Here is a 903,493-nt window from a genome sequence, read left to right as displayed (position 1 = left end):
AGGGTGGGCAGCACTGCTGCTGGCCGGCGCGCTGGCGGCCTGTTCGACCCTGGCGCCGGTGCCGGACGTATACCCGCACGAGACCTTCGACTCGACCGGTACCTATTCGCACGATTACCAGGCTTCCGGCGCCGCCACCTGCGAGGCGGCGCGGCGCGCGCTGCTGTCCCAGGGCTATGTGCTGAGCCAGGCCGACGCCAACCTGGTCAAGGGCCGCAAAAGCTTCCAGCCGAAAAGCGATTCCCACGTCGAAATCGAGTTTCACGTGGTGTGCGCGCCCGGTATCCGCGAAAGCAAGCTGGATCAGGCCGGCACCACGGTGTTCGTCAACGCCTTGCAGGATCGCTATGCGCTGAAGAAAGTCAACAACTCGGCCAGCCTTGGCGTCGGCGCGCTCGGCTCGCTGTCGCTGCCGCTCACCGCCAGCGACGATTCGATGGTCAAGGTGGCCAGCGAAACCATTCCGGCGGGGCAATTCTACGACCGCTTCTTCGCGCTGATCGAGCGCTACCTGGTGCTGGATACGCCCGAGCCGGAGCCCGCCTCCAACACGCAATCCGATCTGCCATCCACCAAAGACAAACCATGAGCCCCGATCTGCAACCCGGCATTCGCTTTGAATGGCGCTATACCGTGCCCGAGCGCGCCACCGTGCCGCAACTGTTCCACGACACCGCGTTCTGTCGCGACATGCCGCCGGTGCTGGCGACCGGCTACATGGTCGGCCTGATGGAGCTGGCCTGCACCCACGGCATCATGCAATACGTCGACTGGCCGCGCGAGCAGAGCGTCGGCACGCTGGTGCAGTTTTCGCATCTGGCGGCGACGCCGCCCGGCATGACGCTGACCATCAAGGGCGAAGTGACCGCCGTCGAAGGCCGGCGCGTCGCGTTCCGGGTCGAAGCATGGGACGGCATCGACAAGATCAGCGAAGGCACGCATGAGCGCGTGATCATTGCGCCGGACAAATTCAATGCGCGCCTGATGGAAAAAAAAGCGCGGGCGGCGCAGTGAGCGATGGCGCGCGCGACCTGGCTGGCGCCGGGCCGGTGCCGTCGCCCTGCATCAGCGTCTGCCGCATGGACCCGCGCACCGGATGGTGTACCGGCTGCTGGCGCACGCTGGATGAAATCGCGCACTGGGCCGGCGCCGCGGACGGCTACAAGCGCGCGGTCCGGGTCGAAATCGAACGGCGGCGCAATGGGCGCGGCACTCAGCCCGGAGTCTCTCCAAGTGTCGATCAGGAAAATCCTTGGCCGTGAATCGCCACTGACCCTGCTTTCACGAACAACGGAGTGAAAACCCGACAACATGGCCAGGCGCCGGCGCGTCAGATACCATTGAGCCGAACCGCGGCGGTCGCGCTGCCGCCCATCTCGCTACCCAGCCAACACCACTAGCCATCCTCATGAAACCCGACTTCTACAAACCGCAACGGCCGATCGTCGGCCCCGCCTACAGCAACTGGTTCAAGCTGCTGGCCACCGCCGTCACCGCCGCCCTGGCCGTGTACTGCATCCAGATCGCGCTGACCTTCCCGCTGATGCAGTACAGCGTCTGGGTCAAGCTGCTACTGCTGTTTGGCTTCATCATGCTCGGCGTCAGCTACTACTGGTTCCTGCGCTCGACCGTCACCATCGACGAGCGCGGCATCACCCAGACCTGGCTGTACGACAAGCAGGTCGAGTGGCGCGACGTGCGCAGCGCCAAGATGATCGGCGTGCCCTATCTGGCGGCGGTCTTTCCGCCGCGCCTGATCGTGCGTACCGGGATTGCATTCACCACTTTCAACGGCGGCTCGCGCGAACTGCTGATCGAGTTCGCCAAGATTTCCCTTGCCTACCAGATGAAGAAATGACTTCTCCGCCGCCGTCGCCAGGCCTGCCGTCCAGCATGCGCGTGCTGGAGCGCGGCTGGTTGTCGTCCAACAACATCCTGTTTGTCGGCCGCGACGAAACCGCGCTGGTCGACAGCGGCTACGTCAGCCACGCGCCGCAAACGCTGGCGCTGGTCGCGCACGGCCTGCAGGGGCGGCGCCTGGACCGGCTGATCAACACCCACCTGCATTCCGATCACTGCGGCGGCAACGCCGCGCTGCAACAGGAATACGGCTGCCGCACCACGATCCCCGAGTCGGAAGCGGCCAAGGTGCGCGCCTGGGACGAAGATGCGCTGACCTATGCCGCCACCGGCCAGCAATGCGCGCGCTTTTCCTTCGACGACACGCTGCGTCCGGACGACCGCCTGACGCTGGGCGACCTCGAATGGCAGGCGCTGGCCGCGCCCGGCCACGATCCGCATTCGCTGATCCTGTATTGCGCGGCCGAACGGATCCTGATTTCCGCCGATGCCTTGTGGCAAAACGGCTTTGGCGTGATCTTCCCCGAACTGGACGGCGGCTCCGGCTTCGCCGAAGTGCGCGCCACGCTGGAGTTGATCGCCAGCCTCGATATCCGCCTGGTGATCCCCGGCCACGGCGCGCCGTTTGCCGGCGTACAGCAGGCGCTTGCCACCGCCTTTGCCCGCATCGACTATCTGGCCGCCGATCCGGCACGCAATGCGCAGAATGCGATCAAGGTCTTGCTCAAATTCCTGCTGCTGGAGCGCCAGCGCATGCCGCTGGCCGAGGTGCCGCGGCTGCTGACGCAAATCCGTTTGTTCGGCGAAGCCAACCGCCGTTATCTGCGGCAAACCGAGACCGAACTGGCGCAATGGACGGTGGCGCAACTGGTGCGTGCCGGCGCGGCGGCGGTGGACGGCGAGCTGCTGGTCAATCGCGACTGAGCCTGGCTGCCAAGACCCTTCTGGCGCCGACAACGCATATACTGCCAATGGTTATGCCAATTCCCGCATATAAATAAAGCGAAATTCTCACATACTCACGTTTGTTAGCCGGCGGTTTCAAACACGAAGTGCAACATAGGCTAAATCCAGAGGAAGTGTAGCAAGGTTGTAAAAGACCTCATGCGGGGTTCTGTAACCAAGGCATTTGCGGGGGCGGTGGTTGAGTTTGTCGACGGCGGCCTGGAGCGCTTGCTGGCTGACGGTTTTCAGATTGGTGTTCTTCGGGAAATACTGCCGGAGCAAGCCATTGGTGTTTTCATTCAGGCCGCGCTCCCAGGAATGATAGGGGCGGGCAAAGTAGACATCGGCCCGCAGGCGGGCACTGATCAAGGCGTGGTCGGCGAATTCCGATCCGTTGTCGAAGGTGATGGTGTGGCACACCCGCCGATGCGGGCTGAGCAAATCGACCACCACCGCACCCACGCCCTCGGCCTGCTTGCTGTTGGCTGGGGCGGCCAGGGTGAAGCGCGACCGCCGTTCCACCAGCGTCACCAGCACCCCTTGCTGGCCTTTGCCAATCACGGTGTCGCCTTCCCAATCGCCCAGCCGCAGGCGTTGCTCGACCATCAGGGGACGATGCTCGATGCCGATCCGGCCCGGCAGGATTCCCCGACGCCGCCGGCCGCTGCCGTGGCGCTGGCGCCGGGGTTTCTGGCTGCGCAAGTGCCGGATCAAATCGCCGCCGCCACGCCGATCGGCGTAGATCCGTTGATAGACGCTCTCATGACTGATGCCGATCGGGCTGCCCCGTTCCAGCGTCAGGCGGTGGATCGCTTGTTCGGGCGACAGGTCCAGGCGGATATAGGCCTGAACCGCCAACCAGGCGGCGTCGGCAACCCGGCTCGCATTACGACTGTTCTGTTGCCGTGCCAAGGCTTTATCGTGTGCCTGGCCAGGCCGCCATTGATGCACGCCCCGGTTGCGCCGCAGTTCGCGACTGATCGTCGAGCGATGCCGCCCCAGCCGGCGCGCAATCTCGCTGACTGAATGATCGTCTGCCTGCAGTTCGTGAATTTGGTATCGTTCGTCTCGGGTGAGGTGTGTATAGCGCATATTCGGCAACTTTCGACTGGCTGGTCAAAGGGTTCGAATGCTAGCGCATCTCGCCCTCCTTCCGTTGATCGGTGTTGCACTTCGTGTTTGAAACCGCCGCCCGAGTGTGCGAATCCCCGGCCCTGGCAATGCCCTGCCGCAGGCAGGCGGTGCGCAGTTCCGTGAAGGAACAAAAAATCCGTTTCCCGCAAAAATTTTCCGTGCCGGCGCGCCCATTTTTTGAGAGACTAGGTGCCGGGGCCGATTGATCGCGCCCCTTCCCCGCCTGCCCCGCATACCATGACCAAAGCCGAATCCAGTGCCGCCAATCCGTGCCTGCATTGTGGCGCCTGCTGTACCTTTTACCGGGTTTCCTTCTACTGGGCGGAAGCCGAGGCGCGCGGGCTGCCGGACCGCCTGACGGAACAGGTCAGCCCCTTCCTCAGTTGCATGGCCGGTACCAATCAAGCGGCGCCGCGCTGCCAGGCGCTGCAGGGCGTGGTGGGCGAACGGGTCGCCTGCGGCGTCTATGAGCAACGTACCTCGACCTGTCGCGAGCTGCAGCCGGGCGATGACAAGTGCAACAAGGCGCGGGCACGCTACGGGCTGGCGCCCATCCAGGCGGATCGGGCCGCCGATTCGTAAGACCTGTAACCAGTTGATTCAGTCGGCGCGGCGGAATCAGCAGCGGCTTATATTCAATCGTGGCGTGCCGTCAGCGCTTCCACGCGAACTGTTTTTAGGGGCGCCCGACCGGCTTCCCCGGAAAGGACAGAAAATGAATCTTCGCTATCCAATCATCGCGTTATCGATCCTGCTCGGTTCCGCAAGCTGGGCCCAGGCCCAGGTGAGCGTCGGCATTGGCTTGCCGGGCGTCAGTATCGGCATCAACATGCCAACCTACCCGCGGCTGGTCTTGATACCCGGCTATCCCGTCTATTACGACCCGTACGTGAACTCGAATTACTTTTTTTATGATGGCCTGTACTGGGTGTTCGAGGGCGACAACTGGTATGCCAGCAGCTGGTACAACGGGCCGTGGCGCCTGACGGCGCCCGAGTATGTGCCGCTGTTCGTGCTGCGCATCCCGGTGCGCTACTACCGCCAGCCTCCGGCCTATTTTCGCGGCTGGCGCGCCGATGCGCCGCCGCGCTGGGGCGAACACTGGGGCCGCGGCTGGGAACAGCAGCGCCGCGGCTGGGACCGCTGGGATCATCGCGCCATGCCGCGCGCGGCACCGTTGCCGTCCTATCAGCGCCAGTTTTCGGGGAACCGCTATCCGGGTGCCATAGAGCAACAAAATTCAATCCGCTCCGAACGATACCGCTACCAGCCGCGCGAGGCCGTGACGCGGCAGCACTGGCAGCAGCGCGACAATCCGCGCAGCGCCAATCCCGAGCCGCGGCAGCAGGCGCCGGCCCGCCAGCGGCCCGCTCCGCAGCAGGATTTCCATCCGAACCAGCCGCGGCAACCGATGCCTGTTCAACCGCAACCGATTCGACCGCAGCCGCTGCAGGCGCAACCGATGCAGCCACAGTCCATGCAGCGACCGCCGCAAATCCAGCAGCGCCCAACCGAAGCGCAGGACCGGGGCAGGGAGAACCGGGCGGCACGCCAGGGCGGCGAACGGGGGAATCAGGCCGAGCGGCAGGAGCAGCATCGCGGCGGCCGGGAGCCGCAGGACCGGGGCCGGTAGCCCCAGGCGGACCACGGCTGGTCGGCCGTGATCTGCCCCGATTTGCTCACCTGGCCTTGGGACAGGTCATGGATGCGCGCGTATCGCCATTGAAAACCAGATCGATCTGTGGTTTGCCCCCGCTCTTGATCGAAAACTTGCCGCTTGCATTCGCCATGCTGCCGGTAAAACTCAGCGCACCGGCCGGCGACAACGTGTAATTCCCTCCCTTGTTGCCGACCGCATAGCGGCCGCCGGCCTCGATGACGACGTTGGTGTAGGTGTAATTCAACTGGCCGTTGTCGAAGGTGTAGCAACTGTATTTGCCGACCGGGAGCGACTGCGCCCCCGTGGATGCCGCCGGCGGGCTATCCGGCGCTGCGGATTGCCTGGGCGGCGCCTGCCTCGGTGCCGACTCCGCCGCGGCCGGCCGCATCCGGTTGGCGCTGACCCACTCATCCCAGTTGGAGCCGTAGCCGTCATAAGCCACCAGGCAGGTGCCCATCCGGTCGGGTCCTTGCAGCACCCTGGCTGGATACCATTGGCCGCCGTACAGCACGCTCACCGGCTTGCCCGCCGCGCATAGCGAGCCAGACGGGCCGGCCGCAGCCGCCGTCTGGACCACGGTTGGCGCCGCCTGCCGCCGCAGATCGACGCCGACTTCGTTTTGCACCACGCGATACCATGCGTTTTCCATTTCCCGCGTCGCCTCGCGCACCTTGTCGGCCAGTTCCGGCGGGCACTGGCCGGGACCCGCGCCCTGGTTGGCCAGGGCTGCGCCGGTATCGGCGTAGCTTTGTTGCCGGCGGGCCTGCATGGCTGCCACCAGCGTGTCGATGTCGCCGCCGCCCAGGCGGAAATGTGGCAAGCCGGCCACATAGACGTCGAACAGCGCCTGGCCGCCGTTGCCGCAGTAATCGGCGGTGCCGACCAGGGTTGCCAGGTCCATCCCCATAGCGGTCAGTCTGGGCTGGTAATCGGCGCGCGCTTCGGCGGCGAATGCCGTCGCAATACCGGCCGCGATCAGTATCCTGCGTTTCCACATCGTTCCAACCCTCCTTTTCCGTTGTTGTTCGTACGACTTCCGCATTGCGCGCCGCCTCCTGCGCAGGACGCGGCGGCCTGGCGCTCAGGGCGCCGCTTCCGCGGCAGCGGCCGGTGCCGCCTCATTGGCGGACTCGCTGCTGCCGGCGCTCTTCACCACCGTCACCGTGCAGCCGGCCTCGGCCACCACCTGCGACGACACGCTGCCGAGGTAGCGGCGGAAGGCGGAACTGCCGCGCGAGCCGATCACGATATGGTCGACGTCGTTCACTGTCGCATAGTCGACGATCGCCGCCGCCGGGTCCGGCGCTGCCAGTACGTGGTAGGTGATCTGCTCCGGGGCAAGGCCGAGCGGCCGCGCCCAGTGCTTGAGCCCGACCAGATGCTTGACGTGGAGGTTGCGCCCCTCTTTGTCGACGAATTCGTCCATCGCGATGCGGTTGGTTTTCTGCACCGTGACGCAGGCCAGGCGTGCACCGGGGCCGGTCTGCAGGATGCGGCGCACCGCGATGCGCAAGGCTTCGGCCAGCGTATCGGAGCCGTGGTTCAAGTCGATTGCGACCACGACGATCGGCGAGCGCGTCAGTTGCCGGGAAGCCGATTGCTGCGGCACCGGCTCCCTGCCGACGGCGTGCAACCAGCGCCGCAATTGCGGGAAGAAGCCGTCGCGCCCGCGCTTTTCGGCGCGCGCGGTCAATTGCACCTGATCCGGATTCTGCAGTTCGAACGCCAGTTGGGCTGCGGTTTCGTGCCGCTGGTCGGGGTCGACTTCCAGGCAGCGCAGGATGATTTCCTGCAGCCAGGGCGGGACCGCGGTGTTCAGCGCGCGCGGCGGCAGCACGTCGCGATATAGCCGGCGGCGCAGGCCGCGCACCGTGGTCGGAAAGCCGTGCGGCCGGACCCCGGTGGCTAGGTGGTATAGCAGCACGCCGAGCGCGAACAGGTCGCTGCGCGGGTCGTTGCGGATATGCAGCACCTGCTCCGGCGAAATGTAGGGGCCGGTGCCCATCGGCAGCCGGAATTCCTCGGCCAGCAGGTCCGGCAACTGGTCGTGCCGCGCCAGGCCGTAGTCGATCAGGACCGCTTCGCCGCTGGCGCGGAACATGATGTTGCTCGGCTTCAGGTCGAGGTGGATCACGTGCTGCCGATGCAGGTCGTGCAGCGCACTGGCGACCTTGATCCCGATCTGCACCACTTCCGCGATCGGCAGCGGCGCGGCGTCGAACCGTGCGCGCAGCGACTGGCCGGCGATCAGTTCCATCACGATGTACGGCTGGCCGGTGAAGTCGCCGGCGGCCACGAAATGCGGCACGTGGACGCCGTGCAGCTTCGGCATGATCATCTGCTCGACCTCGAAGCCGACGATTGCGGCCGGGTCGTGCTGGTCGCCCAGGATCGGGATTTTCATCAGTAGCGGCGCCTGATCCGGCGCATCGACGCGAGTTACGCGCCACAGCGTCGCCATGCCACCCTTGTGCAGCTTTTCTTCCAGCCGGTAGCCGTCGAAGACCATCCCCGGCTGCGGGCGGTGCATGTTCATCGTCCGTGCTCGAGGCGGTTGGCGAGGCTGGGCGGCAGCCCCGCCGCGCGGATTTTGGCCGCCGCGCTGCCGTGATCGTAGGGCACGCGGAAATAGGTCAGGTCGTGCGTCAGGTCGTCGTACAGCGCGTAGCAGGCGGCCGGGTTGCCGTCGCGCGGCTGGCCGACCGCGCCCGGGATCACCAGCCAGCGGCGCGTGGTGCCGAGCGGGATGCTGCTGTCGCCGGCCGGCATGAACGCCGAGATCTTGCCGGTCATCGACAGGTTGTACAGCGCCGGCTCGTGCACATGGCCACAGAAGGTGACGCGGCAATGCGTCGCCTGCATGCTCTTGATCGCTTCCAGCGTGCCGTTGATGTATTCCCAGTGTTGCGGCGCGGCGGCGCTGGCATGCACGAACAGGGTGTCGCCGGCTTCCTGCGTCAGCGGCAGCTGCTCGAGGAATTGCAACTGGCTGGCGTCGAGCCGGGCGCGGGTCCATTCGACCACCTTGCGCGCATCCTGGTGCATGTGCTTGGACGGCGCCCGGGCCACCGCCAGGTCGTGGTTGCCCTGTACCGCGAGCGCGCCCTGCCGGAGGTAATCCATCACGATGTCGACCACCCACGCCGGATCGGCGCCATAGCCCACCAGGTCGCCGAGAAACGCATAGCGCTGCGCGTTGCGCTCCCGGGCGTGGGCGAGGCAGGCGGACAGTGCTTCGCGGTTGGCGTGGATGTCGGTCAGAATGGCGAGCAGCATGCGGTTCGGTCGTTGAGTCGGAAAGCGGTTCGGATTCCGGCCTCATTCTCCAATGCTTTGCGCCTGCTTACAAGTTTGCCGGGGGGCGGGAACGCACACAAAATCCGGCACGATTGGTTCTCAACGATTAAAATTCAGCTTCCAATAACAAGGAGTTCGTCATGACGAATCTGCATACTGCCAAGTTGGCCATCGAAGCCGAGATTGCTCACGCAAAACAGGGGCTCGACTATTACGCAGAAAGGGTGAATTCCCTGGAGCAGGCGCTGGCGCGGATCGTGCAGGCCGAAGGGAGCGCCGCAGCGGTTGCGCCGACTCCGGTCAAGGCCGGGAAATCGCATGCGAAAACCGGCAAGCGGAAGGCCAGGGCGACCAAATCCGGCGTGGCCGTAAGCGGCGCCGAAGCCCAGGTGGCCGAACTGCCATCGACTGGCGGCGACTACTGGAAAAACCTGGTTGGCGCGGAACCGAAATCGGGGCAAGCGATCCTGGCCGAAGCGGTAAGCGGCCTCGGATTCACGCCCACCAAGGCGCAGGTCAGCAAGCTGTTGAACCGCATGACGTTCGCGCTGAATTCGATGGTGAAGGCGGGGGCGATTCAGGATTCAGGCTCCGGCAGAGAACGGCGGTTCTTCAAGAGTTGAGCGGTTGCAAATCGATAGAGCGATTTTGCGCCGCCAATCTGCTTCAGTCGCCAAACTGCCACGCGCGATCCGGTTTCGCTCCATTCCTCTGAGGCGCTGACGTCCAGTCATGGACGTGATGCTCACTCCGGCTTCACCACGCGCCGCCACAAGGCGCGCCCCACCATCCTCATCTTGTTGCCGGGTGTCATGCGATCCAGGTTGGTTTTGACGATGCCCTTGGTGAAGCGCGTCTTTTTCGAGTAGTCGATATGGACGTCGACGATCACCGGCCGGCCCTGTGCCGCCTCGGCTTGCGCGCGCTGGATGGTGGACTCGATGTCGGCGTCGCTGGCGAGCCGCAGGTAGACCGCGCCGACCGCGTCGGCGATGCCGCGAAAGCGCACTTCCGGCAGCACGGTGCAGGCCTTGCGGTTGTACGGCAGATCCTGCGCCTGTGAAATCTGCGACAGCTCGCCGTCGTTAAAGATGTATTGCACGACGCCCAGCCGGTGTTCGGCCGCGGTCAGCAGTTCCAGCGCCGTCATCAGGAAGGCGCCGTCGCCGACGATGCCGACCACCTGCTGCTCGGGGTGGCTCAGCTTGACGCCGATCGTGGCCGGCACGCAGTAGCCCATGCAGTTGAAGTCGGTCGGGGAAAACACATGCCGGCTGCGGCTGGCGGCGAACAGCTCCGCCATCAGGAAGGTGTGGTTGCCGTCGTCGGCGATGACATAGGCGTCGTCCGGCAACTGGCGGCGCAGCGCCTGGAAGAAGCGCGCCGGATTGACCCGGCCCTGGCCGTCGTGGCGCAGCCATTCGTCCAGATACGCTTCTTTGTCGCGCCGGATTTGCTGGCGCAATGCGCTGGCGTCGCGCGCGCCCAGCAGCAGCGGCGTCAGGCGCTCCAGCAAGGCTTGCAACACGGCGCGCGCATCGCCTTCGAGCGTGACTTCGGCCGGGTAGTTGGCGTTGAAGACGGCCGGGTTGATGTCGGTATGGATCAGTTTCCAATCCGGCCGCAGGCCGAAGCTGCCGGTGGCGATTTCGCCGAAGCGGGTGCCGACCGCGAGCAGCACGTCGCACTCGGCAAACGCGTTTTCCGCCGCCGGCACCGCCGCCGGGCCGATGCCCATGCCGGTATGCAGCGGATGGCTGGCCGGAAATACCGAGAGGCCCTGCAGCGTGGTCGCCACCGGCGCGCCCAGCCGCTCGGCCAGTTGCATTGCCAGCTCGGTGGCGTCGGCCGCACCCCAACCGAGGAACAGTCCGGGACGCCTGGCACCGGCCAGCAGTTGCGCGGCCCGCTCCAGCGCGGCCGCATCGAGCGGCTGGCTGCAGTTGGGGCTGGGCTGGTAAGTCGGCAATCCATCCACCTCGCCCGGGAACAGTTGCAGATTGACCGGGATTTCGACGAACACCGGCCCCGGCTCGCCGCCGCTCGCCAGCCGTGCCGCCTCGAAGATGGTGGGGATGATGTCCTGGTGCGTGGCGACGCGCCAGGCACCCTTGGTGATCGGCTTGACCAGTGCGAGCTGATCGAGCTCGTGCAACTGATAGCGAAAATCGCTGTCGTTGCGCGTGCCGCCGGAAATCACGATCAGCGGTATACCGTCGAGAAAGGCTTCGCCGATGCCGGCGGCAGCCAGCGCGGTGCCGGCTGCCGGCACGATCAGCAAGGCGCCCAGGTAATCGTTGGTGCGGCTGACCGCATCGGCCATGAAGCCGGCCGAACCTTCATGCGTGATGCGGATCGGCGTGATGCTGGGCGAGGACGCCAGTTGATCGTAAATTTCCGTGTTGTGCACGCCGGGAATACCGAAGGTGTAGCGCACGCCGATCTGCTCCAGCGCATAGCGCACCAGTTCTGCTCCGGTTTTCTTCATGTTGTGTCCCTCCAGGAATCTGGTTTTTAAAAATGGATGGCGGTAAACGACGCTGGATTCCCGCCTGCGCGGCAACGACACCCCCTGGCTAACCGGCGATATGCCGCGCCGCCGCGCGCGCGGTCAGGATGCAGCCGGACAGGAAGGTGCCTTCCAGCGAACCGCGGCCGCTGCAGCCGCCGCCGCCGAAGCCGGCCGCTTCACCCACCGCGTACAGGCCTGCGATCGGCTCGCCATCCGCGCCCAGCACGCGGCTGGCGAGATCGGTCTGGATGCCGCCGGTCGATTTGCGGGTCAGGATGTGGCAGCGGATCGCCAACAGCGGACCGGCTGCCGGGTCGAGGATCGGCTGGAAATTGCAGGTGCGCATACGGTCGCCGCTCCACTGCCGCAGTTGCGCGATGCGGCGCAACTGGTCATCGTTGTGAAAGCGCTTGCCGCGCCGCATCTGCGCGTCATACGGCGTGATTTCCTGTTCCAGCACGGCGGCCGACAGCCGCTGGTCGCCGGCCAGCGCGTTCATCTTCTGCACCAGTTGCGGCAGCGTCGGCGCCTGCACGAAATCCGGGCAGCGCGCCAGCAGTTCATCCACCAGCGGCGGATTGCCGCGCAGCATTTGCCGGATGAAAGCCAGCAGGCGGCGGTCGCGGATCGCCGGGTTGTGCTCGGCGCCGGACGCCGCCAGTTCGCGGATGGCGATCTTGCGGTTCAGCACCTGCCAGGTATACGGCCACTGGTTTTGCGCAATCTGCGCCACCATCTCGCGTGTGTCGAAACCGCTGACCAGCGGCACCGGGCCGATGCGGCGGCCGTCCGGGTCCAGCCACAGCGCGCTCTTGACCGGGATCAGGCTCAAGCCGTGGCCGTCGAATTGCGGGTTCGGGTGATGCACGCCGGCGGCGTAGTTCCACATCTGCTCCAGGTGGGTCAGATTGCCGCCGATACGCGCCACTGCGTCGTGCAGCCGGCCGTCGGCGTGTGGATGCGAGCCGTTCAGCAAGAGCGCCGGCGCGGCCCCCCATTCGCGCGGCCAGTGCTGCCGCACCCGCGCCAGATCGCCGGTAATGCCGCCGGCGGCGACCACCGTTTGTTCGGCGGCGACGCTGAATTCGGCGCCGCTGGCTTCGTCAATGCCGGTGCAGCCGCTGACCGCGCTGCCGCCGCGCAGCAGTGCGCCGACCCGATGCCGCAGCAGAATCTGCAGCTTGGCGCGCTGCGGATGCCGCTCCAGCGCGCCCAGCAGCAGGCGCGCCATGCGCTGCGAGGCGCCCCAGATCACGTGATAGCGCGGCAGCGAATTTCCCGGGCGCATCAGGCCGCGCTCGACCCATTGCACCGCCGGAATGAAGCGCACGCCGTGGCCGCGCAGCCATTCGTAGACGTCCGGCGTGCAACGTTCGACGTAGTGTTCGGCCCAGCGCCGAGGCCAGAGATCGCGGCTGTCGAATTGCGCCAGGCTGCACCAGTCGGCTAGCGCCAGCGCCGCGCTGTCGCGGATGCCGAGCCGGCGCTGCAGCGGCGTGTCGACCAGCGCCATGCCGCCGAACGCCTGCAGCGCCTGGCCGCCGAGCGCGTGCTGATCGCCGCGCTCGATCAGGCAGACATGGCGCCCGCGATCCAGCAGTTGCAGCGCGCTGACCAGCCCGGCCAGGCCGCCGCCGACGATGGCGGTATCGGTTTGGATGTGCCGCATCGCGTTCTCCCTCGCTTGCAACGATGTTCGTGGCGGCGGCTCCGCCTGGCCGGCGTGAACCGCGTTATTAGATTGAAGGCTCTTACTATTCCGCCACGATTGGCCGTAGTATCTGGCGTATTCGGCAACCTGTCCAATGAGTAATTTTTCGGCTACCGATATCCGGGAGTTATCAGATGAACCTGAAGCAGTTGCAGCATTTCGTCGCCTTGGCGGCGGCCGGCAACATGCATCGCGGCAGCGCTCGGCTGAATATCTCGCAGCCGGCGCTGTCGAAAAGCATCCGCGCGCTGGAGGACGAGTTGGACGTGGTGCTGTTCGAGCGCCTGTCGCGCGGCGTGCGGCTGACCGCGGTCGGGCACTGGCTGTGGTCGCGCTCGTCGTCGCTATTGGCCGACCTGCAGGAAGTGCGCACCGAAATCGATCTGATCAAGCGCCAGACCAGTAGCGCAGTGCGGATGGCGGCCGGCACCGTGCTCTGTTCGTCGCTGATTCCGGCGTGCCTGGCGCGGCTGCACGAGGTCGCCGCCAGCATCCAGATGACGGTCGAATCCGGCTACTGGGATAACCAGAAGCAGATGTTGCTGAATGGAGAAATCGACTTCCTGGTGGCGGACGCGCGCGAGTTGGAGGATATTATTGAATTCGAAATCGTGCAGTTGCCGCCGGAGCCGATTTGCGTTTACGCTCGCGCCGGCCATCCGCTGGCGAAACGGAAAAGACTGGCGCTGGGGGATTTGCAGGATGCCGCCTTCACCGGCTTGACCAGATTGCCAAAGGAGCTGGAAAGGATCGTGCAAATGTATCCCGAATTGCCGCCCAGCCGACCGGCCGCCGCCACCGTCTGCAGCAACGATTTCGGCCTGTTGCGCGCCAGCGCGATGCTGAGCGACCTGCTGTTTTTTGCGCCGCCGAGCGCGGTGCGCGAGCAGGTCGCCAGACGCGATCTGGTCAAGCTGAACCTGAGCTTGCCGGCGCGTCTGCAAACCCATTTCGCCATCGTCTGGCTGAAGAGCCGCAAGTTGTCGACTTCGGCGGAATTGATGAAACATACGATCATCGAGTGCGCCGCGCAACTGTTTTGCCCGAGCCAGGCCGAGGCGCGCACCGCATAGCATCAGCGGTTTTCTGATCCAGCAAGGAGAAAACATGAGCATCAGCATGAGTGTGGAAAGTCGGCCGGAGCCGGCCCCGGTCGCGCTGGCGGCGGTCGCCGAAAGCGATCCGCAACGCATCCGGGCGGTATTCGCCAGCCAGCAGGAAACCGCGCTGCGCTGGCGCGCATCGACCGCGGCCGAGCGCATCGCCCGCATCAAGAAGCTGCGCGCAGCGGTACTGGCGCAGCGCGCAGCTTTCCACGCGGCCTTCATGCAGGATTACCGCAAGTCGCCGTCGGAAGTGGAAGCCACCGAATTGCTGCCGGTGCTGGACGAGATGCGGCATGCGATCGGCCGCGTCAAGCGCTGGATGAAACCGCGCCGGGTGTGGCCGACCGCGACCATGCTCGGCACTTCGGGCCGGGTGCAGTACCAGCCGCGCGGCCGGGTGTTGATCATCGCGCCGTGGAACTATCCGCTCAGCCTGTGCTTCGGCCCGCTGGTGTCGGCGCTGGCGGCCGGCAACACCGCGATCATCAAGCCGTCCGAGATGACGCCGGCGGTCTCGGCCCTGATGGGCCGCATCATCCGCGAGGTATTTCCCGAATCGGAAGTCGCGCTATTCGAAGGCGCCGTGGCCACCTCGCAGACACTGCTCGATCTGCCCTTTGATCACATCTTCTTCACCGGCTCGCCGGCGGTCGGCAAGATCGTGATGGCGGCCGCCGCCAGGCACCTGACCAGCGTCACGCTGGAGCTGGGCGGCAAGTCGCCGACCATCGTTACGCCGTCGGCCGACCTGAAGCTGGCCGCCGAAACGCTGATGTGGGGCAAATTCCTGAATGCCGGCCAGACCTGTATCGCCCCCGATTACGTGTATGTGCACGAATCGGTGAAGAGCGATTTCATCATCGAGTGCCGCGCGGTGCTGCAGGCGCGCTATGGCGCCGGCTCCGCCGACCAGAAGCAGAGCGCCGACCTGACGCGCATCGTCAACCGGCGCCATGCGCAGCGGGTGGCGGCGCTGCTGGACGACGCTACCGCCCGTGGGGCGGTGGTGCAGACTGGCGGCGTGGTGGATCTCGAACAATGCTATGTCGCGCCGACCGTGCTGGACGAGGTTCCGCATGACGCCGCGATCATGCAGGAAGAAATCTTCGGCCCGCTTCTGCCGATCCTCGGCTATGCGCAACTGGAGCAGGTGATTGCCGATATCAACGCGCGGCCGAAGCCGCTGGCGCTGTATGTCTGGAGCCGCGACCGCGAGGAAATCGAGACCGTCCTGGCGCGCACCAGTTCCGGCGGCGCCTGCGTCAACCACTGCGTGATGCAGTTTGCGCACGGCGGGCTGCCGTTCGGCGGCGTCAACAATTCCGGCATCGGCAGCGCCCACGGCCATTACGGCTTCCTGGCGTTTTCGCATGAGCGGGGGGTGCTGCGCTCGTCGCCGCTGATGCTGGTCAAGCTGTTCTTTCCGCCCTTCACTCGCGCACGGCAGCGCCTGATCCGCGGCGTGGTCGATCTGCTGCGGCTGCCGATGCTGTGAGCGGCGCTGCCGCCACTTAGCGCGCCTTGTTTTGCGGCGCGCTGCGCAGCAGGAACTGCACCGCCTGCTCGGACAGTTCCTCGATGCTGACACCGGCGCCGGCGCGATACCATTGCGCAGTCCAGTTCAGGGCGCCGAACAACAACAGCTTGTCGAGTTTGGTCGGCATTGCCCAGTCGCCGGAGCGCTGCAGCGCCTCGATCACCTCATCCCAGATCGCTTCGTAGCGATCGGTCAGGGCGACGATTTTGGCGCGCTCGGCCGCGTCCAGCGCGCGCCCTTCATACAGCAGCACCGGGATGAAGTCATGGTTCGGCGCCAATAGCGTCTTCAGGTGCACCAGCACCAGTTGCCGGAACGCCTCGCGCGGCGGCAGCGCCTGCGCGGCAATCGCCTCGATCTCGGCCAGCGAGCGCGCCATGCCCTGTTCCATGATCGCCACCAGGATGTCCTGCTTAGTCTTGAAATGGTAGAACCAGCTCCCCGCCTGCATGCCGGCGGCGGCGGCGATGTCGCGCACGGTGGTCTTGTCGTAGCCCTTTTCGCGGAACAGCTTGGCGGACTTGGCGATCAGTTCGTTGCGCCGGCCTTCGTCTTCCGGCCTGGTGCGCTCCGGCTGGCGCGCGGCGGCCGGTTTTTTGCGGGCAGCCTTGGCGCCGGCGGCCGGTGCGGGCTTGGTGTTGTTGAGTTTCTGCATCTGTGGGTCGTTATCGGGCTGCGATTCGCCGCTGCCGGAGGGCGCGGCGAGTGCCCGCCATTATAGGGAATGCGCCGTGCCATCCGGTACGGCCGCTTGCGGCGGCAAATTCATCATCGCGCGCGCCTCGTGCACGTTGGCGACTTCGCGCCCAGCCTCGCGCGCAACCCGCGCCATCGCCTCGATCAACTGCCCGTTCGAGTCGGCCTTGCTGCCGTCGGGCAGATAGAAGGTGTCTTCCAGGCCGGTGCGCAATTGCCCGCCCAGTTCGGCGGCGCGCCGATGCAGCGGCCAGACGTTGCCGCGGCCGATCGCGGTCACTTGCCAGTCGCTGCCGGCCGGGATCAGGCCGAGCAGGATCGGCAGCAGGGCCGGATCGGCCGGCATGGCGGATTCCACCCCCATCACGAAGTTGTAGTGCGGCGCACCCGGATAAAGGCCGGTTTTGACGAACATCTCGACGCAGCGCACGATGCCGACGTCGAAGCATTCGAATTCCGGAATTGTGCCGGTTTCCCGCATCGCCGCCAGGAAGGCTTCGATCTTGCCGACCGGGTTGTCGAACAACATCGGCGGCCAGGCCCATTTGCCGGCTGCGGTGACTTTCAGGTAGTTCAGCGAACCGGCGTTGCAGGCCGCCACTTCCGGCCGGATTGCGCGCATGCAGGCGAGCGGGCCGCTGATGTCGGCGCCGACCACGCCGGTCGACTGATTGAAGATCACGCCCGGACAGGCGGCGCGGATCGCCTCGGCAATCGCGCTGGCGACCTGCGGCTCCCACGACGGCAGGCGGCCCATGCCCGGCTGCTGGCTGCGGAAATGCACATGCATCACGCTCGCTCCGGCGTCAAAGGCGGCCTTGGCTTCGCGCGCCATTTCCTCCGGCGTCACCGGCACCGGATGCTGGTTGGGGTCGGTTAGGACGCCGGTCAGGGCACAGGTGATGATGGCTTTCTGGCTCATGTTCGATCCTTGAGAAGGCATGGTGGGCGCTGGCGCGGAAGGCGCGCGGCGCGCTTGATCGCCGTTGCGAAAATCTTATGCCGGGCACGAAATTAAAGCAAGCGATTGATTTCCTGTGCTACATTATATCCGTCCGCTGCCGCCCTGCCAGGCGAGCGGGTGACGGCCGAGATTACCGGATGGAGGTTTCATGAGTAATGACTTGCTGGTGGAAAGACGCGATCGGGTGCTGTGGCTGACCATCAACCGCGCCGAGCGCCGCAACGCGATCAACGGCAACGTCCTGCTGGGAATCAAGCAGGCGCTGGAAGACGCCAATCGTGACAACAGCCTGCGCGCGCTGGTGCTGACTGGCGCCGGCGAGCGCGCCTTCTGCTCCGGCGCCGATTTGCAGGAGCCGTCGTTCAAATTCGATTATTCGCAACCCTACCAATGGTTCGCCGATCTGCTGCGCGCCGCGCGCCGCTCGACCGTGCCGCTGATCGCGCGCGTGAACGGCGCCTGCATGGCCGGCGGCATGGGCCTGTTGGCGATGTGCGACCTGGCGGTGGCGGCGCGCGGCGCCAGCTTCGGCCTGCCGGAAGTGAAGATCGGCGTGTTTCCGGCGCAGGTGCTGGCGATGCTGCAGCACCAGGTGCCGCGCCGGGTGCTGACCGAGATGTGCATCACCGGCGAGCCGCTGGACGCGCAGCAGGCGCTGGCCTATGGCCTAGTCAACCACCTGGCCGACGACGACCTGGACGCCAAGCTGGACTGGCTGCTGGCGCGGCTGCAAGACAAATCGCCCAGCGCGATCCGGCGTGGCTTGTATACGTTGAAGCAGATCGAGGCGATGCCGTTCGAGGCGTCGATGGCGTTCACCGAAAGCCAGATCGGCCTGTTTGCGCTGACCGAGGATTTCCAGGAGGGCATCGCAGCCTTCATCGCCAAGCGCAAGCCGAACTGGAGCGGGCGCTGAGCCGGCCGCAGCGGCCGTCAAAATTGAGGACAAGCATGTACCACGCACTGCCACCATCGAAACGGGATTGCACCGAAGAGCATGAGGCCTTCCGCGCCACCGTGCGCCGCTTCGTCGACCGGGAGATCCTGCCGCACGTCGACGCCTGGGACGAAGCCGAGACCTTTCCGCGCGAACTGTACCGGCGCGCCGCCGACCTGGGCTTGCTCGGCCTCGGCTTCCCGGAGCAATACGGCGGCACGCCGGGCGACCTGTTTTACGGCATGGTGATGGTGGAAGAGCTGACGCGCTGCGCCAGCGGCGGCCTGCTGGCCTCGTTATTCAGCCACACGATCGGCGCACCGCCGATCGCCGCCGGCGGCTCGGAGGAATTGAAGGCGCGCGTGCTGCCGCAAATCCTGTCCGGCGCAAAGATTTCGGCGCTGGCGGTGACCGAGCCGGACGGCGGCTCCGACGTCGCCAACCTGAAGCTGCGCGCCGAGCGCGACGGCGACCATTACGTGCTGAACGGCAGCAAGATCTTCATCACTTCCGGCATGCGCGCCGACTACATCACGGTGGCGGCGCGCACCGGCGGCCCGGGCGCGGCCGGCGTTTCGGCACTGCTGGTCGAAGGCGACACGCCGGGGCTGGCGCGCACGCCGTTGAAGAAGATGGGCTGGTGGTGCTCGGATACCACGCAACTGCATTTCGAGGATTGCCGGGTGCCGGCGGCCAACCTGCTGGGCCAGGAAAACGGCGGCTTCCAGATCTTCATGCTGAACTTCAACCAGGAACGGCTGGCGCTGGCCTTGCAAGCCTACGGCTTTGCGCGGGTGTGCCTGGACGAGGCGTCCGACTGGGCCAACACGCGCACCACCTTCGGCAAGCCGCTGGTCGGGCATCAGGTGGTGCGCCACAAGCTGGTCGAGATGGCGACCCGGATCGAGGGCACGCGCACCCTGATCGAAGACTTGACGCGCCGGCTGCAAGAGGGCGAGTCGCCGATCCCGCAGATCTGCATGCTGAAGAACTTCGCCGGCCAAACCCTGCAATTCTGTGCCGATCATGCGGTGCAGATCCTGGGCGGCATGGGCTACATGCGCGGCACCAAATCCGAACGCATCTACCGCGAAGTCAAGGTCAACATGATCGGCGGCGGAGCCGAGGCGGTGCTGAACGAACTGGCGGCACGACAACTGGGCTGGGCGTAACGACGCCGGCCGGTAAAAACGAGGAGGTGGACAGTGTATCGCTCGATTTTCAAACCGGGCCTGTTTCAGGACCAGGTGGTGATCGTCACCGGCGGCGGCAGCGGCATCGGCCGCTGCACCGCGCACGAGCTGGCGGCGCTCGGCGCGAGCGTGATGCTGGTCGGCCGCACGCCGGAAAAACTGGAGACGGTGGCGCGGGAAATTGCCGACAGCGGCGGCCGCGCTCATTCTTACCCATGCAACATCCGCGAGGAAGACGCGGTGGCCGCGCTGATCGCGCAGATCGTCGCCGGGCACGGCCGCGTCGACGCGCTGGTGAACAACGCCGGCGGCCAGTTCCCGGCGCCACTGAAGGACATTTCGCGCAAGGGCTGGGAAGCGGTGCTGCAGACCAACCTGACCGGCGGCTTCCTGATGGCGCGCGAATGCCTGAAGCAATCGATGCAAAAGCGCGGCGGCGCGATCGTCAACATCGTCGCCGACATGTGGGGCGGCATGCCCGGCATGGGGCATTCGGGCGCGGCGCGCGCCGGCATGGTCAACTTCACCGAAACCGCGGCCTTCGAATGGGCCACATACGGCGTGCGGGTCAACGCGGTGGCGCCCGGCTATGTCGCCTCGTCCGGGCTGGATGCCTATCCGCCCGAAGTGCGCGACATCATCCTGCAGGCCGGCAAGCAGGTGCCGCTGCAGCGCATGGCGAGCGAGGCGGAAATCTCGGCGGCGATCGTGTTCCTGCTGTCGGAAGCGGCCTCCTTCATCACCGGCGCGGTGCTGCGGGTGGACGGCGGCCGGCCCAACGTGCGGCTCGGCTTTCCGCTCGCCGCCCAGCGCCGTACGACAACCTTCAGCGGCTTCCACCTGGCGCGCCTGCCGAAGGTGCTGCAAGGGAATACCGAAGACGGGGAGCCAGCATAATGCCGCAGATCGAATCGGGCATCGTGCCGCAGAGCGCGCTGTTCCAGCAAAACCGCGCCGCGCTGCTGGAGCAGGTGCGCGAGCTGCGCGCGCTGGAGCAGCGCGCGCGCGACAAGTCGGAAGCATCGCGCCCGCGCTTTGAAAAGCGCGGCCAGTTGCTGCCGCGCGAGCGCCTGGGTCGTTTACTCGACCCCGGTGCGCCGTTCCTGGAATTGTCGACCCTGGCCGGTTTCTGCCTCGACAAGCCGGACCCGGCGAAGTCGATTCCGGGCGGCGGCTTGGTGGCCGGCATCGGTTTTGTGGCCGGCGTGCGGGCGATGATCGTGGTCGACGATTCCGGCATCGACGCCGGCGCGGTACAGGCGATGAGCATCGAGAAATTCCAGCGTGCGCAACAGATCGCGCTGGCGCAGAAGCTGCCGTTCATCCACCTGGTGGAAAGTGCCGGCGCCAACCTGCTGAACTACAAGGTCGAGACCTTCATCCTGGGAGGCAGCGGCTTCTACTGGCTGGCGCGGCTGTCGGCCGCCGGCTTGCCGGTGATTACCGTGGTACATGGTTCCAGCACCGCCGGCGGCGCCTACATGCCGGGGCTGTCCGACTACGTGGTGATGGTGCGCGAGCGCGCCAAGGCCTTCCTGGCCGGCCCGCCATTGCTGATGGCGGCCACCGGCGAAGTGGCGAGCGAGGAAGAACTGGGCGGCGCCGAAATGCACGCCGCCACCTCCGGCCTGGCCGAATACCTGGCCGAGGATGATGCCGACGCCTTGCGCATCGCGCGCGACATCGTTGCCGCGCTCGACTGGAACCGGCTGCTGCCGCCGCTTGCCAGCCCATATGTGCCGCCGCGCTACGGCGCCGAGGAATTGCTCGGCATCGCCTCCACCGACCACAAGAAGCCGCTCGACATGCGCGAAATCATCGCCCGCATCGTCGACGCTTCCGATTTCCTCGAATTCAAGCCGGACTACGGCCCGGCCACGCTGACCGGCCATGCGGCGATCTGCGGCATGCAGGTCGGCATCCTCAGCAACAACGGCCCGCTTGATCCGGCCGGCGCCACCAAGGCTACCCACTTCATCCAGCTCTGCTGCCAGTCGAATACGCCGCTGTTGTACCTGCAAAACACCACCGGCTTCATCGTCGGCAAGGCTTCCGAGCAGGCCGGCATGATCAAGCACGGCTCGAAGATGATCCAGGCGATGTCGAACGCGACGGTACCGCGCATCACGCTGCATTGCGGCGCCTCGTTCGGCGCCGGCAACTACGGCATGTCGGGGCGCGGCTTCTTCCCGGATTTCTGCTTCAGTTGGCCGAACGCGAAGACCGCGGTGATGGGGCCGGAGCAGGCCGCCAACACGATGGCGATCGTGATGGAAGGCAGCATGCGGCGCAAGGGACTGGACATCGATAAGACCAGCATCGATGCGATGCGCATGATGGTGATCGACACCTTCGAGAAGCAGACCAGCGCCGCGCACATTTCCGCGCGCCTGTTGGACGATGGCGTGATCGATCCGCGCGACACGCGCAAGCTGCTGGCCTTCGTGCTCTCGGTGTGCGACGAAGGCCGGCGCCGCCAGCTGCATCCGGTGCAGTTCGCGGTCGCCCGCCCTTAGCCGTCGCCTACCCTTTCCGACACTTCCGATAATTCGAATACCAGGAGACCGTCATGCAGACTACCCATGAACACAATGAGCTGAAACGCAACCTCAAGCGCTTCATCGACAGCGAAATCAATCCCTTCGTCGATGAATGGGAAGCGGCCGAGATTTTCCCGGCGCACGAATTGTTCAAGAAGATGGGCGACCAGGGCTTGCTCGGGATTTCCAAACCGGTCGAATATGGCGGCCTGGGGCTGGATTATTCCTATTCGGTGGCGATGGCGGAGGCGCTCGGCGACATCGCCTGCGGCGGCGTGCCGATGGCGATTGGGGTGCAGACCGACATGGCGACACCGGCGCTGGCGCGCTTCGGCTCGGATGCATTGCGCCGCGAATTCCTGGCGCCGGCGATCGCTGGCGACATGGTGGCCTGCATCGGCGTCTCCGAGCCGGGCGCCGGCTCCGACGTCGCCGCGATCCAGACCACCGCGCGCAAGGATGGCGACGATTACGTGATCAACGGCAGCAAGATGTGGATCACCAACAGTTTGCAGGCCGACTGGATCTGCCTGCTGGCCAACACCTCCGAAGGCGGCCGCTATTCGAACAAGTCGCTGATCATCGTGCCGATGAAAACCAAGGGCGTCTCGGTCGGTAAGAAAATCAGGAAGATCGGCATGAATTCGTCCGACACCGGCCTGTTGTACTTCGACGAGGTGCGGGTGCCGCAGCGCAACCGCATCGGTGACGAGGGCCAGGGTTTCATCTACCAGATGCTGCAATTCCAGGAAGAGCGCATGTGGGGCGCGGCCAACTCGGTGCAGGGCATGATGAACTGCATCGACCTGACGATCGAATACGCCCGCGAGCGCAAGGTGTTCGACATGCGGCTGATCGACAACCAGTGGGTGCATTTCAAGCTGGCCGAACTGAAGACCGAGGTCGAGTGCCTGCGCGCGCTGGTGCACCGCGCCTGCGACCTGTATGTCGGCGGCCAGGATGTGACCGAGCTGGCCTCGATGGCCAAGCTCAAGGCCGGGCGGCTGGCGCGCACCGTACCCGATACCTGCATGCAGTTCTGGGGCGGCATGGGCTATACGTGGGAAAACCAGGTGTCGCGCTTTTTCCGCGACGGCCGCCTGACCTCGATCGGCGGCGGCGCCGACGAGGTGATGCTGGGCATCATCTGCAAATACATGGGCATCCTGCCTGGCAAGAAAAAATCCTGAGCGCTCACTTGCCGCGTCCCGCACCCACACTGCTCTCACCATGACAAGCACTCGCTCCCCGTCCGACTTCCGCTCGATCCTGATCGCCAACCGCGGCGAGATCGCGCTGCGCATCATGCGCAGCGCGCAGCGGCTCGGCTTTCGCACGGTGGCGGTGTATTCGGATGCCGATAAAAATGCGCCGCACGCGCTGGCCGCCGACCTGGCGCTGCCGATTGGCGCCGCGCAACCGGCCGCGTCCTACCTGAACATCCCGGCCTTGCTGCAAGCGGCGCGCCAGGCCGGCGCCGACGCGGTGCATCCGGGCTACGGCTTCCTGGCCGAAAACGCCGACTTCGCCCAGGCCTGCGCCGACGCCGCCCTGACCTTCATCGGCCCGTCCGCCGCCGCAATCCTGGCGATGGGCAACAAGGCCGGTGCCAAGCGCCTGATGGCGGCGGCCGGTGTGCCGTGCGTGCCCGGCTATCAGGGCGCAGACCAGTCCGATCAGCGGCTGGCGGAGGAGGCGGCGCGGATCGGCTATCCGGTGATGATCAAGGCCGCGTGCGGCGGTGGTGGACGCGGCATGCGGCGGGTGGATAGTCCGGAAGGATTCCTGGCGGCACTGAAATCGGCGCGCTCGGAGGCGGAAAACGCCTTCGGCAGCGGCGAGCTGATCCTGGAAAAGGCGATTCTGGAGCCGCGCCACATCGAAATCCAGGTGTTCGCCGACAGCCACGGCAACGTAGTGCATCTGGGCGAGCGCGATTGCTCGGTGCAGCGCCGCCACCAAAAGCTGATCGAGGAATCGCCGTCGCCGGCGGTGACGCCGGAATTGCGTGCGCGCATGGGCCAGGTGTCGGTCGCGGCGGCCAAGGCGATCGATTATGTGGGCGCCGGCACGCTGGAATTCCTGCTGGACGCCGATGGCAATTTCTATTTCATGGAAATGAACACGCGGCTGCAGGTGGAGCATGCGGTGACCGAGGCGGTCGCCGGTGTCGATCTGGTCGAGTGGCAGTTGCTGGTGGCGCAGGGCGGCGCCTTGCCGCTCTCGCAAGCCGAGATCGATGCGCGGCTGGCGGCCGGCGGGCACGCGATCGAAGTGCGGCTGTGCGCCGAAGACCCGCAGCAGCATTTCCTGCCGCAAAGCGGGACGGTCGCCTATTGGCAAGCGCCATCCGCCGTGCGCTGCGATCATGCGCTGGCCAGCGGCTTGGCGATCCCGCCGTATTACGACTCGATGCTGGCCAAGATCGTCGCCCACGGCCGCGACCGCGCCGACGCGCTGCGCCGGCTGGCGCATGGGCTGGACCAATGCGTGCTGCTCGGCGTCAAGAGCAACCGGCGCTTCCTGGCGCAGTGCGTGGCGCACCCGGAATTCGGCGCCGGCCGCGCGAGCACCGCGTTTATCGATACCTTTCTGCCGGCCGGCGCGCGGCTTGGGCCCGCGCCCGACACGACTGCGCGCAATCTGGCGGCGGCCTGGCTGGCCTGGCATCGGGCCGACCGGCAGCCGCTGCGCTATCCGGCCGAATTGCGCGGCTGGTCGAGCAGCACCGCCTATCCCCAACTGTGCCGCTTCATACTGGATGGCGAGGCGGCGGAGCTGCGGGTGACGACGCTGGCCGACGGCACCTGGCGCATCGGCCAGGGCGAGCACAGCGTCGTCGCCAGCGCCTCTGCATTCGGCGCCCATCAAGTCACGTTCAATCTGGACGGGCGTATCTATCGGCTGTTTTTCGCGCTCGCCGGCGACCATGCCTATCTCAGGCTAGACGGGGTCGAGCATGTGCTGACCGATACCACCGATGCCGCCGCGGTGCGCGACCAGGGCGGCGCCGCCAGCGGCCGCATCAGCGCGCCGATGAACGGCCAGGTGGTGGCGCTGCAGGTACAGCAGGGCGACGCGGTCGCCGCCGGCCAGGTGCTGTTGGTGATCGAAGCGATGAAGATGGAGCACAGCATCGTCGCCCCGCTGGCCGGGCAGGTCGCCAGCCTGCTGGCGCGCCAGGGCGAGCAGGTCGCGCCGGGCCAGGTGCTGGCCGAGATCGTGCCGGCCGCGTGATCCGCTCAGGAATCCGCCGGAACCAGATACTCCTGGTTATTGCCGTTGATTCGGCCGATAAAAAGGCAAATTGACAAACATACTCCACACAAATTTGAAGGTGGAGGCTGGAGCGCATGGCACCCCAGCCGCAAGGGAACTCGTTACGCCAGCTTGCTGGCGTCGAACAGGTTCGGCAGGCGCTGGGCCAGCATCATGTCTCCTTCAACCTTCAGCTTGCCGCTCATGAAGGCGCTGATGCCGTTCAGCTCGCCGGTCAGCAAGGCCTTCAGGTCGTCGTCGGCCATGATCAGCGCCAGGTCGGCCGAGGGGGCCATGCCGTCATGCACCGTGCATTCGCCGTTGTTGATCACCAGGTACATCGGCTCGGTGATCTTGTACTGGATCGTGGTCTGCAGATTGGCGGCAGCCTCGGCGTTGAGGGCTGCCGGCATTTTCCGGATGATGTCGTTGACGCTCATACTTGCTCCTTGAAGAGGTAAAAAGGGCCTTCTGGAAGTGCCGTGGTCATGCGTGGGAAGGCCCGTCCCGCAATGGCAATACCGGATGTTAAGCGCGACGGCGCTACTGGCTTTCTCCATCGCGCAAGGCGCGCCGCAAAATCTTGCCGACCGGTGTCTTCGGCAGCTCGGCGCGAAATTCTATCTGGCGCGGAATCTTGTAGCGAGCCAAATTGCGTTCGCAATGGCCGAGCAGATCGTCCGCCCGCAGTTGCGGGTCCTTGCGCACCACGAACAGCTTGACCGCCTCGCCCGAATGGGGGTCGGCAATCCCAATCGCCGCCGCTTCCAGCACGCCGGCATGGGTTGCCACCACCGCCTCGATCTCGGCCGGATAGACGTTGAAGCCGGAGACGATGATCATGTCCTTCTTGCGGTCGGTGATCGCGATCCAGCCGTTGGCATCCATGGTGCCGATGTCGCCGGTCTTCAGCCAGCCATCGGCCGACAAGACCTCGGCGGTCTCGGCCGGCCGGCGCCAATAGCCTTGCATCACCTGCGGCCCGCGCACCTCGATTTCGCCCGCCTCGCCGGGCGCGCAGGGTTGGCCGGCGTCGTCGCGTATCCGCACCTCGGTCGACGGCAGTGGAATGCCGACCGAGCCCAGCCGCGGCGGCCGGTGCGGCGGGTTGATGCAGACGCCGGCGGTGGCTTCGCTCAAGCCATAGCCTTCGATCAGCGGCGAGTTGGTCAGCGCCGTCCAGTGCTCCATCACCGGGCGCAGCATGGCGGAGCCGGCGCCGATCGATAGCTTGGCGGCGCGCGCGCAGTCGGGGCCGAAATCCGGATGGTTGGCCAGCGCGTTGTACAGGGTGTTGACCCCGGTCATGACGGTCCATGGGTGGCGGCGCATGGTCTTGACGAAGGCCGGCAAGTCCTTCGGATTGGTGATCAGCACGTTCTGCCCGCCCAGCGCCATGAAGGTCAGGCAATTGGCTACCAGCGCAAACGCGTGATACAGCGGCAGCGGCGCCAACGCGATCTCCTCCCCTTCGCGCAAGGCGCCGTCGATCCACGAGCCGCACTGCAGGACGTTGGCGATGATGTTGGCATGCGTCAGGCAGACGCCTTTCGAAGCGCCGGTGGTGCCGCCGGTGTATTGCAGGAAGGCGATGTCGTTGCGGCTGACCGTGAGCGCCGGCCGCGCCATTCCGGCTCCTGCCGCCAGCGCTTGCCGGAACGGCACGGCGTCCCGGATTTTCCATGGCGGCACCATGTGCTTGACATGCTTGAGCACGAAATTGGCCAAGACCCGTTTGGGTGCGCCCAGCATGTCGCCGACCTGGGTCACGATCACGTGCCTGAGCGTGGTCGCAGCCAGCACCGCTTGCACTTTCGACGCGAAATTTTCCAGCACCAGGATCGCGTGCGCGCCGGAGTCCTTCAGTTGGTGTTCCAGCTCGCGTTCGGTGTATAGCGGATTGACGTTGACGACGATCAAGCCGGCGCGCAGCGCGCCGAAGATCGCCACCGGATATTGCAGCAGGTTCGGCAGCATGATCGCGATGCGTTCGCCCGGCGCCAGCCCCGGCAGCGAGTGCAGATAGGCGGCGAAGGCCCAGGCCAGGCGGTCCAGTTCGCCGTAAGTCAAGGTCCGGCCCATGTTGGTAAACGCCGGCAGTTCGCGATACTTGCCGCAGGCTTCGTCAAACAACTGGTTTATCGACGCATGACGTTCGAGGTCGATGCATTCGGGCACACCTGGCGGGTAGTCTTGCACCCAGGGCCGCACGGTCTCCATTGCGCTTCCTTTCTACATGCAGGAATTTGCAAGCCATGCTACACATATTTTTGGCCAAATCAAGCGATTGCTTGAATAAGTTTTCGATTCCGCCAGACGCCGCCGCCCGCTAGGCCCGCGCCGGCCGCAAGTGCAGGAAGGCCGCGATCGCCGCCAGCGAGAGCAGCGCCGCCAGAAGGAAAACCGCTCTCGGCTGCGCCAGCCACAATGCGCCGGCGATCAGCGAGGCTGGCAGGTAGAGGGTGCCGGTAACCGTGTTGTAGACGCCGATCGCGGTCGCGCGTCGCGCCGGTTCGAGATCGGCGATGAAGGCCTTGCTTTGCGCTTCGTCGATCGCGTAGAAAATGCCATACAGTGCGAACAGGCAGACGATTTGCCAGCGCGCGGTGGCAAAGGCGAAGCCGAGGCTCATGGCAAGATAGATCAGGTAGCCGAGCAGCACGATGCGGGCGCGCCCGACCATGTCGCCCAGCTTGCCTGCCAGCGGCGCCGCCAGCACGCAGACGACGTTGAACCAGGCATACAGCAACACGACATCCTTCACCGCGAAGCCGGCGCCATACGCGCGCAACAGCAGGAAGCCGAAACTGAAATAGGCCAGCGAAAAGATCCCTGCTGCGATCAGGTAACGCTTGAAGCCGGGACTCAATGCCTGCCAGGCGGCAAAGATGTTTTCGCGCCGGCGCTGCGGCGCCGGCTGGTCCCGGATCAGGCCGAGAAACAGGATGCTGAGCACGGCCGGAATCAGCGCCACCAGAAACACGGTCTGGAAGGTGGCCGCGCTTTCGCCCAGCGACGCCAGCAGGCCGTAGGCGATCAGCGGCCCGAGCACGGCGCCGGCCTTGTCGAGCGCCTTGTGCACCCCGAACGAATAGCCGCGCACGCCTTGCGCGGCGATGGCCGCCAGCCAGGCGTCGCGCGGCGGGCCGCGAAAACCCTTGCCGAGCCGCTCGATGACCCGGAACAGGGCCAGGCCGGTGACCGTATTGGCGAGCAGCAGAATCGCCTTGGCCAGGGTCGAAAACCCATATCCGGCGAGTGCGAACACCTTGCGCCTGCCGCTGCGATCCGACAGCCAGCCGGCGACATAATTCAGCGCGGATGCGGAGAAATCGGCCGCGCCCTCGATCAGGCCCAGCAGCGCGCTGGAGGCGCCGGCGACGGTGGTGAAGAAGATCGCGAAGACGGAAAAAATCATCTCCGAACTGACGTCGGTGAGAAAGCTCACCAGCCCGAGCTTGAGCACGTCCGGATGCACGCCGAACCTGCCCTTGGCCGGGTCTTGCTGCATGCGTTCCTCGCTGTCGGCGCCCAGGCGCTGCCCGGCTCAGCCGCCGCGCTGCGCGCGGTCCTTGCGGTTCTGCGCGTCGATCCGGTCGCGCGCCTCCTGCCATTGCTGCTGCGACCAGTGGCGCAATTCGTAGAAGTTGCCGCCGGTGGCCAGGTGGCCGCCGCCGTCCATCATGATTGCCTGGCCGTTCAGCCAGTCGCAGCCGTCGCTCATCAGGAAGGTGGCGAGGTTTTGCAGCTCTTCCATCTTGCCAGCGCGGCCCATCGGGTTGATCGCGGCGCTGCGCGCGCCGGGTTCCTCGCCGGGATTGAGGCGCTTGCTCATGCCCTCGGTCGGGATTTCGCCGGGGCCGATCGCGTTCAGGCGCACGCCGTACTGCGCCCATTCGGTGGCGAGCGACATCGTCATCGCGTGCACCGCCGCCTTGCTCATGGTGGAAGGCACCACGAACGGGCCGCCGTTCAGGACCCAGGTGACAATGATCGAGATCACGCTGCGGTAGCCGTGCTCCGGCTGCCACTGGCCCTTCATTGCCATCTCGACCCAGCGCCGGCCGACCGCATGCGTGACGTAGAAGGTGCCATGCATGACGATGTTGGCCACCGCGTCGAAGCCCTTCGGCGACAGCGCGGCGGTGGGAGAAATGAAGTTGCCGGCGGCATTGTTGACCAGCCCGGTCAGCGGCCCGTCGGCGAAGATCTGCTCCACCATGTCGTCCACCGCGGCCGCGTCGCGGATGTCGAGGCCAAAGGTCTTGACCGAGCCGCCGTGCGCCGCCATCAGTTCGGCGGCGGTGGTGTCGCACACCGCCTTGCGCCGGCCGCAGATGTAAATGTCGGCGCCCAGCGACAGGTATTTTTCCGCCATCGCGCGGCCGAGGCCGGTGCCGCCGCCGGTGACGAGGATGCGTTTGCCCTGCATGAGTTTGGCTTGGAACATGATGCTCTCCTGTGCGTGGTGGCTGGGTCGCGTGGGTTATTTCAGTTCGTACGGGGCGTCGGCGAAGGATTGCAGCGGCGCCAGGTCGTCGAATTGCGGCGGCCGGCCCTGCTGCTTGGCGAAGAAGGCTTCCAGCAGGTTGGCGCTTTGCCAGATGCCGGATTGCAGCCAGCCCATCTGCTGCAGCGCGTCGTGGGTCGAGTGGTCGCGCGCGTAGTGGATCGCCTGCTTACTGCCCCAGATCGCCACCGGCGGCTTGGCTGCGATTTCGCGCGCCATCTGCAGCGCGGCCTCGACCATCGCCTGCTGCGTCTCGAACACTTCGTTGACCAGGCCCAGCGCCAGCGCCCGTTGCGCCGGCAGGCGGCGGCCGGTGTAGGCCAGCTCATGCACGATCCCTTCCGGGATCAGCTTCGGCAGCCGCTGCAGGGTGCCGAGGTCGGCGGTCATGCCGATGTTGATTTCCTGGATGCAGAAGAAGGCCTCGGCCGTGGCCAGCCGGATGTCGCAGGCGCACACCAGGTCGACCCCGCCGCCGATGCAGCCGCCCTGGATCGCGGCGATCACCGGCAGCCGCAACTGCTCCAACTGGTCGAATGTGCGTTGCATGTCGGCCAGTTGCGCCGCGATGTTGGCGCGGCCGACCGCGCGGCCGTCATCCAGCGCGATGCCGTTGTTGGGGCTGAAGACATCCAGCGCCATGCCGGCGCTGAAATGCTTGCCGGTCGAGGAAATCACCAGCGCGCGCGCCGGCGCCTCGTTGTGAAGGGTCTGCAGGATGGCGGCCAGTTCGCGCCACCAGACCGGTTGCAGCGTGTTGAGCGCGGCCGGCCGGTTCAGTACCAGGTGCGCAACCTTGTCGGTGATCTCGAGCGTGAAGCATTGGTATGACATGGGTTCTCCTTGCGATGGGTCGTGAGCCGGGTAGTGATCCTGCCAGCATAGCCGCTAGTGCGGCCGCTGCCTGCAGCAATGTCTAGAGCCTGAAATCTAGCACGCTCGTACTTTTTTCGCCCTATAATCGATCCTCCCTATACCCTTCGCAAGAGGTCGTCATGGCATTACCCGTTGCGCTGCAAAATTTGAGTTTGCCGGTTATCGGTTCGCCGATGTTCATCGCCAGCGGCCCGGCGCTGGTGGCGGCGCAATGCAAGGCCGGAATCGTCGGCTCGTTTCCGGCGCTGAACGCGCGGCCGGCCGAGCAACTGGATGTCTGGCTGACCAACTTGCAACAGGAGCTGGCGGCATTCCAGGCGGAAAACCCGGGCCGCAAGGTCGGGCCGATCGCGGTCAACCAGATCGTGCACCAATCCAACGACCGCTTGGCGCATGACGTCGAAGTGTGCGTCAAGCACAAAATCCCGATCATCATTTCCAGCCTGCGCGCGCCGCCGGTGGAAATGCTGGACGCGATCCACAGCTATGGCGGCATCGTGCTGCACGACGTGATCTCGATCCGGCATGCGCAGAAGGCACTGGAAGCCGGCGTCGACGGCCTGATCCTGGTGGCGGCCGGCGCCGGCGGCCATGCCGGCCCGCTGTCGCCGTTCGCGCTGGTGGGGGAAGTGCGCAAGTTCTTCGACGGCCCGCTGGCCTTGTCGGGCGCGATCGCCACCGGCGGCGCGATCCTGGCGGCGCAGGCGATGGGCGCCGATTTCGCCTACATCGGCTCGCGCTGGTTGGCCACGCGCGAATCGAACGTGGATGAAGCCTATCGCCAGGCGATCGTCGAATCGAGCGCCGCCGACATCGTCTACACCAACCTGTTTACCGGCATCCACGGCAACTATCTGAAGAAATCGATCATGGCCGCCGGCCTCGACCCGGATAATCTGCCGGAAGCGGACAAGTCGAAGATGAATTTCGGTTCCGGCGGCAGCAGCAGCGCCAAGGCCTGGCGCGACATCTGGGGCGCGGGCCAGGGCGTCGGCCTGATGGACGACGTGCCGTCGGTCGCCACCATGGTCGAGCGCCTCGCCGTCGAGTACCAGGCCGCGCGCCAGCGGCTGGCCCTGGGTTAAGGGCGCATTGCCGGCGATTGCGCTCGATCGCGCCACGCTTCGCGCGCGCTCCAGTCGTGTGAGCGCACGAAGTCGAACAAAAACTCGATGAAGCTGGCAGCCGCCGGCGAGAGCGAGGCATTGCTGCGGGTATACACCAGGAATTTGCGCGTGACTTCCGGCTCGTGCAGCAGGCGCATCTGCAAGCGGTGCAATTTAACCAGCGAGGCCGCGTACGGCAGGCATGCGGTGACGCCCAGGTTGGCGCTGACCATGCTCAAGGCGGTGGTCATGAACGCCACTTCATTGCTGGGGTTCAGGCTCAGTTCGCGCACCGAATCGTGCAGGTCGAGCGACAGGCGCTCGGTGAACTGGCCTTGCAGCGCGATCAGCGGATAGCGCACCGCATCGCTCCAGTTGACGCGCTTCAGTTTTTCCAGGGGGTGCTTCTTCGGAAACACCACCATGAACGGCATCTCGAACAGCGTTTGCGCGCTGATTTCCGCCACCGTGGCCCGCTCCGGGCCGATGCCGAAATCCACCTCCCCACTGGCGGTGCGCGCCAGCACACTTTCCACCGCGCAATCGGCCAGCCGCACCTGCACCTCCGGGTATCGCGCCCGGTAGGCCGCGATCACTTCCGGCAACAGCGTGCAGGCCATCAATTGCGGCGCGGCAATGCGCACCATGCCTTTCTTCAGCGCCTTCAGGTTGTCGATGCCGTCCAGCACGCCATCCAGATCGTGCAGGATTTTCTCGATCAGCGGGTAGAACCCCTGCCCGATCTCGGACAACTGCATCTTGCGCGTGCTGCGATCAACCAAGCGGACGCCCAATCCCTGTTCCAGTTCCTTGATCAGGCCGCTCAAGGCCGACTGCGTGACATGCAGGATGTCAGCCGCGCGGGTGAAACTGCCGGTGCGCGCCAGGGCGGTGAATGCGCGCAATTGCCGCAAAGTGACATTCATTAGGTAATCTCATATATACATTTGAAAATCCCGTTTGAATGATAAGTCAAATGGGGTTGTAATGCCCTTGCCCGCTGTGTTTTCTGTCTTGTCTGCAGCACGGATGAATGAAGACGGAAAAAGCTGCCGTCATCGCAGCGACTGCAAAAATCAGGCCGCGTGGGCCAGTCCGCCAGCCAATTGAAGTGCAACCATTCACCGGATCGGAGAGACAACATGCAACTCAAAGGATTTCATCACGTGGCCTATCGCTGCGTCGATGCCAAGCAGACAGTCGAGTGGTACGGCAAGTATCTGAATATGGGTTTTCTGGTGGCGATTGCCGAAGATCAGGTGCCGTCGACCAAGGACCCCGACCCCTACATGCACATTTTCCTGGATGCCGGCGGCGGCAATATCCTGGCGTTTTTCGAACTGCCGACCAAGCCGCCGATGGACCGGGATCGCAACACGCCAACCTGGACCCAGCATCTGTCGATGAAAATCGACTCGATGGAAGAAATGATGGAGGTCAAAAAACGCCTGGAAGCGGACGGCATCGAAGTGCTGGGACCGACCGACCACACGATCTTCAAGTCGATCTATTTCCGTGACCCGAGCGGCCACCGGCTGGAACTGGTAGTCAACACCCACACGCCGGAAATGATGAAGCGCCTCGACGACGTCAAGTGGGAAATGCTGGAGGAATGGGCGCGCACCAAGAAGGCGCCCAAGCATGCGGCCTGGATGCACGACGGCAGCTATCAGGCGAGCCAGCAGTAGGCGACGAGAGGCGAAGCCGGTGCGCGCTGCGACGGCAGCGCGCCGGCTTTTACAAGAATAATGACGGGGGAGCAGCCCAGCATGTTTACTCACGCCGCGCGCATGGTCGCGCGTATCCTGGAAGCGGTGATCGTGGTCAGCCTGGCGATCATGGCGCTGCTGGTATTCGGCAACGTGGTGTTGCGCTATGCCTTCAATTCCGGTATCGCGATTTCCGAAGAACTGTCGCGCCTGCTGTTCGTCTGGCTGATTTTTCTGGGCGCCATCCTGGCTTCCGCCCAGCATGCGCATATCGGCTTCGATACCCTGGTCAAGAGCCTGCCGGCCGCTGGCCGCAAAATCCTGATCGTCGCCACCGGCGGCCTGATGCTGGCGGCCAGCGTGATCTTCATCGTCGGCGGCTGGCAGCAGACGGTGATCAATCTGGACAATACCTACCCGGTGCTGGGCATCTCCTACGCATGGTTGTATGCGGTGGCGATCGTGTTCGGCATCGGTACCCTGGTCACCATCAGCTATAACATCTGGACGGCGCTGACCGGCAACGATGGTGGGCAGGATCTGGCGCTGACCCAGGACTTGAGCGACCGCATCGAAGAAAAGCTGTCGCAGGTTGCCACCGACCGCCATCGGGAGCCGCCGCGATGAGCGCCGCCCTCTTCCTCGGCATCCTGCTGGCGCTGATCGCGCTCGGCATGCCGATCGCGTTCGCGCTGCTGTTTGCCGGCGTCGGTCTGATGCTGCAGATGGGTCAGTTCGATTCGCAGATCGTGGTGCAAAACGCGATCGGCGGCGCCGACAATTTCGTGCTGATGGCGGTGCCTTTTTTCATCCTGGCTGGCGAATTCATGAATGCCGGCGGCCTGTCGAAACGCATCGTCGAACTGGCCAGCGCCTTCGTCGGCCACTTGCGCGGCGGCCTGGGTTACGTCGCGATCTTCGCTGCCTTGCTCTTGGCCAGCCTGTCCGGCTCGGCGGTGGCCGATACCGCGGCGCTGGCGGCGATTCTGGTGCCGATGATGCGCCAGGCCGGCTATGACCCGGCGCGCTCCTGCGGCTTGATGGCGGCCGGCGGCATCATCGCGCCGGTGATCCCGCCGTCGATCGGCTTCCTGCTGTTCGGCGTGGTCGCCAACGTCTCGATCACCCGCCTGTTCCTGGCCGGCATCATGCCGGGCATCATGATGGGCGGCGCGCTGGTGTTTGCCTGGTGGCTGGTGTCGCGCAAGAGTCACGCCCAGGTCGCACCCAAGAAGAGCGTGGCCGAGCGCGCAGCCTTGATCGGCAAGGGTTTCTGGGCACTGATGCTGCCGGTGATCATCATCGGCGGCTTGAAGTTCGGGATCTTCACGCCGACCGAGGCGGCGGTGGTGGCGGCGATGTATGCGCTGTTCGTCGGCGCCGTGATCTATCGCGAACTGACCCTGCACGCGATCTACCACTGCCTGCTGATCACCGCGCGCACCAGCGCCGTGGTGCTGCTGCTGGCGGCGCTGGCGATGGTGGCGTCCTACATGATCACCATCGCCGCCATCCCGGACCAGGTCGGCGGCTGGCTGCAGGCCTTCGCCGGCAGTCCGTTGGCGTTGACGATCGCGATGATGCTGGTGGTGTTTTTCGCCGGCATGGTGCTCGATTTCATCCCGATCGTGCTGATCTTTACGCCGGTGTTTTTGCCGATCGCGCAGCAGGCCGGCATCGACCCGGTGTACTTCGGCGTGATCTTCATCATGAATTGCTCGATCGGCATGATCACGCCGCCAGTCGGCGTGGTGCTGAACGTGGTCAGCTCGATCGGCAAGGTGACGATGGCGCAGGCGGTGCGTGGCGTGCTGCCGTTCCTGGTGGCGGAAACCATCATTCTGGTGGCTTTGGTGCTGTTCCCGGCGCTGGTGACGGTGCCGGCCGGCTGGTGGAAATAATCAACTTATCCTTTGAGGAGAATGCTTCATGAAACCGATGCACACCTTATTGGCTGCGATCGTCGCGGCCACGCTGTCCGGATCGGCGCTGGCGCAAGTCACCGCCAAATTCGCCGTTACGCTGCCGGAAAAATCGCACCAGGGCCAGGGCGTCGCCAAGTTCGTCGAACTGGTCGATGTCAAGAGCCATGGCCAGATCAAGATCAAGCCGTTCTACAATGGCGCGCTCGGCAACGACGTCCAGGTGACCTCGGCGCTGCAGGGCGGCACCATCGAATTCACGGTGCCGCAAACCACCACCTTGACCGGCATGGTCAAGGAATATGAAATCCTCGATTTCCCGTTCCTGTTTGCCAACGAACAGGAAGCGGAAAAAGTGCTGGACGGCCCGGTCGGCCAGAAACTGCTGGACAAGTTGCCGGCCAAGGGGCTGGTTGGCTTGGCCTACTGGGAAAACGGCTTTTTCAATGCCACCAACAGCAAGCACCCGATCAACAAGGTCGAGGATTTCCAGGGCCTGAAATTCCGCGCGGTGCAAGCCAAGATTTCCCAGGAAACGCTGAAGGCGCTGGGCGCCAATCCGGTGCCGCTGGCGGTGCCCGAGCTGTATACCGCGCTGGAAACCCGCACCGTCGATGGCCAGGGCACGCCGACCGCGGTGATCGCCGCGCTGAAGCTGAATGAGGTGCAGAAGTACCTGTCGCTGACCAAGCACAGCTATGGCGCCTTCCTGCCGCTGGTGTCGAAGAAGTTCTGGGACAAGCTGTCCCCGGCCGATCGCAAGATCTTGCAGGATGCCGCGCTCGAAGCGCGCTCGTATCAGCGCGGCGTGGCGCGCGAGCAGGCCAAGTCGGCGCAGGCGCAGATGGCCGCCAAGGGCTTGATCGTCAACGAGGTCTCGGCCGCCGAGCACGCGCGCATGCGGGCCAAGGTGCAGCCGGTCTGGAAGATGTTTACCGATAGCGTCGGCCCGGAACTGGTCGCCGAAGTGATGAGTCAGGTCGGTTCGAAGTAAACCGCGCCAACCCGGGGAGGGTGGGCGCAGGATGTGCCCGCCTTGCCGTCAACCAGCAAGAGATTGGATCAATGAAACTCGCCACCCTGAAAGCCGGCGGCCGCGATGGCACGCTGGTGGTCGTCAGCCGCGACCTCTCCGTATGCCAGCCGGTCCCCGGCATCCCCACGCTGCAAGCCGCGCTCGACGATTGGAAGCGCGCCGAACCACAACTGCTGCGAGTCTATGCGGCGCTGAATGCCGGCAGCACAGGCGCCAGCCGGTTCGACCAGGCGGCCTGCCATTCGCCGCTGCCGCGCGCCTACCAGTGGGCCGACGGCTCGGCTTACCTGAACCACGTCGAGCTGGTGCGGCGCGCGCGCAACAGTGAAGTGCCGGCCTCGTTCTGGACCGATCCGCTGATGTACCAGGGTGGTTCCGATTCCTTCGTCGGCCCGCGCGATCCAATCGTCGTGCCGAACGAAGACTGGGGCATCGACCTGGAAGCGGAAGTGGCGGTGATCACCGGCGACGTGCCGCTTGGCGCCAGCGTCAAGCAGTGCGAACAGGCGATCCGGCTGGTAATGCTGGTCAACGACGTTTCGCTGCGCAATCTGATCCCGGCCGAACTGGCCAAGGGCTTCGGTTTTTTCCAGTCGAAGCCGGCTTCCGCCTTCTCGCCGGTGGCGGTCACGCCCGACGAATTGGGAACAGCCTGGCGCGATGCCAAGCTGCATCTGCCGCTGGAAGTCGAGCTGAACGGCAAGCCGTTCGGCAGGCCGAATGCCGGCGTCGACATGACGTTCAATTTCGCCCAGCTGGTGGCGCATGTGGCCAAGACGCGCGAACTGGAAGCCGGCTCGATCATCGGCTCCGGCACCGTCTCCAACAAGCAGGGCGGCCTGCACGGCTCTTCCATTGAAAACGGCGGCGTCGGCTACTGCTGCCTGGCCGAGATCCGGATGTACGAGACGATTGAAGGCGGCGCGCCGAAGACCGGCTTTTTGCGCTTCGGCGACCGGGTCGGAATCGAGATGCACGATGCCGGCGGCAGCAGCATTTTTGGGCGCATCGAACAAACCGTGCAAGCCCCGGCGACCCGGGCGTAAGGAGGTCGCCAACGTGTTGCAGCTCTACACTTACTTCCGCAGTTCCGCCGCCTACCGGGTACGGATCGCGCTCAATCTGAAGGGGCTGGCCTACCAGGCGCTGCCGGTGCATCTGTTGAAAGGCGGCGGCGAACAGTTGCGCGACGAATACCGGGCCCTGAATCCGGCAGCGCTGGTGCCGACGCTGACCGACGATGAACTGGTGCTGACGCAGTCGCTGGCGATCCTGGAATACCTGGAGGAGCGCTGGCCGCAGGTGCCGCTGCTGCCCTCCGATGCGGCGGGGCGCGCCCGGGTGCGGGCGCTGGCGCTGACGATCGCCTGCGAGATCCATCCGCTGAACAACCTGCGGGTAATGAAATATCTGGGGGAAAAGCTACAGGCCGCCGAGGAGGCGCGCCGCGAATGGTACCGCCACTGGACCGCGCACGGTCTGGCGGTACTGGAACGGCACCTGGCATCCGAACCGCAGACCGGGCTGTTCTGCCACGGTGACGCGCCGACGCTGGCCGACTGCTGCCTGATTCCTCAGGTCTTCAATGCCCAACGCTTCCACATCGACCTGGCCCCCTATCCGACCGTGCAACGGATTGCCGAGCACTGCGCGGAACTGGATGCCTTCATCGCCGCGCACCCGGCACAACAGCCGGATGCTGAATGACAGGACGGCTGGACTGGCTGCGTCGCGGCATCGCCGAGCCTCTACATAGCCATATACTCATAATGGCTAATCAGTTTTCCGCTATTAAATGCTTTTAATTTTGAACATACTCCACCGTTTCAGGTAAATCGAAACGGTGGAGCAGGGGTCGTCGAGCGCGCCCTGGCTCAACTCGCCGGGGCCCGGAAGATGCTGGAAAAATCCAGCGCGCCGGCGCCCGCTTCACTGTGCTTACGGTACAACTCGCGCGCCAATTCGCCCAGGGCGACGCTGGTGCCGGTCGCCTGCGCATTTTCCACCGCCAGCCCGAGGTCCTTCAGCATCAGATCGACGCCAAAGCCTCCCTGGTACTCGCGGCTGGCCGGCACGTTTTCCATCACGCCGGGACAGGGGTTGTAGACGTCCAGCACCCAGTTGCGGCCGGAGCTCTTGTTCATCACTTCCGACAGTATCTTCGGGTCCATGCCGTTGGCGATGCCGAGCCGGATCGCCTCGCAGGTGCCGACCATCTGGATACCGAGCAGCATGTTGTTGCAGACCTTCACGGTCTGGCCGCTGCCGGAGGCGCCGGCGTGGAAGATCGCCTTGCCCATTTTTTCCAGGTAGGGGCGGGCGCGCTCGAAGCTGGCGGCGCTGCCGCCGACCATGAAGGTCAGCGTGCCGGCGGCGGCGCCGGCGGTGCCGCCGGAGACCGGCGCATCCAGCATCTCGAAGCCGCGTTCGGCGGCCGCTGCCGCCACCTTGCGCGCGCTTTCCGGGGCGATGGTCGAGCTGTCGATCAGCAGCGTGCCGGGCGCCGCGTGCGCCAGGATGCCGCCATCGCCCAGATACAGCCCTTCGACGTGGCGGCTGGCCGGCAGCATCGTGATCACGACCTTGGCCTTTGCCACCGCCGCCATCGGGTCGGCGCAGGTGCTGCCGCCGGCCGCCACCAGTTTTTCCACCGCCGCCGGCACCAGGTCATGGCCGCTGACGGCAAAGCCGGCCTTGACCAGGTTCTGCGCCATCGGCAAGCCCATGTGGCCGAGGCCGATGAAGGCGATGTCGGCGTTGCTTGGGGTACCCATCATCTTTCTCCGTAAGTGAGGTGGCGCAGCGTCATTTCAACGAGATGGTGGTGTTGATCGCGCCATCCTCGGACTCCGGCGCGAACCAGCGCGCGGTGACGGTCTTGGTCTGGGTCCAGAACTGCACCGCCTGCTTGCCGTTGGGACCGAGGTCGCCCAGCTTCGAGGCGCGCGAGCCAGTGAAGCTGAAGTAGGCGACCGGCACCGGCACCGGAACGTTGATGCCGACCTGGCCGACGTCGATCTCGTTTTGGAACTTGCGCGCGGCCCAGCCGGACGAGGTGAAGATCGAGGTGCCGTTGCCATTCGGATTGGAATTAATCAGCGCGATCGCCTCCTCCAGCGTCTCGACTTCAACCACGCCCAGCACCGGACCGAACACTTCGTGTGCGTAGATGTCCATTTCGGTGGTGACGCCGGTGAAGATCGTCGGGCCGACGAAATTGCCGTGCGGCGCATCCTTGACCGCATAATTGCGGCCGTCCAGCAGCAGCTTGGCGCCTTGCTGCACGCCGGAATCGATCAGGCGTTCGACCCGCGTCTTGGCGTTTTTCGACACCAGCGGCCCGAGGTCGGCTTCGCGGTCGCAGCCGGCGTTGACCTTCAGTGCGCGTGCCCGCTCGACGATTTCCGGCAGCCAGTCGCGCGCCTTGCCGACCAGGATCACCATCGAGTTGGCCATGCAGCGCTGGCCGGCGGCGCCGAAGGCGGAGCCGAGCAGGTTGTTGATCGCATGGCTCTTGCTGGCGTCCGGCAGGATCACGCAATGGTTCTTGGCGCCCATCATGCACTGCGCGCGCTTGCCGGCTTCCGAGGCGCGCCGGTAGACGTGGGTGCCGACCTGGGTCGAGCCGATGAAGGAGACCGCCTTGATGTCCGGGTGATCGCACAACTGGTCGACCACGTCGGCGGCGCCATGCACCACGTTCAGTACGCCGTCCGGCAGGCCGGCCTGGTGCGCCAGCTCGACCAGCAGCATGGTCGAGGATGGGTCTTGTTCGGATGGCTTCAGCACGAAGGTGTTGCCGCACGACACCGCGATCGGGAACATGAAGCACGGCAGCATGATCGGGAAGTTGAAGGCGGTGATGCCGGCGCCGACTCCGAGCGGCTGATACAGCGTGTAGACATCGACGCCGTGGGCGGCGTTTTCCGCCAGTTCGCCCAGTTGCAGCGAGGTGATGGCGCAGGCATGTTCGACCACTTCCAGTCCGCGCATGACTTCGCCTTCGGCGTCCGGCAGCGTCTTGCCGTGTTCCAGCGTCACCAGTTCGGCGATTTTCGTGACGTTTTCGCGCAGCAATTGCTGGAATTTGAGCATGATGCGCATGCGCGCACTGAGCGGCGTGTTGCGCCAGCTGGCATACGCCGCCTTGGCGTTGGCGACCGCCTGATCGACTTCGGCGCGCGTCGCCAGCGGCACCCGTGCCACCACTTCCTGCGTGGCCGGGTTGACGACATCGCGCCATTCGGTGCTGGTCGACTGGACGGTCTTGCCGCCGATGTAAAGGGGTACTGCGGGTGCTGTCGAGACTGCCTTGTCCATGATGTTCTCCGGAGCGAAAGAGGGTGAATGGGCGGTGCGGCGCCCGCAGGGATGCGGCGCCGCACCGAAATGGATTGAAGTTGATGAAAAAGTTTTACTTAACCAACGAGCAGGATTTATCCATCGGCTTGAAAGCGGTTTGAGCCGGAATCGTCGCCAACAGTTTCAGGTAGTCCCACGGCGCCTTCGATTCGGCCGGGGTCTTGACCTGGTACAGATACATGTCGTGGATCACGCGGCCGTCGGCGCGGATCGAAGCGTTGTGCATGATCGGGTCCTTGATCGGCAGCTCGCGCATTTTCTGCGCCACTACCTTGCCGTCGTCGCTCTTGGCCGCGGCCACCGATTTCAGGTAGTGGTAGACGCTGGAATACACGCCGCCCTGCACCATGGTCGGCTTGTTGCCCTTGTGCAGCGCTTCAAAGCGCTTGGCGAAGGCGCGCGCGCCGTCATCGAAGTCCCAGTAAAAGCCGTCGGCGTAGATCAGGCCCTGCGCCGTTTCCAGCCCGAGCGCATGGACATCGGTCAGGAACACCAGCAAGGCGGCGATCTTCATATCCTTGCTGCCGCTGCCGCCAATCCCGAATTCGCGCGCCTGCTTGATCGAATTGACCGTATCCTGGCCGCCGTTAGCCAGCCCGAGGACCTGCGCCTTCGAACTCTTGGCCTGGATCAGGAACGACGACAGGTCGGAGGCGTTCAGCGGGTGCCGCACCGCGCCGGCTATGTTGCCGCCCAGTTCCTTGACGACATCACCGGCATCCTTTTCCAGCGAATGGCCGAAGGCATAATCGACGGTCAGGAAATACCAGGATTTATTGCCCAGCTTGGTCAATGCCGCAGCGGTGCCGACCGCCTGCGAATAGGTATCGAACATCCAGTGGAAGCCGACCGGCGAGCAGTCCTCGTTGGTCAGGCGGGTGGTGGCCGGGCCGCTGAACATCGCCACCACGCCCTTTTCCTTGGCCAGCTTCTGCACCGCCAGCGCCACCGACGAATTGGTCAGGTCGGCGATCGCATCGACGCCGTCGCGGTCGATCCACTCGCGCGCCTTGGACGCGCCGACGTCGGCCTTGTTCTGGTGATCGGCCGACAGCAGCTCGATTTTCATGCCCTTGCATTCGGCCTTCAGGCAATCCTCGACCGCCATCTTGGCGGCGACCACCGAGCCCACGCCGCCCATGCCGGAATACGGGCCGGACATGTCGGTCAGGATGCCGATCTTGACGCCGTCATTCGACATCTGCGCGGCGGCGCCGGCGCCCCACACGGACAAGGCGGCCAGCAAAGCGGTGCGCAACAATACTTTGGTGCCCATGGTGTCTCCTTCATCGTTGTAAAAATTTTATAGGACCCAGTATAGTTGGGCATTATTGCCGCCTCAATAGATAATAATGCCAATGCCATTTGCATTAATGCACAGAAAGGGCATCCATGCTGGATTGGGATAATTTGCGGATTTTTCTGGAACTGACGCGCAGCGAACGGCTGGTGGATGCCGCCAAGAAGCTCGGCATCGACCATTCGACGGTGTCGCGCCGCATGCGCCGCTTCGAGCAGCAGGTCGGCACCGACCTGTTCGAGCGTAACAACCAGGGTTATGTGCTGACGCCGGAGGGTCATCGGCTGCTGGCCTACGCGGAAAAGGTGGAAAGCACCGTGTATGCCGCCACCGAGGAGTTGAGCGGCCAGAACCGGCTGCTGTCGGGGCAGGTGCGGCTGGGCGCGACCGAAGCCTTCGGCACCTTCGTGCTGGCGCCGCATATTGCACACTTTTGCCAGCGCCACCCGCACATCACCGTCGATCTGCTGCCGATGCCGCGCTTCGTCAATCTGTCCAAGCGCGAAGCCGACCTGGTGGTGACGCTGGAGCGGCCGACCACCGGCAACTACGTGGTGACCAAGCTATCGGACTATGTGCTGAAACTGTATGCGACCCCGGCCTACCTGGCCGCGCACCCGCCGATCCGCGACAAGCAGGATCTGACCCGGCATCCGCTGATCGGCTACGTCGACGATCTGATCTTCAGCCCGAAATTGCGCTATGAAGAAAATATCGCCCCGGGCGCCTTCCGCTGCTTTCGCAGCACCAGCGTGATCGCGCAGTACACGGCGGCGCGCAACGGTCAGGCGCTGGCGATCCTGCCGTGCTTCCTGGCGCAGCAAAGCAATGACCTGGTGCCGGTGCTGGATGACCAGGTGCATATCCTGCGCTCGTTCTGGCTGGTGGCGGCCAGCGAACACCGGCACGTGGCGCGGGTATCGGCGTTGTGGAGTTATCTGCGCGAGGCGATCGAGCCGAACCGGGCGTTCCTGATGGGAAATTCGCCCGACATGCGATGGCTGCCATGACCGGCGCTGCCGGGTACGGGATTGGCGGATATGCTGTACCACTTTCAACTGAAGGAGATCCGATGAAAAAAGCCTACGTAGTAGCCGAGATCCAGGTCAACGACCCCAGCGGCTATGCCGATTACATACCGCTGTCGACCGCCAGCCTGGCGCAATACGGTGGCAGCTTCCTGGCGCGCGGCGGCCGCCGGGTGCAACTGGAGGGCGGCGACGCTGCCCACGGCGAGCAATGGCGCACGGTGATCACTGAATTCCCGTCGCTGGCGCAAGCGCAGACCTGGTACGACTCGATCGAATACACGAAGGCAAAAGGTGTGCGCCAGGCCAATTCGATCGGGCGCCTGTTCATCGTCGAAGGGGCCTAGGGATACGCTGACTAAAAAGTGGTTCGCCATTCCCGTGGATTGAGCAAGCGAAAAAAAGCCAACCGTTGGTACGGTTGGCGTTCCGCATATTGGCTCACGGCTTTTGCTGTCCGACGCCGATTTGCATCAAATCCCGGCCGGCGATGAGTCGCCCCGAAAAATTCTGTCGTGTCTGCACATGGCGGCGCGAGCGTGGAGCTTAGGTTTTGCTCGGCTCCGGCAGCATCGCGATCGCAATCAGCGCAATCACTGCCGCCGACATCACATACAGCGCCGGGGCGTGCGCAACGCCAGTGGTGTAGGTGATCCAGGTCAGGATGGCGGGTGCGAAACCGCCGAAAATCGTGACTGCGGTGTTATACGACAGCGACATCCCCGAGGCGCGCACGCCGGTCGGGAAAATTTCCGACAAGGCGGACGGCGCCACGCCGACGAAGACCGAAACCATGGCGCAAAACATCGATTGCACGACGATCAGTGTCTGCGTGTTGTGTGACGCTTGCAACCACATCAACAGCGGATAGACGCCGATCAACAGCAGCGTCGCGCCGCAGGCCAGCAAGCGGCGCCGGCCGAATTTGTCGGAAAGGGTGCCGGCGAACACGCAGCCGGCGACCAGGAACAGGTTGCCGATCAGCGCCGCGAGGAAGGCTTGCGAGCCGGTAAAACCCATGGATTTTTGCACGTATACCGGCATGAAGATGATCAGCGAATACGGGCCGACCGCCCACAGGATGGACAAGCCGGTGCCCGTTAACAGCTCCCGCGGACAATCGCGGAACACCTGCAGCAATGGCGTTTTGTTTTTTACGCCTTCGCGTTCCTGGCGCTCCTGCTCCAGCTTGAAATGCGGCGTTTCGTCCAGCGCCTTGCGCATCCACAGCCCTACCGGTGCAATCGCCAGGCCAAGGATGAACGGAACGCGCCAGCCCCATTCGCCGATCTGATCGACCGTGAGGAAGGTCGTCACCAAAGTCGCAACCAGCGCACCGAGCAGATTGGAAATGCCCATGCTGGCCTGCAGCCAGGATGCGTATTGGCCCTTCTTTTCCTCTGGCGCGTGTTCTATCAGGAACGCGGTGGCGCCGCCGACCTCACCACCGGCCGAAAAGCCTTGCAGCACGCGGCCGCAGACGATCAAGAGCGGCGCGCCGATGCCGATTGCGGCATACGGCGGAGCAACCGCTATCAACAGCGTGCCCAGCGCCATCAACATGATGGTCATGGTCAGCGCCGCCTTGCGCCCTGCGCGGTCACCGTAGGAACCGAGGATCAAGGCGCCCAGTGGGCGCGCCACAAACCCCAGGCCGAAGGCCAGGAACGAGCCCATCAATTGCACGGTGGGGTTGTCGTTCTTGAAAAAATTCTGTCCGATATAAATTGCAAACAGGGCATAGACCGTGAAGTCATACCATTCCAGCGCATTGCCGGCGGAAGCGGCGATCACGGCCCGGCGACCGACCTTGGGATCGATTTTTACGTCCGATCGCCGGATGGCCTGGGCGTGGTCGATGCCGCCCATTGCGGGATTGAGGGTGATGTCTTTCATACTGCTTTCTCCTAGTGATCTCACCGTCGACGCTGGTTACCAGCCCGACTGCGGTTCTCTCCCAATGTTGCATTGCGCCGTGCTGTGATGCCGGCCACTTCACCCGGGAAGGTTGCGGTGACCACCTGACTCAATTACAACGTTGCACGTATCCCCAGACGCCGGTGGCTGCCGTCAGTTTGCCTAGATCCCCTTGCGTCGAAGACTGTTTGGCAACCTGTCCGAAACAGCGGTCAAGCGCGGCGCATGACCGATTGAGCCGATGATAAAAACTATTTTTAATAATGTCGTATTCCTTTTTATCGGCGGCATATAACATTCAGTTATGTCTGATATACGCTGGAATACGACGCCAGATTAACTATCTGGTGGCCGGCGAAGCGAGCGGCGAGCATACGGGCGAGCAGGGATGCGACCCAATCGGCATTGGGCGACGGGATTGGCGTCAGACGTTCTTGGCGGGATCCATCTGTTCCAGAACCGTGATGAATTCGAGCGCCAGGCGCGACAACGGTTCCAGCGTGATGTGGCAAACGTTTACCGGGGCGCTGACGAACGGTTTAACCGGCACGACAACCACGTTGGACCAGAGCAGGCCCTTTACCGTCATTTCATCCACCAGGGCAAGACCGGCGCCGGCCGCCACCATGGCGCACGCGACATGCGCTTGCTGCACTTCGATTCTGGGGACTGGCTGTTCTTCTTCAGCACCGAAAAGCTGCCGTATCAGCTGGGCGAGAGGAATGTCGTTGCTATAGCCAATCAGCGGTTCGTTGACCAGGTCGTGGGTTGAGATTTCGCGGCGCGCGGCCAGCGCATGTCCTGCCGGCATCACGGCGACGATACGGTTTTCATGGAGCGGCCGGGTTTGCAGGTTCGGATGCAACACCGGCATGTAGGCGACACCGAGCTCAACTTGCTGCGTCAGCAATGCCTGCAACATCACGCTCGGAATCAGCGTATTCAGGACGATTCGGACTTCCGGAAAACGCTCGCAAAACGTGGCAATCGCGCGCGGCATCAACGATTGGCCAAGGCTCGGGCTGCATGCGATGCGCAACTGGCCGATGCGGTTTTCGGCCAGGTTTTCGGCGACCTCATTGACCCGCTGCACGCTCTGGTAGAGCGCGCTGACTTCGACGAACAACTTGCGCGCTTCCGGTGTCGGGTACAGGCGCCCCTTGATGCGGTCAAACAATAAAAGCCCGAGCCGTTGTTCGGTGTACGAAATCAGCCGGCTCACGGCGGGTTGCGAAACATACAGTAATTTTGACGCACCACTGATCGAGCCGCTCAGCATGATGGCGCGAAAAACCTCGATCTGGCGCAGATTCAGCTTCATATCATTAACCTGATGTTAATTGCGGTGCATATATAAGCATAAGACATTTTGCCTGAGCGCTGACTACACTGTGCATCGTCATTGTTAACACGGATGGAATGAGTCATGGGCGACTTCGATTTGATCGTACGCGGGAATATTGTCGAAACCGACCGCATTGTGGAAGCTGGCTGGCTCGCGGTCCGCGCCGGCAAGGTGGCGGCGCGTGGCAGCGGGACGCCACCGGCGGCACGGGAAACCGTCGATGCGCGCGGTCAATGGATCATCCCCGGCGTAGTCGACGGCCAGGTCCATTCCGGTAGCCAGAACGGCCAGGAAGGGCTGGGCTGGGCCTCGCGCGCAGCGGCGGCGGGTGGTGTCACCGTCATGGTCGACATGCCATATGACGATCCGGAGCCGGTTGCCTCGCGTTCGCAACTCGACGCCAAGATCGCCGAAGTCGAACGCGATTGCCATGTCGATGTCGCCCTGTTCGGCACGCTGAACGACAAGCACGGCATGCAAGCGGCGGCGGGGCTGATCGAGGGCGGCGTCTGCGCCTTCAAGTTCTCCACTTTCGAAGCGATGCCGGGCCGCTTCCCGCGGGTCGAGGAAGATGCTCTGTACGAAGCGTTCCGTCTGATCGCGCCATCCGGCTTGGCGTGCGGCGTGCATAACCAGATGCAGGAACTGACGCGCAAGAACATCCAGCGCCTGATCGAGGCCGGCGATACCGGCTGGGATGCCTTCATGCGCGCGCATACGCCACTGATCGAAAACCTGGCGACCACGCTGATTTACGAGATCGGCGCCGAAACCGGTGCGCGCGCGCACGCGGTGCATGTGTCCACTGCACGCGGCTTTGAAATATGCAATATGTACCGGCGCGCCGGCCACCAGGCCAGCATCGAAACCTGCGTTCAATACCTGATGCTGAATCACGAAGAGCACACCAGGAAATTCGGCGCCAAGACCAAGCACTACCCGCCGATCCGACCCAAGGCCGAGGTCGATCTGCTGTGGACCCACATCGGCAACGATGACTGCACTTTCGTCTCGTCGGACCACGTGAGTTGGGGCCTGGAGCGCAAGGAAAATCCGAACGTGTTCAAGAATTCCTCCGGCGGCCCCGGCCTGGAAACCCTGCTGCCGGCGTTCTGGACCGGCTGCGAAGAGCACGGCATTGCCCCGACCATGGTGGTGAAGCAGTTGTGTCGCAATCCGGCGCGGCATTTCCTGCTGGACGACCGCAAGGGTTCGCTGGCAGTCGGCATGGATGCCGATATCGTCATCCTCAAGCCCGAGCGTTATGCCTTCGATCCCTCGACCAGCCTGTCGGCCGTGCACTGGAGCTCGTTCGAAGGGCGCGAATTCAGCGTGCGCGTCGCCGCCACCTATTGCCGCGGCCAGCAGGTGTATGACGGCCGGCGTATCGTCAACAACAAGGGCGATGGCCGCTTCCTGCGCCCGCACCGCGCCTGAGCACACCTCCCCCTGCCATCCCATTTGCCGGAGTCCAGATCATGTCCACCGCTTTTCCTCCCCTTAACGCAGAGCGCCTTTGGCAGCGCGTCGAAACCCTGTCGAAACTGACGCTGCCCGACGTGCCGTGGACCCGGCGCGCCTTCTCGCCGCTGTTCGTCGAGGCACGCGCCTGGCTGCGCGCCGAATTCGCCGCTGCCGGCTTGCAGGTGCGGCAGGATGCCGGCGGCAACCTGATCGGCTTGCGTCCAGGGCGCGATGCGGCGCGCAAGCCGATCATCACCGGCTCGCACTGCGATACCGTGATGATGGGCGGCCGCTTCGACGGCATCATCGGCGTGCTGGCCGGGATCGAAGTCGCGCATACCTTGCAGGAGCAGGGGATCGAACTGGAACATCCGTTCGAAGTGATCGATTTCCTGTCGGAAGAGCCGAGCGACTATGGCATTTCCTGCATCGGTAGCCGCGCCTTTTCCGGTGCGCTGGGAGCGGACATGCTGGCGGCGCGCAACCCGGAAGGTGAAACCCTGGCCGACGGTATGCGCCGCATCGGCTGCGATCCAGAGGCGCTGCGCCAGCCGCTGCGCCCGGCCGGCAGTACCGCTGCCTTCGTCGAGCTGCATATCGAACAAGGCCCCGTATTGGAACGGCGCGGCTTGCCGATCGGCGTGGTCACCAATATCGTCGGCATCCGCCGCGTCGCCATTGTGGTCTCCGGCCAGCCCGATCACGCCGGCACCACGCCGATGGACATCCGCAAGGATGCCCTGGTCGGCGCCGCGCGCATTATCGACGCCGCCAACCGCCAGGCGAGCGCCATGTCGGGCAAACCGCACTACGTGGTGGCGACCATCGGACGCCTGTCGCTGACGCCGAATGCCTCCAATGCGGTGCCTGGCTGCGTGGAAATGATGATGGAAGTGCGCAGCGAAAACAGCGCGATCCTGGAGAGCTTCCCGGAGCAATTGATGGCGGCGCTCGCCGCCGACATCGCCGCCCTGCGGCTGACGGCGAACATGACTACCGTCAGCCGCTCCAAGCCAACCGACTGCGCCGAACTGGTGATGACGGCCATCGAGAAAGCGGCGGCCGGGCTGGACTGCGCCAACATGCGCATGCCCAGCGGCGCCGGCCACGACGCGGTGTACGTCGCGCCGACCGGCCCGGTCGGCATGATCTTCATTCCCTGCCTGAACGGCCGCAGCCATTGCCCTGAAGAATGGATCGATCCGGCACAATTGCTGGATGGCACGCGCGTGCTTTATCAGACGATACGGGAACTGGATCACGAACTGGCGCGCTCGTGATTGGAGGCCATCAGATGGATGTTGCATCAGTTATCGCGCCCGCTTGACTTGGCCGGTGCCGGCGGCGGAATTTATTCCGCTCGCACCACTCTGATTGATATGGTGTGGCCGCCGGCAATGATGGCCGGCGTGAGTATCGATATGGGGAGTGCGTGCGATGCCAGAAACCTGGAAACAGTTCCTGGATAAATCCGGACCTCTGCCTAACGATGGTGCACCGCCGCGTTTGCCGTACGAACATGACGAAGCGCGCGACAGTGACGAGAGCGCTCCGCGTGAAAATATGCTGCAGGCATATCGTGATCTGATGAACGGCCTGGTCGATACCGACCTGCACGGCTGGCGCGGGGTGGAGGAAGTGTTCAGGCAAAACCGGCTGGCCGGCCCTGGTGCGGCGCCGGCAGCGGACAATGATGCGCCAGCGCCGCCGGCCACCGGCTATTCGTAGCTGCGCGCGTCCTCGATTACCTTGCCGTCGTTCGGCAGGCTGGCGCGCGCCAGCAATTGCACCTCGCCGCGGAGCTTGGTGACGTCGCGGATGCTGTCGACGATCGAAGCCGCCAGCATGGCGCTTGCGGTCGGATCGGCCACCTCGCAGCGCAGCGTCATCACGTCATTGCCCATCGCACCGCTGACCACCAGCCGCGCCTTCAGGATTTCCGGATGGCGGCGCGCGATTTCGGCCACCTGCGACGGGTGCACGAACATCGCGCGCACCTTGGTGGTCTGGTCAGCGCGCCCCATCCAGCCCTGGATGCGGGTATTCGTGCGGCCGCAGGGCGATGTGCCAGCCAGCAGCGCCGACAGGTCGCCGGTGGCAAAGCGGATCAATGGATAGTCGGGGTTGAACGAAGTGATCACGACTTCGCCGACCTCGCCGGCGGCGACCGGATCGCCGGTGCCGGGCCGCACGATTTCCAGGATCAGCTCCTCGTCCAGGATCATGCCCGGATTGACTGCACCCTCGGTCTCGGTTTCATACGCGATGTTGCCGATGTCGGCCGAGCCGTAGGTCTGTACCACGTGCGGCACGCCATGTTCGCGCAGCCAGGCGCGCAGCGACGGCGGCAGCGCCTCGGCGCCGACGATTGCATGCCGCAGGCTGCCGATGTCGGCGCCCATCTCATGCGCCTTTTCGATGATGATCTTCAGGAATGACGGCGTGCCGACGTAGGCGTCCGGGCGCAGGGCCGCCATCGCCTGCACCTGCATCTCGGTCTGGCCGCTGCCGGCCGGAATCACCGCGCAGCCAAGTTTGGCGGCCCCACCTTCGACCATGAACGCGGCCGGCGTGAAGTGATACGAAAAGCAGTTCTGGATCACGTAGCCGGCGCGCAGGCCGACCGCGTGAAATGGCCGCGCATAGCGCCACCAGTCGGCGCCGCGCCCTTCCGGATCGAAGATCGGTCCGGGCGACATGAACCAGCGCCCCAGTTGGCGCGGCGGCGTGCAAGTCAGGCCGCCGAACGGCATGGCACGGTGCTGCAAGTCCTTCAGGTCGGATTTGCGTGTCACCGGCAATTGCGTCAGCGCCGCGCGAGAGTTGATATCTGCAGCCTCGATGCCAGACAGTATTTGTGCCCAGCCGGGCGCGCCTTGCGCGCGCGCCACGAGCCGCGGCAATTGCGCCATCAGGTCGCGTTCGCGCACATGCGGATCGCGGGTTTCGAGTGCGTCGAGGAAATCGGCCATGATGGTGAGGAGTGGGTCGAGGGTTGTTGAAAATGCGGCTAGGGAAATTGTGTTTTGCGCGCTGGCTTTCAAACTTCGTTTGTCGTCCCCGCGTAGGCGGGGATCCAGTGGCTTGGCGCTGAACGACACTGGGGGGAATGCATGCATTCCCGCCTGCGCGGGAACCACCTATGCCGCCTCAGGCCAGCCAGCGCTTGCGGCGGCGGTAGAACTTCATGTCGCGGAAGCTCTTGCGGTCGCCGCCGGAGACGCCCAGGTAAAACTCCTTGACGTCTTCGTTGTTGGATAGTTCGGCGGCCGCGCCTTCCATCACCACCCGGCCGTTTTCCAGGATGTAGCCGAAGTCGGCGTAGCGCAGCGCCACCATCGTGTTCTGCTCGGCCAACAGGAACGACACCTGTTCCTTCTGGTTCAGGCTCTTGACGATCTCGAAGATTTCTTCCACCAGTTGCGGCGCCAGCCCCATCGACGGTTCGTCCAGCAGCACCATCGACGGTTTCGCCATCAGTGCGCGGCCGATTGCGCACATCTGCTGCTCGCCGCCCGAGGTGTAGCCGGCCTGCGACTTGCGCCGGGTCTTCAGGCGCGGGAAGTAGGCGTAGATCTTTTCCAGTTCGTGGCGCGCGTCGGCGCCGCTGATCTTGCGCGTGTAGGCGCCGGTCAGCAGGTTGTCCTCGATCGACAGATGGGCGAAGCAATGGCGCCCCTCCATTACTTGGATCACGCCGCGCTTGACTAGGTCGTTCGGCGTCAACTGGTCGACTCGTTCACCCTGGAATTCGATGTTGCCCTTGCTGACGTCGCCGCGCTCGGCGCGCAGCAGGTTCGACACCGCCTTCAGCGTGGTGCTCTTGCCGGCGCCGTTGGCGCCCAGCAGCGCGACGATCTTGCCGGCCGGGACCTCCAGCGACACGCCTTTCAGGACCAGGATCACGTGGTCGTAGATGACTTCGATGTTGTTGATGCTGAGCGCGGCGCGTTGGGCGGCGCTGCTCGAAGATACCGGCGCGGGCTGCGGCAGTGCTGCTTCCATGCATATACTCCTGATAACAACGTCTAGTACCGCTCATTAAACAGCCGGAATATTCATATACTCCGTAGATATAACAATCGATGGCGGTTTTTCGGTGGCGGCTGGGGGGCCAGTTGCCACTGAAAAACCGTCCGTGGCGCGCACCACGGACGGAAAGGCTGCGCGCTGACTACCTCAGGCAGCCCGGGGTAATGCCTTTTTCCTTCGCATACTTGGCGGCGTTGGCCTGGAACAGCGGGTGGATCAGCGCCTTGTTGCCTTCCATCCAGTCGGAAATGATGACCCACTTGCTACCGTCCCATTGCTGGATCTTGACCTTGCCCGAGCCCTCGTGGTTCATGCAGGAAGTCTTGATTTCCGGCAGCAGATCGCTGGCGCCGATCTGTTTCAGGCGCGCATTGTTCAGGTTCAGGTTTTCCAGCGCCCAGCGCATCTGCTCGCCGGTGATGGTCTTGCCCTTGCCGAATTTCTCCTGCGCGCTGCGGACCGCTTCCACCGTCACGATCGCGATCGAGACGCCGCGGTTGTAGAGCGCCGAGCCGACCTTGCTCTTGTCCTGCAGGTTGCCCTTGCCGGCGCCGTACACCACTTTCTCGATGCCCGCGATCGCCGGCGGCGTGGTGCCGGCGACGTTCCAGGTGGCGCTCATGTAGCCTTTGGCAGCGGGGCCGGCCGGCACCGTGTCTTCCTCGGAGCCAGCCCACCAGGAGCCGACGATCTGGTCACGCGGATAGCCGACCTTTTGCGCCGCCTTCAGCGCGGTCGGGTTCATCACACCCCAGCCCCAGAAGATCACGTAGTCGGGTTTTTCCTGGCGAATCTTCAGCCATTGCGCACCCTGCTCGTTGCCCGGGTGGGCCACCGGGATTTGCACCACCTCGAATTTGCCCAGCTTGGATTCGGCTTCCAGCGCAATGATCGGTTCCTTGCCATAGGCCGAGTCGTGATACAGGTAGACGATCTTCTTGCCGGCCAGCGAACCCTTGTTCTTCGATGCCAGGAACTTGACGATCGCCGAAATCTGCATCTGATAGGTGGTCACCAGCGGGAAGGCCCACGGGAATACCGAGCCGTCGACGGCGTCGGTGCGGCCGTAGCCGGCCATCATCAGCGGTACCTTGTCCTGCACCGACTTGTCGATCAGCGCGTAGGCAATCCCGGTCGACATGACGTTGAAGGCGGTGCCGTGCGCCACCGGGTCCTTGGCTTTCAGGCGCTCATAGCACTCGACGCCCTTGGCGTTGTTGTACTCGGTTTCGCATTCTTCCCAGGTCAGCTTGACGCCGTTGACGCCGCCGTCCTTCAGGTTGACGTAGTTCAGGTAATCGACGAAGCCGCCATACCACGCGGTGCCGTTGGCGGCATAAGGGCCGACCCGGTAGCTGGGCAGCGCGATGAACTGCTCGTCCGCCATCGCCTGGCTGGCCGGCCCCAGCAGCGCGCAAGCCGCTGTTGCTGCCAGGATGAGTTGCTTGATCGGTTTCAAGATAGGTCTCCTTTATATTCGTTGAACGGATACAGCACGCTACGTACTACGGGGAAAATCCTCAATGCGGGAATGGCCACAGGCGCAGTTTTTCCTTGGTGATCTGCCACAGGCGCGCCAACCCGTGCGGTTCGACAATCAGGAAGAAAATGATCAGGGCGCCGAACACCATCATCTGGATGTGCGAGACGTCGGCGTTGGTGAACGGCAGGTTCAGCAGCGCCGCCAGCGGCGGCAGGAAATTGTCGAGCAGGATCGGTACCAAGAGGATGAAGGCCGAGCCGAGGAAGGCGCCCAGCACGCTGCCGACGCCGCCGACGATGATCATGAACAGGATGCGGAACGACAGCTCGAGCGAAAAGCCGTCCGGCTCGACCGAACCGAGATAGCAGAATGCATACAGCGCGCCGGCCACGCCGCAATAGAACGAGCTGACCGCGAACGCCATCAGCTTGGTCTTCATCAGCGGGATGCCGATCACTTCGGCCGCCACGTCCATATCGCGCACTGCCATCCAGGCGCGTCCGGTGGAGGATCGCACCAGGTTTTTCGCCAGCAGCGCCATCACGCAGACGATCGCCAGCACGAACAGATATTTGGTCATCGGGGTGTCGATCGCATAGCCGAACATCTCCAGCTTCTGCGCGCTGATCACGCCGGACGAACTGTCGTTGGAAAACCAGGAAAACTTGGTCAGCACCCAGACCACGAAAAACTGCGCCGCCAGCGTCGCCACCGCCAGGTAGAAACCCTTGATGCGCAGCGACGGCAGGCCGAACAAGACGCCGACCCCGGCCGCGCACAGGCCGGCCAGGATGAAGGAAACCAGGATCGGAATGCCCTCGATGCGCAGCTGGAAGTTGTAGGCGGCATAGGCGCCGACCGCCATGAAGGCGGCAGTGCCAAGCGACAGCTGGCCGGCATAACCGGTCAGGATGTTCAGGCCGAGCGCGGCCAGTGCCAGCACCAGGAACGGGATCAGGATCGCCGAGAACCAGTATTCGCTGCCGAGCGCGGGGATCAGCAGGAAGGCGATGGCGAGCACGATCAGCATGCCGATGCGGTCCTGGCGGATCGGGAAGATCTGGCTGTCGGCCACGTAGGAAGTCTTGAATTGGCCGGCTTCGCGGTAAAGCATTGAGTCGTCTCCTGGGCGGTGCTTTTATGTATCGGCTAACTGTTACTCTGTCGTTCCCGCGCAGGCGGAAACCTGGTGGCGTTCAGGGCCGGGCAATTCGGTTGCCACTGCGTGGTCACTAGCCGGGGGTGGCCCGGCGGCCACTTACTTTTCTTGTCTCGCCAAGAAAAGTAAGCAAAAGAAGGCGACCGCGAGGACGCTGCCCTTCGGGTTCCCGTTTGTGCGGCACCAAAAATGGGAAACGAAACCAACTCGCTGCGCTCGGACATGTTTCGTTTCTGATCCATTTTTCGTGCCGCACAAACGGCAGCGTCCCAAGCGGAATTCACGTCAAAAGCCACTTCAAAATCAACGGCGCGCTATACCCGGTCGATATGCTTCTCGCCGAACAAACCTTCCGGCCGCACCAGCAAAAACAGCAGCGCGAACACATACGGGAACCAGCCTTCGATACCGCCGAAATTGCCGCCAAACATTTCCTGCATCACCGGCGGGATATAGATTTCCGCCAGCTTTTCAGAGACACCGATGATCAGCCCGCCGGCGATGGCGCCGGGGATCGAGGTGAAGCCGCCCAGGATCAGCACCGGCAGCGCCTTCAACGCAGTCATGGTCAGCGCGAACTGGACGCCGTTGCGCGAGCCCCACAAGAGGCCGGCGACCAGCGCGACGAAGCCGGCCAGGCCCCAGACGATGGCCCAGATGTGCTGCAGCGGGATGCCGAGCGAGAGCGCCGCCTGGTGGTCGTCGGCCACCGCGCGCAGCGCGCGCCCGACCTTGGTTTTCTGGAAGAACAGCGCCAGCAGCACCACCAGCAGCACCACCATGCCGGAGGCGAACAGGTCGAACTTGGAAATGCCGATGCCGATGCTGTCCATGATGGCCATGATCGGTTCGTCGACGATGCCGAGTTCGATCGCGCGCACTTCATTGCCGAACAGCATCGGCCCCAAGCCTTCGAGGAAGAAGGTCAGGCCGATGGTGGCCATGAACAAGGTGATTTCCGGCTGGTTGACCAGCTTGCGCAGGACGAAGCGTTCAGTCGCCAGACCCAGCACCACCATCACCGCGAACGAGCCGATGATCGCGGCCCACATCGGCAGACCTTTATCCATCAGTCCCACCACCGCCAGCGCGGCGAAATACACCATCGCGCCCTGGGCGAAGTTGAACACGCCGGAAGCCTTGTAGATCAGCACGAAGCCGAGCGCAACCAGCGAATACATCAGGCCCGAGAGCAAGCCGCTGATCGCCACTTCAAAAAAGAATTGCATCGTTCGGATTCCTCTTGCTAATGCGTGGTGCCGAGGTAGGCCTTGATCACCTCGGGATTGTTCATCACTTCATCCGGCGTGCCGTCGCCGATCTTCTTGCCGTAGTCGAGCACCACCACGCGATCGGAAATGTCCATCACCACCCCCATGTCGTGCTCGATCAGCACGATGGTGGTGCCGAACTGGTCGTTCACATCCAGGATGAAGCGGCACATGTCCTGCTTTTCCTCGACGTTCATGCCGGCCATCGGTTCGTCCAGCAGCAGCATGCTCGGTTCGGCCGCCAGCGCGCGCGCCAGCTCGACCCGCTTCTGCAGGCCGTAGGCGAGGCGCCCGACCGGCACCTTGCGGATATGCTGGATTTCCAGGAAATCGATCACTTCCTCCACCACCTTGCGGTGCGCGATCTCCTCGTTGCGCGCCGGCCCCCACCACAGCGCGTTGGCCAGCATGCCGGAGCGCATCTTGGTGTTGCGCCCGGTCATGATGTTGTCCAGCACCGTCATGCCCTTGAACAGCGCGATGTTCTGGAAAGTGCGGGCAATGCCCTGGCGCGCCACCTTGGTCGGATTCATCTGGCGCCGGGTTTCGCCATGAAACACGATGCCGCCCTGCTGCGGGTGATACACGCCGTTGATCACGTTCAGCATCGAGCTCTTGCCGGCCCCATTCGGACCGATGATGGCGCGAATCTCGTGCTGGCGGACATCGAAGGAAATGTTGGTCAGCGCCTTGACGCCGCCGAACGACAACGAGATGTTTTGCAGGTCGAGGATGACGTCGCCGATTTGTCGAGTGTTTGCCATAAGTGAAATCAGGTTGCGCTCAGGCGGCCTTGCGTACCGCGGCAAAAGTCTTGGTGTCGCGAATCTTCAGGTCGGCGGCTACCATGCCTTGCCGGCCGTCCTCGAATTTCACCTGGGTTTCGATGTACTGCGACTGCTTGTCGCTGTACAGCGCGTCGATCAGCACCGCGTATTTCTGTTCGATGAAGCCGCGCCGCACCTTGCGCGTACGGGTCAGTTCGTCGTCGTCCGGGTCGAGTTCCTTATGCAGGATCAGGAAGCGGTGGATCTGCGAATCGGCCAGCAGCGGATCGTGCGCCAGATCGAGGTTGACCTTTTCCACGCATTCGGCGATCAGGTCGTATACCGGCTTTTGCTGCGCCAGGTCGGTATAGCCGGAATACGCTATGCCGCGCCGCTCGGCCCAGTTGCCGACCGCCTCGATGTCGATGTTGATGAAGGCGGTGCACTGGTCGCGGCCGTTGCCGAAGGACACCGCTTCCTTGATGAACGGAAAGAACTTGAGCTTGTTTTCGATGTATTTGGGCGCGAACATGGCGCCGCTGTTCAGCTTGCCGACATCCTTGGCGCGGTCGATGATCTTCAGGTGGCCGTCGGCGTCGAAGAAGCCGGCGTCGCCGGTCAGGTACCATCCTTCGGCGTTGAAGGCGTCGGCGGTCGCTTCCGGCCGCTTGTAGTAGCCGGCGAACATGCCGGGGGTCTTGATCAGCACTTCGCCGGCGTCGCTGATCTTGATTTCGACGCCATCCGCCGGCGGTCCGACGGTGTCCGGCTTGACCTGGCCGTTAGGCTGGATGCAGGCGAACACGCAGACTTCGGTCGAACCGTACAACTGCTTCAGGTTGATGCCGATCGAGCGGTAGAACGCGAACAGGTCGGGGCCGATCGCCTCGCCGGCGGTGTAGCCGACGCGGATGCGGCTCATGCCCAGCACATTGCGCAGCGGGCCATAGACGAACAGGTTGCCGAGCGCGTACTTGAGCCGGTCGACGAGGCCAACCGGCTTGCCGTCCAGGATGTCCGGCCCGACCCGGTGCGCGACCGCCATGAAGGCATGAAACATCTTGCGCTTGATGGCGCTGGCGTCTTCCATGCGGATCATGACCGTGGTCAGCATGTTCTCGAACACGCGCGGCGGCGCGAAATAATACGTCGGGCCGATCTCGCGCAAGTCGTTCATCACCGTGTCGCCCGATTCCGGACAGTTGACGGTAAACCCGGTGACCAGCGCCTGCGCGTAGGAAAACAGGTTGTCGCCGACCCACGCCATCGGCAGGTAGCTCAAGATGGTGTCGGCATCGCTCAAGCCTTCCAGTTCGGCGCCGGCGCGCGCGCGGTCGATCACCGCGCGGTGCGTCAGGCACACGCCCTTCGGCTTGCCGGTAGTGCCGGAGGTGTACAGCATGATGGCGACGTCGTCCGGGGCGCCGGCGTTGACCTCGTTGATGAAGAAGTCGGGATGGGCGCGGTCATACTCGCGTCCCAGTTGCTGGACTTTTTCGTAGGAAGTCAGTTCCTGCTGCGCGTAGTGGCGCATGCCGCGGTCATCTTCGAAGATGATGTGCGCCAGACGCGTGCTCAGGTGCGGCATGGTGTCCTTGATCTCGAACAGCTTGTCCACCTGTTCCTGATCCTCGACCACCGCGAAATCGATTTCGGCGTCTTCCAGCACATAGCCCATGTCGGCCGCCGGCGCATCCTGGTACAGCGGGATCGGTACCCCGCCCAGGCATTGTGCGGCCGCCATCGCCCAATACAGGCGCGGCCGGTTGTCGCCGATCACCGCCAGGTTCATGCCGCGCTTGAAGCCGAGCGCGGCCAAGCCGCAGGCCAGCGCCCGCACTTCGGCCGCGACCTGCGCCCAGTCGGCGGTTTGCCAGATGCCCAGATCCTTTTCGCGAAAGGCGGGCTTGTGCGGGCGCACTTGCGCGTGTTGCAATAACAGCCGCGGGAACGTCTGCGCTCCCGGACTTTGCGTGGTCTCCACCATCGTGCCCTCGTGTCGCTTGGAAACTGATAACGATGTTTTGTCGTTGCTGCCGCCGGTCGTGCCGGCTTGCCGAAGCGGCCGATCATTGCCGGCCGCCTGGGGCGTTTATGCGATGATAGTAATCGCTGGGTTCGGGCAAAGATGTCATTTCAAGGACAATTCACCGATTTTCGATATTGCATCGCACCATGAACGACCCGAAAACTTCCATCCAAAAAATGCTCGACAAGACCGTTTGGGCACGCGCGCTGAGTCCCGATCAACTGGCGCGGGTCGAGGCCGAACTGGTGCAGCGGACGGTGCCGGCCGGCGCCTATGTGGTGCGCAAGGGCGACCCGGTCGAGCATTGGATCGGCGTCGATGAAGGCTTGCTGAAAATGAGCAGCGTCTCGCCGGCCGGCAAGACCGTGACGTTTACCGGCTTGCTGGCCGGCGGCTGGTTCGGCGAAGGCTCGCTCCTGAAAACCGAGGCGTTCAAATACGACGTGGTGGCCTTGCGCGAAAGCCGGGTCGGCTTCATGCCTCGTGCCACCTTCCAATGGCTGCTCGACAACAGCATCAGCTTCAACCATTTTTTGCTGCGCCAATTGAACGAGCGGCTGGCGTTTTTCATTTCGGTGGTCGAATACGATCGCATGCTGGAGCCGGATGCGCGCGTTGCCTGCTGCCTGGCGGCGCTCTTCAATCCGTATCTGAATCCGGCTTCCGGCCGCGAGCTGCAGATTTCGCAGGAAGAACTCGGCTACCTGTGCGGCACCTCGCGCCAGCGCGCCAACCAGGCGCTGCAACTGCTGGAAAAAGCCGGTTTGCTGAAAGTCGATTACGGCGCCATCACGATTCTCGACCTGGATGGCTTACGCCAATTCCGCGCCTGAGCCTGCGGCATTTGCCGCGCCTTTGATTGAAAGGAGTGTTCATGTCTGCACCACGGCTGTCCTATACCACGCTGGCTCCCAAACAGTACCAGGCGATGCGCGAGTTGAGCGCCTCGCTGGCGTCGTCCAGCCTCGGCAAGAAATTGCTGGAGATGGTTTTCCTGCGTGCCTCGCAAATCAATGGCTGCGCCTTTTGCATCGACATGCACACCCGCGCGCTGCTGGCCGAGGGCGAAGATTGGCAACGCATCAACAGCGTGCTGGTCTGGCGTGAAACCGCGTTCTTCAGCGCGCGCGAACAGGCGGCGCTGGCCTGGACCGAAGCCATCACCGAGATCGCGCGCAGCCATCCATCGGAACAGGTATTCGAAGCCTTGCGGCCGCATTTTTCCGACACCGAAATCGCCGAACTGGGGTTTGCGATCGTCGCCATCAATGGCTGGAACCGGCTGGCGATCGGCTTTCGGGTGCCGGTGCAAAAGGCCGCACTGAAGGCTTGAACACGGTTGGCGCGGACGCCACCGTCCGTGCTTGACGGCTCGGCAAGATGGCAAGCGGCCGCCCGATTTGCAGGCCAAACTCTTGATGGCGCTCGACAATCATCCCCACCAACCCGCATAATACAAAACAAGGAGTATGTTGGTTAAATGACCATTTGATAGCGGGAATTGGTATTTTAATATGGGAGTATATGGTTTGATCCGGCGCCCGGGGAGTCGCATTGCGATGGCGCTGCTGTTCGTATGGAGCGCCGCGGCAATTGGACAGACCACCGGCGGCATGCAATCGGCGGGCGGCGTGATGCGCAACCCCGCATTGGCCGTACCGGCGGGCCGCGATGGCGGCGCGGCCAGAACGCTCTCCGATGCTGCCGAGCATCCGGGCGCAGCACGGCTGGATGCGGGTACGGCGGCCTTGCCCGGCGTGCCGCGCGACCTCAACGAACAGGTGATCGAGATTCCGCTCGCCGCCAGTGGCGCCGGCCGCGCGATGCTGGAAACGACGATCTTCAAGCCGGGCGGCAGCGGTCCTTTCCCGCTCGTGGTGTTCAATCACGGCAAGGAGCGCGGCGATCCGCGGGCGCAAGAGCGCAGCCGGCCGCTGGCGTTCGCGCGTGAATTCGTGCGCCGCGGTTATGTGGTCGTGGCGCCGAATCGCCGTGGCTTTGCCCAGTCGGGCGGCCGTTACAGCGAGCGTGGCTGCGAAGTCGAAGAAAACGGCCTGCAGCAGGCGCAAGACGTGGCGGCGACGATTGCATTCATGGAAAAGCAGCCGTACGTCGATGCGGCCCATGTCGTCGTGGCGGGGGTATCGTATGGCGGCTTGACGACGATTGCCTATGGCGCTCGGCCGCAGGCTGGCGTGCGCGGCTTGCTGAACTTCGCCGGTGGCCTGCGCCAGCATGCATGCGCAAGCTGGCAGGCGGACCTGGCGCGTGCGTTCGGCGCTTACGGCGGCAAGGTGCGGCTGCCATCGCTGTGGTTCTATGGCGATAACGATTCGTTCTGGCCGCCGCAACTGGTCAGCCAGATGTATGGCGCATTCGTGCGCCGCGGCGCGCAAGCGCAATTGATCAATATCGGGCGCTACAAGGACGACGCGCATCGGCTGGTCACCGATCGCGATGGTGTCGCCACCTGGTGGCCGTCGACCGCGGGATTCCTGGCACAAATCGGCATGCCGACCGCGGTGCGTTACCGGATTGCCGATCCGTTGCTGCCGGCGGGCAGCGGCTACGCGGCCATTGACGAAATCGATTCGGTGCCGTTCATCGACGAGGCTGGACGCGAGGCTTATCAAACGTTCCTGCAGCAACACCCGACGCGCGCATTTGCACTGTCGGACAGCGGTGCATGGTCGTGGGCCGAAGGCGGCGACGATCCGGTGGCAGTGGCGCTCGCCAACTGCCGGAAGCAAGGCGGCGATCCGTGCCGCCTGTATGCGGTCAACAATACCGTGGTGTGGGCCGCTCGATAAGGCCTTTCAAGCATGGCGCAGTACAAGCGGGCGGGCCAGATCGAATGCCCCGTGCGCACCGGCGTCGCGCTCAGTCGAAACAGACCTCGCCGGCCGCCGCCGATCGGCTGCCGGCAAGCGGCGGATTGCCGGCGCCGCGATACGCGAACACCAGCGACAGCTTGACGGCGTCGCTGTCGTTCCTGCCGGCGGCGTGGAACAGGCCACTGTGAAAAAACACGACGTCGCCCGCCTGCAGTTCCGGCGCTACGTGGTGCGCAAACATAGCCTGGTTGGTTGCCAGTTCGGGGCGCAGGAAATCCAGCTCGTCCAACTGTTCGCGGCGGATCTGCAGCCGGTGCGAGCCGGGAATGAACTTCAGGCCGCCGTTGGCCGCCTGTTCCGGCCCCAGCGCCAGCCACACCGAGATCAGTTCCGAGCGTGCGAACGACCAGTAGCGGATGTCCCGGTGCCAGCCGGTGGCGGTACCGAAAGCCGGATGCTTGGTCATCACGCAGTTGTGATGCGCCAGCGTCAGGCAAGGCGTCTCGCCCAATAATTGACGCACCGCGCCGACCAGCGCCGGGTCGCCGCCCCAGGCCCTGAAACACTCATGTCGTTGCCAGGCCTGGCCAAGGCGGCGCACGGTGCGCCCGCCCGGAGCGTCGAGCGAGGCCGGGGCGCCGGCATAACCGAGCTCCGCCTCATATTCCAGCGGTGGTTCGGCTGCGTGCAACTGTTCGGTCGCGACCGAGTGTAGCGCGGCGCAGCGTTCAGCCGTCGCCATGCCGCGCAGGATCAAAAACCCGTCGCGGATAAATTGCTCGATTTGCGATGCTGTCAGCGCGCCGGCCATGGCGAAACTTTCCCGTTGTTCAGACAGCCGCTAGGATAAACCCGAACCGGGCCGGCGCGCCGCCGGCATCGCCATCAATTGCGATGGCCGTGCGGTCCGCGATCGTGGTCGTGGTGCCGGTCGTGGCGCCAGTCATCGCGTTCCTTGTGCTTGCGGTGCTTCTCGCGCCAGGGGCGGCCATAAGTCCGTTCCACGTACACATGCTCGGCATATGGCCGGCTGGAATGCAGCATCACCGGCACGCCGCCGGACACCGCATAGCCGCGGTACTGCGCCGGCAGGTTGACGCCGAACTGCCAGTTGCCGCCATTCATCCAGAACCACATGTTGTTGGCGGGAGCGAAATATACCTGCTGCGCCGGGTAATACACGTAACGGTATTCCCGCACTTGCTTGGCGCGGTGACCATGGGCCGGCGCCCACGGCGGCGGCTCGGCATGGGTCGGGACAACTGCCGCCGCACCTACCAGGGCGAGCGCGGCGAGCAGCAAACGGCGCGGATGGGAAGGATTGCTCTGGGCCATATGGATTCTCCTGAAATTCTGCGCCGGGCAGTTTCGTCCGGCGACAATCGGTACTTCCATCATGCACCGGATGCGCCGCCGATGCTGTAAGGCATCGTTCCCCGATGTAACAGCACTAGGATAAATTCGAATCGATTCAAATGCTTGGGCAAAACGCGGTTACATTTACTTGCATCAATCCAGCCCGGCCGGGATCGGTCATGCCAGCAAGCGGCTGCGGCTGGCCGCCGCCGCCACCACCAGGCTGAGCAAGCCGACGAAGGCCAGCGCCGCCTGCAAGCCGAAGCTGTGCGCCAGAAAGCCGATCCAGGGCGGGCCGATCAGGCCGCCGCTGTAGCTCATGGTGGCGACTCCGGCCAGCGCCAGCGCCCCATGGCGGCCGGCGGCGCTGAATACGAATGGAAATACTGCGGCGACGCCGGCGCCGGCCAGCGCAAAGCCCAGCAGGTTCAGGCCGAGCACCGGTGACAGCAGCGCCAGGAAGACGCCGACGGCTGCCAGCAGCGAACCGTGCACCACCACGCGGCGCGCGCTGAAGCGGTCTTTCAGCCGGTCGGCGCGCAGCCGCGCCAGCAGCATGGTGCCGGTGAAGGCGGCGAAAGCCAGTGGCGCGACGCCGTCGCCAACGCCCAGATGGTCTTTCAGGAACAGGCCGCTCCACTCGGCAATCGCGCCCTCCGTGATGGAGCCGCAAAAACCGATGATGCCGAGCGCCAGCAGCGGCCCGTGCGGCAGGTGCAGCCAGTGGCCGGCGGTAGCGGCGGCAATCACCGGCGCCCGGTCATCGGGCAGCACGCGCCAGGCCAGCCACAGCGGCGGCGCCAGCAGCAGCGCGACCAGGCTGAAATGCATCAGCGGCGCCACCCCAAATGCCGCCAGCAGGCTCGCCAGCAATGCGCCGGACAACGTACCGACGCAGAACCAGGCGTGCAGCAAGGACATGATCGAACGCCCGGCGGCTTTTTCGGCAGCGGCGCCCAGGCCGTTGATGGCGACATCGAAACAACTGGACGCCGCGCCCAGCGCGAACATCAGTGCCGCCAGTTCCGCCATGCGCGGCGCCAGTGCCAGGCACGGTAGCACCAGCAGCAACGCCAGGCCGGCGCGCCAGGCGGCGCCGCGCGCGCCGTAATGCGCCACCAGCCATGCGGCCAGCGGAAACGAGGCGACCGCGCCGATGCCGCCGCCCAGCAGCACCAGCCCGAGTTGCGCCGGCCCCAGGGCGAGCGCATCGCGCAGAGCCGGGATGCGCGCGGCCCAGCTGGCGTAGGCCAGGCCCAGCAGCAGGAACAGCGTCGGCAACGCGGCGCTTTGCAAACGCTGGCGCGAAATCATAGGCGATTGGTGGGAGGGGTGAGCGGGAACGGACGAAGTGCGGCGAACGCCGGGATGGCTGCGGCCTGAAACAGTAACGGCGGTGGCGCTGGCCGACGCCGCATCGCTTGCGGGCCGCGTCGGCACGGCCGCCGGACTACGCTGCCGGCTCCAGCGAAGGCGCGGCGCCGAAGCGATTCGGCTCCTTTGGTTCCTGTACCAGGAAAACCAGCAGCACCAGCCAGCCGAGCAGAGGGATCAGCCAGATCAACTGCAGCCAGCCGCTGCGGTTGGTGTCGTGCAGCCGGCGCGTCGCCACTGCGATCGATGGCAGCAGCGTCGCCAATGCAAACAATCCCGACAACTTGTCGTCGAGCATCGACAAGCCCAGGCTGGCCAGCACGATAAACAGCGTATACCACCAATATTCCGAGCGCGAGGCGCGGCCGTTGAAGTCGGCGTACTTGGTAAAGCAGGTTTTCACCGCATCTGCAAATGTCATGTCCTATCCCCCTGTTATTGTTGATGGAACGAACCCCATGCCAAGCCGTCCGGGCCGGATGGTTGCTGAACGTTACCCGAGATGAGAGGGAACACGCAACCAGTGCCACCCTGGTCGCTATGTCTTGCCGACGACCAGTTCAGCCGCCAGTTGCGACAGGACGCGGTAGGTATCGGAGACGTTGGCGCCAGCTTGCCGGGTCGCCTCGATTTCCTGCCGTACCGTGGCCATGTCGCCGCGTGCGACCGGGCCGGTCAGTGCGCTACTGGTGCTGCCGGCATCGAGGTTGGCCAGCGTGCCGTCGATCAGCGGCCGTAACGCCTGCCATGCGGTCGCGCGCGGCATCCCGGCTTGTTCCATGCAGCGTAGCGCTGCTTCCATCAGCGCCACCAGATGGTTGCAAGCCAGCACCGCGCCGGCGTGGTACAGCAGCTTGCGCTCCGGATCGATCTTGAAACAGCGGCCGCCGATCGCCTCGAACAAGGGCGTAATGAGCGCCAGCGCCACGGCGTCACCCTCGCAGGCGCAATGGGTGCCGGCGAAATCGCGGATCGCCCGCTCGGGCGCGGCAAACGATTTCAGGGGATGTATGCTGGCGATCGCCGCGCCACGCGAGCTCAAGGGCGCCAGCAGCGCGCTGGACAGGGCGCCGCTGCAATGAAACACGACATCGCCGGCGGCGATCGCGCCGCTGGCCGCCAGCGTTTCCGCAAGCGCGGCGAGCGCGTCGTCTGGCACGGCCAGCAGAGTTAAGCGGGCCGGCGTGAGGGCCTGCCAGTCGCAGGCCTGGCCGCTGCCGATGAAATCCCGCGCGGCTGCGGCGGATGACGGCGCGCGGCCCAGTATGCTCTTTAGCGTGACCAGCCCGGCATCGTGCCAGAGCCGGGCCAGGGTCTGGCCGAGGCGGCCGGGGCCGATCAGGTTGAAGGTGGGCGGCGGGATGGTTGGCAAGCAGGGCGCTCCGTTCGGGACCCCGCACCGTGCGACTCCAGTGCGACACAAACTGTTTGCGGGGCTGCGCTATTGTAGGGCAGGCGCGACGTGGCCGGAGAATGCAATTGCGGCGCTACTCGCCAACAAAACGGGTTGCGCCGCAATGCACCGGTCAGGCGCCCCAACCCCACAGCGCTGCATGGCAAACGTCAAATACGCGGCCGGCTTCAATCGCCGTAATAAGTATCCCCGGGTTGGAGCGGCCGCGGATATTGACCTGTGCTGCTGGCGGAGCTTCCGCTCATGCTGCTGCCGCCGCTGCTATCGCCCATCGAATCCATGCCGGCGCAGGCGGATACCAGTATTGCGGCAAGAACGATTGAAATATATCTCATGGTGCACCTTCGGTAAAAGATAGTCACGGGAAACATCTCCCCTGCCCCCTTTAGCTCAGTGTAGCGCCTGCTTTGGCAAAAAATAGGGGCAATTGATGCGCCGCACCCAGAGTTGAGCCGAGTCAAAAAGCCGGCGGGAAAGGAGGGTTCGATGGAATCAAACGCATCGCCCGTGGTCACCTTGGCGGCCGCTTGCAGACAAGCCGGCCGCGCCGCATGCTGCCGCAAGCGCGCCGTCAGCGCGTGATCGGCTTGTAGCGGATACGCTTGGGTTTGGCGCCTTCCTCGCCCAGGCGCTTCTTCTTGTCGGCTTCGTATTCCTGATAGTTGCCGTCAAAGAAGGTCCATTTCGAATCGCCTTCGCACGCCAGGATGTGGGTGGCAATGCGGTCCAGGAACCAGCGATCGTGGGAAATCACCAGCACGCTGCCGGCGAATTCCAGCAAGGCGTCTTCCAGCGCGCGCAGGGTTTCGACGTCGAGGTCGTTCGACGGCTCGTCCAAGAGCAGCACGTTGCCGCCCTGCAGCAGGGTCTTGGCCAGATGCAGCCGGCCGCGTTCGCCGCCGGACAGGTTGCCGACGATCTTTTGCTGGTCGCCGCCCTTGAAGTTGAAGCGGCCCAGATAGGCGCGCGACGGCATTTCGAAGCGGCCGACGCTCAGGATGTCGGCGCCGTTGGCGACGTCCTCGAACACGGTTTTCTTGTTTTCCAGTTGCTCGCGCGACTGGTCGACCAGCGACAGGCGCACGGTCGGCCCCTTCGCCACTTCGCCGCTGTCCGGCTGTTCGCTGCCGGCGATCATCTTGAACAGCGTCGACTTGCCGGCGCCGTTGGGGCCGATGATGCCGACGATGGCGCCGGCCGGGATCTTGAACGAGAGGTTGTCGATCAGCAGGCGCTCGCCGAAGGCCTTGCTGACGTTCTTGAATTCGATCACTTCATTGCCGAGGCGCTCGGCCACCGGGATGAAGATTTCCTGGGTTTCGTTGCGCTTCTGGTATTCGTGTTCCGACAGTTCGTTGAAGCGGGCCAGCCGTGCCTTGCTCTTGGCCTGGCGGCCTTTCGGATTCTGCCGCACCCATTCGAGCTCTTTCGCAATCGTCTTCTGGCGCGCCGATTCGCTCGATTCTTCCTGCTTCAGGCGTGCTTCCTTCTGTTCCAGCCAGGAGCTGTAATTGCCTTTCCAGGGGATGCCATGGCCGCGGTCGAGTTCCAGGATCCATTCGGCGGCGTTGTCGAGGAAGTAGCGGTCGTGGGTGATGCCGACCACGGTGCCGGGGAAGCGCAGCAGGAATTGCTCCAGCCATTCGACCGATTCGGCGTCGAGGTGGTTGGTCGGCTCGTCCAGGAGCAGCATGTCGGGCTTCGAGAGTAAGAGACGGCAGAGCGCGACGCGGCGCTTCTCGCCGCCGGACAAGACGCCGATCTTGGCGTCCCAGGACGGCAGGCGCAGCGCGTCGGCCGCCATCTCCAGCTGCAGGTTGACGTTGTTGCCGTCGCTTGCTGCGATGATCGCTTCCAGCCGCGCCTGCTCGGCGGCCAGGGCGTCGAAGTCGGCGTCTTCGTCAGCATAGGCCGCGTACACCGCATCCAGCTTGGCTTGCGCCTCGAACACTTCGCCCAGGCCGGATTCGACCACCTGGCGCACGGTCTGCTCGGGATCGAGCTGCGGCTCCTGCGGCAGGTAGCCGATGTTCAAGCCCGGCATCGGCCGCGCTTCGCCCAGGATGTCGGTATCGATGCCGGCCATGATCTTCAAGAGCGTCGATTTGCCGGAGCCGTTCAGGCCCAGCACACCGATCTTGGCGCCGGGGAAAAACGAGAGCGAAATGTCCTTCAGGATCTGCCGCTTCGGCGGCACGATCTTGCCGACGCGGTTCATGGTGTAGACGTAATTGGCCATAGGAATGTAAGGAATGAGGCTGATGACAAAGGAGGCCAAGGATAACCGATGGCGCGCGTTCGGGGGCGGCCATCGCGCCGGCCGGCGCTTGATGCCGGTCTTGGCATGGTGCAAATGCTCTTGCGTTTCCCGGTCGGCTGCCTTAGCTTGCAATAACGTTAACAAATTCACCCAATCGTGCCTACCGAACATAAAAAAAGCGGACTGGCCGCCTTGACGCTGGCCGCGATCGGCATCGTCTATGGCGATATCGGCACCAGCCCGCTGTACACGATGAAGGAAGTGTTCTCGCCGGAACACGGGCTGGCCTTCACCCCGGCCAATCTGCTGGGCGTGGTGTCGCTGATCGTATGGGGTCTGACCATCATCGTCTCGCTCAAGTACGTGACGCTGATCCTGCGCGCCGACAACCGCGGCGAGGGCGGCATCATGGCCTTGACCGCGCTGGCGCTGACGTCGGTCGGCAGGCGCTCGCGCGCCTACTTGCCGCTGATGCTGATGGGGCTGGCTGGCGCCACTCTGTTTTACGGCGACAGCGTGATCACGCCGGCGATTTCGGTGCTGTCGGCGATCGAGGGCCTGGAGATCGCGACCCCGGCCTTCACGCCGTACGTGGTGCCGCTGACGGTGGCGGTGCTGATCGCGCTATACAGCCTGCAGGCGCGCGGCACGGCCGGCATCGGCACATGGTTCGGGCCGGTGATGACGCTGTGGTTCGCCAGCCTGGCCGCGATGGGCCTGGTCAATATCTGGCAGGCGCCGCAGGTGCTGGCGGCCCTGAATCCGTGGCACGCGCTGCAGTTCCTGTATCAGAACCGGCTGCTGGCCTTCATCGCCTTGGGCGCGGTGGTGCTGGCCTTCACCGGCGCCGAGGCGCTGTATGCCGACGTCGGCCACTTCGGGCCGAAGCCGATCCGCATGGCCTGGTTCCTGATCGCGTTTCCGGCGCTGGCCTTGAATTATCTCGGTCAGGGCGCGCTCTTGCTCAGCAATCCGGCCGCCATCGGCAATCCGTTTTACCAGCAGTTGGGCGCATGGAGCATCTATCCGTTGGTGCTGCTGTCGACCGTGGCCACCGTGATCGCGTCGCAGGCGACGATTACCGGCACCTATTCGATGACCCGGCAGGCGATCGCGCTGGGATTTTTGCCGCGCATGCGCGTCGAGCACACCTCGGCTTCCGAGATTGGCCAGATCTACATGCCGCTGGTGAACTGGTTGCAGTTGGCGGCAGTGCTGCTGGCGGTGGTCGGCTTCGGCTCCTCGTCGCATCTGGCGGCCGCGTATGGCATCGCGGTCACTGCCACCATGCTGGTGACCACGCTCTTGACCTTCTTCGTGGTGCGTTATGGCTGGCGCTACAACTTGTTGCTGTGCGTGGCCGCGACCGGCTTTTTCCTGGTGATCGACCTCGCCTTTTTCTCCGCCAACCTGCTGAAGATCTTGCGCGGCGGCTGGTTCCCACTGTTGCTGGGGGCGGTGTTGTTCATCGTGATGCTGACCTGGAAGCGCGGCCGCCAGCTGGTGTCCGAAAATCTGCGCAAGGACGCCGTGCCGCTCGAGGCCTTCCTGCAATCGCTGTTCATCGCGCCGCCGGTGCGGGTGCCCGGCACCGCGATTTTCCTGCGCGGCGAGACCGACGGCGTGCCGCACGCGATGCTGCACAACCTGCTGCACAACAAGGTGCTGCATCAGCGGGTGGTGTTCCTGACCGTGCATATCCAGGAAGTCCCCTGGGTGCCGGACAGCGAACGCCTGCGCATTCGGCCGCTGGGCCACGAGTGCTACCAGTTCGACCTCGATTACGGCTTCAAGGACGAGCCAAACATCCCGCGGGCACTGGAACTGGCGCCGCCCAACTTGCAATTCGACACGATGGAGACTTCCTGGTTCATTGCCCGGCAGACGGTGTTGTCCAGTCCCGGCGAAGGCATGGCGCCCTGGCGCGAGCGGCTGTTCATTGCGATGTCGCGCAATGCGCGCGGCGCCGCCGATTACTATCGGGTGCCGCCGAATCGGGTGATCGAGCTGGGCACCCAGTTGACCATTTGAGCGCGGCGCCTCAGCTCTTGCTGGCGGCCATCGGTTCGCGCCGCCGGTAGCCGCGCCACAAGCCTTCGGCCGAGTACAGCACCAGTGCCGTCCAGATTGCCGCGAAACCGGCCATGCGCGCGGCGTCGAATGGTTCGTGATACAGCCAGACGCCGAGCAGGAATTGCAGCGTCGGGCTCAGGTATTGCAGCAGACCGAGCAACGATAATGGAATGCGGCGCGCGCCGGCGGCAAACAGCAGCAGCGGCACCGCGGTGATCGGTCCGGCCGCGATCAGCAGCCACTGCAGGTGGGCCGGTGCAGCGCTGAAGGAGTTGTGGCCGCTGGCAGACAGGTAGGTCAAGTAGCCGAGGGCGAACGGAAACAGCAGCAGCGCTTCCAGCGTCAACCCCTCCAGCGGCCCCAGCGCCGCCGTCTTGCGCAACAGGCCGTAGCCGCCGAAGCTGATCGCCAGCCCCAATCCGATCCAGGGCGGATGGCCGGCTTGCCAGGTCAGCCAGGCGACACCGGCCGCGGCCAGCGCCACCGCTGCCCATTGCGCCGGGCGCAGCCGTTCGTTCAACAGCATCATGCCAAGCAGGATATTCACCAGCGGATTGATGAAATAGCCGAGGCTGGCATCGACCACATGGCCGTTGTTGACGGCCCAGATGTACAGCAGCCAGTTGATGGCCAGCAGAATCGAGCTGAGCGCGAATCCGGCCAGCACCTTGGGCTGGCGCAGCAGCGGGCGCAGCCATGCCCATTGGCGGCGCACGGCCAGCACCGCCAGCACGAACGCCAGCGACCACAGCATGCGATGCATCAGGATTTCAAGTGGCGGGATCGCCTGCAGCGCCTTGAAGTACACCGGAAACAGGCCCCACATGATGTAGGCGAGGGCGGCGTAAAGCATGCCTGTGTGCATGACGAGTTGGTTTCAAAAGGAGCGCGTCCGGCTGCGGCAGGATGGCGTGACCTGGTTATGGGAATGGATTGCGGGCGGCCGGGATTCTCTCCGGTTTCGCTTGTCTCAGATTATACGAGGGTATGTTGCAAAGTGGAGCATTTTTTGGGCGTGACTGAGCCATCCTGAAGGGAGTATATAGGCTGGTGGAATTGGCTTCAAAAAAACTCGACGCTGTCGTTGGAGATCTGGGATTCCAGTTCGCCGCTCGCAACCAGTTCGTCGTAATGGCAAACCTGGTTGCGGCCGTGCGTCTTGGCGTAGTACAGCGCCTGGTCGGCGTGTCCCAGGATCACCACCGGGGTCTGCTGGGAAATGTTGGCAAAACCGATGCTGACCGTGACCTGGCCGACTTGCGGAAACGGGTAGTTTTCAACGTTTGAGCGGAAACGATCGAAGATGTTGCGGGCGTCGGCCAGCGTGGTGGAGCGCAACAGCACCACGAATTCCTCGCCGCCGAAGCGGAAGATGCGGTCTTGCGTGCGAAACGAGGTGCGCAGCAGGTTGGCAATCAGCAACAGCACCTCGTCGCCGTACAGGTGGCCGAAACGGTCGTTGACGCGCTTGAAGTGATCGATGTCGATCACCGCCAGCCACTGCTCCTTGTGTTCGGCATGCAGCCGTCGGTCCGGGCCATGGGTGGGCGGTACCTCCTTTTGGGCCGAGCACGACACCATGCGCGAAAAATTTTCATCGAAGGTCTTGCGGTTCAGGAGGCCGGTCAGGGAATCGCGCTCGCTGTAATCCAGCAGGCTCTGAAAATTGCGATAGACGCGCAGGATGCCTTCCATCATGTGGCGCGCCTCGCCCGACAGCGGCTCGGCGCTGCGAATTTCTAGGCAGCCGCTGATCTTGTCGTTGAGCCAGAGCGGCAGCCATACCAGGTGCGAGCCGTCGTCCGCGGTTTTTTCAACGCTGTGCTGATGCTGCTCGATGGCCGATAGCAACCAGGGGTAACTGGATAGCGGCTCGCCCGGCTGTTCAGCCTCCAGGTTCTCCTCGCTGCTGGCGATCCTGCCGTCCTGCAGCCAGACGCGTGGCCGGATATACAACTGGTCGCGGAACTTGAAAATCTCGAGGGTGCGCGCCTGCCTCGCACCAACCAGCTCGTGCAAGGCCGAAAGGACCGAGATGTCGAGCAGGTTATGGTCGCGATGACCGGTGATTTCGACCAGATGTTTGAGCAACGACTGCATCGCGCCCTTGTGCTCCTTGTTCAAGCTTGTGCCAAATCCACCGGGACCGGCTTGCAAAAGGCAAGCCTGCACGGCATCAGGTTGAAATATCGAGAGTTTCTCGCGCGGGAAGCTGGTCGGACGGAGATCGTTGGCGTTTCTGGAAAAGATCGCATGCCCAATCCACGAATCTTCGGCCGATAGGAAATTTATTCTTCTTTAATTTATTTTATATGAGCCGGCGCCGGCAAAAAGCGCAATACCTGTACTTGCCACTCATTTAACATTGTTTAACAACAACCGCTTAGTGTAATGCCGAAATCGATTTTTGTGTTGGTTTTATGGCAATGACGGAGGAGAATTGCTCAGCTGCCCTGCACCACGTCCTGTTCCAGCCGCAGACGCTGGCGGCCGGCATCCAGCCGCACCCGGGCGCCGATCGGCAGCGTCAGATTGGGGTCGCAATGGCCGCTGGGCCAGCCGGCCAGGATCGGGACCGCCAGCGGTTGCAGCAAGTCGCGCCAGACCTGACGCAGGCGTTCGTGGTTGGCGGCGTCGTGGTTGGCAGCGGCGCGCGGATCGTTGATCTCGGAAAAATCACCAATCAACACGCCCTTGAGTTGTGCCAGTTTGCCGGCCAGGCGCAGTTGCGTCAGCAGGCGGTCGATCTTTTGCGGAGTTTCGCCGACATCCTCGATAAACAGGATGGCGCCGTCCAGATCGATTTCATAGGGCGTGCCCAGGGTCGACCCGATCGTCGCCAGATTGCCGCCGAGCAGCCGGCCCTCGGCGGTGCCGTCGGCGATCGTTTCCAGCGCCGCTGCCGGCGCCGGCGCCAACCATTGGCCGGCGCGCCGCTGGCCCTGCAGCAGTTGCCACAGCGCCGCTTCGGTCGGCGCCTGCCTGCCGACCAGCAGATCGGATGCCAGCATCGGCCCGTGAAAGGTGACGAAGCCGGCGAAGCGCGTAATCGCCAGCAGCAACGCGGTAATGTCGCTGTAGCCGACAAACGGCTTCGGGCTGTCGCCGATCAGCTTGAAGTCGAGGCGGTCCAGCAAACGTGCGCTGCCATAGCCGCCGCGCAGACAAAAAATGGCGTCAACCGCGGGATCGGCGAACGCCGCGTGCAGATCGTCCAGGCGCGCGTTGTCGCTGCCGGCCAGGTAATCCGCGCTGCGCAGGCCGGCGCCCGGCAGCAGGCGAGGCACGAAACCGCGTGCGCGCAGCCAGGCGGCAGCGGCCTCCTGCTTGTCCACCGCCGGCGACGCCGGCGCCAATACGGCAATGGTGCCGCCGGCTTTCAACGGTGGTACCGCGGCGGCTTCCGGATAGGCGTTTGGTAGACCGGGCGCGGCCGCCGGCAATGCCCGGGCGGGAGTGACCGTCGGCAGCAGCGCCGCCGCCCCCAGTTGGCCGGAGCGGCGCAGGAAGTGGCGCCGGCTTCCTGGCGCGCGGTCCGTGCTTTTCTCCATCCTCGCCGCGCGAAGCGCCATCGGACTTGGATCTGCGTTACTTGCGCAGGCTGTCGCGAATTTCGCGTAGCAGCAGCACGTCTTCCGGCGTCGGCGCCGCTGCCGCAGCCGGTTCTTCTTTCTTCAGCCGGTTCATTTGCTTGACCATGATGAAGATGATGAATGCCAGGATCAGGAAATTGAGCGCGATCGTGACGAAATTGCCATAGGCCAGTACGGCGCCGGCTTTCTTGGCTTCCGCCAGCGTCGCCGCAGTCTGGCCGGAAAGCGGAATGAAGTAGTTGCTGAAATCGAGGCCGCCGAAGATCTTGCTGACGACCGGCATGATGACGTCGCCCACCAGCGAATCGACGATCTTGCCGAAGGCGCCGCCAATGATGACGCCGACCGCCAGATCCATCACATTGCCCTTCATCGCAAATTGCTTGAACTCGCTCATCATGCTCATGGTGTCTCCCGCGCAAGAGAAAGGAAAATTTCCAGATGTAGGCGGCTACTGCCGCCGCCACGTCGTAGCATTATGCTACGAGTGTCCATCTGGGCAACATCAATTTGGAAGCGTGACGTCGCTTGTTTCCCTGAGCAAACAAGATATTTTGGATCCAAGGGGCGCTGCTGACGGATTCTTTTTCCGTGGCGGACGCCGGATCAAGCGCCATCCGCCAGCCGCAGGCGCGCCTGCGGGGTCGCCCGCAGGCCGCCGCCCAGCGCCTGATACAGCCTAGCGCTGTCGGTCAGGCGCTGCGCCTGGCCCGCGATCAATTCGAACTGGGTTTGCTGCGTCTGTTGTTGCGCCAGCAGCAGTTGTACGTAGCTGCTGGCGCCGGCCTGGTATTGACGCTGCATCGATTGCAGCGCCTCCTGCGCCGAACGGTGGGCGGCGGCCAGCGCCGCCAGGCGCTCGGCGTTGTTTTCAACGGCGCGCAGGATGTCGGCCACACTGCGCAGTGATTCCAGCACCACCTCCTGATAATTCGCGGCGGCCGCCTCGAACCCCGCCAGCGCCGCGCGTTTTTCCGCCGGCAAGCCGGGATTGAACACGGGTTGCGTCAATTGCCCGGCCAGGCTCCAGATTGCGGAGCCGCCACCGAACAAGCCGCCGGTGGTGAGCGCCTGCGCGCCAAGGCTGGCGCTGAGGTTGATTTGCGGATAGAGCCGCGCGACAGCCACGCCGTATTCCGCATTGGCCGCCTGCAGCAGCGCTTCGGCGGCCTGGATGTCCGGACGGCTGCGCACCAGTTCAGACGGCACGATCAGCGGCAAATCGGTTGGCAGCGTGAAGTCGCTCAGAGTAAAGGACGGCTGCCCGGCCGTGCCCGGCGCCCGTCCGGCCAAGACCGCCAGCAGGTGCCCGCTCTGTTGCCACTGGGTGCGCAACAGCGGAATCGCGGCGCGCGTCTGCTCGGCTGCCGCGCGCAGCAGCCGCACCTCGTCGTCGGATGCGTGGCCCAAGCGCACGCGCTCGCCGGCGATCTGCAATTGTTCCAGTTGCAGTCCGAGCAGCTTTTCGGTGGCCTGGATTTGCGCCGCCAGCCTGGCCTGGGTAATGGCGCCGCCGGCGATGTTGGCTGCCAGCGTCAGTTGCGCGCCTTGCAGCCGGAAGCTCTGATAATCGGCGCGGGCGGCCAGCGCTTCCAGTGCGCGCCGGTTGCCGCCGGCCAGGTCCAGCCGGTGATGCACGCCGAGCGCGGCGTTGTACACATCGAATATGCGCACATCGCCTGCCTGCCCCAATGCGGCCGGATCAAGGCGCTGGCGTTGTCCACTGAGGCTGGCCTCGATTCCCGGATAGCGGGTGGCGCCGGCCTGCGCCGCGTACGTTTCCTGCGCCTGCACCAGTGTCGCTTGCGCCGCCGCCAGAGTCGGGCTGGTGCGCAGGGCCTGCCCGATCAGGCTGTCGAGCTGCGGCGAGCCGAGTTGGCGCCACCACTGGGAATCGACGGTGGCGCCTGGATGCAGTCGCTGTGCCTGGCCCAGCATGGTTGCTGCCGATGCGGTTTGCGGCGCCAGTGCGCCGCTGACATAGACGTTGGCGGCCGGCGCCGCCGGGCGCTGGAAATCGGGTCCGGCCGCGCAGCCCGCCAGCACGGCGGCGAGGGAAAACCCGGCCGCCCGCTTGCCGGCCAGGCGCAGGTGTCGCGCTGCCGAGTGCTTTGGCGGACGCATCACTCTTTCTGTTTCAACGGGCAAGTATCAAATCCGAACAGCCCGTATGCCGGACAACGCCCTGCCAGGCCGGTCAGCAGCGGCACGATCCCGATCAAGCCGAACCAGCGGGCGTTACCGTCGAGCAGAAACAGCAGGCTCAGCAGTCCGAGGCCAAGAATGACGCGGATGGTTCTATCGGTGCTTCCCACATTGATTTTCATGATTTCCCTCCTGGTTGACCAACGGTTGGTACGACGGGATAAGCTGCCGGCAATCATTCGAAGTCGCGTCCTTCGCCCGCTTCTTCATGCGTCTTGCCGTCGCGAATATGGTAAATCCGTTTGAAGGTCGGAATGATTTTTTCGTCATGGGTGACGACGATGATCGCGGTCTGATACTGCCGCGCCATCTGATTCAGAATCCGCATCACCGCCAGCGCGCGGGCACCATCCAGCGGGGCAGTCGGTTCGTCGGCCAGGATCACCGGCGGCCGGTTGACCAGCGCGCGCGCAATCGAGACCCGCTGTTGTTCGCCGCCCGAAAGTTGCGCCGGCATGCCTTGCGCGCGATGGGCCACATCCAGCGCTGCCAGTAACTCCAGCGCCCGCTGCCGCGCCGCGCCGTTGGCAACGCCGGCCAGCATCGGCAGCAGCGCGATGTTGTCGGTGACGTCGAGAAACGGAATCAGGTAGGGCGCCTGGAACACGAAGCCGATCTTGTCGCGCCGCAGCGCGCGCAAATCGGCAATCCGCCAGCCATCGTCGTAGATCACCTGCTGGCCCAGCCGCATGCGGCCGGCGCTCGGCTCGATCACGGCGCCCAGGCATTTGAGCAGCGTGCTCTTGCCGGAGCCGGACGGCCCGACCAGGCCGATCACCTCCCCCGGCGCCACCTGCAGGTTGACGTCCTTTAACGCATCGACCGCGGTATCGCCGCTGCCATAGCGCTTGCGCAGGCCTTCGATATGGATGCCGCCGCTCTGCATATCAGCCACCGATCGCCTCCGCCGGGTCCACCTTCAGTGCGGCGTAGATCGCGACACCGCTGGCCAGCACGCAGATCAGCATCACCGCCGCCAGTCCGCGCGCCGCGTCGCCCGGCTCCAGCAACACATATTTGGGAAAGATCGGGGCCCAGAAGGTGGCGGTGATCTTGCCCACCGCGAAACCGATCAAGCCGAGCGCGAGCGCTTGCTGCAGGATCAAGCCGGCGATCGTGCGGTTTCGGGTGCCGATCAGCTTCAGTACCGCGATCTCGCGAATCTTGCCCAGCGTCAGGGTGTAGATGATGAAGGCGACGATGGCGGCGCTGACGATCGCCAGGATCACCAGGAACATGCCGATCTGCCGCGCCGAGGTGGCAATCAGCTTGCCCATCAAAATCTGCTCCATCTGCGCCCGGTCATACACTTGCAGGCGCTTCCAGCGTCGGATCGGTTCGGCCACGTCCTGCGGCCGGTAGCCCGGCTCGATCTGCACCAGCACCGCGTTGACGAACGGGTTGCTGCTTTGCGACGCCACTACCGCGTCCAGCAAGCCCGGCACGCCGGCGCGGTTGAAGGCCGGATTGGCGGCGCTGCGGCGGCGCTGGGCCAGCACTGCATCGTTGTCTTTCAGGAACTGCGCTTCCTGCGCGTCTTTCAGCGGAATGAAGACCATCGGGTCGCCGCTGGAGGACACCATGCGCCGGGTCAGCCCCACCACCGTGTAGTGGTTGCGCCGGATCTGGATCCGGTCGCCGAGCCTGAAGCCGCTGGCGATATCGGCCACCGCTTCGTAATGGCTGCGCGTGATCTGCCGGCCGGCCACCAGGTAAGGCGGCCAGCCGGGCGTGCCCGGAGCGCCGGCGACGATGCCGCTGACCATGGCGCGCACGTCGCGCTCCCCCTGGCGCACCTGCATCGTCAGGTAGGTGACGTTGGCCGCGCGCGCCACTCCCGGCATGCCGCGAATACCGCGCCAGGCGTCGTCGTACAGGCTGGAGGGTTCGGCATACGGCCCCAAGGTGTCCTTTTGCACCACCCACAAGTCGGCGCCGCTGTTGTCGAGCAGCACCTTGGCGTCGTCCACCATGCCGCGATAGACGCCGGCCATGGTCAGGGTGACGCCGATCAGCAAGCCCAGGCCGACCCCGGTAAACACGAACTTGCCCCAGGCATGCAGGATGTCGCGCCCGGCCAGGCTGATCACGGCGTCGCCTTCACTAGCTGGTCCCGCACGTCGATCCGGCTGCGCGCAGTCAGCGCCCGTTCGCTGTAGGTCACCACGCGGTCGCCGGCGGCAATCCCATGCAGCACCTGCACCTGGCCTTCCAGGTTGGCGGCGCCCAGTTTGACCGGCGCCAGTTGCAGCGCGCCATCCGCCACCCGCCAGACGCCGAGCGTGCCGTTCACGCGCTGGATGCTGGCGTTTGGCACCAGCGGTGCGGCGGCCAGTTCGGGCAGCGAAACCGTGACTTCCGCCAGTTCGCCGATGGGCGGCAGCGGTTGCGGCAGGCTCTCGAATACCAGCTTGGCCAGGGTTTCCTCGGTCACCGCATCGGCCAGCGGCTCGATCCGCAACACGCGCGCCGCCAGGCGCTGGCCGTGGCGGGTGCGCAGCACGACCTGGGCCGGCAGGCCGGCCTGCAGTCCATGCGCGCCGATCTGGTCGAAGCGCGCGCTGATCCATAGGTGGTTCGGATCGATCAGCTCCACCACGGCCTGGCCGGCCACCACCGTGGTGCCTGGCTCGGCATTGCGTACCGTGACCAGCCCGTCGACCGGCGCGATCAGCCGCAAGTTGGCCCGTTGCGCCAACAGCCCCGCGTGTTCGGCGCGCACCCGTGCCAGCTCTTCGCGCGCGGCACCGAGTCCGGCTTCGGCGATCTGCAATTCCTGCTGTTTGGCGGCGGCGATTTCCTCGCTGGTCGAGCGCGCCGCCAGCAATTGCTGGTAACGCCGGGCCTGGGTTTGCGCATAGGCCTGGCGCACCTCGGCTTCGCGCAACTGCGCTTCCGAGCGCTGCAGCGCGGCGCCCTGGCCGCGCACGCGCTGATCCAGATCGACCGGGTCGATTTCTCCCAGCACTTGCCCGGCCTTGACCCGCTCGCCGACCTGCACATCAAGGCGGTTGACGCGGCCGGCGAAGGTCGGGCCGATCTTGTACGCATAGCGCGCCTCCACCGTGCCGATGCCAAACAGCGCGGGCGCCAGCGCCCGATTTTCGACCGTGGCCAGCGTGACCGCGACCGGCGCCATCGGCCCCGAGCGCAGCGCCACATAGACCAGCAACGCCAGCATCGGCAGCAGCACCGCTGCCAGCGCCAAGGTACGGCCTCGCAAACGCAGGCGCTTCATGCCGCACTCCCGATGCCGCGCCGGTAGATCGCGAAGGTGCCGGGTGCATCGCGGCGGATGCGGGCAACGTCGCCGGCCAGCAGCGACTGCATCACCAGCCCCTGGATCGAGCCGATGAACAGGGTGGCGGCGGCATTGCAGTCAAGCCCGGGGTTCAACTCGCCCTGGTCGATCCCGGCCGCCAGCCAGCGCTGCAAGCGTTCGCCATAGCGGCGAATCATCGTTTGCACCAACTGCTTGGCGACCGAATCCTCGGCGCGCTGCAGTTCGCCGAACAACAGGCGCGGCACACCCGGGTGTTGCACGACGAAATCGACGTGCGCCAGGAACATCGCTTCCAGCGCCGCCAGCGGCGTGGCGGCCTCCTTGGTGGCGGCGTCCAGGCGCCCCAGCAGATGCTCGGCCAGCCACTCCATCACCGCTTGCAGGATCGAGTCCTTGCTGAGGAAATGCCGGAACAGCGCGCCCTGGGTCAGGCCCATGCGGCTGGCAATCGCCGCCGTGGTGATGTCGCCAGGATTCTGTTCCGCCGCCAGTTCGACCACGGTGTCGACGATCACGGCGCGCCGTTCCTCGGCCGGCAAGTGTTTGCGTTGAGGCTGCATAAAAATATCGAAAGAAAGTAATCAATTACTATCTTAAGAAGAAAATTATGAGATGTCAAACAAGCCAATCAGGTCGAACCCAGGGTAAACAGCGTAACGGCTTGGACCGGGGCCGTGATCGGATCGATCGCCTGCTATTGGTGGACTCTCTTGTGAGCGAAGGCGCGGATATTGCGAATGACGCTGGCTGACCGTTCGCTGTGCGCGGCAATTTAAGCCTCCCGGCCAAGGGATTCGGGCTGTCTTGGCCGACTAATTTTCAGGATGGGCCGGGTTTCATCGGCCAGACAACGGCTCATCCCCGGTTGCCAATTGCATATGGCGAATCCGGCCGGCGCGATGTGTCCAAGCCGGCCCGGCATGGTTCCCGGACTTTGCTCGGGTTATTCCCGGAATCGTGGCTTCACTTTGTGGCGGCCATTGCGCTTGGGTTCTTCGCCGCGATTGCCTGGCGCACCCGCTCGGCCGTCATCGGCAACCGGAACAGGCGCGCGCCGCTGGCATCGAACACCGCGTTGGCAAGCGCCGCTCCGGTGGTCGTGATCGACGGTTCGCCGCCCCCCTGCGGCGCCAGGCTGTTGTTCCTGACCAGCACCGCCTCGATTCGAGGTACCCAGGAAAAACGCGGGATATCGTAGCTGTCGAAATTGCGGTCGAGAATCTCGCCGCCGCGAAAACGCAGTTCCTCGGCCAGGGCATAGCCGAGGCCCATCGTGACTCCGCCTTCGATCTGCATCCTCGCGCCGTCCGGATTGACGACGATCCCCATGTCCTGCGCACAGACCATCCGCAACACCTTCACCTTGCCGCTGTCGGCATCCACCTGCACCTCGGCCATGGTGGCGACGCAGGTGCCGGCGTCGATGCTGCACGCCAGCCCGACACCTCTTCCGCTCGGTGCGGCCGCCGCCGTCCAGCCAAACACCTCGGCTGCCGCCTGCAGGGTCTGGCGCATCCTGGCATCGCTCAGATGGCGCAGGCGGAAGGCGAGCGGATCGGCCGCCGCCGCCGACGCCATGAGGTCGATTTGCGATTCGCTGGCAAACACGTTCATGTTGGCGCCCGGCGCCCGCCACGGCCCAACCGCGAATGGATGAACGCTGGCCGCCGCGGCCGCGGGATCGTACGAAGTGCGGCCGGCCGAGCGAACCCGGACCGCCGGAATATCGTAAAGGGCGCCGGCGCCGCGCTCGCCGGCGGCGTAGACCGCATAGTCCCAAAGCGCGATGCTTCCGTCCCGGCCGAGGCCAGAGACGATCTGCACGACCGCAGCCGGATCGAAGGTGTCGTTGAAAAATTCCTCAGCGCGGCTCCAGGCCACCTGTACCGGCTTGCCGGTGATCTGCGCCAGCCGCGCCGCTTCGATCGCCTGGCCGTCGGCGCTCTTGCCGCCGAAGCCGCCACCGACAAACGGCGTGATGACCCGGACGTTCTTGGAGTCCAGCCGGAGCACCCGTGCGACCCGGTCCCGCGTCGGGAACGGGGTCTGGGTCGAGGCCCAGATAGTTGCCTTTCCATCCCTGATTTCCGCCAGCGCTGCGTGCGGCTCAAGCGCCGCGTGTGCCACGTAGCCTTTGTAATAGCTGGTTTCGAACAGCCGTGCTGCGCCCGCGCGCGCCGCTCCCAGATCGCCGCGATTCGTAACGTCCTTCGGCTCCCCCGCCTGCCTGACGATGTGCTCGAAGATGCTTTCGTGGTCGACCTTGGCTTCGGGCCGGCGCCAATCGGCCCGGATGCGCACGAGCGCCGCATCCGCCGCTTCCGGGTCGGTGTGCAGCACCGCGACCAAGTCGGCACGCTTGACCAGCATGACGCCCGCCAGCTTCTCGGCGCCGGAGGTGTCCAGCCGCGACAGGGCCGCGCCGTGGGTCGGCGGGCGCAGGATGCGCGCGTATAGCATGCCGGGGAGCTGGATGTCGGCCGCGTATTTCGCCGCCCCGGTCACTTTTTCCAGCGCATCGAGCCGCTTCGGCGAGCTGCCGATCACCCGGAATTCGGCGGCGGTCCGCAACACGGCATTTTGACCGACCCCGCGCGCGATGCGCGCTCCCTTCGAAAGTTCGCCGTAGCCGGCCTTCCGGCCCGGTTCGCCGTCGACCGACACGACACCGTCTTGAACCACCAGTTTTTCAACCGGAACGCCCAGCTTCTCGGCGGCCAGCGTCATCAGCACCGCGCGCGCTTCGGCGGCGGCCGCGCGCAGGGCCGGGCCGAACATGCGGGTGGTCAACGATCCGAACGTCCCCATGTCCCACGGACAGCGCTCGGTGTCGCCCAGCACCATGTCGAGCGAGGCCAACGCCACACCCAGTTCCTCGGCCACCATTTGCGCCTGCGACGTCAGGACGCCTTGGCCCATCTCGATCTTGCCGGAAAAAACGGTGACACGGCCGTTCTCGCCGATCACCAGATAGGCATTGAAATCTTCCGGATACAGCCGCCTGGCATCCTGCGCCAGGAGTGCCATCGGGCCCAGGCCGACGAACACTGCGATGCCGCCGCCGACCACCTTGAAGAAGCTGCGGCGGCTGATCCCCGCAGGGGCGCTCATGATTGACCTCCGGTTTGCCTGGAGGCCGATTCGATTGCCGCAACGATTCTTTGGTGCGCACCGCAGCGGCACAGATTGCGCTCCATGCGGGCGATGAGGGCATCGCGCGACGGTTTCGGATTTTCGCCCAGGAAGGCATGCGCATCCAGCAGCATGCCGGCCGTGCAGTAGCCGCATTGCAGCGCGCCGTGATCGATGAAGGCTTGCTGTAGCGGGTGCAGTTTTCCGCCGCGGGCAAGGCCCTCGATCGTGACGATTTCCCTGCCCGCAACGTTCTTCAGCGGAGTCTTGCACGAGCGTACCGCCTTGCCGCCGACGATCACGGTGCAGGCGCCGCAGATGCCTTCGCCGCAGCCGTATTTTGTGCCGGTCAGACCAAGATCGGTGCGCAGCGCCCACAGGAGCATGCGCTCGTCTTCGGTGTCCAATGTGACCGGCCGGCCGTTCAGGATAAATCGGATCGAGCTATTCATATACCCTCCCGGCGAAGGTAGAAGTCGGCGCCGAAGCGGCCTGCACACCGCATTAGGCGCTGCTGGCGCGCATGCCCAATACACTTGTTCCGACTGCCGGATCGGGTAGAAATTCCAATCCAATGCCCTGGGTCAAGACCAGGTGTGCGACCCGTGCGGAGGGGTAGCCCCCGATATCCATCATCTGCGCGGCAGCCTATCCAGCGGGGTTCCCCAAACGCCGATTCCCTTCGATTGCGCGATGCGCTCCATCGCGGAATATTCGAACGGCGCATCCGGCAGCGCGACCGCCCATCCTTGCTGCAGCATCCAGATGCTCAAGTCTTCGTTTCCCGTCCGGCAATCTGCCGTGATGCTGCCATCGGGATTCGTCGCCCTCGGCACGCAATGTACGAAATCGCCGCTGATCTTGAAATCCAGGGCCAGGACAGCCCTTGGCCCGCACGGCGCGGGACGGATGAACGTGTAACAGGCCTGCTCAGTTGGCGGAATGTAAATGCCATAGAGGCGAACCAGATAACCGGCAACCTTTAGCGAACCATCCGGCTGCACGAAAGCGTAGCTGGAAATTTCCGACCCCGCGATCGCCGATGGCACGGCTGCCATAGTGAGCGATGCCGCCAACCAGAAACCCAGGCAATGTTTGCCGCGCGTCATGTTGCACCTTGCGCCGCCGGTATAGGCAAAGGAAGACGAAGTCGATGTTACATCCGTATTCGCGCTTCATGCGGCGCGCGGTGCCCAGCCGGGCCAAACGAATTGCAACCGGCTGGCGCAGTGCGCAGCGACCGATGCCATACTGGCGCGATGGTCACGGCAATATTTCGTTTCTACGAAGAGTTGAACGATTTCCTGGCGCCGATGCGGCGTGGGCACGAGTTCGACTGTCGTTGCGCGCAGGCGGCGACGGTCAAGCACATGATCGAAGCGCTTGGCGTGCCGCACACTGAAGTCGAACTGGTGCTGGTCAACGGCGAATCGTCCGGCTTCGGGCGGTTGCTAAGGGATGGCGACCGCGTCGCGGTCTACCCCAGGTTCGAGGTGTTCGATGTCAGCCCGCTGTTGCGCCTGCGCGAGCGGCCGCTGCGCATCATGCGCTTCATCGCCGATGCCCATCTCGGCGGCTTGGCGCGCCTGTTGCGCATGGCGGGTTTCGACACGCTGTACGACAACAACTTTGGTGACGACGAAATCGAAGCTATCGCGCAGCAGGGCCGCATCGTGCTCACCCGCGACCGTGAATTGCTGAAGCGCCGCTCGATCACGCACGGGTGCTACCTGCACACGCAAAAGCCAGCGCAGCAACTGCGCGAGATTTTCGAACGTCTCGACCTGGCGCGCAGCGTGCGGCCATTCACTCTGTGCCTGTATTGCAACGCGCCGTTGCGGGCGATCGACAGGGCGCTCGTGCTGCAGCGCATTCCGCCCAGGGCAGGTGCGATCTATGAACGTTTCAGCACCTGCGACGTGTGCCAGCGCGTGTTCTGGGAAGGTTCGCACTGGCAGCGGATGCGGGAGTTGCTCGAGAAAAGCATGCCGGGCGCGTAGCCCCGACCCGATAAAGATCCAAAAAAGGTGCGCATGCCTTCCGGCGGCACGATCCAGCGGCTGCGAAGCGCGCTAACCATCGCGGAACGGAACGGCCGTGGTAACCGCATGGTGTCGGTACTACTTCCCGGATTTGATCGGCTCGGGCACCATCGGCGATGGCCCCCAGAGTTCCAGCCTGATGTTGGTGGCAAAGCTGCGTATTTCCATTTGCATCGATTGCCAGGCATTGTCCTCGGCGAAGCGGGACCAGTCGCTGAGCGACTGCCAAGTGGTACAGGTGCGAATCATTGGCGTGCCGGCAAGGACATTCCGATTTGCACGAAACTCTACCATTCCAGGTTGCTTGGTCATGGTTCCGATGGCTTTCTTGACCCATTCGCCATACGCTTTCATGTCAACGTTCGGCAATAGGTCATAGTAGAGATTGGCTTCGATCATATTTCCCTCCAAAGGTGGGTAGGCGGTGTGTTGCAGCGTTCGGCTGCTTCCACCTTAGACGGAGTGGCCTGGCAGGATTTGCGCGCGCTCAAGGGCGCGTAGGGCGCCACGCAAGCCAGAGCGTAGTTGACGGCTGCCGGTTCGTTGTGATCACGCTTGCCAGCAAGTTAATCATATATCTACCGGCGCTAGCCATCCGTCTTGATCCAGCCGAACACGGTGGTCAAGATGGAGACCTGCCAGGGCTCCAAACAAGTTGATCTCTCGAGCTGCGTTCGCTTGGCGTGTGGCTGGCGGTGGATCAATGCGCATAGGTTGTCGGCGGGATGGAAATTGCGGCCCAACTTGCCTGGCAGCTTCGGATTGAAACGGTAAGGAACATAATTGGCAATTGTCATCTATGCGTTATGCCCTTTTTGCTTCCGCCGCGGCTCGCACGGCACCGTAACTCATCGGGAGTACCCGCCAGCGCGGGATTGGTCTGTAGCAGGCGCAACGCTTCTATCGCATACCGCTCTTATTGTCCACCGAGTTTGTATGCTTGTCCGGCTGAATACCGACGATGCAACCAGCTTCGGCAAGCCCGAGGAGGGGCGCCTTCTGGCATGCTTTATTCTGGTTTTCCAAGCTGTCCGGAAAGACACTGATCGCAGCAGAACGCCAGGCGTCTGGCGGCTCCACGCCATGCAAAGACAGCGCTGTCGCCTTCAATGCGGTGTGCCGTATTTGTTGTGCTGGTACGAGATCTGGCCGCGCGCCGCATTCATGCGTATACTTCCCGGCATGCTACGCATCGACAATCTCAGCAAGCGCTATGGCGACCATCGTATATTCCAGGAGCTGACTTATACGTTCCCGCCTGGGTGTGTGGCGCTGTGCGAAGAAGACAGCACCGGCAAATCCAGCTTGCTGGGCATCATCGCGGGCGTGATCGCGCCGGATGGGGGAGACGTCTGGATCGACGGGTATTCGCTCATCCAAACGCCGCTGAAAGCCAAGGCCCGCATGGCGTATGTGCCCGACAATTGCCTAGCGTTTCCCATGCATACGGGACGTGAATTGCTCGAGCAAGTCGCCTCCGAAAAGAACACAACGCTCGACGTTGGCGTGCTCGATCTGGCATACAAACTGGGGCTGGAACCGCATCTGGATAAGCGCTTCGAACAGATGTCGACGGGTGCGCGCCGCAAGGTCTTCCTGACGGCCGCCGCCTTGGGTGAACCGGCCGTCATCATCGCGGACGGCCCCAGCAACGGGCTAGACGCGCGGGCTCGCGCCGTGCTGGCCGAACAATTCAAGATCTGGTCCCGAGATCGCGTCGTGCTGTTCGCCAGTCACGACCCCGAACTGGTGCAGGCCTGCGGAGCAAGTGCAATCAATGTTGCCGCACTGCGCTAAGCGTGGCGCTGCTTTAGTGTGAGTGCGACACCAAGTCCGGGCTTTTACAGCGGAGATACCGAGAGTTCAATTTAGGGTAGCTGGTAAGTGTCCATTACAGCGCAACAGGGTGCTTACCGGCCAAGAGCGGCCTGTCAGCGCCTTATCGCTCCGGCTGCTTCTGATCTTGGATTCATGGCTCGGTTCTTTTAGCCTTGCAGGGCAATCAACATCCGTGCGTGCGGCTATTACATTCAGATTTTCGTTTGGCAATTGATACGGCGACGACGGGTCCGTATGTTGCCAAGTAAGGCAAACCCACTATGTCAATTTCAACAGTTGCTGCACTAGTGGATGCAGCACTTTGCGCTCCGTGCTGATGGCATAGTAGTGCTCTTGCACGCCTTCGCATGCGCCAATCAGCCTGACCTGGCTGCGTTTGAACAAGTCGTCCTTAGCCGCGACCGCAGCCGTAAAGACGCCCAGCCCCGTCGCCCCGAAAGTCTCCAGCAGTGCGCTGTCTTCAAATTCGCCCGCGACCCGCGGGTGCAGTCCTTGCTGGGCCAGCCATCTGTCGATGTGGCTGCGCACCATCGAGTGCGAGGTCGGCAGCAACACTGGCACGTCCTGCAGTGACGCCGGAAACCCTTTGTGCGCCAACGCCCACCAATGCGGCGATCCATACCAGCCCATTTCCGAGGTGCCCAAGGGGTGGCTGTGCACCTTCAAGCGTGGATTGAATGGCGCGGGATGGTCGGTCAACACCACATCGAGCTTGTGCACGATCAGGTCAGCCAGCAGATCGGCCATCTCGCCCTCATCGCATACCAGGCGCAGGTCGGTTACCTTGAGCACCGGCTGCAAAAGCCGCTGGACCTCTAGCTTGGGCAGTCCGTCGGCAATACCCACGGCCAGCCGTACCGAGGGCTTTTGGGTCGCAGCACGCACCTGTGCGGGCAGAGCTTCGCCCAGTTGGAAGATCTGCTCTGCCTGCTGCAGCGCAGCGACCCCCGCTTCAGTGAGCGCCAAGCCGCGCCCGGCGGGCTTGAGCAGCTGACAGCCCAGGTCCCGCTCCAGTTCGTGTACCTGGGTACTCACGGTTTGCACCGCGATATCCAGTCGCGCCGCGGCACGCACCATGCCGCCTTCCTTGGCCACGACCCAGAAGTAATAGAGGTGCCGGTAGTTGAAGGCCATGCTCATATTCAGTATTTACGGAAATTAAACTCATCTATTGTCTTCTTTTTTAGATGGATAGAAAACCTTATCGTATCGAGGTCGGGGTGCACACCCTTAACCTTAACGAAAGAAAAGCATGAACCAACCCCTTGCTCATTCGACCAGTGCCGTTCGCCTTGGCTGGGGCGCCACCCTTGCCACGCACAAGGTGCTGCGCAACACTTACGCGCTGTTGTCCCTGACGCTGCTGTTTAGTGCCGGCGTGGCGGCAGCGGCTGTGGCGTTGCGCCTGCCCGCTCCCGGGCTCATTTTTACCTTGGCCGGCTACTTCGGGCTGCTGTTTCTCATTCACAAGGTGCAAAACCGCGCGGCGGCAATACCGGCGGTGTTCGCGCTGACCGGCTTCATGGGCTACACCTTGGGGCCGCTGCTGTCGGCCCACCTGGCGATGCCCGGCGGCGCGCAGACCATCACGCTGGCGCTTGGGGCGACGGGCGCCACCTTCCTGGCCCTGTCTGGCTGGGTGCTGGCGACCCGGCGCGACTTCAGTTTCATGGGCGGATTCCTGTTTGCCGGCATGGTGATTGCGGTGCTGGCGGGTCTGGCGGCCATGTTCTTCGAGATGCCCGCGCTGGCACTGGCGGTTTCGGCCATGGTGGCGCTGTTGTCGGCCGGCCTGATCCTGTTCGAGACGAGCCGTATCGTCAACGGCGGCGAAACCAATTACGTCATGGCCACCGTCAGCCTGTTCGTCTCGCTGTTCAACCTCTTCACCAGCCTGCTGAGCCTGTTCGGATTCGGCAGTAGCAACGATTAATTAAAAGGGAAAATACATGAAATGTCCTCATTGCAATGACATCACCCTGGTCATGAGCGAACGCCAAGGCGTCGAAATCGACTACTGCCCACAGTGCCGTGGGGTGTGGCTGGACCGTGGCGAGCTGGACAAGCTCGTTGAGAAAAGCGTTGCGGTAGCAGCGGCGTCTCTACCCACGTATCAAGAGCAGCGGGGGCGGGCCGACTTCGCGGATTCCGCTCACTATCACCACCAATCCGGCTATGGCAAGCGCAAGCAGAAATCATGGCTTAGCGAAATTTTCGACTGACAGTGGCGACTTTGCCACCGTAGCACCACGCCGCGGCACACGGCTGACCCGCTTTGATAAATTATTTTTACTTTAGGAAACTCTGTGAACATTTCTTTTCGCACCACCGCTACCGTGATCGCTTTGACCATCGCTTCCCTGGCAGTCCCCTCGTTGGCTCACGCCAAACGCTTGGGCGGCAAACCCCGATCCGCCCCAGCCACCACCATGGGCAAAGCGCCGGCCGCTCCCGCAGCCTCCACCACTCCCGCCACCCCGGCAGCGGCCACTGCTGCTCCGGCGGCTGCCGCGGCACCCGCCGCCCGCGGGCCCGGCTTGATGGGCACCATGGGCGCCGCCGCGGTGGGCGCCGTCGCCGGCTCCATGGCGGGCAATGCCCTGGCCGGCGGCCTCTCTTCCGACAAGGACGCCAAGGCCAAGGAAGCCGAGGCTTTGGCCGCAGAGGCTGAAGCCAAAGAACTGCAACGCAAGGCCGATGAAGCCAAGGCAAGGGCTAATGCCGCCCGCGCAGCGGCAAAGTGAGCATATGGCCGCGCCATCCGTCTGGTCATTTGATTTCCAGGGGCCATGCACCACGCCAAACTTCCGCCGCCGGAGGTGACGGCTGAGAAGCAGAGGCTTGCGGGGGACTATCGAGTGAATTAAGCAGGTAGCTTGGAGAAAGACGACGGCCGTGGTGGTCTTCTTCTCTTCGGCATGCATTTGCATGAAGCCGGCACCCGAATGATCGTCGATGGCCACGTGCACCACCTTCCAGTCGGCCCCGCGACCGAGTCGCGGCCTAGCCGCTCGTTTTGTGAAGAATTACCCTGATGTCGTGTCGTTACTGCTTTGTGCTTTGGTGTCCCCCTTGACGGTGCTGGCACCACGCGAATTGCTAGGCAACCGAACATCGGAATCCGGTAGGCTGCTCGGAATGGTCTTTACTGCTTCATAGGCCAGCGGAGAGTGTATGTGCATGCGCTCGGACATGGCCTGCATCAGTTTCGCCTCGACCACGGCGGGAATGATGGGCTTAACGAGGAATCCGTTGACATCGAGTGCCAATGCGGAGGCCGGCACCTCCGTTTGAGAGAACGATGTCAGCACCACGATGCGTGTGTCGGTTCTTGCCGCGGTCTTGCCGGTACGAATTTGCTGCACCAGTTGCAATCCGGTCATTCCCGGCATATTGAGGTCGGTAATGATCAAGTCGAATGGCCTTGTTCCGAGGAGGCCGATGGCAGATGGCGCGCTGTCGGCATCTGCGATATTCGTGTAACCCAGGCCCCGGAGAACCTGAAGGACGATGCTGCGCGCGAGAGCATCATCCGCGACGACGAGAACCTTGATGTCATTCGACTTCCTGATCGCCTCCCGTTCCGCCGGTGGAAGAATCGACGCACTCTTGCGCTTGTAGTTCGAGACAAACTCGTGGAATGCCGGCACGTCCATCGGCTGAGCGATGAAATACCCCTGCGCCGTATCGCAGCCGACTGCTGCCAGACCATCCCAGTCTTCCTGGGTTTCCACTCCTTCGGCGACACTCTTCACCATCAACTTGTGCGCCATATCGATGCTCGACTCGACCACGATGCGTAACGCCTTGTTATCGGCGAAACCCTTGACGAATGACTGGTCAATCTTCAATTCGCCGAACGCAATGCGCGTCAACTGTTGCAGATTGGAGGAACCCGTTCCGTAGTCGTCGATGGAAAGCACGAATCCATTCATGCAGAGGCGAGCCAGATTTTCCAGTGCGGGGGCAACATTGGTCATGGCCGCGGATTCGGTAATCTCCAGTATCACGTATTGCGGCTCTATTCCCGCCGCGCGCACCATCTGGGTGATCTTGTCCGCCAGTGCGGTATCGTCCAGGGAAACCAGGGACAGGTTAACTGAGATCGTCACCAAATGGCCCTTGTCATGAACGGAACGGAGCGCAGCAGCCGATTTGCCTAAAATGCAATATGTCAGGTCGTCCATATTCGCCGTCTTTTCGAGCAGCGGGATGAATGCGGAAGGCCCGATCACTCCATGCGCCGGATGCCGCCACCGCGCCAATGCTTCCGCCCCGACGATCCGCCCTGTCCTCATGTCGACCTTGGGTTGCAAGAATGGCACAAATTGATCGGCGCGGATCCCCTGCAAAATTTCATCGAGCGAAAACTCCAGCAGTGCGTGTTGCTGCGCCGCGCCGGTTAGCGCTTTCTCTTTCAGTTTCAGCAAATGCGCCTTTAAATTCGACGACAAAATAGGCTTTTCGATGACGCCCAAGAGTCGAATTCCATACAGCTCGGTCATCCTTCCGACCGACGAAAGCAACTTTCCGTCCAGGGCGCTGACGAGAATGACTGCAATGCCGCGATGCTCCTCGCCGAGATGCCTAAGAAACTCCATGCCATCCATTTCGGGCATGTTCAAATCGCAGAGCGCGATATCCACCCACTGCGAGTCCATGTCGCGAAGAATGTCGAGCGCCTGCCGGCCGTTGCTGGCGCTGAAGACCGCCTGAACGCCCAGCGAATTGAGGATATCCAGGATGATATTGCGCTGGAAATCATCGTCTTCGATCACCAGCACGCTCAAATTCGTCATATTCACCGTGCGATCTCCTTGTCTCTCGGTCCCGCGAGTTGCCTCTTCAGGCGCTTAAGCGCTTCGTCCAATGCCGTGCGGCTGTCATCCGCCTTTGCCATGTCGCCGTTTCGTGCCGCCTGTTCGATGATCTCGCAAGCCTTGGCGAGAGAATTCGCCCCGACCATGCGGCAGGAACCCTTCATCCGATGCGCCGTATCCTCCGTCCCCGTACGATCTCCCTGTGCCAAGGCCTCTGCCAACTTCAGGCAGTCCGCCTGGATATGCGCGAGAAAATCCTCCAAGACCTTGTTCTGGGTAATGGCATCGGCAACAATCATGTCGAGCACCGAATAATCGAGCTCGCCTTGCCCGCGCGATGCGGCAACCGGCAGCAGCCACTTGGCCAGCACGATTTTGAGTTGCGCTAGGTTGGCGGGCTTGACCAGCAGTTCGTCCATACCCGCCGCCTTGCAGCGGACCGATTCCTCCGCCAGCGCATTGGCCGTCCAGGCAATGATCGGCGTGCGCGGGAGCCGCCCCTCCGCTTCAAGCCTGCGCACGCCCCTGGACAACTCGTAGCCGTCCATCTCCGGCATGTGGCAGTCGGTAATGACGAGCGCAAATCCGCCTTCCCGCCACTTCGAGAGCGCATCACGTCCGTTCTCCGCGGTTTCGGCGCGCAAACCCAGCAGCCGGATCTGCTTGGCCAGCAGGTCACGATTGATCGGGTGGTCGTCTACCGCAAGCAGCAGCGGGGCAGTCGTATTGTCGTTGAACAAGGGTTCGACCTCGCGCTGCCGCACTTCCAGGTGCAGGTGCTGGTCCTGCATCTCCTCGCCTGGCGCGCCGGAAACTGGCAGCGTCAGCGTGATGCTGAAAATGGCGCCTTGCCCGGGCTCGCTTTGCAGGCCGATCTCCCCACCCAGAAAATATGCCAGGCGCCGGCAGATCGCCAGACCCAATCCGGTCCCGCCGTACATTCTCGCCGTCTCAGCGCTCTCCTGCCGATAACGTTGAAACAAGTGTTCTTGGACGTCAGTGGGGATGCCCGGCCCCGAGTCCTTCACGGAAAACCGTATTTGGTCGCCACTGTCGAGTCGCTTGAGCAGCTCGGCTCGCAGTTCCACTTCCCCGGATTGCGTGAATTTGATCGCATTGCTGACGAAATTGTTCAGTACCTGGGAGAGGCGCAACGGGTCGACGATGTAGGCTTGATTGAGGCGCACATCGCTATGCTGCCAAAGCGTCAGCGACTTTGCGCTGGCCACCCGCGAATAGGTGTTGACGACTTCTTGCAGCAGGTTCGGGATCGACGTGGACCGGGGTGCCAGCTCCAGCTTGCCCTCTTCGATCTTCGACCAGTCGAGAATGTCGCCGACAATACGCAACAGCCCCCTGCCAGAGTCCCAGGCAGCATCCAGCGTCCCCCGCTGCTCGGCATCAAGCCGCGACATCGACAGCAGTTCGAGCATACCCAGCATGCCCGCCAACGGCGTTCGTATCTCGTGGCTCATGGTGGCTAGGAACGCGGACTTCGCGCGATTCGCCTGCTCGGCATTGGCGCGCGCCTGATCCAACTTGCCGATGAGGGAATTGCGGTCGCGGAGATCACGCAGCGTCCCAATGAACTGCCTTTCCCCCCCATCGAGCGGAACCTCGCTGATCGACAGTTCCAGTGGAATGAGTTCTCCGTTCTTGTGCTGCCCAACCATCTCGCGAGCCGTGCCAATGATGCGAGCTTCGCGGGTGTGCAAATAACGCTGCAGATATCCGTCATGCTCGCTTCGCTGTGGTTCGGGCATGAGCATCGATACGTTGCACCCCTGCACATCGTAGATCGAATAACCGAGCACACGCTCGAGCGCCGGGTTGGCGGAACAGATCATCCCGTTGGCGTCGATCGTGACGATCGCATCACTGAGATGGTTCAGATAGGCCCGTTCCCGCGCGCTGATCGACGCAAGCTGGGTATGGAGCCTGCCGTTCTCTAGCAGCAATGCGATCAGCACGAAGTTCGCGGCTAGTAGGCCATAGACGCGCCCCATGTACCAGCCGACGTCGTAGCGGCCATGATTGAATACTGCAGCCAGTGCGACATCGAATATCCAGATACACATGATGACCATCAGCCACATGTCGAGCAGCGAATGTGGTTTGCGCCACCACAGTAGCGCCAGTGCCGCCAGGCTAAACGACCAGCTGGCGACGGCGACGACAATCTTGGTGTCTGCGTCCATGTTGCCGTTCATGACCTGCGGCAGTAACCAGGCGCCGCTCGTGGCCAGCCACAAGAAAGCGAAGGCTAGGGCCAACATCATGACTAGCGCTACACATGCCATCCGCACCAGCGGGATGCGTTGCTCGACCGGTGTCGCCGTTGAGCCTTTCAAAAACGCATAGGCGATGACGAATAGCGGGAAGGTTCCATGCCAGAAAAAATATAGCCAGGCGGTGGTTTGCGGCCCGGCGTTCAGCAAGCCTGAAGGCGTGAACAAGCCGGGAAAGCTCAAGGCATGAAAGATCGCCATCACGGCATTGAAAAAATAGCCGCAAGCGATGACGAACAGGCCGCGCGAGCGCAGGATGTCATACTGCCCCAGGAGGAGGATGAACGTAATGATGTCGCCGATGATGACGGCGGTCTGATAGGCAGGAAGGAAAGCCGCGATTGGCGCAAGCGGCTCTTGGGCAAACGGGGCGGCGCTCAGGAATACCATTGCTGACATCAGCACGATGGCGAGGGCCATGCGTTGTTCATGCCTCTCAGGCCGCACCGTTGATAGGAAGGGAGAAACAGCCTGCGTCGGGTCTCTATGCGAGTTCGATGAGGAAGTAAAGCCGGGTGCCATCGCAACCTCCATACCAGGATACTGCTCCCCGGCACGAGGCTAGGGGAATGGGGGCGGAGGCTGGGCCCGGACTATGAACAAGTGATGCAATGGCCGCAATCGCAAATGCGCATGGCGGAACAATTGCCGGAATGACACAAGTATGTGATACCCATGAGGATTGTCAAGTATGATGGTCGACTATCGATATGAGATTTCCGTCACGTCAAACCATGAGGGGTAAACACTATAGGGCGAACATATGACAGCCCTGCGGTTGCTGTTGGTGGACGACGAACCGTTGATACGCACCACGTTCAAGCGTGGCCTGTGCGCCCGTGGCTATGACGTCACCACCGCCGACAGCGGGGAGGCGGCGCTGGCCAGCGCATCCACCACCCTGTTTGACTTGGCCATACTGGACATACGCATGCCCGACATGTCCGGCCTGGAACTCGGCCGCGTGCTGCGCGAACGGCATGGTTTGACCAGCATTTACGTCACAGCCATCGATGACGAAGCTTTCGTCGCCCAAGCGGTGCGGGAAGGGGCTCTCACCTATATCGTCAAGCCCATCGACATCACCCAATTGGTTCCGGCAGTCGAGACCGCTTGCGTACGTGGCCGGGAGATTCGCGCATTGATCGAGCAGAACACGCATCTCGATCGGGCGCTGGCTGACGGACGCCGCACCAGCGTGGCGGTCGGCATTCTGATGGAGCGGCACCGGCTGACAGAACAGCAGGCTTTCGAAAATCTGCGGGCGCAGGCGCGCAGGCAACGCCGCAAGCTCGAGGACCACTGCGGGGAGCTGATTGCATCCCTGGAGCTTGACATTGTGCCGATGCCTGCACACGACCCGGACAAACAGTTGTGAGGGTTTGATTGCACTCGTGGATATCGCCCAAGCTGGTCGAGATGCTCGGCGAGATCATCGAAGCAGCGATTGCCTTGGCAGGCACCGATTTCGGCAGCATCCAACTGCTTGATGACGGGGCCAAGCTCGGAATCGTCGCCCAACGCAACTTCCCGGCATGGTGGATCCCAGCCCCAAGCGTTATACGATGCCGCCAGTCGCAATGGCGTTTAACACCCGTCGCACTTCTGTCTTCTGATGTTTTCGTATGACAGATTTAATTCTTACGGATCAACCCGCCGCAAGAGCATACCCATCATTCGACGGTCACGCTCTTGGCCAGATTCCTCGGCTTATCGACATCGGTGCCGCGCGCCAGCGCGGTGTGATAGGCCAGCAACTGCAGCGGTACCACGTGCAGGATCGGCGACAGCATGCCGTAGTGTTCCGGCAGCCGGATCACGTGGATGCCGTCGCCGGAGGAAATGTGCGAATCGACGTCGGCGAACACATACAACTGGCCGCCGCGCGCGCGCACTTCCTGCATGTTGGATTTCAGCTTCTCGATCAGCGCGTCGTTCGGCGCGATGGTCACGACCGGCATTTCCTCGGTCACCAGCGCCAGCGGGCCGTGCTTCAACTCGCCGGCCGGGTAGGCTTCGGCGTGGATGTAGGAAATCTCCTTCAGTTTCAGCGCGCCTTCCAGCGCGATCGGGTAATGCATGCCGCGCCCGAGGAATAATGCATTTTCCTTGCGCGCGAATTCTTCGGCCCAGGCGATGATCTGCGGCTCCAGCGCCAGCACCGCGCCGACCGCGACCGGCAGATGGCGCAGCGCTTTCAGTTGCTCGGCTTCCTGTTCGTCGTTCAGGTGCCCGCGCACTTGCGCCAGCGCCAGCGTCACCAGGAACAGCGCGGTCAGTTGCGTGGTGAAGGCCTTGGTCGAGGCGACGCCGACTTCGATGCCGGCGCGCGTGATCAGCGCCAGCACGCATTCGCGCACCATGGCGCTGGTGGCGACATTGCAGATGGTGAGAGTATTGGCCATGCCTTGTGCGCGCGCGTGCTTCAGCGCCGCCAGCGTATCGGCGGTTTCGCCGCTCTGCGAAATCGTCACTACCAGCGCGTTCGGATTCGGTACGCTGTCGCGGTAGCGGTATTCACTGGCGATTTCGACGCTGACCGGAATCTTCGCCAGCGACTCGATCCAATACTTGGCGGTCAGGCCGGCGTAATAGCTGGTGCCGCAGGCCAGGATCAGCACCGAGTCGGTCTGCTGGAAGATCTTGTAGGCGGCGTCGCCGAACAGTTCCGGCATGATCGCGGTCACGCCTTCCAGCGTGTCGCCGATCGCGCGCGGCTGCTCGAAAATTTCCTTTTGCATGTAGTGGCGGTAGGGACCGAGTTCGGCGGCGCCGCTGTGGGCGTGCACGGTGCGCACAGCGCGTTCGGCTGGGCGACCGTCGGCATCGACGATCCAGGTGCGCCGCAATTGCAGGTCGACCACGTCGCCTTCTTCCAGGAAGATGATCTGGTCGGTGGTGCCGGCCAGCGCCATCGCGTCGGAGGCGAGGAAGTTCTCGCCGTCGCCAACGCCGACGATCAAGGGCGAGCCTTGCCGCGCGCCGATCACGCGGTGCGGCTCGTCGCGGCAAAACACCGCGATCGCGTAAGCGCCGCGCAGCCGCTTGACCGCCTGCTGCACGGTCTCGAACAAATCGCCGCCGTACAGGTGGTCGATCAGATGCGCGATCACCTCAGTATCGGTCTGGCTTTCAAAGACATAGCCGGCGGCAGTCAGTTCGGCGCGCAGCTCGTCATGGTTTTCGATGATGCCGTTATGCACCAGCGCGATGCGGTCGCGCGAGAAATGCGGGTGCGCATTGTGCGAGACCGGTGCGCCATGCGTGGCCCAGCGAGTGTGGGCGATGCCGGTAAAGCCGGACAGGCCGGTTTGCTCGACCTGCGCTGCGAGGTCGGCCACGCGCGCGGTGCTGCGCGCCCGCTGCAGCCTGCCGTCGACGTGCAGCGCGATACCGCACGAATCGTAGCCGCGGTATTCAAGCCGCTGCAAGCCTTGCAGCAGGATGGGAGTGATGTTGCGTTGCGCTACCGCGCCGACGATGCCGCACATGAGGAGCCCTTGCTTTGCGTAGGAAAGATGGGCTTATGCTAGGCGATCCGACATGAAATTTTGTATCAATATTTTGATAAATTCGAAGAATGATTAAGATGTATCAGGCAAGTGATTTAAAATTTCAAAATTAAATCAAATTTGGATAATTAAATCATGGAAGTCGAGTTGCAACTGGACGACCTGGACAAACGCATCTTGCGCCAATTGCAAGCCGATGCGGCGCTGACCAATCAGGAACTGGCGCGCTGCGTGCATGCGTCGGCGCCGACTTGCCTGCGCCGGGTCAAGCGGCTGGTCGAGAGCGGCGTCATCGCGCGCCAGGTGGCGCTGTTGGCGCCGGACAAGGTCGGCGCCGGCCTGACCGCGATCGTCGAAATCACGCTCGATCATCAGGCGGAAGAAAAGCAGCAGCAGTTCGAGGCGCTGGCGACGCAGGAGGAGGCGGTGCAGCAATGCTACCGGGTCTCGCCCGGGCCGGACTTCGTGCTGGTGCTGCAGGTGGCGGACATGGCGGCCTACCACGCGCTGGCGCACCGGCTGTTCGCCACGCATGCCAACGTGCGCAATGTCCGCGCGTATTTTTCGACCTTCCGTTGCAAGTTCGAGACCCGCCTGCCGCTGCCGTGAGGGGCGAGGGCAGCCCTTCATGGTTTCCTACCCGGCTATATACTCCATGCTATATATATCAATTTCCGCCGTTAAATGGCCTGTTATGCAATATACTCCGCGTTTCAGGCCCTGCCGCGGTTGGCAGTTGAAACCGCACGCTTGTCCCAAGACCTCCTTTGTTGCCCCCCCGCGCAGGCCGGGGCCCCGTGGCGTGAAGGGGCCACGACGCTGGGTTCCCGCCTGCGCGGGAACGACACAAGCAAGGTTCAACAGATCACTGCGACATAGCCTTATTTTTGGCGGGGAGCTTTGCCTGCGCACGAAGATGCTACTCGGGAGGCAGCGGTTTTTCCGCTGGCGCTGCGATACCGCATCCCGAAAGGTCTCGGCGCGCGCTGCCGGCGAGTGTGGCAAGCTGTCACCATCATCCATTCCCTGACGGAGACAGAAGATGCAGATTCCCTCGCAGAAGGATCAGGTCAGTGTCGAAGAATGGCAGTTGCGGGTCGATCTCGCCGCCTGCTACCGGCTGGTGGCGCGCTACGGCTGGAGCGACCTGGTGTTCACCCACATCAGCGCCCGTATCCCGGGGCCGGAACATCATTTCCTGATCAATCCGTACGGCCTGATGTTCGACGAAATCACCGCCTCGTCGCTGGTGAAGGTCGACCGGCAATGCAACAAGCTGACCGAGTCGCCGTTTCCGGTCAATCCGGCCGGCTTCACGATCCATAGCGCGGTGCACGAGGCGCGCGACGACGTGCAGTGCGTGATTCACACCCACACCCGCGCCGGGGTGGCTGTCAGCGCGCAGCGCGACGGCATCCTGCCGATTTCGCAGCAATCGACCTTCGTGCTTGGTTCGCTCGCGTATCACGATTACGAAGGGGTGGCGTTTCGCGAAGAGGAAAAGCCGCGCCTGCAAGCCGATCTTGGCCGCGCCAATTTCCTGGTGCTGCGTAACCACGGCTTGCTGGTGGCCGGCAAGACCATCGCCGATGCCTTTCTTTCGATGTACGTGTTCGAATCGGCCTGCCAGATCCAGATCGCCGCGCAGGCCGGCGGAGAACTGGTGGCGGTCGACCCGCGCATCCTTAACGGCGTGGCGGAATCGATGCGGGTGCAGACCGGTGGACTGGGCGGCGCCTTCGTCTGGCCGGCGCTGATCAGGAAGCTGGATCGGGAAGACCAAAGCTACAAATCCTGAGCGCCGGCGCTGGTTGCCGCCGCGCGCCTATTTTTTTTGCTTCTGTGGCCGCCGCCAGTTCTCGAGCGTGATTTGCTTGCTGCGCGAAATGGTCAGCTTGCCGTCCGGCGCATCGGCGGTCAGCGTGGTGCCGGCGCCCAGAGTCGCGCCCTTGCCGACCCGCACCGGCGCCACCAGTTGGGTGTCGCTGCCGATGAAGGCGTCGTCCTCGATCACGGTGCGGAATTTGTTGGCGCCGTCGTAGTTGCAGGTGATGGTGCCGGCGCCGATGTTGACGCGCGCGCCGACCGTGGCGTCGCCGACATAGGCCAGGTGGTTGGCCTTGCTGCCGGCGGCGATCTGGCTGTTCTTGATTTCGACGAAATTGCCGACGTGGACCTCCTCGGCCAGCACGGTGCCGGGCCGCAGCCGCGCATACGGGCCGATCTGGGCGGCGGCGCCAACGGCGGCGCCTTCGATGTGGCAGAACGGCTTGACCATCGCGCCGGCGCCGATTTGCGCATCCTTGATCACGCAGTGCGCGCCGATAGTCGCGCCATCGGCCAGCGTCACCTCGCCTTCGAAGACGCAGCCGACGTCGATCGTCACGTCGCGCCCGCAGGTCAGTTTGCCGCGCACGTCGATCCTGGCCGGGTCGAGCAGCGTCACGCCCCGCTCCAGCAGCGCGTCGGCGATGTTGCGCTGGTGGATGCGCTCCAGCTCGGCCAGTTGCACCTTGCTGTTGACGCCCAGCGTTTCCCAGGCGGCGTCCGGCTGCGCCGACACCACCGGCACACCATCGGCCACCGCGCGGGCGACGATGTCGGTCAGGTAGTACTCGCGCTGGGCATTGTCGTTCGAGAGCGTCGCCAGCCAATGCTTCAGCTTCGCGGTTGGCGCTACCAGGATGCCGGTATTGATTTCGCGGATCGCACACTCGGCCTCGCTGGCATCCTTTTGTTCGACGATGCGCCGAATCGAACCGCCTGCGCCGTCCGCGCGCACGATGCGGCCGTAGCCGTGCGGATCATCCAGCTCGACCGTCAAGATCGCCAGCTTGTCGCCGCCGGCGGCAGCCAGCAGCCGCTGCAGCGTGGCGGGCTGGGTGAGCGGCACGTCGCCGTACAGCACCAGGGTCGGTACACCATCCTCCAGGTGCGGCAGCGCCTGCAGCACCGCATGGCCGGTGCCAAGTTGCGGTTCCTGTTTGGCAAAGCGCAGATCGGGCGCGGCCAGCGTGGTCGGCACCGCTTCGCCGCCATGGCCGTAGATCACGCACAGGGTGGTTGGCGCCAGCGTCCGCGCACTGTCGATCACGTGGCCAAGCAGGGGTTTGCCGGCCAGTGGATGAAGAACCTTGGGCAGCGCCGACTGCATGCGCTTGCCTATGCCGGCGGCCAGGATGACGACGTTCATGGGAGAGGATAAGGATGGGAAACGGACAAAAATTCTATCATGCACCGCCGCGGCAGCCGGCGTTGGCGCAGGCGCTCAGCGATTGCCTGACGTGTCGCCGCGTGCCGGCCGCTCGCCTTCGCGGCTCCGATTCTCGAACTGCCGTGGCCGCCCCGTATCGGCCGGCGTCGCGCGCTCGAAGCGCTGGCCCTGTCCCACTGGGGGCGGCAGCGCCAGTCCGGCGCGGCCCGGTGCAGAGCGCTGTTCGGGCTGCGGCGAGGACGGCGCCGGCGGCTGTTCCGGGTGCGGGCGCGGCGCGATCCGCATCGGCGCACGTTGCTCGGGCGCGGCCGGCGCCAGCGGTGCGTTCTGCGGTGCGCGCAGCGGTTGCGTCCGCGGCGCGGCTTCGCGGCGCTGCTCGAACGGTTGGGGCGCCGACCCGAAGCGTTGCACGGGCGGTACGGTCGGCTCCGGCGAGCGCATCGGCGCTGGTGCGGCCAGCGGGGCGGGCACCGGTGGCTCCCGCCGCTGCTCGGGGATGGCGCGCGGCGTGACAGCCAGCGGCGGACGGGCCAGCGTGGCCGGCATCGTCGCCGACAGCGGCGCGCTGCCCAGTTGCTGCGGCGCGCCGACCAGCGCCGGTGCCCGGCCAACGGCGATGCTGCGCCGCTGCTCGAAGCGCTCGTGCGGGATCACGGTGACTGCGTTGTGTTCCAGCCGCTCGCGATAAATCGCCTGGAAATCCGGCCGGCTGCCGCGGCCGGTGTAGGGCTCATTCAGGCGCCGCGTATAGGCTGGCGAGGCCGCATAGCCGGGGCGGAAATCTTGATGCGGCGCGAGCGGGAACCAGCCGACCGCGGGCGCGCTGCCAACCGAAAACCGGGCATTCCAGTTGTCGCTGCCGACCCAGCCGACCAACGCCGGCGCCCACACCGGCCGCGCCACCACGCGCCCCGGCACCCAGCACCAGCGCTGCCGGAACCAGGCCCAGCGGCCGTAGTGAAACGGTGCATAGCCCCAGGGCGCGGTATCAATCCAGGTCCAGCCCCACGGCTCGATCCAGGTCCAGCGGCCATCGCGGTAGGGGGCCCAATCGGCCGGCAGGTTTTGCGGAATCCAGACGGCGCCATAGTCGTCGCTGATGCTCCAGGCGCCGTACTGGTCGAGGACTTCATAGCCGGTCAGTTCCGGCGACACGTAGCGCGCCGAAACCGACTGGTCGTCGCGCTGGTCGCGTGCCAGGCTCCATTGGTCGAAATCGTCATGCGTGGCGGCGCCGACCTGCACCTGGCCGTCCGCCAGGAGCGCGCGCTGGCCGGCTGCCAGCATCAGTGTGGAGGAGAAGACGCCGCTGTCAACGCGCGCTGCGCCAGAAAACAGGTTGACGATGGTGGTGCCGGGTGGGCGTCCGGCGTCGGCGCGCAGTTGCGATGGCGCGCTCAGCATCAATCGTCCCTGGGCCGTGCTCAGCTCGAAACCCGCAGCCAAGTCCGGATTTTTAACGCGCGCGTTCAGGCCGCCTTGCAACAGCCGCAGGCGCAGGATCTGATCGTCCAGTTCGGCGATTTCGAGTTCGGAACCGGCATCCAGCCGCAGGGCGGTCGAGCCGACGCGCAATTCGGCGCGCGCGCCGGGGCCGGTGCGAATGACGTTGCCGGAAGTCAGCGGCCAGTTCGGCAACGCCGGCGCCGACTCGGCGTCGTAAGTGGTGCGAAATTCAACCTCGCCTTGCAGGTAGGCGATGCTGCCGACGCGCGCCGGCGGGTCGGCCAGCGCGACACTCCCGGTCAGAACCAGGCCGAACAGCAGCAACAGCTTGAGGCAGGCGGTTTTCAACAGCGCGATGCCGGTGCGCTCCGGACTCAGGAGCGACAGCGTGCGGTGCCCGGATTCCTTGAATGCTTTCATCGCGTCTTCTCAAGAAGCCAGCAATGGATTCACTATACATTTTTTAGTGCCACGGCATTATCAGCAAAATGCCTTCGTCAGGCAGCGCGGCAACCGTGCCAGGCGTCAAATTCCGGTTAGGCAAGAAAGTGTTGCCGAGCCCGGATTGACGTTGCCGAGACGGACTCGCGCATCCCGGCGACAAATAAAACGGTGTTTACTTGCGTAGTCGATGACTGGGCCACTGCTGTCTGCGTGGCAATGAGCAAATCTTTCCCAATTTGACAACTTCCGCTAGAATCCGCGCCATCCATTCACTCCCCTCAGGCGCTCCCGACATGAACCGTCCTCCCCCTCATGGCGCGATCTGGATGTTCGGTGTTGCCCTGTGTGCGACTCTATCCGGCACGGTAGAGGCACAGATCCAGCCCTTGAGTGTGCTGGCGACGCGTGGAGGCCCACTGGAAACCGGTACGTACGCTTGCCGCCAGCAATACAACCAGGCCGGCTATACCTACAAGGTGATCGAGTTCAACAGCCCCACCCGCTACCATTGGGTGCATGGCGGCAAGTCGCCGGGCGCGATGCAGGCCGATAGCCGCAGCGGCAAGATCGCGTTTAGCTCCGGCAAGCTGGCCAACGGCTTCGAGGCTTACTACGGCAAACGTTCTGATGGCGCGCCGCTGGTGATCCTGGTCGACACTGACCTGGCGCCCAAGGCCGACGCCTACGATTACTGCACCCGCCGCACCGACCAGCAGTAGCCAACGGCCAGCCGACATGACGATGATCAGCACGACCGTCGTTCTGGTGGAAGACAACCAGTTGCATGCGCGCCGCTTTCGCGACAACATCGCTGCCGACGATTCGCTGCGGCTGCTGCGCGAGTTCAGCAGCGGCGCGCAGGCAATCGCCGAGATGGCGGCGCTGCGCCCGGATGTGGCACTGGTCGATATCCACCTGCCTGATGTCAGCGGCTTCGAAGTGATCCGCCATATCCGTGTGGTGTCGCCGCATACCGCGATCATGGTGGTGTCGGTGTTCGGTGGCGAGCGCAATCTGGTGGAGGCGATCGAAGCCGGCGCCACCGGCTATCTGCTCAAAGACAGCAGCGCGCATGACTTCAACCGCAGCATTCATGCGTTGTGTGCCGGCGAATCGCCGATCAGCCCCTCGCTGGCACGCCATCTGCTGGCGCGCCTGCAGCCGTCACGCTCCGCCCAACCGGCGGCGTCTTCGCCGCCGTCGCCGCTCTCCCCGCGCGAAACCGAAGTGCTGGAGATGATCGTCGGCGGGCAAAGCCTGGCCGAGATCGGCGCCGCGATGTATATCTCGCCGCTGACGGTCAAGTCGCATGTGCAGAACATCTACCGCAAGCTGGAGGCGCGCTCGCGCCAGCAGGCGATCCAGCGCGCGCGCCAGCGCGGGCTGCTGACGCCATGAGCGGCTGGCGGCGCTGGAGCCTGGTGCTGCCGGTCGCCGCCTTGGCCCTGGCGTTGGCATTGTGGGGCGGGTGGCCCGGGCCGCTGCCGCCGGGCGTGCTGGTGCTGGACGCTGCCAGCTTTGCCAAGTCCGATGCGCCGGCGCCACCCGACGCCGGGCCGCTGTGGGCGCCGCGCAAGCTGCCGGACGACTGGCGCCGCAGCCTGCCCGGCCAGCATGGCTATGGCTGGTATCGCCTCACGTTCGACCTCGAGGTGGCGCCGGCCGACAGCTGGGGCGTGTACCTTAGCCAGGTGTCGACCACCTACCAGCTCTTCGTCAACGGCATCGAGGTCGGCAGCGGCGGCGGCATGAGCGGCGAAATCCGCCGCCTCGCCGGCCGCCCGCAGTTCGATCCGGTGGCGGCGCACATCCTGCACTCCGGGCGCAACGAACTGCTGCTGCGGCTGCGTGTGGCCTCCAATCTGCGCGGCGGCCTCGGCCCGCTAACGCTCGGTCCGCGGCAGGCGGTGGAGGGCATCTATGAGCGCGCCGAATTGCTGCGCGTGGCGCTGCCGCGCGCCGTCAATCTGGCGCTGCTGTTCACCGGCCTGCTGGTGGGCTTGCTGTGGCTGCGGCGGCGACGGGAAGCGCTATATGGCTATTTCGCCGGGCTGGCGGTGCTCTGGTCCCTGCGCAATTTTCACTATACCTTCGCGCCGGCCGGCCTGCCGTCGCTGCTTTGGGAGTCGTTCGTGCTCGGCAGCCTGGGTGTTGTGCTGCTGCTGTTGTGGCGCTTCATGCTGCGCTTCACCGACCAGCGGATGCCGCGTTCGGAGCGCGCGCTGAGTTGGTGTTTCGGCCTGGCGCCGCTGCTGTTCCCGCTGCTGGGTGAGCAGCGCCTGAGCCAGATCCGCATCGGCTGGTATCTGGCCTGCGCCGGCCTCGGCGTGTTGGCGATTGCGGCCCTAGTCCGATATTTGCGCACACCCGCCGGCCGCGCCCGCCGCGGCGCCTGGCTGATTCTCGGCGCCATGTGCATGACCCTGTTGCTGGGACTGACCGACCTTGCCGTCAGTGCCGGCCTGCTGCCGTTCGGACCGGCGGCACGCATGGCCTTCGGCGCGCCGCTGCTGCTGACGGCGCTGGTGGTGGCGGTGGCCGAAAACTATTTCGATACCTTCGCCCAGGTGCGCCGGCTGAATGCCGAACTCGAGCAGCGCGTGCTGGAGCGTACGCAGGCGCTGCAACAGGCGCAGGGCGAGATGGAAGCGCTGGCGCGCGCACACGCGGTGAGCCAGGAGCGCGAGCGGCTGATGCGCGACATGCACGACGGCGTCGGCTCGCAATTGATGACCACCTTGGCCGCGGTCGAGCGCGACGAACTCGCCAGTCCGGCGGTGGCGGCGCTGCTGCGCGACTGCATCGCCGACCTGCGGCTGGTGATCGACTCGCTGGAACCCGACCAGCGCTCGCTGCAGTTGGCGCTGGCCAATCTGCGCTACCGCCTGGAGCCGCAATTGCAGGCTGCCGGCATCGGCATGCAATGGGCCGTGCCGGTCGCCGCGGCGCCGGCGTGGCCGCCGGGCACCGTGCTGCAGGTGCTGCGCATCGTCCAGGAAGCCCTGGTCAACGCGATCCGGCATGCGGGCGCGCGCCAGTTGCGGGTGGCCATGTTCGAGCGCGGCGGCGCCTTGCAGGTCGAGGTCGGCGATGACGGGCGCGGCCTGCCGCCAGCCGCGCTGAATGCCGCGCCCGGCGGTGCCCGGCGCGGCCTGGAGAATATGCGGCTGCGCGCCGCCGAGATCGGCGGCCGGCTGGCCGTGCGCTCCACGGATGCCGGGACCACGGTGGCGCTTAGCTTGCCGCTGCCGCCCGCCGCCTGAAAAAGGCGCCCAAATACTCCGAAAGGAGCATTTCGGGATGCGCCGCCCTGCCTATACTCGCTCCACCTGACCACCATCTCGGAGCCCACATGTCCACTTCTCTGTTCTTGCGCAGCCTCGCCGCCGCCGCCCTGGCGCTGACCAGCCTGGCGGCCGCGGCCAATAATGTCGCCTACATCTCGTCCGCCAGCGGCTATCTGCTGCACAACAGCGGCGGCAATGCGGTGACCGCCAATTGGCAGGGCCAGTCGCCACTGCAGGGTTTCTCCGGCTACGGCCCGATTCACTTGAACGGCCAATGCCTGAGCGGCAAGAGTGGCAACCAGCCGCTGCGCTGGGAAGGCTGCCGTAGCGGCGACAAGGCGCAGGTCTGGAAGCTCAGCGGCGGTCGGCTCAACAACGAACTCGGCTGGTGCGCCGACGTCGAAGGCGGTCGTGGCGGCGCCGGCGCCCGCGTGCTGGCCTGGAGCTGCCACGGCGGCGCCAATCAGCAATGGCGCTCGCACGCCAGCGTGTCGGCGCAGTCGCTGGCAAACAACATACGTGACAGCGCCGCGCGCAACGCCTTCCTCGAGTCGGTGCGCTCGGCGCCGGCGGGATCGGTGATCAGCCTGCAAACCGGACAGGTCGTGGCGGCCGGCGGCGCGAATGCCGTTGCCGGTGGCGGCGCTACCGTCGTCTCGGCCGGCGGCGGCAATGTGGTCGCGGCCGGCGGCCTGAACTAAGTGATGGGCGAGCGTCCATTGCGCCGGGCGGCGCTGGCGGCCCCGCTGCTGTTGCTGGCGTCGAGCGCGCTGGCAGTGCCGCTGACGCCAGCCAGCGGTGCGCTGACGGTCAGCGGCAGCATGGAAGGAATCGGCAGCTTCGAAATCCAGGCCACGCTGCAAGGCGGCAATTTCAAGGGTAACGCCAAGTTTGACATCGAAGGCGAAACGCTCAGTGCGGCCTTGCTGCCGAATCGCAGCTATCTTGAAAACGGCAAGTGCTACTTTCGCATCGATAGCGGCCGCGCCCGCGCCGAGCTGGGCGGGCCTTGCGACAGCAACAGCTTCAGCGGCCGCTTCGAGAGTTTCGTTCCCGGCCAGGGGGTGCGCGGCGGTGATTTCAAGGGCCAGGTGGTGCTGGCGGCGAAACCGGCCGTCGGCGCCAAGGCCGGCGGTACGCTGCCGGGCGGCAAGCTGACTTGCGCCTACAACGAGGCCATTCGCAGCTTCAAGCTGGGTGAAACCACGCAATACCAACTGCGCTTCAGCAACATGGTCAGCCTGACGCTGGCAGCCGACGGCACTTATCGCGCCGGCACCAAATCGAGCGGTCGTTTTGCGCATGAAGGAAATCAGATCCGCCTGACCTCAGGCACCTGGAGCGGCGCGGTCGGCACGCTGGAGCCGGATCGTTCCGGCCAGCCGGCAGTGGTGTTTTACATCGACCAGAACCGCCGGCCGGATGGCGTGCATATCGTCGATCCATTTACCACGCGCTGCACCAGTCCACGCTGACCCGCACCGGAGCCACCTATCATGGAATTGCTGCTCGGACTGATCGTCGTCGTCGCCGCCGCCATGCTGCTGCGGCGCACCCTCTACAACCGCCCGATCAAGTTCAAGTTCGACGGCCAGCGTTACATCCGCATGCCGGACAAGCGCTTTTGCCATGCCGACGGTGCGCCGATTACCGATGCCGAACTGGCGGCCAGGGTGCAAGCCTATTGGCAGGCGATGGAACGCAGTGCCGAGGCGATGGACGCGCGCGACTGATTGCAAGCCGGGCGTCGCAGTCCTCAAGTCTTGCAGAGCGATGCCAGCGCGCCGCCGTCGATGCCGGCCAGGTCGTCCGCCTCCAGCCAGCGCCACTGGCCGGCAGCCAATTCCGGCTCCAGTTGCAGGCCGCCGATGGCACTGCGGTGCAGCCGTTCGACACGGTTGCCGACCGCCGCCAGCATGCGCTTGACCTGATGATATTTGCCTTCGCCGATGGTCAGTTCGAGTTCATGCTCGGCCAACTGGCGGCAGGCGCGCGCGGCTACCGGTCGCGGATCGTCGTGCAGCACCACCCCGGCCAATAGCGCCTCGATTTGCGGCGCCGCCAGCGGGTGGCGGGTGGTGACCCGATATACTTTCGGTATGCCGTGTTTCGGCGCGCTGCAGCGATGGATGAAGGGGCCATCGTCGGACAGCAGCAACAGCCCGGTGGTATCGAAGTCGAGCCGGCCGACGCACTGGATGCCGCGCGCGATCAATTCCGGCGGCAGCAGACTGAACACGCTCGGGTGCATGTGGGTCTTGTGCGAGCACTCGTAGCCGGCCGGCTTGTGCAGCGCCAGGTAGACCCGCTCCCGATAGCGCCACACGCTGCCGTCGATACTGAAACTGAGGTTTTCCGGCGCGAACTCGGCGCCCGGCTGCAGGCACGGTATGCCATCGACGGCGACCCGGCTATCGAGGATCAGGTTGCGGCACTGGCGGCGGCTGCCGAAGCCCTGGCTTTGCAGCAGTTTTTCCAGCGTCATGTGGCGCGGTTCCGGCCGTCAGCCGCTGCGACGCAGCGAAATGATGTGGCTCTGGCCATCGTCGCTGCCGCCGATCGTGCACGGCTCCTCGTCGAAGGCGATATCGCCATTCGGATCGGCGACGCCGCTGGCGACTAGGCCGGTGAAATCGAACAGAGTGCGGTCCAGCAGGTGCGACGGCGCCACGGTGGAGAGGGCGGCAAAGATGTTGTCGACCCGGCCCGGGAATTTTTTGTCCCATTCGCGTAGCAGCGCCTTGATCTGCTTGCGCTGCAGGTTTTCCTGGCTGCCGCACAGGTCGCACGGGATGATCGGGAATTGCTTGACCGCGGCGTAGCGCTCGGTATCGGCTTCCTTCACGTAGGCCAGCGGCCGGATCACGATGTGGCGGCCGTCGTCGGATTGCAGCTTGGCCGGCATGCTCTTCAGTTTGCCGCCGAAAAACATGTTCAGAAAGAAGGTTTCCAGGATGTCGTCGCGGTGGTGGCCGAGCGCGATCTTGGTCGCGCCCAGTTCATCGGCCACGCGGTACAGGATGCCGCGCCGCAGCCGCGAGCACAGCGAGCAGGTGGTCTTGCCTTCCGGGATCACGCGCTTGACGATGCTGTAGGTGTCCTGGTTTTCGATGTGGAACGGCACCCCCAGCGCGCTCAGGTAATCGGGCAGCACGTGCGCAGGGAAGTTCGGCTGTTTCTGGTCGAGGTTGACGGCGACGATATCGAAGCGGATCGGCGCCCGTTCGCGCAGCGTCAGCAGGATGTCCAGCAGCGCGTAGCTGTCCTTGCCGCCGGACAGGCAGACCATGACCTTGTCGCCGTCCTCGATCATGTTGAAGTCGCCGATCGCCTGCCCGACCTGGCGGCACAGCCGCTTATGCAGCTTGTTGTTTTCGTAGGCGATCTTTTCGGCCTGGCGCAGGCCGGGCACGGCCGCGCTCGGGGTGGCGGCTTGGTCGAGATCATCCATGTCCGGCTCCGGCAACGCTGGCGTCCTTGACGCGAAACACTTCGACCCCGACCGAGTCGCAATCTGGATAGACATCCGGCTTTTCGGTGGAGACCCGCACCGCGCGCACTTTCGGATGCGCCAGCATGGCGCTCGCGACGTCGTCGCACAGGGTTTCCTGCAAATGGATATGACCTTGCGCCATGCGGCGCGCGATGGTGCTGCGGATGAAGTCGTAGTCGACCACTTCCTGCAGGCGGTCGTCCTTCGGGGTCGAGGCGGCGAGCGGAATGAACAGGTCGACGTTGATCAGCACCCGCTGTTCGCCGCGCTTTTCGAAATCGTGCACGCCGATATTGATCAGCACTTCATAGTTGCGCAGGAACAGGCGGCGGCAATCGGTCAGGCCGGGATAGGACAGGAGTGAGAGCATGGTGTCGGGAATTTATTGAGCGAGGAACATGACGTCGCGCGGTAACGGCAGCAGGTGCTGGCCGCCGTCGACGATCAGCGTCGTGCCGGTGACCGCCGGCGCTGCGGCCAGGTAGCAGACGGCGGCGGCGATGTCGTCCGGCGTGCTGGATCGGCCGAGCGGCGTGGTGCGATGGGCGGCGGCAAAACCCTGCGCGCTTTGCGCGCCCGATACCAGCGTGATGCCGGGCGCGATGCCGACCACGCGCAGCTTCGGCGCCAGCGCCTGCGCCAGCAGGGTGGTGGCGCTGTGCAGCGCCGCTTTCGACAGCGTGTACGATAGGAAATCCGGATTCGGGTTGAACAGTTTCTGGTCCAGCAGGTTGATCACCACCCCTTGCGCGCCGTCCGGGGTGGCGGCGTGCAGCGCCTGCGCCAACAGGATCGGCGCCGCCAGGTTGGCATGCATGTGCGCGTCCAGCCGCGCCTGTGAAAATTCGGCGGCGCTGTCGTAGTCGAACAGCGCGGCATTGTTGACCACGCAGGACACCGGGCCGAGCCGGGCGGAAATCGCCGGCAGCAGTTGCCGGACCGCGTTTTCGTCGGCCAGGTCGCACGGGAACGGGAGCGCGCGCCGGCCCAGCGCTTCGATGGCGCCTACCGTGTCCAGCGCGTCGGCGCCGGAATCGCGATAATGCACGGCCACGTCCCAGCCGCTGCGCGCCATGGCCAGTGCGATGCAGCGGCCGATGCGGCGGGCGGCGCCGGTGACCAGCGCAATTTTCGGTCGATCTGTGCTCATGAAATGATCCTGCGGCCGACGATTTGAAAACAACTGCATACAATAGCGCCATGCCCCTGCAACTACCCGAACCCACCGCCGATGCGCTGGCCGCCTCAGAGGCGCTGCAACAACGGATTGTCGCCGAGATCGAGCACGCCGGCGGCTGGATTTCGTTTGCGCGCTACATGGAGCTGGCGCTGTATGCGCCCGGCCTCGGTTATTACAGCGGCGGCGCGGTCAAGCTCGGCAAAGACGGTGATTTTACAACCGCCCCCGAAATCACGCCGCTGTTTGGCGCCGCGCTGGCGCATGCGGCGGCGCCGCTGCTGGCGCAGAGCGCGCCGCAATTGATGGAGTTCGGCGCCGGCAGCGGCCGGCTGGCGCGCGACATGCTGACCGAACTGGCGCAGATGGGCGCTGCGCCGCAGACTTATTTCATCGTCGAGCTGTCGGGCGAGCTGCGTGCGCGCCAGCAGCAGACCTTGCGCGACTTTCCCCAGGTTCAGTGGCTGGAGCAGTTGCCGGCGGCCTTTGCCGGGGTCGCGATCGGCAATGAAGTGCTGGATGCAATGCCGGTGCATCTGGTGATCAAAACCGAAGACGGCTGGCGCGAACGCGGCGTCGGCCTCGGTCCGCAGGGATTTGTCGAGGCCGAGCGCGACTGCGCGCCGCCACTGTTGGCGCAAGTACGCGCCCAAATTCCCGAGGCCGACCTGTTGCCGGTCGGCTATCTGACCGAAGTGCACATGGTGGCCGCCGGCTTCATGGCCTCGCTGGCGGCGATGCTGGCGGCCGACGAAAAAGGGGGCGCCGCGATCCTGATCGATTACGGTTTTCCGGCGCATGAATATTATTTGCCGGAGCGCAGCGCAGGCACGCTGATGTGCCACTATCGGCATCATGCGCATGGTGAGCCGTTCTACCTGCCCGGCTTGCAGGACATTACCGCGCACGTCGATTTCACGGCGATGGCACGCGCCGCGCAAGAGTACGGGCTGGAGGTGCTGGGCTACGGCAGCCAGGCCGGTTTCCTGCTGGCGGCCGGGATTGGCGATCTGCTGCTGCGAACTTCGCCGGAGGATGCGCGGCGTTACCTGCCGCAGGCCAACGCGTTGCAGCGGCTGCTGTCGCCGGCCGAAATGGGCGAGCTGTTCAAGGTATTGGTGGTCGGCAAAGGAGTGCGGTTGGCGCCGGAATTCGAGCGCAACGATCGCAGCCATCGGCTCTGAAGCGGGTCGTCCGGCAGGCATTCATATACTGAGCCCAGTAAAATTTCATGTCGCAGGGATGACGGGCGGTATCGGCTGCAATTTTGTGTCTTGATTGGGAGTATTTATGGATAACGCGTCATGATCCGCTGGGTGCTGGTCATCTTCATCGCCCTGATCGTGTTTTCCGCGCTCTTGCCTTGGCTGGAAAAACTCGGCGTCGGGCGCTTGCCGGGTGATCTCCGCTTCAAGCTGTTCGGTCGTGTCTGGTCGCTGCCGTTCGCCTCCACCGTGCTGCTGTCGGCGCTGGCGTTCATGGTGGCGAAATTACTGCCATAGCAGTCCGTGCGGCTGCGGCCGGGGTTTTCTTCTTGACGACATGAGCGAAATACAACCGACCCTGGAACAATTGCGCGCGCGCCACGGCACGCGCTACAAGTGGCTGGTGCTGCTGACGGTGCTGATCGGCACCATGGCCTCGATCCTTTCATCGACCATCGTCAACGTCGCGATTCCGGATCTGAGCCATTATTTCCGCATCGGCCAGGCCAGCGCCCAATGGGTCGCGGCGGGCTTCATGCTGGCCATGACGCTGTCGATGCTGACCACGCCCTGGTTGCTGCTGCGCTTCGGCCTGCGCCGCACCTATACCGGCGCCATCCTGTTGTTACTGGCCGGCGGCGTTATCGGCGGCTTCAGTTCCAATTTTGCGCTACTGCTGGCGATGCGGGTGGCGCAGGGCTTGGCAGCCGGCGTGCTGCAGCCGATTCCCAACATCATCATCCTGCGTTCCTTCGCGCCCAACGAGCAGGGGCGGGCGATGGGCCTGTTCGGTTTCGGCGTGGTGCTGGCGCCGGCGATCGGGCCTTCGGTCGGCGGCTTCCTGGTCGAGCTGTTCGGCTGGCGCTCGATCTTTTTCGTGGTGGTGCCGTTCTGCGTCGGCGTGCTGTTCCTGATCCGCCGTTTCCTGCCGGTGAATTCGTCGCTGATGGGCGAGACCAAGGCGCTCGACTGGAAAGGCTTGCTGCTGATTGGCGTCAGCACCATGGGCGTGCTGAACGGGCTGACGCATCTGCGGACCGAGCCGCTGTTCGGCGGCGCGCTGCTGGTGCTCGGCGCCGCCGCCCTGGCCGGCTTCATCGGCTACCAGCGGCGGGCAGTGCAGCCGCTGATGAACATGCGGCTATACCGCTACCGCCAGTTCACGATGGGGGCGCTGGTGGCTTTCATTTACGGCATGGGCCTGTTCGGCTCGACCTATTTGCTGCCGGTCTACATGCAGATGGCGCTGCAGTATTCGCCGACCCACGCCGGGCTGGTGCTGCTGCCGGCCGGTATCGTGCTGGCGATCGTGATCCCGCTCGCCGGGCGCCTGGCCGACCGCTTTTCGCCGCATCTGCTGGTGACCCTCGGGCTCGGGCTGCTGACGCTGTCGTTCGGCCTGATGACCAGCGGTTCGGCCGGCACCACTTTCCTGACCCTGACGGTATGGGCTGTGATCGGCCGCGCTGGCCTCGGCTTCGTGTTGCCGGCCTTGAGCCTGGGGTCGATGCGCGGGCTGGATGCCGGCCTGATCGCGCAAGGCGCCAGCGCCATCAGCTTCCTGCGCCAGATGGGCGGCGCGATCGGCGTTTCCCTGGCCGGGATTGTGCTCGAATGGCGGCTGGCCGCGCATCACACCAGCCTGACCGATGCCGCCGGCGATGCGGCGGCGCGCATCCATGCCTTTGACGAAACCTTCTGGTTCGTGACGCTGGTGTGCGCCTTGGCGATGTTCGCCGCCTGGCGCATGCGGCCGGCCACCGACGAAACCAACGACGCCGACGGCAGCGCTACCCGCTGAACCCGGCGCTGGCGCCGGGTTGCCTTGCTCCCCCTTATTGCGCATAATCGCGCCACGCTGGCGCCGATGCTCGCATGCAACTTTGTCGTTGCCGCCCACTCCAACGATTTCTGTTCAACGCCGACGCCACCGGGGGCGATCGCAACAATGGAAAGCACTCCTGATATCGGCGCCGTGCCCGGCGCGGCCAAACGTACCAGCCGCGCGGAGGGCCAACTGCGGTCGCCGGCAATCGCCGGCACGCCGGAACGCCGCCGCGGCAGGCGCCACAGCCGCTCGATGCGTAACTCGATGCGGCAACTGCTGGTCGTGACCGGCTTTACCGCCCTCTATCTGTTCGGCTTGCTGGTGTTCAACCTGCAAGAGCTGCTGGCGCAATCGACGCTGGCGGCGGCCGCGCTGGCCAGCGCCGCCATGCTGGGCACCTTCTACCTGCTGTTTGCCAGCGGCCTGAACCGGCGCGCCGCCAACCGCAGCCTGGCGACGGAGCAGACCCTGTGCGGCCTGGCGATCCTGCTCTGGGTTACCTATGCGGCGCCGGCCACCCACATCATGTTCGGCCCCTACTTGCTGCTGACGCTGGCCTTTGGCAGCTACCACCTGGGTGCGCGCGCGATCTTCCTGCTGCTGGCGGCGGCGCTGGCGGGGTTTTGCGCAGTGCTGTGGGCGCATTTCCTGGAGCACCAGGACGCCGGCCTGCTGCGCTCCGAATTGCAGCATTTGCTGGTGCTGCTGTTGGTGCTGCCGGGGTTTCTGCTGCTGGCGGCGCGCGTGCGGAGCCTGAACCAGGCGCTGTATCAGGCCGGGGTCGAGATCGTCACGATCAAGGAAAACGCGCGCCGCGACCCTTTGCTCGGTTGCTACAACCGGCGTTACACCACCGCCGCGCTGGAACAACACAAGCGCGGCGCCGACGAAACCGGTTCCGAACTGTGCCTGGCGCTGATCGACCTCGATCACTTCAAGCGCGTCAATGATGAAATCGGCCACCTGGGCGGCGACGATGTCTTGCGCAAGTTTGCCCGCGTGGCGCAGGCCAACCTGCGCCGCCACGACGTCTTCGGCCGCTATGGCGGCGAGGAATTCCTGCTGATCCTGCCCGATACCGAGCTCCTGACCGCGCTCAACATCGTCGAGCGCATCCGGCTCCAGGTCGAGCGCCATCGCTGGGGCGAGAAGCTGCCGGGCGGCGTCACCGTCTCGATCGGACTGACGCAATACCTGCCGGGCGAATCGGTGCTCGACCTGTTTTCGCGCGCCGATACCGCGGCCTACATGGCCAAGCGCGGCGGCCGCAATCAGGTGGTGGTGGAGGAGCCGGCGGCGCAGTAGGCCTCCGGCAGCCAGGCCGACAGCAGCGTCGGCGGCCGCCCGATCAGCGCGCGGCCGCGATAGCTGACGATCGGCCGCTGCAACAATCCCGGGCACTCGGCCAGCGCCTGCAGCAAGGTCGCGTCATCGGCGTGCTCCAGTTGCAGCCGTTCATAATCCGGCTGGTTGCGGCGGACCATCTCGTGCGCCGGCACGCCGAGCTGGCGCTGCAGCGCGCGCAATTGTTCCAGCGTCAGCGGCGTCTTCAGGTACTCGACCACTTGCAGCGGCACCTCGTGGTCAGCGCCGAATTGCTGCGCCAGCGCCAGCCCTTCGCGCGATTTGGAACAATGGGGGTTGTGGTAGATCGTCAGCATGCATGCTCCATCGGTCAATAATCCATTCGGTGTCCGGCCGCGCACCATCAATCGTTGGCGCCGGGCGGGGTATTCTTCAGTTCTTCGGCATCGCGCGCGAACATTTCCTCCAGCTCCTGCCTCCCTTGCTGCAACATCGACACCATCTGCGCCTGGTCCTTGTAATGCGGGTACACCGCCATCAGTGTCTTCAGATTATGCGCGCGAAACTTGCGCACCACCTGCCGCGCGCGGACCGCGCTGAAACCGAGTTGCTGCAGCAGGCTGCCGCCCAATAGCAGCGACGATTCGAAGGTTTCGCGCTCGATGATGGTGACGCCGCGATCCAGCAGGTCGTAATAATGCGACACGTTGCGCGCGCGCGCCAGCAGTTGCAGATGCGGGAATTCACGCCGGGCGGCGTCGACCAGTGCCAGGCTGTCGTCGACATCGTCGATCGCCACCACCAGGAATCTGGCATGGCGGGCGCCGGCCGCTTCCAGCAGATCGGTGCGCGTGGCGTCGCCGTAGAACACCTTGAAGCCGAATTTGCGCAGCAGCTCGATCTGGTCCGGGTCGTGGTCCAGCACCGTGGCACCGATGCGATTGGCGAACAGCAGGCGGCCGATGATCTGGCCGAAGCGGCCGAAGCCGGCGATGATCACCGGATGTTCCTGCGGCGGAATCGCGTCGTCCGGCCGCTGCTGGCGAAAGCGCGGCTCCAGCAGCCGGTCGTGCAGCACCAGCAGCAGCGGCGTCGCCACCATCGACAGCGCGACCACCAGCGCCAGCAGCGACGCCACCGCCGGCGCGAGGACGCCAGCGGTGGCGACCGCTGCGAACACGACGAACGCGAATTCGCCGCCTTGCGACAAGAGGAAGGCGAACAGCGCCTGCTGGCCGCGCGGAATGTCGAATCCTTTGCCAAGCAGGTACAGCGTGCCGATCTTCAGCGCCAGGAACAGCAGCACCAGCCCCAGCACCAGCGCCGGCTGCGCCAGCAATACGCTGAAATCCACCGCCATGCCGACCGCGATGAAAAACAGGCCGAGCAACAGGCCCTTGAACGGCTCCAGGTCGGACTCCAGCGCATGCCGGTATTCCGAATCGGCCAGAAGCACCCCGGCCAGGAAGGTGCCGAGCGCCATCGACATGCCGACCGCCTGCATCAGCCAGCCGATCGCAATCACCAGCAACAGCGCGAAGGCAGTGAAAATTTCGCGCATCCCGGTCTTGGCGATGATGCGCAACACCGGTCGCAGCAGGTGGCGGCCGGTGAACACCAGCGCCAGGATCACGCCCACCGCCTTGAGCGCGCCGAGCCAGTCGATGCTGCCATGGGCAAGCGTCGTGCCGCCCAGGAAAGGGAGCAGCGCGATCATCGGAATCGCGGCGATGTCCTGGAACAGCAGGATCGTAAAGCCGGCGTTGCCACCGGCGGTCGCCATCAGATTGCGCTCCTGCAGCGTGGTCAGCGCGATCGCGGTGGACGACAGCGACAATCCGAGCGCGGCGATCAGCGCGCTGCGCCAGTCGGCACCCAGCAGCAGGCCGGCGCCGAACAGCAGCGCGCTGCAAGCGCCCACCTGCGCGCCGCCCCAGCCGAAGATCGGGCGGCGCAGCGACCACAGCCGCTTCGGATCGAGTTCCAGCCCGATCACGAACAGCAGCAGCACCACACCGAACTCGGAGAAATGCAGAATGTCCTGCACCTGGGTGATCAGGCGCAAACCCCACGGCCCGATCGCCATGCCGGCCAGCAGATAGCCGAGTACCGCGCCCAGCCCCAGCCGGCGTGCGATTGGCACCGCGACTACCGCAGCGCCCAGGTATATCAGCGCATTCGACAACAGGTTTTGTTCCATCGGACGAACCGGTGCGTTGAGGAGCACTGCGGGATGGCGAACGCGCCGGGTCGGGCGGGCTGCGATCGGGCTTGTCTCGTCGTCGTGCTGCAAGGGGATTGCACAACAAAGGATACGCGAAGTGCGCCGCGGTCGCCCGGCAGCGGCCCGGGGCAGTGGCAGGCGCAGGTTTATACTGCGGCCATGCCGTAGGGATACTTTGCCGCTTTCCGCTGTCTATCGACATTCATCCAACCCTAGTGACCCAGCCTCATGCCTGATTCCCACGATCCCGATTCCGACCCGCGCCGCGCCGATTCGCCGGCGCCATCCTCTGCGGCCGCCGTTCCGGCATCCGCGCCGCCAGCGGTTGAGGCGCCGCCGCGCGCACCCGAAGCGGCCGCCAAATCGCCGGCGCCGGCTGCAGCCGAACGCGCTGCTCAAACGCCGCCGTCATCCGCGGGCGGCGTGCCGTTCGATTTCCACGGGCAGGCGGGCGACAGCTCCTGGGCCGCGACCGGGAAGATCCTGCTGGCGCGCCTGCGCGCGCTATCCGACAAGACCGGTCGCCGCATCATGCGGCGCACGCTGAAGATCGGGATTTCGGCGCGCATCTTCCACCCCGAGAGCGGCGCCAAGGGGCTGCGCGGCAAGACCCTGCAATACTTGGAAGAGTCGATCGCGCAATGGGTGATGTCGCGCAATGTGCTGGTGTTCATGATCCCGACCGTCAACAACCGAGGCCTGCTGCATCACAGCGATATCCGGTTGCGCGACTACGCACGCCACCTGGACGGCCTGGTATTGCAGGGCGGCGCCGATGTCTCGCCGCAAACCTACGCCGCCACCGCGACCCGCCCGGAATGGAATGGCGACCGCGCGCGCGACATGTATGAGCTGGAACTGCTGCATGAATTCGTCGAAGCCGGCAAGCCGGTGCTGGGCGTCTGCCGCGGCTGCCAGTTGATCAATGTCGCGTTCGGCGGTTCGCTGTACCAGGACATCGCCTCCGACGTCCCGGACGCCGTCGAGCATGTGAACGAGCTGTACGACAGCAATTACCATCCAATCAGCTTCCCCCCGGGCTCGTCGCTGGCGGCCTTGTTCAAGCCGCAGGAGCAGTATCTGGTGAATTCGATCCATCACCAGGCGGTGCGCGAACTCGGGCGCGACCTGACGGTGGAGGCGGTGTCCGGCAGCGACAACATCGTCGAGGCGATCCGCTATCGCAAGGCGCCGTTCGTGATGGGCGTGCAGTGGCACCCGGAATTCCACCGTGCCGGCAGCGCCGACTTGATGGATTGCACGCCGATCCTGGATAGCTTTCTGCGCGCCGCGCGCGAAACCCGATTCTGATCAGGGCGGGCGGCACGGTTGGCTCGACTGCCACCCGCGCGAAAAGCGATTGTATATATTCAATTCCGGCTGCCTTCTCATATACTCTGGAGATGGAATCCTGTTTTCGCTGGTAAAATCTCCATATTTTATCGATACTCCTATATTTGATAAAATCAAGCGACGGTGGCGTCAGCCTGCGCTCCGGGTTGCTGGTTGACTGGCGGTTGCAGGTCGATCGTTCGGCCGACTGCAGCGCGGGCTCTGAGCGGTTAAAATTTGCATTCCGACGCTTTCTTGTTGTTGACAATCCACATGGACTAACCTATAGTTTGGGGTTCCCTGCGGAGGGGTGGCCGAGTGGTTAATGGCAGCAGACTGTAAATCTGCCCTCTTACGAGTACGCTGGTTCGAATCCAGCCCCCTCCACCAAGGCATCGGTGGGATCGCTGCGCGGGAGAAGTTGACTGGCGCGGCGGGAAGTGAATTGTTTGCGGCTGAAGTGGTGGCCCTCGCGGGTGTAGCTCAATGGTAGAGCTGAAGCCTTCCAAGCTTATGACGAGGGTTCGATTCCCTTCACCCGCTCCAGTTTTGGCGGCCGTTGCGCATCGCGTGCGGCCGCGGGAAATGCAGCAAGTATGCCCTTTTAGCTCAGTGGTAGAGCACTCCCTTGGTAAGGGAGAGGCCACGTGTTCAATCCACGTAAAGGGCACCAGAAATTCCGGTTGTGCCAAGAGTTTGAGGCAAGCGTTTCAGACCATGGATCGTCTTCTGCAGGTCGGTAATCGTCGGGCGCGTGCCTGAGCGTTCTCATCAAATCGTTAGGAGTCTAAAATGGCAAAGAGCAAGTTTGAGCGGACGAAGCCGCACGTGAATGTGGGCACGATTGGTCACGTGGATCACGGCAAGACGACCCTGACGGCGGCGATTGCAACGGTGTTGTCGAAGAAATTTGGTGGCGAAGCCAAGGGCTACGACCAGATCGACAACGCGCCGGAAGAAAAGGCGCGCGGCATCACCATCAACACCTCGCACGTCGAATACGAAACCACCGCACGCCACTACGCCCACGTCGACTGCCCGGGCCACGCCGACTACGTCAAGAACATGATCACCGGCGCTGCGCAAATGGACGGCGCGATCCTGGTCTGCTCGGCCGCCGACGGCCCGATGCCGCAAACGCGCGAACACATCCTGTTGGCGCGCCAGGTCGGCGTACCCTACATCATCGTGTTCTTGAACAAATGCGACATGGTCGACGACGCCGAATTGCTCGAACTGGTCGAAATGGAAGTGCGCGAACTGCTCTCCAAATACGAATTTCCGGGCGACGACCTGCCGATCATCAAAGGCTCGGCCAAGCTTGCGCTCGAAGGCGACACCGGCCCGCTCGGCGAGCAAGCCATCCTGGCGCTGGCCGATGCGCTCGACACCTACATCCCGACCCCGGAACGCGCCATCGACGGCGCCTTCCTGATGCCGGTCGAAGACGTCTTCTCGATCTCCGGTCGCGGCACCGTGGTCACCGGCCGGGTTGAGCGCGGCATCATCAAGGTTGGTGAAGAAATCGAAATCGTCGGCATCCGCGACACCCAAAAGACCACCTGCACTGGTGTTGAAATGTTCCGCAAGCTGCTGGATCAGGGCCAGGCGGGCGACAACGTCGGCGTGCTGCTGCGCGGCACCAAGCGCGAAGACGTCGAGCGCGGCCAAGTGCTGGCCAAGCCGGGCACCATCAAGCCGCACAAGCACTTCACCGGCGAAATCTACGTGTTGTCCAAGGATGAGGGCGGTCGTCACACCCCGTTCTTCAACAACTATCGTCCGCAGTTCTACTTCCGCACCACCGATGTCACCGGCTCGATCGAACTGCCGAAGGACAAGGAAATGGTCATGCCGGGCGACAACGTCTCGATCACGGTGCAACTGATCAACCCGATCGCGATGGAAGAAGGCCTGCGCTTCGCGATCCGCGAAGGCGGCCGTACCGTTGGTGCTGGCGTGGTGGCGAAGATTATCGAGTAACAAGGCTGGCGCGCCGCTCGTCCGGCGAGCGGCGCGAGTATCATTGCGCGACTCCGGCAGGTTCATGTAGGGACGTAGCTCAATTGGCAGAGCGTCGGTCTCCAAAACCGAAGGTTGGGGGTTCGATGCCCTCCGTCCCTGCCACCGATTCAGGTGCAGGGCACCGAAAGTAAAAAAGTATGTCGAATCACTCCGTGCAGACTGTCCGTACCGCCGGCGACAAGATCAAGGTCGGCCTGGCGGTTCTGGCCGTCATCGCGGGCGTCGTCGGTTTCTATTTCCTGTCCGACAAGGCCGGCGTCATTCGTGTTGCCGCACTGGTTGTCGGCTTGCTGGTGGCGATTGCGCTGGCATGGACGTCGAACGCAGGCCGTAGCTTCATCGATTTCGCCCGCGAATCAATCCGCGAAACCAAAAAAGTGGTGTGGCCGCCGCGCAAAAATGCGCTGCAGGTGACGGCGGTGGTGTTCGCTTTTGTCGTCATCATGGCGCTGTTCCTGTGGGGGTCCGACAAGCTGCTGGAGTTCGTGTTTTACGACCTGATTTTAGGCTGGAAAAAATAATGACTGAAACCCCGCAAGGCGATTTGCCGGGCGCGAGCGCCGCGGGCAAAAAACGCTGGTATGTCGTGCACGCTTATTCCGGCATGGAAAAAAGCGTGATGCGTGCTTTGAAGGAACGTATCGAGCGCGCCGGCATGCAGGATCAATTTGGGCAGATCCTGGTGCCGACCGAAGAGGTTGTTGAAATAAAGAACGGCCAGAAGGCCGTTACCGAGCGGCGTTTCTTTCCTGGATACGTCCTGGTCGAGATGGAAATGACCGATGAAACCTGGCATCTGGTCAAGAACACCAACAAGGTGACCGGTTTTATCGGTGGCAAATCCAACAAGCCGACCGCGATTCCGCCACATGAAGTGGCGAAGATCATGCAGCAGATGCAAGAGGGCGTGGAGAAACCGCGGCCCAAGGTGCTATACGACGTCGGCGAGCTGGTGCGGATCAAGGATGGTCCATTCACCGATTTCAACGGCAACGTTGAAGAGGTCAACTACGAAAAATCGCGCGTGCGTGTTTCGGTCACCATTTTTGGCAGGGCAACGCCGGTCGAGCTGGAGTTCGGACAAGTCGAAAAGGTGTGATCGCGGCGTTGCCGGTCGTCACATCAGCCAATTGCAGCAAGCGCCAACTGGGGCGCCACTTTCAAGTGAAATCCAGCCGGAGGAGCCCTGGTAGCCAACGCGAACGGGCGCTAACACTCAATCAACGTAGGAGCCATCATGGCAAAGAAAATCATTGGCTTTATCAAGCTGCAAGTGCCAGCTGGTAAGGCAAACCCGTCTCCCCCGATCGGCCCGGCATTGGGTCAGCGCGGCCTGAATATCATGGAATTCTGCAAGGCATTCAATGCCCAGACCCAAGGTATCGAGGCTGGCATGCCGATCCCGGTCGTGATCACCGCGTTTGCGGACAAGTCGTTTACGTTTGTCATGAAAACCCCGCCGGCCACCTATCTGATCAAGAAGGCGGCGGGAATTCAGAAGGGCTCGGCCAAGCCGCACACCGACAAGGTCGGCAAGCTGACGCGCGCCCAGGCAGAAGAAATCGCCACGTTGAAAAAGCCGGATCTGACCGCGGCTGACATGGATGCGGCCGTGCGCACCATCGCCGGTTCCGCGCGCTCCATTGGTATCACGGTGGAGGGACTGTAATGGCCAAGCTATCCAAACGCGTCAAGGCAATCAAAACCAAGATCGACCGCACCAAGGCTTATCCATTCGATAACGCGGTGGCGCTGATCAAGGAATGCGCGACTGCCAAATTCAACGAATCGATCGACGTCGCGGTCCAGTTGGGCGTCGATGCCAAGAAATCCGATCAGGTGGTGCGCGGCTCCGTCGTGTTGCCGGCTGGTACCGGCAAGACCGTGCGGGTTGCGGTTTTTGCCTCGGGTGACAAGGCGGCCCAGGCCAAGGCGGCCGGCGCCGATATCGTCGGCATGGAAGACTTGGCTGAGCAAATCAAGGCTGGCGACATGCCTTTCGATATCGTGATCGCCTCGCCCGACACCATGCGTATCGTCGGCACGCTGGGCCAGATTCTCGGACCGCGCGGCTTGATGCCGAACCCGAAAGTCGGGACCGTCACGCCGGACGTGGCGACCGCGGTCAAGAATGCCAAGGCGGGTCAGGTGCAATACCGCACCGACAAGGCTGGCATCATTCACGCCACCATCGGCCGCAAATCGTTTAGCGATGCCGAGCTGAAAAGCAATCTGGTGGCGTTGATCGAGGCGTTGAACAAGGCCAAGCCGGCCAGCAGCAAGGGTGTGTATCTGCGCAAAGTGTCGTTGTCGTCCACCATGGGCGGCGGTGTGCGCGTGGACCAGGCGAGCCTGGTTGCCTGATGTAATTTCAAGTCCTCTCGTCGAGTCTTGACGGGAGGCAGTTCTTTGGGCTGGATCGAGTTTTGATGTTTTGTGGGGCAGAGTGTAGTGCAACGATACTCTATCCCCAATTGATCGAAGGACGATCCAGACAATCAAAGACCGCTGGGCTTCAGGCCGAATTGGGCATGAAGTTAAAACGCCGGTGGAGGAATTCACCGGCACCCAGCGCAGATGGTGTGCCCGAACAAGTTTTGTGGTCTCGACGCTGTCCGCTTTACATCGCGCCAGCACCTGAACTCCTAACTTCGGACGCCGTGTTCGAACCGATGCAAGGTAAGCAGCCGTTCATGGTTGCGTTGTAACTGAGCATCATTTTTGGAGGTTGATCTTGAGTCTCAATCTGAATGACAAAAAGGCCGTCGTCGCCGAAGTCTCCGCAAAGGTAGCATCTGCGCAGACCATCGTCGTGGCCGAATATCGTGGCATCCAGGTTGGTCACTTGACGCAACTGCGCGCGAAAGCGCGTGCCGAAGGCGTGTATCTGCGCGTGTTGAAAAACACACTCGCACGACGCGCGGTGGAAGGCACTGCGTTTGCCAATCTCGCTTCTGAAATGACCGGCCCGTTGATCTATTCGATCTCCGAGGACGCCGTTGCCGCCGCAAAAGTCATTAACGATTTTGCCAAAAGCAATGACAAGCTGGTCGTCAAGGCGGGTAATTATGCGGGCAAATCGCTGGACAAGGCGGCTGTCGCCGCACTGGCCAGTATCCCGAGCCGTGAAGTTCTGCTGGCCCAGTTGCTGGGCATGATGCAGGCTCCGGTTTCCGGATTTGCCCGCGCGCTGGCGGCGCTTGCAGCACAGAAAGAAGCAGGCGGCGCGGCTCCGGCCGAGTCGGCAGCCGCAACGGCATAACGCAGCGATTTTTCGCAGCGTAGTTGCGGCGCTTTTTGCGTCAGTACCGATCAGATGTGATCATCAAATCAATTTTTGTACAAAGGAAAGAGCAGTGCCTGGCGCTGCCGTTCCTCACAAATCAGGAGTTATAAATGGCAATGAGCAAAGACGACATTCTGGAAGCCGTAGGCGCCATGTCGGTCATGGACCTGAACGATCTGGTCAAGGCATTCGAAGAGAAATTCGGCGTATCGGCTGCAGCGATGGCGGTTGCCGGTCCGGCAGGCGGCGGCGCTGCCGCGGCAGCAGTCGAAGAGCAAACCGAATTTACCGTTACCCTGACCGATTTCGGCGCCAACAAGGTCGGCGTGATCAAGGCGGTTCGTGAAATCACCGGCCTGGGCTTGAAAGAAGCCAAGGATCTGGTCGACGGTGCGCCGAAGGCAGTGAAGGAAGGCGTGTCGAAAGCCGACGCCGAAGCAGCCAAGAAAAAGCTGGAAGAAGCTGGCGCCAAGGCGGAAATCAAGTAATTCGGATTCGCCCCGGCGAATCCTGAACTACCGGAGTCAAAGTCCAGGGCCTTTAAGACAAGGTTCGGCTTTGACTCCTTTGTCGTTTTCGTATTTTGTTGTTGTTGTGCTGCATTTCTTGCCGAAGTCGTTTTTTTCAATATCGGCAGGACGAGTTCTTAGTCCGCCTTGAAGGGCGCAGACTTGAGGTTTCGACCATTTGGGATCGCCCATCAGGCGTCACGATCCTTGCCGAATCCTGAATTCTCCTTCCTTCCAGTCACTCATGGAGTGTCCATGCATTACTCATTCACTGAGAAAAAACGCATTCGCAAGTCATTCGCAAAGCGTGCCAACGTCCATCAAGTTCCATTCCTTCTGGCAACCCAGCTTGATTCCTACCTGAGCTTCCTGCAGCAGGATCAGGCGCCGTCGCAACGCAAGAACGAAGGCTTGCAGTCCGCTTTCACGTCGATTTTTCCGATCGTATCGCACAACGGCTTTGCCCGGCTGGAATTCCTTTCCTATGTGCTTGGCGCGCCACCGTTCGATGTCAAGGAATGCCAGCAGCGCGGCCTGACTTACGCCTCGCCCTTGCGCGCCAAGGTGCGGCTGGTGATCCTGGACAAGGAATCGCCGACCAAGCCGGTGGTCAAGGAAATGAAGGAGCAGGAAGTCTACATGGGCGAATTGCCGCTGATGACGACCACCGGTTCGTTCGTGATCAACGGTACCGAGCGCGTGATCGTGTCGCAGTTGCACCGCTCGCCGGGCGTGTTCTTCGAACATGACCGCGGCAAGACGCACTCGTCCGGCAAGCTGCTGTTCTCGGCGCGCATCATTCCGTACCGCGGCTCCTGGCTCGACTTCGAGTTCGACCCGAAAGACATTCTGTACTTCCGCGTCGACCGCCGCCGCAAGATGCCGGTGACGATCCTGCTGAAGGCGATCGGGATGACGGTCGAGCAGATCCTGGCGAATTTCTTCGTGTTCGACAACTTCACGCTGCACGCGGACGGCGCCGAAATGGAATTCGTCGCCGAGCGCCTGCGCGGCGAGGTGGCACGCTTCGACATCACCGACAAGAGCGGCAAGGTGCTGGTCGCCAAGGACAAGCGCATCAACGCCAAGCATGTGCGCGACATCGACGCCGCCGGCATCAAGAAGATCTCGGTGCCGGAAGATTATCTGCTGGGCCGCGTGCTGGCCAGAAACATCATCAACCCGGATACTGGCGAGGTGGTGGCCAATGCCAATGACGAGCTGACCGAGGAACTGCTGGCGCGTCTGCGCGAGGCCGAAGTGGCCGACATCCAGACCTTGTATACCAATGACCTGGATCAGGGCGCGTATATCTCACAAACTCTGCGTACCGACGACACGGTTGACCAGATGGCGGCGCGGGTGGCGATCTACCGCATGATGCGTCCCGGCGAGCCGCCAACCGAGGAATCGGTCGAGGCGCTGTTCAACGGCTTGTTCTACAACGCCGAACGTTACGACCTGTCGGCGGTGGGCCGCATGAAATTCAACCGCCGCATCGGCCGCGACGAATTGACCGGCGCCATGACGCTGTCGGACGAAGACGTGCTGGCGGTAATCAAAATCCTGGTCGAATTGCGCAACGGCCGCGGCGAAGTCGATGACATCGACCACCTCGGAAACCGGCGTGTGCGCTGCGTCGGCGAACTGGCGGAAAACCAGTTCCGCGCCGGCCTGGTGCGCGTCGAGCGCGCGGTCAAGGAACGCCTCGGCCAGGCCGAAGCCGATAACCTGATGCCGCACGACCTGATCAATTCCAAGCCGATCTCGGCCGCGATCCGTGAATTCTTCGGTTCCTCGCAACTGTCGCAGTTCATGGACCAGACCAACCCGCTGTCGGAAATTACCCACAAGCGCCGCGTCTCGGCGCTGGGCCCGGGCGGCCTGACGCGCGAGCGCGCCGGCTTCGAGGTGCGCGACGTGCACCCGACCCACTATGGCCGCGTGTGTCCGATCGAAACGCCGGAAGGCCCGAACATCGGCCTGATCAACTCGCTGGCGCTGTATGCGCGCCTGAACGAGTACGGCTTCCTGGAAACGCCATACCGCAAGGTCGAAAACAGCAAGATCACGAACCAGATCGATTACCTGTCGGCGATCGAAGAAGGCCGCTACATCATCGCCCAGGCGAACGCGACCATCGACAAAAACGGCATCCTGTCGGACGAACTGGTGTCGGCGCGCGAAGCCGGCGAAACCATCCTGGTGTCGCCGGAACGGGTGCAGTACATGGACGTGGCTCCGGGCCAGGTGGTGTCGGTGGCGGCGTCATTGATCCCGTTCCTGGAGCACGATGACGCCAACCGCGCGTTGATGGGCGCCAACATGCAACGCCAGGCTGTGCCGTGCTTGCGCCCGGAAAAAGCCTTCGTTGGCACCGGCATCGAACGCACGGTGGCGGTCGACTCCGGCACCACAGTGCAGGCGCTGCGTGGCGGTGTGGTTGACTATATCGATGCTGGCCGGGTCGTGATCCGCGTCAATGACGACGAGGCGAGCGCCGGCGAGGTCGGGGTCGATATCTACAACCTGATCAAGTACACCCGTTCCAATCAGAACACCAACATCAACCAGCGGCCGATCGTCAAGGTCGGTGACCGCGTCGCCAAGCATGACGTGATCGCCGATGGCGCCTCGACCGATCTGGGCGAGCTGGCGCTGGGCCAGAACATGCTGGTCGCGTTCATGCCGTGGAATGGCTACAACTTCGAAGATTCGGTGCTGATCTCCGAAAAGGTGGTGGCCGACGACCGCTATACCTCGATCCACATTGAGGAATTGTCGGTGGTGGCGCGCGACACCAAGCTGGGCGCGGAAGAAATCACGCGCGACATCTCCAACCTGGCGGAAAACCAGTTGGCGCGGCTGGATGAATCCGGCATCGTCTACATCGGCGCCGAGGTCGAGGCCGGCGACACGCTGGTCGGCAAGGTGACGCCTAAGGGCGAAACCCAGTTGACCCCGGAGGAAAAGCTGCTGCGCGCGATCTTCGGCGAAAAAGCTTCGGACGTGAAGGATACCTCGCTGCGCGTGCCGTCCGGCATGGTCGGCACCGTGATCGATGTCCAGGTATTCACCCGCGAAGGCATCCAGCGCGACAAGCGCGCCCAGCAAATCATCGATGATGAGCTGAAGCGCTACCGGCTTGACTTGAACGACCAGTTGCGCATCGTCGAAGGCGACGCCTTCCAGCGCCTGGAAAAAATGCTGATCGGAAAAGTCGTCAATGGCGGTCCGAAGAAGCTGGCCAAAGGCAGCAAGATCACCAAGGATTACCTGGCCGATCTCGACAAATACCACTGGTTCGACATTCGCCCGGCGGATGACGACATGGCGAGCGCGCTGGAAGCGATCAAGGAATCGATTGCCGAAAAACGTCATCAGTTCGACCTGGCGTTCGAGGAAAAGCGCAAGAAACTGACGCAGGGCGACGAATTGCCGCCGGGCGTGCAGAAAATGGTGAAGGTGTACCTGGCGGTCAAGCGCCGCCTGCAGCCCGGCGACAAGATGGCCGGCCGGCACGGCAACAAGGGTGTGGTATCGCGCATCCTGCCGATCGAGGACATGCCGCACATGGCCGACGGTACCCCGGCCGACGTGGTGCTGAACCCGCTCGGCGTGCCGTCACGGATGAACGTCGGCCAGGTGCTGGAAGTCCACCTCGGCTGGGCGGCCAAGGGTCTCGGCCTGCGCATCGGCGAAATGCTCGAGGCGCACGTCAAGGCGACCGAGTTGCGCAAGTTCCTGACCACGATCTACAACGAGTCGGGCAAGCAAGAAGAGCTGGATAGCTTCAGTGACGAGGAAATTTTCGAACTGGCCAGCAACCTGAAGCAGGGCGTGCCATTTGCGACGCCGGTCTTTGACGGTGCGGACGAAGAAGAGATTCGTCGCGTGCTGGATCTGGCGTACCCGGACGCCATCGCCAAGCAGCTTGGCATGACGCCTTCCAAGAATCAGGTCACGATGTATGACGGCCGTACCGGCGAAGCGTTCGAGCGCTCAGTGACGGTCGGCTACATGCACTTCCTGAAACTGCACCACCTGGTAGACGACAAGATGCATGCGCGTTCGACCGGTCCGTACTCGCTGGTGACCCAGCAGCCGCTGGGCGGCAAGGCACAATTCGGCGGTCAGCGTTTCGGCGAGATGGAAGTCTGGGCGCTGGAAGCCTATGGCGCGTCGTATGTGTTGCAGGAAATGTTGACCGTGAAATCGGACGACGTGAACGGCCGCACCAAGGTGTACGAAAACCTGGTCAAGGGCGACCACGTGATCGACGCCGGCATGCCGGAATCCTTCAATGTGCTGGTGAAGGAGATCCGTTCGCTTGGGATCGATATCGATCTCGAACGAGACTAATCGCCGCGGGTGGGACAGGCTTTGCGAGGCGCCGCGGCGGTGCCCGGCCTGTCCTCCATTGAGTGGATGGAAGTGATTCCGCAGCAAGTGAACTGATTAGTACGGCAAAAGAAATTTTTCTCACGCCAACTGGAGTGAAACATGAAAGCATTGCTAGATTTATTCAAGCAAGTACAGCAAAACGAACAATTCGACGCGATCAAGATCGGTCTGGCGTCGCCTGAAAAAATCCGTTCCTGGTCCTACGGCGAAGTCAAGAAGCCGGAAACCATCAACTACCGTACCTTCAAGCCGGAACGCGACGGCCTGTTTTGCGCCAAGATCTTCGGCCCGATCAAGGACTACGAGTGCTTGTGCGGCAAGTACAAGCGCCTGAAGCATCGCGGCGTGATCTGCGAAAAGTGCGGCGTCGAAGTCACGCTGGCCAAGGTGCGCCGCGAACGCATGGGCCACATCGAACTGGCGTCGCCGACCGCGCACATCTGGTTTCTGAAGTCGCTGCCGTCGCGCCTGGGTATGGTGCTCGACATGACTTTGCGCGACATCGAACGCGTGCTGTACTTCGAAGCCTATGTCGTGACCGACCCCGGCATGACGCCGCTGAAGAAGTGCCAGATCATGTCGGAAGACGACTACGCCGCCAAGTATGAAGAACATGGTGACGAGTTCACCGCATTCATGGGTGCCGAAGGCATCCGCGAGCTGCTGCGTTCGATCGACATCGATCGCGAAGCCGAGACCTTGCGCACCGAGTTGAAGGAATCCAAGTCCGAAGCCAAGATCAAGAAATACGCGAAACGGCTGAAAGTGCTGGAAGCATTCCAGCGCTCCGGCATCAAGCCGGACTGGATGATCATGGAAGTGCTGCCGGTGCTGCCGCCGGAACTGCGCCCATTGGTGCCGCTGGACGGCGGCCGCTTTGCGACTTCCGACCTGAACGATTTGTATCGCCGCGTGATCAACCGCAACAACCGCCTGAAGCGGCTGATGGAATTGCGCGCGCCGGAAATCATCACGCGCAATGAAAAGCGCATGCTGCAGGAAGCAGTCGATTCGCTGCTGGACAATGGCCGCCGCGGTAAGGCGATGACTGGCGCCAACAAGCGTCCGCTGAAGTCGCTGGCCGAAATGATCAAGGGCAAGGGCGGTCGTTTCCGCCAGAACTTGCTGGGCAAGCGCGTCGACTACTCCGGCCGCTCGGTGATCGTGGTCGGCCCGCAATTGAAATTGCATCAGTGCGGCCTGCCGAAACTGATGGCGCTGGAACTGTTCAAGCCTTTCATCTTCAACAAGCTGGAACTGATGGGTCTGGCGACCACGATCAAGGCCGCCAAGAAGCTGGTCGAGATCCAGGAACCGGTAGTGTGGGACATCCTGGAAGAAGTGATCCGCGAGCATCCGGTGATGCTGAACCGCGCGCCGACGCTGCACCGTCTCGGTATCCAGGCGTTCGAGCCGGTCCTGATCGAAGGCAAGGCGATCCAGCTGCATCCGCTGGTATGCGCGGCGTTCAACGCCGACTTCGACGGCGACCAGATGGCGGTCCACGTGCCCTTGTCGATCGAGGCGCAGATGGAAGCGCGCACGCTGATGCTGGCTTCCAACAACATCCTGTTCCCGTCCAACGGCGAGCCGTCGATCGTGCCGTCGCAGGATATCGTGCTCGGCCTGTACTACGCCACCCGCGAGAAAATCAACGGCAAGGGCGAGGGCATGATGTTCCCGGACGTGTCGGAAGTGATTCGCGCCTACGACAACAAGGAAGTCGAACTGGCGACCCGCATCACGGTGCGCATCACCGAATATCCGAAGGACGCGGAAACGGGCGAATTCGTGCAGACCGTCAATCGCTACGAAACCACCGTCGGTCGTGCGATCCTGTCGGAAATCCTGCCCAAGGGCCTGCCGTTCTCGGTCTTGAACCGGGCACTGAAGAAAAAGGAAATTTCGAAACTGATCAACATCTCGTTCCGCAAGTGCGGCCTGCGTGCGACCGTGGTGTTTGCCGACAAGTTGATGCAATCGGGGTTCCGCCTGGCGACCCGCGCCGGTATCTCGATCTGCGTTGACGACATGCTGGTGCCGCCGCAAAAGGTCAAACTGATCGCTGCTGCCGAGCACGAAGTCAAGCAGATCGAGCAGCAGTACGCGTCGGGCCTGGTGACCGCCGGCGAGCGCTACAACAAGGTGGTCGACATCTGGGGCAAGACCGGCGACGAAGTCGGCAAGGCGATGATGGAGCAGCTGAAGGTCGAGGACGTGGTCAGGCGCGACGGCAGCAAGGGCACGCAGGAATCGTTCAACGCGATTTATATGATGGCCGACTCCGGCGCGCGCGGTTCCGCCGCGCAGATTCGCCAGTTGGCCGGCATGCGCGGCCTGATGGCGAAGCCGGACGGTTCGATCATCGAAACGCCGATCACCGCGAACTTCCGCGAAGGTTTGAACGTGCTGCAGTACTTCATCTCGACCCACGGCGCCCGTAAAGGCTTGGCCGATACCGCGCTGAAGACCGCCAACTCGGGTTACCTGACCCGTCGTCTGGTCGACGTCACCCAGGATCTGGTGGTGATCGAGGACGATTGCGGCACCGGCAACGGCGTCTCGATGAAGGCACTGGTGGAAGGCGGCGAAGTGATCGAAGCGCTGCGCGACCGCGTGCTGGGCCGGGTTGCGGCGAACGACATCGTCAATCCGGAAACCCAGGCCACGTTGTACGAAGCCGGCACCTTGCTGGATGAGGATGCGGTGGAAGAGATCGAGCGCCTCGGCATTGACGAAGTCAAGGTACGCACGCCGCTGACCTGCGATACGCGCTATGGCCTGTGCGCCAAATGCTACGGCCGCGATCTCGGCCGCGGCTCGCTGGTCAATGCCGGCGAGGCGGTCGGCGTGGTCGCCGCGCAGTCGATCGGCGAACCGGGTACGCAGTTGACGATGCGGACCTTCCACATCGGCGGTGCGGCGTCGCGCGCGGCGGTGGCCTCCGGCGTGGAAGCCAAGTCGAACGGCACCGCGCGCTTCTCGGCCACCATGCGCTACCTGACCAACGGCAAGGGCGAACAGATCGTCATTTCGCGTTCCGGCGAAGTGCTGATCACCGACGACCATGGCCGCGAGCGCGAGCGCCATAAGGTGCCGTACGGCGCCACGCTGATCGTCAAGGACGGCATGGCACTCAAGGCTGGCACCGTGCTGGCCACCTGGGATCCGCTGACGCGCCCGGTGATCACCGAGTATGCCGGTACCGTGCGTTTCGAGAACGTCGAGGAAGGCGTGACCGTGGCGCGCCAGGTGGACGACGTCACCGGCCTGTCGACGCTGGTCGTGATCGACGCCAAACGGCGCAGCACGGCCACCAAGACGGTGCGCCCGCAGGTCAAGCTGTTGAACGAGCAGGGCGAGGAAGTCAAGATCGCCGGCACCGAACACTCGGTGACGATCGGCTTCCAGGTCGGCGCGCTGATCACCGTCAAGGACGGCCAGCAAGTTACCGCCGGCGAAGTGCTGGCGCGGATTCCAACCGAATCGCAGAAAACCCGCGACATCACCGGCGGTCTGCCGCGCGTCGCTGAGCTGTTCGAGGCGCGTTCGCCGAAGGACGCCGGCATGCTGGCGGAAGTCACCGGCACGGTCGCGTTCGGCAAGGAAACCAAGGGCAAGCAGCGCCTGGAAATCACCGACATGGATGGCCAGAAGCACGAGTTCCTGATCACCAAGGACAAGCAGGTGCTGGTGCACGACGGCCAGGTGGTGAACAAGGGTGAGATGATCGTTGACGGCCCGGCCGATCCGCAGGACATCCTGCGCCTGTTGGGAATCGAAGCCTTGGCGCGCTACATCGTCGACGAAGTGCAGGACGTCTACCGCCTGCAGGGTGTGAAGATCAACGACAAGCACATCGAAGTGATCGTGCGCCAGATGCTGCGCCGGGTGCAAGTGGTCGATCCGGGCGACACCAACTACATCACCGGCGAGCAGGTCGAGCGTTCCGAACTGCTGGACGAGAACGACCGCGTGATCGCCGAAGACAAGCTCCCGGCGACCTACGAAAACGTGCTGCTCGGCATCACCAAGGCCTCGCTGTCGACCGATTCGTTCATCTCGGCGGCCTCGTTCCAGGAAACCACGCGCGTGCTGACCGAAGCGGCGATCATGGGCAAGAAGGATGGCCTGCGCGGCTTGAAGGAAAACGTCATCGTCGGCCGCCTGATTCCGGCCGGTACCGGCCTGGCGTTCCACCGCGCCCGCAAGGAGAAGGACACTTGGGAAGCGGAAGAGCGTGCGGCCTTGCTGGAAGCTGAAAAGCTGGCGCATGCGGCGGAAGCCGAGGTGCATTCGGAAACCGCCGGCCCGGTTGACGGCGAAGCGTAATCCAGCCACTTGGCAGACAGAAACGGCGCCGGAGCAATTCCGGCGCCGTTTTTTTATCTGGGGCTGCCCGGCTGGTTACCCTGAAACCCCGCTTGGGATAGGTCGTTTTCCGATACTCTATGGGTTATAGGAAAATTACGGGCTTGTGATCTTCAAAATTTGAACATACTCCACGCTTTTCACCGCTACTTTCGCGCCAGCGGGGTACCCTTGTCGATCACCTCGCGGCAATCGCCCTTGAAGCTGGCATTGTCATAATTGCTCCAGCCGTAGCTGTCGACATAGCGCGCATGCGGCCGCCAGTGCTCGCTGAAGATGCTCCACTCCAGCCGCTGATCCGGATAGCGGATATCCGCCAGATCGAGCAGGGAGTGAAAAATGTTTTCGGTCGAGAGCGGCGCATCCTTGTGCCGCCGCAACTGGCCCAGCTTGGCCGGCCAGGTTGCGCTCCAGGCGTCGGAATACCAGACCAGCGCCGGCACATGAAACTCGTATTGCGTGTTATGTCCATGCAGCGCCAGCTTGCATGCGCCGTCATACAGCGTCTGGCCATGATCGGACACATACAGCATTGCCGCCAATTGCTGCGTGGCGCGCAGCCGCTCGATCACTTGCGCCAGAATCCAGTCGGTGTACAGGATCGAATTGTCATAACTGTTGTTGATCGCCGCCCTGAGGTCCGGATCGGTCAGCGCCGGGCGCTCCAATCCGCGCAGCGACGGCTGCCAGCGCTCATACTGCGGCGGGTAGCGGTGGGCGTAGTTCCAGTGGCTGCCGAGGGTGTGCAGCACGATCAGTTTCTTGCCCGCCGGATCGGTCAGCGCTCGTTGTAGTGCCGGCAGCAGGTCCTGGTCGAGCCGGGTATCGTCCCTGAAATTGCCCGGATTCAGAAAGCGCGTGACGTCGGCTTCGCTGGCGTAGACCGATACCGGCGTATCGAACTTCCCGAACGACATCTGGTTCGACAGCCACCAAGTCTTGAAGCCTGCTTCGCGAAAGGCGCTGATGAAGGATTTTTCGGCAAACTCAGGGCGCAGGCTTTGCCTTGCCGGCTTGCGCGACATGATGAGCGGCACCGACAGCCGGGTGGCCGACACCGGCGTCACCAAGTCGCCCAGACTCACCAGATTGGGTTCCGTCTGCAGCCGCGGTGTGGTGGCGCGCGCATAGCCGTTCAGGCCCCAGCGGTCGTAGCGTGCCGATTCGCCGACCACCACGACCACCACTTGCGGTCGCGTCGCCGTGGCGCCTTGCCGTGCGCCGAAGGAAAAACGCTCGCTGTGCCCGATCAGGCTGCCCAGGTATTGCCGCTCCTTCCAGAATTCATACAGGAGAGCCCCCAGCCCGAATGGCCGGCTGGCCGAGAACACGTTGGCGCTGACGGGCTGCGCGGCCCAGGCAGCCAGGCTGTCGATGCCATTGCCAGCGGTTGGCGCCGGATTCGTGGGGCCGTCTTGCGCGTTGGCCGGCGCCGTTGGCGGGCGCGCGTAAAGCCCGAGGCCAAGGCCCAAGGCCAGCAGCGCCAGCGCACTGGCGCGCGAGCGGCCGCGCCAGTCGAGTTCGGGCGTGCCACGGGCCGCTTGCCATGACAGCCACCACCAACCGGCGGCACCGGCCAGCGCCGCCGGCAGCAGCCAGGCGTGGCCGCCGAGGAATTCGAGCGCTTCGCCCGGGCTGCTCTCCACCAGGATGCCAAGATGGTGGGCAGAAAGCGACTGGCCGTAGAAGCGCTGCAGATAGATATCTGCCGGCAACGCCAGAAAGGCCGGCAGCAATAGCCAGTGAAAGCGGACAGGTCGCTGGCACACAGCCCATAACAGTAACCAGCCGACGACTTCGGCCAGCAGGATTGCGGCCGGCTGCTGGACACTGCCGCCCCAGGCCAGCGGCAGAAACGGTGGCGCTGACAGCGCCAGATAAGTCGCCAATACCAGCAAATTGGCAGGGCGAGGCAATAGAGCGCGCATCAGAATGAGTTTGAGTGAGGCTTCATCAGCATCAGGCGCGATCGCCGTCGCCCACTTCCGGCTGGAATAATGGGGGTATTAGCATTTTGAGTTTATTATGTGCGCCCAAGCCATTTTCACCACATGGAGTATAAGATTCTGGCGGAACTAGCCGCGGGCATTGTGCGGCATTTGCACCGATACGTGGCGCAGCGGTTTTTTCAGGATTCGACATTGACGGCGCCGGTATACCGGCATATACTCGCGAGTTCTCGATTTTAAGCTCTGCTGGGCTTAAGCGTTCTTTGGTCTGCTATTTCGCTTCCTGCGACGCTTCTCCTCCAACTCAAATCGAACCTGCACCGAATCAATCCGATTCAGGCGCAATGATTTTCCAGTCTCCCGGACAACCGCTTTCGGGAATGTGTTTAATGCCGTAATTTTGTTGGATTAAAACGATGCCAACCATCAATCAACTGATTCGCCAGCCGCGCGTTTCGGCCACCGTCAAGAGCAAGTCTCCTGCGTTGGAAAACAGCCCGCAAAAGCGCGGCGTCTGCACCCGCGTCTATACGACCACCCCGAAAAAACCGAACTCGGCCTTGCGTAAAGTCGCCAAGGTGCGCCTGACCAACGGTTTCGAGGTCATTTCGTACATCGGCGGCGAAGGCCACAACCTGCAAGAGCACAGCGTCGTTCTGCTGCGCGGCGGTCGCGTCAAGGATTTGCCGGGTGTGCGCTACCACATGGTGCGCGGTGCGCTGGATACCCAAGGCGTCAAGGACCGCAAGCAGGCGCGTTCCAAGTACGGTGCCAAGCGCGCCAAGGCCGCCAAGAAGTAATCGTCTTTGCCGGCGCAAGCTGGCAGCTGAGTCGGTCCCGGATGGGCCGAGTAAGTGGGCAGTCATGAGGGCTGTCCGCGAGCGCGCGGTGAATTGCACTCCGCGCTCAACTGAAGATCGAAAGGAATTGATATGCCACGTCGTCGCGAAGTCCCGAAACGGGAAATTCTGCCGGATCCGAAATTCGGCAATGTGGATGTTGCCAAGTTCGTCAACATCCTGATGCTGTCCGGCAAGAAGTCGGTCGCTGAAAACATCATCTATGGTGCGTTCGACCATATTCAGGCCAAAACTGGGAAGGATCCGCTGGAGGTGTTTCTGGCCGCCATCAACAACTGCAAGCCGATGGTCGAAGTCAAGTCGCGTCGCGTTGGCGGCGCCAACTACCAGGTCCCGGTCGAAGTGCGTCCGGTGCGCCGCATGGCGCTGTCGATGCGCTGGCTGCGCGAGGCTGCCAACAAGCGCAGCGAAAAATCCATGCCGCAGCGGCTGGGCGGTGAGTTGATGGAGGCGGCAGAAAGCCGCGGTGGCGCCATGAAGAAGCGCGATGAAGTGCACCGCATGGCAGAGGCTAACAAGGCATTTTCCCACTTCCGCTTCTGATGGATTGAAGGATCGCGCCGGACTGCGTTGCTGGCGTGCCTATTTATGTAATTTGTTCGAAGCCGGGCACATTTTTCTCGCTAAAAATGACGCCCGGTTTTGTTCGTTAAAGAGATATTGGATCAAATCATGGCCCGCAAGACACCCATTGAGCGTTATCGCAACATTGGTATTTCGGCTCACATTGACGCCGGCAAAACCACGACCACCGAGCGCGTCCTGTTTTATACCGGCGTAAACCACAAGCTGGGTGAGGTGCATGATGGTGCGGCAACCACCGACTGGATGGCGCAGGAGCAAGAGCGCGGCATCACGATTACCTCGTCGGCGGTTACCTGCTATTGGAAGGGGATGGCAAACAATTTCCCTTCGCATCACATCAACATCATCGATACCCCCGGTCACGTCGACTTCACGATTGAGGTTGAGCGCTCGATGCGCGTGCTGGATGGTGCTTGCATGGTTTACTGTGCGGTCGGTGGCGTACAGCCGCAATCGGAAACTGTGTGGCGTCAAGCGAACAAGCACAATGTCCCGCGCTTGGCGTTCGTCAACAAGATGGATCGTACTGGCGCCAACTTCTTCAAGGTTTACGACCAAATGCGTTCCCGTTTGAGGGCCAACCCGGTTCCCATTCAGGTTCCAATTGGCGCTGAAGACCACTTTGCAGGCGTGATCGACCTGGTCAAGATGAAGTCGGTCATTTGGGACGATGCCTCGCAAGGCATGAAGTTCGAATACGGTGAAATCCCGGAAAATCTGGTTGCCGAAGCCAATAAGTGGCGCGAAAACATGGTCGAGGCTGCTGCGGAAGCGTCCGAAGAGCTGATGAACAAATACCTGGAAGAGGGGAGTTTGTCCGAGGCAGAAATCAAGGCGGCGATCCGTCAGCGGACGATTGCGGGTGAAATCGTGCCAATGATGTGTGGTACGGCCTTTAAGAACAAGGGCGTGCAGGCGATGCTGGACGCGGTGGTCGATTATTTGCCTTCGCCGGTAGATATTCCGCCGGTGCCGGGCGTGAACGAAGATGAAGAGCCGGTGGTGCGCAGGTCGGAAGATGACGAAAAATTCTCGGCCCTGGCGTTCAAGATTGCGACCGATCCGTTCGTTGGCCAACTGTGCTTCATCCGCTGCTATTCGGGTACCTTGAATTCGGGCGATACCGTTTTTAACTCGGTAAAGCAGAAAAAGGAACGTATTGGCCGGATTGTGCAAATGCAGGCCAATGAGCGCGAAGAAATCAAGGAAATGCGTGCTGGCGATATCGCTGCCGTGGTTGGTTTGAAAGAAACCACGACTGGCGACACGCTGTGCGACGACAAGGCGATCGTGGTTCTGGAGCGCATGGTCTTCCCCGAGCCGGTGATTTCGCAGGCGGTGGAACCAAAAACCAAGGCCGACCAGGAAAAGATGGGCCTGGCGCTGAACCGGTTGGCGGCTGAAGATCCCTCGTTCCGTGTGCGTACCGACGAAGAGTCGGGTCAGACCATCATCGCCGGCATGGGTGAGTTGCACCTGGATATTATCGTTGACCGCATGAAGCGCGAGTTCAACGTCGAGGCGACGGTCGGCAAGCCGCAGGTGGCCTACCGCGAAACGATTCGCAAGACTTGCGAAGAAATCGAAGGTAAATTCGTCAAGCAATCCGGTGGTCGCGGTCAATACGGTCACGTGGTTTTGAAGATTGAGCCGCAAGAACCGGGCAAGGGCTTCGAGTTCGTTGACGCCATCAAGGGCGGTACCGTTCCGCGCGAATACATTCCGGCAGTCGAGAAGGGTGTGCGCGAAACGCTGAATGCAGGTGTGCTCGCTGGTTACCCGGTGGTGGACGTCAAGGTCACGCTGTTTTTCGGTTCCTACCATGACGTCGATTCGAACGAAAATGCCTTCCGCATGGCTGCGTCGATGGCGTTCAAGGATGGTTGCCGCAAGGCCAGCCCGGTGATACTGGAGCCGATGATGGCGGTCGAGGTCGAAACCCCGGAGGACTACGCTGGTAACGTGATGGGTGACTTGTCCTCGCGGCGCGGTATGGTGCAGGGCATGGACGAAATCGCTGGCGGCGGCGGCAAAATTATCAAAGCCGAAGTGCCTTTGTCCGAGATGTTCGGTTACGCGACGACATTGCGGTCCGCAACGCAAGGCCGCGCGACCTATACGATGGAATTCAAGCACTACTCGGAAGCGCCGAAAAACGTCATCGACGCGATCGTCAGTGCCAAGGCTAAGTAACATAAATCCAGTTCGGGGCAGGGTGTCGGCACGCAAGCGGTCGATCAACTCTGTCCCGCAATGCATAAAATCATTCTTTTTGAAGGAATTTTAAAATGGCAAAGAGCAAGTTTGAGCGGACGAAACCGCACGTGAATGTGGGCACGATTGGACACGTGGATCACGGCAAGACGACCCTGACGGCGGCGATTGCGACGGTGTTGTCGAAGAAATTTGGTGGCGAAGCCAAGGGCTACGACCAGATCGACAACGCGCCGGAAGAAAAGGCGCGCGGCATCACCATCAACACCTCGCACGTCGAATACGAAACCACGGCGCGCCACTACGCCCACGTCGACTGCCCGGGCCACGCCGACTACGTCAAGAACATGATCACCGGCGCTGCGCAAATGGACGGCGCGATCCTGGTCTGCTCGGCCGCCGACGGCCCGATGCCGCAAACGCGCGAACACATCCTGTTGGCGCGCCAGGTCGGCGTACCCTACATCATCGTGTTCTTGAACAAATGCGACATGGTCGACGACGCCGAATTGCTCGAACTGGTCGAAATGGAAGTGCGCGAACTGCTCTCCAAATACGAATTTCCGGGCGACGACCTGCCGATCATCAAAGGCTCGGCCAAGCTCGCGCTCGAAGGCGACACCGGCCCGCTCGGCGAGCAAGCGATCCTGGCGCTGGCCGATGCGCTCGACACCTACATCCCGACCCCGGAACGCGCCATCGACGGCGCCTTCCTGATGCCGGTCGAAGACGTCTTCTCGATCTCCGGCCGCGGCACCGTGGTCACCGGCCGGGTTGAGCGCGGCATCATCAAGGTTGGTGAAGAAATCGAAATCGTCGGCATCCGCGACACCCAAAAGACCACCTGCACCGGCGTTGAAATGTTCCGCAAGCTGCTGGATCAAGGGCAAGCGGGCGACAACGTCGGCGTGCTGCTGCGCGGCACCAAGCGCGAAGACGTCGAGCGCGGCCAAGTGCTGGCCAAGCCGGGCACCATCAAGCCGCACAAGCACTTCACCGGCGAAATCTACGTGCTGTCCAAGGATGAAGGCGGTCGTCACACCCCGTTCTTCAACAACTACCGTCCGCAATTCTACTTCCGCACCACCGACGTCACCGGCTCGATCGAACTGCCGAAGGACAAGGAAATGGTCATGCCGGGCGACAACGTCTCGATCACGGTGCAACTGATCAACCCGATCGCGATGGAAGAAGGCTTGCGCTTCGCGATCCGCGAAGGCGGTCGTACCGTTGGTGCCGGTGTGGTGGCGAAGATTATCGAATGATTTCCCGGCTCCCGAGCCGGCATGCAGATTGATGCAGTCTGATTGATATGCTGCAAGCGGATTCCCGCTTGCAGCTCGTTCTTTAAAGGAAAAAAAGATGGCTACCCCGAACCAGAAAATCCGTATCCGCCTAAAGGCATTTGATTACCGGCTGATCGATCAGTCGGCGCTGGAGATCGTCGATACCGCAAAGCGTACCGGCGCCGTGGTCAAAGGGCCGGTGCCCCTGCCGACGCGGATTCAGCGCTTCGACGTGTTGCGTTCGCCGCACGTCAACAAGACTTCGCGCGATCAGTTCGAAATTCGCACTCACGTGCGCTTGATGGATATCGTCGACCCGACTGACAAGACGGTCGATGCCCTGATGAAGCTGGATCTGCCGGCGGGTGTTGACGTCGAAATCAAGCTGCAATAACCGGATTGCATGGGGCGTTGGCATGCGGTTGCATGCCAACGCCCCGGAGTCGCCTGAGTTCGGCGGTTGGGGCGGTCAGTGTGCCGACCAATTCCGGCTGGGCTGATTTGAATGATCCGCGTATTTAAGTATTGTGGAAAAAAAAGCGCCGCGCTATAATGCTCGGCTTCGGTAAGAATACCTATCGTGTTCTTGCGTTATCAAGCAGTATCAATATCAGCCCCGCCCAATCGTAGGTGGGAATGGAGAAAACGATGAGCCTGGGCCTTGTTGGTCGCAAGGTTGGAATGATGCGCATCTTTACGGATGACGGGGATTCGATCCCTGTAACCGTGCTGGATGTCTCCAACAACCGTGTCACTCAAATCAAAACGCCGGACGTGGATGGTTATTCCGCTGTTCAGGTCGCATTCGGTCAGCGTCGCGCCTCGCGCGTCAATAAAGCTGCCGCCGGTCACTACGCCAAAGCAGGTGTTGAGGCGGGGACTGTTCTCAAAGAATTTCGTATCGATGCCGGTCAAGCTGCTGCAATGAAGGCGGGCGACGTGGTCGCCGTCAGTCTGTTTGCGGCTGGTCAGATGGTGGATGTGCAAGGCACTTCTATCGGCAAAGGCTACGCGGGTACGATCAAGCGTTACAACTTCGCTTCCGGGCGTGCCAGTCACGGTAACTCGCGTTCGCACAACGTGCCGGGTTCGATCGGTATGGCGCAGGATCCGGGTCGCGTGTTTCCGGGTAAGCGCATGACCGGTCACATGGGTGATGTGACTTGTACCGTGCAAAACCTGGAAATTGCCCGGGTCGATGCCGAGCGTCAGTTGTTGCTGGTGAAGGGGGCGGTGCCGGGTGCCAAAAATGGCCAGGTAATCGTCTCGCCGGCGGTCAAAGTCAAGAAAGGGGCTTAACAGATGGAACTCAAGCTCCTTAACGAACAGGGTCAGGCGGCTTCCAATGTGGTGGCGCCGGATACCATTTTTGGTCGCGATTACAACGAAGCCCTGATCCATCAGGTCGTCGTCGCGTATCAGGCGAACGCCCGCAGCGGTAACCGCAAGCAGAAAGATCGTGAAGAGGTGCATCACACGACCAAGAAGCCGTGGCGCCAAAAGGGTACCGGTCGTGCGCGTGCCGGTATGTCGTCGTCGCCGCTGTGGCGGGGTGGTGGTCGCATCTTCCCGAATTCGCCGGAAGAGAATTTTTCGCACAAGGTCAACAAGAAAATGTATCGCGCAGGTGTCTGCTCGATCCTTTCCCAGTTGGCGCGCGAGGGGCGTCTGTCGGTCATCGAGGGTTTGACGATCGAGGCGCCCAAAACCAAATTGTTGTCGCAAAAACTGAAGGGCATGGGATTGGATTCCGTGCTGGTGATTACCGATAGTCTTGAAGAGAACCTGTTCCTGGCCTCGCGCAATCTGCCAAGCGTGCTGATTGTCGAGCCGCATCAGGCGGATCCGGTGTCGCTGGTGTTCTACAAGAAAATCCTGATCACCAAGCTGGCCCTGGCAAAGATCGAGGAGATGCTGGCATGAGCGCAATGGCAAAACATAGCGAAGAGCGCTTGATGAAAGTGTTGCTGGCGCCGGTGATTTCCGAGAAGGCGACGATGCTGGCCGAGAAGCGCGAGCAGGTCGTGTTCCTGGTGATACCCGATGCTACCAAGCTGGAAGTCAAGGCGGCGGTCGAGCTGCTGTTCAAGGTCGAGGTCGAGTCGGTGCAGGTTGCCAATCGCATGGGCAAGCAAAAGCGGTCCGGAAGATTCAATGGTCGCCGCAATCACACTCGGCGTGCATTCGTGTGCCTGAAGCCCGGCCAGGAAATCAACTTTACCGAGGAGGCTAAATAATGGCACTGGTTAAAGTAAAGCCAACCTCGCCTGGCCGTCGCGGCATGGTCAAGGTGGTCAATGCTGATCTGTACAAGGGGCGGCCCTTTGCTGCTCTGACCGAGAAAAAATCAAAGAGCGCCGGCCGCAACAATAACGGGCATATCACCACCCGTCATATTGGTGGGGGGCACAAGCAGCATTACCGTGTCATCGATTTCCGTCGTAACAAGGACGGTATTCCTGCCAAGGTTGAGCGGATCGAATACGACCCGAACCGGAGCGCCAACATTGCGCTGTTGTGCTATGCCGATGGCGAGCGTCAATACATCATCGCGACCAAGGGTATGGCGGTCGGCGATCAGTTGATGAACGGTTCGGAAGCGCCGATCAAATCCGGCAATTGCCTGCCGATCCGCAATATTCCGGTCGGCACCACGATGCATTGCATCGAGATGTTGCCTGGCAAGGGTGCGCAAATTGCACGCAGCGCCGGCGCCGGTGTGGTATTGATGGCGCGTGAAGGCACTTATGCCCAGGTGCGCCTGCGTTCGGGTGAGGTGCGCCGGGTGCACATCGAGTGCCGCGCAACGATTGGCGAGGTAGGCAATGGTGAGCACAACCTGCGCAAGATCGGCAAAGCCGGCGCCATGCGTTGGCGTGGTATCCGTCCGACTGTGCGCGGTGTGGTGATGAACCCGGTTGATCACCCGCACGGTGGCGGTGAAGGCAAAACGGCGGCTGGTCGTCATCCGGTCTCTCCGTGGGGTCAGCAAACGAAGGGCAAGCGGACGCGCCGCAACAAGCGCACCACTTCGATGATCGTTTCGCGCCGCGGCAAGAAATAAGGAATAGCACATGACACGTTCATTGAAAAAAGGGCCGTTCTGCGACGCCCATCTGGTGAAGAAGGTCGAAACCGCTCAGGCGGTGAAAGACAAGAAACCGATTAAAACCTGGTCGCGTCGTTCGACCATCATGCCGGACTTCATCGGGTTGACGATTGCGGTGCATAACGGCAAGCAGCATGTGCCGGTGTACATATCCGAAAACATGGTCGGGCATAAGCTCGGCGAGTTCGCGCTGACTCGGACCTTCAAGGGTCATGCCGCCGACAAAAAGGCTAAGAGATAAGGTGCATGATGGAAACTAAAGCTACCCTGCGCGGCGTGCGACTGTCGGCTCAAAAGGGCCGTCTGGTCGCCGACTTGGTCCGCGGAAAAAAAGTGGATCAGGCGCTCAATATTTTGACTTTCAGCCCGAAAAAAGGCGCGGTGATCATCAAGAAAGTGCTCGAATCCGCGATCGCGAACGCCGAGCACAATGATGGTGCCGATATTGACGAATTGAAAGTCAAGACGATTTATGTCGAAAAAGGTTCGGTCTTGAAGCGTTTTACCGCGCGTGCGAAAGGCCGGGGTGATCGTATCTCGAAACAATCCTGTCACATTTACGTGACTGTTGGCAATTAAGGAGTCACGATGGGACAGAAGATACATCCAACCGGTTTTCGTCTTTCGGTAACTCGCAACTGGGGTTCGCGCTGGTATGCTGGTAGCGCCAACTTTGCCAGCATGCTGAATGAAGACCTGAAGGTTCGTGCGTACCTGAAGACCAAGCTGAAGAATGCATCGGTGGCGCGGGTCGTCATCGAGCGGCCGGCCAAGAATGCCCGGATCACGATTTATAGTTCGCGCCCGGGCGTGGTTATCGGCAAAAAGGGCGAGGACATTGAAGTCCTGAAGCAGGCGCTGACCAAGATGATGGGCGTGCCGGTGCATGTCAATATCGAGGAAATCCGCAAACCGGAAACCGATGCGCAGCTGATCGCCGACTCGATTGCCCAGCAATTGGAAAAGCGGATCATGTTCCGCCGCGCGATGAAGCGGGCGATGCAAAACGCCATGCGCCTTGGCGCCCAAGGTATCAAGATCATGTCTTCCGGTCGCCTGAATGGCATCGAGATCGCGCGCAAGGAGTGGTATCGCGAAGGCCGGGTGCCGTTGCATACGCTGCGGGCAGAGATTGACTACGGTTTTGGCGAAGCGCAAACCACTTACGGCATCATTGGCATCAAGGTGTGGGTATACAAGGGTGATCGCTTGGCAAATGGCGAAGCTCCGACCCTGGAAAGCACGGCCGATGATGATCGCAAACGTCGCGGTCCGCGTCGTGATGACGGTAAGCCGGCGGGGCGGCCTCGTGCCAAGCGCCCTGAGGGTGCCGCTCCGACAGCTGCAGCGCCGGTGGCTGCCAAGCAGCGGGTGCGCACCAAGAAAGCGGATGACGCGGCCAGCGGCGCCGACGGCGCAACAGCCGAGAAAGCAGGAGAATAACCATGCTGCAACCAGCACGCAGAAAATATCGTAAAGAACAGAAGGGCCGCAATACCGGCATTTCGCACTCGCGTGGAACCGCGGTGTCATTTGGCGAATTCGGCCTGAAGGCAATCGGCCGCGGTCGTATCACCGCACGCCAGATCGAGGCTGCACGGCGCGCCATGACGCGTCACATCAAGCGCGGCGGTCGGATCTGGATCCGGATTTTCCCGGATAAGCCAATTTCGCAAAAGCCGGCCGAGGTTCGGATGGGTAACGGTAAGGGTAACCCCGAGTTCTACGTTGCCGAAATTCAGCCAGGCAAAATGTTGTATGAAATGGATGGCGTCGATGAAGCGTTGGCGCGTGAAGCGTTCCGCCTGGCCGCCGCAAAATTGCCGCTGCAAACGACTTTTGTCGTGCGCCAGATCGGCCAATAAGAGGAGTGGATCATGAAAGCAACTGAACTCCGCGCTAAGGACCAAGCTGCGTTGGCCAAGGAATTGCGTGACTTGCTCAAGGCGCAGTTCGGCCTCCGCATGCAGGTGGCAACGCAACAACTTGGCAATACTGCCCAACTCAAGAAGGTGCGCCGGGATATCGCGCGCGTGAAAACGGTCATGAATCAGAAGGATGCGCAGCAATGAACGATACGGTGAAGCAGTCGTCGAAGCGTACGCTGATCGGCAAGGTTGTCTCCGACAAGATGGACAAGACGATTACGGTGCTGATCGAGCGCCACGTCAAGCACCCGCTATACGGCAAGATCATCACGCGCAGCAACAAATACCACGCGCATGACGAATCGAACCAGGCCAAGGCTGGCGATGTCGTGGAAATCCAGGAGGGCCGTCCGATTTCAAAGACCAAAGCCTGGACTGTGACGCGTATCGTTCAGGTAGCACAGGTAATTTAAGTTTTTGTTGCGCATCAGCGATTGCACTGTCATAATTGTCGGCTTGGCTGTTATCCAGATCAGCCAAGAGCGCAGCAGCAGCAGTAAACTTTGGAAATTGTCCACCTAAACAGCCCGCTTGCAGTACGGCCGGCTGACAGGACCAAGACTGGCCGCCACCTCACATCGTGTGAATCAGGCGGGTTAAGTTGGGAAAGAGAATATTATGATTCAAACTGAAAGCCGGCTCGAAGTGGCCGACAACACCGGTGCGCGCGAAGTAATGTGCATCAAGGTGCTAGGTGGTTCCAAAAGGCGGTATGCCGGGATTGGCGACATCATCAAGGTGACGGTGAAGGCGGCGGCGCCGCGTGGCCGCGTCAAGAAGGGCGAGATCTATAACGCCGTGGTGGTTCGTACCGCCAAGGGCGTGCGCCGTCAGGATGGCTCGCTGGTCAAGTTCGACGGCAATGCGGCGGTGTTGCTGAATGCCAAGCTGGAGCCGATTGGTACGCGTATTTTTGGGCCGGTTACCCGTGAATTGCGCACCGAGCGCTTCATGAAAATCGTGTCGCTTGCGCCGGAAGTTCTGTAAGGGGTCGTCATGAGTAAAATTCGAAAAAACGACGAGGTGATCGTGCTGGCCGGCAAGGACAAGGGTAAGCGCGGTGTCGTCAAGCAACGGGTAGACGCGGAATACGTCATCGTCGAGGGGGTGAATGTCGCGAAAAAAGCGACCAAGCCGAATCCGATGGCTGGCACGACCGGCGGCATCGTCGATAAGTTGATGCCGATTCATGTATCGAATATTGCATTGTTCAATGCGGCAACTGGCAAGGCGGATCGTGTGGGCTACAAGACGGTGGACGGCAATAAGGTTCGCGTTTTCAAGTCCAGTGGTGAAGTCGTTAAGGTGTAACAGATCATGGTCCGTCTTCAAGAATTCTATAAAGAAAAGGTCGTTACCGATCTAGTTGCCAAATTTGGCTACAAATCGGTAATGGAAGTGCCGCGTATTCAGAAAATTACCCTGAACATGGGGTTGTCGGAGGCGGTAGCCGACAAGAAAATTATCGAGCATGCGGTGGGTGATCTGACTAAGATCGCAGGCCAAAAGCCGGTCGTGACCAAGGCGCGCAAGGCAATCGCCGGTTTCAAGATTCGCGAGGGTTATCCGATCGGTTGCATGGTGACCTTGCGTGGCGCCCGCATGTATGAGTTTCTCGATCGCTTCATCACGGTGGCGTTGCCCCGCGTGCGCGATTTCCGCGGCATTTCGGGGCGCGCCTTCGATGGTCGGGGTAATTACAATATCGGCGTCAAGGAACAGATCATTTTCCCTGAAATCGAGTACGACAAGATCGATTTGCTGCGTGGCTTGAATATCAGCATCACGACGACAGCAAAAACCGACGATGAAGCGAAGGCGCTTCTCGCCGCATTTAAATTTCCGTTCAGAAACTGAGGTCGCCATGGCAAAACTGGCACTGATTAACCGTGAACAAAAGCGCGCGGATCTGGTGAAAAAATTCACCGGCAAGCGGGCCGAGTTGAAGGCAATCATCAACGATCAATCGAAATCGGACGAAGAGCGTTATGAGGCGCGCCTGAAGTTGCAGGCTCTGCCGCGTAATTCCGCGCCGACCCGTCAGCGTAATCGTTGTGCAATTACGGGTCGCCCACGTGGCACATACCGCATGTTCGGTCTGGGTCGCACCAAACTCCGCGAAGCCGCCATGCGTGGTGAAATCCCGGGTATGACTAAAGCCAGCTGGTAATAGGAGGATATTCAATGAGTATGAGCGATCCTATCGCCGATATGCTGACCCGTATCCGCAATGCGCAGGGAGTGCAGAAGACCGCGGTGGCAATGCCGTCGTCGAAGTTGAAAGTGGCGATTGCCGGCGTTCTGAAGGACGAAGGTTATATCGAAGATTTTGCCGTGTCCGAAAATGCGGGTAAGGCGGAGTTGAAAATCGGCTTGAAGTATTACGCCGGTCGCCCCGTCATCGAGCGCCTGGAGCGGGTGTCCCGGCCAGGTTTGCGGGTCTATAAGGGCAAGGGCGAAATTCCAAACGTCATGAATGGATTGGGTGTGGCAATCGTATCGACGCCACGCGGTGTCATGACTGATCGCAAGGCGCGCGCGACCGGTGTCGGTGGCGAAGTCATTTGCTACGTGGCCTAAGGAGCGCAACATGTCTCGTGTGGGAAAAATGCCGGTTGAGTTGCCAAAAGGCGCGGAAGCGACCATTGTGGCAGATCAGATCACGGTGAAGGGTCCGTTGGGCTCGTTGACGCAAGCCTTGAATGGTTTGGTCAAGATTGAAAATAGTAACGGTACATTGACGTTTGCCGCGGCCAACGACAGCCGCGAAGCGAATGCGATGTCGGGCACTCTGCGTGCGTTGGTCAACAACATGGTCAACGGCGTGACCAAGGGCTTTGAGAAAAAGTTGACCCTGGTTGGCGTCGGCTTCCGGGCGCAGGCGCAGGGCGATACCCTGAATCTGTCGCTTGGATTTTCGCATCCGGTGGTACATCAAATGCCGGCCGGCGTCAAATGCGAAACCCCGACTCAGACCGAAATCCTGATCAAGGGTATCGATCGCCAGCGTGTCGGCCAGGTGGCCGCTGAAGTTCGCGCCTATCGCGAGCCTGAGCCCTACAAGGGCAAGGGTGTTCGGTACGCGGACGAAGTGGTTATCCTCAAAGAAACCAAGAAGAAGTAATAGGGGTTGATGATGGACAAGAAAGAATCGCGCCTGCGCCGGTCACGCCAAACCCGTGCCAAGATTGCAGAGCTGAAGGTAAACCGTCTGGCCGTGCATCGTACCAATTTGCATATTTACGCCAGCGTCATCGGTCCGGACGCGCGCGTCTTGGCGAGCGCTTCGACCGCCGAAGCAGACTTGCGCAAGGAATTGGCCGGCGCTTCGGGCAAGGGTGGCAACGTTGCCGCGGCCTCGCTGGTGGGCAAGCGCGTCGCGGAAAAGGCATTGCAGGCGGGCGTGACCGAAGTGGCGTTCGACCGCTCCGGTTTCCGTTACCACGGTCGGGTCAAGGCGCTGGCGGAAGCCGCGCGTGAAGCCGGTCTGAAGTTTTAAGGAATAGTCATCATGGCAAAAATGCAGTCGAAGATGCAAAGCGAAAAGCCGGATGACGGCATGCGCGAAAAAATGATTGCCGTCAACCGCGTCACGAAAGTGGTGAAGGGTGGCCGCATCATGGGTTTCGCCGCGCTGGCAGTGGTGGGTGACGGCGACGGCCGCATCGGCATGGGTAAGGGCAAGTCGAAGGAAGTGCCGGTCGCCGTGCAGAAGGCGATGGAAGAAGCGCGCCGCAAGATGATCAAGGTTTCGCTGAAAAATGGCACGCTGCAGCATACCGTGACCGGTAAGCATGGCGCGTCGTCGGTGCTGATGGCGCCGGCAAAAGAAGGTACCGGCGTGATCGCCGGCGGTCCGATGCGGGCGATTTTCGAAGTCATGGGCGTGACCAACGTGGTGGCCAAGTCGAACGGATCGACCAATCCATACAACATGGTGCGCGCGACCCTGAATGGCCTGGCCAAGATGAACACGCCGTCGGAAATTGCCGCCAAACGCGGTAAGTCCGTTGAAGAAATTTTGGGTTAAGGTGAGTCTCATGGCGAATACAGTCAAGGTTAAACTGGTCAAGGGCCTGATCGGCACGCGCGAAACGCATCGTGCCACGGTGCGCGGACTCGGCTTGCGTCGCGTCAATTCCGTGGCCGAATTGGAAGACACGCCCGCTGTACGCGGCATGATCAACAAGGTGTCGTACCTGGTGAAAGTGGTGTCGTGAGCTCAGACTCGCGAACGGAGCAAATCATGGAATTGAACAGCATTCAACCGGCCGATGGCGCCAAACACGCCAAGCGTCGCGTCGGTCGCGGTATTGGTTCGGGCCTGGGTAAAACCGCTGGCCGTGGACATAAAGGACAGAAATCGCGCTCCGGCGGATTTCACAAGGTCGGTTTCGAAGGCGGCCAGATGCCGCTGCAGCGCCGACTGCCAAAGCGCGGCTTCAAATCGCTGGCTGCGCCATACAAGGCCGAGATTCGTCTGTCGGACTTGGAAAAGTTGCCGGTTGCCGAAGTCGATATGCTGGCCTTGAAGCAGGCCCGTCTGGTACCGGAACTGGCGCGGGTGGTACGTGTCATCCTGTCCGGCGAACTGACCAAAAAAGTGGCGTTGAAGGGCTTGCTGGCGACCAAGGGCGCGAAGGCGGCAATTGAAGCCGCAGGTGGCTCGATTGCCTGAAGGTCTGCTGTAACCACGGAGCGATAATTGGCAACTAATTCGAAACTCGCCAAGAGCGCGGCCAGCGGTTTTCCGTGGAGCCGCTTGTGGTTTCTGCTGGGCGCGCTGGTGGTATTTCGCTTGGGATCGCACATTCCGGTTCCGGGTATCGATCCGGAGCAACTGTCTCAGCTGTTCCGCCAGAACCAGGGCGGCATACTGGGCATGTTCAACATGTTTTCCGGTGGCGCCTTGTCGCGCTTTGCGGTGTTTGCACTCGGGATCATGCCGTACATTTCGGCCTCGATCATCATGCAGCTGATGACGGCGGTGTCGCCGCAGATGGAGGCGCTAAAGAAAGAGGGTGAGTCCGGACGGCGCAAGATCACGCAATACACGCGCTATGGCACGTTGGTGCTGGCGACTTTCCAGGCGCTTGGCATCGCGGTGGCGCTCGAGTCGCAGCCCGGGCTGGTGATTGATCCGGGCATGGCGTTTCGCTTCACCACGGTAGTGACATTGCTGACCGGTACCATGTTCCTGATGTGGCTCGGCGAGCAAATTACCGAACGCGGGTTGGGCAACGGGATCTCGATCATCATCTTTGCCGGTATCGTAGCGGGATTGCCCGGTGCGTTGGGTGGTCTGTTCGAATTGGTACGCACCGGCTCGATGAGCGCGCTGGCGGCGATCCTGATTTGCATCATTGCGGTTGCCGTGACGTATGCGGTGGTGTTTATTGAAAGCGGTCAGCGCAAGATTCTGGTGAACTACGCCAAGCGCCAGGTGGGCAACAAGATTTACGGCGGGCAAAGCAGCCATTTGCCGCTGAAGTTGAATATGTCGGGTGTGATTCCACCGATTTTCGCCTCGTCTATCATCTTGTTTCCGGCCACGATTACCAGCTGGTTTACCAGTGGCGATAGCAACAATGCGATGTTCCGTTTTCTGAAGGATCTGGCGGCGTCGCTGGCTCCCGGCGAGGCGATCCATGCGTTGTTGTACGCGCTGGCGATCGTGTTTTTCTGCTTTTTCTATACCGCGTTGGTATTCAACAGTAAGGAAACGGCGGACAACTTGAAAAAGAGCGGTGCCTTTGTTCCGGGCATTCGTCCTGGCGACCAGACTGCGCGCTACATCGACAAAATACTGATGCGCTTGACGCTGGTGGGTGCGGTGTATATCACGCTGGTCTGCTTGCTGCCGGAATTCTTGATTGCGCGCTGGAAGGTACCGTTTTATTTCGGTGGAACGTCGTTGTTGATTATCGTCGTGGTGACGATGGATTTCATGGCGCAAGTGCAGAACTACGTGATGTCGCAGCAATATGAGTCTCTATTGCGCAAGGCAAATTTCAAGGGCGGAATCCCTACGCGTTGAACGCCCGGGGAATCGATAGACCGAATGGCAAAAGACGACGTTATCCAGATGCAGGGTGAGGTTCTCGAGAATCTGCCCAACGCAACATTTCGGGTGAAGTTGGAAAACGGGCACGTGGTACTGGGTCACATTTCCGGCAAGATGCGGATGAATTACATCCGGATTTTGCCGGGCGATAAGGTAACGGTAGAGCTCACGCCGTATGACTTGAGCAGAGCCCGGATCGTGTTTCGTACGAAGTAGGATTTTATGGTTGTGGAGAGCTGCCGTGGCGACATGCCGGACTCCTCAAATGGTTTAAGCAATTGAAAGAAAGAGGGCAAAAATGAAAGTGCTCGCATCAGTCAAGCGGATCTGCCGCAACTGCAAGATCATCAAGCGCAAGGGCGTGGTTCGTGTCATCTGCACCGAACCGCGCCACAAGCAGCGTCAAGGTTAATTAACGTTATTGATCGAGGAATAACGAATGGCACGTATCGCAGGGGTGAATATCCCCAATCATCAGCACACCGTCATTGGCCTGACCGCCATCTACGGTATTGGTCGTCCGCGGGCGCAGGAAATCTGCGCCAAGACTGGAATCCCGACCTCGAAGAAGGTCAAGGACCTGGACGACAACGAGCTGGAAAAGCTGCGTGACGAAATCGGCCACTTCGTCGTCGAAGGCGATCTGCGGCGCGAAGTGTCGATGAGCATCAAGCGTCTGATGGATCTTGGCTGCTATCGCGGCCTGCGTCACCGCAAAGGCTTGCCGGTACGTGGCCAGCGTACCCGTACCAATGCCCGGACCCGCAAGGGACCGCGCAAAGCTGCACAGTCGCTGAAGAAATAACCGGCGCTGAGGTGTTCAGCGCTTGGATTGCTTGTCGGATTCTAGGAAATTAACATGGCAAAAGCCCCGAATAACGCCGCAGCAGCACGTGTGCGTAAGAAAGTGAAAAAGAACGTTGCCGAAGGTATCGCGCACATCCACGCGTCTTTCAACAACACCATCATCACCATTACCGACCGCCAGGGTAACGCGCTATCGTGGGCGACTTCCGGTGGTGCAGGTTTCAAGGGTTCGCGCAAATCGACGCCGTTCGCGGCCCAGGTCGCGGCCGAAGCTGCCGGCAAGGTGGCGGTCGAGTATGGTGTGAAAAATCTGGAAGTGCGCATCAAGGGCCCGGGCCCGGGTCGTGAATCGGCGGTGCGTGCGCTGAACAACCTGGGTATCAAGATCACCCAGATCCAGGACGTGACGCCGGTGCCGCACAACGGTTGCCGCCCGCCGAAGCGCCGCCGGATTTGATGCAGGCGACTGCTTCAGTTTGAATCGCAGTTTGTACCAGTGAAAACTGCCCGCCGGAGACCCCGGCGGGTTTTGTTCTTAAGCCCACCGTCCGGTAGCAGGCAGGCTGGACTAGCGTTTGACGAATCGGATTCGATTCGGTCGGAACGTCAACTAAAGTGTTGGGGGCAGAGTGATTTGCCGTTTCCGGGCGGCTCATAGACTCGGCCGCAATACATAAAGAAAGGAAACAACGTGGCACGTTATATCGGACCAAAAGCAAAGCTATCCCGTCGCGAAGGCACGGACCTGTTCCTGAAGAGCGCCCGCCGCTCGCTGGATTCGAAATGCAAGCTGGACTCCAAGCCGGGTCAACATGGCCGCACTTCCGGCATGCGCACCTCGGACTACGGCAACCAGTTGCGTGAAAAGCAGAAGGTCAAGCGCATTTACGGCATCATGGAACGCCAGTTCCGCCGCTATTTCGCCGAAGCCGATCGCCGCAAGGGCAACACCGGCGAAACCCTGTTGAAGCTGCTGGAAGGCCGCTTGGATAACGTCGTATACCGGATGGGCTTCGGCTCGACCCGCGCCGAAGGCCGGCAACTGGTGTCGCACAAGGCATTTACCGTCAACGGCAACGTCGTCAATATCGCCTCCTACCAGGTGAAACCGGGCGACGTCGTCGCAGTGCGCGAAAAAGCGAAGAAACAGGTGCGCATCGTTGAAGCGCTGTCGCTGGCGGAGCAGATCGGGCTGCCATCCTGGGTCGCGGTCGACGCCAAGAAGATGGAAGGCACCTTCAAGGCGCTGCCGGATCGCAGCGAGATCGCCAACGACGTCAACGAATCGCTGATCGTCGAATTGTATTCGCGTTAATCCGGTTTTCCGTCGGATCGAATCGTACCGGTTGGGGACAGAGCAGCGTTTCGCTCGACTCTGTCCCGCAATGAAGAAGCACTCTTTCCCCGCAACGTAGTTGATTTCCATCAGCCTTATCGGTGTAACGAGCCGAGGGTATTGAAGAGGACATTCCATGCAAAACAGCTTATTGAAACCGCGCATCATTGAAGTCGAGGCGATCACGCCCGGTCACGCCAAAGTCGTGATGGAGCCGTTCGAGCGCGGCTACGGCCACACGTTGGGCAACGCGCTGCGGCGCGTGCTGCTGTCGTCGATGGTCGGCTATGCGCCGACCGAAGTCACGATCGCCGGCGTGGTGCACGAATATTCGTCGCTGGACGGGGTGCAGGAAGACGTGGTCGATCTGCTGCTGAACCTGAAGGGCGTGGTATTCAAGCTGCACAATCGCGATGAAGTCACGCTGACGCTGAAGAAGGAAACCGACGGCCCGGTGCTGGCCTCCGATATAGATCTGCCGCACGACGTCGAACTGGTGAACCCGGATCACGTGATCGCGCACCTGACAGGCGGCGGTAAGCTGGACATGCAGATCAAGGTCGAGAAGGGCCGCGGCTACGTGCCGGGCAACGTGCGCCGGTTGCAGGAAGACGTCAACAAGACGATTGGCCGCATCATCCTGGATGCCTCGTTCTCTCCGGTGCGGCGCGTGTCGTACGCTGTGGAATCCGCGCGTGTTGAACAGCGTACCGACCTCGACAAGCTGATCATCAACATCGAAACCAATGGCGTGATCTCGCCGGAAGAAGCGATCCGCCAGTCGGCGCGCGTGCTGGTCGACCAGTTGAACGTGTTCGCCGCCCTGGAAGGCACCGAGGCTGCCGCCGAAGCGCCGTCGCGCGCACCGCAGATCGACCCGATCCTGCTGCGCCCGGTCGACGACCTGGAGCTGACGGTGCGTTCGGCCAACTGCCTGAAGGCCGAGAACATCTACTACATTGGCGATCTGATCCAGCGCAGCGAAAACGAATTGCTGAAGACGCCGAACCTGGGCCGCAAGTCCTTGAACGAAATCAAGGAAGTGCTGGCTTCGCGCGGCTTGACGCTTGGCATGAAGCTGGAAAACTGGCCGCCGGCAGGCCTCGAGAAGTAATCCACGGCAGCGGCCGGCTGGTGCCGGCTGCGCCAAGTCCTTACCAATATTTACCGGCCCGCGCGGCGCCTTGTGCGGCACGATAGAAGAGCTGGATCCAAACTGAAATCTGAAAGGAAGCATCATGCGTCACCGTCACGGTCTTCGTAAACTGAACCGCACCTCTTCGCATCGCCTGGCGATGCTGCGCAACATGACAGTCTCGCTGTTGCGCCATGAAGCGATCAAAACCACCTTGCCGAAAGCCAAGGAACTGCGTCGCGTGGTCGAGCCGATCCTGACCCTGGGCAAGGTCGACTCCCTGTCCAACAAGCGCCTCGCCTTCAACCGTCTGCGCGACCGCGAAATGGTGTTGAAGCTGTTTGCCGAACTCGGCCCGCGCTACGCCAACCGCAACGGCGGCTATCTGCGCATCCTGAAGATGGGCTTCCGCCAAGGCGACAATGCGCCGATGGCGTATGTCGAGCTGCTGGATCGGCCGGAACCGACCGAGGCGGGCGAGGCTGAAAGCGTCGAATAAGCCGCGGTCATCGGTATCTCCTCATAAAGCCAGGTTTTTGCCTGGCTTTTGTATTTTGTGCTTTGGTAACGCGGGATACTGGCCAACATAGTGTTAAATTCCGGGCATGCTGCAAGCGAAGAATTTACATACCCTTTATGTCTGCCAAAGCGCGCGGCTGACCCGGCTTGCGGCCGCAGGCATGCGTACATCTCGCTGAGCGGCGCGGGTTCCTGCGCACGGCGGCGAGCGGCGTTTTCGCTTACCATTGGCGGTTGGCGCGGCCGACGCGCTAACCGGATACAGGGAGCGCGAGATGCCGCAGCCGTTACTGGTAATGACCAATCTGCCGCACCTGGACGCGGCGCGGGCCTTGGCGCGTGCTCTGGTGCAGCAGCAACTGGCTGCCTGCGTGAATATCCTGCCTGCGTTACAGTCGATCTATCGCTGGCAGGGCGCGCTGGAAGAGGCCGAGGAGGTCGCCCTCTTGATCAAGAGTACCGACGCGCGCTATGCGGAGTTGGAGGCAGCGATCAAGCTGGCTCACCCTTACGCGCTGCCGGAACTTATCGCGCTGCCGATCGTGGCCGGGCTGCCGGCCTATCTGGCGTGGCTGGCGGCGGAAACCAGGAAGGATGTCGAAATTTAAGATGAGCAGAAGGCATACATCGCCGCTGGCCGCCATGGTCATCCTGCTGCTGGTTGCTGCGGCGTTGCTGCTGGCGTCGGCGGCGCGCGCGGCCGACGATTACCTGGAGCCGGAAGCGGCGTTTCGTTTCTCGGCCAAAATGGTGGATGCGCAGACCGTTGCGATCAGCTACCGGATTGCCGACGGTTATTACATGTACCGCGAGCGCTTCCAGTTTCGCGCCGAGGGCGCCACGCTGGGCCAGCCCCAGATGCCGGCCGGCCACGTCAAATTCGACCAAACCTTTCAAAAAGAAATGGAGACCTACCGCGGCAGCGTCACCATCTCGATTCCGGTCGCGGCCGCCGGTCCTTTCACGCTGATCGCCACCTCGCAAGGCTGTGCCGACCAGGGCCTGTGCTATACGCCGATGGAGTCGCAGGCGAAGCTGGCGGCGAGCGCCAGCGGCGCTGCGCTGGGGACAGCGGGCCGGGCGCCGGAATCGGATCTGGGACGCATCGAATCCTCGCTGCAAAGCGGGCGCCTGCTGGCGATCCTGCCGCTGTTTTTCCTGCTCGGACTGGGGTTGGCATTCACCCCCTGCGTGCTGCCGATGCTGCCGATCCTGTCGTCGATCATCGTCGGCGCCGGCGCTGCGCACGGCAAGATTCGGCGCGCGCGCGGTTTTGCGCTATCGGTCAGCTATTCGTTGGGAATGGCGATCGTCTACACCGCGCTCGGCGTGGCCGCCGGCCTGATCGGCGAAGGGCTGGCCGCCGGCCTGCAAAACCCGTGGCTGCTATCGGCGTTCGCGCTGCTGATGGTCGGATTGTCGCTGTCGATGTTCGGCTTCTATGCGCTGCAACTGCCGGTGGCGCTGCAGACGCGGCTGGCGCGGGTTTCGGGCGAACAGCGCGGCGGCCATCTGGGCGGGGTGTTCGCGATGGGGGCGATTTCGGCGCTGATCGTCGGCCCCTGCGTGGCGGCGCCGCTGGCCGGGGCGCTGGTGTATATCAGCCAGACGCGCGACGTCGTCATCGGCGGCAGCGCGCTGTTCGCGATGGCGGCTGGCATGAGCGTGCCGCTGCTGTTGCTGGGCGCCTCGGCCAACGCGCTGCTGCCGAGCGCCGGCGCCTGGATGGAGCAGGTCAAGCGCTTCTTCGGCGTCATGCTGCTGGCGCTGGCCTGGTGGATGGTGGCGCCGCTCTTGCCAGTGGCGCTGCAGATGGCGGGCTGGGCCGTGCTCGGCGTCGGCTACGGCGCCTGGCTATTGTGGGACGGCCGCAACGGCTGGGCGGCCAAGGCCTGCGGTTTGCTGTTTGCCGCCCTGGGCTTGCTGCAACTGGTTGGCGCCGCCAGCGGCGCGCGCGAGGTCAGCGCGCCGCTGGCGCAGTTGGGCAGCACACCGGCGCCGGCCGCCGTGCCCTTCACGCGCATCAAGTCGGGCGCGGAACTGGATGCGGCGCTGGCGCAAGCCAATGGCCGTATCACGATGCTGGATTTCTACGCCGACTGGTGCGTCTCCTGCAAGGAAATGGAGCTATGGACCTTTTCCGATCCGCGCGTGCGGCAGCAGTTGGCCGGCATGCAATTGCTGCAGGTCGACGTCACCGCCAACAATGCCGACGACCGGGCGCTGCTGAAGCGTTTCGGGCTGTTCGGGCCGCCTGGCATCATTTTCTTTGCCAAGGATGCCGCCGAGATCGCCGCCGGCCGCGTGATCGGGTATCAGGACAGTCAAAAATTCCTGCAATCGCTGGCGCGGGTGTCCAACCCGGGATAATCAGCCGGAACAATACTGCCCAATGTATTTTTAAACATCGATATTTTCCATGCGGAAAATCCGGCATTTTTCCATATACTCCCATTGATATGCGGTTTCGAGATAAAATTCACAACACATAGCGCCGCGTTATTTGCATAGTCGTTAAGTGTTGTTGGAACGGCGGCGTCTTGTGTCTATAGTCGGGTTTTCATCGGATTACTGAAAAGGAGAACAACATGGCCGTACGTCTGGGCGATACCGCACCTGATTTCGAGCAGGATTCCTCAATCGGCAAGATCAAGTTCCACGAGTGGGCAGGCAATTCATGGGTCGTGCTGTTTTCCCATCCGGCCGATTTCACGCCGATCTGCACTACCGAACTGGGCCTGACGGCGAAACTGAAACCGGAATTCGACAAGCGCAATGTGAAGGCGATCGCATTATCGGTCGACTCCGCGCAGAGCCACCTGGACTGGATCAAGGACATCGAGGACACGCAGAAAACCGTGGTCGGTTTCCCGATCATTGCCGATCACGACCGCAAGGTATCGCTGCTGTACGACATGATCCATCCGAACCAGTCGGATACGGTGACGGTGCGCTCGGTGTTCATCATCGACCCGAAGAAAAAAGTGCGCCTGATCCTGACCTATCCGCTGAACGTCGGCCGCAACTTCGATGAAATCCTGCGCGCGATCGATGGTCTGCAACTGGTCGACAATTACAGTGTCGCCACCCCCGGCAACTGGCGCGACGGCGACGACGTGATCATCCCGACCTCGATCCAGGACGAGGCGGTGATCAAGCAGAAGTTTCCGAAAGGGTACACCGCGGCCCGGCCCTATCTGCGCCTGACACCGCAGCCGAACAAGTAAGCCGCGCTTGCCGCAGTCGAAAGCGCCCGCTTGTCGCGGGCGTTTTTCTTGGGCACTGCGCTATTTTTCGCGCAGCCGCCGGCCCGGCGCCGATTCGTCCAGATAGCGCCGGCGGCGAAAGAAAAACAGCATGGCGACCACCACCAGCGCCATCGCCGCCATCGTCAGCCAGAACCCGGCCTTGTCCTTCAGCAAGGGCATGTCGACGAAGTTCATGCCGAAGATGCCGGTAATCAACGTCAGCGGCATGAACAGCGCGGTGATCACGGTCAGGGTGCGCATGATTTCGCTGGTGCGATGCGACATCGCCGAAAAGTGGATCTGCACCGCCGATTCGATCGACGATTCCAGCCGCCGCGCATGATTCAGCACGCGCGTCACGTGCTCCATCACGTCGTTGATGCGCACCAGCAGCAGGTCCTTGCTGCGGCTGATTTCCACATCGTTGCCGGTATCGATCAGGTGGTCGCGCAATTCCTGCAGCGCGTCGTGCTGCTCCTCGCACAGATGGTCGAGCTTGCGCAATTCGATGCGGGCATCGAGCAGCGCCATCCAGTCGCGAAACGGCCGGCGCGGATCGAGCAGCGCGCGCTGCCAGCGATCGAGTTGGGTGGTCAGGGGCTGCCGCAGTTCCAGGTACTGGTCGACCATCGCGTTCAGCAGGCGCAGCATCAGGTCTTCCGGCGAATTCGGGCGGCGTCCGCCGTGCGCGCCGCCGTCGGCGCGTTCACGCGATTCCAGCAGGCGCGCGCGGGCGCTCTCGATGGTGCGGCTGTTGCGTGCGTGCACCGTCACCAGCGCGTGCTCCATCAACAGGAAGGTAACCGGTACCGTCGCCAGTTGCATCAGCGCCGGCGGGATCTTGCGCCGCAAGCCCGCTTCCGGCGCCGTGCCGGCGGCACTTTCAGCCGCGGCTTCGGCCGGCACGGCCTGGCTCAGCGCCAGCTTGCGAAACACCAGCATCGCATAATCGTTGGTGGAATCGAAATAGCTCGGGTGCGCCAGGTTGACGACGTCGGTCAGGTGCGGATCGTAGAGCTGCGTGCCGGTGGCGCGCGCGATCTGCTCGCGCCACAGCTCGGGATCGGCCGCCACTTCGTCGTGGGTGGCGTCGAGCCAGAGGAAGCCGCGCGCCGGCGCCGCCTCCGGCACGGCCGTGCTTTGCGTGACCCGGTTGTCAGCGATCAGGAAGATATCCATGCAGCGTGCTTGAGGGTTTGAAGGCAAGCCACAGCGCCGCCAGCGAGGCCGCGGCCAGCGCCAGCGCCGCGCCCTGGGCGGCGGCCGGCAGCACCAGCGCGCCGAACCAGGCTCCGCCCAGCAGCACGCCGCCGGCCGTGCCCGCCAGCCGCAGCGCTTCCAGCGGCACGTAATGCGGGCGCCGCTCCAGCAAGCCGCCGATGGTCCACAGGGAAGCGCCCAGCCACAGCGCGTACGGCAGGCTGTACGCCAGCGGCAGCGTGCGGACCGCGGCCAGGAAGTGGGTGGTGATCAACAGCACCAGCGCAAACTGGGCCAGGCAATACCATCTGGCAGCATCCGGCAGCGGCGGATCGTAGCGCGGACGATCGAGCTCGAACGCCGCTTTTGGCCAGGCGGCAGCGACGTCGGCCGGGCGCCAGCCGGGCCGCGCCAACCAGACCCGCAGCTTGTCGCGCCAGCGCCGTGCACGCCAGGCGTCCTGCCACATCGCATGGTAGACCTCGAGGTTGGCCCACAGCGGATTCCAGCTGCGCAGCGGCCCGCGTGTGCCGTATACCACCGGTTCGTCGTCCTGCTCTTCGGTGAAGGTGCCGAACAGGCGGTCCCACAGGATCAGGATACCGCCGTAGTTCTTGTCCAGGTAGATGTCGTTGACGCCGTGATGCGCGCGGTGGTTCGACGGCGAGACGAACACGCGGTCGAACCAGCCGAGCTTGCCGATCTGTTGCGTATGCACCCAGAACTGGTACAGCAGGTCGATCAGCGCGACGCCGACGAACACTTCGAGCGGAATCCCGAGCAGCGCCATCGGCAGGTAAAAGATCCAACCGAGCAGCGCGCCGCTGCTGGTCTGGCGTAGCGCGGTGCTGAGGTTGTAGTCCTCGCTCTGGTGATGCACCACGTGCGCCGCCCACAGCAGGTTCACTTCATGTCCCATGCGGTGCAGCCAGTAGTAGCAGAAGTCGTACAGCAACAGGCCGGCGGCCCAAACCCACAGGCTGTCGGCCGACAGCGCAAATAGCGCTATGTGCTGGACCAGCCAGCCGTAGATGCCGACTCGCAACAGCAGCATGAAGGCGCCCGTGACCTGGCTGAGAATGCCGAGGCTGATGCTGTTGATGGCGTCGTTGATGCGGTAGGTGTTGCGCCGGCGCAGATGGCCGGCGACCAGCTCGATGAAAATCAGCAGGAAAAACACTGGCGTCGCCAGCGTAATCACCTTTTCTTGCATCGAAGCCTCCTGTTCAGGTCGGGGATTCGTCGTTCGCGACCGAGCGCGCGATCAGGACCAATGCAGTGTAGTACGTGCCCAGAATCCACAGCGCCGAAAGCGGAAGCGGCGCGTAAAACTTGTTGTAGGCGAGCAGGGTGTCGGACAGCATGAACAACAGGCCGCCCGCCGCCGCCAACCGGCTGCCGCGCCGGCGCCATTGCAGGTGGCGCGAGATGGCCTGCGCCGCCATTGCCACCAGGCACAGCATGTAAGCCAGCACCGGGCCTTGCAGTGCCGGCGCCAATCCCGGCCACAATACCGCCAGATTGAGCGCGCCCACCAGCAGCAAGGCCAGCAATACCAGCGGCTGGCCGAACAGGCGCGCGTCGGAAGTGAGGGCGCGCAAGAAAAACAGGTGGGCGATCAGGAAGCTGGACAGGCCGAGCAGGAAGCCGGCCGGCAGCACTGCCTTGGGCAGCATCAGGAACACATCGCCGCACAGCGACAAGGCGATGCCGGCCAGCACCGCGCGCCGGTAGCGCGGATTGACCGGATTTGCGGTGCGCCAGACCGACAGGAAAATCAGCGCGGTGGCGAGCGGCTTGAACGCGTAGTGCAGGAAGATCGTGGCGTCGCGCGCGCCGGCGCCGATGATCGCCAGCAATCCGGAGAGCGCGATGCCGAGCGTGCTCCAGCGGCCAGCCGGATCGGACCGCACGGGCCGCATTCAGCCGCCGTGCCGCAACAGGCGCGCCACGTCGCGTGCGAAATAGGTCAGCACGCCGTCGGCGCCGGCGCGCTTGAAGGCCAGCATCGCTTCCATCATGCTCTTGTCGTGATCGAGCCAGCCGTTTTGCGCGGCCGCCTTCAGCATCGCGTATTCGCCGCTGACCTGGTAGGCGAAAGTCGGCACCTGGAACTCGTCCTTGACGCGGCGCACGATGTCCAGATACGGCATGCCGGGTTTCACCATTACCATGTCGGCGCCTTCGGCCAGATCGAGCGCGACTTCGCGCAGCGCTTCGTCGCTGTTGGCCGGGTCCATCTGGTAGGTGGCCTTGTTGCCCTTGCCGAGATTGGCGGCCGAGCCGACCGCGTCGCGGAACGGTCCGTAGAACGCCGACGCATACTTGGCCGAATACGCCATGATGCGGGTGTAGATATGGTGGTGCGCTTCCAGCGCGCTGCGGATGGCGCCGATGCGGCCGTCCATCATGTCGGACGGCGCCACGATGTCGACCCCGGCCTCGGCCTGCGCCAGCGCCTGCCGCACCAGCAGCGCGCTGGTCTCGTCGTTCAGCACGTAGCCGTTGGCGTCCAGCACGCCATCCTGGCCGTGGCTGGTGTAGGGATCGAGCGCGACGTCGGTCAGGATGCCGAGTTCCGGAAAGCGCGCCTTCAATTCGCGCACCGCGCGCGGCACCAAACCCTTCGGATTGGCCGCCTCGATGCCGTCCGGTGTCTTCAGCTGCGGGTGGATCACCGGAAACAGCGCCAGCACCGGAATCCCAAGCGCCACGCACTCCTCGGCCACCGGCAGCAGCAGATCGACCGAGAGCCGCTCCACGCCCGGCATCGAACTCACTTGTTCACGCTGATTGTGGCCGTCCAGGATGAAGACCGGATAGATCAGGTCGGCAGCGGTCAGCGTGTGCTCGCGCATCAGCGCGCGGGAAAAGGCGTCGCGCCGCATGCGGCGCATCCGGATGGCGGGAAACGCAGCGGCGGGGGCGGGGCGGGGCATGGCACTCTCCAAAAATTCGGTTGATCCGAGTCGAAAACATCGGCGGCATGAAACTTTATTGAATGCGCGCCCTCCTAGCAATAGGCGATTTGCTCGTCTCCCGCTTCTCCTCCCTGAGCGGGGCCTGGCGTTCAACGATCAGGCATTGTTACCCTGGAGATAATCCCCTTTCTCCAGGGTTTTTTTTGCCTGCTTGCACCCGACGAAAATCTCTTGTGTTTGCTGTATGGCATATACTCCATGAGGAATGTGTCATTTTCGCTTAAAGAATGCGAGTCTTCGTTGCATACTCCATCATTGTTCGGGCGAGGTCGGTGCCAGTCCGACCAGTTGCAGGATGCGCCGGTCGGCCTCTTCCAGCCCGATGCGCTTCAGGGATGAGAATAGTTGCACGGTAAATGGAAATGGCCGGCCCGCTTCGTCAACGTAGCTGGCCAGGACCGTCTGCGCCTGGCGCAGCGCGTTGGCAGCTTCACTGCGGTTCAGCTTGTCGGCCTTGGTCAGCAGGCAGTGGACCGGCTTGCCGGTCGGCGCAAACCATTCCAGCATCTGGATATCGAGCTCCGTGAACGGTCGGCGCGCATCCATGATCAAGACCAGCGCCGCCAATTGGCGGCGCTGCTTGACGTAGTTGCCCAGCAATTCCTGCCAGTGAAGCTTGGCGCCGCCCGACACCTCGGCATAGCCGTAGCCCGGCAGATCGACTAGCAGCGCGCGGATTTCCTCGACCACGGTGGCATCCTTGCGATGCTGCCCGACGTGGGCGCCGCCAATCGAAAAATAGTTGATGTGCTGAGTGCGGCCCGGCGTGCGCGAGGCGAACGCCAGCTTTTTCTGATTGCACAGGACGTTGATCGCGCTCGATTTGCCGGCGTTGGAGCGGCCGCAAAAGGCGATTTCAGGGACTTCCGTATGCGGCAGATCGCGCAGATGATTGGCCGTGGTGAAGAAGCGGGCTTGCCAAAGTAGGGACATGGATTCCGGCGAAAATGCAGCGAGGCGGCAAAAATGCCGAGAAGCTATTGTACAATAAGGGGTTGCGAATTGATGCGCTGCAACGGTGGCCGGTGCCCATTCGACCGGCAGCACGGACAGAATTTTAAAATCAAGTCTCCAGGGTGTTTGAATGAATCAAGCGTTTTTACCATCTGCCAAAAGCCTGTTTGCCAGCCTTGTCGTTACTGTCTCGGTCGCGCTGCTGGCGGCGACTGCTGCCTATGCCGCAGACCAGGCCAAACCCGCCTCCAAGCCCGATGCCGCCAAGGGCGAAGCGCTGTACAGCGCCGGTGACGCTGCCCGCAACATCACCGCCTGCGTCGCCTGCCACGGCGCGGCCGGCAATTCCACCATCGCCGAAAATCCGAAGCTGGACGGTCAGATCGCCGCCTACATCCACAAGCAATTGCTCGATTTCAAGAGCCCGGCGCGCAACAACGCGGTGATGACCGCAATGGCGCAACCGTTGACCGATGCCGACATGCAAAACATCGGCGCCTACCTGGAGGCGCAAACTGCAAAACCGGGCGCCGCCAAGAACAAGGATACGGTATTGCTCGGCAAGAGCATCTATCGCGGCGGGATTGCCGCCAAACAGGTGCCGGCCTGCGCCAGTTGCCACGGCGCTTCCGGCGCCGGCATTCCGGCCCAGTACCCGCGTCTGGCCGGCCAGCATCAGACCTACACGCTGGCGCAACTGGTGAATTTCCGCAATGGCACGCGCAAGAACAGTGTGCCGATGGAACAGATCGCCTTGCGCATGTCCGACGACGAAATGAAAGCTGTGGCAGACTACGTCGCCGGACTGAAGTAAGCACCACGCATAACAATAACATCATGCATTGAAGCGGGAGGGGCGGCGAGGGCTGCCCCTTTTGCTTTTTGACGAACGGATTGTCGGAACCATATGGAAATCTCTACCGGCGGACTGCAACTGAAGACCCGGCGGCGCTGGCTGGCCGAGGCGGTCGAGTTGCTGTCTTCGATGCGCTTTGCGATCAGCCTGCTGTCGATCATTTCGATCGCCTCGGTGATCGGCACCGTGATGAAGCAGAACGAGCCGATGCCGAACTACGTCAACCAATTCGGGCCGTTCTGGTTCGAGGTGTTCGGCAAGTTCAGCCTGTATGGGGTGTATTCGGCCTGGTGGTTCCTGCTGATCATGGCGTTCCTGGTGGTGTCGACTTCGCTGTGTGTAGTGCGCAATGCGCCGAAGATGCTGGCCGACATGCGCAGCTGGCGCGAAAACGTGCGCGAGCAATCGCTGCGCAACTTCCATCATCATGCCGAGTGGAACGCGGCCGCCTCCAGTGCGGCGCTGGCGGCCGATCTGGCGGCGCGCATCCGCGCCAGCGGCTACCGGGTCAAGCTGGTGGAAAAAGAGAATGCGACGCTGATCGCCGCCAAGCAGGGCGCCGCCAATAAATGGGGCTATATCTTCGCCCACACCGCGATCGTCATCATCGGCATCGGCGGCATGCTCGATTCCAACCTGCCGATCGGTTTGCAGGAGTGGATGTTCAACAAGACGCCCTTCACCGGCAACGGCATCATCGCCGACATCCCGGCCAAGCACCGGCTCGGGCTGGGCAATCCCACCTTCCGCGGCAACACGCTGATCCCGGAGGGCGCCAGCAGCAACACCGTCATCCTGTCGCAGCAGGAGGGCGTGCTGATCCAGGATTTGCCGTTCACGATCCACCTGAAACGCTTCGTCATCGACTATTACTCGACCGGCATGCCGAAGCTGTTCGCCAGCGACGTGGTGCTGACCGATCATCAGACCGGCAAGACGCTGGCGGCCACCATCAAGGTCAACGAGCCGCTGATCTACAACGGCATCGCGATCTACCAGTCCAGTTTCGAGGATGGCGGCAGCAAGCTGAAGCTGACCGGTTATCCAATGCGCGGCAGCCGTAACGCCAGCTTTGCGATGGCGGGCGAGGTGAGCGGTTCGACGCCGTTGAAAACCGCGGATGGCGCCGAATACACGGTCGAGTGGTCGGGCTTCCGGCCCTTCAACGTCGAAAACATGGCGCGCTCCGGCCAGGATGTGCGGGCCGTGAATGCCGACAAGAATTTCAACCGCTCGTTGATCGAAGGGCTGGGCCAGCATCTCGGTTCCGGCGCCAACAGCGTCCAGAAGAAAGACCTGAGAAACGTCGGCCCCAGCGTGCAGTACAAGCTGCGCGACCAGACCGGCCAGGCGCGCGAATTCCTGAATTACATGCAGCCGGTGGCGGTGGACGGCAACTATGTATTCCTGGCCGGCATCCGCAATACGCCGGCCGAAGAGTTCCGCTATCTGCGCATTCCGGCTGATGACGCTGACACGGTGGACGAATGGATGCGTCTGCGCGGCGCCCTCAATAATCCCGATTTGCGTGCCGCGGCGGCGCAGCGCTACGCCCGGCGGGCGTTGCCGCAGCAGGCCGCGGACGGCGCGCAGATGCGGCAGCAGCTGCAGCAGTCGGCCGCCAAGAGCCTGTCGATCTTTGCCGGCAACGGCAAGGAAGCCGGTTTTCTGGCGATTTCGCGTTTCCTGGAGCAGGTCCCGGCCGCCGAGCAGGAGCGGGCGGCGGACGTCTTCATGAAGATCCTGAACGGCAGCCTGTGGGATTTGTGGCAGGTGGCGCGCGCCCAGGACGGTTTGCCGGAGCTGGAGCCGAACGACAAGCATGCCCGTTTCATGCAACAGGCCACCAATGCGCTGTCGGATGCGATGTTCTACGACGCGCCGGTGTATCTGCAGCTTGCCGGCTTCGAAGAAATCAAGGCCTCGGTGTTCCAGTTGACCCGTTCGCCGGGGAAAACAGTGGTTTACTTCGGCTGCATCCTGCTGGTGCTGGGAGTGTTTTCGATGCTCTACATCCGCGAACGGCGGCTGTGGGTATGGGTCAAGCAGGTGCCGGGCGAAACCGGCGCACGGGCCTTGATGGCGATGAGTTCGCAACGCAAGACCCTGGATTTCGACAAGGATTTCGAGACGCTCAAAGCACGTTTGCAGCAATCGGCGTAGTCTTGCGCAATTGACGGCTGCAATTGACCGAGCGTGTGAGCATCGCCCGGGGCGCCTCTGGTGCACGGCGCGGATTGATATTGGAGGAAGCAATGGAATTGACACAGATGCAAACGGCAAATGGGGCTTATGTCGCGCCGGCCGGGTTTTTCCGCCGCCGTAGCGCTCTGGACTGGCTGTATGCGCTGGCGCTGGCGGCCGGAGTGCTGTTCGCGCTGAATCGCTACGGCCCCTACATGGACTACTATGAAAAGGGGATTCTGCTGGCATCGGCGCCGACCTTCGCCTGGCTTGGCTGGTACTGGAAGCCGGTGCGGCCGCTGATGGCCTTGCTGGCCCTGACCGCGCTGTCGGCGATCGCGCTGTATGGCGGCGATCTGGAAATGGCCAACCGCAGCTTCTTCCTGAAGTATTTGTTGTCCAGCCAGTCGGCGATCCTGTGGATGAGTACGCTGTTTTTCCTGGCCACGCTGTTTTACTGGGGCGGCACCATCGCCCGCTCCGATTTCGGTGCCGCGCTCGGTTCCAAGCTGTGCTGGGCGGCGGTCGCGTTCGGCTTCACCGGCATGCTGGTGCGCTGGTACGAGTCCTACCTGATCGGTGCCGATGTCGGCCATATCCCGGTGTCGAACCTGTACGAAGTGTTCGTGCTGTTTTCGCTGATTACCGCGCTCTTCTATCTGTACTACGAACAGCGCTACGCCACGCGCCAGATGGGCGCCTTCGTGCTGCTGGTGATCTCGGCCGCGGTCGGCTTCCTGCTGTGGTACATGGTGTCGCGCGACGCGGCGCAGATCCAGCCGCTGATCCCGGCGCTGCAAAGCTGGTGGATGAAGATCCACGTGCCGGCCAATTTCATCGGCTATGGCACCTTCGCCCTGTCGGCGATGGTGGCAGTGGCCTATCTGGCCAAGTCGCACGGCTACATGGTGGATCGGCTGCCTTCGCTGCAACTGCTGGACGACGTCATGTACAAGTCGATCACGGTCGGCTTCACCTTCTTCACCATCGCCACCATCCTGGGCGGCCTGTGGGCGGCTGAAGCCTGGGGCGGCTACTGGTCGTGGGATCCGAAGGAAACCTGGGCACTGATCGTCTGGCTCAACTATGCCGCCTGGCTGCACATGCGGCTGATGAAGGGCTTGCGCGGCCAAGTGGCGGCGTGGTGGGCGCTGATCGGCTTGCTGATCACGACCTTTGCCTTCCTTGGCGTCAACATGTTCCTGTCCGGTCTGCATTCCTACGGCGAGCTCTAGGATTATTTTTCCTCGCATGGAATAAACCTCGCCCGCCGGTTGTTTAACCGGGTGTGTTGCACCTGCAGCACAACCAATTAACCTGACTGGCGAGGATTCCATGAAAAAACACATTACCGTATTACCCTTCCTGTTGGCGGCCGCGCTGGCCGGCTGCGCTTCGATGTCGGCGCCGCCGATGCCGGCCATGGCGTCCGGCGACGTGCTGGCCGACGCCGCCGGCATGACGCTGTACACCTTTGACCGCGACACCGCCGGCAGCGGCAAGAGCGCCTGCATGGGCCAGTGCGCGCTCAACTGGCCGGTGCTGCGTGCGCAGGCCGATGACCAGCCGCGCGGCGACTACGGCATCATCGCGCGCGAGGATGGCGCCCGGCAGTGGACCTTCAAGGGCAAGCCGCTGTATCGCTGGGTCAAGGACCAAAAGCCCGGCGACAAGACCGGTGACGGCGTCAACAACGTCTGGCGCGTTGCCCGACCGTAAGGTCTTGCGCGCGTTCCGCCGATGTCCGACTTTACCCACGATCTGGCTTTGCATATCCCGCGTTTGCGTCGCTACGCGCGGGCGTTGACGCACAATGCGGCGTGGGCCGACGACCTGGTGCAGGACACCATGGAGCGCGCGCTGAGCCGGCGCTGGCTATTCCGCTGGAACAGCAACCTGACCGCCTGGCTGTACACGATGTTGTACCGGCTGTACTTGAACGACGCGGCGCGCGCGCAGCGGCTGCGGCTGGTGGCCGAGGAGCAGGCGCCGGAAGCGGTGGCGCCGGGCGACCCGGAACTGCAGTTCGATCTGCAGCGGGGGCTGGCGCGACTCAGCGCCGAGCATCGGGCAGTGCTGGTGCTGGTGGCGCTGGAGCAACTCAGTTACAAGGAGGCGGCCGCCGTGCTGGGGATTCCGGTCGGCACCGTGATGTCGCGCCTGGCGCGCGCGCGCGAACATCTGCGCCAGTTGTATGGCGAGGCTGCTACGGCACCGTCCGCTGCGGCGGCGCCCCTGACCCGGATCAAATGAGATGAGTACCGATACCGTGAGCGAAATGGAATTGCACGCGTATGCCGACGGCCAGTTGGATCCGGCGCGGCGCGCGGCGGTCGAAGCGTATCTGGCCGCGCATCCCGACGCCGCCGCGCAGGTGCGGCAATGGCGCGCCCAAGCCCAGGCGTTGCACCGCGACTTCGACCATGTGCTGAACGAGCCGATTCCGCAGCGCCTGGTGCAGACGCTGTATCGGCGCGTATGGCCGCAGGGGCTGGCGGCGGCAATCGCCTGGCTGGCCTGTGGTTTGACCGCTGGCTGGTTCGCGCACGGCATGTTGCCGGCGCCAGGGGGCGGCAGCGCGGCCAGCGCTTCGGCGCGCTTCGCGCACCAGGCACTGCTCGCACATGTCACCTATACCGCCGAGCAAGGCCACCCGGTCGAAGTGCCGGCGCAGCAGGAAGCGCATCTGGTGGCCTGGCTCTCGAAACGGCTGCAGATGCCGATCCGGGCGCCGGACTTGAATGCGCAGGGCTTTGCGCTGTTGGGCGGCCGCCTGCTGCCGGCCGACGGCATGCCGCTGGCGCAACTGATGTACCAGGCGGCCGACGGCCAGCGTCTGACCTTGACGATCCGGAATGCCACCCATCAGCCGCGCACGGCGGGCTTCAAAATCATGGAGCAGAATGGCAATAGCGCGTTCTATTGGATCGACCGCGATTACGGCTACGCCTTGTCTGGCAGCATCGACAAGGCGCGCCTGCTGGATATCGCCAGCGCGGTGGAGCGCCAGCTCAATCCTTGAGGAACATCCCCGCGGGAGCGGGGACATCACTTGTCACACGGAGCAATCATGTTGATCAAACGCAATCCCAACGGCATCGATCTGCCGTTCGCCTCGGAAATCACGCCGCGTGCGCTGTTCGAGTCGCGCCGCACTTTCATCAAGCAAGTCGCGCTCGGCTCGATCGCCGGCGGCGCCCTGCTGGACCTGTCGCTGCGCCAGGCTTTCGCCCAGGCGCCGGGCGCGCAGAAGCTGGCGGCCGCGGCCAATCCGGCCTATGTGGTGATGGACAAGCCAACCGCTTACAAGGACGCCACCACTTACAACAACTTTTACGAATTCGGTACCGACAAGGCCGATCCCGCGCAAAACGCCGGCAACCTGAAAACCCGGCCCTGGACCGTCGCCATCGAAGGCGAGGTGAAGAAGCCGGTCACGCTCGACATCGACGGCTTGTTGAAGCTGGCGCCGTTGGAAGAGCGCCTCTATCGGCTGCGCTGCGTCGAGGGCTGGTCGATGGTGATTCCGTGGATCGGCTATTCGCTGGCGCAGTTGATCCGCAAAGTCGAGCCGACCGGCAACGCCAAGTACGTCGAATTCGTCACGCTGGCCGACAAGAAGCAGATGCCCGGCTTGCGCAGCCCGGTGCTGGAGTGGCCGTATGTCGAGGGTTTGCGGCTGGACGAGGCGAACCATCCGCTGACGCTGCTGGCGCTCGGGATGTACGGCGAAGTGCTGCCGAACCAGAACGGCGCCCCGGTGCGAATCGTGGTGCCGTGGAAATACGGCTTCAAGTCGGCCAAGTCGATCGTCAAGATCCGCTTCGTGCGCGAGCAGCCGCGCACCGCCTGGAACATCGCGGCGCCGCAGGAATACGGCTTCTATTCCAACGTCAACCCGGAGGTCGACCACCCGCGCTGGTCGCAGGCGAGCGAACGCCGCATCGGTGAAGACAGTTTCTTTTCCAGGAAGCGCAAGACGCTGATGTTCAACGGCTATGGCGACGTCGCTTCGCTCTACAGCGGGATGGACTTGAAGAGGTTTTTTTGAAGCCCGCCGAGTTGGCCGCGCGCGACGCGCTGCCGGCGTTTTACCCGACTCCGCGTCAGCTTGCCGGGATCAAGGCGGCGCTGTTCCTGCTGGCGCTGCTGCCGTTCGCGCGGCTGGTGGTATTTGCGCTGGGCGACCGGCTGGGCGCCAATCCGATCGAATTCATCACCCGCAACACCGGCGACTGGACGCTGTACCTGCTGTGCCTGACGTTGGCGGTGACGCCGCTGCGGCGGCTGTCGAAATGGAACTGGCTGATCAGGCTGCGCCGCATGCTGGGCCTGTTCGCGTTCTTTTACGCCGCGCTGCATTTCACGACGTTCCTCTGGTTCGATCACTTTTTCGACTTGCAGGAAATGTGGAAGGATGTCTTGAAGCGCCCCTTCATCACGGTCGGCTTCTCCGCCTTCGTGCTGCTGATTCCGCTTGCGGTCACCAGTACCAATCGCATGGTGCGCCGGCTGGGCGGCCGGCGCTGGCAATGGCTGCACCGGCTGATCTACCTGATCGCGCCGCTGGCGATCCTGCATTTCTGGTGGATGAAGGCCGGCAAGCACGATTTCGCGCAGCCGATCCTGCTCGGCACAATCGTCGCGCTGCTGCTGCTGGCGCGGGTCTACTGGTGGTGGGCGCGGGTGCGGACGAACCAGCGGGCGGCCACTCCCGCCGCGCTGCACGGAGCGCGGCGCAATCCCGGGACTTGATGCGGCGGGCCCAGCCAGTGGCTGGGAGGGGCGCGCGTGATATCCTATACTCCCGGCGCAATGCCTAAATTCCGGCCGTATAGTGGTCGTCTTTGCATCATACTACCGAAACAATCGGGTTGCTTGAAGTGGCTCAGTCTGCTGGCAGCAGCGATTCCAGCGCAAACAGCTCGCTCGGCGCTTCGCGCCGCCGCACCAGGTGCGCCTGCGCGCCATCGACCAGCACTTCCGCCGCCCGCCCGCGCGTGTTGTAGTTGGAGGCCATCGTCATGCCGTAGGCGCCGGCCGACATGATCGCCAGCAGGTCGCCGGCCTCCAGCGCCAGCGTGCGCTGGCGCGCCAGCCAGTCGCCCGACTCGCACACCGGACCGACCACGTCGTACACCTGCGGCTCGGCGCTGCGCTGCCGCACCGGCTGCACGCCGTGCCAGGCCTGGTACATGGCGGGGCGCATCAGGTCGTTCATGGCGGCATCGACGATCGCGAAATTCTTTTCGGCGCCGTGCTTCAGGTATTGCACCTCGGTCAGCAGGATGCCGGCGTTGCCGACGATCGAGCGCCCCGGCTCGAACAGCACCTTGATCGGCGCACCGCCGTATTTTTCGCTGCGCCAGGCGTCGACCCGGGCGAACAGCCGCGCCAGGTAATCGCCGACCGCCACCGGCCGCTCGTCGTCGTAGGTGATGCCTATGCCGCCGCCGATGTCCAGGTGGTGCAGCGCGATGCCCTCGGCCGCCAGCCGGTCGATCAGTTCGATCACCTTGTCCAGCGCTTCCAGCAGCGGCGCGTCGTCCAGCAGCTGCGAGCCGATGTGGCAATCGATGCCGACCACCTCGATGTGCGGCAGCGCCGCCGCGGTGCGGTAGCAGGCCAGCGCGTCTTCGTAGGCGACGCCGAATTTGTTTTCCTTGAGGCCGGTCGAGATGTACGGATGGGTCTTGGCATCGACGTTGGGATTGACGCGCAGCGACACCGGCGCGCGCCGGCCCATGGCGCCGGCCACTTCGTTCAGCCGGTGCAGCTCGGGAATCGATTCGACGTTGAAGCAGGCGATCTGGTGCGACAAGGCCAGCCGCATTTCCTCGCGGCCCTTGCCGACGCCGGAAAAGATCACCTTGCGCGGATCGCCGCCGGCCGCGATCACGCGCAGCAGCTCGCCGCCGGAGACGATGTCGAAACCGGAGCCGGCGCGCGCCAGCAGGTTCAGCACCGCCAGGTTCGAGTTCGATTTGACCGAATAGCACACCAGCGCCGTATCCTCGCCGCGGCCATGGGCGCGGCAGGCGTTGGCATAGGCGCCGTAATTTTCCAGCAGCGCGGCTTTCGAATAAATGTAGGTCGGCGTGCCGAATTGCGCGGCCAGCGCCGGCAACGGCATCTCTTCGGCGTGCAGGACGCCGTTCTTGTAAGCAAAATGCGACATGGTCAGAGCGGTTTATTGGTTGGCGGGAGCGGGGGAACGGGCAGCGGCGCTGGCGTCGGTGCGACTTCTGTTGCGGGCGGCTTGCCGGCCGCCGGAGTGGTCGCCAGCGGCGCCGGCCGCACCGGCATGTAGAGCGGCCCCTTCTGGCCACAGGCGGCCAGCAGACTGGTCAGCGCCACCGCGCACAGTATGCTGCGCAGCGCGGCGGAAGCGCGCCGCGCCGGATCAAGGGAAGGCTTCACGTTTACAATCGCTGTTTTTGGAAAACTGACCGGAGTGTAGCATGACGGAATCTGAATTCCTGGCCTGCGCCGAAGCCACGCTCGACGCTCTGGAAGCCGCCCTGGAGCGCGCAGCCGACGCCAGCGGACTCGACCTCGAATGCAGCCGCAGCGGCAATTTGCTGGAGATCGAATTGATTGAACACGGCAGCAAGATCATCGTCAACAGCCAGGCGCCAATGCAGGAAATCTGGGTGGCGTCGAAAGCCGGCGGCTTTCATTACCGGCGCGCCGGCGCGCGCTGGATCGATACCCGCAACGGCACCGAACTGTGGGCGGCGTTGGGGCGGATGATCAGCGCCCAAGCGGGCGTGCCGCTGACGCTGGAGGTACTTGGCTGAAGCGGCGGCCGCGCTCAAAACAATTCGTTCTTCACCGCCTCGCGCGCTTTTTGCTCTTCCGGCGTGCCGGTGCCCAGGTCCGCCAAGCCGATGGTGCGTACGCCACTGCCTGGCGGATACTCGGCGTAATAGTATTCGCCATTGGCCTGCAGCAAGCCGTCCGGTATCGGGCGCTCCGCGCTCGGCACGTTCTTCAATGCTGTTTGCATGTAGGTGATCCAGATCGGCAATGCCAGGCCACCGCCGGTCTCGCGGTTGCCCAGATTTTTCGGCTGATCGAATCCGATCCAAGCAATCCCGACCAGGTGCTGCTGATAGCCGGCAAACCAGGCGTCGAAGGAATCGTTGGTGGTGCCGGTCTTGCCGGCCAGATCGGTGCGCTTCAAGGACATTGCCTTGACGCCGGTGCCACGTCGCACGACGTCCTTCAGCATGCTGTCCATCAGGAAGGCATTGCGCGCGTCGATCACCCGGTTGGCTTCGTCGCCGGCCTTGTCGGGCGTGACTTCGGATAGCGCGTTGCCGCTGGCGTCGGTGATCCTGGAAATCAGGTAGGGATTGATCTTGTAGCCGCCGTTGGCGAACACCGAATAGGCGCCGGCCATCTGCAGCGGCGTGACCGCGCCCGCGCCCAGCGCCAGCGTCAGGTAGGCTGGATTCTTGTCGGCCTCGAAACCGAAGCGGGTGATGTACTCCTGGCCGTACTTGGCGCCGATCTTTTCCAGGATGCGGATCGAAATCATGTTCTTCGACTTCATCAGGCCGGTGCGCATCGTCATCGGGCCGTCGTATTTGGCGTCGTAGTTTTTCGGCTCCCAAGCCTGACCTCCGGTCTGCCCGGCGGAGAAGCTGATCGGCGCGTCGTTGATGATGGTGGCCGGCGACAAGCCCTTTTCCAGCGAGGCCGAATAGATGAACGGCTTGAACGACGAGCCCGGCTGGCGCCAGGCCTGGCTGACGTGGTTGAACTTGTTGCGGCTGAAGTCGAAGCCGCCGACCAGCGCGCGGATCGCGCCGTCGTCCGGGCTGAGCGCGACGAAAGCCGACTGCACTTCCGGCATCTGCGTCACGCTCCAGTGCGCGCCTTCCTGCATCACGCGGATGATGGCGCCGCGCCTGACCTGGCGGTTGGGCGGCGCTTTTGCGCTCAGCAAGTTGGTGGCGAACGCCAGGCCGTTGCCGCTGATCTGGATTTCCTCGCCGGATGAGAGCACCGCGCGGATCAGCTTGGGCGTGGCTTCCAACACCACCGCGGCGACGATGTCGTCGCTGTCGGGATGGTCGGCCAGCTCGACTTCAATCGCACTGTCGGCATCGTTCTTGTTGGCCGGGATTTCCATGTAGCCTTCCGGTCCGCGATAGCCGTGGCGTTTTTCGTAATCCATCACGCCGCGTCGCACCGCCAGGTAGGCCGCATCCTGGTCGGCCTTGGTGATGGTGGTAAACACATTCAATCCGCGCGTGTAGGTTTCATCCTTGAACTGGTCGTACACCAGCTTGCGCGCCATTTCGGCGACATATTCGGCGTGTACACCGAACTCGGAGCTGTCGGTCTTGACGTGCAACTCTTCTTTCTTGGCCTGCTCGTATTGCGCATCGGTGATGTAGCCAAGGTCGTGCATGCGTTGCAGGATGTATTGCTGGCGCGCCTTGGCACGCTTCGGATTGGCGACCGGATTGTAGGCCGAGGGGGCCTTCGGCAGCCCGGCCAGCATGGCGGCTTCGGCGATGCTCAAGTCCTGCAGCTTCTTGCCATAGTAGATTTGCGCCGCCGAGGCGAAGCCGTAGGCGCGCTGCCCGAGGTAAATCTGGTTCATGTAGACCTCCAGGATCTGATCCTTGGAGAGCGTCTGCTCGATCTTCCAGGCCAACAACGCTTCATAAATCTTGCGTTTCAGGGTCTGTTCGCTGGACAGGAAGAAATTGCGCGCCACCTGCTGCGTGATGGTCGACGCGCCCTGGCGTGCGCCGCCGGAAAGATTGTGCAGTGCAGCGCGCACGACGCCGATATAGTCGACGCCGCCGTGTTCGTAAAAGCGGTCGTCCTCGATCGCCAGCACCGCTTTTTTCATGATTTCCGGCACGTCCTTGATGCGTACCATGTCGCGCCGCTCCTCGCCAAATTCGCCGATCAGGACGTTGTCCGCGGAAAAGATGCGAAGCGGAATCTTCGGCCGGTAATCGGTCAGCGTATCGATTGCCGGCAGATTCGGATAGGCCATCGCCAGCATGAAGCCGATCAGCAGCGCGCCGCACAGTCCCAGTCCGAGCAGGGTGCCAACCAGGCCGAAGCCAAGTCGTAGTACCAGGGAACGGCGTGGTGCGGGCGCGCCACGAGACGAATTTTTAGCCGGGTCTTGAGAAGCCATGCAGGAGAGGAGAGTCAGCGATAGTGGTGGAACGCATTATAGCGGCTCAAAACCGCGTCAAAGGTCGGTGCGGACGGCGCCACCCGACATGACCAATCATGCCCGCAGTGGGGTTTTGGCAACGGATTTATAAATTACCGGGTGGAAATTCCTTTACACTTTCCAACGCTTGTTGCTACGATTTAATGTAACGTTTGACGAGTGCGGTCTAAATACTGGTTTTTAAACGTGTTTTATGACGGCAAGCGGTGATTTGACCAGTATTTTCGGTATGCGTTCCCAGTAAGAAATACGTTCCTCGGAGAATCTCCCCTTGACTCTAGATGTTCGATCGTTGATTGGCAAAAAAAATCCGCCACTGATCGGGCTGGATATCAGCACGTCCAGCGTCAAGCTGGTCGAACTGGCGGAAGCCGGTAAAAACGAGTTGCGTCTGGAACGCTTCGCCTCCGAGCCATTGCCGCGCGGTGCGGTGGTGGATGGCAATATCGAAAACATCGAACAAGTGTCTGAAGCCGTGCGCCGGGTCTGGAAAAAAAGCGGGTCGACCGCCAGATTGGCGGCGCTCGGCATGCCGCCGGCAGCGGTGATCACCAAAAAAATCATCTTGCCGGGTGGCCTGTCGGAAGACGAGCTCGAAGTCCAGGTGGAGAGCGAGGCCAGCCAGTACATCCCATTCGCGCTGGACGAAGTCAGCCTCGATTTCGACGTCATCGGGCCGGCGCAGAATGCGCCGGAGGATGTCGAGGTGTTGCTGGCGGCAACCCGCAAGGAAAAAGTCGAAGACCGGGTGGCCGTGGCACAGGCGGCCGGTCTGAAGCCGGTCATCATGGATATTGAATCGTATGCCGCGCGCGCGGCGGTTGACCGCCTGGTGGCGCAGTTGCCAAAAGGCGGCCAGGATCAAATCATCGCGCTGTTCCAAATCGGCACACAACTGACGCACATCTCCGTACTGCTGGATGGAAATGCGATCTACGAGCGTGAGCAGCCTTTCGGCGGCCATCAACTGACCCAGGACATCGTGCGCGCGTATGGCTTGTCCTACGAGGAAGCGGACGCCAAGAAGCGTTCCGGCGATTTGCCGGATGGCTATCAACAGGAATTGCTGAAGCCGTTTCTGGAGAATGCCGCGCTGGAAGTCACGCGCGCCATCCAGTTTTTCTTCACCTCGACCCCTTATACCAAGATCGACCAGATTTTCCTGGCCGGCGGTTGCGCAATCATCCCCGGCCTGGTGGACGTCGTCGCCGAGCGCAGCAGGATTTCTACCTCGGTGGTCAGCCCCTTCAAGGGCATGCAACTGGCTACCAGCGTGCGCGAAAAGCAGCTGCGCAGCGAGGCGCCGGCCTATCTGGTGGCATGCGGGCTGGCGCTGCGGAGGTTCGAGCGATGATCAGGATCAATCTGCTGCCGCATCGGGAAGAGAGGCGTAAGCAACGTCGCAGCGCTTTTTTTTCGATGCTGTTATTGGCCGCCATCCTTGGCAGCCTGGTGGTGCTGGTGGTCGGTGGCGTGATCGGCAACCGGATTTCGGCCCAGGATCAGCGCAATAACTTCATCAAGGCGGAAAACGCCAAGCTGGACCAGCAAATCAAGGAAATTGCCACGCTCAAGCAGGAAATCGAGGCGCTGAAGGCGCGCCAGCAGGCCGTGGAAGATTTGCAGGCCGACCGCAACCAGCCGGTGTATCTGATGGACGAACTGGTCAAGCAGGTGCCGGAAGGAATCTACCTGAGCGCGTTCAAGCAGAACGGCCAACGGATTCAGGTTACCGGCGTGGCGCAATCCAACGAGCGGGTTTCCGAACTGCTGCGCAATTTCGGCAACCATTCACCTTGGCTGGAACGTCCCGACCTGATTGAGATCCGCTCGGCCGCTCTGGGCCAAGGCAAGGACGCCAAAAAGATCTTCAACTTCACCATGACGGTTGACATCAAGCGCCCACGCGACCAGGACAGGGCCGACTCCGGCGCGGCCCAGGCTGCCACGAAGAAACCCTGATATGAAAGACGTGTCATGGCAGATATGAAAAATGTGGGCAGCGCGCTGGCTGCCCAGTTCCGCGATCTGGATGGCCGCCATCCCGGCCAATGGCCGCTGGTGCCGCGCCTCCTGTGCGGGGTCGGCGTGTTCGGGGTCGTGCTGGCACTCGGCTGGTATGCATACTGGAGCGACCAGCTTGACACGCTCGATTTTGGCGCCCAGCAAGAACAGAAACTGAAAGAAGACTATAGATCCAAGGTGCAGCAGGCCATCAATCTGGACGGTTTGCGCAAACAGAAGGAATTGGTCGGACAATACGTCGCCACGCTGGAAAAACAATTGCCGAACAAGGCAGAAATGGATGCCTTGCTGTCCGACATCAACCAGGCCGGCCTGGGGCGCGGTCTGCAGTTCGAGCTGTTCAAGCCAGGTCAGGTGGTGGTGAAGGATTACTACGCCGAACTGCCGATTGACATCAAGATCAGCGGCAATTATCACGACATCGGCGCCTTCACCAGCGATATCGCCAACCTGCCCCGCATCGTGACGCTCAACAGCATGAACCTGGTGGCCGGCAAAGACGGCAACCTGGCGCTGGAGGCGGTCGCCAAGACCTTCCGCTACCTGGATCTGGACGAAGTCGCGGCGCAGCGCAAGGCCGCGGCGCAAAAAACGGGAGCCAAGAAATGAACCGTTCCCGCCTGCTCCAGGCCTGTTCCATCGGCTTACTGGCCTTGTTGCTGGCCGGTTGCGGTGACGATGGCGTACCCGAAGTCAGGCAATGGATGGCTGAAGTCCGGCAGCAGACCCGGATCGTCGTTCCGAAATTGTCGGCGCCCAAGACATTTACGCCATTCGCCTATGCCGGCGCGGAGGGGATCGATCCCTATAACGCGAAGAAAATGGCAGCAGCATTTGCCAAGCTGCAGGCGGTCGGCGGCAATGGCATCAAGCCGGATCTGCAGCGCCGCCGCGAACCGCTCGAGAGCTATCCGCTGGATACCCTGCACATGGTTGGCACTTTGGAAAGAGGCGGACTGCGCTACGCGCTTTTGCAAGCCGACAAAATGGTGCTGCGGGTAAAGATTGGAAATTATGTCGGACAGAATTTCGGCATGATCACCAACGTCTCCGAATCCGCAGTCGAACTAAAGGAAATCGTCCAGGACGCGTCCGGAGACTGGATAGAGCGTCCCGCCAGACTAGAGTTGCAGGAGACCAACAAATGATGGCAATTGAACCCAAGGCCAACCAGATCGGAGCGTCGATGCGTACATGGGCAAGACATGCCGTCCTGACTGCATCGCTGGTGATTTGCGGTAGTGCACTGGCCCAGGAAAACGCGATCGAATCGGTGGTTGCCAACCAGCAGGGCGCCAATACCATCGTCCGGATTGGCCTCAAGAATCCGGTCAGCAAGCCGCCGCTCGGTTTCGCCATTACCAGCCCGGCCCGCATTGCGCTGGATTTTGCCGATACTGGTAACGCCACTGGCAAATCGGCGCAAGAGATCGGCCTGGGCGACGTGCGCAACGTGAACCTGGTACAAGCCGGCAACCGTTCGCGGCTGGTATTCAACCTGAATCGGCCGCTGAATTACGCCACCGCGATCGACGGCAACACGGTGGTGGTCACAATCGACGGCTCGGGCGGCCTCGCCACCGCCGTCAATGCCAGCGGAATACCGGTCGTTGCTGCCGCCGGGACGCAGCCGGCAGCGGCCGCGCGGGCATTGCGCGACATCGACTTCCGGCGCGGCGCGGCGGGCGAAGGGCGGGTCGTGGTCGATTTGCCGAACAGCCAGGTCAACGTCGATGTGCGGCAGCAGGGACCGTCGATCGTGGTGGATTTTTTCAAGGCCAGCTTGCCGGACGTGTTGCGGCGCCGGCTCGATGTCGGTGACTTCGGCACACCGGTACGTTCCATTACCACGACCCCGCAGGGCGACAATGTGCGGATGGTGATCGAGCCGAAGGGCTTGTGGGAACACAGCGCCTATCAAAGTGATTCGCAACTGGTGGTTGAAGTCAAGCCGATTACCGAAGACCCCAACAAGCTGACCCAGGGTACGCAGGGTTATCGCGGCGAAAAACTGTCGCTGAATTTCCAGAACGTCGAAGTGCGTGCGGTATTGCAGGTGATTGCCGACTTTACCGGTTTGAATATCATCACCAGCGACACCGTGAACGGCAACCTGACGTTGCGCCTGAAAGACGTGCCGTGGGATCAGGCACTGGATATCGTGCTGCAGGCCAAGGGTCTGGACATGCGCAAGAATGGCACGGTGCTCTGGATCGCGCCGAAAGACGAATTGCTGACCAAGGAAAAGCTGGAACTGGAGCAAAAGGCGCAGATTGCCGATCTGGAGCCGCTGAAAACCGAAACCTTCCAGTTGAATTACCAGAAGGCGGAGTCGTTCAAGCTGGTATTCGGCCTCGATGGCACCAGCGATACCAAGAATCGCATCCTGTCCAAGCGCGGCAGCGCGGTCATCGATCCACGGACCAACCAGCTCTTCGTCACCGATATTCCATCCAAGCTGGAAGACATACGCACGCTGGTGCAAAAGACCGATATTGCCTCTCGCCAGGTATTGATCGAGGCGCGCATCGTCGAGGCCGACGACAAATTCAGCAAGAATCTGGGGGCCAAACTGGGGTTCACCGATTTGCGCACGTTGAGCGGGAGCACCACTGGCTATGGAATTGGCGGCGAAAACCGGGTCGCGTTGACAGGCAACTATCTTGGCGTCGGCGAACAAACCGGCCAGGCCAAGGTGACGGAGGGGAGCTTCATTCCCAACTCGCAGTTCGTCAATCTGCCGGCCGCCAACATCAACGGCCTCAACCCCGGCAGCTTGGCGGTTAGCCTGTTCTCGGCTGCCGCCAATCGTTTCCTGAATCTGGAAATCTCCGCTCTGGAAGCCGATGGCAAGGGCAAGGTGATCTCCAGTCCGCGCGTGGTGACCGCCGATCAATTGAAGGCGCTGATCGAGCAAGGTACGGAATTGCCGTATCAGCAGGCGACCAGCAGCGGCGCCACCTCGATCGCTTTCCGCAAGGCCAACCTGAAACTGGAAGTGACGCCGCAAATTACCCCGGATGGCAACGTCATCCTCGATGTCGACGTCAACAAAGACAGCGTCGGCGACGAAACGCGGGCCGGTTTTGCAATCAATACCAAGCATGTGAAAACCCAGGTATTGGTTGAGAACGGCGGTACCGTGGTTCTGGGTGGCATTTTCCAGCAAGAAGAGCGCGATTCGGTGGCGAAAGTACCGTTCTTTGGCGATATTCCGGTGTTCGGGCATCTCTTCAAAACCACCGGCCGCACCAATAACAAGACGGAATTACTCATTTTTATTACGCCCAAAATCGTTGCCAGCAAGATGGCGGGGCGTGGCTAAAAAAGCTGAAAGGAGTTGAGCGGACACGGCCGAATAATCGGCTCCAGGATTCTTTCGAAGGACCTCGTCTGCCGCCAAAAACAATATCCGTGACAATGTAAAGCCGGGCTGGGCCCGGCTTTTTTGATGCACAATAGATGGATGTCATCAAACAACATATTTCTGATCGGCCTGATGGGGGCCGGCAAAACCACTGTCGGCCGCGCGCTGGCGAAAAGACTCAACAAGCGATTCGTTGACTCCGACCATGAAATCGAGGCGCGCACCGGCGCTTCGATTCCGTGGATTTTCGAGATCGAGGGCGAGGAGAGTTTTCGCCAGCGCGAGACGGAGGTCATCCGCGACCTCACCGCGGAAGACGGAATTGTGCTGGCCACCGGCGGCGGCGCGATACTGCGCGCACAAAACCGCGCATACCTGAAAAGCCGCGGCACGGTGATTTACCTGCGCGCCAGCGTCAACAGCATCCTGCAGCGAACCAGCCGCGACCGCAATCGGCCGCTGTTGCAAACCGCCGATCCGCGCGCCCGGATCGAGGAACTGGCACGGGAACGTGAGCCGTATTACCTTGAAATCGCCGACCTCATCATCGAAACCGGCCGCCCCAACGTGCAACTTCTGGTGCAGTCGATTCTCGGCCAACTCGATATCATTACGCAGCAAGGCGCCGCACCGGCGGCTCAGGCGCAACCTTTGACAGAACCACGCATGGCACAATCGTCCTCACCGCTCTCGCTGCAGGTTGCACTCGGCGAGCGCAGTTACCCGATCACGATCGGACGATCGCTATTGTCCGACGTCGCCCAGCTCGGTCCCCATATTTGCGGCAAGCGGGTGGCGGTCGTGACCAACACCACGGTGGCGCCGCTGTACCTGGAGCAGGTGCGGCACACGCTGGCGGCCGCCGGCAAAGAGATCGTGCAGATCGTGCTGCCGGACGGCGAGGAAGAAAAGAACTGGTCCAACCTGATGCGCATCTTCGATACCCTGCTGGCGGAAAAATGCGATCGCAAGACCACTCTGATCGCGTTGGGCGGCGGCGTGATCGGCGACCTGACCGGGTTTGCCGCGGCGTCCTATATGCGCGGCGTGCCCTTCATCCAGATCCCGACCACGCTGCTGGCGCAGGTCGATTCCTCGGTCGGCGGCAAGACCGGGATCAACCATCCGCTCGGCAAGAACATGATCGGCGCCTTTTACCAGCCGCGCGCAGTGCTGGCCGACACCGCGACCCTGGATACGTTGCCGGCGCGCGAGTTGGCTGCCGGTCTGGCCGAAGTGATCAAGTACGGCGTCATCATTGACGCCGTGTTTTTCGACTGGATCGAGGCCAATATCGGCAAGCTGGTGGCGCGCGATGCGGCGGCGCTGGCCTATGCAATCCAGCGCTCGTGCGAGATCAAGGCCGACGTCGTGCGCCAGGACGAGCGCGAAGGCGGCTTGCGCGCGATCCTGAATTTCGGCCATACCTTCGGCCATGCGATCGAGAACGGGCTGGGTTACGGTCAATGGCTGCATGGCGAGGCGGTCGGCTGCGGCATGGTGATGGCGGCCGGTCTGGCGCAGCGGCTCGGGTTTGTCGACGTCGGCGCCAAGGATCGGATCGCCGCCCTGGTGCGCGCCGCCGGCCTGCCGGTGACGGCGCCGGACCTGGGTGCCGGACGCTGGCTGGAGCTGATGCAGGTCGACAAGAAAAACGAGGGCGGAGAAATCCGTTTCATTTTGCCCAAGCCGCTCGGCATGCCGCTGATCACCACGGTGCCGCGCGCAGCCTTGCTGGCGACGCTGCAGGCCAGTGTCGGCTGAGATGGGCTCGCCGGCGCCGCTCGCTCCGTATGCTGCCAGCCCGGCGACTTCGCGCGGGCGCCGCCTGCATGAGCCGGCGCCGGCCACGCGCAGCGAATTCCAGCGCGACCGCGACCGCATCATCCATTCGACCGCGTTTCGCCGGCTCGAGTACAAAACCCAGGTATTCGTCAATCATGAAGGCGACCTGTTCCGCACGCGCCTGACGCACAGCATCGAAGTGGCGCAAATCGCCCGCTCGATCGCGCGCAACCTGCGCCTGAACGAAGATCTGGTGGAGGCGATTTCACTGGCGCACGATCTCGGTCACACGCCATTCGGCCACGCCGGGCAAGATGCGCTGAACGCCTGCATGAAGGACTTCGGCGGCTTCGAGCACAACCTGCAAAGCCTGCGCGTGGTGGATACGCTGGAACAGCGCTATGGCGCCTTTGATGGCTTGAACCTGACCTTCGAGACGCGCGAAGGCATCCTGAAGCACTGCTCGCTGGCGAATGCGGTAAACCTGGCGGAAATCGGCCAGCGCTTCATCGACCGGAAGCAGCCGTCGCTGGAAGCGCAGCTGGCCAACCTGGCCGACGAGATCGCCTACAACAACCACGATATCGACGACGGCTTGCGCTCCCGCCTGCTGTCGGTGGGGCAAATGGGAGAGATCGATTTCTACGCGCGCCATCAGCGCGAGGTCGAGAGCCAATTCCCCGGCATCAACGGCCGCCGCGCGATCCATGAAACCGTGCGGCGCATGATCAACGCGCTGATCATCGATCTGATCCGGACTTCGCAGGAGCGGATCGATGCGGCCCGGCCGCAGAGCGTGGACGATGTGCGCAACGGCGCGCCGCTGATCGCATTTTCGGAGCGGATGAGCAACGAGGCAGTGCAGTTGAAGCGCTTCTTGCGGGAAAACCTGTACCAGCATTACCAGGTCAATCGCATGACCAGCAAGGCGCGCCGCATCGTCACCCAGCTGTTCGACGCCTTCATCCGTGAGCCGACCCTGCTGCCGCCCGACTACCAACTGCCGACCCAGGCCGCCGAGCGGCTGCCGCAGCAAGCGCGCCAGGTGGCCGATTACATTGCCGGCATGACCGACCGCTATGCGATGCGCGAGCATCGCCGGCTGTTCGTGGTGGACCAGATCTGAGCCGGCATTCCGGGCGCCAAGGCGTGTGGCATGCTTTTCGTTGCGGCCGGAGTTCACCATCGCGCCTGGTAACGGATGCGCCTTTGCCGACGCATATACTCCTATGCCAGATCTCTACTTCCGCTCTATATTAGAGTGCTATTTGTGCATACTCCAGGTGTTTGGGCGCGAAGGCAGGGATTTGTCCCGGCGGCGCAACGACCGGCAAGAAGGTCGGGATGCAAAAAGGGCGCCGACTGCGCCCTTGACTGATGGAGTCCTGCCGGCAGGCCGACAGAGCTTGTGCCGGAGATCACTCGGGCAGCGGCTGCGCTTCCGGCAGGTTCTTGATGGTGCCGTGCTGATGGTCCTGCAGCTTGGTTTTGTACTTGATCACCTGGCGGTCCAGTTTGTCGATCAGCAGGTCAATCGCGGCGTACAGGTTCTCGGCGATGCTCTCCACATGCAGGTCCTTGCCTCGCAGTCGGAGGTTGACTTCGGCTTTCTGGCTTTTTTCTTTTTCGGCAATTCGGTCGACGGTCAGGATGACAGCGATGTCGATCACATGGTCAAAGTGGCGTTTGATGCGTTCCAGCTTGTTTTTCACGTAGGCTTCAATGGCGGGGGTAAGTTCGAGGTGACGTCCACTGATGGTGAGATTCATACAGCACTCCTATGGGTGGTGTCGCTGGCGGTTCGCGGTGTATCTGCGCAATGATCCATTTCTACGCCGGAACACAGCAACGAACAGACTGCTAAACAACAAAACTACCAAGCCTTGCGCAGATTGACTGGGGGAATTTTCAGGGCTTCACGGTATTTGGCGACGGTGCGGCGCGCCACTACCATTCCCTGTTCTCCCAGCATTTCCGCTACCTTGCTGTCAGAAAATGGATTCTTGGGGTCTTCTGCTCCTATCAGTTGCTTGATGAGTGCCCGAATCGCGGTAGAGGACGCTTCGCCCCCGGCTTCGGTAGCGACATGGCTGCCGAAAAAATATTTCAATTCGAACATCCCATGCGGGGTTAGCATGAACTTCTGAGTGGTGACACGAGAAATGGTGCTCTCGTGTAAACCCAGTGTATCAGCAATTTCGCGCAAGACAAGGGGGCGCATCGCCACCGCGCCATGCGAAAAAAAATTCCTTTGCCGATCAACGATTGCCTGCGAAACGCGCAGGATCGTATCGAAGCGCTGGCGCATATTCTTGATCAGCCATTTGGCTTCCTGCAATTGGCCTGCCAGCGCGGCTTCGCCCTTGTGCTGTTTCAGGATGCCGGCATACAGCGCGTGCACCCGCAGGCGCGGAATGGCTTCCTGATTCAGCATCGCCTGCCAACCCGCGCCCGTGCGCCGGACAATCACATCCGGCGCCACGTAGTCGGAGCGGTCGGCGGCAAACGGCGCACCCGGATGCGGATTGCATTGCCGAATCACGGCTTGCGCCTCGCGCAAGTCCTCGTCGTCGCAGTCGAGCGCTTTCTTCAGCTTGTTGAAATCGCGCTGGGCGAACAGCGCCAGGTGCTGCTCGACAATTTGCCGCGCCAGCCGGCGCGTCACCAGCGCCACGCGCGGCAGGCGCCGGATCTGCAAGGACAGGCATTCCGCGGCGTTGCGCGCGCCGACTCCCGGCGGCTCGAAACTTTGCAGCAGCGTCAGCGCGATGGTCAGTTCTTCAAGTTCGATTTCCAGTTCGGGCGGCAGCCGCTCCTGGATTTCCTGCAACGACTCTTCCAGATAGCCGTCTTCGTTCAAAGCCTCGATCACCACTTCCAGCAGCGCGCGGTCGCGCCGCGCCAGGCGCAGTTGCCGCATTTGCAGCAGCAGGTGCTCGCGCAGGCTGGTGTGTTGCGCTTCCAGTTGTGGCCGCGCGTCCTCATCCTCCGGCGCCTTGGCGCGCGGCGCGGCGTCATCGAAACTCCATTCGGCGTCGGTGGCAGTACGTTCGGTATCGGTGGTGCCATCGAATTCGGCGTCGCCGGCGGCGGACTCGGGGCTCTCGCCGCGCTCATGGTGATCGGCAGCGGCCGGTGCCAGCGCGCCGTCGGCCAGCAGCCGGATCGAGTTGTCCAGCGGATCGTCGACGCGTTCCAGCAGGGGATTCTCGGCCAGGATCTGTTCCAGCTCCTGCTGCAATTCCAGCGTCGACAGTTGCAGCAGCCGGATCGATTGCTGCAGTTGCGGCGTCAGGGCCAGATGCTGCGAGGTGCGGAGTTGAAGAGTCTGTTTCATGCGCCGCGCGTACTGCCGCTACATCCGGAAGTGCTCGCCCAGGTATACCCGCCGCACCGATTCGTTGGCGATGATTTCGTCCGGACTGCCGCTGGCCAGCACCGCGCCCTGGTTGATGATGTAGGCGCGATCGCAAATGCCAAGCGTTTCGCGCACGTTGTGGTCGGTGATCAGGACGCCAATGCCGCGTTCCTTCAGAAAGCGCACGATGCGCTGGATTTCGATCACCGCAATCGGGTCGATGCCGGCGAACGGCTCGTCCAGCAGCACGAAACGCGGATTGGTGGCCAGCGCACGCGCGATTTCAACTCGCCGCCGTTCGCCGCCGGAAAGCGACAGCGCCTGGTTTTCGCGCAGCTTCTCGATTTGCAATTCCGCCAGCAGATTGTTCAGCCGCTCGTCGATTGCCTTGCCGGTCAGCGGCTTGCCGCCCTCCTTTTGCAATTCCAGCACCGCGCGGATATTGTCCTCGACGCTCAACTTGCGGAATACCGAGGCTTCCTGCGGCAGGTACGACAAGCCGAGGGTGGCGCGGCGGTGGATCGGCAACTGCGCGATGTCGATCCCGTTCAGGCTGATCTGACCCGCATCCGCCGGTACCAGACCGACGATCATGTAGAACGAGGTGGTCTTGCCGGCCCCATTCGGGCCCAGCAGGCCGACGATCTCGCCGCAACCCACCTGCAGCGAGACGTCGCTCACTACCTGGCGCGGGCCGTAGCTTTTTTGCAGGCCGCGCACGATCAGGGTACTGAGGCTCATCTCATTGCGCCTTGTTTTCATTGCGCGGCTGGATCACGGCCTTGATGCGCCCGGCGCCCGGCTTGCTTTCACCGCTGACGGTGTTGTTGACCGAGTAGAACTCGGCACGGCTATCGTAGGAAATGAATTCGCCATTCACTTCGTCGGTCGGCCGGTTGCCTTCGAGGCGCCGGACATGGGCTTTGGCAAACAGCTTCACGACTTCGGTTTTGCCGTTGTACTCCATTCTTTCGGCTTCTCCTTCGACCCAGAGGTCGGGGCCGCCGTCGCGTTTTTGCCGAAAGCTGGCCAGTTTGCCGGGCGCGGCGTATGCGGTCGCGAACTGGTAGCCGGCCGGGTCGGTCACCACCACCATCTTGCCGGCTTTCATGATCAGGGTGCCGCGCGTCAGCACGACTTGACCGATGAAGGTATTGATCTGCTTGACGTCGTCGTATTCCATCTGGTCCGCTTCGATGTTGGTCGGCTTCTCGAAGTCGGCTTTTTCGGCATGGGCCAAGCCCGCCGCGGCCAGGTCCAGGGTCAGGAAGATCAAGAGTAGAAATCGTTTCATGGGTATCTCGGATTTGCCATCTAACTAAGGGTGCGGCCGTGCCGCCGGAGTTCAACGCGGCGGCGCCCGGTAGGTGCCGCGCACGCTGCTCGACAGGCGGAATTCACGGGTGGCATTGTTGGCATACATGCCGGTGCCATCCAGTACCGATTGCCCGAACAGGATATGCACCGGGCGATCGGTTTCGACGATGTCCTCGTCCGGCAATACCAGCAGATACTCCGACTCCAGGTGGAAATATTGCGCCATCGGCGTTGCCGGGCGATCGACGACGACGTTACCGCGCATGTGCGTTTTCGAATCCTCGTCTTCGATCCGCGCCTGATCGGCGCGGATCATCATCGGCGGTTTGTCTTTCTCCAGTCGGTTCATCACCGGCTGCTCGATTTCGGAGGAATTGTCGAGTGGGTAGTGAACCAGCTTGGTGCCAGAAATCCGGTAGCGCGGCAGGCCATCCTCGGCCATGCGGATGAAATCGAAATGCTGCACATAGTAATCGGGCGCGCTGCGTGCTGCTGCCGGCCCCTGCACGAGATTCCCTTGGCGCAGGGTTTCGAGCAGCCAGAAGCTGCCCAGAGCCAGGCCGGCGGCCAGCATGATCAGCAATGGCAGCCGAAACCGCTGACCCGGCGCCGCGTTCATGACAGGTAGGGCGCAAGCGCCGCTTCGTAATTGCCTTGTGCGCGCAGGATGAAGTCGCAGATTTCGCGCGCGGCGCCCTGGCCACCGGCAGTTTTCGTCACGTAATGCGCGCGCGCGCGCACTTCGGCATGGGCGTTGAGCACGCTGGCGGCAAAGCCGGCGCGTGTCAGAATTGGCAGATCGATGATGTCGTCGCCGATAAAGCCGCACTGTTCGGTGGCCAGACCGGTGCGCGCCAGCAATTGTTCGAATGCCGCGCGCTTGTCGTGCACACCTTGCTCCAGATGCGTGATGCCAAGATCGGATGCGCGCTGCGCCAGCATCGCCGATTGGCGCGCGCTGATGATCGCGGTCGCCACTCCGGATTGCTGCAACAGCTTGATACCCTGGCCATCGAGCACGTTGAAGACCTTGACGACTTCGCCGCTCGGGCCGTAATGCAGGCTACCGTCGGTCAGCACGCCGTCGACATCGAAAATCATCAGTCGAATCAGGGCGGCGCGTGCGCTTGCCGCCAGCAAATCGTCCGGGTTCGCCATCAAATCACCTTGGCGCGGGTCAAGTCGTGGATGTGGAGCGCGCCTACCAGCGTGCCGTCGGCATTCGCCACCAGCAACTGGTTGATGCGGAATTCCTCCATGATATGCACGGCATCCACCGCCAGCTGGTCCGGCCCGATGGTGCGCGGGTTCGGATGCATGACGTCGGCAATGGTGAGCCGGGTGAAATCCTGCACGTGCTCGATCAGGCGGCGCAAATCGCCGTCGGTAAATACGCCGATCACCCGGTTGCTGCCATCCACCACCGCCGTCATCGCCATCCCCTTGCGGGTAATCTCGAGCAGCGCGGCGGACAAGGAGGTGGCCGGTGTCACGGCCGGAATCGCGGCGCCGCTACGCATTACGTCGCGCACATAGGTCAACAGCCGCCGTCCCAAGGCGCCGCCCGGATGCGAGCGGGCGAAATCCTCCTCGCCGAAGCCGCGTGCATCGAGTAATGCCACCGCCAGTGCATCGCCCAGCGCCAGCGTGGCGGTGGTGCTGGCGGTTGGCGCCAGGTTGAGCGGGCAAGCTTCCTTGTCGACCGCGACATTCAAATGCACATCGGCCAATTGCGCCAGGCTGGAACTGTCCTTGCCGGTCATCGCAATCAGTTTCGCTCCCATGCGCTTGATGAACGGCACGATTGCCAACAATTCTGCCGCCTCGCCCGAGTAGGAAATCGCGATCAGGATGTCGCTCCTGGTGATCATGCCGAGGTCGCCGTGCGAGGCCTCGGCCGCGTGCACAAATAGCGCCGGGGTGCCGGTGGAGGCCAGCGTTGCCGCAATCTTGCGTGCCACATGGCCCGATTTGCCGATGCCGGAGACCACCACGCGTCCGCTGCCGGCCAGCAATAGTTCAATCGCGCGGGCAAAGGGGGCCTCCGGGCTGTCGTCAATTCTGCTTTTCAGCGCCAGCAGCGCGTCTGACTCGATTTGTAGCGTTGCCCGTGCCATGTCCAGTGCCCGCGCGGCGCTGAATTTGGCAGGAGACGGATTGGTCAAGCGTTGATCGTCGGTTACACTCATGTGGAAAGTATAAACGAATTAGATAAGCAAAAAACCTGCCAGAGGCACAATAGTCGAACCGGATACTCTTTCGAACGCCACTGAATTCCCCTCCTGACCATGTTTTCCGGACTCGAACTGGCTCTCTTCCTGCTGGCCGCTGCGGTGTTCGGGGTGGTTGCATTCCGCCTGCTGCACTTGCCGCCCATGCTGGGCTATCTGGTGGCCGGCATCGTGATCGGCCCGCATGCCCTGGGGTTCGCCGAGGATAGTGCGGTAACCCATACGCTGGCCGAATTCGGCGTCGTCTTCCTGATGTTTTCGGTGGGTCTCGAGTTCTCGCTGGCCAAGCTGTTGTCGATGCGTCGTATCGTATTCGGTCTCGGTATGGCGCAGGTATTGCTGACGATCATGGCGACCATCCTGCTGGCCGCGCTGATCGGCTATCTGCTGCCGCAACGCTTGGGCATCACTTGGCAAGCCGCGTTTGCGCTGGGCGGCGCACTGGCCATGTCCTCCACCGCCATCGTTTCCAAGCTGCTGGCCGAGCGCCTGGAACTGGATAGCGAGCATGGCCGCCGCATCATCGCCGTTTTGCTGTTTCAGGACCTGACCCTGGTGCCGCTGCTGATCATCGTGCCGGCATTGGCCAGGAATCCGGATGGCCTGCTGGGTGCCCTGGGCTGGGCCACGATCAAGGCGATCCTGGTACTGGCCCTGCTGCTGGCGCTCGGCCAAAAGCCGATGCGCAAATGGTTCCAGATCGTCGTCAAGCGGCGCTCGCAGGAACTGTTCATGCTCAATCTGCTGCTGATCACGCTGGGTGCTGCGTGGATTACCGAGCGCGCTGGCCTTTCGCTGGCACTGGGCGCGTTCGTCGCCGGCATGCTGATCTCCGAGACCGAATATAAGTACCAGGTGGAAGAGGATATCAAGCCGTTTCGGGATGTCCTGCTCGGCTTGTTTTTCATCACGATCGGCATGCTGCTGAATATCCGGCTGGTATGGGAAAACTGGTGGGCAGTGCTGCTGTTGCTGGGCGTGTTGCTGCTGCTGAAATTTTCCCTGACCGCGGCCCTGGTCAGGTTGTTTGGCGCCTCGGCCGGAGTGGCATTGCGCAGCGGCCTGGCGCTGGCGCAGGCCGGCGAATTCGGTTTCGTCCTGTTAAGCCAGGTCGGCGACTTGCATTTGATCGATCCGCTGGTGATTCAGATCATTCTGGCTGCCATGGTGTTGTCGATGTTGATTGCGCCGCTCATCGTCGCCAATTCCGACGCCATCGTGCTGAAGCTGGCGAGCAGCGAATGGATGATGCGGTCGTTGACACTGACCCAAATCGCCAGCCGCACGATGGACACCCAAAAGCACGTGATCATCGCCGGTTTCGGCCGTAGCGGCCAGAATCTTGCGCGCCTGCTGGAAGAGGAAAATATCGCTTACCATGCACTCGATCTCGACCCGGAGCGAGTGCGTGCCGCGCAGGCCGCTGGTGCCAATGTCTCGTATGGTGATGCCTCGCGGCGCGAAAGCCTGGTTGCGGCCGGCATCTACCGCGCCGCAGCACTCGTGGTTACCTACGTCAACACCCCGTCGGCGCTCAAGATATTACGACACTCCCATGCACTGGCGCCGACGGTGCCTGTCATCATACGCAGTTACGACGATACTGACCTTGATAAGCTGCGGTCGGCTGGCGCCTCGGAAGTGGTACCGGAGACCATCGAAGGCAGTTTGATGCTGGCCTCGCACGCTTTGGTCATTCTGGGTGTGCCCTTGCGGCGGGTCGTGCACCGGGTACAGGCTGCTCGCGAGGAGCGCTATGCGACCTTACGCGGGTATTTTCATGGCGTCGACGATGCTGGTCCTGGCATCGAGCACCAGCAGGTGCGATTGCACTCGCTTGTGTTGAGTGAGGGCGCGAAAGCAATCGGTAAATCGCTCGCCGAACTGGATCTGGCCTCTGCCGGTGCTGCAGTGGCCGGGATCCGGCGCGGCTCGAGCCGATTCGAGGCTGGCCCGGAAACGGTGTTGCAGGCGGCAGATGTCGTCGTCCTGCGCGGCACTGCCGAAGGAGTGGCCCGGGCGCAGGATATCCTGCTCAAATGAGAATATTCAAGAATTGTCTCGAAAAGCGCTTGCCATTGTTTCGCAACGTTTGATATAGTTCGCCTCCCGTTGAACGGGGCCTGGTTGGAAGTGCTGGAGACGGTGCGGAAGGTAGGTCGAACCGGGAAGATGGGGGGAGTGGGAAGCGGGGTAGGTTGAAGGGGTGGAGTAAAAAAGAAGTTGACGCCCTTTAAAATATGCTGCATAATTTCGCTTCTTTGCTGCTGACAAACACAACGCTTTGACAGCACTGCAAACCGCCGGAAGGTGGGCTGCAACAGCAACGCAGGTTCTTTAAAAATTAACAGCCGATAAGTGTGGGCGTTTAATGGCAGCGCACTGGTGCTTCGCAAGGAGTGCCGGATGACTAAAAGCATTAAATGCTCGCAAAGAAATATAGGAAGGTTCGCAAGAACATTCCTGTCAGTATTTTGAGTGAGCGACGGTTCTACGGAACTGGCCAGAAATGGCGAAACAGAGATTGAACTGAAGAGTTTGATCCTGGCTCAGATTGAACGCTGGCGGCATGCCTTACACATGCAAGTCGAACGGCAGCGCGGGGGGTAACTCCTGGCGGCGAGTGGCGAACGGGTGAGTAATATATCGGAACGTGCCCAAGAGTGGGGGATAACTAGTCGAAAGATTGGCTAATACCGCATACGATCTACGGATGAAAGTGGGGGATCGCAAGACCTCATGCTCCTGGAGCGGCCGATATCTGATTAGCTAGTTGGTGGGGTAAAAGCCTACCAAGGCGACGATCAGTAGCTGGTCTGAGAGGACGACCAGCCACACTGGGACTGAGACACGGCCCAGACTCCTACGGGAGGCAGCAGTGGGGAATTTTGGACAATGGGGGCAACCCTGATCCAGCAATGCCGCGTGTGTGAAGAAGGCCTTCGGGTTGTAAAGCACTTTTGTCAGGGAAGAAACGGCGAGGGCTAATATCCCTTGCTAATGACGGTACCTGAAGAATAAGCACCGGCTAACTACGTGCCAGCAGCCGCGGTAATACGTAGGGTGCAAGCGTTAATCGGAATTACTGGGCGTAAAGCGTGCGCAGGCGGTTGTGTAAGTCAGATGTGAAATCCCCGGGCTCAACCTGGGAATTGCATTTGAGACTGCACGGCTAGAGTGTGTCAGAGGGGGGTAGAATTCCACGTGTAGCAGTGAAATGCGTAGAGATGTGGAGGAATACCGATGGCGAAGGCAGCCCCCTGGGATAACACTGACGCTCATGCACGAAAGCGTGGGGAGCAAACAGGATTAGATACCCTGGTAGTCCACGCCCTAAACGATGTCTACTAGTTGTCGGGTCTTAATTGACTTGGTAACGCAGCTAACGCGTGAAGTAGACCGCCTGGGGAGTACGGTCGCAAGATTAAAACTCAAAGGAATTGACGGGGACCCGCACAAGCGGTGGATGATGTGGATTAATTCGATGCAACGCGAAAAACCTTACCTACCCTTGACATGGTCGGAATCCTGCTGAGAGGCGGGAGTGCTCGAAAGAGAACCGGCGCACAGGTGCTGCATGGCTGTCGTCAGCTCGTGTCGTGAGATGTTGGGTTAAGTCCCGCAACGAGCGCAACCCTTGTCATTAGTTGCTACATTCAGTTGAGCACTCTAATGAGACTGCCGGTGACAAACCGGAGGAAGGTGGGGATGACGTCAAGTCCTCATGGCCCTTATGGGTAGGGCTTCACACGTCATACAATGGTACATACAGAGGGCCGCCAACCCGCGAGGGGGAGCTAATCCCAGAAAGTGTATCGTAGTCCGGATTGGAGTCTGCAACTCGACTCCATGAAGTTGGAATCGCTAGTAATCGCGGATCAGCATGTCGCGGTGAATACGTTCCCGGGTCTTGTACACACCGCCCGTCACACCATGGGAGCGGGTTTCACCAGAAGTAGGTAGCCTAACCGCAAGGAGGGCGCTTACCACGGTGGGATTCGTGACTGGGGTGAAGTCGTAACAAGGTAGCCGTATCGGAAGGTGCGGCTGGATCACCTCCTTTCTAGAGTTAGCGCGAAAGTTAAGCGCCCACACTTATCGGTGTGTTAATACAAGAAAAGAACAGTGTAGGTCGGCATGGGCGGACACGAACAGGGTCTGCCGAAAGTTGGGCCGGGTACTGATCCAAGCGGGTCTGTAGCTCAGTTGGTTAGAGCACCGTGTTGATAACGCGGGGGTCGTTGGTTCGAGCCCAACCAGACCCACCATCAACGGAAATCGGGGGTTTAGCTCAGCTGGGAGAGCACCTGCTTTGCAAGCAGGGGGTCGTCGGTTCGATCCCGTCAACCTCCACCACTCTTTGAGAGTTCAAATCTCAGTCGGCTGTGCCAAACAAGCGCAGTCGATTCAGGTTTGATCTTTTGGATCAATGGCTGTTTTTGTTCTTTAACAATCTGGAAGAAGTAGTAAAGATTTATCAGTTGAAGCGGATGCGTTGTGATGACGTATCGGTGACAACTGGTGGGTAGTGATTGTATCAATCATAGTATGAAAGAGTTCTTGTCGATGGCGACATCGGCGAGCAGTCTGGAATACGGCACGCAAACTCAAACTCTATAACCATTTCTGGGGCAGCAATGCAGCAGAAGCCAAGGTTATAGGGACAAGCGAATAAGTGCACATGGTGGATGCCTAGGCGATGTCAGGCGACGAAGGACGTAGTAGCTTGCGATAAGCTGCGGGGAGCGAGCAAACACGCTTTGATCCGCAGATTTCCGAATGGGGAAACCCACCCTTTTAGGGTATTGCATGCTGAATACATAGGCATGCAAGGCGAACGCGGCGAACTGAAACATCTAAGTAGCTGCAGGAACAGAAATCAACCGAGATTCCCAAAGTAGTGGCGAGCGAAATGGGAACAGCCGCAAGTTTTAGCATCAGACATAGTGGAATGCTCTGGAAAGTGCAGCCATAGCGGGTGATAGCCCCGTACACGAAATGACTGGTGTGGAACTAAGCTTGCAACAAGTAGGGCGGGACACGAGAAATCCTGTCTGAAGATGGGGGGACCATCCTCCAAGGCTAAATACTCGACATCGACCGATAGTGAACCAGTACCGTGAGGGAAAGGCGAAAAGAACCCCGGAAGGGGAGTGAAATAGATCCTGAAACCGTGTGCATACAAACAGTAGGAGCCTCGCAAGGGGTGACTGCGTACCTTTTGTATAATGGGTCAGCGACTTACATTCAGTGGCAAGGTTAACCGGATAGGGAAGCCGTAGAGAAATCGAGTCCGAACAGGGCGACAGTCGCTGGGTGTAGACCCGAAACCAAGTGATCTACTCATGGCCAGGTTGAAGGTGCGGTAACACGCACTGGAGGACCGAACCCACTAACGTTGAAAAGTTAGGGGATGAGCTGTGGGTAGGGGTGAAAGGCTAAACAAACTTGGAAATAGCTGGTTCTCTCCGAAAACTATTTAGGTAGTGCCTCAAGTATCACCACCGGGGGTAGAGCACTGTTATGGCTAGGGGGTCATCGCGACTTACCAAACCATTGCAAACTCCGAATACCGGTGAGTGCGAGCTTGGGAGACAGACGTCGGGTGCTAACGTCCGGCGTCAAGAGGGAAACAACCCAGACCGCCAGCTAAGGTCCCAAAGATTGGCTAAGTGGAAAACGAAGTGGGAAGGCTAAAACAGTCAGGAGGTTGGCTTAGAAGCAGCCATCCTTTAAAGAAAGCGTAATAGCTCACTGATCGAGTCGTCCTGCGCGGAAGATGTAACGGGGCTAAGCCAGTCACCGAAGCTGCGGATATGCGCAAGCATATGGTAGGAGAGCGTTCTGTAAGCCTGCGAAGGTGTCTTGTAAAGGATGCTGGAGGTATCAGAAGTGCGAATGCTGACATGAGTAGCGATAATGCGGGTGAAAAGCCCGCACGCCGTAAGCCCAAGGTTTCCTGTTCAACGTTCATCGGAGCAGGGTGAGTCGGCCCCTAAGGCGAGGCAGAGATGCGTAGCTGATGGGAAGCAGGTTAATATTCCTGCACCGTCGTATGATGCGATGGGGGGACGGATCGCGGAAGGTTGTCCGGGTGTTGGATGTCCCGGTTCTTGACTCATAGAAGGCTGTCAGGCAAATCCGGCAGCGTAATTCAAGGGGTTGAGACCAACGACTTCGGTCGTGAAGCAATCGGAAGTGGTTCCAAGAAAAGCCTCTAAGCTTCAGTCATACGAGACCGTACCGCAAACCGACACAGGTGGGCGAGATGAGTATTCTAAGGCGCTTGAGAGAACTCGGGAGAAGGAACTCGGCAAATTGGTACCGTAACTTCGGGATAAGGTACGCCCCGGTAGCTTGACTGGCTCGCGCCAGAAGGGTGAAAGGGTTGCAATAAATTGGTGGCTGCGACTGTTTAATAAAAACACAGCACTCTGCAAACACGAAAGTGGACGTATAGGGTGTGACGCCTGCCCGGTGCTGGAAGATTAAATGATGGGGTGCAAGCTCTTGATTGAAGTCCCAGTAAACGGCGGCCGTAACTATAACGGTCCTAAGGTAGCGAAATTCCTTGTCGGGTAAGTTCCGACCTGCACGAATGGCGTAACGATGGCCACACTGTCTCCTCCCGAGACTCAGCGAAGTTGAAATGTTTGTGATGATGCAATCTACCCGCGGCTAGACGGAAAGACCCCATGAACCTTTACTGTAGCTTTGCATTGGACTTTGAACCAATCTGTGTAGGATAGGTGGGAGGCTTTGAAGCGGGGACGCCAGTTCTCGTGGAGCCACCCTTGAAATACCACCCTGGTTTGTTTGAGGTTCTAACCTAGGCCCGTTATCCGGGTCGGGGACCGTGCATGGTAGGCAGTTTGACTGGGGCGGTCTCCTCCTAAAGTGTAACGGAGGAGTTCGAAGGTACGCTAGGTACGGTCGGACATCGTGCTAATAGTGCAATGGCATAAGCGTGCTTAACTGCGAGACTGACAAGTCGAGCAGGTACGAAAGTAGGACATAGTGATCCGGTGGTTCTGTATGGAAGGGCCATCGCTCAACGGATAAAAGGTACTCTGGGGATAACAGGCTGATTCCTCCCAAGAGTTCATATCGACGGGGGAGTTTGGCACCTCGATGTCGGCTCATCACATCCTGGGGCTGTAGCCGGTCCCAAGGGTATGGCTGTTCGCCATTTAAAGTGGTACGTGAGCTGGGTTTAAAACGTCGTGAGACAGTTTGGTCCCTATCTGCCGTGGGCGTTGGAAATTTGAAGGGGGCTGCTCCTAGTACGAGAGGACCGGAGTGGACGAACCTCTGGTGTACCGGTTGTCACGCCAGTGGCATTGCCGGGTAGCTAAGTTCGGAAGAGATAACCGCTGAAAGCATCTAAGCGGGAAACTCGCCTTGAGATGAGATTTCCCTGGAGCCTTGAGCTCCTTGAAGGGTCGTTCGAGACCAGGACGTTGATAGGCTGGGTGTGGAAGTGCAGTAATGCATTAAGCTAACCAGTACTAATTGCCCGTAAGGCTTGTCCCTATAACCTTGGTCGCCTGAATCCAAGCGATTCAACAGGCCAATATAGGATGAGTAACATGCGTATGCCAACGATTGTGCATCACGCCCAATAATCCATTACTGCTTCTTCCCGATTGCGTTGTGTGCTCCGGTCAGCTCCAATAGCCAAGCACCCAACACTACAAGTTATGCCTGATGACCATAGCAAGTTGGCCCCACCCCTTCCCATCCCGAACAGGACCGTGAAACGACTTCGCGCCGATGATAGTGCTGCAACCAGTGCGAAAGTAGGTCATCGTCAGGCTCTTATCCCCAAAAAACCCCTGACCTCAAATCAGGGGTTTTTTGCTTTGTGCTTTCTGATTCACGCGCAGAACTCGGATGCAGATACCGCTGGCCGGTAAGACCGTTGAATGCGGCGGACAAGCGGTGGCATTCAAATCGATCGTGCGCACCGCGGAACCCGCTGCCTATTTCTAGAAAACTTCAAATGGATATATTTCAGCGGATTCTCGGCATCATTCTGCCGGTATTTGTCATTATCGCGCTCGGCTTTGTCTACGCCCGGCTGCGCGGCGGCGCCGTCCGCTCGGACATGAGCGCGGTAAACCGGGTCAGCATGGATATCCTGTGTCCGTTGCTGGTCTTTACCGCGTTGGCCGGCAAGGAATTCGATGTAGCGCAAAACGGTGTTCTGATGCTGGCGGGTGTACTGATCTGCCTCGGATCGGGCTTGCTGGCGTGGCCGATTGCCCGCCTTTTTGGCTACGACGTGCGCAGCTTCGTGCCGCCGATGATGTACAACAATTGCGGCAACATGGGCTTGCCGTTGGCCGTGCTGGCGTTCGGAACCGGTGGCCTGCCGCCGGCCGTGGCTCTTTTCCTGGCGGCAAATCTTGTGTATTTTACGGTTGGAATCAAGATGATCGAAAGCGGGCGCGGCCGGGCTGGCGGTTCGGTGCTGCGTTTTCTGGTCAGTCCGATGATGCTGGCGATGCTGGCCGGCATGCTGTTCGCGATTTTTCGGGTCGGCGTCCCGGGGCCGCTCTTTGTCGCACTGAAAATGCTGGGCGAGGCCTGCATCCCGATCATGCTGTTCGCGCTTGGCGTGCGCATGCTGGACGTCAGCTTCAAGAGTTGGCATATCGGCTTGGTCGGGGCGCTGGCTTGCCCGCTGACCGGAATGGCGGTTGCGCTGGTTCTGGATCCGATATTGCCGTTGGGACCCGAGCAGCGCGCGCAGATGTTTCTATTCGCTTCGCTGCCGCCGGCAGTTTTCTGTTTCATGGTTGCGGAGCAATACCAGCAGGAGCCGGACAAGGTGGCCTCGATCGTATTGTTGGGTAACCTTGCGGCCTTGGCCTTCGTGCCGGCCGGCTTGTGGTTGGGCCTGCGCTGAGTCATTGATGTCTTTCTCCCGAAGGGAGGAAAGCCATGTTCAAGTCGTCATTGCGGCGGCAACTGATTCTCCCATTTATATCGATGGTGGGATTTGTCGCCTTGGCGATCGGCTGGGTCTCGTTTCAGGCAACCGGGAAGGCGGTCGGGGTCCTGACCCAGCGGGTTTTGCTGGATATGGCGTACCGGGTCGGTGCCGCCAGCGGCGATTACCTGGACGAGGCACGCACTGCACTCGAGTTGGCTGCGCCGGAGGCCCACCTGCCGCCGCGAGAGGCGGCTCCTGTCGACAATCTGCGCACCCTGGAGGAGCATTTCTGGCGCGTCAGCGGCCCCTCCTCAGCCCTGGGGAAATATGTCTATTATGGCGGCGCCGATGGACGTTTCGTCGGGATCCATCACGCCGGCCAGGACTTTGTCGAGTTGTATCTGCGTCAGCCCGGCGAGTCGCAGCGTAATGTTTATGAGGTGACGGCGCCGGGCGACCGCAGCCGCAAGCTGCGCAGCGATCCGTACGATCCGCGCCAGCGGCCCTGGTATGGTGTCGCAGCCGGGCAGGCAAGGCCGGTCTGGTCGCCGATCTATAGCGATTACACATCCGGCCAGCCGACTATCACCTTTGCCAAGCCGGTATACCGGCCCGATCACCAACTGGCGGGCGTGATCGCCAGCGACATCCCGCTGGCGATGCTGACCGATCTGCTGCGCACCCTGACGATCAGCGAACGGGGCGTCGCATTTCTGATGGATGGCGATGGCATGCTGGTCGCCACCTCCAATTCCGAGGCGCCCTTCAAATCGGTCAATCACCTGCCGCAGCGCAGCCGGGTCCAGGGCATGCAGACCGAACTGATCCGGGAAGCGGGCACGCGCGCACTCGAGTGGCTCGCCCGCAGCGGCGGCTTGCAGCAACCGCGCCAGCAGGAATTCACCCTGGCGTCAGGCGTGATGGAAATGGCGGCAGCCCGGGTCGATGGCAAATACGGACTGGACTGGACCGTCGTGGTGGCTGCGCCGCGCGCCGATTTCATGCAGGGCGTCACGCGCAGCCTGTATAACGGCGTGCTGATTGCGGGGCTCTGCATCGGGCTGGCGGTGCTGCTTGGTCTGTCGATCCTGAACCGGGCCCTGTCCGATATCGGCAAGTTGACCAATGCCGCCAGACGAATCGGCGACGGCGAACCGCTGCCGCAGTTGGGAATTCACCGCAGCGATGAACTGGGCGAATTGGCCAAGACGTTTTCGGAGATGGAGCGCAATTTGCGCACCGACCGCTTGACCGGGATCGCCACGCGCGAATGGCTGCTGCAGCAGGTTTCGCTGCTGCAGCAGCGCGGCGGAGACAAGCTGCGCTTCGCCTTGCTGTTCGTCGACCTGGATAATTTCAAGTTTATCAATGACCACTACGGGCACGAAGCCGGTGACCGGGTGCTGGTTAGCGTCGCCGAGCGCATGCAGCAGGCGGTCCGTGCCAGCGACATCGTGGCGCGCTATGGCGGCGACGAATTCGTGGTGTTGCTGCGCGATATGGGATCGATGCAGGAAATATTCGCCGCCGAGAAAAAAATCGCGGGCCTGGTGGCGCAGCCGCTGAAGCTACGGCAAGGGACGGAAACCATCGGCGTCTCGATCGGCTGGGCGCTGTATCCGCATGACGGCGAAAATTTCGATAGCCTGCTGAAGGTCGCCGACGAGCGCATGTTTGCGGCCAAGCGGGAGCGCAAGGCCGGACGTTGAGCGAGCGCCGCTGACTTGGCGATGCCGCGCCGAATGCTGGAGCAGCTATATACTCCATTTATAATATGTTATTTTCGCCAGAAAAATGGTGCTTTGGACCGCATACCCCATATTTATCCGAATTTTTACTATTTTCCCTTCAACAACGGCGCCAGATATTTACCGGTAAAGCTGGCCGCATTCTTCGCCACCTGTTCCGGCGTGCCGCTGGCGATGATCTGGCCGCCGCCGGCGCCGCCTTCCGGGCCAAGGTCGATGACCCAGTCTGCGGTCTTGATCACGTCCAGGTTGTGCTCGATGATCACCACCGTGTTGCCTTGGTCACGCAGGCGGTGGATCACCTTCAGCAGCAGGTCGATGTCGTGGAAGTGCAGGCCGGTGGTCGGTTCGTCCAGGATGTATAGCGTACGCCCGGTGTCGCGCTTGGACAGCTCGAGCGACAGCTTGACGCGCTGCGCCTCGCCGCCCGACAGCGTGGTCGCGCTCTGGCCTAAGCGGATGTAGCCGAGGCCGACGTCCAGGAGCGTCTGCAGCTTGCGCGCCACCACCGGCACTGGCTGGAAGAATTCGGCCGCTTCCTCGACCGTCATCTCAAGCACCTCGGTAATGTTCTTGCCCTTGTATTGCACTTCCAGCGTTTCGCGGTTGTAGCGCTTGCCGTGGCAGACGTCGCATGGCACGTAGACGTCCGGCAGGAAATGCATCTCGACCTTCAGCACGCCGTCGCCCTGGCACGCTTCGCAGCGCCCGCCCTTGACGTTGAACGAGAAGCGGCCGGCTGAATAGCCGCGTTCCTTGGCTACCGGCACGGTGGAAAACAGGTCGCGGATCGGCGTGAACACGCCGGTGTAGGTGGCCGGATTCGAGCGCGGGGTGCGCCCGATCGGCGCCTGATCGACCGCGATCACCTTGTCGAAATGCTCAAAGCCGCTGATCGCCTCGTGCGCCGCCGGCTCCGCGTTCGAGCCGTACAAGTGGCGCGCCGCCGCCAGGTACAGCGTGTCGTTGACCAGCGTCGATTTGCCGGAGCCGGAGACGCCGGTGACGCAAGTCAGCAAACCGACCGGCAGCTCCAGCGTGACGTCTTTCAGATTGTTGCCGGATGCGCCTTCGATTACGAACTGGCGCTCCGGGTCGGGTGCGCTGCGCTTTTTCGGCAGCGCGATCTTGCGCGTGCCGTTCAGGTATTGCGCGGTCAGCGATTGCTTGCTGCGCAGGATGTCCTTCAGGCTGCCTTGCGCGATCACTTCGCCGCCATGCACGCCGGCGCCCAGCCCCATGTCGACCACGTAGTCGGCGCTGCGGATCGCGTCTTCGTCATGCTCGACCACCAAGACGCTGTTGCCGATGTCGCGCAAGTGCTTCAAGGTGTGGATCAGGCGGTCGTTGTCGCGCTGGTGCAGGCCGATCGACGGTTCATCCAGCACGTACATGACGCCGGTCAGGCCGGAGCCGATCTGCGACGCCAGCCGGATGCGCTGCGCCTCGCCGCCGGACAGCGTATCGGCGCTGCGATCCAGCGACAGGTAATCGAGGCCGACGTTGTTCAGGAACTTCAGGCGGGCGACGATTTCCTTGATGATGCGGTCGGCGATTTCGCGTTTGGCGCCCGCCAGTTGCAGCGCCTCGAAAAACGCCAGCGTGTCGCGCAGCGGCGTCGCCGCCACTTCGTAGATTGCCCGCTCCTGGATGCCGCTGCCGACCTTCACGAAGCGCGCCTCGACCCGCAGCCGGTGGCCGTGGCAGGACGGACATTCCTTCTTGTTGATGAACTTCGCCAGTTCTTCCTTGACCGCCATCGAATCGGTTTCGCGGTAGCGTCGCTGCAAATTGGTGACCACGCCTTCGAAGGTGTGCTCGCGCACCACCGCGCGCCCGCGCTCGTTGATGTAAGTAAACGGGATCGCCTGGCGCCCCGAGCCGAACAGGATCACTTGCTGTGCCGATGCCGGCAATTGCTCGAACGGCGTGTCGATGTCGAATTCGTAAAACGCCGCCAAGTTCGACAGCATCTGGAAATAGAACTGATTGCGCCGGTCCCAACCCTTGACCGCGCCGGAAGCGAGGGAGAGATTGGGGAAGGCGACGATGCGCTTCGGGTCGAAGAATTCGATGTGCCCCAGGCCGTCGCATTCGGGGCAGGCGCCCATCGGGTTGTTGAATGAAAACAGGCGCGGCTCCAGCTCGTGCAACGAATAGCCGCAGGTCGGGCAGGCGAACTTGTTGGAAAACAGATGTTCGGTGCCGCTGTCCATTTCCATTGCCAGCGCGCGGCCCTCGGCCAGCCGCAGCGCGGTCTCGAAGCTTTCCGCCAGCCGCTGCTTGATGTCCGGCTTGACCTTGACGCGGTCGACGACGACGTCGATCGTATGCTTTTCGGTCTTCTTCAGTTTCGGCAAGTCGTCGACTTCAACGATGCGCGCGGCCGCCGTGCCGCTTTGCACGCGGAAGCGCACGAAGCCCTGCGCCTGCATCTGCTCGAACAGGTCGGCGTGTTCGCCCTTGCGGTTGGCCACCACCGGTGCCAGGATCATCAGCCTGGTGTCTTCCGGCAGCGCCAGCACCGCGTCCACCATCTGCGACACCGATTGCGCCGCCAGCGGGTTTTCCGGGTGATCCGGGCAGTACGGCGTGCCGACCCGCGCGTACAACAGGCGCAGGTAATCGTGGATTTCGGTGACGGTGCCGACCGTCGAGCGCGGGTTGTGCGAAGTCGCTTTCTGTTCGATCGAGATCGCCGGCGACAGGCCCTCAATCAGATCCACATCCGGCTTTTCCATCAACTGCAAAAACTGGCGCGCGTAGGCCGACAGCGATTCGACATAGCGCCGCTGCCCTTCCGCGTACAGCGTGTCGAACGCCAGCGACGACTTGCCGGAACCGGACAGGCCGGTGATGACAATCAGCTTGTTGCGAGGCAAATCCAGGCTGATGTTCTTGAGGTTGTGCGTACGTGCGCCGCGAATGCGAATTTCTTCCATGAACCACTTTCCGGGTGATTTTTTACGGTCCGAAAATACCGTAACCTTGCCATTTGGCAAGCCTGGAAAATCGGACCAACCTGCTACTATAGCGATTTTCAGAACCTGCCGTAGCCAGCGTTTCACCCCCATGACCACTCTCTCCGCCGAACTCCCCGCTTCCCCAGGTGAGGCGATGACGCGCACCGAAATTCGCGCCAGCGCTTCATTGGCGTCGATCTTCGCCTTGCGCATGCTGGGCCTGTTTTTGATCCTGCCGGTTTTTGCGGTGCATGCGAAAGGCATGGCGGGCGGCGACAACGCCACCCTGATCGGACTAGCGATGGGGATTTACGGCTTGACGCAGGCGTTCGGCCAGCTTCCGTTCGGCATTGCCTCCGATAAATACGGGCGCAAGCGGGTTATCGTCATCGGCCTGATCCTGTTTGCGCTAGGCTCGTTCATTGCTGCCGCCGCGGATAGCCTGCTGTGGGTCATAGTCGGCCGCGCGGTGCAGGGCGCCGGCGCGATTTCTGCGGCGGTGACGGCGATGATCGCCGACTCGACGCGCGAACAGCATCGCACCAAGGCGATGGCGATGGTCGGCGGCTCGATCGGCATCACCTTCGCGCTATCGTTGGTGGGGGCGCCGCTCTTGTATCAGGTGATCGGCATGGGCGGCATTTTCGCGCTCACCGGCATCTTGTCGCTGCTGGCGATCCTGGTGGTGTTGTATGTGGTGCCGCCGGCGCCGACGCGACCGGCAGCCGCACCCGCGGTGCCATTCGGCAGCGTGCTGCGCGATCGCGATTTGCTGCGCCTGGATTTCGGCGTGTTCGCGCTGCACATGATCCAGATGTCGATGTTCGTGGTGGTGCCGGCGGCGCTGGTACAGGCGCTCGGTTTGCCGCTGGCCGAACACTGGAAAGTCTATCTGCCGGTGATGGTGGGCTCGTTCCTGCTGATGCTGCCGCCGCTGTTCGCCAGCGAACGGCGCGGCTACATGAAGCAAGTCTTCATCGGCGCGATCGCCTTGCTGCTGCTGGCGCAGATCGGATTCAGCCTGTTCCTGGCACAACCCGGCCACTGGTGGTGGCTGGTGCTGCTGCTGCTGGCGTTCTTCCTCGCGTTCAACATCCTTGAAGCCAGCCAGCCATCCCTGGTGTCGCGCCTCGCGCCGCCTGCAGCCAAGGGTGCGGCGCTCGGCGTCTACAACACCTTGCAGTCGCTCGGCCTGTTTGCCGGTGGCGCGCTGGGCGGCTGGCTACGTCAGCATGTGGGCGCGTCATCGGTCTTTACGTTGGGCATCGTCGCCAGTTTGCTGTGGCTTATAATCGCCGCTAACATGAGAAACCTGCCGCGCCGCAGCCAGCCTGCCGCAGTAATTTAACTGGAGAAACACATGGCCTCGGTCAACAAAGTCATCATCGTCGGCAACCTCGGGCGCGACCCGGAAACCCGCTACATGCCCAGCGGCGACGCCATTACCAACATCGCGGTGGCCACCACCGACAGCTGGAAAGACAAGGCCACCGGCGAAAAGAAAGAGCAGACCGAGTGGCACCGGATTTCCGCCTTCGGCAAGCTGGCTGAAATCATGGCGCAATACCTGAAAAAAGGTTCGCAGGTCTACATCGAGGGCAGCCTGCGCACGCGCAAATACACCGACAAGGATGGCATCGAACGCTACGCCACTGAAATCCGCGCCGACACCATGCAGATGCTGGGCAGCCGCCAGGGCATGGGTGCTCCGGCCGACGATGGTTATAGTGCTCCGCCGGCGCGCCAGAGCGCGGCTCCCGCCGCCGCGCCGCGCCAGGCACCCAAGCCGGCGCCGAATTTTTCCGATATGGACGACGACATTCCGTTCTAGCAAATCGGTGTGTGCGCTGGATCCGACCCGGGCCGATCGTCGATCTGCCCGGGTTTGTTTTTGTGCGGTGACCAAGAATCTCACGGCTTCCCGAGCGCCTGCAATTCAATATACTCCGGTAGGCAATGATTATTGTCACTGATATATAAAAGAGGAAATGGATATACTCCTCACGTTTCCCATGCGTTGTGGGCTGCCGTCGCCTGAACTGCGAGGTCGCGCTGCGCGGGCAATCGGTCGGTCGATCACCGGGCGGCGATGGGCGTTGCGGAAATCAGGGTTGAATACAGGAAATCAATGAGCATTTTTGCCACGGATGTCGATGAGCACGACCCGCAGGACGGGTCGAATCGCGTTGCCGCCGGCCGCCGCAGCACATGGGTCAGCGTCGTGGTCAATATCCTGCTGACCGCCTGCCAGGCCACTGCCGGCGTGTTCGCCGGCTCGCAGGCGCTGATTGCCGACGCGATTCATTCATTGTCGGACCTGGTGTCGGATTTTGTCGTGCTGGTGGCCGGCCACTACAGCCACAAGGAGGTCGACGCCGACCACACCTACGGCCACCAGCGCTATGAAAATGCGGCTTCGCTGGCGCTGGGCGGGCTGCTGCTGGCGGTTGGCCTGGGCATGCTGTGGGCCGCTTTCCAGAAAATCCAGGCGCCGCACAATGTGCCATCGGTACACATGATCGCGCTATGGGTGGCGCTGGCGGCGCTGGCCGCCAAGGAGTTGCTGTTTCGCTACATGCTGGCGGTGGCCACCAAATTGCGTTCCAGCCTGCTGGTGGCCAACGCCTGGCATGCGCGCTCGGACGCCGCCTCATCGCTGGTGGTGGCGCTCGGGATCGGCGGCAATCTGCTCGGATTTCCGCTGCTCGATCCGATCGCGGCGTTGATCGTCGGCCTGATGGTGGGCAAGATGGGCTGGGGCTTTTTCTGGTCGGCACTGCACGATCTAATGGATCGCGCCGTTTCAGAAGAGGAATCGGCGGCAATTGCGGCAACGCTGCGCGCCACCCCTGGCGTGCTCGGCATCCACGACCTGCGCACGCGCAAGATGGGAGATCTGGCAATCGTCGATGTGCACCTGGAAATCAACGCCCATCAAAGCGTGGCCGAAGGGCATGACATCGCGGTCCTGGCTCGGCGCCGGGTGCTGGATGCGCACCATGTGCTGAATGTGATGACGCATGTCGACCCGGTCGAGCCGGCTGCCAGCCAGTAAAAGAATAAAAAGGGTCGGAGTCGCTTTGTCTTGGTGCACAATTGGGGTCAGAGTAAAATTTCCCCACTCCTCGACTTTCAATCTTTGTTATGGCGCGTCTTCCCCGTCTCGTCGTTCCCGGTCAACCGCATCACATCATTCAGCGCGGTAACGACCGCCGGGTCGTGTTTCGCGACGATAGCGACTATCAAGCTTTTTTAGACTGGTTGCGCGAGGCCGCGAAGCGGTTCCACGTCGCGATCCACGCCTATGTCCTGATGCCGAATCATTTTCATTTGCTGGCGACGCCGGTCGATGATCTGGGGCTGGGCCGCATGATGCAATGGGTGGGGCGGCATTACGTCCCCTACTTCAATCATAAGAACGAGCGGGTCGGCACCTTGTGGCAAGGCAGGTACAAGACCACGGTGATCGACTCGGAGCAGTATTTCCTGATCTGCAGCCGTTATATCGAGCTCAATCCAGTGCGTGCCGGCATGTTGAGCGATCCGCAACAATATCGCTGGTCGAGCTATGCGCATCACGTGGGTGCACGTTCCGATCCGTTGATTACCGATCATGCGCTTTATTGGGCGCTGGGCAATACTCCGTTCGCGCGCGAGGCAGCGTATCGGGATTTGGCGCAGCAGGCGCTGACTTCCGAGCAGATCGCGGCATTGGGCGAGGCAACCTTGAAAGGCTGGGCGCTGGGGTCCGAGCAGTTCCGGGCACATCTTGAGCGGCAGACCGAGCGGCGAGTGCGGCCGGCTAAAAGAGGGCGGCCGCCCAAGTTGCCGGCAGTTGGTGAGCGGGCGGAGTGAACGACCGCGAATCAAAAATTTCTCGCGTTTCACTCTGTCCCCAATTAAAATAGCAAGAAAATTTAATGCTTCTAATTCGACTCTGACCCCATTTTATTTGGTTGAAATATCTGTTGCGCTGCACTATTCTTTCTGTCCGTCCTATCAGCAGGGAGCAGTGCCATGCATACCCAGGGTTTGTATGATCCGTCCAATGAACACGATGCCTGCGGCATCGGTTTTATTGCGCACATCAAGGGGCAAAAGAGCCATTCGATCATCGAGCAGGGTCTGCTGATCCTGAAGAATCTCGATCATCGCGGTGCGGTCGGCGCCGACAAGCTGATGGGTGACGGTGCCGGGATCCTGATCCAGATTCCGGACCAGTACTATCGCGAGGAAATGGCGAAGCAGGGCGTCGAGCTGCCGCCGCCGGGCGAGTATGGGGTCGGCATGGTATTCCTGCCGAAGGAGCAGGCGTCGCGCATCGCCTGCGAGCAGGAGCTGGAGCGGGCCACGCTGGCCGAGGGCCAAGTGGTGCTGGGCTGGCGCGACGTGCCGGTCGATGCCGAGATGCCGATGTCGCCCACGGTGCGCGAGAAGGAGCCGGTGATCCGCCAACTGTTCATCGGCCGCGGCCCGGACATCATGGTCACCGACGCGCTGGAGCGCAAGCTGTACGTGATCCGCAAATCCTGCAGCCACGCGATCCAGGCGCTGAATCTGCTGCACGGCAAGGAATATTTCGTGCCGTCGATGTCGGCCCGCACCATCGTCTACAAAGGCTTGCTGCTGGCCGACCAGGTAGGCCAGTACTACAAGGACCTGCAGGACCCGCGTTGCATTTCGGCGCTGGCGCTGGTGCATCAGCGCTTTTCCACCAACACATTCCCCGAATGGCCGTTGGCGCACCCGTACCGGATGATTGCGCATAACGGCGAGATCAATACCGTCAAGGGCAACTTCAACTGGATGCGCGCGCGCGAAGGCGTGATGAAGTCGCCGGTGCTGGGCGACGATCTGAAAAAACTGTTCCCGCTGATCTACGAAGGGCAGTCCGATACCGCCTGCTTTGACAACGTGCTGGAACTGCTGGTGATGGCGGATTACCCGCTGGCGCAGGCGATGATGATGATGATCCCGGAAGCCTGGGAAAACCACGCGACCATGGATCCGAACCGCAAGGCCTTCTACGAATACCACGCGGCGATGATGGAGCCGTGGGACGGCCCGGCGGCGATGGCCTTCACCGACGGCCGCCACATCGGCGGCACGCTCGACCGTAACGGCCTGCGCCCGGCGCGCTACATCGTCACCGACGACGACCTGGTGGTGATGGCCTCCGAATCGGGCGTGTTGCCGATCCCGGAATCGAAGATCGTGCAGAAGTGGCGGCTGCAGCCGGGCAAGATGTTCCTGATCGATCTGGATGCCGGCCGCATCATCGGCGACAAGGAATTGAAGGACACCTACGCCAACGCCAAGCCGTACAAGCAATGGATCGATTCGGTGCGGATCAAGCTGTCGGCCTTGCCGCAGGAGGCGGAAGAGGCCAAGCCGGCCACCGCGCTGCTGGATCGGCAACAGGCTTTCGGCTACACCCAGGAAGCGCTGAAGCACATCCTGATCCCGATGGCGATCGCCGGCGAGGAAGCGATCGGCTCGATGGGCAACGATTCGCCGCTGGCGGTGATGTCGGGCAAGGACAAGACGCTGTACCACTACTTCAAGCAAATGTTCGCCCAGGTCACCAATCCGCCGATCGATTCGATCCGGGAGGCGATGGTGATGTCGCTGGTATCGTTCGTCGGCCCCAAGCCGAATCTGCTGGATACCAACCATATCAACCCGCCGATGCGGCTGGAAGTCTCGCAGCCAGTGCTGGATTACGCCGACATGGCCAAGCTGCGCAATATCGCCGCGCATACCGGCGGCAAGTTCCGTTCGCATGAGCTGAACATCTGCTATCCGGTCGCCTGGGGCAAGGAAGGGATCGAGGCACGCCTGGCTTCGCTGTGCGCCCAAGCGGTGGATGCGGTCAAGTCCGGCCACAACATCCTGATCGTTTCCGATCGTCTGATGGATGCCCAGCAACTGGCTATTCCCGCACTGCTGGCGACCTCGGCGATTCACCAGCACCTGGTCAGCAAGGGCTTGCGCACCTCGACCGGGCTCGTCGTGGAAACCGGCTCGGCGCGCGAGACCCATCATTTCGCCCTGCTGGCCGGCTATGGCGCGGAAGCCATCCATCCGAACCTGGCGATGGATACGCTGACCGCTATCGCCCCTCAACTGCCCGGCAACATCACGCCGGAAGAGGCGATCCATCATTTCCAGAAAGCCATCGGCAAGGGCTTGATGAAGGTGATGTCGAAGATGGGCATCTCGACCTACATGTCGTACTGCGGCGCGCAGATCTTCGAAGCGATCGGCTTGAACAAATCGCTGGTCGACAAATACTTCAAGGGCACCGCGTCGAACGTGGAAGGGATCGGCGTGTTCGAGGTGGCGGAAGAGGCGCTGCGCCTGCACGGCGCCGCCTTCAGCGACGATCCGGTGCTGCGTCATGCGCTGGACGCCGGCGGCGAATACGCATTCCGCGTGCGCGGCGAAGAGCACATGTGGACGCCGGATGCGATCGCCAAGCTGCAGCATTCGGCGCGCTCGAACAATTTCAGCACTTATAAGGAATACGCGCAGATCATCAATGACCAGTCGCAGCGCCACATGACCTTGCGCGGGCTGTTCGAATTCAAGCTCGACCCGAGCAAGGCGATCCGGCTGGATCAGGTCGAGCCGGCCAAGGAGATCGTCAAGCGCTTTGCCACCGGCGCCATGTCGCTCGGCTCGATCTCGACCGAGGCGCATACCACGCTGGCGGTGGCGATGAACCGCATCGGTGGCAAGTCGAATACCGGCGAGGGCGGCGAGGATCCGAAGCGCTATCAACAGGAACTGAAGGGCATCCCGATCCACGAGGGCGAAACGCTGGCCTCGGTGCTGGGCGAGGGCCGGGTCGTGATCGACACGCCGTTGCAGGAAGGCGATTCGCTGCGCTCGAAAATCAAGCAGGTGGCGTCCGGCCGCTTCGGCGTCACCGCCGAATACCTGATGTCGGCCGACCAGATCCAGATCAAGATGGCGCAGGGCGCCAAGCCGGGCGAAGGCGGCCAACTTCCGGGGCACAAGGTATCCGAATACATCGCCCAGCTGCGCTTCTCGGTGCCCGGCGTCGGCCTGATTTCGCCGCCGCCGCACCACGACATTTATTCGATCGAGGATCTGGCGCAACTGATCCACGATCTGAAAAACGTCAATTCGAAAGCCTCGATCTCGGTCAAGCTGGTGGCCGAAGTCGGGGTCGGCACGATTGCCGCTGGCGTCGCCAAAGCCAAGTCGGACCACGTGGTGATCGCCGGCCACGACGGCGGCACCGGCGCCTCGCCGCTGTCGTCGATCCGCCATACCGGCTCGCCCTGGGAGTTGGGCTTGGCCGAAACCCAGCAGACGCTGGTGCTGAACGGCTTGCGCAGCCGCATCCGGGTGCAGGCCGATGGCCAGATGAAGACCGGGCGCGATGTCGTCATCGCCGCGCTTTTAGGCGCCGACGAAGTCGGCTTCGCCACCGCGCCGCTGGTGGTAGAGGGCTGCATCATGATGCGCAAATGCCATCTGAACACCTGCCCGACCGGGGTCGCCACGCAGGACCCGGTATTGCGCGCCAAGTTTTCCGGCAAGCCGGAGCATGTCGTCAATTACTTCTTCTTCGTCGCCGAAGAAGCGCGCCAGATCATGGCGCAACTGGGCATCGCCACCTTCGATGAACTGATCGGCCGCAGCGACCTGCTCGACAAGTCGAAAGCGATCACGCACTGGAAGGCGCAGGGGCTCGATTTCGGCAAGATCTTCCACCAGGTCGACAGCCCGGCCGCGCGCTACCATTGCGAAGAACAGGATCATGGCCTGGAGCGCGCGCTCGATCACAAGCTGATCGCGCAAGCCGCACCGGCGCTGGAACACGGCGAAAAAGTCTCGTTCATTTCCCCGATCAGGAATCGCAACCGCACGGTCGGCGCGATGCTGTCCGGCCGGGTGGCGCAAAAATACGGCCATGCCGGCTTGCCGGACGACACCATCCACATCCAGTTGCACGGCACCGCAGGGCAGTCGGCCGGCGCTTTCCTGGCGCATGGCATCACGCTCGACCTGGTGGGTGAGGGCAACGACTATGTCGGCAAGAGCCTCTCGGGCGGGCGCATCATCGTGCGCCCCAACACCGAATTCCGTGGCTGGGCGGTGGACAACATCATCGTCGGCAATACCGTGCTGTATGGCGCGATCGCCGGCGAGGCATTCATCAATGGCGTCGCCGGCGAGCGCTTCGCCGTGCGCAACTCGGGGGCCGTTGCGGTGGTCGAAGGCACCGGCGACCATGGCTGCGAATACATGACCGGCGGCACCGTGGTGGTATTGGGCCGCACCGGGCGCAATTTCGCCGCCGGCATGTCGGGCGGGATTGCCTACGTGTATGACCCGGATGGCGATTTCGCCAGCCGCTGCAACCAGGCGATGGTCGACCTGCACCCGGTGCCGGCCGCCACCGAGCAGGAAGCGGCGGGCGAACGCTCGATCTGGCACGCGGTCAAGCGCGGCGCCGAGGCGCAGACGCATGAACTGATCCTGAAGCACCTGATCGAGCGCCACTTCAAGCACACCGGCAGCACTCGCGCGCGCAATCTGCTGGATGACTGGTCGCGGGCGCTGCCGAAGTTCGTGATGGTATTCCCGACCGAATATAAGCGCGCGTTGGCTGAGCTGAATGCCGGCGTCGACGAACAGGAACTGGAAGAAGCCGCCTGAGGCCTTGCGACCAAGCCTCACTGCACAAGAATTCATTGAAAGAAAGCCATGGGAAAAATCACCGGATTCCTCGAATACGAGCGGCAGGCCGAGACTTACTTGCCGGTTGCCGAACGGATCACCAATTTCAAGGAATTCGTGCCGCGCCTGGCCGACGACAAGGCCAAGATCCAGGCCGCGCGCTGCATGGATTGCGGCACGCCGTTTTGCACCACCGGCTGCCCGGTCAATAACATCATTCCCGACTGGAACGACCTGGTGTATCACGGCAACTATCGGGAGGCGCTGGAGACCCTGCTGTCGACCAACAATTTTCCGGAATTCACCGGCCGCATCTGCCCGGCTCCGTGCGAAGCGGCCTGCACGCTGAACATCAACAATAATCCGGTCGGCATCAAGTCGATCGAGCACTACATCATCGACAAGGGTTGGGAAAACGGCTGGGTTGTGCCGCAGCCGGCCGAGCGTCAGACCGGCAAGAAGGTGGCGATCGTCGGCTCCGGTCCGGCCGGGCTGGCGGCGGCGCAGCAACTGGCGCGCGCCGGCCATGCGGTCACCGTGTTCGAGAAGAACGATCGGGTCGGTGGCCTGTTGCGCTACGGGATTCCGGATTTCAAGCTGGAAAAATCGCACATCGATCGCCGCGTGGCGCAGATGCAGGCGGAAGGCGTGACGTTCCGCACCGGGATACTGGTCGGCAAGGAGTTTCCGGCGCACGTGCCAAATGGCGCCAAGCAGAGCATCGCGCCGGAGCAACTGCAGCAGGAATTCGACGCCGTGATCATCGCCGGCGGCGCCGAAAATCCGCGCGACCTGCCGATCCCGGGGCGCGAATTGAAAGGTGTGCATTTCGCCATGGATTTGCTGCCGCAACAAAACAAAACCAATGCCGGCGACAAGGTGAAGAATGCCCTGAGCGCCCATGGCAAGCACGTGGTTGTGATCGGCGGCGGCGATACCGGATCGGACTGCGTGGGCACCGCGAACCGGCACGGCGCGTTGTCGGTCACCCAATTCGAGTTGCTGCCGCAGCCGCCGCTGCATGAAAACAAGGAACTGGTCTGGCCTTATTGGCCGCTCAAGTTGCGTACCTCGTCATCGCACGAAGAAGGTTGCCAGCGCGACTGGGCGGTGATGACCAAGCGGCTGGAAGGCAGGAACGGCAAGGTGGAAAAACTGATCGCGGTGCGCGTCGAATGGCAGGATGGCAAGCTGACCGAGATTGCGGACAGCGAATTCGAGATGAAGGCCGACCTGGTATTGCTGGCGATGGGCTTCGTTTCGCCGGTGCCGCAGGTGCTGCAAGCCTTCGGCGTCGAGCAGGATAAGCGCGGCAATGCCAAGGCCACGACCGATGGCCCCGGCTGCTACCAGACTTCGGCGGCCAAGGTGTTCGCCGCCGGCGACATGCGGCGCGGCCAGTCGCTGGTGGTGTGGGCGATCCGTGAAGGCCGGCAATGCGCGCGGGCGGTGGATGAATTCCTGATGGGCAGTTCGTTGCTGCCGAGATAGAGCGGATTGCACGGCGACGGCTGGCAAACCATCGCCGCTGCCGGGGTGAGCCGAAGGGCGTTTGCTGCATCGCACGATGCAGCCGTTTCTTTCTGTCGCGGTGGAAAAATCCACCGCGCATCTGGCCGGCGTCAATGGTCGGCTGCATTCCGGTGCGGACCGTGTGCCGGCGCCGTGCGCGGGTAGCCATTCCATCTATAATGGCGGTTTTCCAAATTTTCTGACCGTCAAGCACCGTGACTGCAGACCCGGCCTTCTTCGTCGAGATCGACGACCTCAGTTTTGGATACGGCGAACGCCTGATCCTGAACGGGTTGAACATGCGCTTTGCGCGCGGCCAGGTGGTGGCCGTGATGGGCGGTTCCGGCTCCGGCAAGACCACAGTGCTGCGGCTGATCGGCGGCCAGTTGCGGCCGCAAAAAGGGACGTTGAAGGTGGCCGGGCAGGAAGTGGCGGCGCTGAATACGCGCGAGCTGTATTTGTTGCGGCGCAAGATGGGAGTCTTGTTCCAGCAAGGCGCCTTGTTTACCGACCTGACGGCATTTGACAATGTTGCCTTTCCATTGCGCGAACACACCGATTTGCCGGAAGAACTGGTGCGCGACCTGGTGCTGATGAAATTGCAGGCAGTCGGCCTGCGTAACGCCGCGCACCTGAAGCCGGCCGAAGTCTCGGGCGGCATGGCGCGCCGGGTGGCGGTGGCGCGCGCGATTGCGCTCGATCCGCAACTGATCATGTATGACGAGCCATTCGCCGGCCTCGACCCGATTTCGATGGGTGTGACGGCCAATCTGGTGCGCACCCTGAACCAGGCGCTGGGCTCGACCTCGATCCTGGTTTCGCACGACGTCGACATGACGTTTTCGATCGCTGATTACGTCTACCTGCTGTCGCACGGCAAAATCGTCGCGCATGGCACGCCCGCGCAGATGCGGGCGTCCGACGATCCGTTCGTGACCCAATTCGTGCACGGCGGCGCCGACGGCCCGGTACCGTTCCATTACCCCGGCAAGTCGCTGGCGGCCGATCTCGGCTTGGAGGCGCGGCCATGATCGTCGACCTGCTGGCGGCGCTGGGCAGCCGGGTGCGCGCTACGCTGCGCAATCTCGGCTATGCGGTGCGCCTGTTGTTCCAGGTATTGCGCGCCTCGGCCGGACTGTGGCGGCGGCCGCGCCTGATTACCGACCAGATCCATTTCATCGGCAACCATTCGTTGCTGATCATCGCGGTATCCGGCCTGTTCGTGGGTTTCGTGCTCGGCCTGCAGGGCTATTACACGCTGAACCGCTACGGTTCGGAACAGGCGCTCGGTTTGCTGGTCGCATTGTCATTGACGCGCGAACTGGGGCCGGTGGTGACCGCGCTCCTGTTCGCCGGCCGCGCCGGCACTTCGCTGACCGCCGAAATCGGCTTGATGAAGGCCGGCGAGCAATTGGCGGCAATGGAGATGATGGCGGTCGATCCGCTGCAGCGGGTGCTGGCGCCGCGCTTCTGGGCCGGGGTGGTGGCAATGCCGGTGCTGGCGGCGATTTTTTCGGCGGTCGGCGTTCTGGGCGGTTACCTGGTCGGGGTGCAACTGATCGGCGTCGACGAGGGCGCGTTCTGGTCGCAAATGCAGAACGGGGTCGATGTCTGGCAGGATATCGGCAATGGCGTCATCAAAAGCGCGGTGTTCGGCGTGGCCGTGACCTTCATCGCGTTATGGCAGGGCTATGAAGCAAAGGCGACGCCGGAAGGCGTGGCGGGCGCTACCACGCGCACCGTGGTGATCGCCTCGCTAATGGTGCTGTGGCTGGATTTCCTGTTGACGGCGCTGATGTTCAGCTAGGACCGATTTGATGTATGTCGGGAGTATTTTTTAAATCGCCCTAGGTACCTGCGGAAAATTGGCGTTTTTGGCTATACTCCTGCAAAGTGGGTGTTGATAGAAGGATTGGACAATTCTGTTCCGAGGAACAATATGCAACGCAAATCGCTGGATACATGGGTCGGGCTGTTCGTGCTGCTGGGGGCGCTGGCGCTGGTTTTCCTGGCGCTGAAGGCGGGCAATCTGGCCTCGATGTCGTTCGCCCGCACCTACACCGTGCAATCCACCTTCGACAACGTCGGCGGCCTGAAGCCGCGCGCACCGATCAAGAGCGCCGGGGTGGTGGTGGGCCGGGTCGATACGATCGATTTTGATGACAAGACCTACCGCGCGCAGGTCAGCCTGAAGCTGGATGAGCGTTATAAATTTCCGAAAGACACCTCGGCCAAGATCCTGACCTCAGGTTTGCTGGGCGAGCAATATATCGGCCTGGAAGCGGGCGGCGACACCGTCAATCTGGCGCAAGGGGATCGCATTACCATGACACAATCGGCGATCGTGCTGGAGAACCTGATCGGCCAGTTCCTGTTCAGCAAGGCCAGCGAAGGAAAGGGTGGTTCGCAATGACGCGCGCAAGGACAGCCGGGGCGCTGGCCATCGCGCTTGCGCTGGGCGGCTGCGCCAGTAGCGGCGCCGGCAACCCGCAAGACACGTTTGAAAGCTTCAACCGCAGCATGTTCAGCTTCAACGAAACGCTCGACCGGGTGGCGCTGAAGCCGGCCGCCACTGCGTATAGTGACGTGCTGCCGTCGTTCGTGCAGACCGGCATCAATAATTTTTTCGGCAACATCGGCGACATCTGGAGTACCGTCAACAACCTGTTGCAGGGTCAGGGCGAGAACGCAGCGAATGGCGTGATGCGGGTCGCGGTGAATACCGTGCTCGGTTTTGGCGGCGTGCTGGATATCAGCTCGGAAGCCGGCCTGACGCGCCACAAGGCGGATTTCGGCCAGACGCTGGGCCGCTGGGGGGTGCAATCCGGCCCGTATGTCGTCCTGCCGTTTTTTGGGCCGTCGACGGTACGCGACACGGTCGGCCTGCCGGCGGATATCTACGGCAACCTCTGGAATTATAAATACCCGGTGCGCTGGCGCAATGCCGGCACCGCGCTGCGGGTGGTCGACCAGCGGGCGACCCTGCTGGGCGCCGGCAGCCTGATCGAAGATGCGGCGCTGGATAAATACCAGTTCGTGCGCGACGCCTTCCTGCAGCGGCGCGCCGGCCAAATCAGCCCCGACGATACCTGGTGGCAAGACGACAGGCCGGATGCGACGGAACCGACGCCGGCGCCCGCCGTCCAACCGATACCGGACGGCAAGTAATTTTTATCTGAATAATGCACAACGGAGAGTCATGAAACTATTGAGAACACTCGTCACCTTCTTGCTGGTAGGCGGCGCGGCAGCATTTGCCGGCAGTGCGCCGGCCATGGCGGAAGAAGCGCCGGATGCGCTGATCAAGCGGGTCAGCCTGGAAGTGCTGGATACGGCCAAGAGCGACAAGCAGATCCAGGGCGGCGACCAGCAGCGCATCCTGCAACTGGTGGAAGAAAAGGTGCTGCCTTACGTCGATTTCCAGCGCATGACCGCGCTCGCCGCCGGCCGCTTCTGGCGCGAGGCGACGCCCGAGCAGCAAAAGCAGTTGACCGCCGAATTCCGCGATCTGCTGAAGTACACCTATTCCGGCGCGCTGGCGCAGGTACGCGATCAGCAAATGCAGTTCCGGCCCTTGCGCGCCGGGCCGACCGACACCGAGGTGGAAGTGCAGACGCAAGTGGTGCAGCCGCGCGGCGAGCCGATCCAGCTCAACTACCGGCTGGAAAAACAAGCGTCAGGCTGGAAAATATACGACGTCAACGTGCTCGGCGCCTGGCTGGTGCAGACCTACAAGGGTAACTTTGCCACCGAAATCGGCAAGGGCGGCATTGACGGCCTGATCAAGACCTTGTCCGAGCGCAACAAGCGGCTGGCAGCCGGTGCCGCCAAGAGCGCCAAGGCATCCTGATCTTGAGCCCTGCCTTCTGATTTTGCCCGTCATGTTCAAGCCGCCTTCGTCGCTTACCGTGCATAACGCCAAAACCGTGCTGCAAGCCGGCTTGCGTGCGATTGCCGACGGCCAGCGCGCGATCGACCTGACCCACGTGGTCGCGGTCGATTCGGTCGCGGTGGCGACCTTGCTGGCTTGGCAGCGCGCTGCCCGCGCCCGCGGCAGCCAGCTCGATTTCGGCGCGCTGCCGCCGAATTTGCAGAGCCTGGCGCAGTTGTACGGCGTGGCGGCGCTGCTGCAGGCGCCAAGCGCCGCGGCTCCGGTTCCGGGCGCGCCAGCCTGATTCCCGGCGCCGGCTTGCGGGCCGGAAATCCCCTATAATCAAAGGCTTTCCTTCGCTGCCGCAGGCGTGTGCGCGGCGCGTTTTCCAATCACTTTGCATCAGGGCCGATGGCTGCCATCCAGATTACCAATGTCGAAAAACGATACCGCTCGCTGCGCGCGCTGGATCGGGTGTCGCTGGCGATCGAAGAAGGCGAGTTTTTCGGCTTGCTGGGCCCGAACGGCGCCGGCAAGACCACGCTGATTTCGATCGTCGCCGGCCTGAACCGGGCCGACGCCGGCAGCGTTTCGGTGCATGGACACGACGTCGTCGCCGACTACCGCGCCGCCCGCCGGCTGCTGGGCGTGGTGCCGCAGGAACTGGTGTTCGACCCGTTCTTTACCGTGCGCGAGACGCTGCGCCTGCAGTCCGGTTATTTCGGCCTGAAGCACAACGACGACTGGATCGACGAGGTGATGCACCACCTGAACCTGACCAACAAGGCGAATGCCAACATGCGCGCGCTGTCGGGCGGCATGAAGCGGCGCGTGCTGGTGGCGCAGGCGCTGGTGCACAAGCCGCCGGTGATCGTGCTGGACGAGCCGACCGCCGGCGTCGACGTCGAACTGCGTCAGACCCTGTGGAAGTTCGTCGCCCGCCTGAACCGCGAAGGCCACACGGTGGTGCTGACCACGCACTACCTGGAGGAAGCGCAGGCGCTGTGCAACCGCGTCGCGATGCTGAAGGCCGGCAAGCTGGTGGCGCTCGATTCCACCGCGAACCTGATCCACCGCATCTCCGGCTCGCAACTGACGCTGCGGCTGTCGGCTGGCAACCGTCTGCCGGATGTGCTGAAGCCGCTGGTGACGCACCCGGATCAACTGCTGGGCGGCGACCAATACATCCTGCGCATCACCGATGTCGCCGAAGTCGAGCCGATCCTGGCCAGGCTGCGCGAGGCACGGATCGTGATCGAGGATATGCAGTTGCAGCAGGCCGACCTGGAAGACGTGTTCATCCAGATCATGGAGCGCGAGAAATGAGCAAACCGATGGTCGACCCGATGACCGGCTTTTCGACCCTGTTCTACAAGGAAGTGCTGCGCTTCTGGAAAGTGGCGGCGCAGACGGTGGCGGCGCCGGTGCTGACCGCGATGCTGTACCTGCTGATTTTCGGCCACGTGCTGGAAGAACATGTCCAGGTCTATCCGGGCGTGCGCTACACCGCGTTCCTGGTGCCCGGTCTGATCATGATGAGCGTGCTGCAAAACGCCTTTGCCAACACCTCGTCGTCCCTGATCCAGTCGAAGATCACCGGCAACCTGGTGTTCGTGCTGCTGCCGCCGCTGTCGCACTGGGAATTGTTCGGCGCCTATGTCGGCGCCGCGGTGCTGCGCGGCGCGATGGTAGGCAGCGGCGTGTTTTTGATCACCGCCTGGTTTGCCAAGCTGTCGTTCGTGGCGCCGTGGTGGATTTTGCTGTTCGGCCTGCTGGGCGCGGCGATCCTCGGCACGCTGGGGCTGGTGGCCGGAATCTGGGCCGACAAGTTCGACCAGTTGGCGGCGTTCCAGAATTTCCTGATCATGCCGCTGACCTTTTTGTCCGGCGTGTTCTACTCGATCCATTCGCTGCCCGCCTTCTGGCAGGAGATTTCCCGCTTCAATCCGTTCTTTTACATGATCGATGGCTTCCGTTATGGCTTTTTCGGCCAGTCGGACGTCGCACCCTTGCACAGTTTCGCGGTGGTCTGCGGCTTCTTCGTGCTGGTGGCGGGGTTCGCCGTGTACCTGTTGAAGAGCGGCTACAAGCTGCGCCACTAGAAGCGGGCGCAGCCCCGAACGCATCACCCGTTTTTGAGAGAGTAAAACCATGTCCACCACACCTGAGCTGATTCACAGCTACATCGCCGCCGGGCTGGATTGCAGCCACCTTGAAGTCGAGGGCGACGGCCATCATTTCCAGGCCATCATCGTTTCCGAGGCATTCGCCGGCAAGCGCCCGGTGCAGCGCCATCAACTGGTGTATGCGGCGCTGGGCGAGCGCATGCGCGAGGAAATCCACGCGCTGTCGATGAAAACGCTGACGCCGCAGGAATTCGCCGCCGCTCAGGCCGGCTGAGCCCGGTCAGACACTTTTCGCACCCTAGAAGCAAAGCATGGACAAACTACTCATTCGCGGCGGCCGCCGGCTGGCCGGCGAGATCGCGATCTCCGGCGCCAAGAACGCGGCGCTGCCGATCCTGTGCGCCGGCCTGTTGAGCGCCGACCAACTGCGGCTGACCAACGTGCCGCGCCTGCACGACGTCGCCACCATGCAAAAGCTGCTGCGCCAGATGGGCATGCGGATCGAGCAGGACGGCGAAGCCGTGACGCTGGACGGCGGCGCGGTCGACAAGCTGGAAGCGCCGTATGAAATGGTGAAGACCATGCGCGCCTCGATCCTGGTGCTGGGCCCTCTTCTGGCGCGCTTCGGCGAGGCGCGGGTCTCCTTGCCGGGCGGCTGCGCGATCGGCTCGCGCCCGGTCGACCAGCACATCCGCGGCCTGCAGGCGATGGGTGCCGAGATCACGATCGAGGCCGGCTATATCCACGCCAAGGCCAAGCGCCTGAAGGGTGCGCGCATCGTGACCGACATGATCACCGTCACCGGCACCGAAAACCTGCTGATGGCGGCGACGCTGGCCGAAGGCGAGACCATCCTGGCGAACGCCGCGCGCGAGCCGGAGGTAACCGACCTGGCCAACCTGCTGGTGGCGATGGGCGCCAAAATCGACGGCATCAACACCGACGTGCTGGTGATCCAGGGGGTCGACAAGCTGCACGGCGCGGCGCACGCGGTGATTCCGGACCGCATCGAAACCGGCACCTTCCTGTGCGCGGTGGCGGCCGCCGGCGGCGATGTCACCTTGACCCGGACCCGCAGCGACACGCTGGACGCCGCGCTCGACAAGCTGCGCGACGCCGGCGCGGTGCTGACCGCCGGAGCCGACTGGATCCGGGTGCAGATGGCGGCGCGGCCCAAGGCGGTGAGTTTTCGCACCACTGAATACCCGGGCTTTCCGACCGACATGCAGGCGCAGTTCATGGCGATGAATACGATCGCCGACGGCTCCAGCCATGTGACCGAAACGATTTTCGAAAACCGCTTCATGCATGTGCAGGAAATGAACCGGCTCGGCGCCCGCATCGCGATTGAGGGCAACACCGCGATCGTCAGCGGCGTGCCGCAATTGGTCGGCGCGCCGGTGATGGCGACCGACCTGCGCGCCTCGGCCTCGCTGGTGATCGCCGGCCTGGTGGCGCAGGGCGAGACGCTGATCGAACGGATTTATCATCTGGATCGCGGCTACGACCGGATGGAAGCCAAACTGGCGGCGGTCGGCGCCGACATCGAAAGAATCAAATGAATGCAAACGATTCAAACGACCAGCGGCAACTGACGCTGGCGCTGTCCAAGGGCCGGATTTTCGAGGAAACCCTGCCGCTGCTGGAAGCGGCCGGCATCCGCGTGCTGGAAGACCCGGAAACCTCGCGCAAGCTGATCCTGGCCACCGACGACGCGTACTTGCGCGTGATCATCGTGCGCGCCTCGGACGTCCCGACCTACGTGCAGTACGGCGCCGCCGACTTCGGCGTGGCCGGCAAGGATGTGCTGTACGAGCACGGCGGTGATGGCCTGTACCAGCCGGTCGATCTCGGCATCGCCAAGTGCCGGATGTCGGTCGCGGTGCCGGCCGGCTTCAACTATGCCGACGCCGTGCAACAGGGCTCGCGCCTGCGGGTGGCGACCAAGTACCTGCGCGCCGCGCGCGAACATTTCGCTGACAAGGGCGTGCACGTCGACCTGATCAAGCTGTACGGCTCGATGGAGCTGGCACCGCTGGTCGGGCTGGCCGATGCTATCGTCGACATGGTTTCCACCGGCAACACGCTGCGCGCCAACAATTTGCTGGAAGTCGAGCACATCATGGACATCTCGGCGCGCCTGATCGTGAATCAGGCGGCGCTGAAGATGAAGCGCGAGCGCTTGAAGCCGATCCTCGACACCTTTGAAGCGGCGACGCAGCAGCGCGCCGCCACGGAGTAAGGACATGACCGACACCGCCAAGATCGCGCTGCGCCGGCTGGATGCGGCGCACGCCGATTTCGACGCGCAACTGCGCGCGCTGCTGGCCTTCGAGGCGAGCGAGGATGCGGCGATCGACGCCGCCGCCGCGACCATCCTGGCCGAGGTCAAGGCGCGCGGCGACGCCGCCGTGCTGGAATACACGCAGCGCTTCGACCGCCTGACTGCCGCCAGCCTCGGCGCGCTGGAAATCGGCCGCGCCGAGATGCAGGGGGCGCTGGACGGCCTGGCACCGGCGCGGCGCGCGGCGCTGCAAACCGCGGCCGACCGCGTGCGCGCCTATCACGAACGGCAAAAGGCCGAGTGCGGCTCGGCCGGTTTTTTGTACACCGAAGCAGATGGCACCGTGCTCGGGCAAAAGGTGACGCCGCTGGACCGGGTCGGCATTTACGTGCCGGGCGGCAAGGCCGCCTATCCATCCTCGGTGCTGATGAATGCGATCCCGGCCAAGGTTGCCGGCGTGGCCGAAGTGATCATGGTGGTGCCGACCCCGGACGGCGTGAGGAACCCGCTGGTGCTAGCCGCCGCCGCGCTGGCCGGCGTCGACCGCGCCTACACCATCGGCGGCGCGCAGGCGGTCGGTGCGCTGGCCTATGGCACCGCCACCATCGCCCAGGTCGACAAGATCGTCGGCCCCGGCAATGCGTATGTCGCGGCGGCCAAGCGCCGCGTGTTCGGCACGGTCGGCATCGACATGATCGCCGGGCCGTCGGAAATCCTGATCATCTGCGACGGCACGACCGACCCCGACTGGATCGCGATGGACCTGTTTTCGCAAGCCGAGCATGACCAGCTGGCGCAATCGATCCTGCTCTGTCCGGATGCCGGCTATATCGCCCAGGTCGAAGCCAGCATCCGCAAGCTGATCGGCGGCATGCCGCGCCAGGACGTGATCTGCACCTCGCTGACCAATCGCGGCGCGCTGATCCAGGTGCGCGACATGGAGCAAGCCTGCGCGATCGCCAACCGGATCGCGCCCGAGCACCTGGAGATTTCCGCGCGCGAGCCGCGGCAGTGGGCCGAGCAGATTCGCCACGCCGGCGCGCTGTTCCTCGGCCGTTATTCGTCGGAAGCGCTGGGCGATTATTGCGCCGGTCCGAACCACGTGCTGCCGACTTCGCGCACCGCGCGCTTTTCGTCGCCGTTGGGCGTCTATGATTTCCAGAAGCGCAGCAGCGTGATCGAGGTCAGCGAAGCCGGCGCCCAGACGCTGGGCCGGGTCGCGGCCGAACTGGCTTATGGTGAAGGCTTGCAAGCGCATGCGCGTTCGGCCGAGCTGCGCCTGAAGGGCGACGGCTGACATGAGCGAGTGGCGCAACCGGGTCTTTTGCGAAGATGCGCTGGACGGTCTGGCGCGCATCCCAGATGGTGCGATCGACCTCTTGATCGCCGATCCGCCGTATGGCCTGGGCAAGGATTACGGCAACGATTCCGACAAGCTCGAAAGCGCGCGCTACCTGCAGTGGATGGAGCAGTGGATCGATTGCGCGCTGCCGAAGCTGAAGGCCAACGGCAGCCTGTACATCTTCCTGACCTGGCGCTACGCGCCGGAAGTGTTCGTATTGCTGAAGCAGCGGCTGACGATGATGAATGAAATCATCTGGGACCGGCGGGTGCCGTCGATGGGGGGCGGCACGCGGCGTTTTTCCTCGGTGCACGATACGATCGGTTTTTTCGTCAAGGCGCGCGACTACCATTTCGACCTCGACGCGATCCGCATTCCCTACGATGCCGAAACCAAGAAGGCCCGTTCGCGTTCGATCTTCGTCGGCGCCAAGTGGCTGGAACTGGGCTACAACCCGAAGGACGTGTGGAGCGTCTCGCGCCTGCACCGCGAACACCGCGAACGGGCCGACCATCCGACCCAGAAGCCGCTGGAAATCATCGAGCGCATGGTCCGTGCTTCCTGCCCGCCGGGTGGCGCGGTACTCGATCCGTTCATGGGCAGCGGCACCACGGCGGTGGCGGCGCAGAAAAATGGGCGCGACTTCGTCGGCTTCGAGCTGAATCCGGATTACTGCGCGCTGATCGAGCAAAGGCTGGCGGCGCAAGAGCAGCCGGACGCACAGCCGGCGCTATTCTGAAACAATGGCAAGGCCACTGCGCGCCGGCACCGGATGTGGAAACATACTCCCTTGTTTCGCGTGCTTTTCCGGTCGTGAAATGGCAGTTTGAGCGACATACCCGGATGCGCGTTGGGTGGCCAGCGCGTAATACAAACCAATGAACCCATGTCCCTGATTGAAACCATCATCCGTCCCGATATCCGCGCGCTGGCCGCCTACCACGTGCCGGATGCGGCCGGCTGCGTCAAGCTGGATGCGATGGAAAACCCCTACCCGCTGCCGGAGGCGCTGCGCGCCGAACTCGGCCGGCGCCTGGGCGAAGTCGCGCTGAACCGCTACCCGGTGCCGTCCTACACCGAACTGAAGGCGAAAATCCGCAGCCGGCTCGGGGTGCCGGCCGGCTTCGACGTGCCGGCCGGCTTCGACGTGCTGCTCGGCAACGGCTCGGACGAATTGATCACGCTGCTGTCGCTCGCCTGCGCGCGGCACGACCTGCCGCAGCGGCCCAAGGTGCTGGCGCCGGTACCGGGCTTCGTCATGTACCAGATGGCGGCGCAGTTTGCCGGGCTGGAGTTCGTCGGCGTGCCGCTCAAGGCCGATTTCACGCTGGACCGCGCCGCGCTGCTGGCGGCGATCGCCGCCCACCGGCCGGCGATTACCTGGCTGGCCTACCCGAACAATCCGACCGGCACCCTGTTCGCCGCCGACGACGTGCTGGCGATCCTGCGCGCGGTGGGCGAGAGTGGCATCGTGGTGGTGGACGAGGCTTATCAGCCATTTGCGCAGGCCAGTTTCATGCCGCGCCTGCCGGAATTCGACAACCTGGCGGTGCTGCGCACCGTCTCCAAGCTTGGCCTGGCCGGCATCCGGCTCGGTTACCTGGTAGCCGGCGGCGCGTTGCTGGCCGAGCTGGAAAAGCTGCGCCCGCCCTACAACATCAACGTGCTGACCCAGGCCGCGGCTGAATTCGTGCTGGAGCACGTCGCCGTGCTGGACGACCAGGCGGCCATGTTGCGCGCTGAACGCGCGCGGCTGGCGGCGGCGCTGGGGGCGCTGCCGGGAGTTCAAGTGTTCCCGTCGGCGGCGAATTTCCTGCTGCTGCGCGTGTCGCAAGCGGACGCCGTGTTCGCGCGTTTGCTGGCACACAAGGTACTCGTCAAAAATGTCGGTAAAATGCATCCGTTGCTGGAAAACTGCTTGCGCGTGACCGTCGGCACGGCGCAGGAAAACGCGCTGATGCTGGATGCCCTCACCGCTTCTCTTCCATCCTGAACCCTGTATCGGTCCACTATGTCCAACACACCCGCAGCCGTGACTTCCGCCCCATTCGCACCGCGCCGCGCCGAAGTCGCGCGCAACACCAACGAAACCCAGATCCGCGTCGCCATCAACCTGGACGGCAGCGGCCAGCAAAAGCTGAACACCGGCGTGCCGTTTCTCGATCATATGCTGGACCAGATCGTACGCCACGGCCTGATCGATCTCGACATCGAAGCCAAGGGCGACTTGCACATCGATGCCCACCACACGGTGGAAGACGTCGGCATCACGCTCGGCCAGGCGTTCGCTCGCGCGGTCGGCGACAAGAAGGGTATCCGCCGCTACGGCCATGCCTATGTGCCGCTGGACGAAGCGTTGTCGCGCGTGGTGGTCGATTTCTCCGGCCGCCCCGGGCTCGAATTCCACGTGCCGTTCACGCGCGCGATGATCGGCGCCTTCGACGTCGACCTGACGCGCGAATTTTTCCAGGGCTTCGTCAACCATGCGCTGGTGACCCTGCATATCGACAACCTGCGCGGCAGCAACGCGCACCACCAGTGCGAAACCGTGTTCAAGGCCTTCGGCCGCGCGCTGCGCATGGCGCTCGAGCACGATTCGCGCATGGCCGGCACGATTCCCTCGACCAAGGGTAGCCTATAGTGGACAGCGCCAAGCTGTTCATCGCGCTCCTGGCCCTGGTCAATCCACTGGGCGCGGTGCCGATCTTCATTTCGCTGACGCAGCAATACACGCGCGCCGAACGGAAGAAAACCATCATCACCGCCGCCACCAGCGTGGCGGTGGTGATCGTGGTGTCGGGCGTGCTGGGCGAACAGATCATCGATTTCTTCGGCATCTCGATCGGCTCCCTACAGGTCGGCGGCGGCCTGATCATCCTCTTGACCGCGTTGAACATGCTGAACGCGAAAAGCGGCGGTGCGCGCAGCACACCGGAAGAAGAGACGGAAGCTGAAACCAAGCCGAACATCGGCGTGGTGCCGCTGGCGATCCCGTTTCTTACCGGGCCGGGCGCGATCAGCACCGTGATCGTTTACGCGCACAATATGAAGGGCTGGTTGCAATATCTCGGCCTGCTGCTGGCGGCGCTGGCGATGGCGGCGCTGGTGGTGCTGGCTTTGGCGATGGCGGGGCGCATCGCGCGCTTGCTGGGCCAGACCGGGATCAACGTCGCCACCCGGCTGATGGGCCTGATTCTGTCGGCGCTAGCGGTCGAGATCATTGCCAACGGCTTGATCCGGCTCTTGCCGGCGCTCGCGGGAAGTGCCTGAAAAATACAGATACTCCAGATGTATCGGGCTTGTGTCGGATAAAAACAGGTTTAAATTTTAATATACTCCTCTAGAAATACGGTTGACACCAGAATGAAGATGATCGCGATAGTGGATTACGGCATGGGCAACCTGCGCTCGGTGGCGCAAGCCTTGCGCCACGTGGCGCCGGAGGCGGACGTGCGGATTTCCAGCGATGCCGCCGAGATCCGCGCCGCCGAACGCATCGTGCTGCCGGGCCAGGGCGCGATGCCGGATTGCATGAAGAGCCTGGCCGCATCCGGGCTGCAGGACGCGCTGCTGGAAGCGGCGCGCGAGAAGCCGCTGTTCGGCGTCTGCGTTGGCGAGCAGATGCTGTTCGACTGGAGCGAGGAGGGCGAGCCGGGCGCCGGCACCGCGGGTCTTGGCTTGCTGCCCGGAAAAGTGATGCGCTTCCGGCTCGACGGCCGCCTGCAGCCGGACGGCTCGCGCTACAAGGTGCCGCAGATGGGCTGGAACCGGGTGCGGCAGACAATGTCCCATCCGCTGTGGAGCGGCATTGCCGACGACAGCTATTTTTATTTCGTGCATAGTTACTACGCGGTACCGGATAATCCGGCCCATGTGGCGGGCCGCACCGAGTACGGCGACTGGTTCAGTTGTGCGGTGGCGCGTGATAATATTTTTGCGACCCAGTTCCATCCCGAAAAGAGCGCCGCCGCCGGCCTGCAGTTGTACAAGAATTTTGTCGCCTGGAAACCATAAACCGAAACCCGACGGCGCCTTGCCGCTTTCCGTTCACGCTGACACCCCAATTTCTCGAGTCATTCCAATTGCCATGCTGCTGATACCTGCCATCGACCTCAAAGACGGTCATTGCGTGCGCCTGAAACAGGGCGACATGAACCAAGCCACCGTGTTTTCCGAAGACCCGGCCGAGATGGCGCGCCACTGGCTGGCGCAGGGAGCGCGCCGGCTGCACCTAGTCGACCTGAATGGCGCTTTCGCCGGCAAGCCGAAGAACGAAGCGGCGGTCAAGGGAATCCTGCGCGCGGTGCGCGAGTTCGCGGCCGAGCACGAGGTCGACGAAATCCCGGTGCAACTGGGCGGCGGCATTCGCGATCTCGACACCATCGAACACTATCTGGACGGCGGCCTGTCCTACATCATCATCGGCACTGCGGCGGTCAAGAACCCCGGTTTCCTGCACGACGCCTGCAGCGCCTTCCCGGGCCAGATCATCGTCGGCCTCGATGCGAAGGACGGCAAGGTGGCGACCGACGGCTGGAGCAAGCTGTCCGGCCATGAAGTGATCGACCTGGCGAAAAAATTCGAGGATTACGGCTGCGAAGCGATCGTCTATACCGACATCGGCCGCGACGGCATGATGGGCGGCGTCAATATCGATGCCACCGTGCGGCTGGCGCGCAGCATGACGATTCCGGTCATCGCCTCGGGCGGCGTGCACACCGTCAAGGATGTCGAGGCGCTGTGCGCGGTGCAGGACGAAGGAATCGAAGGCGTGATCTGCGGCCGCGCGATCTATGAAGGCACGCTCGATCTGCGCTCGGCGCAGGAACGAGCCGACTTCTTGTGCCCGCCGGAATCGATTGAGGCCGATCCGACATGACGCTTGCCAAACGCATCATCCCCTGCCTCGACGTCACCGCCGGGCGCGTCGTCAAGGGTGTCAATTTCGTCGAACTGCGCGACGCCGGCGACCCGGTCGAGATCGCGCGCCGCTACGACGAACAGGGCGCCGACGAGCTGACCTTTCTCGACATCACAGCATCTTCGGACGGGCGCGACCTGATCCTGCCAATCATCGAAGCGGTCGCCTCGCAGGTATTCATCCCGTTGACGGTCGGCGGCGGCGTGCGCGTGCTGGAAGACGTGCGGCGCCTGTTGAACGCCGGCGCCGACAAGGTCAGCATCAACACCACTGCCGTGACCAATCCGCAACTGGTGTTCGAAGCGGCGCAAAAGCATGGCTCGCAGTGCATCGTGGTCGCGATCGACGCCAAGCAAACCGCCCCCGGCACATGGGAAGTATTCACCCATGGCGGCCGCAACCGCACCGGCCTCGATGTCGTCGACTGGGCGCGCAAGATGGCCGATCTGGGCGCCGGCGAAATCCTGCTGACCAGCATGGACCGCGACGGCACCAAGAGCGGCTTCGACCTGGAACTGACGCGCGCGGTGTCGGACGCGGTGTCGATTCCGGTGATCGCCTCCGGCGGCGTCGGCGGCCTGCAGGACCTGGCCGACGGCATCAAGCTCGGGCGCGCCGATGCCGTGCTGGCCGCCAGCATCTTCCACTACGGCCAGCACACGGTGCAGGAAGCCAAGCGTTTCATGGCCGAGCAACAGATTCCGGTGAGGCTGACATGACCCTGAGCGGCAAATGGCTGAGCAAGGTGAAGTGGGACGAGCACGGCCTGGTGCCGGTGATCGCGCAGGAAGCCGTTTCCGGTGACGTGCTGATGTTCGCCTGGATGAACCGCGAGGCGCTGGCGCAGACCGTGACCTCCGGCGAAGCCGTGTATTGGAGCCGCTCGCGCAAGAAGCTGTGGCACAAGGGCGAGGAATCCGGCCATGTGCAGAAGGTGCTGGAAATCCGCCTCGATTGCGATGAAGACGTGGTGCTGCTGAAAGTCGAGCAGAGCGGCGGCATCGCTTGCCACACCGGCCGTCACGCCTGCTTTTTCCAGAAACTGGAAGGCGAGGGCGGCGAGCGCGAATGGCATACCGTGGAGCCGGTGCTGAAAGAACCGGCCCGAATTTACAAGGCAAACGAAAATCATGAGTGACACCCTGCAGCGGCTGGCCGCAGTGATCGAATCGCGCAAGCCGGCCAACGGCGGCGACCCGGAGAAATCCTATGTGGCTCGGCTGTTTGCCAAGGGCGATGACGCGATCCTGAAAAAAATCGGCGAGGAAGCCACCGAAACCGTGATGGCGGCAAAAGATGCCCGCGCCGGCGGCGACTCCTCGAAAGTGCTGTATGAATGCGCCGACCTGTGGTTTCATTCGCTGATCATGCTGGCGCAGTTCGAGTTGACGCCGCAGCAGGTGCTGGATGAGCTGGCGCGGCGCGAAGGGATCTCCGGCATCGAGGAAAAGGCCAATCGCAAACTACTGCAGCGCGAACATGCGGAGGGCAAGGACTAGCTTGCAACACCACACCGACATGCGGGATGGCGCCGGGATTTCAATCAGGGACAGGCGAGGAAAACTTGGATAACTGCATTTTTTGCAAGATCGGGAAGAAACAGATCCCATCGGAAATCATTTACGAGAACGACGAACTGATGGCGTTTCACGACATCAATCCGGCGGCGCCGATTCATTTCCTGATCATCCCGAAACAGCATATCGCGATGCTGCCGGATTGCGGCGAACAGCACGCCGGCCTGCTCGGCCGCATGACTCTGCTCGGCCGGCAACTGGCCGATGAACAGGGCTGCGGGGTCAAGGTGGACGCCGACGGCAACCACAGCGGCGGCTACAAGACGCTGTTCAACGTCGGCCCCGACGGCGGACAGGAGGTGTACCATCTGCATCTGCACATCATCGGCGGCCCGCGACCGTGGCGCGGGCAACGCTAGCGACGACGATGAGCGGCGCCGTCAATCGCGCGACCTGAAAGCGCCTTAAAATAGCAATTTCCCCGTCGTTGTCGACGGCCATATTCATCCGGGACCGGGTCCCGCAAGGAGAGAAACATGGGCTCAATTAGTATCTGGCACTGGCTGATCGTGCTGGTGATCGTGATGTTGGTATTCGGCACCAAGAAGCTGGGCAACATGGGCAGCGATCTGGGCAAGGCGGTCAAGGGCTTCAAGGATGGCGTGAAGGGCGCCGAAGAAGAAACCCAGGCGCAAAAGAACGCTCCGCCGTCGCAGGTCGCCGACCAGACCACGATCGACGTGCAAGCCAAGGAAAAAGAAAAGGCATAAAGCCTGCGGCCCGTCTTGAAGGAAACCCGGCGCCGGCTGTTGCCGGGCGGCGCCGGACGCGGGTCACGGCTATTGCATAATCGCCATGATTGATATCGGCCTTACAAAAATCGCGCTGGTCGGACTGGTTGCCCTGGTGGTGATCGGCCCGGAAAAATTGCCGACCGTGGCGCGCATGGCGGGCTCGTTGTTTGGCCGCGCGCAGCGCTACATCAACGAAGTCAAGTCGGAAGTCAGCCGCGAAATCGAGCTGGAAGAACTGCGCAAGATGCAAAAGGACGTGCAGGAGGCGGCCAGCGATGTCGAGCAGAGCATCGCCAAGGGCATGTCCGATACCGAAAGCTCGTTGAATGCGGCCTGGAGCGAGGCCTCGGACCGGAGCGATGATGACACCCCGGTTGCGCCATTCAAGCTGGATGCGCCGATGCTCAAGGCCAGGAATTTCCGCAAAAAGAAGCTGGCCCACAGCTCGGCGATTCCCTCCTGGTACAAGCGCCAGACTGGCCACAAGGCACGCGTGATTTCCGGCGCCGCGCGGGTGGCGCGCTATCGACCGGCCAGCGGCAAATCCTCTGGCAGCTTCTATTGATGCAACCGCCATCCGTGGTTGGCGGCAGGCCTGCCTACCGTGCGCATTCGTCCGCCAGCATCCGACATCCCTCCACCGAACCTCCTTTTTTTGTCGTGCCTGATGACTGAAGAACAGAAAACCACCGGCGCGGAAGATACGTTCATCTCGCATCTGGTCGAGTTGCGCAATCGCATCATGAAAGCCTCGGCGGCGATCATCGTGATTTTCCTATGCCTGATGCCGTGGGCGGCCGACATCTATGACTTGCTGGCGCATCCGATGATGGCGGCCTTGCCGGCCGGCAGCAAGATGATCGCCACTGGCGTCATCACGCCGTTCCTGATCCCGGTCAAGGTGACCTTGCTGGTGGCCTTCATCGTGGCGCTGCCGTGGGTGCTGTACCAGATGTGGGCATTCGTCGCGCCCGGCCTCTACGCGCACGAAAAGCGCCTGGTGGCGCCGCTGGTGATCTCATCCTCGCTGCTGTTCGTCGGCGGCGTCGCCTTCTGCTATTTCCTGGTGTTCGGCGTGGTGTTCAAGTTCATCAACAACTTTGCCCCGCATTCGATTTCGGTGGCGCCCGACATCGACAGTTACTTTGGTTTCGTGATGACGATGTTCATTGCCTTTGGCATCACCTTCGAAGTGCCGGTAGTGGTGGTGGTGCTGGTGCGCATGGGGCTTGTCACGGTCGAGAAGCTGAAGCAGATCCGCCCCTACGTGATCGTCGGCGCCTTCGTCGTCGCCGCAGTCGTGACGCCGCCCGATATCATGAGCCAGATGCTGCTGGCGGTGCCCTTGTGCCTGCTGTATGAAATCGGCTTGCTGCTGGCGCCACTGTTCGTCAAGGTGACGCAGGCCCCGGAAGAAACCGTTTAGGGTGACATTGCGGCACTACTGCGCCGCGCGTAGCCAGGCAACCAGTGGCCAGACCTGACGGAACCCGGTCAGGATTTCCGGCTCCAGCTTCTCCGGCGCCGTCTGCAGCAAGGGCAGTTCGCGCGCCACGGTAAAGCTCTTCAGCCGCAGATAATCGGCGTGCGGCGCGTCCGCCGCAAACCCCTTCGGCAGGCGCGCCAGCTGGTCGTGCCGACGCAGATCGCCGTACGCGCCGCGCAGCGTGCGACTCTTCAGCATCCGTTCAAACCCCGCCGCATCCTCGATCAGGTGCCGCCGAATCGCACGCAGCCGATCAGGCGGCGGGCGGAATTCGCCGCCGGCTATCGTCAGCATGCCTTCGGCATTGATCTGGAAGTAATACATCGGACCGCCGGCCTGGCTCGGTCGCCGCAAGCCGCTGGCGGTAATGGCGGCTGAAAACGAGGTTTTGTAAGGCTGCTTGTCGTGCGCGAAACGCAAGTCGCGATGGAAGCGGAATATGGCCTTTTTCGGATTGCAGCCGGCCACCGCCGGGTCGAACCTGGCGGCGCCGGCAATCACGCGGGTTACCGACTGCAGGAATTCGGCGCGCAAAATATCGTAGCGCGGCTGGTTCATCACGAACCAGGCGCGGTTATTGTTTTCCTTCAATTCCGACAGAAAGCCGGTCAGGTCGCGGATATGCATCGATTTTGATTTTGCTGGATGGACAGCGCCAGGTTATCTGTCTTGGCGCACCGGACTCGGCCGTTTGCCGACCACCACGCTCAAGGTCGCTTCGCGCCCCTTGCGCAGCACTTTCATTTCGGCGCGCTCACCCGGCGGCAGTTGCGCGATCAGGTTCAACATGGCCGTGGTGTCGTTGACTGGCGCGCCATTGATTGCGACCAGGATGTCCCCCGGCTTCATGCCGGCCTTGTCGGCCGGGCCGTTTTTCAGGATGCCGGCAATGATGGTGCCGGTCTTGGTGGTCAGGCCGAAGCTTTCCGCCAACTCCGGCGTGATGTCTTGCGGTTCAACCCCGATCCAGCCGCGCACCACCTGACCGGTCTTGATGATCGAATCCATCACCGACTTGACGGTCGATACCGGAATTGCGAAGCCGATGCCGAGCGAGCCGCCACTGCGCGAATAAATCGCGGTATTGATGCCGAGCAGATTGCCATCGATGTCGGTCAGCGCACCACCCGAGTTGCCGGGATTGATGGCGGCATCGGTCTGGATGAAATTCTCGAAGGTGTTGATGCCGAGATGGCTGCGCCCCAGCGCCGAGATGATGCCCATCGTCACCGTCTGGCCGACGCCGAACGGATTGCCAATCGCCAGCACGACGTCGCCGACCCGGGCTTGCTCGATATGCCCGAGCGTGATCGCCGGCAGGTTGGGTAGGTCGATCTTGACCACCGCCAAATCGGTTTCGGGATCGGCGCCGACCACTCTGGCGGATGCCTTGCGACCATCGGCCAGCGCCACCTCGATTTCGTCGGCGGCTTCGACCACGTGGTTGTTGGTCAGGATGTAGCCTTGCGAACTGACGATCACGCCCGAGCCGAGGCTGGACTGTTTTTCTTCCTGCTCGCCAAAACGATCGCCAAAAAACTTGCGGAAGAAAGGGTCATCCAGAAACGGGTTTTGCGGTTGCCGCGCTTCCTTGGTGGTGAAAATATTCACCACCGACGGCATTGCCCGCTTGGCGGCATCGCGGTAGGACCCTGGCCCAGGCGGCGCCATCGGGGCTTCCTGCAGCGGGATTGTTGCCGGTGCCACCGCCGTGCCCGGCATGCGGCCCGGCAAGCCAAGCCGCCAGTCGGGTTTCAAGGTCGCTACAATGAACCAGAGCGCCAGCACGATGGTGATGGTTTGGGCAAACAGCAGCCAGAGACGTCGCATAGAGATCAGGGGAAACGGAGTGGAAATGAATCTGAAAACAGTCAAAAGGGAAGAGATTACGCAATATCTGGCGCAAGCCTTAGATATTACACAACTTCCGGATTATTGCCCCAACGGTTTGCAGGTGGAAGGCCGCGCGACGATCGGCATGCTGGTGACCGGCGTGACTGCCAGCCAGGCGTTGATCGAGGCCGCCATCGCCTGCAAAGCGGATGCGGTGCTGGTACATCACGGCTATTTCTGGCGTGGCGAAGATGCGCGCGTGATCGGCCAGAAGCATAAGCGGCTGAAACTGTTGCTGGAGCATGACATCAATCTGCTGGCCTATCACCTGCCGCTCGACTTGCATCCGCAGTGGGGCAATAACGCGCAATTGGGAGAGCGGCTCGGCCTGAAACCGCAGGCGCGCTTTGGCGACGATAATCTGGGCTGGCTGGGCGTGGCGGAGCACGCGGACGGGCCGGCCTTGCGCAGCGTCGGCGACTTGGCGCAACGGGTCGAGCAGCGCCTGGGACGGACCCCCTTGCTGATCGGCGATCCGGCGCAGCCGCTGGGTCCGATCGGCTGGTGCACTGGCGCCGCCCAGAATTTGCTGGGCGCGGCAATCGAGGCCGGAGCCAGCGTCTTTCTGAGTGGGGAAATCTCGGAGCCGACCGTGCATCTGGCGCGCGAATCGGGCGTTGCCTACCTGGCTTGCGGCCACCATGCGACCGAGCGTTACGGCGTGCAGGCGCTGGGCGAACATCTGGCGCAGCGCTTCGGCTTGCAGCATTGCTTCATCGATATCGACAATCCGGTTTGAAGGTGTCAGTCAGTAGGCAGTCGGCCGTGTGACCGAAAAAAACCCGCCGGGTGGCGGGGTCGGGGACGTTGCTGGCGTTGCTGCGCTTCAGAAAACGTAGGCGGCGTAGGCGCTGAAGAAATTACGCCGGTAGGCATCGGGCGATTCGACCGACAGCGCGCGCGAGACGATACTGTCGCCATCATTCGGGGCACTGAAGGAAAACGAGGTACGAAGGCTGCCGTCGACGGCCGGCAAGACGGTGTTTTCCTCATCGCGCAGCGAACCGGAAGGACTCAGGAACTGCCGCATTCGCACCCAGGCTGATTTCGACGGTGTGACGTTGCTGGCGGTTACCGTCAGCGCACCGCTGGTATAACTGGAAAAATCGGCGAGGCTGGGTGAGGTGATGGTCGGAAACGCCGCGCTGGCGGCCAACTCCGCGGCGGTCAGCGGACGGCGTTCGACCACGATGAAATAGGTGCCGTTGGCATTGCCGGTACCGGATGGGAAGTTGATCTTTTGATCGTCGCTGCCGTAGGCGGTCAGCGTATAGTATGCATTGTCGGGAATGGCCGCGATCGCGGTGTCTGGAAGTTCCTGGGCGACCGGGTCGGTGCCACAGTATGACGCCATGATGTAGTTGGTGTGGCCGGTATCGCCGATGTTCCAGCGCCCACCCAGTTCGGGTGCATCGTAGCGCACGCCGCCGTTGGGCAAGCCGGGGCCGGTGGCCAGGATATAGGCGATGCTGCCGCCGTCGTTGTCGGGGTTGAGGTTTTCGATATTGAAGTTCAGCCCGGTGCTGCGGCATTCATAGTCTCCGTAGCTGATCTTGGTCATGCTGGCGAAACCTTCAATCGATAGTACCCGCTGGTTGCCGTGCAGCCTCCAGACGCCATCGTCGCCGCGACGCACGCGCCAGTTCGGCAGGCGGCCGAGTTCGATACCCTCCTTGGTCTGGATCGTGAAGGAGATGCGTGCGGTCGGGGCTGGAGCCCCCAGATTGTTGACCGCGCTGTAGTCGATGCCGTGGATCGTGATGTCGGTAAACGCACCGCCGACCAGCAGCGAGAAGCTGCTCATGTCGGCAACGAAGGCATCGCGGCCGACATCATCGTTCAGGAAGCCGGAAGTCAGCAGCGGCTTCAGGTCTGCCGGGTTCGGCAGGCTGGTGGCGAATTTGGTGGAAAAGTCGGTTACTGCTTTTTTCACCAGCTCCATGTCGGTCGCGCCGGTCTTGATGTTCTCGTCGCTGAGCGGCGCCTCTGCGGCCGGTCCGGTAGCCAGCGCGTAGCTGATACGGCTGGTGTTGACCAGGGTGGAAATGGTGGCCGTGTTGGCCTTCTCGTCGATTGACACACGAATCGCATCCAGCGCCTTGTCCAGCGCATCCTTATACGGCGTGAATGGCGTGCGCAACAGGTCGACCGCGGCTTCCACGCCCAGGGCCTGCAGCACAGCTGCCAGCTTGTCGGTCAACGTCTTCACCTGGGCGTCGATGGCTGCCTTGTCCGCGCTCGCACTGTTGTCCTTGAATTGTTCGAAATAGCTGCTTGCGGTCTGGCGTGCGACGTTGGCGACCACCAGATCGGTCAGTTGCGTGATGTTGATATTGCCATTGGTATCGGCCGCGGTGGCGATCGAATGGACGATGTATTTTTCGCCGTTGGCTTCACCCTGGGCGCGGAATACGAATGGAGGTGTCATCCCGGTCACGTCGACGGTGTAGGCGCCATTGGCGCCAATCGGCGTCGGGCCGCGCGTGACGCCGAGGGCGTCCTTAATGGTGACCGTGCCGACCAATGGCGCGCCGACCGCAGCCGTGCCGGAAATGCTCGGCGATTTGGGGTCGGGGTCCGGGCTGCCGGAGCTTGAGCCGCCACCGCAAGCCGCGGCCAGGAGTAGCAGCATCGAGCCGGCAAAGGCCGCGCCGAGCCGTTTGAAAGTAAGGTTCATTGGTATAGCCTCCGTTGGCAAAAATGTGTGGCGTTACGATTCATTGATGTTGTCAATCGAACTGAGGGGCCGCAGCGCCGGAGGTGATGCTCCGTACCGAACGGGGCAGCCAATGGCTCATGTGATTGGCGCAAACGATGATGGTGAGGAAAGGGGCTAATGCCGGTTTTATGCTCCGCGCGATGGATTGATTGCGAGGTGGCAAGAGGTGCCAATTCTGGCGGCCCTTGCGTCAATGCGCCTCCCACCAATATGGGAGGCGGCTGGAGCCGGGATATGCTGTCCGGTGGCAGGGAAGGCGGCGAGCTTTCGCGTGTGTCGATAGCTCGGTATGAAGTGTGGTTTCGGGTGTTGGAACAAAAAGACACACCCTTGAAACCGGGTGTGTCTGGACGGACTTGGGTTTTACGGCCGCGGCCGGGCTTTCGCCCCGCCGCGGCAGCGGTCGTCAATAGATCAGGCCGTAGAACGGATAGAAGCGGGCGAACTCGCGGCCGGCCGGGTCGCGTACCCACAGGTGCAGGCCGGTGGCTTCCAGGCCGGTGGCGAAATTGCCGTTGCCGTCGCAATGCGTGTCCTGCTGCGAAGCCGGGGTGCAGCCGATGATGCCGCTACGGGCGCTTGACGTCACCGTGGCCGCGTCATCGAAGTTGACTGCTTTGTTGGCGACCAAACGCCCCCACAGCTTAATCTGGGTCGGCGCCAGCGCGCCGTCCGGCACTACCCATGCAATGTCTGCCTTGGTACCGGCATCCAGTGGCAGGCCGGTATTGGTCAGGCCCGATCGCACCTCCTCCAGGATGGTGTTGGTCAGGCTGGCCAGCCCCTGGGTGCGCAACTCAGCAATGGTCAGCGGCCGCGCGCGCGTCTTGTGGTATTGCGTCGCCACCAGCGTGAGGTTGTCGGGGTCGGCGCCGGCGTAGTACTCGAATTTCCAGGTGCTTTGCGCTGGATAGGCGGCGATCTCGGCATCGCTGGCCATGTCGGCGGCAAAGAACTGGCTGGTGTCGACGCTGGACGGCTCGCCACTGGTGGCGGGATTGGCATACACGCTACGCAGGCGGATGAAGCTGGCGCCGGACGCGCCACTTTGGTCGTGCTTCAGGAAAGTCAGGATATTGGAGCCGGGGCTGGCGATCAGGATCAGCGTCTTGTTCTTCGGGCTGGTGACGACCACTTTCTTCAGGTCGCCAACCCTCGGAATGTTAAACGCATAGCCGGTGCTGTCGTAGCTATGGGCCGGATGCTTCAAAAATTCGCGCACCTGCTGATAGGCGACGACGCTGCCGTCGTAATCATTCTGGTTGCCGATCAGGGCGAGCCTGGTCGGCTTGGCCGGATCGTCGGCGCGCACGGCGAAGGTGTCGTACTGGACGTTGCCATCCTTGTCGGTGCTGCGGTAGCCGATCACCAGATCCTTCTTGTCATTGTCGCGGGTGAATTCATAGCTGCCGCGATCAAACACCATACCGGTGGCGCCTTCCCTGAAGATCCCGTTGAAGGAAGTTTGCGGGCCGACCCCAACTAGCTTGCCGCCGCTCTTGTAAGTGGCCGGATCGTTGTTGTGGAAAATCGTCTTGCAGGCATCCGCCTTGATGTCGGCGGCGGTGGCGGTGGCTGGATTCGGAGTCGTGACGCGCTCGGCTGCCGGCAGCGCGAAGCAGGCGGTCATGCGCCGCAGCAAGTCGTCAATCAGCGGCGCGGTGCCGCTCGGGACCAGCTTGGCGGTGTCGACTGGCGGTAGGGCTGCCGGCGGCGCGCTGTCGCTGGTGAAATTGACCGCTGGCGGCAGCTCGCCATTCGGGGTCTGCTGCTTGACCGCGACCGAAATGTTGGAGGTGGTCGCGCTGGAGGGGGTGATCGTGATCAGCAGCGAGTCCAGTGCGCGGTCGCTGCCGGTGCCGTCGGCGGCGAATTTTCCGGTCAGCGGATTGGCGCTGGCGCCGACCGCGTCCAGCAACGGCTTCAGCAGGGTGACGATTTCCTCGACCTTGGCGTTGACATTGACCGGATCGAGCAAGGCCGGGTTGGCCTGTAATTCCGCGGCCAGCTTGGCCGGGTCGCCCGAGGTCGACAGGCGTGCTGCGATCAAATTGGTGATCGGCGTGATGTTGATGGTCGAGCTGCTGTTGTCGGCGGCGACACTGACCAGCGTCAGGTCGTCGCGCGCCGCCTTCAGCACGAACGGCGGGGTGGCGCCGGCTTTCAGCGTGATGGAGTAGCTGCCGTCCGCGCTCGAGGTGCCGCTGCCGACTTCGGTATTGGTCTTGTCGAAAATACGGATGTCGGCGCCGGCGAATGGTGCGCCGGTCGCGGCCGTGCCGCTGAGCGTGATGGTGGTTGGGGCGGGAGGCGTATCGCCTCCGCTCGTGGTCGATGAGCCGCCGCAGGCGGTTAACATCGTCGCCAGGATCAGGCTGGCCATGGCGCTGTACTTGAATTGGCGCTTCATTTGCGACTCCTCTCATTGGTGCAACTAAATGGATTCGAAACACGGTTAGGAATGCCGCATTGCTGTCGGGCAGAGCGCCGGTTTCGAATACGATTGCGGCTGGCGAGGCAGGGATGGTAGACGCAGCTACAAGGATGCCCGCCCTAACCGCCGGAACGTGCTGCAGTTTGGCGTGCTTGCCGGCAACCCGCCTCTCATGAATATGAGAGGCGCCGGTTCCTGTGGCGGGCAGAATCGGCTGCTTTACCATCCCGTGCTACCGTATCGCCATGCCGCCATCCCCTACCGCGCCGCCTTCGCCCGCCGCGGTCGTCATCGTTGAGGACGACCCACGCACCCGCGCCCATCTGTGCGCCGCGCTCGACGGCCAGGCGGAATTCAGAGTGGCCGCCTGCTTCGGGCGGGCTCAGCCGGCGATCACCTGGCTGGGTGCCAACCAGGTCGACATCTTGCTGACTGACCTGGGTTTGCCGGACGGCTCCGGAATCGAGGTAATCCATGCCTGTGCCGCCCACCATCCGCGCTGCGACATCATGGTCATCACCATGTTCGGCGATGAAAAAAACGTCTTGTCGTCGATCGAGGCCGGCGCTTCCGGCTATCTGCTGAAAGACGCCGACCGGCTGGATGTAGTGCGTGCCATCACCGAGTTGCGGGCTGGCGGCTCGCCAATGAGCCCGCTGATTGCGCGCAAGGTGCTGTTGCGGGCGCGCGTCAAGGCGCCGGCGGCCGAGGCGGGCGCGCCGTCCGACCCGGCCAGCCTGATGGGGCTGACCAGGCGCGAGGCGGAAACGCTGGATCTGATCGCGCGCGGCTATACCTACGGCGAAGTGGCGCAGCTACTGTCGGTCACCGTGGGCACCGTACAGACGCATATCAAGAGCATCTACGGCAAGCTGGCGGTGCATTCGCGCAGCGAAGCCGTGTTCGAGGCGCACAAGCTGGGCCTGTTGCGGGATGGGTTGTTCGGTCAACAGAAACCCTGATGCCGCTCGACGTTTGCCGTCCGGAAATGATAATCTGGTCACTGTAGGGTAGATGGTTGCTGAAACGGCATGCCTCCCGGCAGATACTCCTGGTTGATACGTCGCATGTCGCTCAAAAATAAAGCAAAATTTCAATATACCCAACATTTTTATGGCTGACACCGTTTGATGTTGAACGGTCTGGGCGACAGCGCGGTAATAAACCGGGTTCGCCTCCATGTCAGGGCGGCGGATGAAAAATAAGATGGATGCTTGACGTGCTGAGGCGATTCTTCCAATTCCTTTCGCTCTGCCTGGCGGGCTGTTCGCTGGTGGCCTGGGGTGCCTCCAGCGAGCCGTTGACCCGTATGTTGGATCGGGCATCGGTTGTGGTCGATTTGGCCGGGCCGGCGCCTGCCGGCCCGGCGACCGAGGTGACCTTGCCTTATAACTGGGATACCGAGGTGGGGGCCATCGATGGTCAGGCCCGGTTCACCCTGCATTTCGATTCCGCCGATATCGCGGCGGCCCAGTCCTTGTACATACTGCGCGTCGGAAATACTTTTTCCATGCGCTTGAACGGCGTCGAGATCGCTCGGGTAGGCGCGAAAGGGGCGCATGAAGACTATTCCAAGGAGCCGCGGCTGTATCCGATTCCGGCGGGTCTGCTGCAGCCGCGCAACACACTGGAAATCACCGTTGATGCGCAAGGCGGCCGGCACGGCGGCCTGACGCCGGTGATGGTGGGCGACGCCGAGGTCTTGCAAGCCAGATATCAGCGCGATTACCGTTGGCGCATCACCGGGGCGCTGGTGATTGCGGTGGTCAGTGCGGTGTTCGGCGCGCTGGCGTTGATTTTGTGGCTGCGCCAGCGTAATCCGCTGTACGTGCTGTACGGATCGGGCGAATTGTTGTGGGCATTGCAGGTCAGCGATACCTGGCTGACGCGTTCGCCGCTGCCTTGGCCCTGGTGGGGCGTGGTGATTTTTTCGGGTTATGCGCTGGCTCCGGTATTGATCTGCAAGTTTGCGCTGGAAGTGATGGGCCTGCATCGGGGTTGGCTCAAGCGCCTCAGTGACTGGCAATTGCTGCTTTCGGTGCCGCTGGTCTGCCTGTTCGTGCTGGGCGGCATGCCGTGGTTGTGGACCGTCGTCCAGGGTTTGATCGTACTGTTGTCGGTGGCGGTCGCGCTGGCGGTGGTAGTCAACGGGATTCGCAGCGATGCGCTGGAGCGGCGGGTGTTGGCGATTGCCGTGATCCTGACCGTGGCGGCGGCGGTGCGCGATTTCATCGTGATCAAAGTTCTCGGCGCCAGCTATGGCTACGTGTCGTGGGCGCGCTATGCCTGGGTGGTCTTCGCCGTCACCCTGGCCTGGATCATTGCCGAGCACATGCGCAAGGATCGGCGCGCGCTGGCGCAGATGAACCAGACGCTGGCGCAGCAACTGGCGGCGCGCGAAGCCGAGCTGCAGATCGTATTCGAGCGCGAGCGCCACAACGAGAAAAAACGCGGAATGCTGGAAGAGCGCACGCGCCTGATGCGCGATATGCATGACGGGCTGGGTAGTCAGTTGGTGAGTGCGTTGCAACTGGCGAAAAATCCCGCATCTTCGCGCACCGCGGTCACGCTGGAGTTGCAGGACGCGCTGGACCACTTGAAGCTGACGGTCGATGCGATGCAGGAAACCGATGGCGATATGGCTTCGCTGCTCGGTGCGTTGCGCTATCGTCTGGCGCCGCGGCTGGAGGCGGCCGGGATCGCGTTGACCTGGGATGTTGGCCATCTGCCGCTGATTCCCGACTGGACCATCCAGCGCTCGCGCGATTTGCAAATGATCCTGTTCGAGGCGTTTTCCAATCTGATTGCGCATTCCGGCGCCACTCGCGCCCATCTGGCGGCGATCTGCGCAGGGGGCGAAGTCGCCGGCAAAGAAGTGCAAGTGACGCTAAGCGACAATGGAAACGGTTTGGATCTGGATGATTTGCCCGGCCAGCACGGGCAAGGTTTGGCGAACATGCGGGCACGCGCAGCCAATATGGGAGCCACGCTGCATTTGCACTCATCCCCTGCGGGCTGCCAGTTGCAGGTAGTCCTGCCGTTGCATCCCGGAGCTGGCGGCGACCGCCAACCGGAGCAAGAACTCGCGCAAATCAATGCCAAATAGTCTATCCGTATTAAAAACGCGCTTTAAAACGATGTTCGGCTCCGTTATAATTAAAGGTTGTGGTGGTTTCGTACAGATTTCGCACTTTGACTGATTGGGGTTGGTATGAGTAACGAAAAGCAGGTCGATCCAGCTCGCCGCGGCTTGCTGGTTGCAACATGCGCGGTGGGCGGGGTGGCCGGATTGGCAACGGCCGGGGCTTTTGTATCCAGCTTTCAGCCATCCGAGCGGGCCAAGGCCGCCGGCGCTCCGGTTGAAGTCGATGTCGCCGGCATGGTCGATGGCGAGATGAAAACCGTCGAATGGCGTGGCAAGCCGGTCTGGGTCTTGAAGCGCTCACCCGAGATGCTGGCTACGCTGAAGAAGACCGATGGCGAAGTTGCCGATCCCAATTCCGACCGTACCCAGTTCGCCGCGACGCCGGAGTACGCCCACAACGAATATCGCTCGATCAAGCCGGAACTGCTGGTGGTGGTCGGGATTTGCAGCCATCTGGGTTGCTCGCCGACCGCCAAATTCCAGCCGGGTGCGCAACCTTCGCTGCCGGACGACTGGCAAGGCGGGTTTTTCTGTCCGTGCCACGGCTCGACTTTCGACCTGGCCGGTCGCGTGTTCAAAAACAAGCCGGCGCCGGACAACCTCGAAGTGCCGCGCTACATGTTCGAAGGCGATACCAAGCTGGTGATCGGCAAAGACGAAAAAGGTGAGGCGTAATCATGGCATTCCACGAAAAGCAATTGCCGGCTGACGCGCCGCTGGCCGACAAGGCGCTGAACTGGGTGGATGCCCGCTTCCCGCTGACCTCGCTCTGGAAGGCGCACCTCTCCGAATATTACGCCCCCAAGAATTTCAATTTCTGGTACGCCTTCGGCTCGCTCGCCCTGCTGGTGCTGGTGATCCAGATCGTCACCGGCATCTTCCTCGTCATGCATTACAAGCCGGATGCCAACCTCGCGTTTGCCTCGGTCGAATACATCATGCGCGACGTCTCCTGGGGCTGGCTGATCCGCTACATGCACTCGACCGGCGCCTCGGCCTTCTTCATCGTCGTCTATCTGCACATGGTGCGCGGCCTGTTGTACGGCTCCTATCGCAAGCCGCGCGAACTGGTCTGGCTGTTCGGCGTCGGCATCTTCCTGTGCCTGATGGGCGAAGCCTTCTTCGGCTACCTGCTGCCGTGGGGGCAGATGTCGTACTGGGGTGCGCAGGTGATCGTCAACCTGTTCGGCGCGATCCCGTTCATCGGCCCCGATCTGTCGCTGTGGATTCGCGGCGACTACGTGGTGTCCGATGCTACGCTGAACCGTTTCTTCTCGTTCCACGTGATTGCGATTCCGCTGGTGCTGATCGGCTTGGTGGTGGCGCACATCATCGCGCTGCATGAAGTCGGTTCCAACAATCCGGACGGTATCGAGATCAAGGAAAAAACCGACGCCAACGGCATTCCGCTGGATGGCGTGCCATTCCACCCGTACTACTCGGTGCATGACGTGATGGCGGTCGCCGTGTTCCTGATCGTGTTTTCGGCGGTGGTGTTCTTCGCCCCGGAAATGGGCGGCTACTTCCTCGAATACAACAACTTCCTGCCGGCCGATCCGCTGGTCACGCCGCCGCATATCGCGCCGGTGTGGTACTTCACGCCGTACTACTCGGTATTGCGGGCGATTACCTCCGACTTCGTGTACTGGCTGATCGGCGGCGTCGTTGCCTATGTGGCGCTGATTTTCATTGGCTCGAAATTGCGCAGCACGCTGAAGCTCGCCGCTGCCGTCATCGGTTTGGCGCTGATCGTCGGCATGCTGGTGTTCGATGCGAAATTCTGGGGCGTGGTGCTGATGGGCGTTTCGGTGCTGATCCTGGCTGGCTTGCCGTGGCTGGATCACTCGCCGGTGAAATCGATTCGCTATCGCCCCGACTGGCACAAGTATGTCTACATCGCGTTTGCCATTGCCTTCCTGGTGCTCGGCTATCTTGGAACCCAGCCGGTTTCGGCTGGCCGCACGATAGTGACGCAGGTGTGCACTTTTGTGTACCTTGGCTTCTTCCTGCTGATGCCGTGGTGGAGCCGGATGGGTACCTTCAAGCCGGTGCCGGACCGTGTCACCTATCACCCGCACTAAGCCGCTAAGGGACGAGAGAATCATGAAATCGCTGAAAAAACTGTTGGTCGCCCTGGCTTTGTTGCCGGTAGTGGCGCTGGCCGCCGAAGCCGGCTTTCCGCTGGACCGTGCGCCGAACCACACCCGTGACATCGCAGCGCTGCAGCATGGGGCCAAGCTGTTCGTCAACAACTGCCTGAACTGTCACTCGGCGGCGTCGATGCGCTACAACCGCATGCGCGACATCGGTCTCTCCGAAGAGCAGATCAAAAACAATTTGCTGTTTACCTCGGACAAGGTCGGCGCGCTGATGACCGTGGCCATGACGCCGGCGGACGCCAAGAAATGGTTTGGCACCGCGCCGCCGGATCTGTCGGTGATTGCCCGCGCCAAGGCCTCGCCGGCGGGCTCCGGTCCCGACTACCTGTACACCTATTTGCGCACGTTCTACAAGGACGATACGCGCCCGACCGGCTGGAACAATATGGTCTTCCCGACGGTCGCCATGCCGCATGCGTTGTGGGAATTGCAAGGTGTGCGCACGGCCAAGTTCGTGGAACAAAAGGACCCGCACGACGAAGGCAAGATGGTGCAGACCTTTGCCGGCTTCGAGCAGGTCAAGCCTGGCTCGATGACCGCCATCGAGTATGACGCGGCGGTGGCCGACCTGGTTTCCTACATGACATGGATGGCCGAGCCGGCGCAGGAAACCCGCCAGCGCCTGGGCGTCTGGGTGCTGCTGTTCCTCGGACTTTTCCTGTTCCTGGCATGGCGCCTGAACGCCTCCTACTGGAAAGAAGTCAAATAGTGCGGGGCGACGCCGCTTTGGCAACGCGTTGATCCGCTTCGATTCGTCCGTAATCAACGGACGTGTGTTTCAGGGTGAGCCGCCAAAGCGCTCACCCTTTTGTTTCTAAGGAACTATAAAAATGATGGTTCTCTATTCGGGCACGACCTGCCCCTTTTCCCAACGCTGCCGCCTGGTCCTGTTTGAAAAGGGCATGGATTTCGAAGTGCGCGACGTTGACCTGTTCAACAAGCCGGAAGACATTTCGGTCATGAATCCATACGGCCAGGTGCCGATCCTGGTCGAACGCGATCTGATCCTGTACGAATCGAACATCATCAACGAATACATCGACGAACGTTTCCCGCATCCGCAACTGATGCCGGCCGACCCGCTGATGCGCGCACGCGCACGCCTGATGCTGTTCAATTTCGAGAAGGAATTGTTTGTCCACGTGCATACGCTGGAAAACGACAAGAGCCGCAACGAAAAAGCACAGGAAAAGGCGCGCGCCGAAATCCGCGACCGGCTGACCACACTGGCGCCGTTGTTCCTGAAAAACAAGTACATGCTGGGCGACGAGTTCTCGATGCTGGACGTGGCAATCGCGCCCTTGTTGTGGCGCCTCGATCACTACGGCATCGACCTGTCGAAGACCGCGGCTCCGCTGATGAAATACGCCGAGCGGATCTTCTCGCGGCCAGCTTATATCGAAGCGTTGACGCCGTCGGAAAAGGTGATGCGCCGCTAAGCTTTACCGCGGTACGTCATAACCTGGCGCGGCGCTCCCGCAGCGCCAGGTGCGCCGGAAAATCGGTTCCCCGCACTTTCGTTACGCAATCGTCATCGAGACATGCCTGAAATTTCTACCAAGCCCTATTTGCTGCGTGCTATTTACGAATGGTGCACGGACAACGGCTACACGCCGTATATCGCCGCGATGGTTGATGCCCAGACCAGCGTGCCGATGCAGTTCGTCAAGAATGGCGAAATCGTGCTCAACATCAGCTTTGAAGCGACCAGCGGCCTGAAACTCGACAATGATTCGGTGCATTTCAGTGCCCGTTTCGGCGGCGTCGCGCGCAATGTCATGGTTCCGGTCGCCAACGTGCTCGCCATTTACGCGCGCGAAAATGGCCAGGGCATGGCGTTCGAGGTGTCGCGGCCGACACCGGCGCCGGCACCGCAGTCCGGCGAGTCTGCGGGACCGGCCCCGGTGCTGGCGTCGGTGCCAAGCGCCCCGTCCGATGCGCTGGATAAACCTGCCGCCGAATCCGGCGACGATCCCGAGCCGCCAAAAAAGGGCAGCAGGCCGACACTGACCAGGATCAAATAAAGTACAATACGCGGCTCCCGCTCGTGCCGGCTTAGCTCATCTGGTAGAGCACATGATTTGTAATCATGGGGTGGCGGGTTCAAGTCCTGCAGCCGGCACCATTCAATTCATACTTGGCCCAACCGCGAGGTTGGGCTTTTTGTTTTGTGCGCTTTTTAGCCACATATGCGGGGAACTGAAAGTCGCTGGCCCCGCTGCCGGGGTCAAAAATCCTCTTTAAGAGTCCCTTAAGCTGGACGGCAAACAATCGAGGCAGTCGATATCCATTGTCTGTTTTGGGAGTCCATATGCTGATTGCGACTTGCTGGCCGCAGCCCGGCTCGAGGTGGCAACCATGAAGCTCGCGCTGGCCGCATGCATTGCCTTGATCTCGCTTGCCTGGAGTGCGAGCTTGCTCACCGATCCGGCGCTGGCGAGGGCTTCGGCACCCTGGGTGGTGCGCCAGGAAGCCTTGTACCTGACCGGCCTGCTGTCGTTTGGCCTGATGTCAATCGCCATGGTGCTGGCGACCAGGCCGGCATGGCTGGAAACGCCGTTCGGCGGTCTCGACCGCGTCTATCGGCTGCACAAGTGGGTCGGAATTTCCGCCGTCGCGTTTGGCGCGGCGCACTGGCTGGTGGAACTATCGGACGATCTGTTGAAAGCGATGATCGGCCGCGGCGGGCGCGTACCGAAGTTGCATGACGGCGGATTGCTGGAGGCGATGCGGCACTTCGGCAAGGACCTCGGAGAGTGGGCGATCTATGGCGCGCTGCTGATGCTCGCGATCAGCCTGTGGAAGCGCTTCCCTTATCAAATCTGGCGCTATCTGCATCGCCTGATGCCGGCCCTGTATCTGACGCTGGCGATCCATGCCGTGTTTTTGGCGCCGGCCGCGTACTGGATCCAGCCGGTTGGCGCACTGTTGGCGGTGCTGACGCTGGCAGGGAGCATTGCCAGCATCGTTGCGCTGACCAGGTCGATAGGCCGCGGCCGGCGCCGAAGCGGCGTGCTCGAAGAGGTGCGCGAACTGGCGCCGGGAATAACCGAAGTCGTCTGCCGTTTGCCGCAAGGGTGGGAAAATTATCGTCCGGGCCAGTTCGCGTTCGTTACCTTTGACCGATTCGAAGGCGCGCATCCATTCACCATCGCCGGTGTCGACGACGACGGCCGCAAGCTGGTGTTCCAGATCAAGGCGCTGGGCGACTATACCGACGGCCTCGCCGCGCGCCTGACGCCAGGCCAGCCGGTGACGCTGGAAGGGCCTTACGGCCGTTTCGATCTGCGCCGCGCTTCCCCGCGCAAACGCCAGATATGGATTGCCGCCGGCATCGGCGTCACGCCGTTCCTGGCATGGCTGGAAGCGCTCCAGCGCCGGCCGCACGCAACACCGGATACCGATCTGTACTATTCGGTGCGGGCAAGCGAGCACGATCCGTTCGTGGCCAGGCTGCAAAAGCTGTGCGCCGGCTTGCCGCGGATCCGGCTGCACATCCGCAGTACCGGGCGCGAGGGCGCGCTGACGCTGCGCGAACTCGAGCGCGGCCAGGGGCCGCTGCGGAAGGCTGAAATATGGTTCTGCGGACCGCAGGCGTTTGGGCGCAGTCTGCGCCAGAACTTGCGCCGCAGCGGCTCGCGCTGGGTGCGCTTCCATCAGGAAGCGTTTGAAATGCGTTAGGTCAGGACGGAACCGGACTGCGGGCGGGTCGACTGCAAGCGAATCGCACCCGGCCATGCCGGGCGGCCCTACTCAGCTTCCTTGATGCCGTTCCAGCGCGGCGCCAGTTCGTGCTCCATGGCGAACAAATCCAGCACGCGGCCCACGGTGTGATCGACCATCTCGGCGATGCTTTGCGGGCGATGATAAAAGCCGGGCAGCGGCGGATAAATGATGCCGCCCATTTCGGTGACCGCGGTCATGTTGCGCAGATGCGCCAGGTTGAGCGGCGTTTCGCGCACCATCAGCAGCAGCCGGCGCCGTTCCTTCAGCGTCACGTCGGCGGCGCGCGCGATTAGGTTGTCGGACAGGCCGTGCGCGATCGAGGCCAGGGTTTTCATCGAACAGGGAGCGACGATCATGCCCGCGGTCGGCAGGGAGCCGCTGGCGATCGAGGCGCCGATGTCGCGCACGCTGTGCACCACGTCGGCCAGGATTTCGATCTGCTTGCGCTTGAGGTCCAGCTCCTGGTGCAGCGTCAGGACGCCGGCGTCGGACAGCACCAGGTGGGTTTCGACGTGCGGCATCGGCTGCAGAACCTGCAGCAGCCGCACCCCGTACGCAACGCCAGTGGCGCCGGTGATGGCGATGATCAGCCGGGTACTGGGCGCTGCGTTGCCGGCTGCCATTTCTGGTAAAACGGCCGCTCAGGCGGCCAGCAGGGTTTGCAGTTCACCGGATTGGTACATCTCGTCTATGATATCGGTGCCGCCGATGAATTCGCCCTTGACGTAAAGTTGCGGAATGGTCGGCCACTTGGAGTAATCCTTGATGCCTTGACGCACTTCAGGGTCGTCCAGCACATTCACCGTGACCAGCCCTTCGACGCCGCTGGCTTTCAGTATCTCCACCGCCCGGCTGGAGAAGCCGCATTGCGGGAATTGGGCGGTTCCTTTCATGAACAGCACGATCGGATGCTGACTGACGGTTTCCTTGATCCAGGCTTGGACATCGCTCATAGTTACCTCGCTGTGATTAACTTTTCTATTATAGGAAAAACGGCCGCCCCGCGCTGTAATTGGATACGCGTTTTTCCTTTTGCTCGTGCCGTCCGTCGCATATCAAAATCAGATACTCCTATTAGATCTCGATATCTTCGCCGGAAAAGCGGTTGAATTTCGAGCATACTCCTACTGCCTTCGAATGATGGCGGGTGCTGTGCAAGAAACAGCGTGGTTTATGACTTGAGCTTGGCGAATGCCGCCGCCATCGCGCCATTGGCAACCGGCTGCGTCCGCTGCTGATGCTGCGCCAGGCGCTTGGCATCGTTGCGGTCGCCGCGCTGCGGCGCCGGCGCACCGGCGGCTGGCGGCGTGTCCGACAGGCGCATGGTGAGCGCGATGCGCTTGCGTTTTTCGTCGACTTCCAGCACCTTCACTTTCACCACCTGGCCGGCTTTCACCACCGTGTGCGGGTCCTTGACGAAGGTATTCGACAGCGCCGAAATATGCACCAGCCCATCCTGATGGACGCCGATATCGACGAAGGCACCGAACGCGGCGACGTTGGTGACCACGCCTTCCAGGATCATGTCGGGGCGCAGGTCGCGCAGCTGTTCGACGCCTTCCTTGAAGGTGGCGGTGACGAATTCGGGGCGCGGATCGCGGCCCGGCTTTTCCAGCTCCTTCAGGATGTCGGAAATCGTCGGTACGCCGAATTTCTCATCCGCGTACTTGGCCGGATTCAGTGACTTCAGCAGCTTGCCGTCGCCGATCACGCCTTTCACGTCCTTCTGGATGTCGGCCAGGATTTTTTCCACCAGCGGATAGGATTCCGGGTGCACCGCCGAGGCGTCGAGCGGATTGTCGCCACCCATCACGCGCAAAAATCCCGCGGCCTGCTCGAAGGTCTTGTCGCCCAGGCGCGGCACCGCGCGCAGCTCGGCGCGCGAGCTGAACATGCCTTTCATGTCGCGGTAGCTGACGATGCTTTGCGCCACGCTCGAATTCAAGCCGGAGACGCGCGCCAAGAGCGGCGCCGAAGCGGTGTTGACGTCGACCCCGACCGCGTTCACGCAATCCTCGACCACGGCATCGAGCGAGCGCGCCAGCTGGGTCTGGCCGACGTCGTGCTGGTACTGGCCGACGCCGATCGACTTCGGATCGATCTTCACCAGTTCCGCCAGCGGGTCTTGCAAGCGGCGCGCGATCGAGACCGCGCCGCGCAGCGAGACGTCCAGCTCCGGCAATTCCTTCGAGGCGAATTCGGACGCTGAATACACCGAGGCGCCGGCTTCCGAGACCACGATCTTGGTCAGCTTCAGCTCCGGCCGCAGCTTGATCAAGTCTTGCGCCAGCTTGTCGGTTTCGCGCGAGGCGGTGCCGTTGCCGATCGAGATCAGCGCCACCTGGTGCTTTTCCGCCAGCTGCGCCAGCGTATGCAGCGAACCGTCCCAGTCGTTGCGCGGCTGATGCGGGTAGATCGTTGCAGTATCGACCACCTTGCCGGTGGCGTCGACCACCGCGACTTTCACCCCGGTGCGCAGGCCCGGATCGAGCCCCATGGTCGCGCGCGGGCCGGCCGGCGCGGCCAGCAGCAAGTCCTTCAGGTTGCGCGCGAAGACGTGGATCGCCTCGACCTCGGCCTGTTCGCGCAGGGCGGTCATCAGCTCGGTTTCCAGGTGCATGAAGACCTTGACGCGCCAGGCCCAGCGCACGGTGTCGGCCAGCCACTTGTCGGCGGGACGGCCTTCGTTCTTGATGCCGAAACGAGCGGCGATGCGGCCTTCGCAGGGGTTGTGCGGCGCGTCCCATTTCGGCTTTTCCTCTTCGGAATCGAGGCGCAGCGCGACGTTCAGGATTTCCTCGCGCCGGCCACGGAACAAGGCCAGCGCGCGGTGCGAGGGAATGGTGCCGATGGTTTCGGAATAGTCGAAATAATCGGCGAACTTTTCGCCGGCGTCCTGCTTGCCGTCGATCACTTTCGACTCCACCACGCCGTGTTCGCTCAGGTATTCGCGCAGGGCTTGCAACAGGCTGGCATCTTCGGCAAAGCGCTCCATCAGGATCTGGCGCGCGCCGTCCAGAGCCGCCTTGGCATCGGCCACGCCGGGATTGTCGCCGTTGGCGGTGGAGAACGCCGGCTTCAGGTACTTGATCGCCTCTTCCTCGGGGTTCAGCCCCGGATTGGCCAGCAAGGCATCGGCCAGTTCGGTCAGGCCGGCTTCGGCGGCGATCTGCGCCTTGGTGCGGCGCTTCGGCTTGTACGGCAGGTACAAGTCTTCCAGCCGCGTCTTGTCTTCGGCGTGGCTGATGGCGTCGCGCAGTTCTGGCGTCAGCTTGCCCTGTTCCTCGATCGAGGCCAGGATCGTCGCGCGCCGCTCCTCCAGTTCGCGCAGGTAGCGCAGGCGTTCTTCCAGCAGGCGCAGCTGGATGTCGTCCAGGCCGCCGGTCGCTTCCTTGCGGTAGCGGGCTATGAAGGGCACGGTGGCGCCCTCGTCCAGCAAGGCGACGGCGGCGGCCACCTGGGCCGGTTTGGCGGCAAGTTCAAGCGCGAGACGTTGTTCGATCGAGGGCAGCATGGGCAATGGAATGTGAGGCGGGAATGAAAGCAAGCCCGGGATGATACCGAATTGACGCCCTGCCGTCAGGCGTGGCTGCCACGCACGGTGCTGGCGATTTCCGGCATGCGGTCAGCGGGCCGGCGTATCGGCGGGCGGGCAGCCGTTCTGGCCCCACTTGCCGTTACATACTTCCCGAGTGCACTCGGCGCGCAGCGCGTCATCGGTCATGCTTGCGCATTGGGCCAGCATCCGCGGCGTCAGCGACCGCTCGGCGGAATTCGCCTTGCGCGGAATTTGCCTGCTTGAGGGGCCGGTGTCGACGACGCTTGCGGCGCCGCGCGGCGGTGCCTCGTCCTGGCTGGTGGTTTGCTGCGGCACCTGGGCCGGCTCGATGAGCTGGAGGGCGGTTGTGGGCGCCTCACTGGCCGCTACCGGCGGTGATGTTGGTGGTGCTGCCGGCGGCGGTGTTTCCGGCTCGGCCGCACCGTCATACGGCAGTTCGCCGGCCGAGGTCTTCGGCGTGGCGGCGCGGACGGCAGCGGCAATGGGCGGCTCGCCTTGCTGGCTGGCGGGCATGCGTGGCGCTGGGGGTTGCGACCGCCAGAGCGCCACCGCTCCGCCGCCGGCGACGAGCGCCAGGATGGCGGCCAGCCAGAGCGCGCGTGCGTAGCGATTCACGGCACGTGGCGCCGCTTGGTACCAGGATGGCGGCGCGGCGCCGGCGCCGAAAGCCGTCGGGTTGAAATAGGGGGTTGGCGATGCGCCGGTTCCGCTGTCTGCTGCGTGCTTGGAGTTGGCCACGGTTGCCGCCGGTGCCGGCGCTGGCGGCGGCCCGGCGCGCAGGCCGGCCAGCGGTGGCGGCAAGCCGCTTTCCAGGCTGAATTCGCGCTTGCCGACCATGCGCATGTCTTGCGGCCTGACTTGCTGCGGGAACGCATAGTTGACGCCGCTGGCGCGTGCCGCGCCGGCGGCCGGCAACACATGTCCGCAGGCAATGCAGCGGGTCGCCTGGTCGCTGTTTTCCGTATTGCAAGCAGGGCAGCGCGGGAGAATTCCGGGAGGCGTTCGAGTCATCATCGTCTTCAGTGGTGCGCAAGTGCCGGAAAAGTTCTGAGGCTGGCCGGCGCCGGCGAAGACCGTTTCAATGTAATGACACGACGGCTGCTGCGTTTGATGTTTCTCAAACCGGAGTGCCGTCAGTTCGATGCCTGAATGGCAAATTGAGCGCGAGCTAGCCGTGGATTTAACAAAATTTTTAAAATATCATTGCCGTACGGAAATATTGTGTCAAAATGGACGTATCTATCTCCGCTCGCGCCCGCTGGCGGTTTTGCCTGTGGTGCTGTACGGAAGCACGATCAGCCTCAGCCCTGGAGCAACCGACCATGGTGACCAATCTCAACCCAGCCGCCAGCCCGACCGCCGCCATGCCGGCCGCGCGGCGCGCCGAATTGCTGCGCTCCCTGGTGTCGCTGGCGTCGGCTAGCGCCAACCCGCAACTGGAGGCGTATCCGCCGCGCTTGGCCGCGGCCCTGCTGGAGCAATCCGAACAGAGTGGCGACGGCAAGGAAGCCAACCTCAGTTTCAATGCCGCCAATCTGCTGAAGAAAAACATCTATCCGTTTTATTACCTGGTGTCCGGGCATTTGCTGGAGGCGTTGCGACACGCCATGCGGGAACTGGAAAACCCCGCCACCGGCCCGCGGGAGCGGGGTGACGCGCTGTCGCTGGTTCCGTACGAGGAAATCGAACGCAGGGTGTTGCTGGGCAATCTGTGCCGTCCGCTGGCCGAGCAGCACGCCGATCAGTTGAACGCGCTCGGTATGCGGCTGGCGCTGCTGACGGGGCGCGCGGAAATGGCGCCGGCCGAGCACCCGTTCCGGCCCGAGCTGTTCGCGCAGGCAATCGATGAAGCGTGGCGCGAATTCAATCCCGATCCGGAAGCGCATCACCTGTTGCTGGCGCTGCTGCGGCCCGGGCTGCTGCCCGACCTGGCGCCGGTCTGGAAGGGCTTGAACGACGCGCTGGTGGCGCAGGGGGTGTTGCCGCAACTGTCGACTTCGTACCAGATCCGCAAGACCACAACCAGTCGGGATGCGCGGCGTGCCGTCGACGATCCGCTGCTGTTGCAGCAGCTGCGCAACTTGCTGACGGCGCCGCAGGCCTCGTCCGGTGTCGCGCCGCTGGCGCCCCAGGCACCCGCGGATGCTGCGGCCGACGCTGCGCGCATGCGCCCGGCGGCCGGCGCGCAGTTGTTCGATTATCTGGCCAGCCTGCAAAAAGCCATGCTCGAGGGGCAGGCCGGCGCCGCCGCGCCCGGTCCGGCATTGCTCGGCAAGATCAAGCAGCAGACGCCGCCAGGAGCGCTGTCCGCGGTCGACGAAAATACCATCGACCTGCTGAGCACAGTGTTCGACGTGATTTTCAGCGACCGGCACATCGCGCCCGAGATCAAGTCGCTGATCGGATTCCTGCAGGTGCCGGTGCTGAAGGCGGCGCTGCTCGACCAGGAATTCTTCTTCGACGATACTCATCCAGCGCGTCGCATGATCGACGTGCTGGCCAAATCCAGCGCCGGCTGGGATCAGCAGGATGGCGCGCGCGATCCGCTGTTCCAGGCGTTGAAGCGCAATGTCGACCGGGTGCAGCGCGAATTCGACCAGCAGATGTCGGTGTTTTCCGATGTCGTGTCCGAACTCGAGGCGTTCATCCGCGACGATGAAGCGGCTGCGATTGGCGGCCTGGCGGCGCCGATCGACAGCGCCTTGCGCCAGGAAAAGCTGGGGCAGGCCCGGCGCGCGGCGCAAACCGAAGTGGCTTTACGTATCGGCACCGGCGAAGTGGTGGCGTTTGTCGAAACTTTTCTCGAAAATCGCTGGGTGCCGGTGCTGACCATCGCCTATGCGCGCGCCGAGGCCCAGCCGCAGGCGGTCAGCAGCGCGCTGCAGACGATGGACGACCTGATCTGGAGCGTGAAGCCGAAGATCACACCCGAGCAGCGCAAGGAATTGATCGCCAAGCTGCCGTCGATGCTGGCGCGGCTGAACAAGTGGCTGAACCTGATCGAGTGGGAAGATTCGGACCGCTTGCAGTTCTTCGCCGAACTGGCCGAGTGCCACGCCTCGATCGTGCGTGCGCCGGTCAATCTGTCGCCCGAGCAGCAGCTTGAACTGGCGCTGGAAGTCGCGCAAAAGGCGGCTGAGCGGCGCCTGGAGAAACAGGCCAATGCCAAGCCCGAGCCGCCGCCCGATGAATTCGTGGAACGGTTGGCCCAGTTGCAAAGCGGGATGTGGCTGGAGTTTGCACAACCGGACGGTAGCCAGAAGAAGGTCAAGCTGGCCTGGGTCAGTCCGATGCGCAGCCTGTACATCTTCACCACGCGCGACCGCCAGGAATCGTTTTCGATTTCCGATGAAGATCTGGCGCAAGCCTTGCGCGAACAGCGCGCCAGCGTGGTGCCGCTGGCCGGGGTGGTGGATCGCGCCTTGACCCAGGCGCTGGAAGGAATGGTGGCCAACGATCCGCAGCATGCGGCGGTTGCGGTCGGCTAGGTCATCTTCGCCACATGCTGGTCGAGTCAGGCGCCGCTGACCCCGCCGCTCACGCGTTCAATGCCGGCCAGGTCGCGCCAGCTTTGCACCTCCTCGAATCCCGCCGTCGCCAACAGCGAGCGCACCGGCGCCGCTTGGTCGTAGCCGTGCTCGAGCAACAATATTCCGTGTGGTGCCAGATGGCCGGGGGCGCCGTCGATGATGCTGCGCAGGGCGGCAAGGCCATCGGCATGGTCGGTCAGGGCGTCCTGCGGTTCGAAGCGCAGGTCGCCCTGCGCCAGGTGGGCGTCGCCGGCGACGATATACGGCGGGTTGGCGACGATCAGGTCGAAGCGTTCCTCCTGCAGCGCGCCGAACCAGTCGCTGCGCAGAAAGCGGACATCCACCCGATAACGTTCGGCATTGCGCCGCGCCACCGCCAGCGCGGCGGTGCTGAGGTCGAGTGCCGTCAGTTTCAGGTCGGGCCGCGTGTGCGCCAGCGCCACCGCGATCGCGCCCGAGCCGGTACCCATGTCCAGGATATGGCTGCCCGGCGCGGCGCGCTGCAGCGCCAGTTCCACCAGCAATTCGGTTTCCGGGCGCGGGATCAGTACATCCGGTGTCACCTCGAACGCGAGGCCGTAAAACTCGCGCGCGCCGACCAGGTAGGCGATCGGCTCGCCCTGGCGGCGGCGCTGCACCAGCGCCGACAGGCGGCGCGCCTCGTCCGCGTTCAAGGCCCGCTCCGACTGGGTGATCAGTTGCACCCGCGTCAGTTGCAGAGCGTGGCCGAGCAGGATGCGGGTTTCCAGCGCATCGAGCGGCGGATTTTTGAGCAGCGCGTCGACCCGGCTGCCGGCGGTTATCAGCATGGCGCGCGCCTGGCCGGTTTGGATACTCTGGTTTGTGGTGCCAAATTCCGGCGACGAATACGACGCTTGATCAACATACTGCCACGTTTTTAGGTCGGTTAGCGGCGGCGCCGGAAAAACAGCGTACCCAGCACGATCGCAAAAATCGCGAACCAGACCAGCGACCACTGTGGGATCGACAGCCCGAGGAGCGGCGGATAGCCGGCGCTGCACAGGCCGTCGGCCTTGAACAGGAAGGGCAGCAGATTGGCGGTGGGGTAGGTGTTGAGCGCGGTTTCCAGCGGATCGATGCCGCAGGAAATCGCCGGGTGCGCCTGCACCCAGATGTGCCAGCCGGCGACGCCGGCGCCCCCCAGCGTGGCCAGCAAGCCCAGTCCAGCTCCGCTCCGGGCGGCGCCGCGCGGCAGCAGCGCAAACAGCAGGCAGATCAGGGCGACGGCGGCAAACAGGTAGCGCTGGATGATGCACAGCGGGCAGGGCAGCATGCGTTCGACGTGCTGCAGATAGAGCGCCACGCCCAGCAGCGCGAGTGAAATCAGGGCCACGACGAGCAATACGGGTCTGGAAGTTTTCATGGTTTTAGCGGCTGGCAAGAATTCGGTTGATCGATTGAAGGTGGCTTGGGCCGCCCTCACAGGCTGTCGCCCAGCGCCGCCAGCAAGTCGGCCTGGTGCTCGGCGGCCAGCGCATTGGTCAGTTCGTCCAGGTCGCCGTCCATGATGAAATCGAGCTTGTACAAAGTCAGGTTGATGCGGTGGTCGGTCATCCGCCCTTGCGGGAAATTATAGGTGCGAATCCGTTCGCTGCGGTCGCCGGAGCCGATCAGCGACTTGCGGGTGGCCGCTTCTTTGCTTTGCTGCTCGCGCAATTGCACGTCCTGGATGCGCGCCGCCAGCACCTTCATCGCTTGCGCCTTGTTCTTGTGCTGGCTGCGGTCGTCCTGGCATTCGACCACGATGCCGCTCGGCAGGTGCGTGATGCGCACCGCGGAATCGGTCTTGTTGATGTGCTGGCCGCCGGCGCCCGAGGCGCGGTAGGTGTCGATGCGCAAGTCGGCCGGATTGATCTCGACATCGCCGACTTCATCGGCTTCCGGCATCACCGCCACGGTGCAGGCCGAGGTGTGGATGCGGCCCTGGGTCTCGGTGGCCGGCACCCGCTGCACCCGGTGTCCGCCCGATTCGAACTTCAGCTTCGAATAGGCGCCGTGGCCGACGATACGCACGATGACTTCCTTGTAGCCGCCGATCTCGGACGGTGACTCCGACACCATCTCGACCTGCCAGCGCTGACGCTCGGCAAAGCGGGTATACATGCGCAGCAGGTCGCCGGCGAACAGCGCTGCCTCGTCGCCGCCGGTGCCGGCGCGGATTTCCAGAAAAATATTGCGCTCGTCGTTGGGGTCTTTCGGCAGCAGCATTTTCTGCAGGTCCAGTTCGAGCTGCTGCATACGCTGCTGCGTTGCCGCGATCTCGTCCTGCGCGAAATCCTTCATCTCGGGATCGGCCAGCATTTCCTGCGCCGCTCGCAGGTCGGCATCGGCTCGCGTGTAGTTGCCGTACAGCGCCACCAGCGGCTCCAGCTCGGCGTGTTCGCGCGTCAGCTTGCGATACTGATCCATGTTCGAGGTCGCGTCTTCCTGCATCAGCAGGCGGTTTAATTCCTCCAGTCGATGCGTCAATTGATCGAGCTTGGCAAGCAGGGAAGGTTTCATCGGCGAAGTGGAATTCAGTGGAGGATCATGCGCGGGCTGCGCGCGGCGGCCAAAACCGGGCCGCTTTGCTGCGGCAGGGGACGCCGGCCGCTAACGGCGGGTGCGGAACAGTTGCGGCAGCAGGGCCGCGAGCCGGGCGCGCTCGTCGCCGTGGGCTTGATGCAGCGCTTGTTGCGGGCCGTGCAGGAACTTGGCGGTCAGCCCTTTCGAGAGCGCTTCCAGCACTGCCTCGGCATCGTCGCCGCGCGCCAGCATGCGGCGTGCGCGCTCTAGCTCCAGCGTGCGGATCTGCTCGGAGCTGTCATGCAGATCCTGGATCACCGGCACCACCGCGCGGCTATCGAGCCAGTGCATGAACGACTGTACGCGGTTTTCGATGATAACTTCGGCTTGCGCCACCGCGCTCTGGCGCTGTTCGAGTCCAGTTTGGACCGTCATCCCGAGATCGTCGACGGTGTACAAAAAGACGTCGTTCAGGCGGCCGACCTCGGTCTCGATGTCGCGCGGCACCGCCAGGTCGACCATGAACATCGGCTTGTGGCGGCGCTGCTTGATCGCGCGCTCGACCATGCCGAGGCCGATGATCGGCAGGGTCGAAGCGGTGCACGAGACGACGATGTCGAACGTGGCCAGCTGCTCCGGCAGGCCGGCCAGCCGGATTGCCTGGCCGTTGAAGCGGTGCGCCAGCGCCTCGCCGCGTTCCAGCGTGCGGTTGGCGATGGTCAGGGTTTTCGGCGTTTGGGCGGCGAAGTGGGTGGCGCACAATTCGATCATTTCGCCAGCGCCGATGAACAGCACGTTCTGTTCGGAAATGGTGTCGAAGATCCGCTGTGCCAGCTTGACCGCGGCCGCCGCCATCGACACGCTGTGGGCGCCGATTTCAGTGGTGCTGCGGATTTCCTTGGCGACCGAGAAACTGCGCTGGAACAACTGGTGCAGATAGGTGCCGAGGCCGCCGGCGGCTTCCGCCTGGCGCACCGCGTCCTTCATCTGGCCGAGGATCTGCGGCTCGCCCAGCACCATCGAATCGAGACCGGAGGCGACGCGGAACGCGTGCCGCACCGCGTTGTCCTGCGGCAGCGTGTACAGATACGGACGCAGTTCGGAATAGGGCAGGCGGTGATAGTCGGCCAGGAAATGCGCGGTCGAATCGATCGCGGAATCGACCCCGCTCGGCAGGCTGCTGGCGGCGTACAGCTCGGTACGATTGCAGGTGGAGAGGATTGCCGCCTCGTCGGACGAGGTCGCATTCCCGCTCTGGCCGAACCAGGCGCGCGCCGCCGCCACCGCCTGACCGATCTGGTCAGCCGGGAACGCCACCCGCTCGCGCAAGGCGACTGGCGCGGTGGTGTGGTTGAGCCCGACGGCGAGCAAATGCATGAGGGTCGTAGGCAGGGAATGGCAACACCTCATTATAGCCGCTTGCCGTGGCGCACAAGTGCGTGAAATCAGCTAGCGGAGAGGGGCGGCCGCTGCTGTTGTCCGAGCAGCAACGGCAGCGCGATACGGAAGGTGGTGCCATGTCCGGGCCGGCTGTCAAACGTGATGTGGCCGCCGTGACGCTCGACCACCGTCTTGACGAATACCAGCCCGAGCCCGATGCCGTCATGTCGCGGCTGACCGGGGGCCGCGATACGGGAGAAGCGCTGGAACAGCCGCGCCTGGTCGGCCGCCGCGATGCCGTAGCCCTGATCGCTGATGCTGCACACGACCTGCGGCGCTTGCGTCGCCTGCTGTCGGTGCAGCGCGCAGTGGATGCGGGTGGCGGCCGGGCTGTAGTTGATCGCATTCGAGAGCAGGTTGATCAGCGCGCGCGTCAGCAGTGCCCGGTCCGCCCGCACCGGCATCTCTTCTCCGCCGAGATCGGTGTCCAGGCGCACCTCGCGGCTCTTGGCCAGGGACCACATTTCATCGGTCGCATCCAGCAGCAGGTCCTGGAAGTCGACCTCTTCCAGGCGGTACTCCTGCGATTCGGCGCGTGCCAGTTGGACGAAATTGTCGGCCAGTCCGAGCGTCTTGCGCGCGGCCTTTTCGATGCGGTTGAAAAACTCGGGCTGCGGCAAGGCCGAGCCGGTATCTTCCTGCAATTCCAGCAAGGCCAAAATCGAGGCTTGCGGCGCGCGCATGTCATGCGACAGGAAGCGCAGGGTTTCGTCGCGGCTGCGTTCAGCCGCCCGGATATTGGAAATGTCGATCAGATTGACGATCCAGCCGGTCAGCAGGTGGGCCGCCGAGTAACAGGGAGCGCTTTTCAGCAGCAGGTCGCGGCCGTTGCGGTCTTGTGCAGCGACGCCGTTGGACAGTGCCGCCACCTGTTGCAGGTCGAGCAGATCGCCCCACTCGACCACCACGTTGGCGCGCTGGTCGATCGCCTGCGGCGCCGAGAGCGCGGCGAACAGGCGGGGCAGCAGCGCCTCCTGGTTGGCTGCCAGGCCGAGGGTGGCCAGATAGGCATCTGCATGCGGGTTGGCCAGCAGCACGCGGCCGTCGGGGGAGGTGATCAGCACCGCATCCGGAAAGCTGTTCAGGCTGTCGGAAATGAACTGGCGCAGATCGCGTACGCGCCGCGCGGCGCTGGTCATGGCGCGGATGCGCTGCTCCAGCAGGTCGGCCAGCGGCTCGGCGAGGTCCGCTGGCGGAATTTCCGGCAGCAGGTGAGGCTCGCGGTCCAGGCGCATGAATTCCTGGCCGAGGTAGGAAATCGCCGTTTCCAGTCGGCGCCAGCTCCAGAGCGGGTAGGACAGCAGCAGCGCCAGCAACGCGGCGGCAGGAGCCAGCCAGATACCGGCGCGCAAAGCCAGGAAGCTGGCTGCCAGCGTCAGCAGCAGCAGGCCGGCGGTGGTCAGCAAGGACAGGCGCGGCGAAAGAAACAGGTAGCCGAGCAGTGTCAGCAGCACCGGCAAGGCGCAAAACAGCGCGGTTTGCCAGGGCGCGGCGAGGGCGATCGACTTGCCGTCCAGCAGGCCGGCGAGGATGTTGGCGTTGATTTCGATACCGGCCATGGCGCCGTTCAAGCCGGATACCGGGGTCGGATAGGAATCGGCCATGCCGACTGCGGTGGCGCCGATCAGCACGTATTTGCCGGCAAAGAACTGTGGCGGCACTTCGCCGCGCAACGCCGCCACGTACGGCACCGACTGGAAATGGCCGCTGCCGCCGGCAAACGGGATGCGCAGCAGCGCATCGGAGTGAATGGTCGTGGCCACGGCCGCCTGCGCCCCTCCTTCGCAGGCGCTGGCGGTCGGCCCCTGCCGGTTGGCCGCCAGCGCCGACGCAAAATGCGGCCACCAGACGCCGTTCTGCACGACATACGGCGCAAAGCTACGCAATACGCCGTCGCTGTCGAGCTGCAGGTTGATATGGCCGAGGGCGTGCGCCGCGCATGCCAGTTCGGCGATCGGTGGCGCCATCACGAGGCCGATGCCACGATTGGCGACAATCGCCGGCAGCACGGTGCGGCGGTTGGCGGCGAGCGCCGCGGCCAGGGCTTGGTCGCCGGTACGGATGCCGTCGGCCGCCGCCGGTTCCGGTTCCGGTTCCGGCAGCAGGACATCCAGCCCGATCGCGCGCGGGGCGGCGTCGGCGATGTTCTGCAGCAGTTGCGCATGCCGCGCCCGCGGCCACGGCCAGCGCCCCAGTTCGGCCAGGCTGTAGTCGTCGATGGCGACGATGATGATGTCGTCGCGCGCCGGGCGGCCGTTGGCCGACAGCAACAGGTCGTACAGCGACTGGTCGATACGGCCCAGGCCGTTTTGCCAGCCGAGGCCGCCCGCCAGCAAGGTCAGCAGGCAGGTCAGCAGCAGCCATTCGCGAAAGGCCAGGCGTTGGGCGAAGCGCGACAGCCTGGGTTTGTTCATAGGGGTTGGCGGCGGCGCGGCGTCAGCGGGAATTCGGCTCGCGGGTGGCGCCGACGGTAAACGGCGCACCGTCATGAATGATCCAGTGGTCGGTCACTACGAATGCCTGCGCCGGCGAGAACGCATCGGCGGTCCCGTCGGCCTGCATGGCTTGCACTCGCGCATAGTAGGTGCCGAAGGCGGGGCGGGTCAGTCGAACTTCCGGACGCTCGGTCGTGGCTGACAGCAATAGCCAACTAAAGGCGGCGTCGCGCGCCACCTGCACCAGGTACTTCTGGCCGGGCGCGCCTGCCCAGCGCAGCCACAGCTTGTCGCGGTCGCTGTCATCGACGAATGGCGCGCCTTGTGCCGGCGGCACCTTGAGCCTGCCGGTCGCGCCGAACGGTTGCTGCGTGCGCACTCCGTCGCGCAATGTCACTGGCGCCACTTGCCAGTAATATCGGCCTGGCTCCAGCGTGCTGCTGGCGTAACGTGGCTGGCTGACTTCGACTTCGGCGACGATGTTGCGAAAGCCTGGGTCGCGCGCGATGCGCAGGCGGTAGGCGTCGGCATGGTTGCCGCTGTTCCAGGTGAGCGTGGCCGCCGTGCCGGCGGCTGGCGGCGGCAGCGCGCCGGCCGGCAGCGCGAAACGGCTGCTGCGCGGCAGACCTTCCAGGCCGAGCTTGTCGATTGCCGAAAGCCGGGCGAAGTAGTGGCCTCTCGCCAACCCCTGGATTTTCAGTTCGGGCGTGGTGCTGGTGCTTTCGGCGACGATCTCCTGGCCCTCGCTGTCGGTGGCGATTTGCACCTGGTAGGCGCTGGCGCCGGCCACCGGCAGCACTTCGAAGCGCAGCGCCGCACCGTCCGCCGCCGGCGCGCTTGCCAACTGCGGCGGCGGCAGCAAATCGACTGCTGTTGGCGTTCCCGCCGCGCTGACGATGGCGCCCTGGCCCTGATGCAGGATCAGGCTGGCGCTGACGCCGGGCCGGGTCAGTGCGACGCTGCCGTCCAGCACCCCGTGGCCGACCCGCTCCTCCGTCACCGCCACCCGAAAATGCGTGCCGCGCACGCCGGTGACGCTTTGCGGCGAACGCACTTCAAAACGCCCCTGATTCACATTCAGCGGTGCTACGCGCGCTTCGACGCGGCCTTGCAGGATGCTGACTTCGGTGCGCGGGCTGTTGGTATAGCGCGCCATGCGCAGCCGGGAGAGCCCGATGTGGCTGTTGGACGGAATCGAAATGCGCGACTGGTCGGCCAGCGCCAGGGTGAGGAAACTGTTGGCGCCGGTGGTCAGGCTGGCACCTTCGCGCAGCACGCTGCCGGGCGTGATGCGCACTGCAGCGCCGTTGGCGGCGTTGGCGGAAATGCTGCCGGAAAAGGCAACGATCCTGGCTTCGTTCGGTTCGTCCGGCAGCAAGTCGGCCGGGATCACGATTGCGGTGCCGATCGGGATGCTGATGTCCTTGCTGATGCGGTTCAGCTTGCCGAGCGCGACCCAGTTGCCGGAGCGGGTGGTGAGTTGCTGCGCGATCGACGACAGGGTGTCGCCGCCTTGCGCGTAATAAGTGACTTGGCCGTCGCCGACGCGAATCGTGCCGGGAGCGCCGCTGGTGGCGATTGGCGGCTGGCTTGCGGGCTGCGCCGCGCCTGCCCGGTATGCCAGCAGGCAGCAGAAGCCGATCAGTATGAAGATGATGCGCATGCGTTTCTCCTGCGCACCCCGGTAACGCCCTACGCGGATATTTGTTCCAGTCGATACCCGTAACTGTACACCGGGGCCAGCCGAAAGCCGTTGTCTGGACGCAATTGTAACTTGGTCCGTACCCGCGAGACATGGGTATCCATCGTGCGCGACGGAATTTCAATGTCGCGCGCCCAAACAGCTTCCAGAATGTAGGCGCGCGACAACGGCCGCCCCAGATTGCGGAAGAACAGCAGCGCCAGGTCGAATTCCTTTTGCGTCAGTTCAACCGGGACACCGTTTACCGTCAGGCGCGCGGTGCGCACTTCAAACACATAATTGCCGAACTGCAATTGTTCGACCGCGTTCTGGTTTGGATAGGCGCGCCGCAACAGCGCCTGTACCCGCGCCACCAGTTCGCCGCGCCGGATCGGCTTGATCATGTAATCGTCGGCGCCGGCCGCGAGGCCGGCCACGATGTCGTCCTCGCCGGAACGGCTGGTCATGAACAATACCGGCAGATTGGGGGCGAGCTTTTCGCGCGCCCAGCGTAATACCGCGGCGCCATCCAGGTCCGGCACCTGCCAGTCGATCACCAGCATGTCGTAGCTTTCGCGCCGCAACTGGTTCAGCATTTCCTTTCCGCTTTGAAAAGGATAACAAAGATGACCCACGGCGGTGAGGACCTGGCATACCAGGTCGGTCTGGCTGCGGTCATCATCAAGTACTGCAATTCTCATTGTGTTTGTGCGCGTCGAACGAGCGAGCGGTTGATTGACTCTGCTAATCTACCAAGTATTGTTGGCGGATACACTGAATGAATTGCAATTTGACAATATTTCACAAATTTGAGCATGAGTATCGCGTCCGGTGAGGGAGAAAGTAGCATGAACTGGCGTCGAAGCTTCGGTATTTGTGGCGCTTGTGCCGGCCTACTGGTTTGCGGCGCGGCGCTGGCGACGGACGGCGCCAACGCTGGCCACGACAGCACGCCGGCTGCGGCCCGCCAGCCGCTGGCGGCCAGCCTGAATCTGTCGTTGCCGGCCGCCGACGGGCTGGATCGCAGCGAGCGCGTGGCGCCGGCCGCACCGCCGGCACGTTCCGCGTTTGACGCCCGGATACCGGATGGCCACCAGGCCAGCCCGATTTGCAAAAACGGCGTGCGCAGTACTTCGTACCAAATTGTGGGCGGCAACATGGTTTACAAGTGCGATTGACGCCGCGCCTATCCAGCGCTGCCTCAGACCTGCTTCCGAATCCGGGGTTTGTTCGCATACTCCATGTGGTTGATCCGGTTTCCGTACAAAAAATGGATTGTTTGAATGCATACTCCCGTATTCTGTGGCAATGATGGCAAGTGTGCCTGAGTCGTGGGTGAGTGCCGGCGTTTGCGGCACAGGGTGCGGCAAGTCAATCGTGGCGTCGGGAGTGCGCGTCTGACGCCCGCGGACAAGGAGAGTCACCGTGGTCAAGCTTCATTTTCTGGGTGCGGCCGGCACCGTCACCGGGTCGCGCTATCTGCTCGACAGCGGCAAGCAGCGCGTGCTGGTTGATTGCGGATTGTTCCAGGGTTATAAGAACCTGCGCCTGCGCAACTGGGAAGAGCCGCCGTTCGAGCCGCGCACGATCGATGCGGTGCTGCTGACGCACGCGCACCTGGATCATTCGGGCCAGTTGCCGCTGCTGGTCAAGCGCGGCTTTCGCGGCAAGATCCACTGCAGCGAAGCGACCTATGAGTTGTGCAAGCTGCTGCTGGCCGATTCCGCCCACCTGCAGGAAGAGGAGGCCGAGTATGCCAACCGCCATCGTCTGAGCAAGCACCAGCCGGCGCTGCCGCTGTACGACGGCCGCGACGTCGCGCGCGCCCTGCAGCAGTTCGCCCCGGTGCGTGAAAACCGCACGCTGCAGGTCGGCCCCGACATCGGCGCGCAATGGATTCCGAACGGCCATATCCTTGGCTCCTGCGCGCTCGCCTGCGAGCTCGATGGCATCCGGCTGCTGTTTTCCGGTGACCTCGGACGGCCGCAGGACATCATCATGAAAGCGCCGCAACCGATTGCCGGGGAAGTCGATTACCTGGTGGTCGAATCGACCTACGGCAACCGCACGCACCCGCCGGCCGACCCGGCGCAGCAACTGCAGGACATCATCAGCGCCACTACCCAGCGCGGCGGCTCGGTCCTGCTGCCGGCGTTCGCGGTGGGCCGGGCTCAGACCGTGCTGTACCTGATCTGGCAATTGATGCGGCAGGGGAAAATCCCGCACCTGCCGGTCTACCTGGACAGTCCGATGGCCACCAGCGCCACCAACATCTATCGCCGCTTTGCGCCGCAAATGCAGATTGATGACGGCGACTGCGAAGCGATGATCGCGATGACCCGCTTCGTCGATACGCCCGACGAGTCGCGCCGCATCAACGCCGAGCATGGCTCGAAGATCGTGATTTCTGCCAGCGGCATGGCGACCGGCGGGCGCGTGCTGCACCATCTGAAAAACATGGCGCCGGACGCGCGCAACGCCATCGTGTTCTGCGGCTTCCAGGCCGGCGGCACGCGCGGCGCCAGCCTGGTCGGCGGCGCCGCCACGGTGCGCATACATGGCCAGGACGTGCCGGTCCGGGCGCCGGTGTTCAATCTGGACACGCTGTCGGCGCATGCCGACGGCGGGGAAATTCTCGACTGGCTGCGGCAGTTCAAACGCGCGCCGCAGAAGACCTTCATCACCCATGGCGAGCCGGACGCGGCCGACGCCATGCGGCTGCAGATCGAGCGCGGCTTGCAGTGGAGTTGCAGCGTGCCGCAATACCGCGACAGCTTCGTGCTGGAAAAAGGCGGCTGCCGCCCGTTGCGCCAGCACTTGCCCGACTGAACCATTCCTCTCCACGCCGGCAGGAGCCGCATGAGCATTCGCAACCTCGATTATCTGTTCCGCCCGCAATCGGTGGCCGTGATCGGCGCTTCGGTCAAGCCGCACGGCGTCGGCGCCACGGTGCTGGCCAACCTCAAGGCCGGCGGCTTCGGCGGGCCGCTGTGGGCGGTCAATCCAAAATACGACGCGTTGGCCGGGCTGCGCTGCTACCGGGATGTGGCGGCGCTGCCGCAGGCGCCGCAACTGGCGGTGATCTGCACGCCGCCGGCCACCGTGCCGGACTTGATCGCCGAACTGGGGGCGCGCGGCACCCGCGCCGCGATCGTGCTGACGGCCGGCATGGCGCAGGCCAGCGACCGCCATGGCGTCAGCCTGCAGCAGGCGATGCTGGATGCGGCCCGGCCCTATTTGCTGCGCATCCTGGGGCCGAACTGCATCGGCCTCTTGGTGCCGGAGATTGGCCTGAACGCCAGTTTCGCGCCGTCTTCGGCGCAGCCCGGGCGGCTCGCCTTCGTCTCGCAATCGGGGGCGCTGACCACCGCCGTGCTGGACTGGGCCAACAGCCGCAACATCGGCTTTTCGCATTTCATTTCGCTGGGCGACGGCGCCGATGTCGATTTCGGCGACATCCTCGATTATCTGGTCAGCGACCCGGCCACCGACGCCATCCTGCTCTACATCGAATCGATCCGCCATGCGCGCAAGTTCATGTCGGCCGCGCGTGCGGCGGCGCGCAACAAGCTGGTGCTGGTGGTGAAAGCCGGGCGGGTGGCGGAAGGCGCGCAGGCGGCGGCGTCGCACACCGGCGCACTGGCTGGCGCCGACGAGGTATATGACGCCGCGATCCGGCGCGCCGGCATGTTGCGGGTCGATACCACCGATGATCTGTTCGACGCGGTCGAAACCCTGGCGCGCGCCCGGCCGCAGGCGGATAGCGGCGAGCGGCTGGCGATCATGACCAATGGCGGCGGCGCCGGCGTGATGGCGACCGATGCCCTGATCCTGGGCGGCGGCCGCCTAGCCGAGTTGTCCGACGCCAGCCGTGCCCAACTGGATCGGGTGCTGCCGCCGACCTGGTCGCGCGCCAATCCGGTCGACATCATCGGCGACGCCCCGGCGCAGCGCTATGTCGATACGCTGCAGATATTGTTGAGCGCGAAGGAGGCCGACGCCGTGCTGCTGATCCATGCGCCGACCGCGATCGTGCCCAGCATCGAGATCGCGCACGCGCTCACGGCCATGATCGACGCCTCACGGCGCAATGTCTTCACCTGCTGGATGGGTGGGGCGGCGGTGGCGCCGGCGCGCGAGCTGTGCCGCGCCGCCGGGATTCCGACCTACAGCACGCCGGAGCAGGCGGTGCGGGCGTTTTCGCAGGTGGTGCGCTACCGGCGCAACCAGCAGATGCTGATGCAGACGCCGGCTTCGATCGCCGCCGGTTTCAGCCCCGATACCGGCGCTGCGCAGCGCGTGCTGCAGCAGGCGCTGACAGCCGGTCGTGGCATGCTGACCGAGCCGGAAGCCAAGCAGGTGCTGGCCGCCTATGGCATCCCGGTGGTGCAGACAAGGGTGGCGTCCAGCGTGGCCGAGGCCGAACGGATTGCGATTGAACTCGGCTTTCCGGTGGCCCTGAAAATCCTCTCGCCCGACATCACCCACAAGTCGGACGTGGGCGGCGTCGTGCTCGACCTGGAAACGCCGCAGCAGGTGACCAGCGCGGCTGAGGCGATGCTGCGCCGCCTGGGGCAAGCGCAGCCGCAGGCGCGCCTGGATGGCTTTTCGGTGCAGCAAATGGCGCGCCGGCCGCAAGCCTTCGAGCTGATCGTCGGCGCCGCCAGCGATCCGGTGTTCGGGCCGGTGATCCTGTTCGGCCAGGGCGGCACCGCGGTCGAAGTGATTGCCGACCGCGCGCTGGCGCTGCCGCCGCTGAACCGCAACCTGGCGCAGGAACTGGTGGCGCGCACCCGCATCGCGCGCCTGCTGGCCGGCTACCGCAGCCGGCCGGCGATCGACCACGAAGCGCTGTACGCGGTGCTGGTGCGCATTTCGCAATTGCTGTGCGACTTGCCGCAGGTGGTCGAACTCGACATCAACCCACTGTTCGCCGACGAGCACGGCGTGCTGGCGCTGGACGCGCGCATCGGCGTCGCCACCACCAGCGGTCAGGGCAGCGAACGGCTGGCGATCCGGCCCTATCCGCAAGAGCTGGAAGAGACGGTCGAGTGGAATGGCAAGCCGCTGCTGCTGCGCCCGATCCGGCCCGAGGACGAGCCGCAGCACAGCCGTTTCTTCGATGCGCTGTCCGCCGAAGACGTGCATTTCCGCTTCTTTTCGATGCTGCGCCAGCCGGCGCACAGCCAGTTGGCGCGCATGACGCAAATCGATTACGACCGCGAGATGGCGTTCATCGCGGTCGAGCCCGACGGCGCGAATGGCGAAGCGACGCTGGGCGTGGTGCGGGCGATTACCGACCCCGACAACGAGGCGGCCGAATTCGCGATCATCGTGCGTTCCGACTTGAAGCGGCGCGGACTGGGCTTGCTGCTGATGCACAAGATCATCCGCTACTGCCGCAGCCGCGGCACCCGACGCCTGGTCGGCCAGGTCTTGCCGGACAATGCCAACATGCTGCGCCTGGCTCACGAGTGCGGTTTTGAGATGGGCGCCGTCGATGCCGACGGTATCGAACTGACGCTGCCGCTGCGAACCGAATGAAGCGGTGACCGCGGATTTCCTGAAAGGACGAGACATGTACCAACATATCCTGCTGGCGGTGGATGGCAGCGCCAGTTCCGAGCTGGCGCTGCGCGAGGCGGCCCGCGTGGCGTCACCCGGCGCCACCCTGCGCGCGGTGACCGTGGTGGAAAATCCGCTGCTGACTTTTCCCGCGGTGTACGGCGTGGTCGAGAACATGGAAATGGTGGCGTCCGCCATGCTGGATGGCGGGCGCCAGGTCCTGGCGGCGGCGGAAGAGCAGTTGCGCCGCCAGGTGCAGCCGGGGGTCATGATCGAGACGCTGCTGCTGGATCTGACGCAACTGGGCGGCACGATTCCGGGCGCGATCCAGCAGCAGGCGGACAACTGGCCGGCCGACCTGATCGTGATCGGCTCGCATGGCCGCAGCGGTGTCAAGCGCCTGCTGCTGGGCAGCGTGGCCGAGCATTTGCTGCGCCTCTCAACCAGGCCGATCCTGCTGGTGCGCGGGCCACAGGCGGCATGAGGCGGGCACGATTGCAGAGCGGCGGCATAGGTGGCAGCCGATGAACGGGCAACTGGCGTTCCAGTTCGCGGTCGCACTCGGGATCGGTCTATTGGTCGGGGTCGAGCGCGAACGGCGCAAGGGGCAGGGGCCGTTGCGCGCGGCGGCCGGAATCCGCACCTTTGCCATCGTCTCGCTGCTGGGCGCGCTTGGCATGAACCTGGGCGGCGGCTTGCTGCTGGCGCTGCTGGTGGCGACGCTGGGGGTGCTGCTGGCGGTCGGCTACCAGCGCAGCCGCGAGCATGATCCCGGCCTGACCACCGAAGCGGCGCTGCTGCTGACCCTGTTGCTGGGCGCTCTGTGCCTGCGCGATCCGGCACTGGCCTCGGGTCTGGCGGTGACGCTGGCGATCCTGCTGGCGGCGCGCGTGCGCATTCATCGCTTCGTGCGCACGGTATTGAGCCAGCAGGAGCTGAACGACGCGCTGATCCTGGCGGCCGGGGCGCTGGTGGTGCTGCCCTTGCTGCCGGATACCTATCTCGGGCCGTTCGAGGCGATCAACCTGCGTACCGTCTGGAAATTTGCGCTGTTGGTGATGGCGGTCGGCGCCGCCGGCCATATCGCGCTGCGCGTGATCGGCCCGCGTTTCGGCCTGCCGCTGGCCGGCTTCGCATCCGGCTTCATTTCCAGCGCAGCTACCATCGGCGCCATGGGCGAGCGCGCCGCGCGCGAACCGGCGCTGATGGGGCCTGCGGTTACCGGCGCCGTGCTGTCGTCGGTCTCGACGCTGATTCTGATGGCGGCGGTGTTGAGCGCCATCAGCCCGGAGGCGCTGCGCTCGCTGGCGCTGCCGCTGTTCTGCAGCGGCGCCGCGGCGCTGGCGTATGGAGCGTTGTTCCTGGTCAAAAGCATGCGCCGCACGGACCTGCCGGCAACCGTGCGAGGCGCGCCGTTCCAGCTCAAGACCGCCTTGCTGCTGGCGCTGATGGTGGCTGCGATCCTGGTCCTGGCGGCGGCACTGAACGCCTGGCTCGGCGCGGGCGGGGTGTTGGCGGCGGCGCTGATCGGCGGCTTGGCCGATACCCATGCGGCGGCAGCTTCGGTGGCCTCGCTGGCGGCGGCCGGAAAAATCAGCGCTGCGCAGGCGGTGATTCCGGTGCTGGCCGCGCTATCGGCCAACACGCTGAGCAAGGCGGTGTTTGCCTGGGTCAACGGCGGCCGCCAGTTCGCGCTGCAGGTCATTCCCGGCTTGCTGCTACTGGTAGGAGCGGCCTGGGCCGGACTGTTGCTGGCGGCCGGCCTCGGCCTGCGCGGCTGAGATCGACGCCGTTTCGTCGGCGCCAAGCACGCGCATTTGAGCTTGCGCAAGGCGCACGCACGGCCAATTCATATCATCCATGAGAGTACGGGCGCGCCGAGGCTGGATTCCGGTCGCGTCCGCGAGCCCGGCGCCGCTCCTGCCGGGTTTTTCTATTTCAACCGAGAGGTGGATGATGAGCAACAAGCTGACCCGTTTCAATCCGTTTGGTGAACTCGCGCGTTTTGAACCGATGCGCGACATCGAAGAATTTTTCAACGATTTTCGCTGGCGCCCGGCCCTGCGCGAAATGGAGATCGAGCCGCGCATCAAGATGGACGTGGCGGAAACCGACACCGACTATACGGTGAAGGCGGAAATTCCGGGCGTCAAGAAAGAAGACATCAAGATCGAAATCGAAGGCAATCAGATTTCAATCAGCGCCGAGACGCAAAAGGAAACGGAAGAGAAAAAGGGCGAGACCGTGGTGCGCAGCGAGCGCTATTACGGCAAGCAGTATCGTCGCTTCACGCTGCCGCATGAAGTCGATGAAGACAAGGCGCAGGCGAAATATCAGGACGGCGTGCTGGAACTCAACCTGCCGAAAAAATCCGGCCCGGTCGGTGCCCGGCAGTTGTCCGTGCAGTAACCGGCAGCTTGCATGCCCCGGTCGCCTTGCGGCGCCGGGTGCGGTCTTGCCCGCTTTCGTGCCATGCACGCAAAGTTTAGACGAATCAATCACTTGGCCTTGATTTCCGCTGCTTATCCACAGGTTTGATCACAGTTTCTGTGGGTAAGCGGCAGGCCGGCGCCACCCTCATTGCGCACTTCTGCGTGCGCGCCATCCCGTCCGCGCCATTCGGCGCCAGTTGCCGTACACCAAGGATTGCTGTAAAAAGTTGAATGCACCGCGATGTTGGTCGGGCGCGGTCCGCAGTGCGGACGGCCCGCTTTGCCGATTCCGGCGGTTCCATCTTCCGAAGGAGAAATTTCTTGGTCAAGTCACTTTTTGCGGCCGCTGCATCAGCCGCCGTTGCCGCCACGCTGGCGTTCTCGCTGCCGGCTGCGGCCCAGCAAAAATACCAGCCCGAATACCGGCTCTCCACCGTGCTCGGCACGGCCTTCCCCTGGGGCAAGGGCGGCGAGCGCTGGGCCGAACTGGTCAAGGAAAAAACCCAGGGCCGGATCAACATCAAGATGTATCCCGGCACCTCGCTGGTGGCTGGCGACCAGACGCGCGAATTCACCGCGATCCGCCAGGGCGTGATCGATCTCGCGATCGGGTCGTCGATCAACTGGTCGCCGCAGGTCAAGGAATTGAACCTGTTTTCGCTGCCGTTCCTGATGCCCGACTACCGGGCGATCGATGCGCTGACTCAGGGCGAGGTCGGCAAGGAATTGTTCAAGGTGATCGAAAAGAATGGCGTGGTGCCGCTGGCCTGGGGCGAGAACGGTTTCCGTGAACTGTCCAATTCCAAGCATGAGATCAAGACGCCGGCCGACATGAAGGGCTTGAAGTTCCGCGTGGTCGGCTCGCCGCTGTTCAACGACACCTTCACTGCGCTGGGCGCCAACCCGACCCAGATGAGCTGGGCCGACGCCCAGCCGGCGCTGGCCTCGGGCGCGGTCGACGGCCAGGAAAATCCGATCTCGGTATTCACCGGCGCCAAGATCGCCGCGGTTGGCCAGAAATACCTGACGATCTGGGGCTACGTCGCCGATCCGCTGATCTTCGTCGTCAACCGCAAGGTCTGGGACAGCTGGAGCAAGGCCGACCAGGACGCGGTGCGCGCGGCGGCGATCCAGGCCGGACAGGAAGAGATTGCGCTGGCGCGCAAGGGCCTGACCGAAGCCGGCAGCGGCATCTACAAGGAAGTCGAGGCTTCCGGCGTCAAGGTTACGCATTTGACGCCAGCCGAGGTCGACGCCTTCCGCCAACCGACCCGGTCGGTCTACGACAAGTGGTCGAAGACGATCGGCAGCGGCTTGGTGAAGAAAGCGGAGGCGGCGATCGCCGCGCGCAAATAGGGCTGGCCGCTGTTCATGCCGGCAAAGCGCCCCGTTGCCAACGGGGCGTTTTTGTTTCGCCTCGGGCTGGTTTTTTGTAGATACTCCATACGCTAATAGCCCATCCCGCTCTGTTTGTAATTGATATTTCAATATACTCCTGTCAACCGTGAAATTGTGCAAGCGCTTGCAGCACAGTCCGCTGTCGACCTCGCGAACCCCGCGCCGGTTTGACCCTGTGTGAGTCCCGAACGGAAAGAACCATGTCATGAGCGATTTACCCGAATCTTCCACTCCTGCCGCCGAACCGGCGCCGCGCGTGCCGGTGAAAATCGAGGAATTCTGCGCCGCGCTGGCGATGGCGCTGATCTGCTGCATCACCTTCGCCAACGTGCTGGTACGCTATTTCACCGACGTCTCGTTCGCCTTCACCGAGGAATTCTCGATCTTCCTGATGGTGGTGCTGACGCTGTTCGGTGCTGCCGCCGCGTTCGCGCGCAACAGCCACATCCGCATGAGCTTCCTGGTCGATCGCCTGCCGCGCAAATTGGCGCGCTCGCTCGAATACGTGGTGCTGGTCCTGAGCGCGCTGATGTTTGCGCTGATGGCGTACTACGGCAGCTTCCTGTTCTGGGACGACTGGCAGTACGAGACCACCTCGCCCGGGATCGGCATCCCGCAATGGATCTACACGATCTGGCTGCCGTTATTGTCGGCCGTGATCTTCCTGCGCATCGTCGGCCGCCTGGTCCGTTTTGCCCGGAGCGCGGCATGATCGCCGAAGGCAGCCTGATCCTGTTTCTCGGCCTGGCGCTGCTGTTGGCGATCGGCGCGCCGCTGGCGATCGCGCTCGGCATCACCGGCACCATCGTGATCCTGACCGAGAACCTCGGCATCATGTCGGTGCCGACCAATGCCTACAACGGCATCGCCAAGTATCCGCTGCTGGCGCTGCCGGTGTTCGTGCTGGCCGGTATGATGTTCGAGCGCGCCGGCGTGGCCCTGCGTATCGTGCGCTTCGCCGCCGCCATCGTCGGCAAGCGGCGCGGCGGCCAGGGTGTGGTGGCGATCCTGGTCTGCATGTTCTTGGGCGGCATCTCCGGCTCCGGCCCGGCCGATGCGGCGGCGGTGGCGATGGTGATGATCCCGAGCATGTTCAAGCAAGGTTATCCGAAGGAGTTTTCTGCCACCGTGATCGCTGCCGCCGGTTCCACCGCGATCCTGATTCCGCCGTCGATCGCCTTGATCGTCTACAGCGTGCTGGTGCCAGCCGCCTCGGTGCCGGCGCTGTTCGCCGGCGGCATGCTGCCCGGCATCCTGGCCGGGCTGGCGCTGGTGGTTCCGACCCTCTACCTGTCGCGCAAGCACGGCTGGGGCACCCAGGACGATGCGCCGACGCCGCGCTTCTGGGACAGCTTCAAGGAAGCGATCTGGGGCTTGCTGGCGCCGATCATCATCCTGGGCGGCATGCGTACCGGCATGTTTACGCCAACCGAGGCGGCGGTGGTGGCGGCCTTCTACGGCCTGTTCGTCGGCGTCTTCGTCTACCGCACCCTGAATTTCCGCAAGATCTACGCAGTGCTGGTCGAATCGGCGGAAATCTCGGCGGTGGTGCTGATCATCATCTCGCTGGCCGGCGTGTTCGCCCATGCCGGATCGACGCTCGGCGCCTTCGACGCCTTCGCCAAGCTGTTGCTCGGCTTCACCGGCAACGAAGCGCTGATGCTGGTGATGATTTCCGTCATGCTGCTGATCGCCGGCATGCTGCTGGATGCGATCTCGATCTTCCTGGTGTTTTTGCCGATCCTGGTGCCGATCATGCTGACCTACGGCTGGGACCCGGTCTGGTTCGGGGTTGTCATCACGATGAACATGGCGATCGGCCAGTTCACGCCGCCGATGGCGGTCAACCTGATGGTCACCACCCGCATCGCCGGCGTCTCGATGGAATCTACGATCCGCTGGGCGCTGTGGATGGTGGGGGCGATGCTGGCGGCGATGACGCTGGTGATGGTGTTTCCGCAACTGGCGCTGTGGCTGCCGCGCGCCCTGGGTTATTAGATGATGGGGGGTTTCCGTGAGTAGCGATATCTGTTTCATGACGGCCACCGGACTGGCGGCCGAAATCCGCGCCGGCCGCCTGTCGGCGCGCGAAGTGATGGCCGCGCACCTGGCGCAGATCGAGCGCGTCAACCCGCAAGTCAACGCGATTGTCACACTGCACGCCGAACAGGCGCTGGCGGCGGCTGCCGCCGCCGACGAGGCGCAGGCAAACGGCGCGCCGCTCGGCCCGCTGCACGGCTTGCCGGTGGCGCACAAGGACGTGTTCGTCACGCGCGGCATACGCACCACCTATGGCTCCAAGGTGCATGAGCATTTCATCCCGACCAAGAGCGCCTTGCTTGTCGAGCGTCAGCAGGCGGCCGGCGCGATCTCGATCGGCAAGACCAATACGCCGGAATTCGGTGCCGGCGCCCAGACCTTCAACGCCGTGTTCGGCGCCACCCGCAATCCGTACGACCTGTCGAAGACTTGCGGCGGTTCTTCCGGCGGCGCGGCGGTGGCGCTGGCGACCGGCATGGTGCCGCTGGCCGACGGTTCCGACACTGGCGGCTCGCTGCGCTGCCCGGCCAGCTTCAACAATGTGGTCGGCCTGCGCCCGGCGGTCGGCCGGGTGCCGCAATTTCCGGTGCTGGGCGGCTGGGACGCGCTCTCGGTCTCGGGGCCGATGGCGCGCACCGTGCAGGATCTGGCGCTGTACCTGTCGGTGCTGGCCGGACCGGATGCGCGCGACCCGCTGGCGATCGCCGAGGATGGAGCGCGTTTTGCGCGGCCGCTGGGACGCGACTTCAAGGGCGTGCGGATCGCCCTGAGCGCCGACATGGGCGGCCTGCCGCTGGAAGTGCCGGTCAAGCGGCTGGTGGCGGCGCAACGGCCGGTATTCGAGGCGCTCGGCTGCGTGGTGGAGGAGGCCTGCCCGGATTTCCGCGATGCGCAGGAAATTTTCCTGACGCTGCGCGCCTATTTCTTCGAGCTGCAACTGGGCGCGGTGCTGGATTCCCATCCGGGCGTGCTGAAGGATGCCGTGGTGTGGAACATCGAAGCCGGGCGCAAGCTGACCGGGCCGCAACTGGCGCGCACGGAAAAGCTGCGCACCGCATTGTTCCAGCGCATGCATCGTTTCCTGGAACAATATGAATTCCTGGTGCTGCCGGTCAACCAGGTCGTGCCGTTCCCGGTCGAACAGGAATACGTGACCGAGATCGAGGGCGTGCCGATGGCCAGCTATATCGACTGGATGCGCTCCTGCTTCGACATCACGGCCACCGGCCATCCGGCGATTTCGGTGCCGTGCGGCTTCACCGACGACGGCTTGCCGGTCGGCCTGCAGATCGTCGGCCGTCATCAAAGCGAATTCGCGCTCCTGCAAATCGCGCATGCGTTCGAACAGGCGACGCGGATCGGGCAACGGCGGCCGCCGCTCGCGGCCTAGCGCGTCGCCACTGGCTCCGGGCGGAATTTGTCCGGAGCGTATCCGGAGCGTAAACAGGCCAGCGTACAGGTGGGAACAAAGTTACCATTGGGCATCTATCCAAGCCGAACTTCTTTATGCAAACCCTGCCGGCCGGAATTGCCATCTTCATCGCGGAACTGTGTTTCGGGCTGGTCATGGTCGGCATCCATCGCTTCGCGCCGGACGACAAATGCACCCGCTACTGGGCGGTGGCGATGCTGCTGATTGGCGGCGGCATGCTGATCGCCACCGAAAACGCCGGAGCGCCGAATGCGGCCAAGCTGGTGCTCGGCAATTGCAGCATCGTATTGGGCTGTATTTACAATTGGTGGGGTACCCAGCTTTTTTACCGGCAACCGGCCAGCCGCTTCGGCTTGGCGCTGGCCGGTGGCTTCGCGCTGTCGTTCGGTGTGGCGCTGGCGGCTAGTGCCAGCATGTCGCAACGCGCTGTGTTGGTATCGGGTTTCGTGGTGGTGGCCATGGCGCTGGTTCTGCGCGAAGTCGGACGCGGACATCGGGGCCGGCATACCTTCTCCAGCCGCTTGACCGTCCTCGCGATCCTGCTGTTGATCTCGATGTGCTCGGTACGGCTGTTATTGCTGTATTTCGGCATGGGGGCAAACCTGTCGCACATGCCCGGCGTGGCTGATGTTGTGCTGCTGCATTTCATCCCGTTGGCCGGCTTGCTGCTGCTGGGTGCCGGCCTGATGCTGATGTATTTCGAACGAATCATCGCCGAAAACCGCCGCTTGGCGAGCGAAGACGCACTGACCGGGCTGCTGAACCGGGGCGCCATCGCAGCCGCCGGCGAGCGTGCCGTGGCGCATGCGCTGCAACACCGGTTGCCGCTCACCGTGGCGATCCTCGATATCGATTTTTTCAAGAGCATCAACGACAGCCTGGGCCATGACGCCGGCGACCAGGTGCTGGTCGATTTTGCCGGTTTGCTGAGGGCGCACTGTCGCCAGCAGGATCTGGTCGGCCGCTATGGCGGCGAGGAATTCTGCATCCTGTTTCCCGACATGGACGAGGCTGCCAGTATCGGCGCGGCAGAGCGGATTCTGGATGCGGTGCGCGGGTATCGCTACCGGCAGATCCATCCTTTGACGGTCAGCGTCGGGATGGCGGTGCTGACCCGGCAGGAGGCTGCTGCGGCAAGCTGGGCGGCGCTGGTCAAGGCCGCCGACCAGCAACTCTATCTGGCCAAGCAGAATGGCCGCGACCAATGCCGCCGGCAGGTGTTTACCGCCGACCGCAATTCCGTCGGCAGCGGGTTGGCGGGCTGCGGGCCTGCCGCCATATGAGCAATCATCCGTTCGTCCCGCTCGCCGCGAGCTGGGACCAGCGCTATAGCCAGCCCGGTTTCCTGTACGGCACCGAGCCCAACGCCTATTTGGCGAGCCAGCGACATCTGCTAGTGGGCGGCGAGCGAGCGCTGGTGGTGGCTGATGGCGAGGGCAGGAACGGCGTCTGGCTGGCGCAGCAGGGGCTGAAGGTAGAGGCCTTCGACCTGTCGCCGGTGGCGGTGGACAAGGCCAGGCAACTGGCGCAACGCGCGGCGGTGACGGTCGACTTCCAGGTTGGCGATGCCGATGCCTGGGCGTGGCAGCGAGGGGCGTACGACTGCGTGGCCGCCATCTTCATCCAGTTTTTCGGACCGCGGCAGCGCCAGCGGCTCTTCGCCAACTTGATCGCCAGCCTGAAGCCAGGCGGCTACCTGATCCTGCAGGGCTATGCCCCGACGCCGGCCGAACTCGAGGCGATGGGGCCGGAGCTGCTGGATCACCTATACACCGAAGCGCAATTGCGCGCGGAGCTTGCCGACCTGCACATCGTCGATTTGCAGGTTTATCAGTCTCATTTGGTGGAGCAGCCGCAGCAGGAGCAAGCGGCGGCGCTGATCGGCCTGGCGGCGCAAAAGCCCGTGGTTTAGGTTTTCTCTTCCCCGTTGTGTACTCCATTGACTGGAGCAAAGCGCGACCAAGCAGACGAAAGCAACGCCTGATCGGGCAGATCTATTCGAGGTCAGCTTGGTCCGAACCATTAATCCGATCGATACTTGGCTTCGCGCCACGAGGACGCTCCGCGAGCAGGAAGCGCCGGATTCGGTCTACCACGAGCGGCCTTAATGCAAGCCGCGTAGATTGCTCATGTTGAAGAGGCTCGCTTCCTCCAGGGTGTCTACCCCAAGCGTCTGCGCTAGAAGAATTAATTTCTCGTCCTGGATGAAACTTGCCGACGAAACCGCCGCCAGTAGTTTCTCCGGCGCTTGCGAGGCCGCAACCGCATATCCCTGCACGTAGTCGACGCCGATCTCTGCAAGCGTGCGCACGGTGGCGGTGTCCTCAGCCCATTCCGCGATGGTTTTCATGCCAAGATTGGTCGCAAGGCTGACGATCGCCTCCACGATAGCCACATTGGCAGGATGAGCGTTGATATTTACCACGAAGCTTCCGTCGATCTTAAGTACATCGGCAGGCAATTTTTTGAGATAGGAAAACGACGTATAGCCGGCGCCAAAATCGTCCAGGGCTATTTTTGCGCCGTGGCGCCGGACTTGATCAATGAAGCGCAGCGTATTGTCCAGATCATGGAGCGCCACGCTTTCCGTTATTTCAATGCATAATCGACTCGCGGCATCGGCATGGGCGGCCAACATTTCGATCCCGTCCTTCACGAACTGCTCGTCGTTAAGCGAGGCGCCACTCAGGTTCATGCAAACGAACTGGGTATTCGGCAGGCGTGCTGCGTGAGTATCAAGCCAGGCGAGCGTTGTTGCCAGTACCCAGCGGTCAATCACCCCTGCATATCCGTTTTTTTCCGCAATGGGGATAATGCTGCCGGCGCTGAGAACGCTCCCATCGCGATCACGCATTCTTAACAGGACTTCAAAATTCAGGGAATCATGCGGTGACTTGAGCGACATGATCGGCTGCATTTCCAGAAAAAGGCCTGCGGTCGGATCGCTGGTCGACAGGCGTTCAACCAGATTTAACTCCGCCTCCCGCTCCTGGAACGCCGCCGCATTCTTCTCATATACGACCAGCCTGGCACTGGGCCCGCTCTTGGCTTCGCGACAGGCGCGGTCCGCCGCCGATACGGCATCTTTCATTTTCATACCGCCGTTAACTTCGATCAACCCGATCGATCCGCGCACATGAAACGCCTTGTCGCCCACCTGGTAGGGGGTGTCGCCGATGCGTTCGACGATTGCCCGGCAGATCAATGAGGCAAGCGGAATTGCGGTCTTGGGCATGACGATGATGAACTCATCACCGCCGATACGGCCAATCTGGTGCCCGGCAGCCAGCACCGTTTTGATACGTTCGCACACTTGCTGCAGGACCTCGTCCCCCGCGGTATGTCCGAATAGATCGTTGATCAATTTGAAGCGGTCCAGATCGAGGTAGGCGAGCGTCAATGGCAGGTCGGCCGCCGACGGCTCGCTGGCTTGTTCAAATATCCTCTCTATTCCGCGGCGATTAAAGACTTTGGTAAGCGGGTCGTTGTCGGCCATGAAGCGCAAATGTTTGGTCGCCTTTGCCTTTTCGGTAATGTCTTGCAAGGACCCTTCGATTTTTCCACGGGCTAACGTCGCCTTGACAATGAAATGTTTCGTGCCCTCCCGATTCTGAATCTCCATTTCCACTTCCGCATGCGTATGTACCAACTCGTGTAACTGGCTCCATACACCGACGGTAAAGTACTGCTTCCACCAGGTGCGGCCGGCCAATATCTCGGTCGCCCCAAGCATTTTCCTGAGAGCCGGATTCGTGCTCAGGAAATGTCCATACAGATCGAGGGTAAACAGGCCAACCGGCATGGCTTCGTACGCATATTTGAATTGTTCTTGAGCTTCGATTCGCTGCAGGTGTTCCAGACGCATTTGTTCGGCGATTGCCAGTGCCGCCAACAGGCTTGAGGCGAGCGCAGCCGTCACGCTGTTGATCATGCCGATGGGTTCTCGCATTCCGAGCGCCGCAGCCAAAACTTCAGACAGGCTGGACAGAAATGTGACACCGAACGACGCGGCATACCAAAAGGCGACTCGGGTATGGGACCGGAATATGATGCTGCCGAGGCTGAGCGTCATTAGAAACAAGCCGTAACCAGTGAACAGCCACATGACGGGCAAAAACAGGCCGAACGGCAAAACGATTGCGCCAACCATGAGTGGCAGGCATAGCCATTGAGCGAATCTGAGCGGGATCACATACCGAGTCTTTTCGAGTTGTTCGCGAAACAAGGTCTGGTAAAGAGTAAGCGTCGAGACGGCATAGAGTGCGATGGTGCCGGAGCGGCTTAGCAATAACCAGCGTTCGGGAATGTTTTGCCCCAGCCATTGGATGTCCCATCCGGCAGATATCGCGCCAACCCGCAGGTTGAGGAATAGCCATGCGGCGAAGAGTACGTATAGCCCTTGGCGATTGACTAGCGCCATCGTAAAAACGAACAAGGCGAGCATGATCATGCCGCCATCCAGCAAGCCGGACTTACGGTGATATTGCTGAACGGATAGATTGAATTGTTTGGTAGGCCATTGTGTCGCTGTCAAATGCGCCGGACCCACGAAGGTGGCACGGCAAACGACTTGCGCCGGCGTGCGCTCCAGTTGAAGCGCAAAGCCCGCCCGGGCGGGCGTGAGGGCACCCTCGGATCCGGAACGCGAGGATTTGCCAAGCAATTGCAAGGACGCAGCATCCCAGCAAGCGATGCCGGTTGCATGACGAGAGGGAAGTTCGATTGTTTCCGCCCCCCTTGGCGCGTCATTCGCGCTAAAGGCAAACCAGACTGGCGCTTCCGATAAATTCGTATCGTAGTGACGGGTTGGACCCTTGCGCTCCAATTGTGGCAAAACATCCTGGGGCAGCAAGGTGCCGTCGGTCTCTGTCAGGACCTTCAGATCGAGCGGCCTGCTGCCGCTTGTCGCATAGGGATTGCTCCAGGTGACAAGCGCCAATAGGGAAATAAAGGCAATACCTGCCGGAACGGCATAAAACGAGATTGCGCGCAGCGCCGATTCTAAAGCGCGATGAAGGGTCGCCAAAATCGAATTGCGAAAGAAAGGGGACGACCGTGGCATACGTACTTATCTGAGTCCAAGGGAATATGGCCGCTGTCGGATGCCTCATGCGGCTGCATTTTCTGCAAGGATACAGATTAGTGGCGTTGTCGTCTTTCAATCGGTCGCTATGCCCTGCTTATGCCAGGAAACGATGTGGCGGTGCGACCGACAGGGGCGGTGAAATTGGCATGCTGATCGGGCGGGCGTCGTTCCCGCCTTTGATATCGATGTCGGGATGATGGGTATGACAGAAGAAATTCAGCAGCGGGTGCTTGGCCGCGGCCCAGCGCACGTGGCCGCTCTTGATTTCGAAAGCCATCACCCGGTGGGGAAGGTTGCCGGCATGGCGGAGCGGCACATATCCTGTTTCGGGGAAAACATCCGAGAATAGCAATTGTTGGTATTGACGGTCGATTGGCGCTCTGCCGGCAGCCAGCGCCCATGCGATACTGTTTTGCTCGCAATATTGGAAACACGCCTTGATCAGCGCGATCTTGACGATGCGGCCAATACGCCCTTCATCAATGCCAAGCCGCGTCACTTCTGCGAGCTGATGATCTTGCAGCCAGGCCGGAAGTTCGACCGATTGCTCGACAGTCAATCGCTGATGGAGGTTGGTTTGGATGCGTACCGTACCCAGTGGAGAGCCATCCAGCTTGGACTCGGCCAGTAAAACAACAACGTCACTGTCGAAATCAAGCGTTTCCGGCGTGCTGAGGCTCTGTGCAAGCGTGGGTACATGTCGTGCATATGCCGCATGTCGAATCCGCACCGCCTTCCATAGATCAGCGTCGCTGCGGACCCGTTTGACGGTGAACGGGAGCCGCTCCGTACTCATGGCCTGCTCCCGCTCTTTGGTCGTGCTCGGTACCTGGGCCCTGGGCTGGGGAACGGGAACGATTGCGTTGCATGGCTCCATTGAGATACTCCTTGAGGTGAGGGTATGGATTAACCGCTTACAGTACGGTACCCCAACTTGCCCCCACACAAACTTGCGAATTGACTAACTTTCCCCCTCGTTACTTGCGATTGACAATATTGCAATAGTGTGAATTCCCCTTGATTTCCTGGCCGCCGCTTGCGAAATCCCGGTAATCGCACCTTCGATATTCCCGATTTCAGACTAAATAATGTACTGAGTGGGATCCGTCGTGACGAACTGGGGAAGCTGAAATGCGGGATGTGGATTTTCCGTGGCGCAATCTGGCGCTTGGCGAGAAGGTAGAAGCTTTTCGTATGGTGTTGCTTACCCCGTACGTTGCGTACCTGCTGGCCAGACTGCCGTGCCGGAGTGAACGGGTAAGGATTATCTAACTCACCGAAATTCCTGGTTGAGCGCATCCCGGCCGCTGGTGGCGTGGCATTCGTAGCGAGAAATTGCCGGGACGTGCTGCCCCACCTTGGTCCATAAGGGGCAAATCCCTAGTGCGTCGGCCTTGCCGTAACGCCCGAGTGCCCCACGTACAGATTATTTTTCCCCTTTTGGTTCTCATTAAAATCAGCAAATGCTCGGCAACCCTCGCTGCTGGCACCGGAATAGGCCCAAGTATTTCCCAAATCGGGTTACGCAGTGGTTACACAAACGCCAGAAAGCAAAAAGCCCAGCTTGTGGCTGGGCTTTTTGCTTGACTTCTTTGGTGGCCCGGGGCGGAATCGAACCACCGACACAAGGATTTTCAATCCTCTGCTCTACCGACTGAGCTACCAGGCCAAGACGCGAGAGTATATCAAAACAATTTCATTCCGCAAAGTGCGATCTGACCAGGGCCCGGTTGCAATCGCTATAATGCTCGCATGAACGATTTTTCGACCATTCCAGGCACTCCACACGGCGTTTTGTCTGGCGCCGAGCGCTGCGATGTTTGCATCGTCGGCAACGGTGCCATTGGCAAGACGGCGGCGCTGGCACTGGCGCAGGCGGGCTTGCAGGTCACGCTGCTGGGGCAGCCGGCGGCGAGGGCGAGCGCACCGGCCGCGCCGGCGAATGACACGGCCTGGGACTTGCGGGTATATGCATTGAATCAGGTGGCGCAGTCCCTATTGTCTTCGCTCAAGGTATGGGAGGCGCTGGACGCCGCGCGGGTGACTGCGGTCGACGGCATGGTGGTGCATGGCGATGGCGCGGAGCATGCCGGGCGGATCGAATTCGATGCCTATAGCGCGCGGGTCGGCGCGCTGGCCTGGATCGTCGAGGATCGCAATCTGAACCAGGCCCTGGATAGTGCCCTGAAGTTCGCCTCGAATGTGCGCTTTGCAAGCGGTCGCGCCATGCAATTGCAAATCGAGCCGGATGTCGCCCTGCTGCGACTGGAAAACGGCGCGACGCTGCGCGCATCCTTGCTGCTGGGCGCCGACGGCGGCCAGTCCTGGGTACGCCACCAAATGGATATCGGCATCGATTACCGGTCTTACGGGCAGCGCGCGGTGGTTGCCAATTTTGCCTGCGAGCATGCCCATCACGGCATTGCCAGCCAGTGGTTTACCTCGGCCGACGGCATCATTGCCCTGTTGCCGCTGGCCGGGAACAACGTCTCGCTGGTGTGGTCGGCGCCGGACGCGCTGGCCGAAGTATTGCTGCGCGAACCCTTGTCGTGTCTGGCCGAGCGGCTAACGCAATTGCCACAGCAGCCGTTCGGTCGCTTGCAGCCGCTGCAGCCGGAAGCCACCAAGGCGTTTCCGCTGGCGCTACTGCGCGCCCACGCGATCACTGCGCCGCGTGTGGCGCTGGCGGGAGATGCCGCGCACGTGGTGCATCCGTTGGCCGGACATGGCATGAACTTGGGCTTTGCCGATATCGCGGCGCTAGTGGCGGCGATCGGTGCGCGCGGAGCGCAGCGCGACTGTGGCGATGCGCGCGTGCTGGCAAGCTACGCGCGTGCGCGCAAGGAGGACATTTTGCTGATGCAAATTGCCACCGATGGGCTGGAACGGCTGTTTGCGGCCGATTTCGAACCGCTGCGCGTGGTGCGCAATCTGGGATTGAACTTGGTCAATAAGTTGCCTGTCATAAAGCGTAGCCTGATGGCGCACGCTTTGGGTAAACAACAAAAACTGAATTGAAGGGCATCATGAAAAAAATCAAATGGGCAACGGCGGCGGTGCTGGCATGTGTGGCTTTCACGGCAGGAGCTGAAAGCGCGCAGGAAGCGGCCGTCAGAAAGCTGGTCGAGCCGCGACTGGGAGATGGCGCCAAGGTGCAGTCGGTGACCAAGACGCCGTACTCCGGGTTGTTTGAAGTGCGGGTCGGCAACGATATCGTCTATACCGATGCCAAGGCGCAATACTTGTTCGTCGGACGCGTACTTGATACCAAGACCTATCAGGACTACACCAAGGACCGGATCGACGAAATCAGCCGCATCAAGTTTTCCGAGTTGCCGCTCGAATCGGCGCTGAAAACCGTGAAGGGCAATGGCGCACGCAAGATCGCCGTGTTCGAGGACCCGAACTGCGGCTACTGCAAGCGTTTTCGCAATACGCTGCAGGACGTCGACAATGTGACGGTCTATACCTTCATGTACAACATCCTGTCGCCCGATTCGGCCGTCAAGTCGAAAAATGTCTGGTGCTCGGCTGACCGCGCCAAGGCCTGGGATGACTGGATGTTGAACGGCAAGCAGCCGACCACGGCGGCGGAAAGCTGCACCACGACCCCGAACGATAAGATCCTGGCGCTCGGCCAGCAAATGAAGATCACCGGCACGCCGACCATCTTCTTTACCGACGGTTCGCGCATTCCCGGCGCGATCGATGCCAAGGCACTGGAAGCCAAGCTGGCGTCGCTTAAGTAGTGTGGTTTTTGGTGTGGCGGCAGCGAATGCCGCCGCACCGCGCTCACCATGAAATAGGAAGCAACTTCCGCGCCGCACTATAATCGGCTCTCCTTTCACGGAGGCCCGACCATGTTCAATGCGATTCTGCTCAACCGCAACGGCGACGGCAGTACCGACGCCCAACTAACCCAGCTCGATGATGCGCAATTGCCGGCCGACGGCGATGTCACGGTGCGCGTTGATTATTCCACCATCAACTACAAGGACGCGCTGGCGCTGACCGGGCAATCGCCGGTGGTGCGCAAATGGCCGATGGTGCCCGGCATCGACGGTGCCGGCGAAGTGATCGCTTCCTCCGATCCGAACTGGAAAGTCGGCGACGCCTTCATCCTGAACGGCTGGGGCGTCGGCGAAACGCACTGGGGCTGCCTGGCGCAGCGCGCACGCTTGAAGGGCGACTGGCTGATCCCGCGGCCGGCGGCGATTTCAGCCCGGGATGCGATGGCGATCGGCACTGCCGGCTACACCGCAATGCTGTGCGCGCTGGCGCTGGAGCGTGAAGGCATCAACAAGGACAGCGGCGAGGTGCTGGTGACTGGCGCCTCGGGCGGGGTTGGCAGCATCGCGATTGCGATTCTGGCCGGCTGGGGCTGGCGCGTGGTGGCCTCGACCGGCAAGCTGGCGGAGGCGGATTATTTGCGCGCGCTGGGGGCGGCCGAGGTGATCGACCGGGCGGCGCTGTCGGTGCCGGGCAAACCGCTGCAAAAGGAGCGGTGGGCGGCGGTAGTCGATTCGGTCGGCTCGCACACGTTGGCCAATGCGCTGGCACAAACCCGCTATGGCGGGGTGGTGGCCGCCTGCGGCTTGGCGCAAGGGATGGATTTGCCTGCCTCGGTGGCGCCGTTCATCCTGCGCGCGGTACACCTGATCGGGATCGATAGCGTGATGGCGCCGCGCGCGCGCCGCATCGAGGCCTGGCGGCGCCTGGCCACCGATCTCGATCCGGCGAAGCTGGCATTGATCACGCGCGAGGTCGCGCTGCCACAGGTGCTGCAGCAGGCACCCGACATCCTGGCTGGCAAGCTGCGCGGGCGCATAGTGGTCAACCTGAATGCTTGATTTGCCGCCGGCAATGGCTTCCGAGAGGCGTTTTACAGCGATCTTGGAGGGTGGCTCCAGCCATGCCTGCGCCGGACGCGGTAGTCGATTCTGCACGAGCCGGGGCGGGATGATTTGTTGCGCTACCGCAAACTTGTAAAAGCTCCCTATCCAGCCGACGCATTGCTGTAATATCGTTGCTTTTCGCATCATTTCGCAGTGCCTGTAGAGACAGCATTCTGCATTCGGCGCAGGCGCCGCCAACGACGTTTTTTCGAAGGGTTTTATTTGAATCCGTTCACGGCATACAACGGGCGCGACTGGTCAAAGCTGATCGGCTTGGCCTTGCTCTATGCCGTGATGGCACAAATCAGCCTAAGCTTTGCCACTGTTCTCGGCACCCTTAGCCTGATCTGGATTCCGAGCGGGCTGGCGCTGGCGGCAATGCTGATCGGCGGGAAAAAATACGCATGGGCAATTTTTGTTGGCTCATGCGTGATTTTTTACGTCAGCATAGGGCAGCAATCGCTCCTCTTCTCGCTGCTGATGGGATTCGGCAATCTGCTGGAGGCATGGTTCGGCTTTTGGCTGTTGAGCCGCAAAGGGCGCTTCGACCGCGACATGTCGCGCGCCAGCGATTTTTTCCTGTTGCTGCGGGCCGCTCTGCTCAGCCCCGCGCCGTCGGCGCTGATCGGCGGCACCGTTCTGGCGGGCCTCGGCTCGCTGCCGTCGGAGTCGGTGCAATTGAGCGTGCTGTACTGGTGGATGGCCGACACCTTCAGCATCCTGCTGGTGACGCCGCTGATTCTGATCTGGCGCCACCGGCCGGACTATCCACTGCGCGGCCTCACCCTATTGGAACCGATGCTGCTGCTGGGACTGACGCTGCTGTTCGGACTGGTGATTTTTTTCGAATGGCTGCCCGGAGTGCGCGGGCCGCTGCTGAGCGCTTCCCTGATGTTTGTCTTCGTGCTGTGGAGCGCCATGCGCTTCGGGCGCCATATGACGCTGATCGTACTGTGCGTGACGCTGGCGCAAGCGATATTGAGCGTGGTGGCCGGCACCGGGTATTTTGCGAACGACCTGGAGCAAACCGGCCTGGCCAGCCTGTGGCTCTACTTCGTGACGCTGGTGGCAGCCGGCATGGCGCTGGCCAGCGCCGCCGACGAACGTAACGCCAGCAAGCGCGAGCTGGAATCAAGCAATGCGCGCTTCATTGCCTTCATGGACAATCTGCCGGGTATGGCCTACATCAAGGACGCGCGGCGGCGCTACATCTTCGCCAACAAGGCGTTCGAAAGCGAAGGCGCGCTGAAGCTCCCACCTGGCGCCTACCTCGGCCTGACCATGGAGGAGATCGATCCGTATCAGGTATCGCCAGAGGCGCTGGCGCAGGTGCAGGCCGACGACGAAGCAGTCCTGTCTCAACGGCAGGTGTTGTCGCGGGAACTGGCGGTCGGTCCCTTGTCGGGTCGAAATACCTTGCTGGCGCTGAAATTCCCGATCATCGAGAGCGATGGCAACGTGCTGGTGGGTGGCATTACGCTGGATATCTCGGAGCGCAAGCGTGCCGAGGCGCGCATCGCCCGGCTGACCCGGTTCTACAAAGCCTTGAGCGAAGTCAACCAAGGGATCGTGCGCCTGACCGAGGCGGCCGAGCTGTTTCCGCTGGTATGCCGCACCGCGGTCGTGTATGGCGGCGTCAAGATGGCCTGGATCGGCCAGGCCGATCAAGCAACTGGGCGTGTGGTGCCGGTTGCCAGCTACGGCAGCGAGCTCGATTACCTGGATGGCCTGGTGATTTCGGTGCGCGAAGACCTGCCGGAAGGCCGCGACCAGGTCAGCATCGCCTACCGGGAGAATCGCAGCTTCGTCGCCAACGATTTGCGCACCCGTGCCGACATCGAGCCGTGGCGCGAGCGGCTGGCGCGGCATGGCTTCCAGGCCTGTGCCTCGTTTCCGGTGCAGCGTGGCGGCCGGCCGTTTGCCGTCTTTACCGTCTATCACGAAGAGGCCGACACCTTCGACGCCGAAGCGGTAGCGTTACTGGAAGAAATGGCGAGCGACATCAGTTTCGCACTCGACAACTTCGACCGCGAGCAGCATTTCCGCGCCTTCTTCGAGCGTTCGATGGTCGGCATGGCGACCACCGGCGTCGACATGCGCTGGCTGGAAGTGAATGCGGCGCTGTGCGACATGCTCGGTTACACGCATGACGAACTGCTGCGGCTGACCTGGTCCGAGCTCACCCATCCCGACGACCTGGACCTTGATCTCTCGTATTTCGATCGGGTCCTGCGCGGCGAGATCGACGATTACGAACTCGACAAGCGATTCCTTCACAAGAGCGGCAAGGTGGTCCATACGCACGTCACGCCGCGCGCGCTGCGCCGGGAAGACGGCAGCGTGAATTATTTCGTGGTGGTGGTGCAGGACGTCACCGAGAAAAGGCAATCCGCGGAAACGATCTGGCGGCAGGCGAATTTCGACCCGCTCACCGGCCTGCCGAACCGTCGCATGTTCGCCGATCGACTCGAGCAGGAGATCAAGAAGCGGCATCAGAACCGGCAGCCGCTGGCGCTGATGCTGATCGACCTGGATCGCTTCAAGGAAGTCAACGACACCCTGGGCCATGCCAAGGGCGACGCGCTGCTGGTGCAAGCGGCGCGCCGCATCGGCGGCTGCTTGCGCGAATCGGATACGGTGGCACGTCTGGGCGGCGACGAGTTCATGATCATCCTGTCCGAATTGCCCGACGTGCAGCAGATCGAAACCCTGGCCAATGCCTTGCTGGAGCGACTGACCGAGGCGTTCCAGCTGGGGGCGGACGCCGTATACCTGTCGGCCAGCATCGGCATCACCCTGTATCCCGAGGATGCCAGAGACGCCGAGCAGCTGATCCGCAATGCCGACCAAGCCATGTACGCGGCCAAGGGTCTGGGACGCAACCGCTTCAGCTACTTCACCAGCGCCCTGCAGGATCTGGCGCAGACGCGGCAAAGGCTGAGCCATGATTTGCGTTCCGCGCTGGCCGAGCACAAGTTCGAACTGTATTTCCAGCCGATCGTCGATCTGGGCACCAATCGGATCGTCAAGGCCGAAGCGCTGTTGCGCTGGCATCATCCCCAGCGCGGCATGATCAATCCAGTCGAATTCGTGCCGCTGGCCGAGGAAACCGGGCTGATACTGAGCATCGGCAAGTGGGTGTTTCACGAGGCGGCCAACTGGGCGCAGCGCTGGGCCGAACGCTACGCGCCCGGCATCCAGATCAGCGTCAACACCTCGCCGATCGAATTCCTGGCCGACAGTTACAATCCGGACGCGTTGCTGGAGTATCTGCGTCTGCTCGGACTGCCTGGCAACAGCATTGCCATCGAGATTACCGAGGGGGTTCTGCTCAACGCCGAGCAGCGGGTGACCGATCACCTGCTGAAATTCCGCCGTGCCGGCCTGGACATTGCCATCGACGATTTCGGTACCGGCTATTCCTCGCTGGCCAGCCTGAAAAAGTTCGATATCGATTACCTGAAAATTGATCAGGCATTCGTCCGCAATCTGGCCACCGATCCCAACGACATGGCCTTGTCGGAGGCGATCATCGTGATGGCCCACAAGCTGGACCTGCGGGTAGTAGCCGAGGGGGTCGAAACCGAACAGCAGCGCGCGCTGCTGCTGGCGGCAGGTTGCGATTATGGCCAGGGCCACCTGTTTTCGCCGGCGGTGACGGCGCAGGAGTTTGACGCGCTCCTGGCCGCGCAGGCGGGCGGCACCAGCGCTGCTTGATGCCGGGCCTATCTTCCATTTTTTCTGGATGATGAATGAAGAACGCGATTCACTACGACTTGTTTTTGCACGACCCCGCAGCGCATCTATTCACGGTAAAAATGACGCTGGCAGCGCCGGCGCCGGAAGGCCAGCGGTTCCTGCTGCCGGCCTGGATTCCTGGCAGCTACATGGTGCGCGAATTCGCGCGCAACATCGTGCGCATCCGCGCCGAAGCCGGCGGCAAGGACGTCGCGCTGACCAAGCTCGACAAGCATAGCTGGCAAGCCGCACCGTGCGCCGGCACGCTGACCGTCCACTACGAAGTGTATGCCTGGGATCTGTCGGTGCGCACCGCGCACTTCGATCAAAATCATGCCTTCTTCAATGGCAGCAGCCTGTTCCTGCGCGCCGCCGGCCACGAGAATGTGCCGCACGTGGTGGAACTAAGGCGGCCGGCCGGCGCCCGCTACAAGAATTGGCGCGTGGCCACCGCGCTGCCGGAACTGGGCGCACGGCGCTATGGCTTCGGCAGCTATGCCGCCGCCGGCTACGACGAACTGATCGACCATCCGGTTGAAATCGGCGAGTTCGCGCTCGCCAGCTTCGAGGCGCACGGTGTGCCGCACGACCTCGTGATCAGCGGCCAGGTGCCGAACCTGGATATGGAACGCCTGTGCGCGGATCTGCAAAAGATTTGCGAGGTACAGATCGCGCTGTTCGAGCCGCACACACGGGCCGCGCCGATGGCGCGCTACGTGTTCCTGACGCTGGCGGTGGGCGACGGTTATGGTGGCCTCGAGCATCGCGCCTCGACCGCGCTGATCTGCGCGCGCGCCGATCTGCCGGTGCGCGGACAGTCGGAAATGAGCGATGGCTATCGCGGCTTTCTCGGCTTGTGCAGCCATGAATATTTCCATACCTGGAACGTCAAGCGCATCAAGCCGGCGGCGTTCGCGCCTTACGACCTGCAAGCCGAAAACTACACGCCCCTGCTGTGGCTGTTCGAAGGCTTCACCAGCTATTACGACGACCTGATGCTGGTGCGCAGCGGCGTGATCGACGAGGCGGCGTACCTGAAGCTGGTGGCGAAAACCGTCAACAGCGTGCTGCGCGGCAGCGGTCGCCACAAGCAGAGCGTGGCCGAATCCAGCTTCGACGCCTGGACCAAGTACTACCGGCAGGACGAAAACGCGCCGAACGCGATCGTCAGTTACTACACCAAGGGCTCGCTGGTGGCGCTGGCGCTGGACTTGACGATCCGTACCGGCAGCGGCGGCAAGAAATCGCTCGACGACGTGATGCGCATGCTGTGGCAGCGTTACGGCCGCGATTTTTACGCGCCGGACGGCAGCGGCGGGCGCGGCGTCACCGAAGCCGAATTGGCGGCGGTGTTCGACGCCGCCAGCGGCCTGAAGCTGGGGCGCACCATCAAGCGCTACGCCGAGGGCACCGAGGATCTGCCGCTGGCGCGCCTCTTGGCGCCGTTCGGCGTCAAGTGGGGCAATGCGCACGTCAACCACAAGCCGAGCCTGGGCGTGCGCACGGTGGTCGCCGGCGCCGACTGCAAGCTGGCCAACGTGTATGAAGACGGCGCCGCCCATCGCGCCGGGTTGTCGGCCGGCGATGTGCTGGTGGCAATCGACGGCTTGCGCGTCACCGCCAGCAACCTGGATTTGCTGTTGGGCCGCTACCGAATCGATGACAGCGTGACGCTGCACGCATTCCGGCGCGATGAATTGATGGCGTTTACCGCGCTGCTGACGGCGGACGCGGCGCCGCAAGTGACGCTGACGGCGCAGGCCAAGCCGGCGGCGCTGGTGAAGAAGCGCGCGGCGTGGCTGAAGCAAAGCCCGAGATAGCTGCCGGTGGCCGCGCAGCCGGCTGTGAAATCTCAGGTTTTATTGGAGTATATTTGCAAAATAACCATTTCATGGGCGAGATTGATTGCTTGCCCAGGGAGTATATGGTTTGTCGCCGCTAGCCAGATGTACGCAAATTCGGCAGCTGCGGTTCAGGCGTGCGGCGTGAACAGCCGCGCCAGCTCCGCCCCCGGCTGCGGCGCCCGCATGAAGGCTTCGCCCACCAAAAACGCATGGACGTCGGCATCGCGCATGCGCTGCACATCCTGGGGCGTCAGAATCCCGGATTCGGTCACCACCAGCTTGTCCGCCGGAATTCGCGGCAGCAGGTCGAGCGTGTTGGAGAGCGAGGTTTCGAAGGTGCGCAGGTTGCGGTTGTTGATGCCGAGCAGGGCGCTGTTCAAGCGCAGCGCCGCCTCCAGCTCGGCGCCGTCGTGCACCTCGACCAGCACGCTCATGCCCAGTTCATGCGCGCAGGCTTCCAGCTCCGCCATCAGGCCGGGATCGAGCGCGGCGACGATCAAGAGGATGCAATCGGCGCCCCAGGAACGGGCTTCGTACACCTGGTACAGGTCGACCATGAAGTCCTTGCGCAAGACCGGCAAAGCGCAGGCGGAGCGCGCCTTTTGCAGGTATTCCGGCGCGCCCTGGAAAAATTGGACGTCGGTCAGCACCGACAGGCAGGCGGCGCCATGCGCGGCGTAATCGGCGGCGATTGCGGCCGGATCGAAATCAGCGCGCAGCACGCCTTTCGACGGCGAGGCTTTCTTGATTTCGGCAATGACGCCGGCGTGCCCTTCGGCAATCCGCTTGCGTAACGCCACTTCGAAGCCGCGCAGCGCTTGCCGCGACTCGCGATCGGTTTCAACCTCGCGCCGCAGGCTGGGCAAGTCGCGATGTTTTTTAGCGGCGGCGACTTCTTCGGCCTTGACTGCCAGAATCTGTTGCAGGATGTCGGACATGGCGGCCCCCTTACGCGGCTGCGCCGAGTTGCTGCGACACGCGCACGAATTGATCAACCTTGGCGCGCGCGGCGCCGGAGGTGACGGTTTCGCGCGCACGGGTCAAACCGTCGGCAATCGAGGCGGCGGCGCCGGCCGCATACAGCGCGGTGGCCGCATTCAGCAGCACGATGTCGCGCACCGGACCGGGCGTGTCGTTCAGCGCTTCCAGCACTTTCTGCTTCGACTCGGCGGCGCCGGCAACCTTCAGGTTACGGGTTGCCATCATCTGCAGGCCGAAATCCTCTGGATGGATTTCATATTCGCGGATCTGGCCGTCGATCAGCTCACCAACCAGGGTGGCGGCGCCGAGCGAGACTTCATCCAGGTTGTCGCGGCCCCATACCACCAGCGCGCGCTGTGCGCCGAGGCGCTGCAGCACCCGCACCTGGATGCCGACCAGGTCGGGGTGGAACACGCCCATCAGGATGTGCGGCGCACCGGCCGGATTGGTCAAGGGCCCCAGGATGTTGAAGATCGTGCGCACGCCCAGTTCCTTGCGCACCGGAGCCGCATGTTTCATCGCCGCATGATGATTCGGCGCATACATGAAGCCGATGCCGCTTTGCGCGATCGATTGCGCCACCTGTTCCGGCGTCAGATTGATGTTGGCACCCAGCGCTTCCAGCACGTCGGCACTGCCCGAGGATGACGACACGCTGCGCCCGCCATGCTTGGCGACGCGCACGCCGGCGGCGGCGGCCACGAACATGCTGGCGGTCGAGATGTTGAAGGTGTGGGCGCCGTCGCCGCCGGTGCCGACGATGTCGAGCAAATTGCTGGTGTCGGCCATCGGCACCTTGGTTGCGAATTCGCGCATCACCTGGGCGGCGGCGGCGATTTCGCCGATGGTTTCCTTCTTCACGCGCAAGCCCATGGTCAAGGCCGCGATCATCACCGGCGACATTTCGCCGCTCATGATGCGGCGAAACAGCGACAGCATTTCGTCGTGGAAAATTTCGCGGTGTTCAATGCAGCGCAGTAGCGCTTCCTGCGGGGTAATCGACATGATGTTTCCTGGCTGGACGGGGATGAGGGAGTCGGGCGCTGGTTTATGGTGGGCAATCACGCTTGGCCCTGCATGAAATTTTTCAAGAGCGCATGGCCGTGTTCGGACAGGATCGCTTCCGGATGAAACTGCACCCCCTGCACATCGAACTGGCGATGGCGCACGCCCATGATTTCGCCGTCGTCGGTCCACGCGGTCACTTCCAGGCAGGCCGGCAGCGAGGCGCGTTCGATCGCCAGCGAGTGGTAGCGCGTAACCTTGAACGGACTCGGCAGCCCGTGAAACACGCCAACCCCGGTATGTGCGATCGCCGACACCTTGCCGTGCATGACCTCTTTCGCGCGCACGATATTGCCGCCGAAAGCCGCGCCGATGCTCTGGTGGCCGAGGCAGACGCCGAGGATCGGGATTTGGCCGGCGAAGCGCTGCAACAGCGGCACCGAGATCCCGGCTTCGTGCGGCGTGCAGGGGCCGGGCGAGATGCAGATGCGCGCCGGCTGCAGTTGCGCCACTTGTTCCAGCGTGATCTCGTCGTTGCGGAAGGTGCGCACCTCCTCGCCCAGTTCGCCGAAATACTGCACCAGGTTGTAGGTGAACGAATCGTAGTTGTCGATCATCAGCAGCATGATTTTTCCTTAGGCATAGCGGGCCGCGCCGGCCGCACTTTGCTGCGCGGCGGCAGGGTCGGCAAAAAAGGCCTGGCAGGTCGCGACCACCGTGGCGATATCGGCGGCGCTGACGTCCAGATGGGTGACGAAGCGGCTGACCGGCCCGATCTGGGTCAGGATGCCGTGGTCCTTCAGGTGCGCCTCCAGCGCCGCGCAGGTGGCGGCCGGCACCTTGACGAACAGCATGTTGGTGGCGATGCTGACGATCTCCAGCGGCGCGATTTTGGACAGGCCGGCCGCCAGCGCGGCGGCATGGGCGTGGTCTTCGGCCAGTCGCGCGAAGTTGTGCTCCAGCGCATACAGTCCGGCCGCCGCCAGCATGCCCGATTGGCGCATGCCACCGCCCAGCAGCTTGCGCCAGCGGCGCGCGCGGCCGACCAGTTCGGCACTGCCACACAAGACGGCGCCGGCCGGCGCCCCCAGTCCTTTCGACAGGCAGATCGACACCGTATCGAAACCGGCGCACGCCTGTTCCAGGCTGATGCCTTGCGCCACCGCGGCGTTGGCGACGCGCGCACCGTCCAGGTGTAGCGCCAAGCCCTTGCTGCGCGCCAGCGCTTGCGCTGCCTGCACATAAGCGGCCGGCAACACCTTGCCGCCGATGGTGTTTTCCAGCGCCAGCAGGCGGGTGCGCGCGAAGTGGTCGTCGAGCGGCTTGATCGCGGCTTCGATCTTGTCCAGCGGGATGCTGCCGTCGGCGGCGTTTTCCAGCGGCTGCGGCTGGATCGATCCCAGCACCGCGGCGCCACCGCCCTCGTACTTGTACGTGTGCGCCAGTTGGCCGACGATGTATTCATCGCCGCGCGCGCAGTGCGCCATCAGCGCCGCCAGGTTGCTTTGCGTGCCGCTCGGGAAGAACAGCGCGGCTTGCATGCCGGTGCGGGTCGCCATCACCGCCTGCAAATGGTTGACGGTCGGATCGTCGCCCCAGACGTCGTCGCCCAGTTCGGCGGCGACCATCGCCGCCTTCATCGCCGCGCTCGGGCGCGTGACGGTATCGCTGCGCAGATCAATCATGGCATGTCCTTGGAAAGTCGTACTAGGGCCGGGTAGTTACCGAACGGGTCGAGCGGAAAGCGGGTGCGGGCCGATGGCGGGAGATCAACGCTCTCCGTCCAAGCCATCCTGCACCTGCTCCGCCGCTCTCAATACCGCGCGGGCTTTGTTTTCAGTTTCCTGCCATTCCATTTCCGGTACCGAGTCGGCGACGATGCCGGCCGCCGCCTGCACGTACAGCGTGCCGTCCTGGATCACGCCGGTGCGGATCGCGATCGCGACGTCCATTTCGCCGCCGAACGACAGGTAGCCGCAGGCGCCGCCATAGATGCCGCGCTTGACCGGCTCCAGTTCGTCGATGATTTCCATCGCCCGCACTTTCGGCGCACCGGACAGGGTGCCGGCCGGGAAGGTGGCCTTCAGTACGTCCAGGTTCGACAGGCCCGGTTTGAGGATGCCCTCGACGTTGGAAACGATGTGCTGTACATGCGAATACTTTTCGATGACGAACTGCTCGGTGACTTTCACGCTGCCGATCTCGGCGATGCGGCCGATGTCGTTGCGCGCGAGGTCGATCAGCATCACATGTTCGGCGATTTCCTTGGGGTCGGCCAGCAGTTCGGTGGCCAGCTGTGCATCTTTTTCCGGGGTGGCGCCGCGCGGACGGGTGCCGGCCAGCGGACGGATCGTGACCTTGCGGGCGCCGTCGGCCAGCGCTTCGTTGCGCACCAGGATTTCCGGCGAGGAGCCGACGATCTGCAGGTCGCCGAAATTGTAGTAATACATGTAGGGCGACGGATTCAGCGAGCGCAGCGCCCGGTACAGCGAGAGCGGCGAATCGACGTAGGGCTTCCTGATGCGCTGGCCGATCTGTACCTGCATCAGGTCGCCGGCCATCACGTATTCCTTGGCGCGCGCCACCGCCCGCAGATAGTCTTCCTTGGCGAATTCGCGCACGCTGTCGGTGCGTACCGAAGCCGAGGTGACCGGCGCAGCGACCGCGCGGCGCAGCATCGCGCGCAAGTCCTGCAGCCGCTGGCGCGCCTTGCTGAAGGCTTCCGGCAGGCCCGGATCGGCATACACGATCAGGTACAGCTTGCCGGACAGGTTGTCGATCACCGCCAGTTCTTCGGTCAGCAGCAGCTGGATCTCGGGCAGGCCGAGGTCATCCGGCGGCGCCGAATGTGCCAGCCGCGGCTCGATGTGGCGCACCGCGTCGTAGCCGAAATAGCCGGCCAGGCCGCCGCAGAAGCGCGGCATGCCTGGGCGAAAGGCCACCTTGTAGCGGGCCTGGAAGGCGGCGATGAATTCGAGCGGATTGCCGTCGGCGGCTTCCACCACTTCATCGTGCTTGAGCACTTCAATCCGGTTGCCGTAGCTGCGCAGCAAGGTCGAGGCCGGCAGGCCGATGAAGGAATAGCGGCCGAAGCGCTCGCCGCCGACCACCGATTCCAGCAGGAAGGTATTCTTGCCGGCGCGTTGCGACTGCGCCAGTTTCAGGTACAGCGTCAGCGGCGTTTCCAGATCGGCGAAGGCTTCGGCGATCAGCGGAATGCGATTGTAGCCTTGCGTGGCCAGCGACTTGAATTCGAGTTCGGTCATGGTTCTCTCCGGGGCGCGCACAAGGAACGAAGAAGGGCGCGGCGGGTGCTGCAAAAAACGATGTCGGCCGCGTGCGTGCGGTCGACGGCGATCGGGGGTGTTTACTTAGCCCAGGATTGCCAGCGTCGCCACAGCCAGGCCCCGGTGGCGGCTGGCACGGCGAACGTGCGTTTTTTGTCGAGAAACATGGTGGTCGCGATTTGCGTATGGGCTATGCGGAAATCAGTTGCGCTGCATGCTGCAGCGTCGAAACTATACCATCCGAATCGACCTCGTGTATAGGCTGCCCGTGGTTGTAGCCATAGGGGACGTTCAGCACGCGGCAGCCGGCGGCGCGCGCCGCCCGCGCATCGTTGGAGGAGTCGCCGATCGCCACCACCTGCGCCGGCGCCAGCCCGAAGTCGGCGCACACCTGCAGCAGCGGGCCGGGATCGGGCTTCTTGGTGGGCAAGGAATCGCCGCCGTAGACCACTTCGAAATAGCCGCGCAAGCCGGTCTGTTCCAGCAGCGGCAGCGCGAATGCGATCGGCTTGTTGGTCACGCAGGCCAGCCGTAGGCCGTGCGCCCGCAAAGCCTGGAGCCCGGCCAGGACGCCGGGGTAGATGCTGACGTGGTCGCCATTGATCGCATCGTAGTGGCCCTGGTAGGAGGCCAGCGCGGCCGCGAAGTGGAACTCCACCTGCGCGGCATCGAAATCGACGCCGAGCACGCGCCGGATCAGGTTTTCCGAACCCTTGCCGACAAACTCGATAATGGTTTGCAGCGATAGGGGGGACAAATCGAATTCGGCGCGCATGCGGTTGACCGCAACATGGAAGTCCGGCGCGGTATCGACCATGGTGCCGTCAAGATCGAGAATGGCGGCGCGCACGCCGCTCCACTGGATGCGTTCGGGGGCATTCATGCGCGGGCCAGTTGCGCCCGCATGGCGTCGATTACGGTCTTGTAGTCGGGCTGGCCGAAGATCGCCGAGCCGGCGACGAAGGTGTCGGCCCCGGCTTTTGCCGCTGCTGCGATGTTGTCGATTTTGATGCCGCCGTCCACTTCAAGCAGGATCTCGCGCCCCGACTGGTCGATACGCTGGCGTACAGCGGCGATTTTTTGCAACGCTTGCGGAATGAACGACTGGCCGCCAAAGCCGGGATTGACCGACATGATCAGGATCAGGTCGAGCTTGTCCATCACATAGTCCAGGTAATCCAGCGGCGTCGCCGGGTTGAACACCAGCCCGGCCTTGCAGCCGTGGTCGCGGATCAGTTGCAGGGTGCGATCGATGTGTTCAGAACCCTCGGGATGAAAGCTGATGATGTTGGCGCCGGCCTTGGCGAAATCCGGGACAATGCGGTCGACCGGCTTCACCATCAGATGGACGTCGATCGGCACTTGCACGTGCGGCCGGATCGCTGCGCAGACCAGCGGTCCGATCGTCAAATTCGGCACATAATGATTGTCCATCACATCGAAATGGATGAAGTCGGCGCCGGCGGCTACGACGTTCTTCACTTCTTCGCCCAGTTTGGCGAAATCGGCGGACAGGATGCTGGGAGCGATGCGATAGTTGGGCATGGCGGTGATTGAATAAGGGAATGCGAGATTTTACCTTGCCGCCAAATTCGGCAGCGCATGACCGATACTTGCGTCACAATCCCGTTTCCGGCACCGCCGCGAGCATGCCGCCGCAAACGCGGCAATCCAGGGAATGAATACGAGGAAGGCACCATGGCAGCTTATGAATTCACCGTCACCGTCCGCACCCAGTATCTGGAAGAGCAGTCGGACCCGGAGCGCTCCACCTTCGTGTTTGCCTATGCGATCACGATCAAGAACACCGGCCAGGTCGCGGCGCAACTGATTTCGCGCCACTGGGTGATCACCGATGCCAACAACCGGGTCGAGGAAGTGCGCGGTCTCGGGGTGGTCGGCCAGCAGCCGCTGTTGCAGCCGGGTGAACAATTCGAGTACACCAGCGGCGCCTCGCTGTTTACGCCGCAGGGTTCAATGGTGGGCGAGTACTTCTGCGTGGCGGAAGACGGCGAGCAGTTCGAGGCGAAAATTCCCGAATTCGTGCTGTCGCTGCCGCGGACCTTGCATTGAACCGGATCAGCCGTGCGGCGCCGGGTCGTCGTCCGGCGGCAGGGCCTTGTCCTTGCGTGCCGGCGGTTCCGGTTTTCGCCCGGAGAACATGGTCCACCATACGATGAAAGCCAGCAACAGAAAGGCCACGCCGGCCTCCAGAAACAATAGCCACATAATTCTTTGCTCACGATGTCGTTCAAACGCTCAAGTCTACTCGTTTCCACCCTATTGATTGCACTCGCGGCCTGCACCACGCCGCAGCCAGAACAGCGGCCGGCGGTACCGGTACCGCCGGTGGCGAAGCCGGTCGAAATCCTGCAGCCCGCCACATATGCCAAGCTTCCCGGCTGGGACAAGGACGATCTGCGCCAGGCTTGGCCGGCGTTCCTGGCATCCTGCCAGGTGCTGGTAAAACAGTCCGACTGGCAGGAGCCGTGCACGATCGGACGCGACGTCAATGCCGCCGACGAGCGCGCGGTGCGCCGTTTTTTCGAGGCTTTTTTCCTGCCGTACCAGGTATTCAACCAGGACGGCAGCGACAGCGGCCTGGTGACCGGCTATTACGAACCGCTGCTGCGGGGCGCGCGCAAGCGCGGCGGCCCGTTCCAGACCCCGCTGTATCGGGCGCCGGAGGATCTGCTGACGGTTGATTTGGCCGGGATCTATCCGCAATTGCAGGGTTTGCGCCTGCGCGGGCGGGTGGTCGGCAACAAGGTGGTGCCGTATTTTTCGCGCGCCGAACTGGAGAAATCGGGCGCACTCGCCGGCAAGGAACTGCTGTGGGTGGACGATCCGATCGAGGCGTTCTTCCTGCAGGTACAGGGCTCGGGCCGGGTGCGCCTGGCCGATGGCAATGAAATGGTGCGCGTGGCCTATGCCGATCAGAACGGCTATCCGTATCAGTCGATCGGCCGCTACCTGATCGATCAGGGCGAACTGAAACTGGAGCAAGCCTCGGCCCAAGGCATCAAGGCGTGGGCGGCGGCCAACCCGGCGCGCCGCCAGGAATTGCTGAACGTCAACCCGAGCTATGTGTTCTTCAAGGAAGAAAAAATCGCCGATCCGAACAAGGGACCGAAGGGCGCGCTCGGCGTGCCCTTGACGCCGCAACGCTCGGTCGCGGTCGATACCCGCTTCGTACCGCCCGGTGCGCCGGTGTTTCTGGCTACTACTCAGCCCAATAGCAATGTCAGCCTGCAGCGCCTGATGCTGGCACAGGATACCGGCGGCGCCATCAAGGGCGCGGTGCGAGCCGACTTTTTCTGGGGTTTCGGCGCCGCCGCCGGCGAACAAGCGGGGCGCATGAAGCAGCGCGGGCAGATGTGGATACTGTGGCCGAAGGCCGGCACGGTGCCGCGCCCGCGGCTCAACTGATATCGGCGCCGAACCCCTTATCCACGCAATACCAGCACCGGGACGGCGCTGTGCGCGAGTACCTTTTGCGTTTCGCTGGCGACGAACAGCTTGCTCAGTCCCTTGCGTCCATGCGAAGACATGAAGATCACGTCGCAGCCGTATTTCTTCGCGGTATTGATGATTTCCTCGCTCGGACTGAAGGACTGCGTGGTAACCACTTGGCACGGTACGCCGACCGCGCCGGCGGCATCCGCGATTTTTTGCACGTTCTGCTGCGCCATCGCCAGCATGCTTTCTTCGTAAATCCCGGGGTCGGCCGCCATCGCGCCTTCCGCCAGTGGCGTAAACGGATACGGTTCGGCGACCGACAGGCCGACGATCTTGCCGCCGCTGAATTTGGCAAATTCGACCGCAGTATCAATCGCCTTCACGGACAAATCGGAACCGTCAGTCGGCACCAGAATGGTCTTGAACATGATGTACTCCTCTCGTTGAATGTGCCGCGGCAGGGACCCTCGAGTAAGCGCTTGTTGACGTACTGGTCGAGCGCCATCGAAGCACCTCCCCGACCTCTTGCAGGGTACCCTATTGCGTTCCCTGCTGCACCTGTTTTTGCCACTCAACCAGAGGGCTGGATGATGCCGCTTGATTGCGCGCTGCATCAAAACGCTACAATACAAATCAAGCAAATTTTCTCAAAGGGAGACAGTGTGGAATATCAAAATATCTTGGTGGAAACGCAGGGCCGCGTTGGCGTGATTCGCTTGAACCGGCCGAAAGCATTGAATGCGCTCAACGACCAACTGATGGATGAACTCGGTGCCGCGCTGCTGAAATTCGACGCTGACGAAAACATCGGCTGCATTGTGCTGACTGGTAGTGAAAAGGCTTTCGCTGCTGGCGCCGATATTGCCGCGATGGCCAATTACAGCTACATGGACGCCTATAAGGGGGATTACATCACGCGTAACTGGGAGCACATCCGCCAGGTGCGCAAACCGGTGATTGCCGCGGTCGCCGGCTACGCGCTTGGCGGCGGCTGTGAACTGGCGATGATGTGCGATTTCATTATTGCCTCCGAAGACGCCCGTTTCGGCCAGCCGGAAATCAAGATCGGCACCACGCCTGGAGCCGGCGGCACGCAGCGCCTGCCGCGCGCGGTGTCGAAATCCAAGGCAATGGATATGTGCCTGACCGCGCGCATGATGGACGCGGCCGAGGCCGAGCGAGCTGGCCTGGTGTCGCGTGTCGTTGCGCCCGGTAAGTTGATGGAAGAGGCGCTGGCCGCGGCAACCACGATTGCCTCGATGTCGTTGCCAATCGCCATGATGGTCAAGGAAGCGGTGAATTATGCGTATGAAAGCCAGTTGACGGATGGCATTCGTTTTGAGCGCCGGGTATTCCACAGCACCTTCGGCACCGAAGATCAAAAAGAAGGAATGAAGGCATTTCTCGAAAAGCGCTTGCCATTGTTTCGCAACGTTTGATATAGTTCGCCTCCCGTTGAACGGGGCCTGGTTGGAAGTGCTGGAGACGGTGCGGAAGGTAGGTCGAACCGGGAAGATGGGGGGAGTGGGAAGCGGGGTAGGTTGAAGGGGTGGAGTAAAAAAGAAGTTGACGCCCTTTAAAATATGCTGCATAATTTCGCTTCTTTGCTGCTGACAAACACAACGCTTTGACAGCACTGCAAACCGCCGGAAGGTGGGCTGCAACAGCAACGCAGGTTCTTTAAAAATTAACAGCCGATAAGTGTGGGCGTTTAATGGCAGCGCACTGGTGCTTCGCAAGGAGTGCCGGATGACTAAAAGCATTAAATGCTCGCAAAGAAATATAGGAAGGTTCGCAAGAACATTCCTGTCAGTATTTTGAGTGAGCGACGGTTCTACGGAACTGGCCAGAAATGGCGAAACAGAGATTGAACTGAAGAGTTTGATCCTGGCTCAGATTGAACGCTGGCGGCATGCCTTACACATGCAAGTCGAACGGCAGCGCGGGGGGTAACTCCTGGCGGCGAGTGGCGAACGGGTGAGTAATATATCGGAACGTGCCCAAGAGTGGGGGATAACTAGTCGAAAGATTGGCTAATACCGCATACGATCTACGGATGAAAGTGGGGGATCGCAAGACCTCATGCTCCTGGAGCGGCCGATATCTGATTAGCTAGTTGGTGGGGTAAAAGCCTACCAAGGCGACGATCAGTAGCTGGTCTGAGAGGACGACCAGCCACACTGGGACTGAGACACGGCCCAGACTCCTACGGGAGGCAGCAGTGGGGAATTTTGGACAATGGGGGCAACCCTGATCCAGCAATGCCGCGTGTGTGAAGAAGGCCTTCGGGTTGTAAAGCACTTTTGTCAGGGAAGAAACGGCGAGGGCTAATATCCCTTGCTAATGACGGTACCTGAAGAATAAGCACCGGCTAACTACGTGCCAGCAGCCGCGGTAATACGTAGGGTGCAAGCGTTAATCGGAATTACTGGGCGTAAAGCGTGCGCAGGCGGTTGTGTAAGTCAGATGTGAAATCCCCGGGCTCAACCTGGGAATTGCATTTGAGACTGCACGGCTAGAGTGTGTCAGAGGGGGGTAGAATTCCACGTGTAGCAGTGAAATGCGTAGAGATGTGGAGGAATACCGATGGCGAAGGCAGCCCCCTGGGATAACACTGACGCTCATGCACGAAAGCGTGGGGAGCAAACAGGATTAGATACCCTGGTAGTCCACGCCCTAAACGATGTCTACTAGTTGTCGGGTCTTAATTGACTTGGTAACGCAGCTAACGCGTGAAGTAGACCGCCTGGGGAGTACGGTCGCAAGATTAAAACTCAAAGGAATTGACGGGGACCCGCACAAGCGGTGGATGATGTGGATTAATTCGATGCAACGCGAAAAACCTTACCTACCCTTGACATGGTCGGAATCCTGCTGAGAGGCGGGAGTGCTCGAAAGAGAACCGGCGCACAGGTGCTGCATGGCTGTCGTCAGCTCGTGTCGTGAGATGTTGGGTTAAGTCCCGCAACGAGCGCAACCCTTGTCATTAGTTGCTACATTCAGTTGAGCACTCTAATGAGACTGCCGGTGACAAACCGGAGGAAGGTGGGGATGACGTCAAGTCCTCATGGCCCTTATGGGTAGGGCTTCACACGTCATACAATGGTACATACAGAGGGCCGCCAACCCGCGAGGGGGAGCTAATCCCAGAAAGTGTATCGTAGTCCGGATTGGAGTCTGCAACTCGACTCCATGAAGTTGGAATCGCTAGTAATCGCGGATCAGCATGTCGCGGTGAATACGTTCCCGGGTCTTGTACACACCGCCCGTCACACCATGGGAGCGGGTTTCACCAGAAGTAGGTAGCCTAACCGCAAGGAGGGCGCTTACCACGGTGGGATTCGTGACTGGGGTGAAGTCGTAACAAGGTAGCCGTATCGGAAGGTGCGGCTGGATCACCTCCTTTCTAGAGTTAGCGCGAAAGTTAAGCGCCCACACTTATCGGTGTGTTAATACAAGAAAAGAACAGTGTAGGTCGGCATGGGCGGACACGAACAGGGTCTGCCGAAAGTTGGGCCGGGTACTGATCCAAGCGGGTCTGTAGCTCAGTTGGTTAGAGCACCGTGTTGATAACGCGGGGGTCGTTGGTTCGAGCCCAACCAGACCCACCATCAACGGAAATCGGGGGTTTAGCTCAGCTGGGAGAGCACCTGCTTTGCAAGCAGGGGGTCGTCGGTTCGATCCCGTCAACCTCCACCACTCTTTGAGAGTTCAAATCTCAGTCGGCTGTGCCAAACAAGCGCAGTCGATTCAGGTTTGATCTTTTGGATCAATGGCTGTTTTTGTTCTTTAACAATCTGGAAGAAGTAGTAAAGATTTATCAGTTGAAGCGGATGCGTTGTGATGACGTATCGGTGACAACTGGTGGGTAGTGATTGTATCAATCATAGTATGAAAGAGTTCTTGTCGATGGCGACATCGGCGAGCAGTCTGGAATACGGCACGCAAACTCAAACTCTATAACCATTTCTGGGGCAGCAATGCAGCAGAAGCCAAGGTTATAGGGACAAGCGAATAAGTGCACATGGTGGATGCCTAGGCGATGTCAGGCGACGAAGGACGTAGTAGCTTGCGATAAGCTGCGGGGAGCGAGCAAACACGCTTTGATCCGCAGATTTCCGAATGGGGAAACCCACCCTTTTAGGGTATTGCATGCTGAATACATAGGCATGCAAGGCGAACGCGGCGAACTGAAACATCTAAGTAGCTGCAGGAACAGAAATCAACCGAGATTCCCAAAGTAGTGGCGAGCGAAATGGGAACAGCCGCAAGTTTTAGCATCAGACATAGTGGAATGCTCTGGAAAGTGCAGCCATAGCGGGTGATAGCCCCGTACACGAAATGACTGGTGTGGAACTAAGCTTGCAACAAGTAGGGCGGGACACGAGAAATCCTGTCTGAAGATGGGGGGACCATCCTCCAAGGCTAAATACTCGACATCGACCGATAGTGAACCAGTACCGTGAGGGAAAGGCGAAAAGAACCCCGGAAGGGGAGTGAAATAGATCCTGAAACCGTGTGCATACAAACAGTAGGAGCCTCGCAAGGGGTGACTGCGTACCTTTTGTATAATGGGTCAGCGACTTACATTCAGTGGCAAGGTTAACCGGATAGGGAAGCCGTAGAGAAATCGAGTCCGAACAGGGCGACAGTCGCTGGGTGTAGACCCGAAACCAAGTGATCTACTCATGGCCAGGTTGAAGGTGCGGTAACACGCACTGGAGGACCGAACCCACTAACGTTGAAAAGTTAGGGGATGAGCTGTGGGTAGGGGTGAAAGGCTAAACAAACTTGGAAATAGCTGGTTCTCTCCGAAAACTATTTAGGTAGTGCCTCAAGTATCACCACCGGGGGTAGAGCACTGTTATGGCTAGGGGGTCATCGCGACTTACCAAACCATTGCAAACTCCGAATACCGGTGAGTGCGAGCTTGGGAGACAGACGTCGGGTGCTAACGTCCGGCGTCAAGAGGGAAACAACCCAGACCGCCAGCTAAGGTCCCAAAGATTGGCTAAGTGGAAAACGAAGTGGGAAGGCTAAAACAGTCAGGAGGTTGGCTTAGAAGCAGCCATCCTTTAAAGAAAGCGTAATAGCTCACTGATCGAGTCGTCCTGCGCGGAAGATGTAACGGGGCTAAGCCAGTCACCGAAGCTGCGGATATGCGCAAGCATATGGTAGGAGAGCGTTCTGTAAGCCTGCGAAGGTGTCTTGTAAAGGATGCTGGAGGTATCAGAAGTGCGAATGCTGACATGAGTAGCGATAATGCGGGTGAAAAGCCCGCACGCCGTAAGCCCAAGGTTTCCTGTTCAACGTTCATCGGAGCAGGGTGAGTCGGCCCCTAAGGCGAGGCAGAGATGCGTAGCTGATGGGAAGCAGGTTAATATTCCTGCACCGTCGTATGATGCGATGGGGGGACGGATCGCGGAAGGTTGTCCGGGTGTTGGATGTCCCGGTTCTTGACTCATAGAAGGCTGTCAGGCAAATCCGGCAGCGTAATTCAAGGGGTTGAGACCAACGACTTCGGTCGTGAAGCAATCGGAAGTGGTTCCAAGAAAAGCCTCTAAGCTTCAGTCATACGAGACCGTACCGCAAACCGACACAGGTGGGCGAGATGAGTATTCTAAGGCGCTTGAGAGAACTCGGGAGAAGGAACTCGGCAAATTGGTACCGTAACTTCGGGATAAGGTACGCCCCGGTAGCTTGACTGGCTCGCGCCAGAAGGGTGAAAGGGTTGCAATAAATTGGTGGCTGCGACTGTTTAATAAAAACACAGCACTCTGCAAACACGAAAGTGGACGTATAGGGTGTGACGCCTGCCCGGTGCTGGAAGATTAAATGATGGGGTGCAAGCTCTTGATTGAAGTCCCAGTAAACGGCGGCCGTAACTATAACGGTCCTAAGGTAGCGAAATTCCTTGTCGGGTAAGTTCCGACCTGCACGAATGGCGTAACGATGGCCACACTGTCTCCTCCCGAGACTCAGCGAAGTTGAAATGTTTGTGATGATGCAATCTACCCGCGGCTAGACGGAAAGACCCCATGAACCTTTACTGTAGCTTTGCATTGGACTTTGAACCAATCTGTGTAGGATAGGTGGGAGGCTTTGAAGCGGGGACGCCAGTTCTCGTGGAGCCACCCTTGAAATACCACCCTGGTTTGTTTGAGGTTCTAACCTAGGCCCGTTATCCGGGTCGGGGACCGTGCATGGTAGGCAGTTTGACTGGGGCGGTCTCCTCCTAAAGTGTAACGGAGGAGTTCGAAGGTACGCTAGGTACGGTCGGACATCGTGCTAATAGTGCAATGGCATAAGCGTGCTTAACTGCGAGACTGACAAGTCGAGCAGGTACGAAAGTAGGACATAGTGATCCGGTGGTTCTGTATGGAAGGGCCATCGCTCAACGGATAAAAGGTACTCTGGGGATAACAGGCTGATTCCTCCCAAGAGTTCATATCGACGGGGGAGTTTGGCACCTCGATGTCGGCTCATCACATCCTGGGGCTGTAGCCGGTCCCAAGGGTATGGCTGTTCGCCATTTAAAGTGGTACGTGAGCTGGGTTTAAAACGTCGTGAGACAGTTTGGTCCCTATCTGCCGTGGGCGTTGGAAATTTGAAGGGGGCTGCTCCTAGTACGAGAGGACCGGAGTGGACGAACCTCTGGTGTACCGGTTGTCACGCCAGTGGCATTGCCGGGTAGCTAAGTTCGGAAGAGATAACCGCTGAAAGCATCTAAGCGGGAAACTCGCCTTGAGATGAGATTTCCCTGGAGCCTTGAGCTCCTTGAAGGGTCGTTCGAGACCAGGACGTTGATAGGCTGGGTGTGGAAGTGCAGTAATGCATTAAGCTAACCAGTACTAATTGCCCGTAAGGCTTGTCCCTATAACCTTGGTCGCCTGAATCCAAGCGATTCAACAGGCCAATATAGGATGAGTAACATGCGTATGCCAACGATTGTGCATCACGCCCAATAATCCATTACTGCTTCTTCCCGATTGCGTTGTGTGCTCCGGTCAGCTCCAATAGCCAAGCACCCAACACTACAAGTTATGCCTGATGACCATAGCAAGTTGGCCCCACCCCTTCCCATCCCGAACAGGACCGTGAAACGACTTCGCGCCGATGATAGTGCTGCAACCAGTGCGAAAGTAGGTCATCGTCAGGCTCTTATCCCCAAAAAACCCCTGACCTCAAATCAGGGGTTTTTTGCTTTGCGGGCTCGAATCCCACAGCATTCTGGAGCAGCCGGCGCGGATATTCAGAACGGATACCTGACGCGTAATGCAAGGAAATTGATGCCGTCATTCGGTTCCTGATAGCCCCCATTGGAAAAATGCTGAAAGCGTAACCCCAGGTCGAGTGCATTGCTGAACACATAGCCAACGCCAACGTGGTCGCCAAACTGAAAATGGGTTGATAGCCGCTTGCCGTTATTGTTGTAGATGCCTGATAGGTAATGCGCGCCGATTCCTAATTCGCCGTACAGGCCCAGATGGTCGTCCCGCGTGAAGCGGAATACCGGCGTGAAGCCGAACTCGGTGATGTTTTGGGTTGAGTCCGATGCGTCTTCGAAGCGGGTGCCGCGCCACTGCGCCAGATCGAGATCCCAGTAACCGCCGACGTGGGTGCCGTTCGACTGCCACCATTTGCTCGACCAAGTCCATTGCGCGCCGATGCGGACTACCTGGGTCTGATTGCCCTGCGCCCATTCAGCCGAGATTGAATCGACCGCACCGCATGTCGCGTGGGCTGCTGCCAGCACGAATCCAAGTGTCAGCGCCATTCCATCAGCACGCTTGATCATCATCGTTCCTCCTTCGCCAGGCCGGTCGGACGGAACTGGCGTTAACCCGAACTCAAGATTCCAGCCATGCCAGCGAACGCTGTACTGCGCGGCGCCATAGCGCCAGCCGCGCGCTGCGCTCGTCATGGCTCATCGCCGGCTCAAACCGACGCTGCATTTGCCACTGTGCCGCGATTTCTTCCTGCGATGACCAAAAGTCGATTGCTAGCCCGGCCAGATAGGCGGCTCCCAGCGCGGTGGTCTCCGTGACCACCGGCCGCACCACCGGTACGCCGAGCATGTCGGCCTGGAATTGCATCAGCAAATCGTTGCGCGCCGCGCCGCCATCGACGCGCAACTCGCGCAGGGCGATGGTGGAATCCTTTTGCATCGCTTCCAGCACATCGACCGTTTGATAGGCAATGCTCTCCAGCGCGGCGCGCGCGACATGCGCCCTGGTGGTGCCGCGCGTCATGCCCAGCACGGTGCCGCGTGCGTAGGAATCCCAGTACGGCGCACCAAGACCGGTAAAGGCGGGAACGAACACCACGCCGCCGTTATCCGGCACACTGGTGGCCAAGGCCTCGACGTCGCTCGATTCCCTGATGATGCCGAGGCCGTCGCGCAGCCATTGCACGATCGCCCCCGCCATGAAGATGCTGCCTTCCAGCATGTAATCGGTGTCGCGCGCGTTGCCATGGGCGAGCGTCCAGCCGATCGTCGCCAGCAAGTGGTTGTGCGAGGTGATCGCCTTGCGCCCGGTATGCATCAGCACGAAGCAGCCGGTGCCATAGGTATTTTTCGCCATGCCCGGCTGGTGGCAGGCCTGGCCGAAGGCTGCCGCCTGCTGGTCACCGGCGATGCCGCTCACCGTGACTGGTTCGCCGAAAAATGCCGCATCGGTAGCGCCGATGATGGCGCTACTGGGGACCACTTCCGGCATTATCGAGCGCGGGATATCGAGTATCGCCAGCAGTTCGTCATCCCATTGCCGGGTATGGATGTTGAACAACAGCGTACGCGAAGCGTTGCTGGTGTCGGTGGCATGCTGGCCGCACAGCTTGAATATCAGCCAGCTATCGATGGTGCCGAAGGCAAGCTGCCCGCGCTCTGCCTTGTGCCGCGCGCCCGGAACATGGTCCAGAAGCCATTTGATCTTGGTGCCGGAAAAATAGGCGTCCAACATCAGGCCCGTCTTTTCCTGAAACAGTGCAGCCTTGCCATCTGCGCGCAAGCTATCGCACAGGCTAGCGGTACGGCGGTCTTGCCAGACGATTGCGTTGGCGATCGGCCGGCCGCTTGCGCGGTCCCAGAGCACGGTAGTCTCGCGCTGGTTGGTGATGCCGATCGCGGCCACGTCGCAGGCGCCGACCAGATTTTCGCGCAATACCTGCCGCGCCACTGCGAGTTGGGATTGCCAGATTTCGTCTGGGTCGTGTTCCACCCAGCCTGCTTGCGGAAATATCTGGCGAAATTCCTGCTGCGCCGAACCGTGCATGCTACCGGCGTGGTCAAACAGGATGGCGCGCGAACTGGTGGTTCCCTGATCCAGCGCGAGTATGAATTTGCTCATGAAAAATATGCCGTCTTCTGGGTTTAACGAACATAGGCGCTCTCAAGGCGGCCGGCAACGCCGACCCGCAGCGACAACAGGTAACCCGACAGCGGATGGCGCAGCAACTCGGTGGCGGGCCGATTGTGGCGAGCGGTGGTGACATACAGCGTGCGCAAGTCATCTCCGCCGAACGCCATCATCGTCGGGCAGCGCACCGGCAGCCGGATTTCCTGCAGCAACTCGCCGTCGGGCGCCAGGCGCAGCAGGCGCCCGCCATCATACATGGCGCACCAGTAGGCCCCTTCGCTGTCCACCGCGGCGCCATCCGGCCGGCCACCATAGTCGGCTGCCTGCCGGTCGTCCGGGAATTGCCGAAACATGCGCCCGGCGCCGATGACCCCGTGCACCGGATCGAAGTCATAGGCACGGATCGCGTGGGCCTTGGTGTCGGCCTGGTACAACGTGCGACCATCCGGGCTGAAGGCGATGCCGTTGGAGACCGTCACGCGCTGGCCGCTGTCGCGGATGGTGCCGCGCTCGACCCGGAACAGCGGCGCCAGCGGCTGGTCGCGCGGTTCGTACAGCGTGCCGACCCAGAGCCGGCCGGCGCTGTCGCAGCGGCCATCGTTGAAGCGCAACCGGGTGGTATCGTAGGGAGCGGCGGCGATCGGCGTCAGCGCGCCGTCGCGCGGGTCAAACCACGCCAGGCCCGAGCGCAGCGCGACCAGCAGGCCGCCGTCGCAGCCCAAGGCGATGCAGCCCGGCTGCGCCGGCAGCGGCCAGCCCTGATGCACGCCGCTGGCCGGGTGCCAGCGGTGCAGCTCGCAGGCGGCAATGTCGATCCAGTACAGTGCGGACTCGGCGGCGGCCCAGAGCGGGGATTCCCCCAGTTGCATCGGGATGTCGAATGCCGGTCGGATCGAGTCGGGGACATTATTGGTCAGCATGGCGGTTGCTTTTTATTCGGCGGATCGGTCATTATCCCGGAGTCGCACGGCTTGCCGGCGCACGCCGTTGTCGAAACTGACAGGCTTGAAGGTGCTTCGATTGTTGCATCGAACTTGTCCTGTTGTTCAGGAAAAAGGAGTTTTGCTTGAATTCGCTCAAGTCTTCCGCTGCACCTACGGTCGCCTTCCTTGGTATTGGCTTGATGGGAAAACCGATGGCCGCGCGTTTGCTGCAGGCCGGTTATCGGGTGGTTGCCTGGAACCGTACCGCGAGCCGGGTACAGCCATTGCTGGCGCTCGGCGCGCAAGCCGAGGCGACGCCGGCAGCCGCCGTGCGGCAGGCGGATCTGGTGCTGACGATGCTGGAAGACGGTATGGCGGTGGCGCAAGTGATCGATCAGGCCATGGCCGGATTGCAGCCGGGCGCGCTGGTGATCGACATGAGTTCGACCCGTCAATCGGAAGCGCAGGAACTGGCGGAGCGGCTGCTGGCGCATGGCGTGGCCTTTCTGGACGCGCCGGTGTCGGGCGGCGTCGGCGGCGCCGAAGCCGGCACGCTGGCGATCATGGCGGGCGGTAGCCAGGGTGATTTCGCGCGTGCCGAACCGCTGTTCAACTGCCTGGGACACGCCACGCTGGTGGGGCCGGTCGGCTGTGGCCAGTTGGCCAAGCTGTGCAATCAGTTGATCGTCGGCGGCACGCTGAATATCGTGGCTGAGGCCTTGCTGCTGGCGCAGGCCGGCGGCGCCGATCCTGCGGCGGTGCGGACCGCGATTCGCGGCGGCTTTGCCGAAAGCCGGATCCTCGACGTGCATGGCCAGCGCATGCTGGAGCGCAATTTCATGCCGGGCGGCAAGGTCAGGCTGCAAACCAAGGACTTGGACAATGTGCTGCACGCAGCGGCGGCGGCCGCCGTCAAGCTGCCGGTGACGGAGCTGGTGGCGCAGCGTTATCACAGCATCCTCGAGGCGCTGCCGAACGCCGACCACGCGGCGGCATTGCTGGCGCTGGAGGCGCTGAATCCCGGCGTGCGCGTCGGTGCTCTGCCGGACCGATTGCCGTGACTGCCAGTCATATTTCATTTTGGCGACCTATCATTTCAATATACTGGATATTGTATTTTTGAGACCGCCCTATTTTTGGGCGGAAACGGCAATATTTTCCACATACTCCGCTGATCCCCGTTTTGTATGGATGGCGCCGACGGTCACGGGGCGGCGGCGCAAATTTTTAAGGACGAACGTTTTATGGCAGCACCCCAGAAAGCCGGCACCGACTGGCGCGCGATCTGGCGATTGATCAAGCCCTTCTGGGTTTCCGAAGAAAAGTGGCGCGGCGCGCTCTTGCTGGTGTCGGTGATCGCGCTGGCGCTCGGCATGGTGTATCTGAACGTGCTGTTCAATGATTGGAATCGGGATTTCTACAATGCGCTGGAAAGCCGTGATTTCCCGGCGTTTTCCTCGCAACTCTGGCGTTTTTCGTATCTGGCGTTCTTTTACATCGCGGCGGCGATCTACCGGGTGTACCTGACGCAGGCGCTGGAAATCCGCTGGCGTGCCTGGATGACGCGGCGCTACATGGCCGCATGGCTGGCGCAACAGGCGTATTACCGGATTGAGCAAAACCGCAGCGCCGACAACCCCGATCAGCGGATCGCAGAAGACTTGAGCCTGTTGACTTCCGGCACGCTGTCGCTGTCGCTCGGTTTGCTGTCGAGCGTGGTGACGCTAGCCTCGTTTGTCGGCATCCTGTGGTCGCTGTCGGGGCCGCTGTCGTTTGCCCTGAGCGGTTATGAATGGACTATTCCGGGCTACATGGTGTGGTTCGCGCTCGGCTATGCGCTGGTCGGTTCCAGCCTGGTGTGGTGGGTCGGCAAGCCCCTGGTGCCGCAGAATTTCACGCGCCAGCGCTTCGAGGCGGATTTCCGTTTCGGCTTGATCCGCACCCGCGAAAACGCCGAGGCGGTGGCCTTGTATCGCGGCGAAGCGGAGGAAAAGGCGCAGCTGAACAGCCGCTTCGAGCGCATTCGCGCCAACTGGTGGGACATCATGATCACCACCAAGCGGCTGAACCTGGCTTCCACGTTTTATGCCCAGTTCGCCGTCATTTTCCCGTTCCTGGTCGGCGCTCCACGCTATTTTGCCGGCACCATCAAACTGGGCGGTCTGATGCAGATCAGTTCCGCTTTCGGCCAGGTACAGGATGCGCTGTCCTGGTTCATCAACGCCTTCGACTCGCTGGCGAACTGGAAAGCCAGCGCCAACCGACTGGCGCTGTTTCAATTGGCGCTGGAGCAGGTGCAGGCACAGGAGGCGGGCATCGCCGCCCAGCGCAACAATGTCGGCGCGATCCTGTTGCAGGACGTCGAACTGCATTTGCCGGACGGCCGGGCGCTGACCGCGCCACTGTGCGGCGCGATCCATGCCGGCCAGCGAATTCTGGTGGGTGGACCGTCCGGCTGCGGCAAATCGACGCTGTTCCGGGCGATTGCCGGCATCTGGCCGTATGGCGCCGGTACCATCGAGATCCCGAACCGGGCGCGGTTGCTGTTCGTGCCGCAGAAGAGCTATTTGCCGATCGGTGCGTTGCGCGCGGCGCTGGCCTACCCGGCGCCGGCCAGCGCCTATGCCGATCGCGCCATCCGCCACTATCTGGGACTGTGCCGTTTGCCGCACCTGCAAGACAAGCTGGACGAATCGGACAACTGGAGCACCCGGCTCTCGCCAGGCGAACAGCAACGCCTGGCCTTCGTCCGGGTCTTGCTGACCCGGCCCGAAGTGATCTTCCTGGACGAGGCCAGCAGTGCGCTGGATGGCGAGACCGAACGGGCTCTGTACAATCTGCTGCTGCAGGAATTGCCGCAGGCGGCGATCATCAGCATTGCGCATCGCGAGGTGGTGGCTCAATACCATCAGCTTCGGTGGCAATTCGTGATGCAAGAGGCGGCGGCGCCGGCCGAATCGGGTGTCCGGCCCGCACCCCTCTATGACATCCATCAATCTGCGCTGTCCGGCTCGGCGGCGTAGCGATTATTTCCGGCCGCGGCAAGGCGGGGCCGGCTATTTTGCAGGGCGAGATGCAACGACTGTCTTTGGTTTTTCTGCTGCTGACGCTTGCCGTTGGCGGTTGCGCAATACACCCCGAGTCCGCGCGGCATGAGGCGGCCGCGCCGCCAGCCGAAGCGGATCAGGCACTCGGGCCGTTTTCCGCTCACCGGCCGGGCCCCTTGCCGCACGCCTGGCAGCCGCTGATCATTACCCGCAGCAAGAAGCCGACCCAATATCAGTTGGTGGCCGATACCGGGAAAACCATCCTGCATGCGCATGCGGCGGCTTCGGCTTCGCTTCTGATGCACGCGCTCGATCTCGACCCGAATCGGCGCCCCTGGCTCGAATGGAAATGGAAAGTCGATCGCCACATCAAGGGCGCGGACAACCGCTATCGCGATACGGAAGATTCGCCGGTGCGCATTGTCCTGGCGTTTGACGGCGACAAGGGGAACCTGCCGTTCGCCGAGCAGGTCCTGTTTGAAACCGGCCGGCTGGTAACGGGCCGCGAACTGCCATATGCAACGCTGATGTACATCTGGGAAAAGAAGGCGCCGGTCGGCAGCGTGATTGCGCATGCCCGTACCAGCCAGCTGAAAATGGTGGTGGCGGCCAGCGGATCGGACGGCCTTGGTCAGTGGCGCCAGTTGTCGCGCAATTTCGTCGACGATTACCAGCGCGCCTTCGGCGAAAAACCGGGGCGGCTGATCGGGGTCGGCGTCATGAGCGATACCGACAATACCGGGGACACGGTGGATGCGTGGTATGGCGATATCCGGCTGCTGCAGCAACAGCGGTAGGCGACGTACTTGGCTGTGGAATCGGGACGGCGTTCGTGGCGCGAAACAGGAGAATCGCAGCGCCGTTTGAATTGAATTGCTTGTGGACCCTTGATTTCCGTCGGAAATCTGGTCGGGGTGAGAGGATTCGAACCTCCGGCCTCTACGTCCCGAACGTAGCGCTCTACCAGGCTAAGCTACACCCCGCCGGCAGCGGTGTCGCCATGCGATGAGTGATGTTCGCTCAATGATTGCGGCCTACTGCGAAAGCGCATAATTTTATCAAAGAATCCTTGAATTGGCTATTTGGGAGTGCGGAAATTGTATCAGCCGCCTGTTGCGCCGATTTTTCGGTGGCGCGTCGGGTGTAATCGAGCGCGCCAGAGGAGGTGATGGCGGCCAGGACTTGATCGAAGTGCTGCTCGTCGCCGTTCTCGATGCAGGCGCGCACCAGTTCGCGCTGGGCCTGGCTGCCATGTTGCATCAGGTAGATCAACGGCAGGGTCGGCTTGCCCTCGCGCAGATCGTCGCCGACATTCTTGCCAATATCGGTGGCATTGCCGGAATAATCCAGAACGTCGTCGATCAACTGAAACGCGGTGCCGAGCGAACGGCCATATCCGGCGGCGGCCTCGATCTGGGGTTCGGCGGCTCCAGCCAGCAGCGCGCCAAGTTGGGCCGCCGCTTCGAACAGCTTCGCGGTTTTGGATCGGATCACCTGCAGATACTGCTCTTCGGTGACGTCGGCGTTATGCATGTTCAGCAACTGCTGTACTTCACCTTCGGCGATGACATTGGTGGCGTCGGCCACGATTTCCATCACGCGCGGATTGCGCAGCGCGACCATCATCTGAAACGCGCGCGAATACAGAAAATCGCCCACCAGCACCGATGCCGCGTTGCCGAACAAGGCATTGGCGGTCTTACGGCCACGCCGCATCGACGATTCGTCCACCACGTCGTCGTGCAGCAGGGTCGCGGTATGGATAAATTCGATCACGGCGGCCAACTCGTGATGCGCGCTGCCGCGATAGCCGTGCGCATTGGCGATCAAGATGACCAGCGCCGGGCGCATGCGCTTGCCGCCGGCGCTGATGATGTATTCGGCGATCTGCTTGACCAGCGGCACCTCGGAATGCAGGCGGGCGCGGATGACGCGGTTGACGGCATCCATGTCGGCGGCGATCGATTCCGCGATGGGGTTCTGGTCGGTGTGGGGTAGGGCGGCAGACAAGGCGAACCTGCAAAAGATCATGAGTGCAAGATTATACGATGACAAGCGCAGAGCCTAGCGGGCCAATTTGATAGCTTGCCGGCGTTGGGCGGTGCCCGGCCCACGCCGGGCGAATCGACTCCCGGGTACTGTGGGTTGGTGAGGATTTTGACCGCGATATCCGATTTATGTATAATTTGGGGTTCTCTTGATTTCGCTCGTAGATTTGGTGTTTCTCGAGAAACAACGTTTTTCAATCATTTGATGAGGTTTCACATGTACGCGGTCATAAAAACCGGTGGCAAACAATACAAGGTTGCTGCTGGCGAAAAACTCAAAATAGAACAGATACCGGCAGACATTGGCTCCCAAATCACCATTGACCAAGTGCTCGCAGTGGGCGCGGGCGACACCATCAAGTTTGGTGCGCCGCTGGTTGAAGGTGCCACGGTGCTGGCTACGGTATTGGCGCATGGGCGCCACGATAAGGTCAAAATTTTCAAGATGCGCCGTCGCAAGCACTACCAGAAGCACCAGGGCCATCGCCAGAATTACACCGAATTGCAAATCGTCTCGATCAACGGCTAAGCGCCGGTCGGGCTAACCAGATACCAAGGAGTCAGAAATGGCACACAAAAAAGGCGGCGGCACAACGCGCAATGGTCGCGATTCCGAGTCGAAGCGACTGGGCGTCAAGGTCTACGGCGGCCAAAGCATCAACGCCGGCGGCATCATCATCCGCCAGCGCGGCACCAAGACGCATCCCGGCGAAAACGTCGGCATGGGCAAGGATCACACCCTGTTTGCGCTGATCACCGGCAAGGTGCAGTTCGTGGTCAAGGGCCCGGCCCAGCGCCAGTACGTGACCGTGGTACCCGCCTAAGCGACCGCTGCGGCAATCAATGTAAGGCGCAAGCCTTCAATCGAAAGGCTCTGCCGAAAAATGGTGGAGCCTTTTTAGTTTATGGCGGCTACATGAAGTTTATCGACGAAGCAAAAATCGAGGTCATTGCCGGCAATGGCGGCAATGGCGTCGCCTCCTTCTGTCGCGAAAAATTCAGGCCGTTTGGTGGGCCGGATGGCGGCGACGGCGGCAGTGGCGGCAGCATCTGGGCGCAGGCCGACCGCAACATCAACACGCTGGTGGATTACCGTTTTTCCAAGCTGCACAAGGCAAAGAACGGCGAAAACGGGCGCGGCGCCGATTGCTACGGCAAGGGCGCGGACGACATCGTGCTGCGCATGCCGGTCGGCACCCAGATTATCGACATCAACAGCGGCGAGCTGCTGGCCGACCTCACCGAGCACGGCCAGAAGGTGCTACTGGCCAAGGGCGGCGAGGGCGGCTGGGGCAACATCCATTTCAAGTCGTCGACCAACCGCGCGCCGCGCCAGAAAAGCGACGGCAAGGAAGGCGAACGGCGCGAACTGAAGCTGGAGTTGAAAGTGCTGGCCGACGTCGGCCTCCTCGGCCAGCCGAATGCCGGCAAGTCGACTTTCATCACGGCAGTCTCCAACGCCCGGCCGAAGATCGCCGACTACCCGTTTACCACGCTGCACCCGAATCTCGGGGTGGTGCGCGTCGGCCACGAAAAGAGCTTCGTGATCGCCGATATTCCGGGCCTGATCGAAGGCGCGGCCGATGGCGCCGGGCTCGGCGTGCAGTTTTTGCGGCACCTGCAGCGTACCGGCCTGTTGCTGCACATCGTCGATCTGGCGCCATTCGAGGAGAGCGCCGATCCGGTGGCGCAGGCCAAGGCGATCGTCAAGGAACTCAAGAAATACGACCAGGCGCTGTACGAAAAGCCGCGCTGGCTGGTCTTGAACAAGCTGGACATGGTGCCCGAGGCCGAGCGCAAGGCGCGCGTCAAGGATTTCATCAAGCGTTTTGGCTGGAAGGGGCGCACCTTCGAAATCTCGGCCTTGACGCGCGAAGGCTGCGCCGAACTGATCACCGAAATCGACGCCTATCTGGCCGAAAAGCGCCAGCAGGAGCATCGTGCCGAAGAAACGCAGATGACCGAAGAGGCGCGCGGGATCGGTTCGATCGATCCGGACGATCCGCGCTTCAAGATCATCGAATAACCATCCTGAAACTGCCGGATGGCCCCGCTGCGGCGCCGGCGCTGCCAATAAAAACATGAGCTCGGTCATACAAAACGCCAAACGCCTGATCGTCAAGGTCGGTTCGTCGCTGGTTACCAACGAGGGCCGCGGCCTGGATCATGCGGCGATCGCCAAATGGGCCGGGCAAATCGCGCAGCTGCGCGCGCTTGGCAAGGAAGTGGTGCTGGTCAGTTCCGGCGCGATCGCCGAGGGCATGCTGCGGCTCGGTTTCGACAAGCGTCCGACCGGCGTGCATGAACTGCAGGCCTGCGCCGCAGTCGGCCAGATGGGGCTGGCGCAAATCTACGAAAGCAGCTTCGGTGCCCACCAGTTGCGCACCGCGCAAGTGCTATTGACGCACGCCGACCTGACCCACCGCGAACGCTACCTGAACGCGCGTTCGACGCTATTTACGCTGCTGGAATTCGGCGTGGTGCCGATCATCAACGAGAACGATACGGTGGTCACCGACGAAATCAAGTTCGGCGACAACGACACGCTGGGGGCGCTGGTCACCAACCTGATCGAGGGCGATGCACTGATCATCCTGACCGACCAGAAAGGCTTGTATACCGCCGATCCGCGCACCCATGCGGATGCACGATTCGTCGACCACGCGACCGCCGGCGACCCAACCCTGGAGGCGATGGCCGGCGGCGCCGGCAGCGGCATCGCGCGCGGCGGCATGCTGACCAAGATCCTGGCGGCGCGCCGCGCCGCGGCCTCCGGCGCCCATACCGTGATCGCCTGGGGGCGGGAAGAAGACGTGCTGACCAGGCTGGCAGCGGGCGAGAACATCGGCACTGAACTGCGCGCCAACATGGCGCAACTGACGGCGCGCAAGCAGTGGATGGCGGATCACCTGCATACCGCCGGCCGCCTGACGCTGGATGCCGGCGCGGTGCAAAAGCTGGTCGCCGAAGGCAAATCGCTGCTGGCGATCGGGGTGCTGGCAGTGCACGGCGAATTCGGCCGCGGCGACGTCGTGACTTGCGTCGACCAGGCCGGGCGCACCATCGCGCGCGGCATCAGCAACTATGCCAGCCCGGATGCGCGCCGCATCATGCGCCGGCCTTCCAGTGAAATCCTGAACATCCTGGGATTCGTCGAGGAGCCGGAACTGATTCACCGCGACAACCTGGTGTTGCTCTAGCGGGGCGCCGAAAACCCTGGATCAGCAATATACTCCTGGATGAAAACGCCAATTCCGGGCCTGCATCTGTCATTTTTGACGCATACCCCGTTATTTTGTTGGAGGGGCGCCGGCCTCATTGCCCGGGGCTGTCGCTCAACGGACGCTGGTGGCGGATGCGCTCCAGCATCTGTTCGGCGCTGCCGGCCACCGTCAGTCCGTCGCAGAAATAATCCTTGAACAGTACCGCGTGTTGGCGATTGGCGGCGTTGCGCATGATGCGCTGCCACTGATCGTTGCGCGAGCGTGACCAGCTGCCGTCCGCATGGCCGAAGGCATACAGCTTTCTTTCAAACGAGGCGCAGCGGATGCCTTCGTAGCTGACGTTGCGGGCGCCGGCCGGGCTGGTGGCGACCAGCGTGTAGCGGATCACGCCATCGCTGCCCACGGTCAGGGACTTGGCGTCGATCGCGAAGCGCTGGGTGGCGTTGCCGCTGACCTCGAACGGCAGCAGGTTGGTCGCCGCCGGCGGCGCCGGCAACTGGATGGCGATTTCCTGCCACGGCTTGTTTTCGTCGTCGAACTCCTCGTCGAAGGTCGATTGCGCGTGACAAAGGCCGGTGCTTGCCGCCAGCAGTGCCAGCACGGCGCGCGCATATCGAATCATGCTTACGGGGCGCCGGGAGCGGGTTGATGACTGGGGGGCGGACGGGTTGGCAATCATTCGTCATTCTCGGTTTTGATGGCGGCGGCTTGGCTTTCGCCGCGCGCACCGTGCGCCTGGCGCAGATAACGCGCGGCGTGGTGTTGTTTGTATTGCGGCGGCCGGGTCAGGAAGCGCGACAGTTCCTGCAGCGCGCGCTGATAGACGTCGCGCTTGAATTCGATGACGACGTCTAGCGGCACCCAGTAGTCGTGCCAGCGCCAGGCGTCGAATTCGGGATGATCGGTACCGCGCAGGTTGACGTCGCAGTCGCGCCCGGTCATGCGCAGCAGGAACCAGATCTGCTTCTGGCCGCGGTACTGGCCGCGCACCTCGCGCTTGATGAAGTGATCGGGAACCTCATAGCGCAGCCAGTCGCGGGTGCGACCGATGATCCTGACGTGGTGTGCCCGCAGGCCAATTTCCTCTTCCAGTTCGCGGAACATGGCCTGCTCCGGCGTTTCGCCGTACTTGATCCCGCCTTGCGGGAATTGCCACGAATGTTCGCGCACTCGCTTGCCCCACCACACTTCATTTTGCGCGTTGAGCAAGATGATGCCGACGTTAGGGCGGAAGCCTTCACGGTCCAGCATGTTTGCACCTCAAAACTTTCTGCGGCTGAGGTCACCTAGCGATACAAATTCGGCAAGTGCACCGTGGCGGCGCACCTGCTGTTCCAGGTCATGGGAGGCCCGATTTGAGTTGGAACATCAACCAATTGTATGAAGAGTGGTCGCATCAGCCAGCTAATCCTTTAAAATTGGATTGATTATAACCCCCACCATTTTTAAAAAAGAATTCCTCGTCATGCGTGCCTCCCGATTTTTTATTGCCACCCTCAAAGAAGCGCCGTCCGATGCGGAAATCGTCAGCCACAAGCTGATGATGCGCGCCGGCATGATCAAGCGCCTGGGTTCCGGCATCTATACCTACATGCCGATGGGCCTGCGCGTGATCCGCAAGGTGGAAGCGATCGTGCGCGAGGAGATGAACCGCTCCGGCGCGATCGAGTTGCTGATGCCGGTGGTGCAGCCAGCCGAGCTGTGGCAGGAAACCGGGCGCTGGCAGAAATATGGCCCGGAACTGATGCGGGTGAAAGACCGGCACAACCGCGATTACGTGATTCAGCCGACTTCGGAAGAAGTAATCACCGACATCGCGCGCACCGAAATCAAGTCCTACCGCCAGTTGCCGCTGAATTTTTACCATATCCAGACCAAGTTCCGCGACGAGCGTCGGCCGCGCTTCGGGCTGATGCGCGGGCGCGAATTCACGATGAAGGATGCCTATTCGTTCGACCGCGACGCCGAAGGCCTGAAGCTGTCGTACCAGGTCATGTATGACGCCTATGTGCGCATTTTCAGCCGTTTCGGCCTGCAGTTTCGCGCGGTCGCGGCCGACAACGGCGCCATCGGCGGCTCCGGGTCGCACGAGTTCCACGTGATCGCCGATACCGGCGAGGACGCGCTGGTGTATTGCCCCGATTCCGAATACGCCGCCAACATGGAGGCGGCCGAGGCGCTGCCGTTGCTGGCCGAGCGCGCGGCGCCGACGCAGGCGCTGGAAAAAACCCCGACCCCGGGCAAGGCGAGGTGCCAGGATGTCGCCGCTCTGCTGAATTTGCCGCTGCAACAAACCTTGAAATCGATCGTGCTGACGGTGGAAGACGAGACGGCCGGGCCGCAGAACAAGGAAATCTGGCTGCTGCTGTTGCGCGGCGACCATGAACTGAACGAAATCAAGGCCGCCAAGATACCGGGGCTGGCCAATTACCGCTTCGCCAACGAAGCCGAAATCGTCGAGTGGTTCGGCACGCCGCCGGGCTATCTGGGGCCGCTCAATCCGAAAAAGCCGATCAAGGTGGTAGCCGACTGCACGGTCGCCAACATGAGCGATTTCGTGTGCGGCGCCAACCAGGTGGATTACCACTACACCGGCGTCAACTGGGGGCGCGACCTGCCGCTGCCGCAGGTGTTCGACATCCGCAACGTGGTGGCCGGCGATCCGTCGCCGGACGGCCAGGGCGTGCTGGCGATCCAGCGCGGGATCGAAGTCGGGCACGTGTTCCAGCTCGGTACCCGCTATTCGGAAGACATGGGCGCCACCTATCTGGACGAGAACGGCAAGCCGCAATTGATGCAGATGGGTTGCTACGGCATCGGTATCACGCGCATCCTGGGGGCGGCGATCGAGCAGAACTTCGATGCACGCGGCATCATCTGGCCGGCCGCGATTGCGCCATTTGCCGTAGTGCTGTGCCCGATCGGCTACGAACGCAGCGCCGCCGTCAAGGATGAAGCCGAGCGCCTGTATGCTGCGCTGCAGGCGGCTGGCATCGACGTCATCCTCGACGACCGCGGCGAACGGCCGGGCGCGATGCTGGCCGACTGGGAGCTGATTGGCGTGCCACATCGGGTGGTGATCGGCGAGCGGGGCTTGAAAGATGGCCAGCTCGAATATCAGGGGCGGCGCGACGCCGCGGCAAGTGCGGTGCCAATCGCCCAAATCGTCGAAGTCCTGCAGGCCAAGCTGGCGGCTTGACGCCGCATACCTGCATGGGTATTCTTTGAGTCGGTCCTGATGTTGGCCGACTTGAGGGGATTTATGGCCATACTCCCTGTTTCCTATATTCTCTTGCGGCCTGCGCGCGGCGCGTGCGTGCAAGGTGCACCGGCATGATGCGGGCCTTGCTGCCGATGCTGTGCGGCGCACTGCTGGCAGCCGGCGCCGTGCATGCCGGCAACCAAAAGGAGGAGGCGCTGGCCGATTCGGTCCGAATCGCGCTGTCGCAGGCAATCAGCGATGCCGCTCCACCCAAGCCGCATTTTGCCGATATCGGCGAGCGGATCGGGTACTTGTACTGGCGCGGCGAGATGTCGGAGCGCCTGAAAAAGAAACTGCCGGATGCGCAGATGAGGCACGATTTCCTGGGCGCGGTCTGGTATGAGGCGACCCGCGCCGGGCTCGATCCGGCGCTGGTGCTGGGGCTGATCCAGGTCGAGTCGGCGTTCCGCAAGTACGCGATTTCGCAAGTCGGCGCCCATGGCTACATGCAGGTAATGCCGTTCTGGACGCGCGTGATCGGCGACGCCGACCGCAGCAAGCTGTTCCACATGCAAACCAATTTGCGCTACGGCTGCTCGATCCTGCGCATGTACATCGACATGGAAGGCGGCAACCTGTTCCTGGCGCTGGGACGCTACAACGGTAGCCGCGGCCGGCCCGAATACCCGAACGCGGTATTGCGGGCCTGGAAAAACTGGGAATACAAGCCTTTGTAACCAGCCCCCAGGCAAACAAAAACGCCCGCATGCGCGGGCGTTTTTGTTTGGCACAAGTGGTTTGGCAACCACCAGCGATCAGGACAAGTGGGCGGACACCAGTTTGGTCATCTCGAACATCGACACTTGCTTTTTGCCGCCAAAGACAGCTTTCAATTTGTCGTCTGCATCAATATTGCGCTTGTTGGCTTCGTTCTGCAGCTTGTGCTTCTTGATGTATTCCCAGATTTTCTTGGTTACTTCGGTCCGCGGCAGCGGCGTGGAGCCGACGACGGCGGCCAGCACGGGCGACGGCGTCATCGCTTTCATGAAGGCTGCGTTTGGTTTGCGCGCGGTCGCCGGTTTGGCGGCTGCGGTCTTTTTGACTGCAGGTTTTGCCGCGGCCTTTGCTGGCGCCGCCTTCTTGGCGGGCGCGGCTTTCTTGGCGGGGGCGGCCTTCACCGCCGCCGGTTTTTTCGCGGCCGCTGCTGGTTTCTTCGCAGCGGGTTTTTTTGCTGTTGCCATCGTTCACCCTCCTTCGCACATGTGTTGGGAATATGCGTCATTCACGCATCGCTAATAGTGGTGCGCTTTCCCCGGCGATGCAAGTATTTTTTGAGCAATTTTGCGCTGTTTTCAGTAGGGCGCGGCAGGGCCCGGATTGCGCGGAAAAGGTGGATATTGGGGATTTGCGGCACATCGTGCCCGAAGCGCTTGCCGTAAATTCGGCTCAGGCGCCGCTTCGGCGTCCCTGACCGCTTCACAAGCCTGAGTCGAAAATGTGGCCGGTGGTGCTCAATGCATGCCGGGCAGTGCGCCTTTCATGCCCCGCATCATCTTCATCAAGCCGCCGCCCTTGAGCTTTTTCATCATCGCCTGCATCTGCTCGAACTGTGACAGCATGCGGTTGACTTCCTGTACCTGAACTCCGGCGCCGGCGGCGATCCGGCGTTTGCGCGAAGCCTTGATCAGTTCCGGTTTGGCCCGTTCGGCCGGCGTCATCGAGTTGATGATGCCTTCCATGCGGCGCACCTGCTTTTCGGCCTGATCCATATTGGCGTTGCTGGCGGCTTGCTGGAATTGCGCCGGCAACTTGTCCATCAGCGACGCCATGCCCCCCATTTTCTTCATCTGGCCAAGTTGCGCCTTGAAATCGTTCAGGTCGAATTTCCCGCCGACCTTGAGTTTCTTCGCCAGCTCGGCTGCGGCCGCAGTATCGACGCCCTTTTTGGCTTCCTCGACCAGCGCCAGGATGTCGCCCATGCCGAGAATCCGGTTCGCCATGCGCTGCGGATCAAACGCTTCCAGTCCGTCCAGTTTCTCGGCGACGCCGGCAAACTTGATCGGCTTGCCGGTGATGTGCCGCACCGACAGCGCGGCGCCGCCGCGGGCATCGCCGTCCAGCTTAGTCAGCACGATCCCGGTCAGCGGCAGTGCATCGTTAAAGGCCTTGGCGGTGTTGATCGCATCCTGGCCCAGCATGGCATCGATCACGAACAGGGTTTCAATCGGTTTCACCGCTTTGTGCAGCGCGCTGATTTCCTGCATCATCGCTTCATCGATGCCGAGCCGGCCGGCGGTGTCGACGATCAGAACGTCGTGGTAATGCTTCTTGGCATAGTCCAGCGCCGCCAGCGCGATGGCGACCGGCTGGTCGCTCGGCGTCGACGGGAAAAAATCGGCGCCGACCTGGGCGGTGACGGTCTGCAACTGGCCGATGGCCGCCGGCCGGTAGACGTCGGCCGAGACCGTCAACACCTTTTTCTTTTTCTGTTCACGCAGGTATTTGGCCAGCTTGCCGGCGGTGGTGGTCTTGCCTGCGCCCTGCAGGCCGGCCAGCAGGATCACGGCCGGCGGCTGGGTGGCGAAATTCAGTTGTGCGGCTTCCGGGCCCAGATCGGCGCCCATGATGGCCGCCAGTTCGCGCTGCACCACGCCCACCAGCGCCTGGCCGGGGGAGAGCGAACCGATCACTTCCTCGCCCAGCGCCTTTTCTTTGACCTTGGCGATGAATTCGCGCACCGCCGGCAGCGCAACGTCGGCTTCCAGCAGCGCCAGCCGCACTTCGCGCAGCATCTCGGCGGTATTGGATTCGGTCAGGCGCGCTTCGCCGCGCATGGTCTTGACGGCTTTGGCGAGGCGTTGAGTCAGGTTATCGAGCATGGAGGCAGGGTCGGGAAATAAAGGGGAGGCAGGCCGGAACAAGCGGCGCCAGCGCGGCGTAAACCAAGTTCATTTTAACCGATGCAACCGGCGTCGCGGCATTGCCGAGCCCGCAGCGCACAGGCTGCTGGGGACCGGTTTTTGTCGCTGCTGCTGCCGTCTGACATAGTGTAAACTCGGAAACTGCCCATTCTCTGCCGACTTCTGTAATGCTCACTCCTTTTTTTGTCCTGGCGGCCGTCCTGTATGCGGTTTGTGCGTTCTTGCCGCCGCGCCATCGTGGCATGATTTCAGTTGGCACCGTGGCCGCCTGGCTGCTGCATGGCGGGGCCTTGTGGGCGGACATGCTGACCGCGGATACGCTGCGCATCGGCTTTGCCGTGATGCTGTCCGCCACCCTGTGGGTGTCGGTGGCCACCTATTGGCTGGAAAACCGCAACCTCACTCTGGATAGCCTGCGCGTGCTGGTGCTGCCTTGCGCGGCACTGGCGGTGCTGCTGCCGGCGCTGTTCCCCGGCACTGTGGTGTCGCTGCAGGGGCGCTCGCCGCTGTTTTCCTGGCACATTGCAATTTCCATCCTGGCCTACAGCACGCTGACGATCGCGGCGTTTCACGCGGTCCTGATGGCCTTGCAGGAATCCCGGCTGCATACCCGCACCGGGCTGACTGCCGGCGGCTGGCTCGGCGCTGCGATCGATCGGCTGCCAGCCTTGTTGAGGATGGAAAAACTGCTGTTTCGCCTGATCGGATTCGGATTCGCGCTACTGACCCTGACCCTGCTGTCGGGCGTGGTGTTTTCCGAACAACTGTTCGGCATCCCGTTCAAGTGGGATCACAAGAACATTTTCAGCATCCTGTCGTGGGCCTTGTTCGGCCTGCTGCTGGCAGGCCGTAAATGGCGCGGCTGGCGCGGCCGCACTGCGCTCAGTTTTACCCTGACCGGGTTCGCCACCTTGCTGCTGGCTTACGTCGGCAGCCGTTTCGTGCTGGAAGTGATATTGCACCGGAGCGTGATATGAAATTCCTGCTGTGGGTGGCGATCATCGCCATCCTGGTCATGTGGTTGATGCGGGGCAAGAAATCGTCTGCCAACCATGCATCTACGGACCATCCGCGCCGGCCAAGCGCCAGCGCGCCGAAAAATGCAGAGTCGATGTTGCAATGCGCGCATTGCGGGATTCATATCCCGGCTTCGGAAGCCGTGCACGATTCCGCCGGCACCGTGTTTTGCAGTGACGCCCATCGCCTGCAGCATGTCCCAGACTAGCGTATGACGGGCACCGCGCACACCTCTGCGCTTCGGCATCGCGAAACCTTCTGGCGTACATTGCAGACGTTTAGTGCCACACGCATCGTCATCGCCGTGGTTCTGCTGGCTTACCTGAGCGCCAATAGCAAGAAGGATTTCTGGGCCAGCGAGGCCTTCTTCTATCGCGAGATCTGTTTCGTCTATCTGGTGCTGGCGTTTGGGTTTGCCATCCTGGCGCTGTACTGGCGCCGGCGGTTGGTGCTGCACCTGGTATCGCAAGTGGCGCTCGACATCGTCGTGATTTCGGTGCTGTACGTGGCGGCCGGGGGCGCCAAGAGCGGGCTCGCCATCCTCTACCTGTTTCCGCTGGCGGGCGCGGCAATCCTGGCGGCGCTGCCGCTGGCCTTGTTTTTTGTATCGGTGGTGACCTTGACGCTGCTGGCGGAAAGCGGCTACCAACTGCTACAGGCGGCGTCCGATGCTTCGACCACGCAAGCCGGCCTGTACGGCGCCGCCTTTTTTGCCGCGGTAACAATGATCAACCAGCTGGCGGCGCGCCTGATCAAGCAGGAAACGCTGGCCACCGAGCGCGGTCAGGACTTGCGTGTGCAGCAGGCGATCAACCGCCTGGTGATTGCCGATATGGGCGACGGCATCCTGGTGCTGGGTGCCGATGGCGCGATCTTTACCGCCAATCCGGCAGCCGAGCGCATGCTGGGCGTTGGTCTGGCGGTCGGCCCCCAGCTCCAGCGGCTGAAGAATATCCCGAATCTGATGCCGATCGCCCGGGCGTTTGCCGATTGGCAAGCGCGGGACGCCGAGCCCGGCCTGCAGAGCGATGCGCCGGTATTCGTAGTGATCAAGCCCTGTAGCGAGCCAACGCTGCAGGGCGCAACCACGGTCTGGCGGCGGCACCGCGAATTGAGTATCCACCTGAAGCTGCGTTTTGCGCGGGTCGAAACGGACCGGCTCGCACAGCGGCGCACGGTGATATTCCTGCAGGACGTAACCGAGATCGAGAATCAGGCACAGCAGTTGAAGCTGGCTTCGATGGGACGCCTGACCGCCAGCATTGCGCATGAAGTGCGCAACCCGTTGTCCGCCATCGCGCATGCCGCGACCCTGCTGGAGGAAGACCTCACCGGCTCGGCAGAGCGCCGGTTGTTGCGTATCGTGGGCGACAATGTGGCGCGTCTGAACCGGATGATCGAAGACATCCTGAAACTGTCGCGCAAGGCACAGCACCATGGCGAGCCGATCCCGCTGGCGCCGGTCCTGGAACAGATGCTGGAGGAATTCGATGGGACGTATGCGCCGGCGACGGGTATCATCCGCCTGGATGGCATACAGAGCAGCGAGGTCTGGTTCGATCCCTTGCATTTGCGTGAAGTCCTGGTGAATTTGCTGAGCAACGCGCTGCGCTATGCCAGCCGGCGGCCCGGCAGCATCCGCGTGTTCTCGGTTTCGCATCCCGCCGGTCACCTCGAACTGCACGTGCAAGACGATGGCCCGTCGATCACGCCGGACATTCGCGCGCACCTGTTCGAGCCGTTTTACACGACCTCCAGCAAGGGCACCGGCCTGGGGCTCTACCTGGCGCGGGAACTGTGCTTGAATAACGGTGCGGTACTGGATTATGAATATCGCCTGGGCGACGGCAGCGACAGGCCGGACCAGGCAAGCGGCCGTTTTGTAATTACCTTTGCGGCGTCGGCGCCAGCCTGACGGTTCGCGTTTCCTGAAAAATATTCGATGACAGCACCCCGCGTTCTGGTGATTGACGATGAAGCCGACCTGTGCGAGCTGCTCGAGATCACGCTGGTCAAGATGGGACTGGATGTCGACACGGCCGGTTCGCTCGAGGCCGCACGGCGCTGCCTGCAGCAAACCGATTACGCCTTGGTTTTGACCGATATGCGCCTGCCGGACGGGCTGGGCATCGAGCTGATTGGCGAAGTGAGTAGCGGCGGCAAGCATACGCCGATCGCGGTCATCACCGCTTTTGGCAGCGCAGACAACGCGGTCGCGGCCTTGAAGGCGGGCGCCTTCGATTACCTGGCCAAGCCGGTGGCACTCGACCAGTTGCGGCGCATGGTGCAGTCTGCACTGCGCGTGCACCGAACGGCACCAAGCCGGGAGCAGGCGGTGGATTGGCAGGAGGCAACGCTCCGTTCGCGCCTGATCGGCGATTCGGAGGCGATGCGCGCGGTGCGCGGCCAGATTGTCCGCCTGGCGCGCAGCATGGCGCCAGTGGCGATTCGTGGCGAATCGGGCAGCGGCAAGGAACTGGCGGCGCGCGATATCCATGCCCACAGTCCGCGTGCCGACAAACCTTTTGTCGCCGTCAACTGTGGCGCCATCCCCGAGGCGTTGATGGAGGCCGAATTTTTCGGTTACCGCAAAGGGGCATTCACCGGCGCGGTGGAAGACCGGGATGGGTTTTTCCAAGCCGCCAACGGCGGCACCCTGCTGCTGGATGAGGTGGCTGATCTGCCGCTGGCGATGCAAGTCAAGCTGTTGCGCGCCATTCAGGAACGGCGCGTGCGCAAGGTCGGCGCCACCATGGAGGAACCGGTCGACGTGCGCCTGATCAGCGCCACGCACCAGAATCTCGAGTCTTGCGTCGAACGCGGGAAATTCCGACAGGACCTGTACTACCGCCTGAACGTGATCGAACTGCGGCTGCCGCCGCTGCGCGAGCGGCGCGACGATATCGACCGACTGGCGGCGGCGATCCTGGGCCGCCTGGCGGCGCCCGGTTGCGAGGCCGTTCTGGCGCCGGCGGCCATCGAGGCTTTGCGCGCCTATGCGTTTCCGGGCAACGTGCGCGAACTTGAAAACATCCTGGAACGCGCGCTGGCATTCGCCAACCATGGCGTGATCGAAGTGGTCGATCTGGCGCTCAAGGCGCCGGCGCAGCCGGTAGCCGATGCCATAGCGGCCGCCGAGAGCAGGTTGATGTCGGTCGTGCCGCCACCGCAGCCTTCACCGGCGTTCGATTCCGAGGCGTCGGACGCGCTGGCGCCCGCACTGCCGTGTTCGCTGCCGGCGCATCTGGACGAAGTGGAGCGCGAGATCATCCGGCGTGCACTGGCCAGAACCCGATTCAACCGAACCCAGGCGGCGGAATTGCTTGGTATCAGTTTTCGCCAATTGCGCTATCGCATGCAGCGGCTGTCGATTCGCGAGCGTGATTGACGATGAATGACAGTGGCGCGGCCAGCCGTGATCTCGAGATCGGTGCCGATGGCTGGTGCCGCCCCGCGCTGCATCTGCGTTCGCCGAATTGCGATCGCCGTCCCGATGCGGCCGCGGTCGATCTGCTGGTGATCCATAACATCAGCCTGCCGCCGGGCCAATTTGGCGGTCCCTATATTGCCGATCTATTCTGCAACCGGCTTGATCGTGCGGCCGATCCATATTTCGAGCAGATCCATACCCTGCGCGTATCCGCGCATTTCCTGATCCGCCGCGATGGTGCGTTGTGGCAGTTCGTCTCGACTGATGAGCGCGCCTGGCATGCCGGCGTTTCGACGTTTGGCGGGCGCAACGCGTGCAACGATTTTTCAATCGGTGTGGAGATGGAAGGCACCGATTTCGAGCCATTTACTGCGCAGCAATACGCGACGCTGGCGATGCTGACGCAGGCTCTGTGCCAGCGCTATCCGCTTGCCGCCGTGGCCGGGCATGAACATGTCGCGCCCGGACGCAAGACGGACCCCGGCCCTTTCTTTGACTGGCGCCACTATCGCATCCTGCTGGCCAATTCCGCCTGCGCGGCAGCGCAGGGTTCGCTGCCGCGTTTTCCGCAGGAAACCTGAGGCCGCGCTGCCGGCCTCCTGTCATTGAAAAAAATCATCACGCTTTCGGCTTGCGTCCACCCGCATTGGGCACTAGAATTAGTGCCGTTCTCAATCGGATCACTAGATGTAGTATTTGATTGGAATCTTTCCTGAAATCGCCTGCCTTTCTTATCGTATCGGCTGCCTGGCGTGACTGGCGAAATGGACGGACGTTCCACTCGAGTTTGGTCAGCCCTTGTTTTTTACGTTTGTGATGCGCCCGGCATTCCGGGCCACAGCAGTGACTGCAATGTCACTGCAATATTCGCGCGGACGCCGCAGCATCGGGCGCTCCGCTAATAACGACCGGCGGCAGTCAGGCTGCCGCCAACGATAGTCCGAGGAGATTCAATGCACCCTATCGCTCAAGACATTTCCGTGAACTCCGGCAACGAATCAGGCGCGATGCCCGCTTTTCCGGCATTCGCCGCCACCGCTGCCAATCCGTCGCCGAACCTGGTCGATTACCGGATCATTCGCCGTAACGGCGCTGTGGTCGGTTTCGAACCGTCCAAGATTTCGATTGCGATGACCAAGGCATTCCTGGCCGTGAGTGGCGGTCAGGGCGCCGCCTCGGCGCGGGTGCGTGAACTGGTTGAGCGTCTGACCGCCAGCGTGGTGGCGGCGCTGGTGCGCCGTCAGCCGGCCGGTGGCACGTTCCACATCGAGGATGTCCAGGATCAGGTCGAGTTGTCGCTGATGCGTTCGGGCGAGCACGACGTGGCGCGCGCCTATGTCCTGTATCGCGCCAAGCGCATGGAACAGCGGGCGCAGCACCAGGCCGCCGCGCCTGCGGCTGGCAAGCCGCAATTGCACGTGATCGAGGATGGTCAACGCCGTCCGTTGGAAATGTCGCGCGTACGCGACCTGATCGGTGCCGCCTGCACCGGACTGGAACAGCACGTGGACGCCGAGGCGATCCAGACCGAGACCGTCAAGAACCTGTATGACGGCATCCCGGTTGAGGAGCTGCACAAGTCGGCGATCCTGGCCGCGCGCGCGCTGATGGAAAAGGACCCAGCTTACAGCCAGGTGACGGCGCGCCTGCTGCTGCACACCATCCGCAAGGAAGTATTCGGGCAGGAAGTGGCGCAGCAGGATGCGGCGACCCACTACGTTGAATATTTTCCGAAATTCATTAAACGCGGCACCGAGGCCGAGCGCCTGGATCTGCGCCTGGCCGAGTTCGACTTGCCGCGGCTGGCCAAGGCCCTGGTCCCGGAACGCGACCTGCAGTTCAGCTACCTGGGGTTGCAGACGCTGTACGACCGCTATTTTTTGCACGTTGATGGGGTCCGCATCGAGATGCCGCAGGCGTTCTATATGCGGGTGGCAATGGGCCTGGCGCTGAACGAGATCGACCGCGAAGCGCGCGCGATTGAATTCTATAACCTGCTGTCCTCGTTCGATTTCATGAGCTCGACGCCGACCCTGTTCAATTCCGGCACCCAGCGCTCGCAATTGTCGTCCTGTTACCTGACCACGGTGTCGGACGACCTGGACGGGATTTACGAGGCGGTCAAGGAGAATGCGCTGCTGGCCAAATATGCCGGTGGGTTGGGCAATGACTGGACGCCGGTACGGGCGCTCGGAGCCCACATCAAGGGCACCAATGGCAAATCGCAGGGCGTGGTGCCGTTCCTGAAAGTGGTCAACGACACCGCCGTCGCGGTCAACCAGGGCGGCAAGCGCAAAGGCGCGGTGTGTGCCTACCTGGAAACCTGGCACCTGGACATCGAGGAATTCCTCGACCTGCGCAAGAATACCGGCGACGATCGCCGCCGCACGCATGACATGAACACGGCCAATTGGATCCCCGACCTGTTCATGAAGCGCGTGATGGAGAAGGGGGACTGGACACTATTCTCGCCGTCCGACGTGCCGGACCTGCACGATAAGGTGGGGCGCGCGTTCGAGGCGGCGTACACCGGCTATGAAGCGAAAGCGGCCAGCGGTGAGCTGAAGCTGTTCAAGAAAATCCCGGCGCTCGACCTGTGGCGCAAGATGCTGTCGATGCTGTTCGAGACCGGCCATCCGTGGATCACCTTCAAGGACCCGTGCAACATCCGTTCTCCGCAGCAGCACGTCGGCGTCGTGCACAGCTCCAACCTATGCACCGAGATCACGCTCAATACCAACGATTCCGAAATCGCGGTCTGCAACCTCGGATCGGTCAATCTTCCGGCGCACATCAAGGACGGCCAGATCGATCAGGCCAAGCTGCAGAAAACCATCCGCACCGCGATGCGCATGCTGGATAACGTGATCGACATCAATTACTACGCAGTGAAAAAGGCGCGCGATTCGAACCTGCGCCATCGTCCGGTCGGCCTCGGCATCATGGGCTTCCAGGATTGCCTGCATATGCTGCGCCTGCCATACGCCTCGATGGCCGCGGTCGAATTTGCCGACCGCTCGATGGAAGCGGTGTGCTATTACGCCTACTGGGCTTCGACCGAACTGGCCGAAGAGCGCGGCCGTTACAGCTCGTACCGCGGTTCGCTGTGGGATCGCGGTATCCTGCCGCAGGATACGCTGAAGCTGCTGGCTGAGGAACGCGGCGGCTATCTGGAAGTCGACACCTCGGAAACAATGGACTGGCCGGCACTGCGCGCGCGCATCCGCGAGTTCGGCATGCGCAACTCGAATTGCGTGGCAATCGCGCCGACTGCGACCATCTCCAACATCATCGGCGTCTCGGCCTGCATCGAGCCGACCTATCAAAACCTGTATGTGAAGTCGAATCTGTCGGGCGAGTTTACCGAAATCAACGAATACCTGGTACGCGACCTGAAGGCGCGCAGCTTGTGGGATGAGGTGATGATTTCGGACCTGAAGTTCTTCGATGGCAGCCTGGCTCGCATCGACCGCATTCCGCCAGATTTGCGCGACATATACGCCACCGCCTTCGAAGTGGAGCCGACCTGGCTGGTGGAAGCCGGCGCACGCCGTCAGAAGTGGATTGACCAGGCGCAATCACTGAACATCTATATGGCCGGTGCCTCCGGCAAGAAGCTGGACGAAACCTACAAGCTGGCTTGGCTGCGCGGTCTGAAGACGACCTACTACCTGCGCAGCACTAGTGCCACGCATACGGAAAAATCTACCTCCAGGACCGGTGCTCTGAACGCGGTCAAGGTGACTGGCGGCGCTGGCAACGACCAGGAGTTGGCGGGGCCTGCATGCACGATGCGCCCGGGCGATCCCGGCTTCGAGGAATGCGAGGCGTGCCAGTAAAAAAACCAATGTACTGCATATCGGTCGGTCTGGAAGCGTTGCCGGGCTGATCGCGGGCCAACCGGACGGCTGCCGCCGTTCATGCGGCGATCGGGTAAATAGGAAAAGAGGAAACCATGCTGAACTGGGAAGAGCAATCAACCGTCACCACGAATGCGCGCACGCCGCAGCCGCCAATGCAACCGCAGCCCGGTTTGCAACCAGCGGTGGCGGTCCGCCTCCAGACAGGCGCCGATGTGGCGCTGAATCCGGCGCTGGTCGCGAAGGCGGCGGAGCCGGCCGCGGGGGGCGCGGCGCGCCGTATCAATGCGGCCGACAAACGGATCATCAACGGTCAGACCGACGTCAACCAGTTGGTGCCGTTCAAATACAAATGGGCCTGGGACAAGTACCTGGCCGGTTGCGCCAATCACTGGATGCCGCAGGAAATCAACATGCAGCGCGACATCGAGCTGTGGAAGAATCCGAACGGTCTGACCGACGACGAGCGCCGCATCGTCAAGCGCAATCTGGGGTTTTTCGTGACCGCCGATTCGCTTGCGGCCAACAATATCGTGCTCGGCACCTATCGCCACATTACGGCACCCGAGTGCCGCCAGTACCTGCTGCGGCAGGCATTCGAGGAGGCGATCCACACCCACGCCTACCAGTACATTGCGGAATCGATCGGCCTCGACGAAGGCGAAATCTTCAACGCCTACAACGAAATCGCATCCATCCGCGACAAGGACGAGTTCCTGATCCCGTTCATCGATACGCTGACCGATCCCGATTTCAAGACTGGTACCGTGGAGAATGATCAGAAGCTGCTGAAATCGCTGATCGTGTTTTGCTGCCTGATGGAGGGCCTGTTTTTTTATGTCGGCTTCGTGCAGATCCTGGCGCTCGGACGGCAGAACAAGATGGTCGGGGCATCGGAACAATATCAGTACATCCTGCGCGACGAATCGATGCACTGCAATTTCGGGATCGATCTGGTCAACACGATCAAGATGGAAAATCCGCATTTGTGGACCGCGGAATTTCGCGCTGAACTCAAAGCGTTGTTTTTGCGCGCGGTAGAGTTGGAATATCGTTACGCAGAGGATACAATGCCGCGAGGTGTGCTGGGTTTGAATGCGCCGATGTTCAAAGGATATTTGCGCTTTATCGCGAATCGGCGCGCGCAGCAAATCGGACTCGATCCGATGTTCGACCAGGAAGAAAATCCGTTCCCATGGATGAGCGAAATGGTCGATCTGAAAAAAGAGCGCAACTTTTTCGAAACCCGCGTAATCGAATATCAAACGGGTGGTGCGCTGAACTGGGAATGAGCAGTCGAAGTCGCAAAGCCGGCACCCAGGATTCTGAACCTGCGTGGCCGGCGAAAGCAGTAAATCAAAAATCAGATTGCAGTCGACCTTGTCCGGAACCCGACGACTGCTGAAACGAAAGGCGTTCACCAAATTAATGGACAGCAGAAGACCGAATCGATCTTGTCTGTGCCCGCCGCTGAGTCCGCGCTTGTCGGATGAGGTGGCTTTTTCTTTGGGAAATTTGCCGGTTTTCCTGAAATCGAATTCCGACGCTGGCATGGTTGCCGGCGTTTTTTTTGACTGTGGCGGCATGGCCGCGTATTGAGCCGGATGGCGGCCGTTTCGAGGTCGGCTGTTCCGGCGCAGTCAAACAAGGCTGAAGTGCTGCATCGGTGAGGGGATGCAGCAGTTCGGCTGGTGCCGTATTCATTAGCGCAAGCAGCGACTTGCTTGTGCCGATGAATAATCCGCTGGGCCCATCGCGATGAGTCGGGCGGGTTTCAACCTTGTAGCTTGATTTTCCATCACGTGAAGGAGAAACAAATGGCAACAGCAGCAAAAAAAACCGCAGCGAAGAAACCCGCTGCGGCAAAAACGTCGGTAGCCGCGAAGGCGGCTGCCGCTGTCAAGAAACTGGTGGCGAAAACCACGGCCAAGGCTGCTGCGGCTAAAAAGCCGGCAGCCAAGCCTGCGGCAAAAGCCGCAGCCAAGCCGGTAGCCAAGAAAGCGGTTGCAGCCAAAATGCCGGTGGCAGCGAAAAAGCCGGCAGTGAAGGCCGCAGCCAAGCCGGCAGCGAAAAAAGCGGCAGCCCCTAAAGCCGCCGCAGCGAAAAAACCGGCAGTAAAAGCCGCAGCCAAGCCGGTAGCCAAGAAAGCGGTTGCCGCCAAAAAGCCGGTGGCAACGAAAAAGCCGGCAGTGAAGGTGAAGGCCGCAGCCAAGCCGGCAGCGAAAAAAGCAGCGGCACCGAAAGCCGCCGCAGCGAAAAAACCGGCAGTAAAGGCAGCTGCCAAGCCGGCAGCGAAAAAAGCGGCGGCGCCGAAAGCCGCCGCAGCGAAAAAGCCGGCAGCCAAGGCAGCCGCCAAGCCAGCAGCCAAGAAGCCGGCGGCCAAACCGGCCGTAAAAGCGGCAGCCAAGCCGGCCGCGAAAAAACCGGCAGCCAAGGCAGCGGCGCCGGCAGTCAAAACGGTGCTGGCTCCGGCAGCAGCATGGCCGTTCCCAACCGGCACCCGTCCGTAAGCGGGAGTCGTTTGGAAGCTTGATTCAATTCAGGCACAATACCCACTGCATGGCGCGAGGCCACGCAGTGGGTTTTTTTATGGGATTTTGATGCTGCAGAATATTCTTTCGCTGATCGTGAATGCTATCGCCAGTGTGCTGGGCGGCGTGCTGCTGCTGCGCTTCTGGATGCAGATCATTCGGGTGCGCCCGCCGCTGTCGATCGGGCAATTCCTGTTCCAGGTTTCCGACTGGCTGGTGCGGCCATTGCGACGATTGTTGCCGGGAATCGGCGGCATCGATTGGGCCACCCTGATTGGTGCTTTCCTGATGGCGCTGGCCGCGATCGTGGTCGATATCTGGGCGCTTTCCGCCTTTTCATTCGGCACGGTTTTCTTGCTGGCCTTGCTGCGCCTGTTTCAATGGATCTTTTACGGCTTCATGGCCTCGCTGATCATCGATGCGGTGTTTAGTTGGGTCAATCCGCAGGCGCCGCTGGCGCCTTTTGTGCGTGCCTTGAACGATCCGCTGCTGCGGCCGCTGCGCCGCATTATTCCACTGATCGGCAACATTGACCTGTCGCCCCTGGCTGCATTGCTGCTGCTGCAGATCGCCCTGCGCATCGTCAGCGCCGTGCTGATCTCCGGCTTATGAGCCAGGGGTGGTGCGTCGCTGCTGCCGGCGGCGTGCGCCTGGCGCTGCAGGTGACACCTGGCGCCAGGAAAAATGAAGTGATTGGGGTGCTGGGCAGCGAGTTGAAGATTCGGCTGCAAGCGCCGCCGATTGAGGGTCGGGCCAATGCCGCCCTGATTCGCTATCTGGCCGAGTGCCTCGGCGTGCCGAAAAGCCGGGTACGGGTGGCGCATGGCCAGACCAGTCGGCACAAGGTGGTCGAGATCGATAGCGCCCAGCTGACGCCGGCCGGCGTGCGGCAGGCGCTGTGGCCGGCTGCCGCGCCCGCTGTCGAGGCGGGCCCAAGCGCCTGCTAGAAACGGTAGCCGAATGCGCGCTGGAAGCGCAGTTCGATCTCGTCGCGGCTGGGCGCATGATTCTGGCCGCCCTGGCAGGCAATCTTGATCGCGCCCATCAGGTTGGCGAGACGGCCGGTGGTTTCCCAGTCCATCTCGTGCGTCAAGCCATAGAGCAGGCCGGCACGGAAGGCATCGCCGCAGCCGGTAGGATCGACCACCGCCGTGGCCGGCGCGCAGGGAATCGGGACGATTTGCCCGCCGGTAAATATCTCGGCGCCGAGTTCGCCGTGGGTGACCACCAGCGCCGACACCCGCTGCGCGATCTGCTGTAGGCCGAGGCCGGTGCGCTCGATCAGCAATTCTGCTTCGTAGGCATTCACCGCCACATAGGTCGCCAGCTCGATGAACTGTTTCAGTTCGTCGCCGTTGAACATCGGCAGACCCTGGCCGGGGTCGAAAATGAACGGGACGCCGAGCTCGGCGCAGTCGCGCGCGTGCTGCAGCATGCCGTCGCGGCCATCGGGCGCGACGATCGCCAGCTTGACCGGGCCGGCGTCGGCCACCCGGTTCCGGTGCGACAGGGTCATCGCGCCCGGATGGAAGGCGGTGATCTGGTTGTTGTCGGCATCAGTGGTGATGAAGGCCTGGGCGGTGTAGGCGTCGTCGATAGTGCGGATGTGCGCGGTCGCAATGCCGAACCCGCCCAGCCGCTCCAGGTAGGCGGCGCCGTCCTGGCCGATGGTGGCCATGATGTGCGGGTCACCGCCCAGCAGCTTCAGGTTGTAGGCGATATTGCCGGCGCAACCGCCGAACTCGCGGCGCAGGCTGGGCACCAGGAAGGCGACGTTCACCTTGTGTAACTGTTCGGGCAGGATCGCTTCGGAAAAACGTCCGCCGAAGAGCATGATCGAGTCGTAGGCCAGGGAACCGCAGATCAGGGATGTCATGAGGGTATCGTGGAAAAACAGCGGTTTGAACGTTTCATCATTATACTGTGATAGGTAATTTTGATATCGCCCTAAAATAGGGCAGGATAGTCGTATTTTCAGGCATACCCCACCTTTCGTGATTCAGGGGTAGAACAGGTAAATGCGATAGCCGGTCACCTTGGGCGTTGCCAGTTGAAAATAAATGCGTACCGACTGTTCGCTGTCGGCGGCGAAGCCCAGGTCTTCGCTGCGACCTGCAGGCAAGTATTCGCGCGGCAGAAAAACCCGGCGCACCAGCGGCTGTTCGCTGGCATCGTTCAAGGTAAGTTCAATGTGCGGCCAGGCTTCCACTGTGGCGCTGCGATTGCGCAGCAGCACGCTGAGTGCGAAGGTGCCCCGATCCGGCGCCAGTGCTTGCAGCTCGCTCGATTCGATGGTCACGCTGTCGATCTGCATCGGCAACTCGATGCGGCAGCCAAGCGCGGCGCAGGCCGCGGCCAGCAGCGGCTGGGTGGGTGGGAAACGGGCCGCGACCTGGCTGCGAAACGCGTACGCACCTTGCCCCAGTGCGCCCAGCAATAACAGGAAACAGGCAGCCGCCAGCCAGGCGCGCCGCATCCGTCCGTGATTCTGCCGTTGGCGTGCGCGCGCCATAAAATCCGGTTCGTCCAACTCGTCTGGCTGGTCCGGCTCCATGGCGGCGGCTGGCGATATGCTGCGGCGCAAGGGTTTGCGCTGCAAGTCATCAATCGCGCGTCCGGTTTCGTCGGCCCCATCAAGCACGCTGTCGTCGGCATCATCCGTCAGCGATTGCCGGTCGCGCGCGAAATCCATCAGGGTCATGCGCTGCAGCGGATCAGCCGCGCTCTGCCCGGCTGCAGCTTCGCCAGCCGTCTCGTCCGCGTCCGCTTGTGATGGCCACCCATCATCGGCGGCTGCGGCAATTGCGGCAGATGGCGCCGGCTCTGGCGCTTCGCTATCGACCGCAACTTGTGCCGTGCCAGGGTCAACCGCCGCCTGCTCGGTTTCCGGTTCGGGCTGTGCCGTCGCTCGAATCAGCGTGCTGCCAGCGTCCTCCGGGCGCTCAGCGGTGTTGGGCTCGGCCGCGTGCAGCAGATGCTCGATGCCGTTGAAGATTTCCTTGCAGGCGCCGCAGCGGACCAGGCCGGAGCGCAGTTTCAATTGGTCATGCGCAACCCGGAACGTGGTCCCGCAGTGCGGGCATTGGGTCGCCAGCGCCATGTCAGTCCGACGCGCAGGGTGGTCGTTCCCCTGCCAGCGCTACCCAGCCGTCCGCTTCCTGGGCAACGGCCAGCGGCAGGAAAGGAGCATAGGCGCCGATCACCTGCTCGGCTTGCGACGCCAGCACGCCGGACAGCAGCAGGCGGCCGCCTGCTGCCAGGTGCCGACACAGGACTGGTGCCAGCAGTTGCAGCGGGCCGGACAGGATGTTGGCGATGACGACCTCGAATAGTTGTTCCTGGCCGGACGCGTTCAGTTCGTTTGGCAGGTAGCACTCGATGCGGCAGCCGTTGCGCTGGCTGTTGTGGCGCGCCGAGTCGACCGCCTGCGGGTCGATGTCGACGCCCACTACGCGTGTCGCGCCGAGTTTTTGCGCGACGATCGCCAGGATGCCGGAGCCGCAGCCATAATCCAGCACCGATTGTCCGCGGGGAGCATGTGCTTCCAGCCATTCCATGCATAGCCGGGTGGTCGGGTGGCTGCCGGTGCCAAATGCGAGGCCGGGGTCGAGTTCCAGTATCAGCGCGTTCGGGTCCGGCGCCTGGTGCCAGCTTGGCACGACCCAGATGTTCTTGCCGATATGGATCGGCTCGAACTGCGACTGCGTCAGCCGCACCCAGTCCTGCTCCGCCACCTGGCGCAGGCTGTACGAGGGCGTGTCGCGAATGCCGCACGCGGCAGCGGCGGCAGCGAGCAGCGCCTGATGATCGTCGCCGGTGTTCACCAGGGCGATGACGCGGCTGCGTTGCCAGGCGTTCTGCTCCGGCTCCAGCCCCGGCTCGCCGAACAGCGGCCGTTCGGCCGCGGTGCCGACATCGGCGTCTTCCACCGACACTGACAGGGCGCCGGCGTCGAGCAAGGCATCCGACAGGGCTTCCGCCTCGTTGCGCGGAATTTCGATGACGATTTCGGTCCAGCTCATGGCTCTCGCCCTACTTTTTTGCCGGCTTGCTCATCACTTTCGCCAGTTCCGGCATTTCCGCCAGCTTCTGTTCCAGGTAATGGATATTGGTGCCGCCTTCGATGAAGCGCGCGTCCACCATCAGGTCGCGGTGCAGCGGAATGTTGGTCAGGATGCCCTCGACCACCATTTCCGACAGCGCGATCTGCATGCGCCGGATTGCCTGCTCGCGGGTGGGGCCGTGCGCGATCACCTTGCCCACCATCGAATCGTAGTTGGGCGGCACATAGTAGCCGCTATAGGCGTGTGAATCGACCCGGATGCCGGGGCCGCCCGGCGCATGCCAGGACGTGATGCGGCCCGGAGACGGCGTGAACTTGTACGGATCTTCGGCGTTGATGCGGCATTCGATCGCATGCCCCTTCAACTCGACATCGCGCTGCCGGAAGCGCAGCTTTTCACCGGCGGCGATGCGGATCTGCTCCTGCACGATATCGATGCCGGTGATCATCTCGGTCACCGGGTGTTCGACCTGCACCCGGGTATTCATCTCGATGAAGTAGAACTCGCCGTTTTCATACAGGAATTCGAAGGTGCCGGCGCCGCGATAGCCCATCTTGGAGCAGGCTACCGCACAGCGATCGCCGATTTTTTCGATCAGCTTGCGCGGAATGCCGATCGCCGGCGCTTCTTCGATCACCTTTTGGTGGCGGCGCTGCATCGAGCAGTCGCGTTCGCCAAGCCAGACCGCGTTCTTGAATTCGTCGGCCAGGATCTGGATTTCGATGTGGCGCGGATTCTCCAGGAACTTCTCCATATAGACTTCGGGGTTGCCGAAGGCGGCGCCGGCCTCGCTCTTGGTCATCGTCACCGCATTCAGCAGCGCGGCTTCGGTATGCACCACGCGCATGCCGCGGCCGCCGCCGCCGCCAGCCGCCTTGATGATCACCGGATAGCCGATCTTGCGCGCAATCTGGACGACTTCCTTCGGATTGTCCGGCAGCGCGCCGTCGGAGCCGGGCACGCATGGCACGCCGGCCTTGATCATCGCCTGCTTGGCCAACACCTTGTCGCCCATCTGGCGGATCGACTCCGGGCGCGGGCCGATGAAGACGAAGCCCGACTGCTCGACGCGTTCGGCAAAGTCGGCATTCTCCGACAGGAAGCCGTAGCCTGGGTGAATTGCTTCGGCATCAGTGACTTCGGCGGCGCTGATGATGGCCGGCATGTTCAGATAGCTCAGCGCGGAAGCGGCCGGCCCGATGCACACCGATTCATCCGCCAGCTTGACGTATTTGGCTTCGCGGTCGGCTTCGGAATGTACGACGACCGTCTTGATAGCCATTTCGCGGCACGCGCGCTGGATGCGAAGAGCAATCTCGCCACGGTTGGCAATCAGTATTTTTTCAAACATGAGAAAAGAAAAGTTGGACGTTACGGATCGGACGGCCGGGAGTGGCTGTCGGATGCATGCCGGATGGCGTCAGGCGGGCGGCAAGTGACACGCGGCGCCCGACCTAGCCGATCACAAACAGCGGCTGGCCGAATTCGACCGGCTGGCCGTTCTCGACCAGAATTTGCTTGATCACGCCGGAGGCATCGGCTTCTATTTCATTCAATAATTTCATGGCCTCGATGATACACAGCGTGTCGCCTTCCTTGACCGTGGCGCCGATCTCGACATAGGCCGCGGCTCCGGGGGCCGACGAGCGATAGAAGGTCCCGACCATCGGCGACTTGACGATGTGACCCTCCGGCACCGCAGCCGGTGCCGCCACCGCGCTGACGACTGCTGTAGCGGGAGTCGGGGCCGGCGCGGGCGCATTCTGAAGCGCAGCTTGCGGCTGCATCATGACCATTTGCGTTTGCGGCGCCGATGACGACTTCAGGATGCGTACCTTGCTTTCGCCTTCCGTGACTTCCAGTTCGGCAATGTCCGATTCGGCCACCAAGTCGATCAGCGTCTTCAGTTTACGTAAGTCCATTTAAGTTCCTTGGAACGGGTAGGTTCTTTATTGAATTGAAATCGTTGCGAATCCGGTTGGTCGAACGATAATGAAAATTAAAGCTTTTTGAGCGCAAAATCGAGCGCGGCTTGATAACCGGTCGGTCCCAAACCGCATACTACGCCGGTCGCAATGTCCGACAAGTAGGAAAAGCGGCGAAACTCTTCGCGCCGGTACACGTTTGAGATATGGACTTCAACAAACGGAATCGCGACCGCCGCCAGTGCGTCGCGCAGGGCAACGCTGGTATGGGTCAGGCCGCCCGGGTTGATGACAATCGCATCCACTTGCTCGGTTTTGGCCACATGAATGCGGTCAATCAGTGCACCTTCGTGGTTGCTTTGAAAGCAGGCCAGACTTGCCCCAGCAGCCCTGGCTTGCGCCTGTGCTGCCTGTTCGATGTCGGCCAGCGTCGTGCTGCCATATACTTCCGGCTCGCGCGTCCCCAACAGGTTGAGATTGGGGCCGTTGAGTAGAAGCAGATTTTTTGCCATGGAGATATAACTCCGTTTGCCGACGATGGGCGCATTTTGCCGCCAAATACCGCCGGTTGGCAAGGCAAAAAATTCTCTGCGGCTACAGTGTGGCCAGATCCCGGCGCAATTCATCCATTTTCAAGCGTCCAAGATAAGTCTTTTTGATTTGCCCCCGGGCATCCAGCAAGACCGTAAATGGCAGCCCTCCGGCCTGATTTCCGAGCAGCCGGGATAAGTCTGCACCGTGCATGCCTGCCACATATAGCGGGTAGCTGATTTTCAATTTAGATGAAAATTCGGTAATGTTGGCGGCAGTATCGACGCCGATGCCAATGATCTGAATATTCTTTCCGCTTAATTCATCTTGCAGATGGGTCAGTTCCGGCATTTCCTCGACGCAGGGTGCGCACCAGGTGGCCCAGAAATTGACCACCAACGGCTTGCCGCGCCATTGCGACAAGGCTTGCGGTACGCCGCTGACGTCCGGTAACGTCTGGCCGAACAGGTTGGAGACGGCTGCCGGCTGTGGCGCCGCCGGGGCAAATTTCCGGGCGCCGAAATACATGCCGGCTGTCGCCGCCAGTGCTGCGAGCACTACAAGCAGCACGATATTTTTTTTCATTCGATCGCTCCTTCGGCAACCAGAATACGCACGTTGGCGATGTCGGCCCGCGCCATTTTCTTGCCGGCCGCCGTTTTGGGGCCTGCGCGCAAATCATCCGCCTCATATAAGGCCAGATGGACGCCTTCTCCGCGCCAGACGAAACTGAGGGTCTCGATCGGGCCGGAATGGCCGTTGAAATGCGGGGTTTCCGAGACTTCGCAATTAATTTGTTGATTCAGAAGAAACATCGCAACCTCTTTTGCATTGTCCGGGAACAGCTGCAAATGAATATCGGAGTGCACGCCGGCGGTGCCGTTTTGTACCGCGCCAGTCAGGTAAGGCCGGAAGCGCTCCAGTTGTTCCATTATTTGCAGCGCCAGTTGGCGCAGGTGCAATAGTCGCGCGGGCTGGCTTTCGGCCAGAAATAATTTGTTATATGTGCGCACTTCTTCTTCGATTTGCATGTTATCTGGCATGAAATTGCCGCGTATTTTGGTGTTTCCCAAAATCTGGTGCGCGCTCTTGCGCTTCGCAGTACCATAGTCGACACCGTCTTCCGCGATCAGACGCGCCGCGCCGGCGGCGATTTCGGCGCGCAACGCTTCAATACTGGCTTGCTGGTTCATTGGCATTTACTCCAGTCTGCCGGCTGGCAAGCAGCCGGTCAGGTAAAATCGTGACTGCGCCGGCCCAGCCGGCGGCATCGATCCGCATCCATCATCCCCGGAATTTTACAATGCATATCCACGTACTCGGCATCTGCGGCACTTTCATGGGCGGCTTGGCGGTGCTGGCGAAGGAGGCCGGGCACAAGGTCACCGGCTGCGACAGCAATGTCTATCCGCCGATGAGTACGCAATTACGGGCGCAGGGGATCGAGTTGATCGAGGGTTTCGGGCCGGAACAAGTGGATTTGCGGCCGGACATGTTCGTGATCGGCAACGTGGTATCGCGCGGCAACCCGCTGATGGAAGAAATCCTGAACCGTGGATTGCCGTATATTTCCGGACCGCAATGGGTTGGCCAGCATATCCTGCGCGATAAGTGGGTGCTCGCTGTGGCTGGAACCCACGGCAAAACGACGACGGCATCGATGTTGGCCTGGATACTGGAAGACGCGGGCTATGCGCCGGGCTTTTTGATCGGCGGCGTGCCGGTGAATTTCGGCATGTCGGCGCGGCTGGCGCCGAACGACTCGGCGTTTTTCGTGATCGAGGCCGACGAATACGACACTGCGTTTTTCGACAAGCGCAGCAAATTCGTCCATTACGGCGCCCGCACCGCGATTCTGAACAATCTCGAGTACGACCATGCCGACATCTTTCCCGACCTCGCGGCGATCGAGACCCAGTTCCATCACCTGGTGCGCACCGTGCCGGGTGTTGGCCGCTTGCTGGTGAACGGCGATCAGGCCGCGCTGCGGCGCGTGCTGGCGCGCGGCTGCTGGAGCGGACTCGAATGGCTGGGAGCGGCCGCCGATTGCGACTGGAACGTGCTCGCGCATGAAAACGGCGATTTTGACGTGGTATTGCGCGGCGAGCCGCAAGGCACGGTGTCCTGGGCGTTGCTGGGCGAGCATAACCGGAGTAATGCCTTGGCGGCGATCGCCGCTGCGCGCCATGTCGGCGTGCCGCCGGCGCAGGCGATCGCGGCACTGGCCCGCTTTGAAAACGTCAAGCGTCGCATGGAACTGCGCGGCACGGTCAACGGCATCCGCGTGTACGACGATTTCGCCCATCATCCGACCGCGATCGCGACCACGGTCGCCGGCTTGCGCCAGAAGGTCGCTGCCGAGCCGAATGCGCGCATCCTGGCCGTGCTGGAGCCGCGCTCCAACACGATGAAGCTGGGGGCGATGAAGGCCGCGCTGGCGCCCAGCCTGGACGGCGCCGACCTGGTGTTCGGCTACGGCGCGCAGGGTGGCGGCAAGGACGCGCTCGGCTGGGATCTGGCGGCGGCGCTGGCGCCGCTCGGCGCGCGGGCGGCAACCCACCATGACTTGGCGGCGCTGGTGGCCGCGGTGGCGCAGGCGGCCCGACACGGCGACCATATATTAGTCATGAGCAACGGCGGTTTCGGCGGCGTGCATCAGAAAATCCTGGACGCACTGGCCCGATGATCCTGTATCTGCACGGTTTTCGCTCGTCGCCGCAATCCTTCAAGGCGCAATTGATCGGCCGGCGGCTGCAGGCGCTTGGGCGCGCCGCCGAATACTGCTGCCCGCAATTGCCGGCTTCGCCCACGCAGGCGATTCGGCTGGCGCAGCAACTGGTGCGCGATTGCCCGCCAGCGCAATTGACGCTGATCGGTTCTTCGCTGGGCGGCTATTACGCCACCTGGCTGGCCGAGCAACTTAGTTGCCGGGCGGTGTTGCTGAACCCGGCGGTGACGCCGCCGCGCGACTTGGAGCAGTACGTCGGCGCAGGCAGCGCGTGGCATTCCGACGAACCGTTCGAATTCAAGGTCGAATATCTGGATCAACTGCGGGCGCTGGCGGTGAACCGGATTACCGAGCCAGAGCGTTATTTCCTGATCGCGGCGACCGGCGACGAGGTGCTTGACTGGCGCCAGATGGTCGCCCATTACGCCGGTGCGCGGCAATTGGTGATCGATGGCAGCGACCACGGCATCAGCGACTTCGAGCGTTATCTGGACCAGGTGTTGCAGTTCTGCGGCAGCACGGCACAGGTGCGCAGTTGATGGCACGGGCGGGATCTCAGGCGCGCTGGCTGCCGCACGTCAACGGCGTCAACCCGCCGCCGCCAATGCGTCGCTGGCTGGCTGATACGGCGTCGCTGACACTGAAGCTGGCCGCGCGCTGCGGCCGATTCCGGGTGCGCCGGCTGCGGCAGGGCCGGGCCGTTTGCCTGGCAGACGAAGTTGATGCCGCACAATTGCCGCGTCGGCGCTGCGTGCAGGAGCGCGAAGTGCTGCTGCAGTGCGACGGTCAGGCGATAGTGTATGCGCACACCGTCGTGCCGCTGCAGGCGAGCGCGACGGATTGGCCGTTTTTCGGTACCCTGGGGGAGCGCTCATTGGGCACGACGCTGTTCAGCGATCCGCGCGTGGTGCGCGGCGCGCTGCAGTTTGCGCGCCTGCCGCTGCGCCATCCGCTGCTGCAGCGGGCTCGCGCCGCGCTCGGACCGGATTCGGTGCAACATCCGCTGTGGGCGCGCCGCTGCCTGTACCGGCGCCGCAACGGCGTCTTGCTGGTGACCGAAGTATTTCTGCCAACCATTGCCGAGCTCGATTTGCCATTAGTAGCCGAACCATCGCGGCGCATACCCGACTAACCAGTCAACCGGCGGTTAGCCGCCACCAAGCAACCAACCAGCAAGCATTCATGAATCTATTTTTCGAGGAATCTGGCGACTTCAAGGCCGGCGCAGTCCTATCGCAGCAGGGCGAGGCGTACCAGGTCGAGATGCCATCCGGCAAGCGCTGCAAGGTCAAGGCGCGCGACGTGCTGCTGCAATTCGCGGCACCCGAGCCGATTCAATTGCTGGCTGAGGCGAAGGGGATTGCCGGCGAGATCGATCTGGAATTCCTATGGGAAGTCGCCGGTCAGGACGAATTTGGCTTCGCCGATCTGGGTACCGAATATTTCGGCCATGCGCCGCGGCCGGAAGAGGCTGCGGGCCTACTGCTGGGCCTGCATGCGGCACCGATCTATTTCTACAAGAAGGGCAAGGGGCGCTACAAGGCGGCGCCGGAAGCGGCGCTGAAGGCGGCTCTGGCCGGTATCGAAAAAAAGAAACGCCAGGCGCAGGTCCAGGCCGAATACGTGCAGCAGTTGAAGCAGCATTGCCTGCCGCAGGAGTTGCAGCCGCTGGTACGCCAGCTGTTGTTCAAGCCCGACAAGAACAGCATCGAATACAAGGCGCTGGAAGCCGCCTGCAACGAGCTGCAGACCTCGCCGCAGGCCCTGATGCTGGCTACCGGCGGCATCGCTTCGCCGCAGGAACTGCATATGGCGCGCTTTCTGTTCGAATATTTCCCGAAAGGAACCGGCTTTCCCGCGCTGCCGGTGCCGCCATCGCCGGCGTTGCCGCTGGCGGCGGTGCAGGCTTTTTCGATCGACGATGCCAGCACGACCGAAATCGACGATGCTTTTTCCATCACCCAGCAGGCCGACGGCAAGCTGCGCATCGGCATCCATATCGCCGCGCCGGGACTCGCGATCCGGCGCGATGATGCGCTGGATGCAGTCGCGCGCCAGCGTATGTCGACCGTGTATGCGCCCGGCACCAAGATCACCATGCTGCCGGAGGAGGTAATCGATGCCTACACGCTGGCTGCCGGCCAGACCTGCCCGGCGCTGTCGCTGTATGCGCTGCTCGACCCGGCCGACTGGTCGGTGCAGGCCACCGAAACCAGGTCCGAAATGGTGCCGATTGCCAGTAATCTGCGCCACAACGACCTCGATGCGCTGGTGACCGAGGAGGCGCTGGCAAGCGGCGCCGGCGACTATCCGCACAAGGATGATCTGACCGTGCTGTGGCACTGGGCACAGGCGCTGGAGAAGGCGCGCATGGCCAAGCGCGAGGGTTTTGGTTTGCGGCCGGAGCAGACCAATCGGGTCGATTTCAATTTTTCGGTGACCGACGGCATCGTCACCATCGAGCGCCGCAAGCGCGGCGCGCCGCTCGACAAGATCGTCGCCGAACTGATGATTTTCGCCAACAGCACCTGGGGCAAGCTGCTGCACGAGCATGGCGTGCCCGGCATCTACCGCGCCCAGGGCGGCGGCAGCGGCGGCTGGGCTGCGCGTATGCAGGTGCGCATGGTGACGCATGCGGCGCCACACCAGGGGCTGGGCGTGGACCAGTATATCTGGAGCACCTCGCCGCTGCGGCGCTATCCCGACCTGCTCAACCAGTGGCAGATCCTGGCCTGTGTCGAGCACGGCGTGACGGCACCGCTGGCGGCGCCCTTCAAGCCGAAGGATGCCGACCTGTATGCGATCGTCTCCGCCTTCGACGGCATTTACAGCGGCTACGCAGATTTCCAGGCGATCATGGAACGCTACTGGTGCCTGCGCTGGCTGGAACAGGAACAGGCGCAGCGTGTCGACGCCGTGGTGCTGAAGGAGGAAATCTTGCGCCTGGTCGAGATTCCGCTGGTGATCAAGCTGCCCGGCATGCCGGAATTGGCGCGTGGCACTCAGGTCAAGCTGGACCTGATTCGCTGGGACGAGGTTAGCCTGAACGTCGAAGCGCGCCTGCACGAGGTGGCGGCCGCGGTCTCCGATGCCGACATGGAGACGCTGGACGCCGCCCTCGAGGTAGAGACCGGCATGGAGACGAATCCGGACGGCGCGGCCGAGGTACCGGAGGCCGCGCCTGCGGTGGCGGCGGATAACGAACCCGCGGCTTGACGTAGAATCGCCTTTCCCCGCCAACACCACTTAATGCCGCACGTGAAGCTGCTTCCGGAAAATCGACTGCTGGCATTCGCCATTGCGTTTTCGCTGCTGGCACACGGTGCCTTGCTGGCGGTCCATTTTACGGCGCCGGAACTGCTGCGCCAGAAGCCGTTCGACCCCGGGCTGGAAGTGATTCTGGTGAATGCCAGGCATGACAAAAAGCCGTTGAAGGCGGAGGCGCTGGCCCAGGCCAATCTGGATGGCGGCGGCAATGCCGAGCTGGGGCGCGCCAAATCGCCATTGCCCGATATGCGCAGGGCGGAAGACGGCGACAGCGCCAAAAAGACCCGGCGCCGGGTCGCCGAGCTGGAACAGGAACAGAAAAAGCTGCTGCAAAGCCTGGCCGCCAAAACGGCGCTGGCAACGCCGCCCACCGCACGCGACAAGCCGCAGGAAGCGCAGCCGCAAACGAATGGCGCCGATGAAATCGACAGCGCGCAGGCGATCGCACGGATGGAGGCGGAGATCGCCAGGAATATCGAGGATTACAACAAGCGGCCGAAGAAAACCCAGATCACCACCAGCACGCGCGAGGTCGGCTACGCGATGTATTACAAGTCGCTGCAGGACCGGATCGAAAAAATCGGCACCCTGAATTTTCCGCAGCAAAACGGCAGGAAGCTGTACGGCGAACTGGTGCTGTACATCCCGCTCTTCCACGACGGCAGCTTGTACCTGAAAGAAGGCGGGCCGCGGGTCGAGCGCTCGTCCGGCAATCCGGCGCTGGACCAGGCCGCCTTGCGCATCGTTACCCGCGCCGCGCCGTTCGGGCGATTCCCGCCCAATATGCGTTCGGCCGGCAAGGATGACGTCTGGGAAATCATCACGCGCTTCAATTTCACGCGCGAGGAAGCACTGAAAGCCGAATTAAGGGGGGGCAATTGATGCAGGCGCCGGATCGTTATGTGGTGATCGGGCAGCCGGTGGCGCACAGCAAATCGCCGGAGATACACGCGCGCTTCGCCGCCCAGACCGGCCAGTGCCTGACTTATGGGCGTTTGCCGGCGCCGCTGAACGGCTTTGCGCAAACCGTGCGCGATTTCATGCGCGCCGGTGGCAAAGGCGCCAATGTCACCGTGCCGTTCAAGCTGGAGGCGTTGCGGCTGGCAACCAGCGTGAGTCCGCGCGCGCTGGCGGCGGGCGCGGTGAATACGCTAATGTTCGATGGCGAGGCCATCTTTGGCGACAATACCGACGGCGTCGGCCTGGTCACCGACATCGTACGCAATGCCGGCGTCGCGCTGGCCGGCAAAAGCGTCCTGCTGCTGGGTGCCGGCGGCGCCGCGCGCGGCGTCATCCTACCCTTGCTGGAGCAGCAGCCGGCGCAGCTCGTCGTCGCCAACCGCACCGCCGCCCGCGCGCTGGAACTGGCGCAGCGCTTTGCCGCCCATGGGCCGATTGCTGCCTGCGAGTTCGCCGATTTGAGTACCGCGTTCGACATCATCATCAATGCCACCTCGGCCAGCCTGGAGGCGCAGATGCCGCCGCTGCCGGCGGCCGTGTTCGGTGCCGATACCTTCTGCTATGACATGATGTACGGCGCCCAGCCGACCGTCTTCATGCAGTTTGCCAAGCGGCATGGCGCGCGCACGCGCGATGGCCTGGGGATGCTGGTGGAACAGGCGGCGGAATCGTTTTTCCTGTGGCGCGGCGTGCGTCCCGCTACCGCGCCGGTGCTGACCGAGTTGCGGGCTCAACTCGACGCTGCCGCATGAGGCGGATGCTGCGCTGGGCGCTGTGGCTGAGCGGGACCGCGATTGCGCTCGTGTTGGTGATGCAGTTGTATTTTTTTCTGCAGATCGGCTGGTGGGTACGCCATAACCCGGAATCCACCAGTTTCATGCAGCGGCAACTATCGGTGTTGCAGGAAAAGAACCCGCGCGCCACGCTGCAACACCAGTGGGTCCCCTACCAGCGGATTTCCCGGCATTTGAAACGTGCAATCATCGCCGCCGAGGATTCCAGCTTTGCCGAACATCAGGGCGTTGATTGGGAAGCGCTGGAAAAGGCGTATCAGAAAAACCAGAGAAAGGGACGGGTGGTGGCGGGCGGCTCGACCATCACACAGCAGTTGGCAAAAAACCTGTTTCTTTCCGGCCAACGCAGCTACCTGCGCAAGGGGCAGGAATTCATCATTGCCTACATGCTGGAATTCTGGATGGACAAGGAGCGCATTTTCGAGATTTACCTGAACGTGGTGGAATGGGGCAATGGCGTGTTCGGCGCCGAAGCGGCGGCCCGCCATTACTACGGGGTGGCAGCTGCCGATCTCAGTCCGGGCCAGGCCGCGCGGCTGGCGGTCATGCTGCCAAACCCGCGCTATTACGACAAGAACCGCGGCTCGGCCTATCTGGAGCGCCGTGCCGCATTGATCCTGCGGCGCATGGGTGCGGCCGAACTGCCCTGGCGATCACTGCCGAATCGGCGCTTGCCTGCGGCCAGCGATAAAAGTACACTTGCGCTGTTCTCGTTCGTGGAACAGCGCAGCGGCCGGCCCGATTCCGGCTGTCATCGCGCGGTCATCCGTCCCGGTCAAGATAGAAAGTGCGTTGCTGCAGCGCCTGGCGCCACCTGACAGGCGGCGCGCCGCCGGTCGTGTGCACCGGATCCCGCCCCTGAATATCCGCGCATGCTGTGGCATACCCTCGCCGCATGCCTTGTGTTGCTACGGCACAGCAGGAACCTCACATGATTAATGTATTCGTATTGCAAAACGGGCGGCTCAACCAGACCAAGGTGGAGACGCGCGCCGACCTGGAAAGCAGCCACCCGGTCTGGGTCGATCTGACCGACCCGAACGACGACGAGCGCACCTGGGTCAAGAGCATCTACGGCGTGACTTTGCCGGGCGAGGACGAGGTCAAGGACATCGAAGCATCGGCGCGCTACTACGAAGCGGAAAACGGCGACCTGCATTTGCGCACCGATTTCCTGATCGACGAAGACGACGGCCCGACGCCGACCGTCACGGTGGCCTTCATCCTCGCGCGCAACATGCTGTTTTCGGTGCACAGCGAAGACCTGCCGGTGTTTCGCCTGGTGCGCATGCGCGCCCGCTCACGTCCGGGTTCGATCACCGATTACAAGGATGTGCTGATTGACCTCTACTCGACCGATGCCGAGTATTCGGCCGATGCGCTGGAAGGGATCTACCAAAACCTGGAGAGCGTCAGCAGCAGCGTGCTGCAGAAGGAACTGACCGACGCCGCGGCGGCAGAAATCCTGAACGCGATCGCGCAGGAGGAAGATCTGAACGGCCGCATCCGCCGCAACATGATGGACACCCGGCGCGCGGTCAGTTTCCTGATGCGCGGCCGGCTGTTGAACCCGGACCAGTTCGAAGAGGCGCGCCAGATCCTGCGCGACATCGAATCGCTGGACGGCCATACCGCGTTCCTGTTCGACAAGATCAACTTCTTGATGGATGCCACGGTCGGCTTCATCAACATCAACCAGAACAAGATCATCAAGATTTTCTCGGTGGCCTCGGTTGCCTTCCTGCCGCCGACGCTGATCGCCAGCATCTACGGCATGAACTTCAAGCTGATGCCGGAGTTCGACTGGAGCTTCGGCTATCCGCTGGCGCTGTTGATGATGGTTGCTTCGGCGGCCGCGCCATTCTGGTATTTCCGGCGCCGCGGCTGGCTGAAAAACTAGCAACGATGATTTTGGGCGCGCCGGAATGAATTTTTTTCATCGCCGGTGCCAAAAGCATTCAGCCGCGAAGGGCGCGTATTTCCCCCCGCCGCGCATAGTTTCGTTACACTTTAGCCGGGCGTCGGCGCTCCGCTGACGCTGCCTTTCCCGCCATGGGCGGCAGTCGAGCGGAATCACGATGAACATGCCTTCAGAACAGCCCTTTCCCGCCGGCCGCAAGCAGCAGGTCGTGGCCGCGCTGCGCGCGATCGTGCCGGCGCACTGCATCCTGTCCGACGAAGAAGACACGCGGCCGTACGAGTGCGACGGCCTGGCCGCCTATCGGCAATTGCCGATGGTGGTTGTGTTGCCCGAGAACGAGGCGCAGGTAGTCGCGATCCTGGATGCCTGCCGCGGCATGCGGGTGCCGATCGTGCCGCGCGGCGCCGGCACCGGCCTGTCCGGCGGCGCCTTGCCGATCGCGGATGGCGTGGTGCTGTCCACCGCCAAGCTGAACCGCATCGTCAGGGTCGACCCGCATGCGCGCATCGCGGTGGTGCAGCCGGGCGTACGCAACCTGGCGATATCCGAAGCGGCCGCGCCGCACGGCCTGTATTACGCGCCCGACCCGTCGTCGCAGATCGCCTGCAGCATCGGCGGCAACGTCGCCGAGAACTCGGGCGGCGTGCACTGCCTGAAATACGGCCTGACCGTGCACAACGTGCTGCGGGTGCGCATGGTGACCATCGACGGCACAGTGGTGGAACTGGGCAGTACGGCGCTGGACGCGCCCGGCCTTGATTTGCTGGCGGTGTTCATCGGTTCCGAAGGCATGCTTGGCATCGTTACCGAAGTCACGGTCAACCTGGTGCCGAAGCCGCAGGCGGCGCGCGTCATCATGGCCTCGTTCGACGACGTCGTGAAGGGCGGCGATGCGGTGGCTGCCGTGATCGCCGCCGGCATCATTCCGGCCGGGCTGGAAATGATGGACCGCACCAGTTCGCGCATGGTCGAGCCGTTCGTGCAGGCCGGCTATGACACCGAGGCGGAGGCAATCCTCTTGTGCGAATCGGACGGCACTGCGGACGAGGTCGAGGAAGAGATCGCCCGCATGAGCGAGGTGCTGGCCGCGGCCGGCGCCACCCGGATCGAGGTGTCGCAGTCGGAGGCCGAGCGCCTGCGCTTCTGGTCCGGACGCAAGAATGCATTCCCCGCCGCCGGCCGCATCTCGCCGGACTATTACTGCATGGACGGCACCATTCCGCGCAAGAGGCTGGCGCAGGTGTTGCTCGGCATCGAGGCGATGGTGGACAAATATGGCTTGCGCTGCGCCAATGTGTTTCACGCCGGCGACGGCAATCTGCACCCGCTGATCCTGTTCGACGCGAATGTACCGGGCGAATTCCACCGGGCCGAATTGTTCGGCGCCGAGATCCTTGAATTGTGCGTCGAGGTCGGCGGCACCATCACCGGCGAGCACGGCGTCGGCATCGAGAAAATCAATTCGATGTGCGTGCAGTTTTCGCCCGAGGAGCGGGAAGCGTTTTTCGCTGTCAAGCGCGCCTTCGACCCCGCTTTCCTGCTGAATCCGGACAAGGCGATTCCAACCCTGGTGCGCTGCGCCGAAAACGGCAAGATGCATGTGCGGCGCGGCCAATTGAAGTTTGCCAATTTGCCGCGCTTTTGAGAGCGATCCCATGGAACAGGCACTACAGGAATTTCGCCAGCGCGTTCTGCGCGCCAGCGCCGAACATCAGCCGTTGCGGATTCGCGGCGGCGGCAGCAAGGACTGGTACGGCTGCGCGGCCGAGGGCGAACTGCTGTCGACCACCGACTACCGCGGCATCGTCGATTACGAGCCGACCGAACTGGTGATTACCGCGCGTTGCGGCACGCCGCTGGCCGAGATCGAGGCGACGCTCGCGCAGCAGCGGCAGATGCTGGCGTTCGAACCGCCGCACTTTGGTCCGGGCGCCACGGTGGGCGGCATGCTGGCTGCCGGCCTGGCGGGGCCGCGCCGGGCGGCGGTGGGCGCGGTGCGCGATTTCGTGCTCGGTGCGGTGCTGATGGACGGGCGCGGCGAAATATTGCATTTCGGCGGCCAGGTGATGAAAAACGTCGCCGGCTACGACGTCTCGCGCCTGTTGGCTGGCTCGCTGGGCACGCTCGGCCTGATCCTGGAGGTTTCGCTGAAGGTGTTGCCGCAGCCGGCGCTGCGCGCCACGCATCGCTTCGAGATGAGCCAGGCGGACGCCTTGCGGCAACTGAATCAATGGGGCGGCCAGCCCTTGCCGATTTCCGCCAGCACCTGGCAGGATGGCTTGCTGACGATCCGTTTCGAAGGGGCGGCTGCAGCCGTGACCAGCGCCCAGAAAAAACTGGGCGGCGCCGCGCTGCCGGCGGCGCAGGCTGATGCTTTCTGGAACGGCATGCGCGAACAGACGGCGGCGTTTTTTAATGGAGGGAACGAGCTCTGGCGGCTTTCGCTGCCATCCACCACGCCGCCGTTGGTCTTGCCGGGTGCGCTGCTGATCGAATGGGGTGGCGCCCAGCGCTGGCTGGCTGCCGCGCCGGGGAACCCGGCGGCGATCCGCGCCGCCGCGGCGGATGCCGGCGGCCACGCCAGCCTGTGGCGCGCGGGCGACCAGGGCGAGCGCAACGGCGCCGGAGTATTCGCGCCGCTGGCGCCGGCCGTGGCGGCGATCCATCGGCGACTGAAGGCCGGTTTCGATCCGTCCGGAATTTTCAATCCGGGCCGCATGTACCCGGACCTCTAAGCGGACGACGCGATGCAAACCAATCTAGCCGACTTGATCAAACAGACGCGCGAAGGCCAGGAAGCCGACGCCATTTTGCGCAAATGCGTGCATTGCGGTTTCTGCCTGGCCACCTGCCCGACCTACCAGTTGTTTGGCGACGAACTGGACAGTCCGCGCGGCCGCATCTACCTGATGAAGCAGGTGTTGGAAGGCAAGCCGGCCTCCGCCAGCACCCAGTTGCATCTGGATCGTTGCCTGACCTGCCGCAATTGCGAAACCACCTGTCCGTCCGGCGTGCAATACGGCCGCTTGCTGGACATTGGCCGCAAGGTGGTCGAGCAGCAGGTGGCGCGCCCCCAGCCGCAGCGTTTCGTGCGGCTCCTGCTGAAAGAGTTTTTGCCGCGCAAGTGGTTGTTTACGCCGGCCATGAAGGCCGGGCAGTTGCTGCGGCCCTGGCTGCCGGCCGCGTTGAAGAACAAGGTGCCGGTGGCGCAGCCGGCTGGCGCCTGGCCGACGCGCACGCATGCGCGCAAGATGCTGCTGCTGGACGGCTGCGTGCAGCCGGCGATGGCGCCCAACATCAACGCTGCCGCCGCGCGCGTGTTCGACGCGCTCGGGGTGCAACTGGTGATCGCGCCGCGCGCCGGCTGCTGCGGCGCCATCCGCTATCACCTGAACGACCAGGCCGGCGGCTTGAACGACATGCGGCGCAACATCGACGCCTGGTGGCCGCAGATCGAAGCCGGCGCGGAGGCAATCGTGATGACGGCTTCCGGCTGCGGCGTGACGGTCAAGGAATACGGCCATCATCTGGCGCACGATCCGGCCTACGCGGCCAAAGCGCGGCGCGTCTCGGAATTGACCAAGGATCTGAGCGAGTTGCTGCCGGCCTTCGAGAGCGAGCTGGAGCAACGCCTGGGCGGCAAGACTCGTCAGAGAATCGCCTGGCACCCGCCATGCACGCTGCAGCATGGGCAGCAGATTCGCGGCAAGGTCGAGGCGCTGCTGCGCATTGCCGGCGTCGAGGTTCAACTGTGCACGGATAGCCATCTATGTTGTGGTTCGGCCGGCACCTATTCAGTATTGCAGCCGAAAATCTCATACGAGTTGCGCGATAACAAGCTGGCCAATCTGCAGGCGACGCAACCGGATATGATCGTGTCGGCCAACATCGGCTGCATCACGCATTTGCAGTCCGGCACCGCGACTCCGGTGCGGCACTGGATCGAATTCATCGACAGCGCCCTGCGCATGTCGGAATCCAGGTAAGGACCAGGAGTCGCCGCGCCGGCTGGCGGTTTCGGAAAGGCCGGAAACGATGATTCATACTTTCGCCACGCTGCTGATTTTTCAAACACTGGGCGAGGGGTTGGCCTACGCGTTTTCACTGCCGGTTCCCGGGCCGGTGATCGGCATGCTGCTGCTGTTCTGCTTCTTGCTGGTGCAACCGGCGGCGGCCGCGAAACTGGCGCCGGTCAGTCTGGAATTTCTGCGCCATCTGTCGCTGCTGTTCGTGCCAGCCGGGGTTGGCATCATGGTGTATGGCCAGCGGGTGGCGGACGAATGGCTGCCGATCGCGGCGGCGCTGCTGATCAGCGCCGTGATTTCCCTGATCGTCTCGGCGCTGGTGCTGCGCCGGCTGCAGAAATGACGCCCGGACTTGGCCGCGTCTGGGTCTATTTGTCGGCCTCGCCGCTGCTGTGGCTGACAGCCACGCTGCTCGCCTATCAGCTTGCCTATGCGGTCTATGCGCGCAGCAAATTCAATCCGTTGGCGAATCCGGTCGCGATCGCGGTCGCGCTGCTGCTGTTGATCCTGCTGCCGACCCGTACCGCCTACCAGACCTATTTTGAAGGCGCCCAATTCGTCCATTTCCTGCTCGGGCCGGCCACCGTCGCGCTGGCGATCCCGCTCTATCTGCAACTGGAAAAGCTCAAGCGCAACTGGTTGGCGCTGCTGGCGAGCGCCTTGGCCGGCAGCGCCGCAGCGGCCGCCAGCGGCATGGGGGTGGCCTGGGCGCTGGGCGCTTCGCGCGCCACGATCTTGTCGCTGGCGCCGAAATCGGTGACGACCCCGATCGCCATGGGCATTTCGGAAAAAATCGGCGGCTTGCCGTCGCTGACCGCGGTGCTGGTGATCCTGACCGGCATCCTGGGCGCTGCCGGCGCGCGCTACCTGTTCAATTTGCTGCAAATCCGGGAACACAGCGTGCGCGGCTTCGCGCTGGGCGTGACTTCACATGGCATCGGCACCGCGCGCGGCTTCCAGGTCAGCGAGGAAATGGGTGCGTTTTCCGGCCTGGCGATGGGCTTGTCGGGCGTGTTGACCGCGCTGCTGCTGCCGCTGGCGCTGAAGCTGTTTGGCGTGATTTGAACTCGGCGACATGCGGCGCGCCGCCCGTTGTGGGCGGCTTTGACGTTGACCGGCAGCAAAGCCCCGGCCTGAACCTTGCCGCCGGTAGTTGCTCCAACAGCAGTCAGGCAAACGAACGATGGAAAGGCCAGCATGATGACGAGCGCAGCGATTGCGGTTGATCCCCTGGTTTGCACCATTGGCCATTCGACGCTGGCGCTGCCGGAATTCATCCATCTGCTGCAAATCAATGGCGTGACCCATGTGCTGGATGTGCGCAGCGTGCCGCGCTCGCGCCACAATCCGCAATTCAACCGGGACAGCTTGCCGGCAGCGCTGCATGCGGTCGGCATCGGCTACACGCATCTGGCCGGGTTGGGCGGCTTGCGCCATGCCCGCGCCGACTCCATCAATACCGGCTGGCGCAACGCTTCGTTCCGCGGCTATGCCGACTACATGCAGACCGCCGATTTTGAACAATACCTGCAGCAGGCCATTCTGCTGGCGCAGCAACAGCGCTGCGCGCTGATGTGCGCGGAGGCGCTGCCGTGGCGCTGCCATCGTTCGCTGATCGCCGACGCGCTGCTTGCGCGCGGCATCGCGGTGGAAGACATCATCGGCCCGCACGGCCGCACGCCGCACCGCCTGACCCCATTTGCCAAGCTGCGGGACGGGCGGATTCGCTATCCCGCCCCGCCGGCAGGCGCGGACGGTTAGCCAATTTCCATTGGAAACAGGAGTATATCGAAAAATCGACCTATTTATAGGCTGGAAACGGCGCCTGTTCCTGGAGTATGCGAACTGCCCTCGGACTGTCTATTGGGCCAGCAGCTTTTCAATATCGGCGATCAGCTCTTCCGGCTTGGTGGCCGGCGCGTAGCGCTTGTAGACATTGCCGTCTTTCTGCACCAGGAATTTGGTGAAGTTCCATTTGATCGCCTGGCTGCCGAGGACGCCGGGCGCCGCGCTTTTCAGGTAGCGGAACAGCGGATCGGCCTGGTCGCCGTTGACATCGACCTTGGCAAATAGCGGGAAACTGACGCCATAGTTCTTTTCGCAGAAGGCGCCGATTTCAGCGGCGCTGCCGGGTTCCTGGGCGCCGAACTGGTTGCACGGAAAACCCAGCACTTCCACTCCCTTGTCGCGGAATTGCTGGTACACCGCTTCCAGCCCCTGATACTGCGGCGTGAAGCCGCAATTGCTGGCGGTGTTGACGATCAGCAGCACGCGGCCGCGATAGCGGGCCAGATCGACTGGCGCGCCAGCCAGGCTGTTCGGCTTGAAATCATAGATATTGACGGTACTCATACTATCCCCAGGTGGTGCGTGCCGGCAGTCAGGTCGCGCTCTTGCGCATCCTTGCTGCGCAGCTTGATCGCCAGCCGCAGGTCGTTGACCGAATCGGCATTGCGCAAGGCGTCTTCGTACGAAATCTGGTCCGCCTCGTACAGATCGAATAATGCCTGATCGAAGGTCTGCATGCCGAGCTCGCGCGATTTTTTCATGATTTCCTTGATCTCGTGCACCTGGCCCTTGAAGATCAGGTCGGAAATCAGCGGCGAGTTCAGCATGATCTCGATCGCCACGCAGCGGCCCTTGGTGTCGCGCAACGGAATCAGCCGCTGCGAAATCATACCCTTCAGGTTGAGCGACAAATCCATCAGCAACTGCTGGCGCCGTTCTTCCGGGAAAAAGTTGATGATGCGATCCAGCGCCTGGTTGGCGCTGTTGGCATGCAAGGTGGCCAGGCACAGATGGCCGGTCTCGGCGAAGGCGATCGCGTAATCCATGGTTTCGCGGTCGCGGATTTCGCCGATCTGGATCACGTCCGGCGCCTGCCGCAGCGAATTCTTCAGCGCCGTGCCCCAGTCCTCGGTGTCGACGCCAACCTCGCGCTGGGTGACGATGCAGTTGCGGTGCGGGTGGATGTATTCGACCGGATCTTCGATCGTGATGATGTGGCCGTGGCTGTTTTCGTTGCGGTAGCCGACCATCGCCGCCAGCGTGGTCGACTTGCCGGAGCCGGTGGCGCCGACCATGATCACCAGCCCGCGCTTGGTCATCGCCACTTCCTTCAGGGTGTCGGGCAGGCCGAGTTCCTCGAATTTCGGAATCCTGGTAGTGATGGTGCGCAATACCATGCCGACATGGCCCTGCTGCACGAAGGCGGAGACGCGGAAGCGTCCGAGGCCGCTCGGACTGATGGCAAAGTTACATTCCTTCTTCGCTTCGAACTCGGCGGCCTGGCGATCGTTCATGATCGCACGCGCCAGTTCCATCGTGTGGGCAGCCGATAGCGGCTGGTTGGATACCGGCGTGACCTTGCCGTCAATCTTGAAGGCCGGCGGAAAATCGGTCGTGACGAACAGGTCCGAGCCGTTTTTGCTGACCATCAAGCGCAGCAGGTCGTGCATGAATTTGGTTGCTTGGTCCCGTTCCATGTTGGTTTTCCTTTTGCGTTATTCCTTCTTGTCAAAGGAAGGAATTTTTCAGTGCGCCACCACCACCTCGCGGCTTGCAGGCCGCTTGGGTTCACGCGCCGCAAAGCGTGCTTTGGTTCGCCGGCAGACGGCATGCCGTCTGCAATCACGGCTCACTCCCGCGCTCATCCGGGAAAATTTTCCGGCGTCTTGGCAGCGGCGCGCGCCGCGCCGACTGAAATCAGGTTGCGCCGCACCAGGTCGGTCAGGTTGCTGTCCAGCGTCTGCATGCCGAGGTTGCTGCCGGTCTGGATCGCCGAATACATCTGCGCGATCTTGGCCTCGCGAATCAGGTTGCGGATCGCCGGCGTGCCGAGCATGATCTCGTGCGCGGCGACGCGGCCCGAGCCGTCCTTGGTTTTCAGCAGCGTTTGCGAGATCACCGCCTGCAGCGATTCCGACAGCATCGCGCGCACCATTTCCTTTTCGTCGCCGGGAAAGACGTCGATGATGCGATCCACCGTTTTCGCCGCCGACGAGGTGTGCAGGGTGCCGAACACCAGGTGGCCGGTTTCCGCCGCCGACAACGCCAGGCGGATGGTTTCCAGGTCGCGCAATTCGCCCACCAGCACCACGTCCGGGTCTTCCCGCAGCGCCGAGCGCAGCGCGTTGTTGAACGAGTGGGTATGCGCGCCGACCTCGCGCTGGTTGATCAGGCATTTCTTCGATTCGTGCACGAATTCGATTGGGTCTTCGATGGTCAGGATATGCGCGTATTCGTTTTCATTGACGTGGTTCACCATTGCCGCCAGCGTAGTCGACTTGCCGGAACCGGTCGGCCCGGTCACCAGCACCAGCCCGCGTGGCTTCAGGGCCAGGTCAGCGAAAATTTTTGGTGCGTTCAACTGCTCCAGGCTCAGGATCTTGGACGGAATCGTGCGCAGCACCGCGGCGGCGCCGCGATCCTGGTTGAAGGCGTTGACGCGAAAGCGCGCCAGGCCCGGAATCGCAAACGAAAAATCGCATTCCAGGTGTTCTTCGTAGGCCTTGCGCTGGCCGTCGTTCATGATGTCGTAGATCATGCCGTGCACATCCTTGTGCTCCAGCGGCGGCAGGTTGATGCGGCGCACGTCGCCATGCACGCGGATCATCGGTGGCAGGCCGGACGACAGGTGCAAATCGGAGGCATTGTTCTTGACCGAGAAGGCCAGCAGTTCTGAAATGTCCATTTATAATCCGTGGGCCTGCAAGGAAAAGGGGAGGCGAAATCCGGCGGCCGGCGCCGCCCTGATATCTTTTGTTTCTGATCAGCAGCGCCAAAAGTGAATTGATTATGTCCTTAGTTGTACGAAACTTGCAAGCCGTGCGTGCCGCCATCGCCTCGGCCGCCGCCGCGGCCGGGCGCGATCCGGCCGAGGTTGCGTTGCTGGCGGTTTCCAAGACCTTCGGCGCCGAAGTGGTGCTGCAGGCGGTGGATGCCGGGCAATTCGCATTTGGCGAAAATTACCTGCAGGAAGCGCTGGAGAAGATGGCTACGGTACGTGCCGCCCGGCCCGATGCCGCGCTGGAATGGCATTTCATCGGCCCGATCCAGAGCAACAAGACGCAGGCGATCGCGACCCATTTCGATTGGGTGCATTCGGTTGAGCGCGAGAAAATCGCGCGCCGCCTGTCGGCCCAGCGGCCCGCGCACTTGCCGCCGCTGAACGTCTGCCTGCAGGTGAATCTGGATGCCGAAGCCAGCAAGAGCGGCGTCGCGCCGCAGCAGGCGTCCCCGTTGGCGCATCTGATCGCGCAACTGCCGAACCTGCGGCTGCGCGGACTGATGGCGATCCCGGAGCCGGCTGCCGAATTGGAACGGCAACGCGCCGCCTTTCGGCGCTTGCGGCAGTTATTCGAACAATTGCGGATCGAGGGTCTGGCGCTGGATACCTTGTCGATGGGCATGTCGGCCGATCTGACGGCGGCGGTCATGGAAGGTTCGACCATGGTGCGCGTCGGCAGCGCGATTTTTGGAGCGAGAAACTATGCAAGCTAATATGAAAATCGGATTTATCGGCGGCGGCAACATGGCAAGCGCCTTGATTGGCGGCCTGGCCGGCCGTCTGGTTGGCGCCGACCGGATTCGCGTGGTCGACCCCAATACCGAGGCGCTGCGCAAGCTGGAGCAGCAGTTCGGCATTGGCACGGCGCCGCAGATCGACCCTGGCCTCGCCGCCTGCGAGGTGATCGTGCTGGCGGTCAAGCCGCAGCAGATGAAGACGGTCGCCGAGCAATTGCGGCCACATCTCGACACGCAACTGCTGCTGTCGATCGCGGCCGGCATTCGCGCCGCCGACCTCTCGCGTTGGCTCGGCGGCTACCGCGCGATCGTGCGCAGCATGCCAAACACGCCGGCGCTGATCGGCCAGGGCATCACCGGCATGGTGGCCATGAGCGGCGTGGCGGACCCGCAGCGGGCGGCGGCCGATGCGATCATGCGCGCGGTCGGCGCCACGGTATGGCTGGATGACGAAAACCTGATCGATGCGGTCACCGCGGTGTCCGGCAGCGGCCCGGCCTACGTGTTTTATTTTCTGGAAGCGATGCAGCAGGCGGCGCTGGAGCTGGGCTTGAGCCAGGAGCAGGGTACGGCGCTGGCGATCGCCACTTTTGGCGGCGCCGCGCAACTGGCGGCGCAGTCGTCCGAGCCGCTGTCGGTGCTGCGCGAGCGGGTGACGTCAAAGGGCGGTACCACCTATGCGGCATTGAGCAGCATGGATGCCGGCAATGTGAAAGGGGCGATCGTGACAGCGATCAAGGCGGCGGCGGCCCGCAGCAGGGAATTGGGAGAGGAATTCGGCCGCGCCTAGCGACTGCATCATGCGCGGTTTGCCGATTCAGCGGCGCGGCACCCCGAGCCATTTGCCGACAAGTGGCGCCACCAGGCGCCAGCCGCGCGACACCGCCAGGCCGGTTTGCACCAGCGTCAGCAGGCGCCGCGGCTTGACCAGGAACAGTCCGCCGGCCAGCGCCAGGATCAGGGCGGGATTGGTGCGCAAGCGGTCCAGGATGCGCATGCCGGTATCGACCGTTTCGAACGAGCGGCCAAGGCGGATCTTCTGGATCGCCAGCGCTTCGCGCTGCAGCGCGCAGCGCGCCTGCAGGCGTTGCCGGCGTTGCGCGAGGAGTTTCAGGTGGGAAGTCATCGAGAAGCCATGCGTGCCGGGGTCATGGCGAATTCAGGGCATCGACATCTTTCGCCATCTCCGCCAGCGTATGCGCCAGCAGGCGCGACTTGCGGCGGTAATTGCTGCGCACGGCGAGCACGATGGCGATCGCCGCCAGCGTGAAAAAACCGATCAGGCTCAGCAGCACCGGTATGCGCTGGGTATCCCAATACAGCACCACGATCAGCAGAATGGCGAGCAGTACGGCAATGCCGAAACAGGCCATGGCGGCCAGCGACAGCAGCAGATAGAAAAAATAGCGCAGCGCCTCTTCTTCCAGCTCCACCGTCAGCAATTCCACCCGGGTCTGCAGGGTGGCGATAAAAGTCGACAGCAGTCGCGTCGCCGAATCGATAATCGCCATGCTTATTTGTATCCCATTATTTGCGCCCGATGATCAGGCCGACCAGCAGGCCGGCGCACAAACCGATGCCGGCCGCCTGCCATGGATGATCCTCGACGAAGCGGTCGGTGGCCTGCACGGCCTGCTTGCCGGATGAGGTCAGGCGCTGTTCCAGCCGGGCCAGCTCGCGCTTGGTGTTTCTCAGTTTGCGCTCGAACTGGGCGATGGCGGTCTTGTAGCCGCGTTCGGTGTTTTGCTCGGTGTCGCTCAACAACTGCTCCGCCTCCTGGATGACGGCGCGCAGATCGTCCAACAATTTGTCTCTGGCGTCACCCGCTTGCTGCGTGATGTTCATAAGCGCTCCCGGAAAATGGATGTGCGTTTATTGGGTTTATTGGTTCAGATAGTGAATCTTGCCGCCGAATTCCTGATTCGAATAAACATTGTCAGTGTGAACGTGATTCTTGTCAAAAGGCGAAGCCTTATGTTGCCTGCCGCAAACCGTAATCGAGCACGATGCCGGCAAATAGCGCCGCGCCCAGCCAGTTGTTGTGGCGAAAGGCGGCGAAACAGCGCATGCGTTCGCGCCCGCGGATCAATTGATAGTGATACAGGGCGCAGCCGACCGCGATCGCCAGGCCCGCGCCGAACCAGCCGCGCAAGCCGTGCTGCCAGCCGACCACGAACACGATGGCGAAGGTGATGCCGTAGCACAGCATGACGATCGCCACGTCGTAGCGGCCGAAGGTGATCGCCGAGGAACGCACGCCGATTTTCAGGTCGTCGTCGCGGTCGACCATTGCATACTCGGTGTCGTAGGCGATGGCCCAAAAAATATTCGCGGCCAGCAGCAGCCAGGCCGTAAGCGGCACCGAATCGGTGACGGCGGCGAATGCCATCGGAATGCCGAAACCGAAGGCAATTCCGAGATAGGCTTGCGGGATTGCGAAGAAGCGCTTGAAATACGGATAGCTGGCCGCAATCAGCACCGCGCACACCGACAACTGCTTGGTCAGCGTATTGAGCGGCAGGATCAGTGCCAGCGACAGCAAGGCCAGCACGGCGGCCACCATCAACGCTTCCCAGGCGGCGATGCGACCGCTGGTCAAGGGCCGATCGGCGGTGCGCTTGACATGAAGATCGACGGCGCGGTCGGCGTAATCATTGATGGCGCAGCCGGCCGAGCGCATCAGGATGGTGCCGAGAGTGAATATCGCGACCAGCTTCCAGTCCGGTCGGCCGTTCGAGGCGAACCACAGCGCGGCCAGCGTCGGCCACAGCAGGAGCAGAATGCCGATCGGCTTGTCCAGCCGCACCAGGCGAATATAGAGTTGCAGGCGCTTCATCCGATTGAATATATTGCATTGCAAAAATGAATTATAAGGGCCGGCGGTTCGGTTTAAGTTGTCGTAACGGGGACTGAAATATCTGTTGACTACCATCGGTTTTTCTGGGGGCCGACAAGTCAATTGGAAATCCCGGCTGCGGCTGGCCTGCTGGCGAGTGCGACGGCATCCGCGTTAAGCGGCGGTAGCCGCGCCTAAGCCGTTTCGAGTGCCGGTTCCTGCAGCATCGTCACGCCGCGCAGGCCGCAGTCCCGTACTGCACGGTGCACCGCCTCGATCGCGGCGGCGCGGGTGAAGCTCTTGCGGTAGGCGATCACGACCCGGCGCGATGGTAGCGGCGGCGCAAACGGGACGTAGCGCAGCATGCCGTCCTTGGCCTCCATATCGGGCACCGAAGCCAGCGGCAGCACCGTGATGCCGATGCCGGACGCCACCATGTGGCGGATGGTTTCCAGCGACGAGCCTTCGAAGGTGCGCGCGATGCCATCGCCGGTGGTCGAAAAGCGTGACATTTCCGGACACACTTCCAGCACCTGGTCGCGGAAGCAATGGCCGGTGCCCAGCAGTAGCATGGTTTCGGATTTCAGCTCGTGCGCGCTGATTTCGCTGCGGTTAGCCCACGGATGGTGCTTCGGCAAGGCCACCACGAACGGTTCATCGTACAGCGGCTGCAGGACCAGCCCTTGATCGGGGAAGGGTAGCGCCATGATGGCGGCATCCAGCTCGCCCTGGCGCAGCAGTTCCAGCAGCCGCACGGTGAAGTTTTCCTGCAGCACCAGCGGCATCTGCGGCACTTGTTCAATCATGGTCTTGACCAGTGGCGGCAGCAGGTAGGGCCCGATCGTATAGATGATCCCGAGACGCAACGGTCCGACCAGCGGGTCCTTGTTCTGGCTGGCGATTTCCTTGATGGCGGCGGTTTCTTCCAGCACGCGCTCGGCCTGGTCGATGATCCTGGCGCCGAGCGGGGTGACCGATACCTCGGCGCCACCCCGTTCGAAAATGACGACACCCAGCTCGTCTTCCAGCTTCTTGATGGCCACCGACAGGGTCGGCTGCGCCACATGGCAGGCTTCCGCTGCGCGGCCAAAATGCTTTTCGCGGGCGACGGCGACGATGTATTTGAGTTCGGTCAGAGTCATGTCGGCATCTTCGCATACAGCGCTTGAGGCGTCAGCAGCCACCGATGAATTGGCGGCGGCGGTTCTGAACTATCATGGTGCCTTGCAATGACCAAGGAGCCAGCGCTTTTATCCGTGCCTTCCAGCATGCAACACCACGCCGGCGTCAGCCATCTGGAAAACGCCATTGTTATCCGATGGGAAACATGAATGTTGTCATGCACTCGATTGGTTTGAATCGGCTGGGGCAAGCCGTTACCAGATGCCTCCGGTTTTCGGGAATGACGGCCTGATGGATGCGGTTCGCCTTGACAAATGGCTGTGGGCGGCCCGCTTCTTCAAGACCCGGGCCCAGGCCGCGCTAGCGGTGGACGGCGGCCAGGTACGATGGAATGGCTGCCGGGTCAAGCCGGCGCGCAATCTGGCGCCGGGGGCGGTGCTGCTGATCGACAATGGCGCCAGCCAGTGGGAAGTGACGGTGCTGGCATTGGCCGGCCAGCGCGGACCGGCCGCCGCTGCGCGCGCCCTGTACGCGGAGACCGGCGCCAGCCTGGCGCGCCGCCAATTGGCTGCCGAGCGCGGAAAGCTCCTGCAGGAACCGGCGGCCGCGCTCAAGGGGCGCCCGACCAAGCGCGCCCGGCGGCAACTGGATCAGACCCGGGGTTGATATGATGGCAGTTTTTGTTGCACAAGCCGGCGCCCGTCTTCGCTGCGATTGTCTCCCGCAAATAGAATCGCCCCTCTAAGTTCGGGTTTGACATTTATAGTGGGGTGCATAATAGTACGAGCGTTCGCATCCGCTTCCGATGCAGCGCCCCGGCCCCGTGTTTTGTAAATTTTTACAGGAAACAACGTGGTGTATAACCTGCCCGATTCGACCCAGAAATGTATGCGCAAAGGTGAAATGACGCGCGCCATGATTCTCGACGTGGCACTCAATCTGGCCAGCCGCGATGGCCTGGAAGGGCTGACCATTGGCTTGCTGGCGGAACGAATGCACATGAGCAAGTCTGGCGTGTTTGCGCATTTCGGGTCGCGCGAGGATTTGCAGATCGAGGTGGTCAAGCTGTATCACCAGCACTTCGAGCAGGAAGTGTTTTATCCGAGTATGAAAGAGCCGCGCGGGCTGCCGCGCCTGCAAGCGATGTTCGCGCGCTGGATCAAGCGGGTTACGGTCGAAATCGCCTCCGGCTGCATCTATATCAGCGGCGCGGTCGAATACGATGACCGGCCCGGCGCGATCCGCGAGGAACTGGCGGCGATGGTGCGTACCTGGCAAGGTGCCCTGCGCCGCTGCGTGTTGCAGGCGGTGGAGATGGGGCACTTGCGCGCCGATACCGACGCCGGCCAGATGGTCTATGAAATGTATGGCCTGGTGCTGGCGCTGCACCACGATGCGCGTTTCCTGAAAATGCCCGGCAGCACCGAACGCGCGCAGATCGGCTTTGAACGTCTGCTCGAAAGCTATCGCAATCCTTTGCCGGCCGCCGGCCGGGCAAGCGGCCGGCCGTCCAGAGCCGCCAAAAAATAAACCAATCCCATTCTTTGTCAGGAGAAAACCATGGGTCAATATGTCGCCCCCTTGCGTGACATGCAGTTCGTGCTGCACGAATTGTTGCAGGTCGAACAGGAATTGAAGCAGTTGCCGAAACACGCGGAGATCGACGCCGGCGTCATCAATCAGGTGCTGGAGGAAGGCGCCAAGTTCACCGCCAACGTGCTGTTCCCGCTGAATCACTCGGGCGACCGCGAAGGCTGCCACCTGAACCGGGAAACGCATGAAGTGACGCCGCCCAAGGGCTTCAAGGAAGCCTACCGGCAGTATGTGGAAGCCGGCTGGCCTTCGCTGTCCTGCGACCCTGAATACGGCGGCCAGGGCTTGCCGCTGGTGATCAACAATTCGTTCTACGAAATGCTGAATTCGTCGAACCAGGCCTGGACCATGTACCCGGGCCTGTCGCACGGCGCCTACGAATGCCTGCACGAACACGGCACGCCGGAACAGAAGGCGCTGTACCTGCCGAAGCTGGTATCCGGCGAATGGACCGGCACCATGTGCCTGACCGAGCCGCATTGCGGCACCGACCTCGGCCTGCTGCGCTCGAAGGCGGAGCCGCAGGCGGACGGTTCGTACAAGCTTTCCGGCAACAAGATCTTCATTTCGGCCGGCGAGCACGACATGGCGGCCAACATCCTGCACCTGGTGCTGGCGCGGCTGCCGGAGGCGCCGGCCGGTACCAAGGGTATTTCGCTGTTCCTGGTGCCGAAGTTCCTGCCGAATGCGGACGGCACGCTGGGCGCGCGCAACCCGATCTTTTGCGGCGCGCTCGAGGAAAAGATGGGTATCCACGGCAACGCCACCTGCCAGATGAACCTGGACGGCGCCACCGGCTGGCTGATCGGGCAGCCGAACAAGGGCTTGAATGCAATGTTCGTGATGATGAATGCGGCGCGCCTCGGGGTCGGCATGCAGTCGCTCGGCCTGACCGAAGTGGCCTACCAAAACGCGGTGGTATATGCCAAGGACCGCCTGCAGATGCGCAGCCTGTCGGGCGTCAAGGCGCCGGACAAGCCGGCCGACCCGATCATCGTCCATCCGGACGTGCGGCGCATGCTGCTGACCGCCCGCGCCTATGCCGAAGGCGGTCGCGCGTTCTGCTCGTATATCGCCTTGCAGATCGATCGCGAACTGAATCATCCGGACGAGGAAGTGCGCAAGGAGTGCGCCGACGAAGTCGCGCTGCTGACGCCGATCGTCAAGGCCTTCCTGACCGACAACGGTTGGATTTCGACTTCGGAAGCAATGCAGGTGTATGGCGGCCACGGCTTCATTGCCGAATGGGGCATGGAGCAGTACGTGCGTGATTCCCGCATCAACATGATTTACGAAGGCACCAACACGATCCAGTCTCTGGATCTGCTGGGGCGCAAGATCCTGATGGACAACGGCGCCAAGCTGCGCAAGTTCGGCGCCAAGGTGCAAGCCTTCGTCGAGGAAAACGGCACCGACGAAGCGATGTCCGAATTCGTCACGCCGCTGGGCGACCTGGGCGACAAGCTGACCAAGCTGACGATGGAAATCGGCATGAAGGCGTTCCAGAACCAGGATGAAGTCGGCGCCGCCGCGGTGCCGTATCTGCGCGTGGCCGGGCATCTGGTGTTTTCCTATTTCTTTGCGCAGATGGCGAAGATCGCTCTGGCCAAGCAGGATTCCGGCGACAGCTTCTACAAGGCCAAGCTGGCGACCGCGCGTTTTTACTTTGCGCGCCTGCAGCCGGAGACTGCGATGCTGATTCGTCAGGCGCGCTCGGGCAGTGCCAGCCTGATGGCGCTGGAGGCCGATCTGTTTTAATCGTTCTCCAACATACTCCTGTTGGTGCGTGCCAGTTTCGGCCGTCAACATGATGAAAATTGAAGATACCCAATGGTGCGCGGCGCGCGCCTCATGTCTAAAGGATTAACCCCATGTCCAATTTCATCGTTAAAAAAGTCGCCGTGCTGGGCGCTGGCGTGATGGGCGCGCAAATCGCCGCCCATTGCGTGAATGCCAGGGTGCCGGTGGTGCTGTTCGATTTGCCGGCCAAGGAAGGTCCGAAGAATGGCATCGTGCTGCGCGCGATCGAGAACCTGAAAAAACTCAGCCCGGCACCGCTCGGCAACAAGGAGCATGCGGCATTGATCCAGGTTGCGAATTACGAAGACAACCTCGACATCCTGGCCGGCTGTGACCTGATCATCGAGGCGATCGCCGAGCGCATGGACTGGAAGCATGACCTGTACAAGAAAGTCGCGCCGCACATCGCGCCGAACGCGATCTTCGCCTCCAACACTTCGGGCCTGTCGATCACTGCTCTGTCCGAAGGCTTCGGTGCCGAGCTGAAGGCGCGCTTTTGCGGCGTGCACTTCTTCAACCCGCCGCGCTACATGCATCTGGTCGAACTGATCCCGACCGCCGCCACCCGTCCGGAAATCCTCGACCAGCTGGAAGGTTTCCTGACCACCACGCTTGGCAAGGGCGTAGTGCGCGCCAAGGACACGCCGAACTTCATCGCCAACCGGGTCGGCATCTTCGGCATGATGGCGACCATGTACGAGGCGCAGAAATTCGGCCTGTCGGTCGACGTCGTCGACGACCTGACTGGCGCCAAGCTGGGGCGCGCCAAGTCGGCCACCTTCCGCACCGCCGACGTCGTTGGCCTGGACACGATGGGCCACGTGATGAAGACCATGCAGGACAACCTGCAAGCGGACCCGTTCTATCCGATCTACCAGACGCCCGAGATCCTGGGCAAGCTGATCGCCGCCGGCGCGCTGGGCCAGAAAACCGGCGCCGGCTTCTACAAGAAAATCGGCAAGGACATCCTGCGTTTCGATGCCGAGAAGGGCGATTACGTGCCGGGTGGCGGCAAGGCCGACGACCTGGTCAACCGCATCCTGAAGGAAAAGGACCCGGTCAAGAAAATGAAGGCGCTGCGCGAATCGACCAATCCGCAGGCGCAGTTCCTGTGGGCGATCTTCCGCGACACCTTCCACTACATCGCGGTGCATCTGGAGTCGATCGCCGACAATGCGCGCGACATCGACTTTGCGATGCGCTGGGGTTTCGGCCAGAAACTGGGCCCGTTCGAAAGCTGGCAGGCGGCCGGCTGGAAGCAGGTGGCTGAATGGATCAAGGAAGACATCGACGCCGGCAAGGCGATCTGCAGTGCGCCGCTGCCGGCCTGGGTATTGGATGGCCCGGTTGCTGAAAATGCGGGCGTGCATGCGGCTAATGGCTCCTGGTCGCCGGCGCAACAGGCGTTTATAGGCCGGTCGCAGTTGCCGGTGTATCGGCGCCAGGCATTCCGCGCGACGATCCTGGGCGAAGCCAGCCCGAGCGGCGCGACCGCCGGCACGACCGTGTTCGAAGACGAGTCGGTGCGCATCTGGCATCAGGACGACGAGGTCCTGATCCTGTCGCTGAAGACCAAGATGCACGTGATCGGCCAGGGCGTGATCAACGGCATGGCCAGGGCAATCGCCGAAGCTGAACAGAACTACAAGGGGCTGGTGATCTGGGGCGCCGATGCGGCCGAAGGCGGCGCCTTCTCGGCCGGCGCCGACCTGCAATCGATGCTGCCGGTGTTCATGTCGGGCGGCATCAAGGCGATCGAGCCGGAAGTGGCGAAACTGCAGCAGGCGCATCAGGCGCTGAAATACGCGAACGTGCCTGTGGTCGCCGCGGTGGCCGGCCTGGCGCTGGGCGGCGGCTGCGAGCTGATGATGCATGCGGCCAGGCGTGTGGCCTCGATCGAGTCCTACATCGGCCTGGTCGAAGTCGGGGTCGGCCTGATCCCGGCCGGCGGCGGCTTGAAGGAGGCGGCGCTGCGGGCGGCCCGCGAAGCGCGCGGCAACGACATCCTGCAATTCCTGAAGAACTATTTCATGAACGCGGCCACCGCCAACGTTTCGAAGTCGGCGCTGGAAGCGCAGAAGATGGGTTACCTGGCGGCCGACGACGTGATCGTGTTCAACCCGTACGAGCTGCTGCATGTGGCCAAGGTCGAGGCGCGCGCGATGTTCGACGCCGGCTACCGGCCGCCGCTGCCGGAGCAGGTGCCGGTGGTCGGCCGCTACGGCATGGCGACCATCATGGCGCAACTGGTCAACATGCGCGATGGCGGCTTCATCTCGGCGCACGACTACAAGCTGGGTGCGATGATCGCCGAGATCGTGTGCGGCGGCGAGGTCGAGGAGGGCAGCCTGGTCGACGAACAGTGGCTGCTGGATCTCGAGCGCCGCGCCTTCATGGAATTGCTGAATCATCCGAAGACGCAGGAGCGGATCATGGGCATGATGCAGACCGGCAAGCCGGTTCGCAACTGAGGCCGCCGTCATGGACATGCTCGGCATGGGCCGACAGGTGCTGGCGACGCAACCGTTCAGCCAACTGCTGGGTACGGTACTGAGCCGCTTCGACAGCGAGGGCACCGAACTGCGGATTCCGCTGGGGGATGCGCTGAAGCAGCAGCACGGCTTCGCGCATGGCGGCGTGCTGAGCTATGCGGCCGACAATGCGCTGACCTTCGCCGGCGGCGCCGCGCTCGGCACCGGCGTCGTCACCTCGGAATACAAGATCAACTACGTGCGTCCGGCGGTCGGGCAGGAATTGATTGCACGTGCCGCCGCAGTGCATGCCGGCAAATCGCAGGCGGTGTGCCGTTGCGACGTGTTCGTCGTGAATGACGGTAAAGAAGCGTTATGCGCGATCGCGCAAGGCACGATAGCTCGGCTTCCCGCCGCGCCGTCGGTCGAATGAATCAGGAGAATTTCAAAATGACACAACAACTTCAAGACGCATACATCGTTGCCGCCACCCGCACCCCGATCGGCAAGGCGCCGCGCGGAATGTTCAAAAATACCCGGCCGGACGACCTGCTGGTGCGGGCGCTGCAAGCAGCGCTGGCACAGGTGCCCGGTCTCGACCCGAACACGATCGAGGACGCGATCGTCGGCTGCTCGTTCCCGGAAGGCGCGCAGGGCTTGAACCTGGGTCGTATGGGCGTGCTGCTGGCGGGCTTGCCGAAAACGGTCGGCGGCGTCACCGTCAACCGCTACTGCGCCTCCGGCATCACGGCGGTGGCGATGGCGGCCGATCGCATTCGCGTCGGCCAGGCCGATGTGATGATCGCGGCCGGCGTCGAATCGATGTCGATGGTGCCGATGATGGGTTTCCACCCGTCGATGAACATGGGCATCTTCAAGGATGAGAACATCGGCATGGCCTATGGCATGGGCCTGACCGCCGAGAAGGTGGCGCAGCAATGGAAAGTCTCGCGCGAGGCGCAGGACCAGTTTTCGCTGGAGTCGCACCAGAAGGCAATCGCTGGCCAGCAGGCCGGCGAGTTCCAGGACGAAACCACCCCATTCGAAATCATCGAGCGCACGCCGAACCTGGCCACCGGCCAAGTCGAGATCAGCCGTCGCACGGTCGATCGCGATGAAGGCGCGCGCGCCGATTCCAGCCTGGAAGCGCTGGCCAGGCTGAAGCCGGTGTTCGCCGCCAAGGGCAGCGTCACCGCCGGCAACAGCTCGCAAACCTCGGACGGCGCCGGTGCGCTGATCCTGGTCAGCGAAAAGATTCTGAAGCTGTTCAACCTGACGCCGCTGGCGCGCTTCGTCTCGTTCGCGGTGCGCGGCGTGCCGCCGGAAATCATGGGCATCGGCCCCAAGGAAGCGATTCCGGCAGCGCTGAAGGCCGGCGGCCTGACGCAGGATCAGATCGACTGGATCGAGCTGAACGAGGCGTTTGCGGCGCAATCGCTGGCGGTGATGCAGGACCTGAACCTCGATCCGGCCAAGGTCAATCCGATCGGCGGCGCGATAGCGCTCGGCCATCCGCTGGGCGCCACCGGCGCGATCCGCTCGGCCACCGTGGTGCACGGCTTGCGCCGCCGCAACCTGAAATACGGCATGGTGACGATGTGCGTCGGCACCGGCATGGGCGCCGCCGGCATTTTCGAACGCATGTAACGACTGCAATCGAACCAGATGAAGCCGTATGGCCGCAGGCTGTACGGCTTTTGATTTTTTGGAGAAGACATGGATATCCTGATCAGCAAAAACGACGGCATTCTGGCGATCGAGTTCAATCGCCCGGACAAGAAAAATGCGATCACCGCGGCGATGTACCAGGCCATGGCCGAGGCACTGAAGGAGGCCGAAGGCGACAGCGCGATTCGCGCCATCCTGATTTCCGGCAAGCCGCAGATTTTCACCGCCGGCAACGATTTGCAGGACTTCATGCGCAATCCGCCAGCCAGCAGCGACAGCCCGGTGTTCCAGTTCTTGTGGCAGATCAGCCATTCGGGCAAGCCGATCGTGGCGGCGGTGGCCGGCGCCGCGGTCGGCATCGGCACCACGCTGCTGCTGCATTGCGACCTGGTGTACGCGGCTGACAACGCGCAGTTTTCGCTGCCGTTCGCGCAGCTCGGCCTGTGTCCGGAAGCCGCCTCCAGCCTGCTGCTGCCGCAGATCGCCGGCTACCAGCAAGCGGCGGAAAAACTGCTGCTGGGCGAAGCGTTCGGAGCCGAGGAGGCGCAGCAGATGGGCCTGGTGAACCGGATTTTGCCGGCCGACCAATTGTTGCCGTTTGCACAGCAACAGGCGGCCAAGCTGGTGGCGCTGCCGGCGGCCTCGATCCGCCTGACCAAGGGCCTGATGAAGAGCGGCCAGAGCGCGGCCGTGGAGGCGCAGATGGCGACCGAAGGAAAACATTTTGGCGCGATGCTGGGTGCACCGGAAGCACGCGAGGCGTTTACCGCTTTCTTTGAAAAACGCAAGCCGGATTTCAGTCGCTTCGCCTAAGGGTGGCTCTGGGGCCACACCGGAAGTGATGGGGTATGTGGGCTAAACCAAGCCTGTCTGCCAGCAATTTATATTACTTGCAGGCAGTATATGGGCTTGACATCGGCCTGCGTCAAACCGGCTGTGGATCTTAGCGCCGCCGCTCCGATTGGCGAGTCCGCGCCGGCGGCGGTGCGGTGTCGCTGTTGGCGAGCGCCAACTGGATCCGGAAGCAGGCGCCGCTGGCCCCGCCCGGCATCAAGTCCAGGCTGCCGCCCAGGCGCCGCATGATTTGCCAACTGATGGCCAGGCCGAGCCCGGCGCCCTGCGTGGCGGAGCGGGTGTGGGCCCAGCCGCGCGCGAATTTCAGGAAGATTTTTTCGCGTTCTTCGGGCTGGATGCCGGGGCCGTTGTCTTCCACCAGCACCTGGTATTGGCCACCCTCGACCCGGCTGCTGACGCGCACGAATGGCTGTTCGCTGGTGTTGTACTTGATCGCATTCGAGATCAGGTTGATGAACACCTGGTTCAGGCGGTCGCGGTCGCCCTGCACGGTGACGCCGCGCGCGCGCGGGCCTTGCAGCAGCGGCAGGCGGGAACTGGAGGCCAGTCCCTGGCAGACGTCAATCGCCTTGTCCAGCGCCTGTTCGGGATCGATCGGCGCCAGCGGCCAACTGCTCTGCTCGCCCTCCAGCAGCGACAGGTCGAGGATGCCGTCCAGCAGGCGCGTCATGCGGATGCTTTCCTCGTGGATGATGTGCAGGAAACGCTCGGTCTGCTGGCGCGGGATATCTTCCGTCTCTAGCAGGATTTCGGACAACGAGCGGATCGAGGTCATCGGCGTGCGCACTTCGTGGCTGACCTGGCTCAGGAAATCGTCCTTCTGACTGTCCAGCAAGGTCAGGCGGTCGTTGGCGTCCTTCAGTTGGCCGGCGGTGGCTTCCAGCAGGCGCGACTTCTGCTCCAGCAGCTGGCTGTAGTCGCGCATGCGCTGGGTTTCGTCGGCAATCTTCATCAGCTCGTAGAGGCTGATGGTTTCGCCGATCACCACCTGCGAAATCAGCGCGCGCGCCGAGGCGGCGCCGATGCTGCCGGCCAGCTTGCGCTCCAGCTCGGAGATGAACGTGTCGTCCGCCAGCGATTGGTCGGGCATTGGCCCGTACCGTCGCTCCGCTTCCTGGAACAACTGGTAGGCCTCGTCCGGCCCCAGGATGCGCTGCGCCAGGATGCTCAGGTCGGAGCGGGTGGCGGAGCGGTTGACAAAGCGCGAGACGTCGGTGACCGGCGTACGGAAGACGTCGACGAACAGCGTGCTCTGCAGCCGTTCCAGCGGCTTCTGGCCGCGCACCAGCGATACCAATACCAGCAGCGAGATGTTGATCGACATGCTCCAGAAGGTGGCGTGCACCAGGGGCGGCAAGCCCTCCAGCCCGAACAGCGCCTGTGGCCGCAGCAGCGATACTCCCCACGGGCCGAAGCCGATATCGCTTCCGGTCAGGATGAAGCTGCCACGAAAGCTCGGCAGGAATAGCGTGTAAGTCCAGACCAGGAAGCCGCCCAGTACCCCGGCCATCGCGCCGCTCGCGGTCGCCTGGCGCCAGTACAGGCCGGCGATCAAGGCCGGCAGGAACTGGGCGACGCCGACGAAGGAAATCAGGCCGATTGAAGCCAGGGCTTCGGATTGCGCCGAGAGCCGAAAATCGAGGAAGCCGAGCAACAGGATCAGGACGATGGAAATGCGCCGGCTGTTGAGCATAAAACGCCGGATATCACCGCTGGCGTCCAGCGCCACCAACGGCAGGCGCAGCGCGATCGGCATGATGATGTGGTTGGAGATCATGGTCGACAGCGCAATCGAGCAGACGATCACCATCGAGGTGGCGGACGAGAACCCGCCCAGGAAGGCCAGCAGCGCGATTGCGCCCTGGCCGGCCCACATCGGCAGTGTCAGCACGAACATGTCCGGATTCGAGCCTTCCGGCAGATGGTCCAGGCCGGCAATCGCGATCGGCAGCACGAACAGGCAGATCAGCAGCATGTACAGCGGGAACATCCAGGAGGCGGTGCGCAGGTGTTGCTCGTTCGGGCACTCGACGATCGTCATCTGGAACTGGCGCGGCAGGCAGATCACTGCGGCGGCGGCCAGGAAGGTTTGCGTGATCCAGGAGGAGCCGAACACGTCGGCATAGTGCAGATTGGCCGGCGGCGCGTGGCCGAAGGGTTCGGTCAGGCCGTTGTCGATGCCGAATACCACCAGCAGGCCGACCGCCATCAGCGCCACCAGCTTGACCACCGCCTCCACCGCGATCGCCGCCACCACGCCGTGATGGCGCTCGTTGGCGTCGATGTTGCGGGTGCCGAACAGGATCGTGAAGAAGGCCATGCCGGCGGCGATCCAGAAGGCGATGCGAAAATCCGGGTTGCTGTGCGGAAATCCGGACAGTACGTCGCTGCCGCTGTTGCTGATGACCTGGAAGCTGGCGGTGACCGCCTTCAGCTGCAGCGCGATGTAGGGCGTCACCACGATCACCGCGATCACCGTGATCAGGGCCGCCAGGCTGCCGCTCTTGCCGTAGCGCGAGGAGATCATGTCGGCGATCGAGGTGATGTGGTGGATGCGGCCGATGCGCACCATCTTGCGCAGCAGCAGCCACCAGCCGACGAACACCAGCGTCGGGCCGGTGTAGATGGCGATGAACTCGATGCCGTTGCGCGCCGCCGAGCCGACCGCGCCGTAGAAGGTCCATGACGTGCAGTACAGCGAGATCGACAGCGTATAGACTACCGGCGATTGCAGCCAGCCGACATTGCCACGGCGGGCGTAGATGTCGCCGACGAAGGCGACCGCGAACAACAGCGCCACATACACGAGAGAAATGAAGAGGACGACGTTGGCGCTCAGCACGGCGTCGAGTCCGCTTAACTGTGATGCGGGTCGAGCTCGGGCCGCGGCTGCGGTTCGGCGTTGCCCGCCTCCTCGCTGCGGCTGGGGTCGAGGCGTCGCGCCAGCAGCGCGGCGCAGACGATCAGCGTGATCCAGACCCCGAACACATAGATCACGATCAGCGGCACGCCGGCCAGATCGAGGCCGCGCGCGAATAGCGTGATCACCGGCGGCATCAGCAGGAACAGGCCGAACAGCGGCAGCGCCGTCGCGGCGTCGGACGCGGTGCGGGAGTCGTGCGGCCGGGGTTTCATGCGACTAGCGGCCTGGCACGGCCGGGCCCCCGACGGGTCTATCTTGGGCGGCGGCCGTCGACGCGGCGGGACAGAGACGGCCGATCTGGTCGATGATGTCGCGATTCGAGAACGGCTTGGTGATGAAGGCGTCGGCGCCGATTTCCTCCGCCAATTGCCGGTCGTGCGCCTGGCCCTTGGCCGACAGCACCAGCACCGGCAGTGAGCTCAGCACGCTATCGGCCTTGACCAGCTTCAGGACATCGAAGCCGTTCAGCTTCGGCAGCATCAGGTCGAGAATCATGATGTCCGGCGGATCGCCGCGCAGGCGGCGCAACGCCGCCTCGCCGTCCGCCACCGACGACACGTCGTAGCCGGCCCGTTTCAGGATGAAGGTCAGCGATTCGACAATATTCGGTTCATCTTCAGTAATCAGGACCCTTGCAGTCATGCTGTCTCCGATGTGGTTGCGGGCTCGGCGGCCTTCGCTTCTTGTGGCGGGAAGTTTAACACCACCGGCGGGGGCGGCCAAAACGCGCCGCTGGCCGGCGTCAGGCGTTGATGATCGGATCTTCCTCGCGCGACGCGCAGTTGCGCCGCACGCACAGGCGGCAGGTCGGGCCGACCGGGGTGGTCGGCGCCGCCGACGACAGGTCGAGGCCGTCGCCGTAGACGATCTGGTCGGCATGGATCGATTCGCACACCAGCATGATCGAAATCAGGTGTTTGGCCGCGGCGAAAGACGGCAGTTGCTTTTCCACCGCGCAGGCGATGAAGAAGTAACGGTCGCCGGTCGGGAACTCGGCCAGCTGGCGCACCATCGTTCCCGGCGTCTGGAATGCACGATAGACCGCCCACAGCGGGCAGGCGTTGCCGTAGCGCGGCAGCGACATGTAGGGTAGGGGAAAACGCTTGGTGACGTAGCCGGCCGGGTCGGAACGCATGAAGCCGAAGCGGATCCCCTCGCGCCCGGGTTTTTTCAGCGTCACCAGCCGATGGCAGACCTGCTCGAAGCTGGCGCCGAATTTGTGGCACAGGTAGTCGATGTCGTAGCGCGCCGACACCGCCGCATCAAGGAAATCGTCGTAGGGCAGCAGCACGGCGCCGGCGACATAGGCGTACAGCGCCCGCTCTGCGCGGCGGCGCGCGGCCGGGGTCGAGAGCAGCGGTGAGGCGGCGATCTCGGCGCCAATCAGTTCGCCGCATTCCAGTTGCGCCGCCAGGCGCGCCAGCTCGAAGCGGCGGGTCGCAGCCGGCGCGATATCCAGCAGCACCAGATGCCGCCGTTCGAAGTCATAGTGTGCATGGGCGCGCGGGTCGGCCGCGCTCTGGCCCAGGATCGGCTCGATGGTTGCCGCCACCGCGTGGCGCCGCCGCAGGTAGTCGATCAGTGCGCTCTCGACATGGCCGGGAGCGATGCCGGTGGCGGTGCGGATGCCGGTTGCGGCCTGCTCCAGGTACGGGAAGTGGTTTTCCTTTTCCTGGATGAAATCATCCACCTCCTCCACCGGCGTCACCGAGCGGGTCGACGAGCGCGCGCGGTCGAAAAAACCGGCCAGCGCCTGCGCCACGTCCGCCAGCCGCGCGCTTTCGGCCGCGATGATCGAGAGGAAACGCTTTTGCTCGGCCGCATCCAGCTCGTCGATGTTTTCCAGGATCTCGGACGAGGACCGGATTGCCGCGACGTTGGTCAGCATGCTGTGGATGGCATCGCCCAGAAACGGATCCTGGTTCAGGCGGTCGGACAGCGCCGTCACCGCCTCGTTGCGGTCGTGATAGGCGCGGTGCAGCATGACCAGTGCCTGCGCCCACTGCGGATGCTGGCTGGCGAAGTCGCCGGCGGCTGCCGGCGCCAGTTGCAGCGGGCTGAAGATCGATTCGCCGCTCAGTTCGGCCAGGTCGTTGACCAGCCGCCGTTCGGCCGCGCCATCGAACAGATCGACCGCCACGCCCAGTTCATCGGCGATTTTCTTCAGCAATCCGCCGCCGATATTGCGTTTGTTGTTTTCGATCAGGTTCAGATAGGAAGCGGAAATGCCGATCCGTGCCGACAGGGCCGCCTGGGTAATGCCGAGCGCGCGGCGCCTGTCGCGAATCTTGAATCCAATCACGGTGTGAGGCATGCATGTCCCTGTGGGTAGTCGTTTCTATTGCACTGCAATGTCAAATATTTACAAATTAATGCCGTTTGTAAATCGAATATTTACAAAAATAGCGCTTTGTGTCAATGACTTACGTTTTTATCGACAAAAATTGCGCAACGGCCATTTTTTTCTGCTACCTTAGTAACCAGTTGGAGGGGCTCGATGAGCCGCGGCTTGGCAGGGGAAAAATCCACCGTCAATCGCAGGAAGAGGAAGAAATATTTTCAACCAACCGAAGTGAGGAGACGCATGTCGGACTTCAAATTAAAAAACGGGACGACGCCCGCTGTTTCGCGCCGTGATGTGCTGCATATGGGCGCAGGCGTGGCTGGTGCGGCGCTGCTTGCGGGTTTTGGCAACGTCCGCTGGGCCTACGCCGCGGACAAGCCGGCGATCGGGACCTGGCCGGCCGGTTCGCAAGGTGACACGGTCTACGTCGGCGCTGCCGTACCTCTAACCGGCACCTATGCGGTGCAAGGGGCGGACGAGCGCAAGGGCATGGAACTCGCCATCGAGCACATGAATACCAACCACGAGTTGATGAAGAAGCTGGCGCCGAAGGTGAATCATGGCCTGCTCGGCAAGAAGGTGGGATTCCTCTCGGCCGACTCCGCTGCCAAGCCGAACCAGGCGTTGCAGGTTCAGCAGACTTTCATCAACCAGAACAAGATCATCATGATGACCGGCTCGACTTCGTCGGCCGTGGCGGTCGCGCTGAACAAGTTCGCGCAGCGCGAAAAAATCATTTATCTGCCAGGGATTTCCGGTTCCAACGACACCACCGGCAAGGACTGCGTACGCTACGGCTTCCGCCAGGGTTTCTTCGGCGAAATGGCGGCCAACGCGATTGGCCCGGTGCTGGTGAAGCAATTCGGCAAGAACCGCAAGGCGGCGTTCATGACGCCGGACTATACCTACGGTCACACCACCACGAAGTCGGTCAACGACTATCTGACCAAGGAAGCCGGCTGGACGATGGTGACCAACCAGGTGTCGCCGCTCGGAACCCAGGATTTCAGCCAATACCTGACCAATATCGCCAACTCCGGCGCCGAATTCCTGATCAACGTCAACTGGGGCCGTGACGCCGTGTTGTCGAGCCAGCAAGCCAAGCAGTTCGGGCTGCTGCCGAAGATGACGCTGGTGATTCCTTATCAGATTCCGTTCCTGGCCAAGGAAGCTGGAGTGGACATCACGGCTGGCGTTTTTGCCGCGACCGATTTCTGGTGGACGCTGGAGGACAAGTATCCGCTGGCCAAGCTGTTCGTCGATGCATTCCATAAGAAATACGGCTATCGGCCGGAATGGGGCGCTGAGAACGGTTATGTCAGCTTCGCCCACTGGGCGCGTATGGTCACGGAAGCAGGCAGCTTCTATCCGCCGGATGTCATCAAGCAGTACGAGAAGGGTGAAACCATCCCGTCACTGCTTGGCGACGTTCACTACCGGCCGCAAGACCACCAGTGCATACGTCCGGTCGTCCTGGTTCGCGGCAAGGCGAAGAAGGACATGAAGAACGACGAGGACTTCTGGGAGGTGCTCGACGTCGTGCCGGGTGACAAGGTGATCCAGCCGGCGGATGCGTTCGGCTGCAAGCTCGGCGACTATACCTGACAGTCTGACTCCCCGGCTGCAGGTCTGGCCGGAGAGTGACTGTCCATGCCCTCCATCCTCTCCGGTGGCGGGCATCCACATCCCCGGCGGGCCGTTTGCCGCCGGTACGAACAACGGTCGAATCGATCCACCATCAGGGTAGGACAGCGTGATCAACTGGGCTAATTTCATATCGCAATGTTTCAACGGGCTGGTGCTGGGCGCGCTCTTGGCGCTCATTTCCTCCGGCCTGACGATCATTTACGGCACCTTGGGCGTGCTCAACCTGGCGCATGGCGCGATGTTCATGCTGGGAGGGTATGCCGGCTGGGTGGCTTTCACCTATTCCGGCTCCTTCGTTGTCGCCGTCGTCGTTGGCGCACTGTTTGTCATGCTGGTGGGGGTGGTGACGGAACGGCTGATCATCCGCCATTTCTATGCGCGGCCGGCTGAAGACCAGCTTCTCGTCACCTTCGGCCTCGCCATCGTCTTCGTCGAGGCGGTGCGCTTCGGCTTCGGCAGTCTGTCGAAGACGGTGCCACCGCCGGGGCCGCTGGTGGGGATCACTCAGCTCGGCTTCATGGTCTATCCGACGTATCGGCTGGCGCTGCTCGGCATCGTCACGGTGGCGCTGCTGGCGCTGTACTTCGTGCTTTACCGAACGCGGATCGGCATGATCGTGCGCGCCGGGATCGAGGATTCGGTGATGGTCGATTCGCTCGGCATCAACGTCTACCGGATCTTCATGCTGGTGTTCGGCATCGGCGCCATGGCGGCCGGTTTTGCCGGCATCGTCAACGCGCCGGTGGTGTCGATCGCGCCCGACGTCGGCGAGGCCATCCTGGTACAAACCTTCGTGGTGGTCGTCATCGGCGGGGTCGGCTCCTTCCCGGGCGCGGTGCTGGGGGGGCTCATTGCCGGCGAAATCATCAGCATCACCTCGATGTTCGATCCGGCCTATTCCTATGTCATGCTTTTCATCGCGATGACGCTCGTGCTGGTGCTTCGTCCCCGAGGACTGCTCGGCACTGCGGGTCGTGAATAAACGCCATCTACCAATGCTCAAACAACGCCCTTTCCTCGTCGAAATCATCACGATCCTGGCCCTGATCGCGGTGCCTTTCGTGCTGCCTCATCTCGGCTTTACGCCGACTACGATCAACCGCATCCTGATATGGGGGTTGGTCGGCATCGGCTTTGACCTCTTGTTCGGCTACACCGGACTGCTTTCGTTCGGCCAGTCGGCCTTCTTCGGCAGTGGCGGCATGTTCGCCGCCTATCTGCTGACGCAGACTCCTTTCACCAATACGATCGGCGCCCTCATTCTGGGCACGATCGTGGCGGGCATCATCGGCTACCTGGTCGGTCTGGTTGCGCTGCGGCGCACCGGTATCTATTTCGCCATGATCACGGTGGCGATCGCCGAGGTGTTTTTCTTCGTCGAGTTCAACCCGTTGTCGGCCTATACCGGTGGCGAGAACGGCCTGCCCGGCGTGCCGACCCCGAACCTGAGCCTGGGCTTCACGACCCTCCAGTTCGAGAGCAACTGGTCGATGTATGTGTTCTTCGCGTTCTGGTACTTCGTCGGGCTGGTGATCGCGCTGCGCATCGTGCGTTCGCCGTTCGGTCTGATCCTGCGCGCGATTCGCGACAATCCGCGGCGGGCGCAGGCACTGGGGCACAACATTCACGGCTACAAGCTGGCCGTTTTCGTAATCGCTGCCATGTATTCGGGCTTCGCCGGCGGCCTGCTTGGCATGATGCAAGGCTTCATGCCGCCAGACGCCTTCATGTTCGCAACCTCGGGCGAGATCGTCATGCAGACCGCGATCGGCGGCGCCGGGACGCTGTTCGGGCCGTTGCTGGGGGCGGCGGTATGGCTCTACCTGAGCGACTTTTTCCAGACCACGCTGAATCTCGGTTCCTCATGGAAACTCGTCCTCGGCATTGTGTTCGTGCTTCTGATCTGCTTCTTGCGCCGTGGCCTGGCCGGTGCCATCGCCGATCTCTATCATTTGGTATGGGGCGACAAGAAGGCGGCCGGACAGGAAGCCAGCCCGGCGCCGGTAGCAGCCGCCGTGCCGGCATCCGCCGCGGCGGCGGCGGCGACGATCCGCCATAATCCGGGCGGCAACAAGAGCGGCCCCATCCTCCAGGCTTCGGGCCTGTCCAAGCGTTACGGTGGCCTGGTCGCCAACAGCAATATCGATTTCACCGTCGATTATGGGGAAATACGCGGGGTCATCGGACCGAACGGTGCTGGCAAGAGTACCTTTTTCAACATGCTGACCTGTGAGATCGTGCCGACCTCAGGCAAGATCGTGTTCGAGAATCGGGACATTACCGTCATGGGTGTGGCCGATGCCTGCCAGCTCGGACTCACCAAGAGCTACCAGATCAACCAGTTGTTCGAGCGGCTCACCGTGCGGCAGAATCTGACGATTGCAGCGCTCGGCGTGCTGCGGGGGAAATTCAAGCTCGATCTGTTCAAGAGCCTGCCCAAGGTCGCGGGGCTGAATACACGAGTCGAGAGCACGGCGGCGCTGGTCAATTTGACGGCGCGGATAGATACACCTGTTTCCGAACTTGCCTACGGCGAGAAGCGGCGGCTGGAGATCGGGATGGCGCTCGCCACGTCGCCGAGCCTGCTTCTGCTCGACGAACCGCTGGCCGGCATGAGCCCACAGGAGCGCGTCGAAACGGTGGCACTGTTGAAGTCGATTGCCGTGGGCCGTACCATGATCGTCATCGATCACGACATGGACTCGTTGTTCGAATTGGTCGAGAAAATTACCGTATTGCAGGAAGGCAGTGTGCTGGTCGAGGGATCGCCCGAGGAAATCAAGAGCAATCCCAAAGTTCAGGAAGCCTATCTCGGCGGCATACATGGAGAGGTGGTATGAGCCTGCTCGAAGTCAGCGGTCTGAATAGTTACTACGGGGATAGCCACATCCTGTTCGATGTGTCGCTACGCGTCGAGAAAAACGAGGTGGTGGCGCTACTCGGCCGGAACGGCGCCGGCAAGTCGACCACACTCAAGAGCTTGATGGGCGTCGTGAGGCCCAAGGCCGGCAATATCAGGCTCGATGGAGAGGAACTCGTCGGTCAAAAACCGCATGCCATTGCCAGGATCGGGATGCAACTCGTTCACGAGGAACGACGCATCTTCGGCAGCCTCAACGTGGAAGAGAACATCATCCTCGCCGGACTGACGGCCGACAACAAATGGCCACTGGAACGCATCTACGGCATGTTCCCGCGCCTGAAGGAGCGGCGTACCAGCCGCGGCACCGACCTTTCCGGCGGCGAGCAGCAGATGCTGGCGATTGCGCGCGCGCTGGTGCGCGATCCCAAGATCGTCCTGCTCGACGAGCCCTTCGAAGGGCTGGCTCCGGTCATCGTGCAGGACCTCGTGCGCATCTGTCGTGATCTGGCGAAAGCCGGCCAAACCATCGTCCTGGTCGAACAGAATCTTGCGGCGACGTTGACGCTGGCAAGCCGCGTCTACATCCTCAACAACGGCCACATCGTCCATGAAGGCCCGGCCGCCGAGCTCAAGAACCAGCCAGACGTTCTGCAGCGCTATCTTGGGGTGTAGGCGTGACGGGAAGGGGCTTCGAATCGGGTAAGGGCGCCCGGCCGCGGCGCTTTGCCTGCATCGCTTCATAACGGGTAATCGCGACGGCTCGGTGCGATCGCACTCCTGCTGCCGGCGCACTGCCAGCCATGGCGGTGCGCCGGCATTTTTTTTCGGCCGGCGCGGTGCCGGCTGGCGGCCCGGTTACAACTGGAATGGTGCGGCATCGACTGCGGTTGGCGCGCCGGCTACTTGTTGCGCCAGCAGCGCGGCACTGCCGCAGGCCAGGGTCCAGCCGAGCGCGCCATGGCCAACGTTCAGATACAGGTTTTTAATCGGCGAACGGCCGATGATCGGCACCCCGGTCGGCGTCGCCGGGCGAAAACCGGCCCACGGCTGCAGCGCCGCCGTATCAGGCCAGTTGGCATGCGCCGGAAACAGCTCGCGCATGCCTTGTACCAACTCCCCGATTGCGCGCGGCGGTATGCCGGGGTCGCGCCCCACCAGTTCGACCCGGCCGGCGACCCGCAGCCGTTGGCCCAGGCGCGCGTATACGATCTTGCGCGACAAGTCGGTGATCGACACCTGTGGTGCCGTTTGCAGTGTCGCCTGTTGCAACGGCACCGTGATGCTGTAGCCCTTGAGCGGGTAGATCGGCAACGAAAAGCCAGTCTGCCGGGCGAAGGCCGGGCTGTCGGCGCCAAGCGCTAGCACGAAGGCGTCGGCATGTAACTCGTCGGCGCCGGCCAGCACCGATTGCAGCCCGCCGTTGCCGACCGTCGGCCGGCTCACCGCGCTGGAAGGCGCAAAGCAGAAATCAGGATGGGCCAGCATCCGCTCCAGCAATCCGCGGCAAAACAGTGCGCAATCGCCGACCTCCTCGCTCGGCGTATAGACGCCGCCGGCCCAGCGCCGGCTGCCGGCAGCCAGCGCCGGTTCGATTTCCAGGCAGCGCGCGGCGTCCAGCACGCTTTGCCGGCAGCCCAGTTCGGCCTGGAATGCAACCTGCCTGCGCGCGCCGTCCAGCATGGCCGGATCATCGAACATCACCAGCTTGCCGGCGGTGTGGTGATGGAAATCGAACGGCAGGTCGGGGAGCAGAGCCGCCAACTGGTCGCGGCTGAAAAACGCCAGGCGCAGCAACTCCTCGGTGGTGCGGCGCGCCCGCTGCCGGGTGCAAGCCGCCAGGAACTGCAACAGCCAGCGCCATTGCGCCGGGTCCATCTGCGGCTGCAGTGTCAGCGGTGAAGTGGCGCTGAACAGATATTGCGGCCAATGGCTCCAGACCGAAGGGTCGGCCAGCGGCGCCACATAGGAATAGCTGAGTTGGGCACCATTGCCGAGGCTGGCGCCGCTGCCGGCCTGCGGCAGTGCATCCACCAGCGTGATTTGATGGCCGGCGTCCAGCAGCCAATAGGCCGAAGTGACGCCGATTACGCCGGCTCCCAGAATGCAGATATGCATGAAGTAGTCTCGTGAACGGTTGACGGCGGACAGGTTTGCGCCGGTCGCCGCTGTGGCGGCCTGTGCGCTTGCCTGGGAGCGCTATTGTGACATCATCAAATGCCGCCCACCGTGCTCGAGAAAAGGCGGCGATCCCGGCGGACTGGGCTAAAATGGTGGTTGAAGCAAGCCAGACAGCCGCTGGCCGCCGATAGCAACATGGGCGGCGGGAGGAAGGTCCGGACTCCATAGAGCAGGGTGACGGTTAACGGCCGTCCGCCGAAAGCCGCGCTGCGGTATAAGGCGAGGAATAGGGCCACAGAGACGAGTCTTTGGGACCGGGGAGGGCGCAAGCCGCTCCCCGCGTCACAAAGGGTGAAACGCGGTAACCTCCACCCGGAGCAATTCCAAATAGGCACGCGATGATGTGGCTCGCGGAGCGTGCGGGTAGGAAGCTTGAGCCGTGGAGTAATTCACGGCCTAGAGGAATGGCTGTCATAGCGGGGCGACTCGCCGTAACAGAATCCGGCCTATCGGCTTGCTTCATTTTCTATTTTGTCCCGCGGCGTCAGAAATTCCCTGGGTATGTAGCAAAAATCCCCATTTTTAGGCCGGTATGCGGTGTATATGTTGGGAGTATTGTGCACCTTCCGGTGCTAGCAGGGCTCTGTGCGCCGGTCGACCCCGAAATACAGGGCCAGTAAATGGCGGTGCTTGATACCGCTCAACGCGGTTCGCGCGGATCCGGCTAAGGTCGGGACTGGAGCCGGCCGGCCGTGGGATGGAACGCGCCGAATCGGAGCGGGACGGCGGATTTGCGCCGTGCCGGTCCGGCATGTCGGGTATCGCGCCAGGCAGGGTTCGCGTTTTCATCCCACGACCAGCCGGCTTCAAATATTCCGACGCCGCCGCAGTTGTGCTATCTGCCCTATACTGGCGTATTTGACGCCGCGCCACTCCTCCAGCCACTTCCCAGCCGCTTGGCCTTGCCTCAGGTAGCGCCAGCCATGTCGAGCCTTGCTGCCGCTTCGCGACAACGCACGGACCCAAGCAAAAATTTTTTCAAGCCGTTTCAGACCATTTTCCGTGTATTGCGCGGAAAACCCATGTGTTTATCTGATGCAAGACATTCAGTGTAATCGGTAAGTGTTTAATTCTTCAGGGAATTCAATTTCGACATTTCCTCGCTTTCTTGCGCTAAGTCGTTGACTTTATTCGACTATTTCCCAATTGCACCGGTTTATATCGCTTGACCGCGAATAGTCCATCCTCTAAAGTGGGTAATAGTGTGAAAAAGTGCACTTTTGTGGATTTTCAAGTGATTTTTCCAATTGTTTTTTCACTCATGAAATCCGGTTTTTGCCGGCGGTAACAGGAGTTTTACAGTGTTCCAGGGCGCGTCAGCGTTAAATCTCGATGCCAAGGGCCGGATGTCCATTCCAGCCAGGCATCGTGACGCCTTGCTGGCGCAGGACGAGGGGCGCATCACGCTGACCCGGCATCCGCATGGCTGCTTGCTGCTGTTTCCGCGCTCCGTCTGGGAAAGCCACCGCCAGCAGATCGCCGCATGGCCGATGTCGGCGCGGCCTTGGCAGCGCATTTTTCTCGGGAATGCATCGGACGTCGACCTGGATTCCGCCGGCCGCATCCTGATTGCGCCGGAGTTGCGTGCCGCCATCGGGTTGGAGCGCGAGGTGATGTTGCTGGGCATGGGCAGCCATTTCGAAGTGTGGGATGCAGCGCGGCTCGCCGAGAACGAGGCGCAGGCAGTTGCGGCGGGCATGCCCGACGTGTTGAGCAACTTTTCATTCTGAACCCGGCTGTGACGACCTTGCCAGCGGTGCCTGAGGAGCAGCACCGGACAGTATTGTTGAATGAAGCGGTCGCGGCCCTAGGAATCGAGGGCGCGCGCACAGGCGGCACTTATGTCGACGGTACGTTCGGGCGCGGCGGGCATAGCCGGGAAATTCTGAGGCGGCTGGGGGCGACGGGCCGTCTGCTGGCCTTCGACAAGGATCCGCAGGCGATTGCCAGTGCGCAGGCCATTGCAGATCCGCGTTTTTCCATCGTGCATGGCAGCTTTGCGACGCTGGAGGCGGCGCTGGCGGCGGCCGGGATAGCGGCGGTGGACGGAGTGCTGCTGGATCTCGGGATTTCCTCGCCGCAAGTGGACGAGGCAGAACGGGGTTTCAGTTTCCGGCTGGACGGTCCGCTCGACATGCGGATGGATACCACGCGCGGGATGACCGCGGCGGCTTGGCTGGCCGGCGCCAGCGCGCAGCAAATCGGGGAGGTGATACGGGATTATGGGGAAGAACGGTTTGCTTTTCAGATTGCAAAGGCGATTGTTGCTAGCCGGGCAATCGAACCAATTTCGACCACACGGCAGCTTGCCCAGCTCGTGGCGCGTGCTGTCAAGACCCGCGAAAAAGGCAAGGACCCGGCCACCCGCACCTTTCAGGCTATCCGGGTTTTCATCAATCAGGAGCTTGAGGACCTGGAAGTAGCGCTGGATCAGGCATTTCGGCAATTGACCACGCACGGGAGGCTGGTTGTGATCAGTTTTCATTCGCTGGAAGATCGCATCGTCAAGCGTTTCATGGCGTCCAGGTCGCGCCTGCCGCAACCGGATCGGCGCCTGCCGATTCGCGCCGCCGACCTGCCGCAGCCGAAACTGAAGCTGCTGGAGCGGATCAAGCCTTCGGCCAGTGAAATCGCCGCCAATCCGCGCGCCCGCTCGGCCATCATGCGGGTCGCCGAGCGCTTGCCCGACAGTCCGGCGCGGGGCGGCCTGCCATGAGCGCGCGCCTGAATCTGGTTCTGGCAGTGGCGCTGATACTGTGCGCACTGTCGCTGGTGAATGCCCAGTACCAGGCGCGCCAGCTATTCATCGAGCTGGAGCGCGCCCAGGCCAGCGCGCGTCAGCTCGAGATTGAATGGGCGCAACTGCAACTGGATCAGTCCACCCTCGGCAAGCATGCCCGCATCGAAGCGAGCGCGATGCGCGACCTGAACATGGTCGCGCTGACCGCCGCGCGCACCCAGTTTTTGACGGCGGGGGCCAAGTGACGCGCGCTTCCCCCAGAGTCGCCGGCGCCCGCGGGGTTCCCTTTTCCGCCAGCCCGGTGCTGCAGGTGAGACTGCCGATCTGGCGTTCGCGCATCGTGCTGTTCTTGCTGTTTGCCGCCTTTGCCACCCTGATCGGGCGCGCCCTGTTCCTGCAGGGAATCTCCACCGATTTCCTGCAGCAGCAGGGGGCGTCGCGCTATGCGCGCACACTCGAGCTGCCGGCTACGCGCGGCAAGATCGTCGACCGCAATGGACATGTGCTGGCGTCCTCGGTCCCGGTCAAGGCGATCTGGGCGATCCCGGACGACGTGCTGCAGGCGCCGCCGGAAAAGCTGCGCGCGCTGGCAGGCCTGCTGGAGATGAGCGAGCGCGATCTGCGCAAGAAGCTCGACTCCGATCGCAGTTTTGTCTACCTGAAACGCCAGGTCGAGCACGAGACGGCCGAGCAGATCGTCAAGCTCGGGATCGAGGGCATCCAGACCCGCAAGGAATACAAGCGGTTCTACCCGGAAGGCGAAGTCATGGCGCACGTGGTCGGCTTCACCAACGTCGAGGATGCCGGGCAGGATGGGATGGAGCTGGCGGCGCAGAAAACCCTGGCCGGCGTCACCGGCAGCCGGCGCGTGATCAAGGACCGCCTTGGTCACATCGTCGAGGATATCGAGGCGATCCGCGAGCCGCATGATGGCCGCGATCTGGCGCTGTCGATCGACAGCAAGATCCAGTACATTGCCTTTTCGCATCTGAAGGAAGCGGTCGAGCGATACAAGGCGAAGGCGGGCGGCATCGTGGTGCTGGACGCCAAGACCGGCGAAGTGCTGGCCCTGGCCAACCTGCCGACCTACAACCCGAACAACCGCGCCGTGCTGACCGGCGCCCAATTGCGCAATCGCGTGCTAACCGACACTTTCGAGCCGGGCTCGACCATGAAACCGTTTACCGTTGCGCTGGCGCTCGAAACGCACCGCGTCACGCCCAACACGACGTTCCAGACGGCGCCGGGCAAGATGACGATCGGTACCGCGACGATCGGCGACTCGCACGCGCACGGCTTGCTGACGGTTAGCCAGATCATCCAGAAATCGTCGAACATCGGCACCGCCAAGATCGCACTCGAAATGCCGGCGCGCGAGATGTGGGAAATGTTTACCAACATTGGCTTCGGCCAGCAGCCGAAGGTCGGCTTTCCCGGCGCCGTCGCCGGCCGCGTGCGTCCCTACAAGTCGTGGCGGCAGATCGAACAGGCGACCATGAGCTACGGCCACGGCATTTCGGTATCGCTGCTGCAACTGGCGCGCGCCTACATGATTTTCGCGCGCGATGGCGACATGATTCCGGCGACCTTTCATAAATCGAGCGACGCCCCGATCAGCCAGCGCATCATTTCGGCCGAAACCGCGCGCACCGTGCGCGGCATGCTGGAAACCGTGGTCGGGCCGGAAGGCACGGCGCCCAAGGCGCAGGTGCCGGGCTATCGGGTCGGCGGCAAGACCGGCACCGCCACCAAGATTGTCGGCGGCAAGTACGTCAACAGGTATGTCGGCTCCTTTGTCGGTTTCGCGCCGGCGTCGAATCCGCGCATCATCATCGCGGTGATGATCGATGAGCCGGCCGCCGGTCAGCAATACTACGGCGGCGCGGTGGCGGCGCCGGTATTTTCCGCGGTTGCCGCCAACGCGCTGCGGGCGCTGAACGTGCCGCCCGATTCGTCAGTCACAAATATCATCATGCCGGCCAATCCGGTCCAGGAAAGCATGTGATGGCGCCATCCAGCTTTCAATTGCCTGCTGTCATCGACTGGTTGCGCGCGATCGCGCCAACTGCGCAGTTATCCGCCGATTCGCGCCGGATTGCGGCTGGGGACATATTTTTTGCCTTTCCCGGTGATACCGCCGACGGCCGCGATTTCATTGAGCATGCCGTGCAAAACCATGCCGCGGCCATCGTCTACGAGGCGCAGGATTTTAACTGGGACGAGCGCTGGAACTTGCCGCACCTGCCGGTTTCCGGCTTGAAACAAGCCGCCGGCCAGATCGCCAACCAGTTCTATTGCCAGCCGGATGGTGCGATGTATGTGGCGGCGGTGACCGGTACTAACGGCAAGACCTCCTGCAGTCAATGGCTGGCGACGGCATTCTCCAGCCAGGGCCAGACCGCTGCTGTGGTTGGCACGCTGGGAACCGGCATATTCCGGCACGGGAAGTGCGAGCAATTCGATGTCACCGGCTACACCACGCCGGATGCGCTGCAACTGCAGCGCGCCCTGGCCGGCATGCGCGATGCCGGCGTCAGCGCGCTGGCAATCGAGGCCTCATCCATCGGTCTTGACCAGGGGCGCATGAATGGCATGCATGTCGATGTCGCGTTGTTTACCAACCTGAGCCGGGATCATCTCGATTATCACGGCGATATGGCCGCCTACGAAAGCGCCAAAAACATCCTGTTCGACTGGCCCGGGCTACGGCATGCGATCGTCAACCTGGACGACCCGATGGGGCCGCGCCTGCTGCAGCGCCTGGCGGCGCGCTCGCCGGCGCCGGCGGTGATCGGCTATACCGTCGATGGCGACGCACCCAACGGCATCCCGGTCCTGCGCGCCAGCGCGCTGCGCAGCCAGTCAGGCGGGACCGCGTTCCAACTGGATTCGCCGTTCGGGTCGGCCTTGGTAAAGACCCGGCTGCTGGGCCGCTTCAACGTCAGCAATGTGCTGGGCGTGCTCGGGGTGCTGCTGGCGCAGGGAGTGCCCTTGGATGCCGCAGTGCCGATGCTGGAGTCGCTGGCGCCGGTGGCGGGACGCATGCAGCAGATGGGCGGCGACGATGCTCCCTTGGTCGTGATCGACTATGCCCATACGCCAGATGCGTTGGCGAAAACGCTGGCCGCCTTGCGCCCGGTGGCGCAGCAGCGCGGCGGCCAGTTGTGGTGCGTGTTCGGCTGCGGCGGCGATCGCGATCCGGGCAAGCGCCCACAGATGGGAGCGGCGGCGCAGGCGGCCGACCAGGTGGTGCTGACCAGCGACAATCCGCGCTCCGAAAGCGCGCCGGACATCATGGCCCAGATCCTGGTCGGCATGCAAACTGGAATCGGCGGAGGCACCCAGCCGCAGATGATCGAAGATCGCGCGGCGGCGATTCTGTGGGCGCTCAAGCACGCGGCCAGGCGCGACGTGATCTTGCTGGCCGGAAAAGGACATGAGGCATACCAGGAAATCGGCGGCAAGAAGCTGCCGTTTCTGGATGCCGATCATGCGGCGCTGGCACTGGCGGCGCGTGCAACGATGAAGGGAACGATTTGATGCAATCCACACTGGCCAAACTGCAGCCGCATATTGCGGGCGCCGTCCTCGGCGCCGACGCGCAATTCGACGGCGTCTGCATCGATAGCCGGAACGTTCAGCCGGGCAACCTGTTCGTCGCCTTGCGCGGCGAGCATTTCGACGCCCATGATTTTCTTCCCGAGGTGTTGGCCAAGGGCGCGGCTGCGCTGGTGGTCGAGGCGCTGCCGGCCGGCGTCCAGGCGCCGGCGCTGATCGTGCCTAATGGCAGAGTGGCGCTGGGCCAGATCGGGCGCTACTGGCGCAGTAAGTTTACCTTGCCGGTGATTGGCGTCACCGGCAGTAACGGCAAGACCACCGTCAAGGAAATGATCGCGGCGATTCTGGCAGCTGCCTTTGGCGCCGGCAATTACCTGGCGACGCGCGGCAATCTGAATAACGAGATCGGCGTGCCGCTGACCCTGTTCGGCCTGCAGCCGGCGCAGCGCGCCGCGGTGGTCGAACTCGGCATGAACCATCCGGGCGAGATCGGTGTTCTGGCCGCGATTGCCCAGCCGATCGTCGGCCTGGTGAACAACGCCCAGCGCGAGCACCAGGAATTCATGGCGAGCGTGGCCGCCGTGGCCGAGGAAAACGGCGCGGTCATCCGCGCGCTGCCAGTGGACGGCGTGGCGGTGTTTCCGGCCGACGATCCGTTTACGGCGCTATGGCGCGACTACGCGCAGCAGCAGCCGGGGCGGCGCTGCCTCACTTTTGGTCTGAACGACGCAGCCGACGTGCGTTGCACGTACCGCGCCAATGACTTTGGGAGCGACTTGTCGATCACGGCTGGTGGCCGGCAATTCCCGGTGCGGCTGGCCGCGGCCGGCGTCCATAACGTGCGCAATGCGCTGGCGGCAACTGCCTGTGCGCTTGCCATCGGCATCGATCCGGCAGCGATCCAGCGCGGCCTCGAATCGTTCGTGCCGGTGAATGGCCGCCTGCAGCGCAAGCGTGCAGCGAACGGCGCCACCATCATCGACGACACCTATAACGCCAACCCCGATTCGGTGCGGGCCGCGATCGACGTGCTGGCGCAGGCGGCGGCGCCGCGCATTCTGGTGCTGGGCGACATGGGCGAAGTCGGCAGCGAAGGACAAAAATTTCATCAGGAGATCGGTGCTTATGCGCATGAGAGCGGCATCGATCATTTGCTTGTCATCGGCGAGCTGACGCGCGCCGCAGTAGCCGCATTCGGCACCGGCGCGCGTCACTGCGCCGACCTTGCGGCGCTGAACGAGGCGGTGGCAGCGCTGCTGACGCCGGCGGCGACGGTGCTGGTCAAGGGCTCGCGCTTCATGCGGATGGAGCGGTTGGTGCAGGGCCTTGTCGGCGAACAATCTACGGAGGCCCACTGACATGCTGCTCTGGCTGGCACAATATTTTCAAGAGAGTATCGGGCCGTTGCGCGTGTTCGGTTTCATTACCTTTCGCGCGGTGTTCGCCACCCTGACGGCGCTGGCCATTGGTTTGATTGCCGGGCCGGCGGTGATACGCATGCTGGCGCGCTTGAAGGTCGGGCAATCGGTGCGCGCCAATGGCCCGCAGACGCATTTGGTGAAGTCCGGAACGCCGACCATGGGCGGGGTGCTGATCCTGATCGCGATCGGCATCGCAACGCTGCTATGGAGCGACTTGAGCAACCGTTTTGTCTGGGTCGTGCTGGTGGTCACGCTCGGCTTCGGCGCCATCGGCTGGGTCGATGATTACCGCAAGGTGGTTTACAAAGATCCGGAAGGCATGCGCTCCGGGGAAAAATATTTCTGGCAATCGGCAATTGGCATCATCGCCGCGCTGTATCTGGCGTTTTCGGTGTCGGCGCCGACCAACATCCAGGTATGGGATTTGTTCGTGGCCTGGCTGCAATCCGGCTTCAGCCTGGATTTGCCGCAGAAAGCGGATCTGATCGTGCCATTCTTCAAGACCGTCAGCTATCCGCTCGGTGTCTGGGGCTTCATCGCGCTGACTTATTTCGTCATCGTCGGCACCAGCAACGCGGTCAACCTGACCGATGGCCTGGATGGCCTGGCGATCATGCCGACCGTGATGGTCGGTACCGCGCTCGGCCTGTTCGCCTACTTGACCGGCAATGCCAGTTACTCGAAATACCTGTTCATCCCGCATATCCCGGGCGCCGGCGAGCTGCTGATTTTTTGCGGCGCGATGGCTGGCGCCGGACTCGCTTTCCTCTGGTATAACGCCCATCCGGCGCAAGTGTTCATGGGCGACGTCGGCGCGCTGGCGCTGGGCGGCGCGCTGGGCACGATCGCAGTCATCGTACGCCAGGAGATCGTGCTGTTCATCATGGGCGGCATCTTCGTGGTCGAAACGATGTCGGTCATGCTACAGGTGCTGTATTTCAAGTTCACCAAAAAGCGCTATGGCGTCGGCCGCCGCATCCTGCTGATGGCGCCGCTGCATCATCACTATGAACAGAAAGGCTGGAAGGAAACCCAGGTGGTGGTCCGGTTCTGGATCATCACCATGATGCTGGTGCTGTTCGGCCTGTCCACCTTGAAGCTGCGCTAATGGATTACACCGGCAAACACGTTCTGGTTCTCGGTCTGGGCGAAAGCGGCTTGGCGATGGCCCTGTGGCTGTTGCGCTGCGACGCCCGGTTGCGGGTGGCTGACACCCGGCCGGCACCGGCGCGCCTGCCGCAACTGTTGCAAGCGGCGCCGGAAGTCGAGTTCGTCGCCGGTGAGTTCACTCCCGAGCTGCTGGACGGAATTGATTTCGTCGCGGTCAGCCCGGGCCTGGCGCCCGGACGCGAACTGGCGGCCATCGCGCCGGCGGCCGAAGCGAGGGCAATACCGTTATGGAGCGAAATCGAGCTGTTTGCCCTGGCCCTGGCGGCCTTGCGCACGCAACAGGGCTACGCCCCGCGCGTCATCGCCATCACCGGCACCAACGGCAAGACCACGGTGACGCGGCTGACCGGCCTGCTGTGTGCCCGCGCCGGATGCAAGGTCCAGGTGGCCGGCAACATCAGCCCCCCTGCGCTCGACATGCTGCGCGACGCGCTGGAACGCGACGCGTTACCCCAGGTGTGGGTGCTGGAACTGTCGAGCTTCCAGCTTCATTTCACCTACACGCTGGCGGCGGATGCGGCGACCATACTGAACGTCACCCAGGACCACCTGGACTGGCACGGCGACATGGCGTCCTATATCGCCGACAAGCAGCGCATTTTCGCGCCCGGCACGATCGCCGTCCTGAATCGCCAGGACCAGGCAAGCGCGCGGCAGTTGCCGCCGATCGCCGCCTGCGGCACGTTCGGGGTGGACGTGCCGCAGCAGGACGGCTGCTTCGGTCTGCAAAACGACAATGGCATGCAGTGGCTGGTAATGGCGCCGATGCCTGAAGAATCGACCAGCAAGCGCGCCAAGAAAGATCTGTTTCCGGCGCCGGTGGCCATCAAACATCTGATGCCGTCGGCGGCATTGAAAATTCGCGGCCAGCATAACGCGGCCAACGCACTGGCGGCGCTGGCATTGTGCTGCGCGATCGATCTGCCGCTGGCGCCGCTGTTGCATGGCTTGCGCGAATATGCGGGCGAGCCGCATCGTGTGGAATTGGTGGCATCCATCGCCGGCGTCGACTACTACGATGACAGCAAGGGAACCAATGTCGGCGCCACGGTCGCGGCGCTGAACGGCTTGGGCGCCGAGCTGGGCGAGATGCCCAGGCGGTTGCTGCTTATTGCCGGTGGCGACGGCAAGGGGCAGGACTTCGGCCCGCTGGCAGAAGCGCTGCAAAAATACGCGCACACGGTGTTTTTGATCGGCAAGGACGGCCCGGCGATTCGTGCCGCACTGGCTGGGGTCGACTTGACGCTGGTCGATTGCGCCACGCTGGAGCAGGCGGTGCGGGAAGCCGCGGCTCGGGCGGCGAGCGGGGATGCGGTATTGCTGTCGCCGGCCTGCGCCAGCCTCGACATGTTCCGCGACTACAAGCATCGGGCCGAGGTATTCGTCGATACGGTGCGCGAACTTGGCCTGGCGCGCGGCGAGGTGTCGGCATGAAGTTGACGATGCCCTTCCTGTCGGCAGCGCCGAAGGCACCCAATGGCCTGGGTCAGCGTTCGAAAATGATGGAGTACGACCAGTTGCTGGTGTGGGTGGTGCTGGCGCTGATGCTGTTCGGCATGGTGATGGTGTATTCGGCATCGATCGCGCTGCCGGATTCGCCGAAGTACGCGAGCTACCGCAATTCCCATTTCCTGACGCGGCAGGCGATCTTTATCGCGGTTGCGCTGGTGGCCGGTTTTTTTGTCTTCCGGGTTCCGCTTCAGACCTGGCAACGGCTGGCGCCGTATCTGTTTGTCGGCACCATCGTGCTGCTGGTGCTGGTGCTGATTCCGGAGATCGGCAAGGGCGTCAATGGCGCCAAGCGTTGGCTCTCGTTCAAGGTATTCAATTTGCAGCCATCCGAGTTGATGAAGCTGTTCGTGGTGCTGTACGCGGCCGACTACACGGTGCGCAAGCAGCACGTGATGCACCGCTTCACCAAGGGATTTCTGCCGATGGCGCTGGCGATCGGCTTCATCGGCGCACTGCTGCTGCTGGAGCCGGATCTGGGTGCATTCGGCGTCATCGTATGCATTGCCATGGGCATTCTTTTCCTCGGCGGCGTCAACGGCATCTGGTTTAGCGGCATTGGCGCCACGCTGGTCGGCGTGTTCGGCATGGTGATCATGCTGTCGCCGTGGCGGCGCGACCGGATCTTCGCCTATCTGAATCCGTGGGACGAGGCCACTACCCTGGGCAAGGCATATCAGCTGTCGCATTCGCTGATTGCCTTCGGGCGCGGCGAATTGTTCGGCGTTGGCTTGGGCGGCAGCGTCGAAAAGCTGCATTACTTGCCGGAAGCGCACACCGATTTCCTGCTGGCGGTGATCGGCGAAGAGCTGGGCTTCGTCGGCGTGCTGGTGGTGATCAGCCTGTTTTACTGGCTGATCAAGCGTTCCTTCGATATCGGCCGGCAGGCGATTGCACTGGAAATGACCTTTTCCGGCCTGGTGGCAAAAGGCATTGGCATCTGGATCGGGGTGCAGGCATTCATCAACATGGGCGTCAATCTCGGCTTACTGCCGACCAAGGGACTGACACTGCCGCTGATGAGCTACGGCGGCTCGGGTGTACTGATCAACTGCATCGGGCTCGCGATCCTGCTCAGGATTGATTACGAGAACAGGGTATTGATGCGCGGAGGCCGCGTATGAGTGCCCTGTTTTGGCGCAGGCTAACTTTGCGTAGCAAAGTTAAAGGAGCGGCAGCGACTGGCCGCAGCCAAAACGCCATCATGAGCGGAGGCCGCGTATGAAGCGGCTTTTGATCATGGCGGCCGGTACCGGTGGCCACATTTTTCCCGGCCTGGCGGTGGCGCAAACCATGCGCGCGCGCGGCTGGCAAGTGTCATGGCTGGGCACGACCCGGGGCATGGAGCGCGATATCGTGCCGGCGCACGGCATCGAGATGGACACGATTGAATTCGCCGGGCTGCGCGGCAAGGGTTTCGGCCATGCGCTGCGTGGCGCCTTTCATCTGGCGGCCGGTTTTATCGGTTGCTTGCGAATTCTCGGGCGGCGCCGCCCGGACCTGGTGCTGGGCATGGGCGGCTACGTGACGGTGCCGGGCGGATTGATGGCGAAATTGCGCGGCATCCCGCTGGTGCTGGTCAATGCCGATGCCGCCCTGCTGCTGTCGAACAAGGCGCTGGCGCCGTTTGCGCGGCGCGTGCTGTTCGGTTTCCCCGCCGACTTTGGTGTGGCGGCCGGCAAGGCGCTGGTGACCGGCAATCCGGTACGCGAGGAAATTCTGGCGCTGCCGCTGCCGGCCGAGCGCTATGCCAATCGGCGCGGACCGCTGCAATTGTTGATTGTCGGTGGCAGTCTCGGCGCTAGGGCCCTGAACGAATGCCTGCCGGCGGCGTTGGCCGAATTGGCGCCGGAGCAGCGTCCGCTGGTCACGCATCAGTCGGGCCGGCAGCATATCGACAGTTTGCGCCAGGCCTATGCCGCAGCCGGAGTGCAGGCCGAAGTGGTGGATTTTATCCATGACATGCCGCGTCGCTACGCCCAGGCCGACCTGGTGATTTGCCGCGCCGGCGCCATCACGATTTCGGAGCTGACCGCAGCCGGCATTGCCAGCGTGCTGGTGCCGCTGGTCGTGTCGACCACCAGCCACCAGCGCGACAACGCGCGTTGGATGGAGCAGCAGAAGGCGGCGATTCATCTGCCGCAGAGCGAATTGAGCGCGTCCCGCATGGCGGCGCTATTGCGGGATATAACCCGTGCGCGCTGCCAGACGATGGCGCAGGCGGCCTGGGACAGCGGCCGGCGAGACGCCAATCTGGCAATTGCGAACGAACTGGAAAATTTGATTAAAGCGACATGAAACATAAAGTAAAAAACATCCATTTTGTCGGCATCGGCGGCTCCGGAATGAGCGGCATCGCCGAGGTGCTGCAAAACCTCGGTTATGCGGTGTCCGGCTCGGACCTGGCCAGCAACCCCGCCACCCAGCGGCTGGCTGCGCTCGGGGTGCGCGTGACGCAGGGGCATGCGGCCGCCAATATCGAAGGCGCGGACGCGATCGTCACCTCGACCGCGGTGCGCGCGGATAATCCGGAAGTGGTGGCGGCGCGCGACAAGCGTATTCCGATCGTGCCGCGGGCGATGATGCTGGCCGAGTTGATGCGCCTGAAAAGCGGCATTGCGATTGCCGGTACGCATGGCAAGACCACTACCACCAGCCTGGTCGCGAGCGTGCTGGCGCAGGGCGGACTGGACCCGACCTTCGTGATTGGCGGTCGCCTGACGTCCGCCGGTGCCAATGCCAAACTGGGCGCCGGCGATTTCATCGTGGCTGAAGCGGATGAATCGGACGCCTCGTTTCTGAACCTGTCGCCGGTGATCGAGGTGATTACCAACATCGACGCCGATCACATGGAAACCTACAACCATGATTTCGGCAAACTGAAGCAGGCATTCGTTGAATTCACCCAGCGCCTGCCGTTCTATGGCGTGGCGGTGCTGTGCATCGACGATCCCCAGGTACGCGAGATCCTGCCGCAGATTTCGAAGCCGATCACTACCTACGGCTTCCATGAGGAGGCCCAGGTGCGGGCGGTCGATGCCCGCGCGGCCGGCGGCCTGATGCAATTCACGGTATTGCAGGACGGTTATCCGCCGCTGGCCGTCAGCCTGAATCAGCCCGGCATGCACAACGTGCAAAACGCCTGTGCGGCGATTGCGATTGCGCGCGAACTGGGGGTGGCGGACGCCGCGACGCAAAAGGCGCTGGCCGAATTCCATGGCGTCGGCCGCCGCTTTACCCGCTATGGCGAGATTGCGCTGCCGAACGGCGCTGGCACGTTCGCGCTGGTCGATGACTATGGCCATCATCCCGCGGAAACCGCCGCTACGCTCGCGGCCGCGCGCGGCGCCTATCCCGGCCGTCGCCTGGTGCTGGCATTCCAGCCGCATCGCTATACGCGCACGCGCGACCTGTTCGAGGATTTCATCCGGGTCCTGTCCAGCGTCGATGTCCTGGTACTGGCGGAAGTCTATGCGGCCGGCGAGCCGCCGATCGTGGCCGCCGATGGTCGGGCGCTGGCGCGCGGGCTGCGCGTGGCCGGCAAGGTGGAGCCGGTGTTTGTCGAACGGATCGAGGAAATGCCGGCGGCCATCATGAACCTGGCGCGCGATGGCGACGTCGTAATTACGATGGGCGCCGGCTCCATCAGCGGCGTGCCGGCACGCTTGGTGCAATTGACGCAACAGGGGCAGCCATGAATACGCCGCAGACGGGCGCCGCGGGTGAATTCGGCAAGGTCGGCGTGCTGTTCGGCGGCCGCTCCGCCGAACGCGAAGTCTCGATCATGTCCGGCACCGGTGTGTTGCAGGCATTGCAGGGGCGCGGCATCGACGCCCATCCATTCGATCCGGCCCAGCGCAGCCTGGCGGAACTGGCGGCGGAGAAATTCGATCGCGTATTCATCGCGCTGCATGGCCGCTATGGCGAAGACGGTACCTTGCAAGGGGCGCTGGAGCAACTCGGCATTCCCTACACCGGCCCGGGGGTGCTGGCATCGGCGATTGCGATGGACAAGGCGATGACCAAGCGCATCTGGCAGGCCGACGGGCTGGCGACGCCGAAATTCGAGATGCTGCGCCCCGGTTTTGACAGCGCGCGGGTGGCGGCGGAACTCGGCTTGCCGCTGATCGTCAAGCCGGCGCACGAAGGTTCGACCCTGGGCCTGACCAAGGTCACCAGTGCCGACCAGTTGCCGGCCGCATATGCGCTGGCGGCGCGCTTCGATCGCGCGGTGATGGCGGAAGAATTCATCGCCGGCACGGAATTGACCTGTCCGATCCTGGGGCAAGGCGACGACGCGCGGGCACTGCCAGTGATCCGGATCGTGGCCCCGGATGCCAACTACGACTACCAGAACAAGTACTTCAGCAATGACACCCAGTATTTCTGCCCGAGCGGGCTGGAGCCGGCACGCGAGCTCGAAATCCGGCAACTGGCGCTGGCCAGCCATCGCTCGCTCGGCTGCCGCGGCTGGAGCCGGGTGGACGTGATGCTGCGGGCGACCGACCAGCGCGCTTTCCTGCTGGAGCTGAACACTTCGCCCGGCATGACCGGCCATTCTCTGGTGCCGATGTCGGCCAAGGTGGCCGGCATGAGCTACGAAGATCTGTGTATTGAAATCCTGCGCATGGCGGCGCTCGACCTGACGCCAGCGCAAGACTGGAATCAGAAGCAGGCGTAAGGGCGACCACATGTGGCACGACATCCGCATCCTGAATGCCGTCTCCAGCACCCTGTTGGGGCTGGCGGCGCTGGTGCTGTTGTCGGCCGGATTGTGGTGGATGGCGCAGCGCCCGATGTTTACGCTGAAGGCAATCCGGATTGATGGCGGTGAGGTGCAATTGCGCCGGGTGAATGCATTGACGGTCAGGAGCACCGCGCTGCCGCGCATCAAGGGTAATTTTTTTACCGCGAATCTGGATGCAGTACGGGCCGCCTTCGAATCAGTGCCGTGGGTGCGCAAGGCGACTGTACGGCGCGAATGGCCGAACACGCTCTTGGTGACGATCGAGGAACACCAGCCGCTTGGCACCTGGGGCGAGGACGGGCGCCTGGTTTCGGTCAAGGGCGATGTATTCACCGCCAACCTGGATGAGGCGGAAGAGGATGGCGAGCTGCCGGAATTTTCCGGTCCGCAGGGAAGTGCGCCGGAAGTGGTCGCGCGCTACGCCGAATTGCAAAAATGGCTCGCGCCGCTTGATCTGGCGCCCGAGGCGGTGCAGTTGTCGGAGCGTTATGCGTGGCGGGTGCGACTCGACAGCGGTGTCATGGTGGAGTTGGGGCGGGAACAGACTCCGGCCACGTTGCAGGGGCGGATGAGCCGACTGGTGAGCGTGTATCCGCAGCTGGTGGAGCGCCTGCAGGATCGGATTGAAAGTGTGGACCTGCGTTACCAGAATGGTCTGGCGCTAAAGGCCAGCGGGCTGATCTCTGGTATCGACGGTAAGAAGAAAGTAAACGGGAAATAAGCGGAGCGACATGGCAAAGGACGCGAAAAACTTGATCGTTGGCCTGGATATCGGCACCTCGAAAGTGGTGGCGGTAGTGGCCGAGGTGATGCCCGACGGCCGGCATGAAGTCATCGGCCTTGGCCAGCACGAATCCAAGGGGCTGAAAAAAGGGGTGGTGGTCAACATCGAGGCAACGGTGGAGTCGATTCAGCGCGCGCTGGAAGAAGCCGAGCTGATGGCCGACTGCAAGATCGAAAACGTCTACACCGGGATCGCCGGCAGCCATATCCGCAGCTTCAATTCGAGCGGCATGGTGGCGATCAAGGACAAGGAAGTCACGGCCACCGACGTTGCGCGCGTGATCGAGACGGCCAAGGCGGTCAACATTCCGACCGATCAGCAATTGTTGCACACGATTCCGCAGGAATTCATCGTCGATAACCAGGAAGACGTGCGCGAGCCTATCGGCATGAGCGGCATCCGCCTCGAAGTCAAGGTGCATATCGTTACCGGCGCCGTCTCGGCGGTGCAGAACATCGTCAAATGCGTGCGTCGCTGCGGGCTGGAGGTGTCCGACCTGATCCTGCAGCCGATGGCGTCCGCCTTCGCGGTGCTGACGCCGGATGAAAAGGAACTGGGCGTGGTGCTGATCGACATCGGCGGCGGCACCACCGACGTCGCGATTTTTACCGAAGGGGCGATCCGCCATACCGCGGTGATTCCGATCGCCGGCGACCAGATCACCAACGACATCGCGATGGCCTTGCGCACGCCGACGCTGGAAGCGGAAGAAATCAAGCTGCGCTACGGCGTCGCCAAGCAGGTGCTGGCCGATCCGGGCGAAACGATGGAAGTGCCGGGCCTGGGGGACCGCAGCCCACGCACCCTGTCGCGCCAGGCGCTGGCGGCGGTGATCGAGCCGCGCGTCGAAGAGCTGTTCGCGCTGGTGCACCAGGTGGTGCGCGAATCGGGTTACGAGGAGGTGCTGTCGTCCGGCATCGTGCTGACCGGCGGTTCGACCATGATGCCCGGCATGGCCGAGCTGGCGGAAGACATCTTCCTCAAGCCGGCCCGGCTCGGCATCCCCGAATACCACGGCCAGTTGGCCGACGTCGTGCGCAGCCCGCGCTATTCGACCGTGCTCGGCTTGCTGCTGGAAGCGAAAAAACAATACCTGCGCGGCCAGAACGTCAGCCGCCAGGGCGGCGCCGCGAAAGCGGTCTGGCAACGGATGAAGGATTGGTTCCTGGGGAATTTTTAACCATTGCCGGACAGAGTTGAGCGCAGCGAGTTTCCGGAGTTGTGGGGCAGGGTTAAGCGTAGCGAGTTTCCTGAATTGCGGGACAGAGTTAAGCCCAGCGGTACTCTGTCCCCAACACTATAGGAAGGAAAAAATACGATTCACCAGTAGTTCAACCAGCAGCATTTTTTTAAAGTAGCCGAAGCACCAGTTTTTGCGCGACCCGCAGCTACCAGTTGCTAGTCGTCACACCGCGTGATGCCTATCGACTGAGAACTGCATATTCATTTATCTAAAAAGAGGAGTCATCATGGAAATCGATATGCTCGACAATGCAACACTCGGCACTGTGATCAAGGTCGTTGGCGTCGGCGGCGCAGGCGGCAATGCGGTGCAGCACATGATCAACAAGGGCGTCGCGGGGGTCGAATTTATCGTTGCCAATACCGATGCCCAGGCGCTGGCGCAATCCAAGGCCGACAATATCATTCAGATCGGCGCAACCGGGCTGGGTGCCGGCATGAAGCCGGAAGTCGGCCGCCAGTTGGCGGAAGAGTCGCGCACCCGCATCGAGGATGCATTGCGCGGCGCGCACATGGTGTTCATTGCCGCCGGCATGGGTGGCGGCACCGGCACCGGCGCCGCGCCGATCGTGGCCCAGGTCGCCAAGGAGCAGGGTGCACTGACGGTGGCGGTGGTGTCCAAGCCGTTTTCCTATGAAGGCCAGAAATGCATGGATATCGCCGAGGAAGGACTGGAGGCGCTGTCGGCGCACGTCGATTCGCTGATCATCATCCTGAATGAAAAGCTGGAAGACATCTACGAAGACGACAGCATGCTGGAGTGGTTGCAGCATGCCGACGACGTGCTGAACAACGCGGTGGCAGGCATCGCCGAAATCATCAACGTCCCGGGCCACATCAACGTCGACTTCAACGACGTCAAGACCATCATGGGCGAGCAGGGCAAGGCGATGATGGGCACTGCCACCGCGTCCGGCGTCGATCGCGCGCGCATCGCGGCCGAGCAGGCAGTGACTTCGCCGCTGCTGGACGGCATCGACCTGTCCGGCGCGCGCGGGGTGCTGGTCAACGTCACCGCCAGCCACGGCCTGAAGGGCAAGGAAATCAAGGAAGTGATGGCGACCGTGCGCGCCTTCGCGGCACCGGATGCGTCGATCGCGCAGGGCATGGCGTATGACGATTCGATGGGCGACGAGTTGCGTGTGACGGTGGTGGCGACCGGCCTCGGCCGACCGCGCAAGACGGTGCAGCTGGTGCAGGCGCCGATGCTGCGCACCGGCACCCACAACGAACCGATCATGGCCACCGCCGGCATGCTGAAAACGTCGGGCGCCGGCGGCCAGGCGCAACCGGCGCCATCGTTCGAAGGCTTGAAGCAGCCGGCGGTCTGGCGTCGTGAATCGGCTTCCGAAACCGTGCGCGCGCTGGAGAAAAACGGCATGGAAACCTACGACATCCCGGCCTTCCTGCGCAAGCAGGCGGACTGAGGCCGGCGCCGCCGTTGCGCGTCTGCGCGCAGCGGCGGAAGCGGGCATACTGCGGATTGCACGCCGCGCCTGCGGGCGCGGCGTTTTTATTGGGCAATCCACTTCCATTACATGACATCAGGAGATTTGCATGACCATCAAGATAGGCGATCGCTTGCCGGAAGGCACATTGGCTGAGTTCATCGAAACCGCGACCGAGGGTTGCGCCTTGGGGCCGAATACCTTCAATGTCGCCGATCTGGCCAAGGGCAAGAAAATCGCGGTATTTGGCCTGCCCGGCGCCTACACCCCGACCTGCTCGGCACAGCACGTGCCGGGCTACGTCAAGCACGCGGCCGAGCTGAAAGCCAAAGGCGTCGATGAAATCTGGTGCATTGCCGTCAACGACGCCTTCGTGATGGGCGCCTGGGGACGCGATCAAAAGGCGACCGGAATCGTGCGCATGCTGGCGGACGGCAATGCCACCTTCAGCAAGGCGCTCGGGCTGGATGCCGATTTCTCCAAGTTCGGCATGGGAACGCGCTCGCAACGGTATTCGATGCTGGTGGAGGATGGCGTGGTGCGGCAGTTGAATGTCGAGCAGCCCGGCAAGTTCGAGGTGTCGAATGCGGAAACCATGCTGGCTCAGCTCGGATAAGAAGCTGCGGGGTGCGGCATGGTGATGGCCAGAAAGCTATAATGCCGCATGCTGAAACAACGCACCATCAAACAACTGGTCAAAACCGTCGGTGTCGGCCTGCATTCCGGCACCAAGGTCGAGCTGACCCTGCGCCCGGCCGCGGTCGATACCGGCATCATCTTTCGCCGCGTCGACCTCGATCCGGCGGTCGACCTGCCGGCCACCGCGCTTGGCGTCGGCGACACGCGCATGGCGTCGACGCTGACCAAGGACGGCGTGCGCGTATCGACCGTCGAGCACCTGCTGTCGGCCTGCGCCGGCCTCGGGATCGACAATCTGTACGTCGATCTGACCGCCGAGGAAATCCCGATCATGGACGGCTCGGCGTCTTCCTTCGTATTCCTGCTGCAGCAGGCAGGCTTGCAGGAACAGGGCGCGGCCAAGAAATTCATCCGCGTCAAGATCCCGGTCGAGGTGTCCGAGGGCGAAGGCGAGCAAAGGAAATGGGCACGGCTGGAGCCGTACAACGGCTTTCGGCTGAAATTCTTCATCGAGTTCAATCACCCGGCGGTGGACGGCACGGGCCAAAGCGCCGAAGTCGATTTCGCGCTCGAATCGTATGTCAAGGAAGTGGCGCGCGCGCGCACCTTCGGCTTCATGCAAGACGTCGAGACGCTGCGCGGCCTCGGTCTGGCGCGCGGCGGTTCGCTGGAAAACGCGATCGTGATGGACGAATACCGCATCCTGAATCCGGATGGGCTGCGCTATGACAATGAATTCGTTCGGCACAAGATACTGGACGCGATCGGCGATCTGTACCTGATCGGGCACCCGCTGCTAGCCGGCTATGTCGCGCACAAGTCAGGGCACACGTTGAACAACCAGTTGCTGCGCGCCTTGCTGGCACAGCCGGAGGCCTACGAGATCGTCAGTTTCGAGACGCTGGCGAATGCGCCCGCCACTTATGTGCGGCAGGCGGCGCAGGAGTGGGCGCTGAATTGAGCGGTGCCCCGGATGCCTGCTCCTATTCGTCCATCGAGAAAGGGAGTGTGGCTAAAAATCAACCGTTCCCGCCCTGATTTACTGCGGTAGTAAAAAATACTCCACTAGCTCTGGTATCCGGAAGTGGGACCGACCATGCTGGCCGTCCGGCCGGATCATGGTCCAGGATGTCGATGGCGTCGCACCATCGTCTCGATCGCCGCCTTCAATGCCGCATTGCGCGGCGTATCGTCCAGTTGACTGCCGAGTGCCGCCAACGCCGGCAGCGCCCGCGGTGACAATTCCAATTGCTTCGGCGGGACCGGTTTTTCGGTTGGCCGGCCGGCTTGCACTTTGAGGCGCACTGCGTTAACCTGCCAGCCCAGCCGGCACAGGTTCTCTTGTAGCTTCGGCAATTGTTGTTTCAGTTTGGCCGCCAGGGCCGCGTTCGGCGCCGCCAGCACCAGTTGGCCGGTCGCGAACTGCAACACTTCACAGGCATCAAACATCGGTGGTAGGTTACGCGCGCAATCCTTCTGCAGTTGCGCCATGCGCTCTACCGCCGGCAACAGTGCTCCCAGCTTGTCGTGGGTGCCCAGAAATTCAGTGACGTCGCGCGCGGTGCGCGCCGGGGACGGCGACCGAAACGTGGAAAAAGAAGAGGTGGACGACATGGTGCCACCTTATCACCCGCTTCCGCGTGCAACAAGTCAAAGGAATCGAGATGCAAGTCATACTGTTGCACCCGCGCCTGCCCCATGCCCGCTCGCTGACCCTCACTTCCCGCCATCTGGCGCTGGCTGGCGGCGCCTTGCTGCTGGTGCTGCTGCTGACGGCGTCGCTGCTGTCGCTGCTGCTGGTGCGCTACGCGGCGGAGTACCAAGTGCCATTTCTGACGCCATCGGCGGCGTCCGACGAGGCAGTGCGCAAGGATCGCTACGTCAAGGAAAACCTGGCGGCGATGGCGGTCAAGCTGGGGGCAATGCAGGCGCAACTGATGCGGCTGGATGCGCTCGGCGAGCGCGTCCAGGGGTTGGCCGGCATTCAGCCGGAAGAATTCAATTTCCATGAATTGCCAGGGCGTGGCGGCGCCGAACCGTCCGCCGCCGGCGCCCATGTGGCGCCGCATGCGCTGGACCTGGCCGAATTCCGGCTGCTGCTGGAGGCGCTGGGGAAAGGCGTCGATCAGCGCGCCGATTACCTGAACGTGGTGGAAACGGCGCTGATGACCAACCAGATCAAGTCGCGCATGCTGCCCACCATCCAGCCGGTCAACGTCGGCTACAACGCCTCCGGTTTCGGCTTGAGGATCGATCCGTTTACCGGCCGCAGCACCTTTCATGACGGCATCGATTTCCCGGCGCCGGTCGGCACCCCGATCATCGCCGCCGCCGGCGGCGTCGTGATCGCCGCCGAATATCATCACGAATATGGCAACATGCTCGAAATCGACCACGGCAATGGCATCGTGACGCGCTACGCGCATGCCTCGCGCTTGCTGGCAAAGGTGGGCGACATCGTGCGCCGCGGCCAGCAAGTGGCGGCGATCGGCACCAGCGGCCGCTCTACCGGTGCTCACCTGCATTTCGAGGTGCTGGTCAAGGGCGTGCCGCAGGACCCGCAGAAATTCCTGACGGCCGGTGCCGACCAGGCGCCCGCGGTGGCGCTCAGCAAGCGTTAACCTGTGTCCGTTCGGCTATTGTTTCCTGGTTCCCAGCCCCAATCTGATCCGGGCTGCATGATAAAATCCGCAATTTGGCCCAAGCCCGAGCCGATGCCCGTCCGTTGTGCGCATCGGCAATTTTCCGGCGTTTTCTAGAATCCAAGCATGTCATTACTGACCCAGATTTTCGGCAGCCGCAACCAGCGGCTGCTCAAGCAATACAGGAAAAAGGCGCGCGACATCAATGCCTTGGAGGCGACGATCGAGAAATTGTCGGACGCCGAACTGCAAGCCAAGACGGCGGAATTCAAGCAGCGCGTGGCCGCCGGCACGACCCTGGACGATATCCTGCCGGAAGCATTCGCGGTCTGTCGCGAAGCCAGCAAGCGGGTGCTGAAGATGCGCCACTTCGACGTGCAATTGATCGGTGCCATGGTGTTGCATGACGGCAAGATCGCGGAAATGGGCACCGGCGAAGGCAAGACCCTGATGGCGACGCTGGCGGTGTATCTGAATGCCTTGGCCGGCAAGGGCGTGCACGTGGTCACGGTCAATGATTACCTGGCCCAGCGCGACGCCGAATGGATGGGCACGCTATATGGCTGGCTTGGGCTTTCCACCGGGGTCAACCTGTCGCAGATGGCGCACGATGCCAAGCAGGCGGCCTACGCCGCCGACATCACCTATGGCACCAACAACGAATTCGGTTTCGATTACCTGCGCGACAACATGGTGTACGAAGCCGGCGACCGCGTGCAGCGCGAGCTGAGTTTCGCGATCGTCGATGAAGTCGATTCGATCCTGATCGACGAAGCGCGTACACCGCTGATCATTTCCGGCCAGGCCGAGGATCATACCGAGCTGTACCTGAAGATGAATGCCGTGCCGCCGCTGCTGACCATGCAGATTGGCGAGGAAACACCGGACGGCAAGGGCCACGTCGAAGTGCCGGGCGACTACACCAAGGATGAGAAGGCGCACCAGGTGCTGCTGACCGAGGCAGGCCACGAAAAGGCGGAGCAAATCCTGGCGCGCATGGGGCTGCTGCCGGAGGGCGCCTCTCTGTACGACGCCGCCAACATCACGCTGATTCACCACCTGTACGCGGCCTTGCGCGCGCATGCGCTGTACCACCGCGACCAGCATTACGTGGTGCAGGATGGCGAAGTGGTGATCGTCGATGAATTCACCGGCCGCATGATGACCGGACGACGCTGGTCGGATGGCTTGCACCAGGCGGTCGAAGCCAAGGAAGGCGTGAAGATCCAGAACGAGAACCAGACGCTGGCCTCGATCACCTTCCAGAACTATTTCCGCATGTACGGCAAGCTGGCCGGCATGACCGGCACCGCCGACACCGAAGCCTACGAATTCCAGGAAATCTACGGCCTGGAAACCGTCGTGATCCCGCCCAACAAGCCCAGCCAGCGCAAGGACTTGCAAGACCAGGTCTACAAGACCAGCGAGGAAAAATACAAGGCGATGCTGAACGACATCAGCGACTGCTATGGGCGCGGCCAGCCGGTGCTGGTAGGCACCACCTCGATCGAGAATTCGGAGCTGCTGTCCGGCATTCTCGCCAAGGCCAAGCTGCCGCACAATGTGCTGAACGCCAAGCAGCATGCGCGCGAAGCGGAAATCATCGCCCAGGCCGGCAGTTCCAAGCAAATCACGATCGCCACCAATATGGCTGGCCGCGGCACCGACATCGTGCTGGGCGGCAGCATCGAAAAGCAGTTGAAGGAAATCGAAGCCGACCCCAACCTGGGCCAGGCCGACAAAGAGCTGGCGGCGCAAAAGCTGAAGAGTGAATGGCAGGTGCGGCACGAGCAAGTGGTGGCGGCCGGCGGCCTGCACATCGTCGGCACCGAGCGGCACGAGTCGCGCCGGGTCGACAATCAGTTGCGCGGACGCGCCGGGCGCCAGGGCGATCCCGGTTCGTCGCGCTTCTATTTATCGCTGGACGACCAGTTGCTGCGCATTTTCGCCGGCGACCGCGTGCGCGCCATCATGGACCGCCTGAAGATGCCGGAAGGCGAGCCGATCGAGGCCGGCATCGTCTCGCGCTCGATCGAATCGGCGCAGCGCAAGGTGGAAGCGCGCAACTTCGACATCCGCAAGCAACTGCTCGAATACGACGACGTCGCCAACGACCAGCGCAAGGTGATCTACCAGCAACGCAACGAACTGCTGGCCACGCAGGACGTGTCGGAACTGATCGCGGCGCTGCGCCAGGGCGTATTTACCGACCTGTTCCGCGCCCACGTCCCGGAGCAGTCGGTCGAGGAGCAATGGGACATCCCGGCGCTGCAAACCACGCTCGCCAATGAATGGCAACTGGAGGTGCCGCTGGCCGAGGTGCTGAAGACGGAGCCGGATCTGACCGACGAGGAATTGCTGGATCGCATCCTGAAGGCGGCCGACGACGTCTACAACGGCAAGATCGCGATCGTCGGCAAGGACGCGTTTGCCGGCTTCGAGCGCAGCGTGATGCTACAAAACATCGACAGCCACTGGCGCGAGCATCTGGCGGCGCTGGATCACCTGCGCCAAGGCATCCATCTGCGCGGCTACGCGCAGAAGAACCCGAAACAGGAATACAAACGCGAGGCGTTCGAGCTGTTCGGCCAGATGCTCGACCTGATCCGCCACAACGTGGTCAAGATCGTCATGACCGTGCGCATCCAGAGCCGCGAGGAAATCGAAGCGGCGGAAGAGCAACTGGCGCCGCCGCGGGTGGCAAACGTGCACTATCAGCACGCCGATTTCGACGGCGAGGAAAGTGAAAGCGGCGAAATGCTGGCGCCCACCGCGAATGGCGAGCCAACCCGGCAGCAGCCGCTGGTGCATGCGGTGCCGAAAGTCGGGCGCAACGACCCCTGCCCGTGCGGCAGCGGCAAGAAATACAAGCAGTGCCACGGCCGCCTGGCTTAGGCCGCCTTCTTTCTCGAGCGCGGGGGCGACCACGCGCCTTCATGATCGAGGGGGACGGCCCCACCAACCAAGGGATGGCGTTATGGCATGGGTAATTTTGCTGGTCGCGGGCCTGTTTGAAGTCGCATGGGCGATCGGCCTCAAATATACGGAAGGCTTTACCCGCTTCTGGCCCAGTGCGGCCACGGTCGGCGCCATGGTCGTCAGCGTCGTGCTGCTCGGCTTGGCCGTCAAGAGCCTGCCGCTGGGCACCGCATACGCCGTCTGGACCGGGGTTGGCGCGGTCGGCGCTGTCCTGCTCGGTATCGTGCTGTTTGGCGAATCGGCCTCCGCCGCGCGCCTGCTGTGCGTGGGCCTGATCGTGGCCGGTATCGTCGGCCTGAAACTGGTGACGCCGGAGCATTGATTTTTACATCCCGTCCGGCACTGGCTACAATCAACGCTGGATTCAACCCTGGATAATTCTGATGGCTGTCAATCTTCCCCTTCCCGTTGCCGCCGAACTGCTACCGGTGGCCGGCCTGGAACTGGGCCACGCCGAAGCCGGCGTGCGCAAGGCCAACCGCAAGGATTTGCTGGTGATGACTCTGGGGCCGGCCGCCACGGTAGCCGGCGTGTTTACCGCCAACCGTTTTTGCGCGGCGCCGGTGCAGGTGTGCCAGGCGCATCTGGGCGCCGGGCATGCTCCGATCCGGGCGCTGGTGGTCAACACCGGCAACGCCAATGCCGGCACCGGTGAGGCCGGTCTGGCCGCCGCCAACGCCACCTGTGCGGCGCTGGCGCAGTTGCTCGGCTGCGCGCCGCAGCAGGTGTTGCCGTTTTCGACCGGCGTGATCCTGGAGCCGCTGCCGGTCGAGCGCATCGCCGCCGGCTTGCCGCAGGCGCTGGCCAACCGCGGCCGTGACAACTGGTACAACGCGGCCGAGGCGATCATGACCACCGACACGCAGCCGAAGGCCGCTTCGCGTACGGTCGTCATCAATGGTCAGACCGTTACGCTGACCGGCATCAGCAAGGGTTCCGGCATGATCCGGCCCAACATGGCGACCATGCTCGGCTTCGTCGCCACTGACGCCAAGGTGGCGCAGCCGGTGCTGGAACATCTGGTCAAGCAGGCCGCAGATGCCTCCTTCAACTGCATTACGGTCGATGGCGATACCTCGACCAACGATTCCTTCATGCTGATCGCCACCGGCGCCGCCGGCGTCGAGATCGGCGCCATCGACACGCCCGAATACGCGCTGCTGGCGCAGGCGGTGACCAGCTTGTCGCAGCAACTGGCGCAGATGATCGTGCGCGACGGCGAAGGCGCGACCAAGTTCATCACGATTCAGGTGGAAGGCGGGCGCGAGCGCGACGAATGCCGGAAAATCGCCTATTCGATCGGCCATTCACCGCTGGTCAAGACGGCGTTTTTCGCCTCCGATCCGAACCTCGGCCGCATCCTGGCGGCGATCGGCTATGCCGGCGTTGACGACCTCGACGTCAGCACGCTGAACTTGTATCTGGACGATGTCTGGGTCGCCAAAAACGGCGGCCGCAATCCGGATTACCGGGAAGCCGACGGCCAGCGCGTGATGCGGCAGAGCGAAATCACGGTGCGCGTGACACTCGGGCGCGGCGCCGCCAGCGCCACCGTCTGGACCTGCGACTTGTCGCACGAATACGTAACGATCAATGCCGATTACCGCTCTTGAGAGCGGCCTTTCCCTTCACAATTTGCCGTGACCGCCGGCTGAACCCCGCGGCCACTATCGATCTGGTTTGCCGATGACCCAACTCGACCATTTTTTGACCCGCGCCGAAGCGCTGCTGGCACGCCTGGAAACCATCCTGCCGCCGAGCGTGCCGGCGCCCGACTGGAACGCCGCCACCGCCTTTCGCTGGCGCAAGCGCGGCGCTGCCGGCCATCTGCAGCCAGTCGGCCATATCTCCGACATCGCGCTGACCGATTTGCACAACATCGAGCCGCAAAAGCAGCAGATCGAGCAAAACACGCGCCAGTTCGTCGCCGGCAAGCCGGCCAACAACGTGCTGCTGACCGGCGCGCGCGGCACCGGCAAATCGTCGCTGATCAAGGCTTGCCTGAACCAGTACGCGGCGCAAGGGCTGCGTCTGATTGAAGTCGACAAGAGCGATCTGGGTGATCTGGCCGACATCGTCGAACTGGTCGCCGGGCGGCCGGAGCGCTTCATCATTTTTTGCGACGACCTCTCATTCGAAGAAGGCGAGGGCGGCTACAAGGCGCTCAAGGTGGCGCTGGACGGCAGCATTTCGGCGCAGTCCGACAACGTGCTGATCTACGCCACCTCGAACCGCCGTCACCTGATGCCGGAGCGCATGTCGGACAATGCCGGTTATGTCCATACCGAGGACGGCGATCTGCATCCGGGCGAAACGGTCGAGGAAAAGATTTCGCTATCCGAGCGCTTCGGCCTGTGGGTCACCTTCTATCCATTCCGCCAAGACGATTACCTGGAGATCGTCGGCCATTGGCTGCGCCATTTCGGCTGCGACGACGCCCAGATCGCCGCCGCCCATGACGACGCGCTGCGCTGGGCGTTACAGCGCGGCTCGCGCTCTGGGCGCGTCGCCTGGCAGTTCGCCAAGGATCATGCCGGGCGGCTGGGCCATCACGATTAAATCTCCCCGGTACCGCAAAGACACTGGGTGTTTCCATATACTGGTCGATATGACCATTAATTTCGGGCGTTATATGGATGTTTTGACTCGATACTACCGTAGTAAGCGTCGGCCAGCGCTAGCCGATGTCTGACGCCATCGCACCAGTCGATGTCGCCGTCGGCATCCTGATGCGCGCCAACGGCGACGTTTTGCTCGGCCAGCGGCCGGCCGGCAAGCCGTATGCCGGTTATTGGGAATTCCCGGGCGGCAAAGTCGAGGCCGGCGAAACAGTGCTGCAGGCGTTGCAGCGCGAATTCATGGAAGAACTCGGCATCCGGGTGCTGTCGGCCGAACCCTGGTGCGGCGTTGAACACGTGTATCCGCACGCCCATGTGCGGCTGCATTTCTACATCAGCCGCGAATGGCAGGGCGAGCCGCAAAGCCTGGAAGGGCAAGCCTTCGCCTGGCAGGGCAGCGTCGAGGTGGCGCCACTGTTGCCGGCGACGATCCCGCTGCTCGCATGGCTGGATCAATTGCGGCGCCAGGATCAGGTTGGCGCCGCCACTCCCTAGAAAATGAACGGCAGCAGCGCCCGCGTGCGTCGCGCATAGGCGGAGTAGGCGGGAAAATGCTGCCGCAGCAGGCGTTCCTCGCGCCGTATCTTGAGCATCAGCACGATCGCCAACAACGCCAGCAGCCCCCATTTGGCGACGCTCTGGTACGCCAGGCAGGCGGCGACTGCGCACACCAGGACCGCCAGGTACATCGGATGGCGCACCAGCCGGTAAATCCCGCGCGTCACCAATTCGCCGCCGGCGCGCGGCTCCGGCAGTACGCTGATCGTCTGCGCGCCCATCGTGACGATGGCGGCCAGCGCAATCGCCGCTCCGGCGCCAAACAGCGCGAGATTGAACCAGCTCAGGGCAGGCGCCGTAAACGGCCAGGCCAGCAGCGCGATGAGGACGAATTGGGCGGCGACCAGCAGGTAGGACATGGGCTCGAGCGGCAATGCCATGGGATGCGGGTCGCCGCGGGCTCAACTTTGCGGATCGGCGTCCGGCGGCAATGGTGGATTGGTGGCGGGGATCGTATATTTTTCTTCGGCCCAGGCGCCGAGGTCGATCTGCTTGCAACGCTCGCTGCAGAATGGTCGGAACTTGTTTTCCTTGCTCCATTCGACCTGCTTGCCGCAGGTCGGACATTCGACGATCGTGCCCATCACGCGGCCATCCTCAGAAGTTGCACAGGGTCAGCTCGAACGGCACTTCGCCGTCGAACGCCTTTGGCTTCATGTCGCCGTCCTGTGAGGTGAAGCGCACCCACAGCATGTACTTGTTGGCCGAGATTTCCGGAATCGCGCCCAAATTCGGGTCCAGCGTCAGGCGCAGCATCTGGTAGGTCTTGCCCTGCAGCATCTGCTGGTAGCTGCCGCCCTGAGCGTTGATCTTGACCGTCTGTCCAGATTCGCGCAGCAGCCGCAACACCACGCTTATCGCATCGAACAGCGGCGCCAGCGGCGCGAACCACTTGGAAATATCGGCCAGGCGCTCGGCGGCCGGATGATGTTGCCAGGCGTAGTAAGACGGCAGGTCGAATTCGCAGGCGCCGCCGGGGATGATGGTGCGCCCGCGGATGCTCATCAGCCACTCGTTGTCGCGCACGTTCTGGCCGGTGCGGCCCTGCGCTGCCATCAGCGCGGTGCTGGCGCGGTCGACTTCGGATAGGATGCGCTCCAGCATCTCGGGTTGCACGTTGGGGTTGCTCTTGAAACCGAGCAGCGTTTGTTTTTGCCGCTCCAGTTCCTGCAGCAGGTCGGATTTCAGATCGGCGCGTCCGGCCACTTCCAGCATTTCAAAAATCGTGGAAAGCGCGACGTGGTGCTGCAGAGCGTTTTCCTGCTGGACAAAAAATGCGAATTTCTCGTAAAGGTCTTCCAACCGCAACAACGTGCGAATGCGCTCGTTGAATGGGTATTCGTAGACAATCAAAGTGCATTCCTTAAAAGTTTACCAGTGCCGGATTTACATGATTCTGAACGAACCACCGCAAAATTACAAACGCGGGCGGATCCGCTCAGCCCGTTTTTGCGCGTGTCAGGTAGAAAGCGTGCAAGCGCTCGACTTGTGGAATCAGGGCCGCCGGCTCGCCGTCGTTGGCAATCACATCGTCGGCCGCCGCCAGCCGCGCGGCCCGGGTCGCCTGGGTGGCCATGATCGCCTGCACCTGCGCGGCGCTCATGCCGTTGCGGCGCATCACGCGCTGGATCTGGGTCGCTTCCGGGCAATCGACCACCAATACCCGCGCCACCCGCTGCCGCCAGCGGCCGGATTCGACCAGCAAGGGCACCACGAACATCAGGTAGTTGCCGCGTGCCAATTTTGCCGCGCGCTCGCATTCGCTCTGGATCAGCGGATGCAGGATCGCTTCCAGCTTTTTCTTGGCGCTGACGTCTGAAAACACGTGCTGCCGCATCTTCACCCGATCCATGGCGCCGTCCGCGCTGACGAACCCGGCACCGAAGGCGGCGCGAATTGCTGCCATCGCCGCGCCGTCCGGCTGGGTCAACTGATGCGCGATCTGGTCGGTATCGATGATGGCGGCGCCACGTGCGGCAAACAGGTCGGCCACCAGGCTCTTGCCGCTGCCGATGCCGCCGGTCAGCCCGACGACGAAGAGCGAAGATGCGGCGTTCGTCATCGTCTTACAGCGAGCCGAGATACAGCGCCACCAGCGGCTTGCCGTAGAACAGCGTCAACAGGCCGGCGGCTGCCAGGTAGGGGCCGAACGGGATCGGAATGTTGCGGCCGTGGCGCGCAAAGATGATCAGCGCGATGCCGACCACGGCGCCGACTGCCGACGACAGCAGCACGATCACGGTCAGCATCTTCCAGCCGAGCCAGGCGCCGAGCGCGGCCAGCAGCTTGAAGTCGCCGTAGCCCATGCCTTCCTTGCCGGTGGCCAGCTTGAACAGCCAGTACACGGTCCACAGCGCCAGGTAGCCGGCCACCGCGCCGATCACCGCTTCGTCGATCGGCACAAAGATGCCGTTCAGGTTGACCAGCAGGCCGCACCACAGGAGCGGCAGGGTCAGGTCGTCCGGCAGCAACTGGGTGTCGGTATCGATGAAGGTCATCGCAATCAGAAAGTAGGTGAACACCAGCGCCGCCAGTCCGGCCACGGCACCGCCGAAACGCCAGATCAGCAGGAACGACAGCACCCCGGTCAGCAGTTCGATCAGCGGGTAGCGGATCGAAATCGGCGCCTTGCATTGTGCGCATTTGCCGCGCAGCAGCAGGTAGCTGATGAGCGGGATGTTCTCCAGCGCGCCGATCTGGTGGCCACAATGCGGGCAGGCCGAGCGCGGCAGCATCAGGTTGTAGCGGTCGGTGTGCGGCAGCGGCTGGCCGCTTTCGGCAGCGACGTAATTGTCCGATTCGCGCTGCATCATCTTCGGTAGGCGGTGGATCACCACATTCAGGAAACTGCCGATCAGCAGTCCGAAGACGCCGGCGACGGTGGCCGCCAGCCAATTGGCGGGTGGCGCCAGCCATAGGAATTCCGGCATCAGACCACGGCCCCCAGCTTGAAGATCGGCAGGTACATCGCAATCACCAGACCGCCGATCAAGACGCCCAGGATCACCATGATCAGCGGTTCCATCAGGCTGGACAGCGAAGCCACCGCCTCGTCCACCTCGTTTTCATAGAAGTCCGCGACCTTGCCCAGCATCTGGTCCAGGGCGCCGGATTCCTCACCGATCGACACCATCTGCGTCACCATGTTCGGAAAGACGTCGGAGTTCTGCATCGCCACCGTCAGGCTGGTGCCGGTGCTGACCTCGGTCTGGATTTTCCTGGTGGCGTCCAGATAGACCGCGTTGCCGGCGGCGCCGCCGACCGAGTCGAGCGATTCCACCAGCGGCACGCCGGCGGCGAACATGGTGGCCAGGGTGCGAGTCCAGCGCGCGATGGTGGCCTTGCGGATCACCGGCCCGAAGATCGGCGCCTTCAGCAGCAGCCGGTCCATGAAGCGCTGCACCTTCAGCGAGCGCCGCCAGGACTGGAAGAACAGGTACAGGCCGCCGAACAGGGCGCCGAAGATGATGTACCAGTTGGCGACGAAGAAATCCGAAATCGCCATTACCATCAGGGTCGGTGCCGGCAAGTCGGCACCGAAGCTGGTGAACACTTCCTTGAACGCCGGCACCACCCAGATCATGATCACCGAAGTGACGACAAACGCCACCACCAGGATCGAGATCGGGTAGAACAGCGCCGATTTGATCTTGCCCTTGATGGCGATGGTTTTTTCCTTATAGACCGCAAGCCGCGTCAGCAGATCTTCCAGGATGCCGGCCTGCTCGCCAGCGCCGACCAGGTTGCAGAACAGCGGGTCGAAATACAGCGGGTATTTGCGGAACGCCTGGTTCAGGCTGGTGCCGGTCTCGACGTCGCTGCGGATGTCGTGCACCAGTTTCGACACCGAGGGGTTGGAGTGGCCCTTGGCGACGATATCGAACGATTGCAGCAGCGGCACGCCAGCCTTCATCATGGTTGCCAGCTGGCGCGTAAACAGCGTGATGTCTTTGTCCGAAATGCGTTTGCCGCTGCGGAACGATTTTTTCTTCAGCTTGGTAACCAGGATCCCTTGCCGGCGCAGCGTGACATTGACCACGGCCTCGCCGCTGGCGCGCATTTCGCCGGACACGCGCTTGCCCTGCTTGTCCTTGCCCTCCCAGGCGAAGATCGATTCCTTGACCTGGCCGGCGGTGCCGCGGGCTGCAGTTGCCATCTGTCTTCCCCTTGTTATACGTTGGTGCAGGCGAGCACTTCTTCCAGGCTGGTGAGGCCTTGCCTGACCTTGGCCAGGCCCGACTGGCGCAAGGTCTTGACGCCTTCGATCTTGGCCTGCGCCTCGATTTCCAGTGCCGTTCCATGCGCCAGGATGATACGTTCGATTTCTTCCGAAATCGGCATCATTTGGTAAATCCCGACCCGCCCCTTGTAGCCGCTGTTGCTGCAGCGTTCGCAGCCGACCGGCCTGTACGGCACCCAGGTACCGTCCAGATCGTCCTCGGTAAAACCGGCTTCCAGCAGCGCTTCGTCCGGGATGCTGGCAATTGCCTTGCAAGTGCACAGGCGGCGCGCCAGCCGCTGGGCGGTGATCAGGATCACCGATGAGGCGATGTTGAACGGTGCTACGCCCATGTTCATCAGCCGCGTCAGCGTCGACGGCGCGTCGTTGGTATGCAGGGTCGAGAACACCATGTGTCCAGTCTGCGCCGCCTTGATTGCGATGTCGGCGGTTTCCAGATCGCGGATTTCACCGACCATGATGACGTCGGGATCCTGCCGCAGAAAGGCCTTCAGCGCCACCGGAAAGGTCAGGCCGGCACGATCGTTGACGTTGACCTGGTTGACTCCCGGCAGGTTGATTTCGGCGGGGTCCTCGGCAGTGGAGATATTGATGCCCGGCTTGTTCAGCAGGTTCAGGCAGGTATACAGCGACACCGTCTTGCCGGAGCCAGTGGGGCCGGTGACCAGCACCATGCCGTACGGACGCTCGATCGCATCCAGCAGGATCTGCTTCTGATCGGCGTCGTAGCCCAGAGCGTCGATCCCCATCTGCGCCTGCGCCGGATCCAGAATCCGCATCACGATCTTCTCGCCGAACAGCGTGGGCAAGGTGCTGACGCGGAAATCGATCGAGCGCGTTTTCGAAATGGCCAGCTTCAGGCGGCCGTCCTGGGGCACCCGTTTTTCCGAAATATCGAGCTTGGAGATCACCTTGATGCGCGACGCCAGCTTTTCCTTGATCGCCAGCGGTGGCTGGGCGACGTCGCGCAGCACGCCATCGACCCGCATCCGGATCCGGTAGAATTTTTCAAATGGCTCGAAATGCAGGTCGGAAGCGCCAAGGTTGATGGCGTCGGTCAGCATCTTTTGCAGGAAACGAACCACCGGCGCATCGTCGACGTCGGCGCTGCCGGCGTCGGCCGCCGGGTTGGCCTCGTCCTCGACGAAATCAACGTTCAGCTCGTCACCGATCAGTTCGTTGATCTCCTGCTGGGCGCTGTGGCCGCGCTTTTCCATCAGTTTCAGCAGGCCGGAATGATCGACGATCACTGCCTCGACTGCCAGTTCGGTCTGGAACTTGATCTGGTCCAGCGCGTGCAGATTGGTCGGGTCGGACAGCGCCACGAACACCTTGTTGCCGCGCTTGCCGAGCGCCAGTACGCGCTGACTCTGCATCAGCTTGGCATCGATCAGCTTTTCCGGCAGCAGGGCGGGATTGATCGCGGCCAGATCCAGTAAGGGATAGCCGAAGGTTTCAGCGCTGAAAGCGGCCAGGGCCCGGGCATTGACCAAGCCGCTGTGCAGCAGGATGTCGATGAACGGGATTTTTTCCTGCGCGGCTTGCTTGCTGAGTTGTTCCGCCTGCGCGGCCGACAGCCGACCGGCTTGCAGCAACGAGCGCGCGAGGCCTGAGATCGGAGTGCCGGATGCCGAACCGGGGAGGACTGCTGCCATAGGTGTTTATGCCGAAAAACGCGCGTGGAACATCGGAATTCCGTTAGATAATGCCTCTAGGCACCTGATTTGTAAAGTTATTGCACCTCGGATTGTTTCGTCACGGAACGTTGCAAGGTGCCTAATCGCGTTCGTCATGCTCGCTCGGGTCCGACGGCGCCACCAGCTTGACCATCTTGATCGCCTGGTTTTGCACCTGCACGATCTCGAGGATGCAATTTCCGATCTTCATGCTGACGTTGGCCTCCGGGATGTCTTGCAGCCACTCCAGCAGCAAGCCGTTCAAGGTTTTCGGTCCGTCCAGCGGGAAATTCAGACCCAGTTGCTTGTTGATATCGCGCAGCGTGGTGCTGCCTTCCAGCAGGCATTCTCCATTCGCATCCCAACCGAACTTGTCGGCGCGCGCCGCGCCCGGCACCGAGGTGGTGAATTCGCCGATCATTTCCTCGATGATGTCTTCCAGCGTCACCAGTCCTTGCACTTCGCCGTACTCGTCGACGATGATGCCGAGCCGCTCATGGTTTTCCTGAAAATATTGCAGTTGCGTAAAAACATCAGTCCCTTCCGGAATGAAGTACGGTGCGCCCAGCAATTCACGGAAATGTTCGGCCGTCAGTTCTTCTTCCAGATTCAGCAGGCCGACCGCCTTGCGCACGTGCAGGACGCCGACGATCTGGTTGATTTCTCCCTCATACACCGGCAGCTTGTTGTGATAGCAGGTGGTCAGTTGGCGCTTGATTTCGGCCATTGGTACCGACAGATTCAGCGCCTCGATCTGGGAGCGCGGCGTCATGATGTCCTCGACCGAAATTTTCCCGAGGTCGAACAGGTTGAGCAGGATGCTGCGATGCTTTTGCGGAATGAAGGTGCTGCTTTCCAGCACGATCGAGCGCAATTCCTCCGCCGACAGGCGCTGATCGCGCGCCTCGTTGCCGGCCTTGATGCGCAACAGTTTCAGCAATCCAGAAACGAACAGGTTGACGAACCAGATCACCGGCTTGCCGATCGTCATCAGCGGTTTCAGCACGAAGCTGGCTGGCAGCGCGATGCGTTCCGGATAGGTGGCGCCAATCACCTTGGGCGTGATTTCGGAAAAGACGATCAACAGGAATGCCACTGCGGCGGTCGCCAGCGTGATCACGCGCTCATGATTGCCAAAGGCGGAAATCGCGATCGCCGTCACCAGGCCGGTGGCCAGCGCATTGATCAACGTGTTGGCGATCAGGATCAGTGATAGCACGCGCTCGACGCGCTCCAGCAACCACAACGTGATGAGGGCCAGCTTGTTGCCGCGCTTCGCCAGATGCTTGACCCGGTGCCGGTTCAACGCCATCAGCGCGGTTTCGGAGATCGAAAAAAATGCCGACAGGCTGATCAGTACGGCGAGTGCAATGAGTTGCACCCATAAGGGCACGGTATCCAATGGGTCACCGTAAAGTGGTTGTACAGAAAGGCGGCGCCGCGGCGAGTTCGAATCCCGGGCGCCGGGTTTTACCGGCCCGAAGGGCCGTGAATGACTTGATTACGGGCGCGAGTCTAATCTATAGATGTTTCCGGTTCAAGTTTTTGCCGCCCGGGCGGTGGCCGGACTTGCTGCCGCGCCGCACCACGCCTGCGCCAGCCGCACCCAGTAGGTGGCGCCGATCGGCAGCAGGTCGTCATTGAAGTCGTAACTCGGATTGTGCAGGTTGCAGGGGCCGAGGCCGTGGCCGCTGGCGCGATGCTCGCCTTCGCCGTTGCCGATGAAGACGTAACAGCCCGGCTTTTCCTGCAGCATGAAGGCAAAGTCCTCGGCGCCCATGGTCGGTTCGACATTCGCCTCGACGTGTTCGGCGCCAACCAGTTCCTGCATCACGCCGAGCGCGAAGGCGGTTTCCGCCGCATGGTTGATCAGCGGCGGGTAATTGCGCTTGAAGCGGAATTCGATGGTGGCGCCGAAGGCGGCTGCGCTGTGTTCGGCAATTTCGCGCATGCGGCGCTCGATCAGGTCGAGCACCGGCACGTTGAAGGTGCGCACGGTGCCGATCAGGCTGGCGTCGTCCGGGATCACGTTGGTGGCGCTGCCGGCGTGGATCTGGGTGATCGACAGCACGGCAGCGTCGAGCGGGTTCTTGTTGCGTGACACGATGGTTTGCCAGGCTTGTGCGATCTGCACCGCGATCATCACCGGATCGACGCCCATGTGCGGCTGCGCCGCATGCGCGCCGCGGCCCTGGACGATCACCTCGAATTCGTTGGAGGACGCCATCATCGGCCCCGGCGTGACGCCGAAGCTGCCGACCGCCAGCCCGGGCCAGTTGTGCATGCCGAACACCGCTTGCATCGGGTATTTCTCGAACAGGCCGTCGTCCATCATCCGTTTGGCACCGCCGCCGCCTTCCTCGGCTGGCTGAAAAATCAGGTAGATGGTGCCGGCAAAGTCGCATTGCCGCGCCAGGTAATGCGCTGCGCCCAGCAGCATCGCGGTGTGGCCGTCGTGGCCGCAGGCGTGCATCTTGCCGGGGTGGGTCGAGGCGTGGGCAAAGGTGTTGAGTTCCTGCATCGGCAGCGCGTCCATGTCGGCGCGCAGGCCGAGCGCGCGGCCATTGTCGCCGTGCGCGCCGCGGATGATGCCGAGCACGCCGGTCTGGCCCAGGCCGCGCACCACTTCGATGCCCCATTCGGCGAGTTTTTGCGCCACCACGCCGGCGCTGCGGTGTTCTTCGAAACAGAGTTCGGGGTGCGCGTGCAGGTCGCGTCGAATCTGCTGCAATTCGGACTGGAAGAGGACGATGGAATCGATTGGTTTCAAGATAATCTCCTGGGAAGCGGCGCCGGTATGGCGGCGGCCGGCCGGTGCGCGGCAAGCGTCAGTCCCGATCTTACCGCCAGCCGGCCCGGCGCGCCGGCTTTGCAGTACGATGAGAATCAAGAGTGGATTCTGCCGGTGTTGCGCCGGTATTGCAGGAGCAGGAAGATGGGAATCAAGTCTGCCGTCAGGAAAGGTGCGCCGCTGGCCTTGCTGGCATTGCTGCTGGCCGGTTGCGCCCAGCTCAACTATTACGCGCAAGCCGCCCAGGGCCAGTTTGCATTGTTGGCCGAGGCGCGTCCGATCGACGACTGGCTGCTCGATCCGCACGCCGCCCAACCCTTGAAGCGCAAGCTGGAAACGGTGCGCGCGATCCGCCGCTTTGCCGCGCGCGAGCTGGGACTGCCGGACAACCGCAGCTATACCGCCTACGCCGATCTGAAGCGCCCGTTCGCGCTGTGGAACGTGGTGGCGGCGCCGGCGCTGTCGTTGCAGCCGCGGCAATGGTGCTTTCCGGTGGCCGGCTGCGTCAGCTATCGCGGCTATTACAGCAAGCAGCAGGCGCAGGAGTATGGCGCCGAATTGCGTGCTGAGGGTTACGACGTCCAGGTGGCGGGCGTGCCGGCCTATTCGACGCTGGGCTGGTTCGACGATCCGGTGCTGTCCACTTTTGTCCACTACCCCGATGGCGAACTGGCGCGCCTGATTTTTCACGAATTGGCGCACCAGGTCGCTTACGCCAGCGGCGATACCCCGTTCAATGAAGCATTTGCGACGGCGGTCGAGGAAGCCGGAGTCGAGCGCTGGCTGGACGTCGAGGCCGACGCCGCGACGCGCGCCGCCTATCAGCGCTTCGAGGGCCGCAGGCAGGATTTTCTGCGCCTGCTGCTGAAGTACCGGCTGCGCTTGCAAGAGATTTATGCGCAACCCATCGACGACGCCGAAAAACTGCGGCGCAAGGCGGCTACCTTTGTCGCGTTGAAACAGGAGTATCAGACGCTGAAAACCGGCTGGGGCGGCTACGCCGGCTATGACCGCTGGTTCGCCGAGCCGTTGTCGAACGCGCACCTGGCGGCGGTGGCGACCTACCATCAGCTGGTGCCGGCGTTTCGCACGCTGTTGGCGCGTGCCGGCAGTTTCCCCGAGTTTTACGCGAGCGTCAGGCAGCTGGCGCAAGAGGATCACGAGCAGCGCCAGCGGCAACTGGCGCTGCTGGCCGAGCCGCAGGCGCCTCTGGCCGAGCGGCATCGGGGCAGGTTTGATGCTGCCGCGCAGCAATCGTCGACCGCTAGGTAATAGCCTCCAATAAATCGTAAAGAACTTGCGCCATTGCACTCTGCCCGATACGATCACTGTGAAATAAAAAAACAGTCGTGCGATTTTTCCGTGAATGCAAAGTTTGCGGCGCTGGCGTACGAGCTTGCGAACCGTTATCGATAATCAGAGACAAGGGGGTGGAACATGGATAAATTCTGGCTCAAATCGTATCCCGCAGGCGTGCCGGCGGAGATCGATTACACGCAGTATCGGTCGTTGGTGCAGTTGCTGGAAGAATCATTCAAGAAGTTCGCCGCGCGCGATGCCTTTGCCTGCATGGACAAGCGCATGACTTATGCCGATCTGGATCGGATGTCGATGCAGGTCGGCGCCTGGCTGCAATCGCGCGGACTGAAAAAGGGCGCGCGCGTGGCGCTGATGATGCCCAATGTGCTGCAATATCCGGTGGCGCTTGCCGCCGTGTTGCGCGCCGGCTACATCGTGGTCAACGTCAATCCGCTATACACCCCGCGCGAACTGGAACACCAGATGAAGGATTCGGGCGCCGAAGCCATCATCATCCTGGAAAATTTCGCCACCACGCTGCAACAGGTGCTGGCCAAAACTCCGATCAAGCACATCGTGGTGGCGACGATGGGTGACCTGCTGGGTACGGTGAAGGGCGGCATCGTCAACTTCGTGGTGCGCAACGTCAAGAAAATGGTGCCGGCCTATACGCTGCCGAACGCCGTCTCGTTCAAGCAGGTGCTGTCGCAAGGCGCAGGCATGAGCCTGAAGCCGGTCGAACTGACCCAGGACGATGTCGCCTTCCTGCAATACACTGGCGGCACCACCGGCCTGTCGAAGGGCGCCACGCTGTCGCATCGCAACGTCCTGGCCAACGTACTGCAAGTGGAAGCCTGGATGCAGCCGGTGCTGAGGAAGGAGCCGGTGGTCGAGCAACTCACTTTCGTCTGCGCGCTACCGCTGTATCACATCTTCGCGCTGACCGTCTGCTACATGGTCGGGACCCGGGTCGGCGCAATGAATCTGCTGATTCCGAATCCGCGCGACATTCCCGGCTTCATCAAGGAGCTGGCGAAGTACAAGGTCAACATGTTCCCGGCGGTCAACACCCTGTACAACGGTCTGGTCAATCACCCGGAGTTCGCCAAGCTTGATTTCTCGCTGCTGAAGGTGTCGAACGGCGGCGGCATGGCGGTGCAAAAGGCGGTGGCCGACAAGTGGATCAAGGTCACCGGCTGCCCGATCGCCGAAGGCTACGGGTTGTCCGAGACGTCCCCGGTGGCTACCAGCAATCCGGCCGACATGAGCGAGTACAGCGGCACCATCGGCTTGCCGATTCCGTCGACCGAGATCGCCATCCTGGATGACGACGGCAATCCGGTGCCGCTTGGCCAGCCGGGCGAAATCGCGATTCGCGGCCCGCAGGTGATGGTCGGCTACTGGAACCAGCCGGCAGAAACCGCCAAGGTCATGACCGCCGACGGTTTCTTCAAGTCGGGCGACGTCGGCATCATGGACGAGCGCGGCTATACCAGGATCGTCGACCGCAAGAAGGACATGATCCTGGTGTCCGGTTTCAACGTCTACCCGAACGAAGTCGAAGCGGTGGTGGCGATGCACCCGGGCGTGCTGGAATGCGCCTGCATCGGCGTGCCGGACGAGAAGACCGGCGAAGCGGTCAAGGTGTTCGTGGTGCGCAAGGACCCGTCGCTGACCGCCGAGCAGGTGCTGGCCTACTGCAAGGAAAACCTGACCGGCTACAAGAAGCCGAAATACGTCGAGTTCCGCGACGAACTGCCGAAAACCAACGTCGGCAAGATCCTGCGGCGCGAATTGCGCGACGAGAAGAAGGCGGCGTAAGTCATCGCATCAGGGCGGGCGCCAAGCCCGCCAGGAAAAACCGCCCGCCGGGCGGTTTTTTTTATGCTCTTGCGACTCCCGTTACGTGCTTCCAGAACCCAATACTCCCAATGTAAACCGTTGATACCGCTTATGAAATGGCTGTCTTGTCAATATACTATAGCCATCATTGGAATATCGAGGGTGGCTAGCCTGGCTAGATGGTGAGCGAAGCCAGCGCCGGCAGCGGTCGCGGTTTGCGGTCTTCGCCGGTGGCGACATAGGTCAGCGTGGCTTCGGTCACCTTCACGGTTTGCGCTTGCAGCCGGTTGCGTTCGGCGTAGACCTCGACGTTGACCGTGATCGAGGTGGTGCCGACCTTGACGATTTCGGCATAGAACGACAGCAGGTCGCCGACGAACACCGGGTGCTTGAAGAGGAAGGAATTGACGGCGACGGTGGCGACGCGGCCATTGGCGCGCCGCACCGCCGGCAGCGAGCCGGCGATGTCGACCTGGGCCATGATCCAGCCGCCGAACACGTCGCCGTGGATGTTGGCATCGGCCGGCATCGGCATCACGCGCAGTTGTGGCATCTTGCCGTCGGGAAGGGTGGTGTTGTGTTGACTGAACATGGGCGGGCCTTGAATTTGGGTTAAACGCTACAATCGTCCACTATGCTGCGCAAGGCGTAGCATAAACCAAGCTTGCCCGATTCCGCCCGACTCCAGCCCCCATGCGCCACCGTTCCTCTTCCTATCCCGCCGCTGCCAGCGTCGGCCCGCGCAACGACTGGGCCACGCTGAAAACCTTGCTGCCTTACCTGTGGGCCTACAAGGGCCGGGTCGTGCTGGCGCTGGCCTTCCTGATCGGCGCCAAGCTGGCCAACGTCGGCGTGCCGCTGATCCTGAAACGGCTGATCGATCACCTGACGATCGGCCCCGGCAACCCGCAGGCCCTGCTGGTGTTGCCGCTCGGCCTGCTGCTGGCGTATGGCGCGCTGCGCCTGTCCACCACGCTGTTTACCGAGTTGCGCGAATTCGTCTTTGCGCGCGTCACGCAGCGCGCGGTGCGCACCATCGCACTGCAGGTGTTCCGCCATCTGCATGCGCTGTCGCTGCGCTTCCATTTGAATCGCCAGACCGGCGGCCTGTCGCGCGACATCGAGCGCGGCACGCGCGGCGTGTCGTCGCTGGTGTCGTTCACGCTGTTTTCGATCCTGCCGACCTTGGTCGAAATCACGCTGGTGCTGGGCTATCTCGGCTGGCATTACGACATCTGGTTTTCGATCATCACCGCCGGCGCGCTGGTCACCTACATCATCTACACGGTGGTGATGACCGAATGGCGCACGCATTTCCGCCGCACCATGAACCAGCTCGATTCCAGCGCCAATACGCGCGCCATCGATTCGCTGATCAACTATGAAACGGTCAAATACTTCGGCAACGAGGAGTTCGAGGCGCGCCGCTACGACGAAGGTTTGCGCGGCTTTGAGGCGGCGGCGATCAAGTCGCAATCCTCGCTGTCGCTGCTAAATAGCGGCCAGTCGCTGATCATCGCCATCGCGGTGACGCTGATCATGTGGCGCGCCACGCAAGGCGTGATCGCCGGTACGATGACGCTGGGCGACCTGGTGCTGGTGAATGCCTTCATGATCCAGCTCTATATTCCGCTTGGTTTCCTGGGCGTGATCTACCGTGAAATCAAGCAAAGCCTAGCCGACATGGAGCGCCTGTTCGGACTGTTGGAGCAGCACCGCGAAATCGCCGATGCGCCGGGGGCGCAGCCGCTGCTCGTGCGCGGTGCCGAACTGCAGTTCTCGCACGTCGATTTCAGCTACGAGCGCAAGCGGCAAATCCTGTTCGACGTCGATTTCACGGTCCCGGCCGGCACCACCACCGCGGTGGTCGGTCACAGCGGTTCCGGCAAATCGACCCTGTCGCGGCTGCTGTTCCGTTTCTATGAAGTCGATGCCGGCCGCATCACCATCGACGGCCAGGATCTGCGCGAGGTCACGCAAGCCTCGCTGCGCGCCGCGATCGGCATCGTGCCGCAGGACACCGTGCTGTTCAACGACACGATCGGTTACAACATCGGCTACGGCAAGCCGGGCGCCAGCCAGGCGGAGATCGAGGCGGCCGCGCGCGCCGCCTACATCCACGACTTCATCGTCTCGCTGCCGGACGGCTACCAGAGCATGGTCGGCGAGCGCGGCCTGAAACTCTCCGGCGGCGAAAAGCAGCGCGTCGCGATCGCCCGCACCTTGCTGAAGAATCCCGCAATCCTGATTTTCGACGAAGCCACCTCGGCGCTCGATTCAAAGGCGGAGCAGGCGATCCAGGAACAACTGAAGGAAATCGCCAAACATCGCACCACGCTGGTGATCGCGCACCGGCTGTCGACCGTTGCCGACGCCGCGCAAATCCTGGTGCTGGAGCACGGCCGCATCATCGAGCGCGGCTCCCATGGCGAACTGCTGCAAGCGGGCGGTACCTATGCGCAGATGTGGGCGCGCCAGCAAGCCGGACAGGACGAGCCGGCCTCGCCGCCGATAGCGGAAATGGTGGGCGATCTCGCCTGAGCGCGGGTTGCGGCGGGCGCGCCCATTTTTTCTGTCGTTCCCGCGGGGGGCGGAAATGCATGCATTTCTCCCAGCGTCGTTCGTCGTTACCCGCCAATGCGCAATCCGCTTTGCAGCGCGCGCGCAAGCCACTACCATAGTCAAATGGAAACCAAATGGCTGGAAGACTTCATCTCGCTGGCGGAGACGCACAGCTTCTCGCGCTCGGCCGAACTGCGCCACATCACGCAGCCGGCGTTTTCGCGCCGCATCCAGTCGCTGGAAGCCTGGCTCGGCGCCGACCTGATCGACCGCACCTCCTACCCGACCCGGCTAACGCCGGCCGGCGAGGTGTTCTACGAGCAGGCGATCGAAATGCTGGGCCAGATCAACGGCGCGCGCGCGATGCTGCACGGCAAGCGTCCGACCGCGCACAGCACGGTTGAATTCGCGGTGCCGCACACGCTGTCGCTGACCTACATGCCAAAATGGATCACCCGGCTGGAACAGGGCTTCGGCCAGATCCACGCGCGCCTGATTGCGCTCAACGTGCACGACGCGGTGATGACGATGGTGGATGGCGGCTGCGACCTGCTGCTGTGCTACCACCATTCGCGCCAGCCGGTGCAACTGGATGCCGGCCGCTACGACATGATGGTGCTGGGCCACGAATCCTTGCGGCCGTATGCGCGTTGCGACAAGAACGGCGTGCCGGATTTCGTATTGCCCGGCTCACCGGCCAAACCGCTGCCATTCCTGTCCTATACCGGCAACGCCTATTTTGGCCGCATGGTGGAGTTGATCCTGGCCGACGCCAAGACCCCGCCGCATCTGGAAAAATGCTACGAAACCGACATGGCCGAAGGGTTGAAGATGATGGCGCTGGAAGGACACGGTATGGCTTTCCTGCCGGAATCGGCGGTGTTGCGCGAAGTCCGGAACAAGCACCTGGCGCGCGCCGACGGCGGCCGGCCGGAATGGGAGGTCGAACTCGAAATCCGCCTCTACCGCGAACGGCCGTCGCCGCAGCGGCCGGGAAAACCAATCATCGGCCGCCTGTGGGAGTATCTGCTGCAGCAGGGCGCGAGCGGCAGCGCCGCCCTTCGCCGCAAACCGAAGGATGCCGCTCCCGCGCTGAAGCATTGACGCCGGCCGTTGAAGCCCGGCGCAATACCGGTTATGGTGGCGCCCGCAACAAGACTTTTCGCCCATTCGCGCTGCCGTTGCGGTCGCGTAACTATGCGTCATATGCATTAAAAGATGCTGACAAAGCATTGGCTTTGCAGCATCGGCTTGCAATAGGATTTGGCCCAATTCGACGCCGACCCATCACGCATCTGATTTGAAGGAGCATTCCCAGCATGTCCAGCCATCACGCAGTCCCGTCCTACCTCACGCCCACCGGCATCGGCCCGTGGGGAGTCTATCTGGAGCAGATTGACCGCGTCACGCCCTATCTGGGCTCGCTGTCGCGCTGGGTCGAAACCCTGAAGCGGCCCAAGCGCATCCTGATCGTCGACGTGCCGATCGAGCGCGACGACGGCAGCATCGCCCACTTCGAGGGTTATCGCGTGCAGCACAACACTTCGCGCGGCCCGGGCAAGGGTGGGGTGCGCTTCCACCAGGATGTGACGCTGTCGGAAGTAATGGCGCTGGCGGCCTGGATGACGATCAAGAACGGCGCGGTGAACGTGCCGTATGGCGGCGCCAAGGGCGGCATCCGGGTCGATCCGCGCACGCTGTCGCAGGCCGAACTGCAACGAGTGACGCGCCGCTACACCAGCGAAATCAACATCATCATCGGCCCCACCAAAGACATCCCGGCGCCCGACGTCAACACCAACGAGCAGATCATGGCGTGGATGATGGACACCTACTCGATGAACCAGGGCAGCACTTCCTCCGGGGTCGTCACCGGCAAACCGATTTCCCTCGGCGGCAGCCTCGGCCGGCGCGAAGCCACCGGGCGCGGCGTGTACGTGATCGGCTGCGAAGCGGCCGCGCGCCGCGGCCTCGAAATCAAGGGCGCGAAGATCGCGGTGCAAGGCTACGGCAACGTCGGCGGCACCGCGGCCAAGCTGTTTGCCGAAGCCGGCGCCAAGGTAGTGGCGGTGCAGGATCACGTGACCACCGTGGTCAACGAAGGCGGACTGGATGCGGCCGCACTGTTCGAGCACGTGGGCCGTCATGGCAGCGTGCAAGGCTTTGCCGGCGCCGAGGAAGTGGCCGACCGCAATGCGTTCTGGGGTATCGACTGCGACATCCTGATCCCGGCCGCGCTGGAACAGCAGATCAACGAATCGAACGCCAACGATATCCGCGCCAAGATCATCCTGGAAGGCGCCAACGGCCCGACCACGCCGGAAGCCGACGACATCCTGACCGAGAAGGGGGTGCTGGTGGTGCCGGACGTGATCGCCAACGCCGGCGGCGTCACGGTCAGCTATTTCGAGTGGGTGCAGGATTTCTCCAGTTTTTTCTGGACCGAGGATGAAATCAATCTGCGCCTGACCCGCATCATGCGCGAAGCCTTCGCCGCGGTCGCCCATCTGGCCGAGGAGAAAAAGGTGTCGCTGCGCACCGCCGCCTTTATCGTGGCCTGCACCCGCGTCCTGCAGGCGCGCGAAATGCGCGGTTTGTACCCCTGAGTGTCAGGGCGCCCGCCGACCGCGGCGCCTTGTCTCGCAACAAGATTGGAGATTGCGCCTGCATGCATTATATTGACTCACCACTGGCGACCAACTGCAGTGCAGGCGGCAAGCAGTTGGCGCCGCTGCGAGTCGAAAAGCGTTGTTGAACACGAGTTTTGATACACTGGCAAAATATTTTTCCCTGGGAGACTTTATGAAACTATCAAAAAGCATCGCCATTCTGGTTAGCGCAGGTGTGATGGTCACCGCTGCGTACGCGCAGGATCTGACGGGCACACTGAAAAAAGTGAAAGACAGCGGCACCCTGACCCTGGGTGTGCGCGACTCCTCCATTCCGTTCTCCTATCTGGACGACAAGCAATCGTATCAAGGCTACTCGATCGACCTGTGCATGAAAGCCGCCAGCGCGATCCAGAAGAAGCTTGGCATGTCGGCGCTGAACATCAAGATGGTTCCGGTCACGTCGGCCACCCGGATTCCGCTGATCGCCAACGGCACGATCGACATGTCGTGCGGCTCGGCCACCAACAACCTCGAACGCCAGAAGCAGGTATCGTTTGCGCCGACCATGTTCGTCACCGCCAATCGCTTGCTGGCCAAGAAGTCGTCCAACATCAAGACCCTGGATGACATGAAGGGCAAGACCATCGTCTCGACTTCCGGCACCTCCAACCTGAAGCAGATCACCGAGCTGAACGGCGAGCGCCATCTGGGCATGAACATCCTGACCGCCAAGGATCATGCCGAAGCCTTCCTGATGGTGGAAACCGGCCGTGCGGTGGCGTTCGCGATGGACGACATCCTGCTGGCCTCGCTGGCCGCCAGCTCCAAGGCGCCGGCGGACTATGCGATCACCGCTGACGCGCTGTCGGTCGAGCCCTACGGCATCATCCTGCGCCGCGACGATCCGCAGTTCAAGAAAGTGGTCGACGATGCGCTGGCTGCGGTCTACCAATCGGACGAGATCAACCGCATCTACTCGAAATGGTTCCTGTCGCCGATTCCGCCCAAGGGCGTCAACCTGAACGTGCCGATGAGCGCCGAGCTGAAAAAAGCTTTCGCCCATCCGACCGATTCCGGCGATCCGTCAGTGTATGCGGTGGTCCCGGCGGCACAAAAAGAAGCAGCCAAGAAGTAACAATAGCAGTTTGGTCGGCAGCGAAACGGGGGGCGAGAGCCTCCCGTTTTGTTTAAATAAAGCAAAATTGATGCGCTGCACAATATGCCGTCCGGGCAGCGGGAATGCCGGAGCACTGAGTAACGGAAGAGGGCACGATGAACTACAACTGGAATTGGCGCATTTTTTGGGAGCTTTCGCCGGATGGCAGCGGCACCTACATGGATGCGCTGCTGATGGGCCTGAAGTGGACGATCGCCACGTCGCTCATTGCCTGGGTCATGGCGTTGCTGTTGGGGGCCATTATCGGCACGCTGCGCACCGTGCCGAACCGCTGGGTTGTGCGGCTTGGGAATGGCTACGTCGAGTTGTTCCGCAACATTCCCTTGCTGGTGCAAATGTTCCTGTGGTACTTCGTCCTGCCCGAACTGGTACCGACCGATTTCGGCAATTGGCTCAAATCGATGCCCAATTCGTCGTTCATCACCGCCGTGATCGCGCTCGGCTTTTTCACTTCGGCGCGGGTGGCGGTGCAGGTATCGGCCGGCATCCAGGCGCTCTCCGGCGGCCAGAAAAACGCCGGCATCGCGCTCGGCCTGACCTTGCCGCAAACCTATCGCTTCGTGCTGCTGCCAATGGCGTTTCGCATCATCATCCCGGCGTTGACCAATGAATTCGCAGCCATCATCAAGAACAGCTCGGTCGCGTTGACCATCGGTCTGCTGGAACTGACCGCCGCCGCCCGTTCCATGCAGGAGTTTTCATTCCAGATCTTCGAGGCATTCACGGCGGCCACCATTCTCTACATCCTGTTTTCGATCCTGGCGATCGCGGTGTCCAATTGGGTGGAGCGCAGAACCACCGTGCCGGGCATGATCACCGCCAAAGCCAGCGCCGGAGGGCACTAAACATGTTTGCCAATTTCGATTTCGACGTCATTTCGCGCTCATGGCAATACCTGTTCATGACCGGCATGTCGTTCACGCTGAAGCTCACCTTTTTCGCGATGATCGGCGGTATCGTGCTGGGCACCTTGCTGGCCATGATGCGCCTGGCCAGCTTCAAGCCTTTGGCGCTGGCGGCCACCGGCTATGTCAATCTGATCCGCTCGGTGCCGCTGATCATGGTGATCTTCTGGTTCTATTTTCTGGTGCCCTACATCGGCGCCTGGATCGTCAACTCGCCGGTGCCGCTGCAGGTCGGCGCCTTCACCTCGTCGCTGATCACCTTCACCTTGTTCGAGGCGGCCTATTACTGCGAGATCATGCGTTCCGGCATCCAGTCGATCCCGCGCGGGCAGGTCGCGGCCGGCCAGGCGCTCGGCATGACCTACTGGCAGGTGATGGGCAACATCGTGCTGCCGCAGGCGTTTCGCAACATGATCCCGGTCTTGCTGACCCAGACCATCGTGCTGTTCCAGGACGTCTCGCTGGTCTACGTGTTATCGATTACCGATTTCGTCGGCGCCGCCTCCAAGATCGCGCAGCGCGACGGCCGCCTGGTCGAGATGTACCTGTTCGTCGCCGTGGTGTATTTCCTGCTGTGCTATGGCCTGTCCTACCTGGTCAAACGGCTGCAGCAGCGGGTCGCCATCATTCGCTAGACCACCGGCAATAGAAAATCCTATTCAGAATTCAGGAGTGCAAACATGATCGAACTCAAGAACGTCAGCAAGTGGTATGGCAGCTTCCAGGTACTGACCGATTGCAGCACCCAGGTGTCGAAAGGCGACGTGGTGGTGGTCTGCGGCCCGTCGGGTTCCGGCAAGTCGACGCTGATCAAGACCGTCAACGGTTTGGAGCCGTTTCAGAAAGGCGAAATCATCGTCGACGGCGTCTCGGTTGGTGACCCAAAGACCAACCTGTCGAAACTGCGCGCCCGGATCGGCATGGTGTTTCAGAACTTCGAATTGTTCCCGCACCTGTCGATCCGCGAAAACCTGACGATCGGCCAGATCAAGGTGCTCGGCCGCAGCAAGGAAGAGGCCACTGAAAAGGGCTTGAAATACCTGGACCGGGTCGGCCTGATCGCGCAACAGGACAAGTTTCCTGGCCAGTTGTCGGGCGGCCAGCAGCAGCGGGTGGCGATCGCGCGCGCGCTGTCGATGGACCCGATCGCGATGCTGTTCGACGAACCGACTTCGGCGCTCGACCCGGAAATGATCAATGAAGTGTTGGACGTCATGGTCGGGCTGGCGCAGGACGGCATGACAATGATGGTGGTCACGCACGAAATGGGGTTTGCCAAAAAGGTCGCCAGCCACGTGGTCTTCATGGACCAGGGCCGAATCGTCGAAGACTGCACCAAGGACGAGTTCTTCAACACCCAGCGCTCTGAACGCGCGCGCGACTTCCTGGCCAAGATCATTCATTGATCGGCCAGGCTGGCGCCATCGTCAGGCACAAGCAGAAAATCGACTCTGACCCCATTTTTGGCTTTTCCATCAAATGGCAGGAAGCCGGGTGAAACTGGGGTCCGTGTTTTTTTCACAGTGTTTTATTGCGAAAATTACACTGACCCCAACTTTCACCGACTGGGGGCAATAGCGCCCGTCTGAACGCGCGCCGCACCCATACCCGAAACTACCTGCGATAACATCGCCCGTTCCCTCACCGTCTATCCGCCATGTCCAGCGCTCCCCAAGCTCTCACCATCACCCGCCCCGACGATTGGCATTTGCACCTGCGCGACGGCGCCATGCTGGCCGCGGTCTTGCCGCACAGCGCGCGCCAGTTCGCGCGCGCGATTGTGATGCCGAACCTGAAGCCACCGGTTACCACCACCGCGCAAGCGGCGGCCTATCGCCAGCGGATTCTGGCCGCGTTGCCGGCTGGCATGCGGTTCGAACCGTTGATGACGCTCTACCTGACCGACAACACGCCGCCCGACGAGATCCGCCGCGCCCATGCCAGCGGCTTGGTGCATGCGGTCAAGCTGTACCCGGCCGGCGCCACCACCAATTCGGATGCCGGCGTCACCGATCTCGCCAAGTGCACTCCGGCGCTGGAAGTCATGCAGCAGCTCGGCATGCCGCTGCTGGTGCATGGCGAAGTGACCGACCCGGAGATCGACATTTTCGACCGCGAAGCGGTGTTCATCGAGCGCGTGCTACTGCCGCTGCGGCGCGCGCTGCCGGCGCTGAAGATCGTGTTCGAGCACATCACCACCAGCGACGCGGCGCAGTACGTGGGCGCCGCCGACGATTACGTCGCCGCCACCATCACCGCGCACCACCTGCTATACAACCGCAACGCCATCTTTCAGAGCGGGATCCGCCCGCATTACTACTGCCTGCCGGTCCTGAAGCGCGAGCAGCACCGGCTGGCGCTAGTGGCCGCAGCCACCTCCGGCAATCGTAAATTCTTCCTCGGGACCGATTCTGCGCCGCATGCCAAAGCCGCCAAGGAACAGGCCTGCGGCTGCGCCGGCTGCTACACCGCACTGCACGCGTTGGAGTTGTACGCGCAGGCCTTCGACCAAGCCGGCGCGCTCGAACGCCTGGAAGCCTTTGCCAGCTTCAACGGCCCCGCGTTTTACGGCCTGCCGCGCAACAACGGTAGTGTCACCTTGCAGCGCCAGCCGTGGGTGCTGCCGGCGGAGCTGGCGCTGGATGGCGAGGTGATCGTGCCGCTCAATGGCGGCGAAACCGTGAATTGGAAATTGCTGTAAGACGGCGGACGCAGCGTGTTGTCGTAACTATTTGTCCAACTATCGATAGGCCCTCGTCGCGTTACTTGTCATTCCCGCGCAGGCGGGAATCCAGCGCCGTGCGATTAAATCACCGAGGGGAATGCATGCATTCCCGCCTGCGCGGGGCCGACAAGTGGGTGCTGGTATTTCAGGAATTGTCTGGTGGGCTGCATGGTTACGTGTTGGCACGGATTTGAAGAGTATGCATGAATATCCGTTTATTTATCGGCGGAGATTGATGTTTCTATCTGGAGTATATTGTTACCGCAGTGCCGAGAGACTCCCGCGCCAATGCCATGATTAGCTTTGATGGACTCGACTGGAACCGTCCCTGGTATGCCGCCATCCGCGCGCAAGGCGAGTTGATCGCGCAGGCAGCCGATTGGCGTGAGGCTCTGAACGCTGCGGCCGTGATGCGGCAATTACGCAACCATCGCGGCCTGCCAATCTCGTTCGTGCCGCAGCAATCGCTGCCGGCCGGCACTGCCTACGAAGCCTTCATCAGCGCCAGCGGCCAAGTACCGACCCGCGACAACCTGCACGATTTCTTCAATGCGCTGGTGTGGTTGACCTTTCCGCGTATCAAGATGCAGTTGAACGCCTTGCAAGCCGCCGAACTTGCGCGCGCCGCGGCCGGCGCAGCGCCAGGCCAGTCACGCGGCCCCACGCGCGACGCCGCTACGTTGTTCGATGAAAACGCAGCGCTGGTATTGCTGCGCAACAGCGCCGATGGCCACGCCATGGCTCAGGCACTGCGGCAGCATCAATGGTGTGAAGTCTTTCTCGAGCGGGCGGCGATGTTCGGGGTCGATTGCCGCATCGTACTGTTCGGCCACGCGCTGATGGAAAAACTGGCAAATCCCTACAAGGCAATTACCGCCCATGGCTGGCTGTTGATGGTGGGTGAAGAATACTTTGCTCTGCCACCTGTCGCACAATACACTTGGCTCGACGCCAGCGTAGCACGGCAATTGGCCGATGGCCTGCATCCTTCCGCCTTCACGCCGCTGCCGGTATTAGGCGTGCCCGGTTGGTCGGAGGCACAGGATGCGGCGTTTTATGCCGACACGGCGGTATTCCGGCCAGCGCGAAGGCGGATTTCCGCGGCCCTGCGCAGTTAGGCGCGAACTCTTGCTACGACGTTGAGTGCAGGAGCAGGCACTCAGCGAAAATCGCCAGCAAACAAAAAAGGCACCCGAAGGTGCCTTTTTCAATCCAGCGTTCAATTCACAGCAGGGCTAGCCCCGCCAGTTATTAGAACTTGTGCTGAACGCCAACCGTGAAGGCGCGGGAAGTGTCGCCAACTTTTTGGTTGGGAACACCTGCGGTAGAACCGGCTCCGCCGCTCGACGCATCGCCAACGGTCCATGCAGCGGCCGAATCGTTGTTGATTTGACCGTACGATGTGTACAGGCTGGTGCGCTTCGACAGGTTATAGACATAACCAACCGCGAACTGCTTGCCGCCGTCATTGCCGGCTGCGGATTGGTCTTTCTTCTGGATGTACGAAGCCATCACAGTACCGGCGCCGAGCGGAGCGGAAACGCCGAGCATCCAGTCGCGGTAATCGCCGCCGGAGGCATCGAGCTTCTCGGTTTCATAGGCCGCGTGCAGCTTGGCCACGCCGAAATTATAGCTACCGCCCAGCAAGGTCACCTTGTCCTTGTTGGTGTTGGTGGCGTCGGCGGTGTTTTCATGGGCGAGCACAACGGCAACCGGGCCATTCGCATAGCCGACGGACAGACCAAGTTTGCGGTTGGCGGAATTGTTTCCAGCCACTTCACCCAAGCCGTACAGCACGTTGGCCGAGAAACCACCCATCGCCGGGGTGCTATAGGTGATCGCATTGTTCCCGCGCACCGAACCCGGATTCATCAGGTTGGTGGTGGCGCCAGTCAGGCCGGTACCGAACGGGTCAACCGAATCCAATGCGATAAAGAACGGGGTGTACTGACGGCCAAGGCCAACCGCGCCGAAATTTCCCGATAGACCAACCCATGCTTGGCGACCAAACAGCGCGCCTTGACGCTGCGCACCAGTGTCAAGGTCAAAGCCGTTTTCGATCTGGAAATTTGCCTTCAGGCCGCCACCGAGGTCTTCGGTGCCTTTGAAGCCCAAGCGGTTACCATTTTTTACGCCGGTCGCCAGTTTGGTGACGGAGCCATCTTTGTGGCCGTTTTCAAATGTAACACCGGCGTCAACCAAGCCATACACGGTGACATTGGTTTGAGCGGATGCAACACCTGCACATGCACCCAGGACGGCCAGCGCGAGTAGCGATTTTTTCATTGTGATAATCCTCGTGAGTTATCGGAATTGTGTGATTTTGCTTATGACAAGACCCGTAATACTACCGTCCCTGCCCGAAACAAACTTCTTATCTGATGATGAAGAAGATGTTGAGTATTACATCAGAGCTACAACGCAAAAACAAAAGGAATCTACGATTTAGGATCGAAATTCTGGCTTCCGTCGCATATTTACAACAGGTAAAACCAGGCTAAATCGTTTCGCCGCCAAAGCTGTATCAAACTGCAACGTATCGTTCCGGCAATAAAAAACGGACCCGGAAGGGGTCCGTTAAGCTGATTAAAGCGGACTGAGGGCGGCGCAAGGCCGCCCTCCAAACTGCTTAGAACAGGTGGTTGATACCAACCGAGAAGCCGGTCTGGCTTGGTTGATCCAGCACGTTGTTGTAGCGGGCATTGTCGATGTCGGCATAGAAGTTGGTGCGCTTCGACAGGGCATAGGTTGCGCCCACGATGAACAGTTTGCGCTTGCCATCGTTGCCTGCGGCCAACGCGTTCAAAGCGGTCGTACCCTTGGTTTCGTAGTAAGCAACGGAGATTGCGGCTGCCGGAGATACGTAGAAGTGGCCGCCAACCCACCAGTCTTTAGCGCGCGATTCGAGACCGGCGCCCAGGCCGTTTTCGATCTTGTTATCGGCATAGCCAGCCGCGACACGGAACGGACCCGTCATGTAGGCACCGCCAACGGTCCAGTTTTTCATGTCTTGCTGGGCAGCGCCAACAGCACGCTTGCCTTGGGTGTAGGCGCCGCCAACGGTGAAGCCGGCAGCGGAGTAGTTGGCACCGACCGCCATGGTGGAGTTGTCGCTGGTGCTGCCCGCGACTTCGCCCAAGCCGTATTCGGCCATCACGCCAACGCCGCCAAATTTACCGGAATACTGGATGTCGTTGGTCAGGCGAGTCAAGCCACCTTGAGTGGCCAGCGGAACGATGCCGGTGTATTTGTAGGCGAACGGATCGTACAGGCCGATGGTCTTGAAGTTGACCGAGTACATGTTGCCCAGATCGACCGAACCCCAGGCGCCGCCCAAGCCGACCGAAGCGGTACGCTTGAACAGGTTGCCGTCTTGAGCGCCGGTGCCGGTGTTGAAGCCGGTTTCCAGGGCGAAGTGGGCATTCAATCCGCCACCCAGGTCTTCCACGCCTTTGAAGCCGATACGGTTGGAGTTGTAGGTGCCGTTCGAGCTCATCGTCGTCCGGCTAGCGGTGGTCAGGGGGGCCAGGCCGGTAACCACGTTCGATTGATTGCGAACGCCGGCATCGAACGAGCCGTAAATGGTGATGCTGGTCTGGGCAGATGCGACACCTGCGAAGGTGCCCAGGACTGCCAGTGCGAGAAGCGATTTTTTCATTGAAGGTTCTCCAAGAGTTGTGCTGCTAGAATTTATATGCTGCATTCAGCAAGGTCACTAGTGATAACGTCCCTGCCGACACTTCCGAACCGGTGGATCAAGAAGCTAGGTTTCATTTCATCAAAGAACGATGCCAAGAGCAAAGATAATTGGACTTTGGTGCTGATATCGGCTGCAGTATGTGGCTTATGTGCAACAATCAGGTTGAGTTGATATCTAAATAGCAATAGTTATGGGAATGTTAAATAATTTCATTGCTGGACTGGATCGCGCGTTGCGCGCGGTATCTGGAGTGGGCGGCGCGGCGCGTGCCAATCCTGGCCTGCATGCAGCAGATGGGGTGCTGGATGCGGTCGAACAACGGCATAGCGCCGGGCTGATGCGGGTCAATCATGTGGGTGAGGTGTGCGCGCAGGCTTTATACGAAGCGCAGGGACGCTTTACGCGCAACCCGGTGTTGCGGCGGCAGTTCGCGGCGGCCGGGCGCGAAGAAGAGGATCATCTGGCCTGGACCGCCGAGCGCTTGCGCGAACTGCAGTCGCGGCCGAGCCTATTGAATCCGCTGTGGTATGCCGGTGCCTATGCGCTGGGCGCGCTGGCGGCCAAGGTGGGCGATGCCACCAGCCTTGGTTTTGTGGTCGAAACCGAGAGGCAGGTGGAGGCTCACCTGATGGGGCATCTACAACAACTCCCCGCGCAGGATGCGAAATCGCGCGCGATCGTGACGCAGATGGCGGCCGATGAGGTGGCGCATGGCGCGGCGGCACAAGCGCTGGGTGCGGCGCAGACGCCATTGCCGGTGCAGTACGCGATGCGGGCGATGGCGAAGGTGATGACATCAGTTGCCTATTATTTGTAAATGGCGCGGCAAACCAGGCTGCAAGTGTTGATCGAAGCGCTCGATGCAACTGCCGGTTGCTCGTTGATGTTGATGTAACAGTCCGTGGCCTTGTTGCCGATTGCTAATAAAAAAACGGACCCGCAAGTGGTCCGTTTCATCGCTTGAAGCCGAGGCCACGGCTCAGAACAAGTGGTTGATGCCAACTGAAACGCCGGTTTGGTTGGGTTGGCCGATGGCGTTTTCGAAGCGCGCGTTGTCAATGTCGGCATAAAAATTGGTCCGCTTGGAGAGTGCGTAGGTCCCGCCGACGATGAACAGCTTGCGCTTGCCGTCGGCACCGCCATTTTGATTGAGTGACGATATGCCCCTGGTTTCATAGTAGGCAGCGGTGAGTGCCGCTACCGGGGTGAGGTTGTAGCTGCCGCCGAGCCACCAGTCTTTAGTGTGTTGTTCGCCGCCGAGCGGCTGATCCTGCTTGGCATCGGCATAGCCCAGTGCGACACGGAACGGGCCGGCCGCGTATGCGCCGCCGACGGTCCAATTTTTCAGGTCTTGGTAATCCGGCGCCGCCAGAGTGCCGAGGTTCGGCTTGCCCCGCGTATAGGCGCCGCCGACGCTGAATGGGCCGCCGGAGTAGCTGACGCCGATTGCCTGCGTGGAGGCGTTGCTGGTGCTGCCGGCCACTTCGCCCAACGCGTATTCGGCGCGAGCCGTCACGCCCCCGAACGTGCCGGTGTACTGGATGTCGTTGTCCAGGCGGATCAGGCCACCCTGGTTGGCTAGCGGGATGATGCCTGTGTATTTGTAATCGAACGGATCGTAGGCGCGGATCGTCTGGTAGTTGACGGAGTACTGGCGGCCCAGATCCAGCGATCCCCAGGTGCCGCCCAGACCGACCGAGGCGGTGCGATTGAAGAGTCTGTTGGCGGTGTTGTCCAGGGTACCGGTGCCGGTATTGAAGCCGGTTTCGAGGTTGAAGTGCGCATTCAGTCCGCCGCCCAGATCTTCCATTCCCTTGAAGCCGATCCGGTTGGAGTTGTAGGTACCGTTCGAGCCCATGCTCAGTTTGCTGCCGCCTGCCTGGGTGCCATCGGAATTCGTGGCGTTCGTTTGATTGCGGATGCCGGCATCAAACGAACCGTAAATGGTGAGGCTGGTTTGCGCCGACGCGGCGCCGGCAAAGGCGCCCAGTACGGCCAGCGCGAGTAGTGATTTTTTCATGAAAAATTCTCCAAAGATTGGCGTGCCAGGAGTTTTCAGCAGAGTCACTAGGGGAAGTGTCGGTGCCAACACCGCTGAACCGGCAAGCACGGCGGCGAGCGGGCGGCTGAAATACTTTCAATACATCGTCGGATCAAGGCGAGTTGTCGGCAGTGGGTGCAGAACCGATTATTTTTGCTGATGAGCGGCAAAAATCATCATTCTGAAGGCGCGGTCGGCTAAGTATTTGAGCAGCCTGTTAGCCTCATTTCAGCAAAGAGCGATGGCTGGCGCAAAGAAAATCAGGATTTTGTGGCGATATTTTTGTATAAATGTCGTAAATGCGCAACAAAATCACAGATTTATTGGTGACAAGAAACCTTATTTAGTATATGCGCGGAAATTTTATTCCGGATTCTTGCGGTCGTGCTGGGGAGGGCTGCGGTGACGCTCATTCCCGCAGCCTTCAATGGGAGTCCGGCGACTTTTTTTGCGCTGATCCGGCGCAACAGGATGTTTGCCGGCGATCGGCAACGCTAGGTTCCCGCCTGCGTGGGAACGACCGACAAACAATTAACAGCCTTGCTGAAATCCTGCTCCGTATGGAGTATAAGTTTGAAATGGCCGATTTTCGTTCGAAATTGACGCGCAATTCCTGGAGTATTTGGGTGAGCCGCTTGTGTGGCGTGCCGCTGGCAGGATTACGGTGTTGCGGGAGTGGCCAGGTCGTCGACGATTTCGAACGAGTGCGTGATCTCGGCGGTTTTCCCCAGCATGATCGAGGCTGAGCAGTATTTGTCGTGCGACAGCTTGATTGCGCGTTCCACCAGGTTTTCCTTCAGGTCGCGGCCGCGCACGGTGAAGTGAAAGTGGATCTTGGTGAAGACTTTCGGATCCTGTGCGGCGCGTTCCGATTCCAGCCTGACGTCGCAGCCGCGCACGTCCTGCCGGCTCTTGCGCAGGATGATGACGACGTCATACGCGGTGCAGCCGCCGGCGCCGGCCAGCATGACTTCCATCGGCCGCGGCGCCAGGTTATGGCCGCCGCCCTCGATCGCGCCATCCATGGCCAGCACATGGCCGGAGCCGGTTTCGGCCAAAAACGTCATGCCGGAAGGCCCGGCCCAGCGTACGGTGCATTCCATCGCTTTGCTCATATAAAAACAAGGAGGTGAATATTGTAACTGCTGGCATCGGTGCGGGTGAGCAGCCACCCATTTGGGAGGCGAAATGGCGGGGGTGTTGCTGCCATGCAGTAATCAGCATATTGTGACGCGACATTCGAAATATGGAATACCCAAATAATTGATTTTTATGAAGATAATTGATTTTATTTTCTGGGGAAAATCTATTGTTGAGCGTCAATACCGAGAAATCTGATTACCTACCTTGCGATGCACAATGATTTGGCTATAATAAAAATCCATGAATTCCACGCAGACCATCGCGTAGTATTTGTCCCCTGTCTCCTCCACCCTCCTCCTCAGGTGTGGATTTAAGCCCGAAGCCCTTGTGCCTCGGGCTTTTTTTAAGCGAATTCAAAGAGGCATGCCCCGTGCTGCCGAATTTGACGGCAGATGCCGGCAAAGGCTATAATTGCCGGCTTTCCATACGCTCAGGAAAGACAATAAGGCAGAGTCCGCGAGGCGCCGTTCGTTGATGAAACGTAATGGCGGGCGAGCGGAACCACCATTTGAGCGATTCATTTATCAGGAAGTCATCATGAAAACCTTTTCCGCTAAAGGCCACGAGGTCAAGCGCGAGTGGTTCGTGATTGACGCGACGGACAAAGTCCTCGGACGTGTTGCCAGCGAAGTGGCACTCCGGTTGCGCGGCAAGCACAAACCCGAATTTACTCCGCACGTCGATACCGGCGATTTCATCGTCGTGGTCAATGCCGGCAAGCTGCGTGTGACCGGCGCCAAGTCGACCGACAAGGTCTATTATCGTCACTCGACCTATCCGGGCGGCATCTATGCCACCACGTTCGAGAAGATGCAGCAGCGTTTTCCGGGTCGCGCGCTGGAAAAGGCGGTCAAGGGCATGCTGCCCAAAGGGCCGCTTGGCTACGCGATGATCAAGAAGCTGAAGGTGTATGCCGATGGTTCGCATCCGCACGCCGCGCAGCAACCCAAAGCACTCGAACTCTAAGGAACGGACATGATCGGTAACTACAACTACGGAACCGGCCGTCGCAAGAGTGCAGTGGCGCGCGTGTTCATCAAATCCGGCTCGGGCCAGATCGTCGTCAACGGCAAACCCGCGGCCGAATATTTTTCGCGCGAAACCGGCTTGATGGTAATTCGCCAGCCGCTGGAGCTGACCAACAATGTCGAAACCTTCGACATCATGGTCAACGTCAACGGCGGTGGCGAGTCCGGCCAGGCCGGTGCGGTGCGCCACGGCATCACGCGCGCGCTGATCGATTACGACGCGACGCTGAAGCCGGAACTGTCGAAGGCCGGCTTCGTGACCCGCGATGCGCGCGAAGTCGAGCGTAAGAAAGTCGGTTTGCGCAAGGCGCGTCGCGCCAAGCAGTTCTCCAAGCGCTAATCCGGATTTTCGGACCATCGAAGAACCGCCGGGCTTGCGCTCGGCGGTTTTTTGCTTTGTTTTTCGCTTTTTCTGCGGCTGTTAAAATCCAGATTTGCACGTGGTGCAGAGGAAAATCATGATCAAGGTCGGAATCGTAGGCGGCACGGGTTATACCGGGGTCGAGTTGTTGCGCCTGTTGGCGACCCACCCGCAAGCGGAACTGGTGGCGGTAACGTCGCGCAAGGAAGACGGTATGCCGATTGCCGACATGTTTCCGTCCCTGCGCGGCCGCGTGACGCTGGCGTTTTCCAGTCCCGATAAGGCGCGCCTGACCGATTGCGACGTGGTGTTCTTTGCCACCCCGCACGGGGTGGCAATGGCGCAGGCGCCGGAATTGCTGGCGGCCGGAGTCAAGGTGATCGACCTGGCGGCCGACTTCCGCCTGCAGGACGCGGCGGTCTTTGAAAAATGGTATGGCATGCCGCATTCCTGTCCCGATCTGCTGCGGGAGGCGGTGTACGGCTTGCCGGAAGTGAATCGGCGCGCGATCGCCGAAGCGCGCTTGATCGGCTTGCCGGGTTGCTATCCGACCTCGATGCAGCTCGGTTTTGCGCCGCTGCTGGCGCAGGGCAAGGCGCTGGTGCGGGAAGCCAGCCTGATCGCCGACTGCAAATCGGGCGTGTCCGGGGCCGGGCGCAAGGCGGAAATTTCGACCCTGATGGCGGAGGCGTCGGATAACTTCAAGGCTTATGCGGTCAAGGGGCATCGCCACCAGCCGGAAACGGTGCAAGGCCTGCAGGCGATCGCCGGCAACGATCCGGCGCGCAGCATCGGGCTGACCTTCGTGCCGCACCTGGTGCCGATGATCCGCGGCATTCATTCAACCCTGTACGCGACGATATTGCCCGAGGCGCGCGATACCGATTTTCAGGCACTCTATGAGAATTACTATCGGGAGCAGGCGTTTGTCGACGTGATGCCGGCCGGCAGTCATCCGGAAACCCGTTCGGTGCGGGCCTCGAACATGTTGCGCATCGCCCTGCATCGGCCAGGCAACGGTGATTTGCTGGTGATTCTGGTGGTGGAGGACAACCTGGTGAAAGGCGCCGCGGGGCAGGGCGTGCAATGCATGAACATCATGTTTGGCCTGGATGAAGCCACCGGCCTTGCGCATGTGCCGGTGCTGCCGTGAGTGGCGCACATCACCACCCGGCGCGCACGCCAGCGGGCTGACGCATGAAATATACCTTGCGCCGGCGGCCGTCATCGGCGCCGCGGATGGCCATCAAGAGCCGGCTGTCGTGGCCGCTGAAGGCCGTGCTGGCGGTACTGTTGCTGGGAGTAGCCGTGGTCATCGCGCTCTGGGCTTACCGGATGGGACGCGACTTTTCCGGCTTTGATCCGGCGGCGACCAGAGAGCAGGTTGCGGAATTGGCGCAACAAGTGAAAGGGCTGGAATTGGAGCGCGACCGTTTACACAGTAGCGTCGATGCCAGCGAGAGCAAGATCGCCATCGAGCGCGCGGCCCAGCAGGAACTGGCGGCTCAGATCAAGACGCTGGAAGCGGAAAACGTCAAACTGAAGGAAGATCTGGCGTTTTTCGAGAGCATGTTGCCAACCGGAACCGGTACCCAGGATGTGGCGATTTCCCGGCTGGAGGGCGAACTGGTGGCGCCCAACCGCCTGCACTATCGGCTGCTGGTGCGGCAAAAGGTGCGGCAACAGGGGTTTCGCGGCAACCTGCAACTGTCGTTGACCGTGTTGCAGCATGGCGCGACGACGGTATTGCAGTTTCCGCAGGCGGATGCCGCAGATACCGATAAATACCGGCTCGAATTCAAGTATTATCAGCGGGTCGAGGGTGTGTTAAGCGTGCCGGAAGGCGCCGTGATCAAGGCGATATCGGCGCGCGTATTCGAGCAAGGCAAACAGCGCGCCCAGCAATCGGCCAACCTCTAGAGGGGGAACAGCATGTTCGGACGCAAATCCAGGGATACCATCGATAGCCTGATCGGCAGTTCGACCAGCATCGAAGGCAATCTGCGCTTTCGCGGCGGCTTGCGGCTCGATGGCCAGGTCAAGGGCGATGTCATCGCCGAGCCGGGCGAGCCCAGCATGCTGGTGATTTCGGAGCAGGGCCGGGTCGAGGGCGAAGTGCGGGCCGCGCACCTGATCGTCAATGGCCAGATCGTCGGCGCGGTATACGCGGCGGAAGTGCTTGAATTGCAGCCGAAAGCCCGCATAACCGGAGATGTCCACTACAAGGCGCTGGAAATGCACGGCGGCGCCCAGGTATCCGGCAAGCTGACGCATGATCAGAACGAGGAGCCGCTATTGAAGCTGGCTGCGGCCAGCACCCCTTCCAGGCCCGCTTGAGGGCTATACTGGAATCATTGAATCACTTGGCAGGAGAGCGAAATGAACGCTGTTGTACAAACCCAGGATGAAATGCCGGCGCCGATCGTCTTTAGCGACAGCGCGGCCAACAAGGTGGCGCAACTGATCGCGGAAGAGGGCAATCCCGATCTGAAATTGCGGGTGTTCGTGCAGGGCGGCGGCTGCTCGGGTTTTCAGTATGGCTTCACCTTCGACGAAGAGGTCAACGAAGACGACACCACGATGGTCAAGAATGGCGTGCAGTTGCTGATCGATTCGATGAGTTACCAGTACCTGGTCGGGGCCGAGATCGACTACAAGGATGACCTGGAAGGCGCGCAGTTCGTCATCCGGAATCCGGGGGCTGTTTCGACTTGCGGCTGCGGTTCATCGTTTTCGGTGTAGCCTGGTCTGCCGCGCCGGCCTGCCTGGCCGGCGCGCTTCACGGGAGGACGCTCCGGCGTCCTTTTTTTTGCCTGATCGATTCTCATAGCAGCGGGAGTATGGCAAAAAATCGCAAAATCCCGCAATATTTCTGGCGGTATCCAAGAATACTCCCAGGTGTTGCGGGCTGCTGTCTTGGTGGTGTCGCGTGTTTCAGCGCGCCGGATACAGCGCACCCAGAATCCGCGGGCCGCGGGCTCCGGTCACGGCGGGCAGGTTGCCCGGGTGGCGGCAGTCGAAACGGTAGGCCAGCCAGGCGAAGGCCAGCGCTTCGACCTGTTCCGGCGCGATCCCCAGCGCATCCGTAGTCTCGACCGCCGCCGCCTGGCCGCGGGCCGCCAGCGCTGCGGCCAGTTGCCGCAGCAGGTGGCGGTTGCGCGCGCCGCCGCCGCAGACGTACACGGTTTGCGCCCCGGCCGCATGGGTGGCGATGGCATCGGCGATGGTGCCGGCGGTGAAGGCCGCCAGAGTCGCCTGGACGTCGGCCGCGGCGGCCGGCGGCAACGTCGCCAGCTTGGCGTCCAGCCAGGCCATGTGAAACAGGTCGCGGCCGGTGCTCTTGGGCGGCGGCAGCGCGAAAAAGGTTTCCTCGCGCAGTCGCTGCAGTAGCAGCGGCAACGGTTGGCCGCTGGCGGCCCAGGCGCCAGCGTCGTCGTAAGGCTGCTGTCGGTGGCGCATGATCCAGCCGTCCAGCAGCACGTTGCCGGGGCCGGTGTCGAAGCCGGTTACCGCAGCCGCGCCGCCGGTAGCGGGCAGGATGCTGAGGTTGCCAATGCCGCCGATGTTCAGCACCACGCGCGTCTCGTGAGTGCTGCCGAACAGCGCCTGATGGAAGGCCGGCACCAGCGGCGCGCCCTGGCCGCCGGCGGCGACGTCGCGGCTGCGAAAGTCGGCGATGACGTCGATCCCGGTCAGCTCGGCCAGCAGCGCCGGCTGATTGGACTGGCGGGTATAGCCGAGCTCGGGCCGGTGGCGGATGGTTTGGCCGTGCACGCCGATGGCGCGGATCTGATCCGGGCCCAGCCGCGCCTGCCGCAACAGAGCATCGACGGCGGCGGCATACAGCCGGGCCAATTCGATCGACGCCATTGCTTCGCGGTGGATTTCATCGCTGCCGGCAGCCTGCAGTGCCAACCAGGCGTCGCGCAGGGTGCCCGGGAAGGGGACATGCGCGGCGGCGAGGCTGCGGATGGATTGGGCGCCGGCTGCGGGGAATTCGGCCAGCACGCCGTCCACGCCATCCAGGCTGGTGCCCGACATCAAGCCGATATAGAGGGAATGACTGGGCACCCGGGTGGGCGTGGCGGCGCTCAAGGCGGCCGGCCTTAGCGCGCGGCGACCTGGGTCGCGGCGTTCATGCCTTGCAGCAGCGCAAAGCGGTGCGTCATGTCACCCGCCACTTGGCGGAAGCGCTGCAGTTGTGCGCCGGCCAGGGCAGGGGTATTCGGCACGTCGATCGAGAGCGGGTTGCGGGCTTCATTGTTGACGCGGAATTCATAGTGCAGGTGGGGTCCGGTGGCCCAGCCGGTGGCGCCGACGTAGCCGATGACCTCGCCCTGGCTGACCTTGGTGCCGCGCGCCATGCCGCTGGCGAAGCGGCTCAGGTGCGCATACGCGGTTGAATACTGGTTCCAGTGCTTGATGACGATCGTGTTGCCGTAGCCGTTCTGGCCGCCGATGAAATCGATCGTGCCGTCGCCGGCGGCGCGTACCGGGGTACCGGTGGGCGCGGCGAAATCGACGCCCTTGTGCGCCTTCCACTGCCCGGAAATCGGGTGCACGCGCATCGAAAAGCCGGACGAGATGCGGGAAAATTCCAGCGGCGATTTCAGGAACGCCTTTTTCAGCGATTTGCCGTCGAAGCTGTAATAGCCGCCACCCTGGCCGTTTGCCGGGTCGCTGAACCAGACCGATTGGTAGGTCTTGCCGGCGTTGATGAATTCCGCGGCCAGCACGCGGCCCGAGCGCACCAGCTCGCCGCCCTGCCAGAAGGTTTCGTAGACCACGTTGAAGCGGTCGCCGCGCCGCAGGTCGGAGCCGAAGTCGATGTCGGTGGAAAACATGTCGACCAGTTGGATCGCGATCGGGTCGGGAATCTGGGCGGCGTCGGTGGCGGCAAACAGCGAGGAGGTGATGTCGCCGGACCGCATTTCCACCCGTTTTTCCAGCGCGGCCGCGACTTCCGTGACCTGGAAGCCGTTGTCGGCACGCTGGATCACCAGATTCCTGACCGGAGCGTCACGGCCGCCGGCGAGCGTGGTGCTGAGCTGCAGCAGGCTGCCGTCGTCGGCGGTTTGCACCTGTACCCGTTTGCCGGCCTTCAAGTCCAGCACGCGGCGCGCGCTGCTGTTGCCCTTGATGAAGGTGGCCGCCGCAGGGTCCTGCACGCCCAGGCGATCGAGCAAGACCGCCAGCGTGTCGCCGGCGCGGACCTTTTCTTCCCGTACGTATTGCTGCTGGCGCTGCTCGAGCGCAGCGACCTGTTCCGCCAGGCTGGGCAAATCCAGTTCTTGCGTGATCGACTTGACCGGCAGGTCGGAGGCGTCCGGCGCCATCGGCGCGACGCCGGCGGCGCCAAAGGCGCACGCCGCCAGGAACAGAGCGGACAGGGAGACGATCCGGCTCTTGCGCGACGAGCCGATCAACAGCCTGCCGCGTGAGCCTTCGCCCAGCAATTTATCTATCGAGAACATGCAATCAGTTAAAATCTGCGGTTCCGCTTCAATGCGCTTTTTTGTCGTTCTTATGGATTGATGGGCGGCAAAACGAAAAGAGCATGCATTATATCAACAGGAATTTCGGTTCTTTCCAAAAATTGACATTTGCTATACATCTATGAACGCCGATCCGCAACTCGCCTCCGCCGCCGCCAGTCCACTAACCGCCGCCGCTCCGCTGTCCGACCAGGTGCGTGCCGCGCTGGCGGTGACGCTGCGCGGCGCCGACGAGTTGCTGATCGAGAGCGAATTCGTGCAAAAGCTGGTGCGCGCCGAGCGCAGCGGGCAGCCGCTGCGGGTCAAGCTCGGGCTCGACCCGACTGCGCCCGACCTGCATCTGGGCCATACCGTGGTGTTGAACAAGTTGCGTCAACTGCAGGATCTGGGACACACGGTGATTTTCCTGATCGGCGATTTCACGTCGATGATCGGCGACCCGTCCGGCCGCAACGCCACCCGCCCGCCGTTGACGCGCGAACAGATCGAGGAAAACGCCAAGACCTATTTCGCCCAGGCAAGCCTGGTGCTGGATCCGCAGAAGACCGAGATTCGCTACAACTCCGAATGGTCGGACCAGCTGGGCGCGCGCGGCATGATCGAGCTGGCCGCCAAATACACGGTGGCGCGCATCCTGGAGCGCGAAGACTTTACCAGGCGCTTCAAGGCCGGTACGCCGATTTCGGTGCATGAATTGCTGTATCCGCTGATGCAGGGCTACGACTCGGTGGCCTTGCGCTCGGACCTGGAACTGGGCGGCACCGACCAGAAGTTCAACCTGCTGGTCGGGCGCGAACTGCAGAAGGACTGGGGCCAGGAGCCGCAGTGCATTCTGACCATGCCGCTGCTGGAAGGGCTGGACGGCGTCGAAAAGATGTCGAAGTCGAAGGGCAACTATATCGGCATCACCGAGCCGGCCAACACCATGTTCGCCAAGGTGATGAGCATTTCGGACACGATGATGTGGCGCTACTTCGAGCTGCTGTCGTTCCGCACGCTGGCCGAGATCGAGGCGTTTCGCCAGCAGGTGGCGGGCGGCGGCAATCCGCGCGACGTCAAGGTCGCGCTGGCGCAGGAAATCGTGGCCCGTTTCCATAGCCGGCAGGCGGCCGAGGCGGCGCTGGAGGATTTCAACAACCGGGCGCGCGGCGGCATTCCGGACGAAATTCCCGAAGTGCGACTGGCCGGCGCGCCGCTCGGCATCGGCCAGTTGTTGAAGCAAGCCAATCTGTGCGCCTCGACCTCGGAAGGCTTGCGCATGATCGAGCAGGGTGGGGTGCGCATCGACGGCGCGGTGATCGGCGACAAGGCGCTGAAAGTGGCGGCTGGCAGCTTCGTGTTGCAGGTCGGAAAGCGCAAGTTTGCGCGGGTGACGCTGGCGGCCTGACGACATTAACGTGAGTATGTTGTGAAAACATATATTTCTCGATCGAAAATGACATTGCATACAGGGAGTATGCAAAAAACCGCAGAGATGCGGCGGGCATGATCGCTCTGCTGCAGCGGGTTTCCGGCGCCAACGTGACGGTCGATGGCGAGGTCGTCGGCGCCATCGGGGCCGGCCTGCTGTGCCTGCTGTGCGCCGAGCGCGGCGATGGCGAGCGCGAAGCCGATCTGCTGCTGGCGAAATTGCTCGGCTACCGCGTGTTTGCCGATGCCGCCGGCAAGATGAATCGCAGCGTTGCCGAAGTCGGCGGCGGTCTTTTGCTGGTGCCGCAATTCACGCTGGCGGCCGATACCCGCTCGGGCGCGAGGCCGTCGTTTACGCCGGCGGCGGCGCCGGAACTCGGGCATCGCCTGTTCGAGTATGTCGTCCGGCGGGCGCGCCAGCGGCACCCAGTCGTCGCCAGCGGCCGCTTCGGTGCCTACATGCAGGTGACGCTGACCAACGACGGTCCGGTCACCTTCTGGTTGCAAATCAAGCCGGCCGCCGCCCCGACGCTGAACGAGGCCGCGGCTTTTCAGTCACAATGACAATCCGGGCGTGCGTCGCCGCCCACCCTTCATCTTGCCAGCCAGGAGAACAACATGAAGCTATGGAGCGATTCCTTCAAGGACGGTGATCCGATCCCGGCCGAGTTTGCGTTTGGTGCGATCGACCCGGCTCAGCACGTCAGCCTGTCCGCCAACAAGAATCCGCATCTGGCCTGGAGCGAGTGGCCGGCCGGCACCAAATCGCTGGCGCTGATTTGCCACGACCCGGACGTGCCTTCGCGCGGCGACGACGTCAACCAGGAGGGCAAGACCGTGCCGGCCGACCTGCCGCGGGTGGATTTTTTCCATTGGATGATGGTCGACATCGAGCCGCTGCGCAGCGCGATCGAGGTCGGCGAATTTTCCAGCGAGGTCACCGCGCGCGGCAAGTCCGGCCCGGAAATCCTGGGCAGCCCGCTGCCCGGCGCGCGGCATGGTCTCAACGATTACACCGGCTGGTTTGCCGGCGACGCCGAGATGGCCGGCAACTACTTCGGCTATGACGGTCCGTGTCCGCCCTGGAACGATACGATTCTGCATCACTATGTGTTTACGATCTATGCGCTGGACGTTGAACGCCTGCCGCTGACCGGCAACTTCGGCGGCGCCGAGGTGCGCGCGGCGCTGGCCGGCCACGTGCTGGACCAGGCACAGATCACCGGCACCTACACCCTGAACCCCGCCTTGGCGCCGGCGGCATGAGCGAGGTGGGCGGCGCGCGGGAAATCCTGCTGATCCGACACGGCGAAACCGCCTGGAATGCCGAGCGCCGGCTGCAGGGCCAACTGGATGTGCCGCTGAACCCGCACGGCCGGCGCCAGGCGGCGGCCCTGGCGGCGGCGCTGCGGAACGAGCCGCTGGATGCGCTATACGCCAGCGACCTGCAGCGGGCGCGGCAGACGGCCGCCGCGATTGCCGCGGTGCATAAAATGCCGCTGCAACTCGACGCCGGCTTGCGTGAACGCTGCTACGGCGCTTTCGAAGGCTTGCTGTACGACGAGATCGCCGCCCGCTTTCCGGCCGCGCATGCGGCGTGGCAAGCGCGCGCGATCGACGCCGCATTTCCGCCGGCGCCTGGAGGCGATGCACGGGCGGGCGAAACCCTGCGCGAATTTGCGCGGCGCGCGCTGGCGGCGGTAGAGCGCCTGGCCGCTGCCGCCAGCGGCCGGCGGATCGCGATCGTCACCCACGGCGGCGTGCTGGAAATGGTATACCGCTCGGTGCGCGCGATCGGCCATTTGCCGGCGCGCGACTTCGAGATTCCGAATGCCGGCGTGAACCGGCTGGTGCGCGACGGCGGTGGCTGGCGTATCGACTCCTGGGCCGATGTCGCGCACCTGCGGCAACTGGCGGTGCTGGATGAAATCGACGCCTGAGCGGCTTTGCAATCAAAGCGAACACTGTGTTGCTTCGCCTTGCCGTGCACCAGCACTGTCTGCGGCTTCGCGCCTTGTTCTCACTTTGATTGCGAAGCCGTATGAGCCGTCCGTGTTTTGCTTGCTGTCCTGAGATTTTTCCCGCGTGAACATCGGTCCCTATACTCTTCGCAACAACGTCTTCGTGGCGCCGATGGCCGGCGTCACCGATCGCCCGTTCCGCCAGTTGTGCAAGCAGCTCGGCGCCGGCTACGCGGTGTCGGAAATGGCGGCCTCCAACCCGCGCCTGTGGGCCTCGGAAAAGACCGCGCGCCGCATCGACCACGCCGGCGAGATGGAGCCAAAGGCGGTGCAGATCGCTGGCGCCGATCCGGCCATGCTGGCCGAGTGCGCACAATTCAACGTCGAGCGCGGCGCCCAGATCATCGACATCAACATGGGCTGCCCGGTGAAGAAAGTCTGCAACAGTTGGTGTGGCTCGGCCTTGCTGCAGGACGAGGCGCTGGTGGGGCGGATCCTGGCGGCGGTGGTCGGCGCCGTGCCGGTGCCGGTCACGCTCAAGTTCCGCACCGGCTGGGACCGCCAGCACAAGAACGCGCTGACGATCGCCAGAATCGCCGAGGACAGCGGTATCGCCATGCTGACGCTGCACGGCCGCACTCGTGCCGACGGCTACGGCGGCGCGGCGGAGTATGAAACCATCGCGGCGGTGAAGGCGGCGGCCTCGATCCCGGTGGTGGCCAATGGCGACATCGCCACGCCGCAGCAGGCGCGCGCGGTGCTGGCAGCGACCGGCGCCGACGCGGTGATGATCGGCCGTGCGGCGCAGGGGCGGCCCTGGATCTTTCGCGAGATCGCGCATTTCCTGCGCACCGGCAGTCTGTTGCCGCCGCCGCCAGTGGCCGAAGTACGGCAATTGATGGCCGAGCATTTGCGCGCGCACTACGCGTTTTACGGCGAATATCTCGGGGTGCGCACCGCGCGCAAGCACATCGGCTGGTATGTGCGCGACCTGCCCGGCGGCGAGGCTTTTCGCCAGCAAATGAACCGGCTGGAAGACTGCGAACTGCAACTGCGCGCGACCGATGACTTTTTTGAGTCGCAATTGGCGCACGGCGAACGGTTACAATACTGCTTGGCACAACCGCCGCTAGCGGCCTGACCCGGGCCGCGCCAAACCGTCGGACAATACGAGCATGAGCAAAGACACCATCCAGGACGTTGTCAAAAAAAGCCTTGAAAAATATTTCAAGGACCTGGGCGAACAAGTACCAACCAACGTCTATGAAATGGTGATTGCAACCGTCGAAAAGCCGACGCTGGAAGCGGTCATGCTGCGCGCCGACGGCAACCAGTCGCATGCTGCCGACATGCTCGGCATCAACCGCAATACGCTGCGCAAGAAACTGCAGCAGCACGGCTTGCTGTGAGCCCGGCCAGGCTGGCGCCTGCCTGCGCACCCCTTGTCCGGTCCGTTCCGCCCGATTCTTCCATCCTGCCTTTTTCATCATGATCAAACAAGCACTCCTTTCGGTCTCGGACAAAACCGGTGTCCTGGAATTCGCGCGCGCGCTGCGCACCCTGAACGTCACGCTGCTGTCCACCGGCGGCACCGCCAAGCTGCTGGCCGATAACGGCGTGGAAGTGACCGAAGTGGCGGATTACACCGGTTTTCCGGAAATGCTGGACGGCCGCGTCAAGACCCTGCATCCGAAGGTGCACGGCGGCATCCTGGCGCGGCGCGACCTGCCGGAGCACGTGGCGGCGCTGGCCCAGCACGGCATCCCGGCGATCGACATGGTGGTGGTCAACCTGTATCCGTTCCAGCAGACCGTCGCCAAGGACCAATGCACGCTGGAAGACGCGATCGAAAACATCGACATCGGCGGCCCGACCATGCTGCGTTCGGCGGCCAAGAACCACAAGGACGTGGTGGTGCTGTGCGATCCAGCCGACTATGGCCGCGTGCTGGCGGAAATGCAGGCCAACAACAATGAGATCGGCTACGACACCAAGTTCGAACTGGCGAAAAAGGTGTTCGCGCATACCGCGCAATACGACGGCGCGATCACTAATTATCTGACCGCGCTCGGTCCCGAGCGCCAGCACGCCACGCGCAGCGCCTATCCGCAAACGCTGAACCTGCATTTCGAAAAAGTGCAGGACATGCGCTACGGCGAGAATCCGCACCAGTCGGCCGCCTTTTACCGCGAGTTGGCGCCGGCCGCCGGCCTGCTGGCCAATTACACGCAGTTGCAGGGCAAGGAACTGTCCTACAACAACATCGGCGACGCCGACGCCGCCTGGGAATGCGTTAAGACCTTCGCCGACACCGGCAGCGCGGCCTGCGTGATCGTCAAGCACGCCAATCCGTGCGGCGTCGCGGTCGGCGCCGATCCGCTGGAAGCCTACAGTAAGGCCTGGCAGACCGACCCGACCTCGGCCTTCGGCGGCATCATCGCCTTCAACCGCGAACTGGACGGCAAGGCGGCCGAAGCGGTGGCCAAGCAGTTCGTCGAAGTGCTGCTCGCGCCATCGTTTACCGCCGAGGCCAGGCAAGTGTTCGCAGCCAAGCAGAACGTGCGCCTGCTGCAAATCCCGCTCGCCGATGGTGTGAATGCCTTCGATTGCAAGCGCGTCGGCGGCGGCCTGCTGCTGCAGTCGCCGGATGCGAAGAACGTCGCCGCCGCCGAACTGAAGGTGGTCAGCAAGAAGCAGCCGACGCAGCAGCAGTTGCAGGACCTGATGTTCGCCTGGCGCGTCGCTAAGTTCGTCAAGTCGAACGCGATCGTGTTTTGCGGCAACGGCATGACGCTGGGCGTCGGCGCCGGCCAGATGAGCCGCGTCGATTCGGCTCGCATCGCGTCGATCAAGGCGCAGAATGCCGGCCTGTCGCTGGCCGGCTCGGCGGTGGCCTCGGACGCCTTCTTCCCGTTCCGCGACGGCCTGGACGTGGTGGTGCAGGCGGGCGCCACCTGCGTGATCCAGCCGGGCGGCTCGATGCGTGACCAGGAAGTGATCGACGCCGCCGACGAGCAGGGCGTGGTGATGCTGTTTACCGGCGTGCGGCATTTCCGGCATTAGACATACTCCAATAGCTATCGGCTTATTCCGGGCGTATAGGGGCGGAAAACACCCTATACCCCAGCTAAACTGCGGAGGCGCATGAAAATCCTCGGCATCGACCCCGGCTTGCGCACCACCGGCTTCGGCGTCATCCGCACACACGGCAACCAACTCGCCTACGTCGCGTCCGGCACCATCAAGACGCCGGACGCCGATTTGCCGCTGCGCCTGAAAACCATCCTCGATGGCGTCGCCGAAGTGATCCGCAGCTATGCGCCGGATTGCGCGGCGATCGAGAAAGTGTTCGTCAACGTCAATCCGCAATCCACGCTGCTGCTGGGGCAGGCGCGCGGCGCTGCGATCTGCGCGCTGGTTGGCGCCGACTTGGCCGTGGCCGAATACACCGCGCTGCAGATCAAGCAGGCGGTGGCCGGCCACGGCAAGGCGCAGAAGCGGCAGGTGCAGGAGATGGTGCAGCGCCTGCTGGCGCTGCCCGGCCTGCCCGGCACCGACGCCGCTGATGCGCTCGGCGTGGCGATTTGCCATGCCCATAGCGGCCCGGCGCTGGCCACGCTCGGCGCCTTGGCGCCGGCACTGGCGAAGAAGGGCTTGCGGGTGCGCGGCGGGCGCCTGATCGGCTGATTGGATGGCCAAATCAAGCGCACTTGGTTGGTTCGCGTTCCCGGCTGATTTGGAAATCGAATAAGCTGGCGCCTGCGCTTTCACCCACTCATTTTTCAAGGTCCCTGCCATGATCGGCCGCCTGTCCGGAATCCTGCTGGAAAAAAATCCGCCGCAACTGATCGTCGATTGCAACGGCGTCGGCTACGAGGTCGATGTGCCGATGAGCACTTTCTACAACCTGCCGGCGCTGGGCGAACGGGTTGCGCTGCTGACGCACATGGTGGTGCGCGAGGATGCGCAACTGCTGTATGGCTTCGGCAGCGCCAGCGAGCGCGACGTGTTCCGGCAGTTGATCAAGATTTCGGGCGTCGGCGCCCGCACCGCGCTGTCGATCCTGTCGGGGATGTCGGTGGCCGATCTGGCGCAGGCCATCACGCTGCAGGAAGCGGGGCGCCTGACGCGGGTGCCGGGCATCGGCAAGAAGACCGCGGAACGCCTGCTGCTGGAGCTGAAGGGCAAGCTTGGTGCTGATCTGGGCGTGGCCGGCGGCGCCCAGGCGCCGGATGCTGGTGTCGATATCCTGAATGCGCTGCTGGCGCTGGGATATTCCGATAAGGAGGCGCTGTTGGCGCTGAAGCAGGTGCCGAAGGAGGCTGGCGTTTCGGATGGCATCAAGCTGGCGTTGAAGGCGTTGTCGAAGGGGTGAGGCGTTGGCTTTCGATGCTATTGCGATGAGTGATTCATCTTCAACCTGTCGTTCCCGCGCAGGCGGGAACCTAGCGGCGTTCGTTGCTAATTGAATCCGTTACTACTTCGTGGTGACTGGCCGGGGGTAGCCCGGCAGCTACTTACTTTTCTTGTCTCGCCAAGAAAAGTAAGCAAAAGAAGGCGACCGCGAGGACGCTGCCCTGCGGGTTCCCGCTGCTGCGGCGCCAAAATCGGGAAATGAAACCAACTCGCTGCGCTCAAACATGTTTCATTTCTGATCCGATTTCGGCGTCGCAGCAGCGGCAGCGTCCAAGCGGGGGCACGTCAACAGCAACAGCAACGGCAACTTCAAAAGCAGAAGTGGAGCCGCTAACTCGTTCGATGTCGGCCACGCACTTCTGGGCTGCGCCAGCGGCGCGCGCCTTCTGCATTACAATCCCCGCATGAGCATCCAAACCGACGATTTCAGCGAACAGCGCATCATCGCCGCCACCCCGGCCTCGGCTAACGAAGAGGCGGTCGAGCACGCGCTGCGGCCCAAGCAACTGGACGAATACATCGGCCAGGAAAAAATCCGCGACCAGTTGCAGATCTTCATCACCGCCGCCCGCCAGCGGCGCGAAGCGCTCGACCACACGCTGCTGTTCGGCCCGCCCGGGCTCGGCAAGACCACGCTGGCGCACATCATCGCGCGCGAAATGGGGGTCAACCTGCGTCAGACTTCGGGCCCGGTGCTGGAGCGCGCCGGCGACCTGGCGGCGTTGCTGACCAACCTGGAAGCCAACGATGTGCTGTTCATCGACGAAATCCACCGCCTGTCGCCGGTGGTGGAGGAAATTCTGTACCCGGCGCTGGAGGATTATCAGATCGACATCATGATCGGCGAGGGGCCGGCGGCGCGTTCGGTGCGGCTCGACCTGCAGCCGTTCACGCTGGTCGGCGCCACCACGCGCGCCGGCATGCTGACCAATCCGCTGCGCGACCGCTTCGGCATCGTCGCCCGGCTGGAGTTTTACACGCCGGCCGAACTGGCCAGGATCGTCAGCCGCAGCGCGCAATTGCTGAATGCGCCGATCCATGCCGACGGCGCGCTGGAAATCGCCAAGCGTAGCCGCGGCACGCCGCGCATCGCCAACCGCCTGCTGCGCCGCGTGCGCGATTACGCCGAGGTGAAAAGCAACGGCGACATCACGCGCGCCACCGCCGACGCCGCGCTGGTGATGCTGGACGTCGATCCGGTCGGCTTCGACGTCATGGACCGCAAGCTGCTGGAAGCGGTGCTGTTCAAGTTCAACGGCGGCCCGGTCGGGCTCGACAACCTGGCGGCGGCGATCGGCGAGGAGCGCGACACCATCGAAGACGTGCTGGAACCCTACCTGATCCAGCAAGGCTATCTGCAGCGCACCCCGCGCGGCCGGGTGGCGACGCCGGCCGCATATGCCCATTTCGGTGTGGCGGCGCCGCGCAGCGGGCCGAACGGGGAGTTGTGGCAGGCTTAGCCAATGCAGATTTGGATGTGGCGCGGAATCTGCGCCGCCACCGGACTTCAGTCGCGCACCGCCCCGGCTCGCATACTCCTCGATAGATAATTGATTACCGCTCGCAAAATATACGGAATTTCAATATACTCCGTAATATTTTGCCATTTGACAATTTCCTGTGAGGCGAGCCTGGGACGCCGCGGCTGGCCCGCCGAACCGATTTCTGCATCGCCATGAAAAGAGCCGGATCAATCACCCGCTGGCGCCTGCTGCTGCTCGCACTGACCTCGCTGCTCGGCGCTTGCAGTTCGATGCACTACCAGGTCAACGCGCCGCTGGCCGTCCATGTGCCGGAGCAGGGCTACCGCCTGGATACCCTGCAAACCGTGCCTGGCACGGACGAAGGGCTCTTCATGGCGGTGCTGTTTTCCGGCGGTGGCGCACGCGCGGCGGCACTGGGTTACGGCGTGCTGGAGGAACTGGCGCGCTATCGATTCGGCGCGCCGGACAAGGCCAGGCGGCTGTTCGATGCAGTCAGCGTGGTCTACAGCGTCTCCGGCGGCTCGATGCTGGCGGCCTATTACGGCTTGAAGGGGGAGGGTGTGCTGCACGACTTCGAGCACCGCTTCCTCGATCACAACCTGCAGGACAAGATCATCGGCAGCGTGATCTCGACCGCCAACCTGTGGCGCCTGAGTTCGCCCCGCTTCGGCCGTTCCGACCTGGTCGAGGAGCAACTGGATGATGCCTTGTTCGACGGCGCCACCTTCGACGACTTGCTGCGCAAACGCAAGGGGCCGTTTGTGGTCATCAGCGCCACCGACATGTCCTCGGGCGCGCGCTTCGACTTTACCCAGTATTTCTTCGACCTGCTGTGTTCGGATCTGGGCAAGTTTCCGATCGCGCGTGCGGTCGCGGCCTCGAGCGCGGTGCCGCTGGTGTTTTCGCCGGTAACGCTGTGGAACTACGCAGGCGATTGCGGTTACCGGGTGTCCGAGCCGCTGCTATCGGCGTCGACCCAGTCGGAGCACAGCGTGCGGGGGCGAGCGGCGCGCATCCTCAGCAATCGGCTGCTGGGCTACCTGGAGCGCGACAAGCGGCCGTACGTGCATTTGCTGGATGGCGGTTTGTCGGACAATTTAAGCATTCGCGGCATCATCGACACCGCGACACTGATCGATACCGACGCATTCAAACAGCGCCTGCGGCTGGAAAATACCACCAAGTTCGTCGTACTGCTGGTCAATGCGCAGAACGACGTCAACCACACGATCGACCAGAGCGCCGACGTGCCGGGTTTTGGCGCGGTGGTGCGGGCGATCGGCGATATCCCGATCAATCGCTACACCGAGGAATCGGAACTCATGATGCAAACCACGGTCGAGCGCTGGCGCGCCAACGCCCGCAGAGTGGCGCAGGAAGGCGGCACGACGCCGCCAGCCCTCTATTACATCCAGGTCGGCCTGAGGGACCTGCAGGATGCGGCCGAGCGCGAGGCGCTGCTGAATGTCCCGACCACCCTGTACTTGCCGCAAGATTCGGTGCAGCGCCTGAAACGGGCGGCGGCGGCGCTGCTCAACAATTCAACCGATTTTCGTCGGCTGGTGGATGACTTGTCTGCTACCCGCGATGCCGCTGCGCCGGGCCGCCGGCAAGCGGCGCCGATCATGCCGCTGGCGGCGGACGTCGCCACCGTTCCTGCGGATCGCTGACCCCGCTCCCGGCACGAAGAACATCGAACACCACCCGCGGGTGGCGTTTTGCGTGCCGACAATATGCCGGCGGCCGGCAATTGGCCAAGCTGCGATCAGGAACCCGATTTGCCGGATTGGCCCTGATTGGCCAGCAGTGCTTCGCGTTTTACTGCGTCGCGGCTGCGGGTACCCGCAAACTGGATCGGCTCGGCGCCGTCGCGGGCCATGGTTCCGGTGCTGCGGTCGGCATAGGCCTGGTTCAGCTCGGCAATCACTTCGGCGCGGGTTTTGCCGGGGACGGCCTTGCCGGCAAGCTGCACGTTCTCGGCGCCGTCGCGCTGCATGGTCGCGATGCTGCCGTCGGCATACGCCTGGTTCAGTTCGGCCATCACTTCGGCGCGGGTCTTGGTCGAGACGAAATTGGCGTCGGCGGCAATCCATTCGGTTTGCTGGGCGAGGGCAGCACCGGTGGCGGCCAGCAGGGCGGCGGCTGTGATCAATTGTTTGGTATTCATCTTATTTCTCCACAAAATTAGGATTGACTCTGGAACCGGCGCGTCACGCATCGCGCAGGACGCCGGAAGCCTCAGTCGGTGAGTCGGGCTTGTGCGCTCATCGATGAAACACAGTCTAGTTGTTGTGTTTGTCGGGATAAATAGGAATAATCACAAGATACTATTTCTTAAATCGAAATAATAAGGGGTTGCAAAAATGGATCGGCTGCAGTCCATGCGGGTGCTGGCCAAGGTGGTCGAGCAAGGCAGTTTCGCCGGAGCGGCCCAGATCATGGGCATGTCGAACGCGGTGGCGACACGCCACATTGCCGATCTGGAAAGTCATCTCGGCGTGCGCCTGTTGAATCGCACCACCCGCAAGTTGTCGCTGACCGAGCCCGGTCAGGCGTATCTGGAACGGGTGCGCGGCATCCTGCTGGACATCGACGACGCCGAAGCGGTCGTGTCGTCAAATGCCCAGAAGACCACCGGCACCTTGCGCATCTACGCGCAGCTCGGTTTCGGCGAGGTGCAACTGGCGCGCTTGTTGCCTTTGTATGCGCAAGCCTATCCAGACGTGGTACTGGACGTGACGCTGTCGGACCGGGCCGTGGATCTGGTGGAGGAAGGCTTCGATGTCGGCATTTTCGCCGGCTTGCAAAAGTTCGATGCCAGCATGATCGCCCGTAAGCTCGGTTCCTCCGAAATCAGCCTGTGCGCGGCGCCGTCGTATATTGAACGGCGCGGCGCGCCGCAAAAGCCGGAGGACGTGAGCCGGCATGAATGCCTGAATTTTGCCTATGAGCAATTACGCAACCATTGGTGGGTGGACAGCCCGGACGGCACCATCAATATCCCGATCAACAGCAAGATGATTTCCAACAACGGCGAATTGCTCCGCCAGTGCGCGCTGGCCGGCATGGGGATCGTGATCCGTGCCTCGTTCGCGCTGGGCGACGATCTCAGCGCGGGCCGCCTGGTGCGGCTGCTGCCCGCTTACCGGCTGGGTAAGGTGGCGGTGGTGATGGTCTATCCGAGCCGCCACTTGCTGGCAGCCAAGGTTCGCAGTTTTACCAATTTCATGAATGCGCGCTTTCCCCATCCGGAATCCGACCCCTGGCTGCTGGGCGGCGCCGAAGTGCCGGCGGTGGCGCCTGCCTAATCCATGCCTGCGGCGCCCCTTGTGCAAAAATTCATCGTCACGGACAATGCCATAACCCTAATTTACCGATTGCCCAGGCTCTTATGCTGATGTCCACCCAGGCCACTCGCTACGCGCATCAACTGCTGGAGGCGCGCGCCGCCAGTCATTTGATGGCGCCGCTGACCGGCGCCGCGGCGCTGACGCTGGCCGATGCCTATGAGGTGAGCAAGCACATACTCGATATCCGTATTGCCCAGGGGGAAGTGCCGGTCGGCCGCAAGATCGGCTTCACCAATCGCAACCTGTGGCCGAAATATGGCGTGGCCGAGCCGATCGGAGCACCGATCTGGGGCACCATGTTCGATACCACGGTGCGCTATGCCAGGGATAACCACGGCATCCAGAGCCTGACCGGCGCGCTGCAGCCGCGCATCGCGCCGGAAATCGTGTTCCGGCTGGGCAAGACGCCAACGCCCGGGATGTCGCCGGAAGCGCTGGCTGGCTGCATCGACTGGATGGCGCATGGGCTGGAGATCGTGATCTGCCCGTTTCCGGACTGGAAGTTCGAAGCGGCCGACGCGGTGGCCGCGTTCGGCCTGCATGGCGCGCTGATCGTCGGCCAGCCGCAGCCGCTGACCGCCGCCAGCCGCCGCACGTTATCGGACGTGCTGGCCGATGCCAGCGTCTCCCTGTCGTGCGGCGATACGTTGCAGGCGGCAGGCTTTGGCAGCGACGTGCTGGACAGCCCGGTGCAGGCCTTCTGGCATCTGCATCAGGTATTGCAGACGCAGTCGCCGAAGTTGGGATTCGCGCCGCTGGCGGCTGGCGAAATCATCGCCACCGGCACCTGGACCGACGCCTACCCGGTAGCGCCAGGGGAGACCTGGATGACGGCGTTTTCCGGGGTCAGCTTGCCAGGGCTGACGCTGTCGTTCGTCTAGTTCGGGCAAAAAAGAGGGTGGCGCGCCAGCCCACCCTCCTGCTGCGCCTGCAGTTCTTCTCATACGGATTCGTCATCAAAGTGAGAACAAGGCGCGCATCTGCAGGCAGTGCTGGTGCACGGCAAGGCGAAGCAACACAGTGTTCGCTTTGGTCGCGAATCCGTCTTACTCCGCGCGCAGCCAGGTCTGGGTGCGCCCCAGCAGCGGCATCCCGATGTAGCCGCGCACGTTCAGCTTCCTGCCATCGTCGTCCAGCGTCATCTTGCTCTTGTAGACCTTGCCGTTTTCCGGATCGAGGATCTGGCCGCCGCTATATTCGCCGCTCTCCTGCTTTTCCGGTTTCATGCCGGACAAGATCGTCATGCCGACCAGTGGCTGGTCCTTGCGCGCATCGGTGCATTTGTCGCATTTCGGATTCTGCTCTTCGTTCGGCGCGCGGAACAGTTTTTCGATTTTCCCCTTGTACTCGCCGCCGGCTTCGCTGATGCGGATCAGCGCCTTCGGCTGGCCGCTGTGGTCGTCGATGGTTTTCCACAGGCCGGCTGCCGAGGTTTGCTGGGCGGCGGCGGCCAACGGCAGCAGCGCGACAGCTGCGGCGGCCAGCAAGAGGGCTTTCAGCATGGTGTCTCCTTGTGCGATGGTGGGATGTTGGCTCGGGATTATTGATTATTTTCCAATTTTGTCAATTGCTCGCGCAATTTCTCCAGCGTCGCCGAAAAATTCGCCAGCCGTTCCTTCTCCTGCGCCACCACCGGCGCCGGCGCGCGCGCGACGAAGCTTTGGTTTCCGAGCTTGGCTTCGGCCTTGGCGATCTCGCCTTCCAGGCGCGCAATTTCCTTGCCGATCCGTTCGCGCTCGGCGGCCAGGTCGATCTCGACCTGCAGCATCAGCCGCACCTCGTCGACCACCGACACCGGCGCCGGTGACGTCGGCAGCGTGGCCAGCACTTGGACTTCGGACAGCTTGGCCAGAGCCTGCAGATAGGGCGCGAACGACTGTAGCCGCGCCTGCTGTTCGGCGCTGGCGGCCTGCATGATCAGCGGCACGCGCAGCGCTGGCGATAACTGCATCTCGCCGCGCAGGTTGCGGCAGGCATCGGTCAGCGCTTTCAACTGCGCCATCCAGGCTTCGGCCTGCTCGTCGATCTTTTGCGGCTGCGCCAGCGGATAGGCTTGCAGCATGATGCTGTCGCCTCCCGCTTGCAGCGTGCGGCCGGCCAGCGGAGCCACCGTTTGCCACAGCGTTTCGGTGATGTAGGGAATCACCGGATGCGCCAGCCGCAGTACGGTTTCCAGCACCCGCAAGAGCGTCCTGCGGGTGGCGCGCTGCTGGGCTTCGTTGCCGTGCTGGATCTGCACCTTGGCCATTTCCAGGTACCAATCGCAGTATTCGTCCCAGACGAACTTGTAGATCGCGGCGGCGATGTTGTCGAAGCGGTAGTCGGAAAAGCCCTTTTCGACTTCCGCCTCGGTGCGCTGCAGCAGCGACACGATCCAGCGGTCGGCCTGCGAGAAATCGAGATAGCCATCCTTGCAGACGCCGTCGACGTGGCTGTCGAGGCCGCAATCCTTGCCTTCCGTATTCATCAGCACGAAGCGTGTCGCATTCCACAGCTTGTTGCAGAAGTTGCGGTAGCCTTCGCAGCGGTTGAGGTCAAAATTGATGTTGCGCCCGAGCGAGGCGTAGCTGGCCATCGTGAAGCGCAGCGCGTCGGTGCCGAAGGCCGGGATGCCGGCGCCGAATTCCTTGCGGGTGGCTTTGGCGATCGTCTCCGCTTGCCTCGGATTCATCAGGCCGGCGGTGCGCTTGGCCACCAGCGATTCGACGTCGATGCCGTCGATCAGGTCGATCGGGTCGAGCGTATTGCCTTTCGACTTCGACATCTTCTGCCCGGCAGCGTCGCGCACCAGGCCGTGCACATAGACGGTCTTGAACGGCACGCGGCCGGTGAAATGGGTGGTCATCATCACCATCCGCGCTACCCAGAAGAAGATGATGTCGAAGCCGGTCACCAGCACCGAGGACGGCAGGAACATGTCGTATTCGGGCGTTTTTTCTGGCCAGCCGAGGGTCGAGAACGGCACCAGCGCCGATGAAAACCAGGTGTCGAGCACGTCGTGGTCGCGCTTGATGGGCTTGCCCTTGGCTTGCGCGCGCGCTTCTTCCTCCGAGCGCGCAACGTAGATATTGCCGTCGTCGTCATACCAGGCCGGGATCTGGTGGCCCCACCACAACTGGCGCGAGATGCACCAGTCCTGGATATTGTTCAGCCACTGGTTGTAGGTGGTGGTCCAGTTTTCCGGGATGAACTTGATTTCGCCGTTCGCCACTTTTTCCAGCGCGACTTCGGCAATCGACTGGCCGGGGAAATAGGTTCCCTCTGGCGCCGGCTTGCTCATCGCCACGAACCACTGGTCGGTCAGCATCGGCTCGATCACCGCGCCGGTGCGGTCGCCACGCGGCACCATCAGCTTGTGCGGCTTGGTCGCTTCCAGCAAACCCTGCGCCTCGAGGTCGGCGACGATCTGCTTGCGCGCATCGTAGCGATCCAAACCGCGGTATTTTTCCGGCGCGTGGTCGTTGATCTTCGCGTCGAGCGTCAGGATGGAAATCTGCTGCAGTTGGTGGCGTTGTCCGACGGCATAGTCGTTGAAGTCATGCGCCGGCGTGATCTTGACGCAGCCGGTGCCGAATTCCTTGTCGACATAGTCGTCGGCAATGACCGGGATTTCGCGCCCGGTCAGCGGCAGTTTCAGCATCTTGCCCACCAGGTGCGCATAACGCTCGTCGCTCGGGTCGACCGCCACTGCAACGTCCCCCAGCATGGTTTCCGGGCGCGTGGTGGCCACCGTCAGGTGGCCCGAATTTGATCCATCCGCGTCAGCCAGGGGGTAGCGGATGTACCACATGAAGCCGTCTTCTTCCTCGGACACTACTTCGAGGTCGGACACCGCGGTGCCCAGCACCGGGTCCCAGTTGACCAGCCGCTTGCCGCGATAGATCAGGCCCTGTTCGTACAGCCGCACAAACACCTCGGTCACGGTATCCGACAGCTTGTCGTCCATCGTGAAGTATTCGCGGCTCCAGTCGGTCGAGGCGCCCAGGCGGCGCATCTGGCCGGTAATGGTGGAGCCGGATTGCTCTTTCCACTCCCACACTTTTTCGACGAATTTTTCACGCCCCAGGTCATGACGGGAAATCTTTTGCGCATCGAGTTGCCGTTCGACCACGATTTGCGTGGCGATGCCGGCATGGTCGGTGCCGGGAATCCACGCGGTGTTGAAGCCGCGCATGCGGTGGTAGCGCGTCAGGCCGTCCATGATGGTCTGGTTGAACGCATGCCCCATATGCAGGGTGCCGGTGACGTTGGGCGGCGGCAGCTGGATGCTGAACGCGGGTTTGCCGGGATCGAGAGTGGCGGTGTAGTACCCGCGCTGCTCCCATTCGCTGCGCCAGAATTTTTCTATGTCGGCGGGGTCGAAAGATTTGGCTAATTCCATGGCTTGATGTTTGTCTTGGCGAAACCGAACATTATAAGGGAGGCTTTTTGGCAAAACCGTGGATGCGGCTATAATCCGTGCATGCCGTTTCAATGCGGCATAACGCTAGGGGTCCTGGCTGTGCGAGCTCGATAAAGGAGCGCGTGTCGCCGGGTGAGAAACACCCTCCGAACCTGATCTGGGTAATGCCAGCGAAGGGAAGCTTGAGAGAAGCAGGGCCGGACAACGTACATTCGTACGCGCCGGTTTTTCGCTCACATCCTCCTTTGCTGGCTCTTTAGCCTACGCAGTACACGCAAAGGAGCCACCATGAATGCCAATCCGAAATTTCTGTCCGCCACCGCGGCGGTCGACGCCGCCGCGGTGCAGCCGCTGCCAAATTCGCGCAAGGTCTACGTCGCGGGTTCGCGCCCGGACCTCAGGGTGCCGATGCGCGAGGTCAGCCAGGCCGATACGCCGGCCTCGCTTGGCGCGGAAAAGAATCCGCCGATTTACGTCTATGACACTTCCGGGCCGTACACCGATCCGGCGGCGCGGATCGATATCCGCTCCGGTCTGCCGGCGTTGCGCGCTGCCTGGATCGCCGAACGCAATGACACCGAGGAGTTGCCGGGGCTAACTTCGCGCTATGGGATCGAACGCCTGAACGATCCGGCTCTGGCCGAACTGCGCTTTAACCTGCGACGCCAGCCGCGCCGCGCGCTGGCCGGCAGGAACGTCACGCAAATGCACTATGCGCGCCAGGGGATCGTCACGCCGGAGATGGAATACATCGCGATCCGCGAAAATCTGCGCCGCCGCGAATATCTGGAAAGCTTGAAGGCCTCCGGCCCGAAGGGGCAGAAACTGGCCGACCTGATGGGACGCCAGCATCCGGGCCAGTCGTTCGGTGCCAGCATTCCAGCCGAGATCACGCCGGAATTCGTGCGTGCCGAAGTGGCACGCGGGCGTGCCATCATCCCCGCTAACATCAATCACCCGGAATCCGAGCCGATGATCATCGGCCGCAACTTCCTGGTGAAGGTCAACGCCAATATCGGCAATTCCGCCGTGACCTCGTCAATCGGCGACGAAGTCGAGAAAATGACCTGGGCGATCCGCTGGGGCGGCGACACCGTAATGGATTTGTCCACCGGCAAGCACATCCATGAAACCCGCGAATGGATCATTCGTAATTCGCCGGTGCCAATCGGCACGGTGCCAATTTACCAGGCGTTGGAAAAGGTCGACCGGATTGAAGACCTGAACTGGGAGCTGTTCCGCGACACACTGATCGAGCAAGCCGAGCAGGGCGTCGATTACTTCACGATCCACGCCGGTGTGCGCCTGAAATACGTGCCGCTGACGGCAAACCGCCTGACCGGCATCGTGTCGCGCGGCGGCTCGATCATGGCAAGGTGGTGTCTTGCGCATCACAAGGAATCGTTTCTGTACGAGCACTTCGAAGACATTTGCGCAATCATGAAGGCCTACGACGTCAGCTTCAGCCTCGGCGATGGCCTGCGGCCCGGCTCGATCTACGATGCCAACGACGAAGCGCAATTGAGCGAGCTGAAGACGCTGGGGGAACTGACGCAGATCGCCTGGAAGCATGACGTCCAGGTGATGATCGAGGGCCCGGGCCATGTACCGATGCAGTTGATCAAGGAAAACATGGAGCTGGAACTGGAGCAGTGCCACGAGGCTCCGTTCTACACGCTGGGGCCCCTGACCACCGATATCGCGCCCGGCTACGACCACATCACTTCCGGTATCGGCGCCGCCCAGATCGGCTGGTACGGTACCGCGATGCTCTGCTACGTCACGCCGAAGGAACACCTGGGCCTGCCGAACAAGGCTGATGTGAAGGACGGCATCATCACCTACAAGATCGCCGCGCATGCTGCCGACCTGGCGAAAGGCCATCCGGGCGCGCAGATCCGCGACAACGCCTTGTCCAAGGCACGCTTCGAATTCCGCTGGGACGACCAGTTCAATCTTGGCCTGGACCCGGACAAGGCGCGCGAATTCCATGACGAAACCTTGCCTAAGGATGCAGCCAAGACCGCGCATTTCTGCTCGATGTGCGGGCCGAAATTCTGCTCGATGAACATCACCCAGGATGTGCGCGACTTTGCCGCCGAAAAAGGCGTGACCGAAATCGGCGCCCTCGAGCTCGGCCTGCAGGAGAAGGCTACCGAGTTCGTGGAGAGCGGTGCCGAAATCTATCGCAAGCAGTGAGGCGGGCAGGTGAAGACATCGATGATCGAGATCCAACTGAACGGTGCGCCGCAAGCGCTGGCGCCGCCGCACAGCGTGCAGCAACTGGTGGAGTCGCTGCAACTGGCCGGCAAGGGTATCGCGGTGGCCGTCAACCGCGAAGTCGTGCCGCGCCGGCAGTGGCAAGAGCGGCAACTGCGGCCAGCGGATCGGGTCGACATCGTGCGTGCGATTGGTGGCGGGTAATTACCGGAGAGACAAATGAATTCCATTGAAAGTGCAGAAGCCGGCCTGAACATTGCCGGCAAGACCTACCGCTCGCGCCTGCTGGTCGGTAGCGGCAAATACAAGGACCTCGATCAGACGCGCGCCGCGACCGAGGCGGCCGGCGCCGAGATCATCACGGTGGCGATCCGGCGCGTCAACATCGGCCAGGACCCGAACGCGCCGAATCTGCTCGATGCGGTGCCGCCGTCCAAGTACACGATCCTGCCGAATACCGCCGGCTGCTACAACGCCCAGGACGCGGTGTACACGCTGCAACTGGCGCGCGAACTGTTGAACGGCCACAAGCTGGTCAAGCTGGAAGTGCTGGGCGACGAGAAAACGCTGTTCCCGAACATGCCGGAAACGCTGAAGGCGGCGGAGACCCTGGTCAAGGATGGCTTCGACGTCATGGTGTATTGCAGCGACGATCCGATCCAGGCGCGCATGCTGGAAGACCTCGGCTGCGTCGCCGTGATGCCGCTGGCTTCGCTGATCGGTTCCGGCATGGGCATCGTCAATCCGTGGAATCTGTCGCTGATCGTCGAACAGGCGAAGGTGCCGGTGCTGGTCGACGCCGGCGTCGGCACCGCCTCGGATGCGGCGATCGCGATGGAGCTCGGCTGCGACGGCGTGCTGATGAACACCGCGATTGCCGGCGCGCGCGATCCGGTGCGCATGGCGCGCGCGATGCGGCTGGCGGTCGAGGCCGGGCGCGAGGCGTATTTGGCGGGGCGCATTCCCAGGAAATTCGCCGCCTCGCCGTCGTCGCCGATGGCGGGGAGGGTGCAATGAGTTTCGCCCGCACCACTCCGCCGACCGTGCTGGTATTTTCCGGCTCCGACCCGAGCGGCGGCGCCGGCATGCAGGCCGACATCACGGCGATCGCCGCGCTTGGCGCGCATCCGTTTTCGGTGCCGACCGTGCTGACGGTGCAGGACAACGAGCGGGTATTCGGCGTGCATCCGCTGCCGCCGGAACTGGTGCGGCAGCAGGCGCAAGTGCTGATCGAGCGTTTCCGCATCGACGCCGTCAAGCTCGGCGTGGTCGGCAATCTGGCCAATGCCGAAGTGGTCGCCGAGCTGATCTCCGACCTGCGTTTGCGCCAGCCCGATCTGCCGGTGGTGTTCGATCCGGTGCTGGCCAACAACGGCGGCGATGCCCTGTCGTTGGAGGAGCCGATCGCCGCGATTGCGCCGCTGTTCGCGCTGGCCTCCCTGATCACGCCCAACCGGATCGAGGCCGAGCGCCTGTGCGGCGGCGCGGCCGATGCCCAGACGCAGGCCCGGGTATTACTGGGGCGCGGCTGCGCGCAGGTGCTGCTGAAAGGCGGCCACGGGCCAGAACGAGACGTGGTGCTGAATCAGTTGTTTGGTGCTGACGGCAGTTGGCAATCCTGGAGCTGGCCTCGCCTGCCAGGCGAATTTCATGGTAGCGGCTGTACGCTGGCAGCCGCCAGCGCGGCCCTGCTGGCGCATGGCTGCGACATGCAGGGAGCCGTGGCGCGCGCGCAGGAGTACTGCCAGCGCGCACTGGCCGGGTCCTATGCATTGGCAGCGGGGCAGCGCTTTCCGAGTCGAACCATCCCATTTTTGAAGGAGTTGGCGTGAGAGGTTTGTATCTGGTCACCCCCGATTGGAACGACACTGACACAATGCTGGCTATTACCGAGCGCGCGCTGCAAGGCGGCGCGGTGCTGGTGCAATACCGCCACAAGAGCGCCGACGCCGGCTTGCGGCAAGAGCAGGCGGGGGCCTTGCTGGTGCTATGCCGGCGCCATGGGCGGCCGCTGATCATCAACGATTTCGTCGAACTATGCGAAGCGCTGGATGCGGACGGAGTACACGTGGGCGGCACCGATGCGCCGGTGGCCGCAGTGCGGGTGCGACTGGGTCCGGACAAGATCGTCGGCGCCTCCTGTTATGGTGATTTGCAACTGGCGCGCGACGCGCATCGGGCCGGCGCCAGCTACGTTGCGTTCGGCGGCTTTTATCCGTCGCGCGTCAAGAAGTATGCAGTGACCACGCCGTTCGCCATCGTCAGCGCAGCGAAGGCGGAGATTCCGCTGCCGGCGGTGGTGATCGGGGGCATGACGGCCGGCAATGCGGCACCGCTGGTGACGGCCGGCGCCGACATGGTGGCGGCAATCAGCAGCGTGTACCTGGCCGCCGACGCACGGGCTGCCGCGCGCGAATTCGGCGCGCTGTTCGGCGCCTGAAGTATCGTACGTCGGGCTTCGGTCCGGCACGCTGAGTCAGCGTTGCGCTGGCAGCGCTGCGGCTACGTGGCTGGAGGCGGCCGGCGCCGCATCTGGACCGTCGTCTCTGCCGCGTTCGCCTGGTGTTCGCCTTCGAACACGGAAAATACCGTGCTGTTCTTGCCCTGGTTCTTGGCCCGATACATCAGCATGTCCGCGGCCTTGATCGCTTCACGGGTATTCAGCGTTGACGCCGGAAAGGTGATGGCGCCGATGCTGCAGGTGACCGTGAGGTGTTCGGACAGAAATGCCGCAGCCAGCGCCTGGCGCGCCTTGTTGATGATGCTGGCGGCGCCATGCTGGTCGGTGTTCGGGAACAGGATGCAGAATTCGTCGCCGCCCAGGCGGGCTATCAGGTCGGTGCGGCGGCAGGATTCTATCCAGATCCGGGACACCAGTTTCAGCACACGATCCCCCTCATCATGACCGCAGGTGTCATTGACCGATTTGAAGTCGTCCAGGTCGACGTAGGCCAGTGTGATCGGCTGGTTGTCGCGCGCCGCCAGGTCGAAGTGGTATTGCAGCATCGGCATGAAGGCGCGCGCGTTCATGCAGCCGGTCAGGTGGTCGGTACGCGCCAGCCGCTGCTCGAGCTGCAACCTCGTTTTCAGCTTGTGCAGCAGGGCGACGATGACCAGGTATAGCGCCAGTGGCGTCAGGCCGTTCCACAGCACGACCAATTCGTTGTCAGGCTGGCCCCAGACATTGGCCAGGCCGGCCGTGACCGACAGGAAGAACGATAGAAAGGCGGTCGCCGCGCCGGCGCGCTTGCCGGCGTACCAGGTGGTCAGCGTAATCGGGACGAAATAAAAGATGGCGAAGGAAAGCCGGAAGCCGGTCAGGAAATCGGCTATGCCGAGCAGGCAGACCGCAACCAGAATTAGCGCGTAGAACTGCGGGCGCGGGAGCGTCGTAAGGAAATCGTCAAGCTTGTTTAACACGAAACCCCCAGTGGCAGCGGATTCGACTGGCGTTGGATGTGTTGTGAAGGGACGCTCCTGGGCGGTACTGCTGCGTTTTGCCGGCGGGAAAACGAACTCTTGCCGTGATTTATTGTAGCGATTCGGCGGCGCCTTGTGCAACGCGGAATGCAAGAAATTGTTACGTTGCATCAAGCGCCGTGCGCAGCCGGGAAAGATCTACTCCGGGCTTATAATCGGGCATGCCCAATCTCCTGCACCAGCTCAATCCTGAACAACTTGCGGCGGTTACCCTGCCGGCCCAGTCGGCACTGATCCTGGCCGGTGCCGGTTCGGGCAAGACCCGCGTTCTCACCACCCGCATCGCCTGGCTGATTCAGACCGGCCAGGTTTCCCCGGCCGGGGTGCTGGCCGTGACGTTTACCAACAAGGCAGCCAAGGAAATGCTGACCAGGCTGTCCGCCATGCTGCCAATCAACACGCGCGGGATGTGGATCGGCACCTTCCACGGCTTGTGCAACCGCCTGCTGCGCGCACACCATCGCGACGCCGGTTTGCCGACCACCTTCCAGATTCTGGATTCGCAGGACCAGTTGTCCTTCATCAAGCGCCTGCTGAAAGCGAACAACGTCGACGATGAAAAATTCCCGCCGCGTAATCTGATGTATTTCATCAATGGCGCCAAGGACCAGGGCTTGCGCGCCGGTGCGATCGCGGCGAACGACGATTACGAGCGCCGCTGCGTCGAGCTGTACGAGTTGTACGACAGCCAATGCCAGCGCGAGGGTGTGGTCGATTTTGCCGAGCTGTTGCTGCGCGCCTATGAACTGCTGTCCCGCAATCAGCCGCTGCGCGAGCATTATCAGGCGCGCTTCCGGCATATTCTGGTGGATGAATTCCAGGATACCAACGATTTGCAATACAAGTGGTTGAAGTTGCTCTCGGGCCAGGGTGGCAGCAACCCCGGCGCGGTGTTTGCGGTGGGCGACGATGACCAGAGCATTTATGCGTTTCGCGGCGCCAACGTCGGCAACATGACGGCTTTCGAGCGCGAATTCAAGGTCCAGAACCTGATCAAGCTGGAGCAGAACTACCGCTCCTATGGCCATATCCTGGATAGCGCCAACACGCTGATCGCGCACAACAGCAAGCGTCTCGGCAAGAACCTGCGTACCGATGCCGGCCATGGCGAGCCGGTGCGGATTTTCGAGGCGGCCAGCGACTTGCAGGAAGCGCAATGGCTGATCGAGGAAGTCAAGAACCTGATCCGGGAGGGCGCTGCCAGGAGCGAAATCGCGCTGCTGTACCGCTCGAATGCACAATCGCGGGTGCTGGAGCACGCGCTGTTTTCGGCCGGCATCCCGTACCGCGTGTATGGCGGCCAGCGCTATTTCGAGCGCGCCGAGGTCAAGCATGCAATCGCCTACCTGCAGTTGATGGACAACCCGCACAACGATTCGGCATTCCTGCGGGTGGTGAATTTTCCGACGCGTGGCATTGGCGCCCGCTCGCTCGAGCAGTTGCAAGACGTCGCCCGCCAGTACGGCATTTCTCTGTACGCGGCAGTGCCGTATGTGGCCGGCAAGGCTGGCAGCACGCTGGGCGGCTTCATCAAGCTGATCGAAGGCTTGCGCTTCGAGACGCAACAGCTGCCGCTGCCGGAAATGGTGCAGATCGTGCTCGACGGCAGTACGCTGATCGAGCATTACCGCAACGAGCGCGAAGGCGCCGACCGCATCGAAAACCTGGAGCAACTGGTGAATGCGGCCACCTTGTTCGTGTCGGAAGAAGGTTTCGGCCTGGAGGCGCCGGCGCAACTGGGGCCGAAAAGCCAGGCGGCGGTCGGCCCGGGAGTGGCCAGCGCCGACGGCGGCATCGAGGTGTTGGATGCCGATGCCCCGCTGCCGGCGGTGATGTCGCCGCTGTCGGCCTTCCTGTCGCACGCCTCGCTGGAAGCCGGCGACAATCAGGCGCAAGCCGGGCAGGATGCGCTGCAACTGATGACGGTGCATTCGGCCAAGGGGCTGGAATTCGATGCCGTGTTCATCACCGGGCTGGAAGAGGGCCTGTTCCCGCACGACAATTCACAGCAGGAAGAGGGCGGCATCGAGGAGGAGCGGCGCCTGATGTATGTGGCGATCACGCGCGCCAAGCGGCGGCTGTACATCAGCTTTGCGCAAACCCGCATGCTGCACGGCCAGACCCGCTACAACATGAAGTCGCGCTTCTTCGACGAGTTGCCGGAAGAGGCGCTGAAATGGCTGACGCCGCGCGTCCAGCACAACTGGTTCGGCCATGCGCCGAAAGCGGCCTGGGATCAGAAGGCGGCGGCCGGCGTCGATGCAGCGCACAATGCCATTGCCCACAACTTCGGCAAGGCCACGATCGGCTGGCGTGCCGGCGAAGCGGTGCGCCATCCGAAGTTCGGCGAAGGCGTGATCGTCAACCTCGAAGGCAGTGGCGGCAGCGCGCGCGCCCACATCAATTTCGGCCGGCATGGCATGAAGCTGCTCGACCTGAGCGTGGCCAAGCTGGAAAAGATCGCGCCGCAGTTGAACCGGCAAGTCTGAAACGCCGGCAATCCCTGCGCCCCGTTGCGGGGCCGCGCAGTGCTCGATTCGCAGTGGATGGAACTTTTTTCGCCGCCGTTCGTTGAAGCGGATATCGACGATGCGAAATTTTGCCCACCTTGACGACAATCAATGCGCAGCGCTGGCACAAGGTGGCGAGGGCAAGGCGTTTGCGGCGCTGGTGGCGCGCTATCAGGACCGGATCTACCGCTTCCTGCTGCGCCTGACGCGACAGCCGGACGACGCGCTGGAACTCACGCAAGAGACTTTCTTGCGCGCGCACCAGGCACTGGATCGCTGGCGCGCCGATGCCCTGTTCAAGACCTGGCTGTTCCGGATTGCGCGCAACAGCGCGTTCGACCGCTTGCGACGCGACAAGCTGGTCGAGTTCGTGGCGCTGGGGGACGACGTCGAACTGCCCGATTGCGCCGCCGGGCCGGAGGCGATCCTGGAAACCGCGCAGCGCGTGCGCCAGCTGGAAGCGGCGCTCTTAGCGCTGCCGGCGGCGCATCGGGAAATCCTGCTGCTGCGGGAAATCGAAGAAATGTCCTACGATGAAATCGCACTGGTGCTCGGCTTGAACGCCGGTACGGTGAAGTCGCGCATCGCCCGCGCCCGCGGCGCGCTGCTCGAGCAAGTCAAACGCCAACCGGAGCTGTCGTCATGAATTGCCCCCTGGATGATGAAATTTCCGCTTACGCGGACGACATGCTGCCGCCTGTGGTGCGCCGGCAGTTGGCAGCGCACCTGTCCTCTTGTCCGCTGTGCCGGCAGCGGCTGGAAGAGTTCAGCGCGCTGCGCCACGCCTTGCAGCAGTTGCCGTCGCCGCAGTTGGGTTTTGATCTGGCGGCGCGGCTGCAGCCGCAATGGGACGTACGGCCGGCGCGGCAGGCGCCGCCGCGCCGGCCTTGGCTGAACTGGGTGGGTTGGGGTGGGCCGGGGCTGGCGGCGGCGCTGTCGATTGCCTCCGGTGTCTGGCTCGGCAGCCTGATGCTCGGCGGTGGTAGCGCGGCAGTGTCCTCGAGCAGCATCGTGCGGGTATTCGATCCGGTGCCGCCGGGCGGGTTGTGCGCGGCGGCCGAGCTGTGCTGCGGGTCAACCAGAATGCCATGAAAGGAATGCCATGAATCGACCCTTTGTCAAATGGCTGCTGGCCATTTCCCTGTCGCTGAATGTCGGCATCATCGTCGCCGTGGTGGTGGCTCAGATGAAAACGGTGGCACCGCCCGTCGGTCCGGCGAGCACGGTCAACTTGCCCGACTACCTGCAGTTGAACGCGCAACAGCGCACGCGCTGGCAGCAAATCGAAAGGGAATTCCTGCAGGACCTGTCCGTCAACTGGCAGCAGATCCGATCCCGGCGTGAGGCGCTGGTGCGGCAGATCTTTTCGGAAGCGGCCGAGCGCGCCGCGATCGACGCCGAACAGGCGCAGATCGCCGCCTTGCAGGACAGCCAGCAACGGCGGGTGATCCAGCAGCTGCTGGCGGAACGCGATTTGCTCGATGCCCAGCAGCGGCAAAAACTGATGGCGCTGCTGCTTGGCCGTTACACGCAGGAGGCGAGCGAAGAAGAGCAACTGCATCGGCACTGACGCCGGCGCCGAACAAAAAAATCGGAAACGGGGGAACATTCCGGCGTGCGCTTCGTTAGTACAGGTAAGGCCAGTGAGTGACTGGCCCGAAACCACTTCAACCTGTTACGGAGCAACCGATGAAATCACCTGTATTTTTAATGGCAGCCCTGGCGTTGTCCCTGCCGCTATCCACGCTCGCCGCTGAATCGGCCCACCACGATCACGGCGACGCCCCGACCAAGATCGAACTGAACGCCGGCAAGAAATGGGTCGGCGATGAATCGCTGCGGACGGCGATGAGCGCGATGCAGCAGCAGATCAAGAAAGCCTTGCCGGCCGCTCACCACGGCAAGCTGAGCACGGCCGATTACCAGGCGCTGGGCGCCGACTTGACCAAGCAGGTCGCCTACATCGTCCAGAACTGCAAGCTGGAACCGAAGGCGGATGCGCAACTGCACGTGCTGATCGCGCAGATCGGACAGGGGATCGAGGCGATCGAAGGCAAGGAAGGGGACGCTCACCGCGCCGACGGCGTGGTGAAGGTGGCGCAGACCCTGAACAGCTACGGCAAGCATTTCGAGCATGCCGGCTGGAAGGCGGTCAAGCTGCCGGCCTGAAGCCGGTAGCGGCGGCCGGCAACGCAGGCGGGTCGCCGACCGCCGCAGGCTCGCCGGATTCCCGTGGCTTAAGCGCAGCGGCCGGCCTATGCACGCCTGGCTAGCGCCGGCCGGTTGCGCGCCGGGCGGTACTGGGCGTGATTGATCATGGCCGACTTCGGGCGCGGGGCATTCGTGTTCACCGCCGCCAGTTTGAAGACGCCGACTGCCTGCGACAGTTTCACCGCCTGCTGCTCGAGGATGGTGGCGGCATTCGCCGCCTGCTCCACCAGCGCCGCGTTCTGCTGCGTGACGTCATCCATGTGTGCGACGGCCGTATTGACCTGGCCGATGCCCAGGCTCTGCTCGTTGCTGGCAACGGTGATCTCGCCCATGATGCTGGTTACCTGTTGCACCGAACTGACGATGTCGTTCATGGTGTGGGTGGCCTCGCTCACCAGTTGATTGCCGATTTCAACCTTGTCCACCGAGTCGTCGATCAGCGCCTTGATTTCCCTGGCGGCGCTGGCCGAACGCTGCGCCAGGTGGCGCACTTCGCCGGCCACCACGGCGAAGCCGCGGCCCTGTTCGCCGGCGCGTGCGGCTTCCACCGCGGCATTCAGCGCCAGGATGTTGGTCTGGAAGGCGATGCCGTCGATCAGACCGATGATGTCGACGATCTTTTTGGCCGAGCTGCTGATCTCGCTCATGGTGGCGCCAACCTTGGTCACCACCTCGCCGCCAGCGAGCGCGACGGCGGAGGCCGAGCTGACCAACTGGTTGGCTTCGCCGGCGCTCGCCGCGTTCTGCTTCACGGTGGCGGAAAACTGTTCCATGCTGGCCGCAGCCTGTTCCAGACTCGACGCCTGCGCTTCAGTGCGGCCCGATAAATCCATGTTGCCGACCGCGATTTCATGGGTGCCATGGCGGATGGTGTCGACATTCGCGCGCACGTCGCCGACGATTGCCGCCAGATTGACGTTCATCTGCTGCAGCGCGCTCATCAACTGCCCGGTTTCGTCGCGGCCACTGCGGCCGAAGCGGGTGGTCAGATCCCCGGCGGCAATCGCGCGCGCGACGTCGGTGGCCTGCTTCAGGGGGGCGATCACCGCCGCATGCAGCGCAACCCAGAGCACGCCGGCCAGCGCCACGCCGAGCGCGGTCAGGGTCGCGACCAGCACGCCCGGCGTCGAGTCGATTCCATCCAGTGCGGACAAGGCAACTCCGCCCAGCGCCAGCAGCAGCAGACTCATGGCGCCCATGCCGATTCCCAGCCGTCGCGCCAGCGAGATTTCGCGCAGTCGCGCCAGCCGACAGACCAAGCCGGTCCGGATCACGCTGCCTTGGCGCAGCGCGATGCCGGCGGCGCGGCCTTCGCGCAACAGGCGATACGCCTGGCTGGCGGCTTCGATCTGCTGCGCGCTGGGCTTGGTGCGTACCGACATGTAGCCGACCGTGCGCCCGCCCTCCTTGACCGGCGTGACGTTCGCCAAGACCCAGTAAAAGCCGCCGCCCTTGCGCCGGTTCTTGATCACGCCGGTCCAGGGAATGCCGGTTTTCAGCGTGTCCCACAGATCGGCGAATGCTTCGACCGGCATGTCCGGATGGCGCACGATGTTTTGTGGCTGGCCCAGCAATTCTTCTTCGCTGAATTCGCTGGCTTCGACGAAGGCGGGGTTGACGTAGGTGATGTTGCCGTCCAGGTCAGTGGTGGAAACGATGTGCTGGTCGGCCGTCAACTGGTATTCGGCATTGGTGACCGGGGTGTTCAGGCGCATGCAGGGAGTCCTGTAATGATTGGATTTTGAATTCGGATGCGGGCCGGTAGCGAGCGGCAGCGCTGCTTGCCGTTACACGATGCACGCGTGGTTTGCGCAAATCCACATTAACGGCATGGTTTTAGAAAAATTGAGAGGAATGGCGCTTGCCGGGAAAAACGCCAGCTTCGGCAGTCATGTGGTTTTTCAAGCCGGAAGGATGGGTGCCGCCGCTTCACCCGTCCCGGAAGCAGCGGGCTGGTATTGCTGGCGGCGCCCGATGCAGTCAACCCGGCGCGACCGGATTGATCGCAGTCGTGCGGCGCGTCCTGGCCGATTTCGATGAATTGCGGAGTATATTGGAATTTCGGCCTTTTTATACCCGATACCAACCATATATGGTGGGAGTATATTGTAAATCCAGTTATGCCGATGGGCCAAGAGCAGGCTTGCCGAAGACGTGGGTATAGGTCGGATAGAACGAGCAGTACATGACCACGGTGAGCACGATCGATAACGGCAGCAGCACCATGATGGTAATGATCGCCTTTTCAAACAGCAGTGCGGTCACCAGGCTGGCGAGCACCGGCAGCAGCACGCCGATCGCGGCCCAGGCCAGGCCATAGACCAGAAACGCCCGGCCCTGGCGCCAGACCGCGAAAAAGCTGTAGAAGATCGCTTTCGCCACGCCCATTTCCTGCCACGCGATCAGCGCTGCGGCGTACCAGAAGGCCATCGCCGCCGGCGTATACAGGGTGGCGGCAAACAGCATCGCCAGCACCATGTTGGAGTCGCGCACAGTCTCCGCTTCCAGCGCGCGCTGGCCGGAGATGGCCTGCCAGAACACGCCGCCGTCGGTCACGCTGGAAGCGGCGACCGCCAGGACCGCCGCCAGCAGATACAGCGCGCCCAGTTGCAGCAGGCGGTTTCTGGCCGGCGAGCGAAAGCCGGTCAGCAGCAGATTCGGAAATACCCGCTGGCCGCGCTCGATGTTGGCGCAGGCCTGCAAAAAGCCGATCGAAAAAATCGGCACCAGGAACAGCGGCAGCACCTGTCCCAGCAGCGGCACCAGGCCGACCACCAGCATCAGGAACATGTAGGCCATGAACAGCGTGGACATTTCGGCCGGCTGCTTGCGAAACAGCGCGAAACCTTCCTTGACCCAGAGCCAGCCGGATTTTGCGGGTAATTTTTCCATGCCTGATGATCAGTAAAGTGACGGCGCCGGGTGCGCCACGCGCTGCCGCAGAATGCGCTCGAAGTGGCCGGGGTCGTGCGGCGTCAGCATTTCGGCGTCGCGCGGCAGGTAAAAATCATACAGCCGCGACAGCCAGAAGCGCAGCGCGCCGGCACGCAGCATCGGCTGCCAGGCCTCCTGCTCGCCGGCGGTGAATGGCCGCACCGCGTGGTAGGCGGCCAGCATGGCCTGCAGCCGCGGGATATCGAGCGTGCCGCTGTCCAGGTCGATGCACCAGTCGTTGACGGTGACCGCAAGGTCGAACAGCCAGGTGTCGCAGCCGGCGAAATAAAAATCGAAGAATCCGGTCAGGCGCGCGCCATCGAACATCACGTTGTTGCGAAACAGGTCGGCGTGCACCGGCCCGTTGGGCAGCGCCTGATAAATACTGGTGGCGGCGAAGGCTTCCTGGAATTGCACTTCCGAGCGCAACAGCGCCTGCCGTTCCGCATCCAGGTAAGGCAATACCGCCGGTAGCGTTTCGTGCCACCAGGCGAGGCCGCGCAGGTTCGGTTGATGGAGCGGAAAATCCTGCGCCGCCAGGTGCATCCTGGCCAGCATCGTGCCGACTTCGGCGCAATGCTGCGGCGCCGGGTCGGTCAGGCAGTGGCCTTCCAGCTTGCTGACGATCGAGGCCGGCTTGCCATGCAACGTATTCAAAATCTTGCCGTGGTGGCTGGCTACCGGCGCCGGCACCAGCACACCGCGCGCGGCCAGGTGGCGCATCAGTTCCAGGTAGAACGGCAATTGCTCGAAACTGAGTTTCTCGAAGATGGTCAGGACGTATTCGCCGCGCTCGGTGGTGATGAAGAAATTGCTGTTTTCGATGCCGGAGGCGATGCCGCGGATGTCAAGCGCTTTTCCGAGAGGGAACTGGGTAATCCAGTCACTGAGGTCAGCCAGGCTGACCGGAGTAAATACTGCCATGAGGAAAAAGAAAAAAAGTGGGCATCAGCAAAGGGTCGGGCAGTTCACGCCGGATTCACCCGTGAATTTTCGGCGTGAACCTCATGCGAGAATCATTTGGCGGCCGGCTGCGGCGCATCCGGCACCTGGTCCACCTGTTTCTGCTCTTTCTGCGGCTTCATGTCGAATTCCAGCACCTGCCATTGCGAGCCGCGCATCGACTTGCTTTCGACGTCGCCGGGCAGCGAACTCCCCGGTTGTTCATTCGGTTTCAGGTAATAGGTGCTGCCGCCGCTGTGCACCTTGACCTCGGTCACCTTGCCCTCTTTTTTCTTTTGCGTGATCGGCTGCTCACCCTCGCCCGGCTTGCGGATCGTGATGGTAGGCGCTTCGCCTTCGTTCAAGGGCTGGGTTTGCGGCGGCGGCGCCGGGTTGGCGGGCTGCTGCGCGCCGGCCAGTTGCGGCATGGCATAAGCGGCCATGCACACGGTGATGATCGGCCAGATGCGGAGGGTGTGCGAGGTGTACGTCATGGTCGCGGGTCGCCTGAAAAACCTGAGATGGAAGAATGGTCATTGTAACAAACTGGCTGCCATCCGCCGCCGTCCAGATCAAAGAAAGGCACCGGTGTGGCGGGCGTCCTCGGGCGTCAGCAGCGACGGTTCCTGGTAGAAATCGACGATCGCATTCAGGATGTTGACCGGCTCGTCAATCACCTTGAACAGTTCCATGTCCTTCTGGTCGATCATGCCGTTGCCGACCATCTGCTGTTGCAGCCATTGCACCAGCCCAGCCCAGTATGCGGTGCCGACCAGGATCACCGGGATGCGGCGCGATTTGCCGGTCTGCATCAGCGTCAGCGCCTCGGTCAATTCATCCAGCGTGCCGAGGCCGCCCGGCAGCACGATATAGGCATCCGCATGCTTGACGAAGGCGACCTTGCGCGCGAAAAAATGGCGGAACGAAATCGAGATGTCCTGCCACGGGTTGCTGGTCTGTTCGCGCGGCAGTTCGATATTCAAGCCCACCGACGGCGAGCTGCCTTCAAACGCCCCCTTGTTGGCCGCGCCCATGATGCCGGGACCGCCGCCGGACATCACCGCAAAGCCGGCGTCCGACATGCGGCGTGCGATATCGATGGCGAGCGCGTAATACGGATCATCCGGCTTGGTGCGGGCGGAACCGAAGATCGAGACCGCCGGACGCAGCTCCGACAGGCGTTCAGTCGAGTCGATAAACTCTGCCATAATCGTGAACATATTCCACGATTCATGGGCCTTCTTCGCGGTGGCGCGTTCGAGGTCGGTCACCTGCCGCAGCCGCGGCACATTCTTTCCGTTGATTTCCATATGCAAAAAACCCTGTTGCTCGTTGATGGTTCCAGTTACCTGTACCGGGCATTTCACGCGCTGCCCGACCTGCGCGGCCCGGATGGCGCACCGACCGGCGCGCTGTACGGCATGATCGCCATGCTGCGCCGCCTGCGCCAGGACTACGCCGCAGCATACATGGCCTGCATCTTCGACGCAAAAGGCAAGACCTTCCGCGACGACCTGTATGCCGACTACAAGGCGCAGCGCAAGGCGATGCCGGACGATCTGGTGCGCCAGGTCGAGCCGATCCACGAAGCGGTGCGGGCGATGGGCTGGCCGATCCTGATGGTCGATGGCATCGAGGCCGACGACGTGATCGGCACGCTGGCGGTGCAGGCCGCCGCCGCCGGCCTGCAGACGGTGATCTCGACCGGCGACAAGGACCTGGCGCAACTGGTCAACCAGCAGGTCACGCTGGTCAACACGATGAACAACGAAAAGCTTGACCGCGCAGGCGTGCTCGCCAAGTTCGGCGTGCCGCCCGAGCGCATCGTCGATTACCTGTCCCTGATCGGCGACAGCGTCGACAACGTCCCGGGCGTGGCCAAGGTCGGCCCGAAGACGGCCGTCAAGTGGCTGACGCAATACGAGTCGCTGGATGGTGTGATCGCCAACGCTGGCGCCATCGGCGGCGCAGTCGGCGCCAATTTGCAGGCGGCGCTCGACTGGCTGCCGCAGGCCAGGGTGCTGGTCACCGTCAAGACCGATTGCGATCTTTCCCAGCAGATGGCGTCGATCGAGCAGTCGCTGGTGCCGCAGCCGGAAGACCGCGAAGCGATGATCGCGTTCTACCAGCGCCACGGCTTCAAGACCTGGCTGCGTGAACTGACCGGCAGCGCCGTCGCCCGGCGCGAGCCGGCGCCGCTGGCCGCCGGCGCCGACCCGCAAGGGGGGCTGTTCGCGGCTGACGAGCCCGCGCTGGAGTCGATGCCGGCGCATTACGAGACCGTGCTGACGGTGGCGCAACTCGAGCAATGGCTGGCGCGCATCGACCATGCGCCGCTGACCGCGATCGATACCGAAACTACCTCGCTCGATCCGATGGCGGCGCAACTGGTTGGCATTTCGCTGTCCTGCGAGCCGGGAGTCGCGGCCTATATTCCGCTCGCGCATCGCTACCCGGACGCGCCCGAGCAGTTGTCGCGCGAGCTGGTGCTGGAGCGCATGCAGCCCTGGCTGGAAGATCCGGCCAAACCGAAGCTGGGCCAGAACCTGAAATACGACAGCCACGTATTCGCCAATCACGGCGTGCAACTGCGCGGCATCGTGCACGACACGCTGCTGCAGTCCTACGTGTTCGAGTCGCACAAGCGGCACGACATGGACAACCTGGCGCTGCGCCACCTGAACCGCCAGACCGTCACCTTCGAGGAAGTGTGCGGCAAGGGAGCCGGCCAGATCTGCTTCGATGCCGTCGAAATCGGGCGCGCCACCGAATACGCGGCGGAAGATGCCGACATCACGCTGCAACTGCATCAGGCGATGTGGCCGCACGTGGCCGCCAGCGACAAGCTGCGCTATATCTACCAGAGCATCGAACTGCCGACCGCGGTGGTGCTGCAGAAAATGGAGCGCACCGGCGTCCTGATCGACGCCGCGCTGCTCGGCGCGCAATCGGCCGAGCTGGGGCGGCGCATGCTGGAGATCGAGCAGCAGGCGTACGAGCTGGCGGGGCAGCCGTTCAACCTGAACTCGCCGAAGCAGATCGGCGAGATATTCTTCGACAAGCTGCAACTGCCGGTGGTCAAAAAAACGCCGTCCGGCACGCCCTCGACCGACGAAGAGGTGCTGCAGAAGCTGGCCGAGGACTATCCGCTGCCGAAGGTCCTGCTCGACTACCGCAGTCTGTCCAAGCTGAAATCGACCTACACCGACAAGCTGCCGAAGATGGTCGATCCCCGCACCGGGCGCGTGCATACCAATTACGCGCAGGCAGTGGCGGTCACCGGCCGCCTGGCGTCGAACGATCCCAACCTGCAGAACATCCCGATCCGTACCGCCGAAGGGCGCCGCATCCGCGAAGCCTTCATCGCGCCGGCCGGAAGCAGCATCATGTCGGCCGACTATTCGCAGATCGAGCTGCGCATCATGGCGCACATCTCGGGCGACCCCAATATGCTGCGCGCGTTCGCCGACGGCATCGACATCCACCGCGCCACCGCGGCCGAGATCTTCGGCGTGGCGCCGGCCGAGGTCACGAGCGAACAGCGGCGCTACGCCAAGGTCATCAACTTCGGCCTGATGTACGGCATGAGCGCGTTCGGCCTGGCCGCCAACCTCGGCATCGAGCGCGCCGCCGCGCAGATGTATATCGAAAAATATTTCGCACGCTTTGCCGGCGTCGCCCAGTACATGGCCGACACCCGGGCCAAGGCGAAGGCGCAGGGCTACGTCGAAACCGTGTTCGGGCGCCGCCTGTGGCTGCCCGAGATCAATTCGCCGAACGGCCCGCGCCGCCAGGCTGCCGAGCGTGCCGCGATCAACGCACCAATGCAGGGCACCGCGGCCGACCTGATCAAGCTGGCGATGATCGCGGTGCAGGACTGGATCGAAGCCGAGCGGCTGGCCTCGCGCATGGTGATGCAGGTGCACGATGAATTGGTGCTGGAAGTGCCGCAGGCCGAGCTGGAGTTGGTGCGCACCGAGCTGCCGCGCTTGATGGCGGGCGTGGCCGACCTGAAAGTGCCGCTGATCGCCGAGGTCGGAGTCGGCGCCAACTGGGATCAGGCGCACTAGACTCCCGGGCGCTGGCCGTCATCCGTGTCGAGCGCGGAGCGGCAATGATGGGTATGCTACATGGACGGTTTTCGCGGTACGCCATACTTTCAAAAGGGGGCATTGCCATGACACGATTCGCCGAAGAATTCGATAGTCTCACCAAAACCGCGCTATCCGGCGAGCTCGGCCGCCGCGAGTTCATCAAGGTGGCGCTTGGCAGCGGCTTTGCCGCCGCAGTGTTGCCGGTGCAGGCGCAGAACGTGATCACGACCGATACGGCAGGCCTGATCGCCGGCACGGTGACGCTGAATGTCGGCGGCCAGAGCGTGCCGGTGTACCGGGCGCAGCCGGCCGGTGGCAAGGATTTTCCGGTGGTGCTGGTGGTGTCCGAGATCTTCGGTGTGCATGAACATATCGCCGATGTCGCACGCCGTTTCGCCAAGCAGGGCTATATGGCGCTGGCGCCGGAATTGTTCGTGCGCCAGGGCGACGCCCACAATGCGCCGTCGATCACCGACTTGATGAAGAACATCATTGCCAAGGTGCCGGACGCACAAGTGATGGGCGATCTCGACGCCTGCGTCGCCTGGGCCGCAGCGAACGGGGGCAATACCGGCAAACTCGGCATCACCGGCTTTTGCTGGGGTGGGCGCATCGTCTGGCTGTATGCGGCGCACAACCCGCAGGTCAAGGCCGGGGTTGCCTGGTACGGTCGGCTGGTGGGCGAGAAAACGGCGCTGACGCCGCAGCAGCCGATCGACATTGCGCCGACCCTGAAAACCCCGGTGCTGGGGCTGTATGGCGGCAAGGACACTGGTATTCCGCAAGACACCATCGAGCAAATGAAGGCGGCGCTGGCCAAGGCTGGCAACCGTTCGGAATTCGTGGTCTATCCGGACGCCGGCCATGCCTTCCATGCCGATTACCGGCCGAGCTATGTCGAAGCCGACGCCAAGGACGGCTGGCGCCGGGCGCTGGCCTGGTTCAAGGCGCACGGCGTGGCCTGAACCTTGCCGCCGGGCGCCGGCATGGCACGGATGGAACCAGGATGACGTCCTTGAGCCACTATTGGAAGCAGCTGCCGCTCAGCGCCCAGTTCCCAGTTCCTACCGATCGACTGCATCCAAGCCGCTATCATCAGAGCTGACTTGCCGGCTTCGGGCATGCCCGCCATCCGTGATTCCCGGGCAACAATGCCGAAGCTTACTGCGTGCGCCAATAGCCGGTGGGCCTGCGATCGGCCGTCCACCCGTCGTTCACCAGCGTGCCATCATTTGCCGAAAAGCTCTGGCTGTGCTTTAATTTGCAACCTTGTTGCATATGCTTGCGCTTTTCCGGGACCCAAAATTAACTCCACGCTTGTTTCCATTCTGCTTGCCACCATCATTTCCGGGGTTTTCAGCATCAGCGCCGCCGCGATTTTTTCCTTTTCGCTGTTATCGAAAATGGTCGACCGGATGGTCAGCTTATCGGTCGGCATTTTGCTGGCGACCTCGCTGCTGCACGCGCTGCCGGAAGCCTTTGAATCGGATGCCGACGCCCATGCCCTGTTCGCCACTTTGCTGGCCGGGCTGCTGGGTTTTTTCCTGCTGGAAAAATTTGCCATCCTGCGCCACTCGCATCATTACGAAGGCGACGGCCACCATCATCACCACGGCCACGACCGGCACGAAGCCGGCAAGGCTGGCTGGATGATCCTGGTCGGCGACGGCCTGCACAATTTCACCGACGGCATCCTCATCGCCGCCGCCTTCCTGGCCGATCCCAAGCTTGGCATCGTCACCGGGCTGGCCATCATCGCGCACGAGATCCCGCAGGAAATCGGCGACTTCATCGTGCTCCTGAACGCCGGTTTTTCGCGCGCCCGCGCTTACGTCTACAACCTGCTGTGCAGCCTGATGGCGGTGGCCGGCGGCGTGCTCGGCTACTTCACGCTGGAGCGCGGCATGCAGTGGATTCCGTATGTACTGGTGCTGGCCTCGTCCGGTTTCATCTACATCGCGGTGTCGGACCTGATGCCGCAGATGCAGCGCCGCGCGACGCTGCGTGAAACGGTGCCGCAAGTGCTTTTGATCGGGCTCGGCGTGGTGGTGGTATTCTTCCTGACCCATCACGCGCATCAAGGCTGATCGCGGCGCCGCATTGCCGGAACGGCAAGTGCCCCGGCGCGGCAACCGAGCCAGGTGCGCCACACGTACTACCCACATGAATCCGCAAGCATCCGGGCACGCTGCCCGTCGCAGTTTCAAGGCGCGCCTGATCGCGCGTTTCGACCGTTTCCTGAGCCAGCCCGCCACCGAGCGCCGGCTGACGCGACTGGGTCGCATCGGCGGCATGGCCGCCGCGACGCTCTTGGCGTATATCGGGTTCCTGATCGTCACCATGCCGACCATCGGCGACCTGCGCCTGGCGCGGGTGGCGCAGCCGACCCAAATCCTGGCCGCCGACGGCAAGCTGCTCGACAGCTTCGCCGTCCAGCAGCGCGAACGGGTCACGCTGGAGCAGATTTCGCCTCATGTGATCGAGGCGCTGATCGCCACCGAAGACCACCGCTTCTACCAGCATCATGGCGTCGACTTTCGCGGCACCGCGGCCGCCATCGTGCATACCGCACGCGGCGATACCCAGGGCGGATCGACCATCACGCAGCAGTTGGCGCGCAACCTGTTCCCGGATGAAATCGGCCGTTCGCGTAACCTGAATCGCAAGGTCAAGGAAATCATCACGGCCTTCAACATCGAGCGCACCTACAGCAAGCGCGAAATCCTGGAAACCTACCTGAACACCGTGCCCTTCCTGTACAACGTGTACGGCATCGAACTGGCCGCGCGCACCTACTTCGACAAGTCGGCCGCCGAGCTGAACCTGCTGGAAAGCGCGACCCTGGTTGGCATGCTGAAGGGTACCTCTTACTACAACCCGGTGACCAACCCGGAACGCTCGGTCAAGCGGCGCAACGTGGTACTGGCGCAGATGGTCAAGCGCGGCAAGCTGTCCGAGGCCGAGTTCAAGAAACTGCAGCGCAAGCCGCTGCGGGTGCACTTCAGCCGCCAGGTTGGTCCGGGCGGGGCCGCCGGCCATTTCGTCGCCTGGACCCGCAAATGGCTGATTGACTGGGCCGACCGCAACGACTACGACTTGTACGCCGACGGCCTGACGGTGCAGACCACGCTCGACCCCGGCTTGCAGGAAGCGGCGATGCAGGCGGTGGCGCGGCAGATGGCGGCGCTGCAGAACATCGCCGACGTCGAATGGGGCATGAATTCGGCGGGACTGATTTCCGGCTCGCCGGCGACCTACGCACAAATGCGGCAGCGCACCGAGCCGTTCAAGGTCTTCTGGACGGCGCATCCGGAACTGGTCGACGCCTTCATCCGCGAAACACCGGAATACCGCAAGGCGCTGGATGATGGGCAGGGGGCGGCGCAGGCGCTGGCCGCGCTCAAGGCCGACCGCGATTTCATCGGCCGCTTGCGCGCCGCCAAGACCCGGCTCGAAACCGGCTTCGTTGCGATCGATCCGGCCAGCGGCGAAATCCGCGCCTGGGTCGGCAGCCGCGATTTCCAGCGCGACCAGTTCGACCACGTGGCGCAGGCCGCGCGCCAGCCCGGCTCGACCTTCAAGCCGATCGTCTACGGTGCCGCGCTGGAAAAGGGCTTCAGCCCGGAGCGTACCTATCAGGATGCGCCGCTGAAGATCGTTGCCGCCGACGGTAGCGTCTGGCAGCCGACCGACATGTCAGGTTCGACCGGCGGCCCGATGAGCCTGCGCCAGGGCTTGATCCATTCCAAGAACACGATCACCGCGCAGGTCGGGCAGGAGGTTGGCCTGCCCGCCATCATCAGCTTGGCGCGCGCGCTTGGCGTCAACCAGAGCAAGCTGGAGGCGGTGCCGTCGCTGGTGCTCGGCACCAGCCCGGTGACTCTGCTGGAAATGGTGTCGGCCTACGCCAGCATCGCCGATTCCGGCCAGTACCGGCAGCCGGTTTTCATCCGCAGCATCACGGACCGCAAGGGGCGCGTGCTGGCGCAGTTTTCGAGCGAGCCGAAGCGCGCGATGAGCGCGCCGGCGGCGGTCGAACTGACCGACATCATGCGCGGCGTGGTCAGCCAGGGCACCGGCAGCGCGGCGCGCGCGCGCTTTGGCCTCGCGGCCGATCTGGCCGGCAAGACCGGCACCACGCAAAACAATACCGACGGCTGGTTCATCCTGATGCATCCGAACCTGGTGGCCGGCTCCTGGGTTGGCTTCAACGATGCGCGCGTCACCATGCGCAGCAGCTACTGGGGCCAGGGCGGGCACAACGCCGGGCTGGTGGTCGGCGATTTTTTCCGCAGCGCCTTGAGGAACAAGCTGGTCGATCCCCGCGCCCGCTTCGCCGCGCCGCCGAAAGCAGCGCCGGCGCCGCAGGAAGCCGAGCCGGAAGAATGGATCGATCCGCCCGAACAGGTGACGGCCGATCCGGCCACCACCGGCCTGGACAATCCCGCGCCGCCCGAGCAGCGCCTGCCGGACGGCGCGCCGCCGCCAGGCGACGAGCTGGCGCGCGGCTTGAGTGCGCTCGGGCGCGACCCGGTCACCGGCGCCCAGGTCAGCGGCGACGCCGAGCCAAAAACGGCGGATCCGCAGCAGTGATGCGCTGACGGCAGCGTCGTTTTCGCAGCGGGACCAACGAATAGTCGTCCGGAAGCGTCTTTGGCTTCGCTCCCGCGCATTCGAGTGCTGCACTTCGTCCCATATACTCCAAGATATCCGCATCAATTCCGCTCATAAAACGAAAATTTTTGCGGCATACCCCTGATATTTGAGTCCAGGAGAGGCGATCCGTGTTCCGAAGCGATGGTCGTTGCCGCCACCCGGCACCGATTGCGCCGAGCCTGGTCCACGGGTACCGCTGAGGCATTTCTTTCGGCAGCTGTGCAAATATTCGATAATTCGATTATTATGGAATCGTTGAACTGAATCTTGAAACGGAGCCGGTCGTCATGGAAACCAAGAATGTCTTGTCGGCGCTGGCCGCGCTGGCTCAGGAATCGCGCCTGGCGGTGTTCCGCTTCCTGGTGCAGGCCGGGCCGGAAGGGGTGCCGGCCTCGCGCATCGGCGAACAACTGAATATCCCGCCATCGTCGCTGTCGTTCCACCTGAAGGAGTTGCTGAACGCGGATCTGGTCAGCGCCCGTCCCGAAGGCCGCTTCATCTTTTACGCGGCGCGGTTCGCGACGATGAATGCGCTGCTGGCCTATCTGACCGAAAACTGCTGTGGCGGCAATCCGTGCTCGCCGCTCTGCGTCCCTGATTGTTCTTCCGAAGGAGCTTCATCATGAAACGTCTGCATGTGCATGTCTCGGTCGAAAACCTCGCCGACAGCATCCGCTTTTACGCCGGCATGTTCGGCACCGCGCCGACAGTGGAAAAGCCGGATTACGCGAAATGGCAGTTGGACGATCCGCGCATGAATTTCGCGATTTCGCAGCGCGGCGCTCAGGCCGGCCTGGATCACCTAGGCATCCAGGTCGACTCCGAGGCCGAGCTGGGGCAGATGCAGGCGCGGCTGGAGGCGTTGCAGCCGGGAGTCGAGAAAGAAGCCGACACCGCCTGCTGCTACGCGCGCTCCGACAAGTACTGGCTGACCGATCCGTCCGGCATCGCTTGGGAGACGTTTCATACGCTGGACGCGATTCCGACCTTCGGCGCCTCGAAAGACACCCGCGCCGAACCGGCGACGGCTAAGACCGGCGCGCCGCACGCCGCCTGCTGCTCGCCGTCCGCCGCCGAACAGAAAAATACACGCTGCTGCTGAAAGGAAAACACCGCGATGAGCGAAAAAATCTATAACGTGCTGTTCCTGTGCACCGGCAATTCGGCGCGCAGCATCATGGCCGAAGCGTTGCTGACGACGATGGGGCAGGGGCGCTTTCGTGGCTACAGCGCCGGCAGCCACCCGGCCGGCCGGGTCCATCCGCTGGCGCTGGAAAAGCTGCGGGAAACCGGCTATCCGCTGGATCAGCTCCGCAGCAAGAACTGGGATGAATTTGCCGCCGCCGACGCGCCGACTATGGATTTCATCATCACCGTGTGCGACAACGCTGCCGGCGAAGTCTGCCCGGTCTGGCCCGGGCAGCCGGTCTCGGCGCACTGGTCGTTCGCCGATCCGGCGGCCGTGCTCGGAACCGAAGAAGAGCAGCGCGCCGCCTTCAATCGGGTCTTCCGGCAGATCATGGCCCGCGTGACGAGCTTCGTGAATCTGCCGCTGGCAATGCTGGACCGGAACGCGGTCCAGCATGCGATGCGGCAGGCCGGCATGACCGACAGCGTCGCCGAATAAATCCCTCCAGTCCTCCAATAAGCCCAAGAACAGGTTTTGCCATGAACACTTCATCGGCCGTTGCCGACGCCAGGCCGGCCATCGGATTTTTCGAACGTTACCTGACACTGTGGGTCGCGCTGTGCATCGTTGCCGGCATCGTGCTCGGCCGCAGCTTTCCTGCCGCGTTCGGCGCCATCGCCCGGCTGGAAGTGGCGCAGGTCAACCTGCCGGTCGGCCTCCTGGTCTGGGTGATGATCATCCCGATGCTGCTGAAGATCGATTTCGGCGCGCTGGCGCAAGTCAAGAGCCAGTGGCGCGGGATCGGCGTGACGCTGGCCGTCAACTGGCTGGTCAAGCCGTTTTCGATGGCGCTCCTGGGCTGGCTGTTCATTCGCCAGTTGTTCGCCGGCTGGCTGCCGGCCGACCAGCTCGACAGTTATGTCGCCGGCCTGATCCTGCTGGCGGCGGCGCCATGCACCGCGATGGTGTTCGTCTGGAGCCAGTTGTGCCGTGGCGATCCGTATTTCACGCTGTCGCAGGTGGCGCTGAACGACGCCATCATGATTGTCGCCTTCGCGCCGCTGGTGGCGCTGCTGCTGGGGCTGGCCTCGATCACCGTGCCGTGGGCCACGCTCTTGACCTCGGTCGGCCTGTACATCATCGTCCCGGTGCTGCTGGCGCAATGGCTGCGCAAGCTCTTGTTGAGGGGAGGCGCGGCGCGGCTGGCGCGCGCGCTGGCACATCTGGGACCGTATTCAATCGCGGCGCTGCTGGCGACGCTGGTGCTGCTGTTCGCGTTCCAGGGCGAGGCGATCGTGCGCCAGCCGCTGGTGATCGCGCTGCTGGCGGTGCCGATCCTGCTGCAGGTGCTGTTCAACTCGGGGCTGGCGTATTGGCTGAACCGGCGCCTGGGCGTGCCGCATTGCGTCGCCGGCCCGTCCAGCCTGATCGGCGCCTCGAATTTTTTCGAGCTGGCGGTGGCCACCGCGATCAGCCTGTTCGGACTGCAGTCGGGCGCCGCGCTGGCGACCGTGGTCGGGGTGCTGATCGAAGTGCCGCTGATGCTGCTGGTGGTCGGCATCGTCAACCGTTCGCAGGGCTGGTATGAAGCGCGCGCATGATCGTATGATGGCAATCGCCTGCAGCCATTCCGATGCGACCCGACCGCTACCGTTCGCCCATGACCGACCCCCGCCAGCGCGCAAAGATCATCGGCCTGCTCGGCTGCACCCAGATCATTTCGTGGGGCACGCTGTATTACGCGTTCGCGATCCTGGCGCCGGAAATCCGGCGCGAAACCGGCTGGCGCACGGAGCTGGTGTTCGGCGCCTTTTCCTGGTGCATCCTGGCCGCCGGCCTGGTGGCGGCGCCCGCCGGCATGCTGCTGGACCGCTGCGGCGGCCGCTCGGTGATGGGGCTCGGCTCGCTGCTGTGCGGCGCCGGCTTCCTGCTGCTGGCCGCCGCCGATACGATTGCGCTGTACTTCATCGCCTGGAGCGTGCTCGGCGTGGCGATGGCGCTGGTGTTGTACGAGGCGGCGTTTGCCACCATCAACCGCGAATTCACGCAGGGCGCGCGCAGCGGCATTTCGACGCTGGCGCTGTTCGGCGGCCTGGCCAGCACCGTGTTCTGGCCGCTGACTCTCAAGCTCAACGGCTGGCTCGGCTGGCGCGACACCTATTGGCTGTATGGCGCGCTGCAACTGGCGCTGTGCGCGCCGCTGCACCTGCTGCTGACGCCCGGCCACCGGCTGCCGCCGGCGCCGGAGCACAGCGGGGTGCGCGCGGCGACCAGCTTTACCCTGAAGCAGGCGCTGCGCGACCCGGCGTTCTGGAAGCTGGCCTTCGCCTTTGCCGCCAACACCTTCATTTTCTCTGCGCTGTCGGTGCACCTGATCCCGTTGTTGCAGCAGTTCGGCCATCCGATTGCCAGCGTGGTGCTGCTGGCGACCTTGATCGGACCGATGCAGGTGGTCGGGCGCATCGGCGAGATGGCGTTCGCGCGCCGCGTGTCGCCGCAAACGATGGGCAAGCTGACGTTCGCGGCCTTGCCGGCGGCGCTGCTGGCACTGGTGCTGTGCGGCGAGCGGCAATGGGCGGCGGCGGCCTTCTGCGCGCTGTACGGGCTCAGCAATGGCGTGCTGACGATCGTGCGCGGCACGATTCCGCAGACGCTGTACGGCCGCGAAAACTATGGCGCGATCGCCGGCGCGCTGGCCGGGCCGGCGCTGCTGGCGAAGGCAGCCGGGCCGCTGGCGATCGCGGCGGTGATGCAGGGTGAGCAGTCGCCGTATCCGATCCTGGCGCTGCTGCTGGTTTCGCTGGCCTCGCTCGGCTTCTATCTGGCGGCGATCCGGGCGCGGGCCGGCGCGACGGCCAAGGTCACGCCGGTCTAATATCGTTTCTTAAGCTTCTCCGCGCGCCACCGGCCGCGCCGGATCGGCGCACCATTCGCTCCACGAGCCGGGATACAGCGCCGCGCCCGGCAGGCCGGCGATTTCCAGCGCCAGCAGGTTGTGGCAGGCGGTGACGCCGGAACCGCATTGCATGATGGCGCGGGTCGGGTCGGGCAGCAGCGGCGCGAATTCCGCGCGCAATTGCGCGGCCGGCTTGAAGCGGCCGTCGGCTTGCAGGTTGTCCTTGAAGCAGCGGTTCCTGGCTCCTGGAATGTGGCCGCCGACCGCGTCCAGCGTTTCGTTTTCGCCGCGGAAGCGATCCGGCGCGCGGGCATCGAGCACGGTGCGCGCGCCACTGGCCAAATCGTCCAGGTGGGCCAGCACCTCGTTCGCATCGACCGTGCTGGTCAAGGATGGCAGCGCCGTCAGCATGCCGCGCGGCCGGGCGGCCGGGGTTTCGGCCGATAACTCGCCGTGCGCGTCTTGCCATGCCGCCAGGCCGCCGTCCAGCACCGCCACCCGGGCGTGCCCAAGCCAGCGCAGCAGCCACCACAGGCGTGCCGCGAACATGCCGCCGTGGGCGTCGTAGGCCACGACCTGCGAGTCATCGCTGATGCCCCAGCCGCGCAGCGTTTCCAGCAAGGCGTCGCGCTGCGGCAGCGGATGGCGGCCGCGGAACTTGCCGTCGGCGGCCGGCGCCAGATCGGACAGGTCGCGATCCAGGTGCGCGAATTGCGCGCCCGGAATGTGGCCGGCGGCCCAGGCGGCGCGCCCGGCGTCCCGATTGGCGAGGTCGTGGCGGCAATCGAGCACGACCCAGCTCGGGTCGGACAGGTGCGGCGCCAGTTCGGCGGCGGAGATCAGCGTGGTGTAGGCGGTCATCGGCGGTTCCTTCAGGTTTTGCGGACGGTGGTCAGCGTGGCGGGGATATTGCGCGCATTGTAGAACGTGGCAGCGACCCCGCTGATCAGGATTGCGGCGATGCCCAGCCAGCCGCTCCAGCCCGGCGTGTCGCGCCAGATCAGGATGCCCCAGATGCTGGCAAACACGATGCCGGTGTATTGCAGGTTGGCCGTCAGCAGCGTATTGCCGAGGCGGTAGGCGCGCGTCATCGCCATTTGCGCGGTGGTGGCGGTGAGGCCGATCGCCAGCAACAGCGCGATGCCGGTCGCGCTCGGCGCCTGCCAGCCGGAGCGCGCTTCGATGAACAGCGTCCCAAACAGACCGGCCACGGCGCTGGTCATGGAAAAATAAAACACCACGCGATATTCCGGCTCGCCCATCCGGCCCAGGCGCCGCACTTCCAGATAGGCCAGCGCCGCCAGCATGCCGGATGCCAGCGCCAGCAGGCCGCCGAACCATTGATCGGATGCGATCGCCGGCCGCAGCAGCAGCGTGACGCCGGCGAAGCTCAGGCCGATCGCCAGCGCCAGCCGCCAGTCGGCGTGCTGCTGGCGGCGCCACCAGCCGAGCGCGAACAGGATCACGGCGATCCAGATCGGCGACATGTAGTTGAGCGTGACCGCGGTCGCCAGCGGCAGCAGCGCAATCGAATAAAACCACAGCCACAGCGCCGTGACGCCGACCATGCCGCGCCACAGGTGATGCCAGGCCAGCGCCGTCCTCAGTGTGCCGCCGCGCAGCCGTATCAGGCTGTAAATAAATAGCATGCCGATGACGCCGCGCGTCATGACGATTTCCGAGGTGGAAAAATGATCCGCCGCCAGCTTGACGCACACGCCCATGGCGGCGAACACGAAACTGGCGACCAGCATCCAGAGCGATTGCATGAAAAGTGGGAAGTGACAGGGAAGGGTTGCGCTCCAGAGCCAAACTTACATGATACTGGCCGTGGTATTTTTGAAGTTCGTTACATGTCCTGCGGAATTGTCGAAATTATGGCCATACTCCCGTGCAAGGTGCTACAGCGCAATCCGCTCCCGATACCATTCGTGGAAATGCTGCATGCCGTCTTCCATCGGCGATTGGTAGGGGCCGACCTCGTTTTCGCCGCGCGCCATCAGGATGCGGCGGCCGGCATCCATGCGCAGCGCGATCTCATCGTCCTCTATGCAGGTTTCCATATAGGCGGCGCGCTCGGCGGCGATCAGGTCGCGTTCGAACAGCGCCACTTCTTCCGGGTAGTAGAACTCGACCACATTGGTGGTTTTCTGCGGGCCCTGCGGCCACAAGGTCGATACCACCAGTACGTGCGGATACCACTCGACCATGATGTTGGGAAATAGCGTCAGCCAGATCGCGCCATGCTTGGGCGCTTCGCCGCCGCGAAACTTCAGCAATTGCTCCTGCCAGGCGCGGTACTTGGCCGAACCGGCCTTCGCCAGGCCGTGATTGACGCCGACCGTCTGCACGCTGTAGTCGGCGCCGAATTCCCAGCGCAATTCATCGCAATTGACGAAGCCGCCCAGGCCGGGATGGAACGGCTCGACGTGGTAATCCTCCAGATAGACTTCGATGAAGGTTTTCCAGTTGTAGTCACATTGGTGGATTTCGGTGTGGTCGTATAAATAGCCGCCGAAATCGAGGTCCTGGGATACCGAGAGCTGCGCCAGCTTGTGCCGGACGTCGGCGCCGTTCTGTTCGAACAGCAGGCCGTTCCAGCTTTGCAGCGGCGTCGACGACAGCTTGACGCATGGCGTGTCGCTGAAATGCGGGGCGCCAATCAACTCGCCGTCCAGGCCGTAAGTCCAGCGGTGCAGCGGGCACACGATGTTGCGGCGGTTGCCGCGTCCGTTCAGCATCTTGGCTTGCCGGTGGCGGCAGACGTTGGACAGCAGTTCGATGCCGTGTTGATTGCGCACCAGCATGCGGCCTTCGTCTTCCCACGCCAGCGTACTGTAGTCGCCGACGTTCGGCACCATCAACTCGTGCCCGACATAGCGCGGGCCTTGCCGGAAGAGTTGCTGGATTTCGCGCTGGAGCAGCGCTTCGTCAAAGTAGACGTGGACCGGAAGTTGCGCGTCGGAACGCGCCAGTTTGTCGATGCCAGCCAGATCGGACATCCCCACCCCCCAAGATTCATGTATGGCAACAAAAGAGAGCCAGAATCCGCAAAAACCAGGTTCAAATGCGTTGAAAAGGAAATTTTGGACAGAACCGTAAATTATACCTTAGCACCCTTGGCCAAGCCTGGTGCGGGCCGCCGCTGCACGTGCCGTTCGTGGCCCGCCCGGTTTCGCTGCAGTTGGCCGGTCAAGGGTCATTCGGACTGCTGCCAAGTGAACCAGATCAGTTGGTTTGCTCTAAAATGTCGAGCTAAACTTCGATTTTGATTCATTATGGCCAAGAAACCCGCCCCGGTCGCTGCTCCCGCCGATTTGCCCGCCACGTTTGAACTGGCGATGGCGGAGCTGGAACAACTGGTCGCGCGCATGGAAGCGGGCGAGCTGGCGCTGGAAGCCTCGGTCGCGGCCTACCAGCGCGGCGCCCAACTGGTGCGCTATTGCGCGCAGCAACTGGAAAAGGTCGAGGGGCAGGTCAAGATACTGGAAGGCGAGATGCTCAAGCCCTTTGCCGTTGCCGACACCACTGACGAGAACGGCGAATGACGGCAGGCATGGCGGTCGAGCCGGGCTTCGGCGACTGGATGGGGCAAGTCCAGACGAATATGGAAGCGTCGTTGGCGGAATTGCTGCCCAGTGCGGGCGGCGCGCCATTGCGCCTGCGGCAGGCAATGCGCTATGCAGTGCTGGATGGTGGCAAACGGGTGCGGCCATTGCTGGTGTTCGCGGCCGGCGAGCTGTTTGGCGCCGCGCCCGGCGCGTTGGCGCGCTGCGCGGCGGCGGTGGAAATGATCCATGCCTATTCGCTGGTGCATGACGACCTGCCGTGCATGGATGACGATGCGCTGCGGCGCGGCAAGCCGACCGTGCACCGACAGTACGACGAGGCGACCGCGCTGCTGGTTGGCGATGCGCTGCAGGCGCAGGCGTTCGTGGTGCTGGCAGCGGCCGAAGTCGGCGATCCGGCGCGGCAATTGGCGATGCTGCGGCTGCTGGGTGAAGCGGCCGGCGCGGACGGCATGTGCGGCGGTCAGGCGATCGACCTGGAGAGCGTCGGCCTGAATTTGTCGCTGGCGCAACTGGAACAGATGCATCGCTTGAAAACCGGTGCCTTGCTGCGCGCCTCGGTGCTGCTCGGCGCCTTGTGTGGCGGTCGCTTGTCGGCGGCCGATACGGCGGCGCTGGATGCCTATGCGAATGCGATCGGGCTGGCGTTCCAGGTGGTGGACGACGTATTGGACGCGACCGCCGATTCGGCGACGCTGGGCAAGACGGCGGGCAAGGATGCGGCGCACAACAAGCCGACCTATGTCTCGATTCTCGGCCTGGAGCAATCTCGGGCCCTGGCGGAAAACCTGCGTAAGGATGCCCAGCGGGCGCTCGCACACTTCGATGCGCATGTCGACGGCAAGGCACGTCGTCTGCGCGAACTGGCGGATTTGATCGTGCAGCGCAAGGCCTGACCTGCCCTTCGTCTTTCCGAAACGACAAGCTTACTGGCTCTGATATGGAACTGCTGAACCACATAAACGACCCGGCCGATTTGCGCCGCCTGCCGCGCGCGCAATTGAAGCCGCTGGCCGACGAGCTGCGCGCGTTCGTGCTGGATTCGGTATCGAAAACCGGTGGCCACCTGTCGTCGAATCTAGGTACGGTGGAGCTGACGATCGCGCTGCATTATGTCTTCAATACGCCTTACGATCGACTGGTGTGGGACGTCGGCCACCAGACCTACCCGCACAAGATCCTGACCGGCCGCCGTGAGCAGATGCACACGCTGCGCCAGTTGAACGGCATTTCGGGCTTTCCGCGCAGAAGCGAGAGCGAATACGACACCTTCGGCACTGCGCATTCGTCGACCTCGATTTCGGCTGCGCTCGGGATGGCGCTGGCGGCCAAAACCAAGGGCGAGAACCGGCACGCGGTGGCGGTGATCGGCGACGGCGCGATGACCGCCGGCATGGCATTCGAGGCGATGAACAACGCCGGGGTGCACAACGACATCAATCTGCTGGTGATCCTGAACGACAACGACATGTCGATCTCGCCGCCGGTCGGTGCGCTGAACCGTTACCTGGCGCGCCTGATGTCGGGTCAGTTCTACGCCACTGCCAAGAACGTCGGCAAATCGGTGCTGCCGGCGCCGATGCTGGAATTGGCCAAGCGCTTCGAGGAACACGCCAAAGGCATGGTGGTGCCTGGCACCATGTTCGAGCAGTTTGGCTTCAACTACATCGGCCCGATCGACGGCCACGACCTGGAATCGCTGATCCCGACGCTGCAGAACATCAAGAACCTGAAGGGTCCACAGTTTCTGCACGTGGTCACCAAAAAAGGCCAGGGCTACAAGCTGGCCGAAGCCGATCCGGTGCTGTATCACGGCCCCGGCAAGTTCAACCCGGCCGAAGGTATCCAGCCCGCCAAGGCCGGGAAAATCACCTACACCCAGGTGTTCGGCAACTGGCTGTGTGATATGGCCGCTGCCGATCCGCGCCTGATCGGCATCACGCCGGCGATGCGCGAAGGCTCCGGCATGGTCGAATTCGAAAAGCGTTTCCCGCAGCGCTATTACGATGTCGGCATCGCCGAGCAGCATGCGGTGACCTTTGCCGCCGGTCTGGCCTGTGAAGGGCTGAAGCCGGTGGTCGCGATCTACTCGACCTTTTTGCAGCGCGGCTACGATCAACTGATCCACGACGTGGCGCTGCAAAACCTGGACGTGACGTTCGCGCTGGACCGCGCCGGACTGGTGGGCGCCGATGGCGCCACCCACGCCGGCAACTACGACCTGGCATATCTGCGCTGCATCCCGAACATGGTGGTGATGGCGGCCTCCGACGAAAACGAATGCCGCCAGATGCTGACCACCGCTTTCCAGCATCCCGGTCCGGCGGCGGTGCGCTATCCGCGCGGCGCCGGCTGCGGCGCCGCGATCGAGCCGCAATTGACGGCGCTGCCGCTCGGCAAGGGCGAACTGCGGCGCTCCGGCAAAGAGGTCGCGATCCTGGCTTTCGGCACCATGCTGGTGCCGGCGCTGGCGGCGGGCGAGCGGCTCGACGCGACGGTTGCCAACATGCGCTTCGTCAAGCCTCTCGACGTCGAGCTAGTCGCGCAACTGGCGCGCGAGCATGAAGCGCTGGTCACGGTCGAGGAGGGCGCGCTCATGGGCGGCGCCGGCGCGGCGGTGGCGGAAGCGCTGGCGCAAGCCGGCATCACGCGCCCGCTCCTGATGCTGGGCTTGCCGGATAAATTCATCGACCACGGCGACGTCGCGCAACTGTTGGCGCTGCATGGCCTGGATGCCGACGGCATCACCGCTGCCATCAAGAAACGCTTCGCGAAGGGCGAACCGCGGCTCGTCGTGAATAACTGAGCGGGCCTGATCTCCTCATATACTCCCGCGATAGGCGGACGATATCGGGTGCAAGACGGCTGATATTTCTACATACTCTCCGTATTTTCGGAATGCATCACGCCTCGCGGGCGCGGTCTTTCTGCCACAGCACGTCGCCGCTGCCGGCGGCGCGGTTCAGCACGCGCGACCAGACGAACAGCAGGTCCGACAAGCGGTTGATGTAGCGGCGCGGCTCCGGGTTGATCTTTTCCACGCGGCCAAGGGCGACGATGCTGCGTTCGGCGCGCCGGCACACGGTGCGGCAGACGTGCGCCAGCGCCGCGCTACGGTGGCCGCCGGGCAGCACGAATTCCTTTAATGGCGGCAGGTCGGCATTGTATTTTTCCAGCAGGGCATCCAGGTGCGCCACCTGCGCGGCCCTCACCAGAGTGTAGCCTGGGATGCACAATTCGCCGCCCAGATCGAACAGGTCGTGCTGGACCGTCAGCAGTTCCGCGCGCAGCGCCTGCGGCAGCGGTTCGCACAGCAGTACGCCGAGGTGCGCATTCAGCTCGTCGACTTCGCCGATCGCCTGCACCCGGGCACTGTCCTTCGCGGTGCGGCTGCCGTCGCCCAATCCGGTGCTGCCGTCGTCGCCGGTGCGGGTGGCGATTTTTGAGAGTCGATTGCCCATGCTGGTGGTCCGTGAGTGGAGGATGACCGAGCATACGACAAAATCCGGCAAGCGTGCTGGCGGCAAGGATGCGGCTGCGTTTCCCACCGGCGGCCAGAGTAAAATCCAGCCATTGGAGGCCTGACATGAATCAGATTTTGCAGCAGGATGCGTTGAAGAGGCCGTTGCCGGCAGCGCTGCTGGCGGCGCTGGGCGAAATATTCGGCGAGCGGCTGGCGCTTGGCCAGGCGGTGCGCGAGCATCACGGCCGGGATGAGTCGTCGTACGAGCCAATGCCGCCGGATGCGGTGGTGTTTGCGCATTCGACCGAAGAAGTGGCCGCCTTGCTGGCGCTGTGCAACCGCCATCGGGTGCCGGTGATTCCGTTCGGCGCCGGCACTTCGCTCGAAGGCCATGTGCTGGCGCTGCACGGCGGCATCACGCTCGACCTGTCGCAAATGAACCGGGTGCTGGCGGTGGATGCGCAAGACTTGACGGTGACGGTGCAGGCCGGCGTCACGCGCAAGCAATTGAACCAGGAAATCCGCGACAGTGGCCTGTTTTTCCCGATTGACCCCGGCGCCGACGCCTCGCTGGGCGGCATGACGGCCACGCGGGCCTCCGGCACCAACGCCGTGCGCTACGGCACCATGCGCGAAAACGTGTTGGCGCTGACGGTGGCGGCGGCTGACGGCCGCATCCTGAAAACCGGCACCCGCGCCAGGAAGTCCTCGGCCGGCTACGACCTGACCCGGCTGTATGTCGGCAGCGAAGGCACGCTGGGCGTGGTGACCGAAGTCACGGTCCGGCTGTATCCGCAGCCGGAGGCAATCTCCGCCGCCATCTGTTCGTTTCCCACTGCCGGCGATGCAGTCAATGCGGTGATCCAGACCATCCAGCTTGGCGTGCCGGTGGCGCGCGTCGAATTCCTCGATGAAAACGGCGTGCGCGCGATCAATGCCTACGACAAGCTCACCCTGCCCGAGCAGCCGCTGCTGCTGTTCGAGTTTCACGGCAGCGAACAGGGCGTCGCCGAGCAGGCGCAAACGGTGCAGGAAGTAGTGGCCGAACATCACGCCACCGGGTTTGAATGGGCGACCCGGCCCGAAGACCGTTCACGGCTGTGGGCGGCGCGCCACAACGCGTATTTCGCGCTGCTGCAAATGCGCCCCGGCGCGCGCTCGATTTCCACCGATTGCTGTGTGCCGATCTCGCGCCTGGCCGAATGCATCCTCGAAACCAAGGCCGATTGCGAGGCGCAGCAGATGGTCTACTCGATCATCGGCCACGTCGGCGACGGCAACTTCCACGTGCTGATGCTGGTCGATCCGCATGACGCCGCCGATGTCGCCAAAGCCGAAGCCATTAATGCGCGCATGGTGGCGCGCGCGCTGGCGATGGACGGTACCTGCACCGGCGAGCACGGGGTCGGGCTGCACAAGATGGATTTCCTGATCCAGGAGCATGGCGAGCATGCGATCGCCACCATGCGGGCGCTGAAACATGCGCTGGATCCGAACAACATCCTGAATCCCGGGAAAATCATTCGCTGGTAGCGGTCAGGGCACGCGTCATCAACACGTACAAGAAACCTCCGATCTCCACCCGCCTGCCGCCGGTGCATGCGCTGTCCGCCTTCGAGGCGGTGGCGCGCCACGGGTCTTTCGTGCTGGCGGCGGATGAACTCTGCATCACGCCTTCCGCGCTGTCGCACCGGATTCGCCTGCTGGAGGAGTTTGTCGGCGAGCGTCTGTTCAGTCGCGACGGTCGCAACATCGCCGTCTCCGAATTCGGCCGCCGCTACCTGGATGTGGTGCGCGCGGCACTGCAAACCCTGACCGATTTCCCGCTGCCGCGCCGGGCCGCGCCCAGCCAGCCGCGCGTCAAGGTGACGCTGACGCCGACCTTTGCGCGCTGCCTGTTCGTGCCGCGCCTAGCCGAATTTACCCGCCGCCATCCGGAGATCCTGATCGAGATCTTTCTCTCGGTGCCGCTATACGATCTCTCCCTGTCGGAGAGCGATGTCGAGGTCCGTTTCGGTGGCGGCAACTATCCCGGCATCGTTACCGAACGGCTGTTCGTCGAGCCCGCGTTTGCGGTGGCCAGTCCGGCCTATCTGCAACAGGTTGGCGGCCTGCAGACGCCGGCCGACTTGCGGCGCGCCACGCTGCTGCGTTCGGCGCTGGAATTGTGGCAGCCGTGGTTCGAGGCGGCCGGGCTCGACTGGCCGGAGCCGGTGACGGGCCTGCGCTTCGACGACCTCGGCTTGCTGCTGGAGTCGGTGCGCCACGGGCACGGCGTCGGCCTGACGCGCCAGCACTTTGCGCAGGAACTGATCGCCAGCGGGGAAGTGGTGCCGCTATTCGATGTGCGGCTGGTGAACCCGCCGCATGCGTATTACGTGGTGTACGAGCGGCAGGTGCGCGAGCGGCCGGAAGTCGCCTTGTTCATCGACTGGTTGCAGGCGGTATTCAAGAACGCCTGAGCAAGGACCGCGGAGCGCAGCATGCCCGCGTCCGGTTCGATGCTGCTTAGGCGATCTGTGCAAAGGCCTGGCGCGCCGCTGCCAGCGTGGCGTCGACCACCGCGTCGTCATGCTGCGCCGAAACGAAGCCGGCCTCGAACGCGGATGGCGCCAGATACACGCCGGCATCCAGCATGGCATGGAAAAAGCGGTTGAAGCGCTCCTTGTCGCCGGCCATGACCTCGGCATAGCTGGTTGGAATCGTGGCGGAGAAATACAGGCCGAACATGCCGCCCACCGAATCCGCGCAAAAATCGACCCCGGCCTCGCGCGCGATGTCGGTCAGGCCGCGCACCAGCTTCGCGGTCTGCAACTGCAGCGCGCCGTGGAAGCCGGGCGCCTGAATCAGTTCCAGCGTGCTCAAGCCGGCTGCCACCGTGACCGGATTGCCGGATAGCGTGCCGGCCTGGTACACCGGACCCAGCGGCGCCAGATGTTTCATCAGGTCGGCGCGGCCGCCGAAGGCTGCCACTGGCAGGCCGCCGCCGATTACCTTGCCCAGCGCCGTCAGGTCCGGCGTGATGCCGTACAGCGACTGCGCGCCGCCCAGCGCGACGCGGAAGCCCGACATCACTTCGTCCAGGATCAGCACCGCGCCATGTTGCGTGCATAGCCGGCGCATGGTCTGCAGGAATTCCGGTGTCGCGCGCACCAGGTTCATGTTGCCGGCGATGGGCTCGACGATGATGCAGGCGATCTGGTCGCCGACCGCCTTGAAGGTGTCTTCCAGTTGCTGCGTGTCGTTATAGTCGAGCACCAGCGTGTGCTTGACGAAATCTTCCGGTACGCCGGCCGAGGTCGGGTTGCCGAAGGTCAGCAGGCCGCTGCCGGCTTTCACCAGCAGCGAATCGGCATGGCCGTGGTAGCAGCCTTCGAACTTGACGATCTTGTCGCGGCCGGTGGCGCCGCGCGCCAGGCGCAGTGCGCTCATCGTCGCTTCGGTGCCGGACGAGACCAGCCGTACCTGCTCGATCGAGGGCACCAGGCGACAGATGGTTTCCGCCATCTCGATTTCGCCCGCGGTCGGGGCGCCGAACGAGAGGCCGCGCGCAGCCGCCTGCTGCACTGCCTGCACCACCGCCGGGTGGGCGTGGCCGACGATGGCCGGACCCCAGGAGCCGATATAGTCGATGTAGCGCCGGTCGTCGGCGTCCCAGAAGTACGGCCCCTCGGCGCGGGTGATGAAGCGGGGCGTGCCGCCGACCGAGCGGAAGGCGCGCACCGGCGAATTGACGCCGCCCGGCGTGCTGGCCTGGGCGCGTTGAAACAAGGTGTCGTTACGGGAAATGGTGCTGGAATTCATGTCACTCGGGAAAAGGTTAATGATCGGGTTCATGATCGCGCCCGGATTCCAAATCAGGTTCGCGCGCCCAGAAATAACGGTCCAGCACGAGTTTTCCCATGCCGAGCCGTTGTGCGTGGTTGATGGCGGCCAGCGTGAATTCCTGCGCCTCGGCGACCGCTTCCGGCACCTCCAGGCCGCTGGCCAGCATACCGGCAATGGTGGCCGACAAGGTGGTACCGGCGCCACCATACGAACCGGACAGCCGTTGCCAACGATCCTGCCTTACCACGCCGCCGTCGTTGAACAGCGTATTGACGATCTCATGCGGATCGCCGCGCACGCCGGTAACGAACACATATTCGCAGCCGGATTCGATCAGCCGCATGGCGTCCAGCGCCATCGTGTCCTCGCTAGACGGTTCGCGCCAGGTTTCAGCCAGGTGCGCCAACTCGACCGCCGACAGCAGCAGCAGCGTGGCCTGCGGCACCAATAGTTCATGGATGGCGGCCAGCAAATCGTCCTGCTCGGGATCGTGTTCCGGCAAGGCCGAGCAGAAGGGATCGAGCACCAGCGGGATCTCGGGATAATCCGACACCACTTCGGCGATCGCGGAGACGCTTTCAACGCTGCCGACGACGCCGACCTTGAACGCCGCCACCGGCATGTCTTCCAGTACCACACGCGCCTGATCGGCAACCCAGTCGGCGTCGATCACCTGTATGTCCTCGACGCGCGCGGTATCGCCGATCAGGATCGAGGTGATGACCGACAAGCCATGCCCCCCCATGGCGGCGAATGACGCCAGATCGGCCTGGATGCCGATGGCGCCGACCGGATCGGCGATATTGAAGGTCAGGATCAGCGGCGAGGTTTGGTTTTGCACAATCGGTAGATTAAGATATTCAGCTTTGCATTTTACTTGATCGAAGGGCGGGCAGCCGTGGGTATGAGCGAAGCGGGACGCGGGACGTCGCACGGGGAATGGCGCACCTGGATGTGCCTGATCTGCGGCTGGGTTTATGACGAAGCGGCCGGCTATCCGGAGGACGGGATTGCGCCGGGCACGCGCTGGGCCGATGTGCCGATGAACTGGACCTGCCCGGAATGCGGCGCGCGCAAGGAAGATTTTGAAATGATCCGTATCTGAGGATCGCTCGGTTTGATATTGCATAAAAAAACAAAAAAGTTTCCAAAAAACCACGTTTGGCGTCTGTCCGATAGGCAAGCTTGTACAAATGCATCTTGCTTTTTGTTACAGTTGGGACATATATTGAGCCAGATTAAGCCGGGACGACGCGATGACAGCAACGGTAGAGAATTCCAGCCTGAAGATCATGGTGATCGACGACAGCAGCACCATTCGGCGCTCGGCGGAGATATTCCTGAGCCAGGCCGGCTACCAGGTCGTGTTGGCGGACGATGGGTTCGATGCGCTGGCGAAGGTCTCTGATCACAAGCCGGCACTGATATTCTGCGACATCCTGATGCCCAGGCTGGACGGTTACCAGACCTGCGCACTGATCAAGAAAAGCGCGAAATTTCACGCTACTCCGGTCATCATGCTGTCATCCAAGGATGGGCTGTTCGATCGGGCGCGCGGCGCGATGGTCGGCTCCGACGAGTACCTGACCAAGCCATTCACCAAGGACAGCCTGCTGCGAACCGTGCGCGAGCATACCGCCAATGCGGCGCCCAAGTAGCGTCTGCAACTAAACAAGCCTCACTGAACAAGGGAAAAAGATGGCCATACAAAAAATTCTCGTGGTGGATGATTCGCCGACCGAACGCTATTTCTTGACCGATGTGCTGGTCAAGAACGGGTTTTCCGTATCGACCGCCGAAAATGGCGAGGATGCATTGCTGAAAATCAAGGCCGACAAGCCGCAACTGATCCTGATGGATATCGTGATGCCCGGCCAGAATGGCTTCCAGGTCACGCGCTCAATTACGCGCGATCCCGAAACCCAGAATATTCCAGTCATCATCTGCACCAGCAAGGGGCAGGAAACCGATCGCATCTGGGGCCTGCGCCAAGGCGCGCGCGACTACATCGTCAAACCGATCGACCCGCAGGAATTGTTGTCGAAAATCGCCGCACTTGGATAGCCAATCGCCCATGCCAGAGACTATTGCCGACAACCTGCCGGAGCCCGCCTTCAGGAAGCCGGATGCGGGTGCACGCCGCACCCGCTTGCGCGAGTTCCAATCGCAATTGCTGGAGCGCATGCAGGCGGCGAAAAGCGGTTCCGATTCCAGCGCCAGCCAGCTTGGAGTCTTGATCGGCCAGACGCATTGCTTGCTTGACCTGCAACAGGCGGGCGAGATCGTTTCTGTGGCTACCATCACCAAAGTGCCGTTGACCCAGGATTGGTACCTGGGCTTGGCGAATATCCGCGGCAATCTGACCAGCGTAATTGATCTGGCCCGGTTTCAGGGTTTCGATCTGACGGCCATCGACAAGGAGAGCCGGATTGTCGCGTTCGCTGCCGGGCTGTCCTTCAACAGCGCATTGCTGGTGTCGCGCGTGATGGGTTTGCGCAACGTTGGCGAGATGGAGTCGCGTTCCGATCTGGAAGTCGATGCCGCGCCCTGGTCGACGCGGCAATTTGTCGACCGCGAATCCCGAATCTGGACGCAGCTCGATTTGTCCTTGATAGTGCAGGATCCCAGGTTTTTGCATGTTGGCCTGTAGCTTTCTCGCGATCCTAACGAAAAAACCCTAAATCCGGAATCAGGAGACTCAGTAATGGCGTTCAAACTACCGTTCTTTTCCAGAGAGAATAAGGAAGCACCTGCGGAGATGGATGATGCGGTGACGGCGCCGAAGCCCGAGTTTGCTGCCGAACCGCCTGCTGCTGCCCAGCGGGCGGATGCGCACTCGTCATACTCTGCCGAAACCAACCCCGACGCTACCTTCATCGGTGACGTGCTGGAGCGCAGCGGGGACTTGCGCCTGCCGCTGATTGGGTATCTGCCGCTACAGCAGCAGGTTCGCTTCCTGCTGGTCCTGCTCGGTGGTTCGTTGCTGCTGGGCGGGTTTTTCGTCTGGTTGAATGCCAATAACTCGATCCTGACTTCGATCCAGACCCAGATTGCCGGCGATGCGTTGATGCACTCGCAGCGGCTTGGCAAGGCGACGCCGAACGCGATTCAGGGCAACCTGGAGGCGTTCAAGCAATTGGGCGAAAGCCGCAAGGAGTTCAACCAGGATCTGTTGATCCTGACCCGCGGCGGCAATTACCAGGGGCGCGAAATTGCGCCGGCCGACGACGCAATGGTAGCCATGCTGAGCGATACCCAGAAAGTTTGGGCCGGCTCCGACAAGGCGGCCGAAACCATCCTGAAGCTGCGCAAGGAGCTGACCGGGTTCGGCACCACCTTGCAAAAATTGAACGAGTTGTCTCCGATTCTGCTGGAATTGACCGAACAGATTGCCACTCTCAAGGCGCAGGGCGGCGCCACGCCGCGTGAAATTTCGGCCGCCGGCCAGTTGGTCATGCTGACCCAGCGCCTGGGACGCAGCGCCAACGAATTTCTGACTTCGGAAGGCGTGAATCCGGAAACCGCATTCCTGCTGGGCAAGGACACCAATACGTTTCGCGACATCACGGAAGGCTTCCTGAATGGTAGCGATATCCTGCGCTTGTCAGCTACCGCCGATAAGGATGCGCGCGACAAACTGACCGAGTTGCAGAAAACCTTTGCCGAATACCAGGAATCGGTGGCGACCATTCTCGGCAACCTGCAAAACTTCATTGCAGCGAAACAGGCTGAGCAGTTGATCTTTACCGAAAACGAAGCGCTGAAGCAGCGCTTGACCGCATTGCAGAAAGCTTACCGGGCGGAACAGGATTCGCTGACCTGGTCATTCTGGGCGATGGTGGGTGCGGCGCTGCTGGCGTTGCTGGCGGCCGCGGGAATTGCATTGGTGCTGTTGCAGGACAGCCGGAATCGTACCCGCGACGCCGACGCTCGCCGCCAGGAAGCGGATGCGCAGCGGCTGCAAGCCCAGAAACAGGAAGAAGAGGCGATGCGTGCCAATGAGCAAAACCAGGCCGCGATTTTGCGTCTGATGAACGAATTGCAGGAAGTGGCGGATGGCGATTTGACGATTCAGGCCACAGTGTCGGAAGACATTACCGGCGCCATCGCCGACTCGGTCAACTACACGGTTGAGGAGTTGCGTGGCCTGGTGGGCCGCGTTACCGTGACGGCGGAACAGGTAACGTCGGCGTCCAACCAGGCGCAGGATATTTCGACCGAGTTGCTGGCGGCTTCGCAAAAACAGTCGCGCGACATTCAGGAAACCGGCCGTGCGGTGCTCGACATGGCGCTGCAGATTACCGACGTCTCCAAATCCGCCAACGAGTCCGCCGAAGTGGCGCGGCAATCGGTGACGGCCGCCGAGCAAGGGGCGACGGCGGTGGAAAACGCGATCAAGGGCATGAACGAAATTCGCGAGCAGATCCAGGAAACCTCGAAGCGAATCAAGCGCCTGGGCGAATCTTCACAGGAAATCGGCGAGATCACCGAACTGATTTCCGACATTACCGAGCAGACCAACGTGCTGGCGCTGAATGCCGCCATCCAGGCCGCCTCGGCGGGCGAAGCCGGACGCGGCTTTTCGGTGGTGGCGGAAGAGGTGCAGCGCCTGGCGGAACGTTCGGGCGAGGCCACCAAGCAGATCGGCGCGCTGGTGCGCACGATTCAGACCGACACCCACGACGCCGTCGCCGCCATGGAAAAATCGACCCAGGGCGTGGTCGAGGGAGCAAAATTGTCGGACGCGGCCGGTGCCGCTCTGGCCGATATCCGGCGCGTGTCGAACCGGTTGGCCGAACTGATTCAAGGCATCTCCGCAGCCACCGAGCAGCAGGCGACCTCGGCCAATGGTGTGGCGCAGAATATCCAGGGCATCCTGATGGTGACCGAAAAAACCCAGGAAGGGACGCAGCAGACCGCGCGCTCGATTCGGGAATTGTCGAAACTGGCGGAAGAGCTCAAGAACTCGGTTTCCCGTTTCCGTGTTGCCGCTTGATACCCGCGTTTCGCCGCCGGCCCGTTTCGCTTGCCTTGCCGTATCGCGTGCGAGCGTAATGGCTGATGCCAGGCGGCGGCGCATTAGCCAAGAAACCGCGAGGTAGCCATGACCACCGATTCTTCCGCATTGCCGCAGGTTGCCCGCAATAGTTTCGATACCGGGCCCTTGTCCTGGGTGATAGGCGAAATTCGCGAAGCGCTGACGCATTCCAAAGCCGCATTGAGCGAGGCCCTGGCCCAGGATGCCGAAGCCCGGGGAACTTCACTGCGTCATGCCAGGACCTGGCTGCATCAGGCGCACGGCGCGTTGCAGATCGTCGATGTCGATGGCGTGCCGATGGTCACGGAAACCATCGAGGATTTGCTCGACCGCCTGATTGCGGGACAGCTGGAGTTGACTCCCGATAACGCACGATCGATCCAGAGCGCGTGTCAGGCGCTGGTCGAATATCTGGAAGAGTTATTGTCTGGCGCGCCGCACCAGCCGGTGCGCCTGTTCCCGTATTACAAGATATTGCTGGAGGCGCGCGGTGCCGAACGGGTGCACCCGGCCGATCTGTTTTTCCCCGATCTGACGATTCGCCCGCAACTCCCGGCCCGGCCCGCGGCCGGCACTGCGGTCGATTATGGGGCGTTGCGCGCGCGCTTCGAAAAAATACTCTTGCCATTTCTAAAAGAGTCGAGCGAGGACGGCGATCCGTGCAATGCGATCGCGTTGGCGCAAATCATCGCTCAGGTGGAAAAGGCGCAAACCGGCCAGCAGGCGCGCGGGTTCTGGTGGGTAATGCACGCCTTTGCGGAGGCGGTCGCCAGTGGCCAGGTGGCCGCCGAACTGTATGTCAAGCAGTTGTTCGCACGCATCAACCTGCAATTACGGCGCCTGAGCCAGGGGGCGACCGGGATCACGGAACGCGTGTTGCGCGACGCGCTGTTCTTTCTTGCCGGCGCGCAGCATCCGTCGCCGCGTACCTTGCAGGTATGCAACGCCTGGGGGCTGGATGGTTTGGTGCCGCACGATTACGGCAAGCTGCGCTATGGGCAGGTTGATCTGGAATCCCTGGTATTGGCCAAGGAAAAGCTGAACCAGGCCAAAAACATCTGGAACCGGATCGTCGGCGGCGACGCCGGCTCGGCTACCGCCTTCGAACTGGAAATGAACGGGTTGAGCGAGGCAGGCAGCCGGTTGAGTTCGCCGTCCCTATCCCGGTTACTGCGGGAGTTGAACGGCATCGCGCGTCATGCCGCGCATGCCAGTCCGGGAGATGGTCTGGGGCTGGAAATGGCGACCAGTCTGCTGTTCGTCGAAAACGCGCTGAACAATCTGAGCCGCCTGCCGGAGGATTTTTCGGTGCGCGCCGAAGCACTGAGCGCGCGTCTGCTGTCGGTGGTTGCGGGCGAGGCACCGGCCGATTCGGCGCAATGGCTGAACGACATGTCACGCGAGGCGCAGCAGCGCCAGACCATGACGGCGCTGGCCGGTGAAATGCTGGCCAGCCTGCGCCAGGTCGAGAAAACGCTGGATGGCTATTTCAACGATCCGGCCGATCACAGCGTGCTGGCGCCGATTGACCAGGTGCTGCACCAGATCGAGGGCGCGCTGACCGTTCTGGATCAGGACGATGCACGGCGCGCGGTGCAGCATACGCGGGCGGCGGTGCGGGCATTTGCGCCAGCCGAGGTGGAGGTCGAGGCGGAGGCCGGGGCCGGAGCTGCCACCGAGGCGCCGGAGGTGCGGGTGCGGGCGTTTCAGCATGTCGCCCAGAATGTCGGCGCCCTCAGTTTTTTCATCGAAACGCTGCAGCTCCACTCCGAGGATGCCGGCAAGCGTTTTTCGTTCGATGCGGACGAAGGCATGTTCCGCGCCAATCTGCTGGAAAAACATAAAGCCCCGATGGCCTCGGTCCAAAATGAATTGCTGGCACCGGAGTTGGGCGACGTCGCAGATGTGGCCACCGCCGAGCAGGAGCTTTCCTGGCACCAGCAGCATTCGGCCAGCCTTGCGCTATCGCTGTCGGCGCAGCCGCACGATCCCGAGTTGCAGGAAGAGCTGAAAAAATCCCTGGAGCAGATCCGCGATGTTGCCATCCTGGTGGACAACCCGGACGCTAACGAGCGGGCGCAAACCGCGATCGATCTGCTGCAGCAACCGAAGTTCGCCGAATCGGGGGCTGGCGTCTCCGAAGTCGTGAATGCCACCGCCACGGCGCAGCCCGCGCCTGAGGTGGAGCCTGCCAGCCCCACGCCAACCAGCAGCGAAGCGGTGGACGCCGAACTGCTCGAGATTTTCCTGCTCGAGGCGGACGAGGTGTTGGCCTGTATCAGGGACACCATCCCGGCCTTGCGCGCGGAACCGCATAACCAGGATCACCTGACGACGTTGCGCCGTTCCTTTCATACGCTCAAGGGCAGCGGCCGGATGGTCGGCCTGAACGTATTCGGCGAAGCTGCGTGGAGCATCGAGCAGGTACTGAACTTGTGGCTGGCCGAAGGCCGTCACGGTACGCCGGCACTCGGGTCCTTGCTGGAACATGCGGCCGAGGTGCTGGCGGCGTGGGTATTCGAGATACAGACCGAAGGCGTATCGCCGCGCTCGCCCGAGAGCTTGGCGGATGCCGCCGGCCGGGTGCGGGCGGGAGGTGAATTCGCGCTCGACGCGGCGCCTGCGCTCGCGCCAGATGAACAGGATTTGCCAACGCCGGCAGCGATCCTGCCGACTGAAACATCGCCAGCTGGCGCCACACCCTCGGAACTGCCGCTGTCCGAATCGGTGGTGACCGAGGCGCCAGCCGAACTGCAGCAGGCGGAAGAAATCCTGTTGTCGGATGTCGAGTTGGCCGCCTTTGGCCGGACACTTGCCGGGGATTCGCCAACTACCGAGCCGGCGCCTATAGAGCAAGTTGTGGAACCGGAATCGGAGGCCTGCACCGTACTGCCGTTTACCGGCGGTCCGGCCGCGGCAACCGGCTACGATGACGGCGTCAAACGCATCGGCGATCTCGAAATCAGCGTGCCGCTGCATAACATCTATCTGGCCGAAACCGACCAACTGGTGCGGCAACTGTCGAATGACTTCGCCGAATGGCGTCATGAACCGCTGCGCCCGGTCGGCATTGAATCGGTGCACGCTGCGCATTCCCTGGCGGGCAGCTCGGCCACGGTCGGCTTTACGCCCTTGCAGGAAGTCGCCCACGCGCTGGAACTGCTATTGCTGCGCCTGTCGCGCCAGCCGGTAGTGCTGGCGCCGTCGCAATTCGATAGCCTGGAGGATTGCGTCGCGGGCCTGAAGCGCATGCTGCAGCAATTTGCCCTGGGCGAAATGCCGGCGCACGAGCCGACTCAAGTGGCGTTGCTGGGTCAGACGTTGCAGGATGTTGCCGCGCAATGGGAGCTTCTGCAGGCACAGGGCGACGTGACCGACGCAACTCCGGAGCACGCTGAATCCGTCGAGGCGCCGCAAGAAAGTGCGCTCGCGGTACACGTGCGCGCGCCGGCGGTTGATGAAAACCGGGAAGCGCTGGATCCGCTCCTGGCGCTGAAGGATGAGCTGGATGCGGATCTGCTGCCGGTATTCATAGAAGAAGGGCGCGACCTGCTGCCGCAAATGGGGCGCGCGCTGCGCCTGTGGCAACAGAACCCGGCGGATACTTCGGCGGCAGCACCGATCCTGCGTTTCCTGCACACCTTGAAGGGTAGTGCGCGCATGGCCGGCGCCATGGGGCTGGGCCAGCATCTGCACGAAATCGAAACCCGCATCGAGCAGATCACCTATGCCGATGCCGCAACACCGGCCGCGCTGGAGGACTTGCTGGCGCGCCACGATTACGGATTGCAGCTGTTTGAGGTGCTGCAAAATCCGCAGCAGGCGCCGCTTGCGGCAAACGCGGAAGATTCGGAGCAGCCGCAACCGGTGGTGTTGCCGCAGTTGATGCCGGTGGCAACCGCCGCGCTGGGTACCATCGTGACGGCATCGGCATCGGCATCGGCATCGGCATCGGCATCGCGTACGGCGGTAGCCGCGGCGGCAACGCCGCTGGTACGGGTGCGCGCCGACATTCTGGACCGACTGGTGAACCAGGCGGGTGAAGTCTCGATTTCCCGCTCGCGCCTGGAAACCGAAGTCGATGCTTTGCAGCAATCCCTGTCGGAACTGAACGAAAACGTCGATCGTCTGCGTTCGCAATTGCGCGAAATCGAAATGCAGGCGGAAACCCAGATTGCTTCGCGCATGACGCACAGCGGCGACCGCGAATTCGATCCGCTGGAGTTCGACCGCTTCACCCGCTTGCAGGAATTGACGCGGATGATGGCCGAGAGCGTCAACGACGTCGCCTCGGTGCAGCAAAACCTGGCGCGCACGGTGGAAGGTGCAAACAGCGGCCTTGACCTGCAGGCACGCCTGACGCGCGACCTGCAACAGGATTTGATGCGGGTGCGCATGGTGCAATTCGCCAGCATTTCGGAACGCCTGTACCGGGTCACGCGGCAAGCCTCGAAAGAGGTCGACAAGCGGGTCAACTTGGACATCCGCGGCAGCGCGGTCGAGGTCGATCGCAGCGTGCTGGAGAAAATGGCCGGCCCGTTCGAACACCTGCTGCGCAACGCGATCGTGCATGGCATCGAATCGCGCGAAGCGCGGCGCGCCGCCGGCAAGAGTGATACCGGCGAGCTGCGAATCGAGATCCGCCAGGAAGGCAACGAGGTCGTGATCCAGTTCTCCGACGATGGTCGCGGCCTGGACCTGTCACGCATTCGCGACAAGGCGCAGGCGGTTGGCTTGCTCCCCCATGAGCGCGAGGTATCGGACGCCGAAGTAACCGACCTGATTTTCAGTCCCGGCTTTTCCACCGCCAGCGAAGTCACCGAACTGGCAGGGCGCGGCATCGGCATGGACGTGGTGCGCTCCGAGGCAGCCAGCCTGGGCGGGCGCATCGAAGTCAGTTCGGAATCCGGTCGTGGTGCCCAATTCACGATTCACCTGCCGCTGACCCTGGCCGTGACCCAGGTGGTCCTGTTGTCCACCGGTGGCAAGAGCTATGCGGTACCGTCGGTGCTGGTGGAGCAGGTGCAACAGTTGAAGGCCCATGCGCTGGCGAGTGCCTACAACGATGGTGCGGTGATCTGGCAGGGTGCGCGGGTACCCTTGCATTTCCTGTCGACACTGCTGGGCGACCATGATGCAACTCCGGTTTCGCAGCAGTATTCGCCGCTCCTGATCCTGAAGAGCGGCAATGAGCGGGTGGCGATTCACGTCGACGAAATCCTCGGCAACCGCGAGGTCGTGGTCAAGAACATCGGCCCGCAACTGGCGCGCCTGATCGGCATTGCCGGTGCCACCGTACTGGGTTCCGGCGAGATCGTCATGATCCTGAACCCGGTGCCGCTGGCGCAGCGCGTGGCGCATGAAAGCGCGCGCGCGCCGCGTATCCTGCCGGCGGCGGACGACAACCATTCACTGGGGGCGGTGGCCGAGATGGGCCCGACGGCGTCGGCTACCCCGGTGTCGCAGCCGGTGGCCGGCTTGCGCACCCAGAACATCGTGATGGTGGTGGACGATTCGCTGACGGTGCGGCGCGTCACCCAGCGTTTGCTGTCGCGCGAAGGCTTCCAGGTGGTGCTGGCCAAGGACGGCGTCGACGCGCTGCAGCAATTGCAGGCGATCACGCCGGACGTGATGCTGGTCGACATCGAAATGCCGCGCATGGACGGCTTTGACCTGACCCGCAATGTACGCAGCGACGAGCGCACCCGGCACATCCCGATCATCATGATCACCTCGCGCACCGCCGCCAAGCACCGCAACTACGCGCTGGAACTGGGGGTCAACGAATATTTCGGCAAGCCGTACCGGGAGGAGGACTTGCTGGTTGCCATCAACGCCTTCATCCAGGCGCGGACGCCGCTGGTTTGATCCGGTGCGGGGGTGCCGCCGGGTATTCCGGTTGCCCTCGTCCCGCATCCCGCGCCTGCCAGCGGCAAGACCGTACCCGCGCCGATGAGGCTTGGAGTATGTTGAAATTCCATACATTTCACAAGCGGTAAATTGAGACTGTATGTGGGAGTATATGGCTTGCACGAGCCCTTTCTCGTCGCCCTTGCGGCCGGGCCCAGCAGCGATTCCAGTGCCAGGTAAGGCTTGGCAAAACTGCTAAAATACCGGCATGCCCAAGCAATCCCATTCCCGCAAACGCACTGCCGCCTGCGATGCAACCAAGGCCATGCCGGAAGCTGGCGCCGACTCCGATGCCGCCGCCGGCGCGGTGCTGAACCTGACCGATCATTTCCTGATTGCGATGCCTGCCATGCTCGACCCGATCTTTGGCGGCAGCGTGGTTTACCTGTGCGAACACAACGCTAATGGCGCGCTCGGCGTGGTCATCAACAAGCCGACCGACATGACGATGGAAGTGCTGTTCGAGCGTATCGACCTGAAGCTGGAAATCGCGCCGAATGACCGCTTGCCGCCATCCGAGCCCGTGATGTTCGGCGGTCCGGTGCAAGTCGAGCGCGGCTTCGTGCTGCATTCGCCAGTGCGGCAGTTTTCCTCGACCCTGGAAGTCAGTCCGGAAGTCGCCCTGACCACCTCGAAGGACGTGCTGGAGGCGGTGGCACACGGCGACGGCCCGGCGCGCATGCTGGTCAGCCTCGGCTGCTCCGGCTGGAGCGCCGGCCAGCTGGAAGAAGAACTGGGCCGCAACGGCTGGCTGACGGTGCCGGCCGATCCGGCAATCATCTTCGAACTGCCGGTGGGCGAGCGCTTCAATGCCGCGCTGCGGCTGTTGGGCATCGATCCGGTGATGCTGACCGCCGAGTCGGGGCGTGCCTGAATCCGGCCCCCGAACTGGCGTGGAAACGGTGCTCGGCTTTGATTTCGGCTTGAAGCGGATTGGCGTCGCAGTCGGCAACACACTCCTGAAACAGGCGCAGCCGCTGACCATCATCGAGACTGCCGCCAACGCCGACAAATTCGCCGCGATCGCGGCCTTGCTGGCCGAATGGCAGCCGGTGCGCTGCATCGTCGGCCTGCCGCTGCATCCGGACGGCGCGCCGCACGCGCTGACCGAACGTTGCCGCCGTTTCGCCCACCAACTGCACGGGCGCTTCGATCTGCCGGTGCAACTGGTGGATGAACGTTACTCGTCGGCGGTGATCCCCCGGCGGCACGGCGAGCGGATCGATGCCGAAGCCGCTGCCATCATCCTGCAACAATACTTTGCCACACTACCAGAATGAGCATGCCGAATCCTGAACTCGATGCCGAACTTCTCTACACGCAATTGCTGGAGCAGGTGCGCGCCGGCCTGGCGCAAGCCGACAACCTGGCCATCGTCGGCATCCGCTCCGGCGGCGCCTGGCTGGCGGAGCGCTTGGCGGCGGCGCTGCAACTGAGCCAGCGGCTCGGCTTCATCGACGTCTCGTTCTACCGCGACGACTACGCCGAGAAGGGTTTGCCGGCCGAAGTCAAGCCGACCCAGATCCCGTTCGACGTCGAGGGCGCCACCATCCTGCTGGTGGACGACGTGCTGTACACCGGCCGTACCACGCGCGCCGCCATCAATGAACTGTTCGACTACGGCCGGCCGGCCAGAATCCTGCTGGCGGCGCTGGTCGATCGCGGCGAGCGCGAATTGCCGATTGCCGCCGATTTCGTCGCCACTCGGGTCGCCCTGGCCGGCCGGCAACAACAACTGGTTTTGCAACGCGCCGCCGACGGCCGCTTCTCCTTCACGGTGACCCATGCATAACCCGCAACTGAACAAGGATGGCGAACTGCAGCATCTGCTGACCATCGAAGGCTTGCCGCGGCCGATCGTCACCCGCATCCTGGATACCGCGGCTTCCTTCGTCGGCCTCGGCGACCGCGAAGTGAAGAAGGTGCCGCTGATGCGCGGCAAGAGTGTATTCAACCTGTTTTTCGAGAATTCGACGCGTACCCGCACCACCTTCGAGATCGCCTCCAAGCGGCTGTCGGCCGACGTCATCAACCTGAACATCTCGGTGTCGAGTACCAGCAAGGGCGAATCGCTGCTGGATACGATCGACAACCTGGCGGCGATGCATGCCGACATGTTCGTGGTGCGCCACGCCGAATCCGGCGCACCCTACCTGATCGCCAAGCACCTGATCGACACCGGGCAAAACCACGTGCACGTGATCAACGCCGGCGACGGCCGCCATGCGCACCCGACCCAGGGCTTGCTCGACATGTACACGATCCGCCACTACAAGAAGGATTTTTCCAACCTGACGGTGGCGATCGTCGGCGACATCCTGCACAGCCGCGTGGCGCGCTCCGACATTCACGGCCTGACCACGCTGGGAGTGCCGGAAATTCGCGCGATCGGCCCGCGCACGCTGCTGCCGGGCGGGTTGGAGCAGATGGGGGTGCGCGTCTTCACCGACATCGAGCAAGGCCTGAAAGGCGTCGACGTGATCATCATGCTGCGGCTGCAGAACGAGCGCATGAGCGGTGCGCTGTTGCCGTCGGCGCAGGAATATTTCAAGAGCTACGGCCTGACGCCGGAGCGCCTGGCGCTGGCCAAGCCGGATGCGATCGTGATGCACCCGGGCCCGATGAACCGCGGCGTCGAGATCGACTCGGCGGTGGCCGATGGCAAGCAGGCGGTGATCCTGCCGCAGGTCACGTTCGGTATCGCGGTGCGGATGGCGGTGATGAGCATCGTGGCGGGCAATTAATTTGATTGCGGGACAGAGTTTGTGAGGCGCCGCAGCGCGCCGAGCTACTCTGTCCCCAACTGATCAAGAAAGACCGCCCGATGCGGCATAAAACACGACACTGGGTCCCCGCCTGCGCGGGGACGACATGGAAAATGAGTACGGAATGAAAATCCACATCAAAAACGGCCGCCTGATCGACCCCGCCAACGGCATCGACGCTGTCACCGACCTGTACCTCGCCGCCGGCAAGGTGGCCGCCATCGGCGCCGCCCCGGCCGGCTTCGTCGCCGCCCGCAGCATCGACGCTGCCGGCCTGGTTGTCGCGCCCGGTTTGGTGGATTTGAGCGCGCGTCTGCGCGAGCCGGGTTACGAGTACAAGGCGACGCTGGAGTCGGAAATGCAGGCGGCGATGCAGGGCGGCGTCACCAGCCTGGTGTGCCCGCCGGACACCGATCCGGTGCTGGACGAGCCGGGGCTGGTGGAAATGCTGAGGCACCGCGCCAAGGGCTTGAATCAGGCCCATGTGTATCCGTTGGGGGCGCTGACGGTCGGCCTCAAAGGCCAGGCGCTGACCGAAATGGCGGAACTGGCGGAATCCGGTTGCGTCGGTTTTGCCCAGGCCGACGAACCGATCACGGATACCACGGTACTGCTGTCGGCGCTGCAGTATGCACAAACCTTCGGCTACACCGTGTGGCTGCGGCCGCAGGACCCGCATCTGGGGCGGCGCGGCATCGCCCACAGCGGGCCGGTGGCGTCGCGCCTCGGCTTGTCGGGGGTGCCGGTGATGGCGGAAACGATTGCGCTGCACACCCTGTTCGAACTGGTGCGGACCACCGGCGCGCGCGTGCACGTGTGCCGTATCTCGTCGGCGGCCGGGGTCGAACTGGTGCGCGCGGCCAAGAAAGAGGGCTTGCCGGTCACCTGCGACGTTGGCGCGCATCACATTCACCTGTGTGACGTCGACATCAATTATTTCGATTCGAATGCGCGCCTGACGCCGCCCTTGCGCAGCCAGCGCGATCGCGCCGCGCTTTGCCAGGGGCTGGCGGACGGCACCATCGACGCCATCTGCTCGGATCACACGCCGGTCGACGACGATGAAAAACTGCGGCCGTTCGGCGAAGCGTCGCCCGGCGCCACCGGCCTCGAACTGCTGCTGTCGCTGGCGCTGAAGTGGGCCGCGGATTCGGCTCAGGCGCCGGGCGTCGCCGGCGCGCTGGCCAAGATCACCTCCGACGCCGCGCGCGTCGCGGGGCTGGCGTGCGGCCAATTGGCGGTCGGGAGTGCCGCCGATCTGTGCCTGTTCGATCCAGCCGTACGCTGGGTCGTGACGGCTGGCGCGCTCGCCAGCCAGGGCAAGCATACGCCGCTGCTGGGCTATGAGTTGAGCGGCCAGGTGCAGGCTACCATCGTCGGCGGCCATATCGCCTTCGAGCGCGACCGCGCTCCGGCCACTGTTTGATTGTATCCAGAGTATGCCGAAAAAATGCCTATATCCGCAGATATTTCAGGCAGTTTTAAGAATACACCAACCTGTATGAGGTCCGTGCAAGGTCCGCGCGCATGATCTTGCTGCGTTTGCTGCGGGTTTCGGTGCACCTGGCCTCCGGTTTGTGGACTTGCGCCACGGTTTTCCCGCGCACCGACAGCGCCGGGCGCAACGTCCGGATTCAGCGCTGGTCGATCAAGTTGCTGACGATTTGCGGCGTGCAACTGCAACTCCGGCAACACGGCCTGGCGCTGGCGCCGCAAGCCGCGCCGGCGCCACACGGACTGATCGTTGCCAACCATGTGTCGTGGCTGGATATCTTCGTCATCAATGCGGTCGAGCCGTGCCGTTTTGTCGCCAAATCCGACATCCGTGCCTGGCCGCTGATCGGCTGGCTGTGCCACCAGGCCGGTACCGTATTCATCGCCCGCGGCCGGCGAAGCGAGCTGCGCGCAATCCAGCAAGGGCTGGCGGCCAGCATCCGCGCCGGCGAGCGTATCGCATTTTTTCCCGAGGGCACCACCATCGGCCAGGGCACGCTGCTGCCGTTTCATGCCAACCTGTTCGAGGCGGCGCTCGATACCGCGCCGGTGCGGCCGTATGCATTGCGCTATCTGGACGAGCATGGCGAGCTGCACGGCGCGGTCGATTTCATCGGCGACATGAGTTTCGCGCAAAGCATGATCGCGATCCTGAAGGCCGGGCGCATCACGGCCGAACTGGTGCGCCTGCCGCCGATCGATTCCAGCAATACCGACCGCCGGCAACTGGCGCAAGCCGCGCGCAGCGCGATTGCGGCCGCGCTCGGCCACACGGAAAACTAGGGCGTCCCGATCTGCTGGTACTGCGGGCACTTGACCTGCAGCAGCGCGCGGTCGTGCAGCCGCACCGCGGACAGGTGGCCGCCCCAGACGCAGCCACTATCCAGCGCCATCAGGTTCGGACGCAGCAGCAAGCCGAGCGCCGACCAGTGGCCGAATACCACGGTGACATCGGCGCTCGCGCGGCGCGGCACCTCGAACCACGGCAAATAACCGGGCGGCGCCGAGTCCAGGCCTTCCTTTGCACCAAAATCCATGGCGCCGTCGGCGCTGCAAAAGCGCAAACGGGTCAAGCCGTTGACCACGCAGCGCAGGCGCTCGTTGCCGGACAGCGCATCATCCCAGCGCAGCGGCGTATTGCCGTACATGGCGCGCAGGAAATCGACCCAGCCGGGTCCGCGCAGCACCCGCTCGACTTCCTGCGCCAACTCCAGGGTTTGCGGTGCGCTCCATTGCGGCAGCACGCCGGCGTGCACCAGCAAATGGCCGTCGGCAAAGTGCGCCAGCGGCTGTTGCCGCAGCCAGTCCAGCAATTCATCGCGATCCGGCGCCGCCAAGATGTCGGCGATCGTATCCGAACGATGCAGGGGCCGGATGCCATGCGCGACCGCCAGCAGGTGCAGGTCGTGATTGCCCAGCACCACGCGCGCCCGCGCGCCCAGCGCCCGCACCAGGCGCAAGCTGGCCAGCGACTGCGGGCCGCGATTCACCAGGTCGCCGGTGAACCAGAGGGTGGCGGCGGGATCGGCGGCGTCGATCCGCCGCAACAGGGCTTGCAGGCTGGCGTGGCAACCCTGCAGGTCGCCGATCGCATAGGTGGGCATCGCGGGCTATCTCGTCGGAAATGAAGGATGGCGCAATTGTAGTCGGCGTGTGCGGTTGGCGGATTGCGCAAGCTGCCATCGGGCGGCGCAAGCGATGGTTTCCTTTAAAATGGCAGTTTTGCCATCTGCTTCTGCAAAACAGGGACGCACCATGATATTCGTCACCGGCGGCGCCGGTTTCATCGGCTCCAACTTCGTGCTCGACTGGCTGGCGGATCGCGACGAGCCGGTCATCAACTACGACAAGCTGACCTATGCCGGCAACCTGAACAACCTGGCCAGCCTGCGCAACGACCGCCGCCACATCTTTGTCCAGGCCGATATTTGCGATGGCGCGCAGGTGGCGGAATTGCTGGCGACGCACCGGCCGCGCGCGATTCTGCACTTTGCCGCCGAAAGCCATGTCGACCGTTCGATTCTCGGCCCCGGCGAATTCATCCGTACCAATATCAACGGCACCTTCAGCCTGCTGGAGGCGGCGCGCGGCTACTGGAGCGGGCTGGCAGGCGAGGAGTGCGACGCCTTCCGTTTCCTGCACGTTTCCACCGACGAGGTGTACGGCACGCTCGGCCCCGACGATGCGCCGTTCACCGAAACCACCGCGTACGCGCCGAACAGCCCGTATTCGGCGTCGAAGGCGGCGGCCGATCACTTGGTGCGCGCCTACCATCACACCTACGGCCTGCCGACCCTGACCACCAATTGCTCCAACAATTACGGCCCCTACCATTTCCCGGAAAAGCTGATCCCGCTGGTGATCGCCAACGCGCTGGCCGGCAAGCCGTTGCCGATCTATGGCGACGGCCAGCAGGTGCGCGACTGGCTGTATGTCGGCGATCACTGCGCCGCGATCCGGCGCGTGCTGGCCGCCGGCCGGCCCGGCGAGACTTACAATATCGGCGGCTGGAATGAAATGACCAACCTCGAGGTCGTGCATACGCTGTGCGACATGCTGGACCGACTGGCGCCGAAAGACGGCGGCAATTCCTACAGCGAGCAGATCACGTACGTCACCGACCGCCCCGGCCACGACCGCCGCTACGCGATCGACGCCCGCAAGATCGAGCGCGAACTGGGCTGGAAGCCGGTGGAAACCTTCGCTTCCGGCATCGCCAAGACCGTCGAGTGGTACCTGGCGCATCAGGACTGGGTGCGCGACGTGCAGTCCGGCGATTACCTGAACTGGGTTAAGAAGCAATACGGCTAGTGTGGCCAACCCGTCGCGACTGAGCGATTGGAAGCTTTCCCTGCCGTCCCCGCGCAGGCGGGGACCCGGTGTCGTTGACCCGCCAAGCCACTGGATTCCCGCCTGCGCGACAATGACAGCGCGTGCTGTTTTTGTCTTGCTTAAATGACTTGTAAGGCGCTTTGAATGAAACTGCTTGAAACCCGCCTTCCGGGCGTGCTGATTCTTGAACCCCGGGTGTTCGGAGACGCCCGTGGTTTTTTCTATGAAAGCTTCAACCAGCGCCGCTTCCAGGAACTGACTGGGGTTGCGGCAAACTTCGTGCAGGATAATCATTCAAGGTCCGCGCAGCATGTATTGCGCGGCCTGCATTACCAGATCCGCCAGCCGCAGGGCAAGCTGGTGCGGGTGATTGCCGGCGAAGTGTTCGATGTCGCGGTCGATCTGCGTCAAGGCTCGGCCACTTTCGGCCATTGGGTCGGCATCACGCTTTCCGCCGACAACAAGCGCCAGCTCTGGATACCGGAAGGCTTCGCGCATGGCTTCGTGGTCACCAGCGAATCAGCGGAATTCCTGTACAAGACCACCGATTACTGGGCGCCCGCACACGAGCGCGCCATTCGCTGGGACGATCCTGCCATCGGCATCGAGTGGCCGCTGGCGACGGCACCGCAGGTATCCGCCAAGGATGCCGCGGCCAGCCTGCTGGCCGATGCCGAAGTGTTTGCCTGAGCGGCCGATCGATTTTTTTACCAGGGCAACCGATGACTCCTACCGCCAGCGAAATCCAGTATGCCGCGCAATTGCTGGAAGCCGGCGGCCTGGTCGCCTTCCCGACCGAAACCGTGTACGGGCTTGGTGCCGACGCCGAAAACCCGGCGGCGGTGGCCAGCATCTATGCCGCCAAGGGCCGGCCGGCGAATCATCCGGTGATCGTCCATCTGGCGCCCGGCGCGGATCCCGGTTACTGGGTTGAATCGGTGCCGGCAGCCGCCCGCGATCTGATTGATGCTTTCTGGCCGGGGCCGCTGTCGCTGATCCTGAAACGCGCCGCCCGCATTCCGGATGCTGTTTCCGGCGGCCAGGATTCGATCGCGCTGCGCTGTCCGTCGCACCCGGTGGCGCAAGCCTTACTGCGCACCTTCCGCGCTGGCCGCGGCGGCGTCGCCGGGCCATCGGCCAACAAGTTCGGCCGTGTCAGCCCGACCACTGCACAGCATGTGCGCGATGAATTCGGCGCGCCGCAACCGGCGATTGTGCACGGTGTACTGAACTGCGTGCTGGACGGCGGTGCCAGCGTGGTCGGCATCGAATCGACGATTCTCGACCTCTCGCGGCTCGCATCGCATGGGCCGGTGCTGTTGCGTCCCGGCCATATCGACGCCCAGCAGTTGGCCGCCGTGCTGGGGCAGTGGCCGCGCCTGCCGGATGCCGCCGCGCCGCGCGCTTCCGGCACGCTGGAGGCGCACTATGCGCCGCGCACGCCGGTGGCAAAAGTCGCCAGCGCGCAACTGGCCGGCGTCATCCAGCAACTGGCGCAAGCCGGCCGCCGGGTGGCGCTGATCGACCACGGCGCCGGGAATCGGGGCCTGGTCGTGGCACGGGCGACGCTGCCGGACACGCCGGGCGGCTACGCGCAGGGCTTGTATGCGGCGCTGCGCCGGATGGACGCGGCCGGCGCCGACCTGATCCTGATCGAGGCGCCGCCAGAGGCCGATGCCTGGCGCGCCGTCAACGACCGTTTGCGCCGCGCCGCGCATGATTCCAGCGGAATATTGGAAAAACTCTTGTAGATGTTGCGCGGGATCATGCTTTCGCCATTTTGGTAAATGACCTGATCCGTCGCATCGCATACTCCTTACCAACAAATGGAACCTCAGTTCCTTTGCTGGAAAACACCGAGGGAGGTAGCGATGCGTTCATGCACATTCGCATTGACCGTGCTGGTCGCCGTGCTCGTGGCCGGTTGCGGCGGCGGCAGCGAAGGCCCGGCGATCGACAACAGCCTGGCACGCGGCTCGCTGGTGGGCAATCCGCCCAATCTGGTGCCGATTCCGCAGCCGGATGGCAGCTTTCAGCCGTCGCTGGCCCCGGCCCTGTTCGCGCAAGAACTGGAGGCGGGCCAACCCGGCATCACCCAAGTCACCGGCGTGCCGAAATGCGCGATCTCGATTTACTACATGAAATACGGCACGGTCGGTGGCGCCGGCGAGACGACCGATGCCACTGGCGCCATCATGGTGCCGTCCGGCTCCGATCCGGCGTGCAGCGGCCCGCGCCCGGTGGTGTTGTATGCGCATGGCACCGCCACCGACAAGAATTACAACATGGCCCAGATTGGCCAGAACAGCGAAGCGACACTGCTGGCTGCACTATATGCGGCGCAAGGCTTCATCGTGGTGGCGCCGAACTATGCCGGCTATGCGACTTCGCAACTGGGCTATACCCCGTACCTGAACGCCGAGCAATCGGCGAACGACATGGTGGATGCGCTGCGCGCGGCGCGCAAGGCGTTCCCGGGCATCGGCGCCAAGGATTCCGGCAAGCTGGTGGTCACCGGCTACTCGCAGGGCGGCCACGTCGCGATGGCGACCCAGCGCGCGATGCAAACCACCTATGCCTCCGAGTTCACAGTCACCGCGCTGGCCGGCCAATCCGGTCCCTACGCCATGGCCTTGCTGGGAGATATCGTGGTGGGTGGCACGCCGAACCTCGGCAGCACGATCTTCTTGCCGCTGATTACCACCAGTTGGCAAAAGGCTTACGGCAACTTGTACCAGAGTCCGAGCGACATCTACGAGGCCCAATACGCCGCCGGCATCGAATCGCTGTTGCCAAGCGATACCCCGGGCACCATCTTCTCGTCCGGCAAGCTGCCGCAGTTGGCCCTGTTCGCGGCGGATTCGCAGCCGCAAGCGCCGATCATTCCGGGCAGTTTCGGCCCCAACAATCTGATCAAGACCAGCTTCCGCAATCTCTACCTGGTGGATCTGCAGCAGCACCCGTGCGATAATCTGCAGAATCCGGCAGCCAGCGTCCAGGCGCCGCTGAACTGCGCACCGGCCAATGGCCTGCGCAAGGGGGGCGTGAAGAACGATCTGCGCAATTACCTGCCGAACGTGCCGGTGTTCTTGTGCGGCGGCCACAACGACCCCACCGTGTTCTGGCAAAGCACGCTGGCCACGGCCAGTTTTTTCGCGGCCAACGGCCTGCCCGCCGCAGCGCTGCAGGTACTCGACGTCGATTCCGCGGTGACCGCGGCCGACCCCTACGCGGCGGCCAAGGCGGGCTTCGCCCAAGCCGTCGCCGCTACAAGGCAGGCGGCGATCGCGGCCGGCGCCGATCCGGCCACCGCGGTTGCGACGGCGTATCACGGTTCGCTGGTGCCGCCATTCTGTGGCGCCGCCGCGCGCGGCTTCTTCCAGTCCGCGCTGGCCGCCGGCTAAAGGAGGGTCTGATGAAATTCATGCAAATCGCTTTTTGTGCGGTGCTCGGGCTCGTATCCGTGGCCGCCCAGGCGCAGCAAAACACGCTCAAGGTCGGCATCGCCCACCTGACCATTCATTCCGAGTCCGACAACCTGTCTTCCAACGGCCCGGCGTTTTTGACGCCGCAGCCGGCCGGGATCACGATCGGCGACGCCACCACCCTACTGATTTCCTATATCCGCAAGCTGGACGATCACTGGGATTTGGATTTCGAATCCGGCGTCCCGCCGACCCACAACACCTACGGTGTCGGTACGCTGGCGCCGTTCGGTGTGCTGACCAAGGTCAAGCAGGCCGGCCCGACCTTGTTCATCAACTACAACTTTGGGCCGCCGGAAAACAAGTTCCGGCCGTTCGTCGGCCTCGGCATCAACTACACGCACTTTTTCGATGCCGAATCGACCGCTTCCGGCAACCTGGCGTCCGGCGGCCCGACCAAGGTCGAACTCTCCGATTCGTGGGGGCCGGCGGCGCAGGTCGGCGCCAGCTACAAGATCGACGAGCGCTGGTCGGTGGTGGGAGCGATCGTCGCGGTCAAGGTCAAATCCGACCTGACGGCCACCACCGGCAGCATCCAGCGCAAGACCACCATCGACTTCCGCCCGGTGGTGTACACGCTGGGAATTGCGTATAGCTTCTGACCGAGTCGCCGATGGCAAACCCGCCCGGCAGTTCGCCCGATCTGTGAGGCGGTTTCAAACACGAAGTGCAACATAGGCTAAATCCAGAGGAAGTGTAGCAAGGTTGTAAAAGACCTCATGCGGGGTTCTGTAACCAAGGCATTTGCGGGGGCGGTGGTTGAGTTTGTCGACGGCGGCCTGGAGCGCTTGCTGGCTGACGGTTTTCAGATTGGTGTTCTTCGGGAAATACTGCCGGAGCAAGCCATTGGTGTTTTCATTCAGGCCGCGCTCCCAGGAATGATAGGGGCGGGCAAAGTAGACATCGGCCCGCAGGCGGGCACTGATCAAGGCGTGGTCGGCGAATTCCGATCCGTTGTCGAAGGTGATGGTGTGGCACACCCGCCGATGCGGGCTGAGCAAATCGACCACCACCGCACCCACGCCCTCGGCCTGCTTGCTGTTGGCTGGGGCGGCCAGGGTGAAGCGCGACCGCCGTTCCACCAGCGTCACCAGCACCCCTTGCTGGCCTTTGCCAATCACGGTGTCGCCTTCCCAATCGCCCAGCCGCAGGCGTTGCTCGACCATCAGGGGACGATGCTCGATGCCGATCCGGCCCGGCAGGATTCCCCGACGCCGCCGGCCGCTGCCGTGGCGCTGGCGCCGGGGTTTCTGGCTGCGCAAGTGCCGGATCAAATCGCCGCCGCCACGCCGATCGGCGTAGATCCGTTGATAGACGCTCTCATGACTGATGCCGATCGGGCTGCCCCGTTCCAGCGTCAGGCGGTGGATCGCTTGTTCGGGCGACAGGTCCAGGCGGATATAGGCCTGAACCGCCAACCAGGCGGCGTCGGCAACCCGGCTCGCATTACGACTGTTCTGTTGCCGTGCCAAGGCTTTATCGTGTGCCTGGCCAGGCCGCCATTGATGCACGCCCCGGTTGCGCCGCAGTTCGCGACTGATCGTCGAGCGATGCCGCCCCAGCCGGCGCGCAATCTCGCTGACTGAATGATCGTCTGCCTGCAGTTCGTGAATTTGGTATCGTTCGTCTCGGGTGAGGTGCGTATAGCGCATATTCGGCAACTTTCGACTGGCTGGTCAAAGGGTTCGAATGCTAGCGCATCTCGCCCTCCTTCCGTTGATCGGTGTTGCACTTCGTGTTTGAAACCGCCTGATCGACTTATGGAGTATGTCGAAAATTGAACCTATATGCGACCGATATTTGCTCTCGATGTATGGAGTATATCGGTAGGGCGCATCAGCGATCGCTGCGGTTGACGGGCTCGGTTCGCCCATCTCGCGGAAGATCGCCGTACGGTCTGGTCGTGACGGCAAGCGGTGCCGCGGGAGTCTGCGCCTATCCCGGGCGGGGAACGGTCTGTCAGCGCGTTACGGTGGCGACGAAGCGGCCGCCATGAAACACCAGTGCCGACTGCGGATTGGATTCGCAGTGTTCGACTTCGCCGACGAAGATCACGTGGTCGCCTTCCGGGTAGCGGCTGCGGTTGTGGCATTCCAGCCAGGCGGCGACGCCGGTCAGGATCGGCAAGCCGGTCGGTGACAATTCAAACTCGACCCCCTCGAAACGGTTGTCGACGCGGCGCGCAAAGCGTTCGGCCAGCGCGCGCTGGTCGCCTGCCAGGATATTGATGACGTAATGCGAGTTGCTGGTAAACACCGGCAGGCTACCGGACCGGCGATCCAGGCTCCACAGCACCAGCGGCGGGTCGAGCGAGACTGAATTGAAGGAGCTGGCCGTCAGGCCGAGGAAGCTGCCATCGCCCAGGCGCGTGGTAATGATCGTTACCCCAGTGGCGAACTGGGATAGCGCATCGCGGAACTGGCGCCGGTCGAAAGGCTGCAATGGCGCGCGTGGCGAACGGATATACATCAATGGACCCGGGAAATTAATCATTATGCCGAAAAACTCTTTTACTGGCGAATGGCGCCCCGCTCGGCTGCGCAAGCGGCAGCGGTTTGCGTTACAGTAATCGGGAATCATCACGACGGAGGCGGATCATGGCGAGTGCAACGGCGACCTTGGGCGGCGGCTGCTTCTGGTGCCTGGAAGCGGTGTACCAGGAACTGAAGGGAATCCAGGCGATCGAGTCAGGCTATAGCGGCGGCCAGGTCGCCAATCCGAGCTACGAGCAGGTATGCGACGGCAACACCGGGCACGCGGAAGTGGTGCGCCTGACCTTCGATCCGGAACAGGTCAGCTATCGTGAATTGCTGGAAATCTTCTTCACGATCCATGACCCGACCACACCGAATCGCCAGGGCAATGATATCGGCAGCCAGTACCGTTCGGTCATTTTTTACCATGATGAGGGCCAACTGGAAACCGCGCGCCACGTGATTGCGGAAATGGCGAACGTGTGGGATGCGCCGATCGTGACCGAACCAGCGCCGCTGGGGCCGTACTATCCGGCCGAAAGCTATCACCAGAATTACTATCGGCAGCACCCGCTGCAGGGTTATTGCGCCTTCGTGGTGGCGCCTAAGGTAGCCAAATTCCGCAAGATGTTCGCGGACCGGCTGCACGCCTGAATTTTTATTGTCAAACCAGCGGTTTTTTTGCGAGAGACACGATGCCTACCGTATTTGCCAAGATCATTCGCGGCGAAATCCCGTGCGCCAAGGTATATGAAGACCAGCACGTATTCGCCTTCATGGATGCCGGCCAGGTCAATCCCGGCCACGTGCTGGTCGCCACCAAGATCGCCTACGAAACCCTGATGGACGCCGACGAGGAGTCGGTAGCCGCGATGATGCGCGCCGCCCATCGGATCGCGCGCGCGGTGCAGGCTACCTTCGCGCCGGACGGCATGACCATCCTGCAGGCCAACAAGCCGGCCGGCTGGCAAACCGTGCCGCACCTGCATCTGCACGTATTGCCGCGCTATCACGGCGACGGCGTGGAGCTGACCTGGCCGCGCAAGGAGCCCGGCATCGAGCGCTTGCGCGAATACGCGGCGCAGATCAGGCTGGAGTGAGCGGCTGCGGCGGGCGCTGGTACATGTAGCGGCGCGACCACGGCAAGGTCGAGGCGCGGCGCCCGGCCTTGGTGCAGACCACCTGGTGCAGCGCCACCCAATCCTGTTCGAAGGCGTAGGCGCAACCGGCCAGGTAGACGCGCCAGATGCGGAAGCGCCGGTCATCGACGGTCTGCCGGATGGCGTCGGCCGCGCGCTCGAAATTCTCGGCCCAGATGCCGCAGGTGCGGGCGTAATGGCGGCGCAGGTTTTCGACGTCGAAGGCTTCCAGTCCGCTTTCCTGCATGGTTTTCAGCACCAGGCTGATATGCGGCAGTTCGCCGTGCGGGAATACGTATTTTTCAATGAATTCGCCGCCGCCGAAGGGTGATTCGCCGTTCCCGGAATCGGTGGTGGTGATGCCGTGGTTCATCGCCAGCCCATCTTCGGCCAGCATCTCGCGCATACGCGAAAAATACAGCGGCAGGTTGCCCAGGCCGACGTGCTCGAACATGCCGACGCTGGTGATGCGATCGAAGGTGCCGGCCACTTCGCGGTAATCCTGCAGACGAATCTCGATGCGGTCGGCCAGGCCGGCGCGCGCGACGCGCTCGGTCGCCAATTCATACTGGTTCCTGGAGAGGGTGATGCCGACGCAGCGGGCGCCGTATTGCTGCGCTGCGCGCAGCACCAGCGCGCCCCAGCCGCAGCCGATGTCGAGCAGGGTCTGGTTCGGCTGTACCTGGATCTTGGTCAGGATGTGGTCGATCTTCTGTCGCTGCGCCGTGGCCAGGTCTTCGTCGCCGTTCTCGAAGTAGGCGCAGGAATACACCATCGCCGGGTCCAGCCACAACCGGTAGAAGTCATTGGAGACGTCGTAGTGGTACCGGATCGCTTCTGCATCCTTTTCCTTGCTGTGCCGGGTGCGGCGCGCCAGGCGCGCGAAGCGGCCTTCGGTCTTCAGCGAATGCGCCGCCAGCGCGTTTCCGACCGCGATGATTTCATTGATCCCGCCATCGACCTCGATCTTGCCTTCGACATAGGCGCTACCCAGATTGGCGAGCGACGGCGTCAGCAGATAGGAGAGGGCCGAGGCGCGCGGCACGTGCACCGTGACGCTGGGCGCATGCTCGCCGAAGTCGAACTGGCGGCCGTTCCAGAGTTGCAGCCGGAGCGGCAGCGCGGCGGTACGTCGAACATGAGCAATCCACTGTTCCAGCTTCTTTTCCCAAAACACGATGCCCTCCTCCGTGAATGCGAATCAACGCCGCCGCCCGTGGCATGCCCCGGCTCAGGGCTGCAAGCGCGTACGCTGCCACCCCCCCTGCGCCGCTTGCGTGTACAAGATGCGATCGTGCAGGCGCGACTGCCGCCCCTGCCAAAATTCGACCCGCTCCGGCCGTAGCCGGTAGCCGCCCCAGTGCGCCGGGCGCGACGGCTGCTCGCCATATTGCTGTTGGACCTGCGCGAAGCGCTGTTCCAGCAGTTCGCGGCTGGCCACCGGCGCGCTCTGTTGGGAAGCGATCGCCCCCAGCCGGCTCGGCAGCGGCCGGCTCTCGAAATAGGCGTCGCTCTCGGCAGCGGTAATCCTTTCCACCCGGCCTTCGATCCGTACCTGGCGTTCCAGTTCGATCCAGTGGAACAGCAGCGCGGCGTAGGGGTTGTGCTCCAATTCGTGGCCCTTGCGGCTGGCGTAATTGGTAAACCAGACGAAGCCGTCGGCATCGAACTGCTTGATCAGCACGATGCGCGAGGAGGGCCGACCGTCAGCCGCAACGGTGGCCACGCTCATTGCGTTCGGCTCTGGAATATCGGCCTGGCGGGCCTGCTCGAACCATAGGGCGAACTGGGCAATCGGGTCCGGCGCCGCGTCTTGTTCCGACAGTTCGGCGCGGCTGTAGTCCAGCCGCAGAGCGGCCAGTGATGCCTGGGAAGGGCTCATGCCGCAATCCCGCGCCGGATGCGCATCGCCGCGCCGATACCGGCGATTTGCGCCGCGTCCAGAATCCGCTTGGCCATCGGCGCGATCACGGTTTCCTCCTTTTCCATGTGCGCCAGATACATGTCGGCGAACTGGGCCAGCACGCTTTCCGGTAGCGGGCTTGCATGGCCGGCGGCGATCTCGGCCAACGCCGGCGTTAGTTGATTCCACAATGCGTCCATCTGTTGATGCTCCTGCAAAATTTCCGGTAACAACTGCTGCAAGGCGGCGGCGTCCTCGCCACTGGCGGTCGCTTGCAAGGCCGGCAGCAAATCGATTTCCTCGTCGGCGTGGTGGTTGGGTGCGGCCTCGCTAAAATAGCGCAATACCGCCTGCGCGGCTTGTTGTGCCTCAGCATTCGCGCCGTTTTTTTGCAGATGCGGGACCAGCCGTTGCATCGTGCCGATCTGCCGCCGAATGCGGTCGTGGCAATGCTTCAGCACCGCAATCGGCTGGTCGAATCCGGGCGCCGGTTCAAAGAATGCGCTGCTCATGAATTCCTCGCATGTGGTGGGCGCGCAGCGGTCGCCGGCAGGGGCGAACCGCGTGCCGCAATATCAGTGTATCGATTTTAACAAGAATCGATTGGGCTGCGAGGCCATCGGTTGCCGTCCGGTAAAATGACGCCATGCAAGCAATTACCGACATGGCTGCCCAAGCGGCCGATCTGGAGCGGCGCTTCGCCGGCGTCGCCAGGTTGTATGGCCGAGCGGCCGTGGCGCGCTTTGCGCGCGCGCATGTATGCGTGGTCGGCGTCGGCGGCGTCGGTTCCTGGGTAGTGGAAGCGCTGGCGCGCTCGGCGATCGGCCGCCTCACGCTGATCGACCTCGACAACCTGGCCGAATCCAACATCAACCGCCAGATCCACGCGCTCACCGATACGCTCGGCATGGCCAAGGTCAGTGCACTGGCGCAGCGCATCGCGCAGATCAATCCGGCCTGCGCGGTGGCCGAGATCGAGGATTTCGTCACACCCGCAAACGTCGGCCTAATGCTTGGCGCCCAAAAATACGATTACGTGATCGACGCGATCGATGACGTCGCCGCCAAGACCGCCATCATCGCCCACTGCCGCGCGCAGCGTATCCCGCTGCTGACCATCGGCGGTGCCGGTGGCCAGATCGACCCGACCCGGATTGCGATTCGCGACCTGTCGAAGACCGAGCAGGAGCCGCTGCTGGCCAAGGTGCGCAAGCGCCTGCGCGCGCAGCACGGCTTTCCGCGCGGCGAGCGCAACAGCTTCGGCATCGAGGCGGTATTTTCGACCGAACCCTTGCGCTGGCCGGCAAGCGAGGGTGAGTGCGAGGTCGGCGGCGTCAGCGGCCTGAATTGCGCCGGCTTCGGCTCCAGCGTCGCGGTCACCGCCAGCTTTGGCCTGGTGGCCGCCGCGCATGTGCTGCGCAAGCTGGCGGAACAGGCGGCCGACGATGCCCAGGCAGCGCCGTTGCAGGCCGCGCAGGCAGTCGTATCCTGAACAAGTCCGCTCTGGCCGATGAACGCCATTGGCCGTTAATCAGTTAATCACGGTAATTAGGGTCAGAGTCGAATTTCGCTAACCTCCGGCTCGCTCTGATCCAAGTTTCACTGCGCCGGCGTGGCGGCCAGCCGGCCAGCCGGCCCGTCAAGCCGGGTCATGCTCCCACCCCTCAAGCGGGCGCGCTGCCAGCACTTCGTAGCGCGCCCCCCGCGCGGCCGTAACCGAGCGCACCAGCGCGATCAGGCTGCTGCGCCAGGCGATCGGGGTCGCCGGCGTGGGCGGCGCGGCGGCGGCCTTGCGCGCCAGCGTGACGTGCGGCAGGAAGCGTTCGGCCATCTGGTAGCCCGGCAGTTGCCGTAGCAGCGCCTGGGTCAGGTGCTGCTGCAACTCCAGCAGCGCCGCCGGTGCCGGCTCGGGGCCGATCCAGGCCAGGTGCTGGCGCGGAAAATAGCCGCTGTGATTCAGGCTTAGCGGCAAGGGCGCGGCCGGCAGCGCGGCCAGCAGCGTTTGCAATAAGGGCAGGGCGGCCTGCGGCTGCTGGCCGAGGAAGGCCAGCGTCAGATGCAGGTTGTCGGGCGCCGTCGGCCGGCCGCCGATGCCGGCTTGCAAGGCGGCCAGCGCGGCGCGCGTGGTGGCATCCGGCCACAGTGCGTAAAACAGCCGCAACTGCTCCGGTGGTTCCTGGTTCGCGCTCATCGGCTGGCGTAGCGTTCAGGACTTGCCGAACACTTCGTTCAACTGCTGCGTCACGCGCACGAAGGTGGTGCGCTTGGTCAGCTCCTTCAGCTTGTGGGCGCCGACGTAGGTGCAGGCCGAGCGCACGCCGCCCAGGATGTCCTGCAGCGTATCGGCCACCGCACCGCGGTATTCGACCAGCACTTCCTTGCCTTCCGAGGCGCGGTAGTGGGCCACGCCGCCGGCATAGCGTTCCATCGCGGCACGGCTGCTCATGCCGTAGAACGCCTTGTAGCGCTTGCCGTCGCGCTCGACCACTTCGCCCGCGCATTCTGCATGGCCGGCCAGCATGCCGCCCAGCATGATGAAGTCGGCGCCGCCGCCGAACGCCTTGGCCAGGTCGCCCGGGACCGCACAGCCGCCGTCGGCGCAGATCTGGCCGCCCAGGCCGTGCGCGGCGTCCGCGCATTCGATCACCGCCGACAATTGCGGGTAGCCGACCCCGGTCATCTTGCGCGTGGTGCAGACCGAGCCCGGGCCGATCCCGACCTTGACGATGTCGGCGCCGGCCAGGATCAGCTCCTCGGTGATGTCGCCGGTGACCACGTTGCCGGCCATGATGGTCAGCTCCGGATAGGCGGCGCGCACCTTCTTGACGAAGTTGATGAACCCTTCGGTGTAGCCGTTGGCAACGTCGATGCAGACATACTCGATCGCGCCTTGCGCGCGCGCCATCACCGCGCTGAATTTATCGTAATCGGCCTTGCTGATGCCCATCGAATAGAAGGCGGCCGATGCGGCGTGCCCGCTTTTTTGCAGCGCCTGAAAAAAGGCCACCAGTTCGTCTTCCGTGTAGTGCTTGTGCAAGGCGGTGGACAAGCCATGCTCGGCCAGCGCCAGCGCCATTTCGGTGGTGCCGGTGGTATCCATGTTGGCGCCGATGATCGGAATCCCGTGGTACTTGCGGCGCGAGTTGTGGAACAGGAATTCGCGCCGGATATCGACTTGCGAACGCGAGGTCAAGGTCGAGCGCTTGGGCCGGATCAGCACGTCCTTGAAGTCGAGCTTGACGGATTCTTCGATATGCATGGCGGTGTTTCCTGCGAAAGAGAGGTTGACGCGGGGACAGTATTTTTGCTGCCTCCTGCAAAAGCAGTATTTTATGGAGTATGCGTATAAAACCGTAAGTTCTGCCCATGAATCAAGCACGGTGAAAATATGCTGGGCTGAGTATATTGCTGGGGCCGGAACCGCCGGCGGAGTCTGAACAAGGGATGTTACCGCAGCTCAGGGCGCGCCGCCGGTCGCCGGGCTTTGCCTCGCGCCGCTCCCTTAGGGAGTGGCCGGCATGTCCGGGCGTACCCGCAGATAGCTGGCAAAGCGCGGCATCCCGCTCGGGTTCAGGCCGCGAAAGCGGTAGGTGACCCAGGTCCCGATCGGCGGCGGCGCGCGCCGCTCGGCCTCCGACAAGCCGCTGCCGAGCCGAAAGCGGCGGCCGTCGGCGCTTTCCACCAGCAAGGCGCCGACCAGGCCGCGGTATTTTCCCTGCCCGGGCAGATGCGCCACCACTCGCGCTTCGGCATCGTCATGCGTTTTCACCTTCAGCAAATCGTCGCTGCGCAGCCCGCGGTACAGGGAGTCGCCACGATGCAGCATCAGTCCCTCGCCGTCCTCGCGCACGGTCTTGCGCAACAGCGCCTGTAGCGCCGCATGGTCGCGCACGCGCGCCTGCGGGACCGCTTGCAGTTGCGGCAGCGCCGCTGCCGTCACCAACTGCTGCAGCGCCGGCCAGCGCTGGTCGAAGCTGCCGCCGTGCGCCGGCAGGTCGAACACCATGAAGCGCATGCGGCGCCAGGCGGCGTCATCCGGCCGCTGCTGGCGCACGGTCGATACCGCGTGCGCGAACTGGCCGCGCCCGGCCCATAGTTCGCCGTCCAGCGCTATTGGTGGCCAGCCGCCAGTAAACCAGGCCGGCGCGAAAATCGGCTCGCCGCCGCGGGTCCACAGCCTTGATCCATCCCAATAGCCGCGCACGCCATCCAGTTTTTCGCTGACCCAATACTCGGCCAGCGGCACCCCCGGGCGGTAGACATTGGCCAGCATCACCGGCGCCGGCTGGGCGTTGGCGGCTGCTATCGGTAGCAGCAGGGTGAAGGCCAGCGCCAGCCGCAGCGCGACCAAGCACACAGTACGGGCTGCGCGGCGAGTGGTGGGCGAGTGGCTGTCAGGTGTCATGTGCGCTCCCGTGTGGTAGGTGATGCGTTGCGTCAACTCTAGCATTCTTCGTGCGGCTGCCGACAGCTACCACGGCCAGAAGCCCGAGGCGAGGTGAAAAGGTAAATTGCTGCGACGCAAAAAACCTAACATACATCAATTAAAACAATTCTCATTGCCGATATGATGTTTCCAAGCGGCAAAAACTTACTGAAAGCCTTTGCCGGCACGGAATTTTTTAAGGAGAAGGTAATGAAACGGAAATTGATTGTTCAGGCCATCGCGTGCGTCGTCCTCGGCATGGCTAGCTTGAGCCCTATTTATGCTGCAAGCGCACATGGCGCAACCAGTAGCGATGTCAAACCGGTGGCCGATGTCACGTTTACGCTGCGTACCGATATTGCCGACGGTAAACTGGTGTTCATCGGCGAGGCGGGCGCCATTAAGGGCAAGATCAATCCCGAACTGCGGGTGGCGGAAGGCGCCGTGGTACAAATCAACCTGGTGAATGGCGACGGCGCCCAGCACGACATTTCGATCCCGGATTTCAATACTGCGTCCAACAAGCTGAATGAAAAAGGTTCCAGCACCACGGTCGTGTTCCGCGCCAACAAGAGCGGCGAATTCCAGTACATCTGTTCACTGCCGGGCCACGTCGCGGCCGGCATGGTCGGCAAGCTGATCGTCGGCAACGTGGCGCCCAAGGCAGCGTCGAATGTCGCCGAGGTGTCAGGCAGCCCGATGGAAGTCGGGACGCCGGTTGGCAAGCGCGGGCCGCAAAAAGTCACGGTCGATCTCGAGACCACCGAAGTGATTGGTCAGTTGGCGGACGGCACCACCTACAAATACTGGACCTTCAACAACAAGGTGCCGGGCCCGTTCATCCGCGTGCGGGTCGGCGATACCGTCACGGTCAACATGGCCAACGCCAAGGACAGCCAGATGATCCACTCGGTGGACTTCCACGCGGTGACCGGCCCCGGCGGCGGCGCGGCAGTGACGCAGGCGGCGCCCGGCACCAGCAAGAGCTTTACCTTCAAGGCCATCAATCCGGGCCTGTTCGTCTACCACTGCGCGACGCCGATGGTGGCGCAGCACATCGCCAATGGCATGTACGGCATGATCCTGGTCGAGCCGGAAGGCGGCCTGCCCAAGGTCGATCACGAGTTTTACGTGATGCAGGGCGAGTTCTACACGGTGCAGAAGCACGGCGCGCAAGGCGAGCAGGAGTTTTCGCTGGAGAAGCTGTTGCGCGAAACGCCGGAACACCTGGCCTTCAACGGCACCATGAATGGCTTGACCAAGACCCACAAGATGGAAGCCAAGGTGGGTGAAACGGTGCGCATGTTCTTCGGCGTCGGCGGTCCCAACCTGACCTCCAGTTTCCACGTGATCGGCGAAGTGTTCGATCGCGTCTACAACCAGGCCGACCTGACCTCGCCGCCGCTGCAAAACGTGCAAACCACCAGCGTGCCGCCGGGCGGGGCAACGATGGTCGAGTTCAAGGTCGAAGTGCCGGGCAAGTACATCCTGGTAGATCATGCGCTGTCGCGGCTGGAAAAAGGCCTGGCTGGTTTCCTGCATGTGAGCGGCCCTGAAAATCCGGAAGTGTTCCATGCGGCAGGTGGGATCGACGCCAATTCCGGCCATTAAGACTAGCTGGCGCTAACGACCGAAGGCCCGCGCTGCGCGGGCCTTCTTGCTTTCGGTGTCCGAATGAAGCGGCGGTGCAGGGTGGCCGCTCCGTAGCAGATGCCGCCGGAGTCAAGATCACGCCGATGGCTGGCCGGGGAATGCTACGTTTCTTGGACGATCGCTCGTGCCAGCAGCCGTGCTCAAGCGGCCAGCGGCGGGTAGTCGGTGTAGCCTTCGGCGCCTGGGTGGTAGAAGGTTTCCGGCTGCGGCGTATTGAGAGCGGTGTCGAGCCGGAAGCGCTGCGGCAGATCCGGGTTGGCGATGAACAGTTTGCCGAACGCGACCGCGTCGGCTTCGCCCGCCGCCAGCAGTTGTTCGGCGCTGGCCTTGGTCATTTTTTCGTTGGCAATGTACACGCCGCCAAAGGCTTGCTTGAGCTGGGGCCCGAGCCGGTCGGGCCCCAGCGCTTCGCGCGCGCAGAGGAAGGTGATGCCGCGCCGGCCCAGTTCGCGTGCGACATGGCCGAAGGTCGCGGCCGGATTCGAGTCGCCCATCGAGTGGCTGTCTCCGCGTGGCGCCAGGTGCATGCCGACCCGCTGCGCGCCCCATACCGCAATGCAGGCATCGGTCACTTCCAGCATCAGCCGCGCCCGGGTTTCGATCGAGCCGCCATAGGCGTCGTTGCGATGGTTACTGGAGTCTTGCAGGAACTGATCCAGCAGATAGCCGTTGGCGCCATGGATTTCGACGCCGTCGAAGCCGGCTGCCTGGGCATTTTCCGCGCCCTTGCGGTAGGCGGCGACGATGCCCGGGATTTCGTCGATGGCGAGCGCGCGCGGAGTCACGTATGCGCGCAGCGGCCGCAACAGGCTGACGTGGCCGGCCGGTGCGATCGCGCTGGGCGCTACTGGCAACTGTCCGTCCAGGAAAATCGGGTCGGAAATGCGGCCGACATGCCATAACTGCAAGAAGATGTGGCCGCCGGCCTCATGCACCGCGGCCGTTACCTGCTTCCAGCCGGCCACCTGCTCGCGCGACCAGATGCCCGGCGTATCGGCATAGCCAACGCCTTGCGGGCTGATCGCGGTGGCTTCGCTCAGGATCAGGCCGGCACTGGCGCGCTGCCGATAGTATTCGGTCATCAGCGCGTTCGGCACGCGATTGCCGCCGATCGCGCGCGAACGCGTAAGCGGGGCCATGAAGATGCGATTGGGCAGAACCAGGTCGCCAATTTTGATTGGATCAAACAGGGTGGTCATTGGCTTTCCGGAAAAAATGCGAAGGTGGGGATTGGGCGCGGATGCATGCCGGTATTGTGCCCGATACTGAACTGCCCAGCCTGGCAGGTGTTCCGATCCAATCGCATGTCAGCCTGGGTGCGTGGTCAATACCGCTTCCAGTGGGCGCACCATTGCCAGCCCGAGTGTCGGCGGTACCGACAGGACCGCATCGTGCCGGGAAACTCGTCAACGACGCCGCGGGTTTCGCAATTGGTGGCGCGATTTGCCGCGGTGCACGGCGCTACTGCGTGCGTTCCAGCCATAGCGGCAGTACCGCAAAGCCGCCGGCCGGATACACGGCATTCGCTGGCGGCTTGCCGGGCACCAGCGCCATGCGGATGATGTGGGTCAGCAACTGTTCGATGATGATGCGCAATTCCAGCCGCGCCAGCGGCGCGCCGGGGCAGACATGGATGCCGGCGCCGTACAGCAGGTTTTGCGCCGGATCGCGGTCCAGCCGGAATTCGTCGGGGTCGCCAAATACCGCCTCGTCGCGGTTGGCTGAAGCCCACATCAGGTGTACGCGCTCGCCGGCCGGCAGCGTGCGGCCACCTATTTCCACCGGCCGTGTGGTTACCCGGCGGGCCGTGATCAGTGGCGAGTGGATGCGCAGTATCTCATCAATCGCGGCCGGCAACAACGACATGTCTTGCCGCAGTCGCTGTTGCAGTTCGGGTCGTGCCGCCAGATAGTGCGCCAGGATGCCAACCGAGGCGGAAATGGTATTCAGTTCGCCTACCGTCCAGTTGCGCATGATGCTGACGATTTCCGCGTCGTCCAGGAAGCGGTCGCCGATCCGTTCGCGCAGCAGGCTGGCGGTCAGGTCGTCGGCGCCATCCGCGCCGGCGGCGCGCCGCGCGGCCAGCAACTCCTTGATGTAGCCGTCAAACTCAAGCGCGACGGCAGCCATCGCTTCCCGATCCCGCGCCAGCGTTGCTGCCCGGTTGTTGCGAGTCCATTCGCGCAGCGGCTCATGCATTGCGGTCGGCCAGCCGAGGTAGGCAGACTGGATTTGCAGCGCAAAATCTTCGGCAAAAGTGGACATCAATTCGACTTCGCCGGCAATCGGCAAATTTTTTACCAGATCAAGCGCGATCTGCCGGCACACCGGTTCAAATATCGCCATCCGCTCGGGGCTGAAATAGGGTTCGATCAAGCGCCGGTAGCCGGTGTGCTGGGGTGGGTCCATCCCGTTCGGCACGGAAAGGTGGGCGGAAACCGCATTGCTGAATGTCTGGTGATCGTCCAGTGCCTGCATGACGTCGGCATGCCGAAATAGCGACCACTGCATATACTCGCTGTGCGCCACCGGACAGCGTTGGCGCATCGAGTCATAAGCGGCAATCTGGTCATCCAGTACGGCTTGAGATTTGGGATCCCAGTCGAATGCGGTTCGGTCTTTCATGTTGTTTTTCGGAATGTGAACGGATTTCTCGATTATCCGCCGATCGCGATCCCGGCAGTTGAACTTCGGGTTGCCTGGGCAAGCTTCAAGTGCGCCTCCGGGAACGAGGCCGGGGAAAAAATGGCCGGGAGCGGTTGGAATGTGGTCCTGAATGGTCCGTGTGGCCGACTGGCAACGTCCACCGACGTTCGTGCGGAGCACCGAACACGCGGTATCAGCGCGATCAGGCAAAAAAAATCCCAACCGAAAAGGTTAGGATTTTAGATATGGTGGAGGCGGCGGGAATCGAACCCGCGTCCAAGAGTACTCTACAGACAGTTCTACATACTTAGCACTGCCATTTGATTTAATCCGGACGACGCGGACGTGCACGCTTCGTCAAGACGAGTCACCTTTTGTTTAACGTTCTGCCAAGTGACCCGGCATAACGCGATTCCCTGTGAATGACTCCACCGCTGTTGCCAGCACGCCCCAGGGACGAGACGCTGTGGAGCTAACCGGTTATTAAGCGGCTAGTGCGTACGAGTTATCGTTTGCAGTTATTACTTTTCCGGTTGTATTTACGAGGTGACCAGCCCTCGGTATGCCCTGCGCTGCTTTGCAACCCCTGTCGAAGCCAGGTCGCCCCCAAAGATGACCTGTATTACAGTCTACCAGATTGGTACGAGCTGGCTGGATTCAAGAGGCGATTTGATCTCTTTGTTCAATCGGATCCAGTGGTGGCGGTGTCGTGGTCAGGCTCAGGCTCTAGCGCGACGTATTTTGTGCGGATGAAATTTCGCGCGTATTGTTCGCAACAGATCCAGCGGGGTCAACGCAATGGCGTCGGCGCCCCAAGATGTCGGTTCGACGGCACCACAATACCCCCAAGCGGCGGCGACAGTTGGCATGCCGGCAGCCTGACCCGCCTGGATGTCGCGCAAGTCGTCGCCGACATACCAGCAGTCGCCGGGCGGAAGTTGCAGGCGATGTGCGGCTTCCAGCAAGGGGGCCGGGTGCGGCTTGGGATGCGCGGTGGTGTCGCCGGAAATGACGCAGGCGGCTTGCTGCAGACCGATTTTCGGGATCAGTGGTTCGGTAAATCGGGCCGCCTTGTTGGTGACGATCCCCCACGAAACCGTCATTTCTGTGAGTTCTGCCAGCAAGCTGTGAATACCGTCGAACAGCCGGCTTTCCCTGACCAACTCGGCTTCGTAAATATCGAGAAAGGCAACGCGCAATTCTTCGTAGCCTGCGTCGGTTGGCTGCAATTTGAAGGCGGCGCCGATCAGACCGCGCGCGCCCGCCGAGGCAAATGGACGTAGCAGTGCGTAGGGAGTTGGCGCCAGTCCGCGGTCCGTGCGCAGCCGGTTGACGGCCGCTGCGAGGTCTGGAGCGGTATCGGCAAGCGTGCCGTCGAGGTCAAACAGGACGGCGCGCGGTACGGTCAGTGCCATAGAGCACCCTCAGGCAATCGCGGCGCGCAAACGCCGTCCGGTAGACGCATGAAATTCATGCCGGACGGGTGCAGGCAACCAGGTAATTAACGGTGGTGTCCTGGTTAAGCGAATAGGTACGTATCAATGGGTTATAGCTCATGCCTTTCAGGCCGTCGATCAACAGGCCCGCCTTGCGCGCAAATTGCGCCAGTTCGGCCGGGGTAATGAATTTGGCGTAGTCGTGAGTCCCTTTTGGTAGCAGGTGCAGCAGGTACTCGGCGCCGATCACGGCGAACAGGTAGGACTTCGGGTTGCGGTTGAGGGTGGAAAAAAAAACATGTCCGCCGGGCTTAACCAGCGTGGCGCACGCTTGCACGATGGATGCAGGATCTGGCACATGCTCCAGCATCTCCATGCAGGTAACGATGTCGTAGCGGGCCGGTTCGCGCGCGGCAAGTTCTTCAGCAGCACTGCTTTCATAATCGACCTCGATGCCGGACTCAAGGGCATGCAATTCAGCAACCTTCAAGGCTTTCTCTGAAAGATCGATTCCTTTGACCCTGGCCCCTTGCCGGGCCATCGATTCGGCCAGAATCCCACCGCCACACCCGACGTCAAGCACGGTTTTTCCACTTATGGGGCTACGCGCGTTGATCCAACCCAGCCGCAATGGATTGATTTCATGCAGCGGTCGGAATTCGGAAGCAGGATCCCACCAGCGATGTGCGAGGGCACTGAATTTTTGCAGTTCTACGGGGTCGGCATTCATGATGACAATGATAGCGGAAAGCAGGCCGCCAGTACTTGAGGGCATAAAAAAACCCCGCCGCAGCGGGGTTTGTGCTGAACCAGCGTATTACTTATTGCGCGTACCGACGACTTCGATTTCAACGCGACGGTTTTTGGCGCGGCCTTCTGCGGTCTTGTTGCTGGCGACCGGTTGCTTCTTGCCTTTGCCTTCGGTGTAAACGCGGTTTGCTTCGATACCTTTCGATACCAGATAGGCCTTAACAGCTTCAGCGCGGCGAACCGACAGCTTCTGGTTGTAGGCATCGGTGCCGACCGAGTCGGTATGGCCAACCGCAATAATCACTTCCAGGTTCATGCCTTTCAACTTGGAGGTCAGATCATCAAGCTTGGCTTTGCCGTCAGCTTTCAATACGGATTTGTCGAAATCAAAGAAAGCATCGGCAGCAAAAGTGACTTTTTCCGAGGTCGGTGCCGGTGCCGGAGCAGGTGCCGGAGCAGGTGCCGGAGCAGGTGCCGGAGCGGCGGCCGGAGCAGCAGCTTTCACAATTTCGCCATCGCAGCCAGGAACCGAGTCAGCCGGCGTCCAGGTGCCGGTACGCCAGCACAGACCGAACGGATCGCGAGCGATCACACCGCGCGCGTCTTGAACGTAGGCGCTGTTTGGTGTTTTCGCCTGAATGTTTTCTTGCGCAGATGCAGACAACGTAACGACTGCGGCCGCAGCGAAGACGAGTTTTGCTAATTTATTCATGTTTCTCCTCTCGGGTGAGATATCCGCAGATTAACTGCGCAACAAATCAAAATATATGACATCGAAAATGGATGTTACCACTGGTTCAGACCGTTACATGCGAAGAATTGTTCGCATGCAATGAACTTAGCCGTCATTTTGCCACAGGCATGATCACGGGGCGAAGGTTGTCAAATAGGCTAAGCAACGTTTTTTCTGCTTTGTTGTATTTCAACAACGAAGTATAAGGGCGCTGCTCCCCTTTAAAGTATGCATTTTTCATAAATGTTTGACAAAAGATAATAATCTTGCTTATTTGGCGATCCCGCGAACGTGAATCACTACGCGCCGATTCGGAGCGAGGCAATCGACCAATTTCTTGCGACCAAGCTTGTCGTTGCATGCCTTGAGCGGTTGGGTTGCTCCCAAGCCGCGGGTTTCGATCAGTGTGGAGACGCCTTGGCTTTTCAGGTAGGAGGCAATGGTCATTGCGCGTCGTGCCGATAATTTTTCGTTATATACGGCACTGCCCAAGCGGTCAGTATGGCCGGCGACCAGGATGGAGTCGATGCTGGCGCATGTGTCCAGCCTGGTCAATACATCGTTGTCGATCCTGCTCTTGGCCGTCGTGGACAGCGCCGCCTGGTTGAATCCAAAAAGCAGATTGCCTTGCAGCGTAACCGTAAAATCGCAACGTGTTGCCACGACCGGAATCGGTGCCGGTTGCGCTGCCACTGCCGGTGTCGATGCGATTTCCGGCGCAATCGGCTTGGCGATGGGTGGTACCAGCGCGCCGTCGCAGCCGGTGATGGAGGCGTCAGGTGTCCAGGAGCCGGAGCGCCAGCACAGCCCATCGCTGCTGCGCAGTACCGTCCCATTCCCATCTTGAGCGTAGCCGCCTGAGGCGGGAGGAGCCTGGATGCCAGTGGTTTGGGCCAGCAAGGTGGAGCTGGCGCCGAGCGCCAGTCCAAGGATGAGCTTGTTTAACATGTGGGGTCTTTATCAAGTTTGCGGCGCATCTACATACGCCAAATTCCAGCCCGCATTTAAGCATATTTTTTAAAAGAAAACGCCCGGTTCCGCGCTTCCGGCGATGCTTGCCGCGGGTCCGCTGGCCCCGGGAAGTATCGGGTCGCATGTTAGAATCAGCAGCTTTGAGGTCGTGCTTGTGCCGCGTTGGCGGCGGACCTGTTTGCTTCTCTATAAATTGATGGACCGACTTCCCTATGGATCAATTCGCTAAAGAAACAATTCCCATTTCTCTGGAAGAGGAGATGCGCAAGAGTTACCTCGACTATGCGATGAGCGTGATCGTAGGGCGGGCGCTGCCGGACGTGCGGGATGGGTTGAAGCCGGTCCATCGGCGTGTGTTGTTCGCGATGCATGAAATGAACAATGTCTGGAATCGGCCGTACGTCAAGTGTGCGCGGGTGGTGGGTGAAACCATGGGTAAATACCACCCGCACGGCGACGCCTCGATTTACGACACATTGGTGCGGATGGCGCAGGATTTTTCGCTGCGCTACACCTTGGTGGACGGCCAGGGTAACTTCGGTTCGGTGGATGGCGACAGCGCCGCGGCGATGCGTTATACCGAGTGTCGCCTGGACAAGATCGCGGCTGAACTGCTGGCCGATATCGAGAAAGAGACCGTTGATTTCGTTCCAAACTATGACGGCAAGGAAAAAGAACCGTCGGTGTTACCGACCAGAATTCCGAACCTGCTGATCAATGGTTCTTCGGGTATTGCCGTCGGTATGGCGACCAATATCCCGCCACACAACATTACCGAAGTGATCGACGGCGCCTTGCACGTGTTGCGCAACAGCGAGTGCACGATTGATGAGCTGATCGAGATTATTCCGGCGCCGGATTTTCCGACCGCAGGCATCATCTACGGCGTCTCGGGCGTGCGTGACGGCTATCGCACCGGCCGCGGCCGTATCGTGATGCGGGCGAAAACCCATTTCGAGGAATTCGGCAAGGAGCACCGGCAGGCGATCATCGTTGACGAACTGCCGTATCAGGTTAACAAGAAATCGCTGCTGGAGCGCATCGCCGAATTGGTGCGCGATAAGAAGCTGGACGGCATTTCGGACATCCGTGACGAATCCGACAAGTCCGGCATGCGCGTGGTGATCGAACTGAAGCGCGGCGAAGTGGCCGAGGTCGTGCTGAACAATCTGTACAAGCAGACCCAGTTGCAGGATACCTTCGGCATGAACATGGTGGCGCTGGTCGATGGCCAGCCGCGCCTGCTCAACCTGAAGCAGATGCTCGAATGCTTTCTGTCGCACCGGCGCGAGGTGGTTACCCGCCGTACCGTGTTCGAGCTGCGCAAGGCGCGCGAGCGCGGCCATGTGCTGGAAGGACTGGCGGTGGCGCTGGCGAATATCGACGATTTCATCGCCATCATCAAAGCCGCGCCGACGCCGCCGGTGGCCAAGACGGAATTGATGGCACGCGCCTGGGATTCATCATTGGTGCGCGAAATGCTGGCCCGTACCGGTGCCGACAACGCCGGCGGCATCGGCGCCTTCCGGCCCGAAAACCTGCCGCCGCACTATGGTATGCAGAACGATGGGCTGTACAAGCTGTCCGACGATCAGGCGCAGGAAATCCTGCAAATGCGGCTGCAGCGCCTGACGGGCCTGGAGCAGGACAAGATTGTTAACGAGTACAAGGATGTGATGGCGCAGATCGCCGATCTGCTCGACATCCTGGCTAAGCCGGCACGCGTGACCGGGATCATTGTCGACGAACTGACGGCGGCGAAGAATGAATACGGCGAAGGCAGCAAGGATGTGCGCCGCTCGCAGATCGAACTGAACCCGACCGATCTCGGCACCGAAGATCTGATTACGCCGCAGGACATGGTGGTCACGTTATCGCACACCGGCTATATGAAGTCGCAGCCGATCTCGGAGTATCGCGCGCAAAAGCGCGGCGGCCGTGGCAAGCAGGCCACCGCCACCAAGGAAGACGACTGGATCGACCAGTTGTTCATCGCCAATACCCACGACTACATCCTGTGTTTCAGTGATCGGGGCCGGCTGTACTGGCTGAAGGTGTGGGAAGTGCCGCAGGGTTCTCGCAATTCGCGTGGGCGGCCGATCGTCAACATGTTCCCGCTGCAGGATGGTGAAAAAATCACGGTAATCCTGCCGCTCTCCGGAGATAACCGCAGTTTCCCGGAAGATCATTACGTGTTCATGGCGACCAGCCTGGGTACCGTCAAAAAAACGTCGTTGAAGGATTTCAGCAATCCGCGCAAGGCCGGAATCATCGCGGTCGATCTGGACGAGGGTGATTTCCTGATCGGCGCCGCGCTGACCGACGGCGCCCAGGATGTGATGCTGTTTTCTGATGCCGGCAAGGCGGTGCGCTTCGATGAGAACGACGTGCGGCCGATGGGGCGGACCGCGCGCGGCGTGCGCGGCATGAACCTGGAAGAAGGCCAGTGCGTGATCGCGATGCTGGTGGCGAAGAACGATGACGACCGGCAGTCGGTGCTGACGGCGACTCAAAACGGCTTTGGCAAGCGCACGCCGATTGCCGAATACACGCGTCACGGCCGCGGTACCAAGGGCATGATCGCGATCCAGACTTCCGAGCGCAACGGCAAGGTGGTGGCGGCGACGCTGGTGGAGGGGAACGATGAAATCATGCTGATCACGACCGGCGGTGTGCTGATTCGCACCCGCGTCGCTGAAATCCGCGAAATGGGCCGTGCCACCCAGGGTGTGACCCTGATTGCGGTGGAGGATGGCACGACGTTGTCCGGGCTGCAGCGGGTGGTGGAGTCGGATGTCGAGGAGGAGCGCGACAGCACCGATAACGCGGAGGAATGATGACGCAAGTTTACAATTTTTCCGCTGGTCCGGCGGTACTGCCGAAAGAGGTGTTGCGCCAGGCCGCGGACGAGATGCTGGACTGGCACGGCAGCGACATGTCGGTAATGGAAATGAGCCATCGCGGCAAGGAATTCGGATCGATTATCGAAGCCGCCGAAGCGGATTTGCGCGAACTGTTGGCGGTGCCGGACAACTACCGGATTCTGTTCCTGCAGGGCGGCGGCATCGGTGAAAACGCGATCGTGCCGCTGAACCTGCTGGGGCGCGTGGCGCAGCCGGCGGTGATCGATTTCGTGGTCACCGGTTCGTGGTCGAGCAAGTCGCTGAAGGAAGCCGGAAAGTACTGCGCGGTGAATGTCGCGGCGACGTCGGAAAGCACCGGGTATACGACGATCCCGCCGCGTGCCGACTGGAAGTTGTCGGCCAATCCCGCCTATGTGCATCTGTGCACCAATGAAACGATCGGCGGCGTCGAGTATCACTTCACGCCTGAGGTGGCGGCGGATACCAACGGCGCGCCGCTGGTGGCCGACATGTCGTCGCACATCCTGTCGCGGACGATCGAGGTGGCGAAATACGGCGTGATCTACGGTGGCGCGCAAAAAAATATCGGTCCGGCTGGCTTGACGCTGGCGATCGTGCGCGAGGATCTGATCGGCCACGCGTTGCCGATCTGCCCGTCGGTGTTCGACTGGAAGCTGGTGGCCGATAATCACTCGATGTACAACACGCCGCCGACCTATGCGATCTATATCGCCGGCCTGGTATTCCAGTGGCTCAAGCGCCAGGGCGGAGTGGCGGCAATTGAGCAGCGCAACGTCGAAAAATCCAGGCTGCTGTATGACTACCTGGATTCCAGCGATTTTTACCGCACGCGTGTAGCCAAGGAATGCCGCTCGCGCATGAATATCCCGTTCTTCCTGGCAGATGACGCATTGAACGATGCTTTCCTTGCGGGTGCGAGGGAACGCGGCTTGCTGCAACTGAAGGGGCACAAATCCGTGGGCGGCATGCGCGCCTCGATTTATAACGCGATGCCGATCGAAGGCGTGCAGGCGCTGATCGGCTACCTGCGGGAATTCGAAAAAGCACGAGCCTGACTTGTGTGTACCTTGATCATTTTCGCTGCCGCAATCGACGACTTCCATGAGTGACGACAAAATCAAACCCCTGCGTGTGCAGATCGACGCGGTGGATGCGCAGATTCTCGACCTGCTGAATCACCGGGCGCGCCTGGCGCAGGAGGTCGGTCACGTCAAGGCCGAAACCGACGCCCCGATCTATCGGCCGGAGCGCGAGGCGCAGGTATTGCGCAGCGTGGCGCAACGCAATCCGGGACCGCTGGCTGGCACCGACGTGCAAATCATTTTTCGTGAAATCATGTCCGCTTGCCGGGCGCTGGAACGGCGCGTGACCGTGGCATTCCTGGGCCCGGCAGGCACCTTCAGCGAGCAAGCCGTATATCGGCAGTTTGGGCGCAGCGTCCATGCCTTGCCGTGCGGGTCGATCGACGAGGTGTTTCGGGCGACCGAGGCCGGAACGGCTGAATTCGGCGTGGTGCCGGTTGAAAATTCGGCCGAGGGCGCGGTCAACCGCACGCTCGACCTGCTGTTGCAGTCGACGCTGACGATCAGCGGCGAAGTATCGATTCCGGTACACCATAGCCTGATGACACAAAGCGGCTCAATGCAGGGTGTGGACCGCGTCTGCGCCCATTCTCAGGCGCTGGCGCAATGCCAGGTCTGGCTGAACCAGCACTACCCGAATCTGCGGCGGCAGGCAGTCGCATCCAACGGCGAGGCGGCACGCCTGGCGAGCGAAAATCCGGCCATAGCCGCGATTGCCGGCGAGCTCGCCGGCCAGCAATACAATTTGCAAGTGGTCAACGCCCACGTGCAGGACGATCCGCATAACCGTACCCGCTTCGCCGTGATCGGCCGCCTGCAGACCGCGCCCAGCGGACAGGATCAGACCTCGCTGGTGCTGTCGGTGCCGAACAAGGCTGGTGCGGTATACAGCCTGCTGGCGCCGCTGGCGCGGCATGGGGTGTCGATGACCCGCTTTGAATCGCGCCCGGCCCGCATGGGGGCATGGGAATATTATTTTTACGTCGACATCGAAGGTCACGCGCAAAACGATAAGGTTGCGCGCGCGCTGGCGGAGTTGAAGGAGAACGCAGCGTTCTTCAAATTGCTGGGGTCGTATCCGGTCAGCCTGTAATGCCGGTGGGCGCAGCGCGAACCGGTTTTTGAACGGTATTTCTAAACTTTTCCTGGAATTTCATCATGTCGATTCAATTCGGACCCGAATATGTGCGTGCCATCGCTCCCTACCAAGGCGGCAAACCGATTGCCGAAGTCGCGCGCGAATTTGGGCTGGATGAAGCGGGAATCGTCAAGCTCGCCTCCAATGAAAACCCGCTTGGCATGCCGGAATCGGCCAGGCAGGCGATGCTGGCCGCGGTAGCCGATGTCGGCCGCTATCCGGACGCCAACGGTTTTGAATTGAAAGCGGTCTTGTCGGCGAAGTACGGCGTGCCGCAGGACTGGGTGACGCTGGGCAACGGCAGCAACGACATTCTCGAACTGGCGGCGCATGCGCTGGTGCAGCCCGGGCAATCGACGGTGTTTGCCGAATATTCGTTTGCCGTGTATCCGTTGGCGACGCAGGCCGTCGGTGCGCGTGCGATTGTCGTCCCCGCCAAAAATCATGGCCACGATCTGGCAGCGATGGCACGGGCGATCGCGGCCGACACCAAGCTGATTTTCATCGCCAACCCCAACAATCCGACCGGCACCTTCCTGCCGGCGGCGGAGCTCGAGGCATTCCTGAAAATCGTGCCGCCGCACGTCGTGGTGGTGCTGGACGAAGCCTATAACGAATACCTGGCGCCGGAACTGCAATACGAATCGACCGCGTGGGTCAGGCGGTATCCGAATCTGCTGGTGTCGCGCACCCTGTCCAAGATTTACGGCCTGGCCGGCTTGCGCATCGGCTTCGGCATCGCCCAGCCGGCGCTGACCGACTTGCTGAACCGCATCCGGCAACCGTTCAATGTCAATTCGCTGGCGCAAGCGGCGGCGATTGCCGCTCTGAACGACCAGGCGTTCCTGCAAAAAAGCGCGGCCGTCAATCGCGAGGGTTATCAGCAACTGACGCAGGCGTTTGACGCGCTCGGGCTGCAGTACGTGCCGTCCTATGGCAATTTCGTGCTGGTGAAGGTGGGCGAGGACGATGCCGCTGGCGCCCGCGTCAATCTGGCCTTGCTGAAGCAGGGGGTGATCGTGCGTCCGGTCGGCAATTACGGCTTGCCGCAGTGGCTGCGCATCTCGATCGGCCTGCCGCAGGAAAATGCAGCCTGCGTCGCGGCGCTGAAAAAGGCGCTGTCCTGACGGCCCGGACGGGCGAAGCCTGCCGGCATACTTATTCTTGAGCGCTCACCCGTGTTGAAAAAAATTGCAATCTTCGGCGTCGGCTTGATCGGCGGCTCGTTCGCCATGGCATTGCGCCAGGCCGGCGCGGTCGGGCAGATCGTCGGCGTCGGCCGCAGCGCGGCGCCCCTGGCGCGGGCGCTGGAACTGGGCATCATCGACGTCGCCAGTACCTCCGTGGCCGAAGCCGTGGCCGATGCCGATCTGGTCCTGGTCGCGGCGCCGGTGGCCCAGACCGAAGCCATCTTGCGCCGGATCGAGCCGCATCTGGGGCCGCATACGGTCGTCACCGATGCCGGCAGCACCAAGAGCGATGTGGTGGCGGCGGCGCGGCGCGCGCTCGGCGCGCGGATCGCGCAATTCGTGCCCGGCCATCCGATCGCCGGGCGGGAATTGAACGGCCCGGATGCGGCAATCGTCGACCTGTATGTCGGCAAGAAAGCGGTGCTGACGCCGCTGTCGGAAAATTCCGCCGCCGCTGTTGCGCTGGTTGCGGCGGCGTGGCGCCAGTGCGGCGCAATCATCCACCAGTTGTCGCCCGAGCAGCACGATCAGGTGTTCGCTGCGGTCAGCCATTTGCCGCACCTGCTGGCGTATGCGCTGGTCGACGAGCTGGCGCGCAGGCCGCAGGCGGATACGCTGTTCCAATACGCGGCCAGCGGCTTTCGCGATTTCACCCGGATTGCCGGCTCGTCGCCGGAAATGTGGCGCGACATCACGCTCGCCAACCAGCCGGCGCTGCTCTCCGAACTGGATGCCTATCTGGAACAGTTGGGGCGCTTGCGCGGATTGCTGGCGGCGGCCGACGGCGCCGCCATCGAGGCGGTGTACGGCAATGCGCAGCGCGCGCGGCACGACTGGGCGCGCACGATCGAAGCCGCAGAAAAACAATCTATCGAAGGCGGCGACTGATGAAAAGCGGTTTTCCCGATTATCTGGATTTGCTGCCGGCCGCGCGCGCACGCGGCACGGTGACGCTGCCCGGCTCCAAGAGCATCTCCAACCGAACCCTGCTGCTGGCGGCGCTGGCGCAGGGCACCACGCAGATCATGGATTTGCTGGCATCCGACGATACGCTGGTGATGCTGCTGGCCCTGCAAAAACTCGGCGTCCAATGGCAGCAGGTCGATGCCACGCGGCAATACACGGTACAGGGCGTGGATGGCGTGTTTCCGGTGCATCAGGCCGATCTCTTCATGGGCAATGCCGGCACCGCGATTCGCCCCTTGACGGCGGCGCTGGCGGTGCTGGGCGGCGACTATACGCTGCATGGCGTGGCGCGCATGCACGAGCGCCCGATCGGCGATCTGGTGGATGCGCTGAATGCGGCTGGCGCGCGCATCGACTATACCGGCGTCGCCGGCTATCCGCCGCTGCATATCCGGCGCGGCCAGGTCGATGGGCAGCGGCTGCGGGTGCGCGGCAACGTGTCGAGCCAGTTTCTGACCGCGCTGCTGATGGCGGCGCCGCTGCTGGCAAAGACCCGGGCGGCGACGGTGGAAGTGGTCGGCGAGCTGATTTCCAAGCCGTATATCGAAATCACGCTGAACCTGATGCAGCGCTTCGGGGTTGCAGTCGAGCGCGACGGCTGGCAAGCGTTTACGGTGGCCGCCGGCCAGCGCTACCGCAGTCCGGGCGTGATCCACGTCGAGGGCGACGCCTCTTCCGCCTCCTATTTCCTGGCGGCCGGGGCGATTGCCGGCGGCCCGGTGCGGGTCGAGGGCGTTGGCGCCAACAGCATCCAGGGCGACGTGCGCTTTGTCGACGCATTGCGGCAGATGGGCGCCAGCGTGCGCTTGGGCGAGAACTGGATTGAAGCCGAATCGAACGGCGTTTTGCGCGCGATCGACGCCGATTTCAACCATATTCCGGATGCCGCCATGACGATTGCCGTGGCGGCGCTGTATGCCGACGGTCCCAGCGTGTTGCGCAACATCGGCAGTTGGCGCGTCAAGGAAACCGACCGCATCGCGGCGATGGCGACCGAGTTGCGCAAGCTTGGCGCCGAGGTCGAGGAGGGGGCGGATTACTTGCGGATCACGCCGCCGCCGACGATCCTCGCCGCCAGCATCGACACCTATGACGATCATCGGATGGCGATGTGCTTTTCGCTGGCGACCCTGGACGGCGCGGCGCGCAAGGGTGCTGCCCTGCGCATCAACGATCCGGGCTGCGTGGCCAAGACCTTCCCCGAATACTTCAACGCTTTTGCACAAATCTGCCGGCAGGAATCATCGTAGGAAATCTCCGCTGCTGCCGAGCACAGCGCAACCCTGCCTGTACTGGAGATAGTATTTTTACAGCCGCCATATTTTACGGCGGGAATTGGCATATTTTTCAATATACTCCCATCGACATTCAATCATAAACTTCCGATGCAATCCACCTCCATTCCAGTGATCACGATTGACGGCCCCACCGCGTCCGGTAAGGGCACGGTGGCGCAAAAAGTGGCGGCCCATCTTGGTTTTCATTACCTCGATTCCGGCGCGCTGTACCGACTGGTGGCTTGGTCGGCCTTGCGCGACCGGCTACCGCTGGACGATCAGCCGGCGCTGGCTGCGCTGGCGGCCGACTTGCCGTGCCGCTTCGTGGCCGACCGCATCTGGCTGGCGGACGACGACGTTACGGACGCGATCCGGGCCGAGGCGGTCGGCAATGCCGCCTCACGCATCGCCGCCTTGCCGGCGGTGCGGCAGGCGCTGGTGGGCTTGCAACTGGGTTTTCGGGTGGCGCCCGGCTTGGTGGCGGATGGGCGCGACATGGGTAGCGTGATTTTCCCGGACGCAAGGCTCAAGGTGTTCCTGACGGCAAGTGTCGCCGCGCGCGCCGGCCGGCGTTATAAGCAATTGATTGACAAGGGTTTTTCTGCTAATATGCAAGACCTTTCAAAGGATTTGGCAGAGCGGGACGCGCGCGATTCAAGCCGTGCCGCCGCGCCGCTGAAGCCGGCGCAGGGGGCATATCAGCTCGATACTTCCGACATCACCGCGGATCAGGCGGTGGAACGGATACTCGGGTGGTACGCCGAAACACACGGATAGCGCCGCTGGAAGTTGCCTGCTTGCGGCGTCACCCGTTCCCGTAGTGCCTTTGTTGTTCGGCCGGATGCAAGGTCTGGCCGGACGTTGATGAACCTAACCCAATCATCGCTGCGATCTTCGTTTGTTGTGTTTTTGATCGACGTCCGATATTGGCCAACCCCACATTTTTAATCTTATGTCTACTGTTGCCACCACCCAGGAACCTGCCGCTGGCATGGAAAGTTTTGCCGCCCTGTTTGAAGAATCGCTGACGCGTCAGGACATGCGTTCCGGCGAAGTGATTTCGGCGGAAGTCGTTCGCTTCGACCACAACTTCGTGATCGTCAACGCCGGCCTGAAGTCCGAAGCCTTCATCCCCATCGAGGAATTCAAGAACGACAACGGCGAACTCGAGGTCAACGTCGGCGACTTCATTTCGGTCGCGATCGAATCGCTGGAAAACGGTTTCGGCGACACCATCCTGTCGCGCGACAAGGCCAAACGTCTGGCTTCCTGGCTGTCGCTGGAAAAAGCGATGGAATCGGGCGAAATCGTCACCGGTACCGTCAACGGCAAGGTCAAGGGCGGTCTGACGGTGCTGACCAACGGCATCCGCGCGTTCCTGCCGGGTTCGCTGGTCGATACCCGTCCGGTCAAGGACACCACGCCGTACGAAGGCAAGACCCTCGAATTCAAGGTCATCAAGCTCGATCGCAAGCGCAACAACGTGGTGCTGTCGCGCCGCGCGGTGGTGGAAGCCTCGATGGGCGAAGAGCGCGCCAAGCTGATGGAAACGCTGAAGGAAGGCACGATCGTCAACGGCGTCGTCAAGAACATCACCGACTACGGCGCATTCGTCGATCTGGGCGGCATCGACGGCCTGTTGCACATCACCGACCTGGCATGGCGTCGCGTGCGCCACCCGTCGGAAGTGCTGACGGTCGGCCAGGAAATCACGGCCAAGGTGCTGAAGTACGATCAAGAGAAAAATCGCGTTTCGCTGGGCGTCAAGCAACTGGGCGACGATCCGTGGACCGGCCTGTCGCGGCGCTACCCGCAAGGCACGCGCCTGTTCGGCAAGGTCACCAACCTGACCGACTACGGCGCATTCGTCGAAGTCGAGCAAGGCATCGAGGGCCTGGTGCACGTCTCCGAAATGGACTGGACCAACAAGAACGTGGCGCCGAACAAGGTTGTCCAGCTGGGTGACGAAGTCGAAGTCATGGTGCTGGAAATCGACGAAGAGCGTCGCCGCATTTCCCTCGGCATGAAGCAGTGCAAGGCCAATCCATGGGACGACTTTGCCGCCACCCACAAGAAGGGCGACAAGGTTCGTGGCGCGATCAAGTCGATCACCGACTTCGGCGTGTTCATCGGCCTGGCCGGCAACATCGACGGCCTGGTGCACCTGTCCGACCTGTCCTGGACCGAAGCCGGCGAAGAAGCCGTGCGCAAGTTCAAGAAGGGCGACGAGCTGGAAGCCATCGTGCTGGCGATCGACGTCGAACGCGAGCGCGTTTCGCTGGGTGTCAAGCAGCTGGAAGGCGATCCGTTCAACAACTTTGCCGCGATGAACGACAAGGGTGCGATCGTCACCGGTACCGTCAAGTCGGTCGAGCCGAAGGGCGCCGTGATCCAGTTGTCGGATGAAGTCGAAGGCTACCTGCGCGCTTCCGAAATCTCGCGCGACCGCGTGGAAGATGCCGGCACGCACCTGAAGGTTGGCGATACCGTCGAAGCGATGGTGTTGAACATCGACCGCAAGGCACGCGGCATCCAGCTCTCGATCAAGGCGAAAGACAATGTCGAAACGCAGGAAGCGATGAACAAGATGGCGGCCGATTCCAGCGCGGCATCCGGCACCACCAGTCTTGGCGCCTTGTTGAAGGCCAAGCTCGACAACAAGAACTAAGGGTCGAGCCCGCCCATGACAAAGTCGGAACTGATCGCTCGTCTGGCCGAACGTTACCCGCAACTGGTGACCAAGGACGCAGACTATGCGGTCAAGACCATCCTCGACGCGATGACGGATGCGTTGGCCACCGGCCAACGCATCGAGATTCGCGGTTTCGGCAGCTTTGCGCTGAACAGCCGGCCGCCGCGTATCGGCCGCAATCCGAAGTCGGGCGACAAGGTGATGGTGCCGGAAAAACGGGTGCCGCATTTCAAGCCGGGCAAGGAGCTGCGCGAGCGGGTCGATGCGATGGTCGGGCAGCCGATCAAGGAAGACTAGTTGTCATGGCGGACAGGGAAGGCTTCGCTAATCCTATGGCGCAATCTGCTTGAAGCGTTGGGGATTGGTTGCGCTGGGCTGGACTAAGCCTGGTCCTGGCCCCGCAAACGTATACGAACGGCATCTGCGGATGCCGTTTTTTTTAATTTCGGCCACGGCTTGGGCTGCCTGGCTGTAAGCGCAAGTCAGCCCCCGCTGAGTTGGTTTCACGTACAATTTCGTTTGTTTGACCAACAATCAACAAGGAACCGCACCATGAAAATTATTGCCAGGATTGTCGCGGTGCTGATCTTTATCGTGTTCTTTGGATTCGCGCTGATCAACAAAGAAGAAGTCACGCTGAAGTTCTTTTTTGGTTATGAGAGCAAAGGTCCACTGGTTTTGGTCCTGCTGGTGTTTTTCGTATCCGGCGCCGTGTTGGGAGTGATCGCCATGATGCCGACCCTGTTTCGGAACCGGCGTCAACTGTCGCGCCAGAAAAAGGAAATCGCCGCCTTGCAGAAAGAGGCCGCCGCGCAGCACTTGGCGCGCGCCTATCCGCCGCAACCCGATACCGTGATGAATCAATAACGATGCCATTCTCGGCCTCATCCTGCTACGCCGCTGCTGTATCGATCCCGTATGGAATTTGAAATCTGGTGGTTACTCGGTATTCCGGTATTTTTCGCACTGGGCTGGATTGCGGCGCGCGTTGACATCGATCAATTGCTGTCGGAATCGCGGAGTTTGCCGCGCGGTTACTTCAAGGGTTTGAATTTCTTGCTGAACGAACAGCCCGACAAGGCGATCGACGCCTTCATCGAGGTGGTTCAATTGGACCCGGAGACGGTCGAACTCCACTTCGCGCTCGGCAATCTGTTCCGCCGCCGCGGCGAAACCGAACGGGCGATCCGGGTGCACCAGAACCTACTGGCGCGCCCCGACCTGCCGCAGGAGCACCAGGTTCACGCGCAGTACGAATTGGGGCAGGATTATCTGAAGGCCGGTTTGCTCGATCGCGCCGAAGAGTCGTTCAACCTGCTGCTGGACACCTCATACAGCGCCCAGGCGCGGCGCGCGCTGCTGGAAATCTACCAGCGCGAAAAAGAGTGGCCGCGCGCGATCGAGGCGGCGCGCGCGCTGCAGGAATCTGGCGCCGGCAGTCGGCAGCGCGAAATTGCCCAGTTCTACTGCGAACTGGCGCAGGACGAACTGGTGCATACGCATGCGGAGGCGGCGATCGTCTGGCTGGAAAAAGCGCTGGCGGCGGATCGCAACAACGTGCGTGCCACGCTGCTGCTGGGCGACGCCCACTTGGCGCGGGGCGATATCGAGGGCGCCTTGCTGGTCTGGCGCCGGGTCGAGCAGCAAAGCGTGCCGCACGTGGCCCTGGTGGCGCAACGCCTGATGGATGGCTATCGGGCCGTCGGCCGGGCCCAGGAAGGCTTGAATCTGCTGGAGGCCTATCTGGCCGAGGCGCCTTCCATTGATTTGCTGGAGGTGGTGTTCAAGGCCGTTCTGGAACTGGAAGGAGTGGACGCCGCCAACCGCTTGGTTAGCGACGAGTTGCGCCGCACGCCGACCTTGCTCGGGCTGGACAAGCTGCTGGAAGCGCGCCTGATGGAGGCGCGCCCCGAGGTGCGGCCGGAACTGTCTCTGGTCAAGAACCTGGTGCATGGTTACGCCCAGAAACTGGCGCGCTACCAGTGCAATCATTGCGGCTTCAAGGCGCGCCAGTTCTACTGGCAATGCCCGGGCTGCAGCCAGTGGGAGAGCTACCCGCCGCGGCGCACCGAAGAACTGAATGTCATGAACTGAATTTCAATCCGCGACGCAGCATTTGGACGCGACGGGTCCACTGCATCGCACAAGCAAGCATAACCATGAAAATAACCATCATTGGCACCGGCTATGTCGGTCTGGTCACCGGCGCCTGCCTGGCGGAACTCGGTAACGACGTTTTTTGCCTCGACCTCGACCAGGCAAAAATCGACCTGTTGAATAGCGGCGGCATTCCGATCCACGAGCCGGGCCTGGCCGAAATCGTCCAGCGCAACCGCAGCGCCGGCCGCCTCGAGTTTTCCACCGATGTCGCGGCCAGCGTGGCGCACGGCGAAATCCAGTTCATCGCGGTCGGCACGCCGCCGGATGAGGACGGCTCGGCCGACCTGCAGTACGTGCTGGCGGCGGCGCGCAACATCGGTCGCCACATGACGCAATTCACGGTGATCGTCGACAAGTCGACGGTACCGGTCGGCACTGCCGACAAGGTGCGGGCGGCGATCCAGTCGGAGCTGGGCGCGCGCGGCGTGCAGCAAGCGGCGACGCCGTTTTCCGTGGTTTCCAACCCGGAATTCCTGAAGGAAGGCGCGGCGGTGGAGGATTTCATGCGGCCCGACCGCATCGTGATCGGCTGCGATTCGACGCCGGAAGGGCATCAGGCGCGGGCGCTGATGACGCAACTGTACACGCCGTTCAACCGCAACTACGAACGCACCTTCTGGATGGATGTGCGCTCGGCGGAATTCACCAAGTACGCCGCCAACGCGATGCTGGCGACCCGCATTTCCTTCATGAATGAACTCGCCAATCTGGCCGACCAGGTGGGCGTCGACATCGAGGCGGTACGGCACGGCATCGGTTCCGATCCGCGCATTGGCCGCAGCTTCCTGTACGCCGGGTGCGGTTATGGCGGATCGTGCTTCCCCAAGGATGTGCAGGCGCTGGAGCGCACCGCATCCGCTCATGGCCAGGATTTGCTGATCCTGCGTGCGGTGGAGGAAGTCAATCACAAGCAGAAACACGTTCTTGGGAGAAAAATCGTGGCACGCTTCGGAGAGAACCTGGAGGGACGGCATTTTGCGCTGTGGGGGCTGGCGTTCAAGCCGAATACGGACGACATGCGCGAGGCGCCTTCGAGGGTGTTGCTGGGCGAATTGATCGAGCGCGGCGCCACTGTGGCGGTGTACGATCCGGTGGCGATGATGGAAGCCAAGCGCGTTCTGGCGCTCGATTTTGCCGGCTCTGCCGCGGCGCTGGCGCGCATCCGTTTTGCCGAGAACCCGATGGATGCCTTGCGGGATGCCGATGCAGTGGCGATCGTGACCGAATGGAAGACCTTCCGCAGCCCCGACTTCGACCAGATCAGGAGGCTGCTGAAAGCGCCGGTGATCTTCGATGGGCGCAATCTGTTTGCGCCGGAAGCAATGGCGCATGCCGGCTTCGAGTATCACGGCATTGGGCGTTCGGTGCTCACACGCACATGACCGATGTCACGCCACGCGTGAGGCTGCCGGCAGTATCCTGACCGGGAAGCCGGGGGCCGCGGCCGTGAGCAGGGCAGAGTTGTCGATTTGATTCAGATCGGATCGCGCAGGATTGGGTCAACCACAGGCTAGTCAGAACGTTAATATCAGGTGCGCATGCAGGGCGCGCACCCTTGTTAATGCTGTGAACTTACCGGAGATCTTCCATGTTCAAGAAACTATTTCTGGCGCTTGCGACTTTGGTGGCGACGATGGGATTTGCGTTCGCCCAGGTGGATGTCAACAAGGCCAATCAGGCCGCCCTGGATGGCGTCAAGGGGATTGGTCCCGCGATATCGAAATCGATTATCGACGAACGTAAAAAGGGTGGCGATTTCAAGGATTGGGCCGATTTCGAAAACCGGGTCAAGGGTATTGGCGAGAAGAATTCGAGCAAATTGTCGCAAGCCGGCCTGACCGTGAATGGCCAATCCAAGCCGAATGCCCCTGCTGCGGCCAAAGAGCCGAAAAAAACCGCGAAGGAGGCGCCGAAAGATGTGAAGCCAGGCGCCAAGATGGCTGGTCCGGAAGCGGACAAGGCGAAGAAGGATGCCGCCGCCAAGGCCGAACCGAAGAAATAATTCGGCTGCCCTTGCAATCAACCCCGCGCCCGTACCGCGCGGGGTTTTTTATTGGCGCGATGGCCGGTGCTCCGCAGGTGCACCGCGCGCCGGCCAACGTCTGGGATTAGAATAGACATTTTGCAATCGGACACAGTCCCATCATGCCCTACATGACAATCGAAGACACCATCGGCAACACGCCGCTGGTACAGCTTAAACACATCGTTGGCGAGGCTGGCGCAGCACGCAACAACACCATCCTGGCTAAGCTGGAAGGAAACAACCCGGCCGGCTCGGTCAAGGACAGGCCGGCGCTGGCGATGATCAAGGGGGCCGAAGCGCGCGGCGAGATCAAGCCCGGCGACACGCTGATCGAGGCCACCAGCGGCAATACCGGTATTGCGCTGGCGATGGCGGCGGCGGTGCGCGGCTACAAGATGGTGTTGCTGATGCCGGAAAATCTGAGCGCGGAACGGCGCCAGAGCATGGTCGCGTATGGCGCCCAGATCATCCTGACGCCCAAGACCGGCGGCATGGAATATGCGCGCGACCTGGCGGAAAAAATGCAGAAGGATGGGCGCGGCAGAATCTTGGATCAATTCGCCAATCCCGACAATTCGCGCGCCCACTACGAAACCACCGGCCCCGAAATCTGGCGCGACACCGATGGCCGGATCACCCATTTCGTCAGTGCGATGGGCACCACCGGCACCATCATGGGTGTTTCGCGCTACCTGAAGGAGCGCAATCCGAAGGTTTGGATCGTCGGCGCCGAACCATCGGAAGGCTCGCAGATTCCCGGCATTCGCAAATGGCCGGAAGCGTATCTGCCGAAAATTTACGACAGACAGCGCGTGGATCAACTGGAAACCGTGACTCAGGCGGACGCCGAGCAGATGGCGCGCCGGCTGGCGGCGGAAGAAGGAATTTTCGGCGGGATTTCAGCGGCGGGCGCGTGCTGCGTTGCGCTGCGGGTGGCGCAAACGGTGGAAAACGCAACGATCGTGTTCATTGTCTGTGACCGTGGCGATCGTTACCTGTCCACCGGGGTGTTTCCCGCCTGAACGAGATCCGAGGCCGCGCTTATGGCTGCGGCTTGGTGTCGCTTTGCTTCGGCTTGAACTGCTTGTCGCTGATGCGGAATTTTTCCCGGCGGTCGCCCATCAGGATGCGCAACTCGCGGATGCTCAAGTCGCTAACTTCATGCATTCTGATCAGCAGCGAGGCGCCGACCGGCAGGCGGCGATGGCGGATCTTGCTGATGACCGGCGGTGCGACTTCGAGCGCACGCGACAACGCAGCATCGTTCTTCAGGCTGAGTTTTTCGATCAGGGAATCGAGCAAATGATTCGGATCGTAGGCCAATTGGTCCTCGAGCTTGTTGCTGGCGTTCGGGGTGTCGTTTTGTGTCGTAGTCATGATAATTGTAGATTTCTCATGGAAATTTTGATTGGGCAAAATGGCGTGAGTTCAGTCCCATGTTGTCGATGTTAGAAGGCATTTCCTCGGGAAAAGTTGCAATCTGTAATTAGATTATATAAAAAAACCGGATTTGCCGTTGATTTTATGCAATAAGTGAATCAAATTTCCGGAGAGCTTTTCACTATCTTGCGTAGTCCACTCGACGCTTTATTTTGATAGGAATTGCGGCAATAAGTTGCAAAAATTCAAGTTGATTGTAGTTAGCGGCGGGGATGCCAGTTTAACCCTGCGCAAAGTATGGGCATTATTTGCTCTGCGAGTCGATCAACTGCCAAAATCCTCCTATTTTCCGTAAAAATCACCTTGTTGCCAGGAAACTCCTTCGTCTCTGAAGACGGGGCGAGCTGCTTTTCGGTACTTCATTCAGCGGCGATTCCAGGGTCTTTGTCAGGGGCGCCGACCGGTTCCGCCGCGCCTGCATCCTGCGGCGGCGCGAAGCCATGGCGGCCCAGCGCATCGCGCCCGAGCGCGCGCAGCGTGGCGATATTTTTCTCGAAAATTTCGGCGGCATCGGGGAACGATTCGACCGCGCGCGCCACGCTTGCTTCGCGCAGCAAATGCAGCATTGGATACGGCGAGCGGTTGGTGTAGTTGTCGATATCGTCCTGGCGGGTGCCGGCGAATTGGTAGTGCGGATGGAAGCTGGCAATCTGGATTTCGCCGGCCAGGCCGAGGTGAGCCAGCGCAGCCTCGGCCACATCCAGGAAGTCGTTGTAATCGAGAAAATCGGTCAGGACTTGCGGATGGATCAACAGCGTGGTGTCGATTACGCCCGGGTCGGCCGCGGCCAGCGTCTGCAATTCTTCCGCCAGCGCTTCCAGCAAGGCGTCGCTACTATCGGCGTGGCTGACCCGGTAGCGGATTTGGCCCTTGACATGCACCGCCTTGGCGAACGGGCAGAGGTTGAGGCCGATCACCGCCCGCTCCAGCCAGTGGCGGGTGGCGGCGATGGCTTGTTCGCTGGTCGGCGCAAGAGCGGGAATGGGCACGGGCGGCTCGCTGAAGTCGGAGTGGATAGTGCTATATGCGACGGCTTGGCGCGAATGCAAGGGTCGCGACCCGTATCAGCCGGCGGCGGCCGGATATTTGCTATCCTTCGGCCCCGCGCATCCAACCTACCCACTCATTGCTCATGGCTCTCAAGGCAACCATTTTCAAGGCCGACCTGCAAATCGCCGACATGGATCGGCATTATTACCAGGACCATGCGCTGACCATCGCGCGCCATCCGTCGGAAACCGACGAACGCATGATGGTGCGGCTGCTGGCTTTCGCGCGCCATGCCGACCCGGCGCTGGCGTTCGGCAAGGGCTTGTCGGACGTGGCGGAACCCGACTTGTGGCAGCGAGATCTGACCGGCGCCATCGAACTCTGGATCGAGGTCGGCCAGCCGGATGAAAAGCGCATCCTGAAAGCCTGCGGCCGTGCCGCGCAAGTGGTGGTGCTGTGCTATGGCAGCACCAGCGCGCTGTGGTGGGGCCAGGTGGGGCCGAAAGTGGCGCGCGCCAGGAATTTGACGGTGCTGGCGCTGCCGGCGGCGACGGCGCAACAACTGGCGCGGCTGGCAGAGCGCACGATGCAACTGCAATGCACGATTGAGGACGGACAGATCTGGATGCGCGGCGAACAGGCGGCGGTGCAGGTCGATCTGACCCTGCTGCAAGGGCAGGAAAGCGGTACCGGCTAAGTCAGTACCCGGCGGTTTCAAAGACGAAGTGCAACACCGATCAACGGAAGGAGGGCGAGATGCGCTAGCATTCGAACCCTTTGACCAGCCAGTCGAAAGTTGCCGAATATGCGCTATACGCACCTCACCCGAGACGAACGATACCAAATTCACGAACTGCAGGCAGACGATCATTCAGTCAGCGAGATTGCGCGCCGGCTGGGGCGGCATCGCTCGACGATCAGTCGCGAACTGCGGCGCAACCGGGGCGTGCATCAATGGCGGCCTGGCCAGGCACACGATAAAGCCTTGGCACGGCAACAGAACAGTCGTAATGCGAGCCGGGTTGCCGACGCCGCCTGGTTGGCGGTTCAGGCCTATATCCGCCTGGACCTGTCGCCCGAACAAGCGATCCACCGCCTGACGCTGGAACGGGGCAGCCCGATCGGCATCAGTCATGAGAGCGTCTATCAACGGATCTACGCCGATCGGCGTGGCGGCGGCGATTTGATCCGGCACTTGCGCAGCCAGAAACCCCGGCGCCAGCGCCACGGCAGCGGCCGGCGGCGTCGGGGAATCCTGCCGGGCCGGATCGGCATCGAGCATCGTCCCCTGATGGTCGAGCAACGCCTGCGGCTGGGCGATTGGGAAGGCGACACCGTGATTGGCAAAGGCCAGCAAGGGGTGCTGGTGACGCTGGTGGAACGGCGGTCGCGCTTCACCCTGGCCGCCCCAGCCAACAGCAAGCAGGCCGAGGGCGTGGGTGCGGTGGTGGTCGATTTGCTCAGCCCGCATCGGCGGGTGTGCCACACCATCACCTTCGACAACGGATCGGAATTCGCCGACCACGCCTTGATCAGTGCCCGCCTGCGGGCCGATGTCTACTTTGCCCGCCCCTATCATTCCTGGGAGCGCGGCCTGAATGAAAACACCAATGGCTTGCTCCGGCAGTATTTCCCGAAGAACACCAATCTGAAAACCGTCAGCCAGCAAGCGCTCCAGGCCGCCGTCGACAAACTCAACCACCGCCCCCGCAAATGCCTTGGTTACAGAACCCCGCATGAGGTCTTTTACAACCTTGCTACACTTCCTCTGGATTTAGCCTATGTTGCACTTCGTGTTTGAAACCGCGCCCGGTGTTATCGGAGTATGTTCTCGATTCTCCCATTTTACGCCCGTATTTTTGTGTTTCTCGTGCGAGTATGTGTTTTCTAGGAAAGCGTCCTGACGCCTCAATGATTGCGGATGGCGCGGATCGCGCGGCTCAGGTCGAGCACTGACATCGCATAGAAGTAGCTGCGGTTGTATTGCGTGATGACGAAAAAATTGTCGGTGCCGAGCCAGTATTCGGTCGGCTGGTCGCCGTTTTGCAAGTCGACCAGGCCGTAGCGCATCTCCGGCAGCGGCTCGATCGCCGGCGTCACGCCTGCAGCACGCAGTTGTTCCGGGCTGTAACTTGCTTTCAGCCCCTGGCCGATCAGCGATTCCCAGTCGCGCGCGCCGTCGGTGGCGACGCTGGCCGGAAAGGCGATCGGGGCTCCCGTCTGCCAGCCGTGCCGGGCCAGGAAATTGGCGATGCTGCCGATCGCGTCGGCTGGCGAATTGCGCAGATCGATGAGGTTGTCGCCATCGAAATCGACCGCGTAGCGCAGGATGCTGCCCGGCATGAACTGCGGCCAGCCGACGGCGCCGGCGTACGAGCCGCGCAGCGCAAACGGGTCGATGCCGGATTGTCGCGCGAACAGCAGCGTATTTTCCAGCTCGCCCTCGAAGTAGGCCATGCGGGCCGCGCGGTTCGGTGTGTCGGGGTAATCGAAGGCTAGCGTGGCCAGCGCATCCATGACGCGGAAATTCCCGGTATGGCGGCCGTAGATGGTTTCCACGCCGAGGATCGCGACGATGATTTCGGCCGGCACGCCGAATTGCTGTTCGGCGCGCGTCAGCACGTCGGAATACTGGTTCCAGAAGCGCACGCCGGCGTTGATCCGCACCGGTTCGACGAAACGCGCGCGGTAGGCGCGCCAGTCTTTCGGCTTGCCGGGCGGCGCCGGCTTGATCAACTGGATCACGGCATCCAGGCGCTGCGCCTGGCCCAGCATGCGCTGCAGTTCAGCCGGTTCGAAGCCGTCGCGCTGCGCCATGCGCGCGATGAACTGCGCCACTTGCGGCCAGCGCGCGGTATCGGCGAAGTCGCCGGCGGCGGGCGCGCTCTTGGCTGCGGTGACCGGCGTCTTGTGCGCGACATTGTGCGCGTTCAAGCCGCTGCAGGCAGCGAGCGCGGCACATAGCGCCGCCAGTCCCAGCGGGCGCGTGCAGGAATCAATCATTTTCATCGGCATTCGGCAAGCAGGGTTTTGAGTCGGGACAGGATGGCGGCGCGCCGGGCGTTGCGGTGGCGGCCGCCGCTATTTTCGGCAGTGGCGGCCGTGCCATAGCGCAGGCTTTCATACAACTGCAGAAAGCGGGTCGCGGCCAGCTTGCTGGCGGCCGGCAACGGCGACCGATTCGACGCCAGGCGCCGGCCGTAGGCACGCGGACCTTCATGCATTTCGCGCGCCAGGCCGTGCCGCGCCATGCGCCGGGACAGCGCGGAGTATAGCGCATCGGCGGCATCGATCCGGCGTCGGCGCAGCAGCGGCAGCAGCATCAGGGCCAGCAGCGCGGCCGCCGAAAGCCCCAGCAGTTGCGCCAGCGTGCGCCAGTCGGGATCGGCGAAGCCAAGCGACTGCAGCAGGTTTTTCTGGGTGGCGGCGCTGTAGCTCAGCACCCACTGGTTCCAGGCATTGTTGACCGCATCCCAGTTGGCGCGCAGCGTGTGCCAATGCCTGAGCCAGGAACCGGCGGCGCCGTCGAACTGGATCAGGCCGCCGATCAATTCCCCCAGCAGCGGCCGCTGCAGCGCGCCAGCCAGGTTGGTTTCGATCCGGTTCGGCGCCACCGCGGCGGTTGGATCGATCCGGGTCCAGCCGCGCTCGTCGAGCCAGACCTCGGCCCAGGCGTGGGCGTCCGACTGGCGCACCGTCAGGTAGCCGTCGACCGGATTGATCTCGCCGCCCTGGTAGCCGGTCACCACGCGCGCCGGAATGCCTGCCGCGCGCATCAGCACCACGAAGGCGCCGGCGTAGTGCTCGCAAAAGCCAGCGCGCGTGGCAAACAGGAATTCGTCGACGCCATCGGCGCCCAGCAGTGGCGGGTTGAGCGTGTAGCGGAACGGCTGGTTGCGGAAATAATCCAGCACCGTCTGCACCAGGCGCGCATCGTTCCCCGACTGGCCGCGCAGATGCCGCGCGAATTCCAGGGTGCGCGGGTTGCGCCCGGGCGGCAGTTGCAGCCAGGCTTGCAGCAGCAGCGGCGATTCGGTCGGTTCCAACTGGAAATCGGCATACGAGACGGCGTCGTAGCGCACGCGCTGCTCGACCGGATGCTGCGCCAGCAACTCGCGCAGGTTGCTGATGCGGGCCGGATTATCGGCGATGCTGGGCGCCGCCAGCGGCATCTCCAGCGCAAACAGCCAGCGCTGGCCGTGTGGTTCCAGCGTGACCTGATAGCGCAGCGGCGCGCCGTGCGCGCGAAACAGCAGCGGGGAATCGACCTGCAGCAGCGGCCGCAGCTCGCTCCAGACGCGGCCGTCGTACTGGCCCAGCACCGGGCCGCGCCAGTAGCGCTGCGGCATTGGCGGTGGCGGGTCGGCAAAGCGGGCGCGAAAGGCGATGTCGTCGGACAGTGCCAGGTGCGCGATGGCGCCCGGCTCCATCCGGTTCGACAGGCCGCTGCGCCCGGCCTGGGCGTCGCCCGGCAAGCCCCATAGCGGCCCCGGGATGCGCGGGAACAGCACGAACAGCAGCAGCGCCAGCGGCGCCGCCAGCGCCAGGACGCCGGCACCCAGGCGCAGCCGGCGCGCGAGGGACGGTACGCCGCCGGTATATTGAAATGTGATCTGGGTGGTCAGGATCGCCACCAGCGCAGCCAGCATCCAGAGCGCGGTGGCGATCGTCTGCGAATAGAAGAAGTTGGTCAGCAACAGGAAGAAGCAGAGAAACAGCACCACGAACAGGTCGCGCCGGGCGCGCATTTCCAGTAGTTTGAAGGCCAACAGCAGGACCAGCATGGCGACCCCGGCGTCGCGCCCGAGCAGCGTCTTGTAATGCGCATATACGCCCAGCATCGTCAGCGCCGCCAGCGGCAGCAACAGCCAGTGCGACGGCATGCGGCGGCCGCCGGCGGTGAGCCAGCCACGCCACAGCAACAGCAGCGCGCACAGCAGGTTGATCCACCCCGGCAGGTGGCCGCCGTGCGGCGCCAGCACCAGCAAGCAGGCACACAGCAGCAGCAGGGTATCGGCCTTGTCGCGCGAAAGCGGGCTGGAGCCCAGGCGCGCTTGCCACGCGGCGCGCAGGCGGCTTGGCAGCTTCACGGCGCTGCCTGGTACAGGGCCAGCGCGCGCAGGCAAGCCTCGCGCTGGGCGGCGCCGCTGGCCGCCGGCAATTCCAGCGCGCCGAGACGAAAGGCGTAGGCCAGTTGGCGCGCATCGGCTTCCAGCACCCAGCGCGTCAGGCGCGACAGCTTCCGTTCCAGCTCCAGTGTCGGCGGCAGCGCGCTGAAATCGAGGCAGAGTTCGCTGGCGGCGCCGCCGTCGAACTGCTTGGTGGCCAGCGCCCCGCCCAGCGCCGGATCGAGCCGGGCGATCTGGCGCCAGGCCAGATGCTTGATGGAGTCGCCCGGGCGATAGCCGCGCACGCCGGCGAAATCCTCATGGCCGGCGCTACCGCGGCCGTCGTGCTGCAACTGGCCGGCCAGCGGCAGCGGTGGCGCGTTCGCTTCCGGCTGCGGATAGACCAGCGCCGCCAGATCCGGCCGCCAGTAGCTCCAGGCGCGCACCAGTCCGAGCGGAAAGCGGGTGTGCAGGCGCACGCGCGGCGCCGGCCGCCAGCCCCGCTCATGGGTCGGGGCGGACAGCATGAGCGACTGGCTGGTCTGGGCGGCGATGTCGGCCGCATGCTCCAGCGGCGGCAAGCTGCCGCCGGCCTCGCTGCCGTCGCCGACGAAGCCGAGCCAGAGCGCGAAGCGGTCGTGCCGGCTGCGGTTGATCAGGAGCAGTTCGAACTGCGCCTTTTCGCCGGCGAATACCGACGCCGCGCGGCCCGGCGCCAGATGCAGATGCGCCAGGTTGCGATAAGTCAGGGCGATATCGACCACGCCGCAGGCGGCCAGCACGAAGGTCAGCGCGAAGCCGAGGCTGAGTGAATAGTTGATGGCGCCGATCAGCAGGATCGCCAGCAGCAGCAGAAAAGCCAGGCCGGCGCGCGAGGGCAACACGAACACGCGCCGCTGATGCAGGAACACCTCGCCCGGCTCGGCCTCCCGCAGTTGGAACAGCCAGCCGTCCAGCCAGCGGCGCATTCCGGTCAGCATCGCCGGCGCCTCAGACAGCCACCGATTTCATCAATTGCAGCACCAGGTCGCGGCTGCCGAGCGCGCTGCCGCCGGCAGTCTTCAGCGGCCGCAGCCGGTGCGCGGCGACCGGCACCAGCACCGCCTGCACGTCTTCCGGAATCACGTGGTTGCGCCCTTCCAGCGCGGCCCAGGCGCGCGCCGCCTGCAGCAGCGCGATCGCCGCGCGCGGGCTCAAGCCTTCGGCAAACAACGGGCTGCTGCGCGAGGCTTGCGTCAGCGCCTGCACGTAGTCGATCAGCGCCGGCGAGGCATGGATCTGCGCCAGCGCCGCGCGCGCCGCCAGCAGCTCGGCCGGCTGCATCAGCGCCGGCAGGGTTTTCAGCAGCGTGCGCCGGTCCGCGCCTTGCAGCAGCGCGCGTTCGGCGGCGGCGTCCGGGTAGCCCAGCGCCAGGCACATCAGGAAGCGGTCCAGTTGCGACTCGGGCAACTGGAAGGTGCCGACCTGGTGCGTCGGATTCTGGGTGGCGATCACGAAGAACGGCTCCGGCAGATCGCGCGTCACGCCGTCGGCCGTGACCTGCCGCTCCTCCATCGCTTCCAATAGCGCCGACTGCGTCTTTGGCGTGGCGCGGTTGATTTCGTCGGCCAGCAGCACTTGCGTGAAGACCGGGCCGGGATGGAACACGAAAGCGTTTTTCTCGCGCTCGAAGATCGAGATACCGACCACGTCCGCCGGCAGCAGGTCGCTGGTGAACTGCACGCGATTGAAGCGCAGCCCGAGCGCGATCGCCAGCGCATGCGCCAGCGTGGTCTTGCCGACGCCGGGCACGTCCTCGATCAGCAGATGGCCGCCGGCCAGCAGGCAGACCAGCGCCTGGCGAATCTGCAACTCCTTGCCGACCACGATCTGGCCGACTTGGCGGGCAACTGCGTGAACTTTGCTGAACATGACATTTTCCGTGAGGCGGGCGAGTGGCGGCGCCGCGCAAGGTGATCCGGCGCAAAACGGCAGCGGCCGGCGGCTGGCCGGATTACCATTTGGCGGTACGTTCTTGGTTACACTAGCGGAATTCTATTCGAGAAACCATTGCCGGGCGCCACCAGCGGCGCCGGTCTGAAATGCGCGATGACTACAGCCGTCTATACCCATCCGGAATGCAGCCGCCATGAAATGGGTTCCTGGCACCCGGAGTCGCCGCAGCGGCTGGAAGCGATCGAAGACCAGTTGATCGCCAGCCGCATCGATGCCTTCCTCGAGCGGCGTCAGGCGCCGGCGGCGGAGCTGGCCGACATCCGGCGCGTGCATAGCGAGGGCGCCATCAGCCTGGTGCGCGACAACCTGCCGCATACAGGCTATTTCCCGCTGGATGGCGACACCTCGCTCAATCCGCATAGCTGGGCCGCAGCGCTGCACGCGGCCGGCGCTGCGGTGGCGGCCACCGACGCGGTGCTGGCCGGCGAGATCGACAACGCCTTTTGCGCGATCCGCCCGCCCGGGCATCATGCGCGGCCGTCGATGCCGATGGGTTTCTGCATGTTCAACAACGTCGCCATCGCCGCGCGCCATGCACTCGACGTGCACGGGCTGGAGCGGGTGGCGATCGTCGATTTCGACGTGCATCACGGCAACGGCACCGACGAGGCGTTTGCCGACGAGCCGCGCGTGCTGATGGTGAGCTTTTTCCAGCATCCGTTTTATCCATTCAGCGGCGCCGGCGAACAGCGGGCGAATGCGGTCAATGTGCCGCTGCCGGCGTACAGCGGCGGCGCCGCGGTGCGCCAACTGGTGCGGGAGCAATGGCTGCCGGCACTGCACGCGCAGCGGCCGCAAATGATTTTCATCTCGGCCGGCTTCGATGCCCATTGCGAAGATGACATGGCGCAGATGAAGCTGGTCGAGGCCGATTACGCCTGGATCACCGAGCAGGTGATGGCGGTCGCACAAGAACACGCGCAGGGGCGCATCGTCAGTTGCCTGGAGGGCGGCTATAACCTGTCGGCGCTGGGGCGCAGCGTGGTGGCGCACCTGAAGGTGCTGGCGCGGCTCGACTGAGACGCGGTAGGCGCCCAGGCAGTAAAAATACTGGCTACCGCAAAAATCGTGCGCCGGCGCCGTGCCTTGCCGCAGAATCCGGATTACAGTTTGTTTTGCCTTGTTCACGCCATCGACATTGCCATGAACCCATACAACCTCGGGCTGGATCAAAACCAGGCCAACTACGCACCATTGACCCCGCTAACCTTCATCGAACGCGCTGCCGCGGTGTCGCCGCAGCGCCTGGCCGTGATCCACGGCGCGCTACGCCTGAGCTGGCTGCAGGCTTACCAGCGTGCGCGGCGGCTGGCTTCGGCATTGGTGCAGCACGGCATCGGCGAGGGCGACACGGTGGCGGTGATGCTGCCCAACACGCCACCGATGATCGACGCTCATTTCGGCGTGCCGATGACCGGTGCCGTGCTGAATACGCTGAACACGCGGCTCGACCCGGAGTCGATCCGCTTCATGCTGCAGCATGGCGGCGCTCGGGTGCTGATAGTCGACCGCGAATTTTCGGCCGCGGCGCAGACGGCGCTGGCGGGGTTTGCCAACAGCATCCTGGTGATCGACGTCGACGACCCGGAATACAGCGGCCCGGGCGAACGCATCGGCAGCATCGAATACGAAGCCTTCCTGGCGCAGGGCGACCCGGAGTTTGCCTGGAGCAATTCGGTCGACGAATGGAACGCGATCGGCCTGAACTACACTTCCGGCACCACCGGCAACCCAAAGGGGGTGGTGGTGCACCATCGCGGCGCCTACCTGAACGCGGTATCCAACATCATGGTGTGGTCGCTGCCGCGCCATCCGGTGTACCTGTGGACGCTGCCGATGTTCCATTGCAACGGCTGGTGTTTTCCGTGGACGGTGGCGGCGCAGGCTGGCGTCAATGTCTGCTTGCGCCGGGTCGAGGCGGGGGCGATCTGGAATGCGATCCGCGAGCACAAGGTCACGCACTACTGCGGCGCGCCGATCGTGCAAAGCCTGATCCTGAACGCGCCGGCCGAGCTGCGTAAAGGCGTCGATCATAAGGTGGCGGCGATGGTGGCCGGCGCGGCGCCGCCGGCGGCGATGATCGAGGGCATGGAGCAACTCGGCTTCGACCTGACCCACGTATACGGTCTGACCGAAGTGTACGGGCCGGCGGTGGTGTGCGAAAAGCAGGAGGAATGGGCAGACGCCGAGATCGGCGAGCGCGCGCGCCTGAACGCGCGTCAGGGCGTGCGCTACCCGCTGGAAGAGGCGGTGACGGTGATGGATCCCGAGACCATGCAGCCGGTGCCGGCGGACGGCGAGACCATCGGCGAGATCATGTTCCGCGGCAACATCGTGATGAAGGGCTACCTGAAGAACGAGGCGGCGACGCGGGAAGCCTTCGCCGGCGGCTGGTTCCATTCCGGCGACCTGGCCGTGATCCATCCGGACGGCTACATCAAGATCAAGGACCGCAGCAAGGACATCATCATCTCCGGCGGCGAAAACATTTCCAGCATCGAGGTCGAAGACGTGCTGTACCGCCATCCGGCGGTGATGGCGGCGGCCGTGGTGGCCAAGCCGAGCGAGAAATGGGGCGAGACGCCGTGCGCCTTCATCGAACTGCGGCCCGGCGCCGTGGTCACCGAGCAGGAGCTGATCCTGCACTGCAAGCAGCACCTGGCCGGCTTCAAGGTGCCGCGGGTGGTGGTGTTTGGCGAATTGCCGAAGACCGCCACCGGCAAGATCCAGAAGTTCGAGCTGCGCCAGCGTGCCGGCTCGGTTGGCGCGATCGACGTCTGACGTGCCGACGCGGCGATGCTGTATTACGCGCTCAAGGTACTGGTTTCCGCGATCCTGATCGTGGCGATCGCGGAACTGGCCAAGCGCAGCAGCCTGCTGGGCGCCTTGCTGGCTTCGCTGCCGATCACCTCGCTTTTGGCCTTCATCTGGCTGTACCGTGAAACGCATTCGATTGAAAAAGTGGCGGCACTGTCGACCGGCATTTTCTGGCTGGTGCTGCCATCGCTGATCCTGTTCTTGCTGTTGCCCTGGTTTCTCCGGCAAGGCTGGGGTTTTTGGCTCAGCCTGGCGCTCGCGATCGGTTCGACCGCGCTCGCGTATTGGCTGATGAGCCTGCTGTTGCGCCGTCTGGCGATCCAGATCTGAAGGCGCGCAACGGGTGAATTCATCGCCGCCGGCGCAAGTCCGTAAAATAGCGGTTTGAATCCGTCCCAGCAGAACTCGCATGTCCATACAATGGTTCCCCGGTCACATGAACGCCGCCCGCAAGAAAGCGGCGGAGTCGATGGAAAAGACCGATCTGGTGATCGAAGTGCTGGATGCGCGCCTGCCGCAAGCCAGTTGCAATCCGATGATCGAAGAGCTGCGCCAGTTCCGCCAGCGCCCGTGCCTGAAGATCCTGAACAAGAGCGACCTGGCCGACCCGGCCGCGACCCAGGCTTGGCTGGCCCATTACAACGCGCAAAAGAATGTGCAGGCGGTGGCGCTGTCCTGCAAGAAACCATCCGACGTCGCCAAGATCCCGAAGCTGTGCCTGGCGGCCGCACCGCACCGCGGCACTGCCCTGAAGCCGCTGCGGATGATGATCATGGGCATTCCCAACGTCGGCAAATCGACGCTGATGAATGCGCTCTTGAACAAGCGCGTAGCCAAGGTCGGTGACGAGCCGGCGGTGACCAAGGCGCAGCAGCGGCTCTACCTGGGCAACAACATCGCGCTGATCGACACGCCCGGCATGCTGTGGCCGAAAATCGAACACCCGAGCGACGGCCTGATGCTGGCCGCCAGCCACGCGGTCGGCAGCAATGCGCTGATCGAGGAAGAGGTGGCGACGTTTCTGGCCGACCTGCTGTTGCGCCGTTATCCGCAACTGCTGGCGGCGCGTTACGGGCTCCAGACCGAGGGCATGGATGGCGTGGCCGTGATCGAGGGCGTCGCGCAGCGGCGTGGCTACCGGCTGAAGGGCGGCGGCGCCGACCTGGAAAAGGCTGCGCATGCATTCTTGCTGGATTACCGCAGCGGCGCGCTGGGGCGGATCAGCCTGGAAACGCCACAATCGCGCGCGCAACTGCTGGCCGAGGCCCTGCCAGCAGCCCCGGTTGTTGCCGATGAATAGGGAGTATGTTGTAAAAGAATAAATTTTACGACCGGAATTGATCGATTAATCAGGGAGTATATGATTCGCGCCGGGAGCAGTCGGAATCCGATCCGGTGCGCCATCGAATTTTTAACGACGAATTGACCAGGACACGCCATGCCCACCGACCCCATGCCCGCCGCCGACGCGCCCTACGTGCTGAAATCCCAGGTCGGCGGCATCGTCACGCTGACCCTGAATCGCGGCGATAAATTCAACGCATTGTCGGAAGAAATGCTGGCCGCGCTGCAAACCGAACTGAACGCGCTAGCCAGGGACGACAGCGCGCGCGTGGTGGTGCTGGCGGCCGCCGGGCGCGCCTTTTGCGCCGGCCACGACTTGAAGCAGATGCGTGGCGGCAACGGCCAGGGGCCGTCGGCCGAGTATTACAACGCGCTGTTCAACCAGTGCAGCAAGCTGATGCTGACCATCCAGCAATTGCCGCAGCCGGTGATCGCGCGCGTGCAGGGCGTCGCCACCGCTGCCGGCTGCCAGCTGGTGGCGATGTGCGACCTGGCGGTGGCGGCGGCCGAGGCGAAATTCGCGGTGTCCGGCATCAACGTCGGCCTGTTCTGCTCGACCCCTGCGGTGGCCTTGTCGCGCAACATCGGCCGCAAGGAGGCGATGGAAATGCTGCTGACTGGCGACTTCATCGACGCCGAAACCGCGCGCGCCCGCGGCCTGGTCAACCGCGTGGTGGCGGCCGGGGAGCTGGACGCCGAAGTCGCCAGGCTGGCGGCCAGCATTCTGGCCAAGCCGGCGGTCGCGGTGGCGCTCGGCAAGCAGTTGTTCTACAAGCAGGTGGAAATGGGCATCGGCGCCGCCTACCAACTGGCCGGGCAGACCATGGCCTGCAACATGATGGACGAGTCGGCGCAAGAAGGCGTGCAAGCCTTCATCGACAAGCGCCAGCCGGACTGGCGCTGAGCGCGTAATCAGCCGGGGCGCGGCGCGAACAGGATGATCGCCATCCCCGCCAGCGTGACGCCCACGCCAAGCACGTCCCACAGCGTCGGCCGCACCCCATCGACCGCCCACAGCCACAGCATGGTAACGGCCACGTAGACCCCGCCATACGCCGCATACACCCGGCCGGCCGCCGCCGGATGCAGCGTGAGCAGCCACGCGAACAGCGCCAGCGCCAGCGCCGCTGGCAGCAGCAGCCAGGCCGACGCCCCTTGCCGCAGCCACAGCCAGGGCAGGTAGCAGGCGACGATTTCAGCCAGCGCCGTGAGGATAAACAGCGCCAGGGTCTTGCCGGTGAATAGGATCATGGCGCGTCGGCGGAGCGCCGACGCCGGCCGGCCCTACACATGCGGAAAATCCGGGTTGTGCGCCACTTCCCACAGGAAGCCGTCGGGGTCGGTGAAATAGCCCGAGTAGCCGCCCCAATCGGTCGAGTGTCCGGCCTTGACGACCGTGGCGCCATGTTGGCCGGCATGCGCCAGCAGCGCGTCGACCTCGGCCGGCGAGCGCACGTTGTGCGCCAGTGAAAAACCGGCGAAGCCGGAGCCGGCGGCCGGCAGGCCGGCGTCGGCCGCCAGGCTTTCGCGCGGCCATAGCGCGAGCCAGGTCTGGCCCATCTCGAAGAAGGTGACCGAAGGCGGCGTCTGCAGTTGCGGCAGGCCGAGGCAATCGCGGTAGAAGCGGGTGGCACGCTCCAGATCGGCGACTCCGAGCGTGATCAGGCTGATGCGGGGTTCCATGCGTTCATGCCTCCAGCCATAAAAGAACAATTTTACCCGCGTGCCCGATCCACCCTGGGGCGAGCGCAAGCGCTGGTTCGGAACGATCGCCGCTACGGCACGCAGCGCACGTCCGGATTGGGCGCCGCCATCGCCAGGCAGCGCTGGTTTTGCCGTGCCACATCCTGCGCCCTCTGGCTGGCGTAGGGGTCGCCGGCCGGGTTGGCGCGCTGCTTGCCGGCCGTGCCGCTGCCGCCGGTATCGTGCCGCAGCACGTCGAAGGTCATCGCTGCCAGCACCTGGTCCTTTTCCTTCCAGTGGTAGAACACGGCATAGCTGCCGGCCGGCAGGCGTCCGCTGTCGAGCTGATCCCAGAAGCTGCCGTCGGCGAATATGCCGCGATTGCGGCTGTTGCCTTCCTGCGCCTGACTCTGGGTGTTCATCACCAGCACCTCGAGCGTCCGCCCGTTCGCTTGCGGGAAACCTCCTTCGGCGCGCACCGTCCAGGCGCCGGCGCTGTCCTGATAGACACGGCAGCTGACGCCGGCGCAGCGCAGGTTTTTCAGTTGCGAGCCGCGCGCCACGCCGTCGCCGGCGATGCCGGTATCGCCGGCCTGCATCCATTGCCAGGCCTTCGGGCTGGTGCCGGCGACCGCGGTGTCCCGTACCATCGGTGCAGAGCGCGGCTGCACCGCCGGCGCCTGATAAGGCTGCGCGGTTTCGGCCGTGCGCGGTTGGAGTGGTGCCTGGTAGGGCTGAACGGGTTCCACCGGGCGCGACTGGACAGGTTCCGCAAAGCGCGGCTGGACCGGCTCGGCGAAGCGCGGCTGCACCTGGCGCGGCTGGATCGTTTCAGCCTGGCGTGGCTGGACCGCATCCGCGTTGCGCGGGGCGATTCCCTGGGCGCCGACGCTGGCAGCAATACTGGCGAGCAAAATACAGCGGAGGATGAAATCGACAGGCATGAAGAAATCCCTTGACGGAAGCGGCGCGGTCTTGCGCTCGTGCATGTTACGGATGGAAACGGTTTTTTTGAAGTGGCTGCGGCCGCCCGGGACGAGAATTAACGAATGTGACATCAGCGCGCGCGCTATCCGTTATACAGTGGCGCCCAACAATACGAGGAGGAGGAACGCCCGATGCCCATCCGCTATTCGAAGATCGTCATGGTGCTGAGCCTGGCCGCTTTTGCTTTCCTGGTGGCCTTCAACAACGTGGTCGACTACCAATCCAACTTCGCCTTCGTGCAGCACGTGCTCTCGATGGACACCACCTTTCCCGGCAATCGGCTGATGACGCGGGCGGTGGTGACGCCCGGCCTTTGGCATGGCGCGTACTGGGCCATCATCGCCGGCGAGGGCGCCACCGGCCTGTGCCTGCTGCTGGGAGCGGTGCGCATGCTGCAGCAGTGCCATGCTTCCGGCGCGCAGTTCGACCATGCGAAAAAGTGGGCCGTGATCGGCGCCACGCTCGGCTTCCTGGTCTGGTTCTTCGGCTTCATGGCAATCGGCGGCGAGTGGTTCCTGATGTGGCAATCGGAAGCCTGGAACGGTCAGGACGCGGCGTTCAAGTTCACCATGACGATCCTCGGGGTGCTGATTTACGTCAGCCTGCCGGAGCGCGAACTGACCGGCCCGGTGCCGCGCCGATAAAAAAGCCCGCATCGCTGCGGGCTGCCGGCATCGAAAATGTGTCGCTTACCAGGCAACAATCACCGAATTCTTGAATTCGGAGACCACGAACTGCTTGACCTCCGGGCTGTGGTAGGCCTTGACCAGCTTGGCCACCCACGGCTTGCGCTTGTCCTCTTCGCGTACCGCGATCAGGTTGGCATACGGGCCTTTCGGGCTCTCGATTGCAATCGCGTCCTTGAGCGGGTTCAGACCGGCGGACTCGGCGTAGTTGCCGTTGATCGCAGCCGCATCGAGGTCGGCCAGCGAACGCGGCAGTTGGGCGGCGTCGAGTTCGACAATCTTCAGTTTCTTCGGGTTGTCGGCGATGTCCAGCGGCGTGGCCTTCAGGCCGGCGCCCGCCTTCAGCTTCAGGATGCCTTGCGCCTGCAGCAGCAACAAGCCGCGGCCGCCATTGGTCGGGTCGTTCGGGACGCCGATGCGCGCACCCGGCTTCAGCTCCGACAGCACTTTCACTTTCTTCGAATAGACGCCCATCGGGAAGGTGATGGTGTAGCCGACGCTGGCGAACTTGTAGCCGCGATCCTTGATCTGCGCTTCCAGGTAGGGCAAATGCTGGTAACTGTTGGCATCCAGGTCGCCGGAAGCCAGTGCCGCGTTCGGCTGCACGTAGTCGCTGAATTCGACGATCTGGATTTTCAGACCGTCCTTCTCGGCGATCTTTTTCACGACTTCCATGATCTGCGCGTGCGGACCACCGGTGACGCCGATCTTGATCGGCTTGTCCTGCGCCAGGACCGGAGCGGCGAGGCTGGTGGCCACGCCAATGGCGGCGAATAACTGGATGAGTTGACGACGTTTCATACGGTTCCTTTCAAAAAGCGGGGATCACCCAAAAAAGCGGAGCGCGGTGCAGCGTTCAGCGATGCGACAGGCGCCGCACCAAGGCGTCGCCCAGCGTCTGCACCAGTTGCACGAACAGGATCAGGATCAGGACCACCAGCAGCATCACGTCCGGCAGGAAGCGCTGATAGCCGTAGCGGATGCCGACGTCGCCCAGACCGCCGCCGCCGATCGCGCCGGCCATCGCCGAATAGCCGACCAGGCTGACGAAGGTGATCGTCAGGCCGGCGACGATGCCGGGAAACGCCTCCGGCACCAGCACCTTGAATACGATCTGTGCGGTGGATGCGCCCATCGCCTGCGCCGCCTCGACCAGGCCGCGATCGACTTCGCGCAGCGCGGTTTCAACCAGCCGCGCGACGAACGGCGCGGCGGCGATGGTCAGCGGCACGATGGCGGCGGCGGTGCCGATCGACGAGCCGACAAAGAGGCGGGTCAGAGGGATGATCGCCACCAGCAGGATGATGAAAGGCGTCGAGCGCACCGCGTTGACGATGACGCCGACCACGCGGTTGAGCACCAGGTTCGGCAGGATGCCGCCGCGCTCGGTCAGGTACAGCAGGATGCCGAGCGGCACACCGAACAGCGCTCCCAGCACGCCCGAGACGCCAACCATCAGCAGCGTTTCGCCGAATGACAGGACAAACAGATCAAGCATTTCAGATGACATGATTCAACTCCTCGACCACCACGCCGCGTTCGCGCATGAATGCCATCGCCTGTCCGATGTCGGCGGCGGCGCCGCTGGCCAGGATCGCCAGCGAACCGAACGCCTGGCCCTGGATTTCATCGATCTGGCCGTGCAGGATATTGAAATCCAGCCGGTAGCGGCGAATCGCTTCCGACAGCAGAGGCTGGTCGACGCCGGAGCCGGTGAAGGCCAGGCGGAACAGATGCGCCTCGGTACCGTCCGTGCCGGCTGCCGCCAGCCGCGCGCGCACCCGCTGCAGCACGCCTGGCGGCAGCTCCTGCGAGATGACGTCGCCAATCAGGGCGCGCGTGACCGGATGTTTCGGTTCCCGAAAGACCTCGATCACCTCGCCCTGTTCGATAACGCGGCCGGCTTCCATCACCGCCATGCGGTCGCAGATCGCCTTGATCACTTCCATCTGGTGCGTGATCAGCACGATGGTCAGGCCCAGTTCGCGATTGATCCGCTGCAGCAGCTCCAGGATCGAGCGTGTGGTTTCCGGATCGAGCGCCGAGGTTGCTTCGTCCGACAGCAATACCTTCGGTTCGTTGGCCAGCGCGCGCGCGATGCCGACCCGCTGCTTCTGGCCGCCGCTGATCTGCGCCGGATAACGGTCACGCAGCGCGGTCAGGCCGACCAGTTCCAGCAGCGGCAGTACCTTGCGGCTGATCTGGTCCCGGGCGACGCCGGCCAGTTCCAGCGGCAAGGCAATGTTGTCGTACACCGTGCGCGACGACAACAGGTTGAAATGCTGGAAGATCATGCCGATTTCGCGCCGCGCGCCGCGCAGCTCCGGCGGCGAGAGCGCGGTCATTTCCCTGCCGTCGATCGTGATGCTGCCGGCGGTCGGCCGGTTCAGCAGGTTGAGCGTGCGTACCAGCGTGCTTTTGCCGGCGCCGCTGCGGCCGATGATGCCGAAGATTTCGCCCTTGCGGATCGACAGCGTGACGTCGCGCACCGCATCGACCGCTCCGGAAACGCCCTGGAAGCGTTGGGAGACTCCCTGTATTTCAATCATTTTGACAAATAAAAAAGGCAGCAGGCCGGCTTCAAGCGGCGAACTGCTGCCATGCGAGATTCTTGACGGAAGACTGGATTATACGGATATTGCATTGCAACAAAAACGACTTTATAAGGATGTCGTCATTACTTTCAGCTATATCGTGATTGCGGAATTTATCTGGAGAATTCGCCAGCGGGCGACAATTGTCAGCCAACTGAGTGATTTTGGTGCAACGCAAAAAGCCCGCATGAACCACATGCGGGCTTTTATCCTGGCAAGAGCCGATAAGCAGCGGGACAGGCGTGCCGCCTGCGGTAAAAAAACCCGATGGCGGCACGCAGGACCGGCAAGTTACATCATGCCGTCCATACCGCCCATGCCGCCCATACCGCCCATGCCACCCATACCGCCCATGCCACCGCCGGCAGCCTTGTCCTCAGGGACATCGGCCACCATGCAATCGGTGGTCAGCATCAAGCCGGCGATCGAAGCGGCGTTTTGCAGCGCCGAGCGGGTCACCTTGGTCGGATCCAGCACGCCCATTTCAACCATGTCGCCGTAGGTGTCGTTGGAGGCGTTGTAGCCAAAGTTGCCTTTGCCTTCCAGCACCTTGTTGACTACCACCGAGGCTTCTTCGCCGGCGTTGGTGACGATCATGCGCAGCGGCTCTTCCATTGCGCGCAGGACGATCTTGATGCCAGCTTCCTGGTCCGGGTTGTCACCCTTGACTTTGAGGTTGGCGCGGGCGCGCAGCAGTGCCACGCCGCCGCCCGGAACGATGCCTTCTTCAACGGCGGCACGGGTGGCGTGCAGCGCATCCTCGACGCGTGCTTTCTTCTCCTTCATTTCGACTTCGGTGGCAGCGCCAACCTTGATCACCGCCACGCCACCGGCCAGCTTGGCCACGCGTTCCTGCAGTTTTTCCCGGTCATAGTCGGAAGTCGATTCCTCGATCTGGACGCGGATTTGCTTGACGCGCGCTTCGATCGCCGCAGCCTGGCCGGCGCCGTCGATCAGGATCGTGTTTTCCTTGCCGACTTCGATGCGCTTGGCTTGTCCGAGATCGTTCAGCGTGACTTTTTCCAGCGTCAGGCCGACTTCTTCGGCAATCACCTGGCCGCCGGTCAGGATCGCGATGTCTTCCAGCATCGCCTTGCGCCGGTCGCCGAAGCCCGGAGCCTTGACGGCGCAGGTCTTCAGGATGCCGCGGATGTTGTTGACCACCAGGGTGGCCAGCGCTTCGCCTTCGATGTCTTCGGCGATGATCAACAGCGGACGGCCGGCTTTTGCGACTTGTTCCAGCGTCGGCAGCAGGTCGCGGATGTTGGAGATTTTCTTGTCGTACAGCAGCACGAACGGGTTGTCCAGGATCGCGACTTGCTTGTCCGGGTTGTTGATGAAGTACGGCGACAGGTAGCCGCGGTCGAACTGCATGCCTTCGACGATGTCGAGTTCGTCATTCAGCGACTTGCCGTCTTCGACGGTAATCACGCCTTCCTTGCCGACTTTTTCCATCGCTTCGGCGATACGGTCGCCGATCGACGGATCGCTGTTGGCGGAAATGGCGCCGACCTGGGCGATTTCCTTGGACGTGGTGCAGGGCTTGGAGATTTTCTTCAGCTCTTCCACGGTGGCGTGCACGGCCTTGTCGATACCGCGCTTCAGGTCCATCGGGTTCATGCCGGCGGCCACGAATTTCATGCCTTCACGGACGATCGCTTGCGCGAGCACGGTGGCGGTGGTGGTGCCGTCGCCGGCGTTGTCGGAGGTCTTGGAAGCGACTTCCTTGACCATTTGCGCGCCCATGTTCTGGAGCTTGTCTTTCAGTTCGATTTCCTTGGCGACCGAAACACCGTCCTTGGTGACGGTGGGCGCGCCGAACGAGCGGTCCAGCACGACGTTGCGGCCTTTAGGGCCGAGGGTGACCTTGACCGCGTTGGCCAGGATGTTGACGCCTTCGACCATGCGGGCACGGGCGGAATCGCCAAAAATGACTTCTTTAGCTGCCATGTTGTTGCTCCTTAAATTCGTTTAATGTTCTTAAGTCACCAGATGACGTCGTAACGTCATTGGATCCCCGCTTGTGCGGAGATGACGCGGCTGTTTCCAGACGCTGCGCGCCTGGACATCCGCATCACTTTTGAACGATCGCCATGATGTCTTCTTCGCGCATCACCAGCAGTTCATCGCCTTCAACCTTGACGGCTTGTCCGGAATATTTTCCGAACAGCACGCGGTCGCCGACTTTGACGTCCAGCGGACGTACTTTGCCGTCTTCCAGGATTTTGCCGTTGCCGACAGCCAGGACTTCGCCCTGATCCGGCTTTTCAGCAGCGGCTTCAGGAATGATGAGGCCGGACGCAGTTTTGGTTTCCTGGTCGAGGCGCTTGACGATGACGCGATCGTGCAAAGGACGAAGGTTCATACAAACTCCTTATATTTCAGTTGGTTATAAGTTTGCGGCAAAGAGCTGCAAGAGAAATTCCACACTGCAGCAAGCTCGCAAGATTTGCCGCATCGCAAAAAATCGAAAAGCCAGGGAAGGTGTTAGCACTCTCCCCCAACGAGTGCTAAGTATAGGGACGGCAGAGTCCCTTTTCAAGGGCGCAACGATGAATAATTCTGGCTCGGACCATCCATCGCGGTTTTTCGCCACCCGCAATACTTGCGCTGGCGCGGCGACGCTGACGCGGCACGCCAGCGTGCATGCGCAACCGGCGCCACTGCCGGTTGCAGTGCAATAAAAATTTATCGACGGCACCGCAGCGAAGGGTTAGCCTTGCAGGCGGATGCTGCCGCGGCGCCTCGAAGCGGCTCTCGAATTTTACATACTCCTTCTACATACAGGTATATTCATCCTGAAATTAAAGGCCTATATCGCATACTCCGCTCAATTTTGGAATATGACGAAAGGCGGCGGCAGGCGTCGGAGCGCCTTTTGATTGACAGAAACAGGGATCGCCATGAACCTGAACCTCCTGACCGCGCATTTCGTCGGCTTTATCCGCGCGCACCGCATGCGGCGCCATTTCCGCCGTTTCATTGGCATGGATGCGGTACGCCGCTCGCCGGTTTCGAAAGACGTGCCGCCCTCGGTGGCGCAAGCCTTGCGGCAGGCGTCGCAGGCGGACGAGGCGCAACTGCTGGGCGCGCTCGGCACCCGCGCCGCCGGCCTATCCGAGGCCGAGGCGGCGGCGATCCGCGAAGTGGCCGGCTTGAACGAGGTCGAGCATGAAAAACCGCTGCCGTGGTGGGTGCATTTATGGCTATGCTATAAAAACCCGTTCAATCTGCTGCTGACGGTGCTGGCGCTGGTGTCGTATTTCACTGGCGACACGAAAGCCACGGCGGTGATCGGCAGCATGGTGGTGTTGTCGACCCTGATGCGTTTCGTCCAGGAAGCGCGCTCCAACAACGCCGCCGACAAGCTGAAGGCGATGGTCAGCAATACCGCCACCGTGTGGCGTTCGCCGCCGGCCGAGGAGCTGGAAGCGGGGGCGGCGCCAGCCGCCCAAGTGGCGCGCCAGCAGGAACTGCCGATGCGCGAACTGGTCCCGGGCGATATCGTGCAACTGTCGGCGGGCGACATGATCCCGGGCGACGTCCGCATCCTGGCCGCCAAGGACTTGTTCGTCAGCCAGGCGGCGATGACCGGCGAGTCGCTGCCGGTCGAAAAATTCGCGCAGCAGCGCGGCGCCCCCAGCAGCAGTCCGCTGGAACTGGACAATCTGTGCTTCATGGGCACCAACGTGATTTCCGGCGCCGCCACCGCGGTGGTGGTGACGACCGGCAACCAGACCTATTTCGGCGCGCTGGCCGAGCGTGTGATCGCCATCGACAGTACGCCGAATGCGTTCCAGGCCGGCGTCAACCGGGTCAGTTGGCTGCTGATCCGCTTCATGCTGGTGATGGCGCCGGTCGTGCTGTTGATCAACGGTTTCACCAAGGGTGATTGGCTGGAAGCGTTCCTGTTCGCGCTCTCGGTCGCAGTCGGCCTGACGCCGGAAATGCTACCGATGATCGTTACCTCGACGCTGGCCAAGGGCGCGGTGGCGCTGTCGCGCAAGAAGGTGATCGTGAAACGGCTGGACGCGATCCAGAATTTCGGCGCAATGAACGTGCTGTGCGCCGACAAGACCGGCACCCTGACGCAGGACCGGATTTTCCTCGAGCGCCACACCGACATCTTCGGCCGCAGCGACGACGAGGTGCTGGATTACGCTTACCTGAACAGCTACTACCAAACCGGCCTGAAGAACCTGCTGGATGTGGCGGTGCTGAATTACGGCGACCCCGAGCGCGAGCGGCGGGTGGCCGCAGCCTATCGCAAGGTGGACGAGATTCCGTTCGATTTCGTGCGGCGCCGCATGTCGGTGGTGGTCAGCGAACGGGAAGATCACCACGAACTGATCTGCAAGGGAGCGGTGGAGGAAGTGCTGGCGGCCTGCACCCGGGCCCGCAGCGGCGGCCAGGTGGTGGCGCTGACGCCCGAGCTGCTGGCGCAAATCCTGGACACCACCGGCCGCCTGAATGCCGAAGGCTTGCGCGTGATCGCGGTGGCGGCGCGCGACCTGCCGCCGACGCGCGAAGTGTATAGCGTGGCCGATGAAGCGGAACTGGTGCTGATCGGCTACATCGCCTTTCTCGATCCGCCCAAGGAAAGCACCGCGCCGGCGCTGGCGGCCTTGAAGGAGCATGGCGTGACGGTCAAGATCCTGACCGGCGACAACGAACTGGTGACCGCCAAGATCTGCCGCGAAGTCGGGCTGCCGGTGGCCGGCATGGTGCTGGGCGCGGCGGTCGAGCAGATGAGCGATGCCGAACTGGCGGCGGCGGTGGAAGCGTCCACGGTATTTGCCCGGCTGAGTCCGGCGCACAAGGAGCGCATCGTGCGCATGCTGCACGACAACGGCCACGTGGTCGGCTTCATGGGAGACGGCATCAACGACGCCTCGGCGCTGCGCGCCGCCGACATCGGCATTTCGGTCGACAGCGCAGTCGACATCGCCAAGGAGGCGGCCGACATCATCCTGCTGGAAAAAAGCCTGATGGTGCTGGAAGAGGGCGTGCTGGAAGGGCGCACGACCTTTGCCAACATGCTGAAGTACATCAAGATGACGGCCAGCTCGAATTTCGGCAACGTGTTCTCGGTGCTGGTGGCCTCCGCCTTCCTGCCGTTTCTGCCGATGCTGCCGCTGCAGCTGCTGGTGCAGAACCTGCTGTATGACATTTCGCAGATCGCGATTCCGTTCGATAACGTCGATGCCGAATTCCTGAAGCAGCCGCAACGCTGGAAGCCTGGTGAAATCGGCCGCTTCATGCTGTATTTCGGTCCGATCAGCTCAGTGTTCGATATCACCACCTATCTGCTGATGTGGTTCGTGTTCGCCGCCAACACGCTGGGGCAGCAGGCGCTGTTCCAGTCCGGCTGGTTCATCGAAGGCTTGCTGTCGCAGACGCTGATCGTGCACATGATCCGCACCCGGAAGATCCCGTTCCTGCAAAGCCGGGCGTCGTGGCCGTTGATCGGCATGACGACGCTCATCATGATGAGCGGGATTGCACTGCCGATGTCGCCGCTGGCGCCGTATTTCAAGATGCAGGCGCTGCCGCTGTCCTACTTCCCGTGGTTGCTGGCGATCGTGCTGGGCTACATGCTGCTGACGCAGGCCATGAAAGGCTGGTATGCGCGGCGCTACGGCTGGCAGTGACGCCGTCTCATGAACCGATCAGGCCGGCGGCGATGTTGATCGACAGCCCGAGGATCGCGGCGTTGAACAGGAAAGTCAGCAGGGCTTGCAGCGTCACGATCTTGCGCATGCCGCGCGTCATCACGGCGACATCGGCGGTCTGCACCGCGACCGCGATGGTGAAGGAAAAGTACAGGAAATCCCAATAGTCGGGGTTGGCCTCGTCGTCCGGAAAGCGCAGCGGCGGCGTGCCGTGCCCGGCGTAGAACAGGCGCGCGTAGTGCAGGGTGAAGATCACCGCCACCAGCAGCCAGGAGCCGGCGATGGTCACCACCGTGAATCCATAGCGCAGCAGCGGCGGCTCGTGCTGCCGGCCGTGCGCGTTGGCCAGTTCGAGGATGATCGCGGCCAGGCTGGCGACTGCCGCGATGCACACCAGCAGCAGCACCACGCGCGCGGTCTCGTCCTCGTTGGCGGCGCTCTGCCTGACTTGCGCCGGCGTGGCGCGCGCCATCAGGAGCCCGATCAATAGTAGATAAGTCCAGACGCCTCCGTTCCAGCCCAGCAGCACCCGCGTGACCCCATTCAGATCGGCCGGCGCCAGCAGCGCGGTGGCGATCCCGGTAGCAATCCCGGCCAGCAGGCGCGGGTGTGTGTGGACGGCTGTGCGGAGTAGTCGCATGGCGAATTCGATGATGAGCCCGGCCCTACGTTAGCAGCTTTGCCGGCGTTTTTTTCGGGTCTTAAGTGCGGTTTAAGTTTGACTGCCTAGGATGCGAGCGTGACGAGCGAATTCGATTCACGCGAAAGGAGTCCAACATGCATCGCAAGACATTGTCCCACAGCATTATGGCCGCATCGATCATTGCCGTGCTGGCAGGCGGCTATGCGCATTTCGAGCTGCCCGGTCTGGCCCAGGCGCAGGCGGCGGTGCCGCTGCTGACCGTGCCGCCGGCGGCCGCCACGGCCAATCCGGTCGCCCCGGCCGGTATTGCGCCGGTGGCGGATTTTTCGGCGATCGTCGCCCGTTACGGCCCGGCGGTGGTGAATATCAGTGTCACCGGGGAGGCCGAGCAGACCCCGGCGGCCGATGATTCGGCCGGCATGCCGGGGCTCGATCCGAACGATCCGTTCTATGAATTCTTCCGCCGCTTCGGTATTCCGCAGCGGCCGCGCGGCCAGGGCCACTTGCTGATGCGCAGTGAGGGTTCAGGCTTCATCGTGCGTGGCGACGGTCTGATCCTGACCAATGCGCACGTGGTCGACGGCGCGCGGGAGGTGGTGGTCAAGCTGACCGACCGCCGCGAGTTCAAGGCGAAGGTGCTGGGCGCCGACAAACAGTCCGACGTGGCGGTGATCAAGATCAATGCCGTCAATCTGCCGGTGGTGCAGCTCGGCAATCCGGATTCGATCCGCGTCGGCGAACCGGTGCTGGCGATCGGCTCGCCCTATGGCTTTGAAAACAGCGCCACCGCCGGTATCGTCAGCGCCACCTCGCGCTCGCTGCCGGACGACACCTATGTGCCGTTCATCCAGACCGATGCCGCGGTCAACCCCGGCAATTCGGGCGGCCCGCTGTTCAACCTGAAGGGGCAGGTGATCGGCATCAATTCGCAGATCTACAGCCGCACCGGCGGTTACCAGGGCTTGTCGTTCGCGATTCCGATCAACGTCGCGATGCAGGTATCGGACCAGTTGGTGCGTTCCGGCAAGGTCACGCGCGGCCGGCTCGGGGTCGGCATCCAGGAAGTCGACCAGGCGCTGGCGGATTCCTTCGGCTTGAAGAAACTGCAGGGTGCGCTGGTGTCCAGCGTCGATCCGGACGGACCGGCCGCGCGCGCCGGCCTGAAGGAGGGTGACGTCATCGTGCGCCTGCAGGGTCAGGACATCAACCGCTCGGCCGATCTGCCGGCGCAGGTGGCGGCCATGAAGCCGGGCACGGTGACGACGCTGGACGTGATCCGCAACGGTGCGCCGAAGACACTGGCGATCACCATCGGCGAAATGAAGGAAACCACGCCGGCGAAAAACACCACGCCGGACCGCCAGCAAGGGCGGCTCGGCGTCGCGGTGCGGCCGTTGGCCAGGGATGAGCAGCGCCAGGCCGGGGTTGCCGGCGGCTTGCTGGTGGAAGCCGCCAGCGGCGCGGCGGCCAAGGCCGGGATCCAGCCGGGCGATGTCATCGTGTCGCTGAACGGCACGCCGGTGTCGAAGCCGGAGCAGTTGCAGCAACTGGTGCAGAAGGCCGGCAAGCACGTGGCGCTGCTGGTGCAACGCGATGCGGCCCGTATCTTCGTGCCGGTGGAACTGGGTTAACGCATCCTTATACCGGCGCCGCCGACCCGGCCGCCTGCGCTTGCGACCAGGCGAGGTTGGCGGCACTCAAGTCTTCGATCGCGGTGCCGACCGATTTGAACACGGTGATTTGTGCGGCGTCGCTGCGGCCCGGGTGGCGCTCGCTTACCAGGTCGGCCAGCTCGGCCAGGATCGCGGCGCGTTGCAGATGGCCGGCGGCGAGCGGCTGCAGCAGGTCGCCGGCTTCGGCCAGCGTGCCGGCGAAGGTGTCGACGAAAATCGCGGCGCGCTGCATCGCGCGGTCGTCGGCTTCGCGCATGTCGGGCTTGAAGCCGCCGACCAGGTCGAGGTGGGTGCCGGGCCGCAGCCAGTCGCCCAGGATCAGCGGCACGCGGCTGGTGGTGGCGCAACTGATGATGTCGGCGCTCGTCGCCGCCGCTTGCAGTGCCGCTTGCGTGCCCTCCAGCGCTTCGAGCGCGACGGCCGGCGGCAAGCCCTGCTGCCGCAGTTGCTGCACCGCCGCCGCGCTTTTGTCCGGATTGCGGCCCCAGACCCGGATCTGCCGGATCGGGCGCCCGGCGCAGTGGGCGGCGGCCAGGTAGGGCGCCAGCTGGCCGTTGCCAACCAACAGCAGCGTCGCGCTGTCGGCGCGCGACAGGTAACCGGAAGCCAATGCCGAAGCGGCGGCGGTGCGGCGCAAGGTCAGTTCCTCGCCATCCAGCAGGGCGATCGGCGCGCCGCTGGCGGCGTCGAACAGGATGAACACCGAATGCACGGTGGGCAGGCCGCGCGCGGCATTGGTGGGCGCAACCGTGACCAGCTTCACTCCCATTTTTTGCGCCGCTTGCCAGCTTGGCATCAGCAGCAGCACGGTGCTGTCCGGATCGGGGCCGAAAGCGGGGTCGGACAATGTATGCACGTGGCGCGTCGGCGCCTGCATGTTGCTGCGGAAGGCGTCGCGCAGCGCCGCCATCAGCGCCGGATAGGGAAGGGCGGCGCGCAACTGGGCGGCGGCCAGGAATGGAATCATCGGGGAGCAATTTGATGCGGGATCGGAAGGCAAGGGTAACGAGCCCGCTGTCGGCTGTCAAATTAATGTAAACAAGGGAGTATGTTGCGAAACAATCTATTTTCGGGCGAATATATTGCGAGAAAAATAATACGACACCCAGTATGTGAAGATAGCCGGATTGGAGAAGGGCTGGCATGCTGTCGGCAAGCCAGCCGCCGCAGCGTCAGGCCAGCGACAACGTGACGTCGATGTTGCCGCGGGTCGCGTTCGAATACGGGCAGACTTCATGTGCCCTGGCGATCAGCGCTTCGGCGCGGTCCCGTTCCATGCCGGGCGCCGCCACCCGCAGGCTGACCGCCAGCCCGAAGCCGCCGCGATCATTGGGGCCGATGCCGACTTCGCCGCTGACCGTGGTGGCAGCCGGCAGCGCGGCGCCGCTCTTGGCGGCGACCAGTTTCAGCGCCGACAGGAAGCAGGCCGAATAACCGGCGGCAAATAGTTGTTCGGGGTTGGTGCCGGCGCCGCCGGCACCGCCCAATTCCTTCGGCGTGGCCAGCTTGACGTCGAGTTCTCCGTTGGTGGATTGTGCGCGACCGTCGCGGCCGCCACTGGCGGTGGCGCTGGTGGTGTACAGGATTTGCATGAGATCTCCAGTGAGTGAAGTAAGCGGCAAGCGCGCAGTCCCGATTGCCTGGATTAAATATAGCACGTAATTAAATTGTGTACAATTTAAATGACGAGGTAGCCGCTGCGTGATTGCGGCTTGCCCTTGGATCGTGCGTTTGTTTTCAGCCGGCTTCCGGCTCCGCCGGGGGCTGGCCGACACCCTGCTTGCGGGCACGACGCCAGCGGACCGGCGCTGCCGCCCCGACCTTGGTGGATAGCGGCCCGGTCTGGGACAGCAAGCCGGCCAGCGTGTTGCGGTCCAGTACGTCGAGGAAGGCATCGGTCGCGCTGTGCAGCACGCCTTGCAGCGCGCAAGCCGGCGACAGCACGCAGCGGCTCTGCTCCGGATTGAAGCACTCGGCAATGAAGAAATCCGGTTCGCTGCCGCGAATCACGGCGCCCAGGTTGATTTCCTCGGGCGGGATCTTGAGCTTCAGACCACCCTTGCGCCCGCGCACGGTCTCCACCAGCCCGGCCATGCCGAGGTGGTGCACCACCTTCATCAGGTGATTTTTGGAAATGCCATACGCTTCGGCGATTTCCCGAATCGTGGCGGAACGTCCTTGATGCAGCCCAAGGTACATCAATACGCGCAAAGTGTAGTCTGTGTAAGTTGTCAGTCGCATGGGTGATCGCTTTTTCGGTTTCGTCCCGGTATTTCAGCCGCCGTGTTCCGGCCGAGGTGTTTCCGTTTTGCTCTTGCTTTCTCGGTTGGTCAATTGTAGCATTCCGCGTATATCTTTAAATCGGAACTTTCCATGGCGTCCACAAGCATTCCGGCGACTCCAGCCGGCAGTCCGCCGCCCCCTTCGGGATACCCGCTGCTGCGTCTCGGATTCCGGCCGTTCTATCTGCTCGGGGTCCTTGCCGCGGCGCTCGGCATCCCACTCTGGATCGCACGCTACTACGGCTGGCTGCCGGGCCTGCCGAACGTCGGCTTGACCTGGCATATGCACGAAATGGTGTTTGGCTTCGTGCTGGCCATCGTGATCGGCTTCCTGTATACGGCGGTGCGCGCCTGGACCGGCCTGCCCACCGCCCGTGGCACACCGCTGGCGGCGCTGGCGCTGCTGTGGATCGCCGGCCGTGTTGCGATGCTGGTGGCCGATCCGCTGACGGCGGCAGTGCTCGACAGCCTGTTCATTCCGGTGGCGGCAGTCCCGTTGTATCTGGTTTTGCGGCGCGCCAACAACAAGCGCAACCTGTTTCTGATCCTGCTGCTGGCCTTGCTGACGGTGGCCAACCTGCTGTTCCACGCTGCCGTGCTGGGCATGATCGGCCTGGCGCCGACGCTGCCGGTGGAAGGCGCGATCCTGGTCGTGGTGCTGCTGGAATCCATCATCGGCGCGCGCGTGATTCCGAGTTTCACTAAAAACACCTTGCCCGACGTGGTGCCGGTCATCCATGCCGCGCGCGACCGCATCAGCGTCGGCCTGGTCGTGGTGAGCGCGATTGCCTGGCTGCTGGGATTGCCGGCGGCGTTGGTGGCGGCGCTGGCGACCGCCACTGGCGTGTCGCTCCTGATCCGGTTGCTGTTCTGGAAACCGTGGCGCACCTGGCGCGTGCCGCTGCTGTGGATTCTGCATCTGTCGTACGCCTGGATCGTCGCCGGTTTCTTCCTGCTGGCGCTGGCTGCGCTGGGGATGGTTGGCGTGAGCACCGCGTTTCATGCGTTTACCGTCGGTTCCATCGGGGGCCTGATCGTTGGCATGATCACGCGCACCGCCCTTGGGCATACCGGCCGGGTGCTGAAAGCGGGGCGCGCCGAAACCACGATGTATGTGCTGATCCAGCTTGGCGCCGTGGCCCGTCTATGCGCCGGGCTGGCGTCTCCCGAGTTGCGTGAACATGCGCTTCTGGCGTCCGCCGTCTTCTGGAGTGCGGCCTTCCTGCTGTATCTCGCGATTTACTCACCTTACCTGTTGAATACCCGGATCGACGGCCGCGACGGCTAGCGTGCGCAAGCGCAGCACCGTTCGACCTTGCCGTTTTGCGCCGGCGATTATAACTGCACCCTCGCCGCGGGCGGACTGACTTTTTTTGAAACTGATTGCCGAGATTCCATGGATACCATCACCATCCTGCTGTTTTCGTTTGTATTGTCGGTTACCGGCCTGTTCGTCTTCATCTGGTCGTTGCGCAAAAGGCTCTTTGATGAAAATCCGGAAGCCGCCAAGGTGATTTTTTCGGACGGCGAGATCGGCACGGTGGAGGAGCCGGCTGCCACCGCTGCCCAGCGTGTTGGCTTGCAGCGCATGGTGGATGCGGCGCCGCGGCCGGCGGAAGCGCCGGTGGATGCCGCCGTGCTGGCGCAGCAGTTGAAGGATCGGGTCGAGGCCGACCGCTCGACCGCGTTCGTCGCCTTCGTCTTTCTGTCCTGTGCGGTGGTGTGGCTGGTGCTGGCTTCGGCGGCCGGGCTGATCAGTTCGATCAAGCTGCATGAGCCGGACTGGCTGACGCAGTACGCCTGGCTGACCTTCGGCCGCATCCGCACGCTGCACCTGAACATCGTCGCCTACGGCTGGGCGCCGATGGCGACCTTCGGCGTCGCCATCTGGGTCTTGCCGCGCCTGCTGAAGACGGCGCTGGTCGGCGCCCGCTTCGCGATTCTCGGCGTGATGCTGTGGAATGCGGGCCTGATTGCCGGCCTGGGATGCATCGCGGTCGGGCTGAACGATGGCATGGAGTGGCTGGAAATCCCCTGGCAGGTCAGCATCCTGCTGGTGTCCGGCGGCGCCCTGGTGGCGTTCCCGCTGGTGTTCACGCTTGCCAACCGACGCGTCAAGCATCTGTACGTATCGGTCTGGTACATGGGCGCGGCGCTGTTCTGGTTCCCGACGCTGTACCTGATCGCAAAGCTTCCCGGCGTTCATTTCGGCGTCGAGCAGGCCGCCATGAATTGGTGGTTCGGCCATAACGTGCTGGGGCTGTTCTATACGCCGATGTCGCTGGCCTCGGTGTATTACTTCCTGCCGAAAATCATCGGCCGCCCGATCCAGTCATATAACCTGTCGCTGCTCGGTTTCTGGGCGCTGGCCTTCTTCTATGGCCAGGTTGGCGGCCACCACCTGGTCGGCGGCCCGGTGCCGGGCTGGCTGATCACGCTGTCGATCGTGCAAAGCATGATGATGATCGTGCCGGTGTTGGCATTCTCAGTCAACCAGCACCTGACCATGCGCGGCCATTTCAAGACGCTGATCTATTCGCCGACGCTGCGCTTCATCGTGCTGGGCGGGATGATGTACACGCTCAGTTCCTTCGAGGGCTCGTTTGAAGCACTGCGCAGCGTCAGCACGGTCGCCCACTTCACGCACTTTACCGTGGCCCATGCCCACCTCGGCCTGTACGGCTTTGTCTCGATGGTGATGTTCGGCGCGGTGTACTTCATCATGCCGCGCGTGATGGCCTGGGAATGGCCGTATCCGAAACTGATCGCCGCGCACTTCTGGCTGGTGGTAACCGGTTTTTCCATCTATTTCGTCGGCCTGTCGATCGGCGGCTGGCTGCAGGGGCTGGCGATGCTGGATGCCAGCAAGCCGTTCATGGATTCGGTGACGGTGACCTTGCCCTATCTGCAGGCGCGCTCGGTCGGCGGCGCCATCATGACGCTCGGTCATCTGGTGTTCGCCTTCCACTTTATCGCGATGGCATTCCGGCATGGACCGCAGCGCATCGGCGCCGCGCTGTTCCATAACAAACCGACGACCTCGCCCTCGCTGGCTGGAGCCTGATCATGGAAAATGAAATCAAACTATTGAGCGGCGCCATGGTGACCCTGGCGCTGGCGACCAGCGCGCTGGTCGTGATTCCCTACCTGCAGTTGTCCGACCTGAAGCCGGCCGCCGGCCTCAAACCCTACACCGCCGCCCAGTTGCGCGGACGCGACCAGTACATCAAGAACGGCTGCCTGTACTGCCATTCGCAGCAGCCGCGCGATGCCGCGCAGGCGCCGGACGCGCAGCGCGGCTGGGGCCGGGTTTCGGTGGCGGCCGACTACTACTATGACAAGCCGCATCTCCTGGGCACGATGCGTACCGGGCCGGACCTGTTCAACATCGGTGCCCGCCAGCCCAGCGCCGACTGGCAGCTCGGCCACCTGTACCAGCCGCGCGCCTATACGCCGGGCAGCATCATGCCATCCTATCCCTACCTGTTTGACCTCAAGGACAAGGCCGAGCAGGGCGACCGCGTGGTGAATCTGCCGCCCGGCTACGCGCCGCCCGGCAAGGTGGTAGTGGCGACGCCGGAGGTGCAGGACATGGTGGCATACCTGCTGGGACTGGACCACACCTACCCGATCATCGCGGCGCCGACCGCCGTCAAGTAGCCGTTACCGCTGGCGGCGCCGACCAGCGGCGCCCCGCACCCTCACGTTCGGAGAGACAAGCATGCCGGAAGACCTGAAGAAACTCGAGGCGCAAAAGCGCGAAATGCCTGAACCGTATGAATCCTACCGGCCGGTGCCGAAGCTGGTGATCGCCATCGTCGCCGGCATGTTTTTGTGGGCCATCGGTTACATCTTCCTATCCCATCCGGGCGACGATCCGGCGCTGGGCGACAGCCGCACCAAGGCCGATCTGATGGCGCGCACCCCGGTGGCCGGCGCCGCAGTCGACGGCGCGCAGATTTATGCGGCGCAATGCGTAGCCTGCCACCAGGCTACCGGCCTCGGCCTGCCCGGCGTGTTCCCACCGCTGGCGAAATCGGAATGGGTGAACGGCAAGGATGAGTTGGCGGCAAAAATCCTGCTGCATGGCATCAGCGGTAGCCTGACGGTGGCTGGCAAAACCTACAATGGCGCCATGCCGGCCTTCAAGGACAAGCTGTCGGATGCGGAAATTGCGGCGGTACTGAGCTATGTGCGCAGCAACTTCGGCAACAGCGCCGGCAAGGTGGAAGAGGCAAGCGTGAAAACCGCGCGCGCCGCCAGCGCCGCCCAGGCTGCGCCGTGGAATGGCGACGCCGATCTGAACAAGCTGAGGTAGAGCGGCAGGGCGGCGCATGAAGACCATCGTTGCGCTGCTGCTGGTGCTGGCCGCCGGCTTGGGCGCCATCTACCAGGGTACGGACGGTTTTCAGGCGCTGACCACCGAAGCCGCGCGCCGGCTGGCCATCGCGCGCCAGCCGCGGCCGCTGCCGTCGGCCACCCTCCAGTTCGCCTCTGGCCGGCAGCAGCCGTTGAGCCAGGCGCTGCGCGGCGATGGCCGGATTACCATCGTCAATTTCATCTACACCCGCTGCAATGCGATCTGCTCGGTGATGGGCAGCGAATTCCAGCAGTTGCAGCGCGAACTGCAAGCCAGTGGCAGGGCGCACGAGGTGCGCCTGCTCAGCATCAGCTTCGATCCGCACGACCAACCGGCGCAACTGGCGGCGTATGCGCGCCAGATGCGGGCGCAGCCGGAGATCTGGCAGTTTGCTGCCGTGCCCGACGCGCGTCAGCGCCAGGCGCTGTTGGCCGCATTCGGAATCGTCGTGGTGCCGGCGCCGGCAGGTGAATTCGAGCATAACGCTGCCTTTCATATCGTCGATGCCAATGGGCTGCTGGCGCAAATCGTCGATTATGATGCGCCGCACGCGGCGCTGCAGTACGCACTGGCGGCTTCCCGGCGCACGCTGGCCGGGTCGGCGGCTATGAAGGAGCACTCATGAGGGCGGCCGATCAGGCAGCCTGGAGCGTGCGCCGCGCGCTGTTGCTGGGCGCCAGCATGCTGCTGCTGGCGGGCGCCGTGCTCTACCGCCATGCGCTGGAGGCTTCGATGGCGTCGCACATGCTGCTGCAGATGCCGGCGATCTTTCTGTCCGGGGTGCTGGCGGCGGCCGCCATCGCGGGTCATGGCCATGCCGCGGCGCCGGGCCGGCTGGCGGCGGCATGGCGCTGCCTGCGGCAATATGATGAACACGGCGTGCCGGGATTGCTGCTGATCAGCTTCCTGCTGGCGTACTGGATGATCCCGAAGGTGATCGATCACGTGCTGGTGTCGCCGGCGGCCGATGGGGCAAAATTCGCCTCGCTGTTTGCCGGCGGCCTGGTACTGGCGGATTGCCTGGTGCGCGCGAACCGGGTGATTCAGTTGTTCTTTCTCGGCAATGTTGCCTGGATGATGGCGATCGCCGGCCTGCTGTACCAGGATAATTCGGCCCGCTTGTGCAATTTCTATCTGCTGGACGACCAGGTGCTGGCGGGGCAGGGGCTGGTGGTGCTGTCGGTGGCGCTGCCGGTATGGTGGGTGTGGCGGCAGTTGCGGCGGGATGCCGGCCGGCAGTTGCCGGCTTGAGGTCATCGACGCCGCGGATTTATTTCAATTTTCAGGTGGAACCATCATGAAGCATCAAGAAATTACCCGTGCCGGAGTGCGCGATCTGGTCGATCAGTTCTACGGCAAGGTGCGCGATGACGATGTGCTGGGGCCGGTTTTTTACCTGGCGCTGGGCAGCGACTGGGACGAGCATCTGGACAAGCTGACCGAATTCTGGTCAACCGTGGTGCTGGGCACGCGCGGCTTTCGCGGCAATGTCTACGGCACGCACATGGCGCTGCAAGACATCGAACCGGAACATTTCGAGCGCTGGCTGCAACTGTTCGAACAGACCGTCAACGAGCTGTTCCTGGCGGACGATGCCGAGCAGTTCCTGCGCATGGCGCGCCGTGTCGCCTCCAGCCTGCAGATCGGCTTTTTCGGTGAGGTGCTGGTGGAGCAGCAAGCCTGAGATAGCGGCAGCCGCGCCTATTCCTGGGCGCGCACCAGCTGGTCGCGCATCTGCGACAGTTGCCGCCGCAAATCCTGCACCCTGGCCGACGACTGGCCGCTGGCACATAGGATCTGCAACGGAATTTCGCGCGCCTTTTGCCGCAGGGCTTTGCCCTTGGCGCTGAGCGTGACGCGCACCTGGCGCTCGTCCGCCTGGTCGCGGGTGCGCACGATCAGCGCCGACGCTTCCAGCCGCTTCAGGAGCGGCGTCAGGGTGCCGGAATCAAGGTAAAGGCGCGCGCCGATTTCCTTCACCAGCACGTCATCCTGTTCCCACAGCACCAGCATTACCAGGTATTGCGGATAGGTCAGCTGCAGCTTGTCCAGCAGCGGCTTGTAGCTTTTGGTCATCGCCAGCGACGCCGAATACAGCGCAAAGCAAAGCTGGTTGTCGAGCGCCAGCAGATCGCCGGAAGCGGGCGTCTCGGCGGGCGTGGTGGGCTGCGGTTTCATGAGGGGCGGCTCCTGTCGCATGGGATAATGCAACGCAGATTCTATTCCTGGATGCCATGCAGATTCCGAAGATATTCCACAGCATCGCACTATCGTTGTTCCTGTTTGGCGCCAGTGTAGCAACGCCGGTGCGGGCCGCCAATCAATTGCCGCCGGCGGTCGCGCGCGCGTTGCAGGCCGCCGGCATCGGCGCGGACGCGATCGGCGTCTATGTCCAGGAAACCGGCGCGCGCGGCACGGTGCTGGCCGCGGCCAATGCGGCGCAGGCCTTCGTGCCGGCCTCGACCATGAAGCTGGTGACGACCGACGCCGCGCTGGAGCTGCTCGGCCCGACCTTCACCTGGAAAACCGAAGCGTATGCCGACGGCAGCCAGAGCGGCGAGGTGCTGCACGGCGATTTGATCATCAAGGGCAGCGGCGACCCCAAACTGGTGAGCGAGAAATTCTGGCTGTTCCTGCGCCAGATCCGCGCCGCCGGCATCCGCGAAATCCGCGGCAACCTAGTGCTGGACCGCAGCGTATTCGAAGATGGTTTTCACGACGCTGCCGCCTTTGACGACGAGCCGTCCAAGCCCTACAACGTCGGCCCCGATGCCTTGCTGCTGAACTACAAGACCTTTGGTTTTCGCTTCATGCCGGATGCCGCCAGCGGCTCGGTGCGGGTTGCACTTGAGCCGCCGCTGGCCGGCTACCCGGTGATTGCACCGAAGCTGGCGAACGGTAGTTGCGACGACTGGCGCGCCAAGCTGGCTCCGGCGATCGAGGCCGACGGCGCCAGCTTCGGCGGCGCCTATCCGGCTTCCTGCGGCGACCAGACCTGGTACGTGAATCCGTACCGGATGGGCGGCTCGCAGTATTTCGGCGCGGTGTTCCGCCAGCTCTGGAGCGAGCTCGGCGGCAGCTTCAAGGGCGAAGTCAAAAACGGGCTGGTGCCGGCCGGCGCGCGCCTGGTCGCGACCTGGGAATCGGTCGCCTTGCCGGAAGTGATCCGCGACATCAACAAGTACAGCAACAACGTGATGGCGCGCCAGTTGCTGCTGAGCCTGGCGGCCGACATCCTGAAGCTGCCGGCCAATCCGGAGCGTGGCGCGCGCGCGGTCAAGACCTGGCTCGCCAACAAGGGCATCGAGGCGCCCGAGCTGGTGATTGAAAACGGCTCCGGGCTGTCGCGCAGCGAACGCATCGCGCCCCTGACCATGGGCCGCATGCTGGCGGCGGCCTACCAGTCGCCGCTGATGCCGGAATTCATTTCCTCGATGCCGCTGGTTGGCTATGACGGCACCATGCGTCGCCGCCTGACCGCGCAAAGCGTGGCCGGCAATGCCCACATCAAGACCGGCGCGCTGAAGGACGTGCGGGCGGTGGCCGGCTACGTGCTGGCGGCGTCCGGCAAGCGCTATGCGGTGGTCTGCTTCATCAACCACCCGAACGCGGCGCAGGGCCAGAAGGCGCAGGATGCGCTGTTGCAGTGGGTCTTCGAGAAGGGCTAGATTCGCCCGCAATCTTCAGTTGTTTGATGGAGTATGGGATCACTCTGCCTATTTATAGGGCGAGATAAGTCATCATGTCCAGGAGTATGTGGTGCCGGCGTCAGCCACCCAGATACGCGCGCCGCACGTCGGCGTTGACCAGCAGGTTGGCGCCGCTGTCGGCCAGCACCACCCGGCCGTTTTCCAGCACGTAGCCGCGATCGGCGATCTGCAGCGCCTTGTTGGCGTTCTGCTCGACCAAAAACACCGTCACGCCCTGGCTGCGGATGGTCTGGATGATCTCGAAGATCTGCGCGATGATCAGCGGCGCCAGGCCCAGCGTCGGCTCGTCCAGGAGCAGCAGGCGCGGCCGGCTCATCAGCGCGCGGCCGATCGCCAGCATCTGCTGCTCGCCGCCCGACATGGTGCCGGCGCGCTGGGAAGAACGCTCCTTCAGGCGCGGGAACAGGCCGTAGGCGTACTCGACGTTGGCTTCGATTTCCTCGCGGCTGGAAAAGAAGCCGCCCATCTTCAGGTTTTCCAGCACCGTCAGGTCGGAAAACACGCGCCGGCCCTCGGGCGATACCGCCATGCCTTTCTGCATGATTTCGTGGGTCGGCAGGCGCGTGATGTCCTGGCCCTCGAACAGCACCTGGCCGGAAGACGCCTGCGGCGTGCCGCACACCGTCATCAGCAGCGTGGTCTTGCCGGCGCCGTTGGCGCCGATCAGGGTCACGATCTCGCCCTGCTTGACCTCGACCGAGACGCCTTTCAAGGCTTCGATCGCGCCGTAATGGGTATGGATATTCTTCAGCTCCAGCATCATTCTTCCCCGAGGTAGGCCTTGATCACGCGCGGATCGTTGCGCACCTGTTCCGGCTTGCCGGTCATGATCGGCCGCCCGTGCTCCATCACCAGGATGCGGTCGGACACGCTCATCACCAGGCTCATGTCGTGCTCGATCAAGAGCACCGCGACGCCGTGCTGGCGGCGCAGGGTGTCGATCAGTTGTTCCAGCTCCTTGGTCTCCTGCGGATTCAAGCCGGCGGCCGGCTCGTCCAGCAGCAGCAGGCGCGGCTTGGTGATCATGCAGCGCGCGATTTCCAGGCGCCGCTGCTGGCCGTAGGACAGGCCGCTGGCTTCACGGTTGGCCAGCGAGCGCAGGCCGACGTAATCCAGCCATTGCGCGGCGCGCTCCAGCGCCTCCTGCTCGGCGCGGCGGTAGGCGGCGGTCGCCAACAGCCCCGGCAACAGGCCGGTCTCGACCTGCTGGTGCTGCGCCACCAGCAGGTTTTCCAGCACGGTGAGCGACTTGAACAAACGGATGTTCTGGAAGGTGCGCACCAGTCCGCGCCGCGCCACCAGGTGGCTGGGCTGGCCGGCGATCGGCTCGCCGGCCAGCGCGATGGCGCCGCCGCTCGGGCGGTAAAAGCCGCTGACGCAGTTGAACACGGTGGTCTTGCCGGCGCCATTTGGGCCGATGATGGCGAACACCTCGTCCGGCTGCACCGCAAACGCGATCTGGTCGACCGCCAGCAGGCCGCCAAAGCGCATCGACAGCCCGGAAACGGTAAGCAGGGGCGCGCTCATTTGGACAACTCCGGCGGCAGCTCGACGTGCGGCCGGCTGGCCGGCAGCAAGCCCTGCGGGCGCCAGATCATCATCAGGATCATCACCAGCCCGAACGACAGCATGCGGTATTCGGCGAAGCCGCGCGCCAGTTCCGGCAGCACGGTCAGCAGGATCGCGGCTAGCACCACGCCCAGGCGCGAGCCCATGCCGCCCAGCACCACGATCGCCAGGATCAGCGCCGATTCGATGAAGGTGAACGATTCCGGGTTGACCAGGCCCTGGCGCGCGGCGAAGAAGCAGCCGGCCAGGCCCGAGAACGAGGCGCCCAAGGTGAACGCCGAAAGCTTGATGCGGGTCGGGTTCAGGCCCAGCGAGCGGCACGCGATCTCGTCGTCGCGCAGCGCTTCCCAGGCGCGCCCCATCGGCATCCGGATCAGGCGGCTGCTGACGAACAGCGCGAACAGCGCCAGCCCGAAGGCAACCAGGTACAGCATCTGCACCACGTGCTCGCTCTGATAGGTGAAGCCGAGCAGTTCATGGAAGGTGGTGGCGCCCTCGACGCTGGCGCTGCGCGCCATCTCGAAGCCGAACACGGTCGGCTTCGGGATGCCGTTGATGCCGTCCGGGCCGCCGGTGATGCTGTCCATGTTGTTCAGCAGCAGGCGGATGATTTCGCCGAAGCCGAGCGTGACGATCGCCAGGTAGTCGCCGCGCAGGCGCAGCACCGGAAAGCCGAGCAAAAAGCCGAACAGCGCCGCCATCGCGGTGGCGATCGGCAGGCAGACCCAGAAGGTGAGGCCGAAATACTGGTACAGAAGCGCATAGGTGTAGGCGCCGACCGCGTAAAAGCCGACGTAGCCGAGGTCGAGCAGGCCGGCATAGCCGACCACGGTGTTCAGGCCGAGGCCGAGGATCACGTAGATCAGCGCCAGCGTGGCGACGTCGACCATGCTGCGCGAACCGAGGAAGGGCCAGGCCAGGCCGAGCACCAGCAGCACCAGCAGTGCATTGCGCTGCTGCGCCGGCGACAGGCGCGGCAGCGCCGGCCAACGGATGCCGGCGCTCGATCTGGCGAGTACCGGTTTCGCCAGTTGCGCCAGGAACACCGCCAGCGCGGCCAGCAGCACCGGCTGCCAGTGCGGGTCGATGACCACCTTGTAGCCTTCCAGCTTGAGCTGCAGGCCGAGGATGGGCGCGGTCAGCAGCGCGGTGATGAGGCCCGCGATGGTCGCGTTCTTGAGGGTGTGGGTCATGGTGGTGCGCCTCGGATCAGACTTTTTCGATGTCGGGCTTGCCGAGCAGGCCGGTCGGGCGGAACAGCAGGATCAGCACCAGCAGGCCGAACGCGACCACGTCCTTGTACTCGGTCGGCATGTAGGCCGAGGCGAAGGTTTCGGCCAGCCCGAGCAGGGCGCCGCCCAGCATCGCGCCCGGAATGCTGCCGATGCCGCCCAGCACCGCGGCGGTGAAAGCCTTGATGCCGACCACGAAGCCGATGTAGGGATTCAGCTTGCCGATCGACAGTCCGATCAGCACGCCGCCAACCGCCGCCAGCATCGCGCCCAGTACGAAGGTGAAGGAAATCACGCGGTTGGTGTCGATCCCGAGCAGGTTCGCCATCCGCATGTCTTGCGCGCAGGCGCGGCAGGCGCGCCCCATGCGCGAATGGGAAATGAACAGCGTCAGCGCGATCATCAGGACCACGGTGACGCCGATAATCAACAGCCGCGCATACGGGACGGTGAGCGTGAAGCTGGGTGTCAGCGGTACTTCCAGCGCGCCCGAGATCAGCATCGGCACCGACAGGTCGCGCGAACCCTGGCCGATCTGCACGTAGTTCTGCAAAAAGATCGACATCCCGATCGCCGAGATCAGCGGCACCAGGCGCGGGCTGCCGCGCAAGGGGCGGTAGGCGACGCGCTCGACCGTCCAGCCGTACAGGCCGGTGATCAGGATCGAGACCAGGAGCGCCGCGCCCAGCACCAGCGGCAAGGGCAGGCCGCTCTGCATGCCGAGCGCGGTCAGCACTACCAGCCCGACGTAGGCGCCGATCATGTAGATCTCGCCGTGGGCGAAGTTGATCATGCCGATGATGCCGTACACCATCGTGTAGCCGATGGCGATCAGCGCATAGATCGCGCCCAGGCTGAGGCCATTGACCAGTTGCTGGGAAAACTGTGCGAACAGTTCATTCATGGAAATCATCCGGACCAATAACAAAACGCCCCGCCTGTGAACAAGCGGGGCGCGCGGGCGTCAACGCAGCTCAGGGTGCAATCGTCTTCGATGCGTCCTTGTGCCATTCATAGACCACGAACTTGAACGACTTCAGGTCGCCCTTGGCGTCGAATTCGAGCTTGCCGATCGGGGTCTGGAATGCATGCTTGTGCATGTAGTCGGCGACCTTGACCGGATCGGTGCTTTTGCTGCCGGCGATCGAATCGGCAATTACCTGTACCGCGGCGTAGGCCGACATCTGGAACGGGCCGTTGGGATCGCGCTTCTTGTCGGTGAAGGCCTTGGCCAGCGTGGCGTTGGCCGGATCGGCGCCGAAGTCGGCCGGCAGCGTCACCAGCATGCCCTCCGAGGCGGGGCCGGCGATCGCGGTGATGTCCTTGTTGCCGGCGCCTTCCGGCCCCATGAAGCGCACCTTCAGGTTTTGTTCGGCGGCCTGGCGCATGATCAGGCCGAGCTCCGGATGGTAGCCGCCGAAATACACGAAGTCGACGCCTTGCGATTTCAGCTTGGTGACCACGGCCGAATAATCGCTGTCGCCCTTGTTGATGCCCTCGAAGATCACGACCGGGATCTTGGCCGCATCCAGGCCCTTCTTGACCGCGCTGGCGATGCCCTGGCCGTACGACTGCTTGTCGTGTAGCACCGCGACCTTCTTCGGCTTGACCTTGTCGATGATGTATTGCGCCGCCACCGGGCCTTGCTGGTCGTCGCGTCCGATGGTGCGGAAGATCATGTGCTTCTTCTTGGCGTCGGTCAGTTGCGGCGAGGTGGCCGACGGCGTCACCATCACGATGCCCTCGTTTTCATAGATGTCGGCGGCGGCGATCGTCGCACCCGAGCAGACGTGGCCGACCACGAACTTGATCTTCTGGCTGACGATCTTGTTGGCGACCGCGACCGCTTGTTTCGGCTCGCACGCGTCGTCCATCGGCACCAGTTCCAGCGTGTGGCCGCCGGCGCCGCCGGCGGCATTGATGCGTTCGATCGCGGTCAGCGTGCCTTCCTTGACCATGTCTCCGTACTGCGCCACGGCGCCGGTCGACGGCCCCGCGAAGGCGATCTTGACGGTCTCGGCGGCAGCGGCGCCGGACAGGCCGAACAGAGCGCTGATGGCAATCACGGCCGGGCTCAAGCGATGCAAAGTCTTCATACCTAATCTCTTTCTGTTATTGATAGCGAATCCACCATCCAGGATCTCGCCGCCGACCGGCGGTTTACTGGCATGGGCAAAGCGGATTAGCGTAAGCGATCGAGGAGGGATTGTCAAATCGGAAAATTGGTTATCTTGTGGAAATTATGTTTTATATTCAGTATTTTTTATAAATTTAGAATTAAATTCTGATAAACATGATTTTTATCAATTATTCAATTATCGCCATCCATGGCCGTGCTGGCGGCGGCAGCAGCGCCGGGTTGCCGCTTGCCTCCACCGCGCCCCGGCGGGATCGGTGCCCAATCCGAACCCTTCGCCGCTCGCGGCGATTTTGATCTACTCGGAGTATGCTGAAATTTCTGTTTTTTGATGGCCGGAATTGATCCCATGTATAGGGAGTATGCTGAGGCCGCCAAACTCTTGGCGACTCTGGCCTATAGGACGATCGGCCGGTCCGGTAACTGGTTCGGGCGCGGGCCGTGGGCGGGGAGGCGCGTTTCCAGCAAGCCGTTCAGTTGGCGCAGCGCGGCTACCGCGCTGGCGTGAAATTCCCCGCGCGCAAAGCCGCTGGTCATGGTAGCGCACACGGCTTGCCACTCGCCGGCGTCGAGCAGCCGCGCCGCCGTGCGGTCGGCGACGATTTCCACCTTGTGGTCGGCGAGGTTGACGTACAGCAGGATGCCGCAGTTTTCCTCCGTATCCCACACCTCGTATTGCGAAAACAGCTCGCGCGCGCGGTCGCGCGCTGGCATCCCGCGCAGCACGGCGCCGGCGGCGAGCGCGGTTTCGATGACGACGCGAATTTCGGCCCGGTGCTGCGCTTCGCCTTCGGCGATGACGTCCTGGATCGCCTGCAGCGTGGCTGCCGGGAAGGCGCGGCGGCCGGCGGCCTTGGTGGTAAACAAATGCTTGCGCATGCGCGGCAGGGTTTTCATCACCAGTCTCCCGAGGCGCCGCCGCCGTCGAAGCCGCCGCCACCACCCGAAAATCCGCCGCCGCCGCCAAATCCGCCGCCGCGGCCGCTGCGTCCGAGCGCGCTGCCGAGAATCACGCCGGCGGCGGTACCCCAGCCGTCGTGGTTCAGCGCGCGCCCGCCGCGCGAACGCGACACGATGCTGACCACGATCAGGAAGGCGAAGAACAGCAGCGGCAGCAGCGCATCCAGGGTGTCGCCGGCATCGCCCTGCGCGGCGCGCTGGCCGGCCGGTGCCGGCAGATGTTCCTGGTCGAGCAGCGTGGTCAGCGCCGTGACGCCGGCGGTCAGGCCACCATAAAAATCGTTCTGGCGGAAATACGGCGCGATCACGTCCTGCAGGATGCGCTTCGATTGGGCGTCGGTGACCGTGCCCTGCACGCCGCGCCCGGCCTCGATGCGCAGCCGGCGCAGGGACGACGGATTGTCCTTGGCGACGATCAGGATCACGCCGTCGTCGATGCCCTTGCGGCCCAGGCGCCAGGCGTCGGCGACGCGAATGCTGTATTGCTCGATCGCTTCCGGCGCGGTGGAGGACATCAGCAAGAGCGCGATCTGGCTGCCGCTGCGCTGTTCGTAATCGGCCAGCACGGCTTCCAGCGTGGCGCGCTGCTGGGGGTTCAGCAGGCCGACCTGGTCGATCACGTGCGCCGACAGCGGCGGCACCGCGACGAAGCCTTGCGCGCCGGCCAGCGCCAGCCAGAGGGCCAGCGCCAGTCCGAATACGATGCGCAGCGCTTTCATCGGCTTGTCCCGGGCGCGGTTAGTGCTTACTTGCCGAAATCGACTTTGGGCGCGGTCGAGATCGCTTTTTCATTCTCGACCGTAAACGACGGCTTGACCGTATAGCCGAACATCTTGGCCGTCAGGTTGGTCGGGAAGCTGCGCGCCAGCACGTTGTACTGCTGGACCGCGACGATGTAGCGCTGGCGCGCCACCGTGATGCGGTTCTCGGTGCCTTCCAGCTGCGATTGCAGGTCGCGGAACAGCGTGTCGGCCTTCAGTTGCGGGTAGTTTTCCGAGACCGCCATCAGGCGCGACAGCGCCGATGACAGTTCGCCCTGCACCTGCTGGAATTTGGCGAACGCCTGTGGATCGTTCAGCACTTCCGGCGTGATCTGGAAACTGGTGGCGGCGGCGCGCGCGCGCGTCACCGCTTCCAGCGTCGCCTCTTCATGCGTGGCGTAGCCCTTGACGGTATTCACCAGGTTGGGCACCAGGTCGGCGCGCCGCTGGTACTGGTTGACCACTTCGCTCCAAGCCGCCTTGACCGCCTCGTCCTGGGTCTGGAACTGGTTGTAGCCGCAGCCGCCGAGCAGCGGCAACAGCAGCACGGCAAACAGGAAAGCAGGCCATTTTTTCATCATCGTTTCCTCAAAGGATTATTTTTGGAGGCTGCAGGCGGCACCAACCGCTCACCCTATGTAGGGGCGACCACCCGCGGTTTCAACAGCACCGTACTCATGGCCGCCAGGATCAGCAGCATCGCCGCGTAATCCTGCCAGTGCGGATTTTCGCTCAGCAGCCAGGCGCCGATGAACACGCCCAGCACCGGGATCATCATCACCGACAGGCTGGAAACCACCGGCGGCAGCGTGCGCGCCAGCCGGAACCAGACCACCTGGGAAAAGCCGAGGATGATCAGCGCGTTATAGCCGATCGCGCCCCATTCCAGCGCGTTCGGCAGGCGCCACGCCGCATGCTCGAACAATGCGGCGCAGATGCTGATCATGATGGTGCCGATCAGCATCAGCCAGAAGGTCAGCGACAGGGTCGGTATCTCGATCGGGGTGCGCTTCAGCAGCACGGTGCCGTAACCCCAGCCGGCGGCGGCGATCAAGGCCAGCAGGCTGCCCAGCGGCTGCCCGGCCAACTGGGAGAATTCGCTGGAGAGCAGCAGCAGCGCGCCGGTCAGCGCGCAGCCGACGCCGATCCAGGCCAGCCGCGTCACCCGTTCCCGGAAGAAAAACAGGCCGCACAATACCGCCCACACCGGCATCGTATAGCCGAGAATCGCGGCTCGCCCGGAGGACAGCATCTTGAGGCCGAGGATGATGCACAGATGCCAGACCACCATGTTCGGAATCGCCAGCTTGACCAGCGTGCCGGCCTTGCCGCGCGGTACCGCCAGCGATACGCCCTGCATGCGTGCCGCCAGCCACAGCGCCACCACGCCGCCGAGCATGCTCAGCATGCGGAAGCTGATCGGTGGGAAATCGCGTACGCCGATTTTCATGACGGACCAGTTGCTACCCCAGAACAGCGTCAACAGAATCAGTAAAGCCCAGTCTTTGCGAGAGAGAGAAGTCATGCCGGGACGATAGCATGGCGCGTTACAATTCGCATCCGAACCTACCGGATAGCGAGAGCACGCCTTGACCTTCATCGAAAAACTGTCCGCCGCCTGGCAGGCGCGCAATTCCTTGCTGTGCGTCGGGCTGGACCCGGACCTGACCCGCCTGCCACCCGAGTTGCGCGGCAAGCCGGATGCGATCTTCACCTTCTGCCAGGCAATCATCGACGCCACAGCCGAGCATGCCTGCGCGTTCAAGCCGCAGATTGCGTATTTCGCCGCAGCCCGCGCCGAAGACCAGCTGGAGGCGCTGTGCGACTACCTGCGCCGGCACTATCCGCAGCTGCCGCTGGTGCTGGACGCCAAGCGCGGCGACATCGGCGCCACCGCCGAGCAATATGCGCGCGAAGCCTACGAGCGCTATGGCGCCGATGCAGTGACCTTGAGCCCCTATATGGGTTTCGATTCGGTGGCGCCGTACCTCGAATGGAAGGAACGCGGCACCATCATCCTGTGCCGCACTTCCAATCCGGGCGGGTCTGACTTGCAGTTCCTGAACGTGGACGGCAAGCCGCTGTATCAGCACGTGGCGCGGATGGTGGCCGAAAAATGGAACATCAACGGCCAGTGCGGCCTGGTGGTCGGCGCCACCTTCCCCGGCGAGCTGGCGCAAGTACGCGCCATCGTCGGCGACATGCCGCTGCTGGTGCCGGGCATTGGCGCCCAGGGCGGCGATATCGCGGCCACCGTGGCTGCCGGCAAGACCGCGCAGGGCGCCGGCATGATGATCAATTCCTCGCGCGCGATCCTGTACGCCAAGCCGGAAGCGGCCGAAGATTTCGCGCAGGCGGCGCGCCGCGTGGCGCGGCAGACGCGGGATGCGATCAATCAGTTCCGCGAATAGCGCGCATTGCGTTGGCCCGTTTCCAGCATCAGTCGCGTAGGCCATCGCATTTTCTGCAACTGGCTAGATAAGAAAAGCTATGGCTTACCGGTCTTGGCGCCATAGGTGCAATTAGTGCAACCGACCAATCGAGGTGCCCAAGTTGGCGTATCCAGTCCAGCGTTACTTGAACCTCTCGCCCCTCCCATGGTGCTTCGGGGGGAGGGGCGTTCTACGTCAGGAATGGGTTTGTATGCGGTCGCTCGAAGGAAAGACTGAGAGGCCGGAGCCGACCCGTTGCTGCCGGTGAAGAGTGTCTGCTTCGGCGAAGTCTATTTTTCAAGATTTCGAAAATTCGCTTAAAAATTGTGCAGAGCGGTTACGCCTGCGACAGGACGTAGAGTGGACCGCCAGTGTTTGTCAGCCTAGCCTGGCCATTGCGCGCTATCGACCGCCTCCTTCAGGCTTGTAGGCACCGCTTTGCCCTGCCCATGCGTGCCACCGCATGCGATCAGGATTGGCCCGGCAGCTACTCTTGGCGGAGTGAGCTAACGTCGACGAGCAATGAGACCGAAACTGATTTTCGAGTCCTCGAGCGGCTAGCACGATTAGTATCAAATGTTCGCATTCGGCCCAGGACTGCACGGGTCTAGCAGCGTTGCCTCATTCGTGATCAGAGGCGACACCGCCTTGCACTACCGAGGAATGTATCGACATCTCGCACCATGGCCTCAATACGCAGTTCAATAGTTCGAGATCATTGAGTACCGCGAGCGGATCACAACTCCGCGTTGCCTTCAGCGTGGTTTTCAACCAGGCACTCATGTTCGGGTGGTGCAGTACCCACTCGATCTGTTGCTTGGCTTTTGTCAGGCTGATGTCGCGGTCGTGCATATTGAATTCCGTTTGAATTTGTTGATGAGTTTGCTTCTGCATGGGTTCCAGGTGGCTTGCCGTGCTGCGCTCAAGTATTGCAGCGCGAACAATGGCCGCGATCGGCGTACTCGCAGCCGTCGGTGCGGGGACGATGCTCGCGGTGGCCGCAGGCGACGCAGCCGAAGACTTCGTGCCGAACCATTTCGCGGGACCCGCCACACCAGGCACATAGCACACCAGTTTCAATGTCTGTGGATGTGCCCGGGCAGCGCAATTCTGGCAAAATTTGGATGGCCTTGGCTTTCAGTGTCGCCAGATGTGCAGGCAGTTCACTCATGCAAGCGCCAACTTCGGTGACGCGATTCGGGCTGCCGGCATTGCCTGCCAACCCCGATCGCCTTCGTGGCGCCATGCCATTCGGCCACGCTCATCCAGCGCGAAAAGATGCATCCAGTGGTGCTGGAACAAGGCATACAGATCGGGATGACGTTCAAGGATGGCACTGATCGCCTCGCGTGGGGCGTCCACCAGCACTGCCATCCGCTGTGGCTGATGCACCAGCCGCTGGCCATCGTGTACCGATTGCCAGGGAAGGCCCGCGCGCAGCAGGCCGCCGTTTCCTTCGACAACGCCGATACCGCCGGTGACATTGTGCAGCAGCTTGCTGCCCGCGCCGAAAATTTCCGGCGCCACGCTGGAGCCATAGTACTGCAGGCTTATCCAGCTGGCGACCACCACCGGGGCGGTGAGAATCAACTCAAGCACGGCGAAACCTTCATCCTGGCACCAGTCGTAATCATGCAGGAAGGCGCGGCCACCGAGGTCGCGCATCACTGTACGGCGACGTGGTGCGACGATGAATGACTGGCACCCCGCAAGCGCCCATTCGGGACGCACCTCCGCCCAGTTGCGGGCCCGCTGGAAAACATCGGCCGCGCCCGTGACACCGGGTAGCCGCAGCGCGCGTTCGCTGCGCGCCAACGCACCGGCAGTCGCGAACCAGCGTCTTGCTTGGGCAACGTCGTCGCCATGCGTGCCTGGCAGGTCATCCAGGTCAAACAGTGTCAACGCGTCGGTTGTCGTGTGGTGCAGGCCGGCCGCAAACACGGTATCGGCAGGAATGGCGATGCCGTGCTGTGCGAGTCCGCTGCGCACTTCGGCGTCGTTGAGCAGGCCTACCATAAGACGCGCATTGACCTCGCCCGAGTTGCCACCGCAAGCGCCGCAGTCGAGCCCACTGGCGTGAGGATTGTTGACGACATCCGCGCCATGGCCTGCGAGTACGACGAATCGCGCGAAGTCGCCAGTGAGTGACATCGCTCGTAGTGCGCCTTCGGCAATCGCTACTCGTGTGTTGAGTGCGGGTTGCGGATCGATCCGCGGGGCAGGATCGCTGGCCTTCGATTGATGGCGCAGCGCCAGTGCGTCGCGGACCAGCTTGCCGATGTAGATCGGCCCGGTGGCCTCGACGAAGGCAAACGAGGAGATGGCCGCGAGCTTGAAACGACCCCATGCCCGCGTGGCGCGGCGCTGGATGCGAACGCCGCGATCATGTTGCACGCTGGCGGCATCGTCGCTGCCTGCATGCGCATGCCATTGCGGGTGCAGGAGAACCGGCAGGCGCGGCTCCATCACATCCGAGGCGTGGGGGCGGTAGGCCACGCCGATACCGAAGAAGCCGGCAAGGCCGATTGTCTGGATCGACGGATCCACGCTTTCCAGCGCACGGCGGAACACTTCCGAGCGCACGTCGATGCAGAACGCCACCTGCAGCGTGGCGCGCCCGGAGCGTTGCGGTGCCACCTCGACGGCCATCAGGTCAGCGAGTTTACGTTGTTCGCCACGCTCATAGGCTTCCTGAAAAAGGGCGTCGAGCATCTCGTCCCGGGTCGGCTCAAGAGGTTGGGCATAAGACGCCAATGCAAGGTCCCATGGCACTCCGATCGACACGGCGTACTGTTTATGCAAAGCCGCTTCCCAGACCAGGGCGATCACCAGCAACTCGATCAGCGTGTTGTCGTGGCCCCCGGCCAATTCAGCCTGCCACTGACGATAGCGTGCCATTTGCGACCAGCCGCCCATGCCGACCAGCAAACGGTGGAAATACGCTGGCATGGCCTGCGCCGTGAGACCAAGCTGGCGTGAACATGCGACCAGCGCGTCGGCGGCGGCATCAGGCAGGCGCGCCACCTCTGAAGCAAAGCTCTTGAGCCCGGCAATTTCGGGAGTCAAGTCCAAACTGGCGACGCTGCGCCATGCCGCATAGGCCGCGCGTTCCTTCGTGCCAGCCCACAGCGCCTGGCCCTGGTCAAAGTAATCGGCGGCCCAATGGCTGATGCGGTCGGTCACGATACCGGACCAGTCGATCCCGCTGCAATCGGTGGCGAGATCCGCCACGCTGGACAGCGCGCGAGGCGTAGAAGAGTTGGTCGACATGAGTGCCTTAAGCTGAGGCACGGTCGGCATGTTCGCTGCCGTCGGCACGGTGGCGAGTGCGGCGGCCAGATCGTCATCGCTGATGTCGCCCGTACGCAGGTGCTGCGCGTACCAACTCCTTGGCATAGTGCTGCGTACTCCTGCCGCGCGACGAAGGCGGGCCGCAGCGAATGACAGCGGTTCATCGGTATGGCCCAGGTAGGGGTTGACCGCAACACTGGAGGCCAGCGGCCACAGCGGGGGAATCAGCGCGGCGGCCTGTCGGGCTGCCCTCAGTGCCGATTCAGCGGTGGATACGGCGACATCTTCGGTGTGCGTGGGCATGCAGGTATTCCTGTCTGAAGTGATCATGGGGTTTTGCGTACGGACCAGCCACCGAGCAGTCGCTCCAGCATGGCGTTGACGTAGAGGCCGTTAGAAAGATGCACGCGCAATCCGCGGGCAGCGGGGTGATCGGCCCACAGTGGCAACAGCGCCTGGGCTACGGCGACCAAGCCGAAGCTCAGCACGGCCAGCGCCATCAGCGTCCAAGTGAGCCGGTCCGGTGCTGGTGTGGCGGGCAATGTGCCTGAGGTCGCCCAACTGACTGCGATCTGCAGTGAGAAGTAGCCAATTGCCGCGGCGGTGGAGTACAGCGCTGTCTTGCGGGTCAAGGCGCGCGGTGCGGCATCGGCCAGTCCTTGCGCCAGCAGATAAGCCACGCCGAAGATCAGGATTGCACCAAGTGCCAGCGCCTGGGCAGATTCATGCTGCAGACCGAACAGCAGCCCAAAGCCGGTGCCGATGACCGCATAGATGACGAGCGCAAGCGCGAACGCACGGCCGACGGCAGCACCATCGGGTACTGCCACCACACCAGGGCGGCGGGTAGCCGTGACCTGTTCGACCGCACCGCCTGAAGCCAGGAACGAGTGCGCCTTGTATAGCGAGTGCGCAATGATGTGCAGCAAGGCTAGCGGGAACAATGCCAACCCGCATTGCAGTGTCATGAAGCCCATCTGCGCCACGGTCGAGAAGGCCAGCGAAGTCTTCACTGCTGGCTGCGTCAACATGACCAAAGCACCGAAGATCGCGGTGAATCCGCCAAGCATCGCCAGCGTCGCCAGGACACCGGGTGCCAGCAGCATCACATCGGCGAAACGAATCAGCAGGAAGCCGCCGGCATTGATCACACCGGCATGCAGCAGGGCGGAGACTGGGGTCGGCGCTTCCATCACCTCGGTCAGCCAGCCATGCGTGGGGAATTGTGCGGACTTCAGCAATGCCGCGATGGCCAGCGCGGCGGCGGCCGGGATGACCAGATTCGGTGCGCTTCCGGCCCGCGCCGCCGCATTGAGGGCGGCGATGTCCGTGGTGTCGTAGCCCCAGGCGAGCAGACCGGCAGCCAAGACCAGGGCTATCGCGCCCAGCGTCGCAAAGACCAGCTTTTTGCGTGCGGCCCGCTGCGCCGTGGCCCGCTCGGGATAAAACAGCAGCAAGCGGCGCAGGGTGAAACTGATGGCGATCCAGGCCACCACCAACTGCACCAGGTTGCCCGCCGATACCAACAACAACACCGCCGCCAGCAGCGCGCACAGCCACCCGCCAAACGCGCCCTGGCAAGCTTCGCCATCCATGTATGTGCGGCTGTAGCGCACCACGATCCAGCCGACAAAACTGACAAGCAGCAACATGCTACCGCTCACCGCGTCTAGTCGTGTCGATAGTCCGATGCCGGCGATGCCCAGCAGTGCGCTGTCACCCGATCCCCACTTGATCAAGACGGCCAGAGCACCCAGCGCGATCAGCAATGTCAGCACGGCGCAGGCTTCGGCGAACCGGGCCATTCGACGGGGGCGCTGTCCAGGACCCAACGCGCACGCGACGGCAGCGAGCAGCATCGGCAAGGGGGCGACAAGAGGAACCAGATAGGCTGACAAGGCAGATATCCTTCGAAGAGATGATTAGATGAATGAGTATGGTAGCGATCCGTAAAGCAATATAAAAATTCATTGTTTTATTAATTTCGTTCTATAAAAACGAATTAATGTGTTCCTGTAGTGCATGCATCGGGCGCCGATACGCGAAGACCGTCACGCCCGCTCATGGCCGGGCAAGCCAATACACGCGAGGCTGCGCCCCGTTGGGCCGCGCAGCAGGGTTACTGCGGAATGATGCGCAGCGTACGAACTTCAAGCGACCATCAGCCGCCGTCGCAGCAGCAATGCGCGTGGACCAAGAATCGTTTGGCAAGCGCATGGACGCAACCCGCCCTCCCAAGTGTCGGTGCGGGCGCATGTGTGCAGTCCCGATGGATCGTGGTGACGCAACCGGCAGTGGTGGACAGCCAGTCCTGAAGGTGCTGATGGCCCCAGCCGGAAACAAACACACGCCCGTCCCCGCGGCCCGATGCGCGCATACAGTTGCCGTGTCTGCTGCTCCGTCGCCACGCCCAGCGACAACCAAGGTACGCGGTCGCCGAATCGTCAGGGCTGTGCGCGCAGAGCAGGCCGAATGAACAGCCAAGTAACAATGGCCTGGCCCGAAAAAAATTCATTGTCCGCTTGATAAAGTTCGCTAAAATCGAACTTTATGGGCGCGCTCAATTACAACCATCTGCGTTATTTTTGGGCCGTCGCGCACGACGGCAACCTGACCCGTACCGCTGCTCGCCTGAACCTGACCCAGTCGGCGCTGTCCGTGCAGATCCGCAAACTGGAGGATCGACTGGGCCACGCTCTGTTCGAGCGCCGGGGGCGGAAATTGCATCTGACCGAGGTTGGCCGTATTACCCTCGACCACGCAGACGCCATATTCGCCACCGGCGACGAGTTGCTCGGGACGCTGCAGAATGCACAGACTAGTCGGCAGACGTTGCGCGTGGGCGTCCAGGCCACCCTTTCTCGGAACTTCCAGCTGGAATTCCTGCAGCCGGTGCTCGGACGCGAAGACATTCAGATTGTCGTGCGCTCCAGTAATCTGACCGAGCTGCTGGCTTCACTGCAGTCGTTGAGCTTGGACATCGTGTTGATGAACCAGTCGCCGGGTCATGATGTGCTGAACCCGTATGTTTTTCATCGACTGTCCGAACAGGCAGTCAGCCTGATCGGCACGCCTAAACGCCTGCGCAAGCATTCGACGCTTGCCGACCGGCTACAGAAACAACCAGTAATCGTGCCCAGCAAGGACACCAGCATCCGCGCCGGATTCGACGCCCTGATGGATCGACTGGGGATACGTCCGCATATCGCTGCCGAAGTGGATGATATGGCCATGTTGCGCCTACTCGCACGCGCCGATATCGGGCTGGCCGTGTTGCCTGCGATCGTCGTGAAGGACGAGATCACCGCCGGTGTGCTGATCGAAGGCCATCCGCTGGACGGCATTATTGAACTGTTCTACGCGGTGACGCTCGATCGGCGTTTCCCCAATCCACTGGTCCGCGAACTGATCAAGCACGAGCGTGGGCTTTCGAACGTGGAAGCCAAGCCGGAGGGGCAACCATAGCAAGGCTATACGGTGTCGGCAGAACTGTTTGGTGCAGGGCACGCGCGACCAGTTCGCGGTCAAGGTGCGCCGTGATGATGTTGGTGAAGCACCACACTTGATACCGCTGTCAGTTCCGCAGTGCTGCGTGGCCGACCAAGTTGTGAAAGGCGCTGGTCAGTCTGATGTTGCTATGCCCGGTCTTGCGCACATCTTCAAAACGCTACCCGCCCGTTGTTGAAGCCGTTGACCATCTCACAGAACGCCAGGACAGCGCACTCGGAGTATCCGGCTGCACGAAAGTTGACAGCCCAACTTCCGCGCGGTACCGCTACCGATCAATTGACCGACCGGTAAGCGCCGACAAGCGGATATCGGCCGCACCATCGACGCTAGCCATGGGCCAGATAACAGCCACGAAGTGGTCAGCCTTCTAATTACGAAATTCCTCGAATTCCCTTATAGGCGATTTGCACTGACTTGTGCTTTCCAGTTACAAACTCATGGCGCGAGTTGGACTAATTTTGGCTTCCTACGAGCCGGCGCCAAAAAATTCCAGCATCTCTGCCAACAGCAATTCCGGCACCTGCTCCGGAATGAAATGGCCGGCGGGCAGGGCCTTGCCGCTGACCGGCCGGACGCATTTCGCCTGCCAGTCAGCGAGCGGCTCGAACAAACGTCCGACCACGCCCTGATCGCCCCACACCACGTGGGTCGGGCAGGCGATCTTGCGCGTGTCGTGATCGCGGTCATGCTCGAGGTCGATCGCAGCGGCGGCGCGGTAGTCCTCGCAGGCGGCGTGAATCGCTTCCGGTGTGCAAAAGCAGCGCCGGTACTCGGCCAAGGCAGCGGCATCGATATGGCCGGCGCCGTGCGAACCCCAGCCGCCCAGTACGCTGTCCAGGAAAAAGGTTGCGCTGTTGCCGATCAGCGTTTCCGGCAGCGGCGCCGGCTGGACCAGGAAGAACCAGTGGTAATACGCGGTGGCAAACGCCTGGTCGGTACGTTCGTACATGGTGCGGGTCGGCGCGATGTCGATCAGCATCAGCTTTTGCACCGCCGCCGGATGATCCAGCGCCAGCCGGTGGGCGACGCGGCCGCCGCGGTCATGGCCGCATAGCAGGAAGGACTTGTGGCCGAGCGCGGCCATCACCTGCAGCATGTCCTGCGCCATCGCGCGCTTGGAATAATTGGCGTGATCCGGCAGACCAGGCGGTTTGGAGGAGTCGCCGTAGCCGCGCAAATCCGGCATCACCAGGGTGTAGTGGCGCGCCAGTTGGTCGGCAACCTTGTGCCAGATCACATGGGTCTGCGGAAAGCCATGCAGCAGCAGCAAGGGCGCCCCGCTGCCGCCGTGCCGCAGATGGATCGTGACGCCATTGACCTCGATCCGCTCCTGTTTGAAATTGTCCAGCATCAGGCTTGTTCCAGAAAGCGCAGCAGGCCGCGCAGCGCGTGTGCCACGGTCTGGCCGCGCACCGCGTGGCGGTCGCCGGCAAACACCAGGCGCTCGGTCTGGGTCGCGCCGGCGCTGGCCCAGCCAAAGCAGACGGTGCCGACCGGCTTGCCGGGAACCGCGCCGCCCGGCCCGGCGATGCCGGTGACCGCCAGCGCGACGCTGGCGTTGCTGTTGGATAGGGCGCCTTCGGCCATGGCAGCGGCGATTTCCTCGCTGACCGCGCCGTGCTGGGCAAGCAGGGCGGCCGGCACGTCGAGCAATTCGGTCTTGGAGGCGGTGGAATAGGTGATCCAGCCGCAATCGAACCAATCGGACGAACCGGCGATCTCGGTAATCGCCTGCGCCACGCCGCCCCCGGTGCAGGATTCCGCGGTCGCCAGCAGCCAGCCTTTTTGTTGCAGGGCGCGACCGCAGCGCGCCGCCAGGTCAATCATGTCATCCATGCAAAGTCTCCCGCTCCGATCTTGATGGAAAAGCAGCCGCTGGCTGCGACACCGGGCCATTGTGCATGCCGCAGCCAAACCGCGCTAGCCATTGCGCGCACCTCATGATTCGCGTCAGATGCTGCGCCACACGGCAAACAGCAGCAGCGTGTAGAACGCGGCCACGATGTCATCCCACATGACGCCGAAACCGCCCTTGAACTGACGGTCGAAGTAGCCGATCGGCGGTGGCTTCACCATGTCGAAAAAACGGAACCACAGGAAAGCCCAGAGCTGGGTGGCAAAGTTGGCCGGCATGATCAGCGCCAGCACCAGCCAGAAGGCGATGATTTCATCCCACACCATGCTGCCGTGATCGGCGACGCCCAGGTCGCGCCCGGTCTTGCCGCAAGCCCAGATGCCGACGACGAAGCCGACGGCAATGATGATCAGCCAGTTCAGCGGCGTAAACAGCGCCGGCCAGCGCACCGTCAAGACATTGTAGGAGAGCCAGGCGAACAGCGTGCCCATGGTGCCCGGCACGGCCGGCGACAGGCCGCTGCCGAAACCCTGCGCCAGGATGTGCGCCGGATGCGCCAGCATGAAACGGCCGCTGGGCTTGGTGACGTAGGCGCTCTGGCCGGGTTCCAGTGTGGTCATGGCGTGGTGAAGTGATCGAAGGAATCGGGTTGCAGGGCGAGCGCGGCGCCGGTGCCGTCCACCAGGCGCAGGCCGGCGGTGGCTTCGATACGGCCGACGCGCGACACCGCGGTGCCGGCATCTTGCGCCGCCGCCAGTACTGCGTCGCGCCGCGCTGCCGGCGCGGTAAAACAGAGTTCGTAATCGTCGCCGCCGGCCAGCGTGAACTGGCGGCGCAGCGCCAGCGGCTGCGCCGCCAGCACCGGCCCGGCGGGCAGGGCATCGACGTCGAGCACGGCGCCGCAGCGCGAGCGTTGCAGGATATGGCCGAGATCGCCGGCCAGGCCGTCGGATACATCGATCGCCGCGTGCGCAATCCCGCGCAAAGCCAGCCCGAGCGCGATGCGCGGCGTCGGGCAATGCATGCGTTGTTCGGCCAGTTGTTGCGCGCCGGCCTCCAGCGCCAGTTCACCGCGCAGGCCGGCCAGCGCCAGCCGCGCATCGCCCAGCGTGCCGGAGACCCAGATGTCGTCGCCGGCCTGCGCGGCGTCGCGCCGCAAGGCTTGGCCCGCCGGCAATTCGCCGAACACGGTGATGCAGATGTTGAGCGGCCCCTTGGTGGTATCGCCGCCGATCAGCTCGCACTGGTGGCGGTCGGCCAGCGCGAACAGGCCATCGGCGAATGGCGCCAGCCATTCCGCACGCGCCTGCGGCAAGGCCAGCGCCAGCGTGAAGGCCAGCGGCCGCGCACCCATCGCCGCCAGGTCCGACAGGTTGACCGCGAGCGCTTTGTGGCCCAGCTTGGCGGGATCTGCCTCCGGCAGGAAATGCCGGCCTTCGACCAGCATGTCGGTGGAAATCGCCAGCGCCATGCCGGGCGCCGGCGCCAGCAGCGCGCAATCGTCGCCGATGCCGAGCACCGTCCCGCTCGCGGGCGGGCGCGGGCGGGTGAAGTAGCGCGCAATCAAATCGAATTCGGACAGCATGGCGCGATTGTACCGAATCCGCCATGCGCGTCCGTGCACCGGGTTACTTCCCTAAAATGGAATCGCGGTAAAGTCAAGCCTGTCATGTGCATTTCGATATGCGCAGAAAGCATAAGTTGTCCCATGGATCAGGTGTAAGTTGGAACAGGCGCTCTGATAAAATTGTCCGTTTTCGCCGGTTACAGACTGGAAGGCAGCAAGCATGGATTCTCACATCGATCAAAAAGAAGAACTTCGTTTGAAACTGCGTCAAGACGCGCTCGAATACCACGAATTTCCGACCCCCGGAAAAATCAGCGTGACGCCGACCAAGCAGTTGATCAACCAGCACGACCTGGCGCTGGCCTATACCCCGGGCGTGGCGGTGGCGTGCGAGGAAATCGCCGCCGATCCGGCCAATAGCTACCGCTATACCGCGCGCGGCAATCTGGTCGGCGTGGTGACCAACGGCACCGCGGTCCTGGGCCTGGGTCACATCGGCCCGCTGGCGGCCAAGCCGGTGATGGAAGGCAAGGGTGTGCTGTTCAAGAAGTTCGCCGCGATCGACGTCTTCGACATCGAAGTCAACGAGCTGGACCCGGACAAGCTGGTCGACATCATCGCCGCGCTGGAACCGACCTTCGGCGGCATCAACCTGGAAGACATCAAGGCGCCCGAGTGCTTCTACATCGAGCGCAAGCTGCGCGAGCGGATGAAGATCCCGGTGTTCCACGACGACCAGCATGGCACCGCGATCATCGTCGGCGCCGCGATCCTGAACGGCCTGAAGGTGGTCGGCAAGGACATCAAGCACTGCAAGCTGGTGGTCTCGGGCGCCGGCGCGGCGGCGCTGGCCTGCCTCGGCTTGATCGTCGACCTCGGCTTTCCGATTGAAAACATTTTCGTTACCGACCTGGCCGGCGTGGTCTACAAGGGCCGCGCCGAGCTGATGGACGCCGAGAAGGAGCGCTTCGCGCAGGACACCAGCGCGCGCACGCTGGCCGAGGTCATTCCCGGCGCCGACATCTTCCTCGGCCTGTCGGCCGGCGGCGTGCTGAAGCCGGAGATGGTGAAAGCCATGGCCGCCAAGCCGCTGATCATGGCGCTGGCCAATCCGACCCCGGAAATCCTGCCGGAAGAAGTCAAGGCGGTGCGCGACGATGCGGTGATGGCGACCGGCCGTTCGGATTTTCCGAACCAGGTCAACAACGTGCTGTGCTTTCCATACATCTTCCGCGGCGCGCTCGACTGCGGCGCCACCACCATCACGCGCGAAATGGAAATCGCGGTGGTGCATGCGATCGCCGAGCTGGCGCAAGCCGAGCAATCCGACATCGTCGCCACCACCTACGGCATCAAGAACCTGTCGTTCGGCCCCGAATACCTGATTCCGAAGCCGTTCGATCCGCGCCTGATGATCAAGATCGCGCCGGCGGTGGCCAAGGCGGCGGCCGAGTCCGGCGTGGCGGCACGGCCGATTGCCGACATGCAAGCCTACGCCGAGCGGCTGCAGCAGTTCGTCTACCACAGCGGCACCTTCATGCGGCCGATGTTCCAGATCGCGAAGAAGGCGCCGGCGGCGAAAAAACGCATCGTCTTTGCCGAGGGCGAGGAAGAGCGGATCCTGCGCGCGGTGCAGGTGGTGGTCGACGAAAAGCTGGCCAAGCCGATCCTGGTCGGTCGGCCGCTGGTGCTGGAGCAGCGCATCGCCAAGTTCGGCCTGCGCCTGAAGATGGATGTCGATTTCGAAGTCATCAACCCCGAATACGACGAGCGCTACCGCGATTACTGGCAAACCTACTTCCAGATGACCAAGCGCAAGGGTGTCACCGAGCAGTACGCCAAGATCGAAATGCGGCGCCGCCACACCCTGATCGGTTCGATGGTGATCCACAAGGGGGAAGCCGACGGCATGATCTGCGGCACCTTCGGCACCACCGCGCTGCATCTGCACTATATCGACCAGGTGCTGGGCAAACGCGAAGGCGTCAACGTCTACGCCGCGATGAACGGCCTGATCCTGCCCAACCAGCAGGTGGTGCTGGTGGATACCCACGTCAATGAAAATCCGACCGCCGAGCAGCTGGCGGAGATCACCATCATGGCGGCCGAGGAAATGCGCCGCTTCGGCCTCTTGCCGCGCGTGGCGCTCCTGTCGCATTCGAACTTCGGTTCCAGCAACAGCGAATCGGCGAGGAAGATGCGCGCCGCGCTGGAGCTGATCCACCAGATGGCGCCGGAACTGGAAGTCGATGGCGAAATGCACGGCGATACCGCGCTCGATGCCAAGCTGCTGAAAAGCTTCATGCCGGATTCGCCGCTGACCGGGACGCCGAATCTGCTGGTATTGCCCAACATCGACGCCGCCAACATTTCCTACAACCTGCTGAAGGTGTCGTCCGGCCACGGCATCGCGATCGGTCCGGTGCTGCTCGGCTGCGCCAAGCCGGTGCACATCCTGACGCCGTCGGCGACGGTGCGCCGGATCGTCAACCTGACGGCGCTGTGCGTGGTGGATGCGGTGTCGGAGCGCTGACCCTGCGCGGGTGACGGCGTGGTTTTTTAACCGTTCGTCCCTGTAGTGGGGGCGGACGGTTTTTGTTTGTCGGCCGAATCTTCTCGCGTTGGTTGCTATGGCGACGTTGGCAATTTCATTCCCAACCTGTCGTTCCCGCGCAGGCGGGAACCCATAGTCGTTTGTAGCTAAGCGATGCGGTTGCTACTCCGTGGTGCCTTGCCGGGGGTGGCCCGGCGGCCACTTACTTTTCTTGTCTCGCCAAGAAAAGTAAGCAAAAGAAGGCGACCGCAAGGACGCTGGCCTTCGGCTTCCCGTTTGGGCGCGGCAAAAAATGGGAAACGAAACCAACTCGCTGCGCTCAGACATGTTTCGTTTCTAATCCATTTTCTGCCGCACACAAACGGCAGCGTCCAAGCGGGGGTACGTCAAAGTCAAAAGCAACGTCACAGGCAACGGCAGCTTCAACGACCGAGGATGGTGCTGATGGATGCGATGGACAATCCTACGCGATTAAAACCAGGAGTATGTCGATATTTCCGCCATTTTATATGCGAAAATTGGTCTTGATATCTGGAGTATATGTCTACTTCCCGATGCCGATCATGTTCGCCCTAGGGTTTGCCAACGCTGGCCGAGGCCGCCGGCAGGTATTGCGCTGGCACCCGGCCGGTCTGCACCAGCGGCGCGGCGCCGGCGCAGTGGCCCGGCTGGTCGTCGAAGAACATGTGCGGCTTGAACGCCGCCAGCACTTCGGATTTGGCCACGCCGCCCATGAAGAAGGTTTCGTCGATGATCACGTCCCAGGCGCGCAGGGTGCGGATCACGCGCTCGTGCGCCGGCGACGAGCGGGCGGTGACCAGCGCGGTGCGAATCGGCGCCGCCCGCCCGTCGGCCGATTTGAAATTTTTCTGGATGAAGGATAGCGCCTTCAGCAGCCGGGCGAAGGGGCCGGCCGGCAGCGGCTGCAGCGCATTTTCCCGCTCGTGCCGCTCAAACGCCTCCATCCCCTGGGTCTGGAAGATGCGTTCCGATTCGTCCGAAAAAATCACGGCGTCGCCGTCGAAGGCGATGCGGATCTGGTCCAGCTCTTCCAGCAGGTTGGCCGGCTTCTGATACAGCAGCGCCGCCGCCACGCCGGACCCGACCGCGGCCTGGACGTCGTCTTCGTGCAGCGACAGGAACAGGCTGACGTTGAAGGCTTGCAGATACGGCGCCAGCAGGGCGCCGCCGGACAAGGCCGCGCGCGTGATGTCGAGTCCGTAGTGTTCGATCGAATGGAAAATCCGCAGCGAGGTTTCGGACGAGTTGCGCGACATGATGACCACTTCCACCAGCCGCTGATCGGCGGTCAGCAGGTTCAGTTTCAGCAGCGCGCGCACCAGCGCGAAGCCGGCGCCCGGCTTCAGGATCGCGTTTTCATTCTCGAGCTGATGGCGCCGGTACGCTTCCAGCCCTTGCGTGCGGAAAATCGCCTCTTCCGCCTCGAGGTCGAACAGCGCGCGTGAGGAAATGCCGATCACCAGCAGTTTGTCGAGAGAGAAGGGCATGCGTCACCAGTTGTCGGGCGGGTTGGCATTCCGGTACCGATACCGGCCTATGCAACGCTTCATTATATGTGCGCCGGCGCCGCTCAGCGCCGGCCCGCCGCCGGCGCCAGCAGCAGGTCGAGGTCTTGCGCGCCAGGGCGCCCGGCCATCAGTTTCGGCACCCCCTCGGGCGGGAACAGCGCGACATAGGGCGTGACGCCGCGCCATTTCGGGTTGATCCCGTATTGCAGCGCCGCGCTGTCGCCGGCAAAGGCGAACAGGCGGTTTGCCTGCCGGTACTCGGGGTCGTGCCTCAGCTCCGGTTTGCCCGCGCCATCCATCACCACCACGATCAGGGCGATCCCGGCCTTTCTTTTTTCATTATCGCGCGCCACGCTGTCGATCACCGAGGGGCAGTAGACACAATCGGTGGTCGAAAAAATCACGATCGCCGGGCGCGGCAGCTCCTGCTGGAAATGGTTCCAGGTGTGTGCGGTAAAAGCTTCGACCCGCGCTGGCGCCGCCTGCGCGGCGCACGCCAGCGTGAACAAGGACAGGACCAGCGCCACGGTCCGCGCGAGGTGGCCATCAAAGAGCTTCGACATAGGTTTTTCCTTTGGTGTTCCAGAGTACGAAAAGCTGTTCGCCCTTGCGCAGCAGGAGCGGGTTATCGACTGGCGCTTCGGTGCGCGCCAGTTGCCTGAGCGCGAAGTGCGCGCCGTCGTCGTCCGACACCCAGGCCTTCAGGCTGGTCGCGCTGCCGTCAAAGCTGCGCCAGGCGATTGCGACCCGCTGGCCGGCGCTCGCCACATCGGCATGTTCGGCCCGTTCGTCCGGCAGCGCCAGCGGTTCCGCGGCCGGCGCGCCGCTCCGATCCAGGCGGCCGTAGCGCACCTGGGCGTCGCCGCCTTTTTCGCCGAACCAGACCGCGTGATAGCCGCCGCTGGCGGCCGGCGCCAGGCCCGGGCCGTGATGCGGGCAGGCGTCGATCGCCCAGTTGTCGAAGGTGGCACGCACCGGCGCGACCGCCGCGCTACTCTCGCCCAGCAGCGCGAACGCATGGTCGCGGATGTTGGGCGCGAACACGTGGCGCCACAGCGCCGCGATGCCGCCCTCGGGCGTGCGCGCCAGCGCGATGCGGCAGCATTCGCAACTGAAATCGGCCAGCTTGATATCATCGCCGAAGCTCTTGCCGCCGTCGGTCGAGACCGCGCGATAGATCGCGGCGCCACGGTACGGTTCGCGGGTGCCGCCCTTGGCGGCGCTCGATTTGCGCAATTCCTGATCGCGCTTGTCGACCCAGACCACGTGCAGCCGGCCGCTGGCATCGAACGCGATCGATTCGAAGCGGTGGGTGATGATCTGGCGGTCGCGGTGCACGGTGAACGGCGGCGTGAAGCTCTGGCCGCCGTCACCGGAGCGCAGCATGCGGATTTCGCCGGTATACGGTTTGGCCAGCGGGCTGGTGTAGGTGATCACTACCGCACCGTTTGGCCCGAAGGCCAGCTTCGGCCGCGCTTCGCCGTCGGCGGCGATGCGGTCGCCGCCGGTGTCCAGCACGCGCGGCGGGCTCCAGCTGCGGCCGTCGTCGGCACTGACTTTCAGCGTCAGCCTGGCCTCGGCGTCGAGCCCGGCCAGCCACAGCTTGCCGTCCGGCGCGAACCCGGCGCCGATTGCCAGCCCGGCCTTTTTCGGCGCCGCGTGATGCGGCATGTGCTGGGCGCCGGCCGTGGCGCCAAACGCGGCCAGTGCCAGCAGGAAAAATGGGCGAATCAAGGGGTTTTTCATCAGGTCTCCCGGGCTTAGAAGCCGTACTTCAGTTCAGCCGACAGCGTGCGCTGCGGATACGGGTGTACAACGAAGTATTGCGCGTTGTTCAGATTGTCGATGCCGAGCGCGGCGCTCCATTGCTTGCTCATCTGGTAGCGCAGCCGCACATCGACCACGAAGAATTTGCTGATGCCGCCGTAGGTGTCACCGTTGACGTCGCTGTTGTCCAGCGTGCCGAACTGGCGGCCGCTGTAGCGCGCCGCCAACGCGTAGGACAACTGATCGTTCTGGCGGTAAGTGGCCGACAGCGTCGCCCGCCAGTTCGGCACGCGCGGCTGCTGCTTGCCGACCGAGGCCGGATTCTTGTCGTTTGCGACGATCACCGAATCGGCATAGGTGAGGCTGCCGGCCAGATCCAGCCCGCGCACGCCGACATCCACCGCCTGGTACGCGAGTTCGACGCCGCGGGTGCGGATGCGGTCGAGGTTCTGGATGTTGGTGATGTTGGTATTGACGTCGGTTTGCGAATACAGCGCGTCGCGCACCGTTTCCTGGAACAGGGTGGCGCGCAGCACGCCGTTGCCGAGGTCGCGCTCGGCCGAGAACTCGGCCGACAGCGCCTGTTCCGGTTTCAGGCTGGGGTCGTTCTTGACGATGCTGTTGTTGCTGATGCTGCCCTGGTATAGCTCGGACACGCTCGGCATCCGGTAGGCCTTGCCCAGCGAGGCGCGCAGGTACCACACCGGGCTGGCCTGGAAGCTGGCGGCCAGCTTGGGAGAAAAGAAGCTCTCGCTGCGTTCGGCGAACGGCAGCACGCTGGCGGCATTCGCGACCGAGCCGTCGAATGCGCGCCAGTTCTCCCAGCGGCCACCGATGATCGCCTTCCAGGCCGGCGCCAGGCGCCAGGCATCCTGCAGATACACGGCCTGGGTTTCGGTGCTGCCGGCAAACGCCGAAGTGCGGGCGCCGGCGCCGCCGTCGATCCAGTCGGCGGTATTCGACACCAGCGCGTTCAGCCGGTATTTGTCGTAGTGGTAGCCGAAGCTGACCTGGTGTGCGTGGCCAGCCAGCGCCGGGCGCCAGCCGCGCAGATCGAGCGTGCTCCAGCCGGTGCCACCGAGGTCGCCGATGCTGCCAGGTCCGCTGCCTGCGCCGCCGCCGGCCGCGGCCGGCAACGCCGTCGTCGGCGCGCGCGACAGGTCTTTTCGATAGCTGTAGCGGCTGGCGGCCACTTCCCAGTCCCATTCGCCGTTGGTCTTGCTGGCCAGCGACAGGCCCTGCAGCCAGTGTTCCTGATCCGATTTGCCCGGATTCAGGTCGGTCGCACCCAGCACATAGCGCTTGCCGTCGATATTCACCGGCCCGCTGTAGACCGGATTACCGGCGGCGTCCTTCAGATAGGAAGCGACGCCCGAGTCGTTCCTGCTTTGCCACACGCCGAAGGTATAGGTGGCGCGCAGGGTCGGGTTGAGGTCATAGGCGAGCTTCAGCTTGGCGTGGTCCTGCACGGTATCGGTAACGCTGGTGGCACCCAGCACCTGGCGCGGATTGCCGTTCTGGTCGAGGTCGCTGCGGGCGCCGCTGACCACCTTGTCGGCGGCAGTGGCCGAGGTAGTCGAGGCCGGCTTGGTCAGGAAGGCCATCGGCTGGCCGCTGCTGGTCAGATGATTTACGTTCAGCCACCAGGACAGGTCGCCGTTCTTGTTGGCCAGCGCGGCGCTGGCCTGCTTGCCGCTAAAGCTCTGGTCGGTGCCGTACAGGCTGAAATTTTGCTGGAATGCCTGCAGCGCCGCGTGCGCTTCGAATTGCCGCGGCATGCGGGTCGTCATGTTGATCGCCGCGCCGATCGCGTTGCCCGGATACAGCGCTGAAAACGGGCCGTAGATCACATCGATCCGCTCGATCTCCTCCGGCGTCACCAGGCCCCAGCGCGGCGGATAGGCGTAGCCATTGCCGAGCAGGTTCGACAGCAGCAGGTTGTCGGCATACAGCAGCGAGCGGGCGCTCATCAGCGTGCCCGAGGTGCGGGTGGCGACGATGCCGTTGGCGTCGCCGATGAAACGCTTGCGCACCTGGATCGACGGCAGGTACTTCAGCGCATCCTCGGTGTTGATGACGTTGATCGATTCTTCCATCTGTTGCCGGCTGACGCCTTCGATCGCGGCGGGCAGGTCGGGCGGCAGGTTGGGCATGGCGGACTGGCTGCCGGCGACGATGATTTCTTCCAGATGGTTGTCGGCGCCGGTTGTGGCGGCATGAGCAGCGGCCAGCGGCAGGGCGAACGCGCACAGCGTGGCGGCAATCGATGCCGGCGGCGCGAAATGCATGAGGCAAGGGGACACGAGAAGCTCCTGAGTGCAAGATGAAGGCACCAAGGTTGCGCCCGGGCGCAACCTTGGCAATCAAGGGCAATCAGAGAGCCGCGGGAGGGGCGCGTGGATTGGCCGTCGCCCAGGCAAACAACGGCTGCGGCGCGCGGTAAAAGAGAAAGGGAGCGATGGTCGTGCCCGGATCGGCGAGCGGCGCCGCCGGGCCGGGCGCCGGCAGCGCGAAGTTGCCGGGGTGGGAGGCGCAAAACGGACAGTGTTGCGCGGCCTTGGCCTGCGTCTGATCACTGGTGTCGTCCGACAAGGACGCCTGACCCGCCGCCACGGTCACGAAGCGGGTACCATCCAGCGAGCAAATTTCGACCCAGGCCGCGCTGCGGCCGTTGAACGAATCGAGCGCATGCGAGATCGACGGCGCCAGCGCGTTGAGCAGGATCGCCAAACACGCAAGCCATGTGTGCAGCCGTCTGATTTTGCGGGGAGCTCGCATGGTGCGCATTATATCCGCGCGGCAAAACGGATTGGCAAGTCTTGTCTCGGCGGGGCGATGTCGTCATCCCCACCGGGCCGCAGGCGCCATGGTGGCCGCGATGGTCTGCGTGCGGATGCCGGATCGCTCAATCCGGCGCGCGCGCCAGCAGCAGATCGCGCATGACGACCGCATTGTTGTGCGCCTCGTCGTGCGCGGCGTATACCAACGTGATCACGCCCTGCCGTGCCAGTTCTGCTACGGATGCAAAGAGCTCGGGATGCTGCCGCACCTCGTCGGCGTAGCGCCGGCGGAATTCGCTCCAGCGCCCGGCATCGTGGCCGAACCACTGCCGCAATTCGGTGCTCGGCGCCAGTTCCTTGGCCCATAGTGCGATCGCCGCATCGGTTTTGCTGACGCCGCGCGGCCACAGGCGATCGATCAGGATGCGCGTGCCATCTTCGACGCCGGCGGCTTGATAGGCGCGTTTCAACTTGATGTTGCCGGCTGTGATTTTCCTCGTCATGCTGGTGACTCCTGTTTTTTCTTTCATAATAGGACTGTTTCGGCCGGCTTACAAAAGATGCCGTCGGCTCCGGAAAATATGTCGAGCCCGCACGCTTGGCACCGGCGGTTTTTATTCGGTGTCGGACCGACCAACCTGTACAGTCACGCATGATCAAAAAATTCTTCACTCGATTCCTGCGCGCCGCCTGCGGCGCCTTGCTGCTCCACTTGGCGGCGTTTGCCCATGCCGCCGATGCGCCATTGACGCCGGTGCGCGTCGCGCCGGGCGTGTATGTAGTGTATGGCGACACCAATCCACCCAGCTACGACAACGACGGGCTGACCGTGAATATCGGCTTCGTGGTCACCTCGGCCGGCGTGGCGGTGATCGACAGCGGCCCGTCCTATCGGGTGGCGCAGCGGCTGGATCAGGCGATCCAGAGAATCACCGGCAACAGCATCAAGTACGTCATCAATACCGGCCCGGAGCCGGCGCGCTGGCTGGGCAATGGTTACTTCAGGAAGCTCGGCGTCCCGATCATTGCGCACGAGGAGGCGCGCAAATTGATGGAGGCGCGCGGCGCCGGGCAACTGCAGGCAATGAAGGCCTTGCTGAAGGAAAAAGCGGCCGGCACCGAACTGGCGTTGCCGCGCGGCTTTACCGACGATACGCAGGAGATCCGCTTTTCCGACACCACCTTGCAGCTGTCGTACTTCGGCCCGACCCAGAGCCCAGGCACGATCGGCGTCTGGCTGCCTCGCCATCAGATCGCCTTTGCCGGCGCCATCATGCAGTCCGACGCGCTGCCGGCGCTGACTCCCGACAGCCGGCTCGGCAACTGGATTGCCGCTTTCGACAACCTGGCCGGGCTGGGGCCGACCCAAGTCGTCCCCGGCCGTGGCGAGGTCGGCGATGTCGCCCGTATGCGTGCCGATACCCGTGATTACCTGACCGCGCTGCGCGAGGCGGCAGCGCGGATGAAACATTCAGCCGCGCCGGCCGCCGAGCAGGCCGCGCAACTGGCCGGGTTCAAGCGCCTGGCGGGGTATGCGACGCTCGGCCCGGCAAATCTGCAACAAGCCTTGCAGCAAGCCGACGAGCGGAATTGAGCCTGCGGCCCTGACGGCGCTGCGGTGCCGGCTGTTGATGTAATTGCATTTGGGCATTATTCTTCCGGACGGTAATCTCCAGACAAGATTCTTCAACCGTCAGGGAACCCAGTGAAAAAATACCTTGTCCCGCTATTTTTCCTTCTTGCGCCGTTGGCTGCCAGCGCCCAGCCGCTGTGCGTCGTTTGGACCGGCGAGCCCGCCGACAAGTGCGACCGGCAACAGCAAGCAAAACCGCCGCCGTCGCGTTCTGCTCAACCGGCCAGCAATCCGTTGGGAGTCGAGTGGGGCGGGAAATCGACTGAACAGAGGAGCGCTCGGCCGGCGACCACCTCACCACAACCGGGAAGTGGGTGGGTTGGCGGCGGCAGAACGCCGGACACACCGAAACCGGCCGCTGGCAACGGGCTGGGCGTGGAATGGGCTGGAGGGAACCAGGCACCCGCTGCGCCGCGGCCGGCCGCTGGCAACGGGCTGGGCGTGGAATGGGCTGGAGGGAACCAGGCACCCGCCGCGCCGCGGCCGACCGGCGGCAACGGGCTGGGGGTGGAATGGGCTGGAGGGAACCAGGCACCCGCTGCGCCGCGGCCGACCGGCGGCAACGGGCTGGGTGTGGAATGGGCTGGAGGGAGCCAGGTTCCCGTGACGCCGCGGCCGACCGGCGGCAACGGGCTGGGTGTGGAATGGGCTGGAGGGAACCAGGCACCTGCTGCGCCGCGGCCGACCGGCGGCAACGGGCTGGGGGTGGAATGGGCTGGAGGGAACCAGGCACCCGCTGCGCCGCGGCCGACCGGCGGCAACGGGCTGGGGGTGGAATGGGCTGGAGGGAACCAGGCACCCGCTGCGCCGCGGCCGACCGGCGGCAACGGGCTGGGTGTGGAATGGGCTGGAGGGAACCAGGCACCCGCTGCGCCGCGGCCGACCGGCGGCAACGGGCTGGGTGTGGAATGGGCTGGAGGGAACCAGGCACCCGCTGCGCCGCGGCCGACCGGCGGCAACGGGCTGGGTGTGGAATGGGTTGGAGGGAACCAGGCACCCGCTGCGCCGCGGCCGACTGGTGGCAACGGGCTGGGTGTGGAATGGGCTGGAGGCAACCAGACTCCCGCCGCGCCGGGTCCGGCCACGGGCACCGGGTTGGGTCTGGAATGGGCGGGCGGCAGCAAGCCGCCGGTGCCGCAATCGGGCAGTAGCACGCTGGACATGGATTGGGCCGGCGGCAACAGGAATGTTGGCGCGCCATCGACCGGCACCCAGCCTGCCGCCTGCAATGTGGCTGAATTCGATCAGAAGTTGACGAAGAACAGCAATGACTTCGAGTATGTCAAGCAGCAGGTCAAGTACTACACGGACACGATGATAAACGCCACGCGCAACGGCTTTACCTGTACCGACTGCAATGCGCGGCTCAGCGCATTGGCGTCCGAGTCCGGCCGCATCCAGCGCGAACGCGAACAATTGCTGCAATTGAAAAACCAATGCATTGCCGCCAACAACCGGGCCGGGCAGGGAAGCCAGTCGAGTCCCGCACCGTCGGCAATCGCAGCCGCTTGTCTGCCGATCCAGGAAAAACTGGAAAAATACCAGCGCTGGTATCAGGATGTGGCGGCCAGTTGGGCCAAGGATTGCCGCAACGCCGCCTACTACCCGCCGTCATGCGGCGCCCAGTACAAGGTAATGCAAACCTACGCGGAAGAGGTTAAAAAATCCGAAGCGGAACTGAAGGCATGCCGCCAGAACTCCTGATGGCGCACTTGCGCTGGTCTGAAACCGTTTGGCGGTTCGTATCGAGACGCCCGAAGCGATGCGGACGCAACGGGCGGCCATCAAAAAACCCGCGCTGTTGGCGAACAGGCGGGTTTCATGGATCTGGTGTGGGAATCGCTGCGCAGTAACGTTATGCCATGCGCATTGGTGCCGGGAGCCGGAATCGAACCGGCACGCTGTCTCCAGCGCGGGATTTTGAGTCCCGTGCGTCTACCTGTTCCGCCATCCCGGCAACGCGCGGCAATTATCGCTGATTTGCCTTGCGCTCGCAAGGACTGGCGCGATGCCAATGCGATATCTTGTACCAGGGGAAAGGCGTATCATCGCCGGTCTGATTGACCACTACCGCCTGGATGCGGTGCGCTCTGATGAAACTTGGAAAAATCCGCGAAATCCTGTTCGGCAAGGCGCTTGACCCCCTGAAATCCGAGACGCGCCATTCGCTGGCGCTGGTCGCGTTTCTGGCCTGGGTCGGGCTCGGCGCGGATGGCTTGTCGTCGTCGTCCTACGGCCCCGAGGAGAGCTTCCGGGCGCTGGGCGACAATACCCACCTCGGCCTGTATCTGGCGGTGGCGACGGCGCTGACGGTGTTCATCATCGCGCTGGCCTACAACCAGGTGATCGAACTGTTTCCGACCGGCGGCGGCGGCTACCGGGTGGCGACCAAGCTGGTCGGGCCCTACATGGGCCTGATATCCGGCGTCGCGCTGATCCTCGACTATGTGCTGACGGTGGCGATCTCGGTGGCGTCCGGAGTCGACGCAATCGCCTCGCTGCTGCCACTCTGGTTCCAGGATTACAAGCTGTGGGCCGAGGCGCTGTTCATCGCGGTTCTGATCGTGCTCAATCTGCGCGGACTGAAGGAGGCGATCAAGGTCTTGCTGCCGATTTTTCTCGGTTTCGTCATCACGCATCTGGTGTTGATCGTGTACGGCATCGTGGCGCACGCCGAAAACCTGCCGGGGCTGATCCCGGGCACGCTGGCCGAGACCAGCTACCTGGCCAGCAATATCGGCTGGGCCGGCGTGGCCGGTATGCTGCTGCTGGCGTATTCGCAGGGCGGCGGTACCTACACCGGGCTGGAGGCGGTGTCGAACAACGTCAACATCCTGAAAGAGCCGCGCGTGCATACCGGCAAGATCACGATGCTGTACATGGCGCTGTCGCTGGCCTTCACCGCCGGCGGCATCTTCATGCTGTACATGCTGTGGGATGCCAAACACGTGGCTGGCCAAACCCTGAACGCGTCCACCTTCAAGGCCATCATCGACCATATGGGGTTTGGCGAAGTCTCGAGCCAGATCACGCTCAGCGTCGTGCTGGCCTTTGAAGCCGGTCTCCTGTTCGTCGCCGCCAATACCGGATTTTTGGGCGGGCCGGCGGTGCTGTCGAACATGGCGGCCGATTCCTGGGTGCCGCACAAGTTCCGCTACCTGTCGACCCGGCTGGTGACGCAAAACGGCATTCTGCTGATGGGCGTCGCGGCACTGGCGATCCTGTTCTGGACCGGCGGCAGCGTCACGCTCCTGATCGTGCTGTATTCGGTGTCGGTGTTCCTCACCTTCGCCATTTCGCTGTTCGGCCTGTGCCTGTACTGGTGGCGCCAGCGCAAGGAATCCGAGCCGTGGAAGCGCCGGCTGGCGCTATCGCTGCTGGGGTTTTTGATTTGCGTATCGATCCTGCTGGTGCTGTTGGTGGAAAAGCTGGCCGAAGGCGGCTGGGCCACGGCGCTCATCATCGGCGCCGTGTCGGCACTGTGCATCTACATCCGCAATCACTACCGGGAAACCAAGGAGGCGATCCGCTCGGTCGACCAGGTGTTTGCCAACCAGCCGTTCGGCACGCATGTCGGGCCGGTCATGCCTGACCCGGAAGCGCAGACCGCGGTATTCATCGTCGGCAATTCGCGCGGCGGCGGCTTGCATGCTTTGTTGTGGGTGCAGCGCATGTTCCCGCATCACTTCAAGAATTTCCTGTTCGTCAATGCGCGTACCGTCGATTCGCATGCCTACGGCGGCGAAGGCGCGGTCGAGCAGATGCGGGTGGAGGCCGAGGCCACACTCAAGTTCTTCGTCGATTTCTGCCACAGCCACGGCATGGCGTCGGCTTCGTATCTGGGCTTCGGCACCGACGTGGTGAACGAAGTGACCAAGTTGTGCGAGACGATCAGCAAGGAATACCCGAATTCGATTTTCTTCACCAGCAAGCTGATTTTCGAGCAGGACAACTGGTTCATCCGCCTGCTGCACAACCAGGCGGCGCTGGCGATCCAGCGCCGCCTGCATTTCGATGGCTTGCAGATGGTGATTCTGCCGATGAAGGTTTGAGCAGACGCGAAATAATCTCTAAGTTTGTTACTCGACTGACTATAATCAATGGCGCAACGCCAATTGTGTCATTGACCAGAGCGTTGATCGTCATGCGCTGAGCCGGAGCGCAATCATGATGGTTTTGGCCCCCTTCCTTGCGCTGGTGTAATACACGTCCATCGGAAGCGAGTTTCACTCTGTCATCAGCCGGGGCCCGCGCTTGTCATTGGGCAACCTGACGAATTGCTGGCTTTCCCAATTGCCGTCGTGTTTCATGCTCACAAATAATTCATGACAATCAACGATACGCCCCGGCATCAAATGATCAGACGGCTCGTGTCCCAGCGACCCGGAACGGCGCCGGATGTGGTCGTTGATCTTTGGGAACGGCTTGCTGTCAAATTGATCTCGATTATTGGCAACGGCGGGTTTCAGTCGCTTTATGCGCGCAGCATTCACCTGGCCAGCATGCATTTTCCTTGGCTGGCACGGAGCGAACCACCGTCAGACTCCGATTCCCGTTTTGCCAGCTTGAAAACCAGCCTGGAAGGGCGCAAATCTGCGGAAGCCAGCGAAGCCAGCATCGCGTTACTGATCACTTTCATCGACATACTCACCCTGTTAATTGGCGACCCCTTGACGGCCAGTATTTTGCGTTCGGCATGGGGCGATGATGCGCTGGATATAGCTGAAAAGGAAGTTCGATAATGAGTAGTAAAGTCACCATACGGCGCCTGGAAACCGGGGTGCCTGGTTTGGACGCTCTGCTCGGCGGCGGGCTTCCGGAATTTTCATTCAACCTGCTGGCGGGTACCCCAGGCAGCGGCAAGACAACGCTGGCGCATCAAATGATGTTTTCGCTGGCCAGTCCGGACCGGCGCGCGCTGTTCTTCACCGTGCTGGGTGAGCCGCCGCTGAAGATGTTGCGTTATCAGCAGCAGTTTCCCTTTTTTGACTTCAGTAAAATCGACCGGTCGATCAGGTTCGTTAATCTTGCCGCCGACCTGTTGGATGGTAATTTTGATCGCGTGCTGGCGCACATTACGAGCGAAGTACAAGCCTTCTCACCCAGCCTGGTGTTCGTCGATTCGTTCCGCTCGGTAGTCCAGTCTGCCAAAGGCGGCGAGCGAGAAATATTTGGCCTGCAGCATTTCGTGCAGCAACTGGGGATGCAAATGACCAGTTGGCAGGCGACCACTTTTTTGATTGGAGAATACGCGGCGCCAGACGCCGAAGCGAGTCCGATTTTCACGGTTGCTGACGGCATCATCTGGATGTCGCAGTCGCTGCATCGCGATGCGATGGTACGCAAAATCCAGGTGGTGAAAATGCGTGGCCAGGCGCAGCGGGTGGGCCTGCACACGTTTCGCATTACCGATGAGGGCATCGAGATTTTCCCGCGCACGATCGTCCCCACTGGGCCCGGCACTGATCTCCAGATATCCGGCGACAAGCGGATCTCGACCGGCATTCCGATTCTTGACGACATGCTGGGAGGCGGCTTGCCGGTTGCCTATTCTTTACTGGCCGTTGGTCCGTCGGGTTCGGGAAAAACCGTGCTGGCGACCGAGTTTTTAGCCGAAGGCGCGCGTATCGGCGAGCGTGGCGTGATCGCCGCCTTTGAAAAGAGCCCGAACCAATTGCTGAGCCATAAACTCCATGAACTGGTCAACAGCGGCAGCGTCGGTTTGATCGATACCCGTAGCCTGGATTTGTCGATCGACGAAACTTTGCATAATTTGGTCGGCATGATTACCCGCATGCAGGCCAAGCGGGTCGTGATCGATTCCCTGTCCGGTTTCGAGTTGGCGCTGGCGCCGGTGTTTCGCGACAATTTTCGCGAAACCCTGTATCGCATGGTGGCCGTGTTGACCGGGATGGGAGTGACGGTGTGGATGACAGCGGAGCTGGAAGACCGCTACACCGACTTGCGCTTCAGCTCCTACGGCAATGCGTTTTTAGCCGATGCGATTCTGATGCAGCGCTATGTTGAACTCGGCGGACAGTTAAAACGGGTGGTTTCGGTCGTGAAAGTGCGCGCCAGCGCCCATAGCAAGGAGATCCGTTTCTTTGACATTGTGCAGGACCGCATCATGATCGGTGAGCCGCTGACGCGCTATCAGGGAATCCTGACGGGGCAGCCAACCTGCAGCTTGCCGCCAGGCGCGCCCGATCAGGAAAAGCCGGAGTAAGCGCAATCGTCGTGTAGTGCCGGGCGCGATTTTTTTGCGGGAAATGTGTTACAAGTGAACGCATCTGTTTGCGGGCATGGTGCAAGCTGAGTCAGGAGATTCCAATGGTGATGAACCGAGACCTCAGGGACAGCGATGCTCCTGCGCCCCACAAGAAATCGAAGCAGAAAAGCGTCGCGGATGCAAATGCCGCGCGCACGGATCTCGTTACGACTGCCGCTGCCGAAAAGATGGTTGAGAGCACTAAGGATGGCGGCACGTCGCGCCGCGAAAGCGCGGTTTCGGCGCGCGAACGCGCTGCCTATTTACGAGAAGGAACCATCGACCAGCGGGACGTCCTGGCGCAGGCGCGGCAGCAAACCGCCGATCACCGCGACGACGTCGCGCAAGGGCGAGAACAGAGCGTGCACTTGCGTGAAACTGCCGCCGCATCGCGGGAAGAGATTCTTCAAGAATCGGAAAGGCTGCAGGCAGCGCTTGAAAATCACATAGCCACCTTGCGGCAGGCAAATGAAAACCTGGTGATCGCGACACTCCAGACCCAGTCCATGGCTGACGAAATCCAGAAGGCAAAAGACCAGATGGGCCATATGGCGCATCACGATTTCTTGACCGGCTTGCCGAATCGGATTCTGTTGGAGGAACGGCTGGTTCAGGCAATTTCCCTGGCGAGGCGGCACGGCACGAAACTGGCTGTACTGTTTATCGACCTCGATCGCTTCAAGACCATCAATGATTCACTCGGACATGCGATCGGGGATGCGCTCCTGCGGTCAGTGGCTCAACGCTTGCTGGGCTCTGTTCGCAGCACCGATACGGTCAGTCGCCAGGGAGGAGACGAATTCGTGGCGCTGCTATCGGAAGTCGCCGACGAGAGCGCCGTTGCCGTCTTTGCCGACAAGATGTGCAGGGCGGTTAGCGCCCCGTACCAGCTGGCGGAACAGGATCTCCACATTGGCGCCACGCTCGGGATCAGCATGTATCCGGATGACGGCCAGGATGCCGAAACATTGATCCGGCATGCCGATATGGCGATGTACCATGGCAAGAAGAGCGGCGGCAACGGTTACTCCTTTTTTAAGCCGGAAATGAATGCCCGTGCGGTGGAACGGCAGAGAACCGAGGCGGATCTATACCGCGCGCTGGAGCAGCAGCAGTTTCATCTGCATTACCAAGCACAGGTGGAGTTGCAAACCGGGCGCATTCTGGGTGCCGAAGCGCTGATCCGTTGGCAGCATCCGGTACGCGGCTTGTTGCCGCCTGCAACCTTTGTGCCGATCGCCGAAGGTTGTGGAGCAATTATCGGGATCGGGCGCTGGGTGCTGCGCGAAGCCTGCCGCCAGACGCAATCGTGGCTGGAGGCAGGCCTACCGTTGCCGGTGGTCGCAGTCAATATTTCCGCGCACGAGTTCGGAGCTGACGATTTCCTGGAGAACATGCGCGCGATCTTGCGCGAAACGTGCCTGGCGCCACACCGTCTTGAACTGGAACTGACGGAATCGGCCTTGATGAAGAATGCCGAATCCACCATGGTTGTGCTGCAGGACCTGAAGTCGATGGGTGTCAAGATCGCGATTGACGACTTTGGCACCGGCTATTCCAGCCTCAGTTATTTGAAGCAATTTCCGGTGGATACGTTGAAGATCGATCAGTCCTTCGTGGCCGACATCGCGACCGGTGGCGACGGGATTCTGATCGACTCGGTAATCAGCCTGGGAAAAAGCCTCGGACACCAGGTGATTGCAGAGGGCATCGAAACCGCAGAACAATTGGCCTTTTTGAGCAAGCATGACTGTGTCGTCGGACAAGGTTGTTATCTGAACCGGCCGGCGACTGCGGCCGAATTCGAGGTCATTCTGAAAGACGGAATGAGTGGCAAGACGTTGAGGGGATTCCCGCCGCTACCTTTGTTGCCCAACTGATACAGCCGGCGTAGTCGAATCAGCGGGAAAACTTATTTTTTCATATACTCCTATGGCGCATGTTATTTTCCGACCGGTAAACAATATGAATTTACTGATACTCCGGTATATGTTTCGGTGGGTGGTTTTTCAAAACTGGTGCACGAGTTAACCGCAGGCCGGCAGCGTGTAGCCGGACGACCAATCCGGCCTTGAATTCCGGCGTGTTTGAGGCGCTTCGTTGGGGCGCCGCATACCGGGTTTCCGTCTGCAAGGGAGTGACAATACCCGAGGGATCATCCCGCGCCCAGGTCTTCCATCCGCATTCTTCACGCGCTGCCGGCCCGGCTACGATTGGTCCGGTTCAGTTTTCAACCGGAGCTAGGGATTTTCCCGCTTGCCATACATCCGACATTCGGCGGCCAGTGCCAGCAAGTTCGGATCGCGCTCGCGATTCTTTTTCAGCAACAGTGTGATGTGCTGGCGCGACGTGTATTTGGGGTCGAGTGACATCAACTGAATGCGCGGACTGAATTCGGCCACCCGGCCGGGCACCAGGGTGTAGCCCATGCCGCCGCTGACCAAATTGATCAGCGAGAAAATATCGCCGACCCGCATTGCGATATTCGGGCAGAACCCGGCTTGTTCGAACGCCTGGGTGAAGCTTTCGAAGGTGACGAAGCCGTCATTCAGAGTCACGAATTTTTCGTTGCGCAGTTCATGCAGATCGATCTGGCTGCGGCCGGCATAAGGGGAGTCCAACGGGCCGGCCAGGTGGGTGTCGTCATGGAACATCGGCACCGAAAGAAGATCGTTGCTGCAACTGGTCTCCTTCATGCCGATCACGATCGCATCCAGTTGGCCGTCCGCCAGGCGCTGCAGCAATTCCCGGTTGGAGCCCAGCGTCAGGTCGATGTCGAGTTCGGGTTTGCGCAATTTCAGACCGATCAACAATTGCGGGATGCAGCGCAGCGTCAGCGAGTACAGCGATCCGATTTTCAGCCGGACGGCGTTGAATCCGGCGACCTCGCGCGCCTTGCGAATTCCTTCTTCGCATTCATTGATGGTGCGCTGCGCATATTCGGCAAACGCATAAGCCGCCGGCAGCGCAATCAGATTGCGTCCCTCGCGCTTGAATAGCGGACAGCGAATTCCTTCTTCCAGCGAGTGCAGCGCCCGATGCACGCTGACCGTGCTTTGTCCGAGCACTTCCGATACGCGCGCCAGATTATTGAGCCGCATGAAGGTCAGGAATACTTCGAGCTTCTTTAGTGTGATTTCCTCGTCGATTGCCATTGTGGTCCCGTGATTTGGTGCAGGCTGGGTCGGACGGTTTCGTTTCGGTGGAACCCGCTCGCGCAGCGTAAGCGAGTTTTTATCACAGTTCATTAGCCTGAGAGTAATGAACGTGCATCCAGTGTGATTGATGGCGCCTGGCGATCACCTTACTCTAGGCTCACGATAATCAGATCAGCGAAGCGAGCATGACAGCCACAGTTCAATCCTTCCCGGAGACGAGGAAATGGGACACGCGGCGGACTGAAAAGCAGCGGCGCCTGCAGAAGGTCCGCCAGCTGGCCGATGGCCCGGTCTTGCGCAGCGCGCACATCGTGCCGGCGCTGGAAGCGCTGATCGTGCCCGGCGACCGCGTGGTCCTGGAAGGGAACAACCAGAAGCAGGCGGATTTTCTCTCCCGTTCGCTGGCCGCCGTCGACCCGGCCAAGCTCAACAATCTGCACCTGATCATGCCCAGCGTCAGCCGCGCCGAGCATCTCGACCTGTTCGAGCGCGGCATTGCGCGCAAACTCGATTTCGCCTATGCCGGCACGCAAAGCCTGCGCATTTCGCAATTGCTGCAGGATGGCCTGCTCGAAATCGGCGCGATCCATACCTACATCGAGCTGTATGCGCGCCTGTATGTCGACCTGACGCCGAACGTGGTGCTGGTGGCCGGCTATAAGGCCGATCGCCAGGGCAACCTGTACACCGGCCCCAGCACCGAGGATACGCCGGCGTTGGTCGAGGCCGCTGCCTTCCGCGATGGCATCGTCATCGCGCAGGTTAACGAAATCGTCGACGACCCGTCCGACTTGCCGCGGGTCGACATTCCCGGCTCCTGGGTCGACTTCGTGGTCCAGGCCGACAAGCCGTTTTTCATCGAACCCCTGTTCACCCGCGATCCGCGTCTGATCAAGCCGGTCCATGTGCTGATGGCGATGCTGGCGATCCGCGGCGTGTACGAGCGGCACCAGGTGCAGTCGCTGAACCACGGCATCGGCTTCAACACCGCCGCGATCGAACTGATCCTGCCGACCTATGGCGAAAAGCTCGGATTGAAGGGCAAGATTTGCCGCAACTGGGCGCTGAATCCGCACCCGACGCTGATTCCGGCGATCGAAAGCGGCTGGGTCGAGAGCGTGCACTGCTTCGGCGCCGAACTCGGCATGGAGAACTACACCGCGGCGCGGCCCGATGTGTTCTTCACCGGCCGCGACGGCTCCCTGCGCTCGAATCGCGCGCTGTGCCAGTTGGCAGGACAGTATGCAGTCGATCTCTTCATCGGCGCTACGCTGCAGATGGACGGGCTGGGCAATTCGTCGACCGTGACGCGCGGCCGGCTGACCGGCTTTGGCGGCGCCCCCAACATGGGGCACGATCCGCACGGGCGACGCCACGCCAGCCCGGCCTGGCTCGACCTGATCGAGACCGACGATCCGCTGGCGCGCGGGAAAAAGCTGGTGGTGCAGATGGTCGAGACCTTCCAGGATGGCGGTCAGCCGACCATCGTCGAGACCCTGGATGCGGTTGCGGTTGGCCGCGACTCCGGCATGCCGATCGCGCCGGTGATGATCTACGGCGACGACGTCACGCATGTGCTGACCGAAGAAGGCATCGCCTACCTGTACAAGGCGCGTTCGCTGGAAGAGCGCAAGGCGATGCTGGCGGCGGTGGCCGGTGTCACACCGATCGGCCTGCGCCATGATCCGAAAGATGGTGCGCGGCTGCGGCGCGAAGGGCTGATCGCCTTGCCGGAAGACCTCGGTGTGCAGCGCGGCGAAGCGAACCGTTCCTTGCTGGCGGCCAAGAGCATTGCCGACCTGGTCGAATGGTCGGGCGGCCTGTATCAGCCGCCTGCCAAATTCCGGAGCTGGTGATGAGCGCATCGTCCGTCTTGAAGCGCATTGTCGGCACCCAGCACGAGGCCGGCATACCGTTCGCAGCCCGTCTGGCCGACATGGTGGTGGCGGCGCTGATCGACGAGGCGACGCTGACGCCAAAACCCGGGCTGGTCGACCTGCGTAGCCGCGGCGCGCATCAAGACCTGAACTGGCTGCTGATGTGCCATTCGGCCTGGATCTTGCATCCGACCTTCCTGGCGATGGCGGCTGCCGGGCAGGAAATTGATGACATGCAGATCTTGCGCGATCGGATCGGCCAGGTGGGGCGCGATGGAGAGCAGGCCATGCTGCACGCCACCGGCGGCGTGAATACCCACCGGGGCGCGATCTGGGCGCTCGGCCTGCTGGTGACCGCCGCCGCCCAGGACGTTGGCTCCTTGAGCGCGCCGGCCATCGCGGCCCGCGGCGGCGCGCTGGCCCGCTGGCGCGATCGCGGCGCCCCAGCGCTCACCGGAAACAAGGGCGAGCAAGCCTGCCTGACCTATGGCGTGGGCGGCGCCCGCGGGGAGGCGCAGGCCGATTTCCCGCATGTAACCGCCCTCGGTTTGCCGACACTGAGGCGTTCGCGCCTGCGCGGCGACGGCGAGAACGCGGCGCGCATCAACGCGTTGCTGGCAATCGTGTCCGATCTTGACGACACTTGCGTGCTGTCGCGCGGCGGCACGGAGGCGCTGGCGGCGACGCAAGCCGGCGCCCGGCGCGTGCTGGAGGCGGGTGGCGCCGGCAATCCCGAAGGCAAGGATGCGCTGCGCCGGTTCGAGGGCGAATTGCTGGCGCGCCAGGTGTCGCCGGGCGGCGCTGCCGATCTGCTGGCGGCGACGCTGCTGCTGGACCGGATCGAGCGGACTTCATCGATCGACGTGGAAGTGGATGAGTATGGAAAAGCTGGTTTATGAATATCCGGCAGGGCAGCCTGCCAGCGGACGGGCGCTGATTGGCGTGGTCAGCTCGGGCGACCTGGAAGTGCTGCTGGAGCCGCATGCGGCCGGCACCACGACGGTCCTGGTGAATACCTCGGTCGACGGTTTCGGTGGCGTCTGGCAGGCGGTGCTGAACCGCATCTTCGCGGATGCGGCACTGCCGTCGGCGCGGGTCGAAATCAATGACAGCGGGGCAACCCCGGGCGTGGTGCGCATGCGTATCGAGCAGGCCTTTGAAGAAGTGAGGGCGCGGTGAGTATTCAGCAGCTTCTGGCGCGCGACAGCTTCATTGAGTTGAATGCACGTGCGCGCGTGCGCGCCTTGCTGGATGACGGCTCGATGCGCGAGTTGGTTGATCCGTTCGAGCGCGTGACGTCGCCGTGGCTGGCGCTGCAGGGCATCGTCACGCAGGCGGATGACGGCGTCGTGGTCGCCAAGGGCACGCTCGACGGCCGGCCCACCGTGGTGCTGGCGATCGAGGGCGGCTTCCAGGGCGGCAGCATGGGAGAAGTCGGCGGTGCCAAGATGGCCGGCGCGCTGGAACTGGCGGCCGAGGACAACCGCCGCGGTATCCCGACGCAGGCGCTGATCCTGCTGGAGACCGGCGGCGTGCGCCTGCAGGAAGCCAATCTCGGACTGGCGGTGATTGCCGAGATCCAATCGGCGATTGTCGATCTGCGCCGTTACCAGCCGGTGATCGGCATCATCGCCGGCACCGTCGGCTGCTACGGCGGGATGTCGATTGCCGCCGGCCTGTGCTCTTACCTGGTGGTGACGCGCGAAGCGCGGCTCGGCCTGAACGGGCCGCAAGTGATCGAGCAGGAAGCCGGCATTGGCGAGCTCGACTCGCGCGACAAGCCTTTCATCTGGAGCATCACCGGCGGCGAGCAGCGCTACCAGTCGCATCTGGCGGACGCCTATGTGGAAGACGACGCGCAGCAGATCCGCGACGTGGTGATCGGTCTGTTCCGGCAAGGCAGGCCTCAGCGGCACCGCAGCGAGCGTCATCAGGATTTCATCGCGTGCCTCAGCGAGGCGGACGCCGCGGTGGCGGCGACGCCGGACCAGGTGCGCGACATTTATCGGAAAGGCTTGAGCTCATGAGCGACACCATCGAGGTCAGTCGCGGCGCCACCTGGCTGGCGCGGCTTACGGCGGATGCGCCGGCGCTGGCCGGCTATCCGGCTTCCGTGCGTGCAGTCGATTCCGAATTGTCGGGCCGGCGCGCGCGCTACATTGCGGTCGTGCCGGATCGCGCTAACCGCTTTGCGCGCGCGCGCAACGGCGAGGTTGGCTTGATCGAAGGATGGGAACTGGCGCGGGCAGTGCATGAAGCCATCGATGCCGATCGCGATTCCGACTGCCGGCGTCCCATCGTGGCAGTGATCGACGTCGCCAGCCAGGCGTATGGACGCAGCGAGGAAGCCTATGGCATCCATCAGGCGCTCGCGGGTGCCGCCGATGCCTACGCCAGCGCGCGCCTGGCCGGGCATCCGGTGATCGGCTTGATTGTCGGCCAGGCGATGTCCGGCGCATTTCTCGCGCACGGCTACCAGGCCAATCGCCTGATCGCCTTGAGCGACCCGAAAGTGATGGTGCATGCGATGGGCAAGGCATCGGCGGCGCGCATAACCATGCGGTCGGTGGAAGCGCTGGAGGCGTTCGCCGCCAAAGTTCCGCCGATGGCCTATGACATCGACAGTTACGCCTCGCTCGGATTGCTGTGGCGGTTGCTGCGGGTGGACGACCCCGACCGGCCGAGCATCGGCGACGTTGCCGAGGTCATGCAGTGTCTGCAGGCAGCGCTGGCGGATATCTTGGGCGAGCCTCAGGTCGACCTCCAGGGCAGGCTGGCGGGGCCCCATCGCCAGGCGTCGAGAAAGGTGAGGGAAATGCTGCGGGCGCAGTGGCACGCATCGCCGCCCTGACATGGCGGCAAGGCAGTCACCATAAAAACAAGAGTTGACGACTCAATTCCATTTCAGAGCAGTGAGGAGACATCATGGCCATCTGTGAAATTACCGTGCTCGACGCGCACCATCCGCAGCGACATGCGGTACCGTCATTGCCGATCTGCGCCGTCAACGTCGTCGCGAAATAGCCGGCATGGACAAGCAGCACTGGCTGGGCCCGGGAACCGAGGTCGTGCGCGCGCCAACCCCAGACGAACGTGGCGGCGCGATCTGTCCGCACGACCTACTGTGGATCGACAACGCCGATGCCCTGAGTGCGGATCTACCGTTGCCGGCCTGGGCCACTTCGGACTGGCTGCTGAGTGCGCCGGTGGTGGTGCGGCGCGAGCGCATCGCGGACGGCCAGCGTCTTCCGGTCGGCCTGCGTGGCACGGCGCGCAACCAGCGCTGCAAGGCCTATCTGGATGCGCGCGCCGTGGCGCGCTGCATCAAGCCGGAGACGCTGGCTGCCAGCGCCGCCTGGCGCCAGCAGCGGCTCGGACAGTTTCCGGCGCTGGCCGCACTGGATGCGCTGGCGCCGGCGCTCAATGCGATCGGCTTGGCCTGGGGGCCGACCGGTAGCGTCGGCTTTGCCCTGGCCAGCGGCCTGCCGGTGCTGCGGCCGGGCAGCGACCTCGACCTCGTCCTGCGCGCGCCGCGTCCGCTGACGCAGGAACAAGTCATGGCACTGCTTGCCGTCATCTCTTCCGATATATGCCAAATCGATCTCCAGGTCGAAACCTCTCGCGGCGGATTCGCGCTGGCGGAGTGGGCCGGCGGCCAGCGGCAGGTGCTGCTGAAGACCGATGACGGCGCGGTTCTGACCGCCGATCCGTGGCGGGCATAGGGGCGACGACATGCAGATCTTGTTCACTTTTCCCGGGCAGGGTGCGCAGAAGGCCGGGATGCTGCACCGGCTACCGCCGCATCCCGAGGCCGCGCGCACCCTTGACGAGACGTGCGCCGCGCTCGGCATGGATCCCTTGCAACTGGATACGGAACAAGCCTTGGCATCCACGGTGGGGGTGCAGCTTTGCCTGCTGATTGCCGGCGTGGCGATGGCGCGTGTGTTCGTCGCGCACGATGCCCGACCCGACATGGTCGCCGGCCTCTCGATTGGCGCCTATCCGGCAGCCGTCACCGCCGGCGCGCTCGAGTATGCGGATGCGGTACGACTGGTGGCACGCCGTGGGCACCTGATGGAAAACGCCTATCCAGAAGGTTACGGCATGGCCGCCGTCATCGGGCTCGACCGTTGCCGGCTCGAGCCCCTAATCGCCGCTGTCCATGCTGCTTCGCGGCCGGTATATCTGGCCAACGTGAATGCCGCGACCCAGTTGGTGATCGCCGGCGCGAACGAGGCGCTGCAGGCGGTCATGCATCTTGCCCTGCAGGCCGGTGCTCTGCACGCGGAAAAATTGGCGGTCAGCGTGCCGTCGCATTGCCCACTGTTCGATGCGGCCGTAGCCGACATGCGAACCGCCTTTGACGGCGTTGCGGTCCAGCGCCCGCACTTGAGCTACCTCAGCAGCAACGCCGCCCGTGTTCTGACCGATCCCGGGCTGATTGCCGATGACCTCGCCGGCAACATGGCGCGGCAGGTGCATTGGGGCGACACGGTCCGGCTGGCCTGGGAGCGCGGTGCCCGGCTGGCGCTGGAAATGCCGAGCGGTTCGGTGCTGACCGGCCTGACGGGGCCGGTGTTCGAGAACGGACTGGCTCTTTGCTGCGACAACAATCGGCTTGACACCCTGCTCTCATTGATTGCGCGCGAGCGGGCGACCGACTAACCCGGGCTTTCCAACCACTTAAGGAGTTTGTGAACAAGACCAACATTTCAAAATGAATGAGGATGACTTTGCTGTCCTCCTGCATACCCTGGTTCGAATAACTTGAATAACGACCGTCGATTCATATTTCAAAGGAGATAAATATGAGCAAGACCATACTGAAAACAGCCGTGCTGTGCGCGTCGATCGGCCTGACCGCTTTCGCGGCCCCGGCATTCGCCAAAGACGTCGTGAAGATTGCCTACGTCGGGCCGCTCACCGGCGGACTCTCGGCCAACGGCCTGGGCGGCCGCAATTCCACCGATCTCGCCGTGCGGCTGCGCAACGCCGATCCGAAAGCGAAATACACCTATGAACTGGTGGCCCAGGATGACGAATGCCGCCCGAACATCGGCGTCCAGGTGGCCACCAAAATCGCCGCCGACAAGAGCATCATCGCCGGCGTCACGCACTACTGCTCGGCGGTGGCGATCGGTACCGTCGGTGTCTACAACCGGTTCGGCATGCCGGCCATCGTCTGGGGTGCGGTGCTGCCGGAAATCACCTATGGCAACAACTTCAAGGAAATTCACCGTGTCAACGGCACGATGATCAATCAGAGCGAGATCGCTGCCAAGTTCGTGACCGGGTTGGGCTACAAGACCTGGGCCATCATTCATGACACCACCGACTACGGCAAGGGCCACAACAAGTATTTCTCCGAGTATCTGAAGAAGAACGGCGGCAACATCGTCGGCACCTTCGGCGTCACCGCCGACCAGCAGGACTTCACCACCGAGCTGACCAAGATCCGCGAATTGAAGCCGGACGTCATCTTCTTCGGCGGCCTGACCCCGCTCGGCGTGCGCATCCGTACGCAGATGGAAAAGCTGGGCATCAAGGCGCAGTTCGAGGGCACTTCCGGGATTATGTCCGACGCCTATATCCAGGGCGTGGGCAAGGAAATGGCGGAAGGCTCACTGTGCTTCCTGGAAGGCGCGCCGTGGGAAAAACTGCCGGGCGGCCTGTTCTTCGCCGGCAAGTACACCCAGCAGAAATACGGCGAGCCGTGGGAAGCTTACGGCCCATTCGCCTTCGCTGCGGCCAACCTGATCATGGATGCGGTGGAAAAAGTCGGACCGGACCGCAAGAAAGTGCGTGACGTGCTGAACCAGACCAAGGACGTGGATACGATCATCGGCAAGGTGACCTTCGACGACCATGGCCAGAACATCGTGCCGCTCGTGACCAAGTACGTGGTGCAGGACGGCAAGTGGGTGGTCTGGGAAGACAGCGAATACGCCAAGGGCAAGCGCAAGCTGGTCGGCCGGTAATCAGATGCCGCGGATCGTGCGCGAACCGCGCGGTCCGCGGCCCGATAGTGGAAGGGGGAAGCAATGAGTGTACTTGGGCAATATGTTTTCAACGGGCTGATGCTGGGCTTGATTTACGCCATGGTCGCCGTGGGTTTCACGCTGTTTTTCGGCGTACTGGACGTGATTAAATTTTCGCATGGCGACGTCCTGATGGTCGGCGCCTTCGCCGGCCTCACGGCCTCGATCGGCGTGCTGAAGCTCGGCATCGGTTCGCCGGCAATACAACTGCTGGCGGTAGTGCTGTGCGCACTCTGCGTCACCGGCCTGTTGGGAGCGGCAATCGCCAAGTTCCTGATTCTCCCGCTGCACCGGGCGCCGCCGCTGAACACGCTGCTGGCGACGCTGATGCTGGGCACCGTGCTGCGCGAGGCGGTGCGGCTGTTTTATCCGGACGGTTCCAACCCCAAGCCCTTCCCGGCGCTGCTGCCGACCGCATCGATCGAGCTGGGGAGCTTTTCGCTGCGCGCCGACAACATGATCCTGCTCGTAATCGGCCTCGCCGCGATTGCCGGCGTGCATTTCCTGATCACGCGCACCCGTCTTGGGATGGCGATTCGGGCGGTGGCGCAGGACGGCGAAACCGCGCGCCTGATGGGCATCAATTTCGAGGCCGTGGTGCTGCTGACCTTCGCGCTGGGATCGGCCATGGCGGCGCTGGCCGGCGTGATGAACGGCCTGTATTACAACGAAATCAACTTCAACGTCGGCCTGCTGCTGGGTGTGATCGGGTTTGCCGCGGCGATTCTCGGCGGCCTGGGGAACATCTATGGCGCGATCATCGGCGGCTTCCTGTTCGCCGGCTTGCAGGTGCTGGGTAGCGCGACGCTGCCGGCGCTGATTCCGAACATCCCCAGCGCCTACAAGGATGTCTTTGCCTTTGCGGTCGTGATCATCCTGATGGCGTGGAAGCCGACCGGGCTGATTTCCGAAAAATCCAGTGAGCGGGTATAACACGATGACCAGTCAAAACTCAACCAAGCTCAGTTCCGCCATCGTGCTGGCGCTCGCCGCCTTGGCCCTGACCGGCTACATGTGGCTGTTCCTGCATGCGGAAACCCAGATCGGGGTGGCCGTGCTGCTGGCCGTGGCCATTGCGGCGGTCGTGATCAGCAGCAAATTCGGCACTACGCAGCGGGTCGAGCAGGCCGCCGCAGCCCAACCCGGCCTGGCGCGCATCTGGGCGCTGGGCGGCGTCCTGGCGCTGATTGCCGCCTTCTACGACTCGCATTTCGTCCTGTTGATGATCTGCGCGGTGCTGTTATTCACGACCGCCTGCCTCGGGCTGACGCTGCAGTTCGGCTTCTCCGGCGTGGCCAACTTTGCCGGTGCCGCCTTCTTCGGCATCGGCAGCTACGCCACCGCCGTGCTGGCCACCCACACCGGCATTCCGCACCTGCTGATCATCGTCATTTCGGGCCTGGTCGCGGCCATCATCGGTTCGGTGCTGATCCTGCCGGTACTGCGTACGCGAGGCCACTACGCGGCGCTGGTGACGATCGCATTCGGCATCCTGTTCAAGACCTTCATCGAGGTCAATGACGTGCTGGGCGGCCCGCAAGGACTGCAGGTGCCGGGCATGCAGATACTTGGCTACGATTTCAACCAGGGCTTCGGCTTGTTCGGTGCCGACGTCTCTTTCTACGTCGGCTATGCGCTGCTCAGCCTGGTGGTGTGCGCCGGCGTGTTCGTGATCGTCAAGGCATTGGAGCGTTCCTGGGTCGGCCTCAGCATGGACGTGGTGCGCACCGATGAAACCGCGGCGGCCACCTTCGGCCTGCACATCGCGCGCTGGAAGGTGGTGGCCTTCATGATGGGCAATTTCTTCGCGGGAGTTGCCGGCAGCGTCTACGGCATGCTGACCGGCTTCGTTGCGCCCAACAACTTTACTTTCGCGGATTCGCTGCTGATGGTCTCGATCGTGATTCTCGGCGGCCTGGGCAATGCTGTCGGCCTGATTCCGGCTGCCATCATCGTGCTGGTGCTGCCGGAAAAACTGCAGTTCATCCAGGAATACCGTTTCCTGTTCTACGCAGTACTGGTGATCGCCATCCTGCTGTTCCGTCCCGACGGCATGCTGCCCCGCAGGACACGCCTGTTCTTCAGCCGAAAGACAACGCAATGACTCAATCCAAAATCATGAGCGAGGTCAGCGACCTGACCATGCGCTTCGGCGGCCTGACCGCCCTCGACAAGCTGAACATGCAGATCCGCGAAGGCGAGATTCTCGGTCTGCTCGGCCCGAACGGCTCCGGCAAGACGACCTTCTTCAACGTCATGACCGGCCTGTACAAGGCCAGCAGCGGCTCCATCACTTTCCGCGGCGAACAGGTGATCGGCAAGGCGCCGCAGGAGGTCTACCGTGCCGGCGTTGCGCGCACCTTCCAGCGTTCGCGCCTGTCGCTGCCGTTGACCGTGTTCGACAACATCGTCATCGGCGATTACCAGCACATGCGGCACGGCCTGGTGTTCAACCTGTTTCAGCGCAAGGCCTTCCGCGCCGAATACGACGCCTACGTGGAAAAGGTGACGGCGCTGCTGAACATATTCAGCCCGCCGCTGGTGGAGCGCCTGTTCGAGCCGGTCGGGACCTTCACGATGATCGACCGCCGTCGCATCGAAGTGTGCCGCGCGCTGATGAGCCAACCGGCGCTGCTGCTGCTGGACGAGCCGTCCGCCGGCATGACGCACGACGAAACGGAAGCGCTGATGAACGATATCCTGCAGGTGCGCGGCAAGTTGCAGAACCTGACCGTGGTGCTGATCGAGCATGAAATGAACGTGATCGAGCGCATTACCGACCGCTGCGTGGTGCTGAACTACGGCAAGAAGATCGCCGAAGGCACCTATGCCGAAATTACCGCGGACCCCAATGTACAGACCGCCTATCTTGGAGAGGAGGCCGCATGAGCGCCTTAACTGTCAACGGACTCACCACCGGCTATGACAAGGTGAATGTCCTGCACGATGTGTCGATCGAGGTCGCGCCCGGCAAGATTACCTGCATTTTGGGCGCCAACGGCGCCGGCAAGAGCACGCTGATCCGCTCGATTCTCGGGCTGACGCCGCCGCGGCAAGGCGAGATCCGCTGGGGTGGCCGCAACCTGGCCGGCGAGAAAACCCACAACATCATCGCCAGCGGCATCTCCTGCATTCCGGAGGGGCGCAAGGTCTTCCCGCGCATGACGGTGGCCGAAAACCTGGCGCTGGGTGCCTTTCTGGAAACCAATGCGGGGCGCGTGCGCGAACGACTGGCGAAGGTGTATGCCATTTTTCCGCGCTTGAAGGAGCGTTCGGCGCAATTGGCCGGCACCATGTCCGGCGGCGAGCAGGCGATGGTGTCGATCGGGCGCGGCCTGATGGCCGAACCGAAACTGTTGGTGATCGACGAGCCGTCGCTCGGTCTGTCGCCGCTGTTCGTCAAGGAAAACTTCAACGTCATCCGGCAGATCAATGCGCTCGGCATCACGGTGCTGCTGGTGGAGCAGAACGCGCGCCAGACGCTGGCGATTTCGCACTACGGCTATGTGCTGTCGCAAGGCCGCGTGGCCGCGCAGGGAACGGCGGAGGCGCTGGCCGGCAACGACGAAGTGCGTTCGGCCTATTTCGGGTAAGGAGCGCAGATGAGCGATATCACGCAGCTATCCGCGCGCGAGCTGGCGGCGCGCATCGGCCGGCGCGAACTCTCGGCCGAGGCGGTGACGCAGGCATTCGTCGCCCGTATCGAGGCGCGCGAGCCGCAATTGCACGCGTGGGAATTCTTCGACCCGGCACTGGCGCTGGAGCAGGCGCGGCAGCGCGATGCCCAGCCGTTGCAAGGCCCTCTGCACGGGGTGCCAATCGGGGTCAAGGACCTGATGGACACCGCCGACATGCCGACCGCCTACGGCTCGCCGATCTATGCCGGCCATCGTCCGCTGACCGACGCCGCCTGCGTCGCGGCCAGCCGGAGCGCGGGCGCGGTGGTGCTGGGCAAGACGGTCACCACCGAGTTCGCGACCTTCCGCCCCGGGCCGACACGCAACCCGCGCGCCGCCGAGGATGCGCCGCGCACGCCGGGCGGCTCCTCGAGCGGCTCGGCGGCGGCGGTGGCGGCCGGCATGGTGCCGCTTGCCTTCGGCACCCAGACCGCCGGCTCCATCGTCCGCCCGGCCTCCTACTGCGGCGTGGTCGGCTACAAGCCGACGTTTGGCACGCTGCCGGCGGCCGGCATCAAATCGCTGGCGCCCAGCCTCGACACGGTCGGCGTGCTGGCCCGCAGCGTCGACGATGCCGCCTTCTTCATCGGCGAGCTGGCCCGCCTGCAACTGGCGCCGCAGGCGCCCAACCGGCTGCGCGTGGGCATCTGCCGCACACCGCACTGGGACCTTGCCGGCGCCGATTCGCGCCAGGCACTGGCCCAGGCCGCGCGGCTGCTGGAGCAGGGCGGCGCCACCCTGAGCGACCTGGCATTGCCGGCCGCCTGCGCGGGACTGACCGAGGCGCAGATCGACATCATGGGCTACGAAGCCGCCGCTGCCTTTGCGCCCGAGGCCCGGACCCGGCCCGATGGCTTCAGCAGCGCCTTCGCCGCGCTGCTGGCCGCCGGCCGCTCGCTCGACGGCGAGCGCTATTTCGCCGCGCAAGCCCTGGCGGCAGCTGCGCGCCAGGCGTTCGACGCGATGTTCGGCGCCGTCGACATCGTGCTGGCGCCCAGCACCCAGGGCGAGGCGCCGGCCGGGCTGGAGGCGACCGGCGACCCCATCTTCAACCGCATGTGGACGCTGCTGGGCAACCCCTGCGTCCATGTCCCGCTCGGGCTGGGCGCATGCGGCATGCCGGTCGGCGTGACGCTGATCGGCCCGCATTGGGCCGACGCCCGCACGCTGGCGGCCGCCCACCTGCTGGAACAGCGCGCGGCATGACAACACTGAACAACAGGAGTATCCGATGATGCAACAGGACAGGCTGGCGAATGCGGCCGCCGAACGGGCGCAAGATCATGTCAACAGCGAACGCCTGCACAGCGCCATCGCCGCGCTCGCACGCTTCGGCGGCCGGGACGATGGCGGCGTCTCGCGCGAGACGCTGACCGCGGTCGACCTCGCCGCGCGCCGGCACCTGATCGATCAGGCGCGCGCGCTGGGCTGCGAAGTGGAGATGGACGACTGCGCCAATCTGTTCTTTCGCCGCCCCGGCACCAGCGACCTGCCGCCGGTGCTGACCGGCAGCCACGCCGATACGCAGCCGGTGGGCGGCAAGCTGGACGGCGCCTACGGCGTGGTGGGCGGACTGGAAGTGATAGCGGCGTTGAATGACGCCGGCATCCAGACGCTGCGCGCCATCGAGGTCGTGGCCTGGACCAACGAGGAAGGTAGCCGCTTTGGTCCCGGCGCCATGGGTTCCAGCGCCTTTGTCGACCCATCCTGCCTGCCGGCCTATCGCGAATCGGTCGACGGCAACCGGGTCACCTTCGGCGCCGCGCTCGACGTCGCGCTGGCGGACGCCGCCGACGTCCGCCGCCGGCCGTTGCGGCAGCCGATGTCGGCCTACGTCGAACTGCATATCGAGCAGGGCCCGGTGCTGGAGCGCGCGGCCGTGCCGCTGGGAGTGGTGGGCGGCATTCAAAGCGTGCGCTGGTATCGCGTCGAATGCAGCGGGATGGCGGCCCATGCCGGCACCACGCCGATGGACGAACGCGCCGATGCGATGGCCGCCGCCATCGGCATCGCGCACCAGTTGTATGCCCACGCCGCCGGCGAAGCCGCCAGCCAGTTGCGGCTGACCCTGGGCCGCTGGCAGGTGAACCCGAACTCGATCAACACGATTCCAGGCAAGGTCGAGTTCACCATCGACGTGCGTTGCGTCGATGAAGCCGTCCTGGTGCGTTTCGAGCACGTGCTGCGCGACATTAGCCGCACCTGGCCTTGGCGCGGCAGCATCCAGGTCGAGTGCTTCTTTCAGCGGCCGCCCACCATCTTTCCCGACGGCATGCTGGCGCTGATCGAACAGGCCTGCGCGCGGGCTTGCCGGCAGGCGGCACTGGCGGCGCCGCTGCGACTGACTTCCGGCGCCTTCCACGACGCCATGTACCTGGCCGAGCACTGCCCGACGGCGATGATCTTTGTGCCGAGCAAGGGCGGGGTCAGCCACAATGCCGCGGAGGAAACCGCGCCGCAAGAGCTGTTTCTTGGCGCGCAGGCGCTTGCGTATGCGGTGGCGGCGCTGGCGAACGAGGTGCCGGGATGAGCTTGTAATACCGCGATGAGGGGTGCAAAGTAACCGTACCCTTGATCTGGCGCAACTTGGTCAGCGAAAATAGTGATACCGTGCAATGCATTCCTGCCTCCCCTGACCGCCATGACCTACAGCCGACACACTGATGCAATGATCGAAGATCTAGTCAACGTGACCTGCGGCGAGCAGGCCAGCGAGCGGGAAAAGCATTTGTACCGCGAGGCCTTGCGCAGCCTGGTGCGGCTGGCGAAAGTCGAGCAGCGGTTCGAGATGAGGTCGGATTTGCGGACGCTGACGGATCTCCCGGCCGATATGTTTCTGCAGTAAAACGCTGCGCCAAGCAACGCGTCGGATCGATGGCGGGGATTGCTCTCCGTCAATATACTCCCATAATCGATCGCGTTTTTCGCAGGAATCGTGCGTGGAGTCGCCGTATACTCCCGATTTTTTGAATCAAGTAACGCAGTCAGCGCAACTCGCGCTGGACCAGCCGCAAATACCACAATAGGCCGCCAGCCACCAGCGCGATGCTGATGCTATTGCCGAACCAGAAACCGGCGGCGCCGCGCAAGGCCGGCGGCGTTGCGCCCAGCAGGTCGAAGCCCAGCGTGTAGCCGCCGCCCAGCCCGATGCCCCACAGCGCGACCGCGTAAATGATGGTTGGCACGATCGCCACCTTGTAGGCGCGCAGCACGAAGGCGGTGGTGACCTGGATCGCGTCGAACAACTGGTAGAACGAAATGAAGGCAAACAGCGGCAGCGCGGCGGCGATGATCGCCGGATTCGGCGAATAGGCGCGGATGATCGATTCGCGCGTCAGCCAGACCAGCACGCCGATCGCCGCCGACACGATCGCCGCCAGCCGGATGCCGTCGTTGCCGATGCGGCGCGCCTCGTCCAGCCGGCGCGCGCCGATCGCCTGCGCCACCAGGGTGCCGGTGGCGGACGCGATCGACAGCGGCAGCATGTACAGGACGGTGGCGAAGTTGGCGGTGATCTGGTGGCCGCCGAGCGCCAGTTCGCCCAGGCGCGCGATGAACAGCGCCATGAAGGTGAAGGCGGTCACTTCGATCAGATAGGACAGGCCCATCGGCACACCCAGTTGCAGCAGCGGTTTTTGCGCGCTCCAGCGCGGCGCCACCCAGCCGGTGCCGAACAGGCCGAACTGGCGGTAGGCCGGCGCCAGCCGCAGGATCGCCCAGCACACCGTCAGCATCAGCCAGGCGATCAGGCTGGTGGCGATGGCCGCGCCGGGACCGCCAAAGGCCGGCAAGCCGAGGCCGCCGAAAATGAACAGCGCGTTCAGCGGCAGCTTCAGCGCCAGGCCGGCCAACTGGATCAGCATCACCATGGCCGGGCGCGCAATCGCCGTGTTCAGAGCGCTGTAGATCCGAAAGCCGAGCGTGGCCGGCAGCGCCAGCGCCAGGATCTGCAGGTAGAGCGTGGCTTTTTCGGTGAGTTCGGGCGAAGCCCGCGCCAGCCTCAGGAAGGGTTGCGGAAACAGCAGCACCAGGGCGCCGGCGCAGCACAGGAAAAAAGCCAGCCAGCAGCCCTGCTTGATTTCCTCGCCGACTTCGCGCCCGCGCCCGGCGCCAAACAACTGCCCGACCGACGGCGCCAGTGCCTGCAGCACGCCGCCCAGGCCGACGAAGATGCTGACATAGACCGAGGCGCCGAGCGCCAGCGCTGCCAGGTCGGTGGCGGAGAAGCGCGCGGTCATCGCGGTATCGATCACGCCATTGGCGATCACCGCCAGTTGCCCGACCAGGATCGGCCATGCCAGCGCGCCGATCCGGACCGTGTGTTGCCAGCGCGCGCTCAAGGTGGGGCAGCCGATCGGGAAGCGCCGGGCACTACGAGCCGCTCCGTCGATACAGGCGGAAGCGTTCGTCGCGGTCGGACGGGCGGCGCCCTTCCCACAGCAGGTCCCACTGGCCGCTGAATTGTTTCAGCAGCGCCCGATCGTCGCTGCGGTCGCTGCGGTTTTGCAGCAGCAGGTAATCGCAGCGGCTGTTTTCAGTTCTGGCGAAATGCACGCCGCCGAAGTAGGCGAACGACGCCCGTTGCGCGGCGCCGACGTTGGAATCGACGCATTGCGCGCCGGCCGGCAGCTTTTGCCGGATCTGCTCGGCCACGCCGGCGTAGCTCTTGCCGTAATTGATCCACGGCAGCCACAGCGTCATCAGCAGCAGCCAGCACAGGATGACGCCGCCGGACGACAGCACCACCGCGCGCCACAGTACCGCCGGCCGGCGCGCGATGCGCCAGTGCACCAGCAGGATCCAGCCGGCGCTGGCGGCGGCGGCCACGACGAACGCGACCAGGTTGAATTCCGGCTTGAAGCCGGGCGCCAGCTTGAAGGCGTTTTTGGCGATTTGCGCCGGCCAGCCGGTTTCCTTGGCGATCCAGCCGATCCAGATGAAGCCGGCGCAGGCGGTCAGGGTCATCACCGAGAACCAGTCGACCGCGTTGATCGCGCCGCGTTTCATGGTCGGCAGGCCGAAGGCCGCCAGCACCGCCAGCGGCGGCAGTAGCGGCAGCAGAATCCCTTCTTCCGAATGCACGTTGAGCCAGCCGAGGATCATCAGCGCGGCGAAAAAGCTGAGCGGCAGCGAGATGTGCAGCGCCGCATGCTGGCGCCGCCAGGCATACACCGCCCAGCCGGCAAACGGCCAGGCCGGCCAGGCGAACCAGACCTCGTACTTGAGCAGATAACTCAGCGCCTCCCACGTCGGCCAGTGCAGTTGGCGCGCATTCCACGCCATCCATTGCGGGAATGGCGAGCTGCCGAATGGCTGCAGCAGATGGGTGGCCAGCGGCCAGATGGCGCCGATCAGCAATGCCAGCGGCGCCGCCGCCAGGAGCAGCCGGGGCAGCAAATTGCGCTGCCGTCCCGCCGCCAGCACCAACAGGCTCAACCACAGCCCGAGCGGCACCACCCAGCCGCGCGTCAAAATCAGGGCGCCGAAGCCGGCGCCGAGCAAGGCAGCGGTGCGCCAGGTACCCGCTTCGAACAGACGTACCGCGGCAAACAGGGAGAATGCCACCAGCGACACCTGCAAGCCCATCGCGTTGGCCTCGTGGCTATGCAGCAAAAGCCCGAGACAGCCGAGGTAGATCAGGAACGCGCCATCGGCCAGCGTGCGGCCAAAATCGCGCGCTTCCGGCTGGCCGCCGAAGGCCAGGATCAGCGGCTGCGCTTCGCTGCGCCGGCCCAGCAGATAGGTCGCGTACCAGAGCGAGAGCGCGCCCAGCAGGAAGAAGGCGACCACTGCCACGCGCGCCGCCAGCACATCGCCCACCAGCCAGCCGAACAGCTTGATGCAGAGGGCGCCGATCCAGTAGGCGAGCGGCCCTTCGCTCGACGTCCTGAGGCCGACGACATTCGGCCACAGCCAGTCGTCCAGGCCGCCGTGCGCCATGCTCCACATGATGCCGAAGCCGGCGGCATCGTTGCTTTTCCACGGATCGCGCCCGAGCAGGCCGGGCAGGATATACAGCAGGCCAAGCGCGAACAGCCCCCAGCGCGGTAGCGCGCGCGTCGCGGAGGCAGGCAGGCGGACAGGCTTCATGGGCATCGAGAGGGTGGTGGCCGGTTGGTCATCGACAGGGCGATATTGTGCCGCAAATCGTCGGGCATGCCATTTGACGAAAATGAAAAAGGCAGCCGTAGCTGCCTTTTTCGAACACCAAACACAGGAATTATTCTTCGACCTGGGTCTTGGAACCGACCTTGCCGAACTTCTGGCGGAATTTCTCCACGCGGCCGGCGGTATCGACGATCTTGTGCTTGCCGGTGTAGAACGGGTGCGATGCGGACGATACCTCGATCTTCACCAGCGGATATTCCTTGCCTTCGAACTCGGTTTTCTCGCGCGTCTGGATGGTCGAGCGGGTCAGGAATTTGAAATCGCAGGAGAGGTCGTGGAACACGACTTCGCGGTAATCCGGGTGTATGCCTTCTTTCATGCTTGCCTCAAATGGTGGGGTAGCCAATCGCCACTTCGTCGGTCGCAACGCTTCTTGACCCGATTGCCGATCACTTGCCTGGGGTTAAATTCGGATTCCAAAAATCGGAACCGGCAATTATACAATGCAATGGACCATTTTCGCCAGCGGCAGCTATGGCCCGATTTGGCGCGGTGATAACATGGCAGCCTCGGAAAAGGAGCGCGCAACGTGGCAATCGGCATTAATGCGGGAGTGAATACGGTATTGCAGCTGATCGAGGCGGGCGGCATCGTGGCCTTTGCCAGTTCCGGCTTCATCGAGGCGCGGCGCAAGGAAATGGATTTGATCGGGGTGTTTACGGTCGCTTTCATCACCGCCTTCGGCGGCAGCACGCTGCGCGACATCCTGCTCGACCGGCGGCCATTCTTCTGGGTGCAGCACCAGGAATACATCTGGCTGATCTTCGCGCTGGCGCTGGTCGTGATTCCGCTTTCGCATCATCTGCGCTCCGCGAGCGCCGAACGGGCCATCATCTTTGCCGATGCGCTGGGCCTGGGCATGTTCAGCGCGCTCGGCGCCTCGGTGGCGCAGGAAGCGCAGATGTCGATGCTGATCAGCGTGATGATGGGCGTGATTACCGGGATTTTCGGCGGCGTCCTGCGCGACATGGTCTGTAATGAAATCCCGCGGGTATTTCGCCGTAGCCAGTTGTACGCGACTTGCGCCTTCACCGGTTGCTGGGTCTATCTGCTGCTCGGCCTGGTCGGTGTGCCACAGACCGTCGCACTGGTGGTCTGCATCCTGGTCACGTCGATCATGCGTTTGCTGGCCGTGCGCTTCGACCTGAGCTTGCCGGCCTGAACCAAGCTCCCGGCAGCGGGCACAAAAAAGCGCAGCCGATCGGCTGCGCCCCTGGTCGATTGCGGTCGCCGGCCTTAACCCCCGCGTCGCATCATGTCGAAAAACTCGGCGTTGTTCTTGGTTTCCTTCATCTTGCCAAGGATGAATTCCATCGCTTCAATTTCGTCCATGCCGTACAACAGTTTGCGCAGGATCCAGATCTTCTGCAGTTGGTCCGGCTTGATCAGTAACTCTTCGCGGCGGGTGCCGGATTTGTTGAGGTTGATCGCCGGGTAGACGCGCTTCTCGGCCAAGCGCCGCTCCAGGTGCACTTCCATGTTGCCGGTGCCCTTGAATTCCTCGTAGATCACGTCGTCCATGCGGCTGCCGGTTTCGATCAGCGCGGTGGCGATGATGGTCAGCGAGCCGCCCTCCTCGATGTTGCGGGCGGCGCCGAAGAAGCGCTTCGGCCGCTGCAGCGCATTGGCGTCGACGCCGCCGGTCAGCACCTTGCCGGAGGCCGGGATCACGGTGTTGTAGGCGCGCGCCAGGCGCGTGATCGAGTCCAGCAGGATCACCACGTCCTTCTTCATCTCGACCAGGCGCTTGGCCTTTTCCAGCACCATTTCGGCGACCTGCACGTGGCGCGTGGCCGGCTCGTCGAAGGTGGAGGCGACCACTTCGCCGCGCACCGAGCGCTGCATTTCGGTCACTTCCTCGGGCCGTTCGTCGATCAACAGCACGATCAGGGTCAGGTCCGGATGGTTGGCGGTGATCGCATGCGCGATGTGCTGCAGGATCACCGACTTGCCGGATTTCGGCGACGCCACCAGCAGGCCGCGCTGGCCTTTGCCGATCGGCGCGATCATGTCGATGATACGGCCGGTGATGTTCTCCTGGCCGTTCATCTCGCGTTCCAGGCGCAGCGGCTGGTTCGGATGCAGCGGCGTCAGGTTCTCGAACATGATCCGGTGCTTCGAGGCTTCCGGCGATTCGCCGTTGACCTTGTCCACCTTGACCAGCGCAAAGTAGCGTTCGCCGTCCTTCGGCGTGCGGACTTCGCCTTCAATCGAGTCGCCGGTGTGCAGGTTGAAGCGGCGGATTTGCGACGGCGAAATATAGATGTCGTCGGTCGAGGCCATGTAGCTGGCGTCGGGCGAGCGCAGAAAGCCGAAGCCATCGGGCAGCACTTCCAGGGCGCCGTCGCCAAAAATCTGTTCGCCCTGCTTGGCGCGTTTCTTCAGGATCGCGAACATCAACTCCTGCTTGCGCAGGCGCGCCGCGTTGTCGATGTCGAGGCCAATGGCCATTTCCAGTAGTGCAGAGACGTGTAACGCCTTTAATTCGGATAAATGCATATGGGTGTCCCGGGACGGGATCGAAATGGGTGGGGGAGGGAACTGCGGTGGGGAAAGCGAATAAAACGCGGCGGTGCGGGCGCACCGCCGCGACGGAAATTAAATATTGCTGTCGATGAACGAGGTCAACTGGCCCTTGGCCATGGCGCCCACTTTTTGCGCCGCCGGAACGCCGTTCTTGAACAGGATCAGAGTCGGAATGCCGCGAATGCCGAACTTGGCCGGCACTGCCTGATTGGCGTCCACGTCCATTTTGGCGATTTGCAGCTTGCCGTCGTATTCCTTGGCGACTTCTTCCAGGATCGGCGCAATCATTTTGCACGGACCGCACCACTCCGCCCAGAAATCAACCAGCACCGGCTTGTCCGACTTGAGGACATCTGCTTCAAAGGATGCATCTGAAATGTATTTGATGTTTTCGCTCATGGTTTTCTCTGATTGACGAAAAAGGATTAGTCAGCGCCGGGATGAATCGCCATTCCTGCCTGGTATTTGCGACCGATGCCGCTCCGGCAAAAACGGGCGGCCGGAGATGTCGAACCAGAATTCCAGTTTTGAGAGGTGCGACAAGAGGTCATGCGGCGGGGAGTCGGATAAATCATAACCGATTTCGTTGCCCCTGTCGTGCGTGCCGAGTTTCCTGTCGCACCGCACCCGCAACAACAACCGGCAGCGCCGCCTGTACAAAACCTGAAGCCGCCGGTCGCGACTGCGTCGGCAGGGCGACAAAAACCCGCGCGGCACTCTGTGCGAGGTGCGCGGGCGGCACGCTGATCCGCTTCTTACTTGATCTTGGTTTCTTTGTAGGCTACATGCTTGCGCGCCTTGGGATCGAACTTCATGATCTCCATCTTTTCAGGCGTGGTGCGCTTGTTCTTGGTGGTGGTGTAGAAATGACCGGTGCCTGCGGTCGATTCCAGCTTGATTTTGTCGCGGCCGGTTTTAGCCATGATGATTCCTTTACGTTGTGCCGGTCAGGCGCGAAGTAGCGCTGCGCTCAACCCTGAAAATATGTTTTAGATCTTTTCGCCACGGGCGCGCATGTCGGCCAGAACGGCGTCGATGCCGATCTTGTCGATTACCCGCAGGCCGGCGTTGGACAGGCGCAGCGACACCCAGCGGTTTTCCGACTCGACGAAAATGCGACGATTTTGCAGGTTCGGCAAAAAGCGGCGCTTGGTTTTGTTGTTTGCGTGGGAAACGTTGTTGCCGACCATCGGCCCTTTCCCGGTGACTTGGCAGACACGTGCCATGGTTTACTCCTTGAAGATTTCCGACATTGGAAAAGGCGAGAGTATAGACAGAAATATCCGATTATTCAATGACTTGTGGAAAATAATTGTGTCTTTTATCGATATTGAATTTAACAATTTAAAGATGAGCGTCGGCACCCTCACAATTGACCATGCTCGGCGAATGAGTGGACTTGATGTCCGGCCACGATGAAGTGGTCCAGCACGCGGATATCGACCAATGCCAGCGCCTGTTTCAGCGTGCCAGTCAGCGTGTGGTCGGCGGCGCTTGGCTGCGGCGAGCCGGATGGATGATTGTGTGCCAGCAGAATCGCGGCGGCATTGTGCGCCAGCGCCGCCTTGACCACTTCGCGCGGATACACACTGGCATGCGTGAGCGTGCCGCGAAACAGTTCCTCGCAGGCAATCAGGCGGTTTTTGACATCCAGAAACAGGACTGCAAACGATTCATGCGTCTTGCCCGCCAGAAGCAGTTGCAGATATTGCTTGACCGCCTGCGGCGAATCCAGCAATGCACCGGCCCGGAACTCCTCCGCCAGGGCGCGCCGTGCCAGTTCCAACACCGCCTGCAATTGGGAGAATTTGGCCGGCCCCAGGCCGTTGAGCGCGGAAAAATCCGCCAGTGGCGCCGCAAACAGGCGGTTCAGGGAGCCGAAGTGGGTCAGCATGTCGCGCGCCAGATCGACCGCGCTCTTGCCGGTGACGCCGATGCGCAAGAAAACCGCCAGCAATTCGGCATCCGAGAGCGCCGCGCCGCCGTGCCGGATCAGTCGCTCGCGGGGACGTTGTTCTGCCGGCCAGTCGTTGATTGCCATGGTGGTTATCGGGTGCTTGCCGAATCGGCCCGGGGTTGGTCGGGATCGGAATGATGGGCGACGGCGCCCATCCAGCTCCGGTTTCCGGGATAATACGCTATCTCGTCATCGTTCCTTTCCCATGTCAAACGCACCTGTCGTCGTTACCGAAGATTCCTACCTGACCCTGCATTACCGCCTGGCAAGCGCCGAGGGCCAGGATCTGGTTTCCACCTTCGGCAGCAATCCGGCCACGCTGCAATTCGGCCAGGGCCAATTGGCGCCGTTCCTCGAGGCCCGCCTGATCGGCCTGCCGGAAGGCGCCCATCAAATCTTTGAATTGTCGGCCGCGGAGGCGTTCGGTCCGCGCAATCCGGACCTGGTGCAGCGCGTGGCGCGCACCACGCTGGAGCGGCATTCCGAGCGCGAGGAGGATTACCAGATCGGCGATCTGGTCGAATTCGAGGCGCCCAATGGCGATCAGTTCGCCGGCGTCCTGCGCGAGCTCGACGCCGATAGCGCGCTATTTGATTTCAACCATCCGCTGGCCGGACAGACCGTGACATTCGAAGTCCGCATCATCGGCATTCTTTAGAGAACAATTCGAACGCCGGTATTGGCCGGTGTGGTTCGATGCAAGGGAACCTCAAAATGGAAAAACAGACCGGGAAGGAAATCCTGCTGGCCCAGCCGCGCGGTTTTTGTGCCGGCGTCGATCGCGCCATCGAAATCGTCGAACGGGCGCTGGTCGAGTTCGGCGCGCCGATTTATGTGCGGCACGAAATCGTGCACAACGCCTATGTGGTCGATGACCTGCGCAGCCGGGGTGCGATTTTCATCGAGCAGCTGGCGGATGTCCCCACCGGTAGCATTGTGATTTTTTCCGCGCATGGCGTGTCGCGCGCGGTGCAGGAGGAAGCGGCGGAGCGCGGCTTGAAGATTTTCGATGCCACCTGTCCGCTGGTAACCAAGGTGCATATGGAAGTGGCCAAGATGCGGCGCGAAGGACGCGAAATCATCATGATCGGCCATCAGGGTCATCCGGAAGTCGAGGGCACCATGGGCCAGGCTGATGGTGGCATGCATCTGGTAGAAACCCCCGCCGATGTCGAGCAGCTCCAGGTGAGCGACCCGGCTCGGCTGGCATATGTGACCCAGACCACGCTGTCGATCGACGATGCGGCCGACGTCATCGCCGCGCTGAAGCGGCGTTTCCCGCTGATTGCCGAGCCGAAGAAGGGAGATATCTGCTACGCCACCACCAACCGCCAACAGGCGGTGAAAGAGATGGCGCCGCAAGTTGACGTCGTGATCGTGGTCGGCAGTCCCAACAGTTCGAACTCGAACCGGCTGCGCGAAGTGGCGGAAAAAAGGGGGGCGCTGGCCTACATGGTGGACAACGCCGCGCAGATCGATCCCGAATGGCTGCGCGGCAAGGCCCGGATCGGCGTCACTGCGGGCGCATCGGCGCCGGAAATCCTGGTGCAGGCGGTGGTCGACCGCCTGCGCGAGTGCGGAGTGGATAACGTGCGCACCTTGGAAGGCGCCGAGGAACATGTGGTTTTCCCGATGCCGAAAGGGCTGTCCGGGGTGCGCAGGCTACGGAATTAAATTCTGGACATGGTGTGAAATTCCAGCGATAGTTTTTACTCCGAATCGCTATCATGTCGGCTTGCCGTGGTTGCGCGGATACTACTGAAACACGCATGAACAGTGGCTTTCTGCAGGGTGGCCAGATCTGGCGGCGGTGGCGGCGCGAGGCGGTTGCGCCACAAGCCGAGTTGGGTATAATGCCGCCCAACTTTGGCGATTGTCCACAAGGCAAAGCCAGAATATTATAAAAAGCGTTTTTACCGAAAGACGAACAGGAGAACATCATCATGGGCAGCAATTTCATCTTCCCCGGCCCCGCGGCTATTCCAGCCAGCTTTTTCGGATAACCATCGCACAGACAATAGCGGCACCCTCGAGTTGTATCCGGGTGCCGTTTTTATTATCAGGAATAATTTTTGCTGCAGTCGCACATCCGGTGACGCCGCGAAATTGTTCGGCGATTTGCATTTACCCAGATAGAGAGCTAGCAAACTATGGATACCTTTATCCAACAAATCATCAATGGCTTGGTGTTGGGCAGCATGTATGCGCTGATCGCCCTTGGTTACACGATGGTGTATGGCGTGCTGAACCTGATCAACTTCGCGCATGGCGAAGTGTTGATGATCGGCGCCATGATCGCTTTGACGCTGCTGAAATACATCCAGATCTATCTGCCTGATCTGCCGGGCATCGTCAAGCTGCTGATCGCCATTCTCGGGGCCATCCCGGTCTGCGCGATCGTCAACGTCATCATCGAGCGCATCGCCTACCGACCGCTACGCAACGCGCCGCGGCTGGCGCCGCTGATTACCGCGATCGGGGTCTCGATCCTACTGCAAACATTCGCCATGATGATCTGGGGCCGCAGTCCGATTCCGTTTCCGCAAGTCATGCCCTCGGACCCGATCCATATCGGCGGCGCGCTGATTTCGCCGACCCAGGTGATGCTGCTGGTGCTGGCCGCGATCTCGATGGTTGGCCTGGTGCTGCTGGTGGAACGGACCCGGATGGGACGTGCCATGCGCGCGACCGCTGAAAACCCGCGAATTGCCGGCCTGATGGGAGTCGATTCGAACCGCGTCATCGTGATGACCTTCGTGATTGGCGCCTCGCTGGCGGCGGTGGCAGGTGTCATGTGGGGGGCCAATTATTCCTCGGCGCAGTTCGCGATGGGCTTTGTGCCCGGGCTGAAGGCATTCTCGGCGGCGGTGCTGGGCGGCATCGGGAATATCTACGGCGCCATGCTGGGTGGCATCTTGCTGGGCCTGATTGAAAGTCTCGGCGCCGGCTATATCGGCGACTTGACCGGCGGCTTTTTCGGCAGCAACTACCAGGATATTTTTGCATTCGTCGTGCTGATCATCGTTCTGACCCTGCGGCCATCCGGCATCATGGGTGAACGCGTGGCCGATCGCGCTTGAGGAGAAATTGATGGCTCATTTTTTTGACGTCACGCACCATCCGCGCCGCACCTATGCCAGCCTGGCGGCGCTGCTGGCGCTGTTCATGCTGTTCCCGATCTTTGCCTCGCAATACGGCAATTCGTGGGTGCGCATCATGGATTTCGCGCTGCTCTACATCATGCTGGCGCTTGGCTTGAACATCGTGGTCGGCTTTGCCGGCCTGCTCGACCTCGGCTATATCGCGTTCTACGCGCTCGGCGCCTACATGACCGGGTTGTTGGCTTCGCCGCAGTTCGCGGCGGTGCTGGAATCCTTCGTCAATCAATACCCGGCGATCGGCAACGCGCTGCTGTGGATTTTCGGCCCTGAGGTGGCGCAGAACGGCATCCATCTGTCGGTCTGGCTGATCGTGCCGCTGGGCGCGGGGCTGGCGGCCCTGTTCGGCATGCTGCTCGGGTTGCCGGTGCTGAAACTGCGCGGCGACTACCTGGCGATCGTCACGCTCGGCTTCGGCGAGATCATCCGCATCTTCATGAACAACCTGAATGCGCCGGTGAATATCACCAACGGCCCGCAGGGGATCAACCTGATCGACCCGATCCGCATCTTCGGCGTCTCGCTGGCAGGCAAGCCCGGCTCCAACGCCACGCTCGACCTCGGCTGGTTCACGATGCCGTCGGTGAACGCCTATTACTACCTGTTCCTGTTATTGTGCATCGCGATTATCTTCATCACGATCCGGCTCCAGCATTCGCGCCTGGGCCGCGCCTGGGTGGCGATCCGTGAAGATGAAATCGCGGCCAAGGCGATGGGCATCAATACCCGCAACATCAAACTACTGGCGTTTGCGATGGGCGCTTCGTTCGGCGGTGTGTCGGGCGCGATGTTCGCGTCGTTCCAGGGCTTCGTGTCGCCGGAATCGTTCTCGCTGATGGAATCGATCGCGGTACTGGCGATGGTGGTGCTGGGCGGCATGGGCCATGTGCCGGGCGTGATCCTGGGCGCCATCATCCTGGCGGCGCTGCCGGAAGTCTTGCGGCATACGGTGGAGCCGGTGCAGATGGCGGTGTTCGGCAAGGTGCTGATCGATGCCGAAGTGCTGCGCCAGTTGCTGTACGGTCTGGCGATGGTGGTGATCGTGCTGTATCGCCCGGCTGGCCTGTGGCCGGCGCCGCTGCACGAAGATCGGCCGGATCCCGATGTCGACAAACCGGCCAAGGCCACTGGCGTGGTTGCCGCTTGAGAGGACCCCATGAGCGAACAAATCATTCTCAATATCGCCGGCGTCAATAAGCGTTTCGGCGGTCTGCAGGCACTCTCCGACGTCAGCCTGAAAATCCCGCAAGGGCAGATTTACGGCCTGATCGGCCCCAACGGCGCCGGCAAGACGACTTTCTTCAACGTCATCACCGGTTTGTACCAGGCCGACAGCGGCACCTTCGAGCTGGCCGGCGCGCCGTATTCGCCATCGGCACCGCATGAAGTGGCGAAGGCCGGAATTGCCCGTACCTTCCAGAACATTCGCCTGTTCAACGAGATGTCGGCGCTGGAAAACGTGATGGTCGGGCGCCACGTGCGGACCCACCAGGGCGCGCTGGGCGCGATCTTGCGCAACAAGGCGGCACGCCAGGAAGAAGCGGAAATTCGCGAGCGCGCGATGGAATTGCTGGAGTTCGTCGGCATCCGGCAATTCGCCAACCGCACCTCGCGCCATCTTTCCTATGGCGATCAGCGTCGGCTCGAAATCGCCCGCGCGCTGGCCACCGATCCCAAGCTGCTGGCGCTGGACGAGCCGGCGGCCGGCATGAACGCCACCGAAAAATTGGGCTTGCGCGAGTTGCTGGTAAAGATCAAGGCCGAAGGCAAAACCATCCTGCTGATCGAACATGACGTCAAGCTGGTGATGGGCTTGTGCGACCAGATGACTGTGCTGGATTATGGCAAGCCGATTGCGCAAGGTGTTCCGTCCGTGGTCCAAAAAGATCCCGCGGTAATCAAGGCATATCTGGGAGGAGGCCACTGATGGCTGAGCAAATGACGGCAGCACGCACGACCCCGTCCCGGGCCGAATGCGTTTTGAAGGTCGCCGGGTTGAAGGTGGCCTATGGCGGCATCCAGGCAGTCAAGGGGATTGACCTGGAAGTGCGTACCGGCGAACTGGTGACGTTGATTGGCGCCAATGGCGCCGGCAAGACCACCACGCTGAAGGCGATTACCGGCACCCTTCCCGAATGCAAGATCGAAGGCACGCTGGAGTATGACGGCCATTCGATCAGGGGCACGACTTCCTTCGATCTGGTCAAGCAGCAGTTGGCGATGGTGCCGGAAGGGCGCGGTGTATTTACCCGCATGAGCATCTACGAAAACCTGCTGATGGGGGCCTACACGCGCAACGACAAGGCCGGCATCGCGGCCGATATTGAAAAATGGTTCGAGGTGTTCCCGCGCCTGAAGGAGCGGGCGACGCAAATGGCAGGTACCCTGTCCGGTGGCGAACAGCAGATGCTGGCCATGGCACGGGCCTTGATGAGCCATCCCAAGCTGCTGCTGCTGGACGAACCCTCGATGGGCCTGTCACCGATCATGGTGGAAAAGATCTTCGAGGTGGTGCGCAACGTCTCGGCCCAGGGCGTCACCATGCTGCTGGTGGAGCAGAATGCCAAGCTGGCGCTGGAAGCAGCGCATCGCGGCTATGTGATGGATTCCGGTCTGGTGACGATGAACGGCAACGCGGAAGACATGCTGCACGATCCGCGCGTCAAGGAAGCCTATCTGGGCGAGGGTTGATCCTCCACATTGGGGGTATGCCGAAAAATTGGATTGTTTCCGGTGTATTTCCTGCGGTTTGAAAAATACTCCGCATATAGGCGGGGTCGGCGCCGGCTCGCGAGAAATGGCGCATTGTTGGTTGCGCCTGTCATGAGCGTGGTGCCGAGCGGCGCCAGCGCCATTTCTCCAGTAACTGACTCGCCGCGGCCTGGGCCTCGGTACCTACCGCGCGCGGCGCCAGGCGCAACAGCAACGGCAGCATCAGTGCCAGCAGCGTGGCGTCATCGATCCAGCCGAGCAGCGGTAGCCAGTCGGGAACCAGATCGAAGGGGTTGACCAGGTACAGCGCCAGCATTAACGCTGCCAGCCGGGCGAGTGGCGGCGTCGCCGGATGGCGGCAGGCGAACCACAATACCAACGCATCGTGTCCCAGTATTCTGGCCAGGCGTCGCAAGCGTATCCACATAACTCCGACTCCCGAAATAGGCGCGATCACCGGCGCGTTGAGTGCCGGCGTTAGCAATGGACAGCCGGTTGCGGTCAAGGTTCATCAGCGCAGCTGGCCGGTTTTTGCGCCGGCCGGGAAAGCCGGGGTAATGGCTGGTCTGGTGCTGGCGAGAGAGCTAGCGATGGTGGCATAATCGACAAAACCTTTTTGGAGCACACGATGCAATTTGTTGTTACCCCATCACCCGTCGCGCTGGCCGCGGTAGCCGACAGCAGCGCCCAGTTTCCGGTGCACCGTATTTATTGCGTCGGCCGTAACTACGCCGAACACGCGAAGGAAATGGGCGGCACCGGCCGCGAGGCGCCTTTCTTCTTCATGAAACCGGCCGATGCGGTGTTGAGCGTGGCCGCCGGCAGCGTCGGCGCCATGCCGTATCCCGCCATGACCGGCGATTTGCACCATGAGATCGAACTGGTCGTTGCAATCGGTACCGGCGGGGCAAATATCGCCGCCGCCAATGCTTTATCCCATGTCTGGGGCTATGCGGTTGGGCTCGACATGACCCGGCGCGACCTGCAAGCCGAGGCCAAGAAAGCTGGGCGTCCTTGGTGCACCGCCAAGGGCTTTGACCATTCGGCCCCGATCGGCCCGATTTATCCGGCCGCCAGCGCTGGTCTGGCGGCCGATGCCGCCATTTCGCTCAAGGTGAATGGCGAATTGCGCCAGCATGGCAGGCTCGACCAGATGATCTGGAGCGTGGCCGAAACCATTGAGCATCTGTCGAAATATTATGCCTTGCTACCGGGTGATCTGATTTTTACCGGGACCCCGGCCGGGGTTGGCGCGGTAGGGCGTGGCGATTTGCTGGAAGGTGCGATTGATGGCCTGGGCGAATTGCGGATCAGGCTGACCTGAGGCGGCGGTCGCGGCAGGCCGGCTGGGGACGTCAATCGGATGGATGGCCCATGATGAAACTGTATAGCTACTACCTCAGTTCGGCTGCCTACCGGGTTCGCATCGCGCTGAATCTGAAAGGGTTAGCACATGACGTGATTCCGGTTGATCTATTGAAAAGCGGTGGCCAGCAGCATAGCGCTCCCTATCGTCAGTTGAATCCGGCAGGCTTGGTGCCGCTCCTGATCGACGATGCGGGCGGCGCACCGCTGGTGCAGTCGCTGGCAATCATCGAATATCTGGAAGAAACGCATCCGCACCCGCCGCTACTACCGGCGAGTGCCCCCGACCGCGCTTACGTCCGCGCGATTGCGCTGGCGGTGGCGTGCGACATCCATCCGCTCAACAACCTGCGTGTGCTGCGCTATCTGAAACGCGAGATGGGGGTTGGCGAGGAAGCCAAGGATGCCTGGTACCGGCATTGGTGCGAACAGGGGCTGGCAGCGCTGGAGGAGATGCTGGCGGCGGATCCCCGGGTCGGCATCTATAGCTTCGGCGACGCGCCAACCTTGGCCGACTGCTGCCTGATTCCGCAAATCGCCAACGCCCAGCGGTTTCACTGCGATCTGTCGGCCATGCCCACTTTGCTACGTATCCAGCAAGCCTGCCTGGCACTCGACAGCTTTGCGCGAGCGGCGCCGGCCAACCAGCCGGATGCGCCGCCTGCCTAAGCTGCAGGCGGGCGGTGGCGCTAATCGACCTTAGTAGCGGCTTAGTAACGGAATACGCGCCCGTTTTCCAAGCGCACTCGATCACCCACACGCAGGTCGCCGACGCTGTTCTGGGTAATGGTTTGGTAGCTGCCGTCCTGCATGCGGATGCGTACGTTGTAGGCGGCCTGCTGGTTGCTGCGTTTTTCGATCTGATTGCCGGCCACTGCACCGCCGACCGCGCCAGCCACCGTGGCGACCGTATTGCCGGTTCCGCCGCCCACCTGATTGCCCAGAATGCCGCCGACGATGCCGCCGATCACGGTGCCGGCGCCAATACCGGACTGCGCAGTGGTCATTTCAATTGCATCCACTACGCCATAACCGCTGGCATAGACCGGCTGCGATGAGCTCGGATAGGTTGAGGCCGCTGGCGAGCCGAAGCCGTAGCCGGGGCTGGCGCATCCGGTCAGCGCCAGCGCGGCGGCAAGAGTGGTGGCGGTGGCAGTGGCTTGCAGCAGGGTGCGGGTATTCATGGCGCTTCCTTATCGGTGTAATCAAAAAACGGCTGGGTAGAAGTAGAGCCGGGAAAATTCCAAAAGTTGCCAAACTACAGTCATGCGCCCGGCACTGCCAGTCGCCTATCATATTCAAATGATACGTGGAGAGCGGCCGAATTGCTGTCCAGAGACTGTAAGAATTGTTTCCGCGGTTACAAACGCCACTGCGTGCGCCGGCGGCAGGTGGCGCCGCCCAAATGGGGTATGTTGCGAATCCGCACCGTGCATGTCGCCGGTGGTCTCGCCAGCAGGAATCGAACCTGCATCTGAGTCTTAGGAGGACCCCGTTCTATCCATTGAACTATGGCGAGGGACTTGAAGCGGGCGCGCCCGGCCCGATCTGGAGAGCGTGATTATAGCCGACCACCGGCCGGGTTTCGTGCGCTGGCGGTGGCGATCGGTACAATGCTGGCTTCGCCCAGTTCCCGGCCCGCGTCATGCCGGCGCCGCCCGGATTTCGGCCATCCCCTTTTTCTCTCTCGCATTTTCTCTCTATGGCAGTCATTTCCCTTACCAACGGCCAACTCGCGTTTGGCCACGTCGCCTTGCTGGATCACGCCGAATTTTCGCTGGAAGCCGGCGAGCGTATCGGCCTGATCGGCCGCAACGGCAGCGGCAAGTCGTCGCTGCTGAAAATCCTGGCCGGACAGGCCAAGCTGGACGACGGCCTCCTGGTCATGCAGCAGGGACTGAAGATCGCCTATGTGGCGCAGGAGCCGGTATTTGCGCCCGAGATGTCGGTGTTCGATGCGGTCGCTTCCGGCCTTGGCGACCTGCCGGCGCTGCTGGCCGAGTACGAGCAATTGACCGGGCAGTTTGGTCATGGTAACGACGAGGCCGTGATGGAGCGCATGCACGCGATCCAGACCCGGCTCGATGCGGCCAACGCCTGGAGCCTGAACAACCGGGTGCAGACCACGCTGGACCGCTTGAACCTGCGTCGCGACGGCGTGATGGGGACGCTCTCGGGCGGCATGCAAAAGCGGGTGGCGCTGGCCTGCGCCCTGGTCAGCGAACCGGATGTACTGCTGCTGGATGAGCCGACCAACCATCTGGATTTCAGCTCGATCCTGTGGCTGGAAGGATTGCTGCGCGACTACCAGGGCAGCGTCCTGTTCATCACCCACGACCGCAGTTTTCTGGATAACGTGGCAACCCGCATCCTGGAACTGGATCGTGGCCGGCTGCTGTCGTTTCCCGGCAATTTCAGCGCCTACCGGACGCGCAAGGCCGAGCAACTGGAAATCGAGGAAACCGAGAACGCCAAGTTCGACAAATTCCTGGCGCAGGAAGAAGTCTGGATTCGCAAAGGGGTGCAGGCGCGCCGCACGCGCGACGAAGGCCGGGTGCGGCGGCTGGAAGAGCTGCGCCGTGTGCGCAGTGCGCGGCGCGAGCTGCAGGGGCAGATCAGGCTGGAGGTCGGGGCGGGCGAGCGCTCCGGCAAGATCGTCGCGGAGCTGACGGATGTTGGCAAATCCTACGGCGACAAAACCATCGTCAAGGATTTCAGCGCGACCATTTTGCGCGGTGACAAGGTCGGCCTGATCGGCGCCAATGGCGCCGGCAAGACCACCTTGCTGAAGCTGATCCTCGGTGTCGAGGAGCCGGATCACGGCACAGTACGGCAGGGAACCAAGCTGCAGGTGGCATATTTCGATCAGATGCGCGCGCAGTTGAACGAAGATGCCAGCCTGGCAGACACTATCGCGCCGGGCAGCGACTGGGTGGAGATCAATGGTCAGCGCAAACATGTGATGAGCTATCTGGGCGACTTCCTGTTCGCGCCGGAGCGCGCCCGTTCGCCGGTCAAGTCGCTCTCCGGCGGCGAGCGCAACCGGCTGCTGCTGGCGCGCCTGTTCGCCAAGCCAGCCAATGTCCTGGTGCTGGACGAGCCGACCAACGACCTCGACATCGAGGCGCTGGAACTCCTGGAGGAATTGCTGGAAGACTATACCGGTACCGTATTTCTGGTCAGCCATGACCGCACCTTCCTTGATAATGTCGTCACACAAGTGATCGCTGCGGAAGGCGATGGGTTTTGGCGCGAATATGTCGGCGGCTACACCGATTGGGAGCGCACCAAGGCGGAAGCCGTTGCCCGGGAAGCGCAAAAACCGACGCCAAAATCGTCGGTCAAGCCCCAACCAGCGGCGACAACCGGAGTTCCCGCCAAGCCGAAAAAACTCAGCTACAAGGAACAACGCGAACTGGAGCAATTGCCGGACTTGATCGCGCGGCTGGAGGAAGAACAGAAAGGCATTGCCGCGCGCTTGGCCGATCCCGACCTGTATCGTCAGCAGCCGGACGAAGCGCCGCGCCTGAATGCCCGCTTCGCCGAGATCGACCAGTTGCTGATGCAGGCGCTGGAAAAATGGGAGCAGATCGAGACCGGCGACGGCCGTTGACCGCCTAGCGCCTAATTCAGGCGCTGGCTGGCGGCGCGCAATTGCGGCAGGCGGGCGCGGATGTCAGTAGCATCGGCCGCGTTGGGGCGCTCCCGCAGGTAGGCTTCCAGGTCCTGCAGCGCCGCCTGCGGGCATTCCAGCATCGCGTAGGCCGAGCCGCGGTCGCGCCGCTCGATGATTTCATCAGGCAGCAGGATCATCAGGCGCTGCTGTACTTCCAGCAGCGCCTGCCATTGCTGGCTCTCCAGGAAAATTGCTTTCAGGTTGTGCAGCATCCGCACCAGGATTTCGCGTGCGCTTGCCGCCTGCAGGAATTCGCTGACCGGCGCCTGCGCCAGGTCCGGCTGTTGCCGCAGGTAAGGGGTCAGCCGCTCTTCCAGTTCGGCCTGCGACAGGCTGGCGCCGCTCAAAGGATCCAGCACCACGGCACCGGCGGGCAGCGGTAGTTTCAGCAGGAAATGGCCGGGGAAGGAGACCCCGCGAAATTCCAGGCCCACTTGCTGCGCCAGTTCCATGTAGACCACAGCCAGCGAAATCGGAATGCCGCGCCGGGTGGCGACCACGCGATCCAGATAGCTGTTGTCGGGGTCGTAGAAATGATTCAGGTTGGGGCCGAAGCCTAGCTCGCGATAAAACAAATGGTTCAGCAAGCGCACTTTTTGCAGGTCGGAAGCGTCGGCCGGTAGGCGCCGCTGCAGGCGCCCGGCAAAGCCGTCGACTTCCAGTTGCACCGCCATCAAATCAAGCTGTGGGGACACGCCTTGGGCGATCGACGCGGCCGCCTCGAACAGCGGTATCGAATCGTCTTGCTGCACCAGCGACGTGAAATAATCCAGCGGATGAATCATGGTTGCGCTCGCGTATTGCTCGCCTGTCTGCCCGTCTGTCGCTCAATAAAAAAGACCCGTTGCGCGGCAACTGGTTCCGTCGTCCTTACTGCGCGATGCGGCGGAAATCCCGGAACCGGAAGCCCATCGCCAAGAGCGCGCCGAAATAGGTCGCGGCACACAGCGCCAGCACCAGCACCAGTGCGCCGACGCGCAACAACGGTTGTTGCTGCAAGCTTAGCCAGTCGAAGTAACTGGCGCTCCACAAGGCGACGCCGGCCAGCAGGAACAGGGCGCCGGCAAGCTTGGCCATGAACTGACGCCAGCCTGGCAGTGGTACGTAAATCGCACGCCGGCGCAGGCTCCAGAACAGGAAGCCGGCGTTCAGGCAGGCGCCCAGGCCGATCGACAGCGCCAGCCCGGCATGTGCGATCCACGGCACGAAAACCAGGTTCATCGCCTGCGTCGCAATCAGTACGCCAACCGCGATCTTGACCGGCGTCCTGATGTCCTGCTTGGCGTAAAAGCCGGGCGCCAGGATCTTGACCAGAATTAAACCGATCAGGCCGGCGCCGTAGGCGATCAGCGCGCGGCCGGTCATGCTTACCGCCAGCGGATCGAATTTGCCGTAATGAAACAGCGTCGCCGTCAACGGCTGCGATAGAGTCGCCAGGCCGACCGCCGCCGGCAGCGCCAGCAGGAAGGTCAGGCGCAGGCCCCAATCCAGCAGTGACGAGTATTCGACATGGTCGCCGTCCATGTTGGCCTTGGACAGGCTTGGCAGCAGGATGGTCCCCAGCGCCACGCCCAGCAGGGCGGTCGGGAATTCCATCAGCCGGTCGGCATAGGATAGCCACGAGACGCTGCCGTGCTGCAGGCGCGAGGCGATATTGGTATTGATCATCAGGCTGATCTGCGCGGCCGACACGGCAAACACCGCCGGCCCCATCTTCTTCAATATCTTCTGCACGCCGGCGTCGCGCAAGCCAGTCAGCGGGTTGCGCGCGATGCGCGGCAGCATGCCGATCTTTATCAAGGCCGGAATCTGGATTGCCACCTGCAGCAGGCCGCCGACGAAGACCGCGATCGCCATCGCGTAAATCGGCTGCGCCATGTGCGGTGCGAGGAACAGCACGCCGACGATGAAGGCCAGGTTCAGCAACACCGGCGTCACCGCCGGAATCCGGAATTCGCGCCAGGTGTTGAGAATGCCGCCGGCCAGCGCCACGAACGACATGAAGCCGATGTATGGAAACATCACGCGCGTCATCACCACCGAGGCGTGAAAGGCATCCGGGTTGTCGCTGAAGCCGGTGGCGATCAGATATACCACCACTGGCGCGGCGGCGATGCCGAGCAGGGTGATGATCAGCATCGCCCAGATCATCGTGGTGGCCACGTGGTCGGCCAGTTCCTTGGTGGCGGCGCTGCCCTGTCGGCTCTTGTATTCGGCCAGGATCGGCACGAACGCTTGCGCAAACGCGCCTTCGGCAAACAGCCGGCGCAACAGGTTGGGGATGCGGAAGGCGACGTTGAAGGCGTCGGTGTAGGCGGAGGCGCCAAAGGCCCGGGCAAACAGGATCTCGCGGATCAGGCCGGTGATGCGCGACAGCATCGTCATGCCGGAGATGGTTGCCAAGGTTTTATGCAAGTTCATGGAGCGGCATTATATCTGCTGTGCTGTGGCCCCAAGCCGCCGCCAGCGCCTTGTACAGCGCATGGGTCGTTTGTTACGAAAATCGCAATGCTCCTCAGTTATTTTTGAAAAAATGGGAGTATGATCAAAAATGCCTGTATTTCCGCAATAAAATATCGTGTATTTTAAAACACTGTGCCCAGTATATGCGGCGGCGCAAGTTGGGACGGTTCTAACGGCCGCCTGTTTGCCGGCGTCGTAAGCTGGATGGGCAGCCGATATCAGAGGATTTGCCCGTTTCCTGAAAAGCCGTTATAATCCCCTGCTTTACAGAATTCTGTCTTCGCGTTCCTGTTTTCGCGAAGAGAAACTGACATCGAATCCTAGGAAATATTCATGGCAAATACCGCACAAGCGCGCAAACGCGCTCGTCAAGCAGTCAAGCAAAATCTGCATAATTCGAGCCAGCGCTCGACGCTGCGTACCGCCGTCAAGGCCGTGCGCAAAGCCATCGGCGCCGGCGACAAGGCAGTTGCGGCGCAAGTGTTCCAGGCTTCGATTTCCACCATCGATCGTATCGCCGACAAAAAAATCATTCATAAAAACAAGGCTGCACGCCACAAGAGCCGCTTGGCTGCTGCCCTGAAAGCGCTGGCTTAAGCTCAAGCGCATTGACGTCGGCCGCCCGGCGCGGCAGGCGAAAAAATCATGAAACCCGGATGACGTCAGTCATCCGGGTTTTTTTGTCTCTGGTTGTCGATGCTGTTAAGTGGAGCGCTCGGCTTGCCGCTGGCGAGCGACAAGCGCAACGAATGCTTATTTTCTACCCGGCAAGCCGTCGATCACCGCGCCCGGCTTGATGTTTCTCTGCTTGAACCAGCCCCGATTCATTTCCAGCGCATACCTGACCGGCCCAGCGGCGCAATGCGATTCCAACGACTGCGCCTGCATTTCCTCGATGTTGACGATCTTGCCGCCTTGATCGATGAACGCCACCGCCAGCGGAATCAGGGTGTTTTTCATCCACATGCAGGTCCGGACCGGCGCTTCGAACACAAACACCATGCCCTCGTTCGGCCCCATTTTCTGGCGAAACATCAAGCCCTGCTGGCGCTCGGCGTCATTGGCGGCGAGTTCTGCGCTGATCAGGTGGATGCCTACGTTCAGTGGAATCGTCGGCAATTTCTGCGGCTCCTGGGCTAGGGCGCCGGCCCCGAGCAAGGCGGCTGCGAGCAGGAATATGGTGCGGCGGGCGGAAGAGCGGATCATGGATTGGCTGCCAATGCAGAAAATGTGCAGAAAATGCGGAAGAGCCGCATTGTCGCATTCCGGAAAAGAAAAAGGCAGGACGCGCCTGCCTTTTCCGCTATCACCAAGGCGGAATTACTTGGCAGGTGCTTCAGCCGGAGCAGCAGCTTTGGCTTTTTTGGCTTTGCTGGTTTTTTTCGCTTTTTTGACTTTCTTTGCTTTCGGTGCGGCTTCGGCAGCGGCGGGAGCAGGCGCAGCAGCGGCGGCAGGCGCAGCAGGTGCGGCGGGCGCAGCAGGTGCGTCGGCGGCGAAGGCGGAAGCAGCGAACAGACCAGCGATCAGGGCGGCGAGCAGGGATTTCATTTTAGTCTTTCGGATAGGTTGATAACGGTGATTCACATGAATCACTAGCAATAACGGCGGGCTTGGCAGCGCGGTTGACAAGTTTGGATAATATTCAGTCGCCTCCCAAATGCCAGGTTGGTGTTTCATATGGACCGATTCAGTATCTCGCGATAATCGCGCAGGTGGGTTGCGGCCGCACGTAAATTCGACCTTCGTGCGCTGCCTGAAAACAATAGAGATTGCCGCGCAATGCCTAAAAAATGCGCTGTGCGTAGAGTCGACGCTTGAGGGCCGAGGCTGGCGAGAGAAAGGCCGGGGAGATGAACCCGTCCGGGCCAACGAGTTCGAGTGGACAAGAAAAAGGCCAGCACAATGTCTGGCCTTTTTGGTTGTCAGTGGTGGAGCGGAGGAGGATCGAACTCCCGACCTCTGCATTGCGAACGCAGCGCTCTCCCAGCTGAGCTACCACCCCACATAGATGAATATTGTAGTGCAACTTCGGGCGTAAGAATAGTCCCGGTGTGACTTGATTTTCGCCCGCTCCGCGGCGGCTGGCGTTCGCGGTACGACATGACTATTGTCATGGTTTTGATCGGTATCTGGGAATACCGTACCGAACTAGTGCGATATGGCCAGAAGCGGCACGCTATCGGTCGCATCGCATCCGTTGTGCAATTGAAAATCTGTATCAGCCAGAGGACGTAGCAATGCAACGATCAACTTCAGTCTTGCCCGCCGGCGCGACACGCAAGGAGTGCCGGTAATGGCGGCTAGCGCGATCAGCAATCGCGTCTCGCACTGGACGCCAGCATACTTCGGCGTGGCGCTGCTCAACTTCCTGGTGGCGCAGGGGCTGATGGTGGGCGGCTGGGTGTACCCGGCACAGCCGTTGATGGTGCCGGCGACGTTCGCGGCGGTCCATCTGCTGGTATTGGGTTGGCTGACCTTGCTGATGTTCGGGGCGCTGTTCCAGTTCGTTCCGGTCATTACCTCGCGCCAGTTGCCGAGCCAGAAGCTGGCCTTGGTGGCGCTGATCTTGATGGAGGCTGGCGTACTTGGGATGGTCGCCGGTTTCTCGGCCATGGCGCTCGGTTCGGAGCGGTTTGTGCATTGCTTGCCGGTTGGCGGTTCGCTGGTTGCGCTCGGCGCTTGTGTCGCCATTGGCGATATCGTAGTACCGCTGGCGGGTGCGCGGCCGCTGGAGTTGCCAGGCCGCTTCGTGCTGGCCGGCTTCGCCTTCCTGATCACGACCATGACGCTCGGCTTGCTGCTGGCGCTGGGCTTGACCGTGCCCGCGTTGGCGCCCGCGCTGGCGCCGCTGCTCGGCGGCGGCGTCGGCTATCACGCGCTGGCCGGCATCGGCGGCTGGTTCACGTTGACCGCGATCGGCGTCAGCTACAAGTTGCTGCCGATGTTCATGCTGGCACCGGAAGAGCGCGGCTGGGTGGGGGATGCGGTGCTAGGCTTGAGCGCTGCCGGCTTCGTCTTGGTGGTCGGGGCCGAGCTCCTCAATTTGTTCGTACCCTTGGGCGCCGTGGCGCTTGTCGCCTGGATCGGATTCGGCGCGGTGGCGGCCGGGATCGTGCTGTACCTAGTGGATGTGGTGCGGATGTATCGGACGCGCCGGCGCGCGCTGATCGAATTACAGAACCGGGTGTCGGTAGGCGCATTCGTCGCGCTGGCGGCCTGCCTGCTGCTGTTCGCGCTGCTGCTGGCGACCGGCAGCGTCGCCCGCTATGTCGGCGTCCTCGGTTTCCTGGTGCTGTTCGGCTGGCTTTCCGGCCTCGGCTTGAGCCAGTTGTTCAAGGTGGTTGCCTTTCTCGCCTGGCTGGAACTCTTCGGCAGCAAGCTGGGGCGCGGGCCGGTGCCGCGCGTGCAGGATCTGGTCAACGAAAAGCGGGCGGCACCCTGGTTCACGGTTTACTTTGCCGCCGTGGCGGTGGCAACCGTGGCCGGCCTTCTGGGTTACCAGTTGGCGTGGCGTGCCGCCGTTGCGGTTTGCATGCTGACCACCATCTTTTTGGGGGTTGAATACTGGCGCGCCTATCGCGGCAAATACGCGGCCTCCATGCCTGCCCGTCCCGCTTCATTTCCACGTCCATTGCCTGAAGGTAAACGCCCATCATGAACAACCCTGAACCGTACACACTCGACGTCCGCGAACAACTGCGCAACGGGGGCGAGCCGTTTCCGCAGATCATGCAGGCGGTAGGCCAGTTGGCGCCGGACCAGCCGCTGCGGCTGCTGGCCACCTTCGAGCCACTACCGCTGTATGCGGTATTGGGCAAAAAGGGCTATGGCCACAGCGCGCTGCATCGCGATGATGGCGATTGGGAAGTGCTGTTTACCCCGGGCCAGGCGGCTACTCAACCGGCACCGCAGAAAGCGGCTCCGGCTGCTGCCGCTACGAATGCCGACTGGCCCGCACCCGCCGCCCATCTGGACAACCGTGGACTGCAGCCGCCGGAGCCGATGATCCTGATTCTGGAGGCGCTCGAGCATCTGGCGCCGGGCGAGGTGCTGGCGGCAATCAACGAGCGCGATCCGGTATTCCTTTACCCCGAACTCGAAGCGCGCGGCGCGACCATTCGCACCGAACAGAAAGGCGACGGCGTCCATCTGCTGATTCGCAAAGGAGCGCCGGCATGAGCGCGCCGACCGTCGAGGAAGCCTACCTGGCGCTGCACGACGTCATCGATCCAGAGCTGGGCTACAACATCGTCGACATCGGCCTGGTGTACAAGCTGGAGATCGTCGACGGCTTGTTGAAAGTCACCATGACCATGACCACGCGCGGTTGCCCGGCACAGGATTACATCATGGGCGGCGTGGACGAACGCGGCGCGGCGATTCCCGGTATCGATGACGTCGACATCGAGCTAGTGTGGGAGCCGCCGTGGTCGCCCCAGATGATGTCGCCGATCGCCAAGGAATACTTCGGCATCACCGAGGATGGCGCATGAGCGCAGCCGGACGCGCGGACGAGGATGCCGTTATCGCGCTGAATCGCGTATTCGTGCGCGCGCTGCTTGCGCTCGGTGCCGCCGGCGAATCCGAACAGGCGTGCCGGCTGGCCGCCGGCGCCTGGTCGATGTTGCGCCAAACCTACCCACGGGAAGCCGAGCGCCTGAACGGTGCGCTGCACGCTCTGACCCGCAATTCCCCTGTAACCCCTGCTGTAACCCTACCAACTGATGGAGAAAAACATGGCTGAACCAAAGATTCTCGACGTCCGCACCTTCATTCCCGCCGAACGCCACCGGCTGATTTTCACAACCTACAACGAGCTGAGCCCGGGGCAAAGTTTTGTGCTGGTCAACGACCACGATCCAAAGCCGCTTTATTATCAATTTGATGCCGAGCACAGCGGCAAATTCTCCTGGGAATACAAGGAGCAAGGGCCGCAAACCTGGCGAGTCGAAATCGGCCGCGTCGGCGCTGCCTGATCGCGACCGCAACTCCACGACGCCCGCGCACGCCGATAGGCGGCGCGGGCGTTTTTGCATTCCACATTGCTCCACTGTAGGTGTTGGCAATAAAAATTTGATCTTCCCCGTTTCCTGCTAATCCATATGCAGGATAGAGGCCAAATAGGAATTTACAGAAGATTCCTTTGACCTCCAGATATCACCATCTGCCCTTTGCCTGGGCGCATTTTTCCCCACTCACACCAAGCCACCGTGTTCGCCATGGCAATGTGGTCGGATGCTTGTCAGCCTACTGACGCCAGAGGCCGATATATGCCGCCCTGACGGGTGGGCTCCCCCCTTCCATTTGACGCAAAGCCACAGTTTTGTGCAGTCGGCCATATCGTTGCAGAAAACCGGTTGCTTAGTATTCATAAATGTATATAATTATGTATACATTGAATCCAGTGAATCCTTTTGGCGCTGGGTCATAGGCAAAAACCAGAAATGCGCGTCACGCGTTCCAGATCATCCACATACAGTACAAGGAAAATCCATGACTCGACTTAGCGGCGCAGAAGCGATGGTGCGCATGCTTCAACTGAACGGCGTCAAGCACATCTTCGGCTTGTGCGGCGACACCAGCCTGCCTTTCTACGATGCGCTGGCGCGCCTCGATCATGGCATCGACCACATCCTGACCCGCGACGAGCGTAGCGCCGGCTATATGGCGGACGCCTATGCGCGCGTGACCGGCAAGGTCGGCGTGTGCGAAGGTCCGAGCGGCGGCGGCGCCACCTATCTGCTGCCGGGGCTGGTCGAAGCCAACGAGTCGTCGATCGCGGTGCTGGGAATTACCTCGGACGTCTCGGTCGGTTCGCGCGGCAAATATCCGCTGACCGAACTCGATCAGGAAGCGCTGTACCGGCCGCTGACGAAATGGAATACGACCATCGACCGCGCCGACCAGCTTCCCGGCGCGGTACGTGCCGCTTTCCGCGCCATGACCACCGGCCGCCCCGGTTCTGCCCATCTATGCTTGCCGTATGACGTGCAGCAGCATGAAGTCGATGCCAAGGACGTCTGGGCGCAGCCAGGACACGACAAGTTCCCGGCGATGCGCCACGCTCCCGATCCGGCGGAAATCGTGCGCGCTGCCGAAAAGCTGGTGGCCGCCCGTGCACCAGTCATCCTGTGCGGCGGCGGCGTGGTGATCGCCGGCGCCTGCGAGGCGCTTGCCGATCTCGCGGAAAGCCTGAATGCGCCGGTTTGCACCACGGTCAGCGGACAAGGCAGCCTGGCCGACACGCATCCGCTGAACGTCGGCGTAGTCGGCTCCAATGGCGGCATCATGGCGACCCGCGAAGTGATCGCCGGCGCCGATCTGGTACTGCTGATCGGCTGTCGCGCCGGCTCGACCTCGACCGAGCACTGGCGCTTCCCGAGCCGCAATGTGCCGATCCTGCATATCGATTCGGACCCGATGGCGATCGCTGCCAACTATCAGACCGAGGTGGCGATGGTCGGCGATGCCCTGCTGGCGCTGCGGGCGCTGAACGGCGAAGTCAAGGCGCGCATCAAGGAACGGCCGTCGGACGCGGCGGATGGCAAGGCGATCACCGCTAGGGCGAAGAGCGCCAAACTGCAGGCGTTCCGGCCGCTGGCAGCTTCGCTCGACATGCCGATCAAGCCGGAACGCGTGGTTGATGCACTGAATCGCCTGCTGCCGGCGGATGCGGTGGTGGTAGCGGACCCCGGTACGCCGTGCCCGTATTTCTCGGCCTACTTCGAAGCCTCCAAGCCGGGGCGCCATTTCATCACCAACCGAGCGCACGGCGCCCTCGGTTTTTCGATGGCGGCCGGCATCGGCGCCGCTTTTGGCCGCCCGAACTCGAAGGTGGTGTCGGTGATGGGCGATGGCAGCTTCGGCTTCACCGTCGGTGAAATGGAAACCATCGTGCGCCGCAAGGTACCGCTCTTGATGATCGTGCTGTCGAACTCCGTCTACGGCTGGATCAAGGCCAGCCAAAAGGCTGGGTACGACGAGCGCTACTTCTCGGTCGATTTCGACCGTACCGACCACGCGCGCGTCGCCGAAGCTTATGGCGTCACGGCCTGGCGCGTCGAGGATCCGGCCAAGCTGGACGCGGTGCTGAAGGCGGCGATCGAGCACGGCGGCCCGGCGCTGGTCGATATCATCGCTCAGCCGTTGCAAGACACCGCGGCGCCGGTCAGCCAGTGGATGGGGTGAGTTGAGATGAGCCAATTTGTCAATCCGCCGCAACCGGTGAACGAACCGATCCTGCAATACGCGCCGGGTTCCGGCGAACGTGCCGCGCTTGAGGCCGCGCTGCAGGAGATCAAAGGCGCCAAGGCTGAAATTGTTCCGATCGTCAACGGCAAGCGTTGCGCGGTTTCCGACAAGATCGCCTTTCGCGCGCCGCACGACCATGGACTGGTGCTGGGCGAGGTGGGGAAGGCAGATGCCGCTACGGTCGGCGCGGCCATCGATGCTGCGATTGTCGCCCAGCCTTCCTGGGCCGCCCTACCGTTTGCCGAGCGTGCCGCGGTTTTTCTGAAAGCGGCCGATCTGCTCAGCGGCCCGTGGCGCGCGCGCCTGAACGCCGCGACCATGCTGGGTCAAAGCAAGACCGCCTACCAGGCGGAAATCGACAGTGCTTGCGAGCTCGCCGATTTCCTGCGTTTCAACGTGCACTTCGCCAGCCAGCTCTACCAGGAACAGCCGATTTCCGGCGCCGGCTGCTGGAACTCGACCGACTACCGGCCGCTGGAAGGCTTCGTGTATGCAGTGACGCCCTTCAACTTCACGGCGATTGCCGGCAACCTGGCGAGTGCGCCGGTACTGATGGGCGGTACCGTCGTCTGGAAGCCGAGCGACAAGTCGCCGCTCAGCAACGCCTTGCTGATGGAGTTGTTCCAGCAGGCAGGTCTGCCTTCGGGCGTCATCAATTTCGTCCCGGGCCATGCGGCGGCGGTTTCCGAGCAGGTGCTGGCGCACCCGGCGCTGGCCGGCGTGCATTACACCGGATCGACTCCGGTCTTCAAGGCACTCTGGCAGACGGTGGCGATGCATTTTGACAATTACCGGAATTTCCCGCGCTTGGTGGGCGAGACCGGGGGCAAGGATTTCGTGCTGGCGCACCCCTCGGCCGATACCGGGGAAGTCGCGGTTGCCTTGCTGCGCGGCGCGTTCGAGTACCAAGGGCAGAAGTGCAGCGCCGCATCGCGCGCCTACATTCCGCAAAGCATGTGGCCGGCCCTGAAAGCGCGCCTGCAGGACGAGATCGCGACGATCCGCATGGGCGATGTCTGCGACTTGTGCAACTTCATGGGCGCGGTAATCGATCAGTCCGCCTATCGCCGACTGGAAGCTGCGATCGGCGAGGGCAAGGAGGCGGCAGGCGTGCGCCTGGTCGCGGGCGGCGATTGCTCGTCCGAGCAAGGCTGGTTCGTGGCGCCGACCGTGTTCGAAGTCGAGGATCCGCGCCATATGCTGATGACCAGGGAGCTGTTTGGACCGGTGCTGGCGATCCACGTCTATCCGGACCAGGACTGGAGCGAGATGCTGGAAGTGATCGACTCCACCTCGTCCTATGCGCTGACGGGCGCGGTATTCGCCCGCGAGCGGCAAGCAATCGTCGAGGCCAAGCAAGTGCTGCGCAACGCTGCCGGAAATTTCTACGTGAACGACAAGCCCACCGGGGCAGTCGTCGGCCAGCAGCCGTTCGGCGGCGCGCGCGGCAGCGGCACTAACGACAAGGCTGGCTCGATCTGGAACCTGACGCGCTGGGTATCGCCGCGCACCATCAAGGAGACTTTCGTTCCGCCGACGGCGTATACCTATCCCCATATGCGGACTTGAAGAGAAGGCGGCGCCCCAGCTCGCCGCGCCGCACGGCAGATTGAGGAAGGTATTTTGAGATACTTTAATGTATATTTCTATGGATACATTTTGGATGGATGCAACACACACAAGGAATTGTGGAGAACCCATGGCAGCCCAATCCAAGGATCCCGTTATGCGGAGCGTACCCGGCCTTGATCACCTCGGCCTATATGCACAGGCCATGGAGACCATCGCTGCGCAATATCAGCGGCTCGGGTTTCAGCTGACGCCCCTGTCGCAGCACTCGGGACTGGACGCGGCGACCCAGCAGGTCGTCAAGAGCGGCATTGCCAACCGCTGCGCCATGCTGCGCCGCGGATATATCGAGTTGTTGGCGGTCGTCGATCCGGCCTTGGACCAGCGCGGCTTGCCGGCCGGATTGGCACGCTATGCCGGCATGCATATCCTGGCATTTCGCACCGAGCACGTCGAGCAGACCATTGCCGCCCTGCATGCGGCCGGCTTTGCCGCCACCCATGGCGGCCTGCAGCGTCACATAGAGACGCCGGAGGGGCTGCGGCCCGCACGCTTCAGTCAGGTGCGTACGCCTTTGGAGGAAATGCCGGAAGGGCTGGTATTGACGCTGCGCCATGAGACGCCCGAATTACTCTGGCAGGAACCTTACCTGGAGCATCCCAACGGCGCGATCGGACTGGACGAAGTCGTGGTGGCGGTAGACCGGCTGGATGAGGCGGAGGCGCGTTATGCCCGCTATTTCGGCTGCCGCGGCAGCCGTACCGGCGGCGAGATCCGCTTCACCCTGAATCCCGGAGCGTTTGTGCTGGCCGATCGGGCGGCGCTGGAGGTCCGTTTCCCCGGACTCCAGGTTCCGGTTCTGCCATTCCCGGCGGCGATGGTGGTCGGTGTTGCTGACCTGGCGCGTACCGAATTCGTCTTGCGCGCCAACCAGGTTCCCTTCGAGCGGCGCGCCAAGACCCTGTCTGTCAACAGCGACCAGGCGGGCGGTGCGGCAGTGGTTTTTCGGGAGGAGGAGTAAAGCGGGCCGCTGTATAGCAAGCAGCGCCGGACGGAATGTGGAATACCTAAAAAAGTGCATTTTAAATCACGGGTAACTATGCCAATCGACAGACTTCGGATTGCATGAAAAGGAGACAGCAACATGTATGAGATTTTCAGGAACAAGCACGGCTTCAAGAAACTCGTCACGTCGGTCGCGACGGCGTTCATGATGAGCGCCGGCATCGGCGTGCCCAGCGCCGCAGCTGCGGAAAAGGTGACGTTTGCCTACCCGACCAACATTTCCCTATCGAACGCACCGACCCTGATGGCGGTCGGCATGGGGTATTTCAAGGAAGCGGGCCTGGACGTGCAGATCACCTTCTTCCAGGGAGCGGCGGTGATGCTGCCGCAAGTCACGCAGAAGCACGTCACCTTCGGCTGGTTCCCGCCCGATTCGCTGATCGTTTCGCGCCAGCCCGGGCGCGATCCGCTGCCGGTCAAGATGTTCTACAACGGCATCTACCTGTCGCCCTATGAAATCGTGGTGACCAAGAACAGCCCGGTCAAAGCGCTGGAGGATTTGAAGGGCAAGAAGATCGGCGTTGGCGCGATGTCCTGGGGCAACCTGGCCGTGACCAAGGCGATGCTCAAAGGCCTCGGCTACGAATTGCAGAAAGATTATGAATTCGTGCCGGTCGGCGTCGGCGCCACTGCCTTGCGCGCCCTGACCGACGGCAAGATCGACGCGCTGAACCTGTTCGACACCTTCCACGTGCAGATGGAGGCGATGGGCACCCAACTGCGCCGCCTGCCGGAAAAGCAGCGCTATCGCGAACTGTTCTCGAGCGGCTGGATCGCCCATGAAGACACCCTGCGTACGCGGCCGGATTTGGTGGTGACCTTCGCCCGAGCGGCCACCAAGGGCGTGGTCGCCTGCAATGCCAATCCGGAAGCCTGCGTCAAGAATTTCTGGAGCCTGTACCCGAACACCAAGCCGGTCGAGGGTACGGAAGAGCAGAAACTGGCGGATGCCGTCAATGTGCTCAAGGTGCGTTTGAAGACCATGTTGCCTGAATCCGGGCACAGTCGGATGGGCTACTACACCGAGCAGTCGTGGAAGGATTATGTCGAAACCCTGCACATGGGCGGACAGCTTGCCTCCAAGGAGGTCGCGGTCGACAGCCTGTACACCAATCAGTTCGTCAAGGAAATCAACAACTTTGATGCAGCGGCGGTGGCCGCAGGCGCGAAGGCAAAGTAGATTGGAGCAAATGTGAGTTCTGTAACTTCCTTGAATGTTGCGTCTCCGGCAGCCGCGCCCGCCGGATGCGGCCGGCCCCTGCTGGTGGCCGAGGATCTGAGCGTCGTCTATCGGACCAGCAAAGGTCCGATCGCGGCGGTGGAAAATCTTTCGCTCCAGATTTGCGCTGGCGATTTCGTGTCGGTGGTCGGACCTTCCGGCTGCGGCAAATCGACGCTGGTGAAGATCTTCAGCGGCCTGCTGAAACCGTCGAAAGGGAAGGTCCAACTCAACGGAACTTCGATCGACCGTCCGCGCGGCGACGTCGGCATCGTCTTTCAGCAGCCGACGCTGCTGCCATGGAAGACTGTGCTGGAAAACGTACTGGTGCCGGTGCGCGCACTGAATCAGGACTCACCGGAGTCCCGTGCCAAGGCGCTTGAGCTGCTGCGTTTGGTCGGGCTGGAGAAATTCGCTGCCAACTATCCAAACGAACTCTCCGGCGGCATGCAGCAGCGAGTCGGCATCGCACGCGGACTGATTCACAATCCTTCATTGCTCTTGATGGACGAGCCGTTTTCCGCGCTCGATACGATGACGCGCGATCACATGAGCATCGAACTGCAGCGCATCTGGATGGCGACCCGCAAGTCCGCGCTGTTCATCACGCACAGCATCCCGGAAGCCGTGTTCCTGTCCGATCGCATCGTCGTGATGTCGGCCCGTCCGGGCCGGATCATCCGCGAGATCAAGGTAGACCTGCCGCGGCCGCGCACCCTGGAGACGCTTGCCGATCCGGCTTTCAACCGCCTGTGTGGTGAACTGCGCACGCTGTTCGAAGACCTGGTGCATTTTGACTGAACGAGAACCGTATGCGAGAAACCATCAAAGCAATTGTTTATCCCATGATCACCGCCGTTGTGCTGATCGTCGCGTGGATCGTTAGCATCCGGGTGTTCGGGGTTCCCAATTACCTGATCCCGGCGCCGGAATCGGTGTTGGCGGCACTCAAGAGCGGATATATCGATGGCCAGTACTGGCCGCACTTCTTTTTCACCCTGCAGAGCACGACGCTCGGCTACCTGATCGGCTGCAGCCTGGCGATCGTGGTCGGCACCGTTCTGGCCGAATCGAAAACCTTCGAGCGTTTTCTCTATCCATACATCATCGCCCTGCAGTCGACACCCAAGGTGGCGATCGCGCCGCTGATCCTGGTCTGGTTTGGCTTCGGCATGGCATCGAAGGTGGTGATGGTGGCTATGATGAGCTTCTTCCCGATGTTCATCAATACCGTGGTCGGCATCCGCCAGACCAACCCGGCCATGCTGGACTTGATGAAGGTCTTTTCGGCATCGCGTACCCACGTCTTTTTGAACGTCAAGCTGCCGGCTGCAGCCGGCCATATTTTCGCTGGTTTGCAGATCTCGGTGGTGTTGAGCCTGATTGGCGCGGTGGTTTCCGAATTCATTTCCTCCACCAAGGGCCTGGGCTACCTGATCCAGTCGGCGTCGGTGAACATGGACGTGGCCACGATGTTCGCCTGCCTGTTCAGCCTGATCCTGATCGGTCTCGGCGGCACCCAGTTGATGCGCTATTTGCATCGCAAGCTGGTGTTCTGGGACAGCGCCCATGGCTCCACTACCCAGACCGAATAACGCAGGTACCGTCTACACGAAGGCGAGGCAATGGATTTTCACGAATGCTATGCGCTGAGCTACGGTTCGGCGCGGGACAAATTTTGCTCGGCCGCCCTTGCGGCGGGAGGGCGGCTGCACCATTACCTGCATCCGGATTGCACAGGGCCAGACGGCGCAGGGCTGCAGGTCGACGTCGCCTGCTTCGGCTGGGCGGACGCGCCGCGCCGGTTGCTGGTAGTGAGCGGCACGCACGGCCTGGAGGGCTTCTGCGGCTCTGCCGCACAACTGGCCTGGATCAAGAGCGGTGGCCCGGCGCTGCTCGATCCCGAGGTGGGCGTGGTAATGGTGCACGCAATAAACCCCTGGGGCTTTGCGCACCTCAGCCGGACCACCGAGAACAACGTCGATCTCAACCGCAATTTCGTCGACCACGGCGCGCCGGTTCCGGATAATCCCGGCTACGATCAGTTGCATCCGCTCCTGCTGCAAGACGAATGGAGTGCTGAAACGCAGGCCGCTGCACAGCAGGCGATGGACGACTATGCGGCTCGCAATGGTGCCGACCAGCTTTATGACAGCCTGGCGCGCGGACAATACCGGCATCCGGATGGATTGAATTTCGGGGGCAGCGGCCGCGAGTGGTCGAATCGGATTCTGGAGGAAATCGTCCGAACCCATCTTGCCGGCGCCGAGAAAGTTGCCTTGATCGACTGGCATACCGGAATAGGCGACTATGGCGAGCCGTTCTTCCTTTGTTTCAACCAGGAGGGGAGCGCCTTGTATGCCGAGGCGGCCAAATGGTGGGGCGAGGAACGAATCAAGGACCAGCAGCCGCATGGCCGGGCTCGTCCCAATTATCGCGGACTACTGTTTTATGGCGTGCAGAATTTCCTCGGGGATGTGCCGCTATGCGGTGCCGTAATCGAATTCGGCACCCGCGGCTGGCATATGCGGCGGATGCTGCGCCTCGACCTGTGGCTGAAGTTTAAGGCCGATCGCGCCAGCGAACGCTACGTGATGCACCAGGCCGATTTGCTCGACGCATTCTGCCCGGCCGACCAGATCTGGCGCGACAGCACGGTCCGGCATGCGCTGGAAATTACCGGGCAGGCGCTGACCGGTCTGGTGGCTTGGAAGGGAGAGGTCTGATGGCAGCCCCCAACAACCTCGGTGCACCCGGAGCGGCAGGGCGCGATTCCGCGAAGGTCGCGCTGATCGACCTTGGCGGCGAGAACGATCCCCGTCAATTCACGTTCGCGCAATTCGATGCTATCGCCGATGGCGTTGCCCGTGGGCTGCTGGGGCGCGGCCTGAAACAGGGCGAACGCGTGGCAATCCTGTCGGCCAACCGCATGGAATTTCTGGCCGCATATTTCGGTACCATGCGTGCCGGGCTGGTCGCGGTCCCGGTGAACCATCGGCTGCCGGCGACAACGGTCGATTTCATTCTGCAGGATAGCGGCGCGCGCCTGGTTTTTGGCGATGCCGCACGCCGTCCGCTGTGCCCCGCGAATCTGCCGGTGATCGAGTTTGGCACAGACCATGCGGATGGTTTCGACCGATTTCTCGATCCCGGCGAATTCACGCCACGACAACCGGATCCTGGGCAAGCCGCGGTTTTTCTATATACGTCGGGCTCTACCGGACGCCCCAAGGGCGTGGTGCTGTCCCACTCCGGCTATCTGTGGACGGTCCAGACCCGCATCGCGGCGACGAATTTCGAACCGCATCGGTTTCTGGTGGCGGCACCGCTGTATCACATGAACGCGTTGAACACCGTCAAGCTCGCGCTGGCCGGCCACGGCACGATTGTTCTCATGCCGCAGTTCTCGGCGCCAGCCTACGTCGAGGCGATCGACCACTATCGTTGTACCTGGCTGACCGCGATCCCGACCATGATCGCGCTGATCGCCAGTCGAGGAGAAGCAATGGCCGACGCCGACCTGTCCTGCGTGCAGATGGTACGCATGGGATCGGAGCCGGTCACGCAACGAATCATCGACAGCGCACGCGCGCTGTTCCCGGCGGCGGCGATCGGCAACGGTTACGGCACCACGGAGACCGGCGCGGTCGTGTTTGGTCCGCATCCGCAAGGCGTGGCGGCGCCTCCGCTGGCGCTGGGTTATCCACATGCGGCAGTGCAGTTGCGCCTGGTCAGTGGCGACGATCTGGATGCCGACGAAGGCGTTCTCCAGATCAAATCGCCGGCGCTCATGCTCGGCTATCACGGGCTGCCGGAACTGTCGGCATCGGCTATGAGCAGCGATGGTTTCTACATCACCGGCGACGTGGTGCGGCGCGATGAAAACGGTTTCCACTATTTCGTCGGGCGCGCCGACGACATGTTCGTCTGCGGCGGCGAGAACGTGTATCCGGGCGAAGTGGAGGCGATGCTGGAGCGCCATCCGGATATCCAGCGCGCCTGCATCGTGCCGATCGCCGATGCGCTCAAGGGCAGCAAGCCGGTGGCCTTCGTCGTCCTACGGCCCGGCGCCCGCCTCGGCGTGCAGGAAGTCAAGGATTACGCATTGAGCAACGGCCCCGCCTACCAGCATCCGCGCGCGGTTCACTTCGTTGCCAGCCTGCCGGTCAGCGGGACTGACAAGATCGACCGCAAGGCGGTGCTGGAACTGGCCACCCGCCTGAGTAGCTAAGCGGCATCCAGGATGCATGGCGGGGCGATGGCCGGCAGAGCCATCCCCGGCTTCGATTCAACCTATTTGTCAACTGGAGTAAAGGAAGCTTATGAAAGCCGTAGTTATTCACGGGCATGGCGGCCCCGAGGTATTGAATTACGACACCGCATTTCCTGACCCGAAAGCCGGTGAAGGCGATGTCATCCTGCGCGTCAAGGCCACTTCCCTGAACTATCACGACGTGTTTACCCGTCGCGGCATGCCCGGCATCAAGCTGAATTTTCCGCTGATCATGGGTCTGGACGTCGCCGGCGAGATCGTTGAAGTCGGCGCCGGCGTCGAGGGCTGGGCGGTGGGCGACCGCGTGCTGGTGGACCCGATCAACCGCATCGAAGGCGGCCTGATGGGCGAAACCGTGCACGGCGGCCTGGCCGAATATTGCTGCGCCCGCGCGCACCAGTTGATCAAGATACCGGCTGGCGTCAGCTACCAGCAGGCGGCGGCGCTGCCGGTTGCCTTCGGCACCGCTTACCGCATGATGAACACCATCGGCCAGGTGGCGGCCGGCGAGAAGGTACTGGTGCTAGGCGCCAGCGGCGGGGTCGGTGTCGGCTGCGTCATGCTGGCCAAGATCGCCGGAGCCGAAGTGGTGGCCTGCGCCAGCAGCGAGGCGAAAATGAAGCGCCTGACCGAGTTGGGGGCGGATCACGTCATCAATTATGCCAGCGAGGACTTTGCCAAGGCCATTTACCAGATGTACGGCAAGCCGCACCGTCGCCAGTTCGAGGGCGGCGTCGACGTCGCAGTCAACTTCACCGGCGGCGATACCTGGGTCAAGTCGATGCGCTGCCTGCGGCGTGGCGGCCGCCTGCTGACCTGCGGCGCCACCGCCGGCTACGACCCGCAGACCGACCTGCGCTTCATCTGGACTTTCGAGCTCAGCATTCGCGGCTCGAACGGCTGGATGCGCGAGGATCTGCACGCCTTGCTCGACCTGGTCGACGCCGGCAAGATGCAGGTGCCGGTCGACCGGGTATTGAGCCTGGAAGATGCCGGCGAAGCCTTGCGCCTGATCGAAGATCGGGAAGTCATGGGGAAAGTGGTGGTGACGCCATGAGCACGACGATGACGATCGAGGAGATGCAGCAGCGCCTGGAAAAAGCTCCGTTCAACAGTTTTCTCGGCTTGAAGGTACTATCGGCGGATTACGAGAAGCAGGAAATCGTGATGCAGATGGGCCTGCGGCCGGAGTTCGAACGGATTGCGGGCAGCGGCCAGTTCCATGGCGGGATCATCTCGGCGGTGATCGATGCGGTCGGCCATTATTCGGTCATGATGATGATCGGCAAACCGCTGGCGACCATCAATTTCCGTACCGACTATCTGCGCCCGGCCAGCAATACCAGCCTGCGCGCGGTTGGCCGGGTCTGGCGCATCGGCAAAAGCATCTGCGTCGCCGACGTCGAGATTCTCGATGACGCCGGCAAGGTGGTGGCGATCGGACGCGCCAACTACGCCACGCCGGCTTGACGGCGCGACCCATCCTGCGGTGCGGATTCCTTCCGCACCGTTCAATTTGCGCGGGAACCGGCGTATGCTGGCTTCCGCCAATCCATCATGAAAACCAGCATCATGCATAAAGAAGCGATTCAAACCAGTGCGGCGCCGGCGGCGATCGGGCCTTATTCGCAGGGGATCAAGGCGGGCGGGACAGTCTACCTCTCGGGCCAGTTGGGCCTCGATCCGGTCAGCGGCCAGCTTGCCGATACCATCGAAGCCCAGGCACGGCAAGTGTTCGCCAACCTGCGCGCGGTTGCCGAAGCCGCCGGCGGCGGCCTGGACGACCTCGCCAAGCTCAACGTCTACCTGACCGACCTCGCGCATTTCCCGCTCGTGAACGAGATCATGGCCTCCTGCTTTTCCGAGCCCTATCCGGCGCGGGCGGCACTGGGCGTTGCCGCGCTGCCGCGCGGCGCGCAGATCGAAGTCGACGGCGTGCTCGTCCTTGCAGCCGATTGACCGGCCAGTCGCCGGTACTCCTCCTATGACGACCTCCATGAACGATCGAACCTGGGTGCAACAAGCGGTCTCGAAGATCGAGGCCGATTTTCACCGCTCCGCCGATACGCATCTGATTCCGGTGCCGCTGCCCGCTTATCCCGGTGTGTCGCTGTACCTGAAAGACGAGTCGAGCCATCCTACCGGCAGCCTGAAGCACCGGCTGGCGCGCTCGCTGTTCCTCTATGCCTTGTGCAACGGCTGGCTGAACCCGAACAGCACCGTGATCGAAGCCTCCTCCGGCTCGACCGCGGTTTCGGAAGCCTATTTCGCCCGCCTGCTCGGCTTGCCGTTCATTGCCGTCATGCCGGAAACCACCTCGCCGGAAAAGATCGCGGCGATCCAGTTCTATGGCGGGCGCTGCCATCTGGTGAGTTCGCCGCATGCGGTGTATAGCGAATCCGAACGCCTCGCCCGTGAACTGGGCGGTCATTACATGGACCAGTTCACGTACGCCGAGCGCGCGACCGACTGGCGCAGCAACAACAACATCGCCGAATCGATCTTCCATCAGATGGAACGTGAACCCCATCCGGTGCCGGCCTGGATCGTCTGCAGTTGCGGCACCGGCGGCACCACGGCCACCATTGGCCGCTACATCCGCTATCTCGGCTTCGATACGCGCGTCTGCGCCACCGATCCGGAAAACTCGGTGTTCTTCGACGCCTACGCCAGCGGCAATGCCGAGCTGCGGCTGGAATCCAGTTCGCTGATCGAAGGCATCGGCCGCCCGCGAGTCGAGCGCTCGTTCATCCCCGGCGTGATCGACGGCATGCTGAAGGTTCCCGATATTGCATCGCTGGCCGCAATCCGCTATCTCGAGCAGAGCCTGGGCCGGCGCTGCGGCGGCTCTACCGGTACCAATTTCATCGGCGCCCTGCATCTGGCGCGCCGGATGCATCGAGCAGGCGAGGCCGGTTCGATCGTCACCGTCTTGTGCGACAGCGGCGAGCGCTACCGGCATACCTATTACAATGACAACTGGCTCGCTTCCCAAGGGCTGAACATCGAGCCTGCAGTGGCAGCGGTAAAGGCTTGCGCCGAAACCGCCGCGCCCTTGCCTTGGAAGATATTGACCGGCGGAGGCATTTGAAATTCATGATCAGGCCAGCGAAAGACCCCTCTTCGGAAACGCCGGGCAAAGGGCGGCGCACCTCTTCCCAGGTATTCGAGACCTTGCGGGACATGGCGATCTCGTACGAGATCAAGCCTGGCGAACGCCTGAACGAAGTGGCGCTGGCCGAACGGTTGGGCGTCAGCCGTACACCGGTGCGTGAAGCTCTCCACCTGTTGGCGCGTGACGGTTTTTTAGTGGAGTCGGGTCGCGGTTACATCCGCCGGCCCTTGAACGTGAAGGAGATGCTCGATCTTTACGAGACGCGCGAGGCGATCGAGGTGGAATGCCTGCGGCTTGCTGCAGAGCGGGCCACGCCGGCGCAGATTGCCGGCATCGAGGCCTTTCTGGCGGACAGCCTGAACATATCGCCCGAGGTGCCGGTGGTCGAGCTGGTTCAACTGGACGAAACTTTTCACCAGTTGCTGGCGGAGATGTCCGGCAACAGCGAATTGCAGCGCATCTTGCGCAGCCTTAACGAACGTATCCGCTTCATCCGCTGGATCAACATGGAACATACCGGCCGAAGCAAGACCCAGGCCGAGCATGCCGCGATCGTCGATGCGCTGCGGCGCCACGACCTGCAAGCCGCGCAGGGGCACATGCGCGGTCATATCTCGAAACGCACCGCCCAGATCAAGGAATCGATTACTCAAGGCCTGGCCAGGATCTTCCTGGATGGGGGAATTGACAGCGGACACTGATCCCAGAGCCATTCGGCGCAAACTGCGCGACCTGGTCGCCAACGCTTGTACGAGCTGGGTTGCGGATACGAAGACATGAGCAGCCACGACCAGTTCCGGGTACTGTCCGGGTACGATGACAAGCAATGGGAGTGGAGGGATTGCCGAACCACTTGGCCAGCCGCCGAGCGCAGCGGTTGACGCCAATTCGCTCTCGACACTATAGTGTGAAGATGATTTCCGACTTCGACCACCTTTCCGAAAAAATCCGCCAACTGGCGGAGTTGGCGCAATCGCTGCGCCGGGAGAATGCCGAGCTACGCCTGCAGGCCTCGGCGCTGGCTTCCGAAAATGCCGAACTGGCGCACCGCATGCAACTGGCACATCAGCGTGTGGCGGCCTTATTGGAAGCGGTTCCTGCCATGACTGCGGATCAGGAGCTGGCATGACCCAATTGGACGTGTCGATCATGGGCCAGCCCTACCGGCTGGCGTGCCGCGAGGGCGAGGAAGATGCCTTGCGACAGGCGGTTGCCTATCTGGACGACAAGATGTGCGCGATCCGCGATGCCGGCAAGCTAAAGGGTAACGACCGCATTGCGGTGATGGCGGCGCTTGGCATCGCCGCCGAACTGCTGGCGCTGAAGTCGCCCAGCGGGCCGTTGTCCGAGTTGACGATGGCAGAAGTGAAACAGAAAATTTCTGCCATGCATACGGTACTCGATCAGGCGCTGGCGCCGCAGGAAAATTTATTCTGACTCCGTGCGGAATAGAGGTTGTGAGGCGCCGCAGCGCGCCGAGCCACTCTGTCTCCAACTCAGCAAAAATCCTTGCGGGGCAGAGTTTGTAAGGCGCCGCAGCGCGCCGAGCTACTCGGTCCCAACTGATTAAAATTACCTACCTTCAACACATCACCAAACGGTTTGACATGCGACCCGAATAGGGTAGACTGAATGTCCCTGCCGTGTTCGCCATTGCCATATATTCCTTGAACCATTTATGCGCATCGGTTGCGGACCTTGTTTGATGGGAGTGCGCGTCGCTAGTCCGACGAACCCGAAGTTGAACTGCCTGTGACCACCTTGAACCGTCTTGGTTCGGGATGCCGGCAAAGCGGCACAGGCGGGGGTATGAATCGTGAGCGGCTGCATTGATGCAGCCGCTTTTTTTGGCGCCTCGATGTCGAAAGCCATGCGCTATTGGTTAATGAAATCCGAGCCGGACGAGGTCGGTATCGACGACGTATTGGCGGCGCCGAATCAGACGGTCGGATGGTTTGGCGTCCGCAATTATCAGGCGCGCAATTTCATGCGCGACGCGATGCGGGTCGGAGACGGAGTCCTCTTCTACCATTCCAGTTGCGCCGAACCGGGGATTGCCGGTCTGGCCGAAGTGGCGAGCGCCGCCTATCCGGACCCGAGCCAGTTCGACCGCAACAGCAAATATTTCGACCCCAAGGCGACACCGGACAACCCGCGCTGGCTGCAGGTTGACGTGCGCGCCATCACAAAAATTCGGCTGATCGATTTGCCGCAATTGCGCGCGCATGCCGAACTGGCCGACATGCAGGTGCTGAAGCGCGGCAATCGGCTGTCGATTACGCCGGTGGCGGCGCACGAATGGCGTTTCATTATGCAGCAGTTGCGGGCAGACGCCTGAGTACAGGAAGGGCTAAATGGATTTCGGTTTGATTTTTGCATTGCTGGCGCTAGGGGCGATGGTCGGCTTTGCCGCCGGCCTGCTCGGCATCGGCGGCGGCATGCTGCTGGTGCCGTTCATCACGCTGCTGCTGAGCTTGAAGCAGTTTCCCGAGCATCTGGTGGTGCATGTGGCGATCGCGACTTCGCTGGCGACCATCATGTTCACCTCGGTGGCGTCGGTGCGCGCGCATCACAAGCACGGCGCGGTGCAATGGCGGATCGTAGGCTTGCTGGCGCCGGGGATCCTGATCGGCTCCTGGATCGGGCCGTGGATCGGCACGCAGATGAACTCCTCCGTGCTGGCGGCGTTTTTCGGTGTGTTCGTGCTGCTGTCGGCGACGCAGATGCTGCTGAATAAAAAACCGGCGGCGACGCGCAGTTTGCCGCAGCGCTCCGGCATGTTCGCCGCCGGCGGCGCGATTGGCGTGCTGTCGGGGCTGGTCGGGGCTGGCGGCGGTTTCATCTCGGTGCCGTTCATGACCTGGTGCAATGTCAAGATCCACCAGGCGGTGGCGACTTCCGCCGCACTCGGCTTTCCGATTGCGCTGGCCGGCACGCTGTCGAACGTTTATTACGGCAGCAGCGTGCCCGATCTGCCGACGGGTTCGCTCGGCTTCATCTATCTGCCGGCGCTGCTGGTGATCTCGCTTGCCAGCGTCGTGATCGCTCCGCTGGGAGCGCGCACCGCGCACCGGCTGCCCGTCAAGTCCTTGCGCAAGATATTTTCGCTGATGCTGTATGTGCTGGCCGGCTACATGCTGTGGAAGGCGTTCGGTCGCTGAACCTGCTGCTTCTCAGTGGAGTATATTAAATAGATGGCCATTTTTTGCCCGATATCAGCCATCAATGTTGGGAGTATGTGGGTTCGGCAAGATCGCCTGAAAACCGTAGGCTAATGCTGCTCAGGCATTCCGGTACTGTTCGCGCAGCAGGTTTTTTTGCACCTTGCCCATCGTGTTGCGCGGCAGTTGCTCTTGAAAGAACACCTGTTTCGGCACCTTGAAGCCGGCGATTTTTCCTTTCAGCGCGCCGATGATCTGCGCCGCCGTCAGGTTTGCCTGCGGTCGCGCGATCACCACCGCTGTCACCGCTTCGCCGTAATCGGGGTGCGGCACGCCGATCACGGCCGATTCCAGCACGCCGTCGATTTCATCGATCACCAGTTCGATCTCTTTCGGATACACGTTGTAGCCGCCGGAGATGATCAGGTCCTTGCTGCGGCCGACGATTGTCAGGTAGCCGTCGGCAGTCCACTGGCCGACGTCGCCAGTCCGGAAATAGCCGTCGGCGGTGAATTCCTCGGCGGTCTTTTCCGGCATGCGCCAGTAACCGCTGAACACGTTCGGCCCCTTGACCTGCACCGCGCCCGCTTGCTGCGGCGCGCACGGCGTCCCGTTCTCATCCACTACGCGCACCGAGACGCCGGGCAGCGGCAGGCCGACCGTGCCGCCGATGCGTGCGCCATGGTAGGGATTGGAGGTCAGCATGTTGGTTTCGCTCATGCCGTAGCGCTCCAGGATGGTGTGGCCGGTGCGTTCGATGAAGGCGTGGAAGGTGTCGGTCAACAGCGGTGCCGAGCCGGAAATGAACAGGCGGATGTTGGCGCAGGTGTCGCGCGTGAAGCTGGCCTCGGACAGCAGCCGCACGTAGTAGGTCGGCACGCCCATGAAGATCGTGGCGCGCGGCAGGTGTTGGATCACCTGGGCGGCATCGAATTTCGGCAAGAAGATCATCTTGCTGCCGTTCAGTAAAGCGCCATGCGCGGCGACGAACAGGCCGTGCACATGGAACAGCGGCAGCGTGTGTAGCAGCACGTCGCCGTCCTGCCAGTGCCAGTACTCGCGCAGCACCTGGGCGTTGGCCGCCAGGTTGGCGTGGGAGAGCATCGCACCCTTGCTGCGGCCGGTGGTGCCGGAGGTGTACAGGATCGCCGCCAGATCGTCCGCTTGGCGCGTGACCGTCTCGAAGCGATCGGGCTGCAAGGTGGCGCGAGCCAGCAGCGAACCCGGGTTTTTGCCATGCTGCGGTTCGTCCAGGGTGAACACGTGCCGGGTGCCGGCCTTGAACGCGGTCTGCGCCACCCAGCCGAAATTTTTTGGCGCGCAGACCACTACCGCCGGCTTGGCGTCGCCAATGAAGTATTCGAGTTCCGCGGCCTGGTAGGCGGTATTCAACGGCAGATAGATGTAGCCGGCACGCAGCGTCGCGAGATAGAGGAATAGCGCTTCCGGCGATTTTTCAACCTGCACCGCAATGCGCGCATCCTTTGGCAGATTCAGGCTGGCCAGCAGGTTGGCGATCTTCGCGGTGGCGCGTTCCAGGTCGCGCCAACTGTAAAAGCGGCCGTCGTGGGTTTCGATGCAGCAGGCATCCTTATCTTGCGGAAAACCTGCTTCCAGCAAAGCGTACAGATTGGCGTTCATCGATGGCAACGAAAAGGAATGGAAAGGGGATTAGCGGGTGGCCCCAGGCTGCTCCGGATGCCGGTATGCCAGCCAAAGCAAGACGAGTCCGAGCACGATCATCGGCAGCGACAGCATTTGCCCGGCCGAGATCGTGATGCCGGCAAACGCTACCTCGTAGTCCGGCATGCGGAAATATTCGGTAAAGAAACGGGCGCAGCCATAGCCCAGCGCAAAGACACCACTGACAGCCATGTAAGGACGCGGCTTGCGCGCATACAGCCAGAGGACGATGAACAGCAGCACGCCGTCGACCAGCGCCTGGTAGATCGGTGATGGGTGGCGCGGCAGGCTGTCGACGTTGGGCCAGATCATGGCCCACGGCAGCGCGGCGTCGGCGACGCGCCCCGGCAGTTCGGCATTGATGAAGTTGCCGATGCGGCCGAACGCGTAGCCGAGCGGCACCATCGGCGCGATGAAATCCATGATGCCCATCAGCTTGCGGCCGCGCTTCCTGCCCCAGATCGCCATCGCGATCATCACCCCCAGGAAGCCGCCGTGGAACGACATGCCGCCCTTCCACACCGCGAAGATTTCCAGCGGGTGGCTGAAATAGTAGGCCGGGTGATAGAACAGCACCTCGCCCAGGCGACCGCCGAGCACCACCCCCAGCACGCCATAAAACAGCATGTCGTCCAGGTCTTCCTTCTTCCAGCCGGCGGCGGCGATGTGCGGCTGCGACAGGCGCAGGCGGCCAAGCGCGATGAACTGGGCGAACGCCAGCAAGTACATCAGGCCATACCAGCGCACCGCCAGCGGGCCGAGCGAAAAGGCAATCGGGTCGGGCATCGGATGGATCAGCATTTATCGTTTCTTTCGCAGTAATTCCAAAAAGGCGGCCAATACCGGCGAGCGGTTGTCGCGGCGCCAGGCCAGGCCGGTTTCCACCAGCGGCACCGGATCGGCCAGCGCCCTGTAATCGACGCCGGCGCGTTTCAGATTCGACACCGATTGTGGCACAAGTGCAATCCCCATACCGGCCGAGACCAGGCCGACGATGGTTTGCATCTGGATCGCTTCCTGGCCAATGCGCGGCGTCAAACCGGCGCCGTGGAAGCAGGCCAGGATCGTATCGTGCAGCGCGGGCGCGATGCGGCGCGGGAAAATGATCAGGGGCAAATCGGCCAAGGCCGGCAACTCGACGCGATTTTTGCCGCGCAAGGCCTTCATTCCGGCCGGCGCCGCCAGCACCAGCGGTTCCTTCAATACCGGCAGGTAATCGAGTTCGATCCTGGCGCGCTCCGGCAGCGGCGGGATCAGGAGGCCGGCATCGATGCGCTGCTGCGCCAGATCCTCCAACTGCAGGTCGGAAGTGGCTTCGCGCAAGTCGATCTGCACCTGCGGCCAGGCTTCGCGGAATTCGCGCAGCAGCGCCGGCAGCACGCTGTAGTCGGCGGTGGAGACGAAGGCCAGCGACAGCGTCCCCGAGCTGCCGGCGGCGGCGCGCTGCACCAGTTCGGGCAAGGCGCCGGCCTGTTGCAGGATGCGGCGCGCTTCCGGCAACAGCGCGGCGCCAGCCGGCGTCAGCGCCACGCTGCGCTGGCTGCGCGCAAACAAGGGCGTGCCAAGCGTCGCTTCCAGCGCCTGGATGGTTTGCGACAAGGGTGGCTGGGTCATGTGCAGGCGCGCGGCGGCGCGGCCGAAATGCAGTTCTTCCGCCACCGCGACGAAATAGCGCAACTGGCGCAAATCCAGATTCCGCATTTCGGCATTCATATGCAATCCATATCAATCATCATGGAATCATATATTTGACAGCGTAGGGTGCGCAAGGCAAGCTAGCAAAAATCCCGCTTGAAATTCCCGTTTTATATTTCCACTCCCGGAGGGCAGCATGGCATTCAATCGTCGTTCCAAAAACATCACGCAAGGCGTCGCCCGCAGCCCGAACCGCGCGATGTACTACGGCATGGGTTACGAAAAGGAAGATTTCGACAAGCCGATGGTCGGCATCGCCAACGGCCATTCGACCATCACACCGTGCAACTCCGGCCTGCAAAAGCTGGCCGACATCGCGATTGCCGCGGTCAAGGAAGCCGGCGCCAACCCGCAGGTATTCGGCACACCGACCATCTCCGACGGCATGTCGATGGGCACCGAGGGCATGAAGTATTCGCTGATCTCGCGCGAAGTGATCGCCGACTGCATCGAAACCGCGGTCAACGGCCAGTGGATGGACGGCTGCGTGGTGATCGGCGGCTGCGACAAGAACATGCCGGGCGGCATGATCGCGATGGCGCGCACCAATGTGCCCAGCATCTACGTCTATGGCGGCACCATCAAGCCGGGCCACTGGAAGGGCAAGGACCTGACGATCGTCTCCGCCTTCGAAGCGGTCGGCGAGTTTAGCGCCGGGCGCATGTCGCAGGAGGATTTCGACGGCATCGAGCGCAACGCCTGCCCGTCCTCCGGCTCCTGCGGCGGCATGTATACCGCCAACACCATGTCGTCCTCGTTCGAGGCGCTCGGCATGTCGCTTCTGTATTCGTCGACCATGGCCAACCCGGACGATGAAAAAGTCGGCTCGGCGGCGCAGTCGGCGCGCGTGCTGGTGGAAGCGGTCAAGGCGGATCTGAAGCCGCGCGACATCATCACCCGCAAGTCGATCGAAAACGCGGTGGCGGTGATCATGGCCACCGGCGGCTCGACCAACGCGGTGCTGCATTATCTGGCGATCGCGCATGCGGCCGAGGTCGAATGGACACTGGATGACTTCGAGCGCATGCGGCACCGGGTGCCGGTGATCTGCGATCTCAAACCCTCGGGTCAGTATGTGGCGACCGATCTGCATGCCGCCGGCGGCATCCCGCAAGTCATGAAGGTGTTGCTGAATGCCGGCCTGATGCATGGCGACTGCATCACGATTACCGGCCGCACGCTGGCTGAGGAACTGGCCAACGTCCCCGACGTGCCGCGCGCCGACCAGAAGGTGATCCGCACCATCGACAATGCGCTGTACAAGGAAGGCCACCTGGCGATCCTGAAAGGGAATTTGTCGCCGGAAGGCTGTGTGGCCAAGATTTCGGGCCTGAAAAATCCGGTAATCACCGGCCCGGCACGGGTCTTCGACGACGAATACACGGCGATGGAAGCGATCCTGGGCGACCGCATCCAGGCCGGCGACGTGCTGGTGCTGCGCTATCTCGGGCCGAAGGGCGCGCCCGGCATGCCGGAAATGTTAGCGCCGACTTCCGCCATCATCGGCAAGGGCTTGGGCGAATCGGTCGGCTTCATTACCGACGGCCGCTTCTCGGGTGGCACCTGGGGCATGGTGGTCGGCCACGTGGCGCCGGAAGCCTATGCGGGCGGCACGATTGCGCTGGTGCAGGAAGGCGATTCGATCACGATCGACGCCCGGCAACAGTTGATTCAACTGAACGTGCCGGACGAGGAAATCGCGCGCCGCCGCGCCAACTGGACGGCGCCCGCGCCTAGATACACGCGCGGCGTACTGGCGAAATTTGCGGCGCTGGCATCGTCGGCCAGCAAGGGCGCTGTCACCGATTAATCGGAGTATGCTGGATTTGTCGCGATTTCACGGGCGAAACTGGGGAATATCCAGTAGAGTATTGGTGGAGACGGAGTTATCTGGACTGGCTATCGGGACATGAGCAAAAGCGGTCGCCGCTTTTGCCGCGCCGAACCTAGCCTGCGCCTAGCGCTTGCGCGGCGGATGTTCGAACGTCTTCTTGACGCGCTCCGCGCGGATTTTATCCAGTTGTTCGTGGGCGCGGCGTTTGTCGCGGCCGGTCAGACGCTCGCCAAATTCGAACCAGAGAAAGGCGAGCGCCAGCAAACCTGCGACCCACCACCAGGAAAGTTGGGCGAACGGCCCGATTTCAAAATAACGCAGCGCAGATAACAGGACAATCACGATAATCAGCGGCATGGCGGGCTCCTTTCGCCGCAGAATAGGGGGAAACCGAAGCTCGGTCAACTATCCACCGATGCTGGCCGTTATAGTGAAAAGAAGTATTTTCCGGGTTTAATTCAGGGTAAAATGGCCGGGAATTTTATGGCTGAGTATTTTTTGGGAGAAAACGATGAAACGTGCTTTGTTGCTTGGGTTGGTCTTGACGGCATTTGCTTCCGGCTCGGCCATGGCAAATGCGGATTTGGCGAAATCGAAAAACTGTCTGGCGTGCCATTCGGTCGACAAGAAGGTGGTCGGCCCGGCGTTCAAGGACGTCGCGGCAAAGTTTGCCGGCAAGAAGGGCGCGGAGGATGAACTGGTGCAGCGCGTGCTGAAAGGCAGCAGCGGCGTCTGGGGCCCGGTACCGATGCCGGCCAACACGCAAGTGAGCGACGCCGAAGCGCGTACCCTGGTCAAGTGGATTCTGTCCTTGAAATAAACCTGAACCAGGACGTTTGCCTTTTCAAAAAGCGCTCGCATGAGCGCTTTTTTTCGTCCGTAGGAATCGGGCAGACGTGCTGCGGCGGCTCGAAGCGGCCGCTTTGCCTCTGCCCAGTATCCCCGTAGGCAAAAAAAAGCCCGGATCCGAAGATCCGGGCGCTGCATGCGCTACGGCTGCTTACTTGGTAACCGCCAACTGCACCCGCTTGCCGTCACGGTAGGTGTACAGCGTCAGCGTACCTTCCTTCATGTCACCCTTTTTATCGAACTCGATCGGGCCGGTCACGCCTTTGTAGTGGATCTTGGCCAGTTCCGGCAGATATTTTTTCGGTTCCACCGAATCGGCCTTCTGCATTGCCGCCACCATGACCATCGTGGCGTCATAGGTGTACGGCGCATACAGTTTCACGTTGGTGCCGAACTTCTTCTCGTAGCGGGCACGGAAATCCTCCATGCCTTTCTTGTCGGCGTCCACCACGCCGCCGGCTTCGGCGCAGACAACCTGGTCATTACCCATGCCGTCGCCGGCCAGGGTCGGCAGTTGCTCGGTGCAGATGCCGTCGCCGCCCATGAACTTGGCATTGATGCCGAGCTGTTTCATCTGACGCAGCATCGGACCGCCCACCGCATCCATGCCGCCGAAGAAGATGACGTCCGGGTTCTTGGCCTTGATCGCGGTCAGGATCGCGTTGAAATCGGTCGCTTTGTCGTTGGTGAATTGCTGCGAGACGACTTGTGCGCCTTTGCCTTTCGCGCCCTTGACGAACTCTTCCGCCACGCCTTGGCCATACGCAGTGCGGTCGTCGATCACGGCAACATTTTTTGCCTTCAGGATCTGTACCGCATAGCGTCCCAGCGTGCCGCCCAGCTGGCCGTCATTGGCGACGACGCGGAAGGCGGTGTTGAAGCCTTGCTGCGTATATTTGGGGTTGGTTGCCGAGGCGGAGATTTGCGGGATGCCGGCATCGAAATATATCTTCGAGGCCGGGATCGTGGTGCCCGAGTTCAGGTGGCCGATCACGCCCTTGACGCCGGCGTCCACCAGTTTTTGCGCGGCGGCGGTACCTTGCTTCGGATCGGCGGCGTCATCTTCGCCAAGCAGTTCGAATTTGATTTTCTTGCCGCCGATCGTGACGCCTTTCGCATTCAGTTCATCAATTGCCATGCGCGAGCCGTTTTCATTGTCCTTGCCAAGGTGCGCAATGGCACCGGACAACGGGCCGACGTGGCCGATCTTGACGACCTGTTCCTGCGCGGCGGCGGTACCTGCCAGCGCAAATGCAATAGCACCAGCCAGCGGGATCAATTTGGTCTTGAACTGCATATAATTTCCTCCTAAGGATTGATATACGATGAGCTTGCCGCAACACTAACTTATTCAGATGTCTGAATAACCAGACGGTACAACATAAAAAACGGTTCGGAAAGAGTTTTTCTGCGGTTTTTTTCACAACGGACAACTTTTATATGCCCACCCTCCATACCCTTGACAAGGTCGACCGCAAGTTACTGAATTTGCTGCAGCAGGATAACCAGACGCCGACCCGGACGCTGGCCGAACGGGCACATATTTCGCAGCCAACCTGTTTGCGCCGGCTGCGGGACTTGCGGCAAGCGGGGATCATCAGCGCCGATGTGGCCCTGGTCAACCCATTCGCGCTGGGGTATGGCATGCTGGCGTTCCTGGAAATTTCGCTCAACAATCAATCCGACGAGCAGATGCAGGAATTCGAACGGCGCATGAACCGGGAGGCGGAGGTGATGCAGTGCTACTTCGTGTCCGGCGATTACGATTATTTTGTGGTCGCCCATGTGCTCGATATGGACGCCTACTACCAATTCGTGCGCCGCGTCATTTCAGGAGCAGGGGACGTGCGCCATTTCCAGTCGCGCTTTCCGATGAAACGGGTCAAGTTCGCCACGCGTATCGCATTTGATGAGAAGGCCGCCGAGGTAAGCGTGCGGGCGTCCCGCTAGACGTTTTGAGCCGGCCGGTCGACATCGCCGCCGGCTGGCTCTTTCAGCAAAGGGCCGATTTGAGCCGGCCGCAAACTGCGGGCAGGGGGACTCTCCGACTTGGCTGATCAAGCCTCGACGGCGTGCGCAATACCCACCTGCGGCGCGCGGCGCGGCATTCCGGTGAAGGCAAAATCGACGTCCGGCTGACGGCCGGAAACGATGTCCGCAATTGCACGCCCCGAGCCGCAACCCATGGTCCAGCCGAGCGTGCCATGACCGGTATTGAGGAACAGGTTGTTGAACCTGGTTTTGCCGACATACGGAACGTTGGATGGCGTCAAGGGCCGCAGGCCGGTCCAGTACGCCGGATTCGAGTAATCGCAGGCATCCGGGAACAGTTCGCGCGTGCGCCGGGTCAGGGCTTCGCAGCGCGTAGTGTTCAGTTCGCGCGTGTAGCCGTTCAACTCGCAGGTGCCGGCCACGCGCAGGCGATCGCCCAGGCGCGAGAACACCAGTTTGTAACCATCGTCGGTCAGCGACACGGTGGGCGCTGCATCCGGGTTGGTGATCGGATAGGTCGCCGAATAGCCCTTGCCCGGATAGACCATCAGATCAATGCCTAGCGGTTTCAGGATCGGCGCCGAAAAACTGCCCATTGCCATGACGAAGGCGTCGGCGCGCAGCACCTGGTGACGGCCCTCGGCATCGATGATCTCAACCCCGCTGATCTTGGCGAAGGCGCCGGAGCCTTCGGTCAACAGGCGCGTGATCGTGGTGTTGAATTTGAACTGGACGCCGGCCCCCTCCGCTTTTTGTGCCAGGCCGGCCGTAAATTTATAGATGTCGCCGGATTCGTCGGTCGCGGTGAAATCGCCGCCGACAATCTTGTCGCGGATGCGAGCCAGCGCCGGCTCGATTTTCACCACTTCGTCGGCGCCGATCGACTCACGCGGGCAACCGAGGTCGCGCATCAGTTTCGCCATTGGCAGCGAATCGTCAAATTCTTTCTTGTCGGTATAAAAGTGCAGGATGCCGGCGCTCAGGCAGTCATAGTCGATGCCGGTTTCCGCGCGCACCGATTGCAGTGTCTGACGGCTGTATTCGGAGATCGCGACAATCTGGCGAATGTTGTCGGCGGTGCGCGCCGGGGTGCATTCGCGCAGGAAATTCAATGCCCATTTCCATTGCAGCCACTCGGGACGGAAACGGTACAGCAGCGGAGCGTCTTCCTGGCCCAGCCATTTCAGCACCTTCATCGGCGCCGATGGATTGGCCCAGGGTTCGGCGTGCGAGACGGAAATTTGGCAGCCGTTGGCGAAACTGGTTTCCAGCGCCGCCCCAGGCTGGCGTTCAATGACGGTCACTTCGTGGCCGGATTTGCTCAAAAACCAGGCGGAAGCCGTGCCGACGATGCCGGAACCCAAAACGATGACTTTCATGCCGATCCCCTTGTTATATTGGAACAAATTGTAAGAAATTCGGCATCACTTATGTATTCAATACGAAGGCAGAAAATTTTATATTTAAATAAAAATATTATGAATTTGTCGATTTTAAATCGTAGTCGAGATAGTTTTATTCCTCTGTGAAATTTTGTTCATTGCGGTTCGCGGGTTTGGTGGCGGCGATCATTGACTCCAGTTCCTGCCGCACGTCGCGCCGGATTTCGCCGGCGAGCTCGGCGGCGAAATCTTGCAATTTTTCGGCTAGCCGCGCCTCCAGTTGCGGGCCAAGCAGGACATCGAAGCGATTGCGGAGCTGCGCCAGGACTCTTTCCAGCACGATGTCTGCGATGTGGTCGAACTCGTTCCGGCTCAGAACCGCAGCCGGGGCGCCGCCGGATTCGCTGCCGCCAGCGGGCGCGTCGGCTGGCGGCCGATCGACCCGCAGGTCCGCTGGCGCAGGTGGCGTGATTACTTCCGTCAATACCGGAATGCCGGCATCCTGTGAAAAAGGTCTCATGCGCCCTCGATTGGGTGGTGTTCCAGCAGATAGCCGCGTTTTTTGTAGAACAGCCAGCGCTCGCGGCCGCTGGCGACCTCGCCTTGATCCTGGCCGACGATCTCGATGACGCGTTCGAAGCGGGCAAAATGCGCCGGGGTGCTGCCGGACAGATTGATCAGCAGTTGATGATGGGGCAAATCGGCGGCGCCATGATCCGCCAGCACGATCGGCGTGCGCGCCGCCAGCGGGTCGTCGGCCGTCACGTGCGGCAGGAAGTCCGGCGCCGAAAAAATCCACAATGCCTGGTCGATTGCGTTGCGCTCCGCGCCGTCCCGGATCAGCAGAACGATGCGGTGCCCGGCCGTGTGGGCCTTGCGCACCAGCCGGCAGGCATAGGCGATGCGGTCGCCGATATTGCTGTGAAAATCGATACGGGTCATGACGATATAACAGCCAACATCTGTGATTCTCCTGGCAATGGTCGGTCACGCCGGCCTGGGGCGGGCCGTCCTCAGAAGCGGAAGCCCGGCGGCGCATTGCCGGCCGGTGCGGCGGGCGTCGCCGGCCGGCGCGGCGCGTTATCGGCCATGGCCGGCGTGGCCACCGCGCCCTGTTCGGGTTGCGGCTTTTTGCCGGCCGCTGCCGTGGCTTCCGGGTGGCGGTAGGTTTTCGGCAGCTTGCTGGTGGTCGGATAGCCGGCGCCGCTCAGTGCCGCATGCCAGGCGTCGGTTTCGAACCCTTGCTGCTTCTGGCTGCCGACGCTCAGCACCGGCAGTTGCTGATCGCCACTCGCCTGGCGCAGTACCGCCAGATCCTCATTGGTGTTGACGGTCTTTTCGGTGAACGGAATCCCGCGCTGCAAGAGCAAATCGCGGCCTTCGTCGCAAGGCTTGCAATTGACGGTGGTGTACAGCGTGACAGGATTTTTCGCCAGCGTCGCCGCCAGGTCGCGCGGCAGCTCGTTGCCCTGATTGCTGCTCAGGGACTTCCTCTCGACTTGCGCCGCGCTGGCCGGCGGCGTATCGCTATAGGTCACCCTGCCATCCGCGCCGACCGACTTGTAGAGCTGGGCGCTGGCCGCATACGGCAGGCTGAGCAGACAGAGCAGCGCGGCTGTTGTGATTTTCATGCCCCCTCCTTGTCCCGCATTTACGCTGAGTGGCTGCCGGCCGTCATGCCGCTGTGGCGCAACAAGGCGTCGATTTCTGGCCCCCGCCCACGAAATGCCTGGAACGACTCCAGCGCCGGCCGGGCTCCGCCCACCCCCAGGATTTCCTGTTGAAACCGGTTGCCGGTTTCGACCGAGATGATATTGCCACCGGCGGCCGCGACTTCCTCGAAAGCGGCATAGGCGTCGGCCGACAGGACCTCCGCCCATTTGTAGCTATAGTAACCGGCAGCATAGCCGCCGGCGAAAATATGGCTGAACGAATGTTGAAAGCGGTTGAACGGCGGTGGCGTCACGACCGCGACCTGCTGCCGCACCTGGTCCAGCACCTGCTGCACCGGGCGGGTTCCGGCCGGATCGTAATCGCAGTGCAGGTGCATATCGAACAGTGAAAACTCGACCTGGCGCAGCGCCTGCAGGCCGGCGTGAAAATTGCGCGCGGCGAGCATCTTGTCGAACAGCGCGCGCGGCAGCGGGGCGCCGTTGTCGGCATGGGCGCTCAGGTGCTGCAGCACATCCCACTCCCAGCAGAAATTTTCCATGAACTGCGAGGGCAGCTCCACCGCATCCCATTCGACGCCAGAAATCCCCGAGACGCCGAGTTCCTCGACCTGAGTCAGCATGTGATGCAGGCCGTGGCCGAATTCGTGGAACAGCGTGATGACTTCGTCGTGCGTGAAAAAGGCCGGCAGGCTCTTGCCGCCGCTGGCGACTGGTTCCGAGAAATTGCAGGTCAGGTAGGCGATCGGGGTCTGGATGCCGTGTTCGGTGCGTCGTCGCGCGCGCGCATCGTCCATCCAGGCGCCGCCGCGCTTGCCCTTGCGCGCGTACAGGTCGAGATAGAACTGTCCCACCAGTTCCATGCCGTCGGCACCCTTGCGCTCGATGCGGAAAAATTTGACGTCGGGGTGCCAGACTGGCGCCGTGTCGGGCCTGATCTCCACTGAAAACAATTGCTGAACCAGGCGGAACAAGCCGTCGATTACCTGCGGCTCTGGGAAGTATTGCTTGACTTCCTGCTCTGAAAACGCATAGCGCTGCTGGCGCAGTTTTTCGGCGGCGTAGGTCATGTCCCACGCTTCCAGCGGATCGAGGCCCAGCTCGCTCCTGGCGAACGCCTGCAATTCAGCCAGGTCGCGTTCGGCGAACGGCCGTGCCCGGCGGCCCAGATCTTCCAGGAAATCGATCACCTGCTGCGGCGATTGCGCCATCTTGGGTTCCAGCGACAATTCGGCGAAATTGGCAAAACCCAGCAGTTGCGCCTCGTCGCGCCGCAGCTTCAGGATCTCGATGATATTTTGCGTGTTGTCCCATTGCCCACACTGGCTGAACACGGTACCGAGTTCGGACGCTTTGGTGGCATTGGCGCGATAGATTTGCTCGCGCAGCGCCCGATTCTCGGCATATTGCAGGACCGGGAAATACGACGGGAAATGCAGCGTGAACTTGAAGCCGGCGCGCCCGTCCTTTTCCGCCGTGGCACGCGCCGCCTGCTTGACGTCGTCCGGCAGGCCCGCCAGCTCAGATTCCTGTTCGACGAACAGCGCGTAGTCGTTGGTGGCGTCCAGGATGTTTTCGGAGAAGCGCGTGGTCACAGCCGCGTGCGCTTCCTGGATCGCCGCAAAGCGCTGTTTTTGCGGCGGCGGCAGTTCGGCGCCGCCCAGGCGGAAATCGCGCAAGGCGTTATCCAGCACTTTCTTGCGTGCGGCAGACAGTGACGAATATTGCGGACTGGCCTTGAGCGCCTGGTATTTTTCAAACAGCGCCTGGTTTTGTGCCAGGGCAGTCCAGAATTCGACGATTCTGGGCTGGTTTTCGTTGTAGGCGGCGCGCAGCTCCGGCGTATCGGCAACGGCATTCAGATGGCCGACGATGCCCCAGGCCCGGTCCAATTGCTCGGTGGCGTCCTCCAGCGGCTCGACAAAATTTTCCCAGGTCACCTGCGCCAGTGGCGCTTCCAACTGCGCGACGACGGCGCTGGAGCGTTCCAGCAGAGCGGTGACGGCCGGCGTGACGTGCTCCGGCAAGATTTGGTCGAAACGGGCCAGCCCCGAAAAATCCAGAAGCGGATTGGAAGAAATCGGTTTATTGTCTGCAACAGCGCTCATTGGCTCTCATTTCTCTTGAATTTCTGCTCTTTCCGCGGCTTCGATCGTGTTAACCAGCAACATTGTGATGGTCATCGGTCCGACGCCGCCGGGTACCGGCGTGATGTAACCGGCAACTTCCTTGATGTTGGAAAAATCGACATCGCCGCATAATTTTCCCTGATCGTCGCGGTTCATGCCGACATCGATCACCACGGCGCCTGGTTTGACCATGTCGGCGGTAATCAGATTGCGTTTGCCGGTGGCCGCTACCAGGATGTCTGCCTGGCGCGTGTGATGTCCGAGGTCGCGGGTCTTGGAATTGCAGATGGTGACGGTGGCGCCGGCCTGCAAGAGCAGCATCGCCTGCGGCTTGCCGACAATGTTCGAGGCGCCGACCACTACCGCATGCGCACCGCGCACCGTATAGTGGATCGATTCCAGCATCTTCATGATGCCGTACGGGGTGCAGGGGCGAAATAGCGGCTGCCCGGTCATCAATAGGCCGGCGTTGCTGACATGAAAACCGTCCACGTCCTTTTCCGGGGACATCGCCTCGATCACCTTGTGGGCGTTGATTTGCGACGGCAGCGGCAGTTGCACCAGGATGCCGTGGATGCTCGGATCGGAATTCAGGGCATCGATCCGTGCCAGCAGCGCCGTTTCGCTCAAATCGGCATCGTATTTCTCCAGCACGGAATGGATGCCGCTATCCTCGCAGGCCTTGATCTTGTTGCGCACATAGACGTGGGATGCGGGGCTGTCGCCTACCAGGATCACCGCCAGTCCGGGCTGACGACCGCGTTTTGTCAGTGCAGCCGCGCGTTCGGCTACTTCTGTGCGAAGTTGGCGGGAGAGCAGGTTTCCATCAATGATTTGAGCTGTCATGGTAGCGAAGGGTTGAAAAGCGGCTAAAAGCGGGATTATAAGGCGCGCCGGCGCGCCTTCGAGGCAAACCGAGTCCGCACTGTGCGGTGCCGGATTGCATAATATTCCACATTATAAAAATGATTCTCGTAATTTGAAAATTAAAAAAAGTACTGCTAGAATGCATTGACGGCTGCCCAACAGGGTTCAAACTAACAGGGAATGGATCGACGACAGCCAGTCGACCAGGTTTCCCGGAATCACAGGAGACGCGATATGTCAGCTCAGATTAATCAACTGGCCGAGCAGGCTGCCAATGACCCCGACGTCATGGAAACCCGGGAGTGGCTGGATGCTCTTGAATCGGTCATCGAAAACGAAGGTCCGGAGCGCGCGCACTACCTGATGGAGCGCATGCTCGACCTGGCCCGGCGCCGCGGCGCGCATATTCCATTTTCCAGCAATACCGCGTACGTGAATACGATTCCGGCGCACATGGGCGAGCCTTGCCCGGGCAACCTGGAATACGAAGAGCGGCTGCGCTCCTGGATGCGGTGGAACGCGATGGTGATGGTCAACAAGGCCAATCGGATTGATCCCGACCTGGGCGGCCATCTGGCCAGCTTCGCCTCGCTGGCAACCATGCTGGGCATTGGTTTCAACCATTTCTGGCATGCTCCATCCGAAGGGCACGGCGGCGACCTGCTGTATCTGCAAGGCCATTCCTCGCCTGGTATCTACGCGCGCGCCTTCCTCGAAGGGCGCTTGACGGAAGAGCAACTGCTGAATTTCCGCCGTGAAGTCGACGGCCACGGCCTGTCGTCGTATCCGCATCCGAAACTGATGCCGAGCTTCTGGCAATTCCCGACCGTTTCGATGGGTCTCGGCCCGTTGATGTCAATTTATCAGGCGCGCTTCCTGAAATACCTGCATGCGCGCGACTTGGCCGATACCGCCAACCGCAAGGTATGGACCTTCTGCGGCGACGGTGAGATGGACGAGCCAGAGTCGATGGGCGCGATCGGCATGGCCGGCCGCGAAAAGCTCGACAATCTGGTCTTCGTGGTCAACTGCAACCTGCAGCGGCTGGACGGCCCGGTGCGCGGCAACGGCAAGATCATCCAGGAACTGGAAGCGGAATTCCGTGGCGCCGGCTGGAACGTGATCAAGGTGATCTGGGGCAGCTACTGGGACGAACTGTTCGCGCGCGACAAGGAAGGCATCCTGCAGCGCGTGATGATGGAAACCGTGGACGGCGAGTACCAGAATTACAAGTCGCGCGATGGCGCCTACGTGCGCAAGCATTTCTTCGGCAAGCATCCGAAATTGCTGGAACTGGTCAGCAAGATGTCGGATGACGACGTCTGGCGCCTGCAGCGCGGCGGCCACGATCCGCACAAGATTTACGCCGCCTACAAGCAGGCAGTGGAGCACAAGGGGCAGCCGACCGTTCTGCTGATCAAGACCGTCAAGGGCTTCGGCATGGGCCGTTCGGGCGAAGCGAAGAACACCGCGCACCAGACCAAGAAACTGGACGAGGAAGCGATCCGCGAGATGCGCGACCGCTACGGCATTCCGATTCCCGACGACCAGTTGCCGCAACTGCCGTTCTTCAAGCCGGCCGACGACAGCCCGGAAATCAAATACCTGCACGAGCGCCGGCAGGCGCTGGGCGGCTATCTGCCGCAACGCCGCATGAAGGCCGATGAAGCGCTGCCGGTGCCGCAACTGTCTGCCTTCCAGGCGGTCCTGGACGCCACCGCCGAAGGGCGCGAAGTGTCGACCACCCAGGCCTTCGTGCGGGTGCTGGCGGTGCTGCTGCGCGACGCTCATCTGAGCAAGCGGATCGTGCCGATCCTGGTCGATGAATCGCGTACCTTCGGGCTGGAAGGGCTGTTCCGCCAGATCGGCATCTTCAGCCAGCAGGGACAACTGTATGAGCCGGTCGATCGCGACCAGGTGATGTACTACCGCGAGGACAAGGCTGGCCAGCTGCTGCAGGAAGGGATCAACGAAGCGGGCGGCATGTGCTCGTGGATCGCGGCGGCCACTTCTTACTCGTCAAACAACCGCGTGATGATCCCGTTCTACGCCTATTACTCGATGTTCGGCTTCCAGCGCTTTGGCGACCTGGCCTGGGCCGCTGGCGACATGCGGGCGCGCGGCTTCCTGCTAGGCGGTACCGCCGGCCGCACCACGCTGAACGGCGAGGGCCTGCAGCACGAGGACGGCCACAGCCATATCGTGGCGGCGACGATCCCGAGCTGTCTGCCATACGACCCGACGTTCTCGCACGAAGTGGCGGTCATCATCCAGGACGGTCTGAAACGGATGATCGAGAATCAGGAAGATGTGTTCTATTACATCACCCTGATGAACGAAAGCTACGGCCAGCCGGGACTCAAGCCAGGCCAGGAAGAAGGTATCCTCAAGGGCCTGTACCTGCTGCAGGAAGGCAGCAAAGGCAATGGCAAAGGTGCGCAGCCGCGGGTTCAGCTGATGGGTTCCGGCACCATCCTACGGGAAGCGATCATGGCTGCCGAGCTCCTGAAAAACGACTGGAACGTCGACGCCGACGTCTGGTCGGCGCCATCCTTCACCTTGCTGGCGCGCGACGGCCAGGACGTCGAGCGCTGGAACCTGCTGCACCCGGCCGAGCCGCAGCGGGTGGCGCACGTGACGCAGTCGCTGCAGAATACCAGCGGGCCGATCATCGCCACCTCCGACTACATGCGCACCTTCGCCGAGCAGATTCGCGCCTTCATGCCGAAAGGGCGCAGCTACAAGGTGCTGGGCACCGACGGCTATGGACGTTCCGACACGCGTGCCAAGTTGCGCGAGTTCTTCGAAGTGGACCGCCATTTCGTGACCATTTCGGCGCTCAAGGCGCTGGCGGACGAAGGCGCCATTCCGGCTTCCACGGTGGCGCAGGCGATTGCAAAATACGGCATCAATCCGGACAAGTCGAACCCGGTTACGGTGTAAGCCTTGAACAATAATTCCGCCGCCGTCGGGCGCGATGGAGCGTCCGACGGCGGCGGAGCATAACGGAGCGAAAATCATGGGTATGGTAGAAATCAAGGTTCCCGACATCGGCGATTTCAAGGAAGTCGAGATCATTGAATTACTGGTCAAGCCGGGCGACGCGGTGACGGTCGACCAGTCGCTGATTACGGTGGAATCCGACAAGGCCAGCATGGAGATTCCCTGCAGCCATGCTGGCGTGGTCAAGGAATTGAAGGTCAAGATCGGCGACAAGGTGGCCGAAGGTTCGGTCATCCTGCTGCTGGAAGAGGGGAGTAGCGCCGTGTCGGCAGCGCCCGCTGCGCCGGTAGCAGCGCCGACCCCGGCAGTGTCTGCGCCGGCTGCGCCGGCAGCCGCCGAGCCGGCGCCAGCGGCGGCGTTGCCCGCCGCGCCGGCGCCAAGTCCCAGGACCGTTCCCACCGCAGCGCTGGAGCCGCGCGAACCGGCCGGCCCGAAGCCGCATGCGTCGCCGTCAATTCGCAAATTTGCGCGCGAACTCGGGGTGGACCTGAGCCGGGTAGCCGGCAGCGGTCCGAAGGGGCGCATCCTGCAGGGCGACGTGCAGGAGCACGTCAAGGCGGTCATGGCCGGCAGCCCGGCCGTGGGCGGCGCGGCGGAAAGCGGTGCCGGACTGGGCTTGTTGCCCTGGCCCTCGCTCGATTTCTCGAAGTTCGGCGCCACCGAACTGTTGCCGCTGTCGCGCATCAAGAAACTCTCCGGCCCGAATCTACACCGCAACTGGGTCATGATCCCGCATGTGACCCAGTTCGACGAAGCCGACGTCACCGAGCTGGAAGAATTCCGGGTGTCCAGCAATGCGGCGCTGGCGAAATCCGCCAAAGGTGGGGCGCCGGTCAAGCTGACCATGCTGGCGTTCGTGATCAAGGCCTGCGTCGCGGCCCTGAAGAAATATCCGGCCTTCAACGCCTCGCTCGACGCCACCGGTGAGAACCTGATCGTCAAGCAGTATTACCACATCGGCTTTGCCGCCGACACGCCAAACGGCCTGGTGGTCCCGGTGGTCAAGGACGCCGACCGCAAAGGCGTGGCGCAAATCGCGCAGGACCTGGCCGAACTGTCGGCGCAGGCGCGCGACGGCAAGCTGAAGCCGGGCGACATGCAGGGCGCCAGCTTCACCATTTCGTCGCTGGGCGGGATCGGCGGCACTGCCTTCACGCCGATCATCAATGCGCCGGAAGTGGCGATTCTGGGCCTTTCCAAATCGAGCATGAAGCCGGTCTGGGATGGCAAACAGTTCGCGCCGCGCTTGATGCTGCCGACTTCGCTGTCGTACGACCATCGGGTGATCGATGGCGCGATGGCGGCACGCTTCTCGGTGTATCTGGGCGAGGTGCTGGCCGACTTGCGCAAGACGCTGCTGTAAGCGCCGGGCGCCATCCCGACCATGAACGGCGCGTTTCATTGCCGGCGAGCAGCGCCGGCGATGACTATCGGCGCCGCCAAGAAAAATAACCGGAGCGCGCTGGCGGCCGACATGCCGGCCGCTTTGGGCGACCCAACCAACGGAGCGCAGCTATGAGCCTGATCGAAGTGAAAGTCCCGGATATCGGCGATTTCAAGGAAGTGGAAGTGATCGAACTGCTGGTCAAACCCGGCGACGCGGTGACGGTCGATCAGTCGCTGATCACGGTGGAATCCGACAAGGCCAGCATGGAAATTCCCTCCAGCCATGCGGGCGTGGTCAAGGAATTGAAGACCGGGATCGGTGACAAGGTGAAGGAAGGATCGCTGGTGCTGCTGCTGGAAGCGCAGGAAGCGGCGGTGCCTGCGCCACTGTCTGCTGCGGCGCCTGCGCCTGCACTTGCTGCTGCATCCGGACCTGCCGCCGCACCTGCACCTGCTGTACCGGCATCGCTTGCCAGCGGCTTTGCCGGCACAGCCGACATCGAATGCGAGATGCTGGTGCTGGGCGCTGGCCCCGGCGGTTATTCGGCGGCATTCCGCGCCGCCGACCTCGGCCTGGCCACCGTGCTGGTCGAGCGTTATTCGACGCTGGGCGGGGTGTGCCTGAACGTCGGCTGCATTCCGTCCAAGGCGCTGCTGCACGTCGCCGCCGTGATCGACGAAACCGCCGCGCTGGCCGAGCACGGAGTGCGCTTCGGCCAGCCGGAAATCGATCTCGACCGGTTGCGCGGCTGGAAGGAAAAAGTGGTCGGCAAGATGACCGGCGGATTGAGCAGCATGGCGAAGGCGCGCAAGGTGAACGTGGTGCAGGGCGTCGGCGCATTCGTCGGCCCGCAGCATCTGCAGGTGACGGCGGCCGACGGCAGCACGAAAACGGTGCAGTTCAAGCAGGCGATCATCGCCGCCGGCTCCTCGGTGGTGAAGTTGCCGTTCGTGCCGGAAGACCCGCGCATCGTCGATTCCACCGGCGCCCTGGAACTGCGCGCAATCCCGAAACGCATGCTGGTGATCGGCGGCGGCATCATCGGGCTGGAGATGGCGAGCGTATATTCGACGCTGGGCGCGCGCATCGACGTGGTGGAAATGCTGGACGGCCTGATGCAGGGCGCCGACCGCGACCTGGTCAAGGTCTGGCAGAAATTCAACCAGAAGCGCTTCGATCGGATCATGCTGAAGACCCGGACGGTGGCGGTGGAAGCGCTGCCGGAAGGCATCAAGGTCAGCTTCGAAAGCGTCGATCCCGCCGTCACGGCGCCCGAGCCGCAACTGTACGACATGGTGTTGGTTGCGGTCGGGCGCAGCCCGAACGGCAAGAAGATCGACGCTGACCTGGCCGGAGTCGCGGTCGGCGAGCGTGGCTTCATCGCGGTCGATAGCCAGATGCGCACCAACGTGCCGCACATCTTTGCGATCGGCGACATCGTCGGCCAGCCGATGCTGGCGCACAAGGCAGTGCATGAGGCGCACGTGGCGGCGGAAGCCGCGGCCGGGCAGAAGTCGCACTTCGATGCCCGCGTGATTCCGTCGGTCGCGTACACGGATCCGGAAGTGGCCTGGGTCGGGCTGACCGAGGACGAAGCCAAGGCCAAGGGCATCAAGCTGGAGAAAGGCTTGTTCCCTTGGGGGGCTTCCGGCCGCGCGGTCGCCAACGGCCGCGACGAGGGCTTCACCAAGCTCTTGTTCGATGCCGAGACGCACCGCATCGTCGGCGGCGCCATGGTCGGCACCGATGCCGGCAACATGATCGGCGAGATCGCGCTGGCGATCGAGATGGGCGCCGACGCCGTCGATATCGGCAAGACCATCCACCCTCACCCAACCCTGGGCGAATCGATCGGCATGGCGGCGGAAGCGTTCGAAGGGGTGTGCACCGACTTGATGCCGGCGCGCAGGAAGTAGTCGCAACTTGGCCTTGCTGCGGCTACCGGTATTTCTGGGAGTATATTGAAAAACCGTAAATTATGTGAGCGGTACAGCGCATCGATGCTGGCAGTATGTTGGCGCAGTCAGTCGAAATAGCTGCGCGCCGCCTCGAAGCGTTGCGCGTAATAGCGGTTGTCGAGGCGGTCTATGCGCACCCGGCCGTTGCTGGACGGGGCGTTGATGAAGCGGCCGTCGCCGATGTAGATGCCGACGTGTGAAAACGGCCGGTTCAGCGTATTGAAAAACACCAGGTCGCCTGGCCGCAGTTCCTCTCTGGCGATGCTCTTGCCGCGCTGCGCGATCTCGGCGGCGCTGCCGCCCACCTTGAGGCCGAGCGCCTCGCGATAGATGTAGGCCACCATGCCGCTGCAGTCGAGGCCGGCTTCCGGATTCTTGCCGCCGAAGCGATAGCCGGTATCGATCAGGCCCAGCGCGTAGAGAACCACTTCGCTGCCCTTGCCGCTGGCCGGCGGCCGCTCGGAATAGGGCGCTTGGTCGCGCTGCGGCACGCTGCCGCAGGCAACCAGCAGGAGGGCACAGCAGCAGAGCATCCAGGTTCTGATCGACATGCCCGCAGTGTAGACAAAGCAATGCCGCAGAACAAGCCGGACTCAGTGTCCGAGCTGCTTCAGCACCCCCGACAGCATCGCAATCATCTGGTCGATTTCGCCTTCGGTCACGTTCAAGGCCGGCATGAAGCGCAGCAGGTTGGGGCGCGGCGAATTCAGCAGCAGGCCGAGCGGTTCCAGCTCGCGCGCCGCTTCCACGATTTGCGGGCCGATGTCCTTGCCCAGCTTCAGCGCGCGCAGCAAGCCTTCGCCGCGTTCACCTTCCAGCCCATGCTGCGCCGACAGTTTTTCCAGCGCCGCGCGTAGGTAGTCGCCCTTGCGCAGGACCGATTCCAGAAAGCCGTCTTTCAGCAACTCCTGGGCCACGGCGAGGCCGACCGCCGTCATCAGCGGGTTGCCGTTGTAGGTACCGCCCTGTTCGCCGGCTTCGAAGCAGGCGACCTCTTCGCGGCACAGGAGCGCGCCGAGCGGCACGCCGCCGCCAATGCCCTTGGCCAGCGTCATGATGTCGGGCTCGATCCCCGACAACTGGTGGGCGAACAGGGCGCCGGTGCGGCCCATGCCGGACTGCACTTCGTCGACGATCAAGAGCAGGTTGTGCTTCCTGGTCAGCGCCCGCAAGGCCTGCATGAATTCGCGCGAGGCCGGGATCACGCCGCCTTCGCCCTGCACCGGCTCCAGCATCACCGCCACGGTCTGGTCGGTGATCAGCTTCTCGACACTAGCCAGGTCGCCGAGCTCGGCCTTCGGGAAGCCGGGCACTTGCGGCGCATACATGGTGTCCCAGCCGGTCTTGCCGGAGGCCGACATCGTGGCCAGCGTACGGCCGTGGAAGCTGTGGTCGAAGGTGATGATCTCGAAGCGGCGATCGTCGGCGCCGTTCGGGTTCAGCTTGCCCCACTTGCGCGCCAGCTTGATCGCGCCTTCGTTGGCTTCGGCGCCGCAGTTGGTGAAGAACACGCGGTCGAAGCAGGAATGTTGCGTCAAGAGCGACGCCAGCTCGATCATCGGCGCGTTGTAGAACGCCGGCGACGGGTTGATGATTTTCCTGGACTGCGCCACCAGCGCATCCTGGATGCATTGCGGCGAATGGCCGAGGCAGTTGACGGCCCAGCCCTGCAGGTAGTCGAGATAGCGCTTGCCGGTGTGATCGGTGATCCACATGCCGCTGCCTTCGATGAATACCAGCGGCGGCCGGTTGGTGACATACATCAGGGTGTCGACATCGTACTGGCTGAATTCCATCTGAATACTCCTCGGCAAAAGCGATGCTGGTAAAGTGAAAAGGGTGAAAAACCGGCCAAAAAAAAACCACAGGGCTTGCCTGTGGTTTCGTGATCAGCAAACGCTCACGCGCACGGCATACCGGATGGTGGCAGCGGGGCTCGGCGTCGCAGCAGTTGGGTGGATGGCTTCATGGCTTCGATATTAGGGCGTTTTGCGCAGTGCGTCAAAAGTTTTCTCGGGCGATTTTGGCGGCAGCCGTCATGCCAGATCGGCCCGGGAAGTAAAGGCGTCGGCGTAAAATTCTTCCGCCGGCAGCCGGCATTGGGCGACAAAGTCGCGCTGGGCCGAATCGACCACGATCGGTGCGCCGCAGGCATATACCTGATAGCTGGACAGATCGGGAAAATCCTCCATCACCGCGCGATGCACGAAGCCGGTGCGCCCATGCCAATCGCCCTCCGCAGTAGCGTCGGAAATCACCGGCACGTAGCGAAAGTGCGGCAGCTCGCGTGCCCATTCTTCGCACAGCGCATGCATGTACAAGTCGCGCGGCCGGCGCCCGCCCCAGTAGAGCGTCATCGGCCGCGTCGATTTGGCGTGGATGCTTTGTTCGATCAAGGCCTTGATCGGCGCGAAGCCAGTGCCGGACGCCAGCAATATGATCGGCTTGACGGAATCCTCGCGCAGGAAGAAGGTGCCGAGCGGCGCCTCGAAGCGCAGGATATCCCGCTCCTTCAGCGTGGTAAATGCCTGATCGGTGAACACGCCGCCCGGCATGTGGCGGACATGCAGCGTGATGTTGTCGTCCAGGTGCGGCGCATTGGCGATGCTGTAGCTGCGCCGGGTGCCGTCGCGCAAGATGAATTCCAGGTATTGGCCGGCCAGGTATTGCAGCCGCTCACCGGCCGGCAATTGCAGCGAGACGACGATGACGTCGTCTGCCACCTTTTGGATTTTCGCCACGCGCGACGGCATCTTGCGGATCGGGAACTGGCCCACCCCCAGCACCTCGCGCGCCTCGATCACCAGGTCCGAGTGCGGCGTCGCGCAGCAAAACAGCGCCGAGCCGCTTTCCTCTTCCTTCACCGACAAGGCTTTTTCCTGGTGCGCGCCGTGCGTGACCTCGCCCGACACCAGCTTGCCCTTGCAACTGCCGCAGGCGCCGTTCTTGCAGCCGTAAGGCAGGCCGATCCCGGCGCGAATGGCGGCGGCCAGCACGGTTTCGTCATCCTCGCAGATAAATTGCCGACCGCTCGGCTGAACAGTTACTTGGAACGCCATACAATCCCGCTCATGAAATCAAATGATAAAAAATTCGGCAAGCCGCGCCTGTTGATCATCGGCTGCGGCGACGTCGGCCTGCGCCTGTTGCCGCTGGTGCGCGCCCGCTTTCGGGTGTTCGCGGTCACCAGCCAGGCGGCTCGTTGCGCGGAGTTGCGCGCTGCCGGTGCCGTCCCGATCGTGGCCGACCTCGACTTGCCGCATACGCTGGCGCGCCTGGCGCGGCTGGCCGCGATCGTGGTCCATCTGGCGCCGCCTCCAGCCGAGGGCTTGAAGGACACGCGCAGCCGTCGCCTGGCCGCCATTTTACCCGAGCGGGCGCGGCTCGTTTATGTCAGCACCACCGGCGTCTATGGCAATTGCGACGGGCAATGGGCAGACGAAACCCGGCCCGTGAACCCACAGACGGCGCGCGCCAGGCGCAGGGTGGATGCCGAGCAGGTATTGCGGGCGTGGGCCAGGCGCGCCGGCGGGCGGCTGGCGATCGTGCGGGTGCCCGGTATTTACGCCGCCAACCGGCTGCCGCTGGCGCGCCTGCAGCAAGGCACGCCGGCGCTGGCGCCGGAGGATGACGTGTACACCAACCACATTCACGCTGACGATCTGGCGCGCATCATTGCCGCGGCGATTTTCCAGGGCTTGCCGGGCCGCGTCTATCACGCGGTGGACGACTCGCAACTGAAGATGGCGGAGTATTTCGACGCGGTGGCCGCCGCCTTCGGTTTGCCGCCGCCGCCACGCCTGCCGCGCGCGGAGCTGCAAAAGGCAGTGACTCCCGCCCTGTGGTCGTTCATGGCGGAATCGCGGCGGCTCTCCAATCGGCGCATCAAGGCGGAATGGGGTTTGCACTTGCGCTACCCGCGGCTGCAGCCGGTGCTGGCGCAGATGGCAGGCGCCGCGGACGGCGACGCCGGCTCGCCTTGATGTTGTATCCCGGATACGCCGGAATAAAAAAATTTCCGTTGGGAGCGCGGGCATGCGGTGCGCCAAGTTACATTAATGACACGTGTTTCGGTGCTGTCGGAATTGGACCGGCGCCGCCACGGGAAGCCATGCATCTTGGCGAAGGCGCGCTGGCAGCAGCGAACCGGATATGGAAAAAAACGCTACTAAACGTCACTTAGAGGAGTATGCGATGGCTCGAACCGATAATTTCAAGAAGCATCATGTGGAGATATTACTCATAGCGAAAAACATCAAGACGCTGCTAATCGCCGGCGATGCCGCGCAACATACCGCCGAGGTACGCCACCTGCTGTCCCAGCTCTCCGGAAAACTCTCGTTTCATCTGGCGCTGGAAGACAAGAGCCTATATCCGTTCTTGGCGGAGAATGCCGATCCGCGCATCAAGGCGATATCCAGGAAATACAGCGACGAAATGGGGTCGCTGGCGCAGGCCTTCCGTAACTATCTGGACAAATGGTCGAATACGATGATCATCGATGCCGACCTGCAGGGATTCATCAACGAAACCAAGACAGTTTTCAATGCCCTGGTCAGGCGCATTCAGCGCGAGGATACGGAACTATATCCGCTCGTCGATAGCTTGCCGCAGTGAGTCAGGCGCCGTACGGTTGCCCGGCTTCGGCAACCGGATTCAGGTCAAGGCCGAGGTCGCTTTCAGCACTTCGTCCGCGGTGGTGACTCCTTCGGCCACCTTCAGCGCGCCAGCTACGCGCAGCGGCTTCATGCCGTCAGCCAGGCTTTGCCGCCTGAGCGCATGGATATCGGTTGCGGGCCGAATCAGGCTGGAGAATGCTTGCGTCACCATCAGCAATTCATACAGGCCGGTGCGGCCGCGATAGCCGGTCTGCCGGCATTCCGGGCAGCCGACCGGGCGATACACGGTGGCGGGTTTGGGAATGCCCTGGCCTTCGCTCAAGCTTTCCCAGATGTCATCGGCGATGCTGCCGCTGGCCGCCTTGCAATCGGGGCACAGCGTACGCACCAGGCGCTGCGCCATGATGCCGATCAGCGTCGCTTCCAGCAGATAGTAGGGAACGCCTAGCTCCAGCAGGCGCATCACCGCCGAGGGCGCATCGTTGGTGTGCAGCGTCGACAGCACCAGATGGCCGGTCAGCGCCGCCTGGATCGCCATCTCGGCGGTTTCCAGGTCGCGGATTTCACCCACCATGATGATGTCCGGATCCTGCCGCATCAGCGCCCGCACCCCATCGGCGAAGGAAATATCGATGCCGTGCTGCACCTGCATCTGGTTGAACGCCGCTTCCACCATCTCGATCGGGTCTTCCACCGTGCACACGTTCACCTCCGAAGTCGCCAGCGCCTTCAGCGTGGTGTACAGCGTGGTGGTCTTGCCGGAGCCGGTCGGGCCGGTGACCAGGATGATGCCGTGCGGGCGGCTGGTCAGCTCGTGCCAGCGGGCGGCGTCGTCGGCCGGGAAACCGAGTTCCGGCAGCGTCTTGACCACCACTTCGGGGTCGAAGATCCGCATCACCAGCTTCTCGCCGAAGGCGGTTGGCAAGGTTGACAGCCGCAATTCGATTTCCTGGCCGCCGGCGGTGCGGGTCTTGATGCGGCCGTCCTGCGGCCGGCGCTTTTCGATCACGTCCATCCGTCCCAAGAGCTTGATGCGCGCGGTCATCGCGATCATCACCGCCGCCGGCACCTGGTACACCTGATGCAGGATGCCGTCGATGCGAAAGCGGATCGCGCCCAGTTCGCGCTTCGGCTCGAGGTGGATGTCGGAGGCGCGCTGCTCGAAGGCGTACTGCCACAGCCAATCGACGATATTCACCACGTGCTGGTCGTTGGCATCCAGCTGCTTGTTGGCCTTGCCCAATTCGACCAGTTGCTCGAAATTGTTGCGCAGGGCGAGGTCCTGGCCGCCCGAGCGGTGCGCGCTCTTGATCGAGCGCGCCAGCGCAAAAAATTGCGAAATATACTGCGCGATGTCGAGCGGATTGGCGACCACCAGCCGGATCCGGCGGCGCGTGATCTTGGCGATTTCGGCTTCCCACTCGATGCGAAACGGCTCGGCGGTGGCGATCACCAGTTCATCCGGCGTCAGTTCCACCGGCAGGATGTTGAAGCGGGTGGCGTAGGTGGCGGACATCACATCGGCCACCCTGGTGAAATCGATTTTCAGCGGATCGATGCGAAAGAACGGCAGGCCGACCTTGCCCGCCAGCCATTGCGTCAGCCAGTCGAGCGTCAGGGTCGAGCCTGGCGGCAAGGCCGATTGCAGCTTGCACTGCGCCACCGCGGTCAGCACATGCGTGGCCGCCGAAGCATTCTTGAGTATCCCTTGCGCCTGCAGGTAGAGCGGCTTGGCGGCGCTGCGCTCGACGATGCCATCCGCCACCAGCCAGGTGAAAATCTGCTGCAGATCAAGAGTTTTTGAGCGTGGATCGTTCATGGTCGCAAACGGTTGGAAGCAATCGGCCGGGCGGTGCCGCGCAAGACAGCGGTTGGACGCGCCCCGGGGTTTTCTTCATGCCACAGGTTGCAGCGATTTCAAGCCATTTACCCAGGATCTGGCCGGCAAGCGGGTCTCCTGCCGGATGTCGGCGGCGCGCTGATAGAGCGCCGCGAAATCCAGTTCCGGCGCGTGCTTGAAGGCGATTGCGACCACGTTGCCGGCGTGGACCTCGGGCAGGCACAGCACCTGGTCGAAGGCAAAACGCATCGCCTTCAGGTTCCTTGCATAGCTCGGATGGTCGCCGAACAGATTCACCGTCATGATGCCTTCCGGACTCAGGCAGGCAGCGCAGGCGCGATAAAACTCCGGCGTATCCAGCACCGGACCGCGCGCGGTGGCGTCGTACAGGTCGACCTGCAGCACGTCGATGCTGCCGGCATTGGCCGCGTCCATCACGAAGTCGAGCGCGTCCATCTCCAGCACCGTTAGCCGTTCATCGTTGGGCGGCAGCTTGAACATGGTCTGGCAAATCGTGATCACAGCCGGATTCAGCTCGATCGCGGTGACGCGCGCGTCCGGAAAACGGCGATAGCAATACTTGGTCAGCGCGCCGGTGCCGAGTCCCAATTGCGCCACATGCCGCGGTTCGTGGCTGAACAGCATCCACGCCATCATCTGTTGCGCATATTCCAGCTCCGGCCAGTCCGGCTTGCGGATGCGCATCGCGCCCTGCACCCACTCGGTGCCGAAATGCAGATAGCGCACGCCGTCCTGCTCGGACAAGGTGACCGGCGCGTATTTGGGCTTGCGCGCGGCCCTGGCCGGCCCCGCCTTGCGATTGGCCTGGGCTTCGATGGATTTGCGTTTGATCAGCATGATGTGCAGCCGGGTTTTTGAATTCAGGCGATGATACCGCGCCAGGCCTCCAGTTTTTCGGCAAAGCTCGATTGCGCGTTGGCGGGCGAGGACGACGGCAGCACCAGGGTCTGCCAGCCGGCGGCGGCAAAGCGGGCCTCGAATTTGCCGGAGGTCTTGCCGTTGAAGCAGACGCGCAGCAACTGCGGGCAGCGTCGCCGCAAGGCGGAAAAATCGTTATGGCGCGGATTGCGGATCGCGCTGTCCAGGCTGCCGCTGCGTTCGCAACTGGCGATCACGTCCCACAGGCCGATCCGGTGCGCCAGCAGGCGCCGCAGGCGCTCGGCATAGGGCAAGTCGGCCAGCCTTTCGTCGAGCAGCGCCGACAGCAGCGGCCAGAACTGGTTGCGCGGATGGCCGTAGTATTGTTGCGCCGCCAGCGAGGCGGCGCCGGGGAAGCTGCCCAGGATCAGGATGCGGGTCTGGCGGTCGATCACCGGCGCGAGGCAGGTCAGCGGCGGGCTAGGGGCGGCGGACATCGGCTGCGGCAAATCCGGCTAGCTCGCGTGCGCGGCCTTGGGCGCGGTGCCGAGCAGCGCCTCGCAGCGCGCCAGCGCGGCGGCAAAATCCGGCACCACGTTGTCCGCGCCCAGCATGGCCAGGATGCCGGCCTTGTTCATCTTGGCGCTGATGCGCTGGTTGGCGCCGCACAGGATCACCGTGACGTGGCGTCGCGCCAGGTTTTGAATCACTTCTTCCAGCGTTTCCAGGCCGGTAATGTCCATGAACGGCACGCGCTGCAAGCGCAGCACCAGGACCCGGGCATCGGTGTGGGTCTGCGCCAGCGCGCGCTCGAAATTCTCGACGGCCCCGAAAAAGAACGGCCCCTCGATGGTATACACCAGCATGCCGCGCGGCAGTTTCGCCATGCCGTGGTAGGCCAGCTCCATCTCCAGGTCTTTCTCGGTCAGTTGCTGGGTTTGCACCGAGGCAGCCATACGGCGCAGGAACTGCAGCATGGCCAGGATGACGCCGATGTTGACCGCCACCACCAGATCGGTAAACACCGTCAGCAGGAACGTGATCAGCAGGATGGCGACATCGGCGCGCGGCGCGCGCTTGACCATGCGGGAGAAGTGCTTGAGGTCGCTCATGTTATAGGCGACCACGAACAGGATCGCCGCCAGCGCCGCCAGCGGGATATTCGCCGCCAGCGGCGCCAGCAGCAGGATGATCAGGAGTAGCGTGGCCGAGTGGGCAATTCCGGCCAGCGGGCTGCTGCCGCCATTGCGGATGTTGGTGGCGGTGCGGGCAATGGCGCCAGTGGCGGCAAAGCCGCCGAACATCGGCGCCGCGATGTTGGCGATGCCCTGGCCGATCAATTCCTGGTCCGAGTCATGCTTGGTACCGGCCATTCCGTCCGAGACGACCGCCGACAGCAGCGATTCGATTGCGCCCAGCATGGCGATGGCAAAGGCCGGGCCGATCAACTCCAGGGCTTGCGCCAGCGTGATGCTCGGCAGCGTGAAGCTGGGCAATCCGAGCGGGATGCCGCCGAACGCGCTACCGATGGTGGTGACCCCCTTGAACTGGAAAATCGACTGGATGACGGTGGCGGCGACCATCCCGACCAGCGGCCCCGGTACGCGCTGCAGGCCGCGGATGCGGTTGGAAAAAATCACCAGCAGCAGGCTCGTCAGAGCCAGCGCAGTAGTGGCAATGTGCAGGTGCGGCAAGGCCTGCAGCAGATGCCAGAATTTCTGGTGAAAGTGGTCGCCGGTCACCGCCGGCAAGCCGAAAAAGTCTTTCCACTGGCTGACCCAGATGATGACGCCGATGCCGGCGGTGAAGCCGACGATCACTGGGTCGGGAATGAATTTGATGACGACACCGAGCCGCGCCACTCCCAGAAAAACGAGGATGACACCAGCCATCAGGGTGGCGATCTGCAGGCCATCGACGCCGTACTTGGCGGTGACGCTGGCCAGGATCACGATGAAGGCGCCGGTCGGGCCGGCGATCTGCACCCGGCTACCGCCGAATACCGAAACCAGCAGACCGCCGATGATCGCGGTGTAGATGCCTTGTTCCGGCTTGACGCCGGAGGCGATTGCGAACGCCATCGCCAGCGGTAGCGCCACCACGCCGACCACCACCCCCGACACGATATTCGGCAGCCAATGCTCACGCCGGAACAGGCCGGCTTTCCAGGCTTCTTGAATCGCGATCATGGATGCGCTTTCACGGTTACGGAATGGCAATTATGTGCGTTATGTTAACATGATATGTTAATGTTTTGCGCTCAGGCTGCGCAATAAACCGCTCCCCAGTTCGCCTGGCTGAGTTCGATTGCGCTCTTTGCCGAGTCTTGCAACGGCAATACGCAGGCTGTTGCCTTCCATATACTCCATGAATTGAATGCCAATACCGCCCATCAAATGGATGTTAAGGAAATATACTCTACTCTATCGGTAGAGAGAGGTTGGTATGACGGTTTGTCTGGCTGCGGTGGGCCGGGCTCGGCAAGTGCGCAGTTTCAGCCAGGAAGGCTGGCACGGCCCAATGGGATTCCGGAGATGATTACATGAGAACTGTACGCGCATGCGCACCCCGTTCGGCTATGGGACAAATGAGGACGCCGGCGCGGCAAGCTTGCTACACTCCTTTTTTTGCGCCATTGCCATGGCGGAACTGACTTGGAGTTGAAATGAAGCAACTGATTTACGTCCTGTTTTTTTCCATGTTGACAGCTTGTGCGGTCACGCCCAATTCCGGCAGCGTCTATAGCAGCCGCCAGGCGGGGCAGGAGCAGAGCGTGCGCATGGGCGTGGTCGAATCGGTACGCCAGGTCACGATCGACAAGGGGCAAAGCGGGGTCGGAGTGGTCGCCGGCGGTGCCCTGGGCGGCATTGCGGCCGGCTCCAACATCGGAGGCGGCAGTGGCGCGATTGCCGCCGGCATCCTGGGCGCGGTGGCGGGCGGCATCGCCGGCAAACACGTCGAATCGAATTTGACGCAACGGCCCGGACTGGAAATCACCGTGCGGCTGGATGGTGGCGGACTGAGCGCGGTCACCCAGGATGCCGATGAAGCGTTCCGGGTCGGCGACCGCGTGCGCCTGCTGTCCAGCGGCCGTTCCACCCGCGTCACGCACTGAGCCTGCGGGCTGTTCCGGAACCGGCATCCATCGCGCGCCCATCCCATGACCTATCATTATTGTCCCGTGTGCGCGGCGTCCTTGATCCAGCGGCCGGATGTGGGCGAGGGCGGCAAGCTGCGCCTGGCTTGCCCGGATGGCCACTGGACGCACTGGGACAATCCGCTGCCGGTACTGGCGGCACTGGTCGAAATCGACGGCCGCATCCTGCTGGCGCGCAACGCCGCTTGGCCGGAAAAGGCCTTTGCGCTGATCACCGGCTTCATGGAGCGCGACGAAACCCCGGAGCAGGGCGTGGCGCGCGAATTGTTCGAGGAAACCAGCCTGGTGGCGCAACAGATTAGCCTGATCGGCGTCTATGAATTCATGCGCAAGAATGAAGTGATCATCGCCTACCATGTGACGGCGACCGGCGACATCCAGCTCTCCGAAGAACTGGTCGAATACCGCCTGCTGGCGCCGGAAAAGCTGCGCCCGTGGCGCGCCGGTACCGGTTACGCGATGGCCGACTGGATGCGCGCGCGCGGTCTGCCGGTGGAGTTCACGGATTGGCCCGGGCGCCCGGCCAGCGCCGAGCCGGCCGCCGAATAATCGATTCTTTGCTGCAACGCATCATCGGCATTCTGTTTGGGATAGAATCCATCACTCCTGCACTTGCCTCGTTTGAGAACCCACCATGGAATTCCACAAGGAACTGGACGCGCGCGGTTTGAACTGCCCGCTGCCAATTTTGAAAACCAAAAAGGCGCTGGCCGAAATGACCAGCGGCCAAGTGCTGCGCGTACTGGCGACCGATCCCGGCTCGGTGCGCGATTTCCAGGCGTTTGCCAAACAGACCGGAAATGAGCTGCTGGAACAATCGGAAGCCAACAAGGAGTTCCTGTTCTACATGCGGCGCAAATAGCGTTATCCAGACGTCGGTTACCATTTCCGAATATTATCGAACGATCGTTCTAAATTTTCGCGTGGCACGCTATTTCTCTTTTATAATCTGCCGGCTTGCGAATTTCGTCACTTATTTCGTCACTTAAAGGCCTACCTATGAAAATACTGGTTCCAGTCAAGCGCGTGGTCGACTACAACGTCAAGGTTCGGGTGAAATCGGACGGTTCCGGCGTCGATATCGCCAACGTCAAGATGTCGATGAATCCGTTCGACGAAATCGCGGTGGAAGAGGCGATGCGGCTGAAGGAAGCCGGCAAGGCGAGCGAAGTGGTGGCGGTCTCGTGCGGCGTGGCGCAATGCCAGGAAACGCTGCGCACCGCGCTGGCGATTGGCGCCGACCGCGGCATCCTGGTTGAAAGCGACGCCGAACTGCAGCCGCTGGCGGTGGCCAAGCTGTTGCAGGCGGTGGCCGACCGGGAACAGCCGCAACTGATCATCCTCGGCAAGCAGGCGATCGACGACGACTGCAACCAGACCGGCCAGATGCTGGCGGCGCTCCTGGGCTGGCCGCAAGCCACCTTCGCCTCCAAGGTGGTGCTCGAGGACGGCAAGGCCACGGTCACGCGCGAAGTCGACGGCGGCCTGGAAACGGTGGCGCTGACGCTGCCGGCGATCGTCACCACCGACCTGCGCTTAAACGAGCCGCGCTACGTGACGCTGCCCAACATCATGAAGGCCAAGAAAAAGCCGCTGGACGTGCTCAAGCCGGCCGATCTCGGGGTCGACGTCGCGCCGCGCTTAAAGACCCTGAAAGTCGCCGAACCGCCCAAGCGCTCGGCCGGCGTCAAGGTGCCGGACGTCGCCACCCTGGTCGCCAAGCTGAAGAACGAAGCGAAAGTCATCTGATGCATTGCGGGACAGAGTTAAAAGCGTAGCGCGTTTTGTCCCTTGTGGGACAGAGTTCAGCGTAGCGGTACTCTGTCCCCAACACTTCAGAGAATTTTAGAAATTTAGAAATTTAGAAGGAACATCATGACCGCACTCGTCATTGCCGAACACGACAACGCCTCACTCAAGGGCAGCACCCTGAACACCGTCACCGCCGCCGTCCAGTGTGGCGGCGAAGTCCACGTGCTGGTGGCCGGCTCCAACTGCGGCGCCGCCGCTGCGGCCGCCGCCCAGATCGCCGGCGTCGCCAAGGTGCTGGTGGCCGATGCGCCGCAGTTCGCCGACGGCCTGGCGGAAAACGTCGCCGCCCAGGTGCTGGCGCTGGCAGGCGATTACTCGCACATCCTGGCGCCGGCCACCGCCTACGGCAAGAACATCGCGCCGCGCGTGGCCGCCAAGCTGGATGTCGGCCAGATTTCGGAAATCACCAAGGTCGACGCGCCCGACACCTTCGAGCGCCCGATCTATGCCGGCAATGCGATTGCCACCGTGCAATCGGCTGACGCCGTCAAGGTCATCACCGTGCGCACGACCGGCTTCGACGCCGCCGCCGAGGGCGGGGCCGCCACGGTGGAAAGCGTGGCCGCGGTGGCCGATTTCGGCAAGTCCGCGTTTGTCTCGCGCGAACTGGCCAAGTCCGACCGCCCCGAGCTGACCGCCGCCAAGATCATCGTCTCGGGCGGGCGCGGCATGGGTTCGGGCGACAACTTCAAGATTCTGGAGCCGCTGGCCGACAAGCTGGGCGCCGCCATGGGCGCCTCGCGCGCGGCGGTGGATGCCGGCTTCGTGCCGAACGACTGGCAGGTCGGCCAGACCGGCAAGATCGTCGCGCCGCAGTTGTATATCGCGGTCGGCATTTCGGGCGCGATCCAGCACCTGGCCGGCATGAAGGATTCGAAAACCATCGTCGCCATCAACAAGGACCCCGAAGCGCCGATCTTCTCGGTGGCCGACTATGGCATCGTCGGCGATTTGTTCGAGATCGTGCCCCAACTGGTGGCGGAACTCGGTTAAACCCCGCTTACCGGACACAACATCAGGCAGGATTGCAGAGCTGGCTCGGCGGGAACACCGCATCGACGCCATCCTCCGGCAAGCCTGCCTTTTTCTATGGAGTTTCAAATGAGTTACGTCGCACCGTTGAAGGACATGCTGTTCGTGATGAATGAGCTGGCTGGTTTGCACGAAGTCAGTCAATTGCCGGGTTGCGAAGATGCCACGCCGGAAACGGTGCAGGCGGTGCTCGAGGAAAACGCCCGCTTCTGCAGCGAGGTGGTGGCTCCGCTGAACGTGCTCGGCGACCGCGAGCCAAGCAGCTGGCAGGACGGCCAAGTTACCACCACCAAGGGATTCAAGGAGGCGTTCAAGGCTTTCGGCGAGGCCGGCTGGCAGGGCGTGCAGCATCCGGCCGATTTCGGCGGCCAGGGTTTGCCCAAGCTGGTGGCGACCGCGTGCATCGAAATGCTGAACTCGGCCAACCTGTCCTTCGCGCTGTGTCCGCTCCTGACCGATGGCGCGATCGAGGCGCTGATGACCGCCGGCAGCGACGAGCAAAAGAATGTCTATCTGGAGAACCTGATTTCCGGCAAGTGGACCGGCACCATGAACCTGACCGAGCCGCAGGCCGGTTCCGACCTGGCGCTGGTGCGCACCCGCGCCGTGCCGCAGGGCGACGGCACCTACAAGCTGTTCGGCACCAAGATCTTCATTACCTACGGCGAGCACGACATGGCCGAGAACATCGTCCACCTGGTGCTGGCGCGTACGCCGGACGCCCCGGAAGGCGTGAAGGGGATTTCACTGTTCATCGTGCCGAAATTCCTGGTCAACCCGGACGGTTCGCCCGGCGCGCGCAACGACGTCCATTGCGTGTCGATCGAGCACAAGCTCGGCATCAAGGCCAGCCCGACCGCCGTGCTGCAGTTCGGCGATCATGGCGGCGCGATCGGCACGCTGGTCGGCGAAGAAAACCGCGGCCTCGAATACATGTTCATCATGATGAACGCGGCGCGCTTTGCGGTCGGCATGCAGGGTGTGGGCGTCGCGCAAAGAGCCTATCAAAAGGCGGTGGAGTACGCCAAGGAACGGGTGCAGTCGCGCGATCTGGCCGGATCAAGCGGGCCGGTGACCATCATCCACCAGCCGGACGTGCGGCGCATGCTGATGTCAATGCGGGCCCAGACCGAAGCGGCGCGGGCGCTGGCATATGTCACGGCAGCGGCGTTTGATGCCGCGCATCACCATCCGGACGCGGTGGCGCGTCAGACCAACCAGGCGTTTTACGAATACATGGTACCGGTGGTCAAGGGCTGGTCCACCGAGCTTTCGGTGGAAGTCGCCTCGACCGGGGTGCAAGTGCATGGCGGCATGGGCTTCATCGAGGAAACCGGCGCCGCCCAGTATTACCGCGACGCGCGCATCCTGCCGATTTACGAAGGCACCACCGCGATTCAGGCCAACGACCTGGTCGGGCGCAAGACCGCGCGCGACGGCGGCGCTACCGCGCAGGCGATCCTTTCCCAAGTGCGTCAGACCGAAGCCGATCTGGCGCGCAGCGCATCGGGCGAATTGGCGGTGATCGGCAGCCGCCTCGGCAGCGCCGCCAGTGCCCTGGAGCAGGTGGTCGGCTATGTCGCGGCGAATGCCCGGGAGGAAGTGAAGGCGGTGTTTTCCGGCAGCGTGCTGTATCTGAAGCTGGCCGGAATCGTGCTGGGCGGCTGGCAAATGGCGCGTGCCGCCGCGATCGCCGAGCAGAAGTTGCGGGCAGGGATCGGCGACGCCGATTTCCTGCGCGCCAAGATCGCCACCGCGCGCTTCTTCGCCGATCATTTCCTGTCGCAGGCGGACGGCATGCGCGCCGCCATCGTCGAAGGCAGCGCCGGCGTCATGGCGCTGAACGAACAGCAGTTCTGAGCGCGCGTGCACCGGCCGCTGTCGGCGGCTGGCTCAGTGCGGCTGCGGAGTTTCCGGCGCGGGCGGCGTTTTCGGTTTGAATTGCTGCTCGCTGATGCGGTATTTGCCGCGCCGGTCGCCCATCAATTCGCGCAATTCGCTGATGCTCATCTCGCTGACTTCGTGCATCCGGATCAGCAGCGAGGCGCCCACTGGCAAGCGGCGGTGACGGATCTTGCTGATGACCGGTGGCGCCACTTCCAGCGCCCGCGACAGCGCGGCATCGTTTTTCAGGTGCAGGCGCTGGATCAATGCTTCCAGCAGATGATCCGGGTTGTATTCCCTTTGTTCCAGCAGATGTTGTGCCATGGTGCCCTCGGTGGTTGGTTGCGCCGTTTCGAATTTATTTTGCCGAAGGATGTGACACGATTATTGATCTAGCGTAATAAAACGTGCGGATTGGCACATTTTATTCGCTGCGGACGCCATTCCTCAGCCATACGCGCCGCCGGTGAACAGCAGATCGAAGGTGCGCGCGATGGCGGCGATCAGGCCGGTGGTGCCGCTGGCCATCGCCAGTATCAGCAGCAATATCACCGGCCAGCCGGAACTGGACTGCCTGCCGCTGGCCGGATTATGATCCGCATCCCAGCGCTGGTCCGGCGTCAGGCCGATCACCAGTGCCTCCAGCAGGCCGGCCAAAATCGACACTACGAACAGGCCGCAGGCAAACAGCAGTTGCTGTTCGGGTGTGGCGAGCCAGATGGCAAGCGAAACCGGTACGGTGACCAAATGCAGCCAACCCCAGACATCCCGCATCCCGTACAGGTAAAAGCGGTGGATGCCAAACCCGCCGAGCACGACGGCCAATAGCGTGGCGAGGGTTTTGTTTTTATGCGACATGGCGCGTTTCTGGCCTTTCTTGATAAGAATCAAAGGAGTATGCCACAAAATGATGATTTTCCGCAGAATATGAGGGCGATAATAAAAATGCTCCATGGAGTATGTGATTTGAATGCAAGTCCCGCCTGGAATGTGAAGAGCGTTTATTGCCTATAAATAGCCGGCTTGGCACTGATCGACGCGTGGTAAGGCGGAGCCGGCAGATCGCACGCCCGGTGCTTGGTTGCCGCAAGAGGTGAAAGCACGCTATAATTTGCGGCTTTTTTCGTGTTCGAACACTTTCTGGAAACATTATGGTCGTTATTCGCTTATCCCGTGGCGGCGCAAAAAAGCGCCCCTTTTTCAATATCATCGCTACCGACTCGCGCAGCCGGCGCGACGGCCGCTTCATCGAGCGCATCGGTTTTTATAATCCGGTTGCCGCCGGCGCTGAAGAAAGCCTGCGCATTGCGCAAGACCGCCTGACGCACTGGCAGGGTGTGGGCGCGCAATTGTCGCCGACCGTGGCTCGCCTGGTGGCTCAGAACAGCAAAAAAACGGCGGCCTGATTCGGCTGGTGTTCGCGTTGTCGCAGCAAGGTACAGACGGCATCAAGGTGCCTGAAGATCTGGTGCCGGTTGGTCATGTGACGGGCGCGTACGGCGTTGGTGGCTGGATAAAGGTCCGGCCTTATTCGGCCGAGGCGGAAGCGCTGTTGCAAGCCAGGTCCTGGTGGCTGGACAAGCCGGATTTGCACGATGTGCAAGTGTTGCAGGCCAAGCGCCACGGCGCCGACGTGGTGGCGCTCCTGATGGGCATGGCCGGGCGCGACGCCGCCGCGGTGCACAAGGGCGCCGTGGTGCAGATCCGGCGCAGTCATTTTCCGGCGCTGGCCGAGGGCGAGTACTACTGGTCCGACCTGATCGGACTGGAAGTCGAGAACCTGCAGCAGCAAGCGCTTGGGCGCGTGACCGACTTGATGGATAACGGCGCGCATCCGATTTTGCGGGTGGCGCCGGCAGCGGCTGGTGCGCCCGAATTGCTGATTCCGTTTGTCGCCCAATTCATCATTGCCGTCGATCAGGCGGCAAACAAGATCACGGTCGACTGGGGTCTGGATTACTGATTTGCCCGCTTGGTTCGCGTTGGATGCCGGGGCAGGGAGCGTGCGGGATGCAATTCGATGTCGTGACGCTGTTCCCGGAGATGTTTACGGCATTGACCGGTTCGGGCATCAGCCGGCGCGCGTTTGAGCAAAAAAAATGTGAATTGGCGCTGTGGAATCCGCGTGATTTCACCAGCGATAATCACCGTACCGTGGATGACCGGCCGTATGGCGGCGGCCCCGGCATGGTGATGATGGCCAAGCCGCTGGAGGCCGCGCTCGATGCCGCCAGCGCACGCCAGGTACAAGCCGGACTGGCCGCGCCGCGCGTGATCTTCCTGTCGCCTCAAGGGCCGGCGCTGACCCATGCGCGGGTGATGCAACTGAGCGCGGAAGCCGGCTTGGTGCTGTTGTGCGGGCGCTACGAGGCGGTCGACCAGCGCTTGCTGGAACGCCGCGTCGATGAAGAAATCAGCCTCGGCGATTTCGTGCTGTCCGGCGGCGAGTTGCCGGCGATGGCGCTGATGGATGCGCTGATCCGGCAATTGCCGGGCGTGCTGCATGATGAGGCATCGGCGGTCGAGGACAGTTTCGTCAACGGCTTGCTGGATTACCCGCATTACACGCGGCCGGAAGTATATGAGGGCATGGCGGTGCCGCCGCTGCTGTTGGGCGGAAACCACGCCGAAATTGTAAAATGGCGGCGACAGCAGGCTTTGCAGGCAACGGCCAGAAAGCGGCCGGACATGATCGCCAGTGCGCGTGCCACAGGTTTGCTGAGCGCCGCCGACGAAAAATATTTGAGTAGTTTGCAGTTGTAGTGTCGCGCAGTCCGCTTGGCGGACTGCATGTTTAACCCCATCCTCTACCGGGCATTTCTACAGTTATACGGCGCCGGCACGATGGCATTTGGAGCATAAAATGGATTTGATCCAGCAACTCGAGCAAGACGAAATCAACCGTCTCGGAAAAAACATCCCCGATTTCGCCCCCGGCGATACCGTGGTGGTCAACGTCAACGTGGTCGAAGGTACGCGCAAGCGCGCCCAGGCTTATGAAGGCGTGGTGATTTCGCGCCGCAATCGCGGCTTGAATTCGAATTTCATCGTCCGCAAGATCTCCTCCGGTGAAGGCGTCGAGCGGACCTTCCAGCTGTACTCGCCCTTGATCGCATCGATCGAAGTCAAGCGGCGTGGCGATGTGCGACGCGCCAAGCTGTATTATCTGCGTGAGCGCTCCGGCAAATCGGCGCGCATCAAGGAAAAACTGCCGAGCCGTCGCGCCGCGGCCAAGCAAGCGGAGTAAGCCCCGCGCAGGCATCATGAAAAAAGGCACCGCTGGTGCCTTTTTTTGCTTCAGAACAGGAAATTATCGTGGCCAAACTGTCTTTCGATCCGCAAATCGTTCCCGTCGACTCGGTCGCCGGCGAGGCTGCGATCGCGGCGGAACGGCTGCATGCCGAGTGGCTGCGACGGCGCTTTGGCAGCCCGCCGCCATGGCGGCCGGAAATTACCGACGACCAGCCGATACGGCAGTTCGGCACGACGCCGATCGCTGCCTCGGTGCTGGTGCCGATCATCATGCGCGAGGCAGGTGCGACCATGCTGTTTACCCAGCGTACCGCGCATCTCTCCGACCATGCCGGCCAGGTCAGTTTTCCCGGCGGCCGCACCGAAAGCAGCGATAGTTCGCCGACCGAGACTGCGCTGCGCGAAACGGAAGAGGAAATCGGCCTGGAGCGGCGCTACGTCGAGGTGATCGGCTCGCTGCCCGACTATGTGACCGGCACCGGCTACCGCATCACGCCGATTGTCGGCCTGGCGCAGCCACCGTTCAGCCTGCAGCCCGACCCGTACGAAGTTGAGGAAATTTTCGAGGTGCCGCTGGACTTCCTGATGGATGGCATGCACCACCAGCGCCGCAGCGCCGAGTTCCCCAACGGCTTCGGCCGCCGCACGTTTTATGCGATGCCCTACGATCGCTTCTTCATCTGGGGCGCGACCGCCGGCATCCTGCGCAACCTGTTTCATTTCCTGCGCGCCTGATACGAATTCGCAATCAAAGCGATAACTGCGTTGCTTCGCCTTGCCGTGCGCCAGCACTGTCTGCGGCCTTGCGCCTTGTTCTCACCTTGATTGCGAACCCGTATGATGCGGCCGGCTGCAGGGTCTCGCGGCCAAATGTTTGATTCCGGCAGGTTGCTGGGTTATCGTATCGATCCCGAACAGGCGGTGCCCATGACCTTCATTTCCATCCTTTTCGCGTTGTTGATCGAGCAGCTGAAGCCGCTGCGTGCCGATAACCCGGTTTACTCCGGCGTGCGCCTGCTGGCGCGCCGTATGGAGGCCTGGTTCAACGCCGGCCAGGCGCGCCATGGCATCCTCGGCTGGGTGGCGATGATCGCCGCGCTGGTGCTGCCGACTGCGCTGGTGTACTGGCTGTGCGCGCGCATCAGTCCGCTGGCGGCGCTGGCATGGAACATCGTGATCGTTTATCTAACCCTGGGCTTCCGGCATTACAGCCATTATTTCACCTCGATCCAGCTGGCGCTGAATGCCGGCGATGAAGTCTCGGCACGGTCGCTGCTGGCGGACTGGACCGGGCAGGATACTGCCGGGCTGGATACCGGCGAAATTTCCCGCATGGCGGTTGAAAAGGCCCTGGTCGTGACGCATCGCAACGTGTTCGGCGTGTTTCTCTGGTTCCTGGTGCCGTGCGGCCCGGCCGGCGCGGTGATGTACCGCGTGGCTGAATACCTGGCGCGTGCCTGGAACGAGCCGGATCACATGCGCAATGAGGCGTTCGGACGCTTTGCTGCGCGCGCGTTCTACTGGATCGACTGGATTCCGGCGCGCCTGACGGCGGTGGCATTCGCGGTGGTCGGGAATTTCGAGGACGCGGTCTATGCCTGGCGTAACTTCGCCGGTCGCTGGCCGGACGAGGCGGCCGGCATCATCCTGGCGGCGGGTGGCGGCGCCATGGGCGTGCGTCTGGGTACGCCGCTCGAAAGCGCCACCGACGTGCTGCCGGCGGATGCGGCCACCGTCGATTCCAGCGACAGCGAAGCCGACAACGGCGGTTTGCCCGGCGCCGAACCGGGACCGCGCGCGCTGCAGAGCACGGTCGGCCTGGTGTGGCGCGCGCTGCTGCTGTGGATGTTCCTGCTGCTGCTACTGTCGGTCGCGGTCTGGGCCGGCTGATCGCGATATTCCCCACTCTTCGTTTTTTCAGTCTTCTATAAGATATAATACGCATGACATTTAGTGCGCGGGCCCCACAAGGGCACGACGCGCAGCCAACTGGCAAGCGCTATTGAAACGAGCTGCATGCATGCGTGACAATCCTGTTTTCCCTCCTCTTGATGCCGAGAGCGCGCCCAGCGGCGAGTTTTTCATCCTCGGCACAACCGGCAACGGCAAACCGTTTCGGCCCAGCGACTGGGCCGAACGCCTGTGCGGCGCCATGTCGTGCTTCCGCCCGGCCGGTCAGGGCGGCCTGAATGCCCATCTCAAATACTCCCCTTTTGTCCGGCCGGTGCTGCTGAATGGCGTCAAGTCGGTCGTGGTCAAGCAAGACTTGCGCCAGATCGAACCATTGGCCTACCACTTTGTGCTGGATTTCGCGCGCGACAATGATCTCCAGATCGTCAATGCCTGCCTGTTGCCGGATGCGGCAGCGGGTGGTGGCTGATCCGGTCGCGCCGGAAAATGAAACTCCCGGTGCCCAGCCGGCATGCCAGTGCAATTGTCGCGCCAAGCCAAGCCACGGTCGCCCCGGCATGGCCTCGATCCGGGGAAAAATCAATGATTCGATATTCTGTCGCGGGTGCTTCCGGTAACCGGGATCGTTCCATGGAACAGCACAATCAGGATGGGGCGGGTCAACTGACTGAATGAAGCCAATGGCCGATTCGGACCGTACTTGTTTTCGGAGCAATCTTTTTCCGTATGCTTTTGGGCCGGATTAACTGTCAAAAAACCTACTTACGCCGACTTCACAAATAAGTTACGCTAGCGAAAAAAATAAATCGACAAGACGAACCAGGCAGGTTGAAACGCTGCGCCGGCGCTCTTGCCGTACCCAAGGGGGTCGAATGTTGCGCCGTCACCGGCTATTTGCCTTGTCGTTTGGAGCGCTGCTCGCGTTGCTGCTGGGCTTGATTCTGACTGTCATGCTGTATGTCGTCGCCCGTGGCGTCGAGCATGAGCAGAATCGGCTGGATTTCGAGCAGCGGGCCGAAGCCCGCATCGAGGCGTTGCGGCTGCGCCTGCAGTGGTCGATCAATGATCTGGTTTCAGTCAATCGCCTGTTCGTTACTTTCGCCACGGTCAGCCGCGAACAGTTTCATTCATTCACCCAACCGCTGCTGGAGCGCAATCCGTATATCCAGGCATTCAACTTCCATCGCATTATTTCGGATCACCAGCGCGCCGAATTTGAAGCCGGGGTGCGGCGGCATTTCCCCGAATTTTCTGTGATGGAGGTGGTGGACGGCAAACGGGTGCCGGCGCGTCGGCGAGCACAATACCGGCCGGTGGAATATATCGAACCGGTCGCCGGCAACGAGGCGGCGCTGGGTTTCGACGCCGCGTCCTATTCTTTTCAGACCGAAGCGCTGCAGCGTGCGCTGGAGACTGGTCAGCCAGCTGCCACCGGCTTGCTCGAACTGATGCAGGGCAAGCCCGGTCAATACGGGCTGATTGTGCTGATGCCGGTGTATCGGCACGGCGCCGCGCATGACTCGGAACAGGCGCGCCGGGCGGCGCTGATCGGCGATACGGCGGCGGTGTTTCGCATCGCCGATTTGATGGATGGCGTACTGGCGGCCGAAGCCGCGCGGGACGACGGTCAGACCGGCGTGGCGCTTTACCTCAACCAGCACGGTGGGGGCCAGAAGCTGGCGTATCGCGGCGGCAGCGACATCGCGGCGATGCCGGCAGGCTGGTTCGAATCTCTGCTGTATGCCCATCCGCAACCGCTGTCGAGATCGTTCGACGTCGGCGGCCAGTCGTGGAGCATGAGGGTGGCGGCCGCGCCCGCTTCTTTTCGATCGCTGCGCACCGGCTCGCTGCTGGTGCTGCTGAGCGGCCTGCTGGTCAGCGGGCTGAGCTGCTTTTACCTGCAGTCGCTGGCGCGCCGCACGCGCGGTATCGAGCGCCTGGTGCGCCGACGCACCGCGGAACTGCGACTGGCGAACCGCCGTCTGCGGCAGGACATCGCGGCTCGGGCGCGGGTCGAGCAGGCACTGCAATTGCGGCAGCGCGCGATCGAAGCCAGCGCCAACGCGATCGTCATCGTCAGCGCCAAAGCGCCCGATTATCCGATCGAGTACGTGAACCCGGCATTCGAACGCAACAGCGGCTTTGCGGCGGCCGAAATTCTGGGCCAGTCGGTGCGCGCGATGCGCTGCGACGAGCGCGACCAGCAGGCCATTGCCGAGATTAACGGCGCCTTGCGCGAACAGCGCGAAGGGAAGGCGGTGCTGCGCAACCTGCGCAAGGACGGCTCGATCTACTGGAGCGAGTTCTACGTGTCGCCGGTGGCCGACCAGAACGCCACCGTCAGCCATTTCGTGCTGGCCCAATACGACATTACCGCCGCCAAGAATTTCGAAGCGAAGCTTGAATTCCAGGCTGGACACGACAAACTGACCGGGTTGGCCAACCGCGACCTGGTGCGCGAGCGCTTGCGCCAGGCGTTGACCTACGCCGATGACTATGGCCATGCGGTGTGGCTGGTGCATGTCGATCTGGATCAGTTCAAGTTCATCAACGACGCCCTCGGCCATCCGGCCGGGGATGCGTTGCTGCGTGCGGTCGCCGATCGTCTGAAACAGGGCTTGCGCAGCGCCGATACGGTGGGGCGCATCAATGGTGACGAGTTCCTGCTGATCTTCATCGATGCCAGGGAGCAGGATACCTGCGTCGGCATCATGCAGCGCATCATGCAACTGGTGGCGGCGCCGTTGAAGATCGACAACCACGAACTGTATCTGACCTGCAGCGCCGGCATCGCGGTGTATCCGGGCGATGCGAGCGACGCCGAAGCCCTGACCAAGCATGCCGAGATCGCCATGTACCGCGCCAAGGATGGGGGCCGCGGCAGCTACCAGTTCTACCGGCCGGAGATGAACCAGCAGGCACTGGAGCGGCTGCGCCTGGAAAGCGAACTGCGCGGGGCGCTGGAGCGCGGCGAGTTTGTGCTGCATTATCAGCCGCAAGTGGCGCTGCGCAGTGGCCAGGTGGTCGGGATGGAGGCGCTGATTCGCTGGCAGCATCCGCAACTGGGTCTGATTGCGCCGGCGCGCTTCGTCGGCCTGGCCGAGGAAACCGGCCTGATCGTGCCGATCGGCGCCTGGGTGATCCGGGAAGCATGCCGCCAGAACCAGGCCTGGCAAAATGCCGGTTTGCCGGCCTTGCGGGTATCGGTCAACCTGTCGGCGCGCCAGTTCTATGAAAAGGAACTGGCGCAGTCGATTGCCGCGATATTGGCAGAAACCGGCATGGCGCCGCACACGCTCGGCATCGAACTGACCGAGACGCTGGTGATGGCCGATGTCGAACACGCGGTGCAGATCCTGCAGCAACTGCATGCAATCGGCGTGCAAATGTCAATCGATGATTTCGGCACCGGTTACTCCAGCCTGTCCTATCTGAAGCGCTTTCCGATCGATGTTCTGAAGATCGACCAATCATTCGTGCGCGACATCACGCTCGACCCGGACGACGCCGCGATCGTGCTGTCGATCATTTCCCTGGCGCACAATCTGAACATGGAGGTGATCGCGGAAGGGGTTGAAACGGAGCAACAACTGGAGTTCCTGCGCTGCAATGGCTGCAATGAAATTCAGGGCTATTATTTCAGCCGGCCGCTACCGGCCGACGAGTTCCAGGCGCTGCTGCTGCAACGCAAGTGCCTGGCGCCGGATGCCGGCGTCAGCACGGACCACTGGCGCGCCGTGGCGCGTCCTCGATGAGCGGCAAGGTCAAGCCGGGTTCTCGCCGCCGTTTGCCACCGGGTTTCTCCATGAAAATCCGGTTATCCAAATATACTCCACTCGACGAATCATATTTCCGTTCTTGATATCTGTGTTTTTGTAACATACTCCATGGTTTCCCGTGATCGCGTATTCCCGGATCGGGCTGCCGGCGGCGACGGCGCAGCGTCGGTGCGGAAACGCCGGCTGCCCGCGGTTTCCGCGATAATGAAGCGGGACGAGTGCGTTTTTCCTGTCCGCCTCCAGCGGACGCGACCGTAGCCGCGCTTGCGTTTCCTGTTTGCGGATGGAGCCGGACATGTCGAATACCCGAATTGAACGCGATTCCTTTGGTCCGATCGAAGTGCCCGCCGATCGCCTGTGGGGCGCACAGACGCAGCGTTCGCTGCAGCATTTCAGAATCTCCTCCGAGCGCATGGCGCCGGAACTGATCGCGGCACTGGCGGCGCTCAAGCATGCCGGCGCCGCCGTCAACCGCGAGCTAGGATTGCTGGATGGGCAGTTGGCGGCGGCCATCATGCAGGCGGCCGACGAGGTGGCTGCCGGCGCCCATCCCGCGGAATTCCCACTGGCCGTGTGGCAGACCGGCTCCGGCACGCAAACCAACATGAACATGAACGAGGTGCTGGCCAACCGCGCCTCCGAACTGCTCGGTGGCGCCAGGGGCGAGCAGCGCCTGGTCCATCCGAACGACGATGTCAACCGCGGCCAGTCCTCCAACGACATTTTCCCGAGCGCGATGCATGTGGCGGCGACGCTGCAGATCTCGCATACGTTGCTACCGGCCCTGCGCCGCCTGCGGGCGACGCTGGCGCAAAAGGCGGACGACTTTCAGGACATCGTCAAGATCGGCCGCACCCACCTGCAGGATGCGACGCCGCTCACCCTGGGCCAGGAATTCTCCGGCTATGTGGCGCAACTGGAACAGGCCGAGGCAGTCATCGGCAACGCGCTGCCGGCGCTGTACGCGCTGGCCGTGGGCGGCACCGCGGTCGGCACCGGGCTCAATACCCACCCTGAATTCGGTGCGCGGGTGGCGGCGCAACTGGCAACCCGCTTCGGCTTGCCGTTTGTCAGCGCGCCCAACAAGTTCGCGGCGCTGGCCGCGCATGACGCGCTGGTGGCCGCGCATGGCGCGCTGAAAACGCTGGCGGCGGCGCTGATGAAAATCGCCAACGACATCCGCTGGCTGGCGTCCGGCCCGCGCTCCGGGCTGGGCGAACTGCGCATTCCGGAAAACGAGCCGGGCAGCTCGATCATGCCGGGCAAGGTCAATCCGACCCAGTGCGAGGCGCTGACCATGCTGTGCTGCCAGGTGTTCGGCAACGATGTTGCGCTCACGTTCGGCGGCGCTTCCGGCAATTTCGAGCTGAACGTGTTCAAGCCGCTGATCGCGCATAATTTCCTGCAGAGCGTGCGCCTGCTGGCCGACGGCATGACCAGCTTCGACGAACATTGCGCGCGCGGCATCGAAGCCGACCGCGAGCGCATCCAGGAGTTGATGGAGCGCTCGTTGATGCTGGTCACCGCCTTGGCGCCGCACATAGGCTACGACCGCGCGGCGCAGATCGCCAAGCGCGCGCATCACGATGGCAGCACGCTGAAGCAGGCGGCGCTGGCGCTTGGCTATGTCTCCGAAGAAGAGTTCGTGCAGTGGGTGCAGCCGTTGGCAATGACCAGGCCCGACGAGCCATCCTGAAGCCGCGCCCGCAGGCCGTTATTCCGCTTAACCGCCGGTTTTCATTCCCTGGCAAGGCTTCTGCTAATAGAATACGGAAGGCTTTGCGCCTCATTGATCAATAATTACAGGAGACAGACAATGAAATTCAGACTATTGCGTGGGTTGCTGGCACTCGCCGGCGTTGCAATGCTGGCGGCGGCGCCGGCCCAGGCGCAGCAGCAGTTCATCAACGTGCTGACCGGCGGCACCAGCGGCGTGTACTACCCGATGGGCGTGGCGCTGTCGCAGATCTATGCGAAGGCGATGCCGGACGTGAAGGCTTCGGTGCAGGCGACCAAGGCTTCCGCCGAAAACCTGAACCTGCTGCAGGCCGGGCGCGGAGAGATCGCATTCACGCTGGGGGATTCCTTGTCCGATGCCTGGAAGGGCGATGCCGAGGCCGGCTTCAAGGCGCCGCTGAATAAATTGCGCGGCGTCGCCGGCATTTATCCGAACTACATCCAGATCGTGGCCTCGGCCGATTCCGGGGTGAAGACGCTGGCCGACCTGAAAGGCAAGCGCATCTCGGTCGGCGCGCCGAAATCCGGTACCGAACTGAACGCGCGCGCGATCTTCAAGGCGGCCGGCATGACCTACAAGGATTTCGCCAAGGTGGAGTACCTGCCGTTCGGCGAATCGGTGGAACTGATGAAAAACCGCCAGCTCGACGCCACCCTGCAGTCGGCCGGGCTGGGCGTGTCATCGCTGCGTGACCTCGCGACTTCGGTCAAGATCGTGATCGTGCCGATTCCGGCCGATGTCATCGGCAAGGTTGGCGATCCGGCCTATCAGGCGGGCGTGGTGCCAGCCAATACCTATGAAGGGCAGGGCGCCGATGTGGCGACCGCGTTCGTGCAAAATTTCCTGGTTACGCACGAAGGGGTGGCGGCCGACACCGTCTACAAAATGACCAAGAGCATGTTTGGCAACCTCGACCATCTGGTGGCGGCACACGCGGCCGCCAAGGCGATCAGCAAGGAGAAGGCGCTGACCGGGATGCCGCTGCCGCTGCATCCGGGCGCGGAAAAATACTATCGCGAAATCGGCCTGGTCAAGTAAGCAGGCCGCAAGACGTTGCAGGGAGAGGGCGCTGGCGCCCCCTCCTGTCATCCGTTATCCGCGCTGAGGAGTTTTCCGTACATGTCTTCCCTGCACACCCCCGCCGACGATTTCCAGGAGCATGGCACGCAGCGCTCGCTCTCCGGCGTGGCGCTCAGCATTACGCTGGCTGCGGCTCTGGCCTTTTCCGCTTACCAGTTGATCGTGGCCGGCTTTCACCCGCTGTCGTCGCTGGTGATCCGCTCGCTGCATGTCGGCTTTCTGCTGTTGCTGACCTTTCTGCTGTATCCGGCCTTCAAGAGCGGCAAGCTGACTGCCGTCGCCTGGTACGACTGGCTGCTGGCGGCAGCCGGCTTCGGCCTGTCGTTTTACCACTGGATATTCGAGAGCGAGCTGATCGTCCGCTCCGGTGACCCGAATACCGCCGACCTGGTGGTCGGCGCGATCATGGTCGTCCTGGTGTTCGAAGCCACGCGCCGCATTCTCGGCTGGGCCTTGCCGATCGTATGCGGCACCTTCCTGCTGTATGGCCTGTTCGGCCAGTACCTGCCGGCGCCGCTGGGGCATCGCGGCTATGGCTTCGACCAGATCGTCAGCCAGTTGTTTCTCGGCACCGAAGGCATCCTCGGGATTCCGATCATGGTGTCGGCCACCTATATTTTCCTGTTCATCCTGTTCGGCGCCTTTCTGGAGCACGCCGGCATGATCAAGCTGTTCAATTCGATCGCGCTCGGCCTGGTGGGCCGTGCCAAGGGAGGCCCGGCCAAGGTGGCGGTGATTTCCTCCGGCTTCATGGGCACCATTTCCGGCTCCGGCGTGGCCAATGTGCTGACCGTTGGCCAGTTCACGATTCCGCTGATGAAGCGTTTCGGCTATTCCTCGGTGTTTGCCGGCGCGGTCGAGGCGACCGCCTCGATGGGCGGTCAGATTATGCCGCCGGTGATGGGGGCGGTGGCCTTCATCATGGCCGAAACGCTGAACGTGCCGTACGTCGAAATCGTCAAGGCGGCCGTGATCCCGGCCCTGCTGTATTACCTGACCGCGTTCTGGATGGTGCATCTGGAAGCGGGACGCGCAGGTTTGGTGGGCCTGCCGAAGGAGCAGTGCCCGAGCCCCTGGAAGGCGATCAAGGAAAGCTGGTATCTGGTGCTCCCGCTGGCGGCGCTGGTCGGCATGCTGTTTCACGGTTTTACGCCGATGTTCGCCGGCCTGACCGGGCTGGCGCTGACCGCGATCCTGATCCTGGGCGCGGCGGTGGCGGCGCGGCTGTCGGCCGTCGCGTTTCGCTACGTGTTCTGGCTGGCGCTGGGGCTGGCCGCCGCCACCTTCATCAAATGGGGCATCTATTCGGTGCTGGCGATCATCGGCGCGCTGGTGCTGCTGTGCTTCCGCGTCAAGGGCGGGCGTGACACCCTGCGCACCATTCGCGTCGGCCTGATCGACGGCGCCAAGCAGGCGCTGCCGGTCGGCATGGCGTGCGCGGTGGTCGGCGTCATCATCGGCGTCCTGACGCTGACCGGAGCCGCCTCCAGTTTTGCCGGCTTCATCCTGGCGGTGGGCGAAAAAAGCGTGTTCCTGTCGCTGTTCCTGACCATGATCGTCTGCCTGATCCTGGGCATGGGGATTCCGACCATTCCGAACTACATCATCACCAGCTCGATTGCCGCGCCGGCCTTGCTGCACCTCGGGGTGCCGCTGATCGTCTCGCACATGTTCGTGTTTTATTTCGGTATCATGGCCGACCTGACGCCGCCGGTGGCACTGGCGGCGTTTGCCGCGGCCTCGATCGCCAAGGCCTCGCCGATGAAGATCGGCGTCAAGGCGACCCAGATCGCGATTGCCGGTTTCGTGATCCCGTACATGGCGGTGTATACGCCGGCGCTGATGCTGCAAGGCGAGTGGACGGTGGCGGCGGTGCTGTATATCGTCGGCAAGGCGGTGCTGGCGGTCGGATTATGGGGCGCCACGGCGGTCGGCTACCTGCTGGCGCCGCTGAAGGCGCCTGAGCGGGTGTTTACCGGAGTGGCGGCGCTGATGCTGGTGACTGCCGGTACGCTTTCTGACCAGATCGGTTTCGCGATGGCGGCGTTGTTCATCGGCTGGCACGTCTGGCAAAAGCGGCGCCTGGCCGTGGCATGATCGGAGTCTGTCTGGCGGCGGCGGGGCTGGTGGCGGGAGCCACGGTCAGCCTGCCGCTGCAGGCTTTCACGCTGGCCTGGACCCATTCGATTGAAAAAATCCGCTGGGAAGAAGATTACCGCGTGCTGCAGACGGCGCAGGGCGCCCGTCTGCAATTGAGCGAAGCGCGCATTCGCGGCTCGGGCGCCGGCATGGAGCCGCCGCCCGATGCCATCTTTACCGATGGCGCCTGGCGTTACCGGCCGCCGCTGGCGCCGCTGGAACGGCTGCGTCTGGCGCGCTCCGACTACGTCGCCGATTACAGCCTGTGCTGGGATGGGCGCTGCCAGCCGCTGGCGGCGCTGGTCGGTTCGCCGGCTGCGGCGCCGCTGGTGGAAGTGTACGCCTGCGACCTGCCTTGATTCGCACACCGTGCTTACCCCGCCGCCGGGTATGATGGAGGCCTTGCCACCACTTGGCTCCATACGTCCGCCCCCCCCATGGACGGAGTATGTGCAAAAAAATCGTGCTTCCGCTTGAAAATCGGGCGGCCGGAAAAATACAGTATAGGGTATAAGATTGGATTCAAAGCAAAGCGAGTGCCGGCGGGCGAGTGCCGGCGATCGCCGTGGTGGACTGCGATGAGCGTCGCCGGTGGTAGAGGGGTTGGGCGGCAGTTGCCGGGGCGGCTATCCGAGCGCTGGAAATCCGGCCTGACCGGTGTGTTGCTGGCGTTGCTGGCACCATCAGCGGCGGCCGCCTACCGGGTGGAAGTGGAGGCGCCGCCGCCGTTGCGCGCCCTGCTGACCGAGTTTCTGGATCTGGCGCGCTATCAGCAGCGCGCCGACCTCAGCGACGAACAACTGCAATTCCTGATCGATACCGCGCCGGCCCAGGTGCAGCAACTGACATCCACCGAAGGGTACTTTTCCCCTGTGACCCAGGTCACGCTGGAAGGCGAGGGTGAGCGGCGCGTGGTGCGCATCCGGGTCGAGCCGAATCAGCGCACCAGGGTAAGCGAGGTGAATCTCGAGGTGCTGGGCGCGGTGGCGCAAGAAGCGCCGCAGCGGGCGGCTGAGATCCGCGCCAATTGGGCCTTGCCCGCCGGCCAGCCGTTTCGCCAGGGCGATTGGGAGCGTGCCAAGCAGGAAGGCTTGCAGCGCCTGCAAAACAGCCGCTATGCCGGCGCCGGCATCGCCTATTCCGAGGCGCGCATCGAGGCCGACCTGCATCAGGCGCAACTGGCGGTGCAATACGACAGCGGCCCGGCCTTCACGCTCGGCGCGCTGGAAATCACCGGCACCCGCCGCTATCCGGCCAGCATCATCCAGAACGTCAATCCACTCAAGCCCGGCGAGCCTTACAGCGTCGAGCGCCTGCTGGAACTGCAACGCCAGATTCAGGGCACGCCGTATTTTTCGAATGTGATTGTCGACATCGACAACGATCCCCAGCATGCCGAGCTGGCGCCGGTCAAGGTGCGCGTCAGCGAGTTCCAGACGCAGCGGATTCGTGCCGGCACCGGCTACGCCACCGATACCGGGGCCAAGCTCGAGGGGCGCTACACGCACCTGAACGTGTTCGAGCGGGCGCTGGTATTCGACAGCCAGTTGCGCCTCGAGCAGCGGCGGCAGTACGGCGCGCTGGACCTGGCGCTGCCGCCGGACCGCTCCAGCTTCGTGAATAGCGCCAATACCTCGTTCGAGCGCACCACGCTGCAAGGGATCGATTTGCGCAGCCTGCGTGCCGGCCTCAAGCGCGCCCGCAGCCGTGAAAAATACGATCTGGCCTATACGCTGGAATACTACCGGGACGAATTGCAGCAATTGAGCGGCGTGCCGCTGCCGGCCGGCACCGTGGCGCAGCCGGGCAAGCATCAAGCGCTGGTGCCGGGCGTCTCGTGGGCGCGGCGCGCGGTCGACGATCCGATCTTTCCGCGCCGCGGGAATGTGGTGGCGCTGCAGGTCGGGGCCGCGCTGCAGGGGCTGGTCAGCGACCAGAGCTTCGTGCGCCTGTACGGCCGCGCGCGCCAGTACCTGCCGGTCGGCCAGCGCGACCTGGTGATCCTGCGCTCGGAACTGGGCGCGGTGCTGACCAGCGGCGGCAGCACGCATGTCCCCGCGTCGCTGCTGTTTCGCGCCGGCGGCACCGACTCGGTGCGCGGCTACAATTACGAAAGCATCGGCAACGTCCAGAACGGAACCGTATTTCCGACCCGCTTCCTGCTCACCGCCAGCGCCGAATACCAGCACTGGCTGAACCGCGAATGGGGCGGCGCGGTGTTTTACGACGTCGGCAGCGCCGCCGACAATTGGGGCGACAAGCTGATCTACCAAGGCCTGGGCGTCGGCGCCCGCTGGCGCAGCCCGTTCGGGCCGGTCAATCTCGACCTTGCCTACGGCGCGCGCGGCGGCCGCTTCCGACCACATATCTCGCTCGGGATCGCGTTCTGAAACGTTCCCGTCGCTGCCGTTCATGATTGCGAATTGCATGTCACCTGCCGCCACTCCCGATTCGACCTCTCCGCCAGATCCCGCTCCCAAGGCGAGCCGCGCCTGGCTGCTGCTGACCTGGCTGGGTGCCGGGCTGTTGCTGTTGCCATTGCTGCTGGTCGGCGCACTGCTGCTGGCCGCTCATTCCGAGCGCGGCAGCCGTCTGCTGTGGCAACTCGGCGCGCAAGCCTCGTCCGGGCGCCTGGCCGGCACCTGGGCCGGGGGCACGCTGGCGCATGGTGCGCAGTTGCGCGACCTGCGCTACGCGGACGGTGCGCTGCAGGCCAGCCTGGATCGTTTCGATGGCGGCTGGCGCTTGGGCGTCGCGCCGTTCTCGCTGCGCATCGATCACCTGCGCCTGGGCCGGCTGGAGTTGCAGCTGCCGCCTGCCGCACCTGGCGTGCCGCCGATACCGCAAGATTTGCAGTTGCCGCTGGCACTCGATCTGCGCGAACTGTCGGTGAACCATCTGATGCTGCATGGCGGCAGTCTGCCGCTCGAGATCGACAACCTGCGGCTGCATGCCGGTTCCGACCGTCGGCAACACCAGTTGACGCTGGACAACGCCGACACGCCGTACGGCCTGGCCTCGGCGCGACTGCAACTCGATGGTCGGGCGCCGTTCGCCGTGCGCGGTGGCGCCGAACTGGCTGGCAGCCATCAGGCTGAAGCGTATCGGCTGGCCGCTCACTGGTCCGGCACGCTGGCCGCGCTGGCGCTGGAACTGAATGCCAGCGGCGACAAGCTGAACGGCCAGGCGCAGATCGAGCTGGCGCCGTTCACGCCGCAGCCGTTGCGGCGGGCGCAAGTCAGCGCCGCCCACATCAACCCCAAACTGTTTGCCCCCGGCGCGCCGCAAGCCGACCTCGCGCTGCATGCCGATCTGGCGCAGCAGGCCGCCGGCGCCGACGGCGCGTTGACCGTCAGCGGCCCGATCACGCTGCGCAATGCGATTCCGGGGCCGCTCGACCGGGATCGTTTGCCGCTGGTCTCCGCCAGCCTGCAGGCGCGCCTGAACGAGCATACCCAGCAACTGGCGCAGATCGAGATCAAATTGCTGCGCAATGCGGCGCTCAGCGGCGCCGGGGAACTGCGGCAGGCCAGTGACGGCAGCCGTGGCGAATTTCAACTGCAAGCACGCGCGCTCGATCTGCAGGCGCTGCATACCGGGCTGAAGCCGACCCAGTTGCACGGGCCGCTGGCCGTCCGGCTGCAGCCTGAAGCCCAGCAGCTCACGCTGGCGCTGGCGGACGCGCAATATCGGTTGCAACTGGAGGCCAGGCTTGAGCCGGAGCGGATTGTTCTGCAGCAGGCGCGGCTGCAGGCGGGCGCCGCGCACCTGCAAGTCTCCGGCACGCTGGCGCGCGACGCACAAAGGGCATATGCGGTCGCTGGCAAGCTGAGTGACTTCGATCCGGCGCAATGGATTACCACCGACAAGCGCGCGCCGTCGGCGCGCATCAACCTGGATTTCGATGCCGGTGGTGCGCTGACGCCGCTGCAATTGAAATTCAAGTTCGACCTGCGCGACAGCAGCTACGACCACCTGCCGCTGAGCGGCGGCGGCACGCTCAATCTGGCGGGAACGCGCTTGTTGCCCAGTGCGATGCAGCTCGACGTGGCCGGCAACCGGCTGGCGTTGAACGGTAGTTTCGGCGCCGCCGGCGATCGCCTAAAGGTGAAGCTGGATGCGCCGCAACTGGGCCGGCTCGGCTACGGGATGGATGGTCTGCTGCAACTCGACGGCGAACTGGCCGGCACGCTGCGGCAGCCGCAGTTGCGCGCCAACTACCGTGCCGAAAACCTGGCGCTGGGTGCGCAGCGGCTGGCGGGCCTGGCCGGTTCGGCCGAACTGGACGGCGTGCCGGGCGGCGCCGGCCAGCCGCCGTCGCGGCTGGCGCTGAAGCTCGATGCGCACGGCTATCGCGGGCCGCAGGCGGCGCTGGAGCAGTTGCATCTGCAATTGTCCGGCACCGACCGCCAGCACAGTTTGAGCGCCGAGGTTGGCGGCAAGTTGCGTGGCCAGCCGCTGCAACTGGCGCTGGCGGCGCGCGGCGGCCTGGCGCACGGCAAGGACGGCTATCGCTGGGACGGCACCCTTGAGCGGCTGGAAAACCGCGGGCAGCCGCGTTTCGCGCTGCAGGCGCCGCTGACGCTCAGCGTCGCCGCCGACCGGCTGCAGCTTGGCGCCACGCGCCTCGCCCTGGCCGAGGCCACGCTCGACTTGAAAAATTTTCTCTGGGAACAGGGCGTGCTGCATTCCGAAGGCACACTCGCCGGGCTGGCGGTGGCCAACCTGCTGCAGCTTCAGCAGCAATTCAAGGGCCAGAAAGCACCGCTGAAGACCGACCTGGTATTCGATGCAAGCTGGAATTTCACGCTGGGCCACAAGGCCGCCGGCTTTGTCAGCCTGGCGCGCCGCAGCGGCGACATCGGCCTCGAGAGCGGCCGCGGCGCCGGCACGCTCGGGCTGTCGGCGCTGCAGTTGCGGGCCGAGGTGCAGGCCGGCGCCATGCGGCTCGATCTGCAGGCGGCGGCGGCCCGCATCGGCAGCCTGAACGCGCAAGCCAACGTCGGCCTGCCTCTGCGGGACGGGCAACTGTTGCCGGCGACGGATGCGCCGCTGACCGGACAAGTCAAGGCGCGCGTGCCGCAGTTGAAAACGGTGGCGGCGCTGGCCGGGCCGGAGCTGGCGCTGGAGGGCAGCCTGGCGCTGGATCTGGAGCTGGGCGGCACCGCGGCGCAGCCGCAATGGTCGGGCATGATCACCGGCGACCAGTTGGCGCTGACCATGTTCGATCTCGGCATCCAGTTGCGCGATGGCGTGGTGCGCATCGGCCTGGATCGGAATGCGATCGACTTGCGCCAGATCGAGTTTCACGGCGGTGCCGGCACGCTGCGCGCCAGCGGCCGCGTGCAGGTGGGCGAGGCGGACCCGGCGCTGGCGGCGACCATCGTTGCCGACCGCCTGCAACTGTTCGCCAGCCCCGATCGGCGCCTGACCTTGTCGGGCCAGGCGAAAATCGCCCACATCGCCCAGCAGTTGCGCATCAACGGCAAGCTGACGGTGGACCAGGCGCTGTTCGACCTGCCGAAAAAAAGCGCGCCCGAACTGGGTGATGACGTGATCGTGGTACGGCGCCAAAAAGAGGGCGATGGCAGGCTGGCGGCGGCGCAGCCGATCGGCGCCGGCGCGCAAAAGCCGGTTGGCCGCTGGGCGCCGGTGACCGATATCGAGGTCGATCTCGGGCGCGATTTCCGCTTTCGCGGCAGCGGCGCCGAGCTTCTCTTGCGCGGCAACATGGCGCTGCACGGCGAGCCCTATCTGCCCTTGCGCGCCACCGGTACCGTGCGCGTCACGGAGGGGAGCTACGAAGCCTTCGGGCGCAAGCTGGCAATCGAGCGCGGCCTCTTGAATTTCCAGGGACCGATCGACAATCCGAACATCAATATCGTGGCGATGCGGCGCAACCAGGAAGTCGAAGCCGGAGTCGAAGTCACCGGCCTGGCGCAGCAGCCGCGCGTGCGGCTGGTGTCCGAGCCGAACGTCGGCGACGAGGAAAAACTGTCGTGGCTGATGTTCGGCCACGGCTCCGACAGCAGCGGCCTGGGCCAGCGGCAGGCGGCCGGCGCGGCATTGGCTCTGTTGGGCAACGCCGGCGGCAAGCGCATTGCGCAGGGCATCGGGCTGGATGAGTTTTCGATCGGTGCCAGCGAATCGGGGCTGGCCGACCAGCAGGTGGTGAACCTGGGCAAGGCGATTTCGGAGCGCTTTTTCGTCGGCTACGAGCAGAGCCTGACCGGCGCCGCCAGCATCGTCAAGCTGACCTGGCAGTTTTCGCGGCGCTGGTCGCTGGTGGCGCGTGCCGGCGCGATTTCCGGCATGGACGTACTGTTCAACAGGCGCTTCGACTAGCGGCTGACCAGCAGTGGCCGCTGCGTCAGTTGCGCCAGCAGCACCCCGGCCAGCGCGATGCCGCCGCCCAGCAGGTGATAGCCGTGCAGCGTCTCTGCCAGCAGCAGGATCGCGATCAGAGCGGTGAAAACCGGCATCAGGTTCATGTACATCGTGGCGCGCGCGGCGCCCAGGCCGGCGACCCCTTCCATCCACAGGAAGGCGGAAACGACCGAGGCCGGGATGCCGGCATACAGCACCAGCGGCAGGTTGGCGGCCGTGAGCGGCGAAGCCGGGGCCAGCCAGTAACCGGGAAACAGCAGCAGTACACCGAAGCAGACTTGCACGTACAGCATGTGCCAGGTCGACAGCGGCATCGGCCATTTGCGCAGCAGCACGCCATAGCCGGCATAGGCCAGCGTCGCTATAAGCATCAGGCCATCGCCGCGGCCGATGCCATGCGCCAGCAGCCGCAGCGGATCACCGTGGCCGATCAATAGCGTCAAGCCGAGCAGCGACAGCAGGCCGCCGGCAATGGTGCCCAGGGTCGGCGCCTCGCCCAGCAGCAGCGCCGACAGCAGCAGGGTCAACAGCGGCATCAGCGAGGCGATGATGCCCATGTTGGTGGCCGTCGTGCTTTCGGCGGCGAAGTAGGCCAGGCTCTGGTACAGCACCATGCCCAGCAGCGACAACACCAGCAACTGCCCCGCGTAGGGCCGGATCGCGGCCCGGTTGCGCCACACCGGGCGCAGCAGGAAGGGCGTCAGCACCAGCGCCGCCAACAGCCAGCGGTCAAAGGAAATCACCGCCGGTTCGATGGCGCCGGCGGCCATCTTGCTGACCACGGTGTTGCCGGACCAGATCAGGACCGCCAGCAAGGCAAAGCCGGTATATTTCAGGCGCACTGCAAGCCTTTCGGAGTGGACGGGGAAGAGCCGGTGGAGGGGGAGGACAAATGGTATATCAAACGTGCGCACGCATCCGGCCGATTGCCGAAATGCAAAAATATACCGTACCATGCCGTGGCGCACAGAAAGCGGCCTGAGGCAGATGGAGCAGCCATAACGATAATCGGGGAGGAGTTTGCATGTTCATGTTCGTACCGTTTTTGCTTGCGCTGCTGGCGGCGCTCGGTGTCCTGTACGGCCGGCGCCAAGTCGCGCTGGCAGCCTGGGGCTTGCTGGTGTTGATCACGCTGGTCTGGTTCCAGCATCACGCCACCGATCCGCTTAATCTGGTGTTCTGACAGGGGACCATGATGAGCCAACTCGACTCCCGCCAAGCAGCCATCGACCGCGGCGCCACACTGAATCTGCTCGGTTTGTCCGGCATCAGCCTCTCGCTCCTGATCGCGTTTTACTACCAGATCGTGCTGCATGAATTGCCCTGCCCGCTGTGCCTGCTGCAGCGCGTAGGCATGATCGCCATCGGCCTCGGCTTCATGTTGAACGTGCGTTTTGGCGAGCGCAGCCTGCATTACGGTGTGGCGCTGTTCGGCTGCCTGTTGACCGGCGCGATTGCCTCGCGCCAGGTGTTGCTGCATATCGCGCCCGGCACCGGCACCTATGGCTCGGCGCTGTTCGGCATGCATTTTTATACGCTGGCGCTGCTGTCGGCGATCGCGGCGACGGCCTATATCGCGGCTCTGCTGATGCTGCGCCAGCCGGAAGGAGTGGGGACGGTGGCCGCCGGCATGAACCCGGCCGGCAAGGTGGTGGCAATACTGTTTACGCTATTGATCGCCGCCAATCTGCTGTCCACGGTACTGGAATGCGGAACCGGCCAGTGCGACGATGATCCGACCTATTACCAGTTGCTGGGAAGATAAGGCAGCGACCTATGCCTGAGTCGAATTGAAAGGCATGTTTCCGAAGGGCAGGGCGTCGCGCGAGCTGTTCGAGAGCTGACACTTCATGCTCGGCCTGTCGATCCTGCCGCCGACCTGGTTGCGGCTGGCGGCGCGCCTGCTTTCCGGGTCACGGCTCCGCATCCGGCCGGCGCTTGCTGCCTGGCTGATCCCGAGCGCGGGAGGCAAGCCCATTCCGTTCTTCGGCCCGCATCTGCTGCCGCTGATCGGCCTGCACGCCGCGGAGGTGTATCGCCATTATCGCGGCCGGGACAATACACTGGCGCTGATTCCCGCGCTCGGCAAGGGCGGCCAGCCTCCTGCGAAAAGCTGAAGAGGACAGCCACACCGGCGGATCGGTCGCCGGCTACGACAGCGTCACGCCGACCCCGGCATGCGCCGTGCCATACAGCATCAAATACGCCGCCTGCGCGCCAAGCGGCACTTGTCCGCCGCCATCCGCGCCGTCCAGCAGCGCAAGGTTCGCATCGTAGAGTTTCCAGGCGCTGCCGCCCGCGATCCGCGCCATGGTGCCGCCAGTGGGCAATTTGCGCCATTCCGCGTTGCCCTCGTCATCGATGACGACTGTGGTGGCGCCCGCCGTCAGCGTCGGCACCGTGGCTTGCGGCCGATACAGGACGGAGCCGACTCGCAGCCATTCCTCGCCATTGCGCATTTCGATCACGACATCGTTCAGATCGCGGCCATAATTGAGCGGGATTTTGAGGAACATCCTGGCCCGCATGTCGTCCTGCGTGGCATCCACGAACTGGTCGGCGCACAGGATGAAGCCGGGCAGTTCGGGAAACGCCTCCAGGCTGACGCGCGGCCCGCTCAGCATCAGCGGAACCGACTGCGCATCCTCGTTGACGGAGAGCCAGTTCCTGCCCACGCGCGCGCTCCAGGCCGCCGGCAGCGCGGCTTTGGGATTCACGCGTTCCGCATAGGGAAGGGCTATCCGGTAGTGGCCATTGCCTCCCAACTGGCGCAGCGCCAGGTAGCGCCGCCCTTCTGCGTCGACAGTCCAGTAAGACATATTGGGCTGGGCATCGCTGGAAAAAGTACCATCGCTGCGCAGGCGCAGACCGCCGGCAACCTCCTGCCACGCGCCCTCGGCGTAGCGGGACAAGGCCAGGGTGTCGCCGGACTGCGCCTGCACCCGCAGCGGCCCGGTATTCTGGGCATAGTAGCCTTCGATCGCGGCCAGCTCGGCAGCAGTTGCCGCCTTGGCCGGTAGCGGCACTTCCGGCAACGGCAGCGGCATGGCGTCAATGCTGCGGCGCTCGACCAGGGCATGCAGCAGGATCCGCTCGGCCAGCTTGCCGGCGCCATAGCGGGTCGAGGTGCCGCTGATCATGACCGCCAGCCGCTCGACCGGCGCGACGAAAAAATCGCTGCCATAAAACGCCGTACCGCCATTCTTTTGCCAGGTCGATACGCCTGCGGCGGCCAGGCCGGCTTGCGCCACACTGTCCCAGCCCAAGCCCCATTGACCGTACGGCACCGGATCCAATGTCAGGTTCTGGTTCTGCGCGCGCCCCATCTCGGCCACCGCCGCCGGCGACAGAATCCGCTTCCCACCGAGTTGTCCACCGTTGATGAACATCATTGCCAGCCGGCCCATGTCCGATGGCGTCGAATACAGGCCGCCGGTGGCATAGCCGTTCACCGATTCCTGCGCTTGCGGTACCTCGCCGATGTATGCCGTGGCGTAGGAACCGGCTGCGAATGGCGCCAGCGAATAGCGGCTGCGCGTCATTCCCAACGGAGCCAGAATCTCGGTCTGGACGAATTGCGTGTAAGGCATGCCGCTGACGGCCGCCACCAGCAGCTCGATCATGGTGAAGCCATCGTTGCAGTACACGGCCATCTCGCCCGGGGCATGCTTCAGGGGCTGGCTCGCCAGCGTTTGCTTCACCTGCGCCGCGTATTCCGGGAACGGTTTGAAAGTGAATATATTGCGGCCATCGGACCCCGGGAAGCCGGAAGCATGGCTCAGTAGCATGCGCGGGGTGACCTGAGTGTATTGCGGCGATGCCATCCGGAAGTCCGGCACATACTTAACCAGCGGCGCATCCAGCGCGACCAGCTTGCGGTCCACCAGGATCATGGTGGCGATGGCGGCGATCACCTTGGAACAGGAACCGACGCAAAACAAGGTCTCGGTCGTCGCCGCCGCCCGAGATGCCTTGTCGATGATGCCGAAAGCCTCGGCCCAAATGACCCGCTCGCCATCGATCAGCGCCACCGAAGCCGAAGGCGTATCCGACTCGGCCAGTGCCTGCCTGATTGCCGCACGGGCGTCGGTGATGGTGGTATCGTAAAAAATGGAGGCGCTGCCGCCGCAGGCGGCGAGAAAACCGGGCGCCAGCAGGCTGACGCCGGATGCACCGAACAGGCGCAGCAGGTCTCGGCGCGATTGGTCCGCCGGGCTTGAGTCATACTGCGATAAATCTCGCTTCGCTTCTTCCTTGTCGTCCATGCCGATATCCTATGGGTGGCGCGGCGAGATCGATGTCGCGCCTGACGGTTTCAAATCAAAATGCAACGCGAGACAAGTTTAAGAGAAGTATGTCGATGTTGTCAGGAAGATATTCTACGGAGTTGGGTAATCGATGAGTGGTCCCACAATCCGGGCTCGTGGCAGTTTGCCTTACATTTTTCAAATGCTCGATGACCAAACAGTTCTCCGCCGCCTGTGAACGCAACCGGGAGCCGATCCTGGCGGTGCTGCGCACGCTGTTTGCCGGCGGCGAGCGGGTGCTGGAAATCGGCAGCGGTAGCGGCCAGCACGCGGTATTTTTTGGCGCCCACCTGCCCGGCGTCGTCTGGCAAACCAGCGACTTGCCGCAGAACCACGCCAGCATCCTGGCTTGGCAAGCGGAAGCTCGGTTGCCGAACGTGCTGCCGCCGCTGGCGCTCGACATGCGCGCGCCCGACTGGCCGGCGCAGCGCTTCGACGCGCTGTTTTCCGCGAATACCTGCCACATCATGGCCTGGCCGGAAGTCGAGCGCATGTTTGCAGGTGCCGGTCGGCTGCTGGCGGCCGGCGGCGCGCTATGCGTCTACGGGCCGTTCAACTATGGCGGGCGCTTCACCAGCGGCAGCAATGCGCAGTTCGACGCCGCGCTGCGGCAGCAGGCGCCGCAGATGGGCATCCGGGATGTCGAAGCGGTCGATCGGCTGGCGATGGCCGCCGGTCTGCTGCTGGAGGCCGACCATGACATGCCGGCCAACAACCGATTACTCGTATGGCGGCGCAGTTAGGTATGAGTATATGTTAAAAGCCATAAATTTTATGGCGGTAATCGACGTGCTATAAAGGGAGTATATATTCTAGCCGATCAGTGCCAGCGCGATCAGCACGAACGTCGCCAGCCATGCCGTTTCGCCGACCAGCATCGCCACCGGCCGCCAGCCGAGCGAAGCCAGCGCCTGGAACGAGGTCTTGACACCGAGCGCGGCGATCGCCGTCACCAGGCAGGCGCGCGATGCGTGGCTGATCCATTCACCCGCCGGCGCCGGAATGAAGCCGAGGCTGTTGGCGATCACGAACCAGACGAAGCCGATCAAGAATACCGGCACCAGCGGCTGCGTCTGCACCTCGGTCTTGCCAACCCGGCTCTTGAACAGGATCGACAGCGCCAGCACCACCGGCACCAGGCAGGCGACGCGGGTCAGCTTGACGAAGGTGGCGATATCCCCGGTGTGGGGCGAAATCATGTAGCCGGCGCCCACCACCTGCGCCACGTCGTGGATGGTGCCGCCGAGGAAGATGCCGGCGGCGTCCGGGGACAACCCGAGCAGCTTGGCGATCAGCGGATAGACGATCATCGCCAAGGTCGATAGCGTGGTGACGCCGACCACCGTCAGCAGCGTGAATTTTTCGTTTTCCTTGTTCTGCGGCAGCACCGCGGCGATCGCCAGCGCCGCCGAGGCGCCGCAGATCGCTACCGCGCCGCCCGATAGCAGTCCTTCGGCATTCGGCCGCCCGAGCCGGCGCGCCAGCCACCAGCCGAACAGCATCGTCGCCGCTACGCCGCACACCACCATCACGATCGGCGCCATCCCGAGCGAGGCGATCTGGCCGACGGTGATGCGCGCTCCCAGCAGTGCGACGCCGGTGCGTAGGATGGTGCGGCTACAGAACTCGATGCCCGGCCGGCACACCGGATCGTGGGCCAGGAAATGGAAGGCCAGCCCGAAGAACAGCGCATACAGGAATTGCGGGCCGCCATAGCTGTCGGAGATGAAGGTCGCCGCCAGCGAAATCACGACCGCGATCGCGATTCCCGGCCAGCATTTACGCAACACGGTCGGATGCCATACGGACAGCATGTTCATCGGGCGGCACTACCGAACCCGGCGCGGGGAGAAACTGGGACCATCATGGACGGCGCGGGTTGAACGCGCAAAGGCGCCATTCTACCGGCAGCGCGCCGGGCGTGCCGGCTCTGGGCGGAACAAACCGTCGGCGCCAGCGGCTGCTGGCGGCGTCGGTTGTAGTCCGGCGCTCAAACCCCGAGGATCTTGCCGACCGGATGCGCGCGCAGCCGGAACGGGTCGGGCATGCCGGCTCCCAGCAGCGGCCGCAGGTAGTGGTGAAACGCCTCGGTGACGTCGGTGCCGTTGGCGGCGATGAATTCGTCTTCCATCACGCGCGTCTTGCCAGCCACCGCCTCCAGCGCCAGCAGCTTGTAGTCCACCGCGTAATCGCCGGTGCGACGGATCGCAACCGAGCCGTCGCGCTGTTCGAGCATCGCGAACTGCACCGCCTTCTCGCCGACTTCGCGCGCTTCGCGCTGATCGACGTCGGACACGCAGCCCAGGAATGAGCGCTGCAGATAGCCGAAGGTATCTCCGCGCACGCGCTTGATCTTGAGTTTCGACTTGATGGCGTCGCACAGCAGGTCGGCCAGCGCGCCGGTGCCGGAGAGCTGCACGTTGCCGTGCGCATCGCGCTCGACCTGCTTGGTCAGCAGGGTGGCGATCGGCGTGCCGGAGGCGTCGTGGATGCCTTCCGAAACCGCGATCACGCAGCGCCCGAAGCGCTCATGCACCACCTGCACCTCGGCCAGAAACTGTTCTAGCACGAAGCTGCGTTCCGGCAGATAGATCAGGTGCGGGCCGTCGTCGACGAACTTGCGGCCGAGTGCCGCGGCCGCGGTCAGGAAGCCGGCATGGCGTCCCATCACGACGCCGACGTACACGCCGGGCAAGGCCGCATTGTCCAGGTTGGCACCGGCGAAGGCCTGCGCCACGAAGCGCGCGGCGGACGGGAATCCCGGCGTGTGGTCGCTGCCGACCAGGTCGTTGTCGATCGTCTTCGGGATGTGGATGCAGCGCAGCGGGTAGCCGGCTTCGTGCGCCGCCTGGCTGACGATGCGCACGGTGTCGGATGAGTCGTTGCCGCCGATGTAGAAGAAATGGCCGATCTGGTGCGCCTGCAGCACCTTGAAGATTTCCTGGCAATACGGCAGGTCCGGCTTGTCGCGCGTCGATCCCAGCGCGGAAGAAGGGGTGCTGGCCACCAGTTCCAGATTGCGGCTGGTTTCCTGCGACAGGTCGACCAGGTCTTCGTTGATGATGCCGCGCACGCCGTTCTGTGCGCCGTAGACCCGTTCGATGGCGGGAAAGCGGCGCGCTTCCAGCACCACGCCGGCCAACGACTGGTTGATCACCGCGGTCGGGCCGCCGCCCTGGGCAATCAGGATTTTTCCGGAGCTCATGGTATTCCTCTTAGTTGTGGGTTGAGCGCCGTTTCCGGAGCCGGTTACCCGGCCGGCCCGGAAACGGCGCGTTGGTCGCGCCGCAGCGCGTAAATCATGTAAATCACGATGCCGACATTGATGATGAACGCCGTCACCTTCATCCAATTGATCCCGCGCAGCAATTCCCAGGCTTCCAGCGGAACGTACAGGCCACCGCTGGCCGCGGCGAACCATTTGGCCCATCGCTTGCCGGTCCACAAGCCATAGGCCTCGGCCAGCCTCAACGTCGAGTAGGCGCACGACATCGCCGCCAGCAGCCACAGTTCCTGGCCGGACATGGTTCCGAGCGCAAGGAAGATGTGCGAACTGCGGCCGGCGGGGTTTAGGTGCAAGTGATCGACGAACGCGCGCGCAAAATGCTGCAGGTCGTGATGCATCAGGGACAGCACCCCGAATCCGGCCAGGATCACCAGGATGCCCTTTGCTGCTTCAAAGCATGCCACCGAGCGTTCGCCGGTGGTGGGCGGACTCGTCCGCCGGCGATCGCGGGCAGCGGGAAAGGCGAGAGAAGGCTCGGACATCATGTTTTGATGATAGGAGATTTTGTGGATGGCGGCTTAACGTGAAATAAAGGCTGGTTGCGCTGCGAACAGATGTGCGGCGGTTTGATCGGGATCGAATCCGAAGTCCGGGGTTTACCGGATTATTGATCCTTTATTGATCCCTTGTGCATCCTTGGCCAGTTTGCCGGGTTCCGGGTCGGGAGCGGGCCAGAGTCTTGATGCGGGGATTCAAGCGATGCAAAAAAACGGATTTGCGCCATTTACCTGGTCTGCCGGTACCGTGGTCATCAGCCTCGCGGTCGGCCTGGGCCTCGCTGGCTGTGCGGCCGGCCCGGATTTCCAGGAACCGTCGGCGCCATCGGTTGCCGGCGATTCTTACACGCCGGCGCCGATGCCGGCGCAAACCGTGGCGGCCGATGCTGGAACGGCGGGCGCCGCGGGGGCGGCCCAGCGCTTTGCCCTGGCGCAGGACATTCCCGCGCAGTGGTGGGCGCTATTCCATTCTGATGCGCTGGACCGCATGATTCGCCTGGCCCTGGCGCAAAACCCGAATCTGGCGGCGGCGCAGGCGGCGCTGCGCCAGGCCCAGGAGAATTTCAATGCAGCAGCCGGCAGCCTGCTCTATCCCAACCTCACCGGCCAACTTGGGGTAACCCGCCAGCGCGCCTCGCAGGCGCCGCTCGGCTTGACCGGCAGCGGCGCCTTCACGCTGTATAACGCCTCGGTCAACGTGTCCTATACGCTGGACGCATTCGGCGCCTCGCGCCGCACGCTGGAAGGATTGCAGGCGACGATCGACTATCAACGTTTCCAGCTCGAAGCCGCCTATCTGACCTTGACCGCGAATCTGGTCACGACCGCGATCAGGGAAGCTTCGCTGCGTGCGCAATTGCAGGCCACGCAGGAAGTGCTGGATGCGCAGCAAAGGCAACTGGCGGTGATCGAGAAACAGTTTGCGCTCGGCGCGATTCCGCGTTCCAGCGTGCTGACCCAGCGCAACCAGGTGGCGCAGACCGTGGCCGGTTTGCCGGCGCTGGAAAAGTCGCTGGCGCAAACCCGCCATCAATTGTCGGCATTGACCGGCAGGCTGCCCAGCGAAGCGGGGCTGCCCGAATTTCGGCTCGATGCGCTGGCACTGCCGCAGGAGTTGCCGGTCTCGCTGCCGTCGGCGCTGGTGCGCCAGCGCCCCGACATTCGAGCCAATGAAGCCTTGCTGCATGCAGCCAGCGCGCAAATTGGCGTCGCCGCGGCAAACCAGTACCCGCAAATCGCGCTCACCGGCAGCTACGGCTCGGCCAGCAGCGTGGCGCGCGATCTGTTTGGCGCCGGCACCGGACTCTGGAGCCTGGGTGCCAGCCTGCTGCAGCCGCTGTTCAATGCCGGCGCCCTCAGCGCCAAGCGCCGCGCCGCGGTGGCGGCCTACGAGGAGGCGCAAGCGCAATATCGCTCGACCGTGCTGGGGGCGTTTCAAAATGTCGCGGACAGCCTGCGCGCGCTCGATCTGGATGCCGCCACGCTGAAGGCGCAAGCCGAGGCCGAGGCGCTGGCGCGCGAAGCGTTGGAGTTGAGCACGCGCCAATACCAGCTGGGCGGCGTCAGCTACCTGGTGCTGCTGGATGCCCAGCGCACGTATCAACAGGCGCGGGTCGCCCTGGTGCAGGCGCAGGCGGCGCGCTACGCCGACACCGCGGCCCTGTTTCAGGCGCTCGGCGGCGGCTGGTGGAATCGGGAAGCGCCGGTCGAGGCGAGCGCTCCTGTCGCCAAAAACTAGGCGGGTACGACGGCAGTTTGGGCTTGATCTGTTTTAAACCTTGAACCGTAGGGGACGCATCCATGACCAAGCGCATGTTCATCATGCTGGGTTGTGTGGTCTTGCTGGTCGCAACACTTGCGCTCGGCAAATATCTGCAGATCCGGCAATTGATCGCCAGCGCACCGAAACCTGGCCCGCAGACCGTCACCGCGGTCAAGGTCGAAAGCCTGGAGTGGCAGCCGCAACTGGCTGCCGTCGGCAGCCTGAGCGCGGTGCGCGGAGTCGATCTGGCGAGCGAAATCGCCGGCCTGGTGCGCGATGTCAGCTTCAAATCCGGTCAGGAGGTGGCGGCCGGCGCGGTGCTGGTGCAGTTGAATGCCGACGCGGATATTGCCCAGTTGCGTGCGCTGGAGGCGGCCGCCGAACTGGCGGCCACGGTGCTGGCACGCGACCAGGCGCAGTTGGCCGCGCAGGGCGTCAGCCAGGCCCAGGTGGATGCCGACCTGGCCGACCTGAAGGGCAAGCGGGCGCTGGTGGCGCAGCAGGCGGCGCTGGTGGCCAAGAAAACCATTCGCGCGCCGTTTGCCGGCCGGATCGGCATCACCACCGTCAATCCCGGCCAATATCTGAATCCGGGCGACAAGATCGTCACGCTGCAGACGGTGGACCCGATTTACGTCGATTTCTTCGTGCCGCAAAAGCAGATCGCCGGCTTGGCGGTCGGGCAGACGCTTGCGGTGAGCAATGATGCCTACGCCGGCATCGCCTTTGCCGGCAAGATTTCCGCGATCAACCCGCGCGTCGACCCGGCCACCCGCAACGTCCAGGTGGAGGCCACCGTCGGCAACCCCAAGCGGCAACTGCTGCCCGGGATGTTCGCCAACGTCAGCGTGGATATGGGCCAGAAACAGCGCTACCTGACCTTGCCGCAGACCGCGATTACCTATAACCCGTATGGCTCGACGGTGTTCGTGCTGCGGCCGGAGGAGGGCAAGCAGGCGCAGGCGGATGACAAGGGCAAGCCGCAACTGGTGGCGCAGCAAGTGTTCGTCACTACCGGCCCAACCCGCGGCGATCAGGTCGCGATCCTGAAGGGTTTGAGCGAGGGCCAACTGGTCGTCACCAGTGGCCAGTTGAAGCTGAAGAACGGCACGCCGGTGGTCATCGACAACAAGGTACAGCCGGCCAACAATCCGAATCCGGCGCCGCAGGAACAGTGAGGAGCAGCCGATGAAATTTACCGATCTGTTCATCCACCGTCCGGTGCTGGCGACGGTGGTCAGCCTATTGATCGTGGTACTCGGCTTGCGCTCGGTGTTCAGTTTGCCGATCAACCAGTATCCGCGCACGCAAAACGCGGTGGTCACGGTGTCCACCGCCTACTATGGGGCCGACGCGCAAACCATCGCCGGTTTCATTACGCAACCGCTGGAAGCGGCGATTGCGCAGGCGCAGGGTATCGATTACCTGTCCTCGTCCAGCAGCAGCGGGGTCTCGACCATCACCGCGACGCTGCGCCTGAACTACGACGCCAATCGGGCGCTGACCGAAATCAATACCCAGGTCGCCTCGGTGCGCAACCAGTTGCCGGCGCAGGCGCAGCAGCCGGTGCTGACGGTGCAGGTCGGGCAGACCACCGACGCCATGTATATGGGGTTCTACAGCGACACGCTGCCGACCAACAACGTCACCGACTACCTGGCGCGGGTGGTCAAGCCAAAGCTCGATTCGATCGAAGGGGTGCAGACCGCCGAGTTGCTGGGGGCGCGCCAGTTCGCGCTGCGCGCCTGGCTGGACAGCGCCAGGATGGCGGCCTTCGGCGTCACCGCGGCCGATGTCAGCGCCGCGCTGGCTGCCAACAACTATCTGACCGCGCTGGGTGCCAGCAAGGGGCAGATGGTGTCGGTGCCGCTCACCGCCGGCACCGAGCTGCATACGGTGGAGGAATTCAAGCAGCTGGCGGTGAAGCAGAGCGGCGGCGCCATCGTGCGCCTGGAGGACGTGGCGAAGGTGACCTTGGGTTCGGAGAACTATGACTTCAACGTCGCCTTCAGCGGCGTGCGCTCGGTATTCATCGGGGTCAAGGTGGCACCGGAGGCGAATATCCTGGATGTGGCCGAGCGCGTGCGCACCGTGTTTCCGTCGATCAGGAGCCAGTTGCCGGCCGGCCTGACCGGCGAAATCGTGTATGACTCGACCGATTTCATCAACACCTCGATCCGGGAAGTGATCAAGACCCTGGTCGAAGCCTTGCTGATCGTCACCCTGGTGATCTATCTGTTCCTCGGCAGCTTGCGTGCGGTGATCGTGCCGGTGATTGCGATGCCCTTGTCGCTGGTCGGCACCTTCTTCATCATGTTGGTGCTCGGCTACTCGATCAATCTGCTGACCTTGCTGGCCATCGTGCTGGCGATCGGATTGGTGGTGGATGACGCCATCATCGTGGTGGAGAACGTCGATCGGCACATGAGAGAAGATCAGCGCTCGCCAACGGAAGCCGCATTGATCGCGGCGCGCGAGCTCGGTAGCCCGATTCTGGCGATGACGGTGGTGCTGATCGCGGTGTACGTGCCGATCGGTTTCCAGGGTGGCCTGACCGGCGCGCTGTTTACCGAGTTTGCCTTCACCCTGGCCGGTGCGGTGGCGGTTTCCGGCATCGTTGCGCTGACGCTGTCGCCGATGATGTGCGCGCGTTTCTTCCGGCCTGAACAGGATTCCGCGCGCCTGGCGAAGTTTGTCGATCGCCAGTTCGACAAGGTGCATCACGGCTACCAACGCCTGTTGCACGGCCTGCTGAGCACCTGGCCGGTGCTGATCGTGATGGGCGCGCTGCTGATTGTCTGCCTCGGCTTGATGTTCAAGATGTCGCAGTCGGAACTGGCGCCGGAAGAAGACCAGGGGCTGGTGCTGGCGCAGGTGGTGGGGGCGCCGACCGCCACCTCGGATCAGATGCAGACCTATGCGGAGCAAATCTTCGGGATTGCCAAGGCGGCGCCCGAGTACAAGCAGATGTTCCAGATCACCGGCGTGCCGACCGTGAATGCCGGAATCGGCGGCGTCCTGCTGAAAGACTGGGGCCAGCGCACGCGCAGCGCCAAGCAAATTCAACAGGATCTGCAGGAGCAATGGAACAGGATCGCCGGCGCGCGCGTTGCCGCCTTCCAGTTCCCGCCACTGCCGGGTGCTTCCGGCTTGCCGGTACAGTTCCTGATCACCACCACCGAGCCGTTTGAAAACCTGAATGCGGTGGCGCAGCAAGTGCTGGACAAGGCGCGCAGCTCAGGCAAGTTTTATTTCGTGGATGCCGATTTGAAAGTCGACCTGCCGCAGGCCACGGTACAGGTGGATCGCGACAAGATCGCCAGCCTGGGCCTGACCCAGCAGGATGTCGGGAGCGCGCTGGGCGCGGCCCTCGGCGGCGGCTATGTCAATTACTTTTCGATCGCCGGCCGCTCCTACAAGGTGATCCCGCAGGTGCAACAGGTGGATCGGCTGAATCCGTCGCAACTGCTGGATTACTACATCAAGACGCCGGACGGCAGGGTGATTCCGGCCGGCACCATCGCCGACATCAAGTACAGCGTGGTGCCGGAGTCGATCAATCGCTTCCAGCAGTTGAATTCCGTCACCATCTCCGGCGTCTCCGGCGCAGCGCAGGGCGAGGTACTGCAATACATGCGAGATCTGGTGCAGGAGGTGGCACCAAGCGGCTATACGGTCGACTATTCCGGGCAGTCGCGCCAGTTCATGCATGAGTCGGGCGGCTTCCTGGTGACCATGCTGTTCGCGGTGATCATCGTGTTCCTGGCGCTGGCGGCCTTGTTTGAAAGTTTCCGCGACCCGGTCGTGATCCTGGTGTCGGTGCCGCTGGCGCTGTTCGGCGCAACGATTTTCATCTTCCTCGGTTTTGCCTCGATCAACATCTATACCGAGGTCGGCCTGGTGACGCTGATGGGCCTGATCAGCAAGCACGGCATCCTGATCGTCGAGGTCGCCAATCAATTGCGCAAGGGCGGCATGAGCAAGCGCGAGGCGATCGAAGGGGCGGCCGCGATCCGCTTGCGGCCGATCCTGATGACGACCTTTGCGATGGTGTTCGGGGTGCTGCCGCTGGTGATCGCCTCGGGTGCCGGCGCTGCCGGCCGCCACGCGATGGGGCTGGTGATCTTCACCGGACTGTCGATCGGCACCTTGTTCACGCTCTTCGTGGTGCCGGCAATGTACATGTTCCTGGCCGGCGAGCACCGGGCCGAGCAGGCCGGCGATCTGGCTGCGCCGGCGTCGGTACCGGGCAATTGATACGGATTCGCGATCACAGCGGTAACCGTGTTGCTCGCCTTGCACCTTGCCGGCAAGCCATAGGGCGTTCGTCAGCACCCGCTTTCGGTCGACTTGGCACCGCCGCCGTCCTTGAAGCCGGGGCGCCGGATTGCCGATCCTGACTGGATCATGAAGCGCTCCCTGAAGGGGCACAGCAAGCAGTCTATTCCTTGAAGTAAACCACCTGGTGTGTGCTGGCCAGCAAGGTCTGGTCGTCGCTCCAGATTTCGGCCGTCTGGTCGAAGTAGCCCTTGCCGAAATGCAGCGCGCGCGCCGTGCCCAGTACCGGGCGTTCGCCGGCCAGCGCGAGGTGCGCAGAGTCGGCGTGAAAATAAATCGTCAGCGATACGGTGCCGGCCGGAACCCGGCGCGGCCGGCGGATGAAGACCCGCGGGATGAAGGCGTCGCAGATCGCCGTCAGTGAAATGAAGTCGAGCGGACGTGGCGGCTCATCGCATATCCACAGCGTGGTAATGGAATCCCGATCGCTGTCGGCAACTTCGGCCGCTTCCAACTGGCCGCGCACAAACCGCATGTCATAGGCGGCAGTCCAGCGGGCGGGCGCGATCGGCAGGGCACGCTGGATGGTGGCCGCCGCGGCGACCTGCGGAAACTTCGCATCGGTTGCCGACCAGGTGTCGCGCCGGGTCCCAAACACGGCGGTGGCGGTGGCTCCGACCTGGTCGCCTTGCGTCAATTCGACAAACCAGTGCTGGGTACTGCGATTGGTGCGCATCACCCTGGTGCTGACGATGAATTCGCCGTCGGCTACCGGGCCGGCGAAATTGACCGTCAGCGCGATCGGCTCTCCCAGCCGCTCCGGATGCAGCCAGATTGCCTTGATCAGGGTTGCCGCAATGATGCCGCCGAACGGACCGACCATGTTGGCGTAAGCCGCACTGGTTTGGCCGCGATAGCGGCCGGGCTCAAGCGTGGTCAGCAGGGTTGCGGCGTCCAGCGGATGCTGACAGCGTCTGGACTCTGAGTTCATCAGCGATCCTTCTCCGGAAAAACGCATCCGGCCGGGAACTCTGGCCAGATGCATGACAAGTCAACCGCGACGCGAAAACTTGGCGGCCAGCTGGTTCAGTTTCTCGGCGCGTTGCTGCTCCGCCTGTTCGGCCTTGCGTTGCGCTTCTTCGGCCGCCCGCTGCAGCTTGCGCTGAGCGGCATGTTTTTTCGCGCGTTCGCGCAGGATCTCGCCGGCGTGGCTGCGGTGCTCGTCCGTTACCGGATCGGCCGGCTTGCCGTCCAGATCGAAGCGGACCTCGGCTTTTTCCATTGCCTTCAGATAGCGCAACGAGTTGGTGTGGATGCGCAGCGCGATGCGCATCACTTTGCGCGGCAGCTCTGGCTGCAACGCCCGCAATTGCTTGTCGATGCCGATCGCCAGTGGCTGGCAGTCGCGAAAGACCGAAAATTTTTCCTGCCATTCCTTCAGCAGGATGCGGGCCGCCTGGTCGGGGCTGGGTTCGAGGTCGGGAGCGGGGTTGGGCGTGTTCATGAACGGTACTTGAGCATCCGGTGGGGGGCGGGGCCAGGGAGGATAGCACGGCTACGCGGGGAAGCGCCATCGCCGGGCGGCCGTTGTCGACGCTTGCCGCCGATCGGGCGCAGTCGAAAAAAAAAGGAAGCCATTGCTCAGCAATGACTTCCTCTGCCAGCCGGCGCGAATACGCCAGGCTCTAATTTCTTACTGTCAGCCGAGGTTCTGGTTGACGAAATCCCAGTTTACCAGGCTCCAGAACGCTTCGACATACTTCGGCCGTGCGTTGCGGTAATCGATGTAGTACGCATGTTCCCAGACGTCGCAGGTCAACAGCGGCTTGTCGGCGCCGGTCAGCGGGGTGGCGGCGTTCGAGGTGTTGACGATGTCGAGCGAACCGTCGGCCTTCTTCACCAGCCAGGTCCAGCCGGAACCGAAGTTGCCGACGCTGGAGGTCGAAAAGGCTTCCTTGAACTTGTCGAACGAACCCCATTTGGCGTCGATCGCTTTGGCCACCGCTCCGGTCGCGGCACCGCCGCCGTTCGGCTTCAGGCAATTCCAGTAAAACGTATGGTTCCAGACTTGCGCCGCGTTATTGAACAGGCCGCCGCTGGATTTCTTGATGATGTCTTCGAGCGAGGCGTTTGCGAATTCGGTGCCGGCAATCAGCTTGTTCAGGTTGGTGACATAGGCCTGATGATGCTTGCCGTAGTGGTATTCCAGCGTTTCCTTGGAGATATGCGGAGCCAGGGCGTCGAGCGCGTACGGCAGGGGTGGCAGGGTGTGTTCCATGATGGGTCCTTTCTGTGGTTCGGGAGGATTATTTTTTTGGCAAACGTTGATTGTAAGGCGGAAGCGGAACGGCTGCAGGGAGCGGAAATTCCGTCAATCCAGCAGGGGCTGGACGCTGGCAATGCCGACCTCCGCCGCGCCTTGCGCGACCCGCACCGTGACGAGCGTGCGCGGCTGCAATTCCTGCGGCGAACGCACGGCGCGCCCGCGGGCATCGCTGACGATCGCGTAGCCGCGCTCCAGCGTGCGTTGCGGATTGAGCAATTCAAGTTGCGCCGCCAGCGAGCCCAGCGCGTGCCGGCGTTGCGCCAGCCGCGCATGCAGGCTGGCGGCCAGGCGCTCGCTGCGGCCCGCCAGCGCCAGCCGGCGCGCGGCGGTGTCGGGTAATTGCGAACCGATCCGGGTACGCAGATGGGCCAGCGCAAAGCTGCTGTGCGCCAGCCGGTTGCGCAGCGCGCGCGTTAGCCGCGCTTGCAGGACGTACAGTTGCTGCCGTGCACGGGCGATGGCGGCGGACGGGTTTTGCAGCCGCCGCGCATACCAGTCCAGCGTTTGCGCGCGCTCGGCGAGCTGGCGCCGCCATTCGTAGTTCAAGTCCTCGGCATGGCCCTGGAGCGCGGCCAGCCAGTCGGCGCGCGGCAGCGCCGCCAGCTCGGCGGCGGCGGTGGGGGTGGGCGCGCGCAGGTCGGCGGCAAAATCGGCAATCGTGAAGTCGGTTTCGTGGCCGACCCCGCACACCACCGGAATCGGACAGGCCGCGATCGCGCGCGCCACGCCCTCGTCGTTGAACGACCACAGGTCCTCGATGCTGCCGCCGCCGCGGCATACCAGCAGCACGTCGCATTCGGCCCGTCGTGCCGCCAGTTCGATCGCGGCACGGATTTTTTCGGCGGCGCCGGCGCCCTGCACCGGGGCTGGATACAGGATGACGGCGACGTGCGGCGCGCGTCGCTTCAGTGTGCTCAGGACGTCGCGTAAGGCCGCTGCCTGCGGACTGGTGATGATGCCGATGGTGCGCGCAAAGCGCGGCAGGGCGCGCTTGCGGCCGGCGTCAAACAAGCCTTCGGCGGCCAGCTTTTCCTTCAGGCGGACAAAGGCTTCGTACAGATCGCCGACCCCGGCGCGGCGGATCGCCTCCACGCTGAGCTGGAATTCGCCGCGCGCCGCGTACAGGCTGACCAGCGCCCGCACCTCGACCCGGTCGCCTTCGCGCGGCGTGAAGCCGGCGTACTGGGCGCGGCCGCGGAACATTACCGCGCGCACCTGCGCGGCCTCATCCTTCAGCGTGAAATACCAGTGTCCCGAACTGGCACGGGTGAAGTTGGAGATTTCGCCGGCCACCCAGGTTAGCGGAAAAGTGCGCTCTAGCATGCGCGCCACAGCCTGGTTGAGGGCCGAGACGGAGAGTACCGCTGGCGCGGCGGGGACGAGGGACGGCGGTGTATCCGGATTCATAGGCGGGCTTGGCGGCAGCGACTAATAGTACAGGCGGGCATTGCGGCCGATCACCGCGATATCGAGAAACGACGAGCCGCGCCGGTTGGTTTCGGAAAAATCGATCGGGAATCCTCCCAAACGGAAGTGGTTCATTGCTTTCAGGCTCTGCGTGACGCTGGCCGCGGTCGGATTCGGACCCGCCATGCGGATTGCCTCCAGCACCAGCCGCAGGTTGAGGTAGCCTTCGAAGTTCAGCGGATTGGCTTTCGCGCCCCTGGCATACGGCGTTTTCAGAAAGGCCTGGAAATCCTTGCCCAGCGCCAGCACCGTCGAATTCGGATTGGGCATCACCTGGGTGATGCCGATGCCACGGATGCGCGCTTCGCCGGCCGCCGCCAGCAGGCCGTCCGGCGTCACGAACGACAGCGTATAGATTTGCGAGGCGCCGTTCGGTGCGTCGTATGCCTTCATGAAATGCGCGACCGCGTCCGGCACGCCCATCAGGAAGATCGCCTGCGGATGGGCAGCGATGATTTTTTTCGCCTGCGCGGAAAAATCGGTTTCGCCCGGCTTGTACGGCGCATCGACCACCACCTTGAACTGGTTTTCCTGCGCCGCCTGGGTGATGCTCTTGTTGATGCTGGCGCCGAAGCCGTCATCCTGGTAAAACACCGCGATGTTCTGCAAGCCGAGCGTCGAGGCGACGCGCGCGATCTTCATGATCTCGTCGTGATAGGTGGCGCGGGTATGGAAGATCTGCTCGGAGCCGGGGCCGCGGATCACTTCGGAGCCGCTGAAGACGCCGACCAGCGGCACCTTGTGCCTGTTCAGCACGCCGGTTTTCATCATCGCTCCGGTATTCGCGGTGCCGGCGCTGTTCACCAGCGCCACCACGTTGTCCTGCTGGATGATTTCCTCTGCCAGCGCCGGCGTCTTGCGCGGATCGTAGTGGTCGTCGCGTACCGCCAGCGTGATCTTGTTGCCGTTGATGCCGCCCTGGGCGTTAACCATTTCCAGGTAACCCTTGGACATCTCCAGCATTTCGATCGAGGTGCTGGCCAGCGGCCCGGTGATGCCGCTGATGGTTCCGATCTTCACTTCTCCCGCATAAGCCAATCCCAGCGCGGCGCAGGCGCCCAATGCGGCAATGATTTGCTTGATCAACATCGCGTTTTCTCCACGAATATATTTTTTTGATCCGGCGCCACGCTTGCCGCTGTTTCGCCAGCGCCAACTGCGTGGCGGCCGTGGGCAATGATACCTGCCGGATTTCCTGGCAGAAAAATAAATTCTTTTGGAATCAAGCGCTTCGCTTGCGATAGGGCGGGTTGTCCACAAGCTTGTGCACAGAATGTGTGAGCAATTCTGCTGGCCGCCGTCGCGTCAAGGCTGCTGCCGGTGCTTGCCCCCAACGGTTCAAAACGTTACATTCTGCATCCAGACAATCGATCGAATCACCTGAAGGAGTCATTTTTTGCTCGCCATTATTGAAGCCGCCGGCTGGCCCATCTGGCTGCTGCTGATTGTCTCGCTGGTTGCCACGACGCTGATCGTCGAGCGCATCCTGTACCTGCGGCGCCCTCGTATTTTGCCACCGAACCTGCTGCAGGAAGTGGTGCGCGTCTATCACAACGGCAAGGTGACGCCGGAAGTGGTGGAACATCTGGAACAGAATTCCCCGCTGGGCCGGGTGCTGGCGGCCGGCCTGCGCAACGTCGATGCGCCGCGCGAAGTCATGAAGGAAGCGATCGAGGAAGCGGGGCAGGCCAGCGCCCACGAACTGGAACGTTTCCTGACCACCATCGGCACCGTGGCCACGCTGGCGCCGCTCTTGGGCCTGTTCGGCACCGTGGTCGGGATGATCGAAATTTTCAGCGCCCAGGACCCGACCGGCACCAATCCGGCGCAATTGGCGCACGGCATTTCGGTGGCGCTGTACAACACCGGCTTTGGCCTAGCGATCGCGATGCCGGCGCTGATTTTTTACCGCCATTTTCGTGCGTTGGTGGACAGCTTCATCCTGGCGATGGAGCAGCAGGCGGTGAAGTTCGTCGACACCGTGCACGCGGCACGGCGCTAGCCGACGGAAGGCGATCATGAATTTCCGCAAAGGCAAGACCCGCGAAGATCCGGAAATCAACCTGATTCCGTTCATCGACGTGCTGCTGGTGATCGTGATCTTCCTGATGGTGACCACCACCTACAGCAAGTTCACCGCGCTGCAGATCACCTTGCCCACCGCCGACGCCGAAAAGGCGCAGCAGCAGCCGCGCGAAATCAATGTCGCGGTCGACCCCCAAGGCCGCTACGCGATCAATAACGTCACGGTGGCGGCGCGCGACGCGGCGGCGCTGGCGGTCGAACTGAAGGCGGCAGCCGGTGGCTTGGGTGACAACCGTCCGGAGCCGATCGTGATCATCAACGCCGATCAGTTGTCGCCGCACCAGACCGTGATCAATGTGCTGGAAGCGGCGCGCCTGTCCGGGTTTGCCCGCGTGACCTTCGCGGCGCAAAGCAGTAACCGAAGATAACGGGAGTATGCCGTAAATTCGGCTAATTCCGCCTGTTATACGTGCGGAATTTTTAATACTGGTTCCAGTACCATTGCCGGCAGCCCGCTGCCGGCATGAAAGCCGACGCTTGAACACTCCACCCTCCGCGGCTCGATCCGCCTCCATCTTCACGCGCGCCTGGCGTCGGCGCGGGCCGCTGGCCTGCCTGCTGTGGCCGGGGGCGTTGCTGTTCGGGTTCGTCGCCGCCGCGCGGCGCGCGCTGTACCGTGCCGGCTGGTTGGCCTGCGTGCGCCTGCCGGTGCCGGTGATCGTGGTTGGCAACATCTATGTCGGCGGCACCGGCAAGACGCCGCTGGTGATCTGGCTGGTGCAGGCGCTCTCCGCAGCCGGCTGGCGCCCGGGCGTGATTTCGCGCGGCTACGGCGGGCGCGAGGCGGCGCCGCGTCTGGTCGGCGCCGATGCCACGGTGGCCGCGGTCGGCGACGAACCCCTGCTGATTGCCGAGCGCAGCGGCGCCCCGGTGATGGTCGGGCGCCAGCGCGCGGCGGCGGCGCAGGCGCTGCTGGCTGCACACCCGGAAGTCAACGTGATCGTGGCCGATGACGGCTTGCAGCATTACGCGCTGGCGCGCGACATCGAGATCATGCTGTTCGATGAACGCGGCCTGGGCAATCGCTGGCTGCTGCCGGCCGGCCCCTTGCGCGAGCCGGCCTGGCGCCGGCGCGATTTCACCGTCTTCAATGCCGCCGCTGCACCGGCGGGCATCGGCGCGCCGGCGTTTCGGATGCAACTGGTGGGCGTGGTCGCCGAACGTCTGATCGACCGCGCGCAGCGCATGCCGTTGACGCCGCAGTTGTACCTGCCGGCTGCGGGCGCGGCGGAAGCCCGCGGGCGCCAGGCGTCGCGCGTGGTGGCTGCGGCCGGGATCGGCAATCCGGCGCGTTTTTTCGCGATGCTGCGCGCCACCGGCCTGGTCTTTGACGAAATGCCGCTGCCGGATCACTATCCTTTTACCGACGATCCGTTCGCCGGCGAACTGGCCGACATCATCCTGATCACCGAGAAGGATGCAGTAAAATGTAGCCGCCATCCAACCCTCAAAAACGACCCGCGGCTGTGGGTGGTGCCGGTTACGGCGCGCATCGACGAGGCACTGGCGGAACATATTCTGGAGAAATTGCGTGGATACCCGATTGCTTGACATCTTGGTTTGCCCGCTCTGCAAGGGGCCGCTTGAGTACGATCGCGAGAAGCAGGAATTGATCTGCAAGGGCGATCGCCTGGCTTACCCGATCCGCGACGGTATTCCGATCATGTGGGCCGACGAGGCGCGCGACCTGAACGCCGCGCCGGTTGCGGTGCCGGCGCCGAGCTGAGCCGCGATCCGGCTGCAAGTCCCGACCGTCTGACGGCGCCGGGCGCCTTCCCAAACAACTTCCTTTCGATGTCATTCACAGTCATCATCCCGGCCCGCCTGGCCTCTACCCGCCTGCCCAACAAGCCGCTGGCCGACCTCGGCGGCAAGCCGATGGTGGTGCGCGTAGCCGAGCGCGCCGCGCAATCGGGCGCGGCGCAAGTGGTGGTCGCCACCGATCATGCCGATATTTTCGCTGCCTGCGAACAGCATGGCGTGGCGGTGCGCATGACGGGCGTCGAGCATGCCTCCGGCACCGACCGCATCGCCGAGGTCGCCGCCGGGCTGCAACTGGCGCCGGAGGCGGTGGTGGTCAACGTCCAGGGCGACGAGCCGCTGATCGAGCCGGCGCTGATCGCCGCCGTCGCCGCCGCGATCGGTCCCGACGTGCCGATGGCGACCGCGGCGCACGCGATCGGCGACGTGGCCGAGCTGTTCGACCCCAACGTCGTCAAGGTGGTGCTGGATCGTGCCGGCCGCGCGCTGTATTTTTCGCGCGCGCCGATTCCGTGGCACCGGGACGCCTTTGCCGGCAGCCGCGAGGCGCTGCCGGCGGGGTATGCGGCACTGCGCCATGTCGGCCTGTATGCCTACCGCAATGCCTTTCTGCAGGCATACCCGACACTGGCGCCGGCGCCGCTGGAGCAGATCGAGGCGCTGGAGCAATTGCGGGCACTGTGGCATGGCCATCCGATTGCCGTGCATATCGCCGCCGAAGCGCCGGCCGGCGGGGTCGACACCGCTGCCGACCTGGCCCGCGTGCGGCGCCATTTCGACGCCTGAATCGGTGTAAATCTTGGCCTAAATCCTTGCCAAAAACGTTAGCGCGGGGAAATTTTGTGGTAAGTTTCGTACGAAGCCGATGCGGCCAACCGCACATCTGATGGCGATCGTGAATCTTCGGTTAGCCACCGCAACAAAATTCAAACTCGTTTTAGGAAACAACATGCGCCTCATCCTTTTAGGAGCGCCCGGTGCTGGTAAGGGCACGCAAGCCACTTTTATCAAGGAAAAATTCAACATTCCGCAGATTTCGACCGGCGACATGCTGCGCGCGGCGGTCAAGGCCGGCACCCCGCTCGGCGTTGAAGCCAAGAAAGTCATGGACGCCGGCGGCCTGGTTTCGGACGACATCATCATCGGCCTGGTCAAGGACCGGCTGAAAGAGCCGGATTGCGCCAACGGCTATCTGTTCGACGGCTTCCCGCGCACGATTCCGCAAGCCGATGCAATGAAGGATGCCGGCGTCGCCATCGACTATGTGCTGGAAATCGAGGTACCGGACGCGGCCATCATCGAACGCATGAGCGGGCGCCGCGTGCATCTGCCGTCCGGGCGCACCTATCACGTCAAGTTCAACCCGCCGAAAGTGGAGGGGCGCGATGACGTCACCGGCGAAGAGCTGATCCAGCGCGACGACGACAAGGAAGAAACCGTCAAGAAGCGCCTGGCGGTATTTCACGAGCAAACCGAAGTGCTGCTCGACTACTACGGCAAATGGGCGCAATCGGGCCAGCCCGGAGCGCCCAAATACCGGAAGATCTCCGGCGTCGGCAGTGTCGACGCGATCCGCGATAGTGCATTCGCCGCACTGGCGGAATAACCCCGAAGCGGACCTTGTGTCCGCTTTTTTTTATCCCGCAGCGCAATAAGAATTGCTGCCCGATGGCAGCGGACCCGGCCAGTCCAGGGAATCATGTTCAGTCAGGCCAATAAACAGAATTGCAGTCAAGCCGTTTTTTCGGAAACGGTGGCAATCCGATTGGCAGCCGCAAAAAAGGCGGCTGCGGAAGTTCGGTAGTGTTTTATTTTTGCTTGAATGTGATAACAAGGAGGAGTCAATATGGCAACAGGGTTATTGTTCGCTGTGGTATGCGGCGCCATCGCCGTCATCTACGGTCTGATTTCGCGTAGCTGGATCCTGAAGCAGGATGCCGGCAACGCCCGAATGCAGGAAATCGCGGCTGCCATCCAGACCGGCGCGGCCGCCTACCTGGCGCGACAGTATCGAACCATCGCCATGGTCGGCGTGGCGCTGTTCGTCGTGATTGCCATCGTCCCGGGTCTTGGTTTCACCACTGCGATGGGCTTCCTGGTCGGCGCCGTGCTGTCCGGCGCCTGCGGTTTCATCGGCATGAATGTCTCGGTGCGCGCCAACGTGCGCACCGCGCAGGCTGCTACCAAGGGCATGAACGAAGCGCTCGACGTCGCCTTCAAGGGCGGCGCCATTACCGGCATGCTGGTGGTCGGCCTGGGTCTTTTGGGCGTCGCCATCTTCTACTGGTTCCTGACCGTCTCGGCGCCGCATGGTGCCGGCGTGACCGTCACGCTGCATGACGTCATCAAGCCGCTGATCGGACTGGCCTTCGGCGCTTCGCTGATCTCGATTTTCGCGCGCCTGGGCGGCGGCATCTTCACCAAGGGCGCCGACGTCGGCGCCGATCTGGTGGGCAAGGTCGAAGCCGGGATTCCCGAGGATGACCCGCGCAACCCGGCGGTGATCGCCGATAACGTCGGCGACAACGTCGGCGACTGCGCCGGCATGGCGGCCGACCTGTTTGAAACCTACGTGGTGACGTTGATTGCCACCATGCTGCTCGGCACGCTGATGATCACCGGCCATGAAACGCAGGCGGCGCTCTATCCGCTGATGCTGGGCGGGGTTTCGATCCTGGCTTCGATCGTCGGCTGCGGCATGGTCAAGGCGCAGCCCGGCAAGAAGATCATGTCGGCGCTGTATACCGGCTTGTGGTGGGCCGCCGGGCTGTCGCTGATCGGCTTTGCCGCGGTCACCTGGATCGTGCTGCCGGAACCGATGCGCATCCCGATGATGGGCTCGGCCGTGATCGGCATCGTGCTGACCGGGCTGATGGTGTACATCACCGAGTACTACACCGGCACCGACTTCAAGCCGGTGCAGCACATCGCGCAAGCCTCGACCACCGGCCACGGCACCAACATCATCGCCGGCCTCGGCGTGTCGATGAAAGCCACCGCCTGGCCGGTCTTGGCGGTGTGCGTGGCGATCATCGCCTCGTATCAACTGGGCGGCCTGTACGGGATCGCGATCGCCGCCACCTCGATGCTGTCGATGGCCGGCATCATTGTCGCGCTCGATGCCTACGGCCCGATCACCGACAACGCCGGCGGCATCGCCGAAATGTCGGGCATGCCGGAGTCGGTGCGCGCCATCACCGATCCGCTGGATGCGGTCGGCAACACCACCAAGGCGGTCACCAAGGGCTATGCGATCGGCTCCGCCGGGCTGGCGGCGCTGGTGCTGTTCGCGGACTACACCCACGCGCTGGAATCGGTGGGTCGGGTGGTGACGTTCAACCTGTCGGACCCGATGGTGATCGTCGGCCTCTTCATCGGCGGCCTGATCCCCTACCTGTTCGGCGCGATGGCGATGGAAGCCGTTGGCCGCGCGGCCGGCGCGGTGGTGGTCGAGGTGCGGCGTCAGTTCCGCGACATCAAGGGCATCATGGACGGCAGCGGCAAGCCGGAATACGACAAGGCAGTCGACATGCTGACCAGTTCCGCCATCAAGGAAATGATCATCCCGTCGCTGCTGCCGGTGGTGGTGCCGATTCTGGTCGGCATGCTGCTGGGGCCGGCCGCACTGGGCGGCCTGTTGATGGGTACCATCATCACCGGCCTGTTCGTGGCGATTTCGATGACCACCGGCGGCGGTGCCTGGGATAATGCCAAGAAATACATCGAGGACGGCAACCACGGCGGCAAGGGTTCGGAAGCGCACAAGGCGGCGGTTACCGGCGATACCGTCGGCGATCCGTACAAGGATACCGCCGGCCCGGCAGTCAATCCGCTGATCAAGATCATCAACATCGTCGCGCTGCTGATCGTGCCGCTGTTGCCGGCGGGCGCCATCTTTGCCACCAGCGTAGCGGCGGTTCCGCCGACACCGCCGGCGGTGGTGAGCAGCGTGGCTGTGACGCCAGCGGCGCCGGCGACGCTGGCGCAGCCCGAAATTACGGCCAATGCGGCCGCGGCGCCGGCGGCCAAACCTTAACCGGCACTGCAACTCTCGCGTCCGGAAAAGACGGCTGCGGCCGTCTTTTTTCATTCTGGCGCCGGCAAAACTGGCTACAATCGCTGCACCATGACGTTAACGTAAGCGTCATGCCCGATTCTCCGTTTTTGCCAAAGGAAAACCAGCCATGCAGATTCAAAATAACGTCTTCATCATTACCGGCGGCGCTTCCGGCCTGGGTGCCGCGACCGCGCGCATGCTCGCGGAAAACGGCGCCAAGGTGGTGCTGGCCGACGTCCAGGTCGAACCCGGCGAGAAGCTGGCAGCCGAGTTGGGCGGCAAGTTCGTCAAGTGCGATGTCACTTCCGAAGCCGACGGCCTGGCCGTGGTGCAGGCGGCGACCGCGCTGGGTACGCTGCGCGGCCTGATCAATTGCGCCGGCGTCGCGCCGGCGGTGAAAACCGTCGGCCGCGATGGTCCGCATCCGCTCGAAGTGTTCCAGCGCACCGTCAACATCAACCTGGTCGGCACCTTCAACATGGCGCGCCTCGCGGCCGATGCGATGGGCAAGACCGAAGCCGCCGAATCCGGCGAGCGCGGCATCATCATCAACACCGCCTCGGTCGCCGCCTACGACGGCCAGATCGGCCAGGCCGCGTACGGTTCGTCGAAAGCGGCGGTGGTCGGCCTGACGCTGCCAATGGCGCGCGACTTGTCGCGCAGCGGCATCCGCGTGATGACGATCGCGCCCGGCATCTTCGAGACGCCGATGCTGCTCGGCATGCCACAGGAAGTGCAGGACGCGCTCGGCAAGATGGTGCCGTTCCCATCGCGCCTGGGCAAGCCGGCCGAATATGCGCATCTGGCCAAGGCCATCATCGAAAACGCGATGCTGAACGGCGAGACGATCCGCCTCGACGGTGCGATCCGGATGCAGCCGAAATAAGCGCGTGGCCGCCGCACTGGCCACTGGTGACGTCGCCTCAAGCCCCTACCAATATTTTGTAGAGTATGTGGCAAATACTTCCATATTATGAGCGGTATTGTTTGTCATATATGGGAGTATGCTGCCTTGAGGGGCCGGGCTAGAGTCGATTCGTGCTTCCGGCAGATGGTCGGCAGCGGGCGGCCGGTGCTCGAGTTGCACCTGGCATTCACAAAGCACCGGCGCCCTGTTAATCTCTTGTTATGAAGAAACAAATCAAATCCGCGCTGGTATTGAGCGGCGGCGGCGCCCGCGCAGCCTATCAGGTTGGTGTGCTGCAGGCGGTATCGTCGATCGTGCGCGAGGCTGGCTGGGCGCCGCAGCATAGCCCGTTCGATGTGATCTGCGGTACTTCGGCCGGTGCCATCAACGCCACCGCGCTGGCCTGTCGCGCCGACGATTTCGCCGAAGGGATCGAGGTGCTGCTGAAGGTCTGGTCGCATTTCTCGGTGGAGCAGGTATATCGCGCCGATTCGTTGGGCGTACTGCGCACTGGCGCGCGCTGGCTGTCGCTGCTGTCGTTCGGCTGGCTGTTGCGCAAGTGGCATGCGCGACCGCCCAGTTCGCTGCTCGACAACACGCCGCTGGTGACGCTGCTGCATCGCCTGCTCGACTTGCCGCGCCTGGACGCCGCCCTGACCAGCGGCGTGCTGCGGGCGCTGGCGGTCACCGCCTCGTCCTACACCGGCGGCCACCACGTCACCTTTTATCAGAGCCACGCCGAGATCCAGGAATGGACGCGCAGCCAGCGCCGCGCCATCAAGGGCCAGATCGGGGTCGATCATCTGCTGGCTTCGGCGGCGATTCCATTCATCTTTCCGGCGATGCCGATTTACTGCGACGGCCGTCGCGAGTATTTCGGCGATGGTTCGATGCGCCAACTGACCCCGATCGCACCGGCAATTCACCTTGGCGCCAACAAGATCTTCGTGGTCGGCGCCGGCCGCCTGATGGAGCCGACGCTGGATGTGGCGCCATTCCCGGCATACCCGACGCTGGCGCAGATCGCCGGCCATGCCATGTCGAGCATTTTTCTGGACAGCATCGCAGTCGATATCGAACGCCTGTCGCGCATCAACCAGACGCTGTCGCTGCTGACTCCCGAGCAACGGGAGAACACCCAGTTGCGGCCGATCGACATGCTGCTGATTGCACCATCCGAGCGGCTGGACGACATCGCCAGCCGCCACGTCGGCAGCCTGCCGCGGCCGGTTCACGCGATGCTGGCCGGCATCGGCGCCACCGAAGCGCGCGGCGGCGCGCTGGCCTCCTACCTGCTGTTCGAAGCCAGCTACACCTGCGAATTGATCCGGCTGGGACAAAAGGATGCGTTTGCACGCCGCGCCGATATCCTCGATTTTTTCGCCGACTGAGAAGTCAGGGCGCCGTGCATGGCTAATCCGGAGGGCGGATCGGAATTGTTTCATATCTGTTGATTCGTTTTCAGCAACAAGTTACCCTACGTGATGTAGTTTTTCTGATTATATTTAAGGCAACAAAACGCGCGAAAGACGATGTTGAACGGTCGGTTGCTGAAAAAATATCTATTGTTGCTGGTGGTCTGGCTGTTGTGCGCCGGCGCCTTTGCCAGGACAGCGCCGGAACTGGCGACGATTCATGCGCGCAATTTGCCGCCCGAAGCCCGGAAAACCCTGGCATTGATCAAGCAGGGCGGTCCTTTTCCGTATGCCAAGGATGGCGTGGTTTTCGGCAATTACGAAGGGCTGCTGCCGCGCCAAAAGCGTGGCTACTATCATGAATATACGGTGAAAACGCCGCGCGCCCGCAACCGTGGCGCGCGCCGGATCGTCAGCGGGGGCGATCCGGCCACTTCGGGCGAATATTATTACACCGACAATCATTATGTGACGTTCATGCGCATACAAGAATAATGGAGGCCGGACGGCGTCCCGTCCGCAACAATAAATAGCCGCAATGAATATGGTCAAATTCGAGGGAGAAATGAGTTTACTCAAAACTGTGCCGCCGAACGTCGTGCAGTCCATCCGCGCGTTTCGCGCCGTCGACCTGCAAGCCGAGGCGGCCCATCTTGGCCAGCACTTTCTCTACGCCTGGTGTGCCGAGGCCAGCACCAAGCAACAGGTGCTGGCAACCATTGCCGAAGCGTTTTGTTTCCCGAGGCATTTCGGCAAGAATTTTGACGCGCTGGCAGATTGCCTGACCGACCTGCCGTACAAGGCTGGCCCGCAGTCCGGTTTTCTGGTGGTGCTGGAGCAATTGCCGAATACGCCCAAGTTCGACAAGGAAGCGCGCGAAACCTTGCTGGACGTGTTTCGCGACGCCGCCGATTTCTGGGCTGAAAAAAAGATTGCATTTCGGGTCTTTTATTCATTCCAGTAACATTATTTCCCTCTTGCAACGGAGCACCTAGGTTCCGATTTGCATCGCGCTGATCGGCGCCGCAGCAGGTACAATGCGCGCCATGAAACGCATTGTTATCCTGATTTCCGGACGCGGCAGCAACATGCAGGCGATCGTCGATGCCGCCCGCGCCGAGCGCTGGCCGGCGCAGATCGTCGCCGTCATCAGCAACCGCGCCGACGCCGACGGACTGGCATACGCCGCCGCCCATCAAATTCCCACCGCAGTCGTGGTCAGCAAGCAATACTCCGATCGAGCTGCCTTCGATTCCGCCTTGTCTTCTGCGATTGACGGCTATACTCCCGATTTGGTGGTGCTGGCCGGCTTCATGCGGATACTGACGCCGGGGTTCGCCGAGCACTACGCTGGCCGCCTGTTGAATATCCATCCCTCCTTGCTGCCCAGTTTTCCCGGACTCGCGACCCACCGGCGGGCATTGCAGGCGGGCGTCAAGCTGCATGGCGCCACGGTGCATTTCGTCACCTCGGAACTGGATGGCGGCCCGATCGTGGCGCAGGCGGCGGTGCCGGTGCTGGCCGACGACGACGAGACGCGGCTGGCGGCGCGCGTGCTGGCCGTCGAGCATGAGATTTATCCGCAGGTAGTGCGCAGCTTCGTCGAAGGCCGGGTGCGGCTCGAACAGAATCGCGCCTGGATCGTCGAACCGCCGCCCGCCCCGGCTGCCGCTGGCGTCGACGGCGCACACGAAAGAACCGCATGAGGCTAGCTCCCGCGCTGACTACGCATACCGAGCAGGTGTTGCGCGAAATCCTGCGTTTCACCGGCCCGGCCGATGGCACCTTGTCGCGCTATTTTCGCGAAAATCCGCGCCTCGGCGCGCGCGAACGCGGCGTCATCGCCGAAGCCGTCTACGGCCTGCTGCGCAACAAATCGGTGTACACCAATTTTGCCGAATCCGGCCACGGGCCGGCGATGCGCCGGCTGGCGCTCCTGGGGCTGGCCGACGCGGTCGGCGCCGATGCGCTGGGCGGATTGTCGGAAGAGGAAGCCGCGTGGCTGCAGCGGGTTGGCGAAATCGACCGCACGCAGTTGCCGCCGGCCTTGCGCGCCAACCTGCCGTCCTGGTTGTTCGAGATGCTGGTGGCATGCCACGGCGAGGCGGAGACGCTGCGCATGGCCGAGGCGCTGAATACGCCGGCGGCGCTCGATTTGCGCGTGAACGCGCTGAAGGCGACGCGCGAGGAAGTGATCGCGGCATTGGCCGAGGCGCCGATCATCGGCCTGCCGACGCCGTATGCGCCGCTCGGGATTCGCATCGTCAAGAAGCCGTCGATCCAGAATCTGCCGTTGTTCAAGGATGGCGTGGTTGAGGTGCAGGACGAGGGCAGCCAGTTGCTGGCGCAGGTGCTGGGCGCGCGGCGTGGCGAAATGGTGGTCGATTTTTGCGCCGGCGCCGGCGGCAAGACGCTGGCGTTGGGCGCGACCATGCGCAATACCGGCCGCCTGTATGCCTTCGACGTCTCGGCCAAGCGCCTGGCGAAGATGAAGCCGCGCGTCGCCAGAAGCGGCTTGTCGAACGTGCATCCGGTGCTGATCGCGCACGAAAACGATGCCAAGATCAAGCGCCTGGCGGGCAAGGTCGACCGCGTGCTGGTCGACGCGCCCTGCACCGGGCTGGGCACGCTGCGCCGCAATCCTGACGTCAAGTGGCGGCAAACGCCGGCAACAGTGGCCGAGATGAATCTGAAGCAAAGCGCGATCCTGGCCAGCGCCGCCCGCCTGCTGAAAGTCGGCGGCCGGCTGGTGTATGGCACCTGCAGTCTGCTGGATGAAGAAAACGAGGCGATCGTCGCCCAGTTTCTGGCCAGCCACGAGAATTTCGTGCTGGTGCCGATGCAGCAGGTGCTGGCGGAGCAGAAGATCGCGCTGGACACGGGCGACTACCTGAAGCTGCTGCCGCATTCGCACCAGACCGACGGTTTCTTTGCCGCGGTGCTTGAGCGCAGATGAGCGTGCGCGCGGCTCGTTGGGCGCTGGGCTGGCTGGTGATGCTGGTGTCGATGGCGCCGGCGCATGCGGCTGAGCCGCTGCCGGTGCCGCTCGCGGCGCGCGGCACGATACAGGCGGCGTTTGCGCCCTGGAATGATATCGAAGGCCTGATTATCGATGCGATCGACGCCGCCAAACAGCAAGTTCTGGTGCAAGCCTATTTGCTGACCAGCAAGAACGTGGCGCAGGCGCTGATTCGCGCCCATCGGCGGAGGGTCGCCGTGCAGGTGCTGATGGACGCCGAACAACTGGACAAGGTGCCGGCGTCGCAAGCGTTGACGCTGGCCGAGGCCGGCATTCCGGTCGCGCTGGAAACCGATTTCCAGAACGCGCACAACAAGGTGGTCATCATCGACGGCGGCAGCAACGCGCCGGTACTGATTACCGGCAGCTTCAATTTCACCTGGGCCGCGGCGCACAAAAACGCCGAGAACGTGCTGGTAGTGCGCGGCAATCCCGAACTGACCGCGCTGTACGTTGCCAACTGGGAGCGGCACCAGCGCGCTGCCATCGCCTACCGACGCTGAGCCGGACATGTATTCCAGTCTATTGTCGAATCTGATCCGGGAATTCCATACACCCAGCATCGTCTGGCAGGTTGGCGCACTGCTGGCGTGCGGCTTGCTCGGTTATGGTCTGTCGCGGCTGCTGCGCAAGGTGTTCAGCGTCCCGGTCGCGCAGCCGCGGGTAGTGCGCCTGGGCGTTGAAAGCCTGGCCCGGGTGCTGACGCCGGTGCTGATCCTGATCCTGATTTTCGTCGCCAAGGCTTTGCTGGCCGAGTCGCATCGCGTCAACTTGCTGCGGCTGGTGATTCCGCTGGTGGCATCGCTGGCCCTGATCCGCTTCATGTTCTATGTGTTGCAGCGGGCCTTCGACCGCGATGGCACCCCGGGCCGCGTCCTGCGGACGTTTGAAAAATTCCTCGCCGTGCTGGTCTGGGTTGGCGTCGCATTGTATGTCACCGGCCTGTGGCCCTATTTGCTGCATGAGCTGGAGCAGATCGTATTGCCGGTGGGGCGTCATCAAATTTCCGCGCTGACGATCCTGCAGGCGTTGGCATCGGTCAGCGTGACGCTGATCCTGGCATTCTGGCTCGGAGCCATGCTGGAAGACCGCTTGATGCAATTGAACGGCATGCACTCGTCGTTGCGCACCGTGGTGGCCAGGATGGCGCGTGCCTTGCTGGTGCTGGTGGCGATCCTGATCAGCCTGTCGCTGGTCGGCATCGATCTCACCGTGTTGTCGGTCTTCGGCGGCGCGCTGGGCGTGGCGCTCGGCCTCGGCATGCAAAAAATCGCCAGCAACTACGTGTCGGGCTTCGTCATCCTGCTGGAGCGCGGGATGGCAATCGGCGACATGGTCACGGTTGACAAGTTTTATGGAAAGGTGGCCCAGATCAACACCCGCTATACCGTGCTGCGCGGCCTGGACGGCGTGGAATCGGCAGTGCCCAACGAGATGTTTGTCCTGACACCGGTACAAAACCACTCGCTGTCCGAGCACGCGATCCGGCTCTCGACGCAACTGGTGATCGAGTACTGCCACGATGTCGAAAGCCTGCTGTCGGTACTGGAGCATGCGGTGGCCGGCATCGAGCGCGTTTCCAGCATCACTCCGCCCAGCGCGCTGTTGATCCGGTTTGGCCCGGACGGATTGGAGCTGGAAATCGGATTCTGGATCACCGATCCGGAGAACGGCCGCCTGAACGTGCTGTCGGACGTCAACCGTGCCGTCTGGCGCACGCTGAAGGCGCACCAGATTCGGATCGCCCGCCCGAAGCGCGATCTGCGTTTGATTGACGGCGACCAAAGGAGCGATGCGGCACCTGCTTCCTCGGCCCCTGATTCGGTTTTTTAGGCGGCGTACAATCCGATCAAAACCGGGCTGAACCGTTGTCGACGCAGCCGCCTGCCGCTGGACGGCATTATTTTGGAGCATGAAAATTGAACACCGTTGCCGATGCCGCCGTCGATTTCCTGATCCATGGCTCGCTGGCCGCCAGCGGCTGGCAAATTCTGGCTTACACCTTGCTGACCACGCACATCACGATCGCCGGCGTAACGATTTATCTGCATCGCTCGCAGGCGCACCGCGCCCTCGACCTGCACCCGGTTGCCAGCCATTTCTTCCGCTTCTGGCTATGGCTGACGACCGGCATGGTCACCACGGAGTGGGCGGCGATTCACCGCAAGCATCACGCCAAGTGTGAAACGACGGAAGACCCGCACAGCCCGGTCACGCGCGGCATTCGCAAGGTGCTGCTGGAAGGCGCCGAACTGTATCGGGCCGAATCGAAGAATCGTGAAACGATAGCAAAATACGGCCATGGCACGCCCGACGACTGGATCGAGCATCATCTTTACAGCAAATACACCTGGCAAGGCGTGGGGCTGCTGCTGATCGTCGACGTTCTGTTGTTCGGCGCCATCGGGTTGACGGTGTGGGCGGTGCAGATGCTGTGGATTCCGGTGATGGCGGCCGGGGTCATCAATGGCATCGGCCATTATTGGGGGTATCGCAACTACGATTGTGCGGACGCCTCCACCAACATCTTTCCGCTCGGCATTCTGATCGGCGGCGAAGAGTTGCATAATAATCATCACACCTTCGGCAGTTCGGCCAGGCTATCCTCGAAGTGGTATGAATTCGACATCGGCTGGATGTATATCCGGCTGCTGGAATTCGTTCGCCTGGCTCAGGTGAAGAAGCTGGCGCCGGTGCCGCGCTTCGATGGTGCCAAGCGGGTGGCCGACTTCGAGACGCTGCAGGCGGTGATTGCCAATCGCTATGACGTGATGGCGAAGTACGCGAAATCGCTCCAGCGCACCTGGCGCGACGAACGCAGGCGTTTGTCCGCGGGTCGGACGATCGAGGCGAACTTGCTGAAGTCGTCCAGAAAGCTGCTGTGCCGTACCCCTGACCGCCTGGGAGCTCCCGAGCAGCAGCAACTGAGCACATTGTTCGCGCATAGCCAGGCGCTGCAAACCCTGCACGAAATGCGGACGGACTTGGCGGCGCTGTGGAGCCGCTCGCATCTGACGCCCGAGCAGTTGCTGCAGCATTTGCAGGATTGGTGCGCACGCGCCGAAGCGTCGGGGATTCAGGCCTTGCGTGATTTCTCGCTGCGTTTGCGCAGCTATGCCTGAACTTGCCGCTCCCAGTACTCGATGAAGAAAACGCGACGAACTTTCGTCGCGTTTTTCATTTGGTGCGCCGGGTTCGTGCGGTGGAGGCCGGGGATGGGTTGCGCCGCCGCGGATTGGAGTGTTCGGGAATTCCCAGTTCGGCCGCCGGGACTGCGCGCCATTCGCCCGGATGGAGCGGGTAGCGGACCAGCGTATACGGGCCGATGGCGATGCGAATCAGCCTGAGCGTCGGCAAGCCGACTGCCGCCGTCATTCGCCGCACCTGGCGATTCTTGCCCTCGGTTAGCGTAATGGACAGCCAGCTCACCGGTTTATCCAGCCGTTGTCGGATCGGCGGCTGGCGTGGCCAGAGCCATTCCGGAGCCTCGACTTGGCGGGCGCTGCACGGCAGTGTGACGAAGTCGCCCAGATCCAGCGGCGCCTGCAGGCGCGCCAGGCTGTTGGCATCCGGCACCCCATCGACTTGCGCCAGATAGGTCTTGGCCTGCTTATGCTCGGGGTGGCTGATGCCGTGCTGCAGGCGGCCATCATCCGTCAGCAGCAGCAAGCCTTCGCTGTCGGCATCCAGCCGCCCGGCCGGATAAATACCGGGCAGGTCGAGATAGTCGGCCAAAGTCGGCCGCGTCGGATGCGGCGAGAACTGGCACATGACCCCGCAGGGTTTATTGAATAGAATGAGGGGCATACTGAAGGGCGTCTAAAAACATGGCGCACAGTAAAATACTGGTGCATAATATGAAATTCTGGTCTTATGTCTTATATAAGATTGAATTTCATTAACAAATTTGAAATAGCGTCAGCACAGCGCCGACATCCCCATCACCTTTTGCCGCTTCTCTGGAGAGACAACGATGTATCAACATATCAAGGTGCCTGCCGAAGGCAAGAAAATTACCGTCAACACCGACTTTTCGCTGAATGTACCAGACAATCCGGTTGTGCCCTACATCGAGGGAGACGGTACCGGGGTCGACATCAGCCCGGTCATGATCAAGGTGGTGGATGCGGCGGTAGCCAAGGCTTACGGCGGCAAGCGCAAGATCAGCTGGATGGAAATCTACGCCGGCGAGAAATCGACCAAGGTGTATGGTCCGGATGTCTGGCTGCCGCAGGAAACCCTGGACGCGCTGAAGGATTACGTGGTGTCGATCAAGGGGCCGCTGACGACCCCGGTCGGCGGCGGCATCCGCTCGCTGAACGTGGCGCTGCGCCAGCAGCTCGACCTGTATGTCTGCCTGCGTCCGGTGCGCTACTTCAAGGGCGTGCCGTCGCCGGTGCGCGAACCGGAAAAAACCGACATGGTGATCTTCCGTGAAAATTCGGAAGACATCTACGCCGGCATCGAGTGGCAGGAAGGCTCGGAAGGCGCTAAGAAGCTAATCAATTTCCTGATCAAGGAAATGGGCGTCAGCAAGATCCGCTTCCCGGAAACTTCCGGCATCGGCGTCAAGCCGGTGTCGCGCCAGGGTACCGAGCGCTTGATGCGCAAGGCGATCCAGTATGCGATCGACAACGACAAGCCGTCGGTGACGATCGTGCACAAAGGCAACATCATGAAGTACACCGAAGGCGGCTTCCGCGACTGGGCCTATGCGCTGGCGCAAAAGGAATTCGGCGCCGAGCTGGTCGATGGCGGCCCATGGTGCAAGTTCAAGAATCCGAAGACCGGCCATGAAATCATCGTCAAGGATTCGATCGCGGATGCTTTCCTGCAGCAAATCCTGCTGCGCCCGAACGAATACAGCGTGATCGCGACCCTGAACCTGAACGGCGACTATATTTCCGACGCGCTGGCGGCGCAGGTCGGCGGCATCGGCATCGCTCCCGGCGCCAACCTGTCCGATTCGATCGCGATGTTCGAGGCCACCCACGGTACTGCGCCGAAATATGCGGGTAAGGATTACGTCAATCCGGGTTCGCTGATTCTGTCGGCGGAAATGATGTTGCGCCACATGGGCTGGACCGAAGCGGCCGACCTGATCATCGAATCGATGCAGACCTCGATTTCGTCGAAAAAAGTGACCTACGATTTCGCCCGCCTGATGGAAGGCGCGACCCAGGTTTCGTGCTCGGGCTTCGGCGATGTCATGATCGCCAATATGTAAAAATTTCCCAGCGGTAGAAGTAAAGAAGCGTCGGGCTGGCGATCCAGTCCGGCGCTTTTTTTGTTGGTACTCTGAAATAAAAAACCGGCAATAAAAAAGCCCCGCAACGCGGGGCTTTTTAAACGCCTTAACCCGTGCGGATCAAGGAGCTTGAATGTTGGAAGCTTGCTTGCCCTTGGGGCCTTGCGTGACTTCGAAACTGACTTTTTGGCCTTCTTTGAGGGTCTTGAAGCCGTTCATCTGGATTGCGGAAAAGTGTGCAAACAAATCCTCACCGCCATCATCGGGAGTAATGAAGCCGAAACCTTTCGAGTCGTTAAACCACTTGACGGTACCTGTTGCCATAAAAGCGTCTTTCAAATAAGAACAATCACACGAGCCGCAGGAGCAAAAAGCCTCGCGTAACGGGACTTCTTACAACAATGTGCTCTCTTTATTGATAGTAGCCAACTCGTCATCTATCAATACGTGGCCATTGTTTGCGCTAAAATTTGAAAAGTCAAGCAACTTTCTTTGTCAAAAAGGTCACTTCCATCCAGACCTTGATGCAAGTCCTGATTCAGGCCTTGATTTTGGCCGTTTCGAACATCATCTGCACACCGTCGGGAAAACGCGTAGTATCAATCAACGAGCATCAATCGACGAGCGCGTTATCCGGTACCGGATGGCGTAGATATTGAATGGTTTTAAAGCAGAAGACGCATGGCAACCAGGCAAGAGACAGATACCGTCCTGACGCGGCAGGAGAAAAAACTTGCGCCGCCCCCCATGTATCAAGTTCTGTTGCTGAATGACGATTACACTCCCATGGAGTTTGTCGTGGCCATTATTCAGGAATACTTCAACAAGGACCGCGAAGCTGCGACGCAAATTATGCTCAAGGTGCACCGTGACGGAAAGGGTATATGTGGGGTCTATCCGAAAGATATCGCATCCACCAAAGTTAAACTTGTCTTGACCCACGCCCGGAATGCAGGGCACCCCCTGCAATGCGTGATGGAGGAAGCATGATTGCGCAAGAACTGGAAGTTAGTTTACACATGGCCTTTGTCGAAGCCCGGCAATCGCGCCACGAATTCATCACCGTCGAGCACCTGCTGCTGGCATTGCTGGACAATCCTTCGGCGGCCGAGGTGCTGCGCGCCTGCGCAGTCAATATCGACGACCTGCGCAAGGCGCTGTCCAACTTCGTCGCCGACAACACGCCGACCGTCCCCGGCACCAACGAAGTGGATACCCAGCCGACGCTCGGTTTTCAGCGGGTGATCCAGCGCGCCATCATGCACGTGCAGTCGGCCTCCAACGGCAAGAAGGAGGTCACCGGCGCCAACGTGCTGGTGGCGATCTTCGGCGAGAAGGATTCGCACGCGGTGTATTACCTGCATCAGCAGGGCGTGACGCGGCTGGATGTGGTCAACTTCATTTCGCACGGAGTGCGCAAGGATCAACAGGCCGACGCGCAAAAATCCTCGGAAGGCGCGGAAGAGGTTGCAGCCGAAGGCCAGCAGAAGGAAAGCCCGCTCGACCAGTTCACGCAAAACCTGAACCGCCTGGCGATCGAGGGCAAGATCGACCCGTTGATCGGCCGCGAAGCGGAGGTCGAGCGCGTGATCCAGACCTTGTGCCGGCGCCGCAAGAACAATCCGCTGCTGGTCGGCGAAGCGGGGGTCGGCAAGACTGCGATCGCCGAAGGCCTGGCCTGGCGTATCACGCAAAAGGACGTGCCCGAGATCCTGCAGGATGCGATCGTCTATTCGCTCGACATGGGCGCGCTGCTGGCCGGAACCAAATACCGCGGCGATTTCGAGCAGCGGCTGAAAGCGGTGCTGAAGCAATTGAAGGACAGCCCGCACGGCATCCTGTTCATCGACGAAATCCACACCATCATCGGCGCCGGATCGGCCTCCGGCGGCACGCTCGATGCGTCCAATCTGTTGAAGCCGGCGTTGTCTTCCGGCCAGTTGAAATGCATCGGTGCCACCACCTACACCGAGTTTCGCGGCGTGTTCGAAAAGGATCACGCGCTGGCGCGCCGCTTCCAGAAAATCGATGTGAATGAGCCGAGCGTCGAGCAGACGGTGCAGATCCTGCGTGGCCTGAAGTCGCGTTTCGAAGAACATCACGGCATCAAGTATTCGGCGTCGGCGCTGACCTCGGCGGCCGAGTTGGCGGCGCGCTTCATCAACGACCGCCATTTGCCGGACAAGGCGATCGACGTCATCGATGAAGCGGGTGCGGCCCAGCGCGTGCTGCCGAAATCGAAGCAGAAAAAAACCATCGGCAAGGCCGAGATCGAAGACATCATCTCGAAGATCGCCCGCATTCCGCCGCAATCGGTGAATCAGGACGACCGCAGCAAGTTGCAGACGATCGACCGCGATTTGAAGAACGTGGTGTTCGGCCAGGAGCCGGCGATCGACGCGCTGGCTTCGGCGATCAAGATGGCGCGCGCCGGCCTCGGCAAGACCGACAAGCCGATCGGCTCCTTCCTGTTCTCCGGTCCGACCGGGGTCGGCAAGACCGAGGTGGCGAAACAGCTGGCTTTCATTCTCGGCATCGAGCTGATCCGCTTCGACATGTCGGAATACATGGAACGGCATGCGGTGAGCCGCCTGATCGGGGCGCCGCCGGGCTATGTCGGCTTCGATCAGGGTGGCCTGTTGACCGAAGCCGTCACCAAGAAGCCGCACGCGGTGCTGCTGCTGGATGAAATCGAAAAGGCGCATCCGGACATCTTCAACATCCTGCTGCAGGTGATGGACCACGGCACGCTGACCGACAACAACGGTCGCAAGGCGGATTTCCGCAACGTGATCATCATCATGACCACCAATGCCGGCGCCGAAAGCCTGCAGAAGCGTTCGATCGGCTTCACCGACAAGAAGGAAGCCGGCGACGAAATGGCCGACATCAAGCGCATGTTCACGCCGGAATTTCGCAATCGAATCGATGCCATCATCAGCTTCAAGGCACTGGACGAGGAAATCATCCTGCGCGTGGTGGACAAGTTCCTGATGCAACTGGAAGAACAGTTGCATGAGAAGAAAGTCGAGGCGGTGTTCAGCGAAAACCTGCGCCGTTTCCTGGCGCGCAAGGGGTTCGATCCGACCATGGGCGCGCGGCCGATGGCGCGCCTGATCCAGGACATGATCCGCAAGGCGCTGGCCGACGAACTGCTGTTCGGCAAGCTGGTCAACGGCGGCCGGGTGACAGTGGACCTGGACGAAAAAGACCAGGTTCGGCTCGAGTTTCCGGAGAAGGATGCGGCGCCGCCCGCCGCACCGGAGGAAACGGTCGAGGTGGAGTAGCTTCGCACCAGCAAGAAAGCCCGAACGCCTGCGCGCTTCGGGCTTTTTTTTCGCGGTGGGAATACGGCATGCCAAGCGCCGCGGTCGCGCATTCCTGTGGATCGGCGCCGTCTGGGAGTTCCGCTCAGGCTTGTCTTAGCGGTCTCATTGCATCAAATACTCCCTATATCTGGTGCAAAGATCGCCCGAAAAATATACGATTTATCAATATACTCTACGTTATATTGACGCAGGCCGGTGAATCGGCGCGGGTGCGAATGAATTCTCGCCGCGGTTCACGGCACCAGCGGCTTGCCGGCCGCCTGTTTGGCCCTGATTTCGGCCACCGTTTTTTCTATTGTCGGCAACTGGCTGCCGGTGGAGGGATGGATCGCGGTATAGCCGTTGGCTACCGTCGGCGGGAAGCGGCTCGCCAGCCGCTTCCAGAAAGCGGGCGCCTGGTCGACGCTGTAGCCGGCGCGCGCGGCCATGTACAGCGCCAGCGCGTGGGCGCTGGCATCCTGCTCGCCGCTGTAGGTCTTGATGCCGCCGCTGCCGCCCATCGTCGTCATGTCGGGATGGAGCTGGATCAGGTTGTCGATGATGCCGCTGACGGTCGCGCTCATCTTCAGCCGATGCGCATGCGCCAGCGTGTTGTGCGCCATTTCCTTGGCCAGCAGGTAGGCCAGTTCCTGATCCGATTGCGCGAAATTCATCATGCCGCGCGTGATCAGCACGCGCCGTCCGTCCGCATAGGCGTTGACGTTGTCGCTATTGCCGAGTTCGACGCCGAAGGCGCAGGCCCGCGTCAGCGGCACGTTCAGCGTCAGGTTGGCGCCGTTGCGCAGCAAGCTGAGGTTGACGCTGGAACGCGCGGCCACGATCGGCCCCAGCATGGTGGCCGCTGCCCGCTCCGCATCCGGGCCTTGCGGCATCGGCTGGCCGTCAACCGCCAGCAGGATGTCGCCGCGCCGCACGCCGGCCGCCGCCGCGCCGGAAGCCGGCAGCAGCCCGGTGACCTGTAGCCGCTCGCCCAAGCCCAACACGCCGTGTGCGGCGGCGACAAATTCGCTGGAGTAGGAATAGCGGGTTTTCGCGGTGAATCCGAACAGCTTGCGCGCGTTTTTTTCGCACAAAGGCGCGTTGTTGACCAGCAGCGGCGCGGATACGTTATACAGGCGATCCTGCAGCGCCACCAGGTCGCGCAGTTCTTTCTGCTGCGCGCTGTCAACTGCAGGCGACGCCACCGGGCTGGGCTCGCCTGACGACGGCGTCGGCGGTGCTGGCGTGGCGCACGCCGCCAGCAGCATGGCCGCCAGCAGTACGCTGTGCCGCCATGCGATCCCGAGTCTCGCTTTTCCCGCTCCGGATCGCCCGGCCTCGGCCAGCTTCATCATGTCGATCTCCTCCTCAGCGCGTGCCGGTGCTGCCGAAACCGCCGGCACCGCGTTGGCTGACACCAAATTCTTCCACTACGTTGAAGCCGACTTGCAGCGTCGGCACGATCACCAGTTGCGCCAGCCGCTCCATCGGCTCCAGCGTGAAGGCGGCTTGTCCGCGGTTCCAGGTCGATACCATCAACTGGCCCTGGTAATCGGAGTCGATCAGGCCCACCAGGTTCCCCAGCACGATGCCGTGCTTGTGGCCGAGCCCGCTGCGCGGCAGGATCATGGCGGCGTAGCCGGGGTCGGCGATGTGGATCGCCAGCCCGGTCGCGACCAGGTGCGTCTCGCCCGGCCGGATGGTGAGCGGGGCGTCGATACAGGCGCGCAGGTCGAGGCCGGCGCTGCCGGCGGTGGCATAGGCCGGCAGGCAGTCCTGCATGCGGGGGTCGAGAATCTTGAGGTCTATGGTTTTCATATGTTCTTGGATGGCGCGCGGAATTCCGCGCGGATTTGCAGTGGACGACAGCGCAGCCGGCGAACCGGTCAGGTTTGCAGCCGCCGCGCGATTTCGCCGATCAACTGCCGCGCGAGCTGTTGTTTCTGAGCGCGCGGCAGTTGGCTGTGGCCGTGATCGTCGAACAGGACCAGTTCGTTGTCGTCGCGGCCGAAGGTTTGGTGGCCGATATTGCCGACCAGGAGCGGAACGCCTTTTTGCACGCGCTTGGCCTCGCCATACTGCAGCAGGTTTTCCGATTCGGCGGCAAAGCCGACGCAGTAGGGCTTGTTCGGGAGTTGCGCAACCGCGGCCAGGATATCGGGATTTTGCTCGAAGCGCAGTTCAGGTGGAGCGCCCTCAGCATTCTTTTTCAGCTTCTGCGCGCTGGCGTTGGCGACGCGCCAGTCGGCCACGGCGGCGACGGCGATGAACACGTCCTGCCCCGGCACGTGCGCCATCACCATGTCGTGCATCTGCCGCGCGGTCTGGACGTCGATGCGCTGCACCCGGTACGGCGTCGGCAAGGCGGTCGGGCCGGACACCAGCGTGACTTCGGCGCCGGCTTCGCGCGCGGCGCGCGCCAGCGCGTAACCCATCTTGCCCGAGGATAGATTGGTGAGGCCGCGCACCGGGTCGATCGGCTCGAAGGTGGGGCCGGCGGTGAGCAGCACGCGCTTGCCGGCCAACAGCTTGGGCTGGAACGCGGCGATCACTTCCTCCAGCAATTGTTCCGGCTCCAGCATGCGCCCCATGCCAGTTTCGCCACAGGCTTGCTGGCCGGCGTCCGGCCCCAGGATGCCGATGCCGTCCGCGGCCAGAGTCGCAGCGTTGCGCCGGGTGGCCGGGTTTTGCCACATCTCGACGTTCATCGCCGGCGCGATCAACAGCGGCAGCGTCGCCGGCCGCGCCACGCACAGCGTCGACAGCAGGTCGTCACAGGCGCCGTGCGCCAGCTTGGCCATGAAATCGGCGGAGCAGGGCGCAATCACGATCGCATCGGCGCCGCGCGTCAGGTCGATGTGCGGCATGTTGTTGTCGATGCGCGCATCCCACTGGTCGGCATACACCGGATGGCCCGACAGGGCCTGCATCGTCACCGGCGTGATGAAGCGGGTGGCGGCCTGCGTCATCAGCACCTGCACCGTGGCGCCGGCGCCGGTCAGCGCGCGCGTGAACTCGGCCGCCTTGTAGCAGGCAATGCCACCGGAGAGTCCCAGAATGATTTTCTTGCCAGCGAGGTCCATGTGAAATCCTGAAATGGCGTCGCGCAATAGTTTAACAGTCCACAGATGTCGCTTATTTATTGACCCGGCGCAGCTCGTCCAGGACGAACAGCACGGCGCCGACCGTGATTGCGCTATCGGCCACATTGAACGCCGGCCAGTGCCAGCCGGCCAGATGGAAATCCAGGAAATCGATCACATGGCCATAGGCGATGCGGTCGATCACATTGCCGATGGCGCCGCCCAGGATCAGCGCCAGCGCGCTGCAGAATAGTCGCTGGCCGGCGTTTTTCTTCAGCAGGTAGACGATGAAGAGCGCGGCGGCGATGCCGATGGCAGTGAAGAAATAGCGTTGCCAGCCGGCGCTTTGCGCCAAAAAACTGAAGGCGGCGCCCTTGTTATACACCAGCACCAGGTTGAAGAACGAGGTGAGCGGATGCGATTCGCCATAGGCGAACAGGCGCGTGATCGTGATTTTCGTCAGCTGGTCGAGCAGGACGATGATCGTGGCGATGCCAAGCCATGGCGCCAGTCCGGCGCTGGAGGAGGTGGAAAAGCGTTTTCTGTTAGCCATGGTTGCTGCTGCGCTTCGCTTCAAGTGTCGGGTTGGTCAAGCGCGCCCATACGGCGGCGCGGGGTGGTCAGGCAAAGTGACGCTGCTCGCCGGCGCCGAACAGGTTCGAGACGCAGCGGCCGCACAGGCCCGGATGCCCGGCGTCGCTGCCGACATCGGCGCGATAGTGCCAGCAGCGCTCGCACTTCTGGTGCGTGGACGGCGTGACGATCACCGCTTCCTGCTCCGCATCCGCGACTTGCGTCACGTTGGCGGCCGAGGTGATCAGCACGAACTTGAGATCGTCGCCGAGGCTCTCCAGCAGCCGGTATTTGTCGCCGCTGGCACGGATCTCGACTTCGGCCTGCAGCGACGAGCCGATGCCGCCGGCGACCCGCACTTCTTCCAATTGCTTGGTGACTTCGGCGCGGATTTCGCGCAGCGCCGCGAACTTGCCGCGCAGCGCCGCCGCATCGGCGACTGCCGGCAGCGCGTAATAGGTCTGCGTGAAAATCGTCTCGTCGCTGGCGGCGAATTCGGCCGGCTGCGCGAACGCGGCCCAGGCTTCTTCCGCCGTGAACGACAGGGTCGGCGCCATCAGGCGCAGCAGGCTTTGCGTGATGTGCCAGAGCGCGGTTTGCGCCGAACGCCGGGCGTGCGAGGTTGCGCCGCTGGTGTACAGGCGGTCCTTCAGGATGTCGAGGTAAAAGCCGCCCAGGTCTTCCGAGCAGTACATCTGCAGCTTCGAGATCACCGGGTGGAATTCGTACACCTGGTAGTGCTGCAGGATCTCTTCCTGCAGCGCCGCCAGGTTGGCGATCGCATAGCAGTCGATCTCGAGCAATTCGGCGATCGGCAGTGCATCCTGGTGCGGGTCGAAATCGGAGGTGTTCGCCAGCAAAAAGCGCAGGGTATTGCGGATGCGGCGATAGGCTTCCACCACGCGCTTCAGGATTTCGTCGGAGATCGAGAGTTCGCCCGAGTAGTCGGTCGAGGCCACCCACAGGCGCAGGATTTCGGCGCCTAGGGTGTCCGACACTTTCTGCGGCGCCACCACGTTGCCCTTCGACTTCGACATCTTCTTGCCTTCGCCGTCGACCACGAAGCCGTGCGTCAGCAGCGCGTCATAGGGCGCGCGGCCATTCATCATCGACGAGGTCAGGAGCGATGAATGGAACCAGCCGCGGTGCTGGTCCGAGCCTTCCAGGTAGAGGTCGGCGGGAAACTTCGATTGGGCGGTATGCGAACCGCGCAATACGGTCTGGTGCGTGGTGCCGGAATCGAACCAGACGTCCAGCGTGTCCTTGTTCTTCACATAGTCGGCGGCATCGGCGCCAAGCAGTTCGGCCGGATCGAGCGTCTGCCAGGCTTCGATGCCGTGTTTTTCCACCCGCTGCGCCACCTGCTCCAGCAATTCCATCGTGCGCGGGTGCAGTTCGCCGCTTTCCTTGTGCACGAAGAAGGCCATCGGCACGCCCCATTGGCGCTGGCGCGACAGCGTCCAGTCCGGGCGGTTGGCGATCATGCCGTGCAGGCGCGCCTTGCCCCAGGCGGGAAAGAAAGCGGTGTCCTCGATCGCGGCCAGCGCGGTTTCGCGCAGGCTCTTGCCGCCCTCCTTGGGCGTCACATCCATGCCGGCGAACCATTGCGAGGTGGCGCGGTAGATGATCGGCGTCTTGTGGCGCCAGCAGTGCATGTAGCTGTGGTCGAACATCACCAGCTTGAACAGCGCCCCGACTTCTTCCAGCTTGGCGCAGATCGGCTTCGAGGCTTCCCAGATCGTCAGGCCGCCGAAGAACGGCAGCCAGGATGCGTATTTGCCGTCGCCCAGCACCGGTTTCAGGATTTCGTCGTCGCTCATGCCGTGCGCCTTGCACGAGATGAAGTCATCCAGGCCGTAGGCTGGGGCCGAATGGACGATGCCGGTGCCGGCATCCAGCGTCACGTAGTCGCCAACGAAGATCGGCGAAGTGCGGTCGTAGCCCGGATCGCTATCGGCGAACGGATGCTTGAACTTCAGCATCGACAGCGCCTCGCCGCCGGCGGTGGCGATGATCTTGCCTTCCAGGCCATAGCGCTGCAGACAGTCGCCGACCAGCTCCACCGCCAGCAGCAACAACTGGGTTTCGCCGTTGCGCTCGGTCTGCACCAGCGCGTAGCGGTGATCCGGATGCACGTTCAGCGCCTGGTTGGCCGGGATGGTCCACGGTGTGGTGGTCCAGATCACCGCGTAGCCTTTTTCCGTGGGCAACTTGTCGAGGCCGAAGGCGTGGGCGATTTTCTCCGGCTCGGTAAACGGGAAGCCGACGTCGATCGCCGGGTCGCGCTTGTCCTGGTATTCGACCTCCGCTTCGGCCAAGGCCGAGCCGCAGTCGAAGCACCAGTTGACCGGCTTCAAGCCGCGATAGACGTAGCCCTTTTCCAGGATGGTACCGAGCGCGCGGATTTCGTCGGCCTCGTTGCCAAAGTTCATGGTCTTGTACGGGTTGTCCCATTCACCCAGCACGCCAAGACGGATGAAATCCTTCTTCTGCCGTTCGATCTGTTCGCCGGCGTAGGCGCGCGACTTCGCCAGCACTTCGGCGGTCGGCAGGTTCTTGCCGTACTGTTTTTCGATCTGGATTTCGATCGGCATGCCGTGGCAATCCCAGCCCGGCACGTACTGGGCATCGAAGCCCGCCAGGTTGCGCGCCTTGACGATCATGTCCTTCAGGATCTTGTTGACCGCGTGGCCGATGTGGATGTCACCGTTCGCATACGGCGGGCCGTCGTGCAGGATGAATTTCGGCCGGCCAGCGGAGGCCTTGCGGATGCGCTGGTAGACCTTCCTGTCCTGCCATTCCTGCACCCATTTCGGTTCGCGTTTGGCGAGATCGCCGCGCATCGGGAACGGCGTTTCCGGCATGTTGACTGGATGCTTGCTGGCGGTCTTGGCGTTGGGTTTGCTGCTTTTGCTGGATTCGTGATCGGACATGTTGTTCTTTGCTGGAATTGGGGGAGGCAAGGGCGGGCGCGGGGCTGTCTATCCGCGCTGCGGCTGGTTATGGCGCCAGGGCGTCAAATTCGGTCGGTGGCGCCGCGCGCATGGCCACCGCCGTCCTCGCTCTGGAACCAGGCGCGCGCGCGCCTGGCATCGCCTTCGATTGCGGCCGTGAGCGACGGCAAATCGGCATATTTCTCTTCATCCCGCAGCTTTTGCAGGAATTCGATCCGCACCAGCTTGCCATAGCAGTCGCCGCTGTAGTCGAACAGGTGAGTTTCGAGCAGGATGCGGCCGCTGTCGTCCACCGTCGGCCGCAACCCGAGGCTGGCGACGCCGGCCAGCGGCGCCGAGCCCAGTCCGTGCACGCGCACCACGAAGATGCCGGAGAGCGCCGGGCGCTTGTGCCGGATCAGCAGGTTCAGGGTCGGAAAGCCGAGCGAACGTCCGAGTTTCTTGCCGTGAATCACATGGCCAGAAATAGTGTAGGGGCGCCCGAGCAGTTGCCCGGCGCGCATGAAATCGCCGGCGGCCAGCGCGGCGCGCACCGCCGACGACGAAATGCGCGTGCCACCGTTCAGTACCGGCGGCAATGTCTCGACCTGGAAGCCGCAGCGCTGGCCGGCTTGCATCAGGGTTTGGACGTTGCCGGCGCGGCGCGCGCCGAAACAGAAATCGTCGCCGACCATCAGCCATTTCACGTGCAGGCCTTGCACCAGCACCTTGTCGATGAAGTCCTGGGCCGGCATGGCGGCGAAGCGGGCATTGAAATGCTCGACGATGGTGCGGTCGACGCCGGCATTCGACAGGGATTGCAGCTTGTCGCGCAGATTGGCGATACGGGCCGGCGCTTTCGACGGATCGCCGGCCATGCGCGCAAAGAATTCGCGCGGATGCGGCTCGAAGGTCATCACCGCCGCTTCCACGCCCAGATCGGTGGCGGCGGCACGCACGCGCGCCAACAGCGCCTGGTGGCCGCGATGCACGCCGTCGAAGTTGCCGATCGTCAGCGCGCACGGGGCGCGCGAGGCCGCATTGGGAAGTCCGCGAAATACCTTCATGGGAGGTCGATTGAGGAAGCTGTTGCAGAGCTTGCTGCAAAACCTTGGATTATAGATGCTTTTGACATGGTTCCCGGAGACCGGGCGGGTTGCCTGCCAGAGGGTCCTGGCGGTAATAGTGCACCAGCAGGCGATAGATATCGGGATAGGCGGTGGCCAACGGCTGCGGCAGGACGAAGAATGCTTCCGACGCCACCGCGAAAAACTCGGCCGGGTGGCTGGCGGCATAGGGGTCGAGCGGCAAGCCGGCGCACAAGCCCTCATAGTGGGCGGCATGGGCCGGATTGTCCTCGTCGAAATTGTCCGGCAGGCAGCTTTCCAGTTCGTCGACGCGCCGCGTGAAGTCTTCATAGGCGGCGCTGAAGCTGCGCTGCCACGCCGAAACGGCTATGCCGCCGTGATAGGCCGCCAGAAACGGCGGGCAGCCGTTGGCGACGCCGTCGCCCATGTCGATCTTGTGGGCGAATTCGTGGATCACGACGTTATAGCCGGGGATTGTCATGGACGAATCGGCCTGTTCCACGTCTTCCCAGGACAGCACGACTGCGCCGCCAGCGTCCAGCGCCTCACCAGAAACCGGTTCATGCCATTCGTGCATCACTCCGGCCTCGTCCATTTCCGCCTGCGGCACGATGAAGGCGGCCGGATAGACGATCACGCCGGCCATGTCGCGGTACAAGTCGAGCGTCAGGTTGAGTACCGGCAGGCTGGCCTGGGCCGCGATCGATACGGCGATTTCATCGGTGAGTTCGAGTCCGCCGGCGCCGGTGAAGGTCTTTCTGGCCAGCAGGCTTTCGGACAATTGCTTGAGCCGCTCCAACTCCGGCGGCGCCAGGCGCCGTAGAAACGGCAGCCGGGCAACGCTCGCCTGCCACAGTGGAGCGGGGATCTGCGCTTGATCGCGGCGAAATAATTGGCGGAGCCATTGCATGGCTCCATTGTCGCGGATTTCGCCGCCTTGCAATGAATCGGATTGGCGCTAATGCCTGCCCAGCAGTTGCCCCAACAGCGCGCCCACCTGGCCCAGACCGCCTTGCGGCACTTCGCCGTTCGGCGTCAATTTATCGATCAGGCCGGGAAGCAACTCGCTCAAATGGCTGGCCGCCTGCTCGGGCGGCACTCCAGTCTGTTGGGAAATTTGCTGCAGTTGCTCGTCGCCCAGCACTTGCTGCACCTGCTCGGGCGAGATCGGCTGGTTCTGGCCGGGGTTGATCCAGGAGCCGATCACGTGGCCGAGCCCGGCTTCCTGGAATTTGTCCAGCAGGCCTTGCAGGCCGCCCACCTGGCTGTCGTTCGACAGCAGTGCCACGGCCGCCTGCAGCAATTCTGCCTTGGGATCGTCGGTTTGCTGCTGGGCACCGCCCAGCATGCCGAGCGCGCTGTCAAAAAGGCCCATGGTCATTCCCCTGGCTTGGTGAAGCACCAAGGGTAGAAGCGTCCGGCTTTTCGTGCTGCACGATCCGGTGAAAGTTTGATGCTGATTGAAGTTCGGCACGCGGGAACGAACTTTCAGGGCGGCGCCCGGCACACGGGTGGTTTGTTACTTCCGTTATCGCGAATGGAGTATGTGATTTAAATTGAGCTTTTGTATGCGGAAGCAGTGAGGCGGTTTCAAACACGAAGTGCAACATAGGCTAAATCCAGAGGAAGTGTAGCAAGGTTGTAAAAGACCTCATGCGGGGTTCTGTAACCAAGGCATTTGCGGGGGCGGTGGTTGAGTTTGTCGACGGCGGCCTGGAGCGCTTGCTGGCTGACGGTTTTCAGATTGGTGTTCTTCGGGAAATACTGCCGGAGCAAGCCATTGGTGTTTTCATTCAGGCCGCGCTCCCAGGAATGATAGGGGCGGGCAAAGTAGACATCGGCCCGCAGGCGGGCACTGATCAAGGCGTGGTCGGCGAATTCCGATCCGTTGTCGAAGGTGATGGTGTGGCACACCCGCCGATGCGGGCTGAGCAAATCGACCACCACCGCACCCACGCCCTCGGCCTGCTTGCTGTTGGCTGGGGCGGCCAGGGTGAAGCGCGACCGCCGTTCCACCAGCGTCACCAGCACCCCTTGCTGGCCTTTGCCAATCACGGTGTCGCCTTCCCAATCGCCCAGCCGCAGGCGTTGCTCGACCATCAGGGGACGATGCTCGATGCCGATCCGGCCCGGCAGGATTCCCCGACGCCGCCGGCCGCTGCCGTGGCGCTGGCGCCGGGGTTTCTGGCTGCGCAAGTGCCGGATCAAATCGCCGCCGCCACGCCGATCGGCGTAGATCCGTTGATAGACGCTCTCATGACTGATGCCGATCGGGCTGCCCCGTTCCAGCGTCAGGCGGTGGATCGCTTGTTCGGGCGACAGGTCCAGGCGGATATAGGCCTGAACCGCCAACCAGGCGGCGTCGGCAACCCGGCTCGCATTACGACTGTTCTGTTGCCGTGCCAAGGCTTTATCGTGTGCCTGGCCAGGCCGCCATTGATGCACGCCCCGGTTGCGCCGCAGTTCGCGACTGATCGTCGAGCGATGCCGCCCCAGCCGGCGCGCAATCTCGCTGACTGAATGATCGTCTGCCTGCAGTTCGTGAATTTGGTATCGTTCGTCTCGGGTGAGGTGCGTATAGCGCATATTCGGCAACTTTCGACTGGCTGGTCAAAGGGTTCGAATGCTAGCGCATCTCGCCCTCCTTCCGTTGATCGGTGTTGCACTTCGTGTTTGAAACCGCCTGATTGTTATTGGGAGTATCTGGATAAATACGGTACTGACACAGGCATTTCAGGAATGCCATGCGCACGCTGCCCGGTTCCTACATTTCGCCCCAGATGGCGTTGAGCGCGGCGATGGCGGCAAGCCCCGCGGTTTCGGTGCGCAAGACCCGCGCGCCGATCGACAGCATCAGCACCCCTTGCGCCTGGGCGGTGTCTTCCTCGCGCTCGCTGAAACCGCCTTCCGGGCCGATCGCCAGCGTCAGCGATTGCGGCGGGTGGTGGCGCGCCCAGGTGGATAGCGACTGTCCTGCGCGCGGCGAAAACAGCACCCGCAGATGCAGATCGCGTTGCGCGACCCAGTCGTCGAACCGTAGCGGTTCGGCCAGTTGTGCCAGCCGGTTGCGCCCGCTCTGTTCGGTGGCGGCGGCGATGATACCTTGCCAATGCTCCGATTTTTTCGCCGCGCGCTCGGCCGAAAGCCGCACCACGCAACGCTGCGCCGCCAGCGGCTGGATCGCCGAGACGCCCAGTTCCACCGCCTTTTCGATGATCCAGTCCATCTTCGACGCTTCCGGCAAGGCTTGCGCCAGCTTTAGCGCGTACGGCAATTCGGCTTCGCGCGGCGAAAAGGCCTTGATTTCGGCGCTGGCGCGCTTCTTGTCGAGTGCGCCGAGGACCGCGGTAAATTCGCCGCCCTCGCCGTTGAACAGCGTGATGTGCTCGCCGACGGCGGCGCGCACGACCTGCAGGTGATGCGCGACATGCGCGGGCAGGGCGACGACGGTGCCGATCGCCAGCGGCTGCGGGCAATAAAAGCGGGGCATGGCGCGGCCGTCAGCGCAGTGCCCGGATACCGCCTGCCGTCCGGGCGGAACTGCGGTTCGGGGTCTGGGGTGGGCGGGCGGCGGGCACGGCGGGTCTCCTGGATGGCGGGGCGTCAATTTTAAGTCCGCCATCCCCTCTCTGGTAAAATATCGGGCTTTCCTCGTCCCATTTCACCCGCTCGCCCCGAGCCGCCATTGATCTGAACAACATGACTTCTTCGCTCCCCACCACCAAGATGGCCAATGCAATCCGCGCGTTGGCGATGGATGCAGTACAAAAGGCAAATTCCGGGCATCCCGGCATGCCGATGGGGATGGCGGAGATCGCGGTCGCCCTGTGGGCGCGCCACTACCGCCACAATCCGGCCAATCCGCACTGGGCCAACCGCGACCGCTTCGTGCTGTCCAACGGCCACGGCTCGATGCTGCAGTATGCGCTGCTGCACCTGACCGGCTACGACTTGTCGATGGACGAGATCCGCAATTTCCGCCAACTGCATTCCAAAACGCCAGGACACCCGGAAGTGCACGTCACGCCCGGCATCGAAACCACCACCGGCCCGCTCGGCCAGGGGCTGGCCAATGCGGTCGGCATGGCGCTGTCGGAAAAACTGCTGGCGGCCGAATTCAACCAGCCGGATTGCCAACTGGTTGACCATCACACCTATGCCTTCGTCGGCGACGGTTGCCTGATGGAAGGCATTTCGCATGAAGCCTGCTCGCTGGCTGGCACTTTGCGCCTGTCGAAGCTGATCGTGCTGTACGACGACAACGGCATTTCGATCGACGGCAAGGTCGACGGCTGGTTCCGCGACGACACGCCGAAGCGTTTCGAAGCCTATGGCTGGAACGTGATTCGCGCGGTCGACGGCCACGATGTGGATGCGGTCGATGCCGCCATCGCGCAGGCCAAGCAAGCCGACAGGCCGACCCTGATCTGCTGCAGGACGATCATCGGCAAGGGTTCGCCCAACCTGGCCGGCACCGACAAGGTGCACGGTGCCGCACTTGGCGACAAGGAAATCGCGGCGGTGCGCGAAGCGCTCGGCTGGCCGTATGCGCCGTTCGAGATTCCGGCCGACGTCTATCAGGCGTGGAACGCGAAAGCCGCCGGCGCGGCGCGGGAAGGCGAGTGGAACGCCGCGTTCGCACTCTACCGCGAGCGCCACCCGCGCCAGGCGGCGGAATTTCTGCGTCGCATGCAGGGTGAGCTGCCGGCCAACTTCGCCGACACGGTGCAAGCCTATGTCGCCGCCTGCGTCGAGAAAAAGGAAACCATCGCCACCCGCAAGGCCAGCCAGAATGCGATTCAAGCCCTGGCGCCGGTGCTGCCGGAATTCCTTGGCGGCTCGGCCGACCTGACCGGCTCCAACCTGACCAACTGGAAGGAATCGGTCGCGGTGCGCGCCGAGCATGCCGGCAACCATATCAACTACGGCGTACGCGAATTCGGCATGAGCGCGATCATGAACGGCATCGCCTTGCATGGCGGCTACATTCCGTTCGGCGCCACCTTCCTGACCTTCTCCGACTACAGCCGCAATGCCTTGCGCATGGCGGCGCTGATGAAGATCCGCTCGATCTTCGTCTTCACCCACGATTCGATCGGCCTTGGCGAAGACGGCCCGACCCACCAGTCGGTCGAGCATGTCTCCAGCCTGCGCCTGATCCCGCATCTGGACAACTGGCGCCCCTGCGACACGGTCGAATCGGCGGTAGCCTGGGCGCAGGCGGTGGCGCGCCGCGATGGTCCGACGAGCTTGATTTTTTCGCGCCAGAACCTGTCATATCAGGAGCGCAGCGCCGCGCAGATCGCCGCCATCCAGCGCGGCGGCTACGTGCTGAAGGAGGCTCCGAATGCACGCGCGATCCTGATCGCGACCGGTTCCGAGGTCGAACTGGCGGTGCAGGCCGCCGAACAACTGGCAGCCGTCGGCATTCCGGTGCGCGTGGTGTCGATGCCGTCGACCGAGGTTTTTGACCGCCAGGATGCCGCCTATAAGGCCAGCGTGCTGACCAGGGGCGTGCCGCGCGTGGCGGTGGAGGCCGGCGTGACCGCCTTCTGGCACAAATATGTCGGCCTCGATGGCGCGGTGGTCGGGATCGACACCTTCGGCGAATCGGCCCCGGCTGGCGCCTTGTTCAAACATTTCGGCATTACCACCGAGCATCTGGTGTCGGCCGTCAAATCGGTGTTGGTTTAATCGTTTGTAGCTTACTTCATTCAGGAGTTTTCCATGACCATTCGCGTAGCAATCAACGGCTATGGCCGTATCGGCCGCAACATCCTTCGCGCCCATTACGAAGGCGGCAAATTCAAGGGCCAGATCCAGATCGTCGCCATCAACGACCTCGGCAATGCCGAATCGAATGCGCACCTGACCCGCCATGACACCGCGCACGGCAAGTTTCCCGGCACGGTCGCAGTCGAGGGCGATTTCATGGTGGTCAACGGCGACAAGATCAAGGTGTTTGCCGAGCGCAACCCGGCCAACCTGCCGTGGGGCGAATTGAATGTCGATGTCGTGCTGGAATGTACCGGCCTGTTCGCCACCAAGGAAAAGGCTTCGGCCCACCTGAAGGGCGGCGCCAAGAAAGTCATCATCTCGGCCCCGGGCGGCAAGGATGTCGACGCCACCGTCGTCTACGGCGTTAACCATGGCGTGCTGAAAGCGTCCGACACCGTGATCTCGAACGCGTCCTGCACCACCAACTGCCTGGCGCCGCTGGTCAAGCCGCTGCATGACCAGATCGGCCTGGTAAACGGCCTGATGACGACTGTTCACGCCTACACCAACGACCAGGTGCTGACCGACGTCATGCACGAAGACCTGCGCCGCGCCCGCTCGGCGACGATGAGCATGATCCCGACCAAGACCGGCGCCGCCTCGGCGGTCGGCCTGGTGCTGCCGGAACTGAACGGCAAGCTGGACGGCTACGCGATCCGGGTGCCGACCATCAACGTCTCGATCGTCGACCTGTCCTTCATCGCCGCGCGCGACACCACGGTCGATGAAGTCAACGCCATCATGAAGGCCGCCGCCGACAGCGGCCCGCTGAAAGGCATCCTCGAATACAACACCGCGCCGCTGGTGTCGATCGACTTCAACCACAACCCGGCTTCCAGCACCTTTGATGCCACGCTGACCAAGGTCTCGGGCCGCCTGGTCAAGGTGTCGTCGTGGTACGACAACGAGTGGGGCTTCTCGAACCGCATGCTGGATACCACGGCGGCGCTGATGAGCGCCAAGTAATTCCGGAAGTCCAAGTAAAAACGCCCCGCGAAGCGGGGCGTTTTTTATGGGGCGGTCAGGGCTGCACCGAGGGTACGCAGACCGGAAATTCGCGCTTCTTGTGCACCACCGGCCAGTCGCGCCCCTTCAGGATGATGTTCCAGTAGAGGAAGGGCATGAACCACTTCTTCAGCCACCAGTAGGAGCGGCGCGGTACGCGCGGATCGGCCGCGAAGCTGGGCGAAATCACGCCGCCGTAGCTGAACTCCGCCAGCATCACCTTGCCGACCGAAGTGGTCAGCGGACAGGCGGCATAGCCGTCGTATTGCGCCGCGTTGCTGCGGCCCTCGATCGCCTGCAGCAGGTTGCTCACCAGCACCGGCGCCTGGCTCTTGATGGCGGCGGCGGTCTTGCTGTTCGGGGTCGAGGTGCAGTCGCCCAGGCCGTAAACATTCGAATAGCGCACATGGCGCAGGCTGTTCTTGTCCACTTCCAGCCAGCCGTTGGCGTCGGCCAGCGGGCTGTTGCGGATGAATTCCGGCGCGCTCTGCGGCGGTACTACGTGCAGCAGGTCGAAATGAATCTCGGTGCGCTGCTTCTGGCCATCGACCACCGTCTCGAAGGTGGCGATCTTGTCAGTGCCATTGACCGCCACCAGATTGTGGCCGAACTGGAGCTTGGCGTCGTAGGAGGCCATTACCTTTTCCAGCGCCTGCGCATAGAACGGCACGCCGAACACGGCGCCGCCGGCGGTGCAGAAGTGGACCTTGGCGGCAACGCCGCGTTTCTTGAAGGTGTCGGCCGCCAGGTACAGCGCCTTTTGCGGCGCTCCCGGGCATTTGACCGGCGTGCCGGGCTGGGTGAAGACTGCGGTGCCGCCGCCGAACTGGCGCACGCACTCCCAGGTGTAGGGCGCGAGATCGTAGCGGTAATTGCTGGTGACGCCGTTTTTACCCAGCGTCTCGCTCAAGCCCTCGACCGCATCCCAATCGAGCTGGATGCCGGCCGCCACCACCAGGAAGTCGTAGCCGATGCGCGTGCCATCCTCCAGCAGCACCTGCTTGTCATCCGGCTGCAATGCAGCCACGCTGGCGACAATGTGCGTTACTCCGCGCGGCAGGCAATCGTGCAGCTTGCGCCGCGTCGCCGCGGCGGCGTACTGGCCGCCGCCGACCAGGGTCCAGGCCGGCTGGTAATAGTGGAACGACGCGGGATCGATCACGGCAATGTCCAGATCCGGCCTGGCGCGCCGCAAGCGTGCCGCACTGGCGGTGCCGCCGGCACCGCCGCCAATGATGACGACCGCATGTTTGCGGGCAACGGACTGATGGGTATTCATTTTGTGCGCCTTCGGCAAGAACTTCGCAACGGCGGCGAAGCGTCATATTTAAAAAATCTATAAGTGCGATAGATTTTTTATTCTATGAGCCGGCGCAGGCAATCGAAACGAATAAAAAGGAATTTCGATATATCCAATTTCATCAGTCAGCCGGGCCGAGGATCGCTACCCAGAGCTGCTTGACCGCAGCCGCCTCCGGCGCGACCTGCTGTACCTCGACCCGCGCCCGCTGTTCACCCTGCAGCCGCATCTGATGCTGCAGGCGGCGCATGCTGCGGTAGGCATCGGCCACGCGGGTGGCCAGCGCTGGCTCGATCAAGCCCAGTTCGCCGCACAGCTTCAGCAAGCCGATGTTGCCGATGTCGGCCACCAGTTGCGGGAAGCGCGCGGCATGCAGCAGGACCAGGTATTGCACGATGAATTCGATGTCCATCATGCCGCCGGTGTCGTGCTTCAAGTCGAACAGCGGCGTGCGGTTCGGATGGGCCTCGTGCAGCTTGGTGCGCATCGCGGTCACTTCTTTTTTCAGGGCCGAGGCGTCGCGCGCCTGGCACAGGACGGCGGCGCGGATCGCCTCGAATTCGGCGCCGATGGCCGCATCGCCGGCGCAAAAGCGGGCCCGGGTCAGGGCCTGGTGTTCCCACACCCAGGCTGACGACAACTGGTATTTGCGGAAATTCGACAGCGGCGACACCAGGAGGCCGGAGGCGCCGTCCGGGCGCAAGGCGATGTCGATATCGAACAGCGTGCCGGCCGAAGTATGGCTGGTCATCCAGGTGATGAAGCGCTGCGCCAGCTTGGCATACAGCGCCGGTGCTTCCGGATCGTCGTCCTGGTAAAGGAAAATCAGGTCGAGGTCGGAGGCGTAGCCCAGTTCCTTGCCGCCCAGCTTGCCATAGGCGATCACGGCAAACAGCGGGATCTCGCGGTGGCGATTGGCGATCGTGCGCCAGGCGGCGTGGACGGTCTGCGCCACCAGGATGTCGGCCAGCGCCGACAGTTCGTCCGCCAGCCGCTCCACCGTCAGCTCGCCTTCCAGGTCTTGCGCCAGCAGGCGAAACACTTGCACGTGGTGCATTTCGCGCAGGATATCCATCTGCCGTTCGGTGTCGCCGCTGGCGGCATCCAGCTGGCGCTGGCAATCGGCGGCGAAGGCGGGCCAGTCGGAGCCGGTCTTGAGGGTTCTTTCCTCCAGGATTTCATCCAGCAGGATCGGGTGCCGGGTCAGGAACTTGGCGGCCCAGTCGCTGGCGTTGATCATGCGGATCACGCGCACCAGCGTGTACGGATATTCCGTTAGCAGGGCCAGATAGGCGGCGCGGCGCGCGATCGCTTCCAGGAAATCCAGCAGCCGCCCGAGCGTGGCGGCGCGCGCCTGCGGCAAGGCGCCGATCACCGGCAGCGCGGCATTGACCAGCATCGTCATCCGGTTGCGGCTGGCCTCCGGCAGCGACTGCATGCGCGGCGCGTGCCAGGTCAGCAGCAAGCGCTGCGCGGCGGCCGGCGCATCCTCGAAGCCGAGCGATGCCAGGCAGGTGGCCACGGTTTCCGGCGTGTCGCGCTCGGAGAGGGACGAGCCGGGCGCGTCGGTGTCTTCCGCATTTGCGGCCGGGCCGGGGCGCGGGTCGCTGAAGATGGCGTCAAACTGGCCGGCGACGTTGGCGCGCTGCCGTTCCAGTGCTGCCAGCAAGCCATCGGTATCGGCATAACCCATCATCTGCGCCACGCGCAGGCGATCGGCCGGGTTGGTGGGCAGCGTATGGGTTTGGGCGTCGTCCAGGTATTGCAGCCGGTGCTCCAGGTTGCGCAGGAAGGTGTACGACTCCAGCAGTTGCTGCACCGTGGCCGGGGCCAGCAAGTCTTTTTCGGCCAACGTGCGCAAGGTGTCGCGGGTCGAGCGCCCCCGCAATTCGGGGTCGCGGCCGCCCCGGATTAACTGGAATACCTGCACCAGGAATTCGATCTCGCGTATCCCGCCGCGCCCCAGCTTGACGTTATCGCTGCGCTCCGGATGGCGCAGCTCCTGGCGCCTTACCTCGGCCCGGATCTGCGCGTGCATCGAGCGCAGCGCGTCGATCGCGCCGAAATCGAGATAGCGGCGGTAAATGAATGGCCGCACGATATTTTCCAGCGCCTCGATATCGGCCGCGTGGCCGCTGATGGCGCGTGCCTTGATCCAGGCGTAGCGCTCCCACTCGCGCCCCTGCACGATCAGGTAGCGTTCCACCATGTTGAGATTGGCCACCAGCGGGCCGGAGGCGCCGTTCGGGCGCAGCGCCATGTCGACCCGGAAGGTAAAACCGTCGGCGGTGATTTCGGACAGGGCGCCGATCAGCTTCTTGCCCAGGCGGGTGAAGAATTCATGATGCGACAGCGAGCGCTGCCCGGGCGTCGCTATCTGCGTCTCGCCTTCTTCCGCATAGACGAAAATCAGGTCGATATCGGACGAAACGTTCAATTCGGCCCCGCCCAGCTTGCCCATGCCGAGCACGATTAGCTCCTGCGGCTGGCCCGAATCCTGGCCCAGCGGCACCCCATGCAAGGCGCTCAATTCCGCCGTCAACGCCGCCAGATGGGTGCGGATCGCAAATTCGGCGAAGGCCGTCATGGTCGCCACCACTTCGGCCAGGTCGGCGCGCCCGCCCAGGTCGCGTTCGATCAGCACCGCCAGCACCAGGTTGCGCAGGCGCCGCATCGCCGCCGGCAGTGGGGTCCCGCGCTCCATCTCGTTTTGCAAAATGCGAGCAAAGTCGGCCGTGCTCAGGGATAATCGGGCCAGGTCCTGCACCAGTCCGGCGCGTCCAGGCTCGGAGTCTATCCAGCGCGCAACGAACCGGGAGGCGGCATGGCTGGTCAAAAGCGAATTGATCACGGAGGGCGGGTTTGAAAAAGGGTTGTTCGGATTCCGGCGCGGGCATGCGGGTCATGTCCGCAGCGCGGCGTTCAATGGGGTTCCCGGCGCAGCGCCGAATGCCCGCCGCAGTCATTTTATTCCATCCCGAGCGCCGTTTCGCCTGATGACGACCGGGCTGCTCCAACGTTTTGCGCCGCTGCGCCGCCTAGTGGCCTGGGGCACGGCGCTTGCCGGTGGTTACCGGCACCTGGATCGCTGGCTGCGGCGCCTGCTGGGGGCGCTGTTCAAACTGGCCGTGCTCGCCTATTTCATTTTTTGCGCGCTGTTCCTGACCCTGCGCTACGCGGTGCTGCCGAACATCGACAATTACAAGGGCAATATCGAACGGTTCGCCGCGCGCGCCGTCGGCCAGTCGGTGTCGATCGGCACGATCCGGGCTTCGTGGCACGGCTTGCGCCCCCATCTTGCGTTTACCGATGTCGCCATCCAGGACCCGCAGGGGCGCGCCGCGCTGCACCTGCCGGAGGTGACCGCCACGGTCTCGTGGTGGTCGCTGGCGGCAGCCGATTTGCGCCTGGCCGATCTGGAAATCCTGCGCCCCGACCTGGACATCCGCCGCGAGCGTGACGGCAAGCTGTACGTGGCCGGCATCTTCATCGATCCGGAAAAACAAGGTGACGGTGCCGGCGCTGCCTGGGCCCTGTCGCAGCGCCAGATCGTCATCCGCGGCGGCCGCGTGCGCTGGAACGATGCGCAGCGCGGCGCGCCCGAGCTGACGCTGGACAATGTGAATTTCGTGCTGCAAAACAATTGGCGCCGCCACCGCCTGGCACTGCAGGCGGCGCCACTGGCGGCATTGGCGGCGCCGCTCGACGTCCGTGCCGATTTCACCCATCCGCCGTTTGCCGCCAATAGCGCCGATCCGAGGTTGTGGAGCGGTGAACTATACGTGGACGTGCGGCACGCCGATCTGGCGGCCTGGAAGCCCTACCTGGATTATCCGATCGAGATCAGCCGCGGCGCCGGCATGCTGCGCGCCTGGCTGCGCTTCGATCATGCCAACGTTGCCGATTTCACCGCCGATCTGGCGCTGAACGACGTTTCCGCCCGCTTCGCGCCAGACCTGCCGCCGCTCGACCTGCGCCAGGTCAGCGGCCGGGTGGCGGCGCGCGAAACTTATCAGCCGGCGCGCAAGATCGAACTGCTGTCGTTCGGCCGTCAGGGACACACGGTAACCTTGAGCAATCTGTCGCTGCAGACCGCGGATGGCGTCGTCCTGCCCGCCGCCACTTTCAGTGAAACCTTCGCCGCTGCCACCAAGACCCAGGCGGCGCGCACCCGGATCGACATCCAGACGCTGGAACTGCAGCCGCTGGCGGTACTGGCGGAGCGCCTGCCGCTGTCGGCCGCGCAGCGGCAGCTGTTGCAAGCCTATGCCCCGCGCGGCCGGCTGATGGATTTTTCGGCGCAATGGCGCGGCGCCTGGGCCGATTTTTCCGGCTACGTGGTCAAGGGCAGTTTCAGCGGGCTTGGCATCAACGGCCAGCCGGGCAGCGGCAAAGCGGCGGCGATTCCGGGCTTCGAGAATTTCACCGGCAGCCTCGACGTCAATGAAAAAGGCGGCTTGCTGAAACTCGATTCGCCGCAGTCGCAGCTGCAGTTGCCCGGCTACCTGAGCAGCCCGCTGCTGCCGTTTGACCAACTGGGCCTGCAGGCGCGCTGGACCTTCCCCGACAAAAAAACCTTGTCGGTGCAACTCGATCGCCTGGATTTCCGTCAGGACGGCGTCGCGGCCTCGTTTTCCGGCCGGCACCAGATGGCCTTGCACGAGCCGAAGTCGCCCGGCACCATCGAACTCTCGGGCAAGATATCGAGCTTCGATTTCAGCCAGCTTGGGCGCTACCTGCCGAGCGCGACGCCGGCGCATTTGCGCGATTGGCTGCTGGGCGCCTTGCGCCAGGGGCGTGCCAGCGACGTGACGCTGCAGTTGAAGGGCGATCTGGCGCAGTTCCCGTTTGCCGCCGAGCGGCCGGCCGGACAGCAGAAGGGCGAATTCAGGGTCGCCGGAAAAATCGAGAACGGCAGCCTGAACTACACGCCGGGCGAATTCGGTATCGACGGCAAGTCGCCGGAGTGGCCGCTGCTGGAACAGATCGACGGCAGCTTCGTGTTCGAGCGCAACCGCATGGAAATCAAGGCGCGCAGCGCCAAGACCCGCAACGTCGCATTGAGTGGCGTGACTGCGGTGATTCCCGATTTGCTCGCTCATGACCGGCGGCTCGAGATCGATGGCAGCGCGGCCGGCGCCTTGCAGGATCTGGTCGGCTACGTCAATCAAAGCCCGGTGCTGGGCTGGATCGGCGATTTCACCGAGGAAACCCGGGCCACCGGCAACGCCAGCTTGGCGCTCAAGCTGCAACTGCCGCTGGAACACATGCACGATGCCAAAGTCCAGGGCACGCTGCAATTGGCGAACAACGAAGTGGTTCTGCAAAACGCCATACCGGCCATCTCCCGGGCCGGCGGCAAGCTGGAATTCAACGAGCACGGCTTCAACCTGAATGGCATCAAGGGTGAATTCCTGGGCGGGCCGGTGGCGCTTTCCGGCGGCAGCCGCGCCGACGGCACGATCCTGGTCAAGGTTGAAGGCAGCCTGTCGGCCGACGGCTTGCGCAAGAACTGGCCGCAGGCAGCGATGCAGCGGCCGTTGCAGAGGATCAGCGGCAGCACCCGCTATAGCGCGGCGATTACGGTCAAGGAGCGCCGCCCCGGGATCGTGGTGGAATCGGATTTGAACGGGATTGGGCTCGATTTCCCGGTGCCGCTGCGCAAGGCGGCCAACCAGCCGCTGCCGCTCAGGTTCGAACTGGCCGGCGTGCCGTCAGACGACGTGCTGGCGGCGCGCGACGAAATCCGCCTGACGCTCGGCTCCACCATTGCAGCGCGCTACCTGCGCCAGCGGCCGGTGGAAAAACATGGCGCCTGGCGCGTGGTGGCGGGCGGTATCGGCGTCAACGTGCCGGCGCCGGAACCGGATAGCGGGCTCTTGGCCAACGTCAGCCTGGAGACGCTGAATATTGACGCCTGGCGCAACATCGTGGCGTCGATGACCGCGCCGGACACAGAAAAAGAGGTGGTCGCGGCGGCCCGGCCCGGCGAGTTCGATATCGGCCAGTACATCGAACCGGAAGTGCTGGCGGCGCGCGCCACCGAACTGATCGTGATGGGCAAGCAGCTCGACAACGTGGTGGTCGGCGCTTCGCACCAGGACAACGTATGGCAGGTGAATATCGATTCCGCCCAGGCCTCCGGCTACGTCACCTGGAATGAGTCGAAGTCGGGCCGCACTCTGGGGCGGGTCAAGGCGCGCCTGACTTCGCTGATCATCCCGCAATCGGCCGCCAGCGAAGTCAGCGATTTGCTGGAGGGGAAGAATGAAACGACCCAGATTCCGGCGCTGGATATCGTGGCCGACAACTTCCAGTTGTTCGGCAAGCCGTTCGGGCGGCTGGAACTGGTCGCCAATAACGTGCGCCCGGAACCCGGCAGCAATACCCGCGAGTGGCGCATCGGCAAGCTGGAGATCGCCAACGCCGATGCCGAATTGAAGGGCGCCGGCAAATGGATGACCGGCGGCGGCAAGAGCGTCTCCAATCTGACTTATGCGCTGAACATCAACGACGCCGGCAAGCTGCTGGAGCGTTTCGGTTTCGCCCAGGTATTGCGTGGCGGCAAAGGACGGATGGATGGCGAAGCCACCTGGAGCGGCTTGCCGTTTTCCATCGATATTCCATCGCTGTCGGGGCAGGTCCATCTGGACTTGCAGGCCGGCCAGTTCCTGAAGGTCGATCCTGGCGCTGCCAAGCTGTTGGGCGTGCTCAGTCTGCAGTCGCTGCCACGGCGGCTGACGCTGGATTTCCGCGACGTGTTTTCGGAGGGCTTCGCGTTTGACGGCGTGGTCGGCACCGCGACCATTGCCAAAGGCCGTGTCACGACCGACAATTTCAAGATGGGCAGCGTTAGCGCCACGGTCCTGATGGACGGCAGCGCCGATCTGGTGCAGGAGTCGCAGAAGCTGCGCGTGGTCGTGATCCCCGAGATCAATCTTGGCACGGCGTCGGTGGTCGCCGCGCTGGCAATCAATCCGGTGGTCGGCATCGGCTCCTTCCTGGCGCAATTGTTCCTGCGCGACCCGCTGATTCGCGCCTTCACCTTTGAATACGATATCAGCGGCTCATGGCAGGACCCGAAGGTGGTCAAGCTGGAGCGCAAGCCCGGCGAGCCGCTGCCGGCAATTCCTGCCGCGCCGGCCGAAGCGGTGCCGCAATGACGGAGGGAACACGATGAAAGTTGCCGCAATCCAGATGGTGTCGACGCCGCTGCCGGAGCAGAACTTCGCCGCCGCCGGTGCACTGATGGCCGAAGCCGCGCAAGCCGGCGCACAACTGGTCTTGCTGCCCGAGTACTGGCCGTTGATGGGCCTGCAGGAGAGCGACAAGCTGGGCCACGCCGAGCAGCCGGGAGCCGGACCGATCCAGACATTCATGGCCGAGGCCGCGCGCCGCCACGGCTTCTGGCTGATCGGCGGCACGCTGCCGCTGGCGGGATCTACGGACGGCAAGGTGCGCAATGCGACGCTGGTCTACGACCCGGCCGGCCGCCAGGTGGCGCGCTATGACAAGGTGCACCTGTTCAGCTTTGCGCGCGGCGAAGAATTTTACGACGAGGCGCGCACCATCGAATCCGGCACCGAGGCGGTGACGTTCGAAGCGCCCTGCGGCCGGGTCGGGCTGTCGGTCTGCTACGACCTGCGTTTCCCCGAACTGTACCGGGCGCTGGGCGACTGCGCGCTGATGGTGGTGCCGGCGGCATTTACCCATACCACCGGGCAGGCGCATTGGGAGCTGCTGTTGCGGGCACGCGCAATCGAAAACCAGTGCTACCTGCTGGCCGCCGCGCAGGGCGGCCTGCATCCGAACGGCCGCCGCACCTGGGGCCACAGCATGCTGATCGATCCGTGGGGCGAGATCGTCGTGCAATGCGACGAAGGGCAGGCGGTGGTGCTGGGCGAACTGGATCCGGCCCGCCTGCAGCGGGTGCGCGAGAGCTTGCCGGCGCTGCGTCATCGGCGCTTCTAGCCCCGGCCAACGGCGCGCCGCCGAATCGCCGAAGCGACGGGAGATTTAATTCAGAAAAACAGAATTTCAAAAGAATTAAGTGTCGTTGGCGGCAAAAATTAAAGAATTAATATGTAGGGGCTTTCTCTATAATCAACCGCATGTCCGGTTACGGAGCGGACAAGTCATGTTCAGCCTGGCTGCATCGAGAACAGGCGAATGCTGTCAGGAAAAGTTCCAAGAGACCAAACTACAACGGAGTTGCCATGAAAAAATACGCATTACGAGGATGGGTTCGCTATGGTGTTGCGCTGGCCGCAGTGCCGGTGCTGTGCTTCGCGGCGGACGAACAGGTCGTGAAAATCGGCTTTACCAGCCCGATGACCGGCCCTCAGGCGCCGGCCGGCAAGGACAATGCGAACGGCGTCAAGATGGCAGTCGACGAATTGAACGCCAAGGGCGTGTCGGTCGGCGGCAAGAAGGTCAAGTTCGAACTGCTGGTGGAAGACGACCAGGCCGATCCGAAATCGGGCGTGCAAGCGGCGCAGAAACTGGTCGACGCCGGCGTCAAGGCGGTGATCGGGCCCTACAACTCGGGCGTCGCAATCCCGGCCTCGAAAGTCTATAACGACGCCGGCATCGTGATGGCGACGGTCGGCTCCAATCCGAAAATCACCTTGCAAGGCTACCAGTACGTGTACCGGATCGGCGCCAATGACAGCCAGTTGGGCGGCAAGATGGCGCTGTACGCAGCCAAGGAACTGAAGCTGAAGAAGGTCGCCGTGATCGACGACCGCACCGCCTACGGCCAGGGCGTGGTGGATGAATTCGTCAAGGCCGCCAAGACCGCCGGCGTGACCATCGCCGCGCGCGAATACACCAACGACAAGGCGACCGATTTCAACTCGATCCTGACTTCGATCAAGGCCAAGAATCCGGACGCGATCTTCTACGGCGGCTATTTCGCTCAGGCGGCGGCGATGAAGCGCCAGATGAAGCAACTGGGCGTGAACGCCTACCTGCTGGGCGGCGACACCATCTGCAATGCCGAGATGGGCAAGCTGACCGGCGATGCGATGGACAACCGCGTGTTCTGCACCCAGGGTGGTTCGATGCTGGAAACGCAAACCGCCGGCAAGACCTTCGCCGCCAACTACGAGAAGCTGTATGGCAGCAAGCCGCTGACCTATGCGGTCTCGTTCTATGACGGCATGATGATGGTCGCCGATGCCATGCAAAAGGCGAAGTCGGTCGACCCCAAGAAATATGAACCGGTATTGGCGAAGATCAAGTACAACGGCGTCGCCGGCGTGTACGAATACGACAAGAACCACGACATGAAGAGCTCGCCGGTAACCGTGTTCGATTTCAAGGACGGCGCGCCGAGCCCGATCACCAGCTATTAAGCGCATCGCATAACAAGCTTCTCCGAGGGTCTTAACCAGCCGCAAGGCTGGTTTTTTTATGCCTCGACAAGATTGCCTTGGGTATATGAAAATTCATTAATGAAATCTTGCGGAATTGGCCTTTCATTATGGGAGTATCTACGCCCGGGCAGAGTAGGGCCAGAGCCGAACCAGGAGCAGGCGGATGTTCTACAATCGCTCCATTGATCCATTCATCAGGACGACATGAAACCATTTGAACCGAACCTGGGCACGCTGGCCGTGGCGCGCGACATTCTGCTGACGCCGTTTGGCCTCGACGAATCCGCCTTGCTGAAGACACTGGGCGCGATGTTCGCGCACAAGGTCGATTACGCCGACCTGTATTTCCAGTTCACCAAGAACGAAGGCTGGAGCCTGGAGGAAGGGATCGTCAAGACCGGCAGTTTTTCGATTGACCAGGGCGTCGGCGTGCGCGCGGTGTCCGGCGACAAGACCGCGTTTTCCTATTCCGATGAGATTTCCGAGCGGGCTCTGGCAGAAGCGGCGGCGGCAACGCGCACCATCGCCCGCCAGGGCAGCGGCAAGATCAAGATTGCCTCGGCCATGCAGCCGGTCGGCGGCCGCGACCTGTACCTGCCGAACGATCCGATCGGCTCGCTCGACGCCACGCAAAAGGTCAAGTTGCTGGAGCGGATCGAGCGCATCGCGCGCGCCAAGGACCCGCGCGTGGTGCAGGTGATGGCGGGCCTGGCAGGCGAATACGACGTGGTGCTGGTGGCGCGCAGCGACGGCGTGATCGCGGCCGACATCCGGCCGCTGGTGCGGGTATCGGTGACCGTGATCGCCGAGCAGGATGGCCGGCGCGAGATGGGCTCGTCCGGCGGCGGCGGCCGCTACAGCTACGATTATTTCAGCGAGGCGCTGTTGGAGCAGTACGCTTCGGAAGCGGTGGCGGCGGCGCTGGTGAACCTGGAGGCGCGGCCGGCGCCGGCCGGGCCGATGACCGTGGTATTAGGCCCAGGCTGGCCGGGCGTGCTGCTGCATGAAGCGATCGGACACGGCCTGGAAGGCGATTTCAACCGCAAGGGTTCGAGCGCCTTTACCGGTCGCATCGGCCAGCGCGTGGCGGCCAAGGGGGTCACCGTGGTCGACGACGGCACCCTCGCCAACCGGCGCGGATCGCTCAACATCGACGACGAAGGCACGCCGACCCAGTGCACCACCCTGATCGAGGACGGCATCCTGAAAGGCTATATCCAGGACACCTTGAATGCGCGCCTGATGAAGCTGTCGGTGACCGGCAACGCGCGCCGCGAATCGTTCGCGCACCTGCCGCTGCCGCGCATGACCAACACCTACATGCTGGGCGGCGAGCGCGATCCGGCGGAAATCATCGCCTCGGTCAAGAACGGCCTGTACGCGGTCAATTTCGGCGGTGGCCAGGTCGACATCACCAACGGCAAGTTCGTGTTCTCCGCGAGCGAGGCCTACATGATCGAGGACGGCAAGGTGACTTATCCGGTCAAGGGCGCGACCCTGATCGGCAATGGCCCGGACGTGCTGAACCGGGTATCGATGATCGGCAACGACATGCGGCTCGATTCCGGCGTCGGCGTCTGCGGCAAGGAAGGGCAGAGCGTGCCGGTTGGAGTTGGTCAGCCGACCCTGCGCGTCGACGGCGTCACGGTCGGCGGTACCGCCTGATCGAGGCACGCCCGGTTTGGCGCGGGGTGTCAATGCTGGATCGCAAAGTCGACCCGGTTCGGCTTGCCGCCATCCTTGATCCCGGCTGCGCTTAGTTTCGGCGCGACCAGGAACATCCGTTCGTTGGCCACCTTTCCCTCCTGCTCCAGGTAGCGCTTGACCGTCAGCGCGCGCCGGTCGGCCAGCGCCTGCAACTCGGCGTCGCCTGCCGGTGCGTTGGCCAGCATCAGCTTTTCCATCTCTTCCGGCGGCAGCGATTTGGTCAGCCCGATGACGTTGCGCGGCTTCGGAAATTTTTCCGCCTTGTAGGCGCGCTCCAGGTATTTCGCGCGTTCGCCCGGCAGGACTGTCACGTCCCGCAGTTGCACCGCCGAACCCTGATCCCGCAAGTCCTCGAGTTTCTGCAGCCGCAGCTTGCGTTCGACGTAGGCGCGGCGGGCGCCCTCGCGGTCGGTGTCGGGATCGATGCGGCCGGTGATTTCCAGCTTCAGGCCGGAGCGGTCGTTGAGCGCCTTGGCCAGCGTATCGAGTTTTTTGGTGGTGTCGGCGCTGAGGCTGGCGCTGCCGGGCGCAAACTCGACATAACTCAATTCGTCGCCGCCACCGCCGCTAAAGGCGGAGGCCAGCAGCGAGAAGGGCGCAGTGACGGCCTTGGTCAGCAGGTTGACCAGGGCGCGCAGGATGACGCCGCCGACACTGAATTCGGGGTCGGACAGCGAGCCGGACACCGGCAGGTTGAGATCGATCTCGCCGCGGCTGTTGCGCAACAGCGCTACCGCCAGCAGCACCGGCAGCTTGGTCGCATCCGGGCTGTCGACCTTATCGCCGAACGTCAGTTGCTCGAGGAACAGCTTGTTTTGCGCCTCCAGCTTGCCGTTTTCAACATGGTATTTGACGTCCACCGACAGTTTGCCCTTGGTGATCGGATAGCCGGCGTACTTGGCGGCATACGGCGTCAGGCGCGTCAACTCGACACCGCGCGCGCTGGCCGCCAGATCGAGGAACAACTGGCGCCCGAGTGGATTCAGCTTGCCGTTGATCTCGACCGGTGCGTCGCCGTCCAGCTTGCCCTTCAGTGCGACATCGGCCGGCGTCTGCTCGTCGCTGGCAACCTTGGAAATCGCGCCGCTCATGTCGGTCAGGTTGGCGCTGTAATTCGGCTTGATGAAATTGTCGGAGAAATTGATGTTGCCGCCCTGCAGCGTGATCTGGCCGACCCGGATCAGCGGTTCCGGGCCCTTGGCCGTCGCCGCCGCAGGTGCAGCAGCGGGTGCAGCGGCGGCGGCCGGCTTCGGTGCGGCCTGGGTCAGGCTGATGGTCGGCGCCGCCTGTCCCGCTTCCGGATTGGCGACGATGTCCTGCAGGTTCAGACGGCCGCTCGGGCTGACGATGATGCGCGCGTAGAAATCTGAGAGGGCGACGTCGCCAAACGACAGTTGCAGCGGATTTTTCCGGGTGTTGTACTGGGCGTCGACATTGCCGATCGCGAGCGACTTCCAGCGCACGAAGTCGTCGCCGCTGAGGCGGTCGCGGGTGCGCACTCCGGTCAGGCTGAGCGCGCCGGTGTAGCTGGCTTTCAGTGCCTGCGGCGCCTGTTCCGGCAACTGCAGCATCAGTTTGCCGCGCGCATTCAGGGCGCCGCTGGTGAAGGTGGCGTTGCTGCGATCGGCGAAATACGGCTGGAACCCGGTGATGTCGAGGCGCTGGCCGTCGATCTGCAGGTTCGCGCCGAGCGGTTGCAGGCTGAGCGTACCTTGCGCGCTCAGATTGCCGCGCTGGTTGTAGGTGGCTTTTAGCGAGAGTGGAATCGGCGCCGCATGGGCGCTGGCAGCTGCCCCGGGCTGCAGCACGATATTGTCGAGCGCCAGATCCAGCTTGCCGAGTTGCTGCAGCGCTGGCTTGCCGTTGTTTTGCGGCGCCACCAGCGCGTCGGAAAAGCGCAGCTCGGATTGCTCGAGTTTCAGGTGTTTCAGCGTCGCCTGCCAGCCGCGCGCGGGCTTGGCTGGCGGCTGGTGCGCAGTTGGCCTGGAACCGCGCGCGGCCTGATCGGTGCGGGCGGCGGACAGGGTCAGCAGATCGATCTCGCCTTGTCGATTGCGGTTGGCGGCCAGCCTGGCGTCGACGATCGCCAGTTGGTCGGCGCTGACGCTTTGCTTGCCGAGGTCGAGCTGCAAGCCGGTAAGTGCGACCTCGCGGGCAGCGATGGATGGGGATTTTTCCTGCGGTAGCGTCACCTGCAGATTGCGCAGGTGGGCGCTGGCTTGCTGCAGCGTCAGCTCGAGGCCGCTGGCCGGCCACGCCAGCCGATGCGGTAGCGTGGCGTCCAGCAAGGTGCCACCGAGGTCGCCGCTAAACGCTGTGGCGAAGTAGGGCCGCAGCCGTTGCGGCCGCAGCGCCGCGATCTGCGCTTGGCCTTGCAGCGACTTGCCGTCGGCAGCCAGGGTGGCGTCGTAGCGCAGCGTTTCGGCGGCGTCGGTTTCCAGCGTCGCCTGCAGATGGGCCGGCTTGCTGCCGTCGCTGCTGAAGTCGGTCAGCTTGGCGTCCAGCTTCTTGATGTTCAGCGCCGCCGTGGTCGGGCCGGCCGCGGCATCGCGCCACTGCACTTGAGCACCGGTAATTTCAGCCTGCGTCAATGCCAGCAACAGCGGCTTGGGGGCCGGTGCTGTGCCGCTCGCGGTCGGCGGCAGGGAGAAGGCTTGCAGCAGATTGAGCGAGCCGTCCTGGCGGCGGCTGGCGTGCAGCACCGGCGCTTCCAGTTTGAGTGAAGCCAGGCGCACCAGCTGGTTGAAGGGTTCCACCCGTTCCAGATCCAGCGCCAGGCGCTCCCACTGCAGCAGCGGCGCGCCCGATTTTTCCTGTACCTGCACTTGGCGTAAGGCGGCATGGCCGCTGACCACCATGCTGCCGGTCTCTCCTGTTTGATGGAAATCGAGGTTCAGGCGAGTGTCGAGCAGACCGGATGCCAGCTTGAAATTCAGCGGCACCGGCGCCAGTGCCATGTATTCGGGCAGCGACAGGCCGTCGAGGTCGATTTGCAGCGTGGTGTCATGGGTGGCGGCAAACGGCCGCGTCTGGCCGCTGATGGTGAACGGGCTGCCGTCGAGCTTGGCGCTGAAGGCCGGTTTGGTGAAGATATCGACGCCGCGCTTCAGGTTGGAAAGGAACGGCAGCGCCAGGTCGATCTCGGACAGGCTGTGGCGCGACTGCCGCCACTGGTCGTCGTAGTCGATGCGGCCGTCGCGCAGGTGGATGTTGTGCAGGGAAAAATGCGGACTGCTCGGGCTGGCCGGCTGCGCCAGCAGCTTGTCGACGATATCGGAAAAATTGAAGCGGTTTTCGCCGCTGCGCACAATGTGTATGAGCGGCTGCTCGATGCGGATTTCGGCGACCACCGGCGCCAGCCGCAGCAGGCTGGCGGCCGAGGCGTTCAGGTAGATTTCGCCAACCGTCAGCATCTTGTCCTGCCGGTCCGCTTCGTACAGGCTGATGTTGCGCAGCGTGGCCGAGAGCGCGAACGGATTGACCTGCACGTCGCCGAATTCGAGCTTGCGGCCGATTTCCTCGCCGAGCTTGTTGGCAACGTAGGTTTTGACGATGGCCGGCGCCGCGAAAAATCCGAGCAACGCGAAAATGGCAATTGCCGCAATCCCGATTTTTGCCGCCAGCAGCAAACGCTGGCGAGTCGCCGGGCCGAGATGAATGGTGGGTGCGCGCATCGAGTATCCGTTCCAGTCGGGCTGGGTAGCCGGGATGGCCGGGCCATGCCGGGAACCGGAAAAACCGCCTCAAATCGCCCTGGAATTGCCGGTTTTCCTGTTTGTCATTGTATTGGATGTTGCTGATTTAACCGGCCGGGCTGTCTGAAATTGATTCCTGGTCGGTATTTATTTTGCCGATTTTCGCCTTTATGGTCACATGAGGCTTGCCAAACGCCTTGATTTACTGCACCATTGATTCAGTTTTCGACCCCAAGCCACAAAAAACATGTCCGTCGCCCGCTTCTTCTTTTACTTTTACTTTAGCTATCCCAGCCCAAAGGCGGTGGAGAAGAGGTAAGCGTTCGCGAGAAGAAGCTAAACCAGAATTCCCGAAAAAACCGCCAGTGATGGCGGTTTTTTTGTTTCCAGTTTCAAATTTCAAATGGAGAAAAAAATGCCGCGTACTGATGACCTGCGTATCCGAGAAATGAAAGAACTGATTCCACCGTCGCATCTGATTCGCGAATTTCCGTGTAACGGGAAGGCGGCGCAAACCGTGGCGGCATCGCGCGTCGCGCTGCACCGCATCCTGCACGGCCAGGACGACCGCGTGATGGTAGTGATCGGACCGTGCTCGATCCACGATACGCAGGCGGCGATGGAGTATGCGCGGCGCCTGGCGGCGGAGCGTGAGAAATTCAAGGGCGAGCTGGAAATCGTGATGCGCGTGTATTTCGAAAAACCGCGCACCACGGTGGGCTGGAAGGGTTTGATCAATGACCCATACATGGACAACAGTTTCCGCATCAATGACGGCCTGCGAATGGCGCGCGAATTGCTGGTGAACATCAACGCACTCGGTTTGCCGGCCGGCACCGAATTTCTCGACGTCATCAGCCCGCAGTACATCGCCGACTTGGTGAGTTGGGGCGCGATCGGCGCTCGCACCACCGAATCCCAGGTGCACCGCGAACTGGCGTCCGGCCTGTCGTGCCCGGTCGGTTTCAAGAATGGCACCAGTGGCGACATCAAGATTGCGGTCGATGCGATCAAGGCGGCGTCGCAGCCGCATTGTTTTCTGTCGGTCACCAAGGGTGGCTACTCGGCGATCGTCTCCACTAACGGCAATGACGACTGCCACGTCATTTTGCGCGGCGGCAAGGCGCCCAACTACGATGCCGCCAGCGTCGATGCGGCCTGCAAGAACATCGCCGCCAGCGGCCTGGCACCGCGCTTAATGATCGATGCCTCGCATGCCAACAGCTCGAAGAAGCCGGAAAACCAGGTCCCGGTGTGCGCCGACATCGGCGCCCAGATCGCCGGCGGCGACGAGCGGATTGTCGGCGTCATGGTCGAATCGAACCTGGTGGCGGGCCGGCAAGACTTGGTGCCCGGCAAGGCCCTGACCTATGGCCAATCGGTGACCGACGGCTGTATCAGCTGGGACGAGAGCGTCAGCCTGCTGCAAGACTTGGCTGCTGCCGTGCGGCAGAGGCGCCAGGCGAAAAGCATGGCAGCTTGACGCTGGTTTCCGGCAGAAAAAAACCGCCCGCAGGGCGGTTTTTTATTGCGAAAAATATCGCCAGCGTAACGTGTTGGCCTTCCGTATTCCGGCTGCCTTCCTATACTGAAAATCAGGCTCAACAACGTAGTCAGGAGGCCGCCATGTACCATCGCAAACTGTATTTCATGCTGCCGGATGTCGCCAGTGCGCGCGCCATGCTGGACGAGTTGCTGCTGGCCCGCATACACGAACAGGATATGCGTTTCTGGGCTCGCGATGACGTGTTGCCGGCGGACATGCCGGCCGCCAATTTCTGGCAGAAAACCGATCTTGTGCATGGACTGGAAACTGGCGCGGTGATCGGCGCCGCGGTCGGCCTGGTGGTCGGTATCCTGCTGATCGTGTTTCAGCCGCAAGGTATTGTATTGCGCACCGAAGCGATTCTGGTGGCGGCGCTGGGCGGCGCGCTGTTCGGTGCCTGGGTGGCCGGCATGGTGGCCGCGGCGATTCCGAATTCGCGTCTGAAGGCGTTTCAGGAGGGGATCGAGCGCGGCCAGGTGCTGCTGATTCTGGACATTCCGTATGCCAGGGTCGGTGCGGTCGAGGAGTTGTTTGCGCGCCGCCATCCGGAAGTACGCTTCGGCGGGCAAGATCCGCACACGCCGGTGTTTCCGTAGCGGCGGCTCTACGGATTTGCAATCAAAGTGAGAACAAGGCGCGAAGCCGCAGACAGTGCTGCAGCACGGCAAGGCGAAGCAACACAGTTATCGCTTTGATTGGGAATCCGTATCAGAAGCGCTTGGTCAGCGTCATTTGCTCGCCGTCGCGACGCATTTCGGTGCGATTCAGGAACGACATGCCAAGCAGGGCATACGGCAGGCCATTTTCCTGGACCACGGCATCGACCTGGTTCAAGACGATATCGCCGACCTTGACGCTGTCGAGCCGGGTCCGATACACCGGCGCCAGGCCGTTGGCGGTATTCACCATGCCGCGCGTGCCTTTCTTGTAGTCGATGCCGAGCCGTAGCGCGTCCTGCGCCGGCAACGCAATCAGCGTGGCGCCGGTATCGACCAGCATGCGAATCGCGCCGCCATTGATCTGCCCCTGCACCATGAAATGGCCGCGGCCGTCGGCTTGCAGCGTGACGCTGGCGCCGCCGCCGGCCGGGGCGCGGTTCATGTGCGCCCCGAGCGCCACGCTTTGCCGCTTGCCGCCGGCGTCCAGCGTGACGCCTTCCTGATCAACCGCTGTCAAGATGACGCCGGGCGCCACGCTGGCACCGACCGCATAGGTTTTGGGCGCGCCGCCGTCGATCACCAGCACGGCCTTGCCGGGAAACAGGCCGACCACGCCGACTTCGGCTGCCTGGGCGCTGCCGGTCAGGAGTGTGGCGGCCAACAGCAGTGTCGGTGGAAGCGGAGTGCGGGGCATGATGTGGGTCAGCGTGGCGCTGTCGGTACGATCTGCTGGTGGATGTGCATCAACAGGAAGATTTCATCCCAGACCTCGGCCGGAAAACCTTCGCGGTCGCCCCGCTCGTCGATGATCAGCTTGTTGAAGTAGGTGTTCAATTCGGGATAGCCCCACAGTGCCTGGATCGCATCCAGGATACGCGGAAACTGCGTTTCCAGCGTGCACGTACAAGGCGCCGCCGGACTCGCGGGCGCTACCGGTCTTGCCGAAGCCGCCAGCGTGCCGGGGAAGCGGTAGCGTGGCATGGACCGGATCGCCGCTGCTAGTCGCGGAAGTTGTTGAATTCGAGTGGCAGGTCGGCGATTTCCTTGCGCAGCAGCGCCATCGCCGCCTGCAGGTCGTCGCGCTTGGCGCCGGTCACGCGCACCGCCTCGCCCTGGATGCTGGCCTGCAGCTTCATCTTGCTGTCCTTGATGGCGCGCACGATCTTCTTGGCGGCGTCGGATTCGATGCCGTTCTTGACCTTGATCACCTGCTTGACCTTGTCGCCGCCGATTTTCTCGATCTTGCCGAGATCGAGAAAGCGCACGTCGACGCCACGCTTGGTCATTTTTGCGGTCAGCACGTCGCGCACCTGGCCGAGCTGGAATTCGGAATCGGCAAACGCGGTCAACTCGCGCTCCTTCTGTTCAACGCGGGCATCGCTGCCCTTGAAATCGAAGCGGGTGGAGACTTCCTTGTTGGCCTGGTCGACGGCATTCCTGACTTCGACAATATTGGCTTCCGAGACGACATCGAACGACGGCATAATGCATTTCCTTTTACTAAAGCGGTGGATGATCGGGAGGCAACGCGCTGGCGACGGCAGCCCATAACGATTAAACTCCGTGTTTGCCGTTGTTTTTCCCGATGCAAGTCAAGCAAGCATTCTAGCGGACAAAAAACCGGGTGGCTATCGCGCTGCCGGTCGATGGCAGGCCGCATGCGGCTTTCCCGCGCTCGAACCCTATTCCAATCGCACCGCCATGAGTTTTCCCCTGCCGCTGCAAGCCGATTTTTCGCTGCGCCGCCATAACAGTTTTGGCCTCGATGCGCGCGCCCGTGCCTACCTGCGCGTCGATACGGCGTCCGTGCTGGCGCAGTTGCAGGATGATGCGTACTGGTCGCGCCAGCCGCGGCTGGTATTGGGCGGGGGCAGCAATCTGCTGCTGACCGGGGATTTCGACGGCTTGGTGCTGCACATGAGCAACGCCGGTATCGAGATCGTCGACCAGGATGCCGACGCCACCTACGTGCGGGCGGCGGCCGGCGAAAACTGGCATGGCTTGGTGCAATGGACCTTGCAACAGGGTTTGCCCGGACTGGAAAACCTGGCGCTGATTCCGGGCAGCGTCGGCGCCGCGCCGATCCAGAATATCGGCGCCTACGGCATCGAGCAGAGCCGCTGCTTCCATCGGCTGACCGCCTTCGATTTCGAGCGCGGCGAACTCTTCACGCTGGACAAGGCGGCCTGCGCCTTCGGCTATCGGGACAGCGTATTCAAGCATCGCTGGCGCGAGCGGGCGGTGATCCTGGACGTCACCTATGCGTTGCCCAGGCGCTGGCAGCCGGTCACCGCCTATGCCGATGTGCAGCAACAACTGGCGGCATCCGGTATCGCCACGCCGAACGCGCAGGACATCAGCGATGCGGTAGTCGCGGTGCGCCGCCGCAAGCTGCCGGACCCCGAGAGAATCGGCAACGCCGGCAGCTTCTTCAAGAATCCGCTGGTGCCGGCGGCGCAGCGCGACGCATTGCTGGCCCGCCATCCACAACTGGTCAGCTATCCGCATGCGGATGGCGTGGTCAAGCTGGCGGCCGGCTGGCTGATCGAGCAGTGCGGCTGGAAGGGCCGGGATCTGGGGCGGGCCGGTGTGTATGAGAAGCAGGCGCTGGTGCTGGTCAATCGCGGCGGCGCCACCGGGGCCGAGGTGGCGCGGCTGGCGGCGGCGATTGCCGCCGACGTGCGCGAGCGCTTCGGCGTGCAACTGGAGCCGGAGCCGGTGTTCATTCCATAGCGTGGCGCCAGCGAACCACTCCAAGAAAAACCGGAGTATGTGTCAAAAAACGGCGTAACATGTCCGGCATAAGATGCCGGTTCATGGAGTATGTAAATTCCGCAGCGCTTAACCGTAATGGCAGACGTAATCGACCGTTTCGCTGACTTCGATATCGAACCAGGAATCGGCCGGGATTGCGAAGCGCTGGCCGGCCGCCACTTCTTTCCATTCCTGCTCGCCCTTCAGCAAGACGCGGCATTTGCCGGACGTGACTTCCATTACTTCCGCTTCGCGCGTGGTGAAGTGCAGCTTCGACGGCAGGATCACGCCCAGAGTCTTCTTGCTGCCGTCCGGCAGCACCACGCTGTGCGAGATGCACTTGCCGTCGAAATAGACGTTGGCTTTCTTGACTACCGAAACGTGGTCGAATTGGCTGCCGATGGCGTCGCGGATGGCGCTCATGCCTCGCCGTCCTTGCCCAGGCGCGGCAGCGCGACCGACGGGTTGGCGGTCAAGAGGCCGGCCTTGCCGTAGATGCCGAGCTTGTCGCGCGTGTCGGCGATGTCCAGGTTGCGCATGGTCAGTTGTCCGATGCGGTCTTGCGGCGTGAAGGCGCCTTCGCCTTTTTCCATCGTCAGGCGTTCCGGTTGGTAGGTCAGGTTGGCCGATTCGGTGTTCAGGATCGAGTAATCGTTGCCGCGCCGCAGTTCCAGCGTGACTTCGCCGGTGATGGCGCGCGCCACCCAGCGCTGCGCGGCTTCGCGCAGCATGATCGCCTGCGGGTCGAACCAGCGGCCCTGGTACAGGAGGCGGCCGAGCTTGCGGCCGTTTTCGCGGTATTGCTCGATCGTGTCTTCGTTGTGGATGCCGGTCACCAGCCGCTCGTAGGCGATGAACAACAGCGCCAGCCCGGGGGCTTCATAGATGCCGCGGCTCTTGGCTTCGATGATGCGGTTTTCGATCTGGTCGCTCATGCCGAGGCCGTGGCGGCCGCCGATGCGGTTCGCTTCCAGCAGCAGCTCGACCGGGTTCGAATAGACGATGCCATTTAGCGCGACCGGATGTCCTTCCTCGAAACGCACGCTGACTTGCTCGCGCTTGACCTCGATCTCGTCGCGCCAGAAGGCGACGCCCATGATCGGCTCGACGATCTGCATGCCGCTGTTCAGGTGTTCCAGATCCTTCGCCTCGTGCGTCGCGCCCAGCATGTTGGAGTCGGTCGAATAGGCTTTTTCCACCGACATCTTGTAGTCGAAGCCGGAGGCGATCAGGAACTCCGACATTTCCTTGCGGCCGCCGAGTTCCTGGATGAAGGTGTCGTCGAGCCAGGGCTTGTAGATCTTCAGCGCCGGGTTCACCAGCAAGCCGTAGCGGTAGAAACGCTCGATGTCGTTGCCCTTGAAGGTGGAACCGTCGCCCCAGATGTTGACCTGGTCTTCGGCCATCGCCGCCACCAGCATGGTGCCGGTCACGGCGCGGCCCAGCGGCGTGGTGTTGAAGTAGGTGACGCCGGCGGTCGAGATGTGGAAGGCGCCGCTTTGCAGGGCGGCGATGCCTTCGGCCACCAGTTGTTCGCGGCAATCGATCAGGCGCGCCTGTTCGGCGCCATACAGCTTGGCCTTTTTCGGGATTTCGTTGTAATCGGATTCATCCGGCTGGCCCAGGTTGGCGGTGTAGGCGTACGGAATCGCGCCCTTCTGGCGCATCCAGTGCAGCGCGGCGCTGGTGTCGAGGCCGCCGGAAAAGGCGATGCCCACTTTTTGGTTGACGGGAACGGACTGGAGGATGGTCGACATGGTTTCTGCTTTGCGTTCTTGAAATGGGAATGGGGGTAAGGCGACGGCAAGCCGCTCGCAATCAAGCGAGCCTGCCCAGCACCAGGTATTCGAGCAAGGCCTTTTGCACGTGCAGCCGGTTTTCCGCCTCGTCCCAGACCACCGATTGCGGGCCGTCGATCACTTCGGCCGCGACTTCCTCGCCGCGGTGCGCCGGCAGGCAGTGCATGAACAAGGCATCCGGTTCGGCGCGGGCCATCTTGGCGGCATCGACGATCCAGCCGTCGAAGGCCTTGACGCGGGCGGCGTTTTCTTCCTCGTAGCCCATGCTGGTCCAGACGTCGGTGGTCACCAGGTGGGCGCCGGCGCAGGCCTCGGCCGGCTGCGCGAACAGCGTGTAGTGCGTATTGCCCGGCGTGACCAGCGCCATGTCGATTTCGTAACCCTTCGGCGTCGAGACGTTGACGTGGAAGCCGAACACCTCGGCCGCCTGCAGCCACGAGTACAGCATGTTGTTGGCGTCGCCGATCCAGGCCACGGTCTTGCCGGCGATGGTCCCGCGCTGCTCGATGAAGGTGAAGACATCGGCCAGCACCTGGCACGGATGATGTTCGTTGGTCAGGCCGTTGATCACCGGCACGCGCGAATTGGCGGCGAAGCGCTCGATGATGTCCTGGCCGAAGGTGCGGATCATGATGATGTCGCACATGCGCGACATCACCTGGGCCGCGTCTTCCACCGGCTCGCCGCGGCCGAGCTGGCTGTCGCGCGTGTTGAGGTAGATCGCGGCGCCGCCCAGCTGGTGCATGCCGGCTTCGAACGACAGCCGGGTGCGGGTCGAATTTTTCTCGAACACCATCACCAGCGTGCGATCGACCAGCGGATGATGCGGCTCGTAGTTCTTGAACTTGCGCTTGATAACGCGCGAGCGCTCGATCACATACTCGTACTCGGCCAGCGTGAAGTCGGAGAACTGCAGGTAATGTTTGATTGCCATAATTGAAAACGGCGGCCGGTGTGGCGCCTGCCGCCGAAGTTTGCGTAACGGCTTGATTATAAGGGATTCGGGTCAGAACACCAGCCGCGGCGGGTTGCCATGGTGACAAAGCAATCGCCGCGTGGCAAGGCTAGGTAGACGGCAATTTTCCCGCGCGTAGCGTAACCCCAGGCTCTGACGTGCCTTGACGCCCTTGCCCAAAGTCCGCGCAACCAGGGTCAGAGTAATTTTCGCGAAAAGGCGCCGCGAAAAAAAACTCTGACCCTGGTTTCACTCCGCATCGCGTGTGATGCGGGCGTGTTTTTACAGCTAACCATGAAAGGCGTAAATATGCGGAGTATGTATCAAAAGCCGTTTATTTATGTCCGATAATGACATGTCTATATCGGAGTATGCGTTATCACGGACTCCTTTCGCGCCCCCTCACAGCCCGGCGTTGTTCAGGTCCAGCACGCGTTCGGCGCGATAGCTGGAGCGCACCATCGGCCCGGCCACCACCTCGATAAAGCCCTTGGAGAGCGCCAGCGCGCGGTATTCGCGGAAGGCTTCCGGCGTGACGTAGCGCTCCACCGGCAGGTGATGCACGGTCGGGCGCAGGTACTGGCCTAGGGTGACGATGTCGACTTGTGCTGCGCGCAGGTCGTCCAGGGTGCGTTCGATTTCGGCGTCGGTTTCGCCCAGGCCCAGCATCAGGCTGGTCTTGGTGCGCGTGGCCGGCGCGTGCCGCTTGGCGAATGCCAGCACGTCCAGCGTCTGCCCGTAACCGGCGCGCGGGTCGCGCACCTGGTGCGTCAGCCGTTCCACGGTTTCCATGTTTTGCGCATAGGTGACCAGGCCGGCATCCAGCACCGCCGCCACGCTGTCGTGCTTGCCGGCGAAGTCGGGCGTCAGCGCTTCCACCGCCGTCTCCGGCGTGCGCGCGTGAATCGCCCGGATGCAGGCGGCGTAATGGCCGGCGCCGCCGTCGGCCAGGTCGTCGCGGTCGACCGAGGTTAGCACCACGTAGCGCAGCTTCATCAGTTCCACGGCCTTGGCCACGTTGGCCGGTTCCAGCGGGTCCAGCCAGCCGTGCGGATTGCCGGTGGACACTGCGCAAAACTTGCAGGCGCGGGTGCAGACTTCGCCCATCAGCATCAGGGTCGCGGTGCCGCGTCCCCAGCACTCGGCGATGTTCGGGCATTTCGATTCGGCGCACACGGTGTGCAGCTTGTGGCTGTTGACGATGTCGCGCACTTCCTGGTACTGCTCGCCGGCCGGGGCGCGCACGCGCAGCCAGTCCGGCTTCTTGTCGGCGTTGGGGATTTCGGTGTTGGCATTCGGACGGATGCCGTCCTTGACCGCGCGCGTGCCGTCCGGGGTAACGTACTTGCTGCCGCTGGGGACGCGCTTGGCGGTTGTTGCCGCCGCTGCTGAATCGGGCAAAGCTGCCGGTTCCTGACTGGACATGAATCTACCTTTTCTATTGAAGTGCGGAGCCGGCTCCAGGGCAATCCCGGCGCCGGCTATCAGGCAAATTTTATCGCGAGCAGGCGCCTGGCGGTCGCGGTCGACATGAAATTCGTGCATCCCGGACCGGTGTTTGTTTCAACTTAGTACAGGGTCTGCGCCGATTCATGCAGGAGTTGCGCATACAGCGCATGGCGAAAGGGCGTGATTTTCTGCGCCTTGACCGCCTCCAGCACCGCGCAACCCGGTTCGTTCAGGTGGCGGCAGTTGTAGAACCGGCAATGCCCGAGATGCGGCTCGAACTCCCGGAAGGCGCGCTCCAGCATGCCTTCGCTCAACTGGTACAGGCCGAACTCCTGGAAGCCGGGCGAATCGATGACGCTGGCCGTGCCGTCCAGCGCATACAGCCGGGTAAAGGTCGTGGTGTGCTTGCCGGTATCCAGTGCGGCCGAAATCTCGCGCACCGCGATGTCGGCGTCCGGCACCAGCAGGTTGATCAGCGACGATTTGCCCATGCCAGACTGGCCGATCAGGATCGTGGAATGGCCGGCCAGCAGCGGCTCCAGCAGCGCGCGCGCGGCGTCCGGCGCGGCGCGTGCCGAGACTTCATGCAGCGGATAACCGAGCGCGGTGTAGGTCGCCAGCCGCTGCCGGGTTTTTGGCAAGGCGTCGGCGATATCGGTCTTGTTCAGCACGATGTGCGCTTCCACTCCGGCCGCTTCCGCCGCCACCAGCGCGCGCGAGATCAGGTCGTCGGAAAAGCCCGGCTCGGTGGCCACCACCACGAACAGTTGCGTCACGTTGGCGGCCAGCAGCTTGGACTTGTACTGATCGGAGCGGTACAGCAGCGTCTTGCGCTCGGCCACCGATTCGATCACGCCCTGATCCGGCGAAGTCAGCTTGAAGTGCACCACGTCGCCGACCGCGACATCGCTTTTCTTGCCGCGTGTGACGCAATGCAGCTTGATGCCGGCCGCCTGCACCAGGTAATGGCGGCCGTGGGCGGCGATGACGGTGCCGGTGTCCTCGGAGGGGCGCGCCATGCGTCAGGCGAAGGAACGGCGCGCGATGGCGTCGACCTTGGCGGCGCAGATGAAGTCGTTTTCCGAAAGACCGCCGCTGCCGTGATTGACGCTGTGCGTGTCGAAGCGGACACAGCAGCGGTTGTAGGTCACCACCAGCTCGGGATGGTGGTCTTCGGCGTGCACCATATAAGCCAGCGCGTTGACGAAGGCGAGCGTTTCATAATAGTTCTTGAAGGAATAGGTTTTCGTCAGCTTGCCGTCGGCCAGCGCCCAATCCGGGAGCGCGGCCAGGTATTCGTCGATCTGCGCCTCGGTCAGCGCGGTTTCGGTATGGCGGGATGTCTTTTGCAAAAGTTCGGCGTTGCGGATCATGATGTCACCTTAGCCCGGATATTTTATGAGGATTGCGGATGATCGCGCCGAGATCGGCGCGATCCGGCGCCGGCGCGGAATGAGGGACGGTGCCGTCGCACCGTCCCGAATGAGCGCCAAGCCGGGCGCGGCGAGATCAAGCGAGGGCCGCAATAGCGAGCGCCCCAGTCCAAAACGGAGCGGGGCGCTTCGCAATGGGAAGATGCGTACGGCAACGATTGTGGCCATCTGAAGCGAGCGTCTCATGAAATATCCGGGCTAGACGGCGTGGAGTTGGTTGAGCCGGCCGATGCGCACCGTGGCCGGCGGATGCGAGTCGTAGAAGGCCGAGTGCAGCGGGTCCGGCGTCAGGGTCGAGGCATTGTCCTCGTACAGCTTGACCAGCGCCGCCACCAGGTCCTGCGCATTGGCATGGCGGGCGGCGAAGGCGTCGGCTTCGAATTCGTGCTTGCGCGAGGTGATCGACGACAGCGGCGAGAACAGGAAGGTAAACACCGGCAGCACCAGCACGAACAGGATCAGCGCCAGCGCGTCGTTGGAAGTCAACAGCAGCGGATCGACCCCCAGCCCGGTGTAAAACCAGACCTGCGTCTTCAGGTAGCCGAGCAGGGCCAGGAAACCCAGCGACAGCGCGAACATCAGCACAATGCGCTTGACGATGTGCTTCAGCTTGAAGTGGCCCAGTTCGTGCGCCAGCACCGCCTCGATTTCCTGCGGCTGCAGGCGCGCCAGCAAGGTATCGAAGAAGACGATGCGCTTGGCCGCGCCGAAGCCGGAAAAATAGGCGTTGCCGTGCGCGCTGCGCTTCGAGCCGTCCATCACGTACAGGCCCTTGGAGGCGAAGCCGACGCGCCGCATCAGGCTGTCGATGCGTGCGCGCAGCGCATCGTCTTCGAGCGGCGTGAACTTGTTGAACAGCGGCGCGATCACGCTCGGATACAGCACCAGCATCAAGAGCTGAAAGCCGCTCCATACCAGCCATGCATACAGCCACCAGAGGTCGCCGCTTTTTTCCATCAGCGTCAGCACCACCCACAACAGCGGCAGGCCGATCGCGGCGCCCAGCAGCAAGCCCTTGATCAGGTCGCTGACGAACAGCTTGAACGTCATCTTGTTGAAACCGAAACGCTGCTCCAGCACGAACTGGCGGTACAGCGTGAACGGCAGGTCGATGGCGCCGGAAATCAGCGCGAACGCCACGATCAGGCCGAGCTGATAGGTCATGCCGGCGCCCACCAGGCCGAACAGCTTGACCGACAGCCATTGCAGGCCGCCGAGCAGCGTGAAGCCGATCAGCGCCGCGCTGCCGACCAGCAGCATCAGCAGGTCGAGCTTGGTCTTGGCGACCGTGTAGTCGGCGGCTTTCTGGTGCGCGGCGAGCGGGATTTTTTCGGCGAACTCGGCCGGCACCGCGCCGCGATGCGCCAGCACATACCGGATATGGCGCGAACCGAGCCAGAAACGCAGCACCAGCGTGAGCACCAAGAACACGACGAACAAGACCGAAAACGCGAGTGAAGACATTCTTTCCCTGTGAGAAAATGGCGGTTTGCCAGACGAAGGAAACAATTATGTCACACGCAGCAGATGGGCCCGAGTCGCCGCCGGCGCCAGCCCCGACGGCCGCAGTCGCGCACCGCCCGAATGAATTCAACCTGGTCTGGGTCGACATGGAAATGACCGGCCTCGATCCTGACGCCGACCGCATCATCGAAATCGCGGTGGTGGTGACCGACCCGGAACTGAACATCCTGGCCGAAGGCCCGGTGTTCGCGATCCACCAGTCGGACGCGGTGCTGGCCGGCATGGACGCCTGGAATACCGGCACCCACGGCCGCTCGGGATTGACCGACCGGGTCAGGGCTTCGACCGTGACCGAGGCGGAAGCGGAAACCGCGCTGATCGATTTTCTCAAGCATTTCGTGCCGAGCGGTAAATCGCCGATGTGCGGCAATTCGATTTGCCAGGACCGCCGCTTCATGGCGCGCGGGATGCCGAAGCTGGAGGCGTTTTTCCATTACCGCAATCTGGATGTGTCGACCTTGAAGGAGCTGGCGCGGCGCTGGAAGCCGGAGCTGGCGAGCGGGTTCAAGAAACATCAGAGGCATACGGCGCTGGCGGATATCGTGGAGTCGATCGAGGAGTTGCGGTATTACCGGGAGCATTTCATCAAGGCGTGAGTTGGGCTCATGGTTGTTACATACTCCAGCATAGTTGGCCTGATGTCGGACGTTGATATTGTGAAATTTCTGCATACCCCACTATTTGTCGTTCCCGCGCAGGCTGGAACCCAGTGGCGTTTGTCGCTTAGAGAGACGTTTCCATTTCATGGTGACTAGCCGGGGGTGGCCCGGCAGCCACTTACTTTCTTTGTCTCGCCAAAGAAAGTAAGCAAAGAAAAGCGACCGCAAGACGCTGCCCTTCGGGTTCCCGTTTGCGCGCAGCAAAAAATGGGAAACGAAACCAACTCGCTGTGCTCAGACATGTTTCGTTTCTGATCCATTTTCTGCCGCGCACAAACGGCAGCATCCCAAGCGGATTTAACGGCAACGGCAACGGCAACGGCAACGGCAACGTCAAAGGCAAATTCGACGGCAACGGCGCGCCGTGCGTCAGTCGCCTGCCTTCCCCTCCGCATCATTCGCCCCGCAGCACTTCTTGTATTTCTTGCCGCTGCCGCAAGGGCAGGGGTCGTTGCGGCCGGTTTTGGGTTCGCTGCGTTCGACCGTGCTGACGGCCGATTTCCGTTGCGGCAGCCAGTAGTTGTAGATGTGCGGAATCGCGTATTCGATTTCGATCGCCAACTTGTGGCGCTGCATCGGGTCGGCGATCAGCGCTGCTTCCTCTTCCTCGATTTCCTCGGCGCCCAGCAGGTAGATCGGGCGCACCATATCCGCCAGCTTCGAACCCCAGATCGGCGCCCAGGCTTCGGCGCGCAGGTTGACGCCTTCCCAGAATCCCCAGGCCCAGGCTTCGGCGTCGAGCAGCGGCTTGCCTTCGACTTCATATTCGCAAAACAGCGGCTCGAATTCCTTCGGCGCCACTTCCAGCGTCATCGCGATTTCATTCATGAAGCGCGCGATCAGGCCGGTGATACGCTTGATTTCCTTGTCAGATTTGAAGGCCGGCATCTGCTGCGACGGCCCCCAGACGTGCGGCAGCCATTCGGCCAGCGGCACTTCCTCGGGACCGATCGCCAGCGCGGTCAGGTAGCCGTGCAGCGTATCCATCGTCATGCCGTCTTCGGCGCAACGTTCGGAAAGCAAAAATTGGTCGAGTTCGTCGAATTCCTTGTCGGACAGGGGGGAGTCGAGGTGCATGGAGAAAATCCGGGCGGGGTTCAGTGGGCAGGGCGCTAGTGTACCCGCGATCGCCGCACTGGCGCCGGCCGCGCCCCGTACAATGGCAGGCATGACCACATCGCTTCACACTTCCTATGTCGCACTCTCGCCCGATCTGGTGCTGGATGCGCTCGACAGCGTCGGTCTGCACGGCGACGGCCGCCTGCTGGCACTGAACAGCTACGAAAACCGCGTATATCAGGTCGGCATGGATCAGGGGCCGCCGCTGGTGGCCAAGTTCTATCGGCCGCTGCGCTGGTCGGATGCGGCGATCCTGGAAGAGCATGCGCTGGTGGCGGAGCTATATGAGCGCGAAATTCCGGTGGTGCCGGCGCTGCGCTTGGCCGATGGCAACACGCTGCACCAATTCGGCGGCTACCGCTTTGCGGTGTTTGCCAAGCATGGCGGGCGCGCGCCGGAGCTGGAAGATCCCGCCACGCTACAGTGGATCGGGCGTTTCCTCGGTCGCATCCACGCGGTCGGCGCGCTGGCGTCGTATCAGGAGCGGCCGGCGCTGGACATCGCCAGCTTCGGCGAGGAGCCGCTGGCGTATCTGTGGGAGCGCGGCTTCATCCCGGACGACCTGGCCGAAGCCTGGCGCGCGGTGACCACGCAGGCGCTGGACGGCGTGCGCCGCTGCTTCGAGCGCGCCGGCACGGTGGCGCGGCTGCGCCTGCACGGCGACTGCCACGCCGGCAACGTGCTGTGGACCGATGCCGGGCCGCATTTCGTCGATTTCGACGACAGCCGCATGGGGCCAGCGATCCAGGATTTGTGGATGCTGCTGTCTGGCGAGCGCGCCGAGATGGCACGCCAACTGGCCGACGTGCTGGCCGGCTACGAAGATTTTTCCGAATTCAATCCGCGCGAACTGCACCTGATTGAGGCGCTGCGCACCTTGCGCCTGATCCATTATTCCGGCTGGCTGGCGCGGCGCTGGGACGATCCGGCCTTTCCGCCGGCGTTTCCGTGGTTTAACACGCAGCGTTACTGGCAGGACCGGATCCTGGAATTGCGCGAGCAAATCGCGCTGATGGACGAGCCGCCGCTGTGGCCGGCATGAGGCGCGCGTTGCGGGCAAACTGAAAACTTCGATTCACTTTTTGGGTAGGGCATGGGCATGGAAAAGATCCGCTTCGGCATCATCGGCGGCAGCGGGTTGTACCGCATGGACGGCTTGCAGGATGTGTGCGAAGTCACGCTGGACACGCCGTTCGGCGCACCGTCGGATGCGCTCGCGCTGGGGACACTGGACGGCGTGCGCGTCGCCTTCCTGGCGCGGCACGGGCGCGGCCATGCGCTGCTGCCGAGCGAGATCCCGTTTCGCGCGAATATCTGGGCGCTGAAGAAGCTCGGCGTCGAGTACCTGCTGTCGGTGTCCGCGGTCGGCTCGCTGGTCGAGCACATGGCGCCGCGCGACATGGTGCTGCCGGACCAGTTCATCGACCGCACGATGCGGCGCGACGGCAGCTTCTTCGGCCGCGGCGCAGTCGCGCATATCAGTTTCGCGCAGCCGGTATGCGTCGCGCTCACGGATGTGGTGGCGGCCGCCTTTGCCGATTGCGCGCTGCCGCAGACCAGACTGCATCGCGGCGGCACCTATGTCTGCGTCGAGGGGCCGGCGTTTTCCACCTATGCCGAATCGCAGTTGTACCGCTCCTGGGGCGCGGCCCTGGTCGGCATGACCAACCTGCCGGAAGCGCGGCTCGCGCGCGAAGCCGAGATCGCCTATGCGACGCTGGCGCTGGTGACCGATTTCGATTGCTGGCACCCGGATCACGCCAGCGTGACGGCGGAAATGGCGATCGGCAATCTGCTGCATAATGCGGAAAATGCGCAGACAGTCTTGCGCGCCTGCATCAAACGCCTGGCAGCGGCACCGCCGCCATCGGCAGCGCACCACGCGCTGCGGCAGGCGCTGGTCACGCCGGTGTCGGCCATGTCGGCCGCCGTGCGCGAGCGGCTGGCGCCGCTGCTGGAAAAATATCTCTGACCCGTTTCGCGAATTCACACCACCATGCACGCCACCCTGCCGTTGTTGCTCAAGACCGATTTTCCGGCGATCCGCCGCCGGCGCACCGAAACCTTGCAAGTCAATCTCGGTTACCTGTGCAACCAGACTTGCGTGCACTGCCATGTGAATGCCGGGCCTACCCGCACCGAAGAACAGATGACGCTGGAAACGGTCGAGCTGGTGCTGGATGTATTGCGCGCGGGGCGCATCAAGACGCTGGATTTGACCGGCGGCGCACCGGAGATGAACCGCCATTTCCGTTACCTGGTGCAAGCCGCACGCGCGCTGGGCGTGGAAGTGATGGATCGCTGCAACCTGACGGTGCTGGAGCTGCCTGGCCATGAGACGCTGGCCGAATTCCTGGCGCAGCAGGAAGTGCAAATCGTGGCATCGCTGCCGTGCTACCTGGAAGACAATGTCGATCGCCAGCGCGGCCAGGGCGTGTTCGACGCCAGCATTCGGGTGCTGCAAAAATTGAACCGGCTCGGCTACGGCATGTCCGCTGCCGGCGGCCTGCAACTGCATCTGGTGTACAACCCGCAGGGGCCATCGCTGCCGCCGTCACAGGCGGCGCTGAAAGCCGATTACGACCGTTTCCTGGGTGAGCATTTCGGCGTGCGTTTCAACCATCTGTACACGATCACCAATATGCCGATCCAGCGCTTCGGCAGCACGCTGGTTTCAAAAGGGCAGTTTCACGGCTATATGGAATTGCTGCGCGGCGCCCACCGCGACGACAACCTGGAAGGCGTGATGTGCCGCTCGACGCTGTCGGTCGATTGGCAGGGTTATCTGTTCGATTGCGACTTCAACCAGATGCTGGGCTTGCCGTTGCGGCATGCGGGCCACGGCCGCGCGCACCTGTCGGATTTGCTGACGCGCGACCTGGACGGCAATCCGATCGCGGTGGCCGAACATTGCTGGGGCTGCACCGCCGGCGCCGGCAGCAGTTGCGGCGGCGCGCTGGAGGCGGCACCGGTGGCGCTCGCCGCGCCCACCGCTTGAAGCCGCGCCTGCTCGCCGGCCTTGCCGCGTCCTGCGCACCGGCCTGACGCCATGTCGGCCATGACCCGCAAGCGCCTGGCCCTGGCCGCGCTGCTGGCGCTCGCCATCGGTGCCTTCTTCGCGCTCGGCTGGCAGCGCTTCCTGAGCTTCGAGGCGTTGCAGGCGCAGCACCAGGCGCTGCAGGAGCAAGCCCGTTTGCATCCGTTTTCCAGCGCCGGCCTGTTCTTTCTCGGCTACATGCTGGCCACCGCGCTGTCGGTGCCGGGCGCCGCCGTCCTGACGCTGGCGGCGGGCGCGATTTTCGGCCTGTGGTGGGGCACGCTGATTGCATCCTTCGCCTCCTCCGCCGGCGCTACGCTGGCATTCCTGTCCGCCCGTTTCCTGCTGCGCGACGCGGTGCAGCGCCGCTACGGCCAGCGCCTGAAAGCGTTCAATGACGGCATTGCCCGGGATGGCACGTTCTACCTGCTGACCTTGCGCCTGCTGCCGGTGGTGCCGTTCGTGCTGATCAATCTGCTGATGGGGCTGACGCCGATCCGGCTCTGGACGTATTACTGGGTCAGCCAGCTCGGCATGCTGCCTGGTGCGCTGGCCTATGTGTACGCCGGCACGCAACTGGCGCGGATCGGCGCGCCGCAGGACATCCTGTCGCCGGGACTGCTGGGCGCCTTCGTGCTGCTCGGCATGTTGCCGCTGCTGGCAAGGAAGGCGCTTGTCTGGCTGCGCGCACGGCGGCTTTATGCCGCCTGGCCGCGGCCGCGCCGGGTCGATTACAACCTGGTCGTGATCGGCGGCGGCGCCGCCGGGCTGGTGAGCTCGTATATTGGCGCGGCGGTGAAAGCGAAGGTGGCGCTGGTCGAGCGCGAACGGATGGGCGGCGATTGCCTGTACACCGGCTGCGTGCCGTCCAAGGCGCTGATTCGCAGCGCGCGGCTGGCGGCGGAGATGCGCAGCGCCGGCGAGTTCGGGCTGGGCGCGGCTTCCCCCGAGATCGATTTCGGCGCCGTGATGGCGCGCGTGCGGCGCGTGATCCAGGCCATCGAACCGCACGATGCTCCCGAGCGCTATCGCCAGTTGGGCGTCGAGTGCGTGGCCGGCAGCGCCCGCATCGTCTCGCCGTTCGCGGTGCAGGTCACGGCGGCCGACGGCAGCGTGCACACCCTGACCACGCGCAGCATCGTGATCGCTGCGGGAGCGCGGCCGCTGGTGCCGCTGATTCCCGGGTTGGATACGGTCGGCTACGTCACCTCGGACACGATCTGGCAATTGGACGCATTGCCGCGCCGGCTGCTGGTGCTGGGCGGCGGCGCGGTTGGTTGCGAGTTGGCGCAGGCATTCGCCCGCCTCGGGGCGCAAGTGACGCTGGTGGAACTGGCGCCGCGCCTGCTGGCGCGCGAAGACGAGGAAGTGTCGGCGCTGGTAACCGAGCGCTTTCAGGCGGAGGGGATATGCGTGCTGACCGGCTGCGCCGCCAGCCGCTTCACGCTGGAAGAGGGCGAGAAAACCATGCTGGCCGAGCAGGGCGGGGCGCCCTTGCGGCTCGGCTTCGACTTGCTGCTGTGCGCGCTCGGGCGCGTCGCCAACACCGCCGGTTACGGACTGGAAGAACTGGGCATCGGCACCACGCCGGCCGGCACGCTCGAGACCAATGAATACCTGCAGACCCTGTACCCGAATATCTATGCCGCCGGCGACGTCGCCGGGCCGTTCCAGTACACCCATGCGGCCGCGCACCAGGCCTGGCATGCGGCGGTGAACGCACTGTTCGGGCGCTTCCGGCTATTTCGTGCCGATTATGCGGTGCTGCCGGCAGCGGTGTTTGTCGAGCCGGAACTGGCGCGGGTCGGCCTGAACGAGCAGCAGGCGCAGGCGCGCCAGATCGCGGTGGAAGTCACGCGCTTCCAACTGGATGAGCTGGACCGGGCGATCGTCGACGGCGCCGCGCAGGGCTTCATCAAGGTGCTGACCGTGCCCGGCAGCGACCGCATCCTCGGCGTCACCATCGTCGGCGCCCATGCGGCGGAGCTGATTGCCGAATATGCGCTGGCGATGAAACACGGGTTGGGCTTGAACCAGATCCTGGCCACCGTGCATCTGTACCCCAGCATGGCGGAAGCCAACAAATACGTCGCCGGCGCCTGGAAGCGCGCGCATGCGCCGGCGCGCCTGCTGGCATGGGCTGGGCGCTACCATCGCTGGCGGCGGGGCGCGTGAGATGGAATTGTCGGCGCTGACGGTGATCGTGCCGGTGCTGAACGAGGCGGCCGGCATCGAGCAGGCGTTGCGGCGGCTGGCGCCGTATCGGGCGCTGGGGGCCGAACTGATCGTGGTGGATGGCGGCAGCAGCGACGCAACGGCGGCGCGCGCGCAACCGTTGGCGGACCTGGTGCTGCAGTCGGCGCGCGGCCGCGCCGCCCAAATGAACGCCGGCGCCCGACATGCGCGCGGGACGGCGCTGCTGTTCCTGCATGCCGATACCGTGTTGCCGGCGGCGGCCGGCAAGCTGCTGCTGGAGGCGCTGGAGCAGCGCCATTGGGGCCGCTTCGACGTCGCGATCGATGGCGCGCATCCGATGCTCAGGGTGGTGGCGGCGCTGATGAACCTGCGCTCGCGCCTGACCGGAATCGCCACCGGCGACCAGGCGATCTTCGTGCGGCGCCTGACGTTCGCGGAGTTGGGCGGCTATGCCGCGCTGCCGCTGATGGAAGACATCGAACTGTGCAAACGGCTGAAACGCGTCGGTGCCTCGGCCAACCTACGCGCGCGGGTCGCGACTTCCGGCCGGCGCTGGGAAAAAAACGGCGTCTGGCGCACCATTTTCCTGATGTGGCGGCTGCGCTTCGCGTATTTTTGCGGCGCCGATCCGCGCCGGCTGGCGCGCGCCTACTACGGGCGCGAGGAGTAATGACCATGGCGCCCGCCTCGAATCCCAATACCAATCCCGATCCGTTCCACATCGCTGTTTTCGCGCGCGCACCGCAGCCCGGGCGTGCCAAGACCCGGCTGATTCCCTTGCTCGGCGCCGCCGGCGCCGCCGCCTTGCAGCGGCAAATGACGCTGCATACGCTGGCGCTCGCCTGCCGCGCGGCGCCGGGGCAGGTGTCGCTGTGGGCGGCGGATGCGCCGGATGATCCATTCTTTGCCGAATGCACGCGGCGCTTCGGGCTGGCTTGCCAGCTCCAGTGCGAGGGCGATCTCGGCGCGCGGATGGCGGATTGCCTGCGGCGCCAACTGCTGCAGAACGAGCGGGTATTGCTGATCGGCACCGACTGTCTGGCATGGAGCGGGGCCGCGCTGCAGGCGGCGGCAGAGGCGCTGGCGGCCGGCGCGCAGATGGTGTTTACACCGGCCGAAGACGGCGGTTACGTGCTGGTGGGCGCGCGCCGCTGCGGCGCGCTGGAAGCGCCGCCGCCGCAGGCATTCCGGGAAATTTCCTGGGGTAGCGCGCAAGTGCTGGCGCAGACTCGCGCCAGGCTGGCCGCGCTCGGCTGGCAGCCGGGGCGCGAATGGCGCGAGTTGTCCAGCCTGTGGGACATCGACACGCCGCAAGACTACCTGCGCGCACAGCAAGCCGGCCTGCTGGCAGGCGACCTGGCGCCCGAGTGAGCGGCAGGTCGCCGCGCGGCCTTTTTCCGGCACGCAATTCCATTACCGGATTTCGGTGCCAACAATTTGAGCAAAGCCTGACATCTGACAAGAAACCGGCATTGCGTCCCGCGTCACAGCGCCGGCGCTCATTCAATAATGAGCCGTGTCGATGACCAGGAGCGCATCATGACGCCGGAAGAAATCGTGGCCGAAATCAATCGTGCCAATCGTGCGGTGCTGTACGTTCACAAGAATTTCCAGGCCCTGACGCACGAGCAGGTGCTGGAACTGATGGATGGCGCCGCGATGCGTGGCTTCCGCCTCGGCAGCAATGTCGCGTTGTCGATGCTGCAGGGCGAACTGGTGGTGCGGCTGTCGCGCCTGCCGGGACAGCGCATCAGCGCCGACAGGCCCTGACCGCCTTACGGCTTGCGGCAAGGCGCTCGACCGCGGAGCGCTGACGCTGCGCTTCGGATGCCGGATGCGGGTGGCCGGTGCCGGAGTGCTCCGTTGGTCTGACCGATTTGCGGGCGCGGCTTGATGCAGGTCGTATCAGCCGTCGATTTCCATGCATCGATGTTGTCGCGCGGGTAACCTGATTCTCTCAGGAATGTCGAAATTTCCAGGGGATAACATCATGTTGCCAAACCTTTTTCGTTTTCCAGTCGCGCTGCTGATTTCGGTGCTGGGCGTGCTGCCGGCCGTCGCGCTCGCGCAGGACGTGGTGCTGGGCGCCTCGGTGCAACTGACCGGGCCGGTCGCCAACACCGGCCGCTATTACCGCGACGCCTACCAGCTCGCGGTCGACAAGATCAACGCCGGCGGCGGCGTCAAGCTCGGCGGCCAGCAGCGCAAGCTGGCGCTGAAGCTGTACGACAACCAGTCCGACGTCAATCTCAGCGTGCGCCAATACACGCAACTGGTGTCGCAGGACAAGGTGAACCTGCTGCTGGGACCGTTCGCCAGCAATTTCGCGTTGGCCGATTCGGCGGTCTCGGAAAAATACAAGGTGCCGATGGTGCAGGGCGGCGGCGCCTCCGACCAGATCTTCGCGCGCAAGTTCAAGTACATCTTCGGCACGCTGGCGCCGGCCTCCAATTATTTTGGCAGCACCATCGGCATGATGAAGGAACTGAAGCCGGTGCCGAAGACGGTGGCGCTGCTATATGCCGACGACTCGTTCGATGTCTCGGTGGCGGACGGCACCCGGCCGAAACTGAAGCAGGCCGGCTTCGACATCGTGCTGGATGAGCGCTACAGCAGCAACACCAGCGACTTCAATTCGCTCTTGTCGCAGGTCAGGAGCAAGAACGTCGAGGCGGTGCTGGTGGCCGGGCATGAAACCGAGATCCTGAACTTCGTGCGACAGGCCAAGAGCCTGGCGGTGGCGCCGAAGCTGTATTCGTTCACGGTCGGCGTACCGAGCGAAGACTTCCGCAAGGCGCTCGGGGCCGATGCCGATTACGCATTCGGGATGACGGCCTGGCTGCCGTCGCCGGCGCTGAAGGATCGCTGGTTCGGCGATGCCGCGCAGTTCGCCAGGGAATACAAGGCCAAATACGGCTACGACCCCGATTACCATGCGGCGTCCGGCGTGGCCGACGTCGGGGCCCTGGTGCAGGCGATGGAAGACGCCGGCAGCAGCGAGCCGCAGAAGGTGCGCGATGCGCTGGCCAAGGTCAAATTCGACAGCCTGTACGGCCCGATCGCATTCGGCCCGACCGGCCAGATCGACCTGCCGCAGGTGGTGATCCAGGTGCAGGGTAATGGGCTGGCGGAAATCTACGGCGCCAAGGGCTTCGTGACGCAGCCGAAATATCCGATGCCGGCCTGGAACGCACGCTAGGCGGATTGGGCGGACCCCGCCGTGGACCTGCTCGCGCAAATCCTGATCAACGGCATCCTGCTGGGCGGCCTGTATGCGGTGATGGCGCTCGGCCTGGCGCTGGTGTGGGGCGTGCTCAACATCGTCAACCTGGCGCATGGCGCCTTCATCATGCTGGGAGCCTATGCCTCCTGGCACCTGTACACCTATCTGCATATCGACCCCTTCCTGGGCTTGCCGATCACCGCGCTGCTGCTGTTTGCGCTTGGCTACGCGCTGCAGCGCGGCCTCTTGAACCTGGTGGTGCGGGCGCCGATGTTCAACACGCTCTTGATCACCTTCGGGCTGGAAGTGGTGCTGACCTATCTGGCGCAACTGGCGTTTTCGGCGGATTTCCGCACCATCAATCCGCCCTATGCCGGTAGCAGCCTGCAATGGGGGCCGGTGGTGCTGCCGGTGGTGCGGCTGGCGGCGTTCGGCGTCGCCATCGTGCTGACGGTCGGCATGTGGCTGTTCCTGCTGCATACGCGGCTCGGCCGCGCGATCCGCGCCACCGCCCAGAACCTGCTGGCGGCGCGCCTGTACGGGGTCGAGCCGCGCCACCTGTATGCGATCACCTTCGCCATCGGGCTGGCGCTGGCCGGCGCCGCCGGCGGCCTGTACGGCACGGTGTCGCAGATCAACCCCTACATCGGCGCCTCGCTGACCGCCAAGTCGTTCGCGATCGCCATCATCGGCGGCCTCGACAATCCGCTCGGCGTGATCGTCGGCGGCCTGTTTCTCGGCATCGTCGAATCGCTGACCACGCTCTACATCGGCCCCACCTTCGCCGATGTCGCCAGCTTCGGCATCCTGGTGCTGGTGTTGATCGTGCGGCCCAGCGGCCTGCTCGGGAAAACCGCATGAAGACGCCGCTCTGGCGCCCGGCCCTGATCCTGGCGGCGCTGATCGTGCTGGCCGCCGTGCCCTGGTTCGGTTCCGACGTGCTGGTGCAGTTCGGCATCAACGCCTTGCTGCTGGCCGTGCTGGCGCAGGGCTGGAACATCATCGGCGGCTATGCCGGCTATGCCTCGTTCGGCAACTCGGTGTTCTACGGCCTGGGCGCCTACGGCGTCGCGATCGCGATGGTGCAATGGGAATTGCCGTTCGGCGTCGGCATGGTGTTCGGCGTGGCGCTGGCGCTGGCGTTCGCGTTGCTGCTGGGCTTGCCGGTGCTGCGCCTGCGCGGCCATTACTTCGCGATCGCGACCCTGGCACTGTCGCAGGTGATGGCGGCGATCGTTTCCAACGTCGGCCTGGCCGGCCAGAACATCGGGCTGGTGCTGCCGCCGCTGAACAACGATCGGCTGTTCTACGAACTGGCGCTGGGCTTGCTGGTGCTGGCGACGCTGACGATCTTCTGGCTGACCAAGAGCCGCTTCGGCTTCGGCCTGATCGCGATCCGCGAGAACGAGGAGGGCGCGGCGGTGATGGGCGTCAACACCACGCTATACAAGGTGCTGGCGTTCGCGCTGTCGGGCGTGTTTTCGGCGCTGGCCGGCGGCATCCACGCCTACTGGATCACCTTCCTCGATCCGGAAAGCGCGTTCGACATCAGCCTGAACGTCAAGATGATCATCATGGCGGTGTTCGGCGGCGCCGGCACGGTGCTGGGGCCGATCGTCGGCGCCTTGTCCCTGTCGGCGGTTTCCGAAGTGCTGGCCTCCGAAGTGACCAGCATCGCCGGCCTGTTCTTCGGCCTGGTGATCGTCGCCGCGGTGGTGTTGATGCCGCGCGGCCTGGCCGACATGCTGCGGCGTTTCCGCACGACCGGCTGGCGCTATTTCATCGAAAACATCCGGGCCCATCGGCTATGAGCGCCTTGCTGGAAGTGCGTCACGTGACGCGCCGCTTTGCCGGCCTGGTGGCGGTGTCCGACGTCAGCTTCGCGCTGGCGCCGGGCGAAATCCTGGGCCTGATCGGCCCCAACGGCGCCGGCAAGACCACGCTCATTAGCCTGATTTCCGGCACGCTGGCGCCAAGCGAAGGCGAGGTGCTGTTCGAGGGCGAATCGATCAACCGCGTGCCCGCCTACCGCCGCGCGCGGCTGGGCATCGGCCGTACGTTCCAGATCATGCGGCCGTTTCCTGGCCTGTCGGTGCTGGACAACGTCGCGGTCGGTGCGCTGTTTGGGCATGGCGGCGGCCACCCGAAGCTGAAAGAGGCGCGCGAACAGGCGCGCGCCTGCCTCGAATTCGTCGGCCTCGGTCGCTTCGCCGAGCAGCGCGCCGACGAACTCGGCGGCCCCGGCCGCAAGCGGCTGGAATTGGCCAAGGCGCTGGCGATGCAGCCCAAGGTGCTGCTGTGCGACGAAGTGATGGCCGGTCTGAACCACGTCGAGATCGAGGAAGTGATCGAGGTGATTCGCAAGGTGCGCACGCAGGGCATCAGCGTCTTGGTGATCGAGCACGTGATCAAGGCCATCAAGAGCCTGTCGGATCGCCTGCTGGTGCTGCATCACGGCGAAGCGATCGCGGAAGGCACGCCCGAGGCGGTACTGGCGGACCCGGCCGTGATCCAGGCCTATCTCGGGAAGAAACGCCAATGAGCGGGACGCCGCAAGCCAAGCCGAACCGGGCGCCGCTGCTGAAGGTGGCGGGCCTGTCGGCCGGCTATGGCGAAATGCCGGTGCTGCAAGACGTCGCGCTGGAAGTCTATCCGGCGGAAATGGTGGCGTTGGTCGGCAGCAACGGTGCCGGCAAGACCACGCTGTTGCGCGCGTTATCGTGCGTGCTGCCCTGCACCGGCAGCATCCTGTTGTCCGGCCGCGAACTGGTCGGCATGACGCCGGACCAGGTGTTCGGCCTCGGCCTGGTGCAGGTGCCCGAGGGGCGCCAGTTGTTCGACCGCATGACGGTGCAGGACAACCTGCTGATGGGCGGCTACCGGCGCGCCGACCAGGCGGCCATCGCGCGCGACCTCGAGCGCATGTACGCATTGTTCCCGCGCCTGGCGGAACGGCGGCGGCAACTGGCCGGCAGCATGTCGGGCGGCGAGCAGCAGATGTGCGCGATGGCGCGCGCGCTGATGGCGGCGCCGGTCTTGATGATGGTCGACGAGATGAGCCTGGGCCTGGCGCCGGTGATTGTCGAGCAGTTAATGGAAATCCTGGCCGCGATCCAGCGCGACGGCGTGACCGTGTTGCTGGTTGAGCAGGACGTGCAACTGGCGCTGTCCGGTGCCGACCGCGGCTATGTCCTGGAAACCGGTCGCATCGTGCACCAGGGGCCGGCCACGGCGCTGATCGACGATCCGGCGGTGCAGCGCGCGTACCTGGGAGTTTAGTGCCCCAGTCAGTGCTGGCAGGATGCGCTGTGCGCCGGGTCGGTCGATTCGGTAAAGAAGCGCTCCTGCATTTCCTCCAGCCCCAACTCGCGCAGCACCTCCTGCAGCCGCTCGGCCGGGCGCCGGCGCGGCAGGTCCTGGTAGCGGGCGATGATCAACTCGTTCTTCATCGCATGCTCCCAACTCACCAGTTCGGTGACGCTGACCTGGTAGCCGTGCGCTTCCAGTTGCAGGCAGCGCAGCACGTTGGTCAGGTGGCTGCCGAATTCGCGCGTGTGCAAGGGGTGGCGCCAGAGTTCGGTCAGCGTGTTCTTCGCCAGTTCACGGCCCTTGTTCTTCCGCAGCACGGCGGCCACTTCGGCCTGGCAGCAGGGCACCAGAACCACGAAGCGCGCCTTTTTTTCCAGCGCGAAACGGATCGCGTCATCGGTCGCGGTGTCGCACGCGTGCAGCGCGGTGACGATGTCGATCCGTTCCGGCAGTTGCTCCGATTCGATCGAGTCGGCGACCGACAGGTTGAGGAAGGACATGCGCGGAAAATCCAGCCGCTGTGCCAGTTCACGCGATTTGGCGACCAGTTCACCGCGGGTTTCGATGCCGTAGATATGCGAAGCGTCGGCCAGCGCCTTGAAGTACAGGTCGTACAGGATGAAGCCGAGATACGATTTGCCGGCGCCGTGATCGACCAGCCGGATGTCGGCATGCTCCTGCTTGATTTCATCCAGCAGCGGCTGGATGAACTGAACCAGGTGATTCACCTGCTTCAGCTTGCGCCGGCTGTCCTGGTTCAGCTTGCCGTCGCGCGTCAGGATGTGCAATTCCTTCAACAGTTCAATCGATTGGCCGGGTTTGATCTCGTGCTTGTCCGTCATGGGTGCTGCTTTCATGGGCGTGATGGATGGCGTTGCGGATGCCAATTATCCTCCGAATGGCAGCGGTGGCCGTAGCAGGCAACAAGCTGGTATCTTTGGCAAAAGGCACGACCATCCATCCTTTTCGAATCCATCGCCATGACCATCGCCAACCCGCGCCAGTTTTTGCTCGATCTGTACGCCACCGCCGTGGCGGCCGTCAGCGCCGAAAAATGCCTGCCGCCCTATTTGCCGCTGCCTCCGGTGAATGGCCGCGCGCTGGTGATCGGCGCCGGCAAGGGCGCAGCGGCGATGGCGCGCTCGGTCGAGCAACACTGGCCGGGCGAGCTGTCCGGGTTGGTGGTGACGCGTTACGGTCACGGCGCCGACTGCCACCGCATCGAGGTGGTGCAAGCCGCGCACCCGGTGCCGGACGAGGCGGGCCGCCACGCCGCGCGCCGCATGCTGCAGATGGTGCAGGGTCTGGGCGAAAACGACCTGGTGCTGTGCTTGATTTCGGGCGGCGGCTCGGCCTTGCTGGCCCTGCCGGCGGACGGCATCAGCTTGGAGCAAAAGCAGGCGATCAACCGCGCACTCTTGAAAAGCGGCGCCACCATCGCCGAAATCAATTGCGTGCGCAAGCACCTGTCGGCGATCAAGGGCGGGCGCCTGGCGCTGGCCTGCGCGCCGGCAAGGGTGGCGACGCTCTTGATTTCGGACGTGCCGGGCGACGACCCCGCCATCATCGCCAGCGGCCCGACCCTGCCCGATGCCAGCACCTGCGCCGAAGCGCTGGCGGTCTTGCGCAAGTATGCGATCGAGCCGCCGCCGGCGGTGCGGCGCCATCTGGAATCGCGCATCGCCGAAACGCCGAAGCCGGGTGATCCGCGCTTCGCACGCAACACCCATCATGTGGTCGCCACTGCCCAGCAGGCGCTGGAGGCGGCCGCGGCGGCGGCGCGCGCGGCCGGCGTCACGCCGCATATTTTGTCCGATGCCATCGAAGGCGAAGCGCGCGACATTGGCGGCATGCATGCGGCGCTGGCGCAACAGGTGGCGCGCCGCAACCAGCCGTTCGCGCGGCCGTGCGTGCTGCTGTCCGGCGGTGAAACCACGGTCACGGTGCGGGGCAGTGGCCGGGGCGGGCGCAATGCCGAATTCCTGCTGAGCCTGGCGCTGGCGCTGGATGGCGCGCCGGGAATCCATGCGATCGCCTGCGACACCGACGGCATCGACGGCTCGGAAGAGAACGCCGGCGCGCTGTGCCAGCCGGATTCGCTGGCGCGCGCCGGCGCGCTCGGCCTCTCCGCACGCGCGCTGCTGGAAAACAATGACGGCTACGGATTTTTCAGCGCGCTGGATGACCTGGTCGTGAGCGGGCCGACCCGCACCAACGTCAACGACTTTCGCGCGATCTTGATCCTGTAGCCGGTCGCCTCGCGGCTAAGCTCCGGCGCCGAGAATCTCGGCCAGCGCCTGCGCCAGCAGCGCGCACTGCTTGGGATTGCCGATCGAGATGCGCAGAAACTGGCGGATGCGCTCGGTGTCGAAATGGCGCACGATGATCGAGCGGGTGCGCAACGCCTTCGCCAACTCCGCGGCGTCATGCTGTGGATGCCGCACGAACAGGAAATTCGCGAGCGACGGCAGCACTTCGAAGCCGAGCGCCGCCAGCTCCCGCGCCAGTTGTTCGCGGCTGTCGATGACGGCTTGCCGGGTCTGCCGGAAATACGCTTCATCCTCGAACGCAGCGACCGCGCCGGCTTGCGCCAGCCGGTCCAGCGGATACGAGTTGAAGCTGTTCTTGACCCGTTCCAGCGCCTCGGTCAGATGCGGCTGGCCGATCGCAAAGCCGACCCGCAAGCCGGCCAGAGAGCGCGATTTGGACAGCGTCTGCACCACCAGCAGGTTCGGATGGCGCGCGACCAGCGGGATCACCGATTCGCCGCCGAAATCGATGTAGGCCTCGTCCACCACCACGACCTGTTGCGGATGGTCGCGTAGCAGCGTTTCGATCGCGGCCGGTGCCAGGCCGATGCCGGTCGGCGCATTGGGGTTCGGGAAGATGATGCCGCCGCACGGCTGGCGATAATCTTCCGCGCGGATTTCCATCCGCTCACCGAGTGGAATGCGTACGAAGTCGATCCCATACAGATTGCAGTAGACCGGGTAGAAACTGTAGGTGATGTCCGGGAACAGCACCGGCCCCTCGTGCTTCAGCAGGGCCAAAAACGCCAGCGCCAGCACTTCGTCCGAGCCGTTGCCGACGAACACCTCGTTCGGCGCGACGTGATGATAGGTCGCCAGCGCCTCTTTCAACTGGCTGGCGTTCGGGTCCGGATACAGGCGCAGCGAATCGCCGATCGTTTCCTGCAAGGCCGCCAGCACCTTGGGTGAGGGGCCGTAAGGGTTTTCATTGGTGTTCAGCTTGACCAGGTTGGTCAGCTTCGGCTGCTCGCCGGGTACGTAAGGCGTCAGATCGTGCAGCAGCGGATTCCAGAAAGTCGACATGCGGATCGATGTGAAAAGTCGGATTGAAGGGAGGGCGATGGTAACGGGCAGGCTGAACCGAAATCCCGGCGCCGCGCGCCATCTGCCCGGAGGCAGGTCGCATTATCCCAGTTGCCGCGCAGACGTGCGGCATCTCTCATATACTCCTAATGAGCATGCCGATTTCTGCCCTTATTTCGGCAGGAAAGAGAAAATACTCCACAAATATGCGCCCGTTCTCGCAGTTGGCTGTTGAGCGCACTCGGACATCGGAGTTAGTGGGGTCAGAGTTTTTTTTCGCAGTGCTTCATTGCGAAAATTACTCTGGCCCCAGTAACGGCCTACAAGAATGAGACTCCAAACTGGCAAACGGTTTCAACAGATAACCGCGGCAGAGCTCAGATATGAGCGCCACTATCAAATCAGCGTCCCCTGGATATCAAAACCCTCATGCCGCAACAGCCAGCGCTTGCGCTCCAGTCCGCCGCCGTATCCCGTCAACGCTCCGTTGCTGCCGATCACGCGATGGCAGGGGATGACGATGCTGATCGGGTTTGCGCCATTCGCCAGGCCGACCGCGCGCACCGCCTTCGGTCGCTTGATTTTCTGCGCCAGCGTGCCGTAGCTGATGGTCTGGCCCACCGGGATCGTGCGCAGAGCCGTCCATACTTCCCGTTGAAACGGCGTGCCGCCGGTGGCCACCGGGATCGCCTCGATCGCCTGCAGCTCGCCCTCCATGTAGCGTTGGATCTTGGCCGACAGGCCAGCCGGGTTGCGCGCCGGCTGCAATTCATAGCTGCCATAGTGCAGGCGTAGAAAACGATGCATGGCTTCCTCGTAATCCCAAAAATCCAGCGCCCGCAGATTTGCGCCATCCGACACCAGCAGCACCTCGCCGATCGGCGAGGCGAAACGATCGATCCAGAGTTTCATTTGCGGAGCTATCCTTTTCCGTTCGTGCGTGAGTCATTGCCGGCCGGCCGGCGCCGCCGACGCCAGGCCGGCCCACAGATGTTGCGCCGCATAGGCGCGCCAGAGCTGCCAGCCACCGGCCCGCGCCCGCAGTTCCGCCTCGCTCGGCTTGCGGCCGGCGAGCTTGCCCGCCGCGTTTTGCAAGGCTACATCACCCGCCGGAAACGCGCCCGGATGGCGCGAGGCGCGCAGCGCGATGTATTGCGCGGTGCAGTCGCCGATGCCCGAAATCCGCTTGAGCCGCCAAGGTAGGTGACTGCCGGGACAGTGCAGTCCCCAAACGCTTCTTTCTGAATCTCAGAATGGAACGGGTGTCGCAGCGTGACTATGCCAACCCCGTGGAGGCCAAAATCAATATCGCCGCCCACATCATTGGCTTCTACAATTGCCAACGTCTGCACTCAATTCTGGCAATCTGCCCTCCGTCCACGAACGGAACATGGCAGCAAAAAAACCTATCGTTGTGTCCGAATTTACTTGGCCCCCCCATACTTATTCAGCCTAGCCTTAGATCCTTGGTACCGATTCGGCGATAGATGAATATTCAGTTCAAGGATGAATGACAGTAGAATCCATAACCCCTTGATCCATTAAAAACCGGGATTCAGCGATAAAAAGATTCCGACACTTGATGGCTTGTCGGCGGCTGACTTCCAACCGCCGCCCGTCTAATCAAGGATCGGCGCGGGAGACGAGCCGGGGCGAGGGCGGAGGGGCGTCCTTGACCAGGCGGAAGCCCAGATGGGACATGGGACTGTAGGGATCGGAGCCACGCCGCGCGCTTGGCCGGTACGACAGGCAGTAGGATTCGTTGCACAGGAAGGAGCCGCCGCGAATCACCCGCTTCGGGGCATTTGCCGGCACTCCGGGTTCCGACGGATCGAAGGCATCGGACGGTCCCTGCGGATCGTTGATTGGTTTCTTGCCGAGGCGTGCCTGCATCGCGAAATAGTCGGCCCGATACCAGTCGGCCACCCATTGCCAGGCATTGCCGGTCATGTCGTACAGGCCATAGCCGTTGGGCGGAAAGCTTGTTGCCGGCATGGTGCCGGTAGCTCCGCCGGCCCGCGGACTGACCACCGGGAACGGTTGCTGTCGCGTATCCCAGTAATTGGCCTGCATCTTGCCATCAGGCAGCAGTTGGTCACCCCAGGCGTAGGTGGCCTGTTCCAACCCGCCGCGCGCCGCGTATTCCCATTCCGCTTCGGTGGGCAGGCGCTTACCCGCCCATTTGGCATAGGCCAGTACGTCTTCATGGCTGACCTGAACCACCGGATGGTCGCCCTTGCCCTCGATCGAGCTGTCCGGCCCCTGCGGATGGCGCCAATCCGCGCCCGGCACGTAGCGCCACCACTGCGAGTAGTCGGCGAGGTTGACGCGCGTGCCGGTGCCGACGAATACCATGCCGCCCGGGAGCAGCACGTCATCGGGCGGCTTCGGCACGCCGGGCGGCAACTGTACACGGATGGTTTCCCAGTCGGGTTTTTTCTCGGCGGTGGTGACGTAGCCCGTCTGCCGCACGAATCCGGCGAACTGGTCGTTAGTGACGTGGGTGACGTCCATCCAGAAGCCGCGTACCCCGACCGGATGCATGGGACGCTCGCTAGGCTGGGCCAGCTTGCTGTCGCTGCCCATCAGGAACACGCCGGGCGGGATCCACGCCATGCCCTTGGGCGTGGAAATACCGTCTCCGATTCTTACCGTCGGAGTTGGCATCGGCGGCGGCTGCCGCGGCCATGGGAGCCAGCCTAGCCAGCCCAGTGCCGCACCCGCAGCCGCCATTCCGACCGCCACGCCGCCGAGCAGCAGTCGGCGGCGCGGTTCAGTAGACGCCATAGGACTTCCCGCAAGTCTTGCCGAGGTTGTTCTGAACGATGTCGCCGTCGACCGTATTGGTCAGCCCATCGAAGACCTTGTTGACCATGAAGTCGTAGACGCTGGACAGCCCCCAATTCTTGGCGATCCGGCCCCAGTTCGCCAGGTCTTCCGCATTCACCACGCCGTCCCGGTTACCGTCGCCGGGGCAGTCGGGGTTGGAAGCCAGCATGCGGTCGAGCTTGGCGCGCAGGTCGTCGTAAACGGCCCGTATTTCCGGTGTCGCCGCCGGTAGCAGATTGCGGTCGGCCGTGTCGAGCAGGGGAACAGGCTTTGCCTGATTGACTTCATACAGCTCCTCGGTGACCGTGGTGCCGATGACATCCGTGGCCGGATCGTAGGTCTGCATGGTGTTTTCGATCAGCTTGTATTTGTCGTTGCGGATGGCCGTCGAGATTTCCGGCAGGATAGTGAAGGGGGGCTTGCTGGCGCGGTGGAGCGCCTGGTTGACGGCGCCGCAGCTCGGATAGCCCTTGCCGCCATTGTCGATCACGGAACCATCGCTATACCCGGAGCCCCACCAGACGCCCTGGTTGTCCTCGCAAACGCTCTTGCTGATCGGGATCTGGGTACAACTGGTGTTCACCACGCAGGGGCCGTTGCGGGCGCCGTTCGCCTGCTGGTTGAACCCGCCCATGGTGAAGTTGATGGTGCGCAGGCTGGGCTGCTCCGGATTGGTCAAGTAGGGCAGGATGCCGACCGAATCGACGGTGCGCGGCACCGCCTTATGGACGTCGATGCCGGCCAGTTCGCCGAAGAACTGGAACAGATCGACCGTGTTGACCATGTGGCCGACCTCGCGGTCCGGCTGCACCACCTGCGGCCCCGCGATGATCAGGGGATCCCATACCCCGGTCTGGTAGGCGGTGCCCTTGGCCCGGTCGGCCTGGAACGGCAGCTTGACCGCCGAGCCTAGCGTCCCGTTGTCGCCGACGATCACGATCACCGTGTTGCTCGCCTTCGGATCGTAGAGCAGGCGGCCATCATCGGCACGGCGGGCGAGCCCGGTCTGCACCAGCAGCCGGCCGAACTCGGCGTCCATGGCTTCGGTCATCTTGTCCTGGATCAGCCGCCCGCTGCCGGTAGCGGTGCAGTCCCACGTGTCCGAGGCCGGGCCGTTGCGGCTCAGCAGGCTGCCGGGCGGCTGCTGCCAAGGCGTATGGGCAGCGCTGTAGCTGACCGTCGCCATCCACGGCCGGTTCGGCGCGCGGGATTTGATCCAGCCGATCGCGGCGTCGGTTTCGATCCGGGTGCGGTGGCCGCGGGCGCGGGAGTCGGTGAACGGCACCTCCTGCACCTTGCCGCCGTCGAGGATGACTAGCGGCGACACGTAATGGCCGTTCTCGCGCTGGAAGGCGAGCGTGGATGGCGCTGAGCCGCAGGCCTGGTCCGGCACGAAGATGCCGCCGGCGTCCAGGCATTGCAGGCCGGCTGCATCCTGCGACGGCAAAGTGCGGCTGATCACCGTGCAGCTATTGTCGGCGCGATAGCAGGCGCCGGTGTCGGTGCCGCCGGCCAGTTTGCCCGGAACGAAGCCGCAGGCATGGGTTTTCGGAGGCGCGACGCCGCCGGCCGTGGTATCGATGGAGCTGGGTAGGCCGCCGATCCAGCCGTAGAAGTAATCCCAGCCCAGCACGCTCGGGGTGGTGTGGCCCGCCTCGTTGTTTTCGGGCCCGGCCAAATGGAACTTGCCGAACATCCCGCTTTCATAATTGGCCTGCTTGAGCAGTTTCGGCGCGGTCATGTCATACGGAGAAATCTGGGCGTTGGCGACGTCGTTCGGGCCAATTGCCTGATAGATCTGGGTCCGAAACGGATAGCGGCCAAGGAAGAAGGCGGCGCGCCCCGGCGAACATTCGGGCATCGACCAGGTATTGCGGAAACGCACGCCCGCGGCCGCGACGGCGTCCATGTTCGGCATGTTCGGCCCGGTGGCGCCGCCGTAGCCGAAGGATGCCATCTGGTCGATGCCGACGTCGTCCATGACCACGAAGAGAATGTTGGGCGGCTGATCCTTGACGGGAGCCGGGCTACTGCTACTGCCGCAGGAAGTCAGAGTCAGTACGGCGCAGGCCGTCGCGAACAGGGCGGGAAGCGTCTTGTGCAAAGGTATTCTCCTTGTCGGCAGCGACGCCGATTCAGGCAGAAGAGCCCCGAAGCCTCCATACTGGAAAACGCCCCTTGTCTCCTGCTGAAATTGTTATAAAAATTGCGATTGGGCAATGATCCTAACAGGTTTTCCCGTGCCGGCCACAGAATGATCGATCGGGGCAGCCGTTAGCTGTGGGTTCAGCCATTATGTGGGTCAATTTTCGGTCGGTAGATACGACGATTACAATGAGTCGCACCCGCACAAGGGCTTGAAGATGAAATCCCCACGGGAGTTCATCCGTGCCCAATTAGTCGCAGGGTGTCCGATTTAATAGGGGCAACTCCATGCAAGCACATCGGCGATTCGTGGCGCACATAGACATCCTCGGTATGCGAGCGATGGTTAGTCGAAATCCAGAGATGGCGTGGAATGTCCTTTCCGGCCTGGCCAACGTCCGAGATCACCTCGGCAAGTTGCAACTCACGCATATCGGTACGGCGCGTCAGAACATGCTCCTTGAAAGCGTATTCAGTGTCATGTTCTCGGACACGATTGTTTTGTTCACCAAAACTGAGTCCGATGAAGACCTTCAGGCCATTCTCATAGCTGCCGCCGAAACGCTGCATAAAGCTATGTGTGCTTTCGTTCCTGTTCGTATAGGTGTTGCCAGCGGCCAGTTCTTCTTCAACATCGAGGAATCGTTGTATTCAGGGCCGGCTCTCATCGAAGCGTATGAAAAGGGTGAGTCAGCGCAGTGGCTTGGCGTTGTCACAACCGAAGCTGTCTACAAGCAGTCCGTCCGAGCAAACTTCAGGTCAGGCACGAATGACGTTATCCCGGCCAGCATTCCTACGAAGAACGGAGTTGTTCCTGGGTATGCCATGAACTGGGTCGCCAGCTACCGACACGATTTCAAAGTCAAGCCGCCAATCTCAACCGAGCTCTTTTATTCTCAGTTCGAGCATGCGTTTGGCCCATTAGCGGAACTCCCGGAGAACGAACGGATGAAATACGTGAACACCACGAATTTCATCAACGAGCTTCTCGTAGAAATCTAACCAGTTATTGCACTGGACGGCCTACGGCCGCCAGTGAGCTCCAACGTTAGAGCGCAAACAGTGATGACTACGGAAAGCCAGAATGATTCCGCCAACGCTCTTCGCCTTGTGGCCGATCTATAGGCCTTGCTGCTTGCGCAGGGGGAGCGAAATCGGGTTCGAGGTGTGTCAGAAATCGGTGCCTTGCTGCAAGCTGGTGACATGGCGAGCGCCGCACCCTCATACAAGGTCATGCTCGCTGGAAACGGAAGCTTCAGCGATTTCTATATTCATGCGGGCGAACTCGACGAGCGTCGGCGACTCAATACGCCGCTTGATCAGTTGCGAAACCAACCATGGGCCGCTCTCGGTTTATGAGTGCCTGCGTAAAAATGCTCTCTAGCCCGAGTTGCAGCGAACGGCTTCGCCGCCGCTGAGCTTGAACGTTGAGTGTCTGCTTTTGCAAAGCACGGGTGACCGCTAAGGGTTGCGGAAGTAGTCCTTGCCAAACTTCCGGGATCGACAAGAAGCGAACGTTTATCAGCCGCTGCGCTGTATACTCCGGGTCTTTCTGCCGTATCTGACCCTACCATGCCCAATCCCGATCCCAATCCCAATCTGCCGATTCATGAAGACCGCCTCTGGCAGGATGGCGGCTGGACGGCGCGAATCATCAAGAACGAAGATGACGAAGGCTGGGCGGTCGCCATGTTCAAGGATGGCGAATCGGAACCTGCGCTGGTGGGGCCGTGGACCATGGGCCGCGACAAGAAGAATCCCAAGCCGCTTGACGCCAATGCCTTTTCCACGCTGGTCAAGACCGCGTCCGAGGTGTTGCGGCGGCATGAGCAGCAGCTGTACGCGGCGCTCAACAAGAGTGTGACGATCACGCTCGATGACGCGGCGGTCACCTTCACGCTCAACATCGTGCCGGATGACTATGAACCGTACGCTGTGCTCAAGGCGATCGATGAACAAGGGAGTGAGATCGCCCGCAAGCGGGTGGAACCGAATTTCAACCTGACGCGCGCAAGTGCGGCTGCCTGGGCTGACAAGAGTTTTGGCCGTTAAGCCAGCGGCGCGATCGGCAGCCCCTTCCGGGCGGTCCAGCTCGGGCAGTGCCCGGCGCTAATCGCCCATAAGCGGCCGCAGATATCAGACCGCGAATTCCGATCTTTCTCGACCGCCGATCACCGCTGCCGCTTCAACCGACAGGATGCAACGGGACCGAGTCGAAAGCCCGGACCGTCCGCTGGCGGTGGACGATCCGGCCCTTGATTCCGATGCGCGCTGTTGCACGCTCAGTTTTTCGCCAGCTTGGTGCCGAAAAACCCGGTCACGAATTCCAGCGACTGTTTTGCCGCCGCCTCGTTGCGCTGGTGGGTGACGAAGCCGCCGCGTCCCTTGTAGGCCGCGCCGTCGTGGTAATTCTTGTACTCGGAGTCCCAGCCGTGCGTGGCGTCCGGATAGACCGTCAAGCTGACCTGCTGGCGCGCATTGTCGGGCAAGGCGTCGACGAATTTCTGGCAGGTGTCGGGGTCATCGTAGGCGTCCTTTTCGCCGGCAAGGATATGCACCGGAGCGCCGGTCAGTTTCTGGTAGGTGCCCTGCTTGTAGACCGGATTCTTCCCTTCGATAGTGGCCAGATGCGCCCAGCACACCGGGTAGAGCGGCACATGCGCGCCGAACTTGTACTTGCCGCCGGTGTATTGCTGGGTCAATTCCTCCGACGCCGAAAACATCGACAGCAGGCCGCCGTGCGAGAAGCCGGTGATGCCGATCCGGGTCGGGTCGATTTCCGGTCGATTTGCCAGATAGGCCAGCGCGCCATAGGTGTGCGGCAGGTTCATCTGCGAGGTCTTCGGACGGCCGCCGCGCGCAAACAGGTTCAGCTCCAGCGTCGCGATGCCGGCCTTGTTCAGCGCCGCCACGTAGGGCGTCCGGGTCGGATCTTCAAAGCCGCCGGAACTGTGGATCACGACCACTGCCGGCAGTTTCTCGCCGCGTGGCGCCGGCAGCGTCAGCACGCCCTTGACCGGCGTGCTGCCGTCGATCAGGGTGCCGGCTTCAAACGAGACACTTTCCTTGGTTGGCGTATCCTGCGCGGTGGCGTACCCCAGTGCCAGGATGCCGGTCAGGAAAATGGCGCCGGCCAGGGAGGAGTTTCTGTTTTTCATGATTCCTCTCGACAAGTGGTGGAAGCCAGAAGCTAGCAAAATCCGGGGAAAATTGCATCACCTATTTGGGGGAGTGCCATCGCTGCGATGGGTGGCCTGCGGAGACTCGATTGCGGCGCTGACAATTGTGTCTTGGCGCCGGCCGGCAAAAATCCGGAGTAGTCCGTCGGGCTTTATCGCACCGCCTGCGCCGGTCCAGGCACGTTCGGCTTATGCGCTTGGTACAGCGTGCCGCTCTTCGCCTGGAAATCATTCCTGCCGTTCGATCACCCTGCCAATGGTTGCCAACATCCGCTCGCTCACCGGCCGCCGTTCCCATTCCCGCAGGTCGATTGCACAACTTTCTTTCAGGTCACGCTCGAAATCCGCCGCCAGCCGGCCGGCAATATTGCGGTCCATGATCGCCAGATTGACTTCGTCGTTCAACCCGAAGGAGCGGTTGTCGAAATTGGTGGAACCGACCACAGACCACAGGTGATCGACGATCAGAATCTTCGCGTGAACCATGCCCGGCTGGTATTCGTGGATGGCGATGCCGCCGGCGAGCAGCTCGCCGTACAGGCGCCGGCTGGCGTAGCGGGCCATCAAGTGGTTGTTGTATTTCCCCGGGACGATGACGCTGACCTTGACGCCGCGCGCGGCGGCCTTCAGCAACTCTCGCCGCATCGCGCGGTCCGGCAGGAAATAGGGGGAATTGATGCGGATCTCGGTCCGCGCCGCCGCGATCAGCAACTGGAACAGGACGCGCGCTCGTGTGGCGCGTCCCGCCGACGGGCTGCTGCCGGCAACCAGGCTCAGGCGCTCGCCCGCCACCGTGGGTTGCTCGAATCGGTTCCCGATTGGGAACACCGCCTCGTCGGCCAGCACTTCGCCGCTGCTCTCCAGCCAGTTTTCCAGGAAAACCGATTGCACCGCCGCCGCCGCGGGGCCGTCGACGCGCACTACCGTGTCGCGCCATGGCGGCAAGCCTTTCTCGCCCTGATCCCATGCGGTGGCGATGCCGGCGCCGCCGATGAAGGCGGAGGTGCCGTCGACGATCATCAACTCGCGGTGCGTGCGGTTGTTGAAGCGCTTCAGCGTGTACCAGCGAATCGGTTGATACCACGCCACATCGCCGCCGGCCGCACGCAAGCGGTCGAAGAAACGATCCGGCGTCAGCATGCTGCCGACCGCATCGACGATCACGCGCACCTTGACGCCGGCCCGGGCGCGCTCGGCCAGCGCGCCGACAAAGCGCTCGCCGATCGGCGTCGCGTGAAAGATGAAGGCTTCCAGGTGGATCGAGGTTTTCGCGTTCGTGATCGCCGCCAGTTCGGCCGGGTAGAAAACCGCGCCATTTCTCAACACCTCGCAGTCGCGAATTTCAAGCAGCGGCTCGTCGATCACGGCCGCCAGCAAGGGTGAAAAATTCTCGGAATCCGGCGCCGGCAATTCGAAGCCGATTTGGTAGGCAAGGCCCGGCTCGAACAGCACGAGGAAGAGCAGCACGCCCAAAACGCCGAGCGCAAGCAGGGCGGCCAGGTCGAAATAGTTGATCTCCATCGAGCTTGCCTTTCACGCGCGGGCGGAAGGAAAGTCAGGCGGCGCTGTTCGCGGTCGCGGGGTCCATGCGGGCGACCAAGCGAACCATCGGGCGGGCAGGAATGAAACCGGATGCGGACTGTCTGACTGCCTCAGGCTACCGAAGCTGGTGGCCGTTGCCAAGCGGGGAAATCAAATGGGTGTTGCCACTGCGTCCGCTTGCGACGAGGGCGCGATTCGGGGCGGCGCGGCCGACGCGCCGTGCAGCGCCGCAGCCCGCCCCTGGATTCTGGCGGCAACGATATTGGCGTCGAGCATGGTCTTCATCGACGGTACCGTCGCCAACGTGGCGCTGCCGGCGCTGCAGCGCGAGTTCGGGGCGACGGCGGCGCAGGTGCAATGGGTGATCGAGTCGTATGCGTTGTTCCTGGCGGCACTGTTGCTGGCCGGCGGCAGCGCCGGCGACCGCTTCGGCCGGCGCCGCGTCTTCGCGCTCGGCGTGGTACTGTTCGCAGTCGCTTCGGCCTGGTGCAGCCTGGTCGGCAGCATTGAGCAATTGATCTGGGCCAGGGCGGTTCAGGGTGTCGGCGGCGCCTTGCTGGTGCCGGGCAGCCTGGCCCTGATCAGTGCGTCTTTCCAGGAAGATATCCGGGGCCAGGCAATCGGCACCTGGTCCGGCTGGACCGCAATTACCGCGGCGCTGGGGCCGGTCATTGGCGGCTTCGTGATCGAACACTGGTCGTGGCGCTACGCATTCCTGATCAACCTTCCGCTGGCGGTTGTCGTGCTGCTGCTTGCCTTCCGCTTCATTCCCGAGAGCCGCAGCGGCCATGTCAAAGCCCGCCTCGACTGGGCGGGCGCGGCGACGGCCAGTGCCGGCCTGGGCGCGCTGGTGTTCGGCTTGATCGAATCGTCCGCGAGCGGATGGGGCAACCCTTGGGTGATCGGCGCGCTGCCGCTGGCCGCAGTGGCCTTGGCCGCATTTGTCCTGGTGGAGAAGCGGCATCCGGCGCCGCTGCTGCCGCTGGCGTTGTTCGGTTCGCGCGATTTCAGCGGTGCCAACCTGCTGACGCTGCTGCTGTACGCGGCGCTGGGCGGCAGCCTGTATTTTGTTCCGCTCAACTTGATCCAGGTGCAGGGCTATTCGGCGCTGGAAGCGGGGGCGGCCCTGCTGCCCTTCATCCTGACCATGTTCCTGCTGTCGCGCTGGGCGGGTGGACTGGTCGCCGAATACGGTGCGAAGCGGCCGCTGGTGATCGGGCCGGCGCTTGCGGCGCTTGGCTTTGCCTTGTTCGCGCTGCCCGCAACCGGCGGTAGCTATTGGACGACTTTCTTCCCGGCCGTGCTGGTGCTGGGATTCGGCATGGCGATCAGCGTCGCGCCGTTGACTACGACGGTGATGAATGCGCTGGACGGAAGCCTGGCGGGCGTCGCTTCCGGCGTCAACAATGCGGTGTCGCGCGTCGCCGCGCTGCTGGCGGTCGCGGTTTTCGGGATCGTCATGAGCGTGGCCTTCAAACATACGCTGGCCGCCGACTTGCACGCCGCGCCTGTGGTCATGCAGCAAGTGCGCGCGCAACAGGACAAGCTGGCGGCAATCGCGATCCCTGCAGCGGCGAGCGAGCCGGAACGGGCGGCGATCAAGGCCGCCGTCGCCGCTTCGTTCGTGGCCGGATTCCGTTGGGTGATGATACTGTCGGCGCTGCTGGCACTGGCCAGTTCGCTGACCGCGTGGTGGATGATCGGTCATTGAGGCGTCGTGGAGCGCATGGCGTCGGCGAACTGCTCCAGTTCATCGGCTGCCAGATCGGATATCGCCCAGTAGCTCATGCCGTTCTTACTCCAGTGGACCAGATGATAGCCATGGACCGATCGAGCATGCGCCTCTGCGTCGCTCTCGGTGCCGGGCCATGCGTAGAGATTGATCGGGTGCCGGCTGTGTCGATAGATCAGCGCCGCCACCGGCCGGCCGCCGAGATAATCGAGCCGCCCGCCTTCCAGCGCAAAGCCCTGCGGCGCCAGATCGACGACCGGCGGCGAAAAATCCAGCTTCCCATTGAACCAGGGTTTGACGGTGTGGCGGTCGCTCGACGCCACATCGGCCAGATGATCGACCTGGAGCGAGCGAACATGGCTGGCGACGATTTCTTCCGCCAGCCTGTCCTGGGCGGACGGCAGGCTGGAATACAAGCCGATGCTCCAGGCCAGCGCCAGCAGCATTGCCAGTCCGGCGGCGACGTTGAACCAGTTGAAACCCTGAAACTTCGGGTGCGCGGCATCCGGGTTGTCCTGTGGCAGTGCGGCCTGTACGCGGGCGGCCAGGCTTGGCGGTGCGTGGAAGTAGCTGGCCTCCTTTTGCAGCCGCGCGCTCAGGCCGCTTTGCTCGGCGTAGGCCTGCCGGCATTCGGCGCAGGCACCAAGGTGGCGTTCGACGGTGATCGCCTCCGATATGCCCAGTTCACGATCCAGGTAGGCAGGGAGCAATTCCAGTATTTCCTGATGGTTCATCGTCCCTCCTGCTGCGCCGGCGCAAGAAGTTTCGCCAGCAGTTTGCGGCCGCGCCCGAGGCGCGACATGACGGTGCCGATCGGAATGCCCGCAATCTCGGCGATCTGCTTGTACGAGAGAGCTTCCAGTTCGCGCATTACCAGCACTTCCCGGAACTCGAGCGGCAAGGATTCCAGCGCTTCTTGCAGTTGGCGCTGGTTGTCTTTGCGCAGCAGCAAAATTTCCGGATTGTTGTCGGTGTGCTGCATGCCGCTGGCGGCATCGGTGGTTTCCAAACTGTGCAGCGCCTCGTCGAACGAGGTGTGCTGTTTCCGCGCGCGATTTTCCTGGCACCAGGTATAGAAAGTATGGCGCACGATGGTCAGCAGCCAGGCGCGCGCATCTTCCCCGTGAAAGCCGTCGAAGAACTTGAACGCGCGCAAGCATGCTTCCTGCGCCACGTCTTCCGCATCAGCCGGGCTGCGGGTCAGCCAGCAGGCGAGATTGAATGCCGAACTCAAATGTGGTAGCACGATCGCTTCAAAGCGCTTCCTGTTTTTCGGGTCGATCATGCACGCCTTCCCGGGTTATTACAGCAAGACCACTGATGCGGAAATTTTATTCCCGAATCTATTCCAGAATTTATCCCGGAATAAGCGGCCGGGTCGGGAATAAATCGGTGCGGCGGGCGGTATGAGGGTATGGGTAGACGTCGATCAGGTAACCGACCTTATTCCGGAGGTGCTCATGGACAACATCATCAGCAGGCGCAGTTTTCTCAGGTTGGCCGGTGTTGGCGGCGCCGTCTTCGTTTCCGGCTTGAGCGGCTGGCCCGGCGCCGCCGCGAAGGCGGGAGCGGACTACGAGGATTTCTTTTTCGTTCAGTTGTCCGATTCCCATTGGGGTTTCGAAGGACCGCCGAATCCGGATGCACGGGGCACGTTGAAGAAAGCCGTCGCGGCGGTGAACGGTCTGGAGCAGGCGCCGGACTTCATCGTGTTCACCGGCGACCTGACGCACACCACCGACGACCCGCAGGAACGCCGCAAGCGGCTGGCGGAATTCCGGGATATCGTGGCCGGCCTCGCGGTGAAGGATATCCACTTCATACCGGGCGAGCATGACGCCTCGCTGGATCATGGCCAGGCCTATCAGGAATTCTTCGGCAAAACGCACTACACGTTCGATCACAAAGGAGTGCATTTCATTACGCTCGACAACGTGTCCGACCCCGGCGGCAGCATCGGCGAAGAGCAACTCGCCTGGCTCGCCGCGGATCTGCAGGAACAGCCGGAGGACGCGCGGATTGTCGTCTTTGCGCATCGGCCGCTGTTCGACCTGTATCCGCAATGGGATTGGGCGACGCGCGACGGCGCCAAGGCAGTCGATTTGCTGATGCCGCATGCCAATGTCACGGTGTTCTACGGCCACATTCACCAGCAAAATCACCACATGACCAGGCATATCGCCCATCACTCGGCGAAGTCGCTGATCTATCCGCTGCCGGCGCCGGGCTCGCAGCCGAAGCGCACGCCTTTGCCGTGGGATGACGCTCATCCCTATCGCGGCCTCGGGTTCCGCGAAGTGGGGGCCATGGCGCGCAAGGCGGAATACGCGGTGCTCGAACTGCCGGTGCAGAAGGGGGTGTCATGAACGTCAACCGTAACGTCAACCACCGGCGCCGCCTGCTGCTGTTCGGCGCGGCGGCGGGTGGGCTGGGCGGGTTGGCTGCGCTGGCGGTGACGGCCGATGCGCAACCGCAGGAGCGCATCGTCAAGGTGGTGGCGAAGAAATTCGACTTTACGCCGGCCGAGATTCGCCTGGAAAAAGGCGTGCCGGTGGTGCTGGAGTTGACGACGCTGGATGTCGTCATGGGCTTCAATGCGCCGGACTTCGGGGTGCGCTCCGACATCTTGCCGGGAGCGGTGGCGCGGGTTCGCTTCACCCCGGACAAGGCAGGCGAGTTTCCATTTCACTGCGATATATTTTGCGGCTCCGGTCATGAAAACATGGCCGGCGTCATTGTGGTCGGTTGACGCGCCGGGACTGCAAGGGAGGGCGGCAATGCCAGTGCCTTGCTTGGTCAGTGGGTGGGTTATTTCAGCGGCATCGCTTGCAGATAGGCGGCGACGTTTTCCATGTTCTCCGGCGTCAGCGAATGGGCAACGCCTTTCATGATCTCGCCTGCCGGCCGTTGCTCGGTGCGCTGGAAAACCTTCAGCTGCTTGACCAGATAGTCCGCATGCTGGCCGGCCAGGCGCGGAAATTGCTGGTTGCCCTGGGCGTTGGCCCCATGACAGGCGGCGCAAGCGGGCACGTTGCTGGCCGGGACTCCTTTTTCAAAGACCGTCTGGCCTTCGCTGATGCGCGCGGCGTTTGCCGGCGCGCCGGCAACGGGTTGCTGGGCAGCATAGTAAGCGGCAAGATCCTTGATCTGTTCATCGGTCAGATGTGCGCTCAAGCCCCACATGTATTCAAAGCCGGCGGGGTCGGAGCGGTTGTGGCTGCGGAATGATTTCAATTGCGCGACAAAATAGACTTCCTGTTGTGCGGCCAGGTTCGGGAAGTTCGGCGAAACCGAGGTTCCGGCGACTCCGTGGCAATTCGAGCACACCTGCAATGCGATCGTCTTGCCGGATACATTCGGATCGCCGAGCGAACGCGAGCGCTCCGGCGAGGTACAGCCGGAACCGAGCGCCGCCAGTAGCGGCATCAAGATGAGCAGAATCTTTTTCATTGCGATCTCCGGTCGATGCCCTGTTCCGATGGTGCAAGCGATATTTTCCTCACAGGCGGCGTAGCAAACTCACGCCTTCAGTACGCTGCCCACAGATAGAGGAAGAGGGTGTTGTTGTCGCTGGCGTTGCGGCCCGCGCCGTCATAGTTGGTGGAGGCGCCGTTGAAGCGGTCGAATTTGAAGTATTGCAAGCCGACTCGCATGTATTGAACCGGAGTCCAGAACAGCTCGGGTATCCAGCCGCGGGTGTCGGGATTGTTCGTCAGGCTGCCGCTGATCGGAATTGGAATCGTCGTTCCGGTGCCGGTTCCGTCATCTTGCAGCCCTGGGTAGAGGGTCGCGTCGGACGATCCGGTGGTGCTGAAATAGCTGAGGCTGGCGCCATATTTCGCGCGATAGATATAGCTGCCTTTCAGCTTGAACTGGTTGAGCGTGTTGGATCCGTTGGCGGCGATGCCGGTGACATCGCCGCCGCTGATGTTTTCCCGGATGTAACTCACCTGCGCAGTCACGGTGTGCGGGTCGAGGATGTACTGGTATTGGGCATCGATGCCGCGGTCGCGGAAGCGGGTAGTGGGGCCGTTCGGGACGGCCGGGTCGGGATAAACGTCGGCCGTCATGCCGAACAAGCCGATCATCGCGCTGTGCGGACCCCATTCGTGGTTGAGAGCAACCCGCAGATAGGGATTGGCGCCCTTCAAGCGATTGCCGATGTCGTTGCCTTGTGACAGCAGGGAAAACGCCCCGGTGGCAGCCCGATACGCGGCCAGTTCCGCGTACACCATCTTGTTCCAGAAAACATACGCCCCAATGCCGGCGCTCTGCTGTCCAAGCTGGCTGATCATCGGCGCCGCGCTCGGGCCGGTGAAGCCGAATGTGGTCGGCACGTATTGCACCCAGGCCGGTGCCGTATTCCAGACGTCGGCGACCGACGGGTTGTTGTTCAGGCTGAAGCCGAAAATCAGATCCCGCTTGTCGTCGATGAAGCGATCGGCATAGCGCACGTCGATATTGTCGGCATGGGATTGTCCGTTCCATGCCAGGGTATCCGGATTCTGGTTCGCATAGTTATCGTAGGTGACCTGGGCGAACAGGCCCAGATTGTCGGTGACCTTCCCGGCCAGGAAGAGGCTGCCGGTCTGGAACAGCGCCACCGCATCCTTGGGAAAATCGACCGACGGCGTATCGCTGATGGTATTGCGCGTTCTGGTGTAGCTGGCCAGCGCCATCACCGATAGCGGCACATTGTTGCGCTCGCCGATGGTGTAGCCGGTGAGTTTGAACAGCCGGCCATACGGAGAGAGCTCGGGAAACTGGCCGCCGGCGTGGCACGCCACGCAGTTCTGGCCGGTCTGCCGCGCGAAGACCGGGAGCGCCTGTGCGGCGAGTGGAGCCAGCAGCGCCAATAGTGCCAATATCCAGCGGCCGGTGCGGCGTGCGAATAGGAAGGTGGGGCGGCCATTGGATGGGTGCATGTTGCGTCTCCTTTGTGACTCGGTGTTCACTTGTTGCCTGTGTCAGTGACCGCACCGACTGCAATCTCAAATTCTTTCCGGCACCGCAAACATGTCCCTGACGCCCGGCCATTCCCTGCAAAAAACGCTCGGGGCTGCACTCTTTGCCCCCATCTTCGAGAAAATCCTACGGCACAAAAGAAGGTTGCCGTTCATAATTTCCTGCCTATTGACTTCAATCAATGATGGTATTGAAGGCAACAAAAAAACAACGAATATGCCTGGTTAAAAAAGAAGAACCTGGGGGGCGGTTTCAAAGACGAAGTGCAACACCGATCAACGGAAGGAGGGCGAGATGCGCTAGCATTCGAACCCTTTGACCAGCCAGTCGAAAGTTGCCGAATATGCGCTATACGCACCTCACCCGAGACGAACGATACCAAATTCACGAACTGCAGGCAGACGATCATTCAGTCAGCGAGATTGCGCGCCGGCTGGGGCGGCATCGCTCGACGATCAGTCGCGAACTGCGGCGCAACCGGGGCGTGCATCAATGGCGGCCTGGCCAGGCACACGATAAAGCCTTGGCACGGCAACAGAACAGTCGTAATGCGAGCCGGGTTGCCGACGCCGCCTGGTTGGCGGTTCAGGCCTATATCCGCCTGGACCTGTCGCCCGAACAAGCGATCCACCGCCTGACGCTGGAACGGGGCAGCCCGATCGGCATCAGTCATGAGAGCGTCTATCAACGGATCTACGCCGATCGGCGTGGCGGCGGCGATTTGATCCGGCACTTGCGCAGCCAGAAACCCCGGCGCCAGCGCCACGGCAGCGGCCGGCGGCGTCGGGGAATCCTGCCGGGCCGGATCGGCATCGAGCATCGTCCCCTGATGGTCGAGCAACGCCTGCGGCTGGGCGATTGGGAAGGCGACACCGTGATTGGCAAAGGCCAGCAAGGGGTGCTGGTGACGCTGGTGGAACGGCGGTCGCGCTTCACCCTGGCCGCCCCAGCCAACAGCAAGCAGGCCGAGGGCGTGGGTGCGGTGGTGGTCGATTTGCTCAGCCCGCATCGGCGGGTGTGCCACACCATCACCTTCGACAACGGATCGGAATTCGCCGACCACGCCTTGATCAGTGCCCGCCTGCGGGCCGATGTCTACTTTGCCCGCCCCTATCATTCCTGGGAGCGCGGCCTGAATGAAAACACCAATGGCTTGCTCCGGCAGTATTTCCCGAAGAACACCAATCTGAAAACCGTCAGCCAGCAAGCGCTCCAGGCCGCCGTCGACAAACTCAACCACCGCCCCCGCAAATGCCTTGGTTACAGAACCCCGCATGAGGTCTTTTACAACCTTGCTACACTTCCTCTGGATTTAGCCTATGTTGCACTTCGTGTTTGAAACCGCGGGGAAATGTAGGCCAGTATGCAATTAAAAACTATATTTTTAGAGCGGTATTGATGCACAATTGACGGAGTATCTGCTGATGGACGCTATTTTTTGGCGCTCTTGGCGACGACGCTCCCGATCCCCGGTGCTTATGCGAATATCAGGGAGTCCCCACCTGGAGCTTGCCTGTCCGGGACTCCCGCGAGCGCCGCGGAAATCGGGGCCGGAGCGGGGCGGCGCGGCGCGCATCGCCCCTTCAATTTTTCGGAAACCAGCCATGCCGCAAACCGTCGAGAAGAATCAGCCTGGAGCAAGCCAGACGGCGCCGGCCGAACATCTCGACGTCCTGATCGTCGGTGCCGGTCTGTCCGGGATTTGTGCCGCTTACTACCTGCAGGCGCGCTTGCCGCAAAAGCGGTTCGCGATACTGGAAGGGCGCGATGCGATTGGCGGAACCTGGGACCTGTTCCGATATCCTGGAGTGCGCTCGGATTCGGACATGTTCACGCTCGGCTACAGCTTTCGCCGTTGGCGCAGTGACAAATCGATTGCCGACGGCGCTGCCATTCGCGAATACATCCGGGGCGTGGCCAGCGATTTCGGCATCGAAGAAAAAATCCGGTTTCGCCATCGCGTGCTCCAGGCCGCATGGTCGTCGTCCGACGCACTCTGGTCGGTGGAGGTGGAGACTGGCGGCGAGGCACCAACGCGTTTCACCTGCAACTTTCTCTTCATGTGCAGCGGCTACTATGACTATGCAAACGGCCACCTGCCGTCGTGGCCCGGCATGGAGGATTTTGCCGGGAAAATGATTCACCCGCAGCACTGGCCGAGCGACCTGGATTATGAAAACCGGCGCGTGGTCGTGATCGGCAGCGGCGCCACGGCGGTGACGCTGGTGCCGGCGCTGGCCGAGAAGGCGGCCCAGGTGACGCTGCTGCAGCGCTCGCCCACCTATGTGGTGGCGCGCCCGTCGAGCGACAGGCTGGCGTTCTGGCTGCAGCAGGGCTTGCCCGGAAACCTGGCGCACAAACTGGTGCGATGGAAAAATATCTTGCTGGGCATCGGTTTTTTCAGCCTCGCGCGGCGCAAGCCGGCCCTGGCCAGACGCGTGATCCTGAAAGGCGTGCAGATGCACCTGGGGCCGGATTTCGATGTCGCGCGCCATTTCACGCCCACCTACAACCCGTGGGAGCAGCGTCTGTGCCTGGTGCCGGATGCCGATCTTTTCAAGGCGATACGATCGGGAACCGCGTCCATCGTGACCGATGAAATCGACTCGTTCACCGCGACCGGACTGAAGCTCCGTTCGGGAAAGCATCTCGACGCCGACCTGATCGTGACTGCCACCGGACTGACGGTGCGGCTGTTTGGCGGCATGAAAATCATCGTCGATGGGGTAACGAAGGATATTGCCGAAGCGCTCTCCTACAAGGGGATGATGTTCTCCGGGATTCCCAATTTTGCCTCTGTGTTTGGCTACACTAACGCGTCATGGACGTTGAAATGCGAACTGACCGTGAAATATGTCTGCCGGTTGTTGCAATATATGGATGAGCACGGATTTGATACATGCGTGCCATCCCGGCCGACGGAACGCATTGCCGAACTTCCGGCGCTGGACTTCAGTTCCGGGTATGTCCTCCGGGCGAACCAGGTGTTGCCAAAGCAAGGCGCGAAGAGGCCCTGGAAGGTCTATCAAAATTACTTCCTGGATCTGATGGCGATGAAGTTTTCTGCCGTGAACGATGGCGTCTTGCGGTTCGGGCATCGAACTGCCCAGGCACGCGATGCCTGATGAGGCAATCGGGAGGTTTACCTTTCCGGCGTGACAGAATCGGTTACGTCAAACTGACTGGATACCCATGAATGTATTGCTGATGCTGCTCGGTACTGTTTTGCTGGCCGTCCTCGTGCTGGCGGCTTTTACGGCCTTCACCGCCGCACAAATAGAAAAGGGCTTCGCGCCGAACGGCAAGTTCGTCGAGGTCAACGGCACCCGGATTCACTATCTCGATCAAGGGCAGGGGCCGGTGCTGCTGATGATCCATGGCTTGAGCGGCCAGCTGCGGCATTTCTCGCATTCGCTGATGGAGCACCTGACTGACGAGTTTCGCGTGGTGCTGATCGACCGCCCAGGCTGCGGCCATTCCGAGCGCCTGGCCAGCGGCTCGGCCGGCATCCGGGCGCAGGGCGAATTGGTTGCGCAATTCATCCAGGCCCTGGAGCTTGGCCGTCCCCTTTTGGTCGGCCATTCGCTGGGCGGCGCGGTGGCGCTGTCGGTGGCGCTGGATCACCCCGAATGCATCGGCGGCCTGGCGCTGATTGCGCCGCTGACCCACGTGCAGGAGCGCGTGCCCAGCGTATTTGCGGCGCTGGCGATCCGGTCGAAATTGCTGCGCTGGATATTCAGCCGGACCCTGCTGATTCCGTTCGCCATTCTGACGAAGGATGAAACCCTTAAGCTGGTTTTCGGGCCCGAGACGGCGCCGGCCGACTTTCCGACTGCCGGTGGCGGCTTGATGAGCCTGCGTCCCGACGCCTACCGCGCAGCGTCCGACAATTTGCTGAACGTCGGCGCCGACCTGCCCGGACTGGTCGAGCGCTACCGTTCGCTGTCGCTGCCGATCGGGATCCTGTATGGCGATGCAGATCGCATCCTCGACTGGCAAAAACACGGCGCTTCCATGCGCGACAAGGTGGACGGCTTGCAGCTGGAAGTCGTCCCCGGAGCCGGCCACATGTTGCCGCTGACGAAGCCCGCGGCCAGCGCCCGCTTCATCCGCTCGGTGGCCGTCGCCAGCTTCGCCAGAGCCTGAGTTCCTTCATCCCCATCCGCTTTCAGGAGACCGTCATGTCCGTCAATGCACTTGCCGCCTGGCACCACGTGGTGCAATCCCGCAATCCGAAGGAACTCGACTCGCTGCTGTCCGAGCACGTCGTTTTCCATTCGCCGGTGGTGCACACGCCGCAGGTCGGCAAGGCGATCACCATGCAGTACCTGGCGGCCGCGCTGCATGTGTTCGGCAACGAGTCGTTCCGCTACGTACGCGAAGTCGCCGACAGCCATGACGCGGTGCTCGAATTCCAGGTCGAGATCGACGGCATCAGCGTGAACGGGGTGGACATGATCCGGTGGGACGACGCCGGGCAGATCGTCGACTTCAAGGTGATGCTGCGCTCGCTGAAGGCGGTCAACCTGATCCATCAGAAAATGGCGGCGCTGCTGCAGGCGAATCGGTAACGCAGGAAACTAGCGCGCGGCTTCCGCCAATTCGCGCGCCAGCCGGTTGTGCCGCTCGCGCAGCACACCGGTGTCTGTCGTGGTGCACACGCCTGCGCGCACCACCACGCGGCCGTTGATGATGCTCCAGGCCACGTTCGACGGCGTGCAAAACACCAGCGCCGCCACCGGATCGTGCAGCGCGCCGGCATAGCCGAGTTGCTGCAGGTCGAACAGCACGACGTCGGCCGCCATGCCCGGCTTCAGGGCGCCGATGTCGTCGCGGTTCAAGACCTTGGCGCCACCCAGCGTCGCGATTTCCAGCGCCTGCCGTGCGCTCATCGCCTGCGGGCCGCTGCTGTCCCAGTGCGCGACGCGCTGCAGCAGCAGCGCCTGCCGCACTTCGCCCAGCAGGTGGCCGGCGTCGTTCGAGGCCGAGCCGTCTACCCCTAAGCCGACCGGCACACCGGCATCCAGCATCCTGCGCACCGGCGCGATGCCGGACGCCAGCCGCATGTTGGAGCAGGGGCAGTGGGCGACGCCGGTATGGGTATGGCCGAACAGCGCGATGCCGGCCGCGTCGAGTTGCACGCAGTGCGCGTGCCAGACATCGTGCCCGACCCAGCCGCAATCCTCGGCGTACTCGGCCGGCGTCATGTTGAACTGCTCGCGGCTGTAGGCGACGTCGTTCAGGTTCTCCGCCAGATGGGTGTGCAGCGAGACGCCATAGCTGCGCGCCAGCGCGGCGCAATCGCGCATCAGCTCGCGCGACACCGAAAACGGCGAGCAAGGCGCGACCACGATCCGCTGCATCGCATAGCGTTGATCGTCGTGGTAGGTCTCGATCAGGCGTTGGGTATCTTTCAGGATTGCCACTTCGTCCTCGACCACGCGGTCCGGCGGCAGGCCGCCCTTGGACTGCCCGACGCTCATCGCGCCACGCGCGGCGTGAAAGCGCATGCCGATCTGCTGCGCCGCTTCGATGCTGTGGTCGAGGCGGCAGCCGTTCGGGTAGATGTACAGGTGGTCGCTGCTGGTGGTGCAGCCGGACAGCATCAGCTCTGCCATCGCGGTCTGGGTCGAGACCCGGATCATTTCCGGCGTCAACCCGGTCCACACCGGATACAGGTTGGTCAGCCACTCGAACAGCTCGCCGTCCTGCGCCGCCGGCAGCGCGCGCGTCAGGCTCTGGTACATGTGGTGGTGGGTGTTGATCAGGCCCGGCAGCACGACGTGATGGCGGGCGTCGATCACTTCATCGGCGGCTGGCGGCAACTCATTGCTGGGGCCGACCTGTTCAATGACGTTGTCGCGGATGAAGACGGCGCCGTCGGCGATTTCGCGGCGCGTGTCGTCCATCGTGACGACTACGGCGGCGTTGCGGATCAGGAGTGTTTGGTTCATGGTTTAGTGGCGCTACCAGGTTTGCGACCGGAAGTTGCGCAGGAAGTCGAGGAAGATCTGTGCCGACACTTCGGCATCGTCGGCGGTCATGGTTTCCAGCGGATTGTGGCTGATGCCGCCGTTGCCGCAGCGCATGAACAGCATGGCGACGTCGGTGATGCGCGCCAGCGCCATGGCGTCGTGGCCGGCGCCGGACAGGAGTTCGAACGCCGGCACGCCGGCGCGCTCGGCTGCTGCTGCCAGTTGCTGCATCAGCCACGGCGCGCAAGGAGCGGCACGGGCACAGACGGCGCGTTCGATCTTGACCTCGATCTGGCGCCGGTCGCAGACCGCTTCGATTTCGCGCAGCACGTCGGCCACCGCCGCATCGCGCGTCGGGTCGTCGGCGGCGCGGATGTCGAGCGACAGCCGGCAGGCGCCGGGGATCACGTTGACCGAGCCGTGCGGCACCTGCAACTGGCCGACGGTGCCGACCAGCGACGGCGCCTGGCTGCAGCGGCGTTCGACCGCCAGCACGATTTCGGCGGCGGCGGCGGCGGCGTCGCGGCGCATCGTCATCGGCGTGGTGCCGGCGTGGCTGGCGACCCCGGTCAATTCGACCTGGTAGCGCGAACTGCCGGCGATGGAGGTGACGATGCCGACCGGCAGATTCCGTTCCAGCAGCACCGGCCCCTGCTCGATGTGGACTTCGACATAAGCCAGCAGCTCGCTCGGGTTGCGGCCGAGGAAGGCAATCCTGGCGGGGTCGTGGCCGGAATCCTGCAGCGCGGCGCGCATCGTGATGCCGGCGGCATCGGTCTTGTCCAGCAGGCTCAGGTCGAACTGGCCGATCACGGCGTTGCTGCCCAAAAACGTGCTCTTGAAGCGCACCCCTTCCTCTTCCGAAAAGCCGATCACTTCCAGGTGGAACGGCAGCTTTTCGCCGCGCTGGTGCAGATGGCGCACCACCGCGATCGGCAGCAGGATACCTGCGCGGCCGTCGTACTTGCCGCCGTTGCGGACGGTGTCGTAATGCGAGCCGGTTATCAGCGTCTTGGCGCCGGGTACATCCGACAGATAGCGGCCGACCACGTTGCCGACCGCATCGATCTCGACCTGCATGCCGGCATCAGTCATCCATGCCGCCAGTTGCGCCGCCGTCTTGCGATGCGCCGCGGTCAGGTAGGCGCAGGTCAGTCCGTCCTCGTCGTCGCTCCACGCCCCCAGCGTTGCAGCCCAGTCCATGATCGCCGCGCCCAGCAACGGCTGGCAGCCGAGCAGGTCGTTGATGCGCAGTTCGGCGATGCGGTGGATCTGGCGCAGGCACTCTGCCATCTCGTCCGCCGGCTGGTTTTTCAGGCGGCGGGCAAAGGCGCCGATGATCGCGCTGCGCGTCAGGCCGCGCCCGTCCGGGCCCTTGACCGCGAGGATGAAGGGAAAGCCGAAGCGCTCGTTATAGTCGGCGTTGAGTTTTTGCAGGGTGGCGAATTCTTCGGCGCTGCATTGGTTGAGACCGGCCTTGGCCTGCTCGCCGGTGGACTCTGCCGTCAGCTGCCCGGCGATGGCGGCCTTGCCCGCCAGTTCCGGGTGGACGCGGATCAGGTCCAATTGCTCGTCCCGGCTGGCGGCCGATACCTCTGCCTGCAGCGCCAGCTTCAGCGCGGTGGCCGTTGCGAACGGGCGGCGGGCGGCGGCGCGCTGCGGTATCCACGGCGAGTGTTCGTAGATTCCCTGCAGTGTGGCGGCGAAAGCCGCGGCGTCGCAGATGTTCAGGATATCGAGGGTCGTCATGGGGCGTCTCCGGCATTGGAGTTGGTTTAATTTGTCGCTGCAAACCGGTCTGCCATCGGTGCGCTCGCATGGTTCGTATACAGCCGATCATATAGGCGCCGGCCAATGCTGATATATGATCTGGAGAATACAAGATTTCAATTTGACGATATAGGCCGAGCAATCGGAAAACTGCGATGGGGAAGCTGCGATGGGAAAGCTGACTACGCACGTGCTGGACATCACCCAGGGCAAGCCCGGCGCCGGCGTCGCGCTCGAACTGTATGCGATCGACGGCAGTCGCCGCCGCTTGCTGAAAAGCGCGCTGACCAATGCCGATGGCCGCTGCGAGGCACCCCTGCTGGAGGGCGAGGCGCTGCGCGCCGGCTGTTATGAACTGGTGTTTGCCGCCGGCGACTACTTCGCGCGCCAGGGCGTGCCCTTGCCGACACCGCGCTTCATCGACCGCGTCACGCTGGCGTTCGGCGTCGCCGATCCGCAACAAAACTACCATGTGCCGCTGGTGGTCTCGCCGTGGGCATATTCGACTTACCGCGGCAGTTGAACAGCGCGATCGGTTAAGCGGCAACGAATCAAGCGGCCACCAGAGACTGGGTGGCGGCGCCGACCAGGTCGCGCAGCCATTTGTGCTCGGTGGCTTGGTGCACCCGTTCGTGCCACAACTGGTAATAGCGGATCGGCGGAAACTTGATCGGCGAGACGAAGCTTTTCAACGGCAGGATTTTTTCATAGAAGCGCAGGAACTGGGCGCCGGTGGTCAAGACCAGGTCGGTCTGCGTCAGCATGTGCGGGATCAGGTTGAAATAGGCCGATTCCACCATCACGTTGCGGCGCAGGTTCTGGCGTTCCAGCCAGGCCTCCACCAGCCCGCGGTTGCCGCGCAGGAACGGCGAGGGCGCGATGTGTGGCAGCGCCAAATAGTCTTCCACCGTCATGGCGTCGGCCGCGGTGCGCCGGGCATACGGGCTGTCGGCGCGCATGATGCAGACGATCGGGTCGTCGAACAGCTTGGACAGATGCAGGTGCTGCGGCGGTTCGTTCCAGTTGGCGATCACCAGGTCCAGATCGCCGTCGGACAGCAGGGTGGCGTAATCGACCGCCGGCCCGAGGCCGTGGATCACCACCCGGCTTTTCGGCGATTCGCGCCGGATGCGTGCCACCACGCTCGGCAGGAACTGGCAATCGAGGTAATCCGGCGCCGCGATCTGGAAGGTGCGCGCCGCATCCTGCGCCACGAACGGCAGCTTGCGCACGAACAGGCGCTCGGTTTCGTCGAGAATGCGCTTGGCCGGCTTCAACAGGCTTTCGCCGTGCTCGGTCGGGATCATGCCGCGCGCGCCGCGCACCAAGAGCGGATCGCCGGTCAGTTCGCGCAGCTTGCGCAGCGAGGCCGAAATCGACGGCTGCGGCTGGTTCAGCTTCAGCGCCACGCGCGACACGTTCTTCTCGCATAGCAGCAGGTACAGGATGCGGATCAGGTGGATATCGAGATGATCGGGCAGGTTGGCCATGAAAAATCATATGGATGGGAATATGTTGAATATACTGCTGATTGAATGAATAAAGCTACCTGGGCGTTTATCTTGCGAAGGTAGCGCCCCCGGCCGGCGGACGCGAGCAGGACAAGAGGGCGAGAGGAGTGCATGGAAGCGTTGTGGCTGTCGTACGGCGTCGAATGGGCGAACTTGCTGGTGCGCTGGCTGCACCTGATCACGGGCATCGCGTGGATCGGCGCCTCGTTCTATTTCATCTGGCTCGACAATTCGATCAAGCCGCCGGCACCCGGCTCCGAGCTGGAAAAGAAAGGCGTGGCGGGCGAACTGTGGGCGGTGCACGGCGGCGGCTTCTACCATCCGCAGAAATACCTGGTGGCACCCAAGGAGCTGCCGGCCGAACTGCACTGGTTCAAGTGGGAAGCCTACTGGACCTGGCTGTCCGGCTTTGCGATGCTGTTCATCGTGTATTACTTCAACGCCAGAGCGATGATGATCGACCAGTCGGTCGCCGACCTGGCGCCGTGGCAGGCGATCGGCATCGGTATCGGCACGCTGGTGGCCGGCTGGCTGGTGTATGACCAGTTGTGCAAGTCGCGGCTGGGCCGGCACGAGGGCTGGCTCGGGGCGGCAATGTTCGTCTTCATCGTCGCCGTCGCCTGGCTGCTGTCGCAGCTCCTCTCCGGACGCGCCGCCTACATCCACGTCGGCGCGATGATCGGCACCATCATGGTGGCCAACGTCGCGCAGGTGATCATTCCCGGGCAGCGCAAGCTGGTGGAAGCGATGCGCGCCGGCCAGGCGCCCGATCCGGTGTATGGACAGCGCGGCAAGCAGCGCAGCGTGCACAATAACTACTTTACGCTGCCGGTGCTGTTCATCATGATCAGCAACCACTACGCGATGACGTACAACCATGCGCACAATTGGCTGGTGCTGGCGGCGATCATGGCGGCCGGTGTGCTGATCCGGCACTATTTCAATCTGCGCCACAAGGGCCGCAACGCCTGGGGTTATCCGACCGCCGGCGTGCTGCTGCTGTTGACGCTGGCGGTTGCGATCGCGCCGCGGCCGGCGCCGCAGGCGGCGATAGGCGGCGAGCGAGCCGCACCGGATTTTGCGCGGGTGCAGGCGGTGATCGACCAGCGCTGCGTGTCCTGCCATTCGGCAACGCCGACCCAGCCCGGCTTCGCCAGCGCGCCATTGGGCATGATGCTGCAAACGCCGGAGCTGATCCATCGGAACGCGGCGAAAATCTATCAGCAAGTGGTGCAGTTGAAGGCGATGCCGATCGGCAATCTGACACAGATGACGGACGAGGAGCGGGCCTTGATCGGCGCCTGGTTCGAGGCCGGGGCGAAGTAAGCGAATTCAGGAATTGAACCTGTCGTTCACGCACGAACGACACAATCACTCACACGGAAGCGAATGAACCATGACCACCATTGCCATCGACGGTTTCAACCTCACCGCCCAGCAAGTGCTGGCCGTTGCGCGTGACCCCGGCGTCAAGGTCAGCCTGGCCGACTCTTCGCGCGCGGCGCTGCGGGAAAGCCGCGACTACATCGAGGCGACCTGGATGCACGACGGAGCGCCGATGATGTATAGCTTCAATACCGGCGTCGGCCTCTTGAAGGACACCCGCATCAAGGTCGAAAACATCGGCCTGTTCCAGACCCAGATGATCAAGGCGCACGCGGCCGGCCTGGGCGAGCCGTTTTCGGAACAGGTCAGTCGCGCCACGATGCTGTTGCGCGCCAACGCCTTCGCCAGCAACTACTCGGCGCCGCGTGTAGAGGTGGTGGACCGGCTGCTGGCTTTCATCAATGCCGGCATCCATCCGCTGATGCCGCAGAAAGGCTCGGTCGGCGCTTCCGGCGACTTGGCGCCGCTGGCCTATCTGGGCGCGGCGCTGGCCGGCTTCGAGGAAGCCGAAGTGATGTACCGGGGCCAGCGCATGCGCGCGCCGGCCGCGATTGCCGCCGCCGGCATCGCGCCGGTGCAGTTCGAGCTGAAGGCCAAGGACGCCTCGGCCATCATCAACGGTTGCACGGTGTCGCTGGCGGTGGCGCTGCTGGCGGCCGACGACGCCCGCAATCTCTTGAGCGACGCCTGTTTGTCGCTCGGCCTGACGCTGGAAGCGATGCGCGCCGAACTGGCCGCGTTCGATCCGCGCATTCACCAGGCGCGCCCGCACAAGGGCCAGATCAAGAGTGCCGCCATCATCCGCAGGCTGCTGGCCGGCTCGAGTCGCGCCACGCACGCGGCGCGCGCGGTGCAGTTCCCCGGCGAGTCGCGCCGCGCCGACATTCCCTATACGCCGCGCATCCAGGACGTGTATTCGCTGCGCTGCGCGCCGCAGGTGTACGGCCCGGTGTTCGACGCGCTGGATTACATCGACACCATCGTCGCCACCGAGATCAATTCCGCCACCGACAACCCGCTGATCTTCGGCAAGGACGGCGGCGGCTTCGAAATCATTTCGGGTGGCAATTTTCACGGACAGTATCTGGCGCAGGCGATGGATTTGCTTGCGATATCTGTGGCCGATATAGGGAGTATCTGTGAGCGCCGGATCGCGCGCCTGATCGACCCGACCCTGTCCTGGGGCTTGCCGCGCAACCTGATGTCGGGCACGGCCGGCGTCAATACCGGCTATACCGTGGTGCAGTGCTCGATGAGCGCGCTGGTGATGGAAAACCGCACGCTGTGCATGCCGGGCAGCGTCGACAGCATCCCGGCCAAGGGCAACAGCGAGGACCACGTCTCGAACTCGACCTGGTGCGCGCGCAAGGCCGCCACCGTGGTCGCCAACACCCAGTACATCGTCGGCGTCGAAATGCTGCTGGCGGCGCAGGCGCTGTCGATGACCGCAGACCTGCTGCCTGGCTTCGTGCTGGGGCAGGGCACGCAGGCCGCCTACGACGAAGTGCGGCGCCAGATCCCGGCTTGCCTCGATGGCGACCGCTGGTTCCACAACGACATCGCGGTGGCGCACTCGTTCGTCACCAGCGGCTCGGTGCGCGCCGCGGTCGAGAAGAAGATCGGCAAGTTCGCCTGAGTCAGCCGGCTCGGTTCAGGCTTGCGCCGAACGAAATTCGCCCGGCGTCTTGCCGGTCCATTTCTTGAAGGCGTTGCGGAAGTTGGCGGCATCGGAAAATCCCAGCGCCGCGGCGATGTCCTCGATGCTCATGCGGGTCTTGCGCAGATAGCTGATCGCGAGTTGCCGGCGCACGTCGGTCAGGATGGTCTGGTAGGACACGCCCTGCGCCTGCAGCTTGCGGCGCAATGTGCGTTCGGTCATGTGCAGGCGCCCGGCGACGCTTTCGATGTCGGGAAAATGTCCGGGGCTTTGCATCAGCATGCCAAATACCTGGCTGGCCAGGCCGGAAGCGGTGCGCAATTCGGCCAGCAGTTGATCGCAGGTCTCGCGCACCAGCGCGGCGGTGATCGGATTGGCGTAGGTCAGTTTGTGCCGCAACCAGTCGCCGTCGAAACGCAGTTCGTTGCGCGCCTGGCCGAACTGGACCGGGCAGCCGAGCAGCGCGTCATAGCTGGCGGCGTGGGCCGGCGCCGGGTAGGCCAGGCGGATCGCGCACGGCTTGACCGCGGCGCCGAGGATGTCGCCGTGCAGAGACAGCTGGGTGCCGAGCTGGAATTCCAGCACGAAGCGGAACAGCTCGCTTTCCATGCCCAGCCCCAGGATGTCGGAGAAGCTCCAGGCCGCTTGGCCGTCGCTTTCGTCGAAGGCCAGGCCGACCAGCGGCGCCGCCAGCGGCCGGTAGCGCAGCGCGAACTCGACCGCATCGCGCGGCGTCGCGCTGCTCAGCAAGGCATAGCCGTACAGCCCGAGGTGGGTGATGTGGATGCGCCGGCCGGCGCGCAGTGCCAGTGCATGATCGGCCGACAGGCGCTGGGCATTGGCGAATACCGCCAGCAACTGGCGCGCCGAGATGCGGGTGGCGGGATGGCCGACCTGTTGCGCATCGAGCCCGCTGCCGGCCAGCGCCGCCTCGGCGGCGATGCCTTCCTCCTTCAGGATCTCGAGCATCAGCGCGACCTTGTGCGGCGGGTCGACCGGGCTGTCGATTGCGGGGAAAACCTGTTCCATGTCGGCGATCCGTCTCCTTGCGTTTCGTGCCATACATTCCGGCGGCATTTTTTTGTCGATACTAGCATGCACCCAGGCAACACCCGCTGGGCGGCGCCTGTCCGCACCGCACAGCGAAATGGCCGGAAAGAACCTGTTGCGCAAAGCTGGATTTGCCGACAATCGCCGCATAAACCCAATCTTCACGGAGACTCGACCATGACGCAGCGGGGACCATCATGGACGCCTTGATGCATATCGATCAGGTGCGGCTGAACTTCAATCCGCAGGCGCTGCTGGCGCTCAATCTGGTGCTGGCGTTCGTCATGTTCGGCGTCGCGCTCGACTTGAAGATCGGCGACTTCAAGCAGGCATTGCGAACGCCGAAGGCGCTGGCGATCGGCCTGTTCGGCCACCACCTGCTGTTCCCGGCCGGCACCTTCGCCTTGATCCTGCTGCTCGATCCGCTGCCGTCGATCGCGCTCGGCATGCTGCTGGTGTCGTCCTGCCCGGCCGGCCATATCTCCAACTTCTTCACCCAGCGCGCCGGCGGCAATACCGCGCTGTCGGTGTCGATCAGCACCTTGTCGACCGTCGGCGCGATCTTCATGATGCCGCTCAATGTCAGCTTCTGGGCCAGTCGGCATTCCGGCATGCAGGCGATCATGCAGGACTTCGCGCTCGACCCGTGGTCGATGCTGACCGACGTCGGCTTGCTGCTGGGCGTGCCGCTGGTGCTCGGCCTGTTCATTTCGCATCGCTATCCGGCGCTGGCGGCGCGCGCGCTGAAGCCGATGCGGCTGCTCTCGCTCATCATCTTCGGCCTGTTCGTGTCCGGCGCATTGGCCGCCAACTGGAATTTCTTTTTGCGCTACGGCGCGATGGTGGTCGGCGTGGTGTTCATCCACAATGCCTGCGCGCTGGCTTGCGGCTATTGGCTGGCGCGGATCACCGGCCTGCCGGAGCGCGACCGGCGCGCGGTGGCGTTCGAGACCGGCATCCAGAATTCCGGCCTCGGCCTAGTGCTGATCTTCAGCTTCTTCGGCGGCCTGGGCGGCATGGCGATCGTCACCGCCTGGTGGGGCATCTGGCACATCTTCGCCGGCATGGCCTTGTCAAGCTGGTGGATGAAACGCTCGCCCGCCGCGGCGAACCGCCTCGCATGAGCGGCCGCAGGGTCCTGGTGACCGGAGCCGGTGGCTACCTCGGCCGGCAACTGGTGGCGGCGCTGGCCGCGCGCTTGCAGCAGGGCGGAACCGGTTGCGTGGTCGCCAGCGACGTGCGCGAGACTCCGGCCGAATTGCGCCAGCCGGGCGTTACCTACCTGGTCGCCGATGTCCGCGCACGGGGGCTGGATGGCATGCTGCGCCGCCATGCGATCGATACCGTGGTACACCTGGCCTCGATCGTCACGCCCGGGCGCGACAGCAACCGCGCCTTCGAATACAGCGTCGATGTCGACGGCACCCGCAACGTGTTGCAAGCCTGCGTCGCGGCCGGGGTGCGGCACATCATCGTCTCGTCCAGCGGCGCCGCCTACGGTTACCACGCCGACAATCCGGCCTGGCTCTCCGAAACCGATCCGGTGCGTGGCAACCAGGCCTTCGCCTACTCCTGGCACAAGCGCCTGGTGGAGGAAATGCTGGCCGAATACCGCGTCACCCAGCCGCAACTGGCGCAAACCATTTTCCGCATCGGCACCATCCTTGGCGCATCGGTTCACAACCAGATCACCGACCTGTTCGAAAAGCCGCGCCTGATCGCGATTCGCGGCGCCGACAGTCCCTTCGTCTTCATCTGGGATCAGGACGTGGTCGGCGCCTTCCTGCACGCGATCGAGGGTGGCCGGGGTGGCATCTACAACCTGGCCGGCGACGGCGCGCTGACGATCGCCGAGCTGGGCCGGCGGTTGGGCAAGCCGGTGGTTTTCCTGCCGGCCGGTCTGCTGCGCTTCGCCCTGCGCTGGCTGAAGGCGCTCGGCTTGACGCAATACGGGCCGGAACAGCTGGATTTCCTGCGCTACCGGCCGGTGCTCGACAACAGCCGGCTGAAGGAAGAATTCGGCTACACGCCAGCCAAGACCTCGGCCCAGGTATTCGACTTCTGGCTGGCGCAGCGCGCCGGCCGATGACAAAAACACGGGGGACGAAAGCATGCAACGATATTCACAGCGGCGCTTGCCGTGGCTGGCGCTCGGCGCAGCCTTCACCATCTTCGCCACCACCGGCAGCAGCAGCGCGGCGGAGATCACGGTGACCGATGCGTCCGGGCAGGCACTGGCGACGGTGATGGTGACGCAGACGCTGGCCCGGCCGAATCCGCCCGACACCTCGGACGGCGGCTACCAGCAGCCGGGCAGGGCGCATCGCACCGATACCGAACACAGCGCGTTCACCGATGGCGCCGGCCGCGCGCAACTGCCGCAGCGCAGCGGCGCCACCGTGGTTCGTTTGCGCAAACCCGGCTACCAGGACCGGATCGTCAACGCGCCGGCCGGCCAGAGCGCGCTCAAGGCGACGCTGCAGCCGGAGACCAATCCCGCCAAGCTGGCCGAGGCGCGGCCGGCCAGCAGTTGGCTCGGCGCGCTGGATGTCGGCACGGTGGACGCCAAGCGCCATTTCCAGATGCAATGCGGCTTTTGCCACCAGCAGGGCAATGCGATGACGCGGGCCGAGCGTTCGCCGGACGAGTGGCGCAATACCATCGACCGCATGGTGCGCTACGGCTCGCGGCTGCCGACCGAACTGCAGAAGTCGCTGCCGGAAAAACTGTCCGCCGGCTACCGCCGGCTGCGCGACAATCCGTCGCTGGTGCAGGGCGGCATAGCCTGGGACGGCAGTCTGTCGCAGGTGAAGATCACCGAATGGCCGATCGGCGACGCCATGTCGCAGACGCACGACATGCTGATCGCTTCCAATAAGTTGGTGTACGTGGCCGACAACATCCAGGACCGGCTGTATGAAGTCGATCCGCACACCAATGCGGTCACGGTCTACAAGATTCCACATTTGACGGGCGATGCGCCGGGCGGCCTGATTTCCGGCCGGCTCAAGGATTTCCCGCGCCACGACAGCACCTCCAACGCCCACTCGCTGGCGCAGTCGCCGCGCGATGGCCATATTTTCATCACGCCGTCGGCGCAGCGGCGGCTGGTCGAATTCGATCCGCAGACCAAGGCCTTCACGCTGCATGAGATCGGCGCCGGTTTCTATCCGCACACGATCCGCGTCGACCAGGAGGACCGGGTCTGGTTCACGCTGGCACTGTCCAACCAGGTGGCGCAGTTCGACCGCAAGACCAAAAAATTCACGCTGTACGACCTGCCGGCGCGCGGCTTCAAGGAAAAGCTGATCTCGAAGGCTATCGGTTTTCTGTTCAAGCTGATGAACTGGGGTCTGCCGCTCTCCAACTGGCTGTCGATCGACTGGGAATCGACCGGATTGCCGCTGGTGTATGGCATCGACGTCACGCCGGATGGGACGGTCTGGTTCGCCCGCTTGCACAGCCGCGAGATTGGCAAGATCGAGCCGGCCAGCGGCAAGGTGACGATGATTCCGACGCCGTTCCTGGGACCGCGCCGCTTGCGTGCCGATGCCGACGGCAACCTGTGGATCGTCGCCTTCGGCGAATCGAAGATTGCGCGCTATGAACCGAACAGCGGCAAGTTTTCGCTGTTCGACCTGCCGGTGCAGCCGCGTGGCAGCGAGACGCCGTACGCGCTGAACGTCGACAAGAAGCGCGGCATCGTCTGGGTCAACGGCAACCAGTCGGACGCGCTGTATGGCTTCGACATCCAGTCGGAGCGCTGGCGCACGGTGCCGCTACCGCGCCGCACCACCTTCACGCGCGACGTCGAGATCGACGACGATGGCAGCCTGTATACCGCCAACTCGAACTTTCCGTCCTGGCAGATCGAAGGCGGCCAGCCGACGCTGATTCGGCTGCAATTCCAATGAGCTGCTTTGCTGCGCCGGCATGATGCGCCACTGGCCGTTTTTTCTGTCCTGCCTGCTGGCGTTTACCGGCGGCCACATGGTCAATTACTCGGTGATCATGTATGCCCAGGAAGTGTTGCAATCGGACCTGCTGTCCGGCATCGGCTTCGGCCTGTGTTTCGGGCCGCCCTTGCTGCTGGGCTGGTATGCCGGTGTCTTGTGTGACCGCCATGCGCCGGTGGCCATCATCCACGCTGCGCAAACCCTGTTCGTGGCGGCGGCGCTGGTGCTGGCGTCGGCGCATCTGCTGCCGAGCGAGCCGGCCACGCGCGTACCGCTGGTGCTGGGTGCGGCGCTCTTGGCAGGCATCGGCTGGTCGTTCGCGGCGCCGGCACGTATGACCACACTGGGGCAGATGGTCGGCGCGGCCGAACTGCGCCGCGCCTCGCTGCTGTTCAACCTGCTGGTGATGCTCGGTTTCGGCCTCGGGCCGCTGGCGATTTCGCTGTGCCGCATCGCATCCGGCTGGCCCGCCGTATTCGCGCTTGCTACCGTCCTGTCGGCGGCGAGTTCGCTGCTGTTGCTGCGCGTGGCGAGCCGCGCCAGAGGCAAGCCGCACCTGCGTATCCGCGAGGAAATTGCCGAAGGCGTGCGGGCGGTGCGCGCCAGCCCGTTGATCGCGCAGTTGCTGGCGGCGGCGGTGCTTGGCTACACCTTGATGGGACCGCTGCAGGTGCTGCTGCCCAAGCTCGCGCGCGGCGAACTGGGCTTGAGCGAGCTGGGCCGAGGCGCCTTTCTCGGCGCGCTGGCGCCAGCGCTGATTGCCGGCGGCCTGCTGTGCCTGCCGCTCGCCCGGCTGCTGCCGCACGGCAAGACCATCCTGGTTGCGCTGCTGGGCTCCGGCGCGCTGTTCGGCGGGCTGGCCAACATCCATGCGCCGGTGCTGGCGGTGGCGTTGCTGGCTGGCATTGGCGTGCTGGGCGGCATCGCGATCAGCCTGATCGTCGCCGGCATCCAGGAAAATGTCGACGACGCGGTGCGTGGCCGCGTGCTCAGCATGTACACGATCATCTCTCAATCTGTGCCGGCCGCGTCCGGCCTCGGTGCCGGTGTGCTGGCACACGCGCTGGATGCGCGGCGCGCGCTGCTGGCTAGCGGCATCGCATTATTTGCGGTGGTGTTGCTGGCGGCGGGGCGCATGGCGGTGTTGCGCGGCTATCGCGGAATGACGAAACCGGCACCGGCGCCGGCGCGCGCCGCCGGCTCGGGCCAAAACTGAGCCGGCGGACAAGCACCGGCAATTTCTCATGTCGCTAGTTTCAATAAAAGCGGAGTATGTTGAAATTCCGTAATAAATGATTGCGGAAAATGATATTGTATCTTTGAGTATGTGGTTTTCCGAGCCCCGGCGCCGCGACATGATACGTAGTAAATCAGTTCCTTTCGGCAATCTTTATATATAATTTGCCATCCCGCATTTCACGCTAGCCCGCCTTTTTTCCTGTCCACAAGTCTTGCTGGAGCCCGCCATGCACGCTGTCACGCCTGTTCCCGTTTACCTGCAGCGCCTGGCGCTGGCCTTGCTGCTAATGACGCTCGCCGGCTGCGCCAGCATGTCGAAAGAGGAATGCCTGACCGCCAACTGGACCGAGGTCGGGACACGCGATGGGCAGAATGGCGAGCCGCGCGCGCGCTTCGCCAGCCATGCGGAAGCCTGCCGCGAGGCTGGCATCATCGCCGACCAGCCGCGCTATATGATGGGTTGGGAGCACGGTATCGTTTACTTCTGCACGCCGCCAAACGGCTTCGAAGTCGGCCGTCGTGGTCGCTACTACACCAACGGTACCTGCCCGCCGGCGCTCGAACCGGGATTCCGGCACGGTTACGATCGCGGCTACGACATCTACCGTGCCCAGCAGGAAGTGGATCGCGTCCAGAACAACCTGCGCGAAAAGCAGCGCAAGCTGGACCAGTCCAAGGACGACAACGAGCGCCGCAACCTGCGCCGGGAATTGTCCGACCTCGATTTCGACATGCGGCGCGCGCGCGACCGCCTGTACGACGCCGAGCGCCGCGCGCGCTACTGACGCCGCCGGCCGCGGCGGTCAGGCGGCGCGGCGGTGCAGGCAACGCCCGGCGGCGTAGGTGGCCGCCACCGCGCGGTCGTCGCCCAGTATCGCCAGCGCGAACAGCAGTTCCTCCAGGCTTTCGGCGCGTTCGGTGCGGCGCGCCAGCAGGGGTGTCGCCCGCGGGTCGAGCACGATGAAGTCGGCTTCGGCGCCCGCCGTGAAATTGCCGATCGTCCCTTCCAGCCGCATGCTGCGGGCGCCGCCCAGCGTCGCCAGATAGAACATGCGCAGCGCCGGCAGATAGGTGCCGCCCAGGCGCGCCACCTTGTAGGTTTCGTTCATCGTGCGCAACATCGAAAACGCGGTGCCGCCGCCGACGTCGGTGGCGATCGACAGCGCGATTTGCGCCGCGTCGGCGCGTGCAAAATCAAACAGGCCGCTGCCGAGAAACAGGTTGGAGGTGGCGCAGATGGCAATCGACGACCCGCTTTCCGCCATGCGGGCGCGATCGGCGTCGTCCAGCCAGATGCAGTGGCCGTACATCGAGCGCGGGCGCAGCATGCCGTAGCGGTCGTACACGTCCAGATAGCTGCGCGCCGTGGGGAACAACTGCTTGACCCAGGCGATCTCGTCGGCGTTTTCCGCCACGTGCGTTTGCAGATAGACGTCCGGGTAAGCTGCCGCCAGTTCGCCGGCCAGCTGCAGTTGCGCGTCGCTCGAAGTCGGCGCGAAACGCGGCGTGATCGCGTACGACTGGCGGCCGCGTCCATGCCATTTCCGGATCAGCGCCTCGCTGTCGCGCGCGCCGCCTTCGGCCGTGTCCTGCAGGAATTCCGGGCAGTTGCGATCCATCATGACCTTGCCGGCCGCCATGCGCAGGTTGCGCGCTTCGCTTTCCGTGAAAAAGGCATCGGCCGATTCCGGGTGCACGCTGCAATACACCATCGCGCTGGTGGTGCCGCAGCGCAGCAGCTCGTCGAGGAAGAAGCCGGCAACTTCGCGCGCGTGCTCGCGCTCGCCGAACTTGCTCTCGGTGGGGAAGGTGTAGGTCTCCAGCCACGGCAGTAGGCCCGGAGCCGGCGAGGCGATGATGTCGGCCTGCGGAAAATGCAGATGGGTGTCGATGAAGCCGGGCAGGATCAGCTTGCCGCGCCAGTCGTGCACCGGCGTGTCCGGGGCCAGCGCGCCTTTCAGTTGCGCGTGGTCGCCGGCAGCCCGCACGCGCTCGCCATCGACGATCAGCAGGCCATCCTCATGCCAGTGGCAGGCGTCGTCGCTGAGTGCGGGATCGGCGTGGAAATGCAGCAGGCTGGCGCGATAGGCTTGTAGTGACGGAGTGGCGGGGCTGGTCATCGGATGGTTTTGTCCTGTGGTTCAAAGGCGAGAGTAATACCTGCGTGTGGGCGGGCGTGCTGGCTGCAGCCCTAACGCGCCGCCGATTGTAACGGGCGAATGTCGGTGTCGATTTGCCGTGCAGCTTCCCAGATCTGCAGCAACTGGGCGGCGACCGCCACCGCGATCACCGCCGGCTCCTTGCCGCGGATGCCGGGAATGCCGATCGGGCAGGTGATGCCGGCCAGTTGCCGTTCGCCGATGCCGCGCGCGCGCAGTCGCCGCTCGAACTGGGAACGCTTGCTGTGCGAGCCGATCAGGCCGAGCCAGCCGGCGTCGCCGCGACGCAGGATGGCTTCGACCAGTTCCTGGTCCAGCGCGTGGCTGTGCGTCATCACCAGGAAATGCGAGCCTGGCGCCGCGCCGGCAATCAACGCCAGCGGCGTATCCGTGATCTCGACTTGCACGTTGGCTGGCACCTGGGCCGGGAACAGGTCGTCGCGCTGGTCGATCCAAGTCACATGACACGGCAAGTCCGCCAGCGCGCGCACGATGGCGGCGCCGACGTGGCCGGCGCCGAACAGGTACAGGTGGGCGCGCGGCACCAGGCAGGGGTCGACCAGCCAGCGGCTGCCGCCTGCGGTTTGGATGAGGTGGCAGGGCGCATCGGGATCGAAGCGCGGGACCGCGGTTGCCGGTGCCGCTGCGGTGTCGATCAGGCTGCCGTCGCGCGCGCACAGCAGCGGCGCCAGCGGCAGGTCGAGCGCAGCGAGGCGCCAGGTATCCTGGTGCGCCTGGCGGCGCTGCAGCAACTGCCGGACATGGCTGGAATCATTTCCGGGATCGGCTTCGATGCGCTCGAAAGCCAGATGCACTACGCCGCCGCAGCATTGCCCGAGGCGTGCCGCCAGCGGAAACCGCTCCAGCCGCCGTTGTACCGCCGTGTCGTCGGGCAGGTGCAGCATCTCGCGCGCGATCTCGAGCGCGCGCAGCTCCAACTGGCCGCCGCCGATGGTGTCGAACTGGCGGCTGGCGGTCACCGCCATCTTGGCGCCAGGCGCGCGCGGGGTGGAGCCACGCACCGCCGCCACGGTGACCAGCACTGCGGCTTCGGTTACCTCCTGCGCCAGCGCGTTCAGCCAGTCTTGCATGATGATCGAACCCAATGAGCTAGAGCAGCGTGGCGAGACCGGCATCGGCGGTGGCCCCGGCCTTGACATTTGAGCCGCTCGCGCCGGCCGCGCGCAGCGCCTCCACCGCGTTCAGGATTTCCTCGCTGGTGGCCGGCGCGTTCAGCGGTGGATTGACGCGGTAATCGGCGACGCTGGCGACCGCATCGCGGATCGCGAAGAACACCGAGAACGGCAGCAACAGCGGCGGCTCGCCGACCGCCTTTGAGCGGTGGATGCTGTCGGCGACATTGCGGTTTTGGAATAGCTGGACGCGGAAATCCGGCGGACAGTCGGACACCGCCGGAATCTTGTAGGTGGACGGCGCGTGCGTGGTCAGTCGGCCAGCGGCGTCCCAGCACAGTTCCTCGGTGGTCAGCCAGCCCATGCCCTGGATGAAGCCGCCTTCGACCTGGCCGATGTCGATTGCCGGGTTCAGCGAACAGCCGACATCGTGCAAGGCATCGGCGCGCAGCAGCTTCCATTCGCCGGTCAGGGTATCGACCACCACTTCCGACACCGCCGCGCCGTAGGCGTAGTAGGAGAACGGGTGGCCGGTCATGCTGGCCGCATCCCAGTGCAGGTCGGGCGTGGCATAGAAGCCGTCCGACCACAACTGGATGCGCGCCTGGTAAGTCTGGCCGACCAGCGTACGAAACGGGATCGCCTGCTGGTTGACGTAGACGTGGTTGTTGGCGAAGCGCACCTGATCGGCGCGGCCGCCGTATTCCTGCGCGGCCAGCCCGGCCAGCCGGCGGCGGATCTGGTTGGCCGCATCTTGCGCCGCCTTGCCGTTCAGGTCGGCGCCGGTGGACGCCGCGGTGGCCGAGGTATTCGCCACCTTGCCGGTATCAGTGGCGCTGCTGCGCACTGCCGAAAGATCGAGGCCCAGCTCGTGCGCCACCACTTGCGCCACCTTGGTGTGGATGCCCTGGCCCATTTCGGTGCCGCCGTGGTTGACCAGCACCGAGCCGTCCAGGTACACATGCACCAGCGCGCCGGCCTGATTCAGGTGAGTCAGGTTGAAGGCGATGCCGAACTTGACCGGAGTCAGGGCGATGCCTTTTTTCAGCACCGGGCTGGTCGCGTTGAAGGCGCGCGTCGCCGCCCGCCGCTGCCGGTAGTCGCTGTCGGCCTCCAGTTGCGCGACCAGTTCGTGCAGGACGTTGTCCTCGACTTTCTGCCGGTAGGGTGTGGTGTTGCGTCCTTCGGCGTCATTGCGGCCGTAGAAGTTCAGGCGCCGGACGTCGAGCGCATCGCGCCCCAGCGTGCGGGCGATTTCGTCGATCACGTATTCGATCGCAAGCGCACCCTGCGGACCGCCGAAACCGCGGAACGCGGTGTTCGACTGGGTGTTGGTCTTGCCGCAGAACGCCGCGATCTCGACGTCCGACAGGTAGTAGGCATTGTCGAAGTGGCACACCGCGCGCGTTGCCACCGGCCCGGAAAGATCGGCCGAAAAGCCGGCGCGCAGCACCATCTCGACCTTCGCCGCCAGGATGCGACCGGCGTCGTCGTAGCCGACCGCGTACTCGTATTCGAAGGCATGGCGCTTGCCGGTCACCATGAAGTCGTCGTCGCGGTCGGCGCGCAACTTGACCGGGCGCTGCAGGCGGGCAGCGGCTAGTGCGGCGCAGGCGGCCCACAACGCCGATTGCGATTCCTTGCCACCGAAACCGCCACCCATGCGCCGGCATTCGACCGTGACGTTGTGGATCGGCAGCGCCAGCGCATGGGCGACGATATGCTGCATTTCGCTCGGGTGCTGGGTCGAGCAGAACACCAGGATGCCGCGCTCTTCCTTCGGGACCGCGTAGGAAATCTGGCCTTCCAGGTAGAACTGTTCCTGGCCGCCGACCGAGAGCCGGCCTTCGACACGGTGCGGCGCCCGCTCGAAGGCGTGGCGGCAGTCGCCGCGCGAAAGGCGCATCGGCGGCAGCACGTAGGACTCGGCCTCGCGCGCCGCGCGCGGCGTCAGCACGGCCGGCAATTCTTCATAGTCGATTTTCGCCAGGCGGGCGGCGCGGCGTGCCTGGTCGTGGCTGGCCGCCACCACCAAAAATACCGGCTGGCCGACGTATTGCACCAGGCCGTCGGCCAGGATCGGGTCGTCATGGACGATCGGGCCGCAGTCGTTGACGCCCGGGATGTCTGGCGCGGTCAGTACCGCCACCACGCCGGGCGCGCTGCGCACCGCCTCCAGGTCGAGCGTGCGAATCCTGGCGTGCGCCTTGGACGACAGCCCGAGCGCGGCATGCAGCGTGCCGCGCAGCTCGGGCAGGTCGTCGGTGTACAGCGCTTCGCCGGTCACATGCAGCGCCGCCGATTCATGCGGATGGGCGCGGCCGACTTCGGCCCAGGCTTCCAGTTCGGCTGGCGTCGGAAATGCTTCGGTCTGCTGATTCATCGCGTGCTTCCTCACAGGCTGGCAAAGGCGTTGACGGCGGCGTTCGGCAGCGGCGCTTCGGCCCGGGTTTCCAGCCAGAAGCGGCGCAGCAGGTTTTGCGCCGCCTTCATCCGGTAGGCCGCAGAGGCGCGCATGTCGGACAGCGGCGCGTAGTCTTCTGCCAGCATCGTGACCGCAGCTTCCAGCGTCGCCTCGCTCCACGGTTGCCCGTCCATTGCCGCTTCGGCCCTGGGCGCGCGTTTTGGCGTGGCTGCCATGCCGCCGAAGGCGATGCGTGGCTGGCGCACGATGTCGCCCTGGCCGTCGCGCACGAACGAGAACGCTGCACAGACCGCCGAGATGTCCTGGTCGAAGCGCTTGGCCAGCTTGTAGGTGCGGAATTGCAGGCCCGGCCGCGGCAGCGGCACCAAGAGCGCCGCGACCAGTTCGTCCCGCCGCATGTCCTTCTTCTGGTAGGCCAGGTAGAAATCCTCCAGCGGCATGCTGCGCCGGCCGCCGCTACCGTGCAGCACCGCTTCGGTGCCGAGCGCGATCAACCACGGCATCGAGTCGCCGATCGGCGAGCCGTTGGCGACGTTGCCACCCAGCGTGCCGGCGTTGCGGATCGGCAGCGAGGCGAAGCGCTGCCACAGCTCCGACAACTGCTGCGGATAATGCCGGCACAGCGCGCGGTAGGCGTCCTCCAGCGACACGGCGGCGCCAATCTCCAGCTTGCCGTCCTGTTCGCGCAGGGTTTTCAGCTCGGTCACCTGGCCGACGTAGAGGATGTCGCCCAGTTCGCGCAATTGCTTGGTGACCCACAGGCCGATATCGGTCGAGCCGGCCAGGATCACGGCCTCCGGATGGGTGCGGCGCAATTCGATCAGTTGCGCCAGCGTGCGCGGCGCATGGAAGGTACGGCCGTCGTGGCTGTACGCGAAAGCTTGATCGCGCTGCAACTCGCGCAGCGGTCGTTCGACCGCACTGCGATCGAAGGCGACCGGCGGCAGTTCGCCCATGCGCCGCGCGGCGTCGATGATCGGGCGGTAGCCGGTGCAGCGGCACAGGTTGCCGGACAGCGCATCGTCGATTTCCTTGCGGCTCGGCGCGCCGTGCTGGCCGTCGCGCTGCAGGTACAGGCCCCACAGCGCCATCACGAAGCCGGGCGTGCAAAAGCCGCATTGCGAGCCGTGGCATTCGACCAGCGCCTGTTGTACCGGGTGCAGCGCGCCGTCCGCCTGTTTCAAGTCTTCTACCGTGAACAGAGCCTTGCCGTCCAACGTCGGCAGCAACTGGATGCAGGAATTCACGGTCTTCAGTTGCAGGCGGCCGTCATGCAATTCGCCCACCAGCACGGTGCAGGCGCCGCAATCGCCCTCGGCGCAGCCTTCCTTGGTGCCGGTGCAGTGCAGGTCTTCGCGCAGATGCTGGAGCACGGTGCGGGTGGCGGCAACATTCGCTACTCGCTGGACGCCGCCGCGATGGTAGAAGCGGATGGAATCGGACATGAGGTCTCCGTGCTGTTCTGGTTTACCGTTTAGGGTAGCACTTGTACCGGTGCCGGCTATAAGCATGCGGCGATAGGGGCCATGCCCGGCGGCAATGTGCGCCGGCGCCCGCCAAGGTGCGGGCACGCATGAAAAACGGCGCCCGCAGGCGCCGTTCGCAGGCAATTGCCGCCGCTTAGAACTTGTGGCGGATACCGACGCCGAAGCTGTTGCCGCTCGACATGTCCGTGATGCGGTCGTTCATGTAGACCGCATACAGATCGGTGCGCTTGGACAGGCCGTAGTCGTAACCGAGGGAAGCGGTATTGCGGGTCGCGCTGGCGCCAGGGATATTGCTTTTGGTTTGCGCCCAGGCGGTGAGGATCTTGCCGGCCCCGACCGGTGCGCTGGCACCGAGCGACCAGGTCTTGTAGTCCTGGCTGACCGTGTCGATCGCAGTCTTTTGGTAAGTGGCAAACAGCTTGACGACGTTGAAGTCATAGCCGCCGCCCAGGAACCACGTCTTGGAACGGTTCGGCAGCAGCGCCGGCTGCGGGTTCGACAGTTGCGCATTCTCGTAGAATGCGGTCAGCGACAACGGGCCGTTGAAATACAGCAGGTTGCCGCCGACATTGTTCTTGCCGGTGGCGCCGGCCTGTTCGCCAAATTGATAGTGCAGGTTGGCGGTCAGGCCGCTGAAATTCGGCGTGGTATAGATGACTTCATTGCTCCAGCCGGTATCGGCGGCGATCGTACTGCCCCAGCCGGAGGTATTGCCCGGGCGGAACATCAGCGGCACGTCCATATGCAGGATCAGCGGCGCGAAGGTGAACGAATCGCCGAACGGATTGAACAGGATTGACGGCAGGAAGTTCGGCGCCAGGCCGCGTCCCAGCGTGACCGTACCGAAATTGCCGGAGAGTCCGATGTTGGCGTCGCGCGAGAACAGCGTGTCGCCGAAGAAACGGCCCTGGGCGCCGGTGTCCGCCTGGAAAAAGCTGGTCAGCGCGAAGTTCGCTTTCAAGCCGCCGCCCAAGTCTTCCGATCCATTGAAACCGAACCACGACGTCGTCATCCCGCCGCTGTTGACGACCGCCGTGCTGTTGGCATCGCCTGCCATGCGGATCGAGCCGGCAAAGGCATCCACGGTGCCGAGGACGGTTACATTGGTTTGGGCAAAGGCCGGGGCGGCAAAAGCGCCAGCCAGCGCGGCGGCGAGCAGCAGTTGTTTGACTCGGGGACGAGCTTGATGCATGACATCTCCTCTACAGGCAGGTTGTTATGGGCCGGAATCCCGGCTCTGAAATTGGCGCATGGAATGGTTTCCGTGAATCATGCGGCAAGGGGCCGCGGTCAACCATTCCGACCATGTATACGGGATATATTGTTGGAAATATAAGCCATAGAATTTTTCATTTCCGCAAGGCATGATTGTGCGACTGGATGCGTATGTGGCAAAGCTCTTTTTGCGCTTCGGCGCTATGATCCATGCTTTTGGAGGCAGTTGATGCGATCGACCCGGGCCAGCGCCGCGCTGGAGCGTCTCAAGCGGCGCAGCGGCGATAGCCGCTATTCAATGGTGCGCAGCGCCGATGGCCTGTTCCATCTGGTGCAAAGGGGCGAGGGCGGCATGGTGCGCATCGGCGAGTCGTTGCCGCTGGACGAGTTCGTGCGCTTTGTCGATGCCTTCGGCCCGCAAACGCCGCGGCGCGCCACCAAGGCCGACCTGGCGTTCGAAAAGCAGTTGGTCAAAAAATAAGGCGACAGATAAGACGCGCTCAGGCGGCCACGAACGGATGGGTCGCGTGCCAGTGGTTGGCGATGTCGATGCGGCGCGTGATCCACACCCGCTCGTGCGCCTGTACGTAGTCAAGAAAGCGCGCCAGCGCTGCGGCCCGGGCTGGCCGGCCGGCGATGCGGCAATGCAGGCCGATCGACAGCATCTTCGGCGCGTTCAGTCCAGCCGGATCGCCTTCCCGGTACAGTACGTCGAAGGCGTCCCTCAGGTAATCGAAGAACTGGGTTCCCGAATTGAAGCCTTGTGCCGCCGCAAAGCGCATGTCGTTGGTATCCAGCGTATACGGCACCACCAGTTGCGGACGTACCGTTTCCTGGCCGTCGGCCGTGACGATCGGCACCTGCTCCCAATACGGCAGGTCGTCCGAGTAGGAGTCGGCGTCATAGCAAAAGCCGCCATGCTCGACCACCAGCCGCCGCGTGTTGGGTGAATCACGCCCGGTGTACCAGCCGAGCGGGCTGCTTCCGGTCAGTTCGCGGATGATCTGCACCGCTTCGGCGATGTGGGCACGCTCGGTCGCCTCGTCGACCTGCTGGTAGCTGATCCAGCGCAGCCCGTGGCAGGCGATTTCATGGCCCAGTTCCAGGAAGGCAGCAACTGCTTCCGGGTTGCGTTTCAGTGCCATCGAGACGCCAAAGACGGTCAGCGGCAGGCGGCGTTCTTCGAACAGGCGCAGCAACCGCCACAGGCCGGCGCGCGAACCGTATTCGTACAGTGTCTCCATGCTCATGTGCCGCATTGGAAAGGCTTGCGCGCCGATGATCTCGGAGAGGAAGGTTTCGGATGCCGGGTCGCCATGCAGCACGCAGTTTTCGCTGCCTTCCTCGTAATTCAGCACGAACTGCAGCGCGATGCGGGCGCCGTTCGGCCAGCGCGGGTGGGGCGGGGTGCGGCCGTAGCCGACCAGATCGCGCGGATAATTGGAGTAGCTGTCGTTCATCGGGTATCTCTGCCGGAAGGAAGAAGTCGTGCTTGCCGCGATTCAAGGCGTGCGTGCGCCATGGTACGCGCCAACTTGCGCTGCGGCATATGTCCCATTTGATAAGCATGCTGGCGGTGGGGATATATCCGCGGTTTCTTTTGCATATCCGCTGTTTTATACTCCGCATTCCCAAACGGATATATAGCGCGGCGCCGATTTACGGTAAGTTCGTTCCAGAAGCATTTCACAATAAATATAACGAGACATGACCCTTCGCCTGGCGCTGCAAAAAATCACCAAGAAATATCCTGCGGTTGTCGCCAACGACGGCGTCGACCTGAGCGTGCGGCCGGGAGAAATCCACGCGATCCTGGGCGAGAACGGCGCCGGCAAATCGACGCTGATGAAGATCATTTACGGCGCCGTGAAACCGGATGCCGGCCGCGTGCTGTGGAATGGCCAGGAAATCAGCATCGCCAACCCGGCCGCCGCGCGCCAGCTCGGCATCGCCATGGTGTTCCAGCACTTCTCGCTGTTCGACACGCTGACCGTGGCGGAAAACATCGCGCTCGGCCTGCCCTCCAACACCAAACTGGACGAACTGGAGCGGCGCATCGCCGACACCGCGCGCCAGTACGGGCTGGAACTGGAGCCGCAGCGCCACGTGCACACGCTGTCGGTCGGTGAATGCCAGCGCGTCGAGATCGTGCGCGCGCTCTTGGCCAAGCCCCAGTTGCTGATCCTGGACGAGCCGACTTCGGTGCTGACGCCGCAGGCGGTGGAAAAACTGTTTGAAACGCTGCGCCGGCTGGCGGACGAAGGCTGCAGCATCCTGTACATCAGCCACAAGCTGGATGAAATCCGCGCGTTATGCCATACCTGCACCGTGATGCGCGCCGGCCGTGTCACCGGTGTGTGCGATCCGGGCGCGGAGAGCGAGGCCAGCCTGTCGCGCCTGATGATCGGCGCCGAGCCGCCCGCAATCCGCCATGAGTTGCGTCAGCCGGGCGCGAAGATGCTGTCGGTGCAAAAACTGACGCTGTCCAAAAGCCATCCGTTTGCGACCGAGCTGCGCGACATCGAATTCGATCTGCATGCCGGGGAAATCCTCGGCGTGGCCGGCGTGTCCGGCAACGGTCAGCAGGAATTGCTGGCGGCGCTGTCGGGCGAAGACCCGCGCGCCGCAGCCAACGCCATCCTGCTGGAAGGCGTCGCGGTTGGGTGCCAGAATGCGGCATCGCGGCGCGCGCGCGGCCTCGGTTTCGTGCCGGAGGAGCGCCTCGGGCGCGGCGCCGTGCCGGACTTGAGTCTGGCGCAGAACATCCTGCTGTCGCACCAGACCGGGCAGACCGTGCGTCATGGAATGGTGCGCCTTCAGGCCATCGGCGAAATCGCCGCCACCATCATTTCCCGTTTCAACGTCAAGGCCGGTGGCCCGCAGGCGACGGCCGGTAGCCTGTCCGGCGGCAACCTGCAGAAATACATCGTCGGCCGCGAAGTGCTGCGCCATCCGAAAGTCTTGCTGGTGGCGCAGCCAACCTGGGGCGTCGACGTCGGCGCCGCGGCGCAGATCCGCGCCGAACTGGTGGCGTTGCGCGATGCCGGTTGTGCGCTGCTGGTGATTTCCGAGGAGCTGGATGAATTGTTCGAGATTTCGGACCGGCTGGTGGTGATCGCCAAGGGCCGCATGTCGCCCTCGATCAAGACCGCCGAGGCCAGCCTGGACTTGATCGGGCGCTGGATGAGCGGCCTGTGGGAGGGCGGCAGCGCGCCGCAGCGGCAGGAAGCGGCGCATGTTTAAGCTCGAGCCGCGCGCCGCGCCGTCGGCCTGGATGTCATGGAGCTCGCCGCTGCTGGCGGTGGCGCTGACCGCCATATGCGGCGCGATCCTGTTCGCCGCGGTCGGCAAGGACCCGCTGGCCAGCCTAGCGGTGTTCTTCATCGAACCGATCAAGGATTTGCGCGGCTGGTCGGAAGTCGGCATCAAGGTGGCGCCGCTACTGCTGATTGCGGTCGGCCTGGCGATCTGCTTTCGCGCCAATATCTTCAATATTGGCGCCGAAGGCCAGTTCGTGCTGGGCGCGATTTGCGCCGGCGCCACCGTGCTGGTCTTTGACGACGACACCAATGGCGGCTTCTGGTTGATCACGCTGGCGCTGGTCGCCGGCATGGCCGGCGGCATGCTGTGGGCGGCTATCGTCGCCTGGCTGCGCGACCGCTTCAACGCCAATGAAATCCTGGTGTCGCTGATGTTGGTCTATGTGGCGCAACTGCTGCTGAGTTACCTGGTGCACGGCGTGCTGATGGATCCGGAAGGCTTCAGCTTTCCGCAGTCGAAGCTGTTTTCCGACGGCTTTCTGCTGCCGATCGTGCTGCCCGGCACCCGGCTGCATCTCGGCATCGTGCTGGCGCTGGCGGCGGCGCTGTTGGGCTGGCTCTATCTGTCGCGCAGCTTTTCCGGCTTCAAGCTGCAGGTCGGCGGCATGGCGCCGCGCGCCGCCTGCTACGCCGGTTTTTCGGCGCGCGGCTCGCTGTGGATCGCGCTCACCGTCTCGGGCGCGCTGGCCGGGTTGGCCGGTGCCTGCGAAGTGCTGGGGCCGATCGGCCAGTTGACGCCGTCGGTCTCGCCCGGCTATGGCTTTGCCGCCATCATCGTCGCCTTCGTCGGTCGCCTGCATCCGGTTGGTGTCGTGTTTTCCAGCTTCGTCATGGCACTGTTCTACATCGGCGGCGAGCTGTCGCAATCGCGCCTGGGCATGCCGAACGCGATCACCGGCGTGTTCCAGGGCATCCTGCTGTTTTCGCTGTTGGCGTGCGACGTGCTGATCCACTACAAGCTGATCTGGAGGAAATGATGGATGCGCTGGCCCCCTTGATCGCGGCATCCATCAATGCCGGGACGCCGCTGATGCTGGCCGCGCTCGGCCTCCTGATCAACGAGAAGACCGGCGTGGTCAATCTCGGCGCCGAAGGCATGATGTTGATGGCGGCGGTGATCGGTTTCGCCATCACCGTTACCAGCGGCAGCGTGACGCTCGGCTTCATCGCCGGCGCCGCTGCCGGCGCGCTGCTGGCCGGCTTCTTCGCCTGGATGACGGTCTGGCTTGGCACCAACCAGATCGCCTCGGGCCTGGCGCTGTCGCTGTTCGGTGCCGGCGCCTCGGCGTATATCGGTATCGATTATGTCGGCAACAGCCTGCATAACAGCAAGTTCGGCATCCCGCTGCTGGAGGACATTCCGTTTCTGGGCGCTATGCTGTTCCGTCAGCATCCGATGGTCTATCTGTCGCTGCTCTTGTGCGTGGCGCTGGCCTGGTTCCTGCGCAGCAGCCGTGCCGGGCTGGTGCTGCGCGCGGTCGGCGAATCGCCATCGTCGGCACATGCGCTGGGCTATGACGTGCGCCGCATCCGGCTGGCGGCGCTGTTGTTCGGCGGCGCCTGCTGCGGCCTGGCCGGCGCCTTCATGTCGCTGGTCTACACGCCGATGTGGGTGGAAGGCATGGTGGCCGGGCGCGGCTGGATCGCGCTGGCGCTGACCACCTTCGCCACCTGGCGGCCGGCCCGGGTGCTGGTCGGCGCCTACCTGTTTGGCGGCATCACGATTCTTACCTATCATATGCAGGCGCTGGGTGTGCCGATCGCCTCACAGTTGCTGTCGATGCTGCCTTATCTGGCGACGATCCTGGTGCTGGTGCTGATCTCGCGCAACGCCAACTGGATCCGGCTTAACATGCCGGCTTCGCTGGGCAAGAATTTCAACCCGAACGTCTAGTGTGGTGTTGCACACTAGCCCGACACGGAGCGGTTTGCAGCAAGTTGTCGTATCTGGAACTGGGCTGTGGAACCGGTTTGAAACCGGTGCCCGCGGTGCGCCGTATTTCCCCGCTCGGCGCACGGTGCGGTCCATTTCGTTGGCAAGTGGGAGTCATACAAGAGGAAAAACCATGTCTAAAAAGTTGATGCGCGGTGCGTTGTGCGCGATGGCGATGCTGCCTGCTGTCGCGCTGTCTCCGAGCGCGGCTGCGGCCGACCCGGCGCCGCTGAAAATCGGATTCGTCTATGTCAGCCCGATCGGCGAAGCCGGCTGGACCTGGCAGCAGGACACCGGCCGCAAGGAAATGGAGCAGGCGCTGGGCAACAAGGTGAAATCCACCATCGTCGAAGACGTGCCGGAAGGCGCGGATGCCGAGCGCGTGATCCGCGACCTCGCGCAACAGGGTAACAAGCTGATCTTCACGACTTCGTTCGGCTACATGAATCCGACGCTGAAGGTGGCCAAGCAATTCCCCGACGTCAAGTTCGTCCACTCGACCGGCTACAAGACCGCGCCCAACGTCGCCACCACCAACTCGCGCTTCTATGAGGCGCGCTATCTGGCCGGGGTGTTGGCCGGCAAGACGACCAAGTCGAACGTGGTCGGCTACGTCGGCGCCTTCCCGATCCCGGAAGTGGTGATGGGCATTAACGCGTTCACGCGCGGCATGCAAAGCGTCAATCCGAAGGCGGAAACCAAGGTGATCTGGGTCAATAGCTGGTTCGATCCGGGCAAGGAGCGCGATGCCGCGCTGGCGCTGATCGGCCAGGGCGCCGATATCGTCACCCACCATACCGATTCGACCGCGGTGGTGCAGGTAGCGGAAGAGAAGGGCAAATACGCGATCGCCTACCACTCCGACATGAAGAAATTCGGCCCGAAAGCGCAATTGGCCGCCGTGACCCACCACTGGGGCAAGTATTTCACCAAGGAAGCGCAGGACGTGCTGGACGGCAAGTGGAAATCCGATAGCACCTGGGGCGGCATCAAGGACGGCATGGCGGCGCTGGAAGGCTACGGCCCGGCAGTTCCGGCCGACGTCAAGCAACTGGTGCTGGCCAAGCAGGCGGAACTGGTCGGCGGCAAGCTGCAGCCGTTTGCCGCGCCGATCAAGGACAACGAAGGCAAGGTGCGCCTGGCCAGCGGCGTGCTGACCGATGACGCCTTGAACAAGATGAATTACTACGTCGAAGGCGTGGCCGGCAAGCTACCGAGCAAGTAATTCGCCGGTGGTGGGTTGGCGGCCGCTCTGCCCGACGATGCCGGGCGGCTGGCATCCACCGGCAGTCTGATCCGCTCCGGGCCGAACCGGCCCGGAGCGGATCGTGCTTATCGCAGGGCTATGGTCTTCCTATATACTCCTTCAGATGCAAGTCAATTCCGCTCGTTAAATGGCGTATTTTTCAATATACTCATTGAGTTTTGGGATGGCGTCGATGGAAAGCCCGGGCGGAGTGGTGGGCGAGCAAAGCGGAGGAGGGGAATTCTTCAGTCTGCTGCGCTGGCATCATTCGTAGGCCGGCAGCCGTATTTGCTCATCAGCGGAAAAGCGCGCCGCGCGCAATTGCTGCACTAGCGCCTGCTGGTCGGCCGGCGGCAGGTTGCGGTTCGACTGCAGCACTTGGTTGCGTTCCGTCAGATAGGCGGCGATGCGGTTTTGCCAGGCCGCCTGGTCTTGATCCACTTCCGCCATCCGCGCCGCCGCTTCCGGCGACAATGCCGCGGCCCGCATGCGGTAGACGTCGTCATCGCTGGCGCCTTCGGCACGCATCTTGTGCGCTGCCTGTTCCAGCCGAACGACCTGCAGCGGCGCTTCCTTGGCCTCGCGCACGGCGGCGGGCAGTGCGGCGTCCAGCGCCGCCAGTTTTTCCTGCTTTTGCTGTTCGCTGAGGCTGGCATCCTGGCTGATTTCCAGGCGCGCCAGCGCATCCATGTCGTAGGCGTCGTCGATGCCGAACATCGCCTCGTTTTCGGCGGCGTTGAAGAACTGGCTGCGCGCCTGCTGCATCGCCGCAAGGCGGTTGCGGATCGCCTGCAACCCGCTGCCTGCCACCTGCGGATTTTTTTCCACCTCGACCAGCGCCCGTTTGTAGTCCAGGTAACGCCCCAGCAGGTGCTTGGCCTCGTTGGCGGCAAGCGGCTTCAGGCGTCGCTCCAGTTCGCGTTCGATTTCGGCGCGGATTTCGTCGAGCGGCTTTTCGCCGATCGCGCTCAGGTAGTAGTCGAACAGGCGCCGCAGCTCGGCATCCACCACCAGCGCATCGGCGGCGTCGGTTTTCAGGTCGCCATCGGGATACGTGCCTTGCAGCGAACGCACGAACGGAAACAGCTCTTGTTGCGTTGGCGCGATTGCCACCGGCGTTTCCGCCTGCCAGTTGAAACCGATGACCGTCGCCAGTACGGCGAGGGCCGCCGCCGCACCCCAAAGCGCGACGCTTTTGACGGTCACCGCCATGGCTTTACAGGCCCATGTTCTTCAGGCGATTGGCGTGCTGGCGATACAGCGTGACCGGATTGGTTTCAAACAAATTCACCAGACCGATGGTTTGATTCACCTCATCCATGTGATTCATCGCATAGTCGTCGCGAATCACTTTTCCCAGATGGGTGGAGCAACTGGAAACCAGGCCGTCGTTCTTGGCGCCGGCGAACGCGAGCGAGGTCAAAGCCAGCGCCGGGTCCAGGACGTCCAGCACGTTGGTGTAGGGCTTGGCGCCGCTCCAGGAGAAATAGGAGACGCCGCGTACCTGATAGGCGCCCTCGCCGCAGGCACTGGTGGGGACGCCGGACGGGTGGGCGGCATTGAATTTGAGCGAGCCGGCGGTGGAGAGCGATTTGGCGGCGGCAAGCGAGTTCTGCGGCAGCGTCGGCTTGCCCGACAGGAAGCTGATGATCGACGCCAGGCCGTTGGTGACCGATACCACCACCGCGTTCGACAGCGAGCCGGGTGGCGCTACGCCGAGTAGCAGATCGGCCACGGCCGAACCCTTGTGGACGCCACCGACGCTGGTCACAGATGCCACCAAGTCCGGCCGCACCGACGCCACATAGCGAATCGTGGGACCGCCGTGGCTGTGGCCGATCAGATTCACCTTGGCGGCACCGGTGGCCGCCAGGATCTGCTTGACTTGCGTCAGCAATTGCTCGCCGCGCACTTCGGTGCTGTTGGCGGCCGATACCTGTGTCACGTGTACCTTGGCGCCATCGGCGCGTAGCGCGGACGGAATGCCGTACCAGTATTCGACCAACCCGATGTTGTCGAATCCGAACAGCCCGTGCACCAGCACGATCGGGTATTTGGTTTGCGTGTAGCCGGCAGCAGTCGATTGCGCTGGCATCAGCGCGAATGCGGCCAGCATCGCCAGCGCGCACTTCCAGAGTTTGCTCGTCATGTCTGTCTCCTTGAATGTTTTTTTGGTGTACTACCCGTGCGCGTTCTGGTCGAAACCGCGTGCTTCGTGCCGGGAGGGTGGCCGGTCTGCTGTTGGCGGGCTGGGTAAGCCATCTTGAAAATACCGAGCGAGCGCTCGGTATGTGGATACTGAAGTAGTCTTTCGAAAAATGCAAGATGCGTTGCAACATGGGTGTTGCCGCCATGGCTGGATACGCCAGCCAGGATGGTCATGCCCTGCATGCTATAGTTTTGGCTTACCTAAATCATGCCGTGATTAAAGATGATGGAGACTCTCCCGGTCAGCTTTACCCTGTCGCAATTCCGGGAAGTCACGCCGATTGACGAGAGCAACATCTGGGAATTCCTGCTGCAACGAAACAGCGCCCGGATCAGCGTCAAGCGGCACGATACCGCGCTCGAAAACTTGGAAAAAATCTTTTCCGCCACCTTCCGCCTCGCCAACACGGTCGGCTTCCAGGCCATGACCTTGCGCGACCTGTGCCGGGAAACCGGCTTGTCGATGGGCGGCCTCTACGGCTATATCGAAAACAAGGATCAACTGGCGGCCATGATCGAAGACATGGTCAACCACGTCACCGAGATGCTGCCGGAATGGTTCAAGCACGTGGCGCCGCCACATGATCAGATCGAATCGATACTGCGCGCATACATTTACCTGTCTGAAATTTTCCAGCCCTGGCTGTATTTCGTGTTCCTGGAGTCGCGCACCCTGCAGCCGGCCCAGCGCGAGATGGCCAAGGCGTCGGAATTGCACATGCAATCGCATCTGGCGCGCCTCATTGCCGCTAGCGCCGGATTTTCCGAAGGTGAGGCCTTTTTGCTGGCAGCACATTGCATGTCGCTGGCCCAGGACTGGCATCTGAAGCGCTGGAAGTTCGGTGCGGCCGATATTGGCGCTGATGCGTTTGCGGATAGCGTGGTGCAATTGGTTCGCTGTCGCATCAATCGGCAAGGCGTAGCGCTGCCGGAGTGACGTCGCGCTTTCCAGGTACCAATCAAAACGGCCTGCATCACTGCAGGCCGTTTTAATTGCGTCAATCAGGTTTGGCACCCTTGTTATTTGCACGCTTTTCCACGATCGGGATGAAAACCCTTGGCATCGGCTTCGCCCATGTATTCACCCTGTTTTGTCCTGCCGCAATATTTATCGCCTTCGCAGTGATACACCTTGCTCGCATCGTTGACCCAGACCTTGCCCGCGCCGCCGCCGGCAGCTTGTGCCATCGCTGTATTGGCGCCGCTCTTCGCAGCAGTGGGAGCAGTTTCTTCGGCCGGAGCTTTTTTGTCGACACCACCGTGGCCCCGGCAAGCACCTTTCATGGTCGTGCCGGAATGAGATGTCCCATTCTTGCGAGTGGCGGTGATGGATGCGGTGCGGCATTGTTGGTGGCAGGAGCGGCCGGTGCTGCCGGTTGAGTATAAGGCGCGGCGCAGAACAGGGTGCTGATTGCCATCCGTAAAAAAATCTTTTCACGGGATATCTCCGAAAGGGCATGGAAATACGTGCAAAACAAGCTGACGCGCGGCCATCGGATAAGTGTCAGGAGATTATCGATGACTGACTGTCGTCAATAAAATCCGGCTATTGATGCGTGATGGAAATCGTGTGTGGTTGCCCAGGCAAATTGCAGATGGGCAAAAAAATCGGCGTTCACGAATTGAAATACAGCCAAAACGGGAGGCTGGTTTTGGCTGAGGAGAGTCAAGTGCGAATTGGCTCAATCGGATCAGGCCGATTATTGCCCGATCGATTGAGAGCGTTGCTGACGGCATACCACTCAAAAATTTCAGGCGATAGCGACTTGGCGTGATTGAGTGCAGAAAGTGCTGGCGACCGGCAGGGAATGAATTGCTTATCGAGCTTCAAGAAACCATCGGCCATATGCGAAAGGCACCATGCCTTGCTCGATAAATTGATGCTAGAACATTAATTTTGATCAATATTTCTGCATCATATTATCGGTACGCTCGGGTACATATCTGCCACCGGAGAGTTCCATGAAATTAACGATTGTGGGCCGAATTCTGGCCGTGAGTGCAGCCCTGATGCTTGCTGGATGCGGTGGTGGTGACGGTGGTTCACTGGACCCGGTTACGACCGCGACGACAAATACTGTGCCGGGCGCCAATGCGGGCAGTGCGCAGTCGGTGGTGATCGGCACGACTGTCACTCTGGACGGCAGCGGTAGTTCGGATGCCGACCGCGACCCCCTGACGTATGCATGGACATTCACCAGCAAGCCGGCCGGTAGTGGCGCCACTTTGTCCGACAGCACCTCACCCAAACCGACATTCAATGCAGATCGGGATGGTACCTACGTGGCCAGCCTGATTGTGAATGACGGCAAGGTGGACAGTGCGCCTGCCACGGTGAGCATAACGGCAGCAACGGCCAATGCTGCACCGATTGCCAATGCGGGCAGTGCGCAGTCGGTGGCGACTGGCGCGACTGTCACGCTGGACGGCAGCGGCAGTTCAGATGCCAACAACGACCCGTTGACGTATGCATGGACATTGACTAGCAAGCCGGCCGGTAGTGCGGCCACTTTGTCCAGCAGCACGTCATCCAAACCGACCTTCATTGCAGATCGGGACGGTGCCTACGTGGCCAGCCTGATTGTGAATGACGGCAAGGTGGACAGTGCGCCTGCCACGGTGAGCATAACGGCAGCAACGGCCAATGCAGCACCGATCGCCAATGCGGGCAGTGCGCAGTCGGTGGCGACTGGTGCGACTGTCACGCTGGATGGCAGCGGCAGTTCAGATGCCAACAACGACCCGTTGACGTATGCATGGACATTGACCAGTAAGCCGGCCGGTAGTGCGGCCACTTTGTCCAGCAGCACGTCACCCAAACCGACATTCAATGCAGATCTGGACGGTGTCTACGTGGCCAGCCTGATTGTGAATGACGGCAAGGTCGGCAGCGCGCAAGCCACGGTGAGCATTACAGCAAGAACCATCGTGCTGGGGTTTGATGCACTTCCCACACCGTATCCGACGGCTCCGTTTAACGAAGTGGCGATTAGCCTGCAGGACTCGTACTCCACGCTTCCTGGGGGTCTTCTCAACAGCTTGGGTGATCGTATCGCCTTGGCGACTGGCACTCCGCACACGCTGGACAACATTAGTATCGTGCTGAGCAGTTGGGCCTGCGAGACGGGTTCCGGAACCACCTGCCAAACGACTCCGGGCTCCACATTTGACCAGCCCATCACCCTCAGGGTGTACGCTAATGACAGCGATGGCAGTACTGCGGTTGCAACGATCACTCAGACCTTCAAAATTCCATTTCGCCCGTCCGCTGATCTCACGAACTGTCCGGATGGAAGATACCT

General features: G+C 63.0%; 831 protein-coding genes, 14 tRNA genes, 6 rRNA genes, 3 other RNA genes, 2 pseudogenes and 1 riboswitch (2 of these 857 cut by a window edge). Of the genes and pseudogenes, 529 read left to right on the top strand and 327 right to left on the bottom strand.

Annotation, left to right across the window (positions count from 1 at the left end):
* From ACK2VC_RS08460 to ACK2VC_RS08440, 5 genes are all read left to right on the top strand, one after another.
* Positions 1 to 589: the 3' portion of a DUF2242 domain-containing protein gene (locus ACK2VC_RS08460; protein ID WP_486733146.1), read on the top strand. 26 nt of this gene lie to the left of the window's left edge; only the last 589 of its 615 coding nucleotides appear in the window; the start codon falls outside the window, past its left edge; its stop codon occupies positions 587 to 589.
* On the top strand, positions 586 to 1,014 hold the full coding sequence (locus ACK2VC_RS08455; protein ID WP_486733145.1) for a thioesterase family protein: 429 nt from the start codon (positions 586 to 588) through the stop codon (positions 1,012 to 1,014). The genes ACK2VC_RS08460 and ACK2VC_RS08455 overlap by 4 nt, the downstream gene beginning before the upstream one ends.
* Positions 1,011 to 1,262, top strand: a complete 252-nt coding sequence (locus ACK2VC_RS08450; protein WP_486733144.1) for a DUF1289 domain-containing protein — start codon at positions 1,011 to 1,013, stop codon at positions 1,260 to 1,262. The genes ACK2VC_RS08455 and ACK2VC_RS08450 overlap by 4 nt, the downstream gene beginning before the upstream one ends.
* A gap of 146 nt (positions 1,263 to 1,408) precedes the next feature.
* Complete coding sequence (locus tag ACK2VC_RS08445; RefSeq protein ID WP_486733143.1) at positions 1,409 to 1,858, top strand: hypothetical protein; 450 nt, start codon at positions 1,409 to 1,411, stop codon at positions 1,856 to 1,858.
* Positions 1,855 to 2,784, top strand: coding sequence for an MBL fold metallo-hydrolase (locus ACK2VC_RS08440; RefSeq protein WP_486733142.1), 930 nt, complete (start codon positions 1,855 to 1,857; stop codon positions 2,782 to 2,784). Before ACK2VC_RS08445 ends, ACK2VC_RS08440 begins: the two co-directional genes overlap by 4 nt.
* 117 nt (positions 2,785 to 2,901) lie before the next feature.
* On the opposite strand, the gene ACK2VC_RS08435 is transcribed toward ACK2VC_RS08440, so the two are convergent.
* On the bottom strand, positions 2,902 to 3,897 hold the full coding sequence (locus tag ACK2VC_RS08435; RefSeq protein WP_486730009.1) for an IS30 family transposase: 996 nt from the start codon (positions 3,895 to 3,897) through the stop codon (positions 2,902 to 2,904).
* 279 nt (positions 3,898 to 4,176) lie between these two features.
* Here ACK2VC_RS08435 and ACK2VC_RS08430 point away from each other — a divergent pair, with 279 nt between their 5' ends.
* Both ACK2VC_RS08430 and ACK2VC_RS08425 read left to right on the top strand, forming a co-directional pair.
* A complete protein-coding gene (locus tag ACK2VC_RS08430) occupies positions 4,177 to 4,521 on the top strand; it encodes a YkgJ family cysteine cluster protein (RefSeq protein ID WP_486733141.1) in 345 nt (114 codons plus the stop codon).
* Positions 4,522 to 4,654: 133 nt separating this feature from the next.
* Positions 4,655 to 5,572 (top strand): hypothetical protein, encoded by a 918-nt coding sequence (locus tag ACK2VC_RS08425; protein ID WP_486733140.1) that lies wholly within the window; start codon positions 4,655 to 4,657, stop codon positions 5,570 to 5,572.
* A gap of 46 nt (positions 5,573 to 5,618) precedes the next feature.
* On the opposite strand, the gene ACK2VC_RS08420 is transcribed toward ACK2VC_RS08425, so the two are convergent.
* The 3 genes from ACK2VC_RS08420 to ACK2VC_RS08410 form a co-directional block, all read right to left on the bottom strand.
* Complete coding sequence (locus ACK2VC_RS08420; protein WP_486733139.1) at positions 5,619 to 6,596, bottom strand: MBT domain-containing protein; 978 nt, start codon at positions 6,594 to 6,596, stop codon at positions 5,619 to 5,621.
* Positions 6,597 to 6,680: 84 nt separating this feature from the next.
* A complete protein-coding gene (locus tag ACK2VC_RS08415; protein WP_486733138.1) occupies positions 6,681 to 8,135 on the bottom strand; it encodes a protein kinase domain-containing protein in 1,455 nt (484 codons plus the stop codon).
* Positions 8,132 to 8,875, bottom strand: coding sequence for a metallophosphoesterase family protein (locus ACK2VC_RS08410; protein ID WP_486733137.1), 744 nt, complete (start codon positions 8,873 to 8,875; stop codon positions 8,132 to 8,134). Before ACK2VC_RS08410 ends, ACK2VC_RS08415 begins: the two co-directional genes overlap by 4 nt.
* A 161-nt stretch (positions 8,876 to 9,036) precedes the next feature.
* On the opposite strand from ACK2VC_RS08410, the gene ACK2VC_RS08405 reads away from it, so the two are divergent.
* Positions 9,037 to 9,519 carry a hypothetical protein gene (locus ACK2VC_RS08405; RefSeq protein WP_486733136.1) on the top strand — a complete coding sequence of 161 codons (483 nt, stop codon included), beginning with the start codon at positions 9,037 to 9,039 and terminating at the stop codon, positions 9,517 to 9,519.
* A 122-nt stretch (positions 9,520 to 9,641) separates the two neighbouring features.
* Here ACK2VC_RS08405 and ACK2VC_RS08400 read toward each other — a convergent pair whose 3' ends face one another.
* Both ACK2VC_RS08400 and ACK2VC_RS08395 read right to left on the bottom strand, forming a co-directional pair.
* Positions 9,642 to 11,384, bottom strand: a complete 1,743-nt coding sequence (locus ACK2VC_RS08400) for a thiamine pyrophosphate-binding protein (RefSeq protein ID WP_486733135.1) — start codon at positions 11,382 to 11,384, stop codon at positions 9,642 to 9,644.
* 88 nt (positions 11,385 to 11,472) lie between these two features.
* On the bottom strand, positions 11,473 to 13,077 hold the full coding sequence (locus tag ACK2VC_RS08395) for an FAD-binding dehydrogenase (protein WP_486733134.1): 1,605 nt from the start codon (positions 13,075 to 13,077) through the stop codon (positions 11,473 to 11,475).
* 176 nt (positions 13,078 to 13,253) lie between these two features.
* Between ACK2VC_RS08395 and ACK2VC_RS08390 the strand changes: the two genes are divergently transcribed.
* Positions 13,254 to 14,192 carry a LysR family transcriptional regulator gene (locus ACK2VC_RS08390; protein ID WP_486733133.1) on the top strand — a complete coding sequence of 313 codons (939 nt, stop codon included), beginning with the start codon at positions 13,254 to 13,256 and terminating at the stop codon, positions 14,190 to 14,192.
* Positions 14,193 to 14,226: 34 nt separating this feature from the next.
* Entirely contained in the window at positions 14,227 to 15,720 is a 1,494-nt protein-coding gene (locus ACK2VC_RS08385; protein ID WP_486733132.1) for an aldehyde dehydrogenase family protein, read from the top strand.
* A 16-nt stretch (positions 15,721 to 15,736) separates the two neighbouring features.
* On the opposite strand, the gene ACK2VC_RS08380 is transcribed toward ACK2VC_RS08385, so the two are convergent.
* Complete coding sequence (locus ACK2VC_RS08380) at positions 15,737 to 16,417, bottom strand: TetR/AcrR family transcriptional regulator (protein WP_486733131.1); 681 nt, start codon at positions 16,415 to 16,417, stop codon at positions 15,737 to 15,739.
* A gap of 60 nt (positions 16,418 to 16,477) precedes the next feature.
* On the bottom strand, positions 16,478 to 17,380 hold the full coding sequence (locus tag ACK2VC_RS08375; protein WP_486733130.1) for a beta-keto acid cleavage family enzyme: 903 nt from the start codon (positions 17,378 to 17,380) through the stop codon (positions 16,478 to 16,480).
* 190 nt (positions 17,381 to 17,570) lie between these two features.
* Here ACK2VC_RS08375 and ACK2VC_RS08370 point away from each other — a divergent pair, with 190 nt between their 5' ends.
* From ACK2VC_RS08370 to ACK2VC_RS08345, 6 genes are read left to right on the top strand one after another with little or no spacing between them, the layout of a single operon-like run.
* Positions 17,571 to 18,338, top strand: coding sequence for an enoyl-CoA hydratase-related protein (locus ACK2VC_RS08370; RefSeq protein WP_486733129.1), 768 nt, complete (start codon positions 17,571 to 17,573; stop codon positions 18,336 to 18,338).
* Positions 18,339 to 18,373: 35 nt separating this feature from the next.
* Positions 18,374 to 19,531 (top strand): acyl-CoA dehydrogenase family protein, encoded by a 1,158-nt coding sequence (locus ACK2VC_RS08365; RefSeq protein ID WP_486733128.1) that lies wholly within the window; start codon positions 18,374 to 18,376, stop codon positions 19,529 to 19,531.
* 33 nt (positions 19,532 to 19,564) lie between these two features.
* Positions 19,565 to 20,449 (top strand): SDR family oxidoreductase, encoded by an 885-nt coding sequence (locus ACK2VC_RS08360; RefSeq protein WP_486733127.1) that lies wholly within the window; start codon positions 19,565 to 19,567, stop codon positions 20,447 to 20,449.
* Positions 20,449 to 22,068, top strand: coding sequence for an acyl-CoA carboxylase subunit beta (locus ACK2VC_RS08355; RefSeq protein WP_486733126.1), 1,620 nt, complete (start codon positions 20,449 to 20,451; stop codon positions 22,066 to 22,068). Before ACK2VC_RS08360 ends, ACK2VC_RS08355 begins: the two co-directional genes overlap by 1 nt.
* A 53-nt stretch (positions 22,069 to 22,121) precedes the next feature.
* Entirely contained in the window at positions 22,122 to 23,282 is a 1,161-nt protein-coding gene (locus ACK2VC_RS08350; RefSeq protein WP_486733125.1) for an acyl-CoA dehydrogenase family protein, read from the top strand.
* Between the two features lie 40 nt (positions 23,283 to 23,322).
* The gene (locus ACK2VC_RS08345) at positions 23,323 to 25,329 is read left to right on the top strand and encodes an acetyl/propionyl/methylcrotonyl-CoA carboxylase subunit alpha (protein ID WP_486733124.1); all 2,007 of its coding nucleotides are present in this window, start codon (positions 23,323 to 23,325) and stop codon (positions 25,327 to 25,329) included.
* Positions 25,330 to 25,472: 143 nt separating this feature from the next.
* Here the strand turns inward: ACK2VC_RS08345 and ACK2VC_RS08340 are convergent, their stop codons facing one another.
* The 5 genes from ACK2VC_RS08340 to ACK2VC_RS08320 all read right to left on the bottom strand — a co-directional run bounded on the left by ACK2VC_RS08340 (position 25,473) and on the right by ACK2VC_RS08320 (position 30,694).
* Positions 25,473 to 25,790, bottom strand: coding sequence for an SCP2 sterol-binding domain-containing protein (locus tag ACK2VC_RS08340; RefSeq protein WP_486733123.1), 318 nt, complete (start codon positions 25,788 to 25,790; stop codon positions 25,473 to 25,475).
* Positions 25,791 to 25,893: 103 nt separating this feature from the next.
* Positions 25,894 to 27,570, bottom strand: a complete 1,677-nt coding sequence (locus ACK2VC_RS08335) for an AMP-binding protein (protein ID WP_486733122.1) — start codon at positions 27,568 to 27,570, stop codon at positions 25,894 to 25,896.
* Between the two features lie 109 nt (positions 27,571 to 27,679).
* Complete coding sequence (locus tag ACK2VC_RS08330) at positions 27,680 to 28,861, bottom strand: MFS transporter (RefSeq protein WP_486733121.1); 1,182 nt, start codon at positions 28,859 to 28,861, stop codon at positions 27,680 to 27,682.
* 36 nt (positions 28,862 to 28,897) lie between these two features.
* A complete protein-coding gene (locus tag ACK2VC_RS08325) occupies positions 28,898 to 29,800 on the bottom strand; it encodes an SDR family oxidoreductase (protein WP_486733120.1) in 903 nt (300 codons plus the stop codon).
* Positions 29,801 to 29,836: 36 nt separating this feature from the next.
* Positions 29,837 to 30,694: an enoyl-CoA hydratase-related protein gene (locus ACK2VC_RS08320; RefSeq protein ID WP_486733119.1), complete on the bottom strand. Its 858-nt coding sequence runs from the start codon at positions 30,692 to 30,694 to the stop codon at positions 29,837 to 29,839.
* A gap of 161 nt (positions 30,695 to 30,855) precedes the next feature.
* Here ACK2VC_RS08320 and ACK2VC_RS08315 point away from each other — a divergent pair, with 161 nt between their 5' ends.
* Positions 30,856 to 31,821, top strand: a complete 966-nt coding sequence (locus ACK2VC_RS08315; protein ID WP_486733118.1) for an NAD(P)H-dependent flavin oxidoreductase — start codon at positions 30,856 to 30,858, stop codon at positions 31,819 to 31,821.
* Here ACK2VC_RS08315 and ACK2VC_RS08310 read toward each other — a convergent pair.
* The gene (locus tag ACK2VC_RS08310; RefSeq protein ID WP_486733117.1) at positions 31,818 to 32,768 is read right to left on the bottom strand and encodes a LysR substrate-binding domain-containing protein; all 951 of its coding nucleotides are present in this window, start codon (positions 32,766 to 32,768) and stop codon (positions 31,818 to 31,820) included. The two genes, ACK2VC_RS08315 and ACK2VC_RS08310, sit on opposite strands and share 4 nt — an antisense overlap.
* A gap of 216 nt (positions 32,769 to 32,984) precedes the next feature.
* Between ACK2VC_RS08310 and ACK2VC_RS08305 the strand changes: the two genes are divergently transcribed.
* The 6 genes from ACK2VC_RS08305 (at position 32,985) to maiA (ACK2VC_RS08280) (ending at position 38,216) form a co-directional block, all read left to right on the top strand.
* Positions 32,985 to 33,530 carry a VOC family protein gene (locus tag ACK2VC_RS08305; protein WP_486733116.1) on the top strand — a complete coding sequence of 182 codons (546 nt, stop codon included), beginning with the start codon at positions 32,985 to 32,987 and terminating at the stop codon, positions 33,528 to 33,530.
* An 81-nt stretch (positions 33,531 to 33,611) separates the two neighbouring features.
* Positions 33,612 to 34,178, top strand: a complete 567-nt coding sequence (locus ACK2VC_RS08300; RefSeq protein ID WP_486733115.1) for a TRAP transporter small permease — start codon at positions 33,612 to 33,614, stop codon at positions 34,176 to 34,178.
* Entirely contained in the window at positions 34,175 to 35,452 is a 1,278-nt protein-coding gene (locus tag ACK2VC_RS08295; RefSeq protein ID WP_486733114.1) for a TRAP transporter large permease, read from the top strand. Before ACK2VC_RS08300 ends, ACK2VC_RS08295 begins: the two co-directional genes overlap by 4 nt.
* Positions 35,453 to 35,480: 28 nt before the next feature.
* Complete coding sequence (locus ACK2VC_RS08290) at positions 35,481 to 36,467, top strand: TRAP transporter substrate-binding protein (RefSeq protein ID WP_486733113.1); 987 nt, start codon at positions 35,481 to 35,483, stop codon at positions 36,465 to 36,467.
* Between the two features lie 71 nt (positions 36,468 to 36,538).
* A complete protein-coding gene (locus tag ACK2VC_RS08285) occupies positions 36,539 to 37,555 on the top strand; it encodes a fumarylacetoacetate hydrolase family protein (protein ID WP_486733112.1) in 1,017 nt (338 codons plus the stop codon).
* A 16-nt stretch (positions 37,556 to 37,571) separates the two neighbouring features.
* Entirely contained in the window at positions 37,572 to 38,216 is a 645-nt protein-coding gene (gene maiA, locus ACK2VC_RS08280) for a maleylacetoacetate isomerase (protein ID WP_486733203.1), read from the top strand.
* Positions 38,217 to 38,383: 167 nt separating this feature from the next.
* Here the strand turns inward: maiA (ACK2VC_RS08280) and mmsB are convergent, their stop codons facing one another.
* The 3 genes from mmsB to ACK2VC_RS08265 form a co-directional block, all read right to left on the bottom strand.
* Positions 38,384 to 39,283: a 3-hydroxyisobutyrate dehydrogenase gene (mmsB, locus tag ACK2VC_RS08275; RefSeq protein WP_486733202.1), complete on the bottom strand. Its 900-nt coding sequence runs from the start codon at positions 39,281 to 39,283 to the stop codon at positions 38,384 to 38,386.
* 31 nt (positions 39,284 to 39,314) lie between these two features.
* A complete protein-coding gene (locus ACK2VC_RS08270) occupies positions 39,315 to 40,829 on the bottom strand; it encodes a CoA-acylating methylmalonate-semialdehyde dehydrogenase (RefSeq protein ID WP_486733111.1) in 1,515 nt (504 codons plus the stop codon).
* A 94-nt stretch (positions 40,830 to 40,923) separates the two neighbouring features.
* On the bottom strand, positions 40,924 to 42,147 hold the full coding sequence (locus ACK2VC_RS08265; RefSeq protein ID WP_486733110.1) for an ABC transporter substrate-binding protein: 1,224 nt from the start codon (positions 42,145 to 42,147) through the stop codon (positions 40,924 to 40,926).
* 116 nt (positions 42,148 to 42,263) lie between these two features.
* Between ACK2VC_RS08265 and ACK2VC_RS08260 the strand changes: the two genes are divergently transcribed.
* Both ACK2VC_RS08260 and ACK2VC_RS08255 read left to right on the top strand, forming a co-directional pair.
* Positions 42,264 to 43,181 carry a LysR family transcriptional regulator gene (locus tag ACK2VC_RS08260; protein WP_486733109.1) on the top strand — a complete coding sequence of 306 codons (918 nt, stop codon included), beginning with the start codon at positions 42,264 to 42,266 and terminating at the stop codon, positions 43,179 to 43,181.
* A gap of 62 nt (positions 43,182 to 43,243) precedes the next feature.
* Entirely contained in the window at positions 43,244 to 43,546 is a 303-nt protein-coding gene (locus tag ACK2VC_RS08255) for a DUF1330 domain-containing protein (protein ID WP_486733108.1), read from the top strand.
* A gap of 199 nt (positions 43,547 to 43,745) precedes the next feature.
* Here ACK2VC_RS08255 and ACK2VC_RS08250 read toward each other — a convergent pair whose 3' ends face one another.
* On the bottom strand, positions 43,746 to 45,095 hold the full coding sequence (locus tag ACK2VC_RS08250) for an MFS transporter (RefSeq protein ID WP_486733107.1): 1,350 nt from the start codon (positions 45,093 to 45,095) through the stop codon (positions 43,746 to 43,748).
* A gap of 445 nt (positions 45,096 to 45,540) precedes the next feature.
* The gene (locus tag ACK2VC_RS08245) at positions 45,541 to 46,437 is read right to left on the bottom strand and encodes a LysR family transcriptional regulator (RefSeq protein ID WP_486733106.1); all 897 of its coding nucleotides are present in this window, start codon (positions 46,435 to 46,437) and stop codon (positions 45,541 to 45,543) included.
* A gap of 105 nt (positions 46,438 to 46,542) precedes the next feature.
* Between ACK2VC_RS08245 and ACK2VC_RS08240 the strand changes: the two genes are divergently transcribed.
* From ACK2VC_RS08240 to ACK2VC_RS08230, 3 genes are all read left to right on the top strand, one after another.
* Positions 46,543 to 47,898 (top strand): dihydroorotase, encoded by a 1,356-nt coding sequence (locus tag ACK2VC_RS08240; protein WP_486733105.1) that lies wholly within the window; start codon positions 46,543 to 46,545, stop codon positions 47,896 to 47,898.
* 41 nt (positions 47,899 to 47,939) lie between these two features.
* Complete coding sequence (locus ACK2VC_RS08235) at positions 47,940 to 49,205, top strand: allantoate amidohydrolase (protein WP_486733104.1); 1,266 nt, start codon at positions 47,940 to 47,942, stop codon at positions 49,203 to 49,205.
* A gap of 157 nt (positions 49,206 to 49,362) precedes the next feature.
* Entirely contained in the window at positions 49,363 to 49,653 is a 291-nt protein-coding gene (locus ACK2VC_RS08230) for a hypothetical protein (protein ID WP_486733103.1), read from the top strand.
* Here ACK2VC_RS08230 and ACK2VC_RS08225 read toward each other — a convergent pair.
* From ACK2VC_RS08225 to ACK2VC_RS08195, 7 genes are all read right to left on the bottom strand, one after another.
* On the bottom strand, positions 49,644 to 50,897 hold the full coding sequence (locus tag ACK2VC_RS08225; protein ID WP_486733102.1) for a phenylacetate--CoA ligase family protein: 1,254 nt from the start codon (positions 50,895 to 50,897) through the stop codon (positions 49,644 to 49,646). The two genes, ACK2VC_RS08230 and ACK2VC_RS08225, sit on opposite strands and share 10 nt — an antisense overlap.
* A 178-nt stretch (positions 50,898 to 51,075) precedes the next feature.
* A complete protein-coding gene (locus ACK2VC_RS08220) occupies positions 51,076 to 51,930 on the bottom strand; it encodes an ABC transporter ATP-binding protein (protein ID WP_486733101.1) in 855 nt (284 codons plus the stop codon).
* 169 nt (positions 51,931 to 52,099) lie between these two features.
* Positions 52,100 to 53,416 (bottom strand): ABC transporter substrate-binding protein, encoded by a 1,317-nt coding sequence (locus ACK2VC_RS08215; RefSeq protein WP_486733100.1) that lies wholly within the window; start codon positions 53,414 to 53,416, stop codon positions 52,100 to 52,102.
* Positions 53,417 to 53,477: 61 nt separating this feature from the next.
* Entirely contained in the window at positions 53,478 to 54,554 is a 1,077-nt protein-coding gene (locus tag ACK2VC_RS08210; RefSeq protein ID WP_486733099.1) for a branched-chain amino acid ABC transporter permease, read from the bottom strand.
* Between the two features lie 359 nt (positions 54,555 to 54,913).
* Positions 54,914 to 55,828 (bottom strand): branched-chain amino acid ABC transporter permease, encoded by a 915-nt coding sequence (locus ACK2VC_RS08205; RefSeq protein WP_486733098.1) that lies wholly within the window; start codon positions 55,826 to 55,828, stop codon positions 54,914 to 54,916.
* A gap of 17 nt (positions 55,829 to 55,845) precedes the next feature.
* Positions 55,846 to 56,679 (bottom strand): ABC transporter ATP-binding protein, encoded by an 834-nt coding sequence (locus tag ACK2VC_RS08200; RefSeq protein ID WP_486733097.1) that lies wholly within the window; start codon positions 56,677 to 56,679, stop codon positions 55,846 to 55,848.
* Entirely contained in the window at positions 56,654 to 58,624 is a 1,971-nt protein-coding gene (locus tag ACK2VC_RS08195; RefSeq protein ID WP_486733096.1) for an AMP-binding protein, read from the bottom strand. Before ACK2VC_RS08195 ends, ACK2VC_RS08200 begins: the two co-directional genes overlap by 26 nt.
* A gap of 188 nt (positions 58,625 to 58,812) precedes the next feature.
* Here ACK2VC_RS08195 and ACK2VC_RS08190 point away from each other — a divergent pair, with 188 nt between their 5' ends.
* The 3 genes from ACK2VC_RS08190 (at position 58,813) to ACK2VC_RS08180 (ending at position 61,476) form a co-directional block, all read left to right on the top strand.
* Positions 58,813 to 59,499: a Crp/Fnr family transcriptional regulator gene (locus ACK2VC_RS08190; RefSeq protein WP_486733095.1), complete on the top strand. Its 687-nt coding sequence runs from the start codon at positions 58,813 to 58,815 to the stop codon at positions 59,497 to 59,499.
* A 41-nt stretch (positions 59,500 to 59,540) separates the two neighbouring features.
* Complete coding sequence (locus tag ACK2VC_RS08185) at positions 59,541 to 59,999, top strand: carboxymuconolactone decarboxylase family protein (protein ID WP_486733094.1); 459 nt, start codon at positions 59,541 to 59,543, stop codon at positions 59,997 to 59,999.
* A 301-nt stretch (positions 60,000 to 60,300) separates the two neighbouring features.
* Positions 60,301 to 61,476 (top strand): alpha/beta hydrolase family protein, encoded by a 1,176-nt coding sequence (locus tag ACK2VC_RS08180; RefSeq protein WP_486733201.1) that lies wholly within the window; start codon positions 60,301 to 60,303, stop codon positions 61,474 to 61,476.
* 70 nt (positions 61,477 to 61,546) lie between these two features.
* Here ACK2VC_RS08180 and ACK2VC_RS08175 read toward each other — a convergent pair whose 3' ends face one another.
* The 6 genes from ACK2VC_RS08175 to ettA all read right to left on the bottom strand — a co-directional run bounded on the left by ACK2VC_RS08175 (position 61,547) and on the right by ettA (position 67,883).
* Positions 61,547 to 62,311 carry a phytanoyl-CoA dioxygenase family protein gene (locus ACK2VC_RS08175; RefSeq protein WP_486733093.1) on the bottom strand — a complete coding sequence of 255 codons (765 nt, stop codon included), beginning with the start codon at positions 62,309 to 62,311 and terminating at the stop codon, positions 61,547 to 61,549.
* A gap of 74 nt (positions 62,312 to 62,385) precedes the next feature.
* Positions 62,386 to 62,835 (bottom strand): hypothetical protein, encoded by a 450-nt coding sequence (locus ACK2VC_RS08170; RefSeq protein ID WP_486733092.1) that lies wholly within the window; start codon positions 62,833 to 62,835, stop codon positions 62,386 to 62,388.
* Between the two features lie 198 nt (positions 62,836 to 63,033).
* Positions 63,034 to 64,170, bottom strand: coding sequence for an MFS transporter (locus ACK2VC_RS08165; RefSeq protein ID WP_486733091.1), 1,137 nt, complete (start codon positions 64,168 to 64,170; stop codon positions 63,034 to 63,036).
* A gap of 136 nt (positions 64,171 to 64,306) precedes the next feature.
* Positions 64,307 to 64,651 (bottom strand): DUF805 domain-containing protein, encoded by a 345-nt coding sequence (locus ACK2VC_RS08160; protein ID WP_486733090.1) that lies wholly within the window; start codon positions 64,649 to 64,651, stop codon positions 64,307 to 64,309.
* A 117-nt stretch (positions 64,652 to 64,768) separates the two neighbouring features.
* The gene (locus ACK2VC_RS08155; protein WP_486733089.1) at positions 64,769 to 65,602 is read right to left on the bottom strand and encodes a Rossmann-like and DUF2520 domain-containing protein; all 834 of its coding nucleotides are present in this window, start codon (positions 65,600 to 65,602) and stop codon (positions 64,769 to 64,771) included.
* A 613-nt stretch (positions 65,603 to 66,215) separates the two neighbouring features.
* On the bottom strand, positions 66,216 to 67,883 hold the full coding sequence (ettA, locus tag ACK2VC_RS08150; protein WP_486733088.1) for an energy-dependent translational throttle protein EttA: 1,668 nt from the start codon (positions 67,881 to 67,883) through the stop codon (positions 66,216 to 66,218).
* A 177-nt stretch (positions 67,884 to 68,060) separates the two neighbouring features.
* Between ettA and ACK2VC_RS08145 the strand changes: the two genes are divergently transcribed.
* Positions 68,061 to 69,935, top strand: coding sequence for a potassium transporter Kup (locus tag ACK2VC_RS08145; protein WP_486733087.1), 1,875 nt, complete (start codon positions 68,061 to 68,063; stop codon positions 69,933 to 69,935).
* 10 nt (positions 69,936 to 69,945) lie between these two features.
* Here ACK2VC_RS08145 and rarD read toward each other — a convergent pair whose 3' ends face one another.
* The 13 genes from rarD to ACK2VC_RS08080 all read right to left on the bottom strand — a co-directional run bounded on the left by rarD (position 69,946) and on the right by ACK2VC_RS08080 (position 83,299).
* Positions 69,946 to 70,842 (bottom strand): EamA family transporter RarD, encoded by an 897-nt coding sequence (gene rarD / locus ACK2VC_RS08140; RefSeq protein WP_486733086.1) that lies wholly within the window; start codon positions 70,840 to 70,842, stop codon positions 69,946 to 69,948.
* 197 nt (positions 70,843 to 71,039) lie between these two features.
* Positions 71,040 to 72,077 carry a GGDEF domain-containing protein gene (locus ACK2VC_RS08135; protein ID WP_486733200.1) on the bottom strand — a complete coding sequence of 346 codons (1,038 nt, stop codon included), beginning with the start codon at positions 72,075 to 72,077 and terminating at the stop codon, positions 71,040 to 71,042.
* Between the two features lie 344 nt (positions 72,078 to 72,421).
* A complete protein-coding gene (locus tag ACK2VC_RS08130; protein WP_486733085.1) occupies positions 72,422 to 73,528 on the bottom strand; it encodes a S66 peptidase family protein in 1,107 nt (368 codons plus the stop codon).
* 37 nt (positions 73,529 to 73,565) lie between these two features.
* Positions 73,566 to 73,976 carry a large conductance mechanosensitive channel protein MscL gene (gene mscL / locus ACK2VC_RS08125; protein WP_486733084.1) on the bottom strand — a complete coding sequence of 137 codons (411 nt, stop codon included), beginning with the start codon at positions 73,974 to 73,976 and terminating at the stop codon, positions 73,566 to 73,568.
* A gap of 200 nt (positions 73,977 to 74,176) precedes the next feature.
* Positions 74,177 to 75,694, bottom strand: a complete 1,518-nt coding sequence (locus tag ACK2VC_RS08120; protein WP_486733082.1) for an efflux transporter outer membrane subunit — start codon at positions 75,692 to 75,694, stop codon at positions 74,177 to 74,179.
* The gene (locus ACK2VC_RS08115; RefSeq protein WP_486733081.1) at positions 75,694 to 75,897 is read right to left on the bottom strand and encodes a YgaP family membrane protein; all 204 of its coding nucleotides are present in this window, start codon (positions 75,895 to 75,897) and stop codon (positions 75,694 to 75,696) included. The genes ACK2VC_RS08120 and ACK2VC_RS08115 overlap by 1 nt, the downstream gene beginning before the upstream one ends.
* Positions 75,898 to 75,950: 53 nt before the next feature.
* Entirely contained in the window at positions 75,951 to 76,661 is a 711-nt protein-coding gene (locus ACK2VC_RS08110) for an ABC transporter ATP-binding protein (protein WP_486733199.1), read from the bottom strand.
* 1 nt (position 76,662) lies between these two features.
* Positions 76,663 to 77,865 (bottom strand): ABC transporter permease, encoded by a 1,203-nt coding sequence (locus ACK2VC_RS08105; RefSeq protein WP_486733080.1) that lies wholly within the window; start codon positions 77,863 to 77,865, stop codon positions 76,663 to 76,665.
* On the bottom strand, positions 77,862 to 79,013 hold the full coding sequence (locus tag ACK2VC_RS08100) for an efflux RND transporter periplasmic adaptor subunit (protein WP_486733079.1): 1,152 nt from the start codon (positions 79,011 to 79,013) through the stop codon (positions 77,862 to 77,864). The genes ACK2VC_RS08105 and ACK2VC_RS08100 overlap by 4 nt, the downstream gene beginning before the upstream one ends.
* The gene (locus ACK2VC_RS08095) at positions 79,010 to 79,618 is read right to left on the bottom strand and encodes a TetR/AcrR family transcriptional regulator (RefSeq protein ID WP_486733078.1); all 609 of its coding nucleotides are present in this window, start codon (positions 79,616 to 79,618) and stop codon (positions 79,010 to 79,012) included. The genes ACK2VC_RS08100 and ACK2VC_RS08095 overlap by 4 nt, the downstream gene beginning before the upstream one ends.
* 403 nt (positions 79,619 to 80,021) lie before the next feature.
* Complete coding sequence (locus tag ACK2VC_RS08090; protein ID WP_486733077.1) at positions 80,022 to 82,169, bottom strand: xanthine dehydrogenase family protein molybdopterin-binding subunit; 2,148 nt, start codon at positions 82,167 to 82,169, stop codon at positions 80,022 to 80,024.
* A complete protein-coding gene (locus tag ACK2VC_RS08085; protein WP_486733076.1) occupies positions 82,166 to 82,642 on the bottom strand; it encodes a (2Fe-2S)-binding protein in 477 nt (158 codons plus the stop codon). The genes ACK2VC_RS08090 and ACK2VC_RS08085 overlap by 4 nt, the downstream gene beginning before the upstream one ends.
* A 180-nt stretch (positions 82,643 to 82,822) precedes the next feature.
* Complete coding sequence (locus ACK2VC_RS08080; RefSeq protein ID WP_486733075.1) at positions 82,823 to 83,299, bottom strand: thermonuclease family protein; 477 nt, start codon at positions 83,297 to 83,299, stop codon at positions 82,823 to 82,825.
* Positions 83,300 to 83,449: 150 nt separating this feature from the next.
* Here ACK2VC_RS08080 and ACK2VC_RS08075 point away from each other — a divergent pair, with 150 nt between their 5' ends.
* Positions 83,450 to 84,190 carry a Mut7-C RNAse domain-containing protein gene (locus ACK2VC_RS08075; protein ID WP_486733074.1) on the top strand — a complete coding sequence of 247 codons (741 nt, stop codon included), beginning with the start codon at positions 83,450 to 83,452 and terminating at the stop codon, positions 84,188 to 84,190.
* Between the two features lie 120 nt (positions 84,191 to 84,310).
* Here the strand turns inward: ACK2VC_RS08075 and ACK2VC_RS08070 are convergent, their stop codons facing one another.
* Together ACK2VC_RS08070 and ACK2VC_RS08065 are read right to left on the bottom strand one after the other, a co-directional pair.
* Positions 84,311 to 84,631, bottom strand: a complete 321-nt coding sequence (locus ACK2VC_RS08070; protein ID WP_486733073.1) for a hypothetical protein — start codon at positions 84,629 to 84,631, stop codon at positions 84,311 to 84,313.
* 501 nt (positions 84,632 to 85,132) lie between these two features.
* Positions 85,133 to 85,312 (bottom strand): DUF6979 family protein, encoded by a 180-nt coding sequence (locus ACK2VC_RS08065; RefSeq protein WP_486733198.1) that lies wholly within the window; start codon positions 85,310 to 85,312, stop codon positions 85,133 to 85,135.
* Between the two features lie 102 nt (positions 85,313 to 85,414).
* On the opposite strand from ACK2VC_RS08065, the gene ACK2VC_RS08060 reads away from it, so the two are divergent.
* Positions 85,415 to 86,029 (top strand): ATP-binding cassette domain-containing protein, encoded by a 615-nt coding sequence (locus ACK2VC_RS08060; RefSeq protein WP_486733072.1) that lies wholly within the window; start codon positions 85,415 to 85,417, stop codon positions 86,027 to 86,029.
* A gap of 300 nt (positions 86,030 to 86,329) precedes the next feature.
* Here the strand turns inward: ACK2VC_RS08060 and ACK2VC_RS08055 are convergent, their stop codons facing one another.
* Positions 86,330 to 87,211 (bottom strand): LysR family transcriptional regulator, encoded by an 882-nt coding sequence (locus tag ACK2VC_RS08055; RefSeq protein WP_486733071.1) that lies wholly within the window; start codon positions 87,209 to 87,211, stop codon positions 86,330 to 86,332.
* 112 nt (positions 87,212 to 87,323) lie between these two features.
* Between ACK2VC_RS08055 and ACK2VC_RS08050 the strand changes: the two genes are divergently transcribed.
* The 3 genes from ACK2VC_RS08050 (at position 87,324) to ACK2VC_RS08040 (ending at position 88,815) form a co-directional block, all read left to right on the top strand.
* A complete protein-coding gene (locus ACK2VC_RS08050) occupies positions 87,324 to 88,004 on the top strand; it encodes a Bax inhibitor-1/YccA family protein (RefSeq protein ID WP_486733070.1) in 681 nt (226 codons plus the stop codon).
* A 16-nt stretch (positions 88,005 to 88,020) separates the two neighbouring features.
* Entirely contained in the window at positions 88,021 to 88,293 is a 273-nt protein-coding gene (locus tag ACK2VC_RS08045) for a TFIIB-type zinc ribbon-containing protein (RefSeq protein ID WP_486733069.1), read from the top strand.
* Positions 88,294 to 88,377: 84 nt separating this feature from the next.
* Positions 88,378 to 88,815 (top strand): ABC transporter substrate-binding protein, encoded by a 438-nt coding sequence (locus ACK2VC_RS08040; RefSeq protein ID WP_486733068.1) that lies wholly within the window; start codon positions 88,378 to 88,380, stop codon positions 88,813 to 88,815.
* Positions 88,816 to 89,097: 282 nt separating this feature from the next.
* Here the strand turns inward: ACK2VC_RS08040 and ACK2VC_RS08035 are convergent, their stop codons facing one another.
* On the bottom strand, positions 89,098 to 90,870 hold the full coding sequence (locus ACK2VC_RS08035) for an EAL domain-containing protein (RefSeq protein ID WP_486733197.1): 1,773 nt from the start codon (positions 90,868 to 90,870) through the stop codon (positions 89,098 to 89,100).
* Positions 90,871 to 90,872: 2 nt separating this feature from the next.
* Positions 90,873 to 93,599: an MASE4 domain-containing protein gene (locus ACK2VC_RS08030; protein WP_486733067.1), complete on the bottom strand. Its 2,727-nt coding sequence runs from the start codon at positions 93,597 to 93,599 to the stop codon at positions 90,873 to 90,875.
* Positions 93,600 to 93,942: 343 nt separating this feature from the next.
* Between ACK2VC_RS08030 and ACK2VC_RS08025 the strand changes: the two genes are divergently transcribed.
* Both ACK2VC_RS08025 and ACK2VC_RS08020 read left to right on the top strand, forming a co-directional pair.
* Entirely contained in the window at positions 93,943 to 94,557 is a 615-nt protein-coding gene (locus ACK2VC_RS08025; protein WP_486733066.1) for an ANTAR domain-containing response regulator, read from the top strand.
* A gap of 41 nt (positions 94,558 to 94,598) precedes the next feature.
* A complete protein-coding gene (locus ACK2VC_RS08020; protein WP_486733065.1) occupies positions 94,599 to 94,808 on the top strand; it encodes a hypothetical protein in 210 nt (69 codons plus the stop codon).
* 44 nt (positions 94,809 to 94,852) lie between these two features.
* On the opposite strand, the gene glmS is transcribed toward ACK2VC_RS08020, so the two are convergent.
* Entirely contained in the window at positions 94,853 to 96,670 is a 1,818-nt protein-coding gene (glmS, locus tag ACK2VC_RS08015; RefSeq protein ID WP_486733064.1) for a glutamine--fructose-6-phosphate transaminase (isomerizing), read from the bottom strand.
* Positions 96,671 to 96,826: 156 nt separating this feature from the next.
* On the opposite strand from glmS, the gene ACK2VC_RS08010 reads away from it, so the two are divergent.
* Both ACK2VC_RS08010 and ACK2VC_RS08005 read left to right on the top strand, forming a co-directional pair.
* Positions 96,827 to 97,300 (top strand): Lrp/AsnC family transcriptional regulator, encoded by a 474-nt coding sequence (locus ACK2VC_RS08010; protein WP_486733063.1) that lies wholly within the window; start codon positions 96,827 to 96,829, stop codon positions 97,298 to 97,300.
* A gap of 433 nt (positions 97,301 to 97,733) precedes the next feature.
* Complete coding sequence (locus tag ACK2VC_RS08005; protein WP_486733062.1) at positions 97,734 to 98,489, top strand: class II aldolase/adducin family protein; 756 nt, start codon at positions 97,734 to 97,736, stop codon at positions 98,487 to 98,489.
* Between the two features lie 27 nt (positions 98,490 to 98,516).
* On the opposite strand, the gene glmU is transcribed toward ACK2VC_RS08005, so the two are convergent.
* Both glmU and ACK2VC_RS07995 read right to left on the bottom strand, forming a co-directional pair.
* A complete protein-coding gene (gene glmU / locus ACK2VC_RS08000) occupies positions 98,517 to 99,884 on the bottom strand; it encodes a bifunctional UDP-N-acetylglucosamine diphosphorylase/glucosamine-1-phosphate N-acetyltransferase GlmU (RefSeq protein WP_486733061.1) in 1,368 nt (455 codons plus the stop codon).
* Between the two features lie 75 nt (positions 99,885 to 99,959).
* Positions 99,960 to 101,771 carry a DUF6600 domain-containing protein gene (locus tag ACK2VC_RS07995; RefSeq protein WP_486733060.1) on the bottom strand — a complete coding sequence of 604 codons (1,812 nt, stop codon included), beginning with the start codon at positions 101,769 to 101,771 and terminating at the stop codon, positions 99,960 to 99,962.
* Positions 101,772 to 102,088: 317 nt separating this feature from the next.
* On the opposite strand from ACK2VC_RS07995, the gene ACK2VC_RS07990 reads away from it, so the two are divergent.
* From ACK2VC_RS07990 to ACK2VC_RS07965, 6 genes are all read left to right on the top strand, one after another.
* Positions 102,089 to 102,514 carry a hypothetical protein gene (locus tag ACK2VC_RS07990; protein WP_486733059.1) on the top strand — a complete coding sequence of 142 codons (426 nt, stop codon included), beginning with the start codon at positions 102,089 to 102,091 and terminating at the stop codon, positions 102,512 to 102,514.
* 22 nt (positions 102,515 to 102,536) lie between these two features.
* Positions 102,537 to 103,193: a response regulator gene (locus tag ACK2VC_RS07985; RefSeq protein WP_486733058.1), complete on the top strand. Its 657-nt coding sequence runs from the start codon at positions 102,537 to 102,539 to the stop codon at positions 103,191 to 103,193.
* Positions 103,190 to 105,058: a sensor histidine kinase gene (locus tag ACK2VC_RS07980; protein ID WP_486733057.1), complete on the top strand. Its 1,869-nt coding sequence runs from the start codon at positions 103,190 to 103,192 to the stop codon at positions 105,056 to 105,058. The genes ACK2VC_RS07985 and ACK2VC_RS07980 overlap by 4 nt, the downstream gene beginning before the upstream one ends.
* An 89-nt stretch (positions 105,059 to 105,147) precedes the next feature.
* Positions 105,148 to 105,783 carry a ricin-type beta-trefoil lectin domain protein gene (locus ACK2VC_RS07975; protein ID WP_486733056.1) on the top strand — a complete coding sequence of 212 codons (636 nt, stop codon included), beginning with the start codon at positions 105,148 to 105,150 and terminating at the stop codon, positions 105,781 to 105,783.
* A gap of 3 nt (positions 105,784 to 105,786) precedes the next feature.
* A complete protein-coding gene (locus ACK2VC_RS07970) occupies positions 105,787 to 106,557 on the top strand; it encodes a hypothetical protein (protein ID WP_486733055.1) in 771 nt (256 codons plus the stop codon).
* 21 nt (positions 106,558 to 106,578) lie between these two features.
* Positions 106,579 to 106,815, top strand: a complete 237-nt coding sequence (locus ACK2VC_RS07965) for a hypothetical protein (protein ID WP_486733054.1) — start codon at positions 106,579 to 106,581, stop codon at positions 106,813 to 106,815.
* Positions 106,816 to 106,838: 23 nt separating this feature from the next.
* Here ACK2VC_RS07965 and ACK2VC_RS07960 read toward each other — a convergent pair whose 3' ends face one another.
* The 4 genes from ACK2VC_RS07960 to ACK2VC_RS07945 are packed head-to-tail and all read right to left on the bottom strand — an operon-like array spanning position 106,839 to position 109,725.
* A complete protein-coding gene (locus ACK2VC_RS07960; protein WP_486733053.1) occupies positions 106,839 to 107,567 on the bottom strand; it encodes a pseudouridine synthase in 729 nt (242 codons plus the stop codon).
* An 18-nt stretch (positions 107,568 to 107,585) separates the two neighbouring features.
* On the bottom strand, positions 107,586 to 108,533 hold the full coding sequence (gene ttcA / locus ACK2VC_RS07955; protein ID WP_486733052.1) for a tRNA 2-thiocytidine(32) synthetase TtcA: 948 nt from the start codon (positions 108,531 to 108,533) through the stop codon (positions 107,586 to 107,588).
* Positions 108,526 to 108,945 carry a dihydroneopterin aldolase gene (locus ACK2VC_RS07950; RefSeq protein ID WP_486733051.1) on the bottom strand — a complete coding sequence of 140 codons (420 nt, stop codon included), beginning with the start codon at positions 108,943 to 108,945 and terminating at the stop codon, positions 108,526 to 108,528. Before ACK2VC_RS07950 ends, ttcA begins: the two co-directional genes overlap by 8 nt.
* Positions 108,946 to 108,957: 12 nt before the next feature.
* Positions 108,958 to 109,725: an SDR family oxidoreductase gene (locus tag ACK2VC_RS07945; RefSeq protein WP_486733050.1), complete on the bottom strand. Its 768-nt coding sequence runs from the start codon at positions 109,723 to 109,725 to the stop codon at positions 108,958 to 108,960.
* A 50-nt stretch (positions 109,726 to 109,775) separates the two neighbouring features.
* Here ACK2VC_RS07945 and ACK2VC_RS07940 point away from each other — a divergent pair, with 50 nt between their 5' ends.
* From ACK2VC_RS07940 to ACK2VC_RS07925, 4 genes are all read left to right on the top strand, one after another.
* Positions 109,776 to 110,936: a class I SAM-dependent methyltransferase gene (locus tag ACK2VC_RS07940; protein ID WP_486733049.1), complete on the top strand. Its 1,161-nt coding sequence runs from the start codon at positions 109,776 to 109,778 to the stop codon at positions 110,934 to 110,936.
* 120 nt (positions 110,937 to 111,056) lie between these two features.
* Entirely contained in the window at positions 111,057 to 111,254 is a 198-nt protein-coding gene (locus ACK2VC_RS07935) for a DUF2905 domain-containing protein (protein WP_486733048.1), read from the top strand.
* 40 nt (positions 111,255 to 111,294) lie between these two features.
* On the top strand, positions 111,295 to 112,758 hold the full coding sequence (locus ACK2VC_RS07930) for a DHA2 family efflux MFS transporter permease subunit (RefSeq protein WP_486733047.1): 1,464 nt from the start codon (positions 111,295 to 111,297) through the stop codon (positions 112,756 to 112,758).
* A 147-nt stretch (positions 112,759 to 112,905) separates the two neighbouring features.
* Positions 112,906 to 114,090 (top strand): GGDEF domain-containing protein, encoded by a 1,185-nt coding sequence (locus ACK2VC_RS07925; RefSeq protein WP_486733046.1) that lies wholly within the window; start codon positions 112,906 to 112,908, stop codon positions 114,088 to 114,090.
* On the opposite strand, the gene ACK2VC_RS07920 is transcribed toward ACK2VC_RS07925, so the two are convergent.
* Both ACK2VC_RS07920 and kefC read right to left on the bottom strand, forming a co-directional pair.
* Entirely contained in the window at positions 114,057 to 114,446 is a 390-nt protein-coding gene (locus ACK2VC_RS07920; RefSeq protein WP_486733045.1) for an arsenate reductase family protein, read from the bottom strand. The two genes, ACK2VC_RS07925 and ACK2VC_RS07920, sit on opposite strands and share 34 nt — an antisense overlap.
* A 47-nt stretch (positions 114,447 to 114,493) precedes the next feature.
* Complete coding sequence (gene kefC, locus ACK2VC_RS07915; protein ID WP_486733044.1) at positions 114,494 to 116,290, bottom strand: glutathione-regulated potassium-efflux system protein KefC; 1,797 nt, start codon at positions 116,288 to 116,290, stop codon at positions 114,494 to 114,496.
* A 252-nt stretch (positions 116,291 to 116,542) separates the two neighbouring features.
* On the opposite strand from kefC, the gene ACK2VC_RS07910 reads away from it, so the two are divergent.
* The 12 genes from ACK2VC_RS07910 to rplL all read left to right on the top strand — a co-directional run bounded on the left by ACK2VC_RS07910 (position 116,543) and on the right by rplL (position 123,445).
* Positions 116,543 to 117,625 carry a gamma-glutamyl-gamma-aminobutyrate hydrolase family protein gene (locus ACK2VC_RS07910; protein WP_486733043.1) on the top strand — a complete coding sequence of 361 codons (1,083 nt, stop codon included), beginning with the start codon at positions 116,543 to 116,545 and terminating at the stop codon, positions 117,623 to 117,625.
* Positions 117,626 to 117,950: 325 nt separating this feature from the next.
* Positions 117,951 to 118,036 (top strand) — tRNA-Tyr (locus tag ACK2VC_RS07905).
* 82 nt (positions 118,037 to 118,118) lie between these two features.
* Positions 118,119 to 118,192, top strand: a tRNA-Gly gene (locus ACK2VC_RS07900).
* A 52-nt stretch (positions 118,193 to 118,244) separates the two neighbouring features.
* Positions 118,245 to 118,319 (top strand) — tRNA-Thr (locus ACK2VC_RS07895).
* Between the two features lie 119 nt (positions 118,320 to 118,438).
* Positions 118,439 to 119,629: an elongation factor Tu gene (gene tuf / locus ACK2VC_RS07890; protein ID WP_486733030.1), complete on the top strand. Its 1,191-nt coding sequence runs from the start codon at positions 118,439 to 118,441 to the stop codon at positions 119,627 to 119,629.
* 68 nt (positions 119,630 to 119,697) lie between these two features.
* Positions 119,698 to 119,773: transfer RNA gene (locus ACK2VC_RS07885), tRNA-Trp, on the top strand.
* Between the two features lie 35 nt (positions 119,774 to 119,808).
* A complete protein-coding gene (gene secE, locus ACK2VC_RS07880; protein ID WP_486733042.1) occupies positions 119,809 to 120,192 on the top strand; it encodes a preprotein translocase subunit SecE in 384 nt (127 codons plus the stop codon).
* A complete protein-coding gene (gene nusG / locus ACK2VC_RS07875; protein ID WP_486733196.1) occupies positions 120,192 to 120,770 on the top strand; it encodes a transcription termination/antitermination protein NusG in 579 nt (192 codons plus the stop codon). Before secE ends, nusG begins: the two co-directional genes overlap by 1 nt.
* Before the next feature lie 138 nt (positions 120,771 to 120,908).
* Positions 120,909 to 121,340 carry a 50S ribosomal protein L11 gene (gene rplK, locus ACK2VC_RS07870; RefSeq protein ID WP_486733041.1) on the top strand — a complete coding sequence of 144 codons (432 nt, stop codon included), beginning with the start codon at positions 120,909 to 120,911 and terminating at the stop codon, positions 121,338 to 121,340.
* The gene (rplA, locus tag ACK2VC_RS07865; RefSeq protein ID WP_486733040.1) at positions 121,340 to 122,035 is read left to right on the top strand and encodes a 50S ribosomal protein L1; all 696 of its coding nucleotides are present in this window, start codon (positions 121,340 to 121,342) and stop codon (positions 122,033 to 122,035) included. Before rplK ends, rplA begins: the two co-directional genes overlap by 1 nt.
* A 370-nt stretch (positions 122,036 to 122,405) precedes the next feature.
* The gene (gene rplJ, locus ACK2VC_RS07860) at positions 122,406 to 122,933 is read left to right on the top strand and encodes a 50S ribosomal protein L10 (protein ID WP_486733039.1); all 528 of its coding nucleotides are present in this window, start codon (positions 122,406 to 122,408) and stop codon (positions 122,931 to 122,933) included.
* A 134-nt stretch (positions 122,934 to 123,067) separates the two neighbouring features.
* The gene (gene rplL / locus ACK2VC_RS07855; RefSeq protein WP_486733038.1) at positions 123,068 to 123,445 is read left to right on the top strand and encodes a 50S ribosomal protein L7/L12; all 378 of its coding nucleotides are present in this window, start codon (positions 123,068 to 123,070) and stop codon (positions 123,443 to 123,445) included.
* Between the two features lie 36 nt (positions 123,446 to 123,481).
* Here rplL and ACK2VC_RS07850 read toward each other — a convergent pair whose 3' ends face one another.
* Positions 123,482 to 123,658 carry a hypothetical protein gene (locus ACK2VC_RS07850; RefSeq protein ID WP_486733037.1) on the bottom strand — a complete coding sequence of 59 codons (177 nt, stop codon included), beginning with the start codon at positions 123,656 to 123,658 and terminating at the stop codon, positions 123,482 to 123,484.
* A gap of 63 nt (positions 123,659 to 123,721) precedes the next feature.
* Here ACK2VC_RS07850 and rpoB point away from each other — a divergent pair, with 63 nt between their 5' ends.
* Both rpoB and rpoC read left to right on the top strand, forming a co-directional pair.
* Entirely contained in the window at positions 123,722 to 127,828 is a 4,107-nt protein-coding gene (rpoB, locus tag ACK2VC_RS07845) for a DNA-directed RNA polymerase subunit beta (protein ID WP_486733036.1), read from the top strand.
* Positions 127,829 to 127,969: 141 nt separating this feature from the next.
* Positions 127,970 to 132,202 carry a DNA-directed RNA polymerase subunit beta' gene (gene rpoC / locus ACK2VC_RS07840; RefSeq protein ID WP_486733035.1) on the top strand — a complete coding sequence of 1,411 codons (4,233 nt, stop codon included), beginning with the start codon at positions 127,970 to 127,972 and terminating at the stop codon, positions 132,200 to 132,202.
* A 185-nt stretch (positions 132,203 to 132,387) separates the two neighbouring features.
* Here the strand turns inward: rpoC and ACK2VC_RS07835 are convergent, their stop codons facing one another.
* The gene (locus ACK2VC_RS07835) at positions 132,388 to 134,169 is read right to left on the bottom strand and encodes a phosphoethanolamine transferase (protein ID WP_486733034.1); all 1,782 of its coding nucleotides are present in this window, start codon (positions 134,167 to 134,169) and stop codon (positions 132,388 to 132,390) included.
* Between the two features lie 437 nt (positions 134,170 to 134,606).
* Between ACK2VC_RS07835 and rpsL the strand changes: the two genes are divergently transcribed.
* The 36 genes from rpsL to ACK2VC_RS07655 all read left to right on the top strand — a co-directional run bounded on the left by rpsL (position 134,607) and on the right by ACK2VC_RS07655 (position 157,260).
* Positions 134,607 to 134,990: a 30S ribosomal protein S12 gene (gene rpsL, locus ACK2VC_RS07830; RefSeq protein WP_486733033.1), complete on the top strand. Its 384-nt coding sequence runs from the start codon at positions 134,607 to 134,609 to the stop codon at positions 134,988 to 134,990.
* 132 nt (positions 134,991 to 135,122) lie between these two features.
* On the top strand, positions 135,123 to 135,593 hold the full coding sequence (gene rpsG, locus ACK2VC_RS07825) for a 30S ribosomal protein S7 (RefSeq protein ID WP_486733032.1): 471 nt from the start codon (positions 135,123 to 135,125) through the stop codon (positions 135,591 to 135,593).
* Positions 135,594 to 135,722: 129 nt separating this feature from the next.
* A complete protein-coding gene (gene fusA, locus ACK2VC_RS07820; protein WP_486733031.1) occupies positions 135,723 to 137,828 on the top strand; it encodes an elongation factor G in 2,106 nt (701 codons plus the stop codon).
* A 95-nt stretch (positions 137,829 to 137,923) separates the two neighbouring features.
* Positions 137,924 to 139,114: an elongation factor Tu gene (gene tuf / locus ACK2VC_RS07815; protein WP_486733030.1), complete on the top strand. Its 1,191-nt coding sequence runs from the start codon at positions 137,924 to 137,926 to the stop codon at positions 139,112 to 139,114.
* Positions 139,115 to 139,211: 97 nt separating this feature from the next.
* A complete protein-coding gene (gene rpsJ / locus ACK2VC_RS07810) occupies positions 139,212 to 139,529 on the top strand; it encodes a 30S ribosomal protein S10 (protein ID WP_486733029.1) in 318 nt (105 codons plus the stop codon).
* A 242-nt stretch (positions 139,530 to 139,771) separates the two neighbouring features.
* The gene (gene rplC, locus ACK2VC_RS07805) at positions 139,772 to 140,434 is read left to right on the top strand and encodes a 50S ribosomal protein L3 (protein ID WP_486733028.1); all 663 of its coding nucleotides are present in this window, start codon (positions 139,772 to 139,774) and stop codon (positions 140,432 to 140,434) included.
* Positions 140,435 to 140,437: 3 nt separating this feature from the next.
* Entirely contained in the window at positions 140,438 to 141,058 is a 621-nt protein-coding gene (rplD, locus tag ACK2VC_RS07800) for a 50S ribosomal protein L4 (protein WP_486733027.1), read from the top strand.
* A complete protein-coding gene (gene rplW / locus ACK2VC_RS07795) occupies positions 141,055 to 141,372 on the top strand; it encodes a 50S ribosomal protein L23 (RefSeq protein WP_486733026.1) in 318 nt (105 codons plus the stop codon). The genes rplD and rplW overlap by 4 nt, the downstream gene beginning before the upstream one ends.
* A complete protein-coding gene (gene rplB, locus ACK2VC_RS07790; RefSeq protein WP_486733025.1) occupies positions 141,372 to 142,199 on the top strand; it encodes a 50S ribosomal protein L2 in 828 nt (275 codons plus the stop codon). The genes rplW and rplB overlap by 1 nt, the downstream gene beginning before the upstream one ends.
* Positions 142,200 to 142,209: 10 nt before the next feature.
* Positions 142,210 to 142,485, top strand: a complete 276-nt coding sequence (gene rpsS, locus ACK2VC_RS07785) for a 30S ribosomal protein S19 (RefSeq protein ID WP_486733024.1) — start codon at positions 142,210 to 142,212, stop codon at positions 142,483 to 142,485.
* 5 nt (positions 142,486 to 142,490) lie between these two features.
* Positions 142,491 to 142,823: a 50S ribosomal protein L22 gene (gene rplV / locus ACK2VC_RS07780; protein WP_486733023.1), complete on the top strand. Its 333-nt coding sequence runs from the start codon at positions 142,491 to 142,493 to the stop codon at positions 142,821 to 142,823.
* Between the two features lie 9 nt (positions 142,824 to 142,832).
* Complete coding sequence (gene rpsC / locus ACK2VC_RS07775) at positions 142,833 to 143,687, top strand: 30S ribosomal protein S3 (RefSeq protein ID WP_486733022.1); 855 nt, start codon at positions 142,833 to 142,835, stop codon at positions 143,685 to 143,687.
* A 2-nt stretch (positions 143,688 to 143,689) separates the two neighbouring features.
* Complete coding sequence (gene rplP / locus ACK2VC_RS07770; protein ID WP_486733021.1) at positions 143,690 to 144,109, top strand: 50S ribosomal protein L16; 420 nt, start codon at positions 143,690 to 143,692, stop codon at positions 144,107 to 144,109.
* Between the two features lie 12 nt (positions 144,110 to 144,121).
* Positions 144,122 to 144,316, top strand: a complete 195-nt coding sequence (gene rpmC / locus ACK2VC_RS07765) for a 50S ribosomal protein L29 (RefSeq protein ID WP_486733020.1) — start codon at positions 144,122 to 144,124, stop codon at positions 144,314 to 144,316.
* Complete coding sequence (rpsQ, locus tag ACK2VC_RS07760) at positions 144,313 to 144,585, top strand: 30S ribosomal protein S17 (RefSeq protein WP_486733019.1); 273 nt, start codon at positions 144,313 to 144,315, stop codon at positions 144,583 to 144,585. The genes rpmC and rpsQ overlap by 4 nt, the downstream gene beginning before the upstream one ends.
* Before the next feature lie 205 nt (positions 144,586 to 144,790).
* Entirely contained in the window at positions 144,791 to 145,159 is a 369-nt protein-coding gene (gene rplN / locus ACK2VC_RS07755; protein WP_486733018.1) for a 50S ribosomal protein L14, read from the top strand.
* Positions 145,160 to 145,168: 9 nt separating this feature from the next.
* A complete protein-coding gene (gene rplX, locus ACK2VC_RS07750; RefSeq protein ID WP_486733017.1) occupies positions 145,169 to 145,483 on the top strand; it encodes a 50S ribosomal protein L24 in 315 nt (104 codons plus the stop codon).
* A 6-nt stretch (positions 145,484 to 145,489) separates the two neighbouring features.
* The gene (gene rplE, locus ACK2VC_RS07745; RefSeq protein WP_486733016.1) at positions 145,490 to 146,029 is read left to right on the top strand and encodes a 50S ribosomal protein L5; all 540 of its coding nucleotides are present in this window, start codon (positions 145,490 to 145,492) and stop codon (positions 146,027 to 146,029) included.
* A 7-nt stretch (positions 146,030 to 146,036) separates the two neighbouring features.
* Positions 146,037 to 146,342, top strand: coding sequence for a 30S ribosomal protein S14 (gene rpsN / locus ACK2VC_RS07740; protein ID WP_486733015.1), 306 nt, complete (start codon positions 146,037 to 146,039; stop codon positions 146,340 to 146,342).
* A 14-nt stretch (positions 146,343 to 146,356) separates the two neighbouring features.
* A complete protein-coding gene (rpsH, locus tag ACK2VC_RS07735) occupies positions 146,357 to 146,752 on the top strand; it encodes a 30S ribosomal protein S8 (protein WP_486733014.1) in 396 nt (131 codons plus the stop codon).
* 10 nt (positions 146,753 to 146,762) lie between these two features.
* On the top strand, positions 146,763 to 147,296 hold the full coding sequence (gene rplF, locus ACK2VC_RS07730) for a 50S ribosomal protein L6 (RefSeq protein WP_486733013.1): 534 nt from the start codon (positions 146,763 to 146,765) through the stop codon (positions 147,294 to 147,296).
* 12 nt (positions 147,297 to 147,308) lie between these two features.
* A complete protein-coding gene (rplR, locus tag ACK2VC_RS07725; protein ID WP_486733195.1) occupies positions 147,309 to 147,671 on the top strand; it encodes a 50S ribosomal protein L18 in 363 nt (120 codons plus the stop codon).
* A 12-nt stretch (positions 147,672 to 147,683) separates the two neighbouring features.
* The gene (rpsE, locus tag ACK2VC_RS07720; RefSeq protein ID WP_486733012.1) at positions 147,684 to 148,202 is read left to right on the top strand and encodes a 30S ribosomal protein S5; all 519 of its coding nucleotides are present in this window, start codon (positions 147,684 to 147,686) and stop codon (positions 148,200 to 148,202) included.
* 10 nt (positions 148,203 to 148,212) lie between these two features.
* The gene (rpmD, locus tag ACK2VC_RS07715; protein WP_486733011.1) at positions 148,213 to 148,392 is read left to right on the top strand and encodes a 50S ribosomal protein L30; all 180 of its coding nucleotides are present in this window, start codon (positions 148,213 to 148,215) and stop codon (positions 148,390 to 148,392) included.
* A 26-nt stretch (positions 148,393 to 148,418) separates the two neighbouring features.
* A complete protein-coding gene (rplO, locus tag ACK2VC_RS07710; RefSeq protein WP_486733010.1) occupies positions 148,419 to 148,850 on the top strand; it encodes a 50S ribosomal protein L15 in 432 nt (143 codons plus the stop codon).
* 27 nt (positions 148,851 to 148,877) lie between these two features.
* Entirely contained in the window at positions 148,878 to 150,209 is a 1,332-nt protein-coding gene (gene secY, locus ACK2VC_RS07705) for a preprotein translocase subunit SecY (protein WP_486733009.1), read from the top strand.
* A gap of 24 nt (positions 150,210 to 150,233) precedes the next feature.
* A complete protein-coding gene (infA, locus tag ACK2VC_RS07700) occupies positions 150,234 to 150,452 on the top strand; it encodes a translation initiation factor IF-1 (protein ID WP_010812378.1) in 219 nt (72 codons plus the stop codon).
* 82 nt (positions 150,453 to 150,534) lie between these two features.
* Positions 150,535 to 150,648 carry a 50S ribosomal protein L36 gene (gene rpmJ / locus ACK2VC_RS07695; protein ID WP_014004415.1) on the top strand — a complete coding sequence of 38 codons (114 nt, stop codon included), beginning with the start codon at positions 150,535 to 150,537 and terminating at the stop codon, positions 150,646 to 150,648.
* Positions 150,649 to 150,675: 27 nt separating this feature from the next.
* Positions 150,676 to 151,041 carry a 30S ribosomal protein S13 gene (gene rpsM / locus ACK2VC_RS07690; RefSeq protein WP_486733008.1) on the top strand — a complete coding sequence of 122 codons (366 nt, stop codon included), beginning with the start codon at positions 150,676 to 150,678 and terminating at the stop codon, positions 151,039 to 151,041.
* A 54-nt stretch (positions 151,042 to 151,095) separates the two neighbouring features.
* Complete coding sequence (gene rpsK, locus ACK2VC_RS07685; protein WP_486733007.1) at positions 151,096 to 151,500, top strand: 30S ribosomal protein S11; 405 nt, start codon at positions 151,096 to 151,098, stop codon at positions 151,498 to 151,500.
* 234 nt (positions 151,501 to 151,734) lie between these two features.
* Positions 151,735 to 152,358 (top strand): 30S ribosomal protein S4, encoded by a 624-nt coding sequence (gene rpsD, locus ACK2VC_RS07680; protein WP_486733006.1) that lies wholly within the window; start codon positions 151,735 to 151,737, stop codon positions 152,356 to 152,358.
* A 157-nt stretch (positions 152,359 to 152,515) separates the two neighbouring features.
* Positions 152,516 to 153,493: a DNA-directed RNA polymerase subunit alpha gene (locus ACK2VC_RS07675; RefSeq protein WP_486733005.1), complete on the top strand. Its 978-nt coding sequence runs from the start codon at positions 152,516 to 152,518 to the stop codon at positions 153,491 to 153,493.
* Positions 153,494 to 153,617: 124 nt separating this feature from the next.
* Positions 153,618 to 154,013, top strand: a complete 396-nt coding sequence (gene rplQ / locus ACK2VC_RS07670; RefSeq protein WP_486733004.1) for a 50S ribosomal protein L17 — start codon at positions 153,618 to 153,620, stop codon at positions 154,011 to 154,013.
* A gap of 295 nt (positions 154,014 to 154,308) precedes the next feature.
* Entirely contained in the window at positions 154,309 to 154,641 is a 333-nt protein-coding gene (gene cutA / locus ACK2VC_RS07665) for a divalent-cation tolerance protein CutA (protein ID WP_486733003.1), read from the top strand.
* 1 nt (position 154,642) lies between these two features.
* Positions 154,643 to 156,403 (top strand): protein-disulfide reductase DsbD, encoded by a 1,761-nt coding sequence (gene dsbD / locus ACK2VC_RS07660; protein WP_486733002.1) that lies wholly within the window; start codon positions 154,643 to 154,645, stop codon positions 156,401 to 156,403.
* A gap of 218 nt (positions 156,404 to 156,621) precedes the next feature.
* Positions 156,622 to 157,260, top strand: coding sequence for a peroxiredoxin (locus ACK2VC_RS07655; RefSeq protein WP_486733001.1), 639 nt, complete (start codon positions 156,622 to 156,624; stop codon positions 157,258 to 157,260).
* 60 nt (positions 157,261 to 157,320) lie between these two features.
* Here the strand turns inward: ACK2VC_RS07655 and ACK2VC_RS07650 are convergent, their stop codons facing one another.
* The 5 genes from ACK2VC_RS07650 to yihA all read right to left on the bottom strand — a co-directional run bounded on the left by ACK2VC_RS07650 (position 157,321) and on the right by yihA (position 162,395).
* Positions 157,321 to 158,460, bottom strand: a complete 1,140-nt coding sequence (locus ACK2VC_RS07650; protein ID WP_486733000.1) for a magnesium transporter CorA family protein — start codon at positions 158,458 to 158,460, stop codon at positions 157,321 to 157,323.
* Complete coding sequence (locus ACK2VC_RS07645) at positions 158,438 to 159,694, bottom strand: sterol desaturase family protein (RefSeq protein ID WP_486732999.1); 1,257 nt, start codon at positions 159,692 to 159,694, stop codon at positions 158,438 to 158,440. Before ACK2VC_RS07645 ends, ACK2VC_RS07650 begins: the two co-directional genes overlap by 23 nt.
* A gap of 13 nt (positions 159,695 to 159,707) precedes the next feature.
* Positions 159,708 to 160,403: a lysoplasmalogenase gene (locus ACK2VC_RS07640; protein ID WP_486732998.1), complete on the bottom strand. Its 696-nt coding sequence runs from the start codon at positions 160,401 to 160,403 to the stop codon at positions 159,708 to 159,710.
* Positions 160,404 to 161,420: a porphobilinogen synthase gene (gene hemB / locus ACK2VC_RS07635; RefSeq protein WP_486732997.1), complete on the bottom strand. Its 1,017-nt coding sequence runs from the start codon at positions 161,418 to 161,420 to the stop codon at positions 160,404 to 160,406.
* A gap of 294 nt (positions 161,421 to 161,714) precedes the next feature.
* A complete protein-coding gene (gene yihA, locus ACK2VC_RS07630; protein WP_486732996.1) occupies positions 161,715 to 162,395 on the bottom strand; it encodes a ribosome biogenesis GTP-binding protein YihA/YsxC in 681 nt (226 codons plus the stop codon).
* 151 nt (positions 162,396 to 162,546) lie between these two features.
* On the opposite strand from yihA, the gene ACK2VC_RS07625 reads away from it, so the two are divergent.
* The 8 genes from ACK2VC_RS07625 to ACK2VC_RS07590 all read left to right on the top strand — a co-directional run bounded on the left by ACK2VC_RS07625 (position 162,547) and on the right by ACK2VC_RS07590 (position 170,211).
* A complete protein-coding gene (locus tag ACK2VC_RS07625) occupies positions 162,547 to 163,230 on the top strand; it encodes a c-type cytochrome (RefSeq protein WP_486732995.1) in 684 nt (227 codons plus the stop codon).
* A 93-nt stretch (positions 163,231 to 163,323) separates the two neighbouring features.
* The gene (locus tag ACK2VC_RS07620; protein ID WP_486732994.1) at positions 163,324 to 165,435 is read left to right on the top strand and encodes a cytochrome c biogenesis protein ResB; all 2,112 of its coding nucleotides are present in this window, start codon (positions 163,324 to 163,326) and stop codon (positions 165,433 to 165,435) included.
* Positions 165,436 to 165,527: 92 nt separating this feature from the next.
* Positions 165,528 to 166,691, top strand: coding sequence for a c-type cytochrome biogenesis protein CcsB (gene ccsB / locus ACK2VC_RS07615; RefSeq protein WP_486732993.1), 1,164 nt, complete (start codon positions 165,528 to 165,530; stop codon positions 166,689 to 166,691).
* Between the two features lie 100 nt (positions 166,692 to 166,791).
* Positions 166,792 to 167,175 carry a COG4315 family predicted lipoprotein gene (locus ACK2VC_RS07610; protein WP_486732992.1) on the top strand — a complete coding sequence of 128 codons (384 nt, stop codon included), beginning with the start codon at positions 166,792 to 166,794 and terminating at the stop codon, positions 167,173 to 167,175.
* Positions 167,176 to 167,196: 21 nt separating this feature from the next.
* Complete coding sequence (locus ACK2VC_RS07605; RefSeq protein ID WP_486732991.1) at positions 167,197 to 167,709, top strand: RNA polymerase sigma factor; 513 nt, start codon at positions 167,197 to 167,199, stop codon at positions 167,707 to 167,709.
* Between the two features lies 1 nt (position 167,710).
* Positions 167,711 to 168,478 (top strand): anti-sigma factor family protein, encoded by a 768-nt coding sequence (locus ACK2VC_RS07600; RefSeq protein ID WP_486732990.1) that lies wholly within the window; start codon positions 167,711 to 167,713, stop codon positions 168,476 to 168,478.
* A 48-nt stretch (positions 168,479 to 168,526) separates the two neighbouring features.
* The gene (msrP, locus tag ACK2VC_RS07595; RefSeq protein ID WP_486732989.1) at positions 168,527 to 169,507 is read left to right on the top strand and encodes a protein-methionine-sulfoxide reductase catalytic subunit MsrP; all 981 of its coding nucleotides are present in this window, start codon (positions 168,527 to 168,529) and stop codon (positions 169,505 to 169,507) included.
* Positions 169,504 to 170,211, top strand: coding sequence for a protein-methionine-sulfoxide reductase heme-binding subunit MsrQ (locus tag ACK2VC_RS07590; RefSeq protein ID WP_486732988.1), 708 nt, complete (start codon positions 169,504 to 169,506; stop codon positions 170,209 to 170,211). Before msrP ends, ACK2VC_RS07590 begins: the two co-directional genes overlap by 4 nt.
* Positions 170,212 to 170,344: 133 nt before the next feature.
* On the opposite strand, the gene lysA is transcribed toward ACK2VC_RS07590, so the two are convergent.
* A complete protein-coding gene (gene lysA / locus ACK2VC_RS07585; RefSeq protein WP_486732987.1) occupies positions 170,345 to 171,634 on the bottom strand; it encodes a diaminopimelate decarboxylase in 1,290 nt (429 codons plus the stop codon).
* Positions 171,635 to 171,636: 2 nt separating this feature from the next.
* A complete protein-coding gene (gene lptM, locus ACK2VC_RS07580; protein WP_486732986.1) occupies positions 171,637 to 171,876 on the bottom strand; it encodes an LPS translocon maturation chaperone LptM in 240 nt (79 codons plus the stop codon).
* A 41-nt stretch (positions 171,877 to 171,917) separates the two neighbouring features.
* Here lptM and cyaY point away from each other — a divergent pair, with 41 nt between their 5' ends.
* Positions 171,918 to 172,256, top strand: coding sequence for an iron donor protein CyaY (gene cyaY / locus ACK2VC_RS07575; protein WP_486732985.1), 339 nt, complete (start codon positions 171,918 to 171,920; stop codon positions 172,254 to 172,256).
* A 14-nt stretch (positions 172,257 to 172,270) separates the two neighbouring features.
* Here the strand turns inward: cyaY and ACK2VC_RS07570 are convergent, their stop codons facing one another.
* Positions 172,271 to 174,625 carry a penicillin-binding protein 1A gene (locus tag ACK2VC_RS07570; RefSeq protein WP_486732984.1) on the bottom strand — a complete coding sequence of 785 codons (2,355 nt, stop codon included), beginning with the start codon at positions 174,623 to 174,625 and terminating at the stop codon, positions 172,271 to 172,273.
* Between the two features lie 313 nt (positions 174,626 to 174,938).
* Here ACK2VC_RS07570 and ACK2VC_RS07565 point away from each other — a divergent pair, with 313 nt between their 5' ends.
* The 7 genes from ACK2VC_RS07565 to ACK2VC_RS07535 all read left to right on the top strand — a co-directional run bounded on the left by ACK2VC_RS07565 (position 174,939) and on the right by ACK2VC_RS07535 (position 182,970).
* Entirely contained in the window at positions 174,939 to 176,021 is a 1,083-nt protein-coding gene (locus ACK2VC_RS07565) for a pilus assembly protein PilM (protein ID WP_486732983.1), read from the top strand.
* Complete coding sequence (locus tag ACK2VC_RS07560) at positions 176,018 to 176,629, top strand: PilN domain-containing protein (protein ID WP_486732982.1); 612 nt, start codon at positions 176,018 to 176,020, stop codon at positions 176,627 to 176,629. Before ACK2VC_RS07565 ends, ACK2VC_RS07560 begins: the two co-directional genes overlap by 4 nt.
* 15 nt (positions 176,630 to 176,644) lie before the next feature.
* A complete protein-coding gene (locus ACK2VC_RS07555) occupies positions 176,645 to 177,301 on the top strand; it encodes a type IV pilus inner membrane component PilO (RefSeq protein WP_486732981.1) in 657 nt (218 codons plus the stop codon).
* Positions 177,298 to 177,840 (top strand): pilus assembly protein PilP, encoded by a 543-nt coding sequence (locus ACK2VC_RS07550; protein ID WP_486732980.1) that lies wholly within the window; start codon positions 177,298 to 177,300, stop codon positions 177,838 to 177,840. The genes ACK2VC_RS07555 and ACK2VC_RS07550 overlap by 4 nt, the downstream gene beginning before the upstream one ends.
* Positions 177,841 to 177,878: 38 nt before the next feature.
* On the top strand, positions 177,879 to 180,017 hold the full coding sequence (locus tag ACK2VC_RS07545) for a type IV pilus secretin PilQ (protein ID WP_486733194.1): 2,139 nt from the start codon (positions 177,879 to 177,881) through the stop codon (positions 180,015 to 180,017).
* Positions 180,018 to 180,158: 141 nt separating this feature from the next.
* Positions 180,159 to 181,823, top strand: a complete 1,665-nt coding sequence (aroKB, locus tag ACK2VC_RS07540; RefSeq protein WP_486732979.1) for a bifunctional shikimate kinase/3-dehydroquinate synthase AroKB — start codon at positions 180,159 to 180,161, stop codon at positions 181,821 to 181,823.
* 1 nt (position 181,824) lies between these two features.
* The gene (locus ACK2VC_RS07535; RefSeq protein ID WP_486733193.1) at positions 181,825 to 182,970 is read left to right on the top strand and encodes a deoxyguanosinetriphosphate triphosphohydrolase; all 1,146 of its coding nucleotides are present in this window, start codon (positions 181,825 to 181,827) and stop codon (positions 182,968 to 182,970) included.
* A 292-nt stretch (positions 182,971 to 183,262) separates the two neighbouring features.
* On the opposite strand, the gene hpf is transcribed toward ACK2VC_RS07535, so the two are convergent.
* The 7 genes from hpf to ACK2VC_RS07500 form a co-directional block, all read right to left on the bottom strand.
* Positions 183,263 to 183,613, bottom strand: coding sequence for a ribosome hibernation-promoting factor, HPF/YfiA family (hpf, locus tag ACK2VC_RS07530; RefSeq protein ID WP_486732978.1), 351 nt, complete (start codon positions 183,611 to 183,613; stop codon positions 183,263 to 183,265).
* Positions 183,614 to 183,717: 104 nt separating this feature from the next.
* Positions 183,718 to 185,181, bottom strand: a complete 1,464-nt coding sequence (locus tag ACK2VC_RS07525) for an RNA polymerase factor sigma-54 (RefSeq protein WP_486732977.1) — start codon at positions 185,179 to 185,181, stop codon at positions 183,718 to 183,720.
* An 18-nt stretch (positions 185,182 to 185,199) separates the two neighbouring features.
* The gene (lptB, locus tag ACK2VC_RS07520; protein WP_486732976.1) at positions 185,200 to 185,943 is read right to left on the bottom strand and encodes an LPS export ABC transporter ATP-binding protein; all 744 of its coding nucleotides are present in this window, start codon (positions 185,941 to 185,943) and stop codon (positions 185,200 to 185,202) included.
* A 1-nt stretch (position 185,944) separates the two neighbouring features.
* Positions 185,945 to 186,496 (bottom strand): lipopolysaccharide transport periplasmic protein LptA, encoded by a 552-nt coding sequence (gene lptA, locus ACK2VC_RS07515; RefSeq protein ID WP_486732975.1) that lies wholly within the window; start codon positions 186,494 to 186,496, stop codon positions 185,945 to 185,947.
* Between the two features lie 51 nt (positions 186,497 to 186,547).
* Positions 186,548 to 187,138 carry an LPS export ABC transporter periplasmic protein LptC gene (gene lptC / locus ACK2VC_RS07510; RefSeq protein WP_486732974.1) on the bottom strand — a complete coding sequence of 197 codons (591 nt, stop codon included), beginning with the start codon at positions 187,136 to 187,138 and terminating at the stop codon, positions 186,548 to 186,550.
* A complete protein-coding gene (locus ACK2VC_RS07505; protein WP_486732973.1) occupies positions 187,135 to 187,677 on the bottom strand; it encodes a KdsC family phosphatase in 543 nt (180 codons plus the stop codon). The genes lptC and ACK2VC_RS07505 overlap by 4 nt, the downstream gene beginning before the upstream one ends.
* Positions 187,677 to 188,708, bottom strand: a complete 1,032-nt coding sequence (locus ACK2VC_RS07500; protein ID WP_486732972.1) for a KpsF/GutQ family sugar-phosphate isomerase — start codon at positions 188,706 to 188,708, stop codon at positions 187,677 to 187,679. Before ACK2VC_RS07500 ends, ACK2VC_RS07505 begins: the two co-directional genes overlap by 1 nt.
* A gap of 99 nt (positions 188,709 to 188,807) precedes the next feature.
* Between ACK2VC_RS07500 and ACK2VC_RS07495 the strand changes: the two genes are divergently transcribed.
* The 8 genes from ACK2VC_RS07495 to ACK2VC_RS07460 all read left to right on the top strand — a co-directional run bounded on the left by ACK2VC_RS07495 (position 188,808) and on the right by ACK2VC_RS07460 (position 199,397).
* The gene (locus tag ACK2VC_RS07495) at positions 188,808 to 190,793 is read left to right on the top strand and encodes a monovalent cation:proton antiporter family protein (RefSeq protein WP_486732971.1); all 1,986 of its coding nucleotides are present in this window, start codon (positions 188,808 to 188,810) and stop codon (positions 190,791 to 190,793) included.
* Positions 190,794 to 191,276: 483 nt separating this feature from the next.
* Positions 191,277 to 192,813 (top strand): 16S ribosomal RNA (locus ACK2VC_RS07490).
* Between the two features lie 128 nt (positions 192,814 to 192,941).
* Positions 192,942 to 193,018, top strand: a tRNA-Ile gene (locus ACK2VC_RS07485).
* Between the two features lie 12 nt (positions 193,019 to 193,030).
* Positions 193,031 to 193,106: transfer RNA gene (locus ACK2VC_RS07480), tRNA-Ala, on the top strand.
* A gap of 305 nt (positions 193,107 to 193,411) precedes the next feature.
* Positions 193,412 to 196,283, top strand: a 23S ribosomal RNA gene (locus tag ACK2VC_RS07475).
* A 170-nt stretch (positions 196,284 to 196,453) separates the two neighbouring features.
* Positions 196,454 to 196,566, top strand: a 5S ribosomal RNA gene (gene rrf, locus ACK2VC_RS07470).
* The 16S, 23S and 5S rRNA genes sit together here with 2 tRNA genes alongside, the layout of an rRNA operon.
* A 186-nt stretch (positions 196,567 to 196,752) precedes the next feature.
* A complete protein-coding gene (locus ACK2VC_RS07465; protein WP_486732970.1) occupies positions 196,753 to 197,661 on the top strand; it encodes an AEC family transporter in 909 nt (302 codons plus the stop codon).
* Positions 197,662 to 197,696: 35 nt separating this feature from the next.
* Positions 197,697 to 199,397, top strand: coding sequence for a sensor domain-containing diguanylate cyclase (locus ACK2VC_RS07460; protein WP_486732969.1), 1,701 nt, complete (start codon positions 197,697 to 197,699; stop codon positions 199,395 to 199,397).
* A 128-nt stretch (positions 199,398 to 199,525) separates the two neighbouring features.
* Here the strand turns inward: ACK2VC_RS07460 and uvrA are convergent, their stop codons facing one another.
* Entirely contained in the window at positions 199,526 to 202,378 is a 2,853-nt protein-coding gene (gene uvrA / locus ACK2VC_RS07455; RefSeq protein ID WP_486732968.1) for an excinuclease ABC subunit UvrA, read from the bottom strand.
* A 175-nt stretch (positions 202,379 to 202,553) separates the two neighbouring features.
* On the opposite strand from uvrA, the gene ACK2VC_RS07450 reads away from it, so the two are divergent.
* From ACK2VC_RS07450 to tatC, 31 genes are all read left to right on the top strand, one after another.
* Positions 202,554 to 203,747 carry an MFS transporter gene (locus ACK2VC_RS07450; RefSeq protein ID WP_486733192.1) on the top strand — a complete coding sequence of 398 codons (1,194 nt, stop codon included), beginning with the start codon at positions 202,554 to 202,556 and terminating at the stop codon, positions 203,745 to 203,747.
* A 12-nt stretch (positions 203,748 to 203,759) separates the two neighbouring features.
* Positions 203,760 to 204,230, top strand: coding sequence for a single-stranded DNA-binding protein (gene ssb / locus ACK2VC_RS07445; protein ID WP_486732967.1), 471 nt, complete (start codon positions 203,760 to 203,762; stop codon positions 204,228 to 204,230).
* A gap of 297 nt (positions 204,231 to 204,527) precedes the next feature.
* Positions 204,528 to 205,454 (top strand): cation diffusion facilitator family transporter, encoded by a 927-nt coding sequence (locus ACK2VC_RS07440; protein WP_486732966.1) that lies wholly within the window; start codon positions 204,528 to 204,530, stop codon positions 205,452 to 205,454.
* A gap of 89 nt (positions 205,455 to 205,543) precedes the next feature.
* Positions 205,544 to 206,254: a transposase gene (locus ACK2VC_RS07435; protein ID WP_486732965.1), complete on the top strand. Its 711-nt coding sequence runs from the start codon at positions 205,544 to 205,546 to the stop codon at positions 206,252 to 206,254.
* A gap of 162 nt (positions 206,255 to 206,416) precedes the next feature.
* Positions 206,417 to 211,093: a glutamate synthase-related protein gene (locus ACK2VC_RS07430; protein WP_486732964.1), complete on the top strand. Its 4,677-nt coding sequence runs from the start codon at positions 206,417 to 206,419 to the stop codon at positions 211,091 to 211,093.
* Between the two features lie 48 nt (positions 211,094 to 211,141).
* Entirely contained in the window at positions 211,142 to 212,605 is a 1,464-nt protein-coding gene (locus tag ACK2VC_RS07425; RefSeq protein ID WP_486732963.1) for a glutamate synthase subunit beta, read from the top strand.
* Positions 212,606 to 212,841: 236 nt separating this feature from the next.
* On the top strand, positions 212,842 to 213,657 hold the full coding sequence (locus ACK2VC_RS07420) for an ABC transporter ATP-binding protein (RefSeq protein WP_486732962.1): 816 nt from the start codon (positions 212,842 to 212,844) through the stop codon (positions 213,655 to 213,657).
* Entirely contained in the window at positions 213,654 to 214,433 is a 780-nt protein-coding gene (mlaE, locus tag ACK2VC_RS07415) for a lipid asymmetry maintenance ABC transporter permease subunit MlaE (protein ID WP_486732961.1), read from the top strand. Before ACK2VC_RS07420 ends, mlaE begins: the two co-directional genes overlap by 4 nt.
* 132 nt (positions 214,434 to 214,565) lie before the next feature.
* Positions 214,566 to 215,039 (top strand): outer membrane lipid asymmetry maintenance protein MlaD, encoded by a 474-nt coding sequence (mlaD, locus tag ACK2VC_RS07410; RefSeq protein WP_486732960.1) that lies wholly within the window; start codon positions 214,566 to 214,568, stop codon positions 215,037 to 215,039.
* A complete protein-coding gene (locus ACK2VC_RS07405) occupies positions 215,036 to 215,794 on the top strand; it encodes an MlaA family lipoprotein (RefSeq protein WP_486732959.1) in 759 nt (252 codons plus the stop codon). The genes mlaD and ACK2VC_RS07405 overlap by 4 nt, the downstream gene beginning before the upstream one ends.
* A gap of 31 nt (positions 215,795 to 215,825) precedes the next feature.
* Positions 215,826 to 216,476, top strand: coding sequence for an MlaC/ttg2D family ABC transporter substrate-binding protein (locus ACK2VC_RS07400; protein ID WP_486732958.1), 651 nt, complete (start codon positions 215,826 to 215,828; stop codon positions 216,474 to 216,476).
* A 31-nt stretch (positions 216,477 to 216,507) separates the two neighbouring features.
* Entirely contained in the window at positions 216,508 to 216,801 is a 294-nt protein-coding gene (locus ACK2VC_RS07395) for an STAS domain-containing protein (RefSeq protein ID WP_486732957.1), read from the top strand.
* Positions 216,802 to 216,908: 107 nt separating this feature from the next.
* Positions 216,909 to 217,823, top strand: a complete 915-nt coding sequence (locus ACK2VC_RS07390) for an ABC transporter ATP-binding protein (protein WP_486732956.1) — start codon at positions 216,909 to 216,911, stop codon at positions 217,821 to 217,823.
* A 20-nt stretch (positions 217,824 to 217,843) separates the two neighbouring features.
* A complete protein-coding gene (locus ACK2VC_RS07385) occupies positions 217,844 to 218,599 on the top strand; it encodes an ABC transporter permease (protein WP_486733191.1) in 756 nt (251 codons plus the stop codon).
* A gap of 49 nt (positions 218,600 to 218,648) precedes the next feature.
* Positions 218,649 to 218,897, top strand: coding sequence for a BolA family protein (locus tag ACK2VC_RS07380; RefSeq protein WP_486732955.1), 249 nt, complete (start codon positions 218,649 to 218,651; stop codon positions 218,895 to 218,897).
* Positions 218,898 to 218,934: 37 nt separating this feature from the next.
* Positions 218,935 to 220,185, top strand: coding sequence for a UDP-N-acetylglucosamine 1-carboxyvinyltransferase (murA, locus tag ACK2VC_RS07375; RefSeq protein ID WP_486732954.1), 1,251 nt, complete (start codon positions 218,935 to 218,937; stop codon positions 220,183 to 220,185).
* On the top strand, positions 220,182 to 220,865 hold the full coding sequence (gene hisG / locus ACK2VC_RS07370) for an ATP phosphoribosyltransferase (RefSeq protein ID WP_486732953.1): 684 nt from the start codon (positions 220,182 to 220,184) through the stop codon (positions 220,863 to 220,865). Before murA ends, hisG begins: the two co-directional genes overlap by 4 nt.
* Positions 220,866 to 220,869: 4 nt before the next feature.
* On the top strand, positions 220,870 to 222,204 hold the full coding sequence (hisD, locus tag ACK2VC_RS07365) for a histidinol dehydrogenase (protein WP_486732951.1): 1,335 nt from the start codon (positions 220,870 to 220,872) through the stop codon (positions 222,202 to 222,204).
* 1 nt (position 222,205) lies between these two features.
* Positions 222,206 to 222,988, top strand: coding sequence for a DNA-methyltransferase (locus tag ACK2VC_RS07360; RefSeq protein WP_486732950.1), 783 nt, complete (start codon positions 222,206 to 222,208; stop codon positions 222,986 to 222,988).
* A gap of 147 nt (positions 222,989 to 223,135) precedes the next feature.
* Complete coding sequence (gene hisC, locus ACK2VC_RS07355) at positions 223,136 to 224,242, top strand: histidinol-phosphate transaminase (RefSeq protein WP_486732949.1); 1,107 nt, start codon at positions 223,136 to 223,138, stop codon at positions 224,240 to 224,242.
* 18 nt (positions 224,243 to 224,260) lie between these two features.
* Positions 224,261 to 224,890 (top strand): imidazoleglycerol-phosphate dehydratase HisB, encoded by a 630-nt coding sequence (gene hisB, locus ACK2VC_RS07350; RefSeq protein ID WP_486732948.1) that lies wholly within the window; start codon positions 224,261 to 224,263, stop codon positions 224,888 to 224,890.
* Positions 224,890 to 225,519 (top strand): MarC family protein, encoded by a 630-nt coding sequence (locus ACK2VC_RS07345; RefSeq protein ID WP_486732947.1) that lies wholly within the window; start codon positions 224,890 to 224,892, stop codon positions 225,517 to 225,519. The genes hisB and ACK2VC_RS07345 overlap by 1 nt, the downstream gene beginning before the upstream one ends.
* Before the next feature lie 93 nt (positions 225,520 to 225,612).
* A complete protein-coding gene (gene hisH, locus ACK2VC_RS07340) occupies positions 225,613 to 226,263 on the top strand; it encodes an imidazole glycerol phosphate synthase subunit HisH (protein WP_486732946.1) in 651 nt (216 codons plus the stop codon).
* Between the two features lie 73 nt (positions 226,264 to 226,336).
* Positions 226,337 to 227,128: a 1-(5-phosphoribosyl)-5-[(5-phosphoribosylamino)methylideneamino]imidazole-4-carboxamide isomerase gene (hisA, locus tag ACK2VC_RS07335; protein WP_486732945.1), complete on the top strand. Its 792-nt coding sequence runs from the start codon at positions 226,337 to 226,339 to the stop codon at positions 227,126 to 227,128.
* Entirely contained in the window at positions 227,125 to 227,889 is a 765-nt protein-coding gene (gene hisF / locus ACK2VC_RS07330) for an imidazole glycerol phosphate synthase subunit HisF (RefSeq protein WP_486732944.1), read from the top strand. Before hisA ends, hisF begins: the two co-directional genes overlap by 4 nt.
* Positions 227,886 to 228,308: a phosphoribosyl-AMP cyclohydrolase gene (hisI, locus tag ACK2VC_RS07325; protein ID WP_486732943.1), complete on the top strand. Its 423-nt coding sequence runs from the start codon at positions 227,886 to 227,888 to the stop codon at positions 228,306 to 228,308. The genes hisF and hisI overlap by 4 nt, the downstream gene beginning before the upstream one ends.
* On the top strand, positions 228,301 to 228,669 hold the full coding sequence (locus tag ACK2VC_RS07320) for a phosphoribosyl-ATP diphosphatase (protein ID WP_486732942.1): 369 nt from the start codon (positions 228,301 to 228,303) through the stop codon (positions 228,667 to 228,669). The genes hisI and ACK2VC_RS07320 overlap by 8 nt, the downstream gene beginning before the upstream one ends.
* A 65-nt stretch (positions 228,670 to 228,734) precedes the next feature.
* Entirely contained in the window at positions 228,735 to 229,106 is a 372-nt protein-coding gene (locus ACK2VC_RS07315) for a histidine triad nucleotide-binding protein (protein ID WP_486732941.1), read from the top strand.
* A gap of 117 nt (positions 229,107 to 229,223) precedes the next feature.
* Positions 229,224 to 229,457 carry a Sec-independent protein translocase subunit TatA gene (tatA, locus tag ACK2VC_RS07310; RefSeq protein ID WP_486732940.1) on the top strand — a complete coding sequence of 78 codons (234 nt, stop codon included), beginning with the start codon at positions 229,224 to 229,226 and terminating at the stop codon, positions 229,455 to 229,457.
* A gap of 85 nt (positions 229,458 to 229,542) precedes the next feature.
* On the top strand, positions 229,543 to 230,046 hold the full coding sequence (tatB, locus tag ACK2VC_RS07305) for a Sec-independent protein translocase protein TatB (protein WP_486732939.1): 504 nt from the start codon (positions 229,543 to 229,545) through the stop codon (positions 230,044 to 230,046).
* A gap of 102 nt (positions 230,047 to 230,148) precedes the next feature.
* A complete protein-coding gene (gene tatC / locus ACK2VC_RS07300; RefSeq protein ID WP_486732938.1) occupies positions 230,149 to 230,907 on the top strand; it encodes a twin-arginine translocase subunit TatC in 759 nt (252 codons plus the stop codon).
* Between the two features lie 15 nt (positions 230,908 to 230,922).
* On the opposite strand, the gene ACK2VC_RS07295 is transcribed toward tatC, so the two are convergent.
* Complete coding sequence (locus ACK2VC_RS07295) at positions 230,923 to 231,594, bottom strand: DUF2461 domain-containing protein (protein ID WP_486732937.1); 672 nt, start codon at positions 231,592 to 231,594, stop codon at positions 230,923 to 230,925.
* Between the two features lie 33 nt (positions 231,595 to 231,627).
* Entirely contained in the window at positions 231,628 to 232,797 is a 1,170-nt protein-coding gene (locus tag ACK2VC_RS07290; RefSeq protein WP_486732936.1) for a Do family serine endopeptidase, read from the bottom strand.
* A gap of 25 nt (positions 232,798 to 232,822) precedes the next feature.
* Between ACK2VC_RS07290 and ACK2VC_RS07285 the strand changes: the two genes are divergently transcribed.
* A complete protein-coding gene (locus tag ACK2VC_RS07285) occupies positions 232,823 to 233,599 on the top strand; it encodes a Nif3-like dinuclear metal center hexameric protein (RefSeq protein ID WP_486732935.1) in 777 nt (258 codons plus the stop codon).
* 87 nt (positions 233,600 to 233,686) lie between these two features.
* Here ACK2VC_RS07285 and ACK2VC_RS07280 read toward each other — a convergent pair whose 3' ends face one another.
* Complete coding sequence (locus ACK2VC_RS07280) at positions 233,687 to 235,537, bottom strand: hypothetical protein (RefSeq protein WP_486732933.1); 1,851 nt, start codon at positions 235,535 to 235,537, stop codon at positions 233,687 to 233,689.
* Positions 235,538 to 235,985: 448 nt separating this feature from the next.
* The gene (locus ACK2VC_RS07275) at positions 235,986 to 237,989 is read right to left on the bottom strand and encodes an Ig-like domain-containing protein (protein ID WP_486732932.1); all 2,004 of its coding nucleotides are present in this window, start codon (positions 237,987 to 237,989) and stop codon (positions 235,986 to 235,988) included.
* Positions 237,990 to 238,258: 269 nt separating this feature from the next.
* Between ACK2VC_RS07275 and ACK2VC_RS07270 the strand changes: the two genes are divergently transcribed.
* From ACK2VC_RS07270 to ACK2VC_RS07230, 9 genes are all read left to right on the top strand, one after another.
* Positions 238,259 to 238,975: a response regulator gene (locus ACK2VC_RS07270; RefSeq protein ID WP_486732931.1), complete on the top strand. Its 717-nt coding sequence runs from the start codon at positions 238,259 to 238,261 to the stop codon at positions 238,973 to 238,975.
* Between the two features lie 257 nt (positions 238,976 to 239,232).
* A complete protein-coding gene (locus ACK2VC_RS07265; protein ID WP_486732930.1) occupies positions 239,233 to 241,119 on the top strand; it encodes a sensor histidine kinase in 1,887 nt (628 codons plus the stop codon).
* Between the two features lie 105 nt (positions 241,120 to 241,224).
* Entirely contained in the window at positions 241,225 to 241,833 is a 609-nt protein-coding gene (gene petA / locus ACK2VC_RS07260; RefSeq protein WP_486732929.1) for a ubiquinol-cytochrome c reductase iron-sulfur subunit, read from the top strand.
* Entirely contained in the window at positions 241,833 to 243,239 is a 1,407-nt protein-coding gene (locus ACK2VC_RS07255) for a cytochrome b (RefSeq protein ID WP_486733190.1), read from the top strand. Before petA ends, ACK2VC_RS07255 begins: the two co-directional genes overlap by 1 nt.
* Before the next feature lie 22 nt (positions 243,240 to 243,261).
* Positions 243,262 to 244,026, top strand: a complete 765-nt coding sequence (locus tag ACK2VC_RS07250) for a cytochrome c1 (protein WP_486732928.1) — start codon at positions 243,262 to 243,264, stop codon at positions 244,024 to 244,026.
* Between the two features lie 121 nt (positions 244,027 to 244,147).
* A complete protein-coding gene (locus ACK2VC_RS07245) occupies positions 244,148 to 244,756 on the top strand; it encodes a glutathione S-transferase N-terminal domain-containing protein (protein ID WP_486732927.1) in 609 nt (202 codons plus the stop codon).
* A gap of 102 nt (positions 244,757 to 244,858) precedes the next feature.
* Positions 244,859 to 245,341 (top strand): ClpXP protease specificity-enhancing factor, encoded by a 483-nt coding sequence (locus tag ACK2VC_RS07240; protein WP_486732926.1) that lies wholly within the window; start codon positions 244,859 to 244,861, stop codon positions 245,339 to 245,341.
* A 25-nt stretch (positions 245,342 to 245,366) separates the two neighbouring features.
* Positions 245,367 to 245,442 (top strand) — tRNA-Thr (locus tag ACK2VC_RS07235).
* Positions 245,443 to 245,675: 233 nt separating this feature from the next.
* The gene (locus tag ACK2VC_RS07230; RefSeq protein WP_486732925.1) at positions 245,676 to 246,998 is read left to right on the top strand and encodes a ferredoxin reductase family protein; all 1,323 of its coding nucleotides are present in this window, start codon (positions 245,676 to 245,678) and stop codon (positions 246,996 to 246,998) included.
* Positions 246,999 to 247,066: 68 nt separating this feature from the next.
* Here the strand turns inward: ACK2VC_RS07230 and ACK2VC_RS07225 are convergent, their stop codons facing one another.
* The 4 genes from ACK2VC_RS07225 to ACK2VC_RS07210 all read right to left on the bottom strand — a co-directional run bounded on the left by ACK2VC_RS07225 (position 247,067) and on the right by ACK2VC_RS07210 (position 251,616).
* A complete protein-coding gene (locus ACK2VC_RS07225) occupies positions 247,067 to 247,666 on the bottom strand; it encodes a UbiX family flavin prenyltransferase (RefSeq protein WP_486732924.1) in 600 nt (199 codons plus the stop codon).
* A gap of 18 nt (positions 247,667 to 247,684) precedes the next feature.
* Positions 247,685 to 247,996, bottom strand: coding sequence for a Grx4 family monothiol glutaredoxin (gene grxD / locus ACK2VC_RS07220; RefSeq protein WP_486732923.1), 312 nt, complete (start codon positions 247,994 to 247,996; stop codon positions 247,685 to 247,687).
* A gap of 218 nt (positions 247,997 to 248,214) precedes the next feature.
* The gene (locus tag ACK2VC_RS07215; RefSeq protein WP_486732922.1) at positions 248,215 to 250,557 is read right to left on the bottom strand and encodes a Tex family protein; all 2,343 of its coding nucleotides are present in this window, start codon (positions 250,555 to 250,557) and stop codon (positions 248,215 to 248,217) included.
* 111 nt (positions 250,558 to 250,668) lie between these two features.
* Entirely contained in the window at positions 250,669 to 251,616 is a 948-nt protein-coding gene (locus ACK2VC_RS07210) for a hypothetical protein (RefSeq protein WP_486732921.1), read from the bottom strand.
* A gap of 308 nt (positions 251,617 to 251,924) precedes the next feature.
* Here ACK2VC_RS07210 and ACK2VC_RS07205 point away from each other — a divergent pair, with 308 nt between their 5' ends.
* Entirely contained in the window at positions 251,925 to 254,090 is a 2,166-nt protein-coding gene (locus tag ACK2VC_RS07205) for a DUF1631 family protein (RefSeq protein ID WP_486732920.1), read from the top strand.
* Between the two features lie 26 nt (positions 254,091 to 254,116).
* Here the strand turns inward: ACK2VC_RS07205 and prmC are convergent, their stop codons facing one another.
* The 7 genes from prmC to ACK2VC_RS07170 all read right to left on the bottom strand — a co-directional run bounded on the left by prmC (position 254,117) and on the right by ACK2VC_RS07170 (position 262,915).
* Complete coding sequence (prmC, locus tag ACK2VC_RS07200; protein WP_486732919.1) at positions 254,117 to 254,941, bottom strand: peptide chain release factor N(5)-glutamine methyltransferase; 825 nt, start codon at positions 254,939 to 254,941, stop codon at positions 254,117 to 254,119.
* Between the two features lie 98 nt (positions 254,942 to 255,039).
* A complete protein-coding gene (locus tag ACK2VC_RS07195) occupies positions 255,040 to 255,516 on the bottom strand; it encodes a disulfide bond formation protein B (protein ID WP_486732918.1) in 477 nt (158 codons plus the stop codon).
* A gap of 56 nt (positions 255,517 to 255,572) precedes the next feature.
* On the bottom strand, positions 255,573 to 256,655 hold the full coding sequence (gene prfA, locus ACK2VC_RS07190) for a peptide chain release factor 1 (RefSeq protein WP_486732917.1): 1,083 nt from the start codon (positions 256,653 to 256,655) through the stop codon (positions 255,573 to 255,575).
* Positions 256,656 to 256,745: 90 nt separating this feature from the next.
* Positions 256,746 to 258,035: a glutamyl-tRNA reductase gene (hemA, locus tag ACK2VC_RS07185; protein ID WP_486732916.1), complete on the bottom strand. Its 1,290-nt coding sequence runs from the start codon at positions 258,033 to 258,035 to the stop codon at positions 256,746 to 256,748.
* A gap of 68 nt (positions 258,036 to 258,103) precedes the next feature.
* Complete coding sequence (locus ACK2VC_RS07180; RefSeq protein ID WP_486732915.1) at positions 258,104 to 260,512, bottom strand: CHASE2 domain-containing protein; 2,409 nt, start codon at positions 260,510 to 260,512, stop codon at positions 258,104 to 258,106.
* A 22-nt stretch (positions 260,513 to 260,534) separates the two neighbouring features.
* A complete protein-coding gene (locus tag ACK2VC_RS07175) occupies positions 260,535 to 262,196 on the bottom strand; it encodes a FecR domain-containing protein (RefSeq protein WP_486732914.1) in 1,662 nt (553 codons plus the stop codon).
* Positions 262,197 to 262,225: 29 nt separating this feature from the next.
* The gene (locus ACK2VC_RS07170; RefSeq protein WP_486732913.1) at positions 262,226 to 262,915 is read right to left on the bottom strand and encodes a response regulator transcription factor; all 690 of its coding nucleotides are present in this window, start codon (positions 262,913 to 262,915) and stop codon (positions 262,226 to 262,228) included.
* A 147-nt stretch (positions 262,916 to 263,062) separates the two neighbouring features.
* Between ACK2VC_RS07170 and ACK2VC_RS07165 the strand changes: the two genes are divergently transcribed.
* From ACK2VC_RS07165 to ACK2VC_RS07110, 12 genes are all read left to right on the top strand, one after another.
* The gene (locus ACK2VC_RS07165) at positions 263,063 to 263,392 is read left to right on the top strand and encodes a hypothetical protein (protein ID WP_486732912.1); all 330 of its coding nucleotides are present in this window, start codon (positions 263,063 to 263,065) and stop codon (positions 263,390 to 263,392) included.
* A 247-nt stretch (positions 263,393 to 263,639) separates the two neighbouring features.
* A complete protein-coding gene (locus ACK2VC_RS07160) occupies positions 263,640 to 265,043 on the top strand; it encodes an MBL fold metallo-hydrolase (protein WP_486732911.1) in 1,404 nt (467 codons plus the stop codon).
* A 30-nt stretch (positions 265,044 to 265,073) separates the two neighbouring features.
* The gene (locus tag ACK2VC_RS07155) at positions 265,074 to 267,758 is read left to right on the top strand and encodes a bifunctional acetate--CoA ligase family protein/GNAT family N-acetyltransferase (RefSeq protein ID WP_486732910.1); all 2,685 of its coding nucleotides are present in this window, start codon (positions 265,074 to 265,076) and stop codon (positions 267,756 to 267,758) included.
* A 34-nt stretch (positions 267,759 to 267,792) separates the two neighbouring features.
* Positions 267,793 to 268,263, top strand: a complete 471-nt coding sequence (locus tag ACK2VC_RS07150) for a universal stress protein (RefSeq protein WP_486732909.1) — start codon at positions 267,793 to 267,795, stop codon at positions 268,261 to 268,263.
* A 40-nt stretch (positions 268,264 to 268,303) separates the two neighbouring features.
* Positions 268,304 to 269,560, top strand: a complete 1,257-nt coding sequence (locus tag ACK2VC_RS07145) for an MgtC/SapB family protein (RefSeq protein ID WP_486732908.1) — start codon at positions 268,304 to 268,306, stop codon at positions 269,558 to 269,560.
* A 172-nt stretch (positions 269,561 to 269,732) separates the two neighbouring features.
* Positions 269,733 to 270,188: an Hsp20/alpha crystallin family protein gene (locus tag ACK2VC_RS07140; RefSeq protein ID WP_486732907.1), complete on the top strand. Its 456-nt coding sequence runs from the start codon at positions 269,733 to 269,735 to the stop codon at positions 270,186 to 270,188.
* Between the two features lie 344 nt (positions 270,189 to 270,532).
* A complete protein-coding gene (locus tag ACK2VC_RS07135; protein ID WP_486732906.1) occupies positions 270,533 to 271,567 on the top strand; it encodes a DctP family TRAP transporter solute-binding subunit in 1,035 nt (344 codons plus the stop codon).
* A 247-nt stretch (positions 271,568 to 271,814) separates the two neighbouring features.
* A complete protein-coding gene (locus ACK2VC_RS07130; RefSeq protein ID WP_486732905.1) occupies positions 271,815 to 272,321 on the top strand; it encodes a TRAP transporter small permease in 507 nt (168 codons plus the stop codon).
* Positions 272,318 to 273,607 (top strand): TRAP transporter large permease, encoded by a 1,290-nt coding sequence (locus ACK2VC_RS07125; protein ID WP_486732904.1) that lies wholly within the window; start codon positions 272,318 to 272,320, stop codon positions 273,605 to 273,607. The genes ACK2VC_RS07130 and ACK2VC_RS07125 overlap by 4 nt, the downstream gene beginning before the upstream one ends.
* Before the next feature lie 37 nt (positions 273,608 to 273,644).
* Entirely contained in the window at positions 273,645 to 275,039 is a 1,395-nt protein-coding gene (locus tag ACK2VC_RS07120; protein WP_486732903.1) for an amidase, read from the top strand.
* Between the two features lie 116 nt (positions 275,040 to 275,155).
* A complete protein-coding gene (locus ACK2VC_RS07115) occupies positions 275,156 to 276,364 on the top strand; it encodes a GGDEF domain-containing protein (protein WP_486732902.1) in 1,209 nt (402 codons plus the stop codon).
* On the top strand, positions 276,361 to 276,993 hold the full coding sequence (locus tag ACK2VC_RS07110; RefSeq protein WP_486732901.1) for an SAM-dependent methyltransferase: 633 nt from the start codon (positions 276,361 to 276,363) through the stop codon (positions 276,991 to 276,993). The genes ACK2VC_RS07115 and ACK2VC_RS07110 overlap by 4 nt, the downstream gene beginning before the upstream one ends.
* Positions 276,994 to 277,185: 192 nt before the next feature.
* Here ACK2VC_RS07110 and ACK2VC_RS07105 read toward each other — a convergent pair whose 3' ends face one another.
* From ACK2VC_RS07105 to ACK2VC_RS07095, 3 genes are all read right to left on the bottom strand, one after another.
* Positions 277,186 to 280,107: a putative bifunctional diguanylate cyclase/phosphodiesterase gene (locus ACK2VC_RS07105; RefSeq protein WP_486732900.1), complete on the bottom strand. Its 2,922-nt coding sequence runs from the start codon at positions 280,105 to 280,107 to the stop codon at positions 277,186 to 277,188.
* A 154-nt stretch (positions 280,108 to 280,261) separates the two neighbouring features.
* On the bottom strand, positions 280,262 to 280,963 hold the full coding sequence (locus ACK2VC_RS07100) for an N-acyl amino acid synthase FeeM domain-containing protein (protein ID WP_486732899.1): 702 nt from the start codon (positions 280,961 to 280,963) through the stop codon (positions 280,262 to 280,264).
* Positions 280,964 to 281,760: 797 nt separating this feature from the next.
* Positions 281,761 to 281,836: transfer RNA gene (locus tag ACK2VC_RS07095), tRNA-Phe, on the bottom strand.
* Positions 281,837 to 281,919: 83 nt separating this feature from the next.
* On the opposite strand from ACK2VC_RS07095, the gene ACK2VC_RS07090 reads away from it, so the two are divergent.
* The 5 genes from ACK2VC_RS07090 (at position 281,920) to ACK2VC_RS07070 (ending at position 290,620) form a co-directional block, all read left to right on the top strand.
* Entirely contained in the window at positions 281,920 to 283,185 is a 1,266-nt protein-coding gene (locus ACK2VC_RS07090) for an FAD-dependent monooxygenase (RefSeq protein WP_486732898.1), read from the top strand.
* A gap of 8 nt (positions 283,186 to 283,193) precedes the next feature.
* Entirely contained in the window at positions 283,194 to 283,916 is a 723-nt protein-coding gene (locus ACK2VC_RS07085) for a DsbC family protein (RefSeq protein WP_486732897.1), read from the top strand.
* A gap of 111 nt (positions 283,917 to 284,027) precedes the next feature.
* On the top strand, positions 284,028 to 285,017 hold the full coding sequence (gene acuI, locus ACK2VC_RS07080; protein WP_486732896.1) for an acrylyl-CoA reductase (NADPH): 990 nt from the start codon (positions 284,028 to 284,030) through the stop codon (positions 285,015 to 285,017).
* 267 nt (positions 285,018 to 285,284) lie between these two features.
* Positions 285,285 to 288,779, top strand: coding sequence for a bifunctional diguanylate cyclase/phosphodiesterase (locus ACK2VC_RS07075; protein ID WP_486732895.1), 3,495 nt, complete (start codon positions 285,285 to 285,287; stop codon positions 288,777 to 288,779).
* A gap of 35 nt (positions 288,780 to 288,814) precedes the next feature.
* On the top strand, positions 288,815 to 290,620 hold the full coding sequence (locus tag ACK2VC_RS07070) for a M61 family metallopeptidase (RefSeq protein ID WP_486732894.1): 1,806 nt from the start codon (positions 288,815 to 288,817) through the stop codon (positions 290,618 to 290,620).
* A 152-nt stretch (positions 290,621 to 290,772) separates the two neighbouring features.
* On the opposite strand, the gene trpC is transcribed toward ACK2VC_RS07070, so the two are convergent.
* The 7 genes from trpC to rpe form a co-directional block, all read right to left on the bottom strand.
* A complete protein-coding gene (trpC, locus tag ACK2VC_RS07065; protein ID WP_486732893.1) occupies positions 290,773 to 291,582 on the bottom strand; it encodes an indole-3-glycerol phosphate synthase TrpC in 810 nt (269 codons plus the stop codon).
* Positions 291,583 to 291,592: 10 nt separating this feature from the next.
* Positions 291,593 to 292,630 (bottom strand): anthranilate phosphoribosyltransferase, encoded by a 1,038-nt coding sequence (trpD, locus tag ACK2VC_RS07060; protein WP_486732892.1) that lies wholly within the window; start codon positions 292,628 to 292,630, stop codon positions 291,593 to 291,595.
* A 56-nt stretch (positions 292,631 to 292,686) separates the two neighbouring features.
* A complete protein-coding gene (locus ACK2VC_RS07055; protein WP_486732891.1) occupies positions 292,687 to 293,256 on the bottom strand; it encodes an aminodeoxychorismate/anthranilate synthase component II in 570 nt (189 codons plus the stop codon).
* Between the two features lie 9 nt (positions 293,257 to 293,265).
* Positions 293,266 to 294,315: a low-specificity L-threonine aldolase gene (ltaE, locus tag ACK2VC_RS07050; RefSeq protein ID WP_486732890.1), complete on the bottom strand. Its 1,050-nt coding sequence runs from the start codon at positions 294,313 to 294,315 to the stop codon at positions 293,266 to 293,268.
* Positions 294,316 to 294,399: 84 nt separating this feature from the next.
* Entirely contained in the window at positions 294,400 to 295,896 is a 1,497-nt protein-coding gene (gene trpE, locus ACK2VC_RS07045) for an anthranilate synthase component I (protein WP_486732889.1), read from the bottom strand.
* A 211-nt stretch (positions 295,897 to 296,107) separates the two neighbouring features.
* Positions 296,108 to 296,800 (bottom strand): phosphoglycolate phosphatase, encoded by a 693-nt coding sequence (locus ACK2VC_RS07040; protein ID WP_486732888.1) that lies wholly within the window; start codon positions 296,798 to 296,800, stop codon positions 296,108 to 296,110.
* A complete protein-coding gene (rpe, locus tag ACK2VC_RS07035) occupies positions 296,797 to 297,462 on the bottom strand; it encodes a ribulose-phosphate 3-epimerase (protein ID WP_486732887.1) in 666 nt (221 codons plus the stop codon). Before rpe ends, ACK2VC_RS07040 begins: the two co-directional genes overlap by 4 nt.
* Before the next feature lie 153 nt (positions 297,463 to 297,615).
* Here rpe and apaG point away from each other — a divergent pair, with 153 nt between their 5' ends.
* Positions 297,616 to 297,990, top strand: coding sequence for a Co2+/Mg2+ efflux protein ApaG (apaG, locus tag ACK2VC_RS07030; RefSeq protein ID WP_486732886.1), 375 nt, complete (start codon positions 297,616 to 297,618; stop codon positions 297,988 to 297,990).
* Between the two features lie 6 nt (positions 297,991 to 297,996).
* Here the strand turns inward: apaG and ACK2VC_RS07025 are convergent, their stop codons facing one another.
* On the bottom strand, positions 297,997 to 298,146 hold the full coding sequence (locus ACK2VC_RS07025) for a hypothetical protein (protein ID WP_486732885.1): 150 nt from the start codon (positions 298,144 to 298,146) through the stop codon (positions 297,997 to 297,999).
* Positions 298,147 to 298,161: 15 nt separating this feature from the next.
* Here ACK2VC_RS07025 and mltA point away from each other — a divergent pair, with 15 nt between their 5' ends.
* Positions 298,162 to 299,346, top strand: a complete 1,185-nt coding sequence (mltA, locus tag ACK2VC_RS07020; RefSeq protein ID WP_486732884.1) for a murein transglycosylase A — start codon at positions 298,162 to 298,164, stop codon at positions 299,344 to 299,346.
* Positions 299,347 to 299,363: 17 nt separating this feature from the next.
* Here mltA and ACK2VC_RS07015 read toward each other — a convergent pair whose 3' ends face one another.
* On the bottom strand, positions 299,364 to 299,804 hold the full coding sequence (locus tag ACK2VC_RS07015) for a universal stress protein (protein WP_486732883.1): 441 nt from the start codon (positions 299,802 to 299,804) through the stop codon (positions 299,364 to 299,366).
* Positions 299,805 to 300,038: 234 nt separating this feature from the next.
* Between ACK2VC_RS07015 and ACK2VC_RS07010 the strand changes: the two genes are divergently transcribed.
* The 6 genes from ACK2VC_RS07010 (at position 300,039) to rrf (ACK2VC_RS06985) (ending at position 306,535) form a co-directional block, all read left to right on the top strand.
* Positions 300,039 to 300,815: an enoyl-CoA hydratase gene (locus ACK2VC_RS07010; protein WP_486733189.1), complete on the top strand. Its 777-nt coding sequence runs from the start codon at positions 300,039 to 300,041 to the stop codon at positions 300,813 to 300,815.
* Positions 300,816 to 301,245: 430 nt separating this feature from the next.
* A 16S ribosomal RNA gene (locus ACK2VC_RS07005) occupies positions 301,246 to 302,782 on the top strand.
* Positions 302,783 to 302,910: 128 nt separating this feature from the next.
* A tRNA-Ile gene (locus ACK2VC_RS07000) sits at positions 302,911 to 302,987 on the top strand.
* Positions 302,988 to 302,999: 12 nt separating this feature from the next.
* Positions 303,000 to 303,075 (top strand) — tRNA-Ala (locus ACK2VC_RS06995).
* A gap of 305 nt (positions 303,076 to 303,380) precedes the next feature.
* Positions 303,381 to 306,252 (top strand): 23S ribosomal RNA (locus tag ACK2VC_RS06990).
* A gap of 170 nt (positions 306,253 to 306,422) precedes the next feature.
* Positions 306,423 to 306,535 (top strand): 5S ribosomal RNA (gene rrf / locus ACK2VC_RS06985).
* A gap of 93 nt (positions 306,536 to 306,628) precedes the next feature.
* On the opposite strand, the gene ACK2VC_RS06980 is transcribed toward rrf (ACK2VC_RS06985), so the two are convergent.
* The 3 genes from ACK2VC_RS06980 to ACK2VC_RS06970 are packed head-to-tail and all read right to left on the bottom strand — an operon-like array spanning position 306,629 to position 309,655.
* Entirely contained in the window at positions 306,629 to 307,177 is a 549-nt protein-coding gene (locus ACK2VC_RS06980) for an acyloxyacyl hydrolase (RefSeq protein WP_486732882.1), read from the bottom strand.
* Positions 307,178 to 307,226: 49 nt separating this feature from the next.
* Complete coding sequence (gene glpK, locus ACK2VC_RS06975) at positions 307,227 to 308,726, bottom strand: glycerol kinase GlpK (protein WP_486732881.1); 1,500 nt, start codon at positions 308,724 to 308,726, stop codon at positions 307,227 to 307,229.
* 23 nt (positions 308,727 to 308,749) lie between these two features.
* Positions 308,750 to 309,655, bottom strand: a complete 906-nt coding sequence (locus tag ACK2VC_RS06970) for an SMP-30/gluconolactonase/LRE family protein (RefSeq protein ID WP_486732880.1) — start codon at positions 309,653 to 309,655, stop codon at positions 308,750 to 308,752.
* Positions 309,656 to 309,858: 203 nt separating this feature from the next.
* Here ACK2VC_RS06970 and ACK2VC_RS06965 point away from each other — a divergent pair, with 203 nt between their 5' ends.
* The 3 genes from ACK2VC_RS06965 to ACK2VC_RS06955 all read left to right on the top strand — a co-directional run bounded on the left by ACK2VC_RS06965 (position 309,859) and on the right by ACK2VC_RS06955 (position 313,502).
* Positions 309,859 to 310,719 (top strand): NAD(P)-dependent oxidoreductase, encoded by an 861-nt coding sequence (locus tag ACK2VC_RS06965; RefSeq protein WP_486733188.1) that lies wholly within the window; start codon positions 309,859 to 309,861, stop codon positions 310,717 to 310,719.
* Between the two features lie 183 nt (positions 310,720 to 310,902).
* Complete coding sequence (locus ACK2VC_RS06960) at positions 310,903 to 312,681, top strand: ABC transporter ATP-binding protein/permease (RefSeq protein WP_486732879.1); 1,779 nt, start codon at positions 310,903 to 310,905, stop codon at positions 312,679 to 312,681.
* 50 nt (positions 312,682 to 312,731) lie between these two features.
* A complete protein-coding gene (locus ACK2VC_RS06955; protein WP_486732878.1) occupies positions 312,732 to 313,502 on the top strand; it encodes a DUF3047 domain-containing protein in 771 nt (256 codons plus the stop codon).
* A 109-nt stretch (positions 313,503 to 313,611) separates the two neighbouring features.
* On the opposite strand, the gene ACK2VC_RS06950 is transcribed toward ACK2VC_RS06955, so the two are convergent.
* Positions 313,612 to 313,688, bottom strand: a tRNA-Pro gene (locus ACK2VC_RS06950).
* Positions 313,689 to 313,725: 37 nt separating this feature from the next.
* Positions 313,726 to 314,655, bottom strand: a complete 930-nt coding sequence (locus ACK2VC_RS06945; protein ID WP_486733187.1) for a polyprenyl synthetase family protein — start codon at positions 314,653 to 314,655, stop codon at positions 313,726 to 313,728.
* A gap of 315 nt (positions 314,656 to 314,970) precedes the next feature.
* Between ACK2VC_RS06945 and rplU the strand changes: the two genes are divergently transcribed.
* The 4 genes from rplU (at position 314,971) to proB (ending at position 317,953) form a co-directional block, all read left to right on the top strand.
* Positions 314,971 to 315,282 carry a 50S ribosomal protein L21 gene (gene rplU / locus ACK2VC_RS06940; RefSeq protein ID WP_486732877.1) on the top strand — a complete coding sequence of 104 codons (312 nt, stop codon included), beginning with the start codon at positions 314,971 to 314,973 and terminating at the stop codon, positions 315,280 to 315,282.
* A gap of 37 nt (positions 315,283 to 315,319) precedes the next feature.
* On the top strand, positions 315,320 to 315,577 hold the full coding sequence (gene rpmA, locus ACK2VC_RS06935) for a 50S ribosomal protein L27 (RefSeq protein WP_486732876.1): 258 nt from the start codon (positions 315,320 to 315,322) through the stop codon (positions 315,575 to 315,577).
* A gap of 92 nt (positions 315,578 to 315,669) precedes the next feature.
* Entirely contained in the window at positions 315,670 to 316,779 is a 1,110-nt protein-coding gene (obgE, locus tag ACK2VC_RS06930; RefSeq protein WP_486732875.1) for a GTPase ObgE, read from the top strand.
* Between the two features lie 55 nt (positions 316,780 to 316,834).
* Entirely contained in the window at positions 316,835 to 317,953 is a 1,119-nt protein-coding gene (gene proB / locus ACK2VC_RS06925) for a glutamate 5-kinase (RefSeq protein WP_486732874.1), read from the top strand.
* A 115-nt stretch (positions 317,954 to 318,068) separates the two neighbouring features.
* On the opposite strand, the gene ACK2VC_RS06920 is transcribed toward proB, so the two are convergent.
* Entirely contained in the window at positions 318,069 to 318,599 is a 531-nt protein-coding gene (locus ACK2VC_RS06920; protein WP_486732873.1) for a CNP1-like family protein, read from the bottom strand.
* 53 nt (positions 318,600 to 318,652) lie between these two features.
* The gene (locus ACK2VC_RS06915; RefSeq protein ID WP_486732872.1) at positions 318,653 to 319,228 is read right to left on the bottom strand and encodes an RNA pyrophosphohydrolase; all 576 of its coding nucleotides are present in this window, start codon (positions 319,226 to 319,228) and stop codon (positions 318,653 to 318,655) included.
* 214 nt (positions 319,229 to 319,442) lie between these two features.
* Between ACK2VC_RS06915 and ACK2VC_RS06910 the strand changes: the two genes are divergently transcribed.
* Both ACK2VC_RS06910 and ACK2VC_RS06905 read left to right on the top strand, forming a co-directional pair.
* Positions 319,443 to 321,176, top strand: coding sequence for a proline--tRNA ligase (locus ACK2VC_RS06910; RefSeq protein ID WP_486732871.1), 1,734 nt, complete (start codon positions 319,443 to 319,445; stop codon positions 321,174 to 321,176).
* 134 nt (positions 321,177 to 321,310) lie between these two features.
* The gene (locus ACK2VC_RS06905; RefSeq protein WP_486732870.1) at positions 321,311 to 321,916 is read left to right on the top strand and encodes a lytic transglycosylase domain-containing protein; all 606 of its coding nucleotides are present in this window, start codon (positions 321,311 to 321,313) and stop codon (positions 321,914 to 321,916) included.
* 78 nt (positions 321,917 to 321,994) lie between these two features.
* Here the strand turns inward: ACK2VC_RS06905 and ACK2VC_RS06900 are convergent, their stop codons facing one another.
* Together ACK2VC_RS06900 and ffh are read right to left on the bottom strand one after the other, a co-directional pair.
* Positions 321,995 to 322,420 carry an SWIB/MDM2 domain-containing protein gene (locus tag ACK2VC_RS06900; protein WP_486732869.1) on the bottom strand — a complete coding sequence of 142 codons (426 nt, stop codon included), beginning with the start codon at positions 322,418 to 322,420 and terminating at the stop codon, positions 321,995 to 321,997.
* Positions 322,421 to 322,690: 270 nt separating this feature from the next.
* Entirely contained in the window at positions 322,691 to 324,058 is a 1,368-nt protein-coding gene (gene ffh / locus ACK2VC_RS06895; RefSeq protein WP_486732868.1) for a signal recognition particle protein, read from the bottom strand.
* A gap of 209 nt (positions 324,059 to 324,267) precedes the next feature.
* On the opposite strand from ffh, the gene ACK2VC_RS06890 reads away from it, so the two are divergent.
* The 7 genes from ACK2VC_RS06890 (at position 324,268) to ACK2VC_RS06860 (ending at position 333,699) form a co-directional block, all read left to right on the top strand.
* Positions 324,268 to 325,077, top strand: coding sequence for a cytochrome C assembly family protein (locus ACK2VC_RS06890; protein ID WP_486732867.1), 810 nt, complete (start codon positions 324,268 to 324,270; stop codon positions 325,075 to 325,077).
* Positions 325,074 to 325,325 carry a PP0621 family protein gene (locus ACK2VC_RS06885; protein ID WP_486732866.1) on the top strand — a complete coding sequence of 84 codons (252 nt, stop codon included), beginning with the start codon at positions 325,074 to 325,076 and terminating at the stop codon, positions 325,323 to 325,325. The genes ACK2VC_RS06890 and ACK2VC_RS06885 overlap by 4 nt, the downstream gene beginning before the upstream one ends.
* 60 nt (positions 325,326 to 325,385) lie before the next feature.
* On the top strand, positions 325,386 to 327,032 hold the full coding sequence (locus ACK2VC_RS06880; RefSeq protein WP_486732865.1) for a two-component system sensor histidine kinase NtrB: 1,647 nt from the start codon (positions 325,386 to 325,388) through the stop codon (positions 327,030 to 327,032).
* A gap of 27 nt (positions 327,033 to 327,059) precedes the next feature.
* A complete protein-coding gene (locus ACK2VC_RS06875; RefSeq protein WP_486732864.1) occupies positions 327,060 to 328,505 on the top strand; it encodes a sigma-54-dependent transcriptional regulator in 1,446 nt (481 codons plus the stop codon).
* Between the two features lie 2 nt (positions 328,506 to 328,507).
* Positions 328,508 to 329,128: a 1,6-anhydro-N-acetylmuramyl-L-alanine amidase AmpD gene (ampD, locus tag ACK2VC_RS06870; RefSeq protein WP_486732863.1), complete on the top strand. Its 621-nt coding sequence runs from the start codon at positions 328,508 to 328,510 to the stop codon at positions 329,126 to 329,128.
* Positions 329,129 to 329,554: 426 nt separating this feature from the next.
* Positions 329,555 to 332,386: a ribonucleoside-diphosphate reductase subunit alpha gene (locus tag ACK2VC_RS06865; RefSeq protein ID WP_486732862.1), complete on the top strand. Its 2,832-nt coding sequence runs from the start codon at positions 329,555 to 329,557 to the stop codon at positions 332,384 to 332,386.
* Positions 332,387 to 332,562: 176 nt separating this feature from the next.
* On the top strand, positions 332,563 to 333,699 hold the full coding sequence (locus tag ACK2VC_RS06860; RefSeq protein WP_486733186.1) for a ribonucleotide-diphosphate reductase subunit beta: 1,137 nt from the start codon (positions 332,563 to 332,565) through the stop codon (positions 333,697 to 333,699).
* Between the two features lie 506 nt (positions 333,700 to 334,205).
* Here the strand turns inward: ACK2VC_RS06860 and ACK2VC_RS06855 are convergent.
* Positions 334,206 to 334,862: a hypothetical protein gene (locus ACK2VC_RS06855; RefSeq protein WP_486732861.1), complete on the bottom strand. Its 657-nt coding sequence runs from the start codon at positions 334,860 to 334,862 to the stop codon at positions 334,206 to 334,208.
* Between the two features lie 145 nt (positions 334,863 to 335,007).
* Between ACK2VC_RS06855 and ACK2VC_RS06850 the strand changes: the two genes are divergently transcribed.
* Positions 335,008 to 335,550, top strand: coding sequence for a YggT family protein (locus ACK2VC_RS06850; RefSeq protein WP_486732860.1), 543 nt, complete (start codon positions 335,008 to 335,010; stop codon positions 335,548 to 335,550).
* On the top strand, positions 335,547 to 335,885 hold the full coding sequence (locus ACK2VC_RS06845; RefSeq protein ID WP_486732859.1) for a DUF167 domain-containing protein: 339 nt from the start codon (positions 335,547 to 335,549) through the stop codon (positions 335,883 to 335,885). Before ACK2VC_RS06850 ends, ACK2VC_RS06845 begins: the two co-directional genes overlap by 4 nt.
* Here the strand turns inward: ACK2VC_RS06845 and ACK2VC_RS06840 are convergent.
* The 8 genes from ACK2VC_RS06840 to ACK2VC_RS06805 all read right to left on the bottom strand — a co-directional run bounded on the left by ACK2VC_RS06840 (position 335,882) and on the right by ACK2VC_RS06805 (position 342,657).
* Positions 335,882 to 336,814 (bottom strand): carbohydrate kinase family protein, encoded by a 933-nt coding sequence (locus ACK2VC_RS06840; protein WP_486732858.1) that lies wholly within the window; start codon positions 336,812 to 336,814, stop codon positions 335,882 to 335,884. The two genes, ACK2VC_RS06845 and ACK2VC_RS06840, sit on opposite strands and share 4 nt — an antisense overlap.
* 123 nt (positions 336,815 to 336,937) lie before the next feature.
* Positions 336,938 to 338,038: a DUF3426 domain-containing protein gene (locus ACK2VC_RS06835; protein ID WP_486732857.1), complete on the bottom strand. Its 1,101-nt coding sequence runs from the start codon at positions 338,036 to 338,038 to the stop codon at positions 336,938 to 336,940.
* 1 nt (position 338,039) lies between these two features.
* On the bottom strand, positions 338,040 to 338,960 hold the full coding sequence (gene prmA, locus ACK2VC_RS06830) for a 50S ribosomal protein L11 methyltransferase (protein WP_486732856.1): 921 nt from the start codon (positions 338,958 to 338,960) through the stop codon (positions 338,040 to 338,042).
* Positions 338,961 to 338,970: 10 nt separating this feature from the next.
* Complete coding sequence (gene accC / locus ACK2VC_RS06825) at positions 338,971 to 340,353, bottom strand: acetyl-CoA carboxylase biotin carboxylase subunit (RefSeq protein WP_486732855.1); 1,383 nt, start codon at positions 340,351 to 340,353, stop codon at positions 338,971 to 338,973.
* Between the two features lie 103 nt (positions 340,354 to 340,456).
* Positions 340,457 to 340,924: an acetyl-CoA carboxylase biotin carboxyl carrier protein gene (accB, locus tag ACK2VC_RS06820; RefSeq protein ID WP_486732854.1), complete on the bottom strand. Its 468-nt coding sequence runs from the start codon at positions 340,922 to 340,924 to the stop codon at positions 340,457 to 340,459.
* Positions 340,925 to 341,001: 77 nt separating this feature from the next.
* Positions 341,002 to 341,439 (bottom strand): type II 3-dehydroquinate dehydratase, encoded by a 438-nt coding sequence (gene aroQ / locus ACK2VC_RS06815; RefSeq protein WP_486732853.1) that lies wholly within the window; start codon positions 341,437 to 341,439, stop codon positions 341,002 to 341,004.
* Positions 341,440 to 341,521: 82 nt separating this feature from the next.
* Positions 341,522 to 342,043, bottom strand: a complete 522-nt coding sequence (locus tag ACK2VC_RS06810) for a TlpA family protein disulfide reductase (protein WP_486732852.1) — start codon at positions 342,041 to 342,043, stop codon at positions 341,522 to 341,524.
* Positions 342,040 to 342,657 (bottom strand): hypothetical protein, encoded by a 618-nt coding sequence (locus ACK2VC_RS06805; protein ID WP_486732851.1) that lies wholly within the window; start codon positions 342,655 to 342,657, stop codon positions 342,040 to 342,042. Before ACK2VC_RS06805 ends, ACK2VC_RS06810 begins: the two co-directional genes overlap by 4 nt.
* Before the next feature lie 104 nt (positions 342,658 to 342,761).
* Between ACK2VC_RS06805 and mpl the strand changes: the two genes are divergently transcribed.
* From mpl to ACK2VC_RS06735, 14 genes and pseudogenes are all read left to right on the top strand, one after another.
* Positions 342,762 to 344,144 carry a UDP-N-acetylmuramate:L-alanyl-gamma-D-glutamyl-meso-diaminopimelate ligase gene (mpl, locus tag ACK2VC_RS06800; RefSeq protein ID WP_486732850.1) on the top strand — a complete coding sequence of 461 codons (1,383 nt, stop codon included), beginning with the start codon at positions 342,762 to 342,764 and terminating at the stop codon, positions 344,142 to 344,144.
* Positions 344,141 to 344,725 (top strand): YqiA/YcfP family alpha/beta fold hydrolase, encoded by a 585-nt coding sequence (locus ACK2VC_RS06795; RefSeq protein WP_486732849.1) that lies wholly within the window; start codon positions 344,141 to 344,143, stop codon positions 344,723 to 344,725. Before mpl ends, ACK2VC_RS06795 begins: the two co-directional genes overlap by 4 nt.
* The gene (locus ACK2VC_RS06790) at positions 344,725 to 345,318 is read left to right on the top strand and encodes a chorismate--pyruvate lyase family protein (protein WP_486732848.1); all 594 of its coding nucleotides are present in this window, start codon (positions 344,725 to 344,727) and stop codon (positions 345,316 to 345,318) included. The genes ACK2VC_RS06795 and ACK2VC_RS06790 overlap by 1 nt, the downstream gene beginning before the upstream one ends.
* A 50-nt stretch (positions 345,319 to 345,368) precedes the next feature.
* Positions 345,369 to 347,402: a ribonuclease catalytic domain-containing protein gene (locus ACK2VC_RS06785; RefSeq protein WP_486732847.1), complete on the top strand. Its 2,034-nt coding sequence runs from the start codon at positions 345,369 to 345,371 to the stop codon at positions 347,400 to 347,402.
* 33 nt (positions 347,403 to 347,435) lie between these two features.
* Positions 347,436 to 348,335, top strand: coding sequence for a TonB C-terminal domain-containing protein (locus tag ACK2VC_RS06780; protein WP_486732846.1), 900 nt, complete (start codon positions 347,436 to 347,438; stop codon positions 348,333 to 348,335).
* Complete coding sequence (gene aroE / locus ACK2VC_RS06775; RefSeq protein WP_486733185.1) at positions 348,335 to 349,165, top strand: shikimate dehydrogenase; 831 nt, start codon at positions 348,335 to 348,337, stop codon at positions 349,163 to 349,165. The genes ACK2VC_RS06780 and aroE overlap by 1 nt, the downstream gene beginning before the upstream one ends.
* Positions 349,162 to 349,854: pseudogene (gene mtgA, locus ACK2VC_RS06770) on the top strand (monofunctional biosynthetic peptidoglycan transglycosylase); the annotation flags it as partial. The gene aroE and the pseudogene mtgA, both read left to right, overlap by 4 nt.
* A 284-nt stretch (positions 349,855 to 350,138) precedes the next feature.
* A complete protein-coding gene (gene corA, locus ACK2VC_RS06765) occupies positions 350,139 to 351,107 on the top strand; it encodes a magnesium/cobalt transporter CorA (RefSeq protein ID WP_486732845.1) in 969 nt (322 codons plus the stop codon).
* Between the two features lie 178 nt (positions 351,108 to 351,285).
* Positions 351,286 to 352,773 (top strand): FAD-linked oxidase C-terminal domain-containing protein, encoded by a 1,488-nt coding sequence (locus ACK2VC_RS06760; protein ID WP_486732844.1) that lies wholly within the window; start codon positions 351,286 to 351,288, stop codon positions 352,771 to 352,773.
* Between the two features lie 10 nt (positions 352,774 to 352,783).
* Positions 352,784 to 353,863 (top strand): glycolate oxidase subunit GlcE, encoded by a 1,080-nt coding sequence (glcE, locus tag ACK2VC_RS06755; protein ID WP_486732843.1) that lies wholly within the window; start codon positions 352,784 to 352,786, stop codon positions 353,861 to 353,863.
* A 12-nt stretch (positions 353,864 to 353,875) separates the two neighbouring features.
* Entirely contained in the window at positions 353,876 to 355,114 is a 1,239-nt protein-coding gene (gene glcF, locus ACK2VC_RS06750) for a glycolate oxidase subunit GlcF (RefSeq protein WP_486732842.1), read from the top strand.
* Positions 355,115 to 355,163: 49 nt separating this feature from the next.
* On the top strand, positions 355,164 to 355,496 hold the full coding sequence (locus ACK2VC_RS06745; RefSeq protein ID WP_486732841.1) for a CidA/LrgA family protein: 333 nt from the start codon (positions 355,164 to 355,166) through the stop codon (positions 355,494 to 355,496).
* Positions 355,493 to 356,218, top strand: a complete 726-nt coding sequence (locus ACK2VC_RS06740; protein ID WP_486732840.1) for an LrgB family protein — start codon at positions 355,493 to 355,495, stop codon at positions 356,216 to 356,218. Before ACK2VC_RS06745 ends, ACK2VC_RS06740 begins: the two co-directional genes overlap by 4 nt.
* 132 nt (positions 356,219 to 356,350) lie before the next feature.
* Positions 356,351 to 356,914: a DUF488 domain-containing protein gene (locus tag ACK2VC_RS06735; protein ID WP_486732839.1), complete on the top strand. Its 564-nt coding sequence runs from the start codon at positions 356,351 to 356,353 to the stop codon at positions 356,912 to 356,914.
* Positions 356,915 to 357,013: 99 nt separating this feature from the next.
* Here the strand turns inward: ACK2VC_RS06735 and ACK2VC_RS06730 are convergent, their stop codons facing one another.
* The 3 genes from ACK2VC_RS06730 to ACK2VC_RS06720 form a co-directional block, all read right to left on the bottom strand.
* Positions 357,014 to 357,505, bottom strand: a complete 492-nt coding sequence (locus tag ACK2VC_RS06730) for a glutathione peroxidase (RefSeq protein ID WP_486732838.1) — start codon at positions 357,503 to 357,505, stop codon at positions 357,014 to 357,016.
* On the bottom strand, positions 357,502 to 358,638 hold the full coding sequence (locus ACK2VC_RS06725; protein WP_486732837.1) for a PilT/PilU family type 4a pilus ATPase: 1,137 nt from the start codon (positions 358,636 to 358,638) through the stop codon (positions 357,502 to 357,504). The genes ACK2VC_RS06730 and ACK2VC_RS06725 overlap by 4 nt, the downstream gene beginning before the upstream one ends.
* 164 nt (positions 358,639 to 358,802) lie before the next feature.
* Positions 358,803 to 359,846 carry a type IV pilus twitching motility protein PilT gene (locus tag ACK2VC_RS06720; protein WP_486732836.1) on the bottom strand — a complete coding sequence of 348 codons (1,044 nt, stop codon included), beginning with the start codon at positions 359,844 to 359,846 and terminating at the stop codon, positions 358,803 to 358,805.
* 104 nt (positions 359,847 to 359,950) lie between these two features.
* Here ACK2VC_RS06720 and ACK2VC_RS06715 point away from each other — a divergent pair, with 104 nt between their 5' ends.
* Positions 359,951 to 360,655: a YggS family pyridoxal phosphate-dependent enzyme gene (locus ACK2VC_RS06715; RefSeq protein ID WP_486732835.1), complete on the top strand. Its 705-nt coding sequence runs from the start codon at positions 359,951 to 359,953 to the stop codon at positions 360,653 to 360,655.
* Position 360,656: 1 nt separating this feature from the next.
* Positions 360,657 to 361,469, top strand: a complete 813-nt coding sequence (proC, locus tag ACK2VC_RS06710) for a pyrroline-5-carboxylate reductase (protein WP_486732834.1) — start codon at positions 360,657 to 360,659, stop codon at positions 361,467 to 361,469.
* A 27-nt stretch (positions 361,470 to 361,496) separates the two neighbouring features.
* Here the strand turns inward: proC and ACK2VC_RS06705 are convergent, their stop codons facing one another.
* From ACK2VC_RS06705 to ACK2VC_RS06685, 5 genes are all read right to left on the bottom strand, one after another.
* On the bottom strand, positions 361,497 to 361,805 hold the full coding sequence (locus ACK2VC_RS06705) for a YqjK family protein (RefSeq protein ID WP_486732833.1): 309 nt from the start codon (positions 361,803 to 361,805) through the stop codon (positions 361,497 to 361,499).
* Between the two features lie 22 nt (positions 361,806 to 361,827).
* Complete coding sequence (locus tag ACK2VC_RS06700; RefSeq protein ID WP_486732832.1) at positions 361,828 to 362,190, bottom strand: phage holin family protein; 363 nt, start codon at positions 362,188 to 362,190, stop codon at positions 361,828 to 361,830.
* Positions 362,191 to 362,206: 16 nt separating this feature from the next.
* On the bottom strand, positions 362,207 to 362,524 hold the full coding sequence (locus tag ACK2VC_RS06695) for an ElaB/YgaM/YqjD family protein (protein ID WP_486732831.1): 318 nt from the start codon (positions 362,522 to 362,524) through the stop codon (positions 362,207 to 362,209).
* A gap of 127 nt (positions 362,525 to 362,651) precedes the next feature.
* Positions 362,652 to 363,515, bottom strand: a complete 864-nt coding sequence (gene ubiA, locus ACK2VC_RS06690) for a 4-hydroxybenzoate octaprenyltransferase (protein WP_486732830.1) — start codon at positions 363,513 to 363,515, stop codon at positions 362,652 to 362,654.
* Positions 363,516 to 363,709: 194 nt separating this feature from the next.
* Complete coding sequence (locus ACK2VC_RS06685) at positions 363,710 to 364,657, bottom strand: LysR substrate-binding domain-containing protein (RefSeq protein WP_486732829.1); 948 nt, start codon at positions 364,655 to 364,657, stop codon at positions 363,710 to 363,712.
* Between the two features lie 271 nt (positions 364,658 to 364,928).
* Here ACK2VC_RS06685 and ACK2VC_RS06680 point away from each other — a divergent pair, with 271 nt between their 5' ends.
* The 7 genes from ACK2VC_RS06680 (at position 364,929) to ACK2VC_RS06650 (ending at position 372,982) form a co-directional block, all read left to right on the top strand.
* Complete coding sequence (locus tag ACK2VC_RS06680) at positions 364,929 to 365,303, top strand: RNA-binding S4 domain-containing protein (protein WP_486732828.1); 375 nt, start codon at positions 364,929 to 364,931, stop codon at positions 365,301 to 365,303.
* A 222-nt stretch (positions 365,304 to 365,525) separates the two neighbouring features.
* Positions 365,526 to 366,167: a TetR/AcrR family transcriptional regulator gene (locus ACK2VC_RS06675; RefSeq protein WP_486732827.1), complete on the top strand. Its 642-nt coding sequence runs from the start codon at positions 365,526 to 365,528 to the stop codon at positions 366,165 to 366,167.
* 30 nt (positions 366,168 to 366,197) lie between these two features.
* Positions 366,198 to 367,988 (top strand): acyl-CoA dehydrogenase C-terminal domain-containing protein, encoded by a 1,791-nt coding sequence (locus ACK2VC_RS06670; protein ID WP_486732826.1) that lies wholly within the window; start codon positions 366,198 to 366,200, stop codon positions 367,986 to 367,988.
* Positions 367,989 to 368,101: 113 nt separating this feature from the next.
* Complete coding sequence (locus ACK2VC_RS06665; protein WP_486732825.1) at positions 368,102 to 370,501, top strand: 3-hydroxyacyl-CoA dehydrogenase/enoyl-CoA hydratase family protein; 2,400 nt, start codon at positions 368,102 to 368,104, stop codon at positions 370,499 to 370,501.
* Positions 370,502 to 370,511: 10 nt separating this feature from the next.
* On the top strand, positions 370,512 to 370,934 hold the full coding sequence (locus ACK2VC_RS06660) for a PaaI family thioesterase (protein WP_486732824.1): 423 nt from the start codon (positions 370,512 to 370,514) through the stop codon (positions 370,932 to 370,934).
* Between the two features lie 17 nt (positions 370,935 to 370,951).
* Complete coding sequence (locus ACK2VC_RS06655) at positions 370,952 to 372,148, top strand: acetyl-CoA C-acyltransferase (protein WP_486732823.1); 1,197 nt, start codon at positions 370,952 to 370,954, stop codon at positions 372,146 to 372,148.
* A 69-nt stretch (positions 372,149 to 372,217) separates the two neighbouring features.
* Positions 372,218 to 372,982 carry an enoyl-CoA hydratase gene (locus tag ACK2VC_RS06650; protein WP_486732822.1) on the top strand — a complete coding sequence of 255 codons (765 nt, stop codon included), beginning with the start codon at positions 372,218 to 372,220 and terminating at the stop codon, positions 372,980 to 372,982.
* Positions 372,983 to 373,112: 130 nt separating this feature from the next.
* Here the strand turns inward: ACK2VC_RS06650 and ACK2VC_RS06645 are convergent, their stop codons facing one another.
* The 4 genes from ACK2VC_RS06645 to ACK2VC_RS06630 form a co-directional block, all read right to left on the bottom strand.
* Complete coding sequence (locus tag ACK2VC_RS06645) at positions 373,113 to 375,866, bottom strand: ATP-binding protein (RefSeq protein ID WP_486732821.1); 2,754 nt, start codon at positions 375,864 to 375,866, stop codon at positions 373,113 to 373,115.
* 14 nt (positions 375,867 to 375,880) lie between these two features.
* A complete protein-coding gene (locus tag ACK2VC_RS06640; RefSeq protein WP_486732820.1) occupies positions 375,881 to 376,159 on the bottom strand; it encodes a hypothetical protein in 279 nt (92 codons plus the stop codon).
* 4 nt (positions 376,160 to 376,163) lie between these two features.
* On the bottom strand, positions 376,164 to 376,589 hold the full coding sequence (locus ACK2VC_RS06635; protein ID WP_486732819.1) for a response regulator transcription factor: 426 nt from the start codon (positions 376,587 to 376,589) through the stop codon (positions 376,164 to 376,166).
* 100 nt (positions 376,590 to 376,689) lie between these two features.
* Positions 376,690 to 378,261, bottom strand: coding sequence for a helix-turn-helix domain-containing protein (locus tag ACK2VC_RS06630; RefSeq protein ID WP_486732818.1), 1,572 nt, complete (start codon positions 378,259 to 378,261; stop codon positions 376,690 to 376,692).
* A 270-nt stretch (positions 378,262 to 378,531) separates the two neighbouring features.
* On the opposite strand from ACK2VC_RS06630, the gene ACK2VC_RS06625 reads away from it, so the two are divergent.
* The 4 genes from ACK2VC_RS06625 to ACK2VC_RS06610 all read left to right on the top strand — a co-directional run bounded on the left by ACK2VC_RS06625 (position 378,532) and on the right by ACK2VC_RS06610 (position 383,473).
* Positions 378,532 to 379,896: a substrate-binding protein gene (locus ACK2VC_RS06625; protein ID WP_486732817.1), complete on the top strand. Its 1,365-nt coding sequence runs from the start codon at positions 378,532 to 378,534 to the stop codon at positions 379,894 to 379,896.
* Between the two features lie 148 nt (positions 379,897 to 380,044).
* The gene (locus ACK2VC_RS06620) at positions 380,045 to 380,920 is read left to right on the top strand and encodes a branched-chain amino acid ABC transporter permease (RefSeq protein ID WP_486732816.1); all 876 of its coding nucleotides are present in this window, start codon (positions 380,045 to 380,047) and stop codon (positions 380,918 to 380,920) included.
* A gap of 13 nt (positions 380,921 to 380,933) precedes the next feature.
* Complete coding sequence (locus ACK2VC_RS06615; RefSeq protein WP_486732815.1) at positions 380,934 to 382,778, top strand: branched-chain amino acid ABC transporter ATP-binding protein/permease; 1,845 nt, start codon at positions 380,934 to 380,936, stop codon at positions 382,776 to 382,778.
* On the top strand, positions 382,775 to 383,473 hold the full coding sequence (locus ACK2VC_RS06610; protein ID WP_486732814.1) for an ABC transporter ATP-binding protein: 699 nt from the start codon (positions 382,775 to 382,777) through the stop codon (positions 383,471 to 383,473). The genes ACK2VC_RS06615 and ACK2VC_RS06610 overlap by 4 nt, the downstream gene beginning before the upstream one ends.
* 183 nt (positions 383,474 to 383,656) lie before the next feature.
* Here ACK2VC_RS06610 and ACK2VC_RS06605 read toward each other — a convergent pair whose 3' ends face one another.
* Positions 383,657 to 384,916 carry a D-amino acid dehydrogenase gene (locus tag ACK2VC_RS06605; protein ID WP_486732813.1) on the bottom strand — a complete coding sequence of 420 codons (1,260 nt, stop codon included), beginning with the start codon at positions 384,914 to 384,916 and terminating at the stop codon, positions 383,657 to 383,659.
* Positions 384,917 to 385,077: 161 nt separating this feature from the next.
* On the opposite strand from ACK2VC_RS06605, the gene rnpB reads away from it, so the two are divergent.
* From rnpB to lpxC, 18 genes are all read left to right on the top strand, one after another.
* An RNA gene (gene rnpB, locus ACK2VC_RS06600) (RNase P RNA component class A) lies at positions 385,078 to 385,444 on the top strand.
* An 836-nt stretch (positions 385,445 to 386,280) separates the two neighbouring features.
* Positions 386,281 to 386,709, top strand: a complete 429-nt coding sequence (gene mraZ, locus ACK2VC_RS06595; protein ID WP_486732812.1) for a division/cell wall cluster transcriptional repressor MraZ — start codon at positions 386,281 to 386,283, stop codon at positions 386,707 to 386,709.
* 8 nt (positions 386,710 to 386,717) lie between these two features.
* Positions 386,718 to 387,695, top strand: coding sequence for a 16S rRNA (cytosine(1402)-N(4))-methyltransferase RsmH (gene rsmH, locus ACK2VC_RS06590; RefSeq protein ID WP_486733184.1), 978 nt, complete (start codon positions 386,718 to 386,720; stop codon positions 387,693 to 387,695).
* On the top strand, positions 387,692 to 387,964 hold the full coding sequence (ftsL, locus tag ACK2VC_RS06585; RefSeq protein WP_486732810.1) for a cell division protein FtsL: 273 nt from the start codon (positions 387,692 to 387,694) through the stop codon (positions 387,962 to 387,964). The genes rsmH and ftsL overlap by 4 nt, the downstream gene beginning before the upstream one ends.
* Positions 387,961 to 389,724, top strand: a complete 1,764-nt coding sequence (locus tag ACK2VC_RS06580; RefSeq protein ID WP_486732809.1) for a peptidoglycan D,D-transpeptidase FtsI family protein — start codon at positions 387,961 to 387,963, stop codon at positions 389,722 to 389,724. Before ftsL ends, ACK2VC_RS06580 begins: the two co-directional genes overlap by 4 nt.
* Positions 389,724 to 391,259 carry a UDP-N-acetylmuramoyl-L-alanyl-D-glutamate--2,6-diaminopimelate ligase gene (locus tag ACK2VC_RS06575; RefSeq protein ID WP_486732808.1) on the top strand — a complete coding sequence of 512 codons (1,536 nt, stop codon included), beginning with the start codon at positions 389,724 to 389,726 and terminating at the stop codon, positions 391,257 to 391,259. The genes ACK2VC_RS06580 and ACK2VC_RS06575 overlap by 1 nt, the downstream gene beginning before the upstream one ends.
* Positions 391,259 to 392,635 carry a UDP-N-acetylmuramoyl-tripeptide--D-alanyl-D-alanine ligase gene (locus tag ACK2VC_RS06570; protein ID WP_486732807.1) on the top strand — a complete coding sequence of 459 codons (1,377 nt, stop codon included), beginning with the start codon at positions 391,259 to 391,261 and terminating at the stop codon, positions 392,633 to 392,635. The genes ACK2VC_RS06575 and ACK2VC_RS06570 overlap by 1 nt, the downstream gene beginning before the upstream one ends.
* A gap of 1 nt (position 392,636) precedes the next feature.
* Positions 392,637 to 393,806, top strand: coding sequence for a phospho-N-acetylmuramoyl-pentapeptide-transferase (mraY, locus tag ACK2VC_RS06565; RefSeq protein WP_486732806.1), 1,170 nt, complete (start codon positions 392,637 to 392,639; stop codon positions 393,804 to 393,806).
* The gene (gene murD / locus ACK2VC_RS06560; protein WP_486732805.1) at positions 393,806 to 395,302 is read left to right on the top strand and encodes a UDP-N-acetylmuramoyl-L-alanine--D-glutamate ligase; all 1,497 of its coding nucleotides are present in this window, start codon (positions 393,806 to 393,808) and stop codon (positions 395,300 to 395,302) included. The genes mraY and murD overlap by 1 nt, the downstream gene beginning before the upstream one ends.
* Positions 395,299 to 396,501 (top strand): putative lipid II flippase FtsW, encoded by a 1,203-nt coding sequence (ftsW, locus tag ACK2VC_RS06555; protein WP_486732804.1) that lies wholly within the window; start codon positions 395,299 to 395,301, stop codon positions 396,499 to 396,501. The genes murD and ftsW overlap by 4 nt, the downstream gene beginning before the upstream one ends.
* Positions 396,502 to 396,598: 97 nt before the next feature.
* Positions 396,599 to 397,675, top strand: coding sequence for an undecaprenyldiphospho-muramoylpentapeptide beta-N-acetylglucosaminyltransferase (murG, locus tag ACK2VC_RS06550; protein WP_486732803.1), 1,077 nt, complete (start codon positions 396,599 to 396,601; stop codon positions 397,673 to 397,675).
* The gene (gene murC / locus ACK2VC_RS06545) at positions 397,672 to 399,075 is read left to right on the top strand and encodes a UDP-N-acetylmuramate--L-alanine ligase (RefSeq protein WP_486732802.1); all 1,404 of its coding nucleotides are present in this window, start codon (positions 397,672 to 397,674) and stop codon (positions 399,073 to 399,075) included. Before murG ends, murC begins: the two co-directional genes overlap by 4 nt.
* Positions 399,072 to 400,058 (top strand): D-alanine--D-alanine ligase, encoded by a 987-nt coding sequence (locus ACK2VC_RS06540; RefSeq protein WP_486732801.1) that lies wholly within the window; start codon positions 399,072 to 399,074, stop codon positions 400,056 to 400,058. Before murC ends, ACK2VC_RS06540 begins: the two co-directional genes overlap by 4 nt.
* Before the next feature lie 10 nt (positions 400,059 to 400,068).
* On the top strand, positions 400,069 to 400,845 hold the full coding sequence (locus tag ACK2VC_RS06535; RefSeq protein ID WP_486732800.1) for a cell division protein FtsQ/DivIB: 777 nt from the start codon (positions 400,069 to 400,071) through the stop codon (positions 400,843 to 400,845).
* A 10-nt stretch (positions 400,846 to 400,855) separates the two neighbouring features.
* Positions 400,856 to 402,088 (top strand): cell division protein FtsA, encoded by a 1,233-nt coding sequence (ftsA, locus tag ACK2VC_RS06530; RefSeq protein WP_486732799.1) that lies wholly within the window; start codon positions 400,856 to 400,858, stop codon positions 402,086 to 402,088.
* Between the two features lie 289 nt (positions 402,089 to 402,377).
* Positions 402,378 to 403,577 carry a cell division protein FtsZ gene (gene ftsZ, locus ACK2VC_RS06525; protein ID WP_486732798.1) on the top strand — a complete coding sequence of 400 codons (1,200 nt, stop codon included), beginning with the start codon at positions 402,378 to 402,380 and terminating at the stop codon, positions 403,575 to 403,577.
* 130 nt (positions 403,578 to 403,707) lie between these two features.
* Positions 403,708 to 404,214, top strand: a complete 507-nt coding sequence (locus tag ACK2VC_RS06520; RefSeq protein ID WP_486732797.1) for a redoxin family protein — start codon at positions 403,708 to 403,710, stop codon at positions 404,212 to 404,214.
* A gap of 48 nt (positions 404,215 to 404,262) precedes the next feature.
* Positions 404,263 to 405,198 (top strand): UDP-3-O-acyl-N-acetylglucosamine deacetylase, encoded by a 936-nt coding sequence (lpxC, locus tag ACK2VC_RS06515; RefSeq protein WP_486732796.1) that lies wholly within the window; start codon positions 404,263 to 404,265, stop codon positions 405,196 to 405,198.
* A gap of 155 nt (positions 405,199 to 405,353) precedes the next feature.
* On the opposite strand, the gene ACK2VC_RS06510 is transcribed toward lpxC, so the two are convergent.
* Positions 405,354 to 405,851 carry a hypothetical protein gene (locus ACK2VC_RS06510; RefSeq protein ID WP_486732795.1) on the bottom strand — a complete coding sequence of 166 codons (498 nt, stop codon included), beginning with the start codon at positions 405,849 to 405,851 and terminating at the stop codon, positions 405,354 to 405,356.
* Between the two features lie 50 nt (positions 405,852 to 405,901).
* On the opposite strand from ACK2VC_RS06510, the gene ACK2VC_RS06505 reads away from it, so the two are divergent.
* The 6 genes from ACK2VC_RS06505 to mutT all read left to right on the top strand — a co-directional run bounded on the left by ACK2VC_RS06505 (position 405,902) and on the right by mutT (position 412,971).
* Positions 405,902 to 406,858 (top strand): peptidoglycan DD-metalloendopeptidase family protein, encoded by a 957-nt coding sequence (locus ACK2VC_RS06505; RefSeq protein WP_486732794.1) that lies wholly within the window; start codon positions 405,902 to 405,904, stop codon positions 406,856 to 406,858.
* A gap of 147 nt (positions 406,859 to 407,005) precedes the next feature.
* The gene (secA, locus tag ACK2VC_RS06500) at positions 407,006 to 409,774 is read left to right on the top strand and encodes a preprotein translocase subunit SecA (protein ID WP_486732793.1); all 2,769 of its coding nucleotides are present in this window, start codon (positions 407,006 to 407,008) and stop codon (positions 409,772 to 409,774) included.
* A gap of 82 nt (positions 409,775 to 409,856) precedes the next feature.
* Complete coding sequence (gene sugE, locus ACK2VC_RS06495) at positions 409,857 to 410,180, top strand: quaternary ammonium compound efflux SMR transporter SugE (RefSeq protein ID WP_486732792.1); 324 nt, start codon at positions 409,857 to 409,859, stop codon at positions 410,178 to 410,180.
* Positions 410,181 to 410,241: 61 nt separating this feature from the next.
* Entirely contained in the window at positions 410,242 to 411,471 is a 1,230-nt protein-coding gene (argJ, locus tag ACK2VC_RS06490; protein WP_486732791.1) for a bifunctional glutamate N-acetyltransferase/amino-acid acetyltransferase ArgJ, read from the top strand.
* A gap of 73 nt (positions 411,472 to 411,544) precedes the next feature.
* Entirely contained in the window at positions 411,545 to 412,417 is an 873-nt protein-coding gene (locus ACK2VC_RS06485; protein WP_486732790.1) for an ATP-binding protein, read from the top strand.
* Positions 412,418 to 412,542: 125 nt separating this feature from the next.
* On the top strand, positions 412,543 to 412,971 hold the full coding sequence (gene mutT / locus ACK2VC_RS06480) for an 8-oxo-dGTP diphosphatase MutT (protein WP_486732789.1): 429 nt from the start codon (positions 412,543 to 412,545) through the stop codon (positions 412,969 to 412,971).
* Here the strand turns inward: mutT and ACK2VC_RS06475 are convergent.
* The 9 genes from ACK2VC_RS06475 to ACK2VC_RS06435 all read right to left on the bottom strand — a co-directional run bounded on the left by ACK2VC_RS06475 (position 412,968) and on the right by ACK2VC_RS06435 (position 421,720).
* Entirely contained in the window at positions 412,968 to 413,393 is a 426-nt protein-coding gene (locus ACK2VC_RS06475; protein ID WP_486732788.1) for a methyltransferase family protein, read from the bottom strand. The two genes, mutT and ACK2VC_RS06475, sit on opposite strands and share 4 nt — an antisense overlap.
* Before the next feature lie 42 nt (positions 413,394 to 413,435).
* A complete protein-coding gene (gene yacG, locus ACK2VC_RS06470) occupies positions 413,436 to 413,618 on the bottom strand; it encodes a DNA gyrase inhibitor YacG (RefSeq protein ID WP_486733183.1) in 183 nt (60 codons plus the stop codon).
* A gap of 13 nt (positions 413,619 to 413,631) precedes the next feature.
* Positions 413,632 to 414,387, bottom strand: coding sequence for a cell division protein ZapD (zapD, locus tag ACK2VC_RS06465; RefSeq protein ID WP_486732787.1), 756 nt, complete (start codon positions 414,385 to 414,387; stop codon positions 413,632 to 413,634).
* 85 nt (positions 414,388 to 414,472) lie between these two features.
* Positions 414,473 to 415,096, bottom strand: a complete 624-nt coding sequence (gene coaE / locus ACK2VC_RS06460; RefSeq protein WP_486732786.1) for a dephospho-CoA kinase — start codon at positions 415,094 to 415,096, stop codon at positions 414,473 to 414,475.
* A 4-nt stretch (positions 415,097 to 415,100) separates the two neighbouring features.
* Positions 415,101 to 415,964 (bottom strand): prepilin peptidase, encoded by an 864-nt coding sequence (locus tag ACK2VC_RS06455; RefSeq protein ID WP_486732785.1) that lies wholly within the window; start codon positions 415,962 to 415,964, stop codon positions 415,101 to 415,103.
* Complete coding sequence (locus ACK2VC_RS06450) at positions 415,964 to 417,190, bottom strand: type II secretion system F family protein (protein WP_486732784.1); 1,227 nt, start codon at positions 417,188 to 417,190, stop codon at positions 415,964 to 415,966. The genes ACK2VC_RS06455 and ACK2VC_RS06450 overlap by 1 nt, the downstream gene beginning before the upstream one ends.
* A 14-nt stretch (positions 417,191 to 417,204) precedes the next feature.
* Positions 417,205 to 418,929 (bottom strand): type IV-A pilus assembly ATPase PilB, encoded by a 1,725-nt coding sequence (pilB, locus tag ACK2VC_RS06445; protein WP_486732783.1) that lies wholly within the window; start codon positions 418,927 to 418,929, stop codon positions 417,205 to 417,207.
* Between the two features lie 121 nt (positions 418,930 to 419,050).
* On the bottom strand, positions 419,051 to 420,352 hold the full coding sequence (locus ACK2VC_RS06440; protein ID WP_486732782.1) for an HlyC/CorC family transporter: 1,302 nt from the start codon (positions 420,350 to 420,352) through the stop codon (positions 419,051 to 419,053).
* Positions 420,353 to 420,487: 135 nt separating this feature from the next.
* A complete protein-coding gene (locus ACK2VC_RS06435) occupies positions 420,488 to 421,720 on the bottom strand; it encodes a M20 aminoacylase family protein (RefSeq protein WP_486732781.1) in 1,233 nt (410 codons plus the stop codon).
* 165 nt (positions 421,721 to 421,885) lie between these two features.
* Here ACK2VC_RS06435 and ACK2VC_RS06430 point away from each other — a divergent pair, with 165 nt between their 5' ends.
* Both ACK2VC_RS06430 and ACK2VC_RS06425 read left to right on the top strand, forming a co-directional pair.
* Entirely contained in the window at positions 421,886 to 423,013 is a 1,128-nt protein-coding gene (locus ACK2VC_RS06430) for an aminopeptidase (protein ID WP_486732780.1), read from the top strand.
* Positions 423,014 to 423,178: 165 nt separating this feature from the next.
* Positions 423,179 to 424,861, top strand: coding sequence for a long-chain-fatty-acid--CoA ligase (locus tag ACK2VC_RS06425; RefSeq protein WP_486732779.1), 1,683 nt, complete (start codon positions 423,179 to 423,181; stop codon positions 424,859 to 424,861).
* A gap of 196 nt (positions 424,862 to 425,057) precedes the next feature.
* Here the strand turns inward: ACK2VC_RS06425 and ACK2VC_RS06420 are convergent, their stop codons facing one another.
* Positions 425,058 to 425,474 carry an acyl-CoA thioesterase gene (locus ACK2VC_RS06420; RefSeq protein ID WP_486732778.1) on the bottom strand — a complete coding sequence of 139 codons (417 nt, stop codon included), beginning with the start codon at positions 425,472 to 425,474 and terminating at the stop codon, positions 425,058 to 425,060.
* A gap of 101 nt (positions 425,475 to 425,575) precedes the next feature.
* On the opposite strand from ACK2VC_RS06420, the gene ACK2VC_RS06415 reads away from it, so the two are divergent.
* From ACK2VC_RS06415 to ACK2VC_RS06375, 9 genes are all read left to right on the top strand, one after another.
* Complete coding sequence (locus ACK2VC_RS06415) at positions 425,576 to 427,423, top strand: ABCB family ABC transporter ATP-binding protein/permease (RefSeq protein WP_486732777.1); 1,848 nt, start codon at positions 425,576 to 425,578, stop codon at positions 427,421 to 427,423.
* Between the two features lie 144 nt (positions 427,424 to 427,567).
* The gene (locus ACK2VC_RS06410) at positions 427,568 to 428,548 is read left to right on the top strand and encodes a LysR family transcriptional regulator (RefSeq protein WP_486732776.1); all 981 of its coding nucleotides are present in this window, start codon (positions 427,568 to 427,570) and stop codon (positions 428,546 to 428,548) included.
* A 215-nt stretch (positions 428,549 to 428,763) separates the two neighbouring features.
* On the top strand, positions 428,764 to 430,050 hold the full coding sequence (locus ACK2VC_RS06405; RefSeq protein ID WP_486732775.1) for a Glu/Leu/Phe/Val family dehydrogenase: 1,287 nt from the start codon (positions 428,764 to 428,766) through the stop codon (positions 430,048 to 430,050).
* A gap of 196 nt (positions 430,051 to 430,246) precedes the next feature.
* Complete coding sequence (locus tag ACK2VC_RS06400; RefSeq protein WP_486732774.1) at positions 430,247 to 431,191, top strand: amino acid ABC transporter substrate-binding protein; 945 nt, start codon at positions 430,247 to 430,249, stop codon at positions 431,189 to 431,191.
* 137 nt (positions 431,192 to 431,328) lie between these two features.
* Positions 431,329 to 432,078, top strand: coding sequence for an amino acid ABC transporter permease (locus ACK2VC_RS06395; protein WP_486732773.1), 750 nt, complete (start codon positions 431,329 to 431,331; stop codon positions 432,076 to 432,078).
* Between the two features lie 2 nt (positions 432,079 to 432,080).
* Positions 432,081 to 432,773, top strand: coding sequence for an amino acid ABC transporter permease (locus ACK2VC_RS06390; protein WP_486732772.1), 693 nt, complete (start codon positions 432,081 to 432,083; stop codon positions 432,771 to 432,773).
* A 45-nt stretch (positions 432,774 to 432,818) separates the two neighbouring features.
* Complete coding sequence (locus ACK2VC_RS06385; RefSeq protein ID WP_486732771.1) at positions 432,819 to 433,544, top strand: amino acid ABC transporter ATP-binding protein; 726 nt, start codon at positions 432,819 to 432,821, stop codon at positions 433,542 to 433,544.
* 251 nt (positions 433,545 to 433,795) lie between these two features.
* Positions 433,796 to 434,839 carry a dihydroorotase gene (gene pyrC, locus ACK2VC_RS06380; protein WP_486732770.1) on the top strand — a complete coding sequence of 348 codons (1,044 nt, stop codon included), beginning with the start codon at positions 433,796 to 433,798 and terminating at the stop codon, positions 434,837 to 434,839.
* Between the two features lie 317 nt (positions 434,840 to 435,156).
* The gene (locus ACK2VC_RS06375) at positions 435,157 to 435,981 is read left to right on the top strand and encodes a DUF3025 domain-containing protein (RefSeq protein WP_486732769.1); all 825 of its coding nucleotides are present in this window, start codon (positions 435,157 to 435,159) and stop codon (positions 435,979 to 435,981) included.
* 133 nt (positions 435,982 to 436,114) lie between these two features.
* Here ACK2VC_RS06375 and ACK2VC_RS06370 read toward each other — a convergent pair whose 3' ends face one another.
* Both ACK2VC_RS06370 and ACK2VC_RS06365 read right to left on the bottom strand, forming a co-directional pair.
* Positions 436,115 to 437,149 (bottom strand): porin, encoded by a 1,035-nt coding sequence (locus ACK2VC_RS06370; protein WP_486732768.1) that lies wholly within the window; start codon positions 437,147 to 437,149, stop codon positions 436,115 to 436,117.
* A gap of 343 nt (positions 437,150 to 437,492) precedes the next feature.
* Complete coding sequence (locus ACK2VC_RS06365) at positions 437,493 to 438,521, bottom strand: porin (protein ID WP_486732767.1); 1,029 nt, start codon at positions 438,519 to 438,521, stop codon at positions 437,493 to 437,495.
* 238 nt (positions 438,522 to 438,759) lie between these two features.
* Here ACK2VC_RS06365 and coq7 point away from each other — a divergent pair, with 238 nt between their 5' ends.
* Complete coding sequence (gene coq7, locus ACK2VC_RS06360; RefSeq protein WP_486732766.1) at positions 438,760 to 439,380, top strand: 2-polyprenyl-3-methyl-6-methoxy-1,4-benzoquinone monooxygenase; 621 nt, start codon at positions 438,760 to 438,762, stop codon at positions 439,378 to 439,380.
* A gap of 162 nt (positions 439,381 to 439,542) precedes the next feature.
* Here coq7 and ACK2VC_RS06355 read toward each other — a convergent pair whose 3' ends face one another.
* Positions 439,543 to 440,583 (bottom strand): porin, encoded by a 1,041-nt coding sequence (locus tag ACK2VC_RS06355; RefSeq protein ID WP_486732765.1) that lies wholly within the window; start codon positions 440,581 to 440,583, stop codon positions 439,543 to 439,545.
* A 680-nt stretch (positions 440,584 to 441,263) separates the two neighbouring features.
* Positions 441,264 to 441,707: an OsmC family protein gene (locus tag ACK2VC_RS06350; protein ID WP_486732764.1), complete on the bottom strand. Its 444-nt coding sequence runs from the start codon at positions 441,705 to 441,707 to the stop codon at positions 441,264 to 441,266.
* A 577-nt stretch (positions 441,708 to 442,284) separates the two neighbouring features.
* Here ACK2VC_RS06350 and rplM point away from each other — a divergent pair.
* From rplM to erpA, 6 genes are all read left to right on the top strand, one after another.
* Entirely contained in the window at positions 442,285 to 442,713 is a 429-nt protein-coding gene (rplM, locus tag ACK2VC_RS06345; RefSeq protein ID WP_486732763.1) for a 50S ribosomal protein L13, read from the top strand.
* A 9-nt stretch (positions 442,714 to 442,722) separates the two neighbouring features.
* Positions 442,723 to 443,115: a 30S ribosomal protein S9 gene (rpsI, locus tag ACK2VC_RS06340; RefSeq protein ID WP_486732762.1), complete on the top strand. Its 393-nt coding sequence runs from the start codon at positions 442,723 to 442,725 to the stop codon at positions 443,113 to 443,115.
* 118 nt (positions 443,116 to 443,233) lie between these two features.
* Entirely contained in the window at positions 443,234 to 444,289 is a 1,056-nt protein-coding gene (argC, locus tag ACK2VC_RS06335; protein WP_486732761.1) for an N-acetyl-gamma-glutamyl-phosphate reductase, read from the top strand.
* Between the two features lie 44 nt (positions 444,290 to 444,333).
* Positions 444,334 to 445,056: a DUF6776 family protein gene (locus ACK2VC_RS06330; RefSeq protein WP_486732760.1), complete on the top strand. Its 723-nt coding sequence runs from the start codon at positions 444,334 to 444,336 to the stop codon at positions 445,054 to 445,056.
* 12 nt (positions 445,057 to 445,068) lie between these two features.
* Positions 445,069 to 445,473, top strand: coding sequence for a bactofilin family protein (locus ACK2VC_RS06325; protein WP_486732759.1), 405 nt, complete (start codon positions 445,069 to 445,071; stop codon positions 445,471 to 445,473).
* A gap of 42 nt (positions 445,474 to 445,515) precedes the next feature.
* Positions 445,516 to 445,878 carry an iron-sulfur cluster insertion protein ErpA gene (gene erpA / locus ACK2VC_RS06320; RefSeq protein ID WP_486732758.1) on the top strand — a complete coding sequence of 121 codons (363 nt, stop codon included), beginning with the start codon at positions 445,516 to 445,518 and terminating at the stop codon, positions 445,876 to 445,878.
* Positions 445,879 to 446,070: 192 nt separating this feature from the next.
* Here erpA and ACK2VC_RS06315 read toward each other — a convergent pair whose 3' ends face one another.
* On the bottom strand, positions 446,071 to 447,177 hold the full coding sequence (locus tag ACK2VC_RS06315; protein WP_486733182.1) for an anhydro-N-acetylmuramic acid kinase: 1,107 nt from the start codon (positions 447,175 to 447,177) through the stop codon (positions 446,071 to 446,073).
* Between the two features lie 65 nt (positions 447,178 to 447,242).
* Entirely contained in the window at positions 447,243 to 448,610 is a 1,368-nt protein-coding gene (locus ACK2VC_RS06310; RefSeq protein ID WP_486732757.1) for a peptidoglycan DD-metalloendopeptidase family protein, read from the bottom strand.
* Between the two features lie 142 nt (positions 448,611 to 448,752).
* On the opposite strand from ACK2VC_RS06310, the gene tyrS reads away from it, so the two are divergent.
* The 11 genes from tyrS (at position 448,753) to ACK2VC_RS06255 (ending at position 459,572) form a co-directional block, all read left to right on the top strand.
* Complete coding sequence (gene tyrS, locus ACK2VC_RS06305) at positions 448,753 to 450,018, top strand: tyrosine--tRNA ligase (protein ID WP_486732756.1); 1,266 nt, start codon at positions 448,753 to 448,755, stop codon at positions 450,016 to 450,018.
* A gap of 98 nt (positions 450,019 to 450,116) precedes the next feature.
* On the top strand, positions 450,117 to 450,605 hold the full coding sequence (dtd, locus tag ACK2VC_RS06300) for a D-aminoacyl-tRNA deacylase (RefSeq protein WP_486732755.1): 489 nt from the start codon (positions 450,117 to 450,119) through the stop codon (positions 450,603 to 450,605).
* Between the two features lie 54 nt (positions 450,606 to 450,659).
* A complete protein-coding gene (locus tag ACK2VC_RS06295) occupies positions 450,660 to 451,307 on the top strand; it encodes a YbhB/YbcL family Raf kinase inhibitor-like protein (protein WP_486732754.1) in 648 nt (215 codons plus the stop codon).
* Complete coding sequence (locus ACK2VC_RS06290; protein ID WP_486732753.1) at positions 451,304 to 451,981, top strand: histidine phosphatase family protein; 678 nt, start codon at positions 451,304 to 451,306, stop codon at positions 451,979 to 451,981. Before ACK2VC_RS06295 ends, ACK2VC_RS06290 begins: the two co-directional genes overlap by 4 nt.
* Before the next feature lie 145 nt (positions 451,982 to 452,126).
* A complete protein-coding gene (gene dusB / locus ACK2VC_RS06285) occupies positions 452,127 to 453,143 on the top strand; it encodes a tRNA dihydrouridine synthase DusB (protein ID WP_486732752.1) in 1,017 nt (338 codons plus the stop codon).
* Between the two features lie 34 nt (positions 453,144 to 453,177).
* Positions 453,178 to 453,411 (top strand): Fis family transcriptional regulator, encoded by a 234-nt coding sequence (locus tag ACK2VC_RS06280; RefSeq protein WP_486732751.1) that lies wholly within the window; start codon positions 453,178 to 453,180, stop codon positions 453,409 to 453,411.
* Positions 453,412 to 453,490: 79 nt separating this feature from the next.
* Positions 453,491 to 455,065, top strand: coding sequence for a bifunctional phosphoribosylaminoimidazolecarboxamide formyltransferase/IMP cyclohydrolase (gene purH / locus ACK2VC_RS06275; RefSeq protein WP_486732750.1), 1,575 nt, complete (start codon positions 453,491 to 453,493; stop codon positions 455,063 to 455,065).
* An 81-nt stretch (positions 455,066 to 455,146) separates the two neighbouring features.
* The gene (gene ruvC, locus ACK2VC_RS06270) at positions 455,147 to 455,689 is read left to right on the top strand and encodes a crossover junction endodeoxyribonuclease RuvC (RefSeq protein ID WP_486732749.1); all 543 of its coding nucleotides are present in this window, start codon (positions 455,147 to 455,149) and stop codon (positions 455,687 to 455,689) included.
* 109 nt (positions 455,690 to 455,798) lie between these two features.
* The gene (gene ruvA / locus ACK2VC_RS06265) at positions 455,799 to 456,377 is read left to right on the top strand and encodes a Holliday junction branch migration protein RuvA (protein ID WP_486732748.1); all 579 of its coding nucleotides are present in this window, start codon (positions 455,799 to 455,801) and stop codon (positions 456,375 to 456,377) included.
* 445 nt (positions 456,378 to 456,822) lie between these two features.
* Positions 456,823 to 457,878, top strand: a complete 1,056-nt coding sequence (gene ruvB / locus ACK2VC_RS06260; RefSeq protein WP_486732746.1) for a Holliday junction branch migration DNA helicase RuvB — start codon at positions 456,823 to 456,825, stop codon at positions 457,876 to 457,878.
* 215 nt (positions 457,879 to 458,093) lie between these two features.
* The gene (locus ACK2VC_RS06255; protein ID WP_486732745.1) at positions 458,094 to 459,572 is read left to right on the top strand and encodes a patatin-like phospholipase family protein; all 1,479 of its coding nucleotides are present in this window, start codon (positions 458,094 to 458,096) and stop codon (positions 459,570 to 459,572) included.
* A 95-nt stretch (positions 459,573 to 459,667) separates the two neighbouring features.
* Here ACK2VC_RS06255 and ACK2VC_RS06250 read toward each other — a convergent pair whose 3' ends face one another.
* Positions 459,668 to 460,069: a DUF4148 domain-containing protein gene (locus tag ACK2VC_RS06250; RefSeq protein WP_486732743.1), complete on the bottom strand. Its 402-nt coding sequence runs from the start codon at positions 460,067 to 460,069 to the stop codon at positions 459,668 to 459,670.
* A gap of 196 nt (positions 460,070 to 460,265) precedes the next feature.
* On the opposite strand from ACK2VC_RS06250, the gene ACK2VC_RS06245 reads away from it, so the two are divergent.
* Both ACK2VC_RS06245 and ACK2VC_RS06240 read left to right on the top strand, forming a co-directional pair.
* Complete coding sequence (locus ACK2VC_RS06245; protein WP_486732742.1) at positions 460,266 to 461,210, top strand: LysR family transcriptional regulator; 945 nt, start codon at positions 460,266 to 460,268, stop codon at positions 461,208 to 461,210.
* Between the two features lie 83 nt (positions 461,211 to 461,293).
* Positions 461,294 to 462,133, top strand: a complete 840-nt coding sequence (locus tag ACK2VC_RS06240; protein ID WP_486732741.1) for a 2-keto-4-pentenoate hydratase — start codon at positions 461,294 to 461,296, stop codon at positions 462,131 to 462,133.
* A 165-nt stretch (positions 462,134 to 462,298) separates the two neighbouring features.
* Here ACK2VC_RS06240 and ACK2VC_RS06235 read toward each other — a convergent pair whose 3' ends face one another.
* Together ACK2VC_RS06235 and ACK2VC_RS06230 are read right to left on the bottom strand one after the other, a co-directional pair.
* On the bottom strand, positions 462,299 to 462,754 hold the full coding sequence (locus tag ACK2VC_RS06235) for a DUF2147 domain-containing protein (RefSeq protein WP_486732740.1): 456 nt from the start codon (positions 462,752 to 462,754) through the stop codon (positions 462,299 to 462,301).
* A 38-nt stretch (positions 462,755 to 462,792) separates the two neighbouring features.
* On the bottom strand, positions 462,793 to 465,633 hold the full coding sequence (locus tag ACK2VC_RS06230; protein WP_486732739.1) for a valine--tRNA ligase: 2,841 nt from the start codon (positions 465,631 to 465,633) through the stop codon (positions 462,793 to 462,795).
* Positions 465,634 to 465,730: 97 nt separating this feature from the next.
* Positions 465,731 to 465,850, top strand: a riboswitch (TPP riboswitch).
* Between the two features lie 92 nt (positions 465,851 to 465,942).
* Between ACK2VC_RS06230 and thiC the strand changes: the two genes are divergently transcribed.
* From thiC to thiE, 5 genes are read left to right on the top strand one after another with little or no spacing between them, the layout of a single operon-like run.
* A complete protein-coding gene (thiC, locus tag ACK2VC_RS06225; protein ID WP_486732738.1) occupies positions 465,943 to 467,853 on the top strand; it encodes a phosphomethylpyrimidine synthase ThiC in 1,911 nt (636 codons plus the stop codon).
* Positions 467,854 to 467,874: 21 nt separating this feature from the next.
* Positions 467,875 to 468,078 carry a sulfur carrier protein ThiS gene (gene thiS / locus ACK2VC_RS06220; RefSeq protein ID WP_486732737.1) on the top strand — a complete coding sequence of 68 codons (204 nt, stop codon included), beginning with the start codon at positions 467,875 to 467,877 and terminating at the stop codon, positions 468,076 to 468,078.
* Positions 468,079 to 468,093: 15 nt separating this feature from the next.
* Complete coding sequence (locus ACK2VC_RS06215; protein WP_486732736.1) at positions 468,094 to 468,891, top strand: thiazole synthase; 798 nt, start codon at positions 468,094 to 468,096, stop codon at positions 468,889 to 468,891.
* Positions 468,888 to 469,706: a bifunctional hydroxymethylpyrimidine kinase/phosphomethylpyrimidine kinase gene (thiD, locus tag ACK2VC_RS06210; protein ID WP_486732735.1), complete on the top strand. Its 819-nt coding sequence runs from the start codon at positions 468,888 to 468,890 to the stop codon at positions 469,704 to 469,706. The genes ACK2VC_RS06215 and thiD (ACK2VC_RS06210) overlap by 4 nt, the downstream gene beginning before the upstream one ends.
* A 44-nt stretch (positions 469,707 to 469,750) precedes the next feature.
* Positions 469,751 to 470,314 carry a thiamine phosphate synthase gene (thiE, locus tag ACK2VC_RS06205; protein WP_486732734.1) on the top strand — a complete coding sequence of 188 codons (564 nt, stop codon included), beginning with the start codon at positions 469,751 to 469,753 and terminating at the stop codon, positions 470,312 to 470,314.
* Between the two features lie 62 nt (positions 470,315 to 470,376).
* On the opposite strand, the gene ACK2VC_RS06200 is transcribed toward thiE, so the two are convergent.
* On the bottom strand, positions 470,377 to 471,294 hold the full coding sequence (locus ACK2VC_RS06200) for a GGDEF domain-containing protein (protein WP_486732733.1): 918 nt from the start codon (positions 471,292 to 471,294) through the stop codon (positions 470,377 to 470,379).
* Between the two features lie 221 nt (positions 471,295 to 471,515).
* Here ACK2VC_RS06200 and ACK2VC_RS06195 point away from each other — a divergent pair, with 221 nt between their 5' ends.
* From ACK2VC_RS06195 to ACK2VC_RS06175, 5 genes are all read left to right on the top strand, one after another.
* Entirely contained in the window at positions 471,516 to 473,843 is a 2,328-nt protein-coding gene (locus ACK2VC_RS06195; protein WP_486732732.1) for a UvrD-helicase domain-containing protein, read from the top strand.
* 100 nt (positions 473,844 to 473,943) lie between these two features.
* A complete protein-coding gene (locus ACK2VC_RS06190; RefSeq protein WP_486732731.1) occupies positions 473,944 to 474,510 on the top strand; it encodes a sigma-70 family RNA polymerase sigma factor in 567 nt (188 codons plus the stop codon).
* A complete protein-coding gene (locus ACK2VC_RS06185) occupies positions 474,507 to 474,956 on the top strand; it encodes an anti-sigma factor family protein (RefSeq protein ID WP_486732730.1) in 450 nt (149 codons plus the stop codon). The genes ACK2VC_RS06190 and ACK2VC_RS06185 overlap by 4 nt, the downstream gene beginning before the upstream one ends.
* Before the next feature lie 10 nt (positions 474,957 to 474,966).
* Positions 474,967 to 475,434: a Spy/CpxP family protein refolding chaperone gene (locus ACK2VC_RS06180; RefSeq protein ID WP_486732729.1), complete on the top strand. Its 468-nt coding sequence runs from the start codon at positions 474,967 to 474,969 to the stop codon at positions 475,432 to 475,434.
* A gap of 119 nt (positions 475,435 to 475,553) precedes the next feature.
* Entirely contained in the window at positions 475,554 to 476,033 is a 480-nt protein-coding gene (locus tag ACK2VC_RS06175) for a hypothetical protein (RefSeq protein ID WP_486732727.1), read from the top strand.
* Between the two features lie 86 nt (positions 476,034 to 476,119).
* On the opposite strand, the gene ACK2VC_RS06170 is transcribed toward ACK2VC_RS06175, so the two are convergent.
* The gene (locus tag ACK2VC_RS06170; protein WP_486732726.1) at positions 476,120 to 477,790 is read right to left on the bottom strand and encodes a methyl-accepting chemotaxis protein; all 1,671 of its coding nucleotides are present in this window, start codon (positions 477,788 to 477,790) and stop codon (positions 476,120 to 476,122) included.
* Positions 477,791 to 477,809: 19 nt separating this feature from the next.
* Here ACK2VC_RS06170 and ACK2VC_RS06165 point away from each other — a divergent pair, with 19 nt between their 5' ends.
* Positions 477,810 to 478,115, top strand: coding sequence for a hypothetical protein (locus tag ACK2VC_RS06165; RefSeq protein ID WP_486732725.1), 306 nt, complete (start codon positions 477,810 to 477,812; stop codon positions 478,113 to 478,115).
* A gap of 78 nt (positions 478,116 to 478,193) precedes the next feature.
* On the opposite strand, the gene ACK2VC_RS06160 is transcribed toward ACK2VC_RS06165, so the two are convergent.
* The 4 genes from ACK2VC_RS06160 to ACK2VC_RS06145 form a co-directional block, all read right to left on the bottom strand.
* Entirely contained in the window at positions 478,194 to 478,967 is a 774-nt protein-coding gene (locus ACK2VC_RS06160; RefSeq protein WP_486732724.1) for a BPSS1780 family membrane protein, read from the bottom strand.
* A gap of 9 nt (positions 478,968 to 478,976) precedes the next feature.
* The gene (locus ACK2VC_RS06155) at positions 478,977 to 479,933 is read right to left on the bottom strand and encodes a homoserine kinase (RefSeq protein WP_486732723.1); all 957 of its coding nucleotides are present in this window, start codon (positions 479,931 to 479,933) and stop codon (positions 478,977 to 478,979) included.
* Between the two features lie 92 nt (positions 479,934 to 480,025).
* Positions 480,026 to 480,445, bottom strand: coding sequence for a DUF2782 domain-containing protein (locus ACK2VC_RS06150; protein ID WP_486732722.1), 420 nt, complete (start codon positions 480,443 to 480,445; stop codon positions 480,026 to 480,028).
* Between the two features lie 78 nt (positions 480,446 to 480,523).
* The gene (locus ACK2VC_RS06145; protein ID WP_486732721.1) at positions 480,524 to 481,261 is read right to left on the bottom strand and encodes an LOG family protein; all 738 of its coding nucleotides are present in this window, start codon (positions 481,259 to 481,261) and stop codon (positions 480,524 to 480,526) included.
* Between ACK2VC_RS06145 and polA the strand changes: the two genes are divergently transcribed.
* Both polA and ACK2VC_RS06135 read left to right on the top strand, forming a co-directional pair.
* Positions 481,262 to 484,021 carry a DNA polymerase I gene (polA, locus tag ACK2VC_RS06140; protein WP_486732720.1) on the top strand — a complete coding sequence of 920 codons (2,760 nt, stop codon included), beginning with the start codon at positions 481,262 to 481,264 and terminating at the stop codon, positions 484,019 to 484,021.
* Between the two features lie 107 nt (positions 484,022 to 484,128).
* The gene (locus ACK2VC_RS06135) at positions 484,129 to 485,010 is read left to right on the top strand and encodes a dienelactone hydrolase family protein (RefSeq protein WP_486732719.1); all 882 of its coding nucleotides are present in this window, start codon (positions 484,129 to 484,131) and stop codon (positions 485,008 to 485,010) included.
* A 263-nt stretch (positions 485,011 to 485,273) separates the two neighbouring features.
* Here ACK2VC_RS06135 and ACK2VC_RS06130 read toward each other — a convergent pair whose 3' ends face one another.
* Positions 485,274 to 485,483 (bottom strand): hypothetical protein, encoded by a 210-nt coding sequence (locus ACK2VC_RS06130; RefSeq protein ID WP_486732718.1) that lies wholly within the window; start codon positions 485,481 to 485,483, stop codon positions 485,274 to 485,276.
* Between ACK2VC_RS06130 and ACK2VC_RS06125 the strand changes: the two genes are divergently transcribed.
* The 7 genes from ACK2VC_RS06125 (at position 485,449) to ACK2VC_RS06095 (ending at position 492,705) form a co-directional block, all read left to right on the top strand.
* A complete protein-coding gene (locus tag ACK2VC_RS06125) occupies positions 485,449 to 486,132 on the top strand; it encodes a ZIP family metal transporter (RefSeq protein ID WP_486732717.1) in 684 nt (227 codons plus the stop codon). The two genes, ACK2VC_RS06130 and ACK2VC_RS06125, sit on opposite strands and share 35 nt — an antisense overlap.
* A 76-nt stretch (positions 486,133 to 486,208) precedes the next feature.
* A complete protein-coding gene (locus tag ACK2VC_RS06120) occupies positions 486,209 to 488,638 on the top strand; it encodes a penicillin-binding protein 1A (protein WP_486732716.1) in 2,430 nt (809 codons plus the stop codon).
* A gap of 350 nt (positions 488,639 to 488,988) precedes the next feature.
* Positions 488,989 to 489,327, top strand: coding sequence for an ArsR/SmtB family transcription factor (locus ACK2VC_RS06115; protein ID WP_486732715.1), 339 nt, complete (start codon positions 488,989 to 488,991; stop codon positions 489,325 to 489,327).
* Positions 489,324 to 489,803: an ArsI/CadI family heavy metal resistance metalloenzyme gene (locus tag ACK2VC_RS06110; RefSeq protein ID WP_486732714.1), complete on the top strand. Its 480-nt coding sequence runs from the start codon at positions 489,324 to 489,326 to the stop codon at positions 489,801 to 489,803. Before ACK2VC_RS06115 ends, ACK2VC_RS06110 begins: the two co-directional genes overlap by 4 nt.
* 15 nt (positions 489,804 to 489,818) lie before the next feature.
* Positions 489,819 to 490,328 (top strand): arsenate reductase ArsC, encoded by a 510-nt coding sequence (locus tag ACK2VC_RS06105; protein ID WP_486732713.1) that lies wholly within the window; start codon positions 489,819 to 489,821, stop codon positions 490,326 to 490,328.
* Between the two features lie 41 nt (positions 490,329 to 490,369).
* Positions 490,370 to 491,431 carry an ACR3 family arsenite efflux transporter gene (arsB, locus tag ACK2VC_RS06100; RefSeq protein ID WP_486732712.1) on the top strand — a complete coding sequence of 354 codons (1,062 nt, stop codon included), beginning with the start codon at positions 490,370 to 490,372 and terminating at the stop codon, positions 491,429 to 491,431.
* A 59-nt stretch (positions 491,432 to 491,490) separates the two neighbouring features.
* On the top strand, positions 491,491 to 492,705 hold the full coding sequence (locus tag ACK2VC_RS06095; RefSeq protein WP_486732711.1) for an MFS transporter: 1,215 nt from the start codon (positions 491,491 to 491,493) through the stop codon (positions 492,703 to 492,705).
* 9 nt (positions 492,706 to 492,714) lie between these two features.
* On the opposite strand, the gene ACK2VC_RS06090 is transcribed toward ACK2VC_RS06095, so the two are convergent.
* The 3 genes from ACK2VC_RS06090 to ACK2VC_RS06080 form a co-directional block, all read right to left on the bottom strand.
* Positions 492,715 to 493,587, bottom strand: a complete 873-nt coding sequence (locus ACK2VC_RS06090) for a sulfurtransferase (RefSeq protein WP_486732710.1) — start codon at positions 493,585 to 493,587, stop codon at positions 492,715 to 492,717.
* 11 nt (positions 493,588 to 493,598) lie between these two features.
* On the bottom strand, positions 493,599 to 494,495 hold the full coding sequence (locus ACK2VC_RS06085; protein WP_486732709.1) for a DMT family transporter: 897 nt from the start codon (positions 494,493 to 494,495) through the stop codon (positions 493,599 to 493,601).
* A gap of 132 nt (positions 494,496 to 494,627) precedes the next feature.
* On the bottom strand, positions 494,628 to 495,728 hold the full coding sequence (locus ACK2VC_RS06080; protein ID WP_486732708.1) for an aromatic ring-hydroxylating oxygenase subunit alpha: 1,101 nt from the start codon (positions 495,726 to 495,728) through the stop codon (positions 494,628 to 494,630).
* 276 nt (positions 495,729 to 496,004) lie between these two features.
* Here ACK2VC_RS06080 and ACK2VC_RS06075 point away from each other — a divergent pair, with 276 nt between their 5' ends.
* Genes ACK2VC_RS06075 through dxs form a run of 3 tightly spaced genes read left to right on the top strand, consistent with a single transcriptional unit; the run spans position 496,005 to position 499,101 of the window.
* On the top strand, positions 496,005 to 496,274 hold the full coding sequence (locus tag ACK2VC_RS06075; RefSeq protein ID WP_486732707.1) for an exodeoxyribonuclease VII small subunit: 270 nt from the start codon (positions 496,005 to 496,007) through the stop codon (positions 496,272 to 496,274).
* Positions 496,271 to 497,191, top strand: a complete 921-nt coding sequence (locus tag ACK2VC_RS06070) for a polyprenyl synthetase family protein (RefSeq protein WP_486732706.1) — start codon at positions 496,271 to 496,273, stop codon at positions 497,189 to 497,191. Before ACK2VC_RS06075 ends, ACK2VC_RS06070 begins: the two co-directional genes overlap by 4 nt.
* A gap of 44 nt (positions 497,192 to 497,235) precedes the next feature.
* Positions 497,236 to 499,101 (top strand): 1-deoxy-D-xylulose-5-phosphate synthase, encoded by a 1,866-nt coding sequence (gene dxs / locus ACK2VC_RS06065; protein WP_486732705.1) that lies wholly within the window; start codon positions 497,236 to 497,238, stop codon positions 499,099 to 499,101.
* 97 nt (positions 499,102 to 499,198) lie between these two features.
* Here the strand turns inward: dxs and ACK2VC_RS06060 are convergent, their stop codons facing one another.
* Positions 499,199 to 499,756 (bottom strand): cob(I)yrinic acid a,c-diamide adenosyltransferase, encoded by a 558-nt coding sequence (locus ACK2VC_RS06060; RefSeq protein ID WP_486732704.1) that lies wholly within the window; start codon positions 499,754 to 499,756, stop codon positions 499,199 to 499,201.
* Positions 499,757 to 499,881: 125 nt separating this feature from the next.
* Here ACK2VC_RS06060 and ACK2VC_RS06055 point away from each other — a divergent pair, with 125 nt between their 5' ends.
* A complete protein-coding gene (locus ACK2VC_RS06055) occupies positions 499,882 to 501,291 on the top strand; it encodes an FAD-binding oxidoreductase (RefSeq protein ID WP_486732702.1) in 1,410 nt (469 codons plus the stop codon).
* A gap of 41 nt (positions 501,292 to 501,332) precedes the next feature.
* Positions 501,333 to 502,220: a LysR substrate-binding domain-containing protein gene (locus ACK2VC_RS06050; protein WP_486733181.1), complete on the top strand. Its 888-nt coding sequence runs from the start codon at positions 501,333 to 501,335 to the stop codon at positions 502,218 to 502,220.
* 46 nt (positions 502,221 to 502,266) lie between these two features.
* Here ACK2VC_RS06050 and hemL read toward each other — a convergent pair whose 3' ends face one another.
* The gene (gene hemL / locus ACK2VC_RS06045) at positions 502,267 to 503,562 is read right to left on the bottom strand and encodes a glutamate-1-semialdehyde 2,1-aminomutase (protein ID WP_486732700.1); all 1,296 of its coding nucleotides are present in this window, start codon (positions 503,560 to 503,562) and stop codon (positions 502,267 to 502,269) included.
* 16 nt (positions 503,563 to 503,578) lie between these two features.
* Entirely contained in the window at positions 503,579 to 504,427 is an 849-nt protein-coding gene (thiD, locus tag ACK2VC_RS06040; protein WP_486732699.1) for a bifunctional hydroxymethylpyrimidine kinase/phosphomethylpyrimidine kinase, read from the bottom strand.
* Positions 504,428 to 504,490: 63 nt separating this feature from the next.
* On the opposite strand from thiD (ACK2VC_RS06040), the gene ACK2VC_RS06035 reads away from it, so the two are divergent.
* The 12 genes from ACK2VC_RS06035 to ACK2VC_RS05980 all read left to right on the top strand — a co-directional run bounded on the left by ACK2VC_RS06035 (position 504,491) and on the right by ACK2VC_RS05980 (position 519,576).
* The gene (locus ACK2VC_RS06035; protein ID WP_486732697.1) at positions 504,491 to 504,691 is read left to right on the top strand and encodes a rubredoxin; all 201 of its coding nucleotides are present in this window, start codon (positions 504,491 to 504,493) and stop codon (positions 504,689 to 504,691) included.
* A 151-nt stretch (positions 504,692 to 504,842) separates the two neighbouring features.
* Positions 504,843 to 505,244, top strand: a complete 402-nt coding sequence (locus ACK2VC_RS06030; RefSeq protein WP_486732696.1) for a response regulator — start codon at positions 504,843 to 504,845, stop codon at positions 505,242 to 505,244.
* A 40-nt stretch (positions 505,245 to 505,284) separates the two neighbouring features.
* Complete coding sequence (locus tag ACK2VC_RS06025) at positions 505,285 to 505,650, top strand: response regulator transcription factor (protein WP_486732695.1); 366 nt, start codon at positions 505,285 to 505,287, stop codon at positions 505,648 to 505,650.
* 10 nt (positions 505,651 to 505,660) lie between these two features.
* Positions 505,661 to 506,236: a chemotaxis protein CheW gene (locus ACK2VC_RS06020; protein ID WP_486732693.1), complete on the top strand. Its 576-nt coding sequence runs from the start codon at positions 505,661 to 505,663 to the stop codon at positions 506,234 to 506,236.
* A 54-nt stretch (positions 506,237 to 506,290) separates the two neighbouring features.
* Positions 506,291 to 508,582, top strand: coding sequence for a methyl-accepting chemotaxis protein (locus ACK2VC_RS06015; protein ID WP_486732692.1), 2,292 nt, complete (start codon positions 506,291 to 506,293; stop codon positions 508,580 to 508,582).
* A 108-nt stretch (positions 508,583 to 508,690) separates the two neighbouring features.
* A complete protein-coding gene (locus ACK2VC_RS06010) occupies positions 508,691 to 514,492 on the top strand; it encodes a hybrid sensor histidine kinase/response regulator (RefSeq protein WP_486732691.1) in 5,802 nt (1,933 codons plus the stop codon).
* A gap of 250 nt (positions 514,493 to 514,742) precedes the next feature.
* On the top strand, positions 514,743 to 515,408 hold the full coding sequence (locus ACK2VC_RS06005; protein ID WP_486732690.1) for a YqgE/AlgH family protein: 666 nt from the start codon (positions 514,743 to 514,745) through the stop codon (positions 515,406 to 515,408).
* A 19-nt stretch (positions 515,409 to 515,427) separates the two neighbouring features.
* Positions 515,428 to 515,814 carry a Holliday junction resolvase RuvX gene (gene ruvX / locus ACK2VC_RS06000; RefSeq protein ID WP_486732689.1) on the top strand — a complete coding sequence of 129 codons (387 nt, stop codon included), beginning with the start codon at positions 515,428 to 515,430 and terminating at the stop codon, positions 515,812 to 515,814.
* On the top strand, positions 515,811 to 516,326 hold the full coding sequence (pyrR, locus tag ACK2VC_RS05995; protein ID WP_486732688.1) for a bifunctional pyr operon transcriptional regulator/uracil phosphoribosyltransferase PyrR: 516 nt from the start codon (positions 515,811 to 515,813) through the stop codon (positions 516,324 to 516,326). The genes ruvX and pyrR overlap by 4 nt, the downstream gene beginning before the upstream one ends.
* Positions 516,319 to 517,278 carry an aspartate carbamoyltransferase catalytic subunit gene (locus ACK2VC_RS05990; RefSeq protein WP_486732687.1) on the top strand — a complete coding sequence of 320 codons (960 nt, stop codon included), beginning with the start codon at positions 516,319 to 516,321 and terminating at the stop codon, positions 517,276 to 517,278. Before pyrR ends, ACK2VC_RS05990 begins: the two co-directional genes overlap by 8 nt.
* A gap of 145 nt (positions 517,279 to 517,423) precedes the next feature.
* The gene (locus tag ACK2VC_RS05985) at positions 517,424 to 518,725 is read left to right on the top strand and encodes a dihydroorotase (RefSeq protein ID WP_486732686.1); all 1,302 of its coding nucleotides are present in this window, start codon (positions 517,424 to 517,426) and stop codon (positions 518,723 to 518,725) included.
* A 101-nt stretch (positions 518,726 to 518,826) separates the two neighbouring features.
* On the top strand, positions 518,827 to 519,576 hold the full coding sequence (locus ACK2VC_RS05980; protein WP_486732685.1) for a lysophospholipid acyltransferase family protein: 750 nt from the start codon (positions 518,827 to 518,829) through the stop codon (positions 519,574 to 519,576).
* Here the strand turns inward: ACK2VC_RS05980 and ACK2VC_RS05975 are convergent.
* Entirely contained in the window at positions 519,573 to 520,397 is an 825-nt protein-coding gene (locus tag ACK2VC_RS05975) for a symmetrical bis(5'-nucleosyl)-tetraphosphatase (RefSeq protein WP_486732684.1), read from the bottom strand. The two genes, ACK2VC_RS05980 and ACK2VC_RS05975, sit on opposite strands and share 4 nt — an antisense overlap.
* 151 nt (positions 520,398 to 520,548) lie before the next feature.
* Here ACK2VC_RS05975 and rfbB point away from each other — a divergent pair, with 151 nt between their 5' ends.
* The 5 genes from rfbB (at position 520,549) to ACK2VC_RS05950 (ending at position 525,712) form a co-directional block, all read left to right on the top strand.
* Positions 520,549 to 521,604 carry a dTDP-glucose 4,6-dehydratase gene (rfbB, locus tag ACK2VC_RS05970; protein ID WP_486732683.1) on the top strand — a complete coding sequence of 352 codons (1,056 nt, stop codon included), beginning with the start codon at positions 520,549 to 520,551 and terminating at the stop codon, positions 521,602 to 521,604.
* 165 nt (positions 521,605 to 521,769) lie between these two features.
* Positions 521,770 to 522,315 carry a dTDP-4-dehydrorhamnose 3,5-epimerase gene (gene rfbC, locus ACK2VC_RS05965; RefSeq protein ID WP_486732682.1) on the top strand — a complete coding sequence of 182 codons (546 nt, stop codon included), beginning with the start codon at positions 521,770 to 521,772 and terminating at the stop codon, positions 522,313 to 522,315.
* Between the two features lie 32 nt (positions 522,316 to 522,347).
* A complete protein-coding gene (locus ACK2VC_RS05960; RefSeq protein ID WP_486732681.1) occupies positions 522,348 to 523,376 on the top strand; it encodes an L-threonylcarbamoyladenylate synthase in 1,029 nt (342 codons plus the stop codon).
* Positions 523,377 to 523,496: 120 nt separating this feature from the next.
* Complete coding sequence (locus tag ACK2VC_RS05955; protein WP_486732680.1) at positions 523,497 to 525,029, top strand: alpha/beta hydrolase family protein; 1,533 nt, start codon at positions 523,497 to 523,499, stop codon at positions 525,027 to 525,029.
* Positions 525,030 to 525,040: 11 nt separating this feature from the next.
* On the top strand, positions 525,041 to 525,712 hold the full coding sequence (locus ACK2VC_RS05950; RefSeq protein WP_486732679.1) for an OmpW/AlkL family protein: 672 nt from the start codon (positions 525,041 to 525,043) through the stop codon (positions 525,710 to 525,712).
* Positions 525,713 to 525,766: 54 nt separating this feature from the next.
* On the opposite strand, the gene ACK2VC_RS05945 is transcribed toward ACK2VC_RS05950, so the two are convergent.
* Positions 525,767 to 526,762 carry an IS30 family transposase gene (locus tag ACK2VC_RS05945; RefSeq protein WP_486730009.1) on the bottom strand — a complete coding sequence of 332 codons (996 nt, stop codon included), beginning with the start codon at positions 526,760 to 526,762 and terminating at the stop codon, positions 525,767 to 525,769.
* 307 nt (positions 526,763 to 527,069) lie between these two features.
* On the bottom strand, positions 527,070 to 527,579 hold the full coding sequence (locus tag ACK2VC_RS05940) for a flavin reductase family protein (RefSeq protein WP_486732678.1): 510 nt from the start codon (positions 527,577 to 527,579) through the stop codon (positions 527,070 to 527,072).
* Between the two features lie 128 nt (positions 527,580 to 527,707).
* Between ACK2VC_RS05940 and msrA the strand changes: the two genes are divergently transcribed.
* Both msrA and ACK2VC_RS05930 read left to right on the top strand, forming a co-directional pair.
* Positions 527,708 to 528,238, top strand: a complete 531-nt coding sequence (msrA, locus tag ACK2VC_RS05935) for a peptide-methionine (S)-S-oxide reductase MsrA (RefSeq protein ID WP_486732677.1) — start codon at positions 527,708 to 527,710, stop codon at positions 528,236 to 528,238.
* 41 nt (positions 528,239 to 528,279) lie between these two features.
* On the top strand, positions 528,280 to 528,684 hold the full coding sequence (locus ACK2VC_RS05930; RefSeq protein ID WP_486732676.1) for an HIT family protein: 405 nt from the start codon (positions 528,280 to 528,282) through the stop codon (positions 528,682 to 528,684).
* Here the strand turns inward: ACK2VC_RS05930 and ACK2VC_RS05925 are convergent.
* From ACK2VC_RS05925 to ACK2VC_RS05915, 3 genes are read right to left on the bottom strand one after another with little or no spacing between them, the layout of a single operon-like run.
* Entirely contained in the window at positions 528,671 to 529,900 is a 1,230-nt protein-coding gene (locus tag ACK2VC_RS05925; protein ID WP_486732675.1) for a class I SAM-dependent methyltransferase, read from the bottom strand. The genes ACK2VC_RS05930 and ACK2VC_RS05925 overlap by 14 nt on opposite strands.
* 54 nt (positions 529,901 to 529,954) lie before the next feature.
* A complete protein-coding gene (gene pdxH, locus ACK2VC_RS05920) occupies positions 529,955 to 530,605 on the bottom strand; it encodes a pyridoxamine 5'-phosphate oxidase (protein ID WP_486732674.1) in 651 nt (216 codons plus the stop codon).
* Complete coding sequence (locus ACK2VC_RS05915) at positions 530,602 to 531,138, bottom strand: hemerythrin domain-containing protein (RefSeq protein ID WP_486732673.1); 537 nt, start codon at positions 531,136 to 531,138, stop codon at positions 530,602 to 530,604. The genes pdxH and ACK2VC_RS05915 overlap by 4 nt, the downstream gene beginning before the upstream one ends.
* 134 nt (positions 531,139 to 531,272) lie before the next feature.
* On the opposite strand from ACK2VC_RS05915, the gene tcdA reads away from it, so the two are divergent.
* Positions 531,273 to 532,118, top strand: a complete 846-nt coding sequence (gene tcdA / locus ACK2VC_RS05910) for a tRNA cyclic N6-threonylcarbamoyladenosine(37) synthase TcdA (protein WP_486732672.1) — start codon at positions 531,273 to 531,275, stop codon at positions 532,116 to 532,118.
* Positions 532,119 to 532,265: 147 nt separating this feature from the next.
* On the opposite strand, the gene thpR is transcribed toward tcdA, so the two are convergent.
* The 3 genes from thpR to ACK2VC_RS05895 form a co-directional block, all read right to left on the bottom strand.
* Entirely contained in the window at positions 532,266 to 532,817 is a 552-nt protein-coding gene (thpR, locus tag ACK2VC_RS05905) for an RNA 2',3'-cyclic phosphodiesterase (RefSeq protein WP_486732671.1), read from the bottom strand.
* Between the two features lie 15 nt (positions 532,818 to 532,832).
* Entirely contained in the window at positions 532,833 to 533,885 is a 1,053-nt protein-coding gene (locus ACK2VC_RS05900; protein ID WP_486732670.1) for a GMP reductase, read from the bottom strand.
* Positions 533,886 to 534,128: 243 nt separating this feature from the next.
* Positions 534,129 to 535,031, bottom strand: a complete 903-nt coding sequence (locus ACK2VC_RS05895; RefSeq protein ID WP_486732669.1) for a DNA ligase — start codon at positions 535,029 to 535,031, stop codon at positions 534,129 to 534,131.
* A gap of 231 nt (positions 535,032 to 535,262) precedes the next feature.
* Between ACK2VC_RS05895 and nirK the strand changes: the two genes are divergently transcribed.
* Positions 535,263 to 536,663, top strand: coding sequence for a copper-containing nitrite reductase (gene nirK, locus ACK2VC_RS05890; RefSeq protein ID WP_486732668.1), 1,401 nt, complete (start codon positions 535,263 to 535,265; stop codon positions 536,661 to 536,663).
* Between the two features lie 182 nt (positions 536,664 to 536,845).
* On the opposite strand, the gene ACK2VC_RS05885 is transcribed toward nirK, so the two are convergent.
* The 7 genes from ACK2VC_RS05885 to ACK2VC_RS05855 form a co-directional block, all read right to left on the bottom strand.
* Entirely contained in the window at positions 536,846 to 537,904 is a 1,059-nt protein-coding gene (locus ACK2VC_RS05885) for an alkene reductase (protein ID WP_486732667.1), read from the bottom strand.
* A gap of 262 nt (positions 537,905 to 538,166) precedes the next feature.
* The gene (locus ACK2VC_RS05880; protein WP_486732666.1) at positions 538,167 to 539,330 is read right to left on the bottom strand and encodes a cytochrome P450; all 1,164 of its coding nucleotides are present in this window, start codon (positions 539,328 to 539,330) and stop codon (positions 538,167 to 538,169) included.
* Between the two features lie 267 nt (positions 539,331 to 539,597).
* Positions 539,598 to 539,959, bottom strand: a transfer-messenger RNA (tmRNA) gene (ssrA, locus tag ACK2VC_RS05875).
* Between the two features lie 111 nt (positions 539,960 to 540,070).
* Positions 540,071 to 540,766, bottom strand: a complete 696-nt coding sequence (locus ACK2VC_RS05870; RefSeq protein ID WP_486732665.1) for an HAD family hydrolase — start codon at positions 540,764 to 540,766, stop codon at positions 540,071 to 540,073.
* 55 nt (positions 540,767 to 540,821) lie between these two features.
* A complete protein-coding gene (ubiG, locus tag ACK2VC_RS05865) occupies positions 540,822 to 541,517 on the bottom strand; it encodes a bifunctional 2-polyprenyl-6-hydroxyphenol methylase/3-demethylubiquinol 3-O-methyltransferase UbiG (protein WP_486733180.1) in 696 nt (231 codons plus the stop codon).
* Between the two features lie 87 nt (positions 541,518 to 541,604).
* Positions 541,605 to 542,249 carry an outer membrane protein OmpA gene (gene ompA / locus ACK2VC_RS05860; RefSeq protein WP_486732664.1) on the bottom strand — a complete coding sequence of 215 codons (645 nt, stop codon included), beginning with the start codon at positions 542,247 to 542,249 and terminating at the stop codon, positions 541,605 to 541,607.
* Between the two features lie 291 nt (positions 542,250 to 542,540).
* Positions 542,541 to 543,218 carry an OmpA family protein gene (locus ACK2VC_RS05855; RefSeq protein WP_486732663.1) on the bottom strand — a complete coding sequence of 226 codons (678 nt, stop codon included), beginning with the start codon at positions 543,216 to 543,218 and terminating at the stop codon, positions 542,541 to 542,543.
* Positions 543,219 to 543,454: 236 nt separating this feature from the next.
* On the opposite strand from ACK2VC_RS05855, the gene gyrA reads away from it, so the two are divergent.
* The 14 genes from gyrA (at position 543,455) to cysM (ending at position 559,680) form a co-directional block, all read left to right on the top strand.
* Entirely contained in the window at positions 543,455 to 546,079 is a 2,625-nt protein-coding gene (gene gyrA, locus ACK2VC_RS05850) for a DNA gyrase subunit A (RefSeq protein ID WP_486732662.1), read from the top strand.
* Positions 546,079 to 547,182, top strand: coding sequence for a 3-phosphoserine/phosphohydroxythreonine transaminase (serC, locus tag ACK2VC_RS05845; RefSeq protein ID WP_486733179.1), 1,104 nt, complete (start codon positions 546,079 to 546,081; stop codon positions 547,180 to 547,182). Before gyrA ends, serC begins: the two co-directional genes overlap by 1 nt.
* Positions 547,183 to 547,228: 46 nt before the next feature.
* Positions 547,229 to 548,302, top strand: a complete 1,074-nt coding sequence (gene pheA, locus ACK2VC_RS05840; RefSeq protein WP_486732661.1) for a prephenate dehydratase — start codon at positions 547,229 to 547,231, stop codon at positions 548,300 to 548,302.
* A 65-nt stretch (positions 548,303 to 548,367) separates the two neighbouring features.
* Entirely contained in the window at positions 548,368 to 549,474 is a 1,107-nt protein-coding gene (hisC, locus tag ACK2VC_RS05835; protein ID WP_486732660.1) for a histidinol-phosphate transaminase, read from the top strand.
* 51 nt (positions 549,475 to 549,525) lie between these two features.
* A complete protein-coding gene (locus ACK2VC_RS05830; protein WP_486732658.1) occupies positions 549,526 to 550,425 on the top strand; it encodes a prephenate dehydrogenase in 900 nt (299 codons plus the stop codon).
* Positions 550,425 to 551,753 carry a 3-phosphoshikimate 1-carboxyvinyltransferase gene (aroA, locus tag ACK2VC_RS05825; RefSeq protein ID WP_486732656.1) on the top strand — a complete coding sequence of 443 codons (1,329 nt, stop codon included), beginning with the start codon at positions 550,425 to 550,427 and terminating at the stop codon, positions 551,751 to 551,753. Before ACK2VC_RS05830 ends, aroA begins: the two co-directional genes overlap by 1 nt.
* Positions 551,754 to 551,888: 135 nt before the next feature.
* Positions 551,889 to 552,557, top strand: coding sequence for a (d)CMP kinase (gene cmk / locus ACK2VC_RS05820; RefSeq protein ID WP_486732655.1), 669 nt, complete (start codon positions 551,889 to 551,891; stop codon positions 552,555 to 552,557).
* A 214-nt stretch (positions 552,558 to 552,771) separates the two neighbouring features.
* Positions 552,772 to 554,448 (top strand): 30S ribosomal protein S1, encoded by a 1,677-nt coding sequence (gene rpsA, locus ACK2VC_RS05815; protein ID WP_486732654.1) that lies wholly within the window; start codon positions 552,772 to 552,774, stop codon positions 554,446 to 554,448.
* A gap of 15 nt (positions 554,449 to 554,463) precedes the next feature.
* Positions 554,464 to 554,769: an integration host factor subunit beta gene (locus ACK2VC_RS05810; RefSeq protein WP_486732652.1), complete on the top strand. Its 306-nt coding sequence runs from the start codon at positions 554,464 to 554,466 to the stop codon at positions 554,767 to 554,769.
* Between the two features lie 255 nt (positions 554,770 to 555,024).
* Positions 555,025 to 555,339, top strand: coding sequence for a LapA family protein (locus tag ACK2VC_RS05805; RefSeq protein ID WP_486732651.1), 315 nt, complete (start codon positions 555,025 to 555,027; stop codon positions 555,337 to 555,339).
* 51 nt (positions 555,340 to 555,390) lie between these two features.
* The gene (gene lapB, locus ACK2VC_RS05800) at positions 555,391 to 556,566 is read left to right on the top strand and encodes a lipopolysaccharide assembly protein LapB (protein WP_486732650.1); all 1,176 of its coding nucleotides are present in this window, start codon (positions 555,391 to 555,393) and stop codon (positions 556,564 to 556,566) included.
* Between the two features lie 65 nt (positions 556,567 to 556,631).
* Positions 556,632 to 558,014, top strand: a complete 1,383-nt coding sequence (locus ACK2VC_RS05795) for a UDP-glucose dehydrogenase family protein (protein WP_486732649.1) — start codon at positions 556,632 to 556,634, stop codon at positions 558,012 to 558,014.
* 206 nt (positions 558,015 to 558,220) lie between these two features.
* Positions 558,221 to 558,634 carry a ComEA family DNA-binding protein gene (locus tag ACK2VC_RS05790; RefSeq protein WP_486732648.1) on the top strand — a complete coding sequence of 138 codons (414 nt, stop codon included), beginning with the start codon at positions 558,221 to 558,223 and terminating at the stop codon, positions 558,632 to 558,634.
* Positions 558,635 to 558,777: 143 nt separating this feature from the next.
* Positions 558,778 to 559,680, top strand: a complete 903-nt coding sequence (cysM, locus tag ACK2VC_RS05785; RefSeq protein ID WP_486732647.1) for a cysteine synthase CysM — start codon at positions 558,778 to 558,780, stop codon at positions 559,678 to 559,680.
* A gap of 19 nt (positions 559,681 to 559,699) precedes the next feature.
* Here cysM and ACK2VC_RS05780 read toward each other — a convergent pair whose 3' ends face one another.
* Positions 559,700 to 560,035, bottom strand: coding sequence for a hypothetical protein (locus tag ACK2VC_RS05780; RefSeq protein WP_486732645.1), 336 nt, complete (start codon positions 560,033 to 560,035; stop codon positions 559,700 to 559,702).
* Between the two features lie 422 nt (positions 560,036 to 560,457).
* Positions 560,458 to 561,081: a DUF1415 domain-containing protein gene (locus ACK2VC_RS05775; protein WP_486733178.1), complete on the bottom strand. Its 624-nt coding sequence runs from the start codon at positions 561,079 to 561,081 to the stop codon at positions 560,458 to 560,460.
* Between the two features lie 149 nt (positions 561,082 to 561,230).
* Here ACK2VC_RS05775 and ACK2VC_RS05770 point away from each other — a divergent pair, with 149 nt between their 5' ends.
* Both ACK2VC_RS05770 and ACK2VC_RS05765 read left to right on the top strand, forming a co-directional pair.
* Positions 561,231 to 561,785 carry a YaeQ family protein gene (locus ACK2VC_RS05770; RefSeq protein ID WP_486732644.1) on the top strand — a complete coding sequence of 185 codons (555 nt, stop codon included), beginning with the start codon at positions 561,231 to 561,233 and terminating at the stop codon, positions 561,783 to 561,785.
* A 108-nt stretch (positions 561,786 to 561,893) separates the two neighbouring features.
* On the top strand, positions 561,894 to 562,889 hold the full coding sequence (locus ACK2VC_RS05765; protein WP_486730009.1) for an IS30 family transposase: 996 nt from the start codon (positions 561,894 to 561,896) through the stop codon (positions 562,887 to 562,889).
* A gap of 107 nt (positions 562,890 to 562,996) precedes the next feature.
* Here ACK2VC_RS05765 and mltB read toward each other — a convergent pair whose 3' ends face one another.
* From mltB to ACK2VC_RS05745, 4 genes are read right to left on the bottom strand one after another with little or no spacing between them, the layout of a single operon-like run.
* A complete protein-coding gene (mltB, locus tag ACK2VC_RS05760) occupies positions 562,997 to 564,103 on the bottom strand; it encodes a lytic murein transglycosylase B (protein WP_486732643.1) in 1,107 nt (368 codons plus the stop codon).
* On the bottom strand, positions 564,094 to 566,178 hold the full coding sequence (locus ACK2VC_RS05755; protein WP_486732642.1) for a transglutaminase TgpA family protein: 2,085 nt from the start codon (positions 566,176 to 566,178) through the stop codon (positions 564,094 to 564,096). Before ACK2VC_RS05755 ends, mltB begins: the two co-directional genes overlap by 10 nt.
* The gene (locus ACK2VC_RS05750) at positions 566,175 to 567,176 is read right to left on the bottom strand and encodes a DUF58 domain-containing protein (RefSeq protein ID WP_486732641.1); all 1,002 of its coding nucleotides are present in this window, start codon (positions 567,174 to 567,176) and stop codon (positions 566,175 to 566,177) included. Before ACK2VC_RS05750 ends, ACK2VC_RS05755 begins: the two co-directional genes overlap by 4 nt.
* A gap of 10 nt (positions 567,177 to 567,186) precedes the next feature.
* Positions 567,187 to 568,107, bottom strand: coding sequence for an AAA family ATPase (locus tag ACK2VC_RS05745; protein ID WP_486732640.1), 921 nt, complete (start codon positions 568,105 to 568,107; stop codon positions 567,187 to 567,189).
* Positions 568,108 to 568,284: 177 nt separating this feature from the next.
* Here ACK2VC_RS05745 and ACK2VC_RS05740 point away from each other — a divergent pair, with 177 nt between their 5' ends.
* The 5 genes from ACK2VC_RS05740 to ACK2VC_RS05720 all read left to right on the top strand — a co-directional run bounded on the left by ACK2VC_RS05740 (position 568,285) and on the right by ACK2VC_RS05720 (position 573,256).
* The gene (locus ACK2VC_RS05740) at positions 568,285 to 569,211 is read left to right on the top strand and encodes a histone deacetylase family protein (protein ID WP_486732639.1); all 927 of its coding nucleotides are present in this window, start codon (positions 568,285 to 568,287) and stop codon (positions 569,209 to 569,211) included.
* Between the two features lie 123 nt (positions 569,212 to 569,334).
* On the top strand, positions 569,335 to 570,972 hold the full coding sequence (locus ACK2VC_RS05735) for an acyl-CoA synthetase (protein ID WP_486732638.1): 1,638 nt from the start codon (positions 569,335 to 569,337) through the stop codon (positions 570,970 to 570,972).
* Between the two features lie 15 nt (positions 570,973 to 570,987).
* Positions 570,988 to 571,338 (top strand): DUF3147 family protein, encoded by a 351-nt coding sequence (locus ACK2VC_RS05730; RefSeq protein WP_486732637.1) that lies wholly within the window; start codon positions 570,988 to 570,990, stop codon positions 571,336 to 571,338.
* Positions 571,339 to 571,417: 79 nt separating this feature from the next.
* Positions 571,418 to 572,308, top strand: a complete 891-nt coding sequence (gene ylqF, locus ACK2VC_RS05725) for a ribosome biogenesis GTPase YlqF (protein WP_486732636.1) — start codon at positions 571,418 to 571,420, stop codon at positions 572,306 to 572,308.
* A 138-nt stretch (positions 572,309 to 572,446) separates the two neighbouring features.
* Positions 572,447 to 573,256, top strand: coding sequence for an enoyl-CoA hydratase (locus tag ACK2VC_RS05720; RefSeq protein ID WP_486732635.1), 810 nt, complete (start codon positions 572,447 to 572,449; stop codon positions 573,254 to 573,256).
* 8 nt (positions 573,257 to 573,264) lie between these two features.
* Here ACK2VC_RS05720 and ACK2VC_RS05715 read toward each other — a convergent pair whose 3' ends face one another.
* The 3 genes from ACK2VC_RS05715 to ACK2VC_RS05705 all read right to left on the bottom strand — a co-directional run bounded on the left by ACK2VC_RS05715 (position 573,265) and on the right by ACK2VC_RS05705 (position 574,979).
* Positions 573,265 to 573,603: a YnfA family protein gene (locus tag ACK2VC_RS05715; RefSeq protein ID WP_486732634.1), complete on the bottom strand. Its 339-nt coding sequence runs from the start codon at positions 573,601 to 573,603 to the stop codon at positions 573,265 to 573,267.
* 33 nt (positions 573,604 to 573,636) lie between these two features.
* Positions 573,637 to 574,035 (bottom strand): VOC family protein, encoded by a 399-nt coding sequence (locus ACK2VC_RS05710; protein ID WP_486732633.1) that lies wholly within the window; start codon positions 574,033 to 574,035, stop codon positions 573,637 to 573,639.
* A gap of 92 nt (positions 574,036 to 574,127) precedes the next feature.
* Positions 574,128 to 574,979 (bottom strand): hypothetical protein, encoded by an 852-nt coding sequence (locus tag ACK2VC_RS05705; protein WP_486732632.1) that lies wholly within the window; start codon positions 574,977 to 574,979, stop codon positions 574,128 to 574,130.
* A gap of 174 nt (positions 574,980 to 575,153) precedes the next feature.
* Between ACK2VC_RS05705 and ACK2VC_RS05700 the strand changes: the two genes are divergently transcribed.
* Complete coding sequence (locus tag ACK2VC_RS05700; RefSeq protein ID WP_486732631.1) at positions 575,154 to 575,666, top strand: DUF2165 family protein; 513 nt, start codon at positions 575,154 to 575,156, stop codon at positions 575,664 to 575,666.
* A gap of 45 nt (positions 575,667 to 575,711) precedes the next feature.
* Here the strand turns inward: ACK2VC_RS05700 and ACK2VC_RS05695 are convergent, their stop codons facing one another.
* From ACK2VC_RS05695 to groES, 5 genes are all read right to left on the bottom strand, one after another.
* Positions 575,712 to 576,509, bottom strand: a complete 798-nt coding sequence (locus ACK2VC_RS05695; RefSeq protein WP_486732630.1) for a MetQ/NlpA family ABC transporter substrate-binding protein — start codon at positions 576,507 to 576,509, stop codon at positions 575,712 to 575,714.
* Between the two features lie 55 nt (positions 576,510 to 576,564).
* Positions 576,565 to 577,218, bottom strand: coding sequence for a methionine ABC transporter permease (locus ACK2VC_RS05690; RefSeq protein ID WP_486732629.1), 654 nt, complete (start codon positions 577,216 to 577,218; stop codon positions 576,565 to 576,567).
* Positions 577,208 to 578,257: a methionine ABC transporter ATP-binding protein gene (locus tag ACK2VC_RS05685; RefSeq protein WP_486732628.1), complete on the bottom strand. Its 1,050-nt coding sequence runs from the start codon at positions 578,255 to 578,257 to the stop codon at positions 577,208 to 577,210. Before ACK2VC_RS05685 ends, ACK2VC_RS05690 begins: the two co-directional genes overlap by 11 nt.
* A gap of 336 nt (positions 578,258 to 578,593) precedes the next feature.
* Complete coding sequence (groL, locus tag ACK2VC_RS05680) at positions 578,594 to 580,252, bottom strand: chaperonin GroEL (RefSeq protein ID WP_486732627.1); 1,659 nt, start codon at positions 580,250 to 580,252, stop codon at positions 578,594 to 578,596.
* A 124-nt stretch (positions 580,253 to 580,376) separates the two neighbouring features.
* Positions 580,377 to 580,667 carry a co-chaperone GroES gene (gene groES / locus ACK2VC_RS05675; RefSeq protein ID WP_486732626.1) on the bottom strand — a complete coding sequence of 97 codons (291 nt, stop codon included), beginning with the start codon at positions 580,665 to 580,667 and terminating at the stop codon, positions 580,377 to 580,379.
* Positions 580,668 to 581,205: 538 nt separating this feature from the next.
* On the opposite strand from groES, the gene mgtA reads away from it, so the two are divergent.
* The gene (gene mgtA, locus ACK2VC_RS05670) at positions 581,206 to 583,953 is read left to right on the top strand and encodes a magnesium-translocating P-type ATPase (RefSeq protein WP_486732625.1); all 2,748 of its coding nucleotides are present in this window, start codon (positions 581,206 to 581,208) and stop codon (positions 583,951 to 583,953) included.
* A gap of 7 nt (positions 583,954 to 583,960) precedes the next feature.
* Here the strand turns inward: mgtA and ACK2VC_RS05665 are convergent, their stop codons facing one another.
* A complete protein-coding gene (locus ACK2VC_RS05665) occupies positions 583,961 to 584,614 on the bottom strand; it encodes a DUF1345 domain-containing protein (RefSeq protein WP_486732624.1) in 654 nt (217 codons plus the stop codon).
* 137 nt (positions 584,615 to 584,751) lie between these two features.
* Here ACK2VC_RS05665 and ACK2VC_RS05660 point away from each other — a divergent pair, with 137 nt between their 5' ends.
* Positions 584,752 to 586,248 carry a DegQ family serine endoprotease gene (locus ACK2VC_RS05660; RefSeq protein ID WP_486732623.1) on the top strand — a complete coding sequence of 499 codons (1,497 nt, stop codon included), beginning with the start codon at positions 584,752 to 584,754 and terminating at the stop codon, positions 586,246 to 586,248.
* Between the two features lie 7 nt (positions 586,249 to 586,255).
* On the opposite strand, the gene lhpI is transcribed toward ACK2VC_RS05660, so the two are convergent.
* From lhpI to ACK2VC_RS05645, 3 genes are all read right to left on the bottom strand, one after another.
* Positions 586,256 to 587,257, bottom strand: coding sequence for a bifunctional Delta(1)-pyrroline-2-carboxylate/Delta(1)-piperideine-2-carboxylate reductase (lhpI, locus tag ACK2VC_RS05655; RefSeq protein ID WP_486732622.1), 1,002 nt, complete (start codon positions 587,255 to 587,257; stop codon positions 586,256 to 586,258).
* A 205-nt stretch (positions 587,258 to 587,462) separates the two neighbouring features.
* Positions 587,463 to 587,882: an organic hydroperoxide resistance protein gene (locus ACK2VC_RS05650; RefSeq protein ID WP_486732621.1), complete on the bottom strand. Its 420-nt coding sequence runs from the start codon at positions 587,880 to 587,882 to the stop codon at positions 587,463 to 587,465.
* A 145-nt stretch (positions 587,883 to 588,027) separates the two neighbouring features.
* Complete coding sequence (locus ACK2VC_RS05645) at positions 588,028 to 588,531, bottom strand: RrF2 family transcriptional regulator (RefSeq protein ID WP_486732620.1); 504 nt, start codon at positions 588,529 to 588,531, stop codon at positions 588,028 to 588,030.
* A 132-nt stretch (positions 588,532 to 588,663) separates the two neighbouring features.
* On the opposite strand from ACK2VC_RS05645, the gene ACK2VC_RS05640 reads away from it, so the two are divergent.
* The 7 genes from ACK2VC_RS05640 to ACK2VC_RS05610 all read left to right on the top strand — a co-directional run bounded on the left by ACK2VC_RS05640 (position 588,664) and on the right by ACK2VC_RS05610 (position 594,616).
* On the top strand, positions 588,664 to 589,860 hold the full coding sequence (locus ACK2VC_RS05640; RefSeq protein WP_486732619.1) for an NnrS family protein: 1,197 nt from the start codon (positions 588,664 to 588,666) through the stop codon (positions 589,858 to 589,860).
* A 108-nt stretch (positions 589,861 to 589,968) separates the two neighbouring features.
* On the top strand, positions 589,969 to 591,636 hold the full coding sequence (locus ACK2VC_RS05635; RefSeq protein WP_486732618.1) for a cbb3-type cytochrome c oxidase subunit I: 1,668 nt from the start codon (positions 589,969 to 589,971) through the stop codon (positions 591,634 to 591,636).
* A 2-nt stretch (positions 591,637 to 591,638) separates the two neighbouring features.
* Positions 591,639 to 592,232 carry a cbb3-type cytochrome c oxidase subunit II gene (locus tag ACK2VC_RS05630; protein WP_486732617.1) on the top strand — a complete coding sequence of 198 codons (594 nt, stop codon included), beginning with the start codon at positions 591,639 to 591,641 and terminating at the stop codon, positions 592,230 to 592,232.
* Between the two features lie 61 nt (positions 592,233 to 592,293).
* Complete coding sequence (locus ACK2VC_RS05625; protein ID WP_486732616.1) at positions 592,294 to 592,890, top strand: c-type cytochrome; 597 nt, start codon at positions 592,294 to 592,296, stop codon at positions 592,888 to 592,890.
* A gap of 16 nt (positions 592,891 to 592,906) precedes the next feature.
* Positions 592,907 to 593,557, top strand: a complete 651-nt coding sequence (locus ACK2VC_RS05620) for an SCO family protein (RefSeq protein ID WP_486732615.1) — start codon at positions 592,907 to 592,909, stop codon at positions 593,555 to 593,557.
* Positions 593,554 to 594,183: a hypothetical protein gene (locus tag ACK2VC_RS05615; protein WP_486732614.1), complete on the top strand. Its 630-nt coding sequence runs from the start codon at positions 593,554 to 593,556 to the stop codon at positions 594,181 to 594,183. Before ACK2VC_RS05620 ends, ACK2VC_RS05615 begins: the two co-directional genes overlap by 4 nt.
* Positions 594,184 to 594,229: 46 nt before the next feature.
* Complete coding sequence (locus tag ACK2VC_RS05610) at positions 594,230 to 594,616, top strand: group III truncated hemoglobin (RefSeq protein WP_486732612.1); 387 nt, start codon at positions 594,230 to 594,232, stop codon at positions 594,614 to 594,616.
* Between the two features lie 17 nt (positions 594,617 to 594,633).
* Here ACK2VC_RS05610 and ACK2VC_RS05605 read toward each other — a convergent pair whose 3' ends face one another.
* Positions 594,634 to 595,110, bottom strand: coding sequence for a MarR family winged helix-turn-helix transcriptional regulator (locus ACK2VC_RS05605; protein WP_486732611.1), 477 nt, complete (start codon positions 595,108 to 595,110; stop codon positions 594,634 to 594,636).
* 56 nt (positions 595,111 to 595,166) lie between these two features.
* On the opposite strand from ACK2VC_RS05605, the gene dacB reads away from it, so the two are divergent.
* Positions 595,167 to 596,600: a D-alanyl-D-alanine carboxypeptidase/D-alanyl-D-alanine endopeptidase gene (gene dacB, locus ACK2VC_RS05600; RefSeq protein WP_486732609.1), complete on the top strand. Its 1,434-nt coding sequence runs from the start codon at positions 595,167 to 595,169 to the stop codon at positions 596,598 to 596,600.
* Between the two features lie 100 nt (positions 596,601 to 596,700).
* On the opposite strand, the gene ACK2VC_RS05595 is transcribed toward dacB, so the two are convergent.
* The 9 genes from ACK2VC_RS05595 to ACK2VC_RS05555 form a co-directional block, all read right to left on the bottom strand.
* On the bottom strand, positions 596,701 to 597,402 hold the full coding sequence (locus tag ACK2VC_RS05595; RefSeq protein ID WP_486733177.1) for an ABC transporter ATP-binding protein: 702 nt from the start codon (positions 597,400 to 597,402) through the stop codon (positions 596,701 to 596,703).
* Positions 597,402 to 598,169: a high-affinity branched-chain amino acid ABC transporter ATP-binding protein LivG gene (gene livG / locus ACK2VC_RS05590; RefSeq protein ID WP_486732608.1), complete on the bottom strand. Its 768-nt coding sequence runs from the start codon at positions 598,167 to 598,169 to the stop codon at positions 597,402 to 597,404. Before livG ends, ACK2VC_RS05595 begins: the two co-directional genes overlap by 1 nt.
* On the bottom strand, positions 598,166 to 599,404 hold the full coding sequence (locus ACK2VC_RS05585) for a high-affinity branched-chain amino acid ABC transporter permease LivM (RefSeq protein WP_486732607.1): 1,239 nt from the start codon (positions 599,402 to 599,404) through the stop codon (positions 598,166 to 598,168). Before ACK2VC_RS05585 ends, livG begins: the two co-directional genes overlap by 4 nt.
* Positions 599,405 to 599,420: 16 nt before the next feature.
* Entirely contained in the window at positions 599,421 to 600,347 is a 927-nt protein-coding gene (gene livH / locus ACK2VC_RS05580; protein WP_486732606.1) for a high-affinity branched-chain amino acid ABC transporter permease LivH, read from the bottom strand.
* 70 nt (positions 600,348 to 600,417) lie between these two features.
* On the bottom strand, positions 600,418 to 601,539 hold the full coding sequence (locus tag ACK2VC_RS05575; protein WP_486732605.1) for a branched-chain amino acid ABC transporter substrate-binding protein: 1,122 nt from the start codon (positions 601,537 to 601,539) through the stop codon (positions 600,418 to 600,420).
* Positions 601,540 to 601,976: 437 nt separating this feature from the next.
* Positions 601,977 to 602,477, bottom strand: a complete 501-nt coding sequence (locus ACK2VC_RS05570) for a TPM domain-containing protein (protein ID WP_486732604.1) — start codon at positions 602,475 to 602,477, stop codon at positions 601,977 to 601,979.
* A complete protein-coding gene (locus ACK2VC_RS05565; protein WP_486732603.1) occupies positions 602,477 to 603,259 on the bottom strand; it encodes a TPM domain-containing protein in 783 nt (260 codons plus the stop codon). Before ACK2VC_RS05565 ends, ACK2VC_RS05570 begins: the two co-directional genes overlap by 1 nt.
* A gap of 26 nt (positions 603,260 to 603,285) precedes the next feature.
* Positions 603,286 to 603,879 carry a LemA family protein gene (locus tag ACK2VC_RS05560; protein ID WP_486733176.1) on the bottom strand — a complete coding sequence of 198 codons (594 nt, stop codon included), beginning with the start codon at positions 603,877 to 603,879 and terminating at the stop codon, positions 603,286 to 603,288.
* A gap of 56 nt (positions 603,880 to 603,935) precedes the next feature.
* Positions 603,936 to 604,826, bottom strand: coding sequence for a DMT family transporter (locus tag ACK2VC_RS05555; RefSeq protein WP_486732602.1), 891 nt, complete (start codon positions 604,824 to 604,826; stop codon positions 603,936 to 603,938).
* A 64-nt stretch (positions 604,827 to 604,890) separates the two neighbouring features.
* Between ACK2VC_RS05555 and pyrF the strand changes: the two genes are divergently transcribed.
* The gene (pyrF, locus tag ACK2VC_RS05550) at positions 604,891 to 605,712 is read left to right on the top strand and encodes an orotidine-5'-phosphate decarboxylase (protein ID WP_486732601.1); all 822 of its coding nucleotides are present in this window, start codon (positions 604,891 to 604,893) and stop codon (positions 605,710 to 605,712) included.
* Positions 605,713 to 606,354: 642 nt separating this feature from the next.
* Here the strand turns inward: pyrF and ACK2VC_RS05545 are convergent.
* The 3 genes from ACK2VC_RS05545 to ACK2VC_RS05535 all read right to left on the bottom strand — a co-directional run bounded on the left by ACK2VC_RS05545 (position 606,355) and on the right by ACK2VC_RS05535 (position 610,922).
* Entirely contained in the window at positions 606,355 to 606,813 is a 459-nt protein-coding gene (locus tag ACK2VC_RS05545; RefSeq protein WP_486732600.1) for a hypothetical protein, read from the bottom strand.
* Positions 606,814 to 606,900: 87 nt separating this feature from the next.
* On the bottom strand, positions 606,901 to 609,354 hold the full coding sequence (locus ACK2VC_RS05540; protein WP_486732599.1) for a YbcC family protein: 2,454 nt from the start codon (positions 609,352 to 609,354) through the stop codon (positions 606,901 to 606,903).
* Entirely contained in the window at positions 609,351 to 610,922 is a 1,572-nt protein-coding gene (locus ACK2VC_RS05535) for a proton-conducting transporter transmembrane domain-containing protein (protein ID WP_486732598.1), read from the bottom strand. Before ACK2VC_RS05535 ends, ACK2VC_RS05540 begins: the two co-directional genes overlap by 4 nt.
* A gap of 652 nt (positions 610,923 to 611,574) precedes the next feature.
* Here ACK2VC_RS05535 and ACK2VC_RS05530 point away from each other — a divergent pair.
* Entirely contained in the window at positions 611,575 to 612,489 is a 915-nt protein-coding gene (locus tag ACK2VC_RS05530) for a LysR family transcriptional regulator (RefSeq protein WP_486732597.1), read from the top strand.
* A gap of 511 nt (positions 612,490 to 613,000) precedes the next feature.
* Here ACK2VC_RS05530 and ACK2VC_RS05525 read toward each other — a convergent pair.
* The 4 genes from ACK2VC_RS05525 to thiL form a co-directional block, all read right to left on the bottom strand.
* Positions 613,001 to 613,885, bottom strand: a complete 885-nt coding sequence (locus tag ACK2VC_RS05525) for an alpha/beta fold hydrolase (protein ID WP_486732595.1) — start codon at positions 613,883 to 613,885, stop codon at positions 613,001 to 613,003.
* Positions 613,885 to 614,370, bottom strand: coding sequence for a CinA family protein (locus ACK2VC_RS05520; RefSeq protein ID WP_486732593.1), 486 nt, complete (start codon positions 614,368 to 614,370; stop codon positions 613,885 to 613,887). The genes ACK2VC_RS05525 and ACK2VC_RS05520 overlap by 1 nt, the downstream gene beginning before the upstream one ends.
* A 114-nt stretch (positions 614,371 to 614,484) precedes the next feature.
* Positions 614,485 to 615,009 carry a phosphatidylglycerophosphatase A family protein gene (locus tag ACK2VC_RS05515; RefSeq protein ID WP_486732592.1) on the bottom strand — a complete coding sequence of 175 codons (525 nt, stop codon included), beginning with the start codon at positions 615,007 to 615,009 and terminating at the stop codon, positions 614,485 to 614,487.
* Positions 615,006 to 615,974, bottom strand: coding sequence for a thiamine-phosphate kinase (gene thiL, locus ACK2VC_RS05510; RefSeq protein WP_486732591.1), 969 nt, complete (start codon positions 615,972 to 615,974; stop codon positions 615,006 to 615,008). The genes ACK2VC_RS05515 and thiL overlap by 4 nt, the downstream gene beginning before the upstream one ends.
* A 202-nt stretch (positions 615,975 to 616,176) precedes the next feature.
* Between thiL and ACK2VC_RS05505 the strand changes: the two genes are divergently transcribed.
* Entirely contained in the window at positions 616,177 to 618,489 is a 2,313-nt protein-coding gene (locus ACK2VC_RS05505) for an NADP-dependent malic enzyme (RefSeq protein WP_486732590.1), read from the top strand.
* A gap of 593 nt (positions 618,490 to 619,082) precedes the next feature.
* Here the strand turns inward: ACK2VC_RS05505 and ACK2VC_RS05500 are convergent.
* The 6 genes from ACK2VC_RS05500 to ACK2VC_RS05475 all read right to left on the bottom strand — a co-directional run bounded on the left by ACK2VC_RS05500 (position 619,083) and on the right by ACK2VC_RS05475 (position 625,089).
* Entirely contained in the window at positions 619,083 to 620,018 is a 936-nt protein-coding gene (locus ACK2VC_RS05500) for a 5'-nucleotidase (RefSeq protein ID WP_486732589.1), read from the bottom strand.
* Between the two features lie 83 nt (positions 620,019 to 620,101).
* Positions 620,102 to 620,602 carry a hypothetical protein gene (locus ACK2VC_RS05495; RefSeq protein ID WP_486732588.1) on the bottom strand — a complete coding sequence of 167 codons (501 nt, stop codon included), beginning with the start codon at positions 620,600 to 620,602 and terminating at the stop codon, positions 620,102 to 620,104.
* Complete coding sequence (locus ACK2VC_RS05490; RefSeq protein ID WP_486732587.1) at positions 620,586 to 621,785, bottom strand: sialidase family protein; 1,200 nt, start codon at positions 621,783 to 621,785, stop codon at positions 620,586 to 620,588. The genes ACK2VC_RS05495 and ACK2VC_RS05490 overlap by 17 nt, the downstream gene beginning before the upstream one ends.
* Before the next feature lie 14 nt (positions 621,786 to 621,799).
* Positions 621,800 to 624,109, bottom strand: a complete 2,310-nt coding sequence (locus ACK2VC_RS05485) for a TonB-dependent receptor (RefSeq protein WP_486732586.1) — start codon at positions 624,107 to 624,109, stop codon at positions 621,800 to 621,802.
* 70 nt (positions 624,110 to 624,179) lie between these two features.
* Positions 624,180 to 624,536 carry a DUF2946 domain-containing protein gene (locus tag ACK2VC_RS05480; RefSeq protein WP_486732585.1) on the bottom strand — a complete coding sequence of 119 codons (357 nt, stop codon included), beginning with the start codon at positions 624,534 to 624,536 and terminating at the stop codon, positions 624,180 to 624,182.
* A 175-nt stretch (positions 624,537 to 624,711) separates the two neighbouring features.
* Entirely contained in the window at positions 624,712 to 625,089 is a 378-nt protein-coding gene (locus ACK2VC_RS05475; RefSeq protein ID WP_486732584.1) for a DUF488 domain-containing protein, read from the bottom strand.
* A gap of 149 nt (positions 625,090 to 625,238) precedes the next feature.
* Here ACK2VC_RS05475 and ACK2VC_RS05470 point away from each other — a divergent pair, with 149 nt between their 5' ends.
* Both ACK2VC_RS05470 and ACK2VC_RS05465 read left to right on the top strand, forming a co-directional pair.
* Positions 625,239 to 626,180 (top strand): MBL fold metallo-hydrolase, encoded by a 942-nt coding sequence (locus ACK2VC_RS05470; RefSeq protein ID WP_486732583.1) that lies wholly within the window; start codon positions 625,239 to 625,241, stop codon positions 626,178 to 626,180.
* 414 nt (positions 626,181 to 626,594) lie between these two features.
* The gene (locus tag ACK2VC_RS05465; protein ID WP_486732582.1) at positions 626,595 to 627,923 is read left to right on the top strand and encodes a hypothetical protein; all 1,329 of its coding nucleotides are present in this window, start codon (positions 626,595 to 626,597) and stop codon (positions 627,921 to 627,923) included.
* A 166-nt stretch (positions 627,924 to 628,089) separates the two neighbouring features.
* Here the strand turns inward: ACK2VC_RS05465 and ACK2VC_RS05460 are convergent.
* Positions 628,090 to 628,176, bottom strand: a tRNA-Leu gene (locus tag ACK2VC_RS05460).
* A 136-nt stretch (positions 628,177 to 628,312) separates the two neighbouring features.
* Here ACK2VC_RS05460 and ACK2VC_RS05455 point away from each other — a divergent pair.
* From ACK2VC_RS05455 to ACK2VC_RS05440, 4 genes are all read left to right on the top strand, one after another.
* Positions 628,313 to 630,271 carry an APC family permease gene (locus tag ACK2VC_RS05455; RefSeq protein WP_486732581.1) on the top strand — a complete coding sequence of 653 codons (1,959 nt, stop codon included), beginning with the start codon at positions 628,313 to 628,315 and terminating at the stop codon, positions 630,269 to 630,271.
* 273 nt (positions 630,272 to 630,544) lie between these two features.
* Positions 630,545 to 630,961, top strand: a complete 417-nt coding sequence (locus ACK2VC_RS05450; protein ID WP_486732580.1) for a hypothetical protein — start codon at positions 630,545 to 630,547, stop codon at positions 630,959 to 630,961.
* The gene (locus ACK2VC_RS05445; protein ID WP_486732579.1) at positions 630,961 to 632,445 is read left to right on the top strand and encodes an ATPase domain-containing protein; all 1,485 of its coding nucleotides are present in this window, start codon (positions 630,961 to 630,963) and stop codon (positions 632,443 to 632,445) included. The genes ACK2VC_RS05450 and ACK2VC_RS05445 overlap by 1 nt, the downstream gene beginning before the upstream one ends.
* A gap of 110 nt (positions 632,446 to 632,555) precedes the next feature.
* The gene (locus tag ACK2VC_RS05440) at positions 632,556 to 634,367 is read left to right on the top strand and encodes a putative bifunctional diguanylate cyclase/phosphodiesterase (RefSeq protein ID WP_486732578.1); all 1,812 of its coding nucleotides are present in this window, start codon (positions 632,556 to 632,558) and stop codon (positions 634,365 to 634,367) included.
* Positions 634,368 to 634,727: 360 nt separating this feature from the next.
* Here ACK2VC_RS05440 and ACK2VC_RS05435 read toward each other — a convergent pair whose 3' ends face one another.
* A complete protein-coding gene (locus tag ACK2VC_RS05435) occupies positions 634,728 to 635,642 on the bottom strand; it encodes a LysR substrate-binding domain-containing protein (protein WP_486732577.1) in 915 nt (304 codons plus the stop codon).
* 188 nt (positions 635,643 to 635,830) lie between these two features.
* Here ACK2VC_RS05435 and mdcA point away from each other — a divergent pair, with 188 nt between their 5' ends.
* From mdcA to ACK2VC_RS05360, 15 genes are all read left to right on the top strand, one after another.
* Positions 635,831 to 637,501: a malonate decarboxylase subunit alpha gene (gene mdcA / locus ACK2VC_RS05430; protein ID WP_486732576.1), complete on the top strand. Its 1,671-nt coding sequence runs from the start codon at positions 635,831 to 635,833 to the stop codon at positions 637,499 to 637,501.
* Complete coding sequence (locus tag ACK2VC_RS05425) at positions 637,501 to 638,421, top strand: triphosphoribosyl-dephospho-CoA synthase (protein WP_486732575.1); 921 nt, start codon at positions 637,501 to 637,503, stop codon at positions 638,419 to 638,421. The genes mdcA and ACK2VC_RS05425 overlap by 1 nt, the downstream gene beginning before the upstream one ends.
* A complete protein-coding gene (locus ACK2VC_RS05420) occupies positions 638,402 to 638,701 on the top strand; it encodes a malonate decarboxylase subunit delta (protein ID WP_486732574.1) in 300 nt (99 codons plus the stop codon). Before ACK2VC_RS05425 ends, ACK2VC_RS05420 begins: the two co-directional genes overlap by 20 nt.
* Positions 638,698 to 639,549 carry a biotin-independent malonate decarboxylase subunit beta gene (locus tag ACK2VC_RS05415; RefSeq protein ID WP_486732573.1) on the top strand — a complete coding sequence of 284 codons (852 nt, stop codon included), beginning with the start codon at positions 638,698 to 638,700 and terminating at the stop codon, positions 639,547 to 639,549. The genes ACK2VC_RS05420 and ACK2VC_RS05415 overlap by 4 nt, the downstream gene beginning before the upstream one ends.
* On the top strand, positions 639,546 to 640,373 hold the full coding sequence (mdcE, locus tag ACK2VC_RS05410) for a biotin-independent malonate decarboxylase subunit gamma (protein WP_486732572.1): 828 nt from the start codon (positions 639,546 to 639,548) through the stop codon (positions 640,371 to 640,373). Before ACK2VC_RS05415 ends, mdcE begins: the two co-directional genes overlap by 4 nt.
* A 178-nt stretch (positions 640,374 to 640,551) precedes the next feature.
* Positions 640,552 to 641,244 carry a malonate decarboxylase holo-ACP synthase gene (locus ACK2VC_RS05405; RefSeq protein ID WP_486732571.1) on the top strand — a complete coding sequence of 231 codons (693 nt, stop codon included), beginning with the start codon at positions 640,552 to 640,554 and terminating at the stop codon, positions 641,242 to 641,244.
* A gap of 10 nt (positions 641,245 to 641,254) precedes the next feature.
* On the top strand, positions 641,255 to 642,187 hold the full coding sequence (mdcH, locus tag ACK2VC_RS05400; protein WP_486732570.1) for a malonate decarboxylase subunit epsilon: 933 nt from the start codon (positions 641,255 to 641,257) through the stop codon (positions 642,185 to 642,187).
* Positions 642,188 to 642,330: 143 nt separating this feature from the next.
* On the top strand, positions 642,331 to 643,500 hold the full coding sequence (locus ACK2VC_RS05395) for a branched-chain amino acid ABC transporter substrate-binding protein (RefSeq protein WP_486732569.1): 1,170 nt from the start codon (positions 642,331 to 642,333) through the stop codon (positions 643,498 to 643,500).
* Between the two features lie 63 nt (positions 643,501 to 643,563).
* A complete protein-coding gene (locus ACK2VC_RS05390) occupies positions 643,564 to 644,493 on the top strand; it encodes a branched-chain amino acid ABC transporter permease (protein ID WP_486732568.1) in 930 nt (309 codons plus the stop codon).
* A 4-nt stretch (positions 644,494 to 644,497) separates the two neighbouring features.
* Entirely contained in the window at positions 644,498 to 645,664 is a 1,167-nt protein-coding gene (locus ACK2VC_RS05385; RefSeq protein ID WP_486732567.1) for a branched-chain amino acid ABC transporter permease, read from the top strand.
* Positions 645,661 to 646,449, top strand: coding sequence for an ABC transporter ATP-binding protein (locus ACK2VC_RS05380; RefSeq protein WP_486732566.1), 789 nt, complete (start codon positions 645,661 to 645,663; stop codon positions 646,447 to 646,449). The genes ACK2VC_RS05385 and ACK2VC_RS05380 overlap by 4 nt, the downstream gene beginning before the upstream one ends.
* The gene (locus ACK2VC_RS05375) at positions 646,446 to 647,153 is read left to right on the top strand and encodes an ABC transporter ATP-binding protein (RefSeq protein WP_486732565.1); all 708 of its coding nucleotides are present in this window, start codon (positions 646,446 to 646,448) and stop codon (positions 647,151 to 647,153) included. Before ACK2VC_RS05380 ends, ACK2VC_RS05375 begins: the two co-directional genes overlap by 4 nt.
* A gap of 9 nt (positions 647,154 to 647,162) precedes the next feature.
* Positions 647,163 to 648,443: an amidase gene (locus tag ACK2VC_RS05370; RefSeq protein WP_486732564.1), complete on the top strand. Its 1,281-nt coding sequence runs from the start codon at positions 647,163 to 647,165 to the stop codon at positions 648,441 to 648,443.
* A 25-nt stretch (positions 648,444 to 648,468) separates the two neighbouring features.
* A complete protein-coding gene (locus tag ACK2VC_RS05365) occupies positions 648,469 to 649,767 on the top strand; it encodes a M20 family metallo-hydrolase (RefSeq protein ID WP_486732563.1) in 1,299 nt (432 codons plus the stop codon).
* Positions 649,768 to 649,905: 138 nt separating this feature from the next.
* Positions 649,906 to 650,082: a hypothetical protein gene (locus ACK2VC_RS05360; RefSeq protein ID WP_486732562.1), complete on the top strand. Its 177-nt coding sequence runs from the start codon at positions 649,906 to 649,908 to the stop codon at positions 650,080 to 650,082.
* Positions 650,083 to 650,221: 139 nt separating this feature from the next.
* Here ACK2VC_RS05360 and ACK2VC_RS05355 read toward each other — a convergent pair whose 3' ends face one another.
* The 3 genes from ACK2VC_RS05355 to ACK2VC_RS05345 all read right to left on the bottom strand — a co-directional run bounded on the left by ACK2VC_RS05355 (position 650,222) and on the right by ACK2VC_RS05345 (position 653,724).
* Entirely contained in the window at positions 650,222 to 651,577 is a 1,356-nt protein-coding gene (locus tag ACK2VC_RS05355) for an MATE family efflux transporter (RefSeq protein WP_486732561.1), read from the bottom strand.
* A 31-nt stretch (positions 651,578 to 651,608) separates the two neighbouring features.
* Complete coding sequence (locus ACK2VC_RS05350; protein WP_486732560.1) at positions 651,609 to 653,327, bottom strand: ArnT family glycosyltransferase; 1,719 nt, start codon at positions 653,325 to 653,327, stop codon at positions 651,609 to 651,611.
* A 130-nt stretch (positions 653,328 to 653,457) separates the two neighbouring features.
* Positions 653,458 to 653,724, bottom strand: coding sequence for a type B 50S ribosomal protein L31 (locus ACK2VC_RS05345; protein ID WP_486732559.1), 267 nt, complete (start codon positions 653,722 to 653,724; stop codon positions 653,458 to 653,460).
* Positions 653,725 to 653,934: 210 nt separating this feature from the next.
* Here ACK2VC_RS05345 and ACK2VC_RS05340 point away from each other — a divergent pair, with 210 nt between their 5' ends.
* On the top strand, positions 653,935 to 654,567 hold the full coding sequence (locus ACK2VC_RS05340; RefSeq protein ID WP_486732558.1) for a trimeric intracellular cation channel family protein: 633 nt from the start codon (positions 653,935 to 653,937) through the stop codon (positions 654,565 to 654,567).
* A gap of 74 nt (positions 654,568 to 654,641) precedes the next feature.
* On the opposite strand, the gene rho is transcribed toward ACK2VC_RS05340, so the two are convergent.
* The 5 genes from rho to radC all read right to left on the bottom strand — a co-directional run bounded on the left by rho (position 654,642) and on the right by radC (position 657,972).
* Positions 654,642 to 655,904: a transcription termination factor Rho gene (rho, locus tag ACK2VC_RS05335; protein ID WP_486732557.1), complete on the bottom strand. Its 1,263-nt coding sequence runs from the start codon at positions 655,902 to 655,904 to the stop codon at positions 654,642 to 654,644.
* A gap of 99 nt (positions 655,905 to 656,003) precedes the next feature.
* Positions 656,004 to 656,330 carry a thioredoxin TrxA gene (gene trxA, locus ACK2VC_RS05330; protein ID WP_486732556.1) on the bottom strand — a complete coding sequence of 109 codons (327 nt, stop codon included), beginning with the start codon at positions 656,328 to 656,330 and terminating at the stop codon, positions 656,004 to 656,006.
* A gap of 356 nt (positions 656,331 to 656,686) precedes the next feature.
* Entirely contained in the window at positions 656,687 to 656,854 is a 168-nt protein-coding gene (rpmG, locus tag ACK2VC_RS05325; RefSeq protein ID WP_486732554.1) for a 50S ribosomal protein L33, read from the bottom strand.
* Between the two features lie 66 nt (positions 656,855 to 656,920).
* A complete protein-coding gene (rpmB, locus tag ACK2VC_RS05320; protein WP_132257685.1) occupies positions 656,921 to 657,157 on the bottom strand; it encodes a 50S ribosomal protein L28 in 237 nt (78 codons plus the stop codon).
* Positions 657,158 to 657,297: 140 nt separating this feature from the next.
* Positions 657,298 to 657,972, bottom strand: a complete 675-nt coding sequence (gene radC / locus ACK2VC_RS05315; RefSeq protein ID WP_486732553.1) for a RadC family protein — start codon at positions 657,970 to 657,972, stop codon at positions 657,298 to 657,300.
* Positions 657,973 to 658,093: 121 nt separating this feature from the next.
* On the opposite strand from radC, the gene ACK2VC_RS05310 reads away from it, so the two are divergent.
* Together ACK2VC_RS05310 and ispH are read left to right on the top strand one after the other, a co-directional pair.
* Complete coding sequence (locus ACK2VC_RS05310; protein ID WP_486732552.1) at positions 658,094 to 658,546, top strand: FKBP-type peptidyl-prolyl cis-trans isomerase; 453 nt, start codon at positions 658,094 to 658,096, stop codon at positions 658,544 to 658,546.
* Between the two features lie 56 nt (positions 658,547 to 658,602).
* Positions 658,603 to 659,562, top strand: coding sequence for a 4-hydroxy-3-methylbut-2-enyl diphosphate reductase (gene ispH, locus ACK2VC_RS05305; RefSeq protein WP_486732551.1), 960 nt, complete (start codon positions 658,603 to 658,605; stop codon positions 659,560 to 659,562).
* 303 nt (positions 659,563 to 659,865) lie between these two features.
* Here ispH and ACK2VC_RS05300 read toward each other — a convergent pair whose 3' ends face one another.
* A complete protein-coding gene (locus ACK2VC_RS05300; RefSeq protein WP_486732550.1) occupies positions 659,866 to 660,012 on the bottom strand; it encodes a hypothetical protein in 147 nt (48 codons plus the stop codon).
* A 26-nt stretch (positions 660,013 to 660,038) separates the two neighbouring features.
* On the opposite strand from ACK2VC_RS05300, the gene ACK2VC_RS05295 reads away from it, so the two are divergent.
* The 4 genes from ACK2VC_RS05295 to ACK2VC_RS05280 are packed head-to-tail and all read left to right on the top strand — an operon-like array spanning position 660,039 to position 663,737.
* The gene (locus ACK2VC_RS05295) at positions 660,039 to 660,968 is read left to right on the top strand and encodes a branched-chain amino acid ABC transporter permease (RefSeq protein WP_486732549.1); all 930 of its coding nucleotides are present in this window, start codon (positions 660,039 to 660,041) and stop codon (positions 660,966 to 660,968) included.
* A 10-nt stretch (positions 660,969 to 660,978) separates the two neighbouring features.
* Entirely contained in the window at positions 660,979 to 662,193 is a 1,215-nt protein-coding gene (locus tag ACK2VC_RS05290) for an ABC transporter permease subunit (RefSeq protein WP_486732548.1), read from the top strand.
* 9 nt (positions 662,194 to 662,202) lie between these two features.
* A complete protein-coding gene (locus ACK2VC_RS05285; protein ID WP_486732547.1) occupies positions 662,203 to 662,973 on the top strand; it encodes an ABC transporter ATP-binding protein in 771 nt (256 codons plus the stop codon).
* Positions 662,973 to 663,737 carry an ABC transporter ATP-binding protein gene (locus ACK2VC_RS05280; protein WP_486732546.1) on the top strand — a complete coding sequence of 255 codons (765 nt, stop codon included), beginning with the start codon at positions 662,973 to 662,975 and terminating at the stop codon, positions 663,735 to 663,737. Before ACK2VC_RS05285 ends, ACK2VC_RS05280 begins: the two co-directional genes overlap by 1 nt.
* A 130-nt stretch (positions 663,738 to 663,867) precedes the next feature.
* Here ACK2VC_RS05280 and ACK2VC_RS05275 read toward each other — a convergent pair whose 3' ends face one another.
* Positions 663,868 to 664,185 carry a YkvA family protein gene (locus tag ACK2VC_RS05275; protein ID WP_486732545.1) on the bottom strand — a complete coding sequence of 106 codons (318 nt, stop codon included), beginning with the start codon at positions 664,183 to 664,185 and terminating at the stop codon, positions 663,868 to 663,870.
* 201 nt (positions 664,186 to 664,386) lie between these two features.
* Here ACK2VC_RS05275 and ACK2VC_RS05270 point away from each other — a divergent pair, with 201 nt between their 5' ends.
* Together ACK2VC_RS05270 and maiA (ACK2VC_RS05265) are read left to right on the top strand one after the other, a co-directional pair.
* Entirely contained in the window at positions 664,387 to 665,082 is a 696-nt protein-coding gene (locus tag ACK2VC_RS05270; RefSeq protein ID WP_486732544.1) for a fumarylacetoacetate hydrolase family protein, read from the top strand.
* 53 nt (positions 665,083 to 665,135) lie between these two features.
* The gene (gene maiA / locus ACK2VC_RS05265) at positions 665,136 to 665,792 is read left to right on the top strand and encodes a maleylacetoacetate isomerase (RefSeq protein ID WP_486733175.1); all 657 of its coding nucleotides are present in this window, start codon (positions 665,136 to 665,138) and stop codon (positions 665,790 to 665,792) included.
* 41 nt (positions 665,793 to 665,833) lie between these two features.
* On the opposite strand, the gene ACK2VC_RS05260 is transcribed toward maiA (ACK2VC_RS05265), so the two are convergent.
* Positions 665,834 to 666,307 carry a glycine zipper 2TM domain-containing protein gene (locus ACK2VC_RS05260; RefSeq protein WP_486732543.1) on the bottom strand — a complete coding sequence of 158 codons (474 nt, stop codon included), beginning with the start codon at positions 666,305 to 666,307 and terminating at the stop codon, positions 665,834 to 665,836.
* Between the two features lie 260 nt (positions 666,308 to 666,567).
* A tRNA-Arg gene (locus ACK2VC_RS05255) sits at positions 666,568 to 666,642 on the bottom strand.
* Positions 666,643 to 666,825: 183 nt separating this feature from the next.
* Between ACK2VC_RS05255 and ACK2VC_RS05250 the strand changes: the two genes are divergently transcribed.
* Positions 666,826 to 668,736, top strand: coding sequence for an ATP-binding cassette domain-containing protein (locus tag ACK2VC_RS05250; RefSeq protein ID WP_486732542.1), 1,911 nt, complete (start codon positions 666,826 to 666,828; stop codon positions 668,734 to 668,736).
* 11 nt (positions 668,737 to 668,747) lie between these two features.
* Here ACK2VC_RS05250 and ACK2VC_RS05245 read toward each other — a convergent pair whose 3' ends face one another.
* On the bottom strand, positions 668,748 to 669,584 hold the full coding sequence (locus tag ACK2VC_RS05245; protein WP_486732541.1) for a SirB1 family protein: 837 nt from the start codon (positions 669,582 to 669,584) through the stop codon (positions 668,748 to 668,750).
* 85 nt (positions 669,585 to 669,669) lie between these two features.
* Entirely contained in the window at positions 669,670 to 671,220 is a 1,551-nt protein-coding gene (gene murJ / locus ACK2VC_RS05240) for a murein biosynthesis integral membrane protein MurJ (protein ID WP_486732540.1), read from the bottom strand.
* A 375-nt stretch (positions 671,221 to 671,595) separates the two neighbouring features.
* On the opposite strand from murJ, the gene rpsT reads away from it, so the two are divergent.
* Positions 671,596 to 671,859, top strand: coding sequence for a 30S ribosomal protein S20 (gene rpsT, locus ACK2VC_RS05235; protein ID WP_486732539.1), 264 nt, complete (start codon positions 671,596 to 671,598; stop codon positions 671,857 to 671,859).
* Between the two features lie 156 nt (positions 671,860 to 672,015).
* Here rpsT and ACK2VC_RS05230 read toward each other — a convergent pair whose 3' ends face one another.
* From ACK2VC_RS05230 to ACK2VC_RS05220, 3 genes are all read right to left on the bottom strand, one after another.
* Positions 672,016 to 672,468: a DUF192 domain-containing protein gene (locus ACK2VC_RS05230; RefSeq protein ID WP_486732538.1), complete on the bottom strand. Its 453-nt coding sequence runs from the start codon at positions 672,466 to 672,468 to the stop codon at positions 672,016 to 672,018.
* 114 nt (positions 672,469 to 672,582) lie between these two features.
* Positions 672,583 to 672,939, bottom strand: a complete 357-nt coding sequence (locus ACK2VC_RS05225; RefSeq protein WP_486732537.1) for a hypothetical protein — start codon at positions 672,937 to 672,939, stop codon at positions 672,583 to 672,585.
* A gap of 249 nt (positions 672,940 to 673,188) precedes the next feature.
* Positions 673,189 to 673,264: transfer RNA gene (locus tag ACK2VC_RS05220), tRNA-Ala, on the bottom strand.
* A 291-nt stretch (positions 673,265 to 673,555) separates the two neighbouring features.
* Between ACK2VC_RS05220 and ACK2VC_RS05215 the strand changes: the two genes are divergently transcribed.
* The 23 genes from ACK2VC_RS05215 to ACK2VC_RS05105 all read left to right on the top strand — a co-directional run bounded on the left by ACK2VC_RS05215 (position 673,556) and on the right by ACK2VC_RS05105 (position 692,915).
* Positions 673,556 to 674,920, top strand: a complete 1,365-nt coding sequence (locus ACK2VC_RS05215; RefSeq protein WP_486732536.1) for a hypothetical protein — start codon at positions 673,556 to 673,558, stop codon at positions 674,918 to 674,920.
* The gene (locus ACK2VC_RS05210) at positions 674,917 to 675,441 is read left to right on the top strand and encodes a DUF2249 domain-containing protein (protein WP_486732535.1); all 525 of its coding nucleotides are present in this window, start codon (positions 674,917 to 674,919) and stop codon (positions 675,439 to 675,441) included. Before ACK2VC_RS05215 ends, ACK2VC_RS05210 begins: the two co-directional genes overlap by 4 nt.
* Positions 675,438 to 675,755: a metal-sulfur cluster assembly factor gene (locus tag ACK2VC_RS05205; RefSeq protein ID WP_486732533.1), complete on the top strand. Its 318-nt coding sequence runs from the start codon at positions 675,438 to 675,440 to the stop codon at positions 675,753 to 675,755. The genes ACK2VC_RS05210 and ACK2VC_RS05205 overlap by 4 nt, the downstream gene beginning before the upstream one ends.
* Positions 675,752 to 676,006, top strand: coding sequence for a hypothetical protein (locus tag ACK2VC_RS05200; RefSeq protein WP_486732532.1), 255 nt, complete (start codon positions 675,752 to 675,754; stop codon positions 676,004 to 676,006). The genes ACK2VC_RS05205 and ACK2VC_RS05200 overlap by 4 nt, the downstream gene beginning before the upstream one ends.
* A complete protein-coding gene (locus ACK2VC_RS05195) occupies positions 675,999 to 676,238 on the top strand; it encodes a DUF2249 domain-containing protein (protein ID WP_486732531.1) in 240 nt (79 codons plus the stop codon). The genes ACK2VC_RS05200 and ACK2VC_RS05195 overlap by 8 nt, the downstream gene beginning before the upstream one ends.
* Positions 676,239 to 676,755: 517 nt before the next feature.
* Positions 676,756 to 678,450, top strand: coding sequence for a thiamine pyrophosphate-binding protein (locus ACK2VC_RS05190; RefSeq protein ID WP_486732530.1), 1,695 nt, complete (start codon positions 676,756 to 676,758; stop codon positions 678,448 to 678,450).
* A 6-nt stretch (positions 678,451 to 678,456) separates the two neighbouring features.
* Positions 678,457 to 680,082, top strand: a complete 1,626-nt coding sequence (gene pruA / locus ACK2VC_RS05185) for an L-glutamate gamma-semialdehyde dehydrogenase (protein WP_486732529.1) — start codon at positions 678,457 to 678,459, stop codon at positions 680,080 to 680,082.
* Positions 680,083 to 680,287: 205 nt separating this feature from the next.
* Positions 680,288 to 681,103 (top strand): VOC family protein, encoded by an 816-nt coding sequence (locus tag ACK2VC_RS05180; RefSeq protein ID WP_486732527.1) that lies wholly within the window; start codon positions 680,288 to 680,290, stop codon positions 681,101 to 681,103.
* Between the two features lie 189 nt (positions 681,104 to 681,292).
* Complete coding sequence (locus ACK2VC_RS05175) at positions 681,293 to 682,327, top strand: ABC transporter substrate-binding protein (protein WP_486733174.1); 1,035 nt, start codon at positions 681,293 to 681,295, stop codon at positions 682,325 to 682,327.
* Between the two features lie 30 nt (positions 682,328 to 682,357).
* Complete coding sequence (locus ACK2VC_RS05170) at positions 682,358 to 683,167, top strand: ABC transporter ATP-binding protein (protein WP_486733173.1); 810 nt, start codon at positions 682,358 to 682,360, stop codon at positions 683,165 to 683,167.
* A gap of 11 nt (positions 683,168 to 683,178) precedes the next feature.
* The gene (locus tag ACK2VC_RS05165; protein WP_486732526.1) at positions 683,179 to 683,961 is read left to right on the top strand and encodes an ABC transporter permease; all 783 of its coding nucleotides are present in this window, start codon (positions 683,179 to 683,181) and stop codon (positions 683,959 to 683,961) included.
* 30 nt (positions 683,962 to 683,991) lie between these two features.
* Complete coding sequence (locus ACK2VC_RS05160) at positions 683,992 to 685,092, top strand: M14 family metallopeptidase (RefSeq protein ID WP_486732525.1); 1,101 nt, start codon at positions 683,992 to 683,994, stop codon at positions 685,090 to 685,092.
* On the top strand, positions 685,089 to 686,597 hold the full coding sequence (locus ACK2VC_RS05155) for a class I adenylate-forming enzyme family protein (RefSeq protein WP_486733172.1): 1,509 nt from the start codon (positions 685,089 to 685,091) through the stop codon (positions 686,595 to 686,597). The genes ACK2VC_RS05160 and ACK2VC_RS05155 overlap by 4 nt, the downstream gene beginning before the upstream one ends.
* Before the next feature lie 91 nt (positions 686,598 to 686,688).
* Positions 686,689 to 687,696, top strand: coding sequence for a zinc-binding dehydrogenase (locus ACK2VC_RS05150; RefSeq protein ID WP_486732524.1), 1,008 nt, complete (start codon positions 686,689 to 686,691; stop codon positions 687,694 to 687,696).
* On the top strand, positions 687,693 to 688,109 hold the full coding sequence (locus tag ACK2VC_RS05145) for a PaaI family thioesterase (RefSeq protein WP_486732523.1): 417 nt from the start codon (positions 687,693 to 687,695) through the stop codon (positions 688,107 to 688,109). The genes ACK2VC_RS05150 and ACK2VC_RS05145 overlap by 4 nt, the downstream gene beginning before the upstream one ends.
* 102 nt (positions 688,110 to 688,211) lie before the next feature.
* Complete coding sequence (locus ACK2VC_RS05140; protein ID WP_486733171.1) at positions 688,212 to 688,598, top strand: Rid family detoxifying hydrolase; 387 nt, start codon at positions 688,212 to 688,214, stop codon at positions 688,596 to 688,598.
* A 37-nt stretch (positions 688,599 to 688,635) separates the two neighbouring features.
* On the top strand, positions 688,636 to 689,730 hold the full coding sequence (locus ACK2VC_RS05135) for a PLP-dependent cysteine synthase family protein (protein ID WP_486732522.1): 1,095 nt from the start codon (positions 688,636 to 688,638) through the stop codon (positions 689,728 to 689,730).
* A 5-nt stretch (positions 689,731 to 689,735) separates the two neighbouring features.
* Positions 689,736 to 690,455: a GntR family transcriptional regulator gene (locus tag ACK2VC_RS05130; RefSeq protein ID WP_486732521.1), complete on the top strand. Its 720-nt coding sequence runs from the start codon at positions 689,736 to 689,738 to the stop codon at positions 690,453 to 690,455.
* A gap of 212 nt (positions 690,456 to 690,667) precedes the next feature.
* The gene (locus ACK2VC_RS05125) at positions 690,668 to 690,883 is read left to right on the top strand and encodes a DUF904 domain-containing protein (protein ID WP_486733170.1); all 216 of its coding nucleotides are present in this window, start codon (positions 690,668 to 690,670) and stop codon (positions 690,881 to 690,883) included.
* Positions 690,880 to 691,191, top strand: a complete 312-nt coding sequence (locus tag ACK2VC_RS05120) for a cell division protein ZapA (RefSeq protein WP_486732520.1) — start codon at positions 690,880 to 690,882, stop codon at positions 691,189 to 691,191. Before ACK2VC_RS05125 ends, ACK2VC_RS05120 begins: the two co-directional genes overlap by 4 nt.
* Before the next feature lie 195 nt (positions 691,192 to 691,386).
* A non-coding RNA gene (gene ssrS / locus ACK2VC_RS05115) (6S RNA) lies at positions 691,387 to 691,566 on the top strand.
* 58 nt (positions 691,567 to 691,624) lie between these two features.
* Entirely contained in the window at positions 691,625 to 692,092 is a 468-nt protein-coding gene (locus ACK2VC_RS05110; protein WP_486733169.1) for an EVE domain-containing protein, read from the top strand.
* Positions 692,093 to 692,108: 16 nt separating this feature from the next.
* Complete coding sequence (locus tag ACK2VC_RS05105; protein ID WP_486732519.1) at positions 692,109 to 692,915, top strand: sulfite exporter TauE/SafE family protein; 807 nt, start codon at positions 692,109 to 692,111, stop codon at positions 692,913 to 692,915.
* 120 nt (positions 692,916 to 693,035) lie between these two features.
* Here the strand turns inward: ACK2VC_RS05105 and ACK2VC_RS05100 are convergent, their stop codons facing one another.
* The 3 genes from ACK2VC_RS05100 to ACK2VC_RS05090 are packed head-to-tail and all read right to left on the bottom strand — an operon-like array spanning position 693,036 to position 696,311.
* Positions 693,036 to 694,556, bottom strand: coding sequence for a malonate--CoA ligase (locus ACK2VC_RS05100; protein WP_486732518.1), 1,521 nt, complete (start codon positions 694,554 to 694,556; stop codon positions 693,036 to 693,038).
* 30 nt (positions 694,557 to 694,586) lie between these two features.
* Positions 694,587 to 695,399 (bottom strand): prolipoprotein diacylglyceryl transferase, encoded by an 813-nt coding sequence (lgt, locus tag ACK2VC_RS05095; protein WP_486732517.1) that lies wholly within the window; start codon positions 695,397 to 695,399, stop codon positions 694,587 to 694,589.
* Complete coding sequence (locus ACK2VC_RS05090) at positions 695,400 to 696,311, bottom strand: LysR family transcriptional regulator (RefSeq protein WP_486732516.1); 912 nt, start codon at positions 696,309 to 696,311, stop codon at positions 695,400 to 695,402. It abuts the gene before it with no gap.
* Positions 696,312 to 696,429: 118 nt separating this feature from the next.
* Between ACK2VC_RS05090 and ilvD the strand changes: the two genes are divergently transcribed.
* Positions 696,430 to 698,103, top strand: a complete 1,674-nt coding sequence (ilvD, locus tag ACK2VC_RS05085) for a dihydroxy-acid dehydratase (protein ID WP_486732515.1) — start codon at positions 696,430 to 696,432, stop codon at positions 698,101 to 698,103.
* A gap of 147 nt (positions 698,104 to 698,250) precedes the next feature.
* Here ilvD and ACK2VC_RS05080 read toward each other — a convergent pair whose 3' ends face one another.
* The gene (locus ACK2VC_RS05080) at positions 698,251 to 698,484 is read right to left on the bottom strand and encodes a TIGR04438 family Trp-rich protein (protein WP_486732514.1); all 234 of its coding nucleotides are present in this window, start codon (positions 698,482 to 698,484) and stop codon (positions 698,251 to 698,253) included.
* A 154-nt stretch (positions 698,485 to 698,638) separates the two neighbouring features.
* On the opposite strand from ACK2VC_RS05080, the gene ACK2VC_RS05075 reads away from it, so the two are divergent.
* Positions 698,639 to 698,947, top strand: coding sequence for a c-type cytochrome (locus ACK2VC_RS05075; RefSeq protein WP_486732513.1), 309 nt, complete (start codon positions 698,639 to 698,641; stop codon positions 698,945 to 698,947).
* A gap of 180 nt (positions 698,948 to 699,127) precedes the next feature.
* Here ACK2VC_RS05075 and ACK2VC_RS05070 read toward each other — a convergent pair whose 3' ends face one another.
* The gene (locus tag ACK2VC_RS05070) at positions 699,128 to 700,273 is read right to left on the bottom strand and encodes a branched-chain amino acid ABC transporter substrate-binding protein (protein ID WP_486732512.1); all 1,146 of its coding nucleotides are present in this window, start codon (positions 700,271 to 700,273) and stop codon (positions 699,128 to 699,130) included.
* A 143-nt stretch (positions 700,274 to 700,416) separates the two neighbouring features.
* On the opposite strand from ACK2VC_RS05070, the gene ACK2VC_RS05065 reads away from it, so the two are divergent.
* The gene (locus ACK2VC_RS05065; RefSeq protein WP_486732511.1) at positions 700,417 to 700,926 is read left to right on the top strand and encodes an Lrp/AsnC family transcriptional regulator; all 510 of its coding nucleotides are present in this window, start codon (positions 700,417 to 700,419) and stop codon (positions 700,924 to 700,926) included.
* Positions 700,927 to 701,033: 107 nt separating this feature from the next.
* Here ACK2VC_RS05065 and ACK2VC_RS05060 read toward each other — a convergent pair whose 3' ends face one another.
* The 6 genes from ACK2VC_RS05060 to folD form a co-directional block, all read right to left on the bottom strand.
* Positions 701,034 to 702,347 carry a D-amino acid dehydrogenase gene (locus ACK2VC_RS05060; RefSeq protein ID WP_486732510.1) on the bottom strand — a complete coding sequence of 438 codons (1,314 nt, stop codon included), beginning with the start codon at positions 702,345 to 702,347 and terminating at the stop codon, positions 701,034 to 701,036.
* Positions 702,348 to 702,483: 136 nt separating this feature from the next.
* Entirely contained in the window at positions 702,484 to 702,870 is a 387-nt protein-coding gene (locus tag ACK2VC_RS05055; RefSeq protein WP_486732509.1) for a hypothetical protein, read from the bottom strand.
* Positions 702,867 to 703,292, bottom strand: a complete 426-nt coding sequence (locus ACK2VC_RS05050) for a DNA polymerase III subunit chi (RefSeq protein WP_486732508.1) — start codon at positions 703,290 to 703,292, stop codon at positions 702,867 to 702,869. The genes ACK2VC_RS05055 and ACK2VC_RS05050 overlap by 4 nt, the downstream gene beginning before the upstream one ends.
* A gap of 71 nt (positions 703,293 to 703,363) precedes the next feature.
* A complete protein-coding gene (locus tag ACK2VC_RS05045) occupies positions 703,364 to 703,981 on the bottom strand; it encodes a glutaredoxin family protein (RefSeq protein ID WP_486732507.1) in 618 nt (205 codons plus the stop codon).
* Between the two features lie 20 nt (positions 703,982 to 704,001).
* Positions 704,002 to 706,128: a M3 family metallopeptidase gene (locus ACK2VC_RS05040; protein ID WP_486732506.1), complete on the bottom strand. Its 2,127-nt coding sequence runs from the start codon at positions 706,126 to 706,128 to the stop codon at positions 704,002 to 704,004.
* 6 nt (positions 706,129 to 706,134) lie between these two features.
* A complete protein-coding gene (folD, locus tag ACK2VC_RS05035; protein WP_486732505.1) occupies positions 706,135 to 706,995 on the bottom strand; it encodes a bifunctional methylenetetrahydrofolate dehydrogenase/methenyltetrahydrofolate cyclohydrolase FolD in 861 nt (286 codons plus the stop codon).
* A 255-nt stretch (positions 706,996 to 707,250) separates the two neighbouring features.
* On the opposite strand from folD, the gene aceE reads away from it, so the two are divergent.
* The 3 genes from aceE to lpdA all read left to right on the top strand — a co-directional run bounded on the left by aceE (position 707,251) and on the right by lpdA (position 713,322).
* Positions 707,251 to 709,959: a pyruvate dehydrogenase (acetyl-transferring), homodimeric type gene (gene aceE, locus ACK2VC_RS05030; RefSeq protein ID WP_486732504.1), complete on the top strand. Its 2,709-nt coding sequence runs from the start codon at positions 707,251 to 707,253 to the stop codon at positions 709,957 to 709,959.
* 76 nt (positions 709,960 to 710,035) lie between these two features.
* Complete coding sequence (gene aceF / locus ACK2VC_RS05025) at positions 710,036 to 711,382, top strand: dihydrolipoyllysine-residue acetyltransferase (protein ID WP_486732503.1); 1,347 nt, start codon at positions 710,036 to 710,038, stop codon at positions 711,380 to 711,382.
* A 152-nt stretch (positions 711,383 to 711,534) separates the two neighbouring features.
* Positions 711,535 to 713,322, top strand: coding sequence for a dihydrolipoyl dehydrogenase (lpdA, locus tag ACK2VC_RS05020; protein ID WP_486732502.1), 1,788 nt, complete (start codon positions 711,535 to 711,537; stop codon positions 713,320 to 713,322).
* A 107-nt stretch (positions 713,323 to 713,429) separates the two neighbouring features.
* Here lpdA and ACK2VC_RS05015 read toward each other — a convergent pair whose 3' ends face one another.
* From ACK2VC_RS05015 to ACK2VC_RS05005, 3 genes are all read right to left on the bottom strand, one after another.
* Positions 713,430 to 713,915, bottom strand: a complete 486-nt coding sequence (locus tag ACK2VC_RS05015) for a C40 family peptidase (protein WP_486732501.1) — start codon at positions 713,913 to 713,915, stop codon at positions 713,430 to 713,432.
* Positions 713,916 to 713,957: 42 nt separating this feature from the next.
* Positions 713,958 to 715,160, bottom strand: a complete 1,203-nt coding sequence (locus ACK2VC_RS05010; RefSeq protein WP_486732500.1) for an acetylornithine transaminase — start codon at positions 715,158 to 715,160, stop codon at positions 713,958 to 713,960.
* Positions 715,161 to 715,400: 240 nt separating this feature from the next.
* Complete coding sequence (locus ACK2VC_RS05005) at positions 715,401 to 716,423, bottom strand: CDP-6-deoxy-delta-3,4-glucoseen reductase (protein WP_486732499.1); 1,023 nt, start codon at positions 716,421 to 716,423, stop codon at positions 715,401 to 715,403.
* A 12-nt stretch (positions 716,424 to 716,435) separates the two neighbouring features.
* On the opposite strand from ACK2VC_RS05005, the gene ACK2VC_RS05000 reads away from it, so the two are divergent.
* On the top strand, positions 716,436 to 717,347 hold the full coding sequence (locus tag ACK2VC_RS05000) for an SDR family oxidoreductase (RefSeq protein WP_486732498.1): 912 nt from the start codon (positions 716,436 to 716,438) through the stop codon (positions 717,345 to 717,347).
* A gap of 169 nt (positions 717,348 to 717,516) precedes the next feature.
* Positions 717,517 to 717,981, top strand: a complete 465-nt coding sequence (locus ACK2VC_RS04995; protein ID WP_486732497.1) for a hemerythrin domain-containing protein — start codon at positions 717,517 to 717,519, stop codon at positions 717,979 to 717,981.
* A gap of 39 nt (positions 717,982 to 718,020) precedes the next feature.
* On the opposite strand, the gene tfpB is transcribed toward ACK2VC_RS04995, so the two are convergent.
* The 4 genes from tfpB to ACK2VC_RS04975 all read right to left on the bottom strand — a co-directional run bounded on the left by tfpB (position 718,021) and on the right by ACK2VC_RS04975 (position 722,891).
* The gene (gene tfpB, locus ACK2VC_RS04990; RefSeq protein WP_486732496.1) at positions 718,021 to 719,802 is read right to left on the bottom strand and encodes a type IV pilus assembly ATPase TfpB; all 1,782 of its coding nucleotides are present in this window, start codon (positions 719,800 to 719,802) and stop codon (positions 718,021 to 718,023) included.
* A gap of 75 nt (positions 719,803 to 719,877) precedes the next feature.
* The gene (locus ACK2VC_RS04985; RefSeq protein ID WP_486732495.1) at positions 719,878 to 720,681 is read right to left on the bottom strand and encodes a spermine/spermidine synthase domain-containing protein; all 804 of its coding nucleotides are present in this window, start codon (positions 720,679 to 720,681) and stop codon (positions 719,878 to 719,880) included.
* Between the two features lie 23 nt (positions 720,682 to 720,704).
* A complete protein-coding gene (locus ACK2VC_RS04980) occupies positions 720,705 to 721,199 on the bottom strand; it encodes a DNA-deoxyinosine glycosylase (RefSeq protein WP_486732494.1) in 495 nt (164 codons plus the stop codon).
* An 18-nt stretch (positions 721,200 to 721,217) separates the two neighbouring features.
* Positions 721,218 to 722,891, bottom strand: a complete 1,674-nt coding sequence (locus tag ACK2VC_RS04975) for a SulP family inorganic anion transporter (RefSeq protein ID WP_486732493.1) — start codon at positions 722,889 to 722,891, stop codon at positions 721,218 to 721,220.
* 476 nt (positions 722,892 to 723,367) lie between these two features.
* On the opposite strand from ACK2VC_RS04975, the gene ACK2VC_RS04970 reads away from it, so the two are divergent.
* From ACK2VC_RS04970 to ACK2VC_RS04945, 6 genes are all read left to right on the top strand, one after another.
* The gene (locus tag ACK2VC_RS04970) at positions 723,368 to 723,817 is read left to right on the top strand and encodes an outer membrane lipoprotein (RefSeq protein ID WP_486732492.1); all 450 of its coding nucleotides are present in this window, start codon (positions 723,368 to 723,370) and stop codon (positions 723,815 to 723,817) included.
* A gap of 45 nt (positions 723,818 to 723,862) precedes the next feature.
* Entirely contained in the window at positions 723,863 to 724,408 is a 546-nt protein-coding gene (locus ACK2VC_RS04965) for an NUDIX domain-containing protein (protein WP_486732491.1), read from the top strand.
* 85 nt (positions 724,409 to 724,493) lie between these two features.
* A complete protein-coding gene (locus ACK2VC_RS04960; protein ID WP_486732490.1) occupies positions 724,494 to 724,721 on the top strand; it encodes a sulfurtransferase TusA family protein in 228 nt (75 codons plus the stop codon).
* Between the two features lie 137 nt (positions 724,722 to 724,858).
* A complete protein-coding gene (locus tag ACK2VC_RS04955; RefSeq protein WP_486732489.1) occupies positions 724,859 to 725,608 on the top strand; it encodes an electron transfer flavoprotein subunit beta/FixA family protein in 750 nt (249 codons plus the stop codon).
* Between the two features lie 126 nt (positions 725,609 to 725,734).
* Entirely contained in the window at positions 725,735 to 726,664 is a 930-nt protein-coding gene (locus ACK2VC_RS04950) for an electron transfer flavoprotein subunit alpha/FixB family protein (RefSeq protein WP_486732488.1), read from the top strand.
* Between the two features lie 108 nt (positions 726,665 to 726,772).
* Entirely contained in the window at positions 726,773 to 728,563 is a 1,791-nt protein-coding gene (locus tag ACK2VC_RS04945; RefSeq protein ID WP_486732487.1) for an acyl-CoA dehydrogenase, read from the top strand.
* A gap of 33 nt (positions 728,564 to 728,596) precedes the next feature.
* On the opposite strand, the gene ACK2VC_RS04940 is transcribed toward ACK2VC_RS04945, so the two are convergent.
* Together ACK2VC_RS04940 and ACK2VC_RS04935 are read right to left on the bottom strand one after the other, a co-directional pair.
* Complete coding sequence (locus ACK2VC_RS04940; protein ID WP_486732486.1) at positions 728,597 to 728,911, bottom strand: hypothetical protein; 315 nt, start codon at positions 728,909 to 728,911, stop codon at positions 728,597 to 728,599.
* Positions 728,912 to 729,034: 123 nt separating this feature from the next.
* Positions 729,035 to 729,445, bottom strand: a complete 411-nt coding sequence (locus ACK2VC_RS04935) for an NINE protein (RefSeq protein WP_486732485.1) — start codon at positions 729,443 to 729,445, stop codon at positions 729,035 to 729,037.
* 293 nt (positions 729,446 to 729,738) lie between these two features.
* Here ACK2VC_RS04935 and rpsP point away from each other — a divergent pair, with 293 nt between their 5' ends.
* From rpsP to ACK2VC_RS04865, 14 genes are all read left to right on the top strand, one after another.
* Positions 729,739 to 729,993, top strand: coding sequence for a 30S ribosomal protein S16 (gene rpsP, locus ACK2VC_RS04930; RefSeq protein WP_486732484.1), 255 nt, complete (start codon positions 729,739 to 729,741; stop codon positions 729,991 to 729,993).
* A 41-nt stretch (positions 729,994 to 730,034) separates the two neighbouring features.
* Positions 730,035 to 730,550, top strand: a complete 516-nt coding sequence (rimM, locus tag ACK2VC_RS04925) for a ribosome maturation factor RimM (protein WP_486733168.1) — start codon at positions 730,035 to 730,037, stop codon at positions 730,548 to 730,550.
* A gap of 47 nt (positions 730,551 to 730,597) precedes the next feature.
* The gene (gene trmD / locus ACK2VC_RS04920; RefSeq protein WP_486732482.1) at positions 730,598 to 731,350 is read left to right on the top strand and encodes a tRNA (guanosine(37)-N1)-methyltransferase TrmD; all 753 of its coding nucleotides are present in this window, start codon (positions 730,598 to 730,600) and stop codon (positions 731,348 to 731,350) included.
* 100 nt (positions 731,351 to 731,450) lie between these two features.
* Positions 731,451 to 731,834: a 50S ribosomal protein L19 gene (gene rplS, locus ACK2VC_RS04915; RefSeq protein WP_486732481.1), complete on the top strand. Its 384-nt coding sequence runs from the start codon at positions 731,451 to 731,453 to the stop codon at positions 731,832 to 731,834.
* A gap of 68 nt (positions 731,835 to 731,902) precedes the next feature.
* Positions 731,903 to 732,574 carry a CoA pyrophosphatase gene (locus ACK2VC_RS04910; protein ID WP_486732480.1) on the top strand — a complete coding sequence of 224 codons (672 nt, stop codon included), beginning with the start codon at positions 731,903 to 731,905 and terminating at the stop codon, positions 732,572 to 732,574.
* Between the two features lie 192 nt (positions 732,575 to 732,766).
* A complete protein-coding gene (locus ACK2VC_RS04905; RefSeq protein WP_486732479.1) occupies positions 732,767 to 733,729 on the top strand; it encodes a CobD/CbiB family protein in 963 nt (320 codons plus the stop codon).
* Between the two features lie 130 nt (positions 733,730 to 733,859).
* Positions 733,860 to 734,219, top strand: a complete 360-nt coding sequence (locus ACK2VC_RS04900; RefSeq protein WP_486732478.1) for a DUF3579 domain-containing protein — start codon at positions 733,860 to 733,862, stop codon at positions 734,217 to 734,219.
* Positions 734,220 to 734,622: 403 nt separating this feature from the next.
* Positions 734,623 to 737,505, top strand: a complete 2,883-nt coding sequence (locus ACK2VC_RS04895) for a bifunctional diguanylate cyclase/phosphodiesterase (RefSeq protein WP_486732477.1) — start codon at positions 734,623 to 734,625, stop codon at positions 737,503 to 737,505.
* A 319-nt stretch (positions 737,506 to 737,824) separates the two neighbouring features.
* Positions 737,825 to 739,225 (top strand): class II fumarate hydratase, encoded by a 1,401-nt coding sequence (gene fumC / locus ACK2VC_RS04890; protein WP_486732476.1) that lies wholly within the window; start codon positions 737,825 to 737,827, stop codon positions 739,223 to 739,225.
* Positions 739,226 to 739,345: 120 nt separating this feature from the next.
* Positions 739,346 to 740,305: a TAXI family TRAP transporter solute-binding subunit gene (locus ACK2VC_RS04885; RefSeq protein ID WP_486732475.1), complete on the top strand. Its 960-nt coding sequence runs from the start codon at positions 739,346 to 739,348 to the stop codon at positions 740,303 to 740,305.
* 81 nt (positions 740,306 to 740,386) lie between these two features.
* On the top strand, positions 740,387 to 742,444 hold the full coding sequence (locus tag ACK2VC_RS04880) for a TRAP transporter permease (RefSeq protein WP_486732474.1): 2,058 nt from the start codon (positions 740,387 to 740,389) through the stop codon (positions 742,442 to 742,444).
* The gene (locus ACK2VC_RS04875) at positions 742,441 to 742,845 is read left to right on the top strand and encodes a DUF1850 domain-containing protein (protein WP_486732473.1); all 405 of its coding nucleotides are present in this window, start codon (positions 742,441 to 742,443) and stop codon (positions 742,843 to 742,845) included. The genes ACK2VC_RS04880 and ACK2VC_RS04875 overlap by 4 nt, the downstream gene beginning before the upstream one ends.
* A gap of 219 nt (positions 742,846 to 743,064) precedes the next feature.
* Positions 743,065 to 744,876, top strand: a complete 1,812-nt coding sequence (locus ACK2VC_RS04870; protein WP_486732472.1) for an autotransporter assembly complex protein TamA — start codon at positions 743,065 to 743,067, stop codon at positions 744,874 to 744,876.
* A 37-nt stretch (positions 744,877 to 744,913) separates the two neighbouring features.
* Positions 744,914 to 748,831, top strand: coding sequence for a translocation/assembly module TamB domain-containing protein (locus tag ACK2VC_RS04865; protein WP_486732471.1), 3,918 nt, complete (start codon positions 744,914 to 744,916; stop codon positions 748,829 to 748,831).
* Here ACK2VC_RS04865 and ACK2VC_RS04860 read toward each other — a convergent pair.
* Positions 748,828 to 749,715 carry a DMT family transporter gene (locus ACK2VC_RS04860; RefSeq protein WP_486732470.1) on the bottom strand — a complete coding sequence of 296 codons (888 nt, stop codon included), beginning with the start codon at positions 749,713 to 749,715 and terminating at the stop codon, positions 748,828 to 748,830. The two genes, ACK2VC_RS04865 and ACK2VC_RS04860, sit on opposite strands and share 4 nt — an antisense overlap.
* A 182-nt stretch (positions 749,716 to 749,897) precedes the next feature.
* Between ACK2VC_RS04860 and ACK2VC_RS04855 the strand changes: the two genes are divergently transcribed.
* The 3 genes from ACK2VC_RS04855 to ACK2VC_RS04845 all read left to right on the top strand — a co-directional run bounded on the left by ACK2VC_RS04855 (position 749,898) and on the right by ACK2VC_RS04845 (position 750,990).
* Positions 749,898 to 750,056 (top strand): DUF5993 family protein, encoded by a 159-nt coding sequence (locus ACK2VC_RS04855; RefSeq protein ID WP_486732469.1) that lies wholly within the window; start codon positions 749,898 to 749,900, stop codon positions 750,054 to 750,056.
* 9 nt (positions 750,057 to 750,065) lie between these two features.
* Positions 750,066 to 750,638, top strand: a complete 573-nt coding sequence (locus ACK2VC_RS04850; RefSeq protein WP_486732468.1) for a disulfide bond formation protein B — start codon at positions 750,066 to 750,068, stop codon at positions 750,636 to 750,638.
* An 85-nt stretch (positions 750,639 to 750,723) separates the two neighbouring features.
* Positions 750,724 to 750,990 carry a hypothetical protein gene (locus ACK2VC_RS04845; protein ID WP_486732467.1) on the top strand — a complete coding sequence of 89 codons (267 nt, stop codon included), beginning with the start codon at positions 750,724 to 750,726 and terminating at the stop codon, positions 750,988 to 750,990.
* Positions 750,991 to 751,023: 33 nt separating this feature from the next.
* On the opposite strand, the gene ACK2VC_RS04840 is transcribed toward ACK2VC_RS04845, so the two are convergent.
* Complete coding sequence (locus ACK2VC_RS04840; protein WP_486732466.1) at positions 751,024 to 753,138, bottom strand: serine hydrolase domain-containing protein; 2,115 nt, start codon at positions 753,136 to 753,138, stop codon at positions 751,024 to 751,026.
* A 191-nt stretch (positions 753,139 to 753,329) separates the two neighbouring features.
* On the opposite strand from ACK2VC_RS04840, the gene ACK2VC_RS04835 reads away from it, so the two are divergent.
* Positions 753,330 to 753,923 (top strand): DUF938 domain-containing protein, encoded by a 594-nt coding sequence (locus ACK2VC_RS04835; RefSeq protein ID WP_486732465.1) that lies wholly within the window; start codon positions 753,330 to 753,332, stop codon positions 753,921 to 753,923.
* A gap of 69 nt (positions 753,924 to 753,992) precedes the next feature.
* Here the strand turns inward: ACK2VC_RS04835 and ACK2VC_RS04830 are convergent, their stop codons facing one another.
* The 3 genes from ACK2VC_RS04830 to ACK2VC_RS04820 form a co-directional block, all read right to left on the bottom strand.
* Positions 753,993 to 755,000: a YeiH family protein gene (locus ACK2VC_RS04830; protein WP_486732464.1), complete on the bottom strand. Its 1,008-nt coding sequence runs from the start codon at positions 754,998 to 755,000 to the stop codon at positions 753,993 to 753,995.
* Positions 755,001 to 755,170: 170 nt separating this feature from the next.
* Positions 755,171 to 756,385 (bottom strand): 6-phosphofructokinase, encoded by a 1,215-nt coding sequence (locus ACK2VC_RS04825; protein WP_486732463.1) that lies wholly within the window; start codon positions 756,383 to 756,385, stop codon positions 755,171 to 755,173.
* Between the two features lie 44 nt (positions 756,386 to 756,429).
* Positions 756,430 to 756,870, bottom strand: coding sequence for a DUF2127 domain-containing protein (locus tag ACK2VC_RS04820; protein WP_486732462.1), 441 nt, complete (start codon positions 756,868 to 756,870; stop codon positions 756,430 to 756,432).
* 295 nt (positions 756,871 to 757,165) lie between these two features.
* Between ACK2VC_RS04820 and ACK2VC_RS04815 the strand changes: the two genes are divergently transcribed.
* The 3 genes from ACK2VC_RS04815 to ACK2VC_RS04805 all read left to right on the top strand — a co-directional run bounded on the left by ACK2VC_RS04815 (position 757,166) and on the right by ACK2VC_RS04805 (position 762,982).
* The gene (locus ACK2VC_RS04815) at positions 757,166 to 758,701 is read left to right on the top strand and encodes an efflux transporter outer membrane subunit (RefSeq protein WP_486732461.1); all 1,536 of its coding nucleotides are present in this window, start codon (positions 757,166 to 757,168) and stop codon (positions 758,699 to 758,701) included.
* 62 nt (positions 758,702 to 758,763) lie between these two features.
* A complete protein-coding gene (locus ACK2VC_RS04810) occupies positions 758,764 to 759,903 on the top strand; it encodes an efflux RND transporter periplasmic adaptor subunit (RefSeq protein ID WP_486732460.1) in 1,140 nt (379 codons plus the stop codon).
* Positions 759,904 to 759,913: 10 nt separating this feature from the next.
* On the top strand, positions 759,914 to 762,982 hold the full coding sequence (locus ACK2VC_RS04805; protein ID WP_486732459.1) for an efflux RND transporter permease subunit: 3,069 nt from the start codon (positions 759,914 to 759,916) through the stop codon (positions 762,980 to 762,982).
* A gap of 184 nt (positions 762,983 to 763,166) precedes the next feature.
* On the opposite strand, the gene ACK2VC_RS04800 is transcribed toward ACK2VC_RS04805, so the two are convergent.
* From ACK2VC_RS04800 to ACK2VC_RS04780, 5 genes are all read right to left on the bottom strand, one after another.
* Positions 763,167 to 763,994, bottom strand: coding sequence for an acyl-CoA thioesterase (locus tag ACK2VC_RS04800; RefSeq protein ID WP_486732458.1), 828 nt, complete (start codon positions 763,992 to 763,994; stop codon positions 763,167 to 763,169).
* Between the two features lie 60 nt (positions 763,995 to 764,054).
* Complete coding sequence (locus ACK2VC_RS04795) at positions 764,055 to 764,507, bottom strand: ProQ/FINO family protein (RefSeq protein ID WP_486732457.1); 453 nt, start codon at positions 764,505 to 764,507, stop codon at positions 764,055 to 764,057.
* A 195-nt stretch (positions 764,508 to 764,702) separates the two neighbouring features.
* Positions 764,703 to 765,281 (bottom strand): superoxide dismutase [Fe], encoded by a 579-nt coding sequence (gene sodB, locus ACK2VC_RS04790; protein ID WP_486732456.1) that lies wholly within the window; start codon positions 765,279 to 765,281, stop codon positions 764,703 to 764,705.
* A gap of 93 nt (positions 765,282 to 765,374) precedes the next feature.
* Entirely contained in the window at positions 765,375 to 766,736 is a 1,362-nt protein-coding gene (gene xseA / locus ACK2VC_RS04785; RefSeq protein WP_486732455.1) for an exodeoxyribonuclease VII large subunit, read from the bottom strand.
* A gap of 21 nt (positions 766,737 to 766,757) precedes the next feature.
* The gene (locus ACK2VC_RS04780; protein WP_486732454.1) at positions 766,758 to 767,885 is read right to left on the bottom strand and encodes an ABC transporter substrate-binding protein; all 1,128 of its coding nucleotides are present in this window, start codon (positions 767,883 to 767,885) and stop codon (positions 766,758 to 766,760) included.
* A gap of 307 nt (positions 767,886 to 768,192) precedes the next feature.
* Between ACK2VC_RS04780 and ACK2VC_RS04775 the strand changes: the two genes are divergently transcribed.
* From ACK2VC_RS04775 to ACK2VC_RS04700, 16 genes and pseudogenes are all read left to right on the top strand, one after another.
* Positions 768,193 to 768,798 (top strand): MotA/TolQ/ExbB proton channel family protein, encoded by a 606-nt coding sequence (locus ACK2VC_RS04775; protein ID WP_486732453.1) that lies wholly within the window; start codon positions 768,193 to 768,195, stop codon positions 768,796 to 768,798.
* A gap of 16 nt (positions 768,799 to 768,814) precedes the next feature.
* Positions 768,815 to 769,249, top strand: coding sequence for an ExbD/TolR family protein (locus ACK2VC_RS04770; RefSeq protein WP_486732452.1), 435 nt, complete (start codon positions 768,815 to 768,817; stop codon positions 769,247 to 769,249).
* Between the two features lie 109 nt (positions 769,250 to 769,358).
* Positions 769,359 to 770,432 carry a tetraacyldisaccharide 4'-kinase gene (lpxK, locus tag ACK2VC_RS04765; protein WP_486732451.1) on the top strand — a complete coding sequence of 358 codons (1,074 nt, stop codon included), beginning with the start codon at positions 769,359 to 769,361 and terminating at the stop codon, positions 770,430 to 770,432.
* On the top strand, positions 770,413 to 770,607 hold the full coding sequence (locus tag ACK2VC_RS04760) for a Trm112 family protein (RefSeq protein ID WP_486732450.1): 195 nt from the start codon (positions 770,413 to 770,415) through the stop codon (positions 770,605 to 770,607). The genes lpxK and ACK2VC_RS04760 overlap by 20 nt, the downstream gene beginning before the upstream one ends.
* Before the next feature lie 68 nt (positions 770,608 to 770,675).
* Positions 770,676 to 771,428, top strand: a complete 753-nt coding sequence (gene kdsB, locus ACK2VC_RS04755; RefSeq protein WP_486732449.1) for a 3-deoxy-manno-octulosonate cytidylyltransferase — start codon at positions 770,676 to 770,678, stop codon at positions 771,426 to 771,428.
* Positions 771,429 to 771,591: 163 nt separating this feature from the next.
* Positions 771,592 to 772,248, top strand: a complete 657-nt coding sequence (adk, locus tag ACK2VC_RS04750; RefSeq protein WP_486732448.1) for an adenylate kinase — start codon at positions 771,592 to 771,594, stop codon at positions 772,246 to 772,248.
* Between the two features lie 240 nt (positions 772,249 to 772,488).
* Positions 772,489 to 774,678: a sodium-translocating pyrophosphatase gene (locus tag ACK2VC_RS04745; RefSeq protein ID WP_486732447.1), complete on the top strand. Its 2,190-nt coding sequence runs from the start codon at positions 772,489 to 772,491 to the stop codon at positions 774,676 to 774,678.
* Positions 774,679 to 774,826: 148 nt separating this feature from the next.
* Positions 774,827 to 775,585, top strand: a complete 759-nt coding sequence (locus tag ACK2VC_RS04740; protein WP_486732446.1) for a 3-hydroxyacyl-CoA dehydrogenase — start codon at positions 774,827 to 774,829, stop codon at positions 775,583 to 775,585.
* A gap of 242 nt (positions 775,586 to 775,827) precedes the next feature.
* Positions 775,828 to 776,997: a patatin-like phospholipase family protein gene (locus tag ACK2VC_RS04735; RefSeq protein WP_486732445.1), complete on the top strand. Its 1,170-nt coding sequence runs from the start codon at positions 775,828 to 775,830 to the stop codon at positions 776,995 to 776,997.
* A gap of 141 nt (positions 776,998 to 777,138) precedes the next feature.
* Positions 777,139 to 777,516, top strand: a complete 378-nt coding sequence (locus ACK2VC_RS04730; RefSeq protein WP_486732444.1) for a ribonuclease — start codon at positions 777,139 to 777,141, stop codon at positions 777,514 to 777,516.
* 61 nt (positions 777,517 to 777,577) lie between these two features.
* Positions 777,578 to 777,985 (top strand): annotated as a pseudogene (locus ACK2VC_RS04725) (barstar family protein); the annotation flags it as partial.
* Between the two features lie 82 nt (positions 777,986 to 778,067).
* Entirely contained in the window at positions 778,068 to 778,727 is a 660-nt protein-coding gene (gene purN / locus ACK2VC_RS04720) for a phosphoribosylglycinamide formyltransferase (RefSeq protein ID WP_486732443.1), read from the top strand.
* Positions 778,724 to 779,977 (top strand): RsmB/NOP family class I SAM-dependent RNA methyltransferase, encoded by a 1,254-nt coding sequence (locus ACK2VC_RS04715; protein ID WP_486732442.1) that lies wholly within the window; start codon positions 778,724 to 778,726, stop codon positions 779,975 to 779,977. Before purN ends, ACK2VC_RS04715 begins: the two co-directional genes overlap by 4 nt.
* Positions 779,974 to 780,543, top strand: a complete 570-nt coding sequence (locus tag ACK2VC_RS04710) for a phospholipase D family nuclease (RefSeq protein ID WP_486732441.1) — start codon at positions 779,974 to 779,976, stop codon at positions 780,541 to 780,543. Before ACK2VC_RS04715 ends, ACK2VC_RS04710 begins: the two co-directional genes overlap by 4 nt.
* A gap of 7 nt (positions 780,544 to 780,550) precedes the next feature.
* The gene (locus ACK2VC_RS04705; protein ID WP_486732440.1) at positions 780,551 to 781,873 is read left to right on the top strand and encodes a mechanosensitive ion channel family protein; all 1,323 of its coding nucleotides are present in this window, start codon (positions 780,551 to 780,553) and stop codon (positions 781,871 to 781,873) included.
* An 86-nt stretch (positions 781,874 to 781,959) separates the two neighbouring features.
* Positions 781,960 to 783,162, top strand: coding sequence for a DesA family fatty acid desaturase (locus ACK2VC_RS04700; protein ID WP_486732439.1), 1,203 nt, complete (start codon positions 781,960 to 781,962; stop codon positions 783,160 to 783,162).
* Between the two features lie 55 nt (positions 783,163 to 783,217).
* Here the strand turns inward: ACK2VC_RS04700 and ACK2VC_RS04695 are convergent, their stop codons facing one another.
* Positions 783,218 to 783,847 carry a pseudouridine synthase gene (locus tag ACK2VC_RS04695; protein ID WP_486732438.1) on the bottom strand — a complete coding sequence of 210 codons (630 nt, stop codon included), beginning with the start codon at positions 783,845 to 783,847 and terminating at the stop codon, positions 783,218 to 783,220.
* Positions 783,848 to 784,013: 166 nt separating this feature from the next.
* Between ACK2VC_RS04695 and icd the strand changes: the two genes are divergently transcribed.
* Complete coding sequence (gene icd, locus ACK2VC_RS04690; RefSeq protein ID WP_486732437.1) at positions 784,014 to 785,267, top strand: NADP-dependent isocitrate dehydrogenase; 1,254 nt, start codon at positions 784,014 to 784,016, stop codon at positions 785,265 to 785,267.
* A gap of 141 nt (positions 785,268 to 785,408) precedes the next feature.
* Here icd and cspE read toward each other — a convergent pair whose 3' ends face one another.
* Positions 785,409 to 785,612, bottom strand: coding sequence for a transcription antiterminator/RNA stability regulator CspE (gene cspE / locus ACK2VC_RS04685; protein WP_057292838.1), 204 nt, complete (start codon positions 785,610 to 785,612; stop codon positions 785,409 to 785,411).
* Between the two features lie 357 nt (positions 785,613 to 785,969).
* Between cspE and clpS the strand changes: the two genes are divergently transcribed.
* A complete protein-coding gene (clpS, locus tag ACK2VC_RS04680) occupies positions 785,970 to 786,278 on the top strand; it encodes an ATP-dependent Clp protease adapter ClpS (RefSeq protein ID WP_486732436.1) in 309 nt (102 codons plus the stop codon).
* Positions 786,275 to 788,575, top strand: a complete 2,301-nt coding sequence (clpA, locus tag ACK2VC_RS04675; protein ID WP_486732435.1) for an ATP-dependent Clp protease ATP-binding subunit ClpA — start codon at positions 786,275 to 786,277, stop codon at positions 788,573 to 788,575. The genes clpS and clpA overlap by 4 nt, the downstream gene beginning before the upstream one ends.
* A 275-nt stretch (positions 788,576 to 788,850) precedes the next feature.
* Here the strand turns inward: clpA and ACK2VC_RS04670 are convergent, their stop codons facing one another.
* The 10 genes from ACK2VC_RS04670 to ACK2VC_RS04625 all read right to left on the bottom strand — a co-directional run bounded on the left by ACK2VC_RS04670 (position 788,851) and on the right by ACK2VC_RS04625 (position 799,763).
* Entirely contained in the window at positions 788,851 to 789,951 is a 1,101-nt protein-coding gene (locus ACK2VC_RS04670; RefSeq protein WP_486732434.1) for a M48 family metalloprotease, read from the bottom strand.
* A 13-nt stretch (positions 789,952 to 789,964) separates the two neighbouring features.
* Positions 789,965 to 790,414 (bottom strand): dUTP diphosphatase, encoded by a 450-nt coding sequence (dut, locus tag ACK2VC_RS04665; protein WP_486732433.1) that lies wholly within the window; start codon positions 790,412 to 790,414, stop codon positions 789,965 to 789,967.
* A 68-nt stretch (positions 790,415 to 790,482) separates the two neighbouring features.
* Positions 790,483 to 791,679: a bifunctional phosphopantothenoylcysteine decarboxylase/phosphopantothenate--cysteine ligase CoaBC gene (gene coaBC, locus ACK2VC_RS04660; RefSeq protein ID WP_486732432.1), complete on the bottom strand. Its 1,197-nt coding sequence runs from the start codon at positions 791,677 to 791,679 to the stop codon at positions 790,483 to 790,485.
* 52 nt (positions 791,680 to 791,731) lie between these two features.
* Positions 791,732 to 792,232 carry a signal peptidase II gene (gene lspA, locus ACK2VC_RS04655; RefSeq protein ID WP_486732431.1) on the bottom strand — a complete coding sequence of 167 codons (501 nt, stop codon included), beginning with the start codon at positions 792,230 to 792,232 and terminating at the stop codon, positions 791,732 to 791,734.
* A 67-nt stretch (positions 792,233 to 792,299) separates the two neighbouring features.
* Positions 792,300 to 795,185 (bottom strand): isoleucine--tRNA ligase, encoded by a 2,886-nt coding sequence (gene ileS / locus ACK2VC_RS04650; RefSeq protein WP_486732430.1) that lies wholly within the window; start codon positions 795,183 to 795,185, stop codon positions 792,300 to 792,302.
* 83 nt (positions 795,186 to 795,268) lie between these two features.
* The gene (locus tag ACK2VC_RS04645; RefSeq protein WP_486732429.1) at positions 795,269 to 796,252 is read right to left on the bottom strand and encodes a bifunctional riboflavin kinase/FAD synthetase; all 984 of its coding nucleotides are present in this window, start codon (positions 796,250 to 796,252) and stop codon (positions 795,269 to 795,271) included.
* A gap of 49 nt (positions 796,253 to 796,301) precedes the next feature.
* The gene (locus tag ACK2VC_RS04640; protein WP_486732428.1) at positions 796,302 to 797,183 is read right to left on the bottom strand and encodes a M90 family metallopeptidase; all 882 of its coding nucleotides are present in this window, start codon (positions 797,181 to 797,183) and stop codon (positions 796,302 to 796,304) included.
* A 48-nt stretch (positions 797,184 to 797,231) separates the two neighbouring features.
* A complete protein-coding gene (locus tag ACK2VC_RS04635) occupies positions 797,232 to 797,648 on the bottom strand; it encodes a YidB family protein (protein ID WP_486732427.1) in 417 nt (138 codons plus the stop codon).
* 215 nt (positions 797,649 to 797,863) lie between these two features.
* The gene (locus ACK2VC_RS04630; RefSeq protein WP_486730009.1) at positions 797,864 to 798,859 is read right to left on the bottom strand and encodes an IS30 family transposase; all 996 of its coding nucleotides are present in this window, start codon (positions 798,857 to 798,859) and stop codon (positions 797,864 to 797,866) included.
* A gap of 178 nt (positions 798,860 to 799,037) precedes the next feature.
* Positions 799,038 to 799,763, bottom strand: coding sequence for a 16S rRNA (uracil(1498)-N(3))-methyltransferase (locus tag ACK2VC_RS04625; protein WP_486732426.1), 726 nt, complete (start codon positions 799,761 to 799,763; stop codon positions 799,038 to 799,040).
* 209 nt (positions 799,764 to 799,972) lie between these two features.
* Here ACK2VC_RS04625 and tkt point away from each other — a divergent pair, with 209 nt between their 5' ends.
* Together tkt and gap are read left to right on the top strand one after the other, a co-directional pair.
* Positions 799,973 to 801,967, top strand: coding sequence for a transketolase (gene tkt, locus ACK2VC_RS04620; protein WP_486732425.1), 1,995 nt, complete (start codon positions 799,973 to 799,975; stop codon positions 801,965 to 801,967).
* Between the two features lie 33 nt (positions 801,968 to 802,000).
* Positions 802,001 to 803,017, top strand: coding sequence for a type I glyceraldehyde-3-phosphate dehydrogenase (gene gap / locus ACK2VC_RS04615; RefSeq protein ID WP_486732424.1), 1,017 nt, complete (start codon positions 802,001 to 802,003; stop codon positions 803,015 to 803,017).
* Positions 803,018 to 803,072: 55 nt separating this feature from the next.
* On the opposite strand, the gene ACK2VC_RS04610 is transcribed toward gap, so the two are convergent.
* Complete coding sequence (locus tag ACK2VC_RS04610; RefSeq protein WP_486732423.1) at positions 803,073 to 804,335, bottom strand: NAD(P)/FAD-dependent oxidoreductase; 1,263 nt, start codon at positions 804,333 to 804,335, stop codon at positions 803,073 to 803,075.
* Between the two features lie 142 nt (positions 804,336 to 804,477).
* The gene (glnE, locus tag ACK2VC_RS04605; RefSeq protein WP_486732422.1) at positions 804,478 to 807,207 is read right to left on the bottom strand and encodes a bifunctional [glutamate--ammonia ligase]-adenylyl-L-tyrosine phosphorylase/[glutamate--ammonia-ligase] adenylyltransferase; all 2,730 of its coding nucleotides are present in this window, start codon (positions 807,205 to 807,207) and stop codon (positions 804,478 to 804,480) included.
* Between the two features lie 145 nt (positions 807,208 to 807,352).
* Here glnE and ACK2VC_RS04600 point away from each other — a divergent pair, with 145 nt between their 5' ends.
* The 4 genes from ACK2VC_RS04600 (at position 807,353) to tldD (ending at position 815,398) form a co-directional block, all read left to right on the top strand.
* A complete protein-coding gene (locus tag ACK2VC_RS04600) occupies positions 807,353 to 811,519 on the top strand; it encodes a YhdP family protein (RefSeq protein WP_486732421.1) in 4,167 nt (1,388 codons plus the stop codon).
* Between the two features lie 13 nt (positions 811,520 to 811,532).
* On the top strand, positions 811,533 to 812,327 hold the full coding sequence (locus tag ACK2VC_RS04595; protein WP_486732420.1) for a carbon-nitrogen hydrolase family protein: 795 nt from the start codon (positions 811,533 to 811,535) through the stop codon (positions 812,325 to 812,327).
* A 245-nt stretch (positions 812,328 to 812,572) separates the two neighbouring features.
* Entirely contained in the window at positions 812,573 to 813,712 is a 1,140-nt protein-coding gene (locus ACK2VC_RS04590; protein ID WP_486732419.1) for a branched-chain amino acid ABC transporter substrate-binding protein, read from the top strand.
* A 225-nt stretch (positions 813,713 to 813,937) separates the two neighbouring features.
* A complete protein-coding gene (gene tldD / locus ACK2VC_RS04585) occupies positions 813,938 to 815,398 on the top strand; it encodes a metalloprotease TldD (RefSeq protein ID WP_486732418.1) in 1,461 nt (486 codons plus the stop codon).
* Positions 815,399 to 815,427: 29 nt separating this feature from the next.
* Here tldD and ACK2VC_RS04580 read toward each other — a convergent pair whose 3' ends face one another.
* Positions 815,428 to 819,114, bottom strand: coding sequence for a DUF748 domain-containing protein (locus ACK2VC_RS04580; protein ID WP_486732417.1), 3,687 nt, complete (start codon positions 819,112 to 819,114; stop codon positions 815,428 to 815,430).
* A gap of 223 nt (positions 819,115 to 819,337) precedes the next feature.
* On the bottom strand, positions 819,338 to 819,538 hold the full coding sequence (locus ACK2VC_RS04575; RefSeq protein WP_486732416.1) for a hypothetical protein: 201 nt from the start codon (positions 819,536 to 819,538) through the stop codon (positions 819,338 to 819,340).
* Between the two features lie 12 nt (positions 819,539 to 819,550).
* Here ACK2VC_RS04575 and aroG point away from each other — a divergent pair, with 12 nt between their 5' ends.
* Together aroG and ACK2VC_RS04565 are read left to right on the top strand one after the other, a co-directional pair.
* Positions 819,551 to 820,618, top strand: coding sequence for a 3-deoxy-7-phosphoheptulonate synthase AroG (aroG, locus tag ACK2VC_RS04570; protein WP_486732415.1), 1,068 nt, complete (start codon positions 819,551 to 819,553; stop codon positions 820,616 to 820,618).
* Between the two features lie 143 nt (positions 820,619 to 820,761).
* Complete coding sequence (locus ACK2VC_RS04565) at positions 820,762 to 821,277, top strand: DUF1269 domain-containing protein (protein ID WP_486732414.1); 516 nt, start codon at positions 820,762 to 820,764, stop codon at positions 821,275 to 821,277.
* A 112-nt stretch (positions 821,278 to 821,389) separates the two neighbouring features.
* Here ACK2VC_RS04565 and ACK2VC_RS04560 read toward each other — a convergent pair whose 3' ends face one another.
* The 3 genes from ACK2VC_RS04560 to ACK2VC_RS04550 are packed head-to-tail and all read right to left on the bottom strand — an operon-like array spanning position 821,390 to position 822,824.
* Positions 821,390 to 822,034 (bottom strand): retropepsin-like aspartic protease family protein, encoded by a 645-nt coding sequence (locus tag ACK2VC_RS04560; RefSeq protein WP_486732413.1) that lies wholly within the window; start codon positions 822,032 to 822,034, stop codon positions 821,390 to 821,392.
* 8 nt (positions 822,035 to 822,042) lie between these two features.
* Entirely contained in the window at positions 822,043 to 822,321 is a 279-nt protein-coding gene (locus ACK2VC_RS04555) for a hypothetical protein (RefSeq protein WP_486732412.1), read from the bottom strand.
* 17 nt (positions 822,322 to 822,338) lie between these two features.
* Positions 822,339 to 822,824 carry a YajQ family cyclic di-GMP-binding protein gene (locus ACK2VC_RS04550; RefSeq protein ID WP_486732411.1) on the bottom strand — a complete coding sequence of 162 codons (486 nt, stop codon included), beginning with the start codon at positions 822,822 to 822,824 and terminating at the stop codon, positions 822,339 to 822,341.
* 217 nt (positions 822,825 to 823,041) lie between these two features.
* Here ACK2VC_RS04550 and murB point away from each other — a divergent pair, with 217 nt between their 5' ends.
* On the top strand, positions 823,042 to 824,073 hold the full coding sequence (gene murB, locus ACK2VC_RS04545; RefSeq protein ID WP_486732410.1) for a UDP-N-acetylmuramate dehydrogenase: 1,032 nt from the start codon (positions 823,042 to 823,044) through the stop codon (positions 824,071 to 824,073).
* Between the two features lie 108 nt (positions 824,074 to 824,181).
* Here the strand turns inward: murB and ppnP are convergent, their stop codons facing one another.
* From ppnP to ACK2VC_RS04510, 7 genes are all read right to left on the bottom strand, one after another.
* The gene (gene ppnP, locus ACK2VC_RS04540) at positions 824,182 to 824,517 is read right to left on the bottom strand and encodes a pyrimidine/purine nucleoside phosphorylase (RefSeq protein WP_486732409.1); all 336 of its coding nucleotides are present in this window, start codon (positions 824,515 to 824,517) and stop codon (positions 824,182 to 824,184) included.
* Positions 824,514 to 825,851, bottom strand: a complete 1,338-nt coding sequence (argG, locus tag ACK2VC_RS04535) for an argininosuccinate synthase (protein ID WP_486732408.1) — start codon at positions 825,849 to 825,851, stop codon at positions 824,514 to 824,516. The genes ppnP and argG overlap by 4 nt, the downstream gene beginning before the upstream one ends.
* A gap of 61 nt (positions 825,852 to 825,912) precedes the next feature.
* The gene (gene argF, locus ACK2VC_RS04530; protein ID WP_486732407.1) at positions 825,913 to 826,827 is read right to left on the bottom strand and encodes an ornithine carbamoyltransferase; all 915 of its coding nucleotides are present in this window, start codon (positions 826,825 to 826,827) and stop codon (positions 825,913 to 825,915) included.
* A gap of 423 nt (positions 826,828 to 827,250) precedes the next feature.
* On the bottom strand, positions 827,251 to 828,273 hold the full coding sequence (gene lipA / locus ACK2VC_RS04525) for a lipoyl synthase (RefSeq protein ID WP_486732406.1): 1,023 nt from the start codon (positions 828,271 to 828,273) through the stop codon (positions 827,251 to 827,253).
* 143 nt (positions 828,274 to 828,416) lie between these two features.
* Positions 828,417 to 829,316, bottom strand: coding sequence for a ribosome small subunit-dependent GTPase A (gene rsgA / locus ACK2VC_RS04520; protein WP_486732405.1), 900 nt, complete (start codon positions 829,314 to 829,316; stop codon positions 828,417 to 828,419).
* A gap of 3 nt (positions 829,317 to 829,319) precedes the next feature.
* Positions 829,320 to 829,670, bottom strand: a complete 351-nt coding sequence (locus tag ACK2VC_RS04515; RefSeq protein WP_486732404.1) for a 4a-hydroxytetrahydrobiopterin dehydratase — start codon at positions 829,668 to 829,670, stop codon at positions 829,320 to 829,322.
* Between the two features lie 258 nt (positions 829,671 to 829,928).
* The gene (locus ACK2VC_RS04510; protein WP_486732403.1) at positions 829,929 to 831,194 is read right to left on the bottom strand and encodes a M48 family metallopeptidase; all 1,266 of its coding nucleotides are present in this window, start codon (positions 831,192 to 831,194) and stop codon (positions 829,929 to 829,931) included.
* 47 nt (positions 831,195 to 831,241) lie between these two features.
* On the opposite strand from ACK2VC_RS04510, the gene orn reads away from it, so the two are divergent.
* Positions 831,242 to 831,850 carry an oligoribonuclease gene (orn, locus tag ACK2VC_RS04505; protein ID WP_486732402.1) on the top strand — a complete coding sequence of 203 codons (609 nt, stop codon included), beginning with the start codon at positions 831,242 to 831,244 and terminating at the stop codon, positions 831,848 to 831,850.
* Between the two features lie 432 nt (positions 831,851 to 832,282).
* On the opposite strand, the gene ACK2VC_RS04500 is transcribed toward orn, so the two are convergent.
* The gene (locus tag ACK2VC_RS04500) at positions 832,283 to 832,990 is read right to left on the bottom strand and encodes a UPF0149 family protein (RefSeq protein WP_486732401.1); all 708 of its coding nucleotides are present in this window, start codon (positions 832,988 to 832,990) and stop codon (positions 832,283 to 832,285) included.
* An 82-nt stretch (positions 832,991 to 833,072) separates the two neighbouring features.
* Between ACK2VC_RS04500 and ACK2VC_RS04495 the strand changes: the two genes are divergently transcribed.
* The 12 genes from ACK2VC_RS04495 to ACK2VC_RS04440 all read left to right on the top strand — a co-directional run bounded on the left by ACK2VC_RS04495 (position 833,073) and on the right by ACK2VC_RS04440 (position 844,767).
* On the top strand, positions 833,073 to 834,074 hold the full coding sequence (locus ACK2VC_RS04495; RefSeq protein WP_486732399.1) for a serine/threonine protein kinase: 1,002 nt from the start codon (positions 833,073 to 833,075) through the stop codon (positions 834,072 to 834,074).
* Positions 834,075 to 834,131: 57 nt separating this feature from the next.
* Positions 834,132 to 835,004 (top strand): S-methyl-5'-thioadenosine phosphorylase, encoded by an 873-nt coding sequence (locus tag ACK2VC_RS04490; protein WP_486732398.1) that lies wholly within the window; start codon positions 834,132 to 834,134, stop codon positions 835,002 to 835,004.
* A 24-nt stretch (positions 835,005 to 835,028) separates the two neighbouring features.
* Positions 835,029 to 836,030, top strand: a complete 1,002-nt coding sequence (gene arsS, locus ACK2VC_RS04485; protein WP_486732397.1) for an arsenosugar biosynthesis radical SAM (seleno)protein ArsS — start codon at positions 835,029 to 835,031, stop codon at positions 836,028 to 836,030.
* Positions 836,031 to 836,090: 60 nt separating this feature from the next.
* Positions 836,091 to 838,244, top strand: coding sequence for an FAD-dependent oxidoreductase (locus ACK2VC_RS04480; protein WP_486733167.1), 2,154 nt, complete (start codon positions 836,091 to 836,093; stop codon positions 838,242 to 838,244).
* Entirely contained in the window at positions 838,183 to 838,935 is a 753-nt protein-coding gene (locus ACK2VC_RS04475) for a TIGR04283 family arsenosugar biosynthesis glycosyltransferase (RefSeq protein WP_486732396.1), read from the top strand. The genes ACK2VC_RS04480 and ACK2VC_RS04475 overlap by 62 nt, the downstream gene beginning before the upstream one ends.
* Positions 838,936 to 838,940: 5 nt before the next feature.
* Positions 838,941 to 839,636 (top strand): TIGR04282 family arsenosugar biosynthesis glycosyltransferase, encoded by a 696-nt coding sequence (locus ACK2VC_RS04470; RefSeq protein WP_486732395.1) that lies wholly within the window; start codon positions 838,941 to 838,943, stop codon positions 839,634 to 839,636.
* 138 nt (positions 839,637 to 839,774) lie between these two features.
* The gene (locus ACK2VC_RS04465) at positions 839,775 to 840,035 is read left to right on the top strand and encodes a hypothetical protein (RefSeq protein ID WP_486732394.1); all 261 of its coding nucleotides are present in this window, start codon (positions 839,775 to 839,777) and stop codon (positions 840,033 to 840,035) included.
* A gap of 220 nt (positions 840,036 to 840,255) precedes the next feature.
* The gene (locus tag ACK2VC_RS04460) at positions 840,256 to 841,464 is read left to right on the top strand and encodes an amino acid ABC transporter substrate-binding protein (RefSeq protein ID WP_486732393.1); all 1,209 of its coding nucleotides are present in this window, start codon (positions 840,256 to 840,258) and stop codon (positions 841,462 to 841,464) included.
* 21 nt (positions 841,465 to 841,485) lie between these two features.
* Positions 841,486 to 842,349, top strand: coding sequence for a branched-chain amino acid ABC transporter permease (locus tag ACK2VC_RS04455; RefSeq protein ID WP_486732392.1), 864 nt, complete (start codon positions 841,486 to 841,488; stop codon positions 842,347 to 842,349).
* Positions 842,346 to 843,299 carry a branched-chain amino acid ABC transporter permease gene (locus tag ACK2VC_RS04450; RefSeq protein ID WP_486732391.1) on the top strand — a complete coding sequence of 318 codons (954 nt, stop codon included), beginning with the start codon at positions 842,346 to 842,348 and terminating at the stop codon, positions 843,297 to 843,299. Before ACK2VC_RS04455 ends, ACK2VC_RS04450 begins: the two co-directional genes overlap by 4 nt.
* Positions 843,296 to 844,030, top strand: a complete 735-nt coding sequence (locus ACK2VC_RS04445; protein WP_486732390.1) for an ABC transporter ATP-binding protein — start codon at positions 843,296 to 843,298, stop codon at positions 844,028 to 844,030. The genes ACK2VC_RS04450 and ACK2VC_RS04445 overlap by 4 nt, the downstream gene beginning before the upstream one ends.
* Positions 844,027 to 844,767, top strand: a complete 741-nt coding sequence (locus ACK2VC_RS04440) for an ABC transporter ATP-binding protein (RefSeq protein WP_486732389.1) — start codon at positions 844,027 to 844,029, stop codon at positions 844,765 to 844,767. Before ACK2VC_RS04445 ends, ACK2VC_RS04440 begins: the two co-directional genes overlap by 4 nt.
* Positions 844,768 to 844,775: 8 nt before the next feature.
* On the opposite strand, the gene ACK2VC_RS04435 is transcribed toward ACK2VC_RS04440, so the two are convergent.
* On the bottom strand, positions 844,776 to 845,639 hold the full coding sequence (locus tag ACK2VC_RS04435) for a class I SAM-dependent methyltransferase (protein WP_486732387.1): 864 nt from the start codon (positions 845,637 to 845,639) through the stop codon (positions 844,776 to 844,778).
* A 138-nt stretch (positions 845,640 to 845,777) separates the two neighbouring features.
* Between ACK2VC_RS04435 and ACK2VC_RS04430 the strand changes: the two genes are divergently transcribed.
* Entirely contained in the window at positions 845,778 to 847,046 is a 1,269-nt protein-coding gene (locus ACK2VC_RS04430) for a glycerate kinase type-2 family protein (RefSeq protein ID WP_486732386.1), read from the top strand.
* A 15-nt stretch (positions 847,047 to 847,061) separates the two neighbouring features.
* On the opposite strand, the gene hisC (ACK2VC_RS04425) is transcribed toward ACK2VC_RS04430, so the two are convergent.
* The 5 genes from hisC (ACK2VC_RS04425) to ACK2VC_RS04405 all read right to left on the bottom strand — a co-directional run bounded on the left by hisC (ACK2VC_RS04425) (position 847,062) and on the right by ACK2VC_RS04405 (position 853,062).
* Positions 847,062 to 848,129 carry a histidinol-phosphate transaminase gene (gene hisC / locus ACK2VC_RS04425; protein ID WP_486732385.1) on the bottom strand — a complete coding sequence of 356 codons (1,068 nt, stop codon included), beginning with the start codon at positions 848,127 to 848,129 and terminating at the stop codon, positions 847,062 to 847,064.
* A 396-nt stretch (positions 848,130 to 848,525) separates the two neighbouring features.
* Complete coding sequence (gene ogt / locus ACK2VC_RS04420; RefSeq protein WP_486732384.1) at positions 848,526 to 849,041, bottom strand: methylated-DNA--[protein]-cysteine S-methyltransferase; 516 nt, start codon at positions 849,039 to 849,041, stop codon at positions 848,526 to 848,528.
* A gap of 33 nt (positions 849,042 to 849,074) precedes the next feature.
* Entirely contained in the window at positions 849,075 to 849,224 is a 150-nt protein-coding gene (locus ACK2VC_RS04415) for a hypothetical protein (RefSeq protein ID WP_486732383.1), read from the bottom strand.
* Between the two features lie 528 nt (positions 849,225 to 849,752).
* Positions 849,753 to 850,916 (bottom strand): formylglycine-generating enzyme family protein, encoded by a 1,164-nt coding sequence (locus ACK2VC_RS04410; protein ID WP_486732382.1) that lies wholly within the window; start codon positions 850,914 to 850,916, stop codon positions 849,753 to 849,755.
* The gene (locus tag ACK2VC_RS04405) at positions 850,903 to 853,062 is read right to left on the bottom strand and encodes a sulfatase-like hydrolase/transferase (RefSeq protein WP_486732381.1); all 2,160 of its coding nucleotides are present in this window, start codon (positions 853,060 to 853,062) and stop codon (positions 850,903 to 850,905) included. The genes ACK2VC_RS04410 and ACK2VC_RS04405 overlap by 14 nt, the downstream gene beginning before the upstream one ends.
* Positions 853,063 to 853,391: 329 nt before the next feature.
* On the opposite strand from ACK2VC_RS04405, the gene ACK2VC_RS04400 reads away from it, so the two are divergent.
* Entirely contained in the window at positions 853,392 to 854,105 is a 714-nt protein-coding gene (locus ACK2VC_RS04400; protein WP_486732380.1) for a hypothetical protein, read from the top strand.
* Positions 854,106 to 854,675: 570 nt separating this feature from the next.
* Positions 854,676 to 855,155 (top strand): hypothetical protein, encoded by a 480-nt coding sequence (locus ACK2VC_RS04395; protein WP_486732379.1) that lies wholly within the window; start codon positions 854,676 to 854,678, stop codon positions 855,153 to 855,155.
* Positions 855,156 to 855,385: 230 nt separating this feature from the next.
* On the opposite strand, the gene ACK2VC_RS04390 is transcribed toward ACK2VC_RS04395, so the two are convergent.
* Both ACK2VC_RS04390 and ACK2VC_RS04385 read right to left on the bottom strand, forming a co-directional pair.
* Complete coding sequence (locus ACK2VC_RS04390; RefSeq protein WP_486732378.1) at positions 855,386 to 856,261, bottom strand: dienelactone hydrolase family protein; 876 nt, start codon at positions 856,259 to 856,261, stop codon at positions 855,386 to 855,388.
* 249 nt (positions 856,262 to 856,510) lie between these two features.
* Positions 856,511 to 857,803: a phospholipase D-like domain-containing protein gene (locus ACK2VC_RS04385; protein WP_486732377.1), complete on the bottom strand. Its 1,293-nt coding sequence runs from the start codon at positions 857,801 to 857,803 to the stop codon at positions 856,511 to 856,513.
* A 175-nt stretch (positions 857,804 to 857,978) separates the two neighbouring features.
* Between ACK2VC_RS04385 and ACK2VC_RS04380 the strand changes: the two genes are divergently transcribed.
* Complete coding sequence (locus ACK2VC_RS04380; protein ID WP_486732376.1) at positions 857,979 to 859,535, top strand: MFS transporter; 1,557 nt, start codon at positions 857,979 to 857,981, stop codon at positions 859,533 to 859,535.
* On the opposite strand, the gene ACK2VC_RS04375 is transcribed toward ACK2VC_RS04380, so the two are convergent.
* Together ACK2VC_RS04375 and ACK2VC_RS04370 are read right to left on the bottom strand one after the other, a co-directional pair.
* Positions 859,529 to 860,290: an anti-sigma factor family protein gene (locus ACK2VC_RS04375; RefSeq protein WP_486732375.1), complete on the bottom strand. Its 762-nt coding sequence runs from the start codon at positions 860,288 to 860,290 to the stop codon at positions 859,529 to 859,531. The genes ACK2VC_RS04380 and ACK2VC_RS04375 overlap by 7 nt on opposite strands.
* Positions 860,287 to 860,841, bottom strand: coding sequence for a sigma-70 family RNA polymerase sigma factor (locus tag ACK2VC_RS04370; RefSeq protein ID WP_486732374.1), 555 nt, complete (start codon positions 860,839 to 860,841; stop codon positions 860,287 to 860,289). Before ACK2VC_RS04370 ends, ACK2VC_RS04375 begins: the two co-directional genes overlap by 4 nt.
* 175 nt (positions 860,842 to 861,016) lie before the next feature.
* Between ACK2VC_RS04370 and ACK2VC_RS04365 the strand changes: the two genes are divergently transcribed.
* Positions 861,017 to 861,922 (top strand): metallophosphoesterase family protein, encoded by a 906-nt coding sequence (locus ACK2VC_RS04365; protein ID WP_486732373.1) that lies wholly within the window; start codon positions 861,017 to 861,019, stop codon positions 861,920 to 861,922.
* The gene (locus ACK2VC_RS04360) at positions 861,919 to 862,305 is read left to right on the top strand and encodes a cupredoxin domain-containing protein (RefSeq protein ID WP_486732372.1); all 387 of its coding nucleotides are present in this window, start codon (positions 861,919 to 861,921) and stop codon (positions 862,303 to 862,305) included. Before ACK2VC_RS04365 ends, ACK2VC_RS04360 begins: the two co-directional genes overlap by 4 nt.
* Before the next feature lie 59 nt (positions 862,306 to 862,364).
* Here ACK2VC_RS04360 and ACK2VC_RS04355 read toward each other — a convergent pair whose 3' ends face one another.
* Together ACK2VC_RS04355 and ACK2VC_RS04350 are read right to left on the bottom strand one after the other, a co-directional pair.
* Positions 862,365 to 863,006 carry a c-type cytochrome gene (locus ACK2VC_RS04355; RefSeq protein WP_486732371.1) on the bottom strand — a complete coding sequence of 214 codons (642 nt, stop codon included), beginning with the start codon at positions 863,004 to 863,006 and terminating at the stop codon, positions 862,365 to 862,367.
* A gap of 77 nt (positions 863,007 to 863,083) precedes the next feature.
* Positions 863,084 to 864,481, bottom strand: a complete 1,398-nt coding sequence (locus ACK2VC_RS04350; RefSeq protein ID WP_486732370.1) for a cytochrome C — start codon at positions 864,479 to 864,481, stop codon at positions 863,084 to 863,086.
* Positions 864,482 to 864,864: 383 nt separating this feature from the next.
* On the opposite strand from ACK2VC_RS04350, the gene ACK2VC_RS04345 reads away from it, so the two are divergent.
* From ACK2VC_RS04345 to ACK2VC_RS04330, 4 genes are all read left to right on the top strand, one after another.
* The gene (locus tag ACK2VC_RS04345) at positions 864,865 to 865,860 is read left to right on the top strand and encodes an IS30 family transposase (RefSeq protein ID WP_486730009.1); all 996 of its coding nucleotides are present in this window, start codon (positions 864,865 to 864,867) and stop codon (positions 865,858 to 865,860) included.
* 265 nt (positions 865,861 to 866,125) lie between these two features.
* On the top strand, positions 866,126 to 867,646 hold the full coding sequence (locus ACK2VC_RS04340; RefSeq protein WP_486732369.1) for a flavin-containing monooxygenase: 1,521 nt from the start codon (positions 866,126 to 866,128) through the stop codon (positions 867,644 to 867,646).
* A 67-nt stretch (positions 867,647 to 867,713) separates the two neighbouring features.
* Positions 867,714 to 868,667 (top strand): alpha/beta fold hydrolase, encoded by a 954-nt coding sequence (locus ACK2VC_RS04335; RefSeq protein WP_486732368.1) that lies wholly within the window; start codon positions 867,714 to 867,716, stop codon positions 868,665 to 868,667.
* A gap of 35 nt (positions 868,668 to 868,702) precedes the next feature.
* Positions 868,703 to 869,092 (top strand): nuclear transport factor 2 family protein, encoded by a 390-nt coding sequence (locus ACK2VC_RS04330; protein WP_486732367.1) that lies wholly within the window; start codon positions 868,703 to 868,705, stop codon positions 869,090 to 869,092.
* Positions 869,093 to 869,101: 9 nt separating this feature from the next.
* On the opposite strand, the gene ACK2VC_RS04325 is transcribed toward ACK2VC_RS04330, so the two are convergent.
* Entirely contained in the window at positions 869,102 to 870,475 is a 1,374-nt protein-coding gene (locus ACK2VC_RS04325) for an 8-oxoguanine deaminase (RefSeq protein WP_486732366.1), read from the bottom strand.
* 12 nt (positions 870,476 to 870,487) lie between these two features.
* A complete protein-coding gene (locus tag ACK2VC_RS04320) occupies positions 870,488 to 872,245 on the bottom strand; it encodes an allantoate amidohydrolase (RefSeq protein ID WP_486732365.1) in 1,758 nt (585 codons plus the stop codon).
* A gap of 190 nt (positions 872,246 to 872,435) precedes the next feature.
* Between ACK2VC_RS04320 and uraH the strand changes: the two genes are divergently transcribed.
* Entirely contained in the window at positions 872,436 to 872,789 is a 354-nt protein-coding gene (gene uraH / locus ACK2VC_RS04315; protein WP_486732364.1) for a hydroxyisourate hydrolase, read from the top strand.
* Positions 872,790 to 872,817: 28 nt separating this feature from the next.
* Here uraH and ACK2VC_RS04310 read toward each other — a convergent pair whose 3' ends face one another.
* The gene (locus ACK2VC_RS04310) at positions 872,818 to 873,756 is read right to left on the bottom strand and encodes a LysR family transcriptional regulator (RefSeq protein WP_486732363.1); all 939 of its coding nucleotides are present in this window, start codon (positions 873,754 to 873,756) and stop codon (positions 872,818 to 872,820) included.
* A 132-nt stretch (positions 873,757 to 873,888) separates the two neighbouring features.
* On the opposite strand from ACK2VC_RS04310, the gene ACK2VC_RS04305 reads away from it, so the two are divergent.
* A complete protein-coding gene (locus ACK2VC_RS04305; protein WP_486732362.1) occupies positions 873,889 to 875,103 on the top strand; it encodes a urate hydroxylase PuuD in 1,215 nt (404 codons plus the stop codon).
* A 70-nt stretch (positions 875,104 to 875,173) separates the two neighbouring features.
* Positions 875,174 to 876,799, top strand: a complete 1,626-nt coding sequence (locus ACK2VC_RS04300) for an HAL/PAL/TAL family ammonia-lyase (RefSeq protein ID WP_486732361.1) — start codon at positions 875,174 to 875,176, stop codon at positions 876,797 to 876,799.
* Positions 876,800 to 876,814: 15 nt separating this feature from the next.
* On the opposite strand, the gene ACK2VC_RS04295 is transcribed toward ACK2VC_RS04300, so the two are convergent.
* Positions 876,815 to 877,849 (bottom strand): AraC family transcriptional regulator, encoded by a 1,035-nt coding sequence (locus ACK2VC_RS04295; RefSeq protein WP_486732360.1) that lies wholly within the window; start codon positions 877,847 to 877,849, stop codon positions 876,815 to 876,817.
* Positions 877,850 to 878,067: 218 nt separating this feature from the next.
* Between ACK2VC_RS04295 and ACK2VC_RS04290 the strand changes: the two genes are divergently transcribed.
* The 5 genes from ACK2VC_RS04290 (at position 878,068) to ACK2VC_RS04270 (ending at position 883,850) form a co-directional block, all read left to right on the top strand.
* Positions 878,068 to 878,994 (top strand): bile acid:sodium symporter family protein, encoded by a 927-nt coding sequence (locus ACK2VC_RS04290; protein ID WP_486732359.1) that lies wholly within the window; start codon positions 878,068 to 878,070, stop codon positions 878,992 to 878,994.
* Positions 878,991 to 879,959 (top strand): SDR family oxidoreductase, encoded by a 969-nt coding sequence (locus ACK2VC_RS04285; RefSeq protein WP_486732358.1) that lies wholly within the window; start codon positions 878,991 to 878,993, stop codon positions 879,957 to 879,959. Before ACK2VC_RS04290 ends, ACK2VC_RS04285 begins: the two co-directional genes overlap by 4 nt.
* Before the next feature lie 22 nt (positions 879,960 to 879,981).
* Entirely contained in the window at positions 879,982 to 881,784 is a 1,803-nt protein-coding gene (locus tag ACK2VC_RS04280; RefSeq protein WP_486732357.1) for a hypothetical protein, read from the top strand.
* 19 nt (positions 881,785 to 881,803) lie between these two features.
* Positions 881,804 to 883,042 carry an MFS transporter gene (locus tag ACK2VC_RS04275; RefSeq protein WP_486732356.1) on the top strand — a complete coding sequence of 413 codons (1,239 nt, stop codon included), beginning with the start codon at positions 881,804 to 881,806 and terminating at the stop codon, positions 883,040 to 883,042.
* Positions 883,043 to 883,292: 250 nt separating this feature from the next.
* Complete coding sequence (locus ACK2VC_RS04270) at positions 883,293 to 883,850, top strand: DUF2799 domain-containing protein (RefSeq protein ID WP_486732355.1); 558 nt, start codon at positions 883,293 to 883,295, stop codon at positions 883,848 to 883,850.
* Positions 883,851 to 883,868: 18 nt separating this feature from the next.
* Here ACK2VC_RS04270 and guaD read toward each other — a convergent pair whose 3' ends face one another.
* The 5 genes from guaD to ACK2VC_RS04245 form a co-directional block, all read right to left on the bottom strand.
* Positions 883,869 to 885,185: a guanine deaminase gene (gene guaD / locus ACK2VC_RS04265; RefSeq protein WP_486732354.1), complete on the bottom strand. Its 1,317-nt coding sequence runs from the start codon at positions 885,183 to 885,185 to the stop codon at positions 883,869 to 883,871.
* A gap of 71 nt (positions 885,186 to 885,256) precedes the next feature.
* On the bottom strand, positions 885,257 to 886,315 hold the full coding sequence (xdhC, locus tag ACK2VC_RS04260; RefSeq protein ID WP_486732353.1) for a xanthine dehydrogenase accessory protein XdhC: 1,059 nt from the start codon (positions 886,313 to 886,315) through the stop codon (positions 885,257 to 885,259).
* 19 nt (positions 886,316 to 886,334) lie between these two features.
* The gene (gene xdhB / locus ACK2VC_RS04255) at positions 886,335 to 888,740 is read right to left on the bottom strand and encodes a xanthine dehydrogenase molybdopterin binding subunit (protein WP_486732352.1); all 2,406 of its coding nucleotides are present in this window, start codon (positions 888,738 to 888,740) and stop codon (positions 886,335 to 886,337) included.
* Positions 888,741 to 888,751: 11 nt separating this feature from the next.
* Positions 888,752 to 890,227, bottom strand: a complete 1,476-nt coding sequence (gene xdhA, locus ACK2VC_RS04250) for a xanthine dehydrogenase small subunit (RefSeq protein ID WP_486732351.1) — start codon at positions 890,225 to 890,227, stop codon at positions 888,752 to 888,754.
* Positions 890,228 to 890,402: 175 nt separating this feature from the next.
* Positions 890,403 to 891,461, bottom strand: a complete 1,059-nt coding sequence (locus tag ACK2VC_RS04245; protein ID WP_486732350.1) for a porin — start codon at positions 891,459 to 891,461, stop codon at positions 890,403 to 890,405.
* A 252-nt stretch (positions 891,462 to 891,713) separates the two neighbouring features.
* Between ACK2VC_RS04245 and ACK2VC_RS04240 the strand changes: the two genes are divergently transcribed.
* Positions 891,714 to 891,965, top strand: coding sequence for a hypothetical protein (locus ACK2VC_RS04240; protein ID WP_486732349.1), 252 nt, complete (start codon positions 891,714 to 891,716; stop codon positions 891,963 to 891,965).
* 19 nt (positions 891,966 to 891,984) lie between these two features.
* Here the strand turns inward: ACK2VC_RS04240 and puuE are convergent, their stop codons facing one another.
* A complete protein-coding gene (gene puuE / locus ACK2VC_RS04235) occupies positions 891,985 to 892,944 on the bottom strand; it encodes an allantoinase PuuE (RefSeq protein ID WP_486732348.1) in 960 nt (319 codons plus the stop codon).
* Between the two features lie 247 nt (positions 892,945 to 893,191).
* Between puuE and ACK2VC_RS04230 the strand changes: the two genes are divergently transcribed.
* The 4 genes from ACK2VC_RS04230 (at position 893,192) to ACK2VC_RS04215 (ending at position 897,962) form a co-directional block, all read left to right on the top strand.
* On the top strand, positions 893,192 to 894,727 hold the full coding sequence (locus tag ACK2VC_RS04230; protein WP_486732347.1) for an ABC transporter ATP-binding protein: 1,536 nt from the start codon (positions 893,192 to 893,194) through the stop codon (positions 894,725 to 894,727).
* Entirely contained in the window at positions 894,720 to 895,781 is a 1,062-nt protein-coding gene (locus ACK2VC_RS04225; protein ID WP_486732346.1) for an ABC transporter permease, read from the top strand. Before ACK2VC_RS04230 ends, ACK2VC_RS04225 begins: the two co-directional genes overlap by 8 nt.
* The gene (locus ACK2VC_RS04220; protein WP_486733166.1) at positions 895,781 to 896,698 is read left to right on the top strand and encodes an ABC transporter permease; all 918 of its coding nucleotides are present in this window, start codon (positions 895,781 to 895,783) and stop codon (positions 896,696 to 896,698) included. Before ACK2VC_RS04225 ends, ACK2VC_RS04220 begins: the two co-directional genes overlap by 1 nt.
* A 172-nt stretch (positions 896,699 to 896,870) precedes the next feature.
* The gene (locus ACK2VC_RS04215) at positions 896,871 to 897,962 is read left to right on the top strand and encodes a BMP family ABC transporter substrate-binding protein (RefSeq protein ID WP_486732345.1); all 1,092 of its coding nucleotides are present in this window, start codon (positions 896,871 to 896,873) and stop codon (positions 897,960 to 897,962) included.
* Between the two features lie 285 nt (positions 897,963 to 898,247).
* Here the strand turns inward: ACK2VC_RS04215 and ACK2VC_RS04210 are convergent, their stop codons facing one another.
* From ACK2VC_RS04210 to ACK2VC_RS04200, 3 genes are read right to left on the bottom strand one after another with little or no spacing between them, the layout of a single operon-like run.
* A complete protein-coding gene (locus tag ACK2VC_RS04210) occupies positions 898,248 to 899,195 on the bottom strand; it encodes a lipase secretion chaperone (RefSeq protein ID WP_486732344.1) in 948 nt (315 codons plus the stop codon).
* A 4-nt stretch (positions 899,196 to 899,199) separates the two neighbouring features.
* Positions 899,200 to 900,132, bottom strand: a complete 933-nt coding sequence (locus ACK2VC_RS04205) for a lipase family alpha/beta hydrolase (RefSeq protein WP_486732343.1) — start codon at positions 900,130 to 900,132, stop codon at positions 899,200 to 899,202.
* On the bottom strand, positions 900,129 to 900,365 hold the full coding sequence (locus tag ACK2VC_RS04200) for a hypothetical protein (protein ID WP_486732342.1): 237 nt from the start codon (positions 900,363 to 900,365) through the stop codon (positions 900,129 to 900,131). Before ACK2VC_RS04200 ends, ACK2VC_RS04205 begins: the two co-directional genes overlap by 4 nt.
* 49 nt (positions 900,366 to 900,414) lie before the next feature.
* On the opposite strand from ACK2VC_RS04200, the gene ACK2VC_RS04195 reads away from it, so the two are divergent.
* On the top strand, positions 900,415 to 901,128 hold the full coding sequence (locus tag ACK2VC_RS04195; protein ID WP_486732341.1) for a TetR/AcrR family transcriptional regulator: 714 nt from the start codon (positions 900,415 to 900,417) through the stop codon (positions 901,126 to 901,128).
* A gap of 83 nt (positions 901,129 to 901,211) precedes the next feature.
* On the opposite strand, the gene ACK2VC_RS04190 is transcribed toward ACK2VC_RS04195, so the two are convergent.
* On the bottom strand, positions 901,212 to 901,475 hold the full coding sequence (locus tag ACK2VC_RS04190; protein WP_486732340.1) for a hypothetical protein: 264 nt from the start codon (positions 901,473 to 901,475) through the stop codon (positions 901,212 to 901,214).
* A gap of 678 nt (positions 901,476 to 902,153) precedes the next feature.
* On the opposite strand from ACK2VC_RS04190, the gene ACK2VC_RS04185 reads away from it, so the two are divergent.
* Positions 902,154 to 903,493 carry the 5' portion of a PKD domain-containing protein gene (locus ACK2VC_RS04185; protein WP_486732339.1) on the top strand. The gene runs 325 nt beyond the window's last position, so only the first 1,340 of its 1,665 coding nucleotides appear in the window; the start codon lies at positions 902,154 to 902,156; the stop codon falls past the right edge of the window.

This window comes from Herbaspirillum sp. WTB6 (assembly GCF_057457785.1).
Note: the sequence above shows the minus strand (reverse complement) of the source record. Positions and strands in the feature narration are given on the sequence as shown.

Coding starts and splice junctions, on each gene's coding strand:
- ACK2VC_RS04735 (WP_486732445.1), top strand. CDS start 775,828: ATGAAGAAACAAATCAAATCCGCGCTGGTATTGAGCGGCGGCGGCGCC.
- ACK2VC_RS05385 (WP_486732567.1), top strand. CDS start 644,498: ATGACCAGTCAAAACTCAACCAAGCTCAGTTCCGCCATCGTGCTGGCG.
- ACK2VC_RS06115 (WP_486732715.1), top strand. CDS start 488,989: ATGGAAACCAAGAATGTCTTGTCGGCGCTGGCCGCGCTGGCTCAGGAA.
- ACK2VC_RS04850 (WP_486732468.1), top strand. CDS start 750,066: ATGATGAGCCAACTCGACTCCCGCCAAGCAGCCATCGACCGCGGCGCC.
- lspA (WP_486732431.1), bottom strand. CDS start 792,232: ATGGCTAACAGAAAACGCTTTTCCACCTCCTCCAGCGCCGGACTGGCG.
- ACK2VC_RS07990 (WP_486733059.1), top strand. CDS start 102,089: ATGAACCGTCCTCCCCCTCATGGCGCGATCTGGATGTTCGGTGTTGCC.
- rplS (WP_486732481.1), top strand. CDS start 731,451: ATGGATTTGATCCAGCAACTCGAGCAAGACGAAATCAACCGTCTCGGA.
- ACK2VC_RS08265 (WP_486733110.1), bottom strand. CDS start 42,147: ATGGGCACCAAAGTATTGTTGCGCACCGCTTTGCTGGCCGCCTTGTCC.
- ACK2VC_RS07140 (WP_486732907.1), top strand. CDS start 269,733: ATGATGAGCAACAAGCTGACCCGTTTCAATCCGTTTGGTGAACTCGCG.
- ACK2VC_RS06155 (WP_486732723.1), bottom strand. CDS start 479,933: ATGGCAGTATTTACTCCGGTCAGCCTGGCTGACCTCAGTGACTGGATT.
- ACK2VC_RS05375 (WP_486732565.1), top strand. CDS start 646,446: ATGAGCGCCTTAACTGTCAACGGACTCACCACCGGCTATGACAAGGTG.
- ACK2VC_RS07400 (WP_486732958.1), top strand. CDS start 215,826: ATGAAACTATTGAGAACACTCGTCACCTTCTTGCTGGTAGGCGGCGCG.
- dut (WP_486732433.1), bottom strand. CDS start 790,414: ATGAAAACCATAGACCTCAAGATTCTCGACCCCCGCATGCAGGACTGC.
- ACK2VC_RS04645 (WP_486732429.1), bottom strand. CDS start 796,252: ATGAAGGTATTTCGCGGACTTCCCAATGCGGCCTCGCGCGCCCCGTGC.
- ACK2VC_RS06980 (WP_486732882.1), bottom strand. CDS start 307,177: ATGATGATCAAGCGTGCTGATGGAATGGCGCTGACACTTGGATTCGTG.
- lpdA (WP_486732502.1), top strand. CDS start 711,535: ATGAGCCTGATCGAAGTGAAAGTCCCGGATATCGGCGATTTCAAGGAA.
- tuf (WP_486733030.1), top strand. CDS start 118,439: ATGGCAAAGAGCAAGTTTGAGCGGACGAAGCCGCACGTGAATGTGGGC.
- ACK2VC_RS05565 (WP_486732603.1), bottom strand. CDS start 603,259: ATGAAAGCGCTGCGCATCGTATTCGGACTGGCGCTGGCCCTCTGGCTG.
- ACK2VC_RS07935 (WP_486733048.1), top strand. CDS start 111,057: ATGATCCGCTGGGTGCTGGTCATCTTCATCGCCCTGATCGTGTTTTCC.
- ACK2VC_RS06860 (WP_486733186.1), top strand. CDS start 332,563: ATGCAACCGCAGCCCGGTTTGCAACCAGCGGTGGCGGTCCGCCTCCAG.
- ACK2VC_RS04480 (WP_486733167.1), top strand. CDS start 836,091: ATGACCCGCAAGCGCCTGGCCCTGGCCGCGCTGCTGGCGCTCGCCATC.
- thpR (WP_486732671.1), bottom strand. CDS start 532,817: ATGAGCGCGAACCAGGAACCACCGGAGCAGTTGCGGCTGTTTTACGCA.
- ACK2VC_RS04210 (WP_486732344.1), bottom strand. CDS start 899,195: ATGGCGGTGACCGTCAAAAGCGTCGCGCTTTGGGGTGCGGCGGCGGCC.
- ACK2VC_RS05070 (WP_486732512.1), bottom strand. CDS start 700,273: ATGCAGTTCAAGACCAAATTGATCCCGCTGGCTGGTGCTATTGCATTT.
- ACK2VC_RS06805 (WP_486732851.1), bottom strand. CDS start 342,657: ATGCCAATGAACCAGCAAGCCAGTATTGAAGCGTTGCGCGCCGAAATC.
- ACK2VC_RS04490 (WP_486732398.1), top strand. CDS start 834,132: ATGGAAAAGATCCGCTTCGGCATCATCGGCGGCAGCGGGTTGTACCGC.
- ACK2VC_RS06715 (WP_486732835.1), top strand. CDS start 359,951: ATGTCCTTAGTTGTACGAAACTTGCAAGCCGTGCGTGCCGCCATCGCC.
- maiA (WP_486733175.1), top strand. CDS start 665,136: ATGAAACTGTATAGCTACTACCTCAGTTCGGCTGCCTACCGGGTTCGC.
- ACK2VC_RS08005 (WP_486733062.1), top strand. CDS start 97,734: ATGCAGATTCCCTCGCAGAAGGATCAGGTCAGTGTCGAAGAATGGCAG.
- ACK2VC_RS05740 (WP_486732639.1), top strand. CDS start 568,285: ATGACTACAGCCGTCTATACCCATCCGGAATGCAGCCGCCATGAAATG.
- ACK2VC_RS07280 (WP_486732933.1), bottom strand. CDS start 235,537: ATGAACCTTACTTTCAAACGGCTCGGCGCGGCCTTTGCCGGCTCGATG.
- ACK2VC_RS05195 (WP_486732531.1), top strand. CDS start 675,999: ATGGCTGAACCAAAGATTCTCGACGTCCGCACCTTCATTCCCGCCGAA.
- hisG (WP_486732953.1), top strand. CDS start 220,182: ATGAATGCAAACGATTCAAACGACCAGCGGCAACTGACGCTGGCGCTG.
- ACK2VC_RS05055 (WP_486732509.1), bottom strand. CDS start 702,870: ATGAGACCTTTTTCACAGGATGCCGGCATTCCGGTATTGACGGAAGTA.
- ACK2VC_RS06330 (WP_486732760.1), top strand. CDS start 444,334: ATGAAATATACCTTGCGCCGGCGGCCGTCATCGGCGCCGCGGATGGCC.
- rplC (WP_486733028.1), top strand. CDS start 139,772: ATGGAGAAAACGATGAGCCTGGGCCTTGTTGGTCGCAAGGTTGGAATG.
- ACK2VC_RS06145 (WP_486732721.1), bottom strand. CDS start 481,261: ATGGAAATCAACGGAAAGAATGTGCCGCGGCTGCGGCAGGTGACCGAC.
- ACK2VC_RS04950 (WP_486732488.1), top strand. CDS start 725,735: ATGACCGCACTCGTCATTGCCGAACACGACAACGCCTCACTCAAGGGC.
- ACK2VC_RS06420 (WP_486732778.1), bottom strand. CDS start 425,474: ATGTTCAGTCAACACAACACCACCCTTCCCGACGGCAAGATGCCACAA.
- ACK2VC_RS05690 (WP_486732629.1), bottom strand. CDS start 577,218: ATGTCATCTGAAATGCTTGATCTGTTTGTCCTGTCATTCGGCGAAACG.
- ACK2VC_RS06475 (WP_486732788.1), bottom strand. CDS start 413,393: ATGTCCTACCTGCTGGTCGCCGCCCAATTCGTCCTCATCGCGCTGCTG.
- ACK2VC_RS06630 (WP_486732818.1), bottom strand. CDS start 378,261: ATGCCTCACACCGTGATTGGATTCAAGATTCGCGACAGGCGCCGCGCG.
- ACK2VC_RS07500 (WP_486732972.1), bottom strand. CDS start 188,708: ATGAGTGTAACCGACGATCAACGCTTGACCAATCCGTCTCCTGCCAAA.
- rplL (WP_486733038.1), top strand. CDS start 123,068: ATGGCAATGAGCAAAGACGACATTCTGGAAGCCGTAGGCGCCATGTCG.
- ACK2VC_RS05045 (WP_486732507.1), bottom strand. CDS start 703,981: ATGAAAATCACAACAGCCGCGCTGCTCTGTCTGCTCAGCCTGCCGTAT.
- folD (WP_486732505.1), bottom strand. CDS start 706,995: ATGACAGCTCAAATCATTGATGGAAACCTGCTCTCCCGCCAACTTCGC.
- tyrS (WP_486732756.1), top strand. CDS start 448,753: ATGAACGCCGATCCGCAACTCGCCTCCGCCGCCGCCAGTCCACTAACC.
- ACK2VC_RS04965 (WP_486732491.1), top strand. CDS start 723,863: ATGACCTATCATTATTGTCCCGTGTGCGCGGCGTCCTTGATCCAGCGG.
- ACK2VC_RS05440 (WP_486732578.1), top strand. CDS start 632,556: ATGAACCGAGACCTCAGGGACAGCGATGCTCCTGCGCCCCACAAGAAA.
- ACK2VC_RS05275 (WP_486732545.1), bottom strand. CDS start 664,185: ATGTGGATACGCTTGCGACGCCTGGCCAGAATACTGGGACACGATGCG.
- ACK2VC_RS06720 (WP_486732836.1), bottom strand. CDS start 359,846: ATGGACATTTCAGAACTGCTGGCCTTCTCGGTCAAGAACAATGCCTCC.
- ACK2VC_RS04310 (WP_486732363.1), bottom strand. CDS start 873,756: ATGGCCAACCTGCCCGATCATCTCGATATCCACCTGATCCGCATCCTG.
- ACK2VC_RS05310 (WP_486732552.1), top strand. CDS start 658,094: ATGTCAAACGCACCTGTCGTCGTTACCGAAGATTCCTACCTGACCCTG.
- pyrR (WP_486732688.1), top strand. CDS start 515,811: ATGAGCATGCCGAATCCTGAACTCGATGCCGAACTTCTCTACACGCAA.
- ACK2VC_RS07015 (WP_486732883.1), bottom strand. CDS start 299,804: ATGTTCAAGACCATTCTGGTGCCGACTGACGGTTCCGATTTGTCCGTG.
- ACK2VC_RS04440 (WP_486732389.1), top strand. CDS start 844,027: ATGAGCGGGACGCCGCAAGCCAAGCCGAACCGGGCGCCGCTGCTGAAG.
- rplN (WP_486733018.1), top strand. CDS start 144,791: ATGATTCAAACTGAAAGCCGGCTCGAAGTGGCCGACAACACCGGTGCG.
- ACK2VC_RS05500 (WP_486732589.1), bottom strand. CDS start 620,018: ATGCCCTTCTCTCTCGACAAACTGCTGGTGATCGGCATTTCCTCACGC.
- ACK2VC_RS07650 (WP_486733000.1), bottom strand. CDS start 158,460: ATGGATATCTTCCTGATCGCTGACAACCGGGTCACGCAAAGCACGGCC.
- ACK2VC_RS07835 (WP_486733034.1), bottom strand. CDS start 134,169: ATGCGCGCTCTATTGCCTCGCCCTGCCAATTTGCTGGTATTGGCGACT.
- ACK2VC_RS05520 (WP_486732593.1), bottom strand. CDS start 614,370: ATGGATGACATGATTGACCTGGCGGCGCGCTGCGGTCGCGCCCTGCAA.
- ACK2VC_RS04845 (WP_486732467.1), top strand. CDS start 750,724: ATGCTCGGCCTGTCGATCCTGCCGCCGACCTGGTTGCGGCTGGCGGCG.
- ACK2VC_RS08340 (WP_486733123.1), bottom strand. CDS start 25,790: ATGAGCGTCAACGACATCATCCGGAAAATGCCGGCAGCCCTCAACGCC.
- ACK2VC_RS07320 (WP_486732942.1), top strand. CDS start 228,301: ATGAGTGACACCCTGCAGCGGCTGGCCGCAGTGATCGAATCGCGCAAG.
- ACK2VC_RS07925 (WP_486733046.1), top strand. CDS start 112,906: ATGGAAAGCACTCCTGATATCGGCGCCGTGCCCGGCGCGGCCAAACGT.
- ACK2VC_RS06415 (WP_486732777.1), top strand. CDS start 425,576: ATGCGCCACCGTTCCTCTTCCTATCCCGCCGCTGCCAGCGTCGGCCCG.
- ACK2VC_RS08250 (WP_486733107.1), bottom strand. CDS start 45,095: ATGAAAGACATCACCCTCAATCCCGCAATGGGCGGCATCGACCACGCC.
- murD (WP_486732805.1), top strand. CDS start 393,806: ATGGATTACACCGGCAAACACGTTCTGGTTCTCGGTCTGGGCGAAAGC.
- ACK2VC_RS04895 (WP_486732477.1), top strand. CDS start 734,623: ATGTTGCGCCGTCACCGGCTATTTGCCTTGTCGTTTGGAGCGCTGCTC.
- ACK2VC_RS06120 (WP_486732716.1), top strand. CDS start 486,209: ATGAATCCGCAAGCATCCGGGCACGCTGCCCGTCGCAGTTTCAAGGCG.
- ACK2VC_RS05960 (WP_486732681.1), top strand. CDS start 522,348: ATGACTCCTACCGCCAGCGAAATCCAGTATGCCGCGCAATTGCTGGAA.
- rarD (WP_486733086.1), bottom strand. CDS start 70,842: ATGCACACAGGCATGCTTTACGCCGCCCTCGCCTACATCATGTGGGGC.
- lgt (WP_486732517.1), bottom strand. CDS start 695,399: ATGCTGATCCATCCGATGCCCGACCCGATTGCCTTTTCGCTCGGCCCG.
- ACK2VC_RS04710 (WP_486732441.1), top strand. CDS start 779,974: ATGAGCGTGCGCGCGGCTCGTTGGGCGCTGGGCTGGCTGGTGATGCTG.
- ACK2VC_RS08445 (WP_486733143.1), top strand. CDS start 1,409: ATGAAACCCGACTTCTACAAACCGCAACGGCCGATCGTCGGCCCCGCC.
- aroQ (WP_486732853.1), bottom strand. CDS start 341,439: ATGGCAAAAAATCTGCTTCTACTCAACGGCCCCAATCTCAACCTGTTG.
- ACK2VC_RS04985 (WP_486732495.1), bottom strand. CDS start 720,681: ATGCTGATCAAACGCAAATCCATCGAAGCCCAGGCCAATCGCAAGGCG.
- msrA (WP_486732677.1), top strand. CDS start 527,708: ATGGCGAGTGCAACGGCGACCTTGGGCGGCGGCTGCTTCTGGTGCCTG.
- proB (WP_486732874.1), top strand. CDS start 316,835: ATGAGCTCGGTCATACAAAACGCCAAACGCCTGATCGTCAAGGTCGGT.
- ttcA (WP_486733052.1), bottom strand. CDS start 108,533: ATGGATGATCTCGACCAAGCCGCCACCCCGAGCGCGGCCGTGCCCGGC.
- ACK2VC_RS05130 (WP_486732521.1), top strand. CDS start 689,736: ATGATCAGGCCAGCGAAAGACCCCTCTTCGGAAACGCCGGGCAAAGGG.
- aroA (WP_486732656.1), top strand. CDS start 550,425: ATGAAAAGCGGTTTTCCCGATTATCTGGATTTGCTGCCGGCCGCGCGC.
- ACK2VC_RS07055 (WP_486732891.1), bottom strand. CDS start 293,256: ATGCTGCTGATGATCGACAACTACGATTCGTTCACCTACAACCTGGTG.
- ACK2VC_RS06485 (WP_486732790.1), top strand. CDS start 411,545: ATGACCCAACTCGACCATTTTTTGACCCGCGCCGAAGCGCTGCTGGCA.
- ACK2VC_RS08010 (WP_486733063.1), top strand. CDS start 96,827: ATGGAAGTCGAGTTGCAACTGGACGACCTGGACAAACGCATCTTGCGC.
- ACK2VC_RS05630 (WP_486732617.1), top strand. CDS start 591,639: ATGGAAAATGAAATCAAACTATTGAGCGGCGCCATGGTGACCCTGGCG.
- ACK2VC_RS08270 (WP_486733111.1), bottom strand. CDS start 40,829: ATGGACAAGGCAGTCTCGACAGCACCCGCAGTACCCCTTTACATCGGC.
- ACK2VC_RS07225 (WP_486732924.1), bottom strand. CDS start 247,666: ATGGCAGCCGGCAACGCAGCGCCCAGTACCCGGCTGATCATCGCCATC.
- ACK2VC_RS04975 (WP_486732493.1), bottom strand. CDS start 722,891: ATGATCGCGATTCAAGAAGCCTGGAAAGCCGGCCTGTTCCGGCGTGAG.
- ACK2VC_RS05665 (WP_486732624.1), bottom strand. CDS start 584,614: ATGCGACTACTCCGCACAGCCGTCCACACACACCCGCGCCTGCTGGCC.
- ACK2VC_RS04635 (WP_486732427.1), bottom strand. CDS start 797,648: ATGGGCCTTTTTGACAGCGCGCTCGGCATGCTGGGCGGTGCCCAGCAG.
- ACK2VC_RS04475 (WP_486732396.1), top strand. CDS start 838,183: ATGCGCCGGCGCGCCTGCTGGCATGGGCTGGGCGCTACCATCGCTGGC.
- ACK2VC_RS06290 (WP_486732753.1), top strand. CDS start 451,304: ATGAGCGAGGTGGGCGGCGCGCGGGAAATCCTGCTGATCCGACACGGC.
- rpsA (WP_486732654.1), top strand. CDS start 552,772: ATGGAAAGTTTTGCCGCCCTGTTTGAAGAATCGCTGACGCGTCAGGAC.
- ACK2VC_RS07290 (WP_486732936.1), bottom strand. CDS start 232,797: ATGCGACGTCTCTGGCTGCTGTTTGCCCAAACCATCACCATCGTGCTG.
- ACK2VC_RS06665 (WP_486732825.1), top strand. CDS start 368,102: ATGTCCAATTTCATCGTTAAAAAAGTCGCCGTGCTGGGCGCTGGCGTG.
- ssb (WP_486732967.1), top strand. CDS start 203,760: ATGGCCTCGGTCAACAAAGTCATCATCGTCGGCAACCTCGGGCGCGAC.
- ACK2VC_RS06605 (WP_486732813.1), bottom strand. CDS start 384,916: ATGCATATCTGCATTCTGGGAGCCGGCGTAATCGGCGTCACTTCGGCC.
- ACK2VC_RS05050 (WP_486732508.1), bottom strand. CDS start 703,292: ATGACCCGTATCGATTTTCACAGCAATATCGGCGACCGCATCGCCTAT.
- sodB (WP_486732456.1), bottom strand. CDS start 765,281: ATGGAACACACCCTGCCACCCCTGCCGTACGCGCTCGACGCCCTGGCT.
- ACK2VC_RS04435 (WP_486732387.1), bottom strand. CDS start 845,639: ATGACGGACAAGCACGAGATCAAACCCGGCCAATCGATTGAACTGTTG.
- rplQ (WP_486733004.1), top strand. CDS start 153,618: ATGCGTCACCGTCACGGTCTTCGTAAACTGAACCGCACCTCTTCGCAT.
- ftsW (WP_486732804.1), top strand. CDS start 395,299: ATGAAGTTGACGATGCCCTTCCTGTCGGCAGCGCCGAAGGCACCCAAT.
- rpoC (WP_486733035.1), top strand. CDS start 127,970: ATGAAAGCATTGCTAGATTTATTCAAGCAAGTACAGCAAAACGAACAA.
- ACK2VC_RS06865 (WP_486732862.1), top strand. CDS start 329,555: ATGCCCGCTTTTCCGGCATTCGCCGCCACCGCTGCCAATCCGTCGCCG.
- ACK2VC_RS06105 (WP_486732713.1), top strand. CDS start 489,819: ATGAGCGAAAAAATCTATAACGTGCTGTTCCTGTGCACCGGCAATTCG.
- prmA (WP_486732856.1), bottom strand. CDS start 338,960: ATGAGCTGGACCGAAATCGTCATCGAAATTCCGCGCAACGAGGCGGAA.
- ACK2VC_RS04800 (WP_486732458.1), bottom strand. CDS start 763,994: ATGAACTCAGAGTCCAGACGCTGTCAGCATCCGCTGGACGCCGCAACC.
- ACK2VC_RS05015 (WP_486732501.1), bottom strand. CDS start 713,915: ATGTCGATCAGAACCTGGATGCTCTGCTGCTGTGCCCTCCTGCTGGTT.
- dxs (WP_486732705.1), top strand. CDS start 497,236: ATGGAACTGCTGAACCACATAAACGACCCGGCCGATTTGCGCCGCCTG.
- aceE (WP_486732504.1), top strand. CDS start 707,251: ATGTCAGCTCAGATTAATCAACTGGCCGAGCAGGCTGCCAATGACCCC.
- ACK2VC_RS07040 (WP_486732888.1), bottom strand. CDS start 296,800: ATGAATGCCCCCGAACGCATCCAGTGGAGCGGCGTGCGCGCCGCCATT.
- ACK2VC_RS06520 (WP_486732797.1), top strand. CDS start 403,708: ATGACCATCAAGATAGGCGATCGCTTGCCGGAAGGCACATTGGCTGAG.
- ACK2VC_RS06070 (WP_486732706.1), top strand. CDS start 496,271: ATGACGGCAGGCATGGCGGTCGAGCCGGGCTTCGGCGACTGGATGGGG.
- argC (WP_486732761.1), top strand. CDS start 443,234: ATGATCAAGGTCGGAATCGTAGGCGGCACGGGTTATACCGGGGTCGAG.
- ACK2VC_RS08020 (WP_486733065.1), top strand. CDS start 94,599: ATGCTCGGCGAGATCATCGAAGCAGCGATTGCCTTGGCAGGCACCGAT.
- ACK2VC_RS05645 (WP_486732620.1), bottom strand. CDS start 588,531: ATGCGACTGACAACTTACACAGACTACACTTTGCGCGTATTGATGTAC.
- ACK2VC_RS08185 (WP_486733094.1), top strand. CDS start 59,541: ATGTCTGCACCACGGCTGTCCTATACCACGCTGGCTCCCAAACAGTAC.
- ACK2VC_RS08370 (WP_486733129.1), top strand. CDS start 17,571: ATGAGTAATGACTTGCTGGTGGAAAGACGCGATCGGGTGCTGTGGCTG.
- ACK2VC_RS08325 (WP_486733120.1), bottom strand. CDS start 29,800: ATGTTCCAAGCCAAACTCATGCAGGGCAAACGCATCCTCGTCACCGGC.
- ACK2VC_RS05135 (WP_486732522.1), top strand. CDS start 688,636: ATGAACGATCGAACCTGGGTGCAACAAGCGGTCTCGAAGATCGAGGCC.
- ACK2VC_RS06010 (WP_486732691.1), top strand. CDS start 508,691: ATGACCACCGATTCTTCCGCATTGCCGCAGGTTGCCCGCAATAGTTTC.
- ACK2VC_RS08180 (WP_486733201.1), top strand. CDS start 60,301: ATGCGCAACCCCGCATTGGCCGTACCGGCGGGCCGCGATGGCGGCGCG.
- rpsH (WP_486733014.1), top strand. CDS start 146,357: ATGAGTATGAGCGATCCTATCGCCGATATGCTGACCCGTATCCGCAAT.
- ACK2VC_RS08350 (WP_486733125.1), top strand. CDS start 22,122: ATGCAGACTACCCATGAACACAATGAGCTGAAACGCAACCTCAAGCGC.
- rpsE (WP_486733012.1), top strand. CDS start 147,684: ATGGCAAAAATGCAGTCGAAGATGCAAAGCGAAAAGCCGGATGACGGC.
- ACK2VC_RS05405 (WP_486732571.1), top strand. CDS start 640,552: ATGGACAAGCAGCACTGGCTGGGCCCGGGAACCGAGGTCGTGCGCGCG.
- rpmJ (WP_014004415.1), top strand. CDS start 150,535: ATGAAAGTGCTCGCATCAGTCAAGCGGATCTGCCGCAACTGCAAGATC.
- murB (WP_486732410.1), top strand. CDS start 823,042: ATGAGTTTTCCCCTGCCGCTGCAAGCCGATTTTTCGCTGCGCCGCCAT.
- ACK2VC_RS05525 (WP_486732595.1), bottom strand. CDS start 613,885: ATGCTGGACAATTTCAAACAGGAGCGGATCGAGGTCAATGGCGTCACG.
- hisB (WP_486732948.1), top strand. CDS start 224,261: ATGTCCAACACACCCGCAGCCGTGACTTCCGCCCCATTCGCACCGCGC.
- thiC (WP_486732738.1), top strand. CDS start 465,943: ATGAATGCCAATCCGAAATTTCTGTCCGCCACCGCGGCGGTCGACGCC.
- ACK2VC_RS08115 (WP_486733081.1), bottom strand. CDS start 75,897: ATGAAAATCAATGTGGGAAGCACCGATAGAACCATCCGCGTCATTCTT.
- ACK2VC_RS04745 (WP_486732447.1), top strand. CDS start 772,489: ATGGCAACAGGGTTATTGTTCGCTGTGGTATGCGGCGCCATCGCCGTC.
- ACK2VC_RS08055 (WP_486733071.1), bottom strand. CDS start 87,211: ATGAGCATGGCCTTCAACTACCGGCACCTCTATTACTTCTGGGTCGTG.
- ACK2VC_RS06255 (WP_486732745.1), top strand. CDS start 458,094: ATGAAAAGAGCCGGATCAATCACCCGCTGGCGCCTGCTGCTGCTCGCA.
- prmC (WP_486732919.1), bottom strand. CDS start 254,941: ATGCTGATAACCGCCGGCAGCCGGGTCGACGCGCTGCTCAAAAATCCG.
- clpA (WP_486732435.1), top strand. CDS start 786,275: ATGATTGCGCAAGAACTGGAAGTTAGTTTACACATGGCCTTTGTCGAA.
- dtd (WP_486732755.1), top strand. CDS start 450,117: ATGATCGCTCTGCTGCAGCGGGTTTCCGGCGCCAACGTGACGGTCGAT.
- mltA (WP_486732884.1), top strand. CDS start 298,162: ATGTCGTTCAAACGCTCAAGTCTACTCGTTTCCACCCTATTGATTGCA.
- ACK2VC_RS05270 (WP_486732544.1), top strand. CDS start 664,387: ATGCAATTTGTTGTTACCCCATCACCCGTCGCGCTGGCCGCGGTAGCC.
- ACK2VC_RS06900 (WP_486732869.1), bottom strand. CDS start 322,420: ATGGCAACAGCAAAAAAACCCGCTGCGAAGAAACCAGCAGCGGCCGCG.
- ACK2VC_RS08220 (WP_486733101.1), bottom strand. CDS start 51,930: ATGGAAGCAGCACTGCCGCAGCCCGCGCCGGTATCTTCGAGCAGCGCC.
- ACK2VC_RS06110 (WP_486732714.1), top strand. CDS start 489,324: ATGAAACGTCTGCATGTGCATGTCTCGGTCGAAAACCTCGCCGACAGC.
- ACK2VC_RS07920 (WP_486733045.1), bottom strand. CDS start 114,446: ATGCTGACGATCTACCACAACCCCCATTGTTCCAAATCGCGCGAAGGG.
- tatC (WP_486732938.1), top strand. CDS start 230,149: ATGACTGAAGAACAGAAAACCACCGGCGCGGAAGATACGTTCATCTCG.
- ACK2VC_RS06760 (WP_486732844.1), top strand. CDS start 351,286: ATGAACATGCCTTCAGAACAGCCCTTTCCCGCCGGCCGCAAGCAGCAG.
- glpK (WP_486732881.1), bottom strand. CDS start 308,726: ATGAGCAAATTCATACTCGCGCTGGATCAGGGAACCACCAGTTCGCGC.
- ACK2VC_RS06835 (WP_486732857.1), bottom strand. CDS start 338,038: ATGGCGCTGGCGACCCAATGCCCGCACTGCGGGACCACGTTCCGGGTT.
- ACK2VC_RS06885 (WP_486732866.1), top strand. CDS start 325,074: ATGAAATTCCTGCTGTGGGTGGCGATCATCGCCATCCTGGTCATGTGG.
- ACK2VC_RS06310 (WP_486732757.1), bottom strand. CDS start 448,610: ATGTTCTCGATAGATAAATTGCTGGGCGAAGGCTCACGCGGCAGGCTG.
- ACK2VC_RS05570 (WP_486732604.1), bottom strand. CDS start 602,477: ATGAAAACCCTGCCGCGCATGCGCAAGCATTTGTTTACCACCAAGGCC.
- rho (WP_486732557.1), bottom strand. CDS start 655,904: ATGCATTTATCCGAATTAAAGGCGTTACACGTCTCTGCACTACTGGAA.
- ACK2VC_RS04410 (WP_486732382.1), bottom strand. CDS start 850,916: ATGGCGTCTACTGAACCGCGCCGCCGACTGCTGCTCGGCGGCGTGGCG.
- mlaE (WP_486732961.1), top strand. CDS start 213,654: ATGATCGTCGACCTGCTGGCGGCGCTGGGCAGCCGGGTGCGCGCTACG.
- ACK2VC_RS04460 (WP_486732393.1), top strand. CDS start 840,256: ATGTTGCCAAACCTTTTTCGTTTTCCAGTCGCGCTGCTGATTTCGGTG.
- ACK2VC_RS08160 (WP_486733090.1), bottom strand. CDS start 64,651: ATGACATTTGCAGATGCGGTGAAAACCTGCTTTACCAAGTACGCCGAC.
- ACK2VC_RS06030 (WP_486732696.1), top strand. CDS start 504,843: ATGACAGCAACGGTAGAGAATTCCAGCCTGAAGATCATGGTGATCGAC.
- ACK2VC_RS07625 (WP_486732995.1), top strand. CDS start 162,547: ATGAATCAAGCGTTTTTACCATCTGCCAAAAGCCTGTTTGCCAGCCTT.
- ACK2VC_RS08045 (WP_486733069.1), top strand. CDS start 88,021: ATGAAATGTCCTCATTGCAATGACATCACCCTGGTCATGAGCGAACGC.
- coq7 (WP_486732766.1), top strand. CDS start 438,760: ATGTTAAATAATTTCATTGCTGGACTGGATCGCGCGTTGCGCGCGGTA.
- ACK2VC_RS04400 (WP_486732380.1), top strand. CDS start 853,392: ATGCAAGCACATCGGCGATTCGTGGCGCACATAGACATCCTCGGTATG.
- argG (WP_486732408.1), bottom strand. CDS start 825,851: ATGTCGACCATCCTCCAGTCCGTTCCCGTCAACCAAAAAGTGGGCATC.
- ACK2VC_RS05000 (WP_486732498.1), top strand. CDS start 716,436: ATGAAATCAAATGATAAAAAATTCGGCAAGCCGCGCCTGTTGATCATC.
- ppnP (WP_486732409.1), bottom strand. CDS start 824,517: ATGAGCGCCATCCGCGACGCCATCGGCAGCCAATTCGACCACGTTTCG.
- ACK2VC_RS04600 (WP_486732421.1), top strand. CDS start 807,353: ATGACGACCGGGCTGCTCCAACGTTTTGCGCCGCTGCGCCGCCTAGTG.
- ACK2VC_RS05165 (WP_486732526.1), top strand. CDS start 683,179: ATGCGAGAAACCATCAAAGCAATTGTTTATCCCATGATCACCGCCGTT.
- ACK2VC_RS05390 (WP_486732568.1), top strand. CDS start 643,564: ATGAGTGTACTTGGGCAATATGTTTTCAACGGGCTGATGCTGGGCTTG.
- ACK2VC_RS07535 (WP_486733193.1), top strand. CDS start 181,825: ATGGGCTCGCCGGCGCCGCTCGCTCCGTATGCTGCCAGCCCGGCGACT.
- ACK2VC_RS05380 (WP_486732566.1), top strand. CDS start 645,661: ATGACTCAATCCAAAATCATGAGCGAGGTCAGCGACCTGACCATGCGC.
- ACK2VC_RS07550 (WP_486732980.1), top strand. CDS start 177,298: ATGAACCGTTCCCGCCTGCTCCAGGCCTGTTCCATCGGCTTACTGGCC.
- ACK2VC_RS06215 (WP_486732736.1), top strand. CDS start 468,094: ATGAATTCCATTGAAAGTGCAGAAGCCGGCCTGAACATTGCCGGCAAG.
- ampD (WP_486732863.1), top strand. CDS start 328,508: ATGAATGACAGTGGCGCGGCCAGCCGTGATCTCGAGATCGGTGCCGAT.
- ftsA (WP_486732799.1), top strand. CDS start 400,856: ATGGCAAAGGACGCGAAAAACTTGATCGTTGGCCTGGATATCGGCACC.
- ACK2VC_RS04865 (WP_486732471.1), top strand. CDS start 744,914: ATGTCACCTGCCGCCACTCCCGATTCGACCTCTCCGCCAGATCCCGCT.
- ACK2VC_RS05280 (WP_486732546.1), top strand. CDS start 662,973: ATGGCTGAGCAAATGACGGCAGCACGCACGACCCCGTCCCGGGCCGAA.
- ACK2VC_RS05360 (WP_486732562.1), top strand. CDS start 649,906: ATGATCGAAGATCTAGTCAACGTGACCTGCGGCGAGCAGGCCAGCGAG.
- ACK2VC_RS07970 (WP_486733055.1), top strand. CDS start 105,787: ATGGGCGAGCGTCCATTGCGCCGGGCGGCGCTGGCGGCCCCGCTGCTG.
- ACK2VC_RS04940 (WP_486732486.1), bottom strand. CDS start 728,911: ATGGCACAACATCTGCTGGAACAAAGGGAATACAACCCGGATCATCTG.
- xdhC (WP_486732353.1), bottom strand. CDS start 886,315: ATGCAAGACTGGCTGAACGCGCTGGCGCAGGAGGTAACCGAAGCCGCA.
- lysA (WP_486732987.1), bottom strand. CDS start 171,634: ATGTCGCATTTTGCTTACAAGAACGGCGTCCTGCACGCCGAAGAGATG.
- ACK2VC_RS05715 (WP_486732634.1), bottom strand. CDS start 573,603: ATGATCCTATTCACCGGCAAGACCCTGGCGCTGTTTATCCTCACGGCG.
- ACK2VC_RS07555 (WP_486732981.1), top strand. CDS start 176,645: ATGGCAGATATGAAAAATGTGGGCAGCGCGCTGGCTGCCCAGTTCCGC.
- ACK2VC_RS08225 (WP_486733102.1), bottom strand. CDS start 50,897: ATGGCCGATTTCCTCGACGCACTCGAAACCCGCGATCCGCATGTGCGC.
- ACK2VC_RS06005 (WP_486732690.1), top strand. CDS start 514,743: ATGCCCAAGCAATCCCATTCCCGCAAACGCACTGCCGCCTGCGATGCA.
- ACK2VC_RS04320 (WP_486732365.1), bottom strand. CDS start 872,245: ATGACGACCCTCGATATCCTGAACATCTGCGACGCCGCGGCTTTCGCC.
- ACK2VC_RS06945 (WP_486733187.1), bottom strand. CDS start 314,655: ATGGATGCCGTCAACCGCGTCATCCGCGCCCGCCTGCATTCCGAGGTG.
- rpmD (WP_486733011.1), top strand. CDS start 148,213: ATGGCGAATACAGTCAAGGTTAAACTGGTCAAGGGCCTGATCGGCACG.
- ACK2VC_RS07270 (WP_486732931.1), top strand. CDS start 238,259: ATGCCGCCATCCCCTACCGCGCCGCCTTCGCCCGCCGCGGTCGTCATC.
- nirK (WP_486732668.1), top strand. CDS start 535,263: ATGAAACGGAAATTGATTGTTCAGGCCATCGCGTGCGTCGTCCTCGGC.
- ACK2VC_RS06635 (WP_486732819.1), bottom strand. CDS start 376,589: ATGACTGCAAGGGTCCTGATTACTGAAGATGAACCGAATATTGTCGAA.
- ACK2VC_RS07180 (WP_486732915.1), bottom strand. CDS start 260,512: ATGAACAAACCCAGGCTGTCGCGCTTCGCCCAACGCCTGGCCTTTCGC.
- ACK2VC_RS04330 (WP_486732367.1), top strand. CDS start 868,703: ATGTCCGTCAATGCACTTGCCGCCTGGCACCACGTGGTGCAATCCCGC.
- ACK2VC_RS05895 (WP_486732669.1), bottom strand. CDS start 535,031: ATGACACCTGACAGCCACTCGCCCACCACTCGCCGCGCAGCCCGTACT.
- ACK2VC_RS05475 (WP_486732584.1), bottom strand. CDS start 625,089: ATGACGAGGAAAATCACAGCCGGCAACATCAAGTTGAAACGCGCCTAT.
- ACK2VC_RS07495 (WP_486732971.1), top strand. CDS start 188,808: ATGTTTTCCGGACTCGAACTGGCTCTCTTCCTGCTGGCCGCTGCGGTG.
- ACK2VC_RS04830 (WP_486732464.1), bottom strand. CDS start 755,000: ATGAACATGCTGTCCGTATGGCATCCGACCGTGTTGCGTAAATGCTGG.
- ACK2VC_RS06570 (WP_486732807.1), top strand. CDS start 391,259: ATGCAATCCACACTGGCCAAACTGCAGCCGCATATTGCGGGCGCCGTC.
- accB (WP_486732854.1), bottom strand. CDS start 340,924: ATGGACTTACGTAAACTGAAGACGCTGATCGACTTGGTGGCCGAATCG.
- fusA (WP_486733031.1), top strand. CDS start 135,723: ATGGCCCGCAAGACACCCATTGAGCGTTATCGCAACATTGGTATTTCG.
- ACK2VC_RS08410 (WP_486733137.1), bottom strand. CDS start 8,875: ATGCTGCTCGCCATTCTGACCGACATCCACGCCAACCGCGAAGCACTG.
- ACK2VC_RS05090 (WP_486732516.1), bottom strand. CDS start 696,311: ATGAATGCCGAAATGCGGAATCTGGATTTGCGCCAGTTGCGCTATTTC.
- ACK2VC_RS05870 (WP_486732665.1), bottom strand. CDS start 540,766: ATGGCACTGACCGTACCGCGCGCCGTCCTGTTTGACCTCGACGGCACG.
- ACK2VC_RS04450 (WP_486732391.1), top strand. CDS start 842,346: ATGAAGACGCCGCTCTGGCGCCCGGCCCTGATCCTGGCGGCGCTGATC.
- ACK2VC_RS05350 (WP_486732560.1), bottom strand. CDS start 653,327: ATGAAGCCTGTCCGCCTGCCTGCCTCCGCGACGCGCGCGCTACCGCGC.
- ACK2VC_RS07240 (WP_486732926.1), top strand. CDS start 244,859: ATGCCTGAAATTTCTACCAAGCCCTATTTGCTGCGTGCTATTTACGAA.
- ACK2VC_RS05060 (WP_486732510.1), bottom strand. CDS start 702,347: ATGAAAGTCATCGTTTTGGGTTCCGGCATCGTCGGCACGGCTTCCGCC.
- ACK2VC_RS07910 (WP_486733043.1), top strand. CDS start 116,543: ATGCCTGATTCCCACGATCCCGATTCCGACCCGCGCCGCGCCGATTCG.
- pilB (WP_486732783.1), bottom strand. CDS start 418,929: ATGGCAGCAGTCCTCCCCGGTTCGGCATCCGGCACTCCGATCTCAGGC.
- ACK2VC_RS04905 (WP_486732479.1), top strand. CDS start 732,767: ATGACCTTCATTTCCATCCTTTTCGCGTTGTTGATCGAGCAGCTGAAG.
- thiL (WP_486732591.1), bottom strand. CDS start 615,974: ATGCTGTCCGAATTCGATTTGATTGCGCGCTACTTCACCCGCCCGCGC.
- trpC (WP_486732893.1), bottom strand. CDS start 291,582: ATGTCCGACATCCTGCAACAGATTCTGGCAGTCAAGGCCGAAGAAGTC.
- rplE (WP_486733016.1), top strand. CDS start 145,490: ATGGTCCGTCTTCAAGAATTCTATAAAGAAAAGGTCGTTACCGATCTA.
- ACK2VC_RS04935 (WP_486732485.1), bottom strand. CDS start 729,445: ATGTCGCATAAAAACAAAACCCTCGCCACGCTATTGGCCGTCGTGCTC.
- pheA (WP_486732661.1), top strand. CDS start 547,229: ATGAGTGACGACAAAATCAAACCCCTGCGTGTGCAGATCGACGCGGTG.
- ACK2VC_RS08375 (WP_486733130.1), bottom strand. CDS start 17,380: ATGAGCCAGAAAGCCATCATCACCTGTGCCCTGACCGGCGTCCTAACC.
- glcF (WP_486732842.1), top strand. CDS start 353,876: ATGCAAACCAATCTAGCCGACTTGATCAAACAGACGCGCGAAGGCCAG.
- ACK2VC_RS04705 (WP_486732440.1), top strand. CDS start 780,551: ATGTATTCCAGTCTATTGTCGAATCTGATCCGGGAATTCCATACACCC.
- glmU (WP_486733061.1), bottom strand. CDS start 99,884: ATGAACGTCGTCATCCTGGCCGCCGGCATAGGCAAGCGCATGCAGTCG.
- ogt (WP_486732384.1), bottom strand. CDS start 849,041: ATGAAACTCTGGATCGATCGTTTCGCCTCGCCGATCGGCGAGGTGCTG.
- ACK2VC_RS06615 (WP_486732815.1), top strand. CDS start 380,934: ATGCTCAAACAACGCCCTTTCCTCGTCGAAATCATCACGATCCTGGCC.
- ACK2VC_RS08320 (WP_486733119.1), bottom strand. CDS start 30,694: ATGTCATACCAATGCTTCACGCTCGAGATCACCGACAAGGTTGCGCAC.
- ACK2VC_RS06230 (WP_486732739.1), bottom strand. CDS start 465,633: ATGGAATTAGCCAAATCTTTCGACCCCGCCGACATAGAAAAATTCTGG.
- ACK2VC_RS05750 (WP_486732641.1), bottom strand. CDS start 567,176: ATGCTGACCGGAATGCGCCGCTGGCTGGACGGCTGGCTGTTCCAACTG.
- ACK2VC_RS07430 (WP_486732964.1), top strand. CDS start 206,417: ATGCATACCCAGGGTTTGTATGATCCGTCCAATGAACACGATGCCTGC.
- ACK2VC_RS06675 (WP_486732827.1), top strand. CDS start 365,526: ATGCGCAAAGGTGAAATGACGCGCGCCATGATTCTCGACGTGGCACTC.
- rplV (WP_486733023.1), top strand. CDS start 142,491: ATGATGGAAACTAAAGCTACCCTGCGCGGCGTGCGACTGTCGGCTCAA.
- ACK2VC_RS06125 (WP_486732717.1), top strand. CDS start 485,449: ATGGTCGACCGGATGGTCAGCTTATCGGTCGGCATTTTGCTGGCGACC.
- ACK2VC_RS06090 (WP_486732710.1), bottom strand. CDS start 493,587: ATGACCGCCTACACCACGCTGATCTCCGCCGCCGAACTGGCGCCGCAC.
- proC (WP_486732834.1), top strand. CDS start 360,657: ATGAAAATCGGATTTATCGGCGGCGGCAACATGGCAAGCGCCTTGATT.
- ACK2VC_RS07995 (WP_486733060.1), bottom strand. CDS start 101,771: ATGAAAGCATTCAAGGAATCCGGGCACCGCACGCTGTCGCTCCTGAGT.
- ACK2VC_RS05855 (WP_486732663.1), bottom strand. CDS start 543,218: ATGTTAAACAAGCTCATCCTTGGACTGGCGCTCGGCGCCAGCTCCACC.
- groES (WP_486732626.1), bottom strand. CDS start 580,667: ATGAACCTTCGTCCTTTGCACGATCGCGTCATCGTCAAGCGCCTCGAC.
- ACK2VC_RS08025 (WP_486733066.1), top strand. CDS start 93,943: ATGACAGCCCTGCGGTTGCTGTTGGTGGACGACGAACCGTTGATACGC.
- ACK2VC_RS07605 (WP_486732991.1), top strand. CDS start 167,197: ATGTCCGACTTTACCCACGATCTGGCTTTGCATATCCCGCGTTTGCGT.
- ACK2VC_RS06655 (WP_486732823.1), top strand. CDS start 370,952: ATGACACAACAACTTCAAGACGCATACATCGTTGCCGCCACCCGCACC.
- ACK2VC_RS05105 (WP_486732519.1), top strand. CDS start 692,109: ATGGATTTCGGTTTGATTTTTGCATTGCTGGCGCTAGGGGCGATGGTC.
- ACK2VC_RS07175 (WP_486732914.1), bottom strand. CDS start 262,196: ATGCGCATCATCTTCATACTGATCGGCTTCTGCTGCCTGCTGGCATAC.
- ACK2VC_RS05705 (WP_486732632.1), bottom strand. CDS start 574,979: ATGCCTGTCGATTTCATCCTCCGCTGTATTTTGCTCGCCAGTATTGCT.
- kefC (WP_486733044.1), bottom strand. CDS start 116,290: ATGGAACAAAACCTGTTGTCGAATGCGCTGATATACCTGGGCGCTGCG.
- ACK2VC_RS05230 (WP_486732538.1), bottom strand. CDS start 672,468: ATGATCCGCTCTTCCGCCCGCCGCACCATATTCCTGCTCGCAGCCGCC.
- mraY (WP_486732806.1), top strand. CDS start 392,637: ATGCTGCTCTGGCTGGCACAATATTTTCAAGAGAGTATCGGGCCGTTG.
- ACK2VC_RS08245 (WP_486733106.1), bottom strand. CDS start 46,437: ATGAAGCTGAATCTGCGCCAGATCGAGGTTTTTCGCGCCATCATGCTG.
- hisH (WP_486732946.1), top strand. CDS start 225,613: ATGAAGATGATCGCGATAGTGGATTACGGCATGGGCAACCTGCGCTCG.
- ACK2VC_RS04225 (WP_486732346.1), top strand. CDS start 894,720: ATGTTTAAGCTCGAGCCGCGCGCCGCGCCGTCGGCCTGGATGTCATGG.
- ACK2VC_RS07640 (WP_486732998.1), bottom strand. CDS start 160,403: ATGCGGCCCGTGCGGTCCGATCCGGCTGGCCGCTGGAGCACGCTCGGC.
- petA (WP_486732929.1), top strand. CDS start 241,225: ATGAGTAACGAAAAGCAGGTCGATCCAGCTCGCCGCGGCTTGCTGGTT.
- ACK2VC_RS05880 (WP_486732666.1), bottom strand. CDS start 539,330: ATGAAAGACCGAACCGCATTCGACTGGGATCCCAAATCTCAAGCCGTA.
- ACK2VC_RS08240 (WP_486733105.1), top strand. CDS start 46,543: ATGGGCGACTTCGATTTGATCGTACGCGGGAATATTGTCGAAACCGAC.
- ACK2VC_RS06780 (WP_486732846.1), top strand. CDS start 347,436: ATGCCGCACGTGAAGCTGCTTCCGGAAAATCGACTGCTGGCATTCGCC.
- ACK2VC_RS06405 (WP_486732775.1), top strand. CDS start 428,764: ATGTCCAGCCATCACGCAGTCCCGTCCTACCTCACGCCCACCGGCATC.
- murG (WP_486732803.1), top strand. CDS start 396,599: ATGAAGCGGCTTTTGATCATGGCGGCCGGTACCGGTGGCCACATTTTT.
- nusG (WP_486733196.1), top strand. CDS start 120,192: ATGACTGAAACCCCGCAAGGCGATTTGCCGGGCGCGAGCGCCGCGGGC.
- ACK2VC_RS04980 (WP_486732494.1), bottom strand. CDS start 721,199: ATGTCCGCCGCCCCTAGCCCGCCGCTGACCTGCCTCGCGCCGGTGATC.
- ACK2VC_RS08130 (WP_486733085.1), bottom strand. CDS start 73,528: ATGGAGAAAAGCACGGACCGCGCGCCAGGAAGCCGGCGCCACTTCCTG.
- mgtA (WP_486732625.1), top strand. CDS start 581,206: ATGAACCTGAACCTCCTGACCGCGCATTTCGTCGGCTTTATCCGCGCG.
- rpsJ (WP_486733029.1), top strand. CDS start 139,212: ATGGCTACCCCGAACCAGAAAATCCGTATCCGCCTAAAGGCATTTGAT.
- ACK2VC_RS06540 (WP_486732801.1), top strand. CDS start 399,072: ATGAATACGCCGCAGACGGGCGCCGCGGGTGAATTCGGCAAGGTCGGC.
- ACK2VC_RS06235 (WP_486732740.1), bottom strand. CDS start 462,754: ATGCTGAAAGCCCTCTTGCTGGCCGCCGCAGCTGTCGCGCTGCTGCCG.
- ACK2VC_RS04515 (WP_486732404.1), bottom strand. CDS start 829,670: ATGATCCGCAACGCCGAACTTTTGCAAAAGACATCCCGCCATACCGAA.
- rplW (WP_486733026.1), top strand. CDS start 141,055: ATGAGCGCAATGGCAAAACATAGCGAAGAGCGCTTGATGAAAGTGTTG.
- murA (WP_486732954.1), top strand. CDS start 218,935: ATGGACAAACTACTCATTCGCGGCGGCCGCCGGCTGGCCGGCGAGATC.
- ACK2VC_RS08385 (WP_486733132.1), top strand. CDS start 14,227: ATGAGCATCAGCATGAGTGTGGAAAGTCGGCCGGAGCCGGCCCCGGTC.
- cyaY (WP_486732985.1), top strand. CDS start 171,918: ATGACGGAATCTGAATTCCTGGCCTGCGCCGAAGCCACGCTCGACGCT.
- ACK2VC_RS06370 (WP_486732768.1), bottom strand. CDS start 437,149: ATGAAAAAATCGCTACTCGCGCTGGCCGTCCTGGGTGCATGTGCAGGT.
- ACK2VC_RS07120 (WP_486732903.1), top strand. CDS start 273,645: ATGACGGCCACCGGACTGGCGGCCGAAATCCGCGCCGGCCGCCTGTCG.
- ACK2VC_RS07085 (WP_486732897.1), top strand. CDS start 283,194: ATGAAAAAAATCAAATGGGCAACGGCGGCGGTGCTGGCATGTGTGGCT.
- ACK2VC_RS08255 (WP_486733108.1), top strand. CDS start 43,244: ATGAAAAAAGCCTACGTAGTAGCCGAGATCCAGGTCAACGACCCCAGC.
- secE (WP_486733042.1), top strand. CDS start 119,809: ATGTCGAATCACTCCGTGCAGACTGTCCGTACCGCCGGCGACAAGATC.
- ACK2VC_RS06510 (WP_486732795.1), bottom strand. CDS start 405,851: ATGTCGTCCACCTCTTCTTTTTCCACGTTTCGGTCGCCGTCCCCGGCG.
- ACK2VC_RS04695 (WP_486732438.1), bottom strand. CDS start 783,847: ATGCCCCTCATTCTATTCAATAAACCCTGCGGGGTCATGTGCCAGTTC.
- ACK2VC_RS06425 (WP_486732779.1), top strand. CDS start 423,179: ATGGATAAATTCTGGCTCAAATCGTATCCCGCAGGCGTGCCGGCGGAG.
- ACK2VC_RS06610 (WP_486732814.1), top strand. CDS start 382,775: ATGAGCCTGCTCGAAGTCAGCGGTCTGAATAGTTACTACGGGGATAGC.
- rpmC (WP_486733020.1), top strand. CDS start 144,122: ATGAAAGCAACTGAACTCCGCGCTAAGGACCAAGCTGCGTTGGCCAAG.
- ACK2VC_RS07945 (WP_486733050.1), bottom strand. CDS start 109,725: ATGAGCACAGATCGACCGAAAATTGCGCTGGTCACCGGCGCCGCCCGC.
- ACK2VC_RS05175 (WP_486733174.1), top strand. CDS start 681,293: ATGATGAGCGCCGGCATCGGCGTGCCCAGCGCCGCAGCTGCGGAAAAG.
- mmsB (WP_486733202.1), bottom strand. CDS start 39,283: ATGGGTACCCCAAGCAACGCCGACATCGCCTTCATCGGCCTCGGCCAC.
- ACK2VC_RS07940 (WP_486733049.1), top strand. CDS start 109,776: ATGCCCCTGCAACTACCCGAACCCACCGCCGATGCGCTGGCCGCCTCA.
- ACK2VC_RS06920 (WP_486732873.1), bottom strand. CDS start 318,599: ATGATTCGATATGCGCGCGCCGTGCTGGCACTGCTGGCGGCAAGCACC.
- ACK2VC_RS04245 (WP_486732350.1), bottom strand. CDS start 891,461: ATGCATCAAGCTCGTCCCCGAGTCAAACAACTGCTGCTCGCCGCCGCG.
- ACK2VC_RS05540 (WP_486732599.1), bottom strand. CDS start 609,354: ATGATCACTTCAGACAGGAATACCTGCATGCCCACGCACACCGAAGAT.
- ACK2VC_RS06060 (WP_486732704.1), bottom strand. CDS start 499,756: ATGGGCAATCGACTCTCAAAAATCGCCACCCGCACCGGCGACGACGGC.
- ACK2VC_RS04280 (WP_486732357.1), top strand. CDS start 879,982: ATGCAACGATATTCACAGCGGCGCTTGCCGTGGCTGGCGCTCGGCGCA.
- ACK2VC_RS08110 (WP_486733199.1), bottom strand. CDS start 76,661: ATGCAGAGCGGCGGCATCCATATCGAAGGCCTGCGCAAGCGCTATGGC.
- ACK2VC_RS08235 (WP_486733104.1), top strand. CDS start 47,940: ATGTCCACCGCTTTTCCTCCCCTTAACGCAGAGCGCCTTTGGCAGCGC.
- rpsT (WP_486732539.1), top strand. CDS start 671,596: ATGGCAAATACCGCACAAGCGCGCAAACGCGCTCGTCAAGCAGTCAAG.
- ACK2VC_RS08455 (WP_486733145.1), top strand. CDS start 586: ATGAGCCCCGATCTGCAACCCGGCATTCGCTTTGAATGGCGCTATACC.
- ACK2VC_RS08435 (WP_486730009.1), bottom strand. CDS start 3,897: ATGCGCTATACACACCTCACCCGAGACGAACGATACCAAATTCACGAA.
- ACK2VC_RS05765 (WP_486730009.1), top strand. CDS start 561,894: ATGCGCTATACGCACCTCACCCGAGACGAACGATACCAAATTCACGAA.
- ACK2VC_RS06400 (WP_486732774.1), top strand. CDS start 430,247: ATGAAACTATCAAAAAGCATCGCCATTCTGGTTAGCGCAGGTGTGATG.
- ACK2VC_RS04445 (WP_486732390.1), top strand. CDS start 843,296: ATGAGCGCCTTGCTGGAAGTGCGTCACGTGACGCGCCGCTTTGCCGGC.
- orn (WP_486732402.1), top strand. CDS start 831,242: ATGTCACACGCAGCAGATGGGCCCGAGTCGCCGCCGGCGCCAGCCCCG.
- livH (WP_486732606.1), bottom strand. CDS start 600,347: ATGAATGAACTGTTCGCACAGTTTTCCCAGCAACTGGTCAATGGCCTC.
- ACK2VC_RS04555 (WP_486732412.1), bottom strand. CDS start 822,321: ATGCCACGCTACCGCTTCCCCGGCACGCTGGCGGCTTCGGCAAGACCG.
- ACK2VC_RS04510 (WP_486732403.1), bottom strand. CDS start 831,194: ATGTCTTCACTCGCGTTTTCGGTCTTGTTCGTCGTGTTCTTGGTGCTC.
- aroKB (WP_486732979.1), top strand. CDS start 180,159: ATGTCATCAAACAACATATTTCTGATCGGCCTGATGGGGGCCGGCAAA.
- ACK2VC_RS04870 (WP_486732472.1), top strand. CDS start 743,065: ATGAGCGTCGCCGGTGGTAGAGGGGTTGGGCGGCAGTTGCCGGGGCGG.
- ACK2VC_RS05450 (WP_486732580.1), top strand. CDS start 630,545: ATGACAATCAACGATACGCCCCGGCATCAAATGATCAGACGGCTCGTG.
- ACK2VC_RS04630 (WP_486730009.1), bottom strand. CDS start 798,859: ATGCGCTATACGCACCTCACCCGAGACGAACGATACCAAATTCACGAA.
- mpl (WP_486732850.1), top strand. CDS start 342,762: ATGCATATCCACGTACTCGGCATCTGCGGCACTTTCATGGGCGGCTTG.
- ACK2VC_RS05455 (WP_486732581.1), top strand. CDS start 628,313: ATGAAACTTGGAAAAATCCGCGAAATCCTGTTCGGCAAGGCGCTTGAC.
- ACK2VC_RS06810 (WP_486732852.1), bottom strand. CDS start 342,043: ATGAAAAAAAATATCGTGCTGCTTGTAGTGCTCGCAGCACTGGCGGCG.
- ACK2VC_RS06390 (WP_486732772.1), top strand. CDS start 432,081: ATGTTTGCCAATTTCGATTTCGACGTCATTTCGCGCTCATGGCAATAC.
- ACK2VC_RS04885 (WP_486732475.1), top strand. CDS start 739,346: ATGAAATTCAGACTATTGCGTGGGTTGCTGGCACTCGCCGGCGTTGCA.
- ACK2VC_RS06080 (WP_486732708.1), bottom strand. CDS start 495,728: ATGTCCGATCTGGCTGGCATCGACAAACTGGCGCGTTCCGACGCGCAA.
- ACK2VC_RS07505 (WP_486732973.1), bottom strand. CDS start 187,677: ATGGCGAACCCGGACGATTTGCTGGCGGCAAGCGCACGCGCCGCCCTG.
- ACK2VC_RS05745 (WP_486732640.1), bottom strand. CDS start 568,107: ATGTTCAGCAAAGTTCACGCAGTTGCCCGCCAAGTCGGCCAGATCGTG.
- thiS (WP_486732737.1), top strand. CDS start 467,875: ATGATCGAGATCCAACTGAACGGTGCGCCGCAAGCGCTGGCGCCGCCG.
- ACK2VC_RS08345 (WP_486733124.1), top strand. CDS start 23,323: ATGACAAGCACTCGCTCCCCGTCCGACTTCCGCTCGATCCTGATCGCC.
- rplA (WP_486733040.1), top strand. CDS start 121,340: ATGGCCAAGCTATCCAAACGCGTCAAGGCAATCAAAACCAAGATCGAC.
- dacB (WP_486732609.1), top strand. CDS start 595,167: ATGCAGATTCCGAAGATATTCCACAGCATCGCACTATCGTTGTTCCTG.
- ACK2VC_RS04380 (WP_486732376.1), top strand. CDS start 857,979: ATGGGTGTTGCCACTGCGTCCGCTTGCGACGAGGGCGCGATTCGGGGC.
- ispH (WP_486732551.1), top strand. CDS start 658,603: ATGGAAAAACAGACCGGGAAGGAAATCCTGCTGGCCCAGCCGCGCGGT.
- ACK2VC_RS06150 (WP_486732722.1), bottom strand. CDS start 480,445: ATGACGTACACCTCGCACACCCTCCGCATCTGGCCGATCATCACCGTG.
- rsgA (WP_486732405.1), bottom strand. CDS start 829,316: ATGGCGCGCCCCTCCGAGGACACCGGCACCGTCATCGCCGCCCACGGC.
- rpsS (WP_486733024.1), top strand. CDS start 142,210: ATGACACGTTCATTGAAAAAAGGGCCGTTCTGCGACGCCCATCTGGTG.
- ACK2VC_RS05285 (WP_486732547.1), top strand. CDS start 662,203: ATGAGCGAACAAATCATTCTCAATATCGCCGGCGTCAATAAGCGTTTC.
- ACK2VC_RS06190 (WP_486732731.1), top strand. CDS start 473,944: ATGCGAAATTTTGCCCACCTTGACGACAATCAATGCGCAGCGCTGGCA.
- ACK2VC_RS04430 (WP_486732386.1), top strand. CDS start 845,778: ATGACCATCGCCAACCCGCGCCAGTTTTTGCTCGATCTGTACGCCACC.
- ACK2VC_RS05200 (WP_486732532.1), top strand. CDS start 675,752: ATGAGCGCAGCCGGACGCGCGGACGAGGATGCCGTTATCGCGCTGAAT.
- ACK2VC_RS04360 (WP_486732372.1), top strand. CDS start 861,919: ATGAACGTCAACCGTAACGTCAACCACCGGCGCCGCCTGCTGCTGTTC.
- ettA (WP_486733088.1), bottom strand. CDS start 67,883: ATGGCCAATTACGTCTACACCATGAACCGCGTCGGCAAGATCGTGCCG.
- ACK2VC_RS07850 (WP_486733037.1), bottom strand. CDS start 123,658: ATGGGCGATCCCAAATGGTCGAAACCTCAAGTCTGCGCCCTTCAAGGC.
- ACK2VC_RS08305 (WP_486733116.1), top strand. CDS start 32,985: ATGCAACTCAAAGGATTTCATCACGTGGCCTATCGCTGCGTCGATGCC.
- ACK2VC_RS04560 (WP_486732413.1), bottom strand. CDS start 822,034: ATGCCCCGCACTCCGCTTCCACCGACACTGCTGTTGGCCGCCACACTC.
- ACK2VC_RS07115 (WP_486732902.1), top strand. CDS start 275,156: ATGCAAACCCTGCCGGCCGGAATTGCCATCTTCATCGCGGAACTGTGT.
- ACK2VC_RS06025 (WP_486732695.1), top strand. CDS start 505,285: ATGGCCATACAAAAAATTCTCGTGGTGGATGATTCGCCGACCGAACGC.
- ACK2VC_RS07170 (WP_486732913.1), bottom strand. CDS start 262,915: ATGAGAATTGCAGTACTTGATGATGACCGCAGCCAGACCGACCTGGTA.
- ACK2VC_RS04960 (WP_486732490.1), top strand. CDS start 724,494: ATGGAATTCCACAAGGAACTGGACGCGCGCGGTTTGAACTGCCCGCTG.
- rplU (WP_486732877.1), top strand. CDS start 314,971: ATGTACGCGGTCATAAAAACCGGTGGCAAACAATACAAGGTTGCTGCT.
- ACK2VC_RS08035 (WP_486733197.1), bottom strand. CDS start 90,870: ATGACGAATTTGAGCGTGCTGGTGATCGAAGACGATGATTTCCAGCGC.
- argJ (WP_486732791.1), top strand. CDS start 410,242: ATGGCTGTCAATCTTCCCCTTCCCGTTGCCGCCGAACTGCTACCGGTG.
- ACK2VC_RS07600 (WP_486732990.1), top strand. CDS start 167,711: ATGAGTACCGATACCGTGAGCGAAATGGAATTGCACGCGTATGCCGAC.
- ACK2VC_RS08190 (WP_486733095.1), top strand. CDS start 58,813: ATGAACGACCCGAAAACTTCCATCCAAAAAATGCTCGACAAGACCGTT.
- ACK2VC_RS06695 (WP_486732831.1), bottom strand. CDS start 362,524: ATGAACATCACGCAGCAAGCGGGTGACGCCAGAGACAAATTGTTGGAC.
- ACK2VC_RS05940 (WP_486732678.1), bottom strand. CDS start 527,579: ATGTATATCCGTTCGCCACGCGCGCCATTGCAGCCTTTCGACCGGCGC.
- ACK2VC_RS05595 (WP_486733177.1), bottom strand. CDS start 597,402: ATGCTGGAGCTGAAGAATATCCATACCCATTACGGCGCGATCGAAGCC.
- mutT (WP_486732789.1), top strand. CDS start 412,543: ATGTCTGACGCCATCGCACCAGTCGATGTCGCCGTCGGCATCCTGATG.
- ftsL (WP_486732810.1), top strand. CDS start 387,692: ATGAGCGCGCGCCTGAATCTGGTTCTGGCAGTGGCGCTGATACTGTGC.
- aceF (WP_486732503.1), top strand. CDS start 710,036: ATGGGTATGGTAGAAATCAAGGTTCCCGACATCGGCGATTTCAAGGAA.
- ACK2VC_RS05080 (WP_486732514.1), bottom strand. CDS start 698,484: ATGCCGCTGATTATCGTGATTGTCCTGTTATCTGCGCTGCGTTATTTT.
- ACK2VC_RS06350 (WP_486732764.1), bottom strand. CDS start 441,707: ATGGAATGCACCGTACGCTGGGCCGGGCCTTCCGGCATGACGTTTTTG.
- ACK2VC_RS04640 (WP_486732428.1), bottom strand. CDS start 797,183: ATGCAATGGCTCCGCCAATTATTTCGCCGCGATCAAGCGCAGATCCCC.
- lptC (WP_486732974.1), bottom strand. CDS start 187,138: ATGAACGCGGCGCCGGGTCAGCGGTTTCGGCTGCCATTGCTGATCATG.
- ACK2VC_RS06575 (WP_486732808.1), top strand. CDS start 389,724: ATGGCGCCATCCAGCTTTCAATTGCCTGCTGTCATCGACTGGTTGCGC.
- ACK2VC_RS07210 (WP_486732921.1), bottom strand. CDS start 251,616: ATGATGACTCGAACGCCTCCCGGAATTCTCCCGCGCTGCCCTGCTTGC.
- ACK2VC_RS08080 (WP_486733075.1), bottom strand. CDS start 83,299: ATGACGCGCGGCAAACATTGCCTGGGTTTCTGGTTGGCGGCATCGCTC.
- ACK2VC_RS06960 (WP_486732879.1), top strand. CDS start 310,903: ATGGCAGCACCCCAGAAAGCCGGCACCGACTGGCGCGCGATCTGGCGA.
- ACK2VC_RS05620 (WP_486732615.1), top strand. CDS start 592,907: ATGAAGACCATCGTTGCGCTGCTGCTGGTGCTGGCCGCCGGCTTGGGC.
- ACK2VC_RS07165 (WP_486732912.1), top strand. CDS start 263,063: ATGAACTGGCGTCGAAGCTTCGGTATTTGTGGCGCTTGTGCCGGCCTA.
- ACK2VC_RS05515 (WP_486732592.1), bottom strand. CDS start 615,009: ATGACCACACTGGAACCCGGCCAGAGCGCCTACGTCACCAAGCCCAGC.
- murJ (WP_486732540.1), bottom strand. CDS start 671,220: ATGAACTTGCATAAAACCTTGGCAACCATCTCCGGCATGACGATGCTG.
- lapB (WP_486732650.1), top strand. CDS start 555,391: ATGGAATTTGAAATCTGGTGGTTACTCGGTATTCCGGTATTTTTCGCA.
- ACK2VC_RS08195 (WP_486733096.1), bottom strand. CDS start 58,624: ATGGTGGAGACCACGCAAAGTCCGGGAGCGCAGACGTTCCCGCGGCTG.
- hisD (WP_486732951.1), top strand. CDS start 220,870: ATGACCGACACCGCCAAGATCGCGCTGCGCCGGCTGGATGCGGCGCAC.
- rplO (WP_486733010.1), top strand. CDS start 148,419: ATGGAATTGAACAGCATTCAACCGGCCGATGGCGCCAAACACGCCAAG.
- ffh (WP_486732868.1), bottom strand. CDS start 324,058: ATGCTCGATAACCTGACTCAACGCCTCGCCAAAGCCGTCAAGACCATG.
- ACK2VC_RS04815 (WP_486732461.1), top strand. CDS start 757,166: ATGCAAAAAAACGGATTTGCGCCATTTACCTGGTCTGCCGGTACCGTG.
- ACK2VC_RS04595 (WP_486732420.1), top strand. CDS start 811,533: ATGAAAGTTGCCGCAATCCAGATGGTGTCGACGCCGCTGCCGGAGCAG.
- ACK2VC_RS07110 (WP_486732901.1), top strand. CDS start 276,361: ATGAGCAATCATCCGTTCGTCCCGCTCGCCGCGAGCTGGGACCAGCGC.
- purH (WP_486732750.1), top strand. CDS start 453,491: ATGATCAAACAAGCACTCCTTTCGGTCTCGGACAAAACCGGTGTCCTG.
- ruvA (WP_486732748.1), top strand. CDS start 455,799: ATGATCGGCCGCCTGTCCGGAATCCTGCTGGAAAAAAATCCGCCGCAA.
- ACK2VC_RS05710 (WP_486732633.1), bottom strand. CDS start 574,035: ATGGAACCCCGCATCAGCCTGATCACGCTCGGAGTCGCCGATCTGGAG.
- ACK2VC_RS04805 (WP_486732459.1), top strand. CDS start 759,914: ATGAAATTTACCGATCTGTTCATCCACCGTCCGGTGCTGGCGACGGTG.
- ACK2VC_RS07275 (WP_486732932.1), bottom strand. CDS start 237,989: ATGAAGCGCCAATTCAAGTACAGCGCCATGGCCAGCCTGATCCTGGCG.
- ACK2VC_RS07385 (WP_486733191.1), top strand. CDS start 217,844: ATGACCGGCTTTTCGACCCTGTTCTACAAGGAAGTGCTGCGCTTCTGG.
- ACK2VC_RS08095 (WP_486733078.1), bottom strand. CDS start 79,618: ATGCAGCCTCAACGCAAACACTTGCCGGCCGAGGAACGGCGCGCCGTG.
- ACK2VC_RS08175 (WP_486733093.1), bottom strand. CDS start 62,311: ATGGCCGGCGCGCTGACAGCATCGCAAATCGAGCAATTTATCCGCGAC.
- argF (WP_486732407.1), bottom strand. CDS start 826,827: ATGGCAATCAAACATTACCTGCAGTTCTCCGACTTCACGCTGGCCGAG.
- ACK2VC_RS05950 (WP_486732679.1), top strand. CDS start 525,041: ATGAAATTCATGCAAATCGCTTTTTGTGCGGTGCTCGGGCTCGTATCC.
- aroG (WP_486732415.1), top strand. CDS start 819,551: ATGCCGCGTACTGATGACCTGCGTATCCGAGAAATGAAAGAACTGATT.
- secA (WP_486732793.1), top strand. CDS start 407,006: ATGTCATTACTGACCCAGATTTTCGGCAGCCGCAACCAGCGGCTGCTC.
- rpsI (WP_486732762.1), top strand. CDS start 442,723: ATGATCGGTAACTACAACTACGGAACCGGCCGTCGCAAGAGTGCAGTG.
- ACK2VC_RS06505 (WP_486732794.1), top strand. CDS start 405,902: ATGCAAGTCATACTGTTGCACCCGCGCCTGCCCCATGCCCGCTCGCTG.
- rpsG (WP_486733032.1), top strand. CDS start 135,123: ATGCCACGTCGTCGCGAAGTCCCGAAACGGGAAATTCTGCCGGATCCG.
- kdsB (WP_486732449.1), top strand. CDS start 770,676: ATGTCATTCACAGTCATCATCCCGGCCCGCCTGGCCTCTACCCGCCTG.
- ACK2VC_RS08440 (WP_486733142.1), top strand. CDS start 1,855: ATGACTTCTCCGCCGCCGTCGCCAGGCCTGCCGTCCAGCATGCGCGTG.
- aroE (WP_486733185.1), top strand. CDS start 348,335: ATGCAGGCGCCGGATCGTTATGTGGTGATCGGGCAGCCGGTGGCGCAC.
- lhpI (WP_486732622.1), bottom strand. CDS start 587,257: ATGATTCCATTCCTGGCCGCCGCCCAGTTGCGCGCCGCCCTTCCCTAT.
- tfpB (WP_486732496.1), bottom strand. CDS start 719,802: ATGAACGATCCACGCTCAAAAACTCTTGATCTGCAGCAGATTTTCACC.
- rplD (WP_486733027.1), top strand. CDS start 140,438: ATGGAACTCAAGCTCCTTAACGAACAGGGTCAGGCGGCTTCCAATGTG.
- ACK2VC_RS07090 (WP_486732898.1), top strand. CDS start 281,920: ATGAACGATTTTTCGACCATTCCAGGCACTCCACACGGCGTTTTGTCT.
- ACK2VC_RS06685 (WP_486732829.1), bottom strand. CDS start 364,657: ATGACTCTGACCGAACTCAAATACATCGTCGCCGTCGCCCGCGAAAAG.
- ACK2VC_RS08260 (WP_486733109.1), top strand. CDS start 42,264: ATGCTGGATTGGGATAATTTGCGGATTTTTCTGGAACTGACGCGCAGC.
- ACK2VC_RS06730 (WP_486732838.1), bottom strand. CDS start 357,505: ATGAGTACCGTCAATATCTATGATTTCAAGCCGAACAGCCTGGCTGGC.
- ACK2VC_RS05930 (WP_486732676.1), top strand. CDS start 528,280: ATGCCTACCGTATTTGCCAAGATCATTCGCGGCGAAATCCCGTGCGCC.
- trmD (WP_486732482.1), top strand. CDS start 730,598: ATGCAATTCGATGTCGTGACGCTGTTCCCGGAGATGTTTACGGCATTG.
- ACK2VC_RS06535 (WP_486732800.1), top strand. CDS start 400,069: ATGTGGCACGACATCCGCATCCTGAATGCCGTCTCCAGCACCCTGTTG.
- ACK2VC_RS07215 (WP_486732922.1), bottom strand. CDS start 250,557: ATGCTGCCCTCGATCGAACAACGTCTCGCGCTTGAACTTGCCGCCAAA.
- ACK2VC_RS05145 (WP_486732523.1), top strand. CDS start 687,693: ATGAGCACGACGATGACGATCGAGGAGATGCAGCAGCGCCTGGAAAAA.
- ACK2VC_RS06680 (WP_486732828.1), top strand. CDS start 364,929: ATGGATGCGGTTCGCCTTGACAAATGGCTGTGGGCGGCCCGCTTCTTC.
- ACK2VC_RS05735 (WP_486732638.1), top strand. CDS start 569,335: ATGAACCCATACAACCTCGGGCTGGATCAAAACCAGGCCAACTACGCA.
- hisI (WP_486732943.1), top strand. CDS start 227,886: ATGACCCTGAGCGGCAAATGGCTGAGCAAGGTGAAGTGGGACGAGCAC.
- ACK2VC_RS05445 (WP_486732579.1), top strand. CDS start 630,961: ATGAGTAGTAAAGTCACCATACGGCGCCTGGAAACCGGGGTGCCTGGT.
- ACK2VC_RS06875 (WP_486732864.1), top strand. CDS start 327,060: ATGACAGCACCCCGCGTTCTGGTGATTGACGATGAAGCCGACCTGTGC.
- ACK2VC_RS06015 (WP_486732692.1), top strand. CDS start 506,291: ATGGCGTTCAAACTACCGTTCTTTTCCAGAGAGAATAAGGAAGCACCT.
- ACK2VC_RS05990 (WP_486732687.1), top strand. CDS start 516,319: ATGCATAACCCGCAACTGAACAAGGATGGCGAACTGCAGCATCTGCTG.
- ACK2VC_RS05695 (WP_486732630.1), bottom strand. CDS start 576,509: ATGAAACGTCGTCAACTCATCCAGTTATTCGCCGCCATTGGCGTGGCC.
- ACK2VC_RS06395 (WP_486732773.1), top strand. CDS start 431,329: ATGAACTACAACTGGAATTGGCGCATTTTTTGGGAGCTTTCGCCGGAT.
- ACK2VC_RS07975 (WP_486733056.1), top strand. CDS start 105,148: ATGTCCACTTCTCTGTTCTTGCGCAGCCTCGCCGCCGCCGCCCTGGCG.
- ACK2VC_RS06130 (WP_486732718.1), bottom strand. CDS start 485,483: ATGCCGACCGATAAGCTGACCATCCGGTCGACCATTTTCGATAACAGC.
- mscL (WP_486733084.1), bottom strand. CDS start 73,976: ATGAGCATGATGAGCGAGTTCAAGCAATTTGCGATGAAGGGCAATGTG.
- ACK2VC_RS07610 (WP_486732992.1), top strand. CDS start 166,792: ATGAAAAAACACATTACCGTATTACCCTTCCTGTTGGCGGCCGCGCTG.
- ACK2VC_RS08085 (WP_486733076.1), bottom strand. CDS start 82,642: ATGAATAGCTCGATCCGATTTATCCTGAACGGCCGGCCGGTCACATTG.
- hisA (WP_486732945.1), top strand. CDS start 226,337: ATGCTGCTGATACCTGCCATCGACCTCAAAGACGGTCATTGCGTGCGC.
- ACK2VC_RS06840 (WP_486732858.1), bottom strand. CDS start 336,814: ATGACATCCCTGATCTGCGGTTCCCTGGCCTACGACTCGATCATGCTC.
- ACK2VC_RS05685 (WP_486732628.1), bottom strand. CDS start 578,257: ATGATTGAAATACAGGGAGTCTCCCAACGCTTCCAGGGCGTTTCCGGA.
- ACK2VC_RS07125 (WP_486732904.1), top strand. CDS start 272,318: ATGATCGCCGAAGGCAGCCTGATCCTGTTTCTCGGCCTGGCGCTGCTG.
- ACK2VC_RS08285 (WP_486733112.1), top strand. CDS start 36,539: ATGAAACTCGCCACCCTGAAAGCCGGCGGCCGCGATGGCACGCTGGTG.
- ACK2VC_RS05005 (WP_486732499.1), bottom strand. CDS start 716,423: ATGGCGTTCCAAGTAACTGTTCAGCCGAGCGGTCGGCAATTTATCTGC.
- ACK2VC_RS06660 (WP_486732824.1), top strand. CDS start 370,512: ATGGACATGCTCGGCATGGGCCGACAGGTGCTGGCGACGCAACCGTTC.
- ACK2VC_RS04220 (WP_486733166.1), top strand. CDS start 895,781: ATGGATGCGCTGGCCCCCTTGATCGCGGCATCCATCAATGCCGGGACG.
- ACK2VC_RS08420 (WP_486733139.1), bottom strand. CDS start 6,596: ATGTGGAAACGCAGGATACTGATCGCGGCCGGTATTGCGACGGCATTC.
- ACK2VC_RS04970 (WP_486732492.1), top strand. CDS start 723,368: ATGAAGCAACTGATTTACGTCCTGTTTTTTTCCATGTTGACAGCTTGT.
- pruA (WP_486732529.1), top strand. CDS start 678,457: ATGAGCCAATTTGTCAATCCGCCGCAACCGGTGAACGAACCGATCCTG.
- hisC (WP_486732385.1), bottom strand. CDS start 848,129: ATGTCGACTTTCTGGAATCCGCTGCTGCACGATCTGACGCCTTACGTA.
- ACK2VC_RS05010 (WP_486732500.1), bottom strand. CDS start 715,160: ATGGAATTCAGCCAGTACGATGTCGACACCCTGATGTATGTCACCAAC.
- ACK2VC_RS04625 (WP_486732426.1), bottom strand. CDS start 799,763: ATGCCCCGCTTTTATTGCCCGCAGCCGCTGGCGATCGGCACCGTCGTC.
- thiD (WP_486732735.1), top strand. CDS start 468,888: ATGAGTTTCGCCCGCACCACTCCGCCGACCGTGCTGGTATTTTCCGGC.
- ACK2VC_RS06240 (WP_486732741.1), top strand. CDS start 461,294: ATGCTGATGTCCACCCAGGCCACTCGCTACGCGCATCAACTGCTGGAG.
- ACK2VC_RS06965 (WP_486733188.1), top strand. CDS start 309,859: ATGGGAAAACCGATGGCCGCGCGTTTGCTGCAGGCCGGTTATCGGGTG.
- ACK2VC_RS05150 (WP_486732524.1), top strand. CDS start 686,689: ATGAAAGCCGTAGTTATTCACGGGCATGGCGGCCCCGAGGTATTGAAT.
- ACK2VC_RS08335 (WP_486733122.1), bottom strand. CDS start 27,570: ATGGAGACCGTGCGGCCCTGGGTGCAAGACTACCCGCCAGGTGTGCCC.
- ACK2VC_RS04565 (WP_486732414.1), top strand. CDS start 820,762: ATGTACCATCGCAAACTGTATTTCATGCTGCCGGATGTCGCCAGTGCG.
- purN (WP_486732443.1), top strand. CDS start 778,068: ATGAAACGCATTGTTATCCTGATTTCCGGACGCGGCAGCAACATGCAG.
- ACK2VC_RS05100 (WP_486732518.1), bottom strand. CDS start 694,556: ATGAACGCCAATCTGTACGCTTTGCTGGAAGCAGGTTTTCCGCAAGAT.
- ACK2VC_RS05225 (WP_486732537.1), bottom strand. CDS start 672,939: ATGAAACACCAACCTGGCATTTGGGAGGCGACTGAATATTATCCAAAC.
- yihA (WP_486732996.1), bottom strand. CDS start 162,395: ATGTCCCTACTTTGGCAAGCCCGCTTCTTCACCACGGCCAATCATCTG.
- ACK2VC_RS05640 (WP_486732619.1), top strand. CDS start 588,664: ATGGCGTCCACAAGCATTCCGGCGACTCCAGCCGGCAGTCCGCCGCCC.
- ACK2VC_RS05945 (WP_486730009.1), bottom strand. CDS start 526,762: ATGCGCTATACGCACCTCACCCGAGACGAACGATACCAAATTCACGAA.
- ACK2VC_RS05470 (WP_486732583.1), top strand. CDS start 625,239: ATGATCAAAAAATTCTTCACTCGATTCCTGCGCGCCGCCTGCGGCGCC.
- ACK2VC_RS08030 (WP_486733067.1), bottom strand. CDS start 93,599: ATGGCCCTCGCCATCGTGCTGATGTCAGCAATGGTATTCCTGAGCGCC.
- ACK2VC_RS06365 (WP_486732767.1), bottom strand. CDS start 438,521: ATGAAAAAATCGCTTCTCGCACTGGCAGTCCTGGGCACCTTCGCAGGT.
- hisC (WP_486732660.1), top strand. CDS start 548,368: ATGTCGATTCAATTCGGACCCGAATATGTGCGTGCCATCGCTCCCTAC.
- ACK2VC_RS04780 (WP_486732454.1), bottom strand. CDS start 767,885: ATGTTGATCAAGCAAATCATTGCCGCATTGGGCGCCTGCGCCGCGCTG.
- ACK2VC_RS08205 (WP_486733098.1), bottom strand. CDS start 55,828: ATGCAATTCTTTTTTGAAGTGGCGATCAGCGGCTTGCTCTCGGGCCTG.
- ACK2VC_RS04205 (WP_486732343.1), bottom strand. CDS start 900,132: ATGACGAGCAAACTCTGGAAGTGCGCGCTGGCGATGCTGGCCGCATTC.
- ACK2VC_RS05065 (WP_486732511.1), top strand. CDS start 700,417: ATGCCCACCCTCCATACCCTTGACAAGGTCGACCGCAAGTTACTGAAT.
- ACK2VC_RS04810 (WP_486732460.1), top strand. CDS start 758,764: ATGACCAAGCGCATGTTCATCATGCTGGGTTGTGTGGTCTTGCTGGTC.
- hisC (WP_486732949.1), top strand. CDS start 223,136: ATGTCCCTGATTGAAACCATCATCCGTCCCGATATCCGCGCGCTGGCC.
- ACK2VC_RS06195 (WP_486732732.1), top strand. CDS start 471,516: ATGCCCAATCTCCTGCACCAGCTCAATCCTGAACAACTTGCGGCGGTT.
- ruvB (WP_486732746.1), top strand. CDS start 456,823: ATGAGCATCCAAACCGACGATTTCAGCGAACAGCGCATCATCGCCGCC.
- ACK2VC_RS07070 (WP_486732894.1), top strand. CDS start 288,815: ATGAAGAACGCGATTCACTACGACTTGTTTTTGCACGACCCCGCAGCG.
- ACK2VC_RS06035 (WP_486732697.1), top strand. CDS start 504,491: ATGAGCGAAGCGGGACGCGGGACGTCGCACGGGGAATGGCGCACCTGG.
- ACK2VC_RS08090 (WP_486733077.1), bottom strand. CDS start 82,169: ATGAGCGCCCCTGCGGGGATCAGCCGCCGCAGCTTCTTCAAGGTGGTC.
- ACK2VC_RS06280 (WP_486732751.1), top strand. CDS start 453,178: ATGAGCAAAGACACCATCCAGGACGTTGTCAAAAAAAGCCTTGAAAAA.
- rplM (WP_486732763.1), top strand. CDS start 442,285: ATGAAAACCTTTTCCGCTAAAGGCCACGAGGTCAAGCGCGAGTGGTTC.
- mltB (WP_486732643.1), bottom strand. CDS start 564,103: ATGCCGATGAAAATGATTGATTCCTGCACGCGCCCGCTGGGACTGGCG.
- ACK2VC_RS08430 (WP_486733141.1), top strand. CDS start 4,177: ATGACCAAAGCCGAATCCAGTGCCGCCAATCCGTGCCTGCATTGTGGC.
- ACK2VC_RS04730 (WP_486732444.1), top strand. CDS start 777,139: ATGTTGAACGGTCGGTTGCTGAAAAAATATCTATTGTTGCTGGTGGTC.
- ACK2VC_RS04900 (WP_486732478.1), top strand. CDS start 733,860: ATGCGTGACAATCCTGTTTTCCCTCCTCTTGATGCCGAGAGCGCGCCC.
- rpmA (WP_486732876.1), top strand. CDS start 315,320: ATGGCACACAAAAAAGGCGGCGGCACAACGCGCAATGGTCGCGATTCC.
- ACK2VC_RS05625 (WP_486732616.1), top strand. CDS start 592,294: ATGCCGGAAGACCTGAAGAAACTCGAGGCGCAAAAGCGCGAAATGCCT.
- ACK2VC_RS06970 (WP_486732880.1), bottom strand. CDS start 309,655: ATGCTGACCAATAATGTCCCCGACTCGATCCGACCGGCATTCGACATC.
- ACK2VC_RS08295 (WP_486733114.1), top strand. CDS start 34,175: ATGAGCGCCGCCCTCTTCCTCGGCATCCTGCTGGCGCTGATCGCGCTC.
- ACK2VC_RS07930 (WP_486733047.1), top strand. CDS start 111,295: ATGAGCGAAATACAACCGACCCTGGAACAATTGCGCGCGCGCCACGGC.
- ACK2VC_RS06850 (WP_486732860.1), top strand. CDS start 335,008: ATGCTGCAGAATATTCTTTCGCTGATCGTGAATGCTATCGCCAGTGTG.
- ACK2VC_RS04325 (WP_486732366.1), bottom strand. CDS start 870,475: ATGAACCAAACACTCCTGATCCGCAACGCCGCCGTAGTCGTCACGATG.
- rpoB (WP_486733036.1), top strand. CDS start 123,722: ATGCATTACTCATTCACTGAGAAAAAACGCATTCGCAAGTCATTCGCA.
- ACK2VC_RS07405 (WP_486732959.1), top strand. CDS start 215,036: ATGACGCGCGCAAGGACAGCCGGGGCGCTGGCCATCGCGCTTGCGCTG.
- ACK2VC_RS06745 (WP_486732841.1), top strand. CDS start 355,164: ATGATTCATACTTTCGCCACGCTGCTGATTTTTCAAACACTGGGCGAG.
- ACK2VC_RS06325 (WP_486732759.1), top strand. CDS start 445,069: ATGTTCGGACGCAAATCCAGGGATACCATCGATAGCCTGATCGGCAGT.
- ACK2VC_RS04390 (WP_486732378.1), bottom strand. CDS start 856,261: ATGAAAAACAGAAACTCCTCCCTGGCCGGCGCCATTTTCCTGACCGGC.
- ACK2VC_RS07465 (WP_486732970.1), top strand. CDS start 196,753: ATGGATATATTTCAGCGGATTCTCGGCATCATTCTGCCGGTATTTGTC.
- ccsB (WP_486732993.1), top strand. CDS start 165,528: ATGGAATTGACACAGATGCAAACGGCAAATGGGGCTTATGTCGCGCCG.
- ACK2VC_RS07545 (WP_486733194.1), top strand. CDS start 177,879: ATGCGTACATGGGCAAGACATGCCGTCCTGACTGCATCGCTGGTGATT.
- glcE (WP_486732843.1), top strand. CDS start 352,784: ATGGAACAGGCACTACAGGAATTTCGCCAGCGCGTTCTGCGCGCCAGC.
- ACK2VC_RS04385 (WP_486732377.1), bottom strand. CDS start 857,803: ATGGAGATCAACTATTTCGACCTGGCCGCCCTGCTTGCGCTCGGCGTT.
- ACK2VC_RS05495 (WP_486732588.1), bottom strand. CDS start 620,602: ATGTCGAAGCTCTTTGATGGCCACCTCGCGCGGACCGTGGCGCTGGTC.
- ACK2VC_RS07395 (WP_486732957.1), top strand. CDS start 216,508: ATGTTCAAGCCGCCTTCGTCGCTTACCGTGCATAACGCCAAAACCGTG.
- ACK2VC_RS05560 (WP_486733176.1), bottom strand. CDS start 603,879: ATGAAAAAATGGCCTGCTTTCCTGTTTGCCGTGCTGCTGTTGCCGCTG.
- ompA (WP_486732664.1), bottom strand. CDS start 542,249: ATGAATAAATTAGCAAAACTCGTCTTCGCTGCGGCCGCAGTCGTTACG.
- ACK2VC_RS06705 (WP_486732833.1), bottom strand. CDS start 361,805: ATGACTTCCCACCTGAAACTCCTCGCGCAACGCCGGCAACGCCTGCAG.
- ACK2VC_RS05730 (WP_486732637.1), top strand. CDS start 570,988: ATGCTGTATTACGCGCTCAAGGTACTGGTTTCCGCGATCCTGATCGTG.
- arsS (WP_486732397.1), top strand. CDS start 835,029: ATGCACGCCACCCTGCCGTTGTTGCTCAAGACCGATTTTCCGGCGATC.
- ACK2VC_RS07570 (WP_486732984.1), bottom strand. CDS start 174,625: ATGGCTTCTCAAGACCCGGCTAAAAATTCGTCTCGTGGCGCGCCCGCA.
- ACK2VC_RS08330 (WP_486733121.1), bottom strand. CDS start 28,861: ATGCAGCAAGACCCGGCCAAGGGCAGGTTCGGCGTGCATCCGGACGTG.
- ACK2VC_RS04350 (WP_486732370.1), bottom strand. CDS start 864,481: ATGCACCCATCCAATGGCCGCCCCACCTTCCTATTCGCACGCCGCACC.
- ACK2VC_RS06355 (WP_486732765.1), bottom strand. CDS start 440,583: ATGAAAAAATCACTACTCGCGCTGGCCGTACTGGGCGCCTTTGCCGGC.
- ACK2VC_RS04550 (WP_486732411.1), bottom strand. CDS start 822,824: ATGCCGTCGTTCGATGTCGTCTCGGAAGCCAATATTGTCGAAGTCAGG.
- lipA (WP_486732406.1), bottom strand. CDS start 828,273: ATGTCCAGTCAGGAACCGGCAGCTTTGCCCGATTCAGCAGCGGCGGCA.
- ACK2VC_RS07450 (WP_486733192.1), top strand. CDS start 202,554: ATGACGCGCACCGAAATTCGCGCCAGCGCTTCATTGGCGTCGATCTTC.
- ACK2VC_RS06740 (WP_486732840.1), top strand. CDS start 355,493: ATGACGCCCGGACTTGGCCGCGTCTGGGTCTATTTGTCGGCCTCGCCG.
- hemL (WP_486732700.1), bottom strand. CDS start 503,562: ATGAATTCCAGCACCATTTCCCGTAACGACACCTTGTTTCAACGCGCC.
- mdcA (WP_486732576.1), top strand. CDS start 635,831: ATGACAGCCACAGTTCAATCCTTCCCGGAGACGAGGAAATGGGACACG.
- lptA (WP_486732975.1), bottom strand. CDS start 186,496: ATGAAACGATTTCTACTCTTGATCTTCCTGACCCTGGACCTGGCCGCG.
- ACK2VC_RS05805 (WP_486732651.1), top strand. CDS start 555,025: ATGAAAATTATTGCCAGGATTGTCGCGGTGCTGATCTTTATCGTGTTC.
- ACK2VC_RS04340 (WP_486732369.1), top strand. CDS start 866,126: ATGCCGCAAACCGTCGAGAAGAATCAGCCTGGAGCAAGCCAGACGGCG.
- ACK2VC_RS04855 (WP_486732469.1), top strand. CDS start 749,898: ATGTTCATGTTCGTACCGTTTTTGCTTGCGCTGCTGGCGGCGCTCGGT.
- tkt (WP_486732425.1), top strand. CDS start 799,973: ATGACTTCTTCGCTCCCCACCACCAAGATGGCCAATGCAATCCGCGCG.
- ACK2VC_RS06160 (WP_486732724.1), bottom strand. CDS start 478,967: ATGGAAAAATTACCCGCAAAATCCGGCTGGCTCTGGGTCAAGGAAGGT.
- ACK2VC_RS05885 (WP_486732667.1), bottom strand. CDS start 537,904: ATGACCACCCTGTTTGATCCAATCAAAATTGGCGACCTGGTTCTGCCC.
- ACK2VC_RS05810 (WP_486732652.1), top strand. CDS start 554,464: ATGACAAAGTCGGAACTGATCGCTCGTCTGGCCGAACGTTACCCGCAA.
- groL (WP_486732627.1), bottom strand. CDS start 580,252: ATGGCAGCTAAAGAAGTCATTTTTGGCGATTCCGCCCGTGCCCGCATG.
- ACK2VC_RS05605 (WP_486732611.1), bottom strand. CDS start 595,110: ATGAAACCGCAGCCCACCACGCCCGCCGAGACGCCCGCTTCCGGCGAT.
- ACK2VC_RS06295 (WP_486732754.1), top strand. CDS start 450,660: ATGAAGCTATGGAGCGATTCCTTCAAGGACGGTGATCCGATCCCGGCC.
- rpsK (WP_486733007.1), top strand. CDS start 151,096: ATGGCAAAAGCCCCGAATAACGCCGCAGCAGCACGTGTGCGTAAGAAA.
- rpe (WP_486732887.1), bottom strand. CDS start 297,462: ATGCCCAACTATCGCATCGCTCCCAGCATCCTGTCCGCCGATTTCGCC.
- ACK2VC_RS07100 (WP_486732899.1), bottom strand. CDS start 280,963: ATGAGTACGGAGCGGCTCCCGTTCACCGTCAAACGGGTCCGCAGCGAC.
- ACK2VC_RS04770 (WP_486732452.1), top strand. CDS start 768,815: ATGAATTTCCGCAAAGGCAAGACCCGCGAAGATCCGGAAATCAACCTG.
- ACK2VC_RS07155 (WP_486732910.1), top strand. CDS start 265,074: ATGAGCATTCGCAACCTCGATTATCTGTTCCGCCCGCAATCGGTGGCC.
- ACK2VC_RS07980 (WP_486733057.1), top strand. CDS start 103,190: ATGAGCGGCTGGCGGCGCTGGAGCCTGGTGCTGCCGGTCGCCGCCTTG.
- ACK2VC_RS08310 (WP_486733117.1), bottom strand. CDS start 32,768: ATGAATGTCACTTTGCGGCAATTGCGCGCATTCACCGCCCTGGCGCGC.
- ACK2VC_RS04290 (WP_486732359.1), top strand. CDS start 878,068: ATGGACGCCTTGATGCATATCGATCAGGTGCGGCTGAACTTCAATCCG.
- ACK2VC_RS05160 (WP_486732525.1), top strand. CDS start 683,992: ATGGATTTTCACGAATGCTATGCGCTGAGCTACGGTTCGGCGCGGGAC.
- ACK2VC_RS04995 (WP_486732497.1), top strand. CDS start 717,517: ATGGAAAAAAACGCTACTAAACGTCACTTAGAGGAGTATGCGATGGCT.
- rplB (WP_486733025.1), top strand. CDS start 141,372: ATGGCACTGGTTAAAGTAAAGCCAACCTCGCCTGGCCGTCGCGGCATG.
- mdcH (WP_486732570.1), top strand. CDS start 641,255: ATGCAGATCTTGTTCACTTTTCCCGGGCAGGGTGCGCAGAAGGCCGGG.
- ACK2VC_RS07130 (WP_486732905.1), top strand. CDS start 271,815: ATGAGCGATTTACCCGAATCTTCCACTCCTGCCGCCGAACCGGCGCCG.
- ACK2VC_RS08170 (WP_486733092.1), bottom strand. CDS start 62,835: ATGGCCCAGAGCAATCCTTCCCATCCGCGCCGTTTGCTGCTCGCCGCG.
- hpf (WP_486732978.1), bottom strand. CDS start 183,613: ATGAATCTCACCATCAGTGGACGTCACCTCGAACTTACCCCCGCCATT.
- ACK2VC_RS06185 (WP_486732730.1), top strand. CDS start 474,507: ATGAATTGCCCCCTGGATGATGAAATTTCCGCTTACGCGGACGACATG.
- ACK2VC_RS05295 (WP_486732549.1), top strand. CDS start 660,039: ATGGATACCTTTATCCAACAAATCATCAATGGCTTGGTGTTGGGCAGC.
- rpsP (WP_486732484.1), top strand. CDS start 729,739: ATGGTCGTTATTCGCTTATCCCGTGGCGGCGCAAAAAAGCGCCCCTTT.
- ACK2VC_RS04305 (WP_486732362.1), top strand. CDS start 873,889: ATGGAAGCGTTGTGGCTGTCGTACGGCGTCGAATGGGCGAACTTGCTG.
- ACK2VC_RS05370 (WP_486732564.1), top strand. CDS start 647,163: ATGAGCGATATCACGCAGCTATCCGCGCGCGAGCTGGCGGCGCGCATC.
- ruvC (WP_486732749.1), top strand. CDS start 455,147: ATGAAAATCCTCGGCATCGACCCCGGCTTGCGCACCACCGGCTTCGGC.
- ACK2VC_RS05575 (WP_486732605.1), bottom strand. CDS start 601,539: ATGAAGACTTTGCATCGCTTGAGCCCGGCCGTGATTGCCATCAGCGCT.
- ACK2VC_RS06085 (WP_486732709.1), bottom strand. CDS start 494,495: ATGCAATCGCTCTGGATGCTGGTCGCCAGTTTCGTGTTCGCCGCCATG.
- ACK2VC_RS07195 (WP_486732918.1), bottom strand. CDS start 255,516: ATGAAAACTTCCAGACCCGTATTGCTCGTCGTGGCCCTGATTTCACTC.
- ACK2VC_RS04740 (WP_486732446.1), top strand. CDS start 774,827: ATGCAGATTCAAAATAACGTCTTCATCATTACCGGCGGCGCTTCCGGC.
- ACK2VC_RS07295 (WP_486732937.1), bottom strand. CDS start 231,594: ATGCATATCCGCGACCTGACCGGCTTTCTGTCGGAATTGAAGGAAAAC.
- ACK2VC_RS04230 (WP_486732347.1), top strand. CDS start 893,192: ATGACCCTTCGCCTGGCGCTGCAAAAAATCACCAAGAAATATCCTGCG.
- ACK2VC_RS08120 (WP_486733082.1), bottom strand. CDS start 75,694: ATGCGTCCGCCAAAGCACTCGGCAGCGCGACACCTGCGCCTGGCCGGC.
- ACK2VC_RS06245 (WP_486732742.1), top strand. CDS start 460,266: ATGGATCGGCTGCAGTCCATGCGGGTGCTGGCCAAGGTGGTCGAGCAA.
- ACK2VC_RS05505 (WP_486732590.1), top strand. CDS start 616,177: ATGGATTCTCACATCGATCAAAAAGAAGAACTTCGTTTGAAACTGCGT.
- cmk (WP_486732655.1), top strand. CDS start 551,889: ATGCAATCCACCTCCATTCCAGTGATCACGATTGACGGCCCCACCGCG.
- ACK2VC_RS05205 (WP_486732533.1), top strand. CDS start 675,438: ATGAGCGCGCCGACCGTCGAGGAAGCCTACCTGGCGCTGCACGACGTC.
- grxD (WP_486732923.1), bottom strand. CDS start 247,996: ATGAGCGATGTCCAAGCCTGGATCAAGGAAACCGTCAGTCAGCATCCG.
- ACK2VC_RS05555 (WP_486732602.1), bottom strand. CDS start 604,826: ATGACTTCTCTCTCTCGCAAAGACTGGGCTTTACTGATTCTGTTGACG.
- ACK2VC_RS04345 (WP_486730009.1), top strand. CDS start 864,865: ATGCGCTATACGCACCTCACCCGAGACGAACGATACCAAATTCACGAA.
- ACK2VC_RS05900 (WP_486732670.1), bottom strand. CDS start 533,885: ATGCATATCGAAGAATCCGTCAAGCTCGACTTCAAGGACGTGCTGATC.
- ACK2VC_RS04495 (WP_486732399.1), top strand. CDS start 833,073: ATGGCAGGCATGACCACATCGCTTCACACTTCCTATGTCGCACTCTCG.
- tcdA (WP_486732672.1), top strand. CDS start 531,273: ATGCAAGCAATTACCGACATGGCTGCCCAAGCGGCCGATCTGGAGCGG.
- ACK2VC_RS05140 (WP_486733171.1), top strand. CDS start 688,212: ATGCATAAAGAAGCGATTCAAACCAGTGCGGCGCCGGCGGCGATCGGG.
- ACK2VC_RS08300 (WP_486733115.1), top strand. CDS start 33,612: ATGTTTACTCACGCCGCGCGCATGGTCGCGCGTATCCTGGAAGCGGTG.
- tatA (WP_486732940.1), top strand. CDS start 229,224: ATGGGCTCAATTAGTATCTGGCACTGGCTGATCGTGCTGGTGATCGTG.
- ACK2VC_RS04955 (WP_486732489.1), top strand. CDS start 724,859: ATGAAAATACTGGTTCCAGTCAAGCGCGTGGTCGACTACAACGTCAAG.
- ACK2VC_RS08405 (WP_486733136.1), top strand. CDS start 9,037: ATGACGAATCTGCATACTGCCAAGTTGGCCATCGAAGCCGAGATTGCT.
- mlaD (WP_486732960.1), top strand. CDS start 214,566: ATGCAACGCAAATCGCTGGATACATGGGTCGGGCTGTTCGTGCTGCTG.
- rplF (WP_486733013.1), top strand. CDS start 146,763: ATGTCTCGTGTGGGAAAAATGCCGGTTGAGTTGCCAAAAGGCGCGGAA.
- ACK2VC_RS05260 (WP_486732543.1), bottom strand. CDS start 666,307: ATGAATACCCGCACCCTGCTGCAAGCCACTGCCACCGCCACCACTCTT.
- ACK2VC_RS08075 (WP_486733074.1), top strand. CDS start 83,450: ATGGTCACGGCAATATTTCGTTTCTACGAAGAGTTGAACGATTTCCTG.
- hemB (WP_486732997.1), bottom strand. CDS start 161,420: ATGCCCCGCCCCGCCCCCGCCGCTGCGTTTCCCGCCATCCGGATGCGC.
- ACK2VC_RS04375 (WP_486732375.1), bottom strand. CDS start 860,290: ATGAACCATCAGGAAATACTGGAATTGCTCCCTGCCTACCTGGATCGT.
- arsB (WP_486732712.1), top strand. CDS start 490,370: ATGAACACTTCATCGGCCGTTGCCGACGCCAGGCCGGCCATCGGATTT.
- coaBC (WP_486732432.1), bottom strand. CDS start 791,679: ATGGACCTCGCTGGCAAGAAAATCATTCTGGGACTCTCCGGTGGCATT.
- ACK2VC_RS05795 (WP_486732649.1), top strand. CDS start 556,632: ATGAAAATAACCATCATTGGCACCGGCTATGTCGGTCTGGTCACCGGC.
- ACK2VC_RS04880 (WP_486732474.1), top strand. CDS start 740,387: ATGTCTTCCCTGCACACCCCCGCCGACGATTTCCAGGAGCATGGCACG.
- ACK2VC_RS06795 (WP_486732849.1), top strand. CDS start 344,141: ATGATCCTGTATCTGCACGGTTTTCGCTCGTCGCCGCAATCCTTCAAG.
- ACK2VC_RS05425 (WP_486732575.1), top strand. CDS start 637,501: ATGAGCGCATCGTCCGTCTTGAAGCGCATTGTCGGCACCCAGCACGAG.
- ACK2VC_RS06175 (WP_486732727.1), top strand. CDS start 475,554: ATGAAATCACCTGTATTTTTAATGGCAGCCCTGGCGTTGTCCCTGCCG.
- ACK2VC_RS04215 (WP_486732345.1), top strand. CDS start 896,871: ATGTCTAAAAAGTTGATGCGCGGTGCGTTGTGCGCGATGGCGATGCTG.
- ACK2VC_RS07230 (WP_486732925.1), top strand. CDS start 245,676: ATGAAGCTCGCGCTGGCCGCATGCATTGCCTTGATCTCGCTTGCCTGG.
- ACK2VC_RS06385 (WP_486732771.1), top strand. CDS start 432,819: ATGATCGAACTCAAGAACGTCAGCAAGTGGTATGGCAGCTTCCAGGTA.
- fumC (WP_486732476.1), top strand. CDS start 737,825: ATGTCGAATACCCGAATTGAACGCGATTCCTTTGGTCCGATCGAAGTG.
- xdhB (WP_486732352.1), bottom strand. CDS start 888,740: ATGAATCAGCAGACCGAAGCATTTCCGACGCCAGCCGAACTGGAAGCC.
- ACK2VC_RS06410 (WP_486732776.1), top strand. CDS start 427,568: ATGGAAACCAAATGGCTGGAAGACTTCATCTCGCTGGCGGAGACGCAC.
- ACK2VC_RS05650 (WP_486732621.1), bottom strand. CDS start 587,882: ATGCAAATCCTGTACACCACCAGCGCCACCGCCAGTGGCGGCCGCGAC.
- ACK2VC_RS08400 (WP_486733135.1), bottom strand. CDS start 11,384: ATGAAGAAAACCGGAGCAGAACTGGTGCGCTATGCGCTGGAGCAGATC.
- ACK2VC_RS08135 (WP_486733200.1), bottom strand. CDS start 72,077: ATGCAGTCGTTGCTCAAACATCTGGTCGAAATCACCGGTCATCGCGAC.
- ACK2VC_RS06725 (WP_486732837.1), bottom strand. CDS start 358,638: ATGGAACGGGACCAAGCAACCAAATTCATGCACGACCTGCTGCGCTTG.
- thiE (WP_486732734.1), top strand. CDS start 469,751: ATGCTGGCTATTACCGAGCGCGCGCTGCAAGGCGGCGCGGTGCTGGTG.
- rplX (WP_486733017.1), top strand. CDS start 145,169: ATGAGTAAAATTCGAAAAAACGACGAGGTGATCGTGCTGGCCGGCAAG.
- clpS (WP_486732436.1), top strand. CDS start 785,970: ATGGCAACCAGGCAAGAGACAGATACCGTCCTGACGCGGCAGGAGAAA.
- ACK2VC_RS04270 (WP_486732355.1), top strand. CDS start 883,293: ATGCACGCTGTCACGCCTGTTCCCGTTTACCTGCAGCGCCTGGCGCTG.
- ACK2VC_RS08365 (WP_486733128.1), top strand. CDS start 18,374: ATGTACCACGCACTGCCACCATCGAAACGGGATTGCACCGAAGAGCAT.
- ACK2VC_RS06790 (WP_486732848.1), top strand. CDS start 344,725: ATGGCACGGGCGGGATCTCAGGCGCGCTGGCTGCCGCACGTCAACGGC.
- ACK2VC_RS07645 (WP_486732999.1), bottom strand. CDS start 159,694: ATGCAAGAAAAGGTGATTACGCTGGCGACGCCAGTGTTTTTCCTGCTG.
- ACK2VC_RS05985 (WP_486732686.1), top strand. CDS start 517,424: ATGAAAATCCACATCAAAAACGGCCGCCTGATCGACCCCGCCAACGGC.
- ACK2VC_RS08415 (WP_486733138.1), bottom strand. CDS start 8,135: ATGAACATGCACCGCCCGCAGCCGGGGATGGTCTTCGACGGCTACCGG.
- murC (WP_486732802.1), top strand. CDS start 397,672: ATGAAACATAAAGTAAAAAACATCCATTTTGTCGGCATCGGCGGCTCC.
- puuE (WP_486732348.1), bottom strand. CDS start 892,944: ATGAACGACAGCTACTCCAATTATCCGCGCGATCTGGTCGGCTACGGC.
- ACK2VC_RS06020 (WP_486732693.1), top strand. CDS start 505,661: ATGCCAGAGACTATTGCCGACAACCTGCCGGAGCCCGCCTTCAGGAAG.
- ACK2VC_RS05615 (WP_486732614.1), top strand. CDS start 593,554: ATGAGGGCGGCCGATCAGGCAGCCTGGAGCGTGCGCCGCGCGCTGTTG.
- infA (WP_010812378.1), top strand. CDS start 150,234: ATGGCAAAAGACGACGTTATCCAGATGCAGGGTGAGGTTCTCGAGAAT.
- cutA (WP_486733003.1), top strand. CDS start 154,309: ATGCCGCAGCCGTTACTGGTAATGACCAATCTGCCGCACCTGGACGCG.
- ACK2VC_RS04295 (WP_486732360.1), bottom strand. CDS start 877,849: ATGGAACAGGTTTTCCCCGCAATCGACAGCCCGGTCGACCCGCCGCAC.
- ACK2VC_RS08100 (WP_486733079.1), bottom strand. CDS start 79,013: ATGAAGCGCCTGCGTTTGCGAGGCCGTACCTTGGCGCTGGCAGCGGTG.
- rpsN (WP_486733015.1), top strand. CDS start 146,037: ATGGCAAAACTGGCACTGATTAACCGTGAACAAAAGCGCGCGGATCTG.
- ACK2VC_RS05975 (WP_486732684.1), bottom strand. CDS start 520,397: ATGCCCACCTATGCGATCGGCGACCTGCAGGGTTGCCACGCCAGCCTG.
- rpmG (WP_486732554.1), bottom strand. CDS start 656,854: ATGGCTAAAACCGGCCGCGACAAAATCAAGCTGGAATCGACCGCAGGC.
- ACK2VC_RS05780 (WP_486732645.1), bottom strand. CDS start 560,035: ATGACTACGACACAAAACGACACCCCGAACGCCAGCAACAAGCTCGAG.
- ACK2VC_RS04190 (WP_486732340.1), bottom strand. CDS start 901,475: ATGAAAGGTGCTTGCCGGGGCCACGGTGGTGTCGACAAAAAAGCTCCG.
- trpD (WP_486732892.1), bottom strand. CDS start 292,630: ATGTCGATTACCCCGCAGGAAGCGCTACTGCGCTGCATTGAACACCGC.
- accC (WP_486732855.1), bottom strand. CDS start 340,353: ATGTTTGAAAAAATACTGATTGCCAACCGTGGCGAGATTGCTCTTCGC.
- ACK2VC_RS04795 (WP_486732457.1), bottom strand. CDS start 764,507: ATGAACACGCCCAACCCCGCTCCCGACCTCGAACCCAGCCCCGACCAG.
- ACK2VC_RS04465 (WP_486732394.1), top strand. CDS start 839,775: ATGAGCCGTGTCGATGACCAGGAGCGCATCATGACGCCGGAAGAAATC.
- ylqF (WP_486732636.1), top strand. CDS start 571,418: ATGTCCATACAATGGTTCCCCGGTCACATGAACGCCGCCCGCAAGAAA.
- ACK2VC_RS07245 (WP_486732927.1), top strand. CDS start 244,148: ATGATGGTTCTCTATTCGGGCACGACCTGCCCCTTTTCCCAACGCTGC.
- ACK2VC_RS05345 (WP_486732559.1), bottom strand. CDS start 653,724: ATGAAAGAAGGCATACACCCGGATTACCGCGAAGTCGTGTTCCACGAC.
- trpE (WP_486732889.1), bottom strand. CDS start 295,896: ATGACCGAACTCGAATTCAAGTCGCTGGCCACGCAAGGCTACAATCGC.
- ACK2VC_RS06315 (WP_486733182.1), bottom strand. CDS start 447,177: ATGTCGGGCACCAGCCTGGATGGCGTGGACGGCGTGCTGGCCGAATTC.
- dsbD (WP_486733002.1), top strand. CDS start 154,643: ATGAGCAGAAGGCATACATCGCCGCTGGCCGCCATGGTCATCCTGCTG.
- rpmB (WP_132257685.1), bottom strand. CDS start 657,157: ATGGCACGTGTCTGCCAAGTCACCGGGAAAGGGCCGATGGTCGGCAAC.
- coaE (WP_486732786.1), bottom strand. CDS start 415,096: ATGACGAACGCCGCATCTTCGCTCTTCGTCGTCGGGCTGACCGGCGGC.
- acuI (WP_486732896.1), top strand. CDS start 284,028: ATGTTCAATGCGATTCTGCTCAACCGCAACGGCGACGGCAGTACCGAC.
- sugE (WP_486732792.1), top strand. CDS start 409,857: ATGGCATGGGTAATTTTGCTGGTCGCGGGCCTGTTTGAAGTCGCATGG.
- ACK2VC_RS06650 (WP_486732822.1), top strand. CDS start 372,218: ATGGATATCCTGATCAGCAAAAACGACGGCATTCTGGCGATCGAGTTC.
- adk (WP_486732448.1), top strand. CDS start 771,592: ATGCGCCTCATCCTTTTAGGAGCGCCCGGTGCTGGTAAGGGCACGCAA.
- ACK2VC_RS08425 (WP_486733140.1), top strand. CDS start 4,655: ATGAATCTTCGCTATCCAATCATCGCGTTATCGATCCTGCTCGGTTCC.
- ACK2VC_RS05980 (WP_486732685.1), top strand. CDS start 518,827: ATGATCTTGCTGCGTTTGCTGCGGGTTTCGGTGCACCTGGCCTCCGGT.
- xseA (WP_486732455.1), bottom strand. CDS start 766,736: ATGAATCCGGATACACCGCCGTCCCTCGTCCCCGCCGCGCCAGCGGTA.
- ACK2VC_RS04945 (WP_486732487.1), top strand. CDS start 726,773: ATGAGTTACGTCGCACCGTTGAAGGACATGCTGTTCGTGATGAATGAG.
- ACK2VC_RS07985 (WP_486733058.1), top strand. CDS start 102,537: ATGATCAGCACGACCGTCGTTCTGGTGGAAGACAACCAGTTGCATGCG.
- ACK2VC_RS07425 (WP_486732963.1), top strand. CDS start 211,142: ATGGGAAAAATCACCGGATTCCTCGAATACGAGCGGCAGGCCGAGACT.
- ACK2VC_RS06910 (WP_486732871.1), top strand. CDS start 319,443: ATGCGTGCCTCCCGATTTTTTATTGCCACCCTCAAAGAAGCGCCGTCC.
- cysM (WP_486732647.1), top strand. CDS start 558,778: ATGCCCTACATGACAATCGAAGACACCATCGGCAACACGCCGCTGGTA.
- ACK2VC_RS07435 (WP_486732965.1), top strand. CDS start 205,544: ATGGCGCGTCTTCCCCGTCTCGTCGTTCCCGGTCAACCGCATCACATC.
- ilvD (WP_486732515.1), top strand. CDS start 696,430: ATGGCATTCAATCGTCGTTCCAAAAACATCACGCAAGGCGTCGCCCGC.
- ACK2VC_RS05290 (WP_486732548.1), top strand. CDS start 660,979: ATGGCTCATTTTTTTGACGTCACGCACCATCCGCGCCGCACCTATGCC.
- ACK2VC_RS06375 (WP_486732769.1), top strand. CDS start 435,157: ATGATTAGCTTTGATGGACTCGACTGGAACCGTCCCTGGTATGCCGCC.
- ACK2VC_RS06670 (WP_486732826.1), top strand. CDS start 366,198: ATGGGTCAATATGTCGCCCCCTTGCGTGACATGCAGTTCGTGCTGCAC.
- ACK2VC_RS07560 (WP_486732982.1), top strand. CDS start 176,018: ATGATCAGGATCAATCTGCTGCCGCATCGGGAAGAGAGGCGTAAGCAA.
- ACK2VC_RS07460 (WP_486732969.1), top strand. CDS start 197,697: ATGTTCAAGTCGTCATTGCGGCGGCAACTGATTCTCCCATTTATATCG.
- ACK2VC_RS05300 (WP_486732550.1), bottom strand. CDS start 660,012: ATGCAAATCGCCGAACAATTTCGCGGCGTCACCGGATGTGCGACTGCA.
- ltaE (WP_486732890.1), bottom strand. CDS start 294,315: ATGATTGATCTGCGCAGCGATACCGTCACGCGCCCGAGCGCGGCGATG.
- ACK2VC_RS05120 (WP_486732520.1), top strand. CDS start 690,880: ATGACCCAATTGGACGTGTCGATCATGGGCCAGCCCTACCGGCTGGCG.
- ubiA (WP_486732830.1), bottom strand. CDS start 363,515: ATGAAGCGCCTGCAACTCTATATTCGCCTGGTGCGGCTGGACAAGCCG.
- ACK2VC_RS05210 (WP_486732535.1), top strand. CDS start 674,917: ATGAACAACCCTGAACCGTACACACTCGACGTCCGCGAACAACTGCGC.
- ACK2VC_RS05125 (WP_486733170.1), top strand. CDS start 690,668: ATGATTTCCGACTTCGACCACCTTTCCGAAAAAATCCGCCAACTGGCG.
- ACK2VC_RS05955 (WP_486732680.1), top strand. CDS start 523,497: ATGCGTTCATGCACATTCGCATTGACCGTGCTGGTCGCCGTGCTCGTG.
- lptB (WP_486732976.1), bottom strand. CDS start 185,943: ATGAGCCTCAGTACCCTGATCGTGCGCGGCCTGCAAAAAAGCTACGGC.
- apaG (WP_486732886.1), top strand. CDS start 297,616: ATGGCAGCTTATGAATTCACCGTCACCGTCCGCACCCAGTATCTGGAA.
- ACK2VC_RS06095 (WP_486732711.1), top strand. CDS start 491,491: ATGACCGACCCCCGCCAGCGCGCAAAGATCATCGGCCTGCTCGGCTGC.
- ACK2VC_RS05245 (WP_486732541.1), bottom strand. CDS start 669,584: ATGATTCATCCGCTGGATTATTTCACGTCGCTGGTGCAGCAAGACGAT.
- ACK2VC_RS04275 (WP_486732356.1), top strand. CDS start 881,804: ATGATGCGCCACTGGCCGTTTTTTCTGTCCTGCCTGCTGGCGTTTACC.
- ACK2VC_RS05075 (WP_486732513.1), top strand. CDS start 698,639: ATGAAACGTGCTTTGTTGCTTGGGTTGGTCTTGACGGCATTTGCTTCC.
- tldD (WP_486732418.1), top strand. CDS start 813,938: ATGAAACCATTTGAACCGAACCTGGGCACGCTGGCCGTGGCGCGCGAC.
- ACK2VC_RS04240 (WP_486732349.1), top strand. CDS start 891,714: ATGCGATCGACCCGGGCCAGCGCCGCGCTGGAGCGTCTCAAGCGGCGC.
- ACK2VC_RS05635 (WP_486732618.1), top strand. CDS start 589,969: ATGGATACCATCACCATCCTGCTGTTTTCGTTTGTATTGTCGGTTACC.
- ACK2VC_RS08315 (WP_486733118.1), top strand. CDS start 30,856: ATGGCATTACCCGTTGCGCTGCAAAATTTGAGTTTGCCGGTTATCGGT.
- rpsL (WP_486733033.1), top strand. CDS start 134,607: ATGCCAACCATCAATCAACTGATTCGCCAGCCGCGCGTTTCGGCCACC.
- obgE (WP_486732875.1), top strand. CDS start 315,670: ATGAAGTTTATCGACGAAGCAAAAATCGAGGTCATTGCCGGCAATGGC.
- ACK2VC_RS07675 (WP_486733005.1), top strand. CDS start 152,516: ATGCAAAACAGCTTATTGAAACCGCGCATCATTGAAGTCGAGGCGATC.
- ACK2VC_RS08210 (WP_486733099.1), bottom strand. CDS start 54,554: ATGCTTTACCGCGAAGCCGGCCAATTCAAGACTTCCTACGTGGCCGAC.
- ACK2VC_RS08230 (WP_486733103.1), top strand. CDS start 49,363: ATGCCAGAAACCTGGAAACAGTTCCTGGATAAATCCGGACCTCTGCCT.
- ACK2VC_RS05770 (WP_486732644.1), top strand. CDS start 561,231: ATGGCTCTCAAGGCAACCATTTTCAAGGCCGACCTGCAAATCGCCGAC.
- ACK2VC_RS04370 (WP_486732374.1), bottom strand. CDS start 860,841: ATGATCGACCCGAAAAACAGGAAGCGCTTTGAAGCGATCGTGCTACCA.
- msrP (WP_486732989.1), top strand. CDS start 168,527: ATGTTGATCAAACGCAATCCCAACGGCATCGATCTGCCGTTCGCCTCG.
- ACK2VC_RS04590 (WP_486732419.1), top strand. CDS start 812,573: ATGAAAAAATACGCATTACGAGGATGGGTTCGCTATGGTGTTGCGCTG.
- pyrC (WP_486732770.1), top strand. CDS start 433,796: ATGTCCAGCGCTCCCCAAGCTCTCACCATCACCCGCCCCGACGATTGG.
- gyrA (WP_486732662.1), top strand. CDS start 543,455: ATGGATCAATTCGCTAAAGAAACAATTCCCATTTCTCTGGAAGAGGAG.
- erpA (WP_486732758.1), top strand. CDS start 445,516: ATGAACGCTGTTGTACAAACCCAGGATGAAATGCCGGCGCCGATCGTC.
- ACK2VC_RS06700 (WP_486732832.1), bottom strand. CDS start 362,190: ATGGCGATTATCGATTCGGCGACGCGACTGCTGTCGACTTTTATCGCC.
- ACK2VC_RS06055 (WP_486732702.1), top strand. CDS start 499,882: ATGAATCAGATTTTGCAGCAGGATGCGTTGAAGAGGCCGTTGCCGGCA.
- prfA (WP_486732917.1), bottom strand. CDS start 256,655: ATGAAACCTTCCCTGCTTGCCAAGCTCGATCAATTGACGCATCGACTG.
- ACK2VC_RS06170 (WP_486732726.1), bottom strand. CDS start 477,790: ATGCGCCTGAACACCCCGGTCACCAATGCCGAATACCAGTTGACGGCC.
- ACK2VC_RS04825 (WP_486732463.1), bottom strand. CDS start 756,385: ATGAGCTCCGGAAAAATCCTGATTGCCCAGGGCGGCGGCCCGACCGCG.
- corA (WP_486732845.1), top strand. CDS start 350,139: ATGATTAATGTATTCGTATTGCAAAACGGGCGGCTCAACCAGACCAAG.
- glmS (WP_486733064.1), bottom strand. CDS start 96,670: ATGTGCGGCATCGTCGGCGCGGTAGCGCAACGCAACATCACTCCCATC.
- ACK2VC_RS06180 (WP_486732729.1), top strand. CDS start 474,967: ATGAATCGACCCTTTGTCAAATGGCTGCTGGCCATTTCCCTGTCGCTG.
- xdhA (WP_486732351.1), bottom strand. CDS start 890,227: ATGTCCGATTCCATCCGCTTCTACCATCGCGGCGGCGTCCAGCGAGTA.
- ACK2VC_RS05110 (WP_486733169.1), top strand. CDS start 691,625: ATGCGCTATTGGTTAATGAAATCCGAGCCGGACGAGGTCGGTATCGAC.
- ACK2VC_RS07525 (WP_486732977.1), bottom strand. CDS start 185,181: ATGAAACAGACTCTTCAACTCCGCACCTCGCAGCATCTGGCCCTGACG.
- ftsZ (WP_486732798.1), top strand. CDS start 402,378: ATGGAAATCGATATGCTCGACAATGCAACACTCGGCACTGTGATCAAG.
- ACK2VC_RS06075 (WP_486732707.1), top strand. CDS start 496,005: ATGGCCAAGAAACCCGCCCCGGTCGCTGCTCCCGCCGATTTGCCCGCC.
- rplP (WP_486733021.1), top strand. CDS start 143,690: ATGCTGCAACCAGCACGCAGAAAATATCGTAAAGAACAGAAGGGCCGC.
- rpsQ (WP_486733019.1), top strand. CDS start 144,313: ATGAACGATACGGTGAAGCAGTCGTCGAAGCGTACGCTGATCGGCAAG.
- ACK2VC_RS04875 (WP_486732473.1), top strand. CDS start 742,441: ATGATCGGAGTCTGTCTGGCGGCGGCGGGGCTGGTGGCGGGAGCCACG.
- ACK2VC_RS04300 (WP_486732361.1), top strand. CDS start 875,174: ATGACCACCATTGCCATCGACGGTTTCAACCTCACCGCCCAGCAAGTG.
- rfbB (WP_486732683.1), top strand. CDS start 520,549: ATGATATTCGTCACCGGCGGCGCCGGTTTCATCGGCTCCAACTTCGTG.
- ACK2VC_RS05040 (WP_486732506.1), bottom strand. CDS start 706,128: ATGAGCGCTGTTGCAGACAATAAACCGATTTCTTCCAATCCGCTTCTG.
- lpxC (WP_486732796.1), top strand. CDS start 404,263: ATGCTGAAACAACGCACCATCAAACAACTGGTCAAAACCGTCGGTGTC.
- trxA (WP_486732556.1), bottom strand. CDS start 656,330: ATGAGCGAAAACATCAAATACATTTCAGATGCATCCTTTGAAGCAGAT.
- ileS (WP_486732430.1), bottom strand. CDS start 795,185: ATGTCCGATCACGAATCCAGCAAAAGCAGCAAACCCAACGCCAAGACC.
- ACK2VC_RS08390 (WP_486733133.1), top strand. CDS start 13,254: ATGAACCTGAAGCAGTTGCAGCATTTCGTCGCCTTGGCGGCGGCCGGC.
- ubiG (WP_486733180.1), bottom strand. CDS start 541,517: ATGAATGCCGACCCCGTAGAACTGCAAAAATTCAGTGCCCTCGCACAT.
- ACK2VC_RS07655 (WP_486733001.1), top strand. CDS start 156,622: ATGGCCGTACGTCTGGGCGATACCGCACCTGATTTCGAGCAGGATTCC.
- ACK2VC_RS06455 (WP_486732785.1), bottom strand. CDS start 415,964: ATGCCGGAATTCCTATGGCTGGCGCCACCCGCCAATTGGCTGGCGGCC.
- ACK2VC_RS05215 (WP_486732536.1), top strand. CDS start 673,556: ATGGCGGCTAGCGCGATCAGCAATCGCGTCTCGCACTGGACGCCAGCA.
- ACK2VC_RS06625 (WP_486732817.1), top strand. CDS start 378,532: ATGTCGGACTTCAAATTAAAAAACGGGACGACGCCCGCTGTTTCGCGC.
- ACK2VC_RS07620 (WP_486732994.1), top strand. CDS start 163,324: ATGGAAATCTCTACCGGCGGACTGCAACTGAAGACCCGGCGGCGCTGG.
- ACK2VC_RS06890 (WP_486732867.1), top strand. CDS start 324,268: ATGCTCACTCCTTTTTTTGTCCTGGCGGCCGTCCTGTATGCGGTTTGT.
- ACK2VC_RS06735 (WP_486732839.1), top strand. CDS start 356,351: ATGATGACGAGCGCAGCGATTGCGGTTGATCCCCTGGTTTGCACCATT.
- ACK2VC_RS08355 (WP_486733126.1), top strand. CDS start 20,449: ATGCCGCAGATCGAATCGGGCATCGTGCCGCAGAGCGCGCTGTTCCAG.
- ACK2VC_RS06785 (WP_486732847.1), top strand. CDS start 345,369: ATGAATCTATTTTTCGAGGAATCTGGCGACTTCAAGGCCGGCGCAGTC.
- ACK2VC_RS06450 (WP_486732784.1), bottom strand. CDS start 417,190: ATGGCAACTGCAGCCCGCGGCACCGCCGGCCAGGTCAAGGAATCGATC.
- tuf (WP_486733030.1), top strand. CDS start 137,924: ATGGCAAAGAGCAAGTTTGAGCGGACGAAACCGCACGTGAATGTGGGC.
- ACK2VC_RS06905 (WP_486732870.1), top strand. CDS start 321,311: ATGATGCGGGCCTTGCTGCCGATGCTGTGCGGCGCACTGCTGGCAGCC.
- hisF (WP_486732944.1), top strand. CDS start 227,125: ATGACGCTTGCCAAACGCATCATCCCCTGCCTCGACGTCACCGCCGGG.
- ACK2VC_RS04200 (WP_486732342.1), bottom strand. CDS start 900,365: ATGACCATCCTGGCTGGCGTATCCAGCCATGGCGGCAACACCCATGTT.
- rplR (WP_486733195.1), top strand. CDS start 147,309: ATGGACAAGAAAGAATCGCGCCTGCGCCGGTCACGCCAAACCCGTGCC.
- ACK2VC_RS07960 (WP_486733053.1), bottom strand. CDS start 107,567: ATGACGCTGGAAAAACTGCTGCAAAGCCAGGGCTTCGGCAGCCGCCGC.
- livG (WP_486732608.1), bottom strand. CDS start 598,169: ATGAGCGCGCCCCTGCTTACCGTTTCCGGGCTGTCGATGCGCTTTGGC.
- icd (WP_486732437.1), top strand. CDS start 784,014: ATGTATCAACATATCAAGGTGCCTGCCGAAGGCAAGAAAATTACCGTC.
- mdcE (WP_486732572.1), top strand. CDS start 639,546: ATGAGCGACACCATCGAGGTCAGTCGCGGCGCCACCTGGCTGGCGCGG.
- ACK2VC_RS06250 (WP_486732743.1), bottom strand. CDS start 460,069: ATGAATACCAAACAATTGATCACAGCCGCCGCCCTGCTGGCCGCCACC.
- rplK (WP_486733041.1), top strand. CDS start 120,909: ATGGCAAAGAAAATCATTGGCTTTATCAAGCTGCAAGTGCCAGCTGGT.
- ACK2VC_RS04470 (WP_486732395.1), top strand. CDS start 838,941: ATGGCGCCCGCCTCGAATCCCAATACCAATCCCGATCCGTTCCACATC.
- ACK2VC_RS07145 (WP_486732908.1), top strand. CDS start 268,304: ATGAACGGGCAACTGGCGTTCCAGTTCGCGGTCGCACTCGGGATCGGT.
- ACK2VC_RS05180 (WP_486732527.1), top strand. CDS start 680,288: ATGGAGACCATCGCTGCGCAATATCAGCGGCTCGGGTTTCAGCTGACG.
- ACK2VC_RS04500 (WP_486732401.1), bottom strand. CDS start 832,990: ATGCACCTCGACTCCCCCCTGTCCGACAAGGAATTCGACGAACTCGAC.
- uvrA (WP_486732968.1), bottom strand. CDS start 202,378: ATGGAAGAAATTCGCATTCGCGGCGCACGTACGCACAACCTCAAGAAC.
- ACK2VC_RS06845 (WP_486732859.1), top strand. CDS start 335,547: ATGAGCCAGGGGTGGTGCGTCGCTGCTGCCGGCGGCGTGCGCCTGGCG.
- rpsC (WP_486733022.1), top strand. CDS start 142,833: ATGGGACAGAAGATACATCCAACCGGTTTTCGTCTTTCGGTAACTCGC.
- ACK2VC_RS05530 (WP_486732597.1), top strand. CDS start 611,575: ATGGGCGCGCTCAATTACAACCATCTGCGTTATTTTTGGGCCGTCGCG.
- ACK2VC_RS04835 (WP_486732465.1), top strand. CDS start 753,330: ATGACCAAACAGTTCTCCGCCGCCTGTGAACGCAACCGGGAGCCGATC.
- ACK2VC_RS05610 (WP_486732612.1), top strand. CDS start 594,230: ATGAAGCATCAAGAAATTACCCGTGCCGGAGTGCGCGATCTGGTCGAT.
- ACK2VC_RS04395 (WP_486732379.1), top strand. CDS start 854,676: ATGCCCAATCCCGATCCCAATCCCAATCTGCCGATTCATGAAGACCGC.
- ACK2VC_RS05190 (WP_486732530.1), top strand. CDS start 676,756: ATGACTCGACTTAGCGGCGCAGAAGCGATGGTGCGCATGCTTCAACTG.
- ACK2VC_RS07285 (WP_486732935.1), top strand. CDS start 232,823: ATGAATCTGAAAACAGTCAAAAGGGAAGAGATTACGCAATATCTGGCG.
- tatB (WP_486732939.1), top strand. CDS start 229,543: ATGATTGATATCGGCCTTACAAAAATCGCGCTGGTCGGACTGGTTGCC.
- rpsM (WP_486733008.1), top strand. CDS start 150,676: ATGGCACGTATCGCAGGGGTGAATATCCCCAATCATCAGCACACCGTC.
- radC (WP_486732553.1), bottom strand. CDS start 657,972: ATGGCAATCAACGACTGGCCGGCAGAACAACGTCCCCGCGAGCGACTG.
- cspE (WP_057292838.1), bottom strand. CDS start 785,612: ATGGCAACAGGTACCGTCAAGTGGTTTAACGACTCGAAAGGTTTCGGC.
- ACK2VC_RS08380 (WP_486733131.1), bottom strand. CDS start 16,417: ATGCAGAAACTCAACAACACCAAGCCCGCACCGGCCGCCGGCGCCAAG.
- ACK2VC_RS04670 (WP_486732434.1), bottom strand. CDS start 789,951: ATGATGAAGCTGGCCGAGGCCGGGCGATCCGGAGCGGGAAAAGCGAGA.
- ACK2VC_RS06135 (WP_486732719.1), top strand. CDS start 484,129: ATGACACGATTCGCCGAAGAATTCGATAGTCTCACCAAAACCGCGCTA.
- ACK2VC_RS07025 (WP_486732885.1), bottom strand. CDS start 298,146: ATGTGGCTATTGTTTCTGGAGGCCGGCGTGGCCTTTCTGTTGCTGGCT.
- ACK2VC_RS05720 (WP_486732635.1), top strand. CDS start 572,447: ATGCCCACCGACCCCATGCCCGCCGCCGACGCGCCCTACGTGCTGAAA.
- ACK2VC_RS07205 (WP_486732920.1), top strand. CDS start 251,925: ATGGTGACCAATCTCAACCCAGCCGCCAGCCCGACCGCCGCCATGCCG.
- ACK2VC_RS05700 (WP_486732631.1), top strand. CDS start 575,154: ATGCCCATCCGCTATTCGAAGATCGTCATGGTGCTGAGCCTGGCCGCT.
- ACK2VC_RS04715 (WP_486732442.1), top strand. CDS start 778,724: ATGAGGCTAGCTCCCGCGCTGACTACGCATACCGAGCAGGTGTTGCGC.
- ACK2VC_RS08060 (WP_486733072.1), top strand. CDS start 85,415: ATGCTACGCATCGACAATCTCAGCAAGCGCTATGGCGACCATCGTATA.
- ACK2VC_RS07150 (WP_486732909.1), top strand. CDS start 267,793: ATGTACCAACATATCCTGCTGGCGGTGGATGGCAGCGCCAGTTCCGAG.
- guaD (WP_486732354.1), bottom strand. CDS start 885,185: ATGACCAGCCCCGCCACTCCGTCACTACAAGCCTATCGCGCCAGCCTG.
- ACK2VC_RS05420 (WP_486732574.1), top strand. CDS start 638,402: ATGGAAAAGCTGGTTTATGAATATCCGGCAGGGCAGCCTGCCAGCGGA.
- ACK2VC_RS05790 (WP_486732648.1), top strand. CDS start 558,221: ATGTTCAAGAAACTATTTCTGGCGCTTGCGACTTTGGTGGCGACGATG.
- ACK2VC_RS07440 (WP_486732966.1), top strand. CDS start 204,528: ATGAGCATTTTTGCCACGGATGTCGATGAGCACGACCCGCAGGACGGG.
- ACK2VC_RS06430 (WP_486732780.1), top strand. CDS start 421,886: ATGGGAATCAAGTCTGCCGTCAGGAAAGGTGCGCCGCTGGCCTTGCTG.
- ACK2VC_RS05435 (WP_486732577.1), bottom strand. CDS start 635,642: ATGGCAATCGACGAGGAAATCACACTAAAGAAGCTCGAAGTATTCCTG.
- ACK2VC_RS05660 (WP_486732623.1), top strand. CDS start 584,752: ATGCATCGCAAGACATTGTCCCACAGCATTATGGCCGCATCGATCATT.
- ACK2VC_RS07360 (WP_486732950.1), top strand. CDS start 222,206: ATGAGCGAGTGGCGCAACCGGGTCTTTTGCGAAGATGCGCTGGACGGT.
- ACK2VC_RS08395 (WP_486733134.1), bottom strand. CDS start 13,077: ATGCGGCACATCCAAACCGATACCGCCATCGTCGGCGGCGGCCTGGCC.
- ACK2VC_RS05490 (WP_486732587.1), bottom strand. CDS start 621,785: ATGAAAAACCCCTTGATTCGCCCATTTTTCCTGCTGGCACTGGCCGCG.
- rfbC (WP_486732682.1), top strand. CDS start 521,770: ATGAAACTGCTTGAAACCCGCCTTCCGGGCGTGCTGATTCTTGAACCC.
- ACK2VC_RS07250 (WP_486732928.1), top strand. CDS start 243,262: ATGAAATCGCTGAAAAAACTGTTGGTCGCCCTGGCTTTGTTGCCGGTA.
- ACK2VC_RS04610 (WP_486732423.1), bottom strand. CDS start 804,335: ATGAATACCCATCAGTCCGTTGCCCGCAAACATGCGGTCGTCATCATT.
- serC (WP_486733179.1), top strand. CDS start 546,079: ATGACGCAAGTTTACAATTTTTCCGCTGGTCCGGCGGTACTGCCGAAA.
- hemA (WP_486732916.1), bottom strand. CDS start 258,035: ATGCATTTGCTCGCCGTCGGGCTCAACCACACCACCGCGCCAGTCGCC.
- polA (WP_486732720.1), top strand. CDS start 481,262: ATGCAAAAAACCCTGTTGCTCGTTGATGGTTCCAGTTACCTGTACCGG.
- ACK2VC_RS08290 (WP_486733113.1), top strand. CDS start 35,481: ATGAAACCGATGCACACCTTATTGGCTGCGATCGTCGCGGCCACGCTG.
- ACK2VC_RS05365 (WP_486732563.1), top strand. CDS start 648,469: ATGATGCAACAGGACAGGCTGGCGAATGCGGCCGCCGAACGGGCGCAA.
- ACK2VC_RS08070 (WP_486733073.1), bottom strand. CDS start 84,631: ATGATCGAAGCCAATCTCTACTATGACCTATTGCCGAACGTTGACATG.
- ACK2VC_RS04365 (WP_486732373.1), top strand. CDS start 861,017: ATGGACAACATCATCAGCAGGCGCAGTTTTCTCAGGTTGGCCGGTGTT.
- ACK2VC_RS04840 (WP_486732466.1), bottom strand. CDS start 753,138: ATGGACGACAAGGAAGAAGCGAAGCGAGATTTATCGCAGTATGACTCA.
- ACK2VC_RS05395 (WP_486732569.1), top strand. CDS start 642,331: ATGAGCAAGACCATACTGAAAACAGCCGTGCTGTGCGCGTCGATCGGC.
- ACK2VC_RS07380 (WP_486732955.1), top strand. CDS start 218,649: ATGTCCACCACACCTGAGCTGATTCACAGCTACATCGCCGCCGGGCTG.
- ACK2VC_RS05915 (WP_486732673.1), bottom strand. CDS start 531,138: ATGAGCAGCGCATTCTTTGAACCGGCGCCCGGATTCGACCAGCCGATT.
- uraH (WP_486732364.1), top strand. CDS start 872,436: ATGGGAAAGCTGACTACGCACGTGCTGGACATCACCCAGGGCAAGCCC.
- ACK2VC_RS05250 (WP_486732542.1), top strand. CDS start 666,826: ATGGCAGTCATTTCCCTTACCAACGGCCAACTCGCGTTTGGCCACGTC.
- ACK2VC_RS04355 (WP_486732371.1), bottom strand. CDS start 863,006: ATGAAAAAGATTCTGCTCATCTTGATGCCGCTACTGGCGGCGCTCGGT.
- ACK2VC_RS08050 (WP_486733070.1), top strand. CDS start 87,324: ATGAACCAACCCCTTGCTCATTCGACCAGTGCCGTTCGCCTTGGCTGG.
- ACK2VC_RS06640 (WP_486732820.1), bottom strand. CDS start 376,159: ATGAAACCCCGGCCGCACGACTCCCGCACCGCGTCCGACGCCGCGACG.
- ACK2VC_RS04335 (WP_486732368.1), top strand. CDS start 867,714: ATGAATGTATTGCTGATGCTGCTCGGTACTGTTTTGCTGGCCGTCCTC.
- ACK2VC_RS07390 (WP_486732956.1), top strand. CDS start 216,909: ATGGCTGCCATCCAGATTACCAATGTCGAAAAACGATACCGCTCGCTG.
- ACK2VC_RS04580 (WP_486732417.1), bottom strand. CDS start 819,114: ATGCGCGCACCCACCATTCATCTCGGCCCGGCGACTCGCCAGCGTTTG.
- ACK2VC_RS04285 (WP_486732358.1), top strand. CDS start 878,991: ATGAGCGGCCGCAGGGTCCTGGTGACCGGAGCCGGTGGCTACCTCGGC.
- ACK2VC_RS06955 (WP_486732878.1), top strand. CDS start 312,732: ATGCAACGACTGTCTTTGGTTTTTCTGCTGCTGACGCTTGCCGTTGGC.
- ACK2VC_RS08165 (WP_486733091.1), bottom strand. CDS start 64,170: ATGATTTCGCGCCAGCGTTTGCAAAGCGCCGCGTTGCCGACGCTGTTC.
- pdxH (WP_486732674.1), bottom strand. CDS start 530,605: ATGAGCCCTTCCCAGGCATCACTGGCCGCTCTGCGGCTGGACTACAGC.
- ACK2VC_RS04195 (WP_486732341.1), top strand. CDS start 900,415: ATGATGGAGACTCTCCCGGTCAGCTTTACCCTGTCGCAATTCCGGGAA.
- yacG (WP_486733183.1), bottom strand. CDS start 413,618: ATGGGCACGATCGTCGAATGTCCGACCTGCGGCAAGCAGGTCGAATGG.
- gap (WP_486732424.1), top strand. CDS start 802,001: ATGACCATTCGCGTAGCAATCAACGGCTATGGCCGTATCGGCCGCAAC.
- ACK2VC_RS05585 (WP_486732607.1), bottom strand. CDS start 599,404: ATGACCCACACCCTCAAGAACGCGACCATCGCGGGCCTCATCACCGCG.
- ACK2VC_RS07950 (WP_486733051.1), bottom strand. CDS start 108,945: ATGCTCTCACTCCTGTCCTATCCCGGCCTGACCGATTGCCGCCGCCTG.
- ACK2VC_RS07965 (WP_486733054.1), top strand. CDS start 106,579: ATGGAATTGCTGCTCGGACTGATCGTCGTCGTCGCCGCCGCCATGCTG.
- ACK2VC_RS06915 (WP_486732872.1), bottom strand. CDS start 319,228: ATGCTGGACCGTGAAGGCTTCCGCCCTAACGTCGGCATCATCTTGCTC.